Source organism: Pseudomonas sp. N-1-13 (assembly GCF_057787095.1).
This window is the reverse complement of the sequence record NZ_JBYNRI010000001.1, coordinates 4242980-5165725: the sequence shown is the minus strand read 5'-3', so window position 1 is coordinate 5165725 and position 922746 is coordinate 4242980. Positions and strand designations below refer to the sequence as shown.

Below are 922746 nucleotides of genomic sequence, written 5' to 3'. Positions count from 1 at the left end.
AAGCCCCGACCATCGCCCCCAGCACACCGGCGTATTCGCTGAACAACGCCAACAGCGTGACCAACAACACCAGCAACAGACTGGCGTCGGCAAACAAGGCAAAAGGCAGGATCAAGGCAGCGTCGGCGATGATATCGCATAGCTCATTGAGGTAGGCGCCCAGATGCGATTGCTGCCCGAACTCCCGCGCCAACATGCCATCCACCGCGTTCAACGCCATGCGCAGAAGCATCCAGATCGGCACCAGGATAAACACCCCCGGATGATTGGCGAACCACGCCACCACGGCCCCCACCAGCACAGAGACAACGCCGGCGAGCAGGGTGACCTGATTGGCGGTGATGCCCTTGTCGTAAAGACGCTGAACCATGGGGCGCAGCAGGTTCTGGAAGGCGGGTTTGAGCTGGTAGATGGAGGGCATGGGAATGAAATCTCGGCCGGTTGCAGGGCTGGGCTTGTTCAGCTGCGAGATTACGATAGTTGGGGTTTGGCTGGAGGGGTAATTCTCCAGAATGCGCGCGGGTAGGCATCTGGCAACGAATTCTCCGGTGAATAAAGAACCCCTGTAGGAGCGGGCTTGCCACAAGCCTCTGTGGGAGCATAGCTTGCTCGCGATAGCGGTTCATCAGCCAAACAGGTCAACACCCTGTTGTCCCAAACATAAGGAGCGCTCCAAATGCCGCAAATGGATTGGCTCGAAAACCACATGGACAAATGCGACCAGATGGCCGAGTGGCTTCACCAGGAATTCAGCTATGAATTCGCCCAGCAATCCCTCGCCAGTTGGCAGCAAGAGTTCGCTGCGGGCCAACGTTATGGACACTGGAAATGCCTGATCGCCACGGAGCAAGACCAGTTGCTAGGCGGCGTCTCACTGGCCAGCGACGACCTGCCCGACCGACCAGAACTCGGCCCATGGCTGGCATGCGTCTTCATCACCCCAACCGCCCGCCGCAGAGGCCTTGCCGCGCAACTGATCGAAGGCATCTGCAACCATGCCAGAGAAGCGGGATTCACCACCTTGTACTTGCACACCCACAACCAGCGCGACTACTACACCGGGCTTGGCTGGGAAGTGCTGGAGCGCTTTGAGGCATGGGGGAAAGAGCAATGGCTGATGTCGCGGCAGCTGTAACCACCGCCGGGACCGCACACCGGCGAGTCGATTGTTCCTACGCGGATCCTGGGCATCGGCAACCCCCCGACACAACCCCAACACCCATCAAGCATCTGACCCACCGCCATAGCAGTCCTTTCGCCCACCCCCTGTGGGAGCGAGCCTGCTCGCGATAGCGATACACCAGTCAACCTCAGCGCCACTGATTCGCCACCTCGCGAGCAGAACACGGCAATCCGCTCCCTCTATGCACTGCCTCCCATTGCGCAGTTACGCGCGCCTTCCACCAATCAGCGATTCAAAGCACCGAGCGTGCAGGCAACGTCGCCGATCTCCCTTGGAACTAACTTCTGCAAACGTTCATGGCTGAAACGTATCAGCTCGAACAAAAAACCAAAATATGCACAAATGCATTTTTTCGCTTGACCCACATGGGTGAGCCTCTATAAGGTGGTTTAACTGTATGCACATACAGTATTTCTAAAGCGTTATTTATTTGAATCCATTCATGGACGAGGCACTACCTTATGAAAACCAACCCCGAAAAATTCGGTGTAACACCCCATCAACCCAGCCTTTGGACCCGCGCTGATGCGTTGAAAGTCCGGGCGGACGATCCCACCACCACTCAGCCACTGGTCAGCGCGGATTTCCCGGTCCTGAACAACGACGTGTTTATCTGGGACACCATGCCCCTGCGCGACTTGGACGGTAACGTGACGTCCGTCGATGGCTGGTCGGTGATATTCACCCTGACGGCCGATCGTCATCCAAACGACCCGCAGTACCTCGACGAGGACGGTAACTACGACATCCTCCGCGATTGGAACGATCGTCACGGTCGGGCAAAGATGTATTACTGGTTTTCGCGTACCGGCAAGAACTGGGAATTCGGTGGCCGTGTGATGGCCGAAGGCGTTTCGCCGACCGCTCGCGAATGGGCCGGTACGCCGATCCTGTTGAACGACCGAGGTGAAGTGGACCTGTATTACACCGCCGTCACCCCGGGCGCGACCATCGTCAAGGTGCGCGGTCGGGTGGTGACCACAGAACACGGTGTCAGCATGGTCGGCTTCGAGAAGGTCAAGCCGCTGTTCGAGGCCGACGGCAACATGTACCAGACCGAAGCACAAAACGCGTTCTGGGGTTTCCGCGACCCATGGCCTTTCCGCGACCCGAAAGACGGCAAGTTGTACATGCTGTTCGAGGGCAACGTGGCCGGTGAGCGCGGCTCGCACAAAGTGGGAGAGGCAGAAATCGGCGATGTGCCACCGGGTTATGAAGATGTCGGCAACTCGCGCTACCAGACCGCCTGTGTCGGCATCGCCGTGGCCCGCGACGCGGACGGTGACGACTGGGAAATGTTGCCGCCACTGCTGACCGCCGTGGGCGTAAACGACCAGACCGAACGCCCGCACTTCGTGTTCCAGGATGGCAAGTACTACCTGTTCACGATCAGCCATACCTTCACCTACGCCGACGGCGTGACCGGGCCGGACGGCGTGTACGGTTTCGTCGCGGACTCGCTGTTCGGCCCTTACGTGCCGCTGAACGGATCCGGCCTGGTGCTGGGCAACCCGTCCTCCCAGCCGTTCCAGACCTACTCGCACTATGTAATGCCAAACGGCCTGGTGACCTCCTTCATCGACAGCGTACCGACCGACGAAACCGGCACGCAGATTCGGGTGGGTGGCACCGAGGCGCCAACGGTGGGCATGAAAATAAAAGGGCAGCAGACCTTCGTGGTGGCCGAGTACGACTACGGTTACATCCCGCCGATGCTCGACGTCACGCTCAAGTAATAGCGACGCAGGGGTTTCAGGCAGCGGGTTTGCGGTCGATGACAAAACCGTTGTGGATATGATCGAGATATCCCGCCTGATGCATTGCGACGTTGCTCGCAAGCCCCATTGAACAATGAGTCGTAACCCTCTTCGCGACTGGCTGCAAGGATGCAGCCGGTCGCGAATGCATTCTCCAGCGACGTATGTCCGCAAGCTCCTCTGTGGGAGCGAGCCTGCTCGCGATAGCGGTGCATCAGCAACATTCCGGCCCGCTGTTTATCGTGACTCCACGAGGCTAGCCACGACCGACATCGCCTTGCGCCATTGCCTACAACTACGCCAGAATCCGCCGGCTTGTGCGTCTTTGGTCGCGTCGGTAGCTTTGATCCTGTCACTGCCCATCAGTGATCGGGTTTAGCAGCCCGTCGAGTTGAGTCGCATCAAGCTTCATCAGTCAGGTATCCCCATCCCTGCACTTGATGGTGGCTGTGCGTGGGGCGCCCCCGGGCGCGCCGATTTCTTAACTCGTCGGTCTGCTAACCCGCGTACAGCTGCCACCCACTCGTTTAGCAGCGAGAGGGTCGTGGCCTCACCAAAGAGAGTTAAGGCTATGGTCAAAATTACACCGAACCCTCCGACCGCAGATGAGCATGTGTCTCGCGCTCAGTCTGCTCGTAATAATAAGCTTGATGATGCTGCGAACCGGGCTTTGGATTACTACCTGAAGCCTACGCCGAAGGACGAAACGTCTGACAAGTCCAACACCATCCTCCGTATCGCACCGGATGTTGATTCGGAATGTCTGCTTGCCAATCTCAGCGAAAACCTGGCTTCGGCCAATGCCATGATCAGTGATTTGGCGTTTGGTCTTGAGGGATCTCGACGGCATTTTGCGTTGGGGATTTTGCAGGTGATTGAGGTGAGTGAGCTTCTGGCGAATCGGGCTTTGGATATTGTTGAGGTGAGGTAGCAAGGGGCCGCGTTTACCCCAGGTATGAGAAAAGGTCTTGCTCGGCAAGACCTTTTTGTATTCGAGAGTCCTCGAAGCGATGAGCTCTAATTGTGCAAGAGGTACTTGCATAATTGCGGAACGTCATCGAGGCGATGAACGCTGAAATTGTCCAACAACCTGTTGGATAATTGTCCAAGTCACGCGTTACCCCTAACAGGTCGCCACCTCCGGCCTGAAACTACTGGAAGTCAGCCGCTTCAGCGCGATACCAAGCGCCTGATCATCGAACAGCTTGCTTTTACGAGCCGCAGCACCCGCTCCGCCATCCCAATGTTTCAACGCCTCGCGCACGGCAGGAACAGTCGGCGAAATCCCATCTTGGCTAAGCAACCAATCAACCGTAGCCAGCAATTCCATGCCGAAAGGCGACTCAAAACCATCGATCAACTCGGCGGTACGCTCCAAGGCCTGGGTGTACTCCTTGGCCTCTGTTTGAAGATAGGTCTGCAAGAATGCTTTGCGCCCTTCGTCAAACCAGATCACGTCGCTAATACCCGCATCACTGATGCGCTTGTCACAATGCAGATAGCTGCCATCCAGGTTATTAAGCAGATGCTCCAGCCGGTTGGCATACGGCCCGTACTTATGAGCAACGAACTGGAGATTCAGCGGGTTTTCGGTATTTGGCAGCTTTTCGATGGCGCGCTCAAGGAACCAAGCCAGCTTCTGAATCTCAAGCAGGCTGCATTCCATACCCAGAACCCAGTAGCGACGAACCAGTTCGGCAATCAGGGCACGAGCCGGCGTGAGCTTTTCCACACCGTTACGTTTGGCGACGTTCAGATACTGGTTAGAAGGCTCGAACACCAGCACGTCGACATCCAGATCGCTCAAGACTTCAACAATCTGCTCGCGAACCTCTGGCCACTTCAAACCACCGTTGCCAGCCCCTAGCGGTGGAACCGCCACGGACTTCACATCGTTTTCGATCAGAAAGCGACGTAGGTCGTGCAGACCTTCGGTTATCCACGCCATCTGCGAAGGTGAGCGCCAGTGACGTTTAGTCGGGAAGTTCACAATCCAGCGTGGCCCCTCCAGTTCGCTGACCGCCGTCACGTGAACCTTGCCTGTCTCCACTTCGCCAGCCTTGCAGGCAGCCAAGTACAGGCGGTAATTCTCCGTGAAGCGCTCTTTGAACATCAGCGCAATACCTTTACCCATCACGCCCACGGTATTCACCGTATTGACCAGGGCTTCGGTTTTGGCTTCCAGAAGGTTGCCTTGGGTAAAACGGATCATTGGAAATACCATCCCGGACGCGCATGGACAGGCAGCGCCAGGCCCCTGGCGGCCACGTCCTGCTCTATGCGTTCTTTCATTGCATCCGTGTAGCACATGATGCCAAGGAGTCCTGTAATGGGTAGATGATTGTGGATCAGCGCTTCGGCCTGATACCGCTCCATCTTCTGAGGGTCGTCAGGATCGCGCTTGAAGTCGCGTCGTTGAATGATAGACCAATCGATCTGGCCGAGATTCGCCAGGTCGCTGTAATAGTCTGTCCAATCGGGGTAGGCATGGGCGGTCGTGTAGACAAACGGAAGGCCCATCTGCTCGATGCGGTACAGGCTAGAGACCAGAATCACGATCTCGTCATTGCTGCGCTGCTGAACACTCCGCCCCGAGTGGATATTTTTCATCATCACAGAGAAGGGTGTGAAATAGAAGGGCACGTAGTCGGCCAATACCCCGCCCGGTGCTATGGGGACGTGCCGAGCTCGGCGTTTGTCGATCAAGTCAACGTTGCCGATGTTTACGTACTGCGGTGACTGAACGTTCGAATTTGCACAGTGCAGACCGTTATCCAGAATCCAAGGCAGGTTGTCCCGATGGACGATACGCCAAATCAGAGCTTTCTCTGGATTCAGTCTGTTGTAGATCATTTATAGGAACATTCCGGGGTTCACACTGATGGGAGTCGCTAGATTGGCTGGGCGCATTTTAGCCTCACAAAGCTGTTTGACCTCATCGTTTGGGACGTAAATCCTGGAAAAGTTTTCGGGTGAAACCACGTGTGGGGACAGGCATTCAGCCATACAAACGTTTTTGCACTCGTGGTTTTGATATTCGCGGGTATTCATGAGCTCCCAATTGATGGCCTGGAAACCAGCGCTGTAATCGAGGAGCTGAATTGCCTCATCCGCAAGTGGATGCTGCGGGATGATCTTCCAGCCCTTTTCCTTGGCAAATGTTCTGAAAACAGAGATCAGCACGAACTTTGATTTGGGACGATCAAGCTGCACGCGGCCATCAAACGGATTGCCGGCGAACCAATGAAAGGGAACATAGCGGTCAAGGTTAAGAGCTTTGCGTTTCTTGAGAATCTCGCTGTCTGCTACATCAGTGAAATTGGCGAGACTGGCCCGAGGCTTCAGGCCTGCTGCGAAGATCCCATCCAGGTTTTCAATAGAAGTCAGATGGTAGACGAAGTACTGGTCTTTGATGCTTCTGGCGTCTGACATTGCGGTCTCCTTGACCTACGCATATCTAAATGGGCGCTGTCCTAGCTGTTCCCCAGCCCTCAACCCGCGGGGTCTAGTAGGGCACACGACTTGATTCTAATATGCCACCATTCAAAGCCACAATAGTTATGCGGTTATGGTCACTTTGTCAGAAAAGCTGCAGCTCATTCCTCATCGAAATAATCGCGATCCAACGTTGGCAGCCGCAAGAGTCGTGATGTAACGCCCACCTCGTGATCCATCATCAGGTGCACCAGCCGCATGCCATCCACCAACACGATGCCTTCCACCGATTTAGCGAAGTCGATTGCATGAGCGGTGAAACCAGATGTTGTGATGAAAACGCCGCGTTTGGCTTTTTGCCCGGCGAGCGCACCGTAGAACGCCTGCAGCTCAGGGCGGCCCACTGTGTTTTGCCACCGCTTGGCTTGCACGTAAACTTTCTCGAGTCCCAACTTATCGAGCGAGATAATGCCGTCGATGCCGGCATCGCCAGAGCCCCCAACCCGCTGCAAGTCATTGCGGCTGGCGCCGTAACCCAGGCGATGAAGCACATCAAGTACGATGACTTCGAAGCGGTTGGGGCTCACCTGTAACAAATTATCCAACAAATCGGCAGCAGTTGCGTTGCGCAATTCCTGGAGGGCTTGCTCGAGCCGATCATCTGGACTCGCGGTGGCGGAGGTTATGGCAGGTTCAACAGCCGTTTCGTCATCAAGCGGGGCGGCGTCGGGGGCAACCTTCAGTTTCACATTCATATAGCCAATGGCTAAATGTTCCACTTCGTCGGACGGCAAAGGGGCTGAATGGTCTTTGGCGTAAGCAACGCCCGTATCAGTCAGTTTCCAGTATCCGCGTTTAGCGCTGCTGGAAAGGCCGGCACGCTTCAGCCGATCATGCGCCCAGCCCGCTCTGTTTTTATAGGTGGCTTGCCCACTGGCGATTATTTCTTCACGTTGTTCTACGGTCAGTTGCAGCATTTTGGCTGCCGCTTCATGGGCATCCCGAGCGAGGGCACCATCTGGTTTGGTTGCGAGAAAGCGCAGGATGGGTTCGATGAACTGATCGTAAGTTGGAACGGACATGGACGCTTCCCTGTGATGGCTACTTTGCGGTCGAGGAGGGAGTATAAGTTACGGCTTCTCAGGCAACCCATAGCGAGTGAGTCGTGGCGCTATCAAAGCGTAAGTCATTGTGTAGCCCCGGGGGATTGGTGCAGCAGAGCTTTCCTGCATGGTAAATCCCGCCGTTTGGCATACCCGAGCGTCGTTCACCGTTATATTCCATTATCTTTCAGTCCGGCTTCTGCTCTGAGGATTGCATCCATCTTTGGACTGATGGCAAAAAGCTGTACATTTGTCTCGACTGACAAAATCACTATGTCGGATGGAGCGACCATCGCGGCTTGAAACGGAATGGATCTAATGGACAAGAAGTCGCTCTCCGAGCGGGACAGCGATTACGGGGCACGGCAAAACTCGGGCCGCCAGCCTGCTAGGCCCAAAAAGCCAGCAAACGCTGAGCAACTGGATGGACAAATACGGCATCGGATAAAAACTGGCACGGTCCTCGCTACAGGATCGATATGGACAGAATCGCCTTTATGAAATCAGTTAACTTTGAGTTCCTTCGCTCCGGTAACCAGCTGCTGGCCAACTTGGCTGGCCTTGCCGAGGCGGTGCTGCACATCGATCCGGGCAGCGCGCTCACCCGCTTGCGCAGCTTTGCCGAGGAGCTAACCAAAACCATCTATAAAGAAGAACTGCTGCCTCGCGCGCCGCAGTCGAGCTTCTATGAGTTGGTAAAAGGCTCCGTGTTCAATGATTGCGTCAGCAAATCGCTGGTTTATCAGATTAACTTCCTGCGTATTCAGGGTAACGACGCTGCTCATGGTGGTGAGGGCGATTTGCGCAATGCCAAGCTGGCTTTGAATGCAGCGCATGAGCTTGCCAAGTACATGGCTGTAAAATACTACGGCGTTACCCAGGCAGCGCTGCCGGAATTCATTGAGGTCAAGAGCCCGACCGCTACGCTGAGCCAGCTTCAGCAATCAGTTTCAAGCTATGAGAAAGAACTGCAGAAGCAGCAGGAAGAGCTGCAGCGAGTCATGGACAAGCTGGAGCAAGAGCGGACCCGCAACCTAGATAAGCTCGACGAACCAGCCAAACCAGATCAACAAAGGCGTCAGCAGCAGAGCCAGAAGGTTGCCGACAGCCTGCAATGGAATGAAGCCAAAACCCGCGCACTACTGATCGACGCCATGCTTCTGCAGGCCGGCTGGGATGTCAGTAACCCGGCTCAGGTCAGCCATGAGGTGGAAGTCGACTTCCCCGGAAACGCATCCGGCAAGGGGCGTGCGGATTACGTGCTATGGGGTGACAACGGTCAGCCCCTAGCCGTGATCGAAGCCAAGAAGTCCGGCAATGTCAGTCTGCAGGCAGGGCGCGAACAAGCTCGTATGTACGCCGACGGCTTCGAGCGCATGGGCATGCAGCGCCCGGTGATTTTCTACAGCAACGGCTACGAAACCTTCATCTGGGACGACAAGCAGTACAACACCTATCGCCCGGTGTACGGCCTCTACAGCAAGGACAGCCTTGAATACCTGAGCTACCAGCGTCAGTACCGCATCGCCGAGCTGGAAAAGCACAACCCCGAGCTCAGCATTGCCGACCGGCCCTACCAGATTGAAGCAATCAAGACTGTTGCTGCACACTTCCAAAAGCAGCGCCGCAAGGCGCTGATCATCCAGGCCACCGGGACAGGAAAAACCCGTGTGGCCATTGCCTTGGCCGAGCTGCTTCTGCGCACTGGTTGGGCCAAACGGGTGCTGTTTCTCTGCGACCGTAAGGAGCTTCGCGTGCAGGCTGATGAGGCCTTCAAGCAGAATCTGCCTAGTGAGCCGCGCTGCGTGATCGGTGAAACCAACAAGGTGGATCAAACCGCACGCATCTATATCGCAACCTACCCGGGCATGATGAACCGCTTCGCTCAGCTCGATGTGGGCTTCTTCGACCTGATCATTGCTGACGAGAGTCACCGCACCATCTACAACAAGTACCGCGACCTGTTCGATTACTTCGATGCCCTACAGGTTGGCCTCACCGCAACTCCGGTGAAGTTCATCAGCCGCAACACCTTTGATATTTTTGACTGTGAAACCACCGATCCAACCTTCGAGTTCGGTTTGGATGCCGCCATCAACAACGAGCCCCCCTATCTGGCACCGTTCCGTGTACGTGACCTCACCACCGACTTCCTGCGCGACGGAATCCATTACAACGACCTAAGCGATGAGCAGAAGCGCCAGCTGGAAGATGACCTCGGCGAGGAGGAGGCCAAGCGCACCACCATTGCCGGCAAGGACATTGGTCGTAAGATTTTCAGTGAGGACACTGATCGCATTATCCTGGAAAATCTGATTAACAACGGCATCAAGGATGAGACCGGTTCACTGGTCGGCAAGACCATCGTCTTCGCCCAACGCCAGGACCACGCCGAGCATCTGGAAAAGCTCTTCTGCAAGCTCTACCCGCAGTATGGGGCCAAGGTTTGTAAGGTCATCCACAACGACATTCCGCATGTGGACACCCTAATCAAGGAATTCAAGAAGCCGGATAACCACTTCCGCATCGCCATTTCGGTAGACATGCTCGACACCGGTATCGACGTTCCGGAAGTGGTCAACTTGGTATTCGCCAAGCCTGTCAAATCCTGGGTCAAGTTCTGGCAGATGATAGGTCGTGGCACGCGTCTGAGGCCTAATCTGTTCGGCACTGGTAAACATAAAAGCGAGTTCCTGATCTTCGATCACTACGGTAACTTCGATTTCTTCGAGCAGGATTACCAGGAACCGGATGACACCGGCGGCAAATCCCTGCTGCAAACCACTTTCGAAGCGCGTTTGGAGCTTGCCCAAGCCGCACTTCGTCAGAATCATGCAGCAGCGTTCGACGCAGCCATTGAACTGCTACGTGCAGACATCAGTGACCTGCCGGAAAACAGCGTGGCGGTGAAGCGCGAGCTCCGTGTCGTCCACCAGTTGCAGCAAACCAATCTGCTGCAACAGTTTGGTGTTAAAACCCAGCACCTGCTCAGCAATACCATTGCCCCGCTGATGTCAGCCCGGGTGCTGCGCGACAAACACGCCACGGCGTTGGACAAGTTGATTGCTGGCATCCAGCGCTGCCTGGTCGAGAAGGCCAGCTGTTTCGATGATGGCAAGATCATCCTGCTGGCCGAGTTGGACAAGCTTGCGGTCAACATCCAGGCCGTGCGTCAGAAGGATGTATTGATTGCCGAAGTGCGCAGTGCCGGTTTCTGGCAGAACCCGAGCATCGACAAACTGGAAAGCGCGCGCAAAGAACTTCGCGGCATCATGAAATACCGGCAAACAGGAACCAGCACGGGGTACGGCATAGACACCACCAAAACCAGGGATGACAACGTGCAGGGCGGCGAACGAGCGGTGTACATCGCCGGTGCCAGCGAAGCGATGATCTATCGCCGTCGTCTCAAGGACATTCTCGACGGCATGCTCGCGGCTAACCCGACACTTCAGAAAATCCACAAGGGCGAACCCATTGCCGAACCGGAGCTGAAAACGCTCACGTCGACCATCCTAACGAGCCACCCTGGCGTCAGTCTGGAAGTGCTCAATGAGTTCTACGGTCGCACGGCCGATCAGCTGCACCTAACCGTGCGCGAGATTATCGGTCTGGATGCGCAAGCCATCGAGGAGCATTTCAAGAGCTTCCTCCATGCCCATCCAAGCCTCACGGCCCAGCAGGTACGTTTTATGAACCTGCTTAAAAACTATATCGCTCAGCACGGCAGCATCGTAGTGGAAAAACTCTACGAACCACCGTTCGACAGCATTTCACACGAGGGTATCGACGGCGTCTTCGCACCTACTGATGTCACCGAGTTGGTGGCAGTGCTCAAACCCTTTTTGCGCGGAACTACCCCGCCAAGTGCCCTCTAGGAGCAATCATGCTAGCCAGCCAATGGACGATGGAAATTATCGTGATCAGCGTAGTGCTCGCCATTGCCAGTGCGGCGATTGGCTACTTCATCGCGGCCCTGTGGCAGGGGCGGCAGGTTGGCATGATGACTGCGAAGCTAGAACAGGCACAGCAAGGCCAAGCGGTTGCTGATGCCCAACAGACCGCACTGCAAGGCCAGCTCAAAGCAGAAGAAGCGCAATGCCATAACCTGCAGGTAGAGCAAGGCAAGCTGCAGACACAGCTGCACGCTGCAGCCGATACAGCGACACGCCTCTCTGCTGACCTGCTAACAAACAAAGACATAGGCGCGGCATTGCAGCTGAAACTGGAAGAGGCGAACCAACATCGTCATGAGACGGCCAAACGCTTGGAAGCGGCCCAGGCTGAAGTGCGGGGCTTTCAAGAGCAGGTCGCTGAGCTGCGAGAGCGGCTTACGGCTGCAGAAATGAAAAACGAGTCCATGCAAACTGAGCGCGACGGCCTGAAGGACGAGCTGGCGAGCGAAGGAAAACGGGCGAAGGCGCTAGAAACCTCCGAACGAGAAGTTCGCGAGCAACTTGCAGAGGCCAAGCAAACGTATGCCCAGCAGATAGAGTCTTTCAACCAGTTACAGGAACGTCTGCATAAGCTCGGTTCCGACCATACCGCACTCAAAACCACCCTACAGAAACGTGAGGAGCACTTTCAGGAACAGATGACCCAACTGTCTGAAACCAAGAAGTCGCTCACCCAGGAATTTGAGAACCTGGCCAACAAGATCTTTGAAGAGAAAGGCAAGACATTCACTCAGACCAGTCAAACCAGCATTGCCGGTCTACTCAAGCCCTTCCGCGAACAGATTGAGGGGTTTCAGAAGCGTATCAATGACGTGCACGACGCCTCTCAGCAGGGCAACACCAGCCTCAATGGTGAGATCAAAAAGGTTCTTGATATCGGCCTGCAAATGAGCAAAGAGGCAAATAACCTCACTTCAGCTCTCAAGGGCGACTCGCAGCAGCGCGGCGCTTGGGGTGAAGCCCAGTTGCGCAGGACGCTTGAAATGAGTGGCTTGATTGAAGAAGCACACTTCGAGGTACAAAGCGCCTTTAAGGATACCGAGGGTAAAAGCAAGCAGACCGATTACCTAGTAAAAATACCGGATGGTAAGCACATCATTATCGACAGTAAGGTGTCATTGAACGCTTATGATCGTGCTGTCGGCGCTGAGTCACCTGAGGCGTACCAGCTTGCTATGGTCGACCACATCAAAGCCGTGCGTAAGCATATTGATGATCTTGCGTCCAAGGACTACACCAATCTCGTTGGCATGCGCAGCCCCAGCTTCGTGTTGATGTTCATGCCTATTGAGCCGGCTTACATCGAGGCCATGAAGCACAACAAGGACTTGTTTGAGTACGGTTACAAGAAGGGTATCGTGTTGGTCTCACATACCACCCTGATTCCCATCCTGCGTACGGTCTCCAACCTATGGATGATCGAGCGCAGCAACGCCGAGGCGCGGGAAATCAGCGAGAAGGCTGGCGAAATCTACAACCAAGTCTGCATTGTGGCTGAGCGCCTCGGTAAGCTGGGCGGTACGCTCAATACCGTGAGCAACCATTACAACGAAACGGTCAAGGCGTTGGCCGGTAAGCAGGGTCTCTACGGCAAAGTGGAACGCTTCAACAAGCTGTCAGCTAAGGTCAGCAAAACCCTACCGGCACTGGAGCCAGCTCACATGGACTTTGAAAGCGAGCGGCTGTCACTGATTGTCGAAGCCATCGACGAAGCCCCAGAGCCAACTGAAGCCCTGCCGTTACTCGCTCAACAATCGTCCGAAGAAGAGCTGGCTGCCCAGCTCTGATCTACAAAATTCTGAATTAGAGAAGTACCTCGCATGCTCACTGGTAAAATCCGCACCGATATCGACAAGCTCTGGGAAAAGTTCTGGACGGGCGGCATCACCAACCCGCTGACTGTAATCGAGCAGATCAGCTACCTGATGTTCGCCCGCATGCTCGACATGCAGGAGGATGTGGCCGAACGCAAAGCCAACCGAACTGGCAAGGATCTCGATCGCCTTTTTCCCAATACCCCGGATGGCCAGCTGTTGCGCTGGAAGAACTTCCGTAACCTGAGCGGTAAGGAGCTGCACAAGCATCTCAAGCAGAACGTCTACCCCTTCTTCGCCAAGCTGGGCAGCGCCGAAGGCGAGGGCGGCGAGCGTGAAGGGCTGGGGCATATCAGCGAATACATGCAAGACGCCGACCTGGAGATCAAGAACGAGTCGGTTCTGACCTCTGCTGTGGAGATGGTCAACGACCTGCCGCTCACCCAGAGCGACGTTAAGGGCGATATTTACGAATACCTGTTGAGCAAACTCACCACTGCTGGCATCAACGGCCAGTTCCGCACGCCGCGCCATATTATCGACGCCATGATCGAGTTGATTGCCCCGCAGCCCACCGAAGTGATCTGCGACCCGGCCTGCGGCACCGCAGGCTTTCTTGCCCGCACAATGGAATACCTCAACCGGGTACATTCTAGTGAGGCCGGCATCTTCACCGATGAAGACGGGAATCAGCACTGCAGCGGCGACTTGCTCGAGCCTTACCGCCAGCACATTAACAGCCAGATGTTCTGGGGTTTTGACTTCGACACCACAATGCTGCGTGTATCCAGCATGAACATGATGCTGCACGGAGTGAACGGCGCGAATATCCGCTACCAGGATTCCCTGAGCAAATCTATCAAGGAGCACTACCCGCGTCAGGAACAGAATTTCTTTGACGTGGTGCTGGCCAACCCGCCATTCACAGGTAGCCTGGACGAAAGCAACACCAATCCCGACGTACTGGGGCTGGTGAAAACCAAGAAGACCGAGCTGCTGTTCGTAGCCCATATTTTGCGCTCGCTTAAGCTCGGTGGTCGCGCTGCTGTAATTGTGCCGGATGGGGTGTTGTTCGGCGCCAGCAAGGCACATCAGCAATTGCGTCAGGAACTGCTCGACAACAACCAACTTGAAGGCATCGTCAGCCTGCCCAGTGGAGTGTTCAAACCTTACGCCGGGGTCAGCACCGCCATCCTCATTTTTACCAAAGGCGGTAGCACCGAGCATGTATGGTTCTACGACCTACAGGCCGATGGCTACTCCTTGGATGACAAGCGCGTCGAGCTGAAAGCCGAAGGCAGCAACGACTTGCCAGATGCCATCGTCCAGTGGCAACGCTACCGACATCTGGTCGAAGGCAATATCAGCAATAGCACCATCGCCGCCGTATTTGGCGACAAGACCAAAAAGGCCTTTGTTGTTTCGGCCGAAGAGATCGCCGCGAACAAGTACGAACTCTCCATCAACCGCTACAAGGAAATGGTGTACCAACAGGAAGAATATGAAGACCCGAAGGTGATTCTCAAAAAGCTTAAAGGGTTGGAGCAGAATATTCTGGCGGATCTGGATGACTTGGAGGAGATGCTGTGAGTTGGCCGATGGTAAAAATTTCCGAATTTTGCCGAACCGGCAGTGGTGGAACACCCTCCAGAGGCGTTTCCGAATTTTATCAAGGTGATATACCTTGGATAAAATCAGGCGACTTGAGGGAAAATATTGTTGCGTCTGCGACTGAGTTTATCTCAGAGGAAGCCATGAAAAAAAGTAGCGCAAAGATTGTCCCTCAGGGGGCTATTTTGCTAGCTATGTACGGCGCAACTGTAGGACGAATGGCTCTTCTTGGAATTGATGCTGCTACAAATCAGGCGGTATGCAACATTGTTCCTGATCCGTCTAAAGCGTTCACAAAATATGTTTACTATGCATTGTTAAACAAGGTTCCTGAGTTTTTGAGAAATGCGGTTGGTGGTGCTCAACCAAATATCAGTCAAAGTATAATCAGGTCCACCGAAATCCTACTTCCTCCCTTGCCCGAGCAAGAAAGAATTGCCGCCATCCTTGACAAGGCCGATAGCATCCGTCGTAAACGCCAGCAAGCTATTCATCTCGCCGACGACTTTCTTCGCGCCTTGTTTCTCAAAATGTTCGGCGACCCTGTGACCAATCCGATGGGATGGGAGGTGAGGCCTTTATCTTCAGGTTTGAAGTCAATTACAGCGGGCTGGAGTGCAAACGGTGAAAGTGTTCCCTGTGACGTTGGAGAAATAGGGGTTCTAAAAATTAGCGCTGTCACTAGTGGTGTTTTCAAACCCGGGGAAAATAAGAGGGTTTCACGTGAAGATATTCCGCAAGGGAAATCGTTAGTATTCCCTAAAAGAGGGGATTTATTATTCAGTCGTGCAAATACCAGGGAATTAGTTGCGGCAACTTGCCTTGTTCAGTCGGATTTGGATAATGTTTTTTTGCCAGATAAACTTTGGAAAATTGAAACCAGTCAAGATCAGCTCTTGCCAGAGTTTTTGAACTATCTTTTATGGCATCCAAAATTTAAGGAAAAGTTGACATCTCAAGCTACGGGCTCAAGCGGCTCAATGCTTAACATCTCTAGAGGAAAGTTTGAAGAAATAGGCGCAATTTTTCCTTGCATTGACTCCCAGAAAAAATTTAAAAGCGTTTATTGGAGGGTCCAAGCGATAGGGGATAGGGTGTCGTCATCACGTTTGAAAATTGGGGAGCTGTTTGAGGTTTTGACGCAAAGTGCTTTTTCAACAGGGCTCTGATTTGTGGTCATTAAAGACCTTTGAATGAGGTCGCTGGTTGTAATTCAAAGAAATTGCGGACTAGTGCCATCTCCGTTAGGGTAAAGGACAATACTGAATGCGCATTACGAAAATCACACTGGAGAATTTTCGGTCCTTTAGGGCCGCTCAAACCATTGAGCTGGCTCCCGTTACTCTGCTGTTTGGTCCCAACAGCGTAGGTAAGAGCTCAATTTTGATGGCACTGGCGTATGTCCGGCAGATCCTCGGATATGGACATTGCGATCCCCAGCATCTTGATGCTCTAGGACAGAAAGCTATCGGTGGGTTCCGCTCATTGGTCTACGGGCAGGATATCTCACGTAGCATTCGTATTCGGCTGGATTTTGAGCCGGGCTCAACACCCTTCGGCTACTATGATGCTGAAGTCAGCGGCTTGCTCAACCATGTCCAGGCGAACGTTGTGCTCATGGAAGATTTCGGCGGAAGCATCACAAATGGCGCCGTGGAACTGGAGATAGCCTGGTCTAATCGATTCCAGTGGACTTATGTCCGTGAGTATCGGGTATGGGTGAATGATGGGTACATCGGGTGTGTCCATTCAAGTGAAGACCGGCGTAGCACTGTTATTCGAGAGTTAAACACGCGGCATCCATTATTACTGCCTTTGGATTATGAGCAGCTGTTGGATACCGGCTTGCCGCTGAATGAACAGGATGATAATCCCTCCGAGTTCGAGCGGGTACTTTCTGAGTTGAACCCCAATCCTATTTCGGCAGCGTCAGTCGCTGATGTTGATAGAGCTGGGCAGCACTTTATTAATCGAGTGGCCCCGATCGGTCTTAAGTGCAAATGGGGCGCGATACCTCTGCTTGGTCGCCCTGTCGAGACAAATTTACAAGGTCAGTTATTCGAGGAGGCTGACGAACACCTCAACTTCCTGACTGTGCAACAAGTTTTGAGTCAGGCATTTGTCCTGCCGTTGGACAAGGTCCTCAACTATTTGGAAAGTACAATCCAGATTGGGCCGTTGCGGTTAATGCCTGATATGGACTATATGCCCAACACACATCCCACGCAGTCAGATTGGGTAGATGGGGCTGCAGCTTGGGATCTTTTGCACCAGAACCCTGAACGGCAAAGTTCGATTAGCGCTTTGTTGAGGGAGGCCAGCGATTGGTTGGCTGACTCTGACAGGTTCAATACCGGTTACGAACTCATCAATGAGTCGCTTGATGAGATGTTGGGGGAGCACACAGCGTCAGTGCCGGAGGTAGGCCGGCTACTGCAAAAGCGACACCTATGGTTCAAAGATCAACGTACAGGCGTCCGCCTAAGCGCAAACCAGTTGGGTACAGGTATTTCGCAGGTTCTGCCGATCATTGTTGCCAGTCACTATGCACCGGCTACGATGGTTACTGTCGAGCAGCCCGAGTTGCATGTCCACCCACGATTTCAGGTTGAGTTGGCAGACCTGTTTATCAGTACTCTTGACCGTCATCCCTACCTGATAGAGACCCACAGCGAACATTTGATCCTGCGCCTGCTTCGTCGGGTGCGTGAGTCTCAGGAAGAAACCGGGCCCCTAGCGTTGGCTCCGGATCAAATTTCGATTACCTATCTCATTCCCTCGTCGGAAGGTGTGATAGTCAAGCGGCTAAATGTTACGCCTGATGGCGATTTTGAGCAGAGATGGCCAGGCGGTTTTTTTGATGAGCGTGATGCGGAGCTTTTCTAATGTACAAGGAAGTCGCCTTTGATCCGTGCTGCCTTCGAAGCTTTGAATACTATTCGCTGCTCAAACAGCATTTCGGATTTGATAAAGGACGCTACATTGCTGCTGAACGAAGAACTTGGGCGCAAGAGGCCATGATTGCTGTGAAGCAAGCTGGGCTTCCGGTTATTCGTGAGCAGTCGATCAGAAACTATCTGAACAAGTTACCCCGTTCCAGAGAGAGGGATGAGTTCTTTATGGCACCAGATAGGCCCAAAGGCGACCACAAGCTTTGGTCGGTCTGGCTCGATAATCAGCTCCAAGTTCGGCCGTTTGATGTCACGATATCCGAGCCTGCACAAGAGGGGCGTCTGGATATAGATTCAATCAATAACGGCCATCAGGAATGGAATGTGCCGGCTTCGCTGTCTGTCCTACGTGAAGCCAAAGCTATCGTTGGGTCGGTACTTGGGTTATTGCGACTCTCTTCAGAGGTCACTCTGATCGACCCGTACTTTTATCTGACAGGTAATAAGACTTTATCTGAGATTTTTGTTGCTCTGCAGGGCACTTCAGTGAGAACTGTTCGTGTGGTTAGCTCAGTCAACCCACTAAACCCGCAGCAGGTTTATCAGCGCGAATATCACAAGTTGAACATTCGGGGGGTTAGCCTGGAATGGATAGTGGCTCCCGAAAAATATTTTCACGACCGTTACTTAATAACTGATGTCGGCGCTATTCGCGTCGGGCATGGATTCGTGGAAGACTTAGTGAAAGGGATACATGCGGATCAGCTAAATATAAACCTTATTGGTATTGCTGAGGCGCAGCGAACGCAGGAGTCTCTGAAAACTCTACTCGACGAGAGAAGAGCCCCGAGAATTACTATCGTTTAAGAGCGCTGTGGCGAGCAGAGCGATTTCCGTATAGCTGTGAAGGGACTCAGAGTTGAAACTGATCGCCAATCGAATTAATGGTGTACACCTACGGGATATGCTGCCTGTGCTGTCCGATGTGGTTCATGTGGATAGCGTATTGGCTGCTGTGGCTTACGGTGGTAGCGCGTCCGATATCACTCAAGATCTGGTCGGGAATTGCCTGACCAACAAGCTGCGCTTGGATCTGTGGATGCGCTATGACCATACCGTGCCTGGTCTCAGTGGAGCTGCTCAAGCGGCTACTCAAGCATCAAAAGGACGTAACCGCTCCATGAACCCCACATTCATTCAAAGTGCATAGCTGATCACGGATGCTGTGCTCCCGATTCCCTCAGGAGCCAGCTCGCCATGATGCGATCCGACGCCAAAGTCGAAAAAGTCTATCTCTACCCCAAGCCCCTGGACTTCAGAAAGTCCATTGATGGCCTCGCTGCGCAGGTCGAGCTGGATATAAAAGTAGCGGTGTTCGATCCCGTGCTCTACGTCTTCCTCAACAAGCCCCGTAACCGCGTGAAGATTTTGTACTGGGAGCGCAACGGTTTCTGCCTTTGGCTTAAGCGCTTGGAGTCCGAGCGATTCAAAACATCGCCTGATCTCAGCGATGAAGCGACCGTTCTGACCGTCCAGGAACTGAACTGGCTGCTCGACGGTTTTGACCTGTGGCACAACCGTCCTCACCAGGTTTTGACCCCACGCTACGTAGCCTGACCCGGTATAATCCGGGCCATGATTTCTCTGCCCGACGACCTTCCTGATGACCCCGTTTTGCTCAAGCAGATGCTGCTTGAGGCTCTCAATCGCCAGGAAGAAGTGGTCCAGTCTTACCAGACTCACATCGTCGACCTGAAAAAACAGATCAAGCTGTTGCGCGACCGCTTGTTCGGGCGTAAGTCCGAGCGGACAGCGGAGCCCAATACGCCGCAACTTGCACTGTTCAATGAGCCCGAGAGCGAGCCGATGCTGTTGATCGGCGATGTCGAAGAAGAAGTCGTTGTCCCGGTGTCGCGCCGTGGTAAACGCAAGCCATTGTCGGCTGAGTTGCTGCGTATCGAGGTGATCCACGAACTGCCCGAGCACGAACTGACCTGTGCCTGCGGTTGCCGCAAGCATGTGATCAGCGAAGAAATCAGCGAACAGCTAGATATTGTGCCGATGCAGATCCGTGTCATCAAACATATCCGCAAGGTTTATGGTTGCCGTGACTGCGAAACGGCACCGGTCACCGCCGACAAACCGGCTCAACTGATCGAAAAGAGCATTGCCAGCCCAAGCGCGCTGGCAATGCTGTTGACCACCAAGTATGTCTATGGCTTGCCGCTGCATCGTTTCGAGACGGTGTTAAGTCGACACGGCATCGATATACCAAGGCAAACACTGGCGCGCTGGGTGATCCACTGCGATGAAACCCGTGTTCAAGTATTGAAAGAGCCAGATCGAGACCCGACCAGCCAATCCTGGATGTGGGTACAAGCCAGATCGCAAAGTCGTATTGTTCGACTACACGTCCAGCCGTGCGCAGGAGGTTCCGTTGCGTCTGCTGGAAAGTTATCGCGGCTATGTTATGACCGATGATTACGCGGGCTATAACGCCTTGGCGTTGCAACCGGGGGTCGAACGGCTGGCCTGCATGGCCCATGCGCGACGCAAGTTCGTTGAAGCGCAAAAAGTGCAGCCCAAGGGCAAGACTGGGCGTGCGGATATCGTGCTGACGATGATCAACAAGCTGTACGGCATAGAAGGTGAGTTGAAGGACGCCAACGATGAGCTGCGGTTTATCGGACGCCAGGAAAAGAGCCTGCCCGGCCTATCCTGACTCAACTGAAAGGCTGGCTGGATAAAACCCAATCCCAAGTGACGCCGCAAAGTGCACTGGGCAAGGCTGTGCATTATCTGGCGAACAACTGGAGCCGGCTGGAGCGCTATATCGAAGCCGGTTATGTACCCATCGACAATAACGCCGCTGAAAGAGCGATCAAGCCGTTTGTCATCGGGCGCAAGGCCTGGTTGTTCAGTGATACCACCAACGGCGTGACCGCCAGCGCGCAGATCTATAGCCTGGTCGAGACCGCCAAGGTCAACGGCCAAGAGCCCTATACGTGGCTGCGCCACGTACTGGAGCGGTTACCGCACGCTTCATCGGTAGAGGACTACGAAGCTTTGCTGCCATGGAACTGCTCCCCGGAAATACCACGGTAAATCGCTAATCCATCCTTAGGTAGGTGGGGTTCATGGATCGCATACATTGGCCGCGTGCCATGGACGTGATGGTTCGCAGCGTATTAGCTTGCGTTTGCCGGCATCTTCGAGCCGGAAATGCCCATCTGATTCACGGTTGCTCGGATCAGGCTGTCAGGGCGTACTTCCGCACGTTTGAGGGCTTGTTTGGAGTTTGCTAGCACACCGAACGACGCGGAGGATCATTTGCAACCAGAGAAACCGATCCGAGAGGAGTTAATCCAACGTTTCGGTGTGGGCCAAATATGGCGTTTTATATTTACCCCTTACAACTCGTGGTTTTCAGGCATTAAAAAGCCGGCTTATGGCCGGCTTCTCGTTGACTAACTCAGTTCGTTTTTGACAAACCTCACCAGCCTTCAAAACGTACATTCGGCTCTTGCGGCCGGCTGTGGGACTTGGTCAGAAAGTGATCTGCCTTGTCGGTGCGAGGCGTGGGCTCGCAAATGTGGGGCGGAGGATACGCGGGTTTTCTTCGGAAGCCCAGTGGTAAGTGGTGTGGAATCATTGGGTTATCGGTGATTCAGGGGGAAAGCAGGGGGCTGCTGCGCAGCCCAGCGGGAGCAAGCTCCCTCGCCACAAAAGCTTCTGCCACAGCTCCTGCCACAGCTCCTACTGCAGTTCCTGCCACGGTTTCTGGTCTTGGGTGGTTAGTCGAATACCGGTGGTCTCTGTTTGTTGAGGGTTGACCACCAGAACACCCAGCCAATCACTCGGATATGTTGCGCATCGATCTGTTCAGCACTGAAGACTTCGTCCGGATACGCAGCCTTATTGTGGCTACGCAGCCGCAGCCGATTACCAGGGACGCGATGCAGGTACTTGATACGCAGCATCCCATCATGCTCAAGCGCATAGATCTGGCCATCAACGATTTGCGTCAGGCCGCGGTCGATGGCGAGGGTGGAGCCGTCTTCGATGCGTTCGGCCATGCTGTCGCCGACCATGGTGATGCAGATGGCGTCGCCGGGGTCGATTTCCAGGGATTCGAGGTGGCTGCGGGGCAGGCGGATGGATTGGTCGGGGACTTCGACGATGTGGGTTTTGGTTTCGCCGTGGGCGATGGGGACTTCCTTGTAGAAAGGCAGTTCGATGTCCGTGGGTTCCACCACGCTGTAGACGCCGTCGTTTTCGGCCGCCTCATAGGTGGTGCCGGGGCCGAGGCCCAATGGGGTCTGCGGGCCTTCGCCGTGGGCGAGCCACTCCGGGCTGACGGTCAGCAGGCTGGCGATGGAGTGGATGCGCCCGGGCGGGATGCCACGGTTGAACCAGTTGTTCACGTGTTGGGATTTCACGCCGTATAACTTCGCGAAGTCGGCGGAACGAATATGGGCTTCTTTTAGAAGGGCTCTGAAGCGGTCGCCACTGGAGATCTTTTTCATAAACGGAAAGTTTAGGGGCGACTGTGTTTTCGGCAATAAACAAGTCGTTCAAATATATAAGACGATCTTTCCGTTTGCAGGATCTGAAAGGGGCGGGCTAAACGCTGTTAAACGGTATTAATACAAATTGGTATTAGGCGCCATTAAGGCATAAAAAAACCCCGGTGCAAACCGGGGTTCTTCTGCACATTCAGTTTCAGCCTTTGTAGGCGGCAACCGACTTGGTGATCGCTTCGCGGGCGGCGTCTGCACCGGCCCAGCCTTCGATCTTGACCCACTTGCCTTTTTCGAGGTCTTTGTAGTTCGCGAAGAAGTGCTCGATCTGCTGGATCAGCAGCGGTGGCAGGTCGGTGTATTCCTTCACGTCGACGTACAGTTGCGACAGTTTGTCGTGTGGCACTGCGATGACTTTGGCATCGCCGCCGCCGTCGTCGGTCATGTTCAGAATGCCGACTGGACGGGCGCGGATGACCGAGCCTGGGGCCACTGGGTAAGGGGTCACGACCAGCACGTCGAGGGGGTCGCCGTCGTCGGCCAGGGTGTTGGGGATGTAACCGTAGTTGGCCGGGTAGAACATGGGGGTGGCCATGAAACGGTCAACGAACAGACAGTCGCTGTCTTTGTCGATTTCGTATTTGATCGGGGCGTGGTTGGCCGGGATTTCGATCGCGACGTAGATGTCGTTCGGCAGGTCTTTGCCAGCCGGAATCTTGCTGTAGCTCATTGGGCGGTGCCCCCGTTAGTTGACCAAATGACTGGTCGGATTGACCAAAAAGTGGCGGCGATTATAGGCATATTCAGCCGTCGATGCCACGTTAGCAGGGTCTTAGAGACCTTAGTATGACGCCTGATAGACCGGATCTTCGGCTTGAAGTTGCCGCAGCCGGGCCAAAGGATCCTGGCGGTAGAACGCCTGGAGCTGTTCATAGACCTTGGGATAGGCCTGGTGCAGCAGGTCCGGGGCGCTGAAGAAGTATTCGCTGGTGACGGCGAAGAACTCCGCCGGGTTTTCCGCGGCGTAGGGGTCGATGACGCTTTCTGCGTCGGGGTTGTGGTCCAGTTGCCGGTTGAGGTCGTCGAAGGCCTGTTGCATGGCGTCGGCCCAGTCCTGGACGCGCATGTCGGCGTGCAGCGGTGGCAGGCCGTTGGCGTCGCCGTTGAGCATGTCGAGTTTGTGCGCCAGTTCGTGGATCACCAGGTTGTAGCCGTCCCAGCCGCCGCTGGCGAGCACGCCGTCCCAGGCCAGGATGATCGGGCCTTGGGGCCAGGCTTCGCCGCTGTGTTCGCCGTCCCATTCGTGCTCGATGCCGCTGGCGTCGCGGTAGCGCTGGGGGCTGAGGAAGTCGTCGGGGTAGAGGACGATTTCGTGGAAGCCCTGGTACCAGTTCAGCTCGCCGAGGTGCATCAGCGGCAGTTGCGCCTGGGCGGCGAGCAGCAGGCGTTGTTCCTGGTGCAGTTCGACGCCGGGCAGGGCGCTCAGGTGTTTGTCATGCAGAAACAGTACGCAGGCTTCGCGCAGCCATTGGTCCTCGGTGGCGCTGATGCCGTCGAGAAAGCTCAACTGGTGACGCACCCGCTGCCAGGTTTCCTCGCTGACGGGATGTTTGGCGAGGGTGCGTTGCCGGCGCCAGCCGCTCAGGGACCACATGGGGCGATCAGCGCGGATGGGCTTTCGAGGCGCTGGCGGCGAGGCGGCTGCGGATCACGCCGACGATCATTGGTACCAGCGACAGCAGGATGATGCCCAGCACCAGCAGCGACAGGTTCTGCTTGATGAATGGCACGTTGCCGAAGAAGAACCCGAGGGTGACCAGGCCGCCGACCCACAGGATGGTGCCCAGGACGCTGAAGGCGAAAAAACGCGGGTAGGGCATTTTTGCAACGCCGGCGACGAAGGGGGCGAAGGTGCGGATGATCGGCAGGAAGCGCGCCAGGGTCACGGTTTTGCCGCCGTGCTTGTCGTAGAAGTCGTGGGTTTGTTGTAGGTAGTCGCGGCGGAAGATTTTCGAGTTCGGGTTACTGAACAGCCGTTCGCCTGCGGTGCGGCCAATGATGTAGTTGGTGCTGTCGCCAAGGATCGCCGCCAGCATCAGCAGGCCGCCGAGTAGCACCGGGTCCATGCCGCCACCGGCGGCTACCGCGCCGGCGATGAACAGCAGGGAGTCGCCCGGTAGGAAGGGCATCACCACCAGGCCGGTTTCGCAGAAGATCACCAGGAACAGGATGGCGTAGATCCACGGCCCGTAGTTGGTCACCAGCAGGTCGAGGTACACATCGAGATGCAGTATGAGGTCGAGGGGGTTGAAATCCATGCAAAGCACCTGTGGTCGCGGCCTGACTGGGTGGGGCCTGTGGGTCGGGCTTCGAGTAAGGCTACAGCGCGTGTAGCTTTTTCTTACAAGCCGGGAAGAGCGGCATTATACGAGGTCGGGGGTGGTGTGCGTGGTGAGTTTGTAGCGGGGGATGTCGGGAGGCTTCTGGCTGGGTGAAACACCCTGTGGGAGCAAAGCTTGCTCGCGACGATGGTGGCACATTCAACATTGATGCTGGCTGCTCCACCGCTATCGCGAGCAAGCTTTGCTCCCACAGATATGTCTTCCACAGAGATATCTCTCCCTCGGATATCTCCCTTAGATATCTCCCCCACAGATCTGATCTATGGGCTTATCCCCCTACTGGCGGGTCAGAGCTCTTCGCTGATCGGCAACACGTAGTTCTTGAACTCGGTGTCTTCCTTGAAGCCGATGGACTCGTAGGTTTTCTGCGCCACCTCGTTGTTGCTGCTGGTGGAGACGCGCATGCGTACGGCGTTGGTTTCCTTGGCCATTTTTTTCGCGGTGCGGATCAGGTTGTCGGCTACCAGTTGGCGGCGGGCGTCCTCGGCGACGTAGATGTCGTTGAGGATCCACACGCGCTTGAGCGACAGTGACGAGAAGCTTGGATAGAGCTGGCAGAAGCCCAGCAACCGGTTGTCATCGTCATCGGGCAACGCCAGGTAAATCACCGATTCCTTGCGGCGCAGGCGTTTTTCGAGGAAGGCTCGGGACGAATCCGGGTAGGGCAGCGAGCCATAGAATTCCCGGTATTTGACGAACAATGGGGTCAGCAGGTCCAGGTGTTCCAGGGTCGCTTGGATAATCCGCATAGTAGGTCTCGTCTGCAAAGGTCGACAGATACTCGGACAACAACGGCGTTCTGCCGTGCTTCGATGCTGCCTGAAAGCGGATCAAAAACGCAAACTTGTAAACGGATCAGCTTCGGGGCGGCATCAGTAGGAAGTTACCTTTCATATCGGCGGTATTTTCCGAGTCTAGAGTTTGGACCTGGGCTTCGTCCTTCAGGTTGACCCCCGAGAGCTGCCTGCGGCAGGCCTCGCGCATCAGGTAGATCAGGCGGTGGGCGGCCATGCCGTAGCTCAAACCTTCGAGCCGGACGTTGGAGATGCAGTTGCGATACGCATCGGTCAGGCCGACCTTGGGGTTGTAGGTGAAATACAAACCCAGGCTGTCGGGGGAACTGAGGCCGGGGCGTTCGCCGATCAGGATCACCGACATTTTTGCGCCGAGCCGCTGCGCCACCTCATCAGCCACCGCGACGCGGCCCTGTTCCACCAGAATCACCGGCGAGGTTGACCAACCATCAGCGGCGGTCTGTTCTTCCAGCCGCGCCAGGAACGGCAAGGTATGCCGATGCACCGCCAGCGCCGACAGGCCGTCGGCCACCACGATGGCCAGGTCTACGCCGCCGGGGTGGGCCGCTGCGTAGTCCTCCAGGATTTGTACGGAGGCCTCATCGAGCCGTCGGCCCAGGTCCGGGCGCTGCAGGTAGCTGTTGCGGTCGCTGGCGGCGCTGTGCAGCAGCAGGCTTTCGCGGCCGCGTTCAGTCAGTTGCGCGCGAATGCCTTCATGGTCGAAGGCCAGGTGCACGGCGTCCCGAGCCTGGGCATGGGCGTACTGGAAGTCCAGTTGCGCCGAGGTTGGCAGGCTGGTGCCGGTGCGTCCCAGGGCGATGCGCGCCGGGGTGAGGTTGCGCAGATTCAGCCAAGGGTTTTGTGGATCTACAGGTTTTTTATCCATGGGCAGTTCTCTCATCCCAAATGCGGCTTATCCCAAATGAGCTAATGCGTGACGAAACGCCGGTGGCAGGTTGTCGCCGAACCGCACCCGGCCATCGGCCTGGGTGAAAATGCCCATGTTCGCCAGCCACGTTTCGAATTCCGGCGCCGGCTTCAGGCCCAGGGTCTGGCGGGCGTAGAGGGCGTCGTGGAACGAAGTGGTCTGGTAGTTGAGCATGATGTCGTCGGAGCCGGGGATGCCCATGATGAAGTTGATCCCGGCCACGCCCAGCAGGGTCAGCAGAGTGTCCATGTCGTCCTGGTCGGCTTCGGCGTGGTTGGTGTAGCAGATGTCGCAACCCATTGGCACGCCCAAAAGCTTGCCGCAGAAGTGATCTTCGAGGCCGGCGCGGATGATCTGTTTGCCGTTGTACAGGTATTCCGGGCCGATGAATCCTACAACCGTGTTCACCAAAAACGGCTTGAAATGCCGTGCGACGGCGTAGGCCCGGGTTTCGCAGGTCTGTTGATCGACACCGTGGTGGGCGTTGGCTGACAGGGCGCTGCCCTGGCCAGTTTCGAAATACATCAGGTTGTTGCCCAAGGTGCCGCGATTCAGGCTCAGCCCGGCGTCGTAACCTTCCTGCAAGACGTTCAGGTTGATGCCGAAACTGGCGTTGGCCGCTTCGGTGCCGGCGATGGACTGGAACACCAGGTCCAGGGGCACGCCACGGTTCGCCGCTTCAATGGAAGTGGTGACGTGGGTCAGCACGCAGCCTTGGGTCGGGATGTCGTAGCGCTGGATGATGGCGTCGAGCATTTCCAGCATGGCGCAGATCGACGCTGTGCTGTCGGTGGCCGGGTTGATGCCGATCATGGCGTCGCCGTTGCCGAAGAGCAGGCCGTCGAGGATGCTCGCGGCGATCCCGGCGGGTTCGTCGGTGGGGTGGTTGGGTTGCAGGCGGGTCGACAGCCGCCCGCGCAGGCCGAGGGTGCCGCGAAATTTCGTCACCACGCGGATTTTCTGCGCCACCAGCACCAGGTCCTGCACGCGCATGATCTTCGATACGGCGGCGACCATTTCCGGGGTCAGGCCCGGGGCCAGCGCCCGCAGGCTGTGTTCGTCGGCGGCGTCGCTGAGCAACCAGTCGCGAAAACCGCCGACGGTAAGGTGGCTGACGGCGGCGAAGGCCTGTTTATCGTGGGTGTCGACGATCAGCCGGGTGACTTCGTCGTCCTCGTAAGGAATCAGCATTTCTTGCAGGAAATGGCTGAGGGGCAGGTCGGCCAAGGCCATTTGCGCCGCCACTCGTTCACCATCGTTGAGCGCCGCGACCTCGGCCAGGAAATCCCCGGAACGCGCCGGGCTGGCCTTGGCCATCAGGTCTTTGAGGCTGTCGAAGCGGTAGGTCTGGGCGCCGACCGTGTGTGCAAAACTGGCCATACAGGTTCTCCGTGACGGCGCCGCTGGGCGGCGCCGTGGTTTTCGGCGTTTTACAACTCAGTGCAAGGCTTCTTCAGCTTTCTGAATGGCCGCGAATTCTTCTTCGGGCGTGCCTGCTACCAAGTGATGCCGACTGTAGAACGCGAAGTAAGCAATTAACACTCCATAGATGATCGCCGCGCCGATGACCACCCGCGGATCCACCAGAAAGCCCGCTACTACGGCGATGCACGCCAGTACCAGGGCCACGCCCGAGGTGAAGATGCCGCCCGGTGTGCGGTATGGCCGGTCCATTTTGGGGCGGCGGATGCGCAGGGTGATGTGCGCGGCCATCATCAGCACGTAGGAGATGGTGGCGCCGAACACCGCCACCAGAATCAGCAGATCGCCCTGGCCGGTCAGGGACAGCCCGAAACCGATGATGCCGGGGATGACCAGCGCCAATACTGGTGCTTTGCTTTTATTGGTTTCGGAGAGCTTGCGTGGCAGGTAACCGGCGCGAGACAACGCGAAGATCTGCCGCGAGTAGGCGTAGATGATCGAGAAGAAGCTGGCGATCAGGCCCGCCAGGCCCACGAGGTTGACGAAGTTGCCCATCCAGGTCGAGCCGCCGTAGGCCTTGGCCAGGGCTTCCACCAGCGGGTTGCCCGAAGCCATCAGCGCATTGGAACCCGCGCCGCCTGGGCCGATCACCAGAATCAGCAGGGCAAACGCCACCAGCACCAGCATGGCGCCGATCAGGCCGCGCGGCAGGTCGCGCTTGGGGTTCTTGGTTTCTTCAGCCGCCAGCGGTACGCCTTCCACGGCCAGGAAAAACCAGATGGCATATGGAATGGCTGCCCACACGCCGACATAGCCGAACGGCAGGAATGGGCTGGCGCCCGTGGCTGCGGTGACCGGGATGTCCAGCAGGTTGGCGACGTCGAAGTGCGGCACCATCGCCACCAGAAACACGCCCAGCGCCAGGGCAGCGACGGCGGTGATGATGAACATCAGTTTGAGCGCTTCACCCACGCCGAATATGTGGATGGCGATGAAGATGATGTAGAACGCCAGGTAGATTATCCAGCCGCCAATGCCGAATAGCGATTGGCAATACGCGCCGATGAACACGGCAATCGCCGCCGGGGCGATGGCGTATTCGATGAGGATCGCCGTGCCCGTGAGAAACCCGCCCCAGGGCCCGAATGCGCTACGGGCAAAGCCATAGCCGCCGCCAGCGGTAGGAATCATCGAGGACAGCTCGGCCAGGGAAAAGCACATGCACAGGTACATCGCGGCCATCAGCAGCGTGGCAAGAAACATCCCGCCCCAACCGCCCTGGGCCAGGCCGAAGTTCCAGCCGGCGTAGTCCCCGGAAATGACATACGCCACCCCCAGGCCCACCAGCAGGACCCAGCCCGCCGCGCCTTTTTTCAGTTCACGTTGTTGGAAGTATTCGGAGCCGACTTTTTCAAAGTCGACCGAGGACGTTGCCGGTTGCGGGTTTGCTTGATCGCTTGGCATAAGGGTTTACCTGTTTTTATTGTTTTTTTGTCTAGCCTGATCGCCGGATTAGCGCAGTACCCCTGTGGGAGCGGGCTTGCTCGCGAAGGCGGCGGCACCTTGAGCAACTATGTGACTGACACACCGCTTTCGCGAGCAGGCTCGCTCCCACAGGGGAGTTGGGCCAGCCGAAACTGGAGCGCCATCCACAAATCCTGTGTGGGAGCGAGCCTGCTCGCGATAGCAATCTCAAGGGCGAAGCAGAACCACCTGCCTCGCCCCAATGCCTTAGAAGAACCCCAACGGATTGATGTCGTAGCTCACCAGCAGGTTCTTGGTCTGCTGGTAATGGTCGAGCATCATCTTGTGGGTTTCACGACCCACGCCGGACTTCTTGTAACCACCAAACGCCGCATGAGCCGGGTAGAGGTGGTAGCAGTTGGTCCAGACGCGACCGGCCTTGATCGCCCGGCCCATGCGATAGGCGCGGTTGATGTCGCGGGTCCAGAGACCGGCGCCGAGGCCGAACTCGGTGTCGTTGGCGATGGCCAGGGCTTCGGCTTCATCCTTGAAGGTGGTGATGCTCACCACTGGGCCGAAGATTTCTTCCTGGAACACGCGCATCTTGTTGGTGCCCTTGAGCAGGGTGGGCTGGATGTAATAACCCGTGGCCAGGTTGCCCTCGAGTTTTTCCACCCGGCCGCCGGTCAGCAGTTCTGCGCCTTCGCCCTTGGCGATTTCCAGGTACGAAAGAATCTTGTCGAATTGCTGCTCGGACGCCTGGGCGCCGACCATGGTGTCGGTGTCCAACGGGTCGCCGCGCTTGATCTGCAGGACTTTGTTCATCACAACTTTCATGAACTCGTCGTAGATCGACTCCTGCACCAGGGCGCGGGAAGGGCAAGTGCAGACTTCACCCTGGTTGAAGAACGCCAGCACCAGGCCTTCGGCCGCTTTCTCAATGAAGCTCGGCTCGGCCTGCATGATGTCTTCGAAGAAGATGTTCGGCGACTTGCCGCCCAGCTCCACGGTGGACGGGATGATGTTCTCGGCCGCGCATTTCATGATGTGCGAGCCGACCGGGGTCGAGCCGGTGAAGGCGATCTTGGCGATGCGCTTGCTGGTGGCCAGGGCTTCACCGGCTTCCTTGCCGAAGCCTTGCACCACGTTCAGTACGCCGGGCGGCAGCAGGTCGCCGATCAGCTCCATCAGCACGCAAATACCCAATGGGGTTTGCTCGGCGGGCTTGAGCACCACGCAGTTACCGGCGGCCAGGGCCGGGGCGAGTTTCCAGGCGGCCATCAGCAGCGGGAAGTTCCACGGGATGATCTGCCCGACCACGCCCAGCGGTTCATGGATGTGATAGGCCACGGTGTTGCCGTCGATCTCGGCGGCGCTGCCTTCCTGGGCGCGCAGGCAACCGGCGAAGTAACGGAAATGGTCGGCGGCCAGGGGGATGTCGGCGTTGAGGGTTTCGCGCACGGCCTTGCCGTTGTCCCAGGACTCGGTGATCGCCAGAACCTCAAGGTTTGCTTCGATGCGGTCGGCGATTTTCAGCAGGACCAGCGAACGGGCCTGGGCGGACGTGGCGCCCCAGGCATCGGCAGCGGCGTGGGCGGCGTCCAGGGCTTTTTCGATGTCTTCGGCCGTGGAACGCGGGAATTCGGCAATGGGCTGGCCATTGACCGGGGAAGTATTGGTGAAGTACTGACCTTTGACAGGCGCGACGAACTCGCCGCCGATGTAGTTACCGTATTTGCTCTTGAACGAAACGATAGCGCCTTCAGTACCGGGGTGAGCGTAACGCATGATGAGTTCTCCTTGGCTTTTGTGCTTATACGGGAGGCCGCGCAAAATTGAGCGCTGGTAATTAAGCCTAGAGCAAAGGTCGGGCCACTGCCTTGCAGGGCCCGTAAATCAAGACTTTAGGAGCAGTTCGTCGGACAAACGGATGCCCTGCGTGACGATAGCGATACAGCGGGTGTGACAGTTTGTGCCAGATGCGAGACAGTCTGTGACTGACAGGTCGCGCCAGCATTGCAAAGGTGGGTGGGCTGGAGGATGCTGGGCCTCACCAGTTGGCCTGCCCAGCAAAGTTGTGGCGAGGGGATTTATCCCCGTTGGGCTGCGAAGCAGCCCCCAAAGCAGCCAACTCGATCAATCTGATACACCGCATGCTTAGGTTTCAGGGCTGCTTCGCAGCCCAGCGGGGATAAATCCCCTCGCCACAGGTTAAGTGTTGAACATTGGTTAAATGTTAAACAGTTGCTCCAGTGAGGCAGGTCCTTCGAGGAGAAATAATAAGAAATGCACAGCAACCACTTGAGTCGCCATGCCCAACAAGTCCTGACGGTCACCCAGGGCAAGGCCCATTTGCAGGGCCCTGGCAGCGATCCGTCGATTGCCCGCTCCTGGCTGCGCTGCCTTGAGGACTATCACCTCGACCCGGCGCAGAACCTGGCGCCGACGGTGCTTGAGCATGGCCGGGTGCTGGAAAGCCGCGAGCGCCTGCAACAGGTGTTGCACATCGCCGGCACGGAAATGACCAGCCTGCATCAACAACTCTCCGGCGCCGGCCACGCGGTGCTGCTGACCGACGCGCGCGGCGTGATCCTCAACTGTGTCACCGCCCCCAGCGAGCGCAAGATTTTCGAACGGGCCGGCCTCTGGCTCGGCGCCGACTGGAGCGAAGCCTGCGAAGGCACCAACGGCATCGGCACCTGCCTGGTGGAGCGCCAGGCCCTGACCATTCACCAGGAAGAACACTTTCGCGGCCGCCACACCGGCCTGACCTGCTCGGCCAGCCCGGTTTTCGATCCCCATGGCGAACTGCTCGCGGTGCTGGATGTGTCATCGGCCCGGCCGGACGTGTCGCGCCAGAGCCAGTTCCACACCATGGCCCTGGTCAACCTCTCGGCGAAGATGATCGAGAGCTGCTATTTCCTGCGCTGCTTCGACAATCAATGGCTGCTGCGTTTTCACTTGCAGGCCGAGTCCGTGGGGTTGTTCAGCGAGGGGCTGCTGGCGTTCGACGGCGAAGGGCGGATCAGCGCGGTCAACCAGAGCGCGCTGAACCTGTTGGGGCATATTCGCGGTGGCTTGCTGGGTCAGCGGGTGGAAGACTTTTTCGATTGTTCACTGGATGAGCTGCTCGGACGGGCCAGCACCCAGGCCAGCGCCAGTTGGCCGTTGCGCACCCGTGACGGGCGGCACTTGTTTGCCGTGTTGCGGGGGCAGCCGCGCAGTGTGCCGGTCCCGGTCGTCCCTGCGTTTAAAGCCATCGAGCCCGCCCGGTTACCGGGCATCTGCCTGGGGGATGCGGTGTTGCAAGAGCATTTTCGCAAGGCGCTGCGGGTGTTCGAGCGCGATGTGCCGCTGCTGATCCATGGCGAAACCGGCTCTGGTAAAGAAGCCTTCGCCAAAGCCGTGCATCACGCCAGCCAGCGTGCCGGGAAAAACTTCGTGGCGCTTAACTGCGCAGCCATCCCGGAAAGCCTGATCGAGAGTGAGCTGTTCGGTTATCGCGGCGGCAGCTTCACCGGTGCGCGCAAGGAAGGCATGCGCGGCAAGCTGCAACAGGCCGACGGTGGCACGCTGTTTCTGGATGAGATCGGTGACATGCCCCTGGCCTTGCAGACCCGTTTGCTGCGGGTGCTGGAAGATCGCCAAGTGGTGCCCATCGGTGGCGAACCCGAAGCGGTGAACGTGCGCATCATCAGCGCCACCCACCGTCAGTTGTTTGATCGGGTGCGCGACGGCAGTTTTCGCGAGGACTTGTACTATCGCCTCAACGGCCTGGAGATCCCTTTGCCGGCGTTGCGCGAGCGCAGCGACAAGTCCCAGTTGCTGGATTTTCTGTTGGCCGAAGAAGCGGGCGCCGAAGCAGTTGCCATCGACGAACCGGCGCGCCAGGCATTGTTGAGTTTTGATTGGCCGGGCAACGTGCGGCAACTGCGCAATGTGCTGCGCACCCTTGCTGCGTTGTGCGACGGCGGGCGGATCGGGCTGGAGGATCTGCCGGCGATGATTCGCCAGTGTCCGGTGGCGTTGGTTGAAACCGTGGCGGAGCGCCCGCTGGAAGATGCCGAACGGTTGGCGCTGCTCGATGCCCTGGAGCGCCAGCGCTGGCACATGACCCACACCGCCGAACAACTGGGCATCAGCCGCAATACGCTTTATCGGAAACTGCGCAAACACGCCATCGCCCGCTGAACCGCGTCGCGGCCATTCGCGAGCAAGCCCGCTCCCACATTCTGACCGCATTCTTCCTGAAAGAACTCGGTCAACTGTGGGAGCGAGCCTGCTCGCGATGGCGGCAGCACATTCAGCATCAATGCAAACTGACCCACCGCTATCGCGAGCAAGCTCGCTCCCACAGAGGATTTGCGCTGTCCTGATGGTTGCAGTTCGAAACACAAGGTGCGATTTCCCCCTCCCTACGCTAACCTGCGGCCATGTTTTACGAGGTCGACTATGCACATCCATATTCTCGGTATTTGCGGCACTTTCATGGGCTCGATGGCGGTATTGGCCAAGGAGCTGGGCCATCACGTGACCGGTTCCGACGCCAACGTCTACCCGCCGATGAGCACGCAGCTGGAGGCCCAGGGCATTGAGCTGACCCAAGGCTACGACCCAGCGCAACTGGACCCCGCGCCGGACCTGGTGGTCATCGGCAACGCCATGTCCCGTGGCAATCCGGCGGTTGAATACGTGCTCAACAAAGGCCTGCCTTACGTGTCCGGCCCGCAATGGCTGGCCGATCATGTGTTGCAGGGCCGTTGGGTCCTGGCCGTGGCTGGCACCCATGGCAAGACCACCACCAGCAGCATGCTCGCCTGGGTGCTGGAGCACGCGGGCATGAGCCCGGGCTTCCTGATCGGCGGCGTGCCGCAGAATTTCTCGGTGTCGGCGCGCCTGGGTGGTACGCCGTTCTTCGTGATCGAGGCCGATGAATACGACAGCGCGTTCTTCGACAAACGTTCGAAGTTTGTCCACTACCGCCCGCGCACCGCGATCCTCAACAACCTTGAGTTCGATCACGCGGACATCTTCCCCGATCTGCCGGCCATCGAGCGGCAGTTCCACCATTTGGTGCGCACCATTCCGAGTGAAGGCCTGGTCATCCATCCGACCACCGAGCCCGCGTTGCAGCGGGTGATCGAAATGGGTTGCTGGACCCCGGTGCAAACCACCGGCGCCGGCGGGCAGTGGCAAGTGAAGTTGCTCAAGGATGACGGTTCGCAGTTCGAAGTCATGTTCGAAGGCGTGGCCCAAGGTGTGGTCGATTGGGACATGACCGGCCAGCACAACGTCGCCAACGCCCTGGCCACCCTGGCGGCGGCCCGTCATGTCGGCGTGGTGCCGTCCATGGGCATCGCCGCGCTGAGTGCGTTCAAAAGCGTGAAGCGGCGGATGGAAAAGGTCGCTGAAGTGCGCGGCATCACCATCTATGACGACTTCGCCCACCACCCGACGGCCATCGCCACCACCCTCGACGGTTTGCGCAAGCGCATCGGCGATGCACCGCTGATTGCCATCATCGAGCCGCGTTCCAACTCCATGAAACTCGGCGCCCACCGCGACGGCCTGCCGGAAAGCGTGGTGGATGCCGATCAGGTGATCTGGTACGCGCCGGCCAACCTGGGCTGGGACCTGGGCGCCACCGCCGCGTTGTGCACGGTGCCGTCGATTGTCAGCGATTCCCTGGAAGGCATCATCGAGCGCGTGAAGAGCCAGGCCCAGCCCGGTACTCACGTGGTGATCATGAGCAACGGCGGCTTCGGCGGCCTGCACGGCAAACTGGCCGAGGCACTGAAATGAACACGCGCCTGGAGAGCAGCGGCCCCGACCGCATCACCCTGGCCATGACCGGTGCTTCCGGCGCCCAGTACGGCTTGCGCCTGCTCGATTGCCTGGTGCGGGAAGACCGTGAGGTGCATTTCCTCATCTCCAAGGCGGCGCAATTGGTGATGGCCACCGAGACCGACGTCACCCTGCCGGCCAAGACCCAGATGATGCAGGCCTTCCTCACCGAATACACCGGTGCGGCGGCGGGGCAGATTCGTGTGTATGGCAAGGAAGACTGGATGTCGCCGGTGGCCTCGGGCTCCGGGGCGCCGGCGGCGATGGTGGTGGTGCCGTGTTCCACCGGCACGCTCTCGGCGATTGCCACCGGTGCCTGCAACAACCTGATCGAGCGCGCCGCCGACGTGACGCTCAAGGAGCGTCGCCAGTTGATCCTGGTGCCGCGTGAGGCGCCGTATTCGAGTATTCATCTGGAGCACATGCTCAAGCTGTCGAACATGGGCGTGACGATTCTGCCGGCCTCTCCGGGTTTTTATCACCAGCCACAGACTATCGATGACCTGATCGATTTTGTGGTCGCGCGGATTCTCAATCTGCTGAACATCCCCCAGGACATGCTGCCGCGCTGGGGCGAGTACCATTTGAGCAGTGATGAATAAGCTGCTGGTGGTGCTGCTGGCGCTGCAACTGACCGGCTGCGCCACCGCCCGTACCCTGGACGCCGCCAAACCCGGCGCGCCGGTGGTGTATGCGGGCACGCGCCTGGACTTGTATGCGCTTAACGGTGGCTGTTGCGCCAAGGACCGCTTTGGCGCCGAAGCGCCGCGTTACCCAGGCGTGGATCTGCCGGCCAGTGCGTTGCTCGATACCTTGTTATTGCCGTTGTCGTTGCTGACGGTGATTGGCGTGGGGTTTCAGGCTACGGGTGGGTTGTAACCAGCGCTACAATCCAACATGGATGTAAGCTGGTCCACCGCTATCGCGAGCAGGCTCGCTCCCACATTGGTACGCATTCCTTCTGAAGAACTCGGTCAACTGTGGGAGAGAGCCTGCTCGCGATGGCGTCCGCCCATGCGCCGCAATTATTTGCCCAACTTACGCAACTCATCCGACTCCACCACCCGCACCCCTTCCTGTTCTTCCAGGGCCAGGCGCCACATGGCGCGGGCCAGTTGGCAGGCTTCGATGCCGTGGTACTTGCCGGGGATCAGCCTCGACAAGGGGCCGGCCAATTGTTCGGCCAACCGCGGTTCGGTGCGTTCGCCCAGTAGCAGGGAAGGGCGGCAGAGGGTCAGTTGTGGCCAGTCCTGGGCCTTGAGGGCGGCTTCCATTTCGCCTTTGACCCGGTTGTAGAAAATCGAAGAACTCGGGTCAGCCCCCAGCGCGCTGATCACGATCAGGTGCCTTGCGCCCAGCTCCCGGGCACGCTTGGCGAAGGCCACCACCAGGTCCAGGTCCACCGCGCGAAACGCTTGTTCCGAGCCGGCCTTCTTGATGGTCGTGCCAAGGCAGCAAAATGCGATGTCCACCTGGCCACTGAGGCGGGGCAGCAGTTCGGCTGTTTCACCGACCGGGTTTTCCAGGTGTGGATGCTCGGCCAGCGGCCGGCGTGAAGGCGCCAATACACGTGTGATGGTCGGCTCGTTGAGCAGCCGGTCCAGTAGATGTTCCCCGGTCAACCCGGAAGCTCCGGCAAGCAAAACATGCTGAGGCGTCAAGTACATAGTGTTTCCCCCTTGATACGATTCAGCTTAGTTGCTCTTTTGGGCCTCGTCGTTCAATGCCGTACTTTGTAATGCTTTTCGCGCCTGTTGCTTGCGCAATAGCTGCCAATGGGAAAGGACGGTCCTGGGCGCCCAGATCTGCGGCTCGGAGGCTTCGAAATTGTCCGCCTGTTCCCGCTCGGCCACGGTGGCCTTGGCACGCTTGAAGGCTTGCTCAAGATCGTCGGTCTGGTTCAGTGCCTGGGCGAACAGCGCGTCGCCGAAGTAGGTGAAGTTGGCCTCCTCGGAGCAGCCGAACGACACCCGATCGGCGCGGGAAGCGGTCATGATCAAGGTGCGTTCATCCTTGAGCGCCGGGATGAAGCCGCCGGAGTAACAGGCTGAAATCACCACGATCTTGTCGCGATCCTTCAGCGGCGCCAGCACCACGGCCAGTTCATCGGCGGGCAGGTCGGCCAGTTCCATGCGCGGCTGGTCGAGCACCAGTTCGTGTTCGCTGGTGCCGTGGCTGGTCAGGTAGATGAAGATCAGGTCTTCCGGGCCGCTGCGTTCGGCCAGGGCGCTGGCGGCGCGGCGCAGGCTTTCGCGAGTGGCCATGGGCCGGTCACCGAGGTGATCGCGGTGGTTGACCAGGCGGATCTGGCCGAACGCGCCAAAACGGCTGGTGAGCATATTGGCGACGTAGTCGGACTCGCGCAGGAACACACTCTGCTTGCCGTCGCCGCCCACCGTCAGGCTGTACAGCTCCACCGCAGGGGTCGAGGCCGGGATATTGGCCAGGGCATTTTCCAACAGGCGCCCCTGGGCCAAAAGGCCGAGCTCGAGCACATCCGGCAGTAGCCGCCCGCCAGCGTCGCGTACTCGCAGGCCGTTGGCCCAGGTGCCGCTTTGCACGGTGCCATCGGTCAGCGCCAGGGTGCCGCGCCCGTGGTAGGTGTCGTTCTCGAACTGGCCGATATAAAAGCTGCCGTCGGGCAGGTTCAGCCGGCCCTCGCCGCTAAAGCGCCAGTCATTGAATTGACCGAGGTAGTGGCTGCCGTCGGCACCGATCAGTTGGCCCTTGCCGGTGAGCGCGCCTTCCCTGAACTGGCCGATCCAGACATCGCCGTCGGCATTTTCATAACGACCGCGACCGCTGAGCTGGTTGTTCTTGAACCCGCCGATGTAGACGTCGCCCTCGGCGCTGTTGAAGGTGCCTTTGCCCTGGAGCTGGCCGTCGACGAAATTGCCGGTGAACTGGTTGCCGCTGGCGTCGAAGCGCTGGCCTTCGCCGTTGGGTTTGCCGTTGACGAACGGCCCCTGGTATTGGCTGCCGTCCTCAAGCTCCAGGCGCCCGAAGCCGGAATAGCGGTCGGCCTTGAATTCGCCGCGGTAGACCATGCCGTGTTCCTTGAGCGTACCTTCACCGTCGCGCCGGCCTTGCTTGAAGCCGCCGGTGTAGCTGCTGGTGGGCGTGGTCAGGCTACCCTGGCCGTTGAACAGGCCCTGCTGGAACTGGCCGCGATAGACCTCGCCATTGCTGCCGTGCCATTCCCCGGTGCCGTGCCACTGGCCTTTGTCGAACTGCCCGGCGTACCAACTGCCGTTGGGGTAGTCGACACGCCCCTGGCCTTGCAGCAAACCGTCCACCAGGTCGCCGCGATAGCGTCCGCCGTCGGGCAGGCGCGCGTCGGGGGGCAACAGCGATTCGCCGTCGCCGCAAGCGGTGAGCAGCAGGGTCAGGGCCAAAGGGAGAAATGAGCGCATAACGGGATCCAGATAATCAGGTCACGAGTATGCCGTAGCAATGCGCGTCAGGAGAAGCGATGCGAAACTGCCGCAGCGGCTTCGCATCCGCGAGGGGCTACACGAAGCAGAGCGACAGGGGCTCAGCGATGTAGGCCGGTTTGTCCGAACCTTCGATTTCCAGGGTGGCGGTGGCCTTGAGCAGCCATTGGCCGGGTTTCTTCTCGGTCACGTCCACCAGGTCGACCTTGAGGCGGACCTTGGAGTCGACTTTCACGGGCTGAATGAAGCGCACGCTGTCCAACCCGTAGTTGACGACCATCTTCACGCCTTCGGGCAGGATCAGGATGTCTTCCATGAGCTTGGGCATCAGCGACAGCGACAGGAAACCGTGGGCGATGGTGCTGCCGAACGGTGTCTGCGCGGCCTTGACCGGATCGACGTGGATGAACTGAAAGTCGCCAGTGGCTTCGGCGAACAGGTTAATGCGATCCTGATCGATGGTAAGCCATTCGGAACGTCCAAGTTCCTTGCCGACATAATCTTTGAGCGCTGCAACGGGAACATAGGGCATTGAGACTCTCCTTGGGTTCATCGGTTTTGTCTTTTTTGGAACGGGGATCGGCGTCCCCGGAGAACCACTGTAGATCAACATGACGGGCAGGGCAGGTCATCGACCATGCTTTTTACGAATGCCGACCCATAGCGCGGGCGTGCTTATAATGCGCGCGCATTGTTTGCGTACGTGTTGCTGGGGAGGATGAAGGATGTTGCTACGGGGCCTGACCTGGCTGGTGCTGTTCCAATTGCTGGGCACCGCCATCAATCATTTGTTCCTGCCGGTGCTGCCGGGGCCGATCATTGGCCTGCTGTTGCTGCTGGGCTATCTGGTCATCCGTGGTGAAGTCGGCGAGCCATTGAACCTGGCGGCCGGCAGCCTGCTGCGCTACTTGCCGTTGCTGCTGGTGCCGCCAGCGGTGGGGGTGATGGTGTACGCCCGGGCCATCGCTGCCGATTTCTGGGCCATTGTCGGTGCGTTGGTGCTGTCGTTGATCCTGTCCATGGCGTTTACCGGTGTGCTGATGCAGCGCCTGGCCCGGCGTCACGCCCCCGAGTCGGAGGATGGGCAATGATGCTTGACTGGCAGGGCGCCTGGAGTTCGGTGATCCATCATCCGCTGTTCGGTATCGGCATCACCCTGGGCGCCTATCAACTGGTGCTGGCGGCGTTCGAAAAGACCCGTTGGGTGTTTCTGCAGCCGGTGCTGATGTCGATGTTGCTGCTGATCGGTGTGCTGGTCGGCTGCGGCATCAGCTACGCCGAGTACCGTGAGAGCACGGAAATTCTCAGCATTCTGCTGGGGCCGGCCACCGTCGCGCTGGCGGTGCCCTTGTACCTGAACCTGCGACGGATCCGGCAATTGTTCTGGCCGATTTTTACTACGCTGGTGATAGGCGGGGTGTTCGCCACAGGCTCTGCGGTGGTGTTGGGCTGGGCTTTTGGCGCCGAACACATGATCCTGATGACCATGGCGCCCAAGTCGGTGACTTCACCGATCGCCATGCTGGTGGCCGAGCAGATCGGCGGTGTAGCGGCCATGGCGGCGGTGTTTGTGTTGATCACCGGGGTGCTCGGGGCGATTCTGGGCCCGAGCATTCTGACCAGGCTTGGGGTCCATAGCCCTGAAGCCCGTGGCATGGCCCTGGGCCTGACGGCACACGCGGTCGGAACGTCCGTGGCGTTGCAGGAAAGCGAAGAGTCCGGCGCCTTTGCGGCGCTGGCGATGAGTCTGATGGGCGTGGCCACGGCGGTGTTGCTGCCGTTGGTGGTGTCGATGACGGTTTAAGGAACTGCTTATGAGCTTGCCGCTTTTCCCGTTGAACACGGTACTGTTCCCCGGTTGCATCCTCGATTTGCAGATTTTCGAGGCGCGTTACCTCGATATGATCGGTCGCTGCATGAAAATGGGCGAGGGGTTCGGGGTGGTGTGCATCCTCGATGGCGAGGAAGTCGGCATCGCCCCCGACGGCTTTGCGCGGGTGGGCTGTGAAGCGCGAATCACCGATTTCTCCCAGCAGGACAACGGGCTGCTGGGCATTCGCGTGCAGGGTGGACGACGTTTTATCGTGCACAGCAGCAGTGTCCAGGCCGATCAACTGACCGTCGCTGAAGTCGAGTGGCTGGAGGATGAGCCGGAACAGCCGCTGCAGGATGAGGATGCCGACCTGGTGGCGCTGCTCAAGGCCCTGGCCGAACACCCGATGGTCGAGGCCCTGAACATGGGCACCGAAGCCACCGGCCAGCAGTCGCTCGCCAATCAACTGGCCTACCTGCTGCCCTTCAATGAACTGGACAAGCTCGACCTGCTGCAACTCGATGATCCTCAGCAGCGGCTGGATGCAATCCAGGCGTTGCTTGATGAGTTGCAGGGCGAACTGTTCGCCTGAGGCGCTAATCACTGACCAGGCTGATCTCTTGTGGGAGCGAGCTTGCTCGCGATAACGGTGGCTCAGTTTGCATCAATGCTGAATGTACCGACGTCATCGCGAGCAGGCTCGCTCCCACAGTTGATCTTCAGTGACCACAAAGGGGCGTTTCACAGCCGATTCCCTGTGGGAGCGAGCCTGCTCGCGATAGCTGGCTGCCGGCCTCAATAGGCATACCGCAGCATCCCATTGGGCAGGTGGCGCAGTGCGAAGAAGCTGAATGCCGCCACCATCGCCGGCAGAATCAACCACCAGATTTTCGGCGGCATGGCCGGCAGCGGGGTCTGGCGCTGGCTCAGCCAGAGCATCGCTGCGCAGACACAGGCGGCGAGCATGGCGCCGGCGACGATGTCGCTCGGCCAATGGGCACCCAGATACACCCGCGACAGGGCAATGGCCAACGCCGGCAAACAGCCCAGCAACAGCCAGGTCAGGCGCAGGCGTGGCGGTTGCCCGCGACCGGCCAGGATGGCCAGCGCCAGGAACAGGGCAAAGGCGCCGGAGGCATGACCGCTGGGCATGCTGTAGCTGGTCAGCGGCTCGCTCAGGACTTCCGGGCGTACACGGGCGAAAAAGTGCTTGGTGCCGGTATTGGCCAATGCGGTGAACAGCATCGTGGCCCCGGCAAAGATTGCCTGGCGCCATTGGCGCGCCAGCAATAGCAACCCGGTCAGCAGGGCGCTGAAAATCAGCATGTAGTGGAATTCGCCGATCAGCGTGAAGGTCACGGCGATTTCGTCCATTGTCGGGCTGCGATGTTCCTGGACCAGAGCCACCAGCCCCTGATCGAAAGCTGTGAGGTAGCGAAAGCCGATGAACAGCCCGATCAGGATCACCAGGCCCAGACCTGCGATCAGCGCTGAGGCATGTCGATGGCGCCGCAGGCTGCTGTTGACGCTCAATGCGATCATCACCGCGATGCTGCCAATCACGACACCGGCCTGTGGCCAGAAACCCTCGGGCAACGGCAGGCGGATCGCTGCGCCAGTGGCCCAGCCGGGCAGCAGGTACGCCACGCTCCAGCCGGCGGCGGCCAACAGGCTGACGGCGGCGAAGCGCGGGAAGGGCATGTCGAACATCCCGGCCACCATCGGCAACATGGGTCGCAGCGGGCCAATGAAGCGCCCTACCAGCAGGCTGGCGATGCCGTAGCGCTGGAAATAGCTTTCCGCCGCGCTCATCCATTCGGGGTGATGCCGCAGCCCCGGCAGGCGCCGGATGTTCTGGTGAAAATGCCTGCCCAGGAAATACGACACCAAGTCCCCCAGCAAACCGCCCAGCAGGCCCAGCAGCAAAGTCTCGCCCAGGGACAACGCGCCGCTGCCGGCCAGGACCGCGACCGCAAACAACATCACCGTACCCGGCACGAGCAACCCGGCGATGGCCAGGCACTCTACACACGCGACGATAAACACCGCCGCCGCCAGCCATTGCGGGTTGGCGGTCAGCCAGCCAGTGATGCTATCGAGCCATGGGCCCATAAAAACAACTCCATTTCCATTGAGCATTAAGCGGCATGCATTTTTTACTGTGGGAGCGAGCCTGCTCGCGATAGCGGTGTATCAGCCAACTTCTGATTCGACTGACCTGGCGCCATCGCGAGCAGGCTCGCTCCCACAGGGTTGGGCAGTGTGGCGTTCAGGAAAGCAAAAAATAATCCCGCCCTTCGACCTGTCCGCGACGCAGCGGGTTCCGCGTGCACCAGGGGGCGTAGGCCGCGTCGACGAAGCGGTAGAGCAGGTGTTCATCCCGTCCCAGTGGGATGCCCAGGCGGGTAGTCTGGATCACATTGACTGTCGGCACGCCCACGTCTTCCACCAGCAAGCGTTCCGGGTCGAAGCGTTTGGCATCCCACTGCGGCACTTTCAGCCCCAGGGCCTTGCACAACAACGTCTGGCCGGCGCAAAGCTTTTGCGAGGGGCGCGGGCGGCCTTGGGCGTCGGGGTTGTTGAGCAGCATCTGCGCTAGGCTCGCCGGGCCGGAAACAGTATCGACCCACGGGTATGCCGATTTGATCAGCACCGCATTGCCGGGGCCATGGGCGCTGAAATTCAGCGAATCGCCACCCCGGGCGTAATACATATAGATGTGGCCGCCATCCAGAAACAAAGCCTTACGTTTTTCCGTGTAGCCCAGCGAAGCGTGGCTGCCCTTTTCAGCGAAGTAATAGGCTTCGGTTTCGATGATCCGCGCGCTGAGCCACAGGTCACCGACCTTGTGGCGAATGACTTTGCCCAGCAGGTCCCGGGCGAGCACCTGGGCATCGCGATCAAAAAAACCGTCGGGCAGGGCGTTTGGCAGTGGGGGTGAATCGGTCATGGCGTGAGACGAAGGGAGGCCAAAGGAAGCGCGATGATAGCAATGGAAAGCTTAATCGGCGCTGAACAGCGACTATTTGCGCAGGTTTTGCTCTTCCGCCGGTCACCACTGTGAGTCCACGCTGTTAGTCGAGGGATACGACAGCTATAATCTGCCGCTTTCCCCTTTGCCAAGACCACACAGACCATGACTGAGTCCGTTCTTGACTACATGACCCGCCTGGGTCGCGCCGCTCGCCAGGCGTCGCGCATCATCGGCCGTGCCAGCACCGCGCAGAAAAACCGCGCCCTGCTGGCCGCCGCCAATGCGCTGGACGCTGCTCGCGCCGAGTTGTCCGCCGCCAATGAGCTGGACCTGGCCGCCGGCCGGGCCAACGGCCTCGAGCCGGCCATGCTCGAACGCCTGGCGCTGACCCCGGCACGCATCGACGGCATGATCGTCGGTCTGCGCCAAGTCGCGGCGCTGCCGGACCCGGTCGGGGCGATCCGGGACATGAGTTATCGGCCGTCGGGTATCCAGGTCGGCAAAATGCGCGTGCCCCTGGGCGTGGTCGGCATCATCTACGAGTCGCGGCCGAACGTGACCATCGATGCTGCGAGCCTGTGCCTGAAGTCGGGTAACGCGACCATCCTGCGCGGTGGTTCCGAGGCCATTCATTCCAACCGCGCGATTGCCGCCTGCATCCAGCGCGGTCTGGCCGAAGCCGATCTGCCGGCGGCCGTGGTGCAAGTGGTGGAAACCACCGACCGCGCCGCGGTCGGCGCACTGATCACCATGCCCGAGTTCGTCGACGTCATCGTGCCCCGTGGCGGCAAGGGCCTGATCGAACGGGTCAGCCGCGACGCCCGCGTGCCGGTGATCAAGCACCTGGACGGCATCTGCCACGTTTACGTCAGTGCCCACGCCGAGTTGCCCAAAGCCCAGCGCATTGCCTTCAACGCCAAGACTTACCGCTATGGTATCTGCGGCGCGATGGAAACTCTGCTGGTGGACCAGGCCGTTGCCCAGGACTTCCTGCCGGCGATGGCCGCCCAGTTCCGCGAAAAAGGCGTCGAGCTGCGCGGTTGCCAACGCACCCGGGCAATCATTGAGGCGGCCGAGGCCACCGAAGAAGACTGGAACACCGAGTACCTGGCGCCGATCCTGTCGATCCGCGTGGTCGACGGGCTGGACCAGGCCATCGAGCACATCAATCGCCATGGTTCCCACCACACCGACTCCATCGTCAGCGAACACCAGGGCGAAACCCGGCGTTTCGTGGCCGAAGTGGACTCGGCGTCGGTGATGATCAACACCCCGACCTGTTTCGCCGACGGCTTCGAATACGGATTGGGTGCCGAGATCGGCATTTCTACTGATAAGCTGCACGCCCGTGGCCCGGTGGGCCTCGAAGGCTTGACCTGCGAGAAGTACATCGTGGTCGGTGACGGCCAGTTGCGCGGACAGGAGCCGGTCTGACTTGGGCGACCTTGACCCGTCAGCCGCAGTGACGACGACAACTGCGCCCCAGCGCATCGGTATCCTGGGCGGCACGTTCGACCCAGTGCACATCGGCCACTTGCGCGGTGCGCTGGAAGTCGCCGATGCCCTGGCCCTCGATGAGCTACGCCTGACGCCCAGCGCCAGGCCGCCTCACCGGGATACGCCGCAGGTATCGGCCCAGGACCGTCTGGCGATGGTCGAGTGCGCGGTGGCCGGTGTGGCGCCGTTGGTGGTGGACGCCCGCGAATTGCTGCGGGACAAACCGTCCTACACCATTGATACCCTGGAGCTGATGCGCGCCGAACTGGCCGCCGACGCCCAGGTTTTTCTGCTTTTGGGCTGGGACGCATTTTGCGGCCTGCCCACTTGGCATCGCTGGGAAGAGTTGCTCCAGCATTGCCACATCCTGGTGTTGCAACGCCCGGATGCCGACAGCGAGCCGCCGGATGCCTTGCGCAACCTGCTGGCGGCGCGTTCGGTGAGCGACCCGCTGGCCCTGAAAGGGCCGAGCGGACAGATTGCATTCGTCTGGCAGACGCCGCTCGCGGTATCCGCCACCCAGATCCGTCAACTGCTGGCCAGCGGTAAGTCGGTACGTTTCCTGGTGCCCGACGCGGTCCTGGCCTACATCGATGCGCACGGGCTGTACCGTGCGTCGAACTGAAAAAAGGGCGCGCTTCAAGGCACGTGAATGCGTGTAGCGAAGCGCCCGAACATACGAGCAAAACGAGTTTTATATGACTGACAAAGACGTAAACAAAGTAAAGCGCAAGGGCACATTCAAGAGCGCCCCGCTTCCCGTAGAAGCTCATACTGGCGTGGTACTGGCCGGCGAAGAGCTGGTCAAGGTTGCCGTGGCGGCCCTGGAAGACGTCAAGGCCCAGGATATCCAGGTGATCGACGTTCGCGAGAAGCAGAGCATCACGGATTACATGATCATCGCCACCGGTACCTCCAACCGCCAGATCGGCGCGATGCTGGATAAGGTTCGCGAAGCGGTCAAGGCCCAGGGCGTCAAGCCGCTGGGTGAAGAAGGCAAGGGCGACAGCGACTGGGTATTGCTGGATATGGACGACGTCATCGTGCACATGATGACCGCCTCGGCGCGCCAGTTCTATGACCTGGAGCGCCTGTGGGCCGGTGCCGAGCAAAGCCGTTCGGCCAGCGCCGCGCACCACAGCCCGGAAAATACCCATGAGCATTTCACCAAGCTCAACAAAGACCAGCAATAAGGGATCGCTGTGCGACTGCGCCTGATCGCCGTCGGTTCCCGCATGCCCAAGTGGGTGGAAGAAGGCTGGCATGAATATGCCAAGCGTCTTCCTTCCGAGCTGGCCCTGGAACTGGTGGAAATTCCGCTCAACACCCGCGGCAAGAACGCTGATGTGGCGCGCTTTATCCGTCAGGAAGGCGAAGCCATGTTGGCCAAGGTCGGGCCGAACGAGCGGATCGTCACGCTCGAAGTGCACGGCAAGCCCTGGAGCACCGAGCAACTGGCGGTCGAGCTCGATCGCTGGCGGCTGGACGCGCGCACGGTCAACTTCATGGTGGGTGGCCCGGAAGGGTTGGCACCGGAAGTCTGTGCCCGGGCCGATCAACGCTGGTCGTTGTCGCCTTTGACGTTGCCGCACCCGCTGGTGCGGATTCTGATCGGCGAACAGTTGTATCGTGCCTGGACAGTCCTGTCCGGGCACCCTTACCACAAGTAATCCTGCCCTCATGCCTCAGCCGATCCGCATCAAGGACCACGAAAAAGACGCCCGCCTGGTGCGTGGTCGCGTCGTGTTCGGTGCAATTGCGGTCGTGGCGCTGATTGGTGTGCTGATCGCGCGCCTGTATTTCCTCCAGGTGATTCAGTACGAGTACCACTCGACCCTGTCGGAAAACAATCGCGTGCATGTGCAGCCGATTCCGCCGACTCGCGGGTTGATTTTCGACCGCAACGGCGTGGTGGTGGCCGATAACCGGCCCAGCTTCAGCCTGAGCATGACCCGTGAGCGGTCCGGGGATTGGCAGAAGGTGCTCGACGTGATCGTCGAAGTGCTGCAACTGACCCCCGAGGACCGGGCGATTTTCGAGAAGCGCATGCGCCAGGGCCGGCGCCCGTTCGAGCCGGTGCCGATCCTGTTCGAGCTGACCGAAGAGCAGATCGCCCTGATCGCCGTGAACCAGTTCCGCCTGCCGGGCGTTGAAGTGGTGGCGCAGTTGGTGCGTCACTACCCCCAGGGCGCGCACTTCGCCCATTCGGTGGGCTACATGGGGCGGATCAACGAAAAAGAGCTCAAGAACCTCGACCCGGTCAATTACAGCGGTACCCACCACATCGGCAAGACCGGCATCGAACGCTTCTACGAGGCCGAGCTGCACGGCCAGGTGGGCTACGAGGAAGTCGAGACCAATGCCCGTGGCCGCGTGTTGCGGGTGCTCAAGCGCACCGACCCGATCCCCGGCAAGGACATCGTCCTGAGCCTGGACATCAAATTGCAGGAAGCCGCCGAAGCGGCGTTGGGCGGCCGGCGCGGCGCTGTCGTGGCGCTGGACCCGAACACCGGCGAGGTCCTGGCGATGGTCAGCCAGCCGAGTTTCGACCCGAACCTGTTCGTCACCGGCATCAGTTTCAAAGCCTATGCCGAGTTGCGCGATTCCATCGATCGGCCACTGTTCAACCGCGTGCTGCGCGGCCTCTATCCGCCGGGTTCGACCATCAAGCCGGCGGTGGCCATTGCCGGGCTGGACGCGGGTGTGATCACCGCTTCCAGCCGGGTCTACGACCCCGGTTATTACCAACTGCCGAACTACGACCACAAGTACCGCAACTGGAATCGCTCCGGCGACGGGTACGTGGATCTGGAAACGGCGATCATGCGGTCCAACGACACCTACTTCTATGACCTGGCCCACAAGCTGGGGATCGACCGGCTGGCGTCCTACATGGGCAAGTTCGGTCTCGGTCAGAAAGTGTCCCTGGACATGTTCGAAGAGTCGCCGGGCCTGATGCCATCCCGCGAGTGGAAGCGGGCGACCCGCCGCCAGCCGTGGTTCCCGGGCGAGACGCTGATCCTGGGGATCGGCCAGGGCTACATGCAGGCGACGCCGCTGCAACTGGCCCAGGCCACAGCCCTGGTGGCGAGCAAAGGCAAGTGGTATCGCCCGCATCTGGCCAAGACCATCGAAGGCCAGAAGCCCGTGGACCCCAACCCGGTGCCGGACATCATCCTGCGTAATCCGTCGGACTGGCAGAAGGTCAATATCGGCATGCAGCAGGTGATGCACGGCGCCCGGGGCACCGCGCGCAAGGCTGCCATCGGCGCGCAATACCGGATTGCCGGCAAGAGTGGTACGGCCCAGGTGGTCGCGATCAAGCAGGGCGAAAAGTACGACCGTTCCAAGGTTCAGGAGCGCCACCGCGACCACGCCTTGTTCGTTGGTTTCGCGCCGGCCGAAAACCCGAAGATCGTCGTGTCGGTGATGGTCGAGAACGGCGAGTCCGGCTCCGGCGTTGCCGCGCCGGTGGTGCGCCAGATCATGGACGCCTGGCTGCTGGATGAACACGGCCAGCTCAAGCCCGAATACGCAAGCCCCATCACTGCGGAGGCTACGGCCCGTGAAGAATAATTTCGACCGGATCCTCTCCAGCGAAGATGTGATGCGTCGTCGCGCCACTCTGTTGCAGCGCATGCACATCGACGGTCCGTTGTTGATCCTGTTGCTGACACTGGCCGCCGGCAGCCTGTTCGTGCTGTATTCGGCCAGCGGCAAGAATTGGGACCTGCTGGCCAAGCAGGCCACTTCATTCGGCATCGGCCTGGTATCGATGATCTTTATCGCCCAACTGGAGCCTCGGTTCATGGCGCGCTGGGTGCCACTGGCCTATGTGGGCGGCGTGGTCTTGTTGGTGATCGTGGACATCATGGGCCATAACGCCATGGGGGCGACACGCTGGATCAACATCCCTGGGGTGATCCGCTTCCAGCCTTCCGAGTTCCTGAAAATCATCATGCCGGCGACCATCGCCTGGTATCTGTCCAAGCGCACCTTGCCGCCACAGCTCAAGCATGTGGGCATCAGCCTGCTGCTGATTGGGGTCCCGTTTATCCTGATCGTGCGCCAGCCCGATCTCGGCACCTCGTTGCTGATCCTGGCCGGCGGCGCCTTCGTGCTGTTCATGGGCGGGTTGCGCTGGCGCTGGATCCTCAGCGTGATCGCTGCCGCCGTGCCGGTGTCCGTGGCCATGTGGTACTTCGTGATGCACGACTACCAGAAGCAGCGGGTCCTGACGTTCCTCGACCCGGAGAGCGATCCGCTGGGCACCGGCTGGAACATCATCCAGTCCAAGGCCGCCATCGGCTCCGGCGGTGTGTTCGGCAAAGGGTGGTTGCTGGGTACCCAGTCGCACCTGGACTTTCTGCCGGAAAGCCACACCGACTTCATCATCGCCGTGTTGGGCGAAGAGTTCGGTCTGGTGGGTATTTGCGTGCTGCTGCTGATCTACCTGTTGTTGATCGGCCGTGGCCTGGTGATTACCGCCCAGGCCCAGACATTGTTCGGCAAATTGCTCGCGGGCAGTCTGACTATGACGTTTTTTGTTTATGTTTTCGTCAATATCGGTATGGTCAGTGGCCTGTTGCCGGTCGTGGGGGTGCCGTTGCCATTCATTAGCTACGGAGGAACTTCGCTGGTGACGCTACTGTCAGCGTTTGGGGTTTTGATGTCGATCCATACCCATCGCAAGTGGATCGCGCAGGTTTGAATAAGGTGAAGAGTTCAATGCAAGCAATGCGTGGCTGGTCGACGCGATTTGCGCCGTGGGTCGGCCTGTTCGGCCTCCTGGGCGGTGCGTCGCACGCCCTGGCCGGCGAATATGAAGGCTCGCCGCAAGTGGCCGAATTCGTCGGTGAAATGACCCGCGACTACGGTTTTGCCGGTGAACAGCTGATGGGGGTGTTCCGCGAGGCCCAGCGCAAGCAGTCGATTCTCGACGCGATCTCCCGGCCCGCCGAGCGGGTCAAGCAGTGGAGCGAGTATCGGCCGATGTTCATCTCCGAGGCGCGCATCGCCCGGGGCGTGGACTTCTGGCGCCAGCACGAGGCCGTGCTGGCTCGCGCCGAGCAGGAGTATGGCGTGCCGGCTCAGGTCATCGTGTCTATTATTGGTGTCGAGACGTTTTTTGGTCGTAATACCGGGAATTTCCGGGTGGTCGATGCGCTGTCGACCCTGGGCTTCGATTATCCGCCGCGCGCTGAGTTCTTCCGCAAGGAGCTGCGCGAGTTCCTGCTGCTGGCTCGTGAGGAACAGGTCGATCCGTTGACCCTCAAGGGCTCCTATGCCGGAGCCATGGGCTTGCCGCAGTTCATGCCCAGCAGTTTCCGCGCCTATGCGGTGGACTTCGACGGCGATGGCCACATTAATATCTGGACCAACCCGACCGATGCCATCGGCAGTGTTGCCAGCTACTTCAAGCGCCACGGCTGGGAGCCTGGCGAGCCGGTGGTCAGCCGTGCAGACGTGCGTGGCGACCAGGTAGACGAAGGCCTGACCACAGGCATCGAGCCGACGAAGACCGTCGGGGAGTTGCGGGCGCTGGGGTGGTCGAGTCATGATGCGCTGCGTGACGACATGCCAGTCACCGCGATTCGCCTGGAAGGCGAACAAGGCCCTGAGTACTGGATGGGCCTGAAGAATTTCTACGCGATTACGCGTTATAACCGCAGTGTGATGTACGCCATGGCCGTGCATCAGCTGTCTGAAGAGCTGGTCAAAGCACGGGGCGTCAAATAATGCAGGCATTGCCTACCTATCAACCCCTGAAAGCCGGACCCCTGAAGCTGGTAGCGCTGGCTGCGCTGTCGTTGCTGGTCGTCAGTTGCTCCACCAGTCGCCCGCCGGCCCAGAAAACCTCCAGTGCCGTGCGCGCCACGCCAGGCCTGGACATCAACCGGGCCCACAAGGACGGCGCGCCGTGGTGGGACGTGGATGTTTCGCGCATTCCCGACGCCACGCCAACCCTGCACACCGGCCCGTACAAGGCCAATCCGTACACGGTGCTGGGCAAGACGTATTTCCCGATGGCCGAATCCAAGCGTTACGTCGCTTCGGGCACGGCGTCCTGGTATGGCACCAAGTTCCACGGTCAGAACACCGCCAATGGCGAGGTTTATGACCTGTATGGCATGAGCGCGGCCCACAAGACCTTGCCGCTGCCCAGCTATGTGCGGGTGACCAACCTGGACAACAACAAGGCTGTGATCCTGCGGGTCAATGACCGCGGGCCGTTCTATTCCGACCGCATCATCGACCTGTCGTATGCGGCGGCAAAAAAACTCGGTTACGCTGAAACCGGCACCGCGCGGGTCAAGGTCGAAGGCATCGATCCGCAGGAATGGTGGGCCCAACGAGGCCGTCCGGCGCCTTTGATGCTCAACGAGCCAAAAGTGGCGCAAAATGCCGCGCCGACCGTGACGGCTTCCACCGGTACGGTCGAGCAATGGTCCCCGCCGCCGCAGCAACATGCCGCCGCCGTGGTGCCCGTGCCGCTCGACGCAAAAAAAAACGCTTCTGCAACAGCGTCTGGCCAGTATCTGCAAGTCGGCGCGTTCGCCAACCCGGACGCTGCCGAACTGTTGAGATCCAAGCTCAGCTCGATGGTCAGCGCACCGGTGTTCATCAGCTCCATCGTGCGCAACCAGCAGACACTGCATCGGGTACGCCTGGGGCCGATCGGTTCTCCGGATGAAGTCCAGCAGGTGCAGAACAGTGTGCGCCTGGCCAATCTCGGTTCGCCGAGCCTGGTCAGCGCGGAATGATTTGATTGAAGGCCCGCTAGCGGTTGGAGCGGGCCAGGTTGTTGGCTCTACGAATAACAAAAGCCCGGCAAGGGATGTGAGTGAGCAACTTAAATACGCGGCGACCCGTTAGAAGGTTGCCTGTTTAGTTTTGCCTTCGGGCAGTTTCCATTAGCGATTTCGAGAGACGGATGAACATCACCACCTTTGCCAAACGCCTTTGCCTGCTAGTCCCGCTGCTGCTCTCACCTGCCGCGTTCGCGGTCGAGATGATGCCCGCACCCCCTCAACTGGCCGCCAAATCCTTTGTGCTCATGGATGCCAGCAGCGGCGAGGTCCTGGTGGAGAGCAATGGTGACCAGCGCCTGCCACCGGCCAGCCTGACCAAACTGATGACCGCCTACATCGCCACCCTGGAAATCCGTCGTGGCCAGATCGGTGAAAACGATCCGGTGACCGTCAGCGAAAACGCCTGGCGCACCGGCGGTTCGCGGATGTTCATCAAGGTCGGTTCGCAAGTGACCGTCAGCGACCTGCTGCACGGCATCATCATCCAGTCCGGCAACGACGCCAGCGTCGCCCTGGCCGAGCACATCGCCGGCAGCGAAGATGCGTTCGCCGACATGATGAACAAGACTGCCAGTGACCTGGGTCTGACCAACAGCCACTTCATGAACCCGACCGGCTTGCCGAACCCGGAGCACTACTCTTCGGCTCACGACATGGCGATTCTGGCGCGAGCGATCATTCACGAAGACCCGGCGCACTACGCCATCTACTCCCAGAAGGAATTCTTCTGGAACAACATCAAGCAGCCTAACCGCAACCTGCTGTTGTGGCGCGACAAGACCGTCGATGGCCTGAAGACCGGCCACACCGAAGAGGCCGGCTATTGCATGGTGTCTTCGGCCGTTCGTGACGGCATGCGCCTGATCGCCGTCGTTTTCGGCACCAACAGCGAAGTGGCCCGTGCCGCCGAAACCCAGAAGCTCTTGACCTACGGTTTCCGCTTCTTCGAAACCCAGACCTTCTACCAGAAGGGCACCGAACTGGCCCAGGCCCAGGTGTGGAAAGGCACCACCAATCAGGTGAAGGCCGGTCTGGCTCAGGACCTGACCATGACCCTGCCAAAAGGCCAGCTCAAAAAGCTGGTTGCGACCATGACCATGAATCCGCAAATGATCGCGCCAATCGCCAAGGGCGACGTGATCGGCAAGGTGGAAGTCAAACTGGACGACAAAGTGGTGCACAGCGCCGACCTGATTGCGCTGGACGCGGTCGAGGAAGGTGGTATCTTCCGCCGCATGTGGGATAGCATCCGTCTATTCTTCTACGGCTTGTTCAACTGATTGAAGTGTTGACCTGCATGGCCCCGTTCCTTTCCGGTGCGGGGCCATGTGCGTTATCACGGCTTACGAGGCCGTTACGCCATGACAGACTCAGAAGTAAAGGCGCCAAAGATCGAGTTTCCTTGCGAGGATTATCCGATCAAGGTAATTGGCGACACCGGTGTGGGATTCAAGGACAAGATCATCGCGATTCTTGAAAAACACGCCACCGTTGATCACAAGACCCTGGCCGAACGCCAGAGTACCAACGGCAAGTACACGACGATTCAGTTGCACATCATTGCCACCGGTCAGGAGCAGCTGTACGACATCAACAGCGAGTTGCGAGCGACCGGGTTCGTGCACATGGTGTTGTGATGCCGGGCACGCTGGGCTTTCGCGAGCTGGGCCAGATGGCTTACGAGCCGGTCTGGCATGCCATGCAACGCTTCACCAACGACCGCGGCACCACCGCCGGTGACGAAGTCTGGCTGGTGCAACACCCGCCGGTGTTCACCCAGGGCCAGGCCGGCAAGGCCGAACACCTGTTGCTGCCGGGGAATATCCCGGTGGTGAAGACCGACCGCGGTGGCCAGGTGACCTACCATGGCCCCGGTCAATTGGTGGCCTATCTGTTGCTGGACGTACGCAAGCTGGGGTTCGGTGTACGCGAGCTGGTCACCCGCATGGAGACCTGCCTGATCGAACTGCTGGCCAGCTACGGCGTGACAGCAGCGGCCAAGCCGGATGCTCCGGGTGTCTACGTCGACGGAGCGAAAATTGCCTCTCTGGGTTTGCGCATCCGCCATGGTTGTTCGTTTCACGGCCTGGCGTTGAACGTGGACATGGACATGGAGCCGTTTCGACGGATTAATCCCTGTGGCTATGCAGGGCTGGCGATGACCCAGCTGTGCGATCACACAGGATCGATTGAATTTGCCGAGGTAAGTGCCCGGCTGCGCGCGCAGCTCGTCAAACACCTCGACTACGCTGAGCAGACGACCCTCACGGGCGGAATCGACTGATATGACTACTGATGCTGTGCAAACCATGATCCCGACGCTGGATGTTACCGAGCGTCCGGCCCCGCGTGCCAAGGTCGAGGCCGGCGTAAAGCTGCGCGGCGCCGAGAAAGTTGCACGTATCCCGGTCAAGATCATCCCGACCACCGAACTGCCGAAGAAACCTGACTGGATCCGCGTGCGCATCCCGGTTTCGCCGGAAGTCGACCGCATCAAGGCGCTGCTGCGTAAACACAAACTGCACAGCGTCTGTGAAGAAGCGTCCTGCCCGAACCTGGGGGAATGCTTCTCCGGCGGCACCGCCACGTTCATGATCATGGGCGACATCTGCACCCGTCGCTGCCCGTTCTGTGACGTCGGCCATGGTCGGCCGAAGCCATTGGACGTGAACGAACCCGAAAGCCTGGCCATCGCCATTGCCGACCTCAAACTCAAGTACGTGGTCATCACCTCGGTGGACCGCGACGACCTGCGTGACGGCGGTGCCCAGCACTTTGCCGATTGCATCCGCGAAATCCGCAAGCTGTCACCGAACGTGCAGCTTGAGACGTTGGTGCCGGACTATCGCGGTCGCATGGACATCGCACTGCAAATCACCGCCGCCGAGCCGCCGGATGTCTTCAACCACAACCTGGAAACCGTACCGCGCCTGTACAAGGCTGCGCGTCCGGGTTCGGACTACCAGTGGTCGCTGACTTTGCTGCAACGCTTCAAGCAGATGATGCCGCACATTCCGACCAAATCCGGCTTGATGCTGGGCCTGGGGGAAACTGACGAAGAAGTCATCGAGGTCATGAAGCGCATGCGTGAGCATGACATCGACATGCTGACCCTGGGTCAGTATCTGCAGCCTTCGCGTAGTCACCTGCCGGTGCAGCGTTTTGTGCACCCGGATACCTTTGCCTGGTTTGCTGAGGAAGGGTACAAGATGGGCTTCAAGAACGTTGCTTCCGGGCCGTTGGTGCGGTCTTCGTATCATGCGGATGAGCAGGCTAAGTTGGTTAAGGCTGAGTTGCTCGGGTCTTGATTTTCTAGCGTTGTTTTTTGGAGTGGTGTGTATATCCGTTTCTTCGGTAACGGCTACTTGTGGTTCCGCCCTTACGGCGGGTCACTTTTGAAGAGCCCGGAAGCCGGCCCAGTCAAAAGTAACCAAAACGCTCTTGCCCCACCACTCGGTGCCTCGCCTAGGCTCGGCATGCCTTCACTCCGGCATTGGTTCGTGGGCCCGCCGCGAAGGGCCATCCATGGCCCAGCGCGGCTAACCCGGCATCCATGCCGGGTTACCCACGAACCAATGCCTGCGTTCAGCCAGCGTGGTTAACGGGGCGCCCCAGATCAACGTCCACCGCGAGGCGGCCTGACAGCCGGCCTGGTTTGGGGGTATCGCGTTTCCCCTTTGGGAGCGGGTTTGCTCGCGAAAGCGGTGGTTCAGATACATGGATGCTGGCTTTGCTGGCCTCATCGCGAGCAGGCTCGCTCCCACAGTGGGTCTGCGGTTTACATGAGTTTTGTGGCTGCTGAAGATCAAGTGTGGGAGCGAGCCTGCTCGCGATAGCGGTGGTTTAGCCACATAGATGCTGGACATGCCCAGCTCTTGCTTTGCTTTGCTTTGCTTTGCTTTGGATCTTGATCTTGATCTTGATCTTGATCTTGATCTTGATCTTGATCTTGATCTTGATCTTGATCTTGATCTTGATCTTGATCTTGATCTTGATCTTGATCTTGACGCCCCGTTAAACCACGCTGGCCGAACGCAGGTATTGCGCAGTGGGCATCCCGGCATGGATGCCGGGATAGCCGCGCTGGGCCATGGATGGCCCTTCGCGGCGGGCCCACGGAGCAATGCCTGCGTTCGGGCACACCGAGCCTAGGCGAGGTGCCGAGTGGTGGGGCAAAGCGTTTTTGGTTACTTTTGGCGCTCTTCCAAAAGTGACCCGCTGTAAGAGCGGAACCATAAGTAGCCGTTACCGCAGCAACGGATATACACACGATCAAAAGACCGGGAAACCCCATGGAACCCACCCTAAACCCACATCACCCCGTCCCAGCACTCCCGACCGAAGGCCTGATCGCCGTGATCGCCCCCGCCGGTCCAGCAAACCTGGAAACGGACAAAGCCATCCAATGGATGCGCGCCCGGGGCCATGAGCTGCGTATATTCCCAGGTGTGTACGAAAAGGACGGCTACCTGGCCGGCAGCGACGAAGTACGCCTCAACGACCTGCATGCCGCCTTCGCCGACCCAGAAGTAAAAGCGATCATTTGCCTGCGTGGCGGCTACGGCACCCCGCGTTTGCTGGATCGCATCGATTTCGACCTGTTGCGGCGCAACGCCAAGCCTTTCGTCGGCTACAGCGACATCACCGCCTTGCACCTGGCCATCAGCCGCTATGCAGGGTTCGTCACCTTTCATGGCCCGTTGCTCAACGCCGATCTTCTCGGCGACAAGGAACCCTCCACCGTCACTTCTTTTTTCAGCCTGTTGCGCGGGCAGTTGAAGGCCGGCAGTGTGCTGAGCCATCCCGCAGCTTATCCATTGACTACCGTCGCACCCGGCATCGCCTGCGGGCGTTTGCTGGGGGGCAATCTGTCGATGATTGCCGCGACCATGGGCACGCCCTACGAAATCGACGCCGAAGGCGTGATCCTGTTGGTGGAAGACATCAACGAGCCGCTTTACCGCATCGACCGTCTGCTGACCCAGTTACGACTGGCTGGCACGCTGGCAAAGCTGCGGGGTGTGTTGCTGGGGGATGTCGCCGGGGTGGACCTTGAGGCGTTGAACAAGCTGTTCCAGCAGACCTTCGAGCCGTTTGGCATCCCGGTGTTGTCCGGCTGGCGCAGTGGGCATTGCGACCCGAACCTGACGTTGCCCATGGGCGCGTTGGTGACGCTGGATGCGGGGGAGAAGAGGTTGGTGCTGGAGCAGGATGTGGTGGTCAGCCGAGCGCTTGTTGCCTGAAAGTCCCTCATCGCGAGCAGGCTCGCTCCCACACTGGACCGCGTTTGGTAGTCAGCTGTGGGAGCGAGCCTGCTCGCGATGAGGGCAGCGGCCATAAGGCGATCTAGCGGTTACGCAACCCTTCCAGCAGCTTGTGCGTCGGATACCCATCCGCGGGCCAGCCGAACGACTGCTGGGCGCTGCGTATGGCCTTGCGGGTGTTGGCGCCGATGATGCCGTCGGGCGTGCCTGCGTCGAAGTTGTGTTTGCCCAGCAAGGTTTGCAGTTCAAAGCGTTCGCTACGGCTCAAGGGCAGATCGTCCTTGGGCCATTGCCCGCTGATCAGCCCCGCGCCGGCGAAGCGTTCTGACAGCAAACTCACCGCCAGGGCGTACGACGAGGAATTGTTGTACTTGAGGATGGCGCGGAAGTTATCGAGCACCAGGAAGGCCGGCCCGCGATAGCCGGCCGGCAGCAGCAGGGCTGCCGACAAGTGTTCGGCGCCGGCTGGGACCTGGCTGCCGCTGGGCAGGCTGACGCCCAGTTGCAGCCATTCGGAGACGGGTTTGCGGATCGCGCCGTCGGCCAGCGGGTAGTCGAACCCTTCTCTGAGTCGTACCTCGAAGCCCCACGGCTGTCCGCGCTGCCAGCCAGAGCTTTGCAGGTAGTGTGCGGTCGAGGCCAGGGCGTCGGTGGCGCTGCCCCAGATATCGCGGCGGCCGTCACCATCGAAATCCACCGCGTGGGTGTTGTACGTGGTGGGAATGAACTGGGTCTGGCCCATGGCTCCGGCCCAGGAGCCGAGCATTTTTTCCGGAGCGATGTCGCCGTCTTGCAGGATCTGCAGTGCGGCGATCAGCTGCGCATGGGCAAACCCCGGGCGCCGCCCTTCATAGGCCAGGGTCGCCAGGGAGTTGATCACCGACTTGGTGCCCTGGAACTGACCGAAGTTGCTTTCCATGCCCCACACCGCAACCAAGGCCTGGCGGTCGACGCCATAGCGCTGCTCGATGCTTTGCAGGATGTCGGCATGCTGTTGGACCAGTGTCTGGCCCCGGCGTACTCGCAGCGGCGACAGCGCTCCATCGAGGTATTCCCACACCGGACGGCTGAATTCCGGCTGGCTGCGGTCGGCTTTGATGACGCTCATGTCCGGGCTGACGCCGATAAAGGCGCGATCAAACAGGTCGGCACGGATTCCCGCGGCCAGGGCTTGCTTGCGAAAACCGGCTTGCCATTCGGCGAAAGTTTGCGTGGGGGCGATGACCAGGTTGTCACCGGTCGGGACCACGGGCGGCACGATGGCAGGAGCAGGCACGGCAGGGACGGTCTTGAGCGGTTGGGCGTCGGCGGCGGTAGGTTTTTCTGCGCAGGCGACAAGCAGAACGACGCTTGTGGCTGCAATCAATTGGCGCAGGGGCCAACGACGGGAAAGACAAAAGGGCATGCACGGGTCCAGATAAACAAATCAGATGCTGACCTTATCATGCGCAAAGGAGAATAGGGCTGGTCCGGGTGTTTCAAGCCGCCACAAAGCAAGAAGCCTCCCAGTTGTCAGACTGGAAGGCTTCGCGGCGGTAGCTGCCTTTGCCCTTGGCGGGTCGTTCCTGGCGGCTGCGGAACAGGGGCTGGGCGATGATGGATTTGGCCTTGTTGGGGCCATGCTTGGATGGCTTTTTGCTCATGATGGGATCTCTCGTGGGGTGGTTTTTGCGGGGTAAATCATGGGACAGAGTCGGGAGGTTGTCCAGTCCCTGGGGTGTGCAAGAAGTGTCATCAGACGGACACGCAACTTGTGGTGGAAGATGACCCGTGGCGAGGGGATTTATCCCCGCTGGGGCGCGAAGCGTCCCCATTACAAACTGCCTGACACTCCACGGCGCCTAGTTTTGGGGTTGCTTCGCAATCCAACGGGGATAAATCCCCTCGCCACAGGTATGCAGTGTGCTTCTGCCGAGTGACTACTCAGCGGGCAAAGGGAGTCGCTGCCCAGCCATCAACAGCGACAAGCGGCTCAGGCTCATCCATGGCGACCCTGCCGCCTGACCTTTGATCTGCGCATCGATGCGCTGGGCTTCGAGCAGCAGTTGTGCCCAGCGCGGTGCCGAGTAGCGTTGCAGGGCCTTGCTCATCAGCGGCTTGCGTTTGTCCCACACCGGTGGCCTGGCCTGGCTGAAGGCCTTGTCCAGTGGTACACCCTGGCTGTATTGCAATGAGAGGTTGGCCAGCAGGCGCAACTCTCGGGCCAGGGCCCAGAGGATCACCGGAGGCTCGACGCCTTCGCCCCGCAAGCCCTCGAGCATGCGCAGGGCGTGGGCGGCTTCACCGTTGAGGATCGCATCGGTCAGCCCGAACACATCGAAACGCGCACTGTCGGCCACGGCGGCCTGTACCGTTTCCACGGTGATCTGCCCGCCCTCGGCCATCAGCTTGAGCTTTTCGATTTCCTGAGCGGCGGCCAGCAGGTTGCCTTCGACCCGGGCGGCGATCAGTTCCACCGCATCCTGGCTGGCTGATAAGCCGGCCTGGGACAGGCGCTGGCGGATCCAGCTGGGCAACTGGCTGACGTCCACCGGCCAGATCTGTACGAACTGGGTCTGCTGACCTTCAACCAGGGCCTTGCCCCATTTGGTTTTTTGCGCGCTGCCGTCGAGTTTTGGCAGGCTGATGAGCAACAACGTGTCTTCAGCCGGTCGTGAGCAATATTCGATCAGCGCGGCGGCGCCCTTGTCACCGGGTTTGCCGGATGGCAAGCGCAGTTCCAGCAGGCGTTTTTCGGCGAACAGCGACATGCTCGCCCCAGCCTGCAACAGCGTACCCCAGTCGAAACTGGCGTCGGCGGCGAACACCTGGCGTTCGTCGAAGCCTTGCTGACGGGCGGCAGAGCGAATGGCGTCGGCGGCTTCCTGGCACAGCAGCGGATCATCGCCACTGATGATGTAGACCGGCGCGAGGGCGCCTTGCAGGTGTTTGCCGAGTTGGGCGGGAGCGAGCTTCATAAGAGAAGGCGAGCGGGGCGCCGGAGCGCCCCGCAAGGCTTATTCAGAGGGGATTTGCATCGGCGACTGTTGCGGGGTTTCCGCTTCAGCCTTGCGTGCCGCTTCCAGTGCGTCGGCTTCTGCCTTGGCGCGGGCGTCGGCGGTCTGCTGCAACTGGTCCAGTTGGGCCGGGCTCAGTTGTTGCAGGCGCAGCATCATGCGTTGCACGAGGTCACGACGCATTTCGACACGCACTTCGCTCGACTCCTGGTCGGAACCGGTGATGTTGTTGCCATCGTGCAGGTAGACCTTCTGCACTTGCAGTTTGTCGTCCAGCAGCACCAGGTTGTTCTGGCCGCGGATCTCATAGCTCAGGACGTTGTTGAGTTCGTACTCGGCCGAGCGACCGGCACCGGCGTAACTCAGGCTGCGCTGGCTTTGCTGTTCACTGGTCAGCACCAGTTTGTACGGCGCGCCGTTGTAGACCTTCACGCCGCTGTTTTCCAGTGAGTCGCGCAGCATCTTCACGGTCTCGCCATAAGCGTCCCGGGCGCTGAGGTCCAGCTCCGTGATGGCCAGCTCGGTGGTGCCGGTGCCGCGCAGCTGGAAGCCGCAGGCGCTCAACAGGACCGCCAGGCCCATTACCAGCAGATTACGTTTGATCATCTTGTTGCTCCCCTTGAAACCCTATGGCTCGACAGTGCGGCCCCGCAGGTTATATTCGGCGCCCGGCCCAAGCCGGCGCCCGATCCAATTAGCTTGCGACGATGTTGACCAGTTTGCCGGGCACGACGATCACTTTGCGGATCGTCAGGCCATCGACGAAGCGCAACACGTTTTCATTGGCCCGTGCGGCGGCTTCGATTTCTTCGCGAGTGGCGGCGGCTGGCATTTCGATCTGGCCGCGCAGCTTGCCGTTGACCTGGATGACCAGGGTCAGGCTGTCCTGCACCAGCGCGGTTTCGTCCACCACCGGCCAGCTGGCGTCAATCACCGGGTCAGCGTGGCCCAGGCGGTTCCACAGCTCGTGGCTGATGTGCGGCGTGATCGGAGCCAGCAGCAGCGTCACGGCTTCCAGACCTTCGTGAACCAGTGCGCGATCCTGTTCGGTGCCTTGCGCGGCTTTTTCCAGGACATTCATCAGCGTCATCACCTGGGCGATGGCGGTGTTGAATTTGTGGTTCTGGCCGACGTCATGGCTGGCCTGCTTGATGGCCAGGTGGATCGAACGGCGAACGGCTTTCTGCTCGTCGTTCAGGCCGGCGACGTCCAGTTTGCCCGGCAGGCCCTGAGTGACGTGGGCTTGAGCCAGACGCCAGACGCGCTTGAGGAAGCGGTGCGAACCTTCGACGCCGGAGTCGGACCATTCCGCGCTCATGTCGGGTGGCGAGGCGAACATCATGAACAGGCGGCAGGTGTCGGCGCCGAACTGGTCGATCATCGACTGCGGGTCGACGCCGTTGTTCTTCGACTTGGCCATCTTCTCGGTGCCGCCGATTTCCACCGGCAGGCCGTCGGCGATCAGTTTGGCGCTGATGACCTTGGCTTTGCTGTCGCGTTCGAGTTCGACGTCGGCCGGGTTGTACCAGGTGTAGGCACCGTTGGCTTCGCGACGATAGTAAGTCTCGGCGATCACCATGCCTTGGGTCAGCAGGTTCTTGAACGGCTCGTTGGAGCTCACCAGGCCTTCGTCACGCATCAGCTTGTGGAAGAAGCGCGCGTAGAGCAGGTGGAGAATGGCGTGTTCGATGCCGCCGATGTACTGATCCACCGGCAACCAGTGGTCAGCCGCGGATTTTTCCACCAGGCCGCCTTCATAGTGCGGCGAGGCGTAGCGGGCGTAGTACCACGAGGACTCGACGAACGTGTCCATGGTGTCGGTTTCACGCCGGGCCGGCGCGCCGCATTTCGGGCAACTGCACTCGTAGAACTCGGGCATGCGCGCTAGGGGCGAGCCGGCGCCGTCGGGTACCACGTCTTCGGGCAGGACCACGGGCAGTTGATCTTCCGGTACCGGTACGTCACCGCAAGTATCGCAGTGCACGATCGGAATCGGGCAGCCCCAGTAGCGCTGGCGGCTGATGCCCCAGTCCCGCAGGCGGAACTGGGTGCGGGAGGCACCGAGGTTTTTCTTGATCAGGGCCACTTCGATGGCGTCGAACGCGCCGGGGAAGTCCAGGCCGTCAAACTCGCCGGAGTTGATCAGTTCGCCGTGTTCGCCATAAGCGTCCTGCCATGGCGCCGGGGTCTGGTCACCGGCGCTGGTACGCACCACGGCCTTGATCGGCAGGTTGTACTTGTGGGCGAATTCGAAATCGCGCTCGTCGTGGGCCGGAACAGCCATGACGGCGCCGTCGCCGTAGTGCATCAGCACATAGTTGGCGACCCATACCGGGAGTTTTTCGCCGGTGAGCGGATGCTCGACGAACAGCGAGGTCGGCAGGCCTTTCTTCTCTTGAGTGGCGACATCGGCTTCCGCGACGCTGCCACCTTTGCATTCGGCAATGAACGCCTGCAGCTCGGGGTTGTTGCGGGCGGCCAGGGTCGCCAGCGGATGCTCGGCGGCCACGGCGACATAGGTGGCGCCCATCAGGGTATCCGGACGGGTGGTGAAGACTTTCAGATTGCCCGCTTCGCCAATGGAGGCGACGTCGTAGGGGAACTGCACTTCCATGCCCCGGGACTTACCGATCCAGTTGCGCTGCATGGTCTTGACCTGTTCAGGCCAGCCGGTCAGCTCGTCGAGACTCTCCAGCAGTTCATCCGCGTAGGCGGTGATCTTGAAGTAGTACATCGGGATTTCGCGCTTTTCGATCAGCGCGCCGGAGCGCCAGCCGCGACCGTCGATCACTTGCTCGTTGGCCAGTACGGTCTGGTCCACCGGGTCCCAGTTCACGGTGCCGTTCTTGCGGTAGATCACACCTTTTTCGAACAGGCGGGTGAACAGCCATTGTTCCCAGCGGTAGTAATCAGGCTTGCAGGTGGTGACCTCGCGGGACCAGTCCACCGCCAGGCCCAGGCTGCGCAGCTGGGTCTTCATGTAGGCGATGTTTTCGTAGGTCCACTTGGCGGGGGCCACGTTGTTCTTCATCGCGGCGTTTTCCGCCGGCATGCCGAAAGCGTCCCAACCCATGGGTTGCAGGACATTCTTGCCTTGCATGCGCTGGTAGCGGGAGATCACATCGCCGATGGTGTAGTTGCGCACATGCCCCATGTGTAGCTTGCCGCTGGGGTAAGGGAACATCGACAGGCAGTAGTAAGTCTCCTTGCCTGGCTGTTCACTGACTTCAAAGGACTTTTGCTCGTCCCAGAACGACTGGGCGGCGGCTTCGATTTCACGGGGCTGATAGTGTTCGTGCATGGCTACTTTTGTACTGAATGGGGTGGCCCAATCCTCTTCGTTGCCATGCTGGACGCAGACGACGCCTGATGCGGCGTTTTCGATGCCCAGCCGAGCTGGAAGTGGAGTTACAGGAAGCGCCGTAGCATACATGACCGTGCTCTGCCGAGGGAAACCCTGATTGCGTGCCGGGGCATTGTCGATACCCGGTGACGGCCGCTGTTCAGGGCCGTTGGTCGCGGCGCCCTGCCGGTTTGCCCAGCGAAGCTAAGCTTCTCAATGGGGAGTGAGTCTTATCTTCAATGAGGTGAGGGATGGTTGAATCACAACGTAAAGTAACTACACCTGAGTTGTACGAAAAACTGATCGATCGTCTCGGGGTGGCCCTGGACGCTGCAAGAACCGCCGGTCGCTTGCGCGATGAACGCCCGGCAGAGCTGGAACTGCGTGGCTTGACCCCCGCAGAGTTCGAGCTGGTCAAGGCTTACCTTGAGCAGGTCGGGCATCAAGCCCCCACAAGTGGGGCTCAGCTACTCAAGCGCCTCGATACGCCCCGTTCGGCCAAGGTTGTATGGCTCAAGGATCGGACGCCCACCAGGGATGCTGTAAAAGTCCGGTCACTGCAGTTCAAGTAAAGCCGGATTCACGCTTGTCGCTTTTTTTGATTCAAGATTATTTCGAATCTGTTGTCGCTTTGCGTCAACCCACCTAGGCTTCGGGCATCTATGGAGATGCCCGATGCCGTTTCGCTATTTCATCAAACAACTTTTATTGCCGCCCGGCATTCTTTTGCTGCTGTTGGTGCTTGCCTGGTGGTGGCGCAACTCCCGGCCGCGCCTGGCTCGCCTGTGTTTCATTGCAGGGGTGGGCGGTTTCTGGCTGATGAGTTTGCCTGTGGTGGTGCAATGGAGCGCCAAGGCGTTGGAGCGCGAGCCACCGCTGCCTCGCAGCGAATGGGTGACGCTGGCGCAACGTGCCGATGCCATCGTGTTGCTTGGTTCGGGCCGCGATCGCGGTGACCTGGCCTGGGGTACCGACCAGCCCACCGGCATCGGTCTGGAGCGCCAGCGGTATGCGGCGCGACTGGCCAAGGCATCGGGATTGCCGGTGCTGACCAGCGGCGGCTTGCACTATGGCTCCCCGCCGAGTGAAGCGAAATTGATGGCCGATTCGATGCTCGATGATTTTGGTGTCACCGTGCGCTGGCAGGAAGGGCGCAGTCGCACGACCTGGGAAAACGCCAAGATGAGCGCCGAGATGTTGCTGCCGCAGGGCATCAGACGAGTCGTGGTGGTGACCCATGCGTCGCACATGCCACGGGCAGTCTGGAGTTTCGAGCGCTCGGGGTTTGAAGTGGTTCCTGCACCGGTGGGCTTTCTGGGGCAGGACAATGCCCGCCCGCTGGGCGGCTGGATGCCGGAGTTCAAGTCGATCTGGCAATCGGGGCAGTTGATGAACGAGGCGGTGGGGCAGGTGGGGTATAGGTTGTTCTATCGCTGAGTATTTGAGGGCGCGGGACATTTGTGGGAGCAAGGCTTGCCCGCGATGAAAACGACGCGGTCCTGCCGTGGGAACAGGGCGCCTGCATCGCGGGCAAGCCTTGCTCCCACAGGAAACTCGTTGACCCCAAGAGGTTTGCCCGCAGCGGGATCAAACCGTCTTGGCCATCCGTCCCGCCATCAACGCCCAGCCCAGCAGCAACACGCACACGATGATCAACGGCCACGAGCGCCATTGCAGGTAGGGCGTCAGCCCGTGCATCGGCACGACTTCGCCGTACAGTACGCCACGCTCGAATTGCGGGATCTGTACGGTGATCTGGCCGAAGGGGTTGATCAGGCCGGTGACGCCGTTGTTGGTGGAGCGGATCATCCAGCGACCGGCTTCCAGGGCGCGCATCTGCGCCATTTGCAGGTGTTGCAACGGGCCGATCGAGGTGCCGAACCAGGTGTCGTTGCTGATGGTCAGCAGCAGGTCGCTGCGCGCCGAGAGGCCGGCGGCGAACTCCGGGTAGACCACTTCATAGCAGATGAACGGCGCGATCTGGTAACCCTTGGCTTGCAGCAAAGGCTGGTCGGCCGGGCCCCGGGCAAAGTCCGACATGGGGAGATCGAAGAACGCGATCAACCCCCGCAGAATGTCCTGCAACGGCACATATTCGCCAAATGGCACCAGTTTTTGCTTCAGATAAGTGCCGTCACCTTCACCGGTCACGGTGATGCCGTTGAAGTAACGCTTCTGCTGGTGCACCAGTTGGCGAATCGGAACGCCGGTAATCAGCGCTGAATTTCTCTCGGCGGCGAAGGTGCCCATCATGTCCAGGTAGCCCTGGGCAGACTCCTTGAGCACCGGCACAGCTGTTTCCGGCCAGATCAGCAGGTCGACCCGTTTGGAGGCAAAACTCATGTCGCGGTACAACGCCAGTTGCGCGTTGAGCTGCTCGGGGTCCCACTTCATGCTTTGTTCGATGTTGCCCTGGATCGCTGCGACGCTCAGCGCATCACCCGAGGGGCTGGTCCAGGCATGGTCTTTGAGCGCCATGCCGGCGACCCACGGGCCGATCAGCAGGACCACGCCCGCTGCGATAAAGCCTTTGCGCCCGGCGCGGATCAACCGTGGCGCGTTGTACAGCAGCGCGGCGGTCAGGGCCAGGGTGAAGGAAATCAGCCACATCCCGCCCAGCGGCGCGAGGCCGGCCAAGGGGCCGTCAAGTTGGCTGTAACCGGAATACAGCCACGGAAACCCGGTGAGGAACCAGCCGCGAAAGGCTTCCTGGCCCAGCCACAGGGCGGCGAAGGCCAAGGCGTCGGCCAGCGGGGCTTCGTTACGCCGCAACCATCGGGCCCAGAGCCAGGCGGGCAGGGCGAAAAACCAAGCAATGGCGGCGATGAACAGCAGCATCAAGAAACCGGCGAGCAGCACCGAGGCGCCGCCGAAGTTGTGAATGCTGACGTAGATCCAGCTGGTGCCGGCGCCAAACAGGCCGAAACCGAAGCACCAGCCACGGCCGAGGGCCTGGCGCGGTGAAAGCTCGCGCAGACCGGCATAGAACAGCCCGACCGCCAGCAGTGCCAGCGGCCAGATGTCGAACGGCGCCAGGGCCAGGGTGGTGATCGCGCCAGCCGCCATGGCCAGCAGGTTACCGGGCCAGCCGGGGCGGGTTGTCCAGCGCATGTGTGTCCTTAGCGGGTCTCGCAGGGTTTATCGGGCAATGGGTGACAGGCGCAGCAAGTGAATCCGACGGCTGTCGGCGTTCAGGATGCGAAAGCGCCAGGAACCGATTTCCGTGGTTTCATTGCGCTTGGGCAGGTGCCCGAAAGCACTCATCACCAGGCCGCCGACGGTGTCGAACTCATCGTCGGAGAATTGACTGTCGAAAAACTCGTTGAAGTTCTCGATCGGCGTCAGGGCCTTGATCAGGAAGTCGCCGCTGGGCAGCGGTTTGATGTAGCTGTCTTCCTCGACGTCGTGCTCGTCTTCGATGTCGCCGACGATCTGCTCGAGCACGTCTTCGATGGTGACCAGCCCGGCCACGCCGCCGTATTCGTCGATGACGATGGCCATGTGGTTGTGATTGGCGCGGAATTCACGCAGCAGCACGTTCAGGCGCTTGGACTCGGGCACGAAGGTGGCCGGGCGCAGCAAGTCCTTGATGTTGAAACTGTCGCCGTTCTCCTGAAGGATCAGCGGCAGCAGATCCTTGGCCAGCAGCACGCCCATGACGTCGTCATGGCTCTCGCCGACTACCGGGTAGCGCGAGTGAGCGGAATCGACCACGGCGGGCAGGAATTCGCGAGGTGTCTGGGTCGCCTTGATGCTGACCATCTGCGAACGGGGGACCATGATGTCCCGCACTTGCAGGTCAGCGACCTGGATGGCGCCTTCGACGATGGCCAGCGCTTCGCTGTCCAGCAGTTTGTTCTGGTGTGCATCGCGCAGCAGCTCCAGCAGCTCCTGGCGGTTTTTCGGCTCATGGGCAAAAGCCTGGGTGAGCTTGCCCAGCCATGACTTCTGCCCGTTGCTCGATCGATCTTCGCTCATAGCGATTACTCTGAATCCTTTGTCGTTACAGGTTGATGTATCAGTGTTCGTCGCCGGCGTAGGGGTCGGGGTGACCCAGCTCTGCAAGCAACGTTCGTTCCAGCGATTCCATTTCCTCGGCTTCGTCATCTTCTATATGGTCGTAACCCAATAGATGCAAGCAGCCGTGAATCACCAGATGGGCCCAGTGGGCCTCAGCGGTCTTGCCTTGTTCGGCCGCTTCGCGCTCCACCACCGGGATGCAGATCACCAGATCGCCCAGCAGCGGAATGTCGAGCAGTTCGTCGGGCACGTCGGCGGGGAACGACAACACATTGGTGGCGTAGTCTTTCTGCCGCCAGGTGTGGTTCAACTCGCGGCCTTCGGGCTCGTCCACCAGGCGGATGGTCAGTTCCGAGTCGGCGCTGCGCTGGCGCAGGGCCAGCTCGCACCATTGGCGTAACTGAGCCTCGCTGGGAGCGGGGCGTTCGCTGGCCAGTTGCAGGTCAAGTTCAAGCATCGTGGCGATTGCCCTTCTCAGCGGTCGCCAGCTCATCCTGATGATTCTCGAAGCGCTCGTAGGCTTCGACGATGCGCTGCACCAATGGATGGCGCACGACGTCCTTGGGCATGAAATGCGTGAAACTGATGCCCGGCACGTCCTTGAGCACCTGGATCACATGGTTCAGCCCGGATTTGGTGCCGCGGGGCAGGTCGACCTGGGTGATGTCCCCGGTGATCACCGCGGTGGAGCCGAAGCCGATCCGGGTCAGGAACATTTTCATCTGCTCGACCGTGGTGTTCTGGCTTTCGTCGAGGATGATGAAGCTGTTGTTCAGCGTACGGCCACGCATATAAGCCAGCGGTGCGACCTCGATGACCTGGCGTTCGATCAGCTTGGCGACGTATTCGAAGCCGAGCATTTCGTACAGTGCGTCATACAGCGGACGCAAGTACGGGTCGATTTTCTGGGCGAGGTCGCCGGGCAGGAAACCGAGTTTTTCCCCCGCTTCAACCGCCGGACGCACCAGCAGGATACGGCGCACCTGTTCGCGTTCCAGCGCATCGACGGCGCAGGCCACGGCCAGATAGGTCTTGCCGGTACCGGCCGGACCGATGCCGAAGTTGATGTCGTTGCCCAGGATTTCCTTCACGTAGCGCTGCTGATTCAAGCCGCGAGGGCGAATCATGCCTTTTTTCGTGCGCAAGGCCACGGCAGGTTCCGACGGAGCGTGGTTCTCGAGTTCTTCGAGTGCCGACTCCTGCAGGAACAGGTGGACGGTGTCCGGCGACAACTCGCTTCCCTTGGTTTCCCGATAGAGGCGGCGCAGCAGGTTTTCCGCGGAGGAGGTGTGCTTGGGTTCGCCGATCAGTTCGAACTGGTTTCCGCGGTTGCGGATCTCGATGGCCAGGCGCTGTTCGATCAAGCGCAGATGCTCGTCGAATTGCCCGCACAGATTAGCGAAGCGGCGAGCCTCAAAGGGCTCGAGAATGAAACGATGTGGTTCGATGGGTGCGTTCAAGGTCGTTTTTAGCCGCCCTGGGGCAATTAAGATGAAATCAAGGATAACGCCAGTAGGCTGGGTGCGAAAGCTCTTAAAGAGGCGAATCTGATCACAGGGCATGGCACGACCACTGTGGGAGCGAGCTTGCTCGCGATGGGGGCTTCACATTCAACATAAGTATTGACTGTCATGCCGCTATCGCGAGCAAGCTCGCTCCCACAGGAAGTGCGGGGTCACTGGACCAACGAACCGCGCAACGAGTGCGGTTGCGCGGCATCGATGTGTACGTCGGCGAACTGGCCGATCAAGGCCGGAGTGTCGCAGCGGAAGTTGACGATGCGGTTGTTTTCGGTCCGTCCTTGCAATTCGCCCGGGTCTTTTTTCGAGTAATCGGTCACCAGAATCCGCTGGACGGAGCCGACCATCTGTCGGCTGATCTCGAAACCTTGCTGGTTCAAGCGATGTTGCAAGGCGTTGAGCCGTTCTTTTTTCACTTCTTCTGGTGTCTCGTCCGCCAAATCGGCGGCCGGAGTGCCGGGACGCTGGCTGTAGACGAAGGAGTAGGAAAAATCGAAACCCACGTCTTCGATCAGCTTCATGGTCTGCTGGAAATCTTTCTCGGTTTCGCCGGGGAAACCCACGATAAAGTCCGAACTGATGCAGATTCCCGGCACCGCCGCCCGCAGTTTGCGCAGCTTGGATTTGTACTCCAGCGCCGTGTGGTTGCGCTTCATGGCCGCCAGGATCCGGTCGGAGCCCGATTGCACCGGCAGGTGCAGATGCTTGACCAGCTCAGGCACTTCGGCATGGGCCTGGATCAGGCTGTCGGAGAACTCCAGCGGGTGCGAGGTGGTGTAGCGGATGCGGTCAATGCCATCCACGGCCGCCACCACGCGGATCAGCTCGGCGAGGTCCGCCAGGCGCCCGTCGTGGGTCAGGCCGCGATAACCGTTGACGTTCTGCCCCAGCAGCGTCACTTCCCGCACGCCGTGTTCCGCCAGGTGGATGATTTCGGCGATGACGTCGTCGAACGGCCGGCTGACTTCTTCGCCACGGGTATAGGGCACCACGCAGAACGTGCAGTACTTGCTGCAACCTTCCATCACCGACACGTAGGCGCTCGGGCCGTCGATACGGGGTTCGGGCAGGTGGTCGAATTTTTCGATTTCCGGAAACGAAACGTCGACTTGCGGCAGTTTGGTGATGCGCGCGGCGTCGATCATCTCCGGCAGGCGGTGCAGGGTCTGCGGGCCGAAGACCACGTCTACGTAGGGCGCGCGGTCACGAATGGCAGCGCCTTCCTGGCTGGCCACGCAACCGCCCACGGCGATGACCATTTCCGGGTTGGCCAGTTTCAGTTCACGCCAGCGGCCGAGCTGGGAGTACACCCGGTCCTGGGCGCGCTCGCGAATCGAACAGGTGTTGAGCAGGATCACGTCGGCGTCTTCGGCACGGGCGGTGACTTCCAGGGCCTGGTGTTCACCCAGCAGATCGACCATGCGCGAGCTGTCGTACTCGTTCATCTGGCAACCGTGGGTTTCGATGTAAAGCTTCTTGGCCATGGACGGAGTCATCACGTGATTCAAAGAACCGCGCATTATAGGGAACAAGTCACCCGGTTCCTACCGCTGCGCGAGCAGTGGCTATGCTATAGTTCGCGCCCTCATTTTTACCCGCCGATGTGTTTCGCCTGCCATGACCAAACGTGAAGCTCCAATCTACAAGGTGATTTTCCTCAACCAGGGCCAGGTGTTCGAAATGTACGCCAAGCAGATCTATCAAAGTGATCTGTGGGGCTTCCTGGAAGTCGAAGAATTCGTCTTTGGCGAGCGCACGCAAATGGTCGTCGATCCGAGCGAAGAAAAGCTCAAGGCGCAGTTCGAAGGCGTGGTGCGCAGCTTCGTGCCGATGCATTCGATCGTGCGTATCGACGAGGTCGAGCGCCTGGGCACCCCGAAAATCAGCGAAGCCCGCGGCGCGGTCGGCAATGTCATGCCGTTTCCGATGCCGATGCCTGAGAAGTAAGCGCCAAGACTGAGTTGCCCCCAATCGCGAGCGGGCTCGCTCCCACACTGGATCTTCTGTGTGCACATTATTTGTGAACACCCGGGATTAACTGTGGGAGCGAGCCTGCTCGCGATTAGGCTCTCAAGGCCGTGGTGGATTCAGGGCAGTGGCGAGAAGGGCGTGCGCCCGTCGGCGTTCTGCAATTCCATCAGGTATTTGCGGAAGATCTGCCCCAGCACCTGGGTCGCGACTTCCAGTTCGTCGCGGGGCATCTGTTCGGCGACTTCGTCGGCGGTGTCCAGGGCTTCTTCGGCGCCATTGACCGCTGCCATCTTCAAGACAATGTAGGCCTGCACGTTGTTGGCCGGCACGCCTTCGCCATGGAAGAACATGCCGCCCAGCTTGTATTGCGCCTGGGCATGGCCTTGCAGTGAGGCTTTTTCGAAGTAGCTGAGGGCCAGTTTGAGGTCGCGCGGCGCAGCCTTGCCGTCGTAGTAGAACTCGCCCAACTCGTATTGCGCTTGTGCATCGCCCGCGTCCGCCGCTTTTTGACAGGCGTCGAGTGCCGGTGCGAGATCTTGTGGCTGGGTGTTGAGCGTGCAACGGCCCATCGCCGGGATCAACAACGAGTTGCCGCCTGCTTGTGCGTTCGCCAGCAGCGGCTGAAGGAGCAACAGGCAGCCCAGGGCAAGGGTGCGGCCGGTGCGGTTCATGGGAATCGACTTACCTCTGAGGGGCACGCGGACCCTCCGGGGGATCCAATAAGCGCGCATTATGAAATAAGCAGGGCCATCCTTACAAAGTCTTTACTCGTTTTTCTGCTGCGAGGGAGCGCTAACGGCAGCTTCGAGGGGTAATACGTAGGAAAAGGGGCAAGAGGTTGTCGTCAATCACTGACGCCAGCGTCAGCCGGCGTCAGTTATCCACAGCCTTACTTCAACGCGGCGAAGGCCCGCTCAGCGGCGTCGAGGGTGATCTTCAACTCGGCCTCGCCATGGGCGATGGAGGTAAAGCCGGCTTCGAACGCGCTCGGTGCCAGGTACACGCCACCGTCGAGCATCAGGTGGAAGAAACGCTTGAAGCGGTCAGCGTCGCTGGCCATCACATCTTCGAAGGTCACGATGTCATCGGCGCCACTGAAGTACAGGCCGAACATGCCACCGGCCTGGGTGGTCACGAACGGAATGCCCGCTGCGTCGGCACGAATCTGCAAACCGTCGAGCAGACGGGTGGTGTAGTCGGTCAGCTCGGCGTGAAAGCCCGGGCGGCTGATCAGACGCAGGGTGGTCAGGCCGGCGGCCATGGCCAGCGGATTGCCTGACAGCGTACCGGCCTGGTAGACCGGACCCAGCGGCGCGATGCATTCCATGATGGCACGCTTGCCGCCGAAGCAACCGACCGGCATGCCGCCGCCGATGATCTTGCCGAAGGTGCTCAGGTCCGGTGTCACGCCGTAGTGGGCCTGGGCGCCGCCGAGGGCTACGCGGAAACCGGTCATCACTTCGTCGAAAATCAGCACCACGCCGTGCTGGTCGCACAGGCTGCGCAGGCCTTCGAGGAAACCCGGCGCCGGCGGTACGCAGTTCATGTTGCCAGCCACAGGCTCGACGATGATGCAGGCCACTTCCTGGCCGACTTCGCCGAGCATCTTCTCGACTTCTTCGAGGTCGTTGAACGGCAGGGTCAGGGTGTGCTTGGCAAACGCTGCGGGCACGCCGGCCGAACTTGGTACACCTTGGGTCAGCGCGCCGGAACCGGCCTTGACCAGCAGGCTGTCGGAGTGGCCGTGGTAGCAGCCTTCGAACTTGATGATGCTGTCGCGACCGGTGAAGCCCCGCGCCAGGCGAATCGCACTCATGGTTGCCTCGGTGCCGGAGCTGACCATGCGCACCATTTCCATCGACGGCACGATCGAGCAGACCAGGTCGGCCATCTCGGTTTCCATGGCGGTCGGGGCACCGTAGGACAGGCCATGCTGCAACTGGTTGCGCACCGCTTCCAGCACGTCCGGATGGCTGTGGCCCAGAATCATCGGGCCCCACGAACCGACGTAGTCCACATAGCGCTTGTCATCTTCGTCCGTCACGTACGCGCCTTCGGCGTGTTTGAAGAACAGCGGGGTGCCGCCAACGCTCTTGAACGCACGAACGGGGGAGTTCACGCCGCCGGGGATGTGCTTCTGGGCGTTGGCAAACAGGGTTTCGGAACGGGACATGGTTGGGCTCTCGAAATCGAAAAATTATTTGATCTGCAACAGATCGTTGAAGGCACGGGCGCGGCGCGTCACTTCCTGGGGGCTGTCGGCGCCGAACAGACCATGGACCACGGCCAGCAGGTCGACACCGTGAGCCACCAGCGGGGCGGCGTTGTCCAGGGTGATGCCGCCGATGGCGCACACCGGTATATGCAGTTTGATCCGGGCCTGGTCGAGCAGTTCAAGGTTTGCACTGGGTGCGCCGGGCTTGGTGTTGGAGTTGAAGAAGCGTCCGAACGCGACATAGCTCGCGCCCTCGCTGGCGGCCTGTTCGGCCAGTTCCAGGCTGGAATGACAGGTGGAGCCGATGATTGCGTCGCGCCCCAGCAGCGCCCGTACTGGCGCCAGAGGGCCATCGGTCTGGCCCAGGTGAACGCCGACGCCCAGGCGCGCGGCCAGTTCGGCGTCGTCGTTGATGATCAATCGGGTCTTGTAGCGCTCGCACAGATTGCGCAGCGCTTCGGCTTCGCGCAGACGGCGGGCTTCGTCGCTGCTTTTATCACGGTATTGCAGCAGGGTGACGCCACCTTCCAGTGCCGCTTGCACATACGCGAGGAATTTGCCGGCCAGCAGTTGGCTATCGGTGATGGCGTAAAGGCCACGTAGTTTCATTCCACAGCCTCCGGGGCTACGAGCAGAAATCCAGCGGCAGGCGACGCGGGACGAACTGGCCTTTGCCCAGCTGTTCGGCATCGCGCAGGGTGCGCCAGGTGTAATCCAGTGCTGTCTTGACCGCGCTGGCGAGGTGTTCGCCCTGGGCCAGTCGTCCAGCCAGGGCGCTGGCCAGGGTGCAGCCGGAACCATGGTAGCTGCCGGGCAAGCGCTGGCAAGTGAAGGTTTCGCGGCGACCATCGCGGCTGTACAGGCGATTGTGGACTTCATGTTCGTCGCCGTGACCACCGGTGATCAACAGGTGCTTGACGAAGGGCAGCAGTTTTTCGGCGCATTCATCGGCGCTGCCCTCTGGCAGTTCGGCGAGGATGCGTGCTTCCGGCAGATTGGGGGTGGCGATGATTGCCAGGGGTAACAGGCGTTCACGCATGGCGTAGCCGACTTCATCCTTGCCCAATCGTCCGCCGCCACCGGCTCGCAGCACTGGGTCGCAGACCATGGGCAAATGCGGGTGCGCCTGCAGCAGTTCGACCACCGTGTCGACCATTTCCAGTGAGCCGAGCATCCCCAGCTTGACCGCCGCTACCTGCGAATCGTTGAGCACGGCATTGGCTTGCGCCAGCACCCACTCCCGATCGAGCACGCGGAAATCGCTCACGTTAACCGTGTCCTGCACGGTCAATGCGGTAACGGCCGGGGCGGCATGACAACCCTGGGCGAGCAGGGCTTCGATATCTGCCTGCAAACCGGCGCCACCACTGGGGTCGTGGCCGGAGAGACAGAGGACAACGGGGCGAGAGCTGTAGATATTCATGGTGCGCGAGCTTACCACCAAACCTGTTTTGTCGGTGGTCGGACTCTGAGGGTTTTATGCTGGACTGCTTGCTCTGATGATTGCTTTTGATCCACCCGTTGCCGACCTGACCAAAGCAACAGCTCTATCTCAATGCTTGGCGCTGGAACGCCCGTTCTAGAGCCATCTGTAGGAAAAATTTCAATGGTGCAAATTGGCCATCAGCGGCTATGCTAGAAATGGATCCAACCAATAACAGGTAATGCCGGTTTTACGTCTACTCAGGGAATGGGGGGCTTCCTGATTCAACCGGACAGGCCACGCTGGGGCTTAAATGCGCTATTTGCTGATGTTGCTGCTGTGCTTGCCCGCTTTGGCAAGCGCCCTCGAATTCGATGAATTCACCCAAAGCCTGCCCTTGGGCCATGCCCTGCAGGTGTTCGAAGACACCCACGGTACGGCTACCATCGACGACGTCCTGGCAGAGGCCGCGGCGGGTCACTTCAAGCCCCATGACAAAGCCACGCTGAACGCTGGTTATTCGCGCTCGGCATTCTGGCTGAAAATAGACCTGCACTACCGTCCCGGCAATCCGGACGCCCAACGCACCTGGTTGTTGGAGCTGGCCTATCCGCCGCTGGACCATCTGGACTTGTATCTGCCTGACAGCGCCGGGGCGTATCGCCTGGTTCGCCAGACCGGCGATGCCTTGCCGTTCGCCAGCCGTGAAATTCGCCAGAACAACTACCTGTTCAGCCTGGACTTCAAACCCGAACAACGCCAGGCCGTGTACCTGCGCCTGCAAAGCCAGGGTTCGATCCAGGCGCCGCTGACGTTGTGGTCGAGCACGGCCTATCTTGAGCAACAACCTGTGCGCTTGTACGTGTTGGGCACCATCTATGGCGTACTGCTGGGGATGCTGGTCTACAACCTGTTCATTTACCTGAGCGTGCGGGACACCAGTTACCTTTATTACATCGTTTATATCGCCTCGTTCGGCCTGTATCAGTTGTCGGTCAACGGAGCGGCCGTGGAGTATTTCTGGCCGGACAACCCCTGGTGGGCCAATGCCGCAACCCCCTTTTTCATCGGCTGTGCGGGGCTGTTCGGCAGCCAGTTTGCGCGCAGCTTCCTGCAAACCGCTCAACACAGTCGTTGGCTTGACCGGCTGCTGCTGGCGCTGATCGCCTACAGCGCGGTAGTGGTGGGCCTGTCGCTGATGACCAGTTACGCCTTGGCCTTGCGCCTGGCGACGGCATTGGCGCTGGTGTTTACCGTGGTGATTTTCGCCGCCGGGCTGTTCGCCTGGTGGCGTGGCCTGCGGGTGGCGCGTTATTTCATCATCGCCTGGTCGGCGTTTCTGCTGGGGGGCGTGGTCAACACGATGATGGTGCTCGGTTATCTGCCGAACGTATTCCTGACCATGTACGCCAGCCAGATTGGCTCGGCCATCGAAGTAGCGCTGTTGTCCCTGGCCCTGGCCGACCGTATCAATGCCATGCGCGAGCAGCAGGCCCAGACGCTGTTTGACGCCGGGCAGAAACTTGAAGTGCTCAACCAGCAATTGGCCCATGGCAACAAACTCAAGGATGAATTCCTCGCCACCTTGACCCATGAGCTGCGCACGCCGATGAATGGCGTGATCGGTTCGCTGGAGTTGATGGAAACCGTCGAAATGAATGAGGAGCTGACCCAGTATCAACAGACCGCCGCAGGTTCTGCGCGGGACATGATGCGCATGGTCAACGGCATCCTCACCCTTACCGAGTTGCAGGCCGGCAAGCTCAAGGCCTACCCGGCGCCGTTCAGTCTGCGGGCGATGGTCGACGCCTTGCAGGTGCAGTTCGGTGCCAATGCGGCGGTCAAGAGCCTGGATTTCAAGGTCGACGTGGCACCCGGCCTGACGGACCGGCTGATCGGTGACAGTGGCAAGCTGGCTCAATGCCTGGAATGCCTGCTGGACAACGCCGTCAAGTTCACCCGTACAGGGGGCCTGGCGCTGCGGGTCAGTGGCAGGCCGTCGGGGCTCGATCGGCTGGTGCTGTCCTTTGCCGTGATCGACACCGGTATTGGTTTCACGGACCTCGGGGAGGCGAGCTTGTACCAGCGCTTCTTCCAGCTGGACGGTTCCATGACTCGGGAATACGGCGGTCTCGGCGTGGGGCTGGCGATCTGTCGGCAGCTGGTGGAGTTGCTGGGCGGACGCCTGACTCACACCTCCGAACCCGGTCGCGGCAGCCGATTCCAGTTGGATGTCGAGGTGGAAATGGCCGTGCCCGTGGAGGCGCCCATGCCATTTTCGTTCAGCCCGCGAGAAAGCGCGCGGTTGCCTCAGGATTGCACGGTGTTGCTGGCTGACGACAACAGCATTGATCTGCTGGTGATGCGCGGCATGTTGCTCAAGCTCGGTTACCGGGTGCGTACCGCCGACAGCGGCCGCGCGGCACTGGATATGCTGCAGGGCGAGAGTGTCGACGCCGTGCTGCTCGATTGCCAGTCGCCACCGCTGGACGGGGTGTCGGTCTGCTGTCAGATCCGTACGCTCGCCGGCTGCGAGGACCTGCCGGTGTTTGTGGTCAGTCCCAATCCGAATCACGAGCGCTGCACGTCGGGCGCGTTGACCGATTACCTGAGCAAACCGGTGAAATTCGAGGTGTTGCGCACGATTCTGCAACGGCGGGTACTTTGTCCAAAACAGGGTGAAAGCGCCGATATTTAGGCGGGTATGACACTTTGTTCGACCTTGGGGCGGTGCTTAACTGAACCTCTGCTGGCCGACCAAGGAGCCCTGTCATGAACCTGCACCAGTTCGCCGAGACCCACGAGGTCACCAATCAGCCACCGTCCCTGGATGGCGCCAACCTCTATCGCATCGACCTGCCGCTGCAACAGTGGTCGCAGCGTTTTGGTGCGGGTTGGGCGCAAGGGCGGATCGATGCGTATGGCGCACTGGCCGGCGGGCCGCTGATGGAAGCGGGGTTTCTGGCGAACCAGAACAAACCGGTGTTTTCCAGCCACGACCGCTACGGCCATCGCATCGATCTGGTGGAATTCCATCCCGCTTACCACCAGTTGATGCGCACCGCCGTCGAGCATGGCTTGCCCAGCCTGCCATGGGCCCAGCCGCAACCCGGCGCCCACGTCGCCCGAGCCTCGATGACTTATCTGCACAGCCAGGCTGAAGCCGGCACCGGTTGTCCGCTGACCATGACCTTCGCCAGCGTCCCGGCGTTGCGTTTGCAACCGGACCTGGCCGAGCTCTGGGTGCCCAAAGCGCTCGCCACCGAGTACGACCCGCGAAACGTCGGCATGGCCCACAAGGCCGGGGTGACCCTCGGCATGGCGATGACTGAAAAGCAGGGCGGCACCGACGTGCGGGCCAACACCACCAAAGCTTATCCGGTGGGCGCCAGCGGTCCGGGCCAGGCCTATGAGCTGGTGGGCCACAAGTGGTTCTGCTCGGCGCCGATGTGCGATGCCTTTCTGACCCTGGCCCAGACCGACAAGGGCCTGAGCTGTTTCCTGCTGCCGCGCCATCGCCCGGACGACACCCGTAATCAGTTCTATATCCAGCGGCTGAAGAACAAGCTGGGCAACTGTTCCAACGCCTCCAGCGAAGTTGAATTCCGTGGTGCACTGGCCTGGATGGTCGGTGAGGAAGGGCGAGGCGTGCCGACCATCATCGAGATGGTCGCCATGACCCGCTTCGATTGCATGGTCGGTTCCAGTGCTCTGATGCGCCAGGCCCTGACCCAGGCCAGCCATCACTGCGCGCATCGCCAGGTCGGTGGCAAGTTGTTGAGCGAACAGCCACTGATGCAAAACGTGCTGGCCGACCTGGCGCTGGAAAGCGAAGCCGCCCTGGCCCTGAGCCTGCGCATGGGCCGGGCGCTGGACCACTTGAGTGATGAACACGAGGCCAAGTTCGCGCGGCTGGTGACTGCGGTGGGCAAATACTGGATCTGCAAACGCGCCCCCGCGATGATCAACGAAGCCGCCGAATGCATGGGCGGCGCGGGTTATGTCGAAGACAGCATCCTGCCGCGCCTCTATCGTGAAGCACCGGTGAACTCGACCTGGGAAGGCTCCGGCAATGTGCAGTGCCTGGATGTGTTGAGGGCGCTGTCCAAGGAACCGGGCGTGCTTGAAGTGCTGTTCACCGAGCTGGGTGACGGCCACGGCGACAAACGCCTGGCTGCCCACATCGATCGGTTGCAGGCGGCGTTCAAGGATACCGCTGACATCCAGTACCGCGCCCGGCAATTGACTGAAGAGATCGCCATCGGCCTGCAAGCCAAGCTGCTGCTGGAAGCGGGCAACAGCGACGTCAGCGATGCCTTCATCGCCAGCCGCCTGGGTTCGGCTGGCCGGGCATACGGCGCCTTGCCCCGAGGCCTGAATGTCGAGGCCATCGTGACACGCTCCACGCCCCAAGGTTTCTAAACGCCGAACCTGTGGGAGCGAGCCTGCTCGCGAAGGCGTAGGCACATCCAACATCTCTGGTGACTGATACACCGCTATCGCGAGCAGGCTCGCTCCCACAGGGGATCTGTGGTGAATGAAGAATCTGCGGCTGGCGGCGATCAAGGGTGGGAGCGAGCTTGCTCGCGATGGCGGCGGCACATTCAACATCTCTGGAGACTGACACAGCGCTATCGCGAGCAAGCTCGCTCCCACAGGGGATCTGCGGTGAATGAAGAATCTGCGGCTGGTGGCGATCAAGGGTGGGAGCGAGCCTGCTCGCGATGGCGGCGGCACATTCAACATCTCTGGTGACTGATACAGCGCTATCGCGAGCAAGCTCGCTCCCACAGGGGATCTGCGGTGAATGAAGAATCTGCGACTGGCGGTGATCAAGGGTGGGAGCGAGCTTGCTCGCTATGGCGTCGGCACATCCAACATCTTTGCTGACTGATACACCGCTATCGCGAGCAAGCTCGCTCCCACAGGGGATCTGTGGTGAATGAAGAATCTGCGGCTGGCGGCGATCAAGGGTGGGAGCGAGCTTGCTCGCGATGGCGGCGGCACATTCAACATCTCTGGAGACTGACACAGCGCTATCGCGAGCAAGCTCGCTCCCACAAGGGATCTGCGGCGAGTGAAGAACCTGCGGCTGGTGGCGATCAAGGGTGGGAGCGAGCCTGCTCGCGATGGCGGCGGCACATTCAACATCTCTGGTGACTGATACAGCGCTATCGCGAGCAAGCTCGCTCCCACAGGGGATCTGCGGCGAGTGAAGAATCTGCGGCTGGCGGCGATCAAGTGTGGGAGCGAGCCTGCTCGCGATGGCGTAGGCACATCCAACATCTTTGCTGACTGACACAGCGCTATCGCGAGCAGGCTCGCTCCCACAGGGGATCTGCGGTGAATGAAGAATCTGCGACTGGCGGCGATCAAGGGTGGGAGCGAGCCTGCTCGCGATGGCGGCGGCACATTCAACATCTCTGGAGACTGACACAGCGCTATCGCGAGCAAGCTCGCTCCCACAGGGGATCTGCGGTGAATGAAGAATCTGCGACTGGTGGTGATCAAGGGTGGGAGCGAGCTTGCTCGCGAAGGCGTAGGCACATTCAACATCTTTGCTGACTGATACACCGCTATCGCGAGCAGGCTCGCTCCCACAGGGGATTTGCGGTGAATGAAGAATCTGCGGCTGGCGGCGATCAAGGGTGGGAGCGAGCCTGCTCGCGATGGCGTAGGCACATTCAACATCTTTGCTGACTGATACACCGCTATCGCGAGCAGGCTCGCTCCCACATGGGGATTTGTGGTGGATGATCGATCGCGCCCAATACGCCACTGTTCCCGTCGGACGACGATGCAGGCAAGATGAAGGCCTGCAAGTCAGAACACAGGAAGCTGATCGTGACCGAAGCGTTTATTGTCGTTCAAACCGCCGAACAAGCCGTGGATCGTCTGGCGGCCCTGCACGAGCGTGCGACCACTGCGCTGAACCAGGCGCTCAAGCGGTACCTCAAGGATCGCATCGAGCCGGATGCCGAACAGCGGGCGTTGTTTCGCTATCCCGCCCTGCGCCTGACCTATCACTGCCATGGCGAAGTCCCGCAAACCACCCGCGCCTACGCCAAGGTCCAGTTGCCGGGCACCTACAGTGTCACCGTCACCCACCCGGCTGCGTTCCGTAAATACCTGCTGGAGCAGTTGGTCCCGCTGATGCACGACTTTACCGTCACCGTGGAAGTGGGTGTCAGCGAGCAGAACATCCCCTATCCCTACGTGGTGGAGCAGGGTGATGAACTGGCCGGCTCCGGTGTGACTGCCGCGGTGCTGGCGCGAGTGTTCCCCAGTACCGACCTGTCGGCCGCCACCGATGGCATTGCCGACGGCCTCTACGACTGGGAAAACACCGACCCGCTGCCGCTGGCGTTGTTTGACGCGGCGCGGGTGGACTTTTCCCTGCGTCGGCTGGTGCATTACACCGGCAGCGACTGGCGCCATGTGCAGCCGTGGATCCTGCTGACCAACTATCACCGTTATGTGGATCAGTTCATTGTCCATGGCCTGGAGCAACTGCGCAGTGACCCGCGTTTTGTGCGCATGGTCCTGCCGGGCAACGTGATCATCGAAAAGAGCATGGACCACGGTGAAGCCTCGGCGATCGCCGCGGGCGTGGTCTGGCACCGCTACCAGATGCCGGCCTATCACCTGCAGGCTAGCGACGGCCACGGCGTGACTCTGGTGAACATAGGCGTCGGGCCGTCCAACGCCAAGAACATCACCGACCACCTGGCCGTGCTGCGCCCCCACTGCTGGCTGATGATCGGTCACTGCGGTGGGCTGCGGCAGTCCCAGACCATCGGCGACTACGTGCTGGCCCACGCTTACATGCGTCGCGACGGCATCCTCGACCGGGTCGTGCCGCCGAATATTCCGATCCCGGCCCTGGCTGAAGTGCAGATGGCCTTGCAGCAAGCGGCGGCCAATGTCACCGGTGAAAAGGGCGACGAGCTGAAGAAACGCCTGCGCACCGGCACTGTGCTGACCTACGACGACCGCAACTGGGAATTGCGCTGGGCCCAGGAGCGTCCGTTGATCAACCTGTCCCGCGCCGTGGCGGTGGACATGGAAAGCGGCACCATCGCCGCTCAGGGATACCGCTTGCGTGTGCCGTACGGCACGTTGCTTTGTGTCTCGGACAAACCGCTGCACAGCGAGATCAAATTGCCGGGTTCGGCCAACGCGTTTTACGAACGGGCGGTCAACCAGCACCTGAAGATCGGCATCGCGGCGCTGGACCTGTTGCGCAACGAACTCAACTCGCTGCACTCGCGCAAGTTGCGCAGCTTCGACGAGCCGCCGTTCCGCTGATGAACTGATCCCGGTTGAAGGGGCAGTGGTTATTTAACGGTCGGGCCACTAGCATGGTCGGCCCAGACCGTTAGATGTTGTGTTTGCCATGCCTCGTCCGCCACGTCCCGCTTCCCGCCGCCCTGGCGCGAAACCTCCCGCATCCGCCCCGCGCCGTGTGGCCAAGGCCCCGCCGGCCGAGCCGAGGCTGATCCTGTTCAACAAACCCTTCGATGTGCTGACGCAGTTCAGTGACGATCAAGGGCGGGCGACGCTCAAGGACTTTATCGACGTGCCCGGCATTTATCCCGCCGGGCGGCTGGATCGCGACAGCGAAGGGTTGCTGCTGCTGACCAACGACGGGCAGCTGCAGGCCCGCATCGCCGACCCCCGGCACAAACTGGCCAAGACCTATTGGGTGCAAGTAGAAGGCGAGCCCAGTGCCGAGCAATTGCAGCGACTGTGCGCAGGCGTGGAACTGAACGACGGCATGACCTTGCCCGCACAAGCGCGGCAACTGGATGAGCCGCAGCTATGGCCGCGCAACCCGCCGGTGCGCTTTCGTAAAAGCGTGCCGACCAGTTGGCTGGAACTGGTGATTCGCGAAGGGCGCAACCGTCAGGTACGGCGCATGACCGCCGCGGTGGGCTTGCCGACATTGCGTCTGGTGCGGGTCAGGATCGGTGACTGGACGCTTGAAGGGCTGGATCAGGGACAGTGGAAGGAAGTGCCAGCGCGTTTATAAGGTGCCCGTCTCGATCAGGCCGATCACCACGCTCTTGATGACGAATGCCGCCACGCCCAGTCCCAGCACGAAAAACAGGATGAACGAGCCGAAACGCCCGGCCTTGGACTTCTTCGCCAGATCCCAGACGATAAAACCCATGAAAATGATCAGGATGCTGACAAGGCCAGTCATCATCCACTCTTCGAAAACCACAGGATCCATCGAAACACTCCGGCGTGGGCGAGGTTGAAAAGGCGGGGCGAGTATACGGCATGGAAAGAGGGCGAAGGATTGGGCTGCGACGGTGTGTCGCAGCTATTCATCGCCTGAGCTGACGCAGCGGTGTTCTCTTCAGTCGTGGTGGACACCGGCCCGCTTGAGCATCTGTTTGCAGCGTTCGGACAAGTGAAACACCCGCAGGTGCTTGCCGGCCTTGCTATAGCGTTCACGCAGGGTCTTGAGCGCCGCGATGGCCGAATAGTCGACAAAGCTCAAGTGACGGCAGTCCAGGGTCACCTGGGACGGATCGTTGGCCGGGTCGAACTGGTTGAGAAACGGCGTGGTCGAGGCGAAGAACAGGGTGCCGTGCAGGCGATAGAGCTTGCTGCCGTCCGCTTCCAGATGCGCATCGGCATACAGTTCCCGGGCCTGTTGCCAGGCAAAGTTGAGCGCCGCAATGATAATGCCGCACAGCACCGCGGTCGCCAGATCGGTGAACACCGTGATGGTCGTCACCGCGATGATCACCAACACGTCATTGACGGGCACTTTGTTGATCACCCGCAGCGAGGCCCAGGCAAAGGTCTGCTGGGACACCACGAACATCACGCCTACCAGCGCGGCCAACGGGATGCGTTCGATCAACGGCGACAGAAACAACACGAACAGCAGAACCATCACCCCGGCCACCACGCCGGATAACCGGCCGCGCCCGCCCGAACTCAGGTTGATCACGGTCTGGCCGATCATTGCGCAACCGCCCATGCCGCCGAACAGTCCTGAGGCCATGTTGGCCGCGCCCAACGCCAAGCACTCGCGGTCCGGGTAGCCGCGGCTCTCGGTGATCTCGTCGGTCAGGTTCAGGGTCAGCAGGGTTTCCAGCAGGCCGACCATCGCCATCACCACCGCATAGGGCGCGATGATCCGCAAGGTATCCAGGTTCCAGGGAATGTCCGGCCAGACAAAGGCCGGCAGGCCGCCGGCGATGTGCGCCATATCACCCAGGGTGCGGGTCGGCAGCCCGAAAAAGTACACCGCCAGGCCAACCCCCAGGATCGCCACCAGGGCCGGCGGAACACTGCGGGTCAGGCGCGGCAACAGGTAGACGATGGCCATGGTCAGCGCCACCAGGCCGATCATCAGGTACAACGGGCCGCCGCTGAGCCAGGTCTCGCCGCTCTTGAAGTGCTCCAGTTGCGCCAGGGCGATGATGATCGCCAGGCCGTTGACGAAACCGAGCATCACCGGGTGCGGCACCATGCGCACCAGTTTGCCCAGCCGCAACAGCCCGAACGCCATCATGATCAACCCGCCCAGCAGCACAGTGGCCAGCAGGTATTGCACGCCGTGTTGCACCACCAGCGCGACAATCACCACGGCCATCGATCCCGCCGCGCCGGACACCATGCCTGGCCGCCCACCGAACAGCGCGGTCAGCGTGCAGATGATGAAAGCGCCATACAACCCCATCAGCGGGTTGAGATGGGCCACCAGGGCGAACGCGATGCATTCGGGCAGCAAGGCAAAAGACGTGGTGAGGCCGGCGAGGGCGTCGGCGCGAAGACGTGCTGGTTTCATGATTTTCCTGGCTGGGCAGCGCTTGAGAGTCGACTGCCGTGGGCGTGGTGCAAAAACAGGGTGGGGATGGTACGGAATTGAGTGCGGTGCGGCCAGTGGTTGGTCGTCGTGTGGGTGATTGCGGGGCGGCTTCGCAGCCCGGAAGGCGCACGCTTCCTCGCCACGAGAGACGGCCAGGGATGAAAATCCTGCACTGAATTTACATGGCAGGTGGTGGGCGATGTCCGTCAGCGACATTTCTTGTCTGTGTACGAAAATTACTTTCAGTACGTTTGAAGATTGCTCCTCGAAATGATTTATGAGTTTCACAAACACAACGACGTGACCCCATTCGAGGAGTAACGCATGGCCCCTGCATTCGGTTATTGGCTGTTGGTCTACGCGGCCATCGCCATCATTGCGCTGATCGTTTTGATCGCCCGATATCGGCTTAATCCGTTCATTGTCATTACGCTGGTGTCCATTGGCCTGGCGCTGCTGGCCGGGATGCCGCCGTCCAGTGTGGTCGGGGCGTATGAGGCGGGCGTGGGCAAGACCCTGGGGCACATCGCGCTGGTGGTGGCCTTGGGCACGATGCTCGGCAAGATGATGGCCGAGTCCGGCGGGGCCGAGCGCATGGCGCAAACGCTGATCGAGCGCTTCGGCGAGCGCAACGCCCATTGGGCGATGGTGTGCATTGCCTTCCTGGTGGGGCTGCCGTTGTTTTTCGAAGTCGGTTTCGTGCTGCTGGTGCCCATCGCGTTCACCATTGCCCGGCGCGTGGGCGTGTCGATCCTGATGGTGGGGTTGCCGATGGTCGCCGGTCTCTCGGTGGTGCATGCCCTGGTGCCGCCGCACCCGGCAGCGATGCTGGCGGTGCAGGCGTTCCAGGCCTCGGTGGGGCAGACCTTGCTGTACGCGATTCTGATCGGTATTCCTACCGCGATCATTGCCGGCCCTGTGTATGCCAAGTTCATCGTGCCGCGCATCCAACTGCCGGACGATAACCCGCTGGAGCGCCAATTCCTCGACCGCGAGCCCCGCGCCAATCTGCCAGGTTTCGGGATAACCCTGGGGACCATCCTGCTGCCGGTGGTGCTGATGTTGATCGGCGGTTGGGCCAACCTGATTTCCGAGCCGGGCAGCGGCTTCAATCAGTTCCTGCTGTTCATCGGCAACTCGGTGATTGCCTTGCTGCTGGCGACCCTTCTCAGCTTCTGGACGCTGGGCCTGGCCCAGGGCTTCAACCGTGAGTCGATCCTCAAGTTCACCAATGAATGCCTGGCGCCGACGGCCAGTATTACGTTGCTGGTGGGCGCTGGCGGTGGTTTGAACCGGATCCTGGTGGACGCCGGAGTCACTCAACAAATCGTCGGCCTGGCCCAGGAATTTCAATTATCGCCACTGGTCATGGGCTGGCTGTTCGCCGCCCTGATGCGTGTCGCCACCGGCTCGGCCACGGTGGCGATGACCACGGCCTCCGGTATCGTCGCCCCCGTGGCGATCGGTCTGGGCTATCCCCATCCCGAGCTGCTAGTGCTGGCCACCGGCGCCGGGTCGGTGATCTTTTCCCACGTCAACGACGGCGGCTTCTGGCTGATCAAGGAATACTTCAATATGACCGTCACTCAAACTTTCAAGACCTGGACCGTACTCGAAACGCTGATCTCCCTGGTTGCGTTCGGCCTGACCCTAGGACTTGCGCGCTTGCTTTAATCGCAGCGCTCCCACACAGGTGCCGTCATGGACATCCTTTACCAGATTCGCTCCCGTCAGGATTCCTTCAGCGCCGGCGAAGGAAGAATCGCCCGGCTGATGCTCGACGACGTAGGGTTCGCCGCCTCGGCCAGCCTGGATGAACTGGCCCAGCGGGCCGAAGTCAGCAGCGCCACGCTGTCACGGTTTGCCCGTACCGTTGGCTGCCGCGACCTGCGGGACTTGCGCCTGCAACTGGCCCAGGCCAGTGGCGTCGGCAGCCGGTTTCTCGACCCCGCCGGCGCGCCCGAGCAATCGGCGTTTTATGGGCAGATCGTCGGCGATATCGAGACGACCCTGCGTCAGCACCTGTCGGCATTCGAAGAGTCTCGGTTCAGCGACGCGGTGCGGATGCTCGGCAAGGCGCGGATGATTCATGCGTTCGGGCTCGGCGGTTGGTCGGCGTTGTGCGGCGAGGAGTTGCAGGTACGGCTGGTGCGTTTCGGCTACTCGATTGCCGCCTGCCGGGATCCGGTGATGATGCGCATCACCGCCACCTCATTGAGCCAGGAGCATTTGGTCATCGCCTGTTCACTCACCGGCATCACCCCGGAACTGCTCGGCGCGGTGGAACTGGCGCGCAGTTATGGTGCGTCCATCCTGGCCATCACCCGCGCCGACTCACCGTTGGCCCGACTGGCCGATGTAGTGTTGCCGCTGCAAGGCGCGGAAACCTCGTTCATTTATAAGCCCACGGCGGCGCGCTACGGCATGCTGCTGGCCATCGATGTACTCGCCACCGAGCTTGCGCTGGCCCACCCCGAAGACAATCAAGAGCGTCTGCGGCGAGTCAAACTCGCCCTGGACGATTACCGCGGCGGCGACGATCACTTGCCGCTGGGAGACTGAGATGCTGTACGACACGCTTATCCGCAACGCACGGGTCATCGATGGCAGCAACACTCCCGGTTACAGCGCCGACGTGGCGATCCGTGCCGGTCGCATCGAGCGCATCGCCGAGCTGCGCGATGCCCGGGCAATCGAAGAAATAGACGCCGCCGGCCGGGTGCTGGCTCCAGGGTTCATCGATGTGCACACCCACGACGATACGGTGGTCATTCGCCAACCGCAGATGCTGCCCAAACTCAGCCAGGGCGTGACCACGGTGATTGTCGGCAATTGCGGCATCAGTGCTTCACCAGTGAGCCTGCGGGGCGAGCCGCCGGACCCGATGAATTTGCTCGGCACCGCCCAAGCGTTCGTCTATCCGCGTTTCGATGATTATCGTTCGGCGGTGGAAGCAGCCACGCCGGCGGTCAACGTGGCGGCGCTGGTGGGGCACACGGCGCTGCGCAGCAACCACATGGATGATTTGTTGCGCACCGCCAGCGTGGGAGAAATCGCCGCCATGCGTCAGCAACTGCGCGAAAGCCTGGAGGCCGGCGCACTCGGGTTGTCCACCGGCCTGGCCTACGCCAACGCCTTTTCGGCCTCCACCGACGAAGTCATGCAACTGACCCAAGAGCTGAGCGCATTCGGGGCGGTCTACACCACCCATCTGCGCAGCGAATTCGAACCGGTGCTCGAGGCCATGGACGAAGCGTTCCAGATCGGCCGTCACGCCCGCAGCCCGGTGATCATTTCCCACCTCAAATGTGCGGGTGCCGGTAATTGGGGGCGTAGTTCGCAGGTGCTCGCGGCGCTGGAGAATGCGGCGAAAACCCATCCGGTCGGTTGTGATTGCTACCCCTATGCGGCCAGCTCCTCGACCCTGGATCTCAAGCAGGTGACCGATGCCCATCGCATCACCATCACCTGGTCGACGCCTCATCCGCACATGGGAGGGCGCGATCTGGCTGACATCGCCGCCGAATGGGATGTGCCGCTGCTGGAGGCCGCGCGGCGCCTGCAACCGGCCGGCGCGGTGTACTACGGCATGGACGAAAGCGACGTACGACGAATCCTCGCCCACCCGTTGTCCATGGTCGGCTCCGACGGTTTGCCGGAGGATCCGTTTCCGCATCCGCGCTTGTGGGGCGCTTTCCCGCGGGTACTGGGGCATTTCAGCCGAGACGTCGGGCTGTTTCCGTTGCACACCGCCGTGCACAAAATGACTGGCCTGTCGGCGGCGCGCTTCGGCCTGAAGGACCGTGGGGAAGTTCGGGAAGGGCATTGGGCGGATCTGGTGTTGTTCGATCCTCATACCATCAGGGATGTCGCCGATTTCAACGAGCCGCAACGGGCCGCCGAAGGTATCGATGGGGTTTGGGTCAACGGCGTCTTGAGCTACCGCGAGGGCCGGGCGAATGGGCGCAGGCACGGGCGGTTTCTGGCGCGAGAAGGGGATCTACGCCGTGGATTCAGTTCGTCACCCGGCGCTTGAGAGGTGGAAACACAATGGAATGCCCTTGTGATCTGCTTCTCAGTGGTGGCATTGCGATATTAAAGAAGCCGGTGATATAGCCGAAGCAATGAGTTCAACCCATCTAAACTGGGTCTTTTCAGCCAGGGAGTAACCCATGAGCTTCGGTAAAACCACCCCGATCCTGCGGATCTTCGATGAAACCAAGGCATTGGCGTTCTATGTCGACTTCCTGGGATTTACCGTCGACTGGCAACATCGCTTTGGTGACGATTTTCCGCTGTACCTGCAAGTCTCTCGCGACGGATGCGTGCTGCACCTGTCCGAACACCATGGCGACTGCACCCCGGGCTCGGCACTGCGCATCGAAACGGATGAACTGGAAGCTTTCCAGGCGCAACTGCTGGCCAAGCAATACCCCTTCGCCCGCCCTCAGATTCAGGCTATGCCGTGGGGTAGCCAGGACATGACGGTGGTGGATCCGTTTGGCAATCGGTTGGTGTTTACCAACGGGATTAGTGTGTAACGAGGTTGGATACATTGATGGGCGAGCAGGGGCGTTGGGCTAGATCTGCCGCCATGTGACGAAAGAGCCAAGGTGATGGATCTTTTTGACTGATTGTAATGACATTGCGCAAAGCGCCCATTTCTTCCGGGAAATGGGCGCCTGCCATGATCAAACCCGGAAGTGACTCACCATCATCTGCAACTGATTACCCAAGCGGGCCAGTTCAACACTGGACGCTGCGGTTTCTTCGCTGGCGGCGGCGGTCTGTTCGGACACGTCGCGTACGTTGATGATGCTGCGGCTGATCTCCTCGGCCACGGCGCTTTGCTCTTCGGCAGCGGCGGCGATCTGCTGGTTCATCGACTGGATGTTTGACACTGTGCGGGTGATGTTTTCCAGTGATACACCGGCCTTGCGGGTCAGGGCTACGCTGCTGTCGGTAAGGCTGCGGCTGTTGTTCATCACGGCGGCCACTTGTTGGGTGCCGTTCTGCAGACCGGCCACCAGGCCTTCGATTTCCTCGGTGGACTTTTGTGTGCGCTGGGCCAGGCCACGGACTTCGTCGGCAACCACCGCGAAGCCACGACCGGCTTCACCGGCGCGCGCCGCTTCGATTGCCGCGTTCAGGGCCAACAGGTTGGTTTGTTCGGCGACGGCCTTGATCACGTCCATGACACTGCCGATCTTGTCGCTTTCCTGTTGCAGCACGGTCATGGCGTCGGTGGAGCGCTCCACTTCACTGGCCAGGCGCTCGATCTGGGCGATGGCTTCGTTGACCACCTGGTCGCCGGCACGGGCTTCACCGTCTGCCGCGGCGGCTGCCTGGGATGCCTCTTCGGCGTTGCGGGCAACTTCCTGAACCGTGGCGGTCATCTCGTGCATGGCGGTCGCCACCTGATCGGTCTCGACTTTCTGGCTGTTGACGCCGGCGCTGGTCTGCTCGGTTACTGCGGACAATTGTTCGGCAGCACTGGCGATCTGGGTCACGCCATCACGGATGCCGCTGATCAAATCGCGCAGGGTCACGCCCATGCGTGCGATGCCCTGTTGCAGTACGCCCAGCTCATCGCGACGGGTAACGATGAGGTTGTGCGAGAGGTCGCCACTGGCAATGCGATCGACCACGGCCAGGGTTTCGCGCAGCGGTCGGGTGATCTGGCGAGTGATGATGACCGCCGCGATGATGCCTACCAGCAACGCCAACAACGTGCTGACCAGTTGCAGGGTGCGGGCCTGGGCGCTTTCGGCATCGCGACGGTCGAGCTGGATCTGATACAGCTGTTCGCTCAGGGAGACGATGGTCGTGCCCTGGTCGGTCATTTCCTTGCGGGCCTGCACCGCCTCGGCAATGGCCTGGGTGAAAGCCTGGACGGAGCTGCGGTATTGAGTCAGGGCAGCTTCGAGCTGACGCAGCTCACCTTGCCGGGTGCTGGCGAAATACGCATTCAACGGTTGGAGCGAAGCGAGGGCGGCATCCAGTTGGGCGACGGCCTTGCGTTCGTTTTCGGGGTTGCTGTTGGCGGTGTAGCCGCGCACTTCATAGCGGGCCAACATGAACGCCTGCTTGGCCTCGGTGATGGCCTGGTACTGTTCCAGGCGCTGGTCGCTCGAGAGCATTTGCTGAACGTCGGTATTGATCGTCTCGATCAGCTGGTAAGCGGTCCCGGCGTTGGCAGTCATCGCGTCGCGGGCGGTGTTGGCGCTGCGGTAGGCGTTGCGCATTTTGTTCAGGGACACCTGATAGGCGCTGATCGTCGCGCTCTGCTCCTTGAGCAGCTTGACGTTTTCCGGGCTCTTGAAGCTGCTCAGCAGCGCGTTCTGTTGCGCAACGAAACTATCGAGGGTGGTTTGCACATTCTGTGCGGCGGTCTCGTCGCCATTGGTGAGCATGTATTGCAGGCGCACGACCCGAAGCTTGGTCAAGCCGGCATTGAGCTTGGTGATGTCGCTCATCCAGTTGCTGCGGTCGATCAGCCCTCCCAGGCTGGTCCAACTGGTCAGTGCCAGGACGCAGGTCAGTACCAGCACCAGGCCAAAGCCCAGGCCCAGTTTCATGTTGACGCTAATGTTGCCAAACCAGCTATTCATCATATTCCTCCAGGAACGTTGTGCTGCTTGATCGTCGGTACGCTGGAAGATTGTTGTTTTTGAGCCAGCTAAAACGTGTAACAGGGCTGTATCGGCTGCCGACTCTGGATCTGAAAGGATTTTTTTGGAGTGTCAGGCATTGGCTGGAGAACTTGCTGCGCGCCTCAGGGTTATCCTGAATTCCAGGCAAAAAAAAGCCCGCGGGAGGGCGGGCCAAAACCTTAGTTTCTTGAATGAGCGAGGGGACTTTACCCAATCACGCGAACGCGTGGGGTGAAGAAAAGTTCATGAGAGGCGGGTGGCAATGAGCAGAGAACGAAGCCCTCAACCTGGATCAGATTGAGGGCTTCTCTGCGCCTGACAACCTCACCTCAGATCAAACCGATCCAGGTTCATCACCTTGACCCACGCCGCAATGAAGTCGCTGACGAACTGCTCCTGCGCATCTGCGCTGGCATACACTTCGGCCAGAGCCCGTAGTTGGGCGTTGGAGCCGAAAACCAGATCGACACGAGTGCCGGTCCATTTGACCTGACCGGTCTTGCGGTCGCGGGCTTCGAACGTTTGCTGGTCGTCTGAGAGCGGTTTCCATTCCACGCCCATGTCCAGCAGGTTGACGAAGAAGTCGTTGGTCAACGCACCTGGCCGTTGGGTGAAAACCCCATGCCGGGTTTGGCCGACATTGGTATCGAGTACGCGCAGGCCGCCGATCAGTGCGGTCATTTCCGGTGCACTCAGGGTCAGCAGTTGCGCCTTGTCGATCAGCAGTGCCTCGGCGGATACGCTATACCTGCCCTTGAGGTAGTTGCGAAAGCCATCGGCGATGGGTTCAAGAAAGCCGAACGACTCGACGTCGGTCTGCTCCTGGCTGGCGTCCATGCGCCCCGGCGAAAAAGGCACCGTCACGCTGAGCCCGGCATTCTTCGCCGCCTGTTCAATGCCGGCGCTGCCAGCCAGCACGATCAGGTCCGCCAGGGAGATTTTTTTACCACCGGACTGGGCCCCGTTGAACTCGTCCCGGATTTTTTCGAGAGTCGCCAGCACCTGCGCCAATTGTTCCGGCTGGTTGGCCGGCCAATCTTTCTGCGGGGCCAGACGCAGCCGGCCACCGTTGGCACCGCCGCGCTTGTCGGAGCCACGGAAGCTGGACGCGGCCGCCCAGGCGGTGGACACCAGTTGTGAAACCGACAGGCCCGAGGCCAACAGTTTGCTTTTAAGGGACGCGATGTCGCTGTCGTTGACCAGAGCATGGTCCACTGCCGGGATAGGGTCCTGCCAGAGCAGCTCTTCGTTGGGCAGTTCCGGGCCGAGGTAGCGCGAGAGCGGGCCCATGTCGCGGTGGATCAACTTGAACCAGGCCCGGGCAAAGGCGTCGGACAACTGCTCTGGATTCTCCAGGAAGCGCCGTGAGATTTTTTCGTAGATCGGGTCGAAGCGCAGCGCCAGGTCAGTGGTCAGCATGGTTGGATTGCGACGCTTGGACGGATCGTGGGCGTCTGGGATGATGCCCGCGCCAGCACCGTTTTTCGGTGTCCACTGATGCGCACCGGCCGGGCTCTTGGTCAGCTCCCACTCAAACCCGAACAGGTTCTCCAGATAATTGTTGCTCCAGCGGGTGGGTGTGGTGGTCCAGGTCACTTCCAGACCACTGGTGATGGTATCGGGGCCTTTGCCGGTGCCGAATGCGTTCTTCCAGCCCAGGCCCTGTTGTTCCAGGCCGGCGGCTTCAGGCTCGGCGCCGACATTGTCCGCAGGCCCTGCGCCGTGGGTCTTGCCAAAGGCATGGCCGCCGGCAATCAGGGCCACGGTTTCTTCATCGTTCATCGCCATGCGGCCAAAGGTTTCGCGGATATCCAGCCCCGCAGCGACCGGGTCAGGTTGACCCTCGGGGCCTTCCGGGTTGACGTAGATCAGCCCCATCTGCACGGCGGCCAGCGGGTTCTCCAGGTTGCGCCCCAGATCGGTACGGCTTTCTTCATTGCCCGGCTCGGCCACCAGTTGTCCTTCGCCGGGATCTTGCATCGCGGCTTTATCCGGCTTGCCGTAGCGGGTGTCGCCGCCCAACCATTTGTTTTCGGAACCCCAGTAGACGTCTTCGTCCGGCTCCCAGACGTCGGGACGACCGCCGGAAAAACCGAAGGTCTTGAAGCCCATGGATTCCAGCGCGACGTTGCCGGTGAGCACGATCAGGTCGGCCCAGGATATGTTGCGACCGTACTTCTGCTTGATCGGCCATAACAGCCGGCGCGCCTTGTCGAGGCTGACGTTGTCCGGCCAGCTGTTGAGGGGCGCAAAACGCTGTTGGCCGGAGCCTGCGCCACCGCGCCCGTCGCCGGTGCGGTAAGTGCCGGCGCTGTGCCAGGCCATACGGACAAAGAGCGGGCCGTAGTGCCCGAAGTCCGCCGGCCACCAGTCCTGGGAGTCGGTCATCAACGCATTCAGGTCATTTTTCAGGGCCTGGAAATCCAGGCTTTTGAATGCTTCGGCGTAGTTGAAATCCTCGCCCATGGGGTCGGACAGCGGGGAGTGTTGGTGCAGGATTTTCAGATTCAGCTGGTTGGGCCACCAGTCACGGTTCGTGGTGCCACCACCCGCAGCATGATTGAACGGGCATTTCGATTCGTTTGCCATGAGGAGCTACCTTGGTCGTATTCATCCAGCTATCCAGCCCGCGGGGGCTCTATAGCGACAGGTGAAAATCAATACGTAGATGCAGGGCTCACAGTTCGCTCATTGATCGTTCGGCCTTCCGGCAATCGACGTCGATTGCCCACATCGTGGCCCACGGCAAGCCCAGTACGTTTCGAACGCTTTCGTATCTCTTATCAGGTCTGATCCGGCCAGCTTACGCTGGCGCTGAATCAAGGCTAGTCCTTCTGTGGCAGATCGCTAATAGCCGCAGTATTAATGGTTAATAGGCAGATTCTTTTACCCGGCTTGCCGGTCGAGGCAGATGATAAGGCCAGCGCTTGGTTACGGGAGAGGACCGGACCATGAACGAACGCCCCCGCAGCACGGCCATCCACGAAGCCGGCCACGCCTTGGCTTTTTGGTGGAACGGCCAGCCTATAAAACGCGTCACCGTACGCACCCGGGCTGAAGCCCGCGCGGGACCGATGTTCGACCTGCTCGGTCACCCGCAACACGCCGAAGGGTTAGTGGAGGCCGATTACCTCGTCCTGCGCCCGGCCTTCACCGCCCGGGGAATTGCTGAATATTTGCCATCGATGGTCGACTTTATTGAGCGCGACCTGATCCATTGCTTTTCAGGGCCTGTGGCCGAAGCGATCTACCGACATCGCCAATCCGACCGGCTGTTCCGAAGCAGTGGCCGCGCAGACCTCGTCCGCGGGCATGAACTGATCAGCCTGCTGCCCCCACGCCTGTTGCTCGACGCCGAATCCCGAGCCATCGCCCGTAGCAGTTGCCTTGTGCATCGTTACTGGTTTGCCGTCCGCGCGGTGGCGGACCTTTTGCAGGAGCAGGGGGCGATCGAGGGAGAGACCGTCACCGCACTGCTGCACGAGATTACTGGGGAGGCGCCGGTGCGGTTGGGGAATGAGGTGAGGAGCCTTGATGCTTGAGTTGTAGCGGATGATGCAAAAGCTTGGTGATGCCGGGGTTTGTGGGGGAAGCGTTGGCTGTGGCAAGCGGCAACCGAGCGGCTTACCATGCCAAGCAGAGGCCAAAGGAGCGAACTCATGCAAACGCTCAAAGTTGCAATCGCCGGATTCGGCGGCGTCGGACGTGCCACAGCCGACCTGCTCCTGTCCCGACGCGAGCGCTATCGCCAGGTTTACGGCGTGGACGTTAGCCTGGTCGCGGTGTGCGGATCACGTGCAGGCCTGGCTGACGCGAACGGCCTGCACCCGCATCAGTTGAATGCACTGCAGGCGGGTCTTTCAGGGCCGGATTTCGTGATGGCGAGCGGCGCAGACGTTCTTATCGAGGCAGGGCCGAGCGATTTTCGCAGCGGCGAGCCGGGTCTTGCCTACCTTCGTACGGCGCTGTCGGCCGGTCTGGACTGCATCGTTATATCGAAGGGCGCTCTGGTCCACAGCGGGCGACAATTGCGCGAACTCGCGCAGGCCTCGGGGGCGATGCTCAAACTCAGTGGTGCAGCCGCTGCCGCCCTGCCGACACTCGATCTTCTCGACCATAGCCTGGCCGGCTGCAAGGTGCTCGCCCTCGAGGGCATCCTCAACGCCACGACCAACTACCTGCTTGACGCCATGGGCACACAGGGCCTCAGCTTCGATGCGGCGTTGCGTGAAGCGCAGGCAGGAGGGTTCGCCGAAGCTGACCCGCGCAACGACACGGAAGGCTGGGATACCGCGTGCAAGCTCCTGCTACTGGCCAACTTCGGTCTTGGTGCCGATCTGACGATGGACGACCTGGTGGTCGAAGGTATTCAGTCGGTCACGGCAGAGCGCATCGAGGCGTGGCGCGAGAGGGGGCTCGTTCCCAAGCTGATCGCCAGCCTCACCCGCGCAGACGGTGTTATCCGCGCCAGCGTCGGCATCAAGGCCTATCCGCTGTCCGATCCGTTCGCCCACGTCAGCGCAAAGAGCAAGGCGATCCGTATCAGCAGCGACGCAATGGGCGAGACGCTGGCAATCGGCTGTGGCGCTGAGCCGATCGCCACCGCAGCGGCCGCGCTGAAGGACCTCGAACACATCCTCATGGCCAGGACTGCTCGGTATTCATCTCTTTCGCAACCCCCATCCTGACCCTGCGTACCTTGCCACTGTGCCGCAATCAGGCCTTCTCTCATGAGGCCAAACGTACTCGGTCTGCAGTTTCATCCCGAAGTCCGTGGCGCACGATGCGAGCACTGGTTACTGGGGCATGCGAGTGGGCTGGCCACGTCAGGCATGGACCCTGTCAAGAAGGGCCTGTAGAAACCAACGGCCCTAAAGCCACACATTCACCTCATAAATGTTCCAGAACCGTAAGCCTGTCCAATTCGCAGGCAGCCGCTCTGGAGATAGTACCCATGGCTTTCAGCAAGATTGAGGGACTGAGGGCCTACTAAAAATTGGCCTATCTACGACATCGCCATGACTGCAGCACTGCGTTTACGCCATGGCGATCATCAGCATTCACGCGCGAACACACCAGGTGATTGAAATGACCAATCCAAAACTCGAAGTGCTGACACCAAGCAATTGCCAAGTGATCTTCATCGATCAACAGCCGCAAATGGCATTTGGGGTACAAAGCATTGATCGGCAGACATTGAAGAACAACACCGTGGGCCTGGCCAAGGCCGCGAAGATTTTCTCTATTCCAACCATCATCACCACGGTCGAAACAGAAAGCTTTTCGGGTCATACCTATCCGGAATTACTGGCCGTTTTTCCTGAGGCACCGATCCTTGAGCGTACCTCGATGAACTCCTGGGACGACCAGAAAGTACGCGATGCGCTGAAAAAGAATGGCCGTAACAAGGTGATCGTCTCTGGCTTGTGGACCGAAGTCTGCAATACGACTTTCGCACTGTCCGCGATGCATGATGCCGGCTATGAAATTTATATGGTGGCCGATGCCTCTGGCGGTACCAGCCAAGCTGCGCACGATTACTCCATGCAACGCATGATTCAGGCTGGAGTTGTCCCAGTGACCTGGCAGCAAGTTCTGCTGGAGTGGCAGCGTGACTGGAAGAACCGCGATACCTACGACGCCGTTATGGCATTGGTCAAAGAGCACTCTGGCGCGTATGGCATGGGCGTCGACTACGCCTACACCATGGTGCACAAGGCTCCTGAGCGGGTAACACACGGGCCGACGCTGGAGCCTGTTGCGGCGAAGATCTGACCTCTGTCGGGTCGGCACTATAGGTCGACCCGACTTCAAATCAGTTCGGGTCTACCCGCCGTAACGGAGCTGGCTGGATTCGAGTGATCGCCAGGCGCCTGGCTCAACCCACAACGCCACGAGGAATGATCATGAGTGAAGATCTGTCAGACAAAGGCCGTCGCCGGTTTCTCGCTACCAGCTCCGTTCTCGGAGCCGCGGGAGCACTCTGGTCTGCCCTGCCTTTTGCCGGCTCCGCCGGCAGCTCTTTCGCCAACCCTGCGGGAGGTTCCATGGAAGCCGATCTGATTCTTTACAACGGCCGTCTGCACACCGTGGATCGTGAAAAGCCGCAAGCAACAGCTGTGGCCATTAAGGACGGAAAGTTCATTGCCGTGGGCAGCGACGCAGAGGCCATGGCGGTCCGCGGAGATGCGACCCAGGTTGTCGACTTGCAAAAGCGTACGGTGATCCCAGGTCTCAATGACTCGCACCTGCACCTGATCCGTGGTGGCCTGAATTACAACCTGGAACTGCGCTGGGAGGGTGTTCCATCTCTCGCTGACGCGTTGCGGATGCTCAAGGATCAGGCTGATCGCACGCCTGCTCCGCAATGGGTTCGGGTCGTGGGGGGCTGGAATGAATTCCAGTTTGCCGAGCGTCGCCTGCCTACTCTGGACGAATTGAACAAGGCCGCACCAGATACGCCGGTATTCGTTCTGCACCTTTATGACCGCGCCCTCCTGAATCGGGCGGCACTGCGCGTTGTCGGCTATACCCGCGATACGCCTAATCCGCCGGGCGGAGAGATTGTCCGCGACAGCAATGGCGAACCCACCGGCATGCTGGTAGCCAAACCCAACGCGATGATTCTCTATTCGACCCTGGCCAAGGGGCCAAAGCTGCCGCTGGAATACCAGGTCAACTCGACACGCCAGTTTATGCGCGAACTCAACCGCCTTGGCGTGACCAGTGCCATCGATGCTGGTGGTGGTTTTCAGAACTATCCGGACGACTATGAAGTGGTCCGCGAGCTGGCCAAGCACAACCAGTTGAGCGTGCGCATCGCCTACAACCTGTTCACCCAGAAACCCAAGGAAGAGCTGACCGACTTCAAGAACTGGAGCGCCATGGTCAAGCCTGGCGATGGCGATAACTTCTTCCGGCACAACGGTGCCGGTGAAATGCTGGTGTTCTCTGCCGCAGACTTCGAAGACTTCCTCGAACCTCGGCCAGACCTTGCGCCGACTATGGAGCAGGACCTGGAACCCGTGGTCCGTCACTTGGTCGAGCAGCGCTGGCCGTTCCGGCTGCACGCGACCTACGACGAATCCATTTCGCGAATGCTCGATGTGTTCGAGCGAGTCAATCGCGACATTCCGTTCAATGGCCTGCCATGGTTCTTCGATCATGCTGAAACCATCAGTCCGAAGAACATCGAGCGGGTACGCGCCCTTGGCGGTGGCATTGCCATTCAGGACCGCATGGCCTTCCAAGGCGAGTATTTCGTCGACCGCTACGGCAGCAAGGCCGCTGAACAGACCCCGCCAATTCAACGCATGCTGGCTGAAGGCGTACCAGTTGGGGCAGGGACTGATGCAACTCGCGTCTCCAGCTACAACCCCTGGACCTCGCTTTATTGGCTGGTCAGCGGCCGAACCGTTGGAGGGCTGGAGCTGTACCCTAACGGTCTTTCGCGTGACACCGCCCTGCAGCTCTTTACCCATGGCAGTGCCTGGTTTTCGTCAGAGCAAGGCAAGAAGGGCCAGATCAAGGTCGGGCAACTGGCTGACCTCACGGCCCTGTCGGCGGACTTCTTCAGTGTCGAGGAAGAGGCGATCAAGTGGATCGAGTCGGTGCTGACCGTCGTCGACGGCAAAGTGGTCTACGGCGCCGCGGAATTCGACCAGCTGTCGCCGCCGAGCCTGCCGGTCATGCCGGACTGGTCACCGGTTGCCAAGGTACCCGGCCACTGGCGTCCCGCTTCACCGCTGCTGACTCAGGTGCATCAATGCTCAGGCCCTTGCGCGGTGCATGCGCATAGCCATGACAAGGTGCGTCGGTCATCCGTACCCGTCAGTAACTACCAAGGTTTCTGGGGTGCCTTCGGCTGCTCCTGCTTCGCTTTCTGAACATGGACACGACTATCGAAAAGCGCTCCCCCTGGAGCGCGCTGCGCCATAGCACTTTCCGCTGGCTATGGCTGGCCAGCATTGCCTCCAACATCGGCACTTGGATGCACGAAGTAGGGGCCGGCTGGTTGATGACGACGCTGTCGGCCAGCCCCATGCACGTTGCCTTGGTGCAGGTTGCAGGCTCCGCGCCGATGTTCTTTCTTGCTCTTCCAGCGGGAGCCATGGCCGACATCGTCGACAAGCGTCGCTACCTGCTTATGGTGCAAGTGTGGATGGCCGCGGTGGCGATGCTCCTGGCTCTGCTCACGCTAAACGGCATGATGACCGTCGCGCTGCTGCTCCTCCTGACCCTGAGCATGGGCGTGGGGACTGCACTGATGATGCCGGCCTGGTCAGCTTTGACGCCCGAACTGGTCGACAAGCGCGACCTCGGTTCGGCCATCGCCCTGTCCAGCCTTGGCATCAACGTCGCCCGGGCCATCGGACCGGCGATTGCCGGGGTACTGGTCAGCCTCACCGGCCCCTGGGCCACCTTCGCGCTGAACGCCGTATCGTTCCTCGCGGTGATGGCGGTGCTGTATACCTGGAAACGCGAGCAGACACCCGCGTTGTTCCCGGCGGAACGGCTGCTCGGTGCCATGCGCGCAGGCTGGCGCTACAGCCGCAGCTCCCAGCCGTTGCAAGCGGTGCTGGTGCGGTCGGCGGCGTTCTTCGTCGGTGCCAGTGCCGGCATGTCGCTGCTGCCGCTGATCGTACGCGCTGAACTGAACGGCAGCGCCAGCGATTTCGGTCTGCTGCTCGGCAGTGTCGGCGTCGGTGCAGTGCTCGGCGCTACTTTACTGCCGCGCATCCGTGATGCGGTGAACCCCGATCACCTGGTGGCCGGCTCCAGCCTGCTCTACGCCCTGGTGCTTTGCGCGCTGGCCGGGGTGCGCAACCTGTACTGGCTGATACCTGTGATGATGATCAGTGGCGCGGCCTGGATCGCCGTGTTGTCGAGCCTGCAAATGGCAGCACAGACTTCCGTACCCAACTGGGTGCGGGCGCGGGCACTGTCGGTATACATCCTGGTGTTCTTCGGCAGCATGGCGGCCGGCGGCGCGCTGTGGGGCTTCGTCGCCAGCCACCTGTCGATCAGCCTCACCCTGCTGATCGCTGGCGGGGTTCTGCTGGTGGGCATCGTACTGACCCTGCACTTCCATTTGCCGGTCACCGAGACCGAAGACCTGGCCCCGTCCCTGCACTGGCCTGCACCGATCCTTGCCGATGACCAGGACCAGGAACGCGGTCCAGTGATGGTCACCCTTGAATACCAAGTCGATCCGTCGCAGGCAGAACAGTTTCGCCTTGCCATGCAGGATGTACGCAGCATGCGAATGCGCAATGGTGCCTTTTCCTGGGGGCTGGTCCAGGACAGTGAGCATCCGCAACGTTGGCTGGAGTTTTTCTTTGATGAGTCCTGGCTTGAACATCTGCGCCACCACGGCCGGGTAACCCGTGCCGAACAACGCGTCGAGGCTGCGGCTCGCCAGTTCCAAGCGGTCGGGGTCGCCATACGCATTCATCACTACCTGGCCCCCGCTAAGTCCCACACCTGAGCGCATTCACAAAGGAGTCAACGCATGAGCCGCAGTGACATGCGCAAGGTGGATCTCAATCTGCTGATTCTTATTGAGGCGTTGATGCACGAGCGCAATCTCACTCGCGCCTCGGAAAAACGCTTGTTATGGGATCAGGGATGAATACAACCGTGCTATTCATACATGGCGAATGGCTGTCTGCCGCCGCCTGGGATAATTTCTCCAGTCGCTATCGGGCATGCGGCTACACCTGTATTGCGCCACCTTGGCCCTTATCGGAGGGGCCGCCAGAGAGGCTGCGCAGCGCGCCACATACCGATTTCCCACGGCTTGGGATCAGACAAATTATTGAGCACTATGCAGCGCTGATTCGGCGCATGCCTCAGCCGCCCTTGCTGATTGGCCACTCGCTGGGTGGTCTGCTCGTTCAGATGCTGTTGGATCGTGGTCTTGGCTGTGCCGGCATTGCGATTGCAGCGATACCCCCGCGCGGGGTAATACCGCGCTTGAGCGTTCTCTCCAGGGCGATACCCATGCGCATGGCTTGGGGCAGTTGGAAGCGAGTCATGTATTTTCCGCTACCAGAATTTACCCAACAATTTACCCAGGCTATGGCGATCCAGGATATTGCGCTGCTATATGCAAACCATATCGTGCCAGCACCGGGGCGGATTTTCTTTGAAGCGGCTTTCGGTATTGGCACCTATGTCGATTTTGCCAATGACCGCAGAGCACCGCTGCTGTTGATCGCCGCCGAGAACGATCACAGCGTACGGCCATGCGTGGTGACGTCGAACTATCGGCACTACAACCGCTCTGCGGCCAGCACCTCGCTCAAGTGCTTTGCCGGGTACAGCCATTGGCTCATCACCGAACCAGGTTGGGAGCAAGTAGCTGACTACACAATTGAATGGGCGCAAACTCAGCTGGGTCGTTTTTGATTTTTTTCAGGTTCGCGCGGTGATTAGCGTATTGGGATCTTACCCAACCAAACAGCAGATGTTCACCCCAGGAAATCGCTGGCGCACATGCACGGCGTTGGCAATCCATATGCTGTTGGTTTGCCTGCCATGGTTCAGTACGACGGCAACGGCCTCCGACTACTTACTGGACACGCTGGAGCACCACCGTTGGACCGTCGCTGATGAGGGACCTAGCCAGGTAGGGGCTTTGGCCCAGACCCGAGACGGTTATCTCTGGCTCGGAACCAACGATTCGCTCTATCGCTTTGATGGTCTGGACTTCGCGCGCTATACCCCGCCAGACGGTAACCCGCTTGGCATCATTTCCGTACTCAAGGCGGAGGATGAGGGCCTGTGGGCCGGTCTCCGTACTGGGGGCATAAGCCTGATCACCGACACGGGCATAACCACTTACCCAGTCAGCGCTGGGTTGCCTGGCGGAGTGGTCTATAGCATCGCCAAGGATCACAGTGGCGCAGTCTGGATCGCCGCAAATGATGGCTTGGCACGGTTTGACGGTAACGCCTGGCAACGTATCGGTACCGACTGGAACTTTCCGGGACGACATGCTCGCGCGGTACTCCTCGACCGCGATGGGACGCTATGGGCAGCCAATGAAGATCGCCTGTTCTACCTGCCGTCGGGTGCCCGAGCGTTTGTCGATGCAGGCATTGCGGTGGGTTGGGTGAGTCAAATGGCTCAGGCTCCAGATGGGGCCATCTGGATGGCCGAACGATATGGCGGTTCGCTGCGCCGAATCGTGCCAAGCGAAGGCGATGCGGCGACCCAGGTGACCGTAATCGACGGTGCTAATGGTTTGTTATTCGACAGCGCCGGGGCGATATGGGTGGGTACCAGCGGTAAGGGCGTTCGCTATGTGCCAGCCTCTGCCAGCCTCAACGCGCTATCGATAACTGACGCCTTCGATCACCAAGAAGCGTTTATGGCCAAGGATGGCTTGAGTGCAGATAACGTTCTTCCAATACTCGAAGATGTCGACGGCAATATTTGGGTGGGCACTAGCGCCGGACTAGACCGTTTTCGGCCAAGTGCTATGGTCTCGGCCGCATTTCCACACAACGCCCAGAATTTCGCATTGGTTGCCGGTGCGGCAGGCAGTGTCTGGGCAGGTACCAGCAACCTACCTGCAATGCGCCTGAGCAGTACGGGGCTGACCACTCTGGATATACCGGCACCGATTAGTAATGCCTTTGGTGATGCTAACGGTGATATCTGGATGGCTGGCAGCAATGGTATCTGGCGTGCGCAAGGAGACAAAATCGAGCGAGTTGCCTCATTACCAACTCAGGATGCGCTTGACTCAGCCGTACGCGCGATGACTCTCGATCAGGCGGGCGACCTGTGGGTTTCGATCAACCGCAAAGGGTTGTTTGTTCTTCGAGACGGACGTTGGTCAATCGTTGCCCCGCCTAATGCTGATCCAAGCCAGTTAATGCCTGTCAGCGCTACCACTGATCCTCTTGGCAGGCTCTGGTTCGGCTACCGCAATAACCTGATTGTGACTCACGACGGCAAGGTACAACGACACTGGGGGGCGGACGAAGGCTTAAAGGTTGGTCATGTCACCGCGATGCTACATCAGGGCCATCTCACCTGGGTTGGTGGCCAGCGGGGAGTGGCCTTCTTCGATGGTGAGCGCTTCCACAGCCTTCACCTACCGGACAATGGACTGTTCGACAATATCTACGCGATTCTAGCCGTACCTCCCAGAGAACCTGAAGGTGACGGTAGCTATAATCTCTGGCTCCACGGCAAAGCCGGGGTCTATCAGTTGACCGCTCGTGAATTAAAGCGCGCCATCGCTGACCCGCTATACCAGATAGGTTACCGCAGCTATGAGGTGATTGGTGGCCTGGCCAACGACCCCCACCAAGTACTCCCATTACCCACTGCAGTGCGTAGTACGGATGGACGTCTATGGTTTAGCACCAGTAAGGGCGTGACCTGGATCGATCCAACTCGCTACGTGCAGAGTAAAGCCGCCCCCAAGGTAGTTATCCAATCATTCAATGTCGATGGTAAGGAACCCCCACCCAGTGAGTTGTCACGGCTGGGAGCAGAGCCAAGAAGCATCGAAATTTCTTACACAGCGCTCAGCCTCTCAGGCATGCAAGGCTTGCACTTTCGCTATTTGTTGGAGGGGTTCGACACAGACTGGCAGCAGGCGGGTTCAAAACGTAGCGCCATCTATACGGGGCTCGGCCCCGGAGATTATAGGTTCCGCGTATTAGCCTCCAATCAGGATGGGCTACTGAGCACCGAAGAGGCCGTGCTGAGCTTCAGTATTCGACCCGTTTTCTACCACACCCCACTGTTTATCGTATTGAGCGGTCTAGCAGTGGTAAGCGTTTTGTGGATGCTGCATCGCTTCAATATTCGCCGTTCAGCCCAGAATCTGCGGGACCGCCTCGAGGAGCGACACGCCGAGCGCGAGCGAATCGCCCGTGAACTGCATGACACCCTACTCCAGGGTGTGCAGGGCCTTATGTTGAGTTTCCAAGCCGCCACTGAGCAAATCCCCAGTACTCATCCGGCTCGAGGCAGAATGGAGAGAGCGCTAGACCGCGCAGATCAGGTTTTGGTGGAGGCACGAGAGCGGGTGAATAATCTGCGTGATCTGAACGAGCCTGCTCTGAACCTGATCGATGCATTTGCCGCTGTCACGAGTGAGCTGCAGCTAGAAGGCAGTACGCGCTTTACCCTGAGCAGCCACGGCACGCCACTGCCGCTGCACCCTATAGTCGGTGAAGAAAGCTACCGGATAGGCTGTGAAGCGATCATGAACGCCTTTCGACATGCCAATGCGCAGAACGTGGAAATCCAGATCGTCTACACCAAACACGCATTTCAGCTGAGCGTTGGCGATAATGGTAGCGGCATCAACCCACAGTATCTGCCGCCCAATATCCGCCCCAATCACTGGGGCTTACACGGCATGCTGGAGCGGGCCGAAAAAATCGGCGGGCGGCTGTCTATTCAAAGAGGAGCCCACAGTGGCACTGAAATTCAACTGACTGTACCCGCGGCAACGGCCTATCGACGTATCCCGCGACGACTTAGCCAGTGGCTACGTGTATTGACCCAATTGAGGCCCTGAGTGTGCACCCAGAGAATGAACAGATACGCGTGCTGGTCGTCGATGACCACCCTCTGCTGCGCGAGGGCATAGCGGCCGTCCTTGAAGCCCAATCAGACATAGCGCTGGTCGGCGAGGCGACCAATGGGCACGAAGCGCTTCAGCTATTTCGCTCGCTGCGCCCGGACGTCACCCTGATGGATCTACAAATGCCCGAGATGGATGGCATCGAGGCGATTCATGCCATTCGCGCCGAGTTTCCTTGCGCACGCATTGCCATTCTGACCACCTATCGGGGTGATGTACGGGCCTTACATGCAATCAAGGCGGGAGCTATCGGCTACTTATTGAAAAGTAGTCTACGCAAGGAGTTGCTGGATGCCATCCGCTCTATTGCTGCAGGCAACAACCATTTCCCGGCAGAGATAGCTGTTGAACTGGCTGATCACCTAAGCCACGACTGCCTGACCGCTCGTGAAATCCAAGTTCTGCAATGTGTGGCAATGGGTAAACCCAACAAGCAAATCGCCGCGGAACTCATGATCACGGAAGACACCATCAAGGGGCATTTAAGAAATATCATGGACAAGTTGGGTGCCAGCAATCGCACCCATGCGGTCACTCTCGGCATTCAGCGCGGCATCATCACTGTGTAATACCCCACTTTTGAGGGGGGCGCGCGCCCCCCATTGTTGTCTTATGTGCGATCAGTGCACGGCGTAGCATGGTGCCATGGACATAAAGATCCACAGTGGAGCACCGCCATGCGTGCCACCTTGCATGCCGTTACCCCGGCAACTGCAGTAGACAGCCAGACTCAGCGCTGTATTTCCGACGAGGCTTATGACGGCGTCATGCAATTGCTTAGAGATGCTCAAGCGCACCTGAGCATTGACCGTGACTCAGCCTGCCTATGCCTGACCCGCGCCCTGGTCATGTTGCAAAAGAGCGATAGTCAGTTAAAAAGCCGCCATGGCTGCCTATCCAGTTGGCAAACTAAACGGGTGGTTGACTACATCGACGCTAACCTCGACTCATCAATACGCACAAATCAGTTGGCTGCTGTTCTCAGCCTGAGTGTCAGTTACTTCTCGCATGCTTTCAAAAATACCTTTGGTGTAACGCCGCTGGTTTACGTCGCACGTCGTCGCATCGAATCTGCGCGTCAGATCATGCTCACGACCGACTCCTCGCTGACCGACATCGCCCACAGCCACGGATTCTGTGACCAATCCCATTTCATCCGTACCTTCCGCCGCCAGATCGGGGTTACACCTCAGGCTTGGCGACGTTTGTGCGATGCTGGGTTATACGAGGAACAGACCAGTTCCACCCCCAGAACACTGGCCATTGTCAGGGCCTCAGCGTGCAACGCATAGCGCAGGGCTATCGCCCCCGGATATCGAAGCGCAGGGGCTTGCCGCCAGCGCTCATCCAAATTGCGGAGTTCGAAACAATGAGCCCAGAGACCTTCGCTGCGGCAGGCGGATGACTGTGAGTTGGAAATCGTATGCCATCAGGGTGAGTATGTGCCGGGGTAATCTGAACTGAGGACAGAACCCTTTGATTTTAGGGGATATATTCATATCGCATTTTTTGATGGAATACCTTTTGGAATACTCAAAGCCAATACCTGCTCGGAGTTGCAGCGCACAGGGGAAAAGTACTCACTCCGTGAGATGAGAGCGGAAGGGAAATCGAAAAAGTAAAATAGCCCACCTCTGTTTTCGAGCATCTCAGCAGTTACCGGCGCTTGCTCGCGAGCTACATAGTCTCACTCGACAACTGGTCTCTTCCCGCAAAAAACAGCACGATTTTATGCGAAACGATTGCGCGGTCGCTGCTTGGCCTTGGGCATACCTTTTCCCCTTGCCGATGGCTAAGCAGGGTAGTACATTTGATTGGGTGGCTAAATGCCATAAGGACTGATGGATTCAAGGATGAGTTTTTGATTAAAAGATATCTTCCTGCTAAGAATAAACCATCACTCTTTCTAGTGCCTATTGGGCCGCTATTTATAGCACCTGTTTTTTACATTTTAATAATTATAATGTCGTAATGTCCGGAGTGGGTATGGAGCTTTCAAATCTAACAATAGATCGAATTATCATTCATCAGATTTTTCGCCGGGGTGAAGACGCGGAAAAAATAGAACCTATCCGGAGTCGTGATTTTACTCGGTTCGATCTAACTGCAATGGAGGCATTTAAGGGCAGGGTTCGTGATGCTCTTGGCAGTGGTTCAAAAGCAGTCCAAATGGAAATTGTCAACCAGGGACCAAATGACCTTCCAGTTATCATTGATCGTTTGGTTGATATGAATGATGCGGATTTTGCCTTTACCTCATACGACGTAGCAACCAAACTCAACGATGCTCAGCATCGGAAGGCTATTCCGGGGGGGATTGTTGTTGTATTTTCGGGACGCCAGGGTCATCCATTAAAGAGCTTTATTGGTATAATTAAAGCTGAAATTCATAGTGCTTATGAAAAAGAAGTAAATCAACGGACTAATGAGATTTCATTGAAGTTTGTTGAGGAGGTTTTGTTGACGCCTGGTACAAAGCTTTATAAAACAGCTGGATTTTTTGAAAGAGCTACTGCCGAGGCTTCGAGTGAGGACCTTAATGCGCGATGGGTAGTAATGGTTTCTGATAATCAGATCAGCCAGGCAGACGGCAAAGCTGCAGCTCAATACTTTTATTCGGGTTTTTTAGGATGTGGATATCCGCAAACTAGCGCTAGGACGACCCGTCAGTTTTATGAGGAGGCGAGCGAGTTTATTTCTAATTTGAACGTTTCAGCTTCAAATAAAAACGATTTTCTAAATGCCCTAACGACATATTTGAAGGTGAGCAATTCTTCCACGGTTAGCTGTGCGGATTTTGCCTCCCAGTATTTTGATGTGGATACTCAAGACGCTTTCTGCGATCATATGTATGAGGCTGGGATTCCCGAAATCGCTTTCACCAAAGACACCGCCCAAATTGAGAGCAAGCTAAAATTTAGAAAGGTTAATTTCGGTGGCAATGTTAAAATCACCGCGCCATCTGAAGCATTTAAAAATTTGGTCACTATTGAAACTATCGATGGTGATCCTGATGAGACCGGAGATCCTACAGAGTGGACTAAGGTGATTATCAAAGAAAAAGTGGTCGGTCAAGAATGAACGAAGAGGAATTCAAAGCTAGGTGGCATAATGATAAGCCTGTGTATCAGGCTTGGGGGGATTATGTTGTAGCCAAAATTAGCAATGAATTAACCTCTCTCGGAAAGGATGTAAATGTCTTCCTTAAAGTGCCTGCTAAAACTAGGCTCAAAGATGACTCGTCGCTGATAGACAAAGCTTTTAATCGTAAGAAAACTTACAAAGATCCCTATAATGATATCGAGGATAAGGTAGGCGCTCGCTTCGTTGTTCTCTTGCTTGATGATGTTGATCTTATATGCAGCGTGGTCCAAGCTCTAGGTGATTGGGCATTTGACGCATGTAAGAATTTCAAAGAGGATATGCGGACTAATCCGTTACTGTTCACATATAAATCTGTTCATTATATTCTGCGGCCGAAGCAAGACTTTGAGTATAATGGGGTTTTGTTACGTGCGGATGTTGCTTGCGAATTGCAGATTCGCACGTTGCTACAGCATGCGCACTCTGAGCTTACTCATGACTCTATCTATAAGTCTGAGCGTGAAGTTCGTCCGGAAGTGCATCGGACTGTAGCCAAGAGTATGGCTCTCATTGAGACTACTGACGAGTTTTTCTCGCAGGCCACTAAGTTAATTAATTATGGGCCATTTCAGGAGTTTGAGATAGGTGGTCGATTGGACTCGATCTACAAGAACTTGGTGGGGCTTGTAGCTCATAATCAGAAATCCTCATTCGTCGTTTGGAGTGAGTACGAATCTTTTGTTGATGCTGGTTTAGTTGATAGCATAGCTAAATTGCTGGCTAAAAGACCGGACTTAGTTGACAGGGTTTCTGAAAGATATTCGATAAACGTATTCTATCAGCAATCCGTTGTTTTCTTTCTGTATTGGATGTTGCTTAAGCGCAAGCAGAGATTGATTAAAGATTGGCCGTTGGATGAGTCAATATTAAATATGCTTGCTAACGATGTGGGTGTTAGTCTGAATGAGTGAGCTTCCAGTTCTAGGTGAAAATTTCTCGTTTGATGATGAGGCCAGGTAGAGACTAGTGGGGAAGTGACAGATTTATTTGTTTTGATAAATAAATCTATCTCCTGTTCTCTTTCTCACAGACTATGTCAAGTGCCCGTCAACCGCGCATATTCCGCATCCAGATAGGCATCCACCGCTTCCACATCCAGCGACCCCGCCATGTAGTAGGCTTTGACTTCCTTGATCGCCAGCGTCCCGAACCGGGTCCAGGCCACTAGGTTGCTGCGCAACATGAAGGCGACGATGTTGCCGCCCGAACGCAGGGCCGCATCGGTGGTATCGACCAGGCACAACGTGCCGTGGCCGATCAGCAGCATCCGGCGTAACTCCGGATTGTTGGCGGAAGGGACGCAATCGCGCCAATCCTGTTCATGATAAAAGCGCTGCTTCACAACCCACATCATTCGGGTGAGCAGTTCGGTGATCAGTACGGGGATCGCCATCGCCAACCCGTGGCGTAAGTCGTAGCCCGACTCGAAGACTTTCACCGCTATGGTCGAAAACGTCTGGCGATGCTGTCCGAAAGAGCCCACATTGATAAATTGCAGCAGCGAGTAGAAGGGCATTGGAATGCCTGAACCGCGCCCGGCGTTCACTTTGCCGCGCCCGCCCGACGAGCCGGCCATGTCGGAAAACAAATGCCCCAACCAATTCATAAAACCGGCAAATACCTTGGCGACTACGTTGCTGCCGCTGAGCTCGAAGGTGTCAGTATTGATGCTGATCAGCTTCCCCTTGTCGACGAAGTGCGCTGTGTTGCTGAACTGATCGAGGATGGAAAAAAACATTCCGACCAGATCCGGGGAATGGCCGAGGCTTTTGACGTGATGGTTGCTGAGCGACATATTCTTCACAGCTCCGCCCGTGTCATGGCTGGTGCCGTGGTCGTAATTGATCTTGAACTTTTTCTCGAGAAAACCTATGGCGCTGGCGGTCTCTTGGCCAGGCTTGCCCGGACCTTTCCAGCCGTTAAACTTGGCAAACCGCTGCACCGCGTTGTCGGTCTGGTTGTCTGCCCACTTGCTCAGCGCCCCTTTCCCGGGGACTCCGACGAACAGCACATCCACCAGGCCGCCGATCAGGCCGCAGGTGCCGGCAATCATGTAGTCGTATTTGTCGCAGGCCGCCGCTTTTATCGAAAATTCGTCCTTGATGCGTTTCTCCAGCGCAATGCGCTGGCTGTCGGTCATCAAGTCGCGGAACGGGTCTTGGGCGAAGGCGAGGTCGTGCCGCGTGGCGTAGTTCTCCAACTGCGACAGGTAGGACGGCCAGTCGGTGTCGGCATCGATGTCAATGGTGTCGAGCAGGGCTAGGGGTTGCAGCGTCGTTTGATAGTCCGACGGTGCATCCAGCAAGTATTCATCGAAGACCACCAGGTCCTGCTCTTCGACGACGAACACTGTGTCCTGCTCGTTGACAATGCTCTGCGCCTGGGCCAGCAGACTGTCGAGCAGTGTGTCGTTGCTGCGCTGGTCCTGGCTCAAGCTGTTGAGAGAGCTGAGCATACTGTCCAGATGAGCATTGGTCTTGTCGAGCTGGTGCTGCTGGACGAGCATGGCCTGCGCCTGATCGTCCAGAAAGCGCTTCTGCGTCATGAGAACAGACCGCTCAGTTTCTCACGCGCCTTGCCGGCAACGTCTGCCGCCGTGCCTTTGAGAACGTCGCTTACGTTGAAGTAACCAACGGCCTCGAAGGCCCTGGCAAGGCTTTCCAGATCCTTGCTGTTTTTATCGCGTTTAATACCGAGTTTGGTCACCGTTTGTTCTTCGGCGTCCTTACTGGTGACCACGACCGAGCGTTCCTCATAGAAGCCGCGGATGAAGTCATAGAGTTCGGCTTTGGTCGGTTCGCGAGTCAGCGACTTGAGCTTGCCTTCGTCCAGGTACTGGGCGCAGCGCAATTTGGTCGCGCTGGCCTGGGCGGAGTTGGATTTGTCGGTCAGTACCGTGCCGGCGCCGGTCATTTGCGTCATCAGGCCCAGTAGCTTCTTGATTTTCTCGTCCTGAGCGCCGTGGGCCAGGATGTATTCGTTGAGTTTGCCGGTGATGAAATTGATGTCTTTCATCACTAGGGAAATGGTCAGTTGGGTTTGTTTGATCACTTCATTGAGCATCAGCTCACGACGCTTGGAGCGGGTCAGCTCGTTGGCGCCAGTCAGCTTGCGCACGCCGGCATAGGTCCCTACGCCGATCAACACTGCGACGCCTATGCCCGTCATCATTCCTGACATTCCGAGCAAACCACCCATGCCCAAGCTAGCCAGACCAGACGTCAGCCCGGCGGCGGACATGCCCACCACCGACCCCGACAAGTACACCGCCGCCAAGGGAGTGCCTACGGCCGCAGCCTTGGCGGACAGTAGTTTGAGGGCCGAGACAATCTGGTCATCGGTCATGTCATCGCGAAGCATGTCGTGGTCGTTTTTGATTGCCAGCACGGCCAGTTCGATCTCTTCATCGCTGACTAATAACAGCCCGCGGTGTTTTTGCAGAAACCCGAATGCGCCAATATCCCGGCCACCGGTGCTGTAGAAGAGATTGATCAGATCCTTGACCAGGGAAATATGCAGCGCCTTGATTTGACCGCCCGGGCTGTGGTTATCGATTCGGGCCAGCAAGGTTTCCAGGGGGATTTGCGCATTGCTGGAGCCCATGTAGGCCCTCAGGGTAAAGCGAGTTTCGGGGCTCAGGTCCAGACGCGTCATCAACTGCAGGATTTCAGCGAATTCCTTGTCATCGATTATGTCGTCGTTGTCATAAGCCATATTGATGACAGCCTGGACGTAGGCCACTTTCAGCGCTTCGCTCAGTTCATCGATGGAAACTAGTTGGCGCTCTTCCCTGTACTCGCCGAAGTCCTGCACACAGGCTTGTAGCGTTTCCGCCAGTTTGCGGTAGTTACAGTTCAGTAGGCCGGTAATGGACAGGCTGCTACCTTCGTTGCGGTGGATCAGCAGCGACACTTCGATTTTGTCACTCTTGCTGCCGGTGACAGTTTCAACGTATTCCGCCGAGGCAATCGAGGCATAGGGAACATTGACTGGATCGGAGAACGAAGCGCGATAGATGAGCTGTTCACCAGTGAACAGAATGCCGTCCTTGCCGCTGCCCAGCAGTGTGTTATCGAGCAGGGCGACCACGTTGGAAGGGTTGCCACCGAAGGCGAATGATTTGACTGCGTTGTTGAGTTTTTTTTCGTCGATCTGCGGAGCGATGGACATTTTGTTCGAAACGCTGCCGAGGTTCTCGCGCAGGTAAACGTTAACGTTGGTCATCTCACGTCCTTGTCAGTAGTGATCAGTGGCTTTTTGCCATTAACGGAATCTAACAAGATGTGTCGTCCGGGTACAGACCTATCGATTGTTGACTGACGATGGCAGCCACAAAAAGTCCCCGTCTTTTTTGTCATTGCGGCGCTGTTCTTCGAGCACGTTCATTGGGCACGAGAGTATCCACGCTGTAACAGATGCAGGCGGGTAAGCGAGGCTGAAAAGTTGCCTGTCCAGAATTCGAGCGATTGATCAGCATTCTCGGTCATTCCCTAATCTCTTCCAGACCGATAGAGCGGTGAAGGTCACCATGGCTGAGGACGAAATCCTTGTCTTTATCTCGACCGGCTTGAGCTGACGGTCGGAGAGGCGGAGGCAGGCATGAGAGCTACCTCTGTCAGCGTTTTGGTATCCCAAAACAATGACTCGGATGGCTTGGAATACCATGGGAATACTCAACCGGTGAGAACTCACGACTCCTCTGCTGAGCTCAATGGCCCTGAAACCCCCGTATTTACTGGATTTCAGGCACAAAAAAAGACGTCCGTGGACGTCTTTAGATGATGAAGTGGTGGAGCCGGGGGGATTTGAACCCCCGTCCGCCAGTACTCCGCTGTCGGTACTACATGCTTAGCCGTGTCTATTAAGTTAACCCTCAGCGACCCGACGGGCAGGGTGCTTTGGGCGAGTTGTGTAAGTTTTAGCCGATTCGTCCACAACGTACTGCACGGCGATTCCGTTCTATATGACAATCACTTTGGGTTTACGGACATCCCCTGGTGATTGCTGGACCCGAAGGTACCAGAAGGGAAGGGCTAAGGCTGCTTACGCAGCGAGAGCGTATTCCCCGTAGGTTTCGTCATTGGCAACTATAGGAAGTTGCAACAGTGGATTTACGAGTTCTGTTACCAACTCGGCATGCACCTAAAGTTTCGCAACCGGCGTCGAATCCTAAACGGCCCCGAGCCTGTAGCTCCGTGAATCAACTGGAGCGACAAGCCTGTGCAGTGTACGCCAATACGCGGCTGAGGCCAACCCGAAGGTTGGCCTGACGCGAGGTTACTACTGATCGCCTTTGGTGTTGTTCTGCAATTTCTGAATGGCCTGAGTGGTCAGCGAGATGCAGTTCTTGGTGCCTTCCTCGGTGCCTTTGGCCTGTTCCGCCGTGGCTTGTCCGACGGTGGCGTCAATTTCGGTTTTCATGCCTTCGCTCATCTGCTCGGTGCTGACCTGGGCGTCTTTGATTTTCTGCAGATTGATCTGGCAAAGGTCTGCCTGGTTATCTGCGAACACCGGAGAGGCCAACAGCGCAGCGGAAATGAACAAGCCAGCAAATGCAGTGTGCTTCATGTGTATCTCCTTGAACGTTTGGTCTCGGTGCTGCCGGACATCGCCGCCAGGCCCGAGTCGGTAAAGGGCCCAACGGAGCTGGGCCTATTCAAGTGACTACAGCGAAACGTAGGAATTCGATTTTTCTTCGGGTGCGATGGGGAGCCCCTCAGCATCAGCAGATTTGGGCCGGGTGACGCGATCCACCAGATACACCAGGCCGTGGTAGTCGATTTCGCCATGGCGCGTCAGACCGATCTCGCAGGTGCGGCTGGTGGAGACGCCTTCGCTGCAATACTGCACCGCATCCTTGAGCGTTCGCAGTGAGTGGGCGTTGAGCTCCGGTGTGGTGAAGCCTTTGTCTCCGGCAAAACCACAGCAGTGGATGCCTTCGGGGATCACGACTTGCTTGCTGCATTTGCGCGCCAGGTCGATCAGCGCCTGGCTCTCGCCCAGGTGCTGGGTACTGCACGTGACGTGTACGGCAATCGGTGCATCCTGCGGGGTGAATTCGAGACGGTCCATTAAGTGCGTACGAATGAAACGCACCGGGTCGTACAGGTCCAGTCGAACATTTCCCAGGTCCTGGACCAGACGCAGCGTGCAAGGGCTGGTGTCGCAGTAGATCGGGTCGATCCCGCCGCGGCTGGCGTGGAGCAGGGCGCCGATCAACTCCTGGCGTTTGTGCTCGGCCTGTTCCGCGTAGCCTTTGGATGCGAAAGGCTGGCCGCAGCACAGGCTGTCCACGTTGTCTGGGAAGACCACTTGATAACCGGCTTTTTCCAGCAGTCGTTGGGTTTTTTCATACAGCGACATCTGTTCTTTGTCACCCGCCGCCGGCGCCATGGCGCGCGACACACACGCGGCCAGATAGACCACGCGCGGGCGTTCGTCGCAGACGGCAGGGCTGAAGCGAATGGCTTTTTCCGGCTGCGGCATGGCGTTGTCCCACTGGGGAACCTGACCCTTCGACAGCCGGGTCAGGCCGGCTGACAGGCGGGCCAGTCGCGGCGCGCCCAGCAGCATTCGGGCACCGTTGGCGACGTGCAGGGTAAAGCGTGCGCCTTGCAGGGCGATGGCGAAATTGCTTGCCAGCCAATCGGCGGTTTTCGTACGTGTTGCGCTGCGGCTACGGAGTTTTTTCACCAGCTCGCCGGTGTTGATGCCGACCGGGCAACGTTGTGCGCATAACCCGGTGGCGGCGCAGGTGTCGATGCCGTGGTATTGGTAGGCCGTTTCCAGCGCTGAAGTGTCGATGCCTGCGCGCTTTTTCGCCTGGATGTCCCGCCAGATCACGATGCGTTGGCGCGGGCTCAAGGTCAGGTCTTTGGACGGACAGACCGGCTCGCAGAAGCCGCACTCGATGCACTTGTCCACTATCTCGTCGGCCGCCGGCAGCGGCTTGAGGTGCTTGAGGTGAATTTGTGGATCTTCGCTGAGCACCACGTCCGGGTTGAGGATGCCGTTAGGGTCGAGCAGGCGTTTGAGTTGCCACATCAACTGGTAGGCGTCGCTGCCCCACTCCAGTTCGACGAATGGCGCCATGTTGCGGCCGGTGCCGTGTTCGGCCTTCAACGAACCGCCGAACTCCACCGCCACCAACTGCGCCACGTCATCCATGAATGCTTGATAGCGCGCAACTTCTTCGGCGTTGTTGAAGCCTTGGGTGAAGACGAAGTGCAGATTGCCTTCCAGCGCGTGTCCGAAAAGAATCGCTTCGTCGTAGTGATGTTTGTCGAACAGCTCAATCAGGCGGTTCACGCCAAGGGCCAGTTGCTCGACCGGAAAGGTCACGTCTTCGATGATCACCGTGGTCCCGGTTTTGCGTACCGCGCCCACCGCAGGGAAAGTGTCTTTGCGGATGGCCCAGAGTCGCGCGTTTTCTCGCGGGTCTTCGGTGAAGTCGACCTGTTTTTCCACGGGGAAACCGGCCAGCGATGCCATGATCCGGGCCAGTTGCTCTTGCAGCAAAGATGACGAAGCTGCGCGGGATTCAATCAGCAGGGCGCAGGCATTTGTCGACAGATGCTGTACGAAATCCGGCATGCCCGGTTTGTCCTGCACCGAACGCAAGCTGCGCCGGTCCAGCAGCTCCACCGCCGATACCGGTTGGCTTTTCAACACCGTGACTGCATGGCAGCAGGTTTCCACGTCCGGGAAGACGATCAGCGCCGAGGCTTTGTTCGGGTGATCGATGACGGTGTTGTAGGTCACCGCGCTGATGAAGCCGAGCGTGCCTTCGGAACCCACCAGCAGGTGGCTCAAGATATCCACAGGCTCGTCGTAATCCACCAAGGCATTGAGCGACAGGCCAGTGGTATTTTTCAGACGGTATTTGTGACGAATTCGAGCCGCCAGTTCGGTGTTGGCGCGGGTCTCGCGGCCAAGGGTTGCCAGACGTTCCAGCAGCTCGCCATGGCTTGTACGAAAGGCCGCCACGCTGGTTTCATCTTCAGTGTCCAGACGGGTGCCATCGGCCAGTACCAGGCGGATGCCGGCGAGGGTGTGATAGGTGTTTTGCGCGGTGCCGCAGCACATACCGCTGGCATTGTTGGCGACGATGCCGCCGATCTTGCAGGCGTTGATCGATGCCGGATCGGGACCGATCTTGCGGCCGAACGGTGCCAGCCAGGCATTGGCCTGGGCGCCGATCACGCCGGGCTGCAAGCGGATCTGCATGCCCTCGCCGCGAATTTCGCGAGCGTTCCAGTTATCCCCCAGCACGATCAGTACCGAGTCGCTGATGGCTTGCCCGGACAGGCTGGTGCCGGCGGCGCGGAAGGTGACTGGGACCTGGTCGCGTTGGGCCAGTTTCAGCAGGGCGATCACTTCATCTTCGGATTCGACGCGTATCACCAGTTTCGGAATCAGCCGATAGAAACTGGCGTCGGTGCCGAAGGCCAAGGTCGACAGCGGGTCGTCGAAACGGCGCTTTGGCGGGATCAGCTGCTGTACGTCGCGCAGGAAAGGGGCCGGAAGCGTCATTGGTCCTCCAGAATCAGAACCACCAGATCCTTCGGACCATGGGCGCCATAGGCCAGTACCTGTTCGATGTCGGCCGTCTTGGAGGGACCCGAGACCAGCAGGGCGTTGGTGGGCATGCCCTGGGCCCAGGCGAATTCCTGTTGCACTTCATAGAAGTTGTCGCGGATTTCGCTGGCCTTGAGCAAAGCAAAATGCACCGGCGGAACCAGGCTCATCAACCGCGGTTCTTCCCGCGTCGGCCAGAGAATCAGGCTGCCGGTTGCCGCGATTGCACCCAGGGTCCCGGTCAGGCTGGCGGGGGTGTCGTTGAACAGTTCGGCTTTCCATTGCTCGACAGGCCGGTCGTAGGCCTTGAGCGTTGGCAGCTCGGGATTGTTCGCCCAGAACTGTGTGATTTTTTGCCCGTGAGGCGTCGTCGGGGCGATGAGCAGGCTGGGTAATTGACGGTCGCGCAGCAACTGCGCCAGCAGCGCCGGCCAACCTTCGCCAGACGTCAGATGGATCTCGGTGTGCACCGCTTCCATCAGTTTGCGCAGTTGAGCGATGCGCTCCTCGGGGGCGTAGCGATAGGTTTTCGTCACCAGGTCGACATCGAAGTTGTCGGCCACTGGTGTGGTGCCGGTCAGACTTTTACGCAGCTTGGCGAGGATATTGTCCTTGGCGCTCATCGACGGTCTCCCTGCTGGTTCAGGTGTTCGCGGGCCAGGTCATGCAATGAGCGGGCGGCGGGTTTGGGGGCGCTGTGGTTCTGCGTCCATGGGCCGACGTTGTCGGGCGTCAGGGCGCGCAGGCGCGTGGCGAGGAAAGCGAACAGCCGATACAGGCGCGGCGAACTGTTGAGTCGGGCCCAGGCATTCCAGATGAAGCGCTCCTTGGGCGAATACTTACTGCCCTGGCCACGCATCACCGGGTTTGGACTGTCCGGTGCCTTGACGTTTTCTTCGCGCAGGCGCCGCAACAGCGCCGGAATTGGAATCTTCACCGGGCACACTTCGCCGCAGGCACCGCACAGTGAAGAGGCGCTTGGGTGGTCCGGCACTTTGGCCAGGCCCACCATGTGCGGCGTGATGATTTTTCCGATAGGCCCCGGGTAAACCTCGCCATAGGCATGACCACCGATGCGGGTGTAGACCGGGCAATGATTCATGCAGGCGCCGCAACGAATGCAGTTCAGGGTCTGGCGCAGTTCGCTGTCGGCAAATGCCTGGCTGCGCCCGTTGTCCAGCAGGACCAGGTGCACTTGCTGGGGGCCGTCCAGTTCGTCGGCCTTGCGTGGGCCGGAGATCATGTTGACGTAGGTGGTGATCGGCTGGCCGAGGGCCGAGCGGGTCAGCAGCGAGAGCAGCGGCACCACGTCCCGCAGGTTCTCCACGACTTTTTCGATGCCGGTCACGGCAATGTGAACCGGTGGCACGGTGGTGGACATCCGCCCGTTGCCTTCGTTTTCCACCAGCAGCAACGTGCCGGTTTCAGCCACGGCGAAGTTGACGCCGGAGACGCCGATGTCAGCTTCGAAGAATTTCTGCCGCAAGACCTTGCGACCGATCTGAATGAGTTGGTCAACGTCCTTGGTGTACTCCACGCCAAGTTTGTCGTGGAACAAGGACGCGACCTGACCGGCGTTCTTGTGGATCGCCGGCATAATGATGTGTGAAGGCTTCTCGTGGTCGAGCTGGACGATGTATTCCCCCATGTCGGACTCGAGACATTCGATGTCCCGACCCTCGAGGAAATGGTTCATCTCCATCTCTTCGCTGACCATCGATTTGCCCTTGATCACTTGCCGCGCCTCGTGAGCGCGGATGATCGAGAGGACGATGCCATTGGCTTCGTCCACCGTTTCCGCCCAGTGTACTTTCACACCGTTGCGGGTCAGGTTGGTTTCAAGCTGCTCGAGCAGGTCGGGCAACTTCGATAACGCACGAGCGCGGACGGCATTGCCCAGCACTCGCAGATGTTCTCTTTCGTGGGCATCGCTGAAGGACGCTGCCCGCTTGGTCATCAGTGAATCCATCGCTGTGCGAAAGTTGTTTCGCAGTTGCGTGTCGTCCAGCGCCTTGTGGGCCCGGGCGCGAAAATCTTCCTGCACCTCAACGGTTGGAATCAGCGTCGGTGTGCTCATACGACACCCCCGGTGCGCTGCCAGAGGAAGCTCGCCAGGTGCTGTCCGCGTAACGCTTGCTGCTGTTTCTCCAGGGCGCCATTGATATTCATCAGGCAACCGCAGTCGGCACTGACGACCTGGTGCGCGCCGGACTCCTTCAGCGCGCGGGTCTTGTCGGCCACCATCGCGCCGGAAATATCCGGCATGCGAACGCTGAACGTCCCACCAAACCCACAGCATTCACTTTCATGGCTGTGTTCGACTCGCTCCACGTTGTCCAGCTGCGCCAGCAAGGCGCGGCCATGCAGGTGGGTGTTCATTTCCCGTCGTGCCGAGCAGGAGGTGTGCAGCGCGACCTTCACCGGTTCGCCCCTGTCGTTCAACTGCACTTTGCAGACAAACAGCAGGAACTCGGCCAATTCATAGGTCCTGGCCGCCAGGGCCTGGACCTGTTTGAGCGTATCGGGCTCGTCCTTGAACAGGTCGGCATAATGCTCGCGCAGCATGCCGGCACAGGAGCCCGACGGCACCACCACCGGATAATCTCCGGCAAACAACGCCAATTGCGCCCGCGCTACCGTCCGGGCCTGCTCGGTGTAACCGGAGGTGTACGCCGGTTGCCCGCAACAGGTCTGCCCTTGCGGGTAGTCCACCCGTATCCCTTCGCGCTCCAGAAGATGAATCGCATCCATCCCGGCTTCGGGATAGAACAGGTCCACCACGCAGGTTCCGAACAGGTAAACCCGTTCGGGCTTGTTGCTGGGGTACTGCCGAGGCTCGGGCAATGGCGGGGCGACACGGGTCGCATTCGGCACGGCGTTGTAAAAAAGCTCGCTCATCAGGCGTGTCTCCGGGTGGTCCCGGTTATCCGTCCGCTGAGGCTGCTGAATATAGATAAGGAATCTTTCAGCAGCCTTGCAGACCCGGTTATCAATAGCAGACGCCGAATCGTGGTTCGGCGTCGTTCTTTTTCGGTGTTAGCTGTCGTGCTTAGTGCACCAGCATGCCGGTGAACCAGTAGGCCTGGGCCAAGGTGATCAAGCCCACGATCGTTGCAAAGAATAGGCTGTGTTTCAGGGTGAAACGGAACAGATCCGATTCCTTGCCCACCAGGCCGGTCGCAGCGCAGGCCACGGCAATGGACTGTGGCGAAATCATCTTGCCGGTCACGCCGCCACTGGTATTGGCTGCCACCAGCAATGTGTCGTTGACGCCGATCTGGTGCGCGGTGGTGGCTTGCAGTGAGCCGAACAGCGCGTTGGACGAGGTGTCGGAACCGGTCAGGAATACTCCCAGCCACCCCAGGAAGGGCGAGAAGAACGGAAACGCCGCGCCCGTGCCGGCCAATACCAGGGCCATGGTGGACGACATGCCCGAGAAGTTGGTGACGAAGGCGAACGCCAACACCATGCCAATGGACAGGATAGGCCAACGCAGCTCGTAGAAGGTTTCTTTTAAAGTGGTAAGACCAGTTCTGAGGTTGATCTTCAGCACCAGCATCGAGATCAATGCGGAAAAGAAAATCGCCGTGCCGGTGGCGGAAATCGGATCAAGTTTGAAGATCGCCGGGATGGCTGTTGGATTGGTCACGATCGGCGCGACCTTGATCACCATCTGATCCAGGTGCGGGATGGCGAAATTGAACACCCAGCCGTACATCGATCCGCCCGGGGCGAACATCGCCTTGAACGGTTTGAGCGTCCAGATCGTCACCAGCACGGTGAGGATCAGGAACGGTGACCAGGCCTTGAGGATTTCTCCCAGGCTGTAAGGGGACGCCACGGTGCTGCGCGGCTGGCCGAAACCGCCGACGCTGGCGGTAATGGCTGCGCTGGAGGTGGCGCCGGCAATCTGGGCGCCTGCGGTGCGTTTTGGCTGCCAGATTTTCAGGAACAGAGTCAGGGAAACCAGGCTGGCCAGGGCCGACGTGATGTCCGGCAGTTCCGGGCCGATGAAGTTGGAAGTGAAGTATTGGGTGATGGCGAAGCTCAAGCCTGCCACCAGCGCCGCCGGCCAGGTTTCCCGAACGCCGCGCAGGCCATCCATCATGAACACCAGCCAGAACGGTACAAACAGCGACAGCAATGGCAATTGACGGCCCGTCATGGCGCCGATCTTGAACGCGTCGATCCCGGTGACCTGGCCGGCCACGATAATCGGAATGCCCAGGGCGCCGAAGGCCACGGGGGCGGTGTTGGCGATCAAGCACAGGCCCGCAGCGTACAGGGGGTTGAAGCCCAGGCCGACCAGCAGCGCCGCGGTAATCGCTACCGGCGCGCCGAAGCCGGCGGCACCTTCCAGAAATGCCCCGAAACAAAAGCCGATCAACAGCACCTGAAGGCGCTGGTCATCGGTGATCGACAGCACCGAGCTGCGGATCACTTCGAACTGGCCGCTCTTGACGGTCAGTTTGTAGAGAAACACCGCCGCGACGATGATCCAGGCGATAGGCCACAGGCCATAGGCAAAACCATAACCGGCAGCAGCGAACGCCATGTCCGCCGGCATTTGAAACGCGAAGATCGCCACGGCAATCGCCAAGGCCAGGGTGATGCTGCCGGCCACATGTCCCTTGAGGCGAAACACCGCCAGGGCCAGGAAGAAAAATACGATGGGGATGACGGCCGCAAGTGCGGACAAGCCGAGGCTGCCGAGCGGGCTGTAGAGCTGTTGCCAGGTTTGCATAGTGGGTGGGCCCCTAATTGTTGTTGGTCAGGCACTGGTCAGCGATTTTGGATAATTGGTAAGACCAATTTACAAGCGCTGTCGGCTAGGGTAAAAGCCTTGGTTGTCGCATGTCAATTTGCCGCTCTGAAACTTTCGTCGAATGAGTGCGGCCGATGGCATCTGATCTGTGGGTCGAAGTGGCTTCTGGAGGGTGTCGGCGGGGCGCGGATAGGCGAGAATAGAGAGCCCGGCGAGCCGTCGGGATCGTGGAGAGTCGAGTTATGGGGTTTGATCAGATTCGTCAGCGCCGTTTGTCTGACGATATTGTCGAGCGGCTTGAAGGAATGATCCTTGAAGGCACGCTGAAATCCGGCGAACGCCTGCCTGCCGAGCGTGCCTTGGCCGAGCAGTTCGGCGTGTCACGCCCTTCGTTGCGCGAAGCGATTCAGAAACTGGCGGCCAAGGGTTTGCTGGTCAGCCGCCAGGGCGGCGGCAACTATGTGGTGGAGTCGCTGGGCTCAACCTTCAGTGATCCCCTGTTGCAGTTGTTGGAAAGCAATCCTGAAGCGCAACGTGATTTGCTGGAGTTTCGCCATACGCTGGAAGCTTCCTGCGCTTACTACGCGGCACAGCGGGCCACGGACGTGGACCGCGAGCGGCTGACGGCGGCGTTCGAGGAGCTTCAGGATTGCTATTCACGCCATGAAAATGTGAGTCGGGCTGAGGAGGGTGCGGCGGATGCGCGGTTTCACCTGGCCATCGCCGAAGCCAGTCACAATGCAGTGTTGCTGCATACGATTCGGGGTCTGTTCGATCTGCTCAGGCGCAACGTCGTCACCAACATTGGCGGCATGTACAAACAGCGCAGCGAAACCCGAGACATGCTCATCAGCCAGCATCGGGAGTTGTACCAGGCCATTATGGGCGGGCACGCCGAGCAGGCGCGGGAAGTCTCCAGCCGGCATATTCTGTATGTGCAGGAAGTGTTGGAGGAGGTGCGTCAGGAAGTGCAGCGGGTGGCGCGGGCGGAGCGGCGCAAGGGGATGTAGTCGGTGGGTTCTATAGTGATTGGACCCTTGTGGGAGCGAGCCTGCTCGCGAAAGCGGTCTGTCTGACACATCAAGGTTGCATGTGCCTCCGTCATCGCGAGCAGGCTCGCTCCCACATTGGATCTTCAGCGAACGCATAACCCAGGCGAAAGAATCAGTCTTCCTTGCCCTTGTTGCGTACCGCGCGTTGCAGCTCGCGACCGGCGTCGCGCTCGCGCTCGGTATCACGCTTGTCGTATTCCTTCTTGCCTTTGCCCAGCGCAATTTCGCATTTGATCAAATGCTTGCTCCAGTACAACGACGTGCAGACGCAGGCGTAGCCTTTTTGCTGCACGGACGCGAAGAGCTTTTCCAGCTCGCGCTTGTTGAGCAGCAGCTTGCGCGAGCGTGTCGGATCGGCGATCACGTGGGTGCTGGCGGTGGTCAGGGGCGTGATATGGCTGCCCAGCAGCCAGGCCTCGCCGTCCTTGAGCAGCACATAACTGTCGACCAGTTGCGCCTTGCCTGCACGTAAGCTCTTTACTTCCCAGCCGGCCAGGACCATGCCAGCCTCGAAACGTTGTTCGATGAAGTAGTCGTGTCGCGCTTTTTTATTTTGCGCGATGGTCCCTGTGGGGTGTTTCTTCTGTTTAGCCATAGGGGCGGCATTATAGGCAGTTGCGGGCGTGTCGGCTACGGTGAAGCTACGTGCTTGAGCAGGTTGAATGAATCCCGGACAATGCGGCCTCTTTTTCGAACGCTTGGGCGTGATCACGATGTCGACAGACAAGGTTTCTGTCCACGGCAGTTGGGCTAGCCGCTGGGTCTTCATATTCGCCGCAACCGGTTCGGCCGTGGGGTTGGGCAGTATCTGGAAATTTCCCTACATGGTCGGCGTCTATGGTGGCGGTGCCTTTGTATTGATGTTTCTGGCGTGCATCGCGCTCATCGGCGCGCCGGTGATGCTGGCCGAAACCCTCATCGGTCGTCGCGCCCGGCAAAGCCCGGCCAATGCCCTGAAGGTGCTGGCAGTGGAGGCCGGGCACTCGGCCAAGTGGTCGTGGGGTGCGTTTGCCGGAATGATCACGGCGCTGCTGATCCTGTCTTTCTACAGTGTGGTCGGCGGCTGGTCGCTGGACTACATCATCGATATGGGGCGCGGGGACTTTCAGGGGGTGACACCCGATCAGGTCGGCGCCTACTTTGGTGATGTGATCTCCGATCCCTGGCGGCTGACACTTTGGCATACGATTTTCATGCTGCTTTCTGCGGTAGTGATTGCCCGCGGGGTGGTTGCGGGGCTTGAGCGCAGCCTGCGAATCATGATGCCGCTGCTGTTCGTGATGATCCTGGTATTGCTGGGCTACAGCATGACCACCGGGCACTTCATGGAAGGCGTTCACTTCATGTTCGATTTCCAGCCGGAGAAAGTCATGGATGGCCTGCTGCCGGCCATGGGGCATGCGTTTTTCTCCCTGAGCGTGGGGGTGGGCTCGATCATGATCTATGGCGCCTACATGCCCAAGAGTGCCTCGCTGACCAAGACCGTTGTAGGTGTCGCGCTGCTGGATACCTTTGTATCGTTGCTGGCCGGGCTGGCGTTGTTTCCGATTGTTTTCGCCGCCGGCCTGAACCCCAGCGAAGGGCCGGGGCTGATGTTCGTCAGCCTGCCATTCGCTTTCGGCAACATGGCATTTGGTCAATTCATGGGGGTGGTATTTTTTCTCCTGGTGGCCATTGCTGCCTGGAGTTCGGCCATTTCCCTGCTGGAACCCATGGTCGCTTATCTGGTGGAGCGAACCCGGCTCAGTCGCGCCTGGGTGACGTTCTGGCTGGCCTTTACCTGTTGGTTCGTTGGCCTGGGGACGGTGTTTTCCTTCAATATATGGAAGCAAGCGAAGTTTTTCGTGAACGAAGGCGGGATGTTCCATCTCTACCAGTGGGGAGCAACCGGAGGGCTGGATTTCTTCGGCGTGATTGATTTCTTCACATCACGGATCATGCTGCCGCTGGGTGGTTTGTGTTTCGTGGTGTTTGCAGGATGGGTCATGGGGCGTGAGGCGGTGCGTGACGAATTGTCGTTGCGCAGCCCTGTACTGTTTACCTTGAGCCTGTTCTTGATGCGCTATGTAGCGCCCATCGGCATTCTTGTAGTGTTTGCCGCCCAGCTGTGGAAGTGACGCTTACATGACGACACATATTCAACGCTCGGCCTTGCTGCCCTATCCGGCGCAGGCGTTGTACGACCTGGTCAACGATGTGGCAAGTTACCCGCAATTTTTGCCTTGGTGCTCGTCCGCCGAAGTGCTCGAAAGCTCTGAAGCCCATATGCGCGCCAGGCTCAATGTCGCCAAGGGCGGATTGAGCCAGCACTTTGTCACGCGCAACACCCTGGTGCCTGGACAGTCCATTGAAATGAACCTGGAAGAGGGGCCTTTCAATCAGCTCCACGGCGTCTGGGTGTTCAAGGCGCTGGGAGAGAAGGCCTGCAAGATCAGCCTGGATCTGTCGTTCGACTATGCAGGTCCGTTGGTGCGAGCCACGCTGGGGCCGTTGTTCAATCAGGCGGCCAATACCCTGGTCGACGCGTTCTGCCAGCGCGCCAAGCAAAACGCCGAGCTTGCCCGTTGATTGAGCTGGAAGTGGTGTATGCCGGCGTCGATCGTCAGGTCTTGCGCGTATTTTCCGTGCCGGAAGGCACCAGTGTTCGGGCGGCGTTAGAGGCGTCCGGCATTGCTGCTGAGTTTCCGCAACTGGATCTGGCCACTTGCCCGGTGGGGATTTTTGGCAAGGTGGTTGCCGATCCGGATCGCCAGGTGGTGCGGGCGGCTGATCGACTTGAAATTTATCGACCGTTATTGGCAGATCCAAAAGAGATTCGGCGGCTGCGTGCCGCCAAGGCCGCCCAGGCGCGCCAAGCTGATCAATAGTCAGCTCTGAATTGCAGGCAATAAAAAACCCGGTAAGCCGGGTTTTTTATTGAGCAATTTATTGCGGCGAAGTATCCAGTGGTTCTGGCGTCGGGACCGGTACGGTCTCGACGTTGTCCACGTCCTTCTGGATCTGATCGAGCAACGAGCCTGGCTTGACCGGTTTTTCCGGTTTCGGCTGCTCGGCATTCTGGGTTGGGTCGGTCACCGTAGTGCCGCTGTCCTGGCCCATAATGGCCTCGTCGCGGCTCACGCCGGGCATGAAATCGCCAGACAGGCTGACAAGTTGGTCATTGGCGTTGAAGATAACGCTGATGCGTTCCTGTTGGCGTTCACCACCACCTGGTTGCAGGCTGTACAAATAATCCCAGCGATCGGCATGGAACGTGTCGGTCAGCAGAGGGTTGCCCATGATAAACCGTACTTGCCGACGGGTCATTCCCGGGCGTAACTGGTCTATCATGTCCTGCGTGACGACATTGCCCTGCTGGATGTCGATTTTGTAAACCCCGGGGAATGAACAACCGGCGAGTGCGAGCAGTCCCACAAAGGTGAAACTGGTTAGCAAGAGCTTGGTGTTTTGCATCGGTGGGCGACTTCCACTATCTTGGCTGGGACAACGTAAACGCCGATCATACCCGCATTAAGAGAAGCTGCGAAGCAGCATCGCGAGAAAGCTGACCATGGTTGAAAATAGCGAACTACGCAAAGCCGGCCTCAAAGTGACCCTGCCACGGGTCAAAATTCTGCAGATGCTCGATTCCGCCGAGCAACGCCACATGAGTGCCGAGGATGTCTACAAGGCGCTTATGGAAGCTGGCGAGGACGTCGGTCTGGCCACGGTTTACCGTGTCCTGACTCAGTTCGAGGCGGCGGGGCTGGTGGCTCGTCACAATTTCGATGGCGGTCATGCGGTCTTTGAATTGGCCGATGGGGAACATCACGACCACATGGTGGACGTGGAAACCCGTGAGGTCGTCGAATTCACTTGTCCGGCAATCGAAAAGCGCCAAAAGGAAATTGCTGAAGAGCATGGCTTCGAGTTGATCGATCACCATCTCGTCTTGCATGTGCGCAAGAGAAAGCCGGTTTAAAGCTGTTGAAACGCAAAAAGGCGACCCCAGGGTCGCCTTTTTGCGTTTGGGCTGTTCAGATTTTTGCCGCGACGACCATTTTTTTCGCGTGAGCCAGGGACTCCTTGGTGAGGTCGATGCCGCCCAGCATCCGTGCCACTTCTTCCACGCGCTCGTTCTTGTTCAGCTTGGACACGGCGGTGCGAGTGGCGTCCTCGTCACGCACCTTGTGCACAAATAAATGCTGGTGTCCTTGGGCTGCGACCTGGGGCAGGTGAGTCACTGTCAGCACCTGGCCGCGCTCCCCGAGTCGACGCAGCAACTGGCCGACAATTTCCGCCGTAGGGCCGCCAATACCCACGTCCACTTCGTCGAATACCAGCGTCGGCACACGCGAGGTCTGTGCGGTGATGACCTGGATGGCCAGGCTGATGCGTGACAACTCGCCGCCGGAGGCGACTTTGGCCAGGGCCTTGAGCGGTTGGCCAGGGTTGGCGCTGACCAGCAACTCCACCTGCTCCAGCCCGTTGGGTTGAAGCTCGTCCCCCGCGTTGGGGTGCAGCTCGATGGTGAAGCGCCCGCCGGGCATGCCCAGGCGCTGGATTTCCTGCTCAACGGCACTGGCCAGCCCGGTCGCGGCCTGCTGACGTAGCTCACTGAGCTCCCTGGCTTTTTCCTGATAATGACGGGCATAGGACGCCAGTTCGTCTCCCAGGCGCTCAATGGATTCGTCGTTAGCGTTCAGGGTTTCCAGCTCTTCAAGCAGGCGTTGCTGCAGTTCGGCGACATCGGTTGGCTGAACGCGGTGCTTGCGCGCCAGCGTATAGATAGTGTCCAGGCGTTCTTCCAGATATTGCAGGCGCGCCGGGTCGGCGTCGAAATGATCCAGAAACCGGTTCAGCTCCCCGACGGCCTCCTCGACCTGGATCTGTGCGCTCGTGAGCAGATTGGTCGCTTCGCTCAGGGCACCTACCGAATTGTTGACGCTGGACAGCCGGTTCAGGCTGGCGGTCAGCGCATTGAGCACGTTCCCCGAGTCGCTTTCACTGCATTGCTCGACCACTTGCCGGCAAATGCCCAGCAGCGTTTCGGCATTGGTGAGGTTCTTGTGTTCCTGTTCCAGTTCCGCCAGCTCGTTTTCACCCAGGGCCAGGTTCTCCAGCTCTTCGAGCTGATAACTCAGCAACTGGTGGCGGGCACGTTGTTCGTCGCCGGAGTTGGAGAGGCGATCCAGTTCCTGGCGGGTCTGGCGCCACCGCTGGGCGGCCAGTTGAACCTGGCGGGCCAGGTCGGTGGCGCCGGCGTATTCGTCGAGCAGGCGGCGATGGGTCTCGGTCTTGAGCAGGGACTGGTGTTCATGCTGGCTGTGAATGTCGATCAGCAGCTCGCCCAGGGCCTTGAGGTCGCCGAGGGGGCAGGGCGTACCGTTGATGTAACCCCGGGAGCGGCCTTCGGCGGTGATGACCCGGCGCAATATGCACAGGCCGTCGGTATCCAGGTCACGTTCCGCCAGCCAGGCGCTGGCCTCGGGGATGTCGATCAGGTCGAAGGTGGCCAGGATGTCGGCCTTGTCCGCACCGGGGCGTACCACGCCGCTGTCGGCGCGATCGCCCAGCGTCAGGCCCAGGGCGTCGAGCATGATCGATTTGCCGGCACCGGTTTCACCGGTGATCACGCTCATGCCCCGATCGAGCTCGAGGTCGAGGTGTTCGACGATGGCGTAGTTGTGTACGGACAGGTGCACCAGCATAAAGGCCGCTCCCAGGCTTAGGTCTGGTTATTTATACAGTGTTTTGTTTCGGCCTGACAATGCCTTCGCTTAGCTCGATTTGCTTGGGTGGAAGACTTTCTTAGCGCCGGGAGGAATGAATATGCAGGGGTTTTTTGTAAGGTTAATTCGTCGGACCGCCCTTGAAGCTGGAAAACACGGCCCCATATACCGGGGCAGAAGCGCGAGTTGAGCTCGCGGACGAAGTTGAAAGGAGAAATCTATGGCTGACGAACAGACGCAGGACACGCAAAATCTAGACGCCAATCAGGCTCCCCAGGATTCGGGTGACGACCTGGCGGCACGTGTACAAGTGCTCGAAGAGCAACTGGCCGGTGCGCAGGATCAGGCGCTGCGTGTAGCCGCCGACCTGCAGAATGTCCGCCGTCGCGCCGAGCAAGATGTTGAAAAAGCTCATAAATTCGCCCTGGAGCGGTTCGCAGGCGACCTGTTGCCGATCATCGACAGTCTGGAGCGCGGCCTGGAGCTGTCCAATCCGGACGACGAAAACATTCGTCCGATGCGTGAAGGTATCGAGCTGACCCTGAAGATGTTCCAGGACACGCTCAAGCGCTATCAGCTTGAAGCCATTGATCCGCATGGCGAGCCCTTCAATGCCGAGCACCATCAGGCCATGGCGATGCAGGAAAGTGCGGACGTCGAGCCCAACAGCGTATTGAAGGTTTTCCAGAAGGGCTACCTGCTCAACGGTCGCTTGCTGCGCCCGGCCATGGTTGTGGTCAGCAAGACGCCGGCGCCGGTTTCGCCTTCTATTGATGAGCAGGCTTGAAATTTAGCGCAGCGGCCCCATTTAGAAGTCAAGCGTTTAAGTGCTACCGCAGTTAGCCACCACTGCTGCGGCAACAAAATCCAAGTTCCGGGAGAGTTAACATGGGCAAGATTATCGGTATCGACCTGGGGACCACCAACTCGTGCGTCTCCGTGCTGGAAAACGGCAAGGCCAAAGTAATTGAAAACGCTGAGGGCGCGCGTACTACGCCGTCGATCATCGCGTACGCCAACGATGGCGAAATTCTGGTTGGCCAGTCGGCCAAGCGTCAGGCAGTGACCAATCCGCATAACACCCTCTACGCGGTGAAGCGTCTGATCGGTCGCAAGTTCGACGAAGAAGTCGTTCAGAAAGACATCAAGATGGTGCCTTACAAAATCGCCAAGGCTGACAACGGCGACGCCTGGGTTGAAGTGAACGGCCAGAAAATGGCGCCGCCACAGATCTCGGCGGAAATCCTGAAGAAAATGAAGAAAACCGCCGAAGACTACCTCGGCGAAGCGGTGACCGAAGCGGTCATCACTGTTCCGGCCTACTTCAACGACAGCCAGCGTCAGGCGACCAAAGACGCCGGCCGCATCGCGGGCCTGGACGTCAAGCGCATCATCAACGAACCAACCGCGGCCGCTCTGGCTTACGGTATGGACAAGGCCAAGGGCGATCACACCGTGATCGTTTATGACCTGGGTGGCGGTACCTTCGACGTCTCCGTGATCGAGATCGCTGAAGTCGATGGTGAGCACCAGTTCGAAGTACTGGCCACCAACGGTGACACCTTCCTCGGTGGTGAGGACTTCGACATTCGTCTGATCGACTACCTCGTCGACGAATTCAAGAAAGAAAGCGGCATGAACCTCAAGGGTGACCCGCTGGCCATGCAGCGTCTGAAAGAAGCTGCCGAAAAAGCCAAGATCGAGCTGTCCTCGAGCCAGTCGACCGACGTGAACCTGCCGTACATCACTGCAGACGCCACGGGGCCGAAGCACCTGAACGTGAAAATCTCCCGCGCCAAGCTCGAAGCGCTGGTGGAAGACCTGGTTCAGCGCACCATCGAACCTTGCCGCATTGCAATGAAGGACGCCGGTATCGACGTTGGCTCGATCAACGACGTGATCCTGGTCGGCGGCCAGACCCGTATGCCGCTGGTTCAGAAGCTGGTAACCGATTTCTTCGGTAAAGAAGCGCGTAAAGACGTGAACCCGGACGAAGCCGTTGCCATGGGTGCCGCCATCCAGGGTGCTGTTCTGGCCGGTGACGTGAAAGACGTTCTGCTGCTCGACGTCAGCCCGCTGACCCTGGGTATCGAAACCATGGGTGGCGTGATGACTGCGCTGATCGAGAAAAACACTACGATTCCTACCAAGAAATCCCAAGTGTTCTCGACCGCCGATGACAACCAGAACGCCGTGACCATTCACGTGCTGCAGGGTGAGCGCAAGCAAGCCGCGCAGAACAAGTCCCTGGGCAAGTTCGACCTGGCCGAGATTCCGCCAGCTCCACGTGGCGTGCCACAAATCGAAGTGACCTTCGACATCGACGCCAACGGCATCCTGCACGTTGGTGCGAAAGACAAGGCCACCGGCAAGACCCAGTCGATCGTGATCAAGGCCAACTCCGGTCTGTCCGAGGAAGAAATTCAGCAGATGGTTCGCGATGCTGAAGTCAACGCCGAAGAAGACCGCAAGTTCGAGGAGCTGGCCAGTGCCCGCAACCAGGGTGATGCCCTGGTGCACTCGACTCGCAAGATGGTCGCTGATGCTGGCGATAAAGTGACCGCTGAAGAGAAAACCGCCATCGAGGCAGCTGTGGTTGCCCTTGAAGCGGCTGTCAAAGGTGACGACAAGGCGGCCATCGAGGCGAAGATCGAAGAACTGTCCAAGGTCTCCGCTCCAGTGGCTCAGAAGATGTACGCCGAGCAGGCTCAGCCGGCTGAAGGCGCAGCGCAGCAAGGCGAGTCGGCCGAAAAAGCCGATGATGTCGTTGATGCCGAGTTCGAAGAAGTGAAAGACCACAAGTAATCGCTTGTTGGTCGGCCGGTTGACTGCATTTGTGCGGTGACTGGTAGGATGTCGCCGCGCGGGAGCTTGCTCCCGCGTTGGCGTGTCTGGAGTCAGTGAATTTTTACAGCATGCGACAGCGTTCGGATGTTGGCGGTGTGATCGGGAATGCTCCTGCTTTCCGAGCGAGAGACGCCGCGTTTTGGCCGGTTCCCTGGCTGAAAGATGTGGGTTTGTACGAATCGTCGCTCAGCCACTTTTCGTACAAGGCCCAAGACCAGGATCGTTGAATTGACGTGAGTTGGGTCCGGGCCTGTATTGGGGCTCAACGAGTTTGGCAAGGTTCAGGAGAGGTTTGCCGGACGTCCTATAAGAGTGCAAAGACTAATGGCAAAGCGTGACTATTACGAAGTATTGGGTGTCGAGCGTGGTTCAAGCGACGCGGACCTGAAAAAGGCCTACCGTCGTCTGGCAATGAAGCACCACCCGGACCGTAATCCCGACGACAAAGCGTCGGAAGAGTTGTTCAAGGAAGCCAATGAGGCTTACGAAGTACTGTCCGATTCCAGCAAGCGTGCGGCTTACGACCAGTACGGTCATGCCGGTGTCGACCCGAGCATGGGCGGCGGCGGTGCCGGTTTTGGCGGGCAGAACTTCTCCGATATTTTTGGCGACGTGTTCAGCGACTTCTTCGGTGGCGGTCGCGGTGGTGCTCGTGGCGGCGCCCAGCGCGGCAGCGATTTGCGCTACACGCTGGAGTTGAACCTGGAAGAGGCGGTGCGCGGTACCACCGTCAACATCCGCGTTCCCACGCTGGTCAATTGCAAGCCGTGTGACGGTTCGGGCGCCAAGAAGGGCTCCTCGCCCGTCACCTGTCCGACTTGCGGCGGCATCGGTCAGGTGCGCATGCAACAGGGTTTCTTCTCTGTGCAGCAGACCTGTCCGCGTTGCCATGGCCAGGGCAAGATCATTTCCGATCCGTGCGATTCCTGCCACGGCGAAGGGCGCGTCGAAGAGTACAAGACGCTGTCGGTGAAAGTGCCGGCCGGTGTCGATACCGGTGACCGCATCCGTTTGTCTGGCGAAGGCGAGGCGGGTGCCCAGGGCGGTCCGACTGGCGACCTGTACGTGGTCATCAACGTGCGTGAGCACGCGATCTTCCAGCGCGACGGCAAGCATCTGTTCTGCGAAGTGCCGATCAGTTTCGTCGATGCGGCCTTGGGCGGTGAGCTTGAGATCCCGACCCTCGATGGTCGCGTGAAGCTGAAAATCCCCGAGGGCACGCAAACCGGCAAGCAGTTCCGGATTCGCGGCAAGGGTGTTGCGCCGGTGCGTGGCGGCGGTGCGGGTGACCTGATGTGCCGTGTTGCGGTGGAGACTCCGGTCAATCTGAGTCGGCGTCAGCGCGAATTGCTGGAAGAGTTCCGCAGCTCGCTGGCGGACGATAACAGCCACTCCCCGAAAACCACCGGTTGGTTCGAAGGCGTGAAGCGCTTCTTCGGCGATCTGTAAGGAGCTCGCATGCGACGTATAGCTGTGATGGGCGCTGCCGGGCGCATGGGCAAGGCGTTGGTCGAGGCGGTGCAGCAGCGCTCGCCGCTCTCGGGCCTGACAGCCGCTATCGTCCGTCCCGACAGCACGCTGGTCGGTGCTGATGCGGGCGAGCTGGCCTCCCTGGGGCGTATCGGGGTGCCGATGTCCGGTGGCCTGGAAAAGGTCTTGGATGAGTTCGATGTCCTGATCGATTTCACCCTGCCGCAAGTGATGCTGAAAAATCTGGCCATTTGCCGCAAGCATGGCAAGGCCATGGTCATTGGCACGACCGGGCTGGATGCTGCGCAAAAGCAGTTATTGGCCGAGGCTGGCAACGATATTCCGATCGTTTTTGCGGCGAACTTCAGCGTGGGTGTGAATCTGTCGTTGAAGCTGCTGGAGATGACGGCTCGGGTTCTGGGTGACGATGCGGATATCGAAATCATCGAGGCTCACCACCGGCACAAGATCGACGCGCCTTCGGGCACGGCCCTGCGCATGGGCGAAGTGATTGCCGATACCTTGGGTCGCGATCTGCAGAAGGTGGCCGTCTACGGACGCGAAGGGCATACCGGTGCCCGTGAGCGCGACACCATCGGTTTCGCCACGGTTCGTGGTGGGGATGTGGTGGGGGATCACACCGTGCTGTTCGCCACAGAGGGCGAGCGTCTGGAGATCACTCACAAGGCGTCAAGCCGCATGACCTTCGCCAAGGGTGCGGTGCGTGCCGCGTTGTGGCTGGATGGCCGCCCGGCTGGTCTGTACGACATGCAGGATGTTCTCGACCTGCGTTGATGTTCCGGTGTGCTGTCTGGCAAACCTTTTGCCAGACGCAGCGCCAGAAAGCGGGGTTCAGGTTATACTGAGCCCCGTTTTACACCGCCTCGCGACGACCTGTCGCATTCCCCTGCCTTTAAGGCTCATTAGCGGTGGACCAAAAAAGCCTTTTTCTGTAAGCTACAGCTTTAGTGTGTCCACTAAAAGCGCGCAGAATAATTCAGTGAACAAGCGGGGTGACGTGTCCATACGTCACTCCGCTTTTTTACAACCTGCGATCGCCCTTTCAGGCTTTATTTACGGGAGGTCTTCTTGACTAAGCCAGCCATACTCGCCCTTGCTGATGGCAGCATTTTTCGCGGCGAAGCCATTGGAGCCGACGGCCAGACCGTTGGTGAGGTGGTGTTTAACACCGCAATGACCGGCTATCAGGAAATTCTTACCGATCCTTCCTACGCCCAGCAAATCGTTACTTTGACTTACCCGCACATCGGCAACACCGGCACCACGCCGCAAGATGCCGAGTCCGATCGTGTCTGGTCCGCCGGCCTGGTCATCCGTGATCTGCCGCTGGTAGCGAGCAACTGGCGTAACACCATGTCCCTGTCCGACTACCTCAAAGCCAACAACGTTGTGGCAATCGCCGGTATCGACACCCGTCGCCTGACCCGCATCCTTCGCGAGAAGGGCGCGCAGAACGGCTGCATCATGGCTGGTGACAACATCACCGAAGAAGCCGCCATCGCCGCTGCCCAGGGCTTCCCTGGCCTTAAAGGCATGGATCTGGCGAAAGTCGTCAGCACCAAGAAACAGTACGAGTGGCGCTCCACAGTCTGGGACTTGAAGACCGACAGCCACGCGACGATCGAGGCTTCCGAGCTGCCGTACCACGTGGTTGCGTACGACTACGGCGTCAAGCTGAACATCCTGCGCATGCTCGTGGAGCGTGGTTGCCGCGTGACCGTGGTACCGGCGCAAACTCCGGCGGCAGATGTCCTGGCCCTCAATCCTGACGGCGTGTTCCTGTCCAACGGCCCGGGTGATCCCGAGCCTTGCGACTACGCGATCCAGGCGATCAAGGACGTGCTGGAAACCGAGATCCCGGTGTTCGGCATCTGCCTCGGTCATCAGTTGCTGGCCCTCGCTTCGGGCGCCAAGACCTTGAAAATGGGGCACGGCCACCACGGCGCCAACCACCCGGTCCAGGACCTGGATACTGGCGTGGTGATGATCACCAGTCAGAACCACGGCTTTGCGGTGGATGAGGCGACCCTGCCGGCAAACGTGCGGGCGATCCACAAGTCGCTGTTCGACGGCACGCTGCAAGGCATCGAGCGTACCGACAAGAGCGCATTCAGCTTCCAGGGCCACCCTGAAGCGAGCCCTGGCCCGAACGATGTAGCGCCGCTGTTCGATCGCTTCATCACCGAGATGGCCAAGCGACGCTGACCGCGTGAAGCCTGAGGGCGGCCCCGAAACCGGTGGTCCCCTTGGGCGCTGCAAAGATTGTTCGACGGCCTAGCCGACTGACCTGCGGATTTGAGTGACAAACCCATGCCAAAACGTACAGACATAAAAAGCATCCTGATTCTCGGCGCTGGCCCGATCGTGATCGGCCAGGCCTGCGAATTCGACTACTCCGGCGCCCAGGCCTGTAAAGCCCTGCGCGAAGAGGGCTATCGCGTCATCCTGGTGAACTCCAACCCGGCCACCATCATGACCGACCCGGCCATGGCCGACGCCACCTACATCGAGCCGATCAAGTGGCAGACCGTTGCCAAGATCATCGAGAAGGAGCGCCCGGACGCACTGCTGCCGACCATGGGTGGCCAGACTGCATTGAACTGCGCCCTGGACCTGGAACGTGAAGGCGTCCTGGAGAAGTTCGGTGTGGAAATGATCGGCGCCAACGCCGACACCATCGACAAGGCCGAAGACCGTTCGCGCTTCGACAAGGCGATGAAATCCATCGGCCTGGACTGCCCACGCTCGGGCATCGCCCACAGCATGGAAGAAGCCAACGCCGTCCTGGAGCGCCTCGGCTTCCCGTGCATCATCCGTCCGTCCTTCACCATGGGCGGCACCGGTGGCGGTATCGCTTACAACCGTGAAGAATTCGAAGAAATCTGTGCCCGCGGTCTGGATCTGTCGCCGACCAAAGAGCTGCTGATCGACGAATCCCTGATCGGCTGGAAAGAATATGAAATGGAAGTTGTCCGCGACAAGAAGGACAACTGCATCATCGTCTGCTCCATCGAAAACTTCGACCCGATGGGCGTGCACACCGGTGACTCCATCACCGTCGCACCCGCCCAGACGCTGACTGACAAGGAATACCAGATCCTGCGTAACGCCTCCCTGGCGGTACTGCGCGAGATCGGCGTGGAAACCGGCGGCTCCAACGTCCAGTTCGGCATCTGCCCGAACACCGGTCGCATGGTGGTCATCGAGATGAACCCGCGGGTATCCCGTTCCTCGGCCCTGGCCTCGAAAGCCACCGGCTTCCCGATCGCCAAGGTCGCGGCCAAACTGGCTGTGGGTTACACCCTGGACGAACTGTCGAACGACATCACCGGTGGCAAGACCCCGGCGTCTTTCGAGCCGTCCATCGACTACGTCGTCACCAAGCTGCCACGTTTCGCCTTCGAGAAATTCGCCAAGGCCGACGCCCGCCTGACCACTCAGATGAAGTCGGTCGGTGAAGTCATGGCCATCGGCCGGACCTTCCAGGAATCCCTGCAGAAGGCTCTTCGCGGTCTGGAAGTAGGTGTTTGCGGCCTCGATCCGAAGCTGGACCTGAGCCACCCGGACGCCATGAGCGAGCTCAAGCGTGAGCTGACCGTGCCGGGCGCCGAGCGGATCTGGTACGTGGCGGACGCCTTCCGTGCCGGCATGACCGTCGAGCAGATCTTCGGCATGAACATGATCGACCCTTGGTTCCTGGTGCAGATCGAAGATCTGATCAAGGAAGAAGAGAAGGTCAAGACCCTGGGCATGTCCAGCATTGACCACGACACGATGTTCCGCCTCAAGCGCAAGGGCTTCTCCGACATGCGCCTGGCAAAACTGCTGGGTGTGACCGAGAAGAGCCTGCGCAGTCATCGTCACAAGCTTGAAGTGTTCCCGGTCTACAAGCGCGTGGACACTTGCGCCGCCGAATTCGCCACCGACACTGCTTACCTGTACTCCACGTACGAGGAAGAGTGTGAAGCCGCGCCGTCGACGCGTGACAAGATCATGATCCTGGGTGGCGGTCCTAACCGGATCGGCCAAGGCATCGAGTTCGACTACTGCTGCGTGCACGCGGCACTGGCCCTGCGCGACGACGGGTACGAGACCATCATGGTCAACTGCAACCCGGAAACCGTGTCCACCGACTACGACACCTCCGATCGCCTGTATTTCGAACCAGTGACCCTGGAAGACGTGCTGGAAATCGTCCGTGTCGAGAAGCCAAAAGGCGTGATCGTCCAGTACGGTGGCCAGACCCCTCTGAAACTGGCGCGTGCCCTTGAAGCGGCCGGTGTGCCGATCATCGGGACCAGCCCGGATGCCATCGACCGTGCCGAAGACCGTGAGCGCTTCCAGCAGATGGTTGAGCGTCTGAACCTGCGTCAGCCGCCTAACGCTACCGTGCGCAGCGAAGACGAAGCGATTCGCGCCGCCGCCAAGATCGGTTACCCGCTGGTGGTGCGGCCGTCCTATGTACTGGGCGGTCGGGCGATGGAAATCGTTTACCAGGAAGACGAACTCAAGCGCTACCTGCGCGAAGCGGTTCAGGTGTCCAACGACAGCCCGGTGCTGCTGGACCACTTCCTCAACTGCGCCATCGAAATGGACGTGGATGCGGTCTGTGACGGCAAGGACGTGGTGATCGGCGCGATCATGCAGCACATCGAGCAGGCCGGTGTTCACTCCGGTGACTCCGCTTGTTCGCTGCCGCCTTATTCGTTGCCGGCCCACATCCAGGACGAAATGCGCGAGCAGGTCAAGAAAATGGCCCTGGAGCTGGGCGTGGTCGGCCTGATGAACGTGCAACTGGCCCTGCAGGGCGAGGACATCTACGTCATCGAAGTCAACCCGCGCGCGTCCCGTACCGTACCGTTCGTCTCCAAGTGCATCGGTGTGTCCCTGGCGATGATCGCTGCACGGGTCATGGCCGGTAAGACCCTGAAAGAGCTGAACTTCACCAAGGAAATCATTCCGAACTTCTACAGCGTCAAAGAAGCGGTGTTCCCGTTCGCCAAGTTCCCTGGCGTGGACCCGATCCTTGGCCCTGAAATGAAGTCCACCGGCGAAGTCATGGGCGTGGGCGATACCTTCGGCGAAGCTTTTGCCAAGGCCCAGATGGGCGCCAGCGAAGTTCTGCCAACTGGCGGCACGGCGTTCATCAGCGTGCGTGATGACGACAAGCCGCTGGTTGCAGGCGTGGCCCGTGATCTGATCAACTTGGGCTTCGAAGTGGTCGCCACTGCCGGTACCGCCAAGCTGATCGAGGCGGCTGGCTTGAAGGTGCGCCGCGTGAACAAGGTGACCGAGGGGCGTCCGCACGTGGTCGACATGATCAAGAATGACGAAGTCACGCTGATCATCAACACCACCGAAGGTCGCCAGTCGATCGCCGATTCGTATTCCATTCGTCGCAACGCGCTGCAGCACAAGATCTACTGCACCACGACCATTGCTGCGGGCGAAGCTATCTGCGAAGCGCTCAAGTTCGGTCCCGAGAAGACCGTGCGTCGCTTGCAGGATCTACATGCAGGATTGAAGGCATGAGCATAACCAAGTACCCGATGACGGTTCAGGGCGCGAAGGCCCTGGAAGAAGAACACGCTTTCCTGACCAAGGTCGAGCGTCCGCGCTTGAGCCAGGCGATTGGCGAAGCGCGTGAGCTGGGCGATCTCAAGGAAAACGCCGAATACCACGCTGCCCGCGAGGAGCAGGGTATGGTCGAGGCGCGAGTCCGTGATATCGAAGGTCGCATGCAGAATGCCGTGATCATCGATGTCACGACGATCCCGCACACTGGCAAGGTCATTTTCGGCACCACAGTGGAAATCGCCAACGTTGAGACTGATGAAAGCGTCACTTACCAGATCGTTGGTGAGGACGAGGCGGACATCAAGCTTGGCAAGATTTCCGTCGGCTCCCCCATTGCTCGTGCCTTGATTGCCAAGGAAGAGGGCGATGTAGTGGTTGTGAAGACGCCGGGTGGTGTCATCGAGTATGAGATTGTCGAAGTCCGTCACATCTGAGCGAAGGCGTCCGCTGCGAGCCGGCGCCATGATCTGGCAGCTCACCCAGATGTTGTGGGTGGGCGGCGTCTGGTTGTTGCACGTCGGTTTGCTGCCGGTGCTGGGTCGAATCGGCCTGGCACCGCTGCTCATCGATGAAATCGCAGCTATGCTGACGTCGCTTCTGGTGGGTTTTTCCTCGGCATGCGTAGTGTTTCAGGCTTTGGTGCTGGTTCAGGCCGAGGGCCTTGACAGTCTATGGCGCGACATTCGTGGGCAGTTGCTGCTCATGTCGTTGTATGCGTGCGGGATGTTTCTTGCTGTACGTCTCGGCTGGCCGGATGCGAGCCTGTGGCAGGTATTCAGCTACCTGGTGCTGGGTTTTTCCGGGTTGGTGCTGGTGTTGCAACCGGTACCCGGATGGAGCAGCAGGGTGCGCGAAGCACACCCTTGACCCTTTGGCATTACTTGAAGCGGTGAACGTTCGACAGTTGCTTGTTGACGCTGAAATTCTTGCGATAAATCAGTGCCATCTTGCCGATGACCTGCACCAGGTCTGCCTTGCCGGTCTTGCACAGTTCGGCAACGGCAGCCAGGCGGGCTTCGCGATCGAGAATATTGAGCTTGATCTTGATAAGCTCATGATCGCCCAAGGCGCGTTCCAGCTCAGCTAGAACACCTTCAGTCAAACCGTTGTCAGCCACAGTCAAAACCGGTTTCAGATGGTGGCCAATGGATTTGTATTGTTTCTTCTGCTCTTGAGTGAGCGGCATAATCTGACCCCTGCGTCTGATCTTGTAAAAAGCGGCGGCCAGTTTACCCGAGCGAGTCCGGGACCGCCCAGTTAATCACGACCCGTTTTATCTTTTAGAGGTGGCCCGTGGCCCGTTCCAAGACTAGCCAGAACTGGCTCAGAGAGCATTTCAACGATCCGTACGTCAAAATGGCGCAAAAAGACGGCTATCGTTCTCGTGCCAGCTATAAATTGCTCGAAATCCAGGAAAAGGATCGTCTGATCCGCCCTGGCATGACCGTGATCGACCTTGGCGCCGCGCCGGGGGGGTGGTCTCAGGTGACCAGTCGTCTGATCGGCGGTCAGGGGCGATTGATTGCTTCCGACATCCTGGAAATGGACAGCATCCCCGACGTGACCTTCATCCAGGGCGATTTCACCGAAGACGCCGTGCTGGCGCAGATTCTCGAGGCTGTCGGAAATACGCAGGTTGACCTTGTGATTTCCGATATGGCCCCCAATATGAGTGGATTGGCGGCTGTCGACATGCCTCGAGCAATGTTCCTCAGCGAGCTGGCCCTGGATCTTGCCGGGCGGGTGTTGCGCCCAGGTGGTGATTTTTTGATCAAGGTCTTCCAGGGTGAAGGTTTTGATGAGTACCACAAGGGGATGCGCAAGCTGTTCGACAAAGTGCAGATGCGCAAGCCATTGTCGTCGCGCGATCGCTCTCGTGAGCAGTATCTGCTGGCGCGAGGCTTCCGGGGAATTGAAGGCGCAGCCAGTGATGAGCGTCTTTGATAAAGGCCGATAGTTTTTTTTGTCTCGCCTTGCAAGAGCCGTGTTACGAAAATTACGCGGTCAGAGTTTCACAAAGGGTTACAGACGGCGCCTGCCAGAGTCGTAGGTAATGTAGTAAGTTAGGCCGGTGAATATCATGCGAAGCGCGCGCCAGTAGCGGAGCTTGCTTCAGAGGGTAGTTAATTGAACGATATGGCAAAGAATCTGATCCTGTGGTTGATCATCGCCGCTGTCCTTGTGACCGTGATGAACAACTTCTCCAGCCCTAACGAGCCGCAGACCCTCAACTATTCCGACTTCATCCAGCAAGTCAAGGATGGCAAGGTCGAGCGCGTTGCCGTCGATGGTTATGTGATTACCGGCAAGCGCACCGATGGTGACAGCTTCAAGACCATTCGTCCGGCGATTCAGGACAACGGCCTGATCGGCGACCTGGTGGACAATCATGTCGTGGTCGAAGGCAAGCAGCCTGAGCAGCAGAGCATCTGGACCCAGCTTCTGGTGGCCAGCTTCCCGATCCTGGTGATCATCGCGGTGTTCATGTTCTTCATGCGCCAGATGCAGGGCGGTGCCGGTGGCAAGGGCGGGCCGATGAGTTTCGGCAAAAGCAAGGCCCGACTGCTCTCTGAAGACCAGGTGAAGACCACCCTGGCCGACGTCGCCGGGTGCGATGAGGCCAAGGAAGAGGTCGGCGAGCTGGTTGAATTCCTGCGTGATCCGGGCAAGTTCCAGCGCCTGGGCGGCCGTATCCCACGCGGCGTGCTGATGGTTGGTCCTCCGGGTACCGGTAAAACCTTGCTGGCCAAAGCGATTGCCGGCGAAGCCAAAGTGCCGTTCTTCACGATTTCCGGTTCCGACTTCGTGGAAATGTTCGTCGGTGTGGGCGCCAGTCGTGTGCGTGACATGTTCGAACAGGCCAAGAAACACGCGCCTTGCATCATCTTCATCGACGAAATCGACGCTGTCGGTCGCCATCGTGGCGCCGGCATGGGTGGTGGTCACGACGAGCGCGAGCAGACCCTCAACCAGTTGCTGGTCGAGATGGACGGTTTCGAAATGAATGACGGCATCATCGTGATTGCCGCCACCAACCGTCCGGACGTGCTCGATCCTGCGCTGTTGCGTCCAGGCCGTTTCGACCGCCAGGTCGTGGTGGGGCTGCCGGACATTCGTGGTCGCGAACAGATCCTCAAGGTTCATATGCGCAAGGTGCCGATGGGTGACGACGTCGCTCCGGCAGTGATCGCTCGTGGTACACCGGGTTTTTCCGGTGCCGACCTTGCGAACCTGGTCAACGAGGCGTCGCTGTTCGCTGCTCGTACCGGCAAGCGTGTCGTTGAGATGAAAGAGTTCGAACTGGCCAAAGACAAGATCATGATGGGCGCGGAGCGCAAATCCATGGTCATGTCCGAGAAAGAAAAGCAAAACACGGCGTATCACGAGGCGGGTCACGCGATCGTTGGTCGTGTGGTGCCCGAGCATGACCCGGTCTACAAGGTCTCGATCATCCCGCGCGGTCGTGCCTTGGGTGTGACCATGTTCCTGCCGGAAGAAGATCGTTACAGCCTGTCCAAGCGTGCGCTGATCAGCCAGATCTGTTCGCTCTACGGCGGCCGTATTGCCGAAGAAATGACACTGGGCTTTGACGGTGTAACCACCGGCGCGTCCAACGACATCATGCGTGCCAGTCAGATTGCTCGGAACATGGTCACCAAGTGGGGTCTGTCCGAAAAACTGGGTCCACTGATGTACGCCGAAGAAGAGGGTGAAGTGTTCCTCGGTCGTGGTGGCGGTGGCCAGCACGCAAGCTTCTCTGGCGAGACGGCAAAGCTGATCGACTCTGAAGTGCGCAGCATCATCGACCAGTGCTATGGCACCGCCAAGCAGATCCTCACGGATAACCGTGACAAGCTCGACGCCATGGCTGATGCCCTGATGAAGTATGAAACCATTGATGCCGAGCAGATCGACGACATCATGGCAGGTCGCGAGCCTCGCGAGCCTCGTGACTGGTCGGGCGGCGGCACCGGTACGTCCGGTACGCCTCCGGCGGTACAGGGCGAGCGTCCGGAGACACCGATCGGCGGTCCGGCTGCTGACGTTTAAGGCTTGAAATGACTTCTGTTCAGTCCTCAACCCGGTTGCCTTGCGGCAACCGGGTTCTTGATTTGTCCCATGTCCATGTCATGGGCATTCTCAATGTCACTCCCGATTCCTTTTCCGATGGCGGTCGATTCAGTCAGCTTGATGCTGCGTTGCGGCATGCCGAGGCTATGGTCGCCGCCGGCGCGACGCTGATCGATGTCGGCGGTGAGTCGACCCGGCCAGGCGCGCGGGCAGTCTCGCCCACCGAAGAGCTGGAGCGGGTGGCGCCGATTGTCGAGCGCATCCACCGTGAGCTTGATGTCATAATCTCGGTGGATACATCCACGCCTGCGGTCATGCGTGAGTCTGCGCGGCTTGGAGCGGGGTTGATCAACGACGTTCGCGCCTTGCGGCGCGATGGTGCCCTGGATGCCGCAGCGGCTACGGGGTTGCCGGTGTGTCTGATGCATATGCTGGGTGAGCCCGGAACCATGCAGAACGACCCGCACTATCATGATGTGACCAGGGAAGTCGGAGAGTTTCTCGTGGAGCGCCTGGATCAATGTGCCGCCGCAGGTATTGCTGCGCAGCGGATCATTCTTGATCCCGGGTTCGGCTTTGCCAAGACGCTGGCTCACAACCTGAGCTTGTTCAAACATATGGAAGCCTTGCATGCCTTGGGGCGGCCCCTGTTGGTCGGGGTTTCGCGAAAGAGCATGATAGGCAATGCCCTGGGTCGTCCCGTGGGGGAGCGCCTGTACGGTGGTCTTGCGCTGGCGGCCCTGGCTATTACTAAAGGCGCACGCATATTGCGGGTGCATGATGTGGCCGAAACGATGGATGTTGTGCGGATGATCGCAGCAGTGGATTCAGCCGAATAAGAATGACGGAGCACTTATGAGCAAGAAATACTTTGGCACCGACGGTATTCGTGGTCGGGTCGGCGAATACCCCATTACCCCTGATTTCATGCTCAAGCTCGGCTGGGCTGCCGGTATGGCATTCCGCAAGATGGGCGCCTGCAAAGTGCTGGTTGGCAAGGACACGCGAATTTCCGGCTACATGTTCGAATCGGCGCTCGAGGCTGGCCTGACTTCGGCGGGCGCCGATGTGATGCTGCTCGGCCCGATGCCGACGCCGGCCATTGCCTACCTGACGCGTACGTTTCAGGCCCAGGCAGGCATCGTGATCAGTGCTTCGCACAACCCGCATGATGACAACGGCATCAAGTTCTTCTCCGGCCAGGGTACCAAGCTGCCGGATGATATCGAGCTGATGATCGAAGAGCTGCTGGACGCGCCGATGACTGTGGTTGAGTCGAGCAAGATCGGTAAAGTGTCGCGGATCAACGATGCGTCAGGTCGTTATATCGAGTTTTGCAAAGGCAGCGTGCCCACCGGTACGAGCTTTTCGGGTCTGAAAATCGTCGTCGATTGTGCTCATGGTGCGACCTATAAAGTCGCGCCAAGCGTATTTCGCGAATTGGGAGCAGAGGTTGTCGTGCTCTCCGCCCAGCCTAACGGGCTGAACATCAACCACAACTGCGGCTCCACTCATACCGAGGCGCTGCAAGCGGCCGTGCTGGCCGAGCAGGCTGATCTCGGGATTGCCTTTGATGGTGACGGTGACCGGGTTCTGATGGTCGATCACACCGGCACTGTCGTCGATGGTGATGAGCTGCTGTTCATCATTGCTCGCGATCTGCACGGGCGCGGCAAGCTGCGGGGCGGCGTGGTCGGGACGTTGATGAGCAATCTCGGGCTCGAGTTGGCCCTGGTGGACCTGGATATTCCCTTCGTGCGGGCCAACGTCGGTGATCGCTATGTGATCTCGGAGCTGCTGGAGCGCAATTGGGTGATCGGTGGCGAGAACTCCGGGCATATTGTTTGTTTTGACCACACCACCACTGGCGATGCGATTATTGCTGCCTTGCAAGTGCTGATGGCACTCAAGGCGCGCAATGAAGGGCTTGCGCAGTCGCGTCAGGCGTTGCGCAAATGCCCGCAGGTGCTGATTAATGTGCGTTTCGGCGGTGGTGCGAACCCTCTGGAGCATGCGACGGTCAAGCAAGCCAGCGAGCGCGTAACGCAGGCTATGGCCGGGCGTGGGCGCGTGCTATTGCGCAAGTCTGGTACCGAGCCGTTGGTGCGGGTCATGGTCGAAGGCGAGGATGAAGCACAGGTCCGCGGTTATGCTGAAGAGCTGGCGAAGCTTGTTAGTGAAGTTTCTGCCTGAATTCGGCTTGCCAGTCATCAATCGGTTGGGTAACATCTGCGCCCACTTTGACCGACGAGGTACAGCATGCGTCGCCCTATGGTAGCTGGTAACTGGAAGATGCACGGTACCCGCGCCAGCGTCGCTGAGCTGATCAAAGGCCTTCGTCATCTGGCCTTGTCAAGCGGTGTTGATGTCGCGGTATTCCCGCCTTGCCTGTATATCAATCAAGTGGTTGATGGTTTGAAAGGCAAGTCGATTGCGGTTGGTGCGCAGAATTCCGCGGTGGAATCCATGCAGGGCGCGTTGACCGGTGAAATTGCGCCGAGTCAGCTGGTGGATGCAGGTTGTTCCCTGGTTTTGGTCGGGCATTCCGAGCGCCGCATGATCATGGGCGAGCAGGACAAGACCTTGATCCGCAAGTTTGCTGCGGCCCAGGCCTGCGGTCTGATTCCGGTGTTGTGCATAGGTGAAACCCTTGTGCAGCGTGAAGCCGGTAAGACCCTTGAAGTTGTCGAGCGTCAGCTGGGCAGCATCATCGAGGAGCTGGGTGTCGGTGCTTTTGCAAAGGCGGTCATTGCTTACGAGCCGGTCTGGGCCATTGGCACCGGGCTGACTGCTTCGCCGCAACAGGCGCAGGATGTGCACGCCGCCATCCGCGCGCAGTTGGCGGCAGAGAATTCTGAAGTGGCACGAGGTGTGCGGCTTCTATACGGCGGCAGCGTGAAGGCGGCCAATGCGGTCGAACTGTTCGGCATGCCGGATATCGATGGGGGGCTCATTGGTGGAGCGTCCCTGAATGCAGATGAGTTCGGTGCGATCTGTCGCGCCGCGGGAAACTGAAAAAATGCTGGAAACAGTCGTAGTCGTTTTTCATCTGCTGGGTGCATTGGGTGTAGTTGCCCTGGTATTGCTGCAGCAGGGTAAAGGTGCGGATGCTGGTGCGTCTTTCGGTGCAGGTGCTTCAAATACTGTGTTCGGAAGCCAAGGTTCCTCTACCTTTCTTAGTAAGTTTACTGCTATACTTGCCGCCGGTTTCTTCATAACCAGCTTGGGGTTAGGTTACTTTGCTAAAGAGAAGGCTCAAGAGCTGACTCAAGTAGGTTTGCCAAATCCAGCAGTGTTGGAAGTACCAAAGCAACAACCGGCTTCTGATGATGTACCGGTGCTTCAAGAGCAACAGTCGGCCAATCCGGCGACTGACGTGCCTCCAGCTCAAGAGCAGAAGTAAGAAGGTTTCAAACGCTGTATTGCCGAGGTGGTGGAATTGGTAGACACGCAACCTTGAGGTGGTTGTGCCCATAGGGTGTAGGGGTTCGAGTCCCCTTCTCGGTACCAATTATCAGGAGAGCCCGCGATTGCGGGCTTTCTTGTAGGTGGAAGGGTTACATTGACCCTGTAAGGGATCGGTCGTATACTTCCGCCCCAGCTTTGTCGCGGGATGGAGCAGTCTGGTAGCTCGTCGGGCTCATAACCCGAAGGTCGTCGGTTCAAATCCGGCTCCCGCAACCAGTTTCAGGGGCCCCTTCCAAGGGGCTTTTTGTTAGCTGGACACTTTATAACGCCGCTGTTCAACGGCGTTTCAGGGATGGGCTATTCGCCCATTTTTTTTTATTTGCACAGCATGCACAAACATGCACGAGGGGGTTCAGGTGTCGAGCAAGCTAGAACAGTTGCAGGCCTTGTTGGCCCCGGTGGTCGTGGCCCTTGGCTATGAATGCTGGGGTATTGAGTTTTCGGCTCAAGGTCGCCACTCACTGTTGCGCGTTTATATCGATAAGGAAGGCGGCGTATTGGTGGATGACTGCGCCATCGTCAGCCGTCAGATCAGCGGTGTATTGGATGTCGAAGATCCAATCACTTCCGAATACACCCTTGAAGTTTCCTCGCCTGGCATGGAACGCCCTCTGTTCACCCTTGAACAGTTCGCTTCGTTTGCCGGTGAACAAGTGAAGATCAAGCTGCGCTCGCCCTTCGAGGGTCGACGCAACTTTCAAGGCCTTCTGCGCGGTGTAGAAGAGCAGGATGTCGTGGTGCAGGTAGAAGACCATGAGTTCCTGTTGCCGATCGATATGATCGACAAGGCCAACATTATTCCCAGTTTTGACTGATACGTGCCAGATACTGCGGATCCCGCGGATCCAATGGCTTGCGAAAGGCGAGGCGTACGATGAGCAAAGAAGTACTGCTGGTTGTTGAGTCGGTATCCAATGAAAAGGGCGTACCGGCTAACGTTATTTTTGAAGCGCTGGAGCTGGCTCTGGCCACTGCTACCAAGAAGCGGTTTGAAGACGAAGTTGATTTGCGTGTGGAAATCAATCGCCACACCGGTGCCTATGAGACTTTCCGTCGCTGGACGGTCGTCGAAGAAGCCGACCTGGACGATCCGGCTATCGAAACCTGGCCAAGCAAGGTTGCAGAAACGCATCCTGGCGCCAAGGTAGGTGATGTAGTCGAAGAAAAGATCGAATCCATCGAGTTCGGTCGTATTGCTGCGCAGACCGCCAAGCAGGTCATTGTGCAGAAAGTTCGCGAAGCCGAGCGTGCGCAAGTCGTCGATGCTTATCGCGAGCGCCTGGGTGAAATCATCTCCGGCACCGTGAAGAAAGTCACCCGCGACAACGTGATTGTCGACCTGGGCAACAACGCTGAAGCGTTGCTGGCTCGTGAAGACATCATTTCTCGCGAAACTTTCCGGGTTGGCGTGCGACTGCGTGCGCTGCTCAAGGAAATCCGCACCGAGAACCGGGGCCCGCAGCTGATCCTGTCGCGTACCGCGCCGGAAATGCTGATCGAGTTGTTCCGCATCGAAGTGCCGGAAATTGCTGAAGGCCTGATCGAAGTAATGGCCGCCTCCCGTGATCCGGGTTCGCGTGCCAAGATCGCGGTCCGCTCCAAGGACAAGCGCATCGACCCGCAAGGTGCCTGCATTGGCATGCGTGGTTCGCGTGTCCAGGCCGTATCCGGCGAGTTGGGCGGCGAGCGTGTGGATATCGTCCTGTGGGACGACAACCCGGCTCAGTTCGTGATCAACGCCATGTCGCCTGCTGAAGTGGCGGCAATTATCGTCGACGAAGATGCCCATGCAATGGACATCGCCGTTGGCGCAGACAATCTCGCTCAGGCCATCGGTCGCGGTGGTCAGAACGTGCGTCTGGCTAGCCAATTGACTGGCTGGACACTGAACGTGATGACCGAATCGGACATCCAGGCTAAGCAGCAAGCTGAAACCGGCGATATCCTGCGCAACTTCATCGAAGAGCTTGAAGTCGATGAAGAACTGGCGCAGGTGCTGGTGGATGAAGGCTTTACCAGCCTGGAAGAGATTGCCTACGTACCGGTGGAGGAAATGCTCAACATCGACGGCTTTGACGAGGACATCGTCAACGAGCTTCGCGCTCGGGCCAAGGATCGTTTGTTGACCAAAGCCATCGCTACTGAGGAAAAGCTGGCAGACGCCCATCCGGCCGAAGACCTGCTCTCGCTTGAGGGCATGGACAAGGATTTGGCGATGGAACTGGCGGTGCGCGGCGTAATTACCCGCGAAGACCTGGCCGAGCAGTCTATTGACGATCTGCTCGACATCGACGGCATTGACGATGATCGTGCCGGCAAGTTGATCATGGCCGCCCGAGCCCACTGGTTCGAGTAATTAGGCGCGGCCTGAGGAGAGAAGTGCATGACGCAAGTCACGGTGAAACAACTGGCCGATGAGGTCAAAACACCGGTAGAGCGCCTGTTGCAGCAGATGCGTGAGGCAGGTCTGCCGCACACCGCCGCCGAGGAACATGTGACCGACAGTGAGAAGCAGTCCCTGCTGACTCACTTGAAGAGCAGTCACAAGGCGAAAGTGGAAGAACCGCGCAAGATCACTCTGCAGCGTAAAACCACCAGCACCCTGCGTGTTGCCGGTAGCAAAAGCATCAGCGTTGAAGTACGCAAGAAGAAAGTCTTCGTACAGCGCAGCCCGGAAGAAATCGAAGCCGAGCGCAAACGCGAACTGGAAGAACGTCGCGCAGTAGAAAATGCTGCACGTCAGAAGGCTGAAGAAGAAGCCAAGCGTCGCGCCGAAGAAGAAGCGCGTCGCCAGCCTGCTGCTGCGCAATCCGCTCCGGCCGAAGCCGTTGCGGCTCCAGCTCCGGCAGCCGAGCCTGTGCGTGAAAGCGCGCCGGTCCCGGCACCCGCTCCAGCACCTGCGGCCGATACCCGCAAGCGCGACGAACAGCGTCGTCCGGACAAACCACGTGCCGACGACAACCGTCGGGGCAGTGGCGATGGCGAGCGCAAAAACGCTCCTCATCGTGCTTCGGTCAAGGAAAAGGCGCCAGCGCCACGCGTTGCGCCACGTACCACCGACGAAGAAAGCGATGGCTTCCGTCGTGGCGGTCGCGGCAAGGCCAAGCTGAAGAAACGCAACGCCCACGGTTTCCAGAGCCCTACCGGCCCTGTCGTGCGTGAAGTGAAAATCGGCGAGACCATCACTGTGGGCGATCTGGCCCAGCAGATGTCGGTCAAGGCTGCTGAAATCATCAAGTTCATGTTCAAGCTGGGTACGCCGGCCACCATCAACCAGGTACTGGATCAGGAAACTGCCCAACTGGTTGCTGAAGAGCTGGGCCACAAAGTGACCCTGGTCAGCGACACTGCCCTGGAAGATTCCCTGGCCGAGTCCCTGAAGTTTGAAGGCGAGGCGGTTTCCCGTGCTCCGGTCGTGACCGTAATGGGCCACGTTGACCACGGTAAAACCTCCCTGCTCGACTATATCCGTCGTGCGAAGGTTGCGGCAGGCGAGGCGGGTGGTATCACCCAGCACATCGGCGCCTACCACGTTGAAACCGACCGCGGCATGGTGACGTTCCTCGACACCCCGGGTCACGCTGCGTTTACCGCAATGCGTGCCCGTGGTGCCAAAGCGACCGACATCGTGATCCTGGTGGTCGCAGCGGACGACGGCGTGATGCCACAAACCATCGAAGCCGTTCAGCATGCCAAGGCAGCTGGCGTCCCTCTGGTGGTTGCGGTGAACAAAATCGACAAGCCGGGCGCCGATCTCGATCGCATCCGTAGCGAACTGTCGGTTCACGGCGTGACTTCCGAAGAGTGGGGTGGCGACACTCCATTCGTACCGGTCTCTGCGAAGATGGGTACCGGCGTTGACGAACTGCTCGAAGCCGTTCTGTTGCAAGCCGAGGTTCTGGAACTGACTGCTACACCTTCGGCTCCTGGCCGTGGCGTGGTCGTCGAATCGCGTCTCGACAAGGGCCGTGGCCCGGTTGCGACCGTTCTGGTTCAAGACGGTACCCTGCGCCAGGGCGACATGGTGCTGGTCGGTTCGAACTATGGCCGCGTGCGCGCCATGCTCGACGAGAACGGCAAGCCCATCAAGGAAGCAGGTCCTGCTATCCCGGTCGAGATCCTCGGCCTGGACGGCACTCCGGACGCTGGCGACGAGATGAGCGTTGTGGCTGACGAGAAGAAAGCCCGTGAAGTGGCTCTGTTCCGTCAAGGCAAGTTCCGCGAAGTCAAACTGGCTCGTGCTCACGCCGGCAAGCTGGAAAACATCTTCGAGAACATGGGCCAGGAAGAGAAGAAGACGCTCAACATCGTCCTCAAATCCGACGTCCGTGGTTCGCTGGAAGCGTTGAACGGCGCCTTGAATGGCCTGGGTAACGACGAAGTGCAAGTGCGTGTGGTCGGTGGCGGTGTCGGTGGTATTACCGAATCCGACGCCAACCTGGCACTGGCCTCCAACGCTGTACTGTTTGGCTTCAACGTGCGTGCCGATGCCGGCGCTCGCAAGATCGTCGAGCAGGAAGGTCTGGATATGCGTTACTACAACGTGATCTACGACATCATCGAAGACGTCAAGAAAGCCCTGACCGGTATGCTGGGCAGCGATGTTCGCGAGAACATCCTGGGTACCGCTGAAGTGCGTGACGTGTTCCGTTCGCCGAAGTTTGGCGCGATCGCCGGTTGCATGGTGATCGAAGGTGTCGTTCACCGTAACCGTCCAATCCGTGTACTGCGTGAAGACATCGTTATCTTCGAAGGCGAGCTGGAATCCCTGCGCCGCTTCAAGGATGACGCTTCGGAAGTCCGCGCTGGCATGGAATGCGGTATTGGCGTCAAGAGCTACAACGACGTCAAGGTCGGCGACAAGATCGAAGTCTTCGAGAAGGTCCAGGTTGCTCGCAGCCTCTGACTCGCGTACTTCAAGAGCCGCACCGGGCAGTCGCATGAACATGCGCTGCCTCTCAGGCGGACTCTAAACGCAACGCCCGGTCTGGCTTTTGTCAGGCCGGGCGTTTGCCGCTTTCAGACCTCACGGGTTTGACCGTGGGGCAGTAACAGGTAACAAGACATGGCAAAAGAATATAGCCGTACCCAACGAATCGGCGATCAGATGCAGCGCGAGCTGGCCCAACTGATCCGTCGCGAAGTCAAAGACCCGCGCGTCGGCCTGGTCACCATTACCGCAGTGGAAGTCAGCCGTGACGTCGGTCATGCAAAGATTTTCATCACCGTGATGGGGCAGGACAGCGCCGAAGAAATCGCCCAAAGCATCAAGGTGCTCAACTCGGCTGCCGGTTTCCTGCGGATGCAGTTGGCCCGGGAGATGAAGCTGCGCAGCGTTCCACAGTTGCACTTCCACTACGACGAAAGCGTCGTGCGAGGCGCGCACCTGTCGGCACTGATCGAGCGCGCCGTGGCTGAAGACAGTCAGCACCCGGTTGCGGCTGAACCCGAAGACACCAAGGAGTAAATGGTGGCTCAGGTCAAACGTATCCGCCGTAACGTCAGCGGCATCATCCTGCTCGACAAACCGCTGGGGTTCACCTCCAACGCGGCGTTGCAGAAGGTTCGCTGGCTGCTCAATGCCGAGAAAGCCGGGCACACCGGCAGTCTCGATCCGCTGGCTACCGGCGTGTTGCCACTGTGTTTTGGCGAGGCGACCAAGTTCTCTCAGTATCTGCTCGATTCCGACAAGGGTTACGAAACCCTGGCGCAACTGGGCAAGACCACCACCACGGCGGACGCCGAAGGTGAGGTGTTGCTGGAGCGGCCGGTGACCGTTGGTCAGGCTGATGTCGAGGCTGTGTTGCCGGGTTTTCGCGGACAAATCAGCCAGATACCGCCGATGTACTCTGCTCTCAAGCGTGATGGCCAGCCGTTATACAAGCTGGCCCGTGCAGGCGAAGTAGTGGAGCGTGAACCGCGTTCTGTTACTATTGCGCGCTTGGAATTGCTGGCCTTTGACGGTAATACTGCGCGGCTGGCAGTCGATTGCAGCAAAGGCACCTATATCCGCACCCTGGTGGAGGATATCGGTGAAAAGCTCGGCTGTGGTGCGTACGTGGCCGAACTGCGACGGACCCAGGCCGGACCTTTCACGCTGGCCCAGACGGTCACGCTGGAAGAGCTCGAAGCGGTACATGCCGAAGGCGGCAACGAAGCGGTCGACCGTTTCCTGATGCCATCGGACAGCGGCCTGCTGGACTGGCCACTGTTGCAGTTCTCCGAGCACAGCGCGTTCTACTGGCTCAACGGCCAACCGGTACGTGCTCCGGATGCACCGAAGTTCGGCATGGTACGGGTACAGGATCACAATGGCCGCTTCATCGGTATCGGTGAAGTGAGCGAAGACGGGCGCATTGCGCCGCGTCGACTGATTCGGTCGGAATGACCGGAACCAGCCTGTGTAACAGCAGGTTGGCGAGTGTGGCTGTTAACAGGCACGGTCACTACTCATTTATAGATACAGGGATTTGTCCCTGGCCTGTTGGTACGGTTTCCTTGGGAACGGTACCTTACAAGAGGAAAGCCACATGGCACTCAGCGTTGAAGAAAAAGCTCAGATCGTGACCGACTACCAGCAAGCTGTTGGTGATACTGGTTCGCCAGAAGTGCAAGTTGCACTGCTGACCGCCAACATCAACAAACTGCAGGGTCACTTCAAGGCCAACGGTAAAGATCACCACTCCCGTCGTGGTCTGATCCGCATGGTAAACCAGCGTCGTAAGCTGCTGGATTACCTCAAGGGTAAGGACGTAAGTCGTTACAGCACCTTGATCGGTCGCCTGGGTCTGCGTCGCTAATCAGCGATTGCGCTATGAGGTTGGTTGTCTGCCTGTTGCCTGCGTTTTGCGCCGGCAGCCGGCAGGCTCCCAGCCTCAAGTTTTATCTGGACAGTCGTTGGGCCGATTCCCCGCACTGCCCAAGAATTTCGCAAGAAGACAAGTTCCCCAAGAGCCACAAAGAAGGTAGGACACCGTGAACCCGGTAATCAAAAAATTCCAGTTCGGTCAGTCGACCGTTACCCTCGAGACTGGCCGTATCGCCCGTCAGGCCTCCGGCGCAGTGCTGGTCACCGTTGACGACGACGTCAGCGTATTGGTGACCGTTGTCGGTGCCAAGCAAGCCGATCCAGGCAAGGGCTTCTTCCCTCTGTCTGTCCACTACCAGGAAAAGACTTACGCTGCCGGTAAGATCCCTGGCGGTTTCTTCAAGCGCGAAGGCCGTCCTTCCGAGAAGGAAACCCTGACTTCCCGACTGATCGACCGTCCGATCCGTCCGCTGTTCCCAGAAGGCTTCATGAACGAAGTGCAGGTTGTCTGCACCGTCGTTTCCACCAGCAAGAAGACTGATCCGGACATCGCTGCGATGATCGGTACTTCGGCCGCGCTGGCGATCTCCGGCATTCCTTTCGATGGTCCGATCGGCGCTGCCCGCGTTGCGTTCCACGAAAGCACCGGCTACCTGCTGAACCCGACCTACGAGCAACTGAAAGCTTCGAGCCTGGACATGGTCGTGGCCGGTACTTCCGAAGCCGTGCTGATGGTTGAATCCGAAGCCAAAGAGCTGACCGAAGACCAGATGCTGGGCGCTGTACTGTTCGCCCACGACGAGTTCCAGGTGGTGATCAACGCCGTCAAGGAACTGGCCGCCGAAGCCGCCAAGCCAACCTGGACCTGGGCTCCACAAGCCGAAGCCACCGAACTGCTGGGCGCGATCCGTGCCGAGTTCGGCGAAGCGATCTCCCAGGCTTACACCATCACCGTCAAGGCCGATCGTTATGCGCGCCTGGGCGAGCTGAAAGACCAGGTGGTTGCCAAGCTGTCCGGTGAAGAAGGCCAGCCGACTGCCGCTGAAGTCAAAGCCGCTTTCGGTGAAATCGAATACCGCACCGTTCGCGAAAACATCGTCAACGGCAAGCCACGCATTGACGGTCGCGACACTCGCACCGTGCGTCCGCTGAACATTGAAGTCGGCGTTCTGCCAAAGACCCACGGTTCGGCGCTGTTCACCCGTGGCGAAACCCAGGCCCTGGTCGTTGCAACACTGGGCACCGCCCGTGACGCGCAACTGCTGGACACCCTGGAAGGCGAGAAAAAAGACCCGTTCATGCTGCACTACAACTTCCCTCCGTTCTCGGTGGGCGAGTGTGGTCGCATGGGTGGCGCCGGTCGTCGCGAAATCGGTCACGGCCGTCTGGCCCGTCGTTCGGTCCAGGCCATGCTGCCAGCCGCTGACGTGTTCCCGTACACCATTCGCGTGGTATCGGAAATCACCGAGTCCAACGGTTCGAGCTCCATGGCTTCGGTCTGCGGCGCTTCCCTGGCCCTGATGGACGCCGGTGTGCCGATGAAGGCTCCGGTTGCCGGTATCGCCATGGGTCTGGTGAAAGAAGGCGAGAAGTTCGCCGTCCTGACCGACATCCTGGGTGACGAAGACCACCTGGGCGACATGGACTTCAAAGTGGCCGGTACCGCCAAAGGCGTGACCGCACTGCAGATGGACATCAAGATCAAGGGCATCACCGAAGAGATCATGGAAATCGCCCTGGGCCAAGCCCTGGAAGCGCGCCTGAACATTCTCGGCCAGATGAACCAGATCATTGGTCAGTCGCGTACCGAGTTGTCGGAAAACGCTCCGACCATGATCGCGATGAAAATCGACACCGACAAAATCCGTGATGTCATCGGTAAAGGCGGCGCGACCATCCGTGCGATCTGTGAAGAAACCAAGGCTTCGATCGACATCGAAGACGACGGCTCGATCAAGATCTTCGGCGAAACCAAGGAAGCGGCAGAAGCAGCACGTCAGCGCGTCCTGGGCATCACCGCAGAAGCCGAGATCGGCAAGATCTACGTGGGCAAGGTTGAGCGCATCGTCGACTTCGGCGCGTTCGTCAACATCCTGCCGGGCAAGGACGGTCTGGTTCACATCTCCATGCTGAGCGATGCTCGCGTCGAGAAAGTGACCGACATCCTCAAAGAAGGTCAGGAAGTGGAAGTGCTGGTACTGGACGTGGACAACCGCGGTCGTATCAAGCTGTCCATCAAGGACGTAGCGGCAGCCAAGGCGTCGGGCGTTTAATCACCCCCTCGCTTAGCCGCTGAACAAGCAAACGCCCCGACTGGTTCGGGGCGTTTTGCTGTGTGCGGGAAATCACCGTGTCGCAGGTTGCCTGGCCATAAGCTCAGTGCTAGGTTTAGCCCACCGCCCGTGTAGCTCAGCCGGTAGAGCAGCGCACTCGTAACGCGAAGGTCGCAGGTTCGATTCCTGTCTCGGGCACCAGGTTCTTCTCACTTGCGGTTGTTGCACAGGCTTGTGTCTCTGTTAGGATTCCCTTGTCCCAAAAAGCACACACATTTGTTTTCAGATGATCCCCGAATGGTTCTGAAGGCCAGATAAACCGGGCTTCACACGGTTTTTTGCGTCAGAGAGATCCTTGATGATCCAGATCCATCTTCCATTCCCCAGATCAACGAGAACGCCATGACTGCTAAAGCATTGACCCAGGAAGCCAGACACGAAGAAGCACTGAAGAAGTACGTGCTGGATGCGCCCCAGTTGCTCGAAGAGATCAAGGACCTGAGCGCCGACGATCAAAAAGACCAGATCCAGTGGGCGTTCGAGGATGAGGCCGAAGCCCAGGGATTACAGCCTTGGGAGTTGACGCTCAAGTACACCAGCACACCTGAAGAGTTCGAGGAACAGCGCCTTGCCTTGCACAAGGAAGCGGCCGAGGTACTGGGTGTGGAATGGGATGAATACTGCGAGATGAATAATCTGGTGGTCTGATAAAAACGCCAGCCTTTTGAGGCTGGCGTTTTTTGTTGTCAGAGACTGAGCCGCATCGACAGGTCCACCGCTTTCACATCCTTGGTCATTGCCCCGATCGAGATGTAGTCCACCCCGGTCTCGGCAATCGGGCGCAACGTGCTTTCGTTGATCCCGCCGCTGGCCTCCAGCTTCGCCTTGCCGCCGTTCAGGCGTACGGCTTCGCGCATGTCATCCAGGCTCAGTTCGTCGAGCATGATGATGTCGGCATTGGCCGCCAGCGCTTCTTTCAATTCAGTCAGGCTTTCCACTTCGATTTCCACCGGTTTGCCCGGTGCGATCTTGTGGGCGGCGGCAATGGCCTGGGCGATGCCGCCGCAGGCTGCGATGTGGTTTTCCTTGATCAGGAAGGCATCGTAGAGGCCGATGCGGTGGTTATGGCAACCGCCACAGGTGACGGCGTACTTCTGGGCCAGGCGCAGCCCTGGGAGGGTTTTGCGAGTGTCCAGCAGCTTGACCTGGGTGTCGGCCACAAAGTCGGCCAGGTAGCGGGCCCGGCTGGCCACGCCAGAAAGCATCTGCAGAAAGTTCAGCGCGCTGCGTTCGCCGGTCAGCAGCGAGCGGGCCGGGCCTTCGAGGTGGAACAGCGCCTGGTCGGGGCTTGCCCGGTCGCCATCGCGTACTTGCCAATGCACGGCGACGCGCGGATCCAGTTGCCGGAACACGGCATCGACCCAGGCCGTGCCGCTGATGACTGCGGCTTCCCGGGTAATGATGGTGGCTTTGGCCAGGCGTTCGGCGGGGATCAGTTGCGCGGTGATGTCGCCGCTGCCGATGTCTTCGAGCAACGCGCGGCGCACGTTGGCCTCGATTTCGGCGGTCAGATCGGCGAGACGTAGATTCGGCATAACGGGCTCCACAAACAAAGTGGCCCGATTATAGGGCCAGTGGCTTGTCTCACAAACAATGTTCCTTATGGGGGACGGCGCCGGACGTCTGCGCCAGGCATCGAAACCTGCATTTGGTCGCATCCTCGCAACATTTCCCCGATTGTCCGGTCACTTATTGCGGAGTATTTCGACCTGGGTCACAGAGTCTGCTGGCATGACCGGGTTCTTTTACCAGATAATCCGCCTTTCGATTGACGTCATGGCTTTGACGTTTCGAGCGCAAGAGCACCCTTTCAGGAGACCAGGATGCACAACGACGGGAATGTAGTGCCCTTGCACAAGGTTTCTACCGATCAGGCGAACCGCTCGCCGCTCGCCCGCCTGCCTGTGATTCTGCTTCAGGTGCGCGACAAGGCCGCCCAGCAGTTGCGCCTTGGTTTGCAGGGGCTGTTCGACAATGCCGACGACACGCTGTTTGAAATGGCCGATCGGGCGCGCAACGATGTCGATCAGAACCTGTTCTTCGAAGCCATGCGGGACTTGCGCCTCAAGCGCAAAAGCATTGAGCGCGAATTTATCGAGCAGTTTTTCGAAGCCTTTGTCAGCCTCGCCCAATACGACCCGACCCAAGCCACCTTGGCGCCGACCCATACCTCCGGCCCTCAGGTTCAGCGCACGCATGATGACCTGGAGCGTCATCTGGCGGTGGAGGCCATGGTCACCCGTGTGCTCAGTCGCGATAGCGTGGCTCTTGAGCAGCTGACTGCACGGCTCAGCGTCTTGCTCACCAGGCCGCTGGCAAACCAGCAGAACCCTTTGAGTCCAGCGCTGCTGTGTGAAAACTTTCTACAGGCCGGTCGCAACCTGGGGGTGGAGATCAAGGTCAAGCTGATCTTGCTCAAATTGTTCGAGCGCTATGTGCTCAGCGAGTGCGATCAACTGTATACCGAGGCCAACCAGTTGCTGGCCGCTACGGGCATCCTGCCGGATCTCAAGATTTCACCCTCGCGACGAGCGTCGGATCGCGCCGATGAGGCCCCGCGTACCAAGACTGAAAGTGCCGGCCCCAAGGCCGCCGAAGTCGATGACAGCGTGCAGGAAGTATTTGCTGCGTTGCAGAAACTATTGATGCAGGTGCGTGGCAGCGTGGCCCCGACTCTGGAGGCCAGCGCACCGGCTCAACCGATCTCGACCCGTGATTTGCTGCGCCTGCTCTCCCATTTGCAGCAGTACGTGCCGGCGCCTGCCATCGAGGATGAGTTCGACCTGCGCAGCCAACTCGAACAGCTGCTGACCCGGGTCAGCGTCAGAAGCGGCAAGTCGCGGGTGGTCGACGACGCCGATGAAGACGTGATCAACCTGATCTCGATGATGTTTGAATTCATCCTCGACGACCATAACCTGCCGGACTCCTTCAAGGCGTTGATCGGCCGTCTGCAGATTCCGATGCTCAAGGTTGCGGTGCAGGACAAGAGCTTTTTCAGTCGGGGCAATCATCCGGCCCGACGGCTGCTCAATGAAATCGCCGCTGCTGCCACCGGCTGGGGCGATTGCGACGACCATCAGCGCGACAGCCTCTATCTGCGCATCGAACAGGTGGTGCAGCGGTTGTTGAATGACTTTGTCGATGACCCGGCGATCTTCTCTGAATTGCTGGCCGATTTCCTGGCCTTCACCAGCGATGAAAGACGTCGCAGCGAATTGCTCGAACAGCGTATTCGTGACGCCGAAGAAGGTCGGGCCAAGGCCGAACTGGCGCGCCTGCGCGTCGAAGGCGTGCTGAACCAGGTCATGCTGGGCAAAGTGTTGCCGCAAGCGGTGGTGGAGTTCGTGCAGCACGCCTGGAGCCAGGTGTTATTGCTGACCTGCTTCAAGCACGGCAAATATTCAGCCGAGTGGCAGGCCGACGTTTTGACGCTGGAAGAACTGATCTGGAGCGTCCAGCATCACGAAGAACCGGATGCCGGCCTGCGCTTGCTGACGATAGTGCCGCAGCTGCTCAAAGCCTTGCGTGAAGGCCTGAGCCGTTCGGCGTTCGACCCGTTTGCCACCAGCGAGTTTTTCAGCGAGCTGGAAACCCTCCACGTGCTGGCCCTCGAACGCATGGGACAGGCAACGGAACAAACCCAGTCGTTCAATTCGCCGGTCATGGTCCAGGTCTCGGAGAAAATTGTCCTGCGCACCGCTCAAAAGGCCCCGGAAGACAGTGCGGCGGTGCACTTGCCGGCCGATGATGTGGGCCTGCTTCAGGTCGATCAGTTGCGATTGGGAAGCTGGGTTGAGTTCCAGGAGGACGATGACAACAGCCTGCGTTGCAAACTGGCGGCGATCATCGAGGCCACCGGCAAATATGTCTTCGTCAACCGCACGGGCCTCAAAGTGCTGGAGCACAGCCGCACCAGCCTGGCCCTGGAATTTCGCCGAGGGACGGCGCGTCTGTTGGACGACACCTTACTGTTCGACCGGGCGCTGGAATCGGTGCTGGGCAATCTGCGTCAGCTCAATCGCGGCAAGTGATCGCACAGCCAGGGCCGATCGCGGCATACTGGCGGCATTCACTGACGTCATCGAAGGAACCTGTATGCAGTTGGACCCCGCCAGTGGTTGGTGCGATGGCGTGCGGCATTGCCCATCACCCAACTTCAATGCGCGCCCCGAAGGCGAAATTTCACTGCTGGTGATCCACAACATCAGCCTGCCGCCGGCACAGTTTTCCACGGGCAAGGTGCAGGAGTTTTTCCAGAATCGTCTGGATGTCACGCAACACCCCTATTTTGCCGGTATCGCCGATCTGCGTGTGTCTGCGCATTTTCTGATCGAGCGTGACGGCGCGATTACCCAGTTTGTCTCCTGTCTGGATCGTGCCTGGCACGCGGGCGTTTCGTGTTTCGAAGGGCGGGAGACGTGTAACGATTTTTCCCTGGGCATCGAGCTGGAAGGCACCGACGATCTGCCCTTCACTGACGCGCAATATGCCGCATTGGTCTGCCTGACCCGGCAGTTGCAGGCGGCGTTCAAGGCGATCACGCTGCAGCGCATCTGCGGGCACAGCGACATCGCCCCGGGTCGCAAGACCGATCCGGGACCGGCATTCGACTGGGCGCGCTACCGCGCTGCCTTGATAGAAGGGGAAGGGCAATGAGTTTTCTGGTGCTGCTGCTGGCGATCTGGATCGAGAAATTCTCGGCGTTGCGCCATCGGGTCCAGCGTGACGGCGGTTGGCTGCGCGAACTGAACAAACTCGAGACGAACCCACGCTGGGTCAACCGGCCCTGGCTGGTGCTGGTTGTGCTGGTCCTGCTGCCCGTGGCGCTGCTGGCCTTGTTACTGTGGGTATTGGAGCCGGTGGCCTATGGTCTGCTGGCACTACCGGTGCATCTGCTGGTGGTGATTTACAGCCTCGGTCGAGGGGATCTGCTCGCTGACCTGGGGCCGTTTCGTGACGCCTGGCGACGGGAAGACCTGCAGGCGGCCGACCATGTGGCCAAGCGCGACCTGAATATCGAGGCCGATAGCGGCGAGCAGTTGCTGGAGCGGGTCCAGGGGCATCTGCTGTGGCAGGCCTATCAGAGTTTTTTCGCGGTGATTTTCTGGTATTTCCTGCTGGGGCCGGTCGCGGCGCTGAGCTATCGCCTGCTGGCGCTGGCCGCCGAGCACAGTCAGAACCCCGGCGTGGCCGAGCGGGCGACGCAGTTGCGCCATGCCTTCGATTGGGTGCCGGTGCGGTTGCTGACCGCGAGCTTCGCCCTGGTGGGCAACTTCGTGGCAGTCAGCCGGGTCATGCTGCATGAGTTGCTGAACTGGAATATCAGCGCAGCAGACCTGATCGGCAAGGTCGGGCTGGTGGCCGGCGAGATTCCCGACCCTGTCGCGGGCCCGGACGGCATCAACAGCCTGGATCGGCTGTGGGAGCTGTTGTTGCGTGCGGCGGTGCTCTGGTATGCCGGGTTTGCACTGTGGACAGTGCTGGCTTAGGCATACGCACGCTCTGTGGCGAGGGGATTTATCCCCGCTGGGATGCGCAGCAGCCCCATTGATTGCGGGCTTTAAGATAGCTAGGGGCAGCTTCGCGCCCCAGCGGGGATAAATCCCCTCGCCACAAGAACCGTGCCACGGCTCGTCGTTAACCTTAAGTTACAAATCTTCCCGCCGATTTAGGCTATACAGGGACAGCGCCCAAATAGTGGCTATCTGCTGTCTCTGTGCGCCTGCCCATAAAAACAAGAAATACAACCGGGAGACTTCCTTGTGAAGAGTTTGCTCTGGCCCGCCGTCGCGCTGATGAACCGCCTGAGCTTCGGCATGAAGTTCAGCCTGATCAGCGTGTTGTTCCTGCTGCCGATGCTGGTGACCAATTTCTTTTTGGTGCGCGATTCCTATCGCGAATTCCAGGGCACGCAAGTGGAGCTGCAAAGCCTCGATCTGCTGGGCAACAGCCTGACCCTGCGGCGCGACCTGGAAACCCTGAACAATCTGGTGCAGATCAATGCCAGCCTCGGTCAGTCCGGCAAGGCCGGGGACGTGGAGGCGAAGATCGGCGCCCTTGAAAAGCAGGTGCTGGCGCGGTTGCAGAGCTTGAAAGCCATGGCCGTCGATCCTGAACAGGTCAGCGCCTTCGATGCCAAGCGCGACGAAATGATTGCCGCTTTCAAGGCCCAGCAGGCCGAGCGCTCCCTGCAAAGCAAAAGCGCACTGATTGGCAAGCTGCTCAACAGCGCGCAGATGTTCAGTCAAATCATCGCCAGCCAGGCTGGCCTGAGCCGCGACAACCAGGGCGACATCCGCCAACTGAGCGAATTGATCATCAGCGTGACCCCCAACGTGACCCAAACCCTCGGTGAAGGCCGTGCGCTGGGCGCTGCGTCCCTGGGCCTGGGCTTTCTCAATTCGGCGTCGAGCACCCGGTTCGACGAGTTGCTGGGGCAAATCGAAAAGCTGCAGGGTGAATATGACCTCAAGCTTCAGGACGCCCTGGGTTCCAGCAAGGCGGCCGAGCAGGCGCTTGCCAGTCAGGCCGAAGGCAGCAAGGCAACCTTGAAGAAAGCCGGTGAACTGATCGAAGAACAGGTGGTGATGGCTGACACGCTGGATGCTCCATGGCTGCCGTTTTACGAGCAGGTCAGCAGTCTGATGGAGCAAACCTACCGACTGAACGACGTAACCCTGGGTTTTCTGGATGTTCAGTTGCAGCATCGCCTGGAGCAGAACCGCAGCCACATGGTGCTGCAAGCCGTTGCGCTGGTCGCCGTATTTCTGCTGATCTTTTACCTGTACGCCGGCTTCTACGCCTCGACCCGCACCACACTCAAACATCTCGGCGAGATGATGGACAAGGTCGCAGCGGGCGACATGACGGTCAACTTCGTGGCGCGCAGCAAGGATGAGTTGGGGGAGTTGGGTGAAGTGTTCAATGGCACGGTGGCGAAGATCCATGACCTGATCGAACAGGTCGGCCGGACCGTTGCCGAGGTCGAGCGCCAGGCCGGGCAGGTGGAGGCGGTGTCGGCCCAGAGCAACCAGGCCGTGTCCGGACAGCGCAGCCAGATCGAACTGGTCGCCACGGCGATGAACCAGATGTCGGCCACCGCCCAGGAAGTGGCTCGTAGCGCCGCCGCGGCGGTCAGTAGCGCCCACAGCGTGAACGACGAAACCCTCAGCGGGCGCGGGCTGGTGGAGTCGCAACAGAGCAGCATCGTGCGTTTGGCCAGCGAGATCGATCAGTCGGTGCAGGTGATCAATCAATTGGCGACTGACAGCCAGGCCATCAGTCGTGTGCTGGACGTGATCAAGAGCATCGCCGAACAGACCAACTTGCTGGCGCTCAACGCCGCGATCGAAGCCGCACGGGCCGGAGAGCAGGGGCGCGGTTTCGCGGTGGTGGCTGACGAAGTGCGGACCCTGGCCAAGCGCACCCAGCAATCGACCGAAGAAATCGAAGAAATGATCACCCGCCTGCACGGCGGCGTGGGTGCTGCCGTCAAAGCCATGGGCACCAGCCATGAGATGGCCAGTGGCACGGTGGGGCAGTCGGAAAAGGTCCAGCAGGCGCTGGAAAATATCCTCGGCGCCGTCGGTATGATCGTCGACCAGAACCAGCAGATCGCCGCAGCGGTGGAGCAGCAGACGGCCGTGGCCCATGACATCGACCAGAACATCGTCGAGATCAATCGCGCCGGTGAACGCACCGCCGAAGGCGCGCACCAGACCGAGGACGCCAGCCGTGAGTTGTCCGCCCAAGTGGTGCAGCTCAAGCAGTTGATCAATGCGTTTCGGGTGTAGTTAAAGGATGGTGCTCACCACCGATCCAATGTGGGAGCGAGCCCGCTCCCACAGGGGGTCACCAATTGAACAATTGGCGGGCGTTGGCCGTGCTGGCCTCTGCCAGCTGCTCAGGGCTGATTGTCATGATCCGAGCCAGTGCTTCACAAATGGCCGGTAAATGCGCCGGGCTGTTGCGTTGGCCGGGGAACATCGCCGGGGCCATGTCCGGCGAATCGGTTTCCAGCACCACCGCGTCCAGCGGCAGTTTTGCCAGTACCCGATGCATGCGCAGGGCCTGAGGCCAAGTGGCGGCGCCACCAAGGCCGAGCTTGAAGCCGAGCTTGATGTACTCGCGAGCCTCCTCAAAACTGCCGGCGAAAGCGTGGATAATCCCCCCGCGCTTGAGGTCAATGCGCTTGAGGGTGGCGATCACGGCGGCGTGGCTGCGGCGCACGTGGATCAGCGCCGGCAATTGGAATTCCGCCGCCAGTTGCAGTTGCGCCTCGAACAATGCCTGCTGGCGCTCCCGATCCAGGGCTTGGATGAAGTAGTCCAGACCGATTTCCCCCACCGCGCACAACTGCCGATGCCCAGCCAGGCGGATCAGCCATTGGCGCAATTGCCCCAGATCATCGGGGCGATGCTGGTCGAGATACACTGGATGCAGGCCCAGCGCGGCGTGCAGGTCCGGGTCGCTTTGCACCAGATCCCACACCCGTTGCCAGTTATCCCGATACACCCCCAGCACCACCATCTGCCGCACGCCCAAGGCGCGGCTTTCGGCCAGCAGCGCCGGGCGATCCGCATCGAAGTCGGGGAAATCCAGATGGGTGTGGGTATCGATCAGTTCCATGCTTCAATCCTGAAGAATGCTCAGCCCTGATGAATGCGCTGCTTGAACGTGCGTGGGATGGCCTGCACACCGGGTTGGTAATCATCGTTTTCGATGGCGGCCAGGGCCAGCGCCAGGGCTTTGTCGGCGATCAGTTGGTGCTGCTGGGACATGGCGTTGACCGGCAGCGGCAGGAAGTCCAGCAGTTGCGTATCACCAAAGGTGCCCAACCGTAGTGGGCGTGACTTGAGCGGGAAGTCGTGCAGGGCGTCGAACACCCCTTGCAGCAGCACATAGGAGGTGGTGATCAACGCATCAGGCAGGTGCCCCAGTCGCGCGAGCAATTCGTCCATCAACTGGCGACCGCATTCACGGCTGAACGACTCGCCGTGCTCGATCAGCACCTGGCCTTCGAACCCGGCCAGGGCTTCGTTGAACCCGGCGGTGCGTTCCTGGCTGATGCTCAATTCGGGCCGGGCGCTGATCAGCGCGATCTGGCGGGGATTGGTTTCCAGCAGGCTACGGGTCAGTTGCAGGCTGGCCTGGCGGTCATCGCTGATCACCGAGCAGAAGTGCGCAGGCTCCATCACCCGGTCGATGGCGATGATCGGGATACCCTTGGCCTGTAACTGGCGATAACTGTCGTCCCCGGCAGGCAGGCAACTGGCGACAATCAGCGCATCGCAACGTCGGGCGCGGAACAGTTGCAACAGTTGCCGTTCGCTCTCGGGCGCATCGTCGGAGCTGGCGATCAGCAATTGATAGCCCCGCGCTCGGGCACCCTGTTCCAGCAGTTTGGCGATGCGGGCGTAACTGGGGTTTTCCAGGTCCGGCAGGATGAAACCCAGCGTGCGCGTATGCCGGCTGCGCAACCCGGCAGCCTGGGGGTTGGGCGTGAAGCCATGCTCCTCGACCACGGCGCGTACGCGTTCGACGGTGGCGCTGCTGATGCGTTGCTGTTCGGCCTTGCCATTGATGACATAGCTGGCGGTGGTCACGGACACACCGGCCAACTGGGCGATATCACTGAGTTTCAACCCGGTTTTCCTTGTTTTTTCGAGTTTGCCCCGACAATGAGGGGCATCCTACCCGATTCAGGACGACGGTTACTGTCGCGACGGCGGCGACAAGTTGCACTTCAAGGATGAGAGATTATCGAGTAACGTGCCAATCTTTCTAGATTAAACGTTTCAGCAGGCGTATTTTCAAGGTTAGCAGGATTTTTTGGCCCGTCTGCCGCGATAGCGCCAAAAGCCGTCCTGTAACGCTAAGCTGATTCATTCAAAACAATACCTGGCGCCAACCCGACGCCAAAAAGGAGAAAGCATGCTCGAGCTCACTCTAGAGCAGATATCCATGGCCCAGACGGCTGTGGATAAAGACGCCGCGCTGCAATTGCTCGCTGACAAACTGGTGGCCGATGGCCTTGTAGCCGAGGGTTACCTGGCCGGCTTGCAGGCTCGCGAGGCCCAGGGCTCGACCTTTCTTGGCCAAGGTATTGCCATCCCCCACGGCACCCCGCAAACCCGCGATCTTGTGTACTCCACCGGTGTGCGTCTGTTGCAGTTCCCCGACGGTGTGGACTGGGGTGACGGTCAGATCGTTTACCTGGCGATCGGTATCGCGGCCAAGTCCGACGAACACTTGCGTCTTTTGCAACTGCTGACCCGCGCCCTCGGCGAGACCGACCTGGGCCAGGCCCTGCGCCGCGCAGGTTCGGCCGAAGCGCTGTTGAAGCTGCTGCAAGGCGCGCCACAGGAACTGGCCTTGGATGCGCAGATGATCGGCCTCGGCGTGTCGGCCGACGATTTCGAAGAGCTGGTCTGGCGCGGTGCCCGTCTGCTGCGCCAGGCCGACTGTGTGAGCAACGGCTTTGCTGGAGTGTTGCAGCAGGTCGAGGCGCTGCCATTGGGCGATGGCCTGTGGTGGCTGCACAGCGAACAGACGGTCAAGCGTCCGGGCCTGGCCTTCGTCACGCCGGACAAGCCCATCCGTTACCTCGGTCAGCCCTTGAGCGGTCTGTTCTGTCTCGCCAGCCTCGGCGAGGCTCACCAGGCTTTGCTCGAAAGGCTCTGCGCGTTGTTGATCGAAGGCCGCGGCCATGAACTGGGTCGCGCCACCAGCAGCCGCAAGGTGCTGGAAGTGTTGGGCGGCGAACTGCCCGCCGATTGGCCCAGCGCCCGCATCGGCCTGGCCAATGCCCATGGTTTGCACGCGCGTCCGGCGAAGATCCTCGCGCAACTGGCGAAAAGCTTCGAAGGCGAGATCCGCGTGCGCATCGTCGACGGCCAGGACAGCGCCGTGTCGGTCAAGAGCCTGAGCAAATTGCTGAGCCTGGGCGCTCGTCGCGGCCAGGTCCTGGAGTTCATCGCCGAACCGAGCATCGCCGCTGACGCCTTGCCGGCGCTGCTGGCCGCCATCGAAGAGGGCCTTGGCGAAGAAGTCGAGCCGCTGCCGCCACCGAGTGCGCCTCAGCAAACCACCATGGCCGAAGTGGCTGCCGTCGTGCTGGCGCCCGAATCCGGCAGCTTGATCCAGGCCGTTGCCGCCGCTCCAGGCATTGCCATCGGCCCGGCCCACATCCAGGTGTTGCAGGCCTTCGATTATCCGTTGCGCGGCGAATCAGCGGCCATCGAGCGTGAGCGCTTGCAAAACGCCTTGAACCAAGTGCGCCGCGACATCGAAGGTCTGGTCGAACGCGCCAAGGCCAAGGCCATCCGCGAAATCTTTATCACCCATCAGGAGATGCTCGACGACCCGGCGCTGACCGATGAGGTCGACACTCGATTGAAGCTGGGCGAGAGCGCGCAAGCGGCGTGGATGGGCGTGATCGAAGCGGCTGCCAAAGAACAGGAAGCGCTGCAGGACGCACTGCTCGCCGAACGTGCCGCCGACCTGCGGGACGTCGGTCGGCGTGTGCTGGCGCAGTTGTGCGGCGTCGAAACCCCGAGCGAACCCGAGCAACCTTACATTCTGGTGATGGACGAGGTTGGCCCATCCGACGTCGCCCGTCTGGACCCCGCCCGCGTAGCGGGGATTCTCACCGCGCGCGGCGGCGCCACCGCCCACAGTGCCATCGTCGCCCGAGCCCTGGGGATCCCGGCGCTGGTGGGGGCCGGTGCGGCGGTGTTGCTGCTGGCGCCGGGCACTTCACTGTTGTTGGACGGCCAGCGCGGTCGCCTGCACGTGGACCCCGACGCGCCCACGCTGCAACGGGCCACCGAAGAGCGCGACACCCGCGAGCAACGTCTCAAGGTCGCTGCCGAACAACGTCATCAACCGGCGCTGACCCGTGACGGTCATGCCGTGGAAGTGTTCGCCAACATCGGCGAGAGCGCCGGGGTCACCAGTGCGGTGGAGCAGGGCGCCGAAGGCATTGGCCTGTTGCGCACCGAACTGATTTTCATGGCTCATACCCAGGCTCCCGATGAAGCGACTCAGGAAGCCGAATACCGCAAGGTGCTCGATGGCCTGGCCGGGCGACCGCTGGTGGTGCGTACCCTCGATGTGGGCGGCGACAAACCGCTGCCGTACTGGCCGATCGCGAAAGAGGAAAACCCGTTTCTCGGCGTGCGAGGCATTCGCCTGACCTTGCAACGTCCGCAGGTCATGGAGGCGCAATTGCGCGCCTTGTTGCGTTCTGCCGACAACCGTCCGTTGCGGATCATGTTCCCGATGGTGGGCAGCGTCGATGAGTGGCGTCAGGCCCGGGACATGACCGAGCGCCTGCGCCTGGAGATCCCGGTGGCGGACCTGCAACTGGGGATCATGATCGAGGTGCCGTCCGCGGCATTGCTGGCGCCGGTGCTGGCCAAGGAAGTCGACTTCTTCAGTGTCGGCACCAACGACCTGACGCAATACACCCTGGCCATTGACCGCGGTCACCCAACCCTTTCGGCTCAGGCTGACGGCCTGCACCCGGCGGTGCTGCAACTGATCGACATCACCGTGCGTGCCGCCCATGCGCATGGCAAGTGGGTCGGCGTGTGCGGTGAGCTGGCGGCCGACCCTTTGGCGGTGCCGGTGCTGGTGGGCCTGGGCGTAGACGAGCTGAGTGTTTCGGCCCGCAGCATTGCCGAGGTCAAGGCGCGGGTACGCGAAGTGAGCCTGGCGCAGGTACAAATCCTCGCCCAAGAGGCCTTGGCCGTGGGCAGCGCCAATGACGTGCGCGCATTAGTGGAGGCGCTGTAATGGCCAAGATCCTTACCCTGACCCTCAACCCGGCGCTCGACCTCACGGTGGAACTGGCGCGCCTGGAACCCGGTCAGGTCAACCGCAGCGATGCCATGCACAGCCACGCCGCCGGCAAGGGCGTGAACGTGGCCCAGGTGCTGGCTGACCTCGGCCACACTGTGACCGTCAGTGGCTTTCTCGGTGAAGACAACGCCCAGGCGTTCGAAACGCTGTTCGCCCAGCGCGGTTTTGTCGACGCCTTTATTCGCGTCCCAGGGGAGACCCGCAGCAACATCAAGCTGGCCGAGCAGGACGGACGCATCACAGACCTCAACGGTCCAGGTCCGGTGGTTGATGACGCCGCGCAGCAAGCGTTGCTTGAGCGACTGGAACACATCGCCCCGGGCCACGATGCCGTGGTAGTGGCGGGCAGTCTGCCCCGGGGCGTCAGCCCGCAATGGTTGCAGGCGCTGATCATTCGCTTGAAGGCACTGGGCTTGAACGTGGCCCTCGACACCAGCGGCGAAGCCTTGCGCGTCGCCCTCGCGGCGGGGCCGTGGCTGATCAAGCCAAACACCGAGGAACTGGCCGATGCGCTGGGTTGCGACGTGGTGAGCGAATTTGCCCAGGCGGAAGCGGCGCAACGATTGCACGCCCAAGGCATCGAGCATGTGGTGATTTCCCACGGCGCCGACGGCGTGAACTGGTTCAGTGTCGGTTCGGCGCTGCATGCCTCGCCGCCCAGCGTCACTGTCGCCAGCACCGTGGGGGCCGGCGATTCGCTGCTGGCCGGCATGCTGCATGGCCTGCTCAGCGCCGATACGCCGCAACAGACCCTGCGCACCGCCACGGCCATCGCCGCCATGGCCGTGACGCAGATCGGTTTTGGCATCCATGACACCGCGTTGCTGGCGTCGCTTGAACAGGGCGTGCGCGTGCGCCCCCTGACCGAACAATAAGAGGGTTCGCAAGAATGAAATTAGCCATTGTGACGGCCTGCCCGAACGGCATGGTCACCAGTGTGTTGTGCGCCCGCCTGCTGGACGCGGCAGCCCAGCGCCAGGGTTGGAGCACCAGCGTGGAAGTCCATGACACGGCCCATCCGGAGCGCCAGTTATCGGCGGCGACCCTGGAAGCGGCCGAGTGGGTGTTGCTGGTGGCCAGCGGCCCGGTGGATATGTCGCGGTTCGTCGGCAAACGTCTGTTCCGCAGCACCCCGGCCCAGGCCCTGCAGGATGTCGATTCGGTGCTGCGTCGCGGCGCCGAAGAGGCCAAGGTTTTTGTCGAGTCGGATGTGCTGGAAGAGACACCTGCGGTTTCGGCTGAGCGGGCTCCTCGTCTGGTCGCCATCACTGCTTGCCCAACCGGCGTGGCCCATACCTTCATGGCCGCCGAGGCGTTGCAGCAGGCAGCGAAGAAGCTCGGTTACGACTTGCAGGTGGAAACCCAGGGCTCGGTGGGCGCCCGCAATCCGTTGAGCCCCGAGGCCATCGCCGAGGCCGACGTGGTGCTGCTGGCCACCGACATCGAAGTCGCCACCGAGCGTTTTGCCGGCAAGAAAATTTATCGCTGCGGCACCGGCATTGCCTTGAAGCAGGCCGAAGCCACCCTGAACAAGGCGCTTGCCGAAGGCCGCCAGGAAAGCGCGTCGGGCGGTGCCAGTGCTGCGGCAAAAACGGAGAAGACCGGTGTCTATAAGCACCTGCTGACCGGCGTGTCGTTCATGTTGCCGATGGTGGTGGCCGGTGGTCTGTTGATCGCCTTGTCGTTCGTGTTTGGCATTACCGCGTTCAAGGAGCCCGGCACGCTGGCGGCGGCGCTGATGCAGATCGGCGGTGACACCGCGTTCAAACTGATGGTGCCGTTGCTGGCCGGCTACATCGCCTATTCCATCGCCGACCGTCCCGGCCTGGCGCCCGGCATGATCGGCGGGATGCTCGCAAGCACCTTGGGCGCGGGGTTCATCGGCGGGATCATCGCCGGTTTCCTGGCCGGTTACGCGGCCAAGGCGATCAACCGCTACGCGCGCCTGCCCCAGAGCCTGGAAGCGCTCAAGCCGATCCTGATCATCCCGCTGCTGGCGAGCCTGTTTACCGGTCTGGTGATGATCTACATCGTTGGCAAACCGGTGGCGGGCATGCTGGATGGCCTGACCCATTTCCTCGACAGCATGGGCACCACCAACGCGATTCTGTTGGGTGTTTTGCTGGGGGCGATGATGTGTGTCGACCTTGGCGGGCCGATCAACAAGGCCGCCTATGCGTTTTCCGTGGGACTGCTGGCGTCGCAAAGTTATGCTCCGATGGCGGCGGCCATGGCCGCTGGCATGGTGCCGCCGATTGGCCTGGGCATCGCAACCTTTATCGCCCGTCGCAAGTTTGCCCAGACCGAACGCGAGGCCGGTAAAGCGGCGCTGGTGCTGGGGCTGTGCTTCATCTCCGAAGGGGCGATTCCGTTCGCCGCCAAGGACCCGTTGCGGGTGATCCCGGCCAGCATCGCTGGTGGCGCACTGACCGGTGCGCTGTCGATGTACTTCGGCTGCAAACTGATGGCGCCTCACGGTGGGCTGTTCGTGATGCTAATCCCTAACGCCATCAACCATGCGTTGTTGTATTTGCTGGCGATCGTGGCGGGGAGTCTGCTGACGGCGGTGTCCTATGCGCTGCTCAAGCGGCCGGAAGTGGTGGAGATGGCGTTAGAGCCGGCCAAGGCCTGATCACTTAAGTTTGAACAATGAAAATTCCCTGTGGGAGCGAGCCTGCTCGCGATAGCGGTGTATCAGTCGACAATGGGTTGCCTGATACTCTGCAATCGCGAGCAGGCTCGCTCCCACAGTGGTTTTGGGGTGTTCACAAGATCCCTGTCACGCCTGATTAACACTGCCATGCTTAAGTTTCCCCATTTGGGGGAAACACCATGAGCGAATTTGACCTGGGCCGTCGCCGTGTGATGCAAGCCGTGGGGGCGGGGTTGTTGTTGCCGGGGCTGGCGCCGGCGGTGATTGCCTCAGTCAAGGATCGCCCGGTGCTCACCGATGGCGTGCAGTCTGGCGATTTGCAGGGCGACCGGGCGATGATCTGGAGCCGCTGCGACCGCCCGGCCCGGATGGTGGTGGAATGGGACACCCGCAGCCAGTTGCCCAACCCGCGGCGTTTCGTCTCGCCACTGGTCGACAGCCGCAGCGATTTTACCGCCCGGGTCGAGCTCACCGGGCTGCCGCCTGACCAGGCAATTTTCTACCGCGTGCATTTTGAAGACGCCCAGACCGGTGTCGCCAGTGAGCCCTGGCTCGGTCACCTGCGCAGCGTGCCGCAGTTCAAGCGCAACATCCGGTTTGTCTGGAGCGGCGACACCGTCGGCCAGGGCTTCGGGATCAACCCGGACATTGGCGGCATGCGCATCTACGAAGCCATGCGTTTACGCCTGCCGGATTTTTTTATCCACAGCGGCGACACCATCTACGCGGACGGTCCGGTGCCGGCGCAGATCACCACCGAAGGCGGGCGTATCTGGCGCAACCTCACCACTGAAGCCAAGAGCAAGGTCGCCGAGACCCTGGACGAATATCGTGGCAACTACCGCTACAACCTGATGGACGAGAACGTGCGCCGCTTCAACGCCGAAGTGCCGCAGATCTGGCAATGGGACGATCATGAGGTGGTCAACAACTGGTCGCCGGGCAAGCAACTGGATGAACGCTACCAGACCAAGGATATCCACAGTCTTGTTGGTCGTGCGCGGCAGGCCTGGCTGGAATACGCCCCCATGCGCTTGCAGAAGGCCGACGGCGGCGGGCGGATCTACCGCAAGCTCGCTTACGGGCCGATGCTGGATGTGTTCGTGCTGGACATGCGCAGCTACCGCGAAGCCAACGACGCCAACCTCGGCGGGGCCAAACCCTTTCTCGGTCGCGAGCAGTTGGACTGGCTCAAGGGCGAACTGAAGCAGTCCCGTGCCCAGTGGAAAGTCATTGCTGCCGACATGCCCATCGGCCTGGGTGTGCCCGACGGCGAAGTCAGCCCCGGCGTGTCGCGTTGGGAAGCGGTCGCCAACGGTGATCCGGGGCCGGCCCAGGGCCGTGAACTGGAGATCGCCGAGTTGCTCGGCTACCTACGCAAACATCAGGTGCGCAACTACGTCTGGCTCACCGCTGACGTGCACTATTGCGCCGCCCACCATTACCACCCGGAACAGGCCGCGTTCCAGGATTTCGAACCCTTCTGGGAGTTTGTCGCCGGGCCGTTGAATGCCGGCAGCTTCGGGCCCAATCCTCTGGACAAGACGTTCGGTCCCGAAGTGGTGTTCCAGAAAGCCCCCCCGGCGCAGAACACGTCGCCGTTTGCCGGATACCAGTTCTTTGGCGAGGTGAACATCGACGGCCAGAGCGGGGAGATGAGCGTTGTGTTGCGGGATCTGGAGGGCGTGGCAGTGTTCGAGAAGAAGTTGCAGCCGGTCTAACTGTTGGTCCGCGCCAGGAACCTCTGTGGGAGAGGCCTCTGTGGGAGCAAAGCTTGCTCGCGATAACGGTATATCTGTCTAGAAATGGCTGAATGACAGTCCGCCATCGCGAGCAAGCTTTGCTCCCACAGGGGTACTAAAGATGGGAGTTTGTCAGTAGACATCCCGCCTGTACCGGCCCTGTTCGATCAAGCGCTCCACTGCCGCGGCGCCGAGCACGTCGTTGAGCACCTGCTCCACGCCCGACGCCATGCCCTGCAAGCTGCCGCAGACATAGATCGCCGCACCGTCGGCCAGCCATTGCTTGAGCAGGGCCGAGGATTCGCGCAGGCGGTCCTGGACGTAGATTTTCTGTTCCTGATCCCGAGAAAACGCCAGGTCCAGGCGTTCCAGATCGCCGGAGGTCACCCATTCCTGTAACTCATCACGGCAGTGGAAATCATGCTCGCGCTGGCGCTCGCCGAACAGCAGCCAGTTGCGCTGCATGCCCTCGGCCACGCGCGCCTTGAGCAGGCTGCGCAGGCCGGCCAGACCGGTGCCGTTACCCAGCAATATCATGGGCACGCCCTGAGGCGGCAGATGGAAGCCGCTGTTGCGGCGTACCCGCAGGCTGATGGCACTGCCCAGCGGCGCATGTTCGGTGAGCCAACCGGAGCCGATACCCAGGTTGCCGTCGGCGTGACGTTCCTGGCGCACCATCAGTTCCAGCAGGCCATCGGCGGGAATCGAAGCGATGGAGTATTCGCGCAGTGCCAGTGGCGCCAGGGCATCCACCAGGGCCTGGGCATGCATGCCCACCAGATGGGCGCGATTTTCCGGCAGTTGGCGGTTGGCCAGGGCCTGATCGAGGCGCTGGGGCAAGCCATCGACCTGCACGCGAGCAACGCCGGCGATGCCCAGGCCCTCCAGGAAATGGTCGATGGCCGACAGGTCATTGCGCGGCAGGATTTCCACCAGGTCACCGGCCAGCCAACTGCTCGGGCCGGGCGCGGTGAGGCCCAACAGATACACGCCTGAGCCGCTGCTCTCGGGGTTGAGCAAGGTGCGCTGGTGCAGGGTCCAGTTCTCGAAACTGGGCGCCTGCCAGGTGTCCGGCGGAGCCTGGCCGGTCAGTTCGGCCAGTTGCTGTTGCCAGTGACGCAAGGCGTAAGGGTCGCCACTGTCGACTTCCACCGGAGCGAACAGGGTCTTGCCGCCGTGCTCCGACAGCCAGGTGTGCAGGCGTCGGGCGAAGCCGCAGAAGTTTTCGTATTGCCGATCGCCCAGGCCCAGCACCGAATACTGCAGGCGCTCCAGGCTCATGGTCCGACCCAACACGTTGCGCTCGAAACCCCGGGCGCTGTCCGGTCCTTCGCCGTCGCCAAAGGTGCTGACGACGAACAAGGCGTGGCTGCAATTGCTCAGCTCCTGCTCGCTGACACCGGCCAGCGGCTGGACCTTCACCGGCAAACCGGCAGCCTGGAGCTGGCCGGCGGTCTGCCAGGCCAGTTGCTCGGCGAAACCGCTCTGGCTGGCGAACCCGATCAGCCAGGCGGGCGCATCGCTGCGGTTGGCACCCAGCTCCTGGCGGGCATTCTTGATTTGGCGCTTCTTGCGGCGACGGTCCAGGTACAGCAACCAGCCGGTGATGAAGAACAGCGGCATGGTCAGCGCGGCGACCGTCACCAGGATCCGCCCGATCAGGCCGAAATAGCTGCCGATATGCAAGGCGTAGACGCTGGTCAGCAACTGCGCCTTGAGGCTCTTGTCGCTGTAGCGGCTGTGACCACTGATGACACCGGTGGCCGGGTCGAGGATGAGCTGGTTCAGCGCCCGGTCATGAGGCGAGTTTTTCAGCAGGTAGAACACCGTTGCCGGTTGCCCGGCCACCGGCGGCATGCGCACGTTGTAGGCGATCAGGCCAGGGCCCGCGGCGCTGTAGATGCTGCTCCACATGGCCCGATAGTCGGCCACCGGCGGCGGGCCGCTCGGCGCTGGGCCGCGGTTGCGCACCCGTTCTTCTTCGGGGGAATCGGAGAGCAGGTGGGTCACGCCTTTGTTGTACCAATCGTAGGACCAGGTCAGGCCGGTCAGGGCCGCCAGCAGATAGAACGCCAGGCACCAGGTGCCCGCCACCGAGTGCAGGTCCCAGTTGAAGCTGCGGCCTTTTTTCGCCCAGTCGAGGGTCAGCCAGGCACGCCAGCTTTTCCATTGGCGTGGCCAGCGCAGGTACAGCCCGGACAGGCAGAAAAACACCAGGATCAGCGTGCAGGCACCGGTAATCTGTCGACCCACATCCTCCAAGGCCAGGACGCGATGCAGCCTGAGTATCAGAGCGAAGAGATCCTGGCCCACCACATCGCCCATGAATTGTGCGTTGTACGGGTTGAAATAGCGCATGGGCCCGCGCTTTTCCCCAGGCGGGGCGGCGAAAATTGCCCGTGCGGCGTGGCCGCTGTCGGTCTCGACCCAAAGCATGGCGACGGTTTTACCGGAAGCGGCCTCGATCTGTTGCACCAGCTCGGCAGGCGGCAGGACGCCTTCCGGTTGTTTCGGGACCATCAACACCTGGGGGTTCAACGCCCGCAGGATTTCGTCCTGAAACGACACCGCGGCACCGGTAATGCCCATAAACGCCAGGACCAGCCCGGCGCTGATGCCGAAAAACCAGTGCAACTGGAACAGGGTTTTCTTAAACACGTCACTCGCCTTTCAGTCATTGCTGTTCATCATGGCGCGCATGTTATCGAGAACCATTCATAAACACACATAAAAGCCACATGATTCAGACAAGCCTGAAGTCAATAGCATTGCGCTGATGGGCGCGTTTTGCGCTATTGCAAAAAAGCCCGTGACACAGTCACGGGCTTTCGGGTCCAGCGACCAGCGAATTACACGTAGAACGACTTCAGCGGCGGGAAGCCATTGAATTCCACCGCGCTGTAGCTGGTGGTGTAGGCACCGGTCGACAGCCAGTACAGACGGTCACCGATGGCCAGGTTCAGCGGCAAACCGTACTTGTAGTTTTCGTACATGATGTCGGCGCTGTCGCAAGTAGGGCCGGCGATGACCACTTCTTCCATCTCGCCTTTCTTCTCGGTCCAGATCGGGAACTTGATGGCTTCGTCCATGGTTTCGATCAGGCCGGAGAACTTGCCCACGTCCGTGTACACCCAGCGCTCGACGGCGGTACGGGATTTACGGGCCACCAGCACCACTTCGCTGACCAGGATGCCGGCGTTGGCGATCAGCGAACGGCCCGGCTCCAGGATGATCTCCGGCAGTTCGTCGCCGAAGTCTTCCTTGAGGAAACGGATGATTTCCTCTGCGTAGGTTTCCAGGCTGTTGGTGCGGGTGATGTAGTTGGCCGGGAAGCCACCGCCCATGTTGATCAGCTTCAACACGATGCCGTCTTCTTCTTTCAAGCGCTCGAAGATGACCTTGACCTTGGCGATGGCCGCGTCCCAGACGCTGATGTCACGCTGTTGCGAACCGACGTGGAAGGAAATGCCGTACGGCACCAGGCCCAGGTCGCGGGCCAGGATCAGCAGGTCCATGGCCATGTCGGTCTGGCAGCCGAACTTGCGCGACAGCGGCCAGTCAGCGGTGGTCGAGCCTTCGGTAAGAATGCGCACGTAGACTTTCGAGCCCGGCGCGGCCTTGGCGATGTTGCGCAGGTCGGCTTCGGAGTCGGTGGCATACAGGCGCACGCCCTTCTCGTAGAAGTAGCGGATGTCCCGGGATTTCTTGATGGTGTTGCCGTAGCTGATCTGATCCGGGCCTACGCCACGGCTCATGACTTTATCCAGCTCATAGATCGAAGCGATGTCGAAGTTCGAGCCTTTATCCTTGAGCAGGTCGATGATTTCCACTGCCGGGTTGGCCTTGACGGCGTAATAGACCTTGGCGAATTCGAAACCTGCGCGCAGGTCATCGTAGGCCTGGGAGATCATCGCGGTGTCGATCACCACGAACGGGGTTTCCTGCTTGTCGGCGAACGCCTTCATTTTCTGAAAGGTCTCGCGCGCGAAATAATCTTCGACCTGGATCGACATACTTGGGACTCCTACTGGCAAACATCAGGATCAATGGGTGTAAGGGCAAGCAGCCCTCGTGAACGTCCTCCGTATCCCCACTTTGGTTCGCCTACTTCCCAAGGCATGTCGCCGAAAGCAAAAAGGCCACGGGATGCTTGATTCCCTTGGCCTTGCTGTCTCGTCGTCAGTACTTGAGCCGGATGGATCGTTTCCAGCATGGACGTTCGGCGCGAACTTTAGGGCGTGAGGGGCCTGAGATCAACAAAAAATGTCGCGTTTTTGCACTCATTCGTCGTGCGGCCCGCGACAGCTCCTGATGTAACCGACCTGTGTGACAGTCAGATGTTCCTCGGCAATGCGACACAGGCCTCCAGGCTGGCCATTTGCACATGGCAGCTTGGAAGGGTGTTTCATGGCAGATCATTTGTTGACTGATTGGCGGCCGGTTATGAGGAAATCGTTTAAACAGATCTAAAAAACTGTAAGTGTCGACAGTGGGCGCGACGAAGCGATCATCGAATACTCAAGACTCCAGTTGTACTCGCCGCTGAATAAAACCGGTGTTGGGTTTATGCCGGGAACGCAGGTTATTAGGCGAGATTGCATAACTGATTGAGCTGAGCGATGAAAAGCTCTAGGAGAGAGTCATGCGCAAGCGTCGGGTCATACGGATATTAAACATTTCTTTGTTTCTCGGTTTTGTATCGGGCTCCAGCCTGTTGCAGGCAAGCCCTGGCACCGATACGGCCAAATTGATGGAGTACTGGTATCGATTGACCGCACGGGATTGTGGAAGTGGCAGGTTGGCGTCTGATTGCTCTGGGTTGATACTTCGAGGGATCGCCAGTAAACAAAGTTATTTGCCGTGGGATCCCAGCCCGTTATCGCATAGCCTGGAAGCGGGAGGCACCGGTATAGCGGCCGGAGGTACATCGGTTTCATATTTAAGAAAAGATGTGGAGTTCAATGGTCTTGGCATGCTCAGGTTCAATGGTTTTGCCTTGGTGCCCAATGATTTTGTGAATGAAAAGACGCAATTCAAAATCAAAGTGTTGTGTGCCTTTCCTATTGATTCCTGGACGAATTATCGAAACAACAGCGGCTGCGGCGATTATCAGGAGAATGGGAACTCCCTCGGCGTTGTCGAGGACTATTGCCAGAAGCTGGGCATCAGCAATGCCAAGGCGTGGATGGAGCACTATGACCGTCAAACCCGAGACCCTGAAGCCACGAAAGCGCACAAGTTTCAATGCGGCTTTGATACCACGAGAGACTACTTCGGTACCTATAACAAGGCTGATGCATTCAATACGTTTGTCGAAGCACGAAAAATTTTGGCCAATGATCCTGAGGAAAAGGACGATGCGATCCATACCCAGTCGGAGCTGCGAATTGAAACCTGGCCGGATAATAAATACTGGAAAAGGGACTGGGGCAGTCAGGAACGGGTGAAGTTTGATGCGCCTGTCGCCAGTGACAGCGACTCAGCAAAAGCCACGTACCTGGAGCTCCCTATCGCTGCTTTTATTTATGAGAGTGGTATTGATTACATTGACAGAACTACAAAGACTTTTACGTCTCGTGAGTTTGCTCGAGATGATCAGCGCCGATGGGTAGAGCAAGGCAATACGTGGAAGCCGATCATAAAAATACAATTTCCGAACTCGATCGCTGAGGACGCGAAATTTGCTTACTACCCCGCCGATCAGCATGTTCAAGCCCCGGTGGATAGTCGTTCCTGCGATAACTACATAGAAAAGATCGAGTGGGATAACAATTATGTAGAACCCGTATTGGGAAAAATTTCATCGCTTAAGGTCACGCCCACGGCCTGCGGAAGAAAAGCCGGCGTAGGGAAAACCAATGTCGTGCTGGCCGAGCTGGCGATCAAGGCTGCTGCCCTTGATCCGAATCGCAAGGACTGGAATTTCGATAACATGGGCAGCAGCATGCGCCGTCAGTTGGCCTGCCATCTTGATTCCCCCGATATCGCCGAGAATAAACCTACGTGGAGCCTTGAGCCCGCTCGTCCCTATGTGGCCCATGATGTGATTATTAAATTGCCGGGTGATAACCGGTGTAATCCTCATTGAAAGGGTCAGATCAGCCTGTTGACCCGACCGGGATACTCAAGGCGACGAACATGGCAACTCTCACGCTTAAAAAATCAGCAAAGCTGCTGATTCTACTGGGCAGTCTTTGTGTTTCGCCGCTGTCCTTTAGCGAAGCGCTCGTGGCCACGAGCGTGCAATCAGGAGAAGCAACCGCAGCCGCCTTGACCCGCAACTACTACGACACCGCGGTCAACTGTGGCGCTGCCACGGCACCGGCTTTTTTATGCACGGGTGTCGTGGCACGCACAACCAACGCAGGAAACTTCGATCCTTGGGACCATAGCGAATTTTCCAGGACCAGCGGCGCGGTTTCATTTTCCTACCTGAGGGCCGACGCCAAGTTTGGTGGTGCGCCATGGGGCAACAACGAAGCCCGGCATGGCTATATTTTTTATCCCACCCTCCGGGTTCCGCAGGGAAAAATAAGGCCCTCGATCATCTGTTATTTTCCCTACGATGGCGCGACGATCTATCGCAGCAAACCGGGCGCCCACGGTTGCCGTGACAGCATTACTCAGTTCGTCTATCCCCTTAGTAAACCCTGTAATGAACAGAATATTTTCACTGCCAGGGCCTGGCTGACCCATTTTCGAAGGGTCAGTTACGGAAATCCTGCCAGTTGCGCGTGGATGCTCAACGATGCGTTGAATGAGCAAGCCGTGGCTAACTTCAATGCGGGATTGCAAGTCAGAAAACTTGTTGAGCTTGAGGCAGGGGGCGCCGATTTTAATTTCAAGAATCACAACGAGCTTCGCATCGAAGCCTGGCCGGAAAAAAATCCGGCTGCGCTGCCCATCCAGGCGTTTTTCTGGATCACCGGCTCAAACGATCTGGAAACCTCCCGAATCGACCAAAAAAAATATCATGAGCGCACCAACGGTCTTTTTATCCCCATCGTTCGTGTCACATTGCCTCCCAGCCCACAAGGTCATTTCAGTTTCCAATATGTGAGTGCGGACCAGGCGATCTCCCCGGTTATCCCGATGCCCGCTTTTGCTGCACCCACCATTCCCAAGGCTTACAGCACAGTCTCTGGCGACCGTCTGAACACTCAGGATATCTATAGGGATGAATACCTCATCGTGCAATTGCCCACCGAAGCAATTGCCGCCTCCGATATCTTGAGCGTTCGGTGGGGAGGCCGGGTGCCATACAGCAGTCCGCCGGTCGCATACGGCGAGCTTCCCGCGAACAAACAGGTGCTGATTCCCCGCACTGAGGTCGTCGATAGCATCGGGCTCACCGTACCGGTGAGCTACACCATCAAGAAAAGCGGTGCCGGTGAAACCCTGGAGTCTGGGGTGCGGTTTCTGACCATCGATCCCCAGGCGCTGGTGCTTCCTGCACCCAGTTATGCCTCGGGGACAGTCACGGTCAACGCTCCAGCTCCGTCGGGCTCGACTCTGCGCGTACGTGTCATAGGGGAAAACCTCCTTGATACGGCTCATCAGACGGTGACGGCCGGTAAGCCCAACTTTTTCGTGCTTGACCCGACCTGGGTCTCGAAACACAAGGGAAAAACGGTGCTGATCAATTATTCGGTGTTTACCAAACTCAGCCCGCAGTGGTTGTTTTCCCAAGTGCTCCGGGTCCAGCTATAAACGTCAGGCCAACGCTGTCTCGGCGGGCGAAACAATACTGGTCTTACCCACGGGACTTGCCGGAGCTTAGGTGCTCGGCATCGATTCATTCGCTCAGGTACTGCGAGCAGGCGCCGTTCTGACGGTGCAAGTCGCGGCGTCGTACAAAGCCCTGGGCCTTGTTCTGATTGCTCTCGCTGATCACTTCTTCTCCGGTGGATTGAGAAGGAACACTCGGTTTTTTATTTCAAATAAGTATTGAGCACTGTGAAAGTTGACAGGTGTTCGAAGGGGATCGCTCTTGTAGCGTAGATAAAACTGTTAACGGAAAAAGCCTGAAAAAGACATGGCTTACTTAGAGCCTTGTCTGTTCATGTATGGGAGTCTGAAATGAAAAGACAATTTTGCATTGTGCTGTTTTTATTGTTGACGGCTGGCTGTGCAACACATGAATTGGATAGGAGCACTATTGATGAGCCGTCAGGACAGGCTGTTGGCGTCCAAGGCGCAGGTACCGGTCCAGAAATAGCAGCCTATCTCACGGAAGCCTATAACAACGTCTTGACCATGTGTCGCAACAACCCCTCGGCGCCGTCGTTTTTATGCACAGGGGTGACGCTACGGGCAACCCAACACTCCACGCAGTTTCATTTTTGGAATCCCAACCCAGCATCGACGGGCGTTTCTTTTTCCTGGCTGCGTAAAGACGCGAAGTTCAGCAAATTAGTATTTGGCTACAATAACGGCTTTATTCTTTATCCCGATTTTTTTAAACCGACAGGAAAGATCGCATTGGCGGTGCTGTGCTTCTTTCCAGTCGACGGCGCCACTGACCATCGACCTGACGAAGGTTGTGGTCAATATCCCAATCGCCCCAACAGCCGACCTTGCCAATCCCAAGGTATTACCACAGCCGCGCACTATATTGCCCATTTCAACGCTAACGCAGGTATGTACGGTGCATTGTGTGGCTTCGATGTTCGTGACGAGCTGGATGAAAGAGGCGCCGTTGCGTTCACCGAGGGCGTGAAGGCCCAGGGGCAACTTCCAGCCTCCGCATTTGGTACGCAGAATGAATTTCGCGTGAGAAAGTGGGCTCAGAATATTGGTCAGACCCTTCCGATTGAGGCCGTTTTTTACATCAATGATACGGGTAAGGTTGGCGCTCAATATGATCAACGGGACTTTAAAACGCAGACCGGCATTTGGATCCCCATGATCAAGATTACGCTTCCCCAAACGGCCGCAAATGACGCGAGATTTGAGTTTATTCCCGCTGATCAGGCTATCTCATCCTGAACCTCTGGGGCTGGGCAGCGGTGATGAAGATGTCTGATTCTTGCGTTGGACGTGTGCCGTCGATGGGGGGCGAGTCGTTAGGCTGCTCTTGCGCAGGTGGTCCATAGAGGGGGTTCTGGGCTATAATCGCCGCCCTTTTTTGAATCACCTGCCAGGCGATTTCCCATGACCAAACAGGCCGCCGAAGTCGCGAAACGCCGCACTTTCGCCATTATTTCCCACCCCGATGCCGGTAAGACCACCATCACCGAAAAGCTCTTGCTGATGGGCAAGGCGATTGCGGTAGCCGGCACGGTGAAATCTCGCAAGTCCGACCGCCATGCCACCTCCGACTGGATGGAAATGGAAAAACAGCGGGGTATTTCCATTACGACGTCGGTCATGCAGTTCCCGTATCGCGATCACATGATCAACCTGCTCGACACCCCGGGCCACGAAGACTTCTCCGAAGACACCTACCGCACCCTCACGGCGGTGGACTCGGCGCTGATGGTCCTCGACGGCGGTAAAGGCGTCGAGCCACGGACCATCGCCCTGATGGATGTCTGCCGTCTGCGGGACACGCCGATCGTCAGCTTCATCAACAAACTCGACCGTGACATCCGCGACCCGATCGAACTGCTCGACGAGATCGAAGCGGTCCTGAAGATCAAGGCCGCGCCGATCACCTGGCCGATCGGCTGCTATCGCGACTTCAAGGGCGTGTACCACCTGGCCGACGATTACATCATCGTCTACACCGCCGGGCATGGTCATGAACGCACCGAAACCAAAATCATCGAGAAGCTCGACTCCGACGAGGCCCGCGCCCACCTGGGCGACGAGTACGACCGTTTTGTCGAGCAGCTGGAGCTGGTGCAAGGCGCCTGCCATGAGTTCGACCAGCAGGAATTCCTCGACGGCCAACTGACCCCGGTGTTCTTCGGTACCGCGTTGGGCAACTTCGGTGTCGACCATGTGCTCGACGCCGTGGTCGATTGGGCACCGCGCCCGCTGGCCCGCGTCGCCAACGAGCGCACCGTGGAGCCGGTGGAAGAGAAGTTCACCGGCTTCGTGTTCAAGATCCAGGCGAACATGGACCCCAAGCACCGCGACCGCATCGCCTTCATGCGCATCTGCTCGGGCAAATACGAAAAAGGCATGAAGATGCGCCACGTGCGCACCGGCAAGGACGTACGCATCGGTGACGCCCTGACGTTCTTCTCCTCGGAACGCGAGCAACTGGAAGAAGCCTTTGCCGGTGACATCATCGGCCTGCACAACCACGGCACCATCCAGATCGGCGACACCTTCACTGAGGGCGAAGCCCTGGGTTTCACCGGCATCCCGCACTTCGCCCCGGAGCTGTTCCGCCGCGTGCGCCTGAAAGACCCGCTCAAATCCAAGCAACTGCGCCAGGGCCTCCAGCAACTGGCCGAGGAAGGCGCCACCCAGGTGTTCTTCCCGACCCGCAGCAACGACATCATCCTCGGTGCCGTCGGTGTGCTGCAGTTCGACGTCGTCGCCAGCCGTTTGAAGGAGGAATACAAGGTCGAGTGCTCCTACGAGCCGATCACCGTGTACTCCGCTCGTTGGGTCGAATGTGGCGACAAGAAGAAATTCGAAGAGTTTTCCAACAAGGCCGTGGAAAACCTCGCCTTGGATGGCGGCGGTCACCTGACCTACCTGGCCCCGACCCGGGTCAACCTGGCGCTGATGGAAGAGCGCTGGCCGGATGTGAACTTCCGTGCGACGCGTGAGCATCACTAAGCGCTGAGCTTTACACCCAGAACCCCGCACCGAAAGCTGCGGGGTTTTTTATTTCCACTTAACGACTGGGCACCACCAACCCCCGGTGGGAGCGAGCCTGCTCGCGATGGCGCAGTGTCAGTCAATCTCAAAGCTGCTGACCCACCGCCATCGCGAGCAGGCTCGCTCCCACACTGGAACTTCAGCGGGCAAAAAAATTGTGTTCGGCCCAGATTCCTCCGTGGGAGCAAAGCTTGCTCGCGATAGCGGAGTGTCAGTCAATCTCAAAGCTGCTGACCCACCGCCATCGCGAGCAGGCTCGCTCCCACACTGGAACTTCAGCGGGCAAAAAAATTGTGTTCGGCCCAGATTCCTCTGTGGGAGCAAAGCTTGCTCGCGATAGCGGTGGGTCAGCTTGCGGGATGTTGAATGTGCCTTCGCCATCGCGGGCAAGCCTTGCTCCCACAAGGTGTCTGGGGTGGGTTGGTAAGTAGGCTCAGTTCATAACCGTTCGGGATAATCCTTATTCGAAACCATTCTGTGCCCGCATGGCATTTCTGTCCGTACATAGGCGTCTTATCTGAGGAACCGACGTTCAGGATCAGCGTTTCTTGAACGCCGTCAGGCTTAGGGCTTTAACCAGAGAAAAAAAGGAATCGGCTATGAACGCATTTCTACGCGCGATGATTTTGCTGAAGGTTTTGCTGATGCTGTCCCTCGGTTCGTCAGCGGCCTGGGCCGAATGCGATGAGCATGAAAAACAAGCGGTGAACGGACAGGTGGCGCAGGGCGAATGGATGCTTGCCGCCAACGAAGAACAGCAACCTGGCGATCAGGATGATGACGATTCGACGATTGATGATCCTGATGCCGATGATGGTGATGAGGGTGATAGCCAGACGTAGGGTACAGACAACAAAAAACCCCTTCCGGCCGATTGATGTTGATCGGAGGGAAGGGGTTAGTTGTGTTCCGGCCTCATAGACCGAGGCGGTCGATTTAGGGCCGCTACGCGCCCCAGCGGGGATAAATCCCCTCGCCACAGGGGCGCGCCTAGTCCTTGACGGGTTTACGCCGCGCCGTCGAGGAATTGCTCGGCGTAGTGACACGCCACCTGCCGGTTATCCAGCAACCGCAAGGCCGGTTCTTCGGTCTGGCAGCGCTCGGTGGCGTACGGGCAGCGCTTGTGGAAGGCGCAGCCGGACGGTGGGTCGAGCGGGTTGGGCAGTTCGCCGACGATCTTGATCTTCGGCTTGTTCGGGTCCGGGTGGATGGTCGGGGTGGCCGACAGCAGAGCCTGGGTGTACGGGTGCAGCGGACGGCTGTAGATGGACTCGTTAGGGCCCATTTCCACCGGACGGCCGAGATACATCACCATCACGTCGTCGGCCACGTGCTGCACCACCGCCAGGTTGTGGGAGATAAACACGTAAGCGGTGTTGAACTCCTGCTGCAGATCCATGAACAGGTTCAGCACCTGGGCCTGGATCGACACGTCCAGCGCCGATGTCGGTTCGTCCGCCACCAGCACCTTGGGTTGCAGCATCATGGCGCGGGCCAGGGCGATGCGCTGGCGCTGGCCGCCGGAGAACATGTGCGGGTAGCGCTGATAATGCTCGGGGCGCAGGCCCACCTGCTTCATCATCGCCTGGACTTTCTCCCGCCGCTCGGTGGCCGACAGGTTGGTGTTGATGAGCAAGGGCTCGGCCAGTTGATCACCGACTTTCTGCCGTGGGTTGAGGGACGCGTACGGGCTCTGGAACACCATCTGCACGTCTTTGCGCAACTGCTTGCGCTCGGCCTTGTTCGCGCCGGCCACTTCCTGGCCGGCGATTTTCAGGGAGCCGGTGGACGGTTCCTCAATCAGCGTCAGGGCCCGGGCAAGGGTGGATTTGCCGCAACCGGATTCGCCCACCACGGCCAGGGTCTTGCCGGCTTCCAGTTCGAACGACACGCCGTTGAGGGCGCGCACGGTCGCATGGCCCTTGAACATGCCACGGGACACTTCGTAATGACGGGTCAGGTCACGGGCGGTAAGTACGACGGCCATCACGCCACCTCCTGGTTCAACGGGTAGAAGCAGCGGGCGAGGCTGTTGGATTTCGGATCGAGGGCCGGGCGTTGTTGACGACAGTTGTCCTGCACATACGGGCAGCGCGGCGACAGCAGGCAGCCTTGCGGACGATCGTAGCGACCGGGGACGATACCTGGCAGCGTCGCCAGGCGCTCGGCGCCCATGCTGTGTTCCGGAATCGCCGCCAGCAGTGCTTCGCTGTACGGGTGGGCGGGGATGTCGAACAGCTCCGGCACCTTGCCCACTTCCACCGCTTGGCCGGCGTACATCACGCACACACGCTGGGCGGTTTCAGCCACCACGGCCAAGTCGTGGGTGATCAGCACCAAGCCCATGTTCTGCTCTTTCTGCAGGGCCAGCAGCAGGTCCATGATCTGCGCCTGAATGGTCACGTCGAGGGCGGTGGTCGGTTCGTCGGCGATCAACAGTTTCGGCTCGCCGGCAATCGCCATGGCAATCGCCACACGCTGGCTCATGCCGCCGGACAGTTGGTGCGGGTAGGCATTCATGCGGCTGGCGGCGCCCGGGATTTCGACTTTCTCCAGCAGTTCGATGGCGCGCTGGCGGGCGGCCTTGCCGGACATCTTCAGGTGCAGGCGCAGCACTTCTTCGATCTGGAAACCCACTGTGTAGCTGGGGTTGAGCGCGGTCATCGGGTCCTGGAACACCATCGCCAGGTCCTTGCCGACGATCTGCCGACGCTGGCGGTTGCTCAGCTTGAGCATGTTCTTGCCATCGAAGTTCAGCGCGTCGGCGGTGACGATGCCCGGGTGCTCGATCAGGCCCATCAGCGCCATCATGGTCACGGATTTACCCGAGCCTGATTCACCGACGATGGCCAGTACTTCACCCTTTTCCACGCTCAGGTCCAGGCCGTCGACCACCGGCACGGCGGTGGCGTCGCCGAAGCGAACGTTGAGATTCTTGATTTCTAGCAGTGACATGGGAATCTCCTCAGGCGGCATTCTTGAGTTTCGGGTCCAGCGCATCGCGCAAACCGTCGCCCATCAGGTTGATTGCCAGCACGCTGAGCAAAATGGTCAAGCCAGGCAGGCTCACCACCCACCAGGCGCGTTCGATGTAGTCTCGGGCCGAGGCCAGCATGGTGCCCCACTCCGGGGTTGGCGGCTGGACGCCCAGGCCGAGGAAGCCCAGGGCGGCGGCGTCGAGGATCGCCGAGGAAAAGCTCAAGGTTGCCTGCACGATCAGCGGCGCCATGCAGTTGGGCAGCACAGTGATGAACATCAGCCGCGGCAGGCCGGCACCGGCAAGGCGGGCGGCGGTCACGTAGTCACGGTTGAGTTCGCCCATCACCGCGGCGCGGGTCAGGCGCACGTAGGACGGCAGCGACACGATGGCGATGGCGATCACGGTGTTGATCAGGCCAGGGCCGAGGATGGCGACAATCGCCACGGCCAACAGCAGCGAGGGCAGGGCGAGCATGATGTCCATCAAACGCATGATGGTCGGGCCGAGCAGACGCGGGAAGAACCCGGCGAACAGTCCCAGCAGGATGCCCGGGATCAGCGACATCACTACCGACGACAAGCCGATCAGCAGCGACAGACGCGAACCCTGGATCAGCCGCGACAGCAAATCGCGCCCCAGTTCGTCGGTGCCCAGCAAAAATTGCATCTGACCGCCTTCGAGCCAGACCGGCGGTGTCAGCAAAAAGTCGCGGTATTGTTCGCTCGGGTCATGGGGGGCGACCCACGGGGCGAAGATCGCGCAGAACACGATCAGGGTCATGAACATCAGCCCGGCCACGGCGCCCTTGTTGCGGGAAAACGCCTGCCAGAATTCTTTGTAGGGGGACGGGTACAGCAGGCTTTGATCGACTGCTACCGAGGTAGTTGGAGTACTCATGGTTTTTGATCTCAGCGCTGGTGACGGATACGTGGGTTGGCAAAGCCGTAGAGCACGTCCACGACGAAGTTGACCAGAATCACCAGGCAGGCGATTAACAGGATGCCGTTCTGCACCACGGGATAGTCCCGGGCGCCGATGGCTTCGATCAGCCACTTGCCGATACCTGGCCAGGAGAAGATCGTTTCGGTCAGCACCGCACCGGCCAGCAATGTGCCGACTTGCAGGCCGACCACGGTCAGCACCGGGATCAGCGCGTTGCGCAGGCCATGCACGAATACCACTCGCGAAGGCGACAGGCCCTTGGCGCGTGCGGTGCGAATGTAGTCTTCACGCAGCACTTCGAGCATCGAGGAGCGGGTCATGCGGGCGATCACCGCCAGCGGAATAGTACCCAGCACGATGGCCGGCAGGATCAGGTGGTGCAGGGCGTCGAGGAATGCCCCCGGCTCATCGGCCAGCAGCGTGTCGATCAGCATGAAGCCGGTTTTCGGCTCGATGTCGTAGAGCAGGTCGATCCGTCCCGACACCGGCGTCCAGCCCAGGGACACCGAGAAGAACATGATCAGGATCAGGCCCCACCAGAAGATCGGCATCGAATACCCCGCCAGGGAGATGCCCATCACCCCGTGGTCGAACAGGGATCCTCGCTTGAGTGCCGCGATCACCCCGGCCAAAAGGCCCAGGATACCGGCGAACAACAGGGCGGCCATGGACAGTTCCAGGGTCGCGGGAAACAGGGAACTGAACTCGGTCCAGACGCTTTCGCGGGTGCGCAGCGATTCGCCGAGATCGCCCTGGGCCAGTTTGCCGATGTAGTCCAGGTACTGGGCATACAGCGGTTTGTTCAGGCCAAGGCGTTCCATTGCCTGAGCGTGCATTTCGGGATCGACCCGACGTTCGCCCATCATCACTTCCACGGGGTCGCCGGGGATCATGCGAATCAACGCGAATGTCAGCAAGGTGATGCCGAAGAACGTGGGGATCAATAATCCCAGTCGGCGGGCAATAAAACTAAACATCTTAAGGTGTACCTCATCAGCCGGTTAGGCGTGCCCGACAGCTCCTGGATAAGAGTTGCCGGGCGTTTTCTTATCTACTTCACCTGGGTGGTGGCGAAGTTATTGGTCGTAAGCGGGCTAATCACATAGCCCTCTACGTTCTTGCGCATTGCGGTAAACATTCGGGTGTGGGCCATGCTGATCCACGGCTGGTCCTGGTTGAAAAGCACCTGGGCCTGTTCATAGAGCTTGGTGCGCTCCTCGGGGTTCACTGTGGCGCGGGCCTGGTCGATCAGCGCCTGGAATTGCTCGTTGCACCAGCGCGCGTAGTTTTCGCCGTTCTTGGCCGCTTCGCAACTGAGCATAGGCGTCAGGAAGTTATCCGGGTCGCCGTTATCGCCCGCCCATCCGGCGGAAACCATGTCGTGCTCTCCGTTCTTGGCGCGCTTGAGCATTTCGCCCCATTCCATCACGCGGATGTCGACCTTGATCCCGACTTTGGCCAGGTCGGCCTGCATCATCTGCGCGCCGAGCATCGGGTTGGGGTTGGTCGGGCCGCCGCCGTTACGGGTGAACAGGGTGAACACGGTGCCTTCAGGTACGCCGGCTTCCTTGAGCAGTTGACGGGCTTTGTCCAGGTCCCGGGGCGGGTTTTTCAGATCATGATTGAAGCCCAGCAGCGTCGGTGGGTACGGGTTGACCGCCACGGTGGCATTGCCCTTGCCGAACAGCGCGTTGACGTAGGCTTCCTTATCGAAGGCCAGGTCGATGGCTTTGCGCACCCGCACATCGCTCATGTATTTGTGGCTGGTATTCAGGGCGGTGTAGGAAACGGTCATCGCGTCCAGTTCCGTCACCTTCAGGTTCGGGTCTTTCTTGATGCTGGGGATGTCATCGGGTTTTGGATACAGCGCGATCTGGCACTCGTTGGTCTTGAGCTTTTGCATGCGCACGTTGTTGTCGGTGGCGATGGCCAGGATCAGCGCATCGGCCGGTGGCTTGCCACGGAAGTAGTCCGGGTTGGCCTTGAAACGAACCTGGGCATCCTTGTTGTAGCGCTGAAAAATGAACGGGCCGGTGCCGATCGGCTTGCTGTTGAGGTCGCCGGTCTTGTTTGCCTTGAGCAACTGGTCGGCGTATTCGGCCGGGTAGATCGAGGAGAAGGCCATGGCGATGTCCGCCAGAAATGGCGCCTCGCGGCGGGTCAGGCTGAACCTGACTGTGTGCTCGTCGACTTTCTCGACGCTCTTGAGCAGCTCTTTGAAGCCCATGCTTTCAAAGTAGGGGAAGCCTACGCTCGACAGCTTGTGCCAGGGATGATTCGGGTCCAGCTGGCGCTGAAAACTCCAGACCACGTCGTCGGCATTCATGTCGCGGGTCGGCTTGAAATAATCGGTGGTGTGAAACTTGACGCCTTTGCGCAGATGAAAAGTGTACGTCAGGCCGTCGTCACTGATGTCCCAGGATTCGGCCAGGGCCGGAATCACTTCGGTGGTGCCGGGCTTGAAGTCGGCCAGGCGATTGAAAATGGTTTCTGCCACGGCGTCGGCAGTGACTGCAGTCGTGTACTGGACCATGTCGAAGCCTTCCGGGCTGGCTTCTGTACAAACCACCAGGGGTTTGGCCGTGGCGCCTACGGCGACACTCAGCAACGCAGCGGCGATGGCTGCGCGTAGGGGATTCATGTTCATCGGCAATCCTCTGCAATCGGTTAAATGGCAAAAACCGAACGACCGACCTCGTGAGTCGGCCGTTCGGTGGATGGTTTAGAGAATGTTGAACGGGATGGTGGTGACCAGGCGGAATTCGTTGATGCTGCCATCAGACTGGTTTTCGCTGGCACGGTGAGCGGTGTAGGTCGCACGGATCGCGGTAGCTTTCAATGGGCCGCTTTGTACGGCATAGGACGCGCCGATGCCGTATTCGTAGTGATGTTCACCGTCTTGAATCTGAATGCCATCGTAGCCTTTGTCGAGCACACCGTTGTTGCCATTGTAATGGGTGCCGTCGATGCCCCAGCCGCGCGCTTGGTAGATGTTGAACTTCAGACCTGGAACGCCATATTCAGCCATGTTCAGGCCGTAGGCGATCTGGAAGGATTTTTCGTTCGGGCCATTGAAGTCCGACAACAGGGAGTTGGCCAGATAGATGCCGTTAGTTTCGTTCAGGTAATCGAAATACTCGTTACCGTTCACTTGCTGGTAGGAGAGTGTCAGGCTGTGGGCCTGGTGCGCGAGGCCAAACGATAAGGAGTAAGTGTCGTTGTCGATGTCGCCGATTAGCGCCTTGCCTTCCTCCTGGGTTTTGTAATAGTTCAGCCCGGTGGTCAGGCTCAGTACCGAACTGTCGCCCAGCACATGAGTGGCGCCGAAATAGTATTGATTCCAGAGATCTTCGGCCTTAGTGGCCCAGAGGCTCGTGGTCAGGCTAGCGAGTGGCGTGTAAGTGATGCCGGCGGTGTTAATGTGATCGGACTCTTGCCGACCGTTAGCATACTCGGCGCGGAATTTACGCAGGCTTTGTTCCGAACGAGGAGATACGCGGTCGAAAGTTGCTACGTCAAAAGTCAGGTTTTCCAGCTCCGCGACATTCAGGCTCACCCCTTGAAAGCTCGACGGCAGGGCACGGTTGCCGATGGTGTCGACTTGCGGGCTGCTATAGCTCTGGCGACCGGCCGTCAGGGTGGTGCTGGAGACCCGCGCCTTTACGTTGGCCAAGCCCAGTTTGCTCCACTGGCCTACCGCGTCACCGCCTTTTTCGGTCAGGGTGCGGTTGTTGCCCGAAGCAGTGCCCGTCTTTGGCGCGCCACCGTTGCCGGCGGCCAGGTTCTCGCGATCCCGCTCTAGTGCAATGGCGTTGTAGGCAGCGATTTCAGTGCTGAAACCAACAGTGCCTTCAGTGAAGCCCGAATTGTAATTGACGATAGTGCCCTGAACCCAGTTGATACGACGATCAGTTTCGGCCAGAGCGCCATTTTTGATGTAGCCAAACTTGGCACCGCGCTTGAGCTGCTCGTTCGCGTACCAGTTACGCGTAGACCCCGTCACCGACTGGCCTTCCAGAAAGCCGGTGGCTTCGCTCTGGGCGTTTTTTTCTTTCACGGTCACCGGAGTGAACGCCTGGCTCTGTGATTCTGCGTACGCCGTGGCCGTAACGCTGCTGATGGCCAAGGCCAGTAACGCGGTGTTGCTCAGTTTCATCGGTAACGCTCCTTTTCTTTCTTTTTAATGCCGGTCTTTTTTAGTGATACGGCTATCGGTTTTTACAACTCATCTTGGCTTCGCAAACGTTTGCATTACGCCTGAACGGTGAATTTCGGCAAGACGTCTGCGTGAGGGCCCCAAATGGGGCCCTGCTGTATGGCTAATCAGTTATGGGTTCAGGCTGACGCCCGAGAACACGTTGCGACCGAAGGGGCTGACCTTGAACCCTTCGACTTTGGCGCTCAGCGGCTGGTTGACCGTCGAGTGAGCGACAGGGGTGATCGGCACTTGCTGCTTGAGCAATTGCTGGGCCTGTTTGTAGAGCACGGTGCGCTGGTCGCGATCGGTGACGACCTTGGCCTGCTTGATCAGCTTGTCGTAGTCCTGATCACACCACATGGAGTAGTTGTTGCCGCCAATGGCATCGCAGCTGTACAGCGTGCCCAGCCAGTTGTCCGGGTCCCCGTTGTCACCGGTCCAGCCGATCAGGCTGACATCGTGCTCGCCGTTCTTGGTGCGCTTGATGTATTCGCCCCATTCATAGCTGACAATCTTCACCTTCAGGCCGATTTTCGCCCAGTCGGCCTGAAGCATTTCGGCCATCAGCTTGGCGTTGGGGTTGTACGGGCGTTGGACCGGCATGGCCCAGAGGGTGATTTCGGTGCCTTCCTTGACCCCGGCAGCCTTGAGCAACTCCTTGGCTTTTTCCGGGTTGTAGGCGGTGTCCTTGATCGTATCGTCGTAAGACCACTGGGTCGGCGGCATGGCGTTGACCGCCAGTTGCCCTGCGCCCTGGTACACGGCGTTGAGGATGCTCTGCTTGTTCACCGCCATGTCCAGCGCCCGGCGCACTTCGACCTGGTCGAACGGTTTGTGACGGGTGTTATAGGCGATGTAGCCGAGGTTGAAACCCGGTTTCTCGATCAGTTGCAGTTTCGGGTCGTTCTTCAAGGCCGGCACATCGGCTGGACGTGGATGCAGGGTGACCTGGCATTCGTTGGCCTTGAGTTTTTGCACCCGTACCGAGGCATCGGTGTTGATGGAGAAGATCAGGTTGTTCAGTTTGACCCGCTCCGGCGCCCAGTACTGTTTGTTGGCGACATAGCGGATGTTGGAGTCTTTCTGGTAGCTCTTGAACTCGAACGGCCCGGTGCCGATCGGCTTCTGGTTGATGTCGCTGGGCTTGCCGGTCTTGAGCAACTGATCGGCGTATTCGGCCGACAGGATCGCGGCGAAACTCATGGCGATGTTCTGGATGAACGCGGCGTCCACGCTGTTGAGCGTCATGACCACGGTCAGCGGCCCGGTGGCCTCGACCTTGGCGATGTTCTTGTTCAGGCTCATGCCGTTGAAGTATGGAAACTCGGTCGGGTAGGCCTTACGGAAGGGGTGCTGCGGGTCAAGCATGCGGTTGAAGGTGAACAGCACGTCGTCGGCGTTGAAATCCCGGGTCGGCGTGAAGTAATCGGTGGTATGAAACTTCACCCCTTCGCGCAGGTGAAAGGTGTATTTCAGGCCGTCTTCGGAAATGTCCCAGCTAGTCGCCAGGCCAGGTACGACGTTGGTCGCGCCCTTTTCAAACTCGGCCAGGCGGTTGTACAGCGGTTCGGCGGCATCGTTGTCAGTGGCGGTGGTGTATTGCGCGGTGTCGAAACCGGCGGGGCTGCCTTCGGAGCAGAACACCAGACTGCCGCCGGCGGCCTGGGCCATGGAAGTGGCGGCCAGCAGGCCGGTGCCCAGCAATGCGGATAAAACCAAGGTATGGCGCATGACGCTCCCTCTCTCTATGGGGTGTTTAACAGTGACCGGCGCCCTTGCAGGGCCTGTCCGGGCACTGAGTTCAATCCATTGCGAACAGCGATGCCGCAGCGCCAGCAGATCGACCTGGCTCCCGACGGTATGGGCCGCGGGCCAGGCAGTAAATGCGTAACGCCTGAAAGACTTGTGGGAAAAGGCGATACGTCCTAAACCAGCTGCTGTGGTACGCAGTGCTTTTGGATGTAGGCGTTTTCCTGAGTCTTGGTCTCGGCAGATAAAGCAACGGCGCCGTCAGAAACGCCGCCGTTGCCTACCTTTATTTGCTGACGCTGACGCCGTAGAAGGAGTTCAAGCCAAACGGGCTGATCTTGAAGTCCTGCACATTGGCGCGCATGGGTTGATACACCGTCGAGTGAGCGATAGGTGTCATTGGCACAGCGTCCTTGAGGACGTGTTGCGCCTGTTTGTACAGTTCGGTGCGCTTGGCCTGGTCGGTCGTGCGCTTGGCCTGCTTGACGAGGTCGTCGAACTTCTTGTCGCACCATTTGGAGAAGTTGTTGCCGGCCAGCGAGTCGCAGCCGAACAGCACGTTGAGCCAGTTGTCCGGGTCACCGTTGTCACCGCTCCAGCCAATGATCATGGCCTGGTTCTCGCCGCCCTTGGAGCGCTTGATGTACTCGCCCCACTCATAGCTGACGATGTTGACGTTCAGGCCGATCTTCTTCCAGTCGGACTGCAGCATTTCAGCCATCAGCTTGGCGTTCGGGTTGTACGGACGCTGTACCGGCATCGCCCACAGGGTGATGTTGGTGCCTTCCTTGACGCCGGCTTCCTTGAGCAGCGTCTTGGCTTTCTCAGGGTCGTACTTGGCGTCCTTGATGGTGGTGTCGTAGGACCATTGGGTCGGCGGCATGGCGTTGACCGCCAGTTGGCCAGCGCCCTGGTAGACCGAATCGATGATCTGTGGCTTGTTGACCGCCATGTCCAGCGCCTGGCGAACTTTCAGGTCGGCCAGAATGTTCGGCTCGTTGCTGCCCTTGATCTTGTCCATCACGTTGTAAGCGATGTAGCCCAGGTTGAAACCCGCCTGGTCAGGCATCTTCAGTGCCTTGTCTTCCTTCAGCGCCTTGAGGTCGGCTGGGCGTGGGAAGAGGGTGACCTGGCACTCGTTCTTCTTCAGCTTCTGGATGCGTACCGATGGGTCGGTGGTGATGGCGAAGATCAGATTGTCGATCTTCACGTCTTCAGGCTTCCAGTAATCCTTGTTCCCGGTGTAGCGGATGTTGGAGTCTTTCTGGTAGCTCTTGAACACGAACGGGCCGGTGCCGACCGGCTTCTGGTTGATGTCGGGGGCCTTGCCTTCCTTGAGCAGTTGGGCCGCGTACTCGGCGGACTGGATCGAGGCGAAGCTCATGGCCATGTTCTGGATGAACGCGGCGTCAACATCCTTGAGGGTGAACTTGACGGTGTGGTCGTCGACTTTATCGATCTTGGTGATGTTGGTGTCCATCCCCATGTCGGTGAAGTACGGGAATTCGGTCGGGTAGGCCTTACGGAACGGGTCATCCTTGCTGATCATGCGATTGAAGGTGAACAGCACGTCGTCGGCGTTGAATTCACGAGTCGGCTTGAAATACGGGGTGGTGTGGAACTTGACGCCTTCACGCAAGTGGAAGGTGTAGGTGAGGCCGTCTTCGGAAATGTCCCATTTGGTCGCCAGGCCAGGAATCACAGCGGTGCCGCCGCGTTCGAACTGGGTCAGGCGGTTGAACATGGTTTCTGCAGAGGCGTCGAAGTCGGTTCCGGTGGTGTACTGACCAGGGTCAAAACCGGCCGGACTCCCTTCGGAGCAGAACACCAGGTTAGTCGCCGCATGGGCGAAAGGTGCGCTGGCTAACAAGCCTGCGCCGACTAAAAACGGAATGACCGCGTGTTTAAGCATGTTGGCCTCATGATTTGTTGTCATTTTTGGATTTGAGGGCGACCTCGTGAGTCGTCCTGCGGATACTTATGCAGGCCCCATACCCAATGCAAGATCCAGAGCGGTTACAGGCCTGAAACAGTGGCACGAACGTACCTTAATGTCGCATCTGTGTAACTTCTGACGCATTTGATCGTTTGCGGGGCCGTTTTTGATACAAGTTGCGCCCGATTCCTGTGCGCCTCGAAGGTATTTGTGCACCGCATTGGGGCAGGTATCACCCCATGAAACCCGCGAGATAGAGGGGTGCAACCCAAGGGTCCTTGTGTGTTTAACCTCGCGGCCTTTGTGTGTATTGCGCGCTACTGCATGTGACTGATCCTCTGTGGGAGCAAAGCTTGCTCGCGATGGCAGCCTGACAATTACCCCTCCATCTCCAGACCGGTGGTCCGTACAGCCCCTTGTTTGCGCATTCATTCATTGACGCCAGAATAATGGCTATCTAATATCGCGCCACTATTTTGATGTCACTTTCTGGCCCGGGGTAAGCACCTGCCTTCACCCACCCCTGGAGCAAAGTCGTGTCTGGTTTTGCCGCCGCTCGACATTCGCATGGAAGTGCTTCTTTAAATTCCTGCTGCAACGAGACTCGATCATGGACGACCGCCAACACGCCTTTCTGGCCCGCCAGCCTTCTGCTGCCTTGCAAACCCGTGAGCACTTCTGGGGCATGCCCAAACGCGGCCTGGCGTTCCTGTTGGCCAACGTCATGTTCTGGCAACCGCTGTGGGCCCAGGCTGACGGCATCGTGGTCAGCGCACCGGGCACTGGCCTGGACCGGGCCGGCAACGGCGTGCCCATCGTCAACATCGCCAAGCCCAACGGTAGCGGCCTGTCCCACAACCAGTTCAAGGATTACAACGTCGGCAGCAACGGCGTAATCCTCAACAACGCCACCGCCCGCACCCAGTCCACCCAGTTGGGCGGGATCATCCTCGGCAACCCGAACCTCAATGGCACGGCTGCCAAGACCATCCTCAACGAAGTCAACGGCGGCAACCCCAGCCAGTTGCGCGGCTACACCGAAGTGGCGGGGCAGTCGGCCCACGTCATCGTCGCCAACCCGTACGGCATTACCTGTAATGGCTGCGGTTTTATCAACAGCCCGAAAGTGACTTTGAGCACCGGCAAGCCGGTGGTGGAAAACGGTCGGCTGGATCGTTATCAGGTGGATAAAGGCAGCGTCGCCATCGAAGGCGCAGGCCTCAACGCCAACAACGTCGACCACTTCGAAATCATCACCCGCAGCGCCAAGATCAACGCCGAGATCCAGGCGAAAAACCTGACGATTATTGCCGGACGCAATGACGTCAACGCCGACACCTTGAGCGCCACCGCCCGCGCTGATGACGGCAGTGCTAAACCGCAACTGGCCATCGACTCCTCGGCGCTGGGCGGGATGTACGCCGGGGCGATCAAGTTGGTGGGCACCGAGGCCGGCGTCGGCGTGAAGCTGGACGGCAAATTGATTGCCAGTGGTGGTGATATTCAGCTCGATGCCAATGGGCACCTGAGCCTGGTCGATACTTCGGCCAGCGGCGCCGTCAAGGTCAAGGCCGCCAGCCTCGACGCCCGTGGTCCGGTCTACGCCGGCACCACGTTGAACGCGCAAACCCAGGGCAACCTGACCAACCAGAAAACCCTCGCGGCGCGCAACTCCATCACCCTGAATGCCGGTGGGCAGTTGAGCAACAACGGCATCATTGAGGCCGGGGTCAATGCTGATAACTCGCGCAATGCGGCGGGGGATATGAGCGTTACTGCGCAAACTCTGAGCAACAACGGCAAGAGTGTGATCGCCAGTCGCAATCTGACGGCCAATGTTGCGCAGACGTTGAACAACCAGGGGGGGACCTTGAGTGCGGGGCAAACCGGCACGGTAAAAGCCGGGACGTTGGATAACCAGAGCAAGGGGCGGGTGCTGAGTAGTGGTGCGTTGAGCGTGACGGCCGACAAGCTGCTCAACACTCAAGGAGTGGTCAGCAGCAACGGCAACCTGACGGCCAATGTTGGGCAGTTGAACAATCGCAACGGCCAGCTCAACAGCTTGAGTGACGTCACCTTGAATGTCGCCTCGCTGGATAACACCGCAGGTCGGTTGCTCAGCGGTGACGCACTCACCGCCAGCATCTCGGCGCACCTGCTCAATCAGGCTGGGTTGCTGTCATCGACCGGGCTGCTGACCCTCAATGCGGCGAGCCTGGACAACCGTCAGGGCGGCGTCATTACCACCGCCCAGGCAGCGAGTCTTAACGTAGGCAGTCTGGATAACCGGGGCGGTGAAGTGTCGAGCCAGGGCGTCCTGGCGCTGGCCGGCACCGAGTTGGACAACAGCGATAGCGGCAAACTGATTGCCTATGGCGACCTGAGCCTGACTCTCGAACGCGTGAACAACCAGGCCAAGGGTTTGATCTCCAGCCGCGCCGCTCTGGCTATTGATGGGGAGCAACTGGATAACCGCCAGGGATCTCTTTATGCACAGCAAGGGCTGAATCTGGACCTGCGCGGACAACTGCTCAACGCCCAGGGCAGCGTGAAAAGCGACACCACGGCCAGCGTCAAAGCGGGCGAGATGAATAATGACGGTGGTCAGCTTTCCAGTTTGGGAGCGTTGAGCATCGACAGCGCCGCGACATTAAGTAACGTCGACGGCAGCCTGATCAGCAGCGACACGCTGTCGTTGAAGGCCGGCCAGGTGAATAATGCCGCTGGCCGCATCGCCAGTGAAAAAGCTCTGGACGCCAGTGTTACCGGTCTGGATCAACAACAAGGTGAGTTGTTCAGCAACACCAGCCTGAGCCTGGACATGAACCAGGGCCAGTTGAACAACCAGGGCGGCCTGATCAACGCCACGGGTGCGTTGCTGCTGAGTAACCTCAAGGACGTCAATAACCAGAACGGTGAAATCTCCAGCCAACAAGCGTTCACCCTGGCGGCGCAGAACCTCGATAACAGCGGCGGCAAATTGCTGAGCAATCAAGGTCTGGTGCTCAGAACCGCCCAGCTCCTGAACAACGCCCGGGGCGTCATCTCGGCGGCGTCCTTGGACAGTCGCAGCAACAGCCTGGACAACAGCGATGGCCTGATCAGCAGCCGCGATCAACTCGACCTGACGGTCGACACCCTGCTCGACAACCAGCGCGGCTCATTGATCGCCGACGGAGCTCTGCTGTTGGTCGCGGATCGCCTGGACAACCGCGCCGGGAGCATCGCCGGCAAGACCGGGCTTGAGGCCACCGTCACCTCGCTGGATAACCGCGAAGGCACGTTGATCAGCACCGATGCCTTGACGCTCAAGGCGACCAGTCTCGACAACCGTCAGGCCGGTTTGATCGGCGCGACAAAAGCGCTGGATCTCGATGTCGACGACCTCGACAACCGTGGCGGTGAGCTGTCGAGCAACGCAGACGTCACCCTGATCAGCCAGAACCTCGACAACAGCGATGGCGGCCAGGTATTCGCCGGCCAGGCGCTGAAGCTGACCGTGGATAAACTGCTCAACCGCACCAAAGGCCTGCTCAGCGCCAAGGCTGGACTCGAGCTGGATGGCGGCTCCCTCGACAACAGCGGCGGCTACCTGATCAGCCAGCAGAACCAGCGCATCAACCTGAGCCGCGATCTGCTCAACACCCAAGGCCAACTCAGCAGCGAAGGCACGCTGAATGTCAGCGCCGCCAACCTGACCAACACCGGCGGCAGCCTGTCCAGCGCCGCCGACCTCACCGTGAAAAGCCTGGGGCGTCTCGACAACCAGGGCGGCGAACTGGTCACCGACGGCGCGCTGCTGCTCAGCAGCGCGGCGCTGGACAACCGTCAGCAGGGCAACATCAGCGGCAAAGGCACGGTGAGCGTCACCACTGGCGCGTTCGATAACAGCCAGAGCGGTCGCCTCAACAGCGGCAGCACGCTGAACCTCGTGGCTGGCCAAGTCACCAACCAGGATGGCGGGAGCATCGGCAGCCAAGGCGCGTTGACCGCGTCGGTGTCCGGTCTGGATCAGCAGGGCGGCAAGCTGTTCAGCAACACCTCGCTGAGCCTGGACCTGAACAATGGCCAGCTCAACAACCAGAGCGGTTTGATCAACGCCCCCGGCGTGCTGTTGCTGAAAAACCTCAACGGCGTGAACAACCAGGGCGGTGAAATCTCCAGCGCCGAAGCCTTTACCTTGGCGGCCAATAATCTCAACAACGACAGTGGCCGGTTGCTCAGCAGCCAGGGCCTGACCCTGCGCATCGCCCAGGCGTTGAACAACGTCAAAGGCCTGATCGGCGCGGCGACCCTGGATGCCACAGCGCAAAGCCTGACCAACAACGGCGGCACCCTCACCAGTCGCGGCAACCTCGACCTGACCGTCGATCAGCAACTGGATAACCAGGCGCAAGGCCTGATCAGCGCCGCGCAACTGCTCACGCTCAACAGCGGTGATCTGAACAACCAGGGCGGTAGCGTGCTGGCAGGCGGTGCCTTGGTCCTCAACGCCATGGCCCTGAACAACAGCGCCGATGGCCTGATCAATGCCCAAGGCGACCTTACCCTCGGTGCCGAGTCCCTGGATTCCAGCGACGGCGGTGAAGTGTCGGCCAAGGGCGACATCAGCCTGACCCTCGCATCGCTGACCCAAGACGGCGGCCGCCTGTTGGGCGAAAAAGCCGTCACCCTGAACCTGGGCAACGGCGACCTGAACAATCGCAATGGCTTGATCACCGCCAAAGGCCCGCTGACCTTCAACGCCCTGCGCGACCTGAACAACCAGGGCGGCGAAATCTCCAGCAGCCAAAGTTTCAACCTGCGCGGCCGGACGCTGGACAACAGCGGCGGCAAGCTGATCAGCAGCCAGAACCTGAGTCTCGACGGCAAAACCCTGGTCAACCAGAACGGCCTGGTCTCCGGGTGGCAAGGGTTGCTGGTCAACGGCACCAGCCTGGACAACCGCAATAACGGCACGCTTTCCAGCCGCAACGGTAACGTGAACCTGACGCTGCTGGGCAACCTGCTCAACAGCAATGGCGGTGCGCTGGTCAGTCAGGGCAGTCTCGGTGTGACAGCCGTTTCGGTGGACAACACCCAAGGCATTCTCAGCAGCGGTGGCGCGCAAGACCTTATCCTCAGCGGCGCCCTCGACAACGGCCAGGGTGGCCTGATCGACAGCGGCGCGGGCCTGATCATCAAGACCACGGCCCTGGACAACGCCAGTGGTGCCATCAACGCTCAACAAGCACTGACCCTTAACGCCAACGAACTGGATAACCGCCAAGGCAACCTGATCGGTAACGCGGCGGTCAACCTGAACCTCAACGGTGCCCTCGACAACAGCGGCGCCAAACTCGCCAGCGCCGGCCCGCTGACCGTTAAGGGCGCGACGGCGATCAACAACCAGGGCGGCCAAATCGCCAGCCAGGATCAAATGACCCTGACCACCGGCTCCCTGGACAACAGCAACACCGGCACCGTCGCGGCAAAAAATGCCCTGGCGGTCACCGCCACCGGAGCCGTGCAGAACCATACCAACGGCCTGATCTACAGCCAGACAGCCGACGTCAACCTGAAAGCCGCGAGCCTGGTCAACGGCAAGGGCGAGATGCAAGGCCAGACCGGCCTGACTGTTGAATTGAGCGGTAACCTGGACAACCAGGGCGGCAAACTCATTGCCCAGACCGGCGATGTCAGCCTCACCGCGGCCAACATCGACAACCGCGGCGGCACCCTTGCCGCGCTCAAGGGCGCCCTTGAAGCGCGCACCGTGGGCGTATTGCGCAACGGCTTCGATGTGAACAACAAGGGCGGTGTGATCCAGGCGCAGAGCCTGAACATCCGCGCATTGGCCGGCCTGAACAACAACGGTGGCCGTATCGCGGCTCAAACCGGCGATGTCCTCATCAACACCGCTGACCTGAACAACCGCAACGGCGGCCTCTACGCCACCGGACTGCTCAGCGCCATCGGCACCAGCCTGGACAACACCGCTGGCCAGATCGCCGGCAACCGCATCGACCTCGGCCTGAGCGGCACCCTGACCAACCGCAGCGGCATCCTCGAAAGCGACAGCACCCTGGCCGTGCGCGCCGCGAACCTCGACAACCAGAGCGGCAAATTGCGCGCCTTGGGCACCAGCGGCAAAACCGATTTCCAGATCGGCAGCCTCTTCGACAACCGTAACGGCAACCTGGAAACCGCCAACACCCACCTGACCCTGGCCGCCAACAGTTTCCTTAACAGCGGCGGCCAATTGCTGCACCTGGGTGACGGCACGTTCGACATCTCCCTGCCCAACGTCACCGGCGCCGGCGGCACCATCGTCACCCGCGGCGGCCTGACACTCAACGCCGACACCTGGACCAACACCAGTGTCATCCAGGCCGGGCGGTTGAACGTCAACGTCAAGAACTTCACCCAGACCGCAACCGGGCAACTGCTGGCTTCGACGCGGCTGGAGGGTAAGGGCGGGAACTGGATCAACCATGGGTTGATCGCCAGTGATGGCGGCATGGGCTTGCAGTTGACCGGGCGGTATAGCGGCAATGGCCGCGTCACCAGCCTGGGCGACATGACGGTAGACGCCGCTGCGATCGACCTGAGCAGCGTGGCAAGTATTACCGGCGGCGGGACCACGACGATTGGTGGCCGCGGTGGCTTGAGCAGCCTGAATAACTACGGGCGGCTGACATCGGCGGGTGCGTTAAATATCAATGCGGGCACCATTAATAACTATGGGACCGTGGCTGGCGCGGATGGATTGAAACTGACGGCTTCGACCTTGCTGAACGACCAGGGTGGGTTTTTGTTCAGCGGTGGGGATTTGAAGTTTCGGGTGGGGAGTTTGACCAACCGTAAGTCGGATGTTTATGCGTTGGGGGATATTGATGTAGCACGCAATGACCTGGGTGGACGCTCGGCGTTGATGGAAAATGATTCGGGCACTATGGAGAGTGGACGGGATTTTTCTATTAATGCGGATTCTATTATTAATAAGCGGGGGGATTTTAAGACTGAGGCTGAGTTGTATTCTTCGGCGTTGGGGTTTCGGTGTTATAGCTGTGATTCGCTTCCTTACTCGATGGATAGGCAGCCCTCCTCGCATTTGGTTTATCAGCAACAATACCGAGTTGTGGTGTCTGGGGACTCGACAGCTAAAGCGGCCTCGTTGATTGCAGGAAGAGACCTGAGCATTAAAGGGGACTCTTTATTGAACTCAATGTCAACCGTTACGGCTGGTCATGATATCGCGGTGTCGGTAGATAATTTTGAAAATTCAGGTGCGGCGTTGGGAGACTATACTAGTCAATCCTACTATAGTGCCAATGATCTGACGTTGGAGCAGATGAGGCAGGTTGTAAACTACAATATATATATAATGACGCTGGCTACACTGAGGGGGGAGTGCGTTTTTGGAATTCGGCGGGTGTTGAAACAGTAGAGTACTCTCGTATTCAACAATCAGGTTTTAAGCCTCCGGATAGAGAGCGCTTTCAAATAATTGGGCCAGTTGTTCTTTGGCTTGGAATGGTTCAGAATAGTATGCGGGCAGTTGTATTGGGAGAGTCCAAGTATTCAACTGGTGTTCGGGCCGAGTTACCCGTTTTCATAAAAAGCTCTACTCCATTTAATCAAGTAGTTGTCTCGTCTACCTCGTCCGACAGCTTGGTACCCGCCATCATCCAAGCCGGCGGCAACGTCTCCATCACCGCAACAAACAAAATCACCAATGGCGTAGAGCGTCCCTTCTCCGCCGGCATATCAACTTCATCCCGTAACACCACAACCGCCGCGTCAGGATCAGGCAGAACCACGGTCATCACACTGAACAGCCAACTCCCACCGGACCTGGCTCAACAACAGATAAACCCCCTGACACTTCCCGGTTTCAGCCTCCCGACCGGGCAAAATGGCCTGTTCCGATTGAGCGGGCAGGGTTCCAGCAATGCCTCGGCATCCCCGGCTCCGGCCGTGCCGCAGAACTGGACAATTGGCAACGCCAGCGTGAGCGCATCAGATCGCTCCACCGCCGCCCCAATCGCTAATGTGCGCGACATTCAGGTCGCCGACGCCACTCAGCTTTCGGCCTCTGATCGTCAGTTGCAGCCATTGACTGGTGACAACACTGGCGGGTCCGCCTTCCAGATAACCTCTCCAGCAGGCGGTGCCTCTGCAGGAACCCCAACACCTCCGACCAGCCAGGCCCTGGCACGAGTCACGGGCCTGCCGAGCGCAACGGTTACCTCGAAGCCGCATAAATACCTGATCGAGACCAACCCGGTCCTCACCGACCTCAAGCAGTTTACAAGCTCGGATTATCTGCTGACGAAGCTCGGCTACGACGCCGACACCAGCGCCAAACGCCTGGGTGACGGTCTGTTCGAACAACGCTTAATCCAGCAAGCCGTCGTCGCCCGCACCGGCCAGCGCTTCATCGACGGCCAGACCTCCGACGACGCGATGTTCAAGTACCTGATGAACAACGCCATCGCCAGCAAAGACGCCCTCAACCTGTCGATGGGCGTCACCCTCACCGCCCAGCAAGTCGCCGCGCTGACCCATGACATCGTCTGGCTTGAAGAGCATGAAGTGAACGGGGAAAAGGTGTTGGTGCCGGTGTTGTATATGGCACAGGCCAACAATCGTTTGGCGCCTAATGGTGCGTTGATTGCCGGCCAGAACGTCACGTTGATCGCCGGTAAGGATCTGGAGAATGCTGGCACCCTTCGGGCCACCAATAACCTCTCCGCGACCGCCGGCCAGAACCTCGCCAACAGCGGGTTGATAGAAGCCGGAAACCGTCTCGATATGCTGGCTGGCAACGACATCGTCAATAAATCCGGCGGGATCATCGCTGGGCGTGACATCAGCATAAAGGCGGTAGCGGGGGATGTGATCAACGAGCGGAGCATCACCACCGCAAGCGTCAGCAACAAAGGTTACAACCAGCTAAAGGATTACGCAGACAGCGCCTCTCGCATCGAGGCCGCCAATGACCTGACCATGGGCGCCGGTCGAGACGTCAACAGTGTCGGCAGCGTCCTGGTCAGCGGTCGTGACACCCAAATCGATGCAGGGCGGGATGTCAATATTGTCTCTGCGCAGCAACAGACCTCCAATACTGGTGGCACTCGCAGAAGTTCGATCACACAGTTGAGTTCGGACATGGATGTCGGGCGCGATGTTGTTGTGAATGCTGGTCGAGACTTTAACGCTATCGCTAGCCAGATCAGTGCTGATCGGAATGTAACGCTGACTGCCGACGAGAACATGACAATCTCTTCTGGCGCCAACGAAACACACTCTTACTACAAGTCTAAAAAAGTCACCGCCCAGGAAGACCACGTCAAACAAATTGGCAGCAGCATCAATGCTGGTGGTGATGTGAGGTTGGATGCCGGAAAAGACATAGCAGTCATCTCAAGTCGGATCAGTGCCGCTGACGAAGCCTATCTTGTCGCGGGTGAAAAACTTGAGTTACTGGCTGCGCAGGACAGTGATTACTCACTGTATGAGAAAAAGAAGAAGGGCAGTTGGGGAAACAAACAGTTCCGGCGGGATGAACTCACCAAGGTTACCCATGTTGGGAGCCAGATCACCACGGGTGGAGATCTGACGCTGCTCAGCGGAGGGGACCAGCGTTACCAAGTCGCCAATCTGAACAGCGGCAATGACCTGACTTTGCAAAGTGGTGGTTCCATCACCTTCGAGGGCGTCAAGGATCTAAACCAGGAAAGTCATACGAAGAGCAACACCAGCCTGGCTTGGAACTCAATGAAGGGCAAAGGCCACACTGATGAAACGTTGCGCCAAACCCGGCTGGTGGCTCAAGGCGAACTGGCCATCCAAGCCGTTGATGGATTGAACATTGACATCAAGCAAGTCAACCAGAAAACCGTCAGCCAAACCATCGACGCGATGGTTAAGGCCGACCCGCAATTGGCTTGGCTCAAGGAGGCCGAGCAGCGCGGTGATGTGGATTGGCGGTTGATCAAGGAAACCCACGAGTCATTCAAGTACAGCAGCTCGAGCCTCGGCCAAGGAGCGATGCTGGCGATCATTATTATCGTTACCGTCTTGACGGCTGGTGCCGGTACTGCTGGTGTTGGTGCGGTAGGAGCTTCAGCAGGGGCATCGGCTCAAACTGCCGCACTCGCAGCAGGTCTTAGCGAGGCGACTGCGGCTACCATCGCCGCCGCTGCTAGCGCGGCGACCTCTGCCGCCATATCAGGCGCCATATCGCAAGGCGCTATAAGCGTGATCAACAATAAAGGCGATTTGGGGGCCGTACTTAAGGACGTTACGTCAACTGAGAGCATGAAAGGCTACTTAATCAGTGGACTAGCTGCGGGCTTTGCTGCCGGAGTACTTGATAAGGCTTTTGGTGTTTCGTCAGCGGACGCAGGCAAGGCGACCCATGGTTTTGAACTCGGCAATCTGGATGGTTTTACCAAATTTGCCAGCTACACCTTGGCCCAAAACAGCTTCAGCACGGTAACCAGTACGGCGATAAATGGTGGGAGTCTCAAAGACAACCTCGCCCAGATGGCTATCAGCTCCGCTGCAGATGTTCTGAGTGCAGGGATATTTAACAAGCTCGGCACGCAATTGGAGTTTTCAGGGCTTCCCGCCAAAGTGGGTGCGCATGCCTTGGTAGGAGGGTTGATTGCTGAGCTCGCGGGTGGCGATTTCAGGACGGGCGCTTTAGCCGCTGGCGCTAACGAAGCCTTCGTGTCCTTAGTCGGTGACAAGATTTTTGCCGGGAATTCACACGAGCAGTTATTGGCAATGACGTCCCAGCTGATTGGTTTGACGGTTGCCGCGGCCGCGGGTGGGTCTGACAAAGATCAGGCTATCGCGGCGTGGGTTGCGCAGCAGGCGACCAAATTCAATTACCTGGAGCATGGCGAGAAAGAACTGTTTGTGAAGGATATGAGTGGGTGTGGCACGGATACTGTCTGTACCAAAAAACGTTGGGAGGAAGGAAAGTATAACGAAGACAGCTTGGCCAACATCGAATACGCGGAGGAAATCGTTGGATGGAAGCGCGCGACAGAAACACGTGATCGGGTTATGGACTCTCTAGATTCTATTCTGGCTATGCCCTGCCAGAACGATACGTGCAAAGTCTATAAGGCAATCCTCGTTGACCGCTCTTTGAAGGTCGTTGAATACCTGACAAAGGTGATTGGGGATTGGGCTCCGACGCTGGATCGGTTAGCGTTGATGGGGGGCGCGGCGGCGGGGGCTGGTAGCAGTGTCAGGAATAATGTACAGGCGGTCGAATCAAGGTTGAAAAATGCCTACGAGCTAGTGAGCGCTGGTGGTGCAAAAGCAACAACTAAGGTAATTACCGAGTATGGGCCTATGAATCAGGGCCCGTTACCGAAAGGAATCGCGGACACATTTCGTAGCGGTACGTATTCAGAGGTCGTTACTCAACAGCCGACCACGTTGTATCGTGTTTATGGTGGGACTGCGCAGGAGCTAGGTGGCTATTGGACAGCGACAAAGCCAGCAGGCCCTGTCCAGTCGATTATTGACAGCGCTTTGAAACCCGAATGGGGGAATACTGCTACAAATGTGGTCAAAATTGAAGTTCCTATAGGAACTAAGTATTTTGAAGGCGTAGCAGCTCCTCAAGGTGGATTAGTTGGGGGTGGTAACCAGGTGTTGTTTCCGAAAGATTTCAAAATTGACACTTCTTGGATAAGGCAATGAATGAGTGTAATTGGGAAGTTATAGAGGGATTTTCATCTCCTAGGGAGTATGAACGATTTTCTGCCTGGATCACCGAACAGGTTAAATCTGGGATAACAGAGCAGGCTCCTGTTCAGGACAGCTATGCGGGGCCAGGATTTGAAGAGAAATGGTTCAAGTGCATAGTGTCAAATGAAACGTGGAGATTGGTTTCCCCTCAAGCTCCTTTTCAAGGATACTGGGGGCCAGTTTAGAAAAGCAGGGTATAGAAAAACGGGCGCAGACAAAGAAAACGGGGACAGACCACGTTTTTTGTAATGTATTTTGAGAGGCTGAAACAGTAGGAAATATAAGGAGGTGATGTCTTTTTCTGGGTTGACTAAGCTTTTGAATCGACTTGTATGAGAAGGACCCTCCCTATATGCCACGTAGAGCGCGCGTCTTGATACCGGGTGTACCCTTGTGGATAACAGGGGCAGAGATTTACTGAATGGATATTCAAATAGATAGCCCGATTCGGGTTGCTATAAATTTAGTTGAGTTTGATGAGCACATTCCTACGATAAAGTTATTTGTAGAAATTGTTGTCGATAAGTTTGAGTTTTCTTTCTCGGTCAGCATGGGTTGCTGGGTGGAGTGTGCTGTATTTGATGCGTTTGTTGATATGCTTAAACGGGGGAGAGTAGCGCGGATTGAAGGTATGAATAATGACTTTTCGTTGTTGGTTGATGTTGAAAATAAAAAGTTGGTCTGGTCATGCGTCAAGAGGGATGTTGCTGGTAATGCGATAGGCGCTGGTGGGGAGGAGGTTTTAGTTGATGGTGCCGCGAGCCGAATTCTACAGGCGTTTGAAAGTTATCCGAAGTGGTGGTGACTGAAATGGAGAGTTAAATATTGGTCGATTTTTAAATGGGATTTGTAAAGTGAGTTGGCGACTTCCTGGGAGTAATAAAGGTCTGCTGTTTTTGGGGGGCTTGGCTTGGCGATAGAAGGGGATTTGCTACGCTGAAAGCTTCCACGGAGGAGGAATCAAATATGCCCAGGATGGGACGTATTATTTTACCGATTACCCACTCCATGTCGTACAAGGCGCCATAACCGTCAGGTGGTGTTTGCCGTTGCCGGGAAGTAACGGGCACAGACCACGTTTTCTGTGAGGCAAAAACGTGGTCCGTCCCCGTTTTTATTCTATTTATCGTATTGAATCGGCTTTAAATGGTGTAGGTATATGAATTTTCGTGACCTAGAAAGAAATGAATCTGTTGGTTGGTTGTCAGAGCAAAATCCATCCGCGCTAACGGAATGGTATCTCTCAGTACGTGATATTCCTCTTGCTCAGTTGGGGGTGGGAGATATTTGTCGTTCGTTAAGACAAAATTTGTTCGTTTGTGAAATATTACACGTGGCTGTAGAGATACTAAATAACGATGTGTTGGCAGGCGAACGCTATGATGGTGAACTGATTTCTGCTATTGCGGGCTTGGATTTGAGTTTTTTTCGGGAGAACTCAAGTGTGGTGCCACAGATTGTTCAAGCATTGCATGAGGTTATCCAGTTGACTAATGATGCGGAGTTGCTAAGAGATTCTTTGGGTCTAATAAAATCTCTTGAAAAATTCAATGAGTGAAGCTTTTTAGAAAAGCGGAAAGAAAGAGGAGGAAGGGGTAGATTTGAATGGCACTTACTTAACGGCTAACTAGCTGATGTATCTATAAAAAATGACGAAGTTTGGCCTTGCTCTCTTAGGTGGAAAGCCTGCTCCAAGAAGAGCTCTATTAGTTTTTTTGGTTTTTTAAGGATTATTCAATGCACTATTTCGGCACGTCTCTCTTACTGTCCATGACATTGCTCCTGTCAGCCTGCAACACTACCCCCTACGACAAGGCTACCATCTACTACGACCGAACACAGTTTCCTGCACAACTTGTCAAGGACTACCCAGGACTGAACAGCCCTATTTTGCAACATGGCCGTTGCTCTCTGATCGTATCTACCCCGGGCTCGAATACCGGCACCTACTATTTCTGCACCTACGCGTTGACCGCCAATGATCTGTACGTTCAGGGTTGGGACACCAAGGCGTTGAAATACGTCGAGATCGCTCATGTGGATATATCGGCGCTTAAAAACGTCGCCCTGCATACGATTTTTCGGACCAGTCAGCTCCAGATGACGGAAGAACGGCGTCAATTGGCGTTGAGCGCGTCTATAGATGAGGGGGGCTATATCGACTCGGCAGCTACCAAGGAACTGTTTGAGGCAATTAAACGCAAGGGTGTGCCGGTGGTTAAAAGCGAAGGCATGATCAGCCCACCAGCGGGGCCCTCTCCGATGTTCATTCCAGTGGTTATTACGAAATGAATAGAGAAAGAGCTGGCCGACCGCTTTACCGGCTAATGGGTGTCCCCTTTTTTCTGTGGAGTTCGATAAAAGGGTAACGGGGTTTTATGATGTTTTTAAGGTCAAGGGTTGTGATTGATGCTTTGTTTAGATACCGGAATTATGTCGCAATTGGGCTGTTATTTGCTTCGGTCTTGAATGCTGTTCTAAAATTTAATGGTGGATGGGGGCGTTTTTTTCTAATGATTGTAGTTCAGCTGTTATTTGTGCAAGCTGTCTGGAATTATTTGAGAGGGGCTAGGATCGCTATCGGACCTAGCAGCTTGGGCGAAGATGCTGATCCTGAGTGGCGAGCTGCTTTAGCGATATTCTCTTTCACTCTATACGTAATCGTTTTTTTTCTAGATTTTGAAAGCGGTCTGTGAAAAAATCAAAGAGATGCGCGAGAAAGGGGGTAGGTTTTAAAGGGTAACGTGGTCTGTCCCCGTTTTTACTGTTTTCGTTTCGTGGACATGGTTTAAGGTTGAATAATGGAAGGCATTAAGTTGGTCGATAGTTTGGCTTCGGCGATAACCCGAGGGCAGATATTCCGACTCCCTGCCCGATGGCCGTATGAAGAAATTGTAGATTTTATGGTTCTCGATATTCCCGACGAGCAATACGGGCATTCTATAGCCGTTGCTTCAGGTAATAAGGCGGGGCTTTTAGTGGTGCGTTTGCCTGTGGAAAGTCGTTTGCCAGGTACTTGGGGCCTTTCAAGGGAGTGGGTAGTCAAAAACTGGGCTAAATGGATATATCCCGACTGCCCTGTTGAGAAGGTTTATCTGTTTAAGCAGGCAGAGGTTCCATTTAGTTTGATAGAGCGTTAATTGTTATTTTGTAATTGTGCGGCGGTTTGCCGTTCGCGCAGTTATAATGGGGGAGGTCGATTTGCTTGTGTTCCTTCTCAGGCGAAGAGGCAGGAATTAATCTGACCCTTTTCTGTTAATTGGTTTGGGAGTCACGGGGGGCGCGTTGTCCATACCGTTTCTTAAGTGGGGAGCGTGCTCTATCCCTAGATGCACTGGTGGGTTGTGCGTCAAAGTTAAACCCAGATAACTTTCGGAAAGCTAATGATGAGTTTCGAGTTGTTGGGTTTTGGTGATTTAGGTTCTGTGCATATCGGTATGACTCGCGATCAATCGAGGGCATTATTGGGGCGCGGTTTTGAGGAGTTTTTAAAAGCTGCTGATTCTACAGTTCCAACTGACGCGTACGATGATTTAGGAGTACACGTTTATTTTGATGAGAGTTACAGGGTCATCGGCGTGGAGTTCTTGAAATGGAGCGATCTCAGTTGGCGCGGACAGCATTTGTCCGGTGCAGATGTACTTGAAGTTCAGCAGTACATGGTTGCGCAAGGTGAGGCCCTGAACTTTAATAGCTCAGGGTTTGATGTGAACGGATTGGGTCTTAGAGTTTATGCGCCTGATATCGGTGAAGAGGACGCTGTGATAGAGACAGTTTATGTGAGTTTTGTAAAAGATAAATAAGTTGTTGTAAATCATTTGTATATGAGCAAGGCGCCTTAATTTTTTACGGCGGATTAATTTCCGGTTGTCCACATTCATCAAACGTGGACAAGTGGCGTTCGCTTTTTTTATGGTGTCAAAGGATATTTTTGATTTCGGCTTTGATACACCGAGGAGTCTGGTTTGGGGCTGCTGCGCAGCCCAGCGGGAGCAAGCTCCCTCGCCACGGGGTTTGCGGCGTCAGGAAGCGAAGCGGCACGAGTCATTCATTTGTGTCGGAAGGATCACCGGCCCCGAACCGAAACATCCCACAGCTTTTTAGGGTTGCCGCTCGGAAATGCGCTCTCTAACCTTTTCCTGTCGCTGCGATTCAGCGACCGGGAGTGGGAACCCGAAATTAATAGGTCGTAAGCCTCACGACCATAACGGCAAGTGATGGCTCCAATTTCATCAGGAGCATGCACATGAACGAAGGAAAGACTGAACCGAACTTCAACAGAACGAATCCATTAGCGGATTTCGACGCGATCGAAGACCTACTCAAAGACCGAGCCGCCGCCGAGCGGGCACTCAATCATTACCTCAATCCAAAAAAACCAGAGCCAAGCACCGACCCCCGTATCGACAGCCTGTTCTCCGTCACCGCCAAAGCCGACGCTGACACGCTGCTCACCAGCACCTCCGAAACCCTGGCTTCGGTAAAAGCCATGGCTGAGGACCTGGCGTTTGAAGTGGAGGGCACGCGGCGTAGTGTGGCGTTGGGGATTCATCAGTTGGTGGAGTTGTGCCAGTTGCTGGTGGATAAGGCATTGGATCAGCTTGAAGTGCCGGCCAGTCCGGCACCTTGATCCCCTCGCCACGGAAGTTGATCGTTCCCATGCTCCGCGTGGGAATGTAGCCCGGGACGCTCTGCGTCCCTTTCCAAAGCCGAACGTGGAGCGTCCGTGGAGGCATTCCCACGCGGAGCGTGGGAACGATCGGCAACGATCAGGCGGGTTACTGCATCAACACCTCAACCACCCCATCCGCCGTCATGTTCACTTTGCTGGTGCCTGCTTCGACTTCCGGCGTGACGGATTCAGCATCCATGGACGCCGCTTTCATCATCATCTGCGGGCGCATGTAGGGCTGTGGGTAGCCGTTGCTGTTGAGGTTCAGGTTGACGATTTTGTAACCCTTGCCGCCCAGGGCTTCGGTGGCCAGTTGGGCGCGGGCCTTGAAGGCGTTGACGGCGTCCTTGAGCAGGGCGTCTTCGCTGGTCTGGCGGGTGGCGGTGGAGATGGTGAAGTCCATGCCGCCCATTTTCAGGTCGGTGAGTAACTCGCCAGTGAGTTTGGACAGGGCCGCGAAGTCGGCGCTTTCCAGGCGCAGTTCAGCGCGTTCGCGCCAGCCGGTGATTTTCTGGCCTTTGTTGTCGTAGACCGGGTAGCTGTTGCGGCTGCCCTGGCGCAGGGTGATGTCCTTGACCTGCTTGGCCTGGCCAATGGCTTTGTTCAGCGTGGTGGTGACGGCCGCGGCGAGTTTGGCCGGGTCGGTGTTTTGTTCCTCGGTGTAGAGGGTGACGATCATCAGGTCGCGGGCGACTTCCTGGCTGGCTTCGGCGCGCAGGGAAATCTGGTTGTAGTGAAGCTCATCGGCGGCCAGGGCCGGCAGGCTGGCGACGGTGCCGAGGCTGAGGGCGAGCAGGGCGGCGTGACGACTGAACGTGTGCATGAAAGCTCCTTGGGATGAGGCGCAGGGGTGAGATCCGGACCTGCGTGAACGGTAAGACTCTAGCTTTTATGGGCGGGTTCGCACAGTTACAACTTCTATACAGATTGCAGGTGAGAGGCTTTTTGTGGCGAGGGGATTTATCCCCGCTGGACTGCGCAGCAGTCCCAGAATTGTCATGATCTAGCTCAGCGTGGTGCCCGACCTTATTTTGGGGGCCGCTTCGCCCCCCAGCGGGGATAAATCCCCTCGCCACAATGGTTAGTGTGTCATTTCGGGGCTGTGGCGCTTTGCCGCATAGCTGCCTGTGCAAGCCGCGCCTTGGTTATACTCCGTTCGATCCGCCTGGAGCGCTCATCAGGAGAGCTCATGCTCGCCCCTTTGCAAATGACTTCCGCCTCTCGCCAGAACCTCTGGCGTCTGACGTTTATCCGAATTCTGGTCCTGGCCGCCCAGGCCGGGTCCGTGGGGCTCGCCTATTGGTTCGAGCTGCTGCCGCTGCCGTGGCTGCAATTGGCGATCACCCTGGCCTGCTCTTCGATATTGTGTGCGCTGACCGCCATCCGCCTGCGCACCTCGTGGCCGGTGACTGAGCTGGAATACGCCGTGCAACTGGCCTGCGACCTGTTTATCCACAGCGCGTTGCTGTATTTCTCCGGCGGCTCCACCAACCCTTTCGTGTCCTATTACCTGGTGCCGCTGACCATCGCCGCGGTGACGTTGCCGTGGCGGTATTCGCTGATCCTGTCCGGCATCGCCCTGGCGCTGTACACCTTGTTGCTGGCACGGTTCTATCCGCTGGAAACCTTCCCCATTGCCCGGGAAAACCTGCAGATCTACGGCATGTGGCTGAGTTTCGCCCTGGCGGCGGCGGTCATTACGTTTTTTGCTGCGCGCATGGCCGAAGAGTTGCGTCGTCAAGAAGAGCTGCGGGCCATTCGCCGTGAAGAGGGCCTGCGGGACGAGCAATTGCTGGCCGTGGCGACCCAGGCCGCGGGTGCCGCCCATGAGTTGGGCACGCCGTTGGCCACCATGAGCGTACTGCTCAAGGAGATGCGCCAGGATCATCACGACCCGGCGCTGCAGGAAGACCTCGGTGTGTTGCAGGATCAGGTCCAGCTCTGCAAGGAAACCCTGCAGTACCTGGTGCGTGCCGCCGAGGCCAATCGCCGGCTGGCCATCGACATGCAGGACGTCACCGACTGGCTCGACGAGGCCCTGAATCGCTGGCACCTGATGCGCCCAGAGGCCAGTTATCGCTTCCAGCGTCTGGGTCAAGGACCGGTGCCGCGCATGGCGCCGCCGCCGGACCTGACCCAGGCGTTGCTCAACTTGTTGAACAACGCCGCCGACGCCTGCCCCGAAGGCCTGGAAGTGGCGCTGGACTGGAATGCCTACGAGCTGACCATCAGCATCCGTGACCATGGCGCCGGTGTGCCGCTGGCGATTGCCGAGCAAATCGGCAAGCCGTTCTACACCACCAAGGGCAAAGGTTTCGGCCTGGGCCTGTTTTTGAGCAAGGCCAGCGTGACACGCGCCGGCGGCTCGGTGAAACTCTACCCCCATGAGGAGGGCGGCACGCTCACCGAGCTGCGCCTGCCCCATGCCGACCGAGGAGACGAACATGAGTGACGAGATCCAAGTCGACGGCGAAGAACTGCCGCATCTGTTGCTGGTGGACGACGACGCCACCTTCACCCGCGTCATGGCCCGGGCCATGTCCCGTCGGGGCTTTCGCGTGAGCACCGCAGGTTCTGCCGAGGAGGGCTTGAGCATCGCCCAGGCCGACCTGCCGGACTACGCCGCGCTGGATTTGAAAATGGACGGCGACTCGGGCCTGGTGCTGTTGCCCAAGCTGCTGGAGCTGGACCCGGAAATGCGCGTGGTGATCCTCACCGGCTATTCGAGCATCGCCACCGCGGTCGAGGCGATCAAGCGCGGCGCCTGCAATTACCTGTGCAAACCGGCCGACGCCGATGACGTGCTGGCGGCCCTGTTGTCCGAACACGCCGATCTGGACACCCTGGTGCCGGAAAACCCCATGTCGGTGGACCGCCTGCAATGGGAGCACATCCAGCGGGTGCTGACCGAGCACGAAGGCAACATTTCCGCCACTGCCCGCGCCTTGGGCATGCACCGGCGCACCTTGCAGCGCAAATTGCAGAAGCGCCCCGTGCGTCGCTGAACCTGCGCTGAACAGATGTTGTCCACCCTCGCGGCAAATCGGGCCGTTGTTCTATGATCGGCCCGAGTTTTTTTTCTTTACAGAGCCTTAACCATGAATCAGAACGCTGAATATTCCGCGGTCAATGATGCGGTGCGCGGGCAGTTTTTCCGCCGTGTCTGGCAAATGACCACGCCGTACTGGCGCAGTGAGGAGAAGGGCAAGGCCTGGACGCTGTTGATTGCCGTCATCGTGCTGTCGTTGTTCAGCGTGGCGATTTCGGTGTGGATCAACAGTTGGTACAAGGATTTCTATAACGCCTTGCAGGAGAAGGACAGCGTCGCGTTCTGGCGGTTGATCCTGTATTTCTGCGGCATCGCCGCGGTGGCGATCCTGGGCGCGGTGTATCGCTTGTACCTCACGCAGATGCTCACCATTCGCTGGCGGGCCTGGCTCACGGAGAAACACTTCGCCCGTTGGCTCAATGACAAGAATTACTACCGGCTGGAGCAGGGCGGTTACACCGATAACCCGGACCAGCGGATCTCCGAAGACCTCAACAGTTTTACCAGCAACACCTTGGGACTGGGCCTGGGGCTGCTGCGCACCGTGGTCAGCCTGGTGTCGTTCTCGATCATTTTGTGGGGCGTGTCGGGCAGCATCCAGGTATTTGGCTACACCATCCCCGGCTACATGTTCTGGTGTGCGCTGGTGTATGCGGCGGTGGGCAGTTGGCTGACGCACCTGATCGGCCGTCGCTTGATCGGCCTGAACAACAACCAGCAACGCTTTGAAGCCGACCTGCGTTTTTCCATGGTGCGGGTGCGTGAGAACGCCGAGAGCATTGCCTTGTACAACGGCGAACCCAACGAGAACCGCCGCTTGAGTGGCCGCTTTGGTCTGGTCTGGCATAACTTCTGGGACATCATGCGGGTGTCCAAGCGCTTGACCTTCTTCACCTCCGGCTACGGCCAGATTGCGATCATCTTCCCGTTCATCGTCGCCGCGCCGCGCTACTTCGCCGGCAAAATCCAGCTGGGCGAGCTTATGCAGATCAACTCGGCGTTCGGCAATGTGCAGGAGAATTTCAGTTGGTTCATCAGCGCGTACACCGACCTCGCCGCGTGGCGCGCCACGTGTGACCGTCTGCTGAGCTTCCGCCAGGCCATGAGCGACAACGAAGACCGCGTGCCGGCCATCGATGTGCAGAACCAAGGCCATGCATTGAAAGTGCAAAACCTGGGGTTGGACCTGGCCGATGGCCGCCATCTGCTCAGCCATACCGACATGACCGTCGAGCCGGGCGAACGGGTGATGCTCAGCGGGCGTTCGGGCAGCGGTAAATCCACCCTGTTCCGGGCAATGGGGCATTTGTGGCCGGATGGCCACGGCGCGATCCGGTTGCCCGCGGCGCGTTATCTGTTCCTGCCGCAAAAACCTTATCTGCCCATTGGCACGTTGCGCGAAGCGCTGAGTTATCCACAACCGGGCGACACGTACCCGCCAGAGCGTTATGCCCAAGTGCTGGAAACCTGTCGCCTGCCGCATCTGGTGGCGCGACTGGACGAAGCCAACCATTGGCAGCGCATGCTCTCGCCCGGCGAGCAGCAACGCCTGGCGTTCGCCCGCGCATTGCTCTACGCACCACAATGGTTGTATATGGACGAAGCCACGTCGGCGATGGACGAAGAAGATGAAGCGACGCTGTACCAGGCGCTGATTGACCAGTTGCCGGGGCTGAGCATTGTCAGCGTTGGCCATCGCAGCAGTTTGAAACGGTTCCATCCGCGACATGTGCGTATCGAAAATGGCCAACTGGTGGAGCAAGCTGTAGTCGCCTGATTGTCATTGCCGAACACCGTTGTGGCGAGGGGATTTATCCCCGTTGGGTGCGAAGCGCCCCTTCAAAATCAAAGGTCAACGATATTGATCTGCTGGTAGATCAAGAGGGCTGCTCCGCAGCCCAGCGGGGATAAATCCCCTCGCCACAACGGTGCATGGCGGCAAACTTTGCCAAGACCGCCAGGGAGCACGGTGATCGTACAACCCCGTTGCGCTATCATGATGCGCATTCAGCCGCTTGCCGAGACACAGACACATGGAAAGACCGATCGACGTACCACGCCTTCCCCGCAAGCGCCGCAGCCTGGCGCAGGAGCTGGTGACGGTGTTGACCGAGCAGATTCGCGACGGTCTGCTCAAGCGTGGCGATAAATTGCCCACCGAGTCGGCGATCATGGAAGCCCATGGCGTCAGCCGCACCGTGGTGCGCGAGGCGATTTCCCGTTTGCAGGCCGCCGGCCAGGTGGAAACCCGCCACGGCATCGGCACCTTCGTGCTGGACACGCCCAGCCCGAGCGGCTTTCGCATCGACCCGGCGACGGTGGTCACCTTGCGTGACGTGCTGGCGATCCTGGAGTTGCGCATCAGCCTGGAAGTGGAATCGGCAGGCCTTGCAGCCCAGCGCCGCAGCGACGAGCAACTGGCTGCGATGCGCGCAGCCCTGGATGCGCTGAACGAAAGCGCCGCTCACGCCAGCGACGCGGTGGCCTCGGACTTCGCCTTCCACCTTGAAATCGCCCTGTCCACCGGCAACCGCTACTTCACTGACATCATGACCCACCTGGGCACCAGCATCATCCCGCGCACCCGGTTGAATTCGGCGCGCCTGGCTCACGACGACCACCAGCACTACATGGACCGCCTGAGCCGTGAGCACGAGGAAATCTACGAAGCCATCGCCCGCCAGGACTCCGACGCGGCCCGTGCGGCCATGCGCTTGCACCTGACCAACAGCCGCGAACGGCTGCGCCAGGCTCATGAAGAGGCGCAGGCGCAGGGTTAGAGGCGCTTCACTGCTCTTTTGGCTAGGGAGGATTCAAGCCTCATCCGTTTCGTAATCAACGTATTCGACAGAACCATCAAAAAGGACCTTGAATTTTTTTTGGGTAACCACCCATTCAGTTCCCGGTATCGCTTCAAACTCAATACGGTCGCCGATACTGACATGGAAGTCGAAATCGGACGGCAACTCTTGCACGTTGCGTCCCGTTACCTTAGGGAAATGAAATCGATGTTGGGTTTTCATGGCCTATGGACCTGCTCGTGGAGGGAGGAGGCGATTTTCAATCTCCCTCACCCGCGTCCGAAACTGTAATAACTTACAGTCGCGATGAGCGGTCCGCTGCCTCGCAGGGCAAGATTCCTCAGTTTGCCAGCAAACCTCAAAGGCCCGATCTCAAAGGCTTTTCGCCAAACTCCGCGCACCTGACCCCCGACAAAAGACGAAATGCAGTTGACGTTCGTATTTTAAGTTGTACGATGACTTACAACTTCTCTTGAAGCTGAACCGTTTCCTACAACACAACATTTGCGTCCAGGGTGTTCGAATAATGAATCCACAAGAACTGAAGTCCATCCTCTCGTCTGGCCTGCTGTCTTTCCCGGTCACCGATTTCACTGCTCAAGGCGATTTCAATCGCGACAGCTACGTCAAGCGCCTCGAGTGGCTGGCCCCGTATGGCGCCTCGGCACTTTTCGCGGCCGGTGGCACCGGTGAGTTTTTCTCCCTGGCCGCCAGCGAGTATTCGCAAGTCATCAAGACAGCTGTTGATACCTGCGCCACCAGCGTGCCAATCCTCGCCGGTGTCGGCGGTGCTACCCGCCAGGCCATCGAGTACGCTCAGGAAGCCGAGCGTCTGGGCGCCAAGGGCCTGTTGCTGCTGCCGCACTACCTGACTGAAGCCAGCCAGGACGGCGTAGCCGCCCACGTTGAAGCCGTGTGCAAATCGGTGAAGATCGGCGTGGTGGTTTACAACCGCAACGTCTGCCGCCTGAACGCCACGCACTTGGAGCAACTGGCCGAGCGCTGCCCGAACCTGATCGGCTACAAGGATGGCCTGGGCGATATCGAACTGATGGTGTCGATCCGCCGTCGTCTCGGCGATCGTTTCAGCTACCTGGGCGGCCTGCCGACCGCAGAAGTCTATGCCGCGGCCTACAAGGCCCTGGGCGTGCCGGTCTACTCCTCGGCGGTGTTCAACTTCATTCCGAAAACCGCGATGGATTTCTACCACGCCATTTCCCGTGAAGATCACGCGACCGTCGGCAAGATCATCGACGACTTCTTCCTGCCTTACCTGGACATTCGTAACCGCAAGGCCGGTTATGCCGTGAGCATCGTCAAGGCTGGCGCGAAGATCGTCGGCTACGACGCAGGTCCTGTGCGTACGCCGCTGACCGACCTGCTGCCGGAAGAATACGAAGCCCTGGCCGCGCTGATCGACAAGCAAGGCAAGCAGTAACAGACCCGACAAAGCCGCTGAGCAATCAGCGGCTTTTTGCGTAAGGCTTGATCGTTCCCACGCTCCGCGTGGGCACGCAGCCAGGGACGCTCTGCGTTCCTAGACAGCTATTGTAGAAGGAGTAGCTCCGTGGCAGATTCAAAGCGTTTCGATAACTACATCAACGGTCAGTGGGTGGCCGGTGCCGACTATTGCACCAACATCAACCCGTCTGACTTGTCCGATGTCATTGGTGAATACGCCAAGGCTGATGCAGCTCAAGTCAATGCCGCCATCGAAGCCGCCCGCGCCGCGTTCCCGGCCTGGTCGACCTCGGGCATCCAGGCCCGTCACGATGCGCTGGACAAAGTCGGCAGCGAGATCCTCGCCCGCCGCGAAGAACTCGGCCAACTGTTGGCCCGGGAAGAGGGCAAGACCCTGCCCGAAGCCATTGGCGAAGTGACCCGCGCCGGCAACATTTTCAAGTTTTTCGCTGGCGAGTGCCTGCGCCTGTCGGGCGATTACCTGCCGTCGGTGCGCCCGGGCGTCAACGTCGAAGTCACCCGTGAAGCGTTGGGTGTGGTCGGTTTGATCACGCCGTGGAACTTCCCGATCGCGATCCCTGCCTGGAAGATCGCCCCGGCGCTGGCCTACGGCAACTGTGTGGTGATCAAGCCCGCCGAATTGGTGCCAGGTTGTGCCTGGGCCCTGGCGGACATCATTTCCCGCGCCGGTTTCCCGGCCGGTGTGTTCAACCTGGTGATGGGCAGCGGCCGTGTGGTCGGTGAAGTCCTGGTCAACAGCCCGAAGGTCGACGGTATCAGCTTCACCGGTTCCGTGGGCGTGGGGCGGCAGATCGCGGTCAATTGCGTGGCGCGCCAGGCCAAGGTGCAACTGGAGATGGGCGGCAAGAACCCGCAGGTCATCCTCGACGACGCCGATCTCAAACAGGCTGTCGAACTGGCGGTGCAGAGCGCGTTCTACTCCACCGGCCAGCGTTGCACGGCTTCGAGCCGCCTGATCGTGACCGCCGGCATCCACGACAAGTTCGTCGCTGCCATGGCCGAGCGCATGCAGTCGATCAAGGTCGGTCATGCCTTGAAGGCCGGCACCGATATCGGGCCGGTGGTTTCCGAAGCCCAGCTCAACCAGGACTTGAAGTACATCGACATCGGCCAGAGCGAAGGTGCGCGGCTGGTTAGCGGTGGCGGCCTGGTGACGTGTGACACCGAAGGTTATTTCCTGGCGCCGACACTGTTTGCCGACAGCGAAGCCTCGATGCGCATCAGCCGCGAAGAAATCTTTGGCCCGGTGGCCAACGTCGTGCGTGTGGCCGATTATGAAGCGGCGCTGGCGATGGCCAACGACACCGAGTTCGGGCTGTCCGCCGGTATCGCCACCACCTCGCTCAAATATGCCAACCACTTCAAGCGTCATTCCCAGGCGGGCATGGTGATGGTCAATCTGCCGACCGCCGGCGTGGATTACCATGTACCGTTCGGCGGCCGCAAAGGTTCGTCCTATGGCTCGCGCGAGCAAGGTCGCTATGCGCAAGAGTTCTACACCGTGGTGAAAACTTCTTACATCGGATCGTAATTGCGACACCGGCCGGAGCGGGACAACCCGCCCGGCCGTACAACCAGATTTCCCGTATAAAAATAAATAGTGGAAGTAGATTTAAATGCAAGAAACCAAGCCGACTCGCGTCCGCTATTTGATCCTGCTCATGCTGTTTCTGGTGACAACGATCAACTATGCCGACCGCGCAACCATCGCTATCGCCGGCTCCAGCCTGCAGAAAGACCTCGGCATCGATGCCGTTACCCTCGGTTATATCTTCTCCGCCTTCGGCTGGGCCTACGTGGCCGGGCAGATCCCGGGCGGCTGGCTGCTTGACCGGTTCGGGTCGAAAAAAATCTATGCCTTGAGCATTTTTACCTGGTCGCTGTTCACCGTGCTGCAAGGCTATGTCGGTGAATTCGGCGTCTCCACCGCCGTGGTGGCGCTGTTCATGCTGCGCTTTCTGGTGGGGCTGGCCGAGGCGCCTTCCTTCCCGGGTAACGCCCGCATCGTCGCGGCCTGGTTCCCCACCGCTGAACGCGGCACCGCGTCGGCGATTTTCAACTCGGCCCAGTATTTCGCCACGGTGTTGTTTGCGCCGCTGATGGGCTGGATCGTCTACCGCTTTGGCTGGCAGCATGTGTTCATCGTGATGGGCGTGGTCGGTATCGTGTTCTCGCTGGTCTGGCTGAAGGTTATCCACAGCCCGCGTCAGCACCCGATGATCAACGAGGCCGAGTTCAATCACATCGCCGCCAACGGCGCGATGGTCGACATGGACCAGGACAAGGGCAGGGGTAAGAAGACCGACGGTCCGAAGTGGGATTACATCCGCCAACTGCTGACCAACCGCATGATGCTCGGCGTGTACCTGGGCCAATACTGCATCAACGGCATCACCTACTTCTTCCTGACCTGGTTCCCGGTGTACTTGGTGCAGGAGCGCGGCATGACCATCCTCAAGGCTGGTTTCATCGCCTCCTTGCCGGCGATCTGCGGCTTCATCGGCGGCGTGCTCGGCGGGGTGATTTCCGACTACCTGCTGCGCAAGGGCCACTCGCTGACCTTCGCTCGCAAGGCGCCGATCATCGCCGGCCTGCTGGTGTCCAGCAGCATCGTGGCGTGCAACTACGTGGACATCGAATGGATGGTGGTGGGCTTCATGGCCCTGGCCTTCTTCGGTAAAGGCGTAGGCGCACTGGGTTGGGCCGTGGTGTCCGACACTTCGCCAAAACAGATCGCCGGTCTGAGCGGCGGCCTGTTCAACACCTTCGGCAACCTGGCTTCGATCACCACGCCGATCGTTATCGGCTACATCATCAGCTCCACCGGTTCGTTCAAATGGGCGCTGGTGTTCGTGGGCTGCAACGCGCTGATGGCGGTGTTCAGTTACCTGGTGATCGTCGGGCCGATCAAGCGTGTCGTGCTCAAAGAGCCTGCGGCCCGGGATGATCAACTTTCCAGCCTGTCTGAAGCGAAATCCTGAAGGAGCGATGTCGATGCAACTGATTGAACATGCCGATTCGCCCCGTTACATCCGCCTGAATGAGCGGGACAACGTGGTCATTGTGGTGAACGACCAGGGCGTGCCAGCCGGGACTGAGTTCCCGGATGGCCTGGTCACCGTGGACTTTGTACCGCAGAGCCACAAGGTCACCCTGGAAGATATTCCCGAGGGCGGCGAGGTGATTCGCTACGGCCAGGTCATTGGCTACGCATTGCAACCAATCCCCCGTGGCAGTTGGGTCAAGGAAGACCAACTGCGCATGCCCACCGCGCCGCCGCTGGACAGCCTGCCGCTGTCCACCGACGTGCCGGCGGCCGAAGCGCCGTTGCAAGGCTACACCTTCGAGGGTTATCGCAACGCCGACGGTACCGTGGGCACGCGCAACATCCTGGGCATCACCACCACGGTGCAGTGCGTGACCGGGGTGCTGGACCATGCGGTCAAGCGCATCAAGGACGAATTGCTGCCCAAGTACCCGAACGTCGATGACGTGGTGGCGCTGACCCACAGCTACGGCTGCGGCGTGGCGATCACCGCCACCGACGCGTACATCCCGATCCGCACCGTGCGCAATCTGGCCCGCAATCCGAACCTGGGGGGCGAAGCACTGGTGATCAGCCTGGGCTGCGAGAAATTGCAGGCCGGGCAGGTGATGCATGAAAACGACAGCTCGGTGGACCTCAGCGAGCCGTGGCTGTATCGCTTGCAGGATTCCAGTCACGGTTTCACCGAAATGATCGAGCAGATCATGGAACTGGCCGAAACCCGGCTGAAGAAACTCGACCTGCGCCGTCGTGAAACCGTGCCGGCCTCAGAACTGATCCTGGGCATGCAGTGCGGTGGCAGCGATGCGTTTTCCGGCATCACCGCCAACCCGGCCCTGGGCTATGCCTCGGACCTGCTGCTGCGGGCCGGGGCGACGGTGATGTTTTCCGAAGTCACCGAAGTGCGCGATGCGATCTACCTGCTGACCTCCCGGGCGCAAACCCGGGAAGTCGCCCAGGAGCTGGTACGCGAGATGGACTGGTACGACCGTTACCTGGCCAAGGGCGAGGCCGATCGCAGTGCCAACACCACGCCGGGCAACAAGAAAGGCGGGCTGTCGAACATCGTCGAAAAATCCCTGGGCTCGATCGTCAAGTCCGGCAGCAGTGCGATCAACGGCGTTCTGGGTCCGGGCGAGCGCTTCAAGCAGAAGGGCCTGATCTTCTGCGCCACGCCGGCCAGTGATTTTGTCTGCGGCACCTTGCAACTGGCGGCGGGGATGAACCTGCACGTATTCACCACCGGCCGTGGCACGCCGTACGGCTTGGCCATGGCGCCGGTGGTAAAGGTCTCGACCCGCACCGAACTGGCCCAGCGCTGGCCGGACCTGATCGACATCGACGCCGGCCGGATCGCCACCGGGCGCGCCTCCATCGAGGAACTGGGCTGGGAACTGTTCCATTACTACCTGGACGTGGCCAGCGGCAAGAAACAGACCTGGGCCGAGCGGCACAAGCTGTACAACGACATCACCTTGTTCAACCCGGCGCCGATTACTTGATGATTTCGTGATCGCTGGAGATCCAGTGTGGGAGCGAGCTTGCTCGCGATGACGGCGGTACATTCAGCATTTATGCAAGCTGACACACCGCTATCGCGAGCAAGCTCGCTCCCACAGGGGTTTGTGGTGAATATGGATTTTGTTCACCCAGGAACAAATGTGGGAGCGAGCTTGCTCGCGATAGCGGTCTACCAGACGCCAGTGTCGTTAGTGGCTATCATTAGCCACCTAACGACACCCTTCTCAAGGTCCCCGGCATGCTGGCAATTTTCCTCGAAACCCTGAACATCACCGCACCGGTGTTTGCCATGTTGTTTCTGGGGACACTGCTCAAGCGCCTTTACTGGATCAACGACAATTTCATTCACATCGCCTCGTCCCTGGTGTTCAACGTCACCATGCCGGCGCTGTTGTTCCTCGGCATCCTGCATGCCGATCTCCACGCGGCATTGCAGCCGGACCTGCTGATCTATTTCTCCATTGCCACCCTGGTGTGCTTTGCCGTGGCCTGGGGCTGGGCGATCTGGCGTTGTCCGCGTGAGGACCGTGGCATCTATACCCAGGGCGCCTTTCGCGGCAACAACGGCGTGATCGGCCTGGCACTGGCGGCGAGCATGTATGGCGACTACGGGATTTCCCTGGGGTCGATACTCGCGGCGCTGGTGATCCTGTTCTACAACACCCTGTCGACCATCGTGCTGGCGGTCTACAGCCCAGTGATCAAGTCCGACCCCTGGAGCATCTGCAAAAGCGTGGTCAGCAACCCGCTGATCATCAGTGTGGTCGTAGCCGCGCCGTTGGCCTATTGGCAGATAGGCCTGCCGAACTGGTTCGAAACCTCGGCCAAATACCTTGCCCAGATGACTTTGCCGCTGGCGTTGATTTGCATCGGCGGCACGCTGTCGCTGGCGGCGCTGCGCAAAAGCGGCAAGATGGCCCTGAGTTCGAGCCTGGTGAAAATGATCGGCCTGCCCCTGCTGGCCACCCTCGGCGCCTGGCTCTGGGGTTTTCGCGGGGCGGAGCTGGGAATTCTGTTCCTGTACTTTGGCAGCCCCACCGCCGCCGCCAGTTACGTCATGGCCCGCGCGGCCGATGGCAACCATGAACTGGCCGCGGCGATCATCGTCATCACCACGCTGATGGCGGCGATTACCACCAACCTGGGGATTTTTGTGTTGCAGTGGGGTGGGTGGATCTAGGTTCTGGGTTGTGGTGTTCTTGAGGGCCCATCGCGAGCAGGCTCGCTCCCACAGTAGATGGCGGTGTACACAAGTTTCCAGTCCGCCTGCGATCTCTGTGGGAGCGAGCCTGCTCGCGATAGCGATCTAACAGTCACTCAGATTTCTGATAACTATCGATCACTTCCTGCGCCGCCCGAAACGCATCAATCGCCGCCGGCACCCCCGCATACACCGCGCAATGCAGCAACGCCTCGCGAATCTCTTCCACTGTACAGCCGTTGTTCAAGGCCCCGCGCACGTGGCCTTTCAATTCCTGCGGGCATTTGAGAGCGGTGAGGGCGGCGAGGGTGATCAGGCTGCGGGTTTTGAGCGGCAGGCCTTCGCGGCTCCAGACGCTGCCCCAGGCATGCTCGTTGACGAAATCCTGCAGCGGCTGGGTGAATTCGGTGGCGTTGCCCAGGGCACGGTCGACGAACGCGTCGCCCATCACCTGGCGGCGCATGTCCAGGCCGGTCTTTGGAGTGTCGGTCATGGCAAATCCCTCTTGTGGTGTTGACGGCGCCAGGCGCGCAAGGAGCTGAACAGCAAAAACGCGAGCAGGGCCGGCAGCACATAGAACAGCATCAGTCGTTCCAGTTGGCCGGCCAGAGGCATGCCGGTAGTGAACGACACCACATGCAGCCCATAGGCCAGGTACAAGCCCAAAAACAGCAGACCTTCGGCGCGGGTGACGCGGTAGCCGGAATAAAACACCGGCAGGCACAGTACCGCCACGCCGAGCATCACCGGCAGGTCGAAATCCAGAGCATTGGGGGACACCGAGAGCGGCGAGGGCGCGGCGAGGGCTGTCACCCCCAGCACGCCCAGCAGGTTGAACAGGTTGCTGCCGATCACGTTGCCCACGGCAATGTCTCGCTGGCCCCGCAGGGCGGCGATCAGCGAGGTGGCGAGTTCCGGCAGCGAGGTGCTGACGGCGACGATGGTCAGGCCGATGATGCGTTCCGACAGCCCCAGGTCCGTCGCCACTTCCACCGCCGCGCCCAACAGCAAGTGCCCGGCGAAAATCAGCATCGCCAGGCCCACGACCATCATCGACAGGCTTTTGGGCCATGACACTTGCGCCACGTCCACGCCCATCCCATGCGGTCGCCCCGAATGCCGCGACTGGCGCAGCAACAGGCCCAGGTACACCGCCAGGGCCATCAACAGCAACGCGCCGTCCAGTTGCGTCAGTTCCTCGTTCCAGGCCAGCACGAACACCAGTAGGCTGGCGCCGATCATCAGCGGGATGTCCAGGCGCACCAGTTGACGCGAGACGCGCAACGGAATGATCAGGGCCGACAACCCGAGGGTGACGAGGATGTTGAAGATGCTGCTGCCGATCACGCTGCCCACGGCGATGTCAGCGTTCTGCGCCAGGGTCGCTTGCAGGCTGACAGCCATTTGCGGGGCGCTGCTGCCAAAGGCGACCACGGTCAGGCCGATGATCAGCGGACGCACCTGCAAACGTGCCGCCAGGCCCACGGCGGCGCGCACCAGCAGCTCGGCCCCGGCGATCAGCAACAGCAGGCCACCGAACAGTTCGATCAGGCTCAGCAGCGGGATGGCATTGAGTAGGGAAATGTCCGGGCTCCGTCTATCAATCGTCGAGGGCTTGCACGCGCACCCGTGCGGTGCCGCTGCGTAGCATGCCCAGTTGCTCGGCGGCAGCGCGGGATACATCGATCAGGCGGCCACGAGTATAGGGGCCACGGTCGTTGATGCGGACCACGACACTGTCGTTGTTTTTCAGGTTGGTGACTTTCACCCGTGTGCCGAACGGCAACCGGCGATGGGCGGCGGTCAAGCCATGCTGGTTGAAGCGCTCGCCGCTGGCGGTGCGCTTGCCATGGTGCCTGGCACCGTAATAAGAGGCGACGCCGGTCTGGTCATAGCCGTGTGGATCGACCGTCCCGCTCTGGCTGGCGCAACCGGCCAACAGGGACAGCAGGGCGCAGGCGCCGAGGAGACGCTTCATGTAGGGGTTTCCAACTACAGATAGGGGCGCTGGCCAGTGAGAGAAAAGCCTGTGGGAGCAAAGCTTGCTCGCGACGAACGATAACGCAGTCCACTGATGGATCAAGGTGTCTTCATCGCGAGCAAGCTTTGCTCCCACAGGATCTCTCCCACAAGGGAGAGTGGAGCCAGGCTTGAAATCTGGCTCCATGGTCATCAGCCCTCGAGCTTGCTTTTAAGCAGTTCGTTGACCTGTTGCGGGTTGGCCTTGCCCTTGGAGGCTTTCATGGCCTGGCCGACGAAGAAACCGAACATCTTGCCGCGCTTGGCTTCGTCTGCCGCACGGTATTGCTCGACTTGCTCGGCGTTGGCCGCGAGCATTTCATCGAGTACGGCGCTGATCGCACCGGTGTCGGTGACTTGCTTCAGGCCGCGCTTCTCAATGATCTCATCAGCGCTGCCTTCACCATTGGCCATGGCTTCGAAGACCATTTTGGCGATCTTGCCGGAAATGGTGTTGTCCTTGATCCGCAACAGCATGCCGCCCAGTTGCTCGGCCGATACCGGCGACTGGTCGATCTCCAGGCCCTGCTTGTTCAGCAGACTGCCCAATTCCACCATCACCCAGTTGGCCGCCAGCTTGGCGTCGCCGCCGATGCTCACGACTTTTTCGAAGTAATCGGCCTGTTCGCGGCTGGTGGCCAGGACGTTGGCGTCATAGCTCGACAGCCCGAACTGCGCCTGGAAGCGCTCGCGTTTCTGGGGTGGCAGTTCCGGCAAGGTGGCACGCACGTCATTGAGGAACGAGTCCTCGATCACCACCGGCAGCAGATCCGGGTCGGGGAAGTAACGGTAGTCGTTGGCTTCCTCTTTACTGCGCATCGGACGGGTCTCGTCCTTGTTCGGGTCGTACAGGCGGGTCTGCTGGATGACCTTGCCGCCGTCCTCGATCAGTTCGATCTGGCGCTGGATCTCGCTGTTGATCGCTTTCTCGATGAAGCGGAACGAGTTGACGTTCTTGATCTCGCAGCGGGTGCCGAATTCAACCTGGCCCTTGGGCCGGATCGACACGTTGCAGTCGCAACGCAGCGAGCCTTCGGCCATGTTGCCGTCGCAAATGCCCAGGTAGCGCACCAGCGCGTGGATCGCCTTGACGTAGGCTACGGCTTCCTTGGCACTGCGCATGTCCGGTTCAGAGACGATTTCCAGCAACGGCGTGCCGGCACGGTTCAGGTCGATGCCGGTGGCGCCGCTGAATTCTTCGTGCAGGCTCTTGCCGGCGTCTTCTTCCAGGTGCGCACGGGTGATACCAACGCGCTTGACCGTGCCGTCTTCCAGGGCGATGTCCAGGTGGCCCTTGCCGACAATCGGCAACTCCATCTGGCTGATCTGGTAGCCCTTGGGCAGGTCCGGATAGAAGTAGTTCTTGCGGGCGAATACGTTGTGCTGGCCAATCTCGGCGTCAATCGCCAGACCGAACATCACCGCCATGCGCACGGCTTCGGCGTTGAGCACCGGCAACACGCCGGGCATGCCCAGGTCGACCAGGCTGGCCTGGGTGTTGGGCTCGGAGCCGAACGTGGTGGAGCTACCGGAAAAGATTTTCGACCGGGTGGTGAGCTGGGTATGAATCTCCAGCCCGATCACGACTTCCCATTGCATGTGTTTCTCCTCAGAAGCCGATTGGGGTGCGGGTGTGCCAGTCAGTGTTCAACTGATACTGGTGCGCCACATTGAGCAGGCGGCCTTCCTGGAAGTACGGCGCGAGCAACTGCACGCCCACCGGCAGGCCATCGACGAAACCGGCCGGCATGGACAGGCCCGGCAAGCCGGCGAGGTTGGCGGTGATGGTGTAGACGTCTTCCAAGTACTCAGCGACCGGGTCGCTGCTCTTGGCGCCGAGTTTCCAGGCCGGGTTCGGCGTGGTTGGGCCAAGGATGATGTCGACCTCGTTGAAGGCGGCCATGAAGTCGTTCTTCACCAGGCGACGGATTTTCTGCGCCTTGAGGTAGTAGGCATCGTAGTAGCCGGCGGACAGCGCGTAGGCACCGACCATGATCCGGCGCTGCACTTCGGCGCCGAAGCCTTCGCCACGGGAGCGCTTGTACAGGTCCATCAGGTTGTCCGGATTTTCGCAGCGATAGCCGAAGCGCACGCCGTCGAAACGCGACAGGTTCGAGGACGCTTCCGCCGGGGCGATCACGTAGTACGCCGGAATCGCGTGCTGCATGTTCTGCAGGCTGATTGGCTTGATCACCGCGCCGAGCTTCTCCAGTTCCTTGATGCTGTTGTGGGTCAGCTCGGCGATGCGCGGGTCCAGGCCGGCGCTGAAATATTCCTTCGGCACGCCGATGCGCAGGCCCTGCAACGAGCCGTTGAGGCTGGCGCTGTAGTCCGGCACCGGTTCATCGATGCTGGTGGAGTCGTTCGGATCGAAGCCAGCCATGCCTTGCAGCAGGATCGCGCAGTCTTCGGCGGTGCGGGCCAGCGGACCGCCCTGGTCGAGGCTGGAGGCGTAGGCGATCATGCCCCAGCGCGATACGCGGCCATAGGTCGGCTTCAGGCCCGTGAGGTTGGTAAACGCCGCCGGCTGGCGAATCGAACCGCCAGTGTCGGTGGCGGTGGCGGCCGGCAGCAGGCGCGCGGCCACGGCGGCAGCGGAACCACCGGACGAGCCACCCGGTACGTGTTCCAGGTTCCACGGGTTTTTCACTGCGCCGTAGTAGCTCGACTCGTTGGCCGAACCCATGGCGAATTCGTCCATGTTGGTCTTGCCCAGGGTCACGGCGCCGGCTGCGGCCAGTTTGGCGACCACGGTGGCATCGTACGGGGCCTTGAAGTTGTCGAGCATCTTCGAGCCGCAACTGGTGCGGATGCCCTGGGTGCAGAACAGATCCTTGTGGGCAATCGGTGCGCCGAGCAGGGCGCCGCTCTCACCGTTGGCGCGACGGGCGTCGGCGGCCTTGGCCTGGCTCAGGGCCAGTTCTTCGGTGAGGCTGATGAAGCTGTTGAGCTGCGGGTCGAGCTGGGCGATGCGCGCCAGGAGGGCCTGGGTCAGCTCTTCGGAAGAAAACTTTTTATCGGCGAGTCCGCGGGCGATCTCGGCCAGGGTCATGTGATGCATGAGAGGCTCTTTCCCTTTAGTCGATGACTTTCGGAACCAGGTACAGGCCGTTTTCGACCGCTGGTGCGATGGACTGGTAGGCCTCGCGGTGATTGGACTCGGTCACGACGTCGGCGCGCAGGCGCTGGCTGGCTTCCAGTGGGTGGGCCAGGGGTTCGATGCCGTCGGTGTTGACCGCCTGCATCTCGTCGACCAGCCCCAGAATGCTGTTCAGGGCAGAAGTAATGTGTGGAAGATCGGCTTCATCGAGGCCCAGACAGGCCAGGTGAGCGATTTTTTCCACGTCGGAGCGTTCAAGCGCCATGGGATTCTCCAGTGGAAAACAAAACGGACGCAATCTGTCCGTGTGTTAGATTGTCGGAACACTACCGCATTTCTACGGTCCAGTGCCCTGTATCACAAATACTGTTCCTTTTTGACGGCCTCTATTGTCGTCAACAAAGGAACGTATCTGCGAAACAGGGCATTGGCCGCGATTTCGGGGTTTGGTGCACAGAAAAGCGGCCAATTTAACATATTGGCGCCTTGCCCAAAATCCCTGTCGTTGTTAGAGTTTGCCGCACTTTTTTACCCACGCGTTGCCTAGGGTCCCTTTCCCATGTTCAAGAAACTGCGTGGCATGTTTTCCAGCGATCTTTCCATTGACCTGGGCACTGCCAACACCCTTATTTACGTGCGCGAGCGCGGTATCGTCCTGAATGAACCCTCGGTCGTGGCCATCCGCACCCACGGTAACCAGAAGAGTGTCGTGGCTGTCGGTACCGAAGCCAAGCGCATGCTGGGCCGTACTCCGGGCAACATTGCAGCCATTCGCCCCATGAAGGACGGCGTGATCGCCGACTTCAGCGTCTGCGAAAAGATGCTGCAGTACTTCATCAACAAAGTTCACGAAAACAGTTTCCTGCAGCCCAGCCCTCGCGTGCTGATCTGCGTGCCCTGCAAGTCCACCCAGGTGGAGCGTCGTGCCATCCGTGAGTCGGCCCTTGGCGCCGGTGCCCGTGAAGTGTTCCTGATCGAAGAACCGATGGCCGCTGCCATCGGTGCCGGCCTGCCGGTCGAAGAGGCCCGTGGTTCGATGGTCGTCGATATCGGTGGTGGTACCACTGAAATCGCCTTGATCTCCCTCAACGGTGTGGTCTACGCCGAGTCCGTACGTGTGGGCGGCGACCGTTTCGACGAAGCGATCATCACCTACGTGCGCCGCAACTACGGCAGCCTGATCGGCGAATCCACCGCCGAGCGCATCAAGCAGGAAATCGGCACGGCCTATCCGGGCGGCGAAGTACGTGAAGTCGACGTTCGCGGCCGTAACCTGGCTGAAGGCGTTCCACGTGCCTTCACCCTCAACTCCAACGAAGTGCTCGAAGCACTGCAAGAGTCGCTGGCGACCATCGTGCAGGCGGTCAAGAGTGCTCTGGAGCAGTCGCCGCCGGAACTGGCGTCGGACATCGCCGAGCGCGGCCTGGTGCTGACCGGTGGTGGCGCGCTGTTGCGTGACCTCGACAAGCTGCTGGCTCAGGAAACCGGCTTGCCGGTGATCGTTGCCGAAGACCCGCTGACTTGCGTTGCCCGCGGCGGTGGCCGTGCATTGGAAATGATGGACAAGCACACCATGGATCTGCTCTCCAGCGAATAAGCCCGCCTGGATGGTCTATGTTGTTCGCTCCCCGGGCAGCACTTTGCAGTGCTGCCCGTTGACGTTTATCTTCTGTCATTCGTATCCAGGCCGGTTTGATGCCGTATGAATAAAGAAAACATTTGCCTGGGAGGAGCGGCTTATTAAACCGCTTTTCGCCAAAGGCCCCTCATTGGGTGTGCGCCTGCTGGTGCTGACCGTGCTGTCGGTCGCGCTGATGGTGGTCGATGCCCGTTTCACGCTGCTCAAGCCAGTGCGCAGCCAGATGTCGCTGGTATTGATGGAATCCTACTGGATCACCGATTTGCCGCAGCGCTTGTGGCAGGGTGTTGCCAGCCAGTTTGGCAGCCGGACCGAGCTGGTGGCCGAAAACGAAAAACTCAAGACCGAGAACCTGCTGTTGCAGGGACGCATGCAGAAGCTGGCGGCCCTCACCGAGCAAAACGTGCGGCTGCGCGAGCTGCTCAATTCCTCGGCGCTGGTCAACGAGAAGGTCGAAGTGGCCGAGTTGATCGGCATGGACCCCAACCCCTTTACCCATCGCATCATCATCAACAAGGGTGAGCGCGACGGTGTTGTCCTCGGCCAGCCGGTACTCGATGCTCGCGGCCTGATGGGGCAGGTGGTGGAGTTGATGCCCTACACCTCTCGCGTGCTGTTGCTGACCGATACCACCCACAGCATTCCCGTGCAGGTCAACCGCAACGGCTTGCGGGCGATTGCCAGTGGCACCGGTAATCCGGAGCGCCTGGAGCTGCGGCACGTCGCAGACACCGCCGACATCAAGGAAGGCGACCTGCTGGTCAGTTCCGGTCTCGGTCAGCGATTCCCGGCCGGGTATCCGGTGGCGACGGTCAAGGAGGTTATACACGACTCAGGTCAGCCGTTCGCTATCGTGCGTGCGGTGCCAACGGCTGCGCTGAATCGCAGCCGATACCTGCTGCTGGTATTCAGCGACAACCGCACCCCGGAAGAGCGCGCCAACGACGCCGCCGTGGCCCAGGAGGCCGAGGATCGGCAGAACATCGACTCGACCGCGACCCCGGTTACCCCGGCGACAGTCCCGGGCACAACACCGGCACCTGCCCCGGCTGCAACGACCCCGGCGCCAACGCCGGCCACCCAAGCCCCGGCGACTCAACCCGCAAGGCCCGCGGCCAAACCGCCTGTCTCCACGCCGGCCACCGCGCCAGCCACCAGGGGAGCACGAGAATAATGAGCAGTACACATTCCGGTAACGGCTGGATGGTCTGGCTGACGTTCGCCATCGGCCTGTTGCTCAGCGTTTCGCCGCTGCCACAATTCATGGAAATCCTGCGCCCGCTGTGGCTGGCGCTGCTGCTGGCATTCTGGGCGCTGGCGCTGCCGCACAAGGTCGGCATGGTCACCGCCTGGTGTCTGGGGCTGGCCGAAGACGTGCTTTATGGCACGTTGCTGGGGCAGAACGCGCTGATCCTGACGCTGATCACGTTCCTGGTGCTATCGCTGCAACAACGCCTGCGGATGTTCCCCATGTGGCAGCAGTGCCTGGTGATCCTGGTGATTTTCGGCCTGGCGCAGCTGGTGCAGCTGTGGCTCAGCGCGCTGACCGGCAATCGCCAGCCGACCCTGGCGCTGGTGTTGCCGGCACTGGTCAGTGCCTTGCTCTGGCCGTGGGTCAGCTTCGGTTTGCGTGGCTTGCGCCTGCGTTTCAAAATCAACTGATTCGGTCAGGCATTGGCCCGCACCTTGAGAGGGAGATGTCTTGATGAAACCGCTTTACCTCGCCTCGGGCTCGCCGCGTCGGCGTGAGTTGCTCACGCAGATCGGTGTGCTATTCACCGCCGTCAGCGCAGACATCGACGAAACTCCCCTGGATGACGAAACCCCTTCGGCCTATGTCGAACGTCTGGCGCGTGGCAAGGCCGAGGCCGGGCGACGTGCTTTGCCCGCAGGCGTGGACGGCTGCGTGCTGGGTGCCGACACCGCCGTGGTGCTGGACGGGCGGATTCTGGGCAAGCCGCTGGATCAGGCCGACTCGATGGCGATGCTCTTGAGCCTGTCCGGTCGTGACCATGAGGTGCTGACCGCCATTGCGGTACTGGACGGGCAACGTTGTGAATCCCGTGTGGTGCGCAGCCGGGTCAGCTTTCGCTCCATCACTGAGCAACAAGCGCTAGCCTATTGGAACAGCGGTGAGCCCCGGGACAAGGCTGGCGGCTACGGTATTCAGGGCTTGGGGGCGGTATTCGTCGCAGGGCTTGAAGGCAGCTATTCAGCTGTGGTCGGCCTGCCGCTGTGCGAAACCTCGGAGCTGTTGGGCCATTTCGGCATACCCTGTTGGCAAACCCTGAGCGCGCGCTGAGCGCCGTCTGACTTGATGCGGCCATTATCGTGAACACGCCTGAACGAGACCCTGCCATGAGTGAAGAGATCCTGATCAACATCACGCCGATGGAATCGCGCGTGGCGGTGGTTGAAAACGGTGTTCTGCAAGAAGTTCACGTCGAGCGCACGCAAAAACGTGGGATCGTCGGCAATATCTATAAAGGCAAGGTGGTGCGGGTGTTGCCGGGCATGCAGGCGGCGTTCGTCGATATTGGCCTGGATCGTGCGGCGTTCATTCATGCCTCGGAAATATCCATGCGTGAAGGCCCGGCCGTGGAGAGCATCAGTGCCCTGGTTCATGAAGGCCAGAGCCTGGTGGTCCAGGTCACCAAGGACCCCATCGGTTCAAAGGGCGCGCGCCTGACCACGCAGTTGTCGATTCCGTCGCGCTACCTGGTGTACATGCCGCGTACCGCTCACGTCGGCATTTCCCTGAAGATCGAAGATGAAGCCGAGCGCGAGCGCCTCAAGCAGGTGGTCAGCGATTGCGTGGAGAAAGAGGGCATCAAGGAAGCTGGAGGTTTCATCCTGCGCACCGCCGCCGAAGGGGCTGGGGCCGATGAAATTCTCATGGACATCCGCTATTTGCGCCGGCTCTGGGACCAGATCGCCGATCAGATCAAGACCATCGCCACCCCCAGCGTGATCTACGAAGACCTCGGTCTGGCATTGCGGACCCTGCGGGACCTGGTCAGCCCCAAGATTGAGAAAATCCGCATTGATTCCCGGGAAACCTTCCAGAAAACCACCCAGTTTGTGGCGGAGCTGATGCCGGAAATCGCTGATCGTCTCGAGCATTACCCCGGCGAGCGGCCGATTTTCGACCTGTACGGCGTCGAAGACGAAATCCAGAAGGCCCTGGAGCGTAAGGTGCCGCTCAAGTCCGGCGGCTACCTGGTGGTGGACCCGGCCGAGGCCATGAGCACCATTGACGTCAACACTGGGGCGTTCGTCGGCCATCGCAACCTCGAAGAAACCATCTTCAAGACCAACCTGGAAGCGGCCACCGCCATCGCTCGTCAGCTGCGCCTGCGCAACCTGGGCGGAATCATCATCATCGACTTCATCGACATGGAGCATGAAGAGCACCAGCGCCAGGTCCTGCGGACCCTGGAGAAACAACTCGAGCGCGACCACGCCAAGACCAACATCATCGGGATCACCGAGCTGGGCCTGGTGCAGATGACCCGCAAGCGCACTCGCGAGAGCCTTGAGCAGGTGCTGTGCGAACCGTGCAGCAGTTGCCAGGGCCGGGGCAAGCTCAAGACCCCGGAAACCGTGTGTTACGAAATCTTCCGGGAAATCCTCCGGGAGGCACGCGCTTACCAGGCCACAGGTTATAGAGTGTTGGCGAACCAGAAAGTGGTGGATCGCCTGCTCGATGAAGAGTCAGGGAACGTTGCGGAACTGGAGGCCTTTATCGGTCGCACGATTCGCTTTCAGGTGGAAACCATGTATTCCCAGGAACAATACGACGTGGTGCTGCTCTGAAGTGGCTTCATGAGCGGCAGCCCCGCGGATTTGAATACTTTTGCCAGGGGAGCCCGCTGACATGGAGCGTCTGACACGCATTTTGGCCGCGCTGACCCGTTGGGGCCTGGGCCTGTGCGCGCTGCTGTTGGTGCTGGTGGCACTGTATGTCAGCCTCGGGCGAGAACTGGCTCCGCTGGTGGCCGAATACCGCGCCGAGGTCCAGACCCGCGCCAGCGAAGCGTTGGGCATCCCCGTGCATATCGGCAGCCTGGACGGTAGCTGGAGCGCCCTGGCCCCCATCCTGCTGGCCCACGACGTGATGGTCGGCGAGGGCGCCAATGCCTTGCATCTGGATCAGGTGCGGGCCGTGCCGGACTTGTGGGGCAGCCTGGTGGCGCGTCAGGTGCGCATTGCTCACTTGGAACTCAGCGGCCTGAAGATCAGCCTCAAGGAAGACGCCGACGGCAAGTGGGCCCTGGAGGGGCTGCCAATGCAGGACGATCAGCCCCTGGATCCCCAGCAACTGCTCGAGCGCATGCAGATGATCTCGAAGCTGTCGGTGCTCGACAGTCAGGTGACCTTGCAGCCGCTGGAACAACCGCCGCTGACCCTGACCTATGTTGGCCTGAGCCTGCGCACTGGTGTTGCCCGTCAGCGTCTGGATGCCCGACTGACCCTGCCTGACGGCCAACCCGTCGCGATCAACCTGCGCACCCGTATCCGCGCCAGCGACTGGCAGAACGGCCAGGCTGATGTCTACCTGAGTCTGCCGCAAAGCGATTGGTCCAAATGGCTGCCGGAACGCCTGACCCGACAATGGCATTTTTCCCGGATCAAGGCTGGCGCAGAGTTCTGGCTGAGCTGGGGCGCGGGCACCGTGCAAAGCGCGGCCATTCGACTGAACGCGCCGGACATCCAGGGCGCCTATGCCGAGCGCAAGCCGGTGCAGATCCATAACCTGGCGCTCAACGGGTATTTCCAGCGCAGCGACCAGGGATTCAGCGCAACCTTCGATTCCCTGGCAATGAGCCTGGGCGAAACCCGTTGGGAATCGCGCCTGCAGTTGCAACAGAACAACGCCACCGAAAAAACCGAAGAACTCTGGCACGTGCAGGCTGATCGCCTCGACCTCACGCCGCTGACGCCGTTGCTCCATGCCCTGGCGCCGTTGCCCGAAGGCGTTGCCACGGCAATCGACCGGCTCAAGTTCACGGGCGGCCTGCGCAACGTGCTGGTGGACTACCGCCCGCAGAACAGCGGTGATCAGAAAGTCAGCTTCGCCACCAACCTGGACACCGTAGGCTTTGATGCCTATCGCGGCGCCCCGGCGGCGCGCAACGTGTCCGGGAGCCTGAGCGGCGACCTGGGCGGCGGTGAGCTGCGCATGGACAGCAAGGATTTTTCCCTGCACCTGGACCCGATCTTCGCCAAGCCCTGGCAATACTTGCAGGCTAACGCCCGGCTGACCTGGAAATTAGACAAACAAGGTTTCACGCTGATTGCGCCGTACCTGAAGGTACTGGGGGAGGAGGGCCGGATTGCCGGTGACTTCCTGATTCGCCTGCATTTCGACCACAGCCAGGAAGACTACATGGACCTGCGGGTCGGCCTGGTGGATGGCGACGGTCGCTATACCGCCAAGTATCTGCCTGCTGTCCTGAGCCCTGCGCTGGATGAGTGGCTGCGCACGGCAATCGTCAAGGGCGCGGTGGATCAGGGTTTTTTCCAGTATCAAGGTTCGCTGAACCACGGTGCCGAAGACGCGGCTCGCAGCATCAGCCTGTTTTTCAAGGTGCATGATGCCGAGCTGGCCTTCCAGCCGGGTTGGCCTTCGGTGAGCAAGGTCAGCGGGGATGTTTTCGTCGAAGACAGCGGCGTGCGTATCTTTGCCAGCCAGGGGCAGTTGCTGGACACCCAGGTCAGGAATGTTTCGGTGAACATCCCCCATGTGCCCAGCGGCCAGAATTCCCATCTGCTGTTGGACGGCGAGTTCGCCGGAGGCTTGGGTGACGGCTTGAAGATCCTGCAGACGGCGCCGATCGGTACGGCGCAGACGTTCGCCGGCTGGGAAGGCGAGGGCGACCTGCAAGGCAGTGTGAAGCTGGATATTCCTTTGGCGAAAGGCGAACAACCGAAGATTCTGGTGGACTTCAAGACCGACAAGGCCCGGCTCAAGCTCAGCGAGCCGGTGCTGGAGCTGACGCAGCTCAAGGGCGATTTCCGCTTCGACAGCAACAAAGGACTGAGCGGCAAGAATATCGCGGCCCGAGCGTTCGACCGGCCCGTGACCGCGCAGATTTTTGCCGAAGGCCGTGCCGGTGAACTGACTACGCGGGTGGCCGCCTCCGGACAGGTGGAGGTCAAGAAACTCACTGACTGGCTGAAGGTTACACAACCATTGCCGGTGACTGGCGTGGTGCCGTATCAGTTGCAGGTGATCCTCGACGGTGCCGACAGCCAACTGTCGGTCAGTTCCAGTCTCAAGGGCGTGGCCGTGGATCTTCCCGCGCCCTTCGGGTTGGCGCCCGATACCGGGCGTGACACGGTGTTTCGCATGACCTTGCAAGGCGCGGAGCGCCGTTACTGGGTGGATTATGGCGACCTGGCCAGCTTCACCTACGCGGCGCCGAACGGACAGGTTGCAGAAGGTCGCGGTGAACTCTTGCTCGGTAACGGTGATGCGATTCTGCCGGGAGGCAAGGGCCTGCGCCTGCGCGGGACGCTGTCGCAGCTGGATGTGAGTCCGTGGCAGGAGCTGGTGGGCAAGTATGCGGGGCAGGATCCGGGCGGTAGCGCCAAACAACTGCTTAGCAGCGTCGATCTGAACATCGGCAAGCTCACCGCCATGGGCACGACCCTGGACCGGGCTTCGGTGCAACTGGACCGCAAGCCTGACGCCTGGGCTTTGCGACTTGCCAGCGAGCAGGCCAAGGGCACCGCCAGTCTGCCGGACGCGAAGGCCGCACCGATCGGTATCAAGCTTGACTACATTCGCCTGCCGGCTGCCGACCCGACGGTCCAGACCGACGAAAACGCGCCGGACCCGCTGGCTTCGGTCGATCCCCGCAACATTCCGGCCATGGATATTGTCATTGACCAGTTGTTCCAGGGGCCCGACCTCATTGGTGCCTGGTCGTTGAAGGTGCGTCCGACAGGCAAGGGCATTGCTTTGAACAACCTGGACATGGGCCTCAAGGGCATGGTCTTGAGTGGCAACGGTGGCTGGGAAGGCGTCCCCGGCTCCACCAGCAGTTGGTACAAAGGCCGCATCGGTGGCAAGAACCTGGCCGATGTGCTCAAGGGCTGGGGCTATGCGCCGAGCGTGACCAGCGAGAAATTCCGCCTGGACGTCGATGGTCGCTGGCCTGGCTCGCCAGCGTGGGTCGCCACGAAGCGCTTCTCCGGGAGTCTGGATGCGTCGCTGAGCAAGGGCCAGTTCGTCGAGTTGGAAGGCGGCGCCCAGGCGCTGCGGGTATTTGGCTTGCTGAACTTCAACTCCATCGGCCGCCGATTGCGCCTGGACTTCTCTGACCTGTTCGGCAAAGGCTTGAGTTACGATCGGGTCAAGGGGCTGCTGGTGGCGAGCGACGGTGTTTACGTGACCCGTGAACCCATCACCCTGACGGGACCGTCGAGCAATCTGGAGCTCAACGGCACACTGGACATGGTGGCTGATCGGGTCGACGCCAAGTTGCAGGTGACGCTGCCGGTGACCAACAACCTGCCGATTGCAGCGCTGATTGTCGGCGCGCCAGCGGTGGGTGGGGCGCTGTTTCTGATCGACAAACTGATTGGCGACCGTGTGGCGCGCTTTGCCAGCGTAAGATACGACGTCAAGGGGCCGTGGAAAGAGCCGAAGATTACCTTCGACAAGCCGTTCTGACAGGCGATGACATCCCCCTTGTGGGAGCGAGCCTGTGGGAGCAAAGCTTGCTCGCGATTGCGGTGTATCAGCCAGCCTATATGTTGGATGTACCTGCCTCATCGCGAGCAAGCTTTGCTCCCACAGCCGCCTCGAGCGAGGATAAAAAAGAGGGAAGCACCATGCCAGTGGCAGTGATTCAGATGGTCAGTCAAAGCGATGTGCTCGCCAATCTGGCCCGCGCTCGTGTGCTGCTGGAACAGGCTGCCGCTGGCGGCGCAAGGCTGGCGGTGCTGCCTGAAAACTTCGCGGCCATGGGCCGGCGGGATGTGGCGGACATCGGTCGTGCCGAGGCCTTTGGTCAGGGACCGATCCTGCCCTGGTTGAAACAGGCCGCCCGTGACCTCAAGTTATGGATTGTGGCCGGCACGTTGCCGTTGCCGCCGATGGAACAACCGGACGCCAGGGTGCATGCCTGTTCGTTGCTGATCGATGATCAGGGCCAGATTGTCGCGCGCTACGACAAGCTGCACCTGTTCGATGTGGACGTGGCAGACAATCGCGGTCGTTATCGCGAGTCTGATGACTATGCTTATGGCTACAACGTGGTAGTGGCCGATACACCTGTAGGGCGGGTTGGTCTGACGGTTTGTTATGACTTGCGTTTCCCGGAACTCTATAGCGAACTGCGCGCCGCCGGGGCTGAATTGATCACCGCGCCTTCGGCGTTTACCGCAGTGACTGGCGCTGCCCATTGGGAGGTGTTGATTCGCGCCCGGGCTATCGAGACCCAGTGTTATGTGCTGGCAGCCGCTCAGGGTGGGCTGCATCCAGGGCCACGGGAAACCTTTGGCCATGCAGCGATAGTCGATCCGTGGGGCCGTGTGCTGGCGCAACAGGAACAAGGCGAGGCCGTTTTGCTGGCCGAGCGCGACAGCAGCGAACAGGCGTCCATCCGGGCGCGTATGCCGGTGGTTAGCCATCGGCGCTTTTTCTCGCAGGGCGCTCGACAGCGGCCTGTCCAAGACGACGAATTCAAGGCGTAGAACATATGAGCGGGTTGTTATCCTCAGTCAGTGAACACCTTTTAGCCCCCGGTGGCGTAACCCTCGAAAGCCTGCAAGGGGTGCTGGGCGACCTGGCCGGCCCGGGCATCGATGCAGCCGACCTGTATTTCCAAGGGATGATCTCCGAGTCCTGGTCGCTGGAAGACGGCATCGTCAAGGAAGGCAGTTTCAACCTTGACCAGGGTGTGGGCGTGCGTGCCCAGTCCGGGGAAAAAACCGGCTTTGCCTACAGCAACGCCATCACCCTTGAAGCACTGGGCGCCGCAGCCCGTGCCGCTCGTTCGATTTCCCGGGCCGGGCAGAACGGCAAGGTACAGGCCTTCAGCAGTCAGGACGTGACGCAGTTGTATGCGCCGGACAACCCGCTGGAAGTCATGAGCCGCGCCGAAAAGGTCGAGCTGCTCAAGCGCATCGACGTCGCCACTCGCGCCCTTGATCCACGCATCCAGCAAGTATCGGTGAGCATGGCCGGGGTCTGGGAGCGGATCCTGGTGGCGTCCACCGACGGCGGTCTGGCGGCGGACGTCCGGCCGCTGGTGCGTTTCAATGTCAGTGTGATCGTCGAGCAGAACGGTCGTCGCGAGCGCGGCGGCCATGGTGGCGGCGGACGCACCGATTACCGTTATTTCCTCAGCGAAGATCGCGCCATGGGTTACGCCCGCGAAGCGCTGCGCCAGGCCCTGGTCAACCTTGAAGCGATCCCGGCGCCGGCCGGCACATTGCCGGTGGTGCTGGGCTCCGGCTGGTCCGGTGTGCTGCTGCACGAAGCGGTGGGGCACGGTCTGGAAGGCGATTTCAACCGTAAGGGCAGCTCGGCCTACAGCGGCCGCATGGGCGAAATGGTCGCTTCGAAACTCTGCACCATCGTCGATGATGGCACCCTGGCCGGACGTCGCGGCTCCCTGAGTGTCGACGATGAAGGCACCCCGACCGAATGCACCACCCTGATCGAGAACGGCGTGCTCAAGGGCTATATGCAAGACAAGCTCAACGCCCGCCTGATGGGCGTGGCCCGTACCGGCAATGGTCGCCGCGAGTCTTACGCGCATCTGCCGATGCCGCGCATGACCAACACCTACATGCTGGGCGGTCAGAGCGATCCGGCGGAAATCATCGCTTCGGTGAAAAAGGGTATTTACTGCGCCAACCTCGGCGGCGGCCAGGTGGATATCACCAGCGGCAAATTCGTGTTTTCCACCAGTGAGGCTTACCTGATCGAAGACGGCAAGATCACTGCGCCGGTCAAGGGCGCGACCCTGATCGGCAACGGGCCGGAGGCGATGAGCAAGGTGTCGATGGTCGGTAACGATCTGGCGCTGGACAGCGGCGTGGGGACGTGCGGCAAGGATGGGCAGTCAGTACCGGTGGGTGTTGGTCAGCCGACCCTGAAGATTGATGCGATTACCGTGGGTGGCACGGGCGCATGACGGGAGAGCTGGGTGGAGTGCGAGGCCTCCACCCACGGTCGTTACTCAGCGCAGGCCGCGTTGGGTTTCGTCCAGCTCACGAATGTATTTGAAGATTTTACGGCTCGAGGCCGGTGGCTTGTTTTGCGCCAACTCGTGCTGGGCCTGACGGATCAGGGAGCGCAGTTGCTGACGGTCAGCCTCCGGGTAGTCGATGACGAATTTTTCCAGTACGCCGTCATCGCCTGCGATCAGGCGATCGCGCCAGCGCTCCAGGTTATGGAAGCGTTCGTTGTACTGCCGGGTAGAGGCATCGAGTTGATCGAGCAGAACCAGGATGGCGTCAGTGTCCTGGTCGCGCATCAGTTTGCCGATGAATTGCAGGTGCCGTTTACGCGCGATATTCGCGGTGTGCTTGGGCGCATCGGCCAGGGCCCGGCGCAAGGCGTCGGTCAGAGGCAGTTTGGCCAGCAAGTCAGGCTTGAGTGTTGTCAGGCGCTCGCCGAGGTCAACCAGAGCATGCAGCTCGCGTTTGACCTGGGATTTGCTTTTTTCACCCTCGTAGAGGGAGTCGTCGTAAGAATCAACCATGGTGGCAGTCCGCAAAGAAACGCCGCCATGATAACCAGTCGGGGGCCGCTTGTCCGGCCCGGTCGCACGAAGGCCTCAGGTTTGTACGCAAAGTCGCGAAGGCACTCTTCGTACAAACCCTGACCGAAAGCAGAATTTGAGTGGAGATACACCATGAGTGCAGTTCAGAGCGTCGGCCCGCAAGCATTGCCGGCACTGCAGGAACAAGTCGAGCAGATCCTTGCCGAAGCCAAGCGACAGGGCGCCAGCGCGTGTGAGGTGGCGGTCTCTCTGGAACAAGGTTTGTCGACATCGGTTCGCCAGCGCGAGGTGGAGACCGTCGAATTCAATCGCGACCAGGGGTTTGGCATCACGTTGTACGCCGGCCAGCGCAAGGGCTCGGCCAGCACGTCGGCCAGTGGTCCTGACGCCATTCGTGAAACCGTTGCCGCTGCGCTGGCGATCGCCCAGCACACCTCCGAGGACGAAGCTTCGGGCCTGGCCGATGCTGCGCTGATGTGCAAGGAACTGCGAGACTTCGACCTGTTCCACGCCTGGGACATCACCCCGGAACAAGCCATCGAGCAGGCGTTGCGCTGTGAAGCGGCGGCTTTCGACGCCGACCCGCGAATCAAAAACGCCGACGGCACGACCCTCAATACCCATCAGGGCTGCCGTGTATACGGTAACAGCCACGGTTTTATCGGTGGTTATGCGTCGACCCGGCACAGCCTCAGTTGCGTCATGATCGCCGAAGCCAACGGCCAGATGCAGCGCGACTACTGGTATGACGTGAACCGCCAGGGCAATCGTCTGGCAGATCCGGTGAGTATTGGCCGCAAAGCCGCGCAGCGGGCGGCCAGCCGCTTGGGTGCGCGGCCGGTGCCGACCTGTGAAGTGCCGGTGCTATTTGCCGCCGAACTGGCCGGCGGGTTGTTTGGCAGCTTTTTGTCGGCGGTCTCCGGCGGCAATTTGTATCGCAAATCATCGTTTCTCGAAGGGGCACTCGGCCAGAAACTGTTCCCGGAGTGGATGACCATCGATGAGCGTCCGCACCTGATGCAGGCCATGGGCAGCTCGGCCTTCGACGGCGATGGCCTGGCCACCTACGCCAAGCCATTCGTGGAGAATGGCGAACTGGTGTCCTACATTCTCGGCACCTATTCCGGTCGCAAGCTCGGCATGCCCAGCACCGCCAATGCCGGTGGCGTGCATAACCTGTTCGTGACCCATGGCGAAGAGGACCAGGCAGCCTTGCTGCGTCGCATGGGCCGTGGCCTGCTGGTGACGGAACTGATGGGGCATGGCCTGAACATGGTCACCGGGGACTATTCTCGCGGCGCGGCGGGGTTCTGGGTCGAGAACGGCGAGATTCAGTTTGCCGTCCAGGAAGTCACCATCGCCGGTAACATGCGCGATATGTTCAAGCAGATCCTGGCGGTGGGTAACGACCTGGAACTGCGCAGCAACATCCGCACCGGCTCGGTGTTGATCGAGCGAATGACGGTAGCGGGTAGCTGACCTTCAGCGCAGTAAAAAAGGCGCGTCATCCAAGTGGATGACGCGCCTTTTTATATTTAGAGGAACCTTGTGGCGAGGGGATTTATCCCCGTTGGGGTGCGAAGCGCCCCCATTCAAACTGCCTGACTCATCGCCGTGTCAGGTTTTGGGGCTGCTTCGCACCCCAGCGGGGATAAATCCCCTCGCCACAATGAATCTGCTTCAGAGCTTGAGGCTATTCGCCTTCATCGAAGTAGTTGTTGATCAGCCCCACCAACGCATCCAGCGCCTCCTGCTCCTGTTCACCTTCGGTTCGCAGATGGATTTTGGTGCCTTGGCCGGCTGCCAGCATCATCATGGCCATGATGCTTTTGCCATTGATCATTTTCTCGGGGTCACGGCCCACTAGGATCTCGCAAGGAAACTGACCTGCCACACCGACGAACTTGGCTGACGCGCGGGCATGCAAGCCCAGCTTGTTGATGATTTCAATTTCCAGAGCGGGCATCGCGATGTGAATCCTTTAGCTGAGGTCGCGGTGGCGAACCTGGACGTTCTTCAGGGACTGTTGCAGGAGCTGACCCAATCGTTCGGTCAGGTAGACGGAGCGGTGATGGCCCCCGGTACAGCCAATGGCAATCGTGACGTAGGCGCGGTTGCTCGCGGCAAAGCGCGGCAGCCATTTGAGCAGGTAGCTGGAGATGTCCTGGTACATTTCCTCGACATCCGGCTGGGCGGCCAGGTAGTCGATCACCGGCTGGTCGAGCCCCGATTGTTCGCGCAGCTCCGGTTTCCAATAAGGATTGGGCAGGCAGCGCACATCGAACACCAGGTCGGCGTCTACCGGCATTCCGCGCTTGAAGCCGAACGACTCCACCAGAAATGCCGTGCCTGGCTCCGGCTGGTTCAGCAGGCGCAGCTTGATGGTGTCGCGCAGTTGATACAGGTTCAGGTGGGTCGTATTGACCTTCAGGTCCGCCAGGTCGGCGATCGGCCCCAGCAGCTGACTCTCGTCATGAATGGCTTCGGCCAGGGAGCGGCTTGCGTTGCTCAGGGGGTGACGCCGACGGGTTTCGGAGAAACGCTTGAGCAGCGTCTCCTCATCGGCATCCAGATACAGCACATCGCACTGGATGTGCCGATTGCGCACTTCCGCGAGCAGCTCCGGGAACCGCGACAGGTGGCTCGGCAGATTGCGTGCATCGATGGAGACCGCCACCAGCGGTTGCGCCAGTTCGGTGTGGATCAGGGCGCGCTCGGCCAGTTCCGGCAGCAGGCCGGCCGGCAGGTTGTCGATGCAGTAGTAGCCGCTGTCCTCAAGCACGTTAAGCGCCGTGCTTTTACCGGAGCCGGAGCGTCCGCTGACAATGATCATGCGCATGTTTAATGACCGTTCTGCTCGTCCAGGACAACCTGATACAAGGCTTCGTTGCTCGGCGCGCTGCGCAATTTCTCGCGCACTTCCTTGCGGTCCAGCATGCTGGCGATCTGGCGCAGCAGCTCAAGGTGCGCATCGGTCGCCGCTTCCGGTACCAGCAGTACAAACAGCAGGTCGACCGGTGCGCCGTCGATGGCGTCGAAATCTATGGGTGCTTCAAGGTGCAGCAACGCACTGATCGGCGCTGTACAGGCCTTGAGGCGGCAATGGGGAATGGCGATACCGTTGCCAAAGCCGGTGGAGCCCAGTTTTTCACGGGCAAACAGGGCCTCGAAGACATCCTGCATTTCCAGATCCGGTACCTCTCGGTGGATCAGGTTGGCAATTTGTTCGAGGGCTTTCTTTTTACTGCCACCCGGCACGTTCACCTGGGAACGGCCGGGGGTCAGGATGGATTCTAGTCGGATCATGGATTAGGGGGGTTAACGACCGGTCGCGCCCTGGAGGAGGCTCTGGGTCTTTTCCTTATGCTTTTTGAGTTGGCGATCCAGCTTGTCGGTCAGCAGGTCAATCGCGGCATACATGTCTTCATGCGCAGCATTGGCAACCACCTCTCCGCCGGGGATATGCAACGTGGCTTCGATTTTCTGCAGCAGCTTCTCGACGTTCATCGTGACTTGCACGTTGGTGATCTTGTCGAAATGCCTCTCCAATCGTTCGAGTTTTTCGCCGATGTATTCGCGAAGAGGTTCGGTCACTTCCAGTTGGTGTCCACTGATGTTGACTTGCATACAGCTTCTCCTTCGTTGCCAGTGCATAAAGCGGCAGGCAGAAATGCCTGCCACTGGAACGCTGTGGCGTGGCCTGTTACATCAACCGCTTGCGTTCGCTCGAAGGTGCGATCCCGAGGGATTCACGGTATTTGGCGACGGTACGGCGGGCCACCTGAATGCCTTGTGCCTCCAGTAAACCAGCGATCTTGCTGTCACTCAACGGCTTTTTCTGATTTTCCGCGGCCACCAGTTTTTTGATGATCGCGCGGATGGCTGTGGACGAGCATTCACCGCCTTCGGAGGTGCTGACGTGGCTGGAGAAAAAGTATTTCAGTTCATAAATGCCCCGGGGGGTATGCATGAATTTCTGGGTGGTCACCCGCGAAATCGTCGACTCGTGCATGCCCACTGCCTCGGCAATGTCGTGCAGGACCAACGGCTTCATGGCTTCGTCGCCGTACTCCAGGAAGCCGCGCTGATGCTCGACGATCTGGGTGGCTACTTTCATCAGGGTTTCGTTGCGGCTTTGCAGGCTCTTGATGAACCAGCGCGCTTCCTGCAACTGGTTGCGCATGAAGGTGTTGTCGGCGCTGGTGTCCGCGCGCTTTACGAAGCCGGCGTACTGGGCGTTGACCCGCAGCTTGGGCACCGATTCCTGGTTCAGTTCCACCAGCCAGCGGTCGTTGTGCTTGCGCACGATCACGTCGGGAACCACGTATTCGGGTTCAGTGGACTCGATCTGCGAGCCTGGGCGCGGGTTGAGGCTCTGGACCAGTTCGATCACCTGGCGCAGTTCATCTTCCTTGAGCTTCATGCGACGCATCAACTGGCTGTAGTCGCGACCGCCCAGCAAGTCGATGTAGTCGGTGACCAGTCGCTTGGCTTCGGCCAGCCAAGGCGTCTTGGCGGGTAACTGACGCAGTTGCAGCAGCAGACACTCGCCCAGGTTGCGAGCACCGATGCCGGCGGGTTCGAACTGCTGGATGCGGTGCAGGACGGCTTCGATTTCGTCCAGCTCAATGTCCAGCTCGGGGTCAAAGGCCTCGAGGATTTCTTCAAGCGTCTCGTCCAGGTAGCCCTGATTGTTGATGCAGTCGATCAGGGTCACGGCAATCAGACGATCGGTATCGGACATCGGCGCCAGGTTCAGTTGCCACAGCAAGTGGCTCTGCAGGCTTTCGCCGGTGGAGGTGCGGGTAGTGAAGTCCCACTCGTCGTCATCGCTGCTGGGCAGGCTGCTGGCGCTGGTCTGGTAGACGTCTTCCCAGGCAGTATCCACGGGCAGATCGTTGGGGATGCGTTCATTCCATTCGCCATCCTCAAGGTTATCCACCGTCGGGGCGGTTTCCTGATAGGACGGTTCCGGGATTTCGGTGTTGGTCTTTTGCTCGACGTTATCGGCCAGCGGATCGGTGTTGTCGAAGTCGTCGCCTTCTTCCTGGCGTTCGAGCATCGGATTGGACTCCAGGGCCTCCTGGATTTCCTGTTGCAGGTCCAGGGTCGACAATTGGAGCAGGCGGATGGCCTGTTGCAGCTGCGGTGTCATCGTCAGCTGCTGGCCCATTCTCAAGACTAGCGATGGTTTCATGGCTGGGGCTTAACACCTTATTCGCCGGCGCACATGCGCCATCCACTACAGGGCGCCGAAGCGCCAAACTTAAGCAAATTATATGCCTGAAACTGAAGTGTTTGCCTAGGGCGTCACGTAATAAAATTAGCGACGCCGAGGTGATTGACCAGACACTTTTCGCTTACAGGCGGAACTCATGGCCCAAATACACTTCCTTGACCAGTTCATTGGCCAGGATGGTCGCGGAGTCGCCTTCGGCAATCAACTGGCCATCATTGACGATATAGGCGGTTTCACAGATATCCAGCGTCTCGCGAACGTTGTGGTCGGTGATCAATACGCCGATGCCCTTGGCCTTGAGATGGTGGATGATCTGCTTGATGTCGCCGACCGAAATCGGGTCCACGCCAGCGAATGGTTCGTCCAGCAGGATGAATTTCGGTGCGGTGGCCAGGGCGCGAGCGATTTCCACGCGGCGCCGTTCGCCACCGGACAGGCTCATGCCCAGGTTGTCGCGGATGTGGCTGATGTGGAATTCCTGCAGCAGGCTTTCCAGTTCCTGGCGGCGACCGGCCTTGTCGAGTTCCTTGCGGGTCTCGAGGATCGCCATGATGTTGTCGGCAACCGACAGTTTACGGAAGATCGACGCTTCTTGCGGCAGATAGCCGATACCGGCCTTCGCCCGGCCATGCATCGGCTGGTGGCTGACGTCCAGGTCGTCGATCAGGACGCGGCCCTGATCGGCCTGAACCAGGCCGACGATCATGTAGAAACAAGTGGTCTTGCCCGCGCCGTTGGGGCCGAGCAGGCCGACGATCTGGCCGCTGTCGATGGACAGGCTGACATCACGCACGACTTGGCGGCTCTTGTAGCTCTTGGCCAGGTGCTGAGCTTTCAGAGTTGCCATTACTGGGCCTTCTGCTCGTCGGTTTTCTTTTTCGGCTGGATGACCATGTCGATCCGTGGACGCTGCTCGGTGACCTTGCTGCCAGTGGCGCGACCGGCGCTGGCCAGCTTCTTGACCGTGTCGTAGACGATTTTCTCGCCCTGGGTGATGTTGTTGTCCTTGTCGACGACCTTGGCGCGATCGATCAGCACCACGCGGTCTTTGGCGGCGTGGTACTGAATGGTTACCCCGTAGCCTTGAACCGGCTTGGTGTCGCCCGCGGTTTGCATCTGCTCGAAGTAGGCCAGATTGCCCACCGAGGTGACGACGTCGATGTCGCCGGACTGGGTGCGGGTGATGGTCACGGTGTTGCCGGTGACCTTCATCGAACCCTGGGTGATGATCACGTCACCTTTATAGGTGGCTACACCGTTCTTGTCGTCCAGTTGGGCGTCGTCGGCCTGGATGCGGATAGGCTGGTCGCGGTCGGTGGGGAGGGCCCAGGCGCTCGCGCTTCCCAGTGCTGCGCCCAGACTGAGCAAAATAGGGAGGGTTTTAGCGAGCTTCATACTGTCCTCTTACGTTCGATAGCAGGTGTATCCTGCTTTCCTTCAAATACGCTTTCATTCCCGTGCCGGTCGACACACCACCGGCGCCGTCGATTCTAACGGGTTGCTCGGTCTGCGCATATTCTCGCTGCGGGAAGACTGTCATACGACTGCTGGTAATGATGGTCGTACGGTTCTTCTCATCGGTCCGGGCGATGCGTACCGAATCAATCAGTTCCACTTCGGTGCCGTCGGGATTGACCTCGGCGCGTTCGCTCTGCACGTGCCACGGAAACTCGGTGCCCCTGAACATGTTCAGGTCTGGCTTGGTGACCAGTGTGATTTCGCTGGCCTTGACGTGGTCGACTTTGTCGGACGTCATTTCATACTGCACTTTGCCATCGGGCAGGTATTGCAGGGTATGCGTGTTGGTCGCATACCAGTCGATATCATTTTCCTGGACCTTGACCGCAGGGCGGTCGAGGAAGCGTTCCGGGCTGATGTTCCAATAGCCGACCGCCGCGAAAATCGCTGCGATGCAGCCGAACACCACGATGGTGCGAATTTTCTTGCTTAGCATAAATGGCTCACAGATACGCGGCGTTGGCCGCCTCGAGGCGGCCTTGGGCGCGCAGGATCAGTTCACAGAATTCACGAGCGGCCCCTTCGCCGCCTCGCGCCGTGGTGATGCCGTGGGCGTGCTCGCGCACGAAGCCGGCCGCGTTTGCCACCGCCATGCCCAGGCCGACCCGACGAATCACCGGCAGGTCCGGCAGGTCGTCACCGAGGTAGGCGACCTGTTCATAGCTTAGGTTGAGTTGCCCCAGAAGCTCGTCCAGCACCACCAGTTTATCTTCTCGTCCCTGATACAGGTGGGGGATGCCGAGATTCTTCGCGCGCCGCTCGACCACTGGCGTCTTGCGGCCACTGATGATGGCGGTCTGCACGCCGGCGGCCATCAGCATCTTGATGCCCTGGCCGTCGAGGGTGTTGAAGGTCTTGAATTCGCTGCCGTCTTCGAGGAAATAAAGGCGGCCGTCGGTCAGGACGCCGTCCACGTCGAACACGGCCAGTTTGATCGCTTTGCCACGTTGCAGCAGGTCTGTGTTCATTTACATGACTCCCGCACGCAGCAAGTCGTGCATGTTCAGGGCGCCCACTGGGCGGTCTTCGTCGTCGACCACCACCAGGGCGCTGATCTTATGGTCTTCCATGATTTTCAAGGCCTCGGCGGCGAGCATCTCGGCGCGGGCAGTCTTGCCGTGGGGGGTCATGACCTGCTCGATGGTCGTACTGTGAATGTCGATCGGGTGGTCCAGGGTGCGACGCAGGTCGCCGTCGGTGAAGATCCCGGCGAGTTTGCCGTCAGTTTCGAGAATGACCGTCATGCCCAGACCCTTGCGGGTCATTTCCATGAGTGCATCCTTGAGCAGCGTGCCGCGTGGCACCTGTGGCAGCTCCTGACCTGCGTGCATCACGTTTTCCACTTTCAACAGCAGGCGACGGCCCAGGGCGCCGCCGGGGTGGGAGAACGCGAAGTCTTCAGCGGTAAACCCCCTGGCTTCCAGCAACGCCACGGCCAGGGCATCACCCATGACCAGGGTGGCGGTGGTGGAAGAGGTCGGCGCCAGGTTCAACGGGCAGGCTTCGTGCTCGACATGAACATTGAGATTGACCTCGGCGGCTTTGGCCAAGGGCGAATCCGGATTGCCAGTGACACTGATCAGTTGGATCCCCAGGCGCTTGATCAACGGCAGCAGGGTGATGATCTCATTGGTGGAGCCAGAGTTGGACAGGGCCAGGATGATGTCTTCCCGAGTGATCATGCCCATGTCACCGTGGCTGGCTTCGGCCGGATGGACAAAAAATGCCGGAGTGCCGGTGCTGGCCAGGGTGGCGGCGATCTTGTTGCCGATGTGTCCCGACTTGCCCATGCCGACCACGACCACCCGACCCTTGCTGGCCAGAATCATCTCGCAGGCACGTACGAAATCAGCGTCGATATGGGGCAGCAAGCCTTGTACGGCTTCGAGCTCGAGGCGGATGGTACGTTGTGCCGATTGAATCAGGTCGCTGGTTTGGTTCATGTCAGAGATCGTATGGCTCGATGAAAAGGCGGCGATTATAGCGGCAATGAACAATTCCCTCACGTTAGTTCGTCATGCTTTGTTCGAGCGATTCACATGACTTGATACAAAGTCTCTTCTTTTAGCTGTATCCGGACTGAACGGGCGCGGGCTTGGGCCTTGGGCGCTTGGGTGTTGCAGTGATATAGTTCGCCGCCGGTTCGGGTGCCCGGCAGTCCGGCGTTTGTCGGTTGGCCAGGGCATTCGGATGTGAGGCTGCATCGCAAGGAGTTTAGATGAGTGCCGACAACGCCTACGCGGTCGAGCTGAAGGGATTGTCCTTCAAGCGAGGGGCGCGCAGCATTTTCAATGACATCGATATCCGCATTCCCCGTGGCAAGGTCACCGGCATCATGGGGCCTTCCGGGTGCGGCAAGACCACGCTGTTGCGGCTGATGGGTGCACAGTTGCGCCCCAGTGCCGGCGAAGTCTGGGTCAATGGGCAGAATCTTCCAAAGCTGTCGCGCAGCGATCTGTTCGATGCGCGCAAGCACATGGGCGTGCTGTTCCAGAGCGGCGCATTGTTCACCGATCTCGACGTGTTCGAGAATGTGGCGTTCCCCTTGCGGGTCCATACCGACCTGCCGGAAGAGATGATTCGCGACATCGTCCTGCTCAAATTGCAGGCGGTCGGGCTGCGGGGTGCCCTGGACTTGATGCCGGACGAACTGTCCGGTGGCATGAAGCGCCGCGTCGCCCTGGCCCGGGCGATTGCCCTTGATCCGAAGATCCTCATGTATGACGAACCCTTCGTCGGCCAGGACCCGATCGCCATGGGCGTGCTGGTGCGCCTGATCCGTCTGCTCAACGATGCGCTGGGTATTACCAGCATTGTGGTATCCCACGACCTGGCCGAAACCGCCAGCATTGCGGACTACATCTACGTGATCGGCGATGGCCAGGTGCTGGGGCAGGGTACGCCCCAGGAATTGAAGGCCTCGGACAGCCCGCGCATTCGTCAATTCATGAAGGGTGATCCGGACGGGCCTGTGGCGTTCCATTTTCCGGCCACGGATTACCGCACCGATCTGCTGGGGAAGCGCTGATGCGCAAGAAATCACTGATAGAAAGAGTTCGCCTGTTTGGTCGTTCCGGCATCGATGTGGTGGCAGTGCTGGGCCGTTCCTCGCTGTTTCTGATGCATGCCCTGCTGGGGCGCAACACGACGGGTGGCGGGTTTGGGCTGCTGGTGAAGCAACTGCACTCGGTGGGCGTGATGTCCCTGGTGATCATCGTGGTCTCCGGGATCTTCATCGGTATGGTCCTGGCGCTGCAGGGGTTCAATATCTTGTCCAGCTACGGTTCGGAGCAGGCGGTTGGACAGATGGTCGCGCTGACATTGTTGCGTGAGCTGGGACCTGTGGTGACCGCGCTGCTGTTTGCCGGGCGTGCCGGTTCGGCGCTGACGGCCGAAATCGGTAACATGAAGTCCACCGAACAGTTGTCCAGTCTGGAAATGATCGGTGTCGACCCGCTCAAGTACATCATTGCCCCGCGCCTGTGGGCCGGTTTCATTTCCCTGCCGGTGCTGGCGATCATTTTCAGCGTCGTGGGGATCTGGGGCGGCTCGTGGGTGGCTGTAGACTGGCTGGGGGTCTATGAAGGTTCCTACTGGTCCAACATGCAGAACAGTGTCGATTTTCTCGACGACGTGCTCAACGGCGTTATCAAAAGTGCCGTATTCGCTTTCGTGGTGACCTGGATCGCCGTGTTTCAAGGCTATGACTGTGAGCCCACGTCAGAGGGGATCAGCCGTGCCACAACCAAGACCGTGGTGTACGCCTCGCTGGCGGTCCTGGGCCTTGACTTTATTCTGACCGCCTTGATGTTTGGAGATTTCTGATGCAAAACCGCACCCTGGAAATCGGTGTCGGCCTTTTCTTGCTGGCTGGCATCCTGGCTTTGCTGTTATTGGCCCTGCGGGTCAGTGGCCTGGCGCCGACCGCAAGCACCGACACTTATAAACTTTATGCTTATTTTGACAATATCGCCGGTTTGACGGTCAGAGCCAAAGTGACCATGGCTGGTGTAACCATCGGCAAGGTCACGGCAATCGATCTGGACCGCGACAGTTTCACCGGTCGGGTGACGCTGCAGCTGGAAAAGCGCGTGGATAACCTGCCGACTGACTCCACTGCATCGATCCTCACTGCTGGGCTGCTGGGCGAGAAATACATCGGTATCAGCGTTGGCGGTGAAGAAGCTTTGCTCAAGGATGGCGGGACCATCCACGATACGCAGTCGTCGCTGGTGCTTGAGGACCTGATCGGTAAATTCCTGCTCAATACCGTTAGCAAAGACGCCAAATGAGGAGCTTTTGAATGATCTCTATCTTGCGACGTAGCCTGTTGGTGCTGCTCGCGGCGCTGCCGCTGATGGCCAACGCCGGGGCCGCGCCTTCGGCCCATGAAATCATCCAGGACACTACCACCCGGTTGCTGGCAGACTTGGCCGCCAACAAAGAGAAATACAAGCAGGATCCGGGGGCTTTCTACGACGCGCTGAACGGCATCGTCGGTCCCGTGGTGGATGCCGACGGTATTTCCCGAAGCATCATGACCGTCAAGTACTCGCGCAAGGCGACCCCGGCGCAGATGACGCGCTTCCAGGAAAACTTCAAGCGCAGCCTGATGCAGTTCTACGGCAACGCCTTGCTCGAATACAACAACCAGGGCATCACCGTTTCGCCGGCCAAGGACGAAAGCGGCAACCGCACCAGCGTCGATATGCAGGTCAAGGGCAATAACGGCGCCATTTACCCTGTGTCCTACACACTCGAGAAAATCAACGGCGAGTGGAGGGTGCGTAACGTGATCATCAATGGCATCAACATCGGCAAGCTGTTCCGCGATCAGTTCGCTGATGCGATGCAGCAAAACGGCAATGATCTGGACAAAACCATAGACGGTTGGGCCGGTGAAGTCGCCAAGGCCAAGGAAGTTGCCCAGGATGCTCAAGAGAAGCAGGCGCAATGAGTGAGTTGGCGAGTGAGTCGGCCGTTCGTTTGGGCGAATCTGGCGAGCTGTTGCTCAGTGGCGTGCTGGACTATCGCACTGGCCCGGTCTTGCGCAAGCAGGGCCAGGCGCTGATCGGCTCCGCCGGCGCCGCAGAACTGGTCATTGACTGCTCGGCGGTGCAGAAGTCCAGCAGTGTCGGCCTGTCCCTGCTGCTGTGCTTCATGCGTGACGCCAAAGCTGCCGGAAAAACCTGGAGCATCCGTGGGATGCCCGAAGACATGCGCGAAATAGCCCAGGTCAGCGAACTGACCGAACTATTGGTGCACTCCTGACCCACATCCCTGAAAAAGCCCCCCGTCAGAGTCCTGCTTCGCGGGGTTCGCAGGCGCGGGGCTTTTTTGTATGATGTGCGACCCGTGCGCACAGGGCGCCGATAGAGGTTGAGCATGCAGGCCGTAGAAGTGAAGAGCTTCCTTGAAGGAAAGCTGCCCGAAACTGTCATTGAAGTTGAGGGCGAAGGCTGCAACTTTCAGCTGAACGTGATCAGCGATGAACTGGCGGCGTTGAGCCCGGTGAAGCGTCAGCAGCAGATCTATGCCCATTTGAACCCGTGGATCGCCGATGGCAGCATCCATGCGGTCACTATGAAATTTTTCAGCCGCGCGGCCTGGGCCGAGCGCACCTGAGCCCAAGGGCGTCGAGATTCTTATGGATAAACTGATTATTACCGGCGGCGTTCGTCTTGATGGCGAAATCCGCATCTCCGGGGCAAAGAACTCCGCCCTGCCGATCCTGGCCGCGACGTTGCTGTGCGATGGCCCGGTGACCGTGGCGAACCTGCCGCACTTGCACGACATCACCACCATGATCGAGCTGTTCGGTCGCATGGGCATTGAACCGGTGATCGACGAAAAGCTCAGCGTCGAGATCGACCCGCGCACCATCAAGACCCTGATCGCCCCGTACGAACTGGTGAAGACCATGCGTGCGTCGATTCTGGTACTGGGACCGATGGTCGCCCGTTTTGGTGAAGCCGAAGTTGCCTTGCCGGGTGGTTGCGCCATCGGCTCGCGTCCGGTGGACCTGCATATCCGCGGCCTGGAAGCCATGGGTGCGGTGATCGACGTCGAGGGTGGCTACATCAAGGCCAAGGCGCCTGAAGGCGGCCTGCGCGGCGCTCACTTCTTCTTCGATACCGTCAGTGTGACCGGTACCGAGAACATCATGATGGCGGCCGCACTGGCCAAGGGCCGCAGCGTGCTGCAAAACGCCGCTCGCGAGCCTGAAGTGGTCGACCTGGCGAACTTCCTGATCGCCATGGGCGCCAAGATCAGCGGCGCCGGCACCGATACCATCACCATCGATGGTGTTGAGCGCCTGCATTCGGCCACTTACAAAGTGATGCCGGACCGGATCGAAACCGGCACCTATCTGGTGGCTGCTGCTGTCACCGGTGGCCGCGTCAAGGTCAAGGACACCGATCCGACCATTCTTGAAGCCGTCCTGGAGAAACTCAAGGAAGCCGGTGCCGAAGTCACCTGCGGCGAAGACTGGATCGAAGTGAACATGCACGGCAAGCGGCCTAAAGCCGTCAACGTGCGGACCGCCCCGTATCCGGCGTTCCCGACCGACATGCAGGCGCAGTTCATCTCCCTCAACGCCATTGCCGAAGGCACCGGTGCGGTGATCGAGACGATCTTCGAAAACCGTTTCATGCACGTCTACGAACTGCACCGCATGGGCGCCAAGATCCAGGTCGAAGGCAACACCGCCATCGTGACCGGTACCGAGAAACTCAAGGGCGCGCCAGTGATGGCCACCGACCTGCGGGCTTCGGCCAGTCTGGTGATTTCGGCCCTGGTTGCCGAAGGCGACACCCTGATCGACCGTATCTACCACATCGACCGTGGTTACGAGTGCATCGAAGAGAAACTGCAGATGCTCGGCGCCAAGATCCGTCGCGTACCGGGCTAGGTCCGGCTGCATGGGCGCAGGGACGCGCCTGTTGATTTCGTTTCAGGTCGAGGGTGGTAACACCCTCGATGTGTGTCCGGCGCCGCTTGCGACCGGGCATGAGTACCTTGATAAGGACTGACGTTTCCCATGTTGACCATTGCACTGTCCAAGGGCCGCATCCTTGATGACACCTTGCCGCTTCTGGCTGAAGCGGGCATCGTGCCGACCGAGAATCCGGACAAGAGCCGCAAGCTGATCATTCCTACGACTCAAGCCGATGTACGCTTGCTGATCGTGCGCGCCACCGATGTTCCGACTTACGTTGAACATGGCGCCGCCGACCTGGGCGTTGCCGGTAAGGACGTGCTGATGGAGTACGGCGGCCAGGGCCTGTACGAGCCCCTGGACCTGCGGATCGCCCGCTGCAAGCTGATGACCGCCGGCAAAGTCGGTGCGCCAGAGCCCAAGGGCCGTTTGCGGGTGGCGACCAAGTTCGTCAACATTGCCAAGCGTTATTACGCCGAGCAGGGCCGTCAGGTCGATATCATCAAGTTGTACGGTTCGATGGAGCTGGCGCCGCTGATCGGCCTGGCGGACAAGATCATCGATGTGGTCGACACCGGCAACACCCTGCGGGCCAATGGCCTGGAGCCCCAGGATTTCATTGCCGACATCACCTCCCGGCTGATCGTCAACAAGGCTTCGATGAAAATGCAGCACGCCCGTATCCAGGCTTTGATCGATACCCTGCGCAAGGCAGTGGAATCGCGACACCGCGGCTGATTCACCTGCGCGACCTTGAGTCGCGCCCGTCTATCCGTGTCATAGCCAATTTTCTCAGGTGCCCACGCGAATGGACTGGTAGCTTAGGGCGCCTGAGCATTTGCCATTAATGAGGCCCTCGCTATGACCGCTCCCACTTCGATTCGCCGACTCAACGCTGCCGACCCGGATTTCGCACATCATCTGGATCATCTGCTGAGCTGGGAAAGTGTGTCTGACGACTCGGTCAATCAGCGGGTGCTGGACATCATCAAGGCTGTGCGCGAGCGTGGCGACGCAGCTTTGGTGGAATTCACCCAGAAATTCGATGGCCTGCAAGTGGCGTCCATGGCTGATCTGATCCTGCCGCGCGAGCGCCTGGAACTGGCCCTGACCCGGATCACGGTGCCGCAGCGCGAAGCCCTGGAAAAAGCCGCATCGCGGGTGCGCGACTATCACGAGAGGCAGAAACAGGACTCCTGGAGCTACACCGAAGCCGACGGCACGGTGCTGGGCCAAAAGGTCACGCCGCTGGACCGCGCCGGTCTGTACGTGCCGGGTGGCAAGGCGTCGTATCCATCCTCGGTGTTGATGAACGCGATCCCAGCCAAAGTCGCTGGCGTGACCGAAGTGGTCATGGTGGTGCCGACCCCGCGCGGCGAAATCAATGAACTGGTGCTGGCCGCTGCCTGCATCGCCGGGGTGGACCGGGTGTTCACCATTGGTGGCGCCCAGGCCGTCGCTGCGCTGGCCTATGGCACAGAGAGCGTGCCGCGGGTCGACAAGGTGGTGGGGCCAGGCAATATCTATGTCGCCACCGCCAAGCGCCACGTGTTCGGTCAGGTCGGTATCGACATGATCGCCGGCCCGTCGGAGATCCTGGTGGTGTGCGACGGCCAGACCGACCCGGACTGGATCGCCATGGACCTGTTTTCCCAGGCCGAGCACGACGAAGACGCCCAGGCGATCCTGGTCAGCCCGGACGCCGAGTTCCTCGACAAAGTGGCTGCCAGCATCGACAAGCTGCTGCCGACCATGGACCGCGCCGAGATCATCAACACCTCGATCAACGGCCGTGGCGCGCTGATCAAGGTCGAGAACATGGAACAGGCCATCGAGGTCGCCAACCGCATCGCGCCGGAGCACCTGGAGTTGTCGGTCGCTGACCCGCAGGCCTGGCTGCCGCAGATCCGCCACGCCGGTGCGATCTTCATGGGCCGCCACACCAGCGAAGCCCTGGGTGACTATTGCGCAGGTCCCAACCACGTCTTGCCGACTTCCGGTACGGCGCGTTTCTCGTCGCCGCTGGGGGTGTATGACTTCCAGAAACGTTCGTCGATCATCTTCTGCTCCGAGCAAGGTGCGTCCGAACTGGGCAAGACCGCTTCGGTGCTGGCCCGTGGCGAGTCGCTGAGCGCCCACGCCCGCAGTGCCGAATACCGCATCCTTGATGAGCGCTCCATTGAAGGGCAGGGGAAACTGAAATGAGTAAATTCTGGAGCCCGTTCGTCAAGAATCTGGTGCCTTACGTGCCGGGCGAACAGCCGAAGCTGACCCGCCTGGTCAAGCTCAACACCAACGAGAACCCCTACGGCCCGTCGCCCAAGGCCCTGGCGGCGATGCAAACCGAGCTGAACGACAACCTGCGCCTGTACCCGGATCCCAACAGCGATCTGCTGAAAAGCGCCGTGGCCCGCTATTACGGTGTGCAGAGCAACCAGGTGTTCCTGGGCAACGGTTCGGACGAAGTGCTGGCGCACATTTTCCACGGGCTGCTGCAGCACGATCAGCCGCTGTTGTTCCCGGACATCAGTTACAGCTTTTATCCGGTGTATTGCGGGCTGTACGGCATCCAGTTCGACGCAGTGCCGCTGGACGCGCAGTTCCAGATCGACCCGGCGGACTATGCCAAACCAAACGGCGGGATCATCTTCCCCAATCCGAACGCTCCCACCGGCTGCCTGCTGGCCCTGGAAGCGGTCGAGCAGATCCTCAAGGCCAGCCCGGACTCGGTGGTGGTGGTTGATGAAGCCTATATCGACTTCGGCGGCGAGACCGCCATCAGTCTGGTGGACCGCTATCCGAACCTGCTGGTGACCCAGACCCTGTCCAAGTCCCGCTCATTGGCAGGATTGCGGGTGGGCCTGGCGGTGGGCCATCCGGACCTGATCGAAGCGCTGGAGCGGATCAAGAACAGCTTCAACTCCTACCCCCTGGATCGCCTGGCGAATGTCGGGGGCGCGGCGGCGTTCGACGATCGGGAGTATTTCGAGCAGACCTGCCGGTTGGTCATCGAGCACCGTGAATGGGTGGTGGCGCAGTTGCAGGCCAAGGGCTTTGACGTGTTGCCTTCGGCGGCCAACTTCATCTTCGCCCGTCACCCCCGGCACGATGCGGCAGGGCTGGCGGCGAAATTGCGCGAACAAGGCGTGATCGTGCGGCACTTCAAGCAGGAGCGGATTGCCCAGTTCCTACGAATCAGCATCGGCACGCCGGAGCAGAACCAGGCGCTGATCGAAGCCCTGGGTGAACTCTAAAGTTAGGAAGGGGGCTGATGGCCTTATCGCGAGCAGGCTCGCTCCCACAGTAGAGTCGTTGCGAATACAAATTTTGTAACCAGCAGAGGCACCCTGTGGGAGCGAGCCTGCTCGCGATGGCGTAGTGTCAGTCAACATCCATCTGGCTGATCCACCGCCATCGCGAGCAGACTCGCTCCCACAGTTGTTGGGCCTTACTCGTGATGCTCTTCACCCAGGAAGGTCAGCGAGGTGAACACCCCGCGCGTTGCCACGTCCTTGTTGTCCTTGAGCGCGATTTCCATCTGCGCGGCGATCACATTCAACCCTTCGTTACGCACCAGCACCTTGGCCCGGCCTTCGGGGTCGGTTTCTGCTGATACGGTGTCCGGTGCGCTGCGGTAATCACCCACCAGCTTCACCCCGGCGGCCGGTTTCCCGTCCAGCAGCACCTGTACCGGCAGTGACTGGCCCGGGCCTACGGTCAGCGGGTCGACTTCCGGCAGGATCAGGAACTTGACCTGATCAAGTTTCGGCAACTTCGCTCCCGGCTCGTAGATCGCCAGGCTGTACTTGAAGGTGTGGGTCGATTCAATCGCCCCGGGCACCTTCGTGCGGCCTTCGTTGATCCATTTCTTGTCAGCGGTCTGGGACCACATGCCATTGTCCAGTTCCACGGCCATCACGGCCGGTGGCTTGAGGGGTTGCAAGCGAGCATGGTCGGGCAAGCGTTCGACGGTGACCGGGATCATCTTGCCGCCCAGGTCATAGGCCCACGCACCGCTGATTTTCTGCGCCTTGAAGGCATTGTCCTCGGCGCCGTGGCCGTAGATCACTTCGATGTTGCCGCGCCGTTGTTCGGTCCACAGGCCATGGGCCGAGGCTTGTGTGGCCAGGAACAGGCTGAGAAGGGCGAAGGTCTTGGGGTATTTCATTGATTTTCCTTTTTACAGATCAAGGGTGAGGCTGACGGTAAAGTTGCGTGGCTCGCCGGGGTTGACCCAGTAGTTGCTGTACGAGCGCTCGTAGTATTTTTCGTCGAAGACGTTGTTCAGGTTCAGGCCCACGGTGACGTTGTCGCTGGCCTTGTAATGGGCCAGCAGATCCACGGTGTGGTAGGCCGGCAGTTCGAAGTCCTTGCCGGCTTCGCCGGAGCGATCCCCGACGTATGTAAATGCCGCACCCACGTCGGAGCCGCGCAGGTGGCCGTCCTGGAATTCGTAGACGCCGAGCAGGCTGCCGCTGTGCTTGGCGACGCCAAGAATCCGGCTGCCAGTGGGAATGGTTTCGTCACCCTTGGTCACTTCGGCATCGATGTAGGCGAAGGCGCCGATCACCCGGATGGCGTCAGTTACCTGCCCGGTGACCTGCAGATCGAGTCCCTGGCTGCGGGCCTTGCCCATGGCGCGGTTGGAGTCTGTGGCCGGGTCCCGCGCCAGGACGTTTTCCTTTTCGATATGGAACGCCGCCAGAGTGGTGCTCAGGCGATCATCGAACAGCTCGCTCTTGATCCCCACTTCATAGCCAACGCCTTCCTCCGGATCGAAGGTTTTGCCCCCGGCATCCAGGCCATTGTTGGGCTTGAACGAGGTGGAGGCGTTGGCGAACAGTCCGACCTCGGGTGTCAGTTGGTACAGCAGGCCGGCCCGTTGCGTGAAGGTGTCATGACGCTGGCGGCTGGTGAGCTGCGTGGTGTGGTCGTCAATGCTCTGCTCGAAATGCTCATAACGCACGCCGATCATGCCCCGCAGTTTGTCGGTGAAGACGATCTGGTCCTGAAGATTCAGCGCACGGCTTTTCACACGCTCGAAAAAATCGGTGCCGGTACGTTGACCATCAGGTTTCGGCTGGCCATAGACCGGTTGATAGATGTCGATGGGGTAAGTGCCACCGTTGATCGTGGTCACGCGCTCGTTCTTGCGATAGTCCTCGTATTCGGTGCCGATCAGCAATTCGTGCTGCCAGGGCCCGAGGTCAAACAGCCCGCGTAATTCAAGCTGGGTAATGCTGTCGTGCCAATTGTTGTCGCGCTCGCGGTAGCGGCGGTTCACCGTACGACCGTCGGCGTTCAGCGGCCGCGCTTCGGAGGCGAAGCCCCAGAGTTCGCCCTGTTTGTAATGGCTGGCCAGGCGCAGTTGCCAGGCGTCGTTGAGCTGATGTTCGAGGGCCGCCTGGAGCATGTTGTTGTGGTTGTCGATGTCGCCGTCGTTGGGTTCGCCCAAAAAGGTCGAGCGGGAAACACCGCTCCAACGGTTGTTCGGCGCCACGATGCCGCGATCGAACGTTGAGCTGTGACGCACGATTTCGCTTTCCACCAGCAGGCGCGTATCGGGGCTCAGTTGCCAACTGAGGGAGGGGGCGACGAAGACGCGCTTGCTCTGGACGTGATCGCGAAAGCTGTGATTGTCCTCGATCGCCAGGTTGACCCGCGACAGCAGATTGCCCTCAGCGTCCAGTGGTGTGTTGACGTCCAGCGCGGTGCGGTAGCGATCCCAACTGCCGGCGCTGGTTTGCAGGGTGGTGAAGGCTTCGGGCTGGGGCTTCTTGGTGACGATGTTCACCGTACCGCCGGGGTCGCCGCGCCCGTACAGGCTGGCCGCCGGTCCTTTAAGCACCTCGATGCGTTCAATGTTGGCCGCATCCGGCGTACTCGGATAACCGCGGTTGGCGCTGAAGCCGTCCTTGTAGAACTCCGAAGTGGTAAAGCCACGCACGCTGTATTCGTAGAGTGTCAGGCCGCCGAAGTTGTTTTGCTTTGACACGCCGCCGGCATATTCCAGGGCCCGTTCGACGTTGGTGCTGCCCAGATCATTGAGGACGCTGGCGGGGATCACACTGATCGATTGCGGGATGTCCCGCAGGGCGGTGTCGGTTTTGGTGGCGCTGGCGGAGCGAGTGGCGCGATAGCCCGTCACCGGTCCGGTAGGGGATTCGTAGTCGGCAGAGACGTTGATGGCGTCCAGTTCCATCGGCTGGATTTCCTCGGCGATCACCGGGTCACCCAGCAGACCCAAGGCCAGGCTGGCGAGGGAAATCCGTTTTAGAGATGACATGTTATGTTGTTCCAATTTTTAGTATTGAAACAATATAACACTACTAATGAGAATTTATGCTATTCCTGGCCGACTAAAATAACCGCGGCGAACACGGTTTTTTGTGGCAAGGGAGCAAGCTCCCTCGCCACAAGGGACTCTTGGCCAGCAAGGCCGTTGCTATCGCGCAGTTACTCTTCTTCCTTCACCACCACCGGTGCCGGCGGTGGGCGCAAACCGATTTCTGCGGTGAGCTTGAGCTCCTTGCCGTTGCGCATCACCTGGATGGCGACCTTGTCGGTGGGTTTGATCCGCGCCACCTGGTTCATCGAGCGACGGCCGTCACCGGCGGGTTCGCCGTCGATGCTCAGGATCACGTCGCCCAGTTGCAGGCCGGCCTTCTGGGCCGGGCCATCGCGGAAAATGCCTGCTACCACGATCCCGGGACGCCCGGACAGGCCGAAGGACTCCGCCAACTCCTGGGACAGCGGCTGCACTTCAATACCCAGCCAGCCGCGAATCACCTGGCCGTGTTCGATGATGGACTTCATCACTTCCATGGCCAGCTTCACCGGAATCGCAAAACCGATGCCCTGGCTGCCGCCGGACTTGGAGAAGATCGCCGTGTTGATCCCGGTCAGATTGCCGTTGGCATCCACCAGCGCGCCGCCGGAGTTTCCGGGGTTGATCGCGGCATCGGTCTGGATGAAGTCTTCGTAATTGTTCAGGCCCAACTGATTGCGCCCAGTGGCGCTGATGATGCCCATGGTCACGGTCTGGCCGACGCCGAAGGGGTTGCCGATGGCCAGGGTGACATCGCCGATGCGGATGCTGTCCGAACGCCCAATGGTGATGGCCGGCAGGTTCTTCAGGTCGATCTTCAGCACCGCAAGGTCGGTTTCCGGGTCGCTGCCGATCACCCGGGCCAGGGTTTCGCGACCATCCTTGAGCGCCACCACAATCTGATCGGCGCCGCTGGTGACGTGGTTGTTGGTCAGGATATAACCTTCAGGGCTCATGATTACGCCCGAACCCAGGCTCGACTCCATGCGTTTCTGCTTGGGTGAGTTGTCGCCGAAGAAGCGCCGGAACTGCGGGTCTTCGAACAGGGGATGGCTGGATTTGTTGACGACCTTGGTGGTGTACAGGTTGACCACGGCCGGTGCCGCGATCGTCACGGCATCGGCGTAGGACACCGGCCCTTGTTGCAGTGCCTTGGTCTGTGGCGCCTGCTGCAGGTTGACGTCGAGGCTCGGTAGGCCGACCCACTCCGGATAACGCTGGATAATCAGTAGAGCGACAAGCACGCCGGCCAACAGAGGCCAGCCGGAAAAACGCAGCGCCTTGAGCATTAAGCACGTCCTACAAAGGTTGCAGGCGGTGTGAGACCGCCCATAATGTCGCGCATTATACGAGGCCGCGCGCGCCTCTGAACGGGATATTTAGGAGTCTTTTCATGGCCGTAGCCCTGAACACCCTGGTAGAAGAAGCGGATCGTTACCTGGCCGCCGCCAGGATTGCCGATTACTGCCCCAACGGTTTGCAGGTCGAAGGCGCCCCTCAGGTGACGCGCATTGTCAGCGGTGTCACCGCCAGCCAGGCATTGCTCGATGCTGCAGTGGAGGCTGACGCTGATCTGGTGCTGGTGCATCACGGGTATTTCTGGAAAGGCGAAAATCCGTGCGTCACCGGCATGAAGCAACGTCGCCTCAAAACCTTGCTCAAGCACGATATCAGTCTGCTGGCCTACCACTTGCCGCTGGATCTGCATGCCGAGGTGGGCAATAACGTGCAATTGGCTCGCCAGTTGGACATTACCGTCGAAGGGCCGCTGGACCCGGACAACCCCAAGGTCGTCGGCCTGGTAGGCTCCTTGTCCGAACCGATGACGCCCCGGGACTTCGCCCGTAAAGTGCAGGAAGTCATGGGCCGCGAGCCTTTGTTGATCGAAGGCGAGCAGATGATCCGCCGGGTCGGCTGGTGCACGGGCGGAGGCCAGGGCTACATCGATCAGGCCGTGCTGGCCGGGGTTGATCTGTTTCTCAGTGGCGAGGCGTCCGAGCAGACCTTTCACAGCGCCCGGGAAAACGGCATCAGCTTCATCGCCGCCGGGCACCATGCGACCGAGCGCTATGGTGTGCAGGCATTGGGCGATTACCTGGCGCGGCGCTTTGCTTTGGAGCATATCTTCATAGATTGCCCGAATCCCATCTGACTAACGCTGAACTGAATGTGGGAGCGGGCCTGTGGGAGCAAAGCTTGCTCGCGATAGCGGTATTGCATGTGCCGACGTCATCGCGAGCAAGCTTTGCTCCCACGGAGGCCACCGCAACGCCCGAACCGGCAGGCATATCCATATGCTGTTTCGATCTAGTTGGCGCCCTGATTAGAAGAGGTCGCTGTGCTAGGATTCCCCGCTCGAACACGGCCCGCTGGCCGTTCATAAGAAAGTTTTCGTGAGTAGCCATGGTCGACAAACTGACGCATCTGAAACAGCTGGAGGCGGAAAGCATCCACATCATCCGCGAGGTGGCCGCCGAGTTCGATAACCCGGTGATGCTGTACTCCATCGGTAAAGACTCCGCCGTGATGCTGCACCTGGCACGCAAGGCGTTCTTCCCCGGCAAGCTGCCGTTTCCGGTGATGCATGTCGACACCCGCTGGAAATTCCAGGAAATGTACAAGTTCCGCGACCGCATGGTTGAAGAACTGGGCCTGGACCTGATCACTCACGTGAACCCGGACGGCGTGGCGCAAGGCATCAACCCGTTTACTCACGGCAGCGCCAAGCACACCGACATCATGAAGACCGAAGGCCTGAAACAGGCTCTGGACAAGTATGGTTTCGACGCCGCTTTTGGTGGTGCCCGCCGCGATGAAGAGAAGTCCCGCGCCAAGGAGCGCGTGTACTCGTTCCGCGACAGCAAGCATCGCTGGGATCCGAAGAACCAGCGCCCGGAGCTGTGGAACGTCTACAACGGCAAGGTCAACAAGGGCGAGTCGATCCGCGTATTCCCGCTGTCGAACTGGACCGAGCTGGACATCTGGCAGTACATCTACCTCGAAGGTATCCCGATCGTGCCGCTGTACTTCGCCGCCGAGCGCGAAGTGATCGAGAAGAACGGCACGCTGATCATGATCGACGACGAGCGCATCCTCGAGCACCTGTCCGATGAAGACAAAGCCCGTATCGTCAAAAAGAAAGTGCGGTTCCGTACCCTTGGCTGCTACCCGTTGACGGGCGCGGTGGAGTCCGAGGCCGAAAGCCTGACGGACATCATTCAGGAAATGCTCCTGACGCGAACTTCCGAGCGCCAGGGCCGGGTCATCGACCACGATGGCGCAGGCTCGATGGAAGATAAGAAACGTCAGGGTTATTTCTAAGGGGTTGTCATGTCGCACCAATCTGATTTGATCAGCGAGGACATCCTCGCTTACCTGGGCCAGCACGAGCGCAAAGAGCTGCTGCGTTTTTTGACCTGCGGTAACGTCGACGACGGCAAGAGCACCCTGATCGGGCGCCTGCTGCACGACTCCAAGATGATCTACGAAGATCATCTGGAAGCCATTACCCGCGATTCGAAGAAAGTCGGCACCACCGGTGACGACATCGACCTGGCGTTGCTGGTCGATGGCTTGCAGGCCGAGCGCGAGCAAGGCATCACCATCGATGTCGCGTACCGCTATTTCTCCACGGCCAAGCGCAAATTCATCATCGCCGACACCCCGGGCCATGAGCAGTACACCCGCAACATGGCCACCGGAGCTTCCACCTGTGACCTGGCGATCATTCTGGTGGATGCCCGCTACGGCGTGCAGACCCAGACCCGTCGCCACAGCTTTATCGCCTCGTTGCTGGGCATCAAGCACATCGTCGTGGCCATCAACAAGATGGACCTCAAGGACTTCGACCAGGGAGTGTTCGAGTCGATCAAGGCCGACTATCTGAAGTTCGCCGAAGGCTTGAAGATGAAGCCCACCAGCATGCACTTCGTGCCGATGTCGGCCCTCAAGGGCGACAACGTGGTGAACAAGTCCGAGCGCTCGCCTTGGTACACCGGCCAGTCGCTGATGGAAATTCTCGAGACCGTGGAAGTGGCGGGCGACCGTAACTTCACCGACCTGCGTTTCCCGGTGCAGTACGTCAACCGTCCGAACCTGAACTTCCGCGGTTTCGCCGGCACCCTGGCCAGCGGCATCGTGCACAAGGGCGACGAAGTGGTGGTGCTGCCTTCGGGCAAGAGCAGCCGCGTGAAGTCCATCGTCACTTTCGAAGGCGAGCTGGAACACGCGGGCCCTGGCCAGGCAGTGACGCTGACCATGGAAGATGAGATCGACATCTCCCGTGGCGACCTGCTGGTGCATGCCGACAGCGTGCCGCCGGTCACCGACAGCTTCGAAGCGATGTTGGTGTGGATGGCCGAAGAGCCGATGCTGCCGGGCAAGAAATACGACATCAAGCGCGCCACCAGTTACGTGCCGGGCTCGATTGCCAGCATCGTCAACAAGGTCGACGTGAACACCTTGGAAGAAGGCCCGGCCAGCGCGTTGCAGCTCAACGAAATCGGCAAGGTGAAGATCGCCCTGGATGCGCCGATCGCCCTGGACGGTTACGAGAGCAACCGCACCACCGGCGCGTTCATCGTCATCGATCGCCTGACCAATGGCACTGTCGGCGCCGGCATGATCGTCGCCCAGCCGCTGGCTCACGGCACCAGCACGCACCACGGCAAACTGGCTCATGTGTCGGTGGAAGAGCGCGCCCAACGCTTCGGCCAGCAACCGGCCACGGTGCTGTTCAGCGGCCTGTCGGGTGCTGGCAAAAGCACGCTGGCCTATGCGGTGGAACGCAAGCTGTTCGACATGGGTCGTGCGGTCTTCGTGCTCGATGGCCAGAACCTGCGTCATGACTTGAACAAGGGCTTGCCACAGGACCGTGCCGGACGTACCGAGAACTGGCGTCGTGCGGCCCACGTTGCCCGTCAGTTCAACGAAGCCGGGCTGCTGACCCTAGCCGCGTTCGTCGCGCCGAATGCAGAAGGGCGCGAGCAGGCCAAAGACCTGATCGGCAAGGAACGTCTGCTGACGGTCTATGTCCAGGCCTCGCCAATCGTCTGCGCCCAGCGTGATCCGCAAGGTTTGTACGCTGCTGCCGGCGACAACATCCCCGGTGAGTCCTTCCCGTATGACGTGCCGCTGGACGCCGATCTGGTGATCGACACCCAGTCGCTGACCCTGGAAGAGAGCGTCAAGCAGGTGCTGGATCTGCTGCGCAAGCGTGGGGCGATCTAAGGAAGCCGCTGCAAGCTTCTAGCTTCAAGCGACAAGAAAAAGCCCGCAGATGAGCGATCATCTGCGGGCTTTTTCATTTCAAGGAACAACTCGGTCAACTGTGGGAGCGAGCCTGCTCGCGATAGCGGTGGGTCAGTCTCCATTTATCCAAGCTGAGACACCGCAATCGCGAGCAGGCTCGCTCCCACAAGGGATTCAATGGCGGTCTGGATACTCCCGATGCATCTGTTCCAGCAACGCATCTTTATCCTGCCACAACTGATTGATCCAGCCCTGGAACTCCAGGCGATAGGCGCCGTCCTGGTCGTAGTTCCTGCCGATGAACTGCGGCGGAATCTTCAGTTCCTGGAAATGCACCACCACTTCGTCAACTTTTCCGCAGAGCAAATCCCAGTACCCCGGTCGGCCGCCGGGATAGTGGATGGTCACGTTGATGATCGACTCCAGCTGTTCGCCCATGGCATCGAGCACAAACGCAATCCCACCGGCCTTGGGTTTGAGCAGGTAGCGAAAGGGTGACTGTTGCTGGGCATGCTTGCCTTCGGTGAAGCGTGTGCCTTCGACGAAGTTGAAGATGCCCACGGGGTTGTTGCGAAATTTCGCGCAGGTCTTGCGGGTGGTTTCCAGGTCCTTGCTTTTCTTTTCCGGGTACTTCTCCAGGTAAGCCTTGGAGTAGCGCTTCATGAACGGGAACCCCAGGGCCCACCAGGCCAGGCCGATCACCGGTACCCAGATCAGTTCCTGCTTGAGAAAGAACTTCAATGGGCGAATGCGCCGGTTCAGCACGTACTGCAACACCATGATATCGACCCAACTCTGGTGGTTGCTGGTGATCAGGTACGAGTGCTGGTAGTCCAGGCCTTCCAGGCCGCTGAGGTGCCAGCGGGTGCGGCGCAGCAGGTTCATCCAGGCCTTGTTGTTGCTGATCCAGGCTTCATGAATGTGGCCCATCAGCCAGTCGGTGAAACGCTGGGCGGCGGGGAAGGGCAGCAACAGCTTGAAGATGGCCACGATGAACAGCGGGGTGCAGCAGGCGATGGTGTTCAACGCCAACAGCAGCGAGGCAATGACGCCGCGCACAGGAGCAGGCAGGAAATCCAGCATTTAAATATCCATGGGTCGGTTGGCGGCCTGGATCGCGGTCAGGGCGATGGTGTACACGATGTCGTCGACCTGAGCGCCGCGGGGCAAGTCGTTTACGGGTTTGCGCAGGCCTTGCAGCATTGGCCCGAGGCTGACGCAATCGGCGCTGCGTTGCACGGCCTTGTGGGTGGTGTTGCCGGTGTTCAGGTCCGGGAAGATGAACACCGTCGCCCGGCCGGCCACCTGGCTATTGGGCGCCAGTTGTCGGGCCACGGTTTCGTTGGCGGCGGCGTCGTATTGCAGCGGCCCGTCGATCAGCAAGCCGTGTTGCGCCTCGTGGGCCAGCAGGGTGGCTTCGCGGACTTTCTCCACCTCTTCACCGCTGGCCGACTCGCCGCTGGAATAGCTGAGCATTGCCACCCGTGGCGTGATGCCGAACGCGGCAGCCGAGTCGGCGCTTTGCAGGGCAATCTCCGCCAGCTCCGCGGCACTGGGATGCGGGTTCATCACGCAGTCGCCATAGACCAGCACTTCTTCGGGGAACAGCATGAAAAACACCGAAGACACCAGCGAGCATCCCGGGGCGGTTTTGATCAGTTGCAAGGCCGGGCGGATGGTGTTGGCGGTAGAGTGGATAACACCGGACACCAGCCCGTCGACCTCATCGAGCGCCAGCATCATGGTGCCGATCACCACGGTGTCTTCCAGTTGCTGTTCGGCCATCGGCGCGTTCAGGCTTTTGCTCTTGCGCAGCCGCACCATCGGTTCGACGTAACGCTCACGAATCGAATCCGGGTCGAGGATCTCCAGCCCCGGCGGCAGTTCGATGCCCTGGGCTCGAGCCACTGCCTCGACGTCCGCCGGTTTGGCCAGTAGCACGCAGCGAGCGATGCCTCGGGCCTGGCAAATGGCGGCGGCCTGGACTGTCAGCGGTTCACTGCCCTCAGGCAGCACAATGCGTTTGTCGGCGGCCTGGGCGCGCTGGATCAATTGGTAGCGGAACACGGCCGGCGACAAGCGCATTTCCCGTGGCGTACCGCAACGCTGATGCAGCCATTTGGCATCCAGGTGGCTGGCGACAAAATCGGTGATGATCTCCGCACGTTCGCGGTCGTCGATCGGAATTTCCTTGTTCAAGCCATTGAGCAGGTTGGCGGTGTCGTAAGACCCGGTACTGACCGACAGCACCGGAAGCCCCGCCTGCAAGGCGCCTCGACAAAGGTCCATGATGCGCGGGTCGGGCAGGGTGTCGCTGGTCAGCAGCAGGCCGGCCAACGGTACGCCGTTGAGCGCTGCCAGGCTCACGGCCAGGATGATGTCGTCGCGATCACCCGGGGTCACCACCAGCACGCCGGGCTTGAGCAGCTCCACGGTGTTGCGCATGGTGCGGGCGCAAATAATGATGTTGCTCATGCGCCGGGTTTCGTAATCGCCGGCATTGAGCACCTGCGCGCCCATCAGGTCGGCCACGTCACGGGTGCGTGGGGCGTTGAGTTCGGGGCGGAACGGGATGCAACCCAGCAGGCGGAAATCGCCGCTGCGCAACAGCGGCGAGTGCTCCTTGAGCCGCGCGGAGAAGGCCTCCATGCTTTCCTCGGTATGGACTTTGTTCAGGATCACGCCGAGGACTTTCGGGTCTTTGGGCCCGCCGAACAACTGCGCCTGCAGCTCGACGCGACCGGAAAGCTCGGTCAGCACTTCGTTCTCCGGCGCCGACACCAGGATGACCTCGGCGTCCAGGCTCTTGGCCAGGTGCAGGTTGACCCGCGCGGCATAGCTGGCGTTGCGGGTCGGGACCATACCCTCGACGACCAGCACGTCCTTGCCGATGGCAGCCTGCTGGTAGAGGGTGATGATTTCTTCCAGCAACTCATCGAGCTGGCCGTCGCCCAGCATGCGTTCGACGTGCGCCAGGCCCAGCGGCTGCGGCGGCTTGAGGCCGTGGGTGCGGGCCACCAGTTCGGTGGAGCGTTCCGGTCCGGTATCGCCGGGATGGGGCTGGGCGATAGGTTTGAAAAAACCGACTTTCAGCCCGGCCCGTTCGAGTGTGCGCACCAGCCCGAGGCTGATGGAGGTCAGACCCACACCAAAATCGGTGGGCGCGATAAAAAAAGTTTGCATGCGGATTCTCTAAAGGTGCATGGCAAAGGCGAGGCTATAACTGCCGTCTACCGTCAATTCAGGCGCCAAGGTTATCGCTAACCGGGGCCTGTGCGCACCAGCCGCAGTCAAAGGACTGGCCTATTTTTTCAATACGTTGCGCCGGGTCCAGCACCCAGGCCCGGGACTGCCACGGCGGCAGGTGGCGCAGATGCTGGGTGTGCCCACAGGACAGCTCGGCCACCCAGTGCCCGTCCTCATCCTGATGAAAACCGGTGACCGTCGGTCTGTTCGAACAAGCCCGTTTGTCCGGGTTCCGTTCGCTTTCGGGCAAATCCTTGTTTAGACTTGTCCGTTCTTCATTCTTATGCAAAAGGTCTCGCCCCATGCTGATCGCCGCCAATAAGGCTGTCTCCATCGACTATACCCTGACCAACGACGCTGGTGAGGTCATCGACAGCTCTGCCGGCGGCGCTCCGCTGGTCTACCTGCATGGCGCAGGCAACATCATCCAGGGTCTGGAAAAAGCCCTGGAAGGTAAAACTTCCGGTGACGAGCTGAACGTTACCGTTGAGCCGGAAGATGCTTATGGCGAATACTCCGCCGAGCTGGTCAGCACCCTGAGCCGCAGCATGTTCGAGGGCGTGGATGAGCTGGAAGTAGGCATGCAGTTCCACGCTTCGGCCCCCGATGGCCAGATGCAGATCGTCACCATCCGCGACCTGGAAGGCGATGACGTCACCGTTGACGGCAACCACCCGTTGGCCGGTCAGCGCTTGAACTTCCAGGTCAAGATCGTCGACATTCGTGATGCCAGCCAGGAAGAAATCGCCCATGGTCACGTCCATGGCGAAGGTGGTCATCACCACTGATTTGTGGGCTACGCTCAAGTGAACTGGAAAGGCGCCTTACGGCGCCTTTTTAGTCGGTTGCTGTTAGCATCGTCCATGGCTGTTCGAAAAGATCCGCAAACCTGGAGTTCGTCATGAGTGCTTTTCACGACCTTAAACTTAAAGCCCTGGATGGTCAGGAACTTGATCTGGCGCCGTTCAAGGGGCAAGTCGTGCTGGTGGTCAATGTCGCCTCCAAATGTGGCCTGACACCTCAGTACGCTGCGTTGGAAAACCTCTATCAGCAATACAAGGCCAAGGGTTTCTGTGTGCTGGGCCTGCCTTGCAACCAGTTCGCCGGACAAGAGCCGGGGACGGAACAGGAAATCCAGGATTTCTGCAGCCTCAATTATGGTGTGACGTTCCCGTTGTCCAGCAAGCTGGAAGTGAACGGGCACGACCGTCATCAGTTGTACCGTCTGCTGGCAGGCGAGGGGGCCGAGTTTCCGGGGGACATCACCTGGAACTTCGAGAAGTTCCTGCTGGGCAAGGACGGTCGGGTGCTGGCGCGTTTCTCACCGCGCACGGCGCCGGATGATCCGGCCGTGATCCAGGCTATCGAAAAAGCCTTGAGCTGAACCTCTGGAGCAACCATCACCCTGTTGTGTGCGGGCACACTCCTCTCGGCTTCCTTTTGATCCACAATCATTCAAATCAATAGTGCTACCCATTGCTTTCCACGGTCCATATTATCGCTGTCATATTCGACCTGCGACCCTGTTTCCGTGGAGTGTCCCATGCCTGTAAAAGCCTTGTTCAAACCCTTCCATCTCGGTGCGCTGGAGCTGCCGACCCGGGTCGTGATGGCGCCGATGACTCGCTCCTTTTCCCCAGGCGGCGTGCCGAACGCCAACGTCGTGGAATATTACCGCCGTCGCGCGGCGGCCGGCGTCGGTCTGATCATTACCGAAGGCACGACCGTCGGGCACAAGGCCTCCAACGGTTATCCGAACGTACCGCATTTTTACGGCGAGGCCGCGCTGGCCGGCTGGAAACAAGTGGTTGATGCCGTGCATGCCGAAGGCGGCAAGATCGTTCCGCAGCTCTGGCACGTAGGTAACGTGCGGCGCTTGGGGACCGAGCCGGACGCGAGCGTGCCGGGCTATGGTCCTTCGGAAAAACTCAAGGACGGCCAGGTCGTGGTTCACGGCATGACCCAGGCGGATATCGACGAAGTCATCGCAGCGTTCGCCCAGGCGGCGAAAGACGCCCAGAGCATCGGCATGGACGGCGTGGAGATCCACGGCGCCCATGGTTACCTGGTGGACCAGTTCTTCTGGGAGGGCAGCAACCAGCGCACCGACGGTTATGGTGGAAGTCTGGCCAACCGATCGCGCTTCGCCATCGAACTGATCCGCGCCGTGCGTGCTGCGGTAGGTGAAGGGTTCCCGATCATCTTCCGTTTCTCCCAATGGAAGCAGCAGGACTACACCGCGCGTCTGGTGCAAACGCCAGAGGCCTTGGGCGAATTCCTCAAGCCTTTGGCAGAGGCCGGTGTGGATATTTTCCATTGCTCGACACGTCGCTTCTGGGAGCCTGAATTCGAAGGCTCCGAGCTGAATCTGGCGGGCTGGACCCGCAAGCTGACCGGCAAGCCAACCATCACCGTCGGCAGCGTTGGCCTGGATGGCGAGTTCCTGCAGTTTATGGTCAACACCGACAAAGTCGCGCAGCCGGCCAGCCTGGAGAAACTGCTGGAGCGCCTGAACAATGATGAGTTCGACCTGGTGGCGGTGGGGCGAGCCCTGCTGGTAGACCCGGATTGGGCGCAAAAAGTGCGTGAAGGCCGGGAGCAGGAGATCTTGCCGTTCAGCCGTGAGGCGTTGATGACACTGGTTTAAGCGGCGCCTGCCATCGCGAGCAGGCTCGCTCCCACACCGGATTTGGGTTGTTCACCGAACGTGTGATCAACACAACACCCTGTGGGAGCGAGCCTGCTCGCGATGGCGGCCCCAGCATCACTGAAAAAATCAGCGCACCGTCGGCGCAGCTGGCATCACCTGTTCACCGACACAAACCCCGCGCAACTGCGTCTCGAACTGCTCGATCACCGATGGCCAGCCCTGGCGACTGGCATGCTGGCGCGCATTGAGCCGCACACAACGCAAGGTTTCACGCTCCTCCAGCAGCCACCGGGCCGCGTCGCAGAACGCCTCTTCATCCCCCGGCATGGCCAGCACGCCGTTGTGACCGTGACGGATGTGTTGCGCCGCCGCGGCCTGATCATAGGCCACCACACCCAACCCGGACGCCAGCGCCTCCAGCACGACATTGCCGAAGGTTTCGGTCAGGCTCGGAAAGACGAATACATCCCCGGACGCATAGTGGCAGGCCAGCGATTCGCCACGCTGGGCCCCACAAAAGATCGCGTCGGGCAGTTCCTGTTGCAGCGCGGCCCGTTGTGGACCGTCGCCTACTACCACCAGTTTCAGCCGCCGCTCCGGGAAAGCGCTGCACAGTGTGTTGAAACTGCGTTTGAGCAGACCCAGGTTCTTCTCCGACGCCAGACGCCCGACGTGGATCAGCGCAATATCGTCATCGCCCAAGCCCCAGGCCTCACGCAGGGTTGTCGAGCGTTTGATCGGATGGAACAGTTGGCTGTCCACACCGCGGGACAACAGCGCCACGCGCTCGAAATGCCGGCGTTCCAGCTCTATGCGCTGGCTGAGGCTCGGCACCAGGGTCAGGCTGGAGCTGTTGTGGAACCAGCGCAGGTAATGGGTGAGGACACGACTCAACAACCCGAGGCCATACTGCTGGGTGTATTGCTGGAAATTGGTGTGGAAGCCACTGACCACCGAGATGCCCAGGCGCCGCGCGGCCCGCAATGCCGATAAACCCAGCGGCCCTTCCGTGGCGATATACAGCACGTCCGGGCGATGACGTTTCCAGCGCCGCAGCAGCTTGTGCATCGAAGCCTGGCCCCACTGCAAGCCCGGGTACCCCGGTAGCGGCCAGCCTCGGCACAGCAACAACTGCTCGTCGCTGGCCTGGCGTTGGTCGCCAGCCTGACGGGGCCGTATCAATTCCACCTGATGCCCGCGAGCGCGCAAGCCGTCGCACAGGCGGCCCAGGGTATTGGCCACGCCATTGATTTCCGGCGGGAAGGTTTCGGTGATGAGGGTGATATGCAGGTGTGTGCTCATGACCCCAGTGTCGACCGGGGCCATTTCGCCATTGTGACGCTTGAATGATGGATTTGTGACGGGTCAGCCTTGGCGGGCCAACGCGGTCTCGGCGCCTTGCTCGCGCACCCAGAACAAGGTCGCGCCGGCTACCGCTGCCGGCATCATCAGGATGTTGACCACCGGGATCAGCAGCACCAGGTACACGCTGCCGCCAAAACCCAGGCTCTGCCAGCGTTTTTCCCGCAGCCAGGCGAGCATTTCGTTCCAGCCCAGCTTGTGGTTGTCCGCCGGGTAGTCGATGTACTGGATCGCCATCATCCACACCCCGAACAGCAGCCATAACGGCGCGGCGACGATATTGATCACCGGAATGAAGGACAGCACCAGCAGGCCCAGGGCGCGGGGCAGGAAGTAGCCGAGCTTGCGTGCCTCCCGGGCCAAGGTGCGAGGGATCATGGCGATCAACTCGCCCCAGCTGAAGGCCGGGAAGTCGTCGGTGCCACGGATCACCACTTCGACTTTCTCCGCGAGAAAACCGTTGAACGGCGCGGCGATGACATTGGCGAGCATAGTGAAGGTGAAAAACACCATCAGCACCACAAGCACCACGAACAGCGGCCACAGGACATAGTTGAGAAAGCTCAGCCAATCCGGTAACGACGGCATCAGCGTGTCGACCCATAGGCTGAACTGATGGCCGGCCAGGTAGATCAATCCGACGAACAGCACCAGGTTGATCACCAATGGCAACAGCACAAACAAGCGCAGACCCGGGCTTAAGACCAGTTTGAGTCCTTCTCGCAAATATTGCGGGCCGGACAGGACGGGGGCGGGCATAAGAGGCTCCGAGCGAAGATGAACGCGCCGACCATACCGGCTTTGCCGGGCTCGGGAAAGCATCGACATGGCGTGTAACAACGTTTGCCGAGTTTATTGAACTGACTGATCTGGATAGAGCTCACCTATGAGCTGGATTGTTAAACCGTATTTCCTTAATCTTCGCTCCCTCGATACGCTGCACCCATTCTTTTCAGGACTGTCGAACCCAAGCCTTCCCCAAGTGCGTCAACAGTCCCTTTTATTCGCGCCGCTCACCCGGCGTTCCGGCCCGCAAGGGCCGGTCAACAGGAGCAGGTCATGTCTGAAGTGCGTCATTCGCGAGTGATTATTCTCGGTTCCGGCCCTGCCGGTTACAGCGCTGCGGTGTATGCCGCCCGTGCCAACCTCAAGCCGCTGCTGATTACCGGCATGCAAGCCGGCGGTCAATTGACTACCACCACCGAAGTCGACAACTGGCCGGGCGACGTCCACGGTCTGACCGGCCCGGTGTTGATGGAGCGTATGAAAGAGCACGCCGAGCGCTTCGAGACCGAGATCGTTTTCGACCACATCAATGCCGTGGATTTCGCCGCCAAGCCGTACACCCTGACCGGTGACAGCGCGACCTACACCTGCGATGCCCTGATCATTGCAACCGGCGCCAGCGCTCGTTACCTGGGCCTGCCATCGGAAGAAGCCTTCATGGGCAAAGGCGTTTCCGCCTGTGCCACTTGCGACGGCTTCTTCTACCGCAACAAGCCCGTGGCTGTGGTGGGTGGCGGTAACACCGCCGTCGAGGAAGCCCTGTACCTGGCCAACATCGCCAGCACGGTCACCCTGATCCACCGTCGCGAAACCTTCCGCGCCGAGAAGATCCTGATCGACAAGCTCAATGCCCGTGTGGCTGAAGGCAAGATCATCCTCAAGCTCAACGCCACCCTGGATGAAGTGCTGGGCGACAACATGGGCGTGACCGGTGCCCGGCTGAAGAACAACGACGGCAGCTTTGACGAGATCAAAGTCGACGGTGTGTTCATCGCCATCGGCCACACTCCGAACACCTCGTTGTTCGAAGGCCAGCTGGAACTCAAGGACGGCTACCTGGTGGTCAAGGGCGGCCGCGACGGCAACGCCACCGCCACCAGCGTCGAAGGTATCTTCGCGGCCGGCGACGTGGCGGACCACGTCTACCGTCAGGCGATTACCTCGGCGGGTGCCGGTTGCATGGCAGCCCTGGACACCGAGCGTTACCTGGATGGTCTGCAGAACGCTTCGTTCTGATTCAACAGGTACAAAAAAACCGGCTTCGGCCGGTTTTTTTATGCGCGGGATTTTTCTGTTCAGTGGACAAGATGTTTTGTTCACCACAACCCCCCCTGTGGGAGCGAGCCTGCTCGCGATGGCGCCGGGTCAGCTTGCATCAGTGTTGGATGTGCCACCGAATCGCGAGCAGGCTCGCTCCCACAGTTTTTTGTGTGGTCAGGGGAATCTGTATTTCAAGACAGCTTCGCCAAGCACGTCTCCAGAATATCCAACCCTTCCTCCAACACCGCCGCCTCGGTCGTCAACGGCGCCAGCAGCCGAATGATGTGCCGCGATTTACCGCTGGGCATCAGCAACAAACCAGACTCCCGCGCCAAGGCCAGCAATTGTGTCAATTGTGCCGAAGCCGGGCTGCCGTCGGCATGGGCCAGTTCGATGCCGCGCATTGCCCCGACGCCAGTCAGGCGGCCCAGGTAAGGGGACAGCCCGCGACTGCGCCATGACGCGTAGCGGCTGACTATCGCCTCTTCCTGTTGCGTGCCCCAGGCTTGCAGGTTTGCGTCGGTCATTTCCTCCAGGGTTGCCAATGCGGCGGCGCAGGCGATGGGATTGCCTGAGTAAGTGCCGCCCAAGCCACCTTTGGGCAGATTGTCCAGCAGCGCCTTGCGCCCCACCACGGCGCCCAGGGGGACGCCGCCGGCAATGCTTTTACCCAGCAGGATCAGGTCCGGCTCGATGCCCAGTCGCGAGAACGCAAAGCGCTGGCCGGTGCGACCGAAGCCGGACTGGATTTCATCGATGATCAGCACGATGCCTTTCTCGTTGCAGAACTGTCGGAGGGCCTGGGCAAAGGCAATATCCATCGGCAGGAAACCGGCTTCGCCCTGCACAGGTTCGACGATGAAACACGCCACGTCATTCACGTCGATTTCGACGCTGAACAACCGCTCCATGGCCTTCAACGCTTCTTCGCAGGTGACGCCGTTGTCCTTGCTGGGGTAGGGCAGGTGATAGACCGGTCCGGGCAGTACGCCGACTTTCTGTTTGTAGGGCGCGACCTTGCCGTTGAGATTGAGAGTGGCCAGGGTTCTGCCGTGGAAGCCGCCATCAAAGGCGATGACGGCCGTGCGCCCCGTGGCGCCGCGCACGATCTTCAAGGCGTTTTCCGCGGCTTCGGCGCCGCTGTTGGTGAGCATGCCGCTGACCGGGTAATCCACCGGGATAAATGCTGCCAGACGCTCCATCAATTCGATGTAGGGTGCGTGCGGGGCGGCGTTGAAGGCGTAGTGCGTCAGCCGGGTTGCCTGTTCGCGGATGGCTTCGACGACACGGGGATGGCAGTGGCCAAGGTTCAACACGCCGATGCCGCCCACGAAATCGATGTAGCGTTTGCCGTCGGTGTCCCAGACCTCGGCATTTTTGCCGTGGCTGAGGCTGACAGGGTGCACGGTGGAAATCGATTGGCTGATGGTTTCACTGCTCATGGATGACGGCTCGGAGGAAGGAAAGATTCCCTTTATCTAAGCCGCGAGCAGAGGTGGCCGGCAAACGAAATAAAGTTGCCGGGTCAATCTTAAAAGTCGGGATGTGAGATCAGTGAGTCTGGCGAGAACTGTTTCTGTGGCGAGGGAGCTTGCTCCCGCTGGACTGCGCAGCAGTCCCAAATCAGCACGCCTGGTGCATCAGTTCACATGCCGGGGCCGTCTGGGGGCTACTTCGCAGCCCAGCGGGAGCAAGCTCCCTCGCCACAGAAAAGCGGACCTCGGCACAGAGGGGAGGCGCGTTGGGTCAGCGCCGCCGCAACGGCTGAGTCTCGAACTTCACACCCGCCAAGCCATGGGCCATCAGCGCCCGGATATTGCCGTGGTCGCTGCCCTCAGGCGTGGCCAGTACCGACCGGTAATGTTCGCCGAACGCCAGCAGCGCTTCTTGATCGCTCAAGCCTTCGAGCAGCGCCAGGCCCAGGGTCTTGCAGGAACCTTCGTTCTGCCCGGCGGCGTTGTCGACGTCACCGTTTTTAAAAGGCTGAGGCTGGTAGTCGTAGCCATTGGCGATAAACGCCAGGGTGTCGGCAAAAATGTGTTCGCCGCTCTTGAGGCTGGCGCGCAGGGTGTTCAGGTCAGGCATCGGGTTTTCCTTTGGCGAACGCCGCTTGCTGTTCGGCGCTGGCTTCTTGCTGGTATTGGGCTTTCCACTCGGCGTAGGGCATGCCGTAAACCACTTCGCGGGCGTCATCGAGGCTGACCTCGATCTGGCGTTCATCGGCAGCTGCCTTGTACCACTTGGACAGGCAGTTACGGCAGAAGCCGGCGAGGTTCATCAGGTCGATATTCTGCACATCCTTGCGGCTGTCCAGGTGGGCAACCAGCCGACGGAAAGCGGCGGCTTCAAGTTCGAGGCGTTGTTGGTCGTTCATGGTGGTCTCTGCGAGACAGCTTCAAGTGGCAAGCTTCAAGCTGCAAGTGGGTTTGCGGTCATCAGGCTTGAAGCTTACAGCTTGTAGCTTTTAGCGGCTACGAAGTAGCCCGGCTGGCGGCGAGCGTAATCGATACCGACTCGGCAAATCGCAAGGCGTGGGGCTTGTCGACTTCGACTTCGGCATACAGCACCGATTCGTTGGCCATGACCAGATCGAGCAGTTCCTGGGTCAGGCGTTCGAGCAGGGCGAAACGGTTGCCTTCCACGTGGGCGATGATCGCCTTGGTGATGGTGCGGTAGTTCAGAGCGTGGTCGATGTCGTTGTCGCGCACCGCATCCTGGGCCGCGTAGAGGATGGTCAGGTTGATCAACACATCCTGTTTGTTGAGGATTTCGTCCTCGTTGATGCCAATGAACGTGCGCAAGCGCAAGTCCTTGACCTTGATGCGCGCCATGGCGGGTTGAAGTTGTGGCATTTACTTGCTCCGTCGAATCAATTGCAGGAACTCCTGGCGGGTGGTGCTGGATTCGCGAAAGACGCCGAGCATCACCGAGGTGTTCATGGTCGAGTTCTGTTTTTCGACACCGCGCATCATCATGCACATGTGCTGGGCTTCGATCACCACGGCAACGCCGGCGGCCTGGGTGACCTGCTGCACCGCGTCGGCAATTTGCCGGGTGAGGTTTTCCTGGATTTGCAGGCGGCGGGCGAACATGTCCACCAGCCGGGCGATCTTCGACAGCCCCAGGACCTTGCCCGTAGGAATATAAGCCACATGAGCCTTGCCAATGAAGGGCAGCAGATGATGTTCGCACAGGGAATAGAGTTCGATGTCGGCGACGATCACCATTTCATCGCTGTCGGAGGCGAACAGGGCGCCGTTGACGATCTGTTCGACGCTTTGTTCATAGCCGTGACAAAGGTACTGCATGGCCTTGGCCGCGCGCACCGGAGTATCCAACAGGCCTTCGCGTTCCGGGTCTTCACCCAGGCCGATGAGGATCTCGCGATAGTTCTGGGGCGATAGCGCCATGGTGCATCCTCGAAGCAAGGCTATTTGACGTGCCGGCCGCCGTTGACGGTCAGGGTCGTGCCGGTGACGTAGGGGTTGTCCAGCAGATAACGCAGGCTCTGATAGATCACTTCGCTGCCGGGCTCGATGCCCAGCGCGGACTTGGCCAGGGCCTCGGCACGGTAGGCCGCGTCGTCTTCGGGATTGAACAGTAGCAGGGCCGGGGCAATTGCGTTGACCTTGATGTGTGGCGCGTATTTCGCCGCGAACGACAGGGTCAGGCTTTCGAGCCCGGCCTTGGTGGCGCAATAGGCGATATGCCGGCTGCTGCCCTTGCGCGTGACGTCATCGCTGATGTGCACGATATCCGCCGGGGTTGAGCGTTGCAGCAGCTCGGCACACTGCAGGTTGATCAGGTAGGGGGCGAGCATGTGCACGGCGAACATGGCGTTGAACGCAGCGGCTTCGTGGCCGGGCGTCTCGGTCATCCATGCCGAGGCGTTGTGGACAATGGCGCGCAATCGGTCGGTGTGCTGCTTGAGCTGATCAATGAAGGCCGAAATCCCGGTTTCATTGGAAAAGTCAGCGAACAGCACGATCGCCCCCAGATCCCGCAACGCCTGCACGCCCGGGCGCTCGGTGCGGAAAGTGGCGATTACCGGATGACCGTCTTCGAGCAATCGACGGGCGCAGTGCAAACCGACGCGCTGGGCTGCGCCAGTGATCAGGATCGGAGCGGTGGCGCTGGGCATAGGAAGGCTCGGTTCACGGCAATCGTAAAACTATAACAGCGACGCAAGGTGGCGACGACTCTGTGGGAGCAAGCCCGCTCCCACAGTGACCCTTGTTGAACGCGAACGCTGCGGCCGACGAGAACGGCCCGGCATCACTGATTCTGCGTAGCCGGCTTGGCTGGCAGTGCTTTGGGCGCTGCACCGTTCAACCAACCCGCCAGCAGGTGAGTCGACATCGGAATAAACAGATAGACCATCAATGGCGTCAGAATGAGTGTGCTGATCAGCACGCGGCTCATCATTCCCAGCTCACTGAGCAATGGCCCCAGCAGAAAGTTGAACAGCAGCGACACCGGAAAGAACGCGAGCCAGATGGCCACGGCCTGTTTCCAGCGCGGTGGCCGTTGATCGCCGGCGCCAAACCAACCGTCGATACCGCGCACCCTGTGTTCCGAAGGGTGGGCAAACAGCTCGCTGCCTCGCGCCAGCCACGCCGTGCGCGAGGCCGAGTGCTCCCAGGCATGCAGGGTCTGCTCGTCGGCAAAGCGGAAAATAATCTGGAATTCATCGCTCTGAGGCGGTGGCGCGAGTACACCGGAACCCAGGTAGCCGGGAAAGTCGGTGGCCAATTGTTCGCCTTCGCGCAACCAGACGATCAGGTCCTGATAGCGCCCATTGGCGACACGACGGGCAACCATCAAGGTGACGGGTGAGGTAGACATTATGTATCTCCGTAAAACAGGTGCGGTACTCCGGGTAGGAGATTCGCGGGAACGCCCCAGGGTGGTGGGGCGCGTCCGTTCGCCAAAAAGCACGCAAGGTTTATTCCTTCTTGAGTGAAAAGCAACAAAATCGCGCATCAGTGGCGTTTGTTCTTGTCATCCTATGACTCAGAGGGAGTACACTGGGATCCAATTTGCCAGCCGGAATTGTCTGCCAAAATGAGCGTAATCACTGAGGATAACTTCGTTTTCCAGGCAACCACTGCCTTGAGGCAGGAGGAACTGTTCCCCATCCGCGAAGTAGCGCGACTGACCGGCGTGAATCCCGTGACCTTGCGCGCATGGGAGCGTCGCTACGGTCTGATCCAGCCCACACGCACCGAAAGCGGGCATCGCTTGTACTCCGTGGGCGATATCGAAAAGGTGCGCAGCATCCTCGCCTGGATTGAGCGCGGGGTGGCCGTGAGCAAAGTGGGAAAGATCCTGACCAAGACCGAATCGGTGCAACCGGTTTCCGCGCTTATTTCCTCGGATCTGGTGAGAGCCGATTATGCCCAGTGGCAACAACAGGTGGCTGGGGCGGTTGGCAACTTTGACGACATAGAGCTGGACCGTCTCTACGGGCAGATATTTTCCACCTACGCCGTGCCGATCGTATTTCAGGACATCCTGATGCCGGTCTGGCGGCAGTTGCAGCAACGCCAGCAGGAGTTCGGACAAACCAGCGAATGGGTGTTTTTCGATGGGTTCCTGCGCTCACGCATTATCCAGCGACTCCTGCTCAAGCGCGAAGCCCAGTCGCGACGGGTGTTGGTCGTGGGCATTGTCGGTCAATGTCGAGAGCTGGAGTTGCTGGTCACGGCGCTGTTCGTCTCCAAGGCGGAAGTCGGCGTCAGGGTGTTGACCATTGGGCTGCCATTCGACGAACTGACCCTGGTGTGCCAAAAGGTCCAGCCGTTGGCGTTGGTGCTGGTTTCCAACCATGCACCGCCTGCCGAGTTACCTAAGCGCCTGAACAAGTTGGCGATGGGCCTGGACTGCCCGCTGATGCTGGCCGGTGATGCGTCCGATCTGCTTCAGGACAGCCTCGCGGGGTCGTCGATAGGTTGCCTGGGCAGTGAAGGGACCTTGATGCACCAGCGGTTGCGACAACTATTGGCAGGTACTTTGGATACCTGATAACCGGCAGGTCAAGCCGTGCATCAGATGTGCATGGCCGGATGGGTCAGGCGGTGTTGCTGAAGGATGTATTGACGCAGGCGTTCGGTCTCATCCTCGTCATTCTGGCTCAGGTGGTAGGCGTATAAGCCCTGATCGGTTTCCCGTTCCAGTGTGCCGCGCAAGGAAATCCTTTCATAACCTGATGGGCTGAACCACAAGGCAAATTGCTTTGGCGGCTTGGTCCGACTGCGGTTTTGCAACAGGATTCCTTTGCAGGACACCTCATGGGCCCAGAGCGGCCCGGGCAGGCCTTTGGCATTTTCCAGCGCCACCGGCTCGTCAAGCGTGAGGCGCCATGGCCGAATTTTCGGCCCATCTTCGTAGATGCTGGGCACCCCCAGACGCAGGTGCATTGCGTGGAATTCGTCTTCCACCAGGTGCAACGGAAAAGTCATTTGCTGGTTTTCGAAGTTGGCTTGCAGCGTGACCTGTTCGTTAGCCGCCAGGCGCGTCAGCAAGTCACGAATCTGCGACCCGCCGTTTACCAGCAAGCTCGACGTGACATCCCGCTCGTTGAGTTGCGGGTTGTGCTGCATGGTCCGGATGAAATCCAATTCATCCTGCGTCAGTAGGGCGTCGCGCTGCATGATGTGCTCGAAAAGAGGATTTACACTTTCACTGGTGATTGTAGTGACTGACCGCTAATTCGCCGGTTTGTTTGCGCCGTTCGTCGCTTCGAGTCGGGCAATGGTTGCTCGTGCTTCGGCCAGCTCCTTTTCCAGCTGGGCGACGCGTTGCTGAGCCTTGACCTGAGCGGTCACGTCTTTTTGCACGCCCACGAAATAAGTGCGTCCGTCAGCCTCGTTTTTCACCGTCGACAGAGACAACTCATTCCAGAAAGGGCTGCCGTCCTTGCGGTAGTTGCGCAGAATTTCCCGGCAGGCACCGTTCTGCTTGAGGGCCGTGCGAATCTGCTCCAGGGCCGGCTGGTCGCGATCACCTGACTGCAGGAATCGGCAATCCTGATAAAGAATCTCTTCACTGCTGTAGCCGGTCAGCCGTTCGAAAGCCGGGTTTACATAGATCAGGATATTGTCTTCATCGCCTTCTTTTTCAGCGATGACAATGCCGTCGTTCGAGGCGTTGATGACCAGTTGCATCAGTTGAGCATTAATCATGGGCGACATCCCTTGAACATCCCTGTGTGCGCTGCATTTTAGAAGAACCTACCGCGATGTCTACTGGCCATTATTGGATGTTGAGAGTCAATCGCAGCGTTGCGTCTGAGCCTGCTACTATCGCCGCTCTTTTTATTCAGGTTCAGGATCAGATTGATGAAAGTCGCCATCCTTTCGGGTTCCGTCTACGGGACCGCCGAAGAAGTCGCTCGGCACGCCGCCAAACTGCTCGGTGAAGCGGGTTTTGAAACGCTGCACAACCCGCGCGCAAGCCTTGCGGACATTCAGGCGTTTGGCCCGGCGGCCTTGCTGGCCGTGACTTCCACGACGGGCATGGGAGAGTTGCCGGACAACTTGATGCCCTTATATTCGACGATTCGCGACCAATTGCCAGCCTTTTTTCGTGACCTGCCGGGTGCCGTGATAGGCCTGGGCGACGCCAGTTATGGCGATACCTTCTGCGGCGGTGGCGAGCAGATGCGCGAGTTGTTCGCCGAGCTGGGCGTGCGCGAGGTATTGCCCATGTTGCGTCTGGATGCCAGCGAAAGCGTCACCCCGGAAACCGATGCCGAACCTTGGCTGGAGGCGTTGATCGACGCGCTGCGTCGCTAACGTAATGTGAGGTGAACGGCCATCCCCGGATGACTCGCTCGGCCAGTAAGCTGGCTGCCAATGCAACTACCGACCTCGCGGGAGCTGACTAGACTGGTTAGCTTGTTCATGACTGTTTCAGAACAAGCACCTATAACTAGAAAGCAGAGGTCAGAGCCGTGAGCGTAGCGCCCGTCCCATCGACACTCAGCATCAAGGATCAGGTCAGTGCCGCCGAATGGCAAACCCGCGTCGATCTGGCCGCCTGTTACCGGCTAGTCGCCCTGTATGGCTGGGATGACCTGATTTTCACGCATATATCCGCCAAGGTGCCCGGGACCGATGATTTTTTGATCAACCCGTTCGGGTTGATGTTTCATGAGGTCACCGCCTCGAGCCTGGTCAAGGTCGATCAGGCCGGCAACAAGCTGATGGACAGCCCCTACGAGATCAATCCGGCCGGTTATACCATCCACAGTGCGGTGCATGAGGTGCGGCACGATGTGGTGTGTGTGCTGCATACCCACACGGCGGCCGGCGTTGCTGTGTCGGCACAGAAGCAGGGTGTGTTGCCTATCAGCCAGCAATCGTTGTTCGTATTGTCGAGTCTGGCGTATCACGCCTATGAAGGCGTGGCCCTCAATCACGAAGAGAAGGCCCGCCTGCAGGCGGATCTGGGCGCCAATAATTTCCTGATGCTGCACAATCACGGTCTGCTGACCTGCGGCGGCACCATTGCCGACACCTTCCTGATGATGTTCACCTTCCAGCGAGCCTGTGACATCCAGGTCCTGGCGCTCAACGGTGGGGCTGAACTGATCGCCATCGAGCCGCAGATACTGGCCGGCGCCCGGGCGATGATTGCCGGGGTGACCAAAAGCGCCCAAGGCATGGGAGGCGCGCTGGCATGGCCGGCGTTGCTGCGCAAGCTGGATCAACAAGATTCGGGTTATAGATGCTGATGCCTCTGGTCCAGATTCCCCTGCGTATTTGGCGCCAGCGCGGCCAGACATTGATGTTCCGTGGCCACGCTATCCGGTATTGGGTGGCGGGGCACGGCGAGCCGTTGTTGCTGATCCATGGTTTCCCCACCGCCAGTTGGGACTGGCATTACCTGTGGCAGCCGCTGGCACAGCGTTATCGGGTGATCGCCTGTGACATGCTCGGTTTTGGCGACTCGGCCAAGCCGACGGATCATGTCTACAGCCTGTTGGAGCAGGCTGACCTGCAGCAGGCTTTGCTGGCGCATTTGAATGTGAAGCAAGCTGTGCATGTACTGGCCCATGATTATGGTGACAGCGTGGCCCAGGAACTGATCGCCCGTCACTACGAGGCGCGCATCGAACTCGCCAGTTGTGTCTTTCTCAACGGCGGTCTGTTTCCCGAAACCCATCGTCCGGTGCTGATGCAAAAACTGTTGCTCAGCCCCTTGGGCTGGCTACTGGGCCGAGCTTTTTCCCGAGAAGGCCTGGTCAAGAGTTTTCGCCAGATATTCGGCCCCAGGACTGGCCCGACCGAAAGCGAGCTGGACGATTACTGGAGCCTGGTCGAAACCCATAATGGACCGCGGATCATGCACAAACTCATTGCCTACATTCCCGAACGGCGTGTGCAGCGTGACCGCTGGGTGCAGGCCATGCAGCGCGGCGAGGTGGCGCTGCGGGTGATCGACGGCGCGGTCGATCCGATTTCCGGTGAACACATGGTGGCGCGCTACGAGGCGCTGATCCCCAACCCCGACACCGTACTGCTGCCCGACATCGGCCACTACCCGCACACCGAAGCCCCGGTGCAGGTACTCAAGCATTACCTGGAGTTTCGCGAAAACATGGCCGCACCGGTCAGGCAGGTGGTCTGCTCATAAGTGTTGAAGGTTGGAGCACTATCGCGAGCAGGCTCGCTCCCACGGAGAGGCGAGTCTACGCAGGCCTGTGTGGGAGCGAGCCTGCTCGCGATGGCAGCGACTCGGTCCCGCCTCTGGTGAGGGTCGCGGAGCCCACAGCAGATCCGGCTCGTATCATCCCCTCACCTTATTGGCCACCATTCACTTGCAACCCTGTTGATTGTGACCAACCGCCCTGTGCCCGACACTCGGGGCATTGTCCTATTGCCTGCTGGAGTTCTGCCCATGAGTGAATCTGTGCGCTTCGAAGATAAAGTCGTGATCGTCACGGGAGCCGGCGGTGGCCTGGGGCGGGCCCATGCCCTGTTGTTCGCCAGGCAGGGGGCCAAAGTGCTGGTCAACGACCTCGGCGGCTCCGCCCAGGGAGAAGGGGCCAACGCCTCGGCGGCGGATCGGGTGGTCGCTGAAATTCGCCAAGCCGGCGGAATTGCCGAAGCGAACCACGACTCCGTCACCGATGGCGACAAGCTTGTTCAAAACGCGCTCGACGTGTTTGGCCGGGTCGATGTAGTGGTCAACAACGCCGGGATCCTGCGGGACAAGACCTTCCACAAAATGGAGGACGCCGACTGGGATCTGGTCTACCGCGTCCATGTCGAGGGCGCCTACAAAGTCACCCGCGCCGCCTGGCCATACCTGCGTGAGCAGAATTACGGGCGGGTGATCTTTACGGCCTCCACGTCCGGCATCTACGGCAACTTCGGTCAATCCAACTACGGCATGGCTAAGCTCGGCCTTTATGGCCTGACGCGCACCCTGGCCATCGAAGGTCGCAAGAACAATATTCTGGTCAATGCCATCGCGCCCACCGGTGGCACCCGCATGACCGAAGGCCTGATCCCGCCGCAGGTGTTCGAACAGCTCAAGCCTGAACTCGTCAGCCCGCTGGTGGTGTACCTGGCCAGCGAGACCTGCCGGGAAACCTCCGGGTTGTTTGAAGTGGGCGGCGGCTGGATGGGCAAGGTGCGTTGGGAGCGCAGCCTGGGTGCCGGCTTCGATCCAAGCAAAGGTTTCTCGCCCGAAGACGTCGCGACCCACTGGCAGCAGATCTGTGATTTCGAGGGGGCGGTACACCCCAATGACAACCTTGAAGCGTTGAAGGAAATGATGGCGAACTTGCAGCGCTACACCGTTTGACCTTGCGGCCTCGACCCGTTGCCGTCACGCGCGGCAACGGTGGTCAGGGGACGTATTTCTTCACCAGCGCCGCCAGATTCGCGGCAGTCTCGATGTCCATCACACCGTCGTATTTCGCTGGACGAAAGTGCAGCTGAAAGGCTCGCACCAAACGCTGAAAACCCGCACTTGTGGCGGCTGCCGACGTGTCATACCCATATTTGCGGAACAAGCCGAGCAGTTGCTCGCGAGTCGGCAGGCCGTTGCATTGGTAGGCGCGGGTGTAAGCTTTCTGCGTGGGTTCATCGAACCATGCGCCGATGCCCTTCAGATACAGCGTATGCCAAGGGAACATCGGGCCGGGATCGCTTTTCCTGCCAGCAGCAATATCCGAGTGTCCCACCACATTGACCGGGCTGATGTCCGGATAGCGCTTGAGGATGTTCAACGCCAGGTATTCGATCGCCTCGACTTGCTGAGGTTGATAAGGCGGGAAAGTGAATTGCCCGTGGTTATCGGTGGCCAGGTTGACGATTTCAACACCGATCGAGGTGTCGTTCAGATTCGTGCGACCACCCCAACTGCTCACCCCCGCGTGCCAGGCTCGTTGGTTCTCGTCGACCAGATTGAAAATCTGCGGTTCCTGGAAACCTGCTTTCAAGTAACTCGGGTCGCTGAAGTCCGGGATGAGGTAGTGGGCGCTGACAGAGGAACCGGTCAGTGCGTTGATGGAGGATGAAAAGTTCGCGGCGGTGTAATGAAAGACTAGAAAACGAATTCTATTGTTGAAGCCTTTTACCGAGCGATAGCTGTTGTAGTTGATAAGTGTCATAAAAACTCACTGAGGTTTAAAGTCAAAACAGAATGCTGTGACTGACATTCAGCCTAACAGTGAGTTTTTGATGGGGCCGTAGTGGGATTCTTGCTTTGTTGTAGGAATAGGCCTTAGAAGGTTTGGGAGTCTGCTGTTGGTAAAAGTAAGGCGCAAAAATAATCTTGTAGCATTTAAAAAGTGTCGCTGAGATTTCAGCGGCCAAGTTGCTTGGGTATAGTATGTGTCAGGTGTATCTCTTCTCTAACATGAATTTAGGCGCTTTCCAGTTTGGACCTTTGATGCATAGCCCTTTATCACCGCTTATCAATACTCCTGCTTCGAAAAGTTTTATGTAAGCTTTTTCAAGTTCTCCATGCTGTACAAGCTCACGATTGTGGCGTCTGATCAGCATGTCTAAATGTGGGTGTGCTCTCAGTAACGCAAATACCGTGACGATCTCTTCCAATGGCTCGTTCTTGACTATTTGCTCAACAGTGTTCATTGCGACATCTCCTTCAGAAGCTGCTGGTAATCTCTTTCGTCCTGTAGGTTTGCTTTTGCTAAGGCATCCGACGTATAAAACAATGTCTCGCGATCTGAGATTTTATAATCTTCGAGCGTTGCGGTATGAGCATTATTCCAGTCAGGTGAGCCTTCTTTGGGTGAAAAGTTATCAGCCAGTCCCATAGCTCGAAATCTTTCGAGTTCCCTGATTTCGTGAGTGTAGTACCGTCGATCTGTATCGGTGACATCGACCTTGCCACTCACAATACTCTGAAGCCGTTCGACCATGACATCATTCGCATCAGACTGATTCAGTCGTGCGATATGCAGCTTCACGGCGTCTATCCCCTCCTGAGTAATCGTCGCTGTCCGCCAATCCAGCTCAAGAATAGGTCCACCTGCCTGCTCCGGATTAAAGTCGCGTCCACTGTGCTCACCCTTGGTAGTCGCGCCCTCATAAGGACTGTTGAAGACGGTATAGATCGGTGGAAGACCCGATTCAACGGGGAACACCGTGACAAACCCACCAAAACTGTAGAGATCAAACTCCGGGTGCGTATCGATTCGCCCGTCTACCGCCATCGGGGTAGGGCCTTTGTAGGCGGTCACGTTTGGCATGGCCGCCGGCAATACTGTGGACGCGCTACCCGGCTTCACTATGGGCGTCCAGATCATGCTGGTGGAAGTGGCGTCGGGGCTGTAGGACCTGTAAAAATTACCGTGGGAATCAGGCGTGGCGAACCGAACCGGTGCTTTGGAGCGCGCCGATGTACTGTTGCCACCTGTCACGACAAATTCCGTTCTGTTACCCACAGTTCTGGAGCCAATAACGACCGGCAGGTTGACCTCACCTTGCGCAGCTGCGATGGCGTGCAGATCGTCGGAATTACCCGGTGCAAGTTCGGACAGCGGGACGCTCAAGGCATAGAGGTCACCGTTGCCCAGTTCCGATGGATAAAGCAGGGCCGCAAATCCTGCCAAAGCCGGTGCGGCTACTGCGATGGCCGATTCGATAGCCATGGCTATCGCAGTTCGTAACGCAGCCTGGATTGCCGAGGTTGTTGCCGGATTTGTGATCAGACTACTGCCAGCGAGTGTGAACACTGGACCGGCTGCGACTGCCGCGCCCAGTACGGGGAATGCTCCGTCAGCCAGAGCGTGGCGCAACGCTTGTTCCTGAGTTTGGCGTCGGGTCTCCGCCTCGGCTGCCTTACGTGCATGAGCAGCGGCACTGCGTTTGGCTTCAGCCTGAGCAGCGGCTTTTTCAGCCGCTGCCAGACGTTGTGCCTCTGCCGCAAACCGTGCTCGTTCTTCGGCAACGCGTTTAGCCTCGGCATCAGCTGCCTTGCGTGCCTTCTCAACAGCCGCACGTTTGGCTTCGGTCTGGGCCTTTGCCTGCGCTGCGGCTTTTGCTGCGGCTGCTGCTTTTGCCGCGGTGCTGGCAATGGTTTTGTTATGCGTGGCTAAGCGAGCGTCCAGTAGCTCTATCTGCGCAGCCAGGAACTTCGCTTGGAAGGCCGCGGCGTAAGAAATATTCCATTTGGCTATTGCGTTGTAATAACGCCTTTGCCCTCCGAGACGACCAAGAAGCTCAAAACCCTTATAGGAAGGATCTCGAGTTTTATGGGTTAGTGGGTCATGGCCATAATAAAGGTTGGCCGTTTCTATTTGTTGCTGAAAGTCTGTCCTTGCTCTGAAAATCTGTAGCTTCAGTGTCCGTAAGTCAATTTCGAGAGCATCGGTTTCACGGGGGACCACAGCACGAACGGCCGCTCGTGTTTTTGCGAGTTCGGCATCGGTTATGCGTTTGATATTTTTTATGTTTTCTTTGAATAGTGTCTCGGTGAAGTCATTGCTTTCAATCAGCCATTCAATGGCATAGTCAACTGCGTCGTATGCACGATCGGAGTGGTCGGGGCCTGACACGCCTCTAGCACTGAATCCGTATCCAGGAGACGACGAAGGCTTACGAGGTATACCTCTATTTACAAGTATGTTTTTTTCTTGTTGCATATCGATTTCCTTTTCGATACGTGCATTTCAAATGTCCCTGCCAGTACTCACTGTATGCAGCCGTGCCTGTTCATTTATTCGTCACCATCAAGGCGGCGAAAAAGACTATAAGTTCGATTGCATTGGCTGGGCAGGTGAGAGATTCCGACCATGTTGTAGGAATCGAGAAGTTTCACGCAGGAAATCAACCCACATAAAAAAGGCCGCTGCAAAAAGCAGCGGCCTGAAAATGACGTTGCAAAGGAGCAAAAAACCAACGTCAGTGAACACGGGAGGTGATGGACCGATGCGCCAATCCATCCGAATGACGGTGCGCCGGTCGCGAGGGACGCGATGGCGGCTTGTGCCTGCAGGCCCGTTGCCCTGAAAGCCCGGCCAGCATAGGGATTGGCCATCGTCGGAAACAGCCCGGATCCGGACATGCACCGTTGCAGGGCGCGCAACAGTTAACAGGCCCGATGAATATGCGCGGCGCTGATGACCCATCATCCAGTGCGTCCATGCGCGGCGCAAAGCCCCGTATTCCATGACCTGTAATCCTTTCGGGGTACAGCGCGAATACCTCCTTGGTGCGCTTATCGCCCATGTCGTGCGGCAGTAGGGTGAAGGCTCTGTCACTCACCGGGGAAGACGCATGACAACAATAACAATGCGCGCCATCTTCAAACCGCAGGCGCTGGCCGTCGCGGTGGCCTTGGGTTGCTCTGCCCAGGCGCAGGCCGTTTCATTCAATATTGGCGAGATCGAGGGGCAGTTCGACTCCTCGTTGTCCGTGGGCGCGAGCTGGGGCATGCGCGACGCCGACCGGGACTTGGTTGGCAGCGTCAACGGCGGTACGGGGCAGTCGTCCACCGGTGACGATGGGCGGCTGAACTTCAAGAAGGGCGATACCTTTTCCAAGATATTCAAAGGCCTGCACGATCTCGAACTCAAGTACGGTGATACTGGCGTGTTCGTGCGCGGCAAGTATTGGTATGACTTCGAACTCAAGGACGAAAACCGGCCGTTCAAGGACATCAGCGACAGCAACCGCAAGGAAGGCTCCAAGTCGTCAGGGGCGCAGCTTCTCGATGCGTTTGTCTATCACAATTACTCCATCGCCGACTTGCCGGGTACGGTGCGTGCGGGCAAGCAGGTGGTCAGTTGGGGTGAAAGTACCTTCATCGGCAACTCCATCAACAGCATCAACCCGGTGGACGTCTCCGCGTTCCGCCGTCCGGGTGCCGAGATCAAGGAAGGCCTGATCCCGGTGAACATGCTGTTCGCCTCCCAGGGCTTGACCGACAAGCTCACCATCGAAGGTTTCTACCAACTGGAATGGGACCAGACGGTCGTCGATAACTGCGGCACTTTCTTTGGCAACGACGTGGTGGCCGATGGCTGCACCAGCGGTTACACCGTGGGCAGCCCGGCGATTGCGCCATTCGTACCATTGACTCAGGCCTTTGGCCAAGGCATCCAGGTGAATGACGAAGGCGTTGTCATTGCTCGCAGCGGTGACCGTGACGCCCGTGATTCCGGCCAGTGGGGCACGGCGTTGCGCTGGCTCGGTGACGACACCGAGTACGGCCTGTACTTCATGAACTACCACAGCCGCACGCCAACCGTGGGCACCACCACCGCCGGCCTGTCTACATTGTCGGCATTGCCGGGAATGGTCGCGATTGCAGAAGGGCTTGCCCCTGGCAGCGGTTCGGGGCTGGCGCAAAGCGTGATGCTGGGGCGCGGTCAGTATTACCTTGAATACCCCGAGGACATCCGTCTGTACGGTGCCAGCTTCGCCACCACGCTGCCTACCGGCACCGCGTGGACCGGGGAAATCAGCTACCGCCCCAACGCACCTGTGCAGCTCAACACCAACGATCTGACCCTGGCCTTGCTCAACCCGATCGCAGGCGGTGCAGCTTCGCCCATCGCGACCTCGCCCGGGGCCGATAACACCGGTTATCGTCGTAAGGAATTGACCCAGATCCAGAGCACCCTGACACACTTCTTCGACCAGGTGCTGGGCGCTGATCGCCTGACCGTGGTGGGCGAGGCGGCGGTGGTGCACGTCGGTGGCCTGGAATCCAAGGACAAGCTGCGTTATGGCCGTGACTCGGTCTACGGCCAGTACGGGTTTGGCGGTGACACCGACGGCTTCGTCACCTCGACCTCGTGGGGCTATCGCGCCCGGGCAATTCTTGACTACTCCAACGTCGTTGCCGGTATCAACTTCAAGCCCAACGTCTCCTGGTCCCATGACGTAGCCGGCTACGGCCCCAACGGCTTGTTCAACGAAGGCGCCAAGGCCATCAGCCTGGGTGTCGATGCCGACTACCGCAACACCTATACCGCCAGCCTGAGTTACACCGACTTTTTCGGCGGCGACTACAACGTCCTCGAAGACCGCGACTTCCTCGCGTTGAGCTTTGGCGTGAACTTCTGATCTGGCTGACAAGGAAAAACCAATGCGCAAGATGATTCTGCAATGCGGCGCCCTGGCCCTGAGCCTGCTGGCCGCGAACGTGATGGCGGCAGTTTCGCCGGATGAAGCAAACAAATTGGGCAGCAGCCTTACGCCGCTGGGCGCGGAAAAGGCAGGCAATGCCGATGGCTCGATTCCGGCCTGGACCGGTGGCATCGCCAAAAACGCCGGGGCGGTGGACAGCAAAGGCTTTCTGGCCGATCCCTTTGCCGGGGAAAAACCGCTGTTCACCATCACCGCCGAGACCGTGGACAAGTACAAGGACAAGCTTTCCGAAGGCCAGATAGCGATGTTCAAGCGCTATCCGCAAACCTACAAGATTCCGGTCTATCCGACCCATCGTAGTGTCTCGCTACCGCCCGAGATCTACGAGTCGGCCAAGCGCAGCGCCCTCAACGTCACCACCATCAATGACGGCAACGGCCTGGCCAATTTCACCGGTAACCGTTACTACGCATTCCCGATCCCCAAGAACGGCGTGGAAGTGCTGTGGAACCACGTCACCCGCTATCACGGCGGCAACGTGCGGCGCATCATCACCCAGGCCACCCCACAAACCAACGGCAGCTTCACCCCGATCCGCTTTGAAGAAGAGATCGCCGTGCCGTTTCTGATCAAAGACGCCGATCCGGAAAAGGCCAGCAATGTGCTGACCTATTTCAAACAGTCGGTCACCGCGCCGGCACGTCTGGCCGGTAACGTGCTGCTGGTGCATGAAACGCTTGACCAGGTGAAGGAGCCGCGCCTGGCCTGGATCTACAACGCCGGCCAGCGCCGTGTGCGTCGCGCCCCGCAAGTGGCCTACGACGGCCCGGGCACCGCCGCTGACGGGTTGCGTACCTCCGATAACTTCGACCTGTTCTCCGGCGCGCCGGACCGCTACGACTGGAAGTTGGTGGGGAAGAAGGAAATGTACATCCCCTACAACAGCTACAAACTGGATTCCCCCAGCCTCAAGTATGACGACGTGATCAAGGCCGGCCACATCAATCAGGATCTGACCCGCTATGAACTGCATCGGGTCTGGGAAGTGGTCGGTACGGTCAAGCCAAACGAACGTCACATCTACGCCAAGCGCCACATGTATTTCGATGAAGACAGCTGGCAGGCGGCACTGGTGGATCACTACGACGGTCGCGGTCAACTGTGGCGGGTGGCCGAAGGTCATGCCCAGTTCTACTACGCCAACCAGAATCCGGGCTACACCCTTGAGGCGCTCTACGACATCATCGCCGGCCGCTACATCGCGCTGGGGATGAAGAACGAAGAGAAGCGCAGCTACGAGTACGGTTTCGAAGCCAGGGCTGCGGACTTCACGCCAGCGGCGCTGCGCTCGACGGGGGTTCGTTAAGACCCGGCGGTTTGAAGCTGACTGTGGCTGACGTTAGATAATCGTGAGGACCGGCAATCGATTTGCCGGTCTTTTTTTATGGGCGCCAATCAGCGCGCTGAATACTTCTCCAAAGGTGAGCGCCACAGGACTAGGGTGATGAAACAATAATAAACTGGACTTCGCACATGACCGCCATGACCCCGTGTCCGGACCGTCCTGGATTGCTGCCCCGCCTGTCTTCGACCCATGTGCCGCGCAGGTCCTTGAGCGAGCCCTTGCTGGCCTCCGAGGCGCGGGTAAAACTGCTTTGCGCACCGGCGGGCAGTGGCAAGAGTGCGTTGTTCGCTGAGTGTTTCCTGCAGGCCCCCGCCGCTTGCCGGTTGCATTGGTTGCCGCTTGGGGGCGCAACGTTGGACGCGGCGCAAATGTGCGAGCGTCTGGCGCAGACCCTCGGGCTGCCGTTGCTGGATGAAGTGGGGCTGCTGGCTCACCTGGCGGGTTTGCAAGCGCCGACCTGGCTGTTCCTGGATGATTACTGTCGGGTACCCAACCCCGAGCTGGATCAGTTTCTCGATCGTCTGTTGAGCATCAGCAGTCCGGCGCTTCACCTTTGGTTGAATGGTCGCCGTCGTCCTCACTGTAACTGGCCGCGCCTGCTACTTGATGACGAACTGCATGAGTTCGATGCCCAGGCGCTGGTCTTCACCCATGACGATGTCCAGCAGTTGCTCAAACATTTGCCCGGTCCCCAGGGCGCTCGCACCGCGCGCGAGGTGATACAGCGCAGTGGTGGTTGGTGCGCCGGGGTGCGCATCGCCCTGCTTGAACGTTGTGAATGGGCGCGCAGCCACGCGTCGCCGGGGCGACCCGGGACCCTGCATGACTACCTTGAATATGAGCTGTTCAGTACGCTGACCCCGGACCTGGCACAGGCCTGGCGAGTGCTGGCGCATCTGCCGCGCTTCAATGCCCGGCTCTGCGAGCATCTGTTTGGTGACACGGTAGGCGCCGAATGCCTGCCCTTGTTGTTGGACCTGGGCTGTTTTATCGAACCGTGGGAGCAGTCTTCGGACTGGTTGCAGATTTTCCCGGCGCTGGCCCGACTGGTGCGTGACGAGCCCTGGCCGCAGGGACGCTCCTGGCATCGCCGGGCTTGCCAGTGGTTTGCCGCCGAGCAGGATTGGCAAATGGCATTCGAGCAGGCCATGCAAGCGCAAGAGTTCGAGGCTGCCGTCAGTTTCCTGCAGCATCTGAATTTTGAACACGTACTGCAGCGCAGCAACGTGACGCTGTTGCTGAAGCTGCATGATCAACAAGGTGAAGCGCTGACACTCGGTACACCGCAATCGGTGGGGTTGGTCACGGCTGCGTTGCTGTTCGCCGGACGCTTCGATCAGGCATCGGTGTGCATCGACCAACTGGCCAGGTTCATGCCGCAACCTTCGGCCTGCCTGCAGCGGCAACTGCTGGCCCGGTGGCAGGTTCTGCTGGGCTGGCTGCTGCACCTTTCGGGGGATGGCGAGCAGTCCCGCGAGCACTTGCTCCAGGCCCAGGCGAGCCTCGACCCAGAGGCCTGGGCCTTGCACCTGTTGTGCCAGTTGGGGCTGACACAGCAGGCACTGCTCAAGGGGGAACTGGCCACTGCGCAATGGATCAATCGCCAAGCCCTGTGCCTGGCGCGCGCCCAAGGCTCACTGGTCTTCGAGGGCTTGCTGGAACTGGATCACGCCCAGGTCCTGGAGCAACGCGGTGCTCCTCACCGGGCCGACCATCTGTTGAGCGCAGTTCAGGGGTTGCTCGATAAGCCTGGCCAGGACTTTTCTGCCTTGCTGGGACGTATTGCCCTGCGCCGTGGCCGTCTGGCTTTGCGCATGGGGTTGGCCGAGCAGGCTGCCGAGCAGTTCCAGGCGGGCCTGGAAACGGGCCTGCATTGCCAGGACAAACAAGTGCTTTATGGTTTTCTCGGCAAGGCCACCCTGGCGGCCAATGGTGGCGACTATGGCGAGGCTTTCCTGCAACTGCGCGATGCCGAGCGGATCATGCAACAGCGGCACATCCCCGACACGGTGTACCGTGGCGTGCTGTTGCAAACCAGTTGCCAGTTCTGGCTGCAACAGGGACGCCCGGAACTGGCTCACGAGGCCCTGACCCGGGTCTTGCGTCACTTTCACGGGCCGCAGGCCAAGCATGCCCCACCTGCGACCCTGGAGTTGATTCCGCGACTTGAGTACCTGTTGGTACTGACCGAGGTTTATCTGCATCGGGCGCAAGACCCGCAAGCGCAACTCAAGGCAATGATCGACCGGGCACAGCACTGTGAAATGCATGGCCTGGAGACCGAACTGTATCTGGCGCTGGCTGAAGTCGTCTGGCTGTCCGCTGATCGTTCCCTGGCACGATCGCTCGTGCAAGAGGGCCTCAAGCGAGTTGCCTGTTGGCGCGCCCAGCAAGCCTTGTGCGAGTTACGCGCACGTCAGCCCGATCTGTTGGGCTGGGCGCAATCGGCTGAGCACATCGAGCAGCCGGCGGTGGCGGTCGAAGACACGTTGTTGAGTCATCGGGAGTTGGAAGTGCTGGAGCTCATTGCGCAGGGCTATTCAAATCAGCAGATTGCCGAACGTTTGTTCATATCCTTGCACACGGTAAAAACCCATTCGCGGCGGATACACAGCAAGTTAGGCGTTCAGCGGCGCACGCAGGCGGTCGCCAAGGCCAAAGTCATGGGCGTGATGAGATAAAGAATTCCCAAGGGCAAGACGATTACCTGCCGCCGCTACGTATCACCGCTCACATCAATGGTGTGATCAGGATTGGCCCGTTGGCTGATCCGATCCTGCGCCTGCCTCATATCCCATCCGCCAGCTCACGGCCCGGGTCGCCGCCAGCAGTCGTTGTGCCGCCGGGCCGTTTTCGTCGGCATGGAACAGGGAAGTCGGGCCGACAATGGTCATCACCGCCGTCACTTGGCCGACAGCATTGAATACCGGGGCTGACAGGGCATCCACGCCGGGCATCAGCAAGCCATGCACATGGTGCAGGCCGCGACTGCGTATTTGCTGGCACAGGGTGGCATAGGCCTGGTCGTCGGCCAGGGCGTGGGCGGTGGAAGCGCTCACTTCCTGTTCGCGCAAGCCGATCGTTTCGCGCGTCGGCAGGTAGGCGCTGAACACCAGCCCCGTGGACGAGCTGAGCAGCGGCAATACCGATCCCAATTGCGTCACCACCGTCACTGCCCGTATGGCGGGTTCGATCCGAACGACCGTGGCGCCGTGATTACCCCACACCGCCAGGAAACAGGTTTCGTTCAAGTCATCGCGCAGTTCGGCCAAGGGCAGGGCGGCCACTTGCAACACGTCCATGCCGTTCAACGCCGCCAGGCCCACGCGCAAGGCTTCGCGCCCGAGGCCGTAGTGGTTGGTGGACGTGTTCTGTTCAGCGAAACCGCTGGCGATCAAGGCCTGCAGGTATCGATGAACCTTGCTCGCCGGCATTTGCACGTGTTCGGCCAGACGCGACAGCGACGTGGAGGGCGACAGTTCGGCCAGGGCCTTGAGGATGTCGGTGCCGACTTCGGCCGAGCGGACTTTCTGTTTACCGTTGCTGAGCGGGGTTTCCATGGAGGCGCTGAGTCCAGAGGCGAATGGGCGTCTTTATAGCTTGACGGTCGCTGTCGAGCAAATTACGTTATGCGTAATTGAATTACGATAAAAATAACCTGTGCGCCTGACGTTTCTTCGTGGAACGACGAGGTCGTACCCAGTCCTGTGTTCAGGAGGCTCCATGACCCTCGATTCCACAGTGTCGGACCTGGCCTATCAGTCAGGCTTTGGCAATGAATTTGCCAGCGAGGCGCTGCCCGGCGCCTTGCCCGTTGGCCAGAACTCCCCGCAAAAAGCCCCTTACGGTCTCTATGCCGAATTATTCTCCGGCACTGCCTTCACCATGGTTCGCAGCGAAGCGCGGCGGACCTGGATGTATCGCATCCGGCCGTCGGCCAATCATCCGGCCTTCGTCAAGCTTGAACATCAGATAGCGGGCGGTCCTCTGGGTGAGGTCACGCCCAATCGCCTGCGCTGGAACCCGTTGGATATTCCTGCCGAGCCAACCGATTTCATCGATGGACTGGTGCGCATGGCGGCCAATGCCGGCTCGGACAAACCGGCCGGTATCAGCGTCTACCATTACCGCGCCAACCGTTCCATGGAACGGGTGTTCTTCAACGCTGACGGGGAATGGCTGATCGTGCCGCAGCTGGGACGGCTGCGGATTGCCACCGAGCTGGGCGTGCTGGAACTGGCGCCGCTGGAAATTGCCGTGATCCCCCGGGGCCTGAAATTTCGCGTCGAGCTGCTTGATCCACAAGCCCGCGGCTATATCGCCGAAAACCATGGCGCGCCGTTGCGCCTGCCGGACCTTGGGCCGATCGGCAGCAACGGCCTGGCCAACCCGCGGGATTTCCTGGCGCCGGTCGCTCATTACGAAAACCTCGCCCGACCGACTGCGCTGGTGCAGAAATTCCTCGGTGAGATGTGGGGTTGCGAGCTGGATCATTCGCCCTTCGATGTGGTGGCCTGGCATGGCAACAACGTGCCTTACAAATATGACCTGCGCCGTTTCAACACCATCGGTACGGTCAGCTTCGACCACCCGGACCCGTCGATCTTCACCGTATTGACCTCACCCACCAGCGTCCACGGCCTGGCCAATCTCGATTTCGTGATCTTCCCGCCGCGCTGGATGGTGGCGGAAAACACCTTCCGTCCGCCGTGGTTCCATCGCAACCTGATGAATGAATTCATGGGCCTGATCCAGGGCGCCTACGATGCCAAGGCCGAAGGTTTCCTGCCCGGCGGCGCCTCCTTGCACAGTTGCATGAGTGCCCATGGCCCGGACGGCGAGACCTGCACCAAGGCGATCAACGCCGAGCTGACGCCTGCGAAAATCGACAACACCATGGCCTTCATGTTCGAAACCAGCCAGGTCCTGCGCCCGAGCCGTTTCGCCCTGGACTGCCCACAATTGCAAACTGACTACGACGCCTGCTGGGCCTCGCTGCCGGTCACTTTCGACCCGACCCGGAGATAACCCATGACTCAACTTTCCCCTGCCCGTAGCTGGGTCGCCTCCGCCAATGGCCATGCCGACTTCCCGCTGCAGAACCTGCCGCTGGGCATCTTCAGTATCGATGACGATGCTCCCCGTAGCGGCGTGGCGATTGGTGAGCAGATTTTCGATTTGCAGGCCGCGTTGCAGGCGGGCTTGTTTGACGGCGCGGCGCGCGAAGCCGTCGAAGCCATGAAGGACGGCCAGTTGAATGCATTCTTCGACCTCGGCCGCAGCGCTCGGGTGGCCCTGCGTGAACGCTTGCTGGAGCTGCTGCGCGAAGACAGCTCGCTGCGGGGCAAGATCGAAGCCCAGGGCGCGAAACTGCTGGTCCGCGCAGCCGACTGCCAGATGCATTTGCCGGCCAGGATCAATGACTACACCGACTTCTACGTCGGTATCGAACACGCGCAAAACGTCGGCAAGTTGTTCCGTCCCGACAATCCGCTGTTGCCCAACTACAAGTACGTCCCCATCGGTTATCACGGTCGCGCCTCGACCATTCGCCCGTCCGGTACCGACGTGCGTCGCCCCAAGGGTCAGACCCTGCCCGCCGGCCAGACCGAGCCGACCTTCGGCCCGTGCGCGCGACTGGACTATGAGCTGGAACTGGGCATCTGGATCGGCCAGGGCAACGCCTTGGGCGAACCCATCGCCATCGGTGATGCTGCCGAGCACATTGGCGGTTTCTGCCTGCTCAACGACTGGTCGGCCCGGGATATCCAGGCCTGGGAATACCAGCCGCTGGGGCCGTTTCTGTCAAAGAGTTTCCTGACCAGTATTTCGCCGTGGGTGGTGACCGCCGAAGCCCTTGAACCGTTCCGTCGCCCACAACCGGCGCGTCCGGCAGGCGATCCGCAGCCGTTGCCGTATCTGCTGGACAAGCGTGACCAGGCCGGTGGGGCCTTCGACATTGAACTGGAAGTCCTGCTGCTGACCGAAGCCATGCGCGAGCAGAACCTGCCGGCCCATCGCCTGACGTTGAGCAACACCCAGTACATGTACTGGACCGTGGCGCAGATGGTCGCCCACCACAGCGTCAATGGTTGCCAGTTGCAGGCCGGTGACCTGTTCGGTTCGGGCACCTTGTCGGGGCCTGAGAGCGGTCAGTTCGGCAGCCTGCTGGAGATTACCGAGGGCGGTAAAAAGCCAATCGAGCTGGCCTCTGGCGAAGTGCGCAAATTCCTTGAGGACGGTGACGAGATCATCCTGCGGGCCCGTTGCAGCGGCGAAGGTGTTGCGTCCATCGGCTTTGGCGAATGCCGGGGCAAGATCCTGCCGGCGCGGTGAGGGACAGGGCATGGAACTCTACACCTACTACCGCTCCACTTCGTCCTACCGGGTGCGCATTGCCCTGGCGCTCAAGGGCCTGGATTACCAGGCCCTGCCGGTCAACCTGATCGCTGCGCCTGGGGGCGAACATCGTCAGCCGGCCTATCTGGCGATCAACCCTCAGGGCCGGGTTCCGGCGCTGCGTACCGACGAAGGCGCGTTGCTGGTGCAGTCACCCGCCATCATCGAGTACCTGGAGGAGCGTTATCCACAGGTGCCGTTGCTCAGCGCCGACCTGACGGTTCGGGCTCATGAGCGAGGCGTCGCGGCATTGATCGGTTGCGATATTCATCCGCTGCACAACGTCAGCGTACTCAACCAGCTGCGGCAGTGGGGCCACGATGAAACGCAGGTGGCGCAGTGGATCGGGCATTGGATCAGCCAGGGACTGGCGGCGGTGGAACAGTTGATTGGGGATGACGGCTACTGCTTCGGTGCAGCACCCGGGGTCGCGGACGTGTATCTGATCCCGCAGGTATACGCGGCAGAACGGTTCAATGTCTCCCTGGAGGCGTATCCACGGATCCGTCGCGTTGCGGCGTTGGCGGCTGCGCATCCAGCGTTTCAACAGGCGCATCCGGCAAATCAGCCTGATACACCTTGAGCCCCCTGTGGGAGCGAACCTGTTCGCGATGGCGGTGGTTGAGCTTACAAACATGTTGTCTGACACACCGCTATCGCGAGCAGGCTCGCTCCCACCGAAGGAGAGGGGGCGAGCCGTTGGGTTACCACCTCGTCATCCGCGATCTACACCTGCTCAATGCACAATTGAATTGGGCGGCAGATGCCCCAGCCGTTCCGTCAGCCGGATTCGCTGGATCGGGTCTTCGCTGAGCATCAGCGCGTGCTCCAAGTCGAATCGTTCGGCGTTGGGACAGTCGAGCCGTTGGTACAGGCTGGCGCGGGCCAGGTAATCGGCGGCGCTGGCGTTGCCCAGTTCAAGCACCCGTTCGGCGTCGATCAGTGCAGCAATGTAGTCGTCGTTGGTCAGATGCAATTGGCGAAGATTGCGCGACAGGCGCTGGAGCATCTGCATGGGCTCGGCACTGACCAGGTGCTCGGCTTTGAGGGGCATGTTGGCGCCGTATTGGCGTTGCAGCAGTTCCCGACAGTCGTTGGGGTACAACCGGCGTCCGCCACACGGGTCGAGCAGATGATCGGCACCGGGGACCCGCAACAGGAAGTGACCGGGGAAATTGACACCGACCATCGGAATCTCCAGGCCACGAGCCAGCTCCAGGGCGATCAGGCCGAGGGCCAGGGGCTGTCCACGTTTACGCGTCAGCACCTTGTCGAGCAACGCGGCCCGTGGGCGCAGGGGCGTGAAATCGTCCTGGGCGAATCCAAGGTCATTGAGGCGGCGCAGCAAGGGTTGGCCCAGTTCGCTGACGGGCAGCATCGGCAGGTCATGGCTGACACGCTGTTGCAGATCCTTGAAATCGTTCAGCAACGCCGGTACGTCCACTTCGCGATCATGTTCGGCAGCAATCCACAACGCTGCTTCGAACAGCGCCGGTGGGGAGCGGTGCAGGCAATCAAAAAAGGCTTGGCGCGGTGTCATCACAGTCTCCGGGCTATGCCTCGTTTTTAGCTCTGCTGCGGGCTTTCGTCCAGTCTCGTCCGGGGAAGGAATCAGGTTATGCCCAAAAGACTGGCCGTCCGGTCGACTTATTCCGGCGCGCTCCAGCAAATTTTGAGCGCACGCCTATACTGGCGGAACAAACAAAAGTGATTCGGGAGCCTGTCGATGTTTGCTCTCATGCAAAGCTCCCGCCTTGAATCGCTGCACCTGAGCGTAGACCCGGCCACCGGGTTGAAGGCGGTGATTGCCATTCATTGCAGCCGTCCTGGGCCTGCTCTGGGTGGATGTCGTTATCTGTCCTACCCCGACGATGAAAGTGCCGTGGTCGACGCCGTGCGCCTGGCCCAAGGCATGAGCTACAAGGCCGCACTGGCCGGCTTGCCGGTGGGCGGCGGCGTGGCCGTGATCATGCGTCCGGCCCATGTCGAAAGTCGGGCTGCGTTGTTTGAGGCATTTGGGCGCTGCATCGAGCAATTGGATGGCCGCTATATCACCGCCATCGACAGCGGCACCTCGGTGGCGGACATGGACTGCATCGCCCAACAGACCCGTCATGTGACCAGCACCACGGCTTCGGGAGACCCAGCGCCTCACGCGGCGATGGGGGTATTCGCCGGCATCCGTGCCACGGCCATGGCCCGCCTGGGCAGCGATAACCTGGAAAGCCTGCGGGTAGCGATCCAGGGCCTGGGTAATGTCGGTTTCGCCCTGGCCGAACAGTTGCACGCCGCAGGCGCCGAACTGTTGGTCAGCGACATTGACCCTGGCAAGGTTCAACTGGCGATGGAGCAACTGGGCGCGCATCCGATCGCCAACGATGCACTGCTCAGTACCCCGTGCGACATCCTCGCCCCCTGTGGCCTGGGCGGGGTGCTCAATAGCCAGAGCGTGGCGCAACTACGCTGCTCGGCGGTTGCCGGGTCGGCCCATAACCAGTTGAGCAACCTGCAGGTGGCCGATCAATTGGAACGGCGCGGGATCCTCTATGCGCCGGATTATGTGATCAACTCCGGAGGCCTGATCTATGTCGCCTTGAAGCATCGCGGCGAAGAGCTGTCGACGATCACCGCGCATTTGTCGAAGATCGGCGCCCGGCTTACGGAAGTCTTTGCCCACGCCCAGGCAGAAAAACGCTCACCGGCCAGGGTGGCCGATGAATTGGCAGAGCGTTTGTTGTACCGATAAAAAAGATCGCAGCTTTCGGCAGCTCCTGGGTGGATTCCATGGAGCTGCCGAAGGCTGCGATCTTTTCAAGGCTTATTCAGCAGGGGCATTGAGCAGTTCGGACAAGGCGTCCGGTTGACTCTTGAACGCCTTGGCGAACACATCGCGATTTTTCGCCATGTAGATGCCGGCTTCCTCAACCTGTTTCTCGCTCAGCGAGGGAACGGCTTTTTGCAACACTTCTGCCAGCAATTCGGCGAGTTCCAGCATTTTGTCATGACGGTCAGCTTCGGCTTTATCCATGAACAAGCGCTCCAGATCTCGGCTGCTGCGGTATACCACTTCGACGGCCATTCACCACCTCACATGCCTTCACATTGGTTATCTTTGTGACTACTGTATTTATATACAGCCAAAAGGATAAGCGAATCCCTTCCCTTTGGATAGTGGCTTTTTAATGTAGACGTATTTGCACATTTGTCGCGAGCGCTGGTGTGGGAGCCAGCCTGCTCACGACAGGGCGGCATCAACATCGTAAAAGTGTCGGGTTGCGGCCCATCGCCATCTCACCCTCAGCCGCTGGCCTTTTTTCTGCATGCAGAACAACCGTCACGTCCAACCCGCATCATCCGGTCGAGTCGACCTAAGGAAACTACATCGTGAAAATCAACTGGGCCGAGAACCTGCGCCAGAACGTACATCAGTTGGCCGAATCCCTGGGCAATCTGTTCGTCGAGACGTTCCATTACCTGGCACTGTTTGCCATCGGAGCGGTGACCGCCTGGGCGGCGGTGATGGAGTTTTTGCAGATGCTCGAGCAGGGGCACATCAAGATCGATGACATCCTGCTGCTGTTCATCTATCTGGAATTGGGAGCGATGGTCGGGATCTACTTCAAGACCAACCACATGCCGGTGCGGTTCCTGATCTACGTGGCGATCACGGCGCTGACGCGCTTGTTGATTTCCAACGTCTCCCACCACAGTCCGCCTGACCTGGGCATCATCTACTTGTGCGGCGGCATCTTGCTGCTGGCGTTCGCGATCCTGGTGGTGCGTTACGCTTCCTCACAGTTCCCTTCGGTGAAAATCGAGCACCCGCACCGCAAGGTTGGCGCGGGTTCCAGCGAGCACGCCGAAGTGGAGAAGGGCGAGATCTAGAAACCGGCGGGGGCGGATGTCGCGCCCTGCGTCTGCGGTGGTGGCAGCTTGACGTTGTCACCGCCGGTCATGGCTTCGAGGATCGCCACAGCGCTGTGGCCCTGCTCGATGGCGATGCCGAACTGGATGCTCTGGACCAGGCGCCGCAGGCGTTCCGGGTCATTGCGTTGCTGGGCGCTGATCATGCGCTTGGCGACGATGCGCCCGGCCTTGGAGAGGGTCAGCATGATGCTGCCGTCCAGGCCCTGGATGCTCAGATTGATTTGATACTGCGGCGCAAAAGCGTCGGTAATGAGCTGAAAAGGGTTGTCCATGATGCGTCACCGCCTGATTGAACGTGCAGTTGTTGACCGGCCGTGATCGGGATTAGTTCGCGATACCGGACCACCGGCCATTCCATGATCGTGCTTCATCCAGAGCCAGGCAGAGGCTGGATCGGAAGATCCCAACCTGCGACCGCTCCAGCAGAGAGGTAGCAAGGGGCATGCCGGAAAAACTGTCGGACAATGATCACGGCGCATAGGCGCTGAAGGCCTTGGCATGCGGCCCGGGAGGCTGCCCGTTTCTGTGCAGGAATGGGCGAATGGTCGTTGACGGTGCAGGGTGAGCGCAGAATTTTCGTGGGGTAAGCAAGGCGAGGCAACTCCCGACATTAACAGCGCTTTTGTCCGTTGTCCGGCTTTATTTGCGTATGAATATTTATCTTTTCGAAGGGGTTGAATTGTTCTGCCGCCAGCCCGACTCTGTATTCAAGGGGTCGTCGCGCTACCGTCGATTGGCCCCTGGCGAGCTAGCCGAAATAAGGGATGAACTATGCAAATCCAAGTCAACAGCGATAACCATATTCAAAGCAGCATCCGACTGGAGGAGTGGGTACGTACTACCATCGAAAGCACGCTCGAACGTTATGAAGAAGACCTGACACGGGTCGAGGTCCATTTGCGGGACGAGAACGGCGACAAGCCCGGTCCCCATGACTTGCGTTGTCAGCTGGAAGCACGGCCAAAGGGTCTGCAACCGGTCTCGGTGACACACAAGGCCGATACGCTGGAATTGGCCATCGAAGGGGCGGCCACCAAGCTTGAACATGCCCTGGAGCATCTGTTCGGCAAACTGCGCGTCAAACGCGCCACCGCTGAGAAGCCGACCGAGTCGGTGGCCTTGGCCGATGCGATGCTGGAAGAAGAATTCCTGGAGAACGAACGGGCTGCACTCAACGGCTGAGCCCGATCATTTAAAATTACCCACCGAACAGACGGGCCTGCAATCGCAGGCCCGTCTTGTTTCAGCGATCCATCGCAGCCCCTGATCAGAACGCCACGGACGTCTGCACATACAGCGTGCGCGGTTCCCCTACGTATTTGCCCCGGTTGTTATCGTCGAACGAGCGGGTGAAATACTGGGTATTGAAGATGTTCTTCACACCCACCGCCACGTTCAGGTCCGACAGTTGCGGGCCGAAATCATAGGCGGCGCGGCTGCTGAACAGCATATAGCCAGGGATATTGCCGGTACTGCCGTCGGCGCTTTCGGCGCGGGTATTGGCGTTGTCGGCAAACTGCGCGCTCTGATAGGTGCTGTCCAGGTTCAATTTCCACGGCCCGTCCGTGTAACCCACGCCCAGTGTGCCTTTGTGCTTGGAAGAAAATGGCACGCGGTTGCCTTTGTTCGGTCCGTCTTCCCGAATGGTGGCATCGACGAAGGCATACGTGGCATATACGTCAAAACCGGCCAGCGCCGGACTCAGGCCGTCGAGGGCGTAGTTGATGCTGGTTTCGATGCCCTGGTGGCGGGTTTCGCCACGGGCAATCACCGAATCGTTGGTTTGGTTGCTTTCGTATTGGTTGTCGAAGTTGATCAGGAACGCACCGATCTCCGCCCGCAGGTTGCCATTGTCATAGCGGGTTCCAAGTTCCCAGGTGCGGGCTTTCTCCGGTTTCACTTCACCGCTGCTCACACGGTTGGGCATCTGGCTGTACTGCACACTGCCGAATGAACCTTCGGTATTGGCATACAGATTCCATTCATCGGTCAGGTGGTACAGCACATTCAGCGCTGGCAGGGCGGTGTTGTAGTCGCCCTTGTATTTCACGTTGGTCAGATTGTTTGTCTGCTGCGATTCGATCATTTCGTAACGAATACCGGGCGTGATCGTCCATTTGCCAATATCGATCCGATCATCGATGAAAATTGCATTGGCTTCGGTTCCACCCCGTGTATCGCGGTCGTTTCGGCTGGAGGTTGTCGGCAATTCGTTGCTGGCGATCGGCGTGCGATAGCGCAGTTCATGGCCGGCCTCGTTGATGTAGCGATAGCCGACGCCGACTTCGTGGCTGGTCGGCCCGAGGTCGAAACCTTGGGCAAAACGGGTTTCCAGGCCGCGTACCCAATATTCACGAGGCGACAGGGACAGGAAGGTGCCCTGGTCCAGGTAGCCGCTGCGCAAAGTCTTGGTGAAAAACGTGCTGGCGGTAAATTCGCGTCGATCCTGCTGGTAGCGGTAGCCGAAGTTGACCAGGGTGCGACGGCCCCAGAAGCGGTCATTCTGACGGGTGGACTGATACGGGTTGGCGTCGTAGTCGGCCACATTCAGGCCGCCGGGCATGTCGGCCTCGCCTTCGTAGTATTGGGCCATGGCATTAAAACTGTTGGCCTCGTCCAGTTGGTAGTTGCCCTTGAGGATCAAGTCGTCGATTTGTGTGTCGCTGTGTTCGCGCCAGTCGCCGCCGCGAGTGCCGGAGTACAACAGGGCACCGCCAAGGCCGTTGTCGGCGGTGCCGCCGGCCAGCAGGTTGGCGGATGTCTTGAAGCCGTCGTGACTGGAAGACGGGCTGGTCTCGGTCTGGAAGCCGCCCTTTACCGTCGGCGCCTCGGGAATCGCCCGCGTCACGAAGTTGACCACGCCACCGACGTTTTGCGGACCGTAGCGCACCGCGCCGCCTCCGCGCACGACATCCACCGCGTCCATGTTGCCCATGCTGACCGGCGCGAACGATAGCTGCGGTTGGCCGTAGGGTGCGAAAGGCACCGGGATGCCGTCCATCAGCACCGTGGAACGTGAGGCCAGGCGAGGATTGAGCCCGCGGATACCAAAGTTCAGCGCCATGTCATGGCTGCCGGTGCCGTTGTTTTCCGGTGCGTTGACGCCAGGAATGCGATTGAGCACATCCCGGGCCTGGGTCGCGCCCTGGCGTTCGAACGCCTCACGACGGATGACGTCTCGGGCACCGGCGTGTTCGAAGACATTGGTCGGCGCGGCATCGCCGAGCCAGTCACCGACCACGGTGGTGGTGCCGATGTCCAGCGCGGTGCTGGCGGCCGGTTGCAGGCTGAAGGCGTTGTCTGCCTCAGGGCGGGCTTGCAGGCCTGTGCCTTCGAGCAGCGCGCTCAGCCCTTGCTCTGGGCTGTAGCTGCCTTCCAGGCCCCGACTTTGCAGGCCTGCGGTCGTCTGTGAGCTGAAGGAAATCAACACCCCAGCCTCGCGTCCGAATTGATTGAGGGCATTTTCCAGTGACGACGGCGCGATGTGATAGGGCTTGGCATCTGCAGCCTGTACGCAAGGCAGTACGACGAAACTCAAGCTGGCCCCCAGGAGCAATTGACGCACGGTACGGGCGAGCGGGGTGAGACGGGTGGGTTGTTGCGGCATGGATGAGAATCCCGAGAAGGTTGTATCGAAGTGCTTTCCTTCTCTGTCACCCCAGGTGTGGAAAACGGCTCACTGGTGCATCACTTTTTTTCAGCTGGGGTGGCCGTGGTTCAGGCTCGAGCTTCGACCGAGATCCAATAGCGGGTGAAACGACGCACTTTTACCGGCAGGCTGACTTCCAGCAGATCGAGGATTCGCTCGCTGTCGTCCAGCGGATAGGTTCCAGAGATCAGAAGGTTGGCGACCGCCTCGTCGCAGTGCAATTGGCCACGTCGGTAGCGGCCTAGCTCGTCGAGAAAGTCTGCCAGGCGCATGTGCGCCGCTACCAGCATGCCCTCTGTCCAGGCGCCGCTGTTGGCATCCAGGGCCGTGGCGGGCCCGGCGCCGTTGATGCCAAGGCTCAGTTGCCGTGACGTCGCCAGCAACAACGCCGGGCCGTGTCGGCTACGAATGTCCACCTGGCCTTCAAACACCGCCACCTGGGTGTGGTCCGGATACTCGCGTACGTTGAACCGGGCGTTGCGGCTTTCCAGCAGGCCATGGGCGGTCAGCACTTGCAGGGGCCTTGGGTCGCGGGCAGCGGTCAATAACAGTTCCCCCTCCAGCAGGTGGATCAAGCGGCGTTGAGCGTCGAAGCGAACGTCTACCGCACTGCCGCTGTTGAGCTGCAACTGACTGCCGTCATCCAGCGTCAGACGACGCCGTTCGCCTACCGGGCTGCGAAAATCGGCCATCAATGGGGTTAGCAGTTGGCGTTCACGCAGGCTCCAGGTCAACGCTGAACCGGCCCCAAGCACCAACAACATTTTGAGCGCTCGACGCCGCGCAGCGGACTTCGGTGCATTGAGGGCCGCATGGGCCAACGGAGAGGGCACGCTGCGCAGCCGCTGATTGACCCGCTGGATATGCTCCCAGGCGCGGCGATGTTCGTTGTGAGCATTGAGCCATTGCTCCCAGGCTTTCTGCCGGCGAGTATCGAGTGGGCCTTGCTGCATTTCCAAAAGCCAGTGCACGGCCTGTTCGGCCACTTTCGCACTGACATCTGGTGCGCTGTTCATCGCTGGGGTCATAAGGCGAAGTAGCAGCGCATCGCTGCCTTGTTCAAATGACGCTTGACCGTCGCCAATGAAATTCCCAGTTCACGGGCTATTTCGTTGTAGGTCAGGCCATCGACCTGGGCCAGCAGAAACGCCTGCTTGACCGCTCGTGGCAAACCATCGAGCAGTTGGTCCAGTTCCATCAGGCTTTGCAGGATGATTGCCCGTTCTTCCTCCGACGGCACCACCTGCTCCGGCAGTTGGGCGAGGGTATCGAGGTAGGCGCGCTCAAGGTCCTGGCGTCGGTAGTGGTTGAACAGTACGCGCTTGGCAATGGTCGTAAGAAACGCCCGGGGTTCCAGGACAGGCTGCGGGTCGCGCGCAGTCAGTACGCGCATGAACGTGTCCTGGGCCAGGTCGGCGGCACTGTCGGGGCAGCCGAGTTTTCTTCGCAACCAGCCGTTAAGCCAACTGTGATGGGCGTTGTAGAGCACTTCGACGGTGTGTGCAGGCGGCAACGAGGAGCATCCCGACAGCGATGAGCTGTGCTAGAGAACAAGAATTGTTCGCATTGTAGGGGCGCGGCGGTGGCTACGGCAATCGGGATCAGTACCTGCTTGTTTCATTTGACCGGGGCACGTTGATGCCTAGCGCAAAAACGCCTGTCGATACTCGCCGGGTGTCGCGCCGAGGGCCTGCCGGAAACGATTCGTAAAATGGCTGGCGCTGGCGAACCCGCAGGTCAACGCGACCTCACCCAGCGGTTTTGACGTGCTGCGCAGCCAGTGCCGCGCGTGGGCCAGACGTCGTGCCAGTACGTATTGATGGGGCGGCAGGCCGAAGCTTTCGCGGAACATCCGGGCAAAGTGGTATTCGGACAGCGCACACAGCGCCGCCAGTTGGCCGAGGCTGATGGCGTCGGCCAGATGGCTGTCGATGTAGTCCACCAGCATTCGCCGCTGGTGAGCGGCCAGCCCGCCCTTGAGGCGAAGCCCCTGGCGCTGGCCGACCTGGCTCAATAGCAGATGGTTGAGCAAGTCATGGGCCAGGCTGGTGGTCAGAAGGCGTTCACCGGGCTCATCCCAGTTCAGGGCGATCAACTGGCGAAAGCGCTGTGCCTGTTGCGGGTCGTCGAGAAAGGTGGCTTCGCGCAGTTGCACTTGCCGCGGCTCGCGATCCAGCAGCGTGACGCAACCGAGGGCGAATTGCTCAGGGCTGAAGTACAGGTGCGCGAGGCGAATGTCGCCATTGATGACCCAGGCCGATTCATGCCCGGCCGGCAGGACGCAGAGTTTGCCAGGTGCCCCGGTGGTGTCGGGGCGTTCGCGGCGAAACGTGCCGGTACCACCGGCGATGTAGCACGACAGCGTGTGGTGAGTCGGCGCCTCGTAGTCTTGGGCGTCGTGATGGTTGCTCCACAAAGCGGCCGCCATGCCATCTCCAAGCTCGGCACTGTGCTCAAGGCGAGCATTGGGCGAACTGTTGAGGGCTTGAAAGACTTGCAGGGTTTGCAGTGTGGGCATGATCGGGTCTCTCCAACGCCTTGCATCCTACTCCGTCGGTCGGCTCATGCCAGCCTGCAAAGCGACAAAACCGCAAGTTTACGCAAGCGCCCGGTGGCGGGCGGCGCAACACTGGCGGTCATTGTCAGGAGTTGCCGTCATGAACCTCTCGTTGTATCTACTTACCGTGCTCATCTGGGGCACTACCTGGATTGCGCTGAAATTGCAGTTGGGCGTGGTCGCCATCCCCGTGTCGATTGTCTATCGCTTCGGCCTGGCGGCGCTGATTCTGTTTGTGATGCTCTTGCTCAGCCGACGTCTGCAAGCCATGAACCGGCGCGGTCATTTGATTTGCGTGGCCCAGGGCCTGTGCCTGTTTTGCATCAACTTCATGTGTTTCCTCACTGCCAGCCAATGGATTCCCAGCGGGTTGGTCGCGGTGGTGTTCTCTACCGCCACGCTCTGGAATGCCCTCAATGCCCGCGTATTCTTCGGTCAAAGGATCGCCCGCAACGTCTTGCTGGGCGGCGCCTTGGGCTTGCTGGGGCTGGCGCTGCTGTTCTGGCCGGAGCTGGCGGGTCATAGCGCAAGCCCGCAAACGCTGCTCGGGTTGGCCTTGGCGTTGCTGGGAACCTTGTGCTTTTCGGCGGGCAACATGCTCTCGAGTTTGCAGCAGAAGGCCGGTCTCAAACCGTTGACCACCAACGCCTGGGGTATGGCTTATGGTGCGGCGATGCTGGCGGTGTGGTGCCTCTTCAAAGGCATCCCGTTCGATATGGAATGGAACGCGCGCTATGTCGGCTCGCTGTTGTACCTGGTGATCCCAGGTTCAGTGATCGGCTTCACCGCCTACCTGACGCTGGTGGGGCGCATGGGGCCGGAGCGGGCGGCGTATTGCACGGTGCTGTTTCCGGTGGTGGCGTTGAACGTCTCGGCGTTGGTCGAGGGCTACCAATGGACGGCGCCGGCACTGCTCGGGCTGGTGTTGGTGATGTTGGGGAACGTGCTGGTGTTTCGCAAACCCCGGCCCGTGGCGACGCAAGCCGCCCTGGGCGCACGCTGAGCCAGGGTATGGCAGGCCCGGACCCGGCGCCTGCCCGATGGTTTACTTCCAGACTTGTGGGTTGACCAGGTTCTTCGGTCGCTCGCCCAGCAAAGCGCTGCGCAAGTTTTCCACGGCAAGATTGGCCATGGCTTCACGGGTTTCGTGGGTGGCCGAGCCGATATGGGGCAGGGTTACGGCGTTTTTCAGCTGGAACAGCGGCGATTCGGCCAATGGTTCTTTCTCGTAAACGTCCAGCCCGGCGCCGCGGATGCGGTTGTTCTGCAAGGCTTCGATCAGCGCCGGCTCATCCACCACCGGGCCGCGGGAAATATTGACCAGAATGGCACTCGGTTTCATCAGGGTTAGTTCACGCTGGCCAATCAGGTGGCGGGTCTTCTCACTCAATGGCACCACGAGGCAAACAAAGTCTGCTTCGGCGAGCAACTGATCCAGCTCGCGAAATTGTGCGCCCAACTGATCTTCCAGTTCGGTCTTGCGGCTGTTGCCGCTATAGAGAATCGGCATGTTGAACCCCAGCCGGCCACGCCGGGCAATGGCGGCGCCGATGTTGCCCATGCCGACAATCCCCAGGGTCTTGCCGTGCACGTCAGTGCCGAACAGCTGCGGGCCGACCGTCGCCTGCCATTGGCCGGCTTTGGTCCAGGCGTCCAGTTCAGCGACGCGCCGGGCGCTGCTCATCAGCAGGGCGAAGGCCAGGTCGGCGGTGCTTTCGGTGAGCACGTCAGGGGTGTTGGTGAGCATGATTCCACGCTCATTGAAGTAGGCCAGGTCATAGTTGTCGTAACCCACTGACACGCTGGACACCACTTGCAGATTCGCGGCGCTCTGCAGTTGTTCGCGGCCGAGCTTGCGTCCGACACCGATCAGGCCATGCACGTGGGGCAAGGCTTCGTTGAACTGTGCATTGATGTCGCCGTTCGACGGATTGGGCACGATCACGTCGAAATCCTGTTGCAGTCGTTCGACCATCTTGGGTGTGACACGGCTGAAGGCAAGTACGGTTTTTTTCATCGCAGAAGGCTCATCAGGCAAGGAATACCAAGCACGCTAACATTCTGGATGTGGGTTAGGCGAGAGGGGGAGCGTCGATTGAGGCGAGTCAGTGGCAGGAATGGAGTACTTATGGGCAGTACCTATGGGGAGTATCTATGTTGGATGTGGGAGCGAGCCTGCTCGCGATGACGGCGGCATCTCCACCATCACTGCAAACTGATCCACCGCTATCGCGAGCAGGCTCGCTCCCACAAGGGATTTCTATTTCATCCCTGAGGTGTTTACGCCGCCCGCAGCGAAATAAACGCGTAGTTGACCGGTGCCTCAGTGGCAACCCGTGCTCCACTGGCCAGGACCTGGCAGGCCACGTCATCACCGGACAAATGGAACTGCCATTCACTGGCCGCTTGCTCCAGTGGCTGTAAACGGACCTGATCAATGACGGTGGCGAATGCACTCATGTCCGGCAGGTACGCGGTAAACCCGTCACCCTTCAGCGCGGTGGTGAGGATGCCCAGTGAAGCGCAGATGCGCTCCTTGATCCGGATTTCCTCGCGATCGGCCTGACGTGAGCGTTCGATCAACTGCGCCAGTTCCTTGTCGACCAGTTCACCGCCGAGTATCAGTTGCGGTCCGGTCTCCCACGACTCTGGCGGGCATTCCTTTACGGCAATGTTGAGCGGGATGTGCGGGTTGATTTCCATCGGATAGATACGGCACACCAAGGGGCGGCGCTCGTAGATGCGGCACAGGTTTTCTTCGTCAAGATTGCGGCAGCGCCCGGCGTTATAGGCGGCGAAGGTGATTGCCACCAAGGCCTCGGTGGTGCCGCTGTGGACCCGCGCCGAACGGCGCTCAGCGTGTTCGCGTTGCGCCGCCGGCAGGCCGAGGCCGTTGGGCAGGAAGGCTTCCACCAGGACAATCACCTGGCCGCCGTCGTCAGCCCACATCCGGGCCTCGTCGAGGGTCAGGGGGACATGGTGATCGGTGCAGCATTTGCCACAGCCTACGCAGGAAAACGTTGTGTTCATTGAGCGCCCGGTCAAAAGCTGGAAGGCGGCGACAGAAAAACGCCGCGATTAACCGATGCGAAGCAAGTTGTGCGCCATCACCGGCTGTTGTCGGCGGGGCGGATGGAGTCCCACTCGGTCACGTAGGCGGTCTTGGATTTCTTGCGGTAAAGGCACAGCTCGGTGCCCGTCGCGCCTTCCATGTGTTTCTGCGGATACTGGCCTTGCAGCAACAGCGCGGTATAACCCACCCGGTCATCGAACTGCGCGGCAGTGCCCACAGGCTCGGCGTTCTTCAAGCCGCTGGCCTTGATGCAACTGGCAAGCACGGTTTTGTCATGGGTGGCCCAGGCTTCTGGGCTGGAGGCGTGGGCCTGGGCGGCGAGGGCCGTGAAGCCCAAAAACATGAGTGCGTGGATTTTCATCAGCAAGATCCTTGTTCTGGGAAGCCAGGACAGGAGTATGCCTGAGGTGCCGGGATGATCATTCCCCTATACGCATGGGAATGATCATCAGGCATGACTCAGTGGCCTTGCTCGGCAACCGCCTTGGCGGCCGTGATCAGGCACTTGGTCAGCTCCGGTGAGGAGAACTTGGTCAGCACGCCATTGGCCCCGGATAGCCGAGCCTTCTCGCTGTTCATGGCGCTGTCCAGCGAGGTGTGCAGCAACACATAGAGGTGGGCGAAGTCCGGCGTTTCCCGCAGGGTCCGGGTAAGGGCGTAGCCGTCCATCTCCGACATTTCGATGTCGGAAACGATCAGGTTGATCTGCTGTGCAGTGCCTTGCAGGTCCAGCAGGCATTCGATGGCTTCCTTGGCGCTGCGAGCGGTGTGGCATTGCAGGCCGAGGTTGCGCAAGGTGTGTACCGATTGTTGCAACGCCACCTGACTGTCATCGACCACCAGGATCCGCGCGTTGCCCAGGACTTCGGCGTCTTCCATGCTCAGCTCGGTGGGCGCCGTTTCAATCTGCGCCGGGGCGATACCGTGGATGACTTTTTCGATGTCCAGCACCTGCACCAGTGTGCCATCCACCGACGTCACGCCAGTGATGAAGGCGCGTACGCCGCCTGAGCCGAAAGGCGGTGGCTTGATGTCGGTGGTCAGGCAATGCACGATCTTGCTCACCGCCTGCACATGCAGACCCTGTTTGGATCGACTCACATCGGTGACGATCAGGCAGCCGCCATCCGGATCTTCCAGGGGCCGTTCGCCGATGGCGCGGCTCAGGTCGATCACCGACAACGAGGCCCCGCGCAGGGTGGCGATGCCTTTGACGTGCGGGTGCGACTCCGGCAGTTTGGTCAACGGCGGGCAGGGAATGATTTCGCTGACTTTGAGCAGGTTGATTGCCATCAGCTTGCCGCTGCGCAAGGTAAACAGCAGAAGCGAAAGTGAATCTGCGCGGGCTTTGTTGGAAGACATAAAAACCTTCTGTGGAAAAAGGTGGGGCGAGCGTGAAGAACGCCAAAACAGCTTTTGATATTGGGTTATCGACCCGATGGGGGCTGGCTTTAGGGCGAAACCCACAGACAATCGATTTCAGCTCAGTGGCCTGGGAATGCATACGCTGTGGTCCGGCGATAAATGCCCTCGCCGCATGGGGCGTCGGTGGTACAGAAGGTTTTATTTGAGTCCCAACCGCTTGGCCATCCGCCCCAGGTTCGCCCGATCCAGACCCAGTTCCCGAGCGGCGCTGGCCCAGTTGTGCTGATGCCGTTCCAGGCAGGCGATGATCAGCTTGCGTTGAAAATCGTCCATGGCTTCACGCAAGTCCCCCGTGACCCCCTCCAGGGCAGGTGCGGGGCTGGCGGATGAAGGTGGCGGGTGTTCTTCCGGGCTGCGGGGCAAGTCCAGGTCCTGGGCGCTGAGGCTGAGGATCTTTGGCCGCACCGGACACCGGCCCAAGGCTTTTAAGGCGCTTCGGCCGATCAGGTGCTCCAGTTCACGTACGTTCCCCGGCCAGTCATACGCCAGCAATGCGGCCTGGGCGTCACTGGTCAGGCGCAGGCTGCCCAGGCCCATGCGCGAACGGTTCTGCTCCAGGAAAAAACCGCTGAGCAGCAGCACATCGCGCCCACGATCCCGTAGTGCCGGCACCAGCAACGGGTACACGCTCAGGCGATGATAGAAGTCGGCCCGATATCGCCCGTTGCGCACTTCTTCAGCCAGATCGCGATTGGTGGCCGCAATCAGGCGTACATCGACCCGATGTTCCTTGTCCGAGCCCAGCCGTTGCAACTGGCCGCTCTGCAACACTCGCAGCAGCTTGGCCTGCACGGTCAAGGACAACTCGCCCACTTCATCGAGGAACAACGTGCCGCCATCGGCCAGTTCGAATTTGCCGCGCCGGTCATTCGTGGCCCCTGTGAACGCGCCGCGTACATGGCCGAAGAGTTCGCTTTCCACCAGGGTATCCGGCAGTGCGGCGCAATTTAGGCTGATAAGCGGCTGCTCGGCGCGCTTGGAGGCCGCGTGTATGGCTTGGGCGACCAGCTCCTTGCCAACCCCGGTTTCGCCAGTGATCAGTACCGTCAGGTCGCTGCCCCCCACCAGGTTGATTTCTTCCACTAATCGCTTGTGGGCCTTGCTCTGGCCGACCATGTCGCGAGGTTGCTGGCCGCTGGCCTGGCGGTAGACCTCGGCGCGGCGATGTTCGTCTTCGGCTTTCAAGGCCAGCCGATCAATGCGTTCGGCTGCGCTGACCGTGGCGGCGGCCAGGCTGGCAAAGGCCTGCAAGGCGCTCAGGTCGATGGGCTCGAAGCGTTCGGGGTTCAGCGCGTCGAGGGTCAGCAGGCCCCACGGTTGCTCGTCGACGAACAGTGGGCAGCCCATGCAGTCGTGGACCTCCAAGTGCTCAGCCAGACCTTCGACCAATCCGTCGTACGGGTCGGGCAGGTCACTGTCGGCGGCAAAGCGAGTGGGCTGCGGGCTGGCCAGCAGTGCCTGGAAGCGGGGGTGTTCGCTAATCCGGAAGCGTCTGCCCAGGGTATCGGTACTCAAGCCATCCACCGCCAGCGGCACCAGACAGTCCCCATCCAGGCGTAACAGCGCGGCGGCGTCGCAGGGCAACAGGGCTCGCAGCGCGCCAAGCAGGCGACGATAGCGCTCGCCTTCCGGCAACTCGCGGGAGAGGTCGGCCACCAGCGGAAGCAGTGAGGTCAGCAGGGAGGTTGCGGTCATAATGACTCCATGTTGTCCTAAGGACTATAAGATGCCATATGTCTTAATGACTACTTAATTCGTAAGCAATTGAAAATGTTCAATAATTTTTATGGCATGAAACCTGATAGGCATAGGTATCAGTTTTTCGTAATACGCCAGGAGTCACCTTATGCTCAGCCGAGAAGAACGCGCCATCATCCGCTCCACCGTGCCCTTGCTTGAAAGCGGTGGTGAAGCGCTCATTACTCACTTTTATCGCATGATGCTGTCCGAATACCCGCAAGTGCGCCCGTTGTTCAACCAGGCTCACCAGGCCAGCGGTGATCAGCCCCGTGCCCTGGCCAACGGCGTATTGATGTACGCCCGGCACATTGACCAGCTCGATCAGTTGGGCGACCTGGTGGCCAAAATCGTCAACAAGCACGTCGCCCTGCAAATCCTGCCGGAACATTACCCCATTGTGGGGGCCTGCCTGTTGCGGGCGATCGCCGAGGTGCTGGGTGAAGAGATCGCCACGCCGCAAGTGATTGCCGCGTGGGGCGCTGCCTATAACCAGTTGGCCGATATCCTGATCGGTGCCGAAACCGGCATGTACGAGCAGAAAGCCGCAGCGCCGGGCGGCTGGCGGGGCGAGCGTGAGTTCATCCTGGCAGCCAGGGTGCAGGAGAGCTCGGAAATCACTTCGTTCTACTTCGAGCCGGCGGACAAAGGCGCGATCCTGGTGGCCGAACCAGGCCAGTACATCGGCATGAAGCTGGTGTTGGATGGCGAGGAGGTGCGCCGCAATTATTCGCTGTCGGCCCTGGCGGACAACGGTCAGTATCGCATCAGCGTCAAGCGCGAGCCGGGCGGGCGCGTGTCCAACTATCTGCACCATCATTTCCCGATCGGCAGCAGCATCCAGTTGTTTCCCCCGTCAGGAGACTTCTTCCTGACCCAGAGCGACAAACCGCTGGTGCTGATCAGCGGCGGCGTCGGCATCACGCCGACCCTGGCGATGTTGCAGGCGGCGCTGCAAACCGAGCGGCCGGTGCATTTTATCCACTGCGCACGTAACGGCGGCGTGCACGCGTTCCGTGACTGGATCGATGACCTGGCCCAGCGGCATCCACAACTCAAGCGCTTCTATTGCTACGACGAAGATGACGGCTTGAGCCCGGCGGCTGACAAGGTCGGGTTGTTGAGCCAGGAACAACTGGCGCAATGGTTGCCGCAGCAGCGTGACCTGGATGCCTACTTCCTTGGGCCCAAAGGCTTCATGGCCGCCGTCAAGCGCCACCTCAAGGCACTGGGCGTGCCGGACGGGCAAAGCCGCTACGAATTCTTCGGCCCGGCGGCGGCGCTGGAGTAACGGCGGGGCGAGCCGGGGTGATCCGGTTCGTCTGCATCGCGAGCAGGCTCGCTCCCACAAGGGGTTTGCGGCGGGCACGATTGGGTGAACAACGCAAAGACAACTGTGGGAGCGAGCTTGCTCGCGATAGCGGCGCCATGCTCAATCCCATCGCAACTGACTCCCCCAAGCAAAATTAATCCGTACTTAACCTCCCTCCTGTTTATTCCCCTCAATGTGGGCGGCAGCCGCTCGTTCTCTGTCATGGTCAGCGTGTAGACTTTGGCCATCCGACAGTGCGCCGGGTTTCTCCAGGCTGCGCGTCGATCCAATGCATACAAAGGGAAACGCAATGAATGAGCAAATGCTGCGCTTAGGCCGTGAACGGCGCTATCTGGTGCTGTTGGGGCTGATCTGTCTGGCGCTGATCGGCGGTGCGCTGTACATGCAGGTGGCGCTCGGCGAGGCGCCGTGCCCGCTGTGCATCCTGCAGCGGTATGCATTGTTGCTGATCGCTATTTTCGCCTTCATTGGCGCGGCCATGCGTACCCGTCGCAGCCTGACGGTTTTCGAAGGCCTGGTGGTGCTCAGTGCCCTGGCCGGTGCGGCGGTAGCGGGGCATCACGTGTACACCCAGTTCTTCCCGGCGGTCAGCTGTGGCGTCGACGTGCTGCAACCGATTGTCGATGACCTCCCGCTGGCGAAGATCTTCCCGTTGGGCTTCCAGGTCGACGGCTTTTGCTCCACCCCGTATCCGCCGATCCTGGGCTTGTCCCTGGCACAATGGGCACTGGTGGCGTTCGTCCTCACGGCGATCCTGGTGCCGTTGCTGGTGTCGCGCAATCGCAAACAACTGCCCTAAAGCGTCTCAATCAGACGCCCCGGTTTTCTGTAGGAAGCCGGGGCGTTTTGCGTTTCAGTCTTACTGCGTGCCAGCCTTGATCCGAGACAATAATGAGCCGCGACAGCGTGCGACACGTTGTCACACATTTGCTGTCATCCGGCCACTTACTGCGCGAATAAGCACCTCGTTCTGCAATGAAAAATCAGCCGTTGCAGGCTCCATCCGGCTAACTGCCTCCCCCCGTAGCAGGCATTTCTAACAATCGGGTGTCTTGCCGCTCAGCCCCCGAATGACGGGGGCTCTACGGGCGTAAAAACTCTCTTTAATCAGCGCAAGCTGTCTAAATCGGGCGTAGTAGACCTACGTTTTCTGGGGTTCTTGTTGAGAATGAATTTCGATAAGATGCCGGCTTGTTTCGAATTCTGCGAAAGATTGTTGCTCGATTTGATGAAAATTATTTCAGGATAAGACATGGTCTCCGGCGCCTCAGCTCACTACAATCGCCCGCACCGAATTTCCGACCCGGCTCAAGCTTGAGCCCGTGAGGTGGTCGAAGGGCTCAAGGCCCCATGCGACCCCAGGTGTCGGTGCCTTCCAACTACCCGCACCAAATGGAATTGGGCTGTAACAAGGCCTTTGACCTACGAATTCGAATAAGAACTCACTGCTGGCCCGGGATGTGTCGAACAGCGTCTGACGCTGCGACGGTCAGCCCTTATTCAATCCAAGAAAAATGCCAACCCTTGGCAGGGTGAAGTGTTGGCGATCAAAACCCAACTGCATTGCGCAAGCTGCTTTAGAGGTCGTGAGATGAGTAAAAACAGGTACCCCCGATTACTAGGCTTGTTGCCTTTGCTCGGCACGTTGTTGCTGGGAGGCTGCAACATGACCTTGCTCGATCCCAAGGGTCAGGTCGGCCTGGATGAACGTAATCTGATCATCACCGCTACGCTGTTGATGTTGCTGGTCGTCGTGCCGGTTATCGTCATGACCTTCCTGTTCGCCTGGAAATACCGCGCGTCCAACACCAGTGCCACGTACACGCCCAAGTGGTCGCACTCGACCAAAATCGAAGTGGCGGTGTGGACTATTCCGGTACTGATCATCATTGCTCTGGGTTACATCACCTACAAGTCCACCCATGCCCTTGACCCGTATCGTCCGCTGGACTCCGACGTCAAGCCGATCACCATTGAAGTGGTCTCGATGGACTGGAAGTGGCTGTTCATTTATCCGGAACAAGGCATCGCCACGGTCAACAAGATCGTGTTCCCGGCCCACACGCCGATCAATTTCAAAGTCACCTCCGACACCGTGATGAACTCGTTCTTCATCCCGGGCCTGGGCGGCCAGATCTACGCGATGGCGGGCATGCAGACCAAGTTGCACCTGATCGCCAACCAGAACGCCGAACTCGACGGTATCTCCGCCAACTACAGCGGCGCGGGTTTCACCGGCATGAAGTTCAAAGCAATCGCCACGACCCAGGAAGAATTCGACGCCTGGGTCAACGATGTGAAGAAGGCACCTAAACAGCTTGAAAAAGCTGAATACGAAGCCCTTTCCAAACCGAGCCAGAACAACCCAGTCGAGCTCTACTCTTCGGTCACGCCGAACCTGTTCCAGACCATCATCGACAAGTATGAAGGGATGAACCCGGGCAAGCCGATGCACCACGAGAAGAACGAAAAGGAAGTGGCCCACAACATGGAAGGGATGGACATGAGTTCGCATTCAGCTGCCGGGGCAGAGGAGTAAACGATGTTTGGTAAATTAAGTTGGGAAGCGATCCCGTTCCACGAGCCGATTGTCATGGTGACCCTCGCCATCATCGCGCTCGGTGGTCTGGCGTTGTTCGCGGGGATTACCTACTTCAAGAAGTGGACCTACCTGTGGACCGAGTGGCTGACGTCGGTCGACCACAAGAAAATCGGCGTGATGTACATCATCGTCGCCATGATCATGCTGCTGCGCGGTTTTGCCGACGCCATCATGATGCGTACCCAGTTGGCCATGGCCACCGAGGGTTCGCCTGGCTACCTTCCGCCTGAACACTATGACCAGATCTTCACCGCCCACGGCGTGATCATGATCATCTTCATGGCGATGCCATTCTTCACCGGCCTGATGAACCTTGCAGTGCCGCTGCAGATCGGCGCGCGTGACGTGGCCTATCCGTTCCTGAACTCCTTGAGCTTCTGGCTGCTGGTTTCCGGTGTGGTACTGATCAACCTGTCCCTGGGCGTTGGCGAGTTTGCCAAGACCGGTTGGGTTGCCTATCCACCGTTGTCGGGACTGCAATACAGTCCGGGCGTGGGGATGGATTACTACATCTGGGCGCTACAGCTATCGGGACTTGGGACAACGCTAACGGGGGTCAACTTCCTGGCCACCGTGCTGAAGATGCGTACCCCGGGCATGAAGCTGATGGACATGCCGATCTTCACCTGGACCTGCACCTGGGCCAACGTCCTGATCGTCGCTTCGTTCCCGATCCTGACCGCTACCCTCGCTTTGCTGACGCTTGACCGCTACATGGATTTCCACATTTTCACCAATGAACTGGGTGGAAATCCGATGATGTACGTCAACCTGTTCTGGGCCTGGGGTCACCCCGAGGTGTACATCCTGATTCTGCCGGCGTTCGGGATTTTCTCCGAAGTCATCTCGACGTTCTCCGGCAAGAAGCTGTTCGGCCACCACTCGATGATCTACGCCAGCGGCGCGATCTCGGTGCTGGGTTTCATGGTCTGGCTGCACCACTTCTTCACCATGGGTTCGGGTGCCAGCGTCAACGCCTTCTTCGGTCTGGCGACGATGCTGATTTCGATCCCGACGGGTGTGAAGCTGTTCAACTGGCTGTTCACCATCTACCAGGGCCGTCTGCGTTTCACCAGCCACGTGCTGTGGACCCTGGGCTTCATGGTGACCTTCGCCATCGGCGGGATGACCGGCGTACTGCTGGCCATCCCGGGTGCGGACTTCGTGCTGCACAACAGCCTGTTCGTGATCGCGCATTTCCATAACGTGATCATCGGCGGCGCTGTATTCGGCTACATCGCCGGCTTCGCCTTCTACTTCCCGAAAGCGTTCGGCTTCAAGCTGCACGAGGGCTGGGGCAAGGCTGCATTCTGGTTCTGGATCTCGGGCTTCTTCGTCGCGTTCATGCCGCTCTATGCACTGGGCTTCATGGGCATGACCCGTCGTCTGAACGCCACCACCAACCCTGAGTGGGTGCCGTACCTGTACGTCGCCATGTTCGGCGCGGTGATGATCGCCGTGGGTATCGCCTGCCAGCTGATCCAGTTGTACGTCAGCGTGCGTGACCGCAAGAAGCCAGAGAACATGTGCGAGCACGGTGACCCGTGGAATGCCCATACCCTGGAATGGTCGACCTCGTCGCCTCCACCGTTCTACAACTTTGCCGTGCTGCCAAAAGCCGACGTCATCGACCCGTTCACCGAAGCCAAGGAAAACGGTACCGCGTACCAGACTCCGGCCAAGTACGCGCCGATCCACATGCCCAACAACACCGCGACCGGTGTGGTCATGGGTGCGCTGTTGACCGTGTTCGGTTTCGCGATGATCTGGCACATCTGGTGGCTGGCCATCGCCAGTCTGGTCGGCACCGTGGTGTATTTCACCATTCATGCCGCCCGTGACGATCAGGGCTACATGGTGCCGGTGGATGTCATCGAGCGCATCGAAGCCGAGCAGCACAAACGTCTGGTCGCGGCAGGGAAAGTCCCAGCCACCGCCACCCGTGTTGAAACCTCGTTGGAACAGGCTTAAACCATGTCGAACTTAGTGACCAATGTTGGACACGCCCATGGTCATGACCATGGGCACGATGACCATCACCACGACTCGGGCGAGATGACCGTATTCGGTTTCTGGCTCTACCTGATGACCGACTGCATTCTGTTTGCGTCGATCTTCGCGGTGTACGCGGTGCTGGTTAACAACGTCGCCGGTGGCCCGTCGGGCCACGACATCTTCGAGCTGCCGTATGTGCTGGGCGAAACCGCACTGTTGTTGTTCAGCTCGATCACCTACGGCTTCGCCATGCTGGCGTTGTTCAAGGGCAAGAAAACCCAGGTACTGGGCTGGCTGGCGATGACCTTCCTGCTGGGCGCCGGCTTTATCGCCATGGAGATCAACGAGTTCCACATCCTGATCGCCGAAGGCTACGGCCCTAGCCGCAGCGGCTTCCTGTCCGGGTTCTTCACCCTGGTCGGCACCCACGGTCTGCACGTGACCAGCGGCCTGATCTGGATGGCGATCATGATGTACCAGGTCCACAAAAACGGCCTGACCGCCACCAACAAGACGCGCCTGAGCTGCCTGAGCCTGTTCTGGCACTTCCTGGACGTGGTGTGGATCTGCGTATTCACCGTTGTTTATCTGATGGGGACCCTGTAAATGGCTAACGCACATTCCCACGATGGCCACGACGCCGGCCACGGCAGCGTCAAGTCCTACGCCATCGGTTTCATTCTGTCGGTGATCCTGACGGTTATTCCGTTCGGCCTGGTGATGTACCCGACGCTGCCGAAAAGCCTGACCCTGTGGATCATCCTGATCTTCGCCGTGGTCCAGGTACTGGTGCACCTGGTGTACTTCCTGCACCTGGACCGCTCCGCTGCCCAGCGTAACAACGTGGTCGCGTTTGTCTTTGCCGCGATCGTCATTGTCCTGCTGGTCGGCCTGTCGTTGTGGATCATGTTCAGCATCCACACCAACATGATGGCGCACTGAGGAAAGTCCGGATGTCCTTAAAGCACTTTATCCAAATCACCAAGCCGGGGATCATTTTCGGTAACGTGCTTTCTGTGGCAGGCGGGTTTTTCCTGGCCTCGAAAGGGCATGTCGATCTGGCCATCTTTCTGGCGGCGATGATCGGCACTTCCCTGGTGGTGGCGTCCGGTTGTGTATTCAACAACTGCATCGACCGCGACATCGACATCAAGATGGAGCGCACCAAGAACCGCGCCCTGGTCCAGGGCCTGATCCCGGTGCAACTGGCCCTGGCGTTCGCCACGGTGCTGGGTGTCGCCGGTGTGGCGCTGCTGTACTGGGTGGCCAACCCGTTGGCGGCGCTGTTCGCGGTGATCGGGTTTGTCATCTATGTCGGTTTCTACAGCCTGTACCTCAAGCGCAAGTCGGTCCACGGCACGCTGGTGGGCAGTCTGTCGGGGGCGATGCCGCCAGTGATCGGTTACGTCGCGGTGAGCAACAGCTTCGACATGGCGGCGCTGACGCTACTGGTGATGTTCAGCCTGTGGCAGATGCCGCATTCCTATGCCATTGCGATCTTCCGCTTCAACGATTACCTGGCCGCCTCGATTCCGGTGCTGCCGGTCAAACGCGGCATCCAGGTGGCCAAGAAGCACATCCTGCTCTACATCCTGGCCTTCCTCGTGGCGACCTTGATGCTGACCTTCAGCGGCTACGCCGGCATGAGCTACCTCGCCGTCGCCGCCGCCATGGGCATGTACTGGTTGTACATGGCCTGGACCGGCTACAAGGCGGTGGATGACACGGTCTGGGCACGCAAGCTGTTCGTGTTCTCGATCTTCACCATCACCGCCCTGAGCGTCATGATGTCCCTGGACTTCAAAGTGCCGAGTGAGTTGTTGCTGACTTACGCGCCTTAAGCTTCAGACGCCACACAAAAAGCCCCGCCTTCGAGAGAAGCGCGGGGCTTTTTTTCTAAATGGGCCTGGATCGACTGTCATTCGTCGCAATAGATTATGGTTTGTTGAACTATGCGCAATTTGCCTATAGTTTCCACCATGCGTACCCTATTTTTTGAAACGACTACATTCACCGCCACGGTTGGCCATTACCTGACTGATGATGAGTATCGCCTGCTTCAGTCCTATATGCTGGAGCATCCAGAGGTCGGTGACGTCATGCCACGTACCGGCGGCTTTCGTAAGCTGCGCTGGTTTGATGGCCGTCGTGGCAAAGGGAAGCGCGGTGGGTTGCGAGTTATTTATTATTGGCTCATGAATGATCGTCAGTTTTGGATGTTCGCGATTTATGACAAGGACGAGTTGGTAAACCTGACCTCCGAGCAAGAGAAGACGCTCAAGCGCGCCATAGAAGCTGAGTTGAAAGTACGAGGTACCTTATGAAAAAGCGCGATCTGTTTGCCGAGATGATGCAAGGCGTGGAGGAGATGGCCGCTCACCGCGAGGGCAAGATTACCCTTCGCCACATATCGATCGAAGACAAACCGGTTCCCGAGGTGTCGGCCCAGGAAATCGTGGCTTTGCGCGACAAGCTCCACATGTCCCAAGCCGTTTTCGCCAAGAGCATCAGGACCAGTCCAGGTACCCTTAGAAATTGGGAGCAGGAAAAATCCAAGCCTAACGCCCAGGCGGCTTTGTTGATCAAACTGGTCGAGAAGTTTCCAGACATGGTTGAACGGCTTGGCGCTGTTTGAACAACGGACGCCCATGAAAAAGCCCCGCCTTCGAGAGAAGCGCGGGGCTTTTTCATGGGTGTTGCCTGGGCTGATGATGTCCAGTGGGAGCGGGCTTGCTCGCGAAAGCGGTGGGTCAGCTGAGGTGATGTTGACTGACAGGGCGCATTCGCGAGCAAGCCCGCTCCCACAGGTGCTACGGCGAGCACATAATCTGCGAACGCCGCTGATCCATTGTGGGAGCGAGCCTGCTCGCGATGACGCCGGCCCATTCAACATCGATGCAAGCTGAACCACCGCTATCGCGAGCAAGCCCGCTCCCACAGGTTCTGGCGGCGGGCTGACAACCGCCGAACAAGAAGGCTTATTGCTGGGCGATGCTGTAGCCGTCGAACGCTTTGTGCTGTTGCAGGGCGGTGACGATGCTTTTGCGGGTGACCGGTTGTTCGGTGCCGTCGTTGTCCAGGAAGATGTCATTTTCCAGCTCGGCCTGGTCGCCTTCGCCGACGAAACTGAAGCCCAGGAATTCGAAGGCCTCGCGGTCGACGTTCGGCTTGGAGCGTGGGGTGCGCAAGGGCAGGGTGACGCTGATGCCGTCCTTGCTGATCACAAACACTTCGGCCTCTTTCTTGGGCCGCGAAGCCTTGCCTTTGCTGCCGCTCGGATTGCTGATGGCCTGGTGGGTCTGGTTCAGCACTTTCAGGGCCAGGCCATAAACCAGTTCCTGGAAGGTCGGGTCGTCCTTGTAGCTGGACAGGATACGGCTGATGGGGAAGCGGCTGCTCAGGTCTTCCAGTGCCGCGAAATCGGCGGCTTCGGCGTCCTTGAGCTGCTTGAGCTGGCCCATCAGTTCGTAGGCCTTGTCATCGTCGAACGCGTCATGGGCCTGGCGGATGGCGTTGCGCAGCTCGCGAATCTGATCGCTTTCGCGGTTCGACTGGAACGCATCGAGAACCATCTCACTGATGCTTTTGGCCTGAGGCAGATGCTGTGAAAGATTGATGGAGTTTTCGTATTCCGCTTTGGACGACAGGGTGACTACGGATTCAGCGGTATTGGAATCGGACATTGAAATTTCACTACTTCTGTTAGCTGGATGAGGCGAGAAAGGCGTTGAGCTTTTTTCCGGTCGCCTAATCTATTGGACCCGGGCGGCGTTGTCACGGTTGAACCGGTGGCAGGTCGGCATTTGTTGTTCAGGTACGCATCATTGGCAGATCACATTCTTGCCGGCCACCTTGGAGCGATACAGCGCCTGGTCCGCCCGGTCCAGCAGCATCGTGTGCTGCTCATCCCCACGCCGCTGTACCACGCCAAAACTCATGGTGACCTGGAAATCGCCCACCGGCAGCAGATCGGACAGGCTACGGCGAATGGTTTCAGCCATCAGGCAGGCGTCGGCCAGGGAGGTATTGGGCAAAATCATGATGAATTCATCACCCCCCCAACGTGCGAGCAAGTCGCCGTCGCGTTCGCAGCGTTTAACGGCTTGCACCACTTGTACCAGCGCTGCGTCGCCGAAAGCATGACCGTAACGATCATTGATGTCCTTGAAGTCATCGACGTCCATGGCGATCAGTGACAACGGCTCGCGAAAACGCTGGGCACGCTCGCAGGCCAGCGGCAGGGCCTGTTCGAGACGATAGCGGTTGGCAACCCGCGTCAGGGCGTCGGTTTCGGCAAGCCTGCGGTTTTCGTCGAGCTGGATCTGCAACTGATGGTTGACCCGGGACAGTTCCAGGGTGCGCTCCTGGATAACGGCTTCCAGCGATTTGTTGCGCCGTTCCAGTTGTTCGAACAGACGCTTCTTGTCGTCAATGCTGCGATGGGCGCCGATCATCCGCGCCACCGTGCCGTCGGGGTTACGGGCGATCACATAGCCACGGTCCTCGATCCACATCCAGGAGCCGTCGCGCGTGCGACAGCGGTATTCGGCCTGGTAGTGATGGGAGCGTTGTTGCAGGTGGTCGTCGAACAAAGCCATCACCTGCGGGTAATCATCGGGATGGATCACGCTTTCCCATGTCAGCACGGTGTTATCGAGTGAGTGAGGCGGATACCCCAGCATCGTGTACCAGCCAGGGTTGCGGTAGACGAAACCGGTGTTGGCGTTCCAGTCCCAGATGCCATCGCTGACCAGCTCAAGGATGGTGTGCAGCACACCTTCGTCCAGACCGGACAGGTCGAGGCGCAGCATATCGATGTTCGAGGCGTCGCCCATCGTCGTTTCCTCAATCAGCCTTGATATCAAAATGCTCGTCCAAGGAAGAAGAGTAGCTGATGGGGCGGGGGGGCACTAGCGGGGTTCGCTCTGTTGGGGCGCTGACGAGGGCCGGGGGTGGACGGTCTGTGTGGGACTCAAGCGCTGGGGGGAAGATCGCAGCCTCGTTGCACGCGTCAGCTCCTACTTTGTCATTCGGGTTGGGGTTGGGGTTTGCCCCATTGCTGCATCGCAAATTCGACAAAGCTGCGCAGTTTGGGCAACCGATAGCGATCCTGGGCATACATCAGGTTCATTGGCCGGTGGGGAAGTTGATAGTCCTGCAGCAGCGCGACCAGATGGCCTTCTTCCAGGTCTTGCGCCACCAGTGCATCGGGCAGCATCACCACGCCCATGCCGGCCAGGGCCGCGCGATGCAGTCCTGAGGAGCTGTTGATCAGCATCGGCCCAGTCACCGGTATTTTGATTTCACCTTCCGGCCCGTTGATGGGCCAGTGATCCTGGGCGAAGCGCCACTCGTCGCCGGCGGAATAGGCGAAGGACAGGCAGTCGTGCTGCTCCAGGTCAGCGGGTTTTTGCGGTGTGCCGCGGCGCGCCAGGTAGGCCCTGGATGCGCAGATGGTCAGGGTGTAGTCCATCAACGGTCGGGCGATCAGCTTAGGGTCGGTGGGGCCGAGACGGATGGCGACGTCGAAACCATGATCCAGCAGGTCCAGGCGTTGGTTGGTCAGCACCACGTCGAGTTTAAGCTGGGGATGGAGCCGGCTGAATTCGGCCAGCGCCGGGGCAAGGCGCTCGGTGCCAAAGGTCAGTGGCGCGGTGATGCGCAAGGTGCCGGTGGGCTCGCCTTGCGTCTGCTCGGCCAGTCGTTCGGAGTCGGCCACCAGCCCGAGTACTTCCAGGCAGCGCTGGTAATAGGAAGAGCCGAATTCCGTCAGGCGCTGGCGCCGCGTCGTACGGTTGATCAGGCGCACGCCAAGACGTTCTTCCAGTGCGCGAAGGTGATTACCCACCATGGTGGTGGACATTTCGCACGCCTGGGCCGCCGCTGTCAGGCTCCCGGTTTCCACCACTTTGACGTAAACCGTCATTGCCTGAAAAAGATCCATTATCAAGCCTGGCTTTAAAATGATTGAAGGAATGTAGCGTTTATCCAGCAAGGGTGGCTAACCATACTGGAAAAAACCACCTGATGGAGCTTGAAGCCATGACCGCCGCCTGCCTGATGACCACCTACCAACCCCTGGCGCTGAATTTTACCCATGGGTTGGGTACGCGCCTGTGGGATCAGGACGGTCGCGAGTACCTGGATGCGGTGGCGGGCGTGGCTGTGACCAACGTCGGCCATTCCCACCCTCGACTGGTGGAGGCTATCAGCGAGCAGGCTGGCCTGCTGCTGCACACCTCCAACCTGTACGGCATCGACTGGCAGCAACGGTTGGCGAAAAAACTCACTCAGCTCTCAGCCATGGATCGGGTGTTTTTTAACAACTCTGGTGCCGAGGCCAACGAAACCGCACTGAAACTGGCGCGCCTTTATGGCTGGCACAAAGGTATCGAGCAGCCACTGGTGGTGGTCATGGAGAATGCGTTTCACGGACGCACATTGGGCACCTTGTCCGCCAGTGATGGCCCGGCGGTGCGCTTGGGCTTCAATCGGTTGCCGGGGGATTTCATCAAGGTGCCATTCGGTGATCTGGCGGCGCTGGAAAATATTCAGCAGGTTCATGGCGAGCGCATCGTTGCGGTACTGGTGGAACCGATCCAGGGCGAAAGCGGTGTGCAACTGGCGCCGCCCGGCTATCTCAAGGCCTTGCGTCAACTGTGCACCCGGCGCGCCTGGTTGCTGATGCTCGACGAGATCCAGACCGGTATCGGCCGCACCGGCCAATGGTTTGCCTTCCAGCACGAAGGCATCGTGCCGGACGTCATGACCCTGGCCAAGGGGTTGGGCAATGGCGTGCCCATCGGCGCCTGCGTGGCCCGGGGCAAAGCGGCCGAACTGTTTACCCCTGGCAGCCACGGCAGCACCTTCGGCGGTAATCCGCTGGCCTGCCGGGTGGGCTGCACGGTGCTGGACATCATCCAGGAGCAAGGTTTGCTGGACAACGCCAGGCATCAGGGTGAACAGTTGCTCAACCGGCTGACGGCCGAACTGGCGGACAACCCGAACGTGCTGGCGATTCGCGGCCAGGGCTTGATGATCGGCGTCGAACTCAAGCAACCGGTCCGCGACCTGAGCCTTTGTGCCGCACGTGACCACGCTCTGCTGATCAATGTCACTCGCGGCAAGACCATCCGCCTGCTGCCCCCGTTGACCATTGATGGGCGGGAAGTGGAGATGATCGTCAGGGGGGTGAGCCGGTGCCTGGCGCAGGATTAAGGCAAGTGCGACACGGCTGGACGGAATTTTTGCCAATTGCCGTGTTCCAACGCCAGCCAGAGTCGATACTGGCACTTCAGAATTAAAATACCAGGAGCACCTTCATGTTCACCTCGCGTCGCTTGATTGTTGTCGCAACCGCTGTGGCCCTGCTGTCCGGCTGCGCGTCGCCTAATCCTTATGACAACCAGGGGCAGGCCTCCACAGAGTCCTCCGGCATGAGCAAGACTGCCAAGTACGGCGGCCTCGGTGCCCTGGCCGGTGCGTTGGCCGGTGCGGCCATCGGTCACGATAACCGTGGCAAGGGTGCATTGATCGGCGCTGCGGTCGTGGGGGCTTCCGCGGCCGGCTACGGTTACTACGCCGACCAGCAGGAAAAGAAACTGCGTGCCAGCATGGCCAATACCGGCGTTGAAGTGCAGCGCCAGGGCGACCAGATCAAACTGATCATGCCGGGCAACATCACCTTCGCCACCGACTCGGCGAACATCGCATCCAGTTTCTACCAGCCGCTGAACAACCTGGCCAACTCCCTCAAGGAGTTCAACCAGAACCAGATCGAAATCGTGGGTTATACCGACAGCACCGGCAGCCGCCAGCACAACATGGATCTGTCGCAACGTCGTGCACAGAGCGTGGCGACCTACCTGACGTCCCAAGGTGTCAGTGGCGCCAACCTGACGGCCCGCGGTGCCGGCCCGGACAATCCGGTGGCCAGCAACGCCGACGTCAATGGCCGCGCGCAAAACCGCCGTGTCGAAGTCAACCTCAAGGCCATTCCGGGCCAGCAATACCAGACAGCGCCGCAGCAGGGGCAGACTTACCAGCAGTACCCATAACCGCTGGGCGGTAAATGAAAGGGGGGCCCCTGAAAACAGGGGCCCCCTTTTTTGCGGCTAGCGTTTGGACCTTTGTGGCGAGGGAGCTTGCTCCCGCTGGGCTGCGAAGCAGCCCCCAAAATCTATCGACTCAATCCCCAGACACATCGTGGTGGCTGGTTTTGGGCCTGCTGCGCAGTCCAGCGGGAGCAAGCTCCCTCGCCACAACAGTGTTCACTTTAGTAGATAGGTTCAGTTAGCCTCTTTCACCGCACTCAAGAACGCGCACGTGCGCTCCTGCTGCGGGTTTTCGAAGATCTGCGCCGGAGTGCCCTGTTCGTGGATCTGCCCTTTGTAGAAGAAGCACACCCGGTCGGCGAATTCCCGGGCGAAGCCCATCTGGTGGGTCACCATCAGCATGGTCAGGTTGTGCTCGGCTCCCAGTTTGCGGATCACATTCAGCACTTCGCCACACAGTTCCGGATCGAGTGCCGAGGTCACTTCGTCAAACAGCATCACCTTGGGTCGCATCGCCAGCGCCCGGGCAATCGCCACCCGTTGTTGCTGGCCGCCGGACAACTGCGAAGGGTAATGGTCGAGCTTGCTGCCCAGCCCCACCAGCTCCAGTAAATCGGCGGCGCGCTCCCGGGCTTCCTTCAGATTCATGCCCAGCACCTGCACCGGCGCCTCGATCACGTTTTGCAGCGCGGTCATGTGGGGAAACAGATTGAAGCTCTGGAACACCATGCCGATCTTGCCGCGCACACGGCGGATGTGCCGGTCGTTGGCCGGCACCAGCACGCCGTTGCGGTTGGGCATGTGAGTCAGGGAGTCATCTTCGATGCGGATCTGGCCCTGGTCGATGCCTTCCAGGGTCATCAACACCCGCAACAATGTGGACTTGCCCGAGCCGCTGGGGCCGATGATCGCGACTTTTTCACCGGGCGCGACATCCAGGTTCAGATGGTCGAGCACCGTAAAGCTGCCATAGCTTTTGGTCACGTCCTGGAAACTCACGATCGGCCGGGACGGTGTCTGATCTTGCATGGCCGGGGCCTCCTGCTGCGACGCCAGCGTGCTGCGCCGGGACAAATCGGTGGGCGAGGACAGGGGTAAAGTCATTAGCGTAGCTCCATGCGCGTTTCAAGGCGCCGTACCAGATAGGCCAAGGCGAGGCTCAGGGCGAGGAAGAACAGGCCGACCATGGTGATCGGCTCCAGGTAACGGAAATGCTCGGAGCCGATGTTCTTGGCCTGCTGCATGATTTCCACCACGGTGATCGCCGACAGCACCGGCGTGTCCTTGAGCATCGCCACCAGGTAATTGCCCAGCGGCGGTATGATCGGCCGCAGCGCCTGGGGCAGGATGATGTTGCGGTAAGCGTTGTACGGAGCGATGTTCAACGCCGTCACCGCTTCCCACTGCGCCCGCGGCACCGCGTCGAGGCCGCTGCGATAGACCTCGGCGATGTAGCAGGCGTAGTGCAGGCCGATACCCAGGATCCCCACTTGCATGGCCGTCAGGCTCAAGCCGTAGTTAGGCAGCACGTAATAGAGGAAATACACCTGGATCAGCAGTGGCGTACTGCGGATGAACTCGATCACGGCGGTGGCCGGCCATGACAGCCAGACTTTTCGGCTGCGCCGACCAATTGCCAGGAACAGCCCCAGGACAATCGCGATCAGAAAACCGATCAGGGTGATGCCCACCGTATTGAGCGAGGCGCGCAGCAAGTCCGGCAGGATCTGTGCGGCGTAGGACCAGTCGAACAGGGTCATGACAGACCTCCACGCATCCGGCCCCGGCTCAGTCGTCGTTCGACATGGCGCATGCCCAGGTTAATGGCCTGGGCGAGGATGAAATACATCACCAGCGCCAGGCTGAAGATCTCCAGGGTCTGGAAGGTTGCCTGATCCAGCTGTCGCGCGCGGAAACTCAGGTCGGACAACGTGATCAACGACACCAGCGACGTGTTCTTCAGCAATTCGATCAGCAGGTTGGTGCCCGGTGGGATCGCCGCCAGCAGGGCCTGGGGCAGGATGATCCGTTTGAAGCGCTTGAAGCCGCTGAAATTCAGCGCCGTGCACGCTTCGTATTGCCCCTTGGCCACCGAACTGATGGCGCCGCGCATGACTTCGGCACCATAAGCGCCGATGTGCAGGCCCAGGCCGACAATCGCCACAGCATAGGGGCTCAACTCAACGTTGAACGGCGGCAGTGGTAGCACGAAGAACAACCAGAACAACTGCACCAGCAGCGACGTGCCACGAAACACTTCGATGTAGGTGATGGAAAACCAGCGCAGCGCTCGCCACGGTGACAGTCGCCCCAAGGCCGCCAGGACCGCGGCGACGATCGCCAGCAGCGAGCCGAGAAAGGTCACCTGAAGCGTGACCCAGGCCCCTTGAATCAATAACGGAAGTAATTCGCCCATGGTTCAACCCGATATCCGATGAAGCAGGGAACAGGCATCACGCACTGCGCGTCATGCCCGTTTCGGCTATGGCTGAGCGCAGAGCTCGGCCGCGGTTTTGCTGGTCACGTTGGACTTGTCGAAACCGAACGGCGCAACGGCCTTGAGGTGTTCTTCAGAGCCTAGCCATTTCTTCAGCTCGGCATTGACCGCATCGCGCAGGTCTTTGTCTTCGGGGCGGAAGGCGAGGGCGCCGTAGCCGATGTGCGACGGGTCGTCCTTGAACTCGGTCATCGCCTCAACCTTGTCACCGCCCTTGCTGGCCAGGCCCTTCATGGTCAGTTGCGTGCCGACGGCAGCGTCCGCGCGACCGGCGCGCACCGCTTGCAACTGCGCGGTGGTGTCGGGGACCTGAAGGATCTGCTCATCCTTGACCCCGGAATCCCGGGCGTACGCCAGGTTCACCGTACCGGCCATGATTGCCAGCTTCACGTCCGGTTGTTTGGCGATGTCTTCATAGCTGTGCAGTTGCTTGGGATTGCCCTTGGCCACGAGCAGGGCATCGGGCAACTGGTATTGCGGATCGGTGAACAATACCTGCTTGCAGCGCGCCGGCGTGATGTACATCCCGGCGGCAATCACATCGAATCGGCCGGCGCGCAGGCCGGGAATCAGCGAGCCCCATTCGGTGAGCACGCCGTTGACCTGCTTGATGCCCATCTTGGCGAAGATGATCTTGGCGATTTCCGGTGATTCACCGGTAACGGTGCCGTCGGTTTCGGTAAAGGCGAACGGCGTTTCGTTGGCGTAGCCGATCCGGATGCTGCTGTTGCTTTTGACGGTATCGAGGGTGGCAGCGTGAACGCTGCCAGCCAGGCCAAGTACGGCACAAGTCATTAAGAGCCGACGCAGGGGCGCGCATGTGGCGGGAAGGAAATTGCTCATCGGTAAAATCTCCTGTTTCTTGTGGATCCGTCGTTTGACGGCTCTGTGGTAGGAGGCAGTGTTACAAGAGCAAAGCGTACAGCGGCTGATCCGGCCTTGGCCTGGAATCGGGAGCGGCGCCGGTACAGGTCGATCCGGCTTTTTTGTCGGGGTGGTGAACCCGCCTGGATGACAACCTTGGACCGAGCATACAAAAGCCCCGGCACCGATTGTATTGCACTAGGACAATTGCTTTGTCGCCGTTGCCGCGGGATGCTGTGCGCACCAGAACACACGCGGGTTGCAGCGTCATGGAAAAGTGGAAATCAGCCTTGGACGCGGCCCGTAGCGGTGAGTCCAAATACAAGATTCTGGTACAGGCCATTGCTGACGATATCGAGCAGGGCGCCCTGGCCAATGACCAACGTCTGCCGCCGCAACGGCAAGTGGCCGACGCCATGGGCATCAGCGTGCAGACCGTCACGAATGCCTACAAGGAGCTGGAGCGCCAGGGGCTGGTGCGCTGTGAAGTGGGGCGCGGCAGCTTCGTTTCGCGACGCATGAGTGATCGGGTCGCGACCTACATTCTCGACAGCCCCGAGCGCGCGCTGGTGGACTTTTCCATCACGCGAATCATGCACACCCGCGAGCACGACCAGTTCTGGCGCGACACCTGCCTTCAATTGAGCACCGAAGAAGATCAGCCGTGGATTCATGCTTTTCGTCCGATCGCAGGTTTTGAATCCCATCGCGAAGCGGCCGCCCAATGGATCGGCCGCCAGAGGTTGAAGGTTGATCGCAACGACATATTGATCACCAACGGCGCAGCCCATGGGATCTTCCTTGCTCTTGCTTCCCTGGCCGGCCCCGATGATGTGGTGCTCTGCGAAGGGGTGACCGACCACGGGGTGATCGGCAATTCCCAGGTGCTGGGTTTCACCCTCAAGGGCCTGGAGATGGATCGCTATGGCATCGACCCTGAACACTTCGAGGACATGTGCAGCAACGAGCGCATCACCGCGCTGGTGTGCACGCCGAACCTGAACAACCCCACCACCAGCCTGATGCCCGACACCCGCCGGCGGGAAATCGCCGAGATTGCCCGGCGCTTTGGTGTGCACATCATCGAAGATGACGTATACGGTCCGCTGCTGGACGAGCGCCGTGCGCCGCCCATCAGCCACTACCTGCCGGAGCTGTCGTTCTATTGCACCAGCATGACCAAGTCGGTGCTCACGGGGCTGCGCATCGGTTATCTGGTGGTGCCCAAGCGCCTGGCGCTACGCACCGAGAGCATCCTGCGGGTCAACAGCTGGATGGCCACGCCCATGGTCTCGGAGATCGCCGCCCGCTGGATTCGCGATGGCCGCGCCGAGTCGCTGGTGCAGCTGCAACGACGGCTGTTGGCCGGGCGCCAGGCGATGGTGACCGAGTACATGGGCGAGCATCTGCTGGGCCAGCATCCTCACGCCTTGAATGCCTGGATAGGCATCCCACCCCGGTGGGAGGTGGACAGCCTGGTGCGGGCGCTGCGGCACAAACACATCGCCGTAACCTCTCCCGACCCGTTCACCGTGCGCGGCACCCCCAAACCTCGTGCGGTGCGAGTATGCGTAGGCGCCGAATGCAGCGATGAGGAAATGCGCCATGCGCTGATCGGCATGCGCGAGATGTTTGACCAGTATCCGCAGGTGCATGATTTTTAACTGTGGGAGCGAGCCTGCTCGCGATAGCGGCGTAACAGCCAACAGAAACTGTGGCTGTACTGTCTCCATCGCGAGCAGGCTCGCTCCCACAGGGGATTTGTAGTGGTCGAGGATTTGGGGCCGGACAATCATTGATTAAATTGCCCTAGTACATTCATCACCACAATCCAGCCCTCTTAGACTGCGCCCAACACATCAGCTCGGGACGCGGTCATGGCAGTGTTGCAGCTACAGGATGTCTACCTCGCTCGCCAGCGCATCGAATCGCTGGTGCGGCGTACGCCCATGGAGCATTCCCCCAGCCTGTCACGGCTGATAGGGGTGGCGGTGTACCTCAAGCTTGAATCCCTGCAAATCACCGGCAGCTTCAAATTGCGTGGTGCGAGCAATGCCGTGGCCCAGCTCAGCCCCGAGCAAAAGGCCCTCGGCGTGGTCACCGCTTCGACCGGCAATCATGGTCGGGCGCTGGCCCATGCCGCTTCGCAACAAGGCGTCAAGGCGATTGTCTGCCTGTCGAACCTGGTGCCGGCTAACAAGGTCCAGGCGATCCGCGACCTCGGCGCCCAGGTGTGCATCGTCGGTCAGTCCCAGGACGATGCCCAGCGCGAAGCCGAACGCATCGCCAGAGAGCAGGGTGCGACCTTTCTGCCGCCCTTCGACCATTCGGCGATCATCGCCGGCCAGGGCACCCTCGGCCTGGAGATCCTCGAACAACAGCCGGACGTGGCCCAGGTGCTGGTGCCGTTGTCCGGTGGCGGCCTGTTCGCCGGCGTGGCGCTGGCGCTCAAAAGTGCGAATCCGGCGATTCAGGTGCATGGCATCAGCATGGCCCGAGGTGCCGCCATGGGCGCCAGCCTCGCCGCCGGGCATCCGGTGGAAGTCGAGGAGTTGCCCACTCTGGCGGACTCCCTCGGCGGCGGCATCGGCCTGGACAACCGCTACACCTTCGACATGACCCGGCAACTGAGCGATGACCTGCACCTGCTTTCAGAAGCTTCCATCGCCAATGCCTTGCGCCACGCCTATCACGAGGAACGCCTGGTGCTTGAGGGCGCTGCCGTGGTGGGTATTGCCGCTTTGCTCGACGGCCTGATCGAACCGCGTGGCCCCATTGTGCTGGTGATCAGCGGGCGCAACGTCGACACCGAACAACATGCCCGCGTGATCGCCGGGGCCCCTCAATAACCTTCAGCCGCAACGGAGCCAGCCATGAGTGAAGTCACCCTATTGAGCGAAGCGGATCTGCGCAGTTGCGTGGCCCTCGACTTGCCCAGCATCGACGCCATCGAGCAGGCCTTTGTGCTGCTGGCAACGGCAGCCGTGGCGATGCCGCCGATCCTGCGGCTGGACATCCCCGAACATAACGGTGAGGTGGATGTGAAGACCGCTTACCTGCCGGGTCTGGAGCGGTTTGCGATCAAAGTCAGCCCAGGCTTTTTCGATAATCCGAAACTCGGCCTGCCCAGCCTCAACGGCATGATGATGCTGTTGTCGGCGCGCACCGGTTTGCTCGAGGCGCTGTTACTCGACAACGGCTACCTCACTGCCGTGCGCACGGCCGCGGCCGGGGCGGTGGCGGCGCGCTGCCTGTCCCGCCCGCAGAGCCGCAGTGTCGCGTTGATCGGCGCTGGCGAGCAGGCCGCGTTGCAGCTTCAGGCGCTGCGTCTGGTGCGGCCCATCGAGGAGGTGCGGGTCTGGGCTCGCGATGCACAAAAGGCCCAGGCCTTCAGTGCCGAACTGGCACGTGAGACGGGGCTTTCGGTGACACCGTGCGCAACGCTCGACGCCGCGCTGGAAGGTGTGGACATCGCCATTACCTGCACACCCAGTCGTGAGCCGCTGATCGAGTCCCGGCATCTGCATCCCGGCCTGCATATCACGGCGATGGGCTCGGACGCGGAGCACAAGAACGAGATTTGTCCGCAAGCCCTGGCGGCAGTCGACTGCTACGTCGCTGATCGCCTGAGCCAGACCCGCGTACTCGGCGAATTGCATCACGCCCTGGCGGCCGGTGTCGTCGGCGATGAGTCGGCGTTGCTGGAGCTGGGCCAGGTACTGGCGGGGCAGCGGGCCGGGCGGACCGATGAGGCGCAAGTCACCTTGTGCGACCTCACCGGCACCGGCGCCCAGGACACCGCCATCGCCAACCTGGCTTTCGAGCGGGCGCGGGCGGCAGGCAAGGGTTTCCCATTCGGTCGTTGACCGATCTTTTATTCGTGCGTCATTGATCAGAGGGCAGGTGGATGTCAGAGATAGTCGTCAATCTTCCGTTCCAGCGGGAGGAATACGCCCAGCGCCTGGCGAAGGTCCGTGTGGCCATGCAGGTCCAGGGCCTGGAGCTGTTGCTAGTCACCGATCCGTCGAACATGGCCTGGCTCACCGGCTACGACGGTTGGTCGTTCTACGTACACCAGTGCGTGCTGCTGGCGCTGGACGGCGAGCCCGTGTGGTTCGGTCGCGGCCAGGATGCCAACGGTGCCAAACGCACGGTGTTCATGCAGGCCGAGAATATCGTCGGCTACCCGGACATCTACGTGCAGTCGCGCGAACGCCATCCCATGGACTACCTGTCCCGGGAAGTGATCAGCGCTCGTGGCTGGGGCGCGCTGACCATCGGCGTGGAGATGGACAACTACTACTTCAGCGCCGCCGCATACCTGTCGCTGCAAAAACATTTGCCGCAGGCCAAACTGGTGGACGCGGTGGGCCTGGTGAACTGGCAGCGGGCGGTCAAGTCCCCCCAGGAAATCGCCTACATGCGCATCGCCGCGCGCATCGTCGAGAACATGCACGGTCGGATTCTGGAGCGGATCGAGCCGGGTATGCGCAAGAACGAACTGGTGGCCGAGATCTACAGCAGCGGCATCCTTGGGGCCGATGGTCATGGCGGCGATTACCCGGCCATCGTGCCTTTGCTGCCCACTGGTGCCGACGCCAGCGCGCCGCACCTGACCTGGGACGACTCGCCGTTCGAGAAGGGCGCCGGGACTTTTTTCGAGATTGCCGGTTGCTACAAGCGTTACCACTGCCCGCTGTCACGCACCATCTACCTGGGCAAGCCGCCGCAGCATTTTCTCGACGGCGAAAAAGCCGTGGTCGAGGGCATCGCCGCCGGCCTGGACGCGGCCAAGCCGGGCAACACCACGGCCGACATCGCCGTGGCGTTTTTCAAAGTGCTGGAGAAGTTCGGCATCCACAAGGACAGCCGTTGCGGCTACCCGATCGGTATCAGTTACCCACCGGATTGGGGCGAGCGCACCATGAGCCTGCGCCCCGGCGACACCAGCGTGTTGCAGCCGGGCATGACGTTCCACTTCATGCCCGGATTGTGGATGGACGATTGGGGCCTGGAAATCACTGAAAGCATCCTGATCACCGAAACCGGCGTCGAGACGCTGTGCAACGTGCCTCGTCAATTGTTCGTGAAGGATTGAGCCATGACTGACTTGCCTGCCAATCCCATCAGCGCCACGGTCGATTTCACCCGCGAGGGCGTACAGCACGGTTTCCTCAAACTGCCGTACTCGCGAGACGATTCGGCCTGGGGCGCGGTGATGATTCCTATCACCGTGATCCAGCGCGGCAGCGGCCCGACGGCGTTGCTCAGTGGTGGCAACCACGGCGATGAGTACGAAGGCCCGGTAGCCCTGAGCAAGCTGGCACAACGGTTGACCGCGCAAGAGGTGAGCGGAAGGGTGATTATCGTGCCGTTCATGAACACCCCGGCGTTCCATGCCGCACGCCGGACTTCGCCCATCGACAAGGGCAATCTCAACCGCAGTTTTCCCGGCAAGCCGGACGGTACCGTCACCGAGAAAATCGCCGATTACTTCAACCGTACATTGCTGCCTTTGGCCGACATCGTCCTGGACATCCACTCCGGTGGCCGGACCCTGGACTTCCTGCCGTTCGCCGCCTGCCACGTGTTGCCGGACAAGCAGCAACAGGTCCGTTGCGAGGCGGGGATGCTGGCGTTCAATGCGCCGTATTGCATGCGCATGCTGGAACTGGACGCCGGGGCGATGTACGACACTGCCGCCGAATCCCAGGGCAAGGTGTTTGTCACCACCGAACTGGGCGGTGGCGGCTCATCGACGGCCCGCAGCGTGGCGATTGCCGAGCGCGGCGTACGCAATCTGCTGATCCACGCCGGCATCCTGCGCGGCGAAATCGAGCTACAGCCATCGATGATGCTCGACATGCCCGATGCCAGTTGCTTCATCGCCAGCGAACACGACGGCTTACTGGAAATGTGCCGCGACCTGGGGGAACACGTGACTCAGGGTGAGGTGGTGGCGCGTATCTACGACGCCACCCGCAGCGGCGTTGCCCCCGTTGAATACCGCGCCGCCCGCAGCGGGCTGCTGGCGGCCCGACACTTTCCGGGGCTGGTGCAGTGTGGCGATACCTTGGCAGTGATTGCGGATGTGTTGGCGTGAGTCGGGTTGGGCACTGAACTTGTGGCGAGGGGATTTATCCCCGCTGGGTTGCGCAGCGACCCTACAACCTGACACTTCGGTATGGCAGACAGATTGAGTCAGTAACTTGGGGGCTGCTTCGCAGCCCAGCGGGGATAAATCCCCTCGCCACAATTGATGTATGCCTTGAGTTTTTAATCACCGGGAGCCCGGCCCATGCACAAGCTCGACCGCTATGACCTCAAGATCCTGCAGATCCTCGCCGAGGATGGACGGATCACCAAGTCGAGTCTGGCCGAGGCGATCAACCTTTCGGTGACGCCGGCCTGGGAGCGGGTGCGCAAGCTGGAAGTGGCAGGGTTGATCACCGGCTATCGGGCGCAGATCGACTGGGGCGCGGTGTTCAAGCGTCAACAGGTGCTGGTGGAAATCACCCTGGCCCGACACACCGCACAGGACATGCGCCGCTTCGAGCAGCGCATGGCCACCGCCCCGCAAGTCGCGTTCTGTTACGCCACCGGTGGCGGGGTGGATTACCTGGCGATGATCCAGTCTCCGGATATCGATCACTACCAGCGCTTTGTCGATCAACTGCTGCTCGAAGACCTCGGCATCGAGCGCTATTTCACCTACATCGTCACCAAAACCATCAAGACCGGCGGCGCCTTGCCGGCGGAGTTGGCACCGTCAACCTGAGCACCGCAGAAATCACTTTTACAGCCCCTTGTTTCAGAAAAAACCAAACAATGGCCCACGGCAAACACCCGATTATCCAAGTGCCGCTGCCCTAGCATGGTTTCACGCACACGGTCTGGAGTGAACGTCATGACTTATCAACATCCGCTGCTGTTCAAAGCGCTTTGCTACATCGACGGCCAGTGGGTCCACAGCGACAGCGGCCAGAGCATTGCCGTGCACAATCCCGCCACCCGCACGGTGATCGGCCATGTGCCGATGCTCGATCAGCCGCAGATTGTCGCGGCGGTGGACGCGGCCCAGCAAGCATTCCCCGCGTGGCGTGAACAGAGCCTGGATGCCCGGGGCGAGATTCTACGACGCTGGGCGGCGTTGATCGTCGAACACAGTGAGGACCTGGCGCGCATCCTCAGCCTGGAGCAGGGCAAATCCCTGGCCGAATCCCGCGGCGAAATCGCCTATGCCGCAAGCTTCATTCCCTGGTTCGCTGAAGAGGCCCGGCGTTTGTACGGGCAGAACATTCCCAGCCATATTCCCAACGCTCACCTGGGCACCCTCAAGGAGCCGGTGGGTGTCTGTGCGCTGCTCACGCCGTGGAATTTTCCGTCGGCGATGATCACCCGCAAGGCCGCCGCTGCCCTGGCTGCCGGTTGCACCGTGGTCATCAAACCGGCCCACGAAACGCCGTACTCGGCTTTGGCCTTGGCGCAACTGGCCGAGGAAGCGGGATTTCCCGCCGGGGTCTTCAACGTGGTGTTGGGTGAGCCGCAGATGACCATGGAAACCCTGGTCAAGGATCGCCGTGTCCGCTCAGTGAGTTTCACCGGCTCGACTCGGGTCGGCAAACTGGTGCTGCAAGCCGCCGCCCATGATGTGAAGAAAGTCGCCCTGGAGTTGGGCGGCAACGCGCCGTTCATTGTCTGCGCCGATGCTGACCTGGCGCTGGCGGTAAAAGTCGCCGTGGAGGCGAAGTTCCAGACCTCGGGCCAGGATTGCTGCGCGGCGAACCGGATCATGGTCCAGCGCCCGGTTTATCAGGCGTTCCTCAGCCGTTTCGCCGCGGCGGTTCGGGCGTTGCGGGTCGGCCCGGCCATGGTCGATCAGCAGGAGCAGGATGTGGATATTGGCCCGTTGATGCACCAGGCGGCATTCGACGTAACTGCCGACCGGGTCGCCGATGCGCTGGCCCTTGGCGCCCAGCGCCTGGTCGGTGGCGAAGCCCATGCCTTGGGCGGGTTGTTCTACCAGCCAACGGTGCTGGCCGATGTCACGCCGCAAATGCGTATCTACCGCGAAGAAAATTTCGCGCCCATCGCCGGGGTGATGCCGTTCGACACCCTGGATGAAGCCATCGAAATGGCCAACGACACCGAATACGGTCTGGCAGCCTATATTTGCTCCAACCGCCTGGACCTCATTTATCCACTGATTCGCCGTCTCGACCACGCCATGGTCGCGGTCAACGGCGTCAAGTTCACCGGCCATCCGATCCCCTTCGGTGGCATGAAAGCCTCGGGCCTTGGTCGCGAGGGTGGCAGCGAGGGCTTCGAGCCCTTCGTCGAAACCAAATACTTTTGCCTGCACCATCAAGGCCAGTTCCCAGGAGAATCCGCATGAGCCAGGAATTCAACACGCTGTTCGAACAAGACCGTGCGCATTTCATGCACCCCTCGACCCACGCCCACGACCACGCCAGCGGTGCGCTCAAGGGCCGGATCATCAAGAGCGCAGCGGGCATCCGCATTCGCGACCATGAAGGCCGTGACTTCATCGACGCCTTTGCCGGCCTCTACTGCGTGAACATCGGCTACGGCCGCACCGAAGTGGCCGATGCCATCTACAAGCAGGCCAAGGAACTGGCCTACTACCACACCTACGTCGGCCACTCGAGCGAGGCGATCATCGAACTGTCCAGTCGCATCATGGACTGGGCACCGGAAGGGATGAAAAAGGTCTACTACGGCCTGTCCGGTTCCGATGCCAACGAAACCCAGGTCAAACTGGTGCGTTACTACAACAACGTGCTGGGCCGGCCGCAGAAGAAGAAAATCATCTCTCGCGATCGTGGCTACCATGGTTCGGGCATCATGACCGGCAGCCTGACTGGGCTGGCGACCTTCCACCAGCATTTCGACCTGCCGGTGGAAGGGGTCAAGCACACCGTGTGCCCCCATTGGTATCGCAAGGCCCCGGCGGGCATGGACGAAGGCACGTTCGTACGCTACTGCGCCGATGAGCTGGAAAAAATGATCCTGGCTGAAGGGCCGGACACCGTGGCGGCGTTCATTGGTGAGCCTTTGATGGGCACGGGCGGGATCATTGTTCCGCCGGCCGGTTATTGGGACGCGATCCAGGCGGTGCTGAAAAAGTATGACGTGTTGCTGATTGCCGATGAAGTGGTCTGCGCCTTCGGTCGCCTGGGCTCGAAGATGGGCAGCCAGCGCTACGACATGAAGCCGGACCTGATCACCACCGCCAAAGGCCTGACCAGCGCGTATGCACCGTTGTCGGCGGTGATCATCGGGGAAAAGGTCTGGAGTGTGATTGAAAAAGCCTCCCAGACCGAAGGCGCCATGGGGCACGGCTGGACCTATTCAGGGCATCCGATCTGCGCGGCGGCGGCACTGGCCAACCTCGACATTCTCGAGCGGGAAAACCTCACCGCCAACGCCGAGGATGTCGGCGGCTACCTGAACCGCCGGCTGCGTGAAAGCCTCGAAGGCCATCCGCTGGTGGGTGAAGTGCGCGGTGATGGCATGCTTGCGGCGGTGGAGTTCATGGCTGATCGCGAGCAGCGCAGCGCTTTTGATCCGGCGCTGAAAGTCGGCCCCAGGGTCTCGGCCGCTTGCCTGGAACGCGGCATGATCGCCCGCGCCATGCCCCACGGCGACATCCTGGGCTTCGCCCCGCCGCTGATCCTGACCCGCGAAGAGGCGGACCTGATCGTCGACATCACCAAAGGGGCTATCGATCAGGTGGCGGGTGAAGTGTTGGGGTGAGGGCAGGGTGGCGCAGAACCTGTGACACCAGCTCCCACAGGAGATGGGTGCGGGCACAGACTTTGTGGACACCCCAATCAAAACTGTGGGAGCGAGCCTGCTCGCGAAAGCGGTGTGTCTGAAACGGTGATGCTGGATGTGCCGCCGACATCGCGAGCAGGCTCGCTCCCACAAGGCGTCGGAGTCAAAAAAAGCCCGCCCGATCATGCGATCGGGCGGGCTTTTGGGTGTCGCTTGGAGATTACTTCTTCAAACCGTAATGCTCATCGAGCATGCCGGGTGAATTGGGGGCCTTGGGGGCGTAGTCCCGGGGCGGTTCCTGGACCTCTTTTGGCGGGGTCAGGCGTTCCCGTGGCGTCTGCGCCGCATCAGCGTGCAGGGCGGCCAGCAGGCGTTGGCGAGTCTGCTCGTCGAGGGCCAGGCGATTGGCACCCTCGGACAAATGATCCTGGACGTCCTGGTAGCTCTGAGTGAGTTTTTTCACCAGAGAAGCGGTGCTGTTGAAGTGAGTGACCACTTCATTCTGATAACTGTCGAAACGTTCCTGAATGTCGTCCAGCTGACGTTGCGTGCTGTTAGGCACCGCATTGGGCAGCAGTCGGGCAAGCAGGAATCCAATGGCGACACCGGCAACCAGGGCAAGAGTCGGCAACAGCCAAACTAAGAGCGAGTGTTCCACGAGTCCTTCCTCTATAAACGGCTTTGCTTTACGTTAACGGCTCGGACCTGCGCTGTATACCGCGAAGAACATCGCAATCATGCCAGGCACAGACTTTTAGCTAGACGAGTCGACCCTATTCGAGGTCACGGAGTTCTTTCCCTTGCTTATGCGCGAAACCCCTGTAGTCATTGATGGCCCCGTGGGCCAACTGGAAGCCTTGTACCTGGACAGCGAAGCGCCCCGTGGCCTGGCGCTGATCTGCCACCCCAACCCGGTGCAGGGCGGGACCATGCTCAACAAAGTCGTCTCGACCTTGCAACGCACTGCCCGTGATGCTGGCCTGGTTACGTTGCGTTTCAATTATCGCGGGGTCGGTGCCAGTGCCGGCAGCCATGACATGGGCACCGGCGAAGTCGACGACGCCCAGGCTGCAGCCGATTGGTTGCGGGAAAAATACCCGCAACTGCCGCTCACCCTGTTCGGTTTCTCGTTTGGCGGCTTCGTTGCCGCAAGCCTTGGCGGACGTCTGGAAGCCCAGGGCCAGCCACCCAAGCACCTGTTCATGGTGGCCCCGGCGGTGATGCGCCTGGACGCGCAATCGCCCTTGCCGATGAGCGGCGAGTTGACCGTGATCCAGCCGGAAACCGACGAAGTGGTCGATCCCCAGTTGGTTTACCAATGGTCGGACGCGCTCCAGCGCCCCCATGAGCTGCTGAAAGTGGCAGAATGCGGGCACTTTTTCCATGGCAAGCTGACCGATCTCAAGGATCTGCTCCTGCCGCGCCTCTCGAATTGACAGCAGTCTGACAAGCGATAACCCATGACGACTCGTACCCGCATCCTGACCGGCATCACCACCACCGGCACCCCGCACCTGGGCAACTACGCCGGCGCTATCCGTCCGGCGATCCTCGCCAGCCGCGACAGCAACGCCGATTCGTTCTATTTCCTGGCCGACTACCACGCCTTGATCAAATGCGATGACCCGCTGCGCATCCAGCGCTCGCGCCTGGAAATCGCAGCGACCTGGCTTGCCGGTGGCCTGGACGTGGACCGCGTGACCTTCTATCGCCAGTCCGACATTCCCGAAATTCCGGAACTGACCTGGCTGCTGACCTGCGTCGCCGCCAAGGGGCTGCTCAATCGCGCCCACGCCTACAAGGCGTCGGTGGACAAAAACGTCGAGGCCGGCGAAGACCCGGATGCCGGCATCACCATGGGGCTGTACAGCTACCCGGTGCTGATGGCCGCGGACATCCTGATGTTCAACGCCCACAAGGTGCCGGTCGGTCGCGACCAGATCCAGCACGTGGAAATGGCCCGCGACATCGGCCAGCGCTTCAACCATCTGTTCGGCCAGGGCAAGGAGTTTTTCACCATGCCCGAGGCGCTGATCGAGGAGAGCGTCGCCACCCTGCCGGGCCTTGATGGCCGCAAGATGTCCAAGAGCTACGACAACACCATCCCGTTGTTCAGCAGCGCCAAGGACATGAAGGACGCGATCTCGCGGATCGTCACCGACTCCCGCGCACCGGGCGAAGCCAAGGATCCGGACAACTCCCACCTGTTCACCTTGTTCCAGGCCTTCGCCACGCCAGCGCAGTCCGACGAGTTCCGCAGCGAACTGCTGCAGGGCCTGGGTTGGGGCGAAGCCAAGAACCGCCTGTTCCAATTGCTCGACAGTGAACTGGGCGAGTCCCGCGAACGTTATCACCAGTTGATCGAACGCCCGGCGGACCTTGAAGACATCCTGCAACTGGGTGCGAAAAAAGCCCGGGCCGTGGCCACACCGTTCCTCAACGAACTGCGCGAAGCCGTCGGCCTGCGTTCGTTTGTCAGCCAGGTTCAGGTGGCGACCAGCACGAAAAAGAAAGTGGCCAAAGCCGCACGTTTCGTGAGCTTTCGCGAAGGCGACGGCAGTTTCCGCTTCCGTCTGCTGGCCGCCGATGGCGAGCAATTGGTGTTGTCGCGCAATTTTGCCGATGGCAAGACCGCGGGCCAGGTCACCAAGCAACTGCAAGCCGGCCAGCCACTGGACGTGCGCAGCGACGAGCTGAGCTTCAGTGTCTGGCTTGACGGCGCCTGTGTGGCCGACAGTCCGGCCTTTGCGGACAGCGCCGCTCGGGATGCTGCCATCGAGGCTTTGCGCGTGGCCCTGACGCCAGTTCAGGACTGAACCGGGGCTATTCCGACCATCGGCTCGAATAAGGGCCGATTGCCATTCCCGCGGGCCGTCGCTACAGTGACGGCCCGTTTTTGTTGCCTTGCTAACGAATATGACGCCCCTAGAACGATATCAAGCTGATCTGAAACGCCCGGAGTTCTTCCACGACGCAGCCCAGGAAACGGCAGTGCGGCATTTGCAGCGCCTGTACGACGATCTGGTCGCCGCGTCGAACAACAAGCCGGGCTTGTTGGGCAAACTGTTCGGCAAGAAGGATCAGGTCCCGGTCAAGGGCCTGTATTTCTGGGGCGGTGTCGGCCGTGGTAAAACCTACCTGGTCGACACCTTCTTCGAGGCGTTGCCGTTCAAGGAGAAGACACGGACGCACTTCCACCGCTTCATGAAGCGTGTGCATGAAGAAATGAAGACGCTGGGCGGCGAGAAGAACCCGCTGACCATCATCGCCAAGCGGTTCTCCGACGAGACGCGGGTGATCTGCTTCGATGAGTTTTTCGTTTCCGACATCACCGACGCCATGATTCTCGGCACCTTGATGGAGGAGTTGTTCAAGAACGGCGTGACTTTGGTCGCCACCTCGAACATCGTGCCGGACGGCCTTTACAAGGACGGCCTGCAACGCGCGCGCTTCCTGCCGGCCATTGCGCTGATAAAGGAACACACCGACATCGTCAACGTCGACAGCGGGGTGGACTATCGCCTGCGTCACCTGGAGCAGGCGGAGCTGTTTCACTTCCCCCTGGACGCCGCAGCTGAAGAAAGCCTGCGCAAGAGCTTCCGGGCCCTGACGCCGGAATGCACCCAGGCGGTCGAAAATGATGTGTTGGTCATCGAGAATCGCCAGATCCGCGCCGTGCGGACCTGCGATGACGTGGCCTGGTTCGACTTTCGTGAACTGTGCGATGGCCCTCGTAGCCAGAACGACTACATCGAGCTGGGCAAGATCTTCCACGCGGTACTGCTCAGCAACGTGGAGCAAATGAGCGTCACCACCGACGACATTGCCCGCCGGTTCATCAACATGGTCGACGAGTTCTACGACCGTAACGTGAAGCTGATCATTTCGGCCGAAGTCGAACTCAAGGATCTCTACACCGGCGGTCGCCTGACCTTTGAGTTCCAGCGAACCTTGAGTCGTTTGCTGGAAATGCAATCACACGAATTCCTGGCGCGGGCGCATAAGCCGTAATCCGGTTCGGATAAAAAAAGGCCTGCAATTGCAGGCCTTTTTTGCGCGTGCGAGCTCAACGGCGCACCGCATAACCCTGTGGGAGCGAGCCTGCTCGCGATAGCGGTGTATCAGTCAACATCTATGCTGGCTGCCACACCGCTATCGCGAGCAGGCTCGCTCCCACATTGGACTGTATTCAACCCTTGATTCACGCCGCCTGCTGAAATTGCTGTCGATACTGGTTCGGCGATAACTCGGTATGTTGGCGGAACAGCCGTGCGAAGAAGCTCGCATCGTCGTAGCCGACTTCATAGCTGATGGTCTTGATGCTTTTGCGGCTGCCGGACAACAAGCCCTTGGCGGTTTCTATACGCAGCCGTTGCAGGTAATGCAGCGGTTTGTCTCCCGTGGCGGTCTGGAAGCGGCGCATGAAGTTGCGGATGCTCATACCGTGCTCCCGAGCGACGTCCTCAAAGCGGAACTTGTCGGCGAAGTGTTCTTCGAGCCAGTGCTGGATCTGCAGGATGATCACATCCTGATGCAGTTTCTGGCCCCCGAAACCGATTCTTCCCGGTGAGTAGCTGCGCTGCACTTCATAGAGAATGTCTCGTGCCACGGCCTGGGCCACGTTGGCGCCGCAGAACCGTTCGATGAGGTAGATATAGAGGTCGCAGGCCGAGGTCGTGCCGCCGGCGCAGAACAGGTTGTCGGCGTCGGTCAGGTGCTTGTCCTGGTTGAGGTGGACCTGGGGGAAGCGCTCCTTGAAGGCGTTGAAGAAACGCCAGTACGTGGTGGCTTCCTTGCCATCTAGCAGCCCGGCCTCGGCCAGCCAGAACACCCCGGTCGCCTCGCCGCAGAGCACTGCGCCGCGGGCATGCTGTTCCCGCAGCCAGGGCAGGACCTGCGGGTAACGTTCGCAGAGGGTGGCGAAGTCATCCCAAAAAGCCGGGAGGATGATCACGTCGGTATTTTCCAGGCCGCCGTCCACCGGCATGATCACGTCGCTGAAGCTGTTCACCGGTTTGCCGTCGGGGCTGACCAGCCGGGTTTCGAACGCCGGTGTCAGGCCGTGGCCCAGTTGTTTGCCGTAGCGCAGGCTGGCCAGGTGGAAAAAATCCTTGGCTTGCATGAGGGTGGAAGCGAAAACCCGGTCGATAGCCAGGATGCTGACGCGCCGCAAGGGCGTGGAGACGTGTTTGGACATAATTGATCTTTATTTTTATAGGGGAAAGTGGTCACCAGACGGCTGGATCGTCTTATTTTTTGTCGGATGTGTCCAGTGTCCTGTCATCCCCCGCAGGCTTAGGCTCTGTTGGATAACCCCCTCGAACAATAATGCAAAGGTGTCCCATGATCCCCAGAACCCTGTTCAGTTCCGAACACGAACTGTTTCGCGACAGCGTACGAACCTTCCTCGAAAAAGAAGCGGTGCCGTACCACAGCCAGTGGGAAAAGCAGGGGCATGTGGATCGTCAGCTGTGGAACAAGGCGGGGGAGGCGGGGATGTTGTGCTCGCATCTGCCAGAGGCTTATGGCGGGCTGGATGCCGATTTTCTCTACAGCACCGTGGTGATTGAAGAAATCGGAAGATTGGGGCTGACGGGCATTGGCTTCTCGCTGCACTCCGACATCGTTGCGCCCTACATCCTGCACTACGGCAGTGAAGCGCTGAAACACAAGTACCTGCCCAAACTGGTGTCTGGTGAGATGGTCACGGCCATCGCTATGACCGAGCCGGGCGCCGGTTCCGACCTGCAAGGCGTGAAGACCACGGCGGTGCTGGAGGGTGATGAGTACATCATCAACGGCTCGAAGACCTTTATCACCAACGGCTTTCTGGCCGATCTGGTGATTGTGGTTGCCAAGACCGATCCGAAAGCAGGCGCCAAGGGCACCAGTCTGTTCCTGGTGGAAGCGGGCACACCTGGCTTCGAAAAAGGCAAGCGCCTGGAGAAGGTCGGGATGAAGGCTCAGGACACTTCGGAGCTGTTTTTCCAGGATGTTCGCGTGCCCAAGGAAAACCTGCTGGGGCAGGCCGGGATGGGCTTTGCCTACCTGATGCAGGAACTGCCCCAGGAACGCCTGACGGTGGCTATTGGTGGCCTGGCGTCGGCCGAAGCGGCGCTGCAATGGACGCTGGACTACACCCGCGAGCGCAAGGCTTTCGGTAAATCCATCGCGGACTTCCAGAACACCCGGTTCAAACTGGCGGAAATGGCGACCGAGATCCAGATCGGTCGGGTCTTCGTCGACCGCTGCCTGGAACTGCATCTGCAAGGCAAGCTCGACGTGCCGACGGCGGCGATGGCCAAGTACTGGGGCACTGACCTGCAGTGCAAGGTGCTCGACGAATGCGTGCAGCTGCATGGCGGCTACGGGTTCATGTGGGAATACCCGGTCGCCCGGGCGTGGGCCGACGCGCGGGTGCAGCGCATCTATGCCGGGACCAATGAAATCATGAAGGAAATTATTGCGCGGTCGCTTTGATGTCGTAGTGACTGTTAGACCGCTATCGCGAGCAGGCTCGCTCCCACATGGGCTCTGTGTCGATCACAATGTTGTGGTCAGACATAAATCCAATGTGGGAGCGAGCCTGCTCGCGATGGGGGGCTATGAACTGATCAAGGCGCCGGGTTCGGCTGATCCTTGTGAATCGCCTCGATCCCCGCCAGCACTTCATCGGACAGCTTCAGGTCGAAGCTGGCGATGTTGCTGTCCAGTTGCTCCAGCGTGGTGGCGCCAATGATGTTGCTGGTCACGAATGGTTGTCGGGTAACGAAGGCCAGGGCCATCTGTGCCGGGTCCAGGCCGTGTTCCCGCGCCAGGGCCACATAACGACTGCATGCGGCTTCCGATTGTGGATTGAAATAGCGCATGAAGCGGCTGTAGAGCGTCAGGCGGCCCTTGGCTGGCCGTGCGCCGCCTTCATACTTGCCCGACAGGAAACCGAACGCTAATGGCGAGTAAGCCAGCAGGCCACACTGTTCGCGGATGGCGATTTCCGAAAGCCCGATCTCGAAACTGCGGTTGAGCAGGTTGTAGGGGTTCTGGATCGACACTGCCCGCGGCCAGCCACGGGCCTCGGCCAGGGCGAGGAACTTCATGGTGCCCCACGGCGTTTCGTTGGACAGGCCGATGTGGCGGATCTTGCCGGCCCGGACCTGCTCGTCCAGGGCCTCGAGGGTTTCCTCCAGCGGGGTGAAATCTTCGTCGGCCTTGTGCTGGTAGCCCAACTGGCCGAAGAAATTGGTGCTGCGTTCCGGCCAGTGCAGTTGGTAGAGATCGATCCAGTCGGTCTGCAGGCGCTTGAGGCTGGCGTCCACCGCTTCGACGATATGGCGGCGGTTGTGCTTGAGGTTTTTGTCGCGGATGTAGTCGATGGTGTTGCCGGGGCCCGCGATCTTGCTCGCCAGGATCCAGTCGGCACGGTCGCCGCGGCTCTTGAAGTAATTGCCGATGTAGCGCTCGGTGGTGGCGTAGGTCTCGGCCTTGGGCGGTACCGGATACATCTCGGCGGTGTCGATGAAATTGATCCCGGCACCCTTGGCGCGTTCGATCTGGGCGAAGGCCTCGGCCTCGCTGTTCTGCTCACCCCAGGTCATGGTTCCGAGGCACAGGGCGCTCACGTTTAGATCGGTACGGCCTAGCTGGCGATAATCCATCGGGAACTCCTTGGGCAAAACAATCATAAAAGCAGGTTGAATTATTTTTCGCAATCTGCATAATTGCGCACCTCTTTCTGCAGTGGAAGTGATGCGCCGCCGCCGAAGAATCTTGCCGTTGAACGGACGCGCCGACCCGAGCCCCCGAAAGCGTCTGTATCCGGCTGCCTTTGACTTGTCAAAGTACGCACTATTCAGTAAGATCCGCCGTCTAATTTACAGGGCGGCCCCTGAGGCTATAAAGAATGAAAACTTTTACTGCTAAACCGGAAACAGTAAAGCGCGACTGGTTTGTCGTCGACGCTGCTGGTCAGACCCTGGGTCGTCTGGCCACCGAAATCGCGAGCCGTCTGCGTGGCAAGCACAAGCCTGAGTACACCCCTCACGTCGACACCGGTGACTACATCGTCGTCATCAACGCTGAGCAAGTACGTGTTACTGGCGCTAAAACCACTGACAAAATGTACTACTCCCACTCCGGTTTTCCTGGCGGCATCAAGTCGATCAACTTCGAAAAGCTGATCGCCAAAGCCCCTGAGCGCGTGATCGAGACCGCGGTTAAAGGCATGCTGCCTAAAAACCCACTGGGTCGCGACATGTATCGTAAGCTGAAGGTTTATGCGGGCGCTGCTCACCCTCATACTGCTCAGCAGCCCCAAGAACTGAAGTTTTAACGGAATAGTTCATTATGTCGGCGACTCAAAATTACGGCACTGGCCGTCGCAAGACTGCAACCGCACGCGTTTTCCTGCGTCCGGGCACTGGTAACATCTCCATCAACAACCGCTCCCTGGATAACTTCTTCGGCCGCGAAACTGCCCGCATGGTAGTTCGTCAGCCGCTGGAACTGACCGAGACCGTCGAAAAATTCGACATCTACGTCACTGTTATCGGTGGTGGTGTAAGTGGTCAGGCTGGCGCAATCCGCCACGGCATCACTCGCGCCCTGATGGATTACGACGAAACTCTGCGCGGTGCACTGCGCAAAGCCGGCTTCGTAACTCGCGATGCTCGTGAAGTTGAACGTAAGAAAGTCGGTCTGCGTAAAGCGCGTAAGCGTCCGCAGTACTCGAAGCGTTAATTTCGCTTTCGCGTTCAAAAGGCGCCCAGTTCCTCACGGAGCTGGGCGTTTTTTTATGCGCGAAAGATTTATGCTGTGACAACTTGCCACATCCGTGAAGCCCCTATACTACAAGGCTTGGCGGTTGGGTCGCTTGGTAATTACCTTGTCAGAACTGGGGCTTTTCATTACCATTCGGCAAAATTTTTATAAGTTCAGATTTTTACTTAGTAGACGCCTGATTTAACAGGCCACAAAGCTGATGGGAGAGGACTGAATGAGCAATGACGGCGTGAATGCAGGCCGGCGTCGCTTCCTGGTAGCAGCCACATCCGTGGTGGGTGCTGCAGGAGCGGTGGGGGCTGCGGTCCCGTTCGTGGGGTCATGGTTTCCCAGTGCCAAGGCGAAAGCCGCAGGTGCACCGGTGAAAGTGGATGTCAGCAAGATCGAGCCAGGCCAGCAGATGATTGCTGAGTGGCGCGGTCAGCCGGTGTTCATCGTCCGCCGTACAGAGGAAATCCTGGGGAATCTGAAAAAGATCGAGGGCCAGTTGTCTGACCCTACCTCCAAGAACTCGACGCAACCGACCTATGTCGATCCGGAGACACGCTCGATCAAGCCGCAAGTCCTGCTGCTGATCGGGATTTGTACGCACCTGGGTTGCTCGCCAACGTTCCGTCCTGAGGTAGCCCCTGCCGACTTGGGCAAGGACTGGGTCGGTGGTTATTTCTGCCCTTGCCACGGCTCCCATTACGACCTGGCGGGTCGCGTCTACAAATCGCAGCCTGCACCTCTGAACCTGCCAGTTCCCCCGCATTCCTATGAGACCGACGACATCATTGTCGTTGGCGTCGATACGGAGACAGCGTGATGAGCAAATTCATGGATTGGGTTGATGCGCGCTTTCCCGCGACCAAAATGTGGGAAGACCATCTCAGCAAGTATTACGCTCCGAAAAACTTCAACTTCTTCTACTTCTTTGGCTCCTTGGCATTGCTCGTTCTGGTCAACCAGATCGTCACCGGTGTCTGGCTGACCATGAGTTACACCCCTTCGGCGGAAGAAGCGTTTGCCTCCGTCGAATACATCATGCGTGACGTCGAGTACGGCTCGATCCTGCGTCTGCTGCACTCCACCGGCGCTTCGGCGTTCTTCATCGTGGTTTACCTGCATATGTTCCGTGGTCTGCTCTACGGTTCGTATCAGAAGCCTCGTGAGCTGGTGTGGGTCTTCGGCATGCTGATCTACCTGGCGCTCATGGCGGAAGCCTTCATGGGCTATCTGCTGCCGTGGGGCCAGATGTCCTACTGGGGCGCCCAGGTGATCATCTCGCTGTTCGGTGCAATCCCGGTCATCGGTGATGACCTGACCCAGTGGATTCGCGGTGACTACCTGATCTCGGGCATTACCCTGAACCGCTTCTTCGCCTTGCATGTGGTGGCCCTGCCGATCGTGATCCTCGGTCTGGTGGTGCTGCACATCCTGGCGCTGCACGAAGTCGGCTCGAACAACCCCGATGGCGTGGACATCAAGAAGTACAAGGACGAAAACGGTGTACCGCTGGACGGCATCGCCTTCCACCCGTACTACACCGTCAAAGATATCGTCGGCGTGGTAGTGTTCCTGTTCATCTTCTGCTCCATCGTGTTCTTCTTCCCAGAGATGGGTGGTTACTTCCTCGAGAAGCCTAACTTCGAGCAGGCGAACGCCTTCAAGACCCCTGAGCACATTGCTCCGGTCTGGTACTTCACACCGTTCTACGCGATTTTGCGGGCGGTTCCAGACAAGCTGCTGGGCGTCATCGCCATGGGTGCGGCGATCGCCGTGCTGTTCGTCCTGCCGTGGCTGGACCGCAGTCCGGTCAAGTCGATGCGCTACAAAGGCTGGCTGAGCAAAATCTGGCTCTGGGTGTTCTGCATCTCGTTCGTGATCCTGGGTGTGCTGGGCGTACTCGCTCCAACGCCGGGCCGGACGCTGCTGTCGCAGGTCTGCACCTTCCTGTACTTCGCCTACTTCATTCTGATGCCGTTCTACACCAGGCTCGAGAAGACCAAACCGGTTCCGGAAAGGGTGACTGGCTGATGAAAAAGCTATTTTCTGTACTGATTCTTGCTGCTATGCCTGTACTGTCCTTTGCGTCCGCATCCGGTGGTCCTGAGCTGGAAAAAGTCGACATCGACGTTTCCGACAAAGCTGCCATGCAGGATGGCGCGCGTACGTTCGCCAACTACTGCATGGGCTGCCACAGCGCCAAGTTCCAGCGTTACGAGCGCGTAGCTGATGACCTGGGCATTCCCCATGAGTTGATGCTCGAGAAGCTGGTGTTCACCGGTGCCAAGCTGGGCGATCACATGAACATCGGCATGCAGCCGGCAGACGCCAAGACCTGGTTCGGGGCTGCACCGCCCGACCTGACCCTGGTGGCACGCGTGCGTGGCACCGACTGGCTCTACGGTTACCTGCGTTCGTTCTATGAGGATCCCGCGCGTCCTTGGGGCGTGAACAACAAGGTCTTCCCGAACGTCGGCATGCCAAACGTTCTGGTCGGCCTGCAGGGTCGTCAGGTGGTAGGCTGCAAACAGGTTCAAATCGTCGAGGACGGCAAGAAGCAATACGATCCGCTGACCGGCACCGCTTTGACTCACGAAGCCTGCGACCAGCTGACCGTGTTGCCGAACACCGGCAGCCTGACTGAAGAGCAGTTCGACGAGAAGGTCAAGAATCTGGTGACCTTCCTGGCCTACTCGGCCAACCCGGTGAAGCTGGAGCATCAGCGCATCGGTACTTATGTGTTGCTGTATTTGGCGTTCTTCTTCGTATTCGCTTACCTGCTCAAGCGCGAATACTGGAAAGACGTGCATTGATAAAGCTGTAAACCGTTGCTGTTAATCGTGCGCGCCCAAGGGCGTCTCTGGATGTAACGAACCTGGTCCGCCGGGTGTTACGGGAGGCGCCCTTTGGGCGCGCTCGTTTTTCCGTTTTTCGATAATTTCAACAAGCGAGGAGGATCGCCATGGGCGTGACCAATCGGTTGGCCTGTTACTCCGACCCCGCCGACCACTACTCCCACCGGGTACGCATCGTACTGGCAGAGAAGGGTGTCAGCGCCGAGATCATTTACGTCGAAGCGGGCCGTCAGCCGCCGAAGCTGATCGAGGTGAACCCTTACGGCAGCCTGCCCACGCTGGTCGATCGTGACCTGGCATTGTGGGAGTCGACAGTGGTGATGGAATACCTGGATGAGCGTTATCCGCATCCGCCTTTACTGCCGGTATATCCTGTTGCGCGGGCCAACAGCCGTTTGCTGATCCATCGCATCCAGCGTGACTGGTGCGGGTTGGTGGACCTGATCTTGGATTCACGAACCAAAGAACCTGCGCGGGTCGTGGCGCGCAAAGAATTGCGTGAAAGCCTGACTGGCGTATCGCCGCTGTTCATCGACAAACCATTCTTCCTCAGTGAGGAACAAAGCCTGGTGGATTGCTGCCTATTGCCAATACTCTGGCGTTTGCCGATTCTGGGTATTGAACTGCCGCGGCCTGCCAAGCCGTTGCTTGATTATATGGAGCGCCAATTTGCGCGTGAGGCATTCCAGGCGAGTCTGTCTGGTGTCGAACGTGACATGCGCTAAGGCTTAGGGAGCCGCTATGAACTCCAGTCGACCTTATCTGGTCCGCGCGCTCTACGAGTGGATTGTGGACAACGATTGCACCCCGCACATGCTGGTCAACGCCGAGTATCCATCGGTGCAGGTGCCGCAGGGTTTTGCCAACGATGGGCAAATTGTCTTGAACGTATCACCGGCCGCCGTGCGTCACCTGCACATGGACAATGACGCGGTCAGTTTCGAGGGACGCTTCGGGGGGGTGCCACACACCCTGTACGTGCCTATCGCCTCGATCCTGGGGATTTATGCCCGGGAGAATGGTCAGGGTATGGTGTTCGAGCTGGAATCGCCGTTGGATGGCGAAGAAGAGTTCGAGGCTGATGATGACCTGCCGCCACCGGATGACGAGCCGCCGCGTCCTAGCGGGCGGCCTAGTTTGAAAGTGGTGAAATAGCTGGCAGATATGTGCCACAAGGCCATGTAGCCACAGGTTGTGTGAAGGCCTGGCAAGTTGGTTTAGAGAATGCCTGTGTCGCGAGATGCGGGCATTTTTTTTGTGTCGTTGGTGGGTGTGTATATCCGTTTCTGCGGTAACGGCTACTTATGGTTCCGCTCTTACAGCGGCTCACTTTTGAGAAGCGCAAAAGTAAGCAAAACGCTTCTGCCCCACCACTCGGTGCCTCGCCTAGGCTCGGCATGCCCGAACGCAGGCATTGCTCCGTGGGCCCGCCGCGAAGGGCCATCCATGGCCCAGCGCGGCTATCCCGGCATCCATGCCGGGATGCCCACTGCGCAATGCCTGCGTTCGGCCAGCGTGGTTTAACGGGGCGTCGAGATCAAGATCAAGATCAAAAGCAGAGCAAGAGCAAGAGCGGGGTAGATGCCAGTATCTATTTAGCTGAACTACCGCTATCGCGAGCAGGCTCGCTCCCACATTGATTTGTGTGTGCTCACAGTATTTGCAAGCGACACAAAACCTGTGGGAGCGAGCCTGCTCGCGATGACGCCGGTACATCCAAGCATCACTGCAAACTGACCCTCCACTTTCGCGAGCAAGCTCGCTCCCACAGGGGAAACCCGTTCGCTCCAGAACAGGCCGGCTGTCAGGCCGCCTCGTTTTTGATTTTGATCTGGGGCGCCCCGTTAACCACGCTGGCCGAACGCAGGTATTGCGTAGTGGGCACCTCGGCATGGATGCCGAGGTAGCCGCGCTGGGCCATGGATGGCCCTTCGTGGCGGGCCCACGGAGCAATGCCGGAGTGAGGGCATGCCGGGCCTAGGCGAGGCACCGAGTGGTGGGGCAAAGCGCTTTTGGTTACTTTTGGCGCTCTTCCAAAAGTGACCCGCTGTAAGAGCGGAACCATAAGCCGCCGTTACCGCAGCAACGGATATACACACCGATCAAACCTCCCCCCCCCAAAAAAAATGAAGCCAAAAAAAACGGCGCTTTCCGTCTCGGAAGAAGCGCCGTTTTTCTTGAGCACCTGAAGTTCAGTATCAGTCAATGTACTCAAACAACTTGACGATCTTCTGCACCCCGGAAACCCCTTGCACCAGATTGGTCGCCTGCGCAGCCTCCTGCTTGGTCAGCAGCCCCAGCAGATAGACGATGCCATTCTCAGTCACGACCTTGATGCGCGAGCCGGGAATGCTGGCGTCGGTGAGCATCTGCGTCTTGATCTTGGTAGTCAGCCAGGCATCGTTCTGACGCGCCAGCAACGAGGAAGGTGGCAGGACCTGCAGTTCGTTGTGCACGGTCTTGACCCGCTGCACGGCGCTTGCAGCCTGTTCGGCCTTGGCCTTGAGGTCCGCGCGTGGGGTCTGGCCTGCCAGCAGCACGACACCGTTGAAGCTGGTGACGACGATGTGCGAGTTGTTGTCCAGGTCCGGGTCGGCCTTGGCGATGTTCACGCCTGCCTTGGTTTCGATCAACGAATCGTCGATCTTGCTGCCGAAGGTGCGGGTGCCGCGGTCGTCTTCAATCGGCTTTTCCCGGCTGGCGTTAACCACCGATGTGCAGCCGCTGATGCCGAGGCACAGGGTCAGGGCCAGAAGGCCTAGGCGATTAGGGGTCATTCTTCACTCCCGAACAGTTGGCTGTCGATCAAGTCGCAAAGACAATGAATCGCCAGCAGGTGGACTTCCTGAATGCGTGCAGTGACATTGGCCGGTACGCGAATCTCGACGTCCTCAGGCAACAGCAGTGACGCCATGCCGCCGCCATCGCGACCGGTCAATGCTACGACAATCATTTCGCGATCATGTGCGGCCTGGATCGCCTGAATAATATTGGCCGAGTTGCCGCTGGTGGAGATCGCCAGCAACACATCGCCGGGCTGGCCCAGGGCGCGGATCTGTTTGGAGAACACTTCGTTGTAGCTGTAGTCGTTGGCGATCGAGGTGATCGTCGAGCTGTCGGTGGTCAATGCAATGGCCGGCAGGCTGGGGCGCTCGCGCTCGAAGCGGTTGAGCAGCTCCGATGAGAAATGCTGGGCGTCGCCGGCAGAACCGCCATTGCCGCACGAAAGCATTTTGCCTTCGTTGAGCAGGGCGTTGACCATCACTTGGCTGGCTTGCTCGATGTGCGGTGCAAGTACGTCCATCGCCTGTTGCTTGGTGTCGATACTGGCCTGAAAAAGCTGGCGAATTCGCGATTGCATGTCCATCTGTGTGACCTTAAGTAGCGCGGCTTATCGGCACAAGCATGTGCGGCGCGCAAAGCAAAGAGCAAAAATTGGGTGAAGGTGTCCGGCTCGGCTCGTCATGGGTGTTGAAGTTCAACTGTCGAAGGCATTCTGCAACCAGTTCAACTGATCGGCGTTGCTGTCGATGGCAACCACGTCGAAGCGGCAGGGATGATCGGCCCAGCGAGACTCGATTTGCAGGAAATACTGCGCGGCGAAAACCAGCTTCTGGCGCTTGCGTGCATCGATGCTGTCGAGCGCGCCACCCCATTGAGTATTTTTTCTGTAGCGGACTTCGACGAATACTACTGTATCGCCGTCAAGCATGACCAGATCAAGCTCGCCACGTTTACACAGCCAGTTCTTCGCCAGCAGCCGCAGACCTTGTTGCTGAAGATGCGCGAGAGCCTGGCTCTCGGCATCCCGTCCGCTTTGCTGGCGAGATCGGTCAGGCATCAGCGCTGAGTGTCCGGCAGGCGCTGCACCTGACCGTTGACGAATTCGGCCCACGGCAGTTGACGTTGCACTCGCTGGGACTGCGACACTGCCAGGCTGCCCGACAGCCCCTCGATGCGGGTGTCCGGCAATGTCTTTAGCTGACCCAGGCGCGGAGCCAGACGATAGGCATCTGCTCCCATCGCGTACAACCGACCCAGGCTACCGCCGGCCTGGGGCCACTGGGCGGTGACCTGCTTGCGCAGCGGGTCGTTGGCATCGAGCAGCCACGGGGTTTCGCAGAAGCGCACGCCGCTCATGTCGTTGTACTGATTCTGGTCGCCACTGGCGCTGAACACATGCGAGGTGGCGTACACAGGTACGTCGCCGGCGTACTGGAAGTTCAGGGTCGGCTTGATCTGCTGGGCCTGTTGCGGGGTCGAGGCCAGGAACAGGAATTCGATGTCCTGGCGGCGGGACGGCTGGGCCGCGACGGCGGTGTCGACTGTGCTTTGCAGGCGCTTGGCGCGACCTTCGCTCTGGCGCAGATGGAACATGTCGGCAATCTGCTGGGCCAGTTGTACGGGTTGATCGATACGTTCGACAGCGATGATGGTGCCGCCATTGGCCTGCCAGTCCTCGCTGAAGGCTTTGAGGACGCGATCGCCCCATTCACCTTTTGGCACCATGACGGCGGCACGATGCAGGCCGTCCGTACGGGCGCGACGCGATACTTCGCGGGCTTCGTCTTCCGCGGCCAGGCCAAACTGGAACAGTTGGGCCGGGCCTTGCTCGCCTTCGCTGTAATTGAGCGCGAGGGTCGTGATCGGCAGTTGCGGGCGGGTGCTGAGCTGCTTGACCAAGGGTTTTTCCAGCGGGCCGACCACCAGTTGCACGCCGTCGGCCTGCGCCTTGCGATAGAAATCATCCAGGGAGGTCAGGCGCGAGCTGTCATAAAACTGAATGCTTGGCGGGTTCTGCCCGGCCTGTTGGGCCTGATAGTGGGCAGCCATGAAACCTTCGCGCAGAGCTCTTGCGACCGAGGACAGCGGGCCATCCTGGGGCAGCAGCAAGGCGATCTTGCTCAGGGGCTGGCTCGCCAGTTCCTTGAGCTTGACCAGCGGCGTCGGCAGCTGGAGCGCGGCCGGGTGCTTGGGGTTCTGCTCGCGCCAGCTGTCGATAGCCGCCTGTTGCTGTTCCAGCGTACCGGCAGTTTTTACAACCTGGGCCAAACTCAGCCAGCCACCCAGGTCGTCGGTGGTGGTCGGTTGCAGTTGATCGGTGGGCAGCGAGGCGATCAACGACCAGATCGCCTCGTGGTTTTTCGCCGCCGCTTCGTTTTCAAGCAGGGGCGCAATGAAGATCCGTTCCTTGGCGGCGGCCAGGGTCTGGCCATCGGCCTCGAGGGCGCGGGCGTGGACGGTGCCGGTACGGACCTGCTGTTCCACCGGTAGCTCGCCCAGGTGCTGCAGGCTCGGGTGGCTCAGGGCGCTCAGCGCTGCTTTGGGTTGATTGCGCGTCATTGCCAGTTCGGCCGCCAGAGTGCTGGCGAAAATCTGCTGGCCGGGCTTGAGTTGCTCCATCGGCACCTGTTGCAGGATCTGCGCGGACTGGCCGGCATTGCCCTGGCGGTAGGCCAGGTCTGCTGCACTCAGGCGCAACAGGGCGGCTTTTTCCGGGGTTTTGCTTTGAGTGGCCTGTTCGAGCAACTGCTCGATACTGGCATCCGGGGTCCGTGGAAGTTCGCCAAGGCTGGAGGAGGGCGAGCTGGCGCAGGCCGCCAGAAGGGCAGCGAGGCAGAGGGCGGAGAGCAGCCGCAGGCAAGCGATCATGTAAATGTTCCTGATACGAGATCAAATTAGCGTCGAATTGTACCCAAGCACTGGCCGGGGCGCGATGTTAGTGGCGTGAATCGATCAATTTAGGTATTTCAAATGTTGCGGCGCAGCACTGCAGGTCGCCGGACAGCGAGGCGCTGCGGGCAGTCGTGACGCACACTACGCGCTACAATGGCGGTTTTACCGATCATGAGGTGTGCGCTTTGACTGCTCCAGGTGCTTTGAATTCCGCTGCCGGCTCGCTTTATGTGGTGGCGACGCCCATCGGCAACCTGGACGATATCAGTGCCCGGGCGCTGAAAATCCTGCAGGAGGTGGCCCTCATTGCGGCCGAAGATACGCGCCACTCTCAACGCTTGTTGCAACATTTCGGCATTTCAACGCCGTTGGCGGCCTGTCATGAGCACAACGAGCGGGAAGAAGGCAGTCGTTTTATCACTCGTTTGTTGGCGGGCGATAACGTCGCGCTGATTTCCGACGCGGGTACACCGCTGATTTCCGACCCTGGCTATCACCTGGTGCGCCAGGCTCGGGCGGCCGGTATCAACGTAGTGCCGGTGCCGGGGGCGTGCGCCTTGATCGCAGCCCTTTCGGCGGCGGGCCTGCCGTCGGACCGTTTCATTTTCGAAGGTTTTCTGCCAGCCAAGGCGGTGGGGCGACGGGCGCGCCTGGAGTCTATAAAGGAGGAGCCGCGTACGTTGATCTTTTATGAGGCGCCGCACCGCATCCTTGAATGCCTGCAGGACATGGAGCTGGTGTTTGGTCCGGAGCGCCCGGCGCTGCTCGCCAGGGAGCTGACCAAAACCTTCGAAACCCTCAAGGGGTTGCCGCTGGCGCAGTTGCGCGCCTTCGTCGAAGGCGATAGCAACCAGCAGCGCGGTGAATGCGTCGTGCTGGTGGCGGGCTGGACGGCGCCGCACAATGAAGAGACTGTCAGCAGTGAAGCGATGCGCATCCTGGACCTGCTGCTTGAGGAAATGCCCCTCAAGCGCGCCGCCGCCCTCGCGGCGCAGATTACCGGCGAGCGTAAGAACGTCCTGTATCAGGTTGCGCTGGAAAAACAGAAGGGCCAGTGAAACCGGGGCGCGGCGCTGGCCAAGGGCTTTTAGCGCTTGTTCTTCGGCCGCTCTGCCGTTAACCTTCGCGGCGGAGAGTCGATCGGACAGTCGCTGCCCTCTATGAAAATTAGGGGGGGGAGGAAAGTCCGGGCTCCATAGGGCGAAGTGCCAGGTAATGCCTGGGAGGCGTGAGCCTACGGAAAGTGCCACAGAAAATAACCGCCTAAGCGTTTCGGCGCCGGTAAGGGTGAAAAGGTGCGGTAAGAGCGCACCGCACGGCTGGCAACAGTTCGTGGCTAGGTAAACCCCACTTGGAGCAAGACCAAATAGGGTCCCAAGGCGTGGCCCGCGCTGGGACCGGGTAGGTTGCTAAAGATGTCCAGTGATGGCCATCGTAGACGAATGACTGTTCAAGACAGAACCCGGCTTACAGATCGACTCTCCACCTTTTCCCCTCCTGCCAGAATCGCTGGCAGACGCAATTGCTAAGACCAAAAAAATCTTACTCTTAACAAATCACTTTAACTTCTGAGCGCAGCTTCCTGTGTTCGCTGAAGTTGTGGCGAAAAATCCTACGTCAGATTCCCATCGCCCCTCCAGATACGCTCCTAAATCTCCGATCTATAAGGCTTTTCCTTCACTCCGCGCCTTGACGGTGCGGTGGGCGCATTCCTATAGTGTGCGCAAGTGGCGGAAAGTGGCATGAAGTGGGTTTTTTGAGCGTAAAACGCAAAATTTTTGGAGAAACGCTGACGTGTTTCGCGGAGCTAACGCTATCAGTCTCGATGCAAAGGGCCGTCTCGCCATGCCGAGCCGGTACCGTGACGAGCTCGTTTCGCGTAGTTCCGGGCAGTTAATCGTCACGATCGACGCCGTTGACCCATGTTTGTGTGTTTACCCTCTTGATGAGTGGGAAATCATCGAAACCAAACTGCGCGCACTGCCTTCACTGCGTGAAGAAAACCGCCGCCTGCAACGCTTGCTGATCGGTAACGCCGTCGACCTCGAACTCGACGGCAGCGGTCGTTTCCTGGTTCCGCCGCGCCTGCGCGAATACGCCAAGCTGGACAAGCGCGCGATGCTGGTGGGCCAACTGAACAAGTTCCAACTGTGGGACGAAGATGCCTGGAATGCGGTCTCTGCCGCTGACCTTGCTGCTATTCAACAACCGGGCGCCATGCCTGATGAACTGCGTGATTTGATCCTGTGACTATTGATAGCGGCTTTAACCACATCACCGTACTGCTTGACGAAGCCGTCGAGGCTCTCGCCGTACGTCCTGATGGCTGCTATCTGGATGGCACGTTCGGGCGCGGCGGGCATAGCCGGCTGATCCTCAGCAAGCTCGGTCCGGACGGTCGGCTGCTGGGGTTCGACAAGGATCCTCAGGCGATTGCCACCGGGCAAGCGCTAGCGGCCGAAGACGGCCGCTTTGTCGTTGTGCAGCGCAGCTTTGCGGAGCTGGGATCGGAAGTCGCCCAGCGTGGCCTGGCTGGCAAAGTCAGTGGCGTCTTGCTTGACCTGGGCGTGTCTTCGCCGCAGTTGGACGACCCTGAGCGCGGCTTCAGTTTTCTCAATGATGGCCCGCTGGACATGCGCATGGATCCGTCCCGCGGAATCAGCGCCGCCGAATTCGTCAATACCGCTGCGGTGGAAGAAATCGCCCGTGTTTTCAAGGAATACGGCGAAGAACGTTTTTCCGGTCGCATGGCCCGTGCCGTGGTTGAGCGTCGCGATATCAAACCGTTCGAGCGCACCGGCGACCTGGCCGAAGTGCTGAAAGTCGCCAACCCGGCATGGGAGAAGGGCAAGAACCCGGCTACCCGGGCTTTCCAGGGTTTGCGCATCCACGTCAATAATGAACTGGGTGATCTGGAGGCCGGCCTTGAGGCGGCACTTGAAGCACTTGAGGTCGGCGGGCGACTGGTGGTGATCAGCTTCCATTCCCTGGAAGACCGTATCGTCAAACTGTTCATGCGCAAGCTCACCAAGGGTGAGGCCGATAACCTGCCGCGCAACCTGCCGGTGCGTTTCGAAGCCTTCGTGCCGAAAATCAAGATTCATGGCAAGGCGCAGTTCGCCTCCGAGGCTGAACTCAAGGCCAACCCGCGTGCCCGTAGCGCCGTCATGCGTGTTGCGGAGAAGTTGCGGTGAGCAAGCTCTTCGCCAAGCCCCTGCCTGGCGGCAGCTTTTTCATGCTGCTGTTGTTTATCGGCGTGCTCGTGTCGGCCATCGCCGTGTCCTACAGCGCGCACTGGAACCGGCAGTTGCTCAACACCCTTTACAGCGAACTGAGCGTGCGCGACAAGGCCCAGGCCGAGTGGGGCCGGTTGATCCTGGAGCAGAGCACCTGGACCGCCCATAGCCGCATCGAAGTACTGGCGACCGAACAGCTGAAAATGCGCATTCCCGGGGCTGCCGAAGTGCAGATGGTGGCGCCATGATGAAGCTCGAAGGGGCACTCTTTCCGTGGCGCTTCCGCCTGGTCCTGGGCCTGCTCGGGATCATGGTGGCGGCCATCGTCTGGCGGATCATCGATCTGCAAGTGGTCGACCGTGACTTCCTCAAAGAGCAGGGTGATGCCCGTAGCATGCGGCACATCCCGATCCCGGCTCACCGTGGCCTGATCACCGACCGCAATGGCGAACCGTTGGCTGTGAGCACCCCGGTGACTACCCTGTGGGCAAACGCCAAGGAAATGCAGCAGGCCAAGGAAAAGTGGCCGGCCCTGGCCGTCGCCCTTGGCCAGGACCCCAAGGCCCTGGCCGAACGCCTTGAAGCCCAGGCCAGCAAAGAATTCATCTATCTGGTGCGCGGGTTGACGCCCGAGCAAGGCCAGAGGGTGCTCGACCTGAAAGTGCCGGGCGTCTACGGCATCGAAGAGTTCCGGCGTTTCTACCCGGCCGGTGAAGTGACCGCCCACATGGTCGGCTTTACGGACATCGACGACCGGGGGCGAGAAGGGGTCGAGTTGGCCTACGACGAATGGCTCGCCGGGGTTCCCGGCAAGCGTCAGGTCATCAAGGATCGGCGTGGCAGGCTGATCAAGGATGTCCAGGTCACCAAAAACGCCAAGGCCGGCAAGCCCTTGGCGTTGTCCATTGATCTGCGCCTGCAATATCTGGCCAACCGTGAGCTGCGCAATGCCATCGTCGAGAACGGTGCCAAGGCCGGCAGCCTGGTGATTCTCGACGTGAAGACCGGCGAGATCCTGGCCATGGTCAACCAGCCCACCTATAACCCGAACAATCGCCGCAACCTGCAACCGGCGATGATGCGCAACCGCGCGATGATCGACGTGTTCGAACCGGGCTCGACCATGAAAGCCGTTTCCATGGCGGCGGCTCTGGAAACCGGGCGCTGGAAGCCGGGGGATACGGTCGAGGTGTATCCGGGCACTTTGCAGATCGGCAAGTACACCATTCGGGACGTCTCCAAGACCGAAGGTCCGGTGCTTGACCTGACCGGCATCCTGATCAACTCCAGTAACGTGGGCATGAGCAAGATCGCCTTCGATATCGGTGGGGAAACGATTTACCGTCTTGCCCAGAAAATCGGTCTTGGCCAGGGCACTGGCCTGGGCTTTCCTGGCGAGCGGGTCGGCAATCTGCCGAACTACCGTGAGTGGCGCAAGGCCGAAACGGCCACGTTGTCATACGGCTACGGTGTTTCCGTGACCGCGATCCAGTTGGCCCACGCGTTTTCGGTGCTGGCCAACAACGGCCGCATGACACCGCTGTCATTGATCAAAACCGACAAGGCCCCGGAGGCTACTCAGGTCATTCCGGAGGACGTCGCCAAGACCATGCAAGGCATGCTGCAACAGGTGATCGAAGCGCCGCGTGGGGTGTACCGCGCCCAGGTGCCGGCCTATCACGTGGGCGGCAAGTCGGGTACGGCCCGCAAAACCTCCGCGGGCGTCAAGGGCTATGCCGAGAATTCCTACCGTTCGCTGTTCGCCGGTTTCGGCCCGATGAGCGACCCGCGCTACGCCGTCGTGGTGGTCATCGACGAACCGAGCAAGGCCGGTTATTTCGGGGGGCTGGTTTCGGCACCGGTGTTCAGCAAAGTGATGTCCGGCACCCTGCGCCTGATGAATATCACCCCGGATAACCTGCCGCCGACCCAGCAAGCCAATACCGCGCCGGTCGTACCCTTGAAAGCCGAAGGAGGGCGTGGCTGATGTCCCTGAGCCTGAACAAGATTTTTGCCCATGCCGGCCACGATCTGCTGATTCGCGAATTGGCCCTGGACAGCCGCCATGTGCGCGCCGGGGATCTGTTCCTGGCCGTACCGGGTGCCCGGTTCGACGGTCGCGCTCACATCGCCGACGCCTTGAAGCGCGGCGCGGCTGCCGTGGCTTATGAAGTCGACGGTGCGACCGTGCTACCGATCACTGATGTGCCGCTGATTCCGGTCAAGGGCCTGGCGGCCCAGTTGTCGGACATTGCCGGGCGTTTCTACGGCGACCCGAGTCGTCACTTGAACCTGATTGGCGTGACCGGCACCAACGGCAAGACCAGCGTTTCCCAACTGGTGGCCCAGGCCCTGGATCTGCTGGGTCAGCATTGCGGCATCGTCGGGACCTTGGGTAACGGATTCCACGGCGCGCTGGAGAGTGGCCTGCACACCACGCCGAACCCGATCGCCGTGCAAGCAACCCTGGCCGACCTGAAAAAGGCCGGAGCCAAGGCTGTGGCGATGGAAGTCTCTTCCCATGGCCTGGATCAGGGGCGCGTGACAGCCTTGGCGTTCGACGTCGCGGTATTGACCAACCTGTCGCGCGATCACCTGGATTACCACGGCACCATGCAGGCTTACGGCGAAGCAAAAGCCAGGTTGTTTGCCTGGAATGACTTGAAGTGCCGGGTCCTCAACCTTGACGACGCGTTCGGCCGGCAATTGGCCGCCGATAAGCGCGAGTCCCGGTTGATCACCTACAGCCTGGAAGATGCCAGCGCCTACCTTTATGTACGCCAGGCGCAATTCGATGACGAAGGCGTGCGCGCGACCTTGGTTACGCCCCAAGGCGAGCACCACCTGCGCAGCACCTTGTTGGGGCGTTTCAACCTGAGCAATGTGTTGGCCGCCGTGGGTGCCTTGCTTGGCCTGGACTACGCCCTGGATGAAATCCTCAAGGTCCTGCCCAAACTCGAAGGGCCGGCCGGACGTATGCAACGGCTGGGCGGCGGAACGCAACCGTTGGTGGTGGTCGATTACGCCCATACCCCGGATGCGTTGGACAAAGTTCTGATGGCCCTGCGGCCACACGCCAAGGGCAAGTTGCTGTGCCTGTTCGGCTGCGGCGGTGATCGTGACCGTGGCAAGCGTGCGCTGATGGCCGAAGTGGTGGAGCGCTTGGCCGACGGCGTAGTGGTCACCGACGACAATCCGCGCACCGAAGACCCGTCGCAGATTTTCGACGACATCCGCGCCGGCTTCTCGGCGGTGGATAACGTCACCTTCGTGGCCGGTCGCGGCCAGGCCATTGCCCAGTTGATCGCCGGTGCGTCGGCGGACGACGTCATTGTCCTGGCCGGTAAAGGCCATGAGGACTATCAGGAAATCAACGGCGAACGTCACGCATTTTCCGATTTGGTGGAAGCCGATCATGCCCTGACCGCGTGGGAGGTGGCCCATGCTTAAGGCTTTGAAGCTCAGCGAGCTGACGAATGTCCTGCAGGCGCGGCTGATCGCGGCTGACGCCAGTTTCGATGGGGTGAGCATCGACAGCCGGGCGATTGCCCCGGGGCAATTGTTCGTTGCCCTGGCCGGGCCGCGTTTTGACGGCCACGATTACCTGAACGACGTGGCCGCCAAAGGTGCGGTCGCGGCGCTGGTCGAGCGGGAAGTGACCAACAGCACGCTGGCGCAATTGCAGGTAAACGACACTCGCCAGGCCCTGGGCCAGCTCGGTGCATTGAACCGCGCCGCATACCGCAACCCGGTCGCGGCCATCACCGGCTCCAGTGGCAAGACCACGGTCAAGGAAATGCTCGCGAGCATTCTGCGTACCCGCGGTCCGGTGTTGGCGACCCGTGGCAACCTCAATAATGACCTGGGTGTACCCCTGACATTGCTGGAGCTGGCACCGCAACACAGTGCCGCGGTCATTGAGCTCGGTGCCTCGCGGCTCGGTGAGATCGCCTACACCGTGGGCATGACCAAACCTCACGTGGCCGTGATCAACAACGCCGGGACCGCCCACGTCGGTGAGTTCGGTGGTCCGGACAAAATCGTTGAGGCCAAGGGCGAGATTCTCGAGGGGCTGGATGCCGATGGCGTCGCCGTGCTGAATCTTGACGACAAGGCCTTCGAAATCTGGAAGACCCGGGCGGCTGGGCGCAAGGTCCTGACATTTGCCTTGAGCAATCTGGCGGCGAATTTTTACGCCAGCGACCTGGACCGCGATGCTCGCGGCTGCCCGGCCTTCAACCTGCACAGCCCCGACGGTGCAGAGCGGGTCCAGTTGAACCTGCTTGGCACCCATAACGTCGCCAACGCCCTGGCCGCTGCGGCCGCGGCCCATGCTTTGGGCGTGTCATTGCCGGGCATCGTGGCCGGCTTGAACGCGGTGCAACCGGTCAAGGGGCGTTCCGTTGCGCAATTGGCCAGCAACGGCATGCGCGTGATCGACGACACCTACAACGCCAACCCGACGTCCATGTGCGCCGCGGTCGATATCCTCGCCGGTTTCCCCGGCCGTACCGTGCTGGTGCTGGGAGATATCGGCGAGTTGGGCGAATGGGCGCAACAGGGGCATCACGATGTCGGCGCCTACGCGCGCGGCAAGGTCGATGCACTGTATGCCGTCGGCCCGATGATGGCCCATGCGGTGGCCGCGTTTGGCGAGCACGCACAGCATTTCAGCACTCAGGCCGAGTTGATTCAGGCCCTGAGCGCCGAGCAGGACCCGAACACCACCTTATTGATCAAGGGCTCACGCAGTGCCGCGATGGAAAACATCGTCGCGGCGCTGTGCGGTTCCCGTATGGAGAAACATTAATGCTGCTGCTGCTAGCGGAGTACCTGCAACAGTTCCACAAAGGCTTCGCGGTCTTCCAGTACCTGACCCTGCGCGGGATCCTGGGTGTGCTGACCGCGTTGTCGTTGTCGCTGTTCCTGGGCCCGTGGATGATCCGCACCTTGCAGAACCTGCAAATCGGTCAGTCGGTCCGCAACGACGGCCCGCAATCGCACCTGTCCAAATCCGGTACTCCAACCATGGGCGGCGCGCTGATCCTGTCGTCCATTGGCATCAGTACCGTGCTCTGGGCCGACCTGGCGAACCGGTATGTGTGGGTGGTATTGCTGGTGACCCTGTTGTTCGGCGCCATCGGCTGGGTCGACGACTACCGCAAGGTCATCGAGAAGAACTCCCGGGGGCTGCCGAGCCGCTGGAAGTATTTCTGGCAGTCGGTATTCGGCCTCGGCGCGGCGATCTTCCTTTATATGACCGCAGCCTCCCCGGTGGAAACCACCCTGATTCTGCCGATGCTCAAGGATTACAGCATCCCGCTGGGCGCAGGCTTCATCGTGCTGACCTACCTGGTGATCGTCGGCTCGAGCAACGCGGTCAACCTGACTGATGGCCTCGATGGCCTGGCGATCATGCCGACCGTGATGGTGGGCGGCGCGCTGGGGATCTTCTGCTACCTGTCGGGTAACGTGAAATTCGCTGAATACCTGCTGATCCCTTATGTGCCGGGGGCGGGCGAGCTGATCGTGTTCTGCGGTGCGCTGATCGGTGCCGGCCTGGGTTTCCTGTGGTTCAACACCTACCCGGCGCAGGTCTTCATGGGCGATGTCGGCGCGCTGGCGCTGGGCGCGGCCCTGGGCACCATCGCCGTCATCGTTCGCCAGGAAATCGTCCTGTTCATCATGGGCGGTGTGTTCGTGATGGAGACGCTGTCAGTCGTCATTCAGGTTGCTTCCTTTAAATTGACCGGCCGCCGGGTATTTCGCATGGCGCCGATCCACCACCACTTTGAACTCAAGGGCTGGCCCGAGCCGCGTGTGATTGTCCGTTTCTGGATCATCACCGTAATTCTGGTCCTGGTCGGCCTTGCCACCCTGAAGCTGAGGTAGAACGAGTGTCCCTGATCGCTTCTGACCACTTCCGCATCGTTGTCGGCCTCGGCAAGAGCGGCATGTCCCTGGTTCGCTTCCTGGCGAACCGGGGCGTGTCGTTTGCCGTGGCCGATACGCGGGAAAATCCACCTGAGCTGGCCACGCTGCGTCGTGACTACCCGCAGGTGGACGTGCGTTGTGGCGAGCTGGATGTCGAGTTCCTGTGCCGCGCCGACGAGCTCTACGTGAGCCCCGGCCTTGCGCTGGCAACCCCGGCCTTGCAGGCCGCCGCCGCCCGTGGCGTGAAGTTGTCCGGTGACATCGAGCTGTTCGCCCGTCACGCCAAGGCGCCGATCATCGCCATCAGCGGCTCCAACGCCAAAAGCACCGTCACCACCCTGGTGGGTGAAATGGCTGCGGCGGCCGGTAAGCGGGTTGCCGTGGGTGGCAACCTGGGAACCCCGGCGCTGGATCTGCTCAGTGATGACGTCGAGCTGTACGTGATGGAGTTGTCGAGCTTCCAGCTTGAAACCACCGACCACTTGGGCGCCGAAGTGGCGACCGTGCTCAACATCAGCGAAGACCACATGGACCGCTATAGCGGCCTGCCGGCTTATCACCTGGCCAAGCACCGGATTTTCCGGGGGGCTCGGCAGGTAGTGTTCAACCGTCAGGACGCCCTGACTCGTCCGTTGCTGGGCGAGGGCATGCCATGCTGGTCCTTCGGCCTCGGTGTGCCGGATTTCAAAGGCTTCGGGTTGCGCGAAGAGAATGGCGAGAAATACCTGGCCTTCGAATTCCAGAACCTGATGCCGGTGCGCGAGCTGAAGATCCGCGGTGCCCACAACCAGGCCAATGCCCTGGCGGCGCTGGCCCTGGGACATGCGGTCGGTCTGCCGTTCGACGCCATGCTGTCGGCCCTGCGCACGTTTGCCGGGCTCGAGCACCGCTGCCAGTGGGTTCGCGATCTTGACGGGGTGGCCTGGTACAACGATTCCAAGGCCACCAACGTGGGTGCCGCGCTGGCTGCCATCGAGGGCCTGGGCGCGGACATCGAAGGCAAGCTCGTGCTGATCGCCGGCGGCGACGGCAAGGGTGCCGACTTCAAGGACCTGCGCGATCCGGTGGCGGCCAACTGCCGGGCCGTGGTGCTGATGGGGCGTGATCGCGAATTGATCGCCCAGGCCCTCGGCGACGGCGTGCCGCTGGTTCGCGTCGCTTCGCTGGACGAAGCGGTGCAGCAATGCCGCGCCCTCGCACAGTCGGGCGATGCCGTGCTGTTGTCGCCGGCCTGCGCCAGTTTCGACATGTTCAAGAACTACGAAGAGCGCGGGCAGTTGTTCGCCCGGGCCGTGGAGGGCTTGGCATGAACCTGATGAACATCATCAAGCCATACCCATCCCCGCTGATCACCGGGCGCGGCATCGACCTGGATTTCCCGATGCTTGTCGGTTGCCTGGCGCTGCTGGGCCTGGGCCTGGTGATGATCACTTCCGCATCGTCGGAAGTGGCTGCCGTGCAATCGGGCAACACCCTTTATCACATGATTCGTCACCTGATTTACCTGGTGATCGGTTTGGTCGCGTGCATTGTCACCATGATGGTGCCGATCGCCACCTGGCAACGCCTGGGCTGGATGATGTTGCTCGGTGCCTTTGGTCTGTTGGTGATGGTGCTGTTGCCGGGCATCGGTCGCGAGGTCAACGGCTCGATGCGCTGGATCGGCTTCAGCTTCTTCAACGTACAGCCTTCGGAAATCGCCAAGGTCTTCGTGGTGATCTACCTCGCCGGGTATCTGGTGCGTCGTCAGAAAGAAGTGCGCGAGAGCTGGATGGGTTTTTTCAAGCCGTTCATTGTGTTGCTGCCGATGGCCGGCCTGCTGCTGATGGAGCCGGATTTCGGCGCCACGGTGGTGATGATGGGGGCCGCAGCGGCGATGTTGTTCCTCGGCGGTGTCGGGCTGTTTCGCTTCACCCTGATGGTGGCTCTGGCGGTCGGCGCGGTGACGGTGCTGGTGCAGGCGCAACCTTACCGGATGGCGCGTCTGATCACGTTTACCGACCCGTGGGCCGACCAGTTCGGTTCCGGTTATCAATTGACCCAGGCCCTGATCGCCTTCGGTCGCGGCGAATGGCTGGGCGTAGGCCTGGGCAACAGCGTGCAGAAGCAGTTCTATCTGCCCGAAGCCCATACCGACTTCGTGTTCTCGGTATTGGCCGAAGAACTGGGCGTGGTCGGTTCGCTGCTCACCGTCGGGTTGTTCGTATTTGTCTGTGTGCGCGGCATGTACATCGGTTTGTGGGCCGAGCGGGCCAAGCAGTATTTCGCCGCGTACGTGGCGTATGGCTTGTCGTTCCTGTGGATCGGTCAGTTCCTGATCAACATCGGCGTGAACGTCGGCCTGTTGCCAACCAAAGGCCTGACGCTGCCGTTCCTCAGTTACGGCGGCAGTTCCCTGGTGATTTGCTGTGCCTGTCTGGGCTTGTTGTTGCGCATCGAATGGGAGAGTCGAACCCACCTGGGCAGCGAAGAGATGGAATTCCAGGAGAGCGACTTCGCCGAGGAGCCGACTCATGGGCGCTAACGTGCTGATCATGGCCGGCGGAACCGGTGGGCATGTGTTCCCGGCGCTGGCCTGTGCCCGGGAGTTCCAGGCGCGCGGTTACACCGTGCACTGGCTGGGCACGCCACGGGGCATCGAAAACGAGCTGGTGCCCGCCGCCGGCCTGGAACTGCACCGGATCAGCGCCAGCGGCCTGCGGGGCAAAGGCAAGTTGTCGCTGCTCAAGGCGCCGCTGATGCTGCTCAAGTCGATCTGGCAGGCCCGGGCGATCATTCGTCGGTTGCGGCCGGTATGCGTGGTGGGCTTTGGTGGTTATGTGACCGGTCCTGGCGGTGTCGCGGCAAAACTGGCCGGTGTGCCGGTTATCGTTCACGAGCAGAACGCCGTGGCCGGTACCGCCAATCGGTTACTGGTGCCGTTGGCCGCTCGAGTCTGTGAAGCCTTTCCCGACACCTTTACCCTGTCGGGCAGCCGTCGTACCACCGGTAACCCGGTGCGTACCGAGCTGTTCCTCGATACACCGCGCCCGGCCCTGGCCGGACGCAAGGCGCGTTTGCTGATCCTGGGCGGAAGCCTGGGGGCGGAGCCGTTGAACAAATTGCTGCCCGAAGCCTTGTCGCAGGTCGCTCCCGAACTGCGGCCCGAGGTGTTTCACCAGGCCGGCAAAAACCACGATGAAGTCACCGCCGAGCGCTACCGCGCCGCAGGCGTCGAGGCGCAAGTGCAGCCTTTCATCAAAGACATGGCCCAAGCCTATGGCTGGGCCGACCTGGTGGTCTGCCGCGCAGGCGCGTTGACCATCAGCGAACTGGCCGCCGCCGGTCTGCCCTCGATGCTGGTGCCTTTGCCCCACGCCATCGACGACCACCAGACCCGCAACGCCGATTATTTGGCCCGTGAAGGCGCTGCCTTCCTGATGCCGCAAAGAACGACTGGTGCCGCGGATCTTGCCGCGCGCCTGACAGAGGTTTTGATGCAACCGCAAACAATCGAAGACATGGCCCGCGCCGCCCGTCGCCTGGCCAAACCCGACGCCACGGTTCAAGTGGTCGATACCTGCCTGGAGGTGGCCCATGGTTGAGAATCGCAAAGCCATGCCGCAACCGGAAATGCGCCGTATCCGCCGCATCCATTTCGTCGGTATCGGCGGCGTGGGCATGTGCGGGATCGCCGAAGTGTTGCTGAACCTGGGCTATGAGGTTTCCGGTTCCGACCTGAAAGCCTCGCCGGTTACCGAGCGCCTGGAATCCTTTGGCGCGCAGATTTTCATCGGCCACCGTGCCGAGAACGCCGCCAACGCTGATGTGCTGGTGGTCTCCAGCGCCGTGAACACCTCCAACCCGGAAGTTGCGACCGCCCTGGAACGGCGCATTCCCGTGGTGCCGCGTGCCGAGATGCTGGCCGAACTGATGCGTTATCGCCACGGCATCGCCGTTGCCGGTACCCATGGCAAGACCACCACCACCAGCCTGATCGCCTCGGTGTTCGCTGCCGGTGGCCTGGACCCGACTTTCGTGATCGGCGGTCGTCTGAATGCCGCGGGCACCAATGCCCAGCTGGGCACCAGCCGTTACCTGATCGCCGAAGCCGACGAAAGCGATGCGAGCTTCTTGCACCTGCAGCCGCTGGTGGCCGTGGTCACCAACATCGACGCCGACCACATGGCGACCTACGACGGTGACTTCAACAAACTGAAGAAAACCTTCGTCGAGTTCCTCCACAACCTGCCGTTCTACGGTTTGGCAGTGGTGTGCCTGGACGATCCGGTGGTGCGCGAGATCCTGCCGCTGATCAAGCGCCCGACCGTGACCTACGGTTTTGGCGAAGAAGCTGACGTGCGCGCCATCAACGTACGCCAGCAGGGCATGCAGACGTTCTTCACTGTGCTGCGCCCTGACCGCGAGCCGCTGGATGTGTCGGTGAACATGCCGGGCAACCACAACGTGCTCAATGCCCTGGCCACCATTTGCATCGCCACCGACGAAGGTGTCAGTGACGAAGCCATTGTCCAGGGCCTGTCCGGGTTCCAGGGCGTGGGACGACGTTTCCAGGTCTACGGCGAACTGCCGGTGGACGGCGGCAACGTGATGCTGGTGGACGATTACGGCCACCACCCGACCGAAGTCGCGGCGGTGATCAAGGCCGTGCGCGGTGGCTGGCCGGAGCGTCGCCTGGTGATGGTCTACCAGCCGCACCGCTACAGCCGTACCCGCGACCTGTACGACGATTTCGTCCAGGTTTTGGCCGACGCCAATGTGCTGCTGCTGATGGAAGTCTATCCGGCCGGCGAGGAGCCGATCCCAGGTGCCGACAGCCGTCAGCTGTGCCACAGCATTCGCCAACGCGGTCAGTTGGACCCGATCTACATCGAGCGCGGCGTGGACCTCGCACCGCTGGTCAAACCGCTGCTGCGCGCTGGCGACATCCTGCTGTGCCAAGGCGCCGGTGACATCGGTGGCCTGGCCCCGAAACTGTTGAAAAGTCCGTTATTCGCCGGGGCAATCGTGGCATCCAGCGAGGGGAAACTGAAATGACTGCTGCCTACGCCAACCTGGTTTCGACCCTGGACCCGAAAGCCTTCGGCCGCGTCGCCGTGCTGTTCGGCGGCAAGAGCGCCGAGCGCGAAGTGTCCCTCAAGTCTGGCAACGCCGTGCTGCAAGCCCTGCAAAGTGCCGGTGTCGACGCGTTCGGCATCGACGTAGGCGACGACTTTTTGCAGCGCCTGCTGAACGAAAAAATCGACCGCGCGTTCATCATTCTTCATGGCCGCGGCGGCGAAGACGGCAGCATGCAGGGCCTGCTCGAATGCCTGGGTATTCCCTACACCGGCAGCGGCATCCTGGCGTCTGCCTTGGCCATGGACAAACTGCGCACCAAGCAGGTCTGGCACAGTCTCGGCATTCCCACGCCCCGTCACGCCGTGCTGGCATCCGAGGCCGATTGTATTTCGGCGGCCACGGAACTGGGCTTCCCTTTGATCGTCAAACCGGCCCATGAAGGTTCAAGTATCGGCATGGCGAAAGTGACTTCGCTGCCTGAGTTGACCGCGGCATGGAAAGACGCCAGTTCCTACGATTCGCAAGTGTTGGTCGAGCAGTGGATCACCGGTCCCGAGTTCACCATCGCCACCCTGCGTGACCAGGTGTTGCCCCCGATTGCCCTGGGCACGCCGCACACGTTCTACGACTACGACGCCAAGTACGTGGCCAATGACACCCAGTACCGCATTCCATGCGGGCTGGACAGCGCCAAGGAAAAACAACTGATGGACCTCACGGCCAAGGCCTGTGAGGCGCTGGGTATTGCCGGTTGGGGCCGGGCGGACGTGATGCAGGACGCCGACGGGCAGTTCTGGTTCCTGGAAGTCAACACCGCCCCAGGCATGACCGATCACAGCCTGGTACCGATGGCGGCCCGTGCCGCCGGCCTGGATTTCCAGCAATTGGTGCTGTCGATCCTGGCCGCCAGTGTCGGCTCTCAAGAGCTAAGAGGTTAAGCATGCAAGGCGCATCGCTTCGTCATCAGCCATCCGCACCCGGTCGCAAGCCGGTGCCGCGGGGTGCCAGCCGAATGGTGGCCAAAGAGCCGATGTCGGCGCGCCTGCCGAAAGCCAACTTCGGTTTTCTCAAGAGTCTGTTCTGGCCGGTGTTGTTGGTGGCGTTGGGGTTCGGTACGTACGAAGGGGCTCAGCGGTTGCTGCCCTATGCGGATCGGCCGATCGCCCGGATCAATGTGCAGGGCGACCTGAGCTACATCAGTCAGCAAGCCGTGCAGCAGCGGATCGCCCCATTCGTGGCGTCGAGCTTCTTCACCATCGACCTGGCGGGCATGCGCAAGGAACTGGAGCAGATGCCCTGGATCGCCCATGCCGAAGTACGGCGGGTATGGCCTGACCAGGTATCGATCCGCCTGGAAGAACAACTGCCCGTGGCCCGCTGGGGCGACGAGTCGCTGTTGAACAACCAGGGCCAGGCGTTCACGCCACGGGAACTGGCCAACTACGAACATTTGCCACAACTGTTCGGTCCTCAGCGGGCCCAGCAGAAAGTAATGCAGCAGTACCAGGTGTTGAGTCAGATGTTGCGGCCGCTGGGCTTCTCCATCGCGCGCCTGGAGTTGCGTGAGCGCGGCAGCTGGTTCCTGACCACTGGCGCGGGCAGCTCGGGGCCGGGCATCGAGCTGCTGCTCGGGCGCGGCAACCAGGTGGAAAAGATGCGCCGCTTCATTGCCATCTATGACAAGACGCTCAAAGACCAGATTACGAACATCGCGCGCATCGATCTGCGCTACGCCAACGGCCTGGCTGTTGGCTGGCGGGAACCTGTAGCGCCCACGACGGCTGAACCCGCCGTCGCGAAGAATTAAGAAGAGGCAGGACCCATGGCAAACGTGCAAAGCGGAAAAATGATCGTCGGTCTGGATATCGGCACTTCCAAGGTGGTTGCGCTGGTAGGCGAGGTCGCGGACGACGGCACGCTGGTCATCGTCGGGATCGGTACCCACCCGTCCCGTGGCTTGAAAAAAGGCGTGGTGGTGAACATCGAGTCCACCGTGCAATCGATCCAGCGCGCCATTGAAGAAGCGCAGCTGATGGCCGGTTGCCGGATCCACTCAGCGTTTGTCGGTGTGGCAGGTAATCACATCCGCAGCCTGAACTCCCACGGCATCGTGGCGATTCGTGACCGTGAAGTCAGCTCCGCTGACCTTGAGCGCGTGCTCGACGCGGCGCAGGCCGTGGCGATCCCGGCCGACCAGCGTGTGCTGCACACCCTGCCGCAGGATTACGTGATCGATAACCAGGAAGGCGTGCGTGAGCCCCTGGGCATGTCCGGCGTGCGCCTGGAAGCCAAGGTCCACGTGGTGACCTGTGCCGTGAACGCCGCGCAGAACATCGAGAAATGCGTGCGCCGTTGCGGCCTGGAAATCGACGACATCATCCTCGAGCAACTGGCCTCGGCCTACTCGGTACTGACTGACGACGAGAAGGAACTGGGCGTGTGCCTGGTGGACATCGGCGGCGGCACCACCGACATCGCGATCTTCACCGAAGGCGCGATCCGCCACACGGCAGTGATCCCGATTGCCGGTGATCAGGTCACCAACGACATCGCCATGGCCTTGCGCACTCCGACCCAGTACGCCGAAGAAATCAAGATCCGCTACGCCTGCGCCCTGGCGAAACTGGCCGGTGCCGGTGAAACCATCAAAGTGCCAAGCGTTGGCGAACGTCCTCCGCGCGAGTTGTCCCGCCAGGCGTTGGCCGAAGTGGTCGAGCCGCGTTACGACGAGCTGTTCACGCTGATCCAGGCTGAGCTGCGTCGCAGTGGCTACGAAGACCTGATCCCGGCCGGCATCGTGCTGACCGGCGGTACGTCGAAGATGGAAGGCGCGGTCGAACTGGCCGAAGAGATTTTCCACATGCCGGTGCGCCTGGGCGTGCCCCATGGCGTCAAGGGCCTGGATGACGTGGTCCGCAACCCGATTTACTCCACCGGCGTGGGCCTGTTGATGTACGGCCTGCAGAAGCAGTCCGACGGGGTTTCGTTCTCGGGCATCGGCAGCCGCGACAGCTACAACAGCGACGAGCCGAAGGCGCCGCTTTTCGAGCGGCTCCAGGCTTGGGTGAAGGGCAATTTTTAGCAACAGGTTTAAAGCTTCAAGCGACGAGCCTCTGGCTTGGCACTGGAAGATGCAACAAACGCAGTAGGCGAAAAAACTAGAGAATGAAAGGAGAGGGAAAATGTTCGAACTCGTAGACAACATCCCCGCTAGCCCGGTTATCAAGGTAATCGGTGTCGGCGGTGGCGGCGGCAACGCTGTCAACCACATGGTCAAGAGCAACATCGAAGGCGTCGAATTCATTTGCGCCAACACTGATGCTCAAGCGCTGAAAAACATCGGCGCGCGAACCATCCTTCAACTGGGTACCGGCGTGACCAAGGGCCTGGGTGCCGGCGCCAATCCCGAGGTTGGCCGTCAGGCTGCCCTGGAAGACCGCGAGCGCATCGCTGAAGTCCTGGCTGGCACCAACATGGTGTTCATCACCACTGGCATGGGCGGCGGTACCGGTACCGGTGCGGCGCCGATCATCGCCGAAGTAGCCAAGGAAATGGGCATCCTCACCGTTGCGGTGGTGACCCGTCCGTTCCCGTTCGAAGGCCGCAAGCGCATGCAGATTGCCGATGAGGGCATCCGCGCGCTGAGCGAAAGCGTCGACTCGTTGATCACCATTCCCAACGAGAAGCTGCTGACCATCCTGGGTAAGGACGCAAGCCTGCTGTCGGCTTTCGCCAAGGCCGATGACGTACTGGCCGGTGCCGTTCGCGGTATCTCCGACATCATCAAGCGTCCAGGGATGATCAACGTCGACTTCGCCGACGTACGCACCGTGATGTCCGAAATGGGCATGGCGATGATGGGCACTGGCTGCGCCAGCGGTCCGAACCGTGCTCGCGAAGCTACCGAAGCGGCTATCCGCAACCCGTTGCTCGAAGACGTCAACCTGCAGGGCGCCCGTGGCATCCTGGTGAACATCACCGCCGGTCCGGACCTGTCCCTGGGCGAGTACTCCGACGTGGGTAGCATCATCGAAGCGTTCGCTTCGGACCACGCCATGGTCAAGGTCGGCACCGTGATCGATCCTGACATGCGTGACGAGTTGCACGTGACCGTGGTTGCCACTGGCCTGGGCGCGAAAATCGAGAAACCGATGAAGGTGATCGACAACACCGTTCAGACCTCCCTGGCATCGCAGCCGCAGCAACAAGCAGCCGCTCGTCAGGAACAACCCGCGGTGAACTACCGTGACCTGGACCGTCCGACCGTCATGCGCAACCAGGCTCAGGCCGGTGCTGCGACTGCCGCGAAGATGAATCCGCAAGACGATCTGGATTACCTGGACATCCCGGCATTCCTGCGTCGTCAGGCCGATTGATGAAATGTATCAGGGGGATACGGGTGATTGGTGTTCAGCAAAGGTCTGGTCTGCTATTATCGCCAGCCTTTGTTGATACCAGTTCGCAATTTGCGCTGAAGCGGCCCATGCCATGATTAAACAACGCACCCTGAAGAATATTATCCGTGCCACAGGTGTCGGCTTGCACTCCGGCGAGAAGGTCTACCTGACCCTCAAGCCCGCGCCTGTCGATACTGGCATCGTGTTTTGTCGTGCCGACCTCGACCCTGTGGTGCAGATCCCTGCTCGCGCGGAAAACGTTGGTGAAACCACTATGTCGACCACACTGGTCAACGGTGACACCAAAGTGGATACGGTGGAGCATTTGCTCTCGGCCATGGCTGGCCTGGGCATCGATAACGCCTACGTCGAGCTCTCCGCGTCCGAAGTCCCGATCATGGATGGCAGTGCCGGACCCTTCGTATTCCTGATTCAATCGGCTGGCCTGGAAGAGCAGGACGCAGCCAAGAAGTTCATCCGTATCCTGCGGGAAGTGACAGTGGAAGACGGCGACAAACGCGCCACTTTCGTGCCTTTCGAAGGTTTCAAGGTGAGCTTCGAGATCGATTTCGATCACCCGGTTTTCCGTGACCGCACCCAGAGTGCAAGCGTGGACTTTTCCAGCACTTCGTTCGTAAAAGAAGTCAGCCGCGCCCGTACCTTTGGTTTCATGAGTGACATCGAGTACCTGCGCAAGCACAACCTCGCACTCGGCGGCAGTGTTGAAAACGCGATCGTGGTTGATTCCGATGGTGTGTTGAACGAGGACGGCCTTCGTTATGAGGACGAATTCGTCAAGCACAAGATTCTCGATGCAATCGGCGACCTCTACCTGCTGGGCAATAGCCTGATTGGTGAGTTCAAAGGCTTCAAGTCCGGCCACGCGCTGAACAACCAGCTGCTGCGCAAGTTGATTGAGCAGAAAGATGCTTGGGAAGTCGTGACGTTCGAAGACGCCAGCACCGCACCAATCTCTTACATGCGCCCTGTAGCGGCCGTGTAAGCATAAAAACCTCTCTAGTTTTTAAAGGCTGCCTTCGGGTGGCCTTTTTTTATGGCTGCTTTCTGGGACGTTTGTGGCAATAGGGGGTAATGCTGTTTTTTCGGTTGGGTTGGTTGGGGTACATATCCGTTGCTGTGGTAACGGCTGCTTAGGGTTCCGCCCTTACCCCGCGAAGTCTCTTGCGGGTGTCACCAATCAGACCTGTTGGGCAGGACCTGTAGGAGCTCGCTCCCACATTTTTTTTGTGTCGTACCCAGATACCGTGAACGCCCGACACCCTGTGGGAGCGAGCCTGCTCGCGAAGGCGGCGTGTCAGTTTGCGGTGATGTTGGACGTACCGGGGTCATCGCGAGCAGGCTCGCTCCCACAATATTTTGTGTCGTACCCAGATACCGTGAACGCCCGAAAACCCTGTGGGAGCGAGCCTGCTCGCGAAGGCGGCGTGTCAGTTTGCGGTGATGTTGGACGTGCCGGGGTCATCGCGAGCAGGCTCGCTCCCACAGTATTTTGTGTCGTACCCAGATACCGTGAACGCCCGAAAACTCTGTGGGAGCGGGCTTGCTCGCGAAGGCGGTGGCTCAGCTATACAGATGCTCCTGCTTGTGCCCCGCTTTTGCTCTGCTTTTGATTTGATCTGGATGCCCCGTTAAAGCACGCAGGCCGGAGTGAGGGCATGCCGAGCCTGGGCGAGGTACCGAGGGGTGGGGGCAATGTACGGGACAACTACAGGGGCGGGGGCGGAGGTCCGTTACATCGCACAAACCACACGATTGCGCCCACTGGCCTTGGCCTGGTATAGCGCCTTGTCAGCAGCGAACATGAGCTGCTCGAGTTCGCCATAAGGTCCTTGGGCCCAGGTGGCAATGCCAATGCTGACGGTCATGGGGGCTGCGCCAGGAATGAAGGGGGGCAACTGTTCCACCGCTTCGCGAATGTTCTGGGCCATGGTAAAGGCTCCGGCGGTGGTGGTTTCCGGCAGTACCACCGCGAACTCCTCACCGCCGTAGCGCGCTGCCAGGTCGGCCGGTCGGCGGACATGCCTACCGATCAGATGCGCCAGGGTGCGCAAGGCCTCATCACCACTTGGGTGGCCGTGGCGATCGTTGAATGCCTTGAAGTGATCGGCATCGATCATCATGACTGACAGCGGTTGGCCCGAACGCTGGGCCCGCAGCCATTCCTGTTGCAGCGTTTCGTCCAGAGTCCGGCGGTTGGCCAGGCCCGTCAGCGAGTCGATGGACGCCAGTTGCGCCAGTTCCCGTTCAGCATGGTGGCGCCGCCTAAGTTCATGACGCAGCAGCCAGGTGAGCCAGAGCAAACCGATGCACAATGCCCCCGTAGCACCGCTGACCAGCAGCGCCGTGCGTTTCCAGGAGGCGAAGACTTCATCGGAGGAGAGCGCTACCACCACGATCAAAGGCAGGTCGCCCACTTGGGAGAAGGTGTACAGGCGCGGCTTCTGGTCCTGACCGGATACGCTGGTGAAGCTGCCGTTGCCTTCGCGCAGGATGCGCATGAAGTTCGGGCGGTTGCTGAAATCCTTGCCAATCAGGTCCTCGGCCAGGGGCGGCTCCTGGGCCAACAGAAAGCCTTCGCTGCTCACCAGATTGACTGTGCCGCCATGACCGATGTTCAGGCTCTTGAACAATTGGTTGAAATAGTTCAAGCGCATCGCGGCTTCCGCCACGCCCACGAACTCCCCTTGTTCGTCGTTTAGTCTGTAGCTGAAACTGATACGCCAGTCCTGCGCGGCACTTCTGGAGCGAAACGGGCGACTGATCATCATGCCCGGGCTTGGGTTATGGACATGGGACTGGAAGTATTCCCGGTCGGCGTAGTTGCCCTTTCGTGGCTCGATCGAGGCGGAGTCGGCGACTACATTGCCGCGCTTGTCGAGCAGCAGGATGTCGCCTTTATAGGGGGCGGCGGTGGCACGGTCGAAGAGGGCCAAGTGGCGAATCGTCGGCGAAACGTCTTTCAGGTCGTTGCGTTGGGCGGCGGCGACCAAACCTTGTAGCGACAGATCGTAGAGCTCCACGTTGCGCAGCACGTCGGCATCAATCAGTTGCACGATATTGGTCGCCGAACGTGTCGCGGCCTGTTGGGCAGCGGCGTATTCGCGGATCAGCAGGAAGGTCACGATGCTCAGGATGGCAATGACAACCAACGAACTGGCCAGTACGAGTACCCGTTCCGAGCGTATCGAAAACGGGGTATTGCCGGGTGTCGCACTGCTCGCGCTCATGGTTCCGATGTCTGCATTTGTCATGTGGCTGGGATCCGTCCCAAAGGGTTGCATAACCGGCAATGCACCAGATGCTGGCCTTTTGCTGATTGTGCTTGGATCGGTGAGAGCGGGCAATCAGTGTTCGCGCAATAACGCGTGAGCGCTGCCGAAGGCGCAGATCTTTTTACTTTGCTTGATATGGCTTTCATCCAGCATTCAATCGCCTGGAATTCATCCCAATACGATCTAAACAGCGTGGGGTGTCAGGCCGGCAAGCGGATCCCGAAGGTATTCACGCCCCGGTCACTGCGCACGAAGACATCCCCGCCGTGCATCAGCGCAATCGCCTTGACGATGGCCAGCCCCAACCCGTGGTTGGCGCCACTGTTGCTGCGGGAGGCATCTACCCGGTAGAACCGTTCGAACAGGCGTGGCAGGTGTTCATCGGCAATCGGTTCGCCGGGGTTGGTGACGGCGAGGGTGATCTGGTCGCCCAGGGCCTCGATGCGCACATTGATCACTTGCCCCGGGGCGGTGTGTCGCACCGCGTTGCTCAGCAGGTTGATCAGTGCGCGGCGCAGGTGGGCGATCTCGATGTTGGCCTGGGCGTCACCGCTGACCCTGACCTGGACCTGGGCGTCTTCAAGGATGAAGTCCAGGTAGTCGAGGGTGGTCGCCACTTCGCCGGCCAGGGAGGTGCTGGTGAGTTTGGTGGCTTTGTTGCCCTGGTCGGCGCTGGCGAGGAACAGCATGTCGTTGATGATCGAGCGCAGTCGCTCCAGCTCTTCGAGATTCGATTGCAGCACCTCGAAGTAATGTTCGGCCGAGCGCCCACGGGTCAGCGCCACCTGGGTCTGGCCGATCAGGTTGGTCAGGGGCGAGCGCAGTTCATGGGCGACGTCGGCGTTGAACGACTCCAGTCGCGAGTACGCCTGTTCGACCCGGTCGAGGGTGGCGTTGAAGGAACTGACGAATTGACTGAGCTCCGGAGCCAAGGGTGACAGCTGCAAGCGCCCGGACAAGCGCGGTGGTGTCAGGCGTCTGGCCTCATCGGACAGTTTGATCAGCGGCTTGAGGCCGATACGCGCTACCCAGTAGCCCAGCAAGGAGGCCAGGATCACCCCGACAATCGCCAAGCTCACCAGTGCCACTAGCAAATAGTGTTGGGTCTGGTAGAACGTCTGGGTGTCGATGCCGATCATGAAGCGCAACGGTGGACGCTGGTCCTTGGCCGGGAACTGGCTGACGAGCACTTTCATCGGGTATTGCTGGGCCGCCAGTTTCAGGTCGCGCTTGCCCAGCGAACCTTCGGCGAAGGCACGAATCTGTGGATCGGGGTTGCCATATTCAAAGCGTGGATCGCCACTGACGATCCAGAAGTGAATGCGTTTGTCTTCCTCTCCCAGCAGGCGCAACTTGTTATTGATCTTCACCCAATGCTCGGGTGTGCCGTAGCGGCCGACCATGGATTCGAGCACGCTGTAGCGCGCATCGAGTTCGGCTTCCGGCAACAGACCCAGACCCTTTTCGACTTGCTGGTACAAGGCCCCGCCGATCAACAGGAACACCAATGCCGCCACCAGCGTGAACATGCCGCTCAGGCGCAGGGCGATACTGTCAGGCAAAGTCACTCTCTGCTCTCCAGCACATAACCCATTCCACGAATCGTGTGCAGCAGTTTCTGTTCGAACGGCCCGTCGAGCTTGGCACGCAAGCGTTTGATGGCCACTTCCACCACATTGGCGTCGCTGTCGAAGTTGATGTCCCAGACCATTTCGGCAATGGCGGTTTTCGACAGTATTTCGCCCTGGCGACGTGCCAGGACGCTGAGCAGCGAGAACTCCTTGGCCGTCAGGTCCAGGCGTTGGCCTGCTCGGGTGGCCTTGCGGCTGATCAGGTCGATCCACAGGTCGGCGATGCTGACCTGCACCGGTTCATGACTGCCGCTGCGGCGGGTCAGGGCTTGCAGGCGGGCCACCAGCTCCAGGAAGGAGAACGGCTTGCCCAGGTAATCATCGGCGCCGTCTCGCAAGCCCTTGATGCGGTCTTCGACACGTTCACGAGCGGTGAGCATGATCACCGGCGTCTGTTTGCGGGCGCGCAGGGCCCGCAGCACGCCGAAGCCGTCCAGGCCTGGCAGCATGACGTCCAGCACGATCACCGCGTAGTCGCTTTCCAGCGCCAGGTGCAGCCCCTCGACGCCGTCCGGCGCCACATCTACGGTGTAGCCCTGTTCGCTCAGGCCGCGATGCAGATAGTCCGCGGTTTTTTCTTCGTCTTCGATGATCAGAACGCGCATGGCCCCGCCTCAGTCTGTGGTCGCCAGCGTCGTCGGCGCAGGTCCGGGCTGCTGGACGGGCCGATGAAACAATCGCTCGAGCCATAAGTATATGACCGGTGTAGTGAACAACGTCAGCGCCTGGCTCACCAGCAGGCCGCCGACCACTGCAATGCCCAACGGCTGGCGCAGTTCTGCGCCGGGGCCGGAGCCGAGCATCAGCGGCAGGGCGCCCAGCAGGGCGGCCAGGGTGGTCATGATGATCGGGCGAAATCGGGTCAGGCATGCCTGGAAAATCGCTTCCTGGGGCGTCAAGCCACCCTTGCGCTGGGCGTCGAGAGCGAAGTCGATCATCAGGATGCCGTTTTTCTTGACGATGCCGATCAGCAGCACCAGCCCGATCAGCGCCATGATCGAAAAATCCTGGCCCAGCAACCACAGCATGACCAGCGCGCCGAGGCCGGCCGAGGGCAGGGTGGAGATGATCGTCAATGGATGCACGAAACTCTCGTAGAGCACGCCGAGGATGATGTACACCGCCAACAGCGCGGCGAGGATCAGCCATGGCTGGCTGGCCAGGGAGCTTTGGAATGCCTGGGCCGCGCCCTGGAAGTTACCGGTAATGGAGGCCGGCATGCCGACCTCGTTCTTGGCCTGGTCGAGCATGCGCACCGCATCCCCCAATGCCACGCCGGGCGCCAGGTTGAACGACAGATTGGCGGCCGGGAACATGCCGTCGTGGGCAATGGACAGCGGGCCGTTGGTCGGCGCATCGAAGCGGGCCAGGGCCGAGAGCGGGACCATCTCACCACTGAGCGGCGAGCGCAGGTAGAAATAGGCCAGGCTCTCGGCCCGGCCGCGTTGCGCGGTGTCGAGCTCCAGGATCACGTTGTACTGGTTGGTCTCGGTCTGGAATTCGTTGATCTGCCGCTGGCCGAAGGCGTCGTACAGGGCCTGGTCGACATCGCTGGCGGTAAGGCCAAAGCGCGCCGCCGCGCTGCGGTCGATGTTGATGTGGGTGATGCTGCCGCCCAGTTGCAGGTCGTTGGAGATGTCCCGGAACGCGGGGTTACCGCGCAGCCTGTCGGTGAGTTTTTGTGTCCAGGTGTTGAGCGTCGGTCCGTCGTTGCTCTTGAGCACGTATTGATACTGGGCGCGGCTCGGACCGGGACTGAGGTTGATGTCCTGCCCGGCCCTCAGGTACAGCACCACGCCGGGGATGCCCAGCAGTTTGGGGCGGATCCGGTCGATGAACGCGCTGGCCGACACGTCACGCTGATCCTGGGGCTTGAGGGCGATCCAGAAGCGACCATTGGCGATGGTCTGGTTGGAACCCGAGACGCCGACAGCGTGAGAAAAGCTCTGCACCGCCGGGTCGGCGGCGACGATCTCGGCCAGGGCCTTGTGTTTGGCCACCATGTCCGGGAATGACACGTCGGCGGCGGCTTCGCTGGTGCCCAGCACCAGGCCGGTGTCTTGTACCGGGAAGAAACCCTTGGGAATGAATACGTAGCCCGCCACTGCCAGCGCCAGGGTCACGCCGAACACGCCGATCATCAGCCTCTGATGGGCCAGGGCCCAGCGCAGTGTCCGTTCATACCCACCCAGCAGGCGTTCGCCGAAACTTCGCTTGCCGTGGGCATGAGGCGTCGGGGCGCGCATGAACAGCGCGGCCAGGGTCGGTGCCAGGGTCAGGGACACCACCACCGAAATCAGGATGGTCGAAGTGGCGGTCAGGGCAAACTCCTTGAACAGACGCCCGACCACGCCACCCATGAAGAGCAGGGGAATGAACGCGGCTATCAGCGAAAAACTGATGGAGATCACCGTGAAGCCGATTTCGCCCGCTCCTTTGATCGCCGCTTCGCGCATGCCATCACCCGCCTCCAGGTGCCGGTGAATGTTCTCCACCACTACAATCGCATCGTCCACCACGAACCCGACCGAGATCACGATAGCCACCAGGGTCAGGTTGTTCAGACTGAAGCCCATCACATACATCAGGGCGAAACTGGCGATCAGCGACACGCCCAGGACCGCTGAGACAATCAGGGTCGCCGAGAGCTGGCGCAGGAACAGCGCCATCACCGCCACCACCAGCAGCACCGCGATCAGCAAGGTGATCTCCACCTCATGCAGCGAAGCGCGGATAGTCTGTGTACGGTCGTTCAGTACCTTGACTTGCACGGCCGCAGGCAGCATGGCTTCCAGGGTCGGCAAGGCTGCCTGGATGCGGTCGACGGTGTCGACGATGTTCGCCCCCGGCTGACGGAAAATCACCAGGTTGAGCCCCGGTTGCTCATCGGACCAGGCCTGAATGTAGGCGTCTTCCGAACCATTGATGACTTTGGCGACGTCCTTGAGATGAACCGGTGCCCCATCCTTGTAGGACACGATCAACTCACCATATTCCTCCGGCTGGAACAGCTGATCGTTGGTGGACAGGGTGGAAACGCTCGACTCGCCGTAAAGCGCCCCCTTGGCCAGGTTGAGGCTGGCCTGCTGGAGCGCCACGCGAATGTCGGCCAGGGTCAGACCGATGGCGGCGAGTCGGTCCGCCGAGGCCTGTACCCGGATCGCCGGACGTTGCTGGCCGGTGATGTAGATTTGTCCCACGCCATCGATCTGGCTGAGTTGCCGGGCGAGCAGGGTTTCGACGTAGTCGCTCAATTCGGTGCCGGGCATCAGGCTGGAGCTGATGCTGAGGATCAACACCGGGCTGTCGGCCGGATTGACTTTGCGCCAGGTGGGCAGATTCGGCATGTCCTGGGGCAGTTTGCCGGAGGCGGTATTGATGGCCGCTTGCACTTCCTGGGCGGCGGTGTCGATGCTTTTGTCCAGGCTGAACTGCAAGGTCAGGTTGGTCGAGCCCAGGGCACTGCTTGAGGTCATCTGGGTAATGCCGGAAATGGCGCTGAATTGCACTTCCAGTGGGGTCGCCACCGACGACGCCATGGTTTCGGGGCTGGCGCCGGGCAACAGAGCCCTGACCTGGATGGTCGGGAATTCCGCTTCAGGTAACGGCGCGACAGGCAGGCGAGGAAAGGCGATCAATCCCAGCAGTATCAGGGCGAAGGTCATCAGGACCGTGGCAATGGGGTGGTCGATGCACCACGCTGAAATCGAACCGCGGCCCTTCATGGTTTTGGCTCCGACACATTGGCCTGGGCCACTGGGTCACCGAGCACCTGGATGCGGCTGCCCGGCTTGAGCCGTGACTGACCGTCGCTCACCAGTTGATCGCCCGCGTTCACCCCTTTGATGATGTGCAGGTCACTGTCCTGGTACACCATCACCACCGGTACGCTCTCTACCTGGTCGCCGGTGATTCGGTACACGAAAGGTTGCTCCAGGCCGCGCTGAACCACGGTAGGTGGAACCACCAGGGCGTCCTTGTCGAGGGCGGTCTGGATTTTCAATGTCACCAACTGCCCTGGCCATAGCCGTTGCGCGGCGTTGCTGAATTCAGCCTTGGCCCGCAGGGTGCCGGTGTTGGCGTTGATCTGGTTGTCGATCAGGCTCAGGCGGCCCTCGCCGAGCATTTCACCGGAGGACCCATCAGCGCCTATGTAGGCCTGGACCAGCGCTTGCTCGGGGGCGGCCATCAACCGTTGCAAGGTGGGCAGCATTTGTTGGGGCAGGGCGAACTCCACTGCGATCGGGTCGATCTGGGTCACGGTGAACAAGCCCTCGGTGTCGCTGGTGCGCAGGAAGTTGCCTTCGTCCACGTTGCGAATGCCGACGCGACCGGTCACCGGGGAGCGGATCCGGGTGTAGGACAACTGCACCTGGGCGGCATCGATGGCCGCCTGATTGCCCTGGGCGGTGGCCTTGAGCTGGTTGACCAGTGCCTGTTGCTGGTCGTAGGTCTGTTTCGATACGCCGTCGTCGACACTGAGCAATTTGTAACGCTTGAGATTGACCTGGGCGACCGCCAGTTGTGCCTGGCTTTCACCGAGTTGGGCCCTGGCCTGGTCAAGGCTGGCGCGGATCGAGCGGTCGTCGATGGTGGCCAGCAGTTCCCCCTTCTTGACCTGTTGCCCTTCCTTGACCAGCAGTTGAGTGAGGATGCCGTCGATCTGCGGGCGGATCACCACGCTGTGCAGTGACAACACCGTGCCGATGCCACTGGCAAAGCGCGGCACATCCTTTTGCACCACGCTGATGACTCTTACCGGCACGGCCACGGGCGCGCCGGGTTTGGCGGTGACAGGCTTCATGGCATACCAGAGGGCGACAGCTGCCAGAGCGACCAGGAGCGCGACGAGCAAGACGGTTTTTTTCTGGATGTGCATGGATGTGGGAGGCCGGTTCAGGACAGAGGGATTTTTATCTTTCTTATATAGCGTTGTGAGGTGGTCAGGAAGGTGACGCCTAACTGACGGGCTTGTCAGTTTTGTCCCGACTTGCTGTCAGACGAGTGAAGGGCCGATTGAATCCGCCCTGCGCGCGCTGGTATCGGGCGGGTATACTGCCGACTTTCGCGGCTCGCTCTCCGGGCCCGACTTGCACGCATTACCCGGAGCTTTACATGACTTCCCCAACACCTTCGCCCGCGGACGAACGCCCGAACGGCGAACAGGCCGACCGGCCCGACAGCGATGTTTCCAGCGGCGAGAGCGTCAACGCGATCCCGACCTTCAAGTTTCCGTTCAAGCCCGGTGAGCTGGCCGCGGCCAAAGGGGCCGGGCAGCAGCCTTGGTACAAGAACGGCGCGAAGAACGGTCATACCAAGACCCCTGGCGCCGCGCCTCCCGGCACGCGTCGCTCGATGGGCAAGCGCTGATATCACCCTGGGAGCACGGGCGCGAAATCAGTTCGCGACCCGTGCACCGGCCAGACTGCCACTCAACTCATAGGCCGTCAGTTCGGCCTGGTGCGCCGCGAGGATTTCCGGCAGCGAGCCGCGCAGGTACTCGACCCAGGTCTTGATCTTCGCATCCAGGTACTGGCGCGAAGGATAGATGGCGTAGAGGTTCAGTTCCTGGGAGCGGTAGTTGGGCATGACCCGCACCAGCGTGCCATTGCGCAAGCCCTCGATGGCGGCATACACCGGCAACACGCCCACGCCCATGCCACTGGTGATCGCGGTTTTCATGGCATCGGCGGAGTTCACCAAGAACGGTGAGTTGCTGATGGTGACCATCTCTTGGCCTTCGGGGCCGTCAAATACCCATTTCTCCAGCGGAATGACCGGGCTGACCAGGCGCAGGCAGGCGTGGTTGAGCAGGTCGCCGGGTTTCTGCGGGCAGCCGCTGGCTTTCACGTAGGCAGGTGATGCGCAGACGATGCTGTAGGTGATCCCCAGGCGCTGGGAGACAAAGCCCGAGTCCGGCAATTCGCTGGCCAGTACGATGGAAACGTCGTAACCCTCTTCCAGGATGTCCGGCACACGATTGGCCAGGGTCAGGTCGAAAGTCACGTCGGGATGGGTTTTACGATAGCGGGCGATGGCATCGATCACGAAATGCTGGCCGATGCCGGTCATGGTATGGACCTTCAACTGCCCGGCAGGACGTGCGTGAGCATCGCTGGCCTCGGCTTCAGCCTCCTCGACATACGCCAGGATCTGCTCGCAACGCAGCAGATAACGTTTGCCGGCCTCGGTCAGGGCGATGCGGCGGGTGGTGCGGTTGAGCAGGCGGGTTTGCAGATGGGCTTCCAGGTTGGAAACCGCACGCGAAACGTTGGCTGTGGTGGTATCCAGTTGCACGGCGGCGGCGGTGAAACTGCCCGCTTCAGCAACACAGCTGAACGCACGCATGTTTTGCAAAGTGTCCATGGGAGGCTCTCTTGGGAGATGGCAAATTGTGACACGAAGTTACAGCGCAGCGGACCCCGACTAATGGATTATCGCAGTAACGGTAACAAAGATTCGCAGAAAGGTCGGCTTATCGCCGTTCGATGGGGTGCCTAGAATTGCGGCCAATCCTGGATCGCTGATTGCTATGGGAGCGAGCCTGCTCGCGATGGCGGCATCACATTCCCCTCAATGTGTCTGCCTGGACGCTATCGCGAGCAGGCTCGCTCCCACAGTTGCGTCACCGGGCATTCAGCCTCTTCACGCCTCCCCATCTCAGGAATTTTGCGCAAGTGCCGGGTTGCATCAGCAGAGAGCTGAAGACTCTCAGTGTTTGGCTTTTAACGTTCACCATCAGCGGTTGCATCGGCACGGGAGGGATTGCGCCGCAAGGCCAGGCATTGTCGGCCAATCAACTGGCCACCGATGAAGCGATCCGCGAGGCTGCCCGTGATGCTCACTGGCCCACCGGCCAGTGGTGGAATGCCTATGGCGACCGGCAACTGGATCGCTGGATCGACCTGGCCGTGCATGACAGCCCGAGCCTGGCCCTGGCCGCTGCCCGCGTGCGGCAGGCCAAGGCCATGGCCGGTGTCGTCGAGGCTGCCGAGTCGCTACAGATCAATGGTCAAGCGACCCTCAAGCGCCACAACTGGCCCACCGATCAGTTCTATGGCCCTGGCGAGTTGGCCGACACCACCACTTGGGACAATAACGCGGGCCTGGGCTTGAGCTATGCGCTGGACCTGTGGGGCCGCGAGCGCAACGCCAGTGAGCGGGCCGTCGACCTGGCTCATGTCAGCGTGGCCGAGGCGCGGCAGGCGCAGTTGGAGTTGCAGAACAACATCGTGCGCACCTATATCCAGTTCGCGTTGCACTATGCCCAGCGCGATATCGTCGTGGCGACCCTCCATCAGCAGGAGCAGATTCTCGAACTGGCGCAAAAGCGTCTGGACGGCGGCATCGGCACCCATTTCGAAGTCAGCCAGGCCCAGGCGCCATTGCCTGAGACCCATCGGCAACTCGACGCCCTCGACGAAGCCATTGCCTTGAGCCGCAATCAACTGGCGGCGCTGGCGGGCAAAGGGCCAGGAGACGGGGCGCGGCTGCAGCGCCCGACTCTGGCCCTCGGTGCGCCCTTGAAGTTGCCGTCGGCCTTGCCCGCCGAATTGCTCGGCCAGCGTCCGGACGTGGTGGCCGGGCGTTGGCAAGTGGCCGCTCAGGCACGGGGTATCGATGTCGCGCGTGCCGGGTTTTATCCCAATGTCGACCTGGTGGGCAGTATCGGCTACATGGCGACCGGTGGCGGGGCGCTGGAGTTCTTGACCGGCAAGAAGCTCAACTACAGCGTCGGACCGGCCATCACACTGCCGATTTTCGACGGTGGGCGCCTGCGCTCACAGTTGGGGGAGGCGGCGGCCGGTTATGACATCGCCGTGGCCCACTACAACCAGACGCTGGTCGATGCACTCAAGAGCATTTCCGATCAGTTGATCCGCCGTGAGTCCATGGACAAGCAACACGTCTTCGCTGCTGAGTCGGTGGCCGCCGCGCAACGCACCTACGACATCGCGATGGTTGCGTTCCAGCGCGGGCTCACTGACTACCTCAACGTGCTCAACGCCCAAAGCCTGTTGTTCAAGCAGCAACAGGTGCAGCAGCAAGTGGAGGCGGCGCGCCTGACGGCCCACGCCGACCTGGTGACGGCGTTGGGCGGTGGCCTGGACGCCGGCAAGGACATCCCTGACTTGAGCCATGTTGAGTAGTTCTATTGTGATGTCTTTATTCGCTCCTGCCCGCTGGCTGTACCGCCTCGAATGGCGCCGTGGTTTCTTCGACTGGGCTCGCAGCGACGGTGTGACATGGGTCTACATTTTCAAAGTGCTGCTCGCCGCCTTCCTGACATTGTGGCTGGCGATGCGTCTGGAGCTGCCGCAACCGCGCACGGCCATGATCACGGTGTTTATCGTCATGCAGCCCCAGAGCGGGCAGGTGTTCGCCAAGAGTTTCTATCGCTTGCTCGGCACGCTGGCCGGCTCGGCGGTGATGGTGGCGCTGATTGCCTTGTTCGCCCAGAACACCGAACTGTTTCTGGGCAGTCTGGCGATCTGGGTCGGCGTCTGTTCAGCGGGCGCGGCGCGTTATCGCAACTTCAGGGCCTATGGTTTTGTGCTGGCCGGCTACACCGCGGCCATGATCGGTCTGCCGGCCCTGGCTCATCCGGAAGGCGCGTTCATGGCGGCGGTCTGGCGTGTGCTGGAAATTTCCCTGGGGATTCTCTGCGCGACCCTGATCAGCGCCGCGATCTTGCCGCAAACCGCCAGCGCCGCCATGCGCAACGCCCTGTACCAACGCTTTGGAGTGTTCGCCCTGTTTGTCACGGATGGCTTGCGTGGGCGCAGCAAACGCGAGGCATTCGAGGCGCGTAACGTCGGTTTCATTGCCGAAGCCGTGGGCCTGGAAAGCCTGCGCAGCGTGACGGTGTTCGAAGACCCGCACATGCGTCGGCGCAACGGTCGGCTCAGCCGCTTGAACAGCGAGTTCATGGGCATCACCACCCGATTCAACGCCTTGCACCAGTTGCTCGAACGTCTACGCAGCCGCGGGGTGGATCATGTGGTGAATGCCATTAAACCGGGTCTGCTAACGTTGGCCGAGTTGCTGGACGGTTTTAGCGCCCGCGCCTTGACCGATAAAGACGCCGCGCGCCTGGCGGCGGAGCTGGCAACCTATAAAGCCGATTTGCCGGCACAGGTCCGCAGGCTGCGTGGGGTGTTCGAAGAAACAGATCCGAGCGAGGCAGAACGGCTGGATTTCCACACCGCCTATGAGCTGCTGTATCGCTTCGTCGATGACTTGCACGGCTACGCCCAGACCCATGCGTCGCTGGCTGATCATCGCCACGAACGCGAGCAATGGGACCAACCTTTCATGCCGCAGACCAACGGTCTGGCGGCTGCGGCGTCGGGGTTTCGGGCAGCGTTCATCCTGCTGGTGCTGGGCAGCTATTGGGTCGCCACGGCCTGGCCGAGCGGTGCGACCATGACGATGATCGCCGCCGCCACGGTGGGCTTGTCGGCCGCCACGCCCAACCCCAAACGCATGGCGTTCCAGATGGCGTGTGGCACGCTGCTCGGGGCCTTGATCGGTTTCGTCGAGATGTTTTTCATCTTCCCGCTGATCGATGGCTTCCCCTTGCTCTGCGTGATGTTGGCGCCGGTGATCATGTTGGGCTCATTCCTCAGCTCGCGACCGCAATACGCCGGGGTCGGGTTGGGGTTGTTGATCTTCTTCTGCACAGGCTCGGTGCCCGACAACCTGACGGTCTACAACCCCTACACCTTCATTAACGATTACCTCGCGATGATCCTTGGCATGCTGGTATGTGCCGCTGCCGGGGCAATCATTCTGCCGCCCAACAGTCGCTGGTTGTGGCGCCGGCTCGAACAAGACCTGCGCGAGCAGGTGGTGTTTGCCATCAGCGGCCGGCTCAAGGGCCTGGCCTCGGGCTTTGAAAGTCGCACCCGGGACTTGCTGCATCAGGCTTATGGGCTGGCGGCGGGGCAACCTGGGGTGCAGCGGGATCTGTTGCGCTGGATGTTTGTGGTCCTGGAAGTCGGCCACGCGATTATCGAATTGCGCAAGGAACAGGCGATCTTGCCCGTGCATCCGGCCTATGCTCCAAGCCAGCCCTGGCGCCAGGCGATCCGCGTGATGGGGCGGGCGTTGGTGCGGCTGTTTCGTCAGCCCGGCCAGAACAATCTGGAGCGCGCCCTGCTGGCGGTCGACCATGCCATCAGCCGCGTACAGGCCAGTGACGAACCCTTCGCCCCGCATTTCGACACCTCAGCCCTGCGCCGGGTGAAAAGCTACCTGCATTTCATCCGCACCTCGCTGTTGGACCCGCAATCGCCATTGGCGACCTACGCCAGGCCGCTGCCCCAGGAACCCGAACATGCCTCGTGAAATCGCCTTCCATGGCGTGTACATGCCCACCATGACCCTGATGTTTTTCATCGCCGCCGCCCTGGCCTGGGTCCTGGATCGTTTTCTGTCGGGGTTGGACCTGTACCGCTTCTTCTGGCACCCGGCGCTGCTGCGCCTGAGTCTGTTTACCTGCCTGTTTGGCGCGCTGGCGCTGACGGTCTACCGTTGAGATCAATGCGATGAAAAAGTTTTTCAGCCTGCTTGCGACGCTGTTGGTGCTGGCCCTTGCCCTGTGGATCGGCCGGGTGTTGTGGGTGCACTACATGAACACTCCGTGGACCCGTGATGGTCGGGTACGCGCCGACATCATCAACGTCGCCGCCGACGTCAGTGGTGAGGTGGTCGAGGTACCGGTGCGTGATAACCAGTTGGTAAAAAAGGGCGACCTGCTGATGCGCATCGACCCCGAGCATTACCGCATTGCGGTGAAACAGGCTCGCTCTTTGGTGGCCTCGCGCAAGGCAACCTGGGAAATGCGCAAGGTCAACGCGCATCGGCGTGCCGACCTGGACAGCCTGGTGATCTCCCGGGAAAACCGTGACGACGCCAGTAACATTGCCGACTCGGCCCTGGCCGATTACCAGCACGCCCTGGCGCAACTGGAGGCCGCCGAACTGAATCTCGCCCGTACCCAGGTCCGCGCGGCGGTGGACGGTTATGTCACCAACCTCAACGTGCATCGGGGCGACTATGCGCGCATCGGCGAGGCGAAAATGGCCGTGGTGGACATGAATTCGTTCTGGGTCTACGGCTTCTTCGAAGAAACCAAGCTGCCCAAGGTGCGGGTCGGTGATTCGGCGCAGTTGCAGTTGATGAGCGGCGAGGTGCTCAAGGGGCATGTGGAAAGCATCTCGCGGGGCATCTACGACCGTGACAACCCCGCAAGCCGCGAGTTGATCGCCGATGTGAACCCGACCTTCAACTGGGTTCGCCTGGCGCAGCGGGTGCCGGTGCGGATCCATATCGACGAAGTGCCGGACGGCGTGCTGCTGGCGGCGGGGATGACCTGTACGGTGGTGGTCGATCCCAAACCGAGCGCTGACGCCCACGGATAATTGTGGGCGCGAGCCTGCTCGCGATAGCGGTGTTTCAGTGGGCAAGGAGGTTGGTTGTGCCGTCGCTATCGCGAGCAGGCTCGCTCCCACAGGGTTTCATGCGTGTTTACCCTGTGTTTTACAGCGACCCACCCAACCCAAACCGCTTCATCAAGCCTTTTTCCAGCAACCCCTTGGGCAGCAAACCGGCCATCAACGGCAACGCCCGGCTGCCATTGCCCAAGCGCAGCAGGCGCGGGGGCCTGGGTTGCTGCACGGCCTTGAGCAGTCCTGCGGCAAAATCGCTGGCCGGGGTCGGGTTGTCCTGGGACGCCTTGGCGCGGCTGCGGATGCCGTCGCGCAGAGGCCACCAGGGTGACTGTTCGCTGATCAGTTGCTCGGCTTCATGGCCGGCATTTTTGGCGAAGCTGGAGGCAATGGCGCCGGGCTGGACTTCCATCACGCGAATGCCGAACGGTGCCAGTTCCATGCGCAGCGCATCGCTCAAGGCATGCACCGCCGCCTTCGAGGCGCAATAGGCGCCGGCAAATGGCGTCACCAGCACGCCGGAAACGCTGCTGATGTTCACCACCAATCCCTTGGCCCGGCGCAGCACCGGGAACAGTGCGCGGGTCACTCCGACGACCGCGAACACGTTGGTTTCGAACTGGCGCTGCATGGCCGGCACACCACCGTCCAACAAGGGACCCATGGCGCCGTAACCGGCATTGTTGATCAGCACATCGAGACCGCCGTGTTGTTGGTTGATGCGTTCGCTCAACTGTTCCAAGGCCTGGCCATCATTGACGTCCAGTTGTACGGCGGTAAACCCGGCAGCACTGAGCAGCGCCACGTCCTCATCCTTGCGTGCACTGGCCCATACTTGATAGCCGGCGGCCTTGAAGGCATCGGCGAGGGCGCGGCCGATGCCGCTGGAACATCCGGTAATCAACGCAACGGGCATAGCCATTCCTTATGCAAACAGTGAGAGGGGATCAGTTGGAGAAGCCGCCTTGCAATCGTTCGGCGCGAAACTCCAGGGTTTGTGGGCGGTAGCCGGGACGCAGTGGCGGCAGGGGCAGGCAATCCTGCCAGTCCGCGCCGGGCTGCAACTCGCCTGGGCCTCTGTAACGAGGTGCGGTGTACTGATTGTCGGCCAGGTTGATGGTGTCGCCGGGTGCATACGCCGCGATTCGCCAGCGCAGTTCGATCAGCGGTACATCGTTGCCATTGGTCATGTTCAGCAACAGCGGACGGTCGGCCGGGCAGCGTTCGGGGGCGTAAGTGACGCGCAGATCCAGGCGCGCCAGTTGCCGGGTTTCGCGGTTGTCCTCCCAGAGTACCCACGCGGCCACCAGTCCCAGCCCGACGAACGCCGCCAGGGACACCGGCAACGCCTTGGCCGGATAGCGCAGCAGCAGGATGAGCCAGGTGATGACCAGCAAGACGCCGATAAGCATGGTTGAAGCCTCCGTTACCGTCACACCATCCTACCGGAGGGGGCGGGCCGTGGGTATTCATCCGTCTCGGGCCGTCGGTCGCCGCTGTCATATCTGACAGTAGGCAAGGGTTGTCTGCCCTTGTTAGATGCCGTTTACGACGCAGCGGTGCTACGACCAAGAGGTCTGATTAGATGGGCATGGATCAGAGAACCCCGAGGCTGATGGCCTTTGACCCAAGGAATTTACCGGTTCGTTCGGTCGACTATTGGCGCAACATCGAGAACGGGCCCACGCAAGAGCGCGTCACTCGCAGCCTTTTCGATGCCGCCGGTCGTTTGGCAAAACAGTGGGATCCTCGATTGTGGCGCTTGCAACCAGACGATCATTCGGCGCCGGCCAACCTTACGACGGTTTATTCGCTGTCCGCTGCCGCGCTGCGTACCGATAGCGTCGATGCGGGCAGGCAGATCGATCTGCCTGGGCTCGCCGGCGAGGGTTTGCGGGCGTGGGACGGTCGGGGCACGCATCGCGAGGTGGGCTACGACGACCTGCTCCGTCCCGTGGTGGTGCTCGAACAAGGCGCCGGGCAACTGCGTCGGTGCATGGAGCGGTTGAAGTACGGTTCCCCGGGCCGGGGCGATCGCGACCATAACCAGTACGGGCAGTTGATCCGTCACGATGACCCGGCGGGTAGCGTGCTGCTGGAGTCGTTTTCCCTCACCGCGCAAAACCTTGTCCAGAACCGTCGCTTCATCCTTGATGCCGTCACTCCCGACTGGCCGGAGCCGGAAGCCGAGCGCGAAACACTGCTCGAGCCCGGCGAGGGCGCCCGGTCAACCTGGTGCCTTGGCCCCCAGGGTGACGTGCTGGAGCAAATGGATGCCCTGGGCCATCGACAACGCAAGAGACTGACCCGCGATGGCCGGTTGCATGAAAATCACTTGTTATTAAACGGGCAGGACACATGGCAGCCGCTGGTCAGGGATATCCGTTACAGCGCCGAGGGGCAAATAGAGCAAGAAACGGCCGGTAACGGCGTGCAGACCACACTTCGATACAGTCCCGATGATGGCCGGTTGATGGAGCGCCACGCTAGGCACGCGGAACAGGTGCTGCAAGACCTGTTCTACACCTATGACCCCATGGGTAACGTGCTGAGTATCGAGGACAAGGCTCTGCCGGTGCGCTACTTCGCCAATCAGCGTATCAACCCGATCAGTCGTTTTATCTACGACAGTCTCTACCAATTGCTTGAAGCCAACGGCTGGGAGGCGGGCGCTGCCAATCAGGGACCGCAGTCCGTTGGTCGCGTCGACCCGGCGGCGGTGAGCAACTACCGGCAGACCTATCGCTACGACGAAAGCGGCAACCTGCTGGAGCTGACCCATGTCGGCGCTCAGAATCATGGCCGCCAGTTGCAAGCGGCCCGCTACAGCAATCGTTGTTTGCCGTACCGCAACGGCGTGCCCCCAACGGAAGATGAAATCTGCGCCGCGTTCGATGCGCGGGGCAATTGTCTGGAACAGGACGAGGGGCGTTTCCTGGCTTGGGATCTGCGCAACCAGTTGAGTTCGGTCACCCCCATCGAACGCGCCTCAAGGCTTAACGACGGTGAGATTTATGTTTACGACGGCAGCGGTCTGCGCGTTCGCAAATTGCGCACTCTGCAAGCCGGTGCCCGGACGCTGACCGCCGAGGTGCGTTATTTGCCTGGGCTGGAACTGCGTGCCGACAGCGGCACTGGGGAGTCTCTCCAGGTCATCATCGTCCAGGGTGGGCTCAACAGTGTGCGGGTATTGCATTGGGAAAGCCCATCACCTGCGGGGGCCAATGACCTCTATCGATACAGTTTTACCGACCAATTGGGTTCGACCAGTCTGGAGCTTGCCCAGGACGGGAGAATCATCAGCCGCGAGCACTTCTATCCTTTCGGCGAGACCGCGTACCTGGCCGGGGAAGATGTGATCGAGGTCAGTTACAAGACGGTTCGTTACTCGGGCAAGGAGCGGGATGCAACAGGGTTCTATTACTACGGCTATCGGTACTACATGCCCGGTCTGCAGCGCTGGCTGAATCCGGACCCTGCGGGAGATATCGATGGGCTGAATCTGTACGCGATGGTGAGCAATAACCCGCTGACTTTTCGGGACGCCGACGGGCTCAACAAGACTGGCAAGTACGAAATAGAAGTGGGCGTAAAAAACCGACTGAAGCTCACAGCGGCAGCGCTTACGAGCAGGGTTGGCGTGTTCAAGGAAGCCACAGGAAAGTTCAGCGATGTGAATGACTTCAAAGTGGTGGAGGTCGGTGCATTCAATGACTATCTGGTGGGAGGGGATGAGGTCAAACAGAATCTACAACGCTACAAGCAACGCTATAAAGCCCTCTCCAGCGAAACATCGAGTTCGAAGGTCGTTGGGCAACCTTCAAACTTCGGTCTGGGGGCAAGCATTTCCAGTTACATGTTGCGCAGTGCCAATGATGTATTCGTGGACGAGCCGATCGATCCGGACGCGTTGAACAGGCACCCTGATTTCGTCGTTGAGCGGCGCTTTTTCGCGGTCATGAAAAAATCCGACAAGTTGAAACCACCTGAAGAGCGACAGATTTATGGTCTGGCCGAATTGAACGCGTTTACAACGAAGGGAAAAACCGAAGTGGATGTTGTGCAAGTGGTCGTCCACCCTGAAACCCAGGATGGCGGGACCTTGAAGAAAGAGGCGTTGGCGCAGGCCACCTCAGTGGCGCGACTGCCGATCCTGAAGGGGGTGGGTACATTCTTGACGGTGCATGCAATCAAGGCCATTTCGAAGGGCGCGGACATCAGAAAAATCAGAACGGACGCGGTCAATCCGCGCTCGGCCAGGATTGCCGAAAAGTTTGATGCCAAGCGAGTGGTCAATCAATAAAAAAGCCCCCACCCAACCCACTGCGGATAGGGGACGCAGTGGGCTGGACGGGGGCTTCTTGTTCTGCTGATCGTTGCTGATCGTTATTGGGCGATGGTTTTCACCGACACGCCGCGTTCGACCGGGGTGGAGCGACCGTAGATGTCTTCGAAGCGTTCGATATCGTCTTCGCCCAGGTAGCTGCCGGACTGCACTTCGATGATTTCCAGCGGGATCTTGCCCGGGTTGCGCAGGCGATGAACCGAGGCGATCGGGATGTAGGTCGACTGGTTTTCGCAGAGCAGGAACACGTTCTCGTCGCAGGTCACTTCAGCGGTGCCGCTGACCACGATCCAATGTTCGGCGCGGTGGTGGTGCATCTGCAGCGACAGGCATGCGCCCGGCTTGACCGAGATGTGCTTGACCTGGAAACGACCGCCCATGTCCACCGAGTCATAGGAACCCCATGGACGATAGACCTCGCAGTGGTTCTGGGTTTCGGTGCGGCCCTGGGCGTTGAGGGTGTTGACCATTTGCTTGACGCCTTGGACCTTGTCCTTGTGGGCGATCATCATGGCGTCCTTGGTTTCGACCACCACGATGTTGTCCAGGCCGATCACCGACACCAGCTTGCCATTGCCGTGGATCATGCAGTTGCGGCTGTCCTGGACGACGACGTCGCCCTTGGTGACGTTGCCGTTGGCATCCTTGGCGTTGACTTCCCACAGCGACGACCAGCAGCCGACATCGCTCCAGCCGGCCGACAGTGGCACCACGCAGGCGCGCTGGGTCTTTTCCATCACCGCGTAGTCGATGGAGTTGTCCGGGCAGCAGGCGAAAGTGGCTTCGTCAAAGGTGATGGTATCGGCCGTCTGTTCGCTGCGCTCCAGGGTCAGCAGGCAGGTGTCGTAGATGTCCGGATCGTGTTTTTTCAGCTCTTCGAGGAAACGGCTGGCGCGGAACAGGAACATGCCGCTGTTCCAGAAGTAACCACCGGCTTCGACGAACTCGGTAGCGCGCTTGACGTCGGGTTTTTCGACGAAGTGCGAAACGCGGCTCACCCCTTCAGGCAGCAGGGCGTCGTTGGTCGACTTGATGTAGCCATAACCGGTTTCCGGTTTGGTGGCCGGTACGCCGAACAGAACCATTTCGCCACGCTCGGCGGCCACGGTGGCCAGGGCCAACGCACGCTGCAAGGCTTTCTGGTCTTCCAGCACGTGGTCGGCCGGCAGGACCAGCATCAGCTCGTCGCGGCCTTCATTGACCAGCATCATCGCCGTCAGGGCCACGGCCGGCGCGGTGTTGCGCCCGAACGGTTCCATCAGGATGCGCTGGGCTTCCAGCTTGCGGTTGGTCAACTGCTCGTTGACGATGAACCGGTGGTCTTTGTTGCAGACCACGATCGGGGTGTCCATGCCTTCGAACACCAGGCGCTCGAGGGTCTGCTGGAACAGGGTATGTTCGCCGGTCAGGGCCAGGAACTGTTTAGGGAATTGCTTGCGCGAAAGCGGCCAAAGACGTGAGCCGCTACCACCTGACAAGATCACCGGAATCATGTTTGTTACTCCTACAAATCGAAATGGTTTTTAGAGCTACTGCGTTCTGTCGTTTCACTCTCTTGTTGTTGTTCCTGCGGCAGTGGCAAGCCTTGAGCTTCAAGCTGCAAGCAAAAGCTTGCCGCTTGAAGCTGGAAACTTGCCGCTGCTCTTATCGGGTCGACACCGGGCGTTTTACCCACACTGGCGACAGGCTGCTGCCGGAGCCGGTGACGTACAGCACGGCCGCTTCGCCGCGTTCCAGGGCCACGGGCTTGAGGTCGCCGACTTTCTTGTCGCCGTCGAACAGCGCCAGGCTCACTTTCACCGGGTTGATTTCACGCTCGCCACGGCTCTTGGCCGCTACGGTCTTGACCACTTCGGTCTTGCCGTCGGCGGTCTTGAGGGTCAGCGGCTTGTCGCTAAGGTTCTGCACGCGAACCAGGGATTTCTGCTTGTTCTTGAATGGCGGTTCTTCGATCAACTGAGGCTGGCCGCTGGCGTTGTTGACCAGGGTGTAATAGTGATCGGGAGCCAGTTTTACCGGGACGGTCTGGCTGCCGACCTTGGCACTGTAGTCGCCGCCAGGCATGAAGCTGAAGTCGGTGCTGGCCAGTGGTGCTACGTCGCTCAGGTTGGTGCTGCCGACGGTGGCGCTGACTTCGGCGTTGCTGGCGTTGTAGATCCGCACGAAGCTCGACCCTTTTGGCGCAACCGGGCCATACAGGGCCGAGTCACCTCCGGCAAAGGCAGACAGTGAAAGGGCGCTCATGCTGGCAACCAGGGCAACAGCCTTGAGGGAGCGAGCGGCGAGACGGCGAGGAGTTGTAGTGAAAGTCATGGTGGACCTCTCTTTCAGTTTTGCGCCCGGTCGGGCGTCTCGGATGGGGTGTTGGCGGCTACGTTCTGTTGGCGTGCGCCGGCTTGCTTGAGTTCTGCGACCCACTGCGGGTCGGCGTCACCGATTTCGTTGTTCACAGGCAGATAACGTTCAGGAAACTCCCAGATCAGCACCTGGGGCGGGCTGTTCTTGAAGGCGTCGCTCTTGAGGTAGCTGAGCATCGGCAGAATCGGGCCATGGCCGTCTTCGGCGTAGTTCACGACGTCGCTGTTCAGGGCCTGCTTGAGGGCACCGACGAAGTTCCAGGTGGGGTTGGCGCTGTAGCTGGTGCCGATCAGCGCCACGGGCACTTGGGCATCGGCAAACAGCGCGTCGCCTTCGGCCGGCTGATCGTCGGCTTCACGGGTGGTGCGCTTGACCAGCGGCTCCTGGGCTGGCATCAGGTTTTCGAACAGCGGGTCCAGGGGCAGGAACTGACGCAGGTCGCCCTTGTGGATGATTTTTTCCGCTGGCGTTGTCACGAAACGTTGTGGTTCGCCGTTGAGTGGGGTGCGCTCGGCAATCGTCTTCGCCAGCTTCTCGGCGGCGACCTGCGCGCCTTCGGGAGTCCAGTGGGTGTCGGTGCGCAGGAACACTTGTTGGCCGTTTTGCTTGGCCTGTTGCATCGGGCCGAGCAGGTCAGGGGCCAGGATCTTGTCTGCCGCCACACGGGCATGGAAATCCTGATAGAGGTTGGCGTGAATGCTGGACGGCTTCACTTCACCCAAGTGTTCCGGGTAGAGGCGCGCCTTGGCTGGCACGATCGCCATCACCAGGGTAATGCCCTGTTCCTTGAGCTTCTGGCGCACGCCTTCGACCAGCGCGTAGTTGCCTTGCAGGTTTTGCTCTTCGTTGACGATCGGATTGAACTCTTCGTCGCTGTACAGCCACTGATCGCGACCCAGGACCACGCCTTTGCGGCCCTCGTTGAACAGCTTGTAGTCCAGTGCCGCCCAGATGTTGGTGCCCAGGCGCTTGATCGGGAACTCGTCGTCGTAGTGCGTCTCGACGGCTTTGCTCCAACGACCGTTGAGCACGGTCGCATCCGGGTTGGTGCTGAAGCCGAAGAAGCTGCGCACCGACCACAGGCCCAGGACCGTCAAGGTCAGCAGGAACAGTGCGATGTAGAAGATGCGTAATGAGCGGGTCATGTTCAGATCCCTCAGAACTGGAAGTAAAGGAACGGCGAGAAGCTTTGCGCCGAGAGTTTGAGAATCGAGGCGATGAACAGCACCAGCACCAGCGTGCGCATCACGTAGCGCGGCCAGTCAGCGACCCAGTACGCCGGTTGCACCTGGGCTTCGACGCCCACGGTGTAGCCCGGTTGATGAATGCTCGACGGGTTGTCGCCCGGTACAGCCTTGATCAGTCCCGGTTGTGCAGTGGCCGGGCCATCGGCCTCGGTGTTCACTTCAGGCTTGGTCTTGACCGGTGGACGATTGGTGTAGAGATCGCGCAGGCCAAAGAAGGCGAGGGTGGCGTAGGCCACCGCCAGCGTGGCGATTTGCAGGCCGGTGAGGTTGGCACGGGTCAGTTCCGACAGCGACAAGTCACCGAAGCTGAACATGGCGCCATACATGCGGCCGGCCACATGCAGGTTCTCGGCACGGAAGATCACCCAGCCCATCACCACCAGCAGGAACGTCAGTGCCCAACGGATCGGATTGATGCTGCGTGGCGTGGTGTTGATACCCACCGCTTTTTCGATGGCCAGCCACATACCGTGCCAGGCACCCCAGATCACGTAGGTGATGTTCGCGCCGTGCCACAGACCACCGAGCAGCATGGTCAGGAACAGGTTGCGATAGGTCATCAGCGTGCCTTTGCGATTGCCGCCCAGGGTGATGTAGAGGTAATCGCGCAGCCAGGTCGACAGGCTGATGTGCCAGCGCCGCCAGAACTCGGTAATCGACTGGCTGATGTAGGGCTGCTTGAAGTTCTCCATGAAACGGAAGCCCATCATCAAGCCCAGGCCGATGGCCATGTCGCTGTAGCCGGAGAAGTCGAAGTACAGTTGCGCGGTGTAGGCCAGGGCGCCGAGCCAGGCATCGCCCGTGGTCGGGTTCTCCAGGGCAAAGCAATGATCGGCCACCACCGCCAGGGTGTCGGCGATGAACACCTTCTTGATGAAGCCCTGCATGAAGCGCGTGCAGCCTTCGGAGAACTTGTCCAGGGTGTGGGTGCGGTTGTTGAACTGATCGGCCAGGTCGCGGAAACGCAACACGGGGCCGGCGATCAGGTGCGGGAAGATCGCCACGAACGCTGCAAAGTCGATCAGGTTGTGGGTCGCCGGGGTATCACCGCGATACACGTCGATGATGTAGCTGATGGACTCGAAGATGTAGAACGAGATCCCGATCGGCAACAACACGTGGGTCAGGATGAACGGATTGAGACCGAAGCCGGTAATGATCGCGTTGAGGCTGTCCACACCGAAGTTGGCGTACTTGAAGTAGCCCAGGATGCACAGATCCACACCCACGCCGAGCAACAGCCAGCGCTGGGCGGGTTTGGTGCGCACGCCGGCGGCGCCGACTTTCAGGCCGATCCAGTAGTTCCACAGGGTGACGCCGGCGAACAGCGCAAGGAAGTCCACGCGCCACCAGGCATAGAACACATAGCTGGCCAGCAATAACAGCAGGTTGCGATAGCGTTGCCCGCTCAAGTAGTACAAGCCGAGAAAGATCGGCAAGAACAGGAACAGGAACACATTGGATGAAAATACCATCCCGATCTCTCCATGTTGAATCAACAGTCAAGGGCCAGAGCCCCCCCAAACCCCCCCATGAAAACCGGGAGGTTTTATTACATTTCAGACGCTTTGCTCCCACAGCTCCCCTGCCAGGCAGGGGATACGGCATCAGCTACCTTTTTCGCCTTTTTCCCATGACGGGTCGTACACCTTGGTCAAGTCCCCGCCGAGGCGGAACGTCTTGAACGGTTGCATTTCATGCTTGCGTTCCAGCACATCCTCGGGGCATGTGTAGAGGCTGCAGAACGGTTCCAGCCAGGCGAACTTGGAATCGATTTTCAGATCCTTCATGTCCTGCTCATCGCCGTTCTTGTCTTCGAATATCTCCGGGTCTTTCACCCCGGCCAGCACCTGGTCACCCAGGCGCTTGAGGGCGCCGTTGTTTTCCTGGCGCAGGTCCACGCCGTTGACCTGGGCGAAACTGGCGATCATCGCCAGGGGCGGCAGGGCATAGTTGTGATAGGACAGCGCCCGTTGCTTGCGCTTGAGTTCGTTGGGCAAGAAGCCCTCGGCGTCGACTTGGTTGACGCCGACCTTGTATTCCTTGACGGCCCAATCGAACAGGTCGCGGCGGTTGGTCGCCACGGCGGTGGCCATCACCGACCAGGCGGCCCAGTAGGAGTGGTTGTTGATTTTTTTCAGCGGCAGGTTGTCCCAGTCGCTCACCACCTGATCGGCCATCTTGCTGAACCAGCCTTCGATCAGTTGCGCCTGCTCCTGGTGATTGGCCAGTGGGCGAGACTCGGAGAACTTCAGGCGTACGTAGGCCGAAGCCATGCTTCCCAGGGCCCATTTGCGCATGGACTTGCCGGTGTGGTTGAAGTCCTTGGACATCAGCGCATCGGCCTTGGCCCAGGCGGTCAGCCAGTTCAGGGTGCATTCCAGCTGCTCGGGGCGGCCGTCACGCATGAATTGCATCACTTGTTTGCTGACGCCGCGTTCGATCCGGGTGATGTCGGAAGTGGCATCACGGAAGGCTTTTTCCGATTTCACGTTCAGCGTTGCGCGGGCCTTGTCGGAACCCTCGTACTTGCTGCGAAATTGCAGGGCGCCCGTGTAGGGCGTTGGTACTGCCTCGCAGCGCTCGTCAGAGCTGCCCGTCTTGAATTTTTCAATCGGTGCGAAGTAACCCTGGGGCGGGCGTAGCGGGGCCGCGGCCTGCGTCGCGCCGGCGAATATCGCCAGGGTCAGCAGGGACGGCGCCAGCAGCGTTTTCAACGTTCGGGTGCGCATGGTTCTAGTCATGAGACGAGACCTCATTGTCCGATTTGAGCCGTTTGTTGCCCGGCTTGCGGAGATGCGTTGCGTTTGCAGACTTTCGCTTCGATTTGCTGTGGCTCGGCACCGGCTTCAGGTCCCTGGACTTCTACAGCCAGCAGGTTCTGGGAAGCCCAGTCCTCGTCGGTGCGCAATTGGAAGGCGAAACGTCCGTCGGTTTCGGAAGTGTCCGGTTTTTCGATCTTGATATCCTCGTGGCGCCCATTCATGTACCAGAGGGTGGCTTGTAAGGTTTTCACCGACGTATCGGCGAAGCGGATATCGATCTGGTGGCTGCCGTTACGCAGGTCCATGTTCTTGCTGTTGACCATCAATTCGTTCTTGCCGGGCTTGAGGGCAGTCTTGCTGCTCATCAGCGCGGGCTTGCCTTCGCAACCGTTGTTGTCCAGCAGCGCCATCATCTGGCGATAGATGGTTTCCTGGTCCAAGCGATACAGCGGCGAGAATTCCCAGATGAGGATTTTCGGCGGGCTCTTCTGGAATTCTTCGCTGCCCAGGTACTGGATCATCGCGCCTTCCAGACCGCCGCCGGGGAAGGCGACGTTGAGGACGTCGGCGCCGATGGCTTCTTGAAGGAAGCCGGCGAAGTTGTAGTTCTTGCCGCTGTGACTGGTGCCCACGAGGGTGATTTGCGGATCACTGGAGTCGCCGAACAGGTCGCCGTCGCCGGCCTCGCCTTTAGGCTCGGTGGTGAACTGGTCCATGTACTGGACCGCGTAGCTGGTGCCGCACAGCTGGCCGGCCATGTTGTGCAGGGTGCCGGTCTTGCCCATGCGGCCGGACTTCTTGGTCTCGAACTCACGCTTGGGAATGTCGGCAAAGGCCGGGATCTGCTTGACCTTCTCGGCCACGATCTTCGCCGTGCGCTGGGCGCCGTACGGGGTCCAGTGCTGGTCGCCACGGAAGTAGAAATCGTGGGCCGGCAGGGTGTCGGGCAGGTTTTCGTTGGTCAACGGCGACAGGTCCGGCACCACATAACCCATCTGCGCGAAACGCCCGAGCATGCTCTTGTAGTTGGTCAGGGCCTTGTCGAAGTCGTAACTGGCCTTTTCCTGAGGGTTGAGTTTGTTGCGGTTCACCAGGCCCCGGGTCGGTTGATACACAAGCACCAGCTCAACGCCTTTTTTCTTGAACGCGTCGTGCAACTGCTGCATGCGCTTGTAGCCGGCCGGGGTGGTATTGAATTCGGTACGCAGGTCTTCCTGGGTACGGAACAGCCAATCACCCTGGGCCTGTACCAGCGTGGTGAAGTTCTGCTGATAGCGCGTGGTGTAGTTCTTCGCGTCATGGGCAGCAGGGCACAGGTTGCAGCACGGTTCGGCAGTAAACACAGGCGCTGTGATTTCAGCGGCGCGCGCGCCGCTTGTGGCGGCGAGAATGCCGGCAGTCAGGGCGGACAGGCCCAGAAGTTTGATCATCTTTGGGTTCATAAAGGTCATCCTCAGTCCCGCAATTCAGTCTGGCGTTCGACAGGGTCGATCAGCACGGCTTTCTGCTGGCGCACCAGCAGGTCGAGAATTTCATCCTGGCGCTCGCCCAGGATCCCCGAGAAGCTGATGCCGCTGGATTTGGTCGGCGCGAGCATGGACACGCGGTAGAGCTCAACGCTCAACGGTGAGTCGATGGACAATGGGCCGCTGCCGTTGGCAGCCAGTTCACCACCGACCACGATCAGCGAGACCTGGGCGTCGAACGGGTCGAGCTTGATGTCCCGGTCGGTGTCGGACAGGTCCTTGATGTGGCCGTAAAGACCGGTCAGGCCGTTGGCCATGGACACGTTTTCGTAAAGGCGGATGTTCACGCTGTTACGAATCCGGATGCCGTGGCGCCGGTTGCTGATCACTTTGTTACCCCACAACAGGTTGTCACCACTCTCGTAAAGCGTGATGCCGTCGGTGTGGTTCTTGTAGATCTCGTTGTAGGCGATCAGGTTGTTCACGCTGTTACGGTCGATCACCAGGCCCGAGAGTTTGTTGTCGTAGCTGCGGTTGTTGAAAATGAAGCTGTCGTTGACCTCACGGGAAATAATGATCCCGTGCTTCTTCTTGGTCCCGTAGACGGTGTTGTCGGCGATGATCAGCCGATGGGAACGGTCGTGGGGGTCAATGCCGTAGACGATGTTGTCCTTGTAGGTGTTGCCCTTGACCACAAAGTCGTTGGTTTCGTAGCAATAGAAGCCGTACCACATGTCCGAGAACTCGGAATCGATGATCCAGCCGGTCGGTTCCGGGCGCTTGAGGACCTTGGCCATGTTGGGCGTGTACTGGGAAATACTGACCCCGTACGACTTACTGTTGGCGTAGCCGAAGCTGGCCATTTTGGTATTGACGATGTAAGTCTCGGTGCCGCCCCAGGACAGCAGGAACGGACGGAATTCGTTGGCCGAGCGGAACGTGGCGGGGCCATTGTCCTTTTCGCGCCAGCCGGTGACCTTGGTGTCGCGGATGAACATCTTTCCATCGTTGACCAGGAAGGAGCCGCCCTCTTGGGACAGGCGCAGTTCCTGGGTCTGTTGGTCGATTTCCAGAATGCCTTTTTCACCCACCACAATCGGAATCCTGGCCAGGAAGACACCCGGCGAGGTTTCCCTGAGGTACTGCTTGGGCACTTTCTTGGCCAGGTCCTTGAGGTTCATGTAGCCATCGTCGATGAAGATGGCCTGTGGGATGCCGTGCTGGCGCACCACCCACTCGGCCATCTTGTTGTCGCCGCCGATGAAGTCCTTCAAGGCGTTTTCCTGCATCATCCGGCGCACGCTGACCTTGCCGGGCTTGCTGCGCACGATCTTGGCCGCGGCCGCTTCGGCGGTGAAGCCTGTGAGGTCGGGCAGGGTCGGCGCAGCCAGTTCCAGCGGAGCGGTCGGCGCGCTGCTGACGGTGTAGGTCTTGGCCTGCTGCAGTTCCTTGACCACGTTGCCCGGTTTGACCACCGGTTCAACGTTGGCGAACGCCGACGAGCCGGCCAGCAGCATCGCTGCGGCCAACAGGCTGATCGAACCTTTCATCGCCTGGCTGTTCCTGAGGTAGCGGTTCATATCGGGCACTCCCATGGTCATTCGCATCAGAAGCGCCAGATCACGTCGACAAAGGCGCGATGCATGTATGAATCGACCTCTTTGCCGTAGGCGTCGCCAGGCTTGAACACACCGCCACGAAAGCGCACCAGCGCCGACGGCTCGTCGATGGACTGGCTCAGCGCTGCCGGCAGCAGGCCTTGCTTGAAGTACTTGGTGACCACAAGGTCGACTTCCTGGCCCAGGTCCTTGTTACCGTCGCGCAGTGGCAGGGACGAGGTGGACAGGATCGCGCCGGTCACATCGTCGGTGTTGTTTTCCACCGCGTTGATGCCGTTACTGCCCACAGGCTTGTTGCCGTCCACGCGCCAGAACTTGTGGTACACCAGGCTTGCGTCGTATTCGTCACGCAACTGCCAGGAACCGAACAGGCTGGCGCTCTGGGTGTTGGCCATTTCGCCACGGAAGGCTTCACCGAAACGGTGGACCCGCGAGCGGGTACCGGTGTAGTTCGAGCGGTTGCTTTGCAGACCGTTCTGTTCGTAGTCCTCGCTGGCGCGGGCATAGGCCGCACCGACTTGCCACTGCGGATCCAGGCGCAGACGGATGCCCAGGTCGGTGGCCCAGCCATCGACGTCGTCACTGCGCTTGAGTTGCGTAGGGCGCGTGCCATCGGCGTTGAGCGGGTTGACGGTGTCGCGATCGCCGGTCATGCCGGTCAGGCTGGCCCAGTAATTGACGGTGTTGGTGTTACGCCAGTTGTAGGCGTCACTGTTGGCTTCCAGGCCCAGCCAGGACAGGTCACCGTTCTGGGTCTTGTCCAGGGAATCGGTGGCTTCGCCCGGGGTCGGGTAATCGAGGCTGCCATTGTCGTGGGTATGGTGGGCACGGATTCCGGCCCACTGGCCTGGCATCCACTGGTAGCCCACGTCACCGTAGACGTGCAGGCGGTCCTTGTCGTCAGGCGACAATTCCTTGAGGTCGGTGCGGTATTCGCTGAAGCGCTCGGCGACACCCAGGTTGGCCCGCAACAAGGTGGTATCGAAGGTCCAGTTCAGGGCTTCGATGTTGGTGTCGCGCCATTGGCCGTCTTCGTTGCGCAGGCGTTGGCGACCGAATTTCAGCTGTTCGCCCGGGTAAGGGGTCAGGCCCCGATAGCCAATCCAGAATTCGCGCATGGCCAGGTAGTTCTTCTTGACTTCGCGATCACCGCTGTCGGTTTGCGCGGTCGCGTCATCGGACTGTTGCAGGGTGTCGGTCTCGATGGTGTCGGTAGACGTCACGGCCTGGGCCATGGCGTAGGCGCTCCAGGCACCGCGCTCACCGTAGATCCACGGACGCAGGTCCAGACCGATACCGTTGACGTCGCCGCCGCGCTGGGTGCCGAGGTCGCGATCGTCTTCGGACTGGGCGGTGATTTTCACGTCCAGGCCGAAGTTCTGGTCTTCAGTCAGGGCCGCCAGGGTCGGACAGGACCACAGCAGGGCAAACGACAGGCCAATACCGGCCTGCACAAAAGGATTGAGCTTCAAAGGCTTCATAGAGGTTCCTCGCCGTCATCTTCTTTTAGGGCTTGCAGTTCCAGCGTATCGGGGCTCATGGAGCCGCGAATGGCCTGCTCTTGTTGTAGCAGGCGCTGGGCTTGTGCAAGCTGGTTCGGCGGTAATTGGGCTTCGAGGGTCTGGGCAAGCTCGATGGCTTGCGGGGTGTTCTGGGCCTTGGCCAATTGACTGAACACATAGGCATTGACCGGGTCGGGCTTGGTGCCCTTGCCTTGGGAGAACAACTGGGCAATGGCGAAATCGGCGCTGTTCTGGCCGTTACGGGCGGCCTTGAGCAGATGGTCCAGAGCCTTTTGCGAATACACCTGGCCCAGGTAACCACGGCGATAGATCTGGCCCAGGTAGTAATCGGCGGCCACTTCGCGGCCAACGGCTTTCTGGAAATGCGCTTCGGCGACCTTGGCGTCAGCCGGCACCCATTTGCCTTCGTAGTACAGCTTGCCCAGCAACAGATCTGCACGTGGCTGATCGGCGGCGCGGCCGTTTTCCAGGTACTGCATCATCTTGTCGACGTCACCCAACTCGGGGAAGTCGTAGAGAATCTGCGCCAGGCTGACCCAGGCAGCGGGATAGCCAGGGGCGATGCCTTCGAGCAACGACTGTGCGGTTTTTTCGTCGGTCTTGCCCAGGCTCGCATCGGCCAGGACACGGGCGACGCTGTCCACACGCTGGGCGGAGACGGTGCCACTCTGGTGACCGGCCTGCATTTGCTTGAGCAACTCGGCCTGCTGTTCAGGCTGGCCGCGTTTCTGATAGACCGTGGCCAGTTCGACGTAGCAGATGTCGGTGGTGGCCAATGCCGCCTTGCAGACTTTTTCCACTTCATCCAGATGCTGGTCGTAGGTGCCCTGGGTGCGATAGAGCAGAATCTGCGCCAGGCCCGCTTCCGGGTAACCGGCGCTGCGCCATTGGCTGATCTGCTGCTGAGCGTTGACGTTCGGGAAGCTTTGGGGATATTGCAGGTACAGCATCGCCAGCGGGATCAGGGTGCCGCCCTGACCGTTGGCGAAGGCTTTCTTCAACAGGCCTTCGGCTTCGTGCTTTTCCGCTTCGCTGGAGCCAGGCTTTGCCACCAGCAGGCGACCCAGGCGAGCCTGGGCCCGTGGCGAGATATCGGCCGCGGCGCGGTAAGTCGCCTCGGCCTTTTTCATCTGCTCGGGGTCGCGGCTGTCCACCTGGATGTCGGCCAGGCCGACCTGGGCTTCGCTGTAGCCCAGGTCTGCCAGTTGCTGATAGTTCTGCTGTGCCAGCGTCGTGTCACCGCGCTTGAGGGCTTCGTTGGCCAGGCGCTGGTCGGGCAGGCCGGCACAGCCGCTAAGGCCGAGTGCCAGCGCCAGCGCACACAACGCATACCCTGTGTGGGAGCGAGCCTGCTCGCGATGCAGGCCGCTCGATACACCAGGCACACCGCTTTGATCCCATCGCGAGCAGGCTCGCGCCCACAGGGTATGCGGCGTCTTGTTGTCTTGTGGAGTCGTCACGAGCATGTCCTCCGCTTAAATACCGACAGCCATGGCTTTGTCGATCAGCCAGTTCAGGTTCGGGCCACGGTCGCTGGTAACTTCTACCGGCCGGCCGGCCAGCGAGCTGTCCAGGGGTTCGTCAGGCTGGATCAGTACGCGGATATCGGACGACAGGTCGGCACTTTTCAGGCTGGTGCTGCTGACGATCTTGCCGGTACGGGTGGTGTCTTCGCCGGCAACCTGGAAGCTGACCGGAGTGCCTGGGCGCACGTCGCCGAACTGGCGATAGGAGAAGCGTGCTTCGACGTTGGCTTCGGTGCCCCGTGGGACCAGTTGGAAGATCACGTCACCCTTGCTGGCGTACTGACCGTCGGACACCAGTTGCTGGGACACGATGCAGTCGCACGGCGAGGTCAGGGTGCCGGTCATTTGCTTGCCGAACAGCTCCTCGACCTTGGCCGGTTGCAGCTGGTTGTCGTCCAGATGGCCCTTGAGCACATCGAGCATGCTGGTGCTGAACGTGGCCAGCGGGGCGCCTTTGGCAGCAACGCCGTCAGCCTTGACCAGACTCTGCACGGTGCCGTCGCGCGGCATGGTGATAGCCATGCCCGGTACGTTCACCAGGCCCGCCTGGGCGTGGCTGACGAAGTACATGCCGTACACCGACTTGAAGATGAAGCCGAATGCCGCCAGGCCGACGATAAAAATCGCCAGGCTGAAGGTCACGGCCCGCAGGCGGCCCAGGGCGGTCATGCCACCGTTGTCGTCCTTCTGCTTGCGCGCCTTGGTGAAGTTGTCGCGTTGCAAAGTCGCCAGCACATCGCCGACGCCGACGATGTCGCCGGCCAGGTGCGAGGTGATGATGTGACGCAGCGTCGAGATGTCCCGAGGCTCCAGATTCTGGAACTGGCAACCGGTACGACCGGTCTGGCGGTCGTAGGAGCGAACCTGCAGTTCCACGTCCATGGCCAGGCCAAGGTTGTCGATCACGAATTGCAGGCGGCCTTTGTACGCTTCGCCGACCTTGAGCGGCATCTGGCCGGCGTTGAAGCACAGGCCTCCGGCCGACAGGTCCAGGACCTTGACTTCCATGGGGGTACGGTCGGGACCGAAGAAGCGCAATTTGGCCGGGATTTTCACTCGGGCGTGTTGGCGCTGGGCTTCGGATTCATGCACTACGTTGACATTCACGGCGGTGTTCATAGGGGCGATTTCCTAGTTAATTCAGGCGAGTTCGGTCAGACCATCATCAGCAGCACGGCAACGAAAACGCTGCCGGCGGAGAAGGTCATGGTCCGAGACGACCAAGTGTTGAACCAACGTTGAAAGCTGGCGAGATCACGGGTCAGATGGGTGGGCTGGCGAGTCCAGGACTGTTGGTCGAGGCGGAAGAACACGTAGATCTTCACCAGCGCGCCAACGATCTGGTTGTAATACAGAATCGCCGGGTAGGCCGGACCGATCCGGTGTCCGGAGCACGACAGCAACAGGGTCAAGAGCAACCGAGTGATGCCGATCCACAGCAGGTACACCAGGATGAACGCGGTGCCGTACTTGAAGCTGGCAATCAGCGCCACGGTCAGGCCCAGCAGCGAGGTCCACATCGACACGCGCTGGTCGAACAGCACCACCGAAGTGAACAGGCCCAGACGCTTCATGCCCAGGCCCAGTGCCCGGGAGTTCTGCCGCAGGTTGTTGCCATACCAGCGGAACATCAGCTTGCGACTGGCCTTGATGAAGCTTTTTTCCGGCGGGTGCTCGACGGTGTTGATCGCCGCATCGGGTACGTAGAACGTGTCGTAGCCCAGGCGCATCAGGCTGAACCAGCTCGATTTGTCGTCGCCGGTGAGAAACTTGAAGCGGCCCAGGCGCCAGTGTTGCAGCGAGTCGCTTTCCACGTCGGCGATGAAGTCCGGGTTGGTGACCACGGTGGCGCGGAACACCGACATGCGGCCGGTCATGGTCAGCACACGCTTGGACAGGGCCATGGAGCACATGTTGATGTGGCGCTGAGCGAAGCGCAGTTTGTGCCATTCGCTCATGATGTAGCCGCCGCGCACCTCGCAGAACTCGTTGGTGGTCAGGCCGCCGACGTTGCCGAACAACTGGAACCACGGCACGGTCTTGCGCACCACGCCTTCGCCGAGCACGGTATCGCCATCGATCACGGCGACCACTGCACGGTCGTCCGGCAAGTGGCGGGAGATGGCGCGGAAACCGAAGGCCAGGCCGTCACGCTTGCCGGTGCCAGGAATGCGCACGAAGTCCAGCTTGACGTGCTCTGGCGGGTTCATGCGGGCCCAGAGGCTCTTGACCAGTAGTTCATCGGACATTTCCACGATGGAGCAGACCACAGTGGTCGGCAGCCCGCAGTCGATGGCTTCGCGGATTACCGAACTGTAGACCTGGGCGGTCGTCAGCGCGTCGATCCGGAAGCTGGTGACCATCAGGTACACGTGGGACGGATCCGCCGCCTTGCCCAGCTTGCGTACCTTGCGGCGCAGATGCGGGTAGACGATGTACAGGAAGATCATGCCGCGCACGAAATGCGTCGCTCCCATGGAGTAACGCCAGATGCCCACGGCGCCGATCAGGAAAATGAAATCCTTGGATTCGGAATCGAACGTGGACGTGGGCAACGCCATGGCGATGCCCATCAATAAACTCAAGTAAAACAGCCAACCGGCGGCCTGAAGCAGGCCGTGCTTTAGCCTGTGCATAATCTGCATCCGTCTCTATCTCGGGCGGGCCTTGTGGGCGGCCCGATGGGTTAAGGCAGGCGAAAGGCCGGCCGGGCCTGGGCCCGGCCGGCAAACAGACTTACCAGCAGATGCCTTCGGTCCGGCCACTCGGGTTGGTGGCCTTGGACATGAAGCCAACCAGGTCGATGACCTGCTTGCCTTCCGGTACGTTCTCGGTCAGCGCGCGGAACTTCTCGTCGCGGTTGCCCAGGATGATGATGTCGGAGCCGTCGATCACCGAGTCGAAGTCGGAGTTGAGCAAGGACGAGACGTGAGGGATCTTCGACTCGATGTAATCCTTGTTCGCACCGTGGACGCGGGCGTATTCGACGTTGCTGTCGTAGATTTTCAGGTCGAAACCCTTGCCGATCAGCATTTCCGCCAGTTCCACCAATGGGCTTTCACGCAGGTCGTCGGTGCCGGCCTTGAAGCTCAGGCCCAGCAGGGCGACTTTGCGCTTGTCGTGGCTGGAAACGATGTCGAAGGCGTTCTGCACCTGGGATTCGTTGCTGCGCATCAGCGAGTTGAGCAGCGGCGCTTCCACGTCCAGGGAACCGGCGCGGTAGGTCAGGGCGCGAACGTCCTTGGGCAGGCACGAGCCGCCGAAGGCGAAGCCTGGGCGCATGTAGTACTGGGACAGGTTCAGGGTCTTGTCTTGGCAGACCACGTCCATCACTTCACGGCCATCGACGCCGACTGCCTTGGCGATGTTGCCGATCTCGTTGGCGAAGGTCACCTTGGTGGCGTGCCAGACGTTGCAGGTGTACTTGATCATCTCGGCGACAGCGATGTCCTTGCGGATGATCGGCGCATCGAGCTCTTCGTACAGCGATTGCAGAACGTCGCCGGAGGCTTTGTCGAACTCGCCGATGACGGTCATCGGTGGCAGGTCGTAGTCCTTGATCGCGGTGCTTTCACGCAGGAACTCAGGGTTGACCGCGACGCCGAAATCGACACCGGCTTTTTTGCCGGAGCAGTCTTCCAGAATCGGGATGACCACATTCGCCACGGTGCCTGGCAGCACGGTGCTGCGAACCACGACGGTGTGGCGGGTGGTCTTGTCGCGCAGGACAAAACCGATCTCGCGGCACACCGCTTCGATGTAGTTGAGTTCCAGATCGCCGTTCTTCTTGCTCGGTGTACCGACGCAAATCATCGACAGGTCAGTATCACGAATCGCTTCGGCGAAGTTGGTGGTTCCGCGCAGACGGCCTGTTTCAATACCTTGTGCCAACAGCTCGCCCAGACCGGGTTCAACGATCGGCGATTTACCGGCGTTGATCATGTCGATTTTGTCTTTGGCGACATCTACGCCAACGACATCATGGCCCCGTGCAGACAGGCAACCGGCACATACTGCACCGACGTAACCCAAACCAAATATGCTAATGCGCATCGCATTTACCTCTGTTTTTCACGCCATTAAATGGCCGGAGTTAATAGTGTTCAGCGGTCATAGTGCACTCGGAAGTGTGGAATGCAGGCGCCACAGTGCCGTGTGCAGGCATACTAAGTTCCGAGTGTCTAAATAAGTGCACTCAAGTTGTGCGCAATGCGGCCTAGTTGTTATGACCTGCCCTGTTATGCAGCCAGTCCTCGTATTCGGGAACGTTCGTGCAAAGGTCCTTCACCTCCGATCCCTGGCAAAAAGCCCACAAAATCAGAAGCTTGTGTGCTCTGGCGAGCACGTTATAGGGGCGCAGCCTTGGCCTTGTAGGGGATAGTAATGGTGCGTTATCTCCTGTCCTTTATAAGATGGATCCAAATAGGCGACCGTTTCGCTAAATTGCCATGACAACTTGGTTACTTGGATCGACGGCCTATGTAAGTCATCTCTTACACGCACGGCGAGAATCGTTACGGGTGGTATGAGCCGTGCAATTTCACATAGTTCCGATCCGCTCATCGCGATTTTCGAAATTTTTCGAAATATTATGAAAGATGGCACTGACCTCATGATGATGGCACTCACCGTTTTGACCTTTGATAACGGGGAGTTAAGGGGGGTAGATATTTTTGTGCCACTACCGAATAAAAAATTTGGTGCCACTACGTAAAAAACTGACAGGTGTCGAGTGAAACAAAAGTTAGCGAGGGAAGGGGGCGATTTATTGGCGTCATGGAACTGACGAAGTGGGCGGGGAAGTTGGATGACGTGTTCGGGTTTGATCAAGGCCCCTGATCAAGGGGCCATATAAAGATGTGCTTTATTCGGGGGCATGGTCACGCAGGAACACCAGTTTGTCCGCGCTCGATTGTTGAGCATTGAAACGGTAGCCCTGGGCATCGAACTGCTTGAGTGCTGCTGGATCGTTGATGCGTTCCTGAATCACGAAGCGGCTCATCAGGCCGCGGGCCTTCTTGGCGTAGAAGCTGATGATTTTGTACTGGCCGTTCTTCAGGTCCTTGAACTCGGTATCAATGACCCGCGCTTTGAGCGCGCTGCGTTTGACCGCCGAGAAGTATTCATTGGAGGCCAGGTTCAACAGTATGTCGTCGCCCTGGTCAGCCAGCGCTTCGTTCAGCCATTCGCTGATGCGTGTGCCCCAGAAGGCATACAAGTCTTTGCCGCGGGCATTGGCCAGCTTCGTGCCCATCTCCAGGCGATAGGGTTGCATCAGGTCCAGTGGGCGCAGCAAGCCATAAAGACCGGAGAGCATGCGCAGATGCTCCTGGGCATAGTCGAAATCGGCTTCGGCAAAGCTTTGTGCATCGAGGCCGGTGTACACATCACCCTTGAAAGCCAGCAGAGCCTGTTTGGCATTGGCCGGGGTGAACGCCGGCGTCCAGCTGCCGAATCGTGCGGCATTGAGACCGCCGATCTTGTCGGAGACGTGCATCAGCTCGCTGATCTGTGCCGGCGAGAGTTCGCGCAACTGTTCGATCAGTTCCTGGGAATGATCCAGGTACTGCGGCTGGGTAAAACGCTCGGTGGCCGGCGGTGTTTCGTAATCGAGGGTCTTGGCGGGGGAAATCACCATCAGCATGTAATCGTCTCCTTCAAAGGTGCGGCGATTCTAGGGGGTTGTCCGGGTGGACTCCAGCTATTGGGGTGATAGGTGATGGATGGGCAAGCCTTGCTCCCACCGAGTCCTCTGACCACAAGGGTATTGCGTCAGGATCGGCTATGATGCGGCGCGGGTTTCGTTATGGAGACATCCCTTTTGCGCATCGTCCTTCTATTGTCGGCCTGGTTCCTGAGTTTCGCGGCCATTGCCGCACCCAGCGACATCGCCACCCTGGACCGCAGCACCTGGCCGGAACAGCTCACCAGCCCGACGCTGTTCGACGTGGCCTCGCGAGCCGAGATCCTGATGTTCGCCCGGGTCCTGCTGGACACCGATGCCATGGACGAAATCGCCCTCAAGCAGCACCTGGGGCTGCGCACAATCAATATGGCGGCGATCGACACCCTGCGCGCGCGGTTGTGGCAGCGACTGCTGAGCAACTACAACTTCGCTCAGCAAAGCTGCGATCAGGACGCTTCGTTCTGTTTTCTGGTGGAAGACCTGGCGACGTTGCGCGAAGAGGCGGGCAGGCTCACGCTCGATGAAAACTCCTACTACATCAAGTGGGCTGAGCCGAGCCGGATCTTCCACGCTCAATATCTGGACGAGTTGCTGCGCAAGGCCGCGTTGTTTCCGCAGACCAGCAGCGAAATTGCGCGTTTCGGCGATTACGAGCGCAACGGTGATGATCTGAATGACCGGCTGTTCCTGCTGACCTTCGACAGCGCGGCCAACATCACGCCGGACAATACCCCGTGGCTGACTGAATACCTACGCAAGTCGAACATGAACGGCACCTTCTTCGTGCTGGGCAAGGACATCCAGGCGCGGCTTGCAGAGCGCTCGGTCAACCACCTCCAGGCCTTGTATTCGGGGCAATGCGTCGGTGTCCAGGGTTGGGAGTTCCGCTCCCACAGCCATTGGCAGGATTGGCAGGACTCGGTGCGGCGCAGCGTCGATCTGGTCAAGGGCAAGCTGCCGGAAAACTACGTGCCGCTGTTCCGCCCGCCCCAGGGCCAGCGCCGTGGCGATGTCGGCGCATTTTTCCGCAACCAGGGCCTGCAAGTGGCGCTCTGGGATATCGACCCTCAGGACAGCGCCGGCCGGCTCAACCCCGAGCAAAGCGCTCAGCGCACACTGACCCTGATGCTGTTGTGGCGCCGCGGCGTGATCAATTTCAACGTCAAGCAGGATGCGCTGAAAACGGCGCTGCCCTGGCTCATTACGCAAACGGCGCAAAGCGGGATCGGCTGGGAAGATTGTCGGGTCGCGTTTCGCTGATTTGGCCAAAGGCCCGGAAACACTGGGGGAGGAGGAGAATTCGGCGCACTTTCATGACGACCGGACTTCCGACTTTAACGGCGCAACGGCGCAACGCCAAGCGTTATTCGTCACTCTGAAAAATAAACTTCAAAAAAGCGTCAAAGTGCTTTTTCCTGTCATGTGTTTTGGAGTATCAAGAAGTCAGACCGCCGAAACCTGCAACACAGGTGGCGTCTTCCAAGACCCAGTTGTGTGCAGTTCACCTCAAGCCTTGCGGGTGAATTCGGTGGCTACTTCGAGGCGCAGCACTGTCACGGTATTGCGTCGAATGGCCCCCACAAAGGTGACCGAGTATGGATGACCACGGACGTAGCCCTTCCTCCAACCAGCCAATCCTCTATGTACTCGATACCAACGTATTGATCCACGATCCAAACGCACTCCTGAACTTCGAAGAACACCATGTTGCCATCCCGATGACCGTGCTCGAGGAGCTGGACAAGCTCAAGAGCGGGCATCACAGCGTCGCCGCCGAATGCCGGCAGGCGATCCGCCTGATCGACAAGACCCTGGGAGACGCGTCGCCCGAGGACGTTGAACTGGGTGTGCCGATCCAGCGTGGCAAAAGTGGTCCCAAAGGCCTGCTCTCGATCCTGATGAGCAAGCGCACCGAACCCAACCTGGTGCTGCCCGAACACCTGAACGACAACATCATCATCAACCAGTTGATCGACCTGCACGCGCGCAACCAGGATCAGGCCGTGGTGCTGGTGACCAAAGACATCAACATGCGCCTCAAGGCCCGCGCCTGCGGGATCGCGGCGGAGGACTACAGCACCGACCAATTGGTCGACGACGTATCACTGCTGCCCAACGGCTATCACACCATGACCGGCTCCTTCTGGGACCGGGTGAGCAAGGTCGAGACCCGTCAGGACCATGGTCGCACCTGGCACCAGGTGCAGTTGATCGACAATCTGCCGGCGGTGCACATCAATGAGTTCATCATCGACGAACAGGGTTTCGTCGGCTGGATCAAGGAAATCCAGGTCGACAAGCTGCTGATTCTCGATCTGCACCAGGAACCCCTGCTGCATCAGGAGGCCTGGGGCCTCAAGCCGCGGGATATCTACCAGAGCCTGGCCTTGTTCGCCTTGCTCGACCCGGATATCCACCTGGTCAACCTGTCCGGCGCCGCCGGTTCGGGCAAGACCATCCTGGCCCTGGCCGCCGCCATCGAACAGACCATGGTCAGCAAGCGCTACCGGCGCATCATCGCCACCCGTAGCGTGCAGGGCCTGGACCAGGAAATCGGCTTTTTGCCCGGCACCGAAGCGGAAAAAATGGAGCCTTGGCTGGGCGCCATCACCGATAACCTTGAAGCCTTGCACATGGATGACGAAAGCACTCATGGCAGCGTCGACTACATCCTCAGCAAGGTGCCGTTGCAGTTCAAATCCCTCAACTACATTCGCGGCCGCAGCTTCCAGCAGAGCCTGATCCTGATCGACGAATGCCAGAACCTCACCCCGCACCAGATGAAAACCATCATCACCCGTGCCGGCGCCGGTTCCAAAGTGGTGTGCCTGGGCAACCTGGCACAGATCGACACCCCTTACCTGTCCGCGACCAGTTCCGGGCTGACCTACCTGACCGAACGCTTCAAAGACTTCCCCAACGGGGTCCACATCACCCTGCAGGGCGTACCGCGCTCGATCCTGGCCGAATACGCCGAATCTCACCTGTAACTGACCATCAGAACCGGGCGACCTCAAGGTCGCCCGGTTTTTTATGACTGTACGAAAACCCCTGTGGGAGCGAGCCTGCTCGCGATAGCGGTGCATCAGCCACCTATTTTTATCTGATACACCGCCTTCGCGAGCAAGCCCGCTCCCACAGGGGGATTTGCGGTGATTGGGCAATTGCGCTCGCCACAGGTGCGACAATCAGGCCTGCCGGAATCTGACTCACAGGTTTACAATCGATGCTCCCGATCAGGAGTAACCCTGTGCTGACTCATCTCGATTCCCAAGGTCGCGCCAACATGGTCGATGTGACCGACAAGGCCGTGACGTTCCGTGAAGCCACGGCCGAAGCCTTTGTGCGCATGCTGCCCGAAACACTGCAGTTGATCGTCAGCGGTGGTCATCCCAAAGGCGATGTGTTCGCCGTTGCGCGCATTGCCGGCATTCAGGCGGCGAAAAAAACCAGTGACCTGATTCCGCTCTGCCATCCGCTGATGCTCACCAGCGTCAAGGTCGAGCTCAATGCCGAAGGCGAGGACCGGGTGCGCATCGTTGCCCGTTGCAAACTGTCGGGGCAGACCGGCGTGGAGATGGAAGCCCTCACCGCCGCCAGTGTTGCTGCGCTGACCATCTACGACATGTGCAAGGCCGTGGATCGGGGCATGACCATTGAAGGCGTGCGGGTGCTGGAGAAACTCGGCGGCAAGAGCGGCCACTTCCAGGCGGATGCGTCATGAAAATTACCGTGAAGTTCTTTGCGCGTTATCGCGAAGCGTTGGGCGTTGATTCGCAGAAGGTCGAGGGCGATTTCTCCACGGTGGACGACGTGCGGATACTGTTGGCCGCGCGTGAAGGTTTCGATGTCTTGAAAGAACAAAACCTGATGTGCGCCCGCAACGAAGACCTGTGCCAGCTCGACGAGCCGCTGGTCGATGGTGACGAAGTGGCATTCTTTCCCACCGTGACCGGAGGCTGAGCCATGGCGATTCGGGTGCAAGCCGATCCGTTCGACCCGGGCGCCGAAGTCAACGCGATGCACGCGGCCAATGTCGGCGTGGGGGCGGTGGTGAGTTTTGTCGGCTACGTGCGTGACTTCAATGACGGCCTTGATGTGTCCGGGATGTTCCTGGAGCACTACCCGGGCATGACTGAAAAAGCCTTGGGCAAGATCGCCGCCGAGGCCGAGCAGCGCTGGCCGTTGCTCAAGCTGGAGGTCCTGCATCGCATCGGTGCCCTGGAGCCGGGCGAACCGATTGTCTTCGTGGCGGCCGCCAGTGCCCATCGTCAGGCGGCATTCGACGCCTGCGCCTTTGTCATGGACTACCTCAAGACCCGTGCGCCGTTCTGGAAAAAAGAAAACACCGCCGATGGCCCGCGCTGGGTCGAAGGGCGTGACAGTGATCATGCGGCGGCGGATCGCTGGAAGCGGTAGATAGCCTGTTGCTGATTCATTGCCTGCCAACCGCTATCGCGAGCAGGCTCGCTCCCACAAGGGATCCAGGTTGTACACAGTATTCGTGTTCGACGCAGGCCTCCTGTGGGAGCGAGCTTGCTCGCGATGAGGCCATAAGCCTCCCATCACTTTTCGCGGTTGCCCCAATTGACGATATGTACATTAAAGTCCAGTATGGATTTATAAGTACATAAAATCCGTCGCTTCACCTTTCTCTGCCAAAACCAACAACAAACCCGCGAGAGATCGATCATGAAAAAGCTCCCCCTCATCACCGGCCTGGCCTTGAGCCTGCTGGCCTCCAGCAGTCTGTTCGCCGCCGAGAAGACCTTGCGTATCGGCATCGAAGCGGCGTATCCGCCGTTTGCTTCCAAGACCTCCGAAGGAAAGATCGAGGGATTTGACTATGACATTGGCAATGCGCTGTGCGCGCAGATGAAGGTCAAGTGCCAGTGGATCGAAAGTGAGTTTGACGGGCTGATTCCGTCGCTCAAGGTGAAGAAAATCGACATGGCGCTGTCGTCCATGACCATCACCGAAGAGCGCAAGAAGTCGGTGGATTTTACTCACAAGTACTACTTCACCTCGTCGCGGCTGGTCATGAAGGAGGGCGCGGTGGTCGATGATCAGTACGCCAGTCTCAAAGGCAAGACCGTGGGTGTGCAACGGGCGACCACCACCGACCGCTTCGCTACGGAGGTGTTCGAACCCAAGGGCGTGACAGTCAAGCGCTACAGCAACAACGAAGAAATCTACATGGACCTGGCGTCTGGTCGACTGGACGCGATATTCGCTGACACCATCCCGCTCGAGGATTTTCTGTCGATGCCCCGGGGCAAGGGCTACGCGTTTGTCGGGCCGGAGCTCAAGGACCCGAAATACGTCGGTGAAGGCGCGGGTATCGCGGTGCGCAAGGGCAATACCCAACTGGTGTCGGACTTGAACAAGGCCATCGACGGGATTCGGGCCAGTGGGGAGTATCAGAAGATCCAGGCCAAGTATTTCAAGTCGGATATCTATGGCGACTGATTGATCGTTATCGCGAGCAGGCTCGCTCCCACATTGGATCTCATTGAACACAAATAGCGTGTTCGACACAGACACCCTGTGGGAGCGAGCCTGCTCGCGATGAGGCCAGGCCAGGCAACAAAAACCTCAGCCCTTCAACTCTTTCAAATGCTTGTAAACCGTCGCCCGCCCCATGTTCAGCACATTCGCCACATAGTTGGACGCGCTCTTGCCTTTGAACGCGCCTTCGGCATGCAGCGCCAGCACCAGTTCGCGTTTATGGTCGCGGGTCAGCAGGTTCAGGCTCAACTGACGCTCGCGCATCCAGGCGTGGAGGAAGGTGTTGATCCGTTCCTGCCAGTCATCGCGAAACAGTGAGTCCGGCTGCGGGATCAACTTGCCCGGCGACAGGAACAGGTCCAGCGCGGCCTTGGCATTCTCGAACAGCGAAATATTCAGATTGATGCACAGCACCGCCAGCGGGCGCCCCCCTGCATCGCGCAGGACGCTGCTGAGGCTGCGGATTTTCTGCCCGTCCCAATTGAGTTTTTCGTATGGGCCGATGTTCCGTTCGCTGATCTCTTCGCTGAGCATGTCCTCCAGGGACGAGTCATCCCCTATCACGCGCTTGGACAGGTTGTTGGCGATGTAGTCGACTTTCTGCGTACGCAGGTCGTGCAGCACCACTTCGGCGTGAGGGTAGAACAGCGTGGCGATGGCGTCGGCGATGGTGCGGAAATTATCCAGTGTCGGATCAGGTTGCGGGGCATTCATGACAGGGCTCCGGGCAGCGTCAGCGCCCCGTGAAGCAGGGGCGCGCAGGAGTGTGCCGCAATCGTGGCGATGCGTCACCTGGGTGGGTTCAAGCCAGGCGTGCCGGCGACAGCTGGGTGGTGCTCAGGCCGAAACGGGTCAAGGTCTCGGGCAATGGCTCACCGCGCACCAGGGCCGCGCTGGCCTGACCCATGGCCGGGGACGTCTGGATGCCGTAGCCGCCCTGGGCCGCGACCCAGAACAACCCCGGTACCTGGGGATCGAAGCCGGACAAGAGGTCGCCGTCGGGGACGAAACTGCGCAACCCGGCCCAGGTGCGGGTCGGACGGCGGATGGTCAGGGTGGTGGCTTCTTCGATCTGGTAGATGCCCATGGCAATGTCCAGTTCTTCAGGCTGTACGTCGTGAGGTTCCACCGGATCGGCATTTGCCGGCGAGCCGAGGAACATGCCGGCGTCGGGCTTCATATAGAACGACTCGTCGAGGCTCACCAGCATCGGCCAGTCATGAATGTCCACGCCCTCGGGGCCGGCAAAAATGAATGCCGCCCGCCGCTTGGGTTGCAGGCCCAGCTTGCGCGCGCCGGCCATTTCGGCAATGTGATCGGCCCAGGCGCCGGCCGCGTTGATCAGCACCGGAGCGCTGAAGGTCTGGCCAGCGGTTGCTACCTGCCACATCCCCTGATCGTCGCGGCTCAGGCCCAGCACTTCGGTGTCGGTGTGCACCTGACCGCCGTTGCGGCGGATACCGCGCAGGTAGCCTTGGTGCAGCGCATCGGTGTCGATGTCACAGGCGGTGGGGTCGTAGATTGCACCATGCACCTTATCCCGTCGCAGGATCGGCAGTCGCACACAGGCTTCTTCGGCGCTGAGTAGCTGCATCTGCGGCACCGTGGCCTTGGCGCTGAGGTACTGGTTGTTCAGCTCGGCCGGGTCGCCGGTGAAATCCACGGTCATTTCGCCCCGTGGGGTGAGCAGCGGGTGCTCGCAGAAACCGGCCGGTGGGGCGTCGAAAAAGTCACGGCTGGCCTGGGTCAGCGCCCGCACCTGAGGCGTGCCATAGGCGGCGCTGTACAGCGCCGCCGAGCGCCCTGTGGAGTGGTAGCCCGGATGGGATTCGCGCTCGAGCACAATGACCCGACCGTGGGGGGCCAGCCAGTAACCGGTGGAAGCACCGGCGATGCCACCGCCGATGATGATGAAGTCTGCTGAGGTCATGAAGCTCTCCTGTGGAGCGCGGTGCCGGGAGTTAGTAAAACCTTCTGGGCAAATTGGCTGTGTCAGTTGTGCAACTGATAAAGCGCATTCGCCAGCGCAACGTCTTCCAACCCCAGGCCGATGGAGCGGAAAAACACATGGCGCTCATAGCCGGGACGCGCTACGTGTTCGCTGAGCAGTTCAGGCAAATCCCCAACCAGGCGTGACGCGTCCCAGCCGTGCTGTTCAGCGGCAATCAACATTTCACCGGCCGAACCGGGGGTGGTCTGACGATAGTCACAGAACACGTCCATGTCGTTGAGGCTCTGGGGGGGCACTTCGTGGGCGCGCGGAGCATTGGTGCTGATGGAGGTAATCAGGGCTGGCTTGCTCAGTGTCTGTGGGTCGAGCACTGCCTTGGCGGACGAGGTGCAGAGCATCACCACATCGGCGTCGTGCAGCGCCGCTTCAAGGCTGGCCGCGATTTGCAGGCGCGGATCCAGCTCGGTGAGCGAAGCACGCTCTTGCGCCGATTTATTCTGCAGGCTGGGCGAATAGAGGCTGATGCTTTGCCAATCCCGCAGACCCTTGACGTATTGCACGTGGGCCCTTGCCACGGCGCCGCTGCCGATGACTGTCAAGCGCCGGGCCTGGAATGGGGCAAGGGCATCCACGGCGACGGCAGTGGTGGCTGCGGTGCGGGCGGTCGTCAGTTCGGCGGCGTCGCACAGCAGCAGTGGCTGGCCGGTCTGCATCGACATCAGCAGGGTCCAGGCGGTCACCAATGGACCTTGCTCGCGCACGATATACGGTGAGGTCTTGACCCCGTAGACCTGCTCTTCAGCCAGCACGCCCAGGTAGTTGATGAAATCCCCGGCGCCTTGGGGAAACGCCACAAGTTGCTGGGGCGGTTGGACGGCCTGTCCGGCGGCGAGGTCGTGGAACAGCTTGCGTAAAATCTGCGGTACGTCGACTTGGCCGAGCAGCTCTCGGGCCTGGGCTTGGGTCATCACGTAGGGCGTGCTGGACATCGGGACTCCGGGGTGCTTTGTGTAAACTAATTTGTCCATTATGGACTTATAGTTCTTTTGGGCAATATCCCGGACGAAAAAAAAGCGCAGCGTTTGCGGCTGCGCTTTCTGGTTCCTGACGACGGTTAAGGGCGTTTGCGCTCAATCGGCCGAAGCAGATGAGTCGGTGGGGTTTCGCAATTGATCTTCTTCCCCAGCAACGCTTCGATGGACGGCAACTGATAGGAGTCATCCTCACCGGCGAAGCTGATCGATACGCCAGCGGCGCCTGCACGCCCAGTACGCCCGATCCGGTGCACATAGTCATCCGGCACTTCCGGCAGGGTGAAGTTGATCACGTGGCTGATCCCGTCGATATGAATCCCGCGCCCGGCCACATCGGTGGCCACCAGCACACGGATCTTGCCTTCGCGAAAGCCTTCCAGCGTCTTGATACGCTTGTGTTGCGGCACGTCGCCCGACAACTGGGCTGCGTTGACGCCATCGCGTACCAGGCGCTCCTCGATACGGCGTACTTCGTCCTTGCGGTTGGCGAACACCATCACGCGCTCCCAACCGTTGTCGTTGACCAGGTTGTAGAGCAGCTTGTACTTGTCGGCGCCGGCCACAGCGTAGATGTGCTGCTCGACGTTTTCGCTCGCGACGTTCAGCGCCTCGATCTCGACGATGGACGGGTCGGTGGTCCATTGCTTGGCCAGGTTCATCACGTCTTCGGTGAACGTGGCGGAAAACAGCAGGGTCTGGCGTTCGCTTTTCGGTGGGGTCTGGCGAATGATCTGGCGCACTTGCGGGATGAAGCCCATGTCGAGCATGCGGTCGGCTTCGTCCAGCACCATCACCTCGACCATGTCCAGGTGCACATCGCCGCGCTGGTTGAAGTCCAGCAGGCGTCCCGGTGTTGCCACCAGAATGTCGCAGTGACGGGCTTCGAGGTGCTTGAGCTGCTTGTCGAAGTCCATGCCGCCGACGAACGTCATGACGTTCAGTCCGGTGTACTTGGTCAGGTCGGCGGCGTCCTTGGCGATCTGCACCACCAGCTCGCGGGTCGGTGCGATGATCAGCGCCCGTGGCTCGCCCATGTAGCGTTCTTTGGGCGGCGGGGTCTGCAGCAACTGGGTAATGATGGAAATCAGGAACGCGGCGGTCTTGCCGGTGCCGGTCTGGGCGCGGCCGATGGCATCTTTACCGGCGAGGGTGAATCCCAGTACCTGCGCCTGGATTGGCGTGCAGTAGGGGAAGCCCAGGTCCTGGATGGCATGCATCAGTTCAGGGGCGAGTTTGAAATCATGGAAGCGGGTCTTGCCTTCCTGGGGTTCTACGACGAAATCCTCGAGCTTCCAGGCGACGACCGGCGGTTTTGGGGCGCGCTCGCGGCGTGGCTTGGGGGCTTCGTTGTGTGGCTGTTGCGGCGCGGGAGCGACAGGCGCGGAGGCCGCGTCTTTTTCTGTGTTCGCAACAGGCGTTGTCCGCCGCGGCTTTTTTTGCACCTCGGCACGACTCGGGCTGTGGGCAGGTGCGCTGGGGCCAGGCACGAGCTGCTCGGCCTCGCTTTTACCGAACATCTTCTTGAGTGCTTTGAGCACGGTCATCTCATCGATTGGTTAAGGAATGTACGCCGGCCAGTGTAATGCAAGAAACGGGCGCGGCGTAGTGTGATCGTCAAGGGGTTGACATGTCCTCACGCCCGCTTAGCGCAACCGCTCGCTCAGCCAGGTGCCGATGTCGCGAATCTCTTCGGGTAACACTTCATGGCCCATTGGGTATTCTTGCCATGTCACGGTGACACCATGCTGTTTCAAATACTCTTTCGCGGTCCGCCCCATGGGGTTGAGTACCACTTCGTCGTACTGGCCGTGTAGCGCCAATACCGGAATGCGCTGCTGGCTGGCCGACAATTGCAGTTCTTCGCTGAAAGTCGGTGCATAAGTGGACAGCGCGACTACGCCCCCCAATGGACCCTGCCATTTCACGAACGCGGTGTGATAGACCACCGCGCCGCCTTGGGAGAAACCTGCGAGGAAAATCCGCGAGGCGTCTATTCCAAGGGCTCGCTGGGCTTCGATCAGGTCGATGACCCGCTGCGCCGACACTTCCAGCTGTTGCTCGTCGATGGCCCGCGCGGGGCTCAGGGCGCGGATATCGTACCAACTCGGCATGGCGTAGCCGCCGTTGATGGTCACCGGCTGGGTCGGCGCTTGAGGCAGAACGAAACGTGTCGTGAGCAGGCTTTGCTGCAGCATTTCGGCTACCGGCAGGAAGTCGTAACGATCGGCGCCCAGGCCGTGGAGCCAGATGACGCACGCGTCGGCGATGCCGCTGGGCTCGAGAATCAAGGGGTCGGTCATGGTCTGCTCCAAATCTGTGCGGGCGCGCTCATTCAGTGCGTTATTACAGTGCGGGCCCGGTGCCTCAGTTAATTAGATGTCGCAATCTTAAAAGTTTTTGTCTTGACGTGTCTCATAAGGGTCAAGCGCAGCGGTGTGGTACGGCGTTTGCTTTGAGGTAGCTTGAGTGATGATTCTTACGCTGCGCGGTAACACTATCAGCTTGACGCGCCGCATGGGATATCAGAAATCCGGTGATGGATGTTCGCCAATAGCCGCTACGGGCTTCGCGAACGTGAAGGGCTACAGCCCGTTCGGCCGATTGGTGAGAGATGAGGCAGGCGCCCTGTTTAGGGGCATTCTCATTATTAGACTCATAGCGAAGGTCCAGACGTCGGTTGACCCTAAAAAAAGCCAACAAGGGTCGGCAATGCCCCATAAGGGTGCGACAGGGCTCGAGCTCCGACACAACAAGAGCAAAACTGGAGGTTTGAATGAAGTTACTGAAATCCACCCTGGCCGTCGTAACTGCAGCAGCAGTGCTCGGCGTCAGCGGGTTCGCTCAGGCGGGTGCAACCCTGGATGCCGTACAGAAGAAAGGCTTTGTGCAATGTGGCGTGAGTGATGGCTTGCCGGGTTTCTCGGTACCCGATGCAAGTGGCAAGATTCTCGGCATTGACGCGGACTTCTGCCGTGCCGTGGCGGCTGCTGTGTTTGGCGATGCGACCAAGGTGAAGTTCAGCCAGTTGAACGCCAAGGAGCGCTTCACCGCGCTGCAGTCCGGCGAAATCGACATCCTTTCGCGCAACACCACCATGACCAGTTCCCGTGACGCGGGCATGGGCCTGAAATTTCCAGGCTTCATCACCTACTACGACGGCATCGGCTTCCTGGTAAACAACAAGCTGGGCGTCAAGAGCGCCAAGGAACTGGACGGTGCAACCATCTGCATCCAGGCCGGTACCACTACCGAGCTGAACGTCTCCGACTACTTCCGTGGCAATGGCCTCAAATACACCCCGATCACCTTCGACACCTCCGATGAAAGCGCCAAGTCGCTGGAATCCGGTCGTTGCGACGTGCTGACCTCCGACAAGTCCCAGCTGTTTGCCCAGCGCAGCAAGCTGGCCGCGCCGAAGGACTACGTGGTTCTGCCGGAAACCATTTCCAAGGAACCACTGGGCCCGGTCGTGCGTAACGGCGATGACGAGTGGCTGGCCGTTGTGCGCTGGACTGGCTACGCCATGCTCAACGCCGAAGAAGCCGGCATCACTTCGAAGAACGTTGAAGCTGAAGCCAAATCCACCAAGAACCCGGACGTCGCCCGTATGCTCGGCGCTGACGGTGAATATGGTAAAGACCTGAAGCTGCCCAAAGACTGGGTTGTCCAGATCGTCAAACAAGTCGGTAACTACGGTGAAGTGTTCGAGCGCAACCTCGGCAAAGGCACCCCGCTGGAAATCGATCGCGGCCTGAACGCGCTGTGGACCAACGGCGGCATTCAATACGCACCACCAGTGCGCTGATGGTTCTATCACCCGGTGGGCCAACCACCGGGTGATGTTCTGTTCCATTCTTTGCGGGGCACTTCATGCAAAATTCAATCGGCGCACCTAAGCAGAGGCTTAGCCTCAGCGATCCACGCGTGCGTGCCTGGGTATTTCAGATCGTCACCATTGTGGCGGTGGTTTCACTGGGCTGGTTTCTGTTCGACAACACGCAAACCAACCTAGAGCACCGGGGCATCACCTCCGGCTTCAGCTTTCTGGAGCGCAGTGCCGGGTTCGGCATCGCTCAAACCCTGATCGACTACACCGAAGCGGACAGCTATGCCCGCGTCTTTGTCATCGGGTTGCTCAACACTCTGCTGGTGACGTTCATCGGCGTGATCCTGGCGACGATTCTCGGTTTCATTGTCGGCGTGGCCCGACTGTCGAAAAACTGGATCATCGCCAAAGTGGCAACGGTGTATGTGGAGGTTTTCCGTAATATCCCGCCACTGCTGCAGATCCTGTTCTGGTACTTCGCGGTATTCCTCACCATGCCGGGGCCGCGCGCCGCCCATAACTTCGGCGACACCTTCTTTGTCAGCAGCCGGGGCCTGAACATGCCGGCCGCGCTGGTGGCGGACGGGTTTTGGCCATTCGTGATCAGCGTCGTGCTGGCCATCGTCGCCATCGTGCTGATGACCCGCTGGGCCAACAAGCGTTTCGAAGCCACGGGTGAGCCGTTCCATAAATTCTGGGTGGGCCTGGCGCTGTTCCTGGTAATCCCGGCGCTGTGCGCCCTGGTCTTCGGAGCCCCTGTGCACTGGGAAATGCCGGAACTCAAGGGCTTCAACTTCGTCGGTGGCTGGGTGCTGATTCCCGAATTGCTGGCATTGACGTTGGCACTGACGGTGTACACCGCGGCGTTCATCGCCGAGATCGTGCGTTCGGGCATCAAGTCGGTCAGCCACGGCCAGACCGAAGCCGCCCATTCCCTGGGCCTGCGTAACGGTCCGACCTTGCGCAAGGTGATCATCCCGCAAGCCCTGCGCGTGATCATCCCGCCGCTGACCAGCCAATACCTGAACCTGGCGAAGAACTCCTCGCTGGCGGCCGGTATCGGTTATCCGGAAATGGTTTCGCTGTTTGCCGGTACGGTGCTGAACCAGACCGGGCAGGCGATCGAAGTTATTGCGATCACCATGAGCGTGTACCTGGCGATCAGTATCAGCATTTCCCTGCTGATGAACTGGTACAACAAGCGCATTGCGCTGATCGAGCGGTGAGGAAAAACGCGCATGACATCCCATACTTTCAAACCTGACATGCCCCCACCGAGCAGTAGCATCGGCGTGGTGGCGTGGATGCGCGCGAACATGTTCTCCAGCTGGCTCAACACCTTGCTGACGTTGTTTGCGTTCTACCTGATTTACCTGGTCGTTCCACCGATCATCAGTTGGGCGATCCTCGACGCCAACTGGGTCGGCACCACACAGGCTGACTGCACCAAGGAGGGCGCCTGCTGGGTGTTCATCCAGCAGCGCTTCGGCCAGTTCATGTACGGCTACTATCCGACGGACCTGCGCTGGCGCGTGGACCTGACCGTGTGGTTGGCTGTCATTGGTGTGGCTCCGCTGTTCATCTCGCGCTTCCCGCGCAAGGCGGTCTACGGCCTGAGTTTCCTGGTGCTGTATCCGATCATCGCCTGGTGCCTGTTGCACGGTGGTGTATTCGGCTTGACCACCGTGCCGACCAGCCAATGGGGCGGCCTGATGCTGACCCTGGTGATCGCCACCGTCGGTATCGCCGGGGCTTTGCCGTTGGGCATCGTGCTGGCTTTGGGGCGGCGTTCGAACATGCCGGCGATTCGTGTGGTCTGCGTGACCTTCATCGAATTCTGGCGCGGCGTGCCGTTGATCACGGTGCTGTTCATGTCCTCGGTGATGCTGCCGCTGTTCCTGCCTGAAGGCATGAACTTCGACAAGCTGCTGCGGGCACTGATCGGCGTGATCCTGTTCCAGTCGGCCTACGTGGCTGAAGTGGTGCGTGGCGGCTTGCAAGCCATTCCCAAAGGTCAGTACGAAGCGGCCGCGGCGATGGGCCTGGGCTACTGGCGCAGCATGGGCCTGGTGATTCTGCCGCAAGCCCTGAAGATGGTGATCCCGGGTATCGTCAACACCTTCATCGCGTTGTTCAAGGACACCAGCCTGGTGATCATCATCGGCCTGTTCGACCTGCTCAACAGCGTGAAACAAGCTGCCGCCGACCCGAAATGGCTGGGCATGGCCACCGAAGGCTATGTGTTCGCCGCCCTGGTGTTCTGGATTTTCTGTTTTGGTATGTCCCGCTATTCCATGCATTTGGAACGCAAGCTGGACACTGGCCACAAGCGTTAGGAGCGTAGTTTATGAGTGAAGCGATCAAACAGCCTGTGAGCCCTGAAGGCATTATTCAGATGCAGGGCGTGAACAAGTGGTACGGCCAGTTCCACGTGTTGAAAGACATCAACCTGAACGTCCAGCAGGGCGAGCGTATCGTGCTGTGCGGCCCGTCGGGTTCCGGCAAGTCCACCACCATCCGTTGCCTCAACCGCCTGGAAGAACACCAGCAGGGTCGCATCGTGGTCGATGGCGTGGAACTGACCAACGACCTCAAGCAGATCGAAGCGATCCGCCGTGAAGTCGGCATGGTGTTCCAGCACTTCAACCTGTTCCCGCACTTGACCATCCTGCAGAACTGCACCCTGGCGCCGATGTGGGTGCGCAAGATGCCCAAGCGCAAGGCCGAGGAAATCGCCATGCATTACCTGGAGCGCGTACGCATTCCAGAGCAGGCGCACAAATACCCGGGCCAGCTCTCCGGCGGCCAGCAGCAGCGTGTGGCCATCGCCCGTGCCCTGTGCATGAAACCGAAAATCATGCTGTTCGATGAACCGACTTCAGCGCTCGACCCGGAAATGGTGAAAGAGGTTCTGGACACCATGATCGGCCTGGCCGAAGACGGCATGACCATGCTCTGCGTGACCCACGAAATGGGCTTTGCCCGCACCGTGGCCAACCGTGTGATCTTCATGGACAAGGGCGAAATCGTCGAACAGGCCGCGCCGAACGACTTCTTCGATAACCCGCAGAACGACCGCACCAAGCTGTTCCTGAGCCAGATTCTGCATTGATCCGGCCTTAGGCATTGAAATAGACCCGGACTTGTCCGGGTTTATTTTTGCCTGGGATTCAGGGTGTCAGAACGGTTGCCTGTTCCGGATGGCGGGTAGTCAACAACTGCTTCAAATCGGTGCCCTCGCTCAGTGCGAGTACTTCCGCCATCAGGTGGGGATGACGATCGAGCAGGCGCATCAGCATGAACAGTGGTTGCGGTGGGGCGACTTCGCCACGCTCGTAACGGGAAAAGGCGTTGTGTCCGCCGCCAGACAGCAGTTTCACCGCGTCTTTTTGCGTGAGGTGCAGTTTGCGGCGGATGCGTTTCATCTCCGCCGCCATCGCCTGGGCACAATCTTCGAGCAACTGATCGCTCGCCTGGGAATAACGTTGCGCGCTGTCGGTGTCGTGATCAAATTCGATTTCACCACAGACCCGGCACTCCCATCCGGCGATGTCGTGCACCTGCCGTGCTACCTGCTTGTAGTCGATGGTAAAGCTGCGGCCCTCAAAGTGTTGCATGGCGTCTTGAGTACCGCAGTTGACACATTGCTGCGTTTTCATTGGTCTTTCTCCTTGAAGGAGACTACCGGATGCCCACCGCCAGGGCGGTAGGTCACCTTGATGTAAATCTCCCGATCCTGAAATGTGGTGTGATAAACGTCCTGCCAGATTCGATGATCGGCATAGGTCGTCATCGATTTGTGCAACATCCTGTACTCCAGCGAGGCCATGATTTGCAGCATCCGGGCAGTGCTTAACGACATTCTTCGAGCGCCTTGCTGAGCGCTCATTGTGAATGCCTTGTTCCCCAGCCTGAGGACTTCGGCCTTGACGACTGCCAGGTCGTAGTGGGGTGTGCTCTTTTCCATAGAACTGTATGCCTTGTCCTTAAAATTACCCTTAAGGGGTAATTTTGACCAATCGAAAATTTCGCTCCTTTTCCCTCGCATTGACCTTAGGCGGTTGCCGTCCTACAAGAAGCTGACTAATCTGTCAGAAAATTCAACCCATGCTGCCTACCCCTGCGCTCAGCGAAGGCTATCGTGACTTCCCAAGCGTCATCGGCGCGCAGTGGCGCCAGAGCTTCGTCCTCGTCCTCAACCGGTGTTCGATCTGCACATCGAATCCTCGACGCTGTCGAACAACAGGTTCGGCAATGGGCCAAGGCCCTCCGTCGACAGTTGATCAATGAACCCTGAACCAGAGCTTTCCATGTCCCGCGATACGCTTGACCGCATGACCCCGACGACGCCCAAACGCGCCGCAGAGCTTGAACATTTGCTGATCGACGCCGAAACCGACGATGAGCAGACCCAGCAGGCCCCTCCATTGCTGCGCAAACCCTGGCTGTTACTGCTCGGGTTGATCCTGGTGGCGCTGAACCTGCGTCCGGCGCTGTCGAGCATGGCCCCATTGCTTAGTGAAGTTTCAAAAAGCCTTGGTTTGTCGGCTGCCCAGGCCGGCTTGCTGACGACGCTGCCAGTGCTTTGCCTGGGCCTGTTCGCACCGCTGGCGCCGGTGCTGGCGCGGCGCTTTGGAGCTGAACGGGTAGTGTTGGGAATCTTGCTGGCCCTGGCCGGTGGGATCATTTTGCGCAGTTCTTTCGGCCAGATCGGCCTGTTTGCTGGCAGCATCCTGGCCGGCGCGAGCATTGGTGTGATCGGTGTGCTGTTGCCGGGCATCGTCAAGCGTGACTTCGCCAAACACGCCGGCGCCATGACCGGCGTCTACACCATGGCGCTGTGCCTGGGGGCGGCGATGGCGGCCGGGGCCACCGTGCCGTTGAGCGAGCATCTGAATCACAGCTGGGCGATGGGCCTGGGGTTCTGGGTGGTGCCGGCGCTGCTGGCCGCCGTGTTCTGGCTGCCGCAAGTGGGCCAGAAACACGGTGCTCATCAGGTGGCATATCGGGTTCGCGGTTTGCTGCGTGACCCGTTGGCCTGGCAGGTGACGTTGTACATGGGGTTGCAGTCGTCCCTGGCCTACATCGTGTTCGGGTGGCTGCCGTCGATCCTCATCGGCCGTGGCCTGACGCCGACCCAGGCCGGGCTGGTGTTGTCCGGCTCGGTCATCGTGCAACTGATCAGTTCCCTGGCGGCGCCCTGGCTGGCGACTCGGGGCAAGGATCAACGCCTGGCCATTGTGATCGTCATGGTCATGACCCTGGGCGGGCTGTTTGGATGTCTCTATGCGCCCATTGAAGGCTTGTGGGGTTGGGCGATCCTGCTGGGGCTTGGGCAGGGAGCAACGTTCAGCCTGGCGCTGACGCTGATCGTGCTGCGCTCGCGGGACGCCCATGTGGCGGCGAATCTTTCCAGCATGGCCCAAGGGTTCGGCTACACATTGGCGTCCATGGGGCCGTTCGCGGTCGGGGTGGTCCACGACTGGACCGGCGGCTGGAGTGCTCTGGGTTGGATCTTCGGTGTGATTGGCCTGGGCGCGATCATCGCGGGCATCGGGGCCGGCCGGGCGCTATATGTCGGGGTCAGCAGCGAAAGAGTCAGTGATCTTCGCTGATGTTATTTTCATGGCGAATGACGATAGTGTTCCTCGCCAGAGCAGATTATCGTGCAGCTCTACTGAAGATTTTCGGAGCTTGTCCATGAGTGATGCCCACAACGCCTTGATCACCCGCTTCTACCAGGCCTTCCAGCGTCTGGATGCCGACGCCATGAGCGCCTGCTACACCGACGACGTGGTGTTCAGCGACCCGGCGTTTGGTGAACTGCGCGGGCGCGATGCCGGCGACATGTGGCGCATGCTCACCACTCGGGCCAAGGATTTTTCCCTGACCTTCGATAACGTGCGCAGCGATGAGCGTACCGGCGGTGCCCACTGGGTGGCGACTTACCTGTTCAGTCAGACCGGCAACACGGTGGTCAATGACATTCAGGCACGGTTCGTGTTTCGCGACGGCAAGATTTGCGAGCACCATGACAGTTTTGATCTGTGGCGCTGGTCCCGCCAGGCATTGGGCACCAAGGGCCTGCTGCTGGGCTGGACGCCGCTGGTGCGCAATGCCGTCAGAGCCCAGGCCCTCAAGGGGCTACGGGCGTTTCAGGCCAGTCGCTGATAAGATTGCGGCTTGTTTTCTACACGTCTGCTGAACATCCTGTGACGACCGCCAACCCATCCTCCGACCTGCCAGGGCAAGCTGCAGCCGAACCGGGCAAACCCTGGTTCGTCTACCTGGTGCGGGCCGCCAACGGTTCGCTGTACTGCGGCATCAGTGATGATCCGGTACGGCGTTTCGCCAAGCATCAAAGCGGCAAGGGCGCGCGTTTTTTCCTTTCCAGCCCGGCGGTGGCGTTGGTGTACACCGAAGCCTGTCGCGACAAGGGTGAAGCCCTGCGCCAGGAGCGATTGATCAAGAAACTCAAGAAAAGCGCCAAGGAGTGCCTGGTGGCGAGCGCATCGATGTTCCATCAACCGCGCTGATACGGCTTCATCAGAAGGGTAGGCTGTCGGATCATGGCACGCTAAGCTGCGGGACTTCCTCCCCGCAGTGGCGAACCTCATGTCAGAGCTGATTCTTCATCATTACCCGACGTCTCCCTTCGCCGAGAAAGCCCGCTTGTTACTGGGTTTCAAGGGCCTGTCCTGGCGTTCGGTGCATATCCCGCCAATGATGCCCAAGCCCGACCTGACGGCACTGACGGGCGGCTACCGCAAGACCCCGGTATTGCAGATCGGCGCGGATATCTATTGCGACACGGCGCTGATCGCCCGTCGGTTGGAGCAGGAAAAAGCTTCGCCGGCGTTGTTTCCCGAAGGCCGGGAGATGATTGCAGCGTCTTTTGCCGCATGGGCCGATTCGGTGGTGTTTCAACATGCGGTAAGCCTGGTGTTTCAGCCGGAGTCGGTGGCGGTGCGTTTCGCCAAGTTGCCGCCTGAAGTCATCAAGACGTTTATCAGCGATCGGGCCGGGCTGTTCAGTGGCGGTACCACCACGCGCCTGTCTGCCGAACAGGCCAAGCACCAATGGCCCACGATCATGGCGCGTCTTGAGCAACAGTTGCAGCGCGAGGAGGGTGACTTTCTGTTGGGCGATCCATCGATTGCCGACTTCGCCATGGCTCACCCTCTGTGGTTTCTCAAATGCACTGCGGTGACTTCGCCGCTGGTAGACACCTACCCGGCGATCTCGGCATGGTTGGCGCGAGTGCTGGGTTTTGGCCATGGCGCGTCGAACGCGATGAGTTCCGAAGAGGCTTTGGAAGTGGCTCGCAACGCTGCGCCGGCAGCGCTGCCGGATGAGTCATTCGAGGAACCGAACGGGTTCACGAAAGGGCAGCAGGTGACGATTGCCGCAACCGATTATGGCGTCGACCCGGTGGCCGGAGAGTTGTTATTTGCCGGTCGTGAAGAGCTGATCCTGCGTCGCGAAGACGCGCTTGGCGGTGTGGTGCATGTGCACTTTCCACGGCTGGGTTTTCAATTATCAACCTGATAAGAAAGTCAGGCGCTCGATTAAAGTCGATCTGTCGCCCGGAGCAGGCAATTCCGGGCGTTTATTCCAGAAGCGATCACCCGATATTACAGCTCGCATAGAACCAGGTGTGGCGCATTGGGAGGAATAAGGCCTTGCAGGTCGAAGATCGTTGTGGCGCGGCGGATTGCATCGCTCGTGCTGCTCCCGTTGAAAACGGTGGTGGTCTGTATGACGGTTTGATTCGGTGGCAGGAAGAGTTGGCAGGTGTATTGCGCGGCAGAGGCGGAACCGGCGTAGATCGCAATGAAAGACAACACCAGGGCGCGGTGGGTGTTTTTTATAACGCGGTTTCGGGCTGGGTAGTGCTGTATCGAGTTCATTTTATATGCTCCGTCTGTTCAGGCGTTCTCGCAAGAGGTTCGGCTCAGCGACGGCTTCGGCTGAGGGGGCATATAAAAAATGAACGCTATTTCAGGCATTGATACTGTAGGAGTTGACAGTCCCGACTAATGGGCGCTTACCGTCTACCCAGGGCTGGCGCTCTGACTGGACCACCGCCATCGCGAGCAAGCTCGCTCCCACACTGGATTTGCAGTGGTAACAGGCTTGGCGTCCGCCACGAATCCCTGTGGGAGCGAGCCTGCTCGCGATGAGGCCATCCGATCCAGCATCATCGCTAGCGGACAAACCTATTTCGCGGACAGTGCCTCAAGGATGTTCTGCGGCTCAAAACCACGAATCAGCGTGCCATTTACATCCAGAATCGGGATCCCGCGCCCGCCCAGCGCCTCATAGGCCTTGCGCGCCTGAGCGTCTTTCTCGATATCGAACTCGCGATAGGGCACGCCTTTTTCATCCAGGAACCGCCGGGTCGCCTTGCAGTAACCGCACCAGTCGGTGGCGTACAGCACGACCCGGGCATCGGCCCGGATCTGTTCTGGCAGCATCTGCGAGGGATTGAATACCCGCTCGATCTTGCCCCAGTTCTGGTACGCCACAACCACCAGCAAAATCAGCAGAAACTTCTTCAGGGCCTTTGCGAGCATCAGTTACGGCGCTTGAGCTGATCGGTCAGCGACGTGGGCAGGCCCTTGATGATCAGCGTGCCGGCTTCTTCGTCATATTCGATCTTGGAGCCCAGCAGGTGGGCTTCAAAGCTGATGGACAAGCCTTCGGCGCGGCCGGTGAAGCGGCGGAACTGGTTGAGGGTGCGTTTATCCGCCGGGATTTCCGGCGACAACCCGTAGTCCTTGTTGCGAATGTGGTCGTAGAAGGCTTTCGGGCGATCTTCGTCGATCAGTTCGGACAGTTCTTCCAGGCCCATCGGCTCGCCGAGCTTGGCCTGGCTGCTGGCGTAATCCACCAGGGTCTTGGTTTTCTCCCGGGCGTCGTCTTCGGGCAGGTCTTCGCTTTCGACGAAATCACTGAAGGCCTTGAGCAGGGTGCGGGTCTCGCCGGGGCCGTCGACGCCTTCCTGGCAGCCGATGAAGTCGCGGAAATATTCCGAGACCTTCTTGCCGTTCTTGCCCTTGATGAACGAGATGTACTGCTTGGACTGTTTGTTGTTCTGCCATTCCGACACATTGATCCGCGCTGCCAGGTGCAGTTGGCCCAGATCAAGGTGACGGGACGGGGTCACGTCCAGTTCGTCGGTGACCGCCACGCCTTCGCTGTGGTGCAGCAGGGCGATCGCCAGGTAATCGGTCATGCCCTGTTGATAATGGGCAAACAGCACGTGGCCGCCCACCGAGAGGTTGGACTCTTCCATCAGCTTTTGCAGGTGCTCCACCGCTACGCGACTGAATGCGGTGAAGTCCTTGCCGCCGTCGAGATACTCCTTCAGCCAGCCGCTAAACGGGTGCGCCCCGGACTCGGCATGGAAGAAGCCCCAGGCCTTGCCTTGTTTGGCGTTGTAGCTCTCGTTGAGGTCGGCGAGCATGTTCTCGATGGCCGTGGACTCGCTCAACTCGGAGTCACGGGCATGGAGCACGGCGGGCGTGCCGTCGGGTTTTTTGTCGATCAGGTGGACGATGCAATGACGGATCGGCATGGATTTCTCGGCTGATGAAAGAGAGGAGGGCGCGCTCCCCCAAAAAGGCCCAGTGTACCGCAATCACTGGTTTTGGAACCCTGCAAAGCCCCTTTCAGACCCGTCCGACACGCCATATGCATTTTTTTACCGTTTTCGCGCAAGAAAGCTGACCAAATGGGTAGCTAGAGGCGGATATTTCACAGGCGTTGTGCTAGTTTTGCCCGGTCTTACGCGAAGTCACTGCGTTAAGCGTGCATTCAGCATTTGTCAGGTCGAACCAAACCCGGTTTTCGGCATCTATTACCCCGATCCGTCGTGGTGATTACCGAGGGTGTCTGATCCTCTGAGATCGGGCTCGATGGCTGACACTGCACTCTGCAATCCATATGAATTTGATAGGGAAGGAACACTACATGGCTCTTACTAAAGACCAACTGATCGCTGACATCGCTGAAGCTATCGACGCGCCTAAAACCACCGCGCGTAACGCTTTGGACCAACTGGGTCAGATCGTTGCCGATCAGCTGGAAAATGGCGGCGAAATCACCTTGCCAGGCATCGGCAAGCTGAAAGTCACCGAGCGTCCTGCCCGCACCGGCCGCAACCCTTCGACTGGCGCAGCCATCGAAATCGCTGCCAAGAAAGTTGTTAAGTTCGTTCCAGCCAAAGCGCTGACCGATGGCATCAACAAGTAAGATCGCGTTTAAAAGAAAACCGTGCTGCGGAGTGATCCGGGCACGGTTTTTTATTGCCTTGGAAAAAGTGGTCTGTGGTCAGGGCATTTGTGGCAGCAAGGCCTTGCTCCCACTCAGCCCTTGCGAACCCAACGCGACTGGCGCCACGCCTGCTGCTGTGCCTCGGTCTGGAAGGTCCAGGCCACAAAGCGGCTCTGCTTCTGCCCCTGGGACATTTCCACCACCTGGCTGTGCAGCGCCCCGGCCTTTTTCAAGGCGGTTTGAATCGCCGGTAGATTCGACGCCTTTGACACCAGCGTGCTGAACCACAGCACCTGGCTGGCCACCTGTGCGCTCTCGCCGATCAGTTGCGTCACAAACCGGGCCTCTCCGCCCTCGCACCACAACTCCGCCGCCTGACCGCCAAAATTCAGCACCGGCAGCTTGCGCTTCGGGTCGGCCTTGCCCAGCGCACGCCATTTGCGCTGGCTGCCCTTGGTGGCTTCCTCCAGGGAGGCGTGGAAGGGTGGGTTGCACATTGTCAGGTCGAACCGCTCGGCCTCTTCCAGCAAACCCAACAGGATCTGCTTGCGGTTGGCTTGCTGGCGCAGTTGGATGGCTTTGTTCAGCCCGTTGGACTGGACAATGGCTTTGGCCGAGGCAATGGCCGTCGGATCGATTTCCGAACCGAGGAAATGCCAGCGGTAATCGCTGTAGCCGATCAGCGGGTACACGCAGTTGGCCCCCGTGCCGATGTCCAGCACCTTCACCGCCGCCCCGCGTGGAATCGTTCCTTCGTTGTGGCTGGCCAGTAAATCAGCGAGGAAATGCACGTAGTCCGCGCGTCCTGGCACCGGAGGGCACAAGTAGTCGGCCGGAATGCCCCAATGGGCGATGCCGTAGAAGGACTTGAGCAGCGCCCGGTTGAACACCCTTACGGCTTCCGGGCTGGCGAAGTCGATGCTTTCCTTGCCATAGGGGTTGATGATCACGAACTTCGCCAATTCGGGCGTGGACTTGATCAATGCCGGGAAGTCGTAGTGACCCTGGTGGCGATTGCGTGGGTGCAGGCTGGCTTTCTCCCGCGGCACTTTGGCCTCGATGGCGGGTTTGGGCTTGGAGCGTGCTGGCTTGGGCGTGCGAGGGGCGGTCATGTGCGGGTCGATTCGGGGAGGGTTCAAAAAAGTGGCGGGTATTGTCCCACATCCTGCCCCTGCGAACCCAACTGCAACGATCGGCGCGATCTACTGTGGGAGCGAGCCTGCTCGCGATAGCGGTGGGTCAGCTTGCACCAATGTTGGATGTACCGCCGTCATCGCGAGCAGGCTCGCTCCCACAGGGGGTAAGCGTGTTCACTAGAAAGTACCAGGCATAAAAAAGGAGGTCCATCAGGACCTCCTTCTTCATTGCAAATCCCCGTTACAGGCTGGAGATCCGCGCATGTTGCTCGGCCAGCTTGCCCAAGGCCTGTTCAGCCTCGGCCAGTTTGGCGCGTTCCTTCTCGATGACTTCAGCCGGCGCCTTGTCAACGAAACCGGCGTTGGACAGTTTGCCGCCGACACGCTGGACTTCGCCCTTCAAACGCAGGATTTCCTTATCCAGGCGCGCCAGTTCGGCAGCCTTGTCGATCAGGCCGGCCATCGGCACCAGCACTTCCATCTCGCCAACCAAGGCGGTGGCGGACAGCGGTGCTTCTTCGCCAGCGGCCAGGACGGTCACCGATTCGAGCTTGGCCAGTTTCTTGAGCAGTGCTTCGTTCTCGTGGAGGCGGCGCAGGTCTTCGGCGCTGGCATTGTTCAGGAACAGGTTCAGCGGTTTGCCCGGGCCGATGTTCATTTCGGCGCGGATGTTACGCAGGCCCAGCATGAAGGTCTTGAGCCATTCGATGTCGTCTTCGGCGGCCGGGTCGATGCGGGTTTCGTTGGCCACCGGCCACGGCTGCAGCATGATCGTCTTGCCTTGGGCGCCCGCCAGCGGAGCGACACGCTGCCAGATTTCCTCGGTGATGAACGGCATGAACGGATGCGCCAGGCGCAGGGCGACTTCCAGCACGCGCACCAGGGTGCGGCGGGTGCCGCGCTGGCGTTCGACCGGGGCGTTTTCGTCCCACAGCACTGGTTTGGACAGTTCCAGGTACCAGTCGCAATACTGGTTCCAGATGAACTCGTACAACGCTTGTGCCGCCAGGTCGAAACGGAACTGATCGAGCTGGCGGGTCACTTCGGCTTCGGTGCGTTGCAGCTGGGAAATAATCCAGCGATCAGCCAGGGTCAGCTCAAAGGCTTCGCCGTTCTGGCCGCAGTCTTCGCCCTTGTCCAGCACGTAGCGCGCGGCGTTCCAGATCTTGTTGCAGAAGTTGCGATAACCCTCGACGCGGCCCATGTCGAACTTGATGTCACGACCGGTGGACGCCAGCGAGCAGAAGGTGAAGCGCAGGGCGTCGGTGCCGTAGCTGGCGATGCCGTCGGCGAATTCTTCGCGGGTGGCCTTCTCGATTTTCTTCGCCAGTTTTGGCTGCATCAGGCCCGAAGTGCGTTTCTGCACCAGGGTTTCCAGATCGATGCCGTCGATGATGTCCAGCGGGTCCAGGACGTTGCCCTTGGACTTGGACATCTTCTGGCCCTGGCCATCGCGCACCAGGCCGTGCACGTAGACGGTCTTGAATGGGACTTGTGGCGTGCCGTCCTCGTTTTTCACCAAGTGCATGGTCAGCATGATCATCCGGGCGACCCAGAAGAAAATGATGTCGAAGCCGGTGACCAGTACGTCGGTGGAGTGGAATTTCTTCAGGAACTCGGTCTGCTGCGGCCAGCCCAGAGTGGAGAAGGTCCACAGGCCGGAGCTGAACCAGGTATCGAGTACGTCGTTGTCCTGTTGCAGAGCTACGTCCGGACCGAGGTTGTGCTTGGCGCGGACTTCGGCTTCATCGCGGCCGACGTAGACCTTGCCTGACTCGTCGTACCAGGCCGGGATGCGGTGGCCCCACCACAGTTGGCGGCTGATGCACCAGTCCTGGATGTCACGCATCCACGAGAAGTACATGTTTTCGTATTGCTTGGGCACGAACTGGATGCGGCCATCTTCTACCGCAGCGATCGCAGGCTCGGCCAGCGGTTTGGTGGATACGTACCACTGATCGGTCAGCCACGGCTCGATAATGGTGCCGGAGCGGTCGCCTTTCGGCACTTTCAGGCCGTGATCATCGACGCTGACCAGCAGGCCGGCTGCGTCGAATGCCGCGACGATCTGCTTGCGCGCTTCAAAGCGGTCCAGGCCGGCGTATTCGGCCGGGATCTGGCCGTCGACGCTTTCGTTCAGCGTGCCGTCGAGGTTGAACACCTGGGCCGCCGGCAACACGTTGGCGTTCTTGTCGAAGATGTTCAGCAGCGGCAGGTTGTGGCGCTTGCCGACTTCGTAGTCGTTGAAATCGTGGGCCGGGGTGATTTTCACGCAACCGGTGCCGAATTCGGGGTCGCAGTAATCGTCGCCGATGATCGGAATGCGCCGGCCAACCAGGGGCAGCTCGACGAACTTGCCAATCAGGGCTTGGTAGCGCTCATCGTTCGGGTTCACCGCAACGGCGGAGTCACCCAGCATGGTTTCCGGGCGCGTGGTGGCGACGATCAGGTAATCCTTGCCTTCGGCGGTCTTGGCGCCGTCGGCCAGCGGGTACTTCAGGTTCCACAGGAAGCCTTTCTCGTCGTGGTTCTCCACTTCGAGGTCGGAAATGGCCGTGTGCAACTTGGTGTCCCAGTTGACCAGGCGCTTGCCGCGATAGATCAGGCCGTCTTCATGCAGGCGCACGAAGGCTTCCTTCACCGCTTCCGAAAGACCGTCATCCATGGTGAAGCGTTCGCGGCTCCAGTCCACGGACGAGCCCAGGCGACGAATCTGGCGGCTGATGTTGCCACCGGACTCGTCTTTCCATTCCCAGACTTTCTCGAGGAATTTCTCGCGTCCCAGGTCATGGCGGTTCTGGCCCTGGGCTTCGAGGCGACGTTCCACCAGCATCTGCGTGGCGATGCCAGCGTGGTCGGTGCCCGGCTGCCAAAGGGTGTTGCGGCCTTGCATGCGGCGGAAACGGATCAGGGCATCCATGATCGCGTTGTTGAAACCGTGGCCCATGTGCAGGCTGCCGGTGACGTTCGGCGGCGGGATCATGATGGTGTAGGAATCGCCCGCGCCTTGCGGAGCGAAATAATTCTCGGACTCCCAGGTGTTGTACCAGGAAGTTTCAATGGCGTGCGGCTGGTAGGTCTTATCCATGCGCGGCGGGACCCTATTGGCATTTATTCAGGAAAAGCCGGGAAGTATAGCGGGCGGGGGAGATGCAAGCCACACGCAGCAAGCGAGAAGCCGGACACGGTTGAACCCTGTGGGAGCGAGCCTGCTCGCGATGAGGCCAGCAGATTCAACATCAATGGGGACTGACAGTCCGTTATCGCGAGCAGGCTCGCTCCCGCAGGATGTTCACAATGAGGCAGAGGGCGTTATTCGTACTGACTCAGCAATCGCTCCATCCGCGCATCCAGCCGGCGCTTGATCTCGGTCTCGATGTGCGGAGCGAAGTCGTCGATGACGTCTTGCATGATCAATTGCGCGGCGGCGCGCAGTTCGCTTTCCAGGTGCAACAGCGCATCGGGGCCTTTGGCCTCGGCCTTGGGCGCCGGCTTGGGTTCGGGCTGGCCGTTGATCGGCTCGAACAGCAGTGGAATCTGCTCGTCATGCTCGGGCTCGTGCTCCACCGTATCGGTCAACAGCGGTGGTTGCAGGTTGTCGTCGCCGAGCAGTTGGCGGATCGACTCGAGGTCGTCCAGCAGGTGCGTGGGCTTTTGTGGCGGTTTTGGAGTGTCCATCGTGGGCTCAGAGTCGCTGTAAACGGTGGTCTTGCAGAGGATAGCCCTGTTCGCGGTAGAAACGGAAACTCTCCCGCGCGGCTTGCCGGATGCCCGGGTCTTCCACCACCACTTCCGCCACACGGGCGAAGCGCTGGGCAAAAGGCGGCACTTTCAGGTCAAGGTTGACCAGCAAGTCCTGGTGCTGACCGCAGTCATCTCCCAGCCCGAGCACGATCAATCCTTCGGGTTCGTTTTCGGCCGGGCCATGGGGTACGAAGCTCTCGCCCTTGAAGGCCCACAGACGTGCATCGAGGTCATCGCGCTGGGCGGCATCGCTGCAATGCAGGTAGATGCGGTGGCCCATGCGCCAGGCCTTTTCGGTGAGCTTGCAGGCGAAATCCAGCCGCGCCGACGGATCGGCGCTGGGCAGGATGTAGAAATCGACTTTGGTCATTGCAGTTCCTGAGCCGCCATTGGCGCCGCCCGAAGGCGACGCCAACGCCGGTCATCGGTGTCAGGCCTTGGCGCGGTCCAGCAGGTATTGGGTCAGCAGGGGAACCGGCCGGCCGGTGGCGCCCTTGTCCTTGCCGCCGCTGGTCCAGGCTGTGCCGGCGATATCCAGGTGCGCCCAGTTCAGGTTCTTGGTGAAGCGCGAGAGGAAGCACGCCGCGGTGATCGTCCCGGCTTTCGGGCCGCCGATGTTGGCGATGTCGGCGAACGGGCTGTCCAGCTGCTCCTGGTATTCGTCGAACAGCGGCAATTGCCAGGCGCGGTCGTCGGCTTGCTGGCCGGCGCTGAGCAGTTGGCCGATCAGCTCGTCGTTGTTGCCCAGCAGGCCCGAGGTGTGGGCGCCGAGGGCGACGACGCAGGCGCCGGTCAGGGTGGCGATGTCGATCACCGCTTGCGGCTTGAAGCGTTCGGAGTAGGTGAGGGCGTCACACAGCACCAGGCGGCCTTCGGCGTCGGTGTTGAGGATTTCCACGGTCTGGCCGCTCATGGTGGTGACGATGTCGCCTGGACGCGAGGCGTTACCGCTGGGCATGTTCTCGGCGCAGGCCAGGATGCACACCAGGTTGATCGGCAGTTGCAGTTCGAGCACGGCGCGCAGGGTGCCGAACACGCTCGCGGCGCCGCCCATGTCGTACTTCATTTCATCCATGCCGGCGCCCGGCTTGAGGCTGATGCCGCCGGTGTCGAAGGTGATGCCCTTGCCGACCAGTGCGTACGGCTTCTCGGACTTCTTGCCACCGTTGTATTGCATGACGATCAGGCGTGGCGGCTGTGCGCTGCCCTGGCCGACGGAGTAGAACGAGCCCATGCCCAGGTCTTTGATTTTCTTTTCGTCGAAGACTTCGACTTTCAAGCCCTTGAATTCCTTGCCCAACGCCTTGGCCTGTTCACCCATGAACGTCGGGTGGCAGATGTTCGGTGGCAGATTGCCCAGGTCGCGGGTGAAGGCCATGCCGTTGGCGATCGCGGTGGCGTGGGTCACGGCACGCTGAACTTCAGCCTGGGCAGCCTTGATGGTCAGCAGGGTGATTTTTTTTAGGGCGCGGGGTTCGGCTTTCTGGCTCTTGAACTGGTCGAACTGGTATTCGCCGTCCACCAGGGTTTCAGCCAGCAGGCGGTTTTTGCCGTAGCTGTCGCGACCCTTGACCACCAACTCGTCCAGCGCCAGGACGGCATCAGCGCCACCCAGACCCTTGAGGGTGCCCAACACGCCGGCGATGATTTTACGGAACGGACGGTCGCCCAGTTCGGCGTCCTTGCCCACGCCCACCAGCATCACGCGCTCGGCCTTGAGGTTGGGCAGGTTGTGCAGCAACAGGCTCTGGCCGACTTTGCCAGCCAGGTCGCCGCGCTTGAGCACAGCGCTGATGGCACCGCCGCTCAGGCTGTCGAGTTGGGTGGCGACGACGCCGAGCTGGCGGTTTTCACCGACGGCAACCACCAGCGTGGCGGTTTTCAACGTTTCTGGGCTGACGCTTTTTACAACCAGTTCCATGTCCGGATCCCTGAATGAATGGTCAAGATGCCAGGCGCCGACACAATGGCGCGCTGAGCGAGCTTCTTCTATATAAGAGAAGCGCCGGTGCTTGCCGGCGACAAAGGCCGCAGTTTGAACCCCGGCGCCAGGGCCTGACAACCCCACCGACAGCGCTAAATTGTGGCTTTAAGCACCGGGTTAAAGCGTGCGAAGTGACAGGCGCCCCCAATCACAGGATAATGCGGCTCTTTTTTCGGCGGCGCGCTGTGGCGGGCCGGCTCGATACGTTTGCTTGTTTGGCCGCCTTAGGGTTTGTATGAAAAGTCGCCGAGCGGCGATCAGGCAAGGCGAAAACAGGCGAGGAAGCGGAGTTGACTGGTTGTCAATGAGCATTCCGAGCCTGTTTTCAACGCAGCATGATCGTCGCGCAGGCACTTTTCGTACAAATCCTAGCCTGACAGCCCTGGAGTGTCTGGTGTGATCGTCTTCCGTTATCTATCCCGCGAAGTCCTGCTGACCCTGAGCGCCGTCAGCGCCGTGCTGCTGGTCATCATCATGAGCGGGCGCTTCATTAAATACCTCGCCCAGGCGGCCTCCGGTGCCCTGGATCCAGGCTCGCTGTTCCTGATCATGGGCTTTCGCCTGCCGGGCTTTTTGCAACTGATCCTGCCGCTGGGGTTGTTCCTGGGTATTCTGCTGGCCTACGGCCGGTTGTACCTGGACAGCGAAATGACCGTGCTGTCGGCCACCGGCATGAGCCAGCAACGCCTGTTTCGCATGACCCTCTTCCCGGCCACTCTGGTGGCGCTGGTTGTGGCCTGGCTGAGTCTTAGCCTGGCGCCCCAGGGAGCCAACCAGTTCCAGATGCTGATCAACCAGCAGGACGCCCTGACCGAGTTCGACACCTTGGTGCCCGGGCGCTTCCAGGCCCTGCGCGACGGGACTCGCGTCACCTATACCGAAGAACTCTCGGAAGACCGGGTCGACCTGGGCGGCGTCTTCATTACGCAAAAGAACGTGTCTTCCGACACCAAGAAGGACCGCGGCATTTCGGTGCTGGTGGCTGAGAAGGGGCGTCAGGAAATCAACCCCGACGGCAACCGCTACCTGATCCTGGAAAACGGCTACCGCTACGACGGCAAGCCGGGGCAGGCCGATTACCGGGCCATCAAGTACGACACCTATGGCGTATTGCTGCCCAAGCCCGAGGTCAGCGACGAAGTCACCGACCGCGATGCCATGCCCACCTCCAGCTTGCTGGGCAACAACGACATTCGGGCGCGCACTGAATTGCAATGGCGCCTTTCGCTGCCGCTGCTGGTATTCATCGTGACCCTCATGGCGGTCCCGCTGGCGCGAGTCAATCCGCGCCAGGGCCGTTTCCTCAAGCTGCTACCGGCGATTCTTCTGTATATGGCTTACCTGACCATCCTGATTTCCGCCCGTAGCGCGCTGGAGAAAGGCAAGATCCCGCCCGCGCTGGGCCTTTGGTGGGTGCATTCGATCTTCCTGGCGATTGGCCTCGGGTTGCTCTACTGGGAACCACTGCGCCTGAAGCTGGCCAGTCGTCGCAGCGCGCTGGAGGTGGCCCGTGGTTAAACTCGATCGGTACATCGGCAGCAGTGTGTTCATGGCGATTCTCGCGGTGCTGGGGATCATTCTTGGCCTGGCGACCCTGTTCGCCTTCATCGATGAAATGGGTGATGTCAGCGACACCTATACCTTGATGGACGTGTTGAGCTACGTATTGCTGACCGCCCCACGGCGGCTCTACGACATGTTGCCGATGGCGGCGCTGATCGGTTGCCTGATCGGCCTGGGCAGCCTGGCAAGTAACAGCGAGCTGACCATCATGCGCGCCGCCGGTGTTTCCGTTGGTCGGATCGTCTGGGCCGTGATGAAACCGATGCTGGTGCTGATGCTGGTGGGTTTGCTGGTCGGCGAATACGTTGCCCCGGCCACCGAAAACACCGCTCAGGCCAACCGTTCCCTGGCCCAGGGTGGTGGCGACGCACAAAGCGCCAAGCACGGCCTGTGGCACCGCCAGGGTGACGAGTTCATCCACATCAACTCGGTCCAGCCCAACGGTGTCCTGTATGGCGTGACCCGCTACCGTTTCGACGACCAGCGGCACATGCTGTCGTCGAGCTTCGCCAAGCGCGCCAAGTTTGTTGAAGATCACTGGCAGCTCAATGATGTCACCACCACGTTGTTCCATGACAAGCGCACCGAAGTGGTCGCCGCGCCGCAAGAGCGTTGGGACGTGGCGCTGAGCCCGCAGTTGCTCAGCACTGTGGTGATGGCGCCGGACTCCCTGTCGATTACCGGTTTGTGGGGGTATATCCACTATCTGGCGGATCAGGGCTTGAACAACGGTCGCTACTGGCTGGCTTTTTGGGTCAAGGTGTTGCAGCCGCTGGTCACCGCAGCCTTGGTGCTGATGGCGATTTCCTTCATCTTCGGCCCGCTGCGTTCGGTGACCCTCGGTCAGCGTGTGTTTACCGGCGTACTGGTGGGTTTCACCTTCCGTATTGCCCAGGATTTGCTGGGGCCGTCGAGCCTGGTATTCGGTTTCTCGCCGCTGTTTGCGGTGCTGGTACCGGCCGCCGTCTGCGCCTTGGCCGGGCTCTGGCTGTTGCGCCGGGCCGGTTGATCAGCGCACCGATGGCGAGGGGGCTGCGGGGGCAAGGCTGTGTGGGAGCAAAGCTTGCTCCCACTTGCGCGGTGTATCAGGTACAATTCCCGGCTATTTTTCGGCGGGCCATGCCTGCAGCCTTTTTGAGTGTTGATCCGTGAGTGATTTGAGTCATATCCGCAATTTCTCCATCATCGCCCACATTGACCATGGTAAGTCGACGCTGGCTGATCGCTTCATCCAGATGTGCGGCGGCCTGGCCGAGCGTGAAATGGAGGCCCAGGTCCTGGATTCCATGGATCTGGAGCGTGAGCGCGGGATCACCATCAAGGCCCACAGCGTTACGCTCTACTACAAGGCCCGCGACGGCATTACCTATCAGCTGAACTTCATCGATACCCCGGGCCACGTCGACTTCACCTATGAAGTCAGCCGGTCGCTGGCGGCCTGTGAAGGTGCATTGCTGGTGGTCGATGCCGGCCAGGGCGTCGAGGCGCAATCGGTTGCCAACTGCTACACGGCCATCGAGCAGGGCCTGGAAGTCATGCCGGTGCTGAACAAGATCGACCTGCCCCAGGCCGATCCGGACCGCGTGAAGGAAGAAATCGAGAAAATCATCGGCATCGATGCCACCGACGCGGTCACTTGCAGCGCCAAGACCGGCCTGGGCGTGGACGAAGTGCTCGAGCGCCTGGTGACCACCATTCCTGCGCCGACCGGCAATATCGAAGATCCGCTGCAAGCGTTGATCATCGATTCCTGGTTCGACAACTACCTGGGCGTCGTCTCCCTGGTTCGCGTGCGCCACGGCCGCGTCAAGAAGGGTGACAAGATCCTGGTCAAATCCACCGGCAAGATCCACCTGGTGGACAGCGTCGGTGTCTTCAACCCGAAACACACCGCCACCGTTGATCTGAAGGCCGGTGAAGTGGGTTTCATCATCGCCGGCATCAAGGACATTCACGGTGCACCGGTCGGTGACACCCTGACCTTGAGCTCCACCCCCGACGTCGATGTGCTGCCCGGCTTCAAGCGTATCCAGCCTCAGGTCTACGCCGGCCTGTTCCCAGTCAGCTCCGACGACTTCGAGGATTTCCGCGAAGCCCTGCAAAAGCTGACCCTGAACGACTCGTCCCTGCAATACACCCCGGAAAGCTCCGACGCCCTGGGCTTTGGCTTCCGTTGCGGATTCCTGGGCATGCTGCACATGGAGATCATCCAGGAGCGCCTGGAGCGCGAGTACGACCTGGACCTGATCACCACGGCGCCGACGGTAATTTTCGAGCTGCTGCTCAAGAACGGCGAAACCATCTACGTCGACAACCCGTCCAAGTTGCCGGACCTGTCGGCCATCGAGGATATGCGCGAGCCGATCGTGCGGGCCAACATCCTTGTGCCGCAGGAGCATCTGGGCAACGTCATTACCCTGTGCATCGAAAAGCGGGGCGTGCAGCACGACATGCTGTTCCTCGGTACCCAGGTCCAGGTGACCTACGACCTGCCGATGAACGAAGTGGTGCTGGACTTCTTCGATCGCCTGAAATCCACCAGTCGCGGCTATGCTTCGCTGGACTATCATTTCGATCGTTACCAATCGGCTAATCTGGTGAAGCTGGATGTGCTGATCAACGGTGAGAAAGTCGATGCCCTGGCATTGATCGTGCACCGTGACAACGCGCACTACAAAGGTCGTGCATTGACCGAGAAGATGAAGGAACTGATTCCGCGGCAGATGTTCGATGTGGCAATCCAGGCCGCCATTGGTGGGCAGATTGTGGCGCGTACAACCGTCAAGGCGCTCAGAAAGAACGTATTGGCCAAATGCTATGGCGGCGACGTCAGCCGTAAGCGCAAGCTGTTGGAAAAGCAGAAGGCCGGTAAAAAACGCATGAAGCAGGTTGGTAACGTGGAAATTCCACAGGAAGCCTTCCTTGCGGTGCTCAGGTTGGATAGTTAGGTCCTATGTCGCTAAATTTCCCGCTGTTGCTGGTTATCGCCGTGTTCGTCTGCGGCCTGTTGGCGTTGCTTGATCTGTTGTTCCTGGCGCCGCGGCGCCGGGCTGCCATCGCCTCCTATCAGGGCAGCGTCAGCCAGCCTGATGGGGTGGTGGTCGAAAAACTCAACAAGGAACCGCTGCTGGTCGAATACGGCAAGTCGTTCTTTCCGGTGTTGTTCATCGTACTGGTGCTGCGCTCGTTCCTGGTGGAACCGTTCCAGATCCCGTCCGGCTCAATGAAGCCGACCCTGGATGTGGGCGATTTCATCCTGGTGAACAAGTTCTCCTACGGGATCCGCCTGCCGGTGATCGACAAGAAGGTCATCGAAATCGGTGACCCGCAACGCGGCGATGTCATGGTGTTCCGTTTTCCGAGCGATCCGAACGTCAACTACATCAAGCGTGTGGTCGGCTTGCCGGGAGACAAGATTCGCTACAGCGCCGACAAGCGCCTGTTCGTCAACGGTGAACTGGTGGCCGAACGGTTGATCGGCTCCGAGCCGGGCACACTGGGCAGCGCCGAGCTCTACCAGGAAAAACTCGGCGAGGCCGAACACCTTATCCGCAAGGAAATGAGCCGTTACCGCGCCGCACCGGACCATTCGTGGACCGTGCCGGCCGGGCACTATTTCATGATGGGCGACAACCGCGACAACTCCAACGACAGCCGGTACTGGGATGATCCGAACATTCCCAAGGACATGCTGGGCATGGTCCCCGACCGTAATATCGTCGGCAAGGCCTTTGCGGTCTGGATGAGCTGGCCGGAACCCAAACTCAGTCACCTGCCGAATTTCTCGCGGGTTGGCCTGATCAAGTAATCACACACGGCGCTGTTGAACACAGCGCCGAATGCATTTCTGGAGCCTGCACAAGGCTGCCCGAAGGCATGAAGCCAACGATAGTCAGGACGTCATTTTTGAACACAGCGTTAATTGTCCCAAGCCAACGGCACTTCGCGGCCGTGGTGGTGGAATCCAGCCACGAACTCAGCGTGGGTAAACCGTGAGCGTTTCTCTAAGCCGTCTCGAGCGTCAGCTCGGCTACACTTTCAAGGATCAGGAGCTGATGCTTCTGGCTCTCACTCACCGCAGTTTTGCCGGGCGCAACAACGAACGCCTGGAATTTCTGGGTGATGCCATCCTCAACTTCGTGGCTGGCGAGGCATTGTTCGAACGCTTCCCGCTGGCTCGGGAAGGCCAGTTGTCGCGTTTGCGCGCGCGCCTGGTCAAAGGTGAGACCCTGGCCGTGCTGGCCCGCGGTTTCGACCTGGGTGAGTACCTGCGCCTGGGCTCCGGTGAATTAAAGAGCGGCGGTTTCCGTCGTGAGTCGATTCTGGCCGATGCCCTGGAAGCGCTGATTGGCGCGATCTACCTGGACGCCGGCATGGAAATGGCGCGTGAGCGCGTGCTGGCCTGGCTGACCTCCGAGATCGACAGCCTGACGCTGGTGGACACCAACAAGGACCCGAAAACCCGTTTGCAGGAATTCCTGCAATCGCGCAGTTGCGAGCTGCCGCGTTACGAAGTGGTGGATATCCAGGGCGAGCCGCATTGCCGAACCTTCTTCGTTGAATGCGAAGTGGTCTTATTGAATGAAAAAAGCCGGGGTCAGGGTGTGAGTCGTCGTATTGCCGAACAGGTAGCGGCCGCCGCAGCACTGATTGCCCTGGGCGTGGAGAATGGCAATGACTGATACAACCGTCACCCGCTGCGGCTATGTCGCCATTGTCGGCCGGCCGAACGTGGGCAAGTCCACGCTGCTCAATCACATCCTGGGCCAGAAGCTGGCGATCACTTCGCGCAAGCCCCAGACCACCCGCCACAACATGCTGGGTATCAAGACCGAAGGTGCCGTACAGGCGATCTACGTTGATACCCCCGGCATGCACAAAGGTGGCGAAAAAGCGCTGAACCGCTACATGAACAAGACTGCTTCGGCGGCGCTGAAAGACGTCGATGTGGTGATCTTTGTGGTTGATCGCACCAAGTGGACCGAAGAAGACCAGATGGTTCTCGAGCGCGTCCAGTACGTGACGGGTCCCTTGATCGTGGCGCTGAACAAGACCGACCGCATCGAAGACAAGGCCGAATTGATGCCGCACCTGAGCTGGTTGCAGGAGCAACTGCCCAACGCCCAGATCATGCCCATCTCGGCCCAGCACGGCCACAATCTCGATGCGCTGGAGCGGGTGATCGCCGAGCACCTGCCGGAAAACGATCACTTCTTCCCCGAAGACCAGATCACCGACCGCAGCAGCCGCTTCCTGGCCGCCGAACTGGTGCGCGAGAAAATCATGCGCCAATTGGGCGCAGAGCTGCCGTACCAGATCACCGTGGAAATCGAAGAGTTCAAGCAGCAGGGCAAGACGCTGCACATCCATGCGCTGATCCTCGTCGAACGCGACGGCCAGAAAAAAATCATCATTGGCGACAAGGGCGAGCGTATCAAGCGCATCGGCACCGAAGCGCGCAAGGACATGGAGCTGTTGTTCGACTCCAAGATCATGCTCAACCTGTGGGTCAAGGTGAAGGGCGGTTGGTCCGATGATGAGCGGGCGCTGCGGTCGTTGGGTTACGGCGACCTGTAAAGCTCTTCCTGAGTGCATGAATTTCCATTGTGGGAGCGAGCCTGCTCGCGATAGCGGTCTGTCAGTCAACATTCCTGTTGAATATCAGTCCCTCATCGCGAGCAGGCTCGCTCCCACAGTGGTTTGTGGTTGTCAGTAATACTGCGTTTACTCATTGAGAGCTGCGATCCCATGCCGCCAACCCAACCCACCGCCCAACCCGCCTACGTCCTGCATTCGCGCGCCTACCGCGAAAGCAGCGCCTTGGTGGACTTTCTTACGCCCCAGGGGCGACTGCGGGCGGTGTTGCGGAGCGCGCGTGGCAAGGCCGGAACGCTGGCGCGGCCGTTCGTGCCGCTGGAAGTGGAATTCCGGGGGCGGGGCGAGTTGAAGAACGTCGGGCGCATGGAGAGCAACGGTGTTGCGGCCTGGCTTAACGGCGAGGCGTTGTTCAGCGGCCTTTATCTCAACGAGCTGCTGATCCGCCTGCTGCCCGCCGAAGACCCCCATCCCGCAGTGTTCGATCACTATGCCGCCACACTGTTGGCCCTGGCCGAAGGTCGCCCTCTGGAACCGCTGTTGCGTTCCTTCGAATGGCGGCTACTGGACGATCTGGGCTACGGTTTTGCCCTGAACACCGACCTGCATGGCGAGCCCATCGCAGCGGACGGTCTGTATCGGCTGCAGGTGGATGCCGGCCTGGAACAGGTCTACCTGCTGCAACCCGGGTTGTTCAATGGCACCGAACTTCTGGCCATGGCCGAGGCCGACTGGAGTGCGCCGGGCGCGCTCTCGGCGGCCAAGCGTCTGATGCGCCAGGCCCTGGCGGTTCATTTGGGCGGTCGGCCGCTGGTCAGTCGCGAGCTGTTTCGCAAGCCTTGATCAACCCGTATGCTGTGGGCCGAATCTCTGTCCATCTCAGGAGCGCTTTTCGTGAGCACCAGCAATCGCATTCTTCTCGGCGTGAACATCGACCATGTCGCCACCCTGCGCCAAGCCCGTGGTACCCGCTACCCGGACCCGGTCAAGGCCGCGCTGGATGCTGAAGAGGCAGGCGCCGACGGCATCACCGTGCACCTGCGTGAAGACCGCCGTCACATCCAGGAGCGCGACGTACTGCTGCTCAAGGACGTGCTGCAAACGCGCATGAATTTCGAAATGGGCGTGACCGAAGAAATGATGGTGTTTGCCGAACGCATCCGCCCCGCGCACATTTGCCTGGTGCCCGAGACGCGTCAGGAGCTGACCACCGAAGGCGGCCTGGACGTAGCGGGGCAGGAAGCACGGATCAGGGCGGCGGTGGAGCGTTTGTCGAAGATCGGCGCAGAGGTGTCGCTGTTCATCGACGCCGACGAGCGGCAGATCGAAGCCTCCAGGCGCGTCGGTGCCCCGGCCATCGAACTGCACACTGGCCGTTATGCCGATGCGCAAACGCCCACCGAGGTAGCTGAAGAGCTGCAGCGGGTAGCCGATGGCGTCGCCTTCGGCCTGGCCCAGGGCCTGATTGTGAATGCTGGCCATGGCTTGCATTACCACAACGTCGAGGCCGTCGCGGCCATCAAGGGCATCAATGAACTGAACATTGGCCATGCGCTGGTGGCCCATGCATTGTTTGTCGGGTTCAAGTCGGCGGTGGCTGAAATGAAAGCGCTGATCCTGGCAGCCGCCAAAGTTTGATGCATACGCAGGGCCCGTGTGGGAGCGAGCCTGCTCGCGATAGCGGTCTGACATTCACCATTGATGTCGACTGACACACCGCTATCGCGAGCAGGCTCGCTCCCACAAGGGGGCCTCAGTGTATTGGGGATTCAGAGCGGCGGGGTTTCCGGGTTCGGCTTGCTCTTGTCGACGCCCGGCACGTGCAGGTTGCCCTCGGCCACTTGGTCGCCTTCGAGCTGCGGCTGTGTGACCCAGGTCAGGATGTCGTAGTAGCGACGGATGTTCGCCACGAAATGCACCGGTTCACCGCCCCGGGCGTAGCCGTAGCGGGTTTTGCTGTACCACTTCTTCTGGGAAAGGCGCGGCAGGATCTTCTTCACATCCAGCCACTTGTTCGGATTCAACCCTTCCTTGGCCGCCAGTTTGCGAGCGTCATCCAGGTGACCGCCACCCACGTTATAGGCGGCGAGGGCGAACCAGGTGCGGTCCGGCTCCTCGATGCTCTCGTCCAGTTGTTCTTTTATGTAGGCCAGGTACTTGGCGCCACCCATGATGCTCTGCTTGGGATCCAGGCGATTGGACACACCCATGGCCTGGGCGGTGTTCTGGGTCAGCATCATCAGGCCGCGCACACCGGTCTTGGACGTGACTGTCGGCTGCCACAGTGATTCCTGGTAGCCGATGGCCGCCAGCAGGCGCCAGTCGACTTTTTCGGCCTTGGCGTAGTTCTTGAAATGCTTCTCATACTTGGGCAGACGTTGCTGCAAATGCTGGGCGAAGGTGTAGGCGCCAACATAACCCAGGACATCAACGTGCCCGTAGTAGCGATCCTTCAGGCGTTGCAGGGTGCCATTCTTCTGCACCTTGTCCAGGTAGGCGTTGATTTCGTTGAGCAGGCTGTTGTCTTCGCCGGGGGCCACGGCCCAGCTCTGGTTGCTGGCATCGCCCAGGTCGAAAGCGACCCGCACGTTGGGGAAGTACACCTGGTTCATTGCCACTTCGTTGGAATCCACCAGCGTCAGGTCGATCTGGCCTTCATCCACCATGCGCAGCAGGTCGACGACTTCTACCGCGTCGGACTCTTCGTATTCGATGCCGGGATATTTCTGTTTCAACTGCGCCAATTGTTCGGCGTGGGTGCTGCCCTTGAGCACCATGATCTTCTTGCCCGCCAGGGCGGCCGGGTCGGTGGGGCGTGATTGGCCGTTGCGGTAGATGATTTGTGGGGTGACTTCGAGGTAGGAGTGGGAAAATCGCACCTGACTCTTGCGTTTTTCGCTGCTGACCAGGCCGGCGGCAGCCAGTACCGGGCCGTTGGGCTTGCCCAGCTGGGTGAAAAGGTCATCGAGGTTGTCGGCGGTCTCGATTTTCAGCTCCACCCCCAAATCGTCGGCGAAACGCTTCACCAGCTCGTATTCGAAGCCGGTTTCACCATTGCGATCCTGGAAGTAGGTGGCGGGGCTGTTTCGGGTAACCACCCGCAGCACGCCATCCTCCTTCACGCGCTCCAGTGTGTTGGGTTTCTCAACACAACCACTGAGCACCAGGAAGAGTCCGGTTGCGATCAGCCACTTGGCGTACCGCGGACGCAAAGCCGTTGGGGAAAACATCTGCGCAGTATACGCAAACGGCCCCGACCGCCATATCTCGACAGCAGAAGGCCAGTCTGCTAGCGGTTGCAAAACGTGTCCGCAACACAGGCGGGCCGGGGGGCGCCGTGTTTTGCCCCGATGAAAAATATCTCGGTACGACCGTGCAAACGGGGGCCGGAAGAGCCATTCCTGCAAAGACCGACATTCGGCCAGCATCGTACGTGCCGTTTCGGGTGCCGTCGCCAGCGGTTTAGGCTAGAATGCACGGCCTCAAAGCACACCCCCTTCCCGAGGCTGTCCCGAAGATGTTGATCCTGCGCGGCGCTCCTGCCCTTTCTGCCTTTCGCCACAGCAAACTCCTTGAGCAACTGAGCCAGAAGGTTCCGGCTGTCAGTGGCTTGTATGCTGAATTCGCTCACTTCGCCGAAGTCACCGGCGGTTTGACCGGCGACGAACAGCAGGTGCTCGCGCGCCTTCTGAAGTACGGTCCCAGTGTTCCTGTCCAGGAGCCGACCGGTCGTCTGTTCCTGGTGCTGCCACGTTTCGGCACCATTTCGCCATGGTCGAGCAAGGCCAGCGACATCGCCCGTAACTGCGGCCTGGCGAAAATCCAGCGCCTGGAGCGCGGCATTGCCTTTTATGTCGCCGGTGAGTTCAGCGAGGCCGAGGCCCAACTGATCGCCGAGGGCCTGCATGACCGCATGACCCAGATCGTCCTGGGCAACCTGGAGCAGGCCGCGGGCCTGTTCAGCCATGCCGAGCCAAAACCGCTGACCGCCATCGATGTGCTGGGCGGCGGCCGTGCCGCACTGGAAAAAGCCAACGCCGAACTGGGCCTGGCCCTGGCCGAAGACGAGATCGATTACCTGGTCAACGCCTTCCAGGGCTTGAAGCGCAACCCCCACGACATCGAACTGATGATGTTCGCCCAGGCCAACTCCGAGCACTGCCGGCACAAGATCTTCAACGCCAGTTGGGACATTGATGGCCAGAGCCAGGAAAAAAGCCTGTTCGGCATGATCAAGAACACCTATCAGATGCACAACGAAGGTGTGCTCTCGGCCTACAAGGACAACGCCGCGGTGATCGTCGGCAACGTCGCCGGGCGTTTCTACCCGAACCCTGAGACCCGCCAGTACGGTGCGGTCCAGGAGCCGGTGCACATCCTGATGAAGGTCGAGACTCACAACCACCCGACCGCCATCGCCCCGTTCCCGGGTGCGTCCACCGGTTCCGGTGGCGAGATCCGCGACGAAGGCGCCACCGGTCGCGGTGCCAAGCCCAAGGCTGGCCTGACCGGCTTCACCGTATCGAACCTGCAGATCCCGGGCTTTGAACAGCCGTGGGAAAAGCCCTACGGCAAGCCCGAGCGCATCGTCAACGCGCTGGACATCATGATCGAAGGTCCTCTTGGGGGCGCGGCGTTCAACAACGAATTCGGCCGTCCGGCCCTGACCGGTTACTTTCGTACCTTCGAGCAATCCATCACCACCCCTCGCGGTGAAGAAGTGCGCGGCTACCACAAGCCGATCATGCTCGCCGGCGGCATGGGCAACATCCGCGCCGAACACGTGCAGAAAGGCGAGATCCTGGTCGGTTCCAAGCTGATCGTCCTCGGTGGGCCGGCCATGCTGATCGGCCTGGGCGGCGGCGCCGCTTCCTCCATGGCCACCGGCACCAGCTCGGCGGACCTGGACTTCGCCTCGGTCCAGCGGGAAAACCCGGAAATGGAACGCCGTTGCCAGGAAGTCATCGACCGTTGCTGGCAGTTGGGTGAACACAACCCCATCAGCTTCATCCACGACGTCGGCGCGGGCGGCCTGTCCAACGCCTTCCCGGAATTGGTCAACGACGGTGGCCGTGGTGGCCGCTTCGAACTGCGCAACATTCCGAACGACGAGCCGGGCATGGCCCCGCACGAAATCTGGAGCAACGAATCCCAGGAACGTTATGTCCTGGCGGTCGGCCCGGCCGACTTCGAGTGTTTCCAGGCCATTTGCGAACGCGAGCGCTGCCCGTTCGCCGTGGTCGGCGAAGCCACTGCCGAGCCGCAACTGACCGTCACCGACAGCCACTTCGGCAACAGTCCGGTGGACATGCCGCTGGAAGTGCTGCTGGGCAAGGCCCCGCGCATGCACCGTTCGGCCGTTCGCGAAGCCGAGCTGGGCGATGATTTCGACCCGTCGACGCTCGACGTTGCCGATTCCATCGAGCGCGTTCTGCACCACCCGGCCGTGGCGAGCAAAAGTTTCCTGATCACCATCGGCGACCGCACCATCACCGGTCTTGTGGCCCGTGATCAAATGGTCGGCCCGTGGCAGGTGCCGGTGGCCGACGTTGCCGTGACCGCCACCAGCTTCGACGTCTACACCGGCGAAGCCATGGCCATGGGCGAGCGCACGCCGTTGGCGTTGCTGGACGCTCCGGCGTCGGGCCGCATGGCGATTGGCGAGACCCTGACCAACATCGCGGCCTCGCGCATCGGCAAGATCTCCGACATCAAACTGTCGGCCAACTGGATGTCCGCCGCCGGTCACCCGGGTGAAGACGCCCGCCTGTACGACACCGTCAAGGCTGTCGGCATGGAGCTGTGCCCGGAGCTGGGCATCACCATTCCGGTGGGCAAGGACTCCATGTCCATGGCCACGCGCTGGAACGATGAGGGCGTGGACAAGAGCGTCACCTCGCCGCTGTCGCTGATCGTCACCGGTTTCGCCCCGGTCACCGACATCCGCCAGACCCTGACCCCGCAACTGCGCATGGACAAGGGCACCACCGACCTGATCCTGATCGACCTGGGCCGTGGCCAGAACCGCATGGGCGCCTCGATCCTCGCCCAGGTGCACGGCAAGCTCGGCTCGCAAGCGCCGGACGTCGACGATGCCGAAGACCTGAAGGCGTTCTTCGCGGTCATCCAGGGCCTCAACGCCGACGGTCATCTGCTGGCCTACCACGACCGTTCCGACGGTGGTTTGCTGACCACCGTGGTGGAAATGGCTTTCGCCGGCCATTGCGGCCTGAGCCTGACCCTCGACAGCGTTGCCGAGTCTACGGCTGAAATCCCGGCCATCCTGTTCAACGAGGAACTGGGCGCGGTGATCCAGGTTCGCCAGGACGCCACCCCGGACATCCTTGCCCAGTTCAGCGCAGCGGGCCTGGCCGACTGCGTCTCGGTGATCGGCCAGCCGATCAACAACGCCCACATCAACATCACCTTCAACGGCGACACCGTCTTCGAAGGCCAGCGCCGTCTGTTGCAGCGCCAGTGGGCGGAAACCAGCTACCAGATCCAGCGCTTGCGGGACAATGCCGACTGCGCCGAGCAGGAATTCGACGCGCTGCTGGAAGAAGACAACCCGGGTTTGAGCGCCAAGCTCAGCTACGACGTCAATCATGACGTGGCCGCGCCTTACATCAAGAAAGGCATTCGCCCACAAGTGGCGGTGCTGCGTGAGCAGGGTGTCAACGGTCAGGTGGAAATGGCGGCGGCGTTCGACCGCGCCGGTTTCAACGCGATCGACGTGCACATGAGCGATATCCTGGCCGGCCGTGTCGACCTGAACGACTTCAAGGGCATGGTCGCCTGTGGCGGTTTCTCCTACGGCGACGTGCTGGGTGCCGGTGAAGGCTGGGCCAAGTCGGCACTGTTCAACAGCCGCGCCCGCGACGCGTTCCAGGGCTTCTTCGAACGCACCGACAGCTTCACCCTCGGCGTGTGCAACGGTTGCCAGATGATGTCCAACCTGCACGAGTTGATCCCGGGCAGCGAGTTCTGGCCGCACTTCGTGCGTAACCGTTCCGAGCAGTTCGAAGCGCGCGTGGCGATGGTCCAGGTCCAGGAATCCAACTCGATCTTCCTGCAGGGCATGGCCGGTTCGCGCATGCCGATCGCCATCGCCCACGGCGAAGGCCATGCGGAATTCGAAAGCGAAGAAGCCCTGCTCGAAGCCGATTTGTCCGGTTGCGTGTCGCTGCGATTCGTCGACAACCACGGCAAGGTCACCGAAACCTACCCGGCCAACCCGAACGGCTCGCCGCGCGGAATCACCGGCCTGACCAGCCGCGACGGCCGCGTCACGATCATGATGCCACACCCGGAGCGTGTGTTCCGCGCGGTGCAGAACTCGTGGCGTTCGGACGACTGGAACGAAGACGCACCATGGATGCGCATGTTCCGCAACGCCCGCGTCTGGGTGAACTAAGGGCGTGTACAAGCTCTGCTTCTTCGTACCGGCCAGCCACCTGGACGTGGTCAAAAGCGCCGTATTCGCCGCCGGTGGCGGACGGATCGGCGCCTATGACCACTGCGCCTGGCAAGTGCTGGGCCTGGGCCAGTTCCGCCCCTTGGACGGCAGCCAGCCGTTCATTGGCGAAGCGGGGCAGGTCGAGCAGGTCGAGGAATGGAAAGTGGAGCTTGTCGTGGCCGATGAGTTGATTCGTGCGGCGGTGGCGGCGTTGAAGCAGAGCCATCCCTATGAGACACCGGCTTATGAAGTGTGGCGGTTGGAGGATTTTTGATCGTCCGGCCGTTGAATGAGAAACCCGCTGATTGATTCAGCGGGTTTTTTATTGGTCGCGATATAGGTTGAAACACAACTGTGGGCACGGACCTGTGGCGAGGGGATTTATCCCCGCTGGGCTGCGCAGCAGCCCTCAAGCCAGGCAATTCGGTGTTTCAGGCAGATTGAGTTGTTGGCTTAGGGGACTGCTGCGCAGTCCAACGGGGATAAATCCCCTCGCCACAGGGAACTCATGTGTGGTCGGGCGCTACGGCCGGATCTCGATCATGGTGCCATCCGGCACCAGGTTCCACACCTCGCGCATGTCCACATTGCGCATGGCAATGCAGCCGTCGGTCCAGTCCAGGGTGTGGAACAGCTGCTCAGGGTTTTCTTCGGAATCCGGGGTGCCATGGATCATGATCATGCCCCCCGGTTCCACGCCTTCACGGCGGGCGCGGGCGGCGTCGCTGATGTTGGGGTAGGAAATGTGCATCGACAGGTAGAAGCGGTCGCTGGTCTTGCGCCAGTCGATCCAGTAGAAACCCTCGGGGGTGCGCTTGTCGCCTTCGATCAGCTTGGGGCCTTTTTTGGCGCCCTTGCCCAAAGAAATGCGATAGGTCTTCAGTGGTTTGCCGTCGTTGATCAATTGCAATTGATGGGCGGACTTGAGCACCAGCACTTTTTCGATGGTCTTGCCGTTGTAGGTTCCCACCGCAGAAGCCTGGGACACCGCAGCGAACGACAAGCAGAACAGGACAAGCAACCAGCGCATTGAAACGATATCCCTAGAGGTGTCGCGGCTATTGTGGATTTTTAGGTATTGGCAGGCTGGGCCAGCGGCGGGATCGATTCGGATCGCACCGGGTAGTCCTCGGTTCGCCGGTCAGCATAGAAGTATTCTAGGGTACGGCCCACCGTGCGGAAAGCCAGCTCGTCCCAGGGAATGTCCGCTTCGTCGAACAGTTTCACTTCCAGGCTCTCGGGCCCGGCGGCGAAATCTTCGTCCACCAGCTCGGCGCGGAAGAATACATGCACCTGGCTGATATGCGGAACATCGATCAGCGTATAAATGCTCAGGTTGCGCACGCGGGCGCAGGCTTCTTCGGCGGTCTCGCGCACGGCGGCCTGCTCGACGGTTTCGCCGTTCTCCATGAAACCTGCCGGCAATGTCCAGTAACCGCGCCGTGGCTCGATGGCACGTCGGCACAGCAGCACTTTGCTGCCCCAGGTCGGCACGCAACCGGCCACGATATTGGGGTTCTGGTAGTGGATGGTGTGGCAGGTATCGCAGACAAAGCGCAAGCGCGAGTCGCCTTCGGGGATACGCTGGGTTACCGGGTTACCGCACTGGCTGCAGAATTTCATGCTTGGGTTCCTGAATGCTGCGCCTATCTTGGCGTCTGCGGGCGGCTGTCGGCAAGTTGTCGTTTCGCGACACGTCGCAGTGCGGGGGTTGGGCGGCTTGCCTGATTGGTGCATGATGCAAGGTAGCGAATAAATCGAGAAGTCTCATGCTGGACGAGCTACTGCATCGAGTAAGCAACCATACCCCACGTGATCTGGAGACTGACCGACGTTTCCCTGAAGCGGCGGTGCTGGTGCCCATTACCCGCAGTGACGAGCCGGAACTGGTCCTGACCCTGCGCGCCAGCGGGCTTTCGACTCATGGCGGCGAAGTTGCATTTCCCGGTGGGCGCCGCGACCCGGAAGATCCGGACCTGATTTTCACCGCCTTGCGCGAAGCCGAAGAAGAAATTGGCCTGCCCCCCGGCCTGGTGGAAGTGATCGGCCCCCTCAGTCCCTTGATCTCGCTGCACGGCATCAAGGTCACGCCCTACGTGGGGGTGATTCCCGATTACGTCGAATACCAGGCCAACGATGCCGAGATCGCCGCGGTGTTCAGCGTACCGCTGGAGTTCTTTCGCAAGGACCCGCGCGAACACACGCATCGCATCGACTACCAGGGCTGCAGTTGGTATGTGCCCAGCTATCGTTTTGGCGAGTACAAGATCTGGGGCCTGACGGCGATCATGGTGGTCGAACTGGTCAACCTGATGTTCGACGCCGGCATTGACCTGCACACCCCGCCCAAGACTTTCATCAATACCTGAAGCCCCGAGGAACCTCATGAAATACCGCCTGGGTGATGCCCGTGTCGAAACCCACCCACAGAGCTGGGTCGCCCCCAACGCCACATTGGTGGGCAAGGTCCGCCTCGAAGAAGGCGCCAATGTCTGGTTCAACGCGGTGCTGCGTGGCGATAACGAACTGATCCTGATCGGCAAAAACAGCAACGTGCAGGACGGCACGGTGATGCACACCGACATGGGCTTCCCGCTGACCATCGGCACCGGCGTGACCATCGGCCATAACGCCATGCTTCACGGTTGCACGGTGGGGGACTACAGCCTTATCGGCATCAATGCGGTGATCCTCAACGGCGCGAAGATCGGCAAGAACTGCATCATCGGCGCCAACTCGCTGATCGGCGAAGGCAAGGAGGTTCCTGACGGTTCGCTGGTGATGGGCTCACCCGGCAAGGTTGTGCGGGAATTGACCGAAGCGCAGAAGAAGATGCTCGAGGCCAGCGCGGCGCACTATGTTCACAACGCGCAGCGCTACGCCCGCGACTTGGCCGAGCAAGAGCAATGAACCCGCCAGAACGCCCGGTTCCGTCGCCCTGCGTGAACATCTGCGCCCTGGACGATGACGACATCTGCACCGGCTGCCAGCGCACCGTGGCGGAAATCACCCGTTGGAGCCGGATGGACAACGATGAGCGACGCAGTGTTCTGGCGTTGTGTCATGAAAGGGCCAAGGCCAGTGGATTGGTGTGGATGTTGCCGGTGAGGCGCTGACGCCCACACAAGACTCTGTAGGAGCACGTACCTGTGGGAGCAAAACTTGCTCGCGATGCAGGCACCCAGGTCGTCAGGTGGACCGCGTGATCGTTCATCGCGGGCAAGCCTTGCTCCCACAGGTTTGGCTTCCACAGATGCTGTTCCCCAAAATCTTTATTTCAGCGACGCCACCGATCCAATCCCACCACCCCCAGCGCAATCGCGACAAACCCCGCCAATATCCCTGCGGCATTGATGAGCACCTGTGGATAACCCAGGTTCGCCACGTCAATGAAAGGGTAGGGGTACGCCGCCAGTAATTCCCCCCGCAGCAGGAGCCACGCGAAGTACACCACCGGGTAAATCATCCACAGCCCGATGTGCTTCATGCGCAAGGTGCCCTTGGGCACGCAGAACCACCAGTAGGTCATGAACAGCAACGGCATGACGTCGTGCAGCAATTCGTCGGCCACGAACTGCCAGCCTTCGGGTTGCCACAGATGTCGCAGCAGCAGGTTGTAGGCCAGGCCGACCAAGGTAATGCTCACGGTAATGCCGCTGCTGACCCCCGGCTGCAAGAACCAGCGCCGGGCCGGCGATTCTCGCTGGATCAGTTCCCAGGTCAGCACCACGGCCACCAGAGTGTTGGTCAGCACGGTGAAGAAACTGAGAAAGTTCACCAGGCCGCCGAGCAAGCTTGCGCCCAGTTCCCAGCGACCGAGCAGGATCAGGTACAACTGGATGCTCAACCCGGCCCAGCCCAACAGGGCCGCCACTGACACGAAGCACTGTCGCAGCGCGGGGCGCCGACGGATCTGAATGTCCACGGCTCAGACCGGTCGTTTGGTGCGCATCAGCTTGATGTACAGCCGCTCGACTTTCTCCCGCGCCCACGGCGTCTTGCGCAAAAAGGTCAGGCTGGACTTGATGCTCGGATCGCTCTTGAAGCAACGAATGTCGATGCGCTCGGCCAGACCCGACCATTCGTAGTGCTGCACCAGGGCGTTGAGGATCTGCTCCAGCGTCACGCCGTGCAGCGGGTTGTTGTTGGATTCGGTCATGGGAGGCCTTCGCGCAAAGAGGTGTAAAGCCGCGCACCTTAGCCGAGGTGCCCGCGTGGTGGAAGTATCACTGAAACGCTGCCTGTTTGTTTCGCGGCTTTGCGCAACGCCTACTGTTACCGAATCCGAAATGATTCATGTCAGTAAAAGGCCTTTCTCTATTTGTAACAGGACATTATCCTTGCGCCGCCTGCTGAAACGCTTCTTCTGCCGTGCCAAAGCCCCCGGCGTTCAGCGAATCCCCTAAAAAGATCAAGAATTCCTTCTTTATGTTCGATGTTCAGACTCTGCAAGACAGCGCTGTCCGGCACTGTATTGCCGCCAGAAACACCCTTCACCTGATGGCCGGTCTCGGCGCCTTGGGCATTGCCATCGGCGCTCAGGCCGCTCCCGCGTTCGACAGCGACTCACCCTGGATGCTGGGTGACTGGAACGGCACGCGAAGCGAACTCGCGAAAAAAGGCTACGACTTCAAGTTCGATTACACCGGTGAAATGGGCAGCAACCTGCACGGCGGCTACGACCATGACCGCACCGCTCGCTACAGCGACCAGTTCGCCTTCGGCACGCACCTGGACCTGCAGAAAATCCTCGGTTGGCACGCCGCCGAGTTTCAACTGACGGTCACCGAGCGCAGCGGCAATAACATCAGCAATGACCGGATCAACGACCCGCGCGTTGGCGGTTTCACTTCCGCCCAGGAAGTCTGGGGCCGTGGCCAGACCTGGCGGTTGACGCAGATGTGGTATCAGCAGGCATTTTTCGATGACCGGCTCGATATCAAGGCCGGTCGTTTCGGTGAGGGCGAGGATTTCAACAGCTTCCCCTGCGACTTCCAGAACCTGGCGTTCTGCGGCTCGCAAGTGGGCAACTGGGTGGGCGGCATCTGGTACAACTGGCCGGTCAGCCAGTGGGCGCTGCGGGTCAAGTATCACCTCACGCCTGAGCTGTACGCGCAGATCGGGGCTTATGAACAAAACCCCTCGAACCTGGAAACCGGTAACGGCTTCAAGCTCAGCGGCAGCGGCACCCAGGGCGCCGTAGTGCCGGTGGAGCTGGTGTGGTCGCCCAAGCTCAATGGTCTGCCGGGCGAATACCGCGCCGGTTATTACTACAGCAGTGCCAACGCCACCGACGCCTACAAGGATCGCAACGGCCAGCCGGCCGCCCTGAGCGGCGAGGCGTATCGCAGCGCGTCGAGCAAGCATGGCGTGTGGTTGGGGGCGCAACAGCAACTGACCAGTGTCGCCAGTGACCATTCCCGTGGCCTGAGTGTGTTCGCCAACGCCACGATGCACGACAAGAAAACCAACGCCATCGACCACTATGTCCAGGCCGGTCTCGTCTACAAGGGGCTGTTCGACGCCCGCGCCAGGGATGACATCGGTTTTGCCCTGGCTCGGGTTCACGTCAACCCGGCTTACCGCAAGAACGCCGAGGCCACCAACCAGGCCCGCGCCGTCCAGGGTTACGACAACCCGGCCTTTTTGCCACCCCAGGACACCGAGTACAGCGCCGAGTTGTATTACGGCGTACACGTGACGAACTGGCTGACCGTGCGCCCGAACCTGCAGTACATCCGCCATCCGGGCGGCGTGGACAAGGTCGATGACGCGCTGATTGGCGGGATCAAGATTCAGTCGTCGTTCTAGTCAGTGCACAAGACCCTTGTGGGAGCGAGCCTGCTCGCGATAGCGATTTCACATCCAACATTGAAGTCGACTGTAACGCCGCCATCGCGAGCAGGCTCGCTCCCACAGCAACCGCTTCAACCCAATTACCTCTTTCAACTGAACCATGCCCCCTCAAGATCGTCATCTACAGTGACTACTTGCGCGGGACTCCTTAAAACCTCACGGAGAATCACACTATGAGCACTGAGGGTGCTATGAGTCGAAGCCGTCTGCTACCGAGCCTGCTCGGCATTCTGCTTCTATTGATGGGCCTGGCCCTGTTGGCGGGGGGAATCAAGCTGAGCACGCTTGGCGGCTCGCTGTATTACCTGCTGGCCGGTATCGGCCTGGCGCTGACCGGCGTGCTGCTGATCATGGCCCGGCGTGCAGCCCTGGGCCTGTACGCGCTGGTGCTGTTCGCCAGCACCGTGTGGGCGCTGTGGGAAGTGGGCCTGGACTGGTGGCAACTGGTGCCGCGCCTGGCAATGCTGTTTGCCTTGGGCATCGTCATGTTGCTGCCGTGGTTCCGCCGTCCACTGTTGACCCCCGACGCTTCGCCCATGGGCACCCGTGCTTTGGGCGCCGCCGTGGTCATTGCCGGCATCACCGCGCTCGCCAGCCAGTTCACCAATCCGGGTGAAATCGAGGGCCAACTGGACCGCGACAGCGTGCCTGGCATGACCAACACCGCCCCGGCGATGCCGGACGGGGATTGGAACTCCTATGGCCGCAGTGCCCATGGTGACCGTTATTCGCCCCTGGCGCAGATCACCCCCGAGAACGTCAGCAAGCTGGAACCGGCCTGGACCTATCGCACTGGCGACCTGCCAGGGCCGAACGACCCGGGTGAGACCACGGCGGAAAACACACCGCTGAAGGTCAACGGCATGCTCTACGTGTGCACGCCCCACAGCCAGGTGATTGCTCTGGAGCCTGAAACCGGCAAGGAAATCTGGCGGTTCGATCCGAAGCTTTCCACGCAGAAAGCGGAAAACTTCAAGGGCTGGGCCCACATGACCTGCCGCGGCGTGACCTATCACGATGACGCGGTGTACGCCTCGGCCGAGCAGAGCCCGACCGGCGCGGCCAGCACCACGCCGGCGAGCACCGTGTGCCCACGCCGGATCTTCCTGCCGACCGCCGACACGCGCCTGATCGCGCTGAACGCCGACACCGGCAAGATGTGTGAAGACTTCGGTGACAAGGGCCAGGTCGACCTGACCGCCAACATTGGCGGCTTCACGGCCGGCGGTTACTACTCCACGTCGCCACCGGCCGTGACCCAGAACCTGGTGGTGATCGGTGGCCACGTCACCGATAACGTCTCCACCGACGAGCCAAGCGGGGTCATCCGCGCCTATGACGTGCACACCGGCGAGCTGGTGTGGAACTGGGACAGCGGCAACCCGGACGACACTACGCCGATTGCCGAAGGCCAGACCTACACCCGTAACTCGCCGAACATGTGGTCCATGTTCAGCGTCGATGAAAAACTCGGCATGCTCTACCTGCCGATGGGTAACCAGACGCCCGACCAGTTCGGTGGTTTCCGTACACCAGAATCGGAGAAATACGCCGCCGGCCTGACCGCGCTGGATATCGCCACCGGCAAGGTGCGCTGGTACTTCCAGTTCACCCACCACGACCTGTGGGACATGGACGTGGGCGGGCAACCGACGCTGATGGACTTGAAAACCGCCGATGGCGTGAAGCCGGCGGTACTGGCATCGACCAAGCAGGGCAGCATCTACGTGCTGGACCGCAGCAATGGTCAGCCGATCGTGCCGATCAAGGAGATCCCGGTGCCGCAAGGCGCGGTAGAGGGTGACTACACCTCGCCGACCCAGCCGATGTCCGACCTGAACTTCGTGCCGCCGGTCCTCCAGGAACGCGACATGTGGGGCGTGACCCCGTTCGACCAGATGCTGTGCCGGATCGACTTCAAGTCGCTGCGCTACGAAGGCATGTTCACGCCGCCGTCGCTGCAAGGCTCGATCGTCTACCCAGGTAACTTCGGTGTGTTTGACTGGGGCGGTATTTCGGTTGATCCGGTACGCCAGATCGCTTTCGTCAATCCGAGCTACATGGCGTTCAAGTCGAAACTGGTTCCTGCGGCCGAAGTGGCCGGCGGTCCGGGGCGCAAGAGCGAGACCGAAGGCGTGCAGCCGAACAAAGGCGCGCCGTATGGCGTGATCCTCGAAGCGCTGCTTTCGCCAATGGGCCTGCCTTGCCAGGCACCGGCCTGGGGTTATGTGGCGGCCGTCGACCTGACCAACAACAAAACCCTGTGGATGCACAAGAACGGCACCGTGCGTGATAGCTCGCCGGTACCGATCCCGCTGAGCATGGGCGTACCGAGCCTGGGCGGCGCCTTCACCACCGCCAGCGGCCTGGCGTTCCTGAGCGGCACCCTCGACCAGTACCTGCGTGCCTATGACGTGAAAAACGGCAAGCAACTGTGGGAAGGCCGCCTGCCAGCGGGCGCCCAGACCACGCCGATGACCTACACCGGCAAGGACGGCAAGCAATACGTGCTGGTCGTTGCCGGTGGCCATGGTTCCCTGGGTACCAAGCAGGGTGACTATGTGATCGCCTATAAACTGCCGGATTAAGCGGGAGTGATCGTTCCCACGCTCCTGCGTGGGAATGCATCCTCCGACGCTCTGCGTCACCGTTTCAGAAGCGGAACGCGGAGCGTCCCTGGCGGCGTTCCCACGCTGAGCGTGGGCACGATCTGGGGTAAACCGGCGCTCATGAAAAAGGCGACACCTTTGCGGGTGTCGCCTTTTTCTTTAGCCCAATGTCATCCCAAGTTAGCTGTGGGAGCAAAGCTTGCTCGCGATGCTGGCGCCCTGGTCTTCAGGTGGACCGCGTTATCGTTCATCGCGGGCAAGCCTTGCTCCCACAGATCACCATGAGGCAAGCGATACTGCTTACAACTCGATCTTGACGGCCTGGGAAGCCCGGGTCGCCTTGGCGCGGGCGGCTTCGATGGACTCGTCTCGCGCCAGGGCCACGCCCAGGCGGCGCTGGCCGTTGACTTCCGGTTTACCGAACAGGCGCAGGGCGGTGTCCGGTTCGGCCAGGGCTGCGCCGAGGTTGGCGAAAGCGGTCTGGGTCGACTGGCCTTCCACCAGGATCACCGCCGAGGCCGATGGGCCGAACTGGCGGATCAGCGGAATCGGCAGGCCGAGGATGGCGCGGGCGTGCAGGGCGAACTGCGACAGGTCCTGGGAAATCAGCGTCACCAGACCGGTGTCGTGTGGGCGCGGCGAGACTTCGCTGAACCACACCTGGTCACCCTTGATGAACAGCTCGACGCCAAACAGGCCGCGACCACCGAGGGCCTCGGTCACGGCTTTAGCCACGCGCTCGGATTCAGCCAGGGCCACCGGGCTCATGGCCTGGGGCTGCCAGGATTCCTGATAGTCGCCTTTTTCCTGGCGGTGACCGACCGGTGCGCAGAAGGTGGTGCCGCCAACATGGCGCACGGTAAGCAGGGTGATTTCATAGTCGAAATCGATGAAGCCCTCGATGATCACCCGGCCCTTGCCGGCACGGCCGCCTTCCTGGGCGTAGTCCCAGGCTTTCTGCACGTCATCGGCACTGCGCAGCAGGCTCTGGCCCTTGCCCGAGGAACTCATCACCGGCTTTACCACGCACGGGAAGCCCAGGGTTTCAACGGCCTTGCGGTAGTCTTCCACGGTGTCGGCGAAGAAATACGGCGAGGTCGGCAGACCCAACTCTTCGGCGGCCAGGCGCCGGATGCCTTCGCGGTTCATGGTCAGTTGCGCGGCGCGGGCGGTGGGGATCACGGTGAAGCCTTCAGCTTCCAGTTCCACCAGCGTGGCGGTGGCGATGGCTTCGATTTCCGGCACGATGAAGTGCGGCTTCTCGGCCTCGATCACCGCGCGCAGGGCCGCGCCATCGAGCATGTTGATCACATGGCTGCGATGGGCCACTTGCATGGCCGGCGCGTTGGCGTAGCGATCCACGGCAATCACTTCAACGCCCAGGCGCTGCAGTTCGATTACCACTTCCTTGCCCAGTTCACCGCTGCCACACAACAAAACGCGGGTCGCGGTGGGCGACAATGGAGTTCCGATACGGGTCATCTGAAGGTCCTCAAACAGGAGCGGAGCATCGAGGGTCGCGCGCCGGGCGAGCTTCCCATGGGGAGAAAGCGCGGCATTTTACATGAACCGCAGGTTTTGGCTTCAGCCGGTGACGGCCTGTTTGCGTAAACGCCAGGCCATGATCAGCCACACTGCCGTGACCCCGGCGAATTTCGAGACCAGCGCGGTGATCACCACGGCCGGTGTCAGGGCATCGATCATGCCGAAGAAAATGAAGGTGTCCAGAGGAATACTCAGGGCCGAACTGATCCACAACCGGTCATGCAGCGGACGCTTGGTGATGGAGAACACCAGCCAGTCAATGCATTCGGATACCGCGAATGCCGTGGCGCTGGCCAGGGCAATGGTCGGGTCGGAGGTGACGTAGGACAACACCAGCGCCACCAGCATCGCCACGATGGCGCCGTGGCCGAATCGAGTTTGCACCATGTCGCGCAGGACAAACACCAGCCCGCCCCAGGCCGACCAGATGATGTCCAGGTGCGGCGCGGCGGAAAACGCGAAGTTGATCAGCACGACGCTGCTGATATAGGCGATCAGGAAAAGCATGGATCGGGGTACCTGGTGGGGTGTAAATCAAGTATTCAAGAGCGACGATAGCCCTGTGGGAGCAAAGCTTGCTCGCGATGCAGGCGCCTCGCTTTCTGAAAGACCTCATTGCCTTCATCGCGGGCAAGCCTTGCTCCCACACAGGTTGTGTTCGGTCAGTGGGTGCAGGGTACTTTAGCAGGCCAGCACGCCGCACCTCATTCCTCCTCGCTGTCATCCGCCTTCCAATACCCCACCGCCTTCACAAAATCCTGATCCAACCCTTTCTCCTCCAACAACACCTTGCGAATCTGTCGCGACACCTTGCTCTCGGTGGCGACCCAGGCGTACAGCTTGCCGCCGGGCATTTCCAGGTGCTGCACGGTGGTCAGCAGGTTGTTCTGGCGGCCTTCGCGCAGCACCCAGATCACGTGTACTTGCGCGGGGCTGTTAAGGATTTGCTGCTCGGCGCCGTTTTCCACTTCCACCACCACCAGCGCACGCCGGTTGGCCGCCAGGTTTTCCAGGCGACGGGCGATGGCGGGCAGGGCGGTTTCGTCGCCGATCAGCAGGTAGTGGTCGAAGATGTCCGGGACAATCATCGAGCCCCTTGGCCCGGCGATGTTGAGGTATTGCCCGGGCGTCGCTTGGGTCGCCCAGGTCGCGGCAGGCCCATCGCCATGCAGCACAAAGTCGATGTCCAGCTCCAGCGTCTGCAGGTCATAACGGCGCGGGGTGTAGTCGCGCATTTGCGGCATCGGGCCCTGATCCTTGCCAGCGCCGGGGGCGAAATTTTCCAGGGCGGCGTGTTCCTCGGCGTTCTGTGGGAACAGCAGTTTTACGTGATCGTCGCTGCCGAGGCTGGTGAACCCGGCCAGTTCCGGCCCGCCCAGGGTGATGCGGCGCATGCGCGGGGTCAGGTCCTGCACTCGCAACACCTGCAGGCGGCGGCGCTTGATCTCGTGGCTGACACGGTGAATGGTGTTTTGATCGACTTCAGTCATTGGCTGGACTCCGAAACAGGTGGACGGTCGGGACCGTCGATAATGGCTTTGGCGGTGTTGTTGAGCAGGTCGCGAATCCGCAGGGTTTCTTCCGGGCTCCACCGGCCATGGTGTTTGTGCAGCGCATTGCGCAGGTTATACACCGCTTCGTGGATTTCCGGGGGGCGGTCTTGGCCGCGCAGGGAGCGCTTGCTCGCTTCAATGCGCATGCGTACCTCATTCAGCGCCGGGGTCTGGTCTTCAAGGAATAGACGTCCGGCGTCGGTCACGCTGTAGCGTTTTTTTCCACCTTCGGCGTTGCCGGCGATCAAAACGCCCATTTCCAGGAAGGTCAGCGTCGGATAGATCACGCCGGGGCTGGGGCTATAGGCGCCGTCGAACATGTTTTCGATCCGGCGGATCAAGTCGTAGCCGTGGCAGGGCTGTTCGCCAATCAGCGCCAGCAACAGCAATTTCAGGTCACCGGAGGCGAAGACCCGGGGGCCCCGGCTACCACGCTCACGGCCTGCGGGTCGACGATCGAAACCATCGTGTTCATCGTGTTTTCGGCTGGGATGGGAAGGGGGGACTGTCATATGCCTGCTCTCCGTTCTGCATAAGATAGAACTGAGATATATCTTTATCCGTAGATATATCTTTGACCCTCGATATATCTTGGAACTAAGATATATCGAAGTTGGGTTCCAATTGTTTGAAAAAGATAAGACCTTACCCGAATCCCTTGCTTGTACGGGCGGCAAAGTAGGCCACTGTCTGCATTTGCAGTTTTAAATCCGGGGTGTGGCTTGCAGGTGTGGGTTGTTTCTTACATCCAAACTTCGGTTTTATATAAAACAGTGTATTTTTCGTTATTGCGCATGGCGGTTTGGCTACGTGCTTTTGGGAATAGGCCTGCTTATTTTTAATTAAAGAGAGTGGATCATGCTCCGGCGTTGAGGTCAGGCCAGGCTGTAGTGGGTCTGCAACTTCAAGCCTTCTCTTTATGCTATGAACAGGTGTCAAACATGCTCAAACAAATCGTATCCGGTACTGCTCTGGTCGCCGCAGCCCTGAGTTCCTCGCTGGTCTTCGCTCTGGACGATGCTCGCTCCTCTATTCATATCACCGCGACGATTCCCACCAAGCAGTTCCATGTACTGCCACGCAACCCTGACTTCGGTAAGGATGAAGTCATGCACTACAACCCGGTGACCAACTCCTTGAGCCCTTTGCGTCAGACCTTCGACGTGAAGAACACCGACGGTTCGGTGCATGCCTATATCCTGGGCGGCCAGGCTTCGCTGACCAATGGTACGGACGCCATTCCGCTGCTGACCCGGTTCAACAATGTCACCCTGACCGAGTTTCCTCAGGAAGTGGTGACTGACGCGGCATCCACTCCAGGTACCCAGGCCGACATGCTCATCATGGCCGCGGTCGTGCCTCTGGAGAGCCAGGTCGGTCAATACACCGCCGACTTCACCGTGATCTTCGACGCGGTGCCTCGCCCGTAAACCCTTCACTGCCCGATGGCTTTTCTCGTCCTGCGGGCATGAACGCAGGTCGGCCGCCTGGCCGGCCTGTACCTGGAACATCCCATAGTTTGCTGATATGAGAATCCGTTGATGTTTGCGATGACACCCATCGTGGGTGCGCTGGCGCTGTTGTTGTGCGCCAGTGCATTGGCTGCGCCGACCGCCCCCGGTACGACGCCCAGAAGTCTGTTGTCCCAGGCCAAGGGGCTACCGGAGGAGTTTGAAGCCCACTTTTTCGATGTGCCTCTGGCGGTTCGTATGGAACTCGATCAACAGTACCTCGGCGAAGCCATGGTGGTGTTGACACGCGATGATCGTATTACCTTGCTTGAATTCACCGACACCCAGGACAGCCCGATCCCGCCCGTCGAGCGCGGGCAATGGGAGCAACTGCTCAAACAGGGGCGCGCCTTGGGAGCCTGCGAAGCCAAATGCACGTCGGGGTTGCTGGCGGTGCATTACAGCCTTGAACATTCACTGGTGTCGATCCTCACTGAAAAAGTGGAGCGCGGCAGCGTGGAGAAACGTTATTACGATCAGCCACAGGGGGGCAGTCTGGGCTTGATCGTCAATAACCAACTCAATCTCAACGGTGGTCAGGAGCAGGATACGGGCGGGCGTTATGGCCTCAATGCCAGTTCCAGTGTGGGTAACTGGACCCAGTCGTTCGATCTGCAGCTTTCGCGCCTGGGCGGGCCGGACGATAAGCTCTACCACGCCGTTCATGAGTTGCACACCCAGCGCGAGATGCAAGACAGTTTTTTGCGCCTGGGTTATTTCATGCCGGGCTCCGATGGTTTGAACCGTCAGATCCGTTCGTTCGGGGCCAACCCGGATACCGCGCTGGGGGTCATGTACGGCAGTTCCGACAGCCTGGTGATCAATAATCCCAAGCCCAGCGTGTACCCCATTTATGTCACCGCCAGTCGTCAGGCGGCGGTAGAGATCTATCGCAACGGCCTGTTGCTCAATACCCAGGCCGTCAGCGCCGGCTTGCAGAGCCTGGATACCCGGCCATTGCCTGGCGGCATCTATGAAGTGGAAGTGCGGCTGATTGAAGACGGGCAGACCACCGCCACGTCCCAGGAGCTGGTCTACAAGCCCAACAACTGGCGCAGCGCCGATGATCGCTGGCGCTACAACCTGTTTGCCGGCCGTGAAACCAAACTGCTGAGCAACTGGGACGATCAACCCTCGGGCTTCACGACTGCCGGGGTCGGTCTCAATTACTTGCTGCACCCGCGAGTGGTGTTGGGGCTTTCCACGCGCCAGGTGCAGGACAAGCTGCAGTACGGCACCTCGGTGGACTGGACGCTGCCCAACAACACCAGCCTCTTTGCCAACGTTTACCAGACCGAGCAATACGGCACCGGCATGGACCTGCAGGCGCTGTACAGCTACGGTCTGGGCAGTGTGGTAGCCAGCCATAACCGCAGTTGGCTGGACACGCGCAACACTTACGAAATCCTGCCTGACGGCACTCGTATCCGCCAGCGCGACGTGTTCGTCGGCCAGACCAGCAATTCGTCGCTGTCGGTCTCCCATCGACTGAGCAACAAGTCGTCGATCAACGGGCGGCTGTTCTACAGCGAAGGCAATGTCGAGGGCGCCGGTGTGGACCTGGGATGGACCCAGCGTGGCAAGCTTGGCGGCAGCGATGCCAACTGGCGGTGGTCGGTGTTCGACCGTCCGGGCACCTCCAGTACCGCCGATCGACGAAATCGCGGCGTGGACCTGAGCGTCAGCGTGGCCTTGGGCGGGCCGGGCGAGTATTGGTCAGGCAGTATCGGCACCCGCACATCCCGTGACGGAACGCGGGACAACAATGGGTCGCTGAGCTATCGCCGGGACCTGCAGGATCACGTGCTGCAAAGCGTGTCCGCCACGGTACTGGCCGATACCTATGGCGTGGGTCTGTCCGGCCTCGCCAGTTTCGACACCGATACGGTGTACGGCGACGGTTTCATCCAGCGCTCTTCCTACAACGACAACCTCACCGGTGGCTTGAACCTGAGCAGCACGGTGGCCGTGGGTGGCCAGAAAGTCGCCTTCACCGGCCTGCCCCAGAGTGGCGGCGCGGGCATGATCGTGGATGTGGAAACCGACCTGGACGACATCGTCCTGCTCGCCGACGACCTGACGGGTGGCACCACCACCTTGCGTCCCGGCCGCAACTTCGTGCCCATCACCGCCTATCAGAACAGCCTGTTGACCTTCGACTTCGACGGCGTGCATCCACCGGCGGCCAACATAGAGCCTTCACGCAGCCGCTATCACTTGAACAAAGGGGGCGTGGACTACCGCAAAGTCAGCGTGATGAGAAGCGTGACCGTGCTCGGTCGTCTGCTGGACGCGCAGGGCCAGCCGCTCAAGGGCCATCACGTGATCAACCACGCCAGCCGTGGAGTCAGCGAGGTGGACGGTTTCTTCTCCATGGAGATGAACGCCAGCTCCCCGACGCTTGAAGTGCGCTATGGCAATGACTTGCTTTGCCAGTTCCGCCTCGACCCGGATAACGCCAACAGCGAGGGCGATGTGTTGATGATCGGTGATTTGCGCTGCACGCCAGACACCCTGGCCGACAGCAACAACCCGATCGAGACGGCGGGTTGAACTTGATCCTGGCGCGCCGGCCAGCGTGGTGCGCCCTTCAACATTGCAAGCAGTGTTCCGTGAAACGGTCGCCATCGGCCGCCTTCCATTCATGAGGTTTTGGTAATGAAGCGCTTATTGGTTCTGTGTGGTTTGTCGCTGTTTTCGCTGATGGCCCAGGCCGGGCCGCAGATTAATGTCGGGGTGGTCTACGACTATCTCGAAGGCGACAAGAGCACCTACATGAAACGGATCTTCAACGGCGGAACGTCCACCGCATTCGTCAAGGTCGACATCCTCGAGATTCTTTACAGCGATGACGGCAGCTACCTGGAGGTGCCGCTGCAGGATCAGGACGGCGTACTCGCCAAGAATGGTCTGATGGCCAGCCCGGCGCGCCTGATCGTGCCGGCCAACGGCATGCAAGGCACGCGTCTGCTGTTCATGGGCGACCGCAGCAAGGAGCGGTACTTCCGGGTTCGCTTCGTCCCGGTGGTGCCGGAGGCCGAGGACGAGTTCGCCGTCAGCGCCGAGGAACGCGAGCAATACAAGAAGGAACGGATCGCCGCCGGGGTGAAGGTGCTGGCCGGCTTCGGCACGGTGTTTTTTGTCAGGCCCAAGGAGACCCGTTTCGAGACGGCCATCGATGACAGCGCCGATCGCTACCTGGTGCGCAACAACGGCAACAGCGTGGTGGTGATCGATGAGTTCAAGGATTGCGCTGCGCAAAAAGACAACGATTGCCGGCCGACCACCAAGCACCATGTCATGGCCGGTCGCACCTTTTCGTTCGACAAGGAGCCTGGGCGTGAATACCGCTTCAGCCTGATCGAAGGTCGCGAGAAAAAAGCCATTGAGATCAAAGGCTGACGGTATGCCGTCACTGAACCGCCGTTGGCGCCACAGGTAATCATCATGTTCAAGACGCTGTTACGTACCCTCCTGTTCACCGCCTTGACGCTGCCGGGTTTGCCCGCGTGGGCAGCGCTGGAGCGGGAAACGTTCGAACTCTTCGTCACCATCCCGACGATCGACTTCCACGTGCTGCCGGTCGACCCGCAACTGGTCGAGCGTGAACAGCCGATGCTGTTCAGCACCCTGACCTCCGGGCTCCTGCCGCTGCGGGCCAATTACGAAGTGAAGAACATCAACGGGGCCATTGGCGCCCGTCTGGGGCAAGAGGCTTACCTGTCCAATGGCCGTGAGCGCATCGACCTGCAGGTGACGTTCAACAACGTCCAACTGACCCTGGATTCGGCCCAGGTGGTCTCGGCCGCCGAGGCCCGGCCCGGTCGGCGTGTGGGGCTGGAAATCATCGCCGTCAAGACCGAGGAGGAGTATGCGCCTGGGGATTATTTTGGCACCGTGCACATGGTGTTCGATGCCATTGCGCCGTAGGGCAATTGCGGTTTATTGGAGTAAGTCGAAATGAGTCGTTCAAATATCTTCGAGCACGGTGTTTCGTTGTGCCGCGCAGTCACGGTTTTTGCCTTGTTGTTGACAGGCGTTCCGACGGCCAATGCGCTGACCCGGGAGATCACTGCAGTCTTCAGGCCGGACCCAGCTAAGCCTCAGGAGAATAAATTTCGCAATACCACTCCGACCACGGGTTACTGCGCGTCATTTCCAAATCAATGCAAGACGATGTTCAGCATTCGCTTGCCTATCACTTTCAGTTCGACCCTTCCTATCGAAGCGAATCATGGGGACGCTCGGCAAGGTGCGATGTTCAAAGTGCCTGCCGGTTGGCGCTCGCTACAAGTAACCCATGCAAGTACAGGTGAAACCGAAGTCGTTGAAATACGTTTGTCCGGCATAGGTTCGGAATACCGACTTCCTGTTAACGCAGCCGACTTGGTCGGTGGAGGTGTTGACGCTTTAAAGGCTCATAACCTGTTATGGGGTTCTAGCTGGGTCAGTGCGCCCTCGCCATGTCGATTCGGCGGTAATGCACCTTATAACGTCAATTGGTACGGTTTTTTCTGGACCACCCCGGTAGAAGGTGTGTGCGCCAAAAGGGCTCGTTACTTGATCCCCAGCATGACTTACCGTTATCTGGATTTTGCCTACGAACTGCGTACCCCCAATCCCTTGACCATGTCGACCGGTCAATACACGGGCTCGCTGACGTATAGCGTTGGTCCGGGGCAGGACTTTGATATGGGCGATGTGATGATCCCGAATGATTCAATAATCGCGTTCAATTTCAAACTGGATGTCGAACACACCCTCAAGGTCGAAGTGCCTCCTGGCGGCAACAAGGTCGTGCTCGAACCTCAGGGCGGTTGGCAGGCCTGGTTGAGCCAGGGGCAAAAACCGACGCGGTTGTTTCGTGACCAAACCTTCCACATCTCAGCCTCGTCGCGTTTCAAGATGGGCCTGCAATGCCAGTTCGCCGGTTCGAGTGATAACACCTGCCTGCTCTGGGCACCCAGCTCCGGCCAGATGGTGCCGGTGAATATCAGTGTGACCCTGCCCAATGGCCTGACCGACGCTGGTGGCCAACCGGTCAACCGCCGTCGGCTCTATCTCGATGGAAGCGGCACCGAGTTGTTCCAGCCGGGGCATTACATCGAGCGTCGGTCGGGAACGATGCACTTTGAAGTCGCCCGCAACCAGGTCGAGGAAATGCTGGCCGGCGATGCCAAGAGCTACATCGGCAATGTGACGGTGATCTGGGATTCGGAGGTCTAGCGGTCCACCATCGCTCCTAAGGGGTTGGATTGAGTCAATGGCGCGCCACCAACGGCTGGCACTGGGTATGGCTACCCGGTTGCAAGTACGGCGAGAGGAACGGCGCCATACCCTTGAGCACCTGCACCGGCAAGGCCGAGGTGAATTTGAAGTTCTGCGCCGAAACCCCCGGCACATAGGCGGTGAGGGTGCCGAAATGGCTGTCGCCGATGTAGAACACAAAGGTCGCGGTGCGGTTGATCGACTTGGAACTGATGACCCGCCCGCCGGCGCCAACGGCTTCGATGCGATTGTCGCCGGTGCCGGTCTTGCCACCCATCGATAACGGCGTGCCATCGGCCAGGGTGAAACTGCCGGCCACCCGTTTCGCGGTGCCGGCATCGACCACCTGGGACAACGCACCGCGCAAAGCCCGGGCCACTTCCACCGGCATCACGCGTTTGCCGTTATCCGGATCGCTGATCAGCCGTGTCTCATAAGGGGTATTGACGGCGAAGTCGAGGCTGTCGACGCGCAGCGCCGGGAGCCGGATGCCGTCGTTGAGGATGGTGCCCACCAGCTCCGCCAGCGCGGCGGGGCGGTCGCCGGAGCTGCCGATGGCGGTGGCCAGCGACGGCACCAGATGGTCGAACGGGTAGCCGACTTTCTGCCAGCGTTGGTGGATATCAAGGAAGGCCTCGACTTCCAGCATGGTGCGGATACGACTGTCGCGGGCGCTCTTGTGCCGGCTTTTGAATAGCCAGCTGTAGACCTCCTGGCGTTCGAACCGGCTGGCTTTGACGATCTGGCTGAACTTGGCATCAGGATTGTTCAGCAGATAACCCACCAGCCACAGGTCCAGCGGATGGACTTTGGCGATAAAGCCCTGGTCGGGCAGGTCATAGTTGCCCGGGCCGTAGCTGCTGTAGAGCCGTTCCAGGCGTTCGTCGGTGAGCTTTTCGGCGCTCTTGGCCGACTTGAGGTGCGAGCGCACAAAGTGGTCGAAGCTTTCCTGGCTGTCGCCGGGAAAGAAATAGCGGTGCACGGCGGCCAGGCGGATCGCGGTGGGGCGCATGCCGTCGAGGAAGGTTTCGAGACGCTGGCCCGTGTCCTTTTTCTGGTACTTCTTCCAGAACTTGAGCAGGAAGGTGGTGCCTTCGCGGTCGGCAAACTGGGCCAGGTACTCCTGGCGGCGCGGATTCTTGTCGTCCTTGAGCAGCTCCGAACTGTTGTCGGGACCCGCGTACGTGGCGTAGCGCACCAGGTCACGCATCAGGCGAATGAATGGCAGGTTGATCGACTCGCGCAGGGCGTCGCGCAAGGTGGGATTACGGCCGTTATCTTCCTTACGGAAATTATTGAAGGTGTGCAGCCCGCCGCCGGTGAAAAACGCCTCGCCGGGGCTGGCTGAATAGGTACGATCCAGCGCCGCCTCAAGCATCGTCGGCAGGTTGCGATCGCTGTGCTGGATCAGGTAGTCGACGGCCCAGCGGGAGAGGCGGTCCTGGTCGGCGATCTCGGCTTTTTTCAATGTTGCCGGGGTTTCGTGGGCATAACGTTCGTGCAGTTCGGCGATGATCTGCAGGTAGGTGGTGAGCACCCGTAACTTGGCGGTGGAGCCCAGTTCCAGTTTGCTGCCTTCGTTGATATCAAAGGGTTGGTCGGTGCTGTCGGTTTGCACGCGCACGCGCGAGCCGTCCGGGGTCAGTTCCAGCAGGGTGAAGCTGTAGCGCACCTGGGCGGTGCTGGTAGGCGTCAGAAGACGTTCGCCCATCAGGCCGATTTCGGCAGCGAACGCCGGGTCCGCCAAGCGCTTGAGGTAATCGGTGGCCTGGGTCTGCAAGTCGTTTTGCAAGGTGCTGGTGGCGGAGAGGTCCAGGCGATCGAGGTCGTAAAACGAGCGGTTGAGCAGCGTGGCCAGACGACTGCGGGCGGCGCTGATGCCCTTGTTGATTTCGTTGGGCTGGATGGTGGGTTGCTGCACCCAGTCGCGATAGCTGACCTTGCTTGCCAGGGTCGCCTCGGCCAGCGAGGCGTCGATCACGCCGTTCTGGGCCAGCAGCCGGACGTGGCTGTCGGTCAGGCGCGCCAGCTCGTCCCGGCCTTTGGACAGGTAATAGGAGGGGCGGCGCTGGGCAATCATCAACGACAGCATTTCCCGCAGGGCCAGGCCTTTTTCCGCGAGGCTGGCGGGATCTGTCGCGGTGCTGGACAAACGTTCGTTGGCACGCTTGAAATCGGCGCCGTACCAGACCCGCAAACCTTCGGCCATGCCGTGGACTTCGCCATGCCCCGGTACGGCGGAGAGCGGCACGCTGTTGAGGTAATCGCGAATGATTTTCTGCCGGGCCTCAAGGGTCTGTGGGCCTGCCTGATAAGCCCGCACACTGGCGGAAATCATCTGGCGGATTTTCTCCGCCCCCGACCCGGTGAGGCCGTCGGCGGAGTGGCGATACTTTTCCAGCTGCGTCGCCAGTGTACTGCCCCCGGCGGACTGCCCCGGCAGACTCAGGAGCTTGGCGACTTGCGACCACGCCGCCATGCCGAAGCGCGGCCAGTCCACCGCCGGGTTGGCCTGGGGGTGCTTGGGGTCGAGCAAAAAGCGGTTCTCGATGAACAACAGGCTTTGCACCACCACGGGGGGGATTGCCTCGAAGCTGGCGTACAGTTGCTGCGGGTACTTGAACTGGTACAGCGGCGCGACGCGGCAATCGGTGATCGTCAGGCCGGCCTGGATCTTTTCCGCATAAGGGACAAACAGGCCCTTATCGACGTAGTTCATCAAGGCCGGGGAGAAACGTGCCTGGGCCTGGATCACATAATCGCGCTTGAGCAACCGCGGCAGGAATTCATCCAGCGAGCTGTAACCCAACCGCCGGTCGAACGGACCCGCCCCAGGGTAGACGATGGCGTCGCTGGGCCCCGGTTGCACCGAATAGGTCAGAGACGCGGCATACCGGCTGATCTCCCGGGCCTGAAACCTGGACGTGCGCATTTCCTTGGCCACCGCCAGGCCGACCACCACCACGATAATCAACAGCAACAACCAGAACGCTCGCCAGCCATGCCCTGCGCGGCGTTTTTTTTGGGGTAAAGGTGCTTCTTCCATACGTTCAGTCGGGCCCACAGGTTTACTCGAATCGGTTTGCCATAACGCGCCCATAGTCGACTGATCCATTCACGCATTGATCGGGACTTGTTTGAAGCTTAGACGGTGGCGGCGCGGGCGGCAGGGAAATTGTGGACAAGCCAATGTCATAGGCCGCGCCGACGATCCTCTGTGGCGAGGGGATTTATCCCCGTTGGGCTGCGCAGCAGCCCTTCTGAAGCATTCTCGATCCTCATGATATTGCGACTGCTGCGCAGTCGAGCGGGGATAAATCCCCTCGCCACAGGTGGTGGGAGCTTCAAAGCCATTCAGTGTCCCATAGGGGGTAATCGCCTATGCGTTCCACCAGTCCTGCGCGAAGTGGATTGGCAATGATGTAGCGGGCGAAGGGGAGCAGGTCTTCGTTGTCACGGATCGCACGGTCGTGGAAGCCGCTTTGCCAGAGAGGGCCACAAGCCTCGGTTTTGCTGTTCACGCTATGGGCGCATCGAGCTTTCGTAGCGCCGATGACCCGGCTTAGTTGGTTATCGATGAGTTGCAGCAGCCAATGGAAATGATCCGGCATGACCACCCAGGCCAAGGATTTCACCTGGCCGGAATCATGAGCGCGTTTTAGTTCTGCGACCAACAGTCTTCCAACTGTCCAGTCGGCAAAAACCGGCCGCCGACGATGAATAACGGCAGTCACCAGATAGGCCCGTCCATGCTCCGAATAACGTCCTCGGCGCAAGAGATGGGAATTGGGTTGTGGATGCATTCCTTGCTTCCTTTGATAGAGGGGGTGAATGCAGCTTAGCCATGGCGCTGTCGTTTCGACGCTGAAACGGCTGAACGAATATTCCGAAACTTTCGTAGTTCCTGTGGCGAGGGGATTTATCCCCGCTCGACTGCGCAGCAGGCGCAAAGGGCATGAGCATTGTCTGGGAGATTAGGAAGCTTCTCAGAAGGGCTGCTGCGCAGCCCAGCGGGGATAAATCCCCTCGCCACAGGGGCTATTCAGCCCAATAACCCTGCGCTAGAGCCATCGGCATGTCTCCGGGCATGACGCTGCACCATTGCTGTGCAATACTCGGCGCCGTTTTACGAATTGGCTGTAATCCCAGGCAATACGTCTCCATAGATGGGTATAGGGATGAGGTTTATCCCTGATTTTCCCTGGTTTTACAGTGAAACTCTCTGCCTCTGGCTTTTTATACTGCACGACCCGCTGATCCTGCGGCTTTTGTTCTACAGGACGGTCTGTCCACAAAACAGACCCGGTTTCGGCAAGGTGGCAGGCCTATCGGCTTGCGGCTTTGGAGACTCGGTGGTCAATCCAATAACAAAACGAGGTTGTATCCCTATGCCTGTCGGCAATCATCTGCCCCATGGCGAGACCGCTCAGGGTGGTCCGCTCAAACGTGAACTCGGCGAGCGGCATATCCGCCTGATGGCGCTCGGCGCTTGCATCGGTGTCGGGCTGTTCCTCGGCTCGGCCAAGGCCATCGAAATGGCCGGTCCGGCGATCATGCTGTCCTACATCATTGGCGGCCTGGCGATCCTGGTGATCATGCGTGCGCTCGGCGAGATGGCCGTGCACAACCCGGTGGCCGGCTCGTTCAGTCGTTATGCCCAGGACTACCTCGGGCCGCTGGCGGGCTTCCTGACCGGCTGGAACTACTGGTTCCTGTGGCTGGTTACCTGCGTGGCGGAAATCACCGCGGTGGCGGTGTACATGGGCATCTGGTTCCCCGACGTGCCCCGCTGGATCTGGGCCCTGGCGGCACTGATCAGCATGGGCTCGATCAATCTGATCGCGGTCAAGGCCTTCGGCGAATTCGAGTTCTGGTTCGCCTTGATCAAGATCGTCACCATCATCGCCATGGTCATCGGCGGCGTGGGCATCATCGCTTTCGGGTTCGGCAACGACGGCGTGGCCCTGGGTATTTCCAATCTCTGGACGCACGGCGGTTTCATGCCCAACGGCGTGCAGGGTGTGTTGATGTCCCTGCAAATGGTGATGTTCGCCTACCTGGGTGTGGAAATGATCGGCCTGACCGCCGGTGAGGCGAAGAACCCGCAGAAAACCATCCCTAACGCCATCGGTTCGGTGTTCTGGCGGATCCTGCTGTTCTACGTCGGCGCGCTGTTCGTGATCCTGTCGATCTACCCCTGGAACGAAATCGGCACCCAGGGCAGCCCGTTCGTGATGACCTTCGAGCGCCTGGGTATCAAGACCGCCGCCGGCATCATCAACTTCGTGGTGATCACTGCGGCGCTGTCGTCCTGCAACGGCGGTATCTTCAGCACCGGGCGCATGCTCTACAGCTTGGCGCAGAACGGCCAGGCCCCGGCTGGTTTCGCCACCACCTCGGCCAACGGCGTGCCGCGCCGCGCGTTGCTGCTGTCCATCGCCGCGCTGCTGCTGGGCGTGCTGCTCAACTATCTGGTGCCGGAAAAAGTCTTCGTCTGGGTGACCTCCATCGCCACCTTCGGCGCGATCTGGACCTGGGTGATGATCCTGCTGGCCCAGCTCAAATTCCGCAAAAGCCTGAGCGCTTCGGAACGTGCGGCCCTGAAATACCGCATGTGGCTGTACCCGGTCAGTTCCTATTTGGCGCTGGCGTTCCTGGTGCTGGTGGTGGGCCTGATGGCCTACTTCCCCGATACCCGCGTGGCCCTCTACGTGGGCCCGGCGTTCCTGGTGCTGCTGACGGTGTTGTTTTATACCTTCAAGTTGCAGCCCACGGGTGATGTGCAGGGTTCGATGGATACCGCTTCATAAATTGCCGGCAATAAAACGAAAAGCCCCGGTCGAATGATCGGGGCTTTTTCTCAAGGGGATACCCCTCGTACCGTGGAGGATCCTGTCTCATGCCTGATGGCACTGCCGTCAAGCGGCGGCGACTTCCTGCGGCTCAAAACTGTCCGCCCGCGCCATCTGCCACATCCGCGAATAAAACTCCCCATTGACCTCACCCGTCAGCAATTCCCCCGGTTTCAAGAACACATGCAACTGGGAAAACAGCTTGATTTCAGTGGCGGACATGCGCCGTACCAGATGCTTGGGTTGCAGTTGTGAAGGATGCTCGAGGCCGGCGGCGGCGAGCATTTCGGCCAGGGCCTTGAGGGTGTTGCGGTGGAAGTTGTAGACCCGCTGGGCCTTGTCCGGCACAACCAGGGCGCGCTGGCGCAGGGTGTCCTGGGTGGCGACGCCGGTAGGGCATTTGTTGGTATGACAGCTTTGGGACTGGATGCAGCCGATGGCGAACATGAAGCCCCGCGCGGCGTTGGCCCAGTCGGCACCGATGGCCAGGACGCTGGCGATGTCGAAGGCGCTGACGATCTTGCCGCTGGCGCCGAGCTTGATTTTGTCCCGCAGGTTCAGGCCCACCAAGGTGTTGTGGACAAACAGCAGGCCCTCGCGCAACGGCACGCCAATGTGGTCGGTGAATTCCACTGGCGCTGCACCCGTGCCACCTTCCTTGCCGTCCACCACGATGAAGTCGGGCAGGATGCCGGTTTCCAGCATGGCCTTGGCGATGCCCATGAACTCCCAGGGGTGGCCCAGGCAGAACTTGAAACCCACTGGTTTGCCACCGGACAGTTCGCGCAATTGCTGGACGAACTGCATCAGTTCGATCGGTGTGGAGAAAGCACTGTGGCGTGACGGTGAAACGCAGTCCTCGCCCATGAGGATGCCACGGGTTTCGGCGATTTCCCGGGTGACCTTGTGCTTGGGCAGAATTCCGCCATGGCCGGGCTTGGCGCCCTGGCTCATCTTGATTTCAATCATCCGCACCTGCGGGTTTTGCGCTTGGGCGGCGAAGCGCTCCGGGTCGAAGCGACCTTCACGGGTGCGACAGCCGAAATAGCCGCTGCCCAGTTCCCAGGTCAGGTCGCCGCCGTGTTCGCGGTGATAAGGGCTGATGCTGCCTTCGCCCGTGTCGTGGGCGAAATTGCCGAGCTTGGCGCCCTGGTTCAACGCCCGAATGGCGTTGGCGCTCAGGGAACCGAAGCTCATGGCGGAGATGTTGAACACCGACGCTGAATACGGTTGGGTGCATTGCGGTCCGCCGACCGTCACGCGAAAACCGCTGGGGTCGCTTAACGGAGCCGGGCGCATGGAATGGCCGATGAATTCGAAACCGGTCTGATAAACATCGATCAGGGTGCCGAACGGTTTGTCGGCGCTTTCGTTCTTGGCCCGGGAGTACACCAGGGAACGCTGTGCGCGCGAGAAGGGCAGGGCGTCGCTGTCGGATTCGAGCAGGTACTGACGAATTTCCGGGCGGATGCCTTCGACCAGATAGCGGATATTACCCAGGATCGGGTAGTTGCGACGCACGGCATGGCGGTTCTGCAGCAGGTCGAACAGTCCCAGCAGACTTAACAGACCTGTCACCAGCGTGATCGGCCAGAGCCAGTCGTGTTGCAGAAACGGTAGGCTGGCGAGGGTGAAAACTACGCAGCCGGCAAAGAAGGCGTAACGGCTCAGTAAAGACAGGCTCATGCGGTTTCCTTCGGGTGAGCGATGGGGTGGGGCGGTGCAGGCATTCTGCGCTGGCAGCGAAAGGGCGGGCAACTGTGGCGAGGGGATTTATGCTCGCTGGGGTGGGGGCAACCCCTGCTCGCTAAACAGGCGCCTCGGTTTCTGAAGACCGCATCGCCTCCATCGCGGGCAAGCCTTGCTCCCACACAGCGCGATCTCAGCTCGCCTGTTTCATCTGCCGCACCGGCAACTCCACGCGGAAGGTAGTTCCCACCCCGACCTCGCTGCGCACTGTGATCTCGCCGTTGTGTTTTTTCACGATGCCGTAGGACAGTGAAAGTCCCAGTCCCGTGCCCTGGCCGACAGGTTTGGTGGTGAAGAACGGGTCGAAGATTTTTTGCAGTGTCTCAGGCGGCATGCCCGAGCCGTTGTCGGCGACTTCGATCCACACGGTGTCTTCTTCAATGCCGTTGCGCAAGGTGATGGTGCCACGCTCGGGGCCGATGGCCTGGGCGGCGTTGACGATGAGGTTCATGATCACCTGGTTGATCTGCGACGGCAGGCATTCGACTTCCGGCAACGGGCTGTATTGCTTGATCACGTCGGCCTTGTACTTGATTTCATTGGCGACGATGTTCAGCGTCGAATCCAGGCCTTGTTGCAAGTTGGCCATCTGCCATTCCTGGTTGGAGTCGACGCGGGAGAAGTCCTTGAGGTCCTTGACGATCTGCCCGACCCGACTGATGCCGTCCTTGGACTCTTTGATCAGCAGTGGAATGTCCTCGACGAGGAAGTCCAGCTCCACCTGCTCGCGCAGCTTTCTCAGATTCACTACCAGTTCCGGCGAAGAAATGGCTTGCTCGGCACTGTCATAGGCCTGGAGCATCTCCTGGAGTTTGCCAAAGTAGCCATCCAGGGCCCCCAGATTGGAAGAAATGAAACCGATCGGGTTGTTGATTTCGTGAGCGACCCCGGCGGCCAACTGGCCCAGCGAGGCGAGTTTTTCCGACTGGACCAACTGGCTTTCCAGCATCTTGCGTTCGTCGATTTCCATCTGCAGCAAAGAACTGGCCTGTTTGAACGCCTGGGTCCGCTGCTCCACCAGCTCCTCGAGTTTGCTCATCTGCAATTGCGCGCGGGAAGTCATTTCCCACTTGGTGGTCAGGGTGTTGGCCATTTGCTGGACTTCGATGTTGTCGAAGGGTTTCTTCAGAATCAGCAACCGGTCATGGCCATTGAGGCGGTCCAGCAGTTCGTCCCAGGAATAGTCCGAGTAGGCGGTGCAGACCACCACTTGCAACAGTGGGTCGTGCTTCCAGAGTTCCTCGATGGTTTTGGCGCCATCCCAGCCCTCGGGCATGCGCATGTCGACAAAGGCCAATGCATAAGGGTGCTCCGTTGCCAGCGCTTGCAGCAGTTTGTTCAGACCTTCCTGGCCGCCGTAGGCCGAGTCGAGTTCGAATACGGTGCCGGCCGGTTTCGGTGCGTCGCCGAACAAGGCGTTTTCCATGTCCAGTAGATCGACATTGACCTGATCCTCCGGCGTGAGGATTTTGCGGAAATCGTCATGGATGGCCGGTGTATCGTCGATCAACAGGATGCGGCGGTTGCTCAGATTATTCATGCTCACCTTCTGCGAGTTTCAAGGGCAGTTGCAACACGAACGTTGCTCCTGTGCCTGGTCCCTCACTGTGAGCGGTGAGGTGGCCGTTCATCTCAATGGCCGCGAGCGCGCAACTGTGCAAACCGAACCCGTGGCCTTCCTTACGGGTGGTAAAACCATGGGCGAAGATACGCGTCATGTTTTCCGCCGGGATGCCTTCGCCTTCATCCTTGACACTGATCTGCAGGGTATCGTCATTGATCACCGTGGCCTTGAGGGTCATGTTCCGTGCGTGGTTGGAAACCCCCGCCATGGCGTATTTGGCGTTGCTGATCAGGTTGATCAGAATCAGCAGCAAGCGGTGTTTGTCGCCCAGGATCCGCGGCACGTCGCCGTATTCCTTGAGCACCGTCACGTGGTGTCGGGTCAGGGCGCCGGAGTTCATGCGCAGGGCGTCTTCGAGCAGTTCGCTGACCACCAAAGGCTCCACCAGGCTGTTGGCGCCGGCATAGGATTGCTGGGTGGAGACAATATCCTTGATGTGATCCACGCTCTTGCTCAACTGGGCCAACTCGTCGGTAAGGCCTTGCTGTTCGACCGCGATGGCCTCCACCAACTGGTTCAGATAGCCGGGCAACAGCTTGCCTTTTTCGTCTTCGGTAAGGAAGTGCCCCAGGTCGTGGGGGTGTTCATTGATCAGTTGCATCGCCTTGCCCAGCCCCAGGGCCTTGCTGCTGCGCAGTTTACGGCTGATCAGGTCGGCGGAGATGTTCACACTGTTGAGCACGTTGCCAACGTTGTGCAGCACGTTGGTGGCGATTTCCGCCATGCCGGCCTGACGGGCGGTGTCCATCAGTTCGCTCTGGGTGTCCTTGAGTTGGCGGGTGCGCTCTTCGACCCTTAGCTCCAGCTCGTCGTTGGCGGTTTGCAGGGCGTTGTTGGCGCGTTTGGTTTCGGCGAAGCTGCGCATCAGCCGGATGGCCAGCCAGATCAGGATCAACACCAGGAACGTGGCGAAAACCAGCAGAAGAATATGGTTGCGCTGATGCCTGGCGGCAGCTTTCTCCTGGTCTTTGTCCAGCAGGCTGGTGATGGTGTCCAGTCGGCCGGCCACGGGAACGGCTTCGATTCCCTGCAAGAGGTCATTGACCCTGGGTTGTTCGCGCAAGATCAGCGCGATGTGCCTGCTCAGGATATCGACGGATTTTTGCAGGCCTTCCGGCAGACGCTCCTTGTTGACGTCCAGCCGATTCAGGCCTAGCAGCACTTCGGCGGCTTGCTCACGGGTGGCCAGATGGGCGAACTCCATGGAACTGAGCAACAGGTCGTAGGTATCGATGGCAACGTTTTGCAGCTGCAGTTTGTCGGCGTCCGAAAGCTGGGCGAACTGGGCCTGGATGTCATCTTCGGCGGTGGGCAGGAAGGCGAGGGAATTGCGCAGTACCGCATTGTGGGATTTGAATCTTTCCACCAGGCGGGTTTTCTCCTTCACCGCCTTGAGGTATTCGTCGCGCTCCTGTTCCCAGCTTGACGGTGCGTGGCGCGCCGGTTCCGATTCGATGGCGTTGAGGCGCTGCCACAGACGTGCCATCTCATTGAGGGGCGAAACTAGGGGGTCATAGTTTTGGCTCAAAGCCATCCGGGATTTAAGGACTTCGTTGTCCCAGATGGCGTCCTGCTGTTTGAGCAGGCGGATCAGGTCCCGAGATTCAATGTACGAGGCGGCCTGCTGTGCACTCGACTGGATGTACATGAACAGCAGGATCGACACCAGCAAGAGGCCGACGAATGCCAGACCGAGGCGACGCAGGGCGGTCATAGCGGCTTGCCCTCCCGTTCGCCGGTGAGGGTCTTGAGGAATTCGACGATCAGTTCCGTGTCGTTCTTCAAGGGTTCACGGCCCAACTGGTACTTGAACATCACTTCCACCGCGTTCTCCAGGGTAGGCGCTGACCCGGCGTGAAAGTACGGGGCGGTGATGGCGACGTTACGCAGACTCGGCACCTTGAAAACCTGGCGGTCAGCCTCGTCGCCAGTGACGTTGAAGCGGCCCTCGTCGGCCCGGGTAGGGTTGCCCCGGTCCTGGATGTAGTCGCCCATCACGCCGAATTTCTGGAACATGTTGCCGCCGATGTTCACGCCCTGGTGGCAGGCGATGCAGCCGTATTCCTTGAAGCGCTGGTAACCGAACTTTTCCCGGGGTGTGAGGATGTCGGTGTTGCCCAGCAGGTACTGGTCGAAACGTGAATTTGGGGTCAGCAGGGTGCGTTCATAGTCGGCCAGGGCACCCTGGATGTTGGCCTGGGTCACGCCGTCGGGGTAGGCATCGTTAAAATCCCGGGCGTAGTCCGGGTCCTGGCCGATGCGCTTGAGCACCGTTTCCCAGGTACTGCCCATTTCCGCCGGGCTGGTCACGACGATGTGCACCTGTTCTTCCAGAGTGTCGACGCGGCCGTCCCAGAACTGATGGAAGTTCAGGCTGGCGTTGAACACCGTGGGTGTATTGAACTCCACTGGTTTACCGTCGAAGCCAAGGGAAAACTGTTTGTCGTCGGCGCCACCCTTGTCCAGGCGATGGCAACTGGCACAGGACAGGGTGTTGTTGACCGACAGCCGCGGGTCGTTGAAAAGCCGCAGGCCCAACTGGACGCGCTTGGGGTCCAGGGTCGGAATGGGGGGCAGCGGTTTGAGCGGTTCATCCAACGGCTCGGCGTGAACGGTCACGCTCAATCCCACCAGCAGGCCGAGGGCCAGAATCAGTCCATGTGACGCCATGGGATGCTTTCCTTGAAACTTTTGGTTGATGGAACTCAGGTGTGTTCACGCAAACGGGTTGTGGCGTTGTTCCCACTCGCTCATCCACAGGGCAAAGGCCTGTGGCTCCACGGCCTTGCTGAAGTAGTACCCCTGGGCTTCCTCGCACTGGTGAGCCTTGAGGAACTCCAGTTGCTCAAGGGTTTCCACGCCTTCGGCAATGATGTGCAGGTTCAGGCTCTTGCCCAGGCTGATGATGGTGCTCACCAGCTTTGCGTCATTACTGTCGATGCTCAGGTCGCCGACGAACGACTGATCGATCTTCAACACATCCACCGGAAATTTCTGCAGGTAGCTCAGGCTCGAGTAGCCGGTGCCGAAATCGTCGATGGCCAGCCGTATTCCCAGGCGTTTGACGGCCTTGAGGATGGCGACGGTGGTGTCGACGTTCTGCATCAGCACGCTTTCGGTGATCTCCAGTTCTAACTGTGTCGGGTCGAGACCGGTTTCCTTGAGGGTCCGGGCGATGCCTTCGACGAAACCGCGCTGGCGAAAATCGATGGTGGAGACGTTCACCGACAGGTAGAGCGGGCGCATGCCATCGGCTTGCCAGCGACAGGCCTGCTGGCAGGCTTCCTGGAGCACCCATTGGCTCAGCGGGACGATCAGGCCGCTGTCTTCGGCCACGGGGATGAAGTCCGATGGATAGATCAAGCCGATGTCAGGCCGGTTCCAGCGCACCAGCGCTTCGGCGCCGACCACTTTGCCACTCCTCAAATCGATCTTGGGCTGGTAGTGCAGCACGAACTCCTTGCGTTGCAAGGCCAGGCGCAGGCCCGATTCGATGGTTTGCTGCTGTCGCGCCCGACGGTTCATGTCTTCAGTGAAAAAACGGTAGTCGTTGGGGCCGGTTTCCTTGACGTTGCGCATCGCCGTTTCGGCTTTTTTGATCAACGCCACGGCATCGAAACCGTCGGCCGGATACATGCTGATGCCCAGGCTTGCGGTAACGGTCAGGTCGTGTCCGTCGATGGGGTGGGGCGTGCTGATGGCCGTCAGCAGTTTGTCGGCCACGCCTTTGGTCTGTTGCGAGTCGGTGATGTCTCCCAGTATCACCACGAACTCATCGGAGCCGTAGCGAAACACCGAGTCGGATTCACGCACCACCGTTGCCAGCGCCCGGGCCACCCGCTTGAGCATTTCGTCGCCCACCGGGTGCCCCAGTGCGTTATTGATACGCTTGAAACGGTCCATGCCGATGAACATCACCGCCAGTTGCCGGTCGTGGCGACGGCACTGGGCCATGGCCTGGGTCAGGCGATCACCGAGCAACATGCTGTTGGGTAACTCGGTGAGTACGTCGTATTGCAGCAAGTGGGAGACTTTCAGCAACTCCTGGACCCGTTCCTCGATGGTGCGCTCCAGACTGCGCATTTTTCTCGCCGCATCCTGGGCCAGTTGCCATTTCCAGGTCATGGCACTGGCCATCTGGCGGATTTCCAGGGTGTCGAAGGGTTTCTTCAGGATCAGCAACTGATCGTCGAACTCGATGCGTTCGGACATGGTTTCCCAGGAATAATCCGAAAACGCCGTGCACAGCGCGATTTGCAGCCGTGGGTCGGCCTCCCACAAACGCTCGATGGTTTGCAGGCCGTCCCAGCCCGGCGGCATGCGCATGTCGGCGAACACCAGCGCATAGGGCTGGCCTTCGGCCTGGGCGCGCTTGACCAGTTCCAATGCCTCTTCGCCCTGATAGGCCGAGTCGATCTGAAATTGCAGGCGGCTGACCTGGGGCGTGCCAAACAGCAGGCTTTCAGTGTCGTCCAGCGAGTCGTCGCTACCGGCGCCCGGGCTGAGGATCTTGCGGAAGTCCTGGTGGATCGCCGGGGTGTCGTCCACCACCAGGATTCGCCTGTTCGCCGGCACCGACATGGGGTTCATGGGTTGCTCTCCGATAACTGGCTGGCAGGCCGGGTCCAATGGTCCGTCACGGGAACGATGGTGCCGGCCTTGAGCAGTTCGCTGGCTTGCCCACTGTCTACGGCAGTGCTGAAGTAATGCCCCTGGGCCTGCATCGACCCGCCGCTGGACATCAGCGTGGTGCGTTGCTCCTGGGTTTCGACGCCCTCGGCAATGATCCCGATGCCCACATCCCGGGCGAAATTGATGATCGCTCGCAGCGTCATTGCGTTCTCGGGGTCGACGTTGGCGCTGTCGAGAAACCGTTGGGCGAGCTTGAGATGGTTGACCCGGTAGGTCTTGAGGTAATCGAACGAGGAGTACTCGGTGCCGAAATCATCGATGGCAATTTGTACGCCCAGTTCGCACAGACGTGGCAGCACGTCGTTGTGGGTCCACTTGGTTTGCGCCAGGGTGGCCTCGGTGACGTCAAAGCGCAGGTCCCAAGGGGCCAGTTCCCAGCGAGCGGTGGTGCGCAGCACGTCATAGATCAGCTCCGGACCGGTCTTGAGTTGCGTCAGGCAGAGGTCGATGGCGATCACCGGGGGCGCCATGCCCTGGTCACGCCACTGGCGCATCTGTTGACAGGCCTGGTCCAGCACCCAATGCCCCAGGCCAACGATGATCCCGGTCTTCTCGGCGGCCGGCATGAACGACGCCGGCTCCAGCCAGCCGCGCTCAGGGTGGTTCCAGCGCACTTGCACGCCCATGCCCAGGATTTTGCCGGTGCCCAGGTCGACCTCCGGCAGGTAGTGCAAATGCAGCTCGTTGTTTTCGATGGCCTGGCGCAGGTCATTGGCCAGGGCGACGCGGTCGGTGACTTCCTGATTAATCTCCTCGCTATGGAAATGGTACTGGTTGCGGCCCTTTTCCTTGGACCGGTACAAGGCCATGTCGGACTGTGCCATCAGGCTGTCGGCGCTTTGGCTCTGGGAGGAATACAGGCTGATGCCGATGCTCACGGAGATCCGCACTTCGTTGCCGTCCAGGGAATAGGGCGCCACCAGGGCATCCCGGATCTTGGCGGCCAGGGCGGCGCAATGGGTCGCTTCGTGGACATCCAGTTGCAGGATGGCGAACTCGTCGCCACCCAGGCGCGCTACCACGTCGTTTTCCCGGGTACAGCCCTTGATGCGTGCGGCGACCTCCTGCAGCAGCAGGTCGCCGATCGGGTGACCCAGGGTGTCGTTGATCCGCTTGAAATGGTCCAGGTCCAGGTAAAACATCGCAAACGGCGCCGCTCCCCGGCGAGCCGCGGCAAAGGCTTGATGCAGGCGCTCGATCATGGTGGCGCGGTTGGCCAGCCCGGTCAGGCCGTCGGTGCGGGCCAGCAGGGCGATTTTCTCCTCGGCCAGCTTGCGTTCGGTGATGTCAAGAATGATGCCTTCCACTTCCAGCAGCAGGCCCTGTTCGTTGCGCACCGGAATGTAGCGGTTTTCCACCCAGCGGAACGTGCCGTCGCCCGTGCGCATGCGGAACTCGATGGACGCCCCCGCCGTGTCGCGGTTCAAGACGCGGACCATGGCGTCGTCGATCTTGCTTTGGTCGTCGGGATGGATCAGGGTTTGCGCCCAGTCCGGCGAGTTGACCAGTTGCGCCGCCGCGTGGCCGAACTTGGTGATGTTGTGGGAAATGTACATCAGCGCGAACGGCGGCTCGCCACGCAGGCGATACAGGATGGTCGGGCTGTTCTGCACGATGATATTGGCGTCGGCCAGTTCCCGCGTGCGCTCCTGCACCGCGCGTTCGAGCATGTCCATTTTCAGCGCCGCGTCTTCGGTCATCTGCCATTTGACGGTCAGGGTACTGGCCATCTGGCGGATCTCGATGGCATCGAAGGGTTTTTTCAGGATGAGCAGGCGGTCGCCCAGTTCGAGGCGCTCGGCGATGTCTTCCCAGGAATAATCGGAATAGGCGGTGCACAGCGCCACTTGCAGCTTGGGGTCGACGCGCCATAGCCGTTCGATGGTTTCAAGGCCGTCCCAGCCAGGGGGCATACGCATGTCGATGAACGCCATGGCGTAGGGTTTGCCCTCGGCCAAGGCAGATTCGACCTTGTTCAGGGCTTCCATGCCCTGGAAGGCCGAATCGAGCACGAAACTCTGGCTGGCAACCGCCACAGGCGCGCCGAACAGGGCTGCTTCAGCGCTGCTCAGGCTGTCCTCGGGGATAGCATGGGGGCTGAGGATCTTACGAAAATCCTCGTGGATCGTCGGAGTGTCATCGACGATCAGGATCCGCCGGTTGGCCCTTTCCGTCGGCAGGCTCATGGCCGTGCACCGTCGCGATGCTGACTGTTGAACCGTGGATACATCTGATATCCCTTCCGTTGGCATGAGTATTCTGGCCTGTTCTTGGCCCTTCATGGTCTACAGCATAGCTGTCTCATTGAGATGCGCTCGGCCGGTCAAGGCAAAATCGTGTCTAAATTCACGCAATCTACTAGCCTCAAATTCGGGGGTAGCGTAGAACAGGTGTCGTTAACAGGAGGGGGGTCCAATGGAAGATCAATCGCAGGATGTACCGGTCAGGAAGCCGACGGTACTGTTGGTCGATGATGAAGAGTCGATTCTCAATAGCCTGCGTCGGTTATTGCGCAGCCAGCCGTACGAAATCCTGCTGGCTGACAGTGGCGCCAAAGCCCTGGAAATCCTCAAGGAGCGGCCGGTCGACCTGGTCATGACCGATGCCCGCATGCCCAACATGGACGGCGCCACTTTGTTGGCGCAGATTCGCAAGCTTTATCCGTCGACCTTGCGCATCCTGCTCACCGGTTATGCCGATGTGGACATGATGACCAAGGCCATCAACGAGGGGCAGTTGTATCGCTACCTCAGCAAACCCTGGAACGACGAGGAGCTGGTGCAGGCCCTGCGTCAGGCCCTGGCGCACCAGCACTCCGAAAGCGAGCGCCAGCGCCTCGAAGCGCTGAACCGCGAACAGAACGAACAGCTGCGGATACTCAACACCACCCTGGAAAAACGCGTGGCGTCGCGCACCGCCGAGCTGCAGCAGACCGCCGACATGCTCGACCTGGCCTATGACGAGCTCAAGCGCAGCTATGTGACCGGCACCGAAGTGTTTTCGCTGATCGCCAACCTGCGCCTGCCCAAGGCCAAGCAGACCAACCGGCAGATCATCGAGCTGATCCGGGTCTACAGCAGGCTGCACTTTCTGGACGAGTCCACCGACCGCGACCTGACCATGGCCGCGGCGCTCTACAACATCGGCAAACTGAGCTGGACCGACAACATGATGGTCACGCCCGCCGACATGCTGCACCACACCGAGCTTGATCTCTACCGGGCCTATCCGAAGCAGAGCGAGTCGCTGCTGATGACCCTGGACCCGATGAAAGACGCCGCGCGCATCATCCTCCATCACCAGGAACGTTGGGACGGCAGCGGTTTTCCCGACCATCTGCGAGGCGAGGCCATTCCGTTCGGTTCGCGGCTGTTGAAACTGGCGGTGGACTTCATCGAACTGCAGCGCGGGTTGATCCTGGAGCGGCAGATGAACAGCGACGAGGCGCTGGTCTACATCCGCAAATACGCCGGCAAACTGTACGACCCGGGCATGGTGGAGGACTTCATCAAGGCGTGTGGTGAATACCTGGACGACGTGACCTTGTCGGATCCGACGGTGCAGGTCATGACAACCCGCGACCTGACGGCCGGCATGATCCTGGCCCGCAACCTCAACGCCGACAACGGCATGCTGTTGCTCAACGCCGGCAAGGTGCTGAGCGCGCCTCTGGTGGAAAAGCTCATTGCTTTCGAAGCGATGGAAGGGGCGCGCTACAGCGTGTTCGTCAAAATCCCCGAAGAGGCAGACCCTTCGGTGCCGAAGCCGATGTTGGGGTGATGCAGATCTGACTGAGAGTACAGTCATCCTGTGGGAGCGAGCTTGGCTCCCACAAAAACTGCTCCCACAGTGGTTTTGTGTGGCGTCTGAAGGTGGCGCCGGGCTTTGCTCCCATCGCTGCGCTCTGTACCCTTGCGAGCATTTTTCTGCCCAGGGCATTTCATCATGACCACTCCCATCATCCGCATCGCCGCCGCTCTGTTGATCGGACCGGACGGCCGGACCTTACTGGTGCGCAAGCGCGACACCCAGGCCTTCATGCAGCCGGGCGGCAAGATCGAGGCCCATGAGCAACCGGTCCAGGCCCTGGCCCGTGAGCTGGACGAAGAGCTTGGGCTGACGATTGATCCGGCACAGGCCCGTTACCTGGGGGCGTTCAGTGCCCCGGCCGCCAACGAGCCGGGTTTTGTCGTGCAGGCTGACGTTTTTTTACTGAGCATCGATGCACCGGTTTCTCCCGCCGCCGAGATTGAAGAAGTGCGCTGGATCGACCCGGCCAGTGACAGCGATCTGCTGCTGGCGCCGTTGACAGGCGAGGTGATCCTGCCGTTTTATCGAGCCAGCCTTCTCGAGACGTGCTGACCCCAGACTCAAGGACTGACGCCCATGATTCCATTGCCGGACCTGCTGATTTTCGCCGCCGCCGCGTTGCTGATGGTGCTCACGCCCGGCCCGAACATGATCTACCTGATTTCCCGTTCGATCTGCCAGGGCCGCAAAGCCGGCGTCACCTCCCTGCTGGGGGTGGTGGCGGGCTTCTTCGTGCACATGTTTGCCGCGGCGGCGGGGCTGACGGCGGTGTTCCTGGCGGTGCCCATGGCCTATGAGGTGTTGAAATGGGCCGGCGCGCTGTACCTGTTGTGGCTGGCCTGGCAGGCAGTCAAGCCCGGCGCACGTTCGCCGTTCCAGGCCCAGCAACTGCCGGCGGACTCGACGCGCAAGCTGATCACCATGGGGTTCCTCACCAGTGCCCTGAATCCAAAGATTGCAGTGTTTTACCTGTCGGTGTTCCCGCAGTTCATCAGTCCGGAACACGGCTCGTTGTTCATCCAGAGCATCATCCTCGGGCTGACCCAGATCAGCGTCAGTTTCAGCGTCAACCTGCTGATTGCCTTGTTCGCCGCCGGCATTGCCTCCTGGTTCGTCCATAACCCCACCTGGTTGGCGGCGCAGCGCTACTTCATGGGGTTTGTGCTCGGCGCGCTGGCGTTGCGCCTGATGCTTGAACAGCGCAGGACGGCGTGAGCATGTGGATTGAGCGTTTGGATGCCAATCACGCCTTGGCCTACCGCGAGCTGATGCTTGAAGCCTACGATCGCCATCCGCAGGCGTTCACTTCCAGTGTGCGGGAGCGGGCGCTGATGCCGTTGAGTTGGTGGGAAGGGCGGTTGACCGGCAAGCTTGATGTGGTGCTGGGTGCGTTCGAAGCAGGAACATTGGCCGGCATCGTTGGCCTGGCTTTCGAACCGAGGGAAAAGGCCCGCCACAAGGCAACACTGTTTGGCATGTATGTGTCGGCCGAATTTCGTCAGCGCGGCTTGGGTTATGAGCTGGTACAAGCTGTACTGGCCGAAGCGCAAAGCCACCCTGCACTGAAACTCATCCAGCTCACCGTTACCGCCGGCAATGAGGCCGCCTTCAAGTTGTACCAGCGCTGCGGTTTCATCCAGTTCGGGCTTGAACCTTTAGCGGTGCGGGTGGGCGAGGATTATTTCGACAAAATCCACATGTGGCGCCAGATATCGATGCCTGAGATCAAGGGCGAAGAGGTCGATTCGCCCTTGTCCTGATAATTGGTCAAGGGTATTTGATCTCTGGCCGTGGACCGGTATAAACGGGCAAATCGGATTCCTCCGCAGGCGCGCTCATGCTTCCTGCTCCACTGTTCAAGCGCACGATTCTTATGTTTCGTATGCCGAAATCGTTGCCGTTACCGCTATCCTGGTCATTGTTTATATACATTCGTACCATCCCTCGTTCGGTGATGGTGAACTCGATTGAAAACAGGTACCAGACTCCATCCTTGGGGACATGACGGGGCACGCCACGCCATTGCGGCATGCCGGTGTCAGGGTAAAGGATCGGGTTGACCAGCCCTGGAATGTGGCTGCTGTCGGCAACATGGGTTCCTTCGAACGTGAATTGGTATTGTCCGGGAATGAAAAGGAAATCCTGATAGAGGATGACCCCGGCGAAGCCGTATGGGGCGCCTTGATCGGTGAAGTTGAAAAACGCGTTTACTGATTGATGGTTCATGACGTGCGGGCGGATAGATCCGGAACGAGCCGCCAGATAGGGAATCCAGCCGTTATAGGAGTCCGCCAGTGAAGTGTAGTGATCCTCCCATTCCACCGGTGCCGTGCCGATGATGATGGAGCTCGTCGTCGATATATTGCTGTTGCGCAACTGATCGACAATCCGGGCACTCACCGGATGGGTGCCGTCGCCGATCTGCTGAAGGTCGGCGGCCGACAACGTGTAAGTGATCGGGTTGGCAGGATGGACATAGGGGATTGTTTTACTCCAAGTCCCCACGGTCAGTGTCACCTCATCAAATTCGCGTGGGTAGCTGCGGGTTAAAGTAAATGTGCCTGGCTGTGCCGGGCTGACGCTGGCCGGATGGCTGACCGTGATCCCGGATGGCGGGTAATGGAACAGCAGGTCCAGGATCGGGGTCGAGTCTTCGTGATTCTGGCTGACCCGGGTCACTCGGTAAAACAGTGTATTGCCGCCGTTCACCAGCCACCCCCATGGCAACTCCATGTCTATGCGGTCGTTCTCCTCGCCTGCCTTGATGACCTTGATCACGGATGTCGGTTTGCCATTGACCCACAGCTCGACAGAATCACCGATATCCATTGGTTCAGAGAGTATCGTCACCGGATCAATCACCATGTACAGGCTGATGGATGGCGAATGAATGGTCAGGGGAATGCCGCCGTGGTAGGCGCCGGTCGGCAGCACGGGTGTCTTCCATCCGGGAATGTACATGGGCAGCAGCTCAAGAGCTGCGTCGGCCTGCGATGAGTTGCGCACGCTGTCCATCTTTCTCCTCGCTACGGTGCCTGAACTGACTCGGGGCTGGCACCATCAGAGCGCGAAAGGAGAAGGGTGTCACCTGTCAGACCTGACAGGTGAGTGTGATATTCAGACAGTTGGTCATTTTGCACACCGAATGAAAAAACACGCTGTGCTTCAGCGCACGGCACTGACGCCGTCGAGGGTCGAAAACGAAGTATCCTTGGCCGTCAGCAGAAAGTCGCGCATGTAGGGCGCATCGAGCATGTCGGTGCGCACCGCCGCATACAGCGTGGCGAACAAACCTTTCTCTCCCAGTCGCTTGGCCTTCACGTAGCCCCGCGAGCTGTATTCATGCAGTGCCCAATGGGGCATGCCGCAGACGCCACGACCGCTGGCCACCAGTTGCATCATCATCACCGTCAGTTCAGACGTGCGCACCTGGGCCGGTTCGATGTCGGCCGGTTCCAGGAAACGGGTGAAGATGTCCAGGCGATCGCGCTCCACCGGGTAGGTGATCAGGGTTTCGCTGACCAGGTCTTCGGGCACGATGTAGGGTTTGTTCGCCAGTCGGTGCTGGTTGGCTACGGCGAGCATCGCTTCGTAGGTGAACAGCGGCACGTAGGTGATGCCCGCCAGTTCCAGCGGGTCGGAGGTCACCACCAGGTCCAGGTCGCCCCGGGCCAGGGCCGGCAGTGGGGCGAAGGCGAAGCCCGAGGCCAGGTCCAGCTCGACTTCCGGCCAGGCGTCGCGGAACTGGTCGATGGTGGGCATCAGCCACTGAAAGCAACTGTGGCACTCGATGGCCATGTGCAAGCGCCCGGCGGTGCCTCCGGCCAACCGACCGATGTCCCGCTCGGCGCTGCGCAGCAACGGCAGGGTGGCGTCGGCCAGTTGCAGCAGGCGCAGGCCGGCACTGGTGAAACGCACCGGTTTGGTCTTGCGCACGAATAACTGCATGCCCAAGCGTTCTTCCAGTTCCTTGAACTGGTGGGAAAGGGCGGACTGGGTCAGGTGCAGGCGTTCGGCGGCTTCGACCAGGCTATCGGCTTCGCGCAGGGCATGCAGGGTCTTGAGGTGGCGGATTTCAAGCACCGTGGGCTCCATGAGTAAAACTCGTGATCAACACGAAAAGGTTGAGTTTGTCTCATGTGGGGCTGGCTGTCGACAATGGCGCCATCTTTTACAGGAGGACACACACCATGGCCCTGGCCCACACCTTAGGTTTTCCCCGCATCGGCGCCGACCGCGAACTGAAAAAAGCCCTCGAAGCCTACTGGAAGGGCGACCTGGCACCGGCCGCGCTGCAAGCGGTGGGCCGTGAATTGCGGGCCCGACACTGGCAACTGCAGAAAGAGGCCGGCATCGACCTGCTGCCGGTCGGTGATTTCGCCTGGTACGACCAGGTGCTCAGCCACACTTTGACCCTGGGTGCCGTCCCGTCGCGATTCCACAACACCCTCGATGCTCAGGCCAAGCCGACCCTCGACACCCTGTTCGCCATGGCCCGAGGCGCCACCGCTGCCTGCTGCGGAGCTGATCACGGGCAAGCCCAATACGCTCAGGAACTGACCAAGTGGTTCGACACCAACTACCACTATCTGGTCCCGGAGTTTTCCGCCGACCAGCGCTTCGCCCTGAGTTGGGAGCAACTGTTCGAAGAAGTGGACGAGGCCCATGCCCTGGGACATCAGGTCAAACCGGTGATCATCGGCCCTTTGACGTATCTGTGGCTGGGCAAGGCCAAGGGCGAGGACTTCGACAAGCTCGACCTGCTCGAGCGTCTGTTGCCGGTCTACGGTGAAATCCTCAATCGCCTCAAGGCCCAGGGTGTTGAGTGGGTGCAGATCGACGAACCGATCCTCACCCTCGACCTGCCCCTGGCCTGGAAAAGCGCGTTCGAGCGGGCCTATCACATCCTTCAGTATTCGCCGCTGAAAAAACTGGTGGCGACCTATTTCAGTGGCTTGGAAGACAACCTCGGCCTGGCGGTGAGCCTGCCGGTGGACGGTTTGCACATCGACGCGGTACGGGCGCCGGAACAACTGGGTCAGGTGCTCGATCGCCTGCCGACCTACAAAATCCTGTCGGTGGGGTTGGTCAATGGCCGCAACGTCTGGCGCTGTGAACTGGAACAGGCGCTGGCGCAATTGCAGCCGGCCCAGGAGCGTTTTGGCGACAACCTCTGGGTCAGCACCTCTTGCTCACTGTTGCACAGCCCCGTGGACCTGGAGCGTGAAGACCGACTGGACCCTGAACTCAAGAGCTGGCTGGCCTTTGCCGTGCAGAAATGCGGTGAAGTGGCGGTACTGCGCGATGCGCTCAACGATCCCCAGGCACCCGGTGTGCAACACGCCTTGGCCGACAGCCGTGACGTGCATGCTCGTCGTGCCGGCTCGACACGCATTCACAAAGCCGAGGTTCAGGCCCGCCTCGCCGCGATACGACCACAGGACAGCCAGCGGCGCTCGCCGTTTGCCCAGCGCATGGAGCAGCAGCGCGCCCGTCTGAAACTGCCGGCCTTTCCCACCACCACCATTGGTTCATTCCCGCAGACTCCGGCGATTCGCCTGGCGCGCCAGGCCTACAAGCAAGGCAAGCTGTCGGCCAACGATTATCAGGACGCCATGCACACTGAGATCCGCCATGCCGTGCAGATCCAGGAACGCTTGGGCCTGGATGTGCTGGTACATGGCGAGGCCGAGCGCAACGACATGGTGGAATATTTCGCCGAGCAACTGGACGGCTACGCCTTCACCCGTTTCGGCTGGGTCCAGAGCTACGGTTCGCGTTGTGTGAAGCCGGCAATCATCTACGGCGACATCAGCCGGCCGAAAGCGATGACCGTCGACTGGATCCGCTACGCCCAAAGCCTGACCGACAAGGTGATGAAGGGCATGCTCACCGGCCCCGTGACCATGCTGATGTGGTCGTTCCCTCGCGAGGACGTCTCGCGTCAGGTCCAGGCGCAACAACTGGCCCTGGCCCTGCGTGACGAAGTGCAGGACCTGGAAAAGGCCGGGATCAAAATCGTGCAGATCGACGAAGCTGCATTCCGCGAAGGCCTGCCCCTGCGACGCGGGCAATGGCAGGCGTACCTGGACTGGGCCGTGGAGGCCTTCCGCTTGAGCGCATCGGGTGTAAGCGACGAAACCCAGATCCACACCCACATGTGCTACAGCGAATTCAATGATGTGATCAAGGCCATCGCCGACATGGACGCCGATGTCATCACTATTGAAACCTCGCGTTCGGACATGGAGTTGCTGGAGGCTTTCGAAGTGTTTGAGTATCCCAACGATATCGGCCCGGGCGTCTACGACATCCACTCGCCACGGGTGCCGGACACGGCCGAGATGGTGGCGTTGATGAGCAAGGCGGTGAAGCGGATTGCGGCGGACCGGCTGTGGGTCAACCCCGATTGCGGCCTGAAGACCCGGGCGTGGCCGGAGACAGAAGCGGCGCTGGTGAACATGGTGGCGGCGGCGCGGCAGTTGCGCAGTCAGTTGGCCTGAAGCCCGAATACTCTTACAGGCATGCACCTGACCTGTGGCGAGGGGATAAATCCCCTCGCCACAGGGGAAGTGCTCTGCTTTGCTTCATTTGACCGGGTGGAGCGACCACTTGGCAATCTTCATCAAACTGTCACGCAACTGTGGCAGCGCGCTTGAACAAACTTCATCAGACTCGCGCTCTACTGGGGTTCTGCGTTTTGGTGTTTCTTCATGCGTGTATTTATCTTTCTGGCCGCGTTGTTGTTCGGCCTGCCGTCGATTGCGGCTTCTCGATGTGATGTCAACGTTGCGACCCAACGGGTCGATCTGGATCAGGTCAGCCTGGCGTACCAGAGCATCGGCCGTGCCTCCGACCCGGCGTTGTTGCTGGTGATGGGCTTGGGCGGGCAGTTGATACATTGGCCGGACGAGGTGGTGGCGGCCCTGTGCGAGCAGGGCTTTCGGGTGATTCGCTACGACAACCGCGACGTGGGCTTGTCCGCCTGGCGTCAGGCGCCCGGCAGCGCCAACCTGGCCTTTGAAGCCTTGCGCTACAAGCTGGGCCTGCCCGTGGCCGCTCCCTACACCTTGACCGACATGGCCGACGACGGCTTGGGGTTGATGGACGCGTTGCAGGTGCAAAGCTTTCACGTACTGGGGGTGAGCATGGGCGGGATGATCGCCCAGCACATGGCGGCCATGGCGCCGCAGCGGGTGGAGAGCCTGACTCTGATCATGACCAGCTCGGGTGCCGAAGGCCTGCCGGCACCCAGCGAAACCCTGGTGCAGCTGTTGTCCCGGCGCAGTGCGCCGAATCGTGAAGTGGCCCTGGAACAACAGGCCGATCTGCTGGCCGCCCTGGGCAGTCCGATGGTGGTGGATGATCGTCAAGCACTGTTGCATCAGGCCGCCCAGGCCTATGACCGGGCCTTCAACCCCGAAGGCGTGCAACGCCAGATCATGGCGATCATGGCCGAGCCGAGCCGGGTGGCGCTGCTCAATCAACTGCGCGTGCCGACCCTGGTGGTTCACGGCACCGCCGACCCGTTGTTGCCGGTGATGCACGGTGTGCACCTGGCGGCGCACATCCGTGGCAGCCGCCTGAAGCTGATACCGGGCCTGGCCCACCGGTTTCAAGAAGCGTTCAAGGAACCGTTGCTGGGGGCGGTGTTGCCCTACTTGCAGCAGCATCGCGAAGACACCTCGCATTGGGCGCAGATCGAGCCGGTGCAGGTGCCGAATCTGCTGTAGCTTTTCCCGTGATAAGGGGACTGATCTGTGGCGAGGGGATTTATCCCCGCTGGGTTGCGAAGCGACCCCAAAACTGGCGCCTCGGTATGTCAGGCTGATCATGTTCGATTGCTTGGGGCCTGCTGCGCAGTCCAGCGGGGATAAATCCCCTCGCCACAGAGGGCTTGCGGTGAAACAGCTACCGCGTCTGCGCCTGCTCCACCAACCACTCCATCAGCGCCTGCAACTGCTCCGACGCTCCGGGCTTGCGCGGATACACCAGGTGATAGGCCAACCCGGTCCTGACCTTCAGTTCGAAGGGCATCACCAGTCGCCCGGCGTTCAGGTCGTCGCCGATCAGCGACCAGTCGCCAATCGCCACGCCCGTGCTTTGGGAGGCCAGGGACATCGCCAGGTCCAGGGTTTCGAAATGCTGGCCTTTGCTGACGTTGCTCAGTTGCACCTGCGCAGCCTCCAGCCAAGCGTTCCAGTCGCGCTCGTCACTGGTGGGATGAAGCAGCAGATGGTGTTGCAGGTCGGCGGGTGAGCGCAGCGGCACCGGACCTTCAAGCAGTGGACGCGAACACACCGGTGTCAGTTGTTCGTCGAACAAGTGCAGGCTCGTCAATGAAGGCGCGGGCGGCGGCCCATAGACCACCGCGGCGTCGAAGGTTTCGCGCTGGAAATCCACGCCGTGGCGGACGGTGGTGGTCAACTCCACCGGTATGTCCGGTCGTACCTTTTGCCATTGCAGCAAACGCGGCATCAGCCAGCGCAGCACGCAGGTCGGCGCCTTGAGTCGCACGCTCTGGCGTTTCTCGCCGATCTGCTCCACCGCTTCCGCGATCAGGCCGAACACCTGTTGCACCCGTGGCAACCACGCCTGTCCCTGCGGCGTCAGGCTCAGGCCCCGTGCCTGACGCAGGAACAGCGCGTAACCCAAATGCTCCTCCAGCCCGGCGATCTGCCGGCTCACCGCGCCCTGGGTGATGTGCAACTGTTCCGCCGCCCGGGTGAAGTTGCAGCACTGGGCGGTGATCAGAAACGTGTGCAGCGCCGGGAGCGGAGGAAGTCGTTTCATTTGGAATCGAGCCATGATGTAGGGACATGGCTAGTATGACTTTTTATCCATTGTTGCGGCTATGGCCAGGCCGTTCCAATAACGCCATTCCCCGAAAACAAGAAGGTCAGTGGCAATGGCGACGTGCGGCGAAGTATTGGTCAAGTTACTCGAAGGTTATGGCGTGGAGCAGGTGTTCGGGATTCCCGGCGTGCACACCGTCGAGTTGTATCGTGGGCTGGCCCGTTCCAGCATCCGCCATGTGACGCCGCGTCACGAACAGGGCGCCGGCTTCATGGCCGATGGCTACGCCCGCGTCAGCGGCAAGCCCGGTGTGTGCTTCATCATCACCGGCCCCGGCATGACCAACATCACCACCGCCATGGGCCAGGCCTACGCCGATTCGATCCCGATGCTGGTGATCTCCAGCGTGCAGTCCCGCAGCCAGTTGGGCGGCGGGCGCGGCAAACTCCATGAACTGCCGAACCAGAGCGCGTTGGTGAGTGGCGTGGCGGCGTTTTCCCGCACGCTGATGTCCGCCGCCGAGTTGCCGGGAGTGCTGGCCCGGGCTTTCGCCTTGTTCCAGGCCGGTCGCCCGCGGCCGGTGCACATTGAAATTCCGTTGGACGTTCTGGTCGAAGACGCCGATGCCTTGCTCGCCACAAGGCCAGTGAACATCAGCCGTGCCGGGGCCGCGCCGAGTGCCGTGGCGCAGATGTCGGCGATGCTGGCGAAGGCCCGCCGGCCGCTGATCCTGGCCGGTGGCGGCGCCATTGATGCCGCCCGCGAACTGACCGAACTGGCTGAATGCCTCGGCGCCCCCGTGGCATTGACCATCAACGCCAAAGGCTTGTTGCCGTCGCGTCATCCTCTGCTGATCGGTTCCACGCAAAGCCTGGTGGCCACCCGCGCACTGGTGGCCGAGGCCGACGTGGTGCTGGCCATCGGCACGGAGTTGGCCGAGACCGACTACGACATCACCTTCGCCGGCGGCTTCGAAATCCCCGGTGCATTGCTGCGCATCGACATCGACCCGGACCAGACCGTGCGCAACTACCCGCCGCACCTGGCGCTGGTGGCCGATGCCCGCAGCGCTAGCCAGGCCTTGCTCGATGGGTTGAAGCAACAATCCCTGACCCAGCGCAACAGCGATTGGGGCCAGGTGCGTGCCGCGCGGTTACGGGCGGATCTGGACCGGGACTGGGACGTCGCGACCCGCGCGCAGACCTTGTTCATCGACACGGTTTTGCAGGCCTTGCCCGACGCGGTATTCGTCGGTGACTCCACACAACCGGTGTACACCGGCAACCTGACCTTCAACCCGGAACATCCACGTCGCTGGTTCAATGCTTCCACCGGCTACGGCACCCTCGGCTATGCCTTGCCGGCGGCCATCGGCGCCTGGCTCGGCGGCATCGATTCGGGTAAGGGGCGCCCGCCCGTGGTGTGCCTGATCGGTGATGGCGGCTTGCAGTTCACCCTGCCGGAGCTGGCCAGCGCCGTGGAAGCAGGCGTGCCAGTGATCGTGCTGCTGTGGAATAACCAGGGTTACGAAGAGATCAAGAAATACATGGTCAATCGCGCCATTGAACCGGTGGGCGTGGACATCTACACCCCGGATTTCATTGGCGTGGCCAAGGCCCTGGGCTGCTTTGCACAGGCGGTCGACGGCGTGGCGCCATTGCGCGCCGCATTGCTGGAGGCCCACGACCGCCAGGGTCCGACCCTGATCGAAATCGATCAGGCGCGCTGGATGGTGGAGGTGGCCCAATGAATTTCCCCACCACCCAGGACGGCCTGTACATCAACGGCCAATGGTCATCGGGCGATCAGCATTTGCGGGTGATCAACCCGGTCACCGAGGCGCTGCTGACCACGGTCAATGGCGGTGATGAGCGCGCCGTCGATCAGGCCTTGAACGCGGCGACCCAGGCTTTGGCGCAATGGTCGAACACCACCGGCGCCGAGCGCGGGGCGCTTCTGCGCCGTATCGCCGCCGGCGTGCGGGCCGCTCGTGAGCGCTTGATGCATCTGCAATCGAGCAATAACGGCAAACCCCTGTTCGAAGCGGCCATCGATGTCGACGACGTGGTCGCCACCTTCGAGTATTACGCCGAACTGGCCGAAGGGCTGGACGCCCGGCAGGACAGCCCACTGGCATTGCCCAGCGATGACTTCAGGGCACGCCTGCGCCGCGAACCCTGCGGTGTGGTGGGCTTGATCGTGCCGTGGAATTTCCCGATGGTCACCACCGCCTGGAAGCTCGCCCCGGCCTTGGCTGCCGGCTGTTGTGTGGTGCTCAAACCTTCGGAGGTGACACCGCTGCCGGAGTTGGAACTGGCGTCGATCATCGCCGAGTGCGGCTTACCCCACGGCGTGTTCAACCTGATCTGCGGCACGGGGCTGGCCGTGGGCGCGCCGCTGGCGACAGATCCGCGCGTGGCGAAGATTTCCTTTACCGGCAGCAATGCGGTGGGGGTGCAGGTGATGCAACGGGCGGCGGAAACGGTGAAGGGCGTGAGCCTGGAATTGGGTGGCAAGTCGTCGCTGCTGGTGCTGGCCGACGCTGATCTGGAGTTGGCGGTGGAGCTGGCCTGTGGTGGCGGTTTCTTCAACGCCGGGCAAATGTGCTCGGCCACCAGTCGCGTGCTGGTCGCCGATGAGCTGGCCGACGAGTTCCTGCAACGGCTCAAGACTCGCGCCGAAGCGATTCGCGTGGCTGATCCGTTTGATCCTGACGTGGAGATGGGTGCGCTGGTCAACCAGGCGCAATACCAGCGGGTGCTCGGGCATATCGACCGGGGCCTGAGCGCCGGGGCGACGCTGGTGTGCGGCGGACAACGCCCCGCGCATTTGCCGCGCGGCTATTTTCTACAGCCGACAGTCTTCACCGACGTGCCGGTGGACAGCGAGCTGTGGTGCGAAGAAATCTTCGGGCCGGTGCTGTGTGTGCGCCGTTTCACCTCCCTGGAGCAAGCGATTGCCCTGGCCAATGACAGCCGTTTCGGCCTGGTGGCCAGTGTCGTCAGTCGCGATACCGAAGTTGCCGAACAGGTGGCCAATGCACTGCAGGCGGGACTGGTGTGGATCAACGCCCCCCAAGTGATCTTTCCCCAGGCGGCGTGGGGCGGTTACAAGCAGAGCAGCATGGGCCGCGAGTTGGGGCCTTGGGGGCTGGCGGCGTTTCAGGAGATCAAACATGTGGTGCGGGCGGTTTGAGCGCTAGAAGTGGGCTGTCTTTACTGGCCCCATCGCGAGCAGGCTCGCTCCCACAGTTGATCTGGGTGAACGGAGAATTTGTGTTCAACACAGAGCCCTTGTGGGAGCGAGCCTGCTCGCGATGAGGCCGGCACAGCCAACCCAAAAATCAGCTCAGACAGTCATCCGCAACCGCGCCAGATCCCGCAGCGGCGGCGCGCCGAACAGGCGGCTGTACTCGCGGCTGAACTGCGAAGGGCTTTCATACCCCACCCGATACCCCGCCGCCGAAGCTTCCAGCCCTTCGGCCAGCATCAGTCGCCGGGCTTCCTGAAGGCGCAGTTGTTTCTGGTATTGCAGCGGGCTCATGGCCGTCATGGCCTTGAAGCGGTGATGCAGGGTCGAGACGCTGAGGTTCACTTCCCGGGCCAAGTCATCGATGCGCAACGGTTGCTCGAAATGGCCATTGAGCCATTTGATCGCCTGGCTGATGCGATGGCTCTGACTGTTGGTAATGGCGATTTCGTACAGCCGATAGCCCTGAGGGCTGCGCAGCAGGCGGTACAGAATCTCCCGGCGCACCAGGGGCGCGAGCATGGCGATGTCTTTCGGGCTGTCGAGCAAGCGCGTCAGGCGCAACACGGCGTCGAGCATCGGCGTGTCCAAGCGTTCTACATACAGGCCGCGACCGGTGGGGCGCGTCGGTACGCCGAGGGGGCCTGCGTCGGCAATCAGCGCGGTGATTTCCGCCGGATCGATGTCCAGGCGCAGGGCCAGGATCGGCTGATCGGGCGAGACGCTGGCGATGCAACCACTCAGGGGCATCGAGACCGAGACCACCAGGTAATGGAGCGGATCGTAGTTGAACAACTCATCCGCCAGGCGCACCTGCTTGCTGCCCTGGGCCATGATGCACAGCGCCGGTCGCGCCAGCACCGGCGCGAATTGATGGGCTTGACTGTGGCGCGACAGATTCAGCGAGTCGATGGCCGTGGCGTAGTTGCCGTCTTCACTGGTATTGCGGGCGATGATCGACGCCAGTTCGGCGCGCTGTTGTTCCAGATACGTGTCCAGCGGGACGTGGGCGTGGTCAAGCGGCGACATGCCGGAATCCTCGGGAAAGGGGGAGCGATGAGCAGAGCTTATGTTTGTGCAAGTTGCAGTGGTAGCCACATCCTGTCGAAAGCTTGCCTGATCCTGCACGGTGCATCGATTCACCATGGCTTAATGTGACAAAAACTTGCTTGAAACCTTTTGTTTCAACTTTCCCGGATCCTCGCCGATGGAGGACCGATTGGGTCCCGCTCCCGCGCAGGATTGTGCAATGGGTCGGCAGGAATCGACTAACCAGGCTGGCGTGGTGGCGCTTAACCTTTGATCCTGTCGCAGCCTGTCCCGGGCTGCACAACGGATTACCTGGGAGGTTGAACATGTCTACACAGATCCCCGTCAGTCACATGGCCTTTGTGCGGGCCCGTTCCGGTTGCTCCAAGCCATTGGGTGCACGCCTGAGTACGCTGATCGCGCCTTCGCGCCAGGCTCCCGGATGCCTGCATTTTGCGTTGCAGCAATCGCAATGCGACGCCGATCTGTGGCTGGTGTCCGGGCTCTGGGTCAATCAACAGGCGATGGATGCTTATTTCAACTCACCGGCCATGGCGATCTTCGCCGAGCTGGTACAGGACCTGGTGGTGAGCAGCCTGGATTTCCACACCTTCCGGGAAGTGTCCGCCGCCCAGGCGACCGAAGGGTGCCTGGCGAAGGTACACAAACTGGCGGGTTGAAGGTTTAATGAGCGTCATTTTCCATCGCCAGGATGCGCAATATGGCACGTAAAGCCTTTGAAACCTTCGAAGCTGTTTCCGCGGTCGTCCCCAAAGAGGGCGGCGGCTACTACGCGGCGATTGCCACCAAAGCCATTGGTGGTTCCGGTGCGCCGCGTTTTAACAAGGTGCTTGAAGATCAGACGTTCAAGACGGCCACTGATGCCGACTCGGCGGCGGCCATTGAGTTGACTCATCTCAAGGGTGTGGGCGATGAGGGCGAGCTGATCTGGAACCCGCGAGATTAACGTTGTGGGAGCAGGGCTTGCCCGCGATGCGGTCACCTCGGTTCAAAAGACAGGCTGCGTTGTCTTCATCGCGGGCAAGCCTTGCTCCCACAGATAAAACGCTTTGTCTGTGCACTGCTATTGAGGACGGTGCATCTTGAACAGCGCCTCGGGACCCAGCTGGAAATAATCCGCCGGCCCGCCGCCGCGCAAAATCGGCTCGGCGGCGGCGGTGTCGTATACCCCATCCTTCAACAACCATTTGGCGATATGCACGGCGACCACCTCGCCGAGAATCAGCCAACTGGGCACCAATGCCTTGTCCGCGCGCTGCAACTGGATGATCTGGGTGACCTTGCATTCGAAGGACACCGGGCTTTGCGCCACGCGTGGCACCTGGATCACCCGTGATGACGCTGGCGTCAAACCGGCCAGTTCGAATTCATTGACCTTTGGCGCGACCATGGCGCAGCTCTGGTTCATCTGCTCGGCCAACGGGCGTGTCGCCAGGTTCCAGGCGAATTCGCCGGTCTGTTCGATGTTGTTCAGGCTGTCTTTGCGCCCGACGCTGCAGAAGCCGATGATCGGCGGAATGTAGTTGAAGGCGTTGAAAAAACTGTAGGGCGCCAGGTTCAGGTGCCCTTCGGCGTCCTGGGAGGAAATCCAGCCGATGGGGCGTGGGCCGACGATGGCATTGAACGGGTCGTGGGGCAGGCCGTGGCCGTGGGCGGGTTCGTAGTAGTGGATGTCGTCGGGCATGAGGCGAGGGTCCTGGGGATGGATTTTGAGGATGTTGTGGATAGTGCAGGGGGCGACTGTTTTTGTCAGCACCTGGCAAGCCTGCCCACTCATTTGCTCTTCAGGGTTCACGGAACTTTCGTCTGCCACACAATCCTGTGGGAGCGAGCCTGCTCGCGATGACGGTGTAGCAGGGGACGTAGGGGTTGAATGTGCTGACCTCTTCGCGAGCAGGCTCGCTCCCACAATTTGTTCTTCAGTGAGACCACTTTTGTGTTGGGCTTGAGGCTGACCGTTTTCCTGTACCCCAAAAACAACTAAGCCCGGCCGAAGCCGGGCTGTGAGAGAGCCTCGTTGGGATTAGCTGAGAGAGGCGGTGTTGGTGCGGTCAAAGCCGTCTTCAGCGATAGCGTTCGAGCCAGTGCGGTCAAAGCCGTCTTCAGCGATAGCGTTCGAGCCAGTGCGGTCAAAGCCGTCTTCAGCGATAGCGTTCGAGCCAGTGCGGTCAAAGCCGTCTTCAGCGATAGCGTTCGAGCCAGTGCGGTCAAAGCCGTCTTCAGCGATAGCGTTCGAGCCAGTGCGGTCGAAGCCGTCTTCAGCGATAGCGTTGGAGCCAGTGCGGTCAAAGCCGTCTTCGGCGATAGCGTTGGAGCCAGTGCGGTCGAAGCCGTCTTCAGCGATAGCGTTCGAGCCAGTGCGGTCGAAGCCGTCTTCAGCGATAGCGTTCGAGCCGGTGCGGTCGAAGCCGTCTTCGGCGATAGCGTTGGAGCCGGTGCGGTCGTAACCGTCAGCGGCAATGGCCGACTGAGTGCGGTCGAAGCCATCGGCGGCGAAGGTGTTGGCGGCCAGTACGGACAGGGTCAGGGCGAGGATCAGTTTGGTTTTCATGGTCGTTCTCCGAAGTGGTTGGCGTTGATCGCCTTGGGTGTGGAATTCATATTACGCTTGTTAAATCGATTAAAAAGCGCAAAAAAACGCTCAAACAAATCGTATTTATCGATTGGTTGCTCGTTGTTACTGATCGGCGATAAATGTCATCACCGGCGTACCCGAACAACGTTTTGGTGAGGATGAGGATGTAGGGCGGGCATTAACCAGAGATTAATGTCGGATAAATCTTCGGACACGAGGCACAAAAAAAGGGGCGAACCTGTACAGGTTCGCCCCTTTCGTGTGTGCGTGTGCGCGGGTCAGTCGGTCAAGATCCGCGAATGCTTGCGAGTGTCTTTCATGGTGATGTAGACCAGCAGCGACACGGCGATGCACGCCGTCACGTACCAGTAGTAGCCGGTTTCCATGCCGATGCTCTTGAACCACAGGGCGATGTATTCAGCGGTGCCGCCGAAGATCGATACGGTCAAGGCGTACGGCAAACCGACGCCCAGGGCGCGGATCTCGGTGGGGAACAGCTCGGCTTTGACCACGGCGTTGATCGAGGTGTAGCCGCTGACGATGATCAGCGCCGCCATGATCAGGAAGAACGCGCCCCACCAGGTCTGGATGGTGTGCAGGGTGGTCAGGATCGGTACGGTGAACAGTGTCCCCAGGATGCCGAAGGCAATAAGGATCGGCCGCCGACCGACCTTGTCCGACAAACCGCCGATCAAAGGTTGCAGGCACATGAACAGGAACAGGGTGGCGGCGGAAATGGTGGTGGAGTCGGAAATGCTCATGCCGACCGTGTTCACCAGGTATTTCTGCATGTAGGTGGTGTAGGTGTAGAACGCCAGGGTGCCGCCCATGGTCAGGCCGACCACAGTCATCAACTCTTTTGGATGGCGCATCAAGGTGCGCATGGCGCTTTCCTTGGCTTTTTCCTTTTTGGTGAACGACTCGGTTTCTTCCATGCCGCGACGCAGGTACAACGCCACTATCGCGCACAACGCGCCGATGGCGAATGGAATGCGCCAGCCCCAGGCATACAGCTCTTCGGTGGTGAGGAACCGTTGCAACACGATCAGCACGCCGAGGGCGATGAGTTGGCCGGAGATCAGGGTCACGTACTGGAAGCTGGAGAAGAAGCCGCGACGTTCCTTGGTGGCCATCTCGCTCAGATAGGTTGCCGAGGTGCCGTATTCACCGCCCACCGATAGGCCCTGAAGCAAGCGGGCCACTACCAGCAGGATGGGCGCGCCGACGCCGATGGTTTCATAGCCGGGGCTCAGGGCGATGATCAGCGAGCCGAAGCACATCAGGTACACCGAGGCCATCAGCGCCGCCTTGCGGCCGGCGCGATCCGCGTACAGGCCCATCAACCAGCCACCGATCGGACGCATCAGGAAGCCCACGGCGAAGATCGCGGCGGTTTTCATCAGTTGCGCGGTGGAGGACCCGGCCGGGAAGAATACTTTGGCGAAGTACAGCGAGAAAGCGGCGTAGACGTACCAGTCATACCACTCGACCATGTTGCCGACCGAACCGCTGAAAATCGACTTGATCCGGCTGGCAGTGGTTCTTTCACGGGCGGGCGCGGCGGCCGACCCGAGGGGAAGGGCGTTGGAGTTATCCATTGAAGGATCCTTCGTTTAATTGTTTTTGTGGAGCGCGTGGGAACGCAGCCTGCCAGGGCTATAGCAGGAGCTGTGCCAGGTGGGAGAAGGCCGGTCTAGAGGGGTTTTGAATGCTGGGTGAGCGGATTGGCGCTCATTTTTGCTGTGGAATGAGCGGGAATCCGCTCATCCTTGAGGTCATCATTCTTGGCTGCTGGCCTCATCGCGAGCAGGCTCGCTCCCACAGGGTTCTGTGTATGCAGGTCCAATGTGGGAGCGAGCCTGCTCGCGATGGCGCCAGTACCGACACCCAAAGGCTCAGGGCGACGAGGTTGAAGGCGTGAACTCCAGGTTCAACTCTCCCCGATATTGCCCGGTATTCTTGTCGATCTGCCGGAACTGCGGTGTCTCCAGGGTGATCGGCCAGGGTGTGCACACGACCGGGAAGGGGACGTTGGGCAAGCGCACGGCGCGGATATCGGCATTGTTGATACCGGTAAAGGTCACCGGTTGACCTGAGACATGCTGCGTCTCGCCCAGGTTGGCGGTGCGGGTGCGAACCCGGTATTCGATACGGTTGCGCTCGTCCGTCCCCCCGGAGGTGTGCTGCACGAAGAAGCGTCCGGCCATGCCGGGTACGGGGTTTTTGTCGGTGACGCGCATCTCGAAACGCTGGCTGTTGGAGTTGTAGCCGTCGTAGAGGCAGGCATCGACGACAGCCTTGCCGGAGACGATACCGCCGGGGCCATTGCTCAACGGGCGGGTGCGCAGGTTCAGGTCCACCTGCGGGGTGCTGATGCCGTGGGCGGGCAGGTAGATCTGCACGTTATTGTGATCGGTCACGTCCAGCTTGAAATCGACGGTGTAGATATGGGCGTCTCCGATTGGCTGCGAGTAGAACCTCCTGAGCTTCATGACCAATTGCGCCGTCCAGATGCCACCGGCAGGCAATTTGGCGAGTTCTGACCGAGGAATCCAGAGGGTGGAGGCCGTACCCGTCACATCCACTCCCTCGCAATTGCCATGTGATGTCGAGGTCAGCATCCAGGTGCTGGGCGCCCACACCCCGCAGGGGCTGTGGATCTGGTATCTGCGTGTAATGTTGCCTTTGACGGTCAGAACCACGGACAGTCGGCTGCGTTTCTCCGTGAAACGCAGCTTTATCTCGGTGGTGCCATATCTGCCTCCGGTGGTGGTCAGGCACTGGCCTGTTGCTGGATCGGTGTTGGACAGACAGACAAAATGCATTGTCTTATAGCCTGCGCCTGCCACGGGTTGTTCGTGCCAGCCATGGGTCATCCGCGTCCAGATGTAATGATCGGCGGGCGGAGTCGAGCGGTCGAATTGCAGCATCTCGGATTGATAGTGGTTGCCGGGATGGATGTCCCCCAGCGCCGGTAGCGCAGCGAACGCGCCAATCAGTGCGCCAAGGCGACGGGCCCAACGGTGGAAGATCAGATTCATGGCTGGTTTCTCTTGTCTGACGATAACGCGGCGCTGCGGCGCGCGGTCCAGCGTTCCAGTCGGTCGGGGTCGCGCAGGTCTCTGGGCAGAGCGTCCAGGGTGGTGCTCTGGCAGGTCAGCGTGCCGACCTGGCGCAAGCTGCTGCGAGCGGTGGCCGACTGCACGGCGCAGGCATGCACACCGTTCAGGTCCAGGGCGAACAACGGTTGCGGGGGCTTGTTGAGATCGACGACGAAGCTGCCGTCCTCGGCGGTTTCCATCATCGCTGCGTTGAGGATGGCCGCCTGTGCCAGCGGTTGTCCCCGGGCGTCCACCAGGCGTCCGATGTAGGTGTAGCTGAGGCTGGACTCGATGCGCTGCACCGCCAGCTTGCCGGGTGGCAGGAACCAGTCGCGGCTGCCGTTGCCGACATTCACCGAGCTCAGGTTCTGGCGCGAGGCATCGGCATCGCTGATGCGAGTCTGGGAGACCTCGAAGCCATTGATCGGAATCAGCCGTTTCTCGCCGAAGCCGATGCTGGTCTGGGCGCCGTAGCCGCCACTGACCTTGGCCGCGGCGCCGGTGGCGTTTTCCATTGGCGCAGCGACGATGCCGACGGCGGCGCCAGGGCCTGTGCCGCCCTGGCCGGGGCCCCAGAAGAAACCTTCGCGCCCCAGTGCCAGTGAGGAAGAGTGGTTGCCGCTGAGCCCAGGGCGTGAATCATGCCGGTCACCGCCGCGCTGTGACATCGCCAGGCTCGTTTCGCCCCAGCTACGTTCGAGTCGCCCGGCCAGTTCGGCGTCCCAGCGGCCCAGGTCGTCGTAACCCAGCCCGGTATTCATCTCGTTGCGACCTTGCTCGCTGTCCCAGACACGGGTATGGGCCAGGCTGGTCCGGACGCTGTCGCTGGCGGCCTGCTCGCGGCGCGCGTCCAGGCCGACACTGGTCTGCCGGAAGCCACCGGATGTCGAGCGCTCGTTATGGGACAGACTGAGGCTCAGGTACAGGCCGTGGTCGGTCGGCCGATTGCCGCTCTGATTGCGAAACGCGCCCACGCGGTGGGTGAGGTGGAACTGGCCCAGGCGATGCCCGCGAGAGAACCCCACCTGCAGGGTGCGGGCCCAGGTGGCGGTGGTCAGTTCGTCGGTCAGGTCCGGCTCGCCGGGCAACGTGTTCCAGTAGTAGGACGGATTCACCTGGGCATAACGGTTGTAGCTATAGCCAGCGGTGAGGGCGCCGCCGGCCAACGGCAGCGATGCGCTGGCCGTCAGCGATTCGTTGCAGCCACTCTGCTGGTAGGTGCGGCGGTTGTGCTCGCAGGACGGGCTGCGCAGCGAGTAGCGATAGAGATTCCAGGACAGGCCATGGTTGAACGTGAACTGCTGGCTGTTGCCGCTCGCCCCGTCGTTCCCCTCCAGGAGGGCGGCCGACAGAGACCAACTGCTGGCGCCCAGCGTGCCGGCCCAGTCCAGGCGGCTTTCGTTGTAGAACGCGGTGTCCAGCCAGGTGATCGCGCTGGTGAGCGCCAGGTTATCGAGCAGCGGTACCCGCAGGCCGGTCTGGGCCACGGCGGCGGGATCTTGTTCGTACAGGGAATGCTCGGCCGTGCGCCCACCCTGTAAAAACCATTGCACGGTGTCATCCCCCAGGCCGTTGCCGTCGGTGCGGCTGAAGGGCACGGTTTCGGTACGGGTTACCTGGCCGTTTTCGATCACCCGCAGGGTCACCGGATAACTGCCGTTGGGGAAGGTTCGGGTGTCGACGTTCTGCACACCGGCATCCAGATAAGAAGTGGAGAGCAATTCTTCGCCGCGAAAGGCATCGACGCGGGCGCGTTGGGTCAGGATCAGGGAGATGGGCGTGCCCTGTCCGACGACGTCGCGATTGAGGTAGGCCAGGGTGGTGCCGACACGGGCACCGTCGATCCGGCCCAGGGGCAGCAGGCTGAAGTTGAAGTTGCCGCCTTCGGCGCTGGACAGGTTGCTCATGTCCATGCGTCCCGCCTGTGCGTAGTGTTCACGGTCGAAGTCTCGCCGGTAGTAGGCGTTGTTGAATTCCAGGTTGCTGTCACTGCCGCGCTTGTTCTGGTTGGCCTGATAGGTCCAGGTGAACCCCAGGTGACTGTTTTCTCCCAGGCCGAGTGCGCCGAGGCCGCTGGCACCCAGGGCGCGGTAACTGTCGGACTGGGCGATATTGATGTTTTGCCGGTGGACGAGGGCATTCTCTGCCTCGCTCGGTGTATGCAGCCGCAGGGCCGAGGCCTCGTTGGTCGGCAGCCAGTCCTTGCGCAGCAGGACCTGGAGACGGGCCCCGGCCTCATCGAGAATCACGGCCACTGCCTCGGTTTCGAGATAGCCGCAACTCGCCTCGCTGGCCAGGCCGTAGGAGCAGGCCAACTGGCTATTGCTGGGCAAGGGCTGTGACAGTAATGGCAGCAGTTCCTGAGGCGAGGCCAGTACGCCGGCTTCCACCAGCAGGGCCGCGATGCGCTCAGGCTGCTTGAATTCGATCCGGCCGGGCTGGACCAGCACCGGGTGCACGCCGAGATTGCGGTTGAACAGTTGTAGTTCGAGCTGTTCCACCTGCCCTTCGACCAAGGCTTCGAAGCCGGCCGGCACCTGAGTCAAGGCGTCGGTCGCGGCCCAGGCGCCTTCGGCCAGCGCCCATGAAAGGGAGATGGAGATAGCTGTGAAGTGGCGTTTCATACGTGGCCTTGATGCAGGAAAGGGGGTACGACGACGCCGTACCCCCTTGGGAGGAACGGTTGTGTTTACGGTTGCTGAGTCAGCACCAGGCTGACGATGCCTTCATAGCGGCCAGCGTTTGCGATAGCGCCAACGGTGGTTTGCTTGATCTCCAGCATCTGCTCGATCGAGCCGCTGGTCGGGTCGCCACCGGGGAACAGGTCGGCCGCCGACAAGGCGACGCCGGTGGTGCTCAGCGTTCTGCCACCAAAGGTGACGGACAGGGGAACCGCGGTGGAAGCCGGGTTGGTCATGTTGGCCAGGACGGGGCTGGTGATCAGCCTGATGGTCATGTCCTTATCGGTGTCATTGCTGAAGACCCGCGTGCCCAGACGGGTGGGTTGCAGACCCGCACCCGGCAGGTAGCTCATCTCCATGGAGGGCGGCAGGGCACTGCCATCGGATTGGAGCAACTCCAGCGTCGGATCGACATCGGCATAGACCAGGATGCTTTTCTCAACCGCCAGGGCGGGCATCGAGACCAGTGCGGCCAGTGCCAACGGGGCGAATTTGAGCAGTTTCATGGGGTGTTTCCTCTTTTCTATGGGTGAACAGGGGCTCAGCCATGTGCAGGCACATGGCTTAGATTGAAAAATGTGAGGGGGGAGTGGGTTACGGCAGCACGGCCAAAGTCCGTGGCCGTTTGTCGTCGCTGGTCACAAAGCGCATGAGCAGGTTGCCGCTTGTGCCGGATGCCTGGACAGGGAGCGTGCTGCCCGGATACAAGCTGCGATTGACATCGTTCCAGAGGCAGTCTTTTTCGCCCTTGACGTCGGTGCAGCGTCCGACCTGCAATACACCGATGCGCACGTTGCCGTCATTGCGTAGCGCGTCACCGCTTTGTTGCAAGCCGACGCTCATTTGACGGTCATCGGGCAGCAGCCGCACCAGCGCGCCCCAGATCAGGTTTACGCCGATTCTGGGTTGCGTGCCTTGCGGGTCGTCGTCTTCTGCCGCCAGATCCTGTGGAGCGGCCACTGGCTCGAAATAAACCCGGTAGACGGTTTCCTCGCTGGGCATCGCCTGCGCGATAATCCGTACCGTGCGGCTGGCGCCGGGAGCGAGTACCGTGCGTTGTGGCGACACGACGATACCCTTCGTATCGGCCGCAGACACTGGGCTTTCGTGTTCATCCGGCGTGCCCGGGCGCTGGATCTGGACCACACTGACCTTGATGTACTGCACCTTGTCCGACTTGGAATGCAGCTGGATCTGTCCAATGCCATCCTGCTCGGCGCCGATCGTGCTGGTCATCGGATAAACCACCAGATTGGCGGTCGCCGGCGACGATAAGCCGAACGCCAGCATCAAAAGCGCCAGCTTGCCCAAGGCAGCCCAACGGTGGGTAAACGTTTGATTCAAATCCATGTCAGACCTCAAGTAAAAAAGCTAAAAACTCAACATTATTCAATGCGTCTGCTGAAGCGCTCTTGCCTTCGATGAAGGTCGGTGACGAGAGGGAAGAGTCTCACGACTAGAGGCGAGCTATATTTACGACACTTCCTTTTGTGCTACAGATGCTTCTCTGTTCCATGTAGGAAATTTCCAGAGTAGATTCCAGCCCTGACGCTCCGACTTCCCGGGTGTACGGCGGCGGTACGGGCCATGGTGGTGACTCCTGTGAGGCGAAGATGATTGCTGTTTGTCCGAATTATTTTGGTGGGATAGTTACACCATGTCAATAGATTTGGTGGGATATATCCACGTTCGTCTGCGCGAGGAGATTGACCGTTGTGGGTTGTCATTGGCCGCGGCATCCCGTGCCGCTGGTGAATCCAGCCCGCAGCGTTTGAAAGAAGTGGTATCGGGGCGGCAGAAATGCCCGGCCGATCTGGTGGCCAAACTGGTGGTTATCGGCGTGGACGCGCAGTACGTCCTGGTCGGTGAGCGCGCCCAAATCGCCAAACCGCCATTGACGCCTGATGAGGAAATGCTACTGGAGGCCTACCGGGCACTGGACGTGGCCGACCGGAAACGAATGCTCGCCGGCTTGATTTCGGGCTAGCGGGCAGCCTTATCGCGAGCAGGCTCGCTCCCACATTTCAACCTGTGTACACATCACTTCTGTGGGAGCGAGCCTGCTCGCGATGAGGCCAGTTCAGCCGCCACAAAAAACGCCAACCCTACAAAAACATCTCCCGACTCAACCCATGCCGCTGCATCTTTTCATTGAAGGTGCGACGCGGCAGCTGCAATTCCTCGAGCACTGCTTTCACATCGCCCTTGTGCCGCGTCAAGGCGGCGCGCAGGCATTGAGCTTCGAAGGCTTCCTGCTGGGCGGCGAGGGATTGGCCTGGCTCCGTGTCGAGGACGCGGGGTTGATCCAGTCCCAGCAGGTGACGCTCGGCGACGTTGGCCAGTTCACGCACATTGCCGGGCCAGTCGTGGCCGAGCAAATGGCTCAACTGCGCACCGCTCAAGGGCACGGCGGGGCGACCCAGGCGTTCGGCGGCGTTGTGGGTGAAATGATCGAACAACAAAGGAATGTCCTCGCGCCGTTCACGCAATGGCGGCAGGCGTAGCTCGGCGACGTTCAGGCGATAGGCCAGGTCTTCGCGAAAACGTCCGGCGCGGGCTTCGTCGAGCAGGTCGGGCTTGGTGGCGGCGATGATGCGCAGGTCCACATGGATGCTCTGGTTCGAGCCCAGGCGTTCGAGCTTCTGTTCCTGTAGCACCCGCAGCAACTTGACCTGTTGAGCCAGGGGCATGCTCTCGATTTCATCGAGAAACAGCGTGCCGCCGTCGGCGTATTCGAGCTTGCCGATGCGCTTGCCCTGGGCGCCAGTGAAGGCGCCGCTTTCATGGCCGAACAGTTCAGCCTCGAACAGCGGTTCGGGAATGGCCGCACAGTTCAATGCCACGAAGGGTTTGTCTGCCCTGGGACCGAAGTCGTGCAGGCAACGGGCGACCAGCTCCTTGCCGCTGCCGGTTTCGCCGCGGATCAACACGTTGACCGGCAGTGTCGCCAGGTCCAGCACCTGGCGACGCAGGTTTTGCAGCGCCCGTGAAACCCCAAGCAGTGTCCCATCGAGCTTGTCCTTGACGTCGGCCTGCTCGTGCAGACGACGGTTCTCCAATACCAGCGTGCGCTTGTCCAACGCCCGGCGCAGGCTGCCGAGCAGGGTTTCGGGCGTGAAGGGTTTCTCCAGGAAATCGTAGGCGCCGTCGCGCATGGCTTCCACGGCCATCGGCACGTCGCCGTGGCCGGTCAACAGGATCACCGGCAGGTCCGGGTCGCGTCGGCGCACTTCGGCCAGCAGCTCCAGGCCGCTGAGCCCGGGCATGCGCACATCGCTGACAATCACCCCCGGGAAATGTCCTGGCAATTGCGCCAGGCATTCTTCGGCGCGACTGAACAACTGCACTTCAAAACCCGACAGGCTCAACCATTGCTCCACGGCGCTGCGGATGCTGGCCTCGTCGTCGACGACGATGACCTTTTTCAATGTGCAAGGGTTAAGCATGCAACTGCGCCTCCTGATCGATCGGCAAGGTCACGCAGAACTGTGCGCCGTTTTCATGGTTGTCCGCCGTCAGTCGTCCACCGGACTCATGAATGATTGCAAAGGAAACCGCCAGGCCCAAGCCCAGGCCGTCGCCCACTGCCTTGGTGGTGAAGAACGGGTCGAATACCTGGCTCAGGTGTTCCTCGGCGATCCCGGTGCCGCTGTCACTGACCGTCAGGCGCCACAATTGCTCATCGGCTTCCAGGCGCACTTCCAGGCGTTTGAGCGGCTGGCCGGCCATGGCATCGAGCGCGTTGCGCAGCAGGTTGATCAGCACCTGTTCCAGACGGATTGCATCGCCACGCACCCACGCCGGGCGGGTCAGGTGCAGCACCGTACTGACCTGTTCGTCCCGCAGGCGTGTGTCCAGCAGTTGCAGTGCCTGATCCACCACCACCGCCAGGTCGAGGCGTTCGCGCAGGCCGCTGGGGCTTTTGCGGGCGAAGGTTTTCAGGTGGCCGGTGAGGGCGGCCATGCGGGTCAGCATGTCGTCCAGGGGTTTGATGGCTTTGTAGGCATCATCGACCCGGCCATGGTCCAGCAACAGGCGCAGGGTTGCCAGTTGCATGCGCTGGGCCGTCAACGGTTGGTTGATTTCATGGGCCAGGGCCGCCGACATTTGTCCCAGGGCTGCGAGTTTGGCCGATTGCACCAGTCCGTCCTGGGCGGTGCGCAAATCCCGGGTACGTTCTTCTACCAGCCGTTCGAGTTCTTCACGACTGCGCTGGCGCAGCTTTGCCAGGCGCCAGCGCTGGTTGAGAAACAGCAACAGAAACACCAGGGCCAGCCATAACCCGGCGGCGGCGAGCCCGGCGTTGCGACGGTCTTCGAAGGCGATCTGCGGGCGGCGCAGCAAGTGCAGCGTCCAGCCTTCGGTGGTCAATGGCAGGGACTCCCACAGGTAATCCACGGCACCGTCGGGGGCCTTGACCCGGGCCAGATGACTGTTGTCGTCAAAGCGTCGCAGCGGCTCGACGGCCAAGGGTTGCAGCGGTTGCTTGTCGTATTGGCGAGTGGCCTTGAGCTCGGCGTGGTCGCTGTCGGTCAACGGCTGCAAGTGGCGATAACGCCAGCCCTCTCGGTTGGCGATGAAAATGATGCCTCGGGCATCGCTGACCAGCAGGGTGTCGCTGCCCTGCCGCCATTCGCGTTCCAGCTCAGGAAACTCCAGCTTCACGACCATCGCCCCCAGGAACTCACCGTTGTCGTCGGTCACTGCGCTGGACAGGAAGTAGCCCGGAATGCCACTGGTCACGCCCACCGCATAAAACCGTCCGGTGCCCTGGGTGCGGGTCTGGAGGAAATACGGCCGAAAGCCATAATTGTGTCCGACATAACTGCTGGGCAGGCGCCAGTTGCTGGCCGCGACGGCCAAGCCAGTATGGTCGAGCAATTCCAGTGTGGAAGACTTTGCGGCGCCGTTGATCTGTTCCAGTTTGCGATTCAGCGCGTCCTGTTGCGCGGTGCTGACCGGCCCCTTGAGGGCCGAGCGCAACTCGGGGTCCAGCGCCAGCACGGCGGGCAGGGCGCGGTAGCGTTCGATCAGGGTATGCAGGGAGTTGGCGTACAACGCCAGTTGCTGGTTCGCACGGCTGGCATCCTCTTCCAGTGCCTGGCGTTCGGCGTGCCGCACGGCCAGGGTTGCGGCAATGATGGCGCCGCTGAGGATCAGCAGGGTGTACAACGACAGACGCAAGGGACGAGGCATTGCCGGCATGTGACTGTTTCAAGGACTGGGCAGGGACAGGCACGATAGCATGCCGTCTGCCTACGGTGATGTGCCTCGCTCCGGCGTTATCGGAGCATGCTTTGTGTCTTCCTCAAGCGGCCGATGGTTGCTTCCATCTCCCTTCTCAGGCTTTGAGGCGTGTCGCCACTGGACTGGCCGATTACTTTGCTGAGCGGTCGGTAGGTATTGACTGCGTCAAGTTCCGCCTCGGCAAACAGCGTCTCGATGTGGGCCATTTGTGCGTTCAATATTTCCACCATGCCGTTGATGTGCGCATCTGCCCGAGCGATTTTCTCCTCGGTCAGTTCATGGCTTGCGGCGCCAATTTCATGAATGATCTCAATGGTTCCCAAAACAATGCTGGTCACGGCTCCTATTTCGCTAGAGGCCACGGTTCCTGTGGCTTTCAGCGCGATCTTGGTGCCAGTGCTGGTCACTTCCTTTCCCGCTTTCAGGACGTTTTTCTGGGTGGGCGCGCTGACGGCGTGGGCCAGATCCCGGGCTTTTGCCTTGGCATAGTGAAAGAGGTCAAGATTCTTGTATTCGCCTTTCTTGACGATTTTTTCAGGGTCCAGTTTCCGGCTCTTGAAGTTGACCGCTGCGCTCAGGCTCAATCGTTCCAGCGCATAATCCAGGCCAACGCTCACCGCTTTGCTGGTGACGAACCCCAGCGCGGCGCCCATGACGATGCCGGGTGGTCCCGCCACGCTGCCCAGCGCCGCGGCGCCGAAGCCTACCGCGAGTCCCGTTCCGTAGCTGACAACCTGTGCACCGACGTGACTACCCACACGTACCGCAGAGGCCTGGGCGTGCGCTGTTGCCGAGCGATGGCTGGCCAGTTGAGTTTGCGCTTCGCTGGCTCTGCGTGAAGTCAGCTTCATGATGTCCGTGAACTTTTTGATCTCCCTGTCCAGCCGGTTATAGTTTTTCCAGCGTTGCCAATAGGCTGCGCTCTGCGCTTTTCTAGCGTCTCTCTGCGCCGGGGTCTCTAGTATCAACCCTTGGTAGTCGGTCAACGTCATCGGGTTATTGCCGACAAATCCATACAGATTCAACCCATCCACATCCCCCGCCGGGTCCGCACTGACCCAGCGCTGCAACCACGGGGCGTAGTAACGCGCGCCGTAGTAATACAGCCCGCTGCTGTCCATTTCCTTGCCTGAATAACGAAGGGTCTTGTAGTCGACTTCAATTCTGGAACGAGCGGCGTGCCAGGCGGTGCCGCCAAAGGGGTAGTAGTGCTCGAGGCTGATCAAGGCGCCGTGACGGTCCAGCTCCAAGGTGCTGGAACCCAAATGATCGTCGAGGGTGTAGCGCAATTGGTCGGCTTCGATGTCGCTTGGCTGGCCGGCTTCCCAATGCAGGCAACGAACACTGCCATGGGCCAATGCACAGGTGACCACGTGCAGTTGTTCGCCGTGGCTGCTGGTGCGGATTTCAAGGCCTGGCAAATATCGCGTTTCGTGGCGAGTGCTGGCGGTGGTGTGGGTCTTGCTGACCCGTTCGCCCTGGCTGTAGAGGCAGGTTTCGTCATCGTTCAGCAACCCGTTGTCGCGTTTGAGCAACGTGACTTTAGTGAGCTGGTCGCGGGCGTCCCACACCAGCGACTGCGCGCCGCGTTGCAGGTAAAGCTGGTTGCCATGGGCATCGAACAGCGCGTCGAAATCCGGCTCCGGATCGCCTTCGGTCCACTGCACGCCTCGGTTGCTGTGAGGGTCGATGCGCAGTGTCCGGGTGTGATTGTTGCCGTCGCGAACATGGCGCAGTCGGGTCAGGTTGTGGCTGGTGTCGTAGTCATACAGCTGGGTGTAGTTGAAACGGTGGCCGGGGGCGATGGGGACGATCGGCTCGGGTAAGCCGGGATGCAGCTGAGGTGTCTCGCCCTCGAAACCGCTGGCGCTGATCAAACGGTAGAGCGAGTCGTAGGTGAAGTCGCGATGACCGTCTACGCGCTGGTTGGCAAAGTACAGGGGGGCGACGGTATGGTCTTCGATACGCAGCACATTACCCATGGGGTCATGGAAGTACGTCAGGTTCTGGAGCAGGGCTTGTCCGGGTTTTCCGGTCTTGAGGGTGCTCAGTTGATCGTTGGCCGGGTCATAGGTCCAGCGGCTGGTCAAGCCGTTGGCCGTATCCTGGCGCTCGATCTGGCCCGCGGCGTTGTAGCGGGCGTCCAGCAGAATGGGTTGTGGCGTGTCCTGGTCCCTGAGTTGCAGGTCCACCTGTTTGAGTTGCCCGCCGATGTCCAGCCGCAAGTAATGCCGGTGGCCGGCGGCGTCGGTCTGGCTCACGGGCGTGCCAAGGGCGTCGAGGGTCTGCTCGCAGATGTGGGGGATGGCATCGGCAAAACGGCGGACCTGGCGTAACGGTTCGCCCGTCAACCCGTAACTGTCCAGCTGCACCGTGCCGGAGGGATCGCTCTGCTCAAGCAATTGCCCGCGCAGGTTGTAATCGGCATCAGCCATGGCATCGGCGTAGATGAAGGTGTCGACCTCGGCCCGGCCGTTTTCCTCCAGGGCTATCGGGCGCAACTGAGGGTCATAAGTCACGCGCCAATGATGGGCGCGTTGATCCCAGCGCTCGCGGGACTCACCCGCCAGGCCCGGTAATGTCAGGCGCCATCCGGCATCGACGCTGTCGGTATGCAGCGGCTGACCGGTGAGGCTATGCAGCGTTGTCAGGTTGGGTTTGGGCGCGTGACCGAAGAGGCGAGGGTCCCACCGCTCGACGAGATGGCCGATGCTCTTGTGGTGCTGGCGCGATATCAGCGCGACGGCGGGCGTCGAGGCCTGGTTGCGCAAGTAAGTGGTTTGCCGCACAGGCAAGCCACGGCCATCCACGGCAACGACGTCTGGAGTGCGCAAATGCACGGTACTCATGGGGCTCTGGCCTCCAGAGGGGTGTCAGTCTGAACCTTGATGCACGAGGAGCCGCGCTGCCTGGATCACGTGGTCATCCATTTCGGGCGGCCCTTGCCATGGCCGACAGGATGCGCATGCCAACTCGCCCACAAATTGTCCGTCGTGCCCATTTCCTTGTAAGCGGTGATTCCCTGCTGCGCGGCCTTGATGTTGGCCAGGGTGGCTTGGGTTCTTTTGCGCAAGGCGGCGCGACTGATCGGTGCCAGGGCTTCCTTGGACGTCATGAAGTTAACGTTGGGCAGCAGGTCTGCGGGGGAGATGACATCGGAGCCTAACGCATCGAAAGCATTTTCGGCCCAGGCAGCGCGTTGCTCCACAGCCGTTTTCCAGTCGGCGAGTAGCGTTTCGATTTTGCCGATCTTGACGGGGTCGAGGCGGTTTTTGATGTCTTCGCCCTCGATGGCCCGGGCGAACATATTGAGTGTGCCGCCGATGATCGGGATCCACGAACCCATCACCCGGTTCATCACAAAACTGGGGTTGAGGACTGAGTTGAGCGCCGGGTGGATCACCTCATCTTTCATCTGCCGCCAGTTCTTGATGTCTTTAACCGCACCCTCGATACCGAGTCTGCGATCGATCGCCTCAACGGATATTTTTGAGGTCTGCGGTATGAGCGCGCCCACCAACCCTGCGCTATTCACGAACGGACCGGCGATCTCGCCGGCCACATCGCCGCCGACGTTGCCACCGATCAGTCCACCCGTGGTGGTGTAGGGGGTTGTGAAAGGGGCATCAGGCAGCACCAGATCGACCACCTCGCCACCCAGCACACCTGTCTCATAGCCGAAGACGCCTTTGACCAGCTCTCCCCCCAGATTCCCCATCAGGCTTCTAAACACGCCTTTTTGCTGGATGATGTTGTGAAGTTGCCCGAGCAGTCGGCTGGACTCTCCACTGAGTTCGGAGAGAAAGCCTGAATAAAGCACGATCACGCTCTCGGCTTTTGCCTGCCCGTCCGTATCCACATAACGCAGTGGATTGTTGGCCACGAACGCATACCTGTTCAGCCCGTCCACATCCCCTGCCGGGTCGGCACTGACCCAACGCTGCAGCCACGGCGCGTAGTAACGTGCGCCGTAGTAATACAGCCCGCTGATGTCCATTTCCTTGCCCGAATAGCGCACGGTCTTGTAACTGACCTCTACGCCGGGACGGGCTATCAGCCACGCCGTGGCGCCGAACGGGTAATAGCCTTCGTGACTGATCAGTTGCGCATGCTGATCGAGCTCCATCATGTTTGAGCCTGAGTGGTCCTCCAGGCTGTAGCGCAACTGATCGGTGTCGATATCTGCCGGCTTGCCCGTTACCCAATGCAAGCAGCGGACGTTGATCAAGCCCGCGTCGAGGATGATGATGTGCAGTTCTTCGCCATTGTCCCGGGTGCGGATCTCCAGGCCCGGGAGATAGCGCACGTCCTGAAAATGGTCGCGCTTGGCGGTATGGGTTTCGTGACGTTTGTAGACCCGGGTCCCTTGGCTATAGCGGTAATGTTCCTGGTCATTGGCGGCGTTTTCGCGGTCGATCAGGGTGACCGCTGCCAGTTGATCCCGAGCGTTCCATTGCAGGTTCTGCCCAGGCTGCAATGCCAGGAGATTGCCATGGCGATCGAACAGTGTGTCGAATGACGGGGCAGGATCTCCAGGCTGGTATCGCACCCCTCGATTGCTGCCCGGGTCGATGAACATCTGCCGGGTGTAGCCGGCACCCTCACGCACATGTGTGAGCTTGGTCAGATTGCCGCCCTCGTCATATTCATAGGTTTGCAGGTAGTTGAGCCGGTTGTTGGGGTCGGTTGGCTGGGGCAGGCCAGGTATATCCGAGGGCGGGCCATCGTCGTAACCGCTGGCACTGGTCAACCGATAGAGCGAGTCGTAGCTGAAGGCACGATGGCCGTCGACTCGTTGGTTGGCGAAATGGGTAGGCGTATAGGTATGGTCCAGAATGCGGGTAATGTTGCCCATCGGGTCGTGGACATATTCGAAGTCCACCAGTGCGGTGGCCGGGTTTTTTTGTGAACGTTGTCTGAGCAGGCGAGCGCTGGCCGGGTCATAGCTCCAGTGGCTGATGACGCTGTTGCCTGCGTGCTGTTCGATGATTTGCCCGGCGGCATTGTATTGGGCATCGTGCAACACCGTCTGCCAGTCGGTTTGCCCCTTGAGTCGCAACTGCACCTGCTTGAGCTGCCCGGCCAGATCGTAGCGCGACTGTTGCTGGTGTTCACCGGCATCGGTCTGCTCAAGGATAGCCCCCGAAGGCCCGAAGAGACGACGGCTGGTAAACACCTTGCTGTCGTGAAAAATACGCGTCTCACATAACGGCAGGCCGACCAGGCCATAGCTGTCCAGAAGCACAGTACCCGAGGGGTCGACCTGCTCGAGCAACCGACCGCGCAGGTTGTGATCGGCATCGGCCGTGGCGTCGGCGTAGGTGAAGGTGTCGACGTCGGCCTGGCCGTTTTCTTCCAGGGCCACCGGACGCAGTTGGGGGTCGTAGGCAATACGCCAATGACTGCCGCGTTCATCCCAGCGTTGCAAGGTTTCACCCGCCAGGCCCGGTAATGCCAGGCGCCATCCGCCATCGACGCTGCGGGTACGCAGCGGCTGACCGGTGAGGTTGTAGTCGTTGCGCAGGTTGGCCGTGTCCGTACCGTAGAAACGTGGGTCCCATCGGGCGATAAGGCGCCCGGCGACGTCATACGCCTGGGCCGTGACCATAGTTTGGGTGTCGTCGTTCGGCGATCGGCGCCAGTAGTCCACTCGCCTGACCGAGCCTGCTCGTGCGTCAAGTACCGACAGGACCGGTGTACCGCCATGAGTTAGCCTGCTCACTCGTCAGCTTCCCGGGTCCGTGTCGTTGTAGTCGTGGTCGCACAAGTACCAGGGATGATGCACATGCCAGGCTTCATAGCCCTTGGCATTGATGACCTTGACCAGGCGTCCTGGTGGATCGTAGAACTGCTGGTCGTGGTAGCCGTGCAGACGCAGCGAGGCGTCGTTGATGTAGCGCCAGGCGTCGGCGAAATACGGCCGATAGACCCGCGTGACCAGTCCCTTGTTGTTGTACTCGACCCGTTCGCTGACGCGCCAGCGCGGGTCGGCCAGGTGCTGCAACGGTTGCCCGTTCTGTAGCTCCAGCGAGCCGTCCTCGGCCACGGCATAGGCCTCCCCGGGTTCGACCCGCTGCTTGGTTTGCAAGGTGCGGCCGAATCCGTCGATGGCGCTGAGGGTGATGCGGACCTGTTGCAATGGATCGTCCGGGTAGCGATCGGCGCTCAGCACGACGCTGTGAACCGGCTCTCGGGCCGTGGCCTGGATCAGCGTCCACAACTGTTCTTCGGCGGCGCTGCGTTCGGCCAGCCGCGCCAGGTGAATGCGTGCCCTGGCGCGGACATGGCCGCTGGGCATCAAGTAGCGGGCGCTGATCCACTCGTTGCGCTGCGCAAGGGAGACTTGGGCGAGGTCAAGCGCGCCCATCCAGCTGAACTCGTCGGTGCGCACGGCACTGGCGATTCTGCCCAGGGTGGCTTCGGGGTGTTCGATGGCATAAGCCGGTGTCAGGTCGTCGGGCAGCTCGTAGGTGTCGATGGCATCGAAGCCTGCCGGCAGGCCATTTTCGCTGCCGAAAAACGTAATGCCCAAAGGCACGCCGTCGGGGCCATACAGCGCTTGCTGCACGTTGTCGTTGGCGTCGATGATGCTCTGCGGCAACAGCGAGTGATAGTCGTATTCGATCTGGGTCGTACAGCCGTCCGGCAGGGTAATGGCGGTGGTCATCAGGTGATAGGCATCGTACGTCAGGGTCGTAACACCATGACTCTGGGTTTCTTGCAGGGCGTTGATCTGGAAGAAGCCATCAAGCGAGTGGTAGGTGGCAAAACCGCTCTTTTTCGACCAGAGGTTTTCGGCGGTGTCTTCGTCCGGATCTTCAGGCAGAAACAGCGGCATGGGCTCAAAGCCGATTTCTTCCAGTTGCCCGCGGATGTCGAACGGCGGTGGCACGGCGTCGTAGGCGTCCAGTGCCTGCTTGTCGAACTCGGCCGTCTCCAGCGGGCCGAGCAACGCCTGGAAGGCAATATCGCCTTGGTCGTCACGCAGGTAGTTCTGTTCCTCAAGCGCAACCAATTGCCGTGCGGCTTGCCATTGCGGGGAGTCGTGATGTGCGAGGAAGGTTTCATAGCTGATCTGGCGAGGGTTGAGGCCTTGCGGCAGTTCGCCCTTGGGGCGATGCAAAGCGTTGGCTCGACTGCGCCAGGGCAGGCCCAGGCGCTGACGCCACCCGGTTTCGTCGAACAGGTGCAGGTGCTCGGCCCGGCTCTCGACAAGGTGGAACACCTGCTGCTGCTCATCATGGGCATCGAGCCACCAGGTGTTCTCGTCTTCATCGTCGAAGGGAGGCGGATCGAGCGGCGTAAGGCGTCGGGCGTAATGGACGATGAAGCCGTGAACAAGCTGGCCGTAGAGATTCCATTTCAGATTGATGCCGTGCTGGCTTTGCGGGTCATTGGTAAAACCGTCGTATTGATGGCTGAGCGCCTCCAGTTCCAGTACCAGCAGGCTTTTGTGATGGGGATGGTGCTGGCGCAGCAGATAGCGTTGTTGCGTCACGGTGTAGGGCCGGGCCGTATCGTCCGATTCGGCGGGATGGATTTCTGTGCGTAACACCTGGCCGCCCAAGGCATAAGCCATATCCCGGGCGGTCTCAGGGTCGGGCACGATAATCTCGTCGGCCTCGTCGCCTTCATGAAAACAGCTCAACAGCGCCGGGCCAAGCGGCACGGCGTCATCGTCGCCGTCGAAACAGTCCTTCAGAGGCTGGTTGACGGTTCGGCCGGTGTGGAACCAGGTCTTGACCAGTACCGGCGCGGTAAAGCCGCTTTGCACTTCAGCGTCGGGCAACTCGCTGTCCACCTGGTACAACCGAGCGAAGCCCCGGAACTCACGGTGATAGCCGTCGTAGTCGCCCTCGAAATAGGTGAAGCGCTGGGTCAGGCAATTGCCGGTGATTTCATCCAGCTGTTGCTGACGTGCCAACAACGGCAGGGCCATGGGCAGATAACAGTCCAATTGCTCGCCCTGCGCCCGGCGCTGTTGTTTTTCATCCAGCCAGTATTGCGCACTGCTGCGATAGGTCAGGGTGGTGCTGCAGCCCATGTTGTTATGGGTGGCGTTGAGCAGATAGGGCCGCGCCGCGACGAAGTCATAACGCCAATGCCTGGGCTTCATATCGGGGGACATGTGAGGCACGCTCAGAATCAGACTGGCGCAACCCAGCCCCTGCAGATCGGCCAGGCTGACCTGGCACAGATTGTCGTACCGCACGCCCACCGGCCATGGCACCTTGACGGGTGTTTGCTCAAGGCCGTTGCCGCCGTGGTTGAGGTAAATATCGAAACAGTCGCTGTTAAGGTAGATCAGCGCGGGCGCTCCAGCTCCGTCCAGATCGGCGATCCGCACCCGGTCAGCGTCGAATTGGCCGTAGCTGAAGGGCAGGGCGCTCATGACAAAACCTTCGCCGAAACGCCCGTGACCCAGGTTCGGCCAGCACTTGATTTCATCGAAGCGAATCCGGCACAGCTCGGTGCTGTCGCTGCCCAGCAAATTGCCGAACAACACCAGTTCGCTGCGCGAGTCGCTGAACAATGGCAGGGGGCTGTCCGGTTCATGGGGCACATTCACCCCCGGTGCGAACCCCTGCTCGCGGAGATTGGGGTACAACCGAACGCTTTTGGGCCCGACCATGGCCAGTGAGCGTAAACCGTCGCCGGTCAAATCGCCCAGTTGCGCGGCGGGGTGCAGGAACTCCGTCGGAAAACGATCAAACGGGGTGAAGGTCGACCAGCTACGGTCCGGGTTGAGGGTATGGAAGCCGCTCATGCCGGGTTGGGCAATGACCCAATTGAGGCGGCCGCTGCCGGTCAGGTCAGTCAGCACCTGCATCACGGCCGGGTTTTGGCTGGCGACCGGGATACTGTCCAGGCGAGACCACGGGCCATAACCGATGGCATCGTCATCGGGCCCGGCGCGCTCAGGCTCGCGGTAGTACCAGGCATCGGTGTAACGGCACAGAAACCCCGGCAGACCTTCGCCATACAGGTCCACGCATTGGTAATGCCGGTTGCCTTCGAGGGCGGGCATTGTCTCCAGATCGAAGAATTTTTCGGGTGTCAGGTTGAGGTCGAAATCGGTGTACTGCAATTCCACCGGAGGGCTGTAATCGACACCGCCTTCAGCGTCCCAGTCCTGATAGTGGGCGGCTGTCAGCAGGCTGTAACCTAGCGCAGTGGCGGTGTATTCCAGCACCAGCCGCCGGACCAGGGCAGGTTCAGTATCGGCCGCGGCAGGGAAGTGGTGGAACATCAACACCTGATGACACAAACGCCGCGTGCCGACCTCAAAACCGTATCGATAGGTGTGAAACGGGTCGCTGCGTAGCAGCCAGGGCGCCTCTTCGGGGGCTTGCCAGGAAGGTTGTTGCGCAAGATCGAGGGTGCGTTGCCCATAATCGAACAGCAGATGAAAGTGCCAGTTGCGCTGGGCCGGGTCGGGCTCTTCGAAGCAGTACAGGGTGTCACTGGCGCTGGCGTTGCCATAGCACACCCGCCGCAGGTAGCGCTGGGCGCGATAGTCGTGGGGGCCGTCCAGCGCGCCGGGGTCGGCTTGGTACTCATAATAGATGTGCTCGCCTGCCGGGCTGACTTCTTCGAGCAACAACCATTCGGCGATGCGTGGCGGTTTTGGGAGATCGGGCTCGGGTTCGGCTTCAGGTTCGGCAATGCGCGACGCGTCGGTTTTACCGTAGCAATACACATGGCCGTTGCTGCCCTGGACACGCCAGAAGGGTGCCTGGCCGTCGGTGGGTGTCCACAGCTCATAAATATCGAAGCTGCTTTCAGTCTTGGGGTAATAACGCACCACCGAGCACGTTGCACTGCCGGGGCCCGCCAGGGGGCGAATGAGCGGTTCGGCGTTGAATTCGGGCCAGCGGTCAACCCCATCGGCGTCGACCATGACATCCTCATCAGCGTAGTGCGGCACACCTCTGCTGGTTTTGCGCGTGATGCTGGCGATGGAAAGCTGCATGCCGATGCCGAAGATGCCGTTGCCGCCCTGGCTGCTGTAATTCAAGGTCAGCGCCGGCGTCAGGTGGCGGGCGGCGGACAGGGGTAACGGCAGTTCAAAAGAACTTGCCCCTCGCGTACCGACAGGGCCGAGGCTGTTACCGAGGGTGGCGATAGAAGCACTGCCGGCGATGGTCGGGGTCACGATCTGGAGGGGCGCTTGTTCTGCCATCGGGATCATCTCTGTTAGCCGACGCCAGGGCGAATACCCGGCATGACTTCAGGATGCCAAGAGATGGTCATTGGGTAACCTGTCAGATCTGACAGGTCGACGGGCCTGCCGATGAACGGCTCTACTCACGCCCGGCGGGGAGCATTGTGTGGGAGGCTTGGCTGAACATAGGTCGGGGTCCACTGAAGATCCAGTGTGGGAGCAAAGCTTGCTCGCGATGACTGAGGCACATCCAACATGGATACAGGCTGACCCATCGCTATCGCGAGCAGGCTCGCTCCCACAGTTTTTTTGCTGATAAAAAAGGCCGGTGGGTTTGTCGCCCACCGGCCTTTTTTACGGCGTCAACGTGCGCGTTACTGCACTTCTACCGCCAGGCTGTCGCTGATTTTCTTCTGCCAGATCGCCGGGCCGGTGATGTGTACCGACTCGCCTTTGCTATCGACCGCAACGGTCACGGGCATGTCCTTGACCTCGAACTCGTAGATCGCTTCCATCCCCAGTTCGGCGAACGCCAGAACCTTGGACTTTTTGATCGCCTGAGCCACCAGGTAAGCGGCGCCGCCGACGGCCATCAGGTAGACCGCCTTGTTGTCCCTGATCGCTTCGATAGCGGTCGGGCCGCGTTCGGACTTGCCGATCATACCCAGCAGGCCGGTCTGCTCGAGGATCTGGCGGGTGAACTTGTCCATCCGCGTGGCGGTGGTCGGGCCGGCTGGGCCTACCACTTCGTCGCCTACCGGATCGACCGGGCCGACGTAGTAGATGAAGCGGCCCTTGAGGTCCACCGGCAAGGTTTCACCCTTGTTCAGCATCTCGACCATGCGCTTGTGCGCCGCGTCGCGACCGGTGAGCATCTTGCCGTTGAGCAGGACGGTTTCGCCCGGCTTCCAGCTCTGCACGTCTTCAGGTGTCAGGGTGTCGAGGTTCACGCGGCGCGCCGACGGACCAGCTTCCCAGACGATTTCCGGGTAAGCGTCCAACGGTGGTGCCTCCAGCGACGCCGGGCCGGTGCCGTCCAGCACGAAGTGGGCGTGGCGGGTGGCGGCGCAGTTGGGGATCATGCACACCGGCAGGGACGCGGCGTGGGTCGGGTAGTCCATGATCTTCACGTCGAGCACGGTGGTCAGGCCACCCAGGCCCTGGGCGCCGATGCCCAGTTGGTTGACCTTCTCGAACAGCTCCAGGCGCATCTCTTCGATGCGGTTCTGCGGGCCGCGGGCCTTGAGTTCGTGAATGTCGATGGACTCCATCAACACTTCCTTGGCCATGACGGCGGCTTTTTCCGCAGTGCCGCCGATGCCGATACCCAGCATGCCCGGTGGGCACCAGCCGGCGCCCATGGTCGGTACGGTTTTCAATACCCAGTCCACGATGGAGTCGGACGGGTTGAGCATGGCCATCTTGGACTTGTTCTCGGAACCGCCGCCCTTGGCCGCCACGTCCACTTCCACGGTGTTACCCGGAACGATGGAGTAGTGGATCACCGCGGGGGTGTTGTCCTTGGTGTTTTTACGCGCACCAGCCGGGTCGGCGAGGATCGACGCGCGCAGGACGTTTTCCGGCAGGTTGTAGGCGCGACGCACGCCCTCGTTGATCATGTCGTCCAGGCTCATGGTCGCGCCATCCCAACGCACGTCCATGCCCACGCGCACGAACACGGTCACGATGCCGGTGTCCTGGCAGATCGGCCGATGGCCGGTGGCGCACATGCGCGAGTTGATCAGGATCTGCGCCATGGAGTCACGGGCCGCTGGCGATTCTTCGCGCAGGTAGGCTTCGTGCATCGCCTGGATGAAATCCACGGGGTGGTAGTAGGAAATGAACTGCAGGGCGTCGGCAACGCTCTGAATCAGGTCATCTTGCTTGATCACGGTCATGAGTCGCGCTCCTCTCTAAAGACGGGAACATTCAATAAGGTGCCGTCCGTTTGGGTGCATCGGTCGACGGACGGCACCTCTTAAGGCACGCCGGGCATGCTGGCGCGACACTAAAAAGGCGCGGCAGTATATCGCAGGCGAGCACCCTGTGGGAGCGAGCTGCCTTTGTGGCGAGGGGATTTATCCCCGCTGGGCTGCGCAGCAGCCCTGAAAGTCAGTCACCTCGGTGTGTCAGGTTGTTTGCCTTCAGTCATTTTGGGGCTGCTTCGCAGCCCAACGGGGATAAATCCCCTCACCACAAGAGGACCAGCCAGTCTCGAACAACTGCGTCAATTTAGGCCATTGCTTTGACGCCATTTTTCTGCTCCAGAATTGAATGGTCATTTGCCCTGCACGCCACTAAAGTGGCGTCTGGCCTGTAGCGTAGGACGCCTCCTGTCAGTTCCTTTCCCATGGTGAGTCAACGATTGACCCATAACGCCATTCAACGTCTTTTGCTGAAACGCTTCGCCTTGGCGGCCGCGACTTACGCGCTGGCACTGGTGTTGTTGTGGTTGGCATATTTCAGTGGTCATTACCTCGATTCGTTGCGCGATGTCATCATCGGCAGCGTGTTGGTGGTGTTGTGCCAGGCAGGGCTGTTCGCGCTGTTTATCACCGACCGCAATCTGCGGTTCGCCGACCCCAGTCTTACTGAAATACAGGTACTGATCGGCCTGGGCTGGCAGACCTGGATGATGGCGCATCTGGACCAGGCTCGGGGCGTGTTCCTGGTGTTCTATGTGCTGATCCTGCTGTTCGGGCTGTTCCACTTGTCCCGTCGGGCTTTCGTGCGCTGCGCGATGCTGGTGTTTTTCAGTTTCACCGCCATTACCCTCTGGGACGGTTACTTCTTCAGGCTTCCTGACCCCACGCTGGCCGCGTTACAGGTGTGCGTGCTATTTATCGTGCTGGTGTGGCTGGTGCTCTATGCCAGTTACGTACAGAACTCGCGCCAACGCATGCGTCAGCGGCGGTTTGCCTTGCAGGCACATCAGGACACCCTGCGCGGCATGATGCGTCAGCTCGAAGATCTGGTGGCCACGGATGAACTGACCGGCTTATTCAACCGCCGGCACTTCCTGCGCCTGGCGTCCCGTGAGCTCAACACACTCCGGCCCAATGTTGCCCATGGCCTGGCCCTGATCGACCTCGACCATTTCAAACGCATCAATGACCTGCACGGCCACGCCGCCGGTGATCAGGTGCTTCAGGCGTTCGCCAGCATCGCCACGGCCTGCCTGCGCGAAGGTGATGTGCTGGCCCGTTACGGTGGCGAAGAGTTCGTCATGCTGCTGCCGGCCTGCGACCCCTCGCGGCTGACGGCCTGTTGCGAGCGGCTGCGCCTGGCATTTACTGAAGTCGAGTTGATCGGCTTGCAGATCGGCTCCCTCAGCCTGTCGGTGGGCATGACGATGCTGGAGACCGGCGACGACCTGGACAACGCATTGCAGCGCGCCGACCAGGCCTTGTACCGTGCCAAGCGAGACGGCCGCAATCAGTGCGCCGCTGCCTGGGAGAATGTCGATGCCTGAAGTAAAAGTCGCCGACCGGCAGTGGACGGTGGCGGCGGGCAGCAATCTGTTGGACACGTTGAATCAGGGCGGCGTGGCCGTGCCCTACAGTTGTCGCGCCGGCAGCTGCCATGCGTGTCTGGTGCAGTGCGTGAACGGTGACGTGCGCGACAGTCGGCCCGACGCCTTGAGCCCCGCGCAGCGCGAGCAAGGCTGGCGGCTGGCGTGTCAGTGCCAGGTGATCGAGGATGTGCAGATCCACACCTTTGACCCGCAACGCGACGGCCGTGCCGCCCAGGTGACCGCCGCGGATTGGCTGAGCCCCGACGTGCTGCGCTTGCGCATTATTCCTGAGCGGGCGCTGCGTTATCGGGCGGGCCAGCACCTGGTGTTGTGGGCCGGCGATGTCGCCCGGCCGTATTCCCTGGCGAGCCTGCCCGAAGAAGACCGCTTCCTGGAGTTTCATCTCGATTGCCGCGAGCCCGGCCAGTTCATCAATGCGGCGCGACAGATGAAAGTGGGCGACCCGATTTTTCTCGGTGAATTGCGCGGCGGCGCCCTGCATTACGATCCCGAGTGGCACGATAAGCCGCTGTGGCTACTGGCGGCCGGCACTGGCCTGGCACCGTTGTTCGGTCTTTTGCGCTCAGCCCTGCATCAGCATCACCAAGGCACCATTCGTCTTATTCACGTAGCCCATGATGCCGCCGGGCACTATCTGGCCAAACCCCTGGCAGCGCTGGCGGCCAAGCATCAACACCTCACCGTGGAGCTGCTGACCACGGCCGAGGCGCCGTCTGCGTTGGCGCAACTGCGGCTTGTTTCCCGGCAAACCCAGGCCTTACTCTGCGGCCATCCCGACCGGGTCGAGGCCTTTGCCAAGCGCCTCTACCTGGCTGGCCTGCCGCGTAATCAACTGCTGGCCGATGTCTTCCTGACCCGTGGTTGAGCGCTGATCTTCAGACGCGAGACCGACCATGACCGATACCCTGCTGCTTGAGCGCGAACGCGGCCTGTTGACCCTGCGCCTCAATCGCCCGGAAAAGAAAAACGCCCTGACCCGGGCCATGTACAGCCAATTGGCCCAAGCCCTGGCGATGGCTGACGCCGACCCGCAGATCAGCGCGGTGCTGATCTGCGGGTCTCATGATTGCTTCACCGCCGGCAACGATATTGTCGACTTTCTCGAACAGCCGCCGGCCGATCTCGACAACCCGGTATTCGAATTCATGCTCAGCCTGCTCGATTGCCGCAAACCGGTGATCGCCGCCGTGGCCGGGCCGGCGGTGGGCATCGGCACCACGTTGCTGTTGCATTGCGACCTGGTCTACGTCAGCCGGGACGCGCGGCTGCGAACGCCGTTCGTCAACCTGGGGTTGTGCCCGGAATTCGGCTCCAGCTTGATTCTGCCGAGGCTGCTCGGCCAGGCCAGGGCTGCGCAGTTGCTGCTGTTGGGCGAGGGCTTGAGCGGCGAACAGGCGGCAGCCTGGGGCATCGCCACCGAGGCGCTGGACAGTGGCGAGGCGGCGTTGGCCAAGGCGCGGGACGTGGCACTGCGCTTCGAATCGCTGCCGGCTGAGGCGGTGCGCATCAGCAAACAACTGATGAAGGCGCCGGATCGGGAACAACTGCGCGCCGTGATCGAAGAGGAGGGCAGGCTATTCACCCAGCGACTGCGCTCGCCGGAGGCGGTGGCGGCGCTGTCGGGGTTTATCAACAGGCATTAGTTTTGTAGCGCATGGGCTGGCCTCATCGCGAGCAAGCTCGCTCCCACATTGGGTTTGTGTTGAACACGTTATTCATGAACACCACAGATCCCCTGTGGGAGCGAGCTTGCTCGCGAAGGCGTCGGCACATTCAACGTTGGTGCAAGCTGACCCACCGCTATCGCGAGCAAGCCGCTCCCACATTGGGTTTGTGTTGAACACATTAGCCATGAACACCACAGATCCCCTGTGGGAGCGAGCTTGCTCGCGATAGCGTCAGCCCAGGCAACACCTTTTTCAGACGGCAAAAACCAAAAAGCCCCGCCATTCACATGGCGGGGCTTTTGTTTTCAGCAACCGGTCACTCAGACCATCGGGTCGCCAACGTGCAGGATTTTCATCCCGTTGGTGCCGCCGATGGTGTGGTAGCTGTCGCCCTTGGTCAGGATGACCCAGTCGCCGGTTTGCACTACGCCGCGCTTGACCAGTTCATCCACCGCCGCCTGGCTGACTTCGCCCGGTTGCAGGGCGGCCGGGTCGAATGGCACGGTGTAGACACCACGGAACATGGCCGCGCGAGCCTGGGTTTCGCGGTGCGGGGAGAACGCGTAGATCGGCACCGAGGAGCGGATGCGCGACATGATCAGCGGCGTGTAGCCACTTTCGGTCAGGGCGATGATCGCCTTCACGCCCGGGAAGTGGTTGGCGGTGTACATCGTCGCCAGGGCGATACTCTCGTCGCAGCGCTCGAAGGTCTTGCCGATCCGGTGGCTGGAGGTCTTGCTGGTGGGGTGCTTTTCAGCGCCGATGCAGATGCGTGCCATGGCCTGCACCGCTTCAAGCGGGTAGAGGCCGGCGGCGCTTTCGGCCGAGAGCATCACGGCGTCGGTGTAGTCGAGCACGGCGTTGGCTACGTCGGACACTTCGGCGCGGGTCGGCATCGGGTTCTGGATCATCGACTCCATCATCTGGGTCGCGACGATCACCGCTTTGTTGTGACGGCGTGCATGCAGAATGATCTTCTTCTGGATGCCCACCAGCTCCGCGTCACCGATTTCCACGCCCAGGTCGCCACGGGCCACCATCACGGCATCGGAAGCCTTGATCAGGCCGTCGAGGGTTTCGTCGTCGGCCACGGCTTCGGCGCGTTCGATCTTGGCCACCAGCCAGGCGGTGCCGCCGGCTTCGTCGCGCAGTTGACGGGCGTATTCCATGTCAGCAGCGTCGCGGGGGAAGGACACGGCCAGGTAGTCGACTTCCATTTCCGCGGCCAGCTTGATGTCGGCCTTGTCTTTTTCGGTCAGGGCCGGCGCCGTCAGGCCACCGCCACGACGGTTGATGCCTTTGTGGTCCGACAGCGGGCCGCCGATGGTCACGGTGCAGTTCAGTTCGGTGGCCGTGGCGGTGTCGACGCGCATCACCACGCGACCGTCGTCGAGCAGCAGCTCGTCGCCCACGCCGCAATCCTTGACCAGGTCCGGGTAGTCGATACCGACCACCTGCTGGTTGCCTTCGGTCAGCGGATGGCTGGTGGAGAAGGTGAAAGTGTCACCAATCTTCAACTCGATGCGCTTGTTGGCGAATTTGGCGATACGGATCTTCGGGCCTTGCAGGTCACCCAGCAGGGCGACAAAACGGCCATGCTTGGCAGCAAGGTCACGCACCAGCTTGGCACGAGCCTTGTGCTCGTCGGGGGTGCCGTGGGAGAAATTCAGACGGGCAACGTCCAGGCCAGCCAGAATCAGCTGTTCGAGAACTTCCGGCGAGTTACTGGCCGGGCCAAGGGTAGCGACGATTTTGGTGCGACGGACGGACATGCAAGACTCCTCAGGTTCAAGCGCCAGCGAAGGCTACTATGCTCTTTGGGTGTAGTCATTGTTCATATGCACTACTTTTTCGTTTCTTTTCGAAATGAACATTCCTGAAAATTTTTGCGCCTCTACGGCTTCACATTCCTTCTGTGGCGAGGGGATTTATCCCCGCTGGGCTGCGAAGCAGCCCCAAGATGGCAGATGCACATTAACCTGACACACCCAGGTGGCTGGCTTGGGGGCTGCTGCGCAGCCCAGCGGGGATAAATCCCCTCGCCACAAGAGCACTGCCAAGCTGCGTTTTCGGGTTGAAGATTTCCCCACCCAGGTCGATACAGAGCTCAAGACAGGAGAACCTCCCATGCGATTCGTGCTTTTTGTTGCCCTGGCCCTGAGCATCACGGGCTGCACCCGTTGGTCGATGAACCACCACATGAACCTGGCCTACAAGGCTTACGAGCGGGGCAATTGTGAGCAGGTGATGCTCGAGTTGTCCAAGGTCGACCGCGCCAGCCGTGCCCGGCGCTACATGCAGCCGGAAGTCTCGATGATGCGCGGCCAATGCCTGGAACGACAGAAGCTGTTTGTCGATGCGGCGCAAACCTACCAGTTCATCATGACCCAATACCCTAACAGCGAATACGCCTTCCGCGCCCGGGCCCGGCTGGAAACCTTGCAGAGCCTGGGTCATTACCCGCTCCGCAGCGCCCCGGTAATCCGCCCCACCGCGCTCTGATACCGTCCGTCAATATCATGGCCAGGGGCAATGCCTGGCCACCCCCACCTTGTACGATTGCACAGGATGAAACTATCGTCCCGGGGCTGGCTGTCGCCAAACCTTGAGCTATATTTTGTACAAGAAGTGATTAGAGCCAGGTCTCTAATTCAAGAGGCACCTGTGACCGGCAGAAGTAGAGCCAAGGCGCTTGCAAGCGTCTGGCACCGGGATCGGGGAGAGCGGGCCTGTTCGTGCCCGTTCCGAAGTATCGATAGCCCCTGGTAGAGGGGCGTTCAAAAAGCGATACAGGACATGTACAAAAAGAGGCGAATCGAGCGGCATCAGCTGCCGTATTTCCTGCGCGTGTTCAACGGTATGAACGACAAGCCCATCGGCTTTCTGGGCAACGTCTCTGAGGATGGCCTGATGCTGATCAGCCATTTGCCGCTGATGGTCGGCGCGGACTTTAATCTGCACCTCAAGATCCCTAGCGATGACGGACCGCAGATGGACATCGAATTGAAGGCCAGTTGCCTGTGGTGCCACGAAGATGTGACGCCGCAGCATTTCGACGCCGGTTTCAGCCTCAAGTGGGCGCCGCCGGAGTACGGGCAATTGGTGAGTGCGTTGCAGCAGTATTTCAGTTTTCATCCGTTGCCGGAGTCGGCTTGAAACCGCCTCTGCAGGAATCGGCCTGACTTTTGCGGGGTTGCCTCAATCCAACTTGTGGGAGCGGGCTTGTTCACGAAAACGGTGGATCAGCTTGCATCAATGCTGAATGTGCCGACTGACCCAGTGTGGGAGCGAGCCTGCTCGCGATGGCGACCTCAAGTACGCCATCGCGAGCAGGCTCGCTCCCACAGGTTCTTCATCGCATCTACGACATTATTCAGTCGGCTTAACCTTCAGCGTTGAACCTTCGTCTCGTTATCCAGCAACTTCTCCAGCAACAACACGCCCATCTCGCCCATCTGCCTCAAAGAACCGCGGGTGACCGTTTGTCCGGACTGTCAGGTATTACAGCTGTTCAATAAGCGAGGAGCCTTGTTCACTGCTCCTCAACCTCTCGGGTGATATGTGCGTTGTCAGTAAAATTGGAAGGTTTATTGTCCTTACTTGATTAGAGGAATGGGTCATGAGTAAGGGGGATGATAAGTCGGAAAGCGATCCTTGTTCCTCTCAAAGAGGGGTGATTTCTCCAGGTGGCGCTGTTGAAGCTTATAAAGAACAATCGATATGATGAGGCAGGTTTAGTTGTCTTGTCTTTCATCCCATTCGTGATTCTCAACCAATATAGGATTGAGGTTGACCTGCACTTGAAAGTCCCTTCGATGAGGGCCGGAACACAACATCCAATTAAAAGGCAAGCTGCCTGAGGTGTCACGAAGACGTAACGCCGCAGCATTTCGACGCCAGCTTCAGCGTGCATGGGGCGCCGCCGGAGTACGCGCAACTGAACAGGCGTGTTGCTGCAATGAAAGGAAACCCGACTGGATGACGTTTGTGCACATCACTTCATCACCGGGCGACTAAAGCCGGTCGCGGGTTGTCAGCGACGCGAATCAAGTTGCGGGGCAAGGCCGAGGCGCACAAGCCGGCGGATTCTGGCGGATCTGTAGTCCGTTGCGCGAGGAGGCGTAGTCAGTTGGGTGCTTCCCTACATCGAGGCGGCCACTGGTCGGGACTGTCAGGTATGACAGGTGTTTAAGCTGAGGAGCTGGCTTCTACTGCCCTGAATATCTTGTCAAGACCAGCCAATTGAAAGGTTAACCTGGAGCTAATCATGATCGACGATGACACCGACGATATTGATGGGCGCGACGCGGCAGAAATATCAGAAGGAACTAACAGAGTTAATGCCGATAAAACTTATGATGTGCGTAAGGTATCGGACGTTGTTTCTGCAGATGGTTTGGCTACAGAGCACACAGTGTTTATATATCCAATTGGTAGTGGGGTTGCTATCGCGAAGTTTAAGTTTGAGTACAAGTGGAGTTCCGATGGTGCATCATTTACCGTTGTGGGAAAACAGTATTTATCAAGGCCTAGTGGTTTGGCTAACTGTTATTTTAGTTTGAGGGTTGAGAGTAACGGTAACTGGATTCCAGCAAGTGAAGAAAATGCGCGTCAGGATGATACGTGGCATAGCTTTCCGTTTGTGCACACCGTAAGGAGTAATGCTAGCGAGGAGCTGATTAGTGTACGGGTTTTGTATTGGCAGGGTAATAATCGGATGGATATGAACAATTACTTTATAGCCTCTTACAGTCGTCAGAGCCCTTCGATAACGAGCCCTGTCCGTAACGATGACGTGCTACCCAATCTGGAGGTTTCAGGTACAGCTACTTCTGAAGCCTGGGTTGCGGTTTATGAAGGCCACACAGCTCGGCAATTGTCGGACTGGGTGGAATCCGGTTCTGCATGGCGAACAAGTTTGCGTGAACCGCTGACCCCAGGGATAAAAGTACTGACAGCCAGACAGCAACACCGTGGCGTGCTATCAGGCTGGGCCGACAATATATCTGTGACGGTACTGCCCAAGCCCTCCATCTCATCCCCTATTTCCGGATCGAACATAGAGCATCGCAGGCCGGAAATTTCTGGCTCTGGGGTACCGACCGCAGAGGTGCAACTTCACGTCAGCCATTCGGCGGATGAAATACCCCATCCAGTGTGCATCGTTGATTCGCAACGGCACTGGAGAACAACGCCGCATAACAATTTGCCGTTGGGGGCATTTGTGTTTACTGCCAGACAGACATCGGCTGGTATGCATTCTGACTGGGCAGACAATGTTTCTGTTGTGATTGAATTACCCGTACCTGTCATCACCGGCCCCGTAGCCCATTCGGTGCAAGACAGGACCTTTACCGTGACCGGCAACAATGGGCGTTCGGGTGCCATCGTTCAGGTATTCAGAGATCTGACCGACGATCCTAAATTGGGAGAGACCAACACGTTGACGGGGGCTAATTGGAGCTGTTCCGTTACAGCGCCTGTAGGGAATATATCGCTGGTAGCACTCCAACTAGTAGGCGGGACGCCCTCGAATCGAGGCGCACCCCGAGCCTTCAGAATCCGCCCTCCGGCATTGACCGACGTCACCGTCACCACGCCGACGGACACCTCGGTGAAGTTCGAAGGCAGCGGCTACACCGGTTCAACCGTCCAGATCACGGTTGTCAGCGGGCCCGATGCCCCTGCGCCAGGCCCTGTGCCGGTGAACGGAGGCAGCTGGAACACAACCGCAACAAATTGGCCATTTGGTTCTTACAGCGTGAAGGCTGTCCAGCGGTTTCCCGACGGTGACAATGGCTGGATTGACTCGCAGCCGTACACGTTCCCGGTCAACCTGAGACTTCCAGACCCGACCGATATCACCTACACACCGGTCTACCGGCCCGTGTTCTCGGGTAAAGGTTTCAACGGTGCGACGGTGAAGATTCTGAATCCCGACGACTCCCCAGCGGCCCCCGAAAGAACGGTGTCCGGCGGTGTGTGGTCGAGCCCCGCCTCAGCGGAGTGGGGGCCGACGTTCAAGCGCCAGATTAAAATCAGACAATTCAAGGATGGTCAGGAATCGCCAACCTGGCAGGAAATCGAGGTCACCATCCCACCGCTGGCACCGGTCATGAACGTGCCCGTGGAAAATGGTCTCTCGCCCAACCTCAGTGGCACCTGCTGGCCGGAGGCGGTGCTGACACTCACATTCAGTGACAGCGCCACCGAACACCCCGTCGAGAACAACAATGGCTCCTGGAGTTTCCGGCGCACCGAGCCGTTTGCCCCCGAGGTCACCCACACCGCGACCCTGATCCAGACCGCTGCCCAGCAACCTTCACCGCCTGCGCAAAGGACCTTCACGGTTGCCACACCCATGCGCAAACCGGTGATCACGTATCCCGCTCCCAGTGCCGAGGTCGGTCGCGTGCTGACCGTCCGTGGGCGTGACGGCATGGCCGAGGCGTCGATGCAAGTGCGTGACGCGCAATTTCAAACGGAGCTGGGCGAACCCAAGGTGCTGACCGCCGACGGCGAATGGTCCGTCGAGTTGCCCGTGCTGGAGTTTCGTCCCTACACCATCGACGCGCAACAGACCCTGCGTGGGGAGCCGTCCGAGCGCAGCGAAACCCTGAGGTTCGAGGTGGTGGTGTTGCCACCGGAGTTTGACGTGCCGCAGCCGGGCGGCAACCTGCCGCGCAGCATGACGTTGTCTGGCACAGGCATGCAGGGCGGGCGGGTTGATATCTGGCTCCAGGGCGCGAGTGAGCCGTTGATCGAAGATGTTTTTGTGGGCGCCGATGGCTGGAGCGCTGACGTGACCCTGCCGGTAGGCGAAACCACGATTGTGGCCCGGCAACGCTTCGAAGGTCGGCCCTCCAAGGACACTGCGCCGCTGACCTTCAACGTCGTGCCTGCTGCCCCGTTCATTGAAACCCCGGCCACCGACGAGCCCATCGGCCGGCGTGTGGTGGTGTCGGGTTTCGGTGTGCCGGGCGATACCGTGACGGTAAAACTGGGTGACGCCACGCATGCGGTGCTGGGCAGTAGCCCGGTGCTGGAGGATCGCACCTGGTCGGTGACGGTGGAGTTCGATCTACCCGGCGGCCTCTACGGCCTGATGGCCGTGGCGTCGAGCGAGGGTTTTGATTCCGCCGATTCGCCGGCGCGGTCGGTGGTGCTGGGCACCTATCAACCTTCCATCGACGTGCCCGTGACTGGAGGTTGGGTCGACAACCCGGTTCGCTTCGAAGGCGAGGGAAGACCGGGTGTTGGGCGAGTGGTGAGCTGGTTCAATCCGGATCAAGTCTGGGCTTCGGATCTCAACGTCGAAGCGGGTGGTTGGCAGGGAGGGGCATCGCAATCGCTGGCCGCTGGCGGCCACTGGTGCCGGTTCAGGCAGATCATCACCGACACGGCAGACGGCGCGACGGCCTCCGATTGGGTCGAGAGCGGGCGCTTTGAGGTTCGGCCTCATTAGTTGCCAGGCGGTCTCGTTATCCAGCAGCAACACATTGAGTCACCGCCACAACTCAACCCATTTGGAAATGCAGGTTCGCAAAGATCAATCCGGCGAAGCGTGCAGGCAGACCCACTTCTACCGTGCGGGATTTGGGGGTACTGCTGACCACTATCCCCGCTTCGATCAAGCGGCCCAGTTCTTCCGTTGCAAGCCGATCCTTCAAACCCGTGAACACCTTGAACTCTGCACGCGGCATCGCACCTTGGGTGAGAAGAGCCAACACCGCAGCTGCACTGGTGGGTCTGATACCGGCACGGCGAAGGTCGGGATCGGTTGAAAACACATGAACAACCTGCTCGCGCAGCCTGGCTGGGTTTAGCGACGTCGTCATGTATTCAATCTGGTCGTGGCAGACATCGAGCATGAACTCGATGAAGTTGAAGTAGTGACGCTGTGAGAGTTGTCCGCGCCCGTCATAGTCACCCTCGCGAGGGCGATCAGCCAAGGCCAGGAAGCGATAGTACTCATCTTGCCGGCGAGCCAGGCCACGAGACAGTGACCAGAGGAAAGGTTTTAGCCCAAGGTGAACAAGTTGCAGATGGGTGAGCATCCGAATCACTCGACCATTACCATCAAGGAAGGGGTGGACAAGCGCCACTCGGTGATGGGCTGCCAGGGCAGCGATCAATTGGCGCCGCGGATCCTTTATTCGTCCGTAATGCTGTTGCAGATGCTCAAGCATGGGCAATACAGCTGCGGCAGCTGGAGCGACATGTGCGCCAACCTGGACTTGCTCATTCTCTTCTGCCCGCAATCTGCCTGCTTCCATCATACGACCATCGCCTAAGGTCAGTTCCTCGATTGAAGCGTCCTTGAACAGCCGACGATGGATGGTCGCGATCAACTTGGGATCGAACATAGCGCAGAAGCTATCTGTTGGGCGCATTCGAAGCACCCGCTCCATCACCTCCTGCTGCGTCATGTGTTGCACGGCAAGCTCTTTGAGCTCCTTTCTTTCTCGTTTCGGTATTGTGCGCGCAGCCTGCAGGTCAGCGATCTCAGTTCGATGCCCTTCGATCAGATTCGAGTAGTAGGTATTGGTGATGCGCAACAGGCCCGCCAATTGCTTCGATGTCTCATCGGCGAGCCGTCCGGCAAGAAATTCTGCCTTACGCGGCAACTGATCGGCGGCCTGAATGATCGAGTCGGGCAGGTTTTCTGGCAGTACTGGGTCAAGGTACGTTTTCGAGATAATCATTTTTTTTGCTTCCAGAGAACACAAACGGCTATTTGTTTGGTGATTTCTGCGGAAATTTCTGCGGAAAATAAAACGGCTGATAGCGCCCGTATTTGCTTGGTTTAGTGATGTCGTACGATAGATGATTTCCGGTGCTTTTGCGGATTTTTGTGCGGAAACCCAAGATTGTTTAATCAGCACGTTCCCCAATTGGGACACTTGGAGCTGCCGAGTGCAACGAGGCTGCGATCTTTTTCCAGACGATTGAGTCCTGAACGAAAGATCGTCCGAACGCGGCCCGAGCCTTCGGCAGCTTCAGAGCTGCCTTAGCGCTGAACCTTCGTCTCGTTATCCAGCAACTTCTCCAGCAACAACACGCCCATCTCGCCCATCTGGTGAATCGCCAGGGCCAGGTTGCGTGGGGCGCCTTCCAGATCTTCCGATAAATCCAGAATCAGCGTGCTTACCGAGCAGAAGGTTTCGTAGGTGTGGGCGAGCATGCCTTCGGGGTCGGCGTCGGGGGCGACGATGAAGTAGTCGAGTGGTCGTTCGGGTTTGTCCGGTTTGTCCGCGTTGGGCTTGAGGTAGTGGTCCAGGGCTTTTTGCGCGGCTTTGTCGAGCTTTTTGGTGTCGAGGGTTTTGTGGGCAGGATCGGTTTTCGGTGGGTTAGGTGTTGCCTTGAACATGCTCGTAATCCTCTGAATGGGCTGCCACCGACTCGCGACTAAACGAAGGGTGGCGGCTGAACGCAGGTTAGTCGACCGGGAGGAAAACGAAAAAAACCGGCGCGCCCGAGGGCGCCCTGCGCACAGCCACCATTAAGTACGGGGATAGGGATACCCGACTGGATGACGCTTGTGCGTTTCGTATTACCTCCGGGCGACTAAACCCGATCGCTGGTTGTCAGCGACACGAATCAAATTACGGGGCAAGGCCAAGGCGCACAAGCCGGCGGATTCTGGCGGATCTGTAGTCCGTTGCGCAAGGCGCTGTAGTCACCCGAATTTTCCTGCACCGGGGCCCCCGCCACTCGTCGGTACTGTCAGAACTAACAGGTGTTTAGATTCGCGAGATGGATATTCAATGAGCCCATGACCGAACTAGTCATATCGCCAGCCTGTTAACCAGAAACTACGGAGTGCGTCATGGACACTGACGACGATACTGAAAACGACGAGTCTGGCGAAAACACACAGGACATGGAGACTCATGATCCTGCGTTTCAAATCTTGTCTCCGTCGGGTTATATCCCAGAATCAACATTTCTTGTTTCAGGTGTCGGCGCCAGACCCGGCATTGGCGTAATGATTCTGGATGCCAGCACGGCCGAGAGCCTGGGCGCGGGTTACGATGTCAATAGTGACGGTAGCTGGACGGTGCACGCCGCCATGCGAAACGAGTCGGACTTAAGGTACGTCGCCGCTCAAACTGCACATGGAATAACGCGGCCAAAGACCGTTGTCAGGCGTCCAACCACCCTCACCAAGCCCCAATCGGCCGGTTTTTTGAATCCCGCTCAGGTTGTTTTCGGAGGGGTTTGCTTTCCGGGTGAAACTCCGATTGATCCCGGCATGGGCATCAGAGTACTCGACGGCACAACTGAATTGGCTTCGATGACTGCCGTAGGGCCAGAGACAACATGGGAAGTCAGGCCATCGGTGCCATTGTCCAGTAAAACTTATACTGTGCGGGCCGAATACAAAGTGCAGAGCAGCCCGGTTCTCAGTTACACCAATTACTTATCTTTCGAAGTGATGGGGCCACCGGTCATCACCGCGTCCACCGCCATTCAAGAGATGGGTTTCACTGTATACGGAACACACGGGAGGCCGGACGCCAGCGTCGAAGTACGGCTCGATGTCATCGGTGATCCGGTCGGTCCTCCAGGCAGGGTAGAGGCGAACGGTTCCTGGAATGTCGACGTGCAAGTGCGGCCAGGGACGATTTCGTTGGTGGCGGAGCAAACCTATCAGACCATCCCGTCGGGACTGAGCACTGCCCAGGCGTTTAAAGTGCGCCCCCCCAAGTTGACCGACGTCACCGTCACCACGCCGACGGACACCTCGGTGAAGTTCGAAGGCAGCGGCTACACCGGTTCAACCGTCCAGATCACGGTCGTCAGCGGGCCCGATGCCCCTGCGCCGGGCCCTGTACCGGTGAATGGAGGCAGCTGGAACACAACCGCAACAAATTGGCCATTTGGTTCTTACAGCGTGAAGGCTGTCCAGCGGTTTCCCGACGGTGACAATGGCTGGATTGACTCGCAGCCGTACACGTTTGCGGTCAACCTGAGACTTCCAGACCCGGCCGATATCACCTACACACCGGTTTACCGGCCCGTGTTCTCGGGTAAAGGTTTCAACGGTGCGACGGTGAAGATTCTGAATCCCGACGACTCACCAGCGGCCCCCGAAAGGACGGTGTCCGGCGGTGTGTGGTCGAGCCCCGCCTCGGCGGAGTGGGGGCCGACGTTCAAGCGCAAGGTTAAAATCAGACAATTCAAGGATGGTCAGGAATCGCCAACCTGGCAGGAAATCGAGGTCACCATCCCACCGCTGGCACCGGTCATGAACGTGCCCGTGGAAAATGGTCTCTCGCCCAACCTCAGTGGCACCTGCTGGCCGGAGGCGGTGCTGACACTCACATTCAGTGACAGCGCCACCGAACACCCCGTCGAGAACAACAACGGCACCTGGAATTTCCGGCGCACCGAGCCGTTTGCCCCCGAGGTCACCCACACCGCGACCCTGATCCAGACCGCCGCCCAGCAACCCTCACCGCCTGCGCAAAGGACCTTCACGGTTGCCACACCCATGCGCAAACCGGTGATCACCTACCCCACCCCCAGTGCTGAGGTCGGTCGCGTGCTGACCGTCCGTGGGCGTGACGGCATGGCCGAGGCGTCGATGCAAGTGCGTGACGCGCAATTTCAAACGGAGCTGGGCGAACCCAAAGTGCTGACCGCCGACGGCGAATGGTCCGTCGAGTTGCCCGTGCTGGAGTTTCGTCCCTACACCATCGACGCGCAACAGACCCTGCGTGGGGAGCCGTCCGAGCGCAGTGAAACCCTGAGGTTCGAGGTGGTGGTGTTGCCACCGGAGTTTGACGTGCCGCAGCCGGGCGGCAACCTGCCGCGCAGCATGACGTTGTCTGGCAGGGGCATGCAGGGCGGGCGGGTTGATATCTGGCTCCAGGGCGCAAGTGAGCCGTTGATCGAAGATGTTTTTGTGGGCGCCGATGGCTGGAGTGCTGACGTGACCCTGCCGGTAGGCGAAACCACGATTGTGGCCCGGCAACGCTTCGAAGGTCGGCCCTCCAAGGACACTGCGCCGCTGACCTTCAACGTCGTGCCTGCTGCCCCGTTCATTGAAACCCCGGCCACCGACGAGCCCATCGGCCGGCGCGTGGTGGTGTCGGGTTTCGGTGTGCCGGGCGATACCGTGACGGTAAAACTGGGAGACGCCACGCATGCGGTGCTGGGCAGTAGCCCGGTTCTGGAGGATCGCACCTGGTCGGTGACGGTGGAGTTCGATCTACCCGGCGGCCTCTACGGCCTGATGGCCGTGGCGTCGAGCGAGGGTTTTGATTCCGCCGATTCGCCGGCGCGGTCGGTGGTGCTGGGCACCTATCAACCTTCCATCGACGTGCCCGTGACTGGAGGTTGGGTCGACAACCCGGTTCGCTTCGAAGGCGAGGGAAGACCGGGTGTTGGGCGAGTGGTGAGCTGGTTCAATCCGGATCAAGTCTGGGCTTCGGATCTCAACGTCGAAGCGGGTGGTTGGCAGGGAGGGGCATCGCAATCGCTGGCCGCTGGCGGCCACTGGTGCCGGTTCAGGCAGATCATCACCGACACGGCAGACGGCGCGACGGCCTCCGATTGGGTTGAGAGCGGGCGCTTTGAAGTCCAGCCGCCCAGCAGCCCTAACCAGGCGCCCAACTCCCGATAGACGGTCATGAAACCTGTCGGTTCTGACAGTAGACGGCTTGGGCTCGCAAGCGCCAAATCACGTTAAGCAAACGCTCGGCCTGACGGCTTCGTCGGGCCGCTTCGGGCCGTTATCGAATTCGAGGACTCGTCCATGGCTGACTCCCGCCCCGCTTTACAGCTGCTGAATCAGGTGTTCAGTGACCAACAACTCACCCACTACGCAACGCTGCACACGTACCTCGAAGAGGGCGGTTCGATCTTTACGCTGGTGGAAAAGGGCGTACAGGGATTGGTGAGAGACTTTGGCGTGAGCGCCGATGACGCTCGTCAGCTGTTACGGCGCCTCAACAGCATGGCCATTTACCTGCGGCGTCAGTTCATCGAGCACACCCTGTACGGTTCGGCAAAAGAGCAGCGGCGGGCAAGCAGTGGTTTGCTGTCGATGGTTCAAGGCCCCAGTTTCGAGCTCTTGTTCAATCCTCAGTTCGACAGCTTGTGCCCACCCCAGGCCCTGGAGTCTTTCGCATCACCCGTGGCGTATTTGATTGAGTTGATGCGGTGGATCGAGCAACGCATCGAAGCGGTTTCAAGCGACGCAAGCAAGTTGCCCTTGCATGACCGGCGCAAAGACCTGAAGCCGCTGAGCATCGATTTCAACGCAGTGCATCAATCGGTGTCGTCGGTGGACATCATCGTCCCGGTGCTGGAAAAGTTTATCGGTCTGCTTCCGGAGGAACTGGAACAGGCCATGATCGAGGCGCGTTATCCCAACGGGCTGCCGTACTTCCAACATTGGGTCACGGTGGACACCGTTGCCCGCCATCATGGCCTGTCGGTGGGCAGTTTTGCCCAAAGCGTGAGCCCGTCCTTTCCGTATTTTTTCCAGACCCAGGCCTGGTACAGCGATGTGGGCCCGGCCCTGGCCCATGCGTCGCGGCTGGGACCTTATCAGCGGCGGTTGCTCACCGAACCGCCCGTTGCCAGCGCGAACCGCACAGCTTTTTATTTGGAGAACTTCGGGGCTGGGGAGGGGGCGTGGGAAGACCTTGATCAGGTGCCTTTCTTCGGTGAGCGAACCAAGCTCGACACCCTGGGGCTTGAGGCGTTGTTGTCAGTACGGGGCTTTGCGCCTGCGCGTTCGGCCAATGTGACCTACCCGTCGCAAACGGTGCCTGAAGAACCGGAAAGCGGGCGCTCCGGTTCGGTTTATCTCAATGCCAATACCCACCCCGCTGTCCATATTACCGGTAGCGAAGAGGGCGATTCGTTTAGTCATGAACTCTCCGTGAGCCCAGGCGACGCCGTGGGGCTTGCGCGTTTCGACCGGATGAATCGCAAGTTGCGCCTGGATCAATGGCTGGCACTGCCCAGCGAACAGGTGGATGCGCTGCTGGTGGCGGCCATCAAGGCTGAAGTGCGCGGTGGTGCGCCGGCCGATAATTGGTGGATCACCGAACAGGTCGTGCATGCCCTCGGGCTGTTTCAGTCGTTGCGCGAGCGCTGTGAATGCCCGGTGAACGACTTTGCCGTGTTTATCGACGAGTTGTCGATTTACGGTCGCGGTGAAGCACTGTCCCAATTCGATCAGCTCTTCAATGGCCAGGGCGATTACCGTGACCCCTTGAAGCTCGACGGCGGAACGTTTCCGATCGTGCCGGCACCTGAGGTGCCCGACCTGACCGTCAGCCAATTGTGCAGCGCGTTGGGCATCGACCTGCAGACCTACAACTACCTGGCCCTGGCGATTGCCAATGCCCATGGCATCGACGGCGACAGTCTGCCGCGTAACCTGGCGATCGTGTCCAGTTTCTACCGCATGGTGAAGCTGCCCCGGCTGTTGGGCATTACCCCGGTCGAAGGCGTGTTGTTGCTGACGGTGTTGGGTGGGGAGCTTTGGCTCGACGGTTTGGCGGGTGTGCCCCGGATCAACTCCACCACAAGCGATAGCCCGGATGTGCTGAACCTCATCCAGGCCATGCAATTGTGTGTGGACTGGTGTGCCGATCACGACCTGCCGGTGCTTTGGATGGTGCAGCAGGTCTCGCCGCCTTCTGCGCTGGACGCTTCCCGGGACGCTGAGGGTCGGCTTTTTGAGCAGTTGCTCAACCTGTTGCCCGGCGCAATGCTCACCCACTCGGCGATCCTGATGGGCGGTGTGCCGGCGATGGCGGGCGCCAGTTGGCTGGAGCTGCTGGGGATGCAAACGACATTGGTCGAGTCCGATGGGCTGGTGATGTCGCGCACGGGAACCGAGGCTCAATACCTGGACTTTGCGCGAAGAGAGCTTGATTACGCCGTGACCATCGGCCTCGGTGAACAATATGAACTGGAGCGCCCCGCCATCGTCGAGAGGCTGCTCGCGGTGGTGTTGGAGGCCAGGGACGCCCAGGTCTCGGTGGTCAAGGAATGCCTGGCTGTTTACACGGGTATCGGTTCCGAGCAAGCGCTCGAGGTGCTGGCGTGGGCCAATTCAACGGTGAGCCGGTTGCTGCGCCTGGTGCTCGAACGTGACCTTTCGCATCTTGAAGGCTCGGTGAAGCGACGCAACGCCTTGGCTGACCCATTGCTTGCGCTGCTGGCCGATGTGCGCCGTCGCAGTGCGGTGGTGGCGAAACTTGAGCTGAGCGCCGAGGTGTTGCGCGATTATCTGGATTACGGCCATAAAGCCTGGCTGGATCAGGACGACAAGCACGCGTTCACGGTGCGCACGCTTTATTACCTGACCACCCTCAACCGTGCGTTCGAGCTGAGCGACCAGCCGGCGCAGACGCTGCTCGACTACCTGCGCGAGGTCAATGCGCTGCCTTCTCCGATAGGGGGGCAAGCACTGCGTCTGGCCGAACAAGCGGCGTCCATCCGGCTGGCCAGTTTTTTTGACTGGAGTGTGCAGGAGGTGCGCGAGTGCGTCAGCCGCTTCCAATCTGCGCAAAAAATCCTGAAAAACCTGCCCCAGCTCGATCTGTTGATGCGGGTCAGGGTGCTGGCGGCGCGCACCAGCATGGATGCCTTGACGATTTTCCTGATGGGCGGGCTGCCAGAAGAGATCAACAAACCTGCCTACAAGGCCGCCGCCGAACATGCCTTGCTGAGCCTGTCCGAATCCGATAGGCCGTTGGTGACCTTCACCGGGGATCTGAAGCAGCTCGTTACTGTGACGTGCAATCCGGACAAGTCCACGGTGGTGGCTGGGACTGATGAAACAATCACCTTCACCGTCACCCTTATGGACAGCGACGGGAACCCGTTGAGCGGCGTCAACGTTTACTGGAGCGCTGAACTGGGGACCGTTGAAACCAAGGCTACGGAAACCGACGGCGTGGTTAAGGCCGAATACAAACCGGGCAAGGTGACGGGGTGGGACACGCCGCAATTCTGGCTCGATCTGTTTGAGCGCGAGTATGCCCCGACCGTCGAGGTCACTATCGATGCTGAACACATAGTCATCCCACTACGGTCCATGTCACCGGTACCTCTGGAAGCGGTACCTGCCGGTCAGGAAGTCGAACTCTACGCCACCATCAAGGACATCCATAGAAACATTGCGAAAAACCATCTGACGCGCTGGTTAAGCAGGGACATGGACGACGGGGGAGGCACGGTGGTTTATCGACCGGATCAGAGCTACACCAACCAGGAGGGCGTGGCCCGAACATTTGTTTCCAGCCCTACTGGCGGAAAGATCCAGATCAGCGTTGCCCCTGAAGGTGGCGTGTTAGCTGATTTCCCGCCCATCATCTTTGAACGCGAGGAGCAAGTACCATGACTCTGAATACGTTGAGTGACTTGCTCGAAAAACGCCGGACCGCCCTGATCGAATACAGCCTCGGGCACGTTGAAAAAAGTGGTGAGAATCCTCCGTACAACTTCCTGCGGACCCCGGCGGACTTGTTCGAACTGCTGCGCCTGGATCCCCTGGACAGTTACCCGGTGCAAAGCTCCTGGGTCGCCGAAGCGACCAGTTGCGCCCAGCAGTTCATCCACGCCGCCTACCGCAAACTGGAACCCGGCTATGCCGACACCGAGTTCGACAAGCGGGACCTGGCCACCTGGGAGCTCTACAACAACTACCCGGATTGGTCGGCGCTGCAAATGATCGCGCTGTACCCGGAAAACTTCATCAACCCCTTCGTGCGGCAGCGCAAGACCAGCCTGTTCAAGACCCTTGAAAACAACCTCAACCAGGCACACTTGAACAGCGATTCGGTGCAGGTTGCCTTGCAGGAGTACCTGCAAACCTTCGAGCAAACCTGCAACCTGGACGTGCTCAGCAGCTACATGGACAGCGTCTCGCCGGCCCGGGCCGACTACTACTTTGTCGGTCGCCAGCGGGTGCCGCCTTACCAATACTTCTGGCGCAAGGCCGAGGTCGAGCTCTCTCCCACTTGCCCGGCCATCAACCCGGCGGCCTGGAGTGAATGGCTGCCGGTGGACACGCCCACGGGCGTGACGATACTGGATATCCGCCCGGTGTTCTGGAGCGGAAGGCTGTGCCTGGTGTGGGCCGAATGGCAGTACAAGGTCGAAAGCGTGGACGAGGACGACGTAAGCCTGCCGCACCAGCTGGACATCAAAGTGGCGTTCATGGCCCAGAATGGCCGATGGTCGGCACCGCTGAGCCTGCACAGCAGCGTGCATGACGACGACCTTTCCCAAGGCGCCCGGTTGATTGCGACGGTGTGGGCCGACCCCTACAACCCCAAGGGCAAGCTGGGCGTTTTTTTGACCAACGCTGAGGACTCCCTCAAGGTGTTTGCGGTGCGTGACGTGTTGTTCCGCCCCGTGGCCTGGGACGATGGCGGCTGGCTGGAACACGCGGCGCTCAAGCGATTTGTCACGGCTGAGACGGTGCAACATCCGCTGATGAATCAGCCGACCATGGTCACCTCCGTGGAGAGGACGGGCAGTTTGACACCGTACCTGAGCCTGCAGGCGGTGGTGTTTCGCGACGCCAGCACCGACATGGACAAGCTGTTTGTGCAGGGCTATTGCAGGCCAACGGGTTTGACCGGAGAGGCCACCTTTGACCTGACGTTGCAAAATTCGGCCGACGACCCTCCACCCATTTCGGGAAGTTTTCCCTTGGCCGGTGGCTGGAGTACCGAATGGCAGGAGTTTCAGCGTGAGAGTGGCTCATGGCCGGAGCCAACAACGTTTTCGTTCGGGCATACCGCAACCACGGGTGGATATGGCCGAAATAAATTCGAACTGACCATCATCAACGTCACGAAGTTTGCCCCTGTCTCACTGCTCAAGAACAGCCTCGATGCAGCGCAGTTTCTCTCCCTCAACCAACTCGAGCTAACCCTTAAGTACGCCCGCCTGAATTCGCTGTTCGGCCCCGAGCTGGTGCAGCGCTCGAATATCTCCGTCGAGGCGGTGCTGGATTGGGACACACAGTTTCTGCCGGAGCCGCCCCCGGAAAGCCAAACGATCAGCGAGCCGAACGGAGCCTTCGACGGCGCTAACGGTCTGTTTTTCTGGGAGCTGTTTTTCCACCTGCCGCATCTGGTGGCCACACGTTTGCGCACCGAGGACCGCTTCCTGGAAGCGCAGAAATGGTTGCATTACCTGTTCGACCCGCAAGCGCCGGCCGACCCGGCCAACGACCCTCAGTACCCGAATCCAAAACCGAAGTATTGGCGCTGCCGCCCTTTGAATAGCAACGGCAACCTGGGCTGTGAAACCCAGGCGCCCACCGACCCTGACGCCATCGGCTATTCGGCGCCCCGGCACTTTCAGATTCTGGTGTTCTCGGAGTACGTCAAGAACTTGCTGGCCTGGGGCGACTGGTATTACCGCCAGCTCACCCGTGACAGCTTGGTGGCGGCCAAGCTGTGTTACGTGCAGGCCGAATTTCTGATGGGCAAGGCACCGGCGGTGCGCACGGTCAACCGCTGGGAAACCGACACGGTAGACAGCTTGATGAACAAAAGCAGGTCGCGACCGGCACTTGAGCAGTTCGAGCAAAGCCTGGCGTTCAGCCTCGCGGATTTCCCCGCGGCCGCCGAAGCGCCGCCGCTGCTGGGGCTGTTGGCCAACGAGCCTTTCAAGGCTCCGATCAATGAGCAGTTGCTCGCGCTGTACGACTTGCCCGGCCAGCGCCTGCATAACCTGCGCAACAACCTCACCCTGGACGGCAAGCCACTGGACACACCGCTGTTCAGCCCACCCACCGATCCCAACGCGTTGTTGCGCGAACTGGCGGCCGGTGGTGTCGGTGCGCCAAGGCCCATGGGCGGTCGGTTGGTGGTGGGGGCTTTCCGCTGGCGCACGACATTCGAGGTGGCATTGCGCGCCGTGCAGGCGCTCCAGGATCACGGCGCCCAGGTGCTGCGTCTGCTTGAACAACGGGACCAGGCCGAGCAGCAGGAACTGCAACAGAACCATCTGGTGGAACTGGGCAGCTACGCCCAGACGGTGCAGGAACAGAACATCACTCAGCTCCAGGCGAGCAGGACTGCGCTGCAGCAAAGCCGGGCGGTGGCAGAGGAACGGGCAACCGCTTATGAGCATCTCTACAACGAAAACGTGTCGAAGGTCGAATACGAGGTCATGGAGAGCTTGCAGCTTTCCAAAATCCTGGCATTGACCTCGGCAAGCATCAAACCCGCGGGCGCCGTGATTGCCTCGATGCCCAATATTTTTGGTTTGGCCGCCGGTGGGCATCGTCTCGAGAAAATAGCCGACGCGGTTTGTTTCGGTCTGGATGTTGCTTCGTCGGTGTTGCAAATGGACGCGGACAAACAGGCCACCACCGAAAGTTACCGGCGTCGCCGTGAAGAATGGCTACTGCAACGTAATCAGGCGCAGGCGGAGGTGCGTGCGCTCGATGCGCAAATCACCGCTCAGACCCACGCGGTGAGCGCCGCTCAAACCACGCTGGATCAAACCCTGCTGGCCAACAACCAGGCCTTGACGGTGTACAACTTCATCAAAAAGCGCGCGTCCAATGCCGAGCTGTATGGCTGGCTGCTGGGTCAGTTCAAGGCGTTGCATTACCAGGCCTACGATGCCGTCGTCAGTCTGTGCCTCAGCGCCCAGGCCTCGCTGAGTGCCGAAACCGGTGACTATGATTCGCAGATCCCCTTGCCCCAGGTCTGGCTGGACAACCGTCACGGTCTGACGGCAGGCGAACACCTGCGCGGGCATTTGATGCGCATGGAGCGCGAGTACCTGCAACGCTTTGAACGGCGGTTGGAGCTGGTCAAAACGATTTCCTTGCGCCAGTTGTTCGATGATGCGAGCGACCCGCAGGCCCCCAACAGCAGTTGGGCGAGCGCCCTGGATCAGTTGCGCACCAAGGGAACGCTGGAGTTCAAACTCTCTCAATTGCTGTTCGACCGCGACCACCCGGGGCATTACTGCCGGCAAATCAGCTCGGTCGAGGTCGACCTGCCTGTGCTGATCGGGCCCTATGAACATGTACGTGCCACCTTGCTGCAGATCAGCAGCATGACGGCTACCAAGGCATCCCTTCCAGCGGTGAAGTACTTGCATGATCCCGTGGGTAACGTGGCGCCTTCCGATGTGCAGATCAACCTGCGCAGCGGTCAGCAGATCGCCTTGTCGATGGGGCTTGGCGACCACGGCATGGTGGCGATGAAACCCGATGACAGCATGCTCAACCCGTTCGAAAACACCGGGGTGGTTTCACGCTGGCTGTTGAGTTTTCCAAGGGCGGTCCAGGAGCCGCAGAAGAGCACGCTGCTGTCGTTGACGGACATCATCGTGCGCATCCGTTACATGGCCAGGGCCGGCGAGCCACCGTTCGTGCGAGCCGTCGAAGATCAGATCAGCCTGACTCCCCCCTACTCAACCGCCGAAGGAGCAGCTCGCCATGAATAAGCCGATTATCCTGGCCAATGAAAATCTGGTGCTCAATGGCGACTTCGAAAACTGGATCGAGCACTGGACACGGGGACCGATTCCGGGCGACCTGGGCACTGGGAAGGAGTGGTATGAGGGGGAGGAGGAGTTCGTTAGTTTTCTGACCATCGGCGATGAGGCTTCGGTCAGTCAGGCGCTGACGGCGCCCAAGGATCCAGGCGCTCCAGCGCGCTACGTCCTCACCTTTCTGTGCGAGACGAGGCATACCGAACCGGGCAGGCTGGTCATTAGCAGCGATAAACATCCGCAGGAGCAGGAAATCCTGTTGCCGCGAGGAGCAGCCCAGGATGTGGAGGAGGATCAGGCACGGCTGAGGGACGGTCAGCCGCTGGATTACAGACCTATTGCCTACAACGTACCCTTGGACCTGCCGTTCAACGCTCAAGACACCCTCACGCTGAATATTCAAAGCCCGCGAAACGCCCCCGAGGACGACATCGGGGCCATCCGCATTACGCGCATCAACCTCCAGGTGTACCTTGAGCCAGTGCTGATGCAAGCGTTCAAGCTTGACGAGCAGACACTGCCGGCAACCGGGCCTTTGTACGTGTGCCTGGGGGCCTCGGGTGACTTGGCTCATCAGCTTGAATTCAGGCCCGATCCGGACAATGCATGGGCCGGCACCCAAGCCGCGTTGACCAGCGATGACAACCCCCAGGGTGCGGTGCTCGCGACCCCGGCCTGGGGTGTGGATCACCCGTTGGATTCGGCCTGGGCCCTGGACTGCCCGGCGATCGGTGAAGACGGTCCCTATCTGTTTTCGATGGACCTGGTTAACCAGTACGCCGCCGATGCTTATCCGGTGCAGGTGTCCCTGGGGCATCATCGGCTGGCCTTTCGTGGCGTGCTCGAGGCGGCGTATTACCCGGTGCTTGAATACGACCAAAGTGTGCGTTTGGGGGTGCAGGTCACTTCCTATTACACCGGGCAACCCTTGAGCGACCGCACCGTGAACTGGACCTCCACGACCGGGCAGGTCACCGGCGTTGCCGTCAGCCGAACTGACGGCTGGGCCTACTTCGATTTTCAACCGACGCAGGCCGGTGATGTCGAGATCCAGGCGTCGGTCGAGAGCCTGTACTACGCCTCTGGCACGCTGACTCAAACCCTGACGGTGCGGGTGCTGGCCACGGATCCGTGGAAGGATGTGCTGACGGTGGTCGAGGGGGTTGAGTCGCGTTGGGAGGAAAAAACCGGTTACCCCAACCGCGGCTCGGAGTATCCCCTCGACGTGAAACTGCCCGCCGCCAGCCCCTTGCAGGGGACGCAGCTGTCGTTGCATTGGAGTGGTGATTCCCACGAGCAACTGGGGGTGGCCGTCAGCCCGGCCCTTGAAGCTCCGGTGCCGGTCACCGGCGCCGAACTGGCCTGGACCTTGACCAGCGAAGATCGGTCTGACGGTCGGTTCGACCTGCAACTGACCTGTTCGAAACTGTTGCTGCCTTCACCGAAAAAAAACATGTCGCTGGCGCGCAATCTGGTTCGGGTGGGTGAAGTCCGAGAGGCCAACAAGTTTCCCGTGGTGGACGAAAACGAAAGCGTGCTGTTGCGGGTGCAGGTGGTGCACTTCGTGGCCAGCGGCGACGGCGATCCGGTCATCAATGCCCAGGTCGAATGGAAAACCGGGGGCGAGACGCTATCCACCGTTACCACCGGCATCGGCGGTTGGGCCAGTGTGTTGTACACGCCGCAGAGTGCGGGGGACAAAGTGGTCATCGCCAGTATCAAGGCCCATGGCGAGGCCGTGGCGGTGGAGCGCCCGTTTGAGGTGAAGGCGATTGCCACCAGCCCCTGGAAAAACGAGGTCAGTATTCTGCTCGATGGCGAGGTGGTCGAGCGCAATGCGCTCGGTGTGCTCTGCTGGCGCGGGCAGACGCACACACTCAAAGTGCTGCCCAATTCCGGCAGCTCATGGATCGGTAAGAACATCAGTCTGCATTGGCGCGGGACGGCGCCGGATATCGGGCTGGTGCCCAGTGACCTTGGAACGCCCAAAGCGCTGGTGGCAGCCGGTACGGAGTGGAATCTCGCCTCACAAGCGAATACGAGCACCAGCAGCCTGTTTGAGCTGGAGTTGCGCCTGGAGAGCGTTTCAGTCGTTCGCGAGCTGACGGGGCGATTGATGTCCGAGAATCTGACGGAAGAAGTCAGCCTGAGACTCGACCAGATAACCGCCGCACTGGACGCCCAGGCGCTTTATCCGTGTCTGGGCGCGCTTCATCGTTTTAGCGTTTTACCCAATGCGCTGAGCCCGCTGGTGGGGTTGGAATCAACGTTGGCGTGGTCGGGGGCACCCGCCGAGGAACTGGGGGCAACGGTGCGCCCTGCGTTGAATCTTGCGCAACCGATCAACGACGGCGGCGCGATCTGGACGCTGGACTTTACCGCCAGTGAACAACCGGGCGAGTTTGCCCTGGCGTGGGCAGTGCCTGCGCTGGACTTCGTCGCCACGGCCAAGCCGATGACGCTGGCCCATAACAAAGTCAGGATCCAGGGCTGGCGCGAATCGCCGGTCGACCCAGTGGTCGGGCAGGATCCTGCGTGGCTGTGGGTCCAGGTGGTTTCCCACTTCACCGGGCGTGCCGTGGAGCAGGTGCCGGTGACCTGGACAGCGGGCAGTTCAAGCGCGCAACCCACCGACGCCGATGGTTGGTCGGGTTTTGCCGTGGCGCCGGCCGCCGCCGGCACCCAGGCGGTGAAGGCCTCGGTCAGCAGTCGTTACGACGGCTACGAAGAGGAGCGCAACTTTGAGGTCATGGCGCTGGCAAGCGATCCGTGGGCGGGGCTGACGGTCCGGTTTGATGGCGCGCCCGCGCGACCCTGGGGTGAAAAAACCTACTTTCCGCGCCGCAAGGGCGAACATGTTTTTGAGCTGATGGCCTCCGAGAACAGCCCTTTGTTCGAGCGTGAGCTGACGCTTGGCATGACCGGAACCGGGCCCACCGAACTGGGCATCAGCTTTTTACCTGACCCCTTGGGAATGCCTCGCGAGTTTCCCAGCGAGGGCTTGCGTTTCACGCTCAAGGCCGGCGATCTGAAGGACGGCAGCTTTGCCTTGCGCCTGGCGTCCCAGCGTCTGGCCAGCCTGTCCCCGGCGAACGCGATGTCGTTGGGCGAGGGCGAGCAAGTGCTGGAGATCCGCTGGGATAGCGGGGTTCAGCAAATACTGGAGTGGGAGCAGGAACTGGTCGAACAGGTCACCGTGATCTCCTCCATCAGTGGCAGGCCGATTGCCGGGGTGATCGTGACCTGGCGCGGTGATGACCTGGGGGAAGTGACCACCGTGACCGATTATTACGGGGTGGCGCGCGTGCGTTATGTGCCCACCACGCCCGGCGCGGCACAGTTGACTGCGACGGTGGGGGAAGGGCCGTACGCGGCATCGGTGGCGCTGTCGTACTTCTTGCACCAGCCCCGGGAAATCCAGTCGCTCACCAGCGACCAAGCCAATGGTCATATCGGCGAGCTGGTTTCAGCGCTCGTGACCGTGGTGTCGGCCATGACCGGCGAGCCCTTGGAAGACGTCGAGGTGCGGTGGGAGTACCCCCACATCACGATTGCGCCGACCCGGACAAATGCCGACGGGCAAGCCCCGGTGCAGTTCAGGTTGCCTGGCGTGCGGAAGGGGGTGCTATACGCCATTGTCACGGGGGGCTATGCGGGATGGGAGGTGGCAGGTCTGACCTTTGAGCTGCTGCCCAATGACATGACCTGGCTTCAGGAATTCAACCCCTACATCAATGGCCAACCCGTAAGGTGGCCTGACGTGGAACTGAATCTGGTCCCCGGAGAGGTTTGCACGCTGACGCTGGATTATGAGTACAGCTGGTTGATCGGCGATCCTGATGCGCAAGTCCTTCTGGAATATAAGCCGGGCGAACAAGCACAGGGTTTGATATTCGATCCGCCGTTGGGGCAGTTGGTGGCGATGGAGGCGGGGAGTACTGCGTTGAGCTGGTCTATCTCCACCCAGGAGACCCAGATTGACCCGTTTGTACTGCAATTCGATATGCCGCTGATGAGCGGGATGCCGAAGTCTCCGCCATTGCCGGGAGGGTCTGTCAGACCTGATTACGAAGTGGTGGAGCTGAGTGTTCCTCAGGTCGGTATTCTTTTTAACGAATCCACGAAGGCGCAGGTGTTGGTGCGTCACCGAATCGACAAAACTCCTCAGGCCGGCGTAGACGTGACGTGGGATTTCACGGGGCACCCAACCGTTGTTACCCAGACTGACGCTACCGGTGTGGCCTATTGCGATATTCAGGGCGAACACCACACCGAAACCGGCATTGCCAGGCTGACGGCTTCTGTTTGGAGTCGACCGGGTGATGCTGGAAGCACGTTTATCGAGGTGTGGTTGTTTGATGTAAGCAATGCGCTGCTTCGTGGAACTGAAGTGAGGATCGATGGCTTGCCTTATGTGTGGGCGATAACGTATCCCTACAGATTTGTCAAAAGCGAAGCGACCATCAGCGTGAAGTTTCGCGAGGAGGATGTAGGGCGTGATTGTGCGATCGCCTGTACGCACCCTGGCGTGGTATTCACGCCACCGGCCAATGAGTTGCGACCTGTTCCTGTTACATCCCAGCTTGAATGGAATATCAAGGTCGAGCTGCCGCTGAATACCCGATTTGCTTTCTCCGTGTATTGCCTGGGTGTCACTGGCTCTGCCGGCGGTCATTTTCTCTTCGTACCCGGTTCAGTTGAAGGGCAGCGCTAGCGTGGGCTGGGAGGTAGCACCTATGAAAGTTGCATCAGCACCCAATGACATGACCTGGCTTCAGGAATTCAGGCCTTATGTCAACGGCCAGCCGGTAAGGTGGCCTGACGTCGAGGTGGCTTCAGTCATCGGAGAGGTGTGCACGCTGACGTTGGATTATGAATACAGCTGGTTGATCGGCGATCCGCACGCCCGGATTCTTCTGGAATATAAACCGGGTGAAGAGACGCAGGGTTTGGTTTTCGATCCGCCGTTGGGGCAATTGGTGGCGATGGAGGCGGGGACTACCTCCTTGAGCTGGTCTATTTCTACAGACGAGGCGCAAGGCGGCACTTTTGTATTGCAGTTTGGGATGCCTTTAATTGAGGAAATGCCGAAGTCGCCGCCAGTACCAGGGAGAGTAGTGGATGTCGCGCAAGAGCTGAACGTTAAATTCGACGAGTTTGCGCTCACTTTTGGAGAGGGGGCCGCCTACCCTTGCCATGGTGCAAGCCACACTTTTACCGTTTGGCCTGAACCTTCCAGCTCGCTTCTGAATAAGCAGGTAAAGCTGGTGTGGGATGGCGAATCCGCCGTGAGTCTCGGTGTGGTGGTCACGCCTGCATTGGAGCGTGCCCAGTTATTGACTCTCGAGGGTGCCAGCTGGGAATTGAATTGCCTCAACACTACCCGGGATGGGAGTTTTTCCTTGCGCATGGAAGTCGTGGAGTCGGGCGTGACGACGGGGTCACTCGCTATGTCGTTGGGGCATAACCTGGTCAGGGCTGAGCGTTGGACAACGGGACCATTCCCGTCTTTTGATCCATTACTGGATTATTATCTAAAGCATATTCGTGCCATCTCCAGGTTCACGAATGAACCCGCAGCGGGCGTTCGAACACTGCTTAACGGAGCGCCCTACAATCGCACCAACGCTCAGGGCGAGGTCAGTGCGACGCAATTGGAGGGTGATAGCATGTCCTTGTCGATCGTCAATCGCTATGACGCAAGCCATGCCTGATATGCACGCTGATGGCCTACAAATTCCCCGCCTTCTTCCACCCCAGATACAACGTCACCAGCTCGGCCCCCAACTCCCCGGGCCGGGCTTGCAGCACCGCCACCCCATGGGCACTCAAGCGCTCATGCAGTTCGGCCCGGGCGTTCAAATAATCCACTGTCCCGCAATAGGTCAGGGCTTCGGGCAGGGTTTGCACCGGTGCCTGGCGTAAGCGGTCGAGTGCCTCTTCCCGCAGGCTCGCCACCAGAACCCGATGCTGTTGGCCCAGGCGTTTGACGGCGGCCAGCAGCTCCTCATCGTCTTCATCGCGAAGGTTGGTCACCAGCACCACCAGGGCTCGGCGCTTTTGCCGGGTCAGCAGTTGGGTGACGGCGGCCTGGTAGTCGGCCGGGCGTTGGCTGCTGTCCAGGTCGTACACGGTGTTGAGCAACACGTTGAGTTGACCGGTGCCTTTGACCGGTGCGAGGTAGCGTGGCTGTTCGCTGGCGAAGGTGCTCAGGCCCACGGCGTCACCCTGGCGCAGCGCGGTGTAGCTGAGCAGCAGGCAGGCGTTGAGAGCGTGGTCGAAGTGCGCCAGCTCGCCGTCCTGGCTGCGCATGCGCCGGCCACAATCGAGCATGAAGATGATCTGCTGGTCGCGCTCGTCTTCGTACTCCCGGGCAATCGGTGTGCGATGGCGGGCAGTGGCCTTCCAGTCGATCTGGCGCAGGCTGTCGCCTTCGCGAAATTCGCGCAGTTGATGAAACTCCTGCCCCTGGCCGCGCCGTTGGCGCTGGCGGATACCCAATTGGCTGAGCCAGTTGTCCACCGCCAGCAGTTGACCGTCGTAGAGCCTGGCGAAATCCGGGTAGACGCGGGTGTGGTCGAGGGCGTCCAGCAGACGTTTGCCGGCCCACAGGCCCAATGGGCTGGGCAGGCTGATTTCGCAGTGTTCAAAGCTGAAGTGACCGCGCTTGAGCGGGCGCAGGCGGTAGCCAACCTGGCTGTGTTGACCGGGTTGCAGCTCGACCGACAAGGGGAGGCTTTCGAAGTCCAGGCCGTCGGGGACGTGATCGAAGACCTGAACATTCAGCGGCTGCGCAAAGTCATGGCTGATCTGTAGTCGCACTTCGCTCCAGCGACCCAGTGCCAGGCTGCCGGGCATCTGCCGTTGCACCCGGGGCGAGGGCAAGCGCTTGAGGCGTACGGCATCAAGTATTGCCAGGGCCAAAAGGGCCAGCAGCAACCCCCAGTGGATCGACAGCAACATCGATGGAACCGCAACGCCCAGCGCCCGCAACGCGCCCAGCACGATGCCGAGGGCCAGCAGAATGGCGAGCCAGGTCAGCAGTAGGCGCGCGGGTTTCATGGGGGCGTTCCCTTGGAGAAGGTATTTGCTTTGGTAAAAGAGTTTGCCGCCAAGAGGTTTCCTGTGGCGAGGGAGCTTGCTCCCGCTGGACGCGTAGCGTCCCCTTGCGGTGTGCCAGGCAAAACCAGGGGGCTGCTTCGCAGCCCAGCGGGAGCAAGCTCCCTCGCCACAGAAAGCAGTCTTGCCTCAAGAAGTGCTCTTGGCACAGGCCGCCTCCTCACAACCGCGGCGCCGGCACTTGATCGAGCAGTTGCCCCAGCACCTGATCCACCGAAAGCCCTTCGATGTCCAGCTCCGGTGCCAGCCGCACCCGGTGGCGCAGCACGGCCAGGGCGCAGCCCTTGATGTCATCCGGCACCACGAACTCGCCGCCGCGCAACAATGCCCGGGCCCGGGCGCAGCGCACCAGGGCAATCGAGGCACGCGGCCCGGCGCCTAGGGTCAGGCCCGGCCAGCTGCGGGTGGTGCGGGCCAGGCGCACGGCGTAGTCGAGCACCTGATCGTCCATCGGCAGGTCACTGGCGATGCGTTGCAGCGCTTGCACGTCCTTGGCCTGCAACACCGTGCGCAACGGCTGTACATCGAGCATGTCGGCCCGGGTCGAACGGCTGACCTGACGGACCATGTTCAATTCCTGGTCGGCGTCGGGATAGTCCATGCGCACTTTGAGCATGAAACGGTCGAGCTCGGCTTCCGGCAGCGGGTAGGTGCCTTCCTGTTCGATCGGGTTCTGGGTGGCGAGCACCATGAACGGTTGGGCGATGGGCAAGGCGCGACCTTCGAGGGTGACCTGGCGTTCCTGCATGGCTTCGAGCAGCGCCGCCTGGGTCTTGGCCGGGGCGCGGTTGATTTCGTCGGCCAGCAGCAGGTTGGTAAACACCGGCCCCTTGCGCAGCTTGAACTGCTCGGTCTGCAAGTCGTACACCGCGTGCCCGGTGACGTCGCTGGGCATCAGGTCGGGGGTGAACTGGATGCGCGCGAATTCGCCGCCGAAACAGCGGGCCAGGGCGCGCACCAGCAGCGTCTTGCCCAATCCTGGAACCCCTTCGAGCAAGACGTGTCCGCCGGCGATCAGGGCCGTGAGCACATCGTCGATCACCGCGGCCTGGCCGACCACCGCCTTGTGCAGCTCGGTGCGAATAGCCTGGGCCAGTTGACTGGCGCGCTGGCGCTGTTGGGCGGCGTGGGTCTGGCCGCCGGCAGGTTCGTTCTCTTCAGTCATAAGGCATTCCTGAGGGTTTGCAGATGGGCGACCTGACGGCAGAACTCAGCGCTGGACATGCGCTGTTGCGGTCGGGGGCTTAAGGCCTGGCTGATGGTCCGCGTGGGTTGGCGGGTCAGACGGGCGAGCACTTGCCACTGTTCGGCCACGGCCAGTTGTTCGAAACCGGGATGCAGATGGCGTGCCCGGCGCAGCACGTCCTGTTGCAAGCTGTGCAGCAGATGCTGACGGCCATTGTGTCGTAGATGAAAACCGGCGCTGGCCTGCACGTGTTCCTCCAACTGGCGCCGCGCCTTGGGAGCCGGTTGTTGCAGCGGGCCCTGACGCACCGCCGAACGCCAGAGCCAGAGGGCGATCAAGGCCAGCAGCGCCACCAAGGCCTGGGGGAAATAACGCAGCAACAGGGCCAGCAAGTTGTCGTGGTCGATGTCATACAGCAGCGTCACGTGGGTGTCGGCGCTCAAATACCAGAGCAGCCAGGCGTTGTCGTATTGGTCGATATGGTCGTTCTTCCACAGCTCGGCGTCGGTGAGCACGGTGATTGAGCCCAGGCCGTGGTTGAGCTGCATCATGTGGGTCGCCAACGCGCTGTTGGCCCAGGCCTGGGCGAGGTTTTGCGGGTCTTCGAGGTGGAAATCGGTGTCGAAGCCGACATACGCGGGTGCTTCTTCGTCCTCCAGGTACAGCTTGGTCAGCTTGGGGTAGCGATCCTTGATGAGTTCGGGCTCCGGCGCCTTGAGGTCCTTGCTCAGGAATTGACGCAGGCGCACACGGTCCAGCAATAAGTCGCCGCTGCTGGCGGTACTGTTATCCCACAAGGCCTCAGCGACAAACAGCAATCGTCCACCGGCCTGGGCCCAGTTCATCAACTGATCGACTTCCCGTGGGGTCATGTGGGTGCGTTCACCCAACAACAGCAGGCTGCGCTGATCAGGCTCAAGGTTGGGCAGGACGTCCAGATTATTGGCGTGCTCGACGTTTATGCCCTGCCGGCGCAGGAAATGTTCGGCGGCCAGGTAGGGATTGGCCTGGGCCTCGGGGGAGGGGCCGTGATCGATGGTTTCCTGATAGGGCACGGCCTTCAGGAACAGGTAAATGCCCAACACGCACAACAGCGCGGCCACCCCGGCGCCGACCAACAGCCCTGCGCGGCGATTCATCGAGACGCCTCCGGCCCGAACAACCCGCGCCAGTCATCGCACAGTTGCTGTTGCAGATGGGGTGGCGGCGGGCGATGGCCGTATGCAATGTTTTGCCAGTGCTGAGTCAGGTGTTGGCTGAACGTCAGCAGGCGTTCATGCTCAAGCTGTTCGATGCGTTGCAGCACCTGGCCTTCGGTGTCGGCCGGTTTCAAGGGAAGCGCAAAGTCATGATGCAACCGGCTGAGCAAGGCCCGATACAGCAGCCCCAGGGCCTGGCGAGGGTCAGCGGCCCATAGTTGTTCCACGCTGGTGGCCACGTCGTCCGGCAGGCTTTCTTCGCGAATATCCAGACCGAACATCTGCGCCGGCACCGCTCGTGCCGCGGGTGGGCGTTTTGTCGATCGCAGATTCACCAAGGCCCTGAGCCTTTTCCGGTAGCGCCAGGCTAGCCAGGCAATCGCCGCCACCAGGCAGGCCCACAGTACGATCTGGATCAGTGCGGCGGCGATGTCGAAGCGTTGGCCGCTGATCCATTTGAACCATGCCTTGAGCCAGCCCGGCGCTTCGTCGGTCTCGGCCGATTCGGCGGTTTCTTCACCCAGGCGGTAGCGGGTGAGCGTTTCCGGGTTCTTGAACGGCGGAGCCTGGAGGATCGCCTTGATGCTGTCTCTGGAGGCTTCGCTGGTCAGGGGCTGGTTGAGCAGCCGCGGGCTGTCGGGGCCGGTGCTGTCTTCGGCGGCCCAGGCCGGCGGTGCCATCGGCAACAACAGCAGTGCCAGCAGCATCAGCGCGGGGGCAGTGCTGCTCAGGCGTTGGCGCAGGCGTCGGAACACCAGTTCAATGTCCCAGGCTTCGAGTATCGTGCGCCGGTTCAGGTAGAGGCTGAAACCGCAGGCGACATACACCGGCTCCCAGACGATCAGCAGCAGGGGATACAGCAGGTTGATCAGATGTTCGAGCCACAACCAGTCGTGCTCGGCGACGGCGATCAGCGTCTGCCAGTTCCATTGCAGTTCGACCTGCTGCGGCACGAGCAGGTAGAACAGGGCCATGAGGCCGAACCACAAGGCGATCTCCAGGTGGACGCCGATCACGGTCAGCCATTGCGCTGCGCCACGGTTGCGTTGCAGCAGCACCCGCAAGCGCTGTTCACGCGCCTCGCCGTCGAGTCCTTCGAGTTGCACCACGGGCATCAGGAAGCTGCGACTCAGGCTCAGCCGTCGCCAGGTCAGGCTTGCCAGCAACTGGGGCTTGAGCAGCGCGGGCCACTGACGCAAGGCCTGTTTCAGCGTCGGTGTTTCGCCGAACAGCGCCTTGGACAAAATGTACAGGGGCAAACGGTCAAAGGCCGGTTTCAACCACCAGAACAGGAACATCGCCAGAGAGGGCGAATCCCACAGCAGCAGGGACAACAGCGCAAACACCGGCAGCGTGATAACGGCCCAGCTGGTCATCAGCAAACGTCGATGCTGCTGGCTCATCAACACGCCCAGGTCCATGGCTTCCCAGGTGGTGCGCGGGCGGATGACCACGGTGGCATCACTCAGACGCATGGCGGGTCCGTCCGGCAAACACCAGATAACTGATCACCAGAAGCCACAACAAGGCGCCGACCGTGTATTTGGTCGCGGCTGTCACGGCGCTGGAGGACCAGTACGCTTCGATGAACGCGGCAATCAGCAGCAACAGCATCACGCCGCCGATCATCAGCACGCTTTTGCCGGCGGCGATCCGCAAGGCCTCGCCTCGGGTGAGGCGCCCCGGCGCGATCAACGCCCAGCCCAGTTGCAGGCCGGCGGCGCCGGCCAACGTGATGGCAGTGAGTTCGAAGGCGCCGTGGCCGATGACGAACGACCAGAACGTCCCACCCGAGCCGATCTGGGTCAGATGCCCGGCCACCGCACCAATGGTCAGGCCGTTGAAAAACAGGAAGAACGCGCTACCCAGGCCAAACATCAAGCCACTGGCGAATGTCTGAAAGGCGATGCCGATGTTGTGCATGATGTAGTAGCCGAACATGACCCAGTCCTGGCTGGCGGCCCGCTCGATCGAACGCCCCAGGTGCCCGCTGGCCGGGTCGTACATGCCACGTATCTGGCTGACTTCCTCGACGCTCAACAGGCTGTAGACCAGCTCGGGAAACAGATAGACCAGCAGCCCGATGCCGATCAGGCTACCCATGAACATCGCTCCGGCGGCCAGTACGAAACGCCATTGTTCCCGCACGAGTCGGGGGAAACCGGCCAGGATGAAAGTCGAAAGGCCGGTCGATGGCCGGCTGCGATCCCGATAGAGTTGCTGGTGACCGCGCAGCGCCAACTGCTGCAGCGTGTCGACCAGCAGGCTGCTGTAACCTCGTGCCTGGGCCAGCGCCAGATGCTGACAAAGCCTGCGGTAGGCAGGAGGAAAGTCTCTGCTTTGGGGCACGTTACGACTGCGCTCCAGTTGATCGAGTTGTCGGGACAGTCGGTCCCATTCGCCTTGGTGGCGGCTTTCGAACAGACTTTGTTTCATGTCGGCCCCAGCAGGCCACGGGCGATGCCATTGAGTTCGGCCACGGCTCTGGGGGCCTGGACGTTCAGTGGCGCGGCCAGGATGCTCGCCAGTTCGTTGACCCGCGCTTCGGACAGTTCAGCCTGGCGTTCAGCGAAACCCAGCACGGCGCGTTGCTCGTTCAGGCTCAGGGTAAAGGGCGGTCGTATCGACTGCGCCAGGGGCAGCGCGGGACGTTTGACCGGTTGCTCGCGATACACCACCAGGGTGCCGGCGGCCAGGTCTCCCAGGCGTTTGAAGGCAGGATGTTGCAGGCAACTGATTGCCCCGAAGGTGTAGCCGAAGGGTAGCATGTCGACAAAACGCAGCAGGTTGCGGATCAGTGAAGCGGACCAGCCGATAGGCCTGCCGTCGTCCTGCACCACTCGCAACCCCATGATCTGCTTGCCGGGGGAGCGCCCCTGGTTCAGCACCTCGAACAGCACCATGTACCACCAACTGACAACGAACAGCAGGATGGAGCCCAGGCCAATGCCCAGCTCACCAAAAAACGCCAGGATGATGAACACCAGCCCCAGGACCAGCCCGCGTATGCCCAGGTCGATGGCAAAGGCCAGCGCACGAGGCATCAACCCCGCCGGGCGCAGCGGCAGGTCGATGCCTTCGGGCGTTTCAACCTGATACCGCGTATCGAGTGGCGGGGGCAGCGTCGCGTTCCTTTGCAGTGCTGGTCTCTCGAGCATGGGCAACCTGAGTGATGGGCCGGTTTGAACGTTCAGTCTCGGTCCCGATGCTAGCAGTCTTCGTGCGGGCAAACGACATAACTATGTATGTCATTTCATGGCTTGCAACAGGATTCAGGGCCCGAACACAAAAGCAGAACCCCTATGGGAGCGAGCCTGCTCGCGATGACCACGGCACATTCAGCATTGCCGTTTCAGGCAGACCGCTATCGCGAGCAGGCTCGCTCCCACAGTTCTGATTGACGGTGTTCACGCATTTTGCACCCGCCACACATCCCCTGTGGGAGCGAGCCTGCTCGCGATGACGGCGGCACATTCAGCATTGCCGTTTCAGGCAGACCGCTATCGCGAGCAGGCTCGCTCCCACAGTTCTGATTGACGGTGTTCACGCATTTTGCACCCGCCACACATCCCTTGTGGGAGCGAGCCTGCTCGCGATGACCGCGGCACATTCAGCATTGCCGTTTCAGGCAGACCGCTATCGCGAGCAGGCTCGCTCCCACAGTTTTGATTGACGGTGTTCACGCATTTTGCACCCGCCACACATCCCTTGTGGGAGCGAGCCTGCTCGCGATGACCGCGGCACATTCAGCATTGCTGTTTCAGGCAGACCGCTATCGCGAGCAGGCTCGCTCCCACAGTTTTGATTGACGGTGTTCACGCATTTTGCACCCGCCACACATCCCTTGTGGGAGCGAGCCTGCTCGCGATGACCGCGGCACATTCAGCATTGCCGTTTCAGGCAGACCGCTATCGCGAGCAGGCTCGCTCCCACAGTTTTGATTGACGGTGTTCACGCATTTTGCACCCGCCACACATCCCTTGTGGGAGCGAGCCTGCTCGCGATGACCGCGGCACATTCAGCATTGCCGTTTCAGGCAGACCGCTATCGCGAGCAGGCTCGCTCCCACAGTTTTGATTGACGGTGTTCACGCATTTTGCACCCGCCACACATCCCTTGTGGGAGCGAGCCTGCTCGCGATGACCGCGGCACATTCAGCATTGCTGTTTCAGGCAGACCGCTATCGCGAGCAGGCTCGCTCCCACAGTTTTGATTGACGGTGTTCACGCATTTTGCACCCGCCACACATCCCTTGTGGGAGCGAGCCTGCTCGCGATGACCGCGGCACATTCAGCATTGCCGTTTCAGGCAGACCGCTATCGCGAGCAGGCTCGCTCCCACAGTTTTGATCGGGGTGTTCACTGATCCGGTGTCCGCCTCAGATCCCCCTTTGGATTTCAAAACTCAGGCAGCGCTGGCCGCAGGTGGGCTCGAAGGCCTAGACTTCGCCAGTCTTCAACCCAGGAACGCCCCGTGACTTCTATCTTCTGGTACGACTACGAAACCACCGGCATCAACCCGCGTTGTGACCGGCCCTTGCAAGTGGCGGGGATCCGTACCGATTTCGAACTCAATGAAATCGACGAGCCGGTGAACCTGTATTGCCAGCCCAGCGAGGACATCCTGCCGCATCCGGCGGCTTGTGCGATCACCGGCATTACCCCGCAATGCCTGGCCGACAAAGGCTTGACTGAAGCCGACTTCATGACCCGTATCCACGGGCAACTGGCCGCGCCCGGCACCTGTGGCGCCGGTTACAACACCCTGCGCTTCGACGACGAAATGACCCGCTATAGCCTCTATCGGAATTTTTTCGACCCGTACGCGCGCGAGTGGCAGGGCGGCAATAGCCGCTGGGACCTGATCGACCTGGTGCGCGCCGCCTATGCGCTGCGCCCCGAAGGCATTGTCTGGCCGCAAGAGGAGGGCCGCGTGACCCTCAAGCTGGAGCGCCTGACCGCCGCCAATGGTATTGACCACGGCCAGGCTCACGATGCGTTGTCGGACGTGCGCGCGACGATCGCCTTGGCCCGTCTGATCCGCCAGAAACAACCCAGGCTTTACGAGTGGCTGTTCCAACTGCGCAGCAAACAGAAAGTCATGGATCAGATCCGCCTGTTGCAGCCTATGGTGCATGTTTCCGGGCGTTTCTCGGCCGCGCGCAACTACATCGGGGTAGTTTTACCATTGGCCTGGCACCCGAAAAATCGCAATGCCCTGATTGTCTGTGACTTGCACCTGGACCCGCTGGGTTTGCTGGACCACGATGCTGAAACCCTGAGGCAACGTTTGTATACCCGCCGTGAAGAACTGCTCGAAGGCGAGTTGCCGGTGCCTCTCAAACTCATTCATATCAACAAGTGCCCGGTGGTCGCGCCGCTCTCGGTGCTGCGTGCCGAGGACCAGCAGCGGCTGCAACTGGACATGGACGTTTATCAGGAGCGTGCGCTGCGGCTAACTGACGCACAGCAAGTTTGGCAGGACAAACTTCAGGCCATTTATGGTCGCGAGGATTTCACGGCCAGTGAGGATCCCGAGCAGCAGTTATACGCAGGCTTCATCGGCGACCGCGATCGTCGATTGTGCGAGCAAGTCCGCATGGCTGACCCTGCTCAATTGGCTTCAGAACACTGGCCTTTTGATGATGAGCGTTTACCGGAGTTATTGTTCAGATATCGCGCGCGCAACTTCCCTGAGACCTTGACCGGCGAAGAGCAGGAGCGTTGGAGACTTTTCTGTCAGCAGCGTTTGTCCTCCCCGGAATGGGGGGCGCCTAATACCTTGCAAAGTTTTGATGAGGCGATGGAGGAATGGATGGCCGTTTCCACGCCATTGCAGCGCGAGGTACTCATAGAGTGGCAGGGCTACAGCCAGCAATTGCGTAAACGTTTAAGCCTTTGAGTGGCGATGAAGTGGGTAAATCGCAGGCATAAAAAAACGCCAGCAATCGCTGGCGTTATTCTGTTCGCATAAAGCGGCGCGAACCGGTGAGGCTTAGCCCAGCAGGGTTGCCCAACCTTCAACCACGTCACCGCCCCACTTGGCTTTCCACTCTTTCAGAGTCTTGTGGTTGCCACCTTTGGTTTCGATGACTTCGCCGTTGTGCGGGTTTTTGTATTGCTTAACTTTGCGAGCGCGTTTGGTGCCGGTAGTTTTTACGGCGCCACGGGTTGCCTTGCTCGATTTGGCTTCTGGATCCAGCATAGCAATGATGTCACGCAGCGATTTCTGGTATTCGCCCATCAGCGTGCGCAGTTTGCCTTCGAATTCCAGTTCTTTCTGCAGCTTGTCGTCTTTAGACAGAGCTTTCAGGCGTTCTTGCAGTTCTTTGATTGCTTCTTCGGTGCTGCGGTATTCATTGATCAAGGACATGAGGACTACCTTATGTAGGACGCGGGTGACAAGGAGACAGTGAGGCAATAGTAATCAGACAGTTTCATCAAGTAAACATTTAACCGATGTTTTATTTAATTAATTAGTGCAGCCTCGCAAAAACGGCGTTGCAGTTAAATACTGAAACACAGTCTTCACATCTGCTCACAAATATAGCGTGTTGCCAAAGGTCCGGCCCATTGCTGCCCGGGCAGACAAATGTGCGCGGCGTGTCATCGATACTGCAGTTTTGCCGCGCAATGGCTAGAATGGCCGCCTTTGTGAAGTTCTGGAGTTCCCCTAATGCGCACTTTTCGGCTGGTGATCGCTTGCCCGGACCGCGTCGGCATCGTTGCTAAGGTCAGTAATTTTCTGGCGTCCCATAATGGTTGGATCACTGAAGCGAGCCATCACTCGGACACTCACAGTGGCTGGTTTTTCATGCGTCACGAAATTCGTGCCGACTCGCTTCCCTTCGGCATCGAAGCCTTTCGTGAGGCATTCGCACCGATTGCCGAAGAGTTTTCGATGGACTGGCGAATCACCGATACCGCGCAAAAAAAACGCGTGGTGCTGATGGCCAGCAAAGAATCTCACTGCCTGGCAGATTTGCTGCACCGCTGGCACAGCGATGAGCTCGATTGCGACATTGCCTGTGTCATTTCCAACCATGACGCCTTGCGCAGCATGGTGGAGTGGCACGGTATCCCTTATTACCACGTTCCGGTCGACCCACAGGACAAGCAGCCGGCGTTTGCCGAAGTTTCGCGGCTGGTCAAACAGCACGACGCCGAGGTGGTGGTGCTGGCCCGCTACATGCAAATCCTGCCGCCTTCCTTGTGCAGCGAATACGCGCACAAGGTCATCAATATCCACCACAGCTTCCTGCCGTCGTTTGTCGGTGCCAAGCCGTATCACCAGGCCTCGATGCGGGGTGTGAAGCTGATTGGCGCCACCTGCCACTACGTGACCGAAGAGCTGGACGCAGGGCCGATCATCGAGCAGGACGTTGTGCGCGTCAGCCACAGCGACAGCATCGAAGACATGGTGCGTTTCGGCCGTGACGTGGAAAAAATGGTACTGGCGCGCGGCTTGCGTTATCACCTGGAAGACCGAGTGCTGGTGCACGGCAACAAGACCGTGGTGTTCTGACTACACTGCAAAGGGCCTGGGCGAGTGATCACCAGGCCCTTTTTTCATGAGGTTCGCCATGACCGATCCATTGGACAAAGCCACCTCCCGAGCCCCGGCGACCCTGGGCGAGGGGTGCCTGAGCCGTTACGATCCTGAAGCGTTGAGCCCGGAGGATGGCACGGAGTTTCCCGACGCTGCGCAACTGTGGAAACAAATGCACCCCGAGGACGAACCAGCGCCTGCAAAGCCTGAAAGCGGTGAAGTCTAAATAGGAGTCACGCCTGTCGCAGCTTGATCAGTTTCTTGATCAATGGTCGCCCGACCATCAAAAAGAACACGGGGCCACCGGCGACCAGATAAAAGTAATAGGTCACCGCCCGCCAGATCAGAATCGCCGCTGCGGCCGTGGATTTGCCCACCATGGGCGCCAGCAGCGCCGCCGAGGTCAACTCTGCCGCCCCGGCGCCACCGGGCAGCAGGCTGAACTGCCCTGCGCTCAAGGAGAGCATCTGGATCAGAAAGCTCCAGGCCCACTGCAAATCCGCCCCCAGTCCTCTCAACGCCAGATACAACACGCTGTAGCGCAGGGCCCAGTGAAGGCAGGTCAGGCCGAAGACCTGGAACAGGGTCTGACGGGGCAATTTCAGGGTGTCGGTAAATGCCGCCAGAAAGTGCAGGATCTTGCGTCCCCAGCGTTGGCGAGTGGCGGTCTTTACCCGCAGATGTCGCAATAACCGAGCGCCCAGCAGAATCAGTTTGCGGTGGTAGCGGGCCACCAGCACGCAGCCGAACAGTCCGCCAAACAACGAGAAGGCACTCAATGCCAGCATCCATTCGATGCTCTGGCTGAGGTTCTGGAACAAGGCATAAAACAGGATGCCGACCAAGGCGCAGAGGAAAAACAGCAGATCGCTCAACTGATCCATGGCAAACACCGCGCTGCCATGGGCCGGACGCACGCCGTTGCGCGCCAGCAACGCCATCAGCGTCAGCGGCCCGCCACTGCCGCCGGGCGTGGCACACATGGCGAACTCGGTAGACATGACGACGCCAATGCTTTTCAGCCGGCCGATGCGCCCGCGGTGTTCACCCAGCAGCAAACGCAGGCGCACGGAGTTCAAGCCCCAGCACAGGACAATCATGCCGAGCATGGTCAGCAGCAGTGACAAGGGAAAGCGCTGCACCCGCGACCACATCTCCCCGCCACCCATCAACCACGGCACCAGTAGCGCCAAGAGCAAGGCGGCGCCCAGCCATATCAGCCGTTTCATGCCGCGTCGCTGACCCGCAGGCCCTGGGTCGCCAGCCATTGGACCTTGGTCATCGGCACGCGGCCGTCGTTGAGCAGACGTTCGAGGGTGCGCAACCAATAATCCCGGGAGAACCCATGGCGCATGTCGACGGGATGCAGGCCAAGGCGAATGACTGGCGCCTGACGCCAGCGCTGTTCACGTTGATCATTGATGACTTTGGAAAGGCCACGGCGCCAGGCGCTGCGGGCGCTCCATACCAGTCCCGGAGCGTCGATCGGGGTGAAGTCCGGCAAGCGATAGAGATGCTGGGGATCGCTGGTGTAACTCAGTGGCAACTGGCGCAGTGCCTGGCGCGTGCCTTCGCTCATGAGCCAGGCCGGAGCGACGAAACCCTCCAGTGGCCACTGGTAGCGCTGGAAGGTTTCGACACCCGCACGCAGGCGGGCGAGGGCCGCCTCCTCGGACAGGCTGTAAAACTCGCCTTCGTGGGTATATACCCGGCGCATGAACCAGTCCTTGGGATGAGTCGCCGGCGGGCCATCGTCGCAATGGTAGTAGCCGTGCAGCACCAATTCGTCGCCGCGCTCGACCCGGTTGTCGAGCAGGCGCCGAAAACCTGGGTGATTCTCCAGCGCATTGGCGTGGTGGAAGTCCGGCACCACCAGCCAGGTCATTGGCACCTGGCCGAGGGCGTCGACAGCTTCGACGAAGGGCTGGTAGTCGGGCCAGGTTTGCGGCGCCACGTCATGCAGCACCAACAGTAGGCTGGGCGATTGATTCATCGACACGGACTTCACCTCAACCATTGGCCAACAGGGGCAGTTGTTCACCCAGGACGCTGTGGTAGTGGCCCAACAGGCTGTTGACCACCGAGTCCCAGGCGTAGTGACGCTCAACGTGCTGGCGCGCCAGCACACCGCGTCGCTGACAGCCTTCGGCAAATAGCTGCCGCACGGCGTTGGCCATGGCCTGTGGATTGTCGGGCGTGCATAGCAGGCCGCAGTCTTCGTGGACGATTTCGGTGAAGGCCCCGGCCGCCACCGCCACCACGGGGATGCCGCTGGCCATGGCTTCGAGGATCACCAGGCCGAAGGTTTCCTGGTCACCGGCATGCACCAGAGCATCGGCGCTGGCCATGAGTCGGGCAACTTGCGGCGCCGGACAGAACTCATCGACCACCGTAACGTTGTCCGGGACCACGGCGGGCATGGACGAACCCACCAGCAGCAGGTGGTAACGTTCGCCCAGGCGTTTCATGCACTTGAGCAGCACCGGCAGGTTTTTTTCCCTGGAGCCGCGACCGGCGAAAATCAGCAGGCGCGTGTCTTCGGCAATTCCCAGTTCGGCACGCAGTTCCGGGTCGCGGGCGGCGGGGTTGAAGGTTTGCAGATCCACGCCCAAAGGCTGCACGTAGACGTTCTTGACCCCCAGCCCGATCAACTTGTCGGCCATGACCTGGCTCGGCGCCAGGACCCGGTCGAAATTGCCGTACAACTTGCTGACATAGGCTTCGATGTTGGGCGTGAACCAGTTGCCCATGCGGTTGCTGACCAGCAGCGGCAGGTCGGAGTGATAGAAACCGATCACCGGCACATCGAGCTGGCGCCGGGCATCCAGGGCAGCCCATGCGGTGAGGTAGGGATCGCCGACTTCAATCAGGTCCGGTTGTAAATCACGCAGGACATTGCGCCAGGGCGCCAGGCGAAGCGGGAAGCGGTAGCCCTTGCCGAAAGGCAGGGCGGGGGCCGGAACCTTATAGATCCCGTCGTGCTCGCTCAGATGCGCGCCAGGGATCAACAGACTGTGACGAATTCCGGGCCGATCACTCAGGCGCCGGTGCTTGGCATCCAGATAAGTGCGCACGCCGCCGCTGGCGGGGGCGTAGAACATGGTTATGTCCGCTATGTGCACGATGAACATCCCTCCGGTCTGTATTCTCCTTTGTTGACCTTTAGTAAGAATAGATGTTCGGTTGGGGTTGTGGGCGGTGGAATGTCTGTCAGCAGTGTGTCGTTTGAGAGGGGCCTATCGCTAGCAGGCTCGCTCCCACCATGGATCTGTGTTTTGCACAAAACCCCGTGGAAGCGAGCCTGCTGGCGATGACGTCAGATGCGGAAACTGCCCACCAGTTGCTTCAACCGCGCCGCTTGCTGCTCAAGGTCTGAGCAGGCGCGCAATGTCGATTGCAGGTTCTCCACGCCTTCCTGGTTCAGCGTGTTGATCTCGGTGATGTCCACGTTGATGGATTCCACCACGGCCGTCTGCTCCTCGGTGGCGGTGGCCACTGACTGGTTCATGCCATCGATTTCACCGATGCGCTGGGTCACGCTGTTCAGGCGCTCGCCGGCCAGGTTGGCGATTTCCACGCTTTCCTGGCTGTGGCGCTGGCTGTCGTTCATGGTCGTGACCGAATCCCGGGCGCCGACCTGCAACTCCTCGATCATGGTCTGCACCTGTTGCGCCGATTCCTGGGTGCGGTGGGCCAGGTTGCGCACTTCATCGGCCACCACGGCAAACCCGCGCCCGGCCTCACCGGCCCGGGCTGCCTCAATTGCAGCATTGAGGGCCAGCAGGTTGGTTTGCTGGGAAATGCTGGTGATCACCTCCAGGATCTGGCCAATGTTCACGGTTTTGCTGTTCAGCGATTCAACGTTGCTGCTTGAGGCACTCAGCAAGTCGGACAAGCGATTCATCGCGGCAATGCTGCGATCCACCACTTGTTGGCCGTCTTCGGCCAGGCCACGGGCGTCGCTGGCCTGATGGGAAGCTTGCGCTGCATTGCGGGCGATTTCCTGAGCAGCGGCGCCTAATTGATTGATGGCCGCGGCCACGCTGTTGGTGCGACTGGCCTGCTCGTCGGAATTGACCATCGAGGAGTTCGACGCGCTCACCACCCGCAAGGCGACTTCGTTGACGTGTTCGGTGGCCGAGGACACTTCGCGGATCGAATTATGGATACGTTCCACGAAACGGTTGAACGCCGTGCCCAGAATGCCGAATTCGTCCTGATTCTGGATCGTCAGGCGTTTGGTCAAGTCGCCGTCGCCATCGGCAATGTCTTCCATCGCCCGGGTCATCACATGCAGCGGCTGGATCAGCAAGCGGATCAACATGCTCAGCAGCGCAATGATGAACGCCACGGCAATGACCGTCGCCACGACGGCCGAGGTGCGGAAATCGCTGAGCATCGAGTAGGCCTTGTCTTTATCCACCGACACGCCGACGTACCAGTTCACCGAGGGCAGGCCTTTGATCGGCGTGAAGGTCACGATGCGCGTATGGCCATCGACTTCGACTTCGCTGATCTGGTCGCTGATCTTCGGGGTGTTCGTCGGGTAGGCTTCGGCCAGGGTTTTCATGACCAGGGCTTTATCCGGGTGTACCAGAATCTTGCCGTCGGCGCTGATCAGGTAGGCATACCCCATGCCGTCGAAATTCACGGTCTTGAGGTTGTCCACAATGGTCTGCAGGCTCAGGTCGCCGCCCACGACACCGACATTTTGCGTGGCGTTTTTCGAGGCGCTGGCGATGGAAATGATCAGCCCGCCGCTGGCAGCGTCGATGTAGGGTTCGGTCAGGGTCGAGGTGCTGCTGCTTTGTGCGCCTTTGTACCAAGGACGTACGCGCGGATCGAAACCGTCAGGCATCTTCGCATCGGGGCGAATGATGAAACTGCCCTGGGCATCGCCAAGGTAGGACGCCATGAAGGTCGAGGTCAGCGCTTTCTGTTCCAGCAGGTGGGTGACGCTGCTCGGGTCGGGGGTGACGGCGATGTTCTGGGCCAGGTTCTCGATAAGCAGGATGCGGCCGGTCAGCCAGGTCTGAATGTTATTTGCCGTGACAGCACCCATTTCATGCAGGTAGCTGTCCAGATCGTCACGGATGGCATTGCGTTGCAGGTAATCGTTGTAGGTCGTGAAGGAAGCGAAGGCTGCAATCACGATGAGCGCGGCGGCTATTAGAATTTTATGGCTAAAGCGCAGGTTTTTATTCATGGCACGGGGGTCCGCTAAGTTCTTGATACGCTAAGCGTGCTTATATATAAGCGCGCAAAAATGGCTTCATAGTGAAAAAAAGCTGATATTTCCTCCTCTCCTTAGGGAATTATCCGACCTTGTTTCAGTAGGTCTGTCGCTTTAGATATCGGCCATGCAAGGCCATAGATTAACCACAGGTGACGAAATGCCTGACTCATCGCAACTTGTTATTGGCGCCGACCTTGCCGGCCAACCCATCGCCCAGGCCCTGCGTCTGGCTAACCGTCATGGTCTGGTGGCAGGTGCCACCGGCACCGGCAAGACCGTCACCTTGCAACGCCTGGCCGAGACGTTCAGCGATGCCGGCGTTGCGGTATTCGCCGCAGACATCAAGGGCGACCTGTGCGGCCTCGGCGCCGCCGGCAACCCCCAAGGCAAAGTCGCCGAGCGTATCGCCGGCATGTCCTGGCTCGGCCACAAACCCCAGGCTTATCCGGTGACCTTGTGGGACATTCATGGCAAGTCCGGTCATCCGCTGCGCACCACCCTGAGTGAAATGGGCCCGCTGTTGCTCGGCAGCCTGTTGGAACTCACCGACAGTCAGCAATCGGCGCTGTACGCGGCCTTCAAGGTTGCCGACCGCGAAGGCCTGTTGCTGCTGGATCTCAAGGACTTGAAGGCACTGCTCAATCATCTCAGGGACAACCCTGAGCTGCTGGGGGACGACGCCGCTTTGATGACCACCGGTTCCAGCCAGGCTTTGCTGCGGCGCTTGGCCACATTGGAGCAACAAGGCGCGGATGCGCTGTTCGGTGAGCCGGCCTTGCAGCTTGAAGACATCCTGCAACCGGCCAGCGACGGCCGCGGCCCTATCCATTTGCTGGACGCCAGCCGTCTGGTGCATGAAGCACCAAAAGTCTACGCAACGTTCCTGCTCTGGCTGCTGGCCGAGTTGTTCGAGCAATTGCCCGAGCGCGGCGACGCGGACAAACCGCTGCTGGCGCTGTTCTTCGATGAGGCCCATCTGCTCTTTGCCGATACCCCCAAGGCGTTGCAAGAGCGGTTGGAGCAAGTGGTGCGGCTGATTCGCTCCAAGGGCGTGGGGGTGTACTTCGTGACCCAGTCGCCAGGAGACTTGCCGGACGACGTGCTGGCGCAGTTGGGCCTGCGCATCCAGCACGGCTTGCGGGCCTTCACCACCAAGGAGCAGAAATCCCTGCGGGCGGTGGCGGACGGTTTCCGGCCCAACCCGCAATTCGATGCGCTGACGGTGCTGACCGAGCTGGGTATTGGCGAAGCTTTGGTGGGCACTTTGCAGGAAAAGGGCACGCCGCAAATGGTCCAGCGTGTGCTCGTGGCGCCGCCACAGTCGCGGATCGGGCCGTTGACCGAAGTTGAACGCGCCGGGCTGATCGCCCGTTCCCCTTTGCAAGGGCGTTATGACAAACCCATTGATCGCGAGTCGGCCTATGAAGTGCTGATGGGGCGCAAGGGCTTGGAGCCGCAAGCCGAAGAGGCACAGGGCAAGGCGAGCGCTGAAGAACCGAGTTTCACCGACAAGGCCGGGGAATTTCTCGGTACGGCGGCCGGCCAGGCATTGAAATCGGCGATGCGCCAGGCCGCCAATCAGTTGGGACGGCAACTGGTACGTGGGTTGATGGGGTCGTTGCTGGGGAGCAAAAAGCGCCGGTAACCGGCTCGGCACAGTTCAACATTGTGGGAGCGAGCCTGCTCGCGATGGCGATTCAACAGGCGCCAAATGTACCGACTGATCTGCCGCTATCGCGAGCTGGCTCGCTCCCACAATTGATCTGTGTCGTACACAAAATCTGTGTTCACTGAAGATCTCCTGTGGGAGCGAGCTTGCTCGCGATAGCGATTCAACTGGCGACCTGGAAGTCAATCCTTGGGCCGCGCATGTGCCGCCAACCGCTCCAGCGCCGCCCGCAGGTTGGGGTCGGTGATGCCATCGGCGGTGGCCTGGATGGTGGCGGCTGCGTCGGTGGACAAGTCCAGCGTGTGCCCCTTGACGGCGACTTGCACCGTGGGCGGTTGTACCTTGAACAGAATCCGCGTCAGGCCGGCAAATTCCTCGAACGCCTGCAATTGCCTCAGCAGGCGCTTTTGCTGATAGCGCAAGCGCGTAGCCCAGTGACCGTCCGTGACGATCAGCAGCAGGCTGCCTTCGCGCCAGGAGGCCACGTGGCAGTGCTCGCGAGCGGCGGGCTGTAGTTGGCTGTCCAGCAGGCGCTGCAAGTGACCCAGTCGTTTGGCGTGGCCGAAGATGGCTTTCAGCGGTTTGGCTTCGCGCAGCAGAACGGCGGGAACCTTGGCTGGAAGAGGGCGAAAGGCCATGAACGAATACCGCAAGTGACAGAGGCGCCATGGTAGCAGAAAGCGCCGAGTACGCCGCGACCGCTCGCCGCGGGCGCCCTTGTCCGCGCAATCAATGAATAACTTCTCTCGTTTGTGGGTTGAAGTTCGCGCAAAAGCCCTTATTTTAGGGAGGCCCCGTCACAGCGCTGTGCCAGCATCGTGGAATAACGCCACTTTCCTCACCATCGTTTCCGGGTAGAATGCTCGTTCGCATGCGGCCATGAGGGCTGCACGGGCGACTCACGGGGCCGCCCTCCATCCCTTTAGTGTGGAAGATCCTGCCGATATGTTTGCGCCTTTGTTAAAGAAACTTTTTGGAAGCAAGAACGAGCGTGAAGTCAAACGCATGCTCAAGACGGTACAGATCGTCAATGCCTTCGAAGAGCAAATGGTGGCCCTTTCGGACGATCAGTTACGCGCCAAGACTGCCGAATTCAAGGACCGCATCGCCAAGGGGGAAACCCTTGACCAGCTCCTGCCCGAAGCCTTCGCGGTTGCCCGTGAAGCCGGCAAGCGGGTGATGGGCATGCGTCACTTCGACGTTCAGTTGATCGGCGGCATGACCTTGCACGAAGGCAAGATCGCTGAAATGCGTACCGGTGAGGGCAAGACCCTGGTGGCGACACTGGCGGTATACCTCAATGCACTGTCCGGTAAGGGCGTGCACGTGGTGACGGTCAACGACTACCTGGCCCGTCGTGATGCCAACTGGATGCGTCCGCTGTATGAATTCCTCGGCCTGACGGTCGGCGTGGTCACGCCGTTCCAGCCGCCGGAAGAAAAACGCACCGCCTACGCTTGCGATATCACCTACGGCACCAACAACGAATTCGGTTTCGATTACCTGCGCGACAACATGGCGTTCAGCATGGATGAAAAATTCCAGCGTGAACTCAACTTTGCCGTGATCGACGAAGTCGACTCCATTCTCATCGACGAAGCCCGTACCCCGCTGATCATTTCCGGTCAGGCCGAGGACAGCTCCAAGCTGTACATCGAGATCAACAAGTTGATCCCGCAGCTGGAACTTCACGTCGAAGAAGTCGAGGGTGAAGTGACCAAGGCCGGCCATTACACGGTCGACGAGAAGACCCGTCAGGTCGAGCTCAATGAAGCCGGTCACCAGTTCATCGAGGAAATGCTCACCCGCGTCGGCCTGCTGGCCGAGGGCGAGAGCCTGTACTCGGCCCATAACCTGGGCCTGCTGACCCACGTCTATGCCGGCCTGCGTGCGCACAAGCTGTTCCATCGCAACGTCGAGTACATCGTCCAGGACGGCCAGGTCGTGCTGGTGGATGAGCATACCGGCCGGACCATGCCGGGCCGTCGTCTGTCCGAAGGCCTGCACCAGGCCATCGAAGCCAAGGAAGGTCTGAACATCCAGGCCGAAAGCCAGACCCTGGCCTCGACCACTTTCCAGAACTACTTCCGCCTGTACAACAAGCTGTCCGGCATGACCGGTACCGCCGACACCGAAGCGTTCGAATTCCATCAGATCTACGGCCTGCAAGTGATGGTGATCCCGCCTAACAAGCCGCTGGCCCGTAAAGACTACAACGACCTGGTGTTCCTCACCGCCGATGAGAAATACGCGGCGATCATCGCCGACATCAAGGAATGCATGGCCCAGGGCCGTCCTATCCTGGTGGGTACCGCCACGATCGAAACCTCCGAGCACATGTCCGCATTGCTCACCAAGGAAGGTATCGAGCACAAGGTCCTCAACGCCAAGTTCCACGAAAAAGAAGCCGAGATCATCGCCCAGGCCGGTCGCCCGGGTGCCCTGACCATCGCCACCAACATGGCCGGCCGTGGTACCGACATCCTGTTGGGCGGCAACTGGGAAGTGGAAGTCGCCTCCCTGGAAAACCCGACGCCCGAGCAGATCGCGCAGATCAAGGCCGACTGGCAGAAGCGTCATCAACAGGTGCTCGAGTCCGGCGGTTTGCAGGTGATCGCTTCCGAGCGTCACGAATCGCGTCGTATCGACAACCAGCTGCGTGGCCGTGCCGGTCGTCAGGGCGATGCCGGTTCCAGCCGCTTCTATCTGTCGTTGGAAGACAGCCTGATGCGTATCTTCGCCTCTGATCGGGTGAAGAACTTCATGAAGGCCCTGGGCATGCAGCCGGGCGAAGCGATCGAACACCGGATGGTCACCAACGCCATCGAGAAAGCCCAGCGCAAGGTCGAGGGTCGCAACTTCGATATCCGTAAGCAATTGCTGGAGTTCGACGACGTTAACAACGAACAGCGTAAAGTGATTTATCACATGCGTAACAGTTTGTTGGCCGCCGACAACATTGGCGAAACCATCGCAGATTTCCGCCAGGACGTGCTCAACGCAACCGTCAGCGCCCACATTCCGCCGCAGTCGCTGCCTGAGCAGTGGGATGTCGCCGGTCTGGAAGCTGCCTTGCAGAGCGACTTCGGCGTGGCGTTGCCGATCCAGCAATGGCTGGACGAAGACGATCACCTGTACGAAGAAACCCTGCGCGAGAAGCTGCTGGCCGAACTGATCGCCGCGTACAACGAGAAAGAAGACCAGGCCGGCGAAGAAGCGCTGCGCTCCTTCGAGAAGCAGATCGTACTGCGGGTGCTGGACGACTTGTGGAAAGACCACCTGTCGACCATGGATCACTTGCGCCATGGTATCCACCTGCGTGGTTATGCCCAGAAGAACCCCAAGCAGGAGTACAAGCGCGAGTCGTTCACGCTGTTCTCCGAGTTGCTGGATTCGATCAAGCGCGACTCGATCCGCGTGTTGTCCCACGTTCAGGTTCGCCGCGAAGACCCGGCCGAAGAAGAAGCCCGTTTGCGTCAGGAAGCCGAAGCCTTGGCCGCGCGCATGCAGTTCGAGCACGCCCCGGCCCCAGGCCTGGAAGTTGCCCAGGAGGAGGGCGCCGAGGTGGATGTTGCCTTGGCGACCGCGCCGGTACGTAACGAGCAGAAGCTGGGCCGCAACGAGCTGTGCTATTGCGGTTCGGGCAAGAAATACAAGCATTGTCACGGGCAGATTCAGTAACACCCGTTTCAAGCGCTGAACGACCCGCGCCGCGACCGGCTTTCAGCCGTCGCGGCGTTTTGCCATTTTGATTCGCCGTCTCGATTAGGCGGTGTCGATTTATCTATTTAGGAGCGCATTCATGGCTGTTGGTCTTGGTCCGTTGCCAACGTTGCACCCGGTTGCCGGTTTTGAACTCGGTATCGCCTCGGCGGGCATCAAGCGCCCAGGGCGCAAGGATGTCGTGGTCATGCGTTGCGCCGAAGGCTCGACGGTTGCCGGCGTGTTCACCCTCAACGCCTTTTGCGCCGCGCCGGTCATCCTGGCCAAGCAACGCGTGCAGGGGCCGGTGCGTTACCTGCTGACCAACACCGGTAACGCCAACGCCGGCACCGGCGCGCCAGGCCTGGCCGCCGCCGAACGCACCTGCGCCAAGCTGGCCGAACTGACCGGCGTCGACGCCAGCCAGGTGCTGCCGTACTCCACCGGGGTGATCGGCGAACCGCTGCCGGTCGAGAAGATCGAAGGCGCGTTGCAGGCCGCTCTGGATGACCTGTCGGAAAACAACTGGGCCGCTGCCGCCACCGGCATCATGACCACCGACACGCTGCCCAAAGGGGCCAGTCGTCAATTCCAGCACGATGGCGTGACCGTGACCGTCACCGGCATCAGCAAAGGCGCCGGCATGATCCGCCCGAACATGGCGACCATGCTTGGCTACATCGCCACTGACGCCAAAGTCTCCCGGCAGGTGCTGCAAGACCTGATGCTCGACGGCGCCAACAAGTCGTTCAACCGCATCACCATCGACGGCGACACCTCCACCAACGACTGCTGCATGCTGATCGCCACCGGCAAGGCTGATCTGCCGGAAATTACCGAAGCCAGCGGTGCGCTGTTTGCCGCCCTGAAGCAGGCGGTATTCGAAGTCTGCATGGAAGTGGCCCAGGCCATCGTCCGTGACGGCGAAGGCGCGACCAAGTTCGTGACCGTGCAAGTCAACGGTGGCGGCAACCATCAGGAATGCCTGGATGTTGGCTACACCGTGGCGCACTCGCCGCTGATCAAGACCGCGCTGTTCGCCTCCGACCCGAACTGGGGCCGGATCCTCGCCGCCGTCGGCCGTGCCGGTGTGCCGGACCTGGACGTGAGCAAGATCGACGTGTTCCTCGGTGAAGTCTGCATCGCCAGCCAGGGCGCACGCGCGGCCACCTACACCGAAGCCCAGGGCGCGGCGGTGATGCAGCAGGAAGAAATCACCATTCGTATCGAGCTGGGACGTGGTGATTGCAGCGAAACGATCTGGACGACTGATTTGTCCCACGAGTATGTGAAAATTAACGCGGAATATCGGACTTAACAGTTCGGGACCGAGTTGCTGCCATCGCGAGCAGGCTCGCTCCCACAGGGATTGGTTGGGTGACCTGGACCTGTTCACACCACCGATCCACTGTGGGAGCGAGCCTGCTCGCGATGGCGCCAGTACAGCCTCCACAACACCCCAAGAAAGGATTCCAGACTTGAGCCTGCACCTGATCATCGGCGACAAACACCTTTCCTCCTGGTCCTTGCGCGGTGCGCTGGCCCTGGAGTTGACCGGCGCAAAGTACACCGAAGAGCTGGTCAGGCTCGACCAACCGGACACCCGTGAGAAACTGCTCAAGTATTCAGCCACCGCCAAAGTCCCGTTGCTCAAGACCGAATTCGGTGTGATCGCCGACTCCCTGGCGATTGCCGAATACCTGGCTGAACAGTTTCCCGATGCGGGCCTCTGGCCCAGGGACGTCGCGGCCCGGGCTCAGGCACGTTCGGCCTGTGCACAAATGCACAGCGGTTTTTTTGCTATCCGCAGCCACATGCCGTTTGACCTGCTGCGCGATGCGCCGCTAGTGCCCATGCCGGCGGAAGTTCAAGCGGAAATCCAGCGGATGCTGGCACTGTGGGCCGAATGCCGTGCGGCGGCTACTGAAGCCGGGCCCTACCTGTTTGGCCGCTTGAGCCTGGCAGATGTGTTCTTCGCGCCGGTGGCCGTGCGCTTGCGCACCTATCAGGTGGCGTTGCCCGAGGTCGATGCGGCCTATGTCGAAACTATCTATCAATGGCCGGCGTTCAAGGCGTGGCAACAGGCCGGCCTGGAGGAAACAGCGCGGTGAAACGAGTCCATGTAGCGGCGGCGGTCATTCGTGACGCTGCCGGCAAAATCCTGATCGCCCGACGGGCCGACACCCAGCACCAGGGTGGCCTTTGGGAGTTTCCCGGTGGCAAGGTTGAGGCGGATGAGTCCGTCGAAACCGCCCTGGCCCGCGAACTTCATGAGGAACTGGGCATTGTCGTCGCCGCCGCCCGGCCGTTGATCAAGGTGCGTCACGATTACCCGGATAAACAGGTGTTGCTGGATGTCTGGGAAGTCTCGGCGTTCACCGGCGAGCCCCACGGTGCCGAAGGGCAGCCGTTGGCCTGGGTCACGGCCCGGGAGCTTTTGAACCATGAGTTCCCGGCGGCCAACCAGCCGATCATCGCGGCGGCTCGTTTGCCCGGCGAATATTTGATCACCCCTGAAGGCCTCGAAACGCCGCAGTTGCTGCGCGGCATGCAAAAGGCTATCGCCGGCGGGATCAAACTGGTCCAGCTGCGCGCGCCCAACGGCTACGACCCGAAGTACCGCGATCTGGCGGTGGATGCGGCAGGTTTGTGCGCCGGCAAGGCCCAGTTGATGCTCAAGGGGCCTTTCGAATGGCTGGGGGATTTCCCGTCCGCCGGCTGGCACATTACCGCCGCGCAATTGCGCAAGCATGCTGCGGCCGGTCGTCCTTTCGGCAAAGACCGTTGGCTGGCGGCGTCCTGCCACAACGCCGAGGAGCTGTCCCTGGCGCAGCAGATGGACGTGGACTTCGTGACGCTCTCGCCGGTGCAACCGACCCAGACCCATCCCGAGGCCCAACCGCTGGGGTGGGAAGAGGTTTCGCGGTTGATTGAGGGCTTCAACAGGCCGGTGTATCTGTTGGGCGGGGTGGGGCCTGACGAACGGCAGCAAGCCTGGGCAGCTGGGGCGCAGGGTGTGGCGGGGATTCGGGCGTTTTGGCCTGGGCCTTGATTGGGTGGGGTGTTCGCGGGCCTCATCGCGAGCAGGCTCGCTCCCACATGGGATTTATGGTGTAACCAGTATCCATGTCACGCAACAGATTCTCTGTGGGAGCGAGCCTGCTCGCGATGAGGTCCTGACAGGCGACCCAGCTCAACTCTCGGGCTTGGCCGCCGCCACCCACAGCACCTCAGCCACCCCTTGCCGCCGGGCAATGACCCGCGCCGCGACGAATAACAGATCCGACAACCGATTGATATACGCCAGCCCCGGCCCGGCCAATGGCTCCACGGCGTTCAACTGCTGACAACGGCGTTCGGCGCTACGGGCCAGGCTGCGGCAGACGTGGGCCTGGGCGATCAGTGTCGAGCCACCGGGCAGGATGAAGTTCTCCAACGGTCCCACTTCTTCGTTCCATGCATCGATGGCTGCTTCCAGGCGCTCGACTTCCAGCATGTTCAAGGCCTGATAAGCCGGCATCGCCAGTTCACCGCCCAGGTCGAACAGCCGATGCTGACAAGGCGCCAAGACCTCGATCAGCTCCTGTAGCGCCGGATATTCAGCAGCCTCTACCGCGAGGCTAGCGAGCAACAATCCCAACTGACTGTTGAGCGTGTCCACCTCGCCAATGGCCTCGACCCGTGGATGGTCCTTGGCTACACGGCGACCATCCCCCAACCCGGTTTCACCTTTGTCGCCGGTGCGGGTGTAAATCTTCGACAGGCGAAAACCCATGTTCAGCGCTCCAGTTGTTTGTGTTCCTGCGGCGCCATTGAGGTGCCGGTCAATGGCAGGCGCAAGGTGAAGCAGGTGCCCTGGCCCGGCGCCGACTGCACTTCCATCTGGCCCTTGTGATTATTGGTGATGATGAAATACGACACCGACAGCCCCAGCCCGGTCCCTTGGCCGATTTCCTTGGTGGTGAAGAACGGCTCGAAGGTGCGTTTGCGTACGTTCTCGCTCATGCCGATGCCGTTGTCCTCCACCTGGATCTCTGCCCACGGTGGGTTCAGCCGCGTGCGCAGGATAATGCGCCCGGGTTCGCTGTCGTCCTGGCGTTGATGGATCGCCTGGGCGGCGTTTTTCAGCAGGTTGAGCAGCACCTGCTCCAGCTCGTTGGCGGTGCCGGGCACCGGGCCCAGGTTGGGGTCGAACTGCCGAATGATCGCCTGGCCCTTGAAATCGAAACCGATTGCCAGGTCGAAGTCGTTGCCGGCGATCTCCACCGCCTGGTCGATCAGTGCCGGCAGGTCGCAGGGGGCCATCTGCCGGGTGCTGCGCCGGCTGAAGCTGAGCATGTGGGTGACGATTTTCGCCGCCCGGGCGCCGGCCTGCTGGATGCCGTCGAGCAACTGCGGGATTTCCCGGCTTTGCAGGTAAAGGTTCACCCTTTGCAGTTCGATATTCAGTTGTTCGGCCTGTTCGATGTTCTTCGGCAGCTCCGGCGACAGGCGTCGGCGGATGTTTTGCACGTTGTGCAGGATGGCTCCCAGCGGGTTGTTGATTTCATGGGCCATGCCCGCCGCAAGACCGCCGACCGAGAGCATCTTTTCTGATTGCACCATCATTTCTTCCAGCGACAGGCGTTGGGTGATGTCATCGATGCGGATCACCACGCCGCGTCCGGCGCCGCCCATCAGTGGATAGAAAGTGAGGGCGTAGTGCCGGGCCTCGTCGTCCTTGGTCCAGGTGACGCGTTCGATCTTCGCCACCGTATGCTGTTCGACCGTTTGCTTGAGCTGTGGCAGGTAAGGCTTGAGCGGTTCGAAGGCGAGGAAGATCGGCTGGTTCAGCGCCTCGTCCAGGCGTGTGCCGGAGAGGGCGCTGGCTTCCTGGTTCCATTGGGTGACGTAGAGTTGTTCGTCGAGGGCGATCAGGGCCGAGGGCATGGAGTCGATAATGCTGTTGAGGTAGTTCTGGAAACCGGTGAGCTTTTTCTCGATCTTGCTGCGCACCTGGACTTCCAGCTCCAGTTTGCGATTGGTGTGGCGGGTTTCTTCCGCCAGGCCCTGGGCCTGGTCGTAGGCAGCCTGGGAGTCGTCACGCGCGCGCTTGAGTTGCTGCTCCCGGGCTTCGATTCGCGAGAGCATGGTGTTGAACGCCTCGGCCAGGCTGCCGATTTCGTCGTGGTTGCCGCGGGCGGCGCGCAGGGAATAGTTCTCCTCGCGGGTGACCTGGCGCGACAGTTCCTCGAGCTGATGAATCGGCTGGGTGATCAGGCGTTTGATCTGCTGGGCAATGACCAGCCAGAGCAACACGCTGAAAATCAGGATGCCGAGGCTGGCGGTCAGGGTGCCGGTGTAGAACGCCGTCGGCAGTTCGCTGCTGGCCACCAGCAACAGATGACCCGGCGCCGTCCCCGGGCGGGGCAGGGTGATGACCTGATTGCTGCGAAACTCACTGGCTTGCCACGCCTGCATGTGGCGGTAATGGTCCGGCAGCTTGAGCTTTTCGCCCTGTTGCAGTTGCGCCAGGCGTGCGCCCTCGCCGTCATACAACGCAGCGGCCCGCAACGGCGCGTAGCTGTTGAGTTCATCCAGCAGGCGCTGGGCGGTCTGAGGCGACTGCAGGGCATCGGCGATCAGGCTCGGGTTGGCCACCAGCCGACCGATGGTCTGCAGGGCCTGGGGCGCCATGCTTTCCTGGGAAATGTAATAGGCGGCGCTGATAAAGGTCAGGTTGGCCACCAGCAGGACGGTGGTCAACAACACCAGCAGGGCGGCCAGCAGTTTCTGGCCGACCGGGAGGTTTTCAAGGCGCTGGCGCAATGGCATCGGACTCTTCGTTTAAAAGGAACACGAGGGCCAGCGTAGCCGCTGCTCAGTCGCCGGGCAATCCGAGGTTGTTCAAGTGGGTAATCAGTCGCTGCCGCAATTGTTCCAGGTGTGGCACCGGTAACCGGTGGCGCTCGGCAACCTTGCAAGCGTGGCCGAGCAGGTAGCTGATTTCGGTGCGGCGGCCATGGGCGACGTCCTGGTACATCGAGGAGTAGTTGGCGGCGGTGGCCTGTATGACCCGTTCGACTTCCGGCTGCAAGTCTTCGGCCGCCATGGGCTGGCCGCAGCGTTCCAGCAGGTCCGTGAGTTCCGCGCAGAGGGTCGCCACTTCGCAGTGATGCGCCTGCAGGCCGCCGTTCTTGCAGTGGTGCAGGACGGTCAGAGGGTTGATGGCACAGTTGAGCGCCAGTTTGCGCCAGAGCCGGGTGAGGATGTCAGCCGTCCATTCGTGGGGTATGGCGGCGGCGGTGAGGTCGTCCAGCCAGATCGGTGCCACCGGGTGCGCGGGGTCACCCAGCCAGGTGTAGCCGTGGCCAGCAAACACCACGCGCCAGTCACCGTCGCGGAATGCCCCTTCGGTACTGGAGGCACTGATGCAACGGGCCTGGGGAACACGATTGGCGACTGCGTCCTGACTGCCGAGGCCGTTCTGCAGCAGGATCAGTTCCGCGTCGGCGCTCAGGCGATGAGCCACAGAAGCCACGGCCGCTTCGGCGTCATAGGCTTTGCAGGCCAGGAGCAGGCGTTTGATCGGCTCGGGGGCGTCGGCTGTTTGCCCGGGTACCGGGTATTGCCGGGCCTGACCCTGTTCCACCAGCGTCAGACCACCGGCGGCCCGATAGGCCTGCAAGCGTTGTTCATTGCGCAGTACCAGCCGCACCGGCAAACCAGCCCGGGCCAGGCGCGTCGCCCACAACGTACCGAGGCTGCCGGCCCCCAGGACATGCCAGGTAGTAGGCATCAGTTTTTTACTCGGTTTGGCGCAGGCATCTGGGGGCTCGCAGTGTCGACAGGAAAAGACCCGTTATAATGAGCCCGATTTTAACCACAAGCCAAGCACGCGCCTTTGTTACGGGCGCGTCTTTTTTATTGGAGAACACTACATGCCGTCATTCGACGTGGTATCCGAACTGGACAAACACGAAGTCACCAACGCCGTTGAAAACGCCGTCAAGGAACTCGACCGTCGTTATGACCTCAAGGGCAAGGGCAGTTTCGAGTTCAAGGAGAAGGACCTGACCGTCAACCTGACCGCCGAGGCCGACTTCCAGCTTGAGGCAATGATCGAGATCCTCAAGCTGGCCCTGGTCAAGCGCAAGATCGACGTTCAGTGCCTTGAGGTCAAGGACGCCTATGCCTCGGGCAAGCTGATGAAGCAGGAAGCCGTGCTCAAGGAAGGCATCGACAAGGAACTGGCGAAGAAAATCGTTGCTCATATCAAGGACGCCAAGCTCAAGGTGCAAGCCGCCATCCAGGGCGAGCAAGTGCGCGTCACCGGCAAAAAGCGTGATGACTTGCAGGAAGCCATCGCGGCGCTGCGGGGCAAGGAATTCGGCATGCCTTTGCAGTTCAATAACTTCCGCGACTGATACCCGGTGCACAGAGGCATTGTGGGGAGCGGGCAAACGCTCTTTTCACAATGCTTCACCCGGTCTTTCGTGGTTACGGCAATAGAAGGAGAGGTAGATGGACTTGAACGCTGAAGTGGACAACTTGATCAAGGCGTCCGAGGCCTGGATCCCCATGATCATGGAGTACGGCAGCCGGGTGCTGCTGGCGGTGGTGACGCTGGCCATTGGCTGGTGGCTGATCAACAAGGTAACCCGCAAACTCGGCGGGCTGTTGGCACTGCGCAATGCCGACCTGGCGCTGCAAGGGTTCATCAGCAACCTGGCGAACATCATCCTCAAGATCCTGCTGATCGTCAGCGTGGCGTCGATGATCGGCATTGAAACCACCTCGTTCATCGCGGCCATCGGTGCGGCAGGCCTGGCGATCGGCCTGGCATTGCAGGGCAGTCTGGCGAACTTCGCCGGTGGTGTGTTGATTCTGTTGTTCCGCCCGTTCCGCATCGGTGACTGGATCGAAGCTCAAGGCGTGGCTGGTACGGTCGACAGCATCCAGATCTTTCACACCGTGATTCGCACTGGTGACAACAAAACTGTCATCGTGCCCAACGGCAACCTGTCGAACGGCATCATCACCAACACCAATCGCCAGCCGACCCGCAAAGTCGTGTTCGATGTCGGCGTGGATTACCAGGCCGACCTGCAAAAGGCTCGCGAAGTATTGTTGGAGCTGGCCAAGGACGAGCGTGTACTGGCCGATCCAGCGCCGGAAGCGGTGATTTCGACCTTGGGCGATAGTTCGATCACGGTGTCGTTGCGGGTATGGGTCAAAACGGCCGATTACTGGAGCGTGATGTTCATGTTCAATGAACAGGCCCGGGATCGTTTGAAGGACGCGGGAATTGATATTCCGTTTCCGCAGCGGGTTATTCGGGTGGTCCAGGAAGGGGCAGCGTAATAACGCTTTGAATGCATGAGATGATTGTTAGTTAGCTTGCTAATTACGAAGTTGCTTTTAAGCTGACCTGTAATGGGCACAAAAAAACCGCTCACCTGAATCAGGTGAGCGGTTTTTTATTTGTTGCCGGTGTAACTATCGAATGACCGCTGAATTACAAGATGCTCAGAGGGTATTCGACGATGAAGCGGAAGTCGTTGTTGTCTCGGTTGCCACTGGCAGTGGTATAAGAGGAGTTGGTGCGGTAGAACGCGCTACGAACACGGAACGACAGGTCTTTAGCTGGACCGCTTTGCATAACGTACTTGGTTTCGAAGTCCCATTCGTGCTCTTTTGCTTCGCCATCAGCGGTGGAAATGTTGTCGCCGGTGACATAACGGGTCATGAAGCTCAGGCCAGGAACACCGTAAGTTTTCATGTTCAGGTCGTAGCGCGCCTGCCAGGAACGCTCGTCCTGACCGTTGAAGTCGGAGTACTGGATGGAGTTGGCGAGGAAGATAGTACCGCCACCGTCAACGCCATACACATAGCCGGTGTCACCGGTGGAGCGCTGGTGAGCCAGGGTGAACTTGTGGGCGCCGATGGCATAGGCTGCTGCAAGGGACCAGATGCGGTTGTCAACGTCGCCGCTGATCTTCTGGCCTTGGTCTTTGCTGTCATAACCGTTGAAGTCGAAGTTCAGCGACTGATCTTCGTTGATCGGCAACGTGTAGTTCAGGTTCAGGTATTTCTTTTTGTAGTGATCTTCGACGTCGGAAGCCGCTACGCCGGCTACGAAATTGTCGGTGAACTGGTAGGTTGCACCGGCAATGTCAGCGGATTTCAGGCCAAGGCCGTCATCACCCATGCCAGTTTGCGAGCTCATGGCGTTGAAATGACCTGCGCTCAGCTCCAAGCCTTTGATTTCTTTACTGGTGATCAGCGTACCGGTAGCAACTTCTGGCAGCAGACGGCTGTCGTCAGTAGAGAAAACCGGGCTGGTAGTGAACTGGTTGCCGTATTTCAGAACGGTGTCGGACAGACGGAACTTAACCGCGCCGCCAATCTTCGATTGTGTTTCTTCCAGGTTGCCATCACTGTCCTGAGCGAACAGGCCGTTACCGGCGCGACCAGTACCACCGTCGAAACGGGCGGAGCCGAATGCGAAGGCGTCAGCGCCTACACCAACGGTACCTTGGGTAAAGCCCGACTCGTAGATGGCGCGAACGCCAAGGCCGGCTTCTTCACGATAACTTTGACGAGTGCTTGGTTCGTTCTTGAAGTCGCGGTTCATGTACAGCATACGGCTCAGAACGTTCAGGCTCTGATCTTCAAAAAAGCCCTTGGATTCTTCCTGGGAAGAGGCCATTGCGAACTGCGAGGTACTGGCCGAAACAGCCAGTGCGATCATGCTCCACTTCATCACGCGCATCGTGATTTGCTCCTTTGGTTTTTAGAAGAGTCTTGCCGTCCCACCTGTTTTTTTATCTGGGCGGCTCTTTCTTTTTGTGTCGGCGCGAACTTATATCACGACGACATTCATTGGCGATACTTGCCCATCCAATCTTTCAGCTTCTTTACGACCCTGTCGCCAATGGCTCGATCCATGTCGTATTTGGGCTGTTCCGGCGCAATCGGACTCACAACTCGAAGTTGCTTCTTTTTTTCCGGCGTCGGTGTAAAGAGTCCTTTGTTACTGCGCTTGAAGCTCCCTGTGGGCAACCTTGCCACTTTATTTATAGGCCAGCAGATTTTCGCTTCCGGCGATGCCCTGCAGGCGATATGGGGATGAATGCAACAAGCATGCTCAAACCCGGATTTTGTTCACGTTTTTTTCACATTCTCCATTTTTGCATGGTGAAACCTCATGAAACCGGGCTCCAAAGGCCTTGTTTTAAATGAGGTTGACTGCTGTGGCGCTCTCGTGTTTAGAACCGCTAAACGTTGCGAGACAACCAAAAACGTTACCGGTTCACCCTCTCAGTGAGTAGATCACGGATGCTTCGTGCACTGAGCGTAGACGCGTTGTGCTGTTTTGGTGCAAAAAATCTCTACCTTGTACGAAAATTTTACAGGCTCAGTGCAAGAGGCAGTGCTCGCAGCGCCCGTCTCAGGCCTATGTGTTACCGGCCGCGCTGAGTTGGTGCGCGTACTGGAAAAAAAGCATCGGACAGGGTCGTGACAGTACGCAGTGAACCCTTCGACGTTCAAGGGTATGCTGCGGCTCTATGTCCCACTCAGGCCCGCTGAGTCGGGCAAAAACGATAACCAGCGAGGAGTGCGCGCGGTGTTTGCTTTAGATCCACAACTGCAACAAGACACGTTAGTCATGGGTGACTTCCCGCTGTGCCGGTTGCTCTTGTCCAACGACTCCAATTACCCGTGGTTCATCCTCGTGCCGCGACGGGAAAATATCAGCGAATTGTTTCAATTGGATGACGCCGACCAGCGGCAGCTGTGGAAGGAAACCACGGCCCTGGCCGAAACCCTCAAGGACTCCTTCAATGCTGACAAGCTGAACGTTGCAACCTTGGGTAACGTCGTCAGTCAGTTGCACATGCACGTCATCGTGCGCAAGCGTGATGACGCGGCCTGGCCAGCGCCGGTCTGGGGCAAACACCCGGCCAGGTCGTATACTGCTGAACAGGTGAAGGTCATTCGCGACCGATTGCGAGCGGCCCTGACCGATGATTTCAAGTTTCTGGAGGGTTGAAACCATGAACCTTGAAGAGCGTGTAACGGATCTGGAAAGTCGCCTGGCGTTTCAGGATGACACTATCCAGGCATTAAATGACGTGCTGGTGGAGCAGCAGCGAGTGGTCGAGCGTCTGCAGCTGCAAATGGCCGCGTTGCTCAAGCGCCAGGAAGAGATGGCCGGGCAATTCGAAACCTTCGAAGAAGAAGCGCCTCCGCCTCACTACTGACCGACCGGAACGACAGGCAATAAAAAACCGCGAGCAGCCAGGCTGCATCGCGGTTTTTTTACGCTTGGGATCAGCGGCGCGGTAGCGCGGCGATCACATCTTCGGCCTGCAGGCCCTTGTCGCGGTTCATCACGGAGAACTCCACGCGCTGGCCTTCGACCAGAACGCGGTGGCCTTCACCACGAATGGCTCGGAAATGCACAAAGATGTCATCGCCGGAGTCGCGGGAGATGAAACCGAACCCCTTGGAAGTGTTGAACCACTTCACGGTGCCGGTATCGCGGTTGGACATGTCGTAGTTTTGCGGTGCGGCGGCCGGTGACGACTTCTTGTAGAAGCTGACAGCCAGGTGCAATGCCACGGCGAGCAGTGATGCGGCCAGGCTGAACAGCACGGCCGGTTGACCGGCGATTTGCGGCATGGGTGCCAGCAGGGTCAGGGTTTGCAGGGCAACGGCCAACACCAGCAAGGCGCTGACCAGGTTTTGCAGTTGATGACGTGGGCCTTTGTTCCAGTAGGGGATAACAGGTGCAAGGGTCAGGTTGAGCAGGCCGAAAAAGGCCAGGTAAAGCGCATCGGGATGTTGCAGGTAAGGCGTGGCTTCGGAACCCAGGCTAGGGATGAAGGACAGCAGCAGGGCAGCTGCGCCCATTAGCAAGTGGACGATTTTCAACATTTTGATTGACTCACGGTTAAGACGGATCACAAGGAAGAGCTGATCGGGGCGGTTCGCTTCGGAACAATAGAGAGGCGTTGGACACATTCCCGAATCAGCCTATGCGCCATGCCCGGAAAAATAGGCGTAGCGACACACTGCCTATTTAACAGCAAAGCCCCGACCTTCTCAAACCCGTTACGGGGGGCGGACCGCGCTGTTCGTCGGCGCAAGGTATCAGGCAAGGGCGTGAAATCTCCCGCCTCGTCGGAACCGTCCGGTGTTGCGGCTTGTCGGTTCAGGAGGGCTGGCGATTTGTCGCAGGCTGGCGGCGGTAACACCGGCTAGAGTGCAAGGGCCGCTGTCGAATTCATCACCGCAGGAGATCAACCAACATGGCCATTGATATCGGGATCAGTGAAGAAGATCGCAAATCCATCGTCGAGGGGCTTTCACGGCTGCTGTCGGACACTTACGTTCTGTACCTCAAGACCCATAATTTTCACTGGAACGTCACGGGGCCGATGTTTCGCACCCTGCACCTGATGTTCGAGGAGCAATACAACGAACTGGCGCTGGCGGTGGACCTGATTGCCGAACGCATTCGTGCCCTCGGCTTTCCTGCGCCGGGCGCTTACGCCGTGTATGCACGCTTGTCTTCTATCAAGGAAGAAGAAGGCGTGCCTGGCGCCGAAGACATGATCCGCCAGTTGGTCGAGGGTCAGGAAGCCGTGACGCGTACGGCCCGTAGCATCCTTCCTTTATCGGACAAGGTCAGTGACGAACCGACCACCGATCTGCTGACCCAGCGCATGCAGGTCCATGAAAAAACCGCATGGATGTTGCGCTCGCTGCTGGAAGACCGGTAAGCGCCGGGCCGGGCGATGACGGAGGGGCTGGCATTATCGCTGGCCCTTTGTGTAGGACGTCGTAATTCGTCGCCTGCCTGCTGCTGGCTTGTCCTACGCCGATGGTCATAAAGTCATCTGGAACTGGCGATGCCGTTGAGCTTCCATAGAGCCACAGATTGGTTGTTCCAATTGAGAGGTTCGTATGGCAAAGGAGTGTCAACGGTATGATTCAAGGAAAAGAAACCGGGGAGGGTGTGCATGGGCGCTTTCAGCCCATTACCATCGACCCGTTCGTCCGGGGGTTCGACATGCAGCTGGCCCGGCCCCTGTCCCGATCGATCCGCCTGAACGGGTTCGCCACCTGTCTTCGGCTCGAGCAGGTCTATTGGGATATTCTCGGTGACATGGCCCAGCTCAACAGCTGTTCCATCAGTACTCTGCTGTCCCATGTGGACCGGGAGGTGCACCTGCGCCATGGCGGGGTACGCAACTTCAGCGGTTTAGTGCGCGTGGTTTGCGTGGTGCACAGTTTGAAGGAGGCAGGGACGGAGGTCGTGGGGCGTCATTGGCGTGATGAATGCGTGGCGCCTGTCAGTGGCTGAGACCGACCGGTAACGGCCTGTGCCGTCTTACGGCTGCACAGGCCGCATTTAATGGATATAATCCCGCTCTTTGCCGCAAAGCCCAGCCTTTGCGCGAGTAACCTGATCGCCGAGACAACCCCCATGCCGATGTACGACTATCAATGTGCTTCCTGTGGTCATCAGATGGAAGCCATTCAAAAGATCAGCGCGGCACCGCTGGTCGACTGCCCTGCCTGTCAGGCGCCGGAACTGAAAAAGATGCTGTCCATGCCAGGTTTCCGCCTCGGTGGCACCGGCTGGTATGAAACCGACTTCAAGACCGGCGCCAAGAAGAACCTGGCCGGTGGCGACAAAGCTGACTGAGTTGAACACGCGCGAGCTCTTGCACGGGCAGGGCCTCCAACCGAATTTCGAATTACGAGAAGTGAAACCACTACCATGATGCGCAGCCATTATTGCGGCCAACTGAACGAAAGCCTGGAAGGTCAGGAAGTTACTCTTTGCGGATGGGTCCATCGTCGCCGTGACCATGGCGGGGTGATTTTCCTCGATATCCGTGATCGTGAAGGCCTGGCTCAGGTAGTGTTCGATCCGGACCGCGCTGAAACCTTCGCCACCGCCGACCGCGTGCGCAGCGAATACGTGGTCAAGATCACCGGCAAGGTACGCCTGCGTCCGGCCGGTGCCGGCAACGCCAACATGGCCTCGGGCATGATCGAAGTGCTGGGCTATGAGCTGGAAGTGCTCAACGAAGCGGAAACCCCGCCGTTCCCGCTCAACGAATACTCCGACGTGGGCGAAGAAACCCGCCTGCGCTATCGCTTCATTGACCTGCGTCGCCCGGAAATGGCCGAGAAGCTGCGTCTGCGTTCGCGCATGACCACCAGCATCCGTCGTTACCTGGATGAAAACGGCTTCCTCGACGTCGAGACGCCGATCCTGACCCGCGCCACGCCGGAAGGTGCTCGCGACTACCTGGTGCCGAGCCGCACCCACCCCGGTAGCTTCTTCGCCTTGCCGCAATCGCCGCAGCTGTTCAAGCAACTGCTGATGGTGGCCGGCTTCGACCGCTACTACCAGATCGCCAAGTGCTTCCGCGACGAAGACCTGCGTGCCGACCGTCAGCCTGAGTTCACTCAGATCGACATCGAGACCAGCTTCCTCGACGAAAAAGACATCATGGGCCTGACCGAAGGCATGATCCGCAACCTGTTCAAGGAAGTGCTGGGTCTGGAATTCGGCGAGTTCCCGCACATGACCTTCGAAGAAGCCATGCGCCGCTACGGTTCCGACAAGCCGGACCTGCGCAACCCGCTGGAACTGGTGGACGTGGCCGATCAGCTCAAGGAAGTCGATTTCAAGGTGTTCAGTGGCCCGGCCAACGACCCGAAATGCCGGATCGCGGCCTTGCGTGTGCCAGGCGGGGCAAGCATGCCGCGCAAGCAGATCGACGACTACACCAAGTTCGTCGGCATCTACGGTGCCAAGGGCTTGGCGTACATCAAGGTCAACGAGCGCGCGGCGGGTGTTGACGGCCTGCAATCGCCGATCGTGAAAAACATCCCTGAAGCCAACCTGAACGTGATCCTCGATCGCGTCGGCGCGGTTGATGGCGACATCGTGTTCTTCGGCGCTGACAAGGCCAAGATCGTCAGCGAAGCCTTGGGTGCGCTGCGCATCAAACTGGGTCACGACCTCAAGCTGCTGACCTGCGAGTGGGCGCCGATGTGGGTCGTCGACTTCCCGATGTTCGAAGAGAACGACGACGGCAGTTTCTCCGCGCTGCACCACCCGTTCACCGCGCCGAAGTGCTCACCTGAGGAGTTGGAGGCCAACCCGGCCACCGCTCTGTCACGCGCTTACGACATGGTTTTGAACGGCACCGAGCTGGGTGGCGGTTCGATCCGTATCCATCGCAAGGAAATGCAACAGGCGGTCTTCCGTCTGCTGGGCATCAGTGAAGCGGAACAGGAAGAGAAATTCGGCTTCCTGCTCGATGCTCTGAAGTACGGTGCACCGCCCCACGGTGGCCTGGCCTTTGGCCTGGACCGCCTGGTGATGCTGATGACTGGCGCCCAGTCGATTCGTGAAGTGATCGCGTTCCCGAAAACCCAGAGCGCGGCCGATGTCATGACCCAGGCTCCGGGTGTAGTGGATGCCAAGGCACTGCGCGAGTTGCACATCCGTCTGCGTGAACAGCCAAAGGCTGAGTAAGGCCGACACCTGAAGGCGCATCTTCGGATGCGCCTTTTCATTGGGGTCGATATTTCTGGTTGCCGGCTACTGTGCGAGCGCAGGGCGGGCAATGTTGCAAAGAGAAACCGGAGCGAGTTATGGCAGGTCATTCCAAGTGGGCGAACATCAAGCACCGCAAAGAACGTCAGGATGCCAAGAGGGGCAAGATATTCACCAAGTGGATCCGTGAGCTGACGGTCGCTGCCCGCCAGGGTGGCGGTGATCCGGGCTCCAACCCGCGCTTGCGCCTGGCCCTGGACAAGGCGCTGGGGGCGAACATGAGTCGCGACATCATCGACCGCGCTATCGCCCGCGGCGCGGGTGCGACCGAAGCCGATAATGTGGAAGAGCTGACCTACGAGGGTTACGGCCCCGGTGGCGTAGCGGTGATGGTCGAGTGCATGACCGACAACCGCAACCGCACCGCCGCCGCCGTGCGTCACGCCTTCAGCAAATGCGGGGGTAACCTGGGCACCGACGGTTCGGTGGCGTACCTGTTCGAGCGCAAGGGGCAGATCAGTTTCGCGCCGGGCCTCGATGAAGATGCCCTGACGGAGGCGGCCCTGGAAGCCGACGCCGATGACGTGGTCAGTCATGAAGACGGTTCGTTCGACGTGTTCACCTCGTTCGCCAGCTTCTACGCCGTGCGCAATGCCCTGGAGGCTGCCGGTTTCAAGCCGGCCGACGCGGAAATCGTCATGCAGCCGACCACCAGCGCCGAACTGGACCTGGAGGGTGCCGAGAAGGTGCTCAAACTGATCGACATGCTCGAAGACCTGGACGATGTGCAGAATGTCTACTCTAACGCGGACATTCCTGAAGCGGTCGCTGAACAGCTTGGCTGATAGCGTTGTTGGTACAGCGATCTTGTTCAGCTATGCGTAGGTGCTTTATGTGGGAGCGAGCCTGCTCGCGATAGCGAGGGTCCAGCTTGCAAAGATGTTGCAGTGATACCCCTATCGCGAGCAGGCTCGCTCCCACAGATTCAAACACTTCATCTCCAAACCGCAGGCGTTATGACTTTAATCCTTGGTATCGACCCCGGTTCGCGCATCACCGGCTACGGCGTGGTTCGTGATACCGGGCGCGGCTGCGTGTACGTCGCGTCAGGCTGTATCCGCACCGGTGCCGGTGAGTTGCACGAGCGCTTGCAGATCGTTTATCGCGGCGTGCGTGAAGTCATCCAGACCTACGGCCCGGTCACCATGGGCATTGAAAAGGTCTTCATGGCGCGTAACGCCGATTCTGCCCTGAAGCTGGGGCAGGCTCGTGGGGCGGCCATTGTGGCCGGTGCCGAGGAAAACCTGGAAATCGCCGAATATACCGCGACCCAGGTCAAGCAGGCGGTCGTTGGAACGGGCGCGGCGAACAAGGAACAGGTGCAAATGATGGTGATGCATCTGCTGAAACTGGTCAGCAAGCCGCAGATCGATGCCTCCGACGCCCTGGCCATCGCCATTTGCCATGCCCATACCCGTTCCAGCCTGTTGCCGCATGGCCTGGGAGCCGCACGCAGTCGTGGCGGGCGCCTGCGTCTCTGATAGCATCAGCGCAATCTTTCGTGAGCCCGAGCATTTTGCGCCTGTGTCGTCGGCCTCCATGCTCCGGCCGTTACTCGCCAGCCCACGGCTGGCCTACGCCCAAGGATCTGAAACGTGATTGGACGCTTGCGCGGCACCCTGGCTGAAAAACAGCCGCCGCACCTGATTCTGGATGTAAATGGCCTGGGTTATGAGCTGGAAGTGCCCATGACCACCTTGTATCGCTTGCCGTCGGTCGGTGAACCGCTGACGCTGCACACCCATTTGGTCGTGCGCGAGGATGCCCAGTTACTCTATGGCTTCGTCGGCAAGCGCGAGCGGGATTTCTTCCGCGAGCTGATTCGTCTCAACGGCGTCGGCCCGAAACTGGCCCTGGCCTTGATGTCGAGCCTGGAAGTCGACGAACTGGTGCGCTGCGTGCAGTCCCAGGACACTTCGGCCCTGACCAAGGTGCCAGGTGTCGGCAAGAAAACCGCCGAGCGCCTGTTGGTTGAGCTCAAGGACCGTTTCAAGGCCTGGGAAGCGGTGCCGGCCATGTTCGCGCTGGTGCCTAACCAGCCGGACGCGCCAGCGCCCGCGGCCAGCGCGGAAAACGATGCGGTCACCGCACTGATCTCCCTGGGCTACAAGCCGCAGGAGGCCAGCAAGGCGATTTCCGCTATCAAGGAAAAAGGCTTGAGCACCGAAGACATGATTCGTCGTGCCCTGAAGGGAATGATTTAAGTGATTGAAGCCGATCGTCTGATCGCCGCCACGGGTGCCCCCCGTGACCGTGAAGAAGTACAAGACCGTGCGATTCGTCCCGTCAGTCTGGCCGATTACATCGGTCAGCCGGCGGTCCGCGAGCAAATGGAACTGTTTATCCAGGCGGCCCGTGGGCGCAGCGAGTCCCTGGACCATACCTTGATCTTCGGCCCACCCGGTTTGGGCAAGACCACCCTGGCCAACATCATCGCCCAGGAGATGGGCGTGTCGATCAAGAGCACGTCCGGGCCTGTCCTCGAGCGTCCGGGTGACCTGGCGGCGCTGCTGACCAATCTTGAGCCCCATGATGTGCTGTTCATCGACGAAATCCACCGGCTGTCGCCGATCGTCGAGGAAGTGCTGTACCCGGCGATGGAGGATTTCCAGCTCGATATCATGATTGGCGAGGGACCGGCGGCCCGTTCCATCAAGCTCGATCTGCCGCCGTTCACCCTGGTGGGCGCCACGACCCGCGCCGGCATGTTGACCAATCCGCTGCGGGACCGTTTCGGGATCGTCCAGCGCCTGGAGTTCTACAACAACGCCGATCTGGCGACGATCGTCGGCCGCTCGGCCGGCATTCTCGGGTTGCCGCTGGACCCGGATGGCGCTTATGAGATCGCCCGGCGGGCGCGGGGTACACCGCGGATCGCCAACCGGCTGTTGCGTCGGGTCCGGGATTTTGCCGAAGTTCGCGCCAAGGGCCACATCACCAAACCGATTGCCGACCTGGCGTTGAACCTGCTGGATATCGACGAGCGTGGTTTCGACCACCAGGACCGGCGCCTGCTGCTGACCATGATCGAGAAGTTCGACGGCGGTCCGGTGGGCGTGGACAGCCTGGCGGCGGCCATCAGCGAAGAGCGCCATACCATCGAAGATGTGCTGGAACCGTACCTGATCCAGCAGGGCTACATCATGCGCACCCCCCGCGGGCGTGTGGTAACGCGTCACGCCTATCTGCATTTCGGCTTAAACATCCCGACACGAATGGGTGAGATGCCGGTGGTAGACGAATTCCTCGATGCCGTGGACGATTGAACGACCTCTGTGCAGCGACTTTTTTCAGGTTCGTGCTGTCCCAGACGACACCCGGAGCGTCATTGCATTTCGAGAATGAAAAAACAGTTGCCTGGCCGATTGGCAACCTGAGGAGTAAGCACTAGAGTATGCGCGCGCAAAACGGGCTGGAGTCGTTCGCACATCGCTGTCGCGTTTATTACGAGGACACCGATGCCGGCGGCATCGTTTACTACGTCAATTACCTCAAGTTTATGGAACGGGCTCGAACCGAACGGCTGCGGGAACTGGGTTTTGCCCAATCCGCGCTGGTGGGAGAGGACCTGTTATTCGTCGTGCATTCCAGCGAAGCGCGCTACCACGCGCCGGCGCGACTGGACGACGAGCTTCTGGTAAGTGCCGATGTCATCGAATTGAACCGTGTCAGCCTGCGCTTCAAGCAGCAGGTCAGGCGGGCTACGGATAATGCGCTGCTCTGTGAAGGGCAGTTTCTGGTGGCCTGTGTGCGCACCCATAGTTTGAAACCCCGGGCCATTCCCGAAGCTCTACGTGCGGCCTTTGCCGGCGTGAGCGGCGCCGGTACATACTCAGAGCAGGAGATAAAGCGTGGAAGCTAACGTCGTCGACCATTCCTCCATGTGGAGCCTGGTCAGCAATGCCAGCGTTGTGGTGCAGTTGGTAATGCTGATCCTGGTAGCCGCATCGGTGACCTCATGGATCATGATCTTTCAGCGCAGCAATATGCTGCGCGCCGGTCGTCGAGCCCTGGAGAGCTTCGAGGAGCGCTTCTGGTCCGGTATCGACCTGTCCAAACTCTACCGCCAGGCCGGCAGCAACCCGGATCCGGACTCGGGGGTCGAGCAGATCTTCCGTGCCGGCTTCAAGGAGTTCTCCCGTCTGCGCCAGCAACCAGGCGTGGACCCTGAGGCGGTGATGGAAGGCGTGGCCCGTGCCATGCGCGTCGCCATCTCCCGCGAGGAAGAAAAACTCGAGCAAGGCCTGCCGTTCCTGGCCACCGTTGGTTCGGTCAGCCCGTACATCGGCCTGTTCGGTACCGTGTGGGGGATCATGAACTCCTTCCGTGGCCTGGCCACTGCCCAGCAAGCGACCCTGGCCACCGTGGCCCCGGGTATTGCCGAGGCACTGATTGCCACCGCCATCGGTCTGTTCGCGGCCATCCCGGCTGTTATCGCCTACAACCGCTTTGCTGCCCGCAGCGAAACGCTGACCAGCCGTTACTACACCTTCGCCGATGAATTCCAGGCGATCCTGCACCGCAAAGTGCACACCAGCGAAGAATAAGCAGGTATTTCCCAATGGCTTTAATCGCTCGAGCCCGAAAAAAGCGCAAGCCGGTTGCCGAGATGAACGTGGTGCCCTACATCGACGTGATGTTGGTGCTGCTGGTCATCTTCATGGTGACCGCGCCGATGCTCAATCAGGGCGTGAAGGTTGATCTGCCCAAGGTTTCCAGTGAAGCCTTGCCGCAGGACAACGACACCCAGGTCCTGACCATTTCGATCAAGGCTGACAAGACCTACTACTGGAACCTTGGCAGCGAAGTCGACACCGAGAAGCAGCAGGACCGGGCCATGACCTTGCCGCAGATGACCGATGCGGTGACCAAGATCATCAACGCCGGCAACAGCAACGGCAAACGCACCCAGGTCTTCATTCGCGGCGACAAGACCGTCGACTACGGTGCGGTGATGGGCGCCATGGGCGGCCTGCAGAAAGCCGGGGTCGGTAATGTTGGCTTAATCACTGAGGCGCCCTGATGCAGCAACAGCGAGAGCCGTCCGCCTCGGAAAGCTACTTCTGGCCTAGTGTCTGGGCAATTGGCCTGCATGTGCTGGTGTTTGGCATGCTGTTCGTCAGTTTTGCCATGACTCCGGAGCTGCCGCCGGCCAAGCCGATCGTGCAGGCGACCCTGTATCAGCTCAAGTCCAAGAGCCAGGCCACCACGCAGACCAACCAGAAGCTTGCCGGTGAGGCGAAGAAATCCGCCGCGCGCCAGACCGAAGTCGAGCAGATGGAGCAAAAGAAGGTCGAGCAGGAAGAGATAAAAGCTGCGGAACAAAAGAAAGAGCAAGCGGCTCAAAAGGCCGAAGAAGCCAGGAAGGCTGACGAAGCCAAGAAGGCCGACGAGGCGAAGAAAACCGCCGAGGCCAAAAAGGCCGAAGAAAAGAAACTGGCTGATATAGCCAAGAAAAAATCCGAAGAAGAAGCCAAGAAAGCCGCTGAAGAAGAGGCCAAGAAAGCGGCCGCTGAAGAAGCGAAGAAAAAGATTGTCGAGGACGCGAAGAAAAAAGCGGCCGAAGACGCCAAGAAGAAAGCTGAAGCTGACGAGGCGAAAAAGAAAATCGCCGAAGACGCGAAGAAGAAAGCCGCCGCCGATGCCGCCAAGAAAAAGGCTCAGGACGCAGCGCGTAAATCCGCCGAAGAGAAAAAGGCCCAGGCCTTGGCAGATTTGCTTTCCGACACGCCGCAGCGCCAGCAGGCATTGGCTGATGAGCAGGGCGATGAAGTCGCCGGCAGTTTCGATGATTTGATTCGCGCCCGAGCGGCAGAAGGCTGGGCTCGTCCACCTTCGGCACGCAAAGGCATGACTGTAGTATTGCAAATCGGCATGTTGCCCGACGGTACGGTTACCTCGGTCAGCGTGGCCAAGTCCAGCGGTGATGGCCCGTTCGACGCTTCGGCGGTCGCAGCGGTCAAGAACATTGGGCGATTGACGGAAATGCAAGGAATGAAACCGAGCGATTTTGCTCCCTATCGTTCATTCAAGATGACATTCACACCTGAGGATCTAGCCTTGTGAGAAACCTTCTTCGATCAATGCTGGTCGTTATCTGCTGCCTGGCAGGGATAGCGGTAGCAGAGGAAAAGAACATTCTGGTCACCAGCGGCAGCGATCGGGCGACCCCGATCGCCGTCGTACCGTTCGGCTGGCAGGGCGGTAGCGTCCTGCCGGACGACATGTCGGAAATCATCGGTAATGACCTGCGCAACTCGGGTTATTACGCGCCGATTCCGAAGCAGAACATGATCAGCCTGCCGACCCAGGCCAGCGAAGTCATCTATCGCGACTGGAAAGCTCTGGGCGCCCAGTACCTCATGGTCGGCAACATTGTGCCGGCCGGTGGTCGCCTGCAGGTGCAGTACACCCTGTTCAACGTCGCCACCGAGCAGCAAGTGCTGACCGGTAGTGTGTCGGGCAGCGTCGATCAACTGCGTGACATGGCGCACTACATCTCCGACCAATCGTTCGAGAAACTCACCGGCATCAAGGGTGCGTTCTCTACCCGCATGCTCTATGTGACGGCCGAACGCTTCTCTGAGAAAAACACCCGCTATACCTTGCAGCGTTCAGACTATGACGGTGCTCGTGCAGTGACCCTGCTGCAATCGCGCGAGCCGATCCTGTCGCCGCGTTTCGCCCCCGATGGCAAGCGCATCGCCTATGTTTCGTTCGAACAGAAGCGCCCGCGTATTTTCATGCAGCACATTGACACCGGTCGCCGTGAGCAAATCACCAACTTCGAAGGCCTGAACGGTGCGCCAGCCTGGTCGCCGGACGGTACGCGCCTGGCATTCGTGCTGTCCAAGGACGGTAACCCGGATATCTATGTGATGAACCTGGCTTCGCGGGCGATTTCTCGCGTGACCAACGGTCCCGGCATCAACACCGAACCGTTCTGGGGCAAGGATGGCTCGACCATCTACTTCACCTCCGACCGTGGCGGCAAGCCGCAGATCTACAAGACCAGCGCCAGTGGTGGCGGTGCCGAACGCGTAACATTCGTCGGTAACTACAACGCCAACCCTAAACTGTCGGCGGACGAAAAGACCCTGGTGATGATCCATCGCCAGGATGGCTTTACCAATTTCAAGGTGGCGGCTCAGGATTTGCAGCGAGGTAGTGTAAAGATCCTCACTGATAGCACTCTGGACGAGTCACCTACTGTTGCGCCCAACGGCACCATGGTAATCTACGCCACCCGCCAGCAGGGCCGGGGAGTCTTGATGCTCGTGTCCATTAATGGACGCGTGAGGCTCCCGCTTCCTACCGCACAAGGCGAAGTCAGAGAACCGTCCTGGTCCCCTTACCTGAACTGACGCGGCGCAATACGTTTTACTTAACACACTGGGGTTCATTAGGAGTTTCACGATGGAAATGCTGAAGTTTGGTAAATTTGCTGCGCTGGCTCTGGCCATGGCTGTAGCTGTAGGTTGCTCGTCCAAAGGCGGCGACAACGCCGGTGAAGGCGCTGTTGATCCAAACGCTGGTTACGGCGCTAACACTGGTGCAGTTGACGGCTCCCTGAGCGAAGAAGCTGCTCTGCGCGCAATCACCACCTTCTACTTCGAATACGACAGCTCGGACCTGAAGCCAGAAGCCATGCGCGCTCTGGACGTTCACGCCAAAGACCTGAAGTCGAACGGTGCTCGCATCGTTCTGGAAGGCAACACCGACGAACGTGGTACTCGTGAGTACAACATGGCACTGGGCGAGCGTCGTGCGAAAGCCGTTCAACGCTACCTGGTACTGCAAGGTGTTTCCCCAGCTCAGCTGGAACTGGTTTCCTACGGCGAAGAGCGTCCAGTTGCTACCGGCAACGACGAGCAGTCCTGGGCTCAAAACCGTCGCGTCGAACTGCGTAAGTAATTCGTCATGCGAACGTGCCGCCGTGCTGTAACTGTTCTGGCTCTCAGCCTCGCGCCGCTTGCGGCGTGGGCTGCGGTTCCCGTGGTCGATAATGATTCCGGCTATAACAATAGCGCAAGCAATTATCCGCCTGCAGGTTACGGTACGAGCGGCGCCTATGCCGGGGGAGGGGTTTCGGCCCCTGTCTCGGCACAGGGCCAGCTGTTCAACCAACTGCAGCAAATGCAAGACCAGATTTCACGCCAGCAAGGCGCGATTGAAGTTCTGCAAAATGAAATTTCGCGCATGAAGCAGGAAAACCTGGAGCGATACCAGGATCTTGATCGGCGCATAGGAACCGGCGTTGCACCTGCCGCGACTCCTGAGAATTCTCCAGCCGGTGGCGACTTGAACGCCCCTGGCGCAGCCGCAGGCGCGGGAGCAACTGCTCCGGCACCTGCAGCCGGCGGTGAGCCGGCTGATCCGGCGAAGGAAAAGCTCTATTACGATGCGGCCTTCGATCTGATCAAAGCCAAGGATTTTGACAAGGCCAGCCTGGCCTTTGCCGCTTTCCTTCGCAAATACCCTAACAGCCAGTATGCGGGCAACGCCCAATATTGGCTGGGTGAAGTGAACCTGGCCAAGGGCGACCTGCAAGGTGCCGGTCAGGCCTTCGCCAAGGTCTCGCAGCTCTATCCCAAGCACGCCAAGGTGCCGGACTCGCTCTACAAGCTCGCTGACGTGGAGCGTCGCCTGGGCCACACCGACAAGGTCAAGGGCATTCTGGAGCAGGTGGTGGCCCAATACCCGGGTACCTCCGCTGCCCAATTGGCTCAGCGTGACTTGCAGCGTATGTGAGGCTGTTTGATCCGTTTCGAAGAAACCCGCGCTTGTCGCGGGTTTTTTCGTTAGAATTCACGCCCTTTTTATGAAACACGCTTCTTGGGATCTGCGCGTTGGCGGGGTTGCTGGAAGTGCCTGACGGAGGCGGACAGCCTGTTTAGCTGTTACGCCCGTGGCGACTATGCAAGACACATTGAGAATTACCGAAGTTTTTTACTCGTTGCAGGGTGAAACGCGAACGGCCGGGCTGCCCACAGTATTTGTGCGCCTCACCGGTTGCCCGTTGCGTTGCCAATACTGCGACAGTGCCTACGCCTTCAGTGGCGGCACCCTGCGCAGCCTCGACGACATCCTTGAGCAGGTGGCCGGTTTTCGCCCGCGCTACGTCTGCGTTACGGGGGGCGAACCACTGGCGCAACCCAACGCGATCCCCTTGCTCAAGCGGTTGTGCGATGCCGGTTACGAGGTATCGCTGGAAACCAGCGGCGCCTTGGACATCGCACCCGTTGATCCGCGAGTCAGCCGCGTCGTCGATCTGAAGACCCCAGGGTCCAAGGAAGCCCATCGCAATCGCTATGAGAACATCGAACTGTTGACGCCCAACGATCAGGTCAAGTTCGTTATCTGCTCGCGGGAAGATTATGACTGGGCCGTGTCCAAGCTGATTCAATACGGGCTCGACCAGCGGGCTGGCGAAGTGTTGTTTTCGCCAAGTCATCATGACTTGAACGCCCGGGAGCTGGCGGACTGGGTGGTGGCGGACAATTTGCCGGTGCGCCTGCAATTGCAGCTGCATAAATATCTTTGGAACGACGAGCCGGGGCGCTGATATGACTGAACACTCGAACATTGCAGAAAAACGTGCCGTCATCCTGTTGTCCGGCGGCCTCGATTCCGCGACGGTCGTGGCCATGGCGCGTGCCGAGGGCTACCGCTGCTACACCATGAGTTTCGATTACGGCCAGCGCCACCGCGCCGAACTGCACGCCGCCGAGCGGGTGGCCCGGGACCTGGGTGTCGTCGAACACAAGGTGATCGGCCTGAACCTCAATGGCATCGGCGGCTCGGCCTTGACCGACAGCTCCATCGACGTGCCTGAAACTCCCAGCGAAGGCATCCCGGTGACCTACGTGCCGGCACGCAACACGGTGTTCCTGTCCCTGGCCCTGGGCTGGGCGGAGGTGCTGGGTGCCCGTGATATCTTCATCGGCGTCAACGCCGTGGATTATTCCGGCTACCCGGACTGCCGTCCGGAGTTCGTCGAAGCGTTCGAGCGTATGGCCAACCTGGCGACCAAGGCCGGTGTAGAAGGGCAGGGCTTCCGTATTCAGGCACCACTGCAGAATCTCAGCAAGGCCGACATCGTTCGGGCGGGGGTGAAGCTTGGCGTGGACTACGGGCTCACCGTTTCCTGCTATCAGGCTGACGATCAGGGGCGTGCCTGCGGCAAATGCGACAGCTGTCGCCTGCGTGCCGAAGGCTTCGCGGCGGCGGGTGTGAGCGATCCAACCCCTTATTTTTGATTTATTTCAAATTAGGTGTTGAATAGTCCTTAGAAATCAGTATTATACGCGCCACCACACAGCGGGTCGTTAGCTCAGTTGGTAGAGCAGTTGGCTTTTAACCAATTGGTCGTAGGTTCGAATCCCACACGACCCACCATTTTTAGCAGTTTTAAAAGTCTGGAAGGCCCACGAAAGTGAGGATTTCCGGATTTTTTTTTGCCTGTAGAAAACTCGCCGCTTGAAAACCGGAACCACCCGACGATTCGAGTGGTTCCCTGGGTTGTTAAAGCAAGCCGTCCTCGGCGCATACCTTCACGATCTGTTCGCGAAACCAGATGTTGGCGTTGTCCTGGCCGGGTTTCTCGCTCCACATCATATCCAGCGTAAAGTTCGGTAAGCCCACTGGTGGCCTGCGATGGCTGTATTTGCCTTCATCGCAGGTCAACGCCTGGATACGCCGAGGCAACGTCAGGATGAAGTCGGTTCCCGGAATCATATTCAGTGCTGCCACGTAGCTGTTGGCCCGAGCGACAATCTGTCGGTTGTAGCCTTGCCGGGCGAGCCAGCCGTCCACCATGTTGGTGTCGGAGGTCCAGGGCGTCGGAAAAACATGCTGGCAGGCGACGAACGCCTCCAGATCAAATTCCTCCCTGGGCAGTGAAAAGTCTTTATCGACCACGCAGACCAGTTCATCTTCCAGTAATACTTGCGAGCGCAACCCCTTCGCGCCGCGATGAAAGTTGGGGCCAAAACAAACAACCAGGTCGAATCGACCCTCCATCAATTCGTCAACCGGAATGTCTTTGTGAAATTTCGTGATGTTAATGATAACGGGGAAACGGCTGCCAATGAATCGTTTCACTAGCTGGGGAAGTATAAGAAGTTCGAAGTACTCCGGGGCGCAAATATTGAATGTTATTTCTTTCTGCGTGGGGTCGAATGTTTGAATGCCGGAGTGGCATATATTTATGGTCTTGAGGATGTTGAGTACATGGCTGTACATGGCCGTGGCTTTGTTCGTGGGCCGCATGCCACTACGGGTATTGATGAATAACTCATCTTCGAAACTTGTGCGCAGCTTCTTCAGGCAGTAGCTCACGGTTGACTGGCTCACACAAAGGGTCTCGGACACCTCGGTGACGCTGCTTTGCTCGTACACCGCGACAAACACCATCAGGTCCTGCATGTCCAGCTTTCTAAGCAAATTACTATTGAGCATAAGATCCTTCTCGGCGCAATCCATCAGCTAGCGTCCCTTGTTTTTATGACAAAGGGGTTTATTTATATATTAGCGGAAGGCATTTATTTTTTAAATGGCTTGTGGGAATTTTCTTAAATATGCTCGCCTCGCTTTTTATAGAAATCCTGCACAAGGACGGAGGAGGACGATATGCAAATTCGCGTCGCAGAAACTAAGACACCGTTATGGGTGCAAGCCACTGAAGTAGTGAAAGAGAAATTTCGCCGTTCTTATTCGGCGTCGGTTGAACCGAATCCACAATACTTTGCGGTCACCCAGGATCCGTCAGACCGTATTCTTGCCTGTGCCGGTATTACATTCGCGGACCACCGCACACTGTTTTCCGAGCAATACCTGGCGCAACCGATAGAAGTGATTTTGTCCCAGCGCCTGGAGAAAACGATCGACCGCTCAAACATTGTCGAGATCGGCAATTTGATCTCCCATCACCTGACGGCCGGCATGATTCTGGTCAACATGATTCCCCTGTTGTCCTGGTGCATGGGTGGGCATTACTTGTTGTGTACGGTGACACCCCGCGTTCGGCAAATGATGGAAAGTTGCCAAATCGATTTCGAGCCGCTGCTGACAGCAGACCCTGCGCGCCTGGGCGAGGAGGGTGGCAAGAACTGGGGGACTTATTACTCCAAATTGCCGGTCACCGGGTTCATCCGGGTAGACCCGCAGCGCTCGCGTTTCGCGGCCATGACGCTCAATACCTCGTTCACCCAACTGCCTGGCGATTCACTGGCGAGGGCGCAGCCATGAGCGGCGGATTTATCCATCACTTGCAAAGCGCGTTGCAAGACAATCGCCAGGCTGTCTGCGCGGTGGACTGGTCGGCGTCGGGCGGCGAGCCGGTGGCATTGACCTATGGCGAGCTGGAACATCGTGCCCTCAATCTGGCCGCCGAACTGCAACGGCGTTTTCCCAGCCCGGCCCATGGCGATCATGTGGTTTTGGGAATTGCCACGCGTAACAGCAGCGACTGGCTGGTGGCCGATCTTGCTTGCCTGTTTGCCGGGATTACCGCGTTACCGTTGCCATTGGCTTTCAGCCAGGCTCAGGCGGAGCACCTGGCCGAGCGTTGCGACGGGTTTGTAGTGGATGCCGCCGGGCAGCGGACACTGGCGCAGCGATGGAAGTTGAATTTCCCTGAAAGCCGTTTGCGCCACATCAGCGAGCCGGTCATCGAACAGCCTTTGTTGCATACGCCCGACGGTGATGAAGACTGGATCTGCAAAATCATTCACACCTCGGGCACGACCAGTCGCCCGAAGGGCGTGCAGTTGAGTACCCAGGCGGTCGGCGCCGTGCTGGCATCGCTGCGTCAACGTATGCCCGCCGATGCTCATCGCCGTTACCTGTCGCTGGTGCCCTTGAGTTTGCTGCTCGAACAGGTGACTGCCGCCTATCTACCGTTGCTGGCGGGCGGAACCGTGCATTTCTTGCCACCGAACGAAGCATTGCTCGGCGAGCCTGGGGCTTCGCCACAGCGTCTGGTCGAGTGGATCCTGCAGGTCCAGCCAACGGCCCTGACAGTGCCGCCGGTGATGGTCAACCGCTTCCTGGAACAAATGGACGAGGGCGGCGAGCAGGGCGAGAGACTGGCGCGCTATCTGCAATCGGGTGCGCATATTACCTGTGGCGGTGCGGCGGTCAGCATCGATGTACTGCGCGGACTGGAAGAACGGGGCATTGCTGTGTACCAAGGCTACGGCCTGTCCGAGAACGCCTCGGTGGTCAGCATGAACACCTTCGAACAGCAGCGCCTGGGCAGCGTGGGCAAACCCTTGCCCCATGTCCAGGTGCGTATCGGCGCCGACCAGACCATTGAGGTCAAGAGCAGCTCACTGTTCAGTGGCTATTCCGGCACGGACCCCAGTGCCTGCTCCATGTCTGCCGATGGCTGGATGGACACTGGAGACCTGGGCATGCTGGACGACGATGGCTACCTCTATGTGCACGGGCGTAAGAAGAACGTGATCTGCCTGCCCAACGGGCGCAACGTCAGCCCTGAACAGGTTGAGCTGGAGTATCGCAAATACCCCGGCGTCAACGATGCCGCAGTGTTTTTCGATGAGCACCATGGCCTGGTGGCGTTGCTGTGTGTCGAGTCGGCCCCCGCGCGCGATGAGCTGGTGGCCTGGTCCGCCCGGCGTTTTTCCGACATCGAAAGACCCAGCCGACTCTGGTTGTTGACCCAGGACGACCCGTTGATCGAGCAGCTTTACACCGTTACCGGCCGGCCAAAACGCGCCGACATCGCCACTGTTTTTTCCACTCTGCAAGGGATTGCATCCAATGACCACGCCTGCTTTTCACTTTGAAACCGCGGACATCTCCATCGTCGAGTCGCACCACTTCGCCAGCCTGGGCAAGAGCGAGCTGTATGAGCTGCTGGGCCATTACGGGGTCGTGCTGTTTCGTAACTGTATCCACAGCGCCGAAGATTTCAGCGCCTACGTCAAACAAAACAGTTCGCGGCTGAGCCTGGATCCGGCCCGCGTCATGGTGGGCGGCGCGGCACAGTTGGTGGACGCGGGACATCAGGCGGTTGGCCTGCACTGCGAAAACGGTAACTCGCCGTTCTGGCCGGACATGACCTGGTTCTATTGTCAGGAAGCACCACGCAAGGGGTCGCAAACGACGTTGTGTGACGGTGAGAAGGTGTTGGCGAAACTGTCTCCAGCCTGCCGCAGTTTTTTTGAAGAAAACCCTATCCGCTACAGCCGTACCGTTGCGGGGGAAAAGTGGCGTCGTTTGGTTTGCCACTATTCGCCAGCGTTGTCGGACCCGGCGGCCGTCGAAATCGAGGACCTGTGGCAAATCATCGGGGAGGACCCGCAGACGGTTATTTCCTTCAACCCGGCCGATGACTCCATTCACTACGCCTTCAGCACCCCGGCGATCCTCACGTCCGCGTTCAGCCAGCGTCCGGCCTTCGCCAACAGCATCCTGGGACCTTCCTTCAACTACGAAGCTCCGGTGATCGACACCGTGGGGGGGCAGCCGATTCCTGCCGGGTTTCTGCGGGAAATTGCCGAAGTGTCCGCCCAGTACACCTGCCCGGTTGGCTGGCGCGATCACGACGTGGTGATGATCGACAACCGTCGGGTCATGCACGGTCGTGAAACCATCGTCGACGAACGTCGACGCATCTTCAACGCCTTGAGCTATCGCTGAGACTCATCATGACGAACAACAACAAATACATTGTCAGCGGACAGTACGAGAGTTATCTCGATGGCGATGGCCGGCAGATTATCGACCTGAGCGGCGGGTTCGGTTTCCAGGTGCCGCCGGTGATCGAGGCGGTCAGTCGCCAAGCGGACATCATGGGGTTATCCAACCGTGTGCTGATGTCCCAACCGCTTATTGCCTTGTGCCGACGCCTGGCCGAGCTGCTGCCTGCGCCGCTCGTCAACTCTTATGTGTGCAGCTCCGGGGATGAGGCGTTCGAGGGCGCATTGAAGTTGTGCAAGGGCCTCAAGCCCAAGGGCAACACCATCGTGTTCATCCAGGGGGGTGATTATGGCGCGCTGACCTACGGACGTTGCCTCAGCGCCGCGCAAGATGATCTGGCCGTGCAGAGTTTTCTAGGGTTCAAGCGAGTGGCGATTCGGCATCTCGCTGACCTGGACACGGTGGACTGGAGCGATTGTTTCGCGGTGTGCCACAGCAACACCCGCGTGGATGCCAGCGGCCGATTGCAACTGCTCGATGCTGCACTGCTCGAGCAATTGCATGCCCGCGCAGCACAGGCTGGCGCGCCGGTCATCGCGGTCGACACCCACAGTTGCCTCGGTAGCCTGGGGACGCTGTTCGGTTTCCAGCGTTATCGTCCTGTCCCGGACATTGTCGTGCTTGGGGGCCCCTTGGGGGGCAGCGCGATTCCCATCGGCACCTATACCTGCAGCGAGCGCATGGCCTGGCAGGTCTATGGGCGCAGCAGTCCGGCCAAACACGGCAGCACCACCGCTGGTAATCCGATGGCGTGTGTAGCGGCCCTGGCAGCCCTGGATTATGTGCAGGCCCACGACTCGCCTCTGCATTGTCTGGAGAACGGTCAGCGGCTGGTGCAAACCCTGGCGCCATTCGGAGCGGTGGCTGTGGGTGGCTGGGTCAGCCTGCCGCTGGCCGATGATCTGCAGCCGTCCCTGCTGTGCGAAGCGCTTTACCAGCAAGGCGTTTATATCAGCCCACCCCGGGGCCGCGAATTGATCTTGCGCTGCCCGATCACTGCACGCCCCGAACAGATTCAACGTGCCGCCCACCTCATCAAGGAGACGCTAAGCCATGTCCTTACTAAGGCCGCATGAACAACTGCTGGATGATTGCCAGCGGCACTGGAGCGCATCGGCGGCCAAGCTGTATCGCCTGGGCAAGACCAGCGTAGAACAGCAGACCGATGGCATCCATGTCACCGATCACACCGGCAAGCGCTTCATTGACTGCGCGTGCAGCTACGGGGTGTTTATCGTCGGGCATCGCAACCCGACGGTGCGTGAGCAGGTGCAGGCGCAATTGAATCAGTTGGCCTGGGTCCCGGAAGGCCGGCGCCATCCGCTTCAAGACAAGCTGTCCGAGCGGCTTTGCCAACTGGTGCCGGGAGAATGGGGCGACGTGCAATTCATGGTCTCGGGTGCCGAGGCCGTCGAGCAGAGTCTGCGTTATGTGCTGCGGATCCAGCCTCAGCGGCGCAGGATCGTCGTGATGAGCGGCTCTTATCATGGCAAGACTTTGGCGGCGATGAGCATTCTGGGCCAGCAACAGCACCACAGCAGTTATGGCATCGCTTGCCCCGAGGTGACCTGTGTCCCCTACGGCGATTTCGCCGCCCTGCAAAAGGCCGTGGGCGAGGGTGTCTGTGCGGTGTACGTCGAGCCGATTCTGGGCGGCGCTCATCTGCGGGTGCCCCCGGTGGGCTACATGGCCAACCTTCGAGCCTTGTGCGACGCCACGGGCACGCTGCTGGTGGCGGATGAAATCCAGACCGGTTTCGGCCGTTGCGGCAAATGGTTCGCCGTGCAATATGACGACGTGGTGCCTGACATCATGATCCTCTCCAAGGGCCTGACCGGCGGCTACACCTCGTTCGCTTGCGCCATGTACAGCCGGCGCCTGGCCACCCAGTATCCAATCAGCGAAATCGAGCCCGACACGCGAACCAATGGCGGGCATCCGCTAGCGTGTGCCTCGGCGCTCGCGGCCATCGACTACATCGAGCAACACAAACTGGTGGAGCTGTCGCGGGTCAACGGTGGGTTGCTGCGCCACGGTCTGCAACGACTGGCCTTGCGTTATCCGCACATCATCGAGGATGTGCCGGGCGTCGGCCTGATGACGGGCCTGCGCCTGCGTGGTTCGGTCTATGAGGCGCTGATGAGCATGGAGCTGGGCAAGCGTGGCGTCCACGCCGGGCATTCCATGAATGAAAAGGCCGAACGCCCGGTGCTGCGTTTTTATCCGCCGCTGAATATCACGCCCGAAGCCTTGCAGCATGTCCTGGCGATGATCGAAGAGTCCCTGCAAGCCATCGATCGGCGCCCGGCGCTGGCGGTGAAAGCGTTTTCCCTAGTGGTGCGCAACATGTATCTGTTGCCCAACAAGTGGCTGCGCAGCAAGGAGGCGTCATGAGCCTGTTCAACCCCGATACGCTGACCCTGCGGGAAATGGCCGGTCTGCTGCGACGTGGCGTGCTGACCAGTGTCACGTTGCTGGAGTTTTACCTGCAACGCATCGCTGAGCGTAACCGGCACATCAACGCACTGATCCAGCTGGCGCCAGTCGAGGAACTGCGGCGCCAGGCTCGCGAGGCTGACGAGATGGCGCGCGTTGGCCAGATCAGTGGCCCGCTGCATGGCATTCCCATCACCATCAAGGATGTCCTGCATGTGCGTGGTTTCAAGATGTCCCGAGGGCTGGGGGAGCTGTTGGGCGAACCCAGCGAGCAGGACGCAACGGCCGTTGCCCGGCTTCGACAGGCCGGGGCGATCATTCTGGGCATCAGCAATGTGCCTGAACTGTGCATGGCTTTCGAAACCGAAAACCTGGTCTATGGCCGGACCCTGAACCCCCACGACCTGCAACGCTCCGCCGGCGGCAGCAGCGGCGGTGAGGCAGCGGCGATCGCTGCCGGATGCTCGCCGGCCGGGCTGGCGTCCGATGCATGTGGCAGTGTGCGGATACCGGCGCACTTCAATGGCATCTGCGGCTTGAAACTGACCCAGGGGCGGGTGCCGCTGACCGGCCAGTTTCCCAATGACCGTTCCGGGCTGTTCCACATGACCTCGGCCTTTGGCGTGATGGGACGCTATGTCGATGACCTGGCGCTGCTGGGCCAATTGATCAGCGGTGCCGACGGGCAGGATCCGGACACCGTCGATGTACCGTTCACCGCCAGCGAGCCGCTGGCCAACCTGCGGGTGGCGCTGTTCTCGGCGTCGAGCCGCCCGCCGGTCAGCGCGGCGGTGAGCCAGGTATTGCAGCACGTCGAACGATGCCTGGGTCCGGTGGTGGCCGAGGTGAGCACGGTCGCGCCGCCGATGCTCGATGAGGCCTGTGATGTGCTGTGGCGGGTGTTCATCACCGGCGCTGACGCCGGTCGCGGTTGGCGGCAATTGTTCGAGTCCATGAACAAGCGACGTTTTACCCCGGCCATCGCTCAATTGCTGGACATGAGCGAGGCGGTGGAGTTGACCGTGGATGAGGTCAAACGCGACTGGATCATGATCGATACGTTTCGCTATGAGTTGGCGAAATTCTTCAAGCAGCATGACCTGTTCATCTGCCCGGTATTTCCGGACGTCGCGTTCCGTCACGGGGAGTCCCTGGAGGATCGCGACCGGTATGCCTTCGTGTTCCCGTTCAGCCTCAGCGGTTCCCCGGCAGTAGTGATCCGCGCCGGAACGGACCCGACTACCGGGATGCCTATCGGCATCCAGATTGTCGGGCCTCATTGGCAGGAAGAACGGTTGTTGGCGGTGGCTGCTTTCCTGGAGCGTGAGCTGGAGCGCTGGAGTCCGGTTACGCCCCGTCCGCCATCGACGTACTGACCGCCCTCAAGCCGTGACGGTTCTGGTGTTTCGGCTGCTGAGCACCAGTGCCAGCATGCCGATACCCACCAGGGCAGCACCGAGGATCTCGATCATCAGCGGTTGCTGCCTGAGCCAGAACCAGTGCAGTACGGTCACGAACAGGGTGCTGAGGTAGACATAGGAAACCACCGTGGACGGCGCGATTACCCCAATTGCCCGGTGCAACAGCCAGAAAGTGGCGAGGGTGCCGAACACGGCCAGGTACATCAGCCAGCCGATGTCCGGCGTCGACAACTGCAGAGCGCTGCGCCAGCCGCCGCTGAACAGGCAAAACACCAGCAGAAACAGCGCCCCGAACAGCATGTTCCAGAACGTCATCGTCACCGGGTCGCGGCCTTTCAGCGCGCGGACCTTGAACCGTTGGCTGAGGGGGGAATACAGCGCCATCGCCAGGCAACCGGCGCCGAAAACCAGCACGGGATAGAGCGCCGGCAATTGTCCCGGAGCCGACCCCTTGAGGGTCAGCAACACTGCGCCGATCGCTGCGGTCGACATCGGCAGCAGGCGGGTCTTGAGGCTTGGGTTGGGCAGCAGAAATACCTCGAACAACAAGGTCATCAACGGCACCAGCGTGTACAGCGTCGCGGTATTGACCGCCGAGGTGTAGCGCAACGCTTCGAACAACGAACCGAAGTACGTTGCCAGCAACAGGCCAAGTACGGCATGGGCCAGCAGGCCTTTGCCGGAGACCGGCGAGGTGTTTTTCAGCAGTAACAGCGGCAGGAACATCAGGGCGGAAAACAGCAGTCGCAAGCCGGTGAGCAGGATCGGATCGATTGACTGACTGACCTGCGCCGCGGCAAAGAACGACGCTGCGATCAGGATTGCCCAGATGAGCATGCCCCAGTGAGCGGCTGCGAAACCGACGTTTTTCATCAAGGTTCTATTCCTGCTTTCAAATACCGGAACGTCATGAGGGACAAATCGGCCGGCTGTCATGGTGAGTGTGAAAAACAGGGCCGCAGTCAACTGCAGCCCTTTGACGCCACTAGCTGATGTGTCGCGCGTAGTGTTTGGGATTGAAGCGCAGGACCATCACGATCATCAGCGCCATGACCGCGGTGAGCGACCACCAGGCCCATTCGAAGCTGCCCAACTGATCGCGGATCATCCCGGCAATCAACGGCGAGAGCCCGGCGATCAGGTAACCGATACCTTGCACGAAGGCCGTCAGACCACCGGCCCGACGTGGGTTGTCCAAGTGATCGAGGGATACGATCAGGCTCATCGGGAACAGACCGCCAATGCCCAGCCCCAGCAGGCAAGGCCACAACAGGCTGAAGCGGTCCGGGCTGAGGATCAGGCCGCAGAACCCCGCGATGATCAGGGCCAGCAAAACCGCCAGGACCAGGCGCTTATCCTGGCTGCGGTTGGCAATCGCCGGGGTGACGAGGCCGGACAATACTTCCATCGCGGTGAGGAACCCCAGCAGCAGACCGGCGTGCTGTTCGCTCCAGCCTTTCTCCACGTAATACGGCGCCAGCCACGCCAGCACGCAGGTGTAGGAGGCGGTACCGAGGCCGAAGAAGATCGCCAGCAGCCAGGCCCGCGAATTGCTGAAAAACGATTCCTGGCGCTGCGCCGGGGCAGCGGGCAAAGGCGTGACGGCCGCGCGCTGGGCGTACCAGCAGCCCAGGGCGATCAGCGCCAGCAGTGCCCAGATCGCCAGGCCGATACGCCAGCTGCCGGTCTGCGCCAGGACGAACGGTGAAAACGACGCCGCAAGCGCCGCGCCGCCCATGATGGACGTGACGTACAGGCCCATGAACAACGAGACATTGTCGGCGAAGCGCGATTTGATCAGCGCCGGCATCACGGCCTGGATCAGGGCGATACCGATCCCCGCCAGCACCGCGCTGATAATCAGCTCGACGGCGCTGTCCAGGTACAGGCGCGATGCCGTGGCGATGCCGATGATCAGCAGCGACAGCACGATGGTGCGGTGCTCACCGATGCGCAGGGCAATGCGCATGCCCAAGAACATCGCCAGACCCATGGCCATGACCGGCAACATGGTCAGTAACGAAGCGGTACTGAAACTCAGCGGCACCTCGCCGCGAATGGCTGATAACAATGGCCCGACAGCCGCCATAGAGGGGCGCAGGTTCAGTGCCACCAACACCACGCTGACCATCAGCCAGACGGCGTGGGTGCTTGAAGTTCGAACGTTTTCCATAACAGAGCCTTGCTGGATAAAGCTCCATTTAGGCTGGGATGTAAGGGGTGGGGCAAACTGAAATCTGGTGGGGGGTATTTAAAAATCAGGTGCACTCCAAACCCCTGTTCAGTGGAGTCAGTCGTGCTATTCCATCGCCGGACTCAACGTCCCGAGCCATGCCACTAACGCCAGTATTACCACCGCCACGGACAACTCCAGAGCCATGCTGCGCCGCAGGGCATTGACCGCCACGCTGTGCTCCCCGGTCTGCCGAGCCTGTTCCAGCAACGGGCTCAGATGAAAACGATTCAGCGCGGCAAACACCAGCATCGCCGCGAACAACACGACTTTCAGCGCCAGCAATTGACCATAGGTGCTATCCAGCAGCCCGTCGACGCGAGGACCGACGATGAACAGATAGTTCACCACCCCTGTCACACTGATCACCACCACAATCACCGCCCCGGCGGTTTCAAACCCGGTCAGGGTTCGCGCCAGGACCGGCAGCCGGTGTTCAGCCTGGCGAAGCAGCAGGGCAAACGCAGTCAGGGCGCCTACCCAGCCGCCCGCTGCCCACAGGTGCAGAAAATCGGTGATGAAGTGCCAGTTACGGCGCAGGCCTTCGTCCATGGCGCCATGTCCGGTCCAGGCCAGTGTCGCCAGGGCCACGGCACCGCTGAGGGTGACCAGCCACAAGCTGGCGGTCGGTGCCGGGTGGTTCAGGGCCACAGCAATTGTCGCCAGCAACAGCGCCGCGATCCGAACACGCCAGCTCAAACCCACGTCGGTCTCGAACACCATCATTTCAATGTGCGGTAGCAGCTCGTTCCAGTCGGTGACGCCGCTCATGGCCCAGGCCATGCACAGCATGGCGGCCACCGACAACAGCACGCCAAACAGCGCTGTGGTCAGCACAAGTGCTTTGAAATGCACCACCACGCCCGAGATCCGCTCTGGGCCGCGCAAGCTATACAGACCGAACGCGGCCAGGCCGAACAACACCATCAGATCCAGGTACAGGGCCAAGCGCAGAACAATGTTGAGCAGGTCAATGTTGATCGAGGCGCTCAAGTCACTTCACCTTGAACGTGACATTGCCGGTGATCGGGTGAGTGTCGGACGACACCGCGCGCCACTGGACCTGGTAGGTGCCGGTGGTGAGCGGAGCGTTCGGGGTAATGACCATGGTTTTGGGGTCATCGCTGCCGGAGACCTTGGCCTTCATGGGCATGGGCGAGTGCGCCGACATGCCGGGCATCCCGGTCATGACCAGCTTGGCGCCGGAGAACTTGGTCATCAGGTTCTCGGAAAAATGCAGTTCGATCTTTGCCGGCGCCGCACCTTCAGCACCTTCGGCGGGCGTGGAGGAAAGCAGCTTTGGGTGCGCTTGGGCCAGGCCACTGATTAACAGGCCTGTGGACAGCGCGACGGTGACTACAGCGGTTCTGATAAATGACATGCAAGGACTCCTACAGCTCAGGTTTCTAGTTTTTTAGTTGACTGCGATTACAAACACCCTCAGAACCACATGCGCACGCCCAGCACCAGGCGTGCCTCGCTGCGGTCTTCGTTCTCTTCCCGGGCGTAGTCGGCAGTGTTGCCGTAGACGCGGTTCCAGGTGACGCCGATATAAGGGGCGAACTCACGGCGGATTTCGTAGCGCAGCCGCACACCCACTTCAGTGTCCGACAGCCCGGAGCCGACACCGCGATCGGGATCGTTCTTGCCGTAAAAGTTGGCTTCGGCGGTGGGTTGCAGGATCAGACGATTGGTCAGCAGGATGTCGTAGTCGCCTTCCAGGCGCACCGCACTCTGACCGCCTTCGCCGATGAACGCGGTGGCCTCGGCTTCAAAGTTATACAGCGCCATGCCCTGTACACCGAAGGCGGCCCAGGTTTGCGGGTCGCCCGGCTTGAAATCCTGGCGCACGCCGGCGACCACGTCCCACCAGGGGCTGACGGCATGCCCCCACAGTGCCTGGAGTTCGGCTTCCTCGGTCTTGCCGTTGGTGCGTTCGCCTTCGGAGCGCAGCCACAAGCGATCGATGTCGCCGCCGATCCAGCCCGAGGCGTCCCAGCTCAGGGCACTGCCATCATCGGCGTCTTGCCATTCCAATTGGTCGATGAGCAAGAATGAATGGATGGCGCTGTCATGCACGGCATGGCCGCCATGGTCTTCGTAGACGGCGGCGCGGTCGGCGTCGGTCAGCTCGGGAATCGACGTGCGGCTGCTGGTGGGGGCCGATTGCATCGGTTCCATACCCTGCATCGAGTCCATGCCTTGCATCTGGCTATGGTCCATCCCCTGCATCTGGCTGTGATCCATGCCTTGCATGGCATCGCTCGCGGCCCAGGCCGAGCCAGTGGCGCCCAGGGTGAGGCTGGCAAAAAGTGCCAGGGGGTAGTGAAAAATAGTGGTCATGGTCGGCTCCTCATTCCTGCACCCGAACTTCACGGAACATCCCCATCTCCATGTGGAACAGCAAGTGGCAGTGATATGCCCAGCGTCCGAGGGCGTCGGCGGTGACCCGGTAACTGCGTTTGGAGCCCGGCGGCACATCGATGGTGTGTTTACGCACCATGAACTGGCCATTCTCGTCCTCCAGATCGCTCCACATACCGTGCAGGTGGATGGGGTGAGTCATCATGGTGTCGTTGATCAGCACGATGCGCAGGCGCTCGCCGTACTTGAGCAGCAGCGGTGCGGCATCGGAGAACTTCACGCCGTTGAACGACCAGCTGAATTTCTCCATGTGGCCGGTCAGGTGCAGTTCAAGGGTGCGGCCCGGTTCACGCCCGTCGGGGTCGGGGAACGTGCTGCGCAGGTCCGAGTAGGTGAGGACCTTGCGACCGTTGTTGCGCAGGCCCATGCCCGGGTCGTCGAGCTTGGGGCTGACGCTCATGGCCTGCATGTCCACCAGCGGATTGTCTTTTTCGGAGTCTGGATGGGACAGCCCGTCGTCCATGCCTTGCATGGAACCGTGGTCCATCCCCGCCATCTGGCTGTGATCCATGCCCGCCATGCCTTGCATCGATCCGTGATCCATACCACCCATGCCCATGTCGTCCATGGTGACCAGTGGCCGTGGATCCAGCGGCGGCACCGTTGCCGAAAGACCGGAACGGGTCGCCAGGGTGCCGCAGGCGTAGCCTGTGCGATCCATCGATTGGGCAAACAGCGTATAGGCTTCTTCGCTTGGCTCGACGATAACGTCATAGGTTTCGGCCACGGCGATGCGCAGCTCATCGACGCTCACCGGTTTGACGTACTGTCCATCGGACGCCACCACGGTCATTTTCAGGCCGGGGATGCGCACGTCGAAATAGGTCATGGACGAGCCATTGATCAAGCGCAGGCGAAGGCGTTCGCCGGGTTTGAACAGACCGGTCCAGTTCATGTCCGGCGTCTGGCCGTTCATGAGGTAGGTGTAGGTGGCGCCACTGATGTCGGCCAGGTCGGTGGGGTTCATCTTCATTTCGGCCCACATCTTGCGATCGGCCACGGTGGCGGCCCAGCCGTTCTTGCCGACATCGTCAATGAAATCACCGACGGTGCGTTTGTTGTAGTTGTAGTAGTCCGATTGCTTCTTGAGCTTGCGGATGACATCGGCGGGGTCTTCGTCGGTCCAGTCGGTGAGCATCACCACGTAGTCGCGCTCGTACAGGAAGGGCTCGGGCTCCTTGGCGTCGATCACCAGTGGGCCGTAGACCCCGGACTGTTCCTGGAAGCCGGAATGACTGTGGTACCAGTAAGTACCGTTTTGCCGGACCTTGAATTGATAGACGTACATGCCATCGGGCTCGATGCCCTTGAAGCTCAACCCCGGCACGCCGTCCATGTTGGCCGGCAGCAGAATGCCGTGCCAGTGGATGGAGGTTGGATCTTTCAAACGGTTGCGCACCCGCAGGGTCACGGTGTCACCCTCACGCCAGCGCAGCAGCGGGCCGGGGATGCCGCCGTTGATGGTCTGGGCGATGCGCGGATTGCCGGTGAAGTTGACCGGGCTTTCGCCGATGAACAGGTCGAACTCGGTGCCCGTCAGTACATTGGGTTGGCCGGGGCTGGTGACCGCCCAGACGGGCGCGCGCCACAAGCCCAGGCCAGCCAGGATGCCGCCGGCAGTCAGGCCTTTTACGAAGGTTCGCCGGGAAGTATTTGATTGCATGCCGTTTGAAGTCCGTCAGTCGATTTGCAGCGAGCACAGGGGCGTCCGTGTGCAGGGTTGAAAGAAAGATGACACAGGCGGGAACGCGAAGTGATTACATTTCAGTCAGGTTGAGGCGGCTGTGAGAGCAAGGCTTGCTCGCGATGAAGGCCATGCGGTTTTTCAGAAATCGAGGCGCCAGCTTCGCGGGCAAGCCTTGCTCCCACAGATAGAGCGCTGGCCACAGGGCACAGGTCAGAATGATCTTTTGCAACGGCGGGTTATTCTGTAGCCTTGCCGGCTTCACGCTATACCGTGCCTGATTGATACCCACTTTCCCGGCGGTACCCGAGTGGTCCGGAGCCGGGTGTATACTCGACTTTCGCGCAAAACGCGCCTGCAGGTCTTGCGAACATGACGCAAATTTCCGAACGCCTTCTGGTTCAGGCCCATCTCGACGCCAAACAGCCCAAGCCGCTGACCGCCGAGCAAGAGGCCTGGTACCGCGCCGCCATTGCCGCCGAGCTCAAGGCTCAGGATGCGGTGCTGGTCGCGCACTTCTACTGCGACCCGATCATCCAGGCCCTGGCCGAAGAGACCGGGGGCTGTGTGTCCGACTCCCTGGAAATGGCCCGCTTCGGCAACGCCCATGCGGCCAAGACCGTGGTGGTGGCCGGGGTCAAGTTCATGGGCGAGACCGCCAAGATCCTCAACCCCGAAAAACGCGTATTGATGCCGACCCTGGAAGCCACGTGCTCCCTGGACCTGGGTTGCCCGGTGGAGGAGTTCTCGGCGTTCTGCGACCAGCACCCGGAGCGCACCGTGGTGGTGTACGCCAACACGTCGGCAGCGGTCAAAGCCCGGGCCGACTGGGTGGTGACGTCCAGTTGCGCACTGGAAATCGTCGAGAGCCTGATGGACAACGGCGAGACGATCATCTGGGGCCCCGACAAGCACCTGGGCACTTATATCCAGCGCAAGACCGGCGCCGACATGCTGCTCTGGGACGGCGCCTGCATCGTCCACGAAGAGTTCAAGTCCAAGCAGTTGGAGGACATGAAGGCGCTGTACCCGGACGCCGCGATCCTGGTGCACCCTGAGTCGCCAACCTCGGTGATTGAACTGGCCGACGCGGTGGGCTCCACCAGCCAGTTGATCGCCGCAGCCCAAAGCCTGCCAAACAAAACACTGATCGTCGCCACTGACCGTGGCATCTTCTACAAGATGCAGCAGTTGTGCCCCGACAAGGTCTTCATCGAAGCCCCCACCGCCGGCAACGGCGCGGCATGCCGCAGTTGCGCGCACTGCCCGTGGATGGCGATGAATACCCTGGAGCGCACGCTCAAGAGCCTGCAGGAAGGCACCAACGAGATATTCGTCGACCCGGCGCTGATCCCCCAGGCCATTCGCCCGCTCAAGCGCATGCTGGACTTCACTCAGGCGGCGCGGATGAAGCTGGCGGGCAATGCCTGAAGGTAGCTTCAAGTTGCAAGCTGCAAGTCCAAAGCTTGCAGCTTGCGACCTATTTCTTTTTCTTGGGAATTCGCACCAGTTGCGTATCCGAGTAGATGTCATGCCAGGTGCGCTTGCGCTTGTCGAACAGCGACCAGATGAAGCCCAGTCCCACCAGCAGCAATGAGGCGATCGACACGACAAATCGCAACAGGGCCTGCCACAGGCTGATCGCCGTGCCATCGGCGTTCTGCACGCGAATGCACCACACCTGCATGCCCAGGGTCTGGCCGTTATGGGTCCAGAACTTGGCGAAGAAGCCGAACAGCACGAAAAGCAGCACGGTGGACAGTAGCGGGTCGCCGTCCAGTGCGCCGGCGTCGGTGAGGGCGCGCATTTTTTCTTCGCCGATGATCGCCATCTGAATCATCTTGTAGACGCCGCCAGTGACGATCAGCAGGGCCGTGCACAGTAAAAAGTCATAGAACATCGCGGCCAGGCGACGGCCCAGGGTGGCGGGAGGGAACTCGCCTTGGGGGATGAGCAGGTGTTTGGGCATGACGGCCTCGGACGAAAAAGAGGCCATTTTACGGATTTACGCCCATAAAAAAGCCCCTGATATCAATCAGGGGCTTTTTTAATGCGCAAAAGCTACAACCTATGGGAGGGGTTCCACTTGGTCGGCCTGCATGCCTTTTTGGCCCTGCACTGCGACGAAAGTGACTTTCTGGCCTTCCTTCAGGCTTTTGAAACCGGTGCCCTGGATGGCGCGGAAGTGCACGAACAGATCCGGACCGTTTTCAGGAGTGATAAAACCAAAACCTTTTTCGTCGTTGAACCACTTGACGGTACCGCTCTGACGATCAGACATTTTCTTATTTCCTTGACGCTAAATTAATGACAGCCTCTTCCACATGAAAGAGTACTGGGGCTGGGTTGCAGGAAAGTAAGAGACGTCGAGCGGGATGTAGCGAACTTCATAGGCTACTGCCCAGGTCACGGTTCCAAGCGACCCATGCAAACACAGTGACCAAACTCTACGCCAACTATGAACAAAAAAACAACCCCCTCTGAAGGCCCCGTATTTGCTCAGCATTCTCGTATTTACAGGGGCTGCGGGCTGGGGCTTATTCGATAGGCTGTTCAATTGTTTTCAACGTTATAGGTGCAATTTCAATATCGAGTAGATGCACCTTTTTATGGCGGTTGCGTTACACATTAGTGCACGTATAACGCAACCGCGTTACGTATAGAAACAGTCAATCAACCGCGGTAGTAGCGTTGTGGAACAAATGGCATTTTGCTTACAAGCAAAGGCACTTTTTTCCCACGCACGATGGCCCAGACTGGCGTATCCAGTGCGACATAGGCGCTGTCCAGGTAACCCATCGCCAACGGAGCGCCCAGGCTCGGGCCGAAACCGCCGCTGCACACCGTACCGATAATCTCGCCCGCTTCGTCGACGATCTCCGCACCTTCGCGCACGGGTGTGCGTTCCTGGGGCAGCAGGCCGACGCGTTTGCGCTTCACGCCGCCCTGTTGCTGGGCGAACACGGTTTCAGCGCCCGGGAAACCACCGGCCCTGGCGCCATCGGCGCGGCGGGCTTTAGAGATCGCCCAAAGCAGGCTGGCTTCGATCGGGGTCGTTTCAGTGTTCATGTCGTGGCCATAAAGGCACAGGCCGGCTTCGAGGCGCAGGGAGTCGCGAGCGCCCAGACCGATGGCGGCCACTTCCGGTTCGGCCAGTAGGGCGCGGGCCAGTTTTTCGGCCTCGGCGGCGGGCACCGAGATCTCGAAACCGTCTTCACCGGTGTAGCCCGAACGGCTGACAAAGCAGTCCATACCCAGCAGCGTGACGCGCTGGAACTGCATGAAGGTCATCTTTGCCACGTCTGGCGCCAGTCGTGCAAGTACGGTGACGGCGGCCGGGCCTTGCAGGGCGAGCAGGGCGCGGGCTTCGAACAGTGGCTCGATGCTGCACTGGTCGCCGATATGGGCGCGCAGGTGGGCCAGGTCCTGCTCCTTGCAGGCCGCGTTGACCACCAGGAACAGCTCGTCGTTGCCCAGGTTGGCGACCATCAGGTCGTCGAGGATGCCGCCGTTTTCGTTGGTGAACATGGCATAGCGCTGCATGCCCACCGGCAGGTCGATGATGTCCACCGGCACCAGGGTTTCCAAGGCTTTGGCGGCGTTTGCGCCGCTCAGGCGGATCTGGCCCATGTGGGACACGTCGAACAGCCCGGCCTGATCGCGGGTGTGCTGATGTTCTTTCATCACGCCCAATGGGTATTGCACCGGCATGTCATAGCCGGCGAATGGCACCATGCGGGCGCCGAGTTCGAGGTGCAGGGCGTGCAACGGGGTCTTCAGCAATGGTTCGGTGGACATATCAGCTCCTGGGAAAAATGTAGAAGTGAGGCAAGCGCATCAGCATTCGATGATGTTGACCGCCAGACCGCCGCGGGCGGTCTCCTTGTATTTGCTTTTCATGTCGGCGCCGGTCTGGCGCATGGTGCGGATGACTTTGTCGAGGGAAACGAAGTGATGCCCGTCGCCGCGCATGGCCATGCGCACCGCATTGATGGCTTTCACGGAGCCCATGGCGTTGCGCTCGATGCACGGCACTTGCACCAGGCCGCCGATGGGGTCGCAGGTCAGGCCGAGGTTGTGTTCCATGCCGATCTCGGCGGCGTTTTCCACTTGCTGCACGGTGCCGCCGAGCACTTCGCACAGGGCGCCGGCGGCCATGGAACAGGCCACGCCGACTTCACCCTGGCAACCGACTTCGGCGCCGGAGATGGAGGCGTTTTCCTTGTACAGGATGCCGATGGCGGCGGCGGTCAGCAGGAACCGCACCACGCCGTCTTCATTGGCCCCAGGGATGAAGCGCATGTAGTAATGCAGTACGGCCGGGATGATTCCCGCCGCGCCGTTGGTCGGCGCGGTGACGACGCGGCCACCGTAGGCGTTTTCTTCGTTGACGGCCAGGGCATACAGGTTGACCCAGTCCAGCACCGAAAGCGGGTCGCGCAGGGCAGCTTCCGGGTTCTTGCACAACTGACGGTGCAGCGCCGCCGCCCGGCGCTTGACCTTCAGCCCGCCCGGCAGAATGCCTTCGTTGCGGCAGCCGGCCGCCACGCAATCCTGCATCACCTGCCAGATCTTCAGCAGGCCGGCGCGGGTTTCGGCTTCGGGGCGCCAGGCACTTTCGTTGGTCAGCATCACCTGGCTGATGGACAAGCCATAGGTGGTGCAGTGGCTCAACAAGTCCTTGGCGCTTTTGAACGGGAAGGTCAGGGGGGTGGCATCTTCGACGATACGGTCGGCGCCGGCAGCGCTTTCGTCGACGACAAAACCACCGCCTACCGAGTAATACTCGCGGCTGCGCACCTGCAGGCCCGCCGCATCAAAAGCGCGGAAGATCATGCCGTTGGGATGAAAAGGCAGCGGCTTGCGAATCATCGCCAGGTGCAGTTTTTCGTTGAATTCAATGCAGTGTTCACCCAGCAGGTTCAGGCGCCCGTTGCTGCGAATCTCTCGCAAGCGGGCGTCGACCGTTTCAGTGTCCACGGTATCCGGGTGTTCGCCTTCCAGACCCAGCAGCACGGCCTTGTCACTGCCGTGGCCTTTGCCGGTGGCGCCGAGTGAGCCGTAGAGCTCGACCTTGACGCTGGCGGTGGTGTTGAGCAGGTCATCACGACGCAGCCCTTCGACGAAACGGGCAGCGGCACGCATCGGGCCGACCGTGTGGGAACTGGAGGGGCCGATGCCGATTTTGAACAGGTCGAACACGCTTAACGACATGGTGTTTCTCCGGTTTCTTTTTATGAGGATCGACGGTTTAAGGTCTGGCATAGATCCTTGTGGGAGCGAGCCTGCTCGCGATAGCGGAGTGTCAGGCAACATCTCTATTGGCTGTTACGCCGCTATCGCGAGCAGGCTCGCTCCCACAGAGGATTCGGAGGGCTGGTAGATCGCCCTCCGCTCAGGTCAAGCGTAGCTTTCGATCGACGGGCAGGCGCAGACCAGGTTGCGGTCGCCGAACACGTTGTCGACCCGGCCCACCGGCGGCCAGTATTTGCCGTCGATCAACGACGCCACCGGGTACACCGCTTGTTCGCGGCTATAGGGGTGGGTCCACTCGCCGACGATTTCCGCGGCGGTGTGTGGGGCGTTTTTCAGCGGGTTGTCGTCTTTGTCCAGGCTGCCGTTTTCCACCGCACGGATTTCTTCGCGGATGCAGATCATGGCGTCGCAGAAGCGGTCCAGTTCTTCCTTGGATTCGCTTTCGGTCGGCTCGATCATCAGCGTACCGGCCACTGGGAACGACATGGTCGGGGCGTGGAAGCCGAAGTCGATCAGGCGCTTGGCCACGTCATCGACGCTGATGCCGCTGCTGTCCTTGAGCGGGCGCAGGTCGAGGATACATTCGTGGGCCACCAGGCCGTTGCTGCCGGAGTAGAGCACCGGGTAGTGTTCTTCCAGACGGCGGGCAATGTAGTTGGCGTTGAGGATTGCCAACTGCGAGGCACGCTTGAGGCCCGCGCCGCCCATCATGCGGATGTACATCCAGGTGATCGGCAGGATGCTTGCGCTGCCAAATGGCGCCGCGCACACCGCGCCTTCCTTGCGCGCCATGTTGGCGTGGCCCGGCAGGAACGGTGCCAGGTGGGACTTGACGCCGATCGGGCCGACACCCGGGCCGCCACCGCCGTGAGGAATGCAAAAGGTCTTGTGCAGGTTCAGGTGCGACACGTCGCCACCGAACTTGCCTGGGGCGCAGAGGCCGACCATGGCGTTCATGTTGGCGCCGTCGATGTACACCTGGCCGCCGTTGTCATGAATGATCCCGCAGATTTCGCGGATGCCTTCCTCGAACACACCGTGGGTGGACGGGTAGGTGATCATCAGCGCCGCGAGGTGTTCGCGGTGCTCGGTGGCCTTGGCCCGCAGGTCTTCGATGTCGACGTTGCCGCGAGCATCGCAGGCGGTCACGACCACACGCATGCCGGCCATGTTGGCGGTGGCCGGGTTGGTGCCGTGGGCCGACGATGGGATCAGGCAGATATCGCGACGGTCTTCGCCACGGCTCTGGTGATAGGCGCGGATCGCCAGCAGACCGGCGTATTCACCCTGGGAACCGGCGTTTGGTTGCAACGACACCGCGTCGTAACCGGTAGCAGCGCAGAGCATGGCTTCCAGTTCGTCGGTCAGTTGCTGGTAGCCGGCGCTCTGTTCGGCGGGGGCGAATGGGTGCAGGGCGCCGAACTCGGCCCAGGTCACCGGGATCATTTCGCTGGCGGCGTTGAGTTTCATGGTGCAGGAACCCAGCGGGATCATGGTGCGATCCAGGGCCAAGTCCTTGTCGGCGAGCTTACGCAGGTAGCGCATCAGCTCGGTTTCGGAGTGATAGCGGTTGAACACCGGGTGGCTGAGGACCGCCGACTGGCGCACCAGCTCGGCCGGGATACGGCTTTGCACGGTGGCGGCCAGGGCGGCGAAGTCCGGCAGGGCCTTGCCGTCGGCCAACAGGCTCCACAACGTTTCGACGTCAGCCTGGCAGGTGGTTTCGTCCAGGGACAGGCCCAGGCGTTCAGCGTCCACCACGCGCAGGTTGATGCGCTGGGCACGCGCCTTGTCGTGCAGGGCGGTGGTTTGCGCGCCGGTGTGCAGGGTCAGGGTGTCGAAAAAGCTGTCCTGCTCGACAGCCAGGCCCAACGCGCCCAGGCCCTTGGCGAGGATCGCGGTGAGGTGGTGGATGCGGTTGGCGATTTGAGTCAGGCCTTTAGGGCCGTGATACACGGCGTACATGCTGGCGATGTTGGCCAGCAAGACCTGGGCGGTGCAAATGTTGCTCGTGGCTTTCTCGCGACGGATGTGTTGTTCGCGGGTCTGCATCGCCAGGCGCAAGGCCGGCTTGCCGAAACGGTCCACGGAAACACCCACAAGGCGGCCCGGCATATCGCGCTTGAAGGCATCCTTGGTAGAGAAATACGCCGCGTGTGGGCCGCCAAAGCCCAACGGCACGCCGAAGCGCTGGGCGCTGCCGATGGCCACGTCGGCGCCGAACTCACCCGGTGCCGTCAGCAGGGTCAGGGCCAGCAGGTCTGCGGCGACAGCGACCAGGGCGTTGGCGGCATGGAAGCGTTCGGCCAGTTCACGGTAATCGAACAGGTCACCGTTGCTGGCTGGGTATTGCAACAGCGCGCCGAAGAAACTGCCGACATCGGTCAGTTCGCGTTCGTCGCCCACGACCACGTCGATGCCCAAGGGCTCGGCACGGGTGCGCAGCACATCGAGGGTTTGCGGGTGGCAATGGCGGGAAGCGAAGAAGGCATTGCTGCCCTTGTTCTTGCTCAGGCGCTTGCAGAAGGTCATGGCCTCCGCGGCGGCGGTGGCTTCGTCCAGCAAGGATGCGTTGGCGATCGGCAGGCCGGTCAGGTCGCTGATCAAGGTCTGGAAGTTCAGCAGTGCCTCGAGACGGCCCTGGGAAATTTCCGGCTGGTAGGGGGTATAGGCGGTGTACCAGGCCGGGTTTTCCAGCAGGTTGCGCAGGATCGGCGCTGGCGTGTGGCAGTTGTAGTAGCCCTGGCCGATGTAGGTCTTGAACAGTTGGTTCTTGCCAGCGATGGCCTTGATCGAGGCCAGTGCATCGGCTTCGCTCTGGCCGTCGCCCATGTCCAGCACGCTGGTGCCCTTGATGCTTTCCGGAATGACGCTGGCGCTCAACGCTTCCAGGGAGTCGTAGCCCAGGCGCTCGAGCATGGCTTGCTCGTCGCTGGCTCGCGGGCCGATGTGGCGGGCGATGAATTCGTTGGCGGTGCCGAGATTAACGGTCATGTTGCGCTCCTCAGGCTTCGGCGTTGGCTTTGATCAGGCGGTCATAGGCGTCCTGATTCAGCAGTTGGTCAACTTGGGTGGCGTCGGCGGGCTTGAATCGGAAAAACCAGCCTTCGCCCAGCGGATCTTCGTTGACCAGTTCCGGATTGCTTTCCAGGGCCGGGTTCACTTCCAGCACTTCTCCGTCCAGCGGCATGTACACGCCGCTGGCGGCTTTCACCGATTCCACGGTAGAGGCTTCGTCACCCTTGGCGTAGCTTTGCAGTTCCGGTAACTGAACATAGACCACATCGCCCAAGGCGTTCTGGGCAAACGCGGTAATACCGACGGTAACGCTGCCATCGGCTTCAGTGCGCAGCCATTCGTGATCTTCAGTGAAACGCAACTCGCTCATGGAAACTCCTGGGGCCAGATTCGTCTGGTGGACGCGAAGAAAGGCGCGGGGCTTGGCCCGGCCGAATGGTTATATCCTTAGCAAGAATGCGGCCAATGCTAATAAATGTTTATATATCAATGAGTTGCTTGGTTTTATCGAACGCAGAATGTATTGGGCTGTAGCGAAATCGCTACAGCTATACGCCTGGAAAAAATCGTTGTGGGATCAAAGCCTTGCGCGGCGCAGCTTAGCGCCAAGTGTATCGATATCGTTCCGCTGTAGCGCTTTCAGTACAGGTGGAGGTCGTTTTTGAGCCAGGTTCCGGATACGCCGCAGGTCCCAATGTGGGAGCGAGCCTGCTCGCGATAGCGGTGGGTCAGCCAGCACGGATATTGACTGATACATCGCTATCGCGAGCAGGCTCGCTCCCACAGAGGGCAGCAGCGTGCTTACGGCTTGCCGGAAATCCCGTATTTACGCAACCGATGGGCAATCGCTGTATGGGAGGTTTGCAGGCGGCTGGCGAGCTGGCGGGTCGAGGGGTAGTTGACGTAGAGGCTTTCGAGCAGATGTTTTTCGAAGGCTTCCACCGCTTGCTCAAGGCTCTCGACTTCCACGTCACCCTGGCGCGCCACAGACGTGCCGGCAATGTCCAGGTCGCCAATGTCCACCAGGCTGCTTTCACAGATGGCCGCGGCGCGGAAGATCACGTTCTGCAATTGCCGCACATTGCCCGGCCAGCGGTTGCCCAGCAGCGCCGGGTAGGTGCCGGGGGCCAAGCGGCAGACTGGGCGCTGGATTTGCGCACAGGCCTGCTGCATGAAGTAGCGCGCCAGCAGCAAGATGTCCTGGCCGCGTTCACGCAGCGGCGGCACTTCGACGTTGAGCACGTTCAGGCGATAGAACAGGTCTTCGCGGAACGAACCTTCGCTGACCATTTTTTCCAGGTTGCGGTGGGTCGCGCTGAGGATTCGCACGTTGACCTTGATTTCCCGGTCGCCGCCGACCCGACGGAAGCTGCCATCGTTCAAGAACCGCAGCAGCTTGGCTTGCAGGTAGGGCGACATCTCGCCGATTTCATCGAGAAATACCGTGCCCTGGTTCGCCAGTTCCATCAGCCCCGGCTTGCCACCCCGTTGCGCGCCGGTGAAGGCGCCGGGGGCGTAGCCGAACAGTTCACTTTCGGCCAGATTCTCCGGCAGCGCCGCACAGTTCAGGGCCAGGAACGGCGCGCCATGGCGGGCACTGATGGCATGGCAGGCCCGGGCCACCAGCTCTTTGCCCGTGCCGGTTTCGCCCTGGATCAGTAACGGTGCATCCAACGCCGCTACCCGCTGGGCCCGGGCCTTGAGGGTGCGGATCGCCGGGGATTCGCCCAGCAACGCGTCAAACCCTTCGGCGTGGTCGTGGTGCAGCGCCGATAGGCGTTCGCCGATGCGGTTTGGCTGATAGAGGGTCAGCAACGCACCGGCGTTTGTAATGGGCGTGGCGTCCAGCAGTAAGGTCTGGCCGTTGAGGGTGATTTCCCGAAGCGGCAGGCGGAAACCATTCTCCAGCAGAGCGACCAACAGGGCTTCGTCACCGAACAGCTCGGCAACGCTTTCCCCGGCCGGTTCACGCCCGTACAGGGCGATCAATGCCGGGTTGGCCAGCAATACGTGGCCGGCGCTGTCGAGGGCCAGTACCGGGTCGGTCATGGCCGCGAGCAGGGCGTCGAGCTGCAAATGCCGACGCTGGCCGGGCAGGATGTCCACCACGGTGACCGCCTGCACGCCCCGCACGCTGAACAGCGCCTCGCGTAATTCGTCCAGCACCTGCGGGCTGAGGGTCGGGGCATCGATGTAGACGTTGGGCGGCACCATCTCCACCGCATCCAGATTGAGATTGCGCCCACCGAGCAGCGCCAGGACTTCCTGGGTAATGCCGACGCGGTCGATGAAACTGACGTGGATACGCATGGGGCGGTTCTGGGTTCTGGAATACGGAGGGTGGCAAGTATGCCTTGGGGCGGGCTGTTGGTGAAATCCTGGTGCAGGGTCAAGGATATACACCGATCTCTATTGTGGGAGCGAGCCTGCTCGCGATAGCGCAGGGTCAGTCCACATCTCCATTGGCTGTTGCACCGCTATCGCGAGCAGGCTCGCTCCCACAGGAAGTTGGCGGTGAGGCGGCTATCGTTTACAACCCAACATCCCACTCCGGCCTCTCGGGAAATTTGAGTACCAAAAAATCCAGTAGGCTACGCAGCGCCGACGGCATGTGTTTGCGTGAGGCATACACCGCGTACATGTTCATCCGGCGGGGTTCGGCGTGGGGCAACAGGCGGATCAGTTCGCCGTTCTTGATGTGGGTGCCGGCCTGGTAGCTGGGCAGCATCGCCACGCCCGCACCGGATATCGTTGCCTGCAGCAATGTGCTGGCTTCGTTGGCGCTGATGTTGCCCTGCACCGGCACCGAGACCTGCTCGCCGTCCTGCTCGAAATGCCACAGGCTCTTGCCGACGTAGGAGTGGGTCAGGCAGTTGTGCCGGCTCAAATCCTCGACCCGTTGGGGCGTTGGGTGTTCACGCAGGTAGCCGGGCGAGGCGCAGATCACCGAGCGACAGACTGTGAGGCGGCGGGCGATCAGGTTCGGGTCCAGGTCGTTGCTCATGCGGATCGCCAGGTCGATGCGCTCGTCCACCAGGTTCACGGTGCGGTCGAGCATTTGCAGGTCGACGCTGACCCCTGGGTAGCGCACGACGAACTCGGTCATGGCTGCCGCCAATTGGGCTTGGCCGAACGAGGTGCTGGCGCTGATGCGCAGCATACCCCGTGGCGCATCGTCCGACGTACTGACGGCGGCCTGCATGTCGCCGGACAGATCCAGCATCTGCCGACAGCGCGGCAGGATCTCCAAACCCGCGGCCGTCAGGCTCAATTTGCGAGTGGTGCGGTGCATCAGTCGGGCACCAACCCAGTCTTCCAGTTCCGCCAGATACCGTGACACCACCGGTCGTGACAGGTCCAGATGTTCGGCTGCTGCCGACTGACTGCCCAGTTCCACCACGGCGACGAACACTTGCATTGCTTGTAGACGATCCATGATTTGCCCGATTTCAGAAACAAACTATGTCCAAGCATCGCATTTTTTGAAACGAGTCAGGTCCCTAAGCTGCGCTCATTCCCAATCGGGCTTATGCACAACGGAGCACAACATGACCGGATCCACCTTATTCAAGCGTCTGCTGCTGACCAGCGCTTCGATGATTTTTGCGGCCAACACCTGGGCAGCCGACCTTGCCCTGGAGGTCTACAACCCTGGCGCGACGGCCGTTTTCCCGGTGACCTCGGTATTGGTCAGTGGGGAAAAAGAAGTGGTGTTGGTGGACGCCCAGTTCGGCAAGTCCCAGGCCGAACAGGTGGTGCAGAAAATCCGCGCCAGCGGCAAGCAATTGACCACGATCTACATCAGCCACGGCGATCCCGACTACTATTTTGGTCTGGAGACCCTGACCGCCGCGTTCCCGGATGCCAAGGTGCTGGCCTCTGCGCCGACCGTCGAACACATCAAGCACACCATGGACGGCAAGTTGAAATATTGGGGGCCGATCCTCAAGGCGGATGCGCCGAGCAAAGCGATCGTACCCCAGGTACTCAAGGGCGACAGCCTGACCCTGGAGGGCAAGCGCTTGCAGATCATCGGTCTTGATGGCCCGCAACCGGACCGCAGCTTCGTGTGGATCCCGTCGATCAAGGCGGTGGTCGGCGGCGTCGTGGTGGCCGAGAACATTCACGTCTGGATGGCCGACACGCAGACGCCGCAGTCCCACAAGGATTGGCTGGCGACGCTGGAGGGCATTGAAAAACTGCAACCGAACACTGTGATTCCCGGCCATTACCTGGGTGATAGTGCCCGGTCCCTGGCTCCGGTGAAATTTACCGCCGAGTACATCAAGGCCTTCGACGAAGAAACCGCCAAAGCCAAGGACTCCGCCGCCCTGATCGCCGCCATGAAGCAGCGCTACCCCGATCTGGGGGAAGACAGCTCCCTGGAGCTCAGTGCCAAGGTGGCCAAGGGTGAGATGAAGTGGTGAATACCGATCTTTGATCAGAGCACCGTTGTGGCGAGGGGATTTATCCCCGCTGGGTTGCGCAGCAACCCCAAAACAGGCGAAGCGCTCCGTCTGATGAACCTCAATGTCAGCTATAGGGCTGCTACGCAGCCCAGCGGGGATAAATCCTCTCGCCACAAGAGCCTGTATTTCAACATCGCTAACCAATGGAGAACATCATGAGCAAAATCGCAATCATCGGCGCCACCGGTCGGGCCGGCAGCCAGTTGTTGGAAGAAGCCCTGCGTCGTGGCCACAGCGTGACGGCCATTGCCCGTAACACGGCCAAGATCGGTAAGAGGGCCGGTGTGGTCAGCCAGCAGTTGGATGTATTGGACAGCGAGGCCTTAATCGCAGCGGTAGCCGGTCATGATGTGGTGATCTGCGCCGCCCATTTCGCCACCGTGCCGGCCGACAAGGTCATCGCCCCAATCAAGGCTGCCGGGGTCAAGCGCTTGCTGGTGGTGGGCGGGGCCGGTTCGTTGCTGCTGCCGGACAATAGCCGTGTGATCGACAGCGAAGGCTTCCCTGAGGAATACCTCGCCGAAGCCAGCGCCGGAGCATTATTCCTGGACGTGCTGCTCAAGGAACAGGACCTGGACTGGACCTTCCTCTCGCCCTCGGCGGAGTTCGTCGAGACCGAGCGCACCGGTCAGTTCCGTATCGGCAAGGATCACCTGCTGTTCGACGCCGCCGGGCGCAGTTGGATCAGCTTTGCCGATTACGCCATTGCAATGATCGATGAAGTGGAGACGCCGCAGTTTTCGCGGCAGCGCTTTACCGTCGGTTATTGAACCACTGGTTTGGACAGGCGCTCCTGCGGGGTCAGCTGTGGAGTCTCATCCACACGCTGACCAGCACCGTCGCCGCCATCAGCCAAGCCACCGCCGCCACGGCCAGCGAAGCCTCCAGACGCATCCGGTCGACCATCACATACAGCGTCGCCAGGTAGACGAAGTAGGGGATGATCGACCACATGCCAAACACGATGGTGGTTTTCAGATCGTCCACCGAGCGGCCCTTGCCGACAATGTAGTGGGCGATCAGGGCGAAGGTGGGAAACAGTGGCACCAGCCCGGCGATGTAATAGTTCTTGGTCTTGGCGAGCATCGCCAGGATGACCACCACGGTGGCACCGAGCGCTGCTTTGAAAATCAGGTCCACAGGTTTACTGCCCCAGGTTAATGGCTCAGGCCATATTTTTTGACTTTGTCGAACAGCGTGGTCTTGGCCATGCCCAGTTCGAGACTGGCCTGGGTCAGGTTGCCACCGCTGCGTTGCAGGGCGTCCACCAGCAGGTTGCGTTCGAAGGCTTCCACCGCTTCGGCGAAGGCCAGGCCCTGGCTGGCGCCGCTGGCCCCCGACTTCTTGAAGGCCGGCAGGCCGAGTGCATAGCGCTCGGCGACGTTGCGCAGTTCCCGCACGTTGCCCGGCCAGTCGTGGCTCATCAGGTTGGACAGCGTCTGGTTGTCCAGCTCCGGCACCGTGCGGTCGAAGCGCAGGGACGACTGCTGCAGAAAATGCTCGAACAGTTGCAGAATGTCTTCGCGGCGCTCGCGCAGGGGCGGCAGTTCCAGGGTCACCACGTTGAGGCGGTAATACAAGTCGCTGCGAAACTGCCCGGCCCGGCCCAGTTCGTCCAGGTCGGACTTGGTGGCGGCGATGACCCGGCAATCCACGGCCACACTCTGGTTCGAACCCAGCCGCTCGAGGGTGCGTTCCTGCAACACCCGCAGCAACTTGATCTGCAAGGGCAGGGGCATGCTTTCCACTTCATCGAGAAACAGCGTGCCGCCGTCGGCGTGCTCGATCTTGCCGATCCGTCGTTTGCCGGCGCCGGTAAAAGCGTTGGCTTCGTGGCCGAAAATCTCGCTTTCGAACAGGTTCTCCGGCAGGCCGCCGCAGTTGAGCGCGACGAATTGTTTGCTGTGACGTCGGCTGAAGTCGTGCAGGCAGCGCGCGACCAGTTCCTTGCCGGTGCCGGTTTCACCTTCGATCAGCACGTTGGCCGAGGTGTCGGCTACGTTGGCGATCAGTTCTCGCAGGTGCTGCATGGCCGGTGAACGGCCGATGATCCGGCCTTCCAGGGAGTCGCGTTCGGCCAGTTGCCGGCGCAGCGATGAAACCTCCCGGGCCAGGCTGCGTTGCTCCAGGGCGCGACGGGCGACGTCCACCAGGCGTTCGGGGGAGAAGGGTTTCTCCATGAAGTCATAGGCGCCTTTTTGCATGGCGCCAACGGCCATGGAGATGTCGCCGTGGCCGGTGATCAGCACCACCGGCAGGCTGCGGTCCCGGGCCTTGAGGCGGGTCAGCAGCTCCAGGCCATCGATGCCCGGCAGGCGAATGTCGCTGATGACGATGCCGGCAAAGTCATCGCCGACCCGCTCCAGAGCCTCTTCGGCGCTGCCCACGCCGATGCAGGGAATGTCTTCCAGGGACAGGGCCTGCTGGCAACCCAGCAGGACATGGGGGTCGTCTTCGACGATCAGTACGCTCAGGTCGTTATTCATGGCTGCTCGGCAGGTAAAGGGCTTACCAACGGTAAACTGAGGGCAAACGTGGTTCCACCTTCGGCCGGGTGTTCGACCTCCAGATGCCCGCCCGCGGCGGCGGCCAGGCTCGCCGAAAGGGTCAGGCCCAGGCCCAGGCCCTGTTCGCCGGGTTTGGTGGTGAAGAAGGGTTCGAACAAATGCTTGCGCGCCTCGGGATCGATGCCATGGCCGTTGTCCCGCACCCGCAGGCGATATTTGCCATCCGAGGCAGTGCCTTCAAGCCACAGCCGCGGCTCGGGTTGGCTCTGCATGGCGTCCAGGGCGTTGCCGATCAGGTTCACCAGGATTTGTTCAAGACGCGTCTGGTCGATCTGTACCTGCACGTCGTCGTAACCGGCATGCACCTGGATCTTCAGGCTTTCGAGGCGGCCGCCCAGCAGTTGCAGCGCGGCTTCGACCGCCTTGCCGAGGCTGGCCCGGCCCTGGTCGTCCCCGCGCCGGGCGAAGGAGCGCAGGCTGGCGGTGATCCGGCCCATGCGGTCGATCAGGTCGTTGATGGTCTTGAGGTTGGCGCTGGCGATATCCAACTGGCCCCGCTCAAGAAAGCGTACGGTGTTGCCGGACAGGGTACGCAGCGCGGCCAGCGGCTGGTTGAGTTCATGGGCGATGCTGGTGGACATCTGGCCAATGGCGGCGAGTTTGCCAGCCTGCACCAGTTCGTCCTGGGCCCGGCGCAACGTCTCTTCGGCCTGCCGCCGTTCGCGGATCTGGCCCTTGAGCCGTTCATTGCTGGCCCGCAGGTCGGTGGTGCGTTCGGTAATCCGACGTTCGAGCTGGTTGTTGGCTTCCTGCAAGGCCTCCCGGGCAGCGAGGCGAGTGGCGATGACCTTGCGCCGCTCGTTCCAGGCGATCAGCAGGAAAGCCACCAGGGCGAAGGCCACGGCCACCAGGATGCCCTGGTTGATTGCCTGGCGACGCAGGTCTTCAAGTGGCGTCAGCAGGGTGAAATTCCAGGGTGTGTCGCTCAGGGGGCGGGTCTGTGACAGATAGCTGATGGGCCGCTCGTCGGACACCAGTTCGGCGTTGGCCGGGAAGGTCAGTTTTTCCATGCCTTCGGCCAGGCGTTCCCGAGCCAGGGGAACCAGCTCGTTCAGTGGGAACCAGTAATACTGCAGGCTGCGGGCCAGGCGCTCTTTGGTTTCGTCGCTCAGCGGTCGCACGGACTTGAGCCGCCGCGCCGGATCGCTGGACAAAATGATGATGCCATTCTCGTCGCTGACGAAGGCTTCCAGGCGCGCGCGCTGCCAGCGCTCTTCCATGGCTTCCAGGCGCACTTTGACCACCGCCACGCCGATGATCTTGCCCTGCTGTTCCAGACCATGGGCCAGGTAATAACCAGGCTCGCCGCTGGTGCTACCGATGCCATAGAAGCGCCCGGGCTGACCGCGTACGGCGTTCTGGAAATAGGCGCGAAAGGACAGGTCTTCACCCAGGTAACTGTCGACGTCGCGCCAGTTGCTGGTCGCCATGACCCGGCCTGTGGTGTCCATCACATAAATGGCCCGACTGCGGCTGCGCCGGTTCAGGCCTTCGAGGTATTCGTTGACGGTCTTGCGATGCTCGGGCGTGGGGTCGTCGAGCAGTTGCGATACGCTGGATTCAAGCTCCAGCAGGCTGGGCAGGTAAGTGTATTTGCTGATCTCGCTCTCGACCGCACGGGCGTGCAGCTCCAACTGGCGCTCGCCGTTCTCGCCCAGGCTGCGAATGCCGTAGTGCTCACTGATCCAGAAGCCGAGGTAACCCAGGCCGATCATCAGGGCAATGATCAGCGGCGGCAGGAACAGATGGCGAATCAGACGAGGCTTCACGGCGAGTGATGGCGGCGCGGCGCGATAGAGAGTGGGGTCGCATTTCATCACAGAAGCCTTGGGTCAACCACAACACAAATCGACAAACCAACACTGCTCCCTTGTGGGAGCGAGCTTGCTCGCGATGACTGCTGATCAGTCGACAATAAGGTGACTGGCAGTCCGCTATCGCGAGCAAGCTCGCTCCCACAGTGGGAAGCGGTGTTGTTTAGTGCTGCAGGATTTTCTCAAGGAAATGCTGCGCACGTTCGGAGCGGGCGCTGATGTCGCCGAAGAACTCTTCCTTCTCGCAGTCTTCGATGATCTGGCCCTGGTCCATGAAGATCACCCGGTTCGCCACTTTGCGGGCGAAGCCCATTTCGTGGGTCACGCACATCATGGTCATGCCTTCGTGGGCCAGTTGCACCATCACGTCGAGCACTTCGTTGACCATTTCCGGGTCAAGGGCCGAGGTCGGTTCGTCGAACAGCATCACGATCGGGTCCATCGCCAGGGCACGGGCAATCGCCACGCGCTGCTGTTGGCCGCCGGAGAGCTGGCCCGGGTGCTTGTGGGCATGGGCCGACAGACCGACCCGCTCAAGCAGTTGCAGGCCTTTCTGGGTGGCTTCTTCCTTGCTGCGGCCCAGCACCTTGATCTGGGCGATGGTCAGGTTTTCGGTGATGGTCAGGTGCGGGAACAGCTCGAAGTGCTGGAACACCATGCCAACGCGCGAGCGCAGTTTCGGCAGGTTGGTCTTCGGGTCGGCGATGGACGTACCGTCGACCACGATGTCGCCTTTCTGGAACGGCTCCAGGGCGTTCACGCATTTGATCAGCGTGGACTTGCCCGAACCCGAGGGCCCGCACACCACCACAACTTCACCCTTGCTGACCTCGGTGCTGCAATTGGTCAGTACCTGGAAGTCCCCATACCACTTGTTGATGTTCTTGATAGAGATCATACGGCGAACCTTTTTTGCAGACGCTTGACCAGCAGCGAGGCGGCAAAGCTGATTGTGAAGTACACGAGACCTGCGATGATCAGGAACTCATGGGAGCGGCCGATGATGTCGCCATTGGCCCGCGAAGCATTGAGGAAATCCACCAGACCGACGGTGTAGACCAGCGAGGTGTCCTGAAACAGGATGATGCTTTGTTGCAACAACAGCGGGGTCATCTTGCGAAACGCCTGGGGCAGGATGATCAGGCGCATGGTCTGGCCATAATTCATGCCCAGCGCCTGGGCGGCGCCCATCTGACCCTTGGGGATCGACTGCACGCCGGCCCGCACGATTTCGCAGAAGTAGGCCGCCTCGAACATCATGAACGCCACGACGCAGGAGCCAAACGCACCGATAGGGGTGTCTTCGCCGGTGATCCAGCGCAGTACGAACGGCACCGCCAGGTAGAACCAGGTGATGACCAGCAGCAGCGGGATCGAGCGGAAATAGTTGACGTAGGCGCCGGCAATGCTGGAGATCAGCTTGTTGTGGGACAGGCGCATCAGCGCCAGGATAGTCCCCAGGATGATCCCGCCAACGACGCCCAGGGCCATCAGCTTGAGCGTCATCACCATGCCGTTCCACAAACCGGGAATGGCCGGGATGATGCCAGTGAAGTCGAGTTCCATTATTTACCCCCCACGGAAATCAGGCCGGGCACCGCGACTTTCTTCTCGACCATGCGCATGAGCAGCATCAGGCTCATGTTCAGGGTGAAGTAGATCAGTGTCGCCAGGGTGAAGGCTTCGAACAGGTTGGCGGAGAACTCGGCGGTCTGTTTGGTCTGTGCAAGCAATTCCATCAGGCCGATCAGCGAGGCCACGGAGGAGTTCTTGAAGACGTTCAAGAATTCCGAGGTAAGCGGCGGAATGATGATCCGGTAGGCCTGGGGCAGCAGGACGTTCCAGTAGATTTGCGGCAGCTTGAAGCCCATGGCCCGTGCGGCGGATTCCTGGCCGCGCGGCAGCGCCTGAATACCAGTACGAACCTGTTCGCAGACCCGCGCGGCGGTAAACAGGCCCAGGCACACGACGACGCTCAGATAGGCCGAGGTCGTGGGGTTCAGGTCCTGCTTGTACCACTCCTGCAGGTCCGCAGGCAGCAAGTCGGGCACCAGGAAGTACCAGATGAACAGCTGAACCAGCAGCGGTACGTTACGAAAGAGCTCCACGTAGCCGGTGGCGATACCCGACACCAGCCGGTTCGGCACGGTGCGCATCACGCCCAGAACCGAACCCAGCAGTAGGGCGATGATCCAGGCCGCGACGGCGATGGCGATGGTCCAGCCCAGGCCGGCCACGTACCAGTCGAGATAAATCTCGCTGCCGATGCCGGTGGACTTGAAGAACACGCCCCAGTCCCAGTTGTAATTCATTAGGGTCTCCCCTCAGATCGATCGATATGCAAATACCCGCCTGGGGAAGCTCCATTCCCACCTGCCCCTTGAAGGGCAGGCACACACGATCGGCTCGACAGCCACCGGTTCGAGTGTTTCCAGATATGCCAGCAGGGAGTGACCATCCCCTGAAAGCGCAAAAGCACTTCCAGGGGACAAGGTTAGTCAGGAATCAGGATTTCTTTTCGTCGGCCGCTTTGTCGGTCGGTTCGGCGATCAGTTTCTTGAGCTCTTCGCTCATCGGGAAGTTCAGGTTCAGGCCTTTTGGCGGAATTGGCTGCATGAACCATTTTTCGTAGATCTTGTTGATTTCGCCAGAAGCGTAGGTGGCCTTGATGGCGTCATCGACGGCTTTTTTGAACGGCTCGTCGCCCTTGCGCATCATGCAACCGTAGATTTCGAAGGACTGCGGGGTGCCGGTCACGGCCCAGTCGCCTGGTTTCTTGGCCTTGGCCATTTCACCGGCCAGCAAGGCGTCGTCCATCATGAAGGCAACGGCACGACCGCCTTCGAGCATGTTGAACGATTCGCCGTGGTCCTTGGCCGAGATCACGTTCATGCCCATCTGCTTATCGGCGTTCATGGACTTGAGGATGCGCTCGGACGTGGTGCCGGCGGTGGTCACGACGTTTTTGCCCTTGAGGTCGTCGAAGTCCTTGTACTTGGAGTCCTTCTTGGACAGCAGCTTGGTGCCGATCTCGAAGATGCCAACGGAGAAATCAACCTGCTGTTGACGCTCGACGTTGTTGGTGGTGGAACCGCATTCCAGGTCGACGGTGCCGTTTTGCACCAGTGGGATACGGGTTTGCGAGGTCACCAGGTTGTACTTGACCTGCAGGTTCGGCACGTCCAGTTCTTTTTTCAGGGCTTCGACGACTTTCAGCTGAATGTCGTGGGAATAGCCGACCGGTTTGCCGGAGGCGTCCGCGATATAGGAAAACGGAATGGAAGCGTCGCGATGCCCGAGCGTGATGACGCCGGACTCTTTGATCTTTTTCAGCGTACCGGTCAGTTCGGCAGCGAAAACCGGGGTGCTGATCAGAGCGGCAGCAATGGCTGCGCCCAGGAGATGGGGAACGATGCGCATCGATATTTCCTCGACATTGTTTTTCTTATTCAGCCGGTTCGTCGGCCCTGAGTGCTTCGAAGTACCTGGCAGCTCCTGTTGTGTTGGCATGCAGGCATTCGTCTCGAAGGAGTGTAGAGCATGAGTCGTGCCAGACCAGTTGACTCACATTAACTGTTTGTTTTTAAACGTAATTAATCTTTTTTCTGATTTTTTCCACAGGCTGTTTATCCGGTTGGCCGAATTGACTGGTGAGTCTTGTTCGGAAAACCGAATGCACTTCGGCCTCTCCATGTCTCTTGAGAGAGCGAGCCTGCTCGCGATAGCGGTCTGCCTGGCGAGACTTATGTTGAAGTTGATGGCCTCATCGCGAGCAGGCTCGCTCCCACAGAGGGCGGCGGTGTATGCCAGATAGCAAAAAGCCCCTGAATCGCCAGATTCAGGGGCTTTCGTATAAGCGGTTAACCGATCAGGCCGCTTCGATCTTGCGACGGTTGTGCTCCACCTTGTCCAGGTATTGCTGCAGCTTCTGCTGTTCGGCCGCGGTGGTGAACAAGCCAAGTTTGCTGCGGCGCCACAGGATATCGTGGGCATCGATGGCCCATTCATCGCTGCACAGGTAGTCGACTTCCCGGGTGTAGAGGCCCGCTCCGATGTATTCGCCCATGTCACCGAGGTTGTGCACGCCTTCAAGCATGCGCCAGGTGCGGCTGCCATAGGTGGTGGCCCAGCGACGGGCAAGCTCGGTCGGCACCCAGTCGAATTTGTCACGAATCGCCGAGCACAGCGCTTGCGGGGTGGTCATGTTTTCGCCGCCGGGGAGGGTAGCCACGGCAGTCCAGCTGGGGCGCATCTGGGTAAAATACGGGGCCAACTGCGCCATGGCCGACTCGGCCAGTTTGCGGTAGGTGGTCAGCTTGCCGCCGAACACCGACAGCAGCGGGGCTTCGTCCGCACTGCCCGACAGCGCCAGGGTGTAGTCCCGGGTGACGGCCGATGGGTTGTCGGATTCATCGTTGCACAACGGCCGAACACCGGAATAACTGTGCAGGATATCGTCGCGGCTGATCTGCTTCTTGAAGTGCGCGTTGACCACTTTGAGCAAATAATCGGTTTCACCCTCGGTGATCGCCACTTTGGCCGGGTCGCCGGTGTATTCGCGGTCGGTCGTGCCGATCAAGGTGAACTGGTTCAGATACGGAATGGTGAAGACGATGCGCTGGTCTTCGTTCTGAAGAATGTGCGCGTGCTCGCCTTCGTAGAGTTTCGGCACGATCAGGTGGCTGCCCTGGATCAGACGAATGCCGTAAGGCGACTCCAGCTTCAGGTCGTCGCGAATGAACTTGGCAACCCAAGGACCGGCCGCGTTGACCAGCGCCTTGGCGCGGATCGAAAACAGGCTGCCGTCGGCGCGTTCCAGATGCAAATGCCACAAACCTTTACTGCGACGGGCGTTCACGCAACGTGTGCGAGTGTGGACATGGGCGCCTTTTTCCCGGGCGGCCATGGCGTTGAGCACCACCAGGCGCGCATCGTCGACCCAGCAGTCGGAGTATTCAAAGCCTTTGGTAATCTCGCTTTTCAGCGCGCTGTCGGCGCCGAATCTCAGGCTTTTGGAACCGGCAAGTTGTTCGCGCTTGCCCAGGTGATCGTAGAGGAACAGGCCGGCGCGAATCATCCAGGCGGGGCGCAAGTGCGGGCGGTGGGGCAAGACGAAGCGCATCTGCTTGACGATGTGCGGAGCCTTGGTCAACAGCACTTCGCGCTCGGCCAGCGCTTCGCGCACCAGACGGAATTCGTAATGTTCGAGGTAGCGCAGGCCGCCATGGATCAGCTTGCTGCTGGCCGAGGAGGTGTGGCTGGCCAGGTCGTCCTTTTCGCAAAGGAACACCGAGAGGCCGCGACCCGCTGCGTCTGCGGCAATCCCCACGCCGTTGATCCCGCCGCCAATGACGGCGACGTCGTAAACCTCAGCGAGAGGGGGCGTAGGCAAGGTAGAAGTGGGCATCGGCTGGCCTCGGGCTTTTTTTCGAAATATTTGAATTCGAACATTAATGTTCATTTGCGAAAATACTAGCCCATAAACTCGGCAACAGCCAGCAGACTTCGATTGAAAATACTGATCAAAGGAAGCTGAAAGGAAAATTTTCGAACATGAAGCGGGTCGCTGATGTGGTCGGAGATGCTTTTGTGGCGAGGGGATTTATCCCCGCTGGGCTCACAGCAGCCCTAAAACCAGGCGACTCGGTATATGAGGCAAATTGAGTTGACTGTATTGGGGCTGCTGCGCAGCCCAAGCGGGGATAAATCCCCTCGCCACAGGGTTTCGGGGGGGGGGGCTCAGACCACTTCCAACCGAATCTTGTGCTGGCTCAGCAATTGCGCCAGGGCCGGCACGGGTTGCTGATCGGTCACCAGGCAGTCGATCAGGCTGATCGGTCCCAGCCTGACCATGGCGTTGCGCCCGAATTTGCTGGAGTCCGCCGCCAGCAGCACCTGCCGGGCGTTGGCGATGATCGCCTGGGAGACCCGCACTTCCTGGTAGTCAAAATCCAGCAGGCTGCCGTCTTCATCGATCCCGCTGATGCCCACCAGGGCGAAGTCGACCTTGAACTGGTTGATGAAGTCGACGCTGGCCTGGCCTACCACGCCTCCGTCGCGTCTGACATTTCCACCTGCGATCAGGACTTCGAAGTCGTCCTTGGCGCTGAGGATCGAAGCTACGTGCAGATTGTTGGTGATGACCTTCAGGTGGTTGTGATTGAGCAGCGCCCGGGCGATGGATTCGGTGGTGGTGCCGATGTTGATGAACAGCGAGGCATGGTCAGGGATCTGGGCGGCAATGGCTTCGGCGATGCGTTGCTTCTCGTCGCGCATCTGATCGGCGCGCATGGCGTAGGCGGTGTTCTCAACGCTCGAATCATAGGCCGCGCCGCCGTGGTAGCGACGCAGCAGGTTCAGTTCCGCCAATTGATTGATGTCGCGGCGGATGGTCTGCGGGGTGACAACGAATAGCTGCGCCATTTCCTCGATGCTGACGTAGCCGCGTTCGCGGACCAGTTCGAGGATTTGCTGCTGACGGGGAGGCAGATTCATGGGGCTTCCTTTGGGCTGCCATACAAAATTTGCCCATGATGCCGCAGGAATCCCCTCCCGACCAGTTTCACGACCCTCGTCGTACCCGGCTTCGGCTTATTCAGCGTCTTCGTGAGGTTCCCAGTCGCGGGTGCGGCTGACCGCTTTCTGCCAGCCGGCGTAGAGTTTTTCCTTGGCCTGCTCGTCCAGTTGCGGTTCGAATTCGCGCTCGATCACGGCCTTGCCGCGCAGTTCTTCCAGGCTGCCCCAGAAACCACACGCCAGGCCGGCCAGATACGCGGCGCCCAAAGCCGTGGTTTCCCGCATTTTAGGGCGTTCGACCCGGGTGCCGAGAATGTCTGCCTGGAACTGCATCAGGAAGTTGTTCGCTACCGCGCCGCCGTCCACGCGCAGGGCCTTGAGGCGTTCGCCCGAATCCTGTTGCATGGCGTCGAGTACGTCGCGGGTCTGGTAGGCAATCGACTCCAGCGCTGCACGAATGATGTGGTCGACCCGCACGCCGCGGGTCAGGCCGAACAGCGCGCCACGGGCATAGGGGTCCCAGTAGGGGGCGCCCAGGCCGGTGAAGGCCGGCACCAGGTACACGCCGTTGCTGTCCTTGACCTTGTTGGCGAAGTATTCGGTGTCGAGAGCGTCATTGATGATTTTCAACTCATCGCGCAGCCACTGCACGGTGGAGCCGCCGTTGAATACCGCGCCTTCCAGAGCATAGGCCACTTCGCCGCGGGGACCGCAGGCGATGGTGGTGAGCATGCCATGATTGGATTTGACGGCTTTGTCGCCGGTGTTCATCAACAGGAAGCAGCCGGTGCCATAGGTGTTTTTCGCCTGGCCTGGCTCCACGCACATCTGGCCGAACAGGGCGGCCTGCTGGTCGCCGGCGATGCCACCGATGGCGATGCCGCTCTTGGTGCGGCCATAGACTTCCGAGGACGACTTCACTTGCGGCAACATTTCGCGAGGGATGTCGAGAATTTCGAGCATCTTCGCGTCCCACTCCAGCGAGTGAATATTGAAGAGCATGGTGCGCGAGGCGTTGGTGTAGTCGGTGACGTGGACTTTGCCGCCGGTAAATTTCCAGATCAGCCAGCTGTCCACGGTGCCAAACAGCAGTTCGCCGTTACGTGCGCGTTCGCGGCTGCCTTCGACGTTGTCCAGGATCCACTTCAGCTTGGTGCCGGAGAAATACGGGTCGGTGACCAGACCGGTGGTTTCGCTGATGTACGGTTCGTGGCCGTCACGCTTGAGTTGCTGGCAGATCTCGGTGCTACGTCGGCACTGCCAGACAATGGCGTTATAGATCGGCCGGCCGGTGGTCTTGTCCCAGACCACGGTGGTTTCGCGCTGGTTGGTGATGCCGATCGCGGCGACCTGGTCATGATGCAGGCCAGCCTGGGCCAGGGCTTCGACCATCACCGCGCTCTGGGTGGCGAAGATTTCCATCGGGTCGTGTTCGACCCAGCCGGCCTGGGGGTAATGCTGGGCGAATTCGCGCTGGGCGGTGCAGACCACATTGGCGTCGCGGTCGAAAATGATCGCCCGCGAGCTGGTCGTACCCTGGTCGAGGGCAATGATGTAGTTCTTGTTCTGAATGTCGGTCATGTCGATTGCCTTGGGACGTGAATAAGGGGTGAGGCCTGGCGCACGCTTGAGCGGGCAGAGTGTGCGCCGATTGTTTCAGGATGTTCTGGGTTTGCCGTCAATGGCCGGTTTTGCATCCTTTGTAACAGCCACGGCGCTGGGCAGATGGCGGGCAATCAACCCGCGATAGGCCGCAGCGCCCAGGCATGCACCCACGATCGGTGCAAAAATCGGAACCAGGAAGTACGGGATGTCGCGTCCACCCGTGAGGGAAATTTCACCCCACCCGGTGAAGAAAGTCATCAGTTTAGGGCCGAAGTCTCGCGCCGGATTCATCGCGAAGCCCGTCAGCGGCCCCATCGAACTGCCAATCACCGCGATCAGCAGGCCGATCAGCAGTGGCGCCAGCGGGCCGCGGGGCAGGCCATTGTTGTCATCGGTCAGGGACATGATCACGCCCATCAGAATGGCGGTGATGATCACCTCCACCAGAAAGGCCTGGCCAGTGGACAGCGCCGGGTGTGGATAAGTGGAAAACACCGAGGCCAGTTCAAGGCTGGCTTCTGAGCCACGAATCATTTGCCGGGACTGTTCGAAATCGAAGAATAGATTGCTGTACAGCGTGTAGACCAGCAGCGCGCCACAAAAGGCGCCGGCCACCTGGCAAATAATGTAGAAGGGTAACTTACGCTTTTCAAAGTCGGTGAAAATACACAGCGCGATGCTGACGGCGGGGTTCAGGTGTGCGCCGGAAACGCCGGCGCTGAGGTAGATCGCCATGCTGACACCGACACCCCAGATGATACTGATTTCCCACAGACCGAAACTCGCACCCGCGACCTTGAGCGCTGCAACGCAGCCGGTGCCGAAGAAAATCAGCAGGGCAGTTCCCAGGAATTCGGCCAAGCATTGGCTGGAGAGGGGTGGCTGTTGTAAAGCAATTGTCATTCAAACCTCGGTTTTTGTTGTTGTCTGGCGCGTCCGGTAAAGCCCGATCGCGCGTTCAGCGCCGAGGCAGGATCCTCATCCTGAACTCGGGGTGTTGGTTGAGACCTGCGTTTCTGTTTTCAGTTTCGAAAAAATATAGACAAGAAACGCTGGTGTCAAAGGTCGAAAGTGAACCATTGGTCACATTTAAACTATTCGTGGTGTGAATGACTGTTTCGCTCACGCTAAGTCACTGGGGTTGGCAGCCCAGTTCCAGCGCCTTTTGGCCGACGATGACTTAGAATCCGGCCACGCTTATTCGAATTTCCTCAGGAGCGATCATGACCCCGGCATTGGATCTGCTTAAAAAGGTGCGCGCCGAGCATCGCATTCACAGTTATGAACACGATCCCAAGGCAGCCTCCTATGGTTTGGAAGCGGCAGAAAAGCTTGGACTGGATCCGGCGCAGGTCTTCAAGACGTTGTTGGCGGCCAGCGAAAAAAACGAGTTGTTGGTGGCGGTGGTGCCCGTGGTCGGCAGCCTGGATTTGAAAGCCCTGGCCCATGCCGCCGGCGTAAAGAAAGTCGAGATGGCCGACCCCGCGGCCGCCCAGCGTTCGACCGGTTATCTGCTCGGTGGTATCAGTCCATTGGGGCAGAAAAAACGTCTTCGCACTTTTATCGACAGTTCTGCCCAGCCGTTCGCCAGCATCTTTGTCAGTGCCGGAAGGCGCGGGCTGGAGGTAGAGCTGGCGCCTGCGGTACTGGCCGAGCATACCGGGGCGGCGTTTGCGGATATCGGGCGTGCTTGAAACCGGCGCAGGGCGTGAGCAAGTACCGTTGTCATAATGGTGTCGGGCTTAGGCTTGGGTGGCTGCCGGGACCTTCGTCCTGGGCTGTAGGGTGAAAATTCGTCGGATCTGTCACTGGAAAAGCAGTAGCTGGGCACTCATGCTCATGCATCAATAACAAGGAGAAGTGCCATGCAGCTTGCGTTTCATCAAGTCGATGCGTTCAGTGATCGGCCGTTTGGCGGCAATCCGGCGATGGTCTATCGGCTCGACGCCTGGCTGGCCGATGACTTGATGCAAAGGATCGCCGCCGAACATAACCTGGCTGAAACGGCCTTTCTGGTGCGTGAAGGCCAGCATTGGCATATTCGCTGGTTCACGCCCACCACCGAGGTACCGTTGTGCGGGCATGCCACCTTGGCCAGCGCCCATGTGCTGTTCGAGGTCTATCACGAAACCGTCGAGCGACTGGACTTCATCTGTCGATCCGGGGCGTTGAGCGTCACTCGCGAAGGTGATCGGCTATGGCTGGATTTTCCAGCCATCGTCCCTAGCGAGTTGGGTGCATCCCTGGTGGTCCAGGCTGCCCTGGGCGTGGAAGCGGTGGACGTGTTGAGCTCCAACGAACTGTTCGTCGTGCTGGAGTCGGAGCAGGCGGTGCTCGATTGCAAGCCGGACATGGCGGCCCTGGCGAAGCTGCCGTGGCCGGGCGCAATCGTGACTGCGCCGGGAAGCCGGCATGATTTTGTCTCGCGTTATTTCGCCCCGGCGATTGGCATCAATGAAGATCCGGTCACGGGCTCGACCCATTGCAGCCTGATTCCTTACTGGTCTCGGCGCTTGGGCAAGCTGGGGCTGACGGCTTATCAGTGCTCGGCCAGGGGCGGCGAACTGTTCTGCCGACTTGAGGGAGAGCGGGTGAAGATTGGCGGGAATGCGACGTTGGTGGCCAGTGGGACGTTGATGTTGGGGGGAGCCGGTAACCTCATCTCAAATCTCTGAGGTCAAAATGTGGGAGCGAGCCTGCTCGCGATAGCGTTGGTTCAGCTTGCATCGATGCTGAATATGCCTACGCCATCGCGAGCAGGCTCGCTCCCACAATTGCTTCTAGCTGGCAGTACTGTAGCGCCGCACGCCGCTTTCCACGGGGGGTATATGGGCCGCCGTGCTCCCTGACGCCTGGAACAGCACCAAGTGTTCAGCCGCTACGCGGATGCCGACGTGGTCCCCCACCAGATGGTCGGCATGGCTTGGGAAAATGGATTCCAGCTGCGCTCCGGTCGGCAATTGCAGGCGATACAGGGTTGAAGCCCCCAGGAACGTCTTGCCGACAATCCTGCCTGTGAGCGGACTGTCCGGTGCGTAGACGATATCGTCCGGGCGCAGCAGCACATCCACCGCACCACCGATGGGCCAGGTGTAGGCCCGATTGCCGCGCAGGATACCCAGCTCGGTTTGCACCGATTCCGGGCTGTCGAGCTGGCCGCGAATGAAGTAACCCTGGCCAATGAAGCTGGCGACAAATGGCGTCAGCGGTTCATGGTACAGATTGTAGGGCGTATCCCACTGTTCCAGCCGACCCTCCTTGAATACCCCGACATGGTCGCTCACCGCGAAGGCTTCTTCCTGATCGTGGGTTACCAGAATCGCGCTGGTGCCGCGGACCTTGAGAATGTCCCGCACTTCATGGCTGAGCTTGCGTCTGAGCTCACCATCGAGATTGGAGAACGGTTCGTCGAGCAGCAGCAATTGCGGTTCCGGCGCCAGGGCGCGAGCCAGGGCCACACGTTGTTGCTGACCCCCGGACAGTTCATGGGGAAAGCGCTTGCCCAAGCTCTTCAGGTTGACCAGCTCCAGCAGTTCCTCGACCACGCGGTCCTTGTCCGGATGCTTGCGAATGCCAAACGCAATGTTCTCCGCCACGCTCAGGTGAGGGAACAGCGCATAGTCCTGAAATACCATGCCGATGCGGCGTTTTTCCGGGGCGAGGGTGAAACCGGCGCGGGAGATGGTTTCCCCCGCCAGCTGGATCTCACCTTCCTGTACCGGTTCGAAACCGGCGATGGCTCGCAGCGTCGTGGTCTTGCCACACCCGGACGAGCCGAGCAGGCAACCGATATCCCCGGCATTGAGGTGCAGGTTGAGGTTCTGGACGACGCGCTGGTTTTGATAACCGCAAGTCAGGTTCTGCAGGTTCAGTAGCAGGGTATGGCTCATGCGTGGTGGTACGCCGGCTCGACCAGAAACTCGAGCAAGGCCTTTTGTGCGTGAAGGCGATTTTCTGCCTGATCCCATGCCACGGAGCGTGGATCGTCCAGCAGGTCGACGCTGATCTCCTCGCCGCGATGGGCCGGCAGGCAGTGCATGAACAGCACGTCAGCGTCCGCCAGGTCGAGCAGGGCGCGGTTGACCTGAAGTGGCGCGAACAGTTTCAGACGCTTGGCGGTTTCTTCTTCCTGGCCCATGGAGGTCCAGACATCAGTGCTCACCAGGTGCGCGCCGGCCACGGCCTGTTTCGGATCACGGACGATGGTCACCCGGCTCCCGGCCTTGGCCACCAGTTCGGCACTGGGGTCGTAGCCTTCCGGGCAGGCGATGCGCAGCTGGAAGTCGAACTGGATCGCGGCTTCTATATAGCTGTTGCACATGTTGTTGCCATCGCCGACCCAGGCCACGGTCTTGCCCTGAATGGAGCCGCGGTGTTCGAGGAACGTCTGCATGTCGGCCAGCAACTGGCAGGGGTGCAAGTCATCGGACAGACCATTGATCACCGGTACGCGCGAGTGCGCCGCAAACTCAGTCAGCGTGCTGTGGGCGAAGGTACGGATCATCACCGCATCAAGCATGCTCGACATGACGATGGCGCAGTCGCCGATCGGTTCGCCACGGCCCAGCTGGGTGTCACGGGGCGACAGGAAGATTGCCTGGCCGCCGAGCTGGATCATGCCGGCTTCGAAAGAAATACGGGTGCGGGTCGATGACTTCTCGAAGATCATCCCCAGCACACGGTTTTTCAGGGGCTCGAACAGTACGCCGCGATTACGCAGGTCCTTGAGCTCCACGCCTCGACGGATCACGCCGAGCAACTCGTCGGGCGTGAAATCCATCAGGGAGAGAAAGTGCCTTGCGCTCATGATTGACTACCTTTTGTCACTGATCGCAGATGCTCAAAGCCTTGTTTCATGAAAAAACGGGCGAGACCTGCGGCAAAAGCCGCACGGGGCGACGAAATAGGGGAAGGCGCGATCTTATAAGGAAATGTCGCGTCTTACCAATAGGGCTACAGTTTTAGGGGATTTCAGCGAGGTCATAGCAGGTTGGCGAAGACATGTATGAAGCCGGTTTCCTGACAGCAGCCACCCATTTGTACACCGGCCTTGCGCAGCTTGGCAATCAAACCGGGGCGTTATTGAATGATTTGGCCGGCCTGTTCCTGGGCGTGAATATTTCCTAATGCCAGGGCCTGGGTTATAAATGAACCTCAGACGCAGGAGCCCCGAAATGGATTCGAAAGAGCAACAACTGATGGAACTACTGGGGCTGACAGCGCGCTCCCTGACTCACCTGACCGCCTCGGTGACGTCCATGTCATTCGAGTTGCTGCGCAGCGATGACGAGGTGACCAAGGCAGCAGGTCGACGCATGATTGATCGCATGGCCACCATCAGCAGCGGGCTCGACGAGCATTGGCGATTGATCGGAGAGTTGACGGGCGTGCCCATTGCTCACGAGCAAGTGGAAACCATCGAGGAAATCCAGTTGCTGGCGCCGCCTTCCGAGCAGCCTTGAGCTCACTGCATCGGCGGGCCTGATGCACGGCAATTCACAGGACGAACGTCGCTGGCGCAGGGGGGGATCACGCGCCATAGTTTTGTTCCCGCGGCCGAAAGCGCCCGTTACGAATAAAATAGAGGCTGGCCATGACCAAGACTCTCCACCACCGTGCGTGCCATCTGTGCGAAGCCATCTGTGGCTTGACCCTTGAAACCACCGAGACCGAAGGCCAGGGCCTGGCGATCACCTCGATCAAGGGCGATCCACTGGACAGCTTCAGTCGCGGCCACATCTGCCCCAAGGCGGTAGCGCTGCAGGATATTCAGAACGATCCGGATCGCCTGCGCCAGCCCATGCGGCGGGTCGGTAGCGAGTGGCAGCCTATTGCCTGGGACGATGCCTTCGCGCTGGTGGCCGAACGTCTGGCGGGTATCCAGGAGCGCCACGGTCAGAACGCGGTAGCGGTCTACCAGGGCAATCCCAGCGTGCATAACTATGGGCTGATGACCCACAGCAACTATTTTTTGGGCCTGCTGAAGACGCGCAGCCGGTTTTCGGCGACTTCGGTGGACCAACTGCCTCACCACCTGACCAGTCACCTGATGTACGGTCACGGCCTGTTGTTGCCGATACCGGACATCGATCACACCGACTTCATGTTGATCCTGGGCGGCAACCCGCTGGCCTCCAATGGCAGCATCATGACCGTGCCGGACGTGGAAAAACGCCTCAAGGCGATCCAGGCCCGTGGCGGTAAAGTGGTGGTGGTCGATCCGCGTCGCAGCGAAACGGCGGCTATTGCCGACCAGCATGTGTTCGTGCGCCCGGGTGGCGATGCCGCTTTGCTGTCTGGTGTGCTCAATACCCTGTTCAGCGAGGGCTTGACCCGTGACAGTCACCTGCCGGTGGATGGCCTGGAAGACGTGCGCCAGGCCGTCGCGACCTTCACGGCTGAAGCGATGAGCCCGCTCTGTGCTGTGCCGGCTACGCAGATCCGGCAGTTGGCCCGGGACTTCGCTGCCGCGCCTTCAGCGGTCTGTTATGGACGGATGGGCGTCTCGACCCAGGCGTTCGGCACGCTGTGTCACTGGCTGATTCAGCTGATCAACCTGGTGACCGGCAATCTTGACCGGGTCGGTGGGGCCCTGTGTACCGAGCCTGCGGTGGACCTGGTTGCGACCACCTCGGGAGGGCATTTCAATCGCTGGCAAAGCCGGGTGTCCGGGCGTCCCGAGTACGCGGGCGAGTTGCCGGTTTCGGCTCTGGCCGAGGAAATGCTCACCGAGGGCGAAGGCCAGATTCGTGCGCTGGTCACCGTGGCGGGCAACCCGGTGCTGTCCACTCCCAACGGACGGCAACTGGAGCAGGCGCTGGACGGGTTGGAGTTCATGGTCAGCGTCGATCTGTACATCAACGAAACCACGCGCTACGCCGACCTGATCCTGCCATCCACCTCGGCCCTGGAAAACGACCATTACGACACCACGTTCAACCTGTTCGCGGTGCGCAACGTGACCCGTTTCAACCGGGCGATCCTGCCCAAGCCCGAAGGGGCGCTGCACGACTGGGAAATTTTCGTCGGTCTGGCCAAGGCTTTCGCTGCCCGAACCGGCAAGGAACTCAAACCGACCATGCCGCCGGCGCAAATGATCGATTTCGGCCTTCGTGCCGGCGCCTATGGCGACGCCTCGCCGCATAAGCTGTCCCTGGCGACCTTGTTCGACCATCCCCATGGCATCGACCTGGGCGCCCTCAAGCCCAACCTGGCGCCACGCTTGAAAACCGAAAACCAGCGAGTGCAGGCTGCACCGGCGGTCATTCTTGCCGACCTCACGCGCTTTGCCGGGTTACAGGCACCACAGGCGGATGAGTTGCTGATGATTGGCCGACGTCATGTGCGCAGCAATAACTCCTGGATGCACAATTTCCACCGCCTGGTGAAGGGCAAGCCGCGTCATCAATTGCTGATGCACCCGGAGGATCTGAGCAGTCGCGGGTTGAGCGACGGGCAGCGGGTGAAAGTCAGTTCGCGGGTGGGTATGCTTGAAGTCGAGGTGCAGGGTAGCCTGGACATGATGAAAGGCGTGGTCAGCCTGCCCCACGGTTGGGGCCATGCCCGGCCGGGCGTGCAGATGACCATTGCCAGCGCCCAGCCCGGTTCGAGCGCCAATGACCTGACCGATGACTGTCAGCTGGATGAGTTGTCTGGCAATGCAGCGCTCAATGGGGTTCCGGTGAAGGTGGTGGCTGCGTGAATTTGTCTCTCGGGGAGACCGAGCAGCGTGCTCGGCTTTCCGTTACAATGCGCCACCGTGTCGACAACTGAAGTCGCAAAGTTTAAGCCGAGGTGCTCCGTGGATATCATCGAAACGATTAAAGACCAGATTGCCAACAACACCATCCTGCTTTACATGAAAGGCTCGCCGAATGCGCCACAGTGCGGCTTCTCGGCCAAGGCTGCTCAGGCTGTGATGGCGTGTGGCGAGAAGTTTGCCTACGTGGACATCCTGCAGAACCCGGAAATCCGCGCCAACCTGCCCAAGTACGCCAACTGGCCAACTTTCCCGCAACTGTGGGTGGCCGGTGAGCTGATCGGCGGTAGCGATATCATGACCGAGATGGCGGCCGACGGCTCTTTGCAGGCCACGATCAAGGCTGCTGCCGAAAAAGCGGCTGCGAACAAGACAGAAGCCTGATTCACGGACAAACAATGTGGGAGCGAGCCTGCTCGCGATGAGGGCGTGTCAGTCAACGTGTTGTGACTGATAGACCGCTATCGCGAGCAGGCTCGCTCCCACAAAGGTTTTGCGCTGTGGCCTGGAAATCCAGGCAATAAAAAGCCCCGCCTCTGGAAAGAGGGCGGGGCTTTTTATTGGCTTGCTTTTGGGGAAGTTACTCTTCGCCCATCTGCGATTGCAGGTAGTTCTCAAGACCCACTTTGTCGATCAGGCCCAGTTGGGTTTCCAGCCAGTCGATGTGTTCTTCCTCGGACTCGAGGATGTCTTCAAGCAGTTCGCGGCTGCCGAAGTCGCCAACGCTCTCGCAATGGGCGATGGCGACTTTCAGGTCGGCGTGGCCGGCACGCTCGATCGTCAGATCGCACTTGAGCATTTCTTGAGTGTGTTCGCCGATGTGCAGCTTGCCCAGGTCCTGGACGTTCGGTAGACCTTCGAGGAACAGGATGCGCTTGATCAGCTTGTCCGCGTGTTTCATCTCGTCGATGGACTCGTGGTACTCGTGCTTGCCCAGCTTGTTCAGGCCCCAATCCTCATACATGCGCGCATGCAGGAAGTATTGGTTGATCGCGACCAGCTCATTGGCGAGGATCTTGTTGAGATGCTGGATGACTGTAACGTCGCCTTTCATGGTGAGGGCCTGCCCTGTAATAGCTGTGTATAGGGCTGAGTTTGAGCCGCGCACTGACGAGTGTCAAACCTAAGTTATTGAATAATAAATGAAAATTAATCGGAATAAGAATGTTTGTGTTCCGCGTCTAGAGGCTAAGCGCTTGATTTAAAGGCATAAAAAAACCGGACATTGAGCCCGGTTCTTCAAGAAGCTGGATTTAAGCGGCAGTAAATTCTACCGGATAGGGAATCGAGGCCTGGGCCGTTTGCATTTTGGCAAGGGTTTCGCGAACCACTTCCTTGGCCAGGCACGCACATTTGCCGCATTGGCTGGCTACGCCGGTGGCTTGGCGGACTTCGCGGTAGCTGCAGCAGCCTTCATAGATCGCTTCGCGGATTTGTCCGTCGGTGACGCCAGTGCAGAGGCAAACATACATAAGTAAGAACCGTCGCTGGTTGTGACTCAATTGAGACGGATCTTAATGTTAACGAGAATGATTGTCAAAGTGGTTTCTGAAACCCTTGGGGCAGAGCTGACGAACGGTTTTTTATCCAGGGCCAATGAGGGGGCATGCCAAGGGAAAGGATTTTTGGACTCGCCGAAAAACCGTTGAAGACAGTCCAAATTCGCGGTGTATGATGATCGGCCCTTGCAAGCGGGTTCGTGTCACAGGGCTGTCGCCTGAGGGTGGCAGGCTGGCCCGGACCTTGTTTTCACGTTATTCACCAGGAGATATCCAATGAGCGTACTCGTAGGCAAACAAGCCCCTGACTTCACCGTCCCGGCCGTGCTCGGCAACGGCGAAATCGTCGACAGCTTCACCCTGTCCTCGGCCATCAAAGGCAAATACGGCCTGGTGTTCTTCTACCCGCTGGACTTCACCTTCGTCTGCCCATCCGAGCTGATCGCGCTGGATCACCGCATGGACGACTTCAAGGCCCGCAACGTTGAAGTGGTTGCCGTTTCGATCGACTCGCACTTCACCCACAACGCCTGGCGCAACACCCCGATCAACAATGGCGGCATCGGCCAGGTGAAATACACCATGGCTGCCGATATGAAGCACGAAATCGCCAAGGCCTATGACGTTGAGTCCGAAGGCGGCGTGGCTTTCCGTGGCGCGTTCCTGATCGACGACAAGGGCGTTGTCCGTTCGCAGATCATCAACGACCTGCCACTGGGCCGTAACATGGAAGAGCTGATCCGTCTGGTCGACGCGCTGCAATTCCACGAAGAGCACGGCGAAGTGTGCCCAGCCAACTGGAAAAAAGGCGACAAGGGCATGACCGCATCCCCTGAAGGCGTTGCCGCCTACCTGGGCGAGCACAGCGACAAGCTGTAAGCGCAACAGGCACAAAAAAACCGGCCCTCGATGGGCCGGTTTTTTTATGGGGAAGGATTTATCCCAATTGTTTAAAAACACCAGAAACAGCTGTGGGAGCAAAGCTTGCTCACGATACAGGCGCCTCGGTATCTCTGGGATACCGTGTCGTTTTCATCGCGGGCAAGCCTTGCTCCCACCGTCCTGATGCTTACTCAGCACATCAGTCGTCGAAATCCTGCCAGCCACCCATTTCTTTCCAGCGATTGACGATGCCGCAGAACAGCTCGGCCGTCTTCTCGGTGTCGTAGCGGGCCGAGTGGGCTTCACGGCCATCAAAGTCGATGTCGGCTGCCTGGCAGGCCTTGGCCAACACGGTCTGGCCGTACGCCAGGCCGGCAAGCGTCGCGGTGTCGAAGCTGGAAAACGGATGGAACGGGTTGCGCTTCATATCCAGGCGCGCCACCGCCGCATTGAGAAAGCCCAGGTCGAAGCTGCTGTTGTGGCCGACCAGGATCGCCCGTTTGCAGCCGTTGGCCTTCAAAGCCTTGCGCACGCCTCGGAAAATGTCCGTCAGGGCCGTCTCTTCACTCACCGCCATGCGCAATGGGTGATCAAGCTTGATCCCGGTGAACTCCAGGGCTGCCGCCTCGATGTTGGCGCCTTCGAACGGTTCGACGCGGAAGAAATAGGTGTGATCAGGGAACACAAAACCTTTTTCGTCCATGCCAATGGTGGTCGCAGCGATTTCCAGCAGCGCATCGGTGGCGGAGTTGAAACCGCCGGTTTCTACGTCGACCACGACCGGCAGGTAGCCCCGGAAGCGGGCTGCCATGGGGTGACGGGCAGCGCCCGAACCACCGTTGCCGTCCAGCTCGTCGTCGAAATGATCTTCACTCACACACTTTCCTCCAGCAGGCGCCAGCGCAGTTTTTCACCGGCGCGCAGCGGGATAACAGTCAGCTCGCCAAAAGGCAGGCTGGCGGGGGCGGTCCACTCGTCGCGAACCAGGGTAATACGATCGGTGTTCACCGGCAGGCCATAGAAGCGCGGGCCGTGGAGGCTGGCGAAACCTTCGAGTTTGTCCAGCGCATTGCGCTGCTCGAACGCCTCGGCATACATCTCGATGGCGGCATAGGCGGTGTAGCAGCCAGCGCAACCGCAGGCCGCTTCCTTGGCGTGCCGGGCATGGGGCGCCGAGTCCGTGCCGAGGAAGAACTTGGCGCTGCCGCTGGTGGCAGCGTCGAGCAAGGCTTCTTGATGGGTGTTGCGCTTGAGGATCGGCAGGCAATAGAAGTGCGGCCGGATCCCGCCCACCAGCATATGGTTGCGGTTGTACAGCAGGTGATGCGCGGTAATGGTCGCGCCAACGTTCGCCGGGGCTTCGTTGACGAACTGCACGGCATCACCGGTGGTGATGTGTTCGAACACCACCTTGAGCGTCGGGAAGCGCTCCACGACACGACGCATGTGCTCATCGATGAAGATTTTTTCGCGGTCGAACACGTCGACGTCGCCACGAGTGACTTCACCGTGGATCAGCAACGGCATCCCGACTTCGGCCATGGCCTCCAGCGCCGGGAAAATCTTGTCGATGCTGGTGACGCCGGAGTCCGAGTTGGTGGTGGCGCCGGCGGGGTACAGCTTGGCGGCGTGGACGAAGCCGCTGGCCTTGGCCTCGCGTATTTCTTCGGGCTGCGTACGGTCGGTGAGGTAAAGCACCATCAGCGGTTCGAAACGGCTGCCGGCCGGGCGTGCGGCCAGGATTCGCTGGCGATAGCCGTCGGCCTCGATGGCGTTGCGCACTGGCGGAACCAGGTTCGGCATGATGATTGCGCGCCCGAAGGTGCGCGCGACATCGGCGACGGTATGGGTCAACACAGCACCATCGCGAAGATGAATATGCCAGTCGTCGGGACGCAGCAGGGTCAGGCGGTCGGACATTGGGGGGCTTCCAGGCGGGTCAAACTCTGGGGAATGCTACCGGAAAAGACCGATTCAGGCACCCGCTATCAAGTTCTGGCGCAAGTTACCGATAGCTCCTACAGGTGTGCCACGAATCCGTAAGGCGCCCCGGACAGGCGTCATACTCTCAACGTGTGTCGATCTTTGTATAAAAGCCATTGGAGCCGCCCGTGCGCCAGCGTTATTTAGCCTTGCTCAGTGTGTTTGCCAGCCTTCCCGCCATGGCGCTCACTTTCCAGACCCGTCTGGAGAGCATTGAGTGGACGGTCGAAGGCGACAAGTTCGAGTGCCGGCTGAGTCAGCCGGTCACCGATTTCGGCAGCGGCGAATTTGTGCGCCGGGCCGGCGAGCAGGCGATCTTCCGGCTCAAGTCCCATAACCCGATGCTCGGTGGTGGTTCGGCCATCCTGCTGGCGGCCGCCGCGCCTTGGCAGCCGGGACGGGGCGACATCAACCTGGGCTCGGTCAGGCTCGGCAGCGGCGATGTGCTCTTCAACAGCTCTCAGGTCCAGGCGGGCCGCTTGATCAGCGGGCTGATGGAAGGGCGCAGCCCAGTGGTACGGCGTAATACGGGGGACGGGCGGGTTTCGGAAGTCCGGCTGCTGCCCGTGCGCTTCAACAAGGCCTTCAGTGATTACCAGGGCTGCGTGGCAAAACTGTTGCCGAAGAATTTCGAGCAGGTGAAGCAATCCCAGATCGGCTTTCCCGGCGAAGGCGTTGAGCTCGATGCCCGGGCCAAGGCTCAGTTGCAGGTGATGATCGACTTCATCAAAGCCGACCCGACCGTCAACCATGTCGAACTCGACGGTCACTCCGACAATAGCGGCAATCGATTGACCAATCGTGAGCTGTCTCGTCGCCGTGCCCTGGCGGTCCAGGACTTCTTCAAGGCCAACGGCTTTCAAGAGTCGCAGATCACCGTGCGGTTCCACGGCGAACGTTACCCCCTGGTGCCCAACACCAGTGCCGCCAATCGCGCCAAGAACCGCCGTGTGGCCGTGCGCCTGGAGCGTGTGGCGGTGCCTGAAGCGCCGGCACCGCAGGCTACACCCGCCGCGCCCCCTGCCAAGGCTCCGACGCCGACCGCGACACCGGCCCAGCCCACTGCAGCCACCGCCGCGCGGACATCCTGACCCGTGAGGATCGTCGCGCGCTCGACATAATCTGTCGCTTCGTCGTCATAAGCTGTCGCGCCCCTGTAAATTATCCGCGCTGGACGTTAAACTTCCCGGCTTTCCGTACAACCCGTGGAGTGATGGCATGGCGGACGTAAACAAGGTCGTTCTGGCGTATTCCGGCGGCCTGGACACTTCGGTGATCCTCAAGTGGCTGCAGGACACTTATAACTGTGAAGTGGTGACCTTCACCGCTGACCTGGGGCAGGGCGAAGAAGTCGAGCCTGCACGCGCCAAGGCTCAGGCCATGGGCGTCAAAGAGATCTACATCGATGACCTGCGCGAAGAGTTCGTCCGTGACTTCGTGTTCCCGATGTTCCGCGCCAACACTGTTTACGAAGGCGAGTACCTGCTGGGTACCTCTATCGCCCGTCCGTTGATCGCCAAGCGCCTGATCGAAATCGCCAACGAAACCGGTGCCGACGCCATTTCCCACGGTGCCACCGGCAAGGGCAACGATCAGGTGCGTTTCGAACTCGGTGCCTATGCCCTCAAGCCCGGCGTGAAAGTCATCGCGCCGTGGCGCGAGTGGGACTTGCTGTCCCGTGAAAAGCTGATGGACTACGCCGAGAAGCACGCCATCCCGATCGAACGCCACGGCAAGAAGAAATCCCCGTACTCGATGGATGCCAACCTGCTGCACATCTCCTATGAAGGCGGCGTGCTGGAAGACACCTGGACCGAGCACGAAGAAGACATGTGGCGCTGGACCGTCTCCCCGGAGAAGGCTCCTGACACCCCGCAATACCTGGAGCTGACCTATCGCAACGGCGATATCGTCGCGCTGGACGGCGTGGAAATGAGCCCGGCCACCGTGCTGGCGACCCTGAACCGTATCGGTGGCGAACACGGCATCGGTCGTCTGGACATCGTCGAGAACCGTTATGTCGGCATGAAGTCCCGCGGCTGCTACGAGACCCCGGGCGGCACCATCATGCTGCGTGCTCACCGCGCGATCGAGTCGATCACCCTGGACCGCGAAGTGGCTCACCTCAAAGACGAGTTGATGCCCAAGTACGCCAGCCTGATCTACACCGGTTACTGGTGGAGTCCGGAGCGTCTGATGCTGCAACAGATGATCGATGCCTCCCAGGTCAACGTGAATGGCGTCGTGCGCCTGAAACTGTACAAGGGCAATGTCATCGTCACTGGGCGCAAGTCTGACGACTCCCTGTTCGATGCCAACATCGCGACTTTCGAAGAGGACGGCGGCGCTTACAACCAGGCCGACGCTGCTGGCTTCATCAAGCTCAACGCCCTGCGCATGCGCATCGCGGCGAACAAGGGTCGCAAGCTGTTCTGATCCTGGCTCCATGAAAACGGCCTGCCATGTGCAGGCCGTTTTTTTTGGGGGACCCTTTCCCCTGTGCTGCTCATTCGTTGTGGCGCTGTTTTGCGCGTTTGGATCGATTTGCCTCGGCCAGGCCTTCCGGTGCCCGGGGGATAACCAAAATGAACAGTCGTCGCTGTTTTTTCTGTGGATGAACAGTGATCAGCCATCCTTTGCCCTTGGGCGCCCGGCGGGAAAACCGTGCGCGCCGACAGCTTGAATCATCCATGATTTTCATGAAGTGTTTGCTCTTGCGAAAATCCGAGGGCGAATATAACGAGCGATAGTTAAAGTTCAGGGTGATAAAAAAAAGAAATAATAGATAGAACGGAAAGCTGATCAGAAACCAAAGGTAGTATTCACGGTCCTGATCGTCGAGGAAAGGCAGGGAGATGGCTGCCGAAGTCTCGGATAAAGTTGCGAATATAGCGATTAGCGTCATGGGGTTGGTGATGATTTTCGAAGGTTTGTTCATGGTGGATGCTCATAACATATTCAGGCTCGGTGATTGCATTAGGAAGGTGTGAGTAATTGATGAGTTCGCGGTGAAGGTATTGATCGTGGTGTCTCCTCATAAATGGGATTGAATAAATTTCGCTTATTCCTTATGTGAATTCAATTTTATTTAAATAAAACCATTGTGGTTGTGTTGGTAAATAATTCAGTTACTTTTTATGAGTCGAGTGTTTTTTCGCTATTTGGGGACGGGGGGGATGCAGAAAAAAGCGCTTGTTTAGAGGGGCGCGGATCCCCTGATGCATCCATTTGCCTCTGTAAACAAATTTATGGCGCATTATTTCCAAGGGGATTTGTAGGATTTTTCTGTATCGCTTGTAGGTTGCGTCTCTCGGTGCGAGCGGTCAGGGGGGGCGGCATGCCAAGGTAGAATTGACTAGGCTATTGTGCGTGCTCTAAAAATTCGAACAGCGAAGTTGGATTTGCCCATGAATAAAGTGCTGATCGTGGATGATCATCCCGTCATTCGTCTTGCTGTACGTTTGCTAATGGAGCGTCATGGATATGAAGTTATTGCCGAAACCGATAATGGCGTCGATGCGTTGCAACTTTCCCGTGAACTTATGCCTGATATCGTTATTCTGGATATCGGCATTCCGAAACTGGATGGACTGGAGGTCATCGCACGCCTGACCGCCAACCCTTCACCTTTGAAAGTTCTGGTGCTGACTTCCCAGGCACCTGGGCATTTTTCGATGCGCTGCATGCAGACGGGGGCAGCCGGTTATGTGTGCAAGCAGCAGGACCTCACCGAGTTACTCAGTGCAATCAAGGCGGTGCTGTCGGGGTACAGTTATTTCCCCAATCAGGCCCTGCATACGGTGCGTTCGAGTCTGGGTAACGCAAGCGAGTCCGATATGGTCGATCGACTGTCCGGGCGAGAGATGATGGTCTTGCAGCAACTGGCTCGCGGAAAGACCAACAAGGAAATTGCCGATGGGATGTTCTTGAGCAACAAGACCGTCAGTACATACAAGACACGCTTGTTGTTGAAGCTCAATGCCCGCTCGCTGGTTGATCTGATCGAACTGGCGCAGCGTAACGGGTTAGTGTGAGTTTTTCCGGCCGCGCGTACTCAGTAAAAAGCCTCCATTCGGGAGGCTTTTACGTGTCAGAGGTCAAAGTCGTAATCGGCCAGTTGTTTCTGCAAGCGGCGCTCTTCCAGCAGATTATCAATCGTGCGACGTTTGCTCAGATTGGTTTTCGCTGTTTCGACGACCACAGGTTCCACATCGTCGGCCTCAACGGCGATGAAATCGTCTTCTACATCCAGTTGTTCTTTGTCAGCACTCATGGGATCGACTCCAGGCTTAAACTGCCATTGGCGCTCCTTATATCGATAAACCACGGGCGGGTAAAAAAGATTTTTTCAATCGACAAATCAATAAAAGCAATAGCGCCTCAATCGTCGGAGGTCTTGTGCTTGTATTCGCATAAGTCCTCGATCCGGCAGCTGCCACAGCGGGGCTTGCGCGCCAGGCAGACGTAACGTCCGTGAAGGATGAGCCAGTGATGGGAATCGAGTAGAAATTCCTTGGGTACGAATTTCATCAGCTTTTTCTCCACCTCCACCACGTTTTTGCCCGGCGCCAGCCCGGTGCGGTTGCTGACGCGGAAAATGTGAGTGTCGACGGCCATGGTCAGTTGGCGAAATGCGGTGTTGAGCACCACATTGGCGGTTTTGCGACCGACCCCTGGAAGCGCTTCCAGCGCTTCGCGAGTCTGTGGGACTTCGCCGTTGTGGCGCTCGATCAGCAGGCGGCATGTCTCGATCACGTTTTTTGCCTTGCTGTTGAACAGGCCGATGGTCTTGATGTACTCGGACAGCCCTTCGACGCCCAACGCGTGGATCGCCTGCGGCGTGTTGGCCACCGGGAACAGCTTGGCCGTGGCCTTGTTGACGCCGACGTCGGTGGATTGGGCCGACAGAATCACCGCGATCAACAGTTCGAACGGCGAGCTGTAGGCCAGTTCGGTCTTCGGTTCCGGGTTGTCTTCGTGCAAGCGACGGAATATTTCCAGGCGTTTTGCTGCGTTCATGGGCGCGGCGTTTCCTCGATCGTTGAAGGGGGGCTGGCGCCCGTCCAGGCCTGGTGCGCTGCCAGCAACAGACCGAGCAGAATAAACCCGCCAGGGGCGAGCAAGGCCAGTGATATTGCGTTGCCAATCAGCTCGCGCAGGGCGCCCAAGCCGATCATCAGCAGGCCGAACACGCCTGCCAGCCTGAGATGTTCGGGCAGGCGTGAGCCGACGAAGATGTCGTCATGCTCCAGCGCCACACAGCTCAAAGCGATCCAGCCAATGTAAAGGCTCAGCGGCTGATACATTTCCAGCATCCAGGCCTGCGCCACCAGGCCTGCGCAAGCCGTCAGGGTGGCGGCCAGCACAATGGAGGCGAGCAGTCGCTGAGGCGCTGTCAGGTGGGACCGTACCAGCCCCATGGCCAAGCCATGGCCGGCACTGATCAGTACCCAGGCCAGCCATAAGCCCAGCGCGTTTGCCAGCGAATCGCTGGCGCCGACCAAGGGCACGAGCAGCAGGCCGCGGGTCAGGACCAATGGCTTATTCATCAATGATCACTCCGGTCAGTTGAGCCTGATGCTCGTCGAAGTAACGCAGTGCATCGTGAACAGCCTGCAGGACTGATCGGGACGTGACGGTCGCGCCGGCCAGTTGATCGAACTGCCCCTGATCCTTTTTCAACGCCCAGCCGCTGTCGGTGGGAGCCTGGAGCGACTTACCGTTGAAGGTTTGCAGCCAGGGGTTTGGCCAGTCAGCGATGGCCGCGCCCAGGCCGGGCGTTTCCGACTGGCGCAGGGTTTTCACGCCCAGCATCCGCCCTTGCGGGTCGATAGCGACCAGCAATTGGATGCTGCCTTCATAGCCCAGTACCTGACTGCGTAACAACACTGCGCTGGGCAGGCCGGCGCGAGTCGCCAGGTATCCGCCCAGCAGCGTGCTATGGGCCAAGGTCACGGGGGCCATTACGACAGGTTGTGCCAATGGCTGATTGTCGTATCGGTCGGTCGGCAGCACGTCGAGCAAGGTTCTGTTCGCAAGGTCTTGTTGCTGACCCTTGATGCGCCCTGCGGTGCTGAGCTGAGTCAGGTAAGTGGCCCCAATGCCGAGACCGATCAGCAAAGCCAGGATGGCAACGCCACGGTAGTTTTTCATAGGGGCTGCGACCTGTGTCGCGCCTCGGCGAAGCGCTCCAGTGCGGGCACGCCGAGGTTCATCAGCAGCACCGCAAACGCCACGCCGTCCGGGTAACCACCCCAAGTCCGGATCAAGTAAGTCAGCAGTCCCACGCCTGCGCCAAACAGCAGGCGAGCGAGGGGCGCTTTGGCGCCCGAGACCGGTTCGGTCACGATAAAAAACGCACCGAGCAGGGTCGCACCCGTGAGCAGATGAAACAACGGCGAGCCATTGGAGTCGGAGCCCGATCCGTTCCAGCACAACAAGCTGATGATGAACAGGCCGGCGAGCATGCCCACCGGCGCGTGCCAGCTGAACACCCGTTGGTGCAGCAGGAACAGTCCTCCGGCCAGAAACGCCAGGTTGACCCACTCGACGCCGCGCCCACCCCAGCGTCCGAACGCCGGGTTGGCGGCGAACAGCTCATCGATGGTCAGGCTTTTGTTGATTCGCAGGCTGTCCAAGGCCGTTGCTCCTGCCCATCCATCAGGCCCAGGGTGAACCGCGAACACCTGTTGCAGGCCGTCGGACAGGCTCATGCCGTGAAGTGCCGGCCATTGATTGAGTTGCTGGGGAAACGCGATCAGCACCAGGGCGTAGCCGAGCATCGCCGGGTTGAACGGGTTATTGCCGACGCCGCCCCACAGGTGCTTGCCGAACAGCAAGGCGCAAGCTGTGGCTGTGACGGTCAGCCACCAGGGGCAATACGCTGGCAAGGCCAGCGCCAACAGCGTGGCGCTTACCAGCGCGCTGCCATCGTTGAGTGCCGGTTTGAGCGGCCGGCGCCGTAAGCGCAGCGCCAGTGCTTCGACGGCCAGTGCGCTAAGGCCCGCCAGCAACAGGTTGAACACCACGCCCCAGCCATAAAACCACGTCAACGCCAGAATGCCGGGCAGTGTCGCCAGTAGCACCCGCAGCATCGCCTGCCGCAGCCGTTCGTCCATGGGCTCAGGGAGCGACATGAGCATCCACCTGGCGTTCGGCGTCTTTCACCGCTTGCTCCAGGGGCTCTATTTGTTCATCCGACGCCCCTGCGGCCCTGGCCTTGCTGAGTTCGGCGCGACGCATGGCCAATTGGATCTTGGCCCGTTTCAGCTCGGCACTTTGAGTGGGGGCTGGGGTTGAAACAGTGGGCTGGACCGTCCCTTCCAATTGCGTCAAGGCTTGTTGCGCCGCTTCGAACTGGCGCTGTAGCACGATCAATTGCGACTGTTGTTCGAAGGTCGGCGGGTGGCCGAATGCTTTCAAGGATTTGTTCAACTGCGCCCGGCTCATGGCCAGGTCGACCTTGGCTTTTTTCAAGGCCGCATCGGCGTTGGCGGCTTTTTGCGCCCGTACCCGCTCCAGTGCCGCTTGCACGGGGTCGACGGACTGGATTTGGGGCTGTGAGGCGCGCTGTGTACGGGCCAGACGCTCGGCGAGACGCTGCTCCTCTTCGCGGCGCAGACGTGCGTTGCGCTGTTCGAAGCGCCGCCGGGCATGGTCGCGCTTGGCGGTGCGCGCTTGCTGCTCTTCGACGCTGAAGGCCAGGCCACCGACCACCGGCACCACGGTTGCCGTGGGCAATGGGTGCATTTCGATGCAGTCGACCGGGCAGGGCGCCACGCATAGATCGCAGCCTGTGCATTCGTCGACCAGGACGGTGTGCATCAACTTCGCCGCACCGACAATCGCGTCTACCGGGCAGGCCTGGATGCACTTGGTGCAGCCGATGCATTCGGCTTCGCGAATAAAGGCGATCTGCGCCGGGGCTGAACCACGACTGGTATCGAGCTCAAGCACGGGCACTTTCATCAGCTCGGCCAGGGCGGCGATGGTTTCACGGCCACCGGGCGGACATTTGTTGATCGGTTCGCCCTGGGCGATGCCTTCGGCGTAGGGCTTGCACCCGGGGTGGCCGCACTTGCCGCATTGGGTCTGCGGTAGCAGGGCGTCGATACGTTGAATCAGACTCATGCTTTGACCAGCCCGCGCAATCCAAGAAATGCCACCGCCATGAGCCCTGCGCCGATCAACTGGATCGGCAGACCACGAAAGGGTCTGGGGATATCGTTATCGAAGGTGCGCTGACGCAAATCATCGAACAGGCTCAACACCAGCCAGAAACCCAGGCCGGCGCCCAGGCTCGCGGCGACGGTGAGGCCCAGGCCGTGGTCATTCCGGCTGTTGATCAGCGTGATGCCCAGTATGCCGGCATTGCCCAGCAGCAGTGGCCACAAACCATCGAACGGCAGCGTCGGCAGCCAGCGCCCCAGCCAGTGCAGCAACGGTGCAATCAGCAACACACTCAAGGACAGCCATGCCAACAGGCGCAGCGAGGTCAGATTGGCCGGAACCAGCAGCCAGCGATCGATCAGATAACCCAAGGTGCCGACCATCAGCATCAGGCATGTCGTCGCCAGGCCCAGGGCGTGGACTTGCCTTCTTCCATTGGCCGCCAGCAGCGGATTGACGCCCAGCGGCCAATGCAACACAAGGTTGTTGATCAGGGCGGCGCTGAACAGTGTAAGAACGATTTCGGTCATGGGCGTGCTGGAACGAGAACCTGTCGTTAGAGGTTAGGCATTATCCGGCACACCGTCAGGGTGGGCCAGATATGAAAATCCCACAGTCGCCTGCCGGGCGACTGTGGGATCGGTACCGCGCGTGGTCGCGTTATTTGATCCGCTGACCCGGCTTGGCGCCGCTATCGGGGCTCAGCAGGTAGATTTCTTCACCGCCGGGACCTGCCGCCATCACCATGCCTTCGGAGATGCCGAAACGCATTTTGCGCGGCTTGAGGTTGGCGATCATCATCGTCAGCCGGCCTTCGAGCTTGGCCGGGTCTGGATAGGCGCTCTTGATGCCGGAGAACACGTTGCGCTGCTCATCACCGATGTCCAGCGTCAGGCGCAGTAGCTTGTCGGCGCCTTCCACGGCTTCAGCCTTGACGATCAGGGCTACGCGCAGGTCGATGGCGGCAAAGGCGTCGAAATCGATCTCCGGCGACAACGGGTCCTTGGTCAGCTCGCCATTGCCGGCCGGGGCACCGGTGTCGGTCTGGCTGGCGGCCAGGTCTTCTTTCGAGGCGTCGGTCATGGCTTGCACCTTGGTGGCGTCGATGCGAGTCATCAGCGGCTTGAACTCGTTCAGTTGATGGTTGCTCAGCAGCGTCTGGTGATCGTCCCAGGTCAGCGGTGCGACGTTCAGGAAAGCTTCGGCATCGGCGGCCAGCAACGGCAGCACCGGCTTGAGGAAGATCACCAGTTGGCGGAACAGATTGATACCCAGGGCGCAGATCGCCTGGACTTCGTCCTGCTTGCCTTCCTGTTTGTTCAGTGACCACGGCGCCTTGTCGGCGATCCAGGCATTGGCGCGGTCGGCCAGGGCCATGATCTCGCGCATCGCCCGGGCAAAGTCACGGGCCTCGTAGGCTTCGGCGATGCTCGGGGCCGCCGCCAGAAAGGCCTCGGTCAGCTCCGGCGCGGCGTTACCGGCTACCAGTACACCGGCGTTGCCTTTGTGGATGAAGCCGGCGCAACGGCTGGCGATGTTGACTACCTTGCCCACCAGGTCGGAGTTGACCTTCTGCACGAAGTCTTCAAGGTTCAGGTCCAGGTCGTCCACGCCACGGCCGAGCTTGGCCGCGTAGTAGTAGCGCAGGTATTCCGGCGACAGATGGTCCAGGTAGGTCCGGGCCTTGATGAAGGTACCGCGGGACTTGGACATTTTCTGGCCGTTGACGGTCAGGTAGCCGTGGACGTTGATACCGGTCGGTTTACGGAAACCGGCGCCTTCGAGCATGGCGGGCCAGAACAGCGCGTGGAAGTTCACGATGTCCTTGCCGATGAAGTGATACACCTCGGCCGTGGAGTCCTTGCCCCAGAACGCGTCGAAGTCTAGCTCCGGCGTGCGGTCGCAAAGGTTCTTGAAGCTCGCCATGTAGCCGATGGGCGCGTCCAGCCATACGTAGAAATACTTGCCGGGCTCGCCGGGGATTTCGAAGCCGAAGTACGGCGCATCGCGGGAAATGTCCCACTCTTGCAGGCCGGAGTCGAGCCATTCGGCGAGCTTATTGGCCACCGCGTCGTGCAACGTGCCGCTGCGGGTCCAGGTTTGCAGCATCTCTTGGAAGTCCGGCAGCTTGAAGAAGAAGTGCTGGGAGTCCTTGAGCACTGGCGTCGCCCCGGAAATCGCCGATTTCGGGTCCTTCAGGTCGGTCGGTGCGTAGGTGGCGCCGCATTTTTCGCAGTTATCGCCGTACTGGTCCTCGGTGCCACATTTCGGGCAAGTGCCTTTGATGAAGCGATCGGCCAGGAACATTTTCTTTTCCGGGTCGAAGTACTGGGTGATCGAACGGGTCGCGATGTGCCCGGCGTCACGCAGCTTCAGGTAGATCTGGCTCGACAGCTCACGGTTTTCTTCGGCGTGAGTGGAGTGGAAGTTGTCGAAGTCCACCAGGAAATCGGCGAAGTCGGCGCTGTGTTCGGCCTGGACGTTGGCGATCAGTTGCTCCGGGGTGATGCCTTCCTTTTCCGCGCGCAGCATGATGGCCGAACCGTGGGCGTCGTCGGCGCAGACATAGATGCACTGGTTGCCGCGATGTTTCTGGAAGCGCGTCCACATATCGGTCTGGATGTATTCCAGCATATGGCCGAGGTGAATCGAACCATTGGCATAGGGCAGGGCGCTGGTGACGAGGATCTTGCGTGGCTCGGACATGGGGCTCGGCTACTTGATGAAACGGAGGTCGGCCACTATAAAGCGCTGGGAAATATATTTCACCCCACTGGCCTGTTTCCGGATGCATTGCTGGGGGCGGTATGGACACAACCTGTGGCGAGGGGATTTATCCCCGCTGGACTGCGCAGCAGTCCAAAATAGAGCACTCTGACACACTGTAGCAGCAGGTTTTAGGGCCGCTGCGCGCCCCAACGGGGATAAATCCCCTCGCCACAAAGGTGTTCGCGCGACAGTAATCAAGTCGCCACGCGGCAGCGTGGGGCGTAGGATAGCGGCCTGTTTTTCAAGTCTTGCTATCGGAGTTGCCCATGAGCGCCGTCAATCGCGCAGCGGTGGAAGCCGTTCTTCGCCAGTACACCGACCCTTACCTGAACCAGGACCCGGTCAGCGCCGGATGCGTGCGCACCATCGACATCCAGGGCGATCGCGTCAGCGTCCAGCTGGAAATCGGCTACGCCGCCGATCTGTTCAAGAGCGGTTGGGCGCAAATGCTGCAAATGGCGATCGAGTTCCTGGACGGTGTAGCCAGCGCCAAAGTCGACGTCACCAGCGTGATCGCTGCTCACAAGGCCCAGGCGCAGGTGCCGGGGCTGGCGAACGTCAAGAACGTGATCGCTGTGGCCTCGGGCAAGGGCGGCGTGGGTAAGTCCACCACCGCCGCCAACCTGGCCCTGGCCCTGGCCCGTGAAGGCGCGAAGGTCGGGATTCTCGACGCGGACATATACGGCCCGAGTCAGGGCATCATGTTCGGCGTTGCCGAGGGCACCCGGCCGCAGGTCAAGGACCAGAAATGGTTCGTTCCGATCCAGTCCCATGGCGTGGAAGTCATGTCCATGGCCTTCCTGACCGATGACAACACGCCGATGGTCTGGCGCGGGCCGATGGTTTCCGGCGCCTTGCTGCAACTGGTGACGCAGACCGCCTGGGGCGATCTGGATTACCTGGTGATCGACATGCCGCCAGGCACCGGGGATATCCAACTGACCCTGGCGCAAAAAGTCCCGGTGGCCGGTGCGGTGATCGTCACCACGCCGCAGGATCTGGCCCTGCTGGACGCCCGCAAGGGTGTGGAGATGTTCCGCAAAGTGAACATCCCGGTACTGGGTGTGGTGGAAAACATGGCCGTGCACATCTGCTCGAACTGCGGACATGCCGAGCATCTGTTCGGTGAAGGCGGCGGAGAAAAACTGGCGAGCCAGTACGGCGTCGAACTGCTGGCCTCGCTGCCGCTGTCGATGCTGATTCGCGAGCAGGCTGACGGCGGCAAACCCACGGTCATTGCCGAGCCGGACAGCCAGATCGCCATGGTCTATCAGGAACTGGCTCGCCACGTCGGCGCGCGGATCGTGCTGCAAGAGGCTGCGTCACCGGCGATGCCGAACATCACCATGAGCGACGATTGAATAAGCCGTAACACAATCCATTGTGGGAGCGAGCCTGCTCGCGATAGCGGTGTATCAGTCACATCAAAGTTGACTGACCCGGCGCCATCGCGAGCAGGCTCGCCCCACAGTGGTTGTGTGTAGGTTTTTAGATCCGCAACCCGCCATCCATCTCCAGGATCCGACCGGTGTAATAGTCGTTCTCGAAGATGTACGCCGCCGAATGGGCGATCTCCTCGGGTTTGCCCATGCGTTTGAGCGGGATGCCGGAGGTCATTTTTTCCAGGGCTTCGGGTTTCATGCCCAGGGTCATTTCGGTTTCGATGAAGCCCGGCGCGATGCCGGCGACACGGATGCCGTAGCGTGCCAGTTCCTTGGCCCAGGTCACGGTGGCGGCCGCCACGCCGGCCTTGGCCGCCGAATAGTTGGTCTGGCCGACGTTGCCGGCGCGCGAGATCGACGAAATGTTGATGATCGCGCCGCTGTTCTTCAGCTCGACCATTTTCGCTGCCACTTCGCGGGTACACAGGAAGACACCCGTGAGGTTGACGTCAATCACCGCCTGCCACTGGGCCAGGCTCATTTTGCTCATTTCGCCGTCCTTGACCTTGAGCAGCAAGCCGTCGCGCAGGATCCCGGCGTTGTTGATCAAGCCGTGGATCGCGCCGAAGTCCTCGGCGACCCGGGCGACCATGTCGCTCACTTGCTCCTCATTGGCGACGTTGCACAGATAAGCCCGGGCCTCGACACCCTTGGCCACGCAGGCGGCAACCGCCTGGTCGAGTTTTTCCTGATTGAGGTCCACCAGGGCGAGCTTGGCGCCTTTGCCGGCGAAATACTCGGCCATGGAGCGGCCCAGACCCTGGCAACCGCCGGTGATAATGATTACTTTGTCGGTGAGTTGCATTGGCATGTCCAGATTGCAGAGCGGTTGGAGGATGTCCTTTTACTGGCCTCTCGATCTGCGTCGGCGTAGCCCGGTTGCACACGAGAACTGCCTAAAGGCGCGCTGGTACTTTGCTCCAGTCGCCTGACCGTTTCCAGACGGATTTGATCAAAGGAGTCATAAATTGAGCGTTGAAGCTGCCAAGCATGCACGAGAATTGCTGCTCAAGGAATACCGTGGAGTGCTCTCCACCCATTCCAAATCCATGCCCGGTTTCCCGTTCGGCTCCGTGGTGCCATATTGCCTGGACGACCAAGGCCGTCCACTGATCCTGATCAGCCGTATCGCCCAACACACCCACAACCTGCAAAAAGACCCCAAGTGTTCAATGCTCGTAGGTGAGCGGGGGGCCGAGGATGTGCAGGCCGTAGGGCGCCTGACTTATCTGGCCGAGGCGCGCAAGCTGGAAGACAACCTCGCCATCGACGCCGCCGCTGAGCGTTACTACCGTTATTTCCCGGAGTCGCAGAACTACCACAAGGCCCATGACTTCGATTTCTGGGTGCTCAACCCGGTGCGTCATCGTTACATCGGTGGCTTTGGGGCCATTCACTGGATCGACCAGATCACCCTGGCCAACCCCTTCGCCGGCAAGGCCGAAGCCAGCATGATCGACCACATGAATGCCGACCATGCCAAGGCCATCGCGCATTACGTCGAGCTGGCCGGTCTGCCCGCCACCGAACCTGCGCAACTGGCCGGTATCGACAGCGAAGGCATGCACTTGCGGATCGGTCAGGCCCTTTACTGGCTGGCGTTTCCAGCGCCTTGCAATACGCCGACACAAGTGCGCGAAGCCTTGGTTTATCTGGCTCACGCCGAGCAATGGCCAAAAAATGCTGAGGCTGACGCTTGAATTCACGAAAGGGCGACGTCATTTAGGGTTTGATAGCAAGGCATTCTTGCGTTGAGGAACCTTTTGATGCGCCCTTTTTTGTTGCTCTTTCTGCTGTTCCCGGTGTTGGAGCTGTTCGTATTCGTCAAGGTCAGCGGGGCGATCGGGTTTTTCCCGGCACTGCTGCTGGTCATTCTCGGCTCGATGCTCGGTGTGTTCGTGCTGCGCATCGCCGGCCTCGCCACGGCTCTGCGTGCCCGTGAAAGCCTGAACCGCGGCGAGCTGCCTGCCCAGACCATGCTCGAAGGCCTGATGCTGGCCTTGGGTGGCGGTCTGTTGATCCTGCCTGGCTTCATCAGCGATGTGCTGGGCCTGGTCATGCTGCTGCCGTTCACCCGTCGGTTGCTGGCCAATAAAATGCGCCAGCGTGCCGAAGAACAGGCGATTCGCCAGCGAGCCTTCGCCGACGACCTTCAGCCCCGTGGCGGGCCGCCTCCACGAGAACCTGTGGGCCGCGAACCGGATGTGATCGAAGGCGAGTTCGAGCACCGCGATACCAAGTAAAACCAGCGACACGGCACCTTCGGGTGCCGTGTTCGTTTTCGGCTTCGTGAAGTAAAAAATTTTCTACCCGACCCTTGAAATCGGCTTGTACGCCCTTATGTATGGGTCACCGCAAGGTTTCCGGTGGCGACACTGGACAGACTTCCGCGGTTCGCTTGACGAACCGCATCCGGCTCCGCCGGCTTTTGTTAAACCCGCCGGGACTACACCGGCCGATGAAAACCAAAATTAGGAGAGATCGACAATGAAGCTTCGTCCTCTGCATGACCGCGTCGTCATCCGTCGCAGCGAAGAAGAGAAGAAAACCGCTGGCGGTATCGTCCTGCCAGGTTCGGCTGCTGAAAAAGCCAACCACGGTGAAGTTCTCGCTGTAGGCCCAGGCAAGGCTCTGGAAAACGGTGAAGTACGTGCGCTGGCCGTGAAAGTGGGTGACAAGGTTGTGTTCGGCCCTTACTCCGGCAGCAACACAGTGAAAGTCGACGGCGAAGACCTGCTGGTGATGAGCGAGAACGAAATCCTCGCTGTCCTGGAAGACTGATTCCCCCGCTCATTTTCCCGTTACTACAAAGTATTTAAGGAATATCGATCATGGCTGCTAAAGAAGTTAAATTCGGCGATTCCGCCCGCAAGAAAATGCTCGCCGGTGTCAACGTCCTGGCTGACGCAGTAAAAGCGACCCTGGGCCCTAAAGGCCGTAACGTGATCATCGAGAAGAGCTTCGGCGCTCCGACCATCACCAAGGACGGCGTTTCCGTAGCCAAGGAAATCGAGCTCAAAGACCGCTTTGAAAACATGGGCGCGCAACTGGTCAAAGACGTTGCCTCCCGTGCCAACGATGATGCTGGTGACGGCACCACCACCGCGACCGTACTGGCTCAATCGATCGTCAACGAAGGCCTCAAGGCTGTCGCTGCCGGCATGAACCCGATGGACCTCAAGCGCGGCATCGACAAGGCGACCATCGCCATCGTCAAAGAGCTTAAAGCCCTGTCCAAGCCATGCGCTGACACCAAGGCTATCGCTCAGGTCGGCACCATCTCGGCCAACTCCGACAACTCCATCGGCGACATCATTGCCGAAGCCATGGAAAAAGTCGGTAAAGAAGGCGTGATCACCGTTGAAGAAGGCTCGGGCCTGGAAAACGAACTGTCGGTTGTTGAAGGCATGCAGTTCGACCGTGGCTACCTGTCGCCGTACTTCGTCAACAAGCCGGACACCATGGTTGCCGAGCTTGAGAGCCCGCTGATCCTGCTGGTCGACAAGAAAATCTCCAACATCCGCGAAATGCTGCCAGTGCTGGAAGCCGTTGCCAAAGCCGGCCGCCCACTGTTGATCGTGGCTGAAGACGTTGAAGGCGAAGCCCTGGCGACTCTGGTTGTGAACAACATGCGCGGTATCGTTAAAGTCGCTGCCGTCAAGGCACCTGGCTTCGGCGACCGTCGCAAGGCCATGCTGCAGGACATCGCCGTACTGACCGGCGGTACCGTTATCTCCGAAGAGATCGGCCTGAGCCTGGAAAGCACCACCCTGGAGCACCTGGGTAACGCCAAGCGCGTAATCCTGTCCAAGGAAAACACCACCGTGATCGACGGTGCTGGCGTCGAGGCTGATATCCAGGCTCGCGTTACTCAGATCCGCGCACAAGTGGCCGACACTTCGTCCGACTACGACCGTGAAAAACTGCAAGAGCGTCTGGCCAAGCTGTCGGGCGGCGTTGCAGTGATCAAGGTTGGCGCCGGTTCCGAAGTTGAAATGAAAGAGAAGAAAGCCCGCGTTGAAGACGCCCTGCACGCAACCCGCGCAGCCGTCGAAGAAGGCGTGGTACCTGGCGGCGGCGTGGCACTGGTTCGTGCCCTGCAAGCCATCAGCGAGCTCAAAGGCGATAACGATGACCAGAACGTGGGCATCCAGTTGCTGCGTCGCGCTGTTGAAGCACCGCTGCGCCAGATCGTTGCCAACTCCGGTGACGAGCCAAGCGTTGTGGTCGACAAGGTCAAGCAGGGTTCGGGTAACTACGGTTACAACGCTGCGACCGGCGAATACGGCGACATGATCGAAATGGGTATCCTGGACCCAGCCAAAGTGACTCGTTCGGCTCTGCAAGCGGCTTCGTCGATTGCCAGCCTGATGATCACCACCGAGGCGATGATCGCTGAAATCAAGGAAGATGCTCCAGCTGGCGGCGGTATGCCAGACATGGGCGGCATGGGTGGCATGGGCGGCATGATGTAAGCCAGCCTTACCCCTGTACTGAAAAACCCCGTCTGCGAAAGCAGGCGGGGTTTTTTAATGCCTCGGGTTTACCCCGCTCATTGAATTTGCACCAATCCCTGTGGGAGCGAGCCTGCTCGCGATAGCGGTGTAACAGTCACCCTCAATGTTGCTGATCCGACGCTATCGCGAGCAGGCTCGCTCCCACATTCAGATTGGTGTTCAAGCATTGACGGGTTGGGTTGTCGCCGCTCTCTTCACTGTAGAGACCGGCCGGTACAGCACGTAGTAATAACACCCCAGGCAAATCAGCCAACAGAACACCGCTGTCCACACATTGTGGGAAAAGAAATGCGCCCCTTGCATCATGCGGCTCACGGAGAACAGCGTTCCCAGGGAGGCAGCGAATATGAAGGCCAGGCGGGCCAGGCGAGGGCGGCGGTCGCGCAGTACGAAGAACAACGCGAACAGCGTAAACCCGGTGGCAGCGTGACCGCCGGGCCAGCATCGGCCGGGTTTGTCAGTTGCCGGGCGCGGGCTCAGCAGTTCGCTGTAGGTTTGCTTGCCTCCGAACTCCTTCAGGCTCCAGGGGCATTGCACTGCCGTTACGGCTTTCATCGGCGTGACGAATGAAGTAGCCAGCGCCAGGGAGAGCACCAGGCAGCCCAGTTCGCGTTTGAACGGTTTGAGTCGGGTGAGGAAGAACGTGCAGATGAACCCGAGAATCGACAGCAAAGAAAACGCGATGACCACCTGTTTGGCCCGGTCATGCAGAATGTCTTCCAGAAAAAAACTGTGCCGACCGATAAACCCGTCGACTGGGTCGTAGAACAGCCTGGCCAGATCCATGTCCAGCGTGGTCAGTTCCAGCAGCACCAGGATCACCGCGATTGCAGCGGGCAGGCCCAGGGCGACCCGGAAATTCAGCGGCCTGGAGACGGGACGGGTGGTGGTGGAAACCATGGCAGTACCTTTGGTGAAGTGTTCTTGAGCAGCGCGTTGCGCGCAGTCTGGTCCGGGCACCGTGGGTGAGGCGTGAATGCCGGGTGAAAAACTCGTCAATGTCCGGGCAATCCACGCGCGACCCTTGCGGGAGCGGGCTTGCTCGCTACGACCGCCGATACAACCCTAGCCGTGATTCACACTTGGCCTTAAGCTGCGCGGGCCACGATGACCGTCCACGTGCGCAGAGGAGATGCCCATGCGAATTCTGTTGGTTGAAGACAACCGTGACATCCTGGCCAATCTGGCCGATTACCTGGGGCTCAAAGGCTATACCGTCGATTGTGCCCAGGATGGTTTGTCGGGGTTACACCTGGCCGCGACCGAGCACTATGACCTGATCGTGCTCGACATCATGCTGCCGGGCATCGACGGCTACACCTTGTGCAAGCGCCTGCGCGAGGACGCCCGACGTGATACACCGGTGATCATGCTCACCGCCCGGGATCAACTGGACGATCGCCTGCAAGGGTTCAAGTCCGGCGCCGATGATTATCTGGTCAAACCTTTTGCCTTGTCGGAGCTGGCGGCGCGGATCGAAGCGGTCATGCGTCGGGCCCAGGGCGGCGGGCGGCGCGCTTTGCAGGTCGGTGACCTGAGTTACGACCTCGATACCCTGGAAGTCACCCGCGAAGGCAAACTGCTGAAGCTCAACCCTGTAGGCCTGAAGCTGCTGGCGGTCTTGATGCAGAAAAGCCCCCACGTGCTGCGCCGGGAAATCCTCGAAGAAGCCTTGTGGGGCGATGATTGCCCGGACAGCGACAGTCTGCGCAGCCATGTTCACCAATTACGTCAGGTGATCGACAAACCGTTCGACAAACCGCTGTTGCACACCGTGCATGGCGTGGGTTATCGCCTGGCCGAGGGCCGAGATGGAGTTTAAGCAGAGCCTTGCCCAACGGATCATCATCGCCTTTGCGCTGATGAGCGCGTTGGTCGCCGGTGCATTCGCCATGGGCATCGTGGCGACGGTTCACTTGGTGGAAGAAAGGCTGATTTCCGCCGGGCTTGGGGGGGACCTGCAACGCCTGCTGCTGATGGACAGCGTTTCGGACTGGAGTCATCGTCCGGAACCCGACCAGTTGTTCTATTTCAGTGGCGGCCCGGGTGACTTCGATTTGCCCAAGGATCTGCGTCACCTGGATCGCGGTTTCCACGAGGTCTTTCGCGCGCAATTGTCGTATCACGCCATGGTCGAGATTGTTGACGGTCGACACTACGTGCTACTGCAGGACCAGAGCGATTTCGAAGAGCGCGAACGGGTGCTGTTCGCCGTGGTGCTGGTGGGCTTCGTGCTCAGCCTGGCGCTGGCGGTGTTCCTGGGTTGGGTCCTGGCTCGCCGGGTGATGGCGCCGGTCGTGCGTCTGGCCCGGCAAGTGCGCCATCGCGACCAGCTCCTCGGGCTGGCCCCGCCGCTGGCCCCTGACTATGCCGCCGATGAAGTGGGTGAGCTGGCCGTGGCGTTCGACGCTACGCTGGGGCGACTGCGCCAGGCCCTGACGCGTGAGCGGTTGTTCACCAGCGACGTAAGCCATGAGTTACGCACGCCGTTGATGGTCCTGGCCAGCTCCTGTGAGCTGTTGCTGGAGAACCCGGCCCTGGATCAGCGCGGTCGCAAACAGGTCGAGCGGATCAGTCGGGCCAGTGAAGAAATGCGCGAGCTGGTGCAAACCTTCCTGATGCTCGCCAGGACCCAGCGCGAAGACAGCGGCATGTCGCCCCGGTTGACGCTAGGGCAGGTGGCCGAGGACCTCGTTGGGCTGTGGCGTGCGCCGATCGAAGCCAAGGGCCTGACCCTGATCTTCGAGCCGGGGCAAACCGCCGACACCCCGTATAACGCCACGTTCCTGACCGCCGTCATGGGTAACTTGCTGCGCAACGCCTTGCACTACACCGATCAGGGCTTCATTCGCCTCACGCTGTCCGCGACCGGCTTCGTGGTCGAGGACAGTGGCGTGGGCATTCCCGAAGAAAAACGCGAGGCGATGTTCGAACCGTTCGTGCGAGGTAACGAAAAGCGCGGCGAAGGACTTGGGTTGGGGCTTTCATTGGTCCAGCGGATTTGCGAGAACCAGGGCTGGACCGTGAGCCTCAGCACCATGGAGCCCAATGGCTGTCATTTTGAGGTTGAATTGCATCCTCGTAGCTGAGCGCTCTGCTCAAGATTGCCTGTTGGAAATATCTTGAAAACCGTCGAGTGCTTGCATGATGAAGTTTTCACAAAGGGATGACTTGGCGTGCACATGTCCATCCCTAACGTGGGAGCCATTACCTCATGGAGGCTCTCGCCAATGTCCAACCCTATCAAGCTCGACTTTTCCGAAAAATATGACGAACAGCACGCTCATCAATACCTGAATAAACATCAGGCTGGCCTGAGTCGGCGTCTTTCCCACCGCCGTGATGAACAACTGGCACGCATGGCTTTGGCGTTGGCAGGTGATCCTGGCCTGGTGCTGGACTTGCCGTGTGGTGCCGGGCGTTTATGGTCTGTTCTGGCCGAAAAACCGAACCGGGTGATCATCGGTGCGGACAATTCCGAAGCCATGCTCAAGACTGCGTTGAACGCTCAACCCGCCGATGTCGTAAAACGGGTACAACCCTTGCACGCTTCTGCGTTCGACATTGCCTTGCCTGATAACGCCGTCGACAGCATTTTTTGCATGCGCCTGCTCCACCACATCGGTGAACCTGCGCATCGACTGGCGATTCTGCGGGAATTCGAACGTGTCACTCGTGATAGCGTGATCGTTTCATTGTGGGTCGATGGAAATTTCAAGGCCTGGAGACGTAAGCGTCTGGAGCACACGCGTGGGCAGAAAGGCTACCAGAATCGATTTGTGTTACCGGCCGCTACAGTCGAGGGTGAATTTCGGCAGGCTGGTTTCCGCATTCAGGAACGACTGGACTTCCTGCCGCTCTATGCCATGTGGCGAGTTTATGTATTACGCAAGAGGTAACAGCATGGTTGTGGCAGTAGAGACAACAGCGGTCCCCCGCTGCGGCTTCGAACACTTCTGGAATCAGCAGGGTGAATGGGTGGAACAACCCAATGTGCGTCGTGGTGGTGAAAGCGGAGTGCAGCGGATCAACAACGGCGGCGATCTGCTCTATGCCAAGCGTCAGACAGGGCATATTTACCGTAGCTTGTTGCATCCGTTCGGCCGCCCAACCGTGTTACGTGAGCAAGATGCCCTGCTGGCATTGAGCCGACTCGACGTCAGCGTTCCAAAAGTCATCTTCTGTGGCGCACAGCGGGACCCGATTCACAAGTGGCGTGCGCTGCTGGTGACTCATGCGCTGGACGGTTTCGTGGAGTTGGATCACTGGTATGCCACAGGCGGGCGCGAGCGTCATGGCGAAGCGGGACATGACCGAATTCTCCAGGCATTGGCAGAGAACCTGGCTCGCATGCATAAGGGGCGTTGGCAGCATGGCTGCCTCTATACCAAGCATGTATTTGTGCGCGTGACTGGAGAGGGTGAGTCCGCTCGAGCCGAAGTGGCCCTGCTGGATTTGGAAAAGTCCCGTCAACGCCTGACTTCCCGGACCGCAGCGTCCCATGACATGAAGCAACTGCGACGCCATTCGTCGTTCAGCGATTCAGAATGGGAAAAACTCGTCTACTTTTACAAAGCGGCGTTTGGCAGCGCTATCAAAGGTTTATAGCGATGAAATTAGAAATTGCTAGAGGTTTGTTTCTCGTAGGAGCCCTGGCAGTTACCTCTATGGCGGTGGCGGTATGGGAGCAGCCCCGTTCGCAGATCCTCAGTGCTTCCCACCCGGACGCGCACTGCCCTTTGCCACGTGTGGCCAAGGCCAGCGAGGCGATCCGGCCGGACGATGATCTGTTGCTGTTCATGTTCAGTCTTTCCCAAGGCATGAGGCCCCAGAGTTGATGGACAGGAAGCCAAAATAAAGGCCTCGCGTATGCGAGGCCTTTATTTTTTGGATCGCAGCCTTCGACAGCACTTACAGGGCCAGTGGTCGCACGTTAGGGTTTGTCCGGCTTGGCCAGCAACGTATACACGCAGGGCAATACGAACAGTGTGAACAGCGTGCCAATCGACATCCCGGTGGCGATCACCAAGCCGATGTCGAAGCGGCTCACCGCCCCGGCCCCGGTAGCGAGGATCAATGGCACCATGCCAAATACCGTCGCCGCGGTGGTCATCAGTACGGGACGCAAGCGAATCGATGCGGCTTGCTCCACGGCCTCCCGTGGGGTTAGCCCCTGTTCCCTGCGCAGCTGGTTGGTGAACTCAACGATCAGGATCCCGTGCTTGCTGATCAGGCCGATCAGCGTCACCAGTCCTACCTGGGTGTAAATGTTCATGCTCGACCAGCCGAGGAACAGCGGAATCAAGGCGCCGCAAATCGACAGCGGTACCGTCACCAGAATCACCAGTGGGTCCCGGAAGCTTTCAAACTGGGCGGCCAACACCAGAAAGATGATCGCCAGCGCCAGAGCAAAGGTGACCCACAGCGCGCTGCCTTCCTGAACGAACTGTCGCGACGCCCCTGCGTAGTCGAAAGCGAACCCTACCGGAGCCTCTTCTTGGGCAATCTGGCGGACCGTCTCGATGGCCTCGCCCATACTCACGATGGGAAAACCCGAGATCGTCACCGCGTTGAGTTGCTGGAACTGATTCAACTGCCGTGGTCGCGCCCGATCGCTGACTTTGATCAGCGTCGACAGCGGCAGCAATTCACCCTGGGTATTTTTTACGTAGTAGTTGTTCAACCAGTCCGGATTGTCCCGGAACGGCCGTTCGACCTGGGCGATGACCTTGTAGCTGCGCCCTTCGATGGTAAAACGGTTGATCTCGGCTTCACCCAGCAGGGTGGCGAGTGTGCCGCCCAGGTCTTGCATCGAGACGCCCATCTGGGCGGCCTTGGCACGATCGATGTCCACGACGACTTCGGGTTTGTCGAAAGCCAGGTCAACGTCCATGAACGCGAACTTGCCGGATTCCAGTGCGCGCTTTTTGACCCGCTCGGCAATCTGCAGCAGCGTTGCGTAGTCCTTGGGCGAGTTGATGACGAATGCAAATGGCAAGCCTTCGCCGGTGCCAGGCAGGGAGGGCAGGTTGAAACCGAATATTTGCAGGCCGGGGATGTTCTCCAGCTTGGCCTGGACTTCAGGCAGGATTTCCATCTGGGTGCGGCTGCGTTCGTTCCAGGGTTTGAGCAGGAAGCCGCCGATGCCCGATTGCACGCCGTTGTATCCGTTGATCTGGAACGAGGAGTAGTACTCCGGGAACTCCTTGAAAATGGTGATGAAATGATCGGTGTAGGTGTTCAGGTAGTCGAGGTTGGTCGGCTGCGGGGCATTAGCCATCATGAAGATGATGCCCTGGTCTTCATCGGGGGCCAGCTCGGACTTGGTGAACATGATCAGCACCGGAATCAGCAGCAGCACGATCACCGCGAACACCAGCACCACAGGCCGGGTATTGAGCATGCCGTGAAGCATGCGCTGGTAGCGGTTTTTAAGACGTTCGAAAACCACGTCCAGTCTATGCGCCAGTCCCGAGGGGTTCTCTTCGTGACGCAACAGCAAGGCGCACATCATGGGCGAGAGGGTCAGTGCGACGATCCCGGAAATGACCACCGCGCCGGCGAGCGTCAGCGCGAACTCCTTGAACAGCGCCCCCGTGAGCCCCTCCAACAGACCGATCGGCGCGTACACCGCCGCCAGCGTGATGGTCATCGAGATCACCGGCATAGCGATCTCCCGGGCACCTTCAATTGCAGCGTCGAATGGGCTTTTGCCTTCCTCGATGTGCCGATGGATGTTTTCCACCACCACGATCGCGTCGTCCACCACCAGACCAATTGCCAGCACCATGGCGAGCAGGGTCAGCAGATTCATCGAGTAGCCCATCAACTGCATGAAGAACATCACGCCAATCATCGACAGCGGGATGGTCACCACCGGGATGGCCACCGAACGCAGGGCGCCCAAGAACAGGAACACCACGACGATGACAATCAGCACCGCCTCGAAGAGGGTTTTGACCACCTCGTCGATGGAAGCCTGGATGAACAGGGTGGCGTCGTAGGCGATCTCGGCCTTGAGGTTGGCCGGCAGTTGGGCCTCCAGATCCGGCATGATCCTGCGCACTTCCTTGATCACGTCCAGCGGGTTCGCGCCGGGGGTGGCCTTGATGCCGATGTACACCGAGGGCGTGCCACCGAAGGAACTGATGGTGTCGTAGTTCTCGGCGCCCATCTCCACCCGGGCCACATCGCGCAGCAGCACCCGGCTGTCGCCGTCGGTCTTGAGCGGAATCGCCGCGAAGGCCTCGGCGGACTTGAGTTCGGTGTTGGCGTTGATACTGGTGACTACGTATTCGCCTTTCACCTCACCGGCGGCCGAGAGGAAGTTGTACTGGCGCACGGCATCGGTCACGTCGGCGGCGGTGAGGCCGAAACCGGCAAGCTTGACTGGATCCAGCCACAGGCGCATGGCGAAGACCTGGTTGCCGAGGATCTCCGCTTCGGCCATGCCCGGCAATGTCGCCAGCTTGGGCTGGACCACCCGTGACAGGTAGTCGGTGATCTGCGGGTTGTTCAGTTCCTTACTGAAAAAACTGATGTACATCAGTGCCGAGGCATCGGCGGCCTCGCGGCTGAGCACCGGGTCTTCAGCATCTTGGGGTAGCTGGTTTTTGACTTCGTTGGCCTTGGCCAGCAGCTCGGTAAAAAGTCGGTCGCTGTTGGAACCGATGCGGGCGTAGACCGATATCACCGAGAAATTCTGACGGCTGACCGAGGTCATGTAGTCGATGCCCTCGGCGCTGGCCAGACTCTGTTGCATCGGCTGGGTGATATAGCCCTGGATGGTCTCGGCGTTGGCCCCGGGGTAGGCGGTGGTCACCGTGATCAGGGCGTTCTCCATCTGCGGGTACTGGCGCAGGGGCAGCTTGCTCCAGGCCTGGAAACCCAGCAGCACGATCAACAGGCTGACCACGGTGGCGAGCACCGGACGGCGGATGAACGGATCAGTAAAAGCCATGAGGGTTCCTTGATCAGTCCGCAGGGGGCGGGCTGTTCTGTTCGGTCAGGGTCTTGTCGTCGCTGATGGCGATGGGCGTGCCGTTATCCAGTTTGATCTGGCCGGCGATCACGACCTGTTCGCCGCTCTGCACGCCTTTGGAAACCAGCACGAGCCCGTCGCGTCGCTCACCGGTTTCGACGAATCGCCGTTCGGCGATGAGGATCGGCTGGCCCTTGTCATCTTTCTCGACGGTGCCGTCGTCGGCTTTCTTCTGCGTCACGACGTACATGGAGTTGCCGTAGAGGGTGTAGGTCACGGCGCTTTCCGGCACGACGATGGCGTTGGCCTTGTCCGGCAAGATCACCTGCAGGCTGGCGAACATGCCGGGCAACAGCCTGCCGTCGGGGTTGCCCAGGGTAGCGCGTACCAGCACGTTGCGAGTGCTGTCTTCGATCTTGGGGTTGATCGCGCTGATGGCGCCGACGAAGGTCTGGCCGGGATAGGCCGAGACACTGACGTTGACTGCCTGGCCGACCGCGAGCTTGGGGACCGCTTGCTCGGGGAGGTAGAAATCCACATACAGGCTGCTCAGGTCCTGCAGGGTGGCGATCACCGTGCCGCTGGCCAGATAGTCGCCGACGTCCACCTGGCGAATGCCGATGGTGCCGCTGAACGGTGCAACGATGTGTTTCTTGGCCAGCGAAGCCTTGAGCTGGTTGACTGTGGCCTGGTTCTTTTTCAACTGCGCCGCGAGCCGGTCGAATTCGCCCTTGGAGATCGCCTGGCTGCCCACCAGTTGCCGACCCCGGCCAAAATCCAGTTGCGACAGGTTAAGGTCGGCCACGGCGGTTTCCAGCAGCGCGCTTTCGACGTCACTGTCCAGTTGCACCAGTGGCTGGCCGGCCTTGACCTTTTGCCCCGACTGGAACTGCACCTTCTGCACCGTCCCGGCAATTTCCAGGCTCAGGTCTACGCCTTGCAGTGCGGTGAGGCTGCCGACGGTGGGCAGGCGGGTTTGCCAAGGCTGCTCGACAGCCGTGGCCACGGCGACGCTGACCGGCGGTTTTGGGGCAGAAAACATCTGGATCTGCTGGTAAACGGAGAAACCCTTGTAGCCGGCCAGTAGCAATACCACCAGCAGGACAACACCCAACATGATCAGCATGCGGCGTCGCAGCATGTTCCACTTCCTTGGAAATAAGCCGAGAGAAAATACAGACAGGCGGGCACATTACTCCGAGTACGCGACCGATTCAAAACGATGTTCATCGGTAATGTGTAAGGATTTTTCCTGAAGGCCCGCCGCCCGCTTGTCAGATCAAATGCAAATGGTTGTCCCAGAGCCCTGCGGGCAGATCCAGTGGTTTTGCAACCAGTTGTGCCTGCCGGCAATCGTAAAAGCGGCAACGGCCCTGACCCGATGTCACGACGAAACCGTCGGCCACCGCACCCACACCGGCGCAGTCTGGCAGAGGCGCGTCCAGGCGTACTTCGCCGCTGTCCAGGTCCCAGATAAAAAAGCGGTTGCCACGGGGCGCTGTCAGGGCCACCAGGCGCAGGTCGCTGTGTACGGCAACGCTGGCGGTGTAATGACCCATGGCCTGCAATTGATGCTCGGCCACCGGGAATGCCTGGAACGGCTGGCCCGGACGCTTGATTGCCAGCAGCTCGGAGGATTCGTGGGCATCGCCCATGAATTGCTGGCCGCAAACGATGGTGCCGTCGCTGGCGATACCCATGTGGCGCACGCTGTTCATCGATTGGGCGAGGGTTTCCTTGCTCAGCAGTGTGCCATCGCGCTGCATCAGTACCAGGCTCGGCTCCATGGCATTGAGGTTCATCTCGACGCGGCTTTCGGCCTCGGTGCGGATGCCGCCGTTGGCGACCACCAGCGTTTCGCCGTCGGGCATCCACGACACTTGATGAGGGCCGATGCCGTGAGTCGACAGTTCGCCGCTGTGCACCAACCGTTCGCCTTCAAAACGGTACACGCCCAGCAGGCCGCGGCCTGGATCGGTCGTGTCGTTCTCGGTGGCGTACAGCCATTCGCCGCTTTTATGAATCACCGCGTGCCCGTAGAAATGCCGGTTCGGCAATGAGGTGAGGGTCTGCAGCAGCGAACCGTCGCGCAGGTCGATCAGGTAGCTTTCGGTGCCTGGGCGACGAGCGACGAACAGCGCAATCGGTTTTGTCGGATGGTCAATGATGTCGTGGCAGCGCTGCTTGACCTGGGTGGCGAACACCCTGCTGCCGTCCAGTCGATAGCCCACGGCGTAGTGCTTGCCGTCACTATCGTCCCGTGCCGAAAGCAGGAGCGGATGCTTGTCCTGTTGCTTGAACAGCGTCCAGCCGCCCAGGGTAACGGCGCCGAGCAGCAGGCTGCCCAGTGCCAGAGCCTGACGTCGAAACATGATCAGTCACCGTCGTTGGCATTGAAGCCCAATTGAATGCCCAGGGCCTTGGCCAATTCGCCTTCGTGCAGGCGATGGACAACGTTGAGGCTGTCGTACAGTTCGTTGAGTTGCTGGCGTCCGGCGTCGTCAGCGAGCATTTCGACCAGCGAGCGCTGGCTGTCGGCGAACAGTTTCAACGAGGTGTCGTAGGCCGCGTCGATCTTGTCGGCCAAGGGTTTCTGCTCGCTTGGCAACAGGCTGCGCAGGCCCTTGTTGTCCACGCCGACCCAGACGGTCCTGGCCGCGCTCAGACTGGCTTGCAGGCCTTGCAGCGACGACTGGCTGCGCCAGGCATCGGCCTGGAACGGTTGTGGTACGCCCTTGCTCTGGCGGCCCATCGGCGTGCCAAGTTTCTTCTTCAAGGTGTCCAGGGCAGTGACCTGGACCCGCAGCAAATCGGCGATCGCTTCGTGGGAATCAGCGTAGCGCTCGTTCGGAAACTTGCTCATCTGGGCGAGCATGCCGTCGTTGGTATTCCAGCGCGACAGGATATCTTCGGCCAATTGCTTCTGACGTTCGCCAATGGCGATCAGCAGCGGGCAGTACTTGGCTTTTTGCGCGCTGTCGGCCATGTCGATCCTGGCGTCGAACAGCAGGTACTCATAGGCGGAGAGGCCTTGCACCACAACGCTGGACTTGGCCAGACCGGCAACGTCGATCTGCGGCTGGTTATTGACCAGTTGCTCGACCTGACGGCCCACCAGGTTTTTCTTGTCCGGCCAGAACTGCACCTGCCAGGCGCGATTGCCCTCGGCCAACGGGCCGATCAGCAGTGGTTGCAACTCGGCCCAGGCTTTTTGTGCCTTGAGAAAGTCGGCGCGGGCGGTCTCCAGGTTTTCCTTGCCCTGGCAGAAGGCCAGGGCGCTGGTTGCCAGTTGCCGGTCAGCCTCGACCCAGCGGCTGTAGGTGGGCAGGATCACTTGCTTGGCGATGGCCGCTGAGGTGACCGCTTGCGGATCCTGGGGCGAGCATGCGCCGAGGACGATGGCGGCGAGGCTGGTAAACAACAGCTTGGGACGGAACATGTCGGGCTCCCGTTTTTCGGAGAATGCGATTAAAGGGAATTCAGGAACGCCAGCAACGCAGCGCGTTGCTCGGCATTGAACGCTAGAACTTGTCGCTGCGCCGCTTGCGCTTCGCCGCCATGCCATAGCACGGCTTCGAGCAGGTTGCGCGCACGACCGTCGTGCAAGAACTGGGTGTGACCACCGACGGCTTCGGTCAGACCGATGCCCCACAGCGGTGGGGTCCGCCAGTCACGGCCGCTGGCCTTGAATTCGCTGCGGTTGTCGGCCAGGCCTTCACCCATGTCGTGCAACAGCAGATCGGTGTAGGGGCGAATGACCTGATTCGCCAGTTCCGGTTCGGCAGCGTTGGCGGACGTGGTGTATTTCGGGGTGTGGCACGACTGGCAGCCGGCCTGGAAAAACAGATTCTTGCCGGCCAGCACCTGGGGCGAGTTCACATCGCGACGGGCCGGTACGGCGAGGTTGCGGCTGTAGAACAGCACCAGGCGCAGAATGTTGTCGCTGACTTCCGGCTCGCCATCGGCGCCTTTGCCGTTCGGGGCGCGCTTGCAGTCGACCTGGGCCTGGGTGCAATCGTCGAAGGGGCGCAGGCTTGTCGTCAGGCCCATGTCACCGGAAAAGGCGTGGACGTTCTGCTGATTGAGGTTCGGCTGGCCGGCCTTCCAGCCGAAACGCCCCAATACGGTCTTTTGCTGGACATCGTCCCAGACCTGGTTCGGCCGGCCGACGATACCGTTGTTCTCCCGTGCCTGGGCTTGGGCATTGGCCAGGATAGCTTCATCGGGAATGGCTTCGAGCAGCCCCAGGCCGATCATCGGCGGTGCGACGCGGGCCGAAAAGCGTGTGTCGGGGTGCATCGGGCCATAGCCCAGTTGGGTGATCTGCAGTTGCGGCTTGCGCAGTTCTACGACGGTGCCGTCGTCGAAGCGCACCGGGACTGGCGTGTAATCGACCCGCACCTTGCCTTCGGGGACAACGCCGGGCACGGACATGTCCTGCAATTGCCCGCCATAGGTCGGCTCCGGCACCACCCCCAGTTGTTCAATGACCTTGGCGTAGGCCGGGGCATCGGGAATCGACAGGCGCACCAGCATCGACACCGCGCTGGCCGCGTCCGGTGCCGGCGGATGGCCGCGACCGTCCTTGACGTGACAGTTCTGGCAGGCGTTGGTATTGAACAATGGCCCCAGACCGTCCCGTGCGGTGGTGGTCGAGGGCGCGATCACCCAGGGGCTCCGGAAAAAACTGTTGCCCACGGCGAAGTCCACGCGTCGCGAAGGTGGCAGGTTGGCCGAGGGCAGGGAAAAGGCGTTCTGATCACTCTTGCGTACCGTCGCAGCGCCACCGGACCGGGCTTCGCCGGGTTCGGCCTGGGTAAAACGCGGGGCGTCATCGCAGGCACTCAGGCCCAGGGCCATGAACAGAGCGCATAAGCGAAGAGGCAACGACGGCATCGGACTTCCTGGAAGAGGAGTGAAACGAGGGCGCAAAGTCTAACAGGGCGGGGCGGTTTGAATAAGAGGGATTATCGTTTGGTTTTTGAGCATCACTTTATCCAGATTACCTGGCTGCTTTTCTAAGGCTTGGCTCCAGCGTCCAGTCGTTTTCTCCCGCCGTTCGTCGGCAATCTGCTCTGACCTGTCAATCCTGACAGTAGCCGATCTTCCTTGGCTGGAGTTTGATGGCCCAACGCCGAAAAGCCACGCTACCCTCACTCGCCAGGAAAACATGATGGATACCGAATCGTCTGTCTTGAACCATCCGTTCGAACTATTCCCTGTTTACATCCCGGGATGGAAGACGCCGGTGCTTCCGGAAGGCCTTGCGCACGGCGGCATCCCACAAAGCATTTACGACGGTCGGCCCGAGGGATTGCAATGCGTGATCTATGCATGGACCGAGCTCAAGAGCGGCTCCTGGACAATGGCGGTCCTTGATCGAGTTGACTTGTATGTCAATGGCGAGCTCTCGGGGGCAGGCTTTACCGTCCAGCCGGGAGAGGAAAGTAAGGAGTACTTTCTCCTGGACCTTCCCCAGGGAAAACTGAGAGAAGGGGTCAACAGGCTGCATTACACAATAACCCGTCTCAGCGAAAATCCCGGTATTTCCAATGATTTGAATGTGCTGTACCACTTGCGGGCCCCCGGTGAGCCGGCGCCTCAGGGCCTGGATCTGGTGATCCCGCCGGATGTGCTCGGTGACGGGGTCAGCGCCGAGCGGGCGGCGCAGGGTGTGGCGTTTGGTTTTACCTATTCCTATCCGCGAGATTACGACAGCATCAGATTTTTAGTGGGCAATGTGACCGTTCCAGTTGACGGATTTGATGCCGCCAGACCGGTGACGCATACCCTGTTTACCGACACATTCAGACAGGCAGGGGACAACCCCAATACAGCGCTCCAGTTCACGGTGACTGACCAGTTGGGCAACTCCAACCGGTCGTTGATCAAGTACTTGGATATCCATTTGGACCGCGTGCTGATTGCTCCTACTCTTATCCATGTAAAAAATTCCGCCGGTGAGGAGATTCCCGACAAAGGCGAAACAACCAGCACCACCTTGGTGCTGTCGGGTGAGGCAAGCCATGGCAAGGAGATTGAGGTCTACGATGGCAGCGGTGCTGGTGCCGTCCCCAAGGGCACAGCAACTGCCGATGCGACAACCGGCCTATGGACCAAAGAAATTACCGTCGACGTCGGCGCTCGCCGCCTGTATGCAAAGTCGCTCTACCACCCTACGAACGTCTATTCGAACGTACGTATCCTGACCGTGATACCTGAACCCCTAAGCATCGATACCAGCGACGCGATTCTCGACCAGTTAATGTTTAGAGCCGATAAGTTTCCTGAACGTCCGCCAGTAGGGGCGTTCGTAGAGCGGATACCGTCGGGAGGTGTGCCTCCCTATATCTATACTTCCAGCGACCCAGAGGTGGCAGAGCTTTTTTCATCATCGCAACCACGGGTTGTATCGAAGCACTCAGGGACCGCTACGATAACCGTCCGAGATCAAATGGGTGCAAGCGTGTCTTACCAAGTCATTACTTCCAAGGTTTGGTTGCTGTTTGACTTAGGTAAAGACAATGAGTGGCAGACGTATTGGAATTGCTGGGGGGCTGCGTGGAACGCCGGGGGGACGATCCCTGACCTGGTGACTTGGGGAGCGCTTCGAACCATCCATGACGGCGACCCAGGTTTGGGGGACTTGCGTGCATGGTCTGCGGACCAGGGTCCCGGTGAAAGGACTGTGTATACAATCAACCCCACAACAGGAGTCCGAGAGCTACTGTCCCAGGATAGCGACTATGCAAGGGGATGGATGATCAAAGAGGTATGACCTTCCCTTGGCATGGATGCGACGAGACTGGCGACGCTGTTCATTTCAGGTCTGGGGCCTGTGGCAAGGGAGCTTGCTCCCGCTGGGCTGCGTAGCAGCCCTAATAAAGCAGTGAGCTCAATCCTCCTGGCCGAGTTGGCTGGTTTTGGGGGCCGCTTCGCAGCCCAACGGGGATAAATCCCCTCGCCACAGAGCCAAGTTCACTGCGCGACAGCGCAGCGTCGAAGACGCGGCGGGCACTCTCTTGCCACAAGTTAATGTTTGATTTTAGGGTTGCACCACGGCCCCCGGTACCAATGGCAGTTCCAGCGTCGCGATAAATCCGCCATCGGAATGGTTGGCCAGCACCAGCGCGCCGCCATGACGCTCGGCGGCGCGGCGGGCGATGGCCAGGCCCAGGCCATGACCTGCAGTGGTCTGGCCGGGGGCGCGGTAGAACGGTTCGCCCAACTGGCCCAGGTGTTCGGCCTCCACCCCCGGTCCGTGATCGCGCACGCTGACCATGATCCGCTCTCCTTGGCGCAGCGCGCGGACTTCGATCGGTTGACCGACCGGATTGAAGCGCTGGGCGTTGCGCAGCAGGTTATCCAGGGCCCGTTCAATCATGGTCGGCCAACCTTTGAGGGTCAGGTTCGGTTCAACGTCCAATTGCATGCTTTGTTCTGGAGAGGCCAGCTGTGTGTCTTTTTGCAGGGTAACCAGCAGATCGTTGAGGTCCACCTCTTCAGCGCTGGCGTTGTCGGCATCGACCCGGGCCAACACCAGGATTTCGCTGATCAGCGCTTCCAGACGATCACATTCGCGGGTCAGACGCGGCCAGAGTTTTTCACGCTCCTCGGGGCTGGCTCGTTCAGCCAATGCCAGGGCAATGCGCAGCCGGGCCAGGGGCGAGCGCAGTTCGTGGGATACATCCCGCAGTAATTGGCGCTGGCTGGCGATCAGGCTTTGCAGGCGCGCGCCCATGCGATTGAAATCGGTGGCCAGCACACCAAATTCATCCCGGCGATTGGCCAGTTTGGCGAGGCTGTTTTGCTGGTAGGTGGTCTGCCCCAAATCATGCACTGCACCGCGCAGGCGGCTCAACGGACGGGTAATGGACAGGGTCACCAACAGGCTGAACAACGTCAGCACCACCAACGCGATCCCCAGCGCACTCAGAGGCCAGAGCAGGCTGCCGCGGTGCCAGGCATCCAGTTCGGGGTGGGGTATGCGGTAGATGAACAGGTAAGTGTCGCCGGTTTTGGCGCTGGTGAACTCGTCGGTCAAGCGCCGCCAGGGCAGGCGTCGGTCGTTGTTGTTCTGTCGCGCCTCGAAGGCCTGCGCCCGACGCGGGAAAGTGCCGCGTACCACCGGGTCACCGCTCTCGTTAAGCACCTGGACGTTGATGTGATACTGATGCTTGCGTTGTTGCAGGATCTGCTCGGCGGCGTCTTCGCCCTGGCTTTCGAAGGTTTGCGTCCACTCTTCGGCCAGGGTGTTGAGGCCCGGATGGCGGCTGAGGATCCAGGCGTCCTGGTTCAGCATGTGGCCCAGCAGAATCGAAAGCCCTGCAACCAGGGCGATGGCCAGCCAGAAACTGGCCAGGATGCGCCAAAACAGTGAACGCACGATCAATCCTCGAAAACAAAGAAAGCCCAACGGCGATTGGCCGTTGGGCTGGGGTGCTTCAGCGCATTATTGCGCCTTTTGCGGTTGTTGCGCTTTCCAGGCCTTGAACTCGGCCCACTCGGCCCGACGCTCGGCCTGTTTCTTCTGAATGGCGTCAAACTCTTTTTGCTGCTCTGGCTTCAACAACCCACGGATCTGAGCGTCGACTTTTTCGTGCCGGGCGGCCATTTCATCTTTCATGGCTTTCTGATCGGCTGGCGACAGTTTGGCCAGGTACTTTTCTACCAGTTCGCGGCGCTCGTGGCGCTGTTCGCCCATGATCTTGCGGATCTGCTGGCGTTGTTCGCGGCTCAGGTCCAATTGGCTGTACGGACCTTTGTCGTGCATCTGGCCGCCATGACGCGGGCCATCCATCGGGCCCATTGGTCCCATCGGGCCGGCGCCTTCAGGCATGGCCATCGCGACGGTAGGCAGGGCAGCAGCGAACATCAGAGCGATGAGGGTCTTGCGCATGGTGTATCTCCTTGTCTCGTTCCCGGTCAGTTCCGGATGAGTTCAGGTTACGCAGATCAAGGTCAGCGGCGGTCAGGGGTGGGTAAAGCTTGGGTAAAGACGTTTTGGCGCAGGCCTGACAAATCTGCAGGACCGAGCACAAAGCCCTGTGGGAGCAAGGCTTGCCCGCGATGAAAGTAACGCGGTCTCTAAAGGAACCGAGGCGCCTGCATCGCGAGCGAGCTTTGCGCCCACAGCCCAGCGGCGCAGCGCTTAAAGGCTGTAGTAATAACCCCGGCTACGCAGGGCCACGATGCGTGGGCGACCGTCGGCGTGCGGGCCGATTTTCTTGCGCAGGTTGCTTACGTGCATATCGAGGCTACGGTCGTACAGGGTCAGCTTGCGTCCCAGGGCGATCTGCGCCAGTTCCTGCTTGTCCAGTGGCTCGCCCGGCTGCTTGAGCAGCGCTTCGAGCAGGCGGCTTTCGGAAACAGTGAGGGTCTGCTCCTGCTCATCGATGCTGACCACGCCTCGCACCGGGCTGAAGGTCAGGTCGCCCAGTTCGATCTGGCTGGACACCGCCGTCGGATGACTGCGGCGCAAGACCGCGCGCAGGCGGGCGGTCAGTTCCCGTGGATCGCAGGGTTTTGCCAGGTAATCGTCGGCCCCCAGTTCCAGGCCCAGGATGCGATCCAGCGGTTCGCCACGGGCCGAGAGCATCAGCACCGGCAGCTCCGGATGATCGTTGCGCAACTGCTTGAGCAGTTCCAGGCCGCTGCCGTCGGGCAGCATCACATCCAGCACCACCGCCGCCGGGGCGGTTTCGGCCAAGGCCTTGCGGGCGCTATGGCCATCGTGGCAGGCCCGGACCAGAAAACCTTCCTGACCCAGCCAACTGCCGAGGAGCTCACACAGCTCCTGGTCATCATCAATCAGTAACAGCTCGCTCATGACTCACTCAATTTAGCCATTGCCGACGTTGTCTACGTCCACCGCTGGCAAAGATACCGCAGAGCAGGGCCAATAGCGCTACCCCGGCACCAATGACGAACCACTGCTGCTGATCGGTCAGCAGGCGTGGCAGGGGGCTGGCCTGGGCTTCCTTGAGTTGCAGCTTCAGACGCTGGTTCTCCTGGCGCAATCGACTCACCAGCGCGCTCTCGCGTTCGCTGTTGGCGTTTTGCAGTTGCTGGGTCAGTTCCTCGCGCATGCGTTCGCTGTTTTTCAAGCGTTGCTGCAATTCGGTGATCTGACTGCCTGCGCTCAAGGACAAGGGCGTCGAATGACTGCCGTCGGTGCTTTCTTCCCCATGGGCGGGAGCCCCGATCACCAACATGACCCCTAACAGGCACAGCGGACCTTTGCGCATTGCAACTCCTGAATTCCAATCGAGATTAGACAGGTTGTCGGCAGGTAAACGAGAACAATGAGCGATTGAGCGCAATGAGCCGCGAAGGCTCATCACGCATCGGGTTGTTAAGGCAGGACTTGCTTGAACGGCTTGACCACGACATTGGCGTAGACACCGGCGGCCACGAACGGATCGGCTTCGGCCCAGGCTTGCGCCGCGGCCAGGGAATCGAACTCGGCGACGATCAGGCTGCCGGAGAAACCCGCCGCGCCGGGGTCGTTGCTGTCCACTGCCGGGTGCGGGCCCGCCAGCACGATTCGGCCTTGGGCCTTGAGCTGTTGCAGGCGCTCAAGGTGTTCAGGGCGGGCGGCCAGGCGTTTTTCCAGGGAATTGGCGACGTCGGTGGCAATGATTGCGTAGAGCATGTCAGTCCTCGGTTTTTGGCGTGGTGGTATCGGCATCGTGCAGATGACGGGACAGGTAGATGCCCTGGCCAATCAGGAACAGCAGCGTCATGCCCAGGCTGCCGAAGACCTTGAAGTCGACCCAGTAGCTCTGGAAGGTGAACGCGACGAACAGGTTGGCGGCGCCGCAGAACAGGAAAAAGCCGATCCAGGCGATGTTGAGCCGGGTCCAGATGACGTCCGGCAGGTTCAAGGCGTGGCCCATGATGCGCTTGATCAGCAGGCGATCGCCGACGAAGTGACTGCCGATGAACGCCAGGGCGAACAGCCAGTTGACCACCGGGGCTTTCCACTTAAGGAAAGTTTCGCTGTGGAAGGCCAGGGTCAGGCTGCCGAAGACGAGGCAGGCGATCAGGGTCAGCCACTGGCTTTTCTCCAGCTTGCGTTGGGCCACGAACAGGGCGCCATAGACCACCAGCGAACTGATGATCAGCATCGCGGTGGCGCTGTAGATACCGCCTACAGTCAAGGAGTGACCGGCAATGTCGACGGTCCGTGGGTCAAGTTTGTAGACGATGAAAAACAGCAGAAGCGGGATGAAGTCGATGAATTGTTTCACAGTGGCAGCCAGAAGCAGGATGTGGCGGCATAATAACAAACATCCTTGGCCGCGATAGGGCCAGCTGATTTGAGGTAACAAACTCTCGTGAATGTTGATTTGCACTGCCATAGCACGGCCTCCGATGGCGCCCTGGCGCCTGCGGTTCTGGTGGCGCGGGCGTTCGAGCACGGCGTGCGAGTCCTGGCCCTGACCGATCACGACACCCTCGAAGGCCTCGACGAGGCCCGTAGCGCGGCGACGACGCTGGGCATGCAACTGGTCAACGGGGTCGAGTTGTCCTGCACCTGGGGCGGCGCGACTATTCACGTGCTGGGTTACGGTTTTGATGTAAATGCGCCGTCACTGGTCCAGGCCATTGCGCAACTGCACGACGGCCGCTGGCTACGTTCCGAGGAGATCAGCCGCAAGCTTGCGCTAAAGGGCATGCCTGGTGCGCTTGAGGGCGCCCGGCAGATCCAGCAGGAACTGGGCGACAGTGGCAACGCCCCGGCCCGTCCGCACTTCGCGGACTGGATGGTGCGCGAAGGTTTCGTCAAGGACCGCGCCGAAGCGTTTCGCAAATGGCTGGGAGCCGGCAAGCTCGGGGACGTCAAGCAACACTGGCCGACCCTGGAAGAGACCGTCCAAACCCTGCGATCCGCCGGAGCCTGGGTCAGCCTGGCGCATCCGTGGCACTATGATTTCACCCGCAGCAAGCGCCGCCGCCTGGTGGCCGACTATATTCAAGCAGGGGGCCACGCCATCGAGGTGGTCAATGGCCATCAGCCTGCCGAGCAGGTCGGCAGCCTGGCGATTCTGGCCCGTGAGTTCGGCCTGCTGGTGACCGCCGGCAGTGATTTTCATGGCCCTGGAGGCTGGTCCGAGATAGGCGAATATCGCCCGTTGCCGGAAGATCTGCCACCACTATGGTGTAGATTCAAACATGATCCCGTTACCGCCACCGTCTGAACAGGTAGAACACGTGAGTCAATTTTTCCAGATTCATCCGGAAAACCCGCAAGCGCGCCTGATCAAACAGGCGGTGGAAATCATTCGGGGTGGTGGTGTGGTGGTCTATCCCACCGATTCTTCCTACGCCATCGGCTGTCAGATCGGCGACAAGAACGCTGTAGAGCGGGTAAGACGCCTGCGTCAGCTGGATGACAAGCACAACTTTGCGCTGATCTGCAGCGACCTGTCGCAGTTGGGCCTGTTCGCCAAGATCGACACCGGCACCTTCCGCCTGCTCAAAGCCCACCTCCCTGGGCCTTACACCTTTATTCTCAACGCCACCCGGGAAGTCCCGCGGCTGTTGCTGCACCCGAAAAAACGCACCATCGGCCTGCGGGTGCCCAGCCACCCCATTGCCCTGGCGTTGCTGGCCGAGCTGGGTGAACCGCTGATGAGCGTGACCTTGATCATGCCCGGCGAGACGGAGCCGATGAATGACCCTTACGAGATGCGCCAATTGCTCGAGCATCAGGTCGACCTGATCATCGACGGCGGTTTCGGCGGGATGAAGGCGTCCACGGTGATCAACCTGGCCGATGGCGAGCCGCAAGTGGTGCGTATCGGTTGCGGCGATCCAGCCCCGTTCCTGGTCGAGGCCTGAGTGTCCGCAGTGGAAACCGCCGTTGAGAGCGCCGACAGCCAGGCCGGCGCTCAGCAAGAGCTGCCGTTCGCCATGGTCTATGGCCAGGCGGTCATGGAAATGCCCCTGGACCTGTACATTCCGCCGGATGCGCTGGAGGTATTCCTTGAAGCCTTCGAAGGCCCGCTGGACCTGCTGCTGTACCTGATCCGCAAACAGAACATCAACATCCTCGACATCCCCGTGGCGGAAATCACCCGCCAGTACATGGGCTACGTCGAGTTGATGCAGTCGGTGCGCCTGGAACTGGCGGCCGAATACCTGGTGATGGCGGCCATGCTCGCCGAGATCAAGTCGCGAATGCTGCTGCCACGCTCGGCAGAGATCGAGGAGGAGGAAGACGATCCGCGCGCCGAACTGATCCGCCGCCTGCAGGAATACGAACGCTTCAAGGTGGCGGCCGAAGGCATCGATGGCTTGAGCCGGGTCGGGCGCGATGTGGTGGTGCCCAAGCTCGATGCACCCGAGGCGCGAGCACGTAAATTGCTCCCGGATGTCAGCCTAGAAGAGTTGCTGATGTCCATGGCCGAGGTGCTGCGCCGGGGCGACATGTTTGAAAGTCACCAGGTCAGCCGCGAAGCCCTGTCCACCCGCGAGCGCATGAGCGATGTGCTGGAGCGGCTCAAGGGCGGCGGCTTTGTGCCCTTCGTCGAGCTGTTCACCGCCGAGGAAGGGCGGCTGGGCGTGGTGGTGACGTTTATGGCGGTCCTGGAATTGGTCAAGGAATCCTTGGTCGAGCTGGTGCAGAATGAGCCGTTCGCAGCGATCCACGTGCGGGCACGAGCCGAATAACGAGCAAATCAATGAATCTGACTGAACCCCGCGAGCTGGCGCCGTTGCTTGAAGCTTTCCTGTTGGCCTCGGGAAAACCGCAATCGATGGAGCGCTTGTTCGAACTCTTCGAAGAAGGCGAGCGGCCCGAGCCGGCCGTGTTCAAGAAAGCCCTGGCGCTGCTGGGTAAGTCCTGCGAGGGGCGGGCGTTCGAACTCAAGGAAGTGGCTTCCGGCTACCGCCTGCAAATCCGCGAGAAGTTTTCGCCCTGGGTCGGGCGTCTGTGGGAAGAGCGTCCTCAGCGCTATTCCCGCGCCATGCTCGAAACCATGGCATTGATCGCTTATCGCCAACCGATCACTCGGGGTGAAATCGAAGATGTGCGGGGCGTGGCGGTCAACAGCCACATCGTCAAGACGCTGCTTGAGCGCGAGTGGATCCGGGTCGTCGGTTATCGCGACGTGCCGGGTAAACCGGCGATGTTTGCCACCACCAAGGCTTTTCTCGATCACTTCAACCTCAAGAACCTCGACGACCTGCCGCCGCTGGCCGAACTGCGGGAGCTGGAACCCGAGCCGATGCTGGAATTCGACGACGCCCCGGTGCCCCAAAGCTTGCAGGAGCTGGCCGACGCCAGCGCCGAGCCGGAGGAACCCAAGGAAGAAACCAGTTTCCATTCGTTGTTGCTGGAACTGGACACCATGGAGGAGGGGCTCAAGACCGATTTCGACGATCTGCTGCGTGAGGGGCCGGGGTCTGAAGGCGAAATGGATGAACCCGCGCAACCGGGCAGCGAAGTTGAACTTCAGGCCGAACCTGACCCCGAACCAGAAGAAGACATTCTTGGCGTAGCCGCGGCCCGGGAAAAACTGCTGGCCGCCGTGGCCGCGCTCGAACCACGCGAACCCGAGCCTGAGCTCAGCGATGAAGAAGCCGAAGCCCGCGCCCTGGCCGAAGCGATTGAAAACGAACGACGCCAGTTCGACGATTGATCACGGCTGACACAGCGCCGCCCCATTGTGGGAGCGAGCCTGCTCGCGATGGCGGTCTGTCAGCCAACATCATTTTTGAAGGTGAAATCGCTATCGCGAGCAGGCTCGCTCCCACATTAAGTCATGCGGTGCACCATGAGTTCCACCAAAGACCCCTGCATCAGCCTCTGCAAGTTCGACGACGACATCTGCATCGGCTGTGGCCGCAGCAAGCGCGAGATCAAGGCCTGGAAGAAACTCGACAAGGATGACAAGCGCACGGTGTTGGCCGAAGCGGCCCTGCGCCTGATCAAACTGGGCGCCACCGGTCGGCGGAAAAAGCGCTGAAGGTTCGTCGATCAGCTAGTCTCTGATGCGCAAATGCCTTAACGAGCGTATGATTCGCGACCCTTTGGCGATCCCTTCGTCATAGACCCGTTTTCAAAGTGTCAGGCCACGCCTGACCCGACCACACCGGGAGGTGCCCAGAATGAAAGACCAAGACCAGAACGACAGCCAGGAAATCGGCCCAGCAGGCGAGAAACTGCAAAAAGTCCTCGCCCGTATCGGCGTCGGCTCGCGCCGCGACGTGGAAACCTGGATCACCCAGGGCCGGATCAAGGTCAACGGCAAAGATGCCACCTTGGGCCTGCGTGTCGACATGCACGACGCCATCACCATCGATGGCAAGGTGATCAAGCGCGAAGAGGCCGCCGAAACGGTGCGCCGCGTGATCATGTACAACAAACCCGACGGCGAGATCTGCACCCGTGACGACCCGGAAGGCCGTCCGACCGTGTTCGACAAAATGCCGCGTCCGAAAGAAGGCCGCTGGATCAACATCGGTCGCCTGGACATCAACACCACCGGTTTGCTGATGTTCACCACCGACGGTGAGCTGGCCAACCGCTTGATGCACCCGTCCTACGAGATGGACCGCGAATACGCCGTGCGTGTACGTGGTGAAGTCGACGACGAAATGATCGAGCGCCTGAAGGCCGGCGTTGTGCTGGAAGACGGCCCGGCGCGTTTCACCGACATCAAGCAGGCTCCGGGCGGCGAAGGCTTCAACCATTGGTACCACTGCGTGGTGATGGAAGGCCGCAACCGTGAAGTACGGCGCCTGTGGGAATCCCAGGGGCTGGTGGTCAGCCGCCTCAAGCGCGTGCGTTTCGGTCCGGTGTTCCTCAACTCCGACCTGCCGATGGGCCGCTGGCGCGAAATGAGCCAGTACGAAGTCGACATTCTGGCCGCCGAAGTCGGCCTCAAGCCGGTGGCGATGCCGCAGATGACCGCCAAGAGCAAGGACAAGCTGGAGCGCATGCAGCGTAAATCCTCGCGTCCGATGGGCAAGACCGAGCGCGTGCGTACGCTGCGTCCTGCCGCTGATGGCCCGGCCGCAGGTCCGCGTCCGTCGCGTGAGCCGCAGATCGAAGGCGAACGCCCGGCCCGCAAGCCTGCGCCACGTCAGGACGGCGAACGCGGCCCGCGCACGCCACGCCCGGCCAACGGTCGTACCGAGCGCGGCGAAGGTCGCGGTGCTCCGGCCGGTCGTGGTACGCCGGTGGCGGATCGCCCGGCCGACACCAAGCGTCCGGCCAAACCCGCAGCGAAAAAGCGCCCGGGCATCGTCCTGGTCGACCGCGATACGCCATCGGGCAAACGTCGCGGTGCCCCAGCGGGTTCGGGGCAGCGTCCGGGGTTTGGGCGTCGTAAGCCGGAGTGAGGCAGTTGTGAGGTTCTAGCTGCAAGTCGCAAGAAAAAACGCCAACCGTTGGGTTGGCGTTTTTTTTGTCTGGCTTTAGTGATGCAGTGCTGGTGAGTCCGTCATCGCGAGCAGGCTCGCTCCCACACTGGGACGGTGTCGACCACAAATTGTCTATTCACCAAAGATCAACTGTGGGAGCGAGCCTGCTCGCGATGGGGCCAGCAGCCCCACTACCATCCCAAGGTCGCCCGTCATCGCGAGCAGGCTCGCTCCCACACTGGGGCGGTGTCGACCACAAATTGTCTATTCACCAAAGATCAACTGTGGGAGCGAGCCTGCTCGCGATGGGGCCAGCAGCCCCATTACCATCCCAAGGTCGCCCGCCTTTTCTTGCCGCTTGAAGCTTGCCGCTTGAAGCTGCCCCTAAAGCACAAACCGCCCATCAAACATCGGCTCGTTATCCAACGCCAACACACCGCTCTCGAAAATCAGATCCAGATGATGGCTGCCCTTGGCCCCGCCACCCAGCCCCAGGTGCAGGCCGCAATGGCGCTCCTCGAAACCGGCATTGCGGGCATAGAGGCTCTTGACCCCTTCGTTGGTGCCGATGCCCAGTTCCTCGATACGCCGGTTGGACGGGTTGGCGTCCAGGTATTTATTGAAGTCGTGTTCCAGGCCCGGCACATCGCTGGCGATTTTCTGAATGGTGGAGTCTTCGATCCACAACTCCAGCGGCGATTGCAGTACGCCGTATTTGCGGGCGAACGGGATGGTGCTCAGGAAAGTGCCGACGAACTTCACCTGACCGTTAATGGTGTCGCTGTGGGTAGCGATTTCGCCGGGTGCTAGGTCGTAGTTGCCAACACCGTTGATGTCGGTCCATTTCTTGACGCTGTTGAGGGCCGTATCGAAATACGAACCGTGGTCATCCTGAAAACTCAACGTCGTTGCTTGGGACATGCGCCGGATCAGGTGACTGTTGAGCCCGGCGATGCGCTGAGGAATCACGCTGAAGGTGTCGTAGAAATAATCGCCGTAGTCCTTGAACAGCAGCGATTTCTTCCAGTTGTCCGCCATCACGCCTTGCAACGCGCGAACAAAGTCCGGGCCGTCGGGGCGTGGGTTGGGCAGGGTGGAAGAGTCGTAGAAGAAAATGTACAGATCGCTGTCGGCAATCGCCTTGGACAGTCGCTCCGTGGGTTCAAGGTCCAGGCGCATGGTGGTGAACCGGAAGGGTGAACCGCTGCCAGCCTGTTCGGCAATAGCCCCGGTCAGTGCTTCGTAGTCGGCGGTATGGCCGAGCAACACCTTGGCTGGCTGGATGCCGGCCAGGGCGGGATGATGTTCAAGGTAGTAAAGGAAATGTGAGATGGCTCGTTGTGTGTCCATGCTTATTCTTCCCTGACAGTGGTGTTTGGCTTCCCTGAAATCTGCAAAGTGGCGGAGCCGACCGGCCGGATCGCCTCCGCCGGGCGATGCTTACAGAGGCCACATCGCCGTGCCGAACGGAACAACGGCGTCGGCTTGCATCATTTCAACTGCGGCTTCGTGGGTCGGTGCTTCAAACCATTCGTCCAGTTGCAGTTCGGTTTCCAAGTCTTTGTCCAGTGCTTGCATAGTGAATCTCCTAGATGACTTTTACGGAAAATTGCGAAGTCGATTCCGCGATGGAGAACTGACCGGAAGCGGCTGCGCAAAACCTGCCGGCACGACGCCTTGGCAAGTCGCTGAAAACCTAGTCGAGGGTTTTTTGGAATGCAAAAAAATAATTTATTTTTTTTGTTTGAACTTTTTATTCCATTTTTACCGAAGAAATTAGTTATTCAAAAACAGTTGGCTGTGTAGTTTTTTGCTTAGGTAGCTAGCTACCGTCAATTTGCAGTCAGCTTACAGAAAATTCCCACACGGAAAGTTTGCGTTACGGTTTGTAAAGAAATGCTGACGATTTTTGCCTATCAAATCGGTCTATACCGGCGTTTGGCTGCGCTGTAAGAAAAAACTGCCGAGAAGGTCGGTTTGACGGGGTTTCCGACACTTTGCAGCGCTTGTTTCAAACCGGCGGGACGGGTCAGATGCGCGGCAGACCTGAAGTACGGGGTGCGCGGGTGTCTGGTCGCAGTGGGGCAGCGGTGTACAATGCGCCGCGTTTTACTGTGACCCTTCGCGTACCCACGCATTTTCAAGGTTATCCGCCTTGTTCACTCCGCCACGCCACGAGCGTGTCGGGTTCGATTTCGTCACAGATAAAAACAAATAGGTGACGCATGACCGTTGTAGAAAATACGCATTCAGGCGAGCTGAAACGCGGCCTGAAAAATCGACACATTCAACTGATCGCCCTCGGCGGCGCGATCGGTACAGGCCTGTTCCTCGGCTCGGCGGGGGTGCTGAAGTCAGCCGGCCCGTCGATGATCCTCGGTTACGCCATTTGCGGCTTCATTGCCTTCATGATCATGCGCCAGTTGGGCGAGATGATTGTCGAGGAGCCAGTGGCCGGCTCCTTCAGTCACTTTGCCCACAAGTATTGGGGCGGTTTTGCCGGCTTCCTGTCGGGCTGGAACTGCTGGATTCTCTACATCCTGGTGGGCATGTCGGAACTGACCGCGGTCGGCAAGTACATTCACTACTGGGCGCCGGACATCCCGACCTGGGCTTCGGCGGCAGCGTTTTTCGTCCTGATCAACGTCATCAACCTGGCCAACGTCAAAGTCTTTGGCGAGGCCGAGTTCTGGTTCGCGATCATCAAGGTCGTGGCAATTGTCGGCATGATTGCCCTGGGCAGCTATCTGCTGGTCAGCGGTCACGGTGGCCCACAAGCTTCGGTGACTAACCTGTGGGCCCATGGTGGATTCTTCCCCAACGGCGTGAGCGGTCTGGTGATGGCGATGGCGATCATCATGTTCTCCTTCGGTGGCCTGGAAATGCTTGGCTTCACCGCTGCCGAGGCGGACAAACCGAAAACCGTGATCCCCAAGGCCATCAACCAGGTGATCTACCGGATCCTGATTTTCTACATCGGTGCCCTGGTGGTGCTGTTGTCCCTGACCCCATGGGACAGCCTGCTGAACACACTCAATGCCTCCGGCGATGCCTACAGCGGCAGCCCGTTCGTGCAGGTGTTCTCGATGCTGGGTAGCAATACGGCGGCGCACATCCTCAACTTCGTAGTGCTGACCGCCGCGCTGTCGGTGTACAACAGCGGCACCTACTGCAACAGCCGCATGCTGCTGGGCATGGCCGAACAGGGCGATGCGCCCAAGGCCCTGGCCAAGATCGACAAGCGTGGCGTGCCGGTGCGTTCGATCCTGGCTTCTGCTGCGGTCACGCTGGTGGCGGTGCTGCTTAACTACCTGATCCCGCAGCATGCGCTGGAGTTGTTGATGTCGCTGGTGGTCGCGACCCTGGTGATCAACTGGGCGATGATCAGCTATTCGCACTTCAAGTTCCGTCAGCACATGAACCAGACCCGCCAGACACCGCTGTTCAAGGCGCTGTGGTATCCGTACGGCAACTATGTCTGCCTGGCGTTCGTGGTGTTCATTCTTGGGGTAATGCTGCTGATTCCCGGCATCCAGATATCGGTCTACGCGATTCCGGTGTGGGTGGTGTTCATGTGGGTGTGCTACCTGATCAAGAACAAGCGCAGTGCCCGGCAGGACATGGCTGTGGCCGCTGCCGCCAAGTAAGCGTCCTTGAAATACAACAAACCCGGCACTTGGCCGGGTTTGTTGTATTCAGACTCATGCTGATCCCTGTGGGAGCGAGCCTGCTCGCGATGGCGCCAGCACATTCAGCATTGATGCAAGCTGACCCACCGCTATCGCGAGCAGGCTCGCTCCCACAAGGGTTGGTCGCTGTCTTGGGGATTCGCGGTATTCTGTGGGTCCTGATACCGGACCTCTTTTTCCATGCTGGCAATTTCCAACACTGTGCACATCCCGGACGCCGAGATCGAGCTGACGGCCATCCGTGCCCAAGGCGCCGGCGGGCAGAACGTCAACAAGGTGTCCAGCGCCGTGCACTTGCGTTTCGACATTGCGGCCTCGTCCTTGCCCGATTTCTACAAGGAGCGGTTGTTGGCGCTGCGCGACAGTCGCATCACCAGCGACGGCGTGTTGATCATCAAGGCCCAGCAATACCGCACCCAGGAACAGAACCGGGCCGATGCCCTGGAACGCCTGACCGAGCTGATCCTCAACGCCACCAAGGTCGAAAAGAAGCGCCGTCCGACCAAACCGACCCTGGGCTCGAAGAAACGTCGCCTGGAATCCAAGACCAAGCGCGGTTCGATCAAAGCCGGGCGCGGCAAGGTGGATTTCTAGTTTTTCTCCCGCTCCTGGCGATACTTCGGCGCCTGGCGGTACAGGTAGAGACTCAGCAACAACCCGCCCAAGGCCGCCAGCGCGGCGAACAAAAAGATCGAAGCAAAACCGAAACCTGCGGCAATCGCACCGGCCAACGGCCCGGTAATCCCCAGGGACAAGTCAATGAACAACGAATAGGCGCCCACCGCCGCGCCACGGCTGGAGGCGGGTACCAGGTTGACCGCTTCCACCCCCAGCGCCGGGAACACCAGGGAAAAACCGAAGCCGCTCAATGCCGCGCCGGCCAAGGCCCAGTGCGCATCCGGCGCCAGCCACAGCAACAACAACCCCAGGGTTTCCACCGACAGGCAGGCAATCGCCACCCGGAAGCCGCCCAGGCGGTTGATCAAATTACCGAACAGCAAGCGCGCGCCGATGAAGCTGGCGCCGAACAGGCTCAGGCACAGCACTGCGTTGTCCCACTGCTGCGTGGCGTAATACAGGGTGATGAACGTGGCGATGGTGCCAAAACCGATGGAGCCCAGGGCCAGGCCGCAGCCATGGGGCAGGACGCGTCCGAGAACATGCATGAAAGGCAGCCGTTCGCCAGTGACAATGGGCGCCGCCGTTTTCGGCCAGGCCAGCGCCAGCCCCAGCAACGCCAGCAAAATAATGCTGACGCCCATGCTCCACAGCCCCAGGGATTTCACCAGCCACACCCCCAACGGCGCGCCAATCGCCAGCGCGCCGTAGCTGGCGATACCGTTCCAGGAAATCACCTTGGCGGTGTTCGCCGCGCCGACCCGGCCGATGCCCCAGCCAATCGATCCCGAGCCTACCAGGCTTTCGGCGCTGCCCAGCACCAGGCGGCCGATCAGCAGGCTGATCAGGCTCAGCGTCGGTAGGTTTGACGTCCAGGCAGACGCCAGCATGAACACACCGCTCAGCCCGCAACCGGCGAGGCCGAACATGACCGCGCGCTTGCTCCCCAGGTTGTCGATGATCCGTCCGGCATAAGGACGACTGAGGAGGGTGGCCAGGTACTGGACGCTGATTACCAACCCGGCGATCACCGCGCCAAAACCCAGTTCGCCGTGGACGAACCCGGGCAACACGGCGAGGGGAATGCCGATATTCAGGTAGCCAATGAAAGTGAACAGAACGATGGAAACGACTTGCAGCGTGACCGCCAAGGGGCGCTGGGTATCTGGCATGGGTAAAGAGTCCACGGAGCAGCAGGATAGATAGGCTGCTTATGATAGCGGTGCCTGCGACCGTGAAGCGTGGAAAAGTAAAACTATTTGTCGGATGGCGCTGGGTTGCCGTCTTGTCCGGCCACCAGGTGCGTGGTGACCAATGCAGCGAGGGCGTTTTCTTCAGTGCCAAAACGTGCCAGCAGGGCGGCTTGTTTCTCTGGGGAAAGGCGCGTCCAGATATCGACCATCTTTTCGGCGGTGCCGATCAGGACGCTGGCTTGGGCTTCGCTGAAGGTAGGGTCATCGGTCATGGGGGGCTCAGGATTCAGGCAGTGTGGAAAGCGCATCTTAGCGCTTTCCACACGGTCTGGTCGTGCGGGTGAATCAGTCTTCGCTGTCGGCCTGGCGGCGTTCAGTGGCTTCTTTGGGCTCGGGTTGCTGGGCGTCTGGTTGCCCTCCGGCTTGTAGCGGGGTCGTCTGCTCAGTTTCGTGCAGGCTAGGGAAGGGGAGATTAGGAATCTCGTGCATATCGCGCTCCTCGCAAAGTCTGTTGGTAGATCTGGTAGATCCGCGCTTTTACAAAGCTTGGGCAGGATACAGCAGAAGAAATGACAAAAAGACTTTTAAGTTCCGTTGCGGCGACAAAAGGGCTTGTCTGGACAGGACATGTCCAATCATCAAACGCCCGCTACCGGTCGTCGCGAAGGCTCAAGAATACGCCCGGCGGGTCGATGGTTTGTACATATCCCGCATTCGGTTGCGACACTGCAAACCACGAACATGGAGGTCGGGACGTGTCGTCCGTGAGCTTGGCTCTTTCTTCTTTTCAAGAGATTTCCCTCCATGTTTCTACAAAAATCCCTGAGAGCGCAGATTCTCGCCTTGCTCAGTGGCAGCCTGCTGGCGATGTTGCTGATTGCCCTGGCGTCTTTCCATTTCCTCTCCAACGGCGTCCAGAACTATCGCAACCTGATCGATGGCCCGTTGCGTGCGTCGCAGTTGATCGATGAGGCCAACCTGCAATTCAAGGTGCAGGTCCAGGAATGGAAAAACGTTCTGCTGCGCGGCAAGCAGCCGGCAGACCTGGCTAAATACTGGAAGCAGTTCGAAGATCGTCAGCACGATGTCCAGGGTATTCTTGGCCAGTTGATCGCCCTTGAAGGGGTTGCGACACCCATCAAGACTCGGATCGAGGGTCTGCGAGACGAACACCGTCAATTGGGTGCGGCCTACCAGAAGGGCCGTGATGCGTTTGTGACGGCGGGCGGCGATGCGGCGGCGGGTGATGCGGCGGTCAAAGGTGTGGACCGCGCGGCCAGCGAGCAAATGAGTGCGCTGGTGGTGGAGTTGCGCAAACTTGCCGGCGAACAATCGGCGCAGATCAGTGCCGGTGCCGATCGCACGATTATGCTGGGCACCGTGATCATGCTGGTTTCCGGCCTGCTGATCGGGCTGTTCAGCCTGTGGCTGGTCAATCGCAACCTGGTGCAGCCGATCCGCAACCTGATCGAATACGTGACCCAACTGAGTCGCGGCCGTTTCGCCGAGCGGGTAGTCAGCAACCGGCAGGACGAATTGGGTGACCTGGCGCTGGCCGCCAATACCCTGCGCGACTTTCTCGCCGAAACCTTCTCGCGTCTGCAGCGCAGTGCCACGGAACTGGACAGTGCCAGCGGCGAGCTTAATGCCATCGCCAGCCTGATGAGCCAAGGCACCAGCGAGCAATTCGAACGCACCGACCAGGTGGCGACGGCGATGAACGAAATGTCCGCCACCGCCCAGGAAGTCGCTCGCCATGCCGCCGACGCGGCACAGGCCGCCGATGACGCCGATCACTCGGCGCAGCAGGGCGAGAAGGTCATGCAAGGGACCATTCATACCATCACCCGCATGCGCGGTGAAATCGCCAACACGGCCACAGTCATCCGCCAGTTGGAAACCGATAGCGGGCGCATTGGCAAGGTGCTGGAAGTCATCCGCGGTATCGCCGAGCAGACCAATCTGTTGGCCCTCAACGCTGCCATCGAAGCGGCCCGGGCTGGCGAGGCTGGACGCGGTTTCGCGGTGGTTGCCGATGAGGTGCGCAGTCTGGCCCAGCGCACCGCCTCGTCCATCATCGAGATCAACCAGATTATCCAGACCGTGCAAACCGGTGCGGTGGACGCAGCCCAGGCCATCGAGAGCGGTCAGTCGCGCAGTGAAGAGAGCGTGGAGCAGGTGACTCAGGCCGGTGTGATGCTCGAACGCATTACCCAGGCCGTGGAAGCGATTCGCGACATGAACCGTCAGATCGCCACTGCCGCAGAAGAGCAGACCTCGGTGGCTGAAGATATCTCGCGCAACCTGACCGAAATCACCTGCATCGCCAGCACTAACCTGGACAATGTACAGCGCACCGAAGCCGCGAGTCGGAACCTGCACGGTTTGTCAGGGCAGTTGAATGAAGTGACGGCGCGGTTGAGTGCCTGACGGTCGACGGTCGTTAGCGGTAGTTGTCGATAGATGCAAAAAAGCCGCGCAACCCTGAGGTTGCGCGGCTCATTTTAGTGACCAATTAACGGTCTTGCTTGTCGCTCAGGACTTTGCCGGTAGTTGCGTCAAAGTCTACATCCCACTCTGTGCCATCGGCCATTCTCAGTTCAACTTCATATTCATAACCGTTGAAGTGGTTATCCAGGTCGGTGTCGGTGATGGTTGCGCCTGGGTGCAACTTCAGGGCTGCTTGGTTCATCTCTTCCAGCGGCTTGATTTTTCCGCTCTTGACCAACTCAGGAATCTGGTCGACTCGAACATCAGCCTGGGCCAGGCCGGCGGTGAGGGTCAGGGCTGCGGCGGTGAACAGGGCAGTCAAAGTTTTCATGTGTTCTTTCCTTGCTGTGATTAAGGGGTGTGTCGTTTAAGTGGGTTCAGATTAACTGTGGCAACTTAATTCACCCTTAATTCAGTAACCGTTGTTCTCCAGCACCTGCGCCACGCTGCCTGTTTCGGGACGCTTCAAGTATTTGAGCAGTTCGCTGGCGCGGTTGGTAAAGATGCCATCCACTCCGGCCTCCAGCACTTTTCTGAAGTCCACCGCTTCATCAACCGTATAAACGTGCACCAACAAACCCTGGTCATGGGTGTATTGGTTCATCCACGGCTGCACCAAGTCCGAATAACTCTGGCTGCCGCCTTGAGTCAACGCGGCGGACGGCCCGGTGCCGATAGCGCCTTGTGCCTTGGCGAATTGAACCCATTGTTCAAACTCGGCGTTGTCCTTGGGCTGCTGTTTGGCGTAATAGGCCGCCTTGTCCGTTTCGCCGGACTCGGCAAACGTCATCTTCGACTTGGCCTCGATGTAGCCATCGCCCACCCACAACAGCAGGACCTTTGGCACGTTCGGCATTTCTTTTTGCAGCAGTTCGAGGCTGCTCTTTTCGAAGGTTTGCAACACCACTTTACCTTTGCCCTGACCTACACCGGTGGCGCGTTTGGCGAGCTTGGAGCCCGACGGGCTCAACCAGCCGCGGTCATGCAGTTTATCCTTCAAGTCGCGCTCAATGCCGGGGAACAGCTTCGGCTCCTTGGTTTCGATGTACAGCCCCGGTTTGTGCAGCGGGTTGCCTTCGGCGATGTTGATGACTTCGTCGAGGGTGAGGATTTTCAGGCCCACGAACGACGGGCGGGCGCGGTCCGGGTAGGCGGTGTTGAACCAACTGCCGGCATCGAGGGTTTTGAGTTCCGCCATGGTGAATTCGTTGGCGGTGCTGTCCTTGCGCTCGGGGAATTTGGTCGCGACATCGGTGGTGCGCAGCAGGCTGTCGTCGTGCAGCACGAACAGTACGCCGTCCTTGCTGCGTTGCAGGTCCAGTTCCAAGTAGTCGGCGCCCAGGTCGCGGGCCAGTTTGTAGGCCGCGGCGGTGGTTTCCGGCGCGTCAAACGAGGCGCCGCGGTGGGCGATCACCGCTGGGTGAGGAATGCCCTGAAGGGCCGCGAGGGACTTGGGGGGCGCGGCTTCGCCGGCCTGTGTCTGGCCGAAGCCAAGCAGCAGGCTCAGCATCAGGGCACTACGGGTGAAGGTGACAGGCATGCTCGAGATCCTTTCGTGGGTTTCGCAAAGACCTATCTTTTAACAACTGAACGTTCCTGGCGCTATCGCTATACCGACATAAAAATGCGCAAAGCAGATTTTTCCCACGCTTTTTCAGGCTGCTTTGCAGTACGCTTGGCCGCACCAGTTTCCCCGGCAGAGGGAAACCCGAAGACAGCATCCACTTGCCCTGCGTGTAAACCATCGATCAGACGTCCTGCGGGACGCATCCATGAGGTTTACCATGCGCACCACTTCGACATTCATCTGCCAGGCCGCCGACCAGCTCAAGGGTTTTGTCGGCCTGAACTGCAAAACCGGCCAGTACATCGTGCGCTTCAGCGAAGATGCCTTTGGCATGGACGTGGCCGACGACGGCATCATCCCCACCTGTGAATTTGTCTGGACTCCGGCGGCGGACGGCACCATGGCCCTGAGTCGCCAGCGCATCCAGTTGCTGCTGGACCAGAACATCGACGACCGGATCAACCTCACCGAACCGTTGCGGGTTTACATGGCCCGTAGCGACCTGCCGGAGATTGTTGCAGTGCGTCAGTTGGTGGAAGGCTAAAGCCACGCCGACTATGAATGGGCTGGAAAAACTGTGGGAGAAAGGCTTGCCCGCGATGGCGGCGGCACATTCAGCACTGATGCAAGCTGACCCAGCGCTATCGCGAGCAGGCTCGCTCCCACAAGGGATTTGCGGTGCGCACCGAATCGGTTAGCCCTGAAAAACCACTGTGGGAGCAAGGCTTGCCCGCGATGGCGGCGGCACATTCAGCATGGATGCAAGCTGACCCAGCGCTTTCGCGAGCAAGCCCGCTCCCACAAGGGATTTGCGGTGAACACCGAATCGGTTAACCCTGAAAAACCACTGTGGGAGCGAGCCTGCTCGCGATGACGGCGGCACCTTCAGTATGGATGCAAGCTGACCCAGCGCTTTCGCGAGCAGGCTCGCTCCCACAAGGGATTTGAGGTGGACACCGAATCGGGTAGCCCTGAAAAACTAATGTGGGAGCGAGCCTGCTCGCGATGACGGCGGCACATTCAGCATGGATGCAAGCTGGCCCAGCGCTTTCGCGAGCAGGTTTTGTAGGCTGGCATCAGGTTTGGCGCTGGAAGGCATAGTCCCGTTCGACCTTGCACACCCGCGTGTGGCAATGGGCGTACCAGGTCGAGCGACCGCGTTCGCGGATTGCGCGGTGTTCGGGGTGCTGTTTCCAGGCCAGGATCGCCGCTTCGCTGCTCCAGTAGGACACGGTGATGCCCAAGCCGTCTTCGCCACGGGCCGACTCGACGCCGAGGAAGCCCGGCTGCTCTTGAACCAGAGTCAGCATGCGCTCAGCGGCTTGGGCGTAACCCTGGTCCCCCTCAGTGCGCAGGGAGGTGAAAATCACCGCGTAATACGGGGCGCTCATGATGCTGTCCTCCGGCAAGCCTCGACAAACGCACTGACCAGCGGCGGCACACGTCCTTCCAACGCTGCGCGCTCAGGCTGGAACAGGGTCGCGACAAAAAAAGGATGATCAGCCAGCTCCACGGCCCGTAAATCGCCAGCCGAATCCCGGGCCACGGCGTGCAAGCGGTCACTCAGCAAGTCCCGCTCAAACTGTGGATTGACCCCAAAGCTGCACCGATATCCTTCGAAAACCTTAAGGCGACCATAGGCCTTGGCAATCAACGAATCGGCGTCAAGCTCAAGACAGTCGATGGTTTCGATCAGCGCACAGCTTAACGGCGTCAGCAGTGCCCGTTCAGCCTCGGGAGCTGTTTCGCCATGGGCTGCGTCGGCCCAGCCCTTCACATTGCGCGCGTATTCCAGCACGGTATGCTGAAAACCGCCGCAGGTGCCGAGGAAAGGGCGACGCTGTTCGCGGGCAAAACGAATGGCTTGCAGCGCGCCATTTTCGTTTCGGTAAGGGCTGCCGGGCACGCACCAGACCCCGTCGAAACCATTCAGGACGGCGCTGTCGGTGATGAGGTCGGTGCCCAGCCATTGAAATCCAATGTGATGACCGGTTTGCTTGCTGGCCAGTTCGAGTGCGATGGGGATGGCCCGATGGGCCGTTATTTGAGGGTCATAGTCGCCGACCAGGGCGATGTGCAAAGAACGCTGGTTTTCCATGAGAGGCTCGCCGCTTGTTGATTCCTGGTCGCCACTATAGATTGGCGTTCACGCAATCAATATTGGCGTTTGCCCAAGTGATCAATGCATCGACGCACTATCGTCTGGACTATCCCGATCTGTCCCTGATCCTGGCGCTGGTCCGTGGCGGCTCGCTGGCCCGGGCCGCGCGCTTGCTGCACGTGGATGTGTCCACGGTCTTCCGCTCGGTACGGCGGCTGGAGGCCGCCCTGGGCCAACCCTTGTTCGAAAAAAGCCGTGCAGGGTATTTGCCCACGAGCCTGGCCCAGGCGCTGGCTGAGCAGGCCGAGCGCGCCGAACAAGCGTTGGAGGCGGCGCGTATCGGGGTGGAGCAGGGCGGTGAGGTCGTCAGCGGCACGGTGCGCCTGACCTGCACTGACTCGGTCCTGCAAGCATTGTTGCTGCCGGCCCTGGCGCGGTTCATGCCTGCTTACCCGGCGCTGTTCCTTGAGCTGAGCACCTCGAACGACTTTGCCAACCTGAGCCGCCGCGACGCCGACATCGCCTTGCGACTGACCCGTACGCCGCCGGAACATCTAGTCGGGCGGCATCTGGGTAATGTGGTTTATCGGGCATGTGCCGACACCCGCTATCTGCGTTCGGTAAATACGGATGATCTGGCCGCCATGACCTGGATCGCGCCGGATGACTTTCTCCCCGATCACCCCACTGTGGCTTGGCGCCGTCAGCATCTTCCTGGCGTGGTGCCGGCCTATCGCTGCAACAGCATGCTTTCGGTCACCGAGTTGGTTCGAGCCGGGCTGGGCGTGGCGGCGTTGCCGGACTTTCTAATCGGCGAAAACAAGGGCCTTACGCCCATTGGCGAACCGCTGGCGGGGTATGACACGGCCCTTTGGCTGCTGACCCGGCCCGACTGTCGCGCCTTGCGCTCAGTGGTGACATTGTTCGATGAACTCAGGTGCAATCTGCGCTTGCACTGACTTTTGTCCAACAGGGCGTTGATGGCTCAATCGAGGATGATCTCCCGGCGGTATAGTGACTTGAGCCCCAGCCTCAGGCAGAGAACATCATGATGACAGAATCGTCGCAGCCCACTTCCACAGCACCTGTTGATCACTTGCGTTTTCATCGTCCCCACGCGCATTTGGGGCCGACCTTTGGTAATGACCGCTTTGCGCTACGCGCGGAGGCATTCGCGCGTTTTTTCGGGACACCCATGTTCCTGGGGGCGCAGACCTTGATCGTGTTGATCTGGATAAGCCTGAACATGTTGGGTGTGGTTCATTTCGATGCTTACCCGTTCATCTTGCTGAATCTGGCGTTCAGCCTACAGTCGGCCTACGCCGCCCCGCTGATCCTGCTGGCGCAGACACGCCAGGCCGCGCGGGACAAGGCCCAAGCCGAAGCGGATGCTCAACATCGCGAAGCACTGGCCATTGCCAACAGTGAGCGCCAGGCCCAGGCAGCACAGAACACGGCGCAATTGCTCGAGTTGTTGGAGCAGAACACCCGCCTGACGGAAATGACCAAGGCATTGACCGAGCGCATCGACTGCCTGACTACCGAGATGCACGAGAAATTCGTGAGCAAGCCATCGATGCCGTAATCCGTTTCTGCGGTGGTAGCGACACTCAGACCTGATAGCGGGCCAGGAACATGTCGAGGGCCGATTCAACCACCTGAGTCTGTTCATCCTGGGTCAGGCACGGCTGGCCCATGGAAATTTGAGGCCAGAAGGCGAACGTCTTGATCAGCCCGTGCATCTGTTGCGCCGCAAACGCCGGCTCCACGGCTTTCAACCGACCGTCGGCCTGGGCCTGGCGAATCCACACGGTCAAACCTTCTTCGCGCTGACCCATGCGCGCAACCATATCCTGGGCTCGCTCGGGCGAATGAATCGTCGCGGCAATGGCGATGCGCGCCAGATCGAGAAAATTATCGTCTGCCAGCATGTGCAATTTGGCTTGCAGCAGCTTTCGAAGCTGCTCACGCAGGGGCTGCTCCGGGCTGTAGGCCATGTCCTGTTCGGCGGTAATGCTGTTCCACAATCGATTCAGAATTTCCGCAAACAACTCCTCTTTGCTGGGGAAGTGGTTATACACCGTGCGCTTTGACACACCCGCCGTCGCCGCGATCTTGTCCATGCTGGTGATCTCGAAACCGCTGCTACGGAATTCGGCAATCGCGGCCTGGAGGATGGATTCGCGTTTTCGCTCGGTGAGGCGCTGCGGCGGTACGGTCATGGTTAATCATCATCTGGAGAAGGGAAGTTACACTTGGCAGTTTACTTGCTCTCGGGATTGCTGCAATCTACAAACTACACCGAGTAGTGTAGTTTTCAATCAGGCGGCTGAGCGTGCATGCAACGGCCATTAGCGTCCCACAACGGCGAAGCGCAATTGCGACGACGTCCTTGGAGTTTTCGCATCATGACCATTTTTTCTTCGACTGACAGCCCTGCGGTGCTTCCTTCATCCCAGCAGGAGCAAGGAAAGTACCGTAACCACGCCCCTACACCGCGCCAAGGGCTCGGCCAGATGCTACGCATCATGTGGAACATGATCTTCCACAAACCGCGCAACACCCGTCCTGCGGGCACCATCGAGGTACAACCGCTGACGCGCGCCGACCTGCTGGCCGCGCCGAACAACAGTGTTTTCCGCCTCGGGCATTCCACGGTGCTGCTCAAGCTGCGAGACAAGTTCTGGCTGACCGACCCGGTTTTTTCCGAGCGCGCTTCCCCCCTGCAATGGGCTGGCCCCAAGCGCTTCCATCAGCCGCCCATCAGCCTGGAAGAGCTGCCGCCAATTGAAGCGGTGATTCTTTCCCATGATCACTACGACCATCTCGATCATCAGGCCATCCTCCAACTTGCCGCCAAGACACGGCATTTCCTGGCCCCTCTCGGGGTAGGCGACACCCTGATCAAATGGGGCATCGACGCCAGCAAGGTGCGTCAGCTGGACTGGTGGCAGAGCACCGAAGTGGACGGCATTGAATTCATCGCCACACCCTCCCAGCACTTTTCCGGTCGCGGGCTGTTCGACGGCAACAGCACGTTATGGGCTTCGTGGGTGATGATCGATGGCGCCACCCGAATCTTCTTCAGCGGCGACACGGGCTATTTCGACGGGTTCAAACGCATCGGCCAGCAATACGGCCCATTCGACCTGACGCTGATGGAAACCGGCGCCTACAACGTCGAATGGCCGCACATCCACATGCAACCGGAGCAAACCCTCCAGGCGCATATCGACCTCAAGGGCCGCTGGTTGCTGCCGATCCACAACGGCACGTTCGATTTGTCGATGCATGCCTGGTACGAACCCTTCGATCGCATCCTGGCCCTGGCCTGGGAGCGCAACGTCTGCATTGCCACCCCGCAAATGGGTGAAGCTTTCAGCCTCGCGCAACCGCAACGTGGCCGCGCCTGGTGGCTGGACGTGGAACCCTCGGCTTATCAAGACCAGCCCGATATGGCCTGACCCTCGACGCATCGATCATTCGATCATTGCGTAGTCTGGCCGCCCCATCGGATCCGGCGTGGCGCCTTTGATATTCATGCCGCGCCCAGGCGCAAAGCCCGGGAAGAACACCAGGCCTTCGGCTTCCAGCCGAAAGGCCAGGGCCAGGCGGGTGACATCAAGTAGCTCGCCCCCCGCTTCGAAGCGCCGGATGGCCTGGGTCGAGACTCCAGACTGCCGTGACAATTCCTCGACACTCCAGCCCAGCATGGCTCGAGCCTGCGCGCTGTGGGCAGGGGTGAATTGATAGACAGCGATGCGTTCCAGGGTGGTTTTGATTGCGAGCGAGGCCATGGGAGTTCTCCAAAGCTGTGGATTCAAAAAAATACTGTGTTTTTGTACAGTTGTTTTGAATCCTGATCAATCTCATTTTTTTGATCAATGACCGGTGGTCTTTTCCAGCCAGGCACTCGGTGCGTGACCCAGCACCCGGCGAAACATGGTGGAGAACGCTGCGGGGCTGTCGTAGCCCAGATCCAGGGCAATACGGGTTACCGAATCGCCTACGACCAATCGAGACAGCGCCGACATCACACAGGCCTGTTGTCGCCATTGGCTGAAACTCAACCCGGTTTCCCGGCTGAACAGCCGATTGAACGAGCGCAGGCTGATAGGCAACTGTGCCACCCATTGCACAGGTGAGACGTGGGCGTTGGGGCGTTTCAGAAACTCCTGGCACAGGCCGAGCAGGCGTGGGTCCTTGGGCAGTGGCAGGTGCAACGGCAAATGAGTGCTGCGCAACAGTTCGTGCAGCAACAGATTGATCAGCGCGCCGTCGCGTCCGGCCTCGTCGTATTCCGGCGCAAGCTCCACGGCTTCCAGCAGCAACTGGCGCATCAGGGGCGACACGCTGATGACTTGGCAACGGGCGTCCATGGCCGTCACCGCGGCCGGTTCGATGTACACGCTGCGCGTGCTGACCCCCAGCATCAGCACCTCATGGGCAACCCTGGGCGGGATCCATACCGCCCGTTGCGGCGGCACCACCCAATTACCGTCTTCGGTGCGGACGTGCATCACACCAGTGGCGCCATACAGCAACTGCGCCCGGCGATGATGGTGCGAGGGCAGTAAATGTCCGTGGGGGTAGTCGGTGCCAATGGCGACGACAGCCCTGGGGATCGCATCCAATAAATCGATCGAAGTGTTGCGCATCGAGGGGCTACTCATCATTGGCGTAAACGCAAACATTATTGGCCTGTTTGCTAGAGCGGGCCAAGCTTCGCTTATCTAACGTGGGGCGCCTCCCATTTCACGGATTCGCCTCGATGTTCTATGTATTGCTTGCGTGCTTCGGCTGCCTGAGTGGCGTAACGGCGGTGTTGTTCGGCTTTGGCGGCGGTTTCGTCGTGGTGCCTTTGATGTATCGCATGCTGATGGCCCATCACTCGGTTGACGCCATCGGTGAATCGGCCATGCACATTGCCGTCGCCACCTCGACCTGCGTCATGATCGTCAACGCCCTGGTCGCCACCGGAAAACACCAGCGTGCCGGTCAACTGATTCGTCATTACCTGTGGCCGTTCGGCGGTTTCATTGCGCTGGGGGCGGTCTTCGGCGCAGCGGCCGCCACTTGGCTCAATGGCGAGATTATCCGCTACGCCTTCATGGCTTACCTGGGCCTGACCATCCTGGACTGCCTGCTGCGGCGAGGTTTTCTGACACGCCCCAGCGATGCCGTCCTACGACCTTTGGCGCCAATGGAGACCGCGTTGGGCGGCACAACCATCGGAATCATCGCCACAATGCTGGGCGTCGGCGGCAGCGTCATGACCGTGCCACTGCTGCGCCGTTGTGGCCTGAGCATGTCCCAGGCCACGTCGATGGCCAATCCACTGAGCGTGCCCGTCGCGTTGGCCGGCACCATCACCTACATGGCCTTGGCCAGCTTCACCGGGACAGACTTCGGCCCGTGGTTTGTCGGTTTCGTAGACTTGCTGGCCTTTGTTGTGCTCACACTCGGCGCGCTACTGGGCATCCGTCTGGCAACACCATGGATCGGGCGGATACCGGATCGGCTGCATGCGCGGGTGTATGTAGGGTTGTTGATGTTTGTGATGGTTGGGATGTGGCTGGGGTAGGGTAGCTATTGACCAGCCAACCCCGGCGCTTCCCGAATAATGAAGTGATCCAGGTTCTCGATATTGGCGCTGAACACCCCGAACGTCTGCTCGGGGTTTTTCTTGCTCGGCACCTGTTTCAGCTCCGGCGTCACGCCATAAAAGAAGCAATACAACGGCGCGTCACTCTCGATGGCGTGCTTGATCTCTTCCAGAAACGCTTTGCGTTTGCGGTAGTTGTCGATCAGCTTCTTGCTCAGGTAAACGTTGACCGAGTAAGGCTTCTTCTTCGCCTCGTCCGGTTGCTTGAACCAGACCTTTGCTTCGAAGTCGATGCGAAAGCTCTGGGTGTAATCCTTGATCTGCTTGATCTTGCCCCAGTAAATCAGCCCCTTGTTGTCCAGCAGGTACTCGATCTTCTTGAAGAACGATCCATAGGGCGCCGTGTGCTCGCCAATCTTCAGCGGCATGCGCTTGAGCAGATCCTTGTCCGCGAAGTTCGACACAAAACACTCCACCGGATGGGCGAAGACGCTGGTCTTGTCCGGCGCTGAATCACGGCTCGGGTGCTCGACATGACTGGCGGCTGAAGGCTCTCGCTCATCGCGCAGAACGTCCGCTACCACCGTCGGGCTGGATGGCTTGCGCACATACTCACGCCGAGTCAGCAATAATTCCGACGGAAAATGCTCCTCCGGACCGTCATCCGTTTCCCCGCCCTCCGTCTCCAGGCCTGACGCCGGAGTCTTCAGGCTGACATAAGGACAACCCTCGATATGCCGCGTGCTGGGGATGTTCTTGAAGTGCGGCGTGCGCACGTAATTCACGTTCTTGGCGTTGAACGTCCCCAACACATTCGCCGCATCAAACGCCGCCCGACAGGCATCGTTGGGGCATTGAAACTGTTCCTTCGCGGAATCGAACGCCACCGTCTCGTCGAAATTCAAATCGCGCACGTCATAGATCGACAGCTTGTCGTCGAGGCTGAGGCAGTAGGCGAGGTCGAATTTCATCGGGGCTCGGGTCCATGAGGGGGAAATGTATTAATAGCGAAGGGCAGCGCCGGTTGCACTCGAAGTTTCAGCACACCACCAAAAACCTGTGGGAGCGAGCCTGCTCGCGATGCCCAAAATCACCGGGCCATCAAGCTTGCCGCTAACCTGTGGTTTGACACCCCGTGGCGAGGGAGCTTGCTCCCGCTGGCTGCGTAGCAGCCCCAATTCCATATCACCAACAAAAAACCGCCGCCTGAACAACGGACGACGGCTTCTGATGGAATCTCAAAACCCTCGCAAAATCCGAGAAGCTTTCCGCCACCAATGCGCAACGATTCTGAGTTTTTCCTAGGGCAAGGGTTGCTTGGCTGCCCTGAAGTTAAACGCGATATCGGCTCTTATAGAAAACAAAAAACCCCGTTTTCACGGGGTTTTTATTTAAGCGTGCAGCCTGAGATTTTTCTTTCGAATCAATCCCAGCTAAGCGCCCCACCCGTCTGATACTCAATCACCCGAGTCTCAAAGAAGTTCTTCTCTTTCTTCAAGTCCATGATCTCGCTCATCCAAGGGAACGGGTTCGTCGTCCCTGGATACTCTTCCTTCAGACCAATCTGCGACAGGCGACGGTTAGCGATGAACTTGAGGTAGTCCTCCATCATCGCCGCGTTCATGCCCAGCACGCCGCGAGGCATGGTGTCGCGCGCGTATTCGATCTCCAACTGAGTCCCTTGCAGGATCATCTGGGTCGCTTCTTCCTTCATCTCGGCATCCCACAAGTGCGGGTTTTCGATTTTGATCTGGTTGATCACGTCGATGCCGAAGTTCAGGTGCATGGATTCGTCGCGCAGGATGTATTGGAACTGCTCGGCGACGCCGGTCATTTTGTTGCGGCGGCCCATGGAGAGGATCTGGGTGAAGCCGCAGTAGAAGAAGATGCCTTCCAGAACGCAGTAGTAGGCGATCAGGTTGCGCAGCAACTCTTTGTCGGTGTCCGGGGTGCCGGTTTCGAACTTCGGATCGGAGATCGAACGGGTGTATTTCAGGCCCCAGGCGGCTTTTTTCGCGACCGATGGGATCTCGTGGTACATGTTGAAGATTTCACCTTCATCCATGGCCAGCGATTCGATGCAGTACTGGTAGGCGTGGGTGTGGATCGCCTCTTCGAACGCCTGGCGCAGGATGTACTGGCGGCATTCGGGGTTGGTGATCAGGCGGTACACGGCCAGGACCAAGTTGTTGGCAACCAGGGAGTCGGCGGTGGAGAAGAAGCCCAGGTTGCGCATCACGATGCGGCGCTCGTCGTCGGTCAGGCCTTCCGGGGTTTTCCAGAGGGCGATGTCGGCGGTCATGTTGACTTCTTGCGGCATCCAGTGGTTTGCGCAGCCGTCCAGGTACTTCTGCCAGGCCCAGTCGTATTTGAATGGCACGAGCTGGTTGAGGTCGGCGCGGCAGTTGATCATGCGCTTTTCATCGACGGCGACACGGGCGGAGGCGCCTTCGAGCTCGGCGAGGCCTTCGGCGACGTCGAGTTTGTCGAGGGCGGCCTTGGCGCGAATGATCGCGGCCGAGTCGCTGGCCGTCACGGCCCGGGCTTCGAGGGCGGCGGCACCGCCGGCGCTGTCGAGGCGGTCCATGTTGGCTTCAGAAGCGTGGCCGGCGTTGGCGCCTTTTACAGCGACTTCGCCGTCTTCTTTGTCGAATTCGTCCCAGCTCAGCATGACGTGTTGTCTCCTGCGTGAGGGCCAGATGCCCGTTGAAGGCCTACTGGCCGCGGTGGATCTTGGAAAATCGTTTGTTGCAGCAGCTGACGCAGGCAATAAACAGAAAAATGTACGGGTCGTTCTGAAGCGGCTGTGAGCGCGAGGAGGCAATGGGCCTCTGCGTGGGCTTCAGGCTGGTTTGACTCCCTGTAAGGGAATATTGCAGGCCCGTTTAAGGCGGCATTATAAGGACTTTTTTGCCTACGTGCTGCGGCGAAATAGCCCACGGAGGAGGTCGCGGGCGGTATATCCGCGTGGGAGCAAGGGTTTACAAGGCTTTGGCCGCTGAAGATTTTTTTTGCATGGGTCGGGTGACGGTATTTTTTGATCAAAAAACGAGCGTTTTTTGAGGTTTTGCACTACATGTTGTGTTTGCAAGGGCTTTTTGATGGTTACAGACACAACCAAGCCCGATCAAAATCGGGCTATGGAAAATGCCATTTATGATCAACCGATATGTGCCGAACCGGTGTGGTCATAGCCATCTTCAGCGACAGTAGCGGAGCCGGTGCGGTCGTAGCCATCCTCGGCAACGGTGGCCGAACCGGTTCGGTCGTAACCGTCTTCAGCGACAGCGGAGCCGGTGCGGTCATAACCGTCGGCGGCAAAGGTCTGGGCGGCCAGGACGGACAGGGTCAAGGCAAGGATCAGTTTGGTTTTCATGGAGGTTGCTCCTGGTTCGTTTAAGTTGATCAGCCGTTGGAGCAGCCGGTGCCCATGACGCTGTAGCGCAGGATGTGGCGCTGGCCTTTGGAGTCGTCGTATTCCATCTTGGCCGGGACCACTTCGCAGACGTTCGGGATGTCGCTCATGGAGATGACTTTGGCGATGTCCAGGTGGGTGGAGTAGGTGTACTCCTCAATGGCTGGTTTTTGCTGTGCAACGTCGGTCGGGGCCTCATCTGCCATCGCGGTGACGCTAAGGCCAGCGAGGACCAGAACCCATAAAGCTTTCATCTGTTTCACCTTTTTTGAGGTCGAGTGGGGTCACGCAACCTTTTTGGGGCTGCGTGTGGAACAGGTTTTGGGAGTTGGATTAACGGCCTTCGTGGGGGCTGTGTTGCGTTAATCGTGTTTGCCGGTTGGCGAGGTGGATTTTAGGGGGTGGGGGTAATCGCAAAAAGACCGGGTTTTGATAAACACTGTTGGTTGATCTGGTAATAATCGTTGCAGGTGGCGGGTGTTGTCTGTTGCATCTATGTTGGATTTGCCGCCGCCATCGCGAGCAAGCTCGCTCCCACAATGGGTCTGTGGTGTGTATGGGATTTTCGTTTTATTGGAGATCCCTGTGGGAGCGAGCTTGCTCGCGATGGCGTCAGATCAGCCAGTAGCACTGTTGATTGACACACTGCTATCGCTAGCAGGCTCACTCCCACAGGAAAAGGCCAACTGGCAGGGTTTGCACGTTAGTACCGACATTTTGTAGGGACTTGTTACTACCATCGTCGAATGGTTCTATAGGCTCGCCCCGGCTACAACGGGTACATACAAAAACAACTATGTCACCGAGGTAAGAAAGATGAGTGCGGCTTCTCTGTATCCCGTTCGTCCCGAGGTAGCGGCTAACACGCTGACTGACGAGGCGACCTACAAGGCCATGTACCAGCAGTCGGTGGTCAACCCGGATGGTTTCTGGCGCGAGCAGGCCAAGCGCCTCGACTGGATCAAGCCTTTCACCACGGTGAAGCAGACGTCCTTCGACGATCACCATGTCGACATCAAGTGGTTTGCCGATGGCACCTTGAACGTTTCCTACAACTGCCTCGACCGTCATCTGGCCGAGCGCGGCGATCAGATTGCGATCATCTGGGAGGGCGATGACCCTGCCGAGAGCCGCAATATCACCTATCGCGAGCTGCATGAAGAAGTCTGCAAGTTCGCCAACGCCCTGCGCGGCCAGGACGTGCATCGCGGCGACGTGGTGACGATCTACATGCCGATGATCCCCGAAGCCGTGGTCGCCATGCTGGCCTGCACCCGGATCGGCGCGATTCACTCGGTAGTGTTCGGCGGTTTCTCGCCGGAAGCACTGGCCGGTCGGATTATCGACTGCAAATCCAAAGTGGTGATCACTGCTGACGAAGGTATTCGTGCAGGCAAGAAGATCCCGCTCAAGGCCAACGTCGATGATGCGTTGACCAACCCGGAAACCAGCAGCATCCAGAAAGTCATCGTGTGCAAGCGCACGGCTGGCAACATCAAGTGGAACCAGCACCGTGACATCTGGTACGAAGACCTGATGAAAGTGGCCGGTACCGTTTGTGCGCCGAAGGAAATGGGCGCTGAAGAGGCGCTGTTCATCCTCTACACCTCCGGTTCCACCGGTAAGCCAAAGGGCGTGCAGCACACCACCGCCGGTTACCTGCTCTATGCGGCCCTGACCCATGAGCGCGTGTTCGACTACAAGCCGGGCGAAGTCTACTGGTGCACCGCCGACGTCGGCTGGGTCACCGGCCACAGCTACATCGTCTACGGCCCGTTGGCCAATGGCGCGACCACGCTGCTGTTCGAAGGCGTGCCGAACTACCCGGACATCACCCGTGTGGCCCAGGTCATCGACAAGCACAAGGTCAATATTCTCTACACCGCGCCGACCGCCATCCGCGCGATGATGGCCTCGGGCACCGCCGCTGTCGAAGGTGCCGATGGCAGCAGCCTGCGCCTGCTGGGTTCGGTGGGCGAGCCGATCAACCCGGAAGCCTGGGACTGGTACTACAAGAATGTCGGCAAGGAACGTTGCCCGATCGTCGACACCTGGTGGCAGACCGAAACCGGTGGCGTGCTGATCAGCCCATTGCCGGGTGCCACGGCGTTGAAGCCGGGTTCGGCCACGCGTCCGTTCTTCGGCGTGGTGCCAGCGTTGGTGGACAACCTTGGCAACCTGGTGGAAGGCGCGGCCGAAGGCAACCTGGTGATCCTCGATTCGTGGCCAGGCCAGGCGCGCACGCTGTACGGCGACCACGACCGCTTTGTCGATACCTACTTCAAGACCTTCAGCGGCATGTACTTCACCGGCGACGGTGCGCGTCGTGACGAGGACGGCTACTACTGGATCACCGGTCGGGTGGATGACGTGCTTAACGTCTCCGGCCACCGCATGGGCACGGCCGAGATCGAAAGCGCCATGGTTGCCCACCCGAAAGTCGCCGAAGCGGCGGTGGTGGGTGTGCCGCACGACATCAAGGGGCAGGGCATTTATGTCTACGTGACCCTCAATGCCGGCGAAGAAACCAGCGAGGCCTTGCGTCTGGAACTGAAGAACTGGGTGCGCAAGGAGATCGGTCCGATTGCCTCGCCAGACGTGATCCAGTGGGCCCCGGGCCTGCCGAAAACCCGTTCCGGCAAGATCATGCGCCGCATCCTGCGCAAGATCGCCACGGCGGAATACGATGGGTTGGGTGATATCTCTACCTTGGCTGATCCGGGTGTGGTGGCGCATCTGATCGAGACGCACAAGACCATGAACGTCGCCTGACGGTAGCCCGTAACACCGAAAAGCCCCGCCCGGTTTTGCCGAGCGGGGTTTTTTTATGGTCGCTAACGCCAGAAGAGTTTGACGTGTGGTGCCTTTGTGGCGAGGGAGCTTGCTCCCGCTCGGCTGCGCAGCAGTCGTAAACCGGCCAATGCGGTATGACTGAACGACCGCTGTGCCTGGCTTTGGGGCTGCTGCGCAGCCCAGCGGGAGCAAGCTCCCTCGCCACGGGTTCGATGGATGAATAAATATCGGCGTTTAAAGTAGGAGGGGGCTGAACGTTACCGGTGTTTCGGAATGTGTAACCAAAGGCGCCACAACGGGGCGATGTGAAACGCGAAGCCCCGTTATAGGGCGGTTCCAGGCGTCTTGGAAAACAAGGCGACACGCTGTGCTTGCCGGATTAGAAGGGTTTGCGAATAATGGGCCCGCAATTTGCAGCATAGATCGGTTTCCTTTCTTTTGCTCTTGCATGAATTTGCGGGGCTGTCAATGCGCTCAGGTCGCGTTTTCTGTGCTTCTGTAATTTGTTGTCGCATTGAAGAAATATCGGCTTCGGGCCTGTCGTTAGAATGCCGATCACTCGCTCGTCGTGAGCTGCGTTGAATTGACGCACGCTTTCTTAGGACGCAGCACTAAAGTTCGTTCCACCCATTCGCATATTGGGCTGTTGCTCACTCTGCCGTTTTTGCCCTTTCCCGATGGAGTCCCAAGATGAAGAAACTTGTGCTGCTTGGCGCCCTGGCACTGTCCGTGCTGTCCCTGTCGACATTCGCCGCAGAAAAGCCCCTGAAAATCGGTATCGAAGCGGCTTACCCTCCGTTCGCCTCGAAGGCCCCGGACGGCAGTATCGTCGGTTTCGACTACGACATCGGCAATGCGCTGTGCGAAGAGATGAAGGTCAAGTGCGTGTGGGTCGAGCAGGAATTCGACGGCCTGATCCCGGCGCTCAAGGTGCGCAAGATCGACGCGATTCTGTCGTCCATGTCGATCACTGAAGATCGCAAGAAGTCTGTTGATTTCACCAACAAGTATTACAACACCCCGGCTCGTCTGGTGATGAAGGCCGGCACTCAGATCAGCGAGGGCCTGACCGAGCTCAAGGGCAAGAACGTCGGCGTGCAGCGCGGTTCGATCCACGAGCGCTTCGCCCGTGAAGTCCTGGCCCCGCTGGGTGCCGAGATCAAGCCGTACGGTTCGCAGAATGAAATCTACCTGGACCTGTCCGCCGGCCGTCTCGACGGCACCGTGGCAGACGCTACCCTGTTGGATGACGGTTTCCTCAAGACCGACGCCGGCAAGGGCTTTGCGTTCGTGGGCCCGGCCTTCACCGACGTCAAATACTTCGGTGACGGCGTAGGCATCGCGGTTCGCAAGGGTGATGCCCTCAAGGACAAGATCAACGGCGCGATTGCCGCCATTCGCGAGAACGGCAAATACAAGCAAATCCAGGACAAGTACTTCGCCTTCGATATCTACGGCCAGTAACAACGTCCCGCCACTCGTGCGAAATGGCGCAAGCAACAGGATCTCTGCGGTTTGCGCCATTTTTTCATCCCACTCTCGAGGATCTGAATCATGTTGAAAGGCTACGGGGCTGTCATCCTCGATGGCGCATGGTTGACGCTTGAGCTCGCCTTGTCGTCCATGGCCCTGGCCATTGTCCTGGGGCTGATCGGCGTCGCGTTGCGCCTCTCGCCAGTGCGCTGGCTGGCGTGGCTGGGTGACCTGTATTCCACGGTCATTCGCGGCATTCCCGACCTTGTGCTGATCCTGCTGATTTTCTATGGCGGCCAGGACCTGCTCAATCGCGTGGCGCCGATGCTCGGTTATGACGATTACATCGACCTGAACCCGCTGGCGGCCGGCATCGGTACCCTGGGGTTCATCTTCGGTGCGTACCTGTCGGAAACCTTTCGCGGTGCATTCATGGCTATCCCCAAAGGGCAGGCCGAAGCGGGCATGGCGTATGGCATGAGTGGGTTCCAGGTGTTTTTCCGGGTGATGGTGCCGCAGATGATTCGCCTGGCGATTCCGGGGTTCACCAACAACTGGCTGGTGTTGACCAAGGCCACGGCGCTGATTTCGGTGGTGGGCCTGCAAGACATGATGTTCAAGGCCAAGCAGGCGGCGGATGCCACCCGCGAGCCTTTCACCTTCTTCCTGGCAGTGGCGGCAATGTACCTGGTGATTACCAGTGTCTCGCTGCTGGCATTGCGTCAACTCGAGAAGCGCTACTCGGTAGGCATAAGGGCGGCTGATCTATGATCTTCGACTACAACGTCATCTACGAAGCCTTGCCGCTGTACTTCAGCGGCCTGCTGACCACCTTGAAGCTGCTGGCCCTGTCGCTGTTCTTCGGTCTGCTGGCGGCGTTGCCCCTGGGGCTGATGCGGGTGTCCAAGCAGCCGGTCATCAACATGACCGCCTGGCTCTATACCTATGTGATTCGCGGCACGCCGATGCTGGTGCAGCTGTTTTTGATCTACTACGGATTGGCGCAGTTCGAAGCCGTACGCGAGAGCTTCCTCTGGCCGTGGCTGTCCAGCGCGACCTTCTGTGCCTGCCTGGCCTTTGCCATCAATACCAGCGCCTACACCGCCGAAATCATCGCCGGCAGCCTGCGCGCCACGCCTAACGGTGAGATCGAGGCGGCCAAGGCCATGGGCATGTCACGCTACAAGTTGTATCGCCGGATCCTGCTGCCATCGGCCCTGCGCCGGGCACTGCCGCAGTACAGCAACGAAGTGATCATGATGTTGCAGACCACCAGCCTGGCCTCCATCGTGACCCTGATCGACATCACCGGTGCCGCGCGCACGGTGAATGCGCAGTACTACTTGCCGTTCGAGGCTTACATCACGGCCGGCGTTTTCTACCTGTGCCTGACTTTTATCCTGGTGCGCCTGTTCAAGCTGGCCGAGCGCCGCTGGCTGGGTTACCTGGCCCCGCGCAAGCACTGATAACGCATCGATCCGATCGACTGCTCAACGACTGACGTTTTGTGAGAACCGACCGCATGTACAAGCTCGAAGTCCAAGACCTGCATAAACGCTATGGCAGTCACGAGGTGCTCAAGGGTGTGTCCCTCAAGGCCGCCGCCGGCGATGTGATCAGCATCATCGGCTCCAGTGGCTCGGGCAAAAGTACCTTCCTGCGTTGCATCAACCTGCTTGAGCAACCCCATGCCGGCAAGATTCTGCTCAACAACGAAGAGCTGAAACTGGTGGCTGGCAAGGACGGTGCCTTGAAGGCCGCCGACCCCAAGCAACTGCAGCGCATGCGTTCGCGGCTGTCGATGGTGTTCCAGCATTTCAACCTGTGGTCCCACATGACCGCGCTGGAAAACATCATGGAAGCGCCGGTGCATGTACTGGGCGTGGCCAAGGCCGAGGCGCGCGAAAAGGCCGAGCACTACCTGAACAAGGTCGGCGTGGCGCATCGCAAGGACGCCTACCCGGGCCACATGTCCGGCGGCGAACAGCAGCGCGTGGCGATTGCCCGGGCGCTGGCGATGGAACCGGAAGTCATGCTGTTCGACGAGCCGACTTCGGCCCTTGATCCGGAACTGGTGGGCGATGTGCTCAAAGTGATGCAGGCCCTGGCACTGGAAGGCCGGACCATGGTGGTGGTGACCCACGAAATGGGCTTTGCCCGGGAAGTGTCGAACCAACTGATCTTCCTGCACAAAGGCATCGTTGAAGAAAGCGGCAACCCGCGCGAAGTGCTGGTCAATCCGCAATCGGAGCGGCTGCAACAATTTCTTTCGGGCAGCCTCAAGTAATCGCTCCCGTTACGCACCTGATTCAGGTCATGCTGCGCATCGCGCGCCAGATGGTCTAATTTGGTTGCAGCCGCTTTTGGCTTTAACACTGTTTTCGCTTCGGATTGCCCACCATGACTGCCCATCGAATTGGTTTCCTGATTTGGCCCAGCACTAAAGCCTTGACGCTGGCGCTGGCCGAGGAGGCCTTGCGTGTTGCTCAGCGGGTGCATCCGGATGTCGTCTACGAACTGTCGTTTTTGCAGGCCGAGCCGCAGACCGAAGGCGCCTGGCAGCTACCGGGCGAACCCTGGGCCGGCAAGCTTGAAGGTTTCCAGAAGCTGTTTCTGCTGGCTGACGAACCCCCGACCGCTCTTGCGCCACCCCTGAGCAGCGCGCTCAAACAGCTGGTGCGTGCCGGTTGTGTGATTGGCGGTTTGTCCGCCGGTGTCTACCCGTTGGCCCAACTGGGTCTTCTCGATGGTTTCCGCGCCGCCGTGCATTGGCGCTGGCAGGACGACTTTTCCGAGCGTTTCCCCAAGGTCATTGCCACCAGCCATCTGTTTGACTGGGACCGCGATCGCCTGACCGCTTGCGGTGGCATGTCGGTGCTCGATCTGCTGCTGGCTGTGTTGGCGCGCGATCACGGCGCGGAACTGGCCGGCGCGGTCTCGGAAGAACTGGTGGTCGAGCGCATCCGCGAGGGGGGTGAGCGCCAGCGCATCCCGTTGCAGAACCGTCTGGGCTCCAGCCATCCGAAGCTCACCCAGGCCGTGCTGTTGATGGAAGCCAACATCGAAGAACCGCTGACCACCGACGAAATTGCCCAGCATGTGTGCGTGTCCCGTCGCCAGTTGGAGCGGATTTTCAAGCAATACCTCAATCGCGTGCCGAGCCAGTACTACCTGGAACTGCGTCTGAACAAGGCGCGGCAGATGCTGATGCAGACCAGCAAGTCGATCATTCAGATCGGCCTGTCCTGCGGCTTCTCCTCGGGGCCGCATTTTTCCAGCGCCTATCGCAACTTCTTCGGCGCCACGCCCCGGGAAGACCGCAACCAGCGGCGCAGCAGCAGCCCATTCGAATTGTCATCGGTGCCGTCCGAACGCGGCTAGGGTCGGCGCCTCCTCTGTAAGGGCGGGGGTATGTAACCCTGTGGCGAGGGGATTTATCCCCGTTGGGTTGCGAAGCAACCCCAAGACAGTCAACCCAATCTATCTGGCACACCGAATTGCCTGCTTTAGGGTTGCTTCGCAACCCAGCGGGGATAAATCCCCTCGCCACAAGGTTTTGCATGGCCAGGGAAATGTAGAAGCCAACGCCTAAAATCCCGCGACAACGTTTAAACTGCGCCTTTGCGACGCTATTTGTCGCATTGCCATAAACCCGCTAAAAACGGGGGTTGGCGCTATAAGAAGTTGTCGCTTGGCGACAAGGCCGGGCTGAAAACTGTCCTTACAATCCCCTCATCGCTCGCCAGTTCCAGGCGGGTGTTCCTCTTCAGGAGACTCCGATGTCCGTTGAGCAAGCCGCCGTACAACGCGCCGATTTCGATCAGGTTATGGTCCCCAACTATGCGCCTGCTGCTTTCATCCCTGTGCGTGGCGCCGGTTCCCACGTGTGGGACCAGTCCGGTCGCGAACTGATCGACTTCGCCGGCGGTATCGCGGTCAACGTATTGGGACACGCCCATCCGAAACTGGTCGCCGCCCTGACCGAACAAGCGAACAAGCTGTGGCATGTGTCCAACGTCTTTACCAATGAGCCGGCCCTGCGCCTGGCCCATAAACTGGTCAATGCAACCTTTGCCGAGCGGGCTTTCTTCTGCAACTCCGGCGCCGAAGCCAACGAGGCCGCCTTCAAGCTGGCCCGTCGCGTCGCGTTCGATCGTTTCGGGAGCGAGAAGTACGAAATCATTGCCGCGCTCAACAGCTTCCACGGCCGTACGCTGTTCACCGTGAACGTGGGCGGGCAATCGAAGTATTCCGACGGTTTCGGTCCTAAAATCACCGGTATTACCCACGTCCCTTACAACGACCTGGCGGCTTTGAAAGCGGCCATTTCGGACAAGACGTGCGCCGTGGTGCTGGAGCCGATCCAGGGCGAGGGCGGCGTATTGCCGGCCGAGCTGGGTTACCTGCAAGGTGCCCGTGACTTGTGCGATGCCCACGACGCGCTGCTGGTATTCGATGAAGTGCAGACCGGCATGGGCCGTAGCGGCCACCTGTTCGCCTACATGCATTACGGCGTGGTCCCGGACATCCTCACCAGCGCCAAGAGCCTGGGCGGTGGTTTCCCGATCGCGGCAATGCTCACCACTGAAGCGTTGGCCAAGCATCTGGTAGTCGGCACCCACGGCACCACTTACGGCGGCAACCCGCTGGCGTGTGCGGTGGCCGAAGCGGTGATCGATACCGTCAATACGCCTGAAGTGCTCGAAGGCGTCAAAGCCAAGCACCGCAAGTTCAAGACCCGCTTGGAGCAGATCGGCGAGAAATACGGCCTGTTCACCCAGGTGCGTGGTTTGGGGCTGCTGATCGGCTGTGTGCTGAACGACGCCTGGAAAGGCAAGGCCAAGGACATTTTCAACGCCGCCGAACAGGAAGGCCTGATGATCCTGCAGGCAGGTCCGGACGTGATTCGTTTCGCGCCGAGCCTGGTGGTCGAAGATGCCGACATCGATGCCGGCCTGGACCGCTTCGAGCGGGCCGCGGCGAAGCTGACGCAAGCCTGATTTTTAAAGGCCGGACCTGATCCATTGTGGGAGCGAGCCTGCTCGCGATGCAGGCGACTCGATCTGCCTGATGGGCTGAGGCGATCCTGATCGCGAGCAGGCTCGCTCCCACAGCAAGACCGTTTTACACGTGCGTTGAAGCGCTTGCCGGTCCGGTATTTTTTCTTTGTGTCGACCAATGGGTCGAACCATTTATTTCAAGTAAAGGAGTGACACCATGCTGGTGATGCGCCCCGCACAAATGGCGGATCTGGGCGAGGTACAGCGTCTGGCTGCGGACAGTCCGATCGGTGTCACTTCCTTGCCGGATGACGTGGAACGCCTGAGCGACAAGATCGCCGCGAGTGAAGCCTCGTTTGCCGCCGAAGTCAGCTTCAACGGCGAAGAAAGCTATTTCTTCGTCCTTGAAGACACCGCGACCGGCAAGCTGGCGGGCTGTTCGGCCATCGTTGCCTCGGCCGGTTATTCCGAGCCGTTCTACAGTTTCCGCAACGAAACGTTCGTTCACGCCTCCCGTGAGCTGAAGATCCACAACAAGATCCACGTGCTTTCCCAGTGCCACGACCTGACCGGCAACAGCTTGCTGACCAGCTTCTATGTGGTGCCGGAATTGGTCGGTTCGCCCTGGTCGGAACTCAATTCGCGTGGGCGCCTGCTGTTCGTCGCCAGCCATCCGGAGCGCTTTGCCGATTCGGTGGTGACCGAGATCGTCGGCTACAGCGATGAAAATGGCGACTCGCCGTTCTGGGACGCCATCGGTCGCAACTTTTTCGACCTCAACTACGCTGCCGCCGAGCGCCTGTGCGGGCTGAAGAGCCGCACCTTCCTCGCCGAGCTGATGCCGCATTACCCGATCTACGTGCCGCTGTTGCCGGACGCCGCCCAGGAAGCCATGGGCCAGGTCCATCCGCGTGCGCAGATCACTTTCGACATCCTCATGCGCGAGGGTTTCGAGACCGATCATTACATCGACATCTTTGACGGTGGCCCGACTCTGCATGCCCGTGTCTCGGGGATCCGCTCGATTGCCCAGAGCCGCGTGGTGCCGGTCAAACTCGGTGAGCCCGTCAAGGGCGCCGGCCGGCAATACCTGGTGGCCAACGCCCAGTTGCAGGATTACCGCGCCGTTCTGTTGGAGCTTGACTACGCGCCCGGCAAACCGGTGACCCTGGATATGGAAGCGGCCGAAGCCTTGGGCGTCGGTGAGGGTGCCAGCGTGCGCCTGGTGGCGGTTTAACGCCTTACAGCGAAGTTTCGCGGGTGGCGCAAGCGGCCCGTTTGAGGAGATAGCATGATCGTTCGTCCCGTACGCAGCAGCGACTTACCCGCTCTGATTGCCCTGGCCCGCAGCACCGGCACCGGCCTGACCACCTTGCCGGCCAACGAGGAGCGCCTGGCTCATCGGGTCGGCTGGGCCGAGAAGACTTTTCGCGGCGAAGCCGGACGTGGCGATGCTGACTACCTGTTCGTGCTCGAAGACGACGACGGCCGTGTGGTGGGCATCTCAGCCATCGCCGGGGCCGTTGGGCTGCGCGAGCCCTGGTACAACTTCCGGGTCGGCCTGACGGTCAGCGCCTCCCAGGAGCTGAACATCTATCGGGAAATCCCGACGCTGTTTTTGGCTAACGACCTGACCGGCAACTCCGAGCTGTGTTCGCTGTTCCTGCACGCCGACTACCGCACTGGCCTCAATGGCCGCATGTTGGCCAAGGCGCGGCTGCTGTTCATCGCCGAATTCCCGAACCTGTTTGGCAACAAGATCATCGCCGAGATGCGTGGCATGTCCGATGACCGAGGCCGCTCGCCGTTCTGGGAAAGCTTGGGGCGACACTTTTTCAAGATGGAGTTCAGCCAGGCCGACTACCTGACCGGCGTGGGCAACAAGGCTTTCATCGCTGAGCTGATGCCCAAGTTCCCGCTGTACACCTGTTTCCTGTCGGAGGATGCCCGGGCGGTGATCGGCCAGGTTCATCCCGACACGGAGCCGGCGCTGTCGATGCTCAAGAGCGAAGGTTTCAGTTACCAGGGTTACGTCGACATCTTCGACGCCGGCCCGGCCGTTGAATGTGAAACCGGCAAGATCCGCGCGATCCGCGACAGCCAGGCACTGGTATTGGCCATCGGCACGCCGGGCGACGACGCCACGCCGTTCATCATGCATAACCGCAAACGCGAAGACTGCCGCATCACTGCTGCACCGGCGCGCTTGGCCGCGGGCACCTTGGTGGTTGATCCGCTGACTGCCAAACGTCTTCAACTCAACGCCGGCGATCAGGTGCGCGCCGTTGCGTTGTCCGCTGCTCGGGAGTCGAAATAATGAAGTCGCTGTACATCGCTGGAAGCTGGCTGGAAGGTCAGGGTGATCTCTTTGAGTCGTTGAACCCGGTGACCCAGCAAGTGCTGTGGTCTGGCAATGGCGCCACGGCGGCGCAGGTGGAGTCGGCGGTGCAGGCCGCGCGTCAGGCCTTCCCGGACTGGGCCCGTCGTTCGCTGGATGAACGTATCCAGGTGCTGGAGGCGTTTGCCGCTGCCTTGAAGAACCACGCCGATGAACTGGCCCACTGCATCGGTGAAGAAACCGGCAAGCCGTTGTGGGAAGCGACCACCGAAGTCACCAGCATGGTCAACAAGGTCGCCATTTCGATTCAGAGCTACCGCGAGCGGACCGGCGAAAAAAGCGGCCCCCTGGGTGACGCCATCGCCGTGCTGCGGCACAAGCCCCACGGTGTGGTGGCAGTGTTCGGCCCTTACAACTTCCCCGGCCATTTGCCCAACGGTCACATCGTCCCGGCCTTGTTGGCGGGCAACAGTGTGTTGTTCAAACCCAGCGAACTGACCCCGAAAGTCGCTGAGCTGACGGTCAAGTGCTGGGTCGAGGCCGGCCTGCCGGCGGGCGTGCTGAACCTGCTGCAAGGCGCGCGGGAAACCGGTATCGCCCTGGCGGCCAATCCGGGCATCGACGGGTTGTTCTTCACCGGCTCCAGCCGCACCGGCAACCTGTTGCATCAACAGTTTTCCGGGCGCCCGGACAAGATCCTGGCGCTGGAAATGGGCGGAAATAATCCGCTGGTGGTGGATGAGGTGGCGGACGTCGACGCGGCGGTCTACACCATCATTCAGTCGGCCTTCATTTCTGCCGGGCAGCGCTGTACCTGCGCGCGCCGCCTGTTGGTGCCCGAAGGGGCGTGGGGCGATGCCTTGCTGGCGCGCCTGGTGGCGGTCAGCTCGACGCTGGAAGTCGGCGCCTTTGATCAGCAACCGGCGCCATTCATGGGCTCGGTGATTTCCCTGGCCGCAGCGAAGGCGCTGATGGATGCGCAGAACCATTTGCTGGGCCTGGGCGCCGTGCCGCTGTTGACCATGACCCAACCGCAAGCCCAGGCGGCGTTGCTGACACCGGGCATCCTGGATGTGACGACGGTAGCCGAGCGTCCTGATGAAGAACTGTTCGGGCCGTTGTTGCAGGTGATTCGCTACGCGGATTTCGCTGCGGCAATCACCGAGGCCAACAACACCCAATATGGCTTGGCTGCGGGTCTGCTGTCGGATTCCCAGGAGCGCTACCAGCAGTTTTGGCTGCAGAGCCGTGCCGGCATCGTCAACTGGAACAAACAACTGACGGGAGCGGCCAGCAGCGCGCCGTTCGGCGGTGTTGGGGCCTCGGGCAACCACCGCGCCAGTGCCTACTACGCGGCCGATTATTGTGCGTATCCGGTGGCGTCGCTGGAAACCCCGAGCCTTGTCATGCCGGCTGCCCTGACCCCCGGTGTGCGAATGTCTTGAGACCGCCATCGCGGGCAAGCCTTGCTCCCACAGATATGATGCAAAACCTGTGGGAGCAAGGCTTGCCCGCGATAGCCGCGCCGCGGTGTTCGATGAACCGTTACTTGATGCCTATAAAAAACAGATTCTCGTGGAGCCTCGCTGATGAAATCCTATGAAGTCAACTTTGACGGTCTAGTGGGGCCGACCCACAACTACGGCGGGCTCTCGTACGGCAACGTCGCGTCCCAGAGCAATAGCCAACAGTCCTCCAACCCCAAGGAAGCGGCGTTGCAGGGCCTGGCGAAAATGAAAGCGCTGATGGACATGGGCTTCCAGCAAGGTGTGCTGGCGCCACAGGAGCGTCCCGACGTGGCGGCCCTGCGTCGGTTGGGTTTTGCCGGCAGCGATGCCCAGGTCATCCAGCAGGCTGCCAAAGAAGCGATGCCGCTGCTGGTCGCCAGTTGCTCGGCCTCCAGCATGTGGGTGGCCAACGCCGCCACTGTCAGCCCAAGCGCCGACACGGCTGACGGCCGCGTGCATTTCACCGCCGCCAACCTGAACTGCAAATACCACCGCAGCATTGAACACCCGACCACCAGTCGCGTACTGGGGGCGATGTTTGCCGATCAGCAGCACTTCGCCCACCACGCCGCGCTGCCAGCGGTGGCGCAGTTCGGCGACGAAGGCGCGGCCAACCACACGCGTTTCTGCCGGACCTACGGCGAGGCCGGTGTTGAATTCTTCGTGTTCGGCCGCAGCGCCTTCGATACCCGTTTTCCCGCGCCGCAGAAGTACCCGGCGCGCCAGACCCTGGAAGCTTCTCAAGCGGTCGCTCGTCTGCATGGTCTGAGGGAGGAGGGCGTGGTCTACGCCCAACAGAACCCATCGGTGATCGACCAGGGCGTGTTCCACAATGATGTGATCGCGGTGGGCAACGGCGAAGTGTTGTTCTATCACGAGGATGCGTTTCTCGAGACCGACCGGATGCTGGCCGAGCTGAGCAGCAAACTCGCCAAGGTCGGTGGGAAATTTCAGTCGGTATGCGTGCCGCGTTCGGCGGTTACCGTCGATGACGCGGTACGTTCCTACCTGTTCAATAGCCAGTTGCTGTCGCGTCCCGACGGCTCGATGCTGTTGATCGTGCCGGAGGAGTGCCGCGGCAACGAACGCGTCTGGCAGTACCTGCAAGGCCTGACGGGCTCTGGCGGGGTGATCGGCGAAGTGAAGGTCTTCGACCTCAAGCAAAGCATGCAGAACGGCGGTGGCCCGGCTTGCCTGAGGCTGCGCGTGGCACTCAATGAAACCGAACTGGCCGCCGTCAACCCAGGGGTTATCATGACCGCGCCGTTGTACGATTCGCTGACCCAATGGGTCGAGCGTCACTACCGCGATCGCATGACCGAAAACGACCTGGCAGACCCGCAGTTGCTGCTCGAATGCCGGGCGGCATTGGATGAGCTGACACAAATCCTTAAACTTGGCGCGGTTTATCCTTTCCAGATCAATTGAAAGCGCGCGCGACCTGACTACAGTCAAAGCAGGGCGCGTTGCCTTTTTCCCCCGACGAGAACGTAAAAACATGAGCGATACCTTGCAACTGATCCTTGAAGACACCGACGGCACCCAACTGGAAACCTCCTGCACCCGCGTTGCGGTCATGTGGCAGGGCAAAGAGCTGTGGATCCAGCAGGACGGCCGCGGTCAGTTGCTGATCGGTGTCGATGTCGAAGAAGGCGATGAGGAATACGCCAACCTGTTGTTGCGCCCATTGGCGACCAACCTGGTGAGCCTGCAACTGGAAATGGAACCGGCCGACATGGGCGACGATGATCATGTCCATGGCCCGGATTGCGGCCACGACCATTAAGGAGCCGCGCTATGCTCGCCCTCGGCAAATTGCTTGAACTGACCCTCGCCGGCCGTGAACCGGCGGAGAAGACTCAACTGACTGTCGAGGGCGTACGGATGCGCTGGCTGAGCGAGGGCGCGCTGGAGGTCAAGCCGCCCCAGGCCCGGGACAATGGCCAGGACCTGTTGCTGTCAGCCGGTATCCACGGCAACGAAACCGCACCGATCGAATTGCTTGATCGGTTGCTGCACGACATCGCCCGTGGGGATCTCAAGCCACGGGCACGCATTCTGTTTCTGTTCGGCAATCCCGAGGCCATTCGTCGCGGAGAGCGTTTTGTCGAGCAGGACGTCAATCGGTTGTTCAATGGTCGCCATGAGTTGAGCGGCGGCGCCGAGGCGTTGCGGGCGTGCGAATTGGAGCGGTTGGCCGCCAGTTTCTTCAGCGTGCCGGACCGCAGTCGCTTGCATTACGACCTGCACACCGCCATCCGGGGTTCGAAGATTGAGCAATTCGCCCTGTATCCGTGGAAGGAAGGTCGCCAGCATTCACGCCGTGAACTGGCGCGGCTGCGCGCCGCCGGCATGGAAGCGGTGCTGCTGCAGAACAAACCGTCCATTGTGTTCAGCGCCTACACCTATGACCAGTTGGGTGCCGAGTCTTTCACCCTGGAACTGGGCAAGGCCCGGCCGTTCGGGGAAAACGACGGTGTCAACGTCAGCCTGCTGGAAACCCGTCTGCAACAGATCATCGAAGGCAGCGAACCCGAATCGGACGAAAGTCTGGACGGCCTGCAACTGTTCAGCGTCGCGCGGGAAATCATCAAGCACAGCGACAGTTTCCGCCTGAACCTGCCGGCGGACATCGAGAACTTCTCGGAACTTGGAAAAGGTTATGTGCTGGCCGAAGACATTGCCCAGACCCGCTGGGTGATCGAAGAAGAGGGCGCCCGGATCATCTTCCCCAACCCCAAGGTGAAGAATGGTTTGCGGGCCGGGATCCTGATTGTGCCGGCGACGGACGAAAACCTGGCCTGACCTGAATCCCAAACTGATACAAGCCTTTTGTGGGAGCGAGCTTGCTCGCGATGACGGAGTGCCAGTCGCCATTGCTGTCGACTGCTACATTGCTATCGCGAGCAGGCTCGCTCCCACATTTGGATCTGTGTCTGGATTTAGACCGCTACCGCCCGCTGCTCACTGCGCCGCAACGCCCGGGTCTTGTGCAGGGTATCGGCACAGGTCTTCGCCGCTTCCTGGCCCTTGTGCACGAAATGCTCAAAGAAGAACTTCTGATGTTCTTCCCCAGCGTGGAAGTGATGGGGAGTGAGTACGACCGAGAACACCGGCACCTCGGTTTCCAGCTGAACCTGCATCAGGCCGCTGATCACCGATTGGGCGACGAATTCGTGACGGTAGATGCCGCCGTCCACCACCAGGCCAGCGGCGACGATGCCGGCGTAGCGGCCAGATTTGGCCAGCAGCTTGGCATGCAGCGGGATCTCGAAGGCGCCGCCGACTTCGAAGAAGTCGATATCGCTTTCCTGATAACCTTGATTGATCATTTCGGCGACGAAGCCTTTGCGGCTCTGGTCGACGATTTCCTTGTGCCAGCAGGCCTGGATGAACGCGACGCGCTCGCCCGGATGATGTTTGCTTTTGCTGTCGATTGCGGTGGGTTGCATGTTCTGGTTCCTGTTTGTGTAAAAAACAGGGCGTCATGAATCGAAGGGGATTCGAGGGTGCGTCGCGCGCAGACAGTCGCAGACGGCCCTTGGGTGCCGATCCCGTTCTCTCTTCATCCGGACTATGACCGTCGGCCCCGGAATCACACCGGGTCTGCTGACCTTGACGCTACACCGCAAAAGCCGTGTATCGCCAAGCGCTCGCGGGCTATGCACCTTGCGTGCAATTACCGCCGGTGGGGAATTGCACCCCGCCCTGAGAACGTTTCGCCGCCATGGTTTTTGGCGGCGCAGGATTTTTAACACATAACCCCTGTGGGAGCGAGCTTGCTCGCGATAGCGGTGGTTCAGATTGCATTGATGTTGGATGCGCTGCCGCCATCGCGAGCAAGCTCGCTCCCACAGGTGTTCTGAGAGATCTTCAGGTGCAGGTGATCTTTTCCTTCGACTGGTCTTGATTAATCGTCGCCATGACCGCAGTAATTGACCTTCGAAAGGGAATTCCCCCCACCCGCACCCGAGGCCAGATTCATGAGCGTTATCGATCTTCGCAGCGACACCGTCACCCAACCTTCCGCCGCCATGCTGGATGCGATGGCCAGCGCGCCGACCGGCGACGATGTGTATGGCGAAGATCCGACCGTCAATCGCCTCGAGGCCGAACTGGCCGGGCGCCTGGGCTTTGCCGCGGCGCTGTTCGTACCCACCGGCACCATGAGCAACTTGCTGGGGCTGATGGCCCATTGCGAGCGTGGTGATGAATACATCGTTGGCCAGCAGGCTCACACCTATAAATACGAAGGCGGCGGGGCGGCGGTACTGGGTTCAATCCAGCCGCAACCCCTTGACGTGCAAGCGGACGGCTCTCTGGACCTGGAGCAAGTTGCTGCCGCGATCAAAGCCGATGACTTCCACTTCGCCCGTACTCGCCTGCTGGCGCTGGAAAACACCATGCAAGGCAAGGTCCTGCCGCTGGACTATCTGGCCCGGGCCCGGCGTTTCACGCGCGAGCACGGCCTGGCGTTGCACCTTGACGGCGCGCGGCTGTACAACGCCGCGGTCAAGTTGAACGTCGATGCCCGGGAGATCACCCAACATTTCGATTCGGTGTCGGTGTGCCTGTCCAAGGGCCTTGGCGCTCCCGTTGGCTCGGTCCTCTGCGGCAGCGTCGAACTGATCGGCAAGGCGCGCCGGCTGCGCAAGATGGTGGGCGGGGGTATGCGCCAGGCCGGGATCCTGGCTGCGGCGGGGTTGTATGCCCTGGATCATCAGGTCCAGCGCCTGGCCGATGACCACGCCAATGCCCAGCGGCTTGCCGAGGGCTTGCGTGGGGCGGGTTACGAGGTCGAGCCGGTGCAGACCAACATGGTCTACGTGCAGATGGGCGAGCGGGCCGAGGCCATCAGGGCGTTTGCCGCCGAGCGTGGTATCAAGCTCAGCGCAGCGCCACGCCTGCGAATGGTGACCCACATGGATGTCAGCGCCGCGCAAATCGACGAAGTGATCCGCTCTTTCGTCGACTTTTCCCGTAACTGACCCGCCAAGCGGCCCAATTGACAGTTTCTATCGCATAAACACGCTGTACCCCACGCGAAGGGCCGATATAATGCGGCCCTTTGCCGTTGCTTCGTCTGTTGACGTTTTGCACAGGCCTTTGGCCGCAGCCTCCGTGGAAGAACCTAATGAAAAGCGCAGAAATCCGTGAAGCCTTCCTTCGCTTCTTCGAAGAGCAAGGCCACACCCGAGTAGCCTCCAGCTCTTTGATTCCGGGCAACGACCCGACCCTGCTGTTCACCAACGCGGGGATGAACCAGTTCAAGGACTGCTTCCTGGGCCAGGAAAAACGTGCCTACACCCGTGCCGTCAGCAGCCAGAAATGCGTGCGCGCCGGCGGCAAGCACAACGACCTGGAAAACGTCGGCTATACCGCTCGTCACCACACCTTCTTCGAAATGCTGGGTAACTTCAGCTTCGGTGATTATTTCAAGCGCGACGCCATCACCTTTGCCTGGACCTTCCTGACCTCCGACAAGTGGCTGAACCTGCCCAAGGAGAAGCTCTGGGTAACGGTCTACGCCAGCGATGACGAGGCTTATGACATCTGGACCAAAGAGGTCGGTGTCCCGGCTGAACGCATGGTGCGCATTGGCGACAACAAGGGCGCGCCATACGCTTCCGATAACTTCTGGACCATGGGCGACACCGGCCCGTGCGGCCCTTGCACCGAGATTTTCTACGATCACGGCGCCGACATCTGGGGCGGCCCACCCGGCTCGCCGGAAGAAGATGGCGACCGCTACATCGAGATCTGGAACAACGTCTTCATGCAGTTCAACCGCACCGCCGATGGCGTGTTGCATCCGTTGCCAGCGCCGTCGGTCGACACCGGCATGGGCCTGGAGCGGATCAGTGCGGTGTTGCAGCACGTTCACTCCAACTACGAAATCGACCTGTTCCAGAGCCTGTTGAGTGCTTCGGCCAAGGCCATCGGTTGCAGTAACGACAACCAGGCTTCGCTCAAAGTGGTGGCCGACCATATCCGTTCCTGCGGCTTCCTGATTGCCGATGGTGTGTTGCCGTCCAACGAAGGCCGCGGCTATGTGTTGCGTCGGATCATTCGTCGCGCCTGCCGTCACGGCAACAAGCTGGGCGCCAAGGGCAGCTTCTTCTATCAGATCGTCGCGGCCCTGGTGGCCGAAATGGGCGAGGCCTTCCCGGAACTCAAATCCCAGCAGGCCCACATCGAGCGCGTGCTCAAGGGTGAGGAAGAGCAGTTCGCCAAAACCCTGGAGCAGGGGTTGAAGATCCTCGAGCAGGATTTGGCCGAGCTCAAGGGCAACGTGGTACCGGGCGATGTCGTGTTCAAGTTGTACGACACATACGGTTTCCCGATGGACCTGACGGGCGACATCGCCCGCGAACGCAACCTGACCCTCGACGAGGAAGGTTTCGAGCGCGAGATGGAAGCCCAGCGAGTGCGCGCGCGTTCCGCCAGCTCCTTCGGCATGGACTACAACAGCCTGGTCAAGGTTGACGTGGCCACCGAATTCACCGGCTACGCCGCCACGACCGGTTCGGCCAAGATCGTGGCTATCTATAAGGACGGGCAGTCGGTCGACATCCTGAGCGAAGGCCAGGAAGGGGTGATCGTGCTGGACCAGACGCCGTTCTACGCCGAATCCGGCGGACAGATCGGTGACAGCGGTTACCTGCAGGCCGGCAACTCGCGTTTCGATGTGCGAGACACCACCAAGACCGGCGGCGCATTCCTGCACCACGGCGTATTGGCCTCGGGCAGCCTGATGATTGCCGCTCCGGTAGCCGCGCATGTCGACGCCGAGGTTCGTCACGCCACCTCGCTGAACCACTCGGCTACGCACTTGCTGCATGCCGCGTTGCGTCAGGTACTGGGCGAGCATGTTCAGCAGAAAGGCTCTTTGGTGGACAGTCAGCGCTTGCGCTTTGACTTCAGCCATTTCGAGGCTATCAAGCCTGAGCAACTCAAGGCGCTGGAAGACATCGTCAACGCCGAGATCCGCAAGAATTCGCCGGTCGAGACCGAAGAAACCGACATCGAGACCGCCAAGCGCAAGGGCGCCATGGCGCTGTTTGGCGAGAAGTACGGCGACAGCGTCCGTGTGCTGAGCATGGGCGGCGATTTCTCCGTGGAGCTGTGCGGTGGTATCCATGCCAACCGGACCGGTGACATCGGCCTACTGAAGATCATCAGCGAAGGCGGTGTGGCTTCTGGTGTGCGTCGCATCGAAGCGGTCACCGGCGCGGCGGCCCTGGCGTACCTCAACGCCGCCGAAGAACAACTCAAGGAAGCGGCGAGCCTGATCAAGGGCAGCCGTGACAACCTGATCGACAAGCTCTCGGCTGTGCTGGAGCGCAACCGTCTGCTGGAAAAGCAACTCGAGCAGTTGCAGGCCAAGGCTGCCAGCGCCGCGGGCGACGATCTGTCGGCCCAGGCCGTGGACGTCAAGGGCGTGAAAGTGTTGGCCGCGCGCCTGGATGGCCAGGACGGCAAGGCACTGTTGGCGCTGGTCGATCAACTGAAAAACAAACTCGGCCGCGCAGTGATCCTGCTCGGCAGTGTCCATGAGGAAAAGGTCGTTCTCGTCGCAGGCGTGACCAAAGACCTGACTGGCCAACTCAAAGCCGGTGATTTGATGAAGCAGGCCGCTGCGGCAGTGGGCGGCAAGGGTGGTGGTCGTCCGGACATGGCGCAAGGCGGCGGCACCGACGCCGGCGCGCTGGACGCAGCACTGGCCCAAACCGTTGCATTTGTAGAGCAGGGTATTTAAGGCAGTGCTCCGGGGTCGTCGTCTAGTGACGACTCCGGTCGCTGTTGAGTGATTATTGGGCGCCCTTCATGGGCAGAGGCGGCTTTGAAATGGCTTTGATCGTACAGAAATTTGGAGGCACCTCGGTCGGTACTGTCGAGAGAATCGAACAAGTCGCCGACAAGGTTAAGAAATTCCGTGAAGCGGGCGATGACCTGGTGGTTGTGCTGTCGGCAATGAGCGGCGAGACCAACCGTCTGATCGATCTGGCCAAGCAAATCAGCGGCGACCAACAGCCGGTTCCGCGCGAACTGGATGTGATCGTTTCCACTGGCGAGCAGGTGACCATCGCCTTGCTGGCCATGGCGCTGATCAAGCGGGGTGTGCCGGCGGTGTCCTACACCGGCAACCAGGTTCGTATCCTGACGGACAGCGCGCACAATAAAGCGCGTATTCTGCAGATCGACGATCAGAAAATTCGCGGCGACCTGAAGGCCGGTCGCGTCGTGGTGGTCGCCGGTTTCCAGGGTGTGGACGAGCACGGCAATATCACCACTCTCGGCCGTGGCGGTTCCGATACCACGGGCGTGGCGCTGGCGGCGGCACTCAAGGCTGACGAATGCCAGATCTACACCGATGTGGATGGTGTCTACACCACCGACCCACGGGTGGTGCCTGTGGCTCAGCGCCTGGACAAGATCACCTTCGAAGAGATGCTGGAAATGGCCAGCCTCGGTTCCAAGGTGCTGCAGATCCGGGCCGTCGAATTCGCTGGCAAGTACAACGTTCCGCTGCGCGTTCTGCACAGCTTCAAAGAGGGTCCGGGCACCCTCATTACTATTGATGAAGAGGAATCCATGGAACAGCCGATCATTTCCGGCATCGCTTTCAACCGCGATGAAGCCAAGCTGACCATCCGTGGCGTGCCAGACACCCCCGGCGTGGCGTTCAAGATTCTCGGCCCGATCAGTGCCGCGAACATCGAAGTCGACATGATCGTGCAGAACGTCGCGCACGATAACACCACCGACTTCACCTTCACCGTGCACCGCAACGACTACCAGGCCGCTGAAGCGGTGCTGAAAAAGACTGCTGACGAGATTGGTGCCCGGGAAGTGGTGGGTGATACCAAGATCGCCAAGGTCTCGATCGTCGGTGTCGGCATGCGCTCTCACGCAGGCGTGGCCAGCCGTATGTTCGAATCCCTGGCCAAGGAAAGCATCAACATCCAGATGATCTCTACTTCGGAAATCAAGGTTTCCGTGGTCATCGAAGAGAAGTACCTGGAACTGGCCGTGCGCGCCCTGCACACGGCTTTCGAACTCGACGCTGCTGCCCGACAGGGCGAGTAAGGCGTTGTCTTGGGGCGCGGTTTACCGCGCCCTTTGTTTTTCTGAAAGGCGCGCTCCAAAACTGTTCTTTTGCTCGCGCTGGTCAATACTAGGCTTGTAGGCTGCGACCGTTTCGGTTCGTAGGGCCTACGCCTTTTTTTGCAGACTGTTGTCCCTGAACTGAATTGCGTGAGGAGAAAGGTATGCTGATTCTGACTCGTCGGTGCGCAGAGAGCCTGATTATTGGCGATGGCGAAATCACCGTGACCGTGCTCGGCGTCAAAGGAAATCAAGTGCGTATTGGCGTCAACGCCCCGAAAGAGGTCGCGGTGCACCGAGAGGAAATTTACCTGCGTATCAAGAAAGAGAAGGACGACGAACCAAGCCATTAATTTTTATCGTTTTTTATGTTTGCAAACGGGGATGAAGGTGGTTAATATACGCCCCGTGTTGCGGAGAGCTGGCCGAGTGGCCGAAGGCGCTCCCCTGCTAAGGGAGTACACCTCAAAAGGGTGTCGGGGGTTCGAATCCCCCGTTCTCCGCCATTATTTATTTAGTGCGACGTAATCTGGCTTTATCGGTAAGTTATTGAAATTACTGAAAAAAAGCGCTTTACAAAAAGATTCGGCGACCTATAATGCGCGGCAACAAATGCACTCGTAGCTCAGCTGGATAGAGTACTCGGCTACGAACCGAGCGGTCACAGGTTCGAATCCTGTCGAGTGCACCATTTAAGAGTTTTTTGCAGTGATGCAAATAACTTGGCTTCAACCAGTTGTGATCTGGTATAAAACCACAACTTGCACTCGTAGCTCAGCTGGATAGAGTACTCGGCTACGAACCGAGCGGTCACAGGTTCGAATCCTGTCGAGTGCACCAAACACCAAAAAGCCCGCGTTTAACGCGGGCTTTTTGCTGTCTGTGATTTGCCTTTCACGCACCCTTTCTCATCGAACACGATCTCTGCGCTGCGACCTTTTTTCGCTTTGTAGGTATATCGCGTGCTCGAATTCCTGATCTTGACCGAGTCGGGTCTGCCCAGGGCGCTTTCCACGTCCTGCTGGCTCATGCCACTGACGACTCGCCGGTTCATGATCGCTTCGCGGCGTTGTCTGGCATTGAGCAGGTTGCCACAGCGGTCTTCGAGTTGGCCGACAACAGTCGGTTCCTTGCGGTTGGCTTTGTTGCCGAATGTTTGCCGAAACTCTGCTTCGGGCAGCATGGCCTCTGTCATTGGCTCGGCCCTGCCCGGGCTGGTCGGATGGATCTGCTGAAGTGACAGGGTTTCTTCCTGTCGGCAACTCAGGGTGGTAAAGGTCACGTGCCCGGCGGTATTTTCGCAGCGATGCACGCTTTGCCCGGCAGCCCCCAAAGGCAGGCAGGGCAGGGCAGCGAGTAAAAACAGGTAGCGACTGACGAGCATCCTGACGTCCTCCTTGACGGTGAAGAAAAGAAGGTTAGCCGCTACATTTTTACCGGGGCGTGTGTTTTCTTTTCAGGATAAGTCGTCGTAGGCATAGAGGTTCAATCTGCGTTCAGGTATGTCTCGCAAGCGCTTGTTCTTGCCATGATTTTTTAACGTTTTAAAGCGTCAAGCGGTGTATGATTGCGCCCGTCAGCCCCGCCGGGGCTTGTGGAATATCCCATGGACTTACCCAGTAGTTACTCAATATCTCGTTTTACCAATCATGAACTGACTGATTGATCCTTCCGGCGTGCTCCACTGCTGGGAGTGGAGTTCGCCTATGACCGAAATAGAAGTAAAGAAAACGCAGGAAAGCCTTCAGGATCGCCTTGCTCAAGTCGTTGAGCTGCTGCATCGCCAGCGGGTGGTCGAAGACCTGACGCATCGCCAGGAAGGCCCGCATCACGACCTGGTCGAGAACCTGGTCCACCGGCAGAATCTCGTCGAGCTGCAACGCAAGCTCGATGACCTGCACTCCGCCGACGTCGCCTACATCCTTGAAGCCTTGCCGCTGGAAGAGCGTCTGACGGTCTGGCAGTTGGTCCAGGCGGATCGTGACGGTGACATCCTGCTTGAAGTGTCCGACTCGGTTCGTGAAACCCTGATCGCTGACATGGATGATCACGAGCTGCTGGCGGCGGCCAAGGAAATGGACGCCGACGAACTCGCCGACCTTGCGCCCGAACTGCCACGGGACGTTATCCACGAACTGATGGAAACCCTCGACGGCCAACAGCGCGAGCGCGTGCGTTCGGCGTTGTCCTATGACGAGGAGCAGGTCGGTGCGCTGATGGACTTCGAGATGGTGACCATCCGTGAGGATGTCAGTCTTGAAGTGGTATTGCGTTATCTGCGCCGTCTCAAGGAGTTGCCGGGGCATACCGACAAGCTCTTTGTGGTGGACTACGACGGTGTGCTTAAGGGCGTGCTGCCTATCAAGCGATTGCTCGTCAATGATCCGGAAAAGCAGGTAGCCGAGGTCATGGCCAGTGATCCGGTGAGTTTTCATCCGGACGAAGATGCCTACGATGCGGCCCAGGCGTTCGAACGTTACGATTTGATTTCTGCGCCCGTTGTCGACAAGAACGGCAAGTTGATCGGCCGTCTGACCATCGACGAAATGGTCGACCTGATTCGTGAGGAGAGCGAAAGCGAAGTCCTCAACATGGCCGGTCTGCGCGAAGAGGAAGACATCTTCGCCTCGGTCTGGAAGTCCCTGCGTAACCGTTGGGCCTGGCTGGCGGTCAATTTGATCACGGCTTTCATCGCGTCCCGGGTGATCGGCTTGTTCGAAGGTTCCATCGAAAAACTGGTGGCCCTTGCGGCGCTGATGCCTATCGTTGCGGGGATTGGCGGTAACTCCGGCAACCAGACCATTACCATGATCGTCCGCGCCATGGCGCTGGACCAGGTCAGTACCGGCAATACATCGCGATTGATGCGCAAGGAACTGGCCGTGGGCTTGATCAACGGTCTGGTTTGGGGTGGTGTGATCGGCGTGGTGGCATACCTGCTGTATGGCAGTTGGTCGCTGGGAGTGGTGATGACCGCCGCGATGACGCTCAACTTGTTGTTGGCGGCCTTGATGGGGGTATTGATTCCCATGACCCTGGCTCGAATGGGGCGTGACCCCGCCATGGGGGCCAGCGTGATGATTACCGCCATGACCGACAGCGGCGGATTTTTCATCTTCCTGGGGTTGGCGACGATTTTCCTGCTCTGATTCGCGCTTCAAGAAAGCCCGCCAATTTGGCGGGCTTTTTCGTGGGCGCCGGAAATCTCTGTCACCAAATGCCAGGCAAAAAAAAGCCAGCACAAGGCTGGCTTCAATATCTTGGATGCTATCAGGACGCGTCTGCGGTCATTTCTACGTCATGGGCAATCAGCGAAACGAGAGCGTTTTGCTGGCGATGAGAGAGTTGTCGGAATCGTTGAAGCAGCTCGCGTTCATGCAGTGACAGCTCTGGGCTGTCCAGTCGCATGCTGAGCTCTTCACCCAACGCACCTTCCTGAATAAGGCTTTGCTCAAGGCGCGCGATGATTTCGGAGTTCATGCTGCGGTGATGATTGCGAGCCACCTCGGCAATGCGTTCCCGCATTCCGTCTGGCAGACGTACGACGAACTTGTCAGCCGTACGGCTGGAATAAATTGCCTGTTTCATTGGGCGCATATATTTAACCGGTTAGTTCAGGGGAGCGGTTCTCGGGATTGGCCGCAGGATGTCGATAGGACAAGCCCCTTAGCCAAATGTTCAACCTGAATTGTTAAGAGGCCCGCATCATGCCTCAAAATTGCCAGATCATTGGCGCCAATTCTGTGACAAATATTGATCCGCGTAAAGGCGTTATGCCAGTACCCTTCGTCAAAAATGCGGACTGGTTGGAAAAATTTCCAGGTCCGCATCTTGTGACCACTGCATCGTGTCGATGTGCCATACCGTCTGGCGGATAACCATGACGCAGGCGGCGGCGCGATGCTGTCCTTGTATTGTATAGGATAGTGGCGATTTGCCGATTTACTAGAATGAGCAGGGTGGGGCCAGATGAGCGGCGGTCCGGTCCGGGGGCTACGATGGGAGACTTGGCGAGCGGTACATCTGCCTACACTTAAAAAGCCATGGACGACATGACAAACGCCAGGCTGACCGTTAACATGCACGCCGTCCAACGCACCGCGTTTCTCGTGGTCGACTTGTGTCTCAGTAGCTCAATTGGATAGAGCATCCCCCTCCTAAGGGGAAGGTTGGCAGTTCGAACCTGCCCTGGGACACCACCTTCCAATCCCATGATTCAGCGAATCAACGCTTCCTCTCTTGCGGGCCCTTTGCGCAAATTATCAATGGCTTGAACTCGCAGGTCAGGCCTTACGTGGCCGCCTCAACCAATCCCATTTCCTCATTGTTGTGACTGATTCCCCATTTTTCTACGAATCTGTATCAACTAATCCGGCAGTGTGAAACTTATCCCCCCCTTTGCTATCTGACCGTCTCGGTAGTTTGTAGGACTTTTCCTTCGCTACGAGCGGGACGCGTATCTCTTTTTTATTTGAGTCAGTGCACTGCTGTCCCGGCGGGCTGACCCACCGTGCCTTTTATTCCGGCCACAAGGATGTGACATGCACCGAGCAGCATTCTGTCGAACGCTTAAGCCGAGCGCTGCTCGCCGTCTTGAGGGCGCGCCCCGTTCGTTTCCATGTAACCCCAGGAATCTCTCGTTGTTTTTCCTGGCGGCGTGGATGTTGGGGGCGGGGGGCGTTGCACAGGCGGCAGGGCCTGAAGAGGAGTTGCTGCGCCAGCGCGAGCGCGAGCGCGTTCTGCGTGACCAATTGGAGTCTCGGCCGGACGTACGCCTTCAGGCGGCGCCGGTGACCGAGGGGGCCGAACGTTTGCCGGACAAGGAAAGCCCTTGCTTTGCCATCGACGATATCCGTCTGATAGGCGAGGCGTCGGAAAAATTTCAGTGGGCGCTGCGCGCCGCCAACCCCAAGCATGATCCCGCCCTGGGTCGGTGTTTGGGCGGCGCCGGGATCAATCTGACGATGAAGCGCATGCAGAATGCGATCATCGAAGCCGGCTACGTCACCACCCGTGTGCTTGCTGAAGCCCAGGATCTGAACAGTGGAGTTCTGGTACTGACCCTGGTGCCGGGGCGCATTCGCGAGATTCGTTTTGACGAGGGCACCAGCTCCCGCGCCAATGCCTGGAACGCGATGCCCGCCCGCCCCGGTGATCTGCTCAACCTGCGCGATATCGAACAGGCACTGGAGAACTTCAAGCGCGTACCCACCGCCGAGGCCGACATCCAGATCGCACCTGCCCGCGCTGCCGACGCCAAGCCTGGTGAAAGCGACGTAGTGATCGCTTGGAGTCAGCGGTTTCCGGCTCGCGTGAGCTTGTCGGTGGATAACTCGGGCAGCAAGACCACCGGCAAGTACCAAGGTAACGTCTCGTTGTCCCTCGACAATCTGCTGTCGCTCAACGACCTGTTCTACGCCAGCGTCAACCATGACCTGGGCGGTGGCGAGTCCGGGCAGCGCGGCTCCGACGGCAATACCCTGCATTACTCGCTGCCGTTCGGTTATTGGCAGCTGGGTTTTACCACGAGTGAATATGACTACGAACAGTCTGTCGCCGGTGCCACCCAGACCTATCTGTACCGTGGCGAAAGTCGCCACAACGAGTTGCGCCTGTCACGTCTGCTTTACCGCGATGCCGTTCGCAAGACCTCCGCCTGGGGCAGTCTGTGGACGCGTTCGTCGGAGAACTTCATCGACGACACCCAAATCGGCAACCAGAAACGGCGCATGGCCGGCTGGCAGTTCGGGCTGAACCATCGCGAGTTTATCGGCGCCTCGACCCTTGACCTGGGGGCCGCCTATCGTCGCGGCACGGGTGCCCATAACGCGCTCAAGGCCCCTGAGGAAGATTTTGATGCCGGCACTTCGCGCTCGCAGATCATCACCGCCGATGCTCAATTGCAAGTGCCGTTCGTGGCGGGTAACCAGCGCCTGCGCTACATCGGCGGCTGGCGTGCGCAGTGGAATCGTACGTCCCTGGTGCCCCAGGACCGTTTCTCGATCGGTGGGCGCTACAGCGTGCGCGGCTTCGATGGTGAAAACATTCTTTCCGCCGACCGTGGCTGGACATTACGCAACGAAGTCGGCCTGTCGTTGGGGCAGACCGGCCAGGAGCTTTATGCCGGTATCGACTACGGCGAGGTCAGCGGTCAAGCCAGTGAGTTCCTGATTGGCCAGCGCCTGGCGGGGGGCGTGGTGGGCATCCGTGGCGGCTACAAAGGCCTGTCATACGACTGGTCATTCGGCACACCGCTGAAAAAGCCCGATGGCTTCGAGACAGCAAACGTGACCAGTGCCTTCAATGTCATCTGGTCATTCTGAGGTGATCCCATGCAGTTCGAGACGCTAGACATCACGGCCCCCGGCCTGATCGATGAACCCTGGAACGAAGCCGCGGTGTTCGGCTCGGCCACATGGCTGTGGATGCACTCCAAAGCCCATCGCGATGCACCATTACACACTTTGCCAACGCTGTTGTTGCCAGCTCTCAAGCATCGCCAGTTCGTGCTCGGCAGTGAACAGGGCAAACCGGTGTTCTACCTGTCCTGGCTCAACTTCGACGAGGCCGCCGAACAGCGCTATTTGCAGCAGTCGCCGCTGGCGCTGACCGAAGCGGACTGGAATAGCGGCGAGCGTCTCTGGTTGAACGACTGGGTTGCTCCTTTTGGCCATACCGCTGCATTGAGCCGGTTGCTGCAGCGTCATTTGTTCCCCAATCGTTGCGCGCGCGCCCTCTATCACCGAGGTGAAGAGCGCGGCCTGCAGGTCAAGACCTTCCAAGGGATCGGCGTCATCCCTGAACAGGCCAAGGCCTGGTTTGCCGCTCATCCGCTGGCAATTGCACCGTAACCCCAACCTCAGGACTTGCGGGCAGTCACCGCAAATGGAATTGCAATGAACAAGCATCTGTACCGAATCGTATTCAACAAGGCCCGCGGACTGCTGATGGTGGTTGCGGAAAATGTCACGAGCCAGGTCAAGGCACCGGGAACCCGTTCCGGCCCGATCGCAGGCGCGCCGGTGTGCACGGCGACGCTCGGGGCATTGCGCTTTGCGCTGATGACGGCGCTCGGGCTGGTGTCCTTGAGCGTAGCGCCGGCCTGGGCCGGCACCATCGTCGCCGACCCCGGTGCTCCGGCCGGTCAACGCCCTATGGTGATAGAAAGCGCCAACGGCACCCCGCAGGTGAACATCCGCGCGCCTAGCGCGGCTGGTGTTTCGCGTAACACCTACAACCAGTTCGACGTCGACAACCGTGGCGTGATCCTCAACAACGCTGCAGCCAACAGTCAGACGAAGCTGGGCGGCTGGATTGAAGGCAATCCCATGTTGGGCAATGGTGGTGCACGGGTGATCCTCAACGAGATCAACGCCAGCAATCCCAGTCAGTTGCGTGGCTACGTTGAAGTCGCCGGCCAACGCGCCGAAGTGGTGATCGCCAACCCGTCCGGCATCACCTGCAACGGTTGCGGCTTCATCAACGCTGATCGTACGACCCTCAGCACGGGGCGGGCGCAGTTGGAGAATGGTCGCATCATCGGTTATACCGTGCAGGGCGGGACCATCAACATTGAAGGCAAAGGCCTGGATGCCCGAGAGGCTGACTATACGGATCTGATCGCCCGCACCGTGCAGGTCAACGCCGGTGTCTGGGCCAACGACCTGAAGGTCACCGCTGGACGTAATCAGGTCAATGCCGACAACACCCAGGCCACGCCGCTGCCAGGCACCGAGGAAGACAAACCCACCGTTGCCATCGACGTTGCCAAGCTCGGCGGCATGTATGCCGGGAAGATCATGCTGGTGGGCACCGAATCCGGTGTTGGTGTGCGCAACGCCGGGCAGATCGGCGCCATGGCTGGCGAGGTGGTGATCAGCGCCGACGGAAAGTTGCAAAACCAGGGCGCGATCAGCAGCGCAACGGCGACCCGAATCAATGCCACCAGCGTTGACAACAGCGGCACGCTCTACGCCAAGGGCGACCTGAAGCTCGACAGCACCGGTGACATCGACAACAGCGGCACCGTTGCCAGCCAGAACCACACCACGCTCACCGCCAAGACCATTCGCAGCACCACCGCCTCGAGCCTGGCGGCGGGCGTCGGGGCGGACGGCAAGCTGGGCAGCAGTGGCAACCTCGCGCTACGGGCCGCTACGGTCAAGGCGCAAGGCCAGAACCTTGCTGGCGGCGATGTCAGCGTCGAGGCCGCTGACCTTGACTTGAGCAGCAGCCAGACCCTGGGCCGCAACGTTACCCTGACGGCCAGCACTGGCGATGCCAATCTCAGTGGCAGTCAAGTGGATGCGACCCAGGTACTGAATGCCAAAGCGGCCAAGACCCTGCGCACCGATGCGGCCAAGGTCACCGCTGGCAACCTGCGGGTAGGCGCCCGCGATGTTTCCAATGCCGGTGGCGAGCTGGTGCAGACCGGCACCGCCGACACGTCGATCACCGCCGTCGCCACGCTCGACAACAGCGGTGGCCGTATTGCCTCCAACGCCAACAACCTGAAGCTTGGCGCCAATCGTCTCGACAATAGCAAGGGCAAGGTCGAGCACGCCGGCAAAGGCACCCTGGACATCCAGGTCACCCAGTTGGCCGGCAGCAAAGGCACCCTGGCAAGCAATGGCGCGCTGAGCGTCAAGGGCCGTGAGGTGGTGGTCGATGATGGCCTGACCCAAGGCCAACAGATCACGCTCGACACCACGACCCTGTCCAACCAGCGTGGACGCATTCTCCAGACCGGCGCACAACCCCTGCAGGTCACCGCCCGTGAACGCTTCGACAATCAGGCCGGGCAAGTCAGCAGTCCTGGTGCGGTGAACTTGAAGGTCGGCACGTTGAACAACCAGGGCGGCAAAGTCCTCGCCACCGATAACGGTGCGTTGACCGTCACGGCCGACACAGAGGTTAATAACGGCGGTGGGACGCTAGCCGCCAGCGGTACGACTAAGGTCAGCGGCGAGGCGCTGGATAACACCCAAGGCACGGTGAGTGCCGGCGGTGAGCTGCACGCCGAGTTCGACCGCTTGAACAATATCGGTGGCACACTCGCGGCCACCCAGCGTATGGAGATCATCGCTGGGCAGTTGAACAACACCAATGGCGTGCTGGGTTCGGTGAAGTCCGGCTTGCTGGTCAGTGTCTCGGCCGATGCATTGAACAACAGCGGCGGGCGCCTTGAAGCGCTGGGCGATATCGATCTGTCGGCCCAGGGCCTGAATAACCAGGGCGGGGTGATCAGTGGCCAGGCCCTGGACCTGGACAGCCACGGCCTGCTGATGGACAACAGCCAAGGCACGTTGAATGCCGGTGCGACCCTCGACCTGCGCAGCGGTGAACTGCGCAACGCGGCGGGCCTGATCCAGGCCAAGGGCAAGCTGTTCATCGACACCGGCAGCCAGGCGCTGAACAACCTTCAGTCCGGCACCACCCAAGGCATCAGCGGCCAGGGTGCGGTGGAAATCCACAGCGCCCATTTCAACAACAATGCCGGCTTCCTCGGCGCCAAAGGCGCGCTGGTGCTCAAGGCCACCAACCTTACCAACGGCAGCGGCGGCCAGATCATTGGCGAGAAAACCGTACAGGTCGAAGGCGCCCGGGTGGATAACCGCGGTGGTCAGTTGCAGGGCCTAGGCGATGTCCAGTTGGTGCTGGGGGATACGCTCAACAACCAGGGCGGACTGGTGCGCAGCGCGGGAACGCTGGGCGTGATTGCCGGCGTGCTCGACAACAGCGCCACCCAAGGTGCCAACCAGGGCCTTGAAGGGCGTGCCATGAGCCTGGCGCTCGACACCTTCGGCAACCAGGCCGGTGCCGTGCGCGCCGACCAAGGATTGTCCATCGGTGTCAGCCAAACGCTGGATAACCAGGGCGGCCTGATTTCCGCGGGGGCCGGCCTGACCATCACTGATCGCGATCCGGCGCAACGTCGCCAGGCGGTGCACAACCTCGACGGAACCTTGCTCGCCGGCAGCCTGTTGTCCCTCAACGCCGCCTATTACGCGGGCACCGGCCGGGCGCTGAGCCTGGGCGACCTGACGTTCAGCCTGCAAAGTGGCCTGGAACTGAGTGGCCAGATCCAAGCCAATAACAAGGTGGACCTGAGCACCGAGGGGGCATTCAACAACAGCGGAAAACTACTGGCAGGCAATCTCCTGCTGGTGCACTCGCAGACCCTGGACAACGCCGTCAACGGCGAGATCAGCGCCGGCCAGGTTCGCCTGACCGTCAACGACAGCTTGACCAACCGTGGCCTGATTGACGGCCAGCAAGTGCGTGTGCAAGCGCTATCGCTCAACAACCTGGGCACCGGGCGTTTGTACGGTGATCGATTGGCGATTGCCACTTCGACACTGAGCAACCACGATGAAAACGGTTTCGCCGCCACCATCGCCGCCCGCGAGTCGCTGGACATCGGCGCTGGCACCCTGGACAACCGCGAACAGGCGCTGATCTTCAGCGCCGGCAACCTGGCCATCGGCGGCGCGCTGGATGCCAATGACAAAGCCCAGAATCGCGCCCAGTTGTTGACCAACGCCAGTGCGACCATCGAGGCCCTTGGCAATCTGTCCCTGAACGTACAGAGCGTGCGCAACACCAATGAACACTTCAGTACCCAGGAGGTGGAAGTCAGCCGCACCGCCCAACAGGAGTTCCAACTCACCGGTTCGACGAACCGTTATCAGGGCGATCAGATATCCCTGAGCCGCGACGAGGTGCTTTACCTGAACACCCCCGAGGGCAGGCGGGACAACTGGAACCGTTACGACTACACCCGCGTGGTTCGCGAAACCCAGATCGCCACCTCGGCGCCGGCACAGATCCTGTCTGGCGGGACAATGCAGATCAGCGCAGGCGATGTCCTCAACGACAAGAGCCGCATCATTGCCGGTGGACTGTTGCAGGCCGACATCGCCAGCCTGACCAATACCGAATTGTCGGGCCAGCGCACCACTTCCGACAGCGGCACCGCCAGCCACTTCTATCGCATGCAGCGCAAGGGCCGCGACAGGCAGGGAACGACCGTCACGGCCTACACGCCTGCACCTTTGATTCAGGACATCTCCCTGCTGCCCACCGTGTTTGCCCAGAACGCCGCCGGCAACGGTAGCGGCACTCAGATCAGCGCGCGCGCCACTCAGAGCGTCAGTGAGCAGATCGCCGCAACGGGCGCAGTCAGCGCCCCTGTCGGCAGAACCCATCAAGTGGCGCCCATCGTTCAGGTCGCCGCGCAAACCACACTGAACACCAAAGGCGTCGCTGAGCAGATTCGCAGCGGTGGGCCGTCCCTTGAATTGCCGAACAACAGCCTGTTCAGCACCACGCCTAAGAACAGCAACGGCTACCTGATCGAAACCGACCCGCGTTTCGCCAGTTATCGCACCTGGTTGTCTTCGGACTACATGTTGCAACGCTTGCAAGTCGACCCGGCACTGACCCAGCAACGTCTGGGCGACGGGTTCTACGAGCAGAAGCTGATTCGTGAACAGATCGCGCAACTCACCGGTCGCCGCTTCCTCGACGGCTACGCTAACGACGAAATGCAGTACCGGGCGCTGATCGACAACGCTGTCACCGTCGCCAGCCAGTGGCAATTGGTGCCCGGCGTGGCCCTGACCTCCGAGCAGATGGCGCAGTTGACCAGCGACATCGTCTGGCTGGTGCAAAAGCAGGTCACCCTCGCCAACGGTGAAACCCGCAACGTGCTGGTGCCGCAAGTGTACGTACGGGTTCAGGAAGGCGACCTCAATGGTTCCGGCGCTCTGATTGCCGGGCAACAACTGAACCTGAACATCGCCGGCGACCTGATCAACAGCGGCAGCCTGGCCGGGCGCAGTGTCATGGCGATCACGGCGCAGAACATCGAAAACCTTGGCGGACGCATCCAGGCCGACAAGGTATCGCTCGCCGCGCGGGAAAATCTCAACAACCTCGGTGGCCTGATCGGTGCCGTGGACAGCCTGTCGGTCAAGGCCGGGCAGGACATCAACGTCATCTCCAGCAGCCGGGACAGCAGCAGCGCCCAAGGCACCCGCACCAACCTGTCGCGGGTGGCGGGGCTGTTCGTCAGCGGCGCCCAGGGCACGATGGGCGTGAGCGCCGGCAACGACCTCAACCTCACCGGGGCCCAGGTGGTCAATGCCGGCAAGGGCGGCAGTACGTTGCTGGAGGCAGGCAAGAACATCAACCTGGCCACCGTCGGCGAAGCCCACGAGCAAGCGCTGACCTGGAACAGCAGCAACTGGCGCAAGGACGCCAGCCAGACCGAAGTCGGCTCCCTGATTCAAGGGCAGGGCGACGTGCGCTTGAGCGCGGGCCAGGACCTCAACGCTCGCGCCGCCCATGTCACCAGCGAGCAAGGCGCGGTATTTGCCGAGGCCCGTCGTGACGTCAACCTGACCACTGGCCAGAACTACCAATTCGCCGATGAAGCGCACAAGGTCAAAGGCAGCAGCGGGTGGCTCTCCAGCAAAACCACGACGACCCGCGACACCGTCAGCCAGACCCAGGCCGAAGGCACCACTCTGAGTGGCGAGCAGACCTACGTGCAGGCCGGTCGCGACATCAACTTGAAAGGCAGCAATGTCGTATCCACCACCCAGACCGTTCTGGTGGCGGACAACAACATCAACATTGAAGCGGCCACCGACAGCAGCAACGAACGCCACGACAAGTCGGTGAAGAAAAGCGGCCTGTTCAGCGGCGGTGGTATCGCCGTCACCATGGGCAGCCAGCAACAAAGCGTCAAGGACCTCACCACGCAACACACGGCGGTGGCGAGCACCATCGGCTCGACCACTGGCGATGTACTGATCGAAGCCGGCAAGGGCTATCGTCAGGTCGGCAGTCAGGTGTCGGCCCCGCAAGGCGACATCGACATCACGGCTCAGACCCTCGACATTGTTGAAGCGCGCAACACCAGCCAGCGCGAGCGTGAAACCCTGTTCAAACAAACCGGGTTCACCCTGACCGTGACCAACCCGGTGATCAGCGCCATCCAGACCAACCAGCAAATGAAACAGGCGTCGGAGAAAACCGACGACGGGCGCATGAAGGCCCTGGCTGCTGCCACCGCCGTGCTGGCGACCCACAACGCCGCCACCGCCGTGGCGATGGACCCCGGCGCGGCGGGCGGTATCAATATCAGCCTGTCGCTGGGCACCAAAAAGAACGAAAGCACCACCACCTACACCAGCGATAACGCCGCCAGCTCGACCCTGACCGCCGGCAACGACATCCGTCTGCGCGCCACGGGCGCCGGCGCCGCCAGTGACATCACCGTACAAGGCAGCGATATCAAGGCGGGACGTAACGCCAGCCTGCTTGCGGACGGTGACATCAACCTGCTCGCCGCCCGCAACACCGACAAGCAGGACACCGACAGCAAAGGCAGCAGCGCCAGCATTGGTATCGGCTTTTCCCTCGGTGCTCGCAATGGTTTCACCCTGGACCTGGGCGCGTCCGGCAGCCGTGGCCAGGCGGACGGCGATGGACTCACCCATACCAACACCCACGTCGAGGCGGGCAACCAGCTGCTGTTGTCCTCGGGCGGCGACACCAACCTCAAAGGCGCGGTGGCCAGCGGCAAACAGGTCTTGGCTGATATCGGCGGTGACCTGAACATCGAAAGCCTGCAAGACACCAACACCTACGAGGTCGATGAACAGAGCCTGGGTGTCGGCATCAGCCTGTGCATTCCGCCGTTCTGCTATGGCCTGAGTACGATCAGTGGCGCCAGCGGCAGCTTCGGCGCCACGGATATCGATTCCAACTACGCCAGCGTCACCGAGCAATCGGGCATCAAGGCCGGGGACGATGGTTTCGATATTCGTGTCGGTGGCAACACCGACCTGGTCGGCGGCGTCATCGCCAGCAGTGACAAGGCCGTGCAGGACGGCAAAAATCGCCTGGTCACCGCCAGCCTCACCAGTCGCGACATCAAGAACAAAGCCGAGTACGACGCCAGCACTGTCAGCGTCGGCGGCGGTTATCGCGAAGTCGGCAAGGACCAGCAGGGCAACGCCACCAGCGGCGGCACGCAAACCCCAGGCACCGACCTGCCGAAGAATGAAAATGAGTTCGGCGCCACGATGCCGATCGCCATCAGCGCCAGCGATGACGCCAGCAGCGTCACCCGCAGCGGTATCAGTGGCGGCACGATTGTCATCACCAACGATGCCGAGCAGCAGAAGCGCACCGGCAAGAATGGCGAGCAAACCGTCGCCAGCCTCAATCGCGATGTCTCCAGCGACCGCGACACCAGCAACAGGCTCAAGCCGATCTTCGACGAAGACGAAATCCGTGCCGGTTTCGAGATCGTCGGGGCGTTCTCCAACGAAGCCAGCACCTTGCTTGCCAACAAGGCCAAGGAAGTCGATCTCAAGCGCAAACAGGCTGAAGCCGCCGAGGCCAAGGCTCTGGACCCCAACGCCCAGCTCACTGACACCGAACGCCTGGCGCTGATCAACAGCTCCCAGCAGTTGAAGGCGCAAGCCCGCGACATCGCCGACAACTGGGGCGCGGGCGGCACCTACCGGCAGATCACCACCGCGCTGGTGGGGGCGGCCAGCGGCAACATCAGCGGCAGCAATGGCGCCTTCGTTCAGGGGCTGGTCGTCAATTACGTGCAACAGCGGGGCGCCGGTTACATCGGCGACCTGGTGGCGGAGGGCAAACTCACCGAAGGCTCGCCGCTGCACGCCGCCTTGCACGGCATCGTCGCCTGCGCGGGTGCCGCGGCCAGCAGCCAGAGCTGTGGCAGCGGTGCCGCGGGCGCAGCGGCCTCGAGCCTGCTCACCGGCCTGTTCTCCGAAGCCAGCCCCGATGAAAGCGAATCCCAGCGCGAAGCCAAGCGCAACCTGATCGTCAGTATCGTCACTGGGCTGGCCGCCAACAGCGCTTCAGTGGACGCCACTACCGCCAACACCGCAGCGGGCGCAGCGGTGGACAACAACTGGCTGGCGACCCAGCAGTTGGTCCAGGCGGAGAAGGAGTACAGCGAGGCTGACCTGGGGGGCAAAGTTCAGGTGGTTGCCAAGTGGGCGTACGTTTACCAAAAACAAGAAGTCCTGACCCGATTCGGCATCGGCAAGGGTTTGGCGCAGGCGGGTTGGAGCGATGTCGAAGGCTTGGCGCAATTCCTCCTTAATCCGGTTGAAGGGATCAAAGGTATCAAAGCCTTGATCGACAACCCCGAGGCCCGCCAGAAACTGGGCGACGCCCTGGTCAATGACGCCAACGCCAAAATCGAGCGCATCCAAGACGCCCTGGAACACGGCGGCGACGACCGTGCCGTGCAACTGGGCCAGGATATTGGCGAACTGGTCTGGCAAGTCGGCACCATCGCCACGGGCGTGGGTACGGCGGCCAAGGGCGGCGTGACCCTGGCGAAAGCCGGGATCAGGGTGGGGGCGGAAAGGCTTGAAAAGATGGCCGATATGGCCAAAATTGCCAAAGCTGAAGCGTCGGCTGGTAAGCCGATGGACTGGACCAGCGTGGAGGGGGCGTATAGCAAAAAACTTGAGGGGGGGTATGGCCCTGGGACGACGATCGTTAATGGGAAGGTTGTCGAGAATCCAGCGGATTATAGTGCTGGGATAAAAAAACCTAGTAAAGTGCTACGCGAAGTAGAAATTAACTCCGGTGGTAAGGGCGCATGGTCCAAAGAGCTCAATAAACCTGAACCCAATACAATTTATAGAGTGGATGGGAACAAAATTTATCAAACAGATAGTTTGGGTCGCGTTGAAAAGGTTGAATCTGAACTTTTGCTTGTGAAAAATGACAGGAATACATATCAGCAGTGTGTCGCTGGTAAGTGCGGAGTTGCTGGTGATGAGGGGGGGCATCTAATTGCAAGCATTTTTAACGGTCCTGGTGAAAAGTTAAATTTACTTCCCATGAATGGGAATTTAAACAAAGGTGAGTGGAAGGTGATGGAGAATACATGGGCTTCTGCACTCAAGGAGGGTAAGAGCGTCAGCGTGAAAATCGAGCCTGTCTATACAGATGCTGGCCTCAGACCGGATAGATTCAATGTTAGATACTCGATTGATGGTGGGCGTCCTGTGATTGTTGATTTTAAAAATACACCTAAAGGTGGGAACTGATGAGCGAGCAGGGGCTGTATCAAAAAATTGGCCAGCTTCTATTGGATGCTGGTCCCTCGGAGGCTCAGAAAATAGTTGTTAGAGCTAGGCTTTTTGCCGAGGGCGATGGCGGAAGCTATGAGTTTGATTATTTCGATAAAACAAACCGCTCAAGCTGGTTTGATCCAGACAGCAGGGCTGTGGGAGATTTGACAGAGTTATTGGTTGAGCTCCGGCGCTACTATGTTGAAAATGGATTGTGCCAAAATGGAAAATCTTGGTCTTCGTGTGCAGTTACTTTGGATGTAGAGAAGATGAAAATTAGTATTGACTACAATTATGATGATTAATTTTTTTGCGGGGGTAGGGCTAGGATGTTGCGTCTTAGGAAAAAAGGGGGTTATTTAATTGCTCTGTTCTTAAATAAATCTGTCCCTTTTTCTCGTCAAGCACGCCATTGGAACTGAATACAGTGATCCCGTGGAGATGACGGTTGATCTGGTTGGTGGTCGTACCTATGGTCTTTATGGCACGTCTTCGATGAAGTGGTGGTACTACGAGGTTCGGGATCTTGAGACAGGGCGTTCTGCGAAGGTTATGGATCCGGCTGCTACGGCTGCGCCCAACTAGGCCACTCGGTTTTCAGGATAGCGAAAAAGGGGACAGATTTATTTGTTTGCTCAGTTCTTTAGGGGAAAGGGGGGCGATTTATTTAAATGCTCTGTGCTTAAATAAATCTGTCCCCTTTTCTTTTCTTTTGTCCCTTTTCTTTTTTTCTACTGATTTATTGCCGTCTCTACCAAAAGCTGGAGGGAAGTAAGTATGAGGTCTTTATTGTTCGACTGGTGTGCCTTCTGTGAAGGCAGCGCAGTTTTCGATAAATCTCATTTTTTGGGATTGTTGAAGGTGCACAGTGGTTCCGAGGAGATTCGACGTATACTCAGCTATTTTCCGTTTTCGGATGAGCTGGTTGATAGAACTGAACGCGTTCTTGCTTCTGGAGATATGGAGAGGTCTCTGTATCTCTTGCCAAGACTTAAAGTCGGAGAGGGCGAATTAATTCAGCTAGGCCGCGAGTGGCTCAAGGAGCAAGAAAGAGTATGTGGGGTGCTCGGTGATTCTGAAGTTCTAAAAATTTGTGAAGATGCTCGAGTGCTTTTTGTTGATAGTCACGATATGGATTACTGGCTTCAGCAAGATATTCCTCATTATTGGTTGTTTGATGAGGTTGGGGATGCGATCAGGGGGAGCAAAACTTCTGATAGCGACCAAACTTGTGCTCTGTTTGAGGCGTTTTATGGGTTGGCTGCGGATTATTATCTTGCTTGGTACGTTGGGCGGCCATTGTTTGAATTTGATATTGATTTGGAGTCTTATTTCAGGTTCTGGCGAGCTGGAGGGAGGTGTGCTCTCACCGAGAGTGGGTTCTTAGTGGCTAACTAAAGCAGAGCGGAAAAGTGGGGCGGATTTATTTAATTGATCTGTTCTTAACTAAATCTGTCCCCTTTTCTCCAGGTTGTTGGAGGTATTAAATGATTCGGGCACCACTGGGAGACTCCCGCTATTGGTCGGAATGGGTGGAGTATGGTGATGAACGTATCGTAAAAGCGTTCGAGACCGCGCGTACACCTGCAGGCGATCCCGACTACGCACCACAGTACGTCTTTATCATCGCCCAGAACCACTGGCACCAGATGCTAAGTCGCTACTCTGCCGGATGTCCTATTGCCGACCTGTCGCGTTATTTCCCTGGGTTACTCGATGCCTGGGAGGAGGCTGAGCGTCTCGGCGCGTCAGTCTGGACTCCGGAGCAGCAAATCACCCGTCACAGTTGGCGCGTCAACTACGATCATTACATTGTCTGTTTTTGGTTGGTCGGCTCGGGGTTGGCGCTGGAAATACCCGATGATCAATGGCAAAGGCTGCTAGTCCTTATCGGCAACGAAGGAGAGGACGTGCTACTCGACCGAATAATCGCGAGTCGCAGCCCTGAGCGCAAACTGGGTTCAGCGCTTCTTTACCCGAAACCCTACGCTCGGTTGCTGGCGGCGGTAGACGCTCCGGCGGATTCGCAAGCATCGCTGTTGAATGCATTCGTCAAACATTGGTACACGGAGGTGCGTACCGGTGCCAAGTCTGGCTCTGATCCCCAGGCCGTCAGTTACAGACATCCCTATTGGTACACCTACGGCGATGAAAACTTCGACGGCGGCGCGTATTTCGGTCGTTGGTGCGTAGAGGCGGTGGCGGCGGTCAAGGCTTTTGATATGGACGATTCACAGTGTTTGGGGCTTGAGCATTACCCAGGGGACTTATTGAGGCCCAACGGTCCGAGTACGCACCCGGTAACGCGGCAGGAAGCCGAGCCGCCTGCAACGGTGGCTGCGGAGAGTAAAGTTGGATTTTGGGCGAGGTTGTTGGGGCGGCGTTAGTGATCTCAGGGGCTGCTGCGCAGCCCAGCGGGGATAAATCCCCTCACCACAGGTTCTGTGCCCGGCAGGTAGCCGATCTGTCCGGCATGAACCACCTCACACAATCTCTTAACGGAACGCCATTTCCTGCCGATACCCTGACGAGCCCTGTTTTCTATCGCGTTTCGGCGCGCGAAAACGGCTAGCAATGCGCGCCACACCGGGCGGTGACACGGCGTCTCGTTGTTTTGCCATTGGGTGCATCTTTTTACTTGCCTGGACATCCTCGATGCTGGCGTACCACCAAAAAAGTTTTCTGATCGTCGATGATTTCTCGGATTTCCGCAGTTCCGTCCGGTCCATGTTGCGTGAGCTGGGCGTCAAGGACGTGGACACCGCTGACACCGGTGAAGTGGCGCTGCGCATGTGCTCGCAGAAGCGCTATGACTTTATTTTGCAGGATTATCACCTGGGCGACGGTCGCAAGAACGGTCAGCAGGTGCTGGAAGACCTGATGGTCGAGAAGCTGATCAGCCATGAAAGTGTGTTTCTCATGGTGACGGCTGAAAGCAGCCAGGCGATGGTGCTCAGTGCCTTGGAGCATGAGCCGGATGCGTACCTGACCAAACCGTTCAACCGCTCCGGCCTGGCCCAGCGGCTGGAACGGCTCGAGCAGCGCAAGACCCTGCTCAAGCCGATCCTGCAAGCCCTGGATCGTGGCAAGCCGATGGAAGTGCTCAATGCCTGTATCGCCCTGTGCAAGCAGGACCCGCGCTACGGGCCGTTGTGTCTGCGTTATCGGGCCGATGCGCTGCGGGACCTGAATCAGAATGAAGCCCTTGAGCGTCTGTACAACACCATCCTGGCTGACCGTCCTTTGCCGTGGGCCTATGCGGGGCTGGGGAAGTTGTTGTTCAAGCGTGGCCAGGTGGGGCAGGCCAAGGATGTTTATGAGAAGGCCTTGAAAGTATTCCCGATGATGCCGGCGTTGTATGACGGCATGGCTGAAGTGTTGGTGGCCGAAGGCGATACGAAGCAGGCGCAACACGTGCTGGAAGAGGCGGTTCGTCTATCGCCACTGGCGGTGCGACGGCAGTCGCTGCTGGGCAAGCTGGCAATGACCAACGAAGATTTCGAGACCGCGTCCAAGGCCTATCGCCAAGCGGTGGGGCAGGGCGCACAGTCGCGCTTCAAGGACCCGGAAAGCAACCTGGGCCTGGCTCATGCACTGATCAGCAAGGGCAGCGAAAAAGGCCTGGATACCCGCACTCGGCTGGAAATCAACACCACCCTCAGCGCCGTGGCCAAGGAAAATCTCAACGATCCTGGGTTGCAGGTGCGTGCGCGGTTGATGAAGGCCACGAGCCTGTTGCTCAACGATGCCGAAACCGCCGAAAAGCTCACCGAGCAGGCCTTGCAGCGCCTCGACGGCATGGAGCAGTTCATGAGCGCCGAGGCCGCGTTGCTGGTGGCCAAGCAGTTGCAGATGCTCGGCCAAACCAGCGCCGGCGAGTCGATGCTCAAGAACTGCGCGGAGATCTATGGCGATGATCCGACGGTGATGCAAGGCATCGCCAAGTTGACCGACGATCCGAATATCCTCAATCAAGGCAATGCCGCCGCCGAGCTGAACCGTGAAGGTGTGCGCGTCTACAAGACCGGCGCGTTGCCCGAGGCGCGAGAGCTGTTCCGTCGAGCCCTGAAGATGCAACCGAAGAACATCAGTATTGCTTTGAACATGGCGCAGTCACTGTTGCATGGCACCGATACCAGCGTGGAATCGGAGCTGCTGCAGGAGTGCCGCGCCTGCCTGAAACTGGTGGGCATGATGCCCGACACCGATGCGCGTTTTGCGCGTTATCAGAAACTGCGAAGCAAGGCATTTGGCGATGAATGACAGCGAACAGGCTCTCGATTTTTCCACGGTGATCGCGTCTACCGTGCACGACATGAAAAACTCCCTGACCTTGCTCATGCAGGCTCATACCCAGTGGCTTGAGCGTTTGCCCGAATCCGAGCGGCAGACCTCGGAGCAGGGCGTCATGGAGTTCGAGTTCGCCCACCTCAATGGCCTGCTGGTGCAGTTGCTGGGGTTGTACAAGCTGGGGGTCAACCAGTTGCCGCTGCATCCGGCCTATCACGAGCTGGATGACTTTATCGAGGCGCAACTGGCCGGTCATCAGGATGTGTTCCGCAGTCGCGGGATCATGGTCACCTACGAGGTCGACCCGCTGAGCCCCCTGGGTTTTTTCGATCGTGAGCTGATTGCGTCGGTGCTCGATAACAGCATCAACAATGCCATCCGCCACGCGCGCCAGGCGTTGCTGATCAGTGCGAGCGACGAGGCCGGGCAACTGGTGCTGACCATCAATGACGACGGCGAAGGCTACCCGGCCGAGATGATCGAGCGTCAGGCCGAGTATGTGCAGGGCATCAATCACAGCAGCGGCAGCACCGGACTGGGCTTGTACTTCGCCGCGCGGATTGCCGGGTTGCATCAGCGTGGCGGCCTGTGCGGGCGTACCGAGATTGCCAATGGCGGCGCGTTGGGCGGGGGCGTGTTCCGGATTTATCTGCCCTGAGCCTGCCCGGCACTCATAAATCTGTCGACACAACCCCCCCTGTGGGAGCGAGCCTGCTCGCGATAGCGGTGTATTAGTCAACTCAGCATTGGCTGACCCGACGCCATCGCGAGCAGGCTCGCTCCCACCCAGTATTCCAGGGCTTGTTGTTTATTGTCTTGGGCCGCTTGATATTCCGAACACCCGAAGCCTATTTTGTACGGGTTGCCGTTAGCGGCTCGCACATAACAAGGATTGCGTCATGACGACCGATGGCCAGTGTTCACTCGCGCAGCGACTGACGGGCATTGATGAGATTGAGTGTGTCACCCCGGATTTGAATGGCGTGCCACGAGGCAAGGTGATGACTGCCGAGGGCTTCCTCGAGGGTCGACGGTTGCAGATGGCGCGGGGTGTGCTGTTGCAATGCATCATGGGCGGTTATCCGCCGTCGCGTTTTTATGGCAGCGACGACGGCGACCTGGCGCTGGTGGCCGACCCGAAACACATTCACCGCTTGCCCTGGAGCGAACAGCCGCGAGCCTTGGCGATTTGCGACGCTGATGAGCTGACTGGTGAAAGCTCCCGGCTCTCCACGCGCGGTCAGCTCAAACAGGTTATTGCTCGTTATGCCGCCCTCGGCCTGGCGCCCGTGGTGGCGACCGAGCTGGAATTTTTCGTGTTCGCCCCCAACCCGGACCCGACCCAGCCGTTCCAGCCGCCTATGGGCCTGGACGGACGGCGTGAAGACGGTCACTCGGCGTTCAGCATCAGTTCCAATAATGGCCTGCGACCGTTCTTTAAAGAGGTCTATGCATGCATGGCGGCGCTGGGCTTGCCCCGCGACACCTTCATGCATGAAATGGGCGTGAGCCAGTTCGAGATCAATCTGCTTCACGGCGATCCTCTGTTGCTGGCCGACCAGACGTTCCTGTTCAAGCACCTGCTCAAGGAAGTTGCCCTCAAGCACGGCCTGACCGTGGTCTGCATGGCCAAGCCCCTGGCCCATACGCCGGGCAGTTCGATGCATATTCATCAGAGCGTCGTCGAGCTGGACAGCGGCCGCAATGTGTTCAGCGATGAAGCGGGCGAGCCGACGGCGGCGTTCCGGCATTTCATCGGCGGGCAACAGGCTGGCATGGCGGATTTCACTGCGCTGTTCGCGCCGAACGTGAATTCCTACCAGCGCCTGTGTCACCCGTTTGCGTCACCGAACAATGCCTGTTGGTCCCATGACAATCGTTCGGCCGGGTTGCGGATTCCCGCCAGTTCGCCAGCGGCCCGTCGGGTCGAGAATCGCTTGCCGGGTGCCGATGCCAACCCCTATCTGGCGATTGCCGCCAGTCTGGCTGCGGGGCTTTATGGCATCGAAAATCGCCTGGAGCCGAGTGCCGCGATCCAGGGCGAATTCCAAGTGCCGGACAATCTTTCGCTGCCATGTACCTTGCATGCAGCCCTGGAACGTCTGAAGCGTAGTCATCTGGCGAAGGAACTGTTCGGTACGGAGTTCATCGAAGGCTACATCGCTTCGAAGACCATGGAGCTGACCAGCTTCTTTGATGAAATTACTCCCTGGGAGCGGCGTGTTCTAGCGGCCCAGGCATAACCAAACGTCGCATTCGGGCTATCTTCTAAATAGCCCGTACTCATCTCAAGGAGCCGCTCGGAACGCCGATGCGCCAAATCTGGAAACCTTTTCGAGCGCTGTATTTCGCCTCGCTGATGATGTTGATCGGCTCGGGCCTGCTGAGTACCTACCTGGCCTTGCGCCTGGCTGCCGACAATGTCGACAGCCTGTGGGTCGGTGCGCTGATGGCAGCCAACTATTTCGGCCTGGTGCTGGGGGGCAAGATCGGCCACCGGCTGATCGCCCGCGTCGGGCACATCCGGGCTTATTCGGCCTGCGCCGGGATTGTCGGTGCGGCGGTGCTGGGCCATGGCCTAGTGGATTGGCTGCCGGCCTGGATCGTGCTGCGGGTAATTGTCGGCCTGGGCATGATGTGCCAGTACATGGTGATCGAGAGCTGGCTCAACGAGCAGGCCGATGCCAAGCAGCGTGGCGTGGTATTCAGTGGTTACATGATCGCTTCCTACCTGGGCCTGGTGCTGGGTCAGTTGATTCTGGTCATGCACCCGGCCTTGGGGCTTGAGTTGCTGATGCTGGTGGCGCTGTGCTTCGCCTTGTGCCTGGTGCCGGTGACACTCACCCGGCGGATTCACCCGGCGGCGCTGCACCCGGCGCCCATGGAGCCGCGCTTTTTCATCAAGCGAGTGCCGCAGTCATTGAGTACGGTGCTGGGCTCGGGGCTGATCGTCGGTTCGTTCTATGGCCTGGCGCCGCTGTACGCTTCTCAGCAGGGGCTGTCGACCGAGCAGGTTGGTCTGTTCATGGGTAGCTGCATCTTTGCCGGATTGCTGGTTCAGTGGCCCCTGGGCTGGCTCTCCGATCGATATGACCGGGCGCTGCTGATCCGCTGCTTTGCGCTGGTGCTGACAGTCTGTGCGCTGCCGTTGGCGATATTGCCGACGGTGCCGTTGGAGGTGCTGTTCGTCGCGGGGTTCTTCTGTTCGCTGGTGCAGTTCTGCCTGTATCCGTTGGCGGTGGCGTTTTCCAACGACCACGTCGAAGCTGATCGAAGGGTATCCCTGACGGCCATGCTGCTGGTGACCTATGGGGTTGGCGCCAGTATCGGGCCGCTGGTAGCGGGGGTGCTGATGAAGATGTTCGGCAGCCAGATGCTCTATGCCTTTTTTGCCTTCTTCGCCCTGGTGCTGGTGTGGCGAATCCGGCCGAAGGCGGTGACCAACCTGCATCAGGTCGACGACGCACCGCTGCATCACGTGGCGATGCCGGACAGCATGTCGAGTTCGCCTCTGGTGGCGTGCCTCGATCCCCGGGTGGACGAACAAGTGGTGCAGGAGCAGATGCACGTCGATCCTGTGCCGACGGAAGAACCGGCCGACGAAGAACCCGTCATGGAGGAGGTTGTCGCCGAAGAGGCCAGCGACGAGCCGTCGAGCCCCGATTTCACTCAGGCCAGGCCTTGAGCCAGTCATAAAAAAACGGGCAGTCACCGCAAGGGACTGCCCGTTTTTTTACGTGTCGAAAATCAGAGGTCGTCTTTGTCGAAACGACGGGCTTCGCGTTGCAGCTGATATACGAAGCGCTCAACCTGCCGTTGCACCAGGCCGCTGATGTTGTGGAAACGTACGCCGGCGAAGGTGGTGTTGATCCTTTCTTCGAAATGCAGATAACGCAGTTCGACCGGTGCGGTCATGTTGCCGAAGGGCAATGCCGCGATAAAGCGCTCATAGACCTGGCCCAATTGCAGGCGTGCGGTAATGTCACCTTCGAAACGCAACTTGCAGCCTGTGGCGGAAATGTCCAGCAGCTTGCCGTCAACCGGTGACTTGAGTTTGTCACCGCCCAGCTCGACGCTTACCAGTTGCGCCAGCTTGAGGGCGGCGCGGAAGGCGTTGCGGCGTTGGTGGTAAACCACTTCATCAGGCAAGGCGCCGCGATAGCAGCGGCCGTCGCTGGACTCATCGATGGTCAAAGGGCCGTTGCTTTCCCACGCGATGCGCACGCCATCATGGAAACCCTCGACACGAAACGGCTCGCCCGCCAACAGGAAGCGTTCACCGTCCCGGGGGATCATTTCGTCCAGGGCGAGGGCGTTACGCTCCCGGTCGACATCGACCAGATAGCTCTGGAAGCGCTGGCTGCGTTCGTGGAAGGTGATGATCAGCGGGTCATGGCTATCTTGCAGCATCCGCAGGTTGCCGGAAATTTCCAGGGGCGTGGCGAGGACCTTGGGCGGCTGCGGAGCATCATCCGCGTTTGAGGCATTGAACACGGTGGGTCAATCTCCAGGCAAAATACGACGAGTAGCCAGCATTTTGCCAGCATGTGTCGCGCGTTGATAGAGCGCCGGCACTGTTCGTTTCATGCCTGGCTGAGCGGGCGGTGCTTGACCATCTTGGCGGTCGAACCGCGAGCGTCATAGAGCGTCGGGATTTCACCGCCGTTGAGAATGCGTAACTGGTTGGCGGTGGCGGCTTGCTGAACCTGGATCGACTGTCCGTTGCGAATGTTGGCGGCCTGGCATTGAGCGAGCAGGTCGTTGAGCACTTCACTTTGGGACAACAGTTGATCGCCCACCGACGACTGGCTGGCCAGCTGCTCAAGGCCATCGCGATTGGCGGGCAGATTGAGGCTGGCGAGGATCTCGCTGCGCTTGCGGCCATGCTGATCGAGCAGAATGATCAATGCCTGTTTCTGCGCCAGGATATTCTCCAGCGACGGCATGTCGCGACCGTGCAATGCCAGGGACTCGGCCTGCAATAGCTCCAGCAATTGTTGCGCCGGGGCAAAGTCGTCGGTGATCAGTTGCAACAAATTAGTGTCGTGCATGGCTGGCCTTAGGTCTTAAGCGTCCAAAAGCCTGGCGCAGGCGGTGGCCTAGCGCTGGGCTTCGAAGTTGAGCAGTTTGCTGGCTACACGGTTGCTGTCGACTTTATAGCTGCCATCGGCGATTGCTGCTTTCAACTCGGCCACGCGGGCGTTGTCGACGACAGGTTGATCGCGCAGCTTGTCAGTGACCTTCTGCAACTGCTGAGCCTCATTGCTGAGGTGTACCGACTCCCCGTTGCTGACAGTGGCGGCTTGTTCGGCCGGCGCGGATTTGTCGGTTTCGACGGTTTCCTTGCTGGCGTTAGGGCGCGTAGTGCCTGTTAGCGGTGAAGAGCTGTTTAAACGATTGAAATCGATGACCATGGTAAAAAACCTCTGGGTATTTGGACGCTTGCCATGTTTTCGGCCATCCCCAAAAAAACTTTAGGCTCATTTATTCAATGAACGTGCGCACGTCTGCGCTTGCCTTTGCGTAAGGCACAGTCTAGGGAACACCGTGGGCAAGCGCCAGCTCTCTACCCATTTCCACCCGATCACTACATAGCCACTTCCACATGGCCTGGGGCCATTACCTGCGCCTTGATAACACGTTGGGAATTAAGGTTTTTTACCCGAATCTGTTCTCGCATGCCGCCGTTGGACAAAGCCTCGCCCGGCATCCGCACGGCCAGGGTCCCGCTGCGGGCGGTGATGACCACCTGATCGCCCTTGCGCACCACTTCGGCTTGTTCCAGGTGGACCAGGGTAATGACCTGGTCGGCGACCATTGGTCGGACAAGTTTCTGACCGATGGCCTGATCGACGGAGGTGAGGAAACCCTGGTTGATCTGGCTGACATCCCGTTCACGCAGTGTCACGTCCTGAGGCTCGACGATCCCGGCCCGCTTGAGCGGACGGGTGGTGGTGACGATTTCGCGAAACAGGCGCACTTGAGCGGGCACGAACACCGTCCAGGGCGCGGCGCTGTCGCACCGCAGCTTTACCGTGACCCGGCCCAGTGGTCTGGCCGGGCTCTCCAGAGACGCAGTCAATTCCTTGTCACACATGGGCATGCGCAGGCGCGGGTCGAGCTGGTTGACTTCGATTTCGTAGCGACCTTCGGTTTGACTGGTTGCCAGGTAGTCTTCTACGGTGAATTCAAGAAAGCCCTGAGTGACGCCGATAAGGAGATCAGGCAAGGTAACCGGAACAGCACCAAAGGCAGGGCCGCCCAAAGCGAGCAGGCAGGCAGCCAACAGTGCACCGAGCCAGTGGCGGCAGTGAGTGGTCAGGCGTCGAAAAAATGTCGTTTGTGCGTTCATGCCGGTTCAATAGCAAGCCCCGTGCCGTTTAGTGATGAATGCGCGTCGGACACATTAGCGTTAGGTAGGAGTCAGGGCATGGCGGGAGTAATGGATTCGGTAAACCAGCGCACTCAGCTGGTCGGTCAGAATCGCCTGGAGCTGTTGTTGTTCCGTCTCGACGGCCAACAGATGTACGGGATCAACGTATTCAAGGTCCGCGAGGTGCTCCAGTGCCCGAAGCTGACCCTGATGCCCAAGTCCAGCCCCGTCGTGTGCGGTGTGGCCAATATCCGCGGAGCGACCATCCCGATTCTCGATCTGGCGATGGCGACCGGTTCGGGGCGGCTTCTGGATCAGAGCAATCCGTTCGTGATCATCACCGAGTACAACACCAAGACCCAGGGCTTCCTGGTGCGCTCGGTGGAGCGCATCGTCAACATGAACTGGGAAGAGATCCATCCGCCGCCCAAGGGCACCGGTCGCGATCACTACCTCACGGCGGTGACCCGGGTCGATAACCAGTTGGTGGAAATCATCGACGTGGAGAAAATCCTCGCCGAAGTGGCACCGACCCCGGAAACGATTTCCGTGGGGGTGGTCGACGCCGAAACCCAGCACAAGGCGATTTCGCTGCGGGTCCTGACGGTTGATGATTCTTCGGTGGCACGTAAGCAGGTGACCCGTTGTCTACAAACGGTCGGTGTCGAAGTGGTAGCGTTGAACGACGGACGCCAGGCCCTGGATTACCTGCGCAAGCTGGTGGAAGAGGGCAAGAAGCCGGAAGAGGAGTTTCTGATGATGATCTCCGACATTGAAATGCCGGAGATGGACGGGTACACCCTGACGTCGGAAATCCGCAACGACCCGCGCATGCAAAAGCTGCATATTGTCTTGCACACCTCGTTGTCCGGTGTTTTCAACCAGGCGATGGTCAAGAAGGTGGGGGCCGATGATTTCCTGGCCAAGTTCCGGCCCGATGACCTGGCTTCCCGGGTAGTCGAGCGCATCAAGGCTGCAGAATAAAGGTCGGGCGCGTTGTGCGCCCGGCAAGTCAATACGATGAAAGAGGCGGTATTTTGTCTACGGGTAATTTGGATTTCGAACAGTTCCGGGTCTTCCTGGAAAAAGCCTGTGGCATTTTGCTTGGTGAAAACAAGCAATACCTGGTGTCGAGCCGTCTCAATAAGTTGATGGAGCAACAGGGCCTGAAATCGTTGGGCGAACTGGTCCAGCGCATCCAGACCCAGCCGCGCAGTGGGTTGCGCGAGATGGTGGTGGATGCCATGACCACCAACGAAACCCTGTGGTTTCGCGACACCTATCCGTTCGAGGTGTTGAAGAACAGGGTGCTGCCGGCGGCCATCAAGGCCAGTCCGGGGCAACGCTTGCGGATCTGGTCGGCGGCCTGTTCGTCGGGACAGGAACCCTATTCGCTGTCGATGTCCATCGATGAGTTCGAGCGGACCAATATCGGCCAGCTGAAAATGGGCGTGCAAATCGTCGCCACCGATTTGTCCGGGACGATGCTCAATAACTGCAAGACCGGCGAATACGACAGCCTGGCCATCGGCCGCGGCCTGTCGCCTGATCGCCTGCAACGCTACTTCGACCCCAAAGGGCCGGGTAAATGGGTGGTCAAGGCGCCGATCAAGAGCCGCGTGGAGTTCCGTTCGTTCAACCTGCTGGACAGCTACGCCAGCCTGGGCAAGTTCGACATCGTGTTCTGCCGCAACGTGCTGATCTACTTCTCTGCCGAAGTGAAAAAAGACATCCTGCTGCGCATCCACAGCACGCTCAAACCGGGCGGCTACCTGTTCCTCGGCGCCTCCGAGGCATTGAACGGTTTGCCGGACCACTACCAAATGGTGCAGTGCAGTCCAGGGATCATCTATCAGGCGAAGTGATTTGCTTGGGTTGGCAAAAAAACGGGAGTCCGCAAAGGCTCCCGTTTTTTTTGCCTGCTGATTTTTCCCTGTCACCCCTATCCCCTTGTGGGAGCGAGCCTGCTCGCGATAGCGGTATCACAGGCGATATCCATGGTGACTGACCCACCGTTATCGCGAGCAGGCTCGCTCCCACAAGGTCGTCGGTGTCGCAGAAGCGGCAGAAAAGCGGCAGCCAGCGGAAACCGATTGCCGCTTTTCTGGCATTGCCGCTTTGCCGATGCCCGCAAAGCCCCGGTTTATGGGCTTTTTGAAAGTGGCACGACGCTTGCTATGTCCATCGTACGTAAATTCTGGTCACCCGAAGGTTTCCAACATGAGCATCAGTTTCGATAAAGCGCTCGGCATCCACGAAAAGGCCCTGAGCTTCCGCGCCCAGCGTGCCGAAGTCCTGGCCAACAACATCGCCAACGCCGACACCCCGAACTTCAAGGCTCGGGACCTGGACTTCTCCAAAGTGCTCGCCGAGCAGAACGAGAAAGCCAAGAACGGCCACTTCGCCCTGAACATGACCAACAGCCGTCACATCGAAGCCGAAGGTCTGGGCAATGCCGATGAGTCGCTGATGTACCGCACGCCGATGCAGCCTTCGATCGACCAGAACACCGTGGACGCTCAACTGGAACAGTCCAACTACACGGAAAACTCCGTGAACTTCCAGGCCAGCTTCACCCTGCTCAATAGCAAATTCAAAGGGCTGGTATCGGCCCTGCGCGGAGAGTAAGTCATGTCGATTGCGAGCGTATTCAACATTGCCGGCAGCGCCATGAGTGCTCAGACCACGCGTCTGAACACCGTTGCCAGTAACATCGCCAACGCCGAGACCGTGTCGTCGAGCATCGACCAGACCTACCGTGCCCGTCACCCGGTGTTCGCCACCATGTTCCAGGGCGGCCAATCCGGCGGCAGCGACTCGCTGTTCCAGGAGCAGGACGCCGCAGGGCAGGGTGTGCAGGTGCTCGGCGTGGTCGAAGACCAGAGCAACCTCGACGCACGCTACGAGCCGAACCACCCGGCCGCCGACGCCAAGGGCTACGTCTATTACCCGAACGTGAACGTCGTTGAAGAAATGGCCGACATGATTTCCGCCAGTCGTTCGTTCCAGACCAACGTCGAAATGATGAACACCGCCAAAACCATGATGCAGAAGGTCCTGACCCTCGGTCAGTGATAAGGGGCGAGTCACATGAGCGTCACCAACACCACCAGTGGTTTGAGCCTCAACGAGATTCTGGCCAACTCCTCGGTCAAGACCAACACCACCACCGATGGCCTGGCCTCGGCGACGAATGCGGCTACCGGTTCCAAGGAACTGGGCAAGGATGCGTTCCTGCAATTGCTGGTCACCCAGCTGAAAAACCAGAACCCGCTGGAGCCGCAGGATAACGGCGAGTTCGTTGCCCAGTTGGCGCAATTCAGCAGCCTGGAAGGCATCACCACACTCAACGAAACCGTGAGCGGTATTGCCGGCAACTACAACTCGTCCCAGGCCCTGCAAGCCTCGTCACTGGTGGGCCGTTCGGTCATAGCCCCGGGTAACAAGGCTGTGGTCGATACCTCCAAGAGCCTCAACGGCACGGTGGTGGTACCAGCCTCGGTGTCCTCGCTCGCGATCAAGATCGCGGACAAGGACGGCAAGACCGTTCGTACGATCGAGCTGGGCAGCCAGAATGCCGGTAATTCGGCCTTCATCTGGGATGGCAAGAACGATGCGGGCACCACCCTTGAGTCGGGTACTTACACCTTCACCGCTTCGACCACTATCGACGATAAGCCCGTGTCGCTGATCACCAACCTGCCGGCGACCGTCAGCAGCGTGACGATCAGCCAGACGGGCGGTGAGCTGATGCTCAACCTGGCCGGGCTGGGCAGCATCGCCCTGTCCAAAGTACAAACTATTGGTATGTAGAGCCGACTAAACCGGCAAAAGGAGTGCAACATGTCTTTCAACATCGGCCTTAGCGGTCTCTATGCAGCCAACAAGCACCTGGACGTGACCGGCAACAACATCGCCAACGTGGCGACCACCGGTTTCAAATCGTCCCGTGCGGAATTCGAAGACGTCTACTCGGCCACCAGGCTGGGCAGCGGCACCAAGACCGTCGGTAACGGCGTGCGCCTGGCCAACGTCTCCCAGCAGTTCAGCCAGGGTGACGTCAACAACACCGGCAACGTGCTGGACATGGGCATCCAGGGTTCGGGCTTCTTTGTCCTGAGCAACGACGGTTCCCTGAGCTACACCCGTGCCGGTACGTTCAAGACCGACAAGGAAGGTTTCATCACCAACAGCGATGGCACTGCGCGTTTGCAGGGCTATGGCGTGGATGCCAATGGCAACATCCTCAACGGTATTCTGACCGACCTGCGTATCGACACTTCCAACCTGCCGCCGCAAGCGACCAGCCTGGTTTCGTCGACGATTAACCTGAATTCGACGGCAACGCCGATTTCCCAGGCGGCTCCCTACGTATTCGATCCAACCGATACCGCCACGTTCACCAAGCAATTCACCACCCCTGTCTACGATACCCAGGGCAACCAGCACTCGATGGACCAGTACATGGTCAAGACTGGCGCCAACACGTGGGATGTCTACACCCTGATCGATGGCCGTAACCTCAATGGCAGTGCGCCGGTTGCGCCGAACGCCCCCGTTCCTTCGACGATGACCTTTGACTCGAATGGCAAGTTGGTCCAGGTCAGCACCCCGCCTGCGACCATCAACAACGATCTGGTACTCACTGGCTGGGTGCCTGGCACCGTGACCAACGGTGTGTGGACCGCCAACGGCGCCGGTTCGTCGACTATCACCGTCTCCATGGCCAACACCACCCAGTTCAACGCCGACACCGCGCGTTCGATTCCTGCCCAGAACGGCTACGCCACTGGCCAGATCACCAACCTGACCATCGACGGTAGCGGTGTACTGCTGGCCAACTTCAGCAACAACCAGACCAAGCCGATCGGTCAGCTCGCCCTTGCCAGCTTCACCAACGAGCAAGGCCTGCAACCGGTAGGCGGCAGCGGCTGGAAAGAAACCTTCGCCTCGGGTATCCCGGGCTACGATGCTCCGGAAACCGGCACCCTGGGTTCGATCGTCTCCAACTCCCTGGAAGAGTCCAACGTCAACCTGACCAATGAACTGGTCGAGCTGATCAAGGCCCAGAGCAACTACCAGGCGAACGCCAAGACCATCTCCACCCAGAGCACCATCATGCAGACCATCATTCAGATGGCTTGATATCGAAGGTCGCTTGAACGCTGCACAAGAAGCCCCTCGCAAGAGGGGCTTTTTTGTGGGTGGGTGTTTTCGGGGGGGCTGTCCCGGCCTCATCGCGAGCAGGCTCGCTCCCACAGGTGGACGCATTCCAATGTGGTCACTGGCTGAACCAAAGCCGCTCCCACAGGGATTTTCAGTGAGCGCAAATCTTGCGAACGAACCGGAACATATGTGGGAGCGAGCCTGCTCGCGATGGGGTCAGCCCAGTCGCTACTTTTCTCAAGGCAAAAGAAAACCCCCAATAAACCAGCGGTCTATCGGGGGCTTCTTTAGCAAGCGCCTTGCAGCGCCCACCCACTCAGCTTATTGGCAAGCTTCGCAATCCGGCTCATCGATCGCGCAGGCCTTTGGCACGGGTGCCGGGCCGGCTGGAGCCGCCAGGACCGAATCGTCACCGTGGTTGCCGCCGCTGGAAACAGCGTTCAGCTTGCCGGTGTTGATGGTCGACTTCTCGGTGCTGGTGGCGGCCAGGGCACGGAGGTAGTAGGTGGTTTTCAGACCACGGTACCAGGCCATGCGGTAGGTCACGTCCAGCTTCTTGCCCGAGGCACCGGCGATGTACAGGTTCAGCGACTGAGCCTGGTCGATCCACTTCTGGCGACGGCTGGCCGCGTCGACGATCCACTTGGTGTCCACTTCGAACGCGGTGGCGTAGAGCTCCTTGAGCTCCTGCGGGATGCGCTCGATCTGCTGTACCGAACCATCGTAGTACTTCAGGTCGTTGATCATGACCGAGTCCCACAGGCCGCGGGCCTTGAGGTCGCGAACCAGGTACGGGTTGATCACGGTGAACTCGCCCGACAGGTTCGATTTCACATACAGGTTCTGGTAGGTCGGTTCGATCGACTGCGACACGCCAGTGATGTTGGCGATGGTGGCGGTCGGAGCGATGGCCATGATGTTGGAGTTACGGATGCCTTTCTGTACACGGGCGCGAACCGGTGCCCAGTCCAGGGATTCGTTCAGGTCAACGTCGATGTACTTCTGGCCACGCTGTTCGATCAGGATCTGTTGCGAGTCCAGCGGCAACACGCCCTTGGACCACAGCGAACCCTGGAACGTCTCGTACGAGCCGCGCTCGTCGGCCAGGTCGCAGGAAGCCTGGATCGCGTAGTAGCTGACCGCTTCCATGGACTTGTCGGCGAACTCGACCGCAGCGTCCGAACCGTACGGGATGTGCTGCAGGTACAAGGCGTCTTGGAAGCCCATGATGCCCAGGCCGACCGGACGGTGCTTGAAGTTGGAGTTCTTCGCCTGCGGCACCGAGTAGTAATTGATGTCGATCACGTTGTCGAGCATGCGCACGGCGGTGTTCACGGTGCGTTGCAGCTTGGCGGTGTCCAGCTTGCCATCGACGATGTGGTTCGGCAGGTTGATCGAGCCCAGGTTGCAGACGGCGATCTCGTCCTTGTTGGTGTTCAAGGTGATCTCGGTGCACAGGTTCGAGCTGTGGACCACGCCCACGTGCTGCTGCGGGCTGCGCAGGTTGCACGGGTCCTTGAAGGTCAGCCATGGGTGGCCGGTTTCGAACAGCATCGACAGCATCTTGCGCCACAGGTCTTTGGCCTGGACGACTTTGAACAGCTTGATCTTGTTGTACTCGGTCAGGGCTTCGTAATACTCGTAGCGCTCTTCGAAAGCCTTGCCGGTCAGGTCATGCAGGTCTGGAACTTCGGATGGCGAGAACAGGGTCCACTTGCCGTCGTCGAAGACGCGCTTCATGAACAGGTCAGGGATCCAGTTGGCGGTGTTCATGTCGTGGGTACGACGACGGTCATCACCGGTGTTCTTGCGCAGCTCGATGAACTCTTCGATGTCCATGTGCCAGGTTTCCAGGTAGGCACACACCGCGCCTTTGCGCTTGCCGCCCTGGTTGACCGCGACCGCGGTGTCGTTGACTACCTTGAGGAACGGTACGACGCCCTGGGATTTGCCGTTGGTGCCCTTGATGTACGAGCCCAATGCGCGAACCGGGGTCCAGTCGTTGCCCAGGCCGCCGGCAAATTTGGACAGCATGGCGTTGTCGTGGATGGCGCCATAGATGCCCGACAGGTCATCCGGCACGGTGGTCAGGTAGCAGCTCGACAGTTGTGGACGCAGGGTGCCGGCGTTGAACAGCGTCGGGGTCGAGGCCATGTAGTCGAAGGACGACAACAGGTTGTAGAACTCGATGGCGCGGTCTTCACGCTGCTTCTCTTCGATCGCCAGGCCCATGGCCACGCGCATGAAGAAAATCTGCGGCAGTTCGAAACGGATACCGTCCTTGTGGATGAAGTAACGGTCGTACAGGGTTTGCAGACCCAGGTAAGTGAACTGCTGGTCGCGCTCGTGGTTGATCGCCTTGCCGAGCTTTTCCAGGTCGAACTCGGCCAGTACCGGGTTCAGCAATTCGAATTCGATACCCTTGGCGACGTAGGCCGGCAAGGCCTTGGCGTACAGGTCGACCATTTCGTGGTGGGTCGCGCTCTCGGCGACTTCCAGGAAGCTCAGGCCTTCGGCACGCAGGGTGTCCATCAGCAGGCGGGCGGTCACGAAGGAGTAGTTCGGCTCGCGTTCCACCAGGGTCCGCGCGGTCATCACCAGTGCAGTGTTGACGTCCTTGAGTGCGACGCCGTCATAGAGGTTTTTCAGGGTTTCGCGCTGGATCAGGTCGCCGTCGACTTCTTCCAGGCCTTCGCAGGCTTCGGTGACGATGGTGTTCAGGCGACCCATGTCCAGCGGCGCGAGGCTGCCGTCGGCGCGTGCGATGCGGATCGAAGGGTGGGCCTGGACCGGTGCGTCGGCCGGGGAGCGGGTGGCACGTTCCTTGGCGCGCGAATCACGGTAGATCACATAGTCGCGGGCCACTTTCTGCTCGCCGGCACGCATCAGGGCCAGTTCGACCTGGTCCTGGATTTCTTCGATGTGGATGGTGCCACCCGACGGCATGCGACGCTTGAAGGTTGCGGTGACTTGCTCGGTCAGGCGGGCCACGGTGTCGTGGATGCGCGACGAAGCGGCGGCGGTGCCGCCCTCAACTGCGAGAAACGCTTTGGTGATGGCGACGGTGATCTTGTCATCGGTGTAAGGAACGACAGTGCCGTTACGCTTGATCACACGCAGTTGGCCAGGCGCGGTAGCGGCCAGATCCGAGTTCGAATCAGCGGCCAGCGGCGCGGTGCCCTGCGGGTTCTCGCGAGTTGTGTCGGTGTGCATGGGTGTCTCCACATTCTCTATGTTTGTTTGGGCACCATCACGGTGCCCACCGTTCCGTCCTGAAGCACTACAACCGACTGGCGCCGGGTATAACAACTTCGGGACAGTAGGAAGCAGGCCTGAATACCGCTTCCTTCCGAAGTTCTGGGCTTCGAGCCTGGGCTCGAAACCGGATTGCAGAGGTGCCTGCAATGGACTGCAACACCCGTACCGTTCTGGTCGTTTTGACCTTGAAACGATGGCCATCCGCAAGGGGCGGTCTGGTCTTGGGGGAATGCGGTGTTTCAGTCGGACAAAGGCAAGAAAAGCGCTTGAATTATCTGTCCGACTTGTGTTTGGTTTTTGGTCGAAAACCCTACATGTAGGGTTTTTTACGCGACGGGCTACAAGATAATGCGTTTTGGGGGATGAATGCAACGTGCTACCTGTGGATAAGCCTGTGCGTAATTTGTGTGCGAAACGTGGAACAGCTCTGTAGGCCGCGACCTTGCTGGAGTGGACCTTTTTTCATCGTTTTAACGATCCGAAAACAGCCCGATGGTTTTTGCGGGCGCGGACGTTACCATACAAGTCCCGCGCGACCGAACGCATTTGTCCGCTTGTTTTATGCAGGGCCGGCGTTTATACAATCGGCCCGTGCATGGGCATGCTTATCCTCCTTTAACATGACAAAAAGATGGGGGAGGTGCATTCGAAGTGGGTACCACCCTGTGGCGAGGGGATTTATCCCCGCTGGGCTGCGGAGTAGCCCTGAAACGGGCGGCTATGGTGTGTCAGACGGAATGCAGGGGCCGCTTCGCGACCCAGCGGGGATAAATCCCCTCGCCACAGGTAAGTGCTCATCTGATAGTGCCCATCTAGATGCCGATCCCTCCTTATTCTCACAACAAGACGAGGCCCCCCGTGGAACAAGAAGCCTGGCAGGTATTGATCGTCGAGGATGACCAGCGGCTGGCCGAGCTGACTCGCGAGTACCTGGAAAGCAACGGCCTGCGCGTGGCCATTGAAGGCAACGGTGCGGTGGCGGCGGCGCGGATCATTGCCGAGCAACCGGACCTGGTGATCCTCGACCTGATGCTGCCCGGCGAGGACGGCCTGAGCATCTGCCGCAAGGTGCGCGAGCATTACGACGGGCCGATCCTGATGCTCACCGCCCGCACCGACGACACCGATCAGATACAGGGCCTGGACCTGGGCGCCGACGATTACGTCTGCAAACCGGTGCGGCCACGCCTGCTCTTGGCCCGCGTCCAGGCCCTGTTGCGACGCAGCGAACCGGAACCGGCCACGCCGCAAAAACCACGGCGTCTGCAATTCGGCCCGCTGGTGGTGGATAACGCCTTGCGCGAAGCCTGGCTGCAAGACAACGGCATCGAGCTGACCAGTGCCGAGTTCGATCTGTTGTGGCTGCTGGTATCCAATGCCGGGCGCATCCTGTCCCGGGAAGAAATCTTCACTGCCCTGCGCGGCATCGGTTATGACGGCCAGGACCGCTCCATCGACGTGCGCATCTCGCGCATCCGTCCCAAGATCGGCGACGACCCGGACCATCCACGGCTGATCAAGACCATCCGCAGCAAGGGTTATCTGTTCGTTCCTGAAGCTTGCGTAGACCCGACGCCGTGAACTCGATCTTCCTGCGCATTTACGGCGGCATGTGCGCGGCCCTGGTGCTGGTGGCGGTACTCGGCGTGCTGGCCCTGCATTTGCTCAACCAGACTCGCAGTGAGCAGTACCGCGAGCGTCTGGCCCACGGCACGTTTTCCTTGATGGCCGATAATCTGCGGCCCATGAACGACACCGAGCGACGCCGGGCCCTGGCGGTGTGGGAACGCCTGCTGGGCATTCCCCTGGCGTTGCAGACTTACGCCCAGACCGATCTGGATCTCGGCCAGCGCACCCGTGTCATGCGCGGCCAGGCCCTGGTGGAGCAGACCGGGCCCCATGCGGCGAAAGTTTATCGGCTGGTCAGCGACGCTGAAAAACTGATGCTGGTCGGGGAGGTCCGTCAGATCAGCGAGCAACTGGCCCGGGCAACTATCTACCTGCTGGCCGATGAGTTGGTGCGTTACCCGGTGGCCGAGCAGCCTGAACGCCTGGCGCAACTCAAGCAGGAAAAAGGCTTCGGGTTTGACCTGCGGCTGATGCCCATTACGCAGGCGGACATGGACGAAGACCAGCGTCGGCGCGTGGCCGAGGGCGACACGGTCATGGCGCTGGGCAAGGGCGGTGACTCGATCCGGGTGTTCGCCGGCATGGTCGGTACGCCGTGGGTGCTGGAAATCGGCCCGTTGTACCAGATGAACCCTTATCCGCCTGAGTGGCTGGTGCTGATCGCGGCGCTGGGGTTGAGCCTGATCGGGCTGATCGTTTACCTGTTGGTGCGCCAGTTGGAGCGGCGTCTGCGTGGTCTGGAATCGGCCGCCACCCAGATCGCCCAGGGCAGCCTGGAAACCCGGGTGCCGGCTCGCGGTGCTGACTCGGTAGGGCGATTGGCCGCCGCGTTCAACGGCATGGCCGAACACTTGCAGCAGTTGTTGGCGATTCAGCGGGAGCTGGTGCGTGCGGTGTCCCATGAGTTGCGCACCCCGGTGGCGCGCCTGCGTTTTGGCCTGGAGATGATCGGCAGCGCTACCACGCCCCAGGCCCGGGACAAATACCTGGCGGGCATGGATCACGACATCGAAGACCTGGATCGGCTGGTGGACGAGATGCTGACCTATGCGCGACTGGAGCAGGGATCGCCGGCTCTGAACTTCCAGCGCGTGGATCTGGATGCGCTGGTCAATCAGGTCATTGAAGAGTTGGGACCGCTTCGGGCCGGGATTACGGTCGAGCGCGGCCTGTGCCTGTCTGCCGCTGATTGCGATGGCGCCTGGGTCGAGGCCGAGCCGCGCTTCCTGCATCGGGCCCTGCAGAACCTGGTGAGCAATGCGATGCGTCACGCCAGCTCCCGGGTGACGGTCAGTTACCAGGTGGGTCAGTTGCGTTGTCGGGTGGACGTCGAGGACGACGGGCCCGGCGTGCCGGAGGCGGCGTGGGAGCGGATCTTCAAGCCCTTCCTGCGCCTGGACGACAGCCGTGCCCGTGCTTCAGGTGGTCATGGGTTGGGGTTGTCGATCGTGCGGCGGATCATCCACTGGCACGATGGCCGGGCATTGATCGGCAAGAGCAAGAGCCTGGGTGGGGCCTGCTTCAGCTTGAGCTGGCCGCGGCATCAGGACAGGTCTTGAAGGTGTGGCGCCTGTGCGGGCCTTATCGCGAGCAGGCTCGCTCCCACATTGAAATGCAGTCTCCTGTGGGAGCGAGCCTGCTCGCGATGAGGGCCTGAAAAACGCGACAAATCTCAGGCCTTGATCCCCACCAGACTCAACAACTGCCCATCCTTCACACCAAACTGCGCCGACAGTTCACTGCCATGACGCCACTCGGCCGACAGGTCGGTGAGCAACTGCAGCCGAACCTGTCCGCTGTGGGTCCATTCCAGCACTTGGGCATGTTCGAAATAAAAGCGCTGCCTGACGATCGGGTACAGCGCCTTGAACAGGCTTTCCTTCACGGAAAAGGTCAGGGTCACCAGCAATGCTCGGTCATCTTGCGCGGTCGCGGCCATGCGCAGCAGTTCCGGCGGGGTGAGGATTTCACCGGCCAGGCGCTCGGCCCGCTCGGGATCGAGCAGGTTTTCCAGGTCCATGCCCAGCCCTTGCCAGTGGTGTTTTCTGGCGACGATGGCCGCGGCCCGGCCGGTGCTGTGGGTGATCGAGCCACTGACATGGGCCGGCCATACCGGGGCGCGGTCGTCACCGATGGCCGGCACACAGGTCTGGCCGTCCAACTGATGAAGGGCCGCTCGGGCGCAGATCCGCCCGGCAAGAAATTCCGCCTGACGCTTGGCCACCGAACGCTGGATGCTCGCGGGCGGCTCGATGGCACTGTTCGGAAAATCATCAGCGCTTAGCAACAACGGATCGAAGCGGGTGCTCAGCAGCAGGGTATCGGGCAGGACTTGAGGCAACAGCCATTGATCGTCCAGGGGCGTGCAGCAGGCGGGCAGGGCGGGGAGAACATTCATGCCCGGCATTTTGCCGGGTTGGCTTGAGGCTGGGTAGTGGGGCATAAAGATTGTGAGCGGGTGAGGCTTTTGTGGCGAGGGAGCTTGCTCCCTCGCCACAGGGGGGTGTTTCAGCTGAAGGATGGGGTTCAGCCAAAAATCTTCTTGAAGAACTTCTGCATGTCCGCCCAGGACTTTTCATCGGCTTGCTTGTTGTAGCCAATATCCGGCCCGCCATGTTCGCCGTGACCCAGGCGGTCGGCGTCGGGGTTGCTGAAGCCGTGCTTGGCGCCTTCAAGGTTGACGAAGGTGTAGTCGGCACCGGCCTTGTCCATTTCGCTCTTGAACGCGGTGACGTTGTCCGGGGTGACCATGCTGTCCAGCGCGCCATGTTCGACCAGGACCTTGGCCTTGACGCTGCCCGGTGTTGCCGGGGTATTGGTGACCAGCGCGCCGTGGAAACTCACCACGCCGGCCAGTGGAACACCCTGGCGCGCCGCATCCAGCACCACTTTGCCGCCGAAGCAGTAACCGATGGCGGCGATTTTGTCCGGGTCGGTATGAGGTTGTTTCTTCAACAGGTCGAGGCCGGCCTGGAACCGCGCACTGGCCGCCTTGCCGTCCTTGAGAGCCGCCTGCATGAACGCCATGGCGTCCTTGGGGTGCTCGGTGTTCTTGCCGTCGCCGTACATGTCGATGGCCAGCGCGCTGTAGCCCAGGCCCGCGAGGTCACGGGCGCGGCGCTTGGAATAATCGTTCAGCCCCCACCATTCATGTACCACCACCACGCCCGGGCGCGGGCCTTTGACCGCGTCGTCGTAAGCGTAGTAACCCATCAGTTTGGTGCCGTCGGCACTGGTGTAGGGAATCTCCTGGGTCTGGATGGCGGCGTGGCTCGCGGCGCTAAAGGCCAGAAGTACAACAGCAAGCAACCTGTGCATGACGGATCTCCTTGATAAGTGCAGGGGGTGAGACAGAACACTTTAGCCGATTCATTCAGCGCAGGTTCAGAGAACGTTCAAGGGCCATTCAGGGACGGTTGGTTAACGTGGCTGTGACTTCACAAACCACCCACGTTGCACAGGAGCTTGAACATGACTCACATGAAAACTCTGCTGTTGGCTTTCACGGTGCTGGGCGCCAGCGCCATGGCCCACGCCGATGACAACTTCGCCAGCCTGACCCTCGGCCAGACCAGCGACAAGGTCAAGAAGTCCGACGCGCTGAACGCTAACCTCAATCACCCGAACGCCGACGGTATCATCGGCAAGGACACCACCTATGGCGTCCGACTGGGCCGGCAAAACGACCAGGGTCGCTACTACGCCACGTACGACAACGTTTCGGGCACTCACAATGGCATTAAATTGCGCCAGGAAAACCTGCTGGGCAGTTACGATATGTTCTATCCGGTCACCGGCAGCACCAAGCTGTTCGGCGGCGGTACGGCGGGCCTGACCAAACTGACCCAGGACTCCCCCGGCTATAGCCGTGACAGCGATATCGGCTACGCCGTGGGCTTGCAGGCCGGCATCCTGCAGAAGGTTTCACAAAACACCTCGCTGGAACTGGGTTACCGTTACCTGCGCAGCAACGCCAGCACCGAGATGAGCCCCCACGCAGGTGGCAAGGTTGGATCGCTGGACCTGACCAGCAGTGCCCAGACTTATCTCTCGGCCAACTACACGTTCTAAGGCTGGAAGGTGAGCGTGGTCAGCCGGATCGGCCCAAGACGATCCGGCGCCGCTTCTCGTAAACCGATGTGCATGACTGGACTGTTCGATTTGCCTGGGAGAGCCCCATGAAATTACTGGTCGTCGAAGACGAAGCCTTGCTGCGCCATCACCTGCAGACCCGTCTGACCGACAGCGGCCATGTGGTGCAGGCCGTGGCCAATGCCGAGGAGGCCTTGTATCAGGTCGCGCAATTCAATCACGACCTGGCGGTGATCGACCTGGGCTTGCCGGGCATCAGCGGGCTGGAGCTGATCCGCCGGTTGCGCTCCCAGGACAAGACCTTCCCGATCCTGATCCTTACTGCCCGCGGCAACTGGCAGGACAAGGTCGAAGGTCTGGCCGCCGGTGCCGACGACTACGTGGTCAAGCCGTTTCAGTTCGAAGAGCTGGAGGCCCGCCTGAACGCGTTGTTGCGCCGTTCCAGTGGTTTCACCCAGTCGACCATCGTGGCCGGTCCGTTGCTGTTGGACCTCAATCGCAAGCAAGCGTCCCTGGGTGAGGAAGCGTTGGCGCTGACGGCCTATGAATACCGCATCCTTGAATACCTGATGCGCCATCATCAGCAGGTGGTCGCCAAGGACCGCTTGATGGAGCAGCTTTACCCGGATGACGACGAGCGTGACCCCAATGTCATCGAAGTGCTGGTGGGGCGTCTGCGGCGCAAACTGGAAGCCCCGGCCGGCTTCAAACCGATCGAAACCGTGCGTGGCCTGGGTTACCTGTTCAACGAGCGTTGCCAGTGATTCGTTCGCTACGGTTGCGGTTGATGCTGGCCGCCATGACCCTGGCGGTGTTGTTCATGCTGGCACTGCTGCCGGCCATGCAAGGCGCGTTCAGCCTGGCCCTGCAGGAGTCCATCGAACAACGCCTGGCGTCGGACGTGACCACGCTCATTTCCGCTGCCCGCGTGGAAAACAACCGCTTGAAGATGCCGGCGCAATTGCCCGATGAGCGCTTTAACCTCGCCGATGCCCGTCTGCTGGGCTACATCTATGATCGCGACGGGCGCTTGGTGTGGCGGTCCAAGGCCACTCGGGAAGAGAACATCAATTACACGCCGCGCTACGACGGCCAGGGCAATCAGTTTGCGCGTATCCGCGAAGACAACGGCCAGGAGTTTTTCGTCTACGACGTCGAAGTCAAACTGCTCGGTGGCCAGAGTGCGGCGTTCAGTTTCGTCACCCTGCAACCGGTGCGCGATTACGAAGTGACGCTCGACGGCCTGCGGGAAAATCTCTACCTGGGCTTCGGTGCTGCGCTGGCAGTGTTGTTGGCCCTGTTGTGGATTGGCCTGAGCTGGGGACTTCGCGCGTTGAGGCGCCTGAGCCAGGAACTGGACGAAATCGAAAGCGGCAGCCGGGAAAGTCTCAGCACCGAGCACCCCCGGGAGCTGCTGCGCTTGACCGGTTCCCTCAACCGCCTGTTGCATGGCGAGCGGGAGCAGCGCAGCCGCTATCGTGACTCCCTCGATGATTTGGCTCATAGCCTGAAAACCCCGCTGGCGGTGCTGCAAGGCGTGAGTGAAGACATGGCCCGGCGCGCCGATGATCGTGGACAGGCCTGGGTGCTGCAAAGCCAGATCGAGCGCATGAGCCAGCAGATCGGCTATCAGTTGCAGCGCGCCAGCCTGCGCAAAAGTGGCCTGGTGCGCCATCAGGTGCGCTTGCGCCCGGTGCTGCAAAGCCTGTGCGATACGCTGGACAAGGTCTATCGCGACAAGCGCGTCCACGTCAGCTTCGATCTGCCGGAGCAGTGCCATGTGCCGATCGAGCAGGGCGCCTTGCTGGAAATGCTCGGCAATCTGTTGGAAAACGCCTATCGGCTGTGCCTGGGCGAGGTGCGCATCAGCGTGCATCAGACCCTCGGCGGTATTGAATTGTGTGTCGAGGATGACGGGCCAGGTGTGCCGCCGGATCAACGCGCGCGGATTCTGCAGCGTGGTGAGCGGCTGGATCGCCAGCATCCGGGGCAGGGCATTGGGCTGGCGGTGGTCAAAGACATCATCGAAAGCTACGGCGCCCGGTTGACCCTGGGGGATTCAGAGTTGGGCGGGGCGGCATTTCGGATTCATTTTCCGGTGCTTTGACTGCTAACGGATACCTGCTGGGATCAGACCTGTGGGAGCATGACTTGCCCGCGATGGCGGTCTCAAGGGCGCCATCGCGGGCAAGCCAAGCTCCCACATTTTGATCTGAGGGGCGCGCGGGTTGTGTGTCCACTGAAAATCTGCAGCCCCTCCATCAACTCTCCTGCTCCCGATAAGCCCCCGGCGTCACCCCCGTCCATTTCTTGAATGCCCGGTGAAACGCCGACGGTTCAGAGAATCCCAGCTGTTCGGCAATCTGCTGCAACGACAGGTCCGCGCGTCCCAGATGGTAGATGGCGATATCCCGCCGCAGCTGATCCTTGAGTTCCTGGAAGCTGGTGCCTTCCTCCCGCAGATGCCGGCGCAACGTCTGCGGACTGATGTGCAGATGGGCGGCGACGGTGTCCAGATCCGGCCAGCGTGCGGCGTCGCGGCTGAGCAGGCGGCGTAGCTGGCTGCTCAGGCTGTTGCCATCGTCAGGGCGTGACAGCAGGTCGGCGGGGGAATGTTCGAGAAAGTGTTTGAGGGTTCGTTCGTCCTGCAACAACGGCATATCCAGGTAACGACTGTGGAACAACAGGCTGCAACGTTGCGCCTGGAACACCAGCGGGCAGGGGAACAACAGATCGTACTCGGCCCCATGGGCGGGCTTGGCATAGCTGAATGTCGCCTGTTCCAGACCGATCCGCTGGCCGATCAGCCAACTGCCGAGGCGATGCCAGATCACCAGCAGGCTTTCGGCCAGGAAATGGTCGGGGTCGCGCAGTGTCGTTTCATCCAGGTTCAAACGCACCCGTTCCCCTTCGGCCTCAAGCGTCAGGCTCGGGGCGTCGGGGAAGAGGCTGTAGAACAACAACCCGCGCTGAAGTGCCTTGCCCAGGGTCCGGCAGTGGATCAACGCGTGACACATCATGGCAAACGTCCCGGGTTTACTGGGGGCCAGACCAAATCCCAGATACTCGTCCCCCAGTGCCAGCCGCAGGGCCTGCAACAGGCTGGCGAACTGCGCTGGTGCTATGCGTGCTCGCGGCTCGTCCAACAGCTCGGGGCTGATGCCCAGCTGTTGCAACAAGGGAACGTAATCGAAACCTTGCCGGCGCGCACCACCCAGGGCGGCGCGGGCGAAGTGGCTGGCGATGGTGCGTTGGCGCATGGCAGGAATCCGTTTATTGAGCTGCCGATGGTAGCAGGGGCCTTGCGCTCGACAAGGCGGATATCCGCCAAATCCCGGAGCGAGAACGGCCTTGTGGGCGGGAATCCGCCATCTGCGTCTGGCTGTTCAGGTCTGTTTACCCGCGTGTAGCCCTTGTAGCTCAGGGGTTGTAGGCATTTTCCGGAAAATGGCATGGGCCTTGCGATAGGCATCCGCAGGTCTGCCACCGTGCAGCCGCCAAAACAAATCCCTCCAGTGCAGGAGGGTTCGCAATTGAGGTTTCGTGGACGACAGGTGGATGTTGTCACACGGGACGCTTGAGGAAGGTTTGCCATGACGACTCGTCAGCCACTGTACAAATCCCTGTATTTCCAGGTGATCGTAGCCATTGCCATCGGCATTTTGCTCGGCCACTTCTATCCGCAGACCGGCGTTGCCCTCAAACCGCTGGGTGACGGATTCATCAAACTGATCAAAATGGTCATCGCTCCCATCATCTTCTGTACCGTTGTCAGCGGTATTGCCGGCATGCAGAACATGAAGTCGGTGGGCAAGACCGGTGGCTACGCGCTGCTGTACTTCGAAATCGTCTCCACGATCGCCCTGTTGATCGGTCTGGTCGTGGTCAACGTCGTGCAACCGGGCGCCGGCATGCACATCGATGTGACGACCCTGGACACCAGCAAGATCGCCGGTTACATCTCGGCTGGTAAAGACCAGAGCATCGTGGCCTTCATCCTCAACGTGATCCCGAACACCATCGTCGGCGCGTTCGCCAATGGCGATATCCTGCAAGTGCTGATGTTCTCGGTGATCTTCGGTTTCGCCCTGCATCGCCTGGGTGCCTACGGCAAGCCGGTGCTGGACTTCATCGATCGCTTCGCCCACGTGATGTTCAACATCATCAACATGATCATGAAACTGGCGCCCGTCGGTGCGTTCGGTGCCATGGCGTTCACCATCGGCGCCTACGGTGTCGGTTCGCTGGTGCAATTGGGCCAGTTGATGATCTGCTTCTACATCACCTGTGTGGTGTTCGTCCTGGTGGTGCTGGGCGCCATCTGCCGGGCCCACGGCTTCAGTGTCGTCAAGCTGATCCGTTACATCCGTGAAGAACTGCTGATCGTGCTGGGTACTTCCTCGTCGGAATCGGCCCTGCCACGCATGCTGATCAAGATGGAGCGTCTGGGCGCGCAGAAATCCGTAGTGGGTCTGGTGATCCCGACCGGCTACTCGTTCAACCTCGACGGCACTTCGATCTACCTGACCATGGCTGCGGTGTTCATCGCCCAGGCCACTGACACGCCGATGGACCTGACTCACCAGATCACCCTGTTGCTGGTGCTGCTGCTGTCGTCCAAAGGTGCTGCCGGCGTGACCGGTAGCGGCTTCATCGTGCTGGCGGCCACCCTGTCGGCTGTGGGTCATCTGCCGGTAGCTGGCTTGGCGCTGATTCTGGGTATCGATCGCTTCATGTCCGAAGCCCGCGCCCTGACCAACCTGGTGGGCAATGCTGTGGCCACCATCGTGGTTGCCAAGTGGGTCAAGGAACTGGACGTAGACCAGTTGCAGAGCGAACTGGCTTCCGGCGGTCGCGGCATCTCCGACACCCGTGAAGAAGACGACCTGGGCGTGGCCGAAGGCCCAACCCCTGCTGCTGTGAAGTAACCTTTCGCTGCAATAAAAAACCCGCTTCGGCGGGTTTTTTTATTTGAGGGATTTTTCAGTCGAGGATGCTGTTGCTGAGCGCAATGGTCAGCCAGACTGACACCTGCGGTAATTGCTCCACCGCCAACCCCTGCCTAGTCTTGAGGGCATCACCTCGCGGAGATCGCCCATGCAAGGCCCACTGGCATCGCTCAAGGTTCTGGACTTCTCGACCCTGCTGCCCGGCCCGTTCGCCTCATTGTTGCTGGCGGACATGGGGGCCGAGGTGTTGCGCATCGAGTCGCCGACCCGCCCGGATCTGTTACGGATACTGCCGCCCCATGATCAGGGCGTCTCGGCCAGCCATGCCTACCTCAACCGCAACAAGCGCAGCCTGGCCCTGGACCTCAAGCAGCCGGCGGCGCTGGAGGTGATCAAGCAGTTGCTGGGCGACCACGACATCCTGCTGGAACAGTTCCGCCCCGGTGTGATGGAGCGGCTGGGCCTGGGGTACGAAGCCTTGAAGGCGATCAATCCCCGATTGATCTACGTGTCCATCACCGGCTATGGCCAGACCGGTCCCTACAAGGATCGCGCCGGCCACGACATCAACTACCTGGCCCTGGCGGGACTGGCCAGCCACACTGGGCGTGCCGACGCCGGGCCATTGCCGCTGGGCATCCAGGCGGCGGACATCGCCGGTGGTTCCCTGCACGGGGTGATCGGGCTGTTGGCGGCGGTGATCGCCCGTCAGCAGACCGGGCAGGGCCAGCATCTGGACGTGAGCATGACCGACTGCGTGTTCAGCCTCAACGCTTTGGCCGGTGCCGGTTATCTGGCCTGCGGCGTGGCACCTGAGTGGGAAAACCAGATGCTCAACGGTGGCAGCTTCTATGACTATTACCGCACCCGGGATGGCCGTTGGATGTCGGTGGGCAGCCTGGAGCCGGTCTTCATGCAGGCGTTGTGCGAGACCCTGGGACGGTCGGAGCTGGCGGCCCAGGGGCTGTCGCCCCATCCAGATCAGCAACGGCAGCTAAAGCAGCAATTGCAGGCTGAATTCCAGAAGCATGATTTCGCTGAGCTGTGCCGGTTGTTTGCAGGGGTTGATGCTTGCGTCGAACCGGTGCTGAGCCTGGAAGAAACACTCAGGCATCCCCAGTTAGCGGCCCGGGACGTCGTGACCCAGGTGCCTCGTGGCGATGGCTCGAGCCAGACGCAGATGGCCTGTCCGTTGAAGTTCTCGCAGGGCTTGCCCGAGCCTCGGCATATTGGCGCGGGGCTGGGAGCGCACACGGATCAGGTGTTGGGGGAGTTGGGGTTCAGTGTTGAGCGGATTGCGCAACTGCGCGATGCCGGGGTGGTTTTGTAGCGTTCTTTCGGGCCTCATCGCGAGCAAGCTCGCTCCCACACTGGATCTATAGCACTCACAGAATTCCTGTGGGAGCGAGCCTGCTCGCGATGGGGCCAGCCCAGACGCCACAAAAACCTGCTACTCCACCCGAGTCTCGCCACTGAACACCAAGGTATTGCGGCAACTGCGGCACAAATAGCGGCGCCCCTGACGTACCAGGCTGTGACGCTGGGCCGAGAAGGGGAAGTCGCTGCCGTCGCAGGGGCATTTGTAGATGTAGCGGGTCACGCTGCGGCGCTTGATCTCGTAGGTATGGCAGCGGTTGGGCGGCAGTTCGTACACGCCGCGCATGATCAGTTGCCACTCTTCACCATGAGGCTGAATGCGTTCGCCGAATAGCTGATGGGCAATCAGGTGCGCAACCTCGTGGGCGACGGTCTGCTTGAGAAAGTCTTCGGCGTTTTCCCGGTACAACTGTGGATTGAAGCGCAGCAGATTCTCATGCAGGTGCGCGACACCGGCCTTCTGGCCACGCAATTTGAAGCTGACCACGGGACGTTTGAAAGGACGTTTGAAAAAGGTTTCGGCTTGTTGGTAACACTCTTCGACGCGGGTATTGAGTTGCTCAAGCATGCTGTACGGGTCTCCAGAGGCTTGAGTATGCCGCAAGCGCCGGCCGTTGCGAATCGCCCAGACGCCCAGTGGTCGTTTCGCCAGCGCCAAACACAGGAAGGCCGCCTTGCGGCGGCCTGTATTGGCAGATATTGCTTTGTTTTCAGAAGGGAACCCTGAGCGGGTTCGAACCCTTCAGTTGGTATACACCGGACCGACGCCCAGCCCCCAGACAATCACCGTAAACGCCATGATAGCCACCAGCACCACCAGACCCACGGCGAGCACCGAACTGGAAAACAGAAAACCCTCGTCCTGAGGAATATTCATGAAAGTGGGCAGGCCCACATACAGCAGGTAGACGGTGTAGCAGATCGCTGCCGTACCGACGATCATCCCCAGCCACATGTGCGGATAGAGCGCCGCCAGGCCGCCGATGAACAAGGGGGTCGCGGTGTAAGTGGCGAATGCGACGCAGCGCGCCAGGCTCGGGTTGGCGTCATAGGTACGGGCCATCCAGTGCACGAAGGCGCCCATCACCGCCACACCGCCCAACATGGCGAGGTACGACATGATGGTCATCCACAGCGCACTTTCCTGAGTCAGCATCACCGGAGGCCGATTACCGATGACCCATCCCACCTGCGTGGTGCCGATAAACGCCGATACCGCGGGAATGGCCGCCAGGATCAGCGTGTGGGTGAGGTACATGTGGCTGATGCTTTCCTCCTGATCGCCACGGATTTCTTTCCATTCTTGATCAGGGTGGGTAAAGAGCCCCACGACATGATGGATCATAGTCAGTCACTCCTTTGTTATTGCCATCGCCCCCCAACGGAGCGCCTACGGGCCAAACGGCCGAGTAAGTACAGGTCTGTAAGTGTGTGCGACCTTATGTCGCAGTATAGAAAGGAGTTCTCGCCAGGGGGATGGGGGGCTTAGAGCAAATCGCGCTGTAGGCGACGGTGTTAATCGCCGATGGGTCTGTCTACATCGTCTTTGACGAACACACTGGCGTTGTGGCGAGGGGATTTATCCCCGCTGGGCTGCGCAGCAGCCCTCTGAGTCGGTCTGATGCCCCGCAGTAGTCTTTGGATAATGGGGCTGCTTCGCAGCCCAGCGGGGATAAATCCCCTCGCCACAAAAGGGCATGTCATCAGCCTTCGCCGACGGCGGATTTTTTGCGTAAAATGCCGGCCTTTCGTCACACCTCACGGATTTCGCGTCATGGGCACTCTTACGGTCAACCAGAACAAACTGCAAAAGCGCCTGCGCCGCCAGGCCGGTGAGGCGGTCGCTGATTTCAATATGATTGAAGACGGCGACAAGGTCATGGTTTGCCTGTCCGGCGGCAAGGACAGCTACACCTTGCTCGATGTGCTGATGCATTTGCAGAAGGTTGCGCCGATCAAGTTCGACATTGTCGCGGTGAACATGGACCAGAAGCAGCCCGGTTTCCCCGAGCATGTGTTGCCGGCCTACCTTCAATCGCTGGGCGTGGAATATCACATCGTCGAGAAGGACACCTATTCGGTGGTCAAGGAGCTGATCCCGGAAGGCAAGACCACTTGCTCGCTGTGCTCACGCCTGCGACGCGGCACGCTCTACACCTTTGCCGACCAGATCGGCGCGACAAAGATGGCCCTGGGGCACCACCGCGACGACATCGTCGAGACCTTTTTCCTCAACATGTTCTACAACGGCTCGCTCAAAGCCATGCCGCCCAAGCTGCGCGCCGATGACGGGCGCAACGTGGTGATCCGCCCGCTGGCCTACTGCAGCGAGAAAGACATCCAGGCCTATTCAGACTTCAAGCAGTTCCCGATCATCCCTTGCAACCTGTGCGGCTCCCAGGAAAACCTGCAACGCCAGGTGGTCAAGGAGATGCTGCAGGAGTGGGAGCGCAAGACCCCGGGCCGCACCGAGAGCATTTTCCGCGGCTTGCAGAACGTCGTTCCGTCGCAACTGGCGGACCGTAACCTGTTCGACTTCACCAACCTGCGCATCGACGAAAGCGCCACGCCGCGATTCGTCAACGTGGTGAACCTCTGACGAACTCAGCGGCTCCTATTCACGGCGCTCGTGGCCAGGCCACTTAGAGCGCCGTTTTCATTTCCGACCCCAGGAGAGGGCATGCGCGATTACAAGTGGCTGCACGAGTATTGTCTGAACCGCTTCGGTTCGGCGGCTGAACTGGAAGCCCACCTGCCTGTTCCCAAGACCCCGGCCCAACTGCGCAAGATCAGCGACGACCGCTACCTCTCGACCATGGCGCTGCGGGTGTTTCGCGCCGGGCTCAAGCACAGCCTGGTGGACGCCAAGTGGCCGGCGTTCGAGGAAGTGTTTTTCAAGTTCGACCCGGAAAAAGTCGTGCTGATGAGCGCCGAGCACCTGGAGCGGCTGATGCAGGACGCGCGGATCATCCGTCACTTGGGCAAGCTCAAGAGCGTGCCGCGCAACGCGCAATTGATACTGGACGTGGCCCATGAAAAAGGCAGCTTTGGCGCGCTGATCGCCGACTGGCCGGTGACCGACATCGTAGGCCTGTGGACCTACCTGAAAAAGCACGGCCATCAACTGGGCGGTCTGTCGGCTCCGCGTTTCCTGCGGATGATGGGCAAGGACACTTTTGTGCCCAGTTATGACGTGGTGGCGGCGCTCAATGCGCAGGACATCATCGACAAAGTTCCCACCAGCCTGAGGGATCTGGCGACGGTGCAGCAGGCCTTCAACCAGTGGCATGAAGAGAGTGGTGGAAGGCCCATGAGCCAGATTTCGATGATGCTGGCGTATACCGTCAATCATTGAGGCCGCATCGCGAGCAGGCTCGCTCCCACATGAGATTTGTGGCGTTCACAGATCCCCTGTGGGAGCGAGCCTGCTCGCGATAGCCATCTATCAGGCGACGGAAATCTCGCCTTCTCCAGCCAACCGCCGGTTCAACTGAAACCGCCAGCGCACATACAGCAGCGCCGAGCAGAACACCGCCACGCTCGCCGCCATTTCCAGCAAACCGAACACCTGTCGGTTCGGGTCATAGGCCGCCAGCGCGCCTTTGATGAAGTACAGGTTCACCACAAAGCACATCCACGAATGCCCGCGGGGGCTGCCGCTGATCATGCCTGGCGCCAGTATCAGCAGCGGCACCAGCTCGATCAGCAGAATTACCCAGGGGCGCGCGCCGTGCAGGTCGGCGATCAGCAGGTAATACACACAGAGCAACCCCACCAGCCCGAAAAAGCACAGCAGGCTCAGGGCCCGGGCGATGCGTACCCGCGGTTCCAGCCACTGAATGGGCGGCAGGATTTTCGGCTTCTTAGCCACGGCCGTTCTCCAGCAGTAGGGCGGTTTTTGCCAGGCGCAAGCCCAGTGCCCGGCACAGCGCCACTTCATGTTCGTTCAAGCCGCTTTTACCGTCGGCCCCGGCGTGATGGCTCGGGCCGTACGGCGTGCCTCCGCCCTCGGTTTCGATCAAGGCTGACTCGCTGTAGGGCAGGCCGGTGATCAGCATGCCGTGGTGCAACAGCGGCAGCATCATCGACAGCAAAGTGGTTTCCTGGCCGCCATGCAGGCTCGCGGTGGAAGTGAACACACCGGCCGGCTTGCCCACGAGGGCGCCGGTCAGCCACAGGTTGCTGGTGCCATCGAGAAAGTATTTCAGCGGCGCGGCCATGTTGCCGAAACGGGTCGGACTGCCCAGGGCCAGGCCGGCGCAGTTTTTCAGGTCATCGAGGCTGGCGTACAGCGGGCCTTGTTCGGGAATGTCCGGCGATACCGCTTCGCACTCGGCGGAAATTGCCGGCACCGTGCGCAACCGCGCTTCCAGCCCGGCCTGCTCGATGCCCCGGGCGATCTGCCGGGCCATTTCGTTGGTCGAGCCACTGCGGCTGTAATACAACACCAGAATGTACGGTGTGCTCACGGCAGGATCTCCAGGATCTTCTCTGGCGGGCGCCCGATCACGGCCTTGTCAGCGGTTTCCAGAATCGGTCGTTCCATGAGTTTGGGGTGAGCGGCGATGGCGGCGATCAGTTGGGACTGGCTCAGGTTTTCATCGGCCAGGTTCAGGGTCTTGTATTCGTCCTCACCGGTGCGCAGCAGTTGCCGGGCAGTGATGCCGAGCTTGGCCAACAGGCGTTCCAACTGCGCTGCGTCGAGCGGGGTTTCCAGGTAGCGGACCACGGTGGGCGTCAGGCCACGGGCCTCCAACAGTTCCAGCGCACCGCGGGATTTGGAGCAGCGCGGGTTGTGATATAGCGTCAGATCGGTCATGAGCGGGTCGCATCTTGCGTAAGGTGGCGGCTATTCTACTGTGTCGCGAGGTACCAGGCACCTGAGACGGGCGCGTTCGAAAACGGTGGGCCGCGCCGACGTTCACATTCAATACAAGGATTGGCACATGGCAAGGCGATTGACGAAGGCACTGGCATTCATGGGGATTTTGTTGCTCGCCGGCTGCGGGAATGACTATGGAGTTGACCAGAACGGTCAGGCTATCGCCTCAAAACGGCTGGATAAACAGTGGGTGGTGCTCAACTACTGGGCCGAGTGGTGCGCACCGTGCCGTACCGAAATCCCCGAGTTCAATGCCCTGGCCGAACAGCTCAAGGGCCGTAACGTGGGGGTTTTCGGGGTCAATTTTGATCAGGTGCAAGGTGAGGAGCTCAAGAGCGCCAGCGAGAAAATGGGCATTGGCTTCACCGTGCTGGCCCGGGACCCGGCCGACTTTTTTGATATCCCGCGCAGCGAAGGGTTACCGGTGACTTACATCATCGACAACCAGGGCAAGGTGCGCGAGCAGATGCTGGGGGAACAGACGGCGGCGGCGGTGATGGCCAAGCTTGAGGCGTTGCAGGCGTTCAAATAACCACCTGTGGGGCTAGGGTGGATACCTTGTGGCGAGGGGATTTATCCCCGCTGGCGCGCGCAGCGGCCCATACTTCTGTTTGCCACTGCGGTTTATCAGTCAAGGCGCTCGGGGCTGCTGCGCAGCCCAGCGGGGATAAATCCCCTCGCCACAAGGGATCTCGTCGTAGTTCGGGTCTCAACCTTCCTCCAGCCACCACCGCAGTGGCTTGCCCTGGGCCGGCCAGAAGCGCATTTGCTCAATGGGCGAGATGTCCCAGCGTTCGACCTTTTCCAGGGCCTGCAAAAAGCGCGTCTCCTGCTCCATCAGCGCCGGGGCGCAGAGTTTGCGGGTGCTGCCGATCTTGCCGAAGCTCAATCGGTGGCCTTCCAGGGTGTAGGGCGCGAACCAGTGGTTACAGCCGCCGTTGCCGTAGGCCCGACCGTCGTCCCCGAGGGTGATGGTCAGGTTGCTGTAGTCCATCAAGGGCCGTTCGCCAATCCATTCCAGGATGTAGCTGCGGTTTTGCTGCAATTGCACCGGCTCGGCGGCGCAACCCATCAGGCCGGCGCCGATCAGCGCGGTCAGGGCCAGGCGTTTCATCAGGCGGCTTCCTGGCAGGTCGGGCACAGGTGTTTTTCACCGACGGTGGTCCAGCCCAGCTCGGCAATGCGCGCGGTGGCGGCCGGCTTCTGCGCCTTGACGCCGAGCTTGGCGTCGACGGCAAATTCAAAGCTCAGTTGCTTGGCGCAGCGGTCGCAGTTGACCTGCCAGGTGTGGATCGCCAGCTCCCCGAACACCGGGCCGGTGGTCATGGCGGTCCATTGACCCATGGGCTTGAGCAAGTGCCGAACGGTGTCCACGGTCAGGCGCATGGACAAATCCTTGCTGCCTTTGAGGGTGACGAGCAGCACATCGTTGGCCTGAATCGAACCGCCGTTGCCGGTGACCTGATAACGGCCCGGCGCCAGGGCGCGGACCTCGGTCAGGGTGTGTTGCGGGTTCATCAGGGTGTAGCGGAAATCGTGTTCGGCCATGGGTCCTCCAGATAGGCGCGATATGCTAGCACGGGCCATGGGTTGGGATGATCCAGGCGACGAAATCCCCTGTGGGAGCGAGCCTGCTCGCGATAGCGGGGCGTCAGTCGACGCCATGCTGACAGGCCCATCGTAATCGCGAGCAGGCTCGCTCCCACAAGGGTAATGCTCAGCTGTCCACCAGGTTTTGTGGGGTGCCGGCGGCCCAGGCGCCGATGTTGTCCAGGGTTGTCGCGGCGATGGCGGCCAACGCTTCATGGGTCAGGAAGGCCTGATGCGCGGTGACCACCACGTTGGGGAAGGTCAGCAACCGGGCCAGCACATCATCCTGCAAGGGCAGGTCGGAGCGGTCCTCGAAGAACAGTTGCGCTTCTTCCTCATAGACATCCAGCCCCAAATAACCCAACTGACCGCTTTTCAATGCCTCGATCAAGGCGGGTGTGTCCACCAGGCCGCCGCGTCCGGTGTTGATCAGCATCGCGCCACGTTGCATGGCAGCCAATGAATCGGCGTTGATCAAATGTCGGCTCTGCTCGTTGAGCGGGCAATGCAGGCTGATGATCTGTGCTTGCGCCAGCAGATCGGCCAAGGGCAGGTAGCGAGCGCCCAGGGCTTGGACCTGCGGGTTGGGGGACGGATCGTAGGCCAATAACCGGCAGCCGAAGCCGGCCATGATCCGCGCGAACGTCGCGCCGATCTGCCCGGTGCCGATCACGCCGACCGTCTTGCCCACCAGATCGAAACCGGTCAGCCCATGGAGGCTGAAATTGCCGTCCCGGGTGCGGTTGTAAGCGCGATGCAAGCAGCGATTGAGGGCCATGATCAGCGCCACGGCATGTTCGGCCACGGCATGGGGCGAATACGCCGGCACCCGGACGATACTCAACCCCAGCCGTTTGGCAGCGGCCAGGTCGACATGGTTATAGCCGGCAGAGCGCAGGGCGATCAGCCGCGTGCCGCCCTGTGCCAGCCGCTCCAGCACCGGGGCACTCAGGTCGTCGTTGATGAAGGCGCACACCACTTCATGGTGTTCGGCCAGGGCCACGGTGTCGAGGTTCAGGCGTGCCGGCTGATACTGCAGTTCAAGGCCAGCGGGCGCCGGGGTTTTGCTGAAACTGTCGCGGTCGTAGGTCTGGCTGCTGAAAAGAATCGCGCGCATGGCGGCCTCCTGGCACAAAAGATAAGCCTCTAGGCGTTTAGATTTTCCTTGATCCCGGGTTTTGGGCTATTGCCCTGGATCAGGCGCTGATGCGTGCCTCGTTAGCCAGGCGGTCGATGGCACGTTCCAGTTCCTGCAGAGCGGCCTCGGCCTTGGGGTCCTGTTGTTTGAGCAGGGTCTCGCTGCGCTGGCAGGCGGCGCGCAATTGCGGTACGCCGCAGTAGCGAGTGGCGCCATGCAGGCGGTGGACCCGTTCGATCAGGGCGTTGTGATCATTGGCCTCGCTGGCCTGGCGAATCGCTTCGCGGTCGGCTTCCAGGGACGCCAGCAACATCGCCAGCATGTCCGCCGCCAGATCGGCCTTGCCGGCGGCCAGGCGCAGGCCTTCTTCATGATCGAGCACCAGCAGTTCGCTGCCGCCCTGAGCGTCGGTGCTCCGGTCCGGCGCCTGGTTACGCAGGGCCAGGCCGGTCCATTTAAGCACCACCTGGGCCAGTTGCCGTTCGCTGATGGGCTTGGTCAGGTAGTCATCCATGCCACTTTGCAGCAGGGCGCGTTTTTCGTTGGCCATAGCGTGGGCGGTGAGGGCGACGATTGGCAGCGGCGTGCAATGACGCTCGCTTTCCCATTGGCGGATCGCCTCGGTGCTCTGGCGACCGTCCATGCCGGGCATCTGGACATCCATCAGCACCAGGTCGAAGGTTTCCTTTTGCACGGCCTTGACCGCCGCATAACCGCTTTCCACCGCCAGCACCTTGGCGCCCATGTCTTCGAGCAGCGTTTGCACCAACAGCAGGTTGGCCGGGTTGTCGTCCACGCACAGCACTTTGGGCGCGCGGCTGCCCACCGGTTCGTTGGGTTCGTTGCGGGGCGGGCGCGGGTTGACCAGGTCGGAAAGCGAGCGGCGCAACTTGCGCGTGCAGGCCGGCTTGGCCTGCAATTGGCTGTGGGGGTTGGGCACGGAGAGGTGGTACAGCGTCTGTTCAGTGGTGGGGCACAGCACCAGTACCTTGCAGCCCAGATGCTCAAGATCCCAGATGTGTTGGCTGAGGCGTTCCGGCGGCATGTCGTTGCTGGTGATGCCCAGCACCGCCAGGTCGATCGCCTGATCGGTCTGGTGGGCGACGGTCACACCGTTGGTCAGGTTTTCCAGGGTGTTGAAGGGTGTCACCACCAGACCGCAGTCCTCGAGCTGGTGTTGCAGGGCCTGACGGGCCAGTTCATGGTTTTCCAGCACCGCTACGCGCCGACCCAGTAGCGGCGGGCCAGGCAAATCTTCGGCGTCGTCACGGGTCTTGGGCAGGCGCAGGCTGATCCAGAACTCCGAGCCTTCGCCCGGCGTGCTGTCCACGCCGATTTCGCCACCCATCTGCTCCACCAGGCGCTTGGAAATCACCAGGCCCAAGCCGGTGCCACCCGGTTGCCGGGACAAGGAATTGTCGGCCTGGCTGAACGCCTGGAACAGGGCCCGCACGTCCTGGTTCGACAGGCCGATACCGGTGTCCTGAATGCTGATGCGCAGTTGCACGCTGTCTTCGTGTTCGTCTTCCATCATGGCGCGGGCGATGATGGTGCCTTCGCGGGTGAACTTGATGGCATTGCTCACCAGGTTGGTCAGGATCTGCTTGAGGCGCAGCGGATCGCCCACCAGCGACAGGGGCGTGTCCCTGTAGACCAGGCTCACCAGCTCCAGTTGTTTGGCGTGGGCGGCGGGGGCGAGGATGGTCAGGGTGTCCTGCAACAAGTCCCGCAGGTTGAACGGAATGTTGTCCAGCACCAGTTTGCCGGCCTCGATCTTCGAGAAGTCGAGGATCTCGTTGATGATGCCCAGCAGGCTGTCGGCGGATTTTTCAATGGTGCCCAGGTAATCGAGCTGACGCGGGGTCAATTCGCTTTTCTGCAGCAGATGGGTGAAGCCGAGGATGCCGTTGAGCGGCGTACGGATTTCATGGCTCATGTTCGCCAGGAATTCGGACTTGATCCGGCTCGCTTCCAGGGCTTCCTTACGGGCCAGGTCCAGCTCGATGTTCTGGATCTCGATGGTCTCCAGATTCTGGCGCACGTCTTCAGTGGCCTGGTCGATGCTGTGCTGCAACTCTTCCTGGGCATTCTGCAAGGTGCTGGCCATGCGATTGATGCCCGACGCCAGCTCATCCAGTTCCTGGCTGCCCAGAGGCGGCAGACGGGTTTCCAGGTGACCGTCCTTGAGTTGCGCCACGGCTTGCTTGATCTGGCTCAGGGGTCGGTTGATCGTGCGACCCATGCGCAACGCCAGCAGTGCGGTCAGGCACAGGCCGGCGCTGATCAACAGCAGGCTGGCGAACAGGCTGCGATAGCCGCGCAGCAACATGCCACTGTGGGACAACTCTAGTTCGACCCAACCCAGCAGCCGATCGGCTTCTTCGGGAATCAGCTCGCCGGCCAGGTTGCGGTGCTTGCCGAATACTGGCAGCAGGTAACGCGTGGCATCGTTGCCAGTGCGTTGCAGCAATTGGGCACTGTTGCCCTCCGGGGCTCGGTTGAGCATCGTCGGGCCGGCGTGGGCCAGCGATGTGCGATCGGGAGCCAGGAAGGTCACGGCGCGCACATCCGCTTGCTCGAGGGACTGGGTGGCGATCCGCTCCAGCAGATCGGTGTCCTGGTGGCTCATGGCCGGGGCGACCAGCGGCGCCAGCTGTTCGGCGATCATCTCGCCACGCTGCAGCAACTGGGCATGCAAGTCCGATTGCTGCATCCAGGTGAAGTAGCCGCCCAGGACCAGCGCCATCAGGCTGGTCGGCAACAGGGTCAGCAACAGCACGCGGCCTTTGATTCCCAGTTTCTTGAGCACACTTTTCTCCTGCATCCAGCGGTCTGTTTGAGCTTTGCGCGCATCCGGCACGCAATACCTGCGCAGTGTAGCGACTTGCGGGCAGGCAATCTTCGTAAAATTCATGTCGCCGTGCATCGGTCTCGCCGGTTGCCGTGCCTCGGCGATCCCTTCAATCAGGATTTCTGAGTGGCAGCTTGCAGCCCACTTTCGTTGCTTATTCCCATAAGCCATAACCACCACACTTTGCGTGATATGGCCTGGCAAGGTTTGCCGGTATGATAGGCGCCCCCGCAGTCCGGATTGCGAATACGCCATGACCGTGCAGTACCCCACTATCGCCGATTGCGTCGGCAACACTCCGCTGGTTCGTTTGCAGCGCCTGCCTGGCGTGACCAGCAACACGCTTTTGCTCAAGCTCGAAGGGAATAACCCGGCGGGTTCGGTCAAGGACCGGCCGGCGCTGTCGATGCTCACCCGTGGCGAATTGCGCGGGCAGATCCGCCCCGGCGATACGCTGATCGAGGCGACTTCCGGTAACACCGGCATCGCCCTGGCCATGGCGGCGGCGATCAAGGGCTACAAGATGATCCTGATCATGCCCGACAACTCCAGTGCCGAGCGCAAGGCCGCAATGACCGCCTATGGCGCCGAATTGATCCTGGTGAGCAAAGACGAAGGCATGGAGGGCGCCCGGGACCTGGCCGAGCGGATGCAGGCCGAGGGTCGCGGCAAGGTGCTCGACCAGTTCGCCAACGGGGACAATCCCGAAGCCCACTACACCACCACTGGCCCTGAGATCTGGCGCCAGACCGATGGCACCATCACCCATTTCGTCAGCTCGATGGGCACCACCGGCACCATCATGGGCACCTCGCGCTATTTGAAAGAACAGAACCCGAACGTGCAGATCATCGGCCTGCAACCGATGGAAGGCTCGGCCATCCCCGGCATCCGTCGCTGGCCCGAGGAGTATCTGCCGAAAATCTACCAGGCCGACCGCGTGGACCGCATTATCGACATGGCCCAGAGCGAGGCCGAGGACATCACCCGTCGTCTGGCCCGTGAAGAAGGCATCTTTTGCGGTGTGTCTTCGGGCGGTGCCGTGGCGGGCATGCTGCGCTTGTCCCAGGAAGTCGAAAACGCGGTCATTGTCGCGATCATCTGCGACCGCGGCGACCGCTACTTGTCGACCGGCATTTTCGACGCGCCCAACTGATGGCCAAGCAAGAAAGAGGTCTGCGCTTCCAGCCCAGCGGCGGAAGCCGGGCCCCGCAGGTGCCCACCGGAAAGAAGCAGCGCTTGACCATCGAACGCTTGGCCAACGATGGCCGGGGCATTGCCTTTCTGGACGGGCGCACCTGGTTCGTGATCGGCGCCCTGGCCGGCGAAGAGGTCGAGGCGCGGGTGCTGGGGGCCCATGGCAAAGTGGTCGAGGCCCGCACTGAGCGAGTGTTCCTGTCCAGTGAACTGCGCCGTGCGGCGCCGTGCGTGCATGCCGGTCGCTGCGGCGGTTGCAGCGTCCAGCATTTGCCCCACAACGAACAGCTCGCCCTGAAACAGCGCATGCTCGCCGAGCAGTTGTCGCGGGTCGCCGGCGTGCAGCCGGATGAATGGGCTGCGCCATTGAGCGGGCCGGAACTGGGTTACCGGCGTCGTGCCCGCGTGGCGGTGCGCTGGGATCAGAAGGCAAAAAAACTCGAAGTGGGTTTTCGTGCCGTCGGCAGCCAGGACATCGTGGCCATCGGCGATTGCCCGGTACTGGTACAACCCTTGCAGCCGATCATGAGTCGCTTGCCGGACATGCTCCGTCGCCTGAGCAAGCCCCAGGCGCTGGGACATGTGGAATTGTTCGCTGGCTCGTCCCTGGCGGTGTTGCTGCGGCACGTGTCGCCACTGTCGGCGCCTGACCTGACGATTCTCAAGGATTTCTGCGCCGCCCACCAAGCCCAGTTGTGGCTGCAGGGTGAGGGCGAGCCGCAACCGGTCGAACCGGGACAGACGCTGGGTTATCGCCTTGAGGCCTGGGACCTGGAGCTGGCTTACCGGCCGGGGGATTTCATCCAGGTCAATGCCGGGGTCAACGAGGCGATGGTGGCCCAAGCCCTGGAGTGGCTCGCGCCCCGAGCCGAGGAGCGGGTGCTGGACTTGTTCTGCGGCCTGGGCAACTTTGCCTTGCCCCTGGCCAAGGCGGTGCGCCAAGTGGTGGCGGTGGAAGGTGTACAGGCCATGGTTGACCGCGCGGCGGCCAATGCCGTCAGCAACAATTTGAATAACACTGCCTTTTTTCAGGCCGATTTATCCCAGCCGTTGTCGGCTGCCGAGTGGGTCGGCGAAGGCTTTTCTGCGGTACTCTTGGACCCACCCCGCGACGGTGCTTTCGAGGTGGTGCGCAAACTGGCATCCCTGGGCGCCAGGCGGTTGGTATATGTATCGTGCAACCCGGCAACTTTGGCCCGGGACACGGTCGAATTGATCAAGCAGGGCTACCGGTTAAAACGTGCCGGGATTCTCGATATGTTTCCTCAGACGGCACATGTCGAGGCCATGGCGTTATTTGAAGCGAGCCAGGATGGCTTGTCCGACTGACCCGTTCGTGCCAACCGCCATAGCCCTGGGCGGGGACACGGGCAACGAAGGTCAGCGTTATTGACGCATTGAATCTGCGTCATAGGGAAGGTATGTAAAGATGGTACAGGTGAGAGCACACCAGCCGATCAACACCGACGGCAGTATCAATCTCGAGGCTTGGCTCGATCACGCGGTCAGTATCGACACGGCACTGGATCGCGAAGCCTTGAAAGAAGCCTGCGAGTTCGCGCGTGAAGCGGAACAGCAGCACAACGCGGCGAAGAACCTCTGGTCCGAAGGCACCTCGAGTTTTCAGACGGGCCTTGAGATCGCCGAAATCCTTGCCGACCTCAAGCTCGACCAGGACTCCCTGGTGGCTGCGGTGCTATACCGCGGTGTGCGCGAAGGGCAGATCCAATTGCCGGTGGTCAGCCAGCGTTTTGGCACGGTGGTCGCCAAGCTGATTGACGGCGTGCTGCGCATGGCGGCGATCAGTGCCAGTCTCAGTCCGCGCCAGTCCATGGTCCTGGGCACTCAGGGCCAGGTGGAGAACCTGCGCAAGATGCTGGTGGCCATGGTCGACGACGTGCGCGTCGCACTGATCAAACTGGCCGAACGCACCTGCGCGATCCGCGCGGTGAAATCCGCCGACGACGAAAAGCGCAACCGCGTCGCCCGGGAAGTGTTCGACATCTACGCCCCCCTGGCCCATCGCCTTGGCATCGGCCATATCAAGTGGGAGCTGGAGGACCTGTCCTTCCGCTACCTGGAGCCCGACCAGTACAAGCAGATCGCCAAGTTGCTACATGAGCGGCGCCTGGATCGCGAGCGCTTCATCACGGATGTGATGACCCAGCTGAGGGAAGAATTGCAGGCCACCGGCGTGGAGGCCGACATCAGCGGCCGAGCCAAGCACATCTATTCGATCTGGCGCAAAATGCAGCGCAAAGGCCTGGAGTTCAGCCAGATCTACGACGTTCGCGCCGTTCGCGTACTGGTCCCGGAAATGCGCGACTGCTACACCGCGCTGGGTATCGTGCACACCTTGTGGCGGCACATCCCCAAGGAGTTCGACGACTACATCGCCAACCCGAAGGAAAACGGCTATCGCTCGCTGCACACGGCGGTGATCGGTCCGGAGGGCAAGGTGCTGGAAGTGCAGATTCGCACCCACGCCATGCACGAGGAAGCCGAGCTGGGGGTTTGCGCCCATTGGAAATACAAGGGCACCGACGTCAAGTCGGGCTCCAACCACTACGAAGAGAAAATCTCCTGGCTGCGTCAGGTGCTCGAGTGGCATGAAGAGCTCGGTGATATCGGCGGTCTGGCCGAACAATTGCGGGTCGATATCGAGCCGGATCGGGTCTACATCTTCACCCCCGACGGCCACGCCATCGACCTGCCCAAGGGCGCCACGCCGCTGGACTTTGCCTATCGCGTCCACACCGAGATCGGCCACAACTGCCGTGGCGCCAAGATCAACGGGCGGATCGTGCCGCTCAACTACAGCCTGCAAACCGGTGAGCAGGTCGAGATCATCACCAGTAAACACGGCACGCCGAGCCGCGACTGGCTGAACCCGAACCTGGGCTACATCACCACATCGCGAGCGCGGGCGAAAATCGTTCACTGGTTCAAATTGCAGGCCCGCGACCAGAACGTCGCCGCCGGCAAGACTTTGCTCGAGCGCGAACTCAGTCGCCTGGGCCTGCCGCAGGTGGATTTCGACAAGCTGGCCGAAAAGGCCAACATGAAGACCGCCGAAGACATGTTCGCCGCTCTCGGTGCCGGCGACTTGCGCCTGGCGCAACTGGTCAACCTGGCCCAGCAACTGGTGGAGCCGGAACGCGGCAACGAGCAGTTGGAACTGATCCCGCGCAAAGCCACCGGCTACAAACCGGGCAAGCGCGGCGACATCCAGATCCAGGGCGTGGGCAACCTGATGACCCAGATGGCCGGCTGCTGCCAGCCGTTGCCTGGGGATGCGATCGTCGGCTACATCACCCAGGGCCGTGGGGTGAGCATCCACCGCCAGGACTGTGCTTCGGTGCTGCAACTGGCCGGCCGTGAGCCGGAGCGGATCATCCAGGTCAGTTGGGGCCCGGTGCCGGTGCTCACCTACCCGGTGGACATCATCATCCGCGCCTACGACCGTTCCGGCCTGCTGCGTGACGTGTCTCAGGTGTTGTTGAACGAGCGGATCAACGTGTTGGCGGTCAACACCCGTTCGAACAAGGAAGACAACACGGCGCTGATGTCCCTGACCATCGAGATTCCGGGATTGGATGCGCTGGGGCGGTTGCTGGGGCGGATTTCCCAACTGCCGAACATCATCGAGACCCGGCGTAATCGCACGCCGGGTTAAGCGCGGTCCAAATGTGGGAGCGAGCCTGTGGGAGCAAAGCTTGCTCGCGATAGCGGTGGATCAGTTCCGACATACGTTGGGGCCACCACCTCAATCGCGAGCAAGCTGCTCCCACAGGCATACTCCCAGTGGATTATTTCCCACAGGGTGATTTGTGATGAGTTGGATTGATGTACAGCCTTGAAGACCTGCTCCATCTGATGAACCGTCTGCGCGACCCGCAGTACGGGTGCCCGTGGGACATCAAGCAGACCTACGCGACCATCGTCCCCCATACCCTGGAAGAAGCCTACGAAGTGGCCGATGCCATTGAGCGTGGCGACTTCGATCACTTGCAGGGTGAGCTGGGCGACCTGTTGTTTCAGGTGGTGTATTACAGCCAGTTGGCGCGGGAGGAAAACCGCTTCGAATTCGCCGGCGTGGTCGATAGCATCACCCGCAAGCTGATCCGCCGCCATCCCCATGTATTTCCTACCGGTGACCTCTACGCGCCCGTGGACATCCCGCGCCTGAGCGAAGAACAGGTCAAGCAGCGCTGGGAAGAAATCAAGGCCGAGGAGCGGGCCGAGAAGGCCTCGGCACCGGAGCAGCTGTCGTTGCTTGACGATGTACCCGTTGCCTTGCCGGCGTTGTCCCGCTCGGCGAAGTTGCAAAAACGTGCGGCTCAGGTCGGTTTCGACTGGCCAGGCCCGTTGCCGGTGCTCGACAAGGTCCGGGAGGAGCTGGACGAAGTCCTCGAAGCGATGGCTGACAACGATTCGGTGGCCATCAGCGATGAGATCGGCGACCTGCTGTTCAGCGTAGTGAACCTGGCCCGGCACCTGAAAATCGACCCGGAAACGGCCCTGCGTGACGCCAATGGGAAATTCGAGCGACGTTTCCGATTTATCGAACAGGCATTGCGCGACACCCACCGTCCCATGGAAGATTGCACCCTCGAAGAGTTGGACGCCTTATGGGGCGAAGCCAAACGTCAGGAAAAGAATTTGCCCAGCTGTGGCTGAGGCTGTTGCCTAAGTGAGTAAGCACCATGAGCCTTTCCCTTCGCGACCAGTTGCTCAAAGCAGGGCTGGTCAACCAAAAGCAGGCCAAGCAGGTCGGCAAAGAGAAACAGAAACAGCAGCGCCTGGCCCATAAGGGCCAGATCGAACTGGATGACTCCCAGCAGCGCGCCGCCCAAGAGGCCATGGCCGAGAAGGTCAAGCGCGATCAGGAACTCAACCGTCAGCAGCAGGAAAAAGCCGAGCAGAAAGCCCGGGCCGCGCAGATCAAGCAATTGATCGAAGTCTCGCGTTTGCCGAAGCTGACCACTGAGGATTATTACAACTTTGTCGACGACAAGAAGGTCAAGCGCATCTCGGTCAACACGCTGATGCGCAACAAGTTGAGCAGCGGCTCGCTGGCGATCGTCCATCATGCCGGCGGCTACGAAGTGATCCCGCGCGAAGCGGCCCTGAAGATCCAAGAGCGCGATCCCAAGCGCATCGTGCAGCTCAATACCCAGACCGAAGAAGTGGATGCTGATGATCCGTATGCGGCGTATCAGATCCCTGATGATTTGATGTGGTAAGGATGAACTGAACACTAAACTGTGGGAGCGAGCCTGCTCGCGATGGCGGTCTGTCAGCCAACATTGATGTCGCTGATCCACCGCTATCGCGAGCAGGCTCGCTCCCACAGAGATTCTTATCGTTCAGGATTCTGTCATTTCAGCCGAGCGCTGCCTTTCCTGGCATTCCAGCTCGGCTTTGTAGTTATGGGCATCCGTCTCGGAGTGGAACATCCCCACCAGCAGGTCCTGTTGGTGTACATCCCAGATGCGGATACCGGCGGCAATACCTTCGTGGGACATGTGAGCGTCATCGCGTTCAGTTACTTTCACAGTCATCTTGCAAGCTCCAATCTCTGTTATCTGCAGCAAGGCGTGTGCAGGACTTTGTTATAGATTTGGGTAGCCGGCTAAGTAAATGCCTGGGCCTGTTAAGAAAATTTCATGAAAAACTCAGCGATCCCGCAGGTCAGGCAATGCGCGGCATTCGGTCGCAGGGTGTTTTTCATGAAGAAGTTTTCATGTTTCGGGGGGGTGAAATGTCGGGCAGTCACCTTGTGGGAGCGAGCCTGCTCGCGATAACGGTGTATCAGTCAATACCGATGCCGGCTGACCTAGCGCTATCGCGAGCAGGCTCGCTCCCACCGATTCATCTTCCACAGGCTGACTTTGCGCGGGTGCAGTTTTAGTGTTCAGGAAATCCGCGCATAAAAAAGCCCCGCACTGGGCGGGGCTTCTCTTGATATCGGTGTGGATCAGCTGCCTTTGACAGCCTTGCCGTTGACCGTACCGTCCTGGAGCATGATGTTGTACTCCTTGCCGTCGGTCTCGACCTGTTGCAGGCGTACCAGCAGGTAATCCCAATCCTTGGCGAACCAGAGCACCGTGATGCGTTTGCTTTTTGTCGGGTCGCGCACGCGCTCGACCTTGATCGCGTCGATCTGGCCGGCTTTGGTATCGACCTTCTCCGGGCCCAGTACGCGGAAGTCGTAGGTGTCGATCTCGCCATCATCGACAACCTGATAACTCATGCTTTTCTTGCCGGCCGCCACGTCGTGCTGCAGGGCCAACTGATAAGTGGATTTATCGACCATGCCACGGTTGAGTGGCAGTTTGACCGGATCGCCGCGATCGGTGCCGGTGACCATCTTCGTGTTCCAGTCGAAATCCAGGTCGGCTTTCTTGGCCTTGCCCAAGCCGCCACGTTCAAAGTGGTAGGACTGTGGCAGCAGTGTGTCCTTGTCCAGGGTCAGGGTGCTTTCTTCCGTCAGGCTGGCGATCATCATCGAAGCCTTGAAGCTCAGCTTCCAGGTGCCGTTGGCCTCTTTGGTCAGGCTGCGCTCGGCGGTGCCGCTCATGGGCAGCTGTTTCCAGTCGGCGGTGTAGCTGGCGGAGAACGGTTGAAGGTCTGCGGCCTGTGCCAGGGGCAGGGCAAGCAGAGCGCAAGCGAAGAGCAGGGCGCGACGCATAAAATCTCCTAGTATCGAATCAAATGGCCGCTGGCGGCGAGCAACTGGCCGTCCAGTGAGGCACCGCGATCGTCGAGGGTCAGCCGGCCTTCGGCAAACCAACGCACGGCCATCGGGTAGATCTGGTGTTCCCGGGCGTGAACCCGTTGGGCCAGGCTTTGCGGCGTGTCGTGCAACTCTACCGGTATTACTGCCTGTACGACCAGTGGTCCGCCATCGAGTTCCTCGGTGACGAAGTGCACCGAGCAGCCATGCTCCGTGTCTCCGGCCTCCAGCGCGCGCTGGTGAGTGTGTAACCCTTTGTATTTGGGCAGCAGCGATGGATGGATATTGAACAGGCGGCCCTGGTAGTGACGCACGAAGCCGGCGCTGAGGATGCGCATGAAGCCGGCCAGGACCACCAGTTGCGGATTGAACGTGTCGATCTGTTCGATCAGCGCGGCATCGAAGGCTTCGCGGCCATCGAACGCTTTGTGATCCAGGACGCGGGTGTCGATACCCGCATCCCTGGCGCGTTGCAGGCCGTAGGCATCGGCGCGGTTGGAAATCACCGCGCGGATGCGGACCGGGCTATCGCCGGTCCGCGTGCTGTCGATCAGGGCCTGCAAGTTGCTGCCGGTGCCGGACAACAGCACCACGACATCACAGGTTGCAGACTTCTGTTCTTGCATCAGTGAGCCTTAAGGTTTTTCAGCTCGACCTGGGCAGCGCCTTCGGCGGCGGTACTGATCTGGCCGATGACCCAAGGTTGCTCGCCGGCTTCACGCAGTACATTCAGGGCCGTTTCAACGTGCTCCTGGGCCACGCAGATCACCATGCCTACGCCGCAGTTCAGCACGCGGTGCATTTCGGTTTCATCGACGTTGCCTTTCTCTTGCAGCCAGTCGAACACGGCCGGACGGGTCCAGCTCGCCACGTCAACCACCGCCTGGGCGCCTTTTGGCAGTACGCGCGGGATGTTGTCCAGCAGGCCGCCACCGGTGATGTGGGCCATGGCCTTGACGGCGCCGGTGTCCTTGATCAGCTTGAGCAGCGGCTTGACGTAGATGCGGGTCGGGGCCATCAGCAGGTCGGCCAGTGGCTTGCCGTCGAGCTGGGTGTTCTCGATGTCGGCACCCGAGACTTCGATGATCTTGCGGATCAGCGAGTAACCGTTGGAGTGCGGGCCGGACGATGGCAGGGCGAGCAGGGCATCGCCAGTGGCGACTTTCGAACCGTCGATGATTTCGGATTTTTCCACGACACCGACGCAGAAGCCGGCCAGGTCGTAGTCTTCGCCTTCGTACATGCCTGGCATTTCAGCGGTTTCGCCGCCGACCAGGGAGCAACCGGACAGCTCGCAGCCGGCGCCAATGCCGGTTACCACCTGGGCGGCGGTGTCGACGTTCAGTTTGCCGGTGGCGTAGTAGTCGAGGAAGAACAGCGGCTCGGCGCCGCACACCACCAGGTCGTTCACGCACATGGCCACCAGGTCGATGCCGATGCTGTCGTGCTTGTTCAGGTTCAGGGCCAGACGCAGCTTGGTGCCGACGCCGTCAGTGCCCGAAACCAGCACCGGTTGCTTGTAGCCGGCCGGGATCTCGCAGAGGGCGCCGAAACCGCCCAGGCCGCCCATGACTTCCGGGCGCGCAGTGCGCTTGGCGACGCTCTTGATGCGTTCGACCAATGCTTCACCGGCGTCGATGTCTACACCGGCGTCCTTGTAGCTCAGGGAGGGTTGCTTGCTCATGATCCAGGCCTTTAGGGGGGATTTCTGGGTAACGACCGACCGCCGGGGCCATTGAATAACCGTTGTACGAATTATTCCGGGTGCCCAGCCATTGCCGGTCTGCGAAGGCGCGCGATTTTATCAGGCTTGAGGGGCAGCGGCCATCCTCGCGCCGACGGGCAGGGACATATCCTTGGAAAAAAACCGATATTTCTCCTATTGGTGCTGCGCGATGCGTCTGTATAAGGTGTAGCGGTAACCGGCTATGGTTATGACAGTGCGAAACTTCCAGCGGGTGTGTGAATGTTTTGCCAGGTGCTGTGGTCACAGCCATGCTCAATTTTCTTCACACGGCCTGTTCCAGCCGTTATGTCCGGGAATCTTCCATGCGTTTTTTCAAACTCTTGTCTGTGGGCTGCCTGTCGTTGATCAGCGTGGCGAGCCATGCCGAAAACCTCAATAGCCTCTATCAGGTGCTCGAGCCGGTCAGCAGCCAGGCCCCGCAAGAGCGTGACCAGGCGACTTTGCGCGCCCTCGACACGCTGGTGCTGCGCCTGACCGGCGATGCCAAGGCCGCGCAGAATCCCGGTCTGGCGGCGATCCGCAAGGATCCCCAGCAGATCATTCTTCAATATGGTTACGACGCCGGGCCGCCGGAAAGCCTCAAGGTGGATTTCGATCCAGCGAGCACTGACCGGGCCTTGCGCTCGGCGGGCTTGTCGCTGTGGGGCGCGAATCGGCCTGCGATCCTGGGCTGGTGGCTGAACGACTCGGCTGAAGGTTCCAACCTGGTAGGCGATGGCCAGGGCAGTGCCGAGCCACTGCGCCGCGCCGCCCAGCACCGCGGCCTGCCGCTGCACCTGCCCCTGGCGGATTTGAGCGAGCAGATCGTTGCTACCGCACCAAACCTGGAAGGCAGTGATCCGGCCCCGCTGCGCGAGGCATCGCAGCGTTATGGTGCAGACGCCTTGCTGGCGGTCCATGCCAAGGAAGAGGGCGGCCAATGGCAGGCGACCTGGCGCTTGTGGCAGGGTGACCAGCGCGAGCAGGGCAATGCCCAGGGCGCCGACCCTGCCGCCCTGGCTGATGCGGTGATGCTGGCGGTGAGTCAACGCCTGGCGCCGCGTTTCGTTACCAAGCCGGGCGTGGCCACCGAGCAGCTGCTGGAAGTGCAGGGCATGAACCTGGAGCGTTATGCGGCGCTTGGGCGTTTGCTCGAGCCGTTCGGTGGGCAGTTGCAGCGGGTTGAAGGGGACCGGATCATTTATCGGGTCAACGGCAGCGCCGAACAGTTGAAAGCGCAATTGGCCCTGGCGAAACTGCAGGAAATTCCTGCTGGCGAAGCCGTCGCGCCAGTGCCTGTGGCCCAGCCAGCCGCTGATGGCTCCATTCCGGCCGCCGCGCCAGCGCCAGCGCCGACCGCCAACCTGCGGTTTCGCTGGTAGTTTTTCTTTCTTATATAGCTAGGAGTGGTTCATGGGCGATACGCGGCGTTGGTTCTGGTTGGGTGGGGTCGCCCTGCTGTTTGTGTTCATCTATTTGCTGCATCCGATCCTCACGCCGTTCCTGGTTGCGTTGCTCCTGGCCTATCTGTTCGACCCACTGGTAGATCGCCTGGAAAAACTCGGCTTGTCCAGGACCTGGGGCGTGGTGTCGGTGTTTGGGCTGATCATCTTGATTGTCATTGCTCTGATGCTGGTGCTGATACCGATGCTGGCCAAGCAACTGATGCGCCTGTACGAGCTGGCGCCGCAGATGCTCGACTGGTTACAGCACACTGCCGTGCCGTGGGTGCAGTCGAGGCTGGGGTTGGCTGAAGGCTTCTGGAAGTTCGACAAGGTCAAGGCGGCCATCAGCGAGCATATGGGCCAGACCTCTGACATCGTCGGTGTGGTGTTGAGCCAGGCCACAGCCTCGGGGCTGGCGTTGATCGGTTGGCTGGCGAACCTGGTGTTGATTCCGGTGGTGGCTTTTTATCTGCTTCGCGACTGGGACTTGATGATGGCCAAGATTCGCAGCCTGCTGCCACGCCATCGTGAAGAACGCATCATGACCCTGACCGGCGAATGCCATGAAGTGTTGGGGGCGTTTGTGCGAGGGCAATTGTTGGTGATGGTGGCGCTGGGCTTCATCTATGCGGCGGGATTGATGCTGGTGGGCCTGGAGCTGGGGCTATTGATCGGCTTGATCGCCGGGCTTGCGGCCATCGTGCCCTACATGGGCTTCGTCATCGGTATCGGCGCGGCGTTGATTGCCGGCTTGTTCCAGTTTGGCGGTGATCTGTACCCGATGGTCGGCATCGTGGCGGTGTTCATGGTCGGGCAAGCGCTGGAAGGCATGGTGCTGACACCGTTGCTGGTGGGTGATCGCATCGGCCTGCATCCAGTGGCGGTGATCTTTGCGATCCTGGCAGGGGGTGAGTTGTTCGGTTTTACCGGGGTCCTGCTGGCGCTGCCGGTGGCGGCGGTGATCATGGTGCTGGTGCGTCATATGCACGATCTGTACAAGGATTCAGACATCTACAGTGGCGTCGAAGACCCCGAGCTATAGCGCCAATGGCGGGCGCGGCGGTTGTCCCAGCGTCAGGGAAACCGTCGCTCCATCGTTCTGTCGCTGCAAACCTTTGATTTTGCTCGTGGTCCGGCGCATTGTGCGGTCCGCGTCACGGGTATAAACTTTGCGCACTTTACACAGAGGCCACTAACGGTTCTTTTGGAACTGTTCAGTCAGCATGAAACCGATTCAGCTGCCCCTAGGTGTGCGTCTGCGTGATGACGCCACCTTTATCAACTACTACCCAGGCGCCAATGCCGCTGCACTCGGCTATGTCGAGCGGCTTTGCGAAGCCGACGCCGGCTGGACCGAGAGCCTGATTTATCTGTGGGGCAAGGACGGGGTGGGGCGCACGCATCTGTTGCAGGCCGCTTGCCTGCGGTTCGAGCAATTGGGTGAGCCGGCGGTGTATCTGCCATTGGCCGAGTTGCTGGATCGCGGCGTGGAGATCCTCGACAATCTTGAACAGTACGAACTGGTCTGCCTGGATGATCTTCAGGCGGTGGCCGGCAAGGCTGATTGGGAAGAAGCGCTGTTTCACCTGTTCAACCGGTTACGCGACAGCGGCCGGCGTTTGCTGATTGCTGCATCGACGTCGCCGCGGGAGCTGCCGGTGAAGCTGGCCGATCTCAAGTCCCGTCTCACCCTGGCGCTGATTTTCCAGATGCGCCCGCTCTCCGATGAAGACAAGCTCCGTGCATTGCAGCTGCGCGCTTCCCGGCGTGGCCTGCACCTGACCGATGAGGTCGGGCACTTCATCCTTACCCGCGGCACCCGCAGCATGAGCGCGTTGTTCGAACTGCTCGAACGTCTCGACCAGGCGTCGCTTCAGGCCCAGCGCAAGCTGACCATCCCTTTTTTGAAAGAAACCCTTGGCTGGTAGAAGTCGCAGCAATAGTGGCTTATAGCCTGTTTCTACCACGGCACAGCCCGCGTCCCTTCTGGGCTGCAGGCTGCAGAGGGTTGAAAACGGTTGGGGCGCTTAGATGTAAACCTAAAACCGAGAAGTCACATTTGCATCGATTGAATTTGCAAATGAGCTTGATAGTGGGCATAGTCTCGCCATCTTTACAACTTCAGCCACGGTCGTGCCCATGCTAAGTCGCTTCGCACCCCTGGTGCCTCTCGCACTCGTTACCCTGTTGTTCGGTTGTGCTGCCCACTCTCCAGTGTCCCAGCAAGCGCAACAACCACAGGTTCAAAATTCCGTTACTGCCCAGTCTTCCTCTGTTGCACTTGAGGAAGAAATGGCCACCGACAAAGAGCTGGCAGACTTCGCCGGCAGCAAGCCTTATCAGCTTCCGGTGCTGGCTGACAGCATCCTGGAGCGGGGCATGTCCTTGATCGGTACCCGCTATCGTTTTGGCGGTTCCTCCGAGGCCGGCTTCGATTGCAGCGGTTTCATCGGGTATCTGTTTCGCGAAGAGGCTGGCATGAGCCTGCCGCGCTCCACTCGCGAAATGATCAACGTGAAGGCCCCGCTGGTTGCTCGTAACGAGCTTGAGCCGGGCGACCTGCTGTTCTTCGCGACCAACGGTCGTCGTGGTCGCGTCAGTCACGCCGGTATCTACCTGGGTGACAACCAGTTCATCCATTCCAGCAGCCGTCGCAGCGGTGGCGTGCGAATCGACAGCCTGGGCGACAGCTACTGGAGCAAGACCTTCATCGAAGCCAAGCGCGCACTCGCGATGGCACCGACCGTGGTCACTGCTCGCAAGTAAGCTCACAGTTTGTAAGGCAAACTTAAAGTCTTACTTGAAGTTTGCCTCATAGCCGCTAGAATCCATGATCATTGATTGATGGCAATCCGCCTGCGTACTCCGCAGGCGGCTTTGTTTTCATGCCCACGGCAGAAAAGCCGCATCCAGATCAGGATTGTTCTGCATATGTCGACGTCGGCCCGCCTCGCTCTCATGCTCCTTGCCGCGCTGCTCAGCGCTTGCGCCAGCCGTACTCCGCCACCTGCGCCAGCGCGGGCTCCGGTGGTATTCGCTCCCGCGCAAAGCTTTTCCCCGGTTGCCGAAGACGTGCTATTCCGGGCGCTGGGGTTGGTGGGGACACCCTATCGGTGGGGCGGCAATACGCCGGATTCAGGCTTTGATTGCAGTGGCCTGATCGGCTATGTGTATCGCGATGCGGCCGGTATCTCCCTGCCGCGTTCCACCCGCGAGATGATTGGTATGCGCGCCCCGAGTGTCGGTAAGGAGGCGTTGCAGACCGGTGATTTGATTTTCTTCGCCACCAACGGTGGCTCTCAGGTCAGCCATGCCGGGATCTATGTCGGGGAGGGGCGTTTCGTCCACGCGCCAGCGACCGGGGGTACGGTCAAGCTCGATAGCCTGTCCAAGGCTTATTGGCAGAAAGCCTATCTGAGTGCCAAGCGTGTGCTGCAACCGGCGCATCTGGCGCGTAATCCCTGACGATTCAAGTTCGCTTTTTGCGCCGGCTCAGCAGAGCTCTTGTGGCGAGAGAACAATCCCTCGCCACAGGTTCCAGTGTTCAGGTCAGCTTCTTCAGCGGTTATTTAGCCCAAACCCGCCAAATCTTGTTCCCCACATCATCTGCCACCAACAGCCCGCCCTGTTTGTCGATCACCACACCCACTGGTCGACCTTGGGCTTTTTCATCTGCATTCAGGAAACCGGTCAGCACATCCACCGGTTGCCCCACCGGCTTGCCGGCGTTGAAGGGTACGAAAATCACTTTATAGCCGCTGTGGGGTTTACGGTTCCATGAGCCGTGCTGCCCGATGAAAGCCCCTTCGGTAAACGGCGCTGGCAAGGTGCTGCCTTCGGCGAACGTCAGCCCCAGTGACGCGGTGTGTGGGCCGACGGCGTAATCCGGGGCGATGGCCTTGGCCACCAGTTCCGGTTTTTGTGGCTCGACCCGCTTATCGACGTGCTGCCCGTAATAGCTGTAGGGCCAGCCATAGAAGGCGCCGTCCTTGACTGAGGTGATGTAGTCCGGGACCAGGTCGCTGCCGATCTCATCGCGCTCATTCACCGCGGTCCATAGCGCGCCACTGCGCGGCTCCCAGGCCAGGCCGTTGGGGTTGCGCAGGCCCGAGGCGAAGATGCGGTGATTGCCGCTGGCACGGTCCACTTCCCAGATGGCCGCGCGGCCTTCCTCGGCCTCCATGCCGTTTTCCCCGACATTGCTGTTCGAACCGGTAGTGACGTACAGCTTGCTGCCGTCCTGGCTGGCGATCACGTTTTTGGTCCAGTGGTGATTGAGCGTGCCACCCGGCAGGTCGACGACCTTGGTCGGCTGCGCCTTGATTTGCGTATCGCCCTCTTTATAAGGGAAGCGAATCAGTCGGTCGGTGTCGGCCACGTACAGATCATTGCCCACCAGTGTCATGCCGAACGGTGAATTGAGGTTTTCCAGAAAGACCGTACGGGTTTCGGCGATGCCGTCATGATTGGCATCACGCAACAGGGTAATGCGATTGGGGCTGGGCACTCCCGCGCCGGCGCGGCCCATGACTTTCTCCATGACCCAGCCACGAATGCCTTTGGAGTCGTCCGGTTTGGGCGGTGCGTTGGTTTCTGCCACCAGCACGTCACCGTTGGGTAGCACGTAGAGCCAGCGTGGATGATCCAGCCCTTCGGCGAATGCGCCCACTTGCAGGCCCTGGGCCGGGGTAGGTTTGACGCCATCCGGCCAGCCGATAGCCTCGGCAATGTTGACGGTGGGGATCAGGGTCTTGTTCGGTTCCGGCAGTTTTGGCGAGGGGCCAGTGCCGTCGGAAACCTGCAGTGTGGAGGACTCGCCGCAAGCAACAAGCCCTGCGGCCAATGCGACGATCAGAAGGTGTGGTGGCTTGAGCATGCGGGCTTCCCTATGAGTGCATGGTGGTTATTCATAGAGAAGCTTAGACCCGCGATGGTTCAACCGGTCAGCCGTGGGCCTGCTTGAACAGCACGGCGATGCCCGGATGATACTGCCCGGCCTCATTGCGCAACTTGCGATAGGCATAAGGGAAGTACCAGGCCACGGCGCAGGTATTTTCCTTCTGCAGTTCATCGATCATGTCCTGCAGTTCTTCCGGCGTGGCGCTCTGCTGGGCCTTTTGCGGTGCGACGAACAGGCAGCCCAATCGCAGGTCACTGGAATAGCTGATACGTTTGGCGTCGCTGGTGATGTCGAGCAGCGGCTGGGTAAGATTGAGGTTCTTGACCTTCGGCCAGCGTTGAGTGGCCTGGATGAAAGCGCGCTCCTCGGTGCCGGCGATGAACAGATCGGCGCTGACGTTGCGTTCGCCTTCTTCATTCTGTTTGCGAGTGGGGGTGTTCTGCAGCGTGACCATCTCGGCCATCCAGGCTGCGGCCGAGAGCAAGCCAAGATTGGCTTTTTCATCGAACCAGTAAGGTGTGTCGTTATCGCCGCGCACGGCGTTGTAACGGTCGATACAGTCAAACCAGCGTTCCAGCACCGGGCGCAGGAATTCCAGTTTTGGATTGCTGATGATCATGCCTTGCATGCTTTTGCCCTCTTGTTATTGTGATATCGGGTCGTGATGCCTATTTGATATCACTTGCCGCAGCATGGCACAAGATTGGCGTCATTTTATTGATCAGGGCCAATGTCCGCTGTTGAACCTGTGCCGGCTTTAATTGACGCTCCACCCCCAACCCTCTAACCTTCGCGGCTTGTTTCAGGTGCTCTGTGACCGGGCGATCGTTGGGTCGACAGAGTGAAACAGGGAAGCCGGTGAGTGCATACGAACCCGGCGCTGCCCCCGCAACGGTAAATGAGTCAACGCTGCGCCTGGCACTACACAGGCCACCAGCCACTGTGTCCGTAGACATGGGAAGGCGCGCAGCCCGGCATCACGCCGCTCATGAGCCCGGAGACCGGCCTGATTCATCCAACGGCATCACGGTGGGCGATGCCAGGCTTGTTGCCGTCTTTTTTGTGCCCGCCCGCCGTTATCCAATCCCAACGGAGAGCTCCCATGACCCACACCCCCGATCGCGACGAACGCCACCTGGCGCGCATGCTGCGCAAGAAAGCCGTGATCGACGAGCGCATCGCCAACTCGCCCAACGAATGTGGCCTGCTGCTGGTGCTGACCGGCAACGGCAAGGGTAAGAGCAGTTCTGCGTTCGGCATGCTGGCCCGGTCCATGGGCCATGGCATGCAATGCGGCGTGGTGCAGTTCATCAAGGGGCGTAACAGCACCGGTGAAGAGCTGTTTTTCCGTCGCTTCCCGGAGCAGGTGCGCTTTCATGTCATGGGCGAAGGCTTCACTTGGGAAACCCAGGATCGCCAGCGCGACATCGCCGCGGCTGAAGCGGCCTGGGCAGTTTCGCGTCAATTGTTGAGCGACCCGTCCATAGGCCTGGTGGTGCTCGATGAACTCAACATTGCCCTCAAGCACGGTTACCTTGACCTGGACCAGGTGTTGAGCGACTTGCAGGCCCGTCCGCCGATGCAGCATGTGGTGGTGACCGGTCGCGGCGCCAAGCCGGAATTGATTGAACTGGCCGACACCGTCACCGAAATGGGCATGATCAAGCACGCGTTCCAAGCGGGTATCAAGGCGCAGAAGGGCGTCGAACTGTGAGCGATGTTCCCTTGGCGAGTCGTCACTGCCCGGCGGTGCTGATCGCCGCTCCTGCTTCCGGGCAGGGCAAAACCACGGTCACCGCCGCCCTGGCCCGCTTGCACCGTAAGCAGGGGCGCAGGGTGCGGGTCTTCAAGTGCGGGCCTGATTTCCTCGACCCGATGATCCTGGAGCGGGCCAGCGGCGCGCCGGTCTACCAACTGGACATGTGGATGGTCGGCGAGCAGGAGAGTCGTCGATTGTTGTGGGAAGCTGCTGCCGAAGCCGACTTGATTCTGATCGAAGGGGTGATGGGGCTGTTCGATGGCACGCCATCGAGTGCCGATCTGGCCCGGCACTTCGGCGTGCCGGTGCTGGCGGTGATCGATGGCACGGCCATGGCCCAGACCTTCGGTGCCCTGGCCCTGGGCCTGGCGCGGTATCAGCCGGACTTGCCTTTCGCCGGGGTACTGGCCAATCGGGTCGGCACCTTGCGTCATGCGCAGTTGCTCGAGGGCAGCCTGACCGAAGGCCTGCGCTGGTACGGCGCCCTGTCACGGGAAACCGGTATCGAGCTGCCAAGTCGCCACCTTGGGTTGGTCCAGGCCAGTGAATTGAATGATCTGGACCTGCGCCTCGACGCCGCCGCCGATGCCTTGGCTGGCAGTTGTGAAGTGGCGTTGCCGCCGGCTGTGGAGTTCGTCGCGCCAGCGGTGATTGCCGCGCAGCCGTGGCTGGAAGGTGTGCGCATCGCCGTGGCCCGGGATGAAGCGTTCGCCTTCACCTATGGCGCCAGCCTTGATTTGTTGCGAGCCATGGGCGCGCAACTGAGCTTCTTTTCACCTATTCATGACAGCGAACTGCCGGCGGCGGACAGCCTGTATCTGCCCGGTGGCTATCCGGAATTGCACCATGTTGCGCTGGCGCAAAACGCGCCGATGCTGGCGGCGATCCGCGCGCACCATCAAGCAGGCAAACCCTTGCTGGCTGAATGCGGCGGCATGCTTTATCTGTTGGACTCGTTGACGGATGTGGACGGCACCCGCGCCGAGCTGCTTGGGTTGCTGGCCGGTGACGCGCAGATGCAAAAGCGTCTGGCGGCCCTGGCGCTGCAATCGGTGGAGTTGCCGGAGGGCACTTTGCGCGGGCATACCTATCATCATTCCCTCACCAGCACCGGGCTGGAGCCGATTGCCCGAGGTCATAGTCCCAATGGCGGGCGTGGCGCGGAGGCGGTTTTCCGGCAGGGTCGGATGACGGCTTCCTATGTGCACTTCTATTTTCCGTCGAATCCAAGGGCGATTGCCGCGCTGTTTGCACCTGATCCTGAGGCCGCTATCGCAAACAGGCTCGCTCCCACCTCCGATCACCTGACCCCTGTGGGAGCGAGCCTGCTCGCGAAGCGGCCATGACAGACACCGCTTTCTCTCAGGCCGAACGCGATGCCGTCTACCGGGCCATCGCCGAACGCCGCGACATGCGCCACTTCACCGGCGGCACCGTTGAGCCAGCGTTGCTGCGTCGCCTTCTGGAAGCCGCGCATCAAGCCCCCAGTGTGGGTCTGATGCAGCCGTGGCGGTTCATTCGCATCAGCGACCGCGCCTTGCGTGGGCAAATCCGTCAACTGGTGGAACAGGAACGCATCCGCACCGCCGAGGCCCTGGGTGAGCGCAGCGATGAATTCATGAAGCTCAAGGTCGAAGGTCTCAACGACTGCGCCGAAGTGCTGGTGGCGGCGTTGATGGATGATCGCGAGCGCTATGTCTTCGGTCGACGAACCCTGCCGGAAATGGACCTGGCCTCGCTGTCTTGCGCGATCCAGAATCTGTGGCTGGCCTCTCGCGCCGAAGGGCTGGGGATGGGCTGGGTTTCGCTGTTCGAGCCCCAGGCCCTGGCCGAGCTGTTGGGCCTGCCCGCCGGCGCCAAACCGCTGGCAATATTGTGCCTGGGGCCGGTCGAGGGGTTTTACCCGGCACCGATGCTTGCCTTGGAAGGCTGGGCGCAGCCGCGTGCGCTGGATGAATTGCTCTACGAAAACCATTGGGGAGTAAGCCCATGAGTGTGGCGTTGCTCAGTGCTGCCGCGGTGGCGCTGGATGCGCTGTTGGGCGAACCCCGACGCTGGCATCCGCTGGTGGCGTTCGGTCGCTTTGCCGATCGTATCGAACAGCGTTTCAACTCCGGCGGGCGTGGCTGGCGCAGCCATGGCGTGACGGCGTGGATCATCGCCGTGGTGCCGTTGACCCTGCTCGCGACGGCGCTGTCCTGGGCGCCGTTGGTGGGCTGGCTGGTGGAAATCCTGGCACTGTACCTTGCCCTTGGCCTGCGCAGTCTCGGGGAGCATGTCGAGCCGGTAGCCCGGGCTCTGCGCGGTGGAGATCTGGACGAAGCGCGCCGGCGGGTCGGCTACTTGGTCAGTCGTGAAACCGCCGAACTGGATGAGACTGCCGTTGCCCGTGCCGCCACTGAGTCGGTGCTGGAGAACGGCAGCGACGCGGTATTCGCCGCGCTGTTCTGGTTCGCCGTCGCGGGCGCGCCCGGTGTGGTGTTGTACCGCCTGAGCAATACCCTCGACGCCATGTGGGGCTATCGCAACGAGCGCTTTGAGCGTTTCGGCTGGGCGGCGGCCAAGATCGATGATGGGCTCAACTACATTCCGGCGCGCCTGGTGGCGCTGACTTACGCCGTGCTTGGAAAAACCCGCCTGGCGCTCAAGTGCTGGCGCACCCAGGGCCCGACCTGGGACAGTCCCAATGCCGGGCCCGTGATGGCCGCCGGCGCGGGTGCGCTGGGGGTCGAACTGGGTGGCGCGGCGGTGTATCACGGCCAATTGCATCAACGTCCACCCTTGGGCGAAGGCGCGCCGGCGAACGCCGACGCCATTGATCGCGGCTGGCAACTGGTCCAGCGTGGCGTATGGTTGTGGTTGCTGATTCTCTGCCTGGGAGCTGAGTTTTATGCTTGAGCACGGTGGGCGCCTGCGCAACGCGGCCCGGCAATACGCGATTGCCGAGGCGCACTGGCTGGATCTGTCCAGCGGCCTGGCGCCCTGGCCGTTCGACGTGCCGGCGATTGCACCGCGGGCCTGGGCACGCCTGCCTGAGACCGATGACGGGTTGGAACAGGCCGCCTGCGATTATTACGGCGCCATGCATGTGCTGCCGGTGGCGGGTTCGCAGATGGCCATCCAACTCTTGCCGCGCCTGCGTCGGGCCGGCAAGGTCGGCGTCCTCTCACCCTGTTACGCCGAACACGCCGAAGCCTGGCGCCGCAGTGGTTACATCGTGCGTGAAGTGCTGGAGCCGGAGGTGGACTTCTTCCTCGACAGCCTTGACGTGCTGGTGGTGGTCAACCCCAACAACCCCACGGGCTTGCTGTTGAGCCCCGAGCGCTTGCTGGACTGGCATGCCCGATTGGCCCAGCGCGGTGGCTGGCTGGTGGTGGATGAGGCGTTCATGGATGTCACGCCACAACTGAGCCTGGCCGCCCATGCCCATCAGGTCGGATTGATCGTGCTGCGTTCGTTCGGCAAGTTTTTTGGCCTGGCCGGGGCTCGCCTGGGATTTGTATTGGCCGAGCGCCACTTGCTCAAGTTGCTCGCCGAACAAGTCGGGCCGTGGGCCGTCAGCGGGCCGACCCGGGTGGTGGGCCAGGCGTGCCTGCTGGACACCGACGCCCAGGCCCGCCAGCGCCAACGCTGCGAAGACACCAGTCAGCGCCTGGCGCTGACGCTCGAACGCCACGGCTTCAAGCCTCAGGGCGGCTGCGGGTTGTTCCAATGGCTGGTCACTGAGCACGCCCAGGCACTTTACGATTTCATGGCCCAGCGCGGCATTCTTCTGCGGTTGTTTACCCATACCAGCAGCCTGCGCTTCGGGTTGCCGGCCGATGACGGTGAATTCCTGCGCCTCGAGCAAGCTTTCGAGGCCTACGCCAAGGACATCCAATGACCACTGTAATGGTGCAGGGCACCACGTCCGATGCCGGCAAAAGCACTCTCGTTACGGCGTTGTGCCGCTGGGTCAGGCGTCAGGGGGTGAGCGTGGTGCCGTTCAAACCACAGAACATGGCACTCAACAGCGCGGTAACGGCCGATGGCGGTGAAATCGGCCGTGCCCAGGCCGTGCAGGCCCAGGCGGCCGGTCTCCAACCGCATACCGACATGAACCCGGTGCTGCTCAAGCCCAACAGCGACACCGGCGCCCAGGTCATTATCCATGGCCGCGCCGTCACCACCATGAATGCCGTGGCCTATCACGATTACAAAGCCATCGCGATGCAAGCGGTGCTGGCCTCCCACGAACGTTTGAGCGCGGCGTATCCGGTGGTGATGGTGGAGGGCGCGGGTTCCCCGGCGGAGATCAATCTGCGCGCCGGTGACATTGCCAACATGGGCTTTGCCGAGGCGGTGGACTGTCCGGTGCTGCTGATTGCCGATATCAATCGCGGCGGCGTCTTCGCCCACCTTGTGGGTACCCTGGAGCTGCTTTCGCCCAGCGAACAGGCGCGGGTCAAGGGCTTCATCATCAACCGTTTTCGCGGCGACATCGCCCTGCTGCAACCGGGCCTGGACTGGCTTGAGGCGCGCACCGGCAAACCGGTGATTGGCGTGTTGCCGTACGTGATGGACCTGCATCTGGAAGCCGAGGACGGTCTCGATCAACGGCAGTCCGACAAGGCCGAGCAGGTGCTCAAGGTAGTGGTGCCGGTATTGCCGCGCATCAGCAACCACACCGATTTCGATCCGCTGCGCCTGCATCCGCAGGTCGATCTGCAATTCATCGGCCCAGGCCAGCCCATTCCCGCAGCTGACTTGATCATCCTGCCGGGTTCAAAGAGCGTGCGCAGTGACCTGGCCTACCTGCGCGCCAACGGTTGGGAGACGGCCATCCATCGTCACCTGCGTTATGGAGGCAAGTTGCTAGGCATCTGCGGTGGTCTGCAGATGCTCGGCCAGCAGGTCCACGATCCGCTGGGGCTGGAAGGGGCCGCGGGCTCCAGCACCGGGCTGGGCTTGCTGGCTTTCGAAACGACCCTGGAACACGAGAAGCAGTTGCGCAATGTGCGCGGTCGACTGGCCCTGGAAGAGGCCGAGGTCAGCGGGTATGAAATCCATGCCGGTGTAACCTCAGGCCCGGCATTGGAAAACCCGGCGGTGCAGTTGGATGACGGGCGTTGTGATGGCGCCCAGAGTCTGGATGGACAGATTTTCGGCACCTATCTGCATGGGCTGTTCGAGTCAGCGGCGGCCAGCAGCGCCTTGCTGCGTTGGGCCGGGTTGCAGAATGTGCAGGCGGTGGACTACCACGGGTTGCGCGAGCGGGACATCGAGCGGTTGGCGGATCTGGTGGAGCGGCATTTGGATACCGGGCTGTTGCGTGAGCTGTGTGGGATCTAGGGTGGCTGCACTGGCCTCATCGCGAGCAGGCTCGCTCCCACAAGGGACTTGTATGCATCGCATAACCACTGTGGGGGCGAGCCTGTTCGCGATGAAGCCGGCAGCAACACCGCCAATTTGAAAGGTAAAAAACATGCTGCAACTGATCCTCGGCGGCGCCCGCTCCGGTAAGAGTCGCCTGGCCGAAAAGCTCGCCACAGACAGCCGATTGCCCGTTACCTACATCGCCACCAGCCAACCCCTGGACGGCGAGATGAACGAACGGGTCGCCCAACACCGCGCTCGCCGTCCGGCCGAATGGGCGCTGGTGGAGGAGCCGTTGGCCCTGGCGCGGGTGCTGCGCGATAACGCCGGTTCAGGGCAATGCCTGTTGGTGGATTGCCTGACCCTGTGGCTGACCAATCTGCTGATGCTCGACAACCTCGAGCAGTTGAACGCCGAGCGTGACGCTCTACTGGAATGCGTTGGCGCGCTGCCGGGCGAAATCATTTTTGTCAGCAACGAGACCGGAATGGGTGTCGTGCCGCTGGGCGAGTTGACTCGCCGTTATGTCGATGAAGCCGGTTGGCTGCATCAAGCTTTGGCCGAACGTTGCCAGCGCGTCGTGCTGACCGTTGCCGGCTTGCCCCTGACTCTCAAAGGTACTGCGTTATGAATCATCGCTGGTGGCTGGACCCGTGCAAGCCCCTCGACACCCAGGCCCTGGAGCAGGCCGCGGTTCGTCAGCAACAACTGACCAAACCGGCCGGTTCCCTGGGGCGACTCGAGGCAGTGGCGGTGCAACTGGCGGGTTTGCAAGGGCAGGTCAAGCCGAGCCTGGATCAACTCTGGATCGCAATTTTCGCAGGTGATCATGGTGTGGTGGCCGAAGGCGTATCGGCCTATCCCCAGGAAGTCACCGGGCAGATGCTCCTCAATTTCGTCAGCGGTGGCGCGGCGATCAGTGTATTGGCGCGGCAACTGGGCGCCTCGTTGGAAGTGGTTGACCTGGGCACTGTGACGCCTTCGCTGGCGCTACCCGGTGTGCGGCATCTGAACGTGGGGCCAGGTACCGCGAATTTCGTGCAGGGGCCGGCGATGACCGTGACCCAAGGCGAGCAGGCATTGCTGGCCGGACGTGACAGTGTGTTGCGTGCTGTCGCCGCCGGAACGCAGCTGTTCATCGGCGGCGAAATGGGCATCGGCAACACCACGGCGGCCAGTGCCCTGGCCTGTGCCTTGCTTGACTGCCCGGTGACTCACCTGGTCGGGCCGGGCACCGGGCTGGACGCCGCGGGTGTCAGCCGCAAGGCTCAAGTCATCGAGCGCGCCCTGGCGTTGCACGGTGCACAGCGTAACGATCCACTGCAAACACTGTTCAACCTGGGCGGGTTTGAAATCGCAGCGTTGGCTGGCGCGTATCTGGCCTGCGCCCAGCAGGGCGTTGCGGTGCTGGTGGATGGTTTCATCTGCAGCGTCGCAGCACTGGTGGCGGTGCGTCTCAATCCTCAATGCAGGCAATGGCTGTTGTTCGGCCATCGCGGTGCCGAGCCGGGGCATCGGCACGTTCTGGAAACCCTCGGCGCTGAGCCGCTCATTGACCTGGGCCTGCGCTTGGGTGAGGGCAGTGGTGCGGCGTTGGCGGTGCCGCTGTTGCGCCTGGCGTGTGATCTTCACGGGCAGATGGCGACGTTTGCCGAAGCGGCTGTGGCGGATCGCCCGGCATGACTTTGCACCTGGACCTGCTGCGCCACGGCGAGACCGAACTGGGCGGCGGGCTGCGTGGCAGCCTCGACGATGCCTTGACGGACAGGGGCTGGGAGCAGATGCGCGAGGCGGTCGCGGCGCGCGGGCCCTGGGATCGGCTGGTGAGTTCGCCGTTGCAGCGTTGCGCCCGTTTCACTGAGCAACTCGGCGTCCAGCTCGATGTGCCGGTGCACCTGGACAAGGGTCTGCAGGAGCTGCATTTCGGCGCCTGGGAAGGCTGCAGCGCGGCGGCGTTGATGGACACCGACGCCGAGGCGCTGGGCCGCTTTTGGACCGATCCCTACGCATTCACTCCGCCAGACGGCGAGCCGGTGCTGGAGTTTTCGAAGCGAGTCCTGGCGGCGGTTGAACGCCTGAGGACCGCGTATGCAGGGCAGCGCGTATTGCTGGTCAGCCATGGCGGGGTGATGCGCTTGCTGCTGGCGCGAGCCCGCGGTCTGCCTCGGGAGCAGTTGCTCAATGTAGAAGTGGCTCATGGCGCGCTGTTTTCTCTTCGGGTGTCGCCTGGTTCGGTGTTGAAGGAAGAGGGCTGAAGATGCTGGCGTTCTGGATCGCCTTGCAGTTCCTGAGCAGCCTGCCGGTTCGCTTGCCGGGCATGCCTGAGCCTGCGCAGTTGGGGCGTTCGTTGCTGTTTTATCCGCTCATAGGTCTGTTGTTCGGAGGCTTGTTGTGGGGGCTTGATGCCCTGTTGCTTGGCACGCCGCTGCTGCTCCATGGAGCCCTGTTGCTCACCGCTTGGGTGCTGCTTAGCGGCGGCCTGCACCTGGACGGGCTGGCCGACAGCGCGGATGCCTGGCTCGGCGGTTTTGGCGATCGCGAGCGTACGCTGCTGATCATGAAAGACCCCCGCAGCGGGCCGATTGCGGTGATTACGCTGGTGTTGGTGCTGCTGCTCAAATTCGCCGCATTGCTGGCGCTGATCGAGCAGCGACAAACCCTGGCATTGATCATCGTGCCGGTGTTGGGGCGTGGCGCGTTGCTGGGGTTGTTCCTGACCACCCCATACGTGCGTGCCGGCGGGTTAGGGCAGGCGCTCGCCGACCATCTGCCGCGCCACAGCGGCTGGCAGGTATTGCTGGCCTGTGCGCTGGGGGGCGTGCTGGTGGCGGGCTGGGTCGGGGTATCGGCGCTGGTCATCGCTCTAACGGTATTTATCGGGTTGCGCCAGATGATGTTGCGCAGGCTGGGAGGGTGTACCGGGGATACGGCAGGCGCCTTGCTGGAGCTGCTTGAAATGGTGGTGTTGGTGGGGCTGGTGCTGATCTGGAATTGAGCGCTACCTGTCTGGCTGGGGATTCAGTTTGAAATTTCCTGAATTAAAATTTGCATTCACTTAATCGCGGGTATATACACGCACTATGCTTGCCTCCCAATGTTTGTGCATCAACCTGCGTCGCGCTGCTCGGGGCGTCAGCAGGTATTACGACGGCGCCCTCGACGGCTTCGGGATCAACGTCGCCCAGTATTCCTTGCTGAGCAACCTGGCGCGCCTGGACCAACCGAGTATCTCTTCCCTGGCCGAGGCCATGGGCCTGGACCGCAGCACCCTGGGGCGCAACCTGCGGGTACTGGAAGGTGAGGGGCTGGTGGCGCTGGCCGAAGGTGAAGACTTGCGCAATCGCATTGTCGAACTCACTGAAGCCGGGCATGCCCGGCTGGCGGCGGCGTTGCCGGCCTGGGAAGCGGCGCAACAACGATTGATCGATAAGCTGGGCGCCGAAAAGCGCGCAACGTTGCTGGCCTTGCTGGATGAACTGGCGTGAAGCCGGTTCGTTCGAAGATAAGCGGGTATATACCCGTGACCGGAGAATAATAATGACATCGATGTGGCGTACCTGTGGTTGGGTTCTGGTGGGCGGCGCGCTGATCCTGGCGTTGTCCCTGGGTGTACGGCATGGCTTCGGGCTGTTTCTGGCGCCGATGAGTGCCGAGTTTGGCTGGGGTCGTGAGGTGTTTGCCTTCGCCATTGCCTTGCAGAACTTGATCTGGGGCTTGGCGCAACCTTTTACCGGGGCGCTGGCCGACCGCTTCGGTGCCGCGAAAGTCGTGCTCATCGGTGGCGTGCTGTATGCCCTCGGTCTGGTCTTCATGGGCATGGCCGACTCGCCATGGTCGCTTTCATTGAGCGCGGGTCTGTTGATTGGTATCGGTCTGTCCGGCACGTCGTTTTCGGTGATCCTCGGCGTGGTCGGGCGTGCTGTGCCGCCGGAAAAACGCAGCATGGGCATGGGGATCGCCAGCGCTGCCGGCTCCTTCGGCCAATTCGCCATGTTGCCGGGCACGCTGGGGCTGATTGGCTGGCTCGGCTGGTCTGCCGCGCTGTTGGCGCTGGGGCTGCTGGTGGCGCTGATCGTGCCGCTGGTGAGCATGCTCAAGGACACCCCTGCGCCGCTGACCGGTCATGAGCAAACCTTGTCCGAAGCGCTGCGCGAGGCCTGCAGCCACTCCGGCTTCTGGCTGCTGGCGGTTGGCTTTTTTGTCTGTGGGTTCCAAGTGGTATTCATTGGCGTGCATTTGCCGGCCTATCTGGTGGACCAGCACCTGGCGGCCAGCGTCGGCACGACGGTGCTGGCCCTGGTCGGCCTGTTCAATATCTTCGGCACCTACACCGCAGGCTGGTTGGGCGGTCGGATGTCCAAGCCGCGCTTGCTGACCGGGTTGTACCTGTTGCGGGCGGTGGTGATTGGCTTGTTCCTGTGGTTGCCGGTGACGACTACCACGGCTTACCTGTTCGGGATGGCGATGGGCTTTTTGTGGCTGTCGACGGTGCCTTTGACCAACGGCACGGTAGCGACGTTGTTTGGTGTACGAAATCTCTCAATGTTGGGTGGGATCGTGTTCCTGTTCCACCAGTTAGGTTCGTTCCTGGGGGGTTGGCTGGGTGGGGTGGTATACGACCGAACCGGCAGTTATGACTTGATCTGGCAGGTGTCGATCCTGCTCAGTCTGCTGGCGGCGGCGTTGAACTGGCCGGTGCGTGAGCGTCCGGTGGCGCGGCTGCAAGTTCAGGCAGGTGCGGCATGAGCCGCGTAGGCCCGTGGTTGATTGCTGCCGGTGCCGGCCTGCTGCTGGTGGTCGCCTGGTGGGGGTGGCATCAGGGCGGGCTGGCGTTGATGCAACTGGGTATGGGCACCTGCTGAGCGGTGGACGGCGCCGGGTAGGGGGGAGTAACGTCGGGGTCTGACGTGCTTTCAAGGAGATTGCGACATGCTGATGCGCAGGTTTGCTGTACCCGCTCTGCTGCTGGCTTTGACCGGGCACGTATGGGCCGCTGACTGCCCACCCATGCTGGAGGGCTCGCTGCCCAAGTTGCGGGCCAAGGAAAACATCGATCTGTGCCAGCGTTTCGCCGGCCAGCCGCTGGTGGTGGTCAATACTGCCAGCTTCTGTGGTTTCGCCCCGCAGTTCAAAGGTCTGGAGGCACTCAACCAGCGCTATAAAGGTGACGGTCTGCAAGTGCTGGGGGTACCGTCCAATGACTTCAAACAGGAATCCAAGGACGGCGAAGAGACGGCCAAGGTCTGCTACGTCAATTATGGCGTGACCTTCACCATGACCGAGCCCCAACCGGTACGCGGCGCGGACGCCATCCCGTTGTTCAGGCATCTGGCCGAACAGTCCGGGGCACCGAAATGGAATTTCTACAAGTATGTCGTGGACCGCCAGGGTAAAGTCGTCGCCAGCTTCTCCAGTCGGACCAAACCCGACGATCCTGAATTCATCCAGGCGGTAGAAGCGGCCATCGCCTCCCGCCCCTGATCGCCAGTCACGAAAAAGCCCCGCCTCTTTGCAGAGTGCGGGGCTTTTTTCGCTTCAGATGGCGAGGGGTTCAGGCTCGCCGTGAATCATCAGAAGCGGTAGGTTGCACCGACACCGAAGCCATTTGCGCTGTTTTCGTATTCAGCGTTGTAGGACTGGCCCAGAGCGTTGCTGTGATTGACGCTGACTTTCTCTTCCTTGAGATAGGAATACGCCACGTCGATGGTCAGGTCTTCGGTCGGGCTCCAACCTGCACCCAGGCTGAAGATGGTCCGGTCGCCGGTAGGGATGCGTGGCGAGCGGTCGATGTTGTTGGTGGGTGACTGGTCGAAGGTCAGGCCGGTACGCAGCACCCACTGTTTGTTCAACTGGTAGGACGTACCGATGGCGTAGGCCCAGGTGTCATGCCAGTTCTGTTCCTCGGTAATGGTGCCAAGGAACGCAGGAGCCAGTGCACCACCGTTTGCAGGCGTGACGCCTTGGTTGTCCACGGTGATTTCTTTCAAGCGGCTCCAGCGAGTCCAGGTGCTGCCGGCATAAAGGGTCCAGGCATCGTTGAGCTTCTGGGTGACCGAAAAGTCCACCGATTCAGGTGTCGTGATGTCCAGCGAAGCGTCATAACGCGCCCCGCTCAGGAACCCGGCAGGAGTGCCGGCACCCGGGCTTACCTTGGTGTGGCCTTCAAGTTTGTACTTGACCTTGGAGTGGTAGGTCAGGCCAACACGAGTGGTGTCGGTCGCCTGGACCAGCACGCCGATATTGTAGCCATAGCCAATGTCGTCGCCCTTGATCTTCACTTCGCCATCGTTCGGTGAAAGCGGCGTGGTCAGGGTCGATTCCAGTGCGCCGGAAATGTGGTTGATGGTCGGGCCGAAACCGATCGACACCTTGTCGTTGAAGGCGTAGCTGACGGTGGGCTGGAAGGCGACGACTTTCACTTCGCTCTTGCTGCCGAAGTTGCGACCCTGGAAGCTGCTTTCGTAATCGGTGATCAGGCCGAACGGTGCGTATACACCCAGGCCGAAAGCCCATTGATCATCGATAGGCTTGACGTAATAGCCCATCGGAACGGCAGTGAACGGCACCATGTCGCCCTTGTTGGTGCCCGATTGGCTACCGCTGGCGTCGTTGATGTCGGTGGACGCGTCGATAGCGGCCATACCGCCCGTAACTTGCTGGCGCTTGAGGCGCGACATGCCGGCCGGGTTGCCAAACACAGTGCTTGCATCATCGGCAGAGGAAGAACGCCCAGCGAAACCGGTGCCCATGCCACTGATGCTTTGTTCGTTCAAGGCAAAGCCACTGGCGAAAATCTGCGTGGATGCCAAGGTAACGGCAAGGCCAAGGGTGGTTTTGAGCATCATTTTTTTCATTGTTAGAACTCCAGGTGATCACCGGGGCGAAAACTACCAACATTTTCGTTTAAGCGCTATAGGCTGTATGGCTTGATTTAGAGCGGTTTTGTAGGACAATCAGACCAAATTCGCGGCTGTTGTAGGAACTTTCCAGATCTGACCTTAGCAGGCGACCTGATTCAGCGGCGAAACACAACTTTGCCAGGCGCAGGTGAAATCCCGCAGGCGCCCTTGAGGGTGAAATGTCTGGCGCCAGATCCGGGCCATGCCTAACAGGTCATCGGCGTCAGGAAGCGCGAGGTTCTGTTCCTCCACCAAAAGCCAGGCAATGGCGGTGGCGTAACGCAGATTGACGGTCAATTCCAGGTGCGGGCCGCTGAGAAAGGCGTGCTGGCTGGCCAGGCCCCGAACCAGGCTGGCTCGTTCCGGATCCAGAGCCAGGTAATGGTCCCAGAGCGCCCGGTGGCGGGGTTCGGGAATGCGGTACAGGCCGTGCCCGCGACGGTCATGCAGGGCTGATCCCAGGGCGGACTGGCTGGCGGCAATCCCCAGCAACAAGGATTCCGCCGTTGCACTGTGGCGCTCCAGGTACAGGAGCGTCGGGCGGATCACATATCGACACAGTTCGCTGGCAGCGATACCCATAAAACCCTCGAAACGTGAAAGGGGCAGAGCCTGAAATGGGTGTGGGCTTGGCAGCAGTGGTTCGGTTCAGGCTCCGCCGGAAGCGGATCATGCCGCTTGACTTGAAGTGTAGTGTCATATTCCCGCTGTAAAGGACTGTTTTTAAAACATCTTCGCCGAACGGTTATAACCGTTATATCCCCCGGTGCTTAAGCCGTTGCGCTTTATCGAGAAATTCTGGGCAATAAAAAACCCCGCTTTTGGGGCGGGGCCTTAGGGTTTCAGCCTTTGCGGCGTATCAGGCAACCAGTGCCTGACGGGTACGCTCGATCACGGCCTGCAGCGGTTCTGCGCTGGAGTACTGATCGGGGTACAGGCGTTCGCTGTGACGGGCGATGCCATGTTCGTTGACCAGCGTGAAGCTGAAGCAGCCTTTGCGAGCGGCCATGATCAGGCAGTTCATTGGGGCAAAAGCGTTGGTTAGGGTGCGGATGGCATCCTGTGTATGGATTTGAGTCGACATGTTATGGGTGTTCCTACAAATGACACGGTTAAGAACCGTGCAACGTTAAAACGTTCCAGTAACGTCGACCACCATTGGTCGAACGAAGAACCCGACTGGAACAAAGCAGCCAGTTTGAGCGCTATATAAAGTGCGCGCTTGGGCTGGCAGGTAGGTACTTAGGAGGGCAGGCAACACATCAAGGGCAAAGGTTCTGGGCCCGGGGTGAAGATCCTGATCAATTTTGCAGGCTGGTTCGGTCAGAGTAACGAGTCTGGCAACATCCTTTGCAATCGATCAAAGGCAGTGTTGACGCAAGAATTACCTGGAAACCATCGAGGGGGTCGGTCTCTTTTTGTCGGTGAAGCTTCTCTTGAAGAAGGCTGACCGTGGAGATGTATTCGACCCGGAATTGACTTTCAGCTTGGTACTAACGCCGCGGATAGTAACGGATCGAGTGGTCGAAGGGAAGGACGATGGGGAAAAAAGATCCTGCCTGGTCGCCGACTGATCGTTTGTTTGCCCATAGGTGATCGGCCATAGCACAGGAACCGATCAATGGTTTTGCGCTTAGCCGACGGACAACGGCCCGCACGTCGTCAGGTTATCCCCAGGTTTTACCGCGCAAATGAGCCAAAACGGCGCAACCCTATAACCGTTTCACGTGTTACTTGTGCACACTCGATGCGGTGGTTGTCACCGTATTGTCATGTGGAAACAATCTGGGGTGGGTGCCTGTATCCAAAATTTAAGTCAATGAAAAACATCGCTTTTTTTTACTGGTGAAAAAATCGTCAGTTTGAGCGCAGGCCCCGTTCCACAGGGCTTACGGCGACTTCAGGGGGGGTTGTCCACTGAGTTATCCACAGCTTCTGTGGATTGTCCCAAGCGCTTGCTCTAGCACGGGCGTGCCGGATTTTTTCGACTTTACCCGTGCGAAAAAAGGAGTAGAGTGGCGCGCCTTCCTGATCTGTCCCACAGTGCTTTATGAAGTTTCGCTCAGTATCAAATCCTGTTACCTCCACACCCGCCGGTGTTACCCCACCCAAACGCATTTCGATGCGCGTGGCCGAATGGCTGCTCGACAGCCCGCGCCTTGGGGAAAACACCAGTGTCAAACACTTGGCCGGCCGTTTACTCAAGCAACCAGCCCGGGAAGGCGTGGTAGCTGCGCAAAGTCGCCTCGGTCAGCTGATGTGCCGTGAGTGCGGGAACGCGCGCGATCGCCGTATTGGCCAGGATCTGCTGCGTCAGGCTGCCAGGGCCGGGGATCATCGTGCGCGCCAGGCGCTGGGTGAAATCGAAGACTGAGCTGGGCATCCCCTGGCCGCTTGGTTAACCTGCGGGCTTTATTTCATCGGCGGGAATTGTCATGGCTATGGATTTGACCAGCCTGTTGTTTGGCCTGGCGGGTGCTGCGGTGCCGTTGCTCGCCCTGGCCTGGCACCTGCAACGCCAGGCCAGCGCCGCGCAAACCGAACTCGCGTTAATGGAGGAGCGTCTGGCCACCGCCCACATGGCCCACGACGGTTTGAACGCCCAGCTCGATGCGTGCCGCGATGAAATCAGCGACCTGGGCCAGGCCAACGCCGCCCGGCAAGCCGAGCTTGCCGCCGCTTGTCGCGAAGTCGAGTTGTTGCAGATCGAACGCGACAATGCCCGAGACGCAGCCCACGCCTGGAACTTGGAGCGTGCCGGAAAAGAAGCGGAATTGCGGCGTCTTGATGCCCAGGCGGCTTCGTTGCATGCCGAACTGCGTGAGCAACAGGAAAGTCATCAGCAACGTCTGGACGACCTGCAAGGTTCGCGAGACGAGTTGCGGGCACAGTTCGCCGAGCTGGCAGGAAAGATCTTCGATGAGCGTGAGCAACGCTTCGCGGAAACCAGTCAGCAGCGGTTGGGGCAGTTGCTCGACCCGCTGAAGGAGCGCATCCAATCCTTTGAAAAACGTGTCGAGGAAAGCTATCAAGCCGAGGCGCGGGAACGCTTCTCCCTGGGCAAGGAGTTGGAACGGCTGCAACAGCTGAACCTGCGCCTGAGCGATGAAGCGACCAATCTGACCCGTGCCCTCAAAGGCCAGAAGACCCAGGGTAACTGGGGTGAGCTGATTCTGGAGCGGGTGCTTGAACACGCCGGCCTGGAGAAGGGCCGCGAGTATCAGACCCAGGTCAGCCTCAAGGGCCCGGACGGCGAACGGTTCCAGCCGGACGTGCTGATTTACCTGCCCGGCGACAAGCAGGTGGTGGTGGATTCCAAGGTCAGTCTTACGGCCTATCAACAATATGTGGCCGCCGAGGACGACAGCATCGGCCAACTCGCTCTCAAGCAGCACGTGGTGTCTTTGCGGGCCCACGTCAAAGGTCTGGCCGGCAAGGATTACAAGCGCCTGGATGGTTTGCACAGCCTGGATTTCGTGTTGTTGTTCGTACCGATCGAGGCCGCGTTTTCTGCCGCGCTGCAAGCCGAACCGAACCTGTTCCAGGAAGCCTTCGACCGCAACATCGTGATCGTCAGCCCGACGACGCTATTGGCGACGTTGCGGGTGATCGACAGCTTGTGGAAACAGGAGCGCCAGAGTCAGAACGCCCGGGAAATCGCCGAGCGGGCAGGGTGGCTGTACGACAAGTTCGTACTGTTCATTCAGGACCTGGACGAAATAGGCAGCCGTTTGCAGCAACTGGACAAAGCCTACAGTGCGGCGCGCAACAAACTCACAGAAGGGCGTGGCAATCTGATCAGCCGCAGCGAACAACTCAAATTGCTCGGCGCCCGGGCCAGCAAAAGCCTGCCAGCCGAACTGCTCGAACGGGCAATGACCGATGTCGATGGGCTGCCCGAACTGCCTGAAGAGACCGAAAAGCCTCAGGCTTGATGTAAAAACCTGGGCTTGATGCCAGGCAGTGTGTGCCTGACAGTGGGAAATCGATTCTCTACAACGGCAAATGCCGACTCAACAACGCCCTCAATGCGGCCGGTTTCACCGGTTTGGCCAAATAGTCCAGACCCGCCGCATGCACCTGCGCCACCGTCTCGGGGCGGCCATCGGCGCTGATCACCACGCCTGGTATCGGTTCACCCATACGGCTGCGTAACCAGGCCATCAGCTCGGTTCCGGTTTCTCCATTGTCCAGGTGAAAATCCACCAGGGCCAGTTGCGGTCGGCCTCCCTCGCTGAGCAAACGCTCGCACTCCTGGCGGTTGCGCGCGGTCCACACCTGGCAGCCCCAGCGAGTGAGCAGGCTGTTCATGCCGATCAGAATGCTGTCTTCGTTATCGACACACAGCACCTGGGCGCCTTTTGGTAAATGACCGTTGAGTTCGGCTGCGGGCTTGGGCAAGGCAGTCTGCGCCTGGGCCAGCGGTACGCTGACGCTGAAGACACTGCCGCGCCCCGGCCAGGAACGCACCCGCAAGGTGTGACCCAGCACGCGGCACAGCCCGTCGGCGATCGCCAGGCCCAGGCCCAGGCCTTTTTCCGCACGGGTCTGATGGCTGTCGAGACGTTTGAACTCTTCGAAAATGACCTGCAGTTTGTCTTCGGCGATGCCCGGGCCGCGATCCCACACCTCCAGGCACAATTCGCCATTGCGACGGCGAACGCCCAGCAGTACCGGGCCTTTGGCATAGCGGAAGGCATTGGTGAGGAAGTTCTGCAACACACGACGTAGCAACTTGATGTCGCTGTCGACCCGTAGTCGTGAGCCCCGCACCCGGAATTTGAGGCCTTGTTCCTGGGCCAGTACCTTGAACTCGGCGCCCAGGGTATCGAACAGTTCGTTGAGGGCAAATGGATTGCGGTCAGGGTTGATCTTGCCGTTTTCCAGGCGGGAAATGTCCAGCAGATCGGTGATCAGGTCTTCGGCCGAGCGCAGCGAACTGTCCAGGTGGTGTACCAGTTGCCGGGCCTCGCTCGGCAAGGCGTCGTGCTGATGGGACAGCGCTGCGGAGAACAGGCGTGCGGCGTTGAGCGGCTGCATCAGGTCATGACTGACTGCTGCCAGAAACCGTGTCTTGGATTGGTAGGCCGACTCGGCGGTGCCTTTGGCTTCGGTCAGGGCCATGTTCAGTTGCGACAGTTCCCGGGTGCGTTCCGCCACCCGTTGTTCCAATCCTTCATTGGCTTCCGTGAGGGCCTGTTCGGCTTCGCGGAAAGCGGTGATGTCGGTAAAACTCATGACAAAACCGCCGCCGGGCATGGGGTTGCCGATCAGCTCGATCACCCGGCCATTGGGAAACAGCCGTTCAGAGGTGTGTGCACGGCCCTGGCGCATCCAGTGCAGGCGTCGAGCGACATGGACCTCTGCTTCGCCCGGGCCACAAAGGCCGCGCTCGGCGTTGTAGCGGATGATGTCGGCGATGGGCCGACCCACACTGATCAAACCGTCCGGATAGTTGAACAGCTCCAGGTATCGGCGGTTCCAGGCCACCAGCCTGAGGGACTGATCGACCACGCTGATGCCTTGGGTGATGTTTTCGATGGCACCTTGCAGCAGTGCACGGTTGAATTGCAGTACTTCCGAGGCTTCATCCGCAATTCGGACCACATCCTCCAACTGCATCTCCCGACCTTCAATCGCGGCTTTTACTACTGCGCGCGTCGACGAAGCCCCCAGCACGCCCGCCAGGAGCCGTTCGGTGTGGGCGATCCATTCGCTGTCGGCATTCTGGTTCGGGTTGAAGCCTTTGCCCTGGCGGTAGGCAAAGCGAATGAAACTCTGGCGCGCCCGTTCTTCGCCAACGAAGCGCGCGGCCAGTTGCAACAGGTCATCTATGTGCACCGCCAGCATCGAGCGGGGGTTGGGGCGGGCGCTGATTTCCTGGCCGATGAAGCGTCCGGCCTGCCAGTGTTCCGACACGCGGGTGCGCGACAGCACGGAGATCCAGGCAAACAGGGTGAAGTTACCGGCCAGGGATAACACGACCCCTTGGGTCAGCGGTGAAATCGGCAGGTTCAAGGGGTTGCCATGCAGCCACGCAAGCCCCGGGAAACTGTTCAGCGACCAGCCCAGGCTGTGGGCCGCGATCGGCAACACCAAGGTGTAGAACCACAGGAAAATCCCCATGGCGAGGCCGGCGAACACCCCGCGACGGTTGGCCTGTTTCCAGTACAGCGCGCCGAGCATGGCAGGCGCCAGTTGGGTCACGGCGGCGAAGGCGATCTGGCCGATGGTCGCCAGGCTCGCCGTCGACCCCAGCAGGCGGTAGCTGACATAGGCCAGCAGCAGGATCGCCACAATGCTCACCCGGCGAACCGACAGCATCCACTGGCGAAACACTTCAAAGGGCCGCTCGGCGTTGTTGCGGCGCAACAGCCAAGGCAGCAGCATGTCGTTGGACACCATGGTGGAGAGCGCGACACTCGCCACGATGACCATGCCGGTGGCCGCCGAGGCGCCGCCAATGAACGCAAGCACTGCCAGCGCCGGGTGGGCCTGGGCCAACGGCAGGCTGATGACGAATGAATCCGGCAGCACCGAGTCGGGCAGCATCATTTGCCCGGCGAGGGCGATGGGCACCACGAACAACGCCGCCAGGGCCAGGTAGGCGGGGAACACCCACTTGGCCAGGCGCAGGTCCTGGGGCTCGATGTTCTCGACCACGGTCACGTGAAACTGCCGCGGCAAGCAGATGATCGCCATCATCGCCACCCCGGTCTGCACCACCATGGACGGCCAGTTGATGGTTTCTTTCCAGTATTGCTCCAGCCGCGGCGCGAGCATCGCCTGGTTGAACAGATCGTCGAATCCGTCGTAGAGCCCGTACGTGACAAAGGCGCCAACGGCAAGGAAGGCGAACAGCTTGACCAGCGATTCAAAGGCAATGGCCAATACCATGCCTCGGTGGTGCTCGGTGGCGTCCAGGTTGCGGGTGCCGAACACGATGGTGAACAGCGCGAGGATCAGTGAAACGATCAGCGCCGTGTCCTGGGCGCGGGTGCCCGTGGTGTCGGCCCCGGCGCCGATGAGCAGGTTCACCCCGAGCACGATGCCCTTGAGCTGCAAGGCAATGTACGGCAACACACCCACCAGGCAAATCAGGGCAATCACAATCGCCAGGGACTGGGATTTGCCATAGCGGGCGGCGATGAAGTCAGCGATGGAGGTGATGTTTTCCTGCTTGCTGATCATCACCATTTTCTGCAAGACCCACGGGGCCAGCACCAGCAACAGGATCGGCCCGAGGTAAATCGGCAGGAATGACCAGAGTTGTTCGGCAGCCTGGCCCACCGCGCCAAAAAATGTCCAGCTGGTGCAATAGACCGCCAGCGACAGGCTGTAGACCCACGCCCGCACCCGAGGGGGCAACGGTGTGCTGCGCCGGTCGCCGTAGAAGGCGATGGCGAACAGGATGGCCATATAGGCCAGGGCAACAACGGCAATCAGCCCGCTGGACAACGACATGGAAGCTCCTGAACGAAAGACCCCGGGGGCAGTGCCCGGCAGAACAGTCTCGCATGCCCGCTCGGGTTCGTCAGTGTCGACCAAGGTCGAGGCGTGTCGAGGTATCGCCGGTTGCGCTCAGCAATGGGGCATGGGGTGTGCTGGTCGGCCTCATCGCGAGCAGGCTCGCTCCCACACTGGATCTTCGGCGAAGATGGATTTTGTATTCACAACTGCTCAAATGTGGGAGCGAGCCTGCTCGCGATGGCGGTATTACTGGGCCAACGCGATATCCACCAACCGATACAACTCCTCAACCGCCAACGGCGCGGTGGCAAAGAGGATGCGAAACACCGTCGGCGCGACCACCACATTGATCAGTCGCTCGACCCCGGGGTTTGGCTCGTCAGGATAGCGATCCAGGATGGTCTGCAACTGGCCGCTGATGATTCCCACGCAATAGCCCGGGGTGGCGCAGGCCTGAATGTCGCGCATCATGTTGCGACCGGGCTCGGAGCTCATTTCGTCCAGGTACTGTTCGGCCCAGGCGCGAAGATCCCCGCGCAGGCTGCCGGTGTCCAGCGGTGCGCAGTCCGGGCGCATGCGGGCAATCGCGACGTCACCCAGCAATGCCGGCAGGTCGCCCCAGCGCCGGTAAATGGTGGACGGGGTTACGCCTGCGCGGGCCGCGATTTGCGGTACGGTCAGGGTGGCGCGGTCCTGCTCCTGGAGCAGGCTGCGAACCGCCGAATGAATCGACTCTTGTACCCGGGCGCTTCTGCCGCCGGGACGTAAACCTTCTTTAATAGCCATGGATCGGACCTTAACACAAAGAATTTGCTTTAAGCGCGCGTCGATAGCACACTCCGCAAAAGCAAAAAATTAGCTTTTGTGGATCGCCTTGTGGAGTGTGCCCATGTCCCGTCCAGCTTCGACCCGTGCCAGTTTGATATTCCTGGCGATCACCCTGCTCGGTTTCCTCGCAGCGTCCAGTGCGCCAACCCCGCTGTATCACCTCTACCAGGAACAAATGCAATTTTCCCCTGGGGTCCTGACGCTGATTTTCGGTGTGTACGCGTTCAGTCTGTTAGCGGCGTTGCTGACCGTGGGTTCGTTGTCGGATTATCTGGGACGCAAACCGGTGATTTTCGTAGCGCTGTTGCTCAACATGCTGGCAATGCTGCTGTTTATCAACGCCGACAGTATCGCCTGGTTGATCGGTGCACGGTTGATTCAGGGCTTCGCGACGGGCATGGCCACCAGTGTGCTGGGCGCTGCCTTGCTGGACTTCGATCGTCGGCAAGGTCCGCTGATCACCAGCGTCGCGCCCTTGCTGGGCATGGCTTGCGGAGCATTTGGCTGCGGCATGTTGGCCGAGTTCGCGCCGTTGCCCCTGCAACTGACGTACTGGATTCTGCTGGGATTGTTCCTGATCCAGGCCATTTACCTCTGGTTTCTGGCCGAGAGCGTCAGCCCGCAGCCCGGTGCCTGGCGATCTTTGCGCCCCACCTTGCATGTGCCGATCCAGGCACGGCGCGCCTTGTGGCTGATACTGCCCTTGAACCTGGTGGCCTGGGCGGTGGGCGGCTTCTACTTATCACTGGCGCCGTCATTGGTGCGGGCCGCAACCGGCACCACCTCCAACCTGATTGGCGGCGCGCTGGTGGCGGTGCTGACGCTCACCGGAGCGTTGAGTATCTACACGCTGCGCAACCAGATGGCCGACAAAATGCTGCGCCTGGCCGCCAGCCTGTTGATGGTCGGTCTGGCGCTGGTATTGATCGCGGTGCACGCTGCTAGCTTGCCGTTGTTCTTCGTCGGCACGCTGGTCACTGGCAGCGGTTTCGGCGCGGGCTTTCTGGGAGCATTGCGCAGCATCATGCCGTTGGCCTTGCCCCATGAACGGGCCGGGTTGATGTCAGCGTTTTATGTCCTCAGCTATCTGGCTTTCAGCCTGCCGTCGCTGCTGGCGGGAAGCCTGACCCGGGTCTTTGGGCTGATCCCGACCACCGATGGCTATGGCGCGGTGTTGATTGTGCTGTCGACCGTCGCCTTGCTCGGGCTGTCGCGTCAGGCGCGGCCAGCGCCTGGTTTGGGTTAACCTTGGCGCCTGTGTGTTTCCTTTGGGGCGATCTGGGTTGAACATCATCCGCAGCAAATCCTTCACCGGCGACCGCGCCTGGGCGGCGTTGGATATCGCCGACATGAACGGCATTACCACGCGCCTGCACTGGACCGATCAGCCCTACAAATGGCACATCAATGAAGGTCAGGAAGTCTTCGTGGTGCTCGATGGGCAAGTGCAGATGTGCTATCGGGAAGACGGTATCGAAAAAGATACCTTGCTGAGTGCGGGGGATATTTTCTATGCATCGGTGGGCACCGAACATCTGGCCAAGCCATTGGGAGAGGCGAGAATTCTGGTGATCGAGACCAAGGGCAGTATCTGATTAATATTTGCATAATCGATAATATATAGAGAAATTACCCGTTATATAGATATTCGATTTGAATCTAGCATGGCTCTATCTCGTCCCAGAGCAGGAGTTCGCCATGCCATGCTGTGCTGCAACCAACCGTTTGCGCCCACTCAGTCATTTGCCCAGGCCATTGGAAGCCATTCGCCAGTTCACACCTAACTGGTTTGCTGTCGTCATGGGCACCGGCGTATTGGCCCTGGCCCTGGCGCAATGGCCGGGGGATGTCCCAGGCCTGCGCGTCCTGGCCGAAGGGGTATGGTTGTTCAATGTCCTGTTGTTCATGTTGTTCACCGGGCTGTACACCGCTCGTTGGGTGTTGTTCTTCGACGAGGCCCGGCGGATTTTCGGTCATTCAACGGTTTCGATGTTTTTCGGCACCATTCCCATGGGGCTGGCAACCCTCATCAATGGTTTGTTGGTATTCGGTTTACCGCGTTGGGGCGAGGGCGTAGTGCTGCTGGCTGAAACGTTGTGGTGGATCGACGTGGCGATGGCCCTGGCCTGCGGCGTGCTGATTCCGTTTTTGATGTTCACCCGCCAGGAACACCGAATCGACCAGATGACCGCCGTGTGGCTATTGCCCGTGGTGGCCGCTGAAGTCGCCGCCGCCAGTGGTGGGTTGTTGGCACCGCATTTGGCAGACGCTCATTCGCAACTGGTGATGTTGGTCACCAGCTACATCCTCTGGGCATTTTCCCTACCCGTAGCGTTCAGCATCCTGACGATTTTGCTGCTGCGCATGGCCCTGCACAAACTACCCCACGAAAACATGGCCGCCTCCAGCTGGCTGGCCCTCGGCCCGATCGGGACCGGTGCTCTGGGCATGTTGTTGCTGGGAGGCGATGCGCCGCTGATTTTTGCCGCCAATGGCTTGCCGGGCTTAGGTGAAGTCGCCGCCGGCGTGGGCGTGGTGGCCGGTATCACCCTGTGGGGCTTCGGGTTCTGGTGGATGCTGATGGCGCTGCTGATCACCGCACGCTATTTGCGCACTGGCATCCCGTTCAACCTCGGGTGGTGGGGCTTTACCTTCCCCTTGGGCGTGTATGCGCTGGCAACGCTGAAGCTGGCGAGCTTGCTGAGCCTGGGTTTTTTTACTGTGTTCGGTTGTGTACTGGTGGCGATGCTGGCGGTGATGTGGCTGATCGTCGGCCGCCGCACGGTGCTCGGCGCCTGGCACGGTGAGCTGTTCGTGTCGCCATGCATTGCGGGGCTGGCGAAATAATCGTTAAAGACAGGTAATGTGTGGCCTGGATCGAAAAACCTCATTCCAATAAGCGACCACGCCACTCAGGAACATGGAAGATGAGTCACCCCTCGCAGTTCACCTTGCTCCGCACGCGGCGTTTCCTGCCGTTTTTCATCACACAGTCCCTTGGCGCGTTCAACGACAACGTGTTCAAGCAGTCGTTGATCCTGGCGATTCTCTATCGGCTGACCATCGAGGGCGACCGCTCGATCTGGGTCAATCTGTGTGCGCTGCTGTTTATCTTGCCGTTCTTCTTATTCTCGGCACTGGCAGGGCAGTTCGGGGAAAAATTCGCCAAGGATGCGTTGATTCGTCTGATCAAATTCGGCGAAATCGCCATCATGGCGATCGGCGCGGTGGGTTTCCTGTTCGATCACTTGTGGTTGATGCTGGCGGCGCTGTTCGCCATGGGTACCCAGTCGGCGCTGTTCGGGCCGGTGAAATATTCGATCCTGCCGCAAGCGCTGCGCGAGGACGAACTGGTCGGCGGCAATGGCCTGGTGGAGATGGGCACATTCCTGGCGATCCTCTTGGGCACTATCGGCGCTGGGATCATGATGTCCTCGGCGCATTACGCGCCGGTGGTGGCAACGTCGATTGTCGTTATCGCCGTAGCCGGTTACCTGGCGAGTCGCGGCATTCCGCGGGCGGCGGCAGCTTCACCGCAGATGCGCCTGAACTGGAACATTTTCAGCCAGTCCTGGGCCACGCTTAAACTGGGCCTGGGACAAACCCCTGCGGTGTCCCGCTCCATTGTCGGCAACTCGTGGTTCTGGTTTGTCGGGGCGATTTATCTGACACAGATCCCGGCCTACGCCAAGGACTGGATGCACGGTGATGAAACCGTGGTGACCTTGATCCTGACGGTGTTCTCGGTGGGGATCGCCGTGGGTTCGATGCTGTGCGAGAAGCTGTCCGGGCGTAAAGTCGAGATCGGCCTGGTTCCCTTCGGCTCGTTCGGCCTGACCGTATTCGGGCTGCTGTTGTGGTGGCATTCCGGCGGAATTCCTGGCAGTGCCGAGGGCTACGGCTGGCTCGAAGTGCTCGGTTTCGGCCACGCCTGGCTGGTGCTGATCGACATCCTCGGGCTCGGTGTCTTTGGTGGTTTCTACATCGTGCCGCTGTACGCACTGATCCAGTCGCGCACCGCCGTGAATGAGCGGGCGCGGGTCATCGCCGCCAACAACATTCTCAACGCGCTGTTCATGGTGGTCTCGGCGATTGTCTCCATTGTCCTGCTGGGCTTGCTGGAACTGTCGATTCCCCAGCTGTTCCTGGTGGTGTCACTGCTGAACATTGGCGTGAACACCTACATCTTCAAAATCGTCCCTGAGTTCAGCATGCGTTTCATGATCTGGCTGCTGAGCCATTCCATGTACCGCGTGGAACATCGCAACCTGGATGCGATTCCCGATGAAGGCGCCGCGCTGCTGGTCTGCAATCACGTGTCCTTCGTTGACGCGTTGCTGATCGGTGGCGCGGTGCGTCGGCCGATTCGCTTCGTGATGTACTACAAGATCTACAACCTGCCAGTGCTCAATTTCATCTTTCGCACCGCCGGGACGATTCCGATTGCCGGGCGCCAGGAAGACATTCATATCTACGAAAGCGCTTTTACACGCATCGCTCAATACCTGCAGAACGGCGAGTTGGTGTGCATCTTCCCCGAAGGAAAATTGACGGCCGATGGTGAGATCAATGAGTTCAAGGGCGGACTGACGCGCATTCTTCAGGAAACACCTGTGCCGGTGATTCCCCTGGCGTTGCAGGGATTGTGGGGCAGTTTCTTCAGTCGTGACCCGAACAAGGGGCTGTTTCGCCGGTTGTGGTCGCGGGTGACGTTAGTGGCGGGGCCGGCGGTCGCCGTTGAGGTGGCGGAACCGGCGAAGTTGCAGGCGTTGGTGGGGGAGTTGCGCGGGGCTGTCAGATAACGAGAGACGCCTTGTGAAAGTAGGTATGTGAGAGCAAAGCTTGCTCGCGATAGCGTCCTTGAGACCGCCTCGCGGGCAAGCCTTGCTCCCACAGGTCCAGTCCTACAAGCCTCTGTGTCTACAGAGATTGTTCCTGCAGGTGAGTTCAGGCGCTGGCCTTAAGTCCGATCAACCCGGCAACGATCAACGCCACACTGGCTAGCCGAACCAGCGCCATGGATTCACCAAACAGAATGATTCCGGCAATCACCGTGCCCACGGCACCGACACCGGTCCAGATGGCATAGGCCGTGCCCAGGGGCAACTCCTTCATCGCAAGGCCCAGCAGGCCAAGGCTGATAGCCATGGCCGCAACGGTCAATACGGTAGGGAGCGGGCGGCTGAAACCGTCGGTGTACTTCAGGCCGACAGCCCAACCGACTTCGAACAGGCCGGCAAAAAACAGAATGATCCAGGACATCACACACCTCCATCGATGGATGGGGTCGTCCCCGGATTTAGGTCGATCGAGTGGCGGGGTCGTCCCCGCGATGGGCATATAGATTGCCCATTATTGACCACTCGATCAAGTCTGTCTTTCAGTCCGCCGCTTGGCGGGCGAGCAGTTCACGGTCCTGCTTTTCGCTCATACGGCGGAAATACGTCGAGAGCAGCGCCCCGGAAATATTGTGCCAGACGCTGAACAGCGCGCTGGGCACCGCCGCCAGCGGCGAGAAATGCGCACTGGCCAGGGCTGCGCCCAGACCGGAGTTTTGCATGCCCACCTCCAGAGACAAGGTCTTGCGCTGGGCCAGTGGCAACCCGAACAGGCGAGCGGTGAAGTAACCCAACAGGTAACCGAAGCTGTTATGCAGCATAACGATCGCCATGATCAGCAGGCCGGACTCGGCGATCTTCGCCTGACTGGCCGCCACTACCGCAGCAACAATGATCACGATGCTCACTACCGAGATCAGCGGCAGCACTTCCACCGCGTGACGCACCCGCGCTCCCAGCAGGCGTTGAGCAACGATGCCCAGCACGATAGGCAGCAGTACGATCTGCAGGATCGACCAGAAAAGCGCCGAGAACGACACCGGCAACCAGGCGGAAGCCAGCAGCCAGATCAGCGCCGGGGTCAGCAAAGGCGCGAGCAGGGTGGTGATGGCCGAAAGCGACACGGCCAAAGCCAGGTCGCCGCGGGCCAACCAGGTCATGACATTGGAGGAGGTGCCGCTCGGACAGCAACCCACCAGAATCACCCCGACGGCAATCTCCGGTGGCAGGCTGAATACTTGGCAGAGCAGCCACGCCACGCCGGGCATGATGACAAATTGTGCAATCACCCCCAGGACCACCCGCCCTGGATGACGGCCCACTTCGGCAAAGTCCTCCAGCTTGAGCGCCAGGCCCATGCCGAACATCACCAGCCCCAGCAAGGGGACGATGGCGACTTTCAGGTCGACGAACCATTGCGGTAGCAAGAATGCCAGCACGGCAAAAAACAGCACCCAGTAAGCGAAGGTATTGCCGACAAAACGACTCAATGCAGCCAGTGCGCGCATGACCTGATCCTTATTATTAAGTAGCACCACAAAAACACTGTGGGAGCGAGCCTGCTCGCGATAGCGGAGTATCAGGCAACCTGTCGGTAACTGTCACTCTGCCATCGCGAGCAGGCTCGCTCCCACAAGGGTAATCATTGGGCTGTCAGATCCCCTGAGGCATCTCTTCACCACCCAACGCTTCTACCAGCGCCGGCAGGAACTCGCCAAACGTCAACATCATCAGCGTGAAGCTGGCGTCCAGTTGGCCGAGGGCCTCGTCGCCGCCGTCCTGTTCCGCCTGATCCTGCAGCAAGTCTTCGAATTTCAGGCGCTTGACCACCATTTTGTCGTCGAGCACGAAAGACAGCTTGTCCTGCCAGGCCAGCGACAGTTGGGTCACCACCTTGCCGGTGTTCAAGTGCAACTGGATTTCGTCGCTGGTCAGGTCCTGACGCTTGCAACGCACAATGCCGCCATCTTCGTGTGTGTCGCGCAGCTCGCATTCATCCAGCACGAAGAAATCGTCGGCGGCTTTCTGAGTCTTGACCCAGTCGGTCATGATGGCGGTGGGTGCGGTTTTCACGGTCAGTGGGCGCACCGGCAGCGAGCCGAGGACTTCGCGCAGGGTGGAGAGCAGGTCTTCGGCGCGTTTCGGGCTGGCGGAGTTGACCAGGATCAGACCCTGTTTCGGTGCGATGGCAGCGAAGGTGGACGAGCGACGAATGAACGCGCGAGGCAGAAACGCCTGGATGATTTCATCCTTGAGCTGGTCCCGTTCCTTTTTATAGACCTTGCGCATTTGTTCGGCTTCGATCTCTTCGACCTTTTCTTTCAGGGCATCGCGTACGACGCTGCCTGGCAGGATGCGTTCTTCCTTGCGTGCGGCGATCAGCAGGAAATCCTGGCTGATGTGCACCAGAGGTGCGTCTTCGCCTTTACCGAACGGCGCGACGAAACCGTAAGTGGTCAACTCCTGGCTTGCACATGGACGCGCCAGTTTGCTGGCCAGTGCAGTTTCCAACGCCTCGGCATCAAAAGGCAGATCTTGGGTCAGGCGATAGATAAGCAGGTTTTTGAACCACATGGGGTGAGTCTCTCCTTTATACAAAGGGGGGCATTATTCTCTTCGCGGCGCCATAGGCCAACCCTTCGCTAAGCCTTTGGAAGGCCTGAAAAAATTAAATTAAAAAGTGCTTGCCAGCTTTGAGGACGCTCCGTAGAATGCGCGCCACACCGAAAGCGAAGGGTGATTAGCTCAGCTGGGAGAGCGTCTGCCTTACAAGCAGAATGTCGGCGGTTCGATCCCGTCATCACCCACCATTCGCTCCAAAGTGTTACGCGCAGCGGTAGTTCAGTCGGTTAGAATACCGGCCTGTCACGCCGGGGGTCGCGGGTTCGAGTCCCGTCCGCTGCGCCATATTCGGTAATCTGGAACACTGAACGCCAGATCACCACAGAAAGCCCGCTAACGCGGGCTTTTTGCTGTTTGCAGTTCCTGCGGTGCACGTTAATCACATTTTTTGCTGAATAGTTAATTAAATCAGCACGTTACGAAAATTTGTGAGAGAATGCGCCCCGCATCGAAAGTGAAGGGTGATTAGCTCAGCTGGGAGAGCGTCTGCCTTACAAGCAGAATGTCGGCGGTTCGATCCCGTCATCACCCACCAAGCTTTCAATGTTACGCGCAGCGGTAGTTCAGTCGGTTAGAATACCGGCCTGTCACGCCGGGGGTCGCGGGTTCGAGTCCCGTCCGCTGCGCCATATTCGCTTCCACTTAGGCCCACTGAACGCCTGGAAGCTACCGAATAAGCGGCCTTTGGCCGCTTTTTTCGTTTATGGCGTTTCATCGCAATCCATCAGCAGCCCAGCAAACGGCACGGCCGTGATATAGCAGGTGCTGCCCCTCGGCGGATATGAGCATCAAATGGGTATGTGGGTCGTCGACAAGACCTGGCGCAACCCCATGAACGAGCGGATCTGCCGAACACCGGGCAGGTAAAGCAACTGTTCGGCATGCAGTCGATTGAAGCTGTGGCTGTCCTTGGTTCGCAGCAACATGAAATAGTCGAATTCTCCCGTCACCACATGGCATTCCATACAGCCGGATACCTTTTGTGCGGCCGCTTCGAAATCTGCAAAGGATTGCGGTGTGGAGCGGTCCAGTACCACGCCGATCAACACCACCATTCCCGCGTCCAGCGCCTCACTGTCCAGCAATGCGACGATGCCCTTGATCAGGCCGGCCTGCTTGAGCCGTTCGACGCGCCTGAGGCAAGCCGGCGCGCTCAGTTTCACCTTCTCTGCAAGCGCCACATTGGAGATGGAGGCATCGCGCTGCAGGGTCTTGAGAATCGCTCGGTCGGTTCGATCAAGCGGTTGCGGCGCCGCAGCTGTTTCTTCAGGCTTCTTGTGATTATTTGTTGCGCTCATCTCTCTTCCCGAACAACTAAAGTATGTTCTGTAATTGTTTGCGTAAATAATAGTTCTTTAAGTACCTTAAACTTGCAACACATATTTTTCATATTCTTCTTAATATTGAACTCATCGAAGCCCCCCTGAAATAGCCTGGAAGGCAGCCTTTGTCTTTCGGCCTGGTGCTTGGATATTCAATACACAAGGAGCAGAGTCATGAACCTGAATCGTTTCGAACGTTATCCGCTGACCTTTGGTCCCTCTCCCATCACCCCCTTGAAGCGTCTCAGCGAACATTTGGGCGGCAAGGTGCAGTTGTATGCCAAGCGTGAAGACTGCAACAGTGGCCTGGCCTTCGGCGGGAACAAAACCCGCAAGCTTGAATACCTGATTCCCGAAGCGCTTGAGCAAGGCTGCGATACCCTGGTTTCCATCGGCGGAATCCAGTCGAACCAGACCCGCCAGGTAGCCGCCGTCGCTGCTCACCTGGGCATGAAGTGCGTACTGGTGCAGGAAAACTGGGTGAACTACTCCGATGCGGTGTATGACCGAGTGGGCAATATCGAGATGTCCCGGATCATGGGTGCAGAGGTACGTCTGGACGCCGCCGGGTTTGACATCGGCATTCGTCCCAGTTGGGAGAAGGCCATGAGCGACGTGATCGAGCGAGGTGGCAACCCATTCCCGATCCCGGCGGGGTGTTCCGAGCATCCCTACGGCGGCCTCGGGTTCGTGGGTTTCGCCGAAGAGGTACGGCAGCAGGAAAAAGAACTGGGCTTCAAGTTTGATTACATTGTGGTCTGTTCGGTGACCGGTAGTACCCAGGCCGGCATGGTGGTCGGTTTCGCTGCCGACGGCCGCTCGAAGAACGTCATCGGTATCGACGCCTCGGCCAAACCGGAGCAGACCAAGGCACAGATTTTGCGCATTGCTCGGCACACCGCTGAGCTGGTGGAGCTGGGTCGGGAGATCACTGAAGAGGACGTGGTCCTCGATACGCGCTTCGCCTACCCGGAATATGGCTTGCCCAACGACGGCACGCTGGAAGCTATCCGACTGTGCGCGAGCCTTGAGGGCGTACTGACAGACCCGGTGTATGAAGGTAAATCCATGCACGGGATGATTGATATGGTGCGTCGCGGTGAGTTCCCTGAAGGTTCGAAAGTGCTTTATGCGCATTTGGGCGGGGTTCCCGCGCTGAACGCCTATAGCTTCCTGTTCCGCAACGGATGATTGCGCTTCAAGTCCGTCAAGCGTTAGCGCTAGCGGTGAGTAAGCTGTGGCGGGGAGCAAGCTCCCTTGCCACAGGTTCAATGTTGCACTTGCTGAGCAGCGCGGGACCCGGCCCCATCAGGCGCTATAGCGCTCTTGCAAGACACTTTTTGCCAGGTCCCTGGCCACCGACAAGATCTTCTCCACCTGCTTATCCATCGCGGCATCGGTTAACTCGACCTTACCCAGTTTAACGAAGCGCAATGTGTGGCCGCAGACAGATCCCAGCCAAGTCAGGCTGGGCAATGGGCTGACTTCGACATCAAGCAGGTAGCAGCCTTTCGATACTGAGCGCAGCAACTGGCTGGCATGACACAGGCTGGATGGATTCGATTCCGATGCCTGAAACCCGGCTCTGAGCCAGTCGAGCATGAACTCATGCGACTGCTTGACGACCAGATAGGCCACCTGGTCCCAGTCCTTGATCGCCAGCTGCAACGTGTCGATGAAGTATTCGGGCAGTTCGGCACTGGTGACAATAACGACACCCACATCCGTTAATGGCGCTTTTATCCAGACTGCGGATTGCGAAATCGTATGCATGAAAGTACTCCCGGTGATGGGTAGAGGCTCATTGCCTCAACGGTTCTCGCCGACGGCCAGAATGGTTGCCACCAAGGCCTGGGCGCGTGGAACCAACGTGTCCAGTTCCAGGTATTCACGATCGGTGTGGACTTTGCCACCCACCGGCCCGAGGCCACACAGGGTTGGAATGCCCAAGCTGGCGGTGAACCCGGAATCGGCGCAGCCGCCGGTGAATTCGCCCTCGACACTGAAGCCTAGCGCCAGTGCTTGTTGTTGATAGATGTGCAGCAGTTGCTCGCTGTGCCGTGCTTCCATCGGCAGGAAGGTCGTCGCTTCCTTGAGGATGGCGCTCGTGCCGGGCAGTTCCTCTTCAGCGACGATGCCTTGGATGGCGGCGAATATCTGCTCCCAGTGTTGCGACTCGATAAACCGTACATCCAGCTTGGCCGAGGCGTTGGGCGCGACAGTGTTGCTGGAGGTGCCGCCGGCGATCAGCCCGATATTGGTGGTGATGCCTGCGGGGTAATCGGTCAGGGCATGCAGTTTGACGATCTTTCGGGCCAGCGCCTCGATGGCGCTGGCCCCGTCGGCATGGTTGACGCCGGCGTGCGCAGCGCGGCCACTGACTTCGATGACCAGTGTGGCCCCGCCTTTACGGGCGCTGACCACATTGCCGCTGGCCCGTCCCGGCTCGGTATTGAGTACGGCGCGGGCTGATTTGGCGGCGCTTTCGATATGGCTGCGGGCGCTGCCAGAGCCGATTTCTTCGTCACCGGTATAGAGCACCTGCACCGGGCAGGGCAAAGGACCGGCGCGCTTGAGTGCCTTGAGGGCGAAGCAGTTGAGCACCAACCCACCTTTCATGTCGGCTACGCCGGGGCCGTAGGCGAGGTCGCCATCGCGGCTGAAGCCACGGGTGGTGGTCGTGCCCTTGGGGAATACCGTGTCGCGATGGCCCAGCAACAGCACCGGCTTGCCAGCCTCGCCGGGCACTTGGGCAAGCAGTACGTCGCCAAAACCTTCGACCGGCATCCGCTTGAGCTCGATACCGTCGGCCTCCAGTTCCGCTGCGAGCAATGCGCCTACGGCATCGACCCCCGCCTTGTCATAGCTGTTGGAGTCGGTATCGACCAGACGCTGCAACAACGACTCCATGGCGGGGCGCTGGCCGGCGAGCCAGTCCAGCGCCTGTTGGTGGGTCTCGCTCATTGCGCACGCTCCCGTGCCCGATGTTCCTCGCTCAGACGTGCCGCATCGTTGCCCAGGTCCCAGAACAGCCCGGCCATGATCTGCAGACTTTCTTTGACCACCGGTGCCAGCAAGTGCTCGTTGGGCGCATGTTGTGAACAGGCCGGGTACGAATGCGGCACCCACAAGGTCGGCAGGCCGAGCACGTCGGCAAACACGTCGTTGGGCAAGGAGCCGCCAAGGTTGGGCAGCAGCGCCGGTTTCTTTCCGGTGGTTTGCGTCAACGAGTCGAGGGCCCAGTTGACCCATGGGCTTTGCGGGTCGAGCCGGGTGGCGTGCATGACATCGATGCGGCTTTGCTTGACCTCGACATTGTTGAAACCATGGGCATCCAGGTGAGCGCGCACGGCGGGGATAAAGGTCGTGTAATCGCTGTTTACCACAAAGCGGATATGGCAGTGAGCGTTGGCCTTGCCGGGGATTGCATGCACCGGGGCGTCTGGATTGCCAGTCTTGAAGGCAATGACATCGAGGGTGTTCCAGCCAAAGACTTTCTCGCTCAGCGACAGATCCGGGTGGCCCCAGTTGGCGTCGATTTGCGGATCATCCGGCCCGCCACCGACTTCGATATCGGCCAGCGCCTGTCGCACCGAATCCGGCAGTGCGCTGGGCTGCAAGCCCTCGACTTTTACCCGGCCATGTTCGTCGATCATGCTGGCGATGGCGTTGGCCAGGATGATGCCGGGGTTGGCCAGCAGCCCGCCCCAATTGCCGGAGTGGTGCGCGCCTTCGCGCAGATTGACCGCCAGCTCGAAGTTGAACACCCCGCGTGAGCCTAGAAAAATGGTAGGCCGTGTTGCGGCCAGACGCGGGCCGTCCGAGGCGATGAAGATATCCGCCGCCAGCTCCTTGCGGTGGGCGGCACAGAACGCATTGAGGCCGGGGGAACCTTCTTCTTCGCCCATTTCCAGCAGCAGTTTGACGTTGAAGCCGAGCTTGCCTTCGCGGGCCTTGAGGGTCTGCTCCAGCGCGGTGATGTTGATCAGGTGCTGGCCTTTGTTGTCGGCGGTGCCGCGCCCGTACCAGCGATCACCTTCGACGGTGACTTGCCACGGTGACAAGCCTTCACGCCATTGTGCCGCATAGCCGCGCACCACATCACCATGACCATAGCTGAGTACGGTGGGCAACTGCGGGTGTTCAATGCGCGTGGCGATCATGAATGGTCCGCGTTCCGCTACCGGGTTGTCGTAGATTTTTACGCTGAAACCCAGCGCCTCGACATGCGGAGTGATGAACTCGTTGAGGTAGCGATACAACTCAGGTTGGCTGTCTTGCGCCTGGCTTTCGGTGGGCAGGGCGACACTACGTTCGAGCAGGTTGAAAAAAGCACCGTTGTCGAACTGTTCGAGGGTGTTGCTGATGGCCTGGGAACGACTCATGAGTGGACAAGCTCCAGTGTTTGGGTGGGACTGTCGTGCAGGTGGCAACGTACGTTGCCGCCGATAATTGGATCGTTGGCCGGATAGGCCGTTTTGCAACGGTCCATGCAGTTCGGGCAGCGCGGGTGAAAGGTGCAGCCGGATGGCGGGGACATCGGGTTGGGGAAGGCACCGTGCAGGCCGATGTCTGGAATGCCCAAGCGCGGATCGGGGGTGAGCACCGAATCCAGCAATGCGCGGGTATACGGATGGCCGGGTTCGGCGAACAGCGACTGGCGGGTGCGTTCTTCGACAATACGCCCCAGATACATCACGGCCACCCGGTCGGCGAGGTGCTCGATAACCGCCAGGTTGTGGCTGATCAGCAGATAGGTCAGGCCGAATTCGCGCTTGAGGTCTTGCAACAGATTGAGGATCTGCGCTTGCACTGACACGTCCAGCGCCGAAGTCGGCTCGTCGCAGATCAACACATCAGGACGCATGACCAGCGCCCTGGCAATCGCCACGCGCTGGCGCTGGCCGCCGGATAACTGGGCTGGATAGCTATCGATCACGCGCTTGGGAAGGCCGACTACATCCAGCATTTGTTCGGTTTTCTTGCGGCGCTCGGTGGCCGTGCCGATGTCGTGGACGATCAACGGCAGGGTGATGATTTCGCGCAGGGTCTTGCGTGGGTTCAGCGACGAATACGGATCCTGGAAAATCGGCTGGATACGCCGGGACATTTCCTTGCGATCTGTCGCTGCCAGATGTTTGCCATTGACCAGCACGTCGCCTTGAGTGGGCTGTAGCAGGCCGAGCAGCATCTTCGCCAGGGTGCTTTTGCCGCAACCGGACTCACCCACCAGACCGAGGGTTTCACCGCGCATCAGGCGCAGTGACACGCCATCAACCGCTTTCAGTGTGGCGGCAGGTTTGAAAAAGCCTTTGCTGATACGGAACTCGCGACGGATATCGCACAGCTCCAGAGCGATGTCTTTTTTCATGAGCGGGCACTCTCTTTGATCAGTATCGGTTTCGGCCCAGAAGCCGCCAGTAGGCAGCGCGCCATATGTCCGTTCTGGTGCACTTCGGGCACATCCCGGGCACACGCCTGGACGGTGTGCGCGCAACGATTGCGAAAGGCACACCCGTGTTGTTCACCCACCAGGCTCGGCACCAGACCGGGAATCGAACCCAGCGCTTCGCCCGGTTTGGTCCGCCCTGGAATCGGGATGCTGGCCAGCAGGCCACGGGTGTACGGATGCCGCGGGTTCTCGAAGAGTTGTCGGGCGGGAGCGCTTTCGACGATTTCCCCGGCATACATCACGGCAACCCGGTCGGCGATGCGGGCCACCAGGCCAAGGTCGTGGGTGATAAAGATCACCGCCAGCCCCAGTTCTTTCTGAATATCGCGGATCAGGCGCAGGATTTGCGCCTGAATGGTCACGTCCAGTGCGGTGGTCGGCTCGTCAGCGATGATCAGGTCGGGCTCGCACATCAACGCCATGGCGATAATCACCCGCTGGCGCAACCCCCCGGAGAGTTGATGCGGGTACTGACGCAGACGCTCGCCGGCATTGCTGATGCCGACTTTTTCCAGCATCTGCGCGGCGCGGGCCAGCGCATCCTTGCGCGACACCTTGCGGTGCCGGGTCAACACTTCACTGAGCTGGTCGCCAATGCTGTAGGCCGGGTTCAGCGCGGTCATGGGCTCCTGGAAGATCATCGCCAGGCGGTTGCCGCGCAGGTCGCACATGCTTCGCTCGCTCTGGCCGAGCAGGTCGATGCCGTCCAGTGTCAGTCGGCTGGCGGTGCGCTTGGCCTTGCGGGGCAGCAGGTCCATGAGTGCCAGCGAGGTCAGGGATTTGCCGCAGCCGGACTCTCCGACAATGCACAGCATCTCGCCGCGCTCGACCTGAAAATCCAGGCCGCGCACCGCATGCAGCATGTCATCCGCTGTCGGGTTATGGCCCATGGGAATGTCCACCCGCAGGTTTTCAACATGGAGTAGTGCCATGTCCGGTACTCCTCTATCAGTCTCAGTTGCGGCCATCGGGCAGGATCAGATCGCGCAGGCCGTCGCCGACCAGATTGATGCCCAGCACCAGAATCATCAGGGCGATGCCTGGGATGGCGATGACCCACGGGGAAAAGAACATGTAGGGTTTGCCCTCTGCGATCATCAGTCCCCAGGACGGCGTCGGCGGTTGTACGCCCACCCCGAGGAACGACAGCGCTGACTCCAGCAGGATCGCGTGGGCCATTTCCAGGGTCGCGACCACGATCAGCGCGCCAACCAGATTGGGCAGGATTTCACTGACCAGAATGCGCAGGGTCGAACAGCCCAGGGCTTGTGCCGAGGCAACATATTCGGCATCGCGAATTTGTTGCACCGAGGCCCGAACCACCACGGCGAAGCGGTCCCAGAGCAGGCAACCGAGCAGAATGATCACCACCTTCAGCGAGCCGCCCATCAACGAGGCAGAGGCCAGGGCCACCATGACCACAGGCAGCGCCAGCCGAGTGGTGATCAGGTAGCTGATAAACGCATCCACCTTGCCACCGTAGTAACCGGCCAGCAGACCCATGACGGTGCCGATGACGCCGGAAATCAGCGCCGCCGCAACGCCGATAAACAGTGAAATACGGGCGCCGTAGAGCAACCGTGAGAGGTAATCGCGGCCCAGCTTGTCGGTGCCCAAGACATATTCCCAAGTGCCGTTAGCCATCCAGACCGGAGGCTTCATGCGCAACATCACGTCTTGCGCATAAGGGTCATAAGGCGCCAGCCATGGCGCGAACAGCGCACCAGCAAAAATGATCAGCAGCAACGCACTGCCGATGGCGAAGCCGCGGTGGCGAAAGCTTTTGCCAAGCACCCGGCTCAGGCTGCTTGGTGGGGGCAGGTAGTCGTTGATCGCCAGGGTAACGGGGGTACTCATGAAGGGCTCCTAGCGCACGCGAATGCGCGGGTCGAGCAGTGCGTTGAGCACATCGGCCAGCAAGGTGAGGATGATGTAGATCACCGCAATCAGCAGGACCACGGCCTGGACTACCGGGAAGTCGTCACGGGCGATGGCGTCCCAGGCGAGTTGTCCGATGCCTTGCAGGGAGAACACGGTTTCGATCACCACCGAACCGCCGAGCATGAAGCCGAACTCCACCGCTGCCAGTGCGACGACCGGAATCAATGCATTGCGCAATGCATGCTTGAACAACACCTGCGCAGGGCGCAGCCCCTTGGCGCGAGCGGTGCGGATGTAATCGCAACTGAGCACATCCAGCATGCCTGCGCGGGTCAGGCGCATGATGGCCGGCGTTGCGTAGTACCCCAAGGCAATGGCCGGCATGACGAAATGCAGCATGCTTGAGTTGCCGGAGACTGGCAGCCACTTGAGCGTCACCGCAAACACTACTATCAACATCAGCGCAAACCAGAAGCTGGGCATTGCCTGGCCCAGTACCGCGATGCTCAAGGCCAGTCGATCAACCCAGGTGTCGCGTTTGATCGCGGCCAGTACGCCCAGGGGAATCGCCACCAGCAAGGCGATTCCCAGCGCCATGGCACCTAATCCGAGAGTAATCGGCAAACGGCTGGCGACGAGGTTATAGACCGACTCCTGAAAGAAAAAGGAGTTGCCCAGGTCCAGCCGCAGCAAACCGGCCAGCCAGTTGACGTACTGGGTGGGAAGCGGTTTGTTCAAGCCGTATTGCACACGGATCTGTTCGATCTGTTCGCTGGTGGCTTCCGGCCCGCCAATGGCCGTGGCCAGGTCGCCGGACAGATGCAACAGAGAGAAGCTGATCACCGACACGGTAATGGCGACGCAAAAAGCGATGCCCAGACGGCGTAGAAGGAACCCAAGCATGGCAAGTTTCCTCATGTTCAATGGATGACAGGTGGAGGACGTGGCCGTGGGGGGCTGGCCCACGCGCCACGGAATCGCTCGCTCAATCCGCCCGGTTGCGGATTACTTCCAACTGGACTGAACGAAACGCGGCAGTTCATCCGGATACGGCGTGAATGCCAGTTCGGAGGTGTAGGCGTAGTTCATCGAGTAGTTGAACAGCGGGGCCCAGTACGCCTGTTCGCTGATGCGCTGCAACGCCTTGCGGTAGTTGTCCTTGCGCACTTGCGGATCGAGGGCGTTATCGGCGCTCTGCAACCAGTTTTGGACTTGCGGGTCTTTGATGTTGTCGTCCGGATTGCCCTTGAACCAGGTGCCGGCCGACGCCGAGGTGTCGAGGATCGAGAACGAGCCCCAGGCCTGGAACGACATGGGCACCTTTCCGCCACGTTGCTGATCTCGTAGGGCGGCGTACTTCAAGTAGCGCAGCTTGGCGTTGATGCCCACCGCCCGCAGGTTGCCGATGATGGCTTCGACGTAATCACGGTCGCGATAAGCGAATATTTCCGTCTCGAAGCCATTTGGGTAACCGGCCTCGGCGAGCAGCGCGCGGGCTTTGGCCGGGTCAAAGTTGTAGACAGTGGCCGCAGAGGTATCGCAACCGAACTGGCGTGGATAACACGCAACCTGTAAGGGCTTGGCTTCGCCACCCACCAGCTGCGTCGCCAGTGCCTCGCGGTTGATTGCATGGTTGATCGCTTGACGCACCTTGAGGTTTTTCATTGGCGAGTTTTCGCTGGAGGTGCCTCGAGCATCAAGAATCAGGAAACCGATGCGCATGGTTTCGGCGCTGGTCACGGTGAGGTTCGGTATACCTTTGAGGTCGATTGCCTGATCCGAGGTGACGCGCCAGATCCAGTCGACACCGCCGGTCATCAACTCGGCCAGGCGAGTTTCTGCATCCGGGATTACCCGAAACTTGAGGTGAGCGATATGTGGCTTGCCTTGTGGGCTGTCCGCAAAGTAGTCCTTGTTGATCGCCATGCTCACGCCTTCGCCGGCCTCCACCGACAGGGCTTTATACGGTCCGGTGCCCACTGGCTTGCGACTGAATTCGGCCAGGCCGACCTTCTCGAAGTATTGCTTGGGGAACATCGGAACGGCGTTGGACAGGTATTCCAGCGCAGGAGGGAAAGGCTTCTTCAAATACAGGCGGACACTGTAGTCACCGGTTTTTTCGGCGCTCTTGATCCAGTCTACGTTTTGCACGGTCACGACTTTCGCTTCGGGCGACACCACGTAGTTGAGGGTGAACACCACGTCGTCGGCGGTGAAGGGGTCGCCGTTGTGAAATTTGACGCCTTTGCGTAGCTCAAGGTCGATGGTGGTGTCGTCGACCTGTTTCCAGCCGGTGGCCAGCATGGGCTTGTATTCGCCGCTGGTGGGATCGCGGTAGATCAGGTTGTCCCAGATCAGCCGGCCGAGAATCACTCCTTCGCGGAGATCGTTGTGATAGGGGCTGACGTTTTCAGGTTCGCTGTCGGAAGCGTAAACCAGGGTGTCGTTGGCTTTGTCGGCATGAGCCGCAAAGCTGTTGATCAAACCCATCAGCGCGATACTGCAGGCGAAACCTTTGATGCCCATGCCGTCGTCTCCGTTGGCGAGAGTGGTTGAATCAAAGGGCAGCGAATCGCAAATGCGGTAAATGAGGAGGAGAAGCTCAGGCGATGTTTTTTTTGGTCTGGACACGAATGTAGGGAAAGGCTATCAATGCCACAAGTACAATCTTTCGATACTTTCTTTGCCAAAAAGGCAATGCTCGGAGGTTCTGATGCAGTTGTATGGCGTGCAGTCCACGGCATTGCGCTATTTCCTGGAAGTAGCCAGGTGCGGATCGGTCAGTGAAGCTTCGGTGCGGCTCAATGTTGCGGCGTCAGCGGTGAGCCGACAGATTTCCAAGCTTGAGTTGGCTCTGGATGCCAGCCTGTTTGAGCGTCGTGCCCGAGGCATGGTGCTCAGCGAGGCCGGGACGCGATTGGCGGCTTATGCGCGCAAGTCGCAACTTGAGGCTGAGCAGGTGGTGCTGGAAATTACCGAGCTGCATGGCTTGCAACGGGGGCATGTGCATGTCGCCTGCTCGGAAGGTTTTGCATTGGAGTACATGCCCAGGAGCATCAGCGCATTCAGGCGTGAGTACCAGGGCATCCATTTCACATTGGAGGTTTGCGCGCCTGCGCAAGCGACTGAAAAAGTACGTTCCGGCGAAGCCGATCTGGCGATGACCTTCAGCCTGTCACCGCAGAAGGAAATCAAGGTTGAACATGTCTTGAGCGGGGCGATTTTTGCAGTGGTTTCCAATTCCCACCCCTTGGCCGGGCGTGAAGCGGTCAGCCTCGCCGAGTTGCAACCCTGGCCCATTGCATTGCCTAAGGCCGATACCACGATACGGCAACTGTTCGACATTTGTTGTGGTGTACAGGGGTTGTTGTTCGATCCGGTACTGACCACTAATTACGTGGCCGCGCTTTACAGCTTCGTCCGCGAGGAAGGCGTCATTAGCCTGGCCAGCGAGATGACCTTGCACAAACAGGTGGCGGACAAGCAGTTGCAGTGCCTGCCAATCCTGGATGAAGGGATGCAGGCACGGCGCATCGAACTGCAAAGCATGGCTGGACGCAATTTGCCGGCGGCGGTTTCTGCGTTCAAGGATTTTCTGATTGCAGAACTGGTGAACACCAAGCACGGTTGAAGTGGCGAGGCAACGGCGCAAGGCTGTTCGCTTATCCCCGATGGGCTGCGCAGCAGCCCCAAAAAAAAGATTGAATCCCATGCTCCGTTATTTACTGCTCGGCATTGCGGCTATGACGGTAATCGCTGACCGCCTCATACACCGCTTTGCGCAAACGGTTGATGCCGCCGATGGGGCGATGGGCCTCAATGCCGAACCACGGGTTGAAGGACTGGTTGTCGCAGGCCAGGTTCAGCTTGGGCGTATCGAAATCCTGGGCCGGCACGGTGATTCGCGCCACTGTCTCGAACGGTGCGTCACTTTCTCGCCATTCAATACTGGTGTCTTCGATCGGCATGAACTTGCTCGGGTCCTGGCGCTGGATCTGCAGGACAAAACACGCCGGTATCCGGTCTGTGGATAACTGTTGCGTCAGTGCACTTCGCAAGAAATTCGGCAGTGCCTGGTTTTGTGCGGGCAGGGTGTAGCTCGGGCAGTTATCCGGGTCGGGCGCTACGCGAAATTTCGCGTTGGCCTCGCCAAACTTGTAGGGCGATACCGAAAAATACGTGGTCTGGGTCGGGCTGTCAGGGGCCGGTGAAAGTGTCTCCAGGGCGATGAACAGGTGGCGGATCTGCCAGCTCCGGGGATCCAGGCTCGGAAAGAACGCCATCGCCTTTTTTCCATCGGCCTGGGCGGCTACATTCTGACGATATTCGGCGACATCGCTGACGAAGAAGTTCGGATGATTGAACATCACAAAATCCTGTTCACCTTGTGACTGTCGGTCCCCCAGCAATTGTTTGCCCGGCACGCCCAGCAGCTTGATCGCCATCCCTCGCGCATCGCGCAGGCTGTCGAACTGTGGGTAGGCGTTGCCGTTGGACAAGCGAATCGTCGCTTGCCAGACCTTCCCCGGCTCGGCAAATACACCCTGGCGCAACGGTGCTGGCAGATTGTCCGGCACCTGCACTTGCGCCATGACGCAGCCGTGGGCTTTGGCATGGGCATCACGCAGGTAGCGCGTGCCTTCGCGGTGCTGATCGACGATACGGATGGCGGTCTGGATGATGTCCTGGGTCATGGCCGCTTCGCCGGGTGGAATCTGCTCTTTATCCGAGACCGGCCCGCTGTGTTGCCAGGCGAACCAGGCCGTGGCCAGCGCCCAGCCGAGCAGCCCGATGCCCAGCAACCACAGGAGCGTCTTGCCCAAAAAGGCGCCGAGGCGCAGCCAGAGCGTAATCAGCATGGGTCAATCCTTTTGCCTGAGGGGTTCATCATCACAGTTGCGACTCCAGCGGCCCGCCCAGTACCTTGAGGTACTCCAGCAACGCCCAGCGTTCCTGTGGCTGCAGCAGCCGACCGATCACGCCGTTACCCCGCTCACCAGCGCGAAACTCATGACCACTGTTGTGGTTGCCGGTAATCCGGGTGTCGAACAAAAAGCCATTCGTGAAGGCTTCTGTGCGATAGCCCAGGTGCCGTGGGTCGTATTCGAAGCTGCCTTTATAGAAGGTGATCGCCCGTTCGTCCTGGGGAGACAGCAATTGATAGATCGTCGGCACCGAGCCGTTATGCAGGAAGGGCGGCGTGGCCCAGACGCCAGCCAGGGGCCGGGCTTTGTAGGCGCGTAGTTCACGTACGCCGATGGGCAGGCCAAAACCGTCCAGCGCCGGGCGCTCCAGCGGTGTGACGCCCGCGTCACGGTAAGCCCGCTCTTCCACGAACGCGGTAACGTAGGCCAAGCCTTTGGCGACCGAAACCTGGCTCAAATCCAGCGGCGTCGTCGGGGTCGGATGCAGTTGTACGTCCAGTTTGGCCAGTTCGGCCGGATTCCATTGCAGGCTGGTCAGATCGAAACGGTGGTCGGCAATGTTGTGGGCGGTACCCGGATCGGTGCCGATCACCTTCACCGGCAACATGTTCAGGTGCTGGACGGGCCTGTCAGGACCTTGAACCACGTTGGGGACATGGCAGCCGGCACAGTTTTCGACGAACAGCGCCCGGCCTTGTGCGGCCAACGGCATATCGATAGGGCCAAGCAGTTCCTGAGGCCACTCCGGGGCCTTGAGCAACTGCAGGGTTTCTTCAATCTTGTGCAGATCGCGAACGCGCACGCTGGAGGGGTATCGCGCATCACCTTGTAATGGTTTGCCCTGGGCGTCGAAAAAATTCAACGTGGCGCCAACACCCAGTGCTTCGCCGACGTTGCGGGCCATCGGTTGCTGGGCCGAACCGTTCCACTGCACCCAGTCGAATGTCCATATGTCCCATAACTGCGGGTAATCCACAGGTGCGTTGGCGACCCGGTAATTCTTGTCGGAGATGGCATCGCCGAAGCTGGCATTGGCAATCCGTCCAAAGGCATCTGTACGGCCAGGTCCTTCTTCGGTGGGGTAGAGGCCGCGATGAGTGTCGTTCCAGGCCACGCGCAAGAATGTATCCAGAGAGGCTTTGAATGATTTGCGCAACTGTTCATGGCGGGCGTCGTAGTCCTGCCCCAGGACCTGGCGGGCAAAGCGTTCGAATTTCCAGGGGTTGTAGTAGGTCGAGGCCAGGCTGGCGACCAATGCTTGTCCGAAACTGCCACCGCGTAATGTAGGAACGCTGGAAGGCAGGACGTGCTGGGCCGAGCCCCCGTCGATCCGTATCGCCTGGCCCTTGAAGCGCAGCTCACCGGTGTGACAGGCGGCGCAGGTGATATCCAGGAACTGGTCGGCGCTGCCCGGATTCTGGTGGCGGGTGAAACCTACGGGCAGATTGCCGGGATTGTCCGCCGAGGGTTTCTGCGCCGGGTCCACCAGAAAGCCGAATCGAGCCAGGTATTCAGGCGAAGCGAAGCGCTGTTGCGAGAACGGCAATTCGAGGGCGGTGAACCAGTCGTAGCGCAGGCCTTTGACTTGAGTGCCCTGAGGGGTGAAATAGTACGTCTGGCGTTCGGCGGCGCTCCATTGATCCAGATAATGCACCTGTTCTACCGGTGTATAGGTCGGCAGACGAGGATTGGCAACGTAATAGAGCACCACGGCCACGGCGATGACGAGCAGCGCAAGGAGCAACAAGAGAAGGCGAGATAGCAGGCGCACAGTAACGTCCTTGTTTTTTTTGATATGCCCTTATGCCTCAGTGCCGCGTGGCCGGCAAGTGGCCATTACCGATGGGGCTGCGGGGGAGTGGCAATTTGTCCCTGTACGTAATAGATGACAGATGCTTCATCCGCCCAGGATTAAAAAGCGTTTGGGACCGTGAACTTATCAGTGCTTTGCTGCTCACATGCCGGTAGCCATTGGTCGTGGCCGCCTGATAAGCTCGCGGCTTTACTCGATTGCCCTTTTGGCGCATGAACAAGGAAATAGCATGAAACAGCATCGGTTGGCGGCGGCGGTGGCCCTGGTTGGCCTGGTACTCGCGGGTTGTGACTCGCAGACCAGCGTAGAGCTGAAAACCCCGGCGCAGAAAGCTTCCTACGGCATTGGCCTGAACATGGGCAAAAGCCTGGCTCAGGAAGGTATGGATGACCTGGATTCCAAAGCAGTGGCCCAGGGCATCGAAGATGCCGTCGGCAAGAAAGAACAGAAGCTGAAAGACGAAGAACTGGTCGAAGCCTTTGCCGCACTGCAAAAGCGTGCCGAAGAGCGTATGGCCAAGATGAGCGAAGAGTCGGCAGCCGCCGGCAAGAAATTCCTCGAGGAAAACGGCAAGAAGGAAGGTGTTACCACCACCGCTTCCGGCCTGCAGTACGAAGTGGTCAAGAAAGCCGACGGCCCTCAGCCTAAGCCGACTGATGTCGTGACTGTTCACTACACCGGTAAGTTGACTGACGGTAAGGTGTTCGACAGCTCCGTGGAGCGTGGCAGCCCGATTGACCTGCCGGTCAGCGGTGTGATCCCGGGTTGGGTCGAAGGCCTGCAACTGATGCATGTCGGCGAGAAGTACAAACTGTACATCCCGAGCGAACTGGCCTACGGCGCCCAAAGCCCGAGCCCGGCCATCCCCGCCAATTCGGTTCTGGTGTTTGACCTGGAACTGCTGGGGATCAAGGATCCGGCAAAAGAAGACGCAGCCAAGTAACCGCGGCTGCTATAACGACAACGCCTCGCTTATGCGGGGCGTTGTCGTATCCGGGCGTTGGTAAACGGCAAAAAACCGAACGCTCGGCGCGGGTTATAGTCATAGGCAATACAGACGCTGTGCTAGACCCAGTCGGGCCGTCAAGTCAATGAAATATTGGGTTTTTTTATGTGAGTAAAAAACGCCCGATCTGACTGGGGGCCTTATTTGACGGGGGCTTCAGCGCGTAAATGCAGCTCTGTTCACAAGGTTATCCACAATTTGTGTGGATAACATTTCAGTGGGAGAAAACATGAAGGCTCCGTGGAATTTTGCGCGTTTTCTGCCGCTGGCAGGACGACTGCTGGCCCGCGGTCGATTGCCGACGTTGTTGTTTGCCGTCGCCAGCAAAGGCGCCCGAGAGGGCGGTCGGTTAGGCAAGCTCAAGGAGGATCTGCGTTTGCTGCAGGCCCTGTGCCTGGCCTACTGGCGTGGCGAATATCGGGCCGTCAGCGCCAAGTCGCTGCTGTCGATCGTGGCCGGACTGATGTACTTCCTCAGCCCCCTGGACGCGATTCCGGATTTCCTGCCCATGTTCGGCATGTTTGACGATATCGCCGTACTGGCGTGGATCATGAAGACCCTCGACAGTGAACTCGAAGCCTTCCGCGCCTGGCGTTATCGGCAATCCCCCGAAAAGCTCGCTCAAGTCGAGCGGCTTCCCGACACCCCGGAACAGCTCCAGCTCCAAGGGCAGAAAAAGCACTGATCCGGTTGTGTTTGCCTTATGAGATTGATCGCCCCGCGACCTTAGCCGCTATTAGGATTACACTTCCAAGGAAAAAGCTGACTCGCTAAGTGTTGTTGTCCTACGGGGTAGACATGGATATTCAAATAATCACACGCGACGGAGAGCCCGAATACGCGGTTTTACCGTGGGATCAGTACCAGTCGCTATTGAAGGCAGCCGGCATCAATCAAGCTCCGCCGCAGGAAGCCACAGTCCGTCATGCGGCGGCACCCGGCCAGGTTCTTCCTGGTCTGGATCAACTACGCAGTTTGCGCGAAGGGAAGGGCATCGCCATTGAGGCGTTGGCCCGCACAGTAGGTATAAGCCCGTCTTATCTGGCCATGATCGAAAGTGGCGAGCGTCAGCCCGATGCCGCGATTCGGCGCAGTTTGGCCTGGGAGTTGACGGTGCCGGGTTGGAGGGATCAATCGTGAGTGTTCGTATCAGTCGGCAGCATTGGGATGGGTTGTTGGGTGAACTGGATCAGGCGCGCCGCCAGCGCCATTTGTTGACGTACCGGGCCTTGCTGGAGCGTTTGCAGCTTCCCAGCCCGGCCATGCAGACCTTGACTGCGGCCCTTGAACACTTGGCAGCACTGGATGCCCGGGCTGAACAGCCGCTGCGAAGTTCGTTGGTCATCAGCCAGGGGGCAAGCCGGTTGCCGCGTACCGGTTTCTTCGAGTGCGTTGAGCGTCTTGGGCGCTTTTCCGGGCCTTCCGATGGTGTCGCGGCCGCTTCCTGGCACGCCTCGGAAGTGGTCCGGGTATTCGAATACGAGTACCCCGAATCAGCGGAGGCCTGAATGCTCTGGCGCATCAAGGCGCGGGCCGGTTACTGGCTGGCGCGTCGATTGTTTCATTGGTCCTGGTTTGTTCGACAGCCCCGTGGCTGGTCCTGGCTGGAAGGTCAATTTGCCCGCATGGCGAACCTGGGGGACGTCGGCGCGCAAAGTTTCTATGGGCATATCCTGACGTTCCGCGGCCAGGGCCTGGGTGCCCGGGAAGAAGGTGTTCGCCTGTTGCGCCTGGCGGCGCTGGCCGGTGATGGCAAGGCTGCCTATCAAGTCGGTGTGATCAGCCTGGCCGGTTCCGCCAGCAAGGCGCCGGATCCGATAGAAGCGGCGCGCTGGTGGGGGTTGGCGGCAAAAGCCGGCCATCCGTTGGCGGAGGTCAAGCTCAAGGCGCTCGAAGGCTACGACCAGTAGTTTTATCCACAGGCATTTTTGAACCCTTCTTTCCTTTCGGCTGTTCGTTTGTCGAGTGGGGCTATTTAGCGAATCGCCCTACATTCACCGCCTCCTTACCTGACTTATTTCCCCAGGCATCCCCGGCAAAGTCTCGCGCTCCCTGAGTGCTGCGAGACGTCTGCCCATGTTCGATCGTTTTTCCCTGCCGGCCCCTGATCGAGCCGTGTCCTGATGGATCAGGTGCACCGTATCGAGCAGGAACTCGACAGCTTCAAAGACACCCTGACGCTCTACCGCGAGCAGCTCGACCGCTGGTACAGCCAGACGGCGGACCGCGCCAGCCATGCGGCCGACCTGCCTTCGCTGATGGGCATGGAGCGGCTGATTCGTTTCGGTGACAGCAGCTCCGCTGTCAGCATCGGCGACGATGATTTCCTCTCCACCGTTGTCCAGTGCCCCTCGGCTGGGCCGATGACCATCGAGAGCAAACTGGAGTCGGTGTACGACATTCCGCTGGGCGGCATCGTGGTGGATGTGGTGGCCGTGGACAGCGGCGAGGTCACGCCCGTCACCCTGAATGCCGAGGGCCTGGGGATTTTCCAGGGGACGGCGGGTAAGTTCTATCGGGTTCACGTCCAGGACAAAGTATCCCCCCAGACAATCGCCGACCTGTTTTCTTCCTACGACGGCCTGAACAACGATCTGACGCAGTGGCTGCGCGGGCAGTGGCAGGGCTTCAAGCCGCAGTGGGCGCAGCAATCATTGGCGACTTCGGCCGCCGCGGTGGGCAATGGCTTGCTCGCAGGCAGTTGGGCGGCGATTGAGGGGGTGTGGGACAGCATCAGTCTGCTGTCGGACATCCTCAAGAACCCTGGCGAGTTTGTAGACCGGCTGGGCGAAAGTGCGGATCAGCTAAGCGCCATGGCGGAAAAAACGCCGTTGCTCATGGCCAGGCTGCAATTGCTGGCCAGCGACGAAGCGGCGTTGTGCCTGCTGGTGCGCACCGCCAGCCTCTGGCTGGAGATGCTGCCGCCCAGTGAGGTTGCCGGTGAAACCGCTGAAGCGCTCGCTACGGCGGTGGTGCAACTGGTGATCGACTTGCTGATCGGCGTCGTCCTGACCTTCGCCGGGGCGGGGACCGGTGTTGCTTACCTGGCCATGCGTCTGGGCCAGGTTGGCGGGCGTCTGCTGAGCGCCGCGCAGCGATTCATCAACGCGATCTTCGCGGTGGTCAACGGTTTCATCACCTATGTGGACCGTTACAAAACCGTGGCGGCGCGGGGGATAGCGGCTGGAGTGAAGAAGGGCCGGATGCAACTGCGCTGGGACGCGCAGCGCAATACCACACTGAAAAAGGACGAATCCTACGACGACGCCCCCAGCCAATCGAAAAACCCCAACGGTGACAGTGCCGACACCGCGGCCCTGACCCAGACCAGCGGCTGCCCGGTGTCGATGGTCACCGGCGAGGAGCTGCTGACCCTGGACGACGGCACCCTCGATGGCCGACTGCCGTTTGTCTTCACCCGCTTGTACCGCACCAGCGCGGTGGACCTGGACATCGGCCTGGGTCGCGGCTGGAGTCATGCTCTGGCGCATCGCCTGTTGCTTGAGGGCGAGCAGGTCATCTGGATCGACCAGGAAAACCGCCGTACGACGTTTCCGCTGCCCAGCGAGCAACGCCCGACGATCCACAACAGCCTGGCCCGCGCGGCGATTTACCTCGGAGTGGAACCGGACGAACTGATCATCGCCCAGCCGGGCGAAGACGCGCCTTTCCTACACTTTCGCGACGGCCATCTGACCGCCCTCAGCGACCGCTACGCCAACCGCCTGACGCTCCAGCGCAACATTCACGGCGACATCAGCCGCCTGGACAACGGCGCCGGACGCGCCCTGCGCTTGCGTTATGAACAACGTCATCTGGTCGCCATCGACTACCAGAGCTTTCACCCGGCCATCACCCTCGACGAAGCCTGGCGCACTGAACAGACGTTGGTGTCCTACCGCTACGACGGACGTTTCCGACTGATCGAAGCCACCAACGCCGCCGGCGAAAGCGAACGCTACGACTACGACGACCAGCACGTCATCCTGCAACGGCAACTGGCCGGCGGTGCGAGTTTCTTCTGGGAGTGGCAAGGGGCAGGCCGCGCAGCCCGCTGCGTGCGGCACTGGGCCTCGTTTGCGCAGATGGACAGCCGCTACACCTGGGGCGAGGACGGGCAGGTCACGGTCCAGCATCTGGATGGCAGCCAGGAGGTGTACGTCCACGACGAGCGGGCACGGCTGGTGCGCAAGGTCGAGCCCGATGGCGGCGAGCACCTCAAGGCCTATGACCTCCAGGGCCGGCTGATCGCCGAACAGGACCCGCTGGGCGCCGTCACCGAATACCGCTACGACGAAGCCGGACGGCTGGTGGCGCTGATTCCGCCGGACGAGGAACCGACGTCCTACGAATACCGCCACGGTTTCCTGCACGCCCGCTCGCGCGGCAAAGCCGTGTGGCAATACCGGCGCAACGCCCAGGGCGATGTGATCGAGGCCATCGATCCGCACGGCCAGAGCACCGGCTATGACTACGACGCCCAAGGACAATTGCTGGCGATCCGTTACCCCGACGGTAGCGAGCATCGGTTTACCCGCAATCAACTGGGCCAACTGACCGAAGAAACCCTGCCTGACACGGGGCGCCGGTGTTTTTCCTACGACGCCCTGGGGCGTTTGCTGACCCGCCAGGACGAACACGGCGCCCTCACGCACTACCGGTGGGACGCGGTGGGCCGGCTGCTCGAAACCACCTTGCCGGGTGGTGCGACCCGCGCCTGGCACTACAACGCCTACGGCAAGGTCACCGCCGAGCGCGATGAGCTGGGGCGGACCACCCGCTATGAATACGCCGACGACCTGCACCTGATCAGCCGTCGCCTCAACCCTGACGGCAGCGAACTGAAGTATCGCTACGATTCGGCGCGGCTGTTGCTGACTGAAATCGAAAACGAATCCGGCGAAAAATATCAGCTGGACTACACGCCGAACGGATTGATCCGACAGCAGATCGGCTTCGACGGCCAACGCACCGCCTACGCCTACGACCTCAATGGCCACCTGCTGGAGAAAACCGAGCACGGCGCGGACGGCGCCCAATGGGTCACCCGCTACCAGCGCGACGGGGCCGGGCGGCTGCTGGTCAAGACCTTGCCCGACGGCCAGGCCATCGAATACCGCTACGACGGGCTGGGCCGGCTGGTCCACGTCAACGACGGCACCGATCACCCGCTGGCCTTCGAATACGACGCCCAGGACCGGCTGATCAGCGAACACCAGGGCTGGGGCACCCTGCGTTATCGCTACGACGCCTGCGGACGCCTCAACCACCTGCGCCTGCCGGACAACAGCCAGCTCGACTACCACCACGCCCGGGGCGGCGCGCTGACGGCCATCGACCTGAACGGCTCACGCCTCACCGAACACCAGCTCAGCGGCGGGCGCGAACGCCAGCGCCGCCAAGGCCTGCTGCTCAGCCAGTACGACTACGACGAACAAGGCCGGCTCAAGGCCCAGACGGTGTGGCAGAACCAGCAGCAACTGTTCTGGCGCGATTATGCCTACAGCGCCAATGGCAACCTGCAGTCCATTTCCGACAAGCGCAACCGCCGCCATTACCAATACGACCCGCTGGATCGCCTGATCGGCATCGACTATTCCCACAGCGAGCCGCCGGAACACTTCGCCCACGACCCGGCCGGCAACCTGCTGATGCAGGACCGCCCCGGCCCCACCCGCCTCAAGGGCAACCGCCTGCTGATGGAGGGCGACCGCCACTACGACTACGACGCCTTCGGCAACCTGATCCGCGAACGGCGCGGCAAGGCCCAGTGCCTCGTCAGCGAATACCGCTACGACAGCCAACACCGGCTGATCGGCGTCACCACGGCGCACGGGCGCGAAACGTCCTACCGATACGACGCCTTCGGCCGACGCATCAGCAAGACCGTGGACGGCCTGACCACGGAATTTTTCTGGCAGGGCGACCAGGTCGTCGCCGAAAGCAGCCCGCGCCACCACCGCAGCTACGTCTACGAACCGGGCACCTTCCGCCCACTGGCCCTGCTCGACGGCAAAGGCCCGAACGCCTGCCCGTTCTACTACCACCTCGACCACCTGGGCACACCCCAGGAATTGACCAACTACGGCGGCACCATCGTCTGGTCGGCACGCTACAGCGGCTACGGCAAAACCACCGAACTGGTCCACGGCGGCGGCGAACAGCTGGAACAACCGTTGCGCTTCCAGGGCCAATACTTCGACCCCGAAAGCGGCCTGCACTACAACCGGCACCGCTACTACAATCCGGAAACCGGCCGCTACCTGACGCCTGACCCGAGCAAACTGGCGGGTGGCCTCAACGGGTATCGCTACACCCTGAACCCGACGGGGTGGGTGGATCCGTTGGGGTTGGTGGATTGTCCGGGGAAGGGTGGGTGCCGGTCGGCGGTTGGTAGTCAGGATCCGGCGGCTAAGGTTGGGGTGGATGAGGGTGAGCCGGCGCTGCCGATGACGGCGGAGCAGCGGCGGGCGCGGATTGACGCGTTTGGGGAGGCAAATGCTAAGAGACGGGTGGTTGCTATGGAAGAAAAATACCGTATGCACACTGTTGAAAAACACAGTTCGGAAATATCAGACGTAGCGCTAAAACAGCGTGCCATTAACGGTGCGAATCCGCACACGGGTGAAGTTCCCAAGGGAGCTAATGGAAGCCTAAGCTCCCAATTCAGCAACTGGCGAATTCATTTGAATGCGCTAAATAAAGCTATGACAAGAGAAAAGCTTGGACTGGATCCGTTTACTGGTGTGGACCACAAAAACGATAGAGTTGTCAGGCAGGAGTTGTCGGGAGCAGGGCGTGGCTACAAACCAAATAAAAAAGATAAGCAAAATCCTAAGTTGAACGAGGATTTAAATTGGTTTGAAGTGAAGTTTAGTAAAGATGGCGTACCTTACACTGGATTTCCTACGGAGAAAAAATGATGCTGATGCACCCTTTTATAAATGAGGAGTTTGTTCCTGATCTGACGTGGTTTATTGGTCAATTTGATGTGTATGACCGTGAAGAAACACTCGGGGCAATACTGGAAGTCTACAATCCTGAGAATAAGCGTGACAGATCAGAGTTGATTGTTAAATATGGCCTGAATTTAGAGTGCCTGTCCTATAGGCATAAATATGTATTGGTGAGGTTTTTGGGTGACAAGCTTAATGATCCGGATTTTGACTTTAAAAGTTTGTTTGAGATAGACGAAGATTGCGCGGGTAGCTGGCCTCGAGGGGAATGGTACAACTTACAAAGTCCTAAAGAATTTCTTCAGGATGTTTATGTGTTGGCAAAAGAAACTTGGAAAGAAGATCTCAGAAAAGCCGCTCTTGAAGATCCATCTACGTGGTAGGCCACAGGGTTAACGCCAAGCGTTCGGGCCGTGGTGAATGGGGAGTCCGCTCACACCGACAACCCCACCACAACCTCCCGCCCAGCCAAACCATCAACCAAGTACACGCTCCCCCCCAAAATCTCCTTGGCATGATGCTTGGCCTGCGAAGCCAGTTCCGCCAACTGGCTGGCATCCAGTTCCCCACAGGCCTCAGCCCGCAAATGCACCACCCCAATCGACAGCGACAGCAAGGCAAATTCCTGTCGAACGCCCTGCCGATTCAGCGCGGTGAAGCAGCCGGCTTCCAGATGCTCGGGGCGGTAGAAGCGGCGGCAGTGGGTCTGGAAGTCGCTCAGTAATTGATTCAGGCGTTTGCGCCAGTCTTCCGGACCGAGGACCAGCAGGAAGTCGTCGCCGCCGATGTGACCGACGAAGTCGCGGCTGGGATCGATGCGTTCGTTCAGGCATTGGGCCAGGCACAGCAGGACTTCGTCGCCGCGACCGTAGCCGTAGATGTCGTTGAAGGGTTTGAAGCTGTCGATGTCTACGTAGCAGATCACTGATTCCTGTCGTTGTTGCAGCAGGCGTGTCAGGCATTGTTGGATCGGCACGTTACCCGGCAGCAGGGTCAGCGGGTTGGCGTAGCGGGCCTGTTGGATTTTCAGTTCGGTGATGAGCTTGAGCACGTCGATCACCCGGCCCAGGCCCAGGTAACTGCCGTTGAGGGTAATGATGAAGTCTTCTTCGATGCGTTGTCGGGCGCGGCTGGTGATGAGGCGGCTGACTTGTTGCAGCGACTGGTTCAGTTCCACCGCCAGGAAGTCATCGCTCATCAGGCGGCTGATGGGTTTGCGGGCGAACAGATCGGTGGCGAAGGGTTTGAGCAAGGCATCCGAAAGGGAGTGACGATGGACGATGCCGCAGGGTTGTTCCTGATCGTCCAGTACCGCCAGGGAGTTGAGGTTGGCCTGGCGCCGAAACGCCTCAAGCACGGTGGCCGTCGGCGTATCGTGGGCCACCGCCGGTTGTTCGTTGAGCAGCGCCCCGAGGTCGTTGACTTCGTCGGTCAATGCCACCGCGCCGGCGTCCTGCCGGGGCATCAGCGCCCTGGCGTCACGGGAGGGCTGCTCCTGTGGGCGAGCGAGCAGATAACCCTGAACCAGGTCGACGCCCATCTCTATCAATACCGCCAGTTCTTCCGGCAGTTCGATTCCCTCGGCAATCACCTGGGCGCGGGAAGCGCGGGCGATTTTCAGGATCGAGCCGACAAATTCGCGCTTGAGGGCATCCTGGTGAATACCATCGATGAAGTGCCGGTCGATCTTCACATAATCGGGGCGCAATTCGGACCACAGCCGCAGGCTCGAATACCCGGCGCCCAGATCGTCCAGAGCGATGGAGAAACCCATGGCCCGATAATGATGCAGGGCGGTTTGCAGGAGTTGGAAGTCGTCGATCGGTGTTTGTTCGGTCAGTTCGATCACCACCTGGCTGGGCGGGATGCCGAAATCTTGCAACAGTTGCAAGGTGCGTCCGGTCTGGTGGGCGGCTTCGAGCAGGGATTCGGGCGAGACGTTGAGGAACAGCTTGCCCGGCAGTTTCTGCTCATTGAAACGTTGGCAGGCGCTGCGTCGGCAGGCCAGTTCCAGCTCACTGAGGCGTCCGGCCTGGCGGGCCACGGAAAGCAGGGCGATGGGCGAGTGCAGCGGGCTGTTGGACGGGCCCCGGGTCAGGGCTTCATAACCGACGATGCGTCGTTCGGAAAGGCAAATGATGGGTTGGAACAGGCTGTGTAAACCGCTTTGAGCCAGGATCGAACTCAAGGCACTCAGCTGTTCTGTCGTGGTCATGGCAATCTCTGGCGATAAAAAAAGGACTGGGCGCCACCCGTTCAAGGGGGCGCCCGGTCCTGTATTTCACGACAGAATGATGTCAGTTTGATGACGCTCCGGGGAGCGTCAGCATTAAATGGCCATCATGTCAGTGCTTGGCAATCGCCGTGTTGAGTTTCAGGTAATCGATGAGGATACGACCGGTCTCGCTCAGGTAGGCATCGTCTTCCGGTTTGGTTTTTTCCGGCTCGGCGATCAGGTCTTCATCCTCTTTCTTCAGTTCCTTGAGCGGCTCTTCACCCTTGGCCTTGCGCCGCAGGTTTTCCATGGTCAGTTGCTTGGCTTCGATGTCGGCATGCTGTGCGCGACGCTCGGCTTCGTTGAGGGTGACGGTTTTCTCCAGCATCAACTTCTGCGCCAAAGCCAGCTTGTCGCGAATGAAGACAAACTCCGCGTCCTGGGACGTGCGAGCGTCATGATCGGACTTGAGTTGCGCCAGGAATGGCTTGAACGGATCCACCGCCGGCTTGATCGCAGGCCGGATGGTGTCCCACGGCATGGCCTCGGGCAGGGCGCTTTCACCGATTTCCTTGGTGTCGATGATCGACGGGTAATCGATGTCCGGCAGTACACCCTGGTGCTGGGTGCTCTGGCCGGAAACCCGGTAGAACTTGGCCAGGGTCAGCTTCAGTTCGCCATGGTTGAGCGGCTGGATGGTCTGCACGGTGCCTTTGCCGAAGGTCTGGCCGCCGATGATCAGTGCCCGGTGATAGTCCTGCATGGCGCCGGCGAAGATCTCCGAGGCCGATGCCGACAGACGGTTGACCAGCAAGGCCATCGGGCCTTTGTAGAACGCCCCCGGATTTTCATCCTCGAGCACATCCACGCGGCCATCGGCGTTACGCACGAGCACGGTCGGGCCCTTGTCGATGAACAGGCTGGTCAGTTCCGTAGCTTCCTGGAGGGAGCCGCCGCCGTTGTTGCGCAAGTCGATGACGACACCGTCGACTTTTTCCTTCTGCAACTCGGTCAGTAGCTTCTTCACGTCGCGCGTGGTGCTCTTGTAGTTCGGATCACCGGCGCGGAAGGCCTTGAAGTCCAGATAGAAAGCCGGGATCTCGATCACACCGAGCTTGTAGTCCTTGCCGTCCTGTTTCAGTTTGAGGACAGATTTTTTTGCAGCCTGCTCTTCCAGCTTCACCGCTTCACGGGTGATGGCCACGACTTTGCTGGTCTGGTCGTTCGGCGCATTGCTGGCCGGGATGACTTCCAGGCGCACCACCGAGCCTTTCGGGCCGCGGATCAGCTTGACCACTTCGTCCAGGCGCCAGCCGACCACGTCGACCATTTCCTTGTTGCCCTGGGCGACACCAATGATCTTGTCCGCCGGGCCGACCTGTTTAGTCTTGTCGGCAGGTCCTGCCGGCACCAGGCGCACGATCTTCACTTGATCGTTGTCGCTCTGCAGCACCGCGCCGATGCCTTCCAGGGACAGGCTCATGTTGATGTCGAAGTTTTCCGCATTATCGGGCGACAGATAATTGGTGTGCGGGTCGTAGGACATGGCGAAGGTATTGATGTACGCCTGGAAGATATCTTCGGCGCGAGTCTGGTCCAGACGGGCCAGTTGGTTCTTGTAGCGTTTGGTCAGGGTTTCCTGGATCTGCTTGGAGTCCTTGCCGGCGATCTTCATGCGCAACACTTCGTCCTTGACGCGTTTGCGCCACAGGTCGTCAAGTTCAGCGGTGCTTCTGAGCCAGGCGGCGTCCTTGCGATCCACCTGCAAGGTTTCCTTGGTATTGAAGTCGATCTTGTCGACGCCTTTGTTCAACTCGGCAAGGGTGTAATCCAGACGCGCCTTCACGCGATCCAGGTAGCGCTTGTAGATGATGAACCCGGCGTTCAGGTCGCCGCTCTTGAGGAAATCGTCGAACTGGGTTTTCCACTTGTCGAATTCAGCGATGTCGCTGGCCAGGAAATAGCTGCGCGAGGGATCAAGCAGCTTCAGGTAGCTGTCGTAGATGATGACCGAGCGCGCGTCATCGAGCGGCGGCTTGCTGTAATGATGGCGCTTGAGCAATTCAACGACGTTGAGGCTGGCAATCACCTCGTCGCGATCGGGCTGAAGCTTGTCCCAGCTATTGGCTGCGAACGTATCGCTCGACAGCGGCAACAGACCGAGGCCAATGACAAGCGCGAGGGCGGTGCTGGGGAACAGGTGCTTCATGCTGATTCGACGCAGGGACAATTGATAACGCATATTAGGCCGTCTTTGAAGTCGCCGGTTCCATGTGGCCCGGGCGCATAATGCAAGAAAGCCCGGCGTTACAGCAGCGGGCCCAGTCGAGACTCACTATGGAGGCACCGTGAAAGCATTGCAAGGCGTTGAAGGCCAAGTGGTATGGGCAGATGAGCCAAGTCCGACGTGTGATGTAGGGCAAGTCCGCATCCGTGTGGCGGCCGCCGGTCTGAATCGAGCCGATTTGTTACAAAAGGCCGGACATTATCCGCCGCCGCCCGGTGCCAGTCAGGTGCTGGGCCTGGAGTGCTCCGGGGTGATCAGCGAGGTCGGAGCGGGCTCCTCGTGGCAGATTGGCGATCGCGTTTGCGCCCTGCTGGCCGGCGGCGGGATGGCAGAAGAGGTGGTGGTCGATGGCCGGCATGTCCTGCCGGTGCCCGAAGGGTTATCCCTGGCTGAGGCGGCCGCGCTGCCTGAGGTTTACAGCACCGCGTGGCTCAATCTGTTTCAGCTGGCTGCACTCAAGCCGGGGGAAAAAGTGCTGCTGCACGCCGGGGCCAGCGGTGTCGGTTCGGCCGCGATCCAGTTGTGCAAGGCCTTTGGCAACCCGTGCTGGGTCAGCGTCGGTTCGGCTGATCGTCTGAGTTATTGCGAGGCGCTGGGGGCTCAGGGCGGCGTGATACGCACCGATGGCCTCGAGAGCCTGAACGACTTCGCCCCCTTCGATGTGATCCTCGATCCGGTGGGCGCGAACTACGCTGCATTGAACGTGAAACTTTTGTCAGTTGACGGCCGTTGGGTGTTGATCGGCCTGATGGGCGGGCGCTCGACCGAACTCGATCTGGCGCAGGTACTGGGCAAGCGTATCCAATTGCTCGGCTCGACCTTGCGCAGTCGTGACGATCAGTTCAAGGCCGACCTGATCAGTGAGCTGGGGCACCAGGTGTGGCCGCTGTTCACCGACAAACGCCTGAGCCCGCAACTGGCCAGGACCTTTGCGATCAAGGATGCCGAAGCGGCGTTTGCCGAGCTGGCGAGCAACAAGGTGTCAGGAAAGTTGGTGTTGGTGATCGATGAAAGCCTGGGCTGATTCCGGGGAGTCGAACCCAGGCTTTGCGGTACCGCCTGAATGTGGAAAACCACGTGCTGCTAAAGGGTTGACCTAGAGGTTAACCCTTAGGACCTGAGAGAACATCCGTTGCTCGTTGCTGTTTTTACGGACAATCGAGTAGTTGATCAGGACGGTTTTTCCGCTGTTTTCGGATACCCAGGCACTGGGAATGTCAAAAACGTTGGCTTGGCCGGACGTCACATCCTGGTTTTCAGTATCGTGGGTGGTGACACCGGCCCAACGAACCCTGACGGTGTAGCCTGTCTCACCGCCGTAGTTCACGCTAACCTTCAAGTTGGAATAACTCGGTGCCGGTAATGGATCCACCGCTTGCGGGTCGATATGCAGCGTCAACCTGTCTGACTCTATCGTCTCGCCAATCCCTTTTTCCTTGACGGAATAGCCGACCACGACAGATCGACCGATATTGTCGACGACTTCCAGACGAGGAATCGGGATCAGTCTTTTCCCGGGGGGATCACCCACTTCGATAATTGGACTGTTGTAGTTGACCCGACCCTGCCAGCGCGCCCGGATGGTATCGGTAGCATGCATACCGGTGTAGTGAGGTACTTCAACATCCACATACGTGTCGGTGTAGATATCACTCATTTTCAGATGGTCGCCCGCTGCGTTATAGGCTTTGGGAACCTTGGGTTTGAGTTTCCCCGGGGTGATGGGAAGGACAGCCTGGTCCGCGGCGTTATAGACAAACGTGGCATCTGCAGACGGGGTGCCGGGTATGGTCAGACGAATGATGGGGACCACCATGCCCCCGGTGCGGTCGTAATATTTCTGTTGGTCGATTTGGGCATTCGCCAGCCCTGTGTCGATGTAGAAGAAGGCCTGAATTGGCAATACTCCGGGCTCATTTTCAGGCCAGGCTTTGATGCGCAGCTCGTTGTGATCGGCAAAAGCCTCATCGGGGATCAATGAACGAACCCGAATGGCCTGGTTGAAGCCTTGGACTGCTTCTGCATCCAGGCTGCTCGTTACCATAAAGGCGCAGGAGTGCGCGGTTCTATATTGAGAGACCTTTCGATAATGGGCCACCCATTGTTCCGCGGTGGTAATGTTTTGTTCTCGACAAGGCGTGCTGTCAGCAAATACTCGCGGAGGCACGATACTGTCTCTGCATCCATACTGCCCCGCGGCATCGCGATAAAACGTAGCGCCGTCGAGTGGAAAGTAACAGATAACTTCGGGTTTTATTTTTCCGGCGGGGGCGTTGAGATAAGGATAGAAAATCAAGCCATTGACACCATACCAGGGGGTGCGAACAAACTTTGTATCGGCTCTCAAATAAGAAAATGAGACTGCGTCGGTTTTTCTTGAGAAGTCGCTATGATCCCATGGATCGTAATTATTGCTGGTTTTAGTGATGCGTAGCGTTACCCCTGAGCAGAGAAAGGCTGGTGTGGTGGGCGTGCCGCAGTTGGCGGCGGTATTGTGATACGCCGTGGTCAGCTTTCGGGCTGTTTCCTCACCGGAGCGTTCATAACTACTGGAAGACTGAATGTCGGGTGGTGGCGACGGCAGTTGAGTTGCGCAACCAAATAATACGGCGAGCGCGAGGGCCGTAAGTGCCTTTATGCTGGTGTGGGTAAAAATCCACTGTTCAAGGTACTTGTTCATGAGGGCTCCCGTCGCGGGGCGACTGTCGAGTAAAAACAGGGCGTGGAGTTATTAACCTGCGGATACAGCCATGCGTCTACTGTTAGAAATAACAGGTCAAAGGAAGAACAAGCGCCATCTGTCGGTTAGTCTGAGCGACCTGTAAAGTCTGACAGTAGACATCGCATAAAAAACGCTTTAGAGAAGTTTCGAGAGTAATAGATGTCTCTCTGATTAGTGTCCTGACAGAAGAGATGTTGTGATGACTGCAAAGTGACTCCGCATGATCCATGAACATATTGGCTCAGTAAAAAACGCATGCCCCAGCAGGCTTGAATGGCACCCTCATGCCTATCGCCGGAGGCTTCCACCTCTGACCGGCGAACCCAGGCAAACCGACCTTTGGTCGGCAGCCCATAGCCGATGCGCGCACCCTGCTAGCGTTAACTAATGGAGGGATGGGGGTAACCGCAGCTTTCATTTCACCCGCCAGGTGAAGAGGTTGATCATGACCATCGCCGAATGGCGCATGCAGGGCGTCGAATTCATTGCCTGCAACTGCAATTGGGGCTGTCCCTGTCAATTCGACGCGCCACCGACCCATGGCCACTGCCACGCGGTGGCGTCGATGCGAGTGGAACGCGGGTATTTCAATCAAGTGGCGTTGGGAGGCTTGTGTTGGGCCGCCACCTTCGCTTGGCCGGGCGCCATCCATGAGGGCAACGGCAGTTGTCAGGTGTTCATCGATGAACGCGCCGACGAGGCGCAACGCCAGGCCCTGCTGACCATCCTCTCTGGTCTGGAGAGCGACCCCGGGGCCAACGTGTTTCAGGTGTTCAGCAGCACCATGAGTGAAATGTTCGAACCGCAGTTCGTGCCCATCACCCTGTCCATCGATGTCGATCAGCGTTTGGCGCACCTGGACATTCCCGGCGTATTGCAGGCCAGCGGCGAGCCGATCCGCAGCCCGATCGACGGTTCACCTCATCGAGTCCGCCTGTCCCTGCCCAACGGCTTCGAGTTCCTTGAGGCTGAAGTGGCCAGCGGCAGCTACCAGACGCATTCAGCGCTCAAGCTTCAATCCCAGGACAGCCATAGCCACCTCGCCCACGTGCATTTCACCGGTCATGGCATAGAGCCGTAAAGATGGCAGAACCCCAGGCGGCGGCGCAGAGCAAGCGACTGACAGGCGAGCAGTTGTTGTTCCTGCTCTGCCTGCTCGCGCTGACCGCCTTGGCCTGGCTGATACTGCTGCAGATGGCCCGTGACATGAGTGCGCCGGGCGGCATGGCCGATGCGGCAATGGCCGGTATGCTCATGCCCTGGAGCCTGGGCGATGCGCTGCTGATGTTCGCCATGTGGGCGGTGATGATGATCGGCATGATGTTGCCCAGCGCCTTGCCCATGTTGCTGATCTACCAGCAGATGCTGCGCAAGCGCATGCCGGCACCGCAGCGACACCTGGCCCTGCTGCTGTTCTGCAGCGCCTATGGCCTGGTCTGGGTTGGTTTCGCCCTGGGCGCCACGGCGCTGCAATGGGCGCTCGAGCGGCTGGCCTTGCTCAGTCCGGGGATGCGCAGCAGCAGTACCGCGCTGGGCGCCGGCTTACTGCTGGTCGCAGGCATCTATCAGTGGTCGCCAAGCAAGGCGGTCTGCCTTGAGCATTGTCGCGGGCCGCTGCATTTTCTTCTGGGCTACTGGCGCCCCGGCGTGCTCGGCGGCTGGCGCATGGGGCTGGCCCATGGCGCTTACTGCCTGGGCTGCTGCTGGGCCCTGATGGGCCTGCTATTCGTGGTCGGCGTGATGAACCTGCTCTGGGTGGCAGTGATCGGTGCCTTCATCCTGCTGGAGAAGAACCTGCGGCAGGGACTCTGGCTCAGTCGTATCTGCGGTGTGTTGTTGCTCGGCTGGAGCCTGTGGCTGTTGCTGGGCTAGGCTAAACCTGTGTGGGAGCGAGCCTGCTCGCGATTGCGATGGATCAGCAGGCATTGATTTAACTGACACACCGCAATCGCGAGCAGGCTCGCTCCCACAGGGGGCTTATTTCCAGGTATGAATCGGCCACCCGGCCGATTCGGCATGGGCCTTCAACACCGCATCCGGGTTTACCACATGGGGGAAGTCCACCCGCTGTAGCAACGGCAGGTCGTTGCGCGAGTCGGAATAGAAACTTGCGCCCTCAAGGTTTTCTTCCTCGGCATCCAGCCAGTCCAGCAGCCGTGCGATCTTGCCTTCGCGATAGGTCAGGGTGCCGACGGTCTTGCCGCTGTACACCCCATGACTCACCTCAAGCTCAATCGCCAGGATCTCATCGATGCCCAGCCGTTCGGCAATCGGCTTGACCAGGTGCGTGCCGGAGGCGGAGATCACCAGGATCCGGTCACCGGCCTTGCGGTGTTCGGCGATGGTTTTGGTGGCGTCGCTGAAGATGATCGGTTCGATGAAGTCTTCCACCCACGGCGTCACCAGGTGTTCGATTTCTTCCGGGGTGCGGCCGATCATCGGTTCCAGGCTGAAGTCCATGTATTCTTCCATGCGCAGCTTGCCGTGGCTGTAGGCGTCCATCAGCTCATTGTTGCGACGCATGAACGACTCTGGATCGACCCAGCCCAGGCGCCCCATCTGCTCGCTCCAGAGGGTGGCGCAATCGCCGTGGATCAGGGTTTCGTCCAGATCAAAAATTGCCAGGGCCATCAGCGCGTTTCCCTTTTCAAAATCAACTTCAAAATCAATAAAGCCATCAGGCTACCTCACACAGCGCCGTCGAATCGATGGAAAGTGACAGTCGTGTGCCATCGGGGTGCAAATCGGCGGCGGAACGATTGAGCACGTCGACCACCAGCTCTACGCCGCGAGCCTCGACCCGGTAGCGGATCACGTTGCCCAGCAGGCTGTGGCTGCGGATCAGGGCATCGGGCTCGCCGCTGCGGCTCAGTTCAATGGCCTCCGGGCGAATGGCGATGCGACCGGTCACTGGCCGTTGCAGCAGTTTGCTGGCGCTGTCGGCGTCCAGCAGGTTGTAGTTGCCGATGAAGCCGGCGGCAAAGACATCGACCGGCGCAGTGTAAAGGGTTTCGGCATCGCCGCTTTGTACGATCTTTCCCTGGTTCATCAGGAAAATCCGGTCGGACATGGTCAGCGCTTCTTCCTGATCGTGTGTGACGAAGATCGTGGTCAGGCCCAGTTCGCGTTGTATCTGTCGGATCTGCTCGCGTAAATGTTTACGAATCCGTGCATCCAGGGCCGACAGCGGCTCGTCCAGCAGCAACAGGCGCGGGCGGGTCACCAGGGAGCGGGCCAGGGCCACGCGCTGGCATTGGCCGCCGGAAAGTTGATGGGGGTAGCGAGCGGCGAAGTCGTGCAGCTCCACCAGCCGCAAAATCTCCAGTACCCGTTGGCGGCTGTCCTCGGTCGCAACCTTTTGCATGCGCAGGCCGAAAGCGACGTTCTGTTCCACGGTCATGTTGGGAAACAAGGCGTAGCTCTGGAACACCATGCCGATCCCGCGTTTCTGCGGGCTCAGCGGGACGATGTCCTGTCCGTCCAGAAGGATCTGCCCGGCATCCACCGCGGTCAGGCCGGCAATGCAGCGCAGCAGTGTGGACTTGCCGCAGCCGGAAGGGCCGAGGAGGGTGACGAACTCGCCCTTGTGGATTTCGCAATTGATGTCGCTGAACACCGGTGTGCCGGCATAGCTTTTTTGCAGGTGTTGGACGCTGACGTAGCTCATTGGCTTTTGTCCTTGTTCAAGATGTTGGCCGCCCAGGTCAGGACCAGTACGAAGAAGAAGTAGGAAATCACCAGCGCACTGGTGAAGTGACCGCTGCTGTTGCGCATGTTGTTCAGGTACACCTGCAGGGTTTCATAGCGAGTGCCGACGAGAATGTTGGCAAACACGAACTCACCGAACAGAAACGAGAAAGACAGCAGCAACGCCACCATCAAGCCCTTGCGCAAGTTCGGCAGTACCACCAGCAAAGCCGCCTGGAACGTGCTGGCGCCTAGCAGTTGGGCGGCGTCCATGAGGTCGCGCAGGTTGATGGCTTGCAGGTTGTTGGTGATCGCCCGATACATGAATGGCAGGGCAACGGTGAAGTAGCAACCGATCAGGATCCACGGCGTGCCAACCATCGCCAGCGGCCCGGAACCGTAGAGTTGCAACAGCCCCACTGAAGACACCACCGGCGGCACCGCGAAGGGCAGCAGGATGAGGATGTTCATCAGTGCGTCGAGCTTTGGAAAGTGGTAATGCACCACAAACAGCAGGGGCAGGATCAGCACCACGGACAGCACCAGCGCCCCGACGCAGACGATCAGCGATTGACCGAAGGCGTTGAGAAAACGCGGATCGCTCCACAGCTGCACGTACCACTTGAAGGTGAAACCGCTGGGCAGCACGGTGGCCGACCAACTGCTGGCGATGGAGTAGATCAGCGTGCCGGCCAGGGGCAACAGCAGGATGGCGAACAGCAAATACACCACCAGCCGATGATAGAGCCCGGCAGAGCTCGATTCAGCGCGAGACATGGTAGCTCCTCTTGAGCAGCAACTGATGGACGACGGTCACCAGGGTCATCAGCGCCACCAGCACCACGGCCAGGGCGCTGGCCATGTTCGGGTCAAGGGAAATGTCCCCGGAGACCATGGCGGCGATGCGAATCGGCAGGACGTTGAAGTTGCCGGTGGTTAGCGCATACACCGTGGCGTAGGCACCGAGCGCATTGGCCAGCAGGATCACGAACGTGCCCAGCAGCGCCGGGGTCAGCACCGGCAAGCCGATGTGCCGCCAGAACTGCCAGCCGTTGGCGCCCAGCAGCGCAGCGGATTCGCGCCAGTCCTCGCGCAGCGCGTCGAAGGCCGGGTAGAGCAGCAGTACGCCCAGGGGAATCTGGAAGTAGGTGTAGAGGATGATCAGCCCGGTTTTCGAGTACAGGTTGAAATCTTCGATGATCCCCGCCTGTTTGAGCATGATCGTGATGCTGCCGTTGAACCCCAGCAAAATGATGAAGGCGAAGGCCAGGGGCACGCCGGCGAAGTTGCTGGTCATGTTGGCGAAGGCGTTGACGAAGTTGCGCAGGCGCGAATCGACCCGACGCAGGGAATAGCTGCCGAGCACGGCGATGATGATGCCGAACACGCTGGACCAGAAACTGATTTCCAGGCTGTGCTGGATCGCTTGGCGGTAGAACTTCGAACTGAAAATCTTGCTGAAATTGGCCAGGCCCCAGCCGAACTCTTCCGATTCCAGGCTGTTGACCAGCACCCAAAGCAGCGGCGCGATCTGGAACACGATGAAGAAAATCGCGAAGGGCACCAGGCACAACGCTGCCAGCCATTTGCCGCGCGTCATGGCATTCACTTGAGCAACTCCTGGCAATAGGGTTTGTCGTGGGCAACGCCGAGCAACTGGCAAATGGTGCCGCACAGTTCGGTCTGTCGGGGTGCGGCGTCGGGGTTGAGGCTGAAGCCGTTGCCCAGCACAAACAGTGGCACTTCCCGTTCTTCAGCCAGCAGGCCGTTGTGGGAGCGGTCGTTGTTCATACCGTGGTCGGATGTCACCAGCACCTGGTATCCGGCGTCGAGCCAGGCTTGCAGGTAAACCGCCAGGTTGATGTCGGCCGAGCGGGCGCTGTTGCGGTATTGCGGGGTGTCGAGGCCGTGCTTGTGGCCGGCATCGTCGATGTTCATGGGATGCACCAGCAAAAAATTCGGCAGGTAGCGCTGACGCAGGTGTTCGGCGTCGGCAAACAGATGAGAGTCGGGGTAGTGGTCATTCCAGTAGAAATGCCCGTATTGAATCGGCAGCTCGGGGTTGTCGGTATGACGATCGCGACCGGCCACGAACGGCGAAGCGTTGTAGAGCTCGCTGACCCAGTGATAGGCCGCGGCTGCCGTACTCAAGCCGCCTGCGGTGGCGTAGTGGAAGATGCTGCGCTGGTTCGACAGGCGCGAGACATTGTTGTGCACGATCCCGCTGTCGAGGGGCACGACGCCGGTCAGAATGCATTCATAGAGCGGACGGGACAGGGCGGGCAGTTCACATTCCAATGTGTAGAGCGCCGCGCGTCCTGCGTCGACATAGGCCTGCAAATGCCCCATGGCATGCCGGGCGACCTCGTAGTTGAGGCCGTCGAGCACCACCAGGATGACGTTGTGCTTCATGGGTAGCGGGACTCCGGACAGATACCAGGAAACTCGGATTCACCAGGGGCCTGATGTGGAAGCCAGCTTCTGTGGGAGCCGAGCTTGCTCGCGATGAAGGCGACACGGTTCAACTGCAAGACCGTGTCATCGTTCATCGCGAGCAAGCTTTGCTCCCACAGTGCTCGCTCCCACAATTGGATCTCCAGTGGATTTCCGAGCGGGAGCTATTGCCTCACTCCATATTGATGATCACTTCTTCCTGCCACTTCTGCGGCAGTGTCTTGGAGGTTTTTTCCCACGCATCCGCATCCTTGATCGGGGTCACGCCTTTGTACTGTTCGTTGGGCAGCAACTTGGCCTTGACCTCTTCAGGCAAGGTCAGGTGCTCGGCGCGGATCGGACGGGCGTTGCCCTTGGCCAGGTTGATCTGGCCGGCATCGCTGAAAATGTACTCGCGAGCCAGTTTGGCGGCGTTCGGGTGCTTGGCGTATTTATTGATGATGGTGGTGTAGCCGGAGATGACCGAGCCGTCGGATGGAATCAGTACGACGTAATCATCCGGGTTGGCCATCTTGGCCTTGTAGCTCAGGCCGTTGAAGTCCCAGACCACGCCGACCTCGACTTCACCTTTCTCCATGGTGGCGATGGTCGGGTTGGCCATGGACAGACGCCCTTGCTTGGCGATCTCGGCGAACATCAACAAGGCCGGTTGAACGTTTTTCTCGTTGCCGCCATTGGCCAGGGCCGCTGCCAGCACACCGTTGGCGGCTTGGGCGGCGGTGCTCACGTCACCAATGGAAACCTTGTATTTGCCGGTTTTCAGGTCGGCCCATTTGGTTGGCACTTCGGAGCCGTGCAACAGCTTCTTGTTGACGATGAAAGCAATGGTGCCGGTGTAGGCCAGGGCCCAGTTGCCGTCCTTGTCCTTGGCCCAGTCCGGAACCTGTTCCCAGGTGCTCGGCTTGTAGGGTTGAACCACGCCTTGCTTGACCGCGATCGGGCCGAAAGCTGCGCCGACGTCACCGATATCGGCGCTGGCGTTGTCTTTCTCGGCGGCGAACTTGGCGATTTCCTGGGCCGAGCTCATGTCGGTGTCGATGTGTTTCAAGCCATAGATTTTGGCCAGGTCATCCCAGGTGGCTTTCCAGTTCGCCCAGTCATCGGGCATGCCGACGCTGTTCACGGTGCCTTCCGCTTTCGCAGCGGCTTCCAGTGTTTTCAAATCGGTGTCAGCGGCCATGGCAACAGTGCACATGGCAATGGTCGAGCCTAACAGTGATGCCAGGAAAAACTGTTTCATCCGAAGCTCCTATGGGCGTTTTCAACGCTGCGATTGCGGTTGTGTTGGTCTAGGTCAGCAATACCTGAGCCAATGTAGGCGAGCCCTGTGACATTTTGATGTCGGTGCAGGAGATGCCGGCATGTGCCAGGCTGGGGCAAAGTGGCTGCCAACTAAGCGTAGACCATGGTTAACCGGCTGATCTGCAAGGACTTGGCCGCTAACTTGCAGGATGGCAATGAACCGTTCGGCGGTTCTGTCATCTACCAGTCATGTGCAGTGCCTAGGCTTGCAAGCATGAGAAACGGATGGATGTTCCATCGATTTCGCCCCGAAAGAGTGCTGGTCTAGTCCAGATAGGTAACGTTGATGCGCATCGAGACAACCAAGGCGGTGACAACCATCGGGCAAGTCCTGCAGGAGCAACTCGACCACGGCTTGCTGGCGCCCGGTAGCAAGTTGCCGGCCGAGCGCAAGCTCAGTGAGTTGTTCGGCACTACACGCATCACCGTGCGCGAAGCGCTGTTGCAGCTCGAAGCCCAGGGGCAGATCTATCGCGAGGAGCGCCGTGGCTGGTTCGTCTCGCCGCCACGCCTGGCCTATAACCTGATGCAGCGCAGCCATTTCCACGCCATGGTGACTGCCCAAGGGCGAGTGCCTTCCACTCAAGTGATTTCGGCCCGTCTGCAGCCGGCTTCGGCAGCAGTGTGTGCCTGGTTGCAATTGCCAGCACTGTCCAGTGTGATCCAGATCTGCCGCGTGCGGCGTATCGATGAGCGGCTGGTGCTGTATGTCGAGCACTACCTGAACCCGCAGTACTTCCCGGACATCCTCGAATTCGACCTCAATCAGTCCATCACCGAGTTGTACGCCCGTCATTACGACTTGCACTACGGCCGGGTGAAGTTCGAGATTGTGCCGACCTCGCTACAGCCTGAAGCGGCGGCGGCGTTGAAAGTCTCGGTTGGCAGCCCTGGCTTGCGGATTGCCCGGGTCAATTATGACCAGCATCAGCGGTTGATCGATTGTGACCTGGAGTTCTGGCGTCACGATGCGATTCACGTGGGGGTGGACGTGCCGGAACAACCGTCGGCTGCCTGAGGTGAGGTCAGATCGACTCGTTGAGTTTGGCCAGGATCCTGAACACCACCGTGGCGAGGATCAACAACATGCCGATCCACATGGCAAACACCCCGACGTTCTTGTCTCGGAAGTTGAAGCCGATGGCCAGCAGGATCATGCCGGCGATGATGGGCACCAGCATGGCATTGAACGCAGACATCGGAATCATGGCGACGGCCTTGTCGGAGGGGATAAGGTCAGTCTAGTTTGGGTTTTGCCGGGGTGTGATGATGTATGTCATGGCTCCCCCCAATCCGGAGGCGAGCACTGTTGTGGCGAGGGGATTTATCCCCGCTCGGCTGCGCAGCAGACGCACTTGGGCCGTTACTGACATGTGAAGTATTGCGGTGACTGGGCAAAGGGCTGCTCTGCAGCCCTACGGGGATAAATCCCCTCGCCACAGGGGTAAGCATTTCCCGGTTCAAACAGGTGCTGCTGTGGTTACGGCAACTCACGACAGGCATAAAACGCGCTCAACACTTTCACCAGGTGCGCCAGGTCATGACTGCCGCACAGCTCGCGGATCGAGTGCATGGCGAAGGTCGGCAAACCGATGTCCACCGTGCGTACACCCAACTGACTGGCGGTGATCGGGCCGATGGTCGAGCCGCAGCCCATGTCGCTGCGCACCACGAAGCTCTGCACCGGTACTTCCTCGGCCATGCACAGGTGACGGAAGAACCCGGCGGTTTCGCTGTTGGTGGCGTAGCGCTGGTTGGTGTTGACCTTGATCACGGGCCCGGCATTGAGTTTCGGGCCGTGGTTGGCGTCGTGTTTGTCGGCGTAGTTGGGGTGCACGCCGTGGGCGTTGTCCGCGGAAACCAGCAGGGATTTCTGGATGGTCCGTACGAACTCTTCACCTTCAGGCAGCAAACGACGCAGGGTTTGTTCCAGCATCGGACCGTCGGCGCCACAGGCCGAGCAAGAGCCGACTTCCTCGTGGTCGTTGCACACCAGCACGCAGGTCTCTTCGGTGTCGGCGTTCAACAAGGCTTGCAGGCCGGCGTAGCACGACAGCAGATTGTCCAGGCGCGCGCCGGCAATGAAATCGCCATGCAGGCCGATGAGCGCGGCGCTTTGGGTGTCGTAGAAACTCAGCTCGTAATCGAGCACCACGTCCGCATTCAGGCCGTGTTCGCGGGCCAGTTGATCGGTGAGCACGGCGCGGAAGTCGACGCGCTCGTCACCGGCGAACTGGGCGAGAATCGGTGGCAGCTCATTCTGTGGGTTGATCGCCCAGCCCTGGTTGGCTTCGCGATTGAGGTGGATGGCCAGGTTCGGAATCGTGGCGATCGGCGCCTTGAAATCGATCAGCTGGCTTTCGACCTTGCCATCGCGGCGGAAGGTCACGCGCCCGGCCAGGGACAAATCGCGGTCAAACCACGGCGCCAGCAGCGCACCACCATAAACTTCCACGCCCAGTTGCCAGAACCCGTGGCGTTGCAGTTCCGGCTGGGGCTTGACCCGCAGGCAGGGGCTGTCGGTGTGGGCGCCAACCAGGCGGATGCCGTCGTGCAGCGGTGAGTTGCGGCCCAGCTTGAAAGCGATGATTGAAGAGTCGTTGCGCGTGACGTAGTAACGACCGTTGGCCTCGGTGGCCCAGGTCTCGCGTTCGTCAAGACGCTGATAACCCTCTGCCTCCAGACGTTGGGCAAGGCTGGCGGTGGCGTGGAACGGGGTGGGGGAGGCCTTGAGAAAGTCGATCAGGCCTTGGTTCAACTCTTCGCGCATAAATAACTCCAGACAGCAATGCGCGGGAGTTTACCGTATTGGGGGGCGATGAGGAGGGTGGCCAGTGATTGATATACGCGTTGAATGTGCCGTCCCCTTCGCGAGCAGGCTCGCTCCCACAGGGGACTCAGGGTGAACACAAAACTTGTGTAAGCCTGCAATCCAATGTGGGAGCGAGCCTGCCCGCGATGGGGGCGACGCGATGCCTCAGAACGGCGCCGGGCACTCGAAGCGCAGGCGTTCGCCGCTTTGCGGGTGGGTGAAGCTGAGCATGCTGGCGTGCAGGCACAGCCGTGGCCACGCAGCGAGGGCCTGAGGGTGGGCGTAGAGGCCGTCGCCCAGGAGCGGATGACCAATGGACAGCATGTGCACGCGCAACTGGTGCGAGCGTCCGGTAATGGGCGTCAGTTCGACCCGGCACCAGTCGCCGCAACGCTCCAGCACGCGCCAGAAGGTCAGGGCGTGCTTGCCCTGCTCATGATCCACCACGTGGCGCGGTTTGGTCGGCGGGTCGTAGCGCAGGGGCAGGTCGATGCTGCCGCTGTCCAGCTCCGGTTGGCCCCAGCACAATGCTGTGTAGGCCTTTTCGGTTTCCCGGTCATGAAACTGCCGAGACAGTTCGCGATGGGTGTCCGGATCCCGGGCCAGCAGGATGATGCCAGAGGTTTCCCAGTCCAGCCGGTGCACGATTCGCGCTTCCGGATAGCCGTTTTCCTGCAGGCGGGTGATCAGGCAGTCTTTGTTGTCGTCGGCCCGGCCGGGCACGGACAGCAGCAGGGTCGGCTTGTCGACCACCAGGACGGCGGCGTCCTGATGGATGATGCGGATGTTGGACAGGGGCATTCAAACAGTCTCGTAACAAACGCCAACGGCGGCTCGGGCCCTTTTTCCTAACCCTGTGGGAAGGACTTTGGGACCCGGAGCCGCCGTGGGCACCTGCAGGATCGATCAGCGATCCGGCAGGGTGATATTGAGTTCCAGAATCGAGCAACTGCCCTGGCTTTCCAGCGCCACATGCACATCATCGGACCCGATGTTGACGTACTTGCGGATCACTTCCACCAGTTCTTTCTGCAAGGCTGGCAGATAATCAGGGGTACTGCGCTGGCCGCGCTCGTGCGCCACGATGATCTGTAGACGCTCTTTCGCGACCGAGGCGGTACTTGGCTTTTTGTTGGCACGAAAGAAGTCAAAAAGATTCATTACCTACCTCCAAACAGGCGCTCGAAGAAACCTTTCTTCGTTACATCGAGGAATCGATGCTCTACGGTTTTGCCCAGCAGGCGATCGACCGCATCGCTGTACGCCTGACCGGCGTCGCTCTGATCGTCGAGAATCACCGGCACACCCGAGTTGGAGGCCTTGAGTACCGCTTGGGATTCAGGAATCACACCCAGCAGGGTAACAGCGAGGATTTCCTTGACGTCTTCGACGCCCAGCATTTCGCCATCGCTGACCCGTTGCGGGTTGTAGCGGGTCAGCAGCAGGTGTTCCTTGATCGGCTCTTCGCCGTTCTCGGCGCGACGGGATTTGCTCGCCAGCAGGCCGAGCATGCGATCGGAGTCGCGTACCGACGAGACTTCCGGGTTGGTCACGACGATCGCTTCGTCAGCGAAGTACATCGCCAGGTGGGCACCTTTCTCGATACCGGCCGGGGAGTCGCACACCACGAACTCAAAGTCTTCCTTGAGCTGCATCAGCACTTTTTCCACGCCTTCCTGGGTCAGCGCGTCTTTGTCGCGGGTCTGGCTGGCGGCCAGCACGTACAGATTCTCAAGGCGCTTGTCCTTGATCAGGGCTTGCTGCAGGTTCGCTTCACCGTTGACCACGTTGACGAAGTCATAGACCACGCGACGCTCGCAACCCATGATCAGGTCCAGGTTACGCAGGCCGACGTCGAAGTCGACGATGACTGTTTTGTGGCCGCGCAGAGCGAGGCCGGTACCGATAGCGGCGCTGGTGGTGGTCTTACCCACACCACCCTTGCCGGATGTAACCACGAGAATCTTGGCCAAGGTGTTTCACCCCTAAGGAAAAAGGACTTTTTCAGCCCCTGAAAAACATCTCTTGAAACTGCTGCAATTGGACAGGCTTGGATGGAATCGGATGCGGGACGGGGTCTACCTCCGGTAAACACTGCCTTATCCTTTTTCCTACGTCGTTTAAGCCGTTTTCGCTACGTTTTAGAGATGCTTGGAAAATGCGGCAGTATCCGTTAAAGCCGAATGATGTTCAACACGTCGCCCGACAGGCTGACCTGGACACCGGCCCCCCACAGCGGGTCGCGACGCAGATCCTCGGAAACCTTGTACTGCCCGGCGATAGAGACCAGTTCAGCGCTCAACTGCTGACAGAAAATCCTGGCTTTCGTATCGCCCTTGACACCGGCCAGGGCACGGCCACGCATCGGGCCGTATACATGGATGTTGCCATCGGCCAGAAGTTCCGCGCCCGGGCTGACCGAGGACACCACGACCAGATCGCCACCCTGGGCATAGATCTGCTGCCCGCCACGTACCGGAGAGGTGATGACTCGGGTCGGCTTGATGGTCGGTTCTGGTGGCTTTTCCGGCTTTTTCCTGGTCTCGACCGGGCTCAGTTCCAGCACCCGTTCCCGGGCGCCGGAGGGCGGCAGCACCGGAATGTCCACGGCGATGGCGGCGGCGATGTCTTCGATACGGCTGGCCCGGATCGCCAGGGTGCGCAGGCCGTGCTGGCGACAAACCCGCATCAGGCCCGGCAGATCCACGGCACCTTCGCCGGCCGGCAGTTTGTCCAGCGCCAGCACCAACGGGGCATTGCTGAAGAAATTCGGGGCCTGGGCGACTTTTGCCGCCAACTGCCGGTCAAGGCTCTCCAGGTCGTTGCGGGCCAGCTCCAGCACCGTAATGGCGAGCATGCTGCCCTTCAGCTGGAACACGGGATCTTGGTCTAGCGATTCGGTTTGGCTCATGGTCGGCGTACAACGGCTTGTCACTAAAAGTGCCGAGACTTATAACGAGATCGTCCCCGGGCCGCAAGCCGGGTCGAACGATGTAGAATGCGCGGCCCATGTCTTTATGGAAGCTGTAATGGATCGCCCGCGTTTTCGAGCTGCATTTTTTCATCCGCGTTTCTGGCTGCTGTGGTGCGGTCTGGGGCTGTTGTGGCTGATCGTTCAGCTGCCCTATCCGCTGCTGCTGCGCGCCGGTCGTGTATTGGGTGCGCTGATGTATCGTGTGGCCGGCGACAGACGGCGCATCGCCCAGCGCAATCTGGAACTGTGTTTTCCTGAAAAGTCCGCTGCCGAGCGCAAGCGCCTGCTCAAGGAAAATTTTGCCTCCACCGGTATCGCCTTCTTCGAAATGGCCATGAGTTGGTGGTGGTCGCGCTCGCGCTTGGCGAAGCTGGCCCATGTCGAAGGGCTGGAGCATCTCAAGCAGGCCCAGCGCGAGGGCAAAGGGGTGATCCTGATGGCGCTGCACTTCACCACGCTGGAAATCGGCGCGGCATTGCTCGGCCAGCAGCACACCATCGACGGCATGTACCGCGAGCACAAGAACCCGCTGTTTGACTACATCCAGCGTCGCGGGCGCGAGCGGCACAATCTTGATTCCCTGGCGGTGGAACGCGACGACGTGCGTGGCATGCTCAAGCTGCTACGGGCGGGGCGGGCGATCTGGTATGCGCCGGACCAGGACTACGGCGCCAAGCAAAGCGTCTTCGTGCCACTGTTCGGCATCCAGGCCGCGACGGTCACGGCCACCAGCAAGTTCGCTCGCCTGGGCAAGGCACGGGTGGTGCCATTCATCCAGGAACGCCTGGCTGATGGCAGGGGTTACCGTTTGGTGATCCAGGCGCCGCTGGAAGATTTTCCAGGGGAGAGCGAAGAGGCCGATTGCATCCGTATCAATCGATGGGTGGAGCAGTCGGTCAGCAGATGCCCCGAGCAATACCTCTGGGCTCACCGGCGCTTCAAGAGTCGTCCGCCGGGCGAGCCGAAGCTGTATGACAAACGCGGTTAAGCCTGTAGTCCACTTAATGAACACGGAGCGTTGCGATGACCCCACTTGAACCGGTGACAGGTTTGATTCTTTCCGGCGGCGGGGCTCGGGCAGCGTATCAAGTGGGGGTATTGGCCGCGATTGCCGAACTGTTGCCGGACGGGGCGGATAACCCGTTCCCGGTGATTGTCGGCACCTCGGCCGGGGCAATCAACGCGGTCAGCCTGGCCAGCGGGGCGATGGACTTCAAAACGGCCATCGAGCGCCTGACTGCCTTCTGGCAAGCGGTGCGCAGCCATCAGGTGATGCGCAGCGACTGGTGGGGCGTGATTGCCCAGGCGACACGTTTTATCAGCCACAGCCTGCTAGGCCTGGGCGCCCGGTTACCAGTGGCGCTGATCGACAGTTCGCCGTTGCGTGAACTTCTCCAGTCTCAATTCCACGCCTCGGGCATCGAACAGGCGATCGCGCAGCAGCAACTGCGGGCCGTGGCGGTGACTGCGTTCGGTTATGAGTCCGGCCAGGCCGTGACCTTCTACCAGGGCCGCGGCACCATCGAATCCTGGCTGCGGCACCGGCGCATCGGCGTGCCGACCCAGTTGTCGGTGGAACACCTGCTTGCCAGTTCGGCGATCCCCCTGCTATTCGCGCCGGTCAGGATCGGCCCGGAATATTTCGGCGACGGCGCGGTGCGTCAATCGGCTCCCATCAGCCCGGCCCTGCACCTGGGGGCCAATCGCGTGCTGGTCATCGGCGTCAGCGGCAATCCGCGTGGACTTGGTTCGCCAGAGCCGTTGCAGCGCAGTTACACCGGCCAGCAACCGACGCTGGCGCAGATCGGTGGCCACATGCTCAACAGTACGTTCATTGACAGCCTGGAAAGCGACATTGAGCTGCTGGAGCGTCTGAATGGCTTCAGTCATCTGCTGCCCGATGACGTGCCGGCTCATGCGCTGGGCGCGGCGCCGGTGGAAGTGTTGGTGATTTCGCCGAGCCAGCCGATCGACGAAATCGCCGCCCGCCATCGCCTGGAATTGCCCCGCGCGCTGCGCATGTTCCTGCGCGGGCCGGGCGCGACCAAGACCAGCGGCGCCGGGGTGCTGAGTTATCTGCTGTTCGAAGCGGGCTATTGCAGTGAACTGATCGAGCTGGGACGCCAGGATGCGTTGGCCCAGCGCGAGGAGTTAAGCCGGTTCTTGCGGGTGACGGCGGGGTGATGCAGTAGCCTCCAGCGCCATCGCGAGCAGGCTCGCTCCCACAAGATTCCCTGAGCATCGAGGATCGATGTGGATCAGAAATGATACTTCAGCAAGAAGCTGGTATTGCTCTGATTGGTCTTGAAGCCTTCGCTGTCTTCGATCCCGTATTTGTTCTTCCAGTAGTCGTATTCCACACCCACATACAACTGTTTGGCGCCCAGCTTCAGTGCCTTGCCCAAGTCATACTTGATCTGCGGGTTGATGTGCAGGTTGGCGTGGTAGGTGCCTTTGGAGTTGCTGTCGTTGTCCACCACCCAGTCGATGAAGCCGTCGATCAGGATGTCGGATGAGCCCACCGGGAGGGTGTAGGCCCAGGTCGGTGTAATCTGCCAGACGTTGTCGCCAGCGCGCGGACCTTCGGTCTGGCGGTTGTAGAAATTCAACTGGAAGTAATCGAAACCGGGAATCGCCAGGTCGAAGCCCGGACCGATCAGGTATGACTCGTTGTCACCTTCACCGAACTCATAGGTCATGGCCAGCAACACATCTTTGATCGGACCCAGTTCCAGCTTCTGGTCGAAGATTTTGCCGAACGACAGGCGTGGGCTGAACTCACCGTAGTAGGTGTTCGGGCCGGAATTGCTGTCGTCCTGGCCGTTGTAGAAAATCCGGTCGAGGAAGAAGAAGTTGTCGCCGTATTTCCAGGCATCGGCGTGCTCGAAGGTCACGGTTTGCTGGATGCGCGGGTTGACCTGGAAATCCTTGCCATAGAGGTAGGTCAGGCTGTTGTTCTGCCATTGGAACAGGTCGTCGGCCATCGCTTGGCCAGCGGTCAGCAAAGATCCCGCAAGTATCAGGCTGGTGCACGTATGTTTCATTCGGTTTGCTCCCAAAGGTAAGTGGTACTGCATTTTTTTTAAGATCAGCGCTCTGGTGTGGCGCTTTTTTCTACGGAAAAACCATCCGTTCGGTCAGCTTTTTGTTTGTGGCAAGCGCTGACAGCAAGAGCTGAGCCAAGACCGGGATAAATCGGAAAAATGGCTTGTTCAGTGGTTTGAAGCGCTCGAAAAAGTGTGTTCAGCGCAAGCCGATATCTGCCAACACTGCAATAGTTGGCGTATCGGTCAGGGATCCGCTGGTTTTACGCGGCACCGGACTCAAACGGCCGCGCAGGATACGGCCCTGCATTCATGGGCTCAAGTGCCCTGCAACGGCGCATTCGTGGCGAATTTGGGGCGTGATGGCGGGGCTGGGTCATCTGGTGCTTTCCTCTTGTTTTTATTGTTGAGGCGCAGGCAGTCGCTGACGGGCGACCGGTCATGTGCCGGTCTGCCTGTCAGCGGTATTACGTGTAGCGGGTGATGTCAGGTTTGATGTCGGCGGGACTCAGTTGGTCCGCGCCCCCTGGCTGATCCACGCGCCGATCAGGTCGCGTTCCTGTTGGGTCATCTGGGTGATATTGCCCAGGGGCATGATCTGCGTGGCCACGGCCTGGGCCTGGATGCGCGCGGCTTGTTGCTGGATCTGCTGCGGGGTATCGAACATCACCCCGCCCGGCGCGGCGCTGAACAACGGGCTGGTGGGTTTTGCCGAATGGCAGACCGAGCAGCGCTCCTGAATCACGCTGTGGACCTTCTCGAACGAGGGGCCCTGGGCATTGGCGGTCTGGGCCGGCGTCGATGCCGGTGCGGCCGCTGCCGTCGCCGGTTTTGCGCCGCCGCCCACCGCCGTTTCCGGCAACGGTTGGTACTCGATCACACCAGGGGTTTTGGCGACTTCCGGCGCTGTGGTCATGGGTTTTGGACCCGTGACATAAGCCAGGCAGATCATCGCCAGAGCGCCGACCGGCAGCGTCCAGGCATACTTGTTGCTGTCGTGACGGGTATTGAAATAGTGCCGCACCAACACCGCCGCCACGGCGATCCCAGCCAGGATCAACCAGTTGTACTGGCTGCCATAAGTGCTCGGGAAATGGTTGCTGATCATGATGAACAGCACCGGCAGGGTGAAGTAGTTGTTGTGGCGCGAGCGCAGCAGGCCCTTGGCCGGCAGCGCCGGATCCGGCGTGCGGTTCTCGGCAATGGCCGCCACCAGCGCGCGTTGGGCCGGCATGATGATGCGGAACACGTTGCCGACCATGATCGTCCCGATGACCGCCCCGACATGCAGGTAGGCACCGCGACCGCTGAACACCTTGCTGAACCCGTAGGCCGCGGCGATCAGCAGCACGAACAGGATCAGGCCGAGCAGGGCAGGACGTTTTCCCAGGGCCGAGTCGCAGAGAAAGGAATACACGAACCAGCCGACGAACAACGAGCCGATGCCCAGGGCGACACCTTCGAGCCCGCTCAGGCTGCTGCCCGGTGCCAACAGGTACAGGGTCGGGTTCCAATAGAACACCAGGCACAGCAGGGCGACGCCCGACATCCAGGTGAAGTAGGCTTCCCATTTGAACCAGTGCAGGTTGTCCGGCATGGACGGCGGCGCGAGTTTGTATTTTTCCAGGTGGTAGATGCCGCCACCGTGGATGGCCCACAAATCACCGGCCAGACCGCTTTTAGGGTTGACGCGATTGAGGTTGTTTTCCAGCCAGACGAAGTAGAACGACGCGCCGATCCAGGCCACGCCAGTGATCATATGAACCCAGCGCACGCTCAGGTTCAGCCATTCCAGCATATGTGCTTCCACAGTCTTTACCTCTCGCCCGTCACGCTTGTTTTCGCGTGATCGGACGCTTCTCTTATTGGTGGGGGGCGAGGATCAACAACTCATCCTCTTTGAAAAAATGCTCATCGCAGTTATTGCCTGTGCCACTGCGATCAACCACCAGGAAGTCATCCCGCTTTTCGATCGTCAGCACCGGGTGGTGCCAGACGCCGCGATGGTAATTAATGCCCTGCCTGCCGTTGGTGACGAAGGCGCGGACCAAGCCTGATACAGGTACATCGCCAAGTGGCGCGACCACGATCAGAAAGGGGTTGCCGAGCAGCCCGATGAAAGCCTGGCTGCCCAGCGGATGGCGCTCCAGCATGCGTACGGTCAACGGCATCTCCAGCGCCTCGGCGCGGAAGATGCTGATGATCGCCTTGTCGTCCGGCTCGGCGGTTTCAACCGTCGCCAGGCGATGGAAGCGCATGGTCGAACCATTGTTGATCATGAAGTGATCGCTGCCGTCGGTTTCGATCACGTCACCGAACGGGGCGAAGGCTTCTTTGGTCAACGGTTCGATCTTGAGTGTGCGCATGCTGGTCTTCTTACCTTGAATTCTGTGTTGTTTGTTGTGCCGCCATCGCGAGCAAGCTCGCTCCCACAGGGGAATGCATTTCAAATGTGGGAGCGAGCTTGCTCGCGATTCGGGTTCACTCTTATTTCGACACCTTGCCAAGCACCCGCAGGCGACTCACCCCACCATCCGGAAACACATTCAGACGGATGTGGGTGATCGGCCCCAACGCCTTGATCTGCTCGGCGAAGGTGTGTTCGGCGTGCATCTCCAGTTTCTGGCTGGGCAGTAATTCGCGCCAGAACAGCGACTGGGTTTCGATCTGGCTGTCGGTGCCGCCCTTGACGAATGCGCCCTGGATCGAGCAGCTGTCCGGGTAGTTGCCCTTGAAGTGCAGGGTGTCGACGATGACTTTCTCGACCTCACCGGCATGGCCTAGGGCGACGATCACCCAGTCATTGCCCGGGGTACGACGACGGGCGGTTTCCCAGCCGTCGCCCATGTTCACCCCGCGACCGGGGTTGAGGATGTTGCTCATGCGACCGAAGTGTTCGTCGGAACAGGCCAGGGCGCGACCACCGTTGAGGGCCGCTGCGAGGTCGATCTGTTCATTGTCGCCCACGGCCGACCAGTCGCGGTACGGAATGCCGTAGACCCGCAGGCGGGCCACGCCACCATCGGGGTAGATGTTGAAGCGCAGGTGGCTGAAGGCCTGGTCATTGCTGATTTCATGGTAGTGGTGGCTGTCGCCTTGCAGCTCGACGGCCGACAGCACTTCAGTCCATTGGGTATGTTCGTCTGGCTCGCCCGAGGCGAGGAAGCAGGCTTCCAGGGACGCCGACGGCGGGTAGTTACCGGTGAAGAATGAAGTGTCGATGTCCACGCCTTTGATCGAACCCGGCACGCCCAGGCGGATCACCGCGCTGTCGTAGCCTTCGAAGCGCTTGCGGCGCGACTCCCAGCCGTCCATCCACTTGCCGTTGTCATCGAACACGCCCTCCTTCCATACGGCCGGAGTCGGCTGGAACAGACGGTTGGCGTCGGCGAACCAGTCATCGGTGACCGAAATGATCTTGGTGCCCAGGCGGGCGTCGGCCAGGTTGACGAACTTCTCGAAGGGTACGGCGTAAGCTTTCATTCTTCTTGTCTGCCTTTAATAAGTTGGCTGGGGATGCTTGCAGGGGCCTGGGCCTCAGGGCTGCTTGCTAAAGAGTCAGTAATCGGAACAACGCGATCTTGTTGATCTCTGCCAGCGCGCATTTGAACTCGGTATCTGCCGAGTGGTGAATGCGCGTTTCGAACGCCGCGAGGATCTGATGCCGGTTGCTGCCTTTTACCGCCATGATGAAGGGAAACTTGAACTTGGCTTTGTAGGCCTCGTTCAGCTCGGTGAAGCGTTGGAACTCATCGCTCGAGCATTGGTGAATACCGGCGCCAGCCTGTTCGTTGGTGCTGGCCTCGGTCAGTTGGCCCTGGACGGCGGCTTTACCGGCCAGGTCCGGGTGTGCGTTGATCAGCGCCAGTTGGCTGGCGTGATCGGCGCACAGCAGGATGTCGCTCATGCGCTGGTGCAGGGTTTCGATCTGGTCGATCGATGGGTCCTGGCCCAGGTCGAAAGCCTTTTCGGCCACCCACGGCGAATGTTCGTAGATGTCGGCGAAGGCTTTGACGAACGCTTCGCGGCTCAAGGTCGAAGGCTTGAGGGTCTGGAATGCGGTCATTTCGAAGCCCCTGATTTCAAAGCGCCCGGATGTGGGTGGGTCTGCTGCCAGTGGCGGGCGATGTCGACGCGACGGCTGAACCAGACCTGCTCATGACCCTTGGCGTATTCAAGAAACCGCTTGAGGGCCGCGAGACGGGCAGGCCGGCCGATCAGGCGGCAGTGCAGGCCGATGGAAAGCATCTTCGGCGCCTCGCTGCCTTCGGCATACAGCACGTCGAAGGCATCCTTGAGGTATTGGAAAAAATCGTCGCCCTTGTTGAAACCCTGGACCTGGGTGAAGCGCATGTCGTTGGTGTCCAGGGTGTACGGAATCACCAGGTGCGGCTTGCCGGTGGGGGTGTTCGGTTCCCAGTAGGGCAGGTCGTCGTCGTAGGTGTCGCTGTCATAGAGAAAACCACCTTCTTCCATGACCAGCCGGCGGGTGTTGGGGCCTGTGCGGCCGGTGTACCAGCCCAACGGACGTTCGCCGGTGATTTCGGTGAGGATGCGGATCGCTTCGAGCATGTGCTCGCGTTCCTGGGCTTCATCCATGTATTGATAGTCGATCCAGCGATAGCCATGGCTGCAGATCTCGTGACCGGCGGCGACCATGGCACGGATCACGTCCGGGTGGCGCTGGGCAGCCATGGCTACCGCGAAGATCGTCAGCGGAATATCGAATTCCTTGAACAGCTTGAGGATCCGCCAGACACCGGCGCGGCTGCCATATTCGTAGAGCGATTCCATGCTCATGTTGCGCTCGCCCTGCAGCGGTTGCGCCGAAACCATTTCCGAGAGAAACGCTTCGGACTCCTTGTCGCCATGCAGCACGTTACGCTCGCCGCCTTCCTCGTAGTTGAGCACGAAGGACAGGGCGATGCGGGCGTTGCCCGGCCACTGAGGGTGGGGAGGGTTACTGCCGTAACCGATCAGGTCGCGTGGGTAGTCAGCGCTCACTGCAGTTTTCCTTCTTGTTCGAACCATGTAGGTGGCGCCTGGGCGATGAATCACAGGCTGGCGTCACAGCGATGGGTTGATTGTATACAACTTTATGCGCACTTTGTAAGCCTGATTTTTTGCATTTTTCACTGCTGCCTCTGGCGTGTCTACACTGCAAGAAACCTGCCCATTTGGTCAGCTAAGGTATGACAATCCTGTGTGTCTGTTGGTTTTATTACTGATCGGGTCTGAACCCTTCTCGAATATGGCAGGCGATAAATTTCTGTTTTTTATTGTGTACAATTTTCATTTAAAGTGTCTTAATTCGCTCATCGCCGCAGCGTTTCGTGCTCCGAAACGGTGCGGCCTGTCTTTCAACTGATTCAGGAGGCGTCGGGCCGAACTGCTTGCAGCGAGGCGCGCACAATCAATGGGACGTTTGACTACTCACGTTTTGGATGCCGCGCACGGCTGCCCGGGCAGCTCGATCAAAGTCGAGCTGTACCGCGTCGAAGGTACGCAACTGCAATTGGTCGCCAGCGCGCTGACCAACAGCGACGGCCGTTGCGATGCACCGTTGTTGCAAGGGGATGACTACCGTAGCGGCGTCTATCAGATTCAATTCCATGCCGGCGATTACTACCGTGCCCGTGGCGTCCAGCTGTCCGAGCCGGCGTTCCTGGATGTGGTGGTGCTGCGCTTCGGCATTTCGGCCGAGCAGGAGCATTACCACGTGCCCCTGCTGATTTCGCCCTACGCCTACTCAACGTATCGAGGCAGCTGATCCCCCAAGCAGTTGCCTTGTCCTGGAAGCGACTGCGCATGTAGCTTCTTTGGTTTTTCGCCCGCTCACACTGCGGGCTTTTTTTTGAGCCGTGTATTTACAGCCTGGAATTGTCATCCCGGATGATAAAAATCGTGTCTGCAACGCCGGGACGGATTTCAGTACCGCCCTTGAGCCAGATGATTTTATTGGCACTGTGGGCATCGTTGACGGCTTTCGCAGCGACTCCGCCAACCTGGGTTTCCAGGCGCAGCTCGGCTGTCTTGGGATCCATATACATGGGTAGGGAAATCTTCGGAATTCTGGTGCGGTGCAGGCTCATGAAAAATACATAGTCATGCCCTGTGCGGCGAAATACCAAAGCGGGAAAACTGTTGAAAGAGTTGGGCTCAATGACTGTATAGCCATTACGCGTCAGAAGGGCGGCCATAAAGCGTTTGAATTCCACTGGCGAGTACGACGTCAGATAAAGAAGCCACTGTCGCTGGAACCGCAAGGGATCAAAATCCAACCGATTCAATATTCCTGTTGAGGAGGGGTTAGGCAAGGCTATCGAGCGGGCAGCGCCTCGGGACGCCGAAGAGGTTGGAAGAATCGGAAGCATCAAGAGTGGATCGGACCATTGCGGATGTGGCGAGTGGGTCGCGTTTTCCCAACTGCTGTAAATCTGCCGGAGTGCGGTCAAACCCGCAGAGTCGGCGAACGGCGAGTCATTGCTGAGTTCAAATTGCCTTCTTGCGATATTTTCCAGGGTGATGGTCGTGACTTCTGGAAAAAAATCCCTGACGTAAGCGGTCAGTGGTTTTTCAAAGGGTAACCTGGCGTCAATTTCCCAATGGTTGTCCGGCGGAACTTGTATTGCGCCTCGGGGTTGCTCGTCAGGCACATGCCTGAGGGTGGCTTCCAGCAAGTCAAAATCATAGATGGGATGAGCGGGTGACTGAATGTAGGTGATAGGGGATTCTCGCGCGTCGGTACGTGTCACCACCTTATAGTGAACATTGTTTATGGTGATCAATTCGGACAGCGTGAATCTTGGGTCAACCCCCCAGTTTTTCCTGAATGCCCGTGTAGGCGGGAGATTGGAATCACTGTGGTGCGTCACGTCGCGGTGCGCAGTTGGACGCCATAGAAGGCTGCCCTCCACTTGTTCCAGGCGTGGTCCGGAGGCAACAAGTTCAGTGCCTGATCGGGCTCTGTAGTTCTGTTCGGAATCGCGTCCAAGCAGCACCGTCCCTCCCTCTGCAAGCTCAACGTAGGTGCGTGTCTTGAACGTGCGGATCCCAGAGGTTGCGTCCGGCTCCGATAACAGGGGCACCAGCTCGGGTGAAAGGTAATAATTGTCCAGCGATACCGACAGGGAGCCATCACTGATGGCTGTCGCGGATGCGATTTCGGATACCTGAACGGTTGGGCGCTGCGATTCAGTCGCTTCAGTTTGGCGTCCGGTTGGCGAGCCGGACGCCTGATCGGTTTCTGCGCCTCTCAGGGGATTGCCGAGCATTGTGTCCAGTGACGTATCGCGACTGGAGTGAGGCGTATCAGGGGACGACTTTGTAAGCGTGGGTCGGGTGTTTCGTCTTGGACTCATTGAAAATGTCTGCTCTTGAGTTTGAATATTGATGATTCAAGTAGGTATCAAGCTAATGGCCTGTCGTAGAGCCGGAGGCTGACAGGCCCTGGGTTCCAGGATGTTCGTGGAAAACCAGCAGACAGGTGCACTACATATGTATGGCGTGTGAAAGAAACCGTCGAAGACGTTCTTCAAGGTCAGGTAGGTTCGGGAGACGCCTCAGCCAATGAGAGGAACCAGCTCAATTGCGAGAGCCTTATGCCGAAGACCGCGCTCAGCGCTAACGCCCGCGCAAACATCACTGAGTTGTCCAAAGTGAAGCCTTCTATCAGCTCCACGCATTTTTCCCGCAACAGACGAAGTGTGTCATCACCCAGGGGCGGCGTCTGATTGAGCCCCTCGCGGGCCAGATCCTGATAGATCTTGAGGGCGTGGTCACACAGGTCTGTTTTTCTCAGGTTCGCCGCCTCAATGACTCGGGACTTATCGGTGTCAAGGATCCATTTACGGGTTCTGAGGTTGTAGCTCAGTGTGCCGGGAGACCCATCTTTGACAGCAACGTGAAGAACCTTCAGTTCTTCGGATGTCAGGCTCGACAGTTCGCTGGGCAATGGGATGTTGGGGTCGGTGAGCGGGGCAAAATACCGGCCATCAAGCGCTTCTACATAAACCCGCTCAAACAGGCTGTCGACAGCATGAACAACGCCTTGTGCAGTGATGACTCGTATCGGGTCGACAAGGTCTTCAGCTTCATAGACGGGAAGATGGATGGTCGTTCCACCTATTTGCAGCAGGTTGGAGGACAGTTTTATCTCGACTTGGCCCAGGCGCGTGGCATCCAACTCCCATAGGGAGGCACGGGGTAACCGAGGATTGGCGCCGGCCAATGCACCTGGCGTGGACAGGCGTAACGTCATGTTCGGGCTCAGGTGAACCAGGTAGGTGGCGCCTTCGCCAATCAGGACTTCGATACCCGTTTGTTCCGTGGGCGATGTCAGCAGGGCGCAGGTTGCCCAACTGCGCATGTAATAAGGTTTTTTGTCCAAGGGTTGTAGATAGGCGTACTTCTTTTTGGTAGGCGTCAATGGCAATGGAACGTCTGTTTTCCATTCCACCGGATCTTTCCCTATGAATGTTTCGTCCAGCAACAGGCCATAGTCGGGCGAGGGTTGGACCATACGGTACGACGAGCCGTCGTTCAGGGTGAGGATAAAAGTATGATGCGAACCGAGGGCGGAAAATGCACGCCGACCGGTCTTCGCGTTTTGCGCGCTATAGCGCTCATCGGAACTTGCCAGATTTTTCAATACGACTTGGCGAACACCAAAGTGCAAGGTCAGGCCACATTCGCCATATTTGATGCTGTCCCCTTCATCTTTCTGAGTTACATGAGCCTTGTAGTAGGCCTCGATACGGGTCAGCTCGGCGTTGGCGTAGTTAAGATGAAGGGTGGTGGAAAATTCGCTTTTTTGTTTGACCTTGAGTGTGGTCAGTTCATTGAGATGTGAAACATAGTAGCTGGTGTCTTTGTCATGGCTGATCGGCTGCTCGCTTCGATCAGGCAGGATAGCCGGGTTGCGGGGTGTGCCTGGCTGCACCACAACTGTTTCAATGTCGAGCGGGCTGCTGGATTCGATCGTATCGGGCAGGTCGGGTACCAAATGGTAGCCATCCTGGGTGATGAACGTCAGTCTGTTGTTTTGTAAGGCTCTTGGAAAAGCAGAGTCTTCATAGACTTCCCTGATGGTGACTTTGCGAAACTCCCGGTCGCTTGCATCAAAGCATGAAGTAATGACCAGATGACCGTCTTCAATTCGCCAGCTTTCAATCAGGTCAGCTCTCCAGTCCAGCGCGATGACGCTGTTGTCCACACCATCTTCGGTGATGGAAACGTGGCCGGGTTTATGAGCGATGGCATAGATATCCTCACCTGGTCCGCCGTCTGCGTTGCGGTTATTTCCATTGAGAATGAAAATTCGGTCATCTCCCGCGCCGGCATCGATTGAATCGTTGCCGCGGGACTTGATGATGTTTGGGCCGGCTGTCCCCTTGATGATGTTGGCACCACCCTCGGGAATTTCTACGTTTTCAATGCTTTCAAGGTCCGCATGGCGATGATGCTTGCTCTGCGTGTCATGACTTTTTTGAGTGATGATGGACACTTGCCCGGCGTCCAGGTCGACCTGGTAACCCAGACGCGGCTCCTGATGACTGCTGCTACGGCCCGACAACACCAGGGTGTCGTTGCCCAAGCCACCTACCAGGTTATTTGCTGACGTTTCACTGAGGGTTTCCGTGGAGCCTTCAAAGATAAACACGTCGTCTTTTGTGCCCCCGGTCAGTTTTTTAACGCCCGCCCCGTAGTGAAAGACGTTTGGCTTGTTTTCGACGCCTTCCACGGTGTCGTTGCCGCCGCCGATGTACCAATGGATAGCTTTATGATGTTCGGCCGACGTTTCAATGACTGCGCCGGGCGTCTGAGCCGTAACGCCTTTACGCGCATCGAGCCGGTCGTCGCTGTCTTTGATCCTCGGACGGACTGTTGTCGCCCGGTACCTGGCACCGGTCCACCAGTTCCAAGTGTTGTAGGGCACCGGTTCAAGCTCCACGGTGAATGTGCCGTTTACGATTGCCTCAGTGCTGTCTTTCAGTGGGCCTTTGAGCAAGTGCGAGGCATTGGCCTGCAGCAGCTTTGTATGTTCGGCGGTAGCCTTGGCGATGGTGTAGCGATCCTGGATATCTTTATCAGGGCCCATTGCCCAGAAGGCCAACCAACCAGTGCGCAGACGCTCGTGTACGGTGAGTTCTATGTAGTCGTCGATGTCATCGACTTGACGAACCGCGCCCCAGATTTGTGAGCCAACCACCAGGATAAGTCCGGCGGCAAGGCCCACAGGGCCGGCTGAACCAAACCCCGCCAGCGCCGCTATGCCAATGGTTAAGGTCATCGCTGCGCTGGTGACGCTCAAGGCTGCGCTGACATAGTGGTCGGTGGCTTCTTTGCCAGTGGCGTGGGCGGCCGCCTTGAAAGAATCGACCGCGGCGATGATATCGAAAGGAAGTGTCAGGACGCTGGCAATCAGCCCACTTCCACGGGCGAGGCGCGTGGCAAAGGTCGTTTTGGCAAAGCCCTCGAGGGAGCGTTGGCCGGCCCTGATCATCTGAGAGGCTTGTCTGGTCACCGCAGCTTCGACACCGATTGAAGCGACTTCGGCGGCCACGCTGGTCCCATTGAAAATGGTCTGGTAGGAGTCCTTGTTACGGATGGCGTCTTGCAGGCCGCGCAGACCGCTATAGATTCCGAAGGCCTGAAGTCCAAGCCCTGTAGGGATGAGGATATTGCTCTTGGTTGTATTTGCCCAACTGAATGTTCCATGGCTAAGCCCTTGTATATCGAGCCTTTGGGCCGATTTCAGGAGTTTTTCCAGCGTTCTCCGATGGCTGGCGGGTTCGGCCTGTGTTTCAGGCGTTTGCCTCAATAATGGGGGCGCGGCGGGTGAGCGCTGACTCGCCATTTCAAACAGCAACGTGGGCAGCCGATAGTCGTTTGCGTCGGCGGTCAGTTTGAGCCGTGTTTCAATATTGTTTGCGTTGAACTGTAACGAGTTCACGAAAAAACGATTGAGGCTGCGGAAAAAAGTATTGTCGCCGTTCAGCGGCTGTCCATCGGTGGTTGCGCCTAACGTATCCAGGGCTGAACGGGTGACAGTCACGGAACCGATGTGCAGCGGGCCGTAAAGTTTATCGACGATTTCGAGTTGGGCTTGTCTATGTTTGTGCTCCGAACTCAGCTGCGTCCCATCGGCAGTCTTGAAATCGAGTGTTTCGATGGTGTGCTTATTTGTAGGCACGCCTAAGTCGGTAATGACTACGGCATAGTCGTCGGGCACCGGGCCGGGCTGGAAAATCTGGGCCATTGTGAACGTCCTTGTTCAACGATGATTGAGTGGCCCTATATGTAAGATGCTTCCTGGCGGGGTGTATATCGATGGGTTGTTTCTACGTTTTGCGAAAGCCTCGAGTAAAAGATGAGGCTGTTTCGCAAAGTCAGGGACTCAGTGAGTCGACATCAAAGAGGCCGCGCCCGCACCGCCAAAGAGTCCTGCGCTGATGCGGTTGAACCAACTCTGGCCTTTACCCGTTCGCAGATATCGCGCCGCGCCGTGGGCGCCGAGGCCGTAAGCCAGCTTGCAGAGCAGGTCAAGAACGGTCCAGGTGGCGATCATGATCAGCAGTTGCGGCAGGAACGGTTGTTCGGCGCTCAAGAACTGCGGCAGGAAAGCGGCGAAGAACAGAATGTCCTTGGGGTTGCTGGCACCCAGCACGAATGCCCGGCCGAACAGGGCGCGAAAGCGCGGGATGGCGGCGGCCTGGGGCACTTCGGCACCCTGGGACGGCTGGCGCGATTGCTGCCAGCTCTGCCAGGCCAGGTAAAACAGATACAACGCGCCGACCATCTTCAGGGCGCTGAACAGTTGCTCTGACGCCAACAACAGTGCGCCGAGGCCCAGCGCCGATGCGCTCAGCAGGCAAATCGAGGCGATCACGCCACCCAGAAACGCCGGATACGAACGGCGCAGGCCATAGTTCAGGCTGTTGCCGATCATCAGCAACGACAGTGGGCCGGGGATGAGGATCACCACCAGAGCGGCGCCGCTGAACAACAGCCAGGTTTCCAGATTCATTGCTTTGCTCCTGATGCAAGAACGCCTCACCCGACGGGGTGAGGCTGATGAATAATCCCGTGCCTACAAGAAGATGAACTTGGCGATGAAGATCGCGCAGAGCACCCACAGACTGACAGAAATTTCCTTGTGTTTACCCGTGCCGGCCTTAAGCACCACATAGGTGATGAAGCCCAGCGCAATACCGTCGGCGACCGAAAAGGTCAGGGGCATCATGATGGCCGTGACGATGGCCGGGATGCTGTCGGTCGCTTCGTCCCATTCGATGTGGGCCATGCCCCCCATCATCAGCATGGCGACATAGATCAAGGCCCCCGCGGTAGCGTAGGCGGGGATCATCCCGGCCAGGGGTGCGAAGAACATCGCGGCAATAAATAGCACACCAACCGTCACGGCGGTAAGTCCTGTACGGCCACCCGCCGCGACACCGGCGGCGCTTTCCACATAGCTGGTCACCGGCGGCACGCCGACCATGGCGCCGAACACGCTGGAGGCGCTGTCGGCTTTCAGGGCCTTGGACAGATTCTCGATCTTGCCATCAGGTTTGACCAGCCCGGCACGCTGGGCAACGCCCATCAGAGTGCCGGCGGTGTCGAACATGTGCACGAACAGGAACGCCAGCACTACGCTGATCATGCTGACGTTGAATACGCCGACCACATCCATCGCCATCCAGGTGGGCGCCAGGCTCGGAGGCGTCGACATGACCCCGTTGTATTGCACCAGTCCCAGGCCCCAACCGGCCAGGGTCACGGCGATGATGCTGATCAGGATCGCGCCGAACACGCGGTGATAGCTGAGCACGGCGATCATCAGGAAACACACCGCAGCCAGTAACGGGCCGGGCTCGTGCAGGGAGCCGAGCTTGATCAGGGTAGCGGGGCTGTCCACGACGATGCCGGCGGTCTTCAGGCCGATCAGTCCGAGGAACAACCCGACTCCCGCACCCATGGCATAACGCAGGCTCACCGGAATGCTGTTGAGCAGCCACTCACGCACCCGCGACAGGGTCAGGAACATGAACAGCACCCCGGAAACAAACACCGCGCCCAATGCGGTTTCCCAGTTGTAGCCCATGGTGCCGACCACGGTGTAGGTGAAAAACGCGTTCAGGCCCATGCCCGGTGCCAGGCCCACCGGCCAGTTGGCGTACAGGCCCATCAACAGGCAACCCAGGGCGGCGGCGATGCAGGTCGCGACGAATGCGGCGCCGTGATCGATGCCGGCGTCGGCCATGATGTTGGGGTTGACGAAAATGATGTAGGCCATGGTGATGAAGGTCGTCAGACCGGCAATCAGCTCGGTCTTCACCGTGGTGCCATGCAAGCTGAGTTTGAAGATGCGCTCCAGCCAGCCAGTGCGTAGTGGCGGCGAGAGGTCCAGCGTCCGGGCTTCGGGTTTGCGGCTTTCCACAGCGAGTACTCCTCAAGAGTTTTATTGTTATTTCCAGCACGCCCGCCCCCTGAGGGTGGCGGCGTTGCTTTGAGGCAGGTAAGGCCGGCGAGGTTTTTTGACCTTATGGTCAAGAACTCGCACGAAGCGAATTATGCTTTTGTATACAAATAAAGCAAATAATGTTTTCTATGTTGTCGACGAAAAGTCTGGGAGGTAGGGATATATCGACTGTGAAGACGCCATCGCGAGCAGGCTCGCTCCCACAGGGGAGCTGCGTCGTTCACAAAATTTGTGCGCATGGGGGATCCATTGTGGGAGCGAGCCTGCTCGCGATGGCGCCGGTTCTGACGCTACAAATCCCTCAGCTCGCCGAACCCTTGCCCAATCCCAGGTTCACCGCCAACCACCCATCCACCGCCTCCTCCCCAGCCTCGGCAAACACCCGCTCGAGCAGTTTCACCTGCTCGCGACGCAACGCCTGTTCGAAGCGCTCGCCCTCGGCCGTCAGTTCCAGCAGCCGCTTACGCTTGTCGGTCTCGGACGCGACGCTGTTCACCAAATGCATTTCCATCAGCTGCCGCAACGGCATGTTCAACGCCTGTTTGCTCACGCCGAGCAGCGTCAGCAATTCCTTCACGCTCAGGGATGGGTAACGGGCGATAAAAAAAACGATGCGCTGATGCACCCGGCTCAGCCCGCGACGCTCAAGCATTTCATCGGCCTTGGCGGTAAACGCCTGGTAACCGAAGAAGAACGCTTCCATGGCCATTTGCTGGGAGGCCGGGTTTTTAAGGTCAAGCATGTTGACGTATCCAGAGAGGTCGGAGTAATTTCGGTCAACTAGTTTGACTCATTTTTCCAGTGACCCGCTACAGGTGACCCCCATGGCTTTTTCCGAACGTGTCTCGCGCCTCAAAAGTTCTTTGATTCGAGAAATCCTCGCCGCCGCGCAGCGTCCTGAAGTGATGTCGTTCGCCGGTGGCCTGCCGGCCGAAGCCATGCTGCCGAAAGTCGAATGGGCGGCCATGCCGGTGTCCATGGGCCAATACGGCATGAGCGAAGGTGAACCGGCCTTGCGCGAAGCCCTGGCGGCACAGGCGCGGTCATTGGGCCTGGCGTGTGAAGCCAGTCAGGTGCTGGTGGTCAGCGGCTCCCAGCAAACCCTCGACCTGGCGGCCAAGCTGCACATCGATGTCGGCACTCAAGTCATGCTGGAAGCGCCGACCTACCTGGCCGCGTTGCAGATTTTCCAGCTGTTTGGCGCCGACTGCATCACGGTGCCCCTGGAGGCCGATGGGCCTGATCTGAAACAGTTGCGAGCCCGGCTGGAACAGCATCGACCCGCGTTCATCTACCTGATTCCCACCTTCCAGAACCCTTCGGCGGTGCGCTACAGCGAGACCAAGCGCGATGCCGTGGCGGCGCTGCTGGATGAGTTTGGCGTGACCCTGGTGGAAGACGAGCCCTACCGCGAGCTGACCTTCGACGGCGGCAGCGCCACGCCGATTGTCAGTCGCTTGAAGAAAGCCAGCTGGATCTACACCGGCACTGTGTCGAAAACCCTATTGCCCGGGCTACGTGTGGGTTACCTGATCGCCAGCCCGGATCTGTTCCCACACCTGCTGCGGCTCAAGCAGTCGGCGGACCTGCACACCAATCGCATCGGTCAGTGGCAGGCATTGCAATGGATCGGCACCGAGCAGTACCAAAGCCATTTGAGCGAGTTGAGGGATTTTTACCGGGATCGTCGGGACCGGTTCCAGGCGGCGCTGCAAACACATTTTTCCGATATCGCGCATTGGAACGTGCCTCAGGGCGGGCTGTTTTTCTGGCTGACCCTCAAGCAACCGCTGGACACCCGCACCTTGCTCGACGCCGCGCTGGCTGCCGACGTCGCGTTCATGCCGGGAGAGCCGTTCTTTCCCGAGCCGGACAAGCATCCGGGGCACCTGCGGTTGAACTTCAGCCACATCGACCCGGCGCGGCTGGATGAGGGGCTTAAGCGGTTGGAGGGGGTGGTGCGGGAGGCTTTGGCGGTAAAAGCAGCCTGACTTATGTGGTGACTGGACTGGCCCCATCGCGAGCAGGCTCGCTCCCACAGGGTTCAGAGTCGATCACAAAACCCAGTTATCCACAGTTCCATTGTGGGAGCGAGCCTGCTCGCGATAGGGCCCGCAAATACACCATAAAACTATCAGACTGCCGCAAACCGCTTATCCAGATAATCAATGATCACCTTGGACTCATACATCCAGGTGGTCTCGCCGTTCTCTTCGATGCGCAGGCACGGTACTTTGATCTTGCCGCCTTGCTCCAGCAGCGTCTGGCGATCCTGCTCGTTGTTTTTTGCATCCCGCAAGGCCACCGGCACGTTGAGGCGGTGCAGGGTGCGGCGGGTCTTCACGCAGAACGGGCAGGCGTGGAACTGATAGAGCGTCAGGCTGCGGGCGGCCTGATTGACTTGCGCCTGGGCTTCGGCCGGACGTTGCTTCTTGCCGGGGCGGGTGATGAAGTCGATGAAAATAATCAGCTGGCCCAGGCCAACTCGCAGCGCTTTGACGATCACGGTATTAAGCCTCACGACAGGGAAGAAGAGGGCGCGCAGCTTACCTGATTTTTCACGGGCGAAAAAAAACCGGCGATCAATGCCGGTTTTTTTCATGCGGGGGGTTACTTGATCAGGCTGAGGAACTCGCTGCGGGTCGCGGCGTTTTCGCGGAACTCGCCAAGCATCACCGAGGTGATCATCGAGGAGTTCTGCTTTTCCACACCGCGCATCATCATGCACATGTGCTTGGCTTCGATCACCACCGCCACGCCCAGGGCACCGGTCACCTGTTGGACCGCGTCGGCGATCTGGCGGCTGAGGTTTTCCTGGATCTGCAGGCGACGTGCGTACATGTCGACGATGCGTGCGACTTTCGAAAGCCCCAGCACCTTGCCACTCGGAATGTAGGCCACATGGGCCTTGCCGATGAAGGGCAGCAAATGGTGCTCGCACAGCGAGTACAACTCGATGTCCTTGACCAGCACCATTTCGCTGTTGTCGGAGCTGAACAAGGCACCGTTGGTGACTTCTTCGAGGGTCTGTTCGTAACCGCGGCAGAGGTACTGCATGGCCTTGGCAGCGCGCTTGGGCGTGTCGAGCAGGCCCTCGCGGGAAACGTCCTCGCCCAGTTGGCCGAGAATCGCGGTGTAATTCTGTTCCAGAGACATGAAACTACCTGTGGGATTTTACGCAAAGGGCAAGGGTACGGTGGCGGACACGGCGCTGCAAGCTCGGCAATCGGGTGCTACTCGTCGCGGCCTTCCATCATGGTGCGCTTGAGCATCACGTACACCGCCCCGGCGCCACCGTGTTTCGCCTGGCAGGAGGTGAAGCCCAGCACTTGCGGGTGCTGGCGCAGCCAGGTGTTGACGTGGCTCTTGATCATCGGCCGCTTGCCGTCCAGCCGCACGGCCTTGCCGTGGGTGACGCGCACGCAGCGGATTTCGAATTTGGTGGCTTCGGCCAGGAAGGCCCAGAGGGTTTCCCGGGCTTTTTCCACGGTCATGCCGTGCAGGTCGAGGCTGCCTTCGAAGGGAATCTGGCCAACCTTCAGCTTGCGCATCTGGCTTTCCTGAACGCCGTCGCGAGCCCACATCAGCTCGTCTTCAGGACCTACGTCGATCACGAACTGGTCGGACAAGCCATCCACGGTGGTGGCGTCGGTGCGCACCGTGGCGGCCTGGCGCAGCTTGGCGATTTGTGCGCGATCCGCCTTGGGTTTGCCGGTTTCGGCACGGTCGTGCTTGATCGGTTTAACACCCTGGATCGCACTTTTGAACAGGGAAAAGTCGTCGTCTTGCATGTCAGCCTCCGCGAAGGCCGGCCAGTTTACCCAACTCCTGCGGGATCCGGCGCGACAAAACGTCGGGCGGCGGGTCAGTCGTGCTTTTTCATCAAGTGAGGAGCCATGGCCAGCTCCAGGGATTGGCGGGCCCGACGGCGGCAAAGGCGCCACAGCCACACGCCCAACAGCAGTACCAGCAAGCCGATCACCAGAATGATCGTGGAGCCGAGCGGGGTTGCGTTCAACTCGCCCAGGGCGGGCGGGCGACCCAGCAGGCTGGCGGCGCCGGCCATCGACAGCAGTACACCGAGCGTTGCCAGGAGCGCCGCGAGCGCGGCACCGAAACGCAAGCGCCAGTTGCTCGGGCCTTTGGGCCGCAAGCGACGTGCGTCAAAACCATCGGATAACTTCATTCCGACCTTCCTCAATGGGTATCGGCCCTTCGACCGGAAGATGTTCGGGTTGTTCCTGACACTACGGCAATTGCGGCAAATGAGAGGCTTTTGCGGATAAGCGGCGCAACGGGCCGCTTATCGAAGGGGTGTCAGATGAAATCGCGGGTCAGGGCCAGGGTGGCGAAGTTGTCCGCCATGATCGCCATTTCGGTCTGGTGCACGTGTTCGGCGCTCAGGACTCCGCCCTTGTGCGGCAGATCGCGAGTGGCGCAGGCGTCTTCGACCAGGGTGCAACGAAAGCCCAGGTTCTTGGCGGCACGCACGGTGGTGCTGACGCTGGAATGGCTCATGAAACCACAAACGATCAGGTCCAGGGGGCCGAGGTCCTCCAGGCGCTTTTTCAGTTCGGTGCCGTGAAACGCGCTGGGCAGCAGTTTTTCCACCACGGTTTCGTCGCCCTGGGGTTCCAGGCCGCTAATGAACTCCCCGCGTTCGCCCTGTGGGTCGAACAGCCCGCCATGGGTGCCCAGGTGACGCACATGCACGATCGGCCGGCCGGCAGCACGGGCCGCGCCGAGCAATTGCTTGATGTTCGCGACCGCCGCATCCATGCCACTCAACGCCAGGGGGCCGGCGAGGTATTCTTTCTGGGCATCGATGATGATCAGCGTCGCTTGACTCAGATTGGCCGCTGCGTAACCGCGACCGCTGAGTTGAAACATCGTTTTTGGAACGGACATTCTGGGGCTCCTTCGAGTGGGGCTTTTGCGACATTCTCCTCTGGCTGAGCGGTTCTGTGAATCGCTTCCATCGCAAGGGCCGTCGTTGCTGGCCTACAGCCTTGTCAAGATGTCTGTCTTGTTCAATAGTCAGCGCGAAAAACGGATAAATCCTACATCTGCCCCGTCCTTTTTCGTGCGTGTTTGAGGTGTGTTTGAGGCGTGCTTTGGTGAGGGAGTGTTTGGCTGGTAGACTCGCCAGTCGTTTTTTCTGGAGTTTGCCGCCGTGATCACTTCCCGTCTCCGTACCCTGCGCGACCATATACGTTGGGCCGTCAGTCGTTTCCATGGAGAGGATCTGTTTTTCGGCCATGGCACCGACAATGCGTGGGATGAAGCCCGGCAACTGGTGTTGGGCGCGTTGCATCTGCCGTGGGAGATTGCCGATAGCTACCTGGACTGCCGTCTCGAAGATGAAGAGCTAGTCCATGTGCAACGCCTGCTGCGCCGACGCATCGCCGAACGCATCCCGGCGGCCTACCTGCTGGGTGAAGCCTGGTTCTGCGGAATGTCTTTCATCGTCGACGAGCGCGTGCTCATTCCACGCTCGCCCATTGGTGAACTGATCGAAAACCGTTTTGCGCCCTGGCTGGGTCAGGAGCCGGTACGGATTCTCGACCTCTGCACCGGTTCCGGCTGCATCGGCATCGCGTGTGCTTTCGAATTCCCGGAGGCGGAGGTGGTGCTGGCTGACCTGTCGTTCGAAGCGTTGGAAGTGGCCAACCAGAACATCGAGCGTCACGGCGTCGACGAGCGCGTGTTCACTGTCCAGGGGGATGGTTTCGAGGGCTTGCCGGGCCAGCGTTTCGACCTGATCGTGTCGAACCCGCCCTATGTCGATGCCGAAGATTTCGCCGACATGCCCCAGGAGTATCAGCACGAGCCGGAGCTGGGCCTGGCCTGTGGCGATGATGGCTTGAACCTGGTACGCCGGATGCTGGCCGAGGCCGCCGACCATCTGACCGAGAAGGGTTTGTTGATTGTCGAGGTGGGCAACAGCCAGGTCCACGTCGAGGCGTTGTATCCGGAAGTCGATTTTGCCTGGCTGGACTTCGAACGCGGCGGGCATGGTGTGTTCATGCTCAGCGCCGAACAGTGCCGTCAGCATCAGGCGTTGTTTGCTTCGCGGGTTTGACGACAATTGATCTGACGGAGCCGTCCTTGTGGCGAGGGGATTTATCCCCGCTGGGCTGCGTAGCAGTCCTGAACCCCGCCACCGCGATGTGTCAGGCAAATCGCATTCAGCTCTTTAAGGGCTGCTACGCAGCCCAGCGGGGATAAATCCCCTCGCCACAGGTTAAAGTTTTGTCAAACGCCCTGCGGCAGTAATCAACTACGCGTCGCAATCCAGATCAACAACCCGGCCTGGAACATGGCAAATGCCACCAGGCAGGTGATGGTGAAACGCAGGCCGTTGTCTTCGCGTTTGAACTTGGCGACCTTTTCTTCCTGCTGCTTGAGTTTGACTTCCTGCTCCGCCAGGTTCTGCTCGGCTTGCTGGAGCATCTGCGCGGCTTCGAGAATTTCCACGAACTGCAGTTTTTCGGTGTTCCAGTCCCCCAGCAGATTGCCAACCTGGGCTGGCTTGACGCTGCCTTTGAGGTGCTGGGCGTCGGCGTAGACCACTTCGAAACCATGGGCTTTCAGGAAGTGGTCGCGGCGCAGGCGGGTGTCTTCGTTCAGCGCGTCCTTGTTATTCAGGTCGCTGCCATCGACCCGGTAGCTCGACCAGCGCTTCTTGGCCCAGGTAATGCCCTGTGCGGCGAGGAAGCGGCCAATGCCACGGTTCAGCGGCTCGACCTGCAAGCTGTCCGGGGAAAAATACAGGCGTTTATCGACGTGGTCGGCCCAGACGTCCAGGTGATTCTGTTCCTTGCGCACCCGCTGGCCCGGCAACTGGATGCTCATGCGCAGCAAACTGCGCTCCTTGCTGTGGCGCTCGGCATAGCTGAATTCGACAAACCGCAGCGGCCGCGCACCCGTGGCACGGTCGGTCTTGAGCGGTGCCAGCCGGAGCATTTTATGGTGCTCGGCCTGCACATCCGCCCAAGGCAGCTCCGCCACTGGAGCGGCGGGCGTTTCGGCGGGGGTGTCGGGTGAAGTTTGAGTGTCAGTCATAACGGCAAAATCCTGTCCAGGCCGGCCCGTCGGCAGCCATGGCGCTGTCCGACACCGGTCTATCGGCCGTTTTTGCCAGGACTGGAGGGGAAAAACCGCTTATCGAGCGGGTAATGAGCTAATAAAACCCAGAATGTGTGTGCCCAGTTCGGCCGCCAGGGGCAGGTTTGGATTTTTGTAGGAGGCCAATTGCCGCTCCATGTCGTTGGGGACGATGCGCATGACATGGTTCATGCCCTTGATCAGCGCCAGCTCGGCGTTGGGTTTGGCGGCTTGCAACTGCCTGGCGTCATCGACGCTGACTTGAATGTCATGGCTGCCCTGGATAATCAACGCTGGCATCTTCAGCGCCGCGAAAGCCTGGGCCGGCGTCTGGCGGAACAGCGAGATCAGGTAGGGCTGCACGCTAGGGCGAAAGATGACCTGCAGTTGCGGCGGCACATTTGGGTCGAGCCGACCGGCCTTGAGGCTGTCCAGCAGCTCATTGGCGCGCACCATCAGGGGGGGAGGGAGGCGGCTGCTCAGTTGTTGACGCAGCACCTGGTCGATCGGCCGGGCACTGCCGGACAGCGAGATGACCGCAGCTGCATTGGCCTGGGGGGCGGCGAGACTGGCGATCAGTGCGCCTTCGCTATGACCCAACAGGATCAACGGACCCATTCGCGGATCGGCAGCCAGTTTGCGGCTCCAGGCCACGGCGTCGGCCACGTAGGCTTCGACGCTCAGGTTGCGTTCGTCCGGGGTCGCCGCAAGGCTGGCGGCCACCCCGCGTTTGTCATAGCGCACGCTGGCGATGTTGTGCTTGGCCAGCACCCAGGCCAGGCGCTTGAGGCTATCGTTGCGCCCGCCG

The 922746-nt window shown here is 60.1% G+C and carries 793 protein-coding genes, 12 tRNA genes, 2 other RNA genes, 8 pseudogenes and 2 riboswitches (2 of these 817 only partly in view); of the genes and pseudogenes, 445 read left to right on the top strand and 370 right to left on the bottom strand.

Annotation, left to right across the window (positions count from 1 at the left end; genetic code table 11):
- Positions 1 to 421, bottom strand: the 5' portion of a protein-coding gene (locus AC3I65_RS23120) for a CDP-alcohol phosphatidyltransferase family protein (protein WP_274090070.1). Its footprint begins 203 nt before the window's first position; 421 of the gene's 624 nt are visible here — the first part of the coding sequence; the start codon lies at positions 419 to 421; its stop codon lies off the left edge, out of view.
- 255 nt (positions 422 to 676) lie between these two features.
- On the opposite strand from AC3I65_RS23120, the gene AC3I65_RS23115 reads away from it, so the two are divergent.
- From AC3I65_RS23115 to AC3I65_RS23105, 3 genes are all read left to right on the top strand, one after another.
- Positions 677 to 1135 carry a GNAT family N-acetyltransferase gene (locus AC3I65_RS23115; RefSeq protein ID WP_281459800.1) on the top strand — a complete coding sequence of 153 codons (459 nt, stop codon included), beginning with the start codon at positions 677 to 679 and terminating at the stop codon, positions 1133 to 1135.
- Positions 1136 to 1644: 509 nt separating this feature from the next.
- Positions 1645 to 2919 carry a glycoside hydrolase family 68 protein gene (locus AC3I65_RS23110; protein ID WP_109756316.1) on the top strand — a complete coding sequence of 425 codons (1275 nt, stop codon included), beginning with the start codon at positions 1645 to 1647 and terminating at the stop codon, positions 2917 to 2919.
- A gap of 592 nt (positions 2920 to 3511) precedes the next feature.
- Complete coding sequence (locus tag AC3I65_RS23105; protein ID WP_488524206.1) at positions 3512 to 3871, top strand: DUF6124 family protein; 360 nt, start codon at positions 3512 to 3514, stop codon at positions 3869 to 3871.
- A 192-nt stretch (positions 3872 to 4063) separates the two neighbouring features.
- On the opposite strand, the gene darG is transcribed toward AC3I65_RS23105, so the two are convergent.
- The 4 genes from darG to AC3I65_RS23085 all read right to left on the bottom strand — a co-directional run bounded on the left by darG (position 4064) and on the right by AC3I65_RS23085 (position 7457).
- Positions 4064 to 5152: a type II toxin-antitoxin system antitoxin DNA ADP-ribosyl glycohydrolase DarG gene (gene darG / locus AC3I65_RS23100; protein ID WP_488524205.1), complete on the bottom strand. Its 1089-nt coding sequence runs from the start codon at positions 5150 to 5152 to the stop codon at positions 4064 to 4066.
- On the bottom strand, positions 5149 to 5793 hold the full coding sequence (darT, locus tag AC3I65_RS23095; RefSeq protein WP_488524204.1) for a type II toxin-antitoxin system toxin DNA ADP-ribosyl transferase DarT: 645 nt from the start codon (positions 5791 to 5793) through the stop codon (positions 5149 to 5151). Before darT ends, darG begins: the two co-directional genes overlap by 4 nt.
- The gene (locus AC3I65_RS23090) at positions 5794 to 6372 is read right to left on the bottom strand and encodes a DarT ssDNA thymidine ADP-ribosyltransferase family protein (RefSeq protein WP_488524203.1); all 579 of its coding nucleotides are present in this window, start codon (positions 6370 to 6372) and stop codon (positions 5794 to 5796) included.
- A 164-nt stretch (positions 6373 to 6536) separates the two neighbouring features.
- Positions 6537 to 7457, bottom strand: coding sequence for a restriction endonuclease (locus AC3I65_RS23085; RefSeq protein ID WP_488524202.1), 921 nt, complete (start codon positions 7455 to 7457; stop codon positions 6537 to 6539).
- Positions 7458 to 7975: 518 nt separating this feature from the next.
- Between AC3I65_RS23085 and AC3I65_RS23080 the strand changes: the two genes are divergently transcribed.
- The 10 genes and pseudogenes from AC3I65_RS23080 (at position 7976) to AC3I65_RS23035 (ending at position 20855) form a co-directional block, all read left to right on the top strand.
- Positions 7976 to 11356, top strand: coding sequence for a DEAD/DEAH box helicase family protein (locus AC3I65_RS23080; RefSeq protein ID WP_488524331.1), 3381 nt, complete (start codon positions 7976 to 7978; stop codon positions 11354 to 11356).
- 8 nt (positions 11357 to 11364) lie between these two features.
- Entirely contained in the window at positions 11365 to 13221 is a 1857-nt protein-coding gene (locus AC3I65_RS23075; protein ID WP_488524201.1) for a DNA recombination protein RmuC, read from the top strand.
- A 33-nt stretch (positions 13222 to 13254) separates the two neighbouring features.
- A complete protein-coding gene (locus AC3I65_RS23070) occupies positions 13255 to 14838 on the top strand; it encodes a type I restriction-modification system subunit M (RefSeq protein WP_305441690.1) in 1584 nt (527 codons plus the stop codon).
- Positions 14835 to 16028, top strand: a complete 1194-nt coding sequence (locus tag AC3I65_RS23065; RefSeq protein WP_488524200.1) for a restriction endonuclease subunit S — start codon at positions 14835 to 14837, stop codon at positions 16026 to 16028. The genes AC3I65_RS23070 and AC3I65_RS23065 overlap by 4 nt, the downstream gene beginning before the upstream one ends.
- Positions 16029 to 16125: 97 nt before the next feature.
- Positions 16126 to 17745, top strand: coding sequence for an AAA family ATPase (locus AC3I65_RS23060; protein WP_488524199.1), 1620 nt, complete (start codon positions 16126 to 16128; stop codon positions 17743 to 17745).
- Entirely contained in the window at positions 17745 to 18617 is an 873-nt protein-coding gene (locus AC3I65_RS23055) for a hypothetical protein (protein ID WP_488524198.1), read from the top strand. The genes AC3I65_RS23060 and AC3I65_RS23055 overlap by 1 nt, the downstream gene beginning before the upstream one ends.
- 52 nt (positions 18618 to 18669) lie before the next feature.
- Positions 18670 to 18960: a hypothetical protein gene (locus tag AC3I65_RS23050; protein ID WP_488524197.1), complete on the top strand. Its 291-nt coding sequence runs from the start codon at positions 18670 to 18672 to the stop codon at positions 18958 to 18960.
- Between the two features lie 47 nt (positions 18961 to 19007).
- Entirely contained in the window at positions 19008 to 19367 is a 360-nt protein-coding gene (tnpB, locus tag AC3I65_RS23045) for an IS66 family insertion sequence element accessory protein TnpB (protein WP_488524196.1), read from the top strand.
- 18 nt (positions 19368 to 19385) lie between these two features.
- Positions 19386 to 20472: pseudogene (locus tag AC3I65_RS23040) on the top strand (IS66 family transposase).
- A 38-nt stretch (positions 20473 to 20510) separates the two neighbouring features.
- A complete protein-coding gene (locus tag AC3I65_RS23035) occupies positions 20511 to 20855 on the top strand; it encodes an IS66 family transposase (RefSeq protein ID WP_488524195.1) in 345 nt (114 codons plus the stop codon).
- A gap of 689 nt (positions 20856 to 21544) precedes the next feature.
- Here AC3I65_RS23035 and AC3I65_RS23030 read toward each other — a convergent pair.
- The 9 genes from AC3I65_RS23030 to exaC all read right to left on the bottom strand — a co-directional run bounded on the left by AC3I65_RS23030 (position 21545) and on the right by exaC (position 31068).
- Positions 21545 to 22276 (bottom strand): LexA family transcriptional regulator, encoded by a 732-nt coding sequence (locus AC3I65_RS23030; protein ID WP_488524194.1) that lies wholly within the window; start codon positions 22274 to 22276, stop codon positions 21545 to 21547.
- A 196-nt stretch (positions 22277 to 22472) separates the two neighbouring features.
- The gene (ppa, locus tag AC3I65_RS23025) at positions 22473 to 23000 is read right to left on the bottom strand and encodes an inorganic diphosphatase (RefSeq protein ID WP_003205933.1); all 528 of its coding nucleotides are present in this window, start codon (positions 22998 to 23000) and stop codon (positions 22473 to 22475) included.
- A gap of 111 nt (positions 23001 to 23111) precedes the next feature.
- Positions 23112 to 23924 (bottom strand): M90 family metallopeptidase, encoded by an 813-nt coding sequence (locus AC3I65_RS23020; protein ID WP_488524193.1) that lies wholly within the window; start codon positions 23922 to 23924, stop codon positions 23112 to 23114.
- 7 nt (positions 23925 to 23931) lie between these two features.
- The gene (locus AC3I65_RS23015; RefSeq protein WP_047229470.1) at positions 23932 to 24588 is read right to left on the bottom strand and encodes a DedA family protein; all 657 of its coding nucleotides are present in this window, start codon (positions 24586 to 24588) and stop codon (positions 23932 to 23934) included.
- Between the two features lie 371 nt (positions 24589 to 24959).
- Complete coding sequence (locus AC3I65_RS23010) at positions 24960 to 25421, bottom strand: GNAT family N-acetyltransferase (protein ID WP_076383489.1); 462 nt, start codon at positions 25419 to 25421, stop codon at positions 24960 to 24962.
- A 106-nt stretch (positions 25422 to 25527) separates the two neighbouring features.
- Positions 25528 to 26352, bottom strand: a complete 825-nt coding sequence (gene eutC, locus AC3I65_RS23005; protein WP_281459803.1) for an ethanolamine ammonia-lyase subunit EutC — start codon at positions 26350 to 26352, stop codon at positions 25528 to 25530.
- Between the two features lie 27 nt (positions 26353 to 26379).
- Entirely contained in the window at positions 26380 to 27774 is a 1395-nt protein-coding gene (locus tag AC3I65_RS23000) for an ethanolamine ammonia-lyase subunit EutB (protein ID WP_047229473.1), read from the bottom strand.
- 57 nt (positions 27775 to 27831) lie between these two features.
- Positions 27832 to 29280 carry an ethanolamine permease gene (gene eat / locus AC3I65_RS22995; RefSeq protein ID WP_488524192.1) on the bottom strand — a complete coding sequence of 483 codons (1449 nt, stop codon included), beginning with the start codon at positions 29278 to 29280 and terminating at the stop codon, positions 27832 to 27834.
- Between the two features lie 267 nt (positions 29281 to 29547).
- Positions 29548 to 31068: an acetaldehyde dehydrogenase ExaC gene (gene exaC / locus AC3I65_RS22990; RefSeq protein ID WP_076383493.1), complete on the bottom strand. Its 1521-nt coding sequence runs from the start codon at positions 31066 to 31068 to the stop codon at positions 29548 to 29550.
- Between the two features lie 498 nt (positions 31069 to 31566).
- On the opposite strand from exaC, the gene AC3I65_RS22985 reads away from it, so the two are divergent.
- The 4 genes from AC3I65_RS22985 to AC3I65_RS22970 all read left to right on the top strand — a co-directional run bounded on the left by AC3I65_RS22985 (position 31567) and on the right by AC3I65_RS22970 (position 36003).
- Positions 31567 to 33471, top strand: a complete 1905-nt coding sequence (locus AC3I65_RS22985) for a sigma-54-dependent Fis family transcriptional regulator (protein ID WP_488524191.1) — start codon at positions 31567 to 31569, stop codon at positions 33469 to 33471.
- Positions 33472 to 33732: 261 nt separating this feature from the next.
- A complete protein-coding gene (mpl, locus tag AC3I65_RS22980) occupies positions 33733 to 35082 on the top strand; it encodes a UDP-N-acetylmuramate:L-alanyl-gamma-D-glutamyl-meso-diaminopimelate ligase (protein WP_076383495.1) in 1350 nt (449 codons plus the stop codon).
- Positions 35079 to 35726 (top strand): flavin prenyltransferase UbiX, encoded by a 648-nt coding sequence (gene ubiX / locus AC3I65_RS22975; protein ID WP_488524190.1) that lies wholly within the window; start codon positions 35079 to 35081, stop codon positions 35724 to 35726. The genes mpl and ubiX overlap by 4 nt, the downstream gene beginning before the upstream one ends.
- Positions 35719 to 36003 carry a YceK/YidQ family lipoprotein gene (locus tag AC3I65_RS22970; RefSeq protein ID WP_047229479.1) on the top strand — a complete coding sequence of 95 codons (285 nt, stop codon included), beginning with the start codon at positions 35719 to 35721 and terminating at the stop codon, positions 36001 to 36003. The genes ubiX and AC3I65_RS22970 overlap by 8 nt, the downstream gene beginning before the upstream one ends.
- 146 nt (positions 36004 to 36149) lie before the next feature.
- Here the strand turns inward: AC3I65_RS22970 and AC3I65_RS22965 are convergent, their stop codons facing one another.
- The 3 genes from AC3I65_RS22965 to AC3I65_RS22955 all read right to left on the bottom strand — a co-directional run bounded on the left by AC3I65_RS22965 (position 36150) and on the right by AC3I65_RS22955 (position 39090).
- The gene (locus tag AC3I65_RS22965) at positions 36150 to 36791 is read right to left on the bottom strand and encodes an oxidoreductase (RefSeq protein ID WP_047229480.1); all 642 of its coding nucleotides are present in this window, start codon (positions 36789 to 36791) and stop codon (positions 36150 to 36152) included.
- Between the two features lie 27 nt (positions 36792 to 36818).
- Positions 36819 to 38537, bottom strand: coding sequence for a C13 family peptidase (locus AC3I65_RS22960; protein ID WP_107321812.1), 1719 nt, complete (start codon positions 38535 to 38537; stop codon positions 36819 to 36821).
- A gap of 97 nt (positions 38538 to 38634) precedes the next feature.
- The gene (locus AC3I65_RS22955; protein ID WP_047229482.1) at positions 38635 to 39090 is read right to left on the bottom strand and encodes a MaoC family dehydratase; all 456 of its coding nucleotides are present in this window, start codon (positions 39088 to 39090) and stop codon (positions 38635 to 38637) included.
- A 193-nt stretch (positions 39091 to 39283) separates the two neighbouring features.
- Here AC3I65_RS22955 and AC3I65_RS22950 point away from each other — a divergent pair, with 193 nt between their 5' ends.
- From AC3I65_RS22950 to AC3I65_RS22940, 3 genes are read left to right on the top strand one after another with little or no spacing between them, the layout of a single operon-like run.
- Positions 39284 to 39649, top strand: coding sequence for a CidA/LrgA family protein (locus AC3I65_RS22950; RefSeq protein ID WP_047229483.1), 366 nt, complete (start codon positions 39284 to 39286; stop codon positions 39647 to 39649).
- A complete protein-coding gene (locus AC3I65_RS22945; protein WP_047229484.1) occupies positions 39646 to 40362 on the top strand; it encodes an LrgB family protein in 717 nt (238 codons plus the stop codon). Before AC3I65_RS22950 ends, AC3I65_RS22945 begins: the two co-directional genes overlap by 4 nt.
- Before the next feature lie 10 nt (positions 40363 to 40372).
- The gene (locus AC3I65_RS22940) at positions 40373 to 40963 is read left to right on the top strand and encodes an LON peptidase substrate-binding domain-containing protein (protein WP_047229485.1); all 591 of its coding nucleotides are present in this window, start codon (positions 40373 to 40375) and stop codon (positions 40961 to 40963) included.
- 203 nt (positions 40964 to 41166) lie between these two features.
- Here the strand turns inward: AC3I65_RS22940 and AC3I65_RS22935 are convergent, their stop codons facing one another.
- Entirely contained in the window at positions 41167 to 42483 is a 1317-nt protein-coding gene (locus tag AC3I65_RS22935; RefSeq protein ID WP_047229486.1) for a bifunctional DedA family/phosphatase PAP2 family protein, read from the bottom strand.
- Positions 42484 to 42640: 157 nt separating this feature from the next.
- Complete coding sequence (locus tag AC3I65_RS22930; protein WP_047229487.1) at positions 42641 to 43321, bottom strand: DNA-3-methyladenine glycosylase; 681 nt, start codon at positions 43319 to 43321, stop codon at positions 42641 to 42643.
- 186 nt (positions 43322 to 43507) lie between these two features.
- On the opposite strand from AC3I65_RS22930, the gene AC3I65_RS22925 reads away from it, so the two are divergent.
- The 14 genes from AC3I65_RS22925 to AC3I65_RS22860 all read left to right on the top strand — a co-directional run bounded on the left by AC3I65_RS22925 (position 43508) and on the right by AC3I65_RS22860 (position 56897).
- Positions 43508 to 44779: a glutamate-5-semialdehyde dehydrogenase gene (locus AC3I65_RS22925; protein ID WP_047229488.1), complete on the top strand. Its 1272-nt coding sequence runs from the start codon at positions 43508 to 43510 to the stop codon at positions 44777 to 44779.
- Position 44780: 1 nt separating this feature from the next.
- Positions 44781 to 45467, top strand: coding sequence for a nicotinate-nucleotide adenylyltransferase (gene nadD / locus AC3I65_RS22920; RefSeq protein WP_047229489.1), 687 nt, complete (start codon positions 44781 to 44783; stop codon positions 45465 to 45467).
- Positions 45468 to 45540: 73 nt separating this feature from the next.
- Positions 45541 to 46035: a ribosome silencing factor gene (rsfS, locus tag AC3I65_RS22915; RefSeq protein WP_014340379.1), complete on the top strand. Its 495-nt coding sequence runs from the start codon at positions 45541 to 45543 to the stop codon at positions 46033 to 46035.
- A 9-nt stretch (positions 46036 to 46044) separates the two neighbouring features.
- Positions 46045 to 46512 (top strand): 23S rRNA (pseudouridine(1915)-N(3))-methyltransferase RlmH, encoded by a 468-nt coding sequence (gene rlmH / locus AC3I65_RS22910; RefSeq protein ID WP_047229490.1) that lies wholly within the window; start codon positions 46045 to 46047, stop codon positions 46510 to 46512.
- 10 nt (positions 46513 to 46522) lie between these two features.
- Positions 46523 to 48418: a penicillin-binding protein 2 gene (mrdA, locus tag AC3I65_RS22905; protein WP_047229491.1), complete on the top strand. Its 1896-nt coding sequence runs from the start codon at positions 46523 to 46525 to the stop codon at positions 48416 to 48418.
- A 31-nt stretch (positions 48419 to 48449) separates the two neighbouring features.
- Positions 48450 to 49553: a rod shape-determining protein RodA gene (gene rodA / locus AC3I65_RS22900; RefSeq protein WP_047229517.1), complete on the top strand. Its 1104-nt coding sequence runs from the start codon at positions 48450 to 48452 to the stop codon at positions 49551 to 49553.
- 17 nt (positions 49554 to 49570) lie between these two features.
- Positions 49571 to 50581, top strand: coding sequence for a lytic murein transglycosylase B (gene mltB, locus AC3I65_RS22895; RefSeq protein ID WP_047229492.1), 1011 nt, complete (start codon positions 49571 to 49573; stop codon positions 50579 to 50581).
- Complete coding sequence (locus AC3I65_RS22890; RefSeq protein ID WP_488524189.1) at positions 50581 to 51606, top strand: septal ring lytic transglycosylase RlpA family protein; 1026 nt, start codon at positions 50581 to 50583, stop codon at positions 51604 to 51606. Before mltB ends, AC3I65_RS22890 begins: the two co-directional genes overlap by 1 nt.
- A 170-nt stretch (positions 51607 to 51776) precedes the next feature.
- Positions 51777 to 52934, top strand: coding sequence for a D-alanyl-D-alanine carboxypeptidase family protein (locus AC3I65_RS22885; protein ID WP_047229494.1), 1158 nt, complete (start codon positions 51777 to 51779; stop codon positions 52932 to 52934).
- An 81-nt stretch (positions 52935 to 53015) separates the two neighbouring features.
- Positions 53016 to 53291: a DUF493 domain-containing protein gene (locus tag AC3I65_RS22880; protein ID WP_047229495.1), complete on the top strand. Its 276-nt coding sequence runs from the start codon at positions 53016 to 53018 to the stop codon at positions 53289 to 53291.
- A complete protein-coding gene (gene lipB, locus AC3I65_RS22875) occupies positions 53291 to 53938 on the top strand; it encodes a lipoyl(octanoyl) transferase LipB (RefSeq protein WP_107321818.1) in 648 nt (215 codons plus the stop codon). The genes AC3I65_RS22880 and lipB overlap by 1 nt, the downstream gene beginning before the upstream one ends.
- A gap of 1 nt (position 53939) precedes the next feature.
- Positions 53940 to 54962 (top strand): lipoyl synthase, encoded by a 1023-nt coding sequence (gene lipA / locus AC3I65_RS22870; protein ID WP_047229497.1) that lies wholly within the window; start codon positions 53940 to 53942, stop codon positions 54960 to 54962.
- Between the two features lie 556 nt (positions 54963 to 55518).
- Positions 55519 to 55806, top strand: coding sequence for a hypothetical protein (locus tag AC3I65_RS22865; protein ID WP_488524339.1), 288 nt, complete (start codon positions 55519 to 55521; stop codon positions 55804 to 55806).
- A 140-nt stretch (positions 55807 to 55946) separates the two neighbouring features.
- A complete protein-coding gene (locus tag AC3I65_RS22860) occupies positions 55947 to 56897 on the top strand; it encodes a S66 peptidase family protein (protein WP_448694310.1) in 951 nt (316 codons plus the stop codon).
- Positions 56898 to 57000: 103 nt separating this feature from the next.
- Here the strand turns inward: AC3I65_RS22860 and AC3I65_RS22855 are convergent, their stop codons facing one another.
- The 5 genes from AC3I65_RS22855 to leuS form a co-directional block, all read right to left on the bottom strand.
- Positions 57001 to 58323, bottom strand: a complete 1323-nt coding sequence (locus AC3I65_RS22855; protein ID WP_488524188.1) for a lytic murein transglycosylase — start codon at positions 58321 to 58323, stop codon at positions 57001 to 57003.
- A 73-nt stretch (positions 58324 to 58396) separates the two neighbouring features.
- Positions 58397 to 58561 carry an alternative ribosome rescue factor ArfA gene (gene arfA, locus AC3I65_RS22850; protein ID WP_047229500.1) on the bottom strand — a complete coding sequence of 55 codons (165 nt, stop codon included), beginning with the start codon at positions 58559 to 58561 and terminating at the stop codon, positions 58397 to 58399.
- Positions 58562 to 58837: 276 nt separating this feature from the next.
- Entirely contained in the window at positions 58838 to 59875 is a 1038-nt protein-coding gene (holA, locus tag AC3I65_RS22845) for a DNA polymerase III subunit delta (RefSeq protein WP_076383505.1), read from the bottom strand.
- Between the two features lie 39 nt (positions 59876 to 59914).
- Positions 59915 to 60520: an LPS-assembly lipoprotein LptE gene (locus tag AC3I65_RS22840; protein ID WP_107321820.1), complete on the bottom strand. Its 606-nt coding sequence runs from the start codon at positions 60518 to 60520 to the stop codon at positions 59915 to 59917.
- Between the two features lie 88 nt (positions 60521 to 60608).
- Positions 60609 to 63215, bottom strand: a complete 2607-nt coding sequence (leuS, locus tag AC3I65_RS22835) for a leucine--tRNA ligase (protein WP_047229503.1) — start codon at positions 63213 to 63215, stop codon at positions 60609 to 60611.
- A gap of 293 nt (positions 63216 to 63508) precedes the next feature.
- Here leuS and AC3I65_RS22830 point away from each other — a divergent pair, with 293 nt between their 5' ends.
- Both AC3I65_RS22830 and AC3I65_RS22825 read left to right on the top strand, forming a co-directional pair.
- Positions 63509 to 63829 carry a hypothetical protein gene (locus AC3I65_RS22830; RefSeq protein WP_047229504.1) on the top strand — a complete coding sequence of 107 codons (321 nt, stop codon included), beginning with the start codon at positions 63509 to 63511 and terminating at the stop codon, positions 63827 to 63829.
- A gap of 103 nt (positions 63830 to 63932) precedes the next feature.
- Complete coding sequence (locus AC3I65_RS22825) at positions 63933 to 64694, top strand: YdcF family protein (RefSeq protein WP_419417461.1); 762 nt, start codon at positions 63933 to 63935, stop codon at positions 64692 to 64694.
- Between the two features lie 150 nt (positions 64695 to 64844).
- On the opposite strand, the gene lnt is transcribed toward AC3I65_RS22825, so the two are convergent.
- The 5 genes from lnt to miaB form a co-directional block, all read right to left on the bottom strand.
- Positions 64845 to 66368, bottom strand: coding sequence for an apolipoprotein N-acyltransferase (lnt, locus tag AC3I65_RS22820; RefSeq protein WP_454864339.1), 1524 nt, complete (start codon positions 66366 to 66368; stop codon positions 64845 to 64847).
- Between the two features lie 27 nt (positions 66369 to 66395).
- Positions 66396 to 67235, bottom strand: a complete 840-nt coding sequence (locus AC3I65_RS22815) for a CorC family transporter (RefSeq protein WP_025215634.1) — start codon at positions 67233 to 67235, stop codon at positions 66396 to 66398.
- A 40-nt stretch (positions 67236 to 67275) separates the two neighbouring features.
- On the bottom strand, positions 67276 to 67734 hold the full coding sequence (gene ybeY / locus AC3I65_RS22810) for an rRNA maturation RNase YbeY (RefSeq protein WP_047229507.1): 459 nt from the start codon (positions 67732 to 67734) through the stop codon (positions 67276 to 67278).
- Positions 67727 to 68737 (bottom strand): PhoH family protein, encoded by a 1011-nt coding sequence (locus AC3I65_RS22805; protein WP_047229508.1) that lies wholly within the window; start codon positions 68735 to 68737, stop codon positions 67727 to 67729. The genes ybeY and AC3I65_RS22805 overlap by 8 nt, the downstream gene beginning before the upstream one ends.
- Before the next feature lie 215 nt (positions 68738 to 68952).
- Entirely contained in the window at positions 68953 to 70281 is a 1329-nt protein-coding gene (miaB, locus tag AC3I65_RS22800) for a tRNA (N6-isopentenyl adenosine(37)-C2)-methylthiotransferase MiaB (RefSeq protein ID WP_488524187.1), read from the bottom strand.
- Between the two features lie 133 nt (positions 70282 to 70414).
- Between miaB and AC3I65_RS22795 the strand changes: the two genes are divergently transcribed.
- Positions 70415 to 70744, top strand: a complete 330-nt coding sequence (locus AC3I65_RS22795; RefSeq protein ID WP_016773045.1) for a DUF1820 family protein — start codon at positions 70415 to 70417, stop codon at positions 70742 to 70744.
- Between the two features lie 140 nt (positions 70745 to 70884).
- Here the strand turns inward: AC3I65_RS22795 and AC3I65_RS22790 are convergent, their stop codons facing one another.
- The 4 genes from AC3I65_RS22790 to AC3I65_RS22775 all read right to left on the bottom strand — a co-directional run bounded on the left by AC3I65_RS22790 (position 70885) and on the right by AC3I65_RS22775 (position 74406).
- Positions 70885 to 71439, bottom strand: a complete 555-nt coding sequence (locus AC3I65_RS22790) for a tetratricopeptide repeat protein (protein ID WP_047229510.1) — start codon at positions 71437 to 71439, stop codon at positions 70885 to 70887.
- A gap of 218 nt (positions 71440 to 71657) precedes the next feature.
- Complete coding sequence (gene hemL / locus AC3I65_RS22785; RefSeq protein ID WP_047229511.1) at positions 71658 to 72941, bottom strand: glutamate-1-semialdehyde 2,1-aminomutase; 1284 nt, start codon at positions 72939 to 72941, stop codon at positions 71658 to 71660.
- 24 nt (positions 72942 to 72965) lie between these two features.
- Complete coding sequence (gene thiE / locus AC3I65_RS22780) at positions 72966 to 73592, bottom strand: thiamine phosphate synthase (RefSeq protein ID WP_047229512.1); 627 nt, start codon at positions 73590 to 73592, stop codon at positions 72966 to 72968.
- 16 nt (positions 73593 to 73608) lie between these two features.
- Complete coding sequence (locus AC3I65_RS22775) at positions 73609 to 74406, bottom strand: hydroxymethylpyrimidine/phosphomethylpyrimidine kinase (RefSeq protein ID WP_076383510.1); 798 nt, start codon at positions 74404 to 74406, stop codon at positions 73609 to 73611.
- A gap of 313 nt (positions 74407 to 74719) precedes the next feature.
- Here AC3I65_RS22775 and AC3I65_RS22770 point away from each other — a divergent pair, with 313 nt between their 5' ends.
- The 4 genes from AC3I65_RS22770 to AC3I65_RS22755 all read left to right on the top strand — a co-directional run bounded on the left by AC3I65_RS22770 (position 74720) and on the right by AC3I65_RS22755 (position 82438).
- Complete coding sequence (locus AC3I65_RS22770; protein ID WP_339489356.1) at positions 74720 to 77104, top strand: 7TM diverse intracellular signaling domain-containing protein; 2385 nt, start codon at positions 74720 to 74722, stop codon at positions 77102 to 77104.
- A gap of 74 nt (positions 77105 to 77178) precedes the next feature.
- Positions 77179 to 78828, top strand: coding sequence for an acyl-CoA dehydrogenase family protein (locus tag AC3I65_RS22765; RefSeq protein ID WP_047229515.1), 1650 nt, complete (start codon positions 77179 to 77181; stop codon positions 78826 to 78828).
- Between the two features lie 1386 nt (positions 78829 to 80214).
- A complete protein-coding gene (amn, locus tag AC3I65_RS22760) occupies positions 80215 to 81714 on the top strand; it encodes an AMP nucleosidase (RefSeq protein WP_160893475.1) in 1500 nt (499 codons plus the stop codon).
- 157 nt (positions 81715 to 81871) lie between these two features.
- Entirely contained in the window at positions 81872 to 82438 is a 567-nt protein-coding gene (locus tag AC3I65_RS22755; RefSeq protein ID WP_160893474.1) for a pseudouridine synthase, read from the top strand.
- Here the strand turns inward: AC3I65_RS22755 and AC3I65_RS22750 are convergent.
- Both AC3I65_RS22750 and AC3I65_RS22745 read right to left on the bottom strand, forming a co-directional pair.
- Positions 82433 to 82642: a DUF2788 domain-containing protein gene (locus tag AC3I65_RS22750; RefSeq protein WP_047230243.1), complete on the bottom strand. Its 210-nt coding sequence runs from the start codon at positions 82640 to 82642 to the stop codon at positions 82433 to 82435. The two genes, AC3I65_RS22755 and AC3I65_RS22750, sit on opposite strands and share 6 nt — an antisense overlap.
- A 129-nt stretch (positions 82643 to 82771) precedes the next feature.
- Positions 82772 to 84217, bottom strand: coding sequence for a SulP family inorganic anion transporter (locus tag AC3I65_RS22745; RefSeq protein ID WP_488524186.1), 1446 nt, complete (start codon positions 84215 to 84217; stop codon positions 82772 to 82774).
- Positions 84218 to 84562: 345 nt separating this feature from the next.
- On the opposite strand from AC3I65_RS22745, the gene AC3I65_RS22740 reads away from it, so the two are divergent.
- The 4 genes from AC3I65_RS22740 to AC3I65_RS22725 all read left to right on the top strand — a co-directional run bounded on the left by AC3I65_RS22740 (position 84563) and on the right by AC3I65_RS22725 (position 88779).
- Entirely contained in the window at positions 84563 to 85912 is a 1350-nt protein-coding gene (locus AC3I65_RS22740; protein WP_047230241.1) for a GntT/GntP/DsdX family permease, read from the top strand.
- Between the two features lie 27 nt (positions 85913 to 85939).
- On the top strand, positions 85940 to 86800 hold the full coding sequence (locus tag AC3I65_RS22735; RefSeq protein ID WP_274090052.1) for a MurR/RpiR family transcriptional regulator: 861 nt from the start codon (positions 85940 to 85942) through the stop codon (positions 86798 to 86800).
- Between the two features lies 1 nt (position 86801).
- Positions 86802 to 88274 (top strand): N-acyl-D-amino-acid deacylase family protein, encoded by a 1473-nt coding sequence (locus tag AC3I65_RS22730; protein ID WP_488524185.1) that lies wholly within the window; start codon positions 86802 to 86804, stop codon positions 88272 to 88274.
- Between the two features lie 136 nt (positions 88275 to 88410).
- Positions 88411 to 88779, top strand: a complete 369-nt coding sequence (locus tag AC3I65_RS22725) for a glyoxalase superfamily protein (protein ID WP_047230238.1) — start codon at positions 88411 to 88413, stop codon at positions 88777 to 88779.
- 150 nt (positions 88780 to 88929) lie between these two features.
- Here AC3I65_RS22725 and AC3I65_RS22720 read toward each other — a convergent pair whose 3' ends face one another.
- The 3 genes and pseudogenes from AC3I65_RS22720 to katG all read right to left on the bottom strand — a co-directional run bounded on the left by AC3I65_RS22720 (position 88930) and on the right by katG (position 93480).
- Positions 88930 to 89634 (bottom strand): methyl-accepting chemotaxis protein, encoded by a 705-nt coding sequence (locus AC3I65_RS22720; RefSeq protein WP_371264159.1) that lies wholly within the window; start codon positions 89632 to 89634, stop codon positions 88930 to 88932.
- Positions 89635 to 89835: 201 nt separating this feature from the next.
- A pseudogene (locus AC3I65_RS22715) lies at positions 89836 to 90714 on the bottom strand (methyl-accepting chemotaxis protein); the annotation flags it as partial.
- A gap of 501 nt (positions 90715 to 91215) precedes the next feature.
- A complete protein-coding gene (gene katG / locus AC3I65_RS22710; RefSeq protein ID WP_488524184.1) occupies positions 91216 to 93480 on the bottom strand; it encodes a catalase/peroxidase HPI in 2265 nt (754 codons plus the stop codon).
- 362 nt (positions 93481 to 93842) lie between these two features.
- On the opposite strand from katG, the gene AC3I65_RS22705 reads away from it, so the two are divergent.
- From AC3I65_RS22705 to AC3I65_RS22650, 12 genes and pseudogenes are all read left to right on the top strand, one after another.
- A complete protein-coding gene (locus AC3I65_RS22705) occupies positions 93843 to 94433 on the top strand; it encodes a hypothetical protein (RefSeq protein WP_107321829.1) in 591 nt (196 codons plus the stop codon).
- 117 nt (positions 94434 to 94550) lie between these two features.
- Positions 94551 to 95579 (top strand): homoserine dehydrogenase, encoded by a 1029-nt coding sequence (locus tag AC3I65_RS22700; protein ID WP_173406532.1) that lies wholly within the window; start codon positions 94551 to 94553, stop codon positions 95577 to 95579.
- A gap of 400 nt (positions 95580 to 95979) precedes the next feature.
- Positions 95980 to 96666 carry a hydrolase gene (locus tag AC3I65_RS22695; protein WP_047230248.1) on the top strand — a complete coding sequence of 229 codons (687 nt, stop codon included), beginning with the start codon at positions 95980 to 95982 and terminating at the stop codon, positions 96664 to 96666.
- Positions 96667 to 96938: 272 nt separating this feature from the next.
- A complete protein-coding gene (locus AC3I65_RS22690; RefSeq protein WP_047230233.1) occupies positions 96939 to 98777 on the top strand; it encodes an amidohydrolase in 1839 nt (612 codons plus the stop codon).
- Between the two features lie 2 nt (positions 98778 to 98779).
- Positions 98780 to 100378: an MFS transporter gene (locus AC3I65_RS22685; protein WP_305466837.1), complete on the top strand. Its 1599-nt coding sequence runs from the start codon at positions 98780 to 98782 to the stop codon at positions 100376 to 100378.
- Between the two features lie 24 nt (positions 100379 to 100402).
- Positions 100403 to 100507 (top strand): annotated as a pseudogene (locus AC3I65_RS22680) (LysR family transcriptional regulator); the annotation flags it as partial.
- A gap of 11 nt (positions 100508 to 100518) precedes the next feature.
- A complete protein-coding gene (locus tag AC3I65_RS22675; protein WP_107321832.1) occupies positions 100519 to 101301 on the top strand; it encodes an alpha/beta hydrolase in 783 nt (260 codons plus the stop codon).
- Positions 101267 to 104440 (top strand): sensor histidine kinase, encoded by a 3174-nt coding sequence (locus tag AC3I65_RS22670; RefSeq protein ID WP_305466836.1) that lies wholly within the window; start codon positions 101267 to 101269, stop codon positions 104438 to 104440. The genes AC3I65_RS22675 and AC3I65_RS22670 overlap by 35 nt, the downstream gene beginning before the upstream one ends.
- Positions 104441 to 104469: 29 nt before the next feature.
- Positions 104470 to 105075, top strand: coding sequence for a response regulator transcription factor (locus AC3I65_RS22665; RefSeq protein WP_240539588.1), 606 nt, complete (start codon positions 104470 to 104472; stop codon positions 105073 to 105075).
- 108 nt (positions 105076 to 105183) lie between these two features.
- Complete coding sequence (locus tag AC3I65_RS22660; RefSeq protein ID WP_160893464.1) at positions 105184 to 105798, top strand: helix-turn-helix transcriptional regulator; 615 nt, start codon at positions 105184 to 105186, stop codon at positions 105796 to 105798.
- Positions 105799 to 106492: 694 nt separating this feature from the next.
- On the top strand, positions 106493 to 107587 hold the full coding sequence (locus tag AC3I65_RS22655; protein WP_305466835.1) for a nucleoid-associated protein: 1095 nt from the start codon (positions 106493 to 106495) through the stop codon (positions 107585 to 107587).
- Entirely contained in the window at positions 107584 to 108561 is a 978-nt protein-coding gene (locus tag AC3I65_RS22650; protein ID WP_305466834.1) for a GTP pyrophosphokinase, read from the top strand. Before AC3I65_RS22655 ends, AC3I65_RS22650 begins: the two co-directional genes overlap by 4 nt.
- 125 nt (positions 108562 to 108686) lie before the next feature.
- On the opposite strand, the gene AC3I65_RS22645 is transcribed toward AC3I65_RS22650, so the two are convergent.
- The 9 genes from AC3I65_RS22645 to AC3I65_RS22605 form a co-directional block, all read right to left on the bottom strand.
- Entirely contained in the window at positions 108687 to 110195 is a 1509-nt protein-coding gene (locus tag AC3I65_RS22645) for a hypothetical protein (protein WP_076383519.1), read from the bottom strand.
- Positions 110192 to 111874: a hypothetical protein gene (locus tag AC3I65_RS22640; protein WP_305466833.1), complete on the bottom strand. Its 1683-nt coding sequence runs from the start codon at positions 111872 to 111874 to the stop codon at positions 110192 to 110194. Before AC3I65_RS22640 ends, AC3I65_RS22645 begins: the two co-directional genes overlap by 4 nt.
- Before the next feature lie 563 nt (positions 111875 to 112437).
- Positions 112438 to 112831: a transfer-messenger RNA gene (gene ssrA / locus AC3I65_RS22635) on the bottom strand.
- Between the two features lie 99 nt (positions 112832 to 112930).
- On the bottom strand, positions 112931 to 113218 hold the full coding sequence (locus tag AC3I65_RS22630) for a hypothetical protein (RefSeq protein ID WP_047229080.1): 288 nt from the start codon (positions 113216 to 113218) through the stop codon (positions 112931 to 112933).
- A 96-nt stretch (positions 113219 to 113314) separates the two neighbouring features.
- Positions 113315 to 116182 carry an FAD-binding and (Fe-S)-binding domain-containing protein gene (locus AC3I65_RS22625; RefSeq protein ID WP_305466831.1) on the bottom strand — a complete coding sequence of 956 codons (2868 nt, stop codon included), beginning with the start codon at positions 116180 to 116182 and terminating at the stop codon, positions 113315 to 113317.
- On the bottom strand, positions 116179 to 116850 hold the full coding sequence (locus AC3I65_RS22620; protein WP_076383522.1) for a LutC/YkgG family protein: 672 nt from the start codon (positions 116848 to 116850) through the stop codon (positions 116179 to 116181). Before AC3I65_RS22620 ends, AC3I65_RS22625 begins: the two co-directional genes overlap by 4 nt.
- Positions 116847 to 118304, bottom strand: coding sequence for a LutB/LldF family L-lactate oxidation iron-sulfur protein (locus tag AC3I65_RS22615; RefSeq protein WP_047229077.1), 1458 nt, complete (start codon positions 118302 to 118304; stop codon positions 116847 to 116849). Before AC3I65_RS22615 ends, AC3I65_RS22620 begins: the two co-directional genes overlap by 4 nt.
- On the bottom strand, positions 118301 to 119125 hold the full coding sequence (locus AC3I65_RS22610; protein ID WP_188251002.1) for a (Fe-S)-binding protein: 825 nt from the start codon (positions 119123 to 119125) through the stop codon (positions 118301 to 118303). Before AC3I65_RS22610 ends, AC3I65_RS22615 begins: the two co-directional genes overlap by 4 nt.
- Before the next feature lie 151 nt (positions 119126 to 119276).
- On the bottom strand, positions 119277 to 120971 hold the full coding sequence (locus AC3I65_RS22605) for a lactate permease LctP family transporter (RefSeq protein WP_076383524.1): 1695 nt from the start codon (positions 120969 to 120971) through the stop codon (positions 119277 to 119279).
- A 263-nt stretch (positions 120972 to 121234) separates the two neighbouring features.
- Here AC3I65_RS22605 and AC3I65_RS22600 point away from each other — a divergent pair, with 263 nt between their 5' ends.
- A complete protein-coding gene (locus AC3I65_RS22600) occupies positions 121235 to 122002 on the top strand; it encodes an FCD domain-containing protein (RefSeq protein ID WP_047229074.1) in 768 nt (255 codons plus the stop codon).
- Positions 122003 to 122156: 154 nt separating this feature from the next.
- Here AC3I65_RS22600 and smpB read toward each other — a convergent pair whose 3' ends face one another.
- Entirely contained in the window at positions 122157 to 122639 is a 483-nt protein-coding gene (smpB, locus tag AC3I65_RS22595; protein WP_047229073.1) for an SsrA-binding protein SmpB, read from the bottom strand.
- Positions 122640 to 122757: 118 nt separating this feature from the next.
- Between smpB and AC3I65_RS22590 the strand changes: the two genes are divergently transcribed.
- From AC3I65_RS22590 to AC3I65_RS22580, 3 genes are read left to right on the top strand one after another with little or no spacing between them, the layout of a single operon-like run.
- The gene (locus AC3I65_RS22590) at positions 122758 to 124161 is read left to right on the top strand and encodes a sodium-dependent transporter (protein WP_047229088.1); all 1404 of its coding nucleotides are present in this window, start codon (positions 122758 to 122760) and stop codon (positions 124159 to 124161) included.
- A 7-nt stretch (positions 124162 to 124168) separates the two neighbouring features.
- Positions 124169 to 124612 carry a type II toxin-antitoxin system RatA family toxin gene (locus AC3I65_RS22585; RefSeq protein ID WP_047229072.1) on the top strand — a complete coding sequence of 148 codons (444 nt, stop codon included), beginning with the start codon at positions 124169 to 124171 and terminating at the stop codon, positions 124610 to 124612.
- Positions 124609 to 124911, top strand: coding sequence for an RnfH family protein (locus AC3I65_RS22580; protein ID WP_107321859.1), 303 nt, complete (start codon positions 124609 to 124611; stop codon positions 124909 to 124911). The genes AC3I65_RS22585 and AC3I65_RS22580 overlap by 4 nt, the downstream gene beginning before the upstream one ends.
- A gap of 58 nt (positions 124912 to 124969) precedes the next feature.
- Here AC3I65_RS22580 and AC3I65_RS22575 read toward each other — a convergent pair whose 3' ends face one another.
- Positions 124970 to 125497 (bottom strand): outer membrane protein assembly factor BamE, encoded by a 528-nt coding sequence (locus AC3I65_RS22575; protein ID WP_047229070.1) that lies wholly within the window; start codon positions 125495 to 125497, stop codon positions 124970 to 124972.
- A gap of 97 nt (positions 125498 to 125594) precedes the next feature.
- Here AC3I65_RS22575 and fur point away from each other — a divergent pair, with 97 nt between their 5' ends.
- Entirely contained in the window at positions 125595 to 126005 is a 411-nt protein-coding gene (gene fur, locus AC3I65_RS22570) for a ferric iron uptake transcriptional regulator (RefSeq protein WP_076383526.1), read from the top strand.
- Between the two features lie 55 nt (positions 126006 to 126060).
- On the opposite strand, the gene recN is transcribed toward fur, so the two are convergent.
- Positions 126061 to 127734, bottom strand: coding sequence for a DNA repair protein RecN (recN, locus tag AC3I65_RS22565; protein ID WP_047229068.1), 1674 nt, complete (start codon positions 127732 to 127734; stop codon positions 126061 to 126063).
- A gap of 241 nt (positions 127735 to 127975) precedes the next feature.
- Between recN and grpE the strand changes: the two genes are divergently transcribed.
- From grpE to AC3I65_RS22525, 8 genes are all read left to right on the top strand, one after another.
- On the top strand, positions 127976 to 128542 hold the full coding sequence (grpE, locus tag AC3I65_RS22560; RefSeq protein WP_076383527.1) for a nucleotide exchange factor GrpE: 567 nt from the start codon (positions 127976 to 127978) through the stop codon (positions 128540 to 128542).
- Between the two features lie 101 nt (positions 128543 to 128643).
- The gene (gene dnaK, locus AC3I65_RS22555) at positions 128644 to 130560 is read left to right on the top strand and encodes a molecular chaperone DnaK (RefSeq protein WP_047229066.1); all 1917 of its coding nucleotides are present in this window, start codon (positions 128644 to 128646) and stop codon (positions 130558 to 130560) included.
- A 366-nt stretch (positions 130561 to 130926) separates the two neighbouring features.
- Positions 130927 to 132051 (top strand): molecular chaperone DnaJ, encoded by a 1125-nt coding sequence (dnaJ, locus tag AC3I65_RS22550; protein ID WP_047229065.1) that lies wholly within the window; start codon positions 130927 to 130929, stop codon positions 132049 to 132051.
- A gap of 9 nt (positions 132052 to 132060) precedes the next feature.
- The gene (gene dapB / locus AC3I65_RS22545; protein WP_107321860.1) at positions 132061 to 132867 is read left to right on the top strand and encodes a 4-hydroxy-tetrahydrodipicolinate reductase; all 807 of its coding nucleotides are present in this window, start codon (positions 132061 to 132063) and stop codon (positions 132865 to 132867) included.
- A 294-nt stretch (positions 132868 to 133161) separates the two neighbouring features.
- Entirely contained in the window at positions 133162 to 134298 is a 1137-nt protein-coding gene (gene carA, locus AC3I65_RS22540) for a glutamine-hydrolyzing carbamoyl-phosphate synthase small subunit (RefSeq protein WP_047229063.1), read from the top strand.
- 105 nt (positions 134299 to 134403) lie between these two features.
- Complete coding sequence (gene carB / locus AC3I65_RS22535) at positions 134404 to 137625, top strand: carbamoyl-phosphate synthase large subunit (RefSeq protein WP_047229062.1); 3222 nt, start codon at positions 134404 to 134406, stop codon at positions 137623 to 137625.
- Positions 137626 to 137627: 2 nt separating this feature from the next.
- A complete protein-coding gene (gene greA / locus AC3I65_RS22530) occupies positions 137628 to 138104 on the top strand; it encodes a transcription elongation factor GreA (RefSeq protein WP_027911987.1) in 477 nt (158 codons plus the stop codon).
- A gap of 28 nt (positions 138105 to 138132) precedes the next feature.
- Entirely contained in the window at positions 138133 to 138537 is a 405-nt protein-coding gene (locus AC3I65_RS22525; protein ID WP_047229061.1) for a hypothetical protein, read from the top strand.
- 10 nt (positions 138538 to 138547) lie between these two features.
- On the opposite strand, the gene AC3I65_RS22520 is transcribed toward AC3I65_RS22525, so the two are convergent.
- On the bottom strand, positions 138548 to 138856 hold the full coding sequence (locus AC3I65_RS22520; RefSeq protein ID WP_003177852.1) for a YhbY family RNA-binding protein: 309 nt from the start codon (positions 138854 to 138856) through the stop codon (positions 138548 to 138550).
- 107 nt (positions 138857 to 138963) lie between these two features.
- Between AC3I65_RS22520 and rlmE the strand changes: the two genes are divergently transcribed.
- The 17 genes from rlmE (at position 138964) to AC3I65_RS22435 (ending at position 154998) form a co-directional block, all read left to right on the top strand.
- Positions 138964 to 139614: a 23S rRNA (uridine(2552)-2'-O)-methyltransferase RlmE gene (rlmE, locus tag AC3I65_RS22515; RefSeq protein ID WP_047229060.1), complete on the top strand. Its 651-nt coding sequence runs from the start codon at positions 138964 to 138966 to the stop codon at positions 139612 to 139614.
- A gap of 192 nt (positions 139615 to 139806) precedes the next feature.
- Entirely contained in the window at positions 139807 to 141720 is a 1914-nt protein-coding gene (gene ftsH, locus AC3I65_RS22510; protein WP_047229059.1) for an ATP-dependent zinc metalloprotease FtsH, read from the top strand.
- Positions 141721 to 141728: 8 nt separating this feature from the next.
- Positions 141729 to 142580: a dihydropteroate synthase gene (gene folP, locus AC3I65_RS22505; RefSeq protein WP_488524183.1), complete on the top strand. Its 852-nt coding sequence runs from the start codon at positions 141729 to 141731 to the stop codon at positions 142578 to 142580.
- Positions 142581 to 142596: 16 nt separating this feature from the next.
- Positions 142597 to 143934: a phosphoglucosamine mutase gene (gene glmM, locus AC3I65_RS22500; RefSeq protein WP_160893426.1), complete on the top strand. Its 1338-nt coding sequence runs from the start codon at positions 142597 to 142599 to the stop codon at positions 143932 to 143934.
- 66 nt (positions 143935 to 144000) lie between these two features.
- Positions 144001 to 144756: a triose-phosphate isomerase gene (gene tpiA, locus AC3I65_RS22495; protein ID WP_047229056.1), complete on the top strand. Its 756-nt coding sequence runs from the start codon at positions 144001 to 144003 to the stop codon at positions 144754 to 144756.
- Between the two features lie 4 nt (positions 144757 to 144760).
- Positions 144761 to 145144, top strand: coding sequence for a preprotein translocase subunit SecG (secG, locus tag AC3I65_RS22490; protein WP_047229055.1), 384 nt, complete (start codon positions 144761 to 144763; stop codon positions 145142 to 145144).
- Between the two features lie 21 nt (positions 145145 to 145165).
- Positions 145166 to 145251: transfer RNA gene (locus tag AC3I65_RS22485), tRNA-Leu, on the top strand.
- A gap of 97 nt (positions 145252 to 145348) precedes the next feature.
- Positions 145349 to 145425: transfer RNA gene (locus tag AC3I65_RS22480), tRNA-Met, on the top strand.
- Between the two features lie 140 nt (positions 145426 to 145565).
- Positions 145566 to 146024, top strand: coding sequence for a ribosome maturation factor RimP (gene rimP / locus AC3I65_RS22475; protein WP_025211790.1), 459 nt, complete (start codon positions 145566 to 145568; stop codon positions 146022 to 146024).
- Between the two features lie 59 nt (positions 146025 to 146083).
- The gene (gene nusA / locus AC3I65_RS22470; protein ID WP_047229054.1) at positions 146084 to 147565 is read left to right on the top strand and encodes a transcription termination factor NusA; all 1482 of its coding nucleotides are present in this window, start codon (positions 146084 to 146086) and stop codon (positions 147563 to 147565) included.
- A 27-nt stretch (positions 147566 to 147592) separates the two neighbouring features.
- The gene (gene infB / locus AC3I65_RS22465; RefSeq protein WP_047229053.1) at positions 147593 to 150115 is read left to right on the top strand and encodes a translation initiation factor IF-2; all 2523 of its coding nucleotides are present in this window, start codon (positions 147593 to 147595) and stop codon (positions 150113 to 150115) included.
- Positions 150116 to 150274: 159 nt separating this feature from the next.
- Positions 150275 to 150676 carry a 30S ribosome-binding factor RbfA gene (gene rbfA / locus AC3I65_RS22460; protein WP_003177871.1) on the top strand — a complete coding sequence of 134 codons (402 nt, stop codon included), beginning with the start codon at positions 150275 to 150277 and terminating at the stop codon, positions 150674 to 150676.
- Between the two features lie 3 nt (positions 150677 to 150679).
- Positions 150680 to 151597, top strand: coding sequence for a tRNA pseudouridine(55) synthase TruB (gene truB, locus AC3I65_RS22455; RefSeq protein ID WP_092394915.1), 918 nt, complete (start codon positions 150680 to 150682; stop codon positions 151595 to 151597).
- Positions 151598 to 151739: 142 nt separating this feature from the next.
- On the top strand, positions 151740 to 152009 hold the full coding sequence (gene rpsO, locus AC3I65_RS22450; RefSeq protein ID WP_024684882.1) for a 30S ribosomal protein S15: 270 nt from the start codon (positions 151740 to 151742) through the stop codon (positions 152007 to 152009).
- A gap of 175 nt (positions 152010 to 152184) precedes the next feature.
- Complete coding sequence (pnp, locus tag AC3I65_RS22445) at positions 152185 to 154290, top strand: polyribonucleotide nucleotidyltransferase (protein ID WP_047229052.1); 2106 nt, start codon at positions 152185 to 152187, stop codon at positions 154288 to 154290.
- Between the two features lie 125 nt (positions 154291 to 154415).
- Positions 154416 to 154491 (top strand) — tRNA-Thr (locus tag AC3I65_RS22440).
- Positions 154492 to 154692: 201 nt separating this feature from the next.
- Positions 154693 to 154998: a DUF6388 family protein gene (locus tag AC3I65_RS22435; RefSeq protein ID WP_047229051.1), complete on the top strand. Its 306-nt coding sequence runs from the start codon at positions 154693 to 154695 to the stop codon at positions 154996 to 154998.
- Between the two features lie 38 nt (positions 154999 to 155036).
- Here the strand turns inward: AC3I65_RS22435 and nadC are convergent, their stop codons facing one another.
- A complete protein-coding gene (gene nadC, locus AC3I65_RS22430) occupies positions 155037 to 155885 on the bottom strand; it encodes a carboxylating nicotinate-nucleotide diphosphorylase (RefSeq protein WP_488524182.1) in 849 nt (282 codons plus the stop codon).
- 288 nt (positions 155886 to 156173) lie between these two features.
- On the opposite strand from nadC, the gene AC3I65_RS22425 reads away from it, so the two are divergent.
- The 5 genes and pseudogenes from AC3I65_RS22425 to AC3I65_RS22405 all read left to right on the top strand — a co-directional run bounded on the left by AC3I65_RS22425 (position 156174) and on the right by AC3I65_RS22405 (position 162146).
- The gene (locus AC3I65_RS22425; RefSeq protein WP_047229049.1) at positions 156174 to 158384 is read left to right on the top strand and encodes a DUF1631 domain-containing protein; all 2211 of its coding nucleotides are present in this window, start codon (positions 156174 to 156176) and stop codon (positions 158382 to 158384) included.
- A 64-nt stretch (positions 158385 to 158448) separates the two neighbouring features.
- Positions 158449 to 159009 carry a 1,6-anhydro-N-acetylmuramyl-L-alanine amidase AmpD gene (gene ampD, locus AC3I65_RS22420; RefSeq protein ID WP_047229048.1) on the top strand — a complete coding sequence of 187 codons (561 nt, stop codon included), beginning with the start codon at positions 158449 to 158451 and terminating at the stop codon, positions 159007 to 159009.
- Positions 159006 to 159842 carry a regulatory signaling modulator protein AmpE gene (ampE, locus tag AC3I65_RS22415; RefSeq protein ID WP_076383532.1) on the top strand — a complete coding sequence of 279 codons (837 nt, stop codon included), beginning with the start codon at positions 159006 to 159008 and terminating at the stop codon, positions 159840 to 159842. Before ampD ends, ampE begins: the two co-directional genes overlap by 4 nt.
- Before the next feature lie 306 nt (positions 159843 to 160148).
- A pseudogene (locus AC3I65_RS22410) lies at positions 160149 to 161240 on the top strand (methyl-accepting chemotaxis protein); the annotation flags it as partial.
- Complete coding sequence (locus AC3I65_RS22405; protein ID WP_370695208.1) at positions 161217 to 162146, top strand: methyl-accepting chemotaxis protein; 930 nt, start codon at positions 161217 to 161219, stop codon at positions 162144 to 162146. The pseudogene AC3I65_RS22410 and the gene AC3I65_RS22405, both read left to right, overlap by 24 nt.
- A 58-nt stretch (positions 162147 to 162204) precedes the next feature.
- Here the strand turns inward: AC3I65_RS22405 and AC3I65_RS22400 are convergent, their stop codons facing one another.
- Positions 162205 to 162981: a TatD family hydrolase gene (locus tag AC3I65_RS22400; RefSeq protein WP_488524181.1), complete on the bottom strand. Its 777-nt coding sequence runs from the start codon at positions 162979 to 162981 to the stop codon at positions 162205 to 162207.
- Between the two features lie 20 nt (positions 162982 to 163001).
- Entirely contained in the window at positions 163002 to 163997 is a 996-nt protein-coding gene (gene cra / locus AC3I65_RS22395; RefSeq protein ID WP_047229044.1) for a catabolite repressor/activator, read from the bottom strand.
- A 289-nt stretch (positions 163998 to 164286) separates the two neighbouring features.
- Between cra and ptsP the strand changes: the two genes are divergently transcribed.
- The 4 genes from ptsP to AC3I65_RS22375 all read left to right on the top strand — a co-directional run bounded on the left by ptsP (position 164287) and on the right by AC3I65_RS22375 (position 171591).
- On the top strand, positions 164287 to 167151 hold the full coding sequence (gene ptsP, locus AC3I65_RS22390; protein WP_488524180.1) for a phosphoenolpyruvate--protein phosphotransferase: 2865 nt from the start codon (positions 164287 to 164289) through the stop codon (positions 167149 to 167151).
- Complete coding sequence (gene pfkB, locus AC3I65_RS22385) at positions 167151 to 168092, top strand: 1-phosphofructokinase (RefSeq protein WP_047229042.1); 942 nt, start codon at positions 167151 to 167153, stop codon at positions 168090 to 168092. The genes ptsP and pfkB overlap by 1 nt, the downstream gene beginning before the upstream one ends.
- A 14-nt stretch (positions 168093 to 168106) precedes the next feature.
- A complete protein-coding gene (locus AC3I65_RS22380) occupies positions 168107 to 169849 on the top strand; it encodes a PTS fructose-like transporter subunit IIB (protein WP_047229041.1) in 1743 nt (580 codons plus the stop codon).
- 200 nt (positions 169850 to 170049) lie between these two features.
- Entirely contained in the window at positions 170050 to 171591 is a 1542-nt protein-coding gene (locus AC3I65_RS22375) for an alkaline phosphatase D family protein (RefSeq protein WP_488524179.1), read from the top strand.
- 153 nt (positions 171592 to 171744) lie between these two features.
- Here the strand turns inward: AC3I65_RS22375 and AC3I65_RS22370 are convergent, their stop codons facing one another.
- Positions 171745 to 174270: a PepSY domain-containing protein gene (locus tag AC3I65_RS22370; protein ID WP_488524178.1), complete on the bottom strand. Its 2526-nt coding sequence runs from the start codon at positions 174268 to 174270 to the stop codon at positions 171745 to 171747.
- A 191-nt stretch (positions 174271 to 174461) separates the two neighbouring features.
- Positions 174462 to 175625 carry a type III PLP-dependent enzyme gene (locus tag AC3I65_RS22365; protein WP_047229038.1) on the bottom strand — a complete coding sequence of 388 codons (1164 nt, stop codon included), beginning with the start codon at positions 175623 to 175625 and terminating at the stop codon, positions 174462 to 174464.
- 629 nt (positions 175626 to 176254) lie between these two features.
- On the opposite strand from AC3I65_RS22365, the gene AC3I65_RS22360 reads away from it, so the two are divergent.
- Positions 176255 to 177700: a DUF2599 domain-containing protein gene (locus AC3I65_RS22360; RefSeq protein ID WP_107321869.1), complete on the top strand. Its 1446-nt coding sequence runs from the start codon at positions 176255 to 176257 to the stop codon at positions 177698 to 177700.
- A 50-nt stretch (positions 177701 to 177750) separates the two neighbouring features.
- Positions 177751 to 179322: a hypothetical protein gene (locus tag AC3I65_RS22355; protein WP_488524177.1), complete on the top strand. Its 1572-nt coding sequence runs from the start codon at positions 177751 to 177753 to the stop codon at positions 179320 to 179322.
- Positions 179323 to 179325: 3 nt separating this feature from the next.
- On the opposite strand, the pseudogene AC3I65_RS22350 reads toward AC3I65_RS22355, so the two are convergent.
- Positions 179326 to 179506 (bottom strand): annotated as a pseudogene (locus tag AC3I65_RS22350) (glycine/betaine ABC transporter ATP-binding protein); the annotation flags it as partial.
- A 185-nt stretch (positions 179507 to 179691) separates the two neighbouring features.
- Here AC3I65_RS22350 and AC3I65_RS22345 point away from each other — a divergent pair.
- The 3 genes from AC3I65_RS22345 (at position 179692) to AC3I65_RS22335 (ending at position 183233) form a co-directional block, all read left to right on the top strand.
- Positions 179692 to 180600 (top strand): hypothetical protein, encoded by a 909-nt coding sequence (locus AC3I65_RS22345; protein ID WP_047229035.1) that lies wholly within the window; start codon positions 179692 to 179694, stop codon positions 180598 to 180600.
- Between the two features lie 165 nt (positions 180601 to 180765).
- Positions 180766 to 182349, top strand: coding sequence for a peptide chain release factor 3 (locus AC3I65_RS22340; protein WP_047229034.1), 1584 nt, complete (start codon positions 180766 to 180768; stop codon positions 182347 to 182349).
- Positions 182350 to 182990: 641 nt separating this feature from the next.
- A complete protein-coding gene (locus AC3I65_RS22335; protein WP_288912686.1) occupies positions 182991 to 183233 on the top strand; it encodes a hypothetical protein in 243 nt (80 codons plus the stop codon).
- A gap of 164 nt (positions 183234 to 183397) precedes the next feature.
- Here the strand turns inward: AC3I65_RS22335 and AC3I65_RS22330 are convergent, their stop codons facing one another.
- The 8 genes from AC3I65_RS22330 to AC3I65_RS22295 all read right to left on the bottom strand — a co-directional run bounded on the left by AC3I65_RS22330 (position 183398) and on the right by AC3I65_RS22295 (position 194172).
- The gene (locus AC3I65_RS22330) at positions 183398 to 184378 is read right to left on the bottom strand and encodes a peptide ABC transporter ATP-binding protein (protein WP_047229032.1); all 981 of its coding nucleotides are present in this window, start codon (positions 184376 to 184378) and stop codon (positions 183398 to 183400) included.
- Complete coding sequence (locus AC3I65_RS22325; RefSeq protein ID WP_076383541.1) at positions 184378 to 185346, bottom strand: ABC transporter ATP-binding protein; 969 nt, start codon at positions 185344 to 185346, stop codon at positions 184378 to 184380. The genes AC3I65_RS22330 and AC3I65_RS22325 overlap by 1 nt, the downstream gene beginning before the upstream one ends.
- 10 nt (positions 185347 to 185356) lie before the next feature.
- Complete coding sequence (locus AC3I65_RS22320; RefSeq protein ID WP_047229030.1) at positions 185357 to 186268, bottom strand: ABC transporter permease subunit; 912 nt, start codon at positions 186266 to 186268, stop codon at positions 185357 to 185359.
- An 11-nt stretch (positions 186269 to 186279) separates the two neighbouring features.
- Entirely contained in the window at positions 186280 to 187290 is a 1011-nt protein-coding gene (locus tag AC3I65_RS22315) for an ABC transporter permease subunit (RefSeq protein ID WP_047229029.1), read from the bottom strand.
- A 74-nt stretch (positions 187291 to 187364) separates the two neighbouring features.
- Entirely contained in the window at positions 187365 to 188960 is a 1596-nt protein-coding gene (locus AC3I65_RS22310) for an ABC transporter substrate-binding protein (protein ID WP_076383542.1), read from the bottom strand.
- A 75-nt stretch (positions 188961 to 189035) separates the two neighbouring features.
- Positions 189036 to 190469, bottom strand: coding sequence for an OprD family porin (locus AC3I65_RS22305; RefSeq protein WP_488524176.1), 1434 nt, complete (start codon positions 190467 to 190469; stop codon positions 189036 to 189038).
- Between the two features lie 171 nt (positions 190470 to 190640).
- Complete coding sequence (locus tag AC3I65_RS22300; RefSeq protein ID WP_047229026.1) at positions 190641 to 192242, bottom strand: ABC transporter substrate-binding protein; 1602 nt, start codon at positions 192240 to 192242, stop codon at positions 190641 to 190643.
- 304 nt (positions 192243 to 192546) lie between these two features.
- Entirely contained in the window at positions 192547 to 194172 is a 1626-nt protein-coding gene (locus AC3I65_RS22295; RefSeq protein ID WP_076383545.1) for an ABC transporter substrate-binding protein, read from the bottom strand.
- Between the two features lie 634 nt (positions 194173 to 194806).
- Here AC3I65_RS22295 and AC3I65_RS22290 point away from each other — a divergent pair.
- The 9 genes and pseudogenes from AC3I65_RS22290 (at position 194807) to AC3I65_RS22250 (ending at position 210583) form a co-directional block, all read left to right on the top strand.
- A complete protein-coding gene (locus tag AC3I65_RS22290; RefSeq protein WP_488524175.1) occupies positions 194807 to 201625 on the top strand; it encodes a two-partner secretion domain-containing protein in 6819 nt (2272 codons plus the stop codon).
- 734 nt (positions 201626 to 202359) lie between these two features.
- A pseudogene (locus AC3I65_RS22285) lies at positions 202360 to 205905 on the top strand (DUF637 domain-containing protein); the annotation flags it as partial.
- 469 nt (positions 205906 to 206374) lie between these two features.
- Entirely contained in the window at positions 206375 to 206758 is a 384-nt protein-coding gene (locus AC3I65_RS22280) for a hypothetical protein (RefSeq protein ID WP_488524174.1), read from the top strand.
- A gap of 354 nt (positions 206759 to 207112) precedes the next feature.
- Positions 207113 to 207511: a contact-dependent growth inhibition system immunity protein gene (locus tag AC3I65_RS22275; RefSeq protein ID WP_454864365.1), complete on the top strand. Its 399-nt coding sequence runs from the start codon at positions 207113 to 207115 to the stop codon at positions 207509 to 207511.
- 179 nt (positions 207512 to 207690) lie between these two features.
- On the top strand, positions 207691 to 208245 hold the full coding sequence (locus AC3I65_RS22270) for a hypothetical protein (protein ID WP_488524173.1): 555 nt from the start codon (positions 207691 to 207693) through the stop codon (positions 208243 to 208245).
- A 110-nt stretch (positions 208246 to 208355) separates the two neighbouring features.
- Positions 208356 to 208649 carry a hypothetical protein gene (locus AC3I65_RS22265; RefSeq protein WP_173406559.1) on the top strand — a complete coding sequence of 98 codons (294 nt, stop codon included), beginning with the start codon at positions 208356 to 208358 and terminating at the stop codon, positions 208647 to 208649.
- 105 nt (positions 208650 to 208754) lie between these two features.
- Positions 208755 to 209093: an Imm45 family immunity protein gene (imm45, locus tag AC3I65_RS22260; RefSeq protein WP_488524172.1), complete on the top strand. Its 339-nt coding sequence runs from the start codon at positions 208755 to 208757 to the stop codon at positions 209091 to 209093.
- A 246-nt stretch (positions 209094 to 209339) separates the two neighbouring features.
- A complete protein-coding gene (locus tag AC3I65_RS22255) occupies positions 209340 to 209756 on the top strand; it encodes a hypothetical protein (protein WP_488524171.1) in 417 nt (138 codons plus the stop codon).
- Between the two features lie 443 nt (positions 209757 to 210199).
- Positions 210200 to 210583, top strand: a complete 384-nt coding sequence (locus tag AC3I65_RS22250) for a DUF6124 family protein (protein ID WP_488524170.1) — start codon at positions 210200 to 210202, stop codon at positions 210581 to 210583.
- 148 nt (positions 210584 to 210731) lie between these two features.
- Here the strand turns inward: AC3I65_RS22250 and AC3I65_RS22245 are convergent, their stop codons facing one another.
- A complete protein-coding gene (locus AC3I65_RS22245) occupies positions 210732 to 211448 on the bottom strand; it encodes an SIMPL domain-containing protein (RefSeq protein ID WP_107321875.1) in 717 nt (238 codons plus the stop codon).
- A gap of 366 nt (positions 211449 to 211814) precedes the next feature.
- Between AC3I65_RS22245 and AC3I65_RS22240 the strand changes: the two genes are divergently transcribed.
- The 4 genes from AC3I65_RS22240 (at position 211815) to AC3I65_RS22225 (ending at position 216454) form a co-directional block, all read left to right on the top strand.
- Positions 211815 to 213077, top strand: a complete 1263-nt coding sequence (locus tag AC3I65_RS22240; protein WP_047229018.1) for an ATP-binding protein — start codon at positions 211815 to 211817, stop codon at positions 213075 to 213077.
- Positions 213070 to 213630, top strand: coding sequence for a response regulator transcription factor (locus AC3I65_RS22235; protein WP_047229017.1), 561 nt, complete (start codon positions 213070 to 213072; stop codon positions 213628 to 213630). Before AC3I65_RS22240 ends, AC3I65_RS22235 begins: the two co-directional genes overlap by 8 nt.
- A 93-nt stretch (positions 213631 to 213723) precedes the next feature.
- The gene (locus AC3I65_RS22230; RefSeq protein ID WP_047229016.1) at positions 213724 to 215451 is read left to right on the top strand and encodes an ABC transporter ATP-binding protein/permease; all 1728 of its coding nucleotides are present in this window, start codon (positions 213724 to 213726) and stop codon (positions 215449 to 215451) included.
- 256 nt (positions 215452 to 215707) lie between these two features.
- Positions 215708 to 216454, top strand: a complete 747-nt coding sequence (locus AC3I65_RS22225) for a FadR/GntR family transcriptional regulator (protein ID WP_047229015.1) — start codon at positions 215708 to 215710, stop codon at positions 216452 to 216454.
- Between the two features lie 33 nt (positions 216455 to 216487).
- On the opposite strand, the gene AC3I65_RS22220 is transcribed toward AC3I65_RS22225, so the two are convergent.
- Positions 216488 to 216697 carry a hypothetical protein gene (locus AC3I65_RS22220; protein WP_107321876.1) on the bottom strand — a complete coding sequence of 70 codons (210 nt, stop codon included), beginning with the start codon at positions 216695 to 216697 and terminating at the stop codon, positions 216488 to 216490.
- Between the two features lie 304 nt (positions 216698 to 217001).
- Between AC3I65_RS22220 and kdgD the strand changes: the two genes are divergently transcribed.
- The 5 genes from kdgD (at position 217002) to AC3I65_RS22195 (ending at position 223704) form a co-directional block, all read left to right on the top strand.
- Positions 217002 to 217913, top strand: a complete 912-nt coding sequence (kdgD, locus tag AC3I65_RS22215) for a 5-dehydro-4-deoxyglucarate dehydratase (protein WP_047229014.1) — start codon at positions 217002 to 217004, stop codon at positions 217911 to 217913.
- 129 nt (positions 217914 to 218042) lie between these two features.
- Positions 218043 to 219488 (top strand): aldehyde dehydrogenase family protein, encoded by a 1446-nt coding sequence (locus AC3I65_RS22210; protein WP_047228689.1) that lies wholly within the window; start codon positions 218043 to 218045, stop codon positions 219486 to 219488.
- Between the two features lie 85 nt (positions 219489 to 219573).
- The gene (locus AC3I65_RS22205) at positions 219574 to 220938 is read left to right on the top strand and encodes an MFS transporter (RefSeq protein ID WP_047228688.1); all 1365 of its coding nucleotides are present in this window, start codon (positions 219574 to 219576) and stop codon (positions 220936 to 220938) included.
- A 13-nt stretch (positions 220939 to 220951) separates the two neighbouring features.
- Positions 220952 to 222505 (top strand): galactarate dehydratase, encoded by a 1554-nt coding sequence (gene garD / locus AC3I65_RS22200; protein WP_076383555.1) that lies wholly within the window; start codon positions 220952 to 220954, stop codon positions 222503 to 222505.
- 257 nt (positions 222506 to 222762) lie between these two features.
- Complete coding sequence (locus AC3I65_RS22195; protein ID WP_488524169.1) at positions 222763 to 223704, top strand: AEC family transporter; 942 nt, start codon at positions 222763 to 222765, stop codon at positions 223702 to 223704.
- Between the two features lie 133 nt (positions 223705 to 223837).
- On the opposite strand, the gene AC3I65_RS22190 is transcribed toward AC3I65_RS22195, so the two are convergent.
- From AC3I65_RS22190 to gatC, 6 genes are all read right to left on the bottom strand, one after another.
- Entirely contained in the window at positions 223838 to 224218 is a 381-nt protein-coding gene (locus AC3I65_RS22190; RefSeq protein WP_076383558.1) for a carboxymuconolactone decarboxylase family protein, read from the bottom strand.
- On the bottom strand, positions 224215 to 225276 hold the full coding sequence (locus AC3I65_RS22185; RefSeq protein ID WP_047228693.1) for a calcium/sodium antiporter: 1062 nt from the start codon (positions 225274 to 225276) through the stop codon (positions 224215 to 224217). Before AC3I65_RS22185 ends, AC3I65_RS22190 begins: the two co-directional genes overlap by 4 nt.
- A 49-nt stretch (positions 225277 to 225325) precedes the next feature.
- The gene (locus tag AC3I65_RS22180; RefSeq protein WP_488524168.1) at positions 225326 to 225703 is read right to left on the bottom strand and encodes a septal ring lytic transglycosylase RlpA family protein; all 378 of its coding nucleotides are present in this window, start codon (positions 225701 to 225703) and stop codon (positions 225326 to 225328) included.
- Between the two features lie 194 nt (positions 225704 to 225897).
- Positions 225898 to 227343, bottom strand: a complete 1446-nt coding sequence (gene gatB, locus AC3I65_RS22175; RefSeq protein WP_488524167.1) for an Asp-tRNA(Asn)/Glu-tRNA(Gln) amidotransferase subunit GatB — start codon at positions 227341 to 227343, stop codon at positions 225898 to 225900.
- A 10-nt stretch (positions 227344 to 227353) separates the two neighbouring features.
- Complete coding sequence (gene gatA, locus AC3I65_RS22170) at positions 227354 to 228805, bottom strand: Asp-tRNA(Asn)/Glu-tRNA(Gln) amidotransferase subunit GatA (protein ID WP_488524166.1); 1452 nt, start codon at positions 228803 to 228805, stop codon at positions 227354 to 227356.
- Between the two features lie 16 nt (positions 228806 to 228821).
- Positions 228822 to 229109 (bottom strand): Asp-tRNA(Asn)/Glu-tRNA(Gln) amidotransferase subunit GatC, encoded by a 288-nt coding sequence (gene gatC / locus AC3I65_RS22165; protein WP_047228681.1) that lies wholly within the window; start codon positions 229107 to 229109, stop codon positions 228822 to 228824.
- A gap of 294 nt (positions 229110 to 229403) precedes the next feature.
- On the opposite strand from gatC, the gene mreB reads away from it, so the two are divergent.
- The 8 genes from mreB (at position 229404) to tldD (ending at position 240637) form a co-directional block, all read left to right on the top strand.
- Positions 229404 to 230441 (top strand): rod shape-determining protein MreB, encoded by a 1038-nt coding sequence (gene mreB, locus AC3I65_RS22160; protein WP_002555108.1) that lies wholly within the window; start codon positions 229404 to 229406, stop codon positions 230439 to 230441.
- Between the two features lie 142 nt (positions 230442 to 230583).
- Positions 230584 to 231657, top strand: coding sequence for a rod shape-determining protein MreC (gene mreC, locus AC3I65_RS22155; protein WP_076383560.1), 1074 nt, complete (start codon positions 230584 to 230586; stop codon positions 231655 to 231657).
- A complete protein-coding gene (gene mreD, locus AC3I65_RS22150) occupies positions 231657 to 232145 on the top strand; it encodes a rod shape-determining protein MreD (protein WP_047228679.1) in 489 nt (162 codons plus the stop codon). Before mreC ends, mreD begins: the two co-directional genes overlap by 1 nt.
- Before the next feature lie 43 nt (positions 232146 to 232188).
- A complete protein-coding gene (locus AC3I65_RS22145; RefSeq protein WP_488524165.1) occupies positions 232189 to 232785 on the top strand; it encodes a Maf family protein in 597 nt (198 codons plus the stop codon).
- 56 nt (positions 232786 to 232841) lie between these two features.
- The gene (gene rng, locus AC3I65_RS22140; protein WP_047228677.1) at positions 232842 to 234299 is read left to right on the top strand and encodes a ribonuclease G; all 1458 of its coding nucleotides are present in this window, start codon (positions 232842 to 232844) and stop codon (positions 234297 to 234299) included.
- 61 nt (positions 234300 to 234360) lie between these two features.
- Positions 234361 to 238164: a YhdP family protein gene (locus AC3I65_RS22135; protein WP_488524164.1), complete on the top strand. Its 3804-nt coding sequence runs from the start codon at positions 234361 to 234363 to the stop codon at positions 238162 to 238164.
- Positions 238165 to 238325: 161 nt separating this feature from the next.
- Complete coding sequence (locus tag AC3I65_RS22130) at positions 238326 to 239189, top strand: carbon-nitrogen hydrolase family protein (RefSeq protein ID WP_488524163.1); 864 nt, start codon at positions 238326 to 238328, stop codon at positions 239187 to 239189.
- A gap of 5 nt (positions 239190 to 239194) precedes the next feature.
- Positions 239195 to 240637 carry a metalloprotease TldD gene (gene tldD / locus AC3I65_RS22125; RefSeq protein ID WP_047228674.1) on the top strand — a complete coding sequence of 481 codons (1443 nt, stop codon included), beginning with the start codon at positions 239195 to 239197 and terminating at the stop codon, positions 240635 to 240637.
- 45 nt (positions 240638 to 240682) lie between these two features.
- Here the strand turns inward: tldD and yjgA are convergent, their stop codons facing one another.
- Positions 240683 to 241207 (bottom strand): ribosome biogenesis factor YjgA, encoded by a 525-nt coding sequence (yjgA, locus tag AC3I65_RS22120; protein ID WP_003197830.1) that lies wholly within the window; start codon positions 241205 to 241207, stop codon positions 240683 to 240685.
- Positions 241208 to 241360: 153 nt separating this feature from the next.
- On the opposite strand from yjgA, the gene pmbA reads away from it, so the two are divergent.
- Entirely contained in the window at positions 241361 to 242707 is a 1347-nt protein-coding gene (gene pmbA, locus AC3I65_RS22115; protein ID WP_047228673.1) for a metalloprotease PmbA, read from the top strand.
- A gap of 214 nt (positions 242708 to 242921) precedes the next feature.
- Here the strand turns inward: pmbA and AC3I65_RS22110 are convergent, their stop codons facing one another.
- From AC3I65_RS22110 to AC3I65_RS22065, 10 genes are all read right to left on the bottom strand, one after another.
- Positions 242922 to 243194 (bottom strand): HPr family phosphocarrier protein, encoded by a 273-nt coding sequence (locus tag AC3I65_RS22110; RefSeq protein ID WP_047228672.1) that lies wholly within the window; start codon positions 243192 to 243194, stop codon positions 242922 to 242924.
- 15 nt (positions 243195 to 243209) lie between these two features.
- On the bottom strand, positions 243210 to 244067 hold the full coding sequence (gene rapZ, locus AC3I65_RS22105; RefSeq protein WP_047228671.1) for an RNase adapter RapZ: 858 nt from the start codon (positions 244065 to 244067) through the stop codon (positions 243210 to 243212).
- A 2-nt stretch (positions 244068 to 244069) separates the two neighbouring features.
- Positions 244070 to 244534 (bottom strand): PTS IIA-like nitrogen regulatory protein PtsN, encoded by a 465-nt coding sequence (ptsN, locus tag AC3I65_RS22100; protein ID WP_047228670.1) that lies wholly within the window; start codon positions 244532 to 244534, stop codon positions 244070 to 244072.
- A gap of 12 nt (positions 244535 to 244546) precedes the next feature.
- The gene (hpf, locus tag AC3I65_RS22095; protein ID WP_047228669.1) at positions 244547 to 244855 is read right to left on the bottom strand and encodes a ribosome hibernation-promoting factor, HPF/YfiA family; all 309 of its coding nucleotides are present in this window, start codon (positions 244853 to 244855) and stop codon (positions 244547 to 244549) included.
- 76 nt (positions 244856 to 244931) lie between these two features.
- Positions 244932 to 246425: an RNA polymerase factor sigma-54 gene (locus tag AC3I65_RS22090; RefSeq protein ID WP_047228668.1), complete on the bottom strand. Its 1494-nt coding sequence runs from the start codon at positions 246423 to 246425 to the stop codon at positions 244932 to 244934.
- A 163-nt stretch (positions 246426 to 246588) separates the two neighbouring features.
- Complete coding sequence (gene lptB / locus AC3I65_RS22085) at positions 246589 to 247314, bottom strand: LPS export ABC transporter ATP-binding protein (RefSeq protein WP_047228667.1); 726 nt, start codon at positions 247312 to 247314, stop codon at positions 246589 to 246591.
- Positions 247314 to 247862 carry a lipopolysaccharide transport periplasmic protein LptA gene (lptA, locus tag AC3I65_RS22080; protein WP_076383562.1) on the bottom strand — a complete coding sequence of 183 codons (549 nt, stop codon included), beginning with the start codon at positions 247860 to 247862 and terminating at the stop codon, positions 247314 to 247316. Before lptA ends, lptB begins: the two co-directional genes overlap by 1 nt.
- On the bottom strand, positions 247849 to 248421 hold the full coding sequence (gene lptC, locus AC3I65_RS22075) for an LPS export ABC transporter periplasmic protein LptC (RefSeq protein WP_047228665.1): 573 nt from the start codon (positions 248419 to 248421) through the stop codon (positions 247849 to 247851). The genes lptA and lptC overlap by 14 nt, the downstream gene beginning before the upstream one ends.
- Positions 248422 to 248428: 7 nt before the next feature.
- Positions 248429 to 248953, bottom strand: a complete 525-nt coding sequence (locus tag AC3I65_RS22070; RefSeq protein ID WP_047228664.1) for a KdsC family phosphatase — start codon at positions 248951 to 248953, stop codon at positions 248429 to 248431.
- Positions 248954 to 249928: a KpsF/GutQ family sugar-phosphate isomerase gene (locus AC3I65_RS22065; RefSeq protein WP_076383563.1), complete on the bottom strand. Its 975-nt coding sequence runs from the start codon at positions 249926 to 249928 to the stop codon at positions 248954 to 248956.
- A 275-nt stretch (positions 249929 to 250203) separates the two neighbouring features.
- Here AC3I65_RS22065 and AC3I65_RS22060 point away from each other — a divergent pair, with 275 nt between their 5' ends.
- From AC3I65_RS22060 to hisC, 10 genes are all read left to right on the top strand, one after another.
- The gene (locus AC3I65_RS22060) at positions 250204 to 251013 is read left to right on the top strand and encodes an ATP-binding cassette domain-containing protein (RefSeq protein ID WP_047228662.1); all 810 of its coding nucleotides are present in this window, start codon (positions 250204 to 250206) and stop codon (positions 251011 to 251013) included.
- On the top strand, positions 251013 to 251810 hold the full coding sequence (gene mlaE / locus AC3I65_RS22055) for a lipid asymmetry maintenance ABC transporter permease subunit MlaE (RefSeq protein WP_047228661.1): 798 nt from the start codon (positions 251013 to 251015) through the stop codon (positions 251808 to 251810). Before AC3I65_RS22060 ends, mlaE begins: the two co-directional genes overlap by 1 nt.
- Positions 251810 to 252277, top strand: a complete 468-nt coding sequence (gene mlaD, locus AC3I65_RS22050; protein ID WP_047228660.1) for an outer membrane lipid asymmetry maintenance protein MlaD — start codon at positions 251810 to 251812, stop codon at positions 252275 to 252277. Before mlaE ends, mlaD begins: the two co-directional genes overlap by 1 nt.
- A gap of 11 nt (positions 252278 to 252288) precedes the next feature.
- Positions 252289 to 252942: an MlaC/ttg2D family ABC transporter substrate-binding protein gene (locus AC3I65_RS22045; protein WP_488524162.1), complete on the top strand. Its 654-nt coding sequence runs from the start codon at positions 252289 to 252291 to the stop codon at positions 252940 to 252942.
- Positions 252939 to 253256, top strand: coding sequence for an STAS domain-containing protein (locus AC3I65_RS22040; protein ID WP_047228658.1), 318 nt, complete (start codon positions 252939 to 252941; stop codon positions 253254 to 253256). Before AC3I65_RS22045 ends, AC3I65_RS22040 begins: the two co-directional genes overlap by 4 nt.
- Positions 253257 to 253370: 114 nt before the next feature.
- A complete protein-coding gene (locus tag AC3I65_RS22035) occupies positions 253371 to 253610 on the top strand; it encodes a BolA family protein (protein WP_047228657.1) in 240 nt (79 codons plus the stop codon).
- 22 nt (positions 253611 to 253632) lie between these two features.
- Positions 253633 to 254898 (top strand): UDP-N-acetylglucosamine 1-carboxyvinyltransferase, encoded by a 1266-nt coding sequence (gene murA / locus AC3I65_RS22030; RefSeq protein WP_018614024.1) that lies wholly within the window; start codon positions 253633 to 253635, stop codon positions 254896 to 254898.
- A gap of 129 nt (positions 254899 to 255027) precedes the next feature.
- Positions 255028 to 255663 carry an ATP phosphoribosyltransferase gene (gene hisG, locus AC3I65_RS22025; RefSeq protein WP_047228656.1) on the top strand — a complete coding sequence of 212 codons (636 nt, stop codon included), beginning with the start codon at positions 255028 to 255030 and terminating at the stop codon, positions 255661 to 255663.
- A gap of 123 nt (positions 255664 to 255786) precedes the next feature.
- Entirely contained in the window at positions 255787 to 257130 is a 1344-nt protein-coding gene (gene hisD / locus AC3I65_RS22020) for a histidinol dehydrogenase (RefSeq protein WP_047228655.1), read from the top strand.
- The gene (hisC, locus tag AC3I65_RS22015; protein WP_076383565.1) at positions 257127 to 258179 is read left to right on the top strand and encodes a histidinol-phosphate transaminase; all 1053 of its coding nucleotides are present in this window, start codon (positions 257127 to 257129) and stop codon (positions 258177 to 258179) included. The genes hisD and hisC overlap by 4 nt, the downstream gene beginning before the upstream one ends.
- 194 nt (positions 258180 to 258373) lie before the next feature.
- Here hisC and AC3I65_RS22010 read toward each other — a convergent pair whose 3' ends face one another.
- The 3 genes from AC3I65_RS22010 to algW form a co-directional block, all read right to left on the bottom strand.
- Positions 258374 to 259093, bottom strand: a complete 720-nt coding sequence (locus AC3I65_RS22010; RefSeq protein ID WP_488524161.1) for a DUF4198 domain-containing protein — start codon at positions 259091 to 259093, stop codon at positions 258374 to 258376.
- A 12-nt stretch (positions 259094 to 259105) separates the two neighbouring features.
- Positions 259106 to 261211, bottom strand: coding sequence for a TonB-dependent siderophore receptor (locus AC3I65_RS22005; protein ID WP_488524160.1), 2106 nt, complete (start codon positions 261209 to 261211; stop codon positions 259106 to 259108).
- Positions 261212 to 261381: 170 nt separating this feature from the next.
- The gene (gene algW, locus AC3I65_RS22000) at positions 261382 to 262542 is read right to left on the bottom strand and encodes a Do family serine endopeptidase AlgW (RefSeq protein ID WP_047228651.1); all 1161 of its coding nucleotides are present in this window, start codon (positions 262540 to 262542) and stop codon (positions 261382 to 261384) included.
- A 104-nt stretch (positions 262543 to 262646) separates the two neighbouring features.
- Here algW and AC3I65_RS21995 point away from each other — a divergent pair, with 104 nt between their 5' ends.
- The 3 genes from AC3I65_RS21995 (at position 262647) to cysN (ending at position 266482) form a co-directional block, all read left to right on the top strand.
- Complete coding sequence (locus AC3I65_RS21995) at positions 262647 to 263405, top strand: Nif3-like dinuclear metal center hexameric protein (protein WP_047228650.1); 759 nt, start codon at positions 262647 to 262649, stop codon at positions 263403 to 263405.
- 251 nt (positions 263406 to 263656) lie between these two features.
- Positions 263657 to 264574, top strand: coding sequence for a sulfate adenylyltransferase subunit CysD (gene cysD / locus AC3I65_RS21990; RefSeq protein WP_003178041.1), 918 nt, complete (start codon positions 263657 to 263659; stop codon positions 264572 to 264574).
- A 9-nt stretch (positions 264575 to 264583) separates the two neighbouring features.
- Complete coding sequence (cysN, locus tag AC3I65_RS21985) at positions 264584 to 266482, top strand: sulfate adenylyltransferase subunit CysN (RefSeq protein WP_047228649.1); 1899 nt, start codon at positions 264584 to 264586, stop codon at positions 266480 to 266482.
- 195 nt (positions 266483 to 266677) lie between these two features.
- Here the strand turns inward: cysN and yihG are convergent, their stop codons facing one another.
- Genes yihG through AC3I65_RS21970 form a run of 3 tightly spaced genes read right to left on the bottom strand, consistent with a single transcriptional unit; the run spans position 266678 to position 270083 of the window.
- A complete protein-coding gene (yihG, locus tag AC3I65_RS21980; RefSeq protein WP_488524159.1) occupies positions 266678 to 267586 on the bottom strand; it encodes a 1-acylglycerol-3-phosphate O-acyltransferase, YihG family in 909 nt (302 codons plus the stop codon).
- A complete protein-coding gene (gene pta / locus AC3I65_RS21975; RefSeq protein WP_047228647.1) occupies positions 267587 to 269686 on the bottom strand; it encodes a phosphate acetyltransferase in 2100 nt (699 codons plus the stop codon). It abuts the gene before it with no gap.
- A gap of 58 nt (positions 269687 to 269744) precedes the next feature.
- Entirely contained in the window at positions 269745 to 270083 is a 339-nt protein-coding gene (locus AC3I65_RS21970) for a DUF3565 domain-containing protein (protein ID WP_076383569.1), read from the bottom strand.
- Here AC3I65_RS21970 and AC3I65_RS21965 point away from each other — a divergent pair.
- The 3 genes from AC3I65_RS21965 to AC3I65_RS21955 all read left to right on the top strand — a co-directional run bounded on the left by AC3I65_RS21965 (position 270052) and on the right by AC3I65_RS21955 (position 272396).
- Entirely contained in the window at positions 270052 to 270537 is a 486-nt protein-coding gene (locus AC3I65_RS21965) for an FKBP-type peptidyl-prolyl cis-trans isomerase (RefSeq protein WP_047228645.1), read from the top strand. The genes AC3I65_RS21970 and AC3I65_RS21965 overlap by 32 nt on opposite strands.
- A 113-nt stretch (positions 270538 to 270650) precedes the next feature.
- On the top strand, positions 270651 to 271133 hold the full coding sequence (locus tag AC3I65_RS21960) for a glutathione peroxidase (RefSeq protein WP_047228644.1): 483 nt from the start codon (positions 270651 to 270653) through the stop codon (positions 271131 to 271133).
- Positions 271134 to 271292: 159 nt separating this feature from the next.
- Positions 271293 to 272396: an NADH:flavin oxidoreductase gene (locus tag AC3I65_RS21955; protein WP_488524158.1), complete on the top strand. Its 1104-nt coding sequence runs from the start codon at positions 271293 to 271295 to the stop codon at positions 272394 to 272396.
- 129 nt (positions 272397 to 272525) lie between these two features.
- On the opposite strand, the gene AC3I65_RS21950 is transcribed toward AC3I65_RS21955, so the two are convergent.
- Both AC3I65_RS21950 and cysZ read right to left on the bottom strand, forming a co-directional pair.
- Entirely contained in the window at positions 272526 to 273725 is a 1200-nt protein-coding gene (locus AC3I65_RS21950; protein ID WP_047228642.1) for a glycosyltransferase family 4 protein, read from the bottom strand.
- A 39-nt stretch (positions 273726 to 273764) separates the two neighbouring features.
- Entirely contained in the window at positions 273765 to 274520 is a 756-nt protein-coding gene (gene cysZ, locus AC3I65_RS21945) for a sulfate transporter CysZ (RefSeq protein ID WP_047228641.1), read from the bottom strand.
- A 300-nt stretch (positions 274521 to 274820) separates the two neighbouring features.
- On the opposite strand from cysZ, the gene trxB reads away from it, so the two are divergent.
- On the top strand, positions 274821 to 275783 hold the full coding sequence (trxB, locus tag AC3I65_RS21940; RefSeq protein ID WP_047228640.1) for a thioredoxin-disulfide reductase: 963 nt from the start codon (positions 274821 to 274823) through the stop codon (positions 275781 to 275783).
- Between the two features lie 215 nt (positions 275784 to 275998).
- Here trxB and AC3I65_RS21935 read toward each other — a convergent pair whose 3' ends face one another.
- The 7 genes from AC3I65_RS21935 to AC3I65_RS21905 all read right to left on the bottom strand — a co-directional run bounded on the left by AC3I65_RS21935 (position 275999) and on the right by AC3I65_RS21905 (position 280652).
- Positions 275999 to 277249 carry a 2-aminoadipate transaminase gene (locus AC3I65_RS21935; RefSeq protein ID WP_047228639.1) on the bottom strand — a complete coding sequence of 417 codons (1251 nt, stop codon included), beginning with the start codon at positions 277247 to 277249 and terminating at the stop codon, positions 275999 to 276001.
- A 304-nt stretch (positions 277250 to 277553) separates the two neighbouring features.
- Positions 277554 to 277892, bottom strand: coding sequence for a HopJ type III effector protein (locus AC3I65_RS21930; RefSeq protein WP_076383572.1), 339 nt, complete (start codon positions 277890 to 277892; stop codon positions 277554 to 277556).
- Positions 277885 to 278181 (bottom strand): DUF1244 domain-containing protein, encoded by a 297-nt coding sequence (locus AC3I65_RS21925; RefSeq protein WP_076383573.1) that lies wholly within the window; start codon positions 278179 to 278181, stop codon positions 277885 to 277887. The genes AC3I65_RS21930 and AC3I65_RS21925 overlap by 8 nt, the downstream gene beginning before the upstream one ends.
- 97 nt (positions 278182 to 278278) lie before the next feature.
- Entirely contained in the window at positions 278279 to 278659 is a 381-nt protein-coding gene (folX, locus tag AC3I65_RS21920) for a dihydroneopterin triphosphate 2'-epimerase (RefSeq protein WP_047228636.1), read from the bottom strand.
- Entirely contained in the window at positions 278660 to 279217 is a 558-nt protein-coding gene (gene folE / locus AC3I65_RS21915) for a GTP cyclohydrolase I FolE (protein ID WP_047228635.1), read from the bottom strand.
- A gap of 20 nt (positions 279218 to 279237) precedes the next feature.
- Positions 279238 to 279948: a dihydromonapterin reductase gene (gene folM, locus AC3I65_RS21910; protein ID WP_488524157.1), complete on the bottom strand. Its 711-nt coding sequence runs from the start codon at positions 279946 to 279948 to the stop codon at positions 279238 to 279240.
- A gap of 134 nt (positions 279949 to 280082) precedes the next feature.
- A complete protein-coding gene (locus tag AC3I65_RS21905) occupies positions 280083 to 280652 on the bottom strand; it encodes an antibiotic biosynthesis monooxygenase (RefSeq protein ID WP_047228633.1) in 570 nt (189 codons plus the stop codon).
- A 219-nt stretch (positions 280653 to 280871) separates the two neighbouring features.
- Here AC3I65_RS21905 and AC3I65_RS21900 point away from each other — a divergent pair, with 219 nt between their 5' ends.
- Positions 280872 to 281831 (top strand): MerR family transcriptional regulator, encoded by a 960-nt coding sequence (locus AC3I65_RS21900; protein ID WP_139049160.1) that lies wholly within the window; start codon positions 280872 to 280874, stop codon positions 281829 to 281831.
- A gap of 23 nt (positions 281832 to 281854) precedes the next feature.
- Here AC3I65_RS21900 and AC3I65_RS21895 read toward each other — a convergent pair whose 3' ends face one another.
- Entirely contained in the window at positions 281855 to 282460 is a 606-nt protein-coding gene (locus tag AC3I65_RS21895; protein ID WP_047228631.1) for a hypothetical protein, read from the bottom strand.
- A gap of 54 nt (positions 282461 to 282514) precedes the next feature.
- Positions 282515 to 282991 (bottom strand): PAS domain-containing protein, encoded by a 477-nt coding sequence (locus AC3I65_RS21890; RefSeq protein ID WP_047228630.1) that lies wholly within the window; start codon positions 282989 to 282991, stop codon positions 282515 to 282517.
- Between the two features lie 156 nt (positions 282992 to 283147).
- Between AC3I65_RS21890 and AC3I65_RS21885 the strand changes: the two genes are divergently transcribed.
- The 4 genes from AC3I65_RS21885 to AC3I65_RS21870 all read left to right on the top strand — a co-directional run bounded on the left by AC3I65_RS21885 (position 283148) and on the right by AC3I65_RS21870 (position 286622).
- Positions 283148 to 283603 carry a flavodoxin gene (locus AC3I65_RS21885; protein WP_076383576.1) on the top strand — a complete coding sequence of 152 codons (456 nt, stop codon included), beginning with the start codon at positions 283148 to 283150 and terminating at the stop codon, positions 283601 to 283603.
- A gap of 158 nt (positions 283604 to 283761) precedes the next feature.
- Positions 283762 to 284544, top strand: coding sequence for a class II aldolase/adducin family protein (locus AC3I65_RS21880; RefSeq protein ID WP_047228628.1), 783 nt, complete (start codon positions 283762 to 283764; stop codon positions 284542 to 284544).
- Positions 284544 to 285446, top strand: coding sequence for an alpha/beta fold hydrolase (locus AC3I65_RS21875; protein WP_445578061.1), 903 nt, complete (start codon positions 284544 to 284546; stop codon positions 285444 to 285446). The genes AC3I65_RS21880 and AC3I65_RS21875 overlap by 1 nt, the downstream gene beginning before the upstream one ends.
- A 264-nt stretch (positions 285447 to 285710) precedes the next feature.
- The gene (locus AC3I65_RS21870; protein ID WP_488524156.1) at positions 285711 to 286622 is read left to right on the top strand and encodes an SDR family oxidoreductase; all 912 of its coding nucleotides are present in this window, start codon (positions 285711 to 285713) and stop codon (positions 286620 to 286622) included.
- Between the two features lie 43 nt (positions 286623 to 286665).
- On the opposite strand, the gene AC3I65_RS21865 is transcribed toward AC3I65_RS21870, so the two are convergent.
- The 3 genes from AC3I65_RS21865 to AC3I65_RS21855 form a co-directional block, all read right to left on the bottom strand.
- A complete protein-coding gene (locus AC3I65_RS21865) occupies positions 286666 to 287433 on the bottom strand; it encodes an N-acetylmuramoyl-L-alanine amidase (protein ID WP_047228626.1) in 768 nt (255 codons plus the stop codon).
- A 226-nt stretch (positions 287434 to 287659) separates the two neighbouring features.
- The gene (locus AC3I65_RS21860) at positions 287660 to 287917 is read right to left on the bottom strand and encodes a hypothetical protein (protein WP_288912614.1); all 258 of its coding nucleotides are present in this window, start codon (positions 287915 to 287917) and stop codon (positions 287660 to 287662) included.
- Positions 287914 to 289932 (bottom strand): S-type pyocin domain-containing protein, encoded by a 2019-nt coding sequence (locus AC3I65_RS21855; RefSeq protein ID WP_488524155.1) that lies wholly within the window; start codon positions 289930 to 289932, stop codon positions 287914 to 287916. The genes AC3I65_RS21860 and AC3I65_RS21855 overlap by 4 nt, the downstream gene beginning before the upstream one ends.
- A gap of 634 nt (positions 289933 to 290566) precedes the next feature.
- Here AC3I65_RS21855 and AC3I65_RS21850 point away from each other — a divergent pair.
- The 3 genes from AC3I65_RS21850 to AC3I65_RS21840 all read left to right on the top strand — a co-directional run bounded on the left by AC3I65_RS21850 (position 290567) and on the right by AC3I65_RS21840 (position 296470).
- A complete protein-coding gene (locus AC3I65_RS21850) occupies positions 290567 to 292360 on the top strand; it encodes a DUF1302 domain-containing protein (RefSeq protein ID WP_107321887.1) in 1794 nt (597 codons plus the stop codon).
- 22 nt (positions 292361 to 292382) lie between these two features.
- Entirely contained in the window at positions 292383 to 293750 is a 1368-nt protein-coding gene (locus AC3I65_RS21845; RefSeq protein ID WP_139049161.1) for a DUF1329 domain-containing protein, read from the top strand.
- 167 nt (positions 293751 to 293917) lie between these two features.
- Positions 293918 to 296470, top strand: coding sequence for a helix-turn-helix transcriptional regulator (locus tag AC3I65_RS21840; RefSeq protein ID WP_488524154.1), 2553 nt, complete (start codon positions 293918 to 293920; stop codon positions 296468 to 296470).
- Positions 296471 to 296536: 66 nt separating this feature from the next.
- Here the strand turns inward: AC3I65_RS21840 and AC3I65_RS21835 are convergent, their stop codons facing one another.
- On the bottom strand, positions 296537 to 297349 hold the full coding sequence (locus AC3I65_RS21835) for an IclR family transcriptional regulator (RefSeq protein ID WP_047228622.1): 813 nt from the start codon (positions 297347 to 297349) through the stop codon (positions 296537 to 296539).
- 163 nt (positions 297350 to 297512) lie between these two features.
- Here AC3I65_RS21835 and hmgA point away from each other — a divergent pair, with 163 nt between their 5' ends.
- The 3 genes from hmgA to maiA are packed head-to-tail and all read left to right on the top strand — an operon-like array spanning position 297513 to position 300771.
- Positions 297513 to 298817, top strand: a complete 1305-nt coding sequence (hmgA, locus tag AC3I65_RS21830) for a homogentisate 1,2-dioxygenase (protein WP_188250957.1) — start codon at positions 297513 to 297515, stop codon at positions 298815 to 298817.
- Between the two features lie 3 nt (positions 298818 to 298820).
- Complete coding sequence (gene fahA / locus AC3I65_RS21825) at positions 298821 to 300125, top strand: fumarylacetoacetase (RefSeq protein WP_488524153.1); 1305 nt, start codon at positions 298821 to 298823, stop codon at positions 300123 to 300125.
- Between the two features lie 10 nt (positions 300126 to 300135).
- Positions 300136 to 300771 carry a maleylacetoacetate isomerase gene (gene maiA, locus AC3I65_RS21820; RefSeq protein WP_047228619.1) on the top strand — a complete coding sequence of 212 codons (636 nt, stop codon included), beginning with the start codon at positions 300136 to 300138 and terminating at the stop codon, positions 300769 to 300771.
- Between the two features lie 153 nt (positions 300772 to 300924).
- Here maiA and AC3I65_RS21815 read toward each other — a convergent pair whose 3' ends face one another.
- On the bottom strand, positions 300925 to 301728 hold the full coding sequence (locus AC3I65_RS21815; protein ID WP_076383584.1) for a SirB1 family protein: 804 nt from the start codon (positions 301726 to 301728) through the stop codon (positions 300925 to 300927).
- Positions 301729 to 301914: 186 nt separating this feature from the next.
- Here AC3I65_RS21815 and AC3I65_RS21810 point away from each other — a divergent pair, with 186 nt between their 5' ends.
- Positions 301915 to 302934: a Glu/Leu/Phe/Val dehydrogenase family protein gene (locus AC3I65_RS21810; RefSeq protein WP_047228617.1), complete on the top strand. Its 1020-nt coding sequence runs from the start codon at positions 301915 to 301917 to the stop codon at positions 302932 to 302934.
- Positions 302935 to 303006: 72 nt separating this feature from the next.
- Here AC3I65_RS21810 and AC3I65_RS21805 read toward each other — a convergent pair whose 3' ends face one another.
- Positions 303007 to 303267: a YebG family protein gene (locus AC3I65_RS21805; protein ID WP_047228616.1), complete on the bottom strand. Its 261-nt coding sequence runs from the start codon at positions 303265 to 303267 to the stop codon at positions 303007 to 303009.
- Between the two features lie 305 nt (positions 303268 to 303572).
- Here AC3I65_RS21805 and AC3I65_RS21800 point away from each other — a divergent pair, with 305 nt between their 5' ends.
- Positions 303573 to 304073: a phosphate-starvation-inducible protein PsiE gene (locus AC3I65_RS21800; RefSeq protein WP_076383585.1), complete on the top strand. Its 501-nt coding sequence runs from the start codon at positions 303573 to 303575 to the stop codon at positions 304071 to 304073.
- On the opposite strand, the gene AC3I65_RS21795 is transcribed toward AC3I65_RS21800, so the two are convergent.
- The gene (locus tag AC3I65_RS21795) at positions 304070 to 304387 is read right to left on the bottom strand and encodes a DUF3509 domain-containing protein (protein WP_047228614.1); all 318 of its coding nucleotides are present in this window, start codon (positions 304385 to 304387) and stop codon (positions 304070 to 304072) included. The genes AC3I65_RS21800 and AC3I65_RS21795 overlap by 4 nt on opposite strands.
- Before the next feature lie 499 nt (positions 304388 to 304886).
- Between AC3I65_RS21795 and AC3I65_RS21790 the strand changes: the two genes are divergently transcribed.
- Positions 304887 to 305297 (top strand): HPF/RaiA family ribosome-associated protein, encoded by a 411-nt coding sequence (locus AC3I65_RS21790; RefSeq protein WP_047228613.1) that lies wholly within the window; start codon positions 304887 to 304889, stop codon positions 305295 to 305297.
- A gap of 85 nt (positions 305298 to 305382) precedes the next feature.
- Here the strand turns inward: AC3I65_RS21790 and fecA are convergent, their stop codons facing one another.
- From fecA to AC3I65_RS21770, 4 genes are all read right to left on the bottom strand, one after another.
- Entirely contained in the window at positions 305383 to 307722 is a 2340-nt protein-coding gene (gene fecA, locus AC3I65_RS21785; RefSeq protein WP_107321891.1) for a TonB-dependent Fe(3+) dicitrate receptor FecA, read from the bottom strand.
- A gap of 110 nt (positions 307723 to 307832) precedes the next feature.
- Positions 307833 to 308780 (bottom strand): FecR domain-containing protein, encoded by a 948-nt coding sequence (locus tag AC3I65_RS21780; protein WP_488524152.1) that lies wholly within the window; start codon positions 308778 to 308780, stop codon positions 307833 to 307835.
- An 8-nt stretch (positions 308781 to 308788) separates the two neighbouring features.
- Complete coding sequence (locus tag AC3I65_RS21775) at positions 308789 to 309277, bottom strand: sigma-70 family RNA polymerase sigma factor (protein WP_047228610.1); 489 nt, start codon at positions 309275 to 309277, stop codon at positions 308789 to 308791.
- Positions 309278 to 309406: 129 nt separating this feature from the next.
- Positions 309407 to 310282 (bottom strand): helix-turn-helix domain-containing protein, encoded by an 876-nt coding sequence (locus AC3I65_RS21770; protein ID WP_107321892.1) that lies wholly within the window; start codon positions 310280 to 310282, stop codon positions 309407 to 309409.
- Between the two features lie 139 nt (positions 310283 to 310421).
- Between AC3I65_RS21770 and AC3I65_RS21765 the strand changes: the two genes are divergently transcribed.
- Positions 310422 to 311324: a DMT family transporter gene (locus AC3I65_RS21765; protein WP_107321893.1), complete on the top strand. Its 903-nt coding sequence runs from the start codon at positions 310422 to 310424 to the stop codon at positions 311322 to 311324.
- Between the two features lie 42 nt (positions 311325 to 311366).
- Here the strand turns inward: AC3I65_RS21765 and AC3I65_RS21760 are convergent, their stop codons facing one another.
- From AC3I65_RS21760 to norR, 5 genes are all read right to left on the bottom strand, one after another.
- Complete coding sequence (locus tag AC3I65_RS21760) at positions 311367 to 312338, bottom strand: 2-hydroxyacid dehydrogenase (RefSeq protein WP_488524151.1); 972 nt, start codon at positions 312336 to 312338, stop codon at positions 311367 to 311369.
- Positions 312339 to 312601: 263 nt separating this feature from the next.
- The gene (locus tag AC3I65_RS21755; RefSeq protein WP_316912201.1) at positions 312602 to 313351 is read right to left on the bottom strand and encodes a YkgJ family cysteine cluster protein; all 750 of its coding nucleotides are present in this window, start codon (positions 313349 to 313351) and stop codon (positions 312602 to 312604) included.
- Between the two features lie 77 nt (positions 313352 to 313428).
- Entirely contained in the window at positions 313429 to 313755 is a 327-nt protein-coding gene (locus tag AC3I65_RS21750; protein WP_488524150.1) for a hypothetical protein, read from the bottom strand.
- A gap of 98 nt (positions 313756 to 313853) precedes the next feature.
- Positions 313854 to 314756 carry a chemotaxis protein CheV gene (locus AC3I65_RS21745; RefSeq protein WP_047228604.1) on the bottom strand — a complete coding sequence of 301 codons (903 nt, stop codon included), beginning with the start codon at positions 314754 to 314756 and terminating at the stop codon, positions 313854 to 313856.
- Between the two features lie 201 nt (positions 314757 to 314957).
- Positions 314958 to 316514 (bottom strand): nitric oxide reductase transcriptional regulator NorR, encoded by a 1557-nt coding sequence (gene norR / locus AC3I65_RS21740; protein ID WP_488524149.1) that lies wholly within the window; start codon positions 316512 to 316514, stop codon positions 314958 to 314960.
- 151 nt (positions 316515 to 316665) lie between these two features.
- On the opposite strand from norR, the gene hmpA reads away from it, so the two are divergent.
- The 9 genes from hmpA to AC3I65_RS21695 all read left to right on the top strand — a co-directional run bounded on the left by hmpA (position 316666) and on the right by AC3I65_RS21695 (position 325121).
- Positions 316666 to 317847, top strand: coding sequence for an NO-inducible flavohemoprotein (gene hmpA, locus AC3I65_RS21735; RefSeq protein ID WP_419418016.1), 1182 nt, complete (start codon positions 316666 to 316668; stop codon positions 317845 to 317847).
- A gap of 331 nt (positions 317848 to 318178) precedes the next feature.
- Entirely contained in the window at positions 318179 to 318688 is a 510-nt protein-coding gene (locus AC3I65_RS21730) for a disulfide bond formation protein B (protein ID WP_047228601.1), read from the top strand.
- 792 nt (positions 318689 to 319480) lie between these two features.
- The gene (gene cyoA, locus AC3I65_RS21725; RefSeq protein WP_047228600.1) at positions 319481 to 320428 is read left to right on the top strand and encodes a ubiquinol oxidase subunit II; all 948 of its coding nucleotides are present in this window, start codon (positions 319481 to 319483) and stop codon (positions 320426 to 320428) included.
- A gap of 3 nt (positions 320429 to 320431) precedes the next feature.
- Positions 320432 to 322462: a cytochrome o ubiquinol oxidase subunit I gene (gene cyoB / locus AC3I65_RS21720; RefSeq protein WP_047228599.1), complete on the top strand. Its 2031-nt coding sequence runs from the start codon at positions 320432 to 320434 to the stop codon at positions 322460 to 322462.
- A gap of 3 nt (positions 322463 to 322465) precedes the next feature.
- Entirely contained in the window at positions 322466 to 323092 is a 627-nt protein-coding gene (locus AC3I65_RS21715) for a cytochrome o ubiquinol oxidase subunit III (protein ID WP_047228598.1), read from the top strand.
- Entirely contained in the window at positions 323093 to 323428 is a 336-nt protein-coding gene (cyoD, locus tag AC3I65_RS21710) for a cytochrome o ubiquinol oxidase subunit IV (RefSeq protein ID WP_025211927.1), read from the top strand.
- 11 nt (positions 323429 to 323439) lie between these two features.
- Complete coding sequence (gene cyoE / locus AC3I65_RS21705; RefSeq protein WP_047228597.1) at positions 323440 to 324327, top strand: heme o synthase; 888 nt, start codon at positions 323440 to 323442, stop codon at positions 324325 to 324327.
- Between the two features lie 138 nt (positions 324328 to 324465).
- Entirely contained in the window at positions 324466 to 324810 is a 345-nt protein-coding gene (locus AC3I65_RS21700; protein ID WP_274089993.1) for a toxin, read from the top strand.
- Positions 324807 to 325121, top strand: a complete 315-nt coding sequence (locus AC3I65_RS21695; RefSeq protein ID WP_274089992.1) for a helix-turn-helix domain-containing protein — start codon at positions 324807 to 324809, stop codon at positions 325119 to 325121. The genes AC3I65_RS21700 and AC3I65_RS21695 overlap by 4 nt, the downstream gene beginning before the upstream one ends.
- Before the next feature lie 343 nt (positions 325122 to 325464).
- On the opposite strand, the gene AC3I65_RS21690 is transcribed toward AC3I65_RS21695, so the two are convergent.
- The 3 genes from AC3I65_RS21690 to AC3I65_RS21680 all read right to left on the bottom strand — a co-directional run bounded on the left by AC3I65_RS21690 (position 325465) and on the right by AC3I65_RS21680 (position 328430).
- Positions 325465 to 326169 (bottom strand): hypothetical protein, encoded by a 705-nt coding sequence (locus tag AC3I65_RS21690; protein WP_047228596.1) that lies wholly within the window; start codon positions 326167 to 326169, stop codon positions 325465 to 325467.
- Between the two features lie 138 nt (positions 326170 to 326307).
- Complete coding sequence (locus AC3I65_RS21685) at positions 326308 to 327321, bottom strand: GGDEF domain-containing protein (protein WP_047228595.1); 1014 nt, start codon at positions 327319 to 327321, stop codon at positions 326308 to 326310.
- Between the two features lie 191 nt (positions 327322 to 327512).
- Entirely contained in the window at positions 327513 to 328430 is a 918-nt protein-coding gene (locus AC3I65_RS21680) for a LysR family transcriptional regulator (RefSeq protein WP_488524148.1), read from the bottom strand.
- 98 nt (positions 328431 to 328528) lie between these two features.
- Between AC3I65_RS21680 and AC3I65_RS21675 the strand changes: the two genes are divergently transcribed.
- Positions 328529 to 329704: an aspartate aminotransferase family protein gene (locus AC3I65_RS21675; RefSeq protein WP_076386553.1), complete on the top strand. Its 1176-nt coding sequence runs from the start codon at positions 328529 to 328531 to the stop codon at positions 329702 to 329704.
- Between the two features lie 104 nt (positions 329705 to 329808).
- Entirely contained in the window at positions 329809 to 330543 is a 735-nt protein-coding gene (locus tag AC3I65_RS21670) for a YiaD family glycine zipper/OmpA-like lipoprotein (protein WP_076383595.1), read from the top strand.
- 231 nt (positions 330544 to 330774) lie between these two features.
- Here the strand turns inward: AC3I65_RS21670 and ehuA are convergent, their stop codons facing one another.
- The 4 genes from ehuA to ehuB all read right to left on the bottom strand — a co-directional run bounded on the left by ehuA (position 330775) and on the right by ehuB (position 333880).
- Positions 330775 to 331644: an ectoine/hydroxyectoine ABC transporter ATP-binding protein EhuA gene (gene ehuA, locus AC3I65_RS21665; protein ID WP_488524147.1), complete on the bottom strand. Its 870-nt coding sequence runs from the start codon at positions 331642 to 331644 to the stop codon at positions 330775 to 330777.
- The gene (gene ehuD, locus AC3I65_RS21660; RefSeq protein WP_047228592.1) at positions 331644 to 332300 is read right to left on the bottom strand and encodes an ectoine/hydroxyectoine ABC transporter permease subunit EhuD; all 657 of its coding nucleotides are present in this window, start codon (positions 332298 to 332300) and stop codon (positions 331644 to 331646) included. Before ehuD ends, ehuA begins: the two co-directional genes overlap by 1 nt.
- Positions 332297 to 332956 (bottom strand): ectoine/hydroxyectoine ABC transporter permease subunit EhuC, encoded by a 660-nt coding sequence (ehuC, locus tag AC3I65_RS21655; protein WP_047228591.1) that lies wholly within the window; start codon positions 332954 to 332956, stop codon positions 332297 to 332299. Before ehuC ends, ehuD begins: the two co-directional genes overlap by 4 nt.
- A 66-nt stretch (positions 332957 to 333022) precedes the next feature.
- Positions 333023 to 333880 (bottom strand): ectoine/hydroxyectoine ABC transporter substrate-binding protein EhuB, encoded by an 858-nt coding sequence (gene ehuB / locus AC3I65_RS21650; protein WP_047228590.1) that lies wholly within the window; start codon positions 333878 to 333880, stop codon positions 333023 to 333025.
- A gap of 290 nt (positions 333881 to 334170) precedes the next feature.
- Here ehuB and ehuR point away from each other — a divergent pair, with 290 nt between their 5' ends.
- The 8 genes from ehuR (at position 334171) to AC3I65_RS21610 (ending at position 343678) form a co-directional block, all read left to right on the top strand.
- Positions 334171 to 335565, top strand: a complete 1395-nt coding sequence (ehuR, locus tag AC3I65_RS21645) for a MocR-like ectoine utilization transcription factor EhuR (protein WP_047228589.1) — start codon at positions 334171 to 334173, stop codon at positions 335563 to 335565.
- 213 nt (positions 335566 to 335778) lie between these two features.
- On the top strand, positions 335779 to 336750 hold the full coding sequence (eutB, locus tag AC3I65_RS21640) for a hydroxyectoine utilization dehydratase EutB (protein ID WP_488524146.1): 972 nt from the start codon (positions 335779 to 335781) through the stop codon (positions 336748 to 336750).
- Between the two features lie 24 nt (positions 336751 to 336774).
- Positions 336775 to 337767, top strand: a complete 993-nt coding sequence (locus tag AC3I65_RS21635) for a cyclodeaminase (RefSeq protein WP_076383598.1) — start codon at positions 336775 to 336777, stop codon at positions 337765 to 337767.
- Between the two features lie 41 nt (positions 337768 to 337808).
- Positions 337809 to 338999: an ectoine hydrolase DoeA gene (doeA, locus tag AC3I65_RS21630; protein ID WP_488524145.1), complete on the top strand. Its 1191-nt coding sequence runs from the start codon at positions 337809 to 337811 to the stop codon at positions 338997 to 338999.
- A 3-nt stretch (positions 339000 to 339002) separates the two neighbouring features.
- Entirely contained in the window at positions 339003 to 340004 is a 1002-nt protein-coding gene (doeB, locus tag AC3I65_RS21625) for a N(2)-acetyl-L-2,4-diaminobutanoate deacetylase DoeB (RefSeq protein ID WP_322834590.1), read from the top strand.
- Positions 340005 to 340199: 195 nt separating this feature from the next.
- Positions 340200 to 340679 (top strand): Lrp/AsnC family transcriptional regulator, encoded by a 480-nt coding sequence (locus AC3I65_RS21620; RefSeq protein WP_281459856.1) that lies wholly within the window; start codon positions 340200 to 340202, stop codon positions 340677 to 340679.
- A gap of 129 nt (positions 340680 to 340808) precedes the next feature.
- Positions 340809 to 342296 carry an NAD-dependent succinate-semialdehyde dehydrogenase gene (locus AC3I65_RS21615; RefSeq protein WP_076383600.1) on the top strand — a complete coding sequence of 496 codons (1488 nt, stop codon included), beginning with the start codon at positions 340809 to 340811 and terminating at the stop codon, positions 342294 to 342296.
- Complete coding sequence (locus tag AC3I65_RS21610; RefSeq protein ID WP_488524144.1) at positions 342293 to 343678, top strand: aminotransferase; 1386 nt, start codon at positions 342293 to 342295, stop codon at positions 343676 to 343678. The genes AC3I65_RS21615 and AC3I65_RS21610 overlap by 4 nt, the downstream gene beginning before the upstream one ends.
- 241 nt (positions 343679 to 343919) lie before the next feature.
- On the opposite strand, the gene AC3I65_RS21605 is transcribed toward AC3I65_RS21610, so the two are convergent.
- Positions 343920 to 344357, bottom strand: coding sequence for a Z-ring associated ZapG family protein (locus AC3I65_RS21605; protein ID WP_047228581.1), 438 nt, complete (start codon positions 344355 to 344357; stop codon positions 343920 to 343922).
- A 148-nt stretch (positions 344358 to 344505) separates the two neighbouring features.
- On the opposite strand from AC3I65_RS21605, the gene AC3I65_RS21600 reads away from it, so the two are divergent.
- The 3 genes from AC3I65_RS21600 to zapE all read left to right on the top strand — a co-directional run bounded on the left by AC3I65_RS21600 (position 344506) and on the right by zapE (position 347710).
- The gene (locus AC3I65_RS21600) at positions 344506 to 345135 is read left to right on the top strand and encodes an alpha/beta hydrolase (protein WP_047228580.1); all 630 of its coding nucleotides are present in this window, start codon (positions 344506 to 344508) and stop codon (positions 345133 to 345135) included.
- 24 nt (positions 345136 to 345159) lie between these two features.
- Complete coding sequence (locus AC3I65_RS21595; RefSeq protein ID WP_107321906.1) at positions 345160 to 346515, top strand: tryptophan--tRNA ligase; 1356 nt, start codon at positions 345160 to 345162, stop codon at positions 346513 to 346515.
- A 100-nt stretch (positions 346516 to 346615) separates the two neighbouring features.
- Positions 346616 to 347710: a cell division protein ZapE gene (gene zapE / locus AC3I65_RS21590; protein ID WP_047228578.1), complete on the top strand. Its 1095-nt coding sequence runs from the start codon at positions 346616 to 346618 to the stop codon at positions 347708 to 347710.
- Positions 347711 to 347900: 190 nt separating this feature from the next.
- Here the strand turns inward: zapE and AC3I65_RS21585 are convergent, their stop codons facing one another.
- Positions 347901 to 348797, bottom strand: a complete 897-nt coding sequence (locus AC3I65_RS21585) for a GlxA family transcriptional regulator (protein ID WP_171061317.1) — start codon at positions 348795 to 348797, stop codon at positions 347901 to 347903.
- A gap of 245 nt (positions 348798 to 349042) precedes the next feature.
- Here AC3I65_RS21585 and AC3I65_RS21580 point away from each other — a divergent pair, with 245 nt between their 5' ends.
- Complete coding sequence (locus tag AC3I65_RS21580; protein ID WP_047228576.1) at positions 349043 to 350179, top strand: acyl-CoA dehydrogenase family protein; 1137 nt, start codon at positions 349043 to 349045, stop codon at positions 350177 to 350179.
- A gap of 134 nt (positions 350180 to 350313) precedes the next feature.
- Here the strand turns inward: AC3I65_RS21580 and AC3I65_RS21575 are convergent, their stop codons facing one another.
- Complete coding sequence (locus AC3I65_RS21575) at positions 350314 to 351354, bottom strand: NADP(H)-dependent aldo-keto reductase (RefSeq protein WP_047228575.1); 1041 nt, start codon at positions 351352 to 351354, stop codon at positions 350314 to 350316.
- A 245-nt stretch (positions 351355 to 351599) separates the two neighbouring features.
- Here AC3I65_RS21575 and rplM point away from each other — a divergent pair, with 245 nt between their 5' ends.
- The 7 genes from rplM (at position 351600) to AC3I65_RS21540 (ending at position 356475) form a co-directional block, all read left to right on the top strand.
- Positions 351600 to 352028: a 50S ribosomal protein L13 gene (gene rplM, locus AC3I65_RS21570; RefSeq protein ID WP_003205365.1), complete on the top strand. Its 429-nt coding sequence runs from the start codon at positions 351600 to 351602 to the stop codon at positions 352026 to 352028.
- A gap of 14 nt (positions 352029 to 352042) precedes the next feature.
- Complete coding sequence (rpsI, locus tag AC3I65_RS21565) at positions 352043 to 352435, top strand: 30S ribosomal protein S9 (protein WP_003205364.1); 393 nt, start codon at positions 352043 to 352045, stop codon at positions 352433 to 352435.
- A 256-nt stretch (positions 352436 to 352691) separates the two neighbouring features.
- Positions 352692 to 353285, top strand: a complete 594-nt coding sequence (gene petA / locus AC3I65_RS21560; RefSeq protein ID WP_047228574.1) for a ubiquinol-cytochrome c reductase iron-sulfur subunit — start codon at positions 352692 to 352694, stop codon at positions 353283 to 353285.
- On the top strand, positions 353285 to 354496 hold the full coding sequence (locus AC3I65_RS21555; protein WP_047228573.1) for a cytochrome b: 1212 nt from the start codon (positions 353285 to 353287) through the stop codon (positions 354494 to 354496). Before petA ends, AC3I65_RS21555 begins: the two co-directional genes overlap by 1 nt.
- A complete protein-coding gene (locus AC3I65_RS21550) occupies positions 354496 to 355278 on the top strand; it encodes a cytochrome c1 (protein ID WP_047228572.1) in 783 nt (260 codons plus the stop codon). Before AC3I65_RS21555 ends, AC3I65_RS21550 begins: the two co-directional genes overlap by 1 nt.
- A gap of 149 nt (positions 355279 to 355427) precedes the next feature.
- The gene (locus tag AC3I65_RS21545) at positions 355428 to 356045 is read left to right on the top strand and encodes a glutathione S-transferase N-terminal domain-containing protein (protein ID WP_047228571.1); all 618 of its coding nucleotides are present in this window, start codon (positions 355428 to 355430) and stop codon (positions 356043 to 356045) included.
- Between the two features lie 16 nt (positions 356046 to 356061).
- Positions 356062 to 356475 (top strand): ClpXP protease specificity-enhancing factor, encoded by a 414-nt coding sequence (locus AC3I65_RS21540; RefSeq protein ID WP_047228570.1) that lies wholly within the window; start codon positions 356062 to 356064, stop codon positions 356473 to 356475.
- Positions 356476 to 357518: 1043 nt separating this feature from the next.
- Here the strand turns inward: AC3I65_RS21540 and AC3I65_RS21535 are convergent.
- The 4 genes from AC3I65_RS21535 to AC3I65_RS21520 all read right to left on the bottom strand — a co-directional run bounded on the left by AC3I65_RS21535 (position 357519) and on the right by AC3I65_RS21520 (position 360972).
- Positions 357519 to 358097 carry a BON domain-containing protein gene (locus AC3I65_RS21535; RefSeq protein ID WP_047228807.1) on the bottom strand — a complete coding sequence of 193 codons (579 nt, stop codon included), beginning with the start codon at positions 358095 to 358097 and terminating at the stop codon, positions 357519 to 357521.
- Positions 358094 to 358687, bottom strand: coding sequence for a phosphoheptose isomerase (locus AC3I65_RS21530; RefSeq protein ID WP_007928463.1), 594 nt, complete (start codon positions 358685 to 358687; stop codon positions 358094 to 358096). Before AC3I65_RS21530 ends, AC3I65_RS21535 begins: the two co-directional genes overlap by 4 nt.
- A gap of 111 nt (positions 358688 to 358798) precedes the next feature.
- Positions 358799 to 359161, bottom strand: a complete 363-nt coding sequence (locus tag AC3I65_RS21525; protein WP_047228808.1) for a YraN family protein — start codon at positions 359159 to 359161, stop codon at positions 358799 to 358801.
- Positions 359161 to 360972, bottom strand: a complete 1812-nt coding sequence (locus AC3I65_RS21520) for a penicillin-binding protein activator (RefSeq protein ID WP_047228809.1) — start codon at positions 360970 to 360972, stop codon at positions 359161 to 359163. Before AC3I65_RS21520 ends, AC3I65_RS21525 begins: the two co-directional genes overlap by 1 nt.
- A 209-nt stretch (positions 360973 to 361181) precedes the next feature.
- Here AC3I65_RS21520 and rsmI point away from each other — a divergent pair, with 209 nt between their 5' ends.
- From rsmI to lpxC, 18 genes are all read left to right on the top strand, one after another.
- Entirely contained in the window at positions 361182 to 362054 is an 873-nt protein-coding gene (gene rsmI / locus AC3I65_RS21515) for a 16S rRNA (cytidine(1402)-2'-O)-methyltransferase (RefSeq protein WP_047228810.1), read from the top strand.
- A 74-nt stretch (positions 362055 to 362128) separates the two neighbouring features.
- An RNA gene (rnpB, locus tag AC3I65_RS21510) (RNase P RNA component class A) lies at positions 362129 to 362482 on the top strand.
- Between the two features lie 308 nt (positions 362483 to 362790).
- Entirely contained in the window at positions 362791 to 363246 is a 456-nt protein-coding gene (mraZ, locus tag AC3I65_RS21505; protein ID WP_003205355.1) for a division/cell wall cluster transcriptional repressor MraZ, read from the top strand.
- Positions 363243 to 364190 carry a 16S rRNA (cytosine(1402)-N(4))-methyltransferase RsmH gene (gene rsmH, locus AC3I65_RS21500; protein ID WP_047228811.1) on the top strand — a complete coding sequence of 316 codons (948 nt, stop codon included), beginning with the start codon at positions 363243 to 363245 and terminating at the stop codon, positions 364188 to 364190. Before mraZ ends, rsmH begins: the two co-directional genes overlap by 4 nt.
- Positions 364187 to 364480: a cell division protein FtsL gene (ftsL, locus tag AC3I65_RS21495; RefSeq protein WP_047228812.1), complete on the top strand. Its 294-nt coding sequence runs from the start codon at positions 364187 to 364189 to the stop codon at positions 364478 to 364480. The genes rsmH and ftsL overlap by 4 nt, the downstream gene beginning before the upstream one ends.
- Positions 364480 to 366219 carry a peptidoglycan D,D-transpeptidase FtsI family protein gene (locus AC3I65_RS21490; RefSeq protein ID WP_172833814.1) on the top strand — a complete coding sequence of 580 codons (1740 nt, stop codon included), beginning with the start codon at positions 364480 to 364482 and terminating at the stop codon, positions 366217 to 366219. Before ftsL ends, AC3I65_RS21490 begins: the two co-directional genes overlap by 1 nt.
- Positions 366219 to 367682: a UDP-N-acetylmuramoyl-L-alanyl-D-glutamate--2,6-diaminopimelate ligase gene (locus AC3I65_RS21485; protein WP_107321908.1), complete on the top strand. Its 1464-nt coding sequence runs from the start codon at positions 366219 to 366221 to the stop codon at positions 367680 to 367682. The genes AC3I65_RS21490 and AC3I65_RS21485 overlap by 1 nt, the downstream gene beginning before the upstream one ends.
- A complete protein-coding gene (locus AC3I65_RS21480; RefSeq protein ID WP_076383609.1) occupies positions 367675 to 369042 on the top strand; it encodes a UDP-N-acetylmuramoyl-tripeptide--D-alanyl-D-alanine ligase in 1368 nt (455 codons plus the stop codon). Before AC3I65_RS21485 ends, AC3I65_RS21480 begins: the two co-directional genes overlap by 8 nt.
- Positions 369042 to 370124 carry a phospho-N-acetylmuramoyl-pentapeptide-transferase gene (gene mraY, locus AC3I65_RS21475; protein ID WP_047228816.1) on the top strand — a complete coding sequence of 361 codons (1083 nt, stop codon included), beginning with the start codon at positions 369042 to 369044 and terminating at the stop codon, positions 370122 to 370124. The genes AC3I65_RS21480 and mraY overlap by 1 nt, the downstream gene beginning before the upstream one ends.
- Positions 370125 to 370129: 5 nt before the next feature.
- Positions 370130 to 371476, top strand: a complete 1347-nt coding sequence (gene murD, locus AC3I65_RS21470) for a UDP-N-acetylmuramoyl-L-alanine--D-glutamate ligase (RefSeq protein ID WP_076383610.1) — start codon at positions 370130 to 370132, stop codon at positions 371474 to 371476.
- Positions 371473 to 372690 (top strand): putative lipid II flippase FtsW, encoded by a 1218-nt coding sequence (gene ftsW, locus AC3I65_RS21465; protein ID WP_047228818.1) that lies wholly within the window; start codon positions 371473 to 371475, stop codon positions 372688 to 372690. The genes murD and ftsW overlap by 4 nt, the downstream gene beginning before the upstream one ends.
- Positions 372680 to 373750 (top strand): undecaprenyldiphospho-muramoylpentapeptide beta-N-acetylglucosaminyltransferase, encoded by a 1071-nt coding sequence (murG, locus tag AC3I65_RS21460; protein ID WP_107321911.1) that lies wholly within the window; start codon positions 372680 to 372682, stop codon positions 373748 to 373750. Before ftsW ends, murG begins: the two co-directional genes overlap by 11 nt.
- Entirely contained in the window at positions 373743 to 375203 is a 1461-nt protein-coding gene (gene murC, locus AC3I65_RS21455) for a UDP-N-acetylmuramate--L-alanine ligase (RefSeq protein ID WP_107321912.1), read from the top strand. Before murG ends, murC begins: the two co-directional genes overlap by 8 nt.
- Complete coding sequence (locus AC3I65_RS21450; RefSeq protein WP_488524143.1) at positions 375200 to 376165, top strand: D-alanine--D-alanine ligase; 966 nt, start codon at positions 375200 to 375202, stop codon at positions 376163 to 376165. Before murC ends, AC3I65_RS21450 begins: the two co-directional genes overlap by 4 nt.
- Before the next feature lie 2 nt (positions 376166 to 376167).
- Positions 376168 to 377034, top strand: coding sequence for a cell division protein FtsQ/DivIB (locus tag AC3I65_RS21445; protein WP_047228822.1), 867 nt, complete (start codon positions 376168 to 376170; stop codon positions 377032 to 377034).
- Positions 377035 to 377049: 15 nt separating this feature from the next.
- Positions 377050 to 378309 carry a cell division protein FtsA gene (ftsA, locus tag AC3I65_RS21440; RefSeq protein ID WP_076383614.1) on the top strand — a complete coding sequence of 420 codons (1260 nt, stop codon included), beginning with the start codon at positions 377050 to 377052 and terminating at the stop codon, positions 378307 to 378309.
- Between the two features lie 100 nt (positions 378310 to 378409).
- A complete protein-coding gene (gene ftsZ, locus AC3I65_RS21435; RefSeq protein WP_047228824.1) occupies positions 378410 to 379603 on the top strand; it encodes a cell division protein FtsZ in 1194 nt (397 codons plus the stop codon).
- Positions 379604 to 379715: 112 nt separating this feature from the next.
- On the top strand, positions 379716 to 380627 hold the full coding sequence (lpxC, locus tag AC3I65_RS21430; RefSeq protein ID WP_030139673.1) for a UDP-3-O-acyl-N-acetylglucosamine deacetylase: 912 nt from the start codon (positions 379716 to 379718) through the stop codon (positions 380625 to 380627).
- A gap of 748 nt (positions 380628 to 381375) precedes the next feature.
- On the opposite strand, the gene AC3I65_RS21425 is transcribed toward lpxC, so the two are convergent.
- The 5 genes from AC3I65_RS21425 to AC3I65_RS21405 all read right to left on the bottom strand — a co-directional run bounded on the left by AC3I65_RS21425 (position 381376) and on the right by AC3I65_RS21405 (position 389427).
- On the bottom strand, positions 381376 to 382872 hold the full coding sequence (locus tag AC3I65_RS21425; RefSeq protein WP_316913249.1) for a sensor domain-containing diguanylate cyclase: 1497 nt from the start codon (positions 382870 to 382872) through the stop codon (positions 381376 to 381378).
- A gap of 245 nt (positions 382873 to 383117) precedes the next feature.
- Positions 383118 to 384485 (bottom strand): heavy metal sensor histidine kinase, encoded by a 1368-nt coding sequence (locus tag AC3I65_RS21420; RefSeq protein WP_488524142.1) that lies wholly within the window; start codon positions 384483 to 384485, stop codon positions 383118 to 383120.
- Positions 384482 to 385153, bottom strand: coding sequence for a heavy metal response regulator transcription factor (locus AC3I65_RS21415; RefSeq protein ID WP_047228825.1), 672 nt, complete (start codon positions 385151 to 385153; stop codon positions 384482 to 384484). The genes AC3I65_RS21420 and AC3I65_RS21415 overlap by 4 nt, the downstream gene beginning before the upstream one ends.
- A gap of 9 nt (positions 385154 to 385162) precedes the next feature.
- Positions 385163 to 388273, bottom strand: coding sequence for a multidrug efflux RND transporter permease subunit (locus tag AC3I65_RS21410; RefSeq protein WP_445577040.1), 3111 nt, complete (start codon positions 388271 to 388273; stop codon positions 385163 to 385165).
- Positions 388270 to 389427, bottom strand: coding sequence for an efflux RND transporter periplasmic adaptor subunit (locus AC3I65_RS21405; RefSeq protein ID WP_488524141.1), 1158 nt, complete (start codon positions 389425 to 389427; stop codon positions 388270 to 388272). Before AC3I65_RS21405 ends, AC3I65_RS21410 begins: the two co-directional genes overlap by 4 nt.
- A gap of 236 nt (positions 389428 to 389663) precedes the next feature.
- On the opposite strand from AC3I65_RS21405, the gene AC3I65_RS21400 reads away from it, so the two are divergent.
- Positions 389664 to 389918, top strand: coding sequence for a hypothetical protein (locus AC3I65_RS21400; RefSeq protein WP_047228828.1), 255 nt, complete (start codon positions 389664 to 389666; stop codon positions 389916 to 389918).
- Positions 389919 to 389945: 27 nt separating this feature from the next.
- On the opposite strand, the gene AC3I65_RS21395 is transcribed toward AC3I65_RS21400, so the two are convergent.
- On the bottom strand, positions 389946 to 390914 hold the full coding sequence (locus AC3I65_RS21395; RefSeq protein WP_488524140.1) for a LysR family transcriptional regulator: 969 nt from the start codon (positions 390912 to 390914) through the stop codon (positions 389946 to 389948).
- 311 nt (positions 390915 to 391225) lie between these two features.
- Here AC3I65_RS21395 and AC3I65_RS21390 point away from each other — a divergent pair, with 311 nt between their 5' ends.
- Genes AC3I65_RS21390 through AC3I65_RS21375 form a run of 4 tightly spaced genes read left to right on the top strand, consistent with a single transcriptional unit; the run spans position 391226 to position 395974 of the window.
- The gene (locus AC3I65_RS21390; RefSeq protein WP_488524139.1) at positions 391226 to 392698 is read left to right on the top strand and encodes an efflux transporter outer membrane subunit; all 1473 of its coding nucleotides are present in this window, start codon (positions 391226 to 391228) and stop codon (positions 392696 to 392698) included.
- 7 nt (positions 392699 to 392705) lie between these two features.
- Positions 392706 to 394898, top strand: a complete 2193-nt coding sequence (locus AC3I65_RS21385; protein WP_488524330.1) for an FUSC family protein — start codon at positions 392706 to 392708, stop codon at positions 394896 to 394898.
- A complete protein-coding gene (locus tag AC3I65_RS21380; protein ID WP_025215382.1) occupies positions 394888 to 395088 on the top strand; it encodes a DUF1656 domain-containing protein in 201 nt (66 codons plus the stop codon). Before AC3I65_RS21385 ends, AC3I65_RS21380 begins: the two co-directional genes overlap by 11 nt.
- A 10-nt stretch (positions 395089 to 395098) precedes the next feature.
- The gene (locus tag AC3I65_RS21375; protein WP_488524138.1) at positions 395099 to 395974 is read left to right on the top strand and encodes an efflux RND transporter periplasmic adaptor subunit; all 876 of its coding nucleotides are present in this window, start codon (positions 395099 to 395101) and stop codon (positions 395972 to 395974) included.
- A gap of 118 nt (positions 395975 to 396092) precedes the next feature.
- On the opposite strand, the gene AC3I65_RS21370 is transcribed toward AC3I65_RS21375, so the two are convergent.
- The gene (locus AC3I65_RS21370; protein ID WP_488524137.1) at positions 396093 to 396917 is read right to left on the bottom strand and encodes an SDR family oxidoreductase; all 825 of its coding nucleotides are present in this window, start codon (positions 396915 to 396917) and stop codon (positions 396093 to 396095) included.
- Positions 396918 to 396948: 31 nt separating this feature from the next.
- Positions 396949 to 397413 (bottom strand): multidrug transporter, encoded by a 465-nt coding sequence (locus AC3I65_RS21365; protein WP_488524136.1) that lies wholly within the window; start codon positions 397411 to 397413, stop codon positions 396949 to 396951.
- Between the two features lie 173 nt (positions 397414 to 397586).
- On the opposite strand from AC3I65_RS21365, the gene AC3I65_RS21360 reads away from it, so the two are divergent.
- A complete protein-coding gene (locus AC3I65_RS21360) occupies positions 397587 to 400304 on the top strand; it encodes an RHS repeat domain-containing protein (protein WP_488524135.1) in 2718 nt (905 codons plus the stop codon).
- A gap of 83 nt (positions 400305 to 400387) precedes the next feature.
- Here AC3I65_RS21360 and AC3I65_RS21355 read toward each other — a convergent pair whose 3' ends face one another.
- From AC3I65_RS21355 to yaaA, 13 genes are all read right to left on the bottom strand, one after another.
- A complete protein-coding gene (locus tag AC3I65_RS21355) occupies positions 400388 to 401839 on the bottom strand; it encodes a mannose-1-phosphate guanylyltransferase/mannose-6-phosphate isomerase (protein ID WP_047228836.1) in 1452 nt (483 codons plus the stop codon).
- Between the two features lie 151 nt (positions 401840 to 401990).
- Complete coding sequence (locus AC3I65_RS21350; RefSeq protein WP_047228837.1) at positions 401991 to 402659, bottom strand: alginate O-acetyltransferase AlgF; 669 nt, start codon at positions 402657 to 402659, stop codon at positions 401991 to 401993.
- Between the two features lie 14 nt (positions 402660 to 402673).
- The gene (locus AC3I65_RS21345) at positions 402674 to 403849 is read right to left on the bottom strand and encodes an alginate O-acetyltransferase (protein WP_047228838.1); all 1176 of its coding nucleotides are present in this window, start codon (positions 403847 to 403849) and stop codon (positions 402674 to 402676) included.
- An 11-nt stretch (positions 403850 to 403860) separates the two neighbouring features.
- The gene (locus tag AC3I65_RS21340; RefSeq protein WP_047228839.1) at positions 403861 to 405426 is read right to left on the bottom strand and encodes an MBOAT family O-acyltransferase; all 1566 of its coding nucleotides are present in this window, start codon (positions 405424 to 405426) and stop codon (positions 403861 to 403863) included.
- 132 nt (positions 405427 to 405558) lie between these two features.
- Positions 405559 to 406683, bottom strand: coding sequence for a mannuronate-specific alginate lyase (locus AC3I65_RS21335; RefSeq protein ID WP_047228840.1), 1125 nt, complete (start codon positions 406681 to 406683; stop codon positions 405559 to 405561).
- 23 nt (positions 406684 to 406706) lie between these two features.
- Complete coding sequence (locus AC3I65_RS21330; RefSeq protein ID WP_488524134.1) at positions 406707 to 408158, bottom strand: alginate O-acetyltransferase; 1452 nt, start codon at positions 408156 to 408158, stop codon at positions 406707 to 406709.
- Between the two features lie 11 nt (positions 408159 to 408169).
- The gene (gene algG / locus AC3I65_RS21325; protein ID WP_047228842.1) at positions 408170 to 409762 is read right to left on the bottom strand and encodes a mannuronan 5-epimerase AlgG; all 1593 of its coding nucleotides are present in this window, start codon (positions 409760 to 409762) and stop codon (positions 408170 to 408172) included.
- A 26-nt stretch (positions 409763 to 409788) separates the two neighbouring features.
- Positions 409789 to 411273: an alginate export family protein gene (locus AC3I65_RS21320; RefSeq protein WP_047228909.1), complete on the bottom strand. Its 1485-nt coding sequence runs from the start codon at positions 411271 to 411273 to the stop codon at positions 409789 to 409791.
- A gap of 5 nt (positions 411274 to 411278) precedes the next feature.
- A complete protein-coding gene (algK, locus tag AC3I65_RS21315) occupies positions 411279 to 412790 on the bottom strand; it encodes an alginate biosynthesis TPR repeat lipoprotein AlgK (protein WP_488524133.1) in 1512 nt (503 codons plus the stop codon).
- Between the two features lie 9 nt (positions 412791 to 412799).
- Positions 412800 to 413969: an alginate biosynthesis protein Alg44 gene (locus tag AC3I65_RS21310; RefSeq protein ID WP_047228844.1), complete on the bottom strand. Its 1170-nt coding sequence runs from the start codon at positions 413967 to 413969 to the stop codon at positions 412800 to 412802.
- Positions 413970 to 414004: 35 nt separating this feature from the next.
- Positions 414005 to 415486, bottom strand: coding sequence for a mannuronan synthase (alg8, locus tag AC3I65_RS21305; RefSeq protein WP_370695168.1), 1482 nt, complete (start codon positions 415484 to 415486; stop codon positions 414005 to 414007).
- Positions 415487 to 415586: 100 nt separating this feature from the next.
- Complete coding sequence (locus AC3I65_RS21300) at positions 415587 to 416903, bottom strand: nucleotide sugar dehydrogenase (protein WP_076383623.1); 1317 nt, start codon at positions 416901 to 416903, stop codon at positions 415587 to 415589.
- A gap of 811 nt (positions 416904 to 417714) precedes the next feature.
- Positions 417715 to 418494, bottom strand: coding sequence for a peroxide stress protein YaaA (gene yaaA, locus AC3I65_RS21295; RefSeq protein ID WP_047228847.1), 780 nt, complete (start codon positions 418492 to 418494; stop codon positions 417715 to 417717).
- Between the two features lie 177 nt (positions 418495 to 418671).
- On the opposite strand from yaaA, the gene AC3I65_RS21290 reads away from it, so the two are divergent.
- The 6 genes from AC3I65_RS21290 to AC3I65_RS21265 all read left to right on the top strand — a co-directional run bounded on the left by AC3I65_RS21290 (position 418672) and on the right by AC3I65_RS21265 (position 424005).
- Positions 418672 to 419796 (top strand): polysaccharide deacetylase family protein, encoded by a 1125-nt coding sequence (locus AC3I65_RS21290; RefSeq protein ID WP_488524329.1) that lies wholly within the window; start codon positions 418672 to 418674, stop codon positions 419794 to 419796.
- A 335-nt stretch (positions 419797 to 420131) separates the two neighbouring features.
- Positions 420132 to 421526 (top strand): PhoH family protein, encoded by a 1395-nt coding sequence (locus tag AC3I65_RS21285; protein WP_047228849.1) that lies wholly within the window; start codon positions 420132 to 420134, stop codon positions 421524 to 421526.
- A 260-nt stretch (positions 421527 to 421786) separates the two neighbouring features.
- Positions 421787 to 422260 carry a cyclic pyranopterin monophosphate synthase MoaC gene (moaC, locus tag AC3I65_RS21280; protein WP_488524132.1) on the top strand — a complete coding sequence of 158 codons (474 nt, stop codon included), beginning with the start codon at positions 421787 to 421789 and terminating at the stop codon, positions 422258 to 422260.
- On the top strand, positions 422257 to 422499 hold the full coding sequence (locus AC3I65_RS21275; RefSeq protein ID WP_047228851.1) for a MoaD/ThiS family protein: 243 nt from the start codon (positions 422257 to 422259) through the stop codon (positions 422497 to 422499). The genes moaC and AC3I65_RS21275 overlap by 4 nt, the downstream gene beginning before the upstream one ends.
- A 3-nt stretch (positions 422500 to 422502) precedes the next feature.
- A complete protein-coding gene (moaE, locus tag AC3I65_RS21270; protein WP_047228852.1) occupies positions 422503 to 422955 on the top strand; it encodes a molybdopterin synthase catalytic subunit MoaE in 453 nt (150 codons plus the stop codon).
- Positions 422956 to 423228: 273 nt separating this feature from the next.
- Positions 423229 to 424005 carry an ABC transporter substrate-binding protein gene (locus AC3I65_RS21265; protein ID WP_047228853.1) on the top strand — a complete coding sequence of 259 codons (777 nt, stop codon included), beginning with the start codon at positions 423229 to 423231 and terminating at the stop codon, positions 424003 to 424005.
- Positions 424006 to 424131: 126 nt separating this feature from the next.
- Here AC3I65_RS21265 and AC3I65_RS21260 read toward each other — a convergent pair whose 3' ends face one another.
- From AC3I65_RS21260 to AC3I65_RS21240, 5 genes are all read right to left on the bottom strand, one after another.
- Complete coding sequence (locus AC3I65_RS21260; RefSeq protein ID WP_076383627.1) at positions 424132 to 424758, bottom strand: helix-turn-helix transcriptional regulator; 627 nt, start codon at positions 424756 to 424758, stop codon at positions 424132 to 424134.
- An 88-nt stretch (positions 424759 to 424846) separates the two neighbouring features.
- Positions 424847 to 425974, bottom strand: a complete 1128-nt coding sequence (locus AC3I65_RS21255; protein ID WP_139049201.1) for an NAD(P)/FAD-dependent oxidoreductase — start codon at positions 425972 to 425974, stop codon at positions 424847 to 424849.
- Positions 425975 to 426036: 62 nt separating this feature from the next.
- Positions 426037 to 426984: an ornithine cyclodeaminase family protein gene (locus AC3I65_RS21250; protein ID WP_488524131.1), complete on the bottom strand. Its 948-nt coding sequence runs from the start codon at positions 426982 to 426984 to the stop codon at positions 426037 to 426039.
- A gap of 125 nt (positions 426985 to 427109) precedes the next feature.
- Complete coding sequence (gene rhlB, locus AC3I65_RS21245) at positions 427110 to 428573, bottom strand: ATP-dependent RNA helicase RhlB (RefSeq protein WP_488524130.1); 1464 nt, start codon at positions 428571 to 428573, stop codon at positions 427110 to 427112.
- A 99-nt stretch (positions 428574 to 428672) separates the two neighbouring features.
- Positions 428673 to 429329 carry an alpha/beta hydrolase gene (locus AC3I65_RS21240; RefSeq protein WP_274089982.1) on the bottom strand — a complete coding sequence of 219 codons (657 nt, stop codon included), beginning with the start codon at positions 429327 to 429329 and terminating at the stop codon, positions 428673 to 428675.
- Positions 429330 to 429802: 473 nt separating this feature from the next.
- On the opposite strand from AC3I65_RS21240, the gene AC3I65_RS21235 reads away from it, so the two are divergent.
- The 4 genes from AC3I65_RS21235 to AC3I65_RS21220 all read left to right on the top strand — a co-directional run bounded on the left by AC3I65_RS21235 (position 429803) and on the right by AC3I65_RS21220 (position 433967).
- Positions 429803 to 430834, top strand: a complete 1032-nt coding sequence (locus AC3I65_RS21235) for an amino acid ABC transporter substrate-binding protein (RefSeq protein WP_047228859.1) — start codon at positions 429803 to 429805, stop codon at positions 430832 to 430834.
- 65 nt (positions 430835 to 430899) lie between these two features.
- Positions 430900 to 432081 (top strand): amino acid ABC transporter permease, encoded by a 1182-nt coding sequence (locus tag AC3I65_RS21230; protein WP_047228860.1) that lies wholly within the window; start codon positions 430900 to 430902, stop codon positions 432079 to 432081.
- 12 nt (positions 432082 to 432093) lie between these two features.
- Positions 432094 to 433191: an amino acid ABC transporter permease gene (locus AC3I65_RS21225; protein WP_047228861.1), complete on the top strand. Its 1098-nt coding sequence runs from the start codon at positions 432094 to 432096 to the stop codon at positions 433189 to 433191.
- Positions 433192 to 433202: 11 nt separating this feature from the next.
- Positions 433203 to 433967, top strand: coding sequence for an amino acid ABC transporter ATP-binding protein (locus AC3I65_RS21220; protein WP_047228862.1), 765 nt, complete (start codon positions 433203 to 433205; stop codon positions 433965 to 433967).
- A gap of 58 nt (positions 433968 to 434025) precedes the next feature.
- Here AC3I65_RS21220 and AC3I65_RS21215 read toward each other — a convergent pair whose 3' ends face one another.
- Complete coding sequence (locus AC3I65_RS21215) at positions 434026 to 434514, bottom strand: type II toxin-antitoxin system MqsA family antitoxin (RefSeq protein ID WP_047228863.1); 489 nt, start codon at positions 434512 to 434514, stop codon at positions 434026 to 434028.
- Entirely contained in the window at positions 434511 to 434822 is a 312-nt protein-coding gene (locus AC3I65_RS21210) for a type II toxin-antitoxin system MqsR family toxin (protein WP_047228864.1), read from the bottom strand. The genes AC3I65_RS21215 and AC3I65_RS21210 overlap by 4 nt, the downstream gene beginning before the upstream one ends.
- Positions 434823 to 435141: 319 nt before the next feature.
- Between AC3I65_RS21210 and AC3I65_RS21205 the strand changes: the two genes are divergently transcribed.
- The 4 genes from AC3I65_RS21205 (at position 435142) to AC3I65_RS21190 (ending at position 438403) form a co-directional block, all read left to right on the top strand.
- Positions 435142 to 436470 carry a CynX/NimT family MFS transporter gene (locus tag AC3I65_RS21205; RefSeq protein ID WP_076383631.1) on the top strand — a complete coding sequence of 443 codons (1329 nt, stop codon included), beginning with the start codon at positions 435142 to 435144 and terminating at the stop codon, positions 436468 to 436470.
- Positions 436471 to 436555: 85 nt separating this feature from the next.
- Entirely contained in the window at positions 436556 to 437026 is a 471-nt protein-coding gene (locus AC3I65_RS21200) for a nuclear transport factor 2 family protein (RefSeq protein ID WP_047228866.1), read from the top strand.
- A 41-nt stretch (positions 437027 to 437067) separates the two neighbouring features.
- Complete coding sequence (locus AC3I65_RS21195) at positions 437068 to 437391, top strand: GIY-YIG nuclease family protein (RefSeq protein WP_076383632.1); 324 nt, start codon at positions 437068 to 437070, stop codon at positions 437389 to 437391.
- 79 nt (positions 437392 to 437470) lie between these two features.
- On the top strand, positions 437471 to 438403 hold the full coding sequence (locus AC3I65_RS21190; protein WP_488524129.1) for a glutathione S-transferase family protein: 933 nt from the start codon (positions 437471 to 437473) through the stop codon (positions 438401 to 438403).
- Positions 438404 to 438489: 86 nt separating this feature from the next.
- Here AC3I65_RS21190 and AC3I65_RS21185 read toward each other — a convergent pair whose 3' ends face one another.
- From AC3I65_RS21185 to yejK, 3 genes are all read right to left on the bottom strand, one after another.
- Positions 438490 to 438765, bottom strand: a complete 276-nt coding sequence (locus tag AC3I65_RS21185) for a hypothetical protein (RefSeq protein WP_047228869.1) — start codon at positions 438763 to 438765, stop codon at positions 438490 to 438492.
- 309 nt (positions 438766 to 439074) lie between these two features.
- The gene (locus tag AC3I65_RS21180) at positions 439075 to 439431 is read right to left on the bottom strand and encodes a glutaredoxin family protein (RefSeq protein ID WP_047228870.1); all 357 of its coding nucleotides are present in this window, start codon (positions 439429 to 439431) and stop codon (positions 439075 to 439077) included.
- A complete protein-coding gene (yejK, locus tag AC3I65_RS21175; protein ID WP_047228871.1) occupies positions 439431 to 440435 on the bottom strand; it encodes a nucleoid-associated protein YejK in 1005 nt (334 codons plus the stop codon). The genes AC3I65_RS21180 and yejK overlap by 1 nt, the downstream gene beginning before the upstream one ends.
- Before the next feature lie 395 nt (positions 440436 to 440830).
- Here yejK and AC3I65_RS21170 point away from each other — a divergent pair, with 395 nt between their 5' ends.
- On the top strand, positions 440831 to 441112 hold the full coding sequence (locus AC3I65_RS21170) for an HU family DNA-binding protein (protein WP_047228872.1): 282 nt from the start codon (positions 440831 to 440833) through the stop codon (positions 441110 to 441112).
- Between the two features lie 113 nt (positions 441113 to 441225).
- On the opposite strand, the gene rlmF is transcribed toward AC3I65_RS21170, so the two are convergent.
- The 5 genes from rlmF to AC3I65_RS21145 all read right to left on the bottom strand — a co-directional run bounded on the left by rlmF (position 441226) and on the right by AC3I65_RS21145 (position 447934).
- Positions 441226 to 442245, bottom strand: coding sequence for a 23S rRNA (adenine(1618)-N(6))-methyltransferase RlmF (rlmF, locus tag AC3I65_RS21165; protein ID WP_107321924.1), 1020 nt, complete (start codon positions 442243 to 442245; stop codon positions 441226 to 441228).
- A 265-nt stretch (positions 442246 to 442510) separates the two neighbouring features.
- The gene (locus AC3I65_RS21160) at positions 442511 to 445357 is read right to left on the bottom strand and encodes a valine--tRNA ligase (protein WP_139049213.1); all 2847 of its coding nucleotides are present in this window, start codon (positions 445355 to 445357) and stop codon (positions 442511 to 442513) included.
- Positions 445358 to 445581: 224 nt separating this feature from the next.
- A complete protein-coding gene (locus AC3I65_RS21155) occupies positions 445582 to 445947 on the bottom strand; it encodes a hypothetical protein (protein ID WP_047228875.1) in 366 nt (121 codons plus the stop codon).
- A gap of 7 nt (positions 445948 to 445954) precedes the next feature.
- Positions 445955 to 446383: a DNA polymerase III subunit chi gene (locus tag AC3I65_RS21150; RefSeq protein WP_047228876.1), complete on the bottom strand. Its 429-nt coding sequence runs from the start codon at positions 446381 to 446383 to the stop codon at positions 445955 to 445957.
- 60 nt (positions 446384 to 446443) lie between these two features.
- Positions 446444 to 447934 (bottom strand): leucyl aminopeptidase, encoded by a 1491-nt coding sequence (locus tag AC3I65_RS21145; protein WP_488524128.1) that lies wholly within the window; start codon positions 447932 to 447934, stop codon positions 446444 to 446446.
- A 459-nt stretch (positions 447935 to 448393) separates the two neighbouring features.
- Between AC3I65_RS21145 and lptF the strand changes: the two genes are divergently transcribed.
- From lptF to pdxJ, 8 genes are all read left to right on the top strand, one after another.
- Positions 448394 to 449515, top strand: coding sequence for an LPS export ABC transporter permease LptF (lptF, locus tag AC3I65_RS21140; protein ID WP_047228878.1), 1122 nt, complete (start codon positions 448394 to 448396; stop codon positions 449513 to 449515).
- Positions 449508 to 450569: an LPS export ABC transporter permease LptG gene (lptG, locus tag AC3I65_RS21135; protein WP_047228879.1), complete on the top strand. Its 1062-nt coding sequence runs from the start codon at positions 449508 to 449510 to the stop codon at positions 450567 to 450569. The genes lptF and lptG overlap by 8 nt, the downstream gene beginning before the upstream one ends.
- 139 nt (positions 450570 to 450708) lie before the next feature.
- Positions 450709 to 452508 (top strand): translation elongation factor 4, encoded by a 1800-nt coding sequence (gene lepA, locus AC3I65_RS21130; RefSeq protein WP_047228880.1) that lies wholly within the window; start codon positions 450709 to 450711, stop codon positions 452506 to 452508.
- Between the two features lie 5 nt (positions 452509 to 452513).
- Positions 452514 to 453368, top strand: a complete 855-nt coding sequence (gene lepB / locus AC3I65_RS21125; protein ID WP_047228881.1) for a signal peptidase I — start codon at positions 452514 to 452516, stop codon at positions 453366 to 453368.
- A gap of 184 nt (positions 453369 to 453552) precedes the next feature.
- Positions 453553 to 454242 (top strand): ribonuclease III, encoded by a 690-nt coding sequence (rnc, locus tag AC3I65_RS21120; RefSeq protein ID WP_047228882.1) that lies wholly within the window; start codon positions 453553 to 453555, stop codon positions 454240 to 454242.
- Positions 454235 to 455137 (top strand): GTPase Era, encoded by a 903-nt coding sequence (era, locus tag AC3I65_RS21115; RefSeq protein ID WP_047228883.1) that lies wholly within the window; start codon positions 454235 to 454237, stop codon positions 455135 to 455137. Before rnc ends, era begins: the two co-directional genes overlap by 8 nt.
- Before the next feature lie 171 nt (positions 455138 to 455308).
- Positions 455309 to 455998, top strand: a complete 690-nt coding sequence (gene recO, locus AC3I65_RS21110) for a DNA repair protein RecO (RefSeq protein ID WP_047228884.1) — start codon at positions 455309 to 455311, stop codon at positions 455996 to 455998.
- Between the two features lie 51 nt (positions 455999 to 456049).
- Positions 456050 to 456793: a pyridoxine 5'-phosphate synthase gene (gene pdxJ, locus AC3I65_RS21105; protein ID WP_047228885.1), complete on the top strand. Its 744-nt coding sequence runs from the start codon at positions 456050 to 456052 to the stop codon at positions 456791 to 456793.
- Positions 456794 to 456924: 131 nt separating this feature from the next.
- Here pdxJ and mltF read toward each other — a convergent pair whose 3' ends face one another.
- A complete protein-coding gene (gene mltF / locus AC3I65_RS21100; RefSeq protein ID WP_047228886.1) occupies positions 456925 to 458385 on the bottom strand; it encodes a membrane-bound lytic murein transglycosylase MltF in 1461 nt (486 codons plus the stop codon).
- 287 nt (positions 458386 to 458672) lie between these two features.
- Between mltF and purL the strand changes: the two genes are divergently transcribed.
- Complete coding sequence (gene purL / locus AC3I65_RS21095; RefSeq protein ID WP_047228887.1) at positions 458673 to 462569, top strand: phosphoribosylformylglycinamidine synthase; 3897 nt, start codon at positions 458673 to 458675, stop codon at positions 462567 to 462569.
- 4 nt (positions 462570 to 462573) lie between these two features.
- Positions 462574 to 462885, top strand: a complete 312-nt coding sequence (locus tag AC3I65_RS21090) for a YqfO family protein (RefSeq protein WP_047228888.1) — start codon at positions 462574 to 462576, stop codon at positions 462883 to 462885.
- Between the two features lie 249 nt (positions 462886 to 463134).
- On the opposite strand, the gene AC3I65_RS21085 is transcribed toward AC3I65_RS21090, so the two are convergent.
- Together AC3I65_RS21085 and AC3I65_RS21080 are read right to left on the bottom strand one after the other, a co-directional pair.
- The gene (locus tag AC3I65_RS21085) at positions 463135 to 463641 is read right to left on the bottom strand and encodes a L,D-transpeptidase family protein (protein WP_047228889.1); all 507 of its coding nucleotides are present in this window, start codon (positions 463639 to 463641) and stop codon (positions 463135 to 463137) included.
- A 41-nt stretch (positions 463642 to 463682) separates the two neighbouring features.
- Positions 463683 to 464234, bottom strand: a complete 552-nt coding sequence (locus AC3I65_RS21080; protein ID WP_047228890.1) for an NUDIX hydrolase — start codon at positions 464232 to 464234, stop codon at positions 463683 to 463685.
- A gap of 146 nt (positions 464235 to 464380) precedes the next feature.
- On the opposite strand from AC3I65_RS21080, the gene AC3I65_RS21075 reads away from it, so the two are divergent.
- From AC3I65_RS21075 to AC3I65_RS21065, 3 genes are read left to right on the top strand one after another with little or no spacing between them, the layout of a single operon-like run.
- Positions 464381 to 464980 (top strand): CoA pyrophosphatase, encoded by a 600-nt coding sequence (locus AC3I65_RS21075; protein WP_047228891.1) that lies wholly within the window; start codon positions 464381 to 464383, stop codon positions 464978 to 464980.
- Positions 464981 to 464996: 16 nt separating this feature from the next.
- Positions 464997 to 465521 (top strand): gamma carbonic anhydrase family protein, encoded by a 525-nt coding sequence (locus AC3I65_RS21070; RefSeq protein WP_047228892.1) that lies wholly within the window; start codon positions 464997 to 464999, stop codon positions 465519 to 465521.
- Positions 465518 to 465727 (top strand): DUF1289 domain-containing protein, encoded by a 210-nt coding sequence (locus tag AC3I65_RS21065; protein ID WP_047228893.1) that lies wholly within the window; start codon positions 465518 to 465520, stop codon positions 465725 to 465727. Before AC3I65_RS21070 ends, AC3I65_RS21065 begins: the two co-directional genes overlap by 4 nt.
- Before the next feature lie 161 nt (positions 465728 to 465888).
- Here AC3I65_RS21065 and AC3I65_RS21060 read toward each other — a convergent pair whose 3' ends face one another.
- Both AC3I65_RS21060 and AC3I65_RS21055 read right to left on the bottom strand, forming a co-directional pair.
- Complete coding sequence (locus tag AC3I65_RS21060; RefSeq protein ID WP_047228894.1) at positions 465889 to 466536, bottom strand: Pr6Pr family membrane protein; 648 nt, start codon at positions 466534 to 466536, stop codon at positions 465889 to 465891.
- Positions 466537 to 466539: 3 nt separating this feature from the next.
- The gene (locus AC3I65_RS21055; RefSeq protein ID WP_047228895.1) at positions 466540 to 466770 is read right to left on the bottom strand and encodes a VF530 family protein; all 231 of its coding nucleotides are present in this window, start codon (positions 466768 to 466770) and stop codon (positions 466540 to 466542) included.
- 269 nt (positions 466771 to 467039) lie between these two features.
- Between AC3I65_RS21055 and AC3I65_RS21050 the strand changes: the two genes are divergently transcribed.
- Both AC3I65_RS21050 and AC3I65_RS21045 read left to right on the top strand, forming a co-directional pair.
- Complete coding sequence (locus AC3I65_RS21050; RefSeq protein WP_274089975.1) at positions 467040 to 468422, top strand: carbohydrate porin; 1383 nt, start codon at positions 467040 to 467042, stop codon at positions 468420 to 468422.
- Positions 468423 to 468640: 218 nt separating this feature from the next.
- Entirely contained in the window at positions 468641 to 471055 is a 2415-nt protein-coding gene (locus AC3I65_RS21045; protein WP_047228897.1) for a glucose/quinate/shikimate family membrane-bound PQQ-dependent dehydrogenase, read from the top strand.
- A 321-nt stretch (positions 471056 to 471376) separates the two neighbouring features.
- Here AC3I65_RS21045 and purT read toward each other — a convergent pair whose 3' ends face one another.
- The 4 genes from purT to AC3I65_RS21025 form a co-directional block, all read right to left on the bottom strand.
- Positions 471377 to 472558, bottom strand: coding sequence for a formate-dependent phosphoribosylglycinamide formyltransferase (gene purT / locus AC3I65_RS21040; protein WP_274089973.1), 1182 nt, complete (start codon positions 472556 to 472558; stop codon positions 471377 to 471379).
- A gap of 102 nt (positions 472559 to 472660) precedes the next feature.
- Positions 472661 to 473128, bottom strand: a complete 468-nt coding sequence (locus tag AC3I65_RS21035) for a preQ0 transporter (protein WP_047228899.1) — start codon at positions 473126 to 473128, stop codon at positions 472661 to 472663.
- A 197-nt stretch (positions 473129 to 473325) separates the two neighbouring features.
- Entirely contained in the window at positions 473326 to 474111 is a 786-nt protein-coding gene (locus AC3I65_RS21030) for a siderophore-interacting protein (RefSeq protein WP_047228900.1), read from the bottom strand.
- Complete coding sequence (locus AC3I65_RS21025; RefSeq protein WP_488524127.1) at positions 474108 to 474686, bottom strand: PadR family transcriptional regulator; 579 nt, start codon at positions 474684 to 474686, stop codon at positions 474108 to 474110. The genes AC3I65_RS21030 and AC3I65_RS21025 overlap by 4 nt, the downstream gene beginning before the upstream one ends.
- 429 nt (positions 474687 to 475115) lie before the next feature.
- On the opposite strand from AC3I65_RS21025, the gene AC3I65_RS21020 reads away from it, so the two are divergent.
- The 5 genes from AC3I65_RS21020 (at position 475116) to AC3I65_RS21000 (ending at position 480911) form a co-directional block, all read left to right on the top strand.
- Positions 475116 to 475604, top strand: a complete 489-nt coding sequence (locus tag AC3I65_RS21020) for a CS1 type fimbrial major subunit (RefSeq protein WP_305466722.1) — start codon at positions 475116 to 475118, stop codon at positions 475602 to 475604.
- A 111-nt stretch (positions 475605 to 475715) separates the two neighbouring features.
- The gene (locus tag AC3I65_RS21015) at positions 475716 to 478238 is read left to right on the top strand and encodes a TcfC E-set like domain-containing protein (protein WP_488524126.1); all 2523 of its coding nucleotides are present in this window, start codon (positions 475716 to 475718) and stop codon (positions 478236 to 478238) included.
- Positions 478239 to 478343: 105 nt separating this feature from the next.
- The gene (locus AC3I65_RS21010; RefSeq protein WP_488524125.1) at positions 478344 to 479087 is read left to right on the top strand and encodes a molecular chaperone; all 744 of its coding nucleotides are present in this window, start codon (positions 478344 to 478346) and stop codon (positions 479085 to 479087) included.
- 45 nt (positions 479088 to 479132) lie between these two features.
- Positions 479133 to 479615, top strand: coding sequence for a CS1 type fimbrial major subunit (locus tag AC3I65_RS21005; RefSeq protein ID WP_047228905.1), 483 nt, complete (start codon positions 479133 to 479135; stop codon positions 479613 to 479615).
- 30 nt (positions 479616 to 479645) lie between these two features.
- On the top strand, positions 479646 to 480911 hold the full coding sequence (locus tag AC3I65_RS21000; protein ID WP_488524124.1) for a hypothetical protein: 1266 nt from the start codon (positions 479646 to 479648) through the stop codon (positions 480909 to 480911).
- Positions 480912 to 480945: 34 nt separating this feature from the next.
- Here the strand turns inward: AC3I65_RS21000 and AC3I65_RS20995 are convergent, their stop codons facing one another.
- Both AC3I65_RS20995 and AC3I65_RS20990 read right to left on the bottom strand, forming a co-directional pair.
- Positions 480946 to 484053, bottom strand: coding sequence for a transglycosylase domain-containing protein (locus AC3I65_RS20995; protein ID WP_488524123.1), 3108 nt, complete (start codon positions 484051 to 484053; stop codon positions 480946 to 480948).
- A gap of 244 nt (positions 484054 to 484297) precedes the next feature.
- Complete coding sequence (locus AC3I65_RS20990; protein ID WP_305466712.1) at positions 484298 to 484756, bottom strand: REP-associated tyrosine transposase; 459 nt, start codon at positions 484754 to 484756, stop codon at positions 484298 to 484300.
- Positions 484757 to 485341: 585 nt separating this feature from the next.
- Between AC3I65_RS20990 and AC3I65_RS20985 the strand changes: the two genes are divergently transcribed.
- Positions 485342 to 486763 (top strand): amino acid permease, encoded by a 1422-nt coding sequence (locus AC3I65_RS20985; protein WP_047230406.1) that lies wholly within the window; start codon positions 485342 to 485344, stop codon positions 486761 to 486763.
- Positions 486764 to 486871: 108 nt separating this feature from the next.
- On the opposite strand, the gene AC3I65_RS20980 is transcribed toward AC3I65_RS20985, so the two are convergent.
- The 6 genes from AC3I65_RS20980 to AC3I65_RS20955 form a co-directional block, all read right to left on the bottom strand.
- On the bottom strand, positions 486872 to 488491 hold the full coding sequence (locus AC3I65_RS20980) for an FMN-binding glutamate synthase family protein (protein WP_047230405.1): 1620 nt from the start codon (positions 488489 to 488491) through the stop codon (positions 486872 to 486874).
- A 196-nt stretch (positions 488492 to 488687) separates the two neighbouring features.
- Positions 488688 to 490094, bottom strand: a complete 1407-nt coding sequence (locus AC3I65_RS20975) for an ATP-binding protein (RefSeq protein ID WP_107321936.1) — start codon at positions 490092 to 490094, stop codon at positions 488688 to 488690.
- Positions 490087 to 491892, bottom strand: a complete 1806-nt coding sequence (locus tag AC3I65_RS20970) for a DAHL domain-containing protein (protein WP_076383647.1) — start codon at positions 491890 to 491892, stop codon at positions 490087 to 490089. The genes AC3I65_RS20975 and AC3I65_RS20970 overlap by 8 nt, the downstream gene beginning before the upstream one ends.
- Positions 491889 to 492848: a cytochrome-c peroxidase gene (locus AC3I65_RS20965; protein ID WP_076383648.1), complete on the bottom strand. Its 960-nt coding sequence runs from the start codon at positions 492846 to 492848 to the stop codon at positions 491889 to 491891. Before AC3I65_RS20965 ends, AC3I65_RS20970 begins: the two co-directional genes overlap by 4 nt.
- 45 nt (positions 492849 to 492893) lie before the next feature.
- Positions 492894 to 494768 carry a putative bifunctional diguanylate cyclase/phosphodiesterase gene (locus tag AC3I65_RS20960; protein ID WP_076383649.1) on the bottom strand — a complete coding sequence of 625 codons (1875 nt, stop codon included), beginning with the start codon at positions 494766 to 494768 and terminating at the stop codon, positions 492894 to 492896.
- Positions 494765 to 497056, bottom strand: a complete 2292-nt coding sequence (locus tag AC3I65_RS20955; protein WP_047230400.1) for a GGDEF/EAL domain-containing response regulator — start codon at positions 497054 to 497056, stop codon at positions 494765 to 494767. The genes AC3I65_RS20960 and AC3I65_RS20955 overlap by 4 nt, the downstream gene beginning before the upstream one ends.
- Before the next feature lie 229 nt (positions 497057 to 497285).
- Between AC3I65_RS20955 and nosR the strand changes: the two genes are divergently transcribed.
- The 4 genes from nosR (at position 497286) to AC3I65_RS20935 (ending at position 500440) form a co-directional block, all read left to right on the top strand.
- A complete protein-coding gene (gene nosR / locus AC3I65_RS20950; protein ID WP_047230399.1) occupies positions 497286 to 498650 on the top strand; it encodes a response regulator c-di-GMP phosphodiesterase, NosR family in 1365 nt (454 codons plus the stop codon).
- Between the two features lie 165 nt (positions 498651 to 498815).
- Positions 498816 to 499232: an NUDIX hydrolase gene (locus AC3I65_RS20945; protein WP_488524122.1), complete on the top strand. Its 417-nt coding sequence runs from the start codon at positions 498816 to 498818 to the stop codon at positions 499230 to 499232.
- A 24-nt stretch (positions 499233 to 499256) separates the two neighbouring features.
- Positions 499257 to 499895: a LysE family translocator gene (locus AC3I65_RS20940; protein WP_076383650.1), complete on the top strand. Its 639-nt coding sequence runs from the start codon at positions 499257 to 499259 to the stop codon at positions 499893 to 499895.
- A gap of 2 nt (positions 499896 to 499897) precedes the next feature.
- Positions 499898 to 500440, top strand: coding sequence for a GNAT family N-acetyltransferase (locus tag AC3I65_RS20935; RefSeq protein ID WP_076383651.1), 543 nt, complete (start codon positions 499898 to 499900; stop codon positions 500438 to 500440).
- A 7-nt stretch (positions 500441 to 500447) separates the two neighbouring features.
- Here AC3I65_RS20935 and AC3I65_RS20930 read toward each other — a convergent pair whose 3' ends face one another.
- Positions 500448 to 501695: a hypothetical protein gene (locus AC3I65_RS20930; RefSeq protein ID WP_076383652.1), complete on the bottom strand. Its 1248-nt coding sequence runs from the start codon at positions 501693 to 501695 to the stop codon at positions 500448 to 500450.
- Between the two features lie 150 nt (positions 501696 to 501845).
- Positions 501846 to 502763: a transcriptional regulator MetR gene (gene metR, locus AC3I65_RS20925; protein ID WP_047230407.1), complete on the bottom strand. Its 918-nt coding sequence runs from the start codon at positions 502761 to 502763 to the stop codon at positions 501846 to 501848.
- 107 nt (positions 502764 to 502870) lie between these two features.
- On the opposite strand from metR, the gene metE reads away from it, so the two are divergent.
- Both metE and AC3I65_RS20915 read left to right on the top strand, forming a co-directional pair.
- A complete protein-coding gene (gene metE / locus AC3I65_RS20920; protein WP_488524121.1) occupies positions 502871 to 505183 on the top strand; it encodes a 5-methyltetrahydropteroyltriglutamate--homocysteine S-methyltransferase in 2313 nt (770 codons plus the stop codon).
- A gap of 210 nt (positions 505184 to 505393) precedes the next feature.
- Complete coding sequence (locus tag AC3I65_RS20915) at positions 505394 to 506413, top strand: alpha/beta fold hydrolase (protein ID WP_173406598.1); 1020 nt, start codon at positions 505394 to 505396, stop codon at positions 506411 to 506413.
- Between the two features lie 178 nt (positions 506414 to 506591).
- Here the strand turns inward: AC3I65_RS20915 and AC3I65_RS20910 are convergent, their stop codons facing one another.
- Positions 506592 to 507473: a LysR substrate-binding domain-containing protein gene (locus tag AC3I65_RS20910; RefSeq protein ID WP_288912203.1), complete on the bottom strand. Its 882-nt coding sequence runs from the start codon at positions 507471 to 507473 to the stop codon at positions 506592 to 506594.
- Positions 507474 to 507588: 115 nt separating this feature from the next.
- Here AC3I65_RS20910 and AC3I65_RS20905 point away from each other — a divergent pair, with 115 nt between their 5' ends.
- On the top strand, positions 507589 to 509226 hold the full coding sequence (locus AC3I65_RS20905; RefSeq protein ID WP_288912201.1) for a 5-guanidino-2-oxopentanoate decarboxylase: 1638 nt from the start codon (positions 507589 to 507591) through the stop codon (positions 509224 to 509226).
- Positions 509223 to 510671, top strand: a complete 1449-nt coding sequence (locus AC3I65_RS20900) for an aldehyde dehydrogenase family protein (protein WP_076383657.1) — start codon at positions 509223 to 509225, stop codon at positions 510669 to 510671. Before AC3I65_RS20905 ends, AC3I65_RS20900 begins: the two co-directional genes overlap by 4 nt.
- 153 nt (positions 510672 to 510824) lie before the next feature.
- Here the strand turns inward: AC3I65_RS20900 and AC3I65_RS20895 are convergent, their stop codons facing one another.
- Entirely contained in the window at positions 510825 to 511754 is a 930-nt protein-coding gene (locus AC3I65_RS20895) for an AraC family transcriptional regulator (RefSeq protein ID WP_047230390.1), read from the bottom strand.
- Positions 511755 to 512080: 326 nt separating this feature from the next.
- On the opposite strand from AC3I65_RS20895, the gene AC3I65_RS20890 reads away from it, so the two are divergent.
- Positions 512081 to 512434 (top strand): putative quinol monooxygenase, encoded by a 354-nt coding sequence (locus AC3I65_RS20890; protein ID WP_107321945.1) that lies wholly within the window; start codon positions 512081 to 512083, stop codon positions 512432 to 512434.
- Positions 512435 to 512475: 41 nt separating this feature from the next.
- Positions 512476 to 512721 (top strand): hypothetical protein, encoded by a 246-nt coding sequence (locus AC3I65_RS20885; protein ID WP_047230388.1) that lies wholly within the window; start codon positions 512476 to 512478, stop codon positions 512719 to 512721.
- Positions 512722 to 512838: 117 nt separating this feature from the next.
- On the opposite strand, the gene AC3I65_RS20880 is transcribed toward AC3I65_RS20885, so the two are convergent.
- From AC3I65_RS20880 to AC3I65_RS20850, 7 genes are all read right to left on the bottom strand, one after another.
- Positions 512839 to 513459: a flavin reductase family protein gene (locus tag AC3I65_RS20880; protein WP_076383658.1), complete on the bottom strand. Its 621-nt coding sequence runs from the start codon at positions 513457 to 513459 to the stop codon at positions 512839 to 512841.
- Between the two features lie 339 nt (positions 513460 to 513798).
- Entirely contained in the window at positions 513799 to 514326 is a 528-nt protein-coding gene (locus tag AC3I65_RS20875) for a heme utilization protein (RefSeq protein WP_488524120.1), read from the bottom strand.
- 302 nt (positions 514327 to 514628) lie between these two features.
- Positions 514629 to 515948, bottom strand: coding sequence for an MFS transporter (locus AC3I65_RS20870; RefSeq protein WP_047227120.1), 1320 nt, complete (start codon positions 515946 to 515948; stop codon positions 514629 to 514631).
- A 297-nt stretch (positions 515949 to 516245) separates the two neighbouring features.
- Positions 516246 to 517391, bottom strand: a complete 1146-nt coding sequence (locus tag AC3I65_RS20865) for a CblD like pilus biogenesis initiator family protein (protein WP_052915296.1) — start codon at positions 517389 to 517391, stop codon at positions 516246 to 516248.
- Positions 517388 to 520075, bottom strand: a complete 2688-nt coding sequence (locus tag AC3I65_RS20860) for a TcfC E-set like domain-containing protein (protein ID WP_047227119.1) — start codon at positions 520073 to 520075, stop codon at positions 517388 to 517390. The genes AC3I65_RS20865 and AC3I65_RS20860 overlap by 4 nt, the downstream gene beginning before the upstream one ends.
- Before the next feature lie 65 nt (positions 520076 to 520140).
- A complete protein-coding gene (locus tag AC3I65_RS20855; protein WP_047227118.1) occupies positions 520141 to 520638 on the bottom strand; it encodes a CS1 type fimbrial major subunit in 498 nt (165 codons plus the stop codon).
- A gap of 88 nt (positions 520639 to 520726) precedes the next feature.
- Positions 520727 to 521482, bottom strand: coding sequence for a fimbrial protein TcfA (locus tag AC3I65_RS20850; protein ID WP_076383662.1), 756 nt, complete (start codon positions 521480 to 521482; stop codon positions 520727 to 520729).
- A gap of 307 nt (positions 521483 to 521789) precedes the next feature.
- On the opposite strand from AC3I65_RS20850, the gene AC3I65_RS20845 reads away from it, so the two are divergent.
- Positions 521790 to 522119, top strand: a complete 330-nt coding sequence (locus AC3I65_RS20845) for a hypothetical protein (protein WP_155417167.1) — start codon at positions 521790 to 521792, stop codon at positions 522117 to 522119.
- 118 nt (positions 522120 to 522237) lie between these two features.
- Here the strand turns inward: AC3I65_RS20845 and AC3I65_RS20840 are convergent, their stop codons facing one another.
- The 6 genes from AC3I65_RS20840 to AC3I65_RS20815 form a co-directional block, all read right to left on the bottom strand.
- The gene (locus tag AC3I65_RS20840) at positions 522238 to 523578 is read right to left on the bottom strand and encodes a sigma-54-dependent transcriptional regulator (protein WP_076383663.1); all 1341 of its coding nucleotides are present in this window, start codon (positions 523576 to 523578) and stop codon (positions 522238 to 522240) included.
- Positions 523571 to 525337 carry a sensor histidine kinase gene (locus AC3I65_RS20835; protein ID WP_107321952.1) on the bottom strand — a complete coding sequence of 589 codons (1767 nt, stop codon included), beginning with the start codon at positions 525335 to 525337 and terminating at the stop codon, positions 523571 to 523573. Before AC3I65_RS20835 ends, AC3I65_RS20840 begins: the two co-directional genes overlap by 8 nt.
- 77 nt (positions 525338 to 525414) lie before the next feature.
- Positions 525415 to 528228 carry an RHS repeat-associated core domain-containing protein gene (locus tag AC3I65_RS20830; protein ID WP_488524119.1) on the bottom strand — a complete coding sequence of 938 codons (2814 nt, stop codon included), beginning with the start codon at positions 528226 to 528228 and terminating at the stop codon, positions 525415 to 525417.
- Positions 528229 to 528293: 65 nt separating this feature from the next.
- Entirely contained in the window at positions 528294 to 531101 is a 2808-nt protein-coding gene (locus AC3I65_RS20825) for an RHS repeat domain-containing protein (RefSeq protein ID WP_047227112.1), read from the bottom strand.
- A gap of 3 nt (positions 531102 to 531104) precedes the next feature.
- Entirely contained in the window at positions 531105 to 535562 is a 4458-nt protein-coding gene (locus tag AC3I65_RS20820) for a SpvB/TcaC N-terminal domain-containing protein (RefSeq protein WP_488524118.1), read from the bottom strand.
- Between the two features lie 356 nt (positions 535563 to 535918).
- On the bottom strand, positions 535919 to 537442 hold the full coding sequence (locus AC3I65_RS20815; protein WP_047227110.1) for a fumarate hydratase: 1524 nt from the start codon (positions 537440 to 537442) through the stop codon (positions 535919 to 535921).
- Positions 537443 to 537909: 467 nt separating this feature from the next.
- Here AC3I65_RS20815 and AC3I65_RS20810 point away from each other — a divergent pair, with 467 nt between their 5' ends.
- Genes AC3I65_RS20810 through AC3I65_RS20800 form a run of 3 tightly spaced genes read left to right on the top strand, consistent with a single transcriptional unit; the run spans position 537910 to position 540722 of the window.
- Positions 537910 to 539016: a GGDEF domain-containing protein gene (locus tag AC3I65_RS20810; RefSeq protein ID WP_047227128.1), complete on the top strand. Its 1107-nt coding sequence runs from the start codon at positions 537910 to 537912 to the stop codon at positions 539014 to 539016.
- On the top strand, positions 539009 to 539944 hold the full coding sequence (locus AC3I65_RS20805; protein ID WP_076383668.1) for an iron-sulfur-binding ferredoxin reductase: 936 nt from the start codon (positions 539009 to 539011) through the stop codon (positions 539942 to 539944). The genes AC3I65_RS20810 and AC3I65_RS20805 overlap by 8 nt, the downstream gene beginning before the upstream one ends.
- 28 nt (positions 539945 to 539972) lie before the next feature.
- Positions 539973 to 540722 carry an enoyl-CoA hydratase-related protein gene (locus AC3I65_RS20800; protein WP_047227108.1) on the top strand — a complete coding sequence of 250 codons (750 nt, stop codon included), beginning with the start codon at positions 539973 to 539975 and terminating at the stop codon, positions 540720 to 540722.
- A 344-nt stretch (positions 540723 to 541066) separates the two neighbouring features.
- Here AC3I65_RS20800 and pyk read toward each other — a convergent pair whose 3' ends face one another.
- Positions 541067 to 542518, bottom strand: coding sequence for a pyruvate kinase (pyk, locus tag AC3I65_RS20795; RefSeq protein ID WP_047227107.1), 1452 nt, complete (start codon positions 542516 to 542518; stop codon positions 541067 to 541069).
- A gap of 355 nt (positions 542519 to 542873) precedes the next feature.
- Here pyk and AC3I65_RS20790 point away from each other — a divergent pair, with 355 nt between their 5' ends.
- The 3 genes from AC3I65_RS20790 to AC3I65_RS20780 all read left to right on the top strand — a co-directional run bounded on the left by AC3I65_RS20790 (position 542874) and on the right by AC3I65_RS20780 (position 548211).
- Positions 542874 to 543248, top strand: coding sequence for a tetratricopeptide repeat protein (locus tag AC3I65_RS20790; protein WP_047227106.1), 375 nt, complete (start codon positions 542874 to 542876; stop codon positions 543246 to 543248).
- Between the two features lie 294 nt (positions 543249 to 543542).
- Positions 543543 to 543902 (top strand): PilZ domain-containing protein, encoded by a 360-nt coding sequence (locus AC3I65_RS20785; protein ID WP_047227105.1) that lies wholly within the window; start codon positions 543543 to 543545, stop codon positions 543900 to 543902.
- A gap of 2419 nt (positions 543903 to 546321) precedes the next feature.
- Entirely contained in the window at positions 546322 to 548211 is a 1890-nt protein-coding gene (locus AC3I65_RS20780; RefSeq protein ID WP_488524117.1) for a hypothetical protein, read from the top strand.
- A gap of 52 nt (positions 548212 to 548263) precedes the next feature.
- Here the strand turns inward: AC3I65_RS20780 and AC3I65_RS20775 are convergent, their stop codons facing one another.
- Together AC3I65_RS20775 and AC3I65_RS20770 are read right to left on the bottom strand one after the other, a co-directional pair.
- Positions 548264 to 549631 (bottom strand): Fic family protein, encoded by a 1368-nt coding sequence (locus tag AC3I65_RS20775; RefSeq protein WP_231990620.1) that lies wholly within the window; start codon positions 549629 to 549631, stop codon positions 548264 to 548266.
- Between the two features lie 125 nt (positions 549632 to 549756).
- Entirely contained in the window at positions 549757 to 550116 is a 360-nt protein-coding gene (locus tag AC3I65_RS20770; RefSeq protein ID WP_488524116.1) for a DUF6124 family protein, read from the bottom strand.
- 885 nt (positions 550117 to 551001) lie between these two features.
- On the opposite strand from AC3I65_RS20770, the gene AC3I65_RS20765 reads away from it, so the two are divergent.
- From AC3I65_RS20765 to AC3I65_RS20745, 5 genes are all read left to right on the top strand, one after another.
- Positions 551002 to 553377 carry a hypothetical protein gene (locus tag AC3I65_RS20765; RefSeq protein WP_488524115.1) on the top strand — a complete coding sequence of 792 codons (2376 nt, stop codon included), beginning with the start codon at positions 551002 to 551004 and terminating at the stop codon, positions 553375 to 553377.
- A 132-nt stretch (positions 553378 to 553509) separates the two neighbouring features.
- A complete protein-coding gene (locus AC3I65_RS20760) occupies positions 553510 to 557121 on the top strand; it encodes a Tc toxin subunit A (protein ID WP_488524114.1) in 3612 nt (1203 codons plus the stop codon).
- Entirely contained in the window at positions 557118 to 561203 is a 4086-nt protein-coding gene (locus tag AC3I65_RS20755; protein ID WP_488524113.1) for a Tc toxin subunit A-related protein, read from the top strand. Before AC3I65_RS20760 ends, AC3I65_RS20755 begins: the two co-directional genes overlap by 4 nt.
- Positions 561196 to 565965: an Ig-like domain-containing protein gene (locus AC3I65_RS20750; protein ID WP_488524112.1), complete on the top strand. Its 4770-nt coding sequence runs from the start codon at positions 561196 to 561198 to the stop codon at positions 565963 to 565965. Before AC3I65_RS20755 ends, AC3I65_RS20750 begins: the two co-directional genes overlap by 8 nt.
- A 22-nt stretch (positions 565966 to 565987) precedes the next feature.
- Complete coding sequence (locus tag AC3I65_RS20745; protein ID WP_107321961.1) at positions 565988 to 566965, top strand: hypothetical protein; 978 nt, start codon at positions 565988 to 565990, stop codon at positions 566963 to 566965.
- 16 nt (positions 566966 to 566981) lie between these two features.
- Here the strand turns inward: AC3I65_RS20745 and AC3I65_RS20740 are convergent, their stop codons facing one another.
- The 6 genes from AC3I65_RS20740 to AC3I65_RS20715 all read right to left on the bottom strand — a co-directional run bounded on the left by AC3I65_RS20740 (position 566982) and on the right by AC3I65_RS20715 (position 573913).
- On the bottom strand, positions 566982 to 568313 hold the full coding sequence (locus AC3I65_RS20740) for a DUF58 domain-containing protein (protein WP_139049269.1): 1332 nt from the start codon (positions 568311 to 568313) through the stop codon (positions 566982 to 566984).
- Between the two features lie 217 nt (positions 568314 to 568530).
- A complete protein-coding gene (locus AC3I65_RS20735; RefSeq protein ID WP_047227100.1) occupies positions 568531 to 569535 on the bottom strand; it encodes an AAA family ATPase in 1005 nt (334 codons plus the stop codon).
- Positions 569532 to 570695, bottom strand: coding sequence for a DUF4350 domain-containing protein (locus tag AC3I65_RS20730; RefSeq protein ID WP_488524111.1), 1164 nt, complete (start codon positions 570693 to 570695; stop codon positions 569532 to 569534). Before AC3I65_RS20730 ends, AC3I65_RS20735 begins: the two co-directional genes overlap by 4 nt.
- Positions 570692 to 572230, bottom strand: coding sequence for a DUF4129 domain-containing protein (locus tag AC3I65_RS20725; RefSeq protein WP_488524110.1), 1539 nt, complete (start codon positions 572228 to 572230; stop codon positions 570692 to 570694). The genes AC3I65_RS20730 and AC3I65_RS20725 overlap by 4 nt, the downstream gene beginning before the upstream one ends.
- Positions 572217 to 573191 carry a stage II sporulation protein M gene (locus AC3I65_RS20720; protein WP_419418202.1) on the bottom strand — a complete coding sequence of 325 codons (975 nt, stop codon included), beginning with the start codon at positions 573189 to 573191 and terminating at the stop codon, positions 572217 to 572219. Before AC3I65_RS20720 ends, AC3I65_RS20725 begins: the two co-directional genes overlap by 14 nt.
- Entirely contained in the window at positions 573188 to 573913 is a 726-nt protein-coding gene (locus tag AC3I65_RS20715; protein WP_322833886.1) for an RDD family protein, read from the bottom strand. The genes AC3I65_RS20720 and AC3I65_RS20715 overlap by 4 nt, the downstream gene beginning before the upstream one ends.
- A gap of 1315 nt (positions 573914 to 575228) precedes the next feature.
- Between AC3I65_RS20715 and sbcB the strand changes: the two genes are divergently transcribed.
- The gene (gene sbcB, locus AC3I65_RS20710) at positions 575229 to 576656 is read left to right on the top strand and encodes an exodeoxyribonuclease I (RefSeq protein WP_047227095.1); all 1428 of its coding nucleotides are present in this window, start codon (positions 575229 to 575231) and stop codon (positions 576654 to 576656) included.
- Positions 576657 to 576749: 93 nt separating this feature from the next.
- Here the strand turns inward: sbcB and mvaT are convergent, their stop codons facing one another.
- Positions 576750 to 577127 (bottom strand): histone-like nucleoid-structuring protein MvaT, encoded by a 378-nt coding sequence (gene mvaT / locus AC3I65_RS20705; RefSeq protein ID WP_047227094.1) that lies wholly within the window; start codon positions 577125 to 577127, stop codon positions 576750 to 576752.
- 303 nt (positions 577128 to 577430) lie between these two features.
- Between mvaT and purU the strand changes: the two genes are divergently transcribed.
- Both purU and AC3I65_RS20695 read left to right on the top strand, forming a co-directional pair.
- Positions 577431 to 578279 (top strand): formyltetrahydrofolate deformylase, encoded by an 849-nt coding sequence (purU, locus tag AC3I65_RS20700; protein ID WP_092393378.1) that lies wholly within the window; start codon positions 577431 to 577433, stop codon positions 578277 to 578279.
- Positions 578280 to 578337: 58 nt separating this feature from the next.
- Positions 578338 to 578529 carry a hypothetical protein gene (locus AC3I65_RS20695; protein ID WP_047227092.1) on the top strand — a complete coding sequence of 64 codons (192 nt, stop codon included), beginning with the start codon at positions 578338 to 578340 and terminating at the stop codon, positions 578527 to 578529.
- A gap of 7 nt (positions 578530 to 578536) precedes the next feature.
- Here AC3I65_RS20695 and gpgF read toward each other — a convergent pair whose 3' ends face one another.
- From gpgF to AC3I65_RS20670, 5 genes and pseudogenes are all read right to left on the bottom strand, one after another.
- Positions 578537 to 579532 carry a glucosaminyl phosphatidylglycerol flippase gene (gpgF, locus tag AC3I65_RS20690; protein WP_047227091.1) on the bottom strand — a complete coding sequence of 332 codons (996 nt, stop codon included), beginning with the start codon at positions 579530 to 579532 and terminating at the stop codon, positions 578537 to 578539.
- On the bottom strand, positions 579529 to 580296 hold the full coding sequence (gpgD, locus tag AC3I65_RS20685; RefSeq protein ID WP_173407516.1) for an N-acetylglucosaminyl phosphatidylglycerol deacetylase: 768 nt from the start codon (positions 580294 to 580296) through the stop codon (positions 579529 to 579531). Before gpgD ends, gpgF begins: the two co-directional genes overlap by 4 nt.
- A 16-nt stretch (positions 580297 to 580312) precedes the next feature.
- On the bottom strand, positions 580313 to 581434 hold the full coding sequence (gene gpgS / locus AC3I65_RS20680; RefSeq protein ID WP_047227089.1) for an N-acetylglucosaminyl phosphatidylglycerol synthase: 1122 nt from the start codon (positions 581432 to 581434) through the stop codon (positions 580313 to 580315).
- A gap of 185 nt (positions 581435 to 581619) precedes the next feature.
- The gene (locus tag AC3I65_RS20675) at positions 581620 to 582384 is read right to left on the bottom strand and encodes a methyl-accepting chemotaxis protein (protein ID WP_370695207.1); all 765 of its coding nucleotides are present in this window, start codon (positions 582382 to 582384) and stop codon (positions 581620 to 581622) included.
- A gap of 93 nt (positions 582385 to 582477) precedes the next feature.
- Positions 582478 to 583509, bottom strand: a pseudogene (locus tag AC3I65_RS20670) (HAMP domain-containing protein); the annotation flags it as partial.
- A gap of 187 nt (positions 583510 to 583696) precedes the next feature.
- Between AC3I65_RS20670 and AC3I65_RS20665 the strand changes: the two are divergent.
- Entirely contained in the window at positions 583697 to 585184 is a 1488-nt protein-coding gene (locus AC3I65_RS20665) for a helicase HerA-like domain-containing protein (RefSeq protein ID WP_076383684.1), read from the top strand.
- Positions 585185 to 585390: 206 nt separating this feature from the next.
- Here the strand turns inward: AC3I65_RS20665 and AC3I65_RS20660 are convergent, their stop codons facing one another.
- Positions 585391 to 585846 carry a DUF721 domain-containing protein gene (locus AC3I65_RS20660; protein ID WP_047227086.1) on the bottom strand — a complete coding sequence of 152 codons (456 nt, stop codon included), beginning with the start codon at positions 585844 to 585846 and terminating at the stop codon, positions 585391 to 585393.
- A gap of 307 nt (positions 585847 to 586153) precedes the next feature.
- Between AC3I65_RS20660 and secA the strand changes: the two genes are divergently transcribed.
- The 4 genes from secA to AC3I65_RS20640 all read left to right on the top strand — a co-directional run bounded on the left by secA (position 586154) and on the right by AC3I65_RS20640 (position 591962).
- Entirely contained in the window at positions 586154 to 588889 is a 2736-nt protein-coding gene (secA, locus tag AC3I65_RS20655) for a preprotein translocase subunit SecA (protein WP_047227085.1), read from the top strand.
- Positions 588890 to 589010: 121 nt separating this feature from the next.
- A complete protein-coding gene (gene argJ / locus AC3I65_RS20650) occupies positions 589011 to 590228 on the top strand; it encodes a bifunctional glutamate N-acetyltransferase/amino-acid acetyltransferase ArgJ (RefSeq protein ID WP_047227084.1) in 1218 nt (405 codons plus the stop codon).
- 160 nt (positions 590229 to 590388) lie between these two features.
- Positions 590389 to 591021 (top strand): glutathione S-transferase family protein, encoded by a 633-nt coding sequence (locus tag AC3I65_RS20645; RefSeq protein WP_173406617.1) that lies wholly within the window; start codon positions 590389 to 590391, stop codon positions 591019 to 591021.
- Complete coding sequence (locus AC3I65_RS20640) at positions 591018 to 591962, top strand: Nudix family hydrolase (RefSeq protein ID WP_488524109.1); 945 nt, start codon at positions 591018 to 591020, stop codon at positions 591960 to 591962. Before AC3I65_RS20645 ends, AC3I65_RS20640 begins: the two co-directional genes overlap by 4 nt.
- A 141-nt stretch (positions 591963 to 592103) precedes the next feature.
- Here the strand turns inward: AC3I65_RS20640 and AC3I65_RS20635 are convergent, their stop codons facing one another.
- From AC3I65_RS20635 to AC3I65_RS20625, 3 genes are read right to left on the bottom strand one after another with little or no spacing between them, the layout of a single operon-like run.
- The gene (locus AC3I65_RS20635; RefSeq protein ID WP_047227081.1) at positions 592104 to 592685 is read right to left on the bottom strand and encodes a cob(I)yrinic acid a,c-diamide adenosyltransferase; all 582 of its coding nucleotides are present in this window, start codon (positions 592683 to 592685) and stop codon (positions 592104 to 592106) included.
- Between the two features lie 2 nt (positions 592686 to 592687).
- On the bottom strand, positions 592688 to 594724 hold the full coding sequence (locus AC3I65_RS20630; RefSeq protein WP_173406618.1) for a sensor histidine kinase: 2037 nt from the start codon (positions 594722 to 594724) through the stop codon (positions 592688 to 592690).
- 46 nt (positions 594725 to 594770) lie between these two features.
- Entirely contained in the window at positions 594771 to 595688 is a 918-nt protein-coding gene (locus tag AC3I65_RS20625) for a putative 2-dehydropantoate 2-reductase (protein WP_107321973.1), read from the bottom strand.
- Between the two features lie 142 nt (positions 595689 to 595830).
- On the opposite strand from AC3I65_RS20625, the gene AC3I65_RS20620 reads away from it, so the two are divergent.
- Both AC3I65_RS20620 and AC3I65_RS20615 read left to right on the top strand, forming a co-directional pair.
- Positions 595831 to 596316: a YajQ family cyclic di-GMP-binding protein gene (locus AC3I65_RS20620; protein WP_003205057.1), complete on the top strand. Its 486-nt coding sequence runs from the start codon at positions 595831 to 595833 to the stop codon at positions 596314 to 596316.
- Positions 596317 to 596413: 97 nt separating this feature from the next.
- Positions 596414 to 597253: a mechanosensitive ion channel family protein gene (locus AC3I65_RS20615; protein WP_322833881.1), complete on the top strand. Its 840-nt coding sequence runs from the start codon at positions 596414 to 596416 to the stop codon at positions 597251 to 597253.
- A 154-nt stretch (positions 597254 to 597407) separates the two neighbouring features.
- On the opposite strand, the gene AC3I65_RS20610 is transcribed toward AC3I65_RS20615, so the two are convergent.
- Positions 597408 to 598664 carry an OprD family porin gene (locus tag AC3I65_RS20610; protein WP_305466652.1) on the bottom strand — a complete coding sequence of 419 codons (1257 nt, stop codon included), beginning with the start codon at positions 598662 to 598664 and terminating at the stop codon, positions 597408 to 597410.
- 855 nt (positions 598665 to 599519) lie between these two features.
- Between AC3I65_RS20610 and AC3I65_RS20605 the strand changes: the two genes are divergently transcribed.
- Positions 599520 to 599945: an HIT family protein gene (locus tag AC3I65_RS20605; protein ID WP_076383691.1), complete on the top strand. Its 426-nt coding sequence runs from the start codon at positions 599520 to 599522 to the stop codon at positions 599943 to 599945.
- A gap of 4 nt (positions 599946 to 599949) precedes the next feature.
- Positions 599950 to 600156 carry a SlyX family protein gene (locus AC3I65_RS20600; RefSeq protein ID WP_047227075.1) on the top strand — a complete coding sequence of 69 codons (207 nt, stop codon included), beginning with the start codon at positions 599950 to 599952 and terminating at the stop codon, positions 600154 to 600156.
- 70 nt (positions 600157 to 600226) lie between these two features.
- Here the strand turns inward: AC3I65_RS20600 and AC3I65_RS20595 are convergent, their stop codons facing one another.
- Positions 600227 to 600832 (bottom strand): cold-shock protein, encoded by a 606-nt coding sequence (locus AC3I65_RS20595; protein ID WP_047227074.1) that lies wholly within the window; start codon positions 600830 to 600832, stop codon positions 600227 to 600229.
- A gap of 374 nt (positions 600833 to 601206) precedes the next feature.
- Here AC3I65_RS20595 and AC3I65_RS20590 point away from each other — a divergent pair, with 374 nt between their 5' ends.
- From AC3I65_RS20590 to AC3I65_RS20505, 18 genes are all read left to right on the top strand, one after another.
- Positions 601207 to 601680 (top strand): Dps family protein, encoded by a 474-nt coding sequence (locus AC3I65_RS20590; RefSeq protein ID WP_047227073.1) that lies wholly within the window; start codon positions 601207 to 601209, stop codon positions 601678 to 601680.
- 206 nt (positions 601681 to 601886) lie between these two features.
- Positions 601887 to 602264: a ribbon-helix-helix domain-containing protein gene (locus AC3I65_RS20585; RefSeq protein WP_488524108.1), complete on the top strand. Its 378-nt coding sequence runs from the start codon at positions 601887 to 601889 to the stop codon at positions 602262 to 602264.
- Between the two features lie 123 nt (positions 602265 to 602387).
- The gene (locus tag AC3I65_RS20580; protein WP_003178589.1) at positions 602388 to 602609 is read left to right on the top strand and encodes an FmdB family zinc ribbon protein; all 222 of its coding nucleotides are present in this window, start codon (positions 602388 to 602390) and stop codon (positions 602607 to 602609) included.
- Positions 602610 to 602684: 75 nt separating this feature from the next.
- Positions 602685 to 604460 (top strand): aspartate--tRNA ligase, encoded by a 1776-nt coding sequence (gene aspS / locus AC3I65_RS20575; protein ID WP_047227071.1) that lies wholly within the window; start codon positions 602685 to 602687, stop codon positions 604458 to 604460.
- Positions 604461 to 604579: 119 nt separating this feature from the next.
- The gene (locus AC3I65_RS20570; protein ID WP_076383693.1) at positions 604580 to 605326 is read left to right on the top strand and encodes a YebC/PmpR family DNA-binding transcriptional regulator; all 747 of its coding nucleotides are present in this window, start codon (positions 604580 to 604582) and stop codon (positions 605324 to 605326) included.
- A 171-nt stretch (positions 605327 to 605497) separates the two neighbouring features.
- Positions 605498 to 606022, top strand: a complete 525-nt coding sequence (gene ruvC / locus AC3I65_RS20565) for a crossover junction endodeoxyribonuclease RuvC (RefSeq protein WP_030140802.1) — start codon at positions 605498 to 605500, stop codon at positions 606020 to 606022.
- 114 nt (positions 606023 to 606136) lie between these two features.
- Positions 606137 to 606745, top strand: a complete 609-nt coding sequence (ruvA, locus tag AC3I65_RS20560; RefSeq protein ID WP_047227070.1) for a Holliday junction branch migration protein RuvA — start codon at positions 606137 to 606139, stop codon at positions 606743 to 606745.
- Positions 606746 to 607807, top strand: coding sequence for a Holliday junction branch migration DNA helicase RuvB (gene ruvB, locus AC3I65_RS20555; RefSeq protein ID WP_047227069.1), 1062 nt, complete (start codon positions 606746 to 606748; stop codon positions 607805 to 607807). It abuts the gene before it with no gap.
- 128 nt (positions 607808 to 607935) lie between these two features.
- Entirely contained in the window at positions 607936 to 608403 is a 468-nt protein-coding gene (gene ybgC, locus AC3I65_RS20550; RefSeq protein WP_047227068.1) for a tol-pal system-associated acyl-CoA thioesterase, read from the top strand.
- Positions 608393 to 609088 carry a protein TolQ gene (tolQ, locus tag AC3I65_RS20545; RefSeq protein WP_047227067.1) on the top strand — a complete coding sequence of 232 codons (696 nt, stop codon included), beginning with the start codon at positions 608393 to 608395 and terminating at the stop codon, positions 609086 to 609088. Before ybgC ends, tolQ begins: the two co-directional genes overlap by 11 nt.
- Before the next feature lie 23 nt (positions 609089 to 609111).
- Positions 609112 to 609564 (top strand): protein TolR, encoded by a 453-nt coding sequence (gene tolR, locus AC3I65_RS20540; protein WP_160893274.1) that lies wholly within the window; start codon positions 609112 to 609114, stop codon positions 609562 to 609564.
- Complete coding sequence (gene tolA, locus AC3I65_RS20535; protein ID WP_076383694.1) at positions 609564 to 610607, top strand: cell envelope integrity protein TolA; 1044 nt, start codon at positions 609564 to 609566, stop codon at positions 610605 to 610607. Before tolR ends, tolA begins: the two co-directional genes overlap by 1 nt.
- Positions 610604 to 611905 (top strand): Tol-Pal system beta propeller repeat protein TolB, encoded by a 1302-nt coding sequence (gene tolB / locus AC3I65_RS20530; protein ID WP_076383695.1) that lies wholly within the window; start codon positions 610604 to 610606, stop codon positions 611903 to 611905. Before tolA ends, tolB begins: the two co-directional genes overlap by 4 nt.
- 52 nt (positions 611906 to 611957) lie before the next feature.
- Positions 611958 to 612455 (top strand): peptidoglycan-associated lipoprotein Pal, encoded by a 498-nt coding sequence (pal, locus tag AC3I65_RS20525; RefSeq protein WP_047227063.1) that lies wholly within the window; start codon positions 611958 to 611960, stop codon positions 612453 to 612455.
- Positions 612456 to 612461: 6 nt separating this feature from the next.
- Positions 612462 to 613292, top strand: a complete 831-nt coding sequence (ybgF, locus tag AC3I65_RS20520; protein ID WP_419417433.1) for a tol-pal system protein YbgF — start codon at positions 612462 to 612464, stop codon at positions 613290 to 613292.
- Positions 613293 to 613458: 166 nt separating this feature from the next.
- Complete coding sequence (gene queE / locus AC3I65_RS20515) at positions 613459 to 614106, top strand: 7-carboxy-7-deazaguanine synthase QueE (protein WP_047227061.1); 648 nt, start codon at positions 613459 to 613461, stop codon at positions 614104 to 614106.
- Positions 614107 to 614125: 19 nt separating this feature from the next.
- On the top strand, positions 614126 to 614800 hold the full coding sequence (gene queC, locus AC3I65_RS20510; protein WP_171061329.1) for a 7-cyano-7-deazaguanine synthase QueC: 675 nt from the start codon (positions 614126 to 614128) through the stop codon (positions 614798 to 614800).
- A gap of 63 nt (positions 614801 to 614863) precedes the next feature.
- Positions 614864 to 614939: transfer RNA gene (locus AC3I65_RS20505), tRNA-Lys, on the top strand.
- A gap of 126 nt (positions 614940 to 615065) precedes the next feature.
- Here AC3I65_RS20505 and AC3I65_RS20500 read toward each other — a convergent pair.
- Entirely contained in the window at positions 615066 to 616001 is a 936-nt protein-coding gene (locus tag AC3I65_RS20500; RefSeq protein ID WP_047227126.1) for a LysR family transcriptional regulator, read from the bottom strand.
- Between the two features lie 171 nt (positions 616002 to 616172).
- Here AC3I65_RS20500 and AC3I65_RS20495 point away from each other — a divergent pair, with 171 nt between their 5' ends.
- Genes AC3I65_RS20495 through AC3I65_RS20470 form a run of 6 tightly spaced genes read left to right on the top strand, consistent with a single transcriptional unit; the run spans position 616173 to position 623080 of the window.
- Entirely contained in the window at positions 616173 to 616790 is a 618-nt protein-coding gene (locus tag AC3I65_RS20495; RefSeq protein WP_047227059.1) for a thermostable hemolysin, read from the top strand.
- A complete protein-coding gene (locus AC3I65_RS20490) occupies positions 616787 to 618352 on the top strand; it encodes an AMP-binding protein (protein ID WP_107321975.1) in 1566 nt (521 codons plus the stop codon). The genes AC3I65_RS20495 and AC3I65_RS20490 overlap by 4 nt, the downstream gene beginning before the upstream one ends.
- Positions 618327 to 619208 (top strand): TauD/TfdA family dioxygenase, encoded by an 882-nt coding sequence (locus tag AC3I65_RS20485; RefSeq protein ID WP_047227057.1) that lies wholly within the window; start codon positions 618327 to 618329, stop codon positions 619206 to 619208. Before AC3I65_RS20490 ends, AC3I65_RS20485 begins: the two co-directional genes overlap by 26 nt.
- Before the next feature lie 8 nt (positions 619209 to 619216).
- On the top strand, positions 619217 to 620344 hold the full coding sequence (locus AC3I65_RS20480) for an aminotransferase class III-fold pyridoxal phosphate-dependent enzyme (RefSeq protein WP_488524107.1): 1128 nt from the start codon (positions 619217 to 619219) through the stop codon (positions 620342 to 620344).
- Positions 620322 to 621662, top strand: coding sequence for an aspartate aminotransferase family protein (locus AC3I65_RS20475; protein WP_488524106.1), 1341 nt, complete (start codon positions 620322 to 620324; stop codon positions 621660 to 621662). Before AC3I65_RS20480 ends, AC3I65_RS20475 begins: the two co-directional genes overlap by 23 nt.
- Positions 621659 to 623080 (top strand): amidase, encoded by a 1422-nt coding sequence (locus AC3I65_RS20470; protein ID WP_488524105.1) that lies wholly within the window; start codon positions 621659 to 621661, stop codon positions 623078 to 623080. Before AC3I65_RS20475 ends, AC3I65_RS20470 begins: the two co-directional genes overlap by 4 nt.
- A 6-nt stretch (positions 623081 to 623086) precedes the next feature.
- Here AC3I65_RS20470 and AC3I65_RS20465 read toward each other — a convergent pair whose 3' ends face one another.
- The 6 genes from AC3I65_RS20465 to AC3I65_RS20440 all read right to left on the bottom strand — a co-directional run bounded on the left by AC3I65_RS20465 (position 623087) and on the right by AC3I65_RS20440 (position 629445).
- On the bottom strand, positions 623087 to 623998 hold the full coding sequence (locus AC3I65_RS20465) for a DMT family transporter (protein ID WP_488524104.1): 912 nt from the start codon (positions 623996 to 623998) through the stop codon (positions 623087 to 623089).
- A 112-nt stretch (positions 623999 to 624110) separates the two neighbouring features.
- Positions 624111 to 625298: a cyanate transporter gene (locus tag AC3I65_RS20460; protein WP_160893244.1), complete on the bottom strand. Its 1188-nt coding sequence runs from the start codon at positions 625296 to 625298 to the stop codon at positions 624111 to 624113.
- A gap of 126 nt (positions 625299 to 625424) precedes the next feature.
- On the bottom strand, positions 625425 to 626351 hold the full coding sequence (gene copD / locus AC3I65_RS20455) for a copper homeostasis membrane protein CopD (RefSeq protein WP_419417428.1): 927 nt from the start codon (positions 626349 to 626351) through the stop codon (positions 625425 to 625427).
- Position 626352: 1 nt separating this feature from the next.
- Positions 626353 to 626739: a copper homeostasis periplasmic binding protein CopC gene (copC, locus tag AC3I65_RS20450; protein ID WP_047227052.1), complete on the bottom strand. Its 387-nt coding sequence runs from the start codon at positions 626737 to 626739 to the stop codon at positions 626353 to 626355.
- A gap of 59 nt (positions 626740 to 626798) precedes the next feature.
- Positions 626799 to 627701, bottom strand: a complete 903-nt coding sequence (locus AC3I65_RS20445) for a copper resistance protein B (protein WP_274089932.1) — start codon at positions 627699 to 627701, stop codon at positions 626799 to 626801.
- Positions 627702 to 627711: 10 nt separating this feature from the next.
- A complete protein-coding gene (locus AC3I65_RS20440) occupies positions 627712 to 629445 on the bottom strand; it encodes a copper resistance system multicopper oxidase (RefSeq protein ID WP_488524103.1) in 1734 nt (577 codons plus the stop codon).
- A 393-nt stretch (positions 629446 to 629838) separates the two neighbouring features.
- Between AC3I65_RS20440 and nadA the strand changes: the two genes are divergently transcribed.
- Entirely contained in the window at positions 629839 to 630897 is a 1059-nt protein-coding gene (nadA, locus tag AC3I65_RS20435; protein WP_419417426.1) for a quinolinate synthase NadA, read from the top strand.
- Between the two features lie 49 nt (positions 630898 to 630946).
- Here the strand turns inward: nadA and AC3I65_RS20430 are convergent, their stop codons facing one another.
- From AC3I65_RS20430 to AC3I65_RS20395, 8 genes are all read right to left on the bottom strand, one after another.
- A complete protein-coding gene (locus AC3I65_RS20430) occupies positions 630947 to 631435 on the bottom strand; it encodes an RDD family protein (protein WP_047227123.1) in 489 nt (162 codons plus the stop codon).
- A 99-nt stretch (positions 631436 to 631534) separates the two neighbouring features.
- Positions 631535 to 631747, bottom strand: a complete 213-nt coding sequence (locus AC3I65_RS20425) for a cold-shock protein (protein WP_139049289.1) — start codon at positions 631745 to 631747, stop codon at positions 631535 to 631537.
- A gap of 392 nt (positions 631748 to 632139) precedes the next feature.
- Positions 632140 to 633264 carry a glycine cleavage system aminomethyltransferase GcvT gene (gcvT, locus tag AC3I65_RS20420; RefSeq protein WP_047227047.1) on the bottom strand — a complete coding sequence of 375 codons (1125 nt, stop codon included), beginning with the start codon at positions 633262 to 633264 and terminating at the stop codon, positions 632140 to 632142.
- A gap of 39 nt (positions 633265 to 633303) precedes the next feature.
- Positions 633304 to 634680: an L-serine ammonia-lyase gene (locus AC3I65_RS20415; protein ID WP_107321979.1), complete on the bottom strand. Its 1377-nt coding sequence runs from the start codon at positions 634678 to 634680 to the stop codon at positions 633304 to 633306.
- Positions 634681 to 634866: 186 nt separating this feature from the next.
- Complete coding sequence (gene gcvP / locus AC3I65_RS20410) at positions 634867 to 637716, bottom strand: aminomethyl-transferring glycine dehydrogenase (RefSeq protein WP_488524102.1); 2850 nt, start codon at positions 637714 to 637716, stop codon at positions 634867 to 634869.
- 10 nt (positions 637717 to 637726) lie between these two features.
- Positions 637727 to 638110: a glycine cleavage system protein GcvH gene (gene gcvH / locus AC3I65_RS20405; protein ID WP_047227044.1), complete on the bottom strand. Its 384-nt coding sequence runs from the start codon at positions 638108 to 638110 to the stop codon at positions 637727 to 637729.
- Positions 638111 to 638541: 431 nt separating this feature from the next.
- Positions 638542 to 640050 (bottom strand): sigma-54-dependent transcriptional regulator, encoded by a 1509-nt coding sequence (locus AC3I65_RS20400; RefSeq protein ID WP_047227043.1) that lies wholly within the window; start codon positions 640048 to 640050, stop codon positions 638542 to 638544.
- Between the two features lie 220 nt (positions 640051 to 640270).
- Positions 640271 to 641176: a LysR family transcriptional regulator gene (locus tag AC3I65_RS20395; protein WP_047227042.1), complete on the bottom strand. Its 906-nt coding sequence runs from the start codon at positions 641174 to 641176 to the stop codon at positions 640271 to 640273.
- Between the two features lie 112 nt (positions 641177 to 641288).
- On the opposite strand from AC3I65_RS20395, the gene AC3I65_RS20390 reads away from it, so the two are divergent.
- Both AC3I65_RS20390 and AC3I65_RS20385 read left to right on the top strand, forming a co-directional pair.
- Positions 641289 to 642167: an MBL fold metallo-hydrolase gene (locus AC3I65_RS20390; protein ID WP_047227041.1), complete on the top strand. Its 879-nt coding sequence runs from the start codon at positions 641289 to 641291 to the stop codon at positions 642165 to 642167.
- 197 nt (positions 642168 to 642364) lie between these two features.
- Positions 642365 to 642979, top strand: coding sequence for an NAD(P)-dependent oxidoreductase (locus tag AC3I65_RS20385; RefSeq protein ID WP_047227040.1), 615 nt, complete (start codon positions 642365 to 642367; stop codon positions 642977 to 642979).
- A 31-nt stretch (positions 642980 to 643010) separates the two neighbouring features.
- Here the strand turns inward: AC3I65_RS20385 and AC3I65_RS20380 are convergent, their stop codons facing one another.
- The 11 genes from AC3I65_RS20380 to AC3I65_RS20330 form a co-directional block, all read right to left on the bottom strand.
- Positions 643011 to 643340, bottom strand: coding sequence for a GlpM family protein (locus AC3I65_RS20380; RefSeq protein WP_488524328.1), 330 nt, complete (start codon positions 643338 to 643340; stop codon positions 643011 to 643013).
- Between the two features lie 26 nt (positions 643341 to 643366).
- Positions 643367 to 644695, bottom strand: coding sequence for a two-component response regulator AauR (aauR, locus tag AC3I65_RS20375; protein WP_047227038.1), 1329 nt, complete (start codon positions 644693 to 644695; stop codon positions 643367 to 643369).
- Positions 644692 to 646593 (bottom strand): two-component sensor histidine kinase AauS, encoded by a 1902-nt coding sequence (gene aauS, locus AC3I65_RS20370; protein WP_047227037.1) that lies wholly within the window; start codon positions 646591 to 646593, stop codon positions 644692 to 644694. Before aauS ends, aauR begins: the two co-directional genes overlap by 4 nt.
- A gap of 160 nt (positions 646594 to 646753) precedes the next feature.
- Positions 646754 to 647488 carry an amino acid ABC transporter ATP-binding protein gene (locus AC3I65_RS20365; protein WP_047227036.1) on the bottom strand — a complete coding sequence of 245 codons (735 nt, stop codon included), beginning with the start codon at positions 647486 to 647488 and terminating at the stop codon, positions 646754 to 646756.
- Positions 647485 to 648156 (bottom strand): amino acid ABC transporter permease, encoded by a 672-nt coding sequence (locus tag AC3I65_RS20360; protein ID WP_047227035.1) that lies wholly within the window; start codon positions 648154 to 648156, stop codon positions 647485 to 647487. The genes AC3I65_RS20365 and AC3I65_RS20360 overlap by 4 nt, the downstream gene beginning before the upstream one ends.
- Positions 648156 to 648902: an amino acid ABC transporter permease gene (locus AC3I65_RS20355; RefSeq protein ID WP_047227034.1), complete on the bottom strand. Its 747-nt coding sequence runs from the start codon at positions 648900 to 648902 to the stop codon at positions 648156 to 648158. The genes AC3I65_RS20360 and AC3I65_RS20355 overlap by 1 nt, the downstream gene beginning before the upstream one ends.
- 193 nt (positions 648903 to 649095) lie before the next feature.
- Positions 649096 to 650010: a glutamate/aspartate ABC transporter substrate-binding protein gene (locus tag AC3I65_RS20350; protein ID WP_047227033.1), complete on the bottom strand. Its 915-nt coding sequence runs from the start codon at positions 650008 to 650010 to the stop codon at positions 649096 to 649098.
- A gap of 448 nt (positions 650011 to 650458) precedes the next feature.
- The gene (gene glpD, locus AC3I65_RS20345) at positions 650459 to 651997 is read right to left on the bottom strand and encodes a glycerol-3-phosphate dehydrogenase (protein WP_047227031.1); all 1539 of its coding nucleotides are present in this window, start codon (positions 651995 to 651997) and stop codon (positions 650459 to 650461) included.
- 332 nt (positions 651998 to 652329) lie between these two features.
- Entirely contained in the window at positions 652330 to 653085 is a 756-nt protein-coding gene (locus AC3I65_RS20340) for a DeoR/GlpR family transcriptional regulator (protein WP_047227030.1), read from the bottom strand.
- A gap of 96 nt (positions 653086 to 653181) precedes the next feature.
- Entirely contained in the window at positions 653182 to 654687 is a 1506-nt protein-coding gene (gene glpK, locus AC3I65_RS20335; protein ID WP_047227029.1) for a glycerol kinase GlpK, read from the bottom strand.
- A gap of 75 nt (positions 654688 to 654762) precedes the next feature.
- Entirely contained in the window at positions 654763 to 655614 is an 852-nt protein-coding gene (locus AC3I65_RS20330) for an MIP/aquaporin family protein (RefSeq protein ID WP_047227028.1), read from the bottom strand.
- A 320-nt stretch (positions 655615 to 655934) separates the two neighbouring features.
- Between AC3I65_RS20330 and ybaK the strand changes: the two genes are divergently transcribed.
- Together ybaK and AC3I65_RS20320 are read left to right on the top strand one after the other, a co-directional pair.
- On the top strand, positions 655935 to 656405 hold the full coding sequence (ybaK, locus tag AC3I65_RS20325; protein WP_047227027.1) for a Cys-tRNA(Pro) deacylase: 471 nt from the start codon (positions 655935 to 655937) through the stop codon (positions 656403 to 656405).
- 171 nt (positions 656406 to 656576) lie between these two features.
- Positions 656577 to 657386: a PhzF family phenazine biosynthesis protein gene (locus AC3I65_RS20320; RefSeq protein ID WP_047227026.1), complete on the top strand. Its 810-nt coding sequence runs from the start codon at positions 656577 to 656579 to the stop codon at positions 657384 to 657386.
- Positions 657387 to 657491: 105 nt separating this feature from the next.
- Here AC3I65_RS20320 and AC3I65_RS20315 read toward each other — a convergent pair whose 3' ends face one another.
- Together AC3I65_RS20315 and argF are read right to left on the bottom strand one after the other, a co-directional pair.
- Positions 657492 to 658601, bottom strand: a complete 1110-nt coding sequence (locus tag AC3I65_RS20315) for an ABC transporter ATP-binding protein (protein WP_305466634.1) — start codon at positions 658599 to 658601, stop codon at positions 657492 to 657494.
- On the bottom strand, positions 658598 to 659518 hold the full coding sequence (gene argF / locus AC3I65_RS20310; protein ID WP_047227024.1) for an ornithine carbamoyltransferase: 921 nt from the start codon (positions 659516 to 659518) through the stop codon (positions 658598 to 658600). The genes AC3I65_RS20315 and argF overlap by 4 nt, the downstream gene beginning before the upstream one ends.
- A gap of 194 nt (positions 659519 to 659712) precedes the next feature.
- On the opposite strand from argF, the gene AC3I65_RS20305 reads away from it, so the two are divergent.
- From AC3I65_RS20305 to grxD, 4 genes are all read left to right on the top strand, one after another.
- On the top strand, positions 659713 to 659838 hold the full coding sequence (locus tag AC3I65_RS20305; protein ID WP_257220644.1) for a hypothetical protein: 126 nt from the start codon (positions 659713 to 659715) through the stop codon (positions 659836 to 659838).
- Positions 659839 to 659885: 47 nt separating this feature from the next.
- On the top strand, positions 659886 to 660173 hold the full coding sequence (locus AC3I65_RS20300) for a hypothetical protein (protein ID WP_047227023.1): 288 nt from the start codon (positions 659886 to 659888) through the stop codon (positions 660171 to 660173).
- A 131-nt stretch (positions 660174 to 660304) separates the two neighbouring features.
- Complete coding sequence (locus AC3I65_RS20295) at positions 660305 to 662413, top strand: molybdopterin oxidoreductase family protein (RefSeq protein ID WP_076383710.1); 2109 nt, start codon at positions 660305 to 660307, stop codon at positions 662411 to 662413.
- Between the two features lie 99 nt (positions 662414 to 662512).
- The gene (gene grxD / locus AC3I65_RS20290) at positions 662513 to 662854 is read left to right on the top strand and encodes a Grx4 family monothiol glutaredoxin (protein ID WP_047227021.1); all 342 of its coding nucleotides are present in this window, start codon (positions 662513 to 662515) and stop codon (positions 662852 to 662854) included.
- 196 nt (positions 662855 to 663050) lie between these two features.
- Here grxD and bfr read toward each other — a convergent pair whose 3' ends face one another.
- Together bfr and AC3I65_RS20280 are read right to left on the bottom strand one after the other, a co-directional pair.
- On the bottom strand, positions 663051 to 663524 hold the full coding sequence (bfr, locus tag AC3I65_RS20285) for a bacterioferritin (protein ID WP_047227020.1): 474 nt from the start codon (positions 663522 to 663524) through the stop codon (positions 663051 to 663053).
- Between the two features lie 199 nt (positions 663525 to 663723).
- Complete coding sequence (locus tag AC3I65_RS20280; protein ID WP_047227019.1) at positions 663724 to 663942, bottom strand: bacterioferritin-associated ferredoxin; 219 nt, start codon at positions 663940 to 663942, stop codon at positions 663724 to 663726.
- A 303-nt stretch (positions 663943 to 664245) separates the two neighbouring features.
- Between AC3I65_RS20280 and AC3I65_RS20275 the strand changes: the two genes are divergently transcribed.
- Positions 664246 to 664848 (top strand): peroxiredoxin, encoded by a 603-nt coding sequence (locus tag AC3I65_RS20275; protein ID WP_003204949.1) that lies wholly within the window; start codon positions 664246 to 664248, stop codon positions 664846 to 664848.
- 202 nt (positions 664849 to 665050) lie between these two features.
- Here the strand turns inward: AC3I65_RS20275 and rnt are convergent, their stop codons facing one another.
- Together rnt and pyrC are read right to left on the bottom strand one after the other, a co-directional pair.
- Positions 665051 to 665728: a ribonuclease T gene (gene rnt / locus AC3I65_RS20270; protein WP_047227017.1), complete on the bottom strand. Its 678-nt coding sequence runs from the start codon at positions 665726 to 665728 to the stop codon at positions 665051 to 665053.
- Positions 665725 to 666771, bottom strand: coding sequence for a dihydroorotase (gene pyrC, locus AC3I65_RS20265; protein ID WP_047227016.1), 1047 nt, complete (start codon positions 666769 to 666771; stop codon positions 665725 to 665727). Before pyrC ends, rnt begins: the two co-directional genes overlap by 4 nt.
- A 191-nt stretch (positions 666772 to 666962) precedes the next feature.
- Between pyrC and AC3I65_RS20260 the strand changes: the two genes are divergently transcribed.
- A complete protein-coding gene (locus tag AC3I65_RS20260) occupies positions 666963 to 667925 on the top strand; it encodes a flagellar protein MotY (RefSeq protein ID WP_047227015.1) in 963 nt (320 codons plus the stop codon).
- 127 nt (positions 667926 to 668052) lie between these two features.
- The gene (locus AC3I65_RS20255) at positions 668053 to 669270 is read left to right on the top strand and encodes an argininosuccinate synthase (protein WP_024779511.1); all 1218 of its coding nucleotides are present in this window, start codon (positions 668053 to 668055) and stop codon (positions 669268 to 669270) included.
- Between the two features lie 244 nt (positions 669271 to 669514).
- Here AC3I65_RS20255 and AC3I65_RS20250 read toward each other — a convergent pair.
- A pseudogene (locus AC3I65_RS20250) lies at positions 669515 to 669772 on the bottom strand (hypothetical protein); the annotation flags it as partial.
- A gap of 469 nt (positions 669773 to 670241) precedes the next feature.
- Here AC3I65_RS20250 and AC3I65_RS20245 point away from each other — a divergent pair.
- Positions 670242 to 670868 (top strand): response regulator transcription factor, encoded by a 627-nt coding sequence (locus AC3I65_RS20245; protein WP_047227014.1) that lies wholly within the window; start codon positions 670242 to 670244, stop codon positions 670866 to 670868.
- Between the two features lie 56 nt (positions 670869 to 670924).
- Here the strand turns inward: AC3I65_RS20245 and AC3I65_RS20240 are convergent, their stop codons facing one another.
- The 8 genes from AC3I65_RS20240 to metG all read right to left on the bottom strand — a co-directional run bounded on the left by AC3I65_RS20240 (position 670925) and on the right by metG (position 677709).
- Positions 670925 to 671107, bottom strand: a complete 183-nt coding sequence (locus AC3I65_RS20240; RefSeq protein ID WP_047227013.1) for a PA3496 family putative envelope integrity protein — start codon at positions 671105 to 671107, stop codon at positions 670925 to 670927.
- A 107-nt stretch (positions 671108 to 671214) separates the two neighbouring features.
- On the bottom strand, positions 671215 to 671853 hold the full coding sequence (gene nth, locus AC3I65_RS20235; RefSeq protein ID WP_047227012.1) for an endonuclease III: 639 nt from the start codon (positions 671851 to 671853) through the stop codon (positions 671215 to 671217).
- Positions 671850 to 672383 carry an Rnf-Nqr domain containing protein gene (locus AC3I65_RS20230; RefSeq protein ID WP_339491040.1) on the bottom strand — a complete coding sequence of 178 codons (534 nt, stop codon included), beginning with the start codon at positions 672381 to 672383 and terminating at the stop codon, positions 671850 to 671852. The genes nth and AC3I65_RS20230 overlap by 4 nt, the downstream gene beginning before the upstream one ends.
- Positions 672376 to 672987 (bottom strand): RnfABCDGE type electron transport complex subunit G, encoded by a 612-nt coding sequence (locus tag AC3I65_RS20225; protein ID WP_488524101.1) that lies wholly within the window; start codon positions 672985 to 672987, stop codon positions 672376 to 672378. Before AC3I65_RS20225 ends, AC3I65_RS20230 begins: the two co-directional genes overlap by 8 nt.
- Positions 672984 to 673970, bottom strand: a complete 987-nt coding sequence (locus AC3I65_RS20220; RefSeq protein ID WP_047227009.1) for an RnfABCDGE type electron transport complex subunit D — start codon at positions 673968 to 673970, stop codon at positions 672984 to 672986. Before AC3I65_RS20220 ends, AC3I65_RS20225 begins: the two co-directional genes overlap by 4 nt.
- Positions 673957 to 674964, bottom strand: a complete 1008-nt coding sequence (gene rsxB / locus AC3I65_RS20215; RefSeq protein WP_488524100.1) for an electron transport complex subunit RsxB — start codon at positions 674962 to 674964, stop codon at positions 673957 to 673959. The genes AC3I65_RS20220 and rsxB overlap by 14 nt, the downstream gene beginning before the upstream one ends.
- Entirely contained in the window at positions 674961 to 675533 is a 573-nt protein-coding gene (locus AC3I65_RS20210) for an Rnf-Nqr domain containing protein (protein ID WP_076383713.1), read from the bottom strand. The genes rsxB and AC3I65_RS20210 overlap by 4 nt, the downstream gene beginning before the upstream one ends.
- A gap of 130 nt (positions 675534 to 675663) precedes the next feature.
- Positions 675664 to 677709, bottom strand: a complete 2046-nt coding sequence (gene metG / locus AC3I65_RS20205) for a methionine--tRNA ligase (RefSeq protein ID WP_047227006.1) — start codon at positions 677707 to 677709, stop codon at positions 675664 to 675666.
- A 329-nt stretch (positions 677710 to 678038) separates the two neighbouring features.
- Here metG and apbC point away from each other — a divergent pair, with 329 nt between their 5' ends.
- Positions 678039 to 679133: an iron-sulfur cluster carrier protein ApbC gene (gene apbC, locus AC3I65_RS20200; RefSeq protein WP_488524099.1), complete on the top strand. Its 1095-nt coding sequence runs from the start codon at positions 678039 to 678041 to the stop codon at positions 679131 to 679133.
- Between the two features lie 127 nt (positions 679134 to 679260).
- Here the strand turns inward: apbC and AC3I65_RS20195 are convergent, their stop codons facing one another.
- The gene (locus AC3I65_RS20195; RefSeq protein ID WP_047227004.1) at positions 679261 to 680019 is read right to left on the bottom strand and encodes an SDR family oxidoreductase; all 759 of its coding nucleotides are present in this window, start codon (positions 680017 to 680019) and stop codon (positions 679261 to 679263) included.
- 163 nt (positions 680020 to 680182) lie between these two features.
- On the opposite strand from AC3I65_RS20195, the gene AC3I65_RS20190 reads away from it, so the two are divergent.
- The 4 genes from AC3I65_RS20190 (at position 680183) to groL (ending at position 683689) form a co-directional block, all read left to right on the top strand.
- A complete protein-coding gene (locus AC3I65_RS20190) occupies positions 680183 to 680914 on the top strand; it encodes a HugZ family pyridoxamine 5'-phosphate oxidase (protein ID WP_076383714.1) in 732 nt (243 codons plus the stop codon).
- Positions 680915 to 680980: 66 nt separating this feature from the next.
- Positions 680981 to 681457 carry an FxsA family protein gene (locus tag AC3I65_RS20185; protein ID WP_047227002.1) on the top strand — a complete coding sequence of 159 codons (477 nt, stop codon included), beginning with the start codon at positions 680981 to 680983 and terminating at the stop codon, positions 681455 to 681457.
- A 244-nt stretch (positions 681458 to 681701) separates the two neighbouring features.
- A complete protein-coding gene (locus AC3I65_RS20180; protein WP_047227001.1) occupies positions 681702 to 681995 on the top strand; it encodes a co-chaperone GroES in 294 nt (97 codons plus the stop codon).
- Positions 681996 to 682045: 50 nt separating this feature from the next.
- Positions 682046 to 683689 carry a chaperonin GroEL gene (gene groL, locus AC3I65_RS20175; protein WP_047227000.1) on the top strand — a complete coding sequence of 548 codons (1644 nt, stop codon included), beginning with the start codon at positions 682046 to 682048 and terminating at the stop codon, positions 683687 to 683689.
- A gap of 201 nt (positions 683690 to 683890) precedes the next feature.
- On the opposite strand, the gene AC3I65_RS20170 is transcribed toward groL, so the two are convergent.
- Positions 683891 to 684631, bottom strand: a complete 741-nt coding sequence (locus tag AC3I65_RS20170; RefSeq protein ID WP_488524098.1) for a phosphatase PAP2 family protein — start codon at positions 684629 to 684631, stop codon at positions 683891 to 683893.
- A 238-nt stretch (positions 684632 to 684869) separates the two neighbouring features.
- Here AC3I65_RS20170 and colR point away from each other — a divergent pair, with 238 nt between their 5' ends.
- From colR to AC3I65_RS20145, 5 genes are all read left to right on the top strand, one after another.
- Complete coding sequence (gene colR, locus AC3I65_RS20165; protein WP_047226998.1) at positions 684870 to 685553, top strand: two-component system response regulator ColR; 684 nt, start codon at positions 684870 to 684872, stop codon at positions 685551 to 685553.
- Entirely contained in the window at positions 685543 to 686820 is a 1278-nt protein-coding gene (locus tag AC3I65_RS20160; protein WP_047226997.1) for a sensor histidine kinase, read from the top strand. The genes colR and AC3I65_RS20160 overlap by 11 nt, the downstream gene beginning before the upstream one ends.
- Positions 686821 to 686961: 141 nt before the next feature.
- Positions 686962 to 687630 (top strand): class I SAM-dependent methyltransferase, encoded by a 669-nt coding sequence (locus AC3I65_RS20155; RefSeq protein ID WP_076383716.1) that lies wholly within the window; start codon positions 686962 to 686964, stop codon positions 687628 to 687630.
- 4 nt (positions 687631 to 687634) lie between these two features.
- The gene (locus AC3I65_RS20150; RefSeq protein ID WP_047226995.1) at positions 687635 to 688339 is read left to right on the top strand and encodes a lipopolysaccharide kinase InaA family protein; all 705 of its coding nucleotides are present in this window, start codon (positions 687635 to 687637) and stop codon (positions 688337 to 688339) included.
- A gap of 2 nt (positions 688340 to 688341) precedes the next feature.
- Positions 688342 to 688569: a hypothetical protein gene (locus AC3I65_RS20145; protein WP_076383717.1), complete on the top strand. Its 228-nt coding sequence runs from the start codon at positions 688342 to 688344 to the stop codon at positions 688567 to 688569.
- A gap of 95 nt (positions 688570 to 688664) precedes the next feature.
- Here the strand turns inward: AC3I65_RS20145 and AC3I65_RS20140 are convergent, their stop codons facing one another.
- The 5 genes from AC3I65_RS20140 to AC3I65_RS20120 form a co-directional block, all read right to left on the bottom strand.
- A complete protein-coding gene (locus AC3I65_RS20140) occupies positions 688665 to 691691 on the bottom strand; it encodes a multidrug efflux RND transporter permease subunit (RefSeq protein WP_047226993.1) in 3027 nt (1008 codons plus the stop codon).
- A 13-nt stretch (positions 691692 to 691704) separates the two neighbouring features.
- On the bottom strand, positions 691705 to 692853 hold the full coding sequence (locus AC3I65_RS20135) for an efflux RND transporter periplasmic adaptor subunit (RefSeq protein ID WP_047226992.1): 1149 nt from the start codon (positions 692851 to 692853) through the stop codon (positions 691705 to 691707).
- A 133-nt stretch (positions 692854 to 692986) separates the two neighbouring features.
- Positions 692987 to 694084: a DUF1513 domain-containing protein gene (locus tag AC3I65_RS20130; RefSeq protein WP_047226991.1), complete on the bottom strand. Its 1098-nt coding sequence runs from the start codon at positions 694082 to 694084 to the stop codon at positions 692987 to 692989.
- Between the two features lie 2 nt (positions 694085 to 694086).
- On the bottom strand, positions 694087 to 695151 hold the full coding sequence (locus AC3I65_RS20125; RefSeq protein ID WP_047226990.1) for an imelysin family protein: 1065 nt from the start codon (positions 695149 to 695151) through the stop codon (positions 694087 to 694089).
- Positions 695152 to 695180: 29 nt separating this feature from the next.
- Positions 695181 to 696608 (bottom strand): di-heme oxidoreductase family protein, encoded by a 1428-nt coding sequence (locus tag AC3I65_RS20120; protein ID WP_488524097.1) that lies wholly within the window; start codon positions 696606 to 696608, stop codon positions 695181 to 695183.
- A 277-nt stretch (positions 696609 to 696885) separates the two neighbouring features.
- Between AC3I65_RS20120 and AC3I65_RS20115 the strand changes: the two genes are divergently transcribed.
- A complete protein-coding gene (locus AC3I65_RS20115; protein WP_160893215.1) occupies positions 696886 to 698490 on the top strand; it encodes a hypothetical protein in 1605 nt (534 codons plus the stop codon).
- Positions 698491 to 698757: 267 nt separating this feature from the next.
- Here AC3I65_RS20115 and AC3I65_RS20110 read toward each other — a convergent pair whose 3' ends face one another.
- From AC3I65_RS20110 to AC3I65_RS20085, 6 genes are all read right to left on the bottom strand, one after another.
- A complete protein-coding gene (locus AC3I65_RS20110; protein WP_305466619.1) occupies positions 698758 to 700098 on the bottom strand; it encodes a sensor histidine kinase in 1341 nt (446 codons plus the stop codon).
- A 66-nt stretch (positions 700099 to 700164) separates the two neighbouring features.
- Complete coding sequence (locus AC3I65_RS20105; RefSeq protein ID WP_047226986.1) at positions 700165 to 700611, bottom strand: Spy/CpxP family protein refolding chaperone; 447 nt, start codon at positions 700609 to 700611, stop codon at positions 700165 to 700167.
- Between the two features lie 252 nt (positions 700612 to 700863).
- Complete coding sequence (locus tag AC3I65_RS20100; RefSeq protein ID WP_047226985.1) at positions 700864 to 701541, bottom strand: response regulator transcription factor; 678 nt, start codon at positions 701539 to 701541, stop codon at positions 700864 to 700866.
- Positions 701542 to 701548: 7 nt separating this feature from the next.
- Positions 701549 to 701959, bottom strand: coding sequence for an SH3 domain-containing protein (locus tag AC3I65_RS20095; protein WP_047226984.1), 411 nt, complete (start codon positions 701957 to 701959; stop codon positions 701549 to 701551).
- Positions 701960 to 702066: 107 nt separating this feature from the next.
- On the bottom strand, positions 702067 to 702366 hold the full coding sequence (locus AC3I65_RS20090) for a YciI family protein (protein ID WP_107321994.1): 300 nt from the start codon (positions 702364 to 702366) through the stop codon (positions 702067 to 702069).
- Between the two features lies 1 nt (position 702367).
- The gene (locus tag AC3I65_RS20085; RefSeq protein WP_047227122.1) at positions 702368 to 702964 is read right to left on the bottom strand and encodes a septation protein A; all 597 of its coding nucleotides are present in this window, start codon (positions 702962 to 702964) and stop codon (positions 702368 to 702370) included.
- Positions 702965 to 703051: 87 nt separating this feature from the next.
- On the opposite strand from AC3I65_RS20085, the gene AC3I65_RS20080 reads away from it, so the two are divergent.
- The 6 genes from AC3I65_RS20080 (at position 703052) to rluB (ending at position 708065) form a co-directional block, all read left to right on the top strand.
- Positions 703052 to 703915 (top strand): PHP domain-containing protein, encoded by an 864-nt coding sequence (locus tag AC3I65_RS20080; protein ID WP_047226982.1) that lies wholly within the window; start codon positions 703052 to 703054, stop codon positions 703913 to 703915.
- A 13-nt stretch (positions 703916 to 703928) separates the two neighbouring features.
- Positions 703929 to 704558, top strand: a complete 630-nt coding sequence (locus AC3I65_RS20075) for an L-threonylcarbamoyladenylate synthase (protein WP_047226981.1) — start codon at positions 703929 to 703931, stop codon at positions 704556 to 704558.
- A 72-nt stretch (positions 704559 to 704630) separates the two neighbouring features.
- Positions 704631 to 705389, top strand: coding sequence for a segregation and condensation protein A (locus AC3I65_RS20070; RefSeq protein WP_092394861.1), 759 nt, complete (start codon positions 704631 to 704633; stop codon positions 705387 to 705389).
- Between the two features lie 11 nt (positions 705390 to 705400).
- Positions 705401 to 706360 (top strand): SMC-Scp complex subunit ScpB, encoded by a 960-nt coding sequence (scpB, locus tag AC3I65_RS20065; protein ID WP_047226979.1) that lies wholly within the window; start codon positions 705401 to 705403, stop codon positions 706358 to 706360.
- A gap of 135 nt (positions 706361 to 706495) precedes the next feature.
- Positions 706496 to 706687 carry a DUF1289 domain-containing protein gene (locus AC3I65_RS20060; protein WP_047226978.1) on the top strand — a complete coding sequence of 64 codons (192 nt, stop codon included), beginning with the start codon at positions 706496 to 706498 and terminating at the stop codon, positions 706685 to 706687.
- A 142-nt stretch (positions 706688 to 706829) separates the two neighbouring features.
- Positions 706830 to 708065, top strand: coding sequence for a 23S rRNA pseudouridine(2605) synthase RluB (gene rluB, locus AC3I65_RS20055; RefSeq protein ID WP_047226977.1), 1236 nt, complete (start codon positions 706830 to 706832; stop codon positions 708063 to 708065).
- Between the two features lie 405 nt (positions 708066 to 708470).
- On the opposite strand, the gene AC3I65_RS20050 is transcribed toward rluB, so the two are convergent.
- Together AC3I65_RS20050 and AC3I65_RS20045 are read right to left on the bottom strand one after the other, a co-directional pair.
- Positions 708471 to 709436: a leucyl aminopeptidase gene (locus AC3I65_RS20050; RefSeq protein ID WP_488524096.1), complete on the bottom strand. Its 966-nt coding sequence runs from the start codon at positions 709434 to 709436 to the stop codon at positions 708471 to 708473.
- A gap of 90 nt (positions 709437 to 709526) precedes the next feature.
- Positions 709527 to 709664 carry a hypothetical protein gene (locus AC3I65_RS20045; RefSeq protein WP_003178782.1) on the bottom strand — a complete coding sequence of 46 codons (138 nt, stop codon included), beginning with the start codon at positions 709662 to 709664 and terminating at the stop codon, positions 709527 to 709529.
- A 647-nt stretch (positions 709665 to 710311) separates the two neighbouring features.
- Here AC3I65_RS20045 and AC3I65_RS20040 point away from each other — a divergent pair.
- A complete protein-coding gene (locus tag AC3I65_RS20040) occupies positions 710312 to 711733 on the top strand; it encodes an amino acid permease (RefSeq protein WP_047226975.1) in 1422 nt (473 codons plus the stop codon).
- Positions 711734 to 711955: 222 nt separating this feature from the next.
- Positions 711956 to 712369 (top strand): alternative ribosome rescue aminoacyl-tRNA hydrolase ArfB, encoded by a 414-nt coding sequence (arfB, locus tag AC3I65_RS20035; protein WP_047226974.1) that lies wholly within the window; start codon positions 711956 to 711958, stop codon positions 712367 to 712369.
- On the opposite strand, the gene AC3I65_RS20030 is transcribed toward arfB, so the two are convergent.
- The 3 genes from AC3I65_RS20030 to AC3I65_RS20020 all read right to left on the bottom strand — a co-directional run bounded on the left by AC3I65_RS20030 (position 712366) and on the right by AC3I65_RS20020 (position 714075).
- Positions 712366 to 713565: an MFS transporter gene (locus AC3I65_RS20030; RefSeq protein ID WP_047226973.1), complete on the bottom strand. Its 1200-nt coding sequence runs from the start codon at positions 713563 to 713565 to the stop codon at positions 712366 to 712368. The genes arfB and AC3I65_RS20030 overlap by 4 nt on opposite strands.
- 83 nt (positions 713566 to 713648) lie before the next feature.
- Positions 713649 to 713894: a hypothetical protein gene (locus AC3I65_RS20025; protein ID WP_160893209.1), complete on the bottom strand. Its 246-nt coding sequence runs from the start codon at positions 713892 to 713894 to the stop codon at positions 713649 to 713651.
- Between the two features lie 37 nt (positions 713895 to 713931).
- Positions 713932 to 714075 (bottom strand): hypothetical protein, encoded by a 144-nt coding sequence (locus tag AC3I65_RS20020; RefSeq protein ID WP_171061326.1) that lies wholly within the window; start codon positions 714073 to 714075, stop codon positions 713932 to 713934.
- A 315-nt stretch (positions 714076 to 714390) separates the two neighbouring features.
- Here AC3I65_RS20020 and AC3I65_RS20015 point away from each other — a divergent pair, with 315 nt between their 5' ends.
- Positions 714391 to 716016 carry a methyl-accepting chemotaxis protein gene (locus AC3I65_RS20015; RefSeq protein ID WP_076383728.1) on the top strand — a complete coding sequence of 542 codons (1626 nt, stop codon included), beginning with the start codon at positions 714391 to 714393 and terminating at the stop codon, positions 716014 to 716016.
- An 85-nt stretch (positions 716017 to 716101) separates the two neighbouring features.
- Here the strand turns inward: AC3I65_RS20015 and AC3I65_RS20010 are convergent, their stop codons facing one another.
- Complete coding sequence (locus AC3I65_RS20010; RefSeq protein WP_047226970.1) at positions 716102 to 716407, bottom strand: PepSY domain-containing protein; 306 nt, start codon at positions 716405 to 716407, stop codon at positions 716102 to 716104.
- Between the two features lie 81 nt (positions 716408 to 716488).
- Positions 716489 to 717616: a glycerophosphodiester phosphodiesterase gene (locus AC3I65_RS20005; RefSeq protein WP_488524095.1), complete on the bottom strand. Its 1128-nt coding sequence runs from the start codon at positions 717614 to 717616 to the stop codon at positions 716489 to 716491.
- A 244-nt stretch (positions 717617 to 717860) separates the two neighbouring features.
- On the opposite strand from AC3I65_RS20005, the gene AC3I65_RS20000 reads away from it, so the two are divergent.
- Positions 717861 to 718187: a DUF2025 family protein gene (locus tag AC3I65_RS20000; RefSeq protein WP_488524094.1), complete on the top strand. Its 327-nt coding sequence runs from the start codon at positions 717861 to 717863 to the stop codon at positions 718185 to 718187.
- 532 nt (positions 718188 to 718719) lie between these two features.
- On the opposite strand, the gene AC3I65_RS19995 is transcribed toward AC3I65_RS20000, so the two are convergent.
- Both AC3I65_RS19995 and AC3I65_RS19990 read right to left on the bottom strand, forming a co-directional pair.
- Positions 718720 to 719034, bottom strand: coding sequence for an antibiotic biosynthesis monooxygenase family protein (locus AC3I65_RS19995; protein WP_047228802.1), 315 nt, complete (start codon positions 719032 to 719034; stop codon positions 718720 to 718722).
- Complete coding sequence (locus AC3I65_RS19990; protein ID WP_076383731.1) at positions 719031 to 719741, bottom strand: CTP synthase C-terminal region-related (seleno)protein; 711 nt, start codon at positions 719739 to 719741, stop codon at positions 719031 to 719033. The genes AC3I65_RS19995 and AC3I65_RS19990 overlap by 4 nt, the downstream gene beginning before the upstream one ends.
- Before the next feature lie 14 nt (positions 719742 to 719755).
- Between AC3I65_RS19990 and AC3I65_RS19985 the strand changes: the two genes are divergently transcribed.
- Both AC3I65_RS19985 and AC3I65_RS19980 read left to right on the top strand, forming a co-directional pair.
- A complete protein-coding gene (locus tag AC3I65_RS19985; RefSeq protein WP_305466611.1) occupies positions 719756 to 720703 on the top strand; it encodes a LysR family transcriptional regulator in 948 nt (315 codons plus the stop codon).
- A gap of 92 nt (positions 720704 to 720795) precedes the next feature.
- Positions 720796 to 721329, top strand: a complete 534-nt coding sequence (locus AC3I65_RS19980) for a DUF1003 domain-containing protein (RefSeq protein ID WP_047228806.1) — start codon at positions 720796 to 720798, stop codon at positions 721327 to 721329.
- 25 nt (positions 721330 to 721354) lie between these two features.
- On the opposite strand, the gene AC3I65_RS19975 is transcribed toward AC3I65_RS19980, so the two are convergent.
- The gene (locus tag AC3I65_RS19975) at positions 721355 to 721966 is read right to left on the bottom strand and encodes a TetR/AcrR family transcriptional regulator (RefSeq protein WP_047228799.1); all 612 of its coding nucleotides are present in this window, start codon (positions 721964 to 721966) and stop codon (positions 721355 to 721357) included.
- A 186-nt stretch (positions 721967 to 722152) separates the two neighbouring features.
- Here AC3I65_RS19975 and AC3I65_RS19970 point away from each other — a divergent pair, with 186 nt between their 5' ends.
- Positions 722153 to 723208, top strand: coding sequence for an MBL fold metallo-hydrolase (locus AC3I65_RS19970; protein ID WP_139049342.1), 1056 nt, complete (start codon positions 722153 to 722155; stop codon positions 723206 to 723208).
- A 15-nt stretch (positions 723209 to 723223) separates the two neighbouring features.
- Here the strand turns inward: AC3I65_RS19970 and AC3I65_RS19965 are convergent, their stop codons facing one another.
- Together AC3I65_RS19965 and AC3I65_RS19960 are read right to left on the bottom strand one after the other, a co-directional pair.
- Positions 723224 to 723541, bottom strand: a complete 318-nt coding sequence (locus AC3I65_RS19965) for a helix-turn-helix domain-containing protein (protein ID WP_047228797.1) — start codon at positions 723539 to 723541, stop codon at positions 723224 to 723226.
- Positions 723542 to 723625: 84 nt separating this feature from the next.
- Positions 723626 to 724402: an AraC family transcriptional regulator gene (locus AC3I65_RS19960; protein WP_488524093.1), complete on the bottom strand. Its 777-nt coding sequence runs from the start codon at positions 724400 to 724402 to the stop codon at positions 723626 to 723628.
- Between the two features lie 113 nt (positions 724403 to 724515).
- Here AC3I65_RS19960 and AC3I65_RS19955 point away from each other — a divergent pair, with 113 nt between their 5' ends.
- The gene (locus AC3I65_RS19955; RefSeq protein ID WP_488524092.1) at positions 724516 to 725328 is read left to right on the top strand and encodes a sulfite exporter TauE/SafE family protein; all 813 of its coding nucleotides are present in this window, start codon (positions 724516 to 724518) and stop codon (positions 725326 to 725328) included.
- Between the two features lie 5 nt (positions 725329 to 725333).
- Here the strand turns inward: AC3I65_RS19955 and AC3I65_RS19950 are convergent, their stop codons facing one another.
- From AC3I65_RS19950 to AC3I65_RS19935, 4 genes are all read right to left on the bottom strand, one after another.
- Positions 725334 to 726320 (bottom strand): hypothetical protein, encoded by a 987-nt coding sequence (locus AC3I65_RS19950; RefSeq protein ID WP_139049344.1) that lies wholly within the window; start codon positions 726318 to 726320, stop codon positions 725334 to 725336.
- A gap of 452 nt (positions 726321 to 726772) precedes the next feature.
- Positions 726773 to 728020, bottom strand: a complete 1248-nt coding sequence (locus tag AC3I65_RS19945; RefSeq protein WP_025215114.1) for a ribonucleotide-diphosphate reductase subunit beta — start codon at positions 728018 to 728020, stop codon at positions 726773 to 726775.
- 489 nt (positions 728021 to 728509) lie between these two features.
- Positions 728510 to 728725 carry a hypothetical protein gene (locus AC3I65_RS19940; RefSeq protein WP_047228793.1) on the bottom strand — a complete coding sequence of 72 codons (216 nt, stop codon included), beginning with the start codon at positions 728723 to 728725 and terminating at the stop codon, positions 728510 to 728512.
- A 29-nt stretch (positions 728726 to 728754) separates the two neighbouring features.
- Positions 728755 to 729018, bottom strand: a complete 264-nt coding sequence (locus AC3I65_RS19935) for a DUF2790 domain-containing protein (RefSeq protein WP_047228792.1) — start codon at positions 729016 to 729018, stop codon at positions 728755 to 728757.
- Positions 729019 to 729580: 562 nt separating this feature from the next.
- Between AC3I65_RS19935 and acs the strand changes: the two genes are divergently transcribed.
- The 13 genes from acs to astE all read left to right on the top strand — a co-directional run bounded on the left by acs (position 729581) and on the right by astE (position 744681).
- Entirely contained in the window at positions 729581 to 731536 is a 1956-nt protein-coding gene (acs, locus tag AC3I65_RS19930; RefSeq protein WP_047228791.1) for an acetate--CoA ligase, read from the top strand.
- A gap of 711 nt (positions 731537 to 732247) precedes the next feature.
- Entirely contained in the window at positions 732248 to 733021 is a 774-nt protein-coding gene (locus tag AC3I65_RS19925; RefSeq protein ID WP_047228790.1) for an ABC transporter substrate-binding protein, read from the top strand.
- Positions 733022 to 733111: 90 nt separating this feature from the next.
- Complete coding sequence (locus AC3I65_RS19920; RefSeq protein WP_047228789.1) at positions 733112 to 733801, top strand: ABC transporter permease; 690 nt, start codon at positions 733112 to 733114, stop codon at positions 733799 to 733801.
- Entirely contained in the window at positions 733798 to 734496 is a 699-nt protein-coding gene (locus AC3I65_RS19915; protein ID WP_047228788.1) for an ABC transporter permease, read from the top strand. Before AC3I65_RS19920 ends, AC3I65_RS19915 begins: the two co-directional genes overlap by 4 nt.
- A gap of 56 nt (positions 734497 to 734552) precedes the next feature.
- Positions 734553 to 735317: an ABC transporter ATP-binding protein gene (locus tag AC3I65_RS19910; protein WP_047228787.1), complete on the top strand. Its 765-nt coding sequence runs from the start codon at positions 734553 to 734555 to the stop codon at positions 735315 to 735317.
- A 113-nt stretch (positions 735318 to 735430) separates the two neighbouring features.
- On the top strand, positions 735431 to 736411 hold the full coding sequence (gene argR, locus AC3I65_RS19905) for a transcriptional regulator ArgR (protein WP_047228786.1): 981 nt from the start codon (positions 735431 to 735433) through the stop codon (positions 736409 to 736411).
- Between the two features lie 398 nt (positions 736412 to 736809).
- Positions 736810 to 738030: an aspartate aminotransferase family protein gene (locus AC3I65_RS19900; RefSeq protein ID WP_047228785.1), complete on the top strand. Its 1221-nt coding sequence runs from the start codon at positions 736810 to 736812 to the stop codon at positions 738028 to 738030.
- A gap of 217 nt (positions 738031 to 738247) precedes the next feature.
- Positions 738248 to 739267: an arginine/ornithine succinyltransferase subunit alpha gene (gene aruF / locus AC3I65_RS19895; protein ID WP_047228784.1), complete on the top strand. Its 1020-nt coding sequence runs from the start codon at positions 738248 to 738250 to the stop codon at positions 739265 to 739267.
- 54 nt (positions 739268 to 739321) lie between these two features.
- The gene (gene astA / locus AC3I65_RS19890) at positions 739322 to 740347 is read left to right on the top strand and encodes an arginine N-succinyltransferase (protein WP_076383737.1); all 1026 of its coding nucleotides are present in this window, start codon (positions 739322 to 739324) and stop codon (positions 740345 to 740347) included.
- Positions 740344 to 741813: a succinylglutamate-semialdehyde dehydrogenase gene (astD, locus tag AC3I65_RS19885; RefSeq protein WP_488524327.1), complete on the top strand. Its 1470-nt coding sequence runs from the start codon at positions 740344 to 740346 to the stop codon at positions 741811 to 741813. The genes astA and astD overlap by 4 nt, the downstream gene beginning before the upstream one ends.
- A gap of 144 nt (positions 741814 to 741957) precedes the next feature.
- Positions 741958 to 743304: an N-succinylarginine dihydrolase gene (gene astB / locus AC3I65_RS19880; RefSeq protein WP_076383739.1), complete on the top strand. Its 1347-nt coding sequence runs from the start codon at positions 741958 to 741960 to the stop codon at positions 743302 to 743304.
- Positions 743305 to 743374: 70 nt separating this feature from the next.
- Complete coding sequence (locus AC3I65_RS19875; RefSeq protein WP_047228780.1) at positions 743375 to 743662, top strand: hypothetical protein; 288 nt, start codon at positions 743375 to 743377, stop codon at positions 743660 to 743662.
- Between the two features lie 11 nt (positions 743663 to 743673).
- Positions 743674 to 744681 (top strand): succinylglutamate desuccinylase, encoded by a 1008-nt coding sequence (gene astE, locus AC3I65_RS19870; RefSeq protein WP_047228779.1) that lies wholly within the window; start codon positions 743674 to 743676, stop codon positions 744679 to 744681.
- Between the two features lie 137 nt (positions 744682 to 744818).
- On the opposite strand, the gene AC3I65_RS19865 is transcribed toward astE, so the two are convergent.
- Positions 744819 to 745328: a 6,7-dimethyl-8-ribityllumazine synthase gene (locus AC3I65_RS19865; protein WP_047228778.1), complete on the bottom strand. Its 510-nt coding sequence runs from the start codon at positions 745326 to 745328 to the stop codon at positions 744819 to 744821.
- A gap of 100 nt (positions 745329 to 745428) precedes the next feature.
- Positions 745429 to 745596, bottom strand: a riboswitch (FMN riboswitch).
- Between the two features lie 263 nt (positions 745597 to 745859).
- Here AC3I65_RS19865 and ltaE point away from each other — a divergent pair.
- The 7 genes from ltaE (at position 745860) to AC3I65_RS19830 (ending at position 751824) form a co-directional block, all read left to right on the top strand.
- Complete coding sequence (gene ltaE, locus AC3I65_RS19860) at positions 745860 to 746864, top strand: low-specificity L-threonine aldolase (RefSeq protein ID WP_188251974.1); 1005 nt, start codon at positions 745860 to 745862, stop codon at positions 746862 to 746864.
- Between the two features lie 146 nt (positions 746865 to 747010).
- Positions 747011 to 749635 (top strand): alanine--tRNA ligase, encoded by a 2625-nt coding sequence (gene alaS / locus AC3I65_RS19855; RefSeq protein ID WP_047228776.1) that lies wholly within the window; start codon positions 747011 to 747013, stop codon positions 749633 to 749635.
- Between the two features lie 89 nt (positions 749636 to 749724).
- A complete protein-coding gene (locus AC3I65_RS19850; protein ID WP_047228775.1) occupies positions 749725 to 750966 on the top strand; it encodes an aspartate kinase in 1242 nt (413 codons plus the stop codon).
- A 182-nt stretch (positions 750967 to 751148) separates the two neighbouring features.
- Complete coding sequence (gene csrA, locus AC3I65_RS19845) at positions 751149 to 751337, top strand: carbon storage regulator CsrA (protein WP_003178872.1); 189 nt, start codon at positions 751149 to 751151, stop codon at positions 751335 to 751337.
- Between the two features lie 62 nt (positions 751338 to 751399).
- A tRNA-Ser gene (locus AC3I65_RS19840) sits at positions 751400 to 751490 on the top strand.
- A gap of 108 nt (positions 751491 to 751598) precedes the next feature.
- Positions 751599 to 751675: transfer RNA gene (locus AC3I65_RS19835), tRNA-Arg, on the top strand.
- A 72-nt stretch (positions 751676 to 751747) separates the two neighbouring features.
- Positions 751748 to 751824, top strand: a tRNA-Arg gene (locus AC3I65_RS19830).
- A gap of 19 nt (positions 751825 to 751843) precedes the next feature.
- Here AC3I65_RS19830 and AC3I65_RS19825 read toward each other — a convergent pair.
- Positions 751844 to 752368, bottom strand: a complete 525-nt coding sequence (locus AC3I65_RS19825; RefSeq protein ID WP_488524091.1) for a cell envelope protein SmpA — start codon at positions 752366 to 752368, stop codon at positions 751844 to 751846.
- Between the two features lie 322 nt (positions 752369 to 752690).
- Here AC3I65_RS19825 and mgtE point away from each other — a divergent pair, with 322 nt between their 5' ends.
- Positions 752691 to 754133, top strand: a complete 1443-nt coding sequence (gene mgtE / locus AC3I65_RS19820) for a magnesium transporter (protein ID WP_047228773.1) — start codon at positions 752691 to 752693, stop codon at positions 754131 to 754133.
- A gap of 121 nt (positions 754134 to 754254) precedes the next feature.
- Here mgtE and AC3I65_RS19815 read toward each other — a convergent pair whose 3' ends face one another.
- Positions 754255 to 754581 (bottom strand): Arc family DNA-binding protein, encoded by a 327-nt coding sequence (locus AC3I65_RS19815; RefSeq protein WP_047228772.1) that lies wholly within the window; start codon positions 754579 to 754581, stop codon positions 754255 to 754257.
- Between the two features lie 525 nt (positions 754582 to 755106).
- On the opposite strand from AC3I65_RS19815, the gene AC3I65_RS19810 reads away from it, so the two are divergent.
- The 11 genes from AC3I65_RS19810 (at position 755107) to AC3I65_RS19760 (ending at position 775098) form a co-directional block, all read left to right on the top strand.
- Positions 755107 to 755183: transfer RNA gene (locus AC3I65_RS19810), tRNA-Arg, on the top strand.
- Between the two features lie 462 nt (positions 755184 to 755645).
- The gene (locus AC3I65_RS19805) at positions 755646 to 757307 is read left to right on the top strand and encodes a ShlB/FhaC/HecB family hemolysin secretion/activation protein (RefSeq protein WP_488524326.1); all 1662 of its coding nucleotides are present in this window, start codon (positions 755646 to 755648) and stop codon (positions 757305 to 757307) included.
- Positions 757308 to 757316: 9 nt separating this feature from the next.
- Positions 757317 to 757835 (top strand): toxin-activating lysine-acyltransferase, encoded by a 519-nt coding sequence (locus AC3I65_RS19800; protein ID WP_160893179.1) that lies wholly within the window; start codon positions 757317 to 757319, stop codon positions 757833 to 757835.
- A gap of 45 nt (positions 757836 to 757880) precedes the next feature.
- On the top strand, positions 757881 to 767099 hold the full coding sequence (locus AC3I65_RS19795; protein ID WP_488524090.1) for a two-partner secretion domain-containing protein: 9219 nt from the start codon (positions 757881 to 757883) through the stop codon (positions 767097 to 767099).
- Complete coding sequence (locus AC3I65_RS19790) at positions 767099 to 767428, top strand: antitoxin YezG family protein (RefSeq protein ID WP_160893177.1); 330 nt, start codon at positions 767099 to 767101, stop codon at positions 767426 to 767428. The genes AC3I65_RS19795 and AC3I65_RS19790 overlap by 1 nt, the downstream gene beginning before the upstream one ends.
- 472 nt (positions 767429 to 767900) lie before the next feature.
- Positions 767901 to 768521 (top strand): hypothetical protein, encoded by a 621-nt coding sequence (locus AC3I65_RS19785; protein WP_488524089.1) that lies wholly within the window; start codon positions 767901 to 767903, stop codon positions 768519 to 768521.
- Between the two features lie 89 nt (positions 768522 to 768610).
- Positions 768611 to 769510, top strand: coding sequence for a PoNi-like cognate immunity protein (locus AC3I65_RS19780; RefSeq protein WP_488524088.1), 900 nt, complete (start codon positions 768611 to 768613; stop codon positions 769508 to 769510).
- 268 nt (positions 769511 to 769778) lie between these two features.
- The gene (locus AC3I65_RS19775; RefSeq protein ID WP_047228768.1) at positions 769779 to 771386 is read left to right on the top strand and encodes a tetratricopeptide repeat-containing response regulator; all 1608 of its coding nucleotides are present in this window, start codon (positions 769779 to 769781) and stop codon (positions 771384 to 771386) included.
- Positions 771379 to 772071, top strand: coding sequence for a sensor histidine kinase (locus AC3I65_RS19770; RefSeq protein WP_047228767.1), 693 nt, complete (start codon positions 771379 to 771381; stop codon positions 772069 to 772071). The genes AC3I65_RS19775 and AC3I65_RS19770 overlap by 8 nt, the downstream gene beginning before the upstream one ends.
- A gap of 343 nt (positions 772072 to 772414) precedes the next feature.
- A complete protein-coding gene (locus AC3I65_RS19765; RefSeq protein WP_160893199.1) occupies positions 772415 to 773656 on the top strand; it encodes a glutamine synthetase family protein in 1242 nt (413 codons plus the stop codon).
- A gap of 68 nt (positions 773657 to 773724) precedes the next feature.
- Positions 773725 to 775098 (top strand): MFS transporter, encoded by a 1374-nt coding sequence (locus tag AC3I65_RS19760; RefSeq protein ID WP_047228765.1) that lies wholly within the window; start codon positions 773725 to 773727, stop codon positions 775096 to 775098.
- A 62-nt stretch (positions 775099 to 775160) separates the two neighbouring features.
- Here the strand turns inward: AC3I65_RS19760 and AC3I65_RS19755 are convergent, their stop codons facing one another.
- The 4 genes from AC3I65_RS19755 to flgA all read right to left on the bottom strand — a co-directional run bounded on the left by AC3I65_RS19755 (position 775161) and on the right by flgA (position 777765).
- Positions 775161 to 775907, bottom strand: coding sequence for a flagellar brake protein (locus tag AC3I65_RS19755; RefSeq protein WP_047228764.1), 747 nt, complete (start codon positions 775905 to 775907; stop codon positions 775161 to 775163).
- A gap of 89 nt (positions 775908 to 775996) precedes the next feature.
- Positions 775997 to 776464 carry a flagella synthesis protein FlgN gene (locus AC3I65_RS19750; protein ID WP_047228763.1) on the bottom strand — a complete coding sequence of 156 codons (468 nt, stop codon included), beginning with the start codon at positions 776462 to 776464 and terminating at the stop codon, positions 775997 to 775999.
- A 48-nt stretch (positions 776465 to 776512) separates the two neighbouring features.
- Positions 776513 to 776827: a flagellar biosynthesis anti-sigma factor FlgM gene (gene flgM, locus AC3I65_RS19745; protein ID WP_047228762.1), complete on the bottom strand. Its 315-nt coding sequence runs from the start codon at positions 776825 to 776827 to the stop codon at positions 776513 to 776515.
- 173 nt (positions 776828 to 777000) lie between these two features.
- On the bottom strand, positions 777001 to 777765 hold the full coding sequence (flgA, locus tag AC3I65_RS19740; protein ID WP_047228761.1) for a flagellar basal body P-ring formation chaperone FlgA: 765 nt from the start codon (positions 777763 to 777765) through the stop codon (positions 777001 to 777003).
- Between the two features lie 78 nt (positions 777766 to 777843).
- On the opposite strand from flgA, the gene AC3I65_RS19735 reads away from it, so the two are divergent.
- The 6 genes from AC3I65_RS19735 to flgE all read left to right on the top strand — a co-directional run bounded on the left by AC3I65_RS19735 (position 777844) and on the right by flgE (position 782931).
- Positions 777844 to 778770, top strand: coding sequence for a chemotaxis protein CheV (locus AC3I65_RS19735; protein ID WP_047228760.1), 927 nt, complete (start codon positions 777844 to 777846; stop codon positions 778768 to 778770).
- A gap of 53 nt (positions 778771 to 778823) precedes the next feature.
- Positions 778824 to 779651, top strand: coding sequence for a protein-glutamate O-methyltransferase CheR (cheR, locus tag AC3I65_RS19730; RefSeq protein WP_047228759.1), 828 nt, complete (start codon positions 778824 to 778826; stop codon positions 779649 to 779651).
- A 355-nt stretch (positions 779652 to 780006) separates the two neighbouring features.
- Positions 780007 to 780414, top strand: a complete 408-nt coding sequence (gene flgB, locus AC3I65_RS19725) for a flagellar basal body rod protein FlgB (protein WP_047228758.1) — start codon at positions 780007 to 780009, stop codon at positions 780412 to 780414.
- Positions 780415 to 780417: 3 nt separating this feature from the next.
- Entirely contained in the window at positions 780418 to 780861 is a 444-nt protein-coding gene (gene flgC, locus AC3I65_RS19720) for a flagellar basal body rod protein FlgC (RefSeq protein WP_014339780.1), read from the top strand.
- Positions 780862 to 780876: 15 nt separating this feature from the next.
- On the top strand, positions 780877 to 781599 hold the full coding sequence (flgD, locus tag AC3I65_RS19715; RefSeq protein WP_047228757.1) for a flagellar hook assembly protein FlgD: 723 nt from the start codon (positions 780877 to 780879) through the stop codon (positions 781597 to 781599).
- Positions 781600 to 781629: 30 nt separating this feature from the next.
- Complete coding sequence (flgE, locus tag AC3I65_RS19710) at positions 781630 to 782931, top strand: flagellar hook protein FlgE (RefSeq protein WP_047228756.1); 1302 nt, start codon at positions 781630 to 781632, stop codon at positions 782929 to 782931.
- 342 nt (positions 782932 to 783273) lie between these two features.
- On the opposite strand, the gene AC3I65_RS19705 is transcribed toward flgE, so the two are convergent.
- Positions 783274 to 786165: a ribonucleoside-diphosphate reductase subunit alpha gene (locus tag AC3I65_RS19705; protein ID WP_047228755.1), complete on the bottom strand. Its 2892-nt coding sequence runs from the start codon at positions 786163 to 786165 to the stop codon at positions 783274 to 783276.
- Between the two features lie 903 nt (positions 786166 to 787068).
- On the opposite strand from AC3I65_RS19705, the gene AC3I65_RS19700 reads away from it, so the two are divergent.
- Both AC3I65_RS19700 and AC3I65_RS19695 read left to right on the top strand, forming a co-directional pair.
- A complete protein-coding gene (locus AC3I65_RS19700) occupies positions 787069 to 787791 on the top strand; it encodes a response regulator (protein ID WP_173406651.1) in 723 nt (240 codons plus the stop codon).
- A complete protein-coding gene (locus AC3I65_RS19695) occupies positions 787788 to 789398 on the top strand; it encodes an ATP-binding protein (RefSeq protein WP_047228753.1) in 1611 nt (536 codons plus the stop codon). Before AC3I65_RS19700 ends, AC3I65_RS19695 begins: the two co-directional genes overlap by 4 nt.
- Before the next feature lie 113 nt (positions 789399 to 789511).
- On the opposite strand, the gene AC3I65_RS19690 is transcribed toward AC3I65_RS19695, so the two are convergent.
- Together AC3I65_RS19690 and AC3I65_RS19685 are read right to left on the bottom strand one after the other, a co-directional pair.
- Entirely contained in the window at positions 789512 to 790237 is a 726-nt protein-coding gene (locus tag AC3I65_RS19690; protein WP_281459913.1) for a 4'-phosphopantetheinyl transferase family protein, read from the bottom strand.
- Between the two features lie 128 nt (positions 790238 to 790365).
- Positions 790366 to 791157: a dienelactone hydrolase family protein gene (locus AC3I65_RS19685; RefSeq protein ID WP_047228751.1), complete on the bottom strand. Its 792-nt coding sequence runs from the start codon at positions 791155 to 791157 to the stop codon at positions 790366 to 790368.
- 153 nt (positions 791158 to 791310) lie between these two features.
- Between AC3I65_RS19685 and AC3I65_RS19680 the strand changes: the two genes are divergently transcribed.
- The 3 genes from AC3I65_RS19680 to AC3I65_RS19670 all read left to right on the top strand — a co-directional run bounded on the left by AC3I65_RS19680 (position 791311) and on the right by AC3I65_RS19670 (position 794038).
- Positions 791311 to 791910: a hypothetical protein gene (locus AC3I65_RS19680; protein WP_107321731.1), complete on the top strand. Its 600-nt coding sequence runs from the start codon at positions 791311 to 791313 to the stop codon at positions 791908 to 791910.
- A 107-nt stretch (positions 791911 to 792017) separates the two neighbouring features.
- Entirely contained in the window at positions 792018 to 792695 is a 678-nt protein-coding gene (locus tag AC3I65_RS19675; protein ID WP_047228749.1) for a response regulator, read from the top strand.
- Positions 792692 to 794038 (top strand): ATP-binding protein, encoded by a 1347-nt coding sequence (locus AC3I65_RS19670; RefSeq protein ID WP_188252300.1) that lies wholly within the window; start codon positions 792692 to 792694, stop codon positions 794036 to 794038. The genes AC3I65_RS19675 and AC3I65_RS19670 overlap by 4 nt, the downstream gene beginning before the upstream one ends.
- 154 nt (positions 794039 to 794192) lie before the next feature.
- Here AC3I65_RS19670 and AC3I65_RS19665 read toward each other — a convergent pair whose 3' ends face one another.
- The gene (locus tag AC3I65_RS19665; RefSeq protein ID WP_160893169.1) at positions 794193 to 795191 is read right to left on the bottom strand and encodes an AraC family transcriptional regulator; all 999 of its coding nucleotides are present in this window, start codon (positions 795189 to 795191) and stop codon (positions 794193 to 794195) included.
- Positions 795192 to 795524: 333 nt separating this feature from the next.
- Between AC3I65_RS19665 and AC3I65_RS19660 the strand changes: the two genes are divergently transcribed.
- Positions 795525 to 796859: a dicarboxylate/amino acid:cation symporter gene (locus AC3I65_RS19660; RefSeq protein ID WP_047228746.1), complete on the top strand. Its 1335-nt coding sequence runs from the start codon at positions 795525 to 795527 to the stop codon at positions 796857 to 796859.
- A gap of 169 nt (positions 796860 to 797028) precedes the next feature.
- Positions 797029 to 798210, top strand: coding sequence for a CaiB/BaiF CoA transferase family protein (locus tag AC3I65_RS19655; protein WP_173406652.1), 1182 nt, complete (start codon positions 797029 to 797031; stop codon positions 798208 to 798210).
- 120 nt (positions 798211 to 798330) lie between these two features.
- On the opposite strand, the gene AC3I65_RS19650 is transcribed toward AC3I65_RS19655, so the two are convergent.
- Entirely contained in the window at positions 798331 to 798825 is a 495-nt protein-coding gene (locus tag AC3I65_RS19650; RefSeq protein ID WP_047228744.1) for a SprT family zinc-dependent metalloprotease, read from the bottom strand.
- A 174-nt stretch (positions 798826 to 798999) separates the two neighbouring features.
- On the bottom strand, positions 799000 to 799602 hold the full coding sequence (locus tag AC3I65_RS19645; RefSeq protein WP_047228743.1) for a Yip1 family protein: 603 nt from the start codon (positions 799600 to 799602) through the stop codon (positions 799000 to 799002).
- Positions 799603 to 800031: 429 nt separating this feature from the next.
- On the opposite strand from AC3I65_RS19645, the gene ttcA reads away from it, so the two are divergent.
- Positions 800032 to 800856, top strand: a complete 825-nt coding sequence (ttcA, locus tag AC3I65_RS19640) for a tRNA 2-thiocytidine(32) synthetase TtcA (RefSeq protein ID WP_076383752.1) — start codon at positions 800032 to 800034, stop codon at positions 800854 to 800856.
- Positions 800857 to 800937: 81 nt separating this feature from the next.
- The gene (locus AC3I65_RS19635; RefSeq protein ID WP_076383753.1) at positions 800938 to 801612 is read left to right on the top strand and encodes a DNA-3-methyladenine glycosylase I; all 675 of its coding nucleotides are present in this window, start codon (positions 800938 to 800940) and stop codon (positions 801610 to 801612) included.
- A gap of 90 nt (positions 801613 to 801702) precedes the next feature.
- Here AC3I65_RS19635 and AC3I65_RS19630 read toward each other — a convergent pair whose 3' ends face one another.
- From AC3I65_RS19630 to arsC, 3 genes are read right to left on the bottom strand one after another with little or no spacing between them, the layout of a single operon-like run.
- Positions 801703 to 802128, bottom strand: a complete 426-nt coding sequence (locus AC3I65_RS19630; protein WP_139049364.1) for a DUF2069 domain-containing protein — start codon at positions 802126 to 802128, stop codon at positions 801703 to 801705.
- Positions 802121 to 802726 (bottom strand): NAD(P)H:quinone oxidoreductase, encoded by a 606-nt coding sequence (wrbA, locus tag AC3I65_RS19625; RefSeq protein WP_047228739.1) that lies wholly within the window; start codon positions 802724 to 802726, stop codon positions 802121 to 802123. Before wrbA ends, AC3I65_RS19630 begins: the two co-directional genes overlap by 8 nt.
- Entirely contained in the window at positions 802723 to 803076 is a 354-nt protein-coding gene (arsC, locus tag AC3I65_RS19620; protein WP_047228738.1) for an arsenate reductase (glutaredoxin), read from the bottom strand. The genes wrbA and arsC overlap by 4 nt, the downstream gene beginning before the upstream one ends.
- A gap of 127 nt (positions 803077 to 803203) precedes the next feature.
- On the opposite strand from arsC, the gene AC3I65_RS19615 reads away from it, so the two are divergent.
- On the top strand, positions 803204 to 803671 hold the full coding sequence (locus tag AC3I65_RS19615; protein WP_188252299.1) for a TlpA family protein disulfide reductase: 468 nt from the start codon (positions 803204 to 803206) through the stop codon (positions 803669 to 803671).
- Positions 803672 to 803848: 177 nt separating this feature from the next.
- On the opposite strand, the gene AC3I65_RS19610 is transcribed toward AC3I65_RS19615, so the two are convergent.
- The 4 genes from AC3I65_RS19610 to AC3I65_RS19595 all read right to left on the bottom strand — a co-directional run bounded on the left by AC3I65_RS19610 (position 803849) and on the right by AC3I65_RS19595 (position 808676).
- Entirely contained in the window at positions 803849 to 804253 is a 405-nt protein-coding gene (locus AC3I65_RS19610; protein ID WP_047228736.1) for an META domain-containing protein, read from the bottom strand.
- The gene (locus AC3I65_RS19605; RefSeq protein WP_047228735.1) at positions 804253 to 804687 is read right to left on the bottom strand and encodes a hypothetical protein; all 435 of its coding nucleotides are present in this window, start codon (positions 804685 to 804687) and stop codon (positions 804253 to 804255) included. Before AC3I65_RS19605 ends, AC3I65_RS19610 begins: the two co-directional genes overlap by 1 nt.
- Before the next feature lie 169 nt (positions 804688 to 804856).
- Entirely contained in the window at positions 804857 to 805846 is a 990-nt protein-coding gene (locus tag AC3I65_RS19600) for a 2-hydroxyacid dehydrogenase (RefSeq protein ID WP_076383757.1), read from the bottom strand.
- A gap of 79 nt (positions 805847 to 805925) precedes the next feature.
- Entirely contained in the window at positions 805926 to 808676 is a 2751-nt protein-coding gene (locus AC3I65_RS19595; protein ID WP_076386570.1) for a response regulator, read from the bottom strand.
- Between the two features lie 295 nt (positions 808677 to 808971).
- Here AC3I65_RS19595 and cysM point away from each other — a divergent pair, with 295 nt between their 5' ends.
- From cysM to AC3I65_RS19570, 5 genes are all read left to right on the top strand, one after another.
- The gene (gene cysM / locus AC3I65_RS19590; RefSeq protein WP_047228733.1) at positions 808972 to 809874 is read left to right on the top strand and encodes a cysteine synthase CysM; all 903 of its coding nucleotides are present in this window, start codon (positions 808972 to 808974) and stop codon (positions 809872 to 809874) included.
- A complete protein-coding gene (gene rlmD / locus AC3I65_RS19585; RefSeq protein WP_488524087.1) occupies positions 809874 to 811244 on the top strand; it encodes a 23S rRNA (uracil(1939)-C(5))-methyltransferase RlmD in 1371 nt (456 codons plus the stop codon). Before cysM ends, rlmD begins: the two co-directional genes overlap by 1 nt.
- Before the next feature lie 100 nt (positions 811245 to 811344).
- Positions 811345 to 813591 (top strand): GTP diphosphokinase, encoded by a 2247-nt coding sequence (relA, locus tag AC3I65_RS19580; RefSeq protein WP_047228731.1) that lies wholly within the window; start codon positions 811345 to 811347, stop codon positions 813589 to 813591.
- Between the two features lie 170 nt (positions 813592 to 813761).
- On the top strand, positions 813762 to 814595 hold the full coding sequence (gene mazG, locus AC3I65_RS19575; protein ID WP_047228730.1) for a nucleoside triphosphate pyrophosphohydrolase: 834 nt from the start codon (positions 813762 to 813764) through the stop codon (positions 814593 to 814595).
- A 26-nt stretch (positions 814596 to 814621) separates the two neighbouring features.
- Positions 814622 to 815161, top strand: a complete 540-nt coding sequence (locus AC3I65_RS19570; RefSeq protein WP_030142404.1) for a DUF2058 domain-containing protein — start codon at positions 814622 to 814624, stop codon at positions 815159 to 815161.
- A gap of 123 nt (positions 815162 to 815284) precedes the next feature.
- On the opposite strand, the gene AC3I65_RS19565 is transcribed toward AC3I65_RS19570, so the two are convergent.
- The 4 genes from AC3I65_RS19565 to purM all read right to left on the bottom strand — a co-directional run bounded on the left by AC3I65_RS19565 (position 815285) and on the right by purM (position 818338).
- A complete protein-coding gene (locus tag AC3I65_RS19565) occupies positions 815285 to 815479 on the bottom strand; it encodes a hypothetical protein (protein WP_047228729.1) in 195 nt (64 codons plus the stop codon).
- Positions 815480 to 815895: 416 nt separating this feature from the next.
- Positions 815896 to 816609 (bottom strand): DUF3108 domain-containing protein, encoded by a 714-nt coding sequence (locus AC3I65_RS19560; protein ID WP_047228728.1) that lies wholly within the window; start codon positions 816607 to 816609, stop codon positions 815896 to 815898.
- Between the two features lie 8 nt (positions 816610 to 816617).
- Positions 816618 to 817280 (bottom strand): phosphoribosylglycinamide formyltransferase, encoded by a 663-nt coding sequence (purN, locus tag AC3I65_RS19555; protein WP_047228727.1) that lies wholly within the window; start codon positions 817278 to 817280, stop codon positions 816618 to 816620.
- Positions 817280 to 818338: a phosphoribosylformylglycinamidine cyclo-ligase gene (gene purM / locus AC3I65_RS19550; RefSeq protein WP_092457205.1), complete on the bottom strand. Its 1059-nt coding sequence runs from the start codon at positions 818336 to 818338 to the stop codon at positions 817280 to 817282. Before purM ends, purN begins: the two co-directional genes overlap by 1 nt.
- Positions 818339 to 818703: 365 nt before the next feature.
- Between purM and AC3I65_RS19545 the strand changes: the two genes are divergently transcribed.
- From AC3I65_RS19545 to AC3I65_RS19525, 5 genes are all read left to right on the top strand, one after another.
- Complete coding sequence (locus AC3I65_RS19545) at positions 818704 to 819762, top strand: DUF2066 domain-containing protein (protein ID WP_160894103.1); 1059 nt, start codon at positions 818704 to 818706, stop codon at positions 819760 to 819762.
- A gap of 31 nt (positions 819763 to 819793) precedes the next feature.
- Positions 819794 to 820867 (top strand): AI-2E family transporter, encoded by a 1074-nt coding sequence (locus AC3I65_RS19540; RefSeq protein WP_047228724.1) that lies wholly within the window; start codon positions 819794 to 819796, stop codon positions 820865 to 820867.
- Positions 820868 to 821048: 181 nt separating this feature from the next.
- Positions 821049 to 821753: a DnaA regulatory inactivator Hda gene (gene hda, locus AC3I65_RS19535; RefSeq protein WP_003178999.1), complete on the top strand. Its 705-nt coding sequence runs from the start codon at positions 821049 to 821051 to the stop codon at positions 821751 to 821753.
- A 211-nt stretch (positions 821754 to 821964) separates the two neighbouring features.
- The gene (locus AC3I65_RS19530) at positions 821965 to 822591 is read left to right on the top strand and encodes a C40 family peptidase (protein WP_047228723.1); all 627 of its coding nucleotides are present in this window, start codon (positions 821965 to 821967) and stop codon (positions 822589 to 822591) included.
- 165 nt (positions 822592 to 822756) lie between these two features.
- A complete protein-coding gene (locus AC3I65_RS19525; protein ID WP_488524086.1) occupies positions 822757 to 823290 on the top strand; it encodes a C40 family peptidase in 534 nt (177 codons plus the stop codon).
- A 100-nt stretch (positions 823291 to 823390) separates the two neighbouring features.
- Here AC3I65_RS19525 and AC3I65_RS19520 read toward each other — a convergent pair whose 3' ends face one another.
- Entirely contained in the window at positions 823391 to 824701 is a 1311-nt protein-coding gene (locus AC3I65_RS19520) for a PQQ-dependent sugar dehydrogenase (RefSeq protein WP_419417398.1), read from the bottom strand.
- A gap of 67 nt (positions 824702 to 824768) precedes the next feature.
- Positions 824769 to 825353 (bottom strand): hypothetical protein, encoded by a 585-nt coding sequence (locus tag AC3I65_RS19515; protein WP_047228720.1) that lies wholly within the window; start codon positions 825351 to 825353, stop codon positions 824769 to 824771.
- A gap of 159 nt (positions 825354 to 825512) precedes the next feature.
- A riboswitch (cobalamin riboswitch) is annotated at positions 825513 to 825749 on the top strand.
- A gap of 78 nt (positions 825750 to 825827) precedes the next feature.
- Between AC3I65_RS19515 and cobO the strand changes: the two genes are divergently transcribed.
- The 13 genes from cobO (at position 825828) to AC3I65_RS19450 (ending at position 837320) form a co-directional block, all read left to right on the top strand.
- Positions 825828 to 826439, top strand: coding sequence for a cob(I)yrinic acid a,c-diamide adenosyltransferase (cobO, locus tag AC3I65_RS19510; RefSeq protein WP_047228719.1), 612 nt, complete (start codon positions 825828 to 825830; stop codon positions 826437 to 826439).
- Positions 826436 to 827830, top strand: coding sequence for a cobyrinic acid a,c-diamide synthase CobB (locus AC3I65_RS19505; protein ID WP_139049371.1), 1395 nt, complete (start codon positions 826436 to 826438; stop codon positions 827828 to 827830). The genes cobO and AC3I65_RS19505 overlap by 4 nt, the downstream gene beginning before the upstream one ends.
- On the top strand, positions 827827 to 828477 hold the full coding sequence (bluB, locus tag AC3I65_RS19500) for a 5,6-dimethylbenzimidazole synthase (protein ID WP_139049372.1): 651 nt from the start codon (positions 827827 to 827829) through the stop codon (positions 828475 to 828477). The genes AC3I65_RS19505 and bluB overlap by 4 nt, the downstream gene beginning before the upstream one ends.
- Positions 828474 to 829382: an adenosylcobinamide-phosphate synthase CbiB gene (gene cbiB / locus AC3I65_RS19495; protein WP_076383759.1), complete on the top strand. Its 909-nt coding sequence runs from the start codon at positions 828474 to 828476 to the stop codon at positions 829380 to 829382. The genes bluB and cbiB overlap by 4 nt, the downstream gene beginning before the upstream one ends.
- Complete coding sequence (gene cobD, locus AC3I65_RS19490) at positions 829375 to 830367, top strand: threonine-phosphate decarboxylase CobD (RefSeq protein WP_047228715.1); 993 nt, start codon at positions 829375 to 829377, stop codon at positions 830365 to 830367. The genes cbiB and cobD overlap by 8 nt, the downstream gene beginning before the upstream one ends.
- Positions 830364 to 831815, top strand: coding sequence for a cobyric acid synthase (locus AC3I65_RS19485; RefSeq protein WP_305466561.1), 1452 nt, complete (start codon positions 830364 to 830366; stop codon positions 831813 to 831815). Before cobD ends, AC3I65_RS19485 begins: the two co-directional genes overlap by 4 nt.
- Before the next feature lie 133 nt (positions 831816 to 831948).
- Positions 831949 to 832470: a bifunctional adenosylcobinamide kinase/adenosylcobinamide-phosphate guanylyltransferase gene (gene cobU / locus AC3I65_RS19480; RefSeq protein WP_047228713.1), complete on the top strand. Its 522-nt coding sequence runs from the start codon at positions 831949 to 831951 to the stop codon at positions 832468 to 832470.
- Complete coding sequence (gene cobT / locus AC3I65_RS19475; protein WP_076383762.1) at positions 832467 to 833522, top strand: nicotinate-nucleotide--dimethylbenzimidazole phosphoribosyltransferase; 1056 nt, start codon at positions 832467 to 832469, stop codon at positions 833520 to 833522. The genes cobU and cobT overlap by 4 nt, the downstream gene beginning before the upstream one ends.
- Positions 833519 to 834094 (top strand): alpha-ribazole phosphatase family protein, encoded by a 576-nt coding sequence (gene cobC / locus AC3I65_RS19470; protein WP_305466559.1) that lies wholly within the window; start codon positions 833519 to 833521, stop codon positions 834092 to 834094. The genes cobT and cobC overlap by 4 nt, the downstream gene beginning before the upstream one ends.
- 2 nt (positions 834095 to 834096) lie before the next feature.
- Positions 834097 to 834834: an adenosylcobinamide-GDP ribazoletransferase gene (locus tag AC3I65_RS19465; protein WP_305466557.1), complete on the top strand. Its 738-nt coding sequence runs from the start codon at positions 834097 to 834099 to the stop codon at positions 834832 to 834834.
- An 85-nt stretch (positions 834835 to 834919) separates the two neighbouring features.
- Positions 834920 to 835324: a MarR family winged helix-turn-helix transcriptional regulator gene (locus AC3I65_RS19460; protein WP_047228709.1), complete on the top strand. Its 405-nt coding sequence runs from the start codon at positions 834920 to 834922 to the stop codon at positions 835322 to 835324.
- A 52-nt stretch (positions 835325 to 835376) separates the two neighbouring features.
- Positions 835377 to 836585: an MFS transporter gene (locus AC3I65_RS19455; protein WP_076383765.1), complete on the top strand. Its 1209-nt coding sequence runs from the start codon at positions 835377 to 835379 to the stop codon at positions 836583 to 836585.
- A 183-nt stretch (positions 836586 to 836768) separates the two neighbouring features.
- Entirely contained in the window at positions 836769 to 837320 is a 552-nt protein-coding gene (locus AC3I65_RS19450) for a glutathione peroxidase (RefSeq protein WP_076383766.1), read from the top strand.
- Between the two features lie 89 nt (positions 837321 to 837409).
- Here AC3I65_RS19450 and AC3I65_RS19445 read toward each other — a convergent pair whose 3' ends face one another.
- The 3 genes from AC3I65_RS19445 to AC3I65_RS19435 all read right to left on the bottom strand — a co-directional run bounded on the left by AC3I65_RS19445 (position 837410) and on the right by AC3I65_RS19435 (position 839822).
- Positions 837410 to 838693 (bottom strand): OmpP1/FadL family transporter, encoded by a 1284-nt coding sequence (locus tag AC3I65_RS19445; RefSeq protein WP_305466555.1) that lies wholly within the window; start codon positions 838691 to 838693, stop codon positions 837410 to 837412.
- 144 nt (positions 838694 to 838837) lie between these two features.
- Positions 838838 to 839320 carry a hypothetical protein gene (locus AC3I65_RS19440; protein ID WP_173406659.1) on the bottom strand — a complete coding sequence of 161 codons (483 nt, stop codon included), beginning with the start codon at positions 839318 to 839320 and terminating at the stop codon, positions 838838 to 838840.
- A 277-nt stretch (positions 839321 to 839597) separates the two neighbouring features.
- Positions 839598 to 839822 carry a hypothetical protein gene (locus tag AC3I65_RS19435; RefSeq protein ID WP_007898912.1) on the bottom strand — a complete coding sequence of 75 codons (225 nt, stop codon included), beginning with the start codon at positions 839820 to 839822 and terminating at the stop codon, positions 839598 to 839600.
- 966 nt (positions 839823 to 840788) lie between these two features.
- Here AC3I65_RS19435 and AC3I65_RS19430 point away from each other — a divergent pair.
- Both AC3I65_RS19430 and AC3I65_RS19425 read left to right on the top strand, forming a co-directional pair.
- On the top strand, positions 840789 to 841112 hold the full coding sequence (locus AC3I65_RS19430) for an SEL1-like repeat protein (RefSeq protein ID WP_076383767.1): 324 nt from the start codon (positions 840789 to 840791) through the stop codon (positions 841110 to 841112).
- 178 nt (positions 841113 to 841290) lie between these two features.
- A complete protein-coding gene (locus AC3I65_RS19425) occupies positions 841291 to 842673 on the top strand; it encodes a DNA recombination protein RmuC (protein ID WP_196304611.1) in 1383 nt (460 codons plus the stop codon).
- A gap of 58 nt (positions 842674 to 842731) precedes the next feature.
- Here AC3I65_RS19425 and AC3I65_RS19420 read toward each other — a convergent pair whose 3' ends face one another.
- The gene (locus AC3I65_RS19420; RefSeq protein WP_488524085.1) at positions 842732 to 846202 is read right to left on the bottom strand and encodes a hybrid sensor histidine kinase/response regulator; all 3471 of its coding nucleotides are present in this window, start codon (positions 846200 to 846202) and stop codon (positions 842732 to 842734) included.
- Positions 846203 to 846454: 252 nt separating this feature from the next.
- A complete protein-coding gene (locus tag AC3I65_RS19415) occupies positions 846455 to 846994 on the bottom strand; it encodes a TetR/AcrR family transcriptional regulator (protein WP_076383769.1) in 540 nt (179 codons plus the stop codon).
- A 103-nt stretch (positions 846995 to 847097) separates the two neighbouring features.
- Between AC3I65_RS19415 and AC3I65_RS19410 the strand changes: the two genes are divergently transcribed.
- From AC3I65_RS19410 to AC3I65_RS19395, 4 genes are all read left to right on the top strand, one after another.
- Positions 847098 to 848282, top strand: a complete 1185-nt coding sequence (locus AC3I65_RS19410; RefSeq protein WP_107321745.1) for an MFS transporter — start codon at positions 847098 to 847100, stop codon at positions 848280 to 848282.
- Positions 848283 to 848319: 37 nt separating this feature from the next.
- A complete protein-coding gene (locus AC3I65_RS19405) occupies positions 848320 to 848631 on the top strand; it encodes a cupin domain-containing protein (protein WP_076383771.1) in 312 nt (103 codons plus the stop codon).
- Positions 848632 to 848734: 103 nt separating this feature from the next.
- Positions 848735 to 849883, top strand: a complete 1149-nt coding sequence (locus tag AC3I65_RS19400; protein ID WP_160894117.1) for a TDT family transporter — start codon at positions 848735 to 848737, stop codon at positions 849881 to 849883.
- Positions 849884 to 849963: 80 nt separating this feature from the next.
- On the top strand, positions 849964 to 851838 hold the full coding sequence (locus AC3I65_RS19395) for an MFS transporter (RefSeq protein WP_488524084.1): 1875 nt from the start codon (positions 849964 to 849966) through the stop codon (positions 851836 to 851838).
- A 145-nt stretch (positions 851839 to 851983) separates the two neighbouring features.
- Here the strand turns inward: AC3I65_RS19395 and sugE are convergent, their stop codons facing one another.
- From sugE to rdgC, 3 genes are all read right to left on the bottom strand, one after another.
- Positions 851984 to 852298 carry a quaternary ammonium compound efflux SMR transporter SugE gene (sugE, locus tag AC3I65_RS19390; RefSeq protein ID WP_047228696.1) on the bottom strand — a complete coding sequence of 105 codons (315 nt, stop codon included), beginning with the start codon at positions 852296 to 852298 and terminating at the stop codon, positions 851984 to 851986.
- Positions 852299 to 852416: 118 nt separating this feature from the next.
- Positions 852417 to 853382 (bottom strand): bile acid:sodium symporter family protein, encoded by a 966-nt coding sequence (locus tag AC3I65_RS19385; RefSeq protein ID WP_274091112.1) that lies wholly within the window; start codon positions 853380 to 853382, stop codon positions 852417 to 852419.
- 145 nt (positions 853383 to 853527) lie between these two features.
- Complete coding sequence (gene rdgC, locus AC3I65_RS19380) at positions 853528 to 854448, bottom strand: recombination-associated protein RdgC (RefSeq protein WP_047228694.1); 921 nt, start codon at positions 854446 to 854448, stop codon at positions 853528 to 853530.
- A 160-nt stretch (positions 854449 to 854608) separates the two neighbouring features.
- On the opposite strand from rdgC, the gene AC3I65_RS19375 reads away from it, so the two are divergent.
- The 4 genes from AC3I65_RS19375 to AC3I65_RS19360 all read left to right on the top strand — a co-directional run bounded on the left by AC3I65_RS19375 (position 854609) and on the right by AC3I65_RS19360 (position 855125).
- Positions 854609 to 854684: transfer RNA gene (locus AC3I65_RS19375), tRNA-Val, on the top strand.
- 20 nt (positions 854685 to 854704) lie between these two features.
- A tRNA-Asp gene (locus AC3I65_RS19370) sits at positions 854705 to 854781 on the top strand.
- A 174-nt stretch (positions 854782 to 854955) separates the two neighbouring features.
- A tRNA-Val gene (locus AC3I65_RS19365) sits at positions 854956 to 855031 on the top strand.
- Between the two features lie 17 nt (positions 855032 to 855048).
- Positions 855049 to 855125: transfer RNA gene (locus tag AC3I65_RS19360), tRNA-Asp, on the top strand.
- Between the two features lie 159 nt (positions 855126 to 855284).
- On the opposite strand, the gene AC3I65_RS19355 is transcribed toward AC3I65_RS19360, so the two are convergent.
- Positions 855285 to 855794 carry an Lrp/AsnC family transcriptional regulator gene (locus AC3I65_RS19355; protein WP_047230462.1) on the bottom strand — a complete coding sequence of 170 codons (510 nt, stop codon included), beginning with the start codon at positions 855792 to 855794 and terminating at the stop codon, positions 855285 to 855287.
- A gap of 198 nt (positions 855795 to 855992) precedes the next feature.
- Here AC3I65_RS19355 and AC3I65_RS19350 point away from each other — a divergent pair, with 198 nt between their 5' ends.
- Complete coding sequence (locus AC3I65_RS19350) at positions 855993 to 857009, top strand: 1-aminocyclopropane-1-carboxylate deaminase (RefSeq protein ID WP_488524083.1); 1017 nt, start codon at positions 855993 to 855995, stop codon at positions 857007 to 857009.
- 117 nt (positions 857010 to 857126) lie between these two features.
- Here the strand turns inward: AC3I65_RS19350 and AC3I65_RS19345 are convergent, their stop codons facing one another.
- The 8 genes from AC3I65_RS19345 to AC3I65_RS19310 form a co-directional block, all read right to left on the bottom strand.
- Positions 857127 to 857591, bottom strand: coding sequence for a transketolase (locus tag AC3I65_RS19345; RefSeq protein WP_188252290.1), 465 nt, complete (start codon positions 857589 to 857591; stop codon positions 857127 to 857129).
- A 36-nt stretch (positions 857592 to 857627) separates the two neighbouring features.
- Positions 857628 to 858782, bottom strand: coding sequence for a M20 family metallopeptidase (locus tag AC3I65_RS19340; protein WP_160894122.1), 1155 nt, complete (start codon positions 858780 to 858782; stop codon positions 857628 to 857630).
- Positions 858779 to 860203 (bottom strand): M20 family metallopeptidase, encoded by a 1425-nt coding sequence (locus tag AC3I65_RS19335; RefSeq protein WP_047230466.1) that lies wholly within the window; start codon positions 860201 to 860203, stop codon positions 858779 to 858781. Before AC3I65_RS19335 ends, AC3I65_RS19340 begins: the two co-directional genes overlap by 4 nt.
- Complete coding sequence (locus AC3I65_RS19330; RefSeq protein ID WP_448694189.1) at positions 860200 to 861189, bottom strand: ABC transporter ATP-binding protein; 990 nt, start codon at positions 861187 to 861189, stop codon at positions 860200 to 860202. The genes AC3I65_RS19335 and AC3I65_RS19330 overlap by 4 nt, the downstream gene beginning before the upstream one ends.
- Positions 861186 to 862202 (bottom strand): ABC transporter ATP-binding protein, encoded by a 1017-nt coding sequence (locus AC3I65_RS19325; protein WP_488524082.1) that lies wholly within the window; start codon positions 862200 to 862202, stop codon positions 861186 to 861188. Before AC3I65_RS19325 ends, AC3I65_RS19330 begins: the two co-directional genes overlap by 4 nt.
- A 22-nt stretch (positions 862203 to 862224) precedes the next feature.
- Entirely contained in the window at positions 862225 to 863127 is a 903-nt protein-coding gene (locus AC3I65_RS19320; RefSeq protein ID WP_047230469.1) for an ABC transporter permease, read from the bottom strand.
- 9 nt (positions 863128 to 863136) lie between these two features.
- The gene (locus AC3I65_RS19315) at positions 863137 to 864054 is read right to left on the bottom strand and encodes an ABC transporter permease (protein WP_322833864.1); all 918 of its coding nucleotides are present in this window, start codon (positions 864052 to 864054) and stop codon (positions 863137 to 863139) included.
- 102 nt (positions 864055 to 864156) lie between these two features.
- Positions 864157 to 865677 (bottom strand): ABC transporter substrate-binding protein, encoded by a 1521-nt coding sequence (locus AC3I65_RS19310; RefSeq protein ID WP_488524081.1) that lies wholly within the window; start codon positions 865675 to 865677, stop codon positions 864157 to 864159.
- Between the two features lie 187 nt (positions 865678 to 865864).
- On the opposite strand from AC3I65_RS19310, the gene AC3I65_RS19305 reads away from it, so the two are divergent.
- On the top strand, positions 865865 to 866782 hold the full coding sequence (locus AC3I65_RS19305) for a LysR substrate-binding domain-containing protein (RefSeq protein ID WP_047230472.1): 918 nt from the start codon (positions 865865 to 865867) through the stop codon (positions 866780 to 866782).
- Between the two features lie 91 nt (positions 866783 to 866873).
- Here AC3I65_RS19305 and AC3I65_RS19300 read toward each other — a convergent pair whose 3' ends face one another.
- Positions 866874 to 868010 (bottom strand): catalase family protein, encoded by a 1137-nt coding sequence (locus AC3I65_RS19300; protein WP_047230473.1) that lies wholly within the window; start codon positions 868008 to 868010, stop codon positions 866874 to 866876.
- A gap of 31 nt (positions 868011 to 868041) precedes the next feature.
- Positions 868042 to 869847: a di-heme-cytochrome C peroxidase gene (locus AC3I65_RS19295; RefSeq protein ID WP_488524080.1), complete on the bottom strand. Its 1806-nt coding sequence runs from the start codon at positions 869845 to 869847 to the stop codon at positions 868042 to 868044.
- 271 nt (positions 869848 to 870118) lie between these two features.
- Between AC3I65_RS19295 and bamJ the strand changes: the two genes are divergently transcribed.
- The 7 genes from bamJ (at position 870119) to AC3I65_RS19260 (ending at position 878234) form a co-directional block, all read left to right on the top strand.
- Positions 870119 to 870832, top strand: a complete 714-nt coding sequence (bamJ, locus tag AC3I65_RS19290) for a BamJ family beta-barrel-assembly machinery protein (RefSeq protein ID WP_076383781.1) — start codon at positions 870119 to 870121, stop codon at positions 870830 to 870832.
- Between the two features lie 292 nt (positions 870833 to 871124).
- The gene (locus AC3I65_RS19285) at positions 871125 to 871580 is read left to right on the top strand and encodes a YkvA family protein (protein WP_076383782.1); all 456 of its coding nucleotides are present in this window, start codon (positions 871125 to 871127) and stop codon (positions 871578 to 871580) included.
- Positions 871581 to 871693: 113 nt separating this feature from the next.
- The gene (locus AC3I65_RS19280) at positions 871694 to 872035 is read left to right on the top strand and encodes a helix-turn-helix domain-containing protein (protein ID WP_076386572.1); all 342 of its coding nucleotides are present in this window, start codon (positions 871694 to 871696) and stop codon (positions 872033 to 872035) included.
- Positions 872032 to 872403 carry a hypothetical protein gene (locus tag AC3I65_RS19275; protein WP_003179080.1) on the top strand — a complete coding sequence of 124 codons (372 nt, stop codon included), beginning with the start codon at positions 872032 to 872034 and terminating at the stop codon, positions 872401 to 872403. Before AC3I65_RS19280 ends, AC3I65_RS19275 begins: the two co-directional genes overlap by 4 nt.
- On the top strand, positions 872404 to 872805 hold the full coding sequence (locus AC3I65_RS19270; protein WP_047230478.1) for an SEL1-like repeat protein: 402 nt from the start codon (positions 872404 to 872406) through the stop codon (positions 872803 to 872805).
- A gap of 213 nt (positions 872806 to 873018) precedes the next feature.
- On the top strand, positions 873019 to 877818 hold the full coding sequence (locus AC3I65_RS19265; RefSeq protein WP_488524079.1) for an RHS repeat-associated core domain-containing protein: 4800 nt from the start codon (positions 873019 to 873021) through the stop codon (positions 877816 to 877818).
- Positions 877815 to 878234 carry a hypothetical protein gene (locus AC3I65_RS19260; RefSeq protein ID WP_274091327.1) on the top strand — a complete coding sequence of 140 codons (420 nt, stop codon included), beginning with the start codon at positions 877815 to 877817 and terminating at the stop codon, positions 878232 to 878234. Before AC3I65_RS19265 ends, AC3I65_RS19260 begins: the two co-directional genes overlap by 4 nt.
- 50 nt (positions 878235 to 878284) lie before the next feature.
- Here AC3I65_RS19260 and AC3I65_RS19255 read toward each other — a convergent pair whose 3' ends face one another.
- Both AC3I65_RS19255 and AC3I65_RS19250 read right to left on the bottom strand, forming a co-directional pair.
- A complete protein-coding gene (locus AC3I65_RS19255; protein ID WP_076383785.1) occupies positions 878285 to 880066 on the bottom strand; it encodes a bifunctional diguanylate cyclase/phosphodiesterase in 1782 nt (593 codons plus the stop codon).
- Positions 880067 to 880196: 130 nt separating this feature from the next.
- The gene (locus AC3I65_RS19250) at positions 880197 to 882275 is read right to left on the bottom strand and encodes a carboxy terminal-processing peptidase (protein ID WP_173407522.1); all 2079 of its coding nucleotides are present in this window, start codon (positions 882273 to 882275) and stop codon (positions 880197 to 880199) included.
- Between the two features lie 139 nt (positions 882276 to 882414).
- On the opposite strand from AC3I65_RS19250, the gene AC3I65_RS19245 reads away from it, so the two are divergent.
- Complete coding sequence (locus AC3I65_RS19245; RefSeq protein ID WP_076383787.1) at positions 882415 to 883377, top strand: zinc-binding dehydrogenase; 963 nt, start codon at positions 882415 to 882417, stop codon at positions 883375 to 883377.
- Between the two features lie 72 nt (positions 883378 to 883449).
- Here AC3I65_RS19245 and AC3I65_RS19240 read toward each other — a convergent pair whose 3' ends face one another.
- Complete coding sequence (locus AC3I65_RS19240) at positions 883450 to 885033, bottom strand: hypothetical protein (RefSeq protein ID WP_155417192.1); 1584 nt, start codon at positions 885031 to 885033, stop codon at positions 883450 to 883452.
- Between the two features lie 487 nt (positions 885034 to 885520).
- On the opposite strand from AC3I65_RS19240, the gene AC3I65_RS19235 reads away from it, so the two are divergent.
- Together AC3I65_RS19235 and AC3I65_RS19230 are read left to right on the top strand one after the other, a co-directional pair.
- Positions 885521 to 886156 carry a DUF1326 domain-containing protein gene (locus AC3I65_RS19235; protein ID WP_047229653.1) on the top strand — a complete coding sequence of 212 codons (636 nt, stop codon included), beginning with the start codon at positions 885521 to 885523 and terminating at the stop codon, positions 886154 to 886156.
- Positions 886157 to 886158: 2 nt separating this feature from the next.
- The gene (locus AC3I65_RS19230) at positions 886159 to 886947 is read left to right on the top strand and encodes a DUF2182 domain-containing protein (RefSeq protein ID WP_047229652.1); all 789 of its coding nucleotides are present in this window, start codon (positions 886159 to 886161) and stop codon (positions 886945 to 886947) included.
- Positions 886948 to 887052: 105 nt separating this feature from the next.
- Here the strand turns inward: AC3I65_RS19230 and AC3I65_RS19225 are convergent, their stop codons facing one another.
- The 6 genes from AC3I65_RS19225 to AC3I65_RS19200 all read right to left on the bottom strand — a co-directional run bounded on the left by AC3I65_RS19225 (position 887053) and on the right by AC3I65_RS19200 (position 892456).
- Positions 887053 to 887706, bottom strand: a complete 654-nt coding sequence (locus tag AC3I65_RS19225) for an HAD family hydrolase (protein ID WP_047229651.1) — start codon at positions 887704 to 887706, stop codon at positions 887053 to 887055.
- Positions 887707 to 887752: 46 nt separating this feature from the next.
- Entirely contained in the window at positions 887753 to 888742 is a 990-nt protein-coding gene (locus AC3I65_RS19220) for an ABC transporter ATP-binding protein (protein ID WP_047229650.1), read from the bottom strand.
- Positions 888739 to 889539 (bottom strand): ABC transporter permease, encoded by an 801-nt coding sequence (locus AC3I65_RS19215; RefSeq protein ID WP_047229649.1) that lies wholly within the window; start codon positions 889537 to 889539, stop codon positions 888739 to 888741. The genes AC3I65_RS19220 and AC3I65_RS19215 overlap by 4 nt, the downstream gene beginning before the upstream one ends.
- The gene (locus tag AC3I65_RS19210; RefSeq protein WP_160893164.1) at positions 889526 to 890362 is read right to left on the bottom strand and encodes an ABC transporter permease; all 837 of its coding nucleotides are present in this window, start codon (positions 890360 to 890362) and stop codon (positions 889526 to 889528) included. Before AC3I65_RS19210 ends, AC3I65_RS19215 begins: the two co-directional genes overlap by 14 nt.
- A gap of 5 nt (positions 890363 to 890367) precedes the next feature.
- Positions 890368 to 891174 carry an alkaline phosphatase family protein gene (locus AC3I65_RS19205; protein ID WP_488524078.1) on the bottom strand — a complete coding sequence of 269 codons (807 nt, stop codon included), beginning with the start codon at positions 891172 to 891174 and terminating at the stop codon, positions 890368 to 890370.
- Between the two features lie 214 nt (positions 891175 to 891388).
- Positions 891389 to 892456: an ABC transporter substrate-binding protein gene (locus AC3I65_RS19200; protein ID WP_047229646.1), complete on the bottom strand. Its 1068-nt coding sequence runs from the start codon at positions 892454 to 892456 to the stop codon at positions 891389 to 891391.
- Positions 892457 to 892804: 348 nt separating this feature from the next.
- On the opposite strand from AC3I65_RS19200, the gene AC3I65_RS19195 reads away from it, so the two are divergent.
- The gene (locus tag AC3I65_RS19195; RefSeq protein WP_047229645.1) at positions 892805 to 893536 is read left to right on the top strand and encodes a UTRA domain-containing protein; all 732 of its coding nucleotides are present in this window, start codon (positions 892805 to 892807) and stop codon (positions 893534 to 893536) included.
- 7 nt (positions 893537 to 893543) lie between these two features.
- Here the strand turns inward: AC3I65_RS19195 and AC3I65_RS19190 are convergent, their stop codons facing one another.
- The 6 genes from AC3I65_RS19190 to minC all read right to left on the bottom strand — a co-directional run bounded on the left by AC3I65_RS19190 (position 893544) and on the right by minC (position 898241).
- Positions 893544 to 893726 (bottom strand): hypothetical protein, encoded by a 183-nt coding sequence (locus AC3I65_RS19190; RefSeq protein WP_047229644.1) that lies wholly within the window; start codon positions 893724 to 893726, stop codon positions 893544 to 893546.
- A 272-nt stretch (positions 893727 to 893998) separates the two neighbouring features.
- Positions 893999 to 895288: a M18 family aminopeptidase gene (locus AC3I65_RS19185; RefSeq protein ID WP_047229643.1), complete on the bottom strand. Its 1290-nt coding sequence runs from the start codon at positions 895286 to 895288 to the stop codon at positions 893999 to 894001.
- Between the two features lie 207 nt (positions 895289 to 895495).
- The gene (locus AC3I65_RS19180; protein ID WP_018612476.1) at positions 895496 to 896131 is read right to left on the bottom strand and encodes an RluA family pseudouridine synthase; all 636 of its coding nucleotides are present in this window, start codon (positions 896129 to 896131) and stop codon (positions 895496 to 895498) included.
- A 105-nt stretch (positions 896132 to 896236) separates the two neighbouring features.
- A complete protein-coding gene (minE, locus tag AC3I65_RS19175) occupies positions 896237 to 896491 on the bottom strand; it encodes a cell division topological specificity factor MinE (protein WP_003179111.1) in 255 nt (84 codons plus the stop codon).
- Positions 896491 to 897303: a septum site-determining protein MinD gene (gene minD / locus AC3I65_RS19170; RefSeq protein ID WP_042728954.1), complete on the bottom strand. Its 813-nt coding sequence runs from the start codon at positions 897301 to 897303 to the stop codon at positions 896491 to 896493. The genes minE and minD overlap by 1 nt, the downstream gene beginning before the upstream one ends.
- Before the next feature lie 200 nt (positions 897304 to 897503).
- The gene (gene minC, locus AC3I65_RS19165; protein ID WP_047229642.1) at positions 897504 to 898241 is read right to left on the bottom strand and encodes a septum site-determining protein MinC; all 738 of its coding nucleotides are present in this window, start codon (positions 898239 to 898241) and stop codon (positions 897504 to 897506) included.
- 118 nt (positions 898242 to 898359) lie between these two features.
- Here minC and AC3I65_RS19160 point away from each other — a divergent pair, with 118 nt between their 5' ends.
- The gene (locus tag AC3I65_RS19160; protein WP_488524077.1) at positions 898360 to 899292 is read left to right on the top strand and encodes a lipid A biosynthesis lauroyl acyltransferase; all 933 of its coding nucleotides are present in this window, start codon (positions 898360 to 898362) and stop codon (positions 899290 to 899292) included.
- Between the two features lie 35 nt (positions 899293 to 899327).
- On the top strand, positions 899328 to 900488 hold the full coding sequence (locus tag AC3I65_RS19155) for a patatin-like phospholipase family protein (protein WP_047229640.1): 1161 nt from the start codon (positions 899328 to 899330) through the stop codon (positions 900486 to 900488).
- Between the two features lie 74 nt (positions 900489 to 900562).
- On the opposite strand, the gene AC3I65_RS19150 is transcribed toward AC3I65_RS19155, so the two are convergent.
- From AC3I65_RS19150 to puuE, 6 genes are all read right to left on the bottom strand, one after another.
- Entirely contained in the window at positions 900563 to 901348 is a 786-nt protein-coding gene (locus AC3I65_RS19150; protein ID WP_047229639.1) for an outer membrane protein OmpK, read from the bottom strand.
- A 508-nt stretch (positions 901349 to 901856) separates the two neighbouring features.
- On the bottom strand, positions 901857 to 903158 hold the full coding sequence (locus tag AC3I65_RS19145; protein ID WP_047229638.1) for a urate hydroxylase PuuD: 1302 nt from the start codon (positions 903156 to 903158) through the stop codon (positions 901857 to 901859).
- Positions 903159 to 903210: 52 nt separating this feature from the next.
- Positions 903211 to 903714 (bottom strand): ureidoglycolate lyase, encoded by a 504-nt coding sequence (locus tag AC3I65_RS19140; RefSeq protein ID WP_047229637.1) that lies wholly within the window; start codon positions 903712 to 903714, stop codon positions 903211 to 903213.
- Between the two features lie 121 nt (positions 903715 to 903835).
- Positions 903836 to 904831 carry an allantoicase gene (alc, locus tag AC3I65_RS19135; RefSeq protein ID WP_488524076.1) on the bottom strand — a complete coding sequence of 332 codons (996 nt, stop codon included), beginning with the start codon at positions 904829 to 904831 and terminating at the stop codon, positions 903836 to 903838.
- A gap of 67 nt (positions 904832 to 904898) precedes the next feature.
- Positions 904899 to 905414 carry a 2-oxo-4-hydroxy-4-carboxy-5-ureidoimidazoline decarboxylase gene (gene uraD / locus AC3I65_RS19130; RefSeq protein WP_047229635.1) on the bottom strand — a complete coding sequence of 172 codons (516 nt, stop codon included), beginning with the start codon at positions 905412 to 905414 and terminating at the stop codon, positions 904899 to 904901.
- Positions 905411 to 906352: an allantoinase PuuE gene (gene puuE / locus AC3I65_RS19125; protein WP_076383794.1), complete on the bottom strand. Its 942-nt coding sequence runs from the start codon at positions 906350 to 906352 to the stop codon at positions 905411 to 905413. The genes uraD and puuE overlap by 4 nt, the downstream gene beginning before the upstream one ends.
- Positions 906353 to 906764: 412 nt before the next feature.
- On the opposite strand from puuE, the gene uraH reads away from it, so the two are divergent.
- Positions 906765 to 907118 (top strand): hydroxyisourate hydrolase, encoded by a 354-nt coding sequence (gene uraH / locus AC3I65_RS19120; RefSeq protein WP_139049414.1) that lies wholly within the window; start codon positions 906765 to 906767, stop codon positions 907116 to 907118.
- Positions 907119 to 907215: 97 nt separating this feature from the next.
- On the opposite strand, the gene AC3I65_RS19115 is transcribed toward uraH, so the two are convergent.
- The 5 genes from AC3I65_RS19115 to AC3I65_RS19095 form a co-directional block, all read right to left on the bottom strand.
- Complete coding sequence (locus AC3I65_RS19115) at positions 907216 to 908622, bottom strand: hypothetical protein (RefSeq protein ID WP_160893130.1); 1407 nt, start codon at positions 908620 to 908622, stop codon at positions 907216 to 907218.
- A gap of 266 nt (positions 908623 to 908888) precedes the next feature.
- On the bottom strand, positions 908889 to 912608 hold the full coding sequence (locus AC3I65_RS19110; protein ID WP_488524075.1) for a calcium-binding protein: 3720 nt from the start codon (positions 912606 to 912608) through the stop codon (positions 908889 to 908891).
- 138 nt (positions 912609 to 912746) lie between these two features.
- Positions 912747 to 913376, bottom strand: a complete 630-nt coding sequence (locus AC3I65_RS19105) for a LysE family translocator (protein ID WP_047229631.1) — start codon at positions 913374 to 913376, stop codon at positions 912747 to 912749.
- 63 nt (positions 913377 to 913439) lie between these two features.
- Complete coding sequence (locus AC3I65_RS19100) at positions 913440 to 914789, bottom strand: NCS2 family permease (protein ID WP_076383799.1); 1350 nt, start codon at positions 914787 to 914789, stop codon at positions 913440 to 913442.
- 343 nt (positions 914790 to 915132) lie between these two features.
- On the bottom strand, positions 915133 to 915573 hold the full coding sequence (locus AC3I65_RS19095; protein ID WP_160893128.1) for a MarR family winged helix-turn-helix transcriptional regulator: 441 nt from the start codon (positions 915571 to 915573) through the stop codon (positions 915133 to 915135).
- 82 nt (positions 915574 to 915655) lie between these two features.
- Here AC3I65_RS19095 and AC3I65_RS19090 point away from each other — a divergent pair, with 82 nt between their 5' ends.
- The gene (locus AC3I65_RS19090; RefSeq protein ID WP_488524074.1) at positions 915656 to 916822 is read left to right on the top strand and encodes an aminotransferase-like domain-containing protein; all 1167 of its coding nucleotides are present in this window, start codon (positions 915656 to 915658) and stop codon (positions 916820 to 916822) included.
- 143 nt (positions 916823 to 916965) lie between these two features.
- On the opposite strand, the gene AC3I65_RS19085 is transcribed toward AC3I65_RS19090, so the two are convergent.
- From AC3I65_RS19085 to AC3I65_RS19065, 5 genes are all read right to left on the bottom strand, one after another.
- Positions 916966 to 917337, bottom strand: a complete 372-nt coding sequence (locus AC3I65_RS19085) for a glutathione S-transferase N-terminal domain-containing protein (protein ID WP_047229660.1) — start codon at positions 917335 to 917337, stop codon at positions 916966 to 916968.
- Positions 917338 to 917441: 104 nt separating this feature from the next.
- Positions 917442 to 917987: a GTP cyclohydrolase I FolE gene (gene folE / locus AC3I65_RS19080; protein ID WP_003204506.1), complete on the bottom strand. Its 546-nt coding sequence runs from the start codon at positions 917985 to 917987 to the stop codon at positions 917442 to 917444.
- A gap of 77 nt (positions 917988 to 918064) precedes the next feature.
- Positions 918065 to 918622 carry a Smr/MutS family protein gene (locus AC3I65_RS19075; protein WP_025214971.1) on the bottom strand — a complete coding sequence of 186 codons (558 nt, stop codon included), beginning with the start codon at positions 918620 to 918622 and terminating at the stop codon, positions 918065 to 918067.
- 74 nt (positions 918623 to 918696) lie between these two features.
- Positions 918697 to 919017, bottom strand: coding sequence for a hypothetical protein (locus AC3I65_RS19070; protein WP_047229627.1), 321 nt, complete (start codon positions 919015 to 919017; stop codon positions 918697 to 918699).
- Between the two features lie 131 nt (positions 919018 to 919148).
- The gene (locus AC3I65_RS19065) at positions 919149 to 919739 is read right to left on the bottom strand and encodes a cysteine hydrolase family protein (protein ID WP_047229626.1); all 591 of its coding nucleotides are present in this window, start codon (positions 919737 to 919739) and stop codon (positions 919149 to 919151) included.
- A 265-nt stretch (positions 919740 to 920004) separates the two neighbouring features.
- On the opposite strand from AC3I65_RS19065, the gene prmB reads away from it, so the two are divergent.
- Complete coding sequence (prmB, locus tag AC3I65_RS19060) at positions 920005 to 920913, top strand: 50S ribosomal protein L3 N(5)-glutamine methyltransferase (RefSeq protein WP_107321766.1); 909 nt, start codon at positions 920005 to 920007, stop codon at positions 920911 to 920913.
- 194 nt (positions 920914 to 921107) lie between these two features.
- On the opposite strand, the gene AC3I65_RS19055 is transcribed toward prmB, so the two are convergent.
- Entirely contained in the window at positions 921108 to 921896 is a 789-nt protein-coding gene (locus AC3I65_RS19055; protein ID WP_047229624.1) for a hypothetical protein, read from the bottom strand.
- Between the two features lie 99 nt (positions 921897 to 921995).
- On the bottom strand, positions 921996 to 922746 hold the 3' portion of the coding sequence (locus tag AC3I65_RS19050; protein ID WP_488524325.1) for an alpha/beta hydrolase. 215 nt of this gene lie beyond the right edge of the window; 751 of the gene's 966 nt are visible here — the last part of the coding sequence; the start codon falls outside the window, past its right edge; its stop codon occupies positions 921996 to 921998.

Excerpts from the sequence above, each read along its gene's own strand:
- AC3I65_RS23115 (WP_281459800.1), top strand. The coding sequence starts at position 677 with ATGCCGCAAATGGATTGGCTCGAAAACCACATGGACAAATGCGACCAG.
- AC3I65_RS23110 (WP_109756316.1), top strand. The coding sequence starts at position 1,645 with ATGAAAACCAACCCCGAAAAATTCGGTGTAACACCCCATCAACCCAGC.
- AC3I65_RS23105 (WP_488524206.1), top strand. The coding sequence starts at position 3,512 with ATGGTCAAAATTACACCGAACCCTCCGACCGCAGATGAGCATGTGTCT.
- darG (WP_488524205.1), bottom strand. The coding sequence starts at position 5,152 with ATGATCCGTTTTACCCAAGGCAACCTTCTGGAAGCCAAAACCGAAGCC.
- darT (WP_488524204.1), bottom strand. The coding sequence starts at position 5,793 with ATGATCTACAACAGACTGAATCCAGAGAAAGCTCTGATTTGGCGTATC.
- AC3I65_RS23090 (WP_488524203.1), bottom strand. The coding sequence starts at position 6,372 with ATGTCAGACGCCAGAAGCATCAAAGACCAGTACTTCGTCTACCATCTG.
- AC3I65_RS23085 (WP_488524202.1), bottom strand. The coding sequence starts at position 7,457 with ATGTCCGTTCCAACTTACGATCAGTTCATCGAACCCATCCTGCGCTTT.
- AC3I65_RS23080 (WP_488524331.1), top strand. The coding sequence starts at position 7,976 with ATGAAATCAGTTAACTTTGAGTTCCTTCGCTCCGGTAACCAGCTGCTG.
- AC3I65_RS23075 (WP_488524201.1), top strand. The coding sequence starts at position 11,365 with ATGCTAGCCAGCCAATGGACGATGGAAATTATCGTGATCAGCGTAGTG.
- AC3I65_RS23070 (WP_305441690.1), top strand. The coding sequence starts at position 13,255 with ATGCTCACTGGTAAAATCCGCACCGATATCGACAAGCTCTGGGAAAAG.
- AC3I65_RS23060 (WP_488524199.1), top strand. The coding sequence starts at position 16,126 with ATGCGCATTACGAAAATCACACTGGAGAATTTTCGGTCCTTTAGGGCC.
- AC3I65_RS23055 (WP_488524198.1), top strand. The coding sequence starts at position 17,745 with ATGTACAAGGAAGTCGCCTTTGATCCGTGCTGCCTTCGAAGCTTTGAA.
- tnpB (WP_488524196.1), top strand. The coding sequence starts at position 19,008 with ATGATGCGATCCGACGCCAAAGTCGAAAAAGTCTATCTCTACCCCAAG.
- AC3I65_RS23030 (WP_488524194.1), bottom strand. The coding sequence starts at position 22,276 with ATGAAAAAGATCTCCAGTGGCGACCGCTTCAGAGCCCTTCTAAAAGAA.
- ppa (WP_003205933.1), bottom strand. The coding sequence starts at position 23,000 with ATGAGCTACAGCAAGATTCCGGCTGGCAAAGACCTGCCGAACGACATC.
- AC3I65_RS23020 (WP_488524193.1), bottom strand. The coding sequence starts at position 23,924 with ATGTGGTCCCTGAGCGGCTGGCGCCGGCAACGCACCCTCGCCAAACAT.
- AC3I65_RS23015 (WP_047229470.1), bottom strand. The coding sequence starts at position 24,588 with ATGGATTTCAACCCCCTCGACCTCATACTGCATCTCGATGTGTACCTC.
- AC3I65_RS23010 (WP_076383489.1), bottom strand. The coding sequence starts at position 25,421 with ATGCGGATTATCCAAGCGACCCTGGAACACCTGGACCTGCTGACCCCA.
- eutC (WP_281459803.1), bottom strand. The coding sequence starts at position 26,352 with ATGGATAAAAAACCTGTAGATCCACAAAACCCTTGGCTGAATCTGCGC.
- AC3I65_RS23000 (WP_047229473.1), bottom strand. The coding sequence starts at position 27,774 with ATGGCCAGTTTTGCACACACGGTCGGCGCCCAGACCTACCGCTTCGAC.
- eat (WP_488524192.1), bottom strand. The coding sequence starts at position 29,280 with ATGCCAAGCGATCAAGCAAACCCGCAACCGGCAACGTCCTCGGTCGAC.
- exaC (WP_076383493.1), bottom strand. The coding sequence starts at position 31,068 with ATGCGTTACGCTCACCCCGGTACTGAAGGCGCTATCGTTTCGTTCAAG.
- AC3I65_RS22985 (WP_488524191.1), top strand. The coding sequence starts at position 31,567 with ATGCACAGCAACCACTTGAGTCGCCATGCCCAACAAGTCCTGACGGTC.
- mpl (WP_076383495.1), top strand. The coding sequence starts at position 33,733 with ATGCACATCCATATTCTCGGTATTTGCGGCACTTTCATGGGCTCGATG.
- ubiX (WP_488524190.1), top strand. The coding sequence starts at position 35,079 with ATGAACACGCGCCTGGAGAGCAGCGGCCCCGACCGCATCACCCTGGCC.
- AC3I65_RS22970 (WP_047229479.1), top strand. The coding sequence starts at position 35,719 with ATGAATAAGCTGCTGGTGGTGCTGCTGGCGCTGCAACTGACCGGCTGC.
- AC3I65_RS22965 (WP_047229480.1), bottom strand. The coding sequence starts at position 36,791 with ATGTACTTGACGCCTCAGCATGTTTTGCTTGCCGGAGCTTCCGGGTTG.
- AC3I65_RS22960 (WP_107321812.1), bottom strand. The coding sequence starts at position 38,537 with ATGCGCTCATTTCTCCCTTTGGCCCTGACCCTGCTGCTCACCGCTTGC.
- AC3I65_RS22955 (WP_047229482.1), bottom strand. The coding sequence starts at position 39,090 with ATGCCCTATGTTCCCGTTGCAGCGCTCAAAGATTATGTCGGCAAGGAA.
- AC3I65_RS22950 (WP_047229483.1), top strand. The coding sequence starts at position 39,284 with ATGTTGCTACGGGGCCTGACCTGGCTGGTGCTGTTCCAATTGCTGGGC.
- AC3I65_RS22945 (WP_047229484.1), top strand. The coding sequence starts at position 39,646 with ATGATGCTTGACTGGCAGGGCGCCTGGAGTTCGGTGATCCATCATCCG.
- AC3I65_RS22940 (WP_047229485.1), top strand. The coding sequence starts at position 40,373 with ATGAGCTTGCCGCTTTTCCCGTTGAACACGGTACTGTTCCCCGGTTGC.
- AC3I65_RS22935 (WP_047229486.1), bottom strand. The coding sequence starts at position 42,483 with ATGGGCCCATGGCTCGATAGCATCACTGGCTGGCTGACCGCCAACCCG.
- AC3I65_RS22930 (WP_047229487.1), bottom strand. The coding sequence starts at position 43,321 with ATGACCGATTCACCCCCACTGCCAAACGCCCTGCCCGACGGTTTTTTT.
- AC3I65_RS22925 (WP_047229488.1), top strand. The coding sequence starts at position 43,508 with ATGACTGAGTCCGTTCTTGACTACATGACCCGCCTGGGTCGCGCCGCT.
- rsfS (WP_014340379.1), top strand. The coding sequence starts at position 45,541 with ATGACTGACAAAGACGTAAACAAAGTAAAGCGCAAGGGCACATTCAAG.
- mrdA (WP_047229491.1), top strand. The coding sequence starts at position 46,523 with ATGCCTCAGCCGATCCGCATCAAGGACCACGAAAAAGACGCCCGCCTG.
- rodA (WP_047229517.1), top strand. The coding sequence starts at position 48,450 with ATGCGTCGTCGCGCCACTCTGTTGCAGCGCATGCACATCGACGGTCCG.
- mltB (WP_047229492.1), top strand. The coding sequence starts at position 49,571 with ATGCAAGCAATGCGTGGCTGGTCGACGCGATTTGCGCCGTGGGTCGGC.
- AC3I65_RS22890 (WP_488524189.1), top strand. The coding sequence starts at position 50,581 with ATGCAGGCATTGCCTACCTATCAACCCCTGAAAGCCGGACCCCTGAAG.
- AC3I65_RS22885 (WP_047229494.1), top strand. The coding sequence starts at position 51,777 with ATGAACATCACCACCTTTGCCAAACGCCTTTGCCTGCTAGTCCCGCTG.
- AC3I65_RS22880 (WP_047229495.1), top strand. The coding sequence starts at position 53,016 with ATGACAGACTCAGAAGTAAAGGCGCCAAAGATCGAGTTTCCTTGCGAG.
- lipB (WP_107321818.1), top strand. The coding sequence starts at position 53,291 with ATGCCGGGCACGCTGGGCTTTCGCGAGCTGGGCCAGATGGCTTACGAG.
- lipA (WP_047229497.1), top strand. The coding sequence starts at position 53,940 with ATGACTACTGATGCTGTGCAAACCATGATCCCGACGCTGGATGTTACC.
- AC3I65_RS22865 (WP_488524339.1), top strand. The coding sequence starts at position 55,519 with ATGCCCAGCTCTTGCTTTGCTTTGCTTTGCTTTGCTTTGGATCTTGAT.
- AC3I65_RS22860 (WP_448694310.1), top strand. The coding sequence starts at position 55,947 with ATGGAACCCACCCTAAACCCACATCACCCCGTCCCAGCACTCCCGACC.
- AC3I65_RS22855 (WP_488524188.1), bottom strand. The coding sequence starts at position 58,323 with ATGCCCTTTTGTCTTTCCCGTCGTTGGCCCCTGCGCCAATTGATTGCA.
- arfA (WP_047229500.1), bottom strand. The coding sequence starts at position 58,561 with ATGAGCAAAAAGCCATCCAAGCATGGCCCCAACAAGGCCAAATCCATC.
- holA (WP_076383505.1), bottom strand. The coding sequence starts at position 59,875 with ATGAAGCTCGCTCCCGCCCAACTCGGCAAACACCTGCAAGGCGCCCTC.
- AC3I65_RS22840 (WP_107321820.1), bottom strand. The coding sequence starts at position 60,520 with ATGATCAAACGTAATCTGCTGGTAATGGGCCTGGCGGTCCTGTTGAGC.
- leuS (WP_047229503.1), bottom strand. The coding sequence starts at position 63,215 with ATGCACGAACACTATCAGCCCCGTGAAATCGAAGCCGCCGCCCAGTCG.
- AC3I65_RS22830 (WP_047229504.1), top strand. The coding sequence starts at position 63,509 with ATGGTTGAATCACAACGTAAAGTAACTACACCTGAGTTGTACGAAAAA.
- AC3I65_RS22825 (WP_419417461.1), top strand. The coding sequence starts at position 63,933 with ATGCCGTTTCGCTATTTCATCAAACAACTTTTATTGCCGCCCGGCATT.
- lnt (WP_454864339.1), bottom strand. The coding sequence starts at position 66,368 with ATGCGCTGGACAACCCGCCCCGGCTGGCCCGGTAACCTGCTGGCCATG.
- AC3I65_RS22815 (WP_025215634.1), bottom strand. The coding sequence starts at position 67,235 with ATGAGCGAAGATCGATCGAGCAACGGGCAGAAGTCATGGCTGGGCAAG.
- ybeY (WP_047229507.1), bottom strand. The coding sequence starts at position 67,734 with ATGCTTGAACTTGACCTGCAACTGGCCAGCGAACGCCCCGCTCCCAGC.
- miaB (WP_488524187.1), bottom strand. The coding sequence starts at position 70,281 with ATGGCCAAGAAGCTTTACATCGAAACCCACGGTTGCCAGATGAACGAG.
- AC3I65_RS22795 (WP_016773045.1), top strand. The coding sequence starts at position 70,415 with ATGACCAAACGTGAAGCTCCAATCTACAAGGTGATTTTCCTCAACCAG.
- AC3I65_RS22790 (WP_047229510.1), bottom strand. The coding sequence starts at position 71,439 with ATGAACCGCACCGGCCGCACCCTTGCCCTGGGCTGCCTGTTGCTCCTT.
- hemL (WP_047229511.1), bottom strand. The coding sequence starts at position 72,941 with ATGTCCCGTTCCGAAACCCTGTTTGCCAACGCCCAGAAGCACATCCCC.
- thiE (WP_047229512.1), bottom strand. The coding sequence starts at position 73,592 with ATGAAACTACGTGGCCTTTACGCCATCACCGATAGCCAACTGCTGGCC.
- AC3I65_RS22775 (WP_076383510.1), bottom strand. The coding sequence starts at position 74,406 with ATGAATATCTACAGCTCTCGCCCCGTTGTCCTCTGTCTCTCCGGCCAC.
- AC3I65_RS22770 (WP_339489356.1), top strand. The coding sequence starts at position 74,720 with ATGCGCTATTTGCTGATGTTGCTGCTGTGCTTGCCCGCTTTGGCAAGC.
- AC3I65_RS22765 (WP_047229515.1), top strand. The coding sequence starts at position 77,179 with ATGAACCTGCACCAGTTCGCCGAGACCCACGAGGTCACCAATCAGCCA.
- amn (WP_160893475.1), top strand. The coding sequence starts at position 80,215 with ATGAAGGCCTGCAAGTCAGAACACAGGAAGCTGATCGTGACCGAAGCG.
- AC3I65_RS22750 (WP_047230243.1), bottom strand. The coding sequence starts at position 82,642 with ATGGATCCTGTGGTTTTCGAAGAGTGGATGATGACTGGCCTTGTCAGC.
- AC3I65_RS22745 (WP_488524186.1), bottom strand. The coding sequence starts at position 84,217 with ATGAAACCAGCACGTCTTCGCGCCGACGCCCTCGCCGGCCTCACCACG.
- AC3I65_RS22740 (WP_047230241.1), top strand. The coding sequence starts at position 84,563 with ATGGCCCCTGCATTCGGTTATTGGCTGTTGGTCTACGCGGCCATCGCC.
- AC3I65_RS22735 (WP_274090052.1), top strand. The coding sequence starts at position 85,940 with ATGGACATCCTTTACCAGATTCGCTCCCGTCAGGATTCCTTCAGCGCC.
- AC3I65_RS22730 (WP_488524185.1), top strand. The coding sequence starts at position 86,802 with ATGCTGTACGACACGCTTATCCGCAACGCACGGGTCATCGATGGCAGC.
- AC3I65_RS22725 (WP_047230238.1), top strand. The coding sequence starts at position 88,411 with ATGAGCTTCGGTAAAACCACCCCGATCCTGCGGATCTTCGATGAAACC.
- AC3I65_RS22720 (WP_371264159.1), bottom strand. The coding sequence starts at position 89,634 with ATGACCGCCACGGTTCAGGAAGTTGCCCGCAACGCCGAAGAGGCATCC.
- katG (WP_488524184.1), bottom strand. The coding sequence starts at position 93,480 with ATGGCAAACGAATCGAAATGCCCGTTCAATCATGCTGCGGGTGGTGGC.
- AC3I65_RS22705 (WP_107321829.1), top strand. The coding sequence starts at position 93,843 with ATGAACGAACGCCCCCGCAGCACGGCCATCCACGAAGCCGGCCACGCC.
- AC3I65_RS22700 (WP_173406532.1), top strand. The coding sequence starts at position 94,551 with ATGCAAACGCTCAAAGTTGCAATCGCCGGATTCGGCGGCGTCGGACGT.
- AC3I65_RS22695 (WP_047230248.1), top strand. The coding sequence starts at position 95,980 with ATGACCAATCCAAAACTCGAAGTGCTGACACCAAGCAATTGCCAAGTG.
- AC3I65_RS22690 (WP_047230233.1), top strand. The coding sequence starts at position 96,939 with ATGGAAGCCGATCTGATTCTTTACAACGGCCGTCTGCACACCGTGGAT.
- AC3I65_RS22685 (WP_305466837.1), top strand. The coding sequence starts at position 98,780 with ATGGACACGACTATCGAAAAGCGCTCCCCCTGGAGCGCGCTGCGCCAT.
- AC3I65_RS22675 (WP_107321832.1), top strand. The coding sequence starts at position 100,519 with ATGAATACAACCGTGCTATTCATACATGGCGAATGGCTGTCTGCCGCC.
- AC3I65_RS22660 (WP_160893464.1), top strand. The coding sequence starts at position 105,184 with ATGCGTGCCACCTTGCATGCCGTTACCCCGGCAACTGCAGTAGACAGC.
- AC3I65_RS22655 (WP_305466835.1), top strand. The coding sequence starts at position 106,493 with ATGGAGCTTTCAAATCTAACAATAGATCGAATTATCATTCATCAGATT.
- AC3I65_RS22650 (WP_305466834.1), top strand. The coding sequence starts at position 107,584 with ATGAACGAAGAGGAATTCAAAGCTAGGTGGCATAATGATAAGCCTGTG.
- AC3I65_RS22645 (WP_076383519.1), bottom strand. The coding sequence starts at position 110,195 with ATGACGCAGAAGCGCTTTCTGGACGATCAGGCGCAGGCCATGCTCGTC.
- AC3I65_RS22640 (WP_305466833.1), bottom strand. The coding sequence starts at position 111,874 with ATGACCAACGTTAACGTTTACCTGCGCGAGAACCTCGGCAGCGTTTCG.
- AC3I65_RS22630 (WP_047229080.1), bottom strand. The coding sequence starts at position 113,218 with ATGAAGCACACTGCATTTGCTGGCTTGTTCATTTCCGCTGCGCTGTTG.
- AC3I65_RS22625 (WP_305466831.1), bottom strand. The coding sequence starts at position 116,182 with ATGACGCTTCCGGCCCCTTTCCTGCGCGACGTACAGCAGCTGATCCCG.
- AC3I65_RS22620 (WP_076383522.1), bottom strand. The coding sequence starts at position 116,850 with ATGAGCGCCAAGGACAATATCCTCGCCAAGCTGCGTAAAAGTCTGACC.
- AC3I65_RS22615 (WP_047229077.1), bottom strand. The coding sequence starts at position 118,304 with ATGAGCACACCGACGCTGATTCCAACCGTTGAGGTGCAGGAAGATTTT.
- AC3I65_RS22610 (WP_188251002.1), bottom strand. The coding sequence starts at position 119,125 with ATGAGCGAGCTTTTTTACAACGCCGTGCCGAATGCGACCCGTGTCGCC.
- AC3I65_RS22605 (WP_076383524.1), bottom strand. The coding sequence starts at position 120,971 with ATGCAAACCTGGCAACAGCTCTACAGCCCGCTCGGCAGCCTCGGCTTG.
- AC3I65_RS22600 (WP_047229074.1), top strand. The coding sequence starts at position 121,235 with ATGGGGTTTGATCAGATTCGTCAGCGCCGTTTGTCTGACGATATTGTC.
- smpB (WP_047229073.1), bottom strand. The coding sequence starts at position 122,639 with ATGGCTAAACAGAAGAAACACCCCACAGGGACCATCGCGCAAAATAAA.
- AC3I65_RS22590 (WP_047229088.1), top strand. The coding sequence starts at position 122,758 with ATGTCGACAGACAAGGTTTCTGTCCACGGCAGTTGGGCTAGCCGCTGG.
- AC3I65_RS22585 (WP_047229072.1), top strand. The coding sequence starts at position 124,169 with ATGACGACACATATTCAACGCTCGGCCTTGCTGCCCTATCCGGCGCAG.
- AC3I65_RS22575 (WP_047229070.1), bottom strand. The coding sequence starts at position 125,497 with ATGCAAAACACCAAGCTCTTGCTAACCAGTTTCACCTTTGTGGGACTG.
- fur (WP_076383526.1), top strand. The coding sequence starts at position 125,595 with ATGGTTGAAAATAGCGAACTACGCAAAGCCGGCCTCAAAGTGACCCTG.
- recN (WP_047229068.1), bottom strand. The coding sequence starts at position 127,734 with ATGCTGGTGCACCTGTCCGTACACAACTACGCCATCGTCGAACACCTC.
- grpE (WP_076383527.1), top strand. The coding sequence starts at position 127,976 with ATGGCTGACGAACAGACGCAGGACACGCAAAATCTAGACGCCAATCAG.
- dnaK (WP_047229066.1), top strand. The coding sequence starts at position 128,644 with ATGGGCAAGATTATCGGTATCGACCTGGGGACCACCAACTCGTGCGTC.
- dnaJ (WP_047229065.1), top strand. The coding sequence starts at position 130,927 with ATGGCAAAGCGTGACTATTACGAAGTATTGGGTGTCGAGCGTGGTTCA.
- dapB (WP_107321860.1), top strand. The coding sequence starts at position 132,061 with ATGCGACGTATAGCTGTGATGGGCGCTGCCGGGCGCATGGGCAAGGCG.
- carB (WP_047229062.1), top strand. The coding sequence starts at position 134,404 with ATGCCAAAACGTACAGACATAAAAAGCATCCTGATTCTCGGCGCTGGC.
- AC3I65_RS22525 (WP_047229061.1), top strand. The coding sequence starts at position 138,133 with ATGATCTGGCAGCTCACCCAGATGTTGTGGGTGGGCGGCGTCTGGTTG.
- AC3I65_RS22520 (WP_003177852.1), bottom strand. The coding sequence starts at position 138,856 with ATGCCGCTCACTCAAGAGCAGAAGAAACAATACAAATCCATTGGCCAC.
- ftsH (WP_047229059.1), top strand. The coding sequence starts at position 139,807 with ATGGCAAAGAATCTGATCCTGTGGTTGATCATCGCCGCTGTCCTTGTG.
- folP (WP_488524183.1), top strand. The coding sequence starts at position 141,729 with ATGACTTCTGTTCAGTCCTCAACCCGGTTGCCTTGCGGCAACCGGGTT.
- glmM (WP_160893426.1), top strand. The coding sequence starts at position 142,597 with ATGAGCAAGAAATACTTTGGCACCGACGGTATTCGTGGTCGGGTCGGC.
- tpiA (WP_047229056.1), top strand. The coding sequence starts at position 144,001 with ATGCGTCGCCCTATGGTAGCTGGTAACTGGAAGATGCACGGTACCCGC.
- secG (WP_047229055.1), top strand. The coding sequence starts at position 144,761 with ATGCTGGAAACAGTCGTAGTCGTTTTTCATCTGCTGGGTGCATTGGGT.
- nusA (WP_047229054.1), top strand. The coding sequence starts at position 146,084 with ATGAGCAAAGAAGTACTGCTGGTTGTTGAGTCGGTATCCAATGAAAAG.
- infB (WP_047229053.1), top strand. The coding sequence starts at position 147,593 with ATGACGCAAGTCACGGTGAAACAACTGGCCGATGAGGTCAAAACACCG.
- rbfA (WP_003177871.1), top strand. The coding sequence starts at position 150,275 with ATGGCAAAAGAATATAGCCGTACCCAACGAATCGGCGATCAGATGCAG.
- rpsO (WP_024684882.1), top strand. The coding sequence starts at position 151,740 with ATGGCACTCAGCGTTGAAGAAAAAGCTCAGATCGTGACCGACTACCAG.
- AC3I65_RS22435 (WP_047229051.1), top strand. The coding sequence starts at position 154,693 with ATGACTGCTAAAGCATTGACCCAGGAAGCCAGACACGAAGAAGCACTG.
- nadC (WP_488524182.1), bottom strand. The coding sequence starts at position 155,885 with ATGCCGAATCTACGTCTCGCCGATCTGACCGCCGAAATCGAGGCCAAC.
- AC3I65_RS22425 (WP_047229049.1), top strand. The coding sequence starts at position 156,174 with ATGCACAACGACGGGAATGTAGTGCCCTTGCACAAGGTTTCTACCGAT.
- ampD (WP_047229048.1), top strand. The coding sequence starts at position 158,449 with ATGCAGTTGGACCCCGCCAGTGGTTGGTGCGATGGCGTGCGGCATTGC.
- ampE (WP_076383532.1), top strand. The coding sequence starts at position 159,006 with ATGAGTTTTCTGGTGCTGCTGCTGGCGATCTGGATCGAGAAATTCTCG.
- AC3I65_RS22405 (WP_370695208.1), top strand. The coding sequence starts at position 161,217 with ATGACGGTCAACTTCGTGGCGCGCAGCAAGGATGAGTTGGGGGAGTTG.
- AC3I65_RS22400 (WP_488524181.1), bottom strand. The coding sequence starts at position 162,981 with ATGGAACTGATCGATACCCACACCCATCTGGATTTCCCCGACTTCGAT.
- ptsP (WP_488524180.1), top strand. The coding sequence starts at position 164,287 with ATGCTCGAGCTCACTCTAGAGCAGATATCCATGGCCCAGACGGCTGTG.
- pfkB (WP_047229042.1), top strand. The coding sequence starts at position 167,151 with ATGGCCAAGATCCTTACCCTGACCCTCAACCCGGCGCTCGACCTCACG.
- AC3I65_RS22380 (WP_047229041.1), top strand. The coding sequence starts at position 168,107 with ATGAAATTAGCCATTGTGACGGCCTGCCCGAACGGCATGGTCACCAGT.
- AC3I65_RS22375 (WP_488524179.1), top strand. The coding sequence starts at position 170,050 with ATGAGCGAATTTGACCTGGGCCGTCGCCGTGTGATGCAAGCCGTGGGG.
- AC3I65_RS22365 (WP_047229038.1), bottom strand. The coding sequence starts at position 175,625 with ATGTCGATCCAGGTCGAAGATTATTTCGCGCGCGAGACCTTTCAGAAA.
- AC3I65_RS22360 (WP_107321869.1), top strand. The coding sequence starts at position 176,255 with ATGCGCAAGCGTCGGGTCATACGGATATTAAACATTTCTTTGTTTCTC.
- AC3I65_RS22355 (WP_488524177.1), top strand. The coding sequence starts at position 177,751 with ATGGCAACTCTCACGCTTAAAAAATCAGCAAAGCTGCTGATTCTACTG.
- AC3I65_RS22345 (WP_047229035.1), top strand. The coding sequence starts at position 179,692 with ATGAAAAGACAATTTTGCATTGTGCTGTTTTTATTGTTGACGGCTGGC.
- AC3I65_RS22340 (WP_047229034.1), top strand. The coding sequence starts at position 180,766 with ATGACCAAACAGGCCGCCGAAGTCGCGAAACGCCGCACTTTCGCCATT.
- AC3I65_RS22335 (WP_288912686.1), top strand. The coding sequence starts at position 182,991 with ATGAACGCATTTCTACGCGCGATGATTTTGCTGAAGGTTTTGCTGATG.
- AC3I65_RS22330 (WP_047229032.1), bottom strand. The coding sequence starts at position 184,378 with ATGGCCGTCGTACTTACCGCCCGTGACCTGACCCGTCATTACGAAGTG.
- AC3I65_RS22325 (WP_076383541.1), bottom strand. The coding sequence starts at position 185,346 with ATGTCACTGCTAGAAATCAAGAATCTCAACGTTCGCTTCGGCGACGCC.
- AC3I65_RS22320 (WP_047229030.1), bottom strand. The coding sequence starts at position 186,268 with ATGAGTACTCCAACTACCTCGGTAGCAGTCGATCAAAGCCTGCTGTAC.
- AC3I65_RS22315 (WP_047229029.1), bottom strand. The coding sequence starts at position 187,290 with ATGTTTAGTTTTATTGCCCGCCGACTGGGATTATTGATCCCCACGTTC.
- AC3I65_RS22310 (WP_076383542.1), bottom strand. The coding sequence starts at position 188,960 with ATGAACATGAATCCCCTACGCGCAGCCATCGCCGCTGCGTTGCTGAGT.
- AC3I65_RS22305 (WP_488524176.1), bottom strand. The coding sequence starts at position 190,469 with ATGAAACTGAGCAACACCGCGTTACTGGCCTTGGCCATCAGCAGCGTT.
- AC3I65_RS22300 (WP_047229026.1), bottom strand. The coding sequence starts at position 192,242 with ATGCGCCATACCTTGGTTTTATCCGCATTGCTGGGCACCGGCCTGCTG.
- AC3I65_RS22295 (WP_076383545.1), bottom strand. The coding sequence starts at position 194,172 with ATGCTTAAACACGCGGTCATTCCGTTTTTAGTCGGCGCAGGCTTGTTA.
- AC3I65_RS22290 (WP_488524175.1), top strand. The coding sequence starts at position 194,807 with ATGGACGACCGCCAACACGCCTTTCTGGCCCGCCAGCCTTCTGCTGCC.
- AC3I65_RS22280 (WP_488524174.1), top strand. The coding sequence starts at position 206,375 with ATGGATATTCAAATAGATAGCCCGATTCGGGTTGCTATAAATTTAGTT.
- AC3I65_RS22275 (WP_454864365.1), top strand. The coding sequence starts at position 207,113 with ATGAATTTTCGTGACCTAGAAAGAAATGAATCTGTTGGTTGGTTGTCA.
- AC3I65_RS22270 (WP_488524173.1), top strand. The coding sequence starts at position 207,691 with ATGCACTATTTCGGCACGTCTCTCTTACTGTCCATGACATTGCTCCTG.
- imm45 (WP_488524172.1), top strand. The coding sequence starts at position 208,755 with ATGGAAGGCATTAAGTTGGTCGATAGTTTGGCTTCGGCGATAACCCGA.
- AC3I65_RS22255 (WP_488524171.1), top strand. The coding sequence starts at position 209,340 with ATGAGTTTCGAGTTGTTGGGTTTTGGTGATTTAGGTTCTGTGCATATC.
- AC3I65_RS22250 (WP_488524170.1), top strand. The coding sequence starts at position 210,200 with ATGAACGAAGGAAAGACTGAACCGAACTTCAACAGAACGAATCCATTA.
- AC3I65_RS22245 (WP_107321875.1), bottom strand. The coding sequence starts at position 211,448 with ATGCACACGTTCAGTCGTCACGCCGCCCTGCTCGCCCTCAGCCTCGGC.
- AC3I65_RS22240 (WP_047229018.1), top strand. The coding sequence starts at position 211,815 with ATGCTCGCCCCTTTGCAAATGACTTCCGCCTCTCGCCAGAACCTCTGG.
- AC3I65_RS22235 (WP_047229017.1), top strand. The coding sequence starts at position 213,070 with ATGAGTGACGAGATCCAAGTCGACGGCGAAGAACTGCCGCATCTGTTG.
- AC3I65_RS22230 (WP_047229016.1), top strand. The coding sequence starts at position 213,724 with ATGAATCAGAACGCTGAATATTCCGCGGTCAATGATGCGGTGCGCGGG.
- AC3I65_RS22225 (WP_047229015.1), top strand. The coding sequence starts at position 215,708 with ATGGAAAGACCGATCGACGTACCACGCCTTCCCCGCAAGCGCCGCAGC.
- AC3I65_RS22220 (WP_107321876.1), bottom strand. The coding sequence starts at position 216,697 with ATGAAAACCCAACATCGATTTCATTTCCCTAAGGTAACGGGACGCAAC.
- kdgD (WP_047229014.1), top strand. The coding sequence starts at position 217,002 with ATGAATCCACAAGAACTGAAGTCCATCCTCTCGTCTGGCCTGCTGTCT.
- AC3I65_RS22205 (WP_047228688.1), top strand. The coding sequence starts at position 219,574 with ATGCAAGAAACCAAGCCGACTCGCGTCCGCTATTTGATCCTGCTCATG.
- garD (WP_076383555.1), top strand. The coding sequence starts at position 220,952 with ATGCAACTGATTGAACATGCCGATTCGCCCCGTTACATCCGCCTGAAT.
- AC3I65_RS22195 (WP_488524169.1), top strand. The coding sequence starts at position 222,763 with ATGCTGGCAATTTTCCTCGAAACCCTGAACATCACCGCACCGGTGTTT.
- AC3I65_RS22190 (WP_076383558.1), bottom strand. The coding sequence starts at position 224,218 with ATGACCGACACTCCAAAGACCGGCCTGGACATGCGCCGCCAGGTGATG.
- AC3I65_RS22180 (WP_488524168.1), bottom strand. The coding sequence starts at position 225,703 with ATGAAGCGTCTCCTCGGCGCCTGCGCCCTGCTGTCCCTGTTGGCCGGT.
- gatB (WP_488524167.1), bottom strand. The coding sequence starts at position 227,343 with ATGCAATGGGAAGTCGTGATCGGGCTGGAGATTCATACCCAGCTCACC.
- gatA (WP_488524166.1), bottom strand. The coding sequence starts at position 228,805 with ATGCATCACATGACCCTGGCCGAGATCGCCCGCGGACTCGCCGATAAA.
- gatC (WP_047228681.1), bottom strand. The coding sequence starts at position 229,109 with ATGGCGCTTGAACGCTCCGACGTGGAAAAAATCGCTCACCTGGCCTGT.
- mreB (WP_002555108.1), top strand. The coding sequence starts at position 229,404 with ATGTTCAAGAAACTGCGTGGCATGTTTTCCAGCGATCTTTCCATTGAC.
- mreD (WP_047228679.1), top strand. The coding sequence starts at position 231,657 with ATGAGCAGTACACATTCCGGTAACGGCTGGATGGTCTGGCTGACGTTC.
- AC3I65_RS22145 (WP_488524165.1), top strand. The coding sequence starts at position 232,189 with ATGAAACCGCTTTACCTCGCCTCGGGCTCGCCGCGTCGGCGTGAGTTG.
- rng (WP_047228677.1), top strand. The coding sequence starts at position 232,842 with ATGAGTGAAGAGATCCTGATCAACATCACGCCGATGGAATCGCGCGTG.
- AC3I65_RS22135 (WP_488524164.1), top strand. The coding sequence starts at position 234,361 with ATGGAGCGTCTGACACGCATTTTGGCCGCGCTGACCCGTTGGGGCCTG.
- AC3I65_RS22130 (WP_488524163.1), top strand. The coding sequence starts at position 238,326 with ATGCCAGTGGCAGTGATTCAGATGGTCAGTCAAAGCGATGTGCTCGCC.
- tldD (WP_047228674.1), top strand. The coding sequence starts at position 239,195 with ATGAGCGGGTTGTTATCCTCAGTCAGTGAACACCTTTTAGCCCCCGGT.
- yjgA (WP_003197830.1), bottom strand. The coding sequence starts at position 241,207 with ATGGTTGATTCTTACGACGACTCCCTCTACGAGGGTGAAAAAAGCAAA.
- pmbA (WP_047228673.1), top strand. The coding sequence starts at position 241,361 with ATGAGTGCAGTTCAGAGCGTCGGCCCGCAAGCATTGCCGGCACTGCAG.
- AC3I65_RS22110 (WP_047228672.1), bottom strand. The coding sequence starts at position 243,194 with ATGCCCGCTCTGGAAATTGAAATCATCAACAAGCTGGGCTTGCATGCC.
- rapZ (WP_047228671.1), bottom strand. The coding sequence starts at position 244,067 with ATGCGCATGATCATTGTCAGCGGACGCTCCGGCTCCGGTAAAAGCACG.
- ptsN (WP_047228670.1), bottom strand. The coding sequence starts at position 244,534 with ATGATCCGACTAGAATCCATCCTGACCCCCGGCCGTTCCCAGGTGAAC.
- hpf (WP_047228669.1), bottom strand. The coding sequence starts at position 244,855 with ATGCAAGTCAACATCAGTGGACACCAACTGGAAGTGACCGAACCTCTT.
- AC3I65_RS22090 (WP_047228668.1), bottom strand. The coding sequence starts at position 246,425 with ATGAAACCATCGCTAGTCTTGAGAATGGGCCAGCAGCTGACGATGACA.
- lptB (WP_047228667.1), bottom strand. The coding sequence starts at position 247,314 with ATGGCAACTCTGAAAGCTCAGCACCTGGCCAAGAGCTACAAGAGCCGC.
- lptA (WP_076383562.1), bottom strand. The coding sequence starts at position 247,862 with ATGAAGCTCGCTAAAACCCTCCCTATTTTGCTCAGTCTGGGCGCAGCA.
- lptC (WP_047228665.1), bottom strand. The coding sequence starts at position 248,421 with ATGCTAAGCAAGAAAATTCGCACCATCGTGGTGTTCGGCTGCATCGCA.
- AC3I65_RS22070 (WP_047228664.1), bottom strand. The coding sequence starts at position 248,953 with ATGAACACAGACCTGCTGCAACGTGGCAAAGCGATCAAACTGGCCGTG.
- AC3I65_RS22065 (WP_076383563.1), bottom strand. The coding sequence starts at position 249,928 with ATGAACCAAACCAGCGACCTGATTCAATCGGCACAACGTACCATCCGC.
- AC3I65_RS22060 (WP_047228662.1), top strand. The coding sequence starts at position 250,204 with ATGAGTGCCGACAACGCCTACGCGGTCGAGCTGAAGGGATTGTCCTTC.
- mlaE (WP_047228661.1), top strand. The coding sequence starts at position 251,013 with ATGCGCAAGAAATCACTGATAGAAAGAGTTCGCCTGTTTGGTCGTTCC.
- mlaD (WP_047228660.1), top strand. The coding sequence starts at position 251,810 with ATGCAAAACCGCACCCTGGAAATCGGTGTCGGCCTTTTCTTGCTGGCT.
- AC3I65_RS22045 (WP_488524162.1), top strand. The coding sequence starts at position 252,289 with ATGATCTCTATCTTGCGACGTAGCCTGTTGGTGCTGCTCGCGGCGCTG.
- AC3I65_RS22040 (WP_047228658.1), top strand. The coding sequence starts at position 252,939 with ATGAGTGAGTTGGCGAGTGAGTCGGCCGTTCGTTTGGGCGAATCTGGC.
- AC3I65_RS22035 (WP_047228657.1), top strand. The coding sequence starts at position 253,371 with ATGCAGGCCGTAGAAGTGAAGAGCTTCCTTGAAGGAAAGCTGCCCGAA.
- murA (WP_018614024.1), top strand. The coding sequence starts at position 253,633 with ATGGATAAACTGATTATTACCGGCGGCGTTCGTCTTGATGGCGAAATC.
- hisG (WP_047228656.1), top strand. The coding sequence starts at position 255,028 with ATGTTGACCATTGCACTGTCCAAGGGCCGCATCCTTGATGACACCTTG.
- hisD (WP_047228655.1), top strand. The coding sequence starts at position 255,787 with ATGACCGCTCCCACTTCGATTCGCCGACTCAACGCTGCCGACCCGGAT.
- hisC (WP_076383565.1), top strand. The coding sequence starts at position 257,127 with ATGAGTAAATTCTGGAGCCCGTTCGTCAAGAATCTGGTGCCTTACGTG.
- AC3I65_RS22010 (WP_488524161.1), bottom strand. The coding sequence starts at position 259,093 with ATGAAATACCCCAAGACCTTCGCCCTTCTCAGCCTGTTCCTGGCCACA.
- AC3I65_RS22005 (WP_488524160.1), bottom strand. The coding sequence starts at position 261,211 with ATGTCATCTCTAAAACGGATTTCCCTCGCCAGCCTGGCCTTGGGTCTG.
- algW (WP_047228651.1), bottom strand. The coding sequence starts at position 262,542 with ATGCTCAAGGCGCTGCGTTTTTCCGGCTGGCCTCTGTTGGCCGGCGTG.
- AC3I65_RS21995 (WP_047228650.1), top strand. The coding sequence starts at position 262,647 with ATGGCCGTAGCCCTGAACACCCTGGTAGAAGAAGCGGATCGTTACCTG.
- cysD (WP_003178041.1), top strand. The coding sequence starts at position 263,657 with ATGGTCGACAAACTGACGCATCTGAAACAGCTGGAGGCGGAAAGCATC.
- cysN (WP_047228649.1), top strand. The coding sequence starts at position 264,584 with ATGTCGCACCAATCTGATTTGATCAGCGAGGACATCCTCGCTTACCTG.
- yihG (WP_488524159.1), bottom strand. The coding sequence starts at position 267,586 with ATGCTGGATTTCCTGCCTGCTCCTGTGCGCGGCGTCATTGCCTCGCTG.
- pta (WP_047228647.1), bottom strand. The coding sequence starts at position 269,686 with ATGCAAACTTTTTTTATCGCGCCCACCGATTTTGGTGTGGGTCTGACC.
- AC3I65_RS21965 (WP_047228645.1), top strand. The coding sequence starts at position 270,052 with ATGCTGATCGCCGCCAATAAGGCTGTCTCCATCGACTATACCCTGACC.
- AC3I65_RS21970 (WP_076383569.1), bottom strand. The coding sequence starts at position 270,083 with ATGGAGACAGCCTTATTGGCGGCGATCAGCATGGGGCGAGACCTTTTG.
- AC3I65_RS21960 (WP_047228644.1), top strand. The coding sequence starts at position 270,651 with ATGAGTGCTTTTCACGACCTTAAACTTAAAGCCCTGGATGGTCAGGAA.
- AC3I65_RS21955 (WP_488524158.1), top strand. The coding sequence starts at position 271,293 with ATGCCTGTAAAAGCCTTGTTCAAACCCTTCCATCTCGGTGCGCTGGAG.
- AC3I65_RS21950 (WP_047228642.1), bottom strand. The coding sequence starts at position 273,725 with ATGGCCCCGGTCGACACTGGGGTCATGAGCACACACCTGCATATCACC.
- cysZ (WP_047228641.1), bottom strand. The coding sequence starts at position 274,520 with ATGCCCGCCCCCGTCCTGTCCGGCCCGCAATATTTGCGAGAAGGACTC.
- trxB (WP_047228640.1), top strand. The coding sequence starts at position 274,821 with ATGTCTGAAGTGCGTCATTCGCGAGTGATTATTCTCGGTTCCGGCCCT.
- AC3I65_RS21935 (WP_047228639.1), bottom strand. The coding sequence starts at position 277,249 with ATGAGCAGTGAAACCATCAGCCAATCGATTTCCACCGTGCACCCTGTC.
- AC3I65_RS21930 (WP_076383572.1), bottom strand. The coding sequence starts at position 277,892 with ATGCCTGACCTGAACACCCTGCGCGCCAGCCTCAAGAGCGGCGAACAC.
- AC3I65_RS21925 (WP_076383573.1), bottom strand. The coding sequence starts at position 278,181 with ATGAACGACCAACAACGCCTCGAACTTGAAGCCGCCGCTTTCCGTCGG.
- folX (WP_047228636.1), bottom strand. The coding sequence starts at position 278,659 with ATGCCACAACTTCAACCCGCCATGGCGCGCATCAAGGTCAAGGACTTG.
- folE (WP_047228635.1), bottom strand. The coding sequence starts at position 279,217 with ATGGCGCTATCGCCCCAGAACTATCGCGAGATCCTCATCGGCCTGGGT.
- folM (WP_488524157.1), bottom strand. The coding sequence starts at position 279,948 with ATGCCCAGCGCCACCGCTCCGATCCTGATCACTGGCGCAGCCCAGCGC.
- AC3I65_RS21905 (WP_047228633.1), bottom strand. The coding sequence starts at position 280,652 with ATGTCTACCTCACCCGTCACCTTGATGGTTGCCCGTCGTGTCGCCAAT.
- AC3I65_RS21900 (WP_139049160.1), top strand. The coding sequence starts at position 280,872 with ATGAGCGTAATCACTGAGGATAACTTCGTTTTCCAGGCAACCACTGCC.
- AC3I65_RS21895 (WP_047228631.1), bottom strand. The coding sequence starts at position 282,460 with ATGCAGCGCGACGCCCTACTGACGCAGGATGAATTGGATTTCATCCGG.
- AC3I65_RS21890 (WP_047228630.1), bottom strand. The coding sequence starts at position 282,991 with ATGATTAATGCTCAACTGATGCAACTGGTCATCAACGCCTCGAACGAC.
- AC3I65_RS21885 (WP_076383576.1), top strand. The coding sequence starts at position 283,148 with ATGAAAGTCGCCATCCTTTCGGGTTCCGTCTACGGGACCGCCGAAGAA.
- AC3I65_RS21875 (WP_445578061.1), top strand. The coding sequence starts at position 284,544 with ATGCCTCTGGTCCAGATTCCCCTGCGTATTTGGCGCCAGCGCGGCCAG.
- AC3I65_RS21870 (WP_488524156.1), top strand. The coding sequence starts at position 285,711 with ATGAGTGAATCTGTGCGCTTCGAAGATAAAGTCGTGATCGTCACGGGA.
- AC3I65_RS21865 (WP_047228626.1), bottom strand. The coding sequence starts at position 287,433 with ATGACACTTATCAACTACAACAGCTATCGCTCGGTAAAAGGCTTCAAC.
- AC3I65_RS21860 (WP_288912614.1), bottom strand. The coding sequence starts at position 287,917 with ATGAACACTGTTGAGCAAATAGTCAAGAACGAGCCATTGGAAGAGATC.
- AC3I65_RS21855 (WP_488524155.1), bottom strand. The coding sequence starts at position 289,932 with ATGCAACAAGAAAAAAACATACTTGTAAATAGAGGTATACCTCGTAAG.
- AC3I65_RS21850 (WP_107321887.1), top strand. The coding sequence starts at position 290,567 with ATGACAACAATAACAATGCGCGCCATCTTCAAACCGCAGGCGCTGGCC.
- AC3I65_RS21845 (WP_139049161.1), top strand. The coding sequence starts at position 292,383 with ATGCGCAAGATGATTCTGCAATGCGGCGCCCTGGCCCTGAGCCTGCTG.
- AC3I65_RS21840 (WP_488524154.1), top strand. The coding sequence starts at position 293,918 with ATGACCGCCATGACCCCGTGTCCGGACCGTCCTGGATTGCTGCCCCGC.
- AC3I65_RS21835 (WP_047228622.1), bottom strand. The coding sequence starts at position 297,349 with ATGGAAACCCCGCTCAGCAACGGTAAACAGAAAGTCCGCTCGGCCGAA.
- hmgA (WP_188250957.1), top strand. The coding sequence starts at position 297,513 with ATGACCCTCGATTCCACAGTGTCGGACCTGGCCTATCAGTCAGGCTTT.
- fahA (WP_488524153.1), top strand. The coding sequence starts at position 298,821 with ATGACTCAACTTTCCCCTGCCCGTAGCTGGGTCGCCTCCGCCAATGGC.
- maiA (WP_047228619.1), top strand. The coding sequence starts at position 300,136 with ATGGAACTCTACACCTACTACCGCTCCACTTCGTCCTACCGGGTGCGC.
- AC3I65_RS21815 (WP_076383584.1), bottom strand. The coding sequence starts at position 301,728 with ATGACACCGCGCCAAGCCTTTTTTGATTGCCTGCACCGCTCCCCACCG.
- AC3I65_RS21810 (WP_047228617.1), top strand. The coding sequence starts at position 301,915 with ATGTTTGCTCTCATGCAAAGCTCCCGCCTTGAATCGCTGCACCTGAGC.
- AC3I65_RS21805 (WP_047228616.1), bottom strand. The coding sequence starts at position 303,267 with ATGGCCGTCGAAGTGGTATACCGCAGCAGCCGAGATCTGGAGCGCTTG.
- AC3I65_RS21795 (WP_047228614.1), bottom strand. The coding sequence starts at position 304,387 with ATGGACAACCCTTTTCAGCTCATTACCGACGCTTTTGCGCCGCAGTAT.
- AC3I65_RS21790 (WP_047228613.1), top strand. The coding sequence starts at position 304,887 with ATGCAAATCCAAGTCAACAGCGATAACCATATTCAAAGCAGCATCCGA.
- fecA (WP_107321891.1), bottom strand. The coding sequence starts at position 307,722 with ATGCCGCAACAACCCACCCGTCTCACCCCGCTCGCCCGTACCGTGCGT.
- AC3I65_RS21780 (WP_488524152.1), bottom strand. The coding sequence starts at position 308,780 with ATGAACAGCGCACCAGATGTCAGTGCGAAAGTGGCCGAACAGGCCGTG.
- AC3I65_RS21770 (WP_107321892.1), bottom strand. The coding sequence starts at position 310,282 with ATGCCCACACTGCAAACCCTGCAAGTCTTTCAAGCCCTCAACAGTTCG.
- AC3I65_RS21765 (WP_107321893.1), top strand. The coding sequence starts at position 310,422 with ATGAACCTCTCGTTGTATCTACTTACCGTGCTCATCTGGGGCACTACC.
- AC3I65_RS21760 (WP_488524151.1), bottom strand. The coding sequence starts at position 312,338 with ATGAAAAAAACCGTACTTGCCTTCAGCCGTGTCACACCCAAGATGGTC.
- AC3I65_RS21755 (WP_316912201.1), bottom strand. The coding sequence starts at position 313,351 with ATGAACACAACGTTTTCCTGCGTAGGCTGTGGCAAATGCTGCACCGAT.
- AC3I65_RS21750 (WP_488524150.1), bottom strand. The coding sequence starts at position 313,755 with ATGAAAATCCACGCACTCATGTTTTTGGGCTTCACGGCCCTCGCCGCC.
- AC3I65_RS21745 (WP_047228604.1), bottom strand. The coding sequence starts at position 314,756 with ATGTCTTCCAACAAAGCCCGCGCAGATTCACTTTCGCTTCTGCTGTTT.
- norR (WP_488524149.1), bottom strand. The coding sequence starts at position 316,514 with ATGACCGCAACCTCCCTGCTGACCTCACTGCTTCCGCTGGTGGCCGAC.
- hmpA (WP_419418016.1), top strand. The coding sequence starts at position 316,666 with ATGCTCAGCCGAGAAGAACGCGCCATCATCCGCTCCACCGTGCCCTTG.
- AC3I65_RS21730 (WP_047228601.1), top strand. The coding sequence starts at position 318,179 with ATGAATGAGCAAATGCTGCGCTTAGGCCGTGAACGGCGCTATCTGGTG.
- cyoA (WP_047228600.1), top strand. The coding sequence starts at position 319,481 with ATGAGTAAAAACAGGTACCCCCGATTACTAGGCTTGTTGCCTTTGCTC.
- cyoB (WP_047228599.1), top strand. The coding sequence starts at position 320,432 with ATGTTTGGTAAATTAAGTTGGGAAGCGATCCCGTTCCACGAGCCGATT.
- AC3I65_RS21715 (WP_047228598.1), top strand. The coding sequence starts at position 322,466 with ATGTCGAACTTAGTGACCAATGTTGGACACGCCCATGGTCATGACCAT.
- cyoD (WP_025211927.1), top strand. The coding sequence starts at position 323,093 with ATGGCTAACGCACATTCCCACGATGGCCACGACGCCGGCCACGGCAGC.
- cyoE (WP_047228597.1), top strand. The coding sequence starts at position 323,440 with ATGTCCTTAAAGCACTTTATCCAAATCACCAAGCCGGGGATCATTTTC.
- AC3I65_RS21700 (WP_274089993.1), top strand. The coding sequence starts at position 324,466 with ATGCGTACCCTATTTTTTGAAACGACTACATTCACCGCCACGGTTGGC.
- AC3I65_RS21695 (WP_274089992.1), top strand. The coding sequence starts at position 324,807 with ATGAAAAAGCGCGATCTGTTTGCCGAGATGATGCAAGGCGTGGAGGAG.
- AC3I65_RS21690 (WP_047228596.1), bottom strand. The coding sequence starts at position 326,169 with ATGTCCGATTCCAATACCGCTGAATCCGTAGTCACCCTGTCGTCCAAA.
- AC3I65_RS21685 (WP_047228595.1), bottom strand. The coding sequence starts at position 327,321 with ATGGGCGACGCCTCGAACATCGATATGCTGCGCCTCGACCTGTCCGGT.
- AC3I65_RS21680 (WP_488524148.1), bottom strand. The coding sequence starts at position 328,430 with ATGGATCTTTTTCAGGCAATGACGGTTTACGTCAAAGTGGTGGAAACC.
- AC3I65_RS21675 (WP_076386553.1), top strand. The coding sequence starts at position 328,529 with ATGACCGCCGCCTGCCTGATGACCACCTACCAACCCCTGGCGCTGAAT.
- AC3I65_RS21670 (WP_076383595.1), top strand. The coding sequence starts at position 329,809 with ATGTTCACCTCGCGTCGCTTGATTGTTGTCGCAACCGCTGTGGCCCTG.
- ehuA (WP_488524147.1), bottom strand. The coding sequence starts at position 331,644 with ATGACTTTACCCCTGTCCTCGCCCACCGATTTGTCCCGGCGCAGCACG.
- ehuD (WP_047228592.1), bottom strand. The coding sequence starts at position 332,300 with ATGACCCTGTTCGACTGGTCCTACGCCGCACAGATCCTGCCGGACTTG.
- ehuC (WP_047228591.1), bottom strand. The coding sequence starts at position 332,956 with ATGGGCGAATTACTTCCGTTATTGATTCAAGGGGCCTGGGTCACGCTT.
- ehuB (WP_047228590.1), bottom strand. The coding sequence starts at position 333,880 with ATGAGCAATTTCCTTCCCGCCACATGCGCGCCCCTGCGTCGGCTCTTA.
- ehuR (WP_047228589.1), top strand. The coding sequence starts at position 334,171 with ATGGAAAAGTGGAAATCAGCCTTGGACGCGGCCCGTAGCGGTGAGTCC.
- eutB (WP_488524146.1), top strand. The coding sequence starts at position 335,779 with ATGGCAGTGTTGCAGCTACAGGATGTCTACCTCGCTCGCCAGCGCATC.
- AC3I65_RS21635 (WP_076383598.1), top strand. The coding sequence starts at position 336,775 with ATGAGTGAAGTCACCCTATTGAGCGAAGCGGATCTGCGCAGTTGCGTG.
- doeA (WP_488524145.1), top strand. The coding sequence starts at position 337,809 with ATGTCAGAGATAGTCGTCAATCTTCCGTTCCAGCGGGAGGAATACGCC.
- doeB (WP_322834590.1), top strand. The coding sequence starts at position 339,003 with ATGACTGACTTGCCTGCCAATCCCATCAGCGCCACGGTCGATTTCACC.
- AC3I65_RS21620 (WP_281459856.1), top strand. The coding sequence starts at position 340,200 with ATGCACAAGCTCGACCGCTATGACCTCAAGATCCTGCAGATCCTCGCC.
- AC3I65_RS21615 (WP_076383600.1), top strand. The coding sequence starts at position 340,809 with ATGACTTATCAACATCCGCTGCTGTTCAAAGCGCTTTGCTACATCGAC.
- AC3I65_RS21610 (WP_488524144.1), top strand. The coding sequence starts at position 342,293 with ATGAGCCAGGAATTCAACACGCTGTTCGAACAAGACCGTGCGCATTTC.
- AC3I65_RS21600 (WP_047228580.1), top strand. The coding sequence starts at position 344,506 with ATGCGCGAAACCCCTGTAGTCATTGATGGCCCCGTGGGCCAACTGGAA.
- AC3I65_RS21595 (WP_107321906.1), top strand. The coding sequence starts at position 345,160 with ATGACGACTCGTACCCGCATCCTGACCGGCATCACCACCACCGGCACC.
- zapE (WP_047228578.1), top strand. The coding sequence starts at position 346,616 with ATGACGCCCCTAGAACGATATCAAGCTGATCTGAAACGCCCGGAGTTC.
- AC3I65_RS21580 (WP_047228576.1), top strand. The coding sequence starts at position 349,043 with ATGATCCCCAGAACCCTGTTCAGTTCCGAACACGAACTGTTTCGCGAC.
- AC3I65_RS21575 (WP_047228575.1), bottom strand. The coding sequence starts at position 351,354 with ATGGATTATCGCCAGCTAGGCCGTACCGATCTAAACGTGAGCGCCCTG.
- rplM (WP_003205365.1), top strand. The coding sequence starts at position 351,600 with ATGAAAACTTTTACTGCTAAACCGGAAACAGTAAAGCGCGACTGGTTT.
- rpsI (WP_003205364.1), top strand. The coding sequence starts at position 352,043 with ATGTCGGCGACTCAAAATTACGGCACTGGCCGTCGCAAGACTGCAACC.
- petA (WP_047228574.1), top strand. The coding sequence starts at position 352,692 with ATGAGCAATGACGGCGTGAATGCAGGCCGGCGTCGCTTCCTGGTAGCA.
- AC3I65_RS21555 (WP_047228573.1), top strand. The coding sequence starts at position 353,285 with ATGAGCAAATTCATGGATTGGGTTGATGCGCGCTTTCCCGCGACCAAA.
- AC3I65_RS21550 (WP_047228572.1), top strand. The coding sequence starts at position 354,496 with ATGAAAAAGCTATTTTCTGTACTGATTCTTGCTGCTATGCCTGTACTG.
- AC3I65_RS21545 (WP_047228571.1), top strand. The coding sequence starts at position 355,428 with ATGGGCGTGACCAATCGGTTGGCCTGTTACTCCGACCCCGCCGACCAC.
- AC3I65_RS21540 (WP_047228570.1), top strand. The coding sequence starts at position 356,062 with ATGAACTCCAGTCGACCTTATCTGGTCCGCGCGCTCTACGAGTGGATT.
- AC3I65_RS21535 (WP_047228807.1), bottom strand. The coding sequence starts at position 358,097 with ATGACCCCTAATCGCCTAGGCCTTCTGGCCCTGACCCTGTGCCTCGGC.
- AC3I65_RS21530 (WP_007928463.1), bottom strand. The coding sequence starts at position 358,687 with ATGGACATGCAATCGCGAATTCGCCAGCTTTTTCAGGCCAGTATCGAC.
- AC3I65_RS21525 (WP_047228808.1), bottom strand. The coding sequence starts at position 359,161 with ATGCCTGACCGATCTCGCCAGCAAAGCGGACGGGATGCCGAGAGCCAG.
- AC3I65_RS21520 (WP_047228809.1), bottom strand. The coding sequence starts at position 360,972 with ATGATCGCTTGCCTGCGGCTGCTCTCCGCCCTCTGCCTCGCTGCCCTT.
- AC3I65_RS21490 (WP_172833814.1), top strand. The coding sequence starts at position 364,480 with ATGAAGCTCGAAGGGGCACTCTTTCCGTGGCGCTTCCGCCTGGTCCTG.
- AC3I65_RS21485 (WP_107321908.1), top strand. The coding sequence starts at position 366,219 with ATGTCCCTGAGCCTGAACAAGATTTTTGCCCATGCCGGCCACGATCTG.
- AC3I65_RS21480 (WP_076383609.1), top strand. The coding sequence starts at position 367,675 with ATGCTTAAGGCTTTGAAGCTCAGCGAGCTGACGAATGTCCTGCAGGCG.
- mraY (WP_047228816.1), top strand. The coding sequence starts at position 369,042 with ATGCTGCTGCTGCTAGCGGAGTACCTGCAACAGTTCCACAAAGGCTTC.
- ftsW (WP_047228818.1), top strand. The coding sequence starts at position 371,473 with ATGAACCTGATGAACATCATCAAGCCATACCCATCCCCGCTGATCACC.
- murG (WP_107321911.1), top strand. The coding sequence starts at position 372,680 with ATGGGCGCTAACGTGCTGATCATGGCCGGCGGAACCGGTGGGCATGTG.
- murC (WP_107321912.1), top strand. The coding sequence starts at position 373,743 with ATGGTTGAGAATCGCAAAGCCATGCCGCAACCGGAAATGCGCCGTATC.
- AC3I65_RS21450 (WP_488524143.1), top strand. The coding sequence starts at position 375,200 with ATGACTGCTGCCTACGCCAACCTGGTTTCGACCCTGGACCCGAAAGCC.
- AC3I65_RS21445 (WP_047228822.1), top strand. The coding sequence starts at position 376,168 with ATGCAAGGCGCATCGCTTCGTCATCAGCCATCCGCACCCGGTCGCAAG.
- ftsA (WP_076383614.1), top strand. The coding sequence starts at position 377,050 with ATGGCAAACGTGCAAAGCGGAAAAATGATCGTCGGTCTGGATATCGGC.
- ftsZ (WP_047228824.1), top strand. The coding sequence starts at position 378,410 with ATGTTCGAACTCGTAGACAACATCCCCGCTAGCCCGGTTATCAAGGTA.
- lpxC (WP_030139673.1), top strand. The coding sequence starts at position 379,716 with ATGATTAAACAACGCACCCTGAAGAATATTATCCGTGCCACAGGTGTC.
- AC3I65_RS21425 (WP_316913249.1), bottom strand. The coding sequence starts at position 382,872 with ATGAGCGCGAGCAGTGCGACACCCGGCAATACCCCGTTTTCGATACGC.
- AC3I65_RS21415 (WP_047228825.1), bottom strand. The coding sequence starts at position 385,153 with ATGCGCGTTCTGATCATCGAAGACGAAGAAAAAACCGCGGACTATCTG.
- AC3I65_RS21410 (WP_445577040.1), bottom strand. The coding sequence starts at position 388,273 with ATGAAGGGCCGCGGTTCGATTTCAGCGTGGTGCATCGACCACCCCATT.
- AC3I65_RS21405 (WP_488524141.1), bottom strand. The coding sequence starts at position 389,427 with ATGCACATCCAGAAAAAAACCGTCTTGCTCGTCGCGCTCCTGGTCGCT.
- AC3I65_RS21400 (WP_047228828.1), top strand. The coding sequence starts at position 389,664 with ATGACTTCCCCAACACCTTCGCCCGCGGACGAACGCCCGAACGGCGAA.
- AC3I65_RS21395 (WP_488524140.1), bottom strand. The coding sequence starts at position 390,914 with ATGGACACTTTGCAAAACATGCGTGCGTTCAGCTGTGTTGCTGAAGCG.
- AC3I65_RS21380 (WP_025215382.1), top strand. The coding sequence starts at position 394,888 with ATGCCTCGTGAAATCGCCTTCCATGGCGTGTACATGCCCACCATGACC.
- AC3I65_RS21375 (WP_488524138.1), top strand. The coding sequence starts at position 395,099 with ATGAAAAAGTTTTTCAGCCTGCTTGCGACGCTGTTGGTGCTGGCCCTT.
- AC3I65_RS21370 (WP_488524137.1), bottom strand. The coding sequence starts at position 396,917 with ATGCCCGTTGCGTTGATTACCGGATGTTCCAGCGGCATCGGCCGCGCC.
- AC3I65_RS21365 (WP_488524136.1), bottom strand. The coding sequence starts at position 397,413 with ATGCTTATCGGCGTCTTGCTGGTCATCACCTGGCTCATCCTGCTGCTG.
- AC3I65_RS21360 (WP_488524135.1), top strand. The coding sequence starts at position 397,587 with ATGGGCATGGATCAGAGAACCCCGAGGCTGATGGCCTTTGACCCAAGG.
- AC3I65_RS21355 (WP_047228836.1), bottom strand. The coding sequence starts at position 401,839 with ATGATTCCGGTGATCTTGTCAGGTGGTAGCGGCTCACGTCTTTGGCCG.
- AC3I65_RS21350 (WP_047228837.1), bottom strand. The coding sequence starts at position 402,659 with ATGACTTTCACTACAACTCCTCGCCGTCTCGCCGCTCGCTCCCTCAAG.
- AC3I65_RS21345 (WP_047228838.1), bottom strand. The coding sequence starts at position 403,849 with ATGACCCGCTCATTACGCATCTTCTACATCGCACTGTTCCTGCTGACC.
- AC3I65_RS21340 (WP_047228839.1), bottom strand. The coding sequence starts at position 405,426 with ATGGTATTTTCATCCAATGTGTTCCTGTTCCTGTTCTTGCCGATCTTT.
- AC3I65_RS21335 (WP_047228840.1), bottom strand. The coding sequence starts at position 406,683 with ATGCGCACCCGAACGTTGAAAACGCTGCTGGCGCCGTCCCTGCTGACC.
- AC3I65_RS21330 (WP_488524134.1), bottom strand. The coding sequence starts at position 408,158 with ATGAACCCAAAGATGATCAAACTTCTGGGCCTGTCCGCCCTGACTGCC.
- algG (WP_047228842.1), bottom strand. The coding sequence starts at position 409,762 with ATGAACCGCTACCTCAGGAACAGCCAGGCGATGAAAGGTTCGATCAGC.
- algK (WP_488524133.1), bottom strand. The coding sequence starts at position 412,790 with ATGCTCGTGACGACTCCACAAGACAACAAGACGCCGCATACCCTGTGG.
- AC3I65_RS21310 (WP_047228844.1), bottom strand. The coding sequence starts at position 413,969 with ATGAACACCGCCGTGAATGTCAACGTAGTGCATGAATCCGAAGCCCAG.
- alg8 (WP_370695168.1), bottom strand. The coding sequence starts at position 415,486 with ATGCACAGGCTAAAGCACGGCCTGCTTCAGGCCGCCGGTTGGCTGTTT.
- AC3I65_RS21300 (WP_076383623.1), bottom strand. The coding sequence starts at position 416,903 with ATGCGCATTAGCATATTTGGTTTGGGTTACGTCGGTGCAGTATGTGCC.
- yaaA (WP_047228847.1), bottom strand. The coding sequence starts at position 418,494 with ATGCTGATGGTGATTTCCCCCGCCAAGACCCTCGATTACGAAACACCG.
- AC3I65_RS21285 (WP_047228849.1), top strand. The coding sequence starts at position 420,132 with ATGGATGACCACGGACGTAGCCCTTCCTCCAACCAGCCAATCCTCTAT.
- AC3I65_RS21275 (WP_047228851.1), top strand. The coding sequence starts at position 422,257 with ATGAAAATTACCGTGAAGTTCTTTGCGCGTTATCGCGAAGCGTTGGGC.
- moaE (WP_047228852.1), top strand. The coding sequence starts at position 422,503 with ATGGCGATTCGGGTGCAAGCCGATCCGTTCGACCCGGGCGCCGAAGTC.
- AC3I65_RS21265 (WP_047228853.1), top strand. The coding sequence starts at position 423,229 with ATGAAAAAGCTCCCCCTCATCACCGGCCTGGCCTTGAGCCTGCTGGCC.
- AC3I65_RS21260 (WP_076383627.1), bottom strand. The coding sequence starts at position 424,758 with ATGAATGCCCCGCAACCTGATCCGACACTGGATAATTTCCGCACCATC.
- AC3I65_RS21255 (WP_139049201.1), bottom strand. The coding sequence starts at position 425,974 with ATGACCTCAGCAGACTTCATCATCATCGGCGGTGGCATCGCCGGTGCT.
- AC3I65_RS21250 (WP_488524131.1), bottom strand. The coding sequence starts at position 426,984 with ATGTCCAGCACGCCCTACGTGATGACCCAAGCCCAGGCCCGAGAGCTG.
- rhlB (WP_488524130.1), bottom strand. The coding sequence starts at position 428,573 with ATGACCGTGCTCAAAGCACTCAAGAAGATGTTCGGTAAAAGCGAGGCC.
- AC3I65_RS21240 (WP_274089982.1), bottom strand. The coding sequence starts at position 429,329 with ATGACCGACCCCTTGATTCTCGAGCCCAGCGGCATCGCCGACGCGTGC.
- AC3I65_RS21235 (WP_047228859.1), top strand. The coding sequence starts at position 429,803 with ATGAAGTTACTGAAATCCACCCTGGCCGTCGTAACTGCAGCAGCAGTG.
- AC3I65_RS21230 (WP_047228860.1), top strand. The coding sequence starts at position 430,900 with ATGCAAAATTCAATCGGCGCACCTAAGCAGAGGCTTAGCCTCAGCGAT.
- AC3I65_RS21225 (WP_047228861.1), top strand. The coding sequence starts at position 432,094 with ATGACATCCCATACTTTCAAACCTGACATGCCCCCACCGAGCAGTAGC.
- AC3I65_RS21220 (WP_047228862.1), top strand. The coding sequence starts at position 433,203 with ATGAGTGAAGCGATCAAACAGCCTGTGAGCCCTGAAGGCATTATTCAG.
- AC3I65_RS21215 (WP_047228863.1), bottom strand. The coding sequence starts at position 434,514 with ATGAAAACGCAGCAATGTGTCAACTGCGGTACTCAAGACGCCATGCAA.
- AC3I65_RS21210 (WP_047228864.1), bottom strand. The coding sequence starts at position 434,822 with ATGGAAAAGAGCACACCCCACTACGACCTGGCAGTCGTCAAGGCCGAA.
- AC3I65_RS21205 (WP_076383631.1), top strand. The coding sequence starts at position 435,142 with ATGAACCCTGAACCAGAGCTTTCCATGTCCCGCGATACGCTTGACCGC.
- AC3I65_RS21200 (WP_047228866.1), top strand. The coding sequence starts at position 436,556 with ATGAGTGATGCCCACAACGCCTTGATCACCCGCTTCTACCAGGCCTTC.
- AC3I65_RS21190 (WP_488524129.1), top strand. The coding sequence starts at position 437,471 with ATGTCAGAGCTGATTCTTCATCATTACCCGACGTCTCCCTTCGCCGAG.
- AC3I65_RS21185 (WP_047228869.1), bottom strand. The coding sequence starts at position 438,765 with ATGAACTCGATACAGCACTACCCAGCCCGAAACCGCGTTATAAAAAAC.
- AC3I65_RS21180 (WP_047228870.1), bottom strand. The coding sequence starts at position 439,431 with ATGCTCGCAAAGGCCCTGAAGAAGTTTCTGCTGATTTTGCTGGTGGTT.
- yejK (WP_047228871.1), bottom strand. The coding sequence starts at position 440,435 with ATGCCGATCCGTCATTGCATCGTCCACCTGATCGACAAAAAACCCGAC.
- AC3I65_RS21170 (WP_047228872.1), top strand. The coding sequence starts at position 440,831 with ATGGCTCTTACTAAAGACCAACTGATCGCTGACATCGCTGAAGCTATC.
- rlmF (WP_107321924.1), bottom strand. The coding sequence starts at position 442,245 with ATGACCGCCCCTCGCACGCCCAAGCCAGCACGCTCCAAGCCCAAACCC.
- AC3I65_RS21160 (WP_139049213.1), bottom strand. The coding sequence starts at position 445,357 with ATGGATAAGACCTACCAGCCGCACGCCATTGAAACTTCCTGGTACAAC.
- AC3I65_RS21155 (WP_047228875.1), bottom strand. The coding sequence starts at position 445,947 with ATGGACACTCCAAAACCGCCACAAAAGCCCACGCACCTGCTGGACGAC.
- AC3I65_RS21150 (WP_047228876.1), bottom strand. The coding sequence starts at position 446,383 with ATGACCAAAGTCGATTTCTACATCCTGCCCAGCGCCGATCCGTCGGCG.
- AC3I65_RS21145 (WP_488524128.1), bottom strand. The coding sequence starts at position 447,934 with ATGGAACTGGTTGTAAAAAGCGTCAGCCCAGAAACGTTGAAAACCGCC.
- lepB (WP_047228881.1), top strand. The coding sequence starts at position 452,514 with ATGTCGCTAAATTTCCCGCTGTTGCTGGTTATCGCCGTGTTCGTCTGC.
- era (WP_047228883.1), top strand. The coding sequence starts at position 454,235 with ATGACTGATACAACCGTCACCCGCTGCGGCTATGTCGCCATTGTCGGC.
- recO (WP_047228884.1), top strand. The coding sequence starts at position 455,309 with ATGCCGCCAACCCAACCCACCGCCCAACCCGCCTACGTCCTGCATTCG.
- mltF (WP_047228886.1), bottom strand. The coding sequence starts at position 458,385 with ATGTTTTCCCCAACGGCTTTGCGTCCGCGGTACGCCAAGTGGCTGATC.
- purL (WP_047228887.1), top strand. The coding sequence starts at position 458,673 with ATGTTGATCCTGCGCGGCGCTCCTGCCCTTTCTGCCTTTCGCCACAGC.
- AC3I65_RS21085 (WP_047228889.1), bottom strand. The coding sequence starts at position 463,641 with ATGCGCTGGTTGCTTGTCCTGTTCTGCTTGTCGTTCGCTGCGGTGTCC.
- AC3I65_RS21080 (WP_047228890.1), bottom strand. The coding sequence starts at position 464,234 with ATGAAATTCTGCAGCCAGTGCGGTAACCCGGTAACCCAGCGTATCCCC.
- AC3I65_RS21075 (WP_047228891.1), top strand. The coding sequence starts at position 464,381 with ATGCTGGACGAGCTACTGCATCGAGTAAGCAACCATACCCCACGTGAT.
- AC3I65_RS21070 (WP_047228892.1), top strand. The coding sequence starts at position 464,997 with ATGAAATACCGCCTGGGTGATGCCCGTGTCGAAACCCACCCACAGAGC.
- AC3I65_RS21065 (WP_047228893.1), top strand. The coding sequence starts at position 465,518 with ATGAACCCGCCAGAACGCCCGGTTCCGTCGCCCTGCGTGAACATCTGC.
- AC3I65_RS21055 (WP_047228895.1), bottom strand. The coding sequence starts at position 466,770 with ATGACCGAATCCAACAACAACCCGCTGCACGGCGTGACGCTGGAGCAG.
- AC3I65_RS21050 (WP_274089975.1), top strand. The coding sequence starts at position 467,040 with ATGTTCGATGTTCAGACTCTGCAAGACAGCGCTGTCCGGCACTGTATT.
- AC3I65_RS21045 (WP_047228897.1), top strand. The coding sequence starts at position 468,641 with ATGAGCACTGAGGGTGCTATGAGTCGAAGCCGTCTGCTACCGAGCCTG.
- purT (WP_274089973.1), bottom strand. The coding sequence starts at position 472,558 with ATGACCCGTATCGGAACTCCATTGTCGCCCACCGCGACCCGCGTTTTG.
- AC3I65_RS21035 (WP_047228899.1), bottom strand. The coding sequence starts at position 473,128 with ATGCTTTTCCTGATCGCCTATATCAGCAGCGTCGTGCTGATCAACTTC.
- AC3I65_RS21030 (WP_047228900.1), bottom strand. The coding sequence starts at position 474,111 with ATGACTGAAGTCGATCAAAACACCATTCACCGTGTCAGCCACGAGATC.
- AC3I65_RS21025 (WP_488524127.1), bottom strand. The coding sequence starts at position 474,686 with ATGACAGTCCCCCCTTCCCATCCCAGCCGAAAACACGATGAACACGAT.
- AC3I65_RS21020 (WP_305466722.1), top strand. The coding sequence starts at position 475,116 with ATGCTCAAACAAATCGTATCCGGTACTGCTCTGGTCGCCGCAGCCCTG.
- AC3I65_RS21015 (WP_488524126.1), top strand. The coding sequence starts at position 475,716 with ATGTTTGCGATGACACCCATCGTGGGTGCGCTGGCGCTGTTGTTGTGC.
- AC3I65_RS21010 (WP_488524125.1), top strand. The coding sequence starts at position 478,344 with ATGAAGCGCTTATTGGTTCTGTGTGGTTTGTCGCTGTTTTCGCTGATG.
- AC3I65_RS21005 (WP_047228905.1), top strand. The coding sequence starts at position 479,133 with ATGTTCAAGACGCTGTTACGTACCCTCCTGTTCACCGCCTTGACGCTG.
- AC3I65_RS21000 (WP_488524124.1), top strand. The coding sequence starts at position 479,646 with ATGAGTCGTTCAAATATCTTCGAGCACGGTGTTTCGTTGTGCCGCGCA.
- AC3I65_RS20995 (WP_488524123.1), bottom strand. The coding sequence starts at position 484,053 with ATGGGCGCGTTATGGCAAACCGATTCGAGTAAACCTGTGGGCCCGACT.
- AC3I65_RS20990 (WP_305466712.1), bottom strand. The coding sequence starts at position 484,756 with ATGCATCCACAACCCAATTCCCATCTCTTGCGCCGAGGACGTTATTCG.
- AC3I65_RS20985 (WP_047230406.1), top strand. The coding sequence starts at position 485,342 with ATGCCTGTCGGCAATCATCTGCCCCATGGCGAGACCGCTCAGGGTGGT.
- AC3I65_RS20980 (WP_047230405.1), bottom strand. The coding sequence starts at position 488,491 with ATGAGCCTGTCTTTACTGAGCCGTTACGCCTTCTTTGCCGGCTGCGTA.
- AC3I65_RS20975 (WP_107321936.1), bottom strand. The coding sequence starts at position 490,094 with ATGAATAATCTGAGCAACCGCCGCATCCTGTTGATCGACGATACACCG.
- AC3I65_RS20970 (WP_076383647.1), bottom strand. The coding sequence starts at position 491,892 with ATGACCGCCCTGCGTCGCCTCGGTCTGGCATTCGTCGGCCTCTTGCTG.
- AC3I65_RS20965 (WP_076383648.1), bottom strand. The coding sequence starts at position 492,848 with ATGGCGTCACATGGACTGATTCTGGCCCTCGGCCTGCTGGTGGGATTG.
- AC3I65_RS20960 (WP_076383649.1), bottom strand. The coding sequence starts at position 494,768 with ATGAACCCCATGTCGGTGCCGGCGAACAGGCGAATCCTGGTGGTGGAC.
- AC3I65_RS20955 (WP_047230400.1), bottom strand. The coding sequence starts at position 497,056 with ATGAGCCTGCCGACGGAAAGGGCCAACCGGCGGATCCTGATCGTCGAT.
- nosR (WP_047230399.1), top strand. The coding sequence starts at position 497,286 with ATGGAAGATCAATCGCAGGATGTACCGGTCAGGAAGCCGACGGTACTG.
- AC3I65_RS20945 (WP_488524122.1), top strand. The coding sequence starts at position 498,816 with ATGACCACTCCCATCATCCGCATCGCCGCCGCTCTGTTGATCGGACCG.
- AC3I65_RS20940 (WP_076383650.1), top strand. The coding sequence starts at position 499,257 with ATGATTCCATTGCCGGACCTGCTGATTTTCGCCGCCGCCGCGTTGCTG.
- AC3I65_RS20935 (WP_076383651.1), top strand. The coding sequence starts at position 499,898 with ATGTGGATTGAGCGTTTGGATGCCAATCACGCCTTGGCCTACCGCGAG.
- AC3I65_RS20930 (WP_076383652.1), bottom strand. The coding sequence starts at position 501,695 with ATGGACAGCGTGCGCAACTCATCGCAGGCCGACGCAGCTCTTGAGCTG.
- metE (WP_488524121.1), top strand. The coding sequence starts at position 502,871 with ATGGCCCTGGCCCACACCTTAGGTTTTCCCCGCATCGGCGCCGACCGC.
- AC3I65_RS20915 (WP_173406598.1), top strand. The coding sequence starts at position 505,394 with ATGCGTGTATTTATCTTTCTGGCCGCGTTGTTGTTCGGCCTGCCGTCG.
- AC3I65_RS20910 (WP_288912203.1), bottom strand. The coding sequence starts at position 507,473 with ATGAAACGACTTCCTCCGCTCCCGGCGCTGCACACGTTTCTGATCACC.
- AC3I65_RS20905 (WP_288912201.1), top strand. The coding sequence starts at position 507,589 with ATGGCGACGTGCGGCGAAGTATTGGTCAAGTTACTCGAAGGTTATGGC.
- AC3I65_RS20900 (WP_076383657.1), top strand. The coding sequence starts at position 509,223 with ATGAATTTCCCCACCACCCAGGACGGCCTGTACATCAACGGCCAATGG.
- AC3I65_RS20895 (WP_047230390.1), bottom strand. The coding sequence starts at position 511,754 with ATGTCGCCGCTTGACCACGCCCACGTCCCGCTGGACACGTATCTGGAA.
- AC3I65_RS20890 (WP_107321945.1), top strand. The coding sequence starts at position 512,081 with ATGTCTACACAGATCCCCGTCAGTCACATGGCCTTTGTGCGGGCCCGT.
- AC3I65_RS20885 (WP_047230388.1), top strand. The coding sequence starts at position 512,476 with ATGGCACGTAAAGCCTTTGAAACCTTCGAAGCTGTTTCCGCGGTCGTC.
- AC3I65_RS20880 (WP_076383658.1), bottom strand. The coding sequence starts at position 513,459 with ATGCCCGACGACATCCACTACTACGAACCCGCCCACGGCCACGGCCTG.
- AC3I65_RS20875 (WP_488524120.1), bottom strand. The coding sequence starts at position 514,326 with ATGAAAACCAAACTGATCCTCGCCCTGACCCTGTCCGTACTGGCCGCC.
- AC3I65_RS20870 (WP_047227120.1), bottom strand. The coding sequence starts at position 515,948 with ATGGATAACTCCAACGCCCTTCCCCTCGGGTCGGCCGCCGCGCCCGCC.
- AC3I65_RS20865 (WP_052915296.1), bottom strand. The coding sequence starts at position 517,391 with ATGAATCTGATCTTCCACCGTTGGGCCCGTCGCCTTGGCGCACTGATT.
- AC3I65_RS20860 (WP_047227119.1), bottom strand. The coding sequence starts at position 520,075 with ATGAAACGCCACTTCACAGCTATCTCCATCTCCCTTTCATGGGCGCTG.
- AC3I65_RS20855 (WP_047227118.1), bottom strand. The coding sequence starts at position 520,638 with ATGAAACTGCTCAAATTCGCCCCGTTGGCACTGGCCGCACTGGTCTCG.
- AC3I65_RS20850 (WP_076383662.1), bottom strand. The coding sequence starts at position 521,482 with ATGGATTTGAATCAAACGTTTACCCACCGTTGGGCTGCCTTGGGCAAG.
- AC3I65_RS20845 (WP_155417167.1), top strand. The coding sequence starts at position 521,790 with ATGTCAATAGATTTGGTGGGATATATCCACGTTCGTCTGCGCGAGGAG.
- AC3I65_RS20840 (WP_076383663.1), bottom strand. The coding sequence starts at position 523,578 with ATGCTTAACCCTTGCACATTGAAAAAGGTCATCGTCGTCGACGACGAG.
- AC3I65_RS20835 (WP_107321952.1), bottom strand. The coding sequence starts at position 525,337 with ATGCCGGCAATGCCTCGTCCCTTGCGTCTGTCGTTGTACACCCTGCTG.
- AC3I65_RS20830 (WP_488524119.1), bottom strand. The coding sequence starts at position 528,228 with ATGAGTACCGTGCATTTGCGCACTCCAGACGTCGTTGCCGTGGATGGC.
- AC3I65_RS20820 (WP_488524118.1), bottom strand. The coding sequence starts at position 535,562 with ATGGCAGAACAAGCGCCCCTCCAGATCGTGACCCCGACCATCGCCGGC.
- AC3I65_RS20815 (WP_047227110.1), bottom strand. The coding sequence starts at position 537,442 with ATGACCGTGATCAAGCAAGATGACCTGATTCAGAGCGTTGCCGACGCC.
- AC3I65_RS20805 (WP_076383668.1), top strand. The coding sequence starts at position 539,009 with ATGCCTGAAGTAAAAGTCGCCGACCGGCAGTGGACGGTGGCGGCGGGC.
- AC3I65_RS20800 (WP_047227108.1), top strand. The coding sequence starts at position 539,973 with ATGACCGATACCCTGCTGCTTGAGCGCGAACGCGGCCTGTTGACCCTG.
- pyk (WP_047227107.1), bottom strand. The coding sequence starts at position 542,518 with ATGTCCGTCCGTCGCACCAAAATCGTCGCTACCCTTGGCCCGGCCAGT.
- AC3I65_RS20790 (WP_047227106.1), top strand. The coding sequence starts at position 542,874 with ATGCGATTCGTGCTTTTTGTTGCCCTGGCCCTGAGCATCACGGGCTGC.
- AC3I65_RS20785 (WP_047227105.1), top strand. The coding sequence starts at position 543,543 with ATGTACAAAAAGAGGCGAATCGAGCGGCATCAGCTGCCGTATTTCCTG.
- AC3I65_RS20770 (WP_488524116.1), bottom strand. The coding sequence starts at position 550,116 with ATGTTCAAGGCAACACCTAACCCACCGAAAACCGATCCTGCCCACAAA.
- AC3I65_RS20765 (WP_488524115.1), top strand. The coding sequence starts at position 551,002 with ATGGGCATCAGAGTACTCGACGGCACAACTGAATTGGCTTCGATGACT.
- AC3I65_RS20760 (WP_488524114.1), top strand. The coding sequence starts at position 553,510 with ATGGCTGACTCCCGCCCCGCTTTACAGCTGCTGAATCAGGTGTTCAGT.
- AC3I65_RS20755 (WP_488524113.1), top strand. The coding sequence starts at position 557,118 with ATGACTCTGAATACGTTGAGTGACTTGCTCGAAAAACGCCGGACCGCC.
- AC3I65_RS20750 (WP_488524112.1), top strand. The coding sequence starts at position 561,196 with ATGAATAAGCCGATTATCCTGGCCAATGAAAATCTGGTGCTCAATGGC.
- AC3I65_RS20745 (WP_107321961.1), top strand. The coding sequence starts at position 565,988 with ATGAAAGTTGCATCAGCACCCAATGACATGACCTGGCTTCAGGAATTC.
- AC3I65_RS20740 (WP_139049269.1), bottom strand. The coding sequence starts at position 568,313 with ATGAAACCCGCGCGCCTACTGCTGACCTGGCTCGCCATTCTGCTGGCC.
- AC3I65_RS20735 (WP_047227100.1), bottom strand. The coding sequence starts at position 569,535 with ATGACTGAAGAGAACGAACCTGCCGGCGGCCAGACCCACGCCGCCCAA.
- AC3I65_RS20730 (WP_488524111.1), bottom strand. The coding sequence starts at position 570,695 with ATGAATCGCCGCGCAGGGCTGTTGGTCGGCGCCGGGGTGGCCGCGCTG.
- AC3I65_RS20725 (WP_488524110.1), bottom strand. The coding sequence starts at position 572,230 with ATGCGTCTGAGTGATGCCACCGTGGTCATCCGCCCGCGCACCACCTGG.
- AC3I65_RS20720 (WP_419418202.1), bottom strand. The coding sequence starts at position 573,191 with ATGAAACAAAGTCTGTTCGAAAGCCGCCACCAAGGCGAATGGGACCGA.
- AC3I65_RS20715 (WP_322833886.1), bottom strand. The coding sequence starts at position 573,913 with ATGCTCGAGAGACCAGCACTGCAAAGGAACGCGACGCTGCCCCCGCCA.
- mvaT (WP_047227094.1), bottom strand. The coding sequence starts at position 577,127 with ATGTCCTTGATCAATGAATACCGCAGCACCGAAGAAGCAATCAAAGAA.
- purU (WP_092393378.1), top strand. The coding sequence starts at position 577,431 with ATGCGCACTTTTCGGCTGGTGATCGCTTGCCCGGACCGCGTCGGCATC.
- AC3I65_RS20695 (WP_047227092.1), top strand. The coding sequence starts at position 578,338 with ATGACCGATCCATTGGACAAAGCCACCTCCCGAGCCCCGGCGACCCTG.
- gpgF (WP_047227091.1), bottom strand. The coding sequence starts at position 579,532 with ATGAAACGGCTGATATGGCTGGGCGCCGCCTTGCTCTTGGCGCTACTG.
- gpgD (WP_173407516.1), bottom strand. The coding sequence starts at position 580,296 with ATGAATCAATCGCCCAGCCTACTGTTGGTGCTGCATGACGTGGCGCCG.
- gpgS (WP_047227089.1), bottom strand. The coding sequence starts at position 581,434 with ATGTTCATCGTGCACATAGCGGACATAACCATGTTCTACGCCCCCGCC.
- AC3I65_RS20675 (WP_370695207.1), bottom strand. The coding sequence starts at position 582,384 with ATGGTCAATTCCGACGAGCAGGCCAGTCGCACCAACAGCGTGGCCGCG.
- AC3I65_RS20665 (WP_076383684.1), top strand. The coding sequence starts at position 583,697 with ATGCCTGACTCATCGCAACTTGTTATTGGCGCCGACCTTGCCGGCCAA.
- AC3I65_RS20660 (WP_047227086.1), bottom strand. The coding sequence starts at position 585,846 with ATGGCCTTTCGCCCTCTTCCAGCCAAGGTTCCCGCCGTTCTGCTGCGC.
- secA (WP_047227085.1), top strand. The coding sequence starts at position 586,154 with ATGTTTGCGCCTTTGTTAAAGAAACTTTTTGGAAGCAAGAACGAGCGT.
- argJ (WP_047227084.1), top strand. The coding sequence starts at position 589,011 with ATGGCTGTTGGTCTTGGTCCGTTGCCAACGTTGCACCCGGTTGCCGGT.
- AC3I65_RS20635 (WP_047227081.1), bottom strand. The coding sequence starts at position 592,685 with ATGGGTTTTCGCCTGTCGAAGATTTACACCCGCACCGGCGACAAAGGT.
- AC3I65_RS20630 (WP_173406618.1), bottom strand. The coding sequence starts at position 594,724 with ATGCCATTGCGCCAGCGCCTTGAAAACCTCCCGGTCGGCCAGAAACTG.
- AC3I65_RS20625 (WP_107321973.1), bottom strand. The coding sequence starts at position 595,688 with ATGCCTACTACCTGGCATGTCCTGGGGGCCGGCAGCCTCGGTACGTTG.
- AC3I65_RS20620 (WP_003205057.1), top strand. The coding sequence starts at position 595,831 with ATGCCGTCATTCGACGTGGTATCCGAACTGGACAAACACGAAGTCACC.
- AC3I65_RS20615 (WP_322833881.1), top strand. The coding sequence starts at position 596,414 with ATGGACTTGAACGCTGAAGTGGACAACTTGATCAAGGCGTCCGAGGCC.
- AC3I65_RS20610 (WP_305466652.1), bottom strand. The coding sequence starts at position 598,664 with ATGCGCGTGATGAAGTGGAGCATGATCGCACTGGCTGTTTCGGCCAGT.
- AC3I65_RS20600 (WP_047227075.1), top strand. The coding sequence starts at position 599,950 with ATGAACCTTGAAGAGCGTGTAACGGATCTGGAAAGTCGCCTGGCGTTT.
- AC3I65_RS20595 (WP_047227074.1), bottom strand. The coding sequence starts at position 600,832 with ATGTTGAAAATCGTCCACTTGCTAATGGGCGCAGCTGCCCTGCTGCTG.
- AC3I65_RS20590 (WP_047227073.1), top strand. The coding sequence starts at position 601,207 with ATGGCCATTGATATCGGGATCAGTGAAGAAGATCGCAAATCCATCGTC.
- AC3I65_RS20585 (WP_488524108.1), top strand. The coding sequence starts at position 601,887 with ATGATTCAAGGAAAAGAAACCGGGGAGGGTGTGCATGGGCGCTTTCAG.
- AC3I65_RS20580 (WP_003178589.1), top strand. The coding sequence starts at position 602,388 with ATGCCGATGTACGACTATCAATGTGCTTCCTGTGGTCATCAGATGGAA.
- aspS (WP_047227071.1), top strand. The coding sequence starts at position 602,685 with ATGATGCGCAGCCATTATTGCGGCCAACTGAACGAAAGCCTGGAAGGT.
- AC3I65_RS20570 (WP_076383693.1), top strand. The coding sequence starts at position 604,580 with ATGGCAGGTCATTCCAAGTGGGCGAACATCAAGCACCGCAAAGAACGT.
- ruvC (WP_030140802.1), top strand. The coding sequence starts at position 605,498 with ATGACTTTAATCCTTGGTATCGACCCCGGTTCGCGCATCACCGGCTAC.
- ybgC (WP_047227068.1), top strand. The coding sequence starts at position 607,936 with ATGCGCGCGCAAAACGGGCTGGAGTCGTTCGCACATCGCTGTCGCGTT.
- tolA (WP_076383694.1), top strand. The coding sequence starts at position 609,564 with ATGCAGCAACAGCGAGAGCCGTCCGCCTCGGAAAGCTACTTCTGGCCT.
- pal (WP_047227063.1), top strand. The coding sequence starts at position 611,958 with ATGGAAATGCTGAAGTTTGGTAAATTTGCTGCGCTGGCTCTGGCCATG.
- ybgF (WP_419417433.1), top strand. The coding sequence starts at position 612,462 with ATGCGAACGTGCCGCCGTGCTGTAACTGTTCTGGCTCTCAGCCTCGCG.
- queE (WP_047227061.1), top strand. The coding sequence starts at position 613,459 with ATGCAAGACACATTGAGAATTACCGAAGTTTTTTACTCGTTGCAGGGT.
- AC3I65_RS20500 (WP_047227126.1), bottom strand. The coding sequence starts at position 616,001 with ATGCTCAATAGTAATTTGCTTAGAAAGCTGGACATGCAGGACCTGATG.
- AC3I65_RS20495 (WP_047227059.1), top strand. The coding sequence starts at position 616,173 with ATGCAAATTCGCGTCGCAGAAACTAAGACACCGTTATGGGTGCAAGCC.
- AC3I65_RS20490 (WP_107321975.1), top strand. The coding sequence starts at position 616,787 with ATGAGCGGCGGATTTATCCATCACTTGCAAAGCGCGTTGCAAGACAAT.
- AC3I65_RS20485 (WP_047227057.1), top strand. The coding sequence starts at position 618,327 with ATGACCACGCCTGCTTTTCACTTTGAAACCGCGGACATCTCCATCGTC.
- AC3I65_RS20480 (WP_488524107.1), top strand. The coding sequence starts at position 619,217 with ATGACGAACAACAACAAATACATTGTCAGCGGACAGTACGAGAGTTAT.
- AC3I65_RS20475 (WP_488524106.1), top strand. The coding sequence starts at position 620,322 with ATGTCCTTACTAAGGCCGCATGAACAACTGCTGGATGATTGCCAGCGG.
- AC3I65_RS20470 (WP_488524105.1), top strand. The coding sequence starts at position 621,659 with ATGAGCCTGTTCAACCCCGATACGCTGACCCTGCGGGAAATGGCCGGT.
- AC3I65_RS20465 (WP_488524104.1), bottom strand. The coding sequence starts at position 623,998 with ATGAAAAACGTCGGTTTCGCAGCCGCTCACTGGGGCATGCTCATCTGG.
- AC3I65_RS20460 (WP_160893244.1), bottom strand. The coding sequence starts at position 625,298 with ATGGAAAACGTTCGAACTTCAAGCACCCACGCCGTCTGGCTGATGGTC.
- copC (WP_047227052.1), bottom strand. The coding sequence starts at position 626,739 with ATGTCATTTATCAGAACCGCTGTAGTCACCGTCGCGCTGTCCACAGGC.
- AC3I65_RS20445 (WP_274089932.1), bottom strand. The coding sequence starts at position 627,701 with ATGACCACTATTTTTCACTACCCCCTGGCACTTTTTGCCAGCCTCACC.
- AC3I65_RS20440 (WP_488524103.1), bottom strand. The coding sequence starts at position 629,445 with ATGCAATCAAATACTTCCCGGCGAACCTTCGTAAAAGGCCTGACTGCC.
- nadA (WP_419417426.1), top strand. The coding sequence starts at position 629,839 with ATGACGCAAATTTCCGAACGCCTTCTGGTTCAGGCCCATCTCGACGCC.
- AC3I65_RS20430 (WP_047227123.1), bottom strand. The coding sequence starts at position 631,435 with ATGCCCAAACACCTGCTCATCCCCCAAGGCGAGTTCCCTCCCGCCACC.
- AC3I65_RS20425 (WP_139049289.1), bottom strand. The coding sequence starts at position 631,747 with ATGTCTGATCGTCAGAGCGGTACCGTCAAGTGGTTCAACGACGAAAAA.
- gcvT (WP_047227047.1), bottom strand. The coding sequence starts at position 633,264 with ATGTCCACCGAACCATTGCTGAAGACCCCGTTGCACGCCCTGCACCTC.
- AC3I65_RS20415 (WP_107321979.1), bottom strand. The coding sequence starts at position 634,680 with ATGTCGTTAAGCGTGTTCGACCTGTTCAAAATCGGCATCGGCCCCTCC.
- gcvP (WP_488524102.1), bottom strand. The coding sequence starts at position 637,716 with ATGACCGTTAATCTCGGCACCGCCAACGAATTCATCGCCCGCCACATC.
- gcvH (WP_047227044.1), bottom strand. The coding sequence starts at position 638,110 with ATGAGCGAGTTGCGTTTCACTGAAGATCACGAATGGCTGCGCACTGAA.
- AC3I65_RS20400 (WP_047227043.1), bottom strand. The coding sequence starts at position 640,050 with ATGCGTATCCACGTCAGTTTCATCGACCGCGTCGGCATTACCCAGGAA.
- AC3I65_RS20395 (WP_047227042.1), bottom strand. The coding sequence starts at position 641,176 with ATGGATCGTCTACAAGCAATGCAAGTGTTCGTCGCCGTGGTGGAACTG.
- AC3I65_RS20390 (WP_047227041.1), top strand. The coding sequence starts at position 641,289 with ATGACCGGATCCACCTTATTCAAGCGTCTGCTGCTGACCAGCGCTTCG.
- AC3I65_RS20385 (WP_047227040.1), top strand. The coding sequence starts at position 642,365 with ATGAGCAAAATCGCAATCATCGGCGCCACCGGTCGGGCCGGCAGCCAG.
- aauR (WP_047227038.1), bottom strand. The coding sequence starts at position 644,695 with ATGAATAACGACCTGAGCGTACTGATCGTCGAAGACGACCCCCATGTC.
- aauS (WP_047227037.1), bottom strand. The coding sequence starts at position 646,593 with ATGAAATGCGACCCCACTCTCTATCGCGCCGCGCCGCCATCACTCGCC.
- AC3I65_RS20365 (WP_047227036.1), bottom strand. The coding sequence starts at position 647,488 with ATGATCTCTATCAAGAACATCAACAAGTGGTATGGGGACTTCCAGGTA.
- AC3I65_RS20360 (WP_047227035.1), bottom strand. The coding sequence starts at position 648,156 with ATGGAACTCGACTTCACTGGCATCATCCCGGCCATTCCCGGTTTGTGG.
- AC3I65_RS20355 (WP_047227034.1), bottom strand. The coding sequence starts at position 648,902 with ATGAATTACAACTGGGACTGGGGCGTGTTCTTCAAGTCCACCGGCATC.
- AC3I65_RS20350 (WP_047227033.1), bottom strand. The coding sequence starts at position 650,010 with ATGCGCATCGTTCCCCATCTCCTGGGCGCAGCCATTGCTGCCGCTCTG.
- glpD (WP_047227031.1), bottom strand. The coding sequence starts at position 651,997 with ATGCCCACTTCTACCTTGCCTACGCCCCCTCTCGCTGAGGTTTACGAC.
- AC3I65_RS20340 (WP_047227030.1), bottom strand. The coding sequence starts at position 653,085 with ATGAATCTGCCTCCCCGTCAGCAGCAAATCCTCGAACTGGTCCGCGAA.
- glpK (WP_047227029.1), bottom strand. The coding sequence starts at position 654,687 with ATGACCGACATTCAGAACAAGAACTACATCATTGCCCTCGACCAGGGT.
- AC3I65_RS20330 (WP_047227028.1), bottom strand. The coding sequence starts at position 655,614 with ATGACAATTGCTTTACAACAGCCACCCCTCTCCAGCCAATGCTTGGCC.
- ybaK (WP_047227027.1), top strand. The coding sequence starts at position 655,935 with ATGACCCCGGCATTGGATCTGCTTAAAAAGGTGCGCGCCGAGCATCGC.
- AC3I65_RS20320 (WP_047227026.1), top strand. The coding sequence starts at position 656,577 with ATGCAGCTTGCGTTTCATCAAGTCGATGCGTTCAGTGATCGGCCGTTT.
- AC3I65_RS20315 (WP_305466634.1), bottom strand. The coding sequence starts at position 658,601 with ATGAGCCATACCCTGCTACTGAACCTGCAGAACCTGACTTGCGGTTAT.
- argF (WP_047227024.1), bottom strand. The coding sequence starts at position 659,518 with ATGAGCGCAAGGCACTTTCTCTCCCTGATGGATTTCACGCCCGACGAG.
- AC3I65_RS20305 (WP_257220644.1), top strand. The coding sequence starts at position 659,713 with ATGTATGAAGCCGGTTTCCTGACAGCAGCCACCCATTTGTACACCGGC.
- AC3I65_RS20300 (WP_047227023.1), top strand. The coding sequence starts at position 659,886 with ATGGATTCGAAAGAGCAACAACTGATGGAACTACTGGGGCTGACAGCG.
- AC3I65_RS20295 (WP_076383710.1), top strand. The coding sequence starts at position 660,305 with ATGACCAAGACTCTCCACCACCGTGCGTGCCATCTGTGCGAAGCCATC.
- bfr (WP_047227020.1), bottom strand. The coding sequence starts at position 663,524 with ATGAAAGGCGACGTTACAGTCATCCAGCATCTCAACAAGATCCTCGCC.
- AC3I65_RS20280 (WP_047227019.1), bottom strand. The coding sequence starts at position 663,942 with ATGTATGTTTGCCTCTGCACTGGCGTCACCGACGGACAAATCCGCGAA.
- AC3I65_RS20275 (WP_003204949.1), top strand. The coding sequence starts at position 664,246 with ATGAGCGTACTCGTAGGCAAACAAGCCCCTGACTTCACCGTCCCGGCC.
- pyrC (WP_047227016.1), bottom strand. The coding sequence starts at position 666,771 with ATGTCCGACCGCCTGACCCTGCTGCGTCCCGACGACTGGCATATTCAT.
- AC3I65_RS20255 (WP_024779511.1), top strand. The coding sequence starts at position 668,053 with ATGGCGGACGTAAACAAGGTCGTTCTGGCGTATTCCGGCGGCCTGGAC.
- AC3I65_RS20245 (WP_047227014.1), top strand. The coding sequence starts at position 670,242 with ATGAATAAAGTGCTGATCGTGGATGATCATCCCGTCATTCGTCTTGCT.
- AC3I65_RS20240 (WP_047227013.1), bottom strand. The coding sequence starts at position 671,107 with ATGAGTGCTGACAAAGAACAACTGGATGTAGAAGACGATTTCATCGCC.
- nth (WP_047227012.1), bottom strand. The coding sequence starts at position 671,853 with ATGAACGCAGCAAAACGCCTGGAAATATTCCGTCGCTTGCACGAAGAC.
- AC3I65_RS20230 (WP_339491040.1), bottom strand. The coding sequence starts at position 672,383 with ATGAATAAGCCATTGGTCCTGACCCGCGGCCTGCTGCTCGTGCCCTTG.
- AC3I65_RS20225 (WP_488524101.1), bottom strand. The coding sequence starts at position 672,987 with ATGAAAAACTACCGTGGCGTTGCCATCCTGGCTTTGCTGATCGGTCTC.
- AC3I65_RS20220 (WP_047227009.1), bottom strand. The coding sequence starts at position 673,970 with ATGTCGCTCCCTGAGCCCATGGACGAACGGCTGCGGCAGGCGATGCTG.
- rsxB (WP_488524100.1), bottom strand. The coding sequence starts at position 674,964 with ATGAGTCTGATTCAACGTATCGACGCCCTGCTACCGCAGACCCAATGC.
- AC3I65_RS20210 (WP_076383713.1), bottom strand. The coding sequence starts at position 675,533 with ATGACCGAAATCGTTCTTACACTGTTCAGCGCCGCCCTGATCAACAAC.
- metG (WP_047227006.1), bottom strand. The coding sequence starts at position 677,709 with ATGTCCGAGCCACGCAAGATCCTCGTCACCAGCGCCCTGCCCTATGCC.
- apbC (WP_488524099.1), top strand. The coding sequence starts at position 678,039 with ATGAGCGCCGTCAATCGCGCAGCGGTGGAAGCCGTTCTTCGCCAGTAC.
- AC3I65_RS20195 (WP_047227004.1), bottom strand. The coding sequence starts at position 680,019 with ATGCAACTCACCGACAAAGTAATCATTATCACCGGCGGTTGCCAGGGT.
- AC3I65_RS20185 (WP_047227002.1), top strand. The coding sequence starts at position 680,981 with ATGCGCCCTTTTTTGTTGCTCTTTCTGCTGTTCCCGGTGTTGGAGCTG.
- AC3I65_RS20180 (WP_047227001.1), top strand. The coding sequence starts at position 681,702 with ATGAAGCTTCGTCCTCTGCATGACCGCGTCGTCATCCGTCGCAGCGAA.
- groL (WP_047227000.1), top strand. The coding sequence starts at position 682,046 with ATGGCTGCTAAAGAAGTTAAATTCGGCGATTCCGCCCGCAAGAAAATG.
- AC3I65_RS20170 (WP_488524098.1), bottom strand. The coding sequence starts at position 684,631 with ATGGTTTCCACCACCACCCGTCCCGTCTCCAGGCCGCTGAATTTCCGG.
- colR (WP_047226998.1), top strand. The coding sequence starts at position 684,870 with ATGCGAATTCTGTTGGTTGAAGACAACCGTGACATCCTGGCCAATCTG.
- AC3I65_RS20160 (WP_047226997.1), top strand. The coding sequence starts at position 685,543 with ATGGAGTTTAAGCAGAGCCTTGCCCAACGGATCATCATCGCCTTTGCG.
- AC3I65_RS20155 (WP_076383716.1), top strand. The coding sequence starts at position 686,962 with ATGTCCAACCCTATCAAGCTCGACTTTTCCGAAAAATATGACGAACAG.
- AC3I65_RS20150 (WP_047226995.1), top strand. The coding sequence starts at position 687,635 with ATGGTTGTGGCAGTAGAGACAACAGCGGTCCCCCGCTGCGGCTTCGAA.
- AC3I65_RS20145 (WP_076383717.1), top strand. The coding sequence starts at position 688,342 with ATGAAATTAGAAATTGCTAGAGGTTTGTTTCTCGTAGGAGCCCTGGCA.
- AC3I65_RS20140 (WP_047226993.1), bottom strand. The coding sequence starts at position 691,691 with ATGGCTTTTACTGATCCGTTCATCCGCCGTCCGGTGCTCGCCACCGTG.
- AC3I65_RS20135 (WP_047226992.1), bottom strand. The coding sequence starts at position 692,853 with ATGCTGCGACGCCGCATGCTGATCATGTTGGGTGTTGTCCTGCTGGTG.
- AC3I65_RS20130 (WP_047226991.1), bottom strand. The coding sequence starts at position 694,084 with ATGTTTCGACGTCAGGCTCTGGCACTGGGCAGCCTGCTGCTCGGCGCC.
- AC3I65_RS20125 (WP_047226990.1), bottom strand. The coding sequence starts at position 695,151 with ATGTTCCGTCCCAAGCTGTTGTTTACCAGCCTCGCCGCCATCGTCCTC.
- AC3I65_RS20120 (WP_488524097.1), bottom strand. The coding sequence starts at position 696,608 with ATGCCGTCGTTGCCTCTTCGCTTATGCGCTCTGTTCATGGCCCTGGGC.
- AC3I65_RS20115 (WP_160893215.1), top strand. The coding sequence starts at position 696,886 with ATGGATACCGAATCGTCTGTCTTGAACCATCCGTTCGAACTATTCCCT.
- AC3I65_RS20105 (WP_047226986.1), bottom strand. The coding sequence starts at position 700,611 with ATGCGCAAGACCCTCATCGCTCTGATGTTCGCTGCTGCCCTGCCTACC.
- AC3I65_RS20100 (WP_047226985.1), bottom strand. The coding sequence starts at position 701,541 with ATGAGCGAGCTGTTACTGATTGATGATGACCAGGAGCTGTGTGAGCTC.
- AC3I65_RS20095 (WP_047226984.1), bottom strand. The coding sequence starts at position 701,959 with ATGCGCAAAGGTCCGCTGTGCCTGTTAGGGGTCATGTTGGTGATCGGG.
- AC3I65_RS20090 (WP_107321994.1), bottom strand. The coding sequence starts at position 702,366 with ATGCTCTACGCAATCATTGCCACCGACGTCGCCAATTCCCTGGAAAAA.
- AC3I65_RS20070 (WP_092394861.1), top strand. The coding sequence starts at position 704,631 with ATGGTCTATGGCCAGGCGGTCATGGAAATGCCCCTGGACCTGTACATT.
- scpB (WP_047226979.1), top strand. The coding sequence starts at position 705,401 with ATGAATCTGACTGAACCCCGCGAGCTGGCGCCGTTGCTTGAAGCTTTC.
- AC3I65_RS20060 (WP_047226978.1), top strand. The coding sequence starts at position 706,496 with ATGAGTTCCACCAAAGACCCCTGCATCAGCCTCTGCAAGTTCGACGAC.
- rluB (WP_047226977.1), top strand. The coding sequence starts at position 706,830 with ATGAAAGACCAAGACCAGAACGACAGCCAGGAAATCGGCCCAGCAGGC.
- AC3I65_RS20050 (WP_488524096.1), bottom strand. The coding sequence starts at position 709,436 with ATGGACACACAACGAGCCATCTCACATTTCCTTTACTACCTTGAACAT.
- AC3I65_RS20045 (WP_003178782.1), bottom strand. The coding sequence starts at position 709,664 with ATGCAAGCACTGGACAAAGACTTGGAAACCGAACTGCAACTGGACGAA.
- AC3I65_RS20040 (WP_047226975.1), top strand. The coding sequence starts at position 710,312 with ATGACCGTTGTAGAAAATACGCATTCAGGCGAGCTGAAACGCGGCCTG.
- arfB (WP_047226974.1), top strand. The coding sequence starts at position 711,956 with ATGCTGGCAATTTCCAACACTGTGCACATCCCGGACGCCGAGATCGAG.
- AC3I65_RS20030 (WP_047226973.1), bottom strand. The coding sequence starts at position 713,565 with ATGCCAGATACCCAGCGCCCCTTGGCGGTCACGCTGCAAGTCGTTTCC.
- AC3I65_RS20025 (WP_160893209.1), bottom strand. The coding sequence starts at position 713,894 with ATGCGCTTTCCACACTGCCTGAATCCTGAGCCCCCCATGACCGATGAC.
- AC3I65_RS20020 (WP_171061326.1), bottom strand. The coding sequence starts at position 714,075 with ATGCACGAGATTCCTAATCTCCCCTTCCCTAGCCTGCACGAAACTGAG.
- AC3I65_RS20015 (WP_076383728.1), top strand. The coding sequence starts at position 714,391 with ATGTTTCTACAAAAATCCCTGAGAGCGCAGATTCTCGCCTTGCTCAGT.
- AC3I65_RS20010 (WP_047226970.1), bottom strand. The coding sequence starts at position 716,407 with ATGAAAACTTTGACTGCCCTGTTCACCGCCGCAGCCCTGACCCTCACC.
- AC3I65_RS20005 (WP_488524095.1), bottom strand. The coding sequence starts at position 717,616 with ATGCCTGTCACCTTCACCCGTAGTGCCCTGATGCTGAGCCTGCTGCTT.
- AC3I65_RS20000 (WP_488524094.1), top strand. The coding sequence starts at position 717,861 with ATGCGCACCACTTCGACATTCATCTGCCAGGCCGCCGACCAGCTCAAG.
- AC3I65_RS19995 (WP_047228802.1), bottom strand. The coding sequence starts at position 719,034 with ATGAGCGCCCCGTATTACGCGGTGATTTTCACCTCCCTGCGCACTGAG.
- AC3I65_RS19990 (WP_076383731.1), bottom strand. The coding sequence starts at position 719,741 with ATGGAAAACCAGCGTTCTTTGCACATCGCCCTGGTCGGCGACTATGAC.
- AC3I65_RS19980 (WP_047228806.1), top strand. The coding sequence starts at position 720,796 with ATGACAGAATCGTCGCAGCCCACTTCCACAGCACCTGTTGATCACTTG.
- AC3I65_RS19975 (WP_047228799.1), bottom strand. The coding sequence starts at position 721,966 with ATGACCGTACCGCCGCAGCGCCTCACCGAGCGAAAACGCGAATCCATC.
- AC3I65_RS19970 (WP_139049342.1), top strand. The coding sequence starts at position 722,153 with ATGACCATTTTTTCTTCGACTGACAGCCCTGCGGTGCTTCCTTCATCC.
- AC3I65_RS19965 (WP_047228797.1), bottom strand. The coding sequence starts at position 723,541 with ATGGCCTCGCTCGCAATCAAAACCACCCTGGAACGCATCGCTGTCTAT.
- AC3I65_RS19960 (WP_488524093.1), bottom strand. The coding sequence starts at position 724,402 with ATGCGCAACACTTCGATCGATTTATTGGATGCGATCCCCAGGGCTGTC.
- AC3I65_RS19955 (WP_488524092.1), top strand. The coding sequence starts at position 724,516 with ATGTTCTATGTATTGCTTGCGTGCTTCGGCTGCCTGAGTGGCGTAACG.
- AC3I65_RS19950 (WP_139049344.1), bottom strand. The coding sequence starts at position 726,320 with ATGAAATTCGACCTCGCCTACTGCCTCAGCCTCGACGACAAGCTGTCG.
- AC3I65_RS19945 (WP_025215114.1), bottom strand. The coding sequence starts at position 728,020 with ATGCTGAGCTGGGACGAATTCGACAAAGAAGACGGCGAAGTCGCTGTA.
- AC3I65_RS19940 (WP_047228793.1), bottom strand. The coding sequence starts at position 728,725 with ATGAAAACCAAACTGATCCTTGCCTTGACCCTGTCCGTCCTGGCCGCC.
- AC3I65_RS19935 (WP_047228792.1), bottom strand. The coding sequence starts at position 729,018 with ATGAAAGCTTTATGGGTTCTGGTCCTCGCTGGCCTTAGCGTCACCGCG.
- acs (WP_047228791.1), top strand. The coding sequence starts at position 729,581 with ATGAGTGCGGCTTCTCTGTATCCCGTTCGTCCCGAGGTAGCGGCTAAC.
- AC3I65_RS19925 (WP_047228790.1), top strand. The coding sequence starts at position 732,248 with ATGAAGAAACTTGTGCTGCTTGGCGCCCTGGCACTGTCCGTGCTGTCC.
- AC3I65_RS19920 (WP_047228789.1), top strand. The coding sequence starts at position 733,112 with ATGTTGAAAGGCTACGGGGCTGTCATCCTCGATGGCGCATGGTTGACG.
- AC3I65_RS19915 (WP_047228788.1), top strand. The coding sequence starts at position 733,798 with ATGATCTTCGACTACAACGTCATCTACGAAGCCTTGCCGCTGTACTTC.
- AC3I65_RS19910 (WP_047228787.1), top strand. The coding sequence starts at position 734,553 with ATGTACAAGCTCGAAGTCCAAGACCTGCATAAACGCTATGGCAGTCAC.
- argR (WP_047228786.1), top strand. The coding sequence starts at position 735,431 with ATGACTGCCCATCGAATTGGTTTCCTGATTTGGCCCAGCACTAAAGCC.
- AC3I65_RS19900 (WP_047228785.1), top strand. The coding sequence starts at position 736,810 with ATGTCCGTTGAGCAAGCCGCCGTACAACGCGCCGATTTCGATCAGGTT.
- aruF (WP_047228784.1), top strand. The coding sequence starts at position 738,248 with ATGCTGGTGATGCGCCCCGCACAAATGGCGGATCTGGGCGAGGTACAG.
- astA (WP_076383737.1), top strand. The coding sequence starts at position 739,322 with ATGATCGTTCGTCCCGTACGCAGCAGCGACTTACCCGCTCTGATTGCC.
- astB (WP_076383739.1), top strand. The coding sequence starts at position 741,958 with ATGAAATCCTATGAAGTCAACTTTGACGGTCTAGTGGGGCCGACCCAC.
- AC3I65_RS19875 (WP_047228780.1), top strand. The coding sequence starts at position 743,375 with ATGAGCGATACCTTGCAACTGATCCTTGAAGACACCGACGGCACCCAA.
- astE (WP_047228779.1), top strand. The coding sequence starts at position 743,674 with ATGCTCGCCCTCGGCAAATTGCTTGAACTGACCCTCGCCGGCCGTGAA.
- AC3I65_RS19865 (WP_047228778.1), bottom strand. The coding sequence starts at position 745,328 with ATGCAACCCACCGCAATCGACAGCAAAAGCAAACATCATCCGGGCGAG.
- ltaE (WP_188251974.1), top strand. The coding sequence starts at position 745,860 with ATGAGCGTTATCGATCTTCGCAGCGACACCGTCACCCAACCTTCCGCC.
- alaS (WP_047228776.1), top strand. The coding sequence starts at position 747,011 with ATGAAAAGCGCAGAAATCCGTGAAGCCTTCCTTCGCTTCTTCGAAGAG.
- AC3I65_RS19850 (WP_047228775.1), top strand. The coding sequence starts at position 749,725 with ATGGCTTTGATCGTACAGAAATTTGGAGGCACCTCGGTCGGTACTGTC.
- csrA (WP_003178872.1), top strand. The coding sequence starts at position 751,149 with ATGCTGATTCTGACTCGTCGGTGCGCAGAGAGCCTGATTATTGGCGAT.
- AC3I65_RS19825 (WP_488524091.1), bottom strand. The coding sequence starts at position 752,368 with ATGCTCGTCAGTCGCTACCTGTTTTTACTCGCTGCCCTGCCCTGCCTG.
- mgtE (WP_047228773.1), top strand. The coding sequence starts at position 752,691 with ATGACCGAAATAGAAGTAAAGAAAACGCAGGAAAGCCTTCAGGATCGC.
- AC3I65_RS19815 (WP_047228772.1), bottom strand. The coding sequence starts at position 754,581 with ATGCGCCCAATGAAACAGGCAATTTATTCCAGCCGTACGGCTGACAAG.
- AC3I65_RS19805 (WP_488524326.1), top strand. The coding sequence starts at position 755,646 with ATGTTGGGGGCGGGGGGCGTTGCACAGGCGGCAGGGCCTGAAGAGGAG.
- AC3I65_RS19800 (WP_160893179.1), top strand. The coding sequence starts at position 757,317 with ATGCAGTTCGAGACGCTAGACATCACGGCCCCCGGCCTGATCGATGAA.
- AC3I65_RS19795 (WP_488524090.1), top strand. The coding sequence starts at position 757,881 with ATGAACAAGCATCTGTACCGAATCGTATTCAACAAGGCCCGCGGACTG.
- AC3I65_RS19790 (WP_160893177.1), top strand. The coding sequence starts at position 767,099 with ATGAGCGAGCAGGGGCTGTATCAAAAAATTGGCCAGCTTCTATTGGAT.
- AC3I65_RS19785 (WP_488524089.1), top strand. The coding sequence starts at position 767,901 with ATGAGGTCTTTATTGTTCGACTGGTGTGCCTTCTGTGAAGGCAGCGCA.
- AC3I65_RS19780 (WP_488524088.1), top strand. The coding sequence starts at position 768,611 with ATGATTCGGGCACCACTGGGAGACTCCCGCTATTGGTCGGAATGGGTG.
- AC3I65_RS19775 (WP_047228768.1), top strand. The coding sequence starts at position 769,779 with ATGCTGGCGTACCACCAAAAAAGTTTTCTGATCGTCGATGATTTCTCG.
- AC3I65_RS19770 (WP_047228767.1), top strand. The coding sequence starts at position 771,379 with ATGAATGACAGCGAACAGGCTCTCGATTTTTCCACGGTGATCGCGTCT.
- AC3I65_RS19765 (WP_160893199.1), top strand. The coding sequence starts at position 772,415 with ATGACTGCCGAGGGCTTCCTCGAGGGTCGACGGTTGCAGATGGCGCGG.
- AC3I65_RS19760 (WP_047228765.1), top strand. The coding sequence starts at position 773,725 with ATGCGCCAAATCTGGAAACCTTTTCGAGCGCTGTATTTCGCCTCGCTG.
- AC3I65_RS19750 (WP_047228763.1), bottom strand. The coding sequence starts at position 776,464 with ATGCACGACACTAATTTGTTGCAACTGATCACCGACGACTTTGCCCCG.
- flgM (WP_047228762.1), bottom strand. The coding sequence starts at position 776,827 with ATGGTCATCGATTTCAATCGTTTAAACAGCTCTTCACCGCTAACAGGC.
- flgA (WP_047228761.1), bottom strand. The coding sequence starts at position 777,765 with ATGAACGCACAAACGACATTTTTTCGACGCCTGACCACTCACTGCCGC.
- AC3I65_RS19735 (WP_047228760.1), top strand. The coding sequence starts at position 777,844 with ATGGCGGGAGTAATGGATTCGGTAAACCAGCGCACTCAGCTGGTCGGT.
- flgB (WP_047228758.1), top strand. The coding sequence starts at position 780,007 with ATGAGCATCAGTTTCGATAAAGCGCTCGGCATCCACGAAAAGGCCCTG.
- flgC (WP_014339780.1), top strand. The coding sequence starts at position 780,418 with ATGTCGATTGCGAGCGTATTCAACATTGCCGGCAGCGCCATGAGTGCT.
- flgD (WP_047228757.1), top strand. The coding sequence starts at position 780,877 with ATGAGCGTCACCAACACCACCAGTGGTTTGAGCCTCAACGAGATTCTG.
- flgE (WP_047228756.1), top strand. The coding sequence starts at position 781,630 with ATGTCTTTCAACATCGGCCTTAGCGGTCTCTATGCAGCCAACAAGCAC.
- AC3I65_RS19705 (WP_047228755.1), bottom strand. The coding sequence starts at position 786,165 with ATGCACACCGACACAACTCGCGAGAACCCGCAGGGCACCGCGCCGCTG.
- AC3I65_RS19690 (WP_281459913.1), bottom strand. The coding sequence starts at position 790,237 with ATGAATGTTCTCCCCGCCCTGCCCGCCTGCTGCACGCCCCTGGACGAT.
- AC3I65_RS19685 (WP_047228751.1), bottom strand. The coding sequence starts at position 791,157 with ATGCACAGGTTGCTTGCTGTTGTACTTCTGGCCTTTAGCGCCGCGAGC.
- AC3I65_RS19680 (WP_107321731.1), top strand. The coding sequence starts at position 791,311 with ATGACTCACATGAAAACTCTGCTGTTGGCTTTCACGGTGCTGGGCGCC.
- AC3I65_RS19675 (WP_047228749.1), top strand. The coding sequence starts at position 792,018 with ATGAAATTACTGGTCGTCGAAGACGAAGCCTTGCTGCGCCATCACCTG.
- AC3I65_RS19665 (WP_160893169.1), bottom strand. The coding sequence starts at position 795,191 with ATGCGCCAACGCACCATCGCCAGCCACTTCGCCCGCGCCGCCCTGGGT.
- AC3I65_RS19660 (WP_047228746.1), top strand. The coding sequence starts at position 795,525 with ATGACGACTCGTCAGCCACTGTACAAATCCCTGTATTTCCAGGTGATC.
- AC3I65_RS19655 (WP_173406652.1), top strand. The coding sequence starts at position 797,029 with ATGCAAGGCCCACTGGCATCGCTCAAGGTTCTGGACTTCTCGACCCTG.
- AC3I65_RS19650 (WP_047228744.1), bottom strand. The coding sequence starts at position 798,825 with ATGCTTGAGCAACTCAATACCCGCGTCGAAGAGTGTTACCAACAAGCC.
- AC3I65_RS19645 (WP_047228743.1), bottom strand. The coding sequence starts at position 799,602 with ATGATCCATCATGTCGTGGGGCTCTTTACCCACCCTGATCAAGAATGG.
- ttcA (WP_076383752.1), top strand. The coding sequence starts at position 800,032 with ATGGGCACTCTTACGGTCAACCAGAACAAACTGCAAAAGCGCCTGCGC.
- AC3I65_RS19635 (WP_076383753.1), top strand. The coding sequence starts at position 800,938 with ATGCGCGATTACAAGTGGCTGCACGAGTATTGTCTGAACCGCTTCGGT.
- arsC (WP_047228738.1), bottom strand. The coding sequence starts at position 803,076 with ATGACCGATCTGACGCTATATCACAACCCGCGCTGCTCCAAATCCCGC.
- AC3I65_RS19615 (WP_188252299.1), top strand. The coding sequence starts at position 803,204 with ATGGCAAGGCGATTGACGAAGGCACTGGCATTCATGGGGATTTTGTTG.
- AC3I65_RS19610 (WP_047228736.1), bottom strand. The coding sequence starts at position 804,253 with ATGAAACGCCTGGCCCTGACCGCGCTGATCGGCGCCGGCCTGATGGGT.
- AC3I65_RS19605 (WP_047228735.1), bottom strand. The coding sequence starts at position 804,687 with ATGGCCGAACACGATTTCCGCTACACCCTGATGAACCCGCAACACACC.
- AC3I65_RS19600 (WP_076383757.1), bottom strand. The coding sequence starts at position 805,846 with ATGCGCGCGATTCTTTTCAGCAGCCAGACCTACGACCGCGACAGTTTC.
- cysM (WP_047228733.1), top strand. The coding sequence starts at position 808,972 with ATGACCGTGCAGTACCCCACTATCGCCGATTGCGTCGGCAACACTCCG.
- rlmD (WP_488524087.1), top strand. The coding sequence starts at position 809,874 with ATGGCCAAGCAAGAAAGAGGTCTGCGCTTCCAGCCCAGCGGCGGAAGC.
- relA (WP_047228731.1), top strand. The coding sequence starts at position 811,345 with ATGGTACAGGTGAGAGCACACCAGCCGATCAACACCGACGGCAGTATC.
- mazG (WP_047228730.1), top strand. The coding sequence starts at position 813,762 with ATGTACAGCCTTGAAGACCTGCTCCATCTGATGAACCGTCTGCGCGAC.
- AC3I65_RS19570 (WP_030142404.1), top strand. The coding sequence starts at position 814,622 with ATGAGCCTTTCCCTTCGCGACCAGTTGCTCAAAGCAGGGCTGGTCAAC.
- AC3I65_RS19565 (WP_047228729.1), bottom strand. The coding sequence starts at position 815,479 with ATGACTGTGAAAGTAACTGAACGCGATGACGCTCACATGTCCCACGAA.
- AC3I65_RS19560 (WP_047228728.1), bottom strand. The coding sequence starts at position 816,609 with ATGCGTCGCGCCCTGCTCTTCGCTTGCGCTCTGCTTGCCCTGCCCCTG.
- purN (WP_047228727.1), bottom strand. The coding sequence starts at position 817,280 with ATGCAAGAACAGAAGTCTGCAACCTGTGATGTCGTGGTGCTGTTGTCC.
- purM (WP_092457205.1), bottom strand. The coding sequence starts at position 818,338 with ATGAGCAAGCAACCCTCCCTGAGCTACAAGGACGCCGGTGTAGACATC.
- AC3I65_RS19545 (WP_160894103.1), top strand. The coding sequence starts at position 818,704 with ATGCGTTTTTTCAAACTCTTGTCTGTGGGCTGCCTGTCGTTGATCAGC.
- AC3I65_RS19540 (WP_047228724.1), top strand. The coding sequence starts at position 819,794 with ATGGGCGATACGCGGCGTTGGTTCTGGTTGGGTGGGGTCGCCCTGCTG.
- hda (WP_003178999.1), top strand. The coding sequence starts at position 821,049 with ATGAAACCGATTCAGCTGCCCCTAGGTGTGCGTCTGCGTGATGACGCC.
- AC3I65_RS19530 (WP_047228723.1), top strand. The coding sequence starts at position 821,965 with ATGCTAAGTCGCTTCGCACCCCTGGTGCCTCTCGCACTCGTTACCCTG.
- AC3I65_RS19525 (WP_488524086.1), top strand. The coding sequence starts at position 822,757 with ATGTCGACGTCGGCCCGCCTCGCTCTCATGCTCCTTGCCGCGCTGCTC.
- AC3I65_RS19520 (WP_419417398.1), bottom strand. The coding sequence starts at position 824,701 with ATGCTCAAGCCACCACACCTTCTGATCGTCGCATTGGCCGCAGGGCTT.
- AC3I65_RS19515 (WP_047228720.1), bottom strand. The coding sequence starts at position 825,353 with ATGCAAGGCATGATCATCAGCAATCCAAAACTGGAATTCCTGCGCCCG.
- cobO (WP_047228719.1), top strand. The coding sequence starts at position 825,828 with ATGACCCACACCCCCGATCGCGACGAACGCCACCTGGCGCGCATGCTG.
- bluB (WP_139049372.1), top strand. The coding sequence starts at position 827,827 with ATGACAGACACCGCTTTCTCTCAGGCCGAACGCGATGCCGTCTACCGG.
- cbiB (WP_076383759.1), top strand. The coding sequence starts at position 828,474 with ATGAGTGTGGCGTTGCTCAGTGCTGCCGCGGTGGCGCTGGATGCGCTG.
- cobD (WP_047228715.1), top strand. The coding sequence starts at position 829,375 with ATGCTTGAGCACGGTGGGCGCCTGCGCAACGCGGCCCGGCAATACGCG.
- AC3I65_RS19485 (WP_305466561.1), top strand. The coding sequence starts at position 830,364 with ATGACCACTGTAATGGTGCAGGGCACCACGTCCGATGCCGGCAAAAGC.
- cobU (WP_047228713.1), top strand. The coding sequence starts at position 831,949 with ATGCTGCAACTGATCCTCGGCGGCGCCCGCTCCGGTAAGAGTCGCCTG.
- cobT (WP_076383762.1), top strand. The coding sequence starts at position 832,467 with ATGAATCATCGCTGGTGGCTGGACCCGTGCAAGCCCCTCGACACCCAG.
- cobC (WP_305466559.1), top strand. The coding sequence starts at position 833,519 with ATGACTTTGCACCTGGACCTGCTGCGCCACGGCGAGACCGAACTGGGC.
- AC3I65_RS19465 (WP_305466557.1), top strand. The coding sequence starts at position 834,097 with ATGCTGGCGTTCTGGATCGCCTTGCAGTTCCTGAGCAGCCTGCCGGTT.
- AC3I65_RS19460 (WP_047228709.1), top strand. The coding sequence starts at position 834,920 with ATGCTTGCCTCCCAATGTTTGTGCATCAACCTGCGTCGCGCTGCTCGG.
- AC3I65_RS19455 (WP_076383765.1), top strand. The coding sequence starts at position 835,377 with ATGACATCGATGTGGCGTACCTGTGGTTGGGTTCTGGTGGGCGGCGCG.
- AC3I65_RS19450 (WP_076383766.1), top strand. The coding sequence starts at position 836,769 with ATGCTGATGCGCAGGTTTGCTGTACCCGCTCTGCTGCTGGCTTTGACC.
- AC3I65_RS19445 (WP_305466555.1), bottom strand. The coding sequence starts at position 838,693 with ATGAAAAAAATGATGCTCAAAACCACCCTTGGCCTTGCCGTTACCTTG.
- AC3I65_RS19440 (WP_173406659.1), bottom strand. The coding sequence starts at position 839,320 with ATGGGTATCGCTGCCAGCGAACTGTGTCGATATGTGATCCGCCCGACG.
- AC3I65_RS19435 (WP_007898912.1), bottom strand. The coding sequence starts at position 839,822 with ATGTCGACTCAAATCCATACACAGGATGCCATCCGCACCCTAACCAAC.
- AC3I65_RS19430 (WP_076383767.1), top strand. The coding sequence starts at position 840,789 with ATGAAGTTTCGCTCAGTATCAAATCCTGTTACCTCCACACCCGCCGGT.
- AC3I65_RS19425 (WP_196304611.1), top strand. The coding sequence starts at position 841,291 with ATGGAGGAGCGTCTGGCCACCGCCCACATGGCCCACGACGGTTTGAAC.
- AC3I65_RS19420 (WP_488524085.1), bottom strand. The coding sequence starts at position 846,202 with ATGTCGTTGTCCAGCGGGCTGATTGCCGTTGTTGCCCTGGCCTATATG.
- AC3I65_RS19415 (WP_076383769.1), bottom strand. The coding sequence starts at position 846,994 with ATGGCTATTAAAGAAGGTTTACGTCCCGGCGGCAGAAGCGCCCGGGTA.
- AC3I65_RS19410 (WP_107321745.1), top strand. The coding sequence starts at position 847,098 with ATGTCCCGTCCAGCTTCGACCCGTGCCAGTTTGATATTCCTGGCGATC.
- AC3I65_RS19400 (WP_160894117.1), top strand. The coding sequence starts at position 848,735 with ATGCCATGCTGTGCTGCAACCAACCGTTTGCGCCCACTCAGTCATTTG.
- AC3I65_RS19395 (WP_488524084.1), top strand. The coding sequence starts at position 849,964 with ATGAGTCACCCCTCGCAGTTCACCTTGCTCCGCACGCGGCGTTTCCTG.
- sugE (WP_047228696.1), bottom strand. The coding sequence starts at position 852,298 with ATGTCCTGGATCATTCTGTTTTTTGCCGGCCTGTTCGAAGTCGGTTGG.
- AC3I65_RS19385 (WP_274091112.1), bottom strand. The coding sequence starts at position 853,382 with ATGCGCGCACTGGCTGCATTGAGTCGTTTTGTCGGCAATACCTTCGCT.
- rdgC (WP_047228694.1), bottom strand. The coding sequence starts at position 854,448 with ATGTGGTTCAAAAACCTGCTTATCTATCGCCTGACCCAAGATCTGCCT.
- AC3I65_RS19355 (WP_047230462.1), bottom strand. The coding sequence starts at position 855,794 with ATGAGCGCAACAAATAATCACAAGAAGCCTGAAGAAACAGCTGCGGCG.
- AC3I65_RS19350 (WP_488524083.1), top strand. The coding sequence starts at position 855,993 with ATGAACCTGAATCGTTTCGAACGTTATCCGCTGACCTTTGGTCCCTCT.
- AC3I65_RS19345 (WP_188252290.1), bottom strand. The coding sequence starts at position 857,591 with ATGCATACGATTTCGCAATCCGCAGTCTGGATAAAAGCGCCATTAACG.
- AC3I65_RS19340 (WP_160894122.1), bottom strand. The coding sequence starts at position 858,782 with ATGAGCGAGACCCACCAACAGGCGCTGGACTGGCTCGCCGGCCAGCGC.
- AC3I65_RS19335 (WP_047230466.1), bottom strand. The coding sequence starts at position 860,203 with ATGAGTCGTTCCCAGGCCATCAGCAACACCCTCGAACAGTTCGACAAC.
- AC3I65_RS19330 (WP_448694189.1), bottom strand. The coding sequence starts at position 861,189 with ATGAAAAAAGACATCGCTCTGGAGCTGTGCGATATCCGTCGCGAGTTC.
- AC3I65_RS19325 (WP_488524082.1), bottom strand. The coding sequence starts at position 862,202 with ATGGCACTACTCCATGTTGAAAACCTGCGGGTGGACATTCCCATGGGC.
- AC3I65_RS19320 (WP_047230469.1), bottom strand. The coding sequence starts at position 863,127 with ATGAGTACCCCCGTTACCCTGGCGATCAACGACTACCTGCCCCCACCA.
- AC3I65_RS19315 (WP_322833864.1), bottom strand. The coding sequence starts at position 864,054 with ATGCTTGGGTTCCTTCTACGCCGTCTGGGCATCGCTTTTTGCGTCGCC.
- AC3I65_RS19310 (WP_488524081.1), bottom strand. The coding sequence starts at position 865,677 with ATGGGCATCAAAGGTTTCGCCTGCAGTATCGCGCTGATGGGTTTGATC.
- AC3I65_RS19305 (WP_047230472.1), top strand. The coding sequence starts at position 865,865 with ATGCAGTTGTATGGCGTGCAGTCCACGGCATTGCGCTATTTCCTGGAA.
- AC3I65_RS19300 (WP_047230473.1), bottom strand. The coding sequence starts at position 868,010 with ATGCTGATTACGCTCTGGCTGCGCCTCGGCGCCTTTTTGGGCAAGACG.
- bamJ (WP_076383781.1), top strand. The coding sequence starts at position 870,119 with ATGAAACAGCATCGGTTGGCGGCGGCGGTGGCCCTGGTTGGCCTGGTA.
- AC3I65_RS19285 (WP_076383782.1), top strand. The coding sequence starts at position 871,125 with ATGAAGGCTCCGTGGAATTTTGCGCGTTTTCTGCCGCTGGCAGGACGA.
- AC3I65_RS19280 (WP_076386572.1), top strand. The coding sequence starts at position 871,694 with ATGGATATTCAAATAATCACACGCGACGGAGAGCCCGAATACGCGGTT.
- AC3I65_RS19270 (WP_047230478.1), top strand. The coding sequence starts at position 872,404 with ATGCTCTGGCGCATCAAGGCGCGGGCCGGTTACTGGCTGGCGCGTCGA.
- AC3I65_RS19265 (WP_488524079.1), top strand. The coding sequence starts at position 873,019 with ATGGATCAGGTGCACCGTATCGAGCAGGAACTCGACAGCTTCAAAGAC.
- AC3I65_RS19260 (WP_274091327.1), top strand. The coding sequence starts at position 877,815 with ATGATGCTGATGCACCCTTTTATAAATGAGGAGTTTGTTCCTGATCTG.
- AC3I65_RS19255 (WP_076383785.1), bottom strand. The coding sequence starts at position 880,066 with ATGACCACGACAGAACAGCTGAGTGCCTTGAGTTCGATCCTGGCTCAA.
- AC3I65_RS19250 (WP_173407522.1), bottom strand. The coding sequence starts at position 882,275 with ATGAAGCACCTGTTCCCCAGCACCGCCCTCGCGCTTGTCATTGGCCTC.
- AC3I65_RS19240 (WP_155417192.1), bottom strand. The coding sequence starts at position 885,033 with ATGAACAAGTACCTTGAACAGTGGATTTTTACCCACACCAGCATAAAG.
- AC3I65_RS19235 (WP_047229653.1), top strand. The coding sequence starts at position 885,521 with ATGACCATCGCCGAATGGCGCATGCAGGGCGTCGAATTCATTGCCTGC.
- AC3I65_RS19230 (WP_047229652.1), top strand. The coding sequence starts at position 886,159 with ATGGCAGAACCCCAGGCGGCGGCGCAGAGCAAGCGACTGACAGGCGAG.
- AC3I65_RS19225 (WP_047229651.1), bottom strand. The coding sequence starts at position 887,706 with ATGGCCCTGGCAATTTTTGATCTGGACGAAACCCTGATCCACGGCGAT.
- AC3I65_RS19220 (WP_047229650.1), bottom strand. The coding sequence starts at position 888,742 with ATGAGCTACGTCAGCGTCCAACACCTGCAAAAAAGCTATGCCGGCACA.
- AC3I65_RS19215 (WP_047229649.1), bottom strand. The coding sequence starts at position 889,539 with ATGTCTCGCGCTGAATCGAGCTCTGCCGGGCTCTATCATCGGCTGGTG.
- AC3I65_RS19210 (WP_160893164.1), bottom strand. The coding sequence starts at position 890,362 with ATGACGCGCGGCAAATGGCTGGCAGCGTTGTGCCTGGTGCCCTTCGCG.
- AC3I65_RS19205 (WP_488524078.1), bottom strand. The coding sequence starts at position 891,174 with ATGAAGCACAACGTCATCCTGGTGGTGCTCGACGGCCTCAACTACGAG.
- AC3I65_RS19200 (WP_047229646.1), bottom strand. The coding sequence starts at position 892,456 with ATGAAACAGTTTTTCCTGGCATCACTGTTAGGCTCGACCATTGCCATG.
- AC3I65_RS19195 (WP_047229645.1), top strand. The coding sequence starts at position 892,805 with ATGCGCATCGAGACAACCAAGGCGGTGACAACCATCGGGCAAGTCCTG.
- AC3I65_RS19190 (WP_047229644.1), bottom strand. The coding sequence starts at position 893,726 with ATGATTCCGATGTCTGCGTTCAATGCCATGCTGGTGCCCATCATCGCC.
- AC3I65_RS19185 (WP_047229643.1), bottom strand. The coding sequence starts at position 895,288 with ATGCGCGAAGAGTTGAACCAAGGCCTGATCGACTTTCTCAAGGCCTCC.
- AC3I65_RS19180 (WP_018612476.1), bottom strand. The coding sequence starts at position 896,131 with ATGCCCCTGTCCAACATCCGCATCATCCATCAGGACGCCGCCGTCCTG.
- minE (WP_003179111.1), bottom strand. The coding sequence starts at position 896,491 with ATGAATCTTTTTGACTTCTTTCGTGCCAACAAAAAGCCAAGTACCGCC.
- minC (WP_047229642.1), bottom strand. The coding sequence starts at position 898,241 with ATGAGCCAAACCGAATCGCTAGACCAAGATCCCGTGTTCCAGCTGAAG.
- AC3I65_RS19160 (WP_488524077.1), top strand. The coding sequence starts at position 898,360 with ATGGATCGCCCGCGTTTTCGAGCTGCATTTTTTCATCCGCGTTTCTGG.
- AC3I65_RS19155 (WP_047229640.1), top strand. The coding sequence starts at position 899,328 with ATGACCCCACTTGAACCGGTGACAGGTTTGATTCTTTCCGGCGGCGGG.
- AC3I65_RS19150 (WP_047229639.1), bottom strand. The coding sequence starts at position 901,348 with ATGAAACATACGTGCACCAGCCTGATACTTGCGGGATCTTTGCTGACC.
- AC3I65_RS19140 (WP_047229637.1), bottom strand. The coding sequence starts at position 903,714 with ATGCGCACACTCAAGATCGAACCGTTGACCAAAGAAGCCTTCGCCCCG.
- alc (WP_488524076.1), bottom strand. The coding sequence starts at position 904,831 with ATGAAAGCTTACGCCGTACCCTTCGAGAAGTTCGTCAACCTGGCCGAC.
- uraD (WP_047229635.1), bottom strand. The coding sequence starts at position 905,414 with ATGACCGCATTCCAGACCCTCAAGCCTTCGACCTTGAGCCGCGAAGCG.
- uraH (WP_139049414.1), top strand. The coding sequence starts at position 906,765 with ATGGGACGTTTGACTACTCACGTTTTGGATGCCGCGCACGGCTGCCCG.
- AC3I65_RS19115 (WP_160893130.1), bottom strand. The coding sequence starts at position 908,622 with ATGCTCGGCAATCCCCTGAGAGGCGCAGAAACCGATCAGGCGTCCGGC.
- AC3I65_RS19110 (WP_488524075.1), bottom strand. The coding sequence starts at position 912,608 with ATGGCCCAGATTTTCCAGCCCGGCCCGGTGCCCGACGACTATGCCGTA.
- AC3I65_RS19105 (WP_047229631.1), bottom strand. The coding sequence starts at position 913,376 with ATGAATCTGGAAACCTGGCTGTTGTTCAGCGGCGCCGCTCTGGTGGTG.
- AC3I65_RS19095 (WP_160893128.1), bottom strand. The coding sequence starts at position 915,573 with ATGCTTGACCTTAAAAACCCGGCCTCCCAGCAAATGGCCATGGAAGCG.
- AC3I65_RS19090 (WP_488524074.1), top strand. The coding sequence starts at position 915,656 with ATGGCTTTTTCCGAACGTGTCTCGCGCCTCAAAAGTTCTTTGATTCGA.
- folE (WP_003204506.1), bottom strand. The coding sequence starts at position 917,987 with ATGTCTCTGGAACAGAATTACACCGCGATTCTCGGCCAACTGGGCGAG.
- AC3I65_RS19075 (WP_025214971.1), bottom strand. The coding sequence starts at position 918,622 with ATGCAAGACGACGACTTTTCCCTGTTCAAAAGTGCGATCCAGGGTGTT.
- AC3I65_RS19070 (WP_047229627.1), bottom strand. The coding sequence starts at position 919,017 with ATGAAGTTATCCGATGGTTTTGACGCACGTCGCTTGCGGCCCAAAGGC.
- AC3I65_RS19065 (WP_047229626.1), bottom strand. The coding sequence starts at position 919,739 with ATGTCCGTTCCAAAAACGATGTTTCAACTCAGCGGTCGCGGTTACGCA.
- AC3I65_RS19055 (WP_047229624.1), bottom strand. The coding sequence starts at position 921,896 with ATGACTGACACTCAAACTTCACCCGACACCCCCGCCGAAACGCCCGCC.